Below are 908,020 nucleotides of genomic sequence, written 5' to 3' on the forward strand. Positions count from 1 at the left end.
GGGCGGTCTTCGGAGATCTCCGTCAAAACCGACGGCATATTTCGGCAGAATCAGGGTAAGACACGCCCTTTTGGGCACCCGTGATGTGATGCCCGTCTCATTCTCGAGGCGGCACCGACGTCGAGCGTCGGCTCACGGGTCGGTGACGCGCGCCGCGAAGTAAACGGCCCCGCTGCCGGGATGGCGGACGAACACCAGGAACGGCCGGTCGACGCGGAACTCCACGGGACGCCCGGCGGTGACGGCCGACAGGGTCACCACCACGGCCGTCGCGGCCGCGCCCTCGAACCCGCTCTCGTCCACGTCCAGCACGGCCTTGTGCTCGATCCGGTCGAGGCGGACCGGTTCGGCGGTCATGCCGGACAGATCCGCGTCACCGGTGAAGGCGGTGCCGGCGCCCAGCGCGGCGAGGGTGTCACCCAGGCTCGCCCGGCTCTCCACCCGGAAACGCGGCAGGGACAGCGCCACACTCACGTACCGCGCGGACTCGCGCAGCCTCCGCAGGAGGTCCAGCCCGGGCGGCGCGGCCTCGGGGCCCGGCCCGAGCAGCACGTCGACCGCCACCTCGTCGCCGGCCGGCAGCGTCGCCATCCGCCAGCCGTCGGCCTCGGCGTACGCCATCCGCCCCGTCCGCCGCATCATCGGCACCTCGCGCCGTCCCAGCGCGCCGTGGAACGGCCCCGGCCGGGTGTCCCGCTCGGCGAACTCGTGCCGCCAGGCGGCCTTCAGATAGAGGGCGTTGGCGATGACGGCGGCGGTGCGCCGGTCGACGGTGCCGGGCTGGAGCAGATCCCGGATCAGGTCCCGTGTGACCTTCTCCACCTCCGCGTTGATCGCCCGGCGTGCGCCCTCCGGATCGGCGGCGAAGTCGGCGACCCGTATCGCGGCCCCGGGAAGGTCCGCGATCGCCCGCTGGTAGGAGTCCTCGACGGCGAGCCCCTCGCGGGCCCAGAGGATGTCGGCCACCGCGATCTCGGCGTCGTCCAGTACGGCGGCCTCGGCGAGACGGAGCCGCTCCGGCGGTGCGCCGAGCACCCGTGTCAGTTCCTCCCGGGTCGTGCCGCGCGCGCCCGCGGCGACCATCGCGAGGGCCGACGCCACCGAGTACGGCGACCAGACGAGGTTCCCCTCCGGGGGCAGGCGGCGGTGCAGATTCAGCGTGAAGTCGTCCATGCGTGGCTCCTTCCCGTATCCAAAGTAATGACCGGTCTCAGACCAGAGGACGATTCACGCAGTGAGCAGGGCTCATACGATGACTGACATGACGACGCCGGAAACGGGATGTTGATGCCCTGTGGGCCACATCACGCACGCTCTGCTCAACCTGCACGGTCCCGTCATCTACGGTGTCGTCGCGGCGCTGGTCTTCGCCGAAGCGGCGCTGTTCTTCGGCTTCGTGTTCCCCGGGGAGACCGCCATCGTCGTGGCGGGCGTGCTGGCCAGCCAGCACCGGGTCTCCCTCCCCGTCCTCATGGTGGTCATCGTGCTCTCGGCGGTCATCGGCGACTCGGTCGGCTATGAGATCGGCCGTCGCTACGGCGACCGGCTGCTGGGCATGAAGGTGCTCCACAAGCACCGGCCGAAGGTCGACAAGGCGCACGGGCTGTTGCGCCGGCGCGGCGCGGTCGCCGTCTTCCTCGGCCGCTTCACCGCCCTGCTCCGGGCGCTGATGCCCGCCCTCGCCGGCAGCGCCAAGATGCCCTACGGAAGGTTCCTGGCGTTCAACGCGCTGGGCGGGATCGCGTGGGGGGTCGGCTACACGACCGGCGGCTTCCTCGCCGGCGCCGCGTTCGAACAGGCGGCGCAGTGGGCGGGGCGGGTCCTGGCCATCGCGGTGGCGGCCATCGCCGTCGCGGCGTTCATCGTCTGGTCGGTGCGCCGCAAGCGCCGGGAGAACGCCGTCGCGGCAGAGGAGAACGCGACGGCCGACGAGCCCAAGCCGGTCCCCGACCTCGGCCCCTGACGGGCGCCGCCGGACGACGTGGGCAAGTACAGCACCTACGCCGGCCCGATCAAGGTGAAGGCCCCGCACGACCGCATCGACTGGGGCGGCGCGTCCGACCCGGGCTGGAACGTCTGGGTCTCCGGCTACTCGCACTGCGACCGACCCGGCACCGCTCAACGGCCCGCGATCCGGTCACGGATCGCGGGCCGTCGCTTTACCCGGCCGGGCGGTCCCCGGCCGAGCGCGATTCGGTCGAGTGATGGAGACTGTCCGCAAGGCGGACCCAGGGTCCAGGAGATCAGGTCGCGAGGAGGGTACGGAGAATGGCGGAACTGCGGTTTGACGGACGGGTGGCCATCGTCACCGGCGCGGGCCACGGCCTCGGGCGGCAGCACGCGCTCGAGCTCGCCGCGCGCGGCGCGAAGGTCGTCGTGAACGACCTCGGCGGCGCGCTCGACGGCACCGGCGCCTCCACGGGCCCGGCCGCCGACGTGGTCGCCGAGATCAAGAAGAACGGCGGCGAGGCCGTCGCCAGCCCCGACAACGTGGCCACCGCGGAGGGCGCGGAGGCGATCGTACGGGCCGCCCTCGACGCGTTCGGCCGCGTGGACATCGTCGTCAACAACGCCGGCATCCTGCGGGACAAGTCGTTCAAGAACATGTCTCCGGAGGAGTTCGACCAGGTCATCGCCGTGCACCTGCGCGGGTCGTTCCTCGTCACGCACGCCGCCTGGCCGCACCTGCGCGAGCAGGCGTACGGCCGGGTGGTCATGACGTCGTCGCCGGCGGGCCTGTTCGGCAACTTCGGGCAGGCGAACTACTCGGCGGCGAAGATGGGCCTCGTCGGCCTGACCAAGACGCTCGCGGCCGAGGGCGCCAAGTACGGCATCAAGGTCAACGCGATCGCCCCGATCGCGTGGACCCGGATGACGGAGGACCTGTTCCCCGCCGAGTTCCAGGACCGGCTCAGTGTCGAACACGTCACGCCGGTCGTCGTCTGGCTGGCCCACGAGAGCAACGATGGCAGCGGCGAGACCTACTCGGTCGGCGGCGGGCGCGTGTCCCGGGTCTTCGTCGCCGAGGGCCCCGGCTTCACCAAGAAGGACGGGCTGAGCGTCGAGGACGTCCGCGACAACTGGCAGCAGATCAACGAGACCGAGCCGTACCTGCTCCCCAAGAACATCGGCGAGCAGACGACGGCGCTCTTCCAGGCGCTGCAGTAGGGCGTCGCGCGGCCGGACGGAAATCCAGCGGACACGCCCTGGGGCCGCCCGCGCGCTCGGCGAGCGCTCCGGGCCGTCCGCGACATCCGCGGCCTGGCAGTCTCCGCGTCGCCCGCGGGCTCGGCGAGCGTTCCGCGCCCGGCCCGCGGCAGCCGCGGGCCGGTGGGTTAAGCCCGGCCGTCCCGGGTCGCCCGCGGTCGCGGGCGACCCGGTCGCGGCCGGGTCACACCCGGAAGTCGGCGAAGTCGAAGCCGGGGGAGACGACGCAGCTGACCAGGACCTCCCGGTCCGACGCGGGCCGGGCGGCCTGCCAGACGCCGGCCGGCACGAGCGCCTGCGGACGCTGGCCGTCCTCGACCTCCGGCCCCAGGATGATCGTCTCGGTCTGCCGGCCGGGGGTGTCGGCGTCCCCGCCCAGCGTCAGCTCCAGGGGGCCGCCGCGATGCCACAGCCACACCTCGTCCGAGCGGACCGCGTGCCACATCGACTCCTCGCCCGGCCCGAGCAGGAAGTAGATCCCGGTGGCGGTCGCCCGCTCACCGCCGTGCGCCGCCACCCGTACGGACGTCCGCCACGTCTCGCGGAACCAGCCGCCCTCCGGGTGCGGCATCAGGTCGAGCGCCTCGGCGATCGCGGGCCTGGTGTGGAAGCCGGTGACCCGCCCGCTCGGCTCGCGGCGGGCGTACCGGATCTCCGTGACGGTCGATCGGTTGACGGCGCCGGGCAGCGTCAGCGGCGGGTGGTCGAACACCAGCGCGATGACCTGCTGGTCGCCGCCGAAGGCGTCGGTCGCCAGGGCGGCGGCGTCCTCCTCCGGCGCGTACGCGGCGGTCTCGCTGCGGAACGGCTCGTCCGGCCGGGCGCGCCAGGCGTCGAGAGTCGTGAGTAGGAGCACGATTCCACCGTAGTGCGCGGAGTGATCTCACCGGCGGATCCCGGGCCGTCCGCGCACCGGGAGTCGTCCGCCGCACGCGCACCGGGAGTCGTCCGCCGGGCGTGCGCCGGAGGTCGTTCGCGAGACGTGCGTCTGAAGGTCGTACTCCGTACCCCCTCGGAGTTAGAGAGAAGATAAGTTACGATACATCTCGACTTGAAGGGGGTATCGATGGAGCCGTACGACGGGGCGACGCCGGACCGGCCGAGCATGCGCGCCTCCGACCAGGAGCGCGACGAGACGGTCCAGCGGCTGCAGGTGGCCTTCGCCGAGGGACGCCTCACCGACGGGGAGTTCGACGAGCGCATGCGCGGGGCCCTGGCCGCCCGGACCCACGCCGACCTCGCCACGCTGCTCACCGACCTGCCGGCGGCGACCGCTCCCGTGGTGCCGCGGTCCTCGGCTCCGGTGGCCGGTCCCAAGCCCGGCCGCTACGCGGTCGCCTACAAGAACGGCGTGCGTCACGCCGGGCGCTGGCGGGTGCCCGGGAAGTTCCGGGCCCTCGTCTACAAGGGCAGCGGGGTGCTCGACCTGCGGGCGGCGGAGCTGACCGAGCCGGTCACCACCATCCTCGCCGTCGCCTACAAGTCGGACATCCAGGTCATCGTGCCGCCCGGCATCCGCGTCGAGGTGAACGGTTTCGGCGTCACCCGCGACGAGGACTGGGTGGGTGACCTGGCGGCCGACGCCCCGATCGTGCACATTCGGGCGTTCGCCTATAAAGGCCTGGTCGAGACCCGCACCATGCCCAAACGCTGAGGTCTTCCCTCCCTAGCACTGACCTGCGCTCCCAGGCGCTGATCTCCGCGTTCCGGAGGAAGTGACAACTCCCACACAACCCGAACGAACCTCTGCGACCGGAAAGGCATCGTAAAGATTGCCCGCATGAGGTAAAACAGGTTGGCTGTGCCATCTGTCAATGTTTGGGAGACCTGTATGCGAAAAAGCCTGGGGAAGGCCGCCGCCATAGGGACGTTGTCGGCAATGGCCCTCGTCCCGGCTGTGGCCACCCCCGCGACGGCGTACGCCGTCGCCGCCACATCCCCCGTCTCGGCGCAGGCCAACCCGACGCTTCACTTCGGCGACAAGGGCCCTGCGGTCACGCGTCTGCAGCAGCGACTGGCCGCCCTCCACTACGACCCGGGAACGGTCGACGGCCAGTACGGCAGTCAGACCCGCTTCGCGGTCTGGGCGTTCCAGAAGGTCCAGGGAATGCACCCGACGCAGGCCGCGCCGGTCGGCACGAAGACCTGGGCCGCGCTGGCCAAGCCGCGGACTCCGAAATCCATCGTCAAGGGGGGCGCGAGCAACCGCGCCGAGGTCGACCTCACGCACCAGCTGCTCTTCATCTACAAGGGCGGCAGGCTGACCCTCATCAGCCACATCTCGAGTGGCCGGGCGTACTACTACTACAAGGGCCAGAAGGTCAACGGGCGGACGCCGACCGGTAACTACAGCGTCTACCGGAAGGCCAAGGGCTGGGAGACCGGTCCGCTCGGCAAGCTGTACAAGGGCAATTACTTCCACGGCGGCTACGCCATCCACGGTGAGCCGGACGTGCCGCTGTACCCGGCCTCGCACGGTTGCGTGCGGACGCCGATGCACACCGCGGACATCGTCGCCAACCTGCTGCCGATCGGCACCAGGGTCTACCTCCGGGGCCACGCGCCGTCCTGACCTCGATGAAACGGAGCCGTACGCGAATGCGTACGGCTCCGTTCGCCGTTCCCGGGGCTTTTTCCTCAGCAGTCGACGAGCTCGGGACGCTGGTTGAGGATCTGGGCGCGCGGCGTGACGAACTCCCGGTAGGCCTCGTCGGCGCCCGGCCGGAACACCGCGACGCGGTGGCAGTTCTGGAACGCCAGGCGCACCCCGAAGTGCCGCTCCAGCGCTCCGCGCATCGCGTCACTGGCCAGCATGCGCAGCAGCTGACCGCGGGCGGTCTCGTCGGGCGGCGGTACCTCATTGGCCGCGAAGTCGGCGCCGTCCGTCCGGAGCTCATCGATCAGCCCGGCGACGACCTGCCAGGCGTACGGCAGGGACGTGCGGACGCAGTCGACGAAGGCCGCGTCGTCGACGTCGTCCCGGTGGGCGCGCTCGATCAGCTCGGGGGATACGGTCAGGGACATGTCACCACCTCCGACGGGACGGTAGGCAGGCCGTGCCGGAGGCGTCTATTGGCCCAATGGTGAGGACCGTCTCCGCACCGCTATCGACGGATGGGAATGGGCCGGTCACAGGCCGTTTCCGCGGTGAGATTCCATCCGGGATGCTCCGCTCCCGCGCCCCGTTACGGCCCGAATAGCGGTTTGATAGGTCCTGCACGAACGGTCTTTTGACAAGAGGTGAGCGTGACCACTCCCGGAAGCGGAGCGCCCCCCGGGGAGCCTTTCGGCGGCAGTGCCGTCCGTCCGGACCCCAAGAATCCCCGGCCGGGCGCCCCCCGGCGCTCCGGCCGCGACGAGCGCCGCCGGATCAGCGAGCGGCTCGCGGAGGCGGCGGAGGAGTCCGCGCCGGACGGCCGCCGCGTACCCGGCGTGCCGACCTCCTCGCCCTGGCAGCGTTCCAACGCGGTATGGCACCGGGCCGGCATCGACTGGAGCCGAGACAAGCCGGAGCCCCGCCCGTCCCCTCCCACCAGCGTCCCTGTCGCGGCGAGCGCCGCGGCCTATCCGAGCGGCGCGCCGGCCGCGCCGCCCGCCTCGCCCGCGCCCCCGGCCGCCCCGCCCGCGCCGCCCGCCCCACCGGCCACACCGCCCGCGGAGTCTCCGGCGGCGGACGCGGAGCCGTGGACGCCCCCGCAGCGGGCGCGCCGCCTCCCCGCCGTGCCGGTCCGGCCCGTGGCGATCGCCGCCGCCGCGGTCGTCGTCCTCGGCGGCGGGGCGTTCGCCCTGTTCGGAACGGGCGGCGGCGACAAGCCGAAGAAGCCGGCGATCCCCGCGGCGGTGGCCGCGGACCGCGTGTTCACCCTGGATCCGGCGGCCAAGACCAGCGGCCGGGCGCACGCGCTCGCCGGTGTGGCGGCGGCCGGTGACACCGTCGTGGCGATCGGCTCCGAGCAGGGCGGCGTGTACTCCCGGGCGCAGTTCCTGACCTCGTCCGACGGCGGCCGCACCTGGCGGGCCGCGCGCGTGCGCGCCGACGACGGCGGCGATCCGCCGGCGGGGGAGTACCCGCAGTTCGTCGCCGGCGGGGGCGGGGCGTGGGCGGCGCTCGGCGTGACGTCGTCGGGCGTCGTGTCGTGGACGAGCCGTGACGCCCGGTCGTGGACGCGCACCGCGGTCGCCGGCGCGTTCGGCCCCGGTGACAAGGTCGATCGCCTGGTCCGCACGCGGTCGGGATTCGTCGCGGCCGGCACGGCGGCGGTGAAGGACGGCACGCAGGCGATCATCTGGGTCTCCCGCGACGGCCGCACGTGGTCGCGCCTCGGCCCCGAGCAGCTCAGCCCCTCATCGGCGGGCACGCCGCTGCGGATCTCCGGCGTCGCGGCGTACGGCGACACGGTCGTCGCCGAAGGCACGCTGCGGACCACCGTGACGGTCACGAAGAAGGTCAAGAAGAAAAAGAAGACGGTTCAGCAGACCACGGACCGGGAGACCTTCTGGCGGTCGCCGGACTCCGGGCGCAGCTGGGCGCCGGTGACGATTCCGCAGGCCCAAGGGTCGTCGGGGAGCGTCGTTGCGCTGGCGGCGACGCGCTCCGGACTGTTCGCCGCCCGTGAGGCGTCCCGGACCACGGGCCCGAAGAAGCATCAGAAGACGACCTCGTACGCGGTGATCTTCGGCTCCGCCGACGGGCAGACCTGGGCGCCGGTCGGTCAGCTCGGCACGGACGGCTACTCCCACCTCGTCGCACTGCGCGGCGCGGACGGCGGCCTGGCCGCGCTCGCCGCCGTGGGCGGAGGCCGGAACGCCGCGCTGAGCAGCGCCGACGGCAAGAGCTGGCGGCGCGCCGGCGACGTCCCGCCGGGCCGCGCCCTCACCGACGTGGCGCCGGCGACCGCCGGTCCGGTGGTCACCGGCCGGATCGGCACGGCCGACGCCTACCTCACGGTGGCGGGGGTCGGCGACGTGAACCTCACCGCGGTCCCGGGCGCCGTGCACCCGGAGCGTACGCTCTCCGGGCTCGTCGCGGACGCGGGCCGAGTTCTCGCGGTCGGCAGTTCCAACGGCGACGCCGCGCTGTGGACGTCGGCGGACGGCGCGGCGTGGACCCGGGCCACGCTCCCGGCCGGCGCGCCTCCCCGGCAGATCCTCGACGCCGTTCACGGGACCGCGGGCTGGCTCGCGGTCGGGCGTGCCGGTGGCCGCCCGCTGCTCCTGACGTCGGCGGACGGCGGCTCCTGGCAGAACGTCCAGGGCGGCAAGGCGTTCGACACGGCCGGCCTCGCGCCGATGGCCGCCGCGGCGAACGGCGGCGCGTACGTCGTCGTGGGCCGGTCCGGAGACGGAGCGGGCGCCTGGTTCTCCACGGACCTGAAGAACTGGGCGGGGGCCGGCAGCGCGGGCAAGGGCGACCTGGCCGGCACCGGTGACGCGCCCAGGTGGATGGGCGACGTGACGGCGGGGTCCACCGGGTTCGTCGCGGTCGGCGGTCAGACGAAGAACAAGACGGCGCAGCCGGCGGTGTGGACCTCACCGGACGGCAAGAAGTGGACGCTGTCCCCGGCCGCGCCGGCGCTGCCGCAGGGCGCCGCCGCCGGTTCGCTCACGTCGGTCGTGGCGCGGAACGGCGTGCTGGTCGCCACCGGCGTGACCGGCGCCGCGGGCGTGACCGGCCCGCCGGCCGCGGACGCCCCCGGCACGGCCGCCTTCGCCACCGTCTCGGCGGACGGGGGCCGGACCTGGCAGCCGGTCTCGCTGCCCGGGGCGGGACAGGGCACGGCGGTGACGGCGGCGACGGCGACGGCGCACGGGTTCGTGCTCGCTGGCGCCGCCGGTTCGGACGTGGTGCTGTGGACCTCGGCGGACGGCCGTACGTGGCGGTCGTCGCGGCCGGCGGGTCTGGGGCTGAACGGGCTCGGGACGCAGCGGCTCACCGGGCTGACCGTCACCGGCGGCACGCTGGTCGGTGTCGGATTCACGGGTGACGCGTCCGGGGACGTGCCGACTTTGTGGCGCCGGCCCATTCCCTGAGCCCGCTCCGGCCCGGATTCGGTCGGGCGAAAACGTCATTGCGGCCGCACTTGTCGAACGGCGGCCGCAATGACGGTGCGGGGAAGGCGTCAGTTCACGTGAAGATCGACGCCGAGGAGAATGAGGACCCACAGGAAGATGGCGAGAAGCGCGCTCAGGACGTGCTTGAGCAGGCTGATCGTGATGTAGTGGCGGTTCCATGCGACGAAGATGCCGATCAATATGTAAATCAGCCCGACGAAGCTGAAGCTGCCCCGTATCCGCATGTGAGCCTCCTGGTTCGGGGTTGAACGCCCGCCAGATGCCCGATATGGGGGGATTAAAACTTTCGCCACTTGAGGGCCGTCGGGAATGGTGTAGCGAATTCGCCGCGCGCCGCGATGTACGGACGAGTCACCGAGGTCGGGTGACCGGCGTCCCGGTCCGGGACATCATCACGGCGTGACCCGAGCTCCCGTCACTGGGTCGGGGAGCACGGGTCGCGGCTGGGCGGCCGGCGGCCGGGCAGCGCCCGCCGGCCGCCCTTTTCCGCGTCTGCGGCCTAGTCGAAGAGCACGACCTGGCGGATCGCGTCGCCGCGCTTCAGCGTGGCGATGGCGTCGTTGAGGTCCTCGAACCGGATCCGTCGCGTGATCAGGCCCTCGAGGTCGAGTTTGCCGGCGCGCCACAGGTCGACGAAGAGCGGAATGTCGCGCTTGAGGTCGCTCTCGCCGTACAGCGAGGGCTTGAGCGTCTTGCCCTCGAACAGCAGCGAGAACGCGCTCATCTCGAAGTTGTCGTCGCCCGCACCCGCACCGACCACGATGACGTCGCCGCCGCGCCGGGTGATCTGCCACGCCGTCTGGATGGCCGCGGCCTTTCCGACCACCTCGAAGACGTAGTCGAAGCCCTGGCCGCCCGTCAGCAGGCCGTTCGTCTCCGTCAGGTCGTCGAGCGTCGCGGTGTGGGTCGCCCCGAACTGCTTTGCGATGGGGTGCTTCGCCTCGTTCGGGTCGATCGCCAGGATGGTCGCCGCACCGGCGATCCGGGCGCCCTGGATCACCGACAAGCCGACGCCGCCCGCGCCGACGACCGCGACCTTCGCGCCGGGCCGCACCTTCGCCGTGTTGAACACCGCGCCGACGCCGGTCGGGATGCCGCAGCCGAGCAGCGCGGCGTAGTCGAACGGCACGTCGTCGGCCACCTTGATGACGGCCTGCCGGGGGACCACGAGCTCGTCCGCCCAGGTGCCGCAGCCGACCATGCCGAAGGCCGGTTCGTCGCCCAGCCGGAACCGCGGGTCGCCGAACGCCTCGACGAGGAAGGTCATGCAGAGGTACGGCTCGCCGCGCAGGCAGTCGGCGCAGGTGCCGCAGTCGGGCGTCCAGTTGATGACGACGTGGTCGCCGGGCTGGACGTTCGTGACCCGGTCGCCGACCTCGACGACCTCGCCGGCGCCCTCGTGCCCGGGGACGCACGGGGTCGGCATCGGCAGCACGCCCGACAGGACCGACAGGTCGGAGTGGCAGACGCCGGTCGCCTTGACCTTGACCTTGACCTGGTCGGGGCCGGGATCGGTCGTCGTGGCGTCGTCGCGCAGATCGAGCGCCTCGTCGCCGACCTGGCGTAGGACCGCGGCTCGCACCGTGCACACCTCCATGGCAGGGCCGACGGGAGCGCCGGCCGACGATGTGGCGCCCGGGCCGGGCGCCGACGTGGCCCCCGGGCAGGGCGCCGGGGCTACTCCTCGAGGGTCAGCGCGGCCTTGGGGCAGGACCGTACGGCGTGCCGGACGCGGTCGAGCAGCTCGGCGGGCGGGTTCGGCTCGACGATGTGCAGGACATCGTCGTCATCGAGGTCGAACACCTCGGGCACCAGCCCCACGCACACGCCGTTGGCCTCGCATACCAGCGGATCGACTCGTACTTCCATGGCTCCCTCGCTCAGGTGAGCTTGCGATGGTCCCAGGACGCGACGCTCGTCGGCTCGACGATGTAGGCGTGGCGCTTGGCCGCGGTCTGCTCGACGAACGGGGCGATGGCGTCGTCGTCCTCAAGATCCATCATCCTGCGGACCACTTCGGTGCCAACATACCGAACGTCGTTCGGTTCGGTAAGGGTTCGGACCGTGCCGTACAGCATCAGCCCGTGCAACTCGAAGTATTCCTCGCCCGCCTCGATGAGACAGGTCACCCGAGGGTCGCGGCGCAGGTTGTGCGCCTTCCGCGAGGTCCGGTAGGTCCAGAACGCGATCTTGTCGTCGACCAGTCCGTAGAACATGGTGACCAGGTGGGGGGTGCCGTCGCGGTTGATGGTCGCCAGCTGCAGTTTCTTCTGCTCCTTGAGGAGCGTGGCGACCTCGTCGTCCGTCATCGCGACACGGGAGCGCTGACTCACGCCAGAAAGTAGAACACGTTTCAGTCAGTGGCGGCAAGGGGCGCGGTGCGACCGCGCTCGCGGGCGGTCGCACCGTCGGCCGGTGCGGCGGGTCAGAACGCCACGCCGCACCGGAGGATCACGTTCGCGTACGGGGTCGCCTCGCCCGTCCGGACCACGAGCTTGACGGCGTGCGCGAGCAGCTTCAGCTCCTCGTGCGGCACGTACGTCAGGGCGGGGAGCCGGTCGTCGAGGAGGGCGTGGCACTCGGTGTTGCCGCCCACGACCTCCTCCGCCGCGATCGCGCCCTCGACGACCAGCTCCGCCAGGATCCCGTCGAGCACGTCGGCGAAGCCGGGGATGCCCGGCAGGAACGCGAGGTCCACGGCCTCGGCGTCGGCCGGGATCGGCATGCCGCTGTCGCAGATCAGCACCTGGTCGGTGTGCCCGAGCCGGGCCAGGGCGCCCGAGAGGGCGCCGTTGAGGATTCCCGCGCGCTTCATACGTCCTCCAGGTCCCCAAGGCGCGGGAACGAGCTCTGCGCGCCCGCGACGCGCACGGCGGCCGCGCCGACGCGGGCCGCGAAGCGCGCGGCCTCCGCGAGGTCGTCGCCCTGCGACAGCCGCCACGCCAGGGCCCCGGTGAACGCGTCCCCGGCCCCCGTCGTGTCCACCGCTTCGACGCGCGGGCTCGGGACCTCGGTCACGCCGGTCTCGTCGGCGACGACCGCGCCGTCCGCGCCCTTCGTGATCACGACGGAGCGCGGGCCGCGCGCCAGTAGCCCGGCCGGGTCGCTCGCGCCGAGGAAGGCGGCCTCGTGCTCGTTGACGACGAGAGGGTCGCACAGCGCGAGGAGCTCGTCCGGGACCTCGGTGGGCGGCGACAGGTTGACCACCACGCGGGCGCCGGCGTCGTCGGCGGCGAGCGCGGCGGCCAGCACGGCCTCGAGGGGGATCTCCAGCTGGAGCGAGACCACCGAGGCGTCGGCGATCAGCGGCCTGGCCGCCGTGACGTCATCCTCGGTGATCCGGCCGTTCGCGCCGGGGGAGACGATGATGCTGTTGTCACCGTCGGGGTCCACGGTGATCAGCGCGACCCCGCTCGGGCCCGGTGTGGTGAGCAGGTGGGCGATGTCGACGCCGTCCTCGCGCAGTGCGTCGCGCAGGAAGACGCCCTGGCCGTCGGTGCCGGCGCGGCCGAGGAAGGCCACCCGGCCGCCCAGCCGGGCGGCGGCGACGGCCTGGTTGGCCCCCTTGCCGCCCGGATAGGTCGCCAGGTCCGAGCCGAGGACGGTCTCCCCGGCCGCCGGGCGCCGGTCGACGCGGACCACGAGGTCCGCGTTGACCGAGCCGACGACCAGCACGTCGTAGGTCTTGTCCGGCATCAGGCTCCGTTCGTGAACTGGGCGACGTTGTCCTTCGTGGCCACCTTCACGGGGACGGCCACGTTAGCGTCGATCTTGCCGCCCTTCGCGGCCTTTACGGCGGACTGTACGGCCAGCTGACCCAGGAGCACCGGCTGCTGGGCGACGTCGGCGCTGAGCGTGCCCGCCTGGACGGCCTTGATCCCGTCCGGCGTACCGTCGAAGCCGACCACCTTGACCTGCTTGCCGGCCTTCCCGCCCAGCGCCTTGATCGCGCCCAGCGCCATCTCGTCGTTGGCCGCGAACACGCCGGTGATGTCGGAGTGCGCCTGGATCAGGTTGGTCATGACGTCGAGGCCCTTGGTCCGGTCGAAGTCGGCGGGCTGCTGCGCGACGACCTGGATGCCGGGGAACGCCTTGATGCCCTCGCTGAAGCCCTGCTGCCGGTCCCGGGCGGCCGAGGTGCCCGCCGTGCCCTGCAGGACGGCGACCTTGCCCTTGCCGCCGAGCGCCTTGCCGAGCTCCTGCGCCGCCAGCTTGCCGCCGGCGACGTTGTCGGACGCGACGGTCTGGGCGGCGTCCGCGCCCGTCACACCGCGGTCGGCGGCGATCACGGGGATCTTGCTGCGGTCGGCGGCCTTGACCGCCGGCGCGGCGGCCGAGGAGTCGACCGGGTTGATGATGATCGCCTTCATGTTCTGGCTGACGAAGTTCTGCACCTGGTTGACCTGCTGCGAGGCGTCGTTCTGAGCGTCCGTCACGGTGATCTTGACGCCCTCCTTCTTCGCCTCCGCCTCGGCGCCCTGGCGCAGCTGCACGAAGTACGGGTTGTTCAGCGTGGAGACCGACAGGCCGAGCTTGATGTCGCCGCCACCGCCGCCGGCGGAGGAAGAGCTCTTGTTGCAGGCCGTGAGGCCGAGGGCGAGGATCGCTCCGGCGGCCGCCACCGCGGCCGGCTTGATGAACTGCATGATGGTGCCTTTCTTGATTCTTCAGCGGGTCTGGCGGCGGCGCAGCGTGTCGAGGAGCACCGCGAGGGCGATGACGACCCCGATCACGACCTGCTGCCAGAAGGCGGAGACCGACAGGAGGTTCAGGCCGTTGCGGAGGACGGCGAGGATGAGAGCGCCGACGAAGGTGCCGAGGGCCTTGCCCTTGCCGCCGGACAGGCTGGCGCCGCCGATGACGACCGCGGCGATCGCGTCCAGCTCGTAGCCGAGGGCGGCCTGCGGCTGTGCCGACGCGAGCCGGCTGGCGAGCACGATGCCCGCGATGGCGGCGAAGCCGCCCGCCAGGGCGTACGTGATGAGCTTCTGCCGGGTGACCTTGATCCCGGACAGCCGGGCGGCCTCTTCGTTGCCGCCGATCGCGTACATCGCGCGCCCGGCGTACGTGCGGTTCAGCACGACGGCGGTGATGACGCCCATCACGAGCATCACGATCACCGGCACGGGCAGGTAGCTGCCGATCGTGTCGCCGAGGTGCGACACCGAGTCGGGCAGGGCGATGGGGCTGCCCTGGGAGATGACGAGGCCGAGGCCGCGCGCGACGCCCTGCATGGCGAGCGTGGCGATGAACGGCGGCAGCTTCCCGTACGTGATCAGCGCGCCGTTGACGAGGCCGCACGCGATGCCGACGAGCAGCGCGAAGCCGGTGGCGAGCGGCCAGGGCATCCCGTTGCTGGTGGCGGTCCAGGCGAGGACGACCGCCGAGAGGGCCGCGACCGCGCCGACCGACAGGTCGATGCCGGCCGAGATGATGACGAAGGTCTGGCCGAAGGCGAGGATCGCGGTGACCGCCGCCTGGACGCCGACGTTGAGCAGGTTCGTCACCGTGAGGAAGTCGCCGGACAGCAGCGTCAGGGCGACGACCAGGACGATGAGCCCGATGAGCGAGCCGTTCTCGCTCAGTACGGAGCCGCCCTTGCGCAGGCGCAGGACTCCCGTTGTCATGCCGATTCCTCCAATTCGCCGACGGCGAGTGCCATCACCGAGTCCTGGGTCGCGTCGGCGGCGCTGAGCTCGCCGGCGAGCCTGCCGCGCGCCATCACGAGCACCCGGTCGCTCATGCCCAGCACCTCGGGGAGGTCGCTGGAGATCATGAGCACCGCGTGCCCGGCGGCGGTGAGCGAGTTGATGAGCTGGTAGATCTCGACCTTCGCGCCGACGTCGATGCCGCGCGTCGGTTCGTCGAGGATGAGGACCCTCGCCTCGGCCAGCAGCCACTTGCCGATGACGATCTTCTGCTGGTTGCCGCCGGACAGCGTGCGGACCTCCTGGGTGAGGCCGCTCATCCGCACGCCGAGCTGCTCGGCGACCTTGGCGGCGGCCTTGGTCTGCCCCGCCCGGTCGACGAACCCCGCGTGCGTCGCGTGGCGCATCGTCACCAGGCCGAGGTTCTCCCGGATGTCCGCGCCGAGGACGAGGCCCTGGCCCTTGCGGTCCTCCGGCACCAGGCCGAGCCCCGCCTCCATGGCGGCGGTGACGTCGCCGCGGCGGAGCCGCCGCCCGTCGACGAGGACCTCGCCGGAGTCGTAGTGGTCCGCCCCGAAGATCGCCCGCACCACCTCGGTACGACCGGCGCCGACCAGCCCGGCCAGGCCGACGACCTCGCCGGCGCGCACCTCGAAGGACACGTCCTCGAAGACGCCCGTACGGGTGAGGCCGCGGACCTCCAGCAGCGGAGCGCCCCGTGTGGAACGTTCCCGTGGGTACTGCTGGTCGATGGAGCGGCCGACCATCCGGCGCACGAGGTCGTCCTCGGGAGTGTCGGCGGGCACCTCGGCGACCGACGCGCCGTCCCGCAGCACCGTGACCCGGTCGCCGATCTGGGCGATCTCCTCCAGGTGGTGGGTGATGAAGATGATCGCCACGCCCTGCTCCTTGAGCTGCCGGACGATCGTGAACAGCCGTTCCACCTCGGTGGTCGTGAGCACGGCGGTCGGCTCGTCCATGATCAGCACCCGGGCGTCGAGGCCGAGCGCCTTGGCGATCTCCACCATCTGCATCCGCGCGATGCCGAGGCTCTCCAGCGGCGCGCGCGGGTCCGCGTCCACGCCGACCCGGTCGAGCAGCTCCTGGGCGTGGGCGTACATCGCCTTCTTGTCGACGAATCCGAAGCGCCGGGGCGGCCGGCCGAGCATGAGGTTCTCCGCCACGGTCAGCTGGGGCACCAGGTTGAACTCCTGGTAGATGGTGGCGATGCCAAGCTGCTGGGCGTCCTCGGCGGTGCGGATCGTGGTCTCCCGGCCGTCCACGAAGATCGTGCCCTCGTCCGGGTGGTACGCGCCGGACAGCATCTTGATCAGCGTGCTCTTGCCCGCGCCGTTCTCGCCGAGGAGGACGTGCACCTCGCCCGGGCGCAGGTCGAAGTCGACGCCGTCGAGCGCCACGACCCCGGGGAACCGCTTGCGCAGCCCGCGCACCCGCAGGATCTCCTCTGTCATCAGGTCTCCGTTTCTCCGCAGGAGCGGCGGATCACGAGCCGGGCCGGCAGGACCACCGACTCGACGGGACGGCGCTCGACGCGCTCGAGGAGCACGCGGACGGCGCGCCGTCCGAGCTCTTCGGCGGGCTGGGTGATCGCGGTGATCGGCGGGTCCAGGTGCACGAACCAGGCCACGTCGTCGAACGAGGCCAGCGCGACGTCACCCGGGATCCGCAGCCCACGCGCCCGGATCTCGTCCAGGGCGCCGAGCGCCATGAGGTTGTCTCCCGCGAAGATCACTTCGGGGGGTTCGGGCAGGTCGAGGAAGCGGGCCGCGATGGCCCGTCCGCTGGCCGCCTGGAAGTCACCCGCTTCGAGGTACTCGTCGCGGAGGTCCAGGTCGCATTCTCGCATCGCGTCCAGGAACGCCCGCGTCCGCTCCCGGCCGGTGGACAGCAGCTCCGGCCCGGAGATGAACGCGACCCGGCGGTGGCCGAGCCGGTGGATGTGCCGGACCAGGTCGTGGATGGCGGCGGTGCCGTCGGCGCGCACGGCCGGCACGTCGAGGCCGGGGAGCGTGCGGTCGAGGAAGACGAGGGGACTGCCGGCGCGGACGCAGTCGTCGACGAGCGGGGTCGTCTCCGCGGTCGGGCAGATCAGCAGGCCGTCGACCCGCTGCTCGAGGAGCGTGCGCACGTAGTGGTCCTGTTGCTCGGGGCGCTCGTCGGCGTTGCCGATGACGACCGTGTACCCGGCCGCCCGCGCCTCGTCCTCGACCGCCCGGGCCATCGCGGCGAAGAACGGGTTGAGGATGTCGCCGATGATCAGCCCGAGCGTCCGGGTGGCCTCGGTGCGCAGCGAGCGGGCGACGCCGTTCGGTGTGTAGCGCAGCGCCCGCATGGCCGCCACGACCTTCTCCCGGGTCTCCTCGCTGACCCGCGGACTGTCGTTGAGCACGCGCGACACCGTGGCGACGGAGACGCCGGCGCGTGCGGCAACGTCCTTGATGCCGGCCATCGGTCCTCCTGATCGGCGCTGTGGAAACGATTACACGGGACTATATGGAAACGATTACATGATCGATATGTGACCTGACGCACATTTGGGGGCGGATGGGGAGCCATCCGTCACGGTGGATAGGGTGCCCGAGATGACGAGCCAGGCGACGAACCACGTGCCGATGCCGACGGCGGGCGAGCGGCCGCCCGTGACCGACGTACCGATGCCGGCCGACCTGCGCCGCGCCGCCGAGGCCGCCAAGGGCTTCATGCCGGTGCCGGAAGGGCTCGCGCTGTACGAGACGGCCCTGGAGTACGGCGCGCGCGGGCCGATCCTCGAGGTCGGCAGCTACTGCGGGAAGTCGGCCGTCTACCTCGGCGCCGCCGCCCGTACGGCCGGCTCCACGGTGGTGACGGTCGACCACCACCACGGCTCGGAGGAGAACCAGGCGGGCTGGGAGTACCACGACCCTGCCCTCGTCGACCCGACGACGGGCCGGATGGACACCCTCCCGGTGTTCCGCCGGACGATCGCCGCCGCCGGCCTCGAGGACCACGTCATCGCGATCGTCGGCGAGTCCGGCGCCGTCGCGGCGCTGTGGGCGCGGCCACTGGCCATGGTGTTCATCGACGGCGGCCACGCCGAGGACCTCGCCCAGGCCGACTACGACGGCTGGGCACCGCACGTCATGCCGGGCGGCGCCCTCGCCTTCCACGACATCTTCGCCGACCCCGCCGACGGCGGTCAGGCGCCGTACCGCGTCTACCAGCGGGCCCTGGCCACCGGGCAGTGGACCGAACGCCGCGTCGAGGGCTCCCTCCGCGTCCTCGAGCGGTCCTGACCCTCAAGCCTCAGCGCGCCGGACGAACACCGCGAACACCGCGGTGACCATCGCCATCGCACCGATGACGACGAGCTGGGTGTGCATCCCGGCGATCAGTGAGCCCTTGGCGTCAGAGGGAAGGGCCAGGGCGTACAGGACGGACGTTCCGACGGCGCCGCCGATGAGCTGCCCGCCCTGGTGCAGCCCGCCCGCGGCGCCCGCGAGGCGTGTCGGGGAGTGCCCGAGGACCGCTGCGGCGGCGGTGGGGATCACCAGGCCCAGACCGAGCCCGGCGAACGGCAGCCACGGCCACACGGCGGTGTAGGACGAGTGCGCTCCGAGGGAGGACAGGCCGAACGCCGCGACCATGGTGAGCAGGAGCCCGATGACGAGCGAAGGCCGCGGTCCGGCCCGCCCGCCGACGGCGGCGGCCACGCCCGCGCCGACGACGTACGCCAGCGTCATCGGCAGCACGCCCACCGCCGTGGACAGCGGTGACCCGTTGAGAACGACCTGCAGATAGATCGTCAGCAGGAAGTACAGGCCGTTCAGCGCGGCGAAGCCGATCGCCGTGAGGCCGATCGCCGCCGGAAGCGACGGGGAGGCCAGCAGTACCGGAGGACGTCCGCGCCGCATCTGCGACTCCACGACCCAGAAGATGACCACCAGCAGCACGGCACCCACCAACAGCACGCCCGTGACCACGCCGTTCGACACGCGGACACGTATCACCGCGAAGGTCAGCACGAACAGCGCCGCCGACAGGAAGACCATCCCGGGCGCGCTGAACGACGCCGCCGCGTCGCCGCGCGACTCCCGGCCGGCGACCAGGACGATCAGGGCGGCGAGGACGCCCACCACGGCGGGAAGGATGAACACCCACCGCCACGCGAGCCCGGAGATCACCGGCCACGCCAGGAACACGCCGGCGAGCGCCGCGCCGCCGGTCACGGCGCCCCAGATCCCGGTGGCGACGTTCAACCCGACGCCGGAGAAGGCCTCCCGGACGAGCCCCAGCCCGGCGGGCAGCGCCAGGCCCGCCGCGACGCCCGCCACGAGCCGCAGCGCGATGAGCACCCCGACCGTGGGCGAGAGAGCCGTCAGAAAGGTGACCGCCGCGCACGCGGCCGTACCGATGACGAAGAGTTTCTTGCGCCCGAACCGGTCGGCGAGCCACCCGCCGACGACGACCGTGAGCGCCAGCCCCAGGAGCTGTGCGTTCGCGACCCAGGTCAGGCTGCCGACGCTGACGTGCATGGCCGCCTGGATCGCGGGGATCGCGAGGTTCACCCCGCTCGCGGGCAGTGAGCTCGCCAGCATGCCCAGCACCACGCCGATGAGGGCGAGCGCCGGGACGCCTCGGGGAGCCGCGGGGACCGGAACCGCGCCCTGGTGCTGCGTGGCGACGGCGGCTCCCTGCGTGAGCAGGGTCGTGACGTCGCCCTGAGGGGCGCCGGGCGGCGCGCCCAGCAGGTGCACGAGCGCCTGGACGGCGGTCGGCCGCCGCCGCGGGTCCTTGTCCAGGCAGGCGGCGACCAGCCCCGCCAGCCACGGAGGCAGCCCGTTCAGATCCGGAGCGCCGTACAGGATCCCGTGCATCACCGACGGAACCGAGTCGCCCGCGAAGGCCCGGCGGCCGGTCGCCGCGAACACCATGGTCAGGCCCCACGCGAACAGGTCGGCGGCCGGCCCGATCGCCCCGTTGGCCAGCTGCTCCGGCGCCATGTACGCGGGCGTGCCGACGACCTGGCTCGTCATCGTCGCGTCGGAGTCCAGCACCCGCGCGATGCCGAAGTCGATGACGCGGGGACCGCCCGGCCCCATGATGACGTTCGCGGGCTTGAAATCGCGGTGCACGATCCCGGACTGGTGAATCGCCGCGAGCGCGGTCGCGGTGCCGATCGCGAGCCGCAGCAGGTCGGGCTCGGCGAGCCGGCCCAGCTCCTGCAGCGCCGGGCCGGGCACGAACTCGCTCACGATGTACGGCTGGTCGCCGGCGACGTTCGCGTCGATTACCGGCGCGGTGCAGAACCCGGGGACCCGCTCGGCGGCCGACAGCTCCCGGACGAACCGCGAACGCGCCTTGGCGTCCTCGCTGAGATGGGCGCGCAGCAGCTTGATCGCCACCTGGCGTCCGGCCGCGTCCGCCGCGAGGTAGACCACGCCTTGGCCGCCCTCCCCGAGGCGTGCCGTCAGCGTGTAGTCGCCGAGCCGTGGGGGATCGCTCGGGAGCAGCGCTGCCGTCATTCCGTCCTCCGGAGGGGTCAGCCGTTCGGCCGTCGGCCATGGGCCGAATCCGATCTTTATCAGAAACGGGCCGACGGCGACCATATCGGCACGCTCCGCATCCGACCGGATCCGGACGACGCTCCGGAGTGCCGGTCAGGCGCCGAGCGCGGCGCGGACGTCCATCAGCGCGAAACCGAGCAGGTTCAGGCCCCGCCACTCCGCCGGGCGCAGCGCCTCCGGCTGGGACGCCGACAGCCCGATTCCCCAGATGGTGTCGTACGGGCTGGCCTCCACGAGCACACGGTCGCCCGTGCCCAGCAGGAAGCCGCGCAGCGCGGAACTCTGCCCGAACTTCGCCTCATTGGCCGCGACGACCAGGCCGTACCGCTGCTCGGCCCACGTCTCCTCGTCGAACCCGCGCACCTTGCGCCCGGCGCCCTTGGCCTTGCCCGGGTCATCGTCGGCGAGCACGCGCTTCTCCGCCTCGGCATCCCCGAACAGCCGAGCCTTCCCGGCCATCATGTAGTGCTCGGCGGTGGCATACCGCACCCCGTCCACCGTGAACGGCGCCGGATACCACTGACTCAGGCAACTCTTGCCGACTCCGCCGCCCTTCGGCGGCCGATGCCCCCAGAACAGCAACAGCTCCGGTAGTTCGCCCTGCTCTTCCAGCCGGACCAGATCCTCGACGCGCATACCGCCCGATGCTGGTGGACCCGGCCGCCCGCCGCAATCCGATTCCCGGCGACGTACCCACCCGTCGGCCGATGGAAATCCCAGAGGCGGCTCGTGGTAATGATCTCCTCATGCCGGACAACGCCCCTCTTCGTCGGATCACCCCAGGCCGTGTTCTGGCGGCGCTCGCGGCCGTCGCCGTGCTCGCCGCGGCCGTCTGGTTCCTCGTTCTGCCGCACTTCACGCTCAGGCACGAGTCCGAGCTGCCCCATGGGAACGGCCGCCTCGCGGCGGCCTGCGGGAATCCCGGTGTGGCGTACAGCTCGGCCCACCCCTTCACCGGCCCCTCCCCGCACGGCGTCGAGGTCTACGAGAAGATCGGAAAGTCGTACGTCAACGCGGGGGCGACGCTGCCCGATTCGTGGAACGCCCCCTCAAGCGTCGACGTCCGGCTCGTCCTGTGCCTCGAGAAGGTCGGCACCGACGGCGAGATGGACAGCGCCAACTGCACGTACGGCAATCGACAGATGCCGACGGGCCCGAAGCTGAGCAAGCCCATGGACAAGACCATCTACCGGGCGACGCTGCGCGAGCTGCGTACCCACCGGAAGCTCGCCCAGATGAGGCTGACCGGGGAGGACCCCACCTGCCCCGGCAGCGTCTCGCTCAGCGACAGCGATCCCTCCGTGGACAGCCACCTGAGCAAGGCCCAGCTCCTCCAGGCCTTCGGCCGCTACGCCGGCACCTCCTGAGCCCAAGCGCGTACGCGCTGTTGATCAGGCGGCACAGGCGGGGCATGGCGCTTCGACCAGCCTTCCGGCCGGGTCACCGGTTCCGCCGAGGTTCACGACCGTCCCGGCCCGAGGCACACGGGGCAAACCCCGAGGGCCTTGACCGCAGGGCGGTGCCCGACCGGGGAAATCCGTCCGTCCGTCGCCAGGTCATATTCGCGTCCGCTGTCGCGGTGTTCTTCTTCGCCGACCGTGCCCGAGCCGCCGCACCCATCACAGCGGAAAGAGAGCGATCCAAGCGTCTTGCGGCCCTGACCCCCGCGTCACATAGGCCACATGAGGATGAAAAAGGGCCCTGACCGGTCAGAGTCCTATTGCTCCATCGATCTGTTCCCGCAGCAAGTCCACGTGGCCGTTGTGTCGCGCGTACTCCTCCACCATGTGCATCAGCACCCAGCGCAGTGATACGGGCCCTTCGCCAGGTTCATGCCCGATGACTTCAAGGTCCGGCGCTGTGTCGACGAAACGGTCAGCGAACGCGACCTCCGCCTGCCACGCCTCCCACGCCTCGGTAACCATCTGCGCGTCCGCGCTCGCCACATTAAATGCGCCATCGGGAGCGGCCTGAGATGAGAACAGGGGCGAGGGCTCTTGCCCTGCCATCACCCGACGGAACCAGAAGCTCTCGGACTCGGCCGCGTGCCGCACGAGCCCAAGCAGCGACAACGCCGATCGGCCTACTGCCCGCTCCGCCAGCTGCGCCGGCTTCAGGCCAGCGCACTTGAGTGCCAGAGTCTCCCGCTGCCATCGCAGAAATGTCAGCATCGTCGTGCGCTCATCCGCTTGCGTTGGCCGCTTGGCGCGGGGATCGCCATCAGTCTCGACGGGCGGGAGGATCGACATCCCGCCATCATTCACCATCACGGACTGGCATGTGGGGGTGCGACACACAGCCCGGCAGGCCGCGCCGCTCTCGTCTCTCTCAACGCCAGGATGAAAAAGGCTCACTGAAGAGTGGTAAGTAGTATCTCGACGCAGTTGCCGTCTTGGCTGCTCTTGCTGCTCTTACGCCACGCGCCGTCGGAGAGTTCGGACTTCAGTGACATTTGCCTGTCTCTCTACTGCGAGGGGAGATCGCTGGCGGCCTGCTCGATGAGTGCCAGTGATTCATCGGGATGCAGGGCTGCGGCGACGAGCCGGTCAAATGCGATCATATAGCGCGTTACGTCCTCAGGGCCTTCGAGATAGATGTCGCCGGCAAGAGTTTCGATGTAGACCACGTTGGGGTCAGTCGGCTGTGGGAAGCCCAGGATGACGAACGGTCCGGTTGTTCCTGCGTGCGCCCCTGCGCGGAACGGAACCACCTGGATCGTTGTCCTACCCTCATCGGCGGCCTCTATGAGCTGGTGCAACTGCTCGCGCATGATCTTGGAGTCGCCGACGACGCGACGGATGGCAGCTTCATCGATGACCGTCCAGAGGCGAGGGCGCTCGGGCTCAGTCAGAATCTTCTGGCGAGTTGTTCTCACTTGCACGCGACGTTCCACGTCCTCGCGGTTCAGTTCCCGGGGACCACCGTGGAATGTAGCGCGTGCATACTCCTCCGTCTGGAGAAGCCCCGGGATGACCAGCGGCTCGAAGTTTTGAATGGATGCGGCACCAGACTCGAAGCCGATGTACGCCGCGTACGGGTCAGGCAGCACGTCGCGGAACGAGTGCCACCAGCCGGGCTGGCGAGCCTCGCGGGCGAGTTGGAGCAGACTTTCGCGTTCCGCGTCCACGACGCCGTAGAGCTCCAGCAGTGCGCGCATGCTCCGTGGCTGTGGGACAGATCGACCGGTCTCGATTCGGAACACCGTCGACGTCGACCATTCCAAGTGACTGGCCACTTCCTCCCGGCTCAGGTTCGTAGCCTCCCGTCGGCGGGTGAGCTCAAGCGCCAGTTGGCGAGCGCGCAGTGTCGGACTGTGATTCGCGCGTTCTTGCCCGGATTGTCCCCGCGACATCTTGATCCCCTTGCTCGATTCCGTTTGCACTATTGCATCGTGCTGCTCGCGATGCCATGCTGCCTACATGCTGTCACCGATCGAATGCTTAGTGTGTTCGGTCGGTGAAATATCGATATGTGCACTGTGTCCCACTGCATGTTCACGATCGATCTTGGCTGCAATGGCGGACATACCGCCCATGCGACGGAGTCGATGACCCAGCTTCTCTATTTCTCAAATACAAGCGAAGGGCACTCGTGACATCTATTTCACTTGGTACCAACGGCTCCCCCGGAAAAGGCGTCGAAGTCCTGGAAGGGCTCGCCGCCCGGCTGCGGACGGAGGGGTGGTACGCGCGGGTCATCCTCTCCGAGGGGCGGGCGGCGTTACTGCGGGTGGTCAACCCGCTCGCGCCGCCGTTGAACGACGACCTCGCGCTGCGGCAGGACCAGGCGGGGTTGTGGTGGTTCTGCTGGTCGTTCGGCGACCGGATTGCCCACGTCGACAACCTCGACATCGCCGCCGCCCGCATCACCCAGGTCCTCGGCTGCCCCGAGCGCTGAACAAGCCACCGCGGTGGCCGGGATCTTCCCCTGATGCTCGGCCACTGCGGTCACCGACACCTCCTGGAGGTCCCCGGAATGTCCCCCGACCGCAGCACCAGTGCGTCGCACGAGCAGCAGTGGTCATGTCGTCTCGACGGCGACCCGCAGGCCGTCGTCACCGCCCGCGCCCTCACCACCGCCGTACTGCTCGGCTGGGACGCCGACCTGGTCGAGGACGCCGTCCTCGTCACCAGCGAGTTGGTGACCAACGCCATCGCGCACGGCGCCGCCCCCGTCACCCTCGCCATCACCGTGCGGAACGGCCAGGAACTGGCCATCACCATCGACGTCACCGACGCATCTCCCGACCTGCCCGTGCAGCACCTGCCCGGCGAGGTCGGCCATTTCGGCCTATGGATTGCCGAAGAACTCGCCCGCATCACCGTCCACCCGAACCCGCCCGGCAAGACCGTACGCGCCACCTTCGACGTCATCGACGCGAGCCTGCTGCCGTCACCATCGCCTATGACGCCGCCATCCGGCCCGTGACGCAGACTACGCCGGGCGAGATAGGGACTGGACTGTACGACGATCACCGCTGCGGCGGCACACCGGTAGTTCGCCCTGAGCGTGATCGATTGCAGCGGACATCGTGGTGTCGGAGCGTTCGAGGATGACCGCATCCATCGCGCATCTCAGCGATCCGCACATCACGACCGGCCCGCTCGCCGGTGGACCCGCAGAAGGGCTGTACCGAGCGCTCGGCCACGTCCTCACGCTCGACCCGCAGCCCGACTGCGCGGTAATCACCGGCGACCTGGTCGACCGGGGCGATCGGGAAGAATACAGGGCGCTGCGCGAGGTAATCGGCCGATTCCCGCTGCCGCTGCATCTTGTGGCCGGCAACCATGACGACCCCCAGGTGTTGCTGGAGGAGTTCGGCGGCAGGCGCTTCGTCGGCGATACAGGAAAGGCGTACTACGCGGTCGAGCACCCCGCGTTCACCGTCATCGTCTTGGATTCGACGGTTTCCTGCTCGCCGGGCGGTCGCCTGGGTTCCACGCAGTTGGAGTGGCTCGACGGTGTCCTCGTCCACAGATCGGACACCCCGGCAATCATTTGCCTGCACCACCCTCCGATCGCGATCGGTATCCCGTTCCTGGACCGAATGCGGCTTGATGACGGCGAGAAACTGGCCGACGTGCTCGCCCGCCACCGCAATGTCGCGCGCATACTGGCAGGCCACGTGCACCGCCACATCACCGCCGCGTTTGCGGGTAGTACCCTAGCCATCGCCCCCAGCACCCATCTGCAAAGCGGCCTGGCGCTGCACGACACCGTGCCCAACTACCTCCCAGAGCCAACGGGCTTCCTGCTCCACCTCCTCAGCGGGCCTTCCTGGGTCACCCACACCGTGCCCGTCAGCCACGCCGCAGCACCAATCGCGTGCTTTTAGGGGCGACTGTGCCAGCCACAGCCTCCCTTGGATGGCCGCGACCAGCACTGGCGCTTCGTACGAACAGCGACCAGCCGCAGTGGTGCCAGAAGAGGACGGAGCCGATGAGGCGGAGTGGCGGGCCGAGTTGGTCGCCCGCTACGGCATGGTGCGCGGCTCTGATCGAGCTTCTCGACTTCGGGGCGGTGGAATCCCGGCTGCTCTTCGCAGAGGGGGCTCCTGGGGTGCGATAAGCCGGTGTTATCGAAACCCAGAACGGGCGCCTTCCCGAGTGCGCGCTGCGAACGGACCGTCCCACCCTCTATCGTTATCGTCAGGGATCGGTCAGACACGCCACCTCAGCGTTCTACCTGGACGCCACGCGCGAGATCTGGGGGAGCTCGCCGGATCGAGCGGCAGCCTCGGAAGCAAATTCCAGGGAGCGGCGCGAAAGATGAGGAGAGGTGGATGCAATGAAGTGCCAATATCGCCACGCAATAAAAAATTGGAGAGCTTCGTGTCGAGCCGCTTTGTCAGACTTCGCGAAGGCGCATGGAAGGTAGTCGTTCGCCGTCCATTCGTCACGGCAGTATGCCTGGCCGTAGCGATTGCGATCACCGTGCCAGCGAGTATCGCAGTCCAGGACACCGATAAAATTCCAACAGTTAAATGCCCTTCATCCCCACCTCCGGCAGGGCGCTCGCACCAAGAGGATAAATATCGGAAACTTGACGCGAAACAATTAATCCCCGAAACTCCTAGTTCGCTTGTTGCGTGTTTTTATGGCGCCGACGATAAAGACAGGGACCTCTCGAAGCTCAAAGCCAGTATCTCGATCTCGCAACATAGTATTGCTCGTATAGTCGATATAACAAGATCACCATTGCGGCCAGGTGATCACGGGTGTCCCATGATCGCTTTTCAGCAGCAAGTCTTCTTGATCTCGGTGTTCCCCGATGCGCCCGAGCTCGTCACATCGATTCGCTATAGATGTTGGACTGTAACTAACGGGTCTCTGGTGGGATCTTTTACTTCGCCGTCGGTGCAGTCGGCGCTTCTGGCAAAGCTTCGCCAACATTAAATACTGAGGTTCTCGCACCCATGCGTGCGAGAACCTCAGAGGAAGACGGCGAATCCGGGCCGCTTCGACAGATGTCAGTCGTTCGAGGTTCTCTACCTCACGGCGTGGACTGTGCCCAAGTTTTCCATGGGAATATCCTGAGATGAGATTCCCCAGTCGGTCACTGTACCATCGTGTGAATCAACGACAAACGTCAGGGTTGTGCCGTGGGGAGCTTTTCCGCCCTGAGGGATACTCGCTGCGGCCCCGTTGAAGTGCCCGTGAAGTTGGACCAGGTAGGAGGGGCCGTCGCCTGCTACCTGCGATTTGGCCAGCGCGGTGACCGCCCTCTGTCGTGTCGAAAGCACAAAGGTGATATCGGATGGCTTACTTTCTCCGTTGGCTGCGCTGATCTGGTGAGCCAGTCCCTGGAGTACCGCAGGTGCAGACGAGGCGGTCAGTGGTGAGCTTGCATTCGGTGACACATTAGGCGTGGAGCAATTATTGGTCCACGCGTGAGCCCAGGCTCCTGTCGTTCCATCATTAGCGAGGCCTTGAAGCCACCCATCGCTGGTATTCGTCCAGGTGGGCAGGACGCCTGCCCACTTCCCTTCTTGCCGTACCTGGAAGTTGTTTATATAAGCATTTAGGCTCGACTGGGGCTCTGCGGTTACTTCCGCTCCGGCTTGAACGTAAACCCCGACGGGACCACTGGCCGTAGAGCCAATCTTCTTACCTGCCTGCGATATATCCCAACTTCCGCCTCCCGAAGTCGTTATTGAGGTATTGACCCACTGAGCCCCGGAGCCCGACATGACATAGTGCTCGGCGAACTTCCCGCCTGAATACTGTTGAGCCCAAAACCATACGTAATTTCCATTCTGAGTATTTGCCGGGTAGTGGAATATTCCGTATTTCTGCCCGGACTCGAGCCAGGTACTTCCATTATCGGCAGTAATATTCCACATTTCCCAGTTGGCGAATGAGTTCTTTGGGTCGGATACTCCCAAGCATTGAACGTACATGTCGACGCTGACGCCGGTATTGTTGTCGGCGCTGTCGGCGACCTTGGCATAACAATGGTAGTTGAGTGAGCAGGCCTCCGTTGCTGCCTGCCCAGATTGCATTGTTCCGGGGGTTGCGATAGATGAAATGCCGAGCGCCGCCGCGGCCAAGAGACGAATGCTTCTCCGCATCATGTCCTCCTGTTCAGTGATCTTGCATGGAAAGTAACAGAAGGAAATTTTGACCGTAAGGAAATGACCAACATCGGTCATTCTGTCAAACGATCTAGACAAGGGGAGTGCTGAGAAACTGCTCGGCCGGCGGGTCCATCGCCGTCTGAACGGCGTCCTGCGCGTAAGGGACCAGACGGTCCGATCGTCTGGCGCCCCATCTTCGGCATGGTTTCCAAAGACGACCGCACGAACATCCCCACTGCATCGGGATATCTGCAGGTCACGGCCGTCTCTTCCCCTTGTGATGGCCGGTGGTGATGAAGGCGCCGAAGAAAGGGTCGCGGATCGGGGCGCCATGGAACGCGAGCAATCGCCGTATCCCATCCAGGGGCTATCTCCGTGGGAGTGCAGCACGTGGCAGCGGTAGCCGGAGACGGGAGGCTGCGCCGCAGTGGCGATTGTCGGACCGGCTCCGGCCACCACTCGAATCGGTGTCAGAGGTGCTTCCCGGCAGCGTGCAGGACACCAGAGCCGCCTGAATCTGGCGCATCCTGCGAGGCTTGGAACAGGCCGGACTCATCGTGCTGGCCGACAAGGGCTAACACGGTGCCGCCGACCGCATCTGGACCTCTGTCGCGGAAAGAACAAACCCGCCGCCCAGGCGGCCGTCCGGGTGTCGGAGACGTAGTTCGGCGTGTAGATCTCACCGCTTGCTACTGGAAAGGAACTTGCGTACGAGCCGCCAAACTCAGACGCTACTTGACGGAGGCTGCCAAGTACTGGACGATGGCCGTCAAGTAGGTGTGACCGAGTCGGCGGGCGCGCCGAGCTGCCGGGAGGCCGACCATCCGTACCGAGCTCATCGACCAGTTGACCCGCCTCATCGACGTCCGGCTGCTCGATCCGCTGGAGATCCTGCTCGATGGCGACGAGGCGGTAGAGGCGCTGCGCCGTACGGTCCGGGCGCGGGCGGAGGCATGGGCGGACCGGATGCTCGACGGCGACGAGCAGACCGCGACGCACGCGATCGTGCGGGTCGTCGCGACGCTCTACCCCGGTGACGGGCCGTTCGATCCGCCCGCCGAGTGGTGGCGCACGCCCCTAGGGCAGGTCGTCGTCCGGCGGGTCGGGCATCCGACCGTGCAGGCGGTGTCGTACTCGGTCGCCGGGGCGATGCTCGGCATCACCCGGCAGGGCGTCCACGACCTGGTGACGCGCGGCAAGCTCGAACGCCATCCGGACGGCGGCGTGACGCCCGCGTCCGTACGCGACCGCCTGAACCGGCGGTCTCCCACCTCATGAGAGGAACTCCCATGCACGTCCCGATCGCGACCCACGACTTCGGCGGGCCGGGGACGCCCCTGCTCCTGCTGCACGGGGCCGGCGCCAACCTGGCGACGATGGAGCCCTTCGCGCGGGAGCTGTCGGGGCGCTTCCGCGTGGTCACCGTCGACCTGCGCGGTCACGGCGAGTCCGGTGACGGGCCGTGGGAGTGGGCGGCGGTGCTCGATGACCTCGAGACCGTCACCCGTGACCTGGGGACGCCCGCGGTCGTCGGCTGGTCGCTGGGCGGCATGCTGGCCGCGCTGTGGGCCGAGCGCCACCCGGAGTGCCCGCTGGCGGTGAGCGTCGACGGCACGCCGCCGCCCGCCCGGCCGGACCAGCTCGACGGCCTCGACCCCGCGCGGGCGGAGGCGGAGCTCGACCGGCTGCGGGCGGCGTTCGCCGGCGTGTCCGCCGCGTACGCTCGGCCGATGTCGCCCGAGCAGATCGACGCGGCCCTGGAAGGGCAGCGGGTCATGGCGCGGAGGCACAACGCATCCGAAGAAATGGCGGTCGAAGGCTTCCGGCGCAACCTCGTCACCCGGGACGGGGAGACCTGGATGCGGCCCTCGCCCGAGGTCCTCGACGGGCTTCGTACGGCGCTGGAGACGCTCGACGTCATCCCGGTCTACCGGAGGGTGAGGTGCCCGCTCCTGGTCGCCGTCGCGACCGAGGACCTGCCGGAGCAGCGGCCCTTCGAGGAGCTGTACGCGGCCTACCGGCGGAACTTCGAGAGGCGCCTGGCCGAGGCGGCGGAGGCGAACCCCGCGGTGCGCGTCGTACGGGTCGAGGGGGCGAGCCACGCGATGGTCGCCGAACGGCCCGGCGAGCTGGCCAAGCTGATCGGAGCGTTCGCCGACGAGCGCGGCTGAAAGGGGCCTCAGCGCGGCGCGCGTACCGGGTCGGGCAGGGACTCGCAGCCGCAGGCGACCGGGTCGGCGGGCTCGGAGGGGCCGAGGGGGCGACCGTCGACCTCTTTGAACAGGCGGGCGGCGGGGGAGGCGTCGGCGAGGGCGTCGGCGGCGAGGACGACGGCGGCGGCCGTGTACGTGGAGCGGTCGCCGGGGAAGTGGCGCCGGTTGGCGAACTGCCAGCCGGTCCAGTACGAGCCGTCGTCGTGCCGGAGGTGCTGGATGGCGGCGAACACGTCGCGGGCGCGGGCGGTGTCGCCCATCGCGTCGAGGGCGAGCACGAGTTCGCTCGACTCCGCGCCGGTCACCCACGGCTGGTCGGAGACGCACCGGCAGCCGAGGCCGTCGACGACGAACGTCTCCCAGCCCTCGTCGATCCGGCGGTACGCCGCGTGGCCGCGCAGCGGGCCGCCGAGGACGGGGTAGTACCAGTCCATCGAGAACCGGCTCTTGTCGGCGAACGCCTCCGGGTGGGAGGCGACGATGTGGCCGAGCTGGTCGGCGGCGAGCTCCCAGTCGGGCTGGGGCTCGCCGAGGTGTTCGGCGAGGGCGACGGCGCAGCGCAGCGACTGGTGGATGGACGAGCAGCCGGTGAGCAGCGCGTGGTCGTCGGGGGAGCCGTCCGCGTGCCGGATCCAGATGATCTCGCCGCGGGCGGTCTGCAGGTCGAGCGTGAACTCGATCGCGCGGCGCACCATCGGCCACATGCGCGTCGCGAATTCCGCGTCCCCCGTAAGCGTCAGCTCGTGCCAGACGCCGACGGCGGCGTACGCGGCGTGGTTGGACTCGCCGCCCGGTTCGGTGATCTCGCCCAGCACCCACTTGGCGGGCCAGGAGCCGTCGTCGCGCTGGTTCGCGCGCAGCCACTCGTACGCGCGGCGCGCCTCGGCGCGGAACCCGGTGGTGGAGAGCGCCATGGCGGCCTCGACGTGGTTCCAGGCGTCGACGTGGCCGGGGACGCCGTCGGTGGGCGCGAACCACGGGATGGCGCCCGAGGGCTCCTGCTGGGCGGCGATGGTGCGGGCGGTGGCGAGGATGTCGTCTGCGGTCAGGATTCCTGGTACGGCCTCAGGCCGCCGCATGCGCCTGCTCCTGCTCCTCGGTGACGGGGGCGGTGGGCTTGGTGAAGTAGACGACGACGCTCTTGCCGATGACCGGGTTCAGCACGCGTTCGGCGAGGCGGGTCGCGAGGGGGCGCTTCATGATGTCCCAGACGAGCACCTGGTGGTACGCCTTGGCGAGCGGGTTGCCGTCGTTGTTGACGCCGACCGCGCACTTGATCCACCAGTACGGCGCGTGCAGGCCGTGGGCGTGGTGGTGGCCGCCGACCTCGAAGCCGGTCGCCTTGAGCTTGGCCTCGAGCTCGGCGCGGGTGTAGATGCGCACGTGCCCGCCCGGGGCGGTGTGGTAGTCCTCCGACAGCGCCCAGCAGATGCGCTCGGGCAGCCACGAGGGCACGGTCACGGCGAGCTCGCCGCCGGGCTTGAGCACGCGCAGCAGCTCGGCCATGGCCGACATGTCGTCGGGGATGTGCTCGAGCACCTCGGCGGCGACGATCTTGTCGAAGGCGTCGTCGGGGAACGGCAGGCTCAGCGCGTCGCCGGTCACCGTGCGCGCCGATGCCCCTTCGGGCGGCTCGCCCTCCAGCTCCATCGCGGCGAACATCGTCGCCACCTCGGCCAGCTCCCGCTCGTCGCGGTCGAACGCGACCACGTTGGCGCCGCGCCGGTAGAGCTCGAACGCGTGCCGCCCGGCGCCGCAGCCCATGTCGAGCACGTGCTCGCCGGGCGACACGCGGAACCGGTCGAAATCCACGGTCAGCAGGGTCATGCTCCTTCCGGGCGGTGCCCGTGTCGGCGGGCGATGGCGGCCTCGTACTGGCCAACGATGGCCCGCGCGACGGCGGACCAGGTGAACCGCTCCTGCACGCGCGCGTAGCCCGCCGCGCCGACCCGCTCGCGCTCCTCGGGGGAGTCGTGTAGCCGGCCGAGCACGCCCGCCAGCTCCTCGACGTCGCCGGGCTCGACGAGGATGGCCGCGTCGCCGACGACCTCCGGCAGCGCGCCCGTACGGCTGGCGACGAGCGGGGTGCCCGAGGCCATGTGCTCGACGGCGGGCAGGGAGAAGCCCTCGTACAGCGAGGGCACGACCGCGATCTCGGCGCTCGCGAGGAGCTCGCCGATCTCGTCGTCGGAGATGCCGGAGACGAACCGGACGCGGTCGCCGAGCGACAGTTCGCCGACGAGCTTGTCGGTGGGGCCGCCGGGGGTGGGCTTGCTGACGACGATGACGTGGACGTCGCGTTCGGTGGCGAGCTTGGCGACGGCGCGCAGCAGCGTCGCGACGCCCTTGAGCGGGGAGTCGGCGCTGGCCACGGCGACGATGCGGCCGGGCACGCGCTCGCCGCGCGGGTGGAAGTAGCCGGTGTCGACGCCGAGCGGCAGGATGTGCACCTGCTCGGGCGGCGCCTGGAAGTCGCGGATGATGTCGCGCTTGGACGACTCGGAGACGGTGAGGATGGGGCCGATGCGCTGGGCGACGCGCGCCTGCATGGCGACGAAGCCGTACCAGCGGCGCTTGCCGAACCGCTCCTTGAGGCCCTTGGCCGCCTCGATCTCGATCCGGCGGTCCACGCTGATCGGGTGGTGGATGCTGGTGACGAGGGGCAGGCCGAGGCGGGGGATGGCGAGGTTGCCGTAGCCGAGCACCTGGTTGTCGTGCACGACGTCGAACATGTCGCGGCGTTCGCGCAGCTCGCGCAGCACCCGGAGGCTGAACGTCAGCGGCTCGGGAAAGCCGCCGGTCTTCATGTGCGCGAACTCCAGCACGTCGATCCAGTCGCGGTACTCCGAGAGCGCCGGCGTGCGGAACGGGTTCTCGTCGGCGTACAGGTCCAGGCTCGGGACCTTGTGCAGCACGATCTCGTCGCGGTCGAGCTCGGGGTACGGCTGGCCGGAGAAGACCTCCACGTGATGCCCGAGGTCGACCAGCTCTCGGGACACGTGCCGGAGATAGACGCCCTGGCCGCCGCAGTGCGGTTTGCTCCGGTAGGAGAGCAGGGCCACGCGCAACGGTTTGCCGACCTCACCCACGCGCCGCCCCTCCCGCAAGTGTCACTCCTGGTGAAGTTAGACCATAGCCTGACGGAGGTTACTGGCGAGTCGGTATTAGGCACGGAGTCCAAAAAGGTGGCGAAAGCCACTTTCGGCGCACCAGGGGATCACCCGCTGAATCGGACCGGCATCTCCTTGATGCCGTTGATGAAGTTCGACCGGAGGCGGCGCGGCTCCCCGGCGAGGGCGATGTCCGGAAGCCGCTCGGCGAGCGTCTCGAACAGCGCCCGCAGCTCCAGCCGCGCCAGGTGGGAGCCCAGGCAGAAGTGCGGACCGCCGCCCCCGAAGCCGATGTGCGGGTTCGGGTCCCGGCCGATGTCGAACTCGTACGGGTCGGGGAAGACGTCCTCGTCCCTGTTGGCCGAGGCGTAGAACACCACGACCTTGTCGCCCTCGCGGATCTCCCGCCCGCCCAGCTCGGTGTCCCTCATCGCGGTGCGCTTGAACATGTTGACCGGGCTGACCCAGCGCACGATCTCGTCGGCGGCCGTACGCGCCAGGTCGCCGCCGTTCCGGCCGTCGTCGACCAGGCGCCGCCACTGGTCGGGGTGCTCGAAGAAGGCCAGCATGCCGCCCGACGCGGCGTTGCGGGTGGTCTCGTTGCCGGCCACGATCAGCAGCATCATGAACAGGTCGAACTCGTCGACCGTGAGCTCCTCGCCGTCGTGCGGGCGCAGCAGCGTCGTGACGATGTCGTCCCGCGGCTCCTTCCGGCGCCGTTCCGCCAGCTCGTTGGCGTAGGCGTACAGCTCGGCCGCTGCCGCGCCCTCTTCCTCCTCGGTCGAGCGCAGGTCGGGGTCGTCCTCGCCGATCAGGCGGTTCGACCACTCGAAGATCTTCTCCCGGTCCTCCACCGGCGCGCCGATGAGCTCGCAGATCACGTACAGCGGCAGGGGAGCGGAGACGTCGTGCACGAAGTCGGCCTCGCCCCGGGCCGCGACCTCGTCGATGAGGCCCCGGCAGATCTCGCGGACGTGCTCCTCGAGCCGCCCGATGGTGCGCGGGGTGAACCCCTTGTTGACGATGCTCCGCTTGCGGGTGTGCTCCGGCGGATCCTGGTTGAGCATCATCATCCGCTGCATGACGAGATGCTCGTCGGTCGGCTCGTGGAACAGCGCGAGCCTCCGGTACGAGGAGAAGATCTCGGGATGGCGGGAGACGTGCACCACGTCGTCGTACCGGGTGACCGCCCAGAAGTCCGGGTCACCGGGGTGCCGGTGGACGGGATCGTGGTGGCGCAGCCGCTGGAACTGGTCGTGCGGGATGCCGCCGCTCGCGTACCGGTCGGGGTCGACCAGGTCGATGTCCATCCGGACCTCCGTCACAGTTCGGCTGTCTTGAATCCTCCGGCGGGAAGCTCGGTCAGCGCCTCGGCGAGCGCTTCGGCGGTCGAGCCGGTCACCCGCGACGCCACCGTGGGCGGCGCCATGACCGACACGGTGCCGCCGTACACGACGAACACCTGACCGGTCACGCCCTCGGCGGCGGGCGAGGCGAGGTACGCCACCAGCGGCGAGACGTGCTCCGGGCCGAGCAGGTCAGGGCCGTCCTCGGGCGCCGGGCCGAACACCCTAGCCGTCATCGCCGTACGGGCGCGCGGGCAGATCGCGTTGGCGCGCACGCCGTAGCGCCCGCACGACTGGGCGATGGCGACCGTGAGCGCGGCGATGCCGCCCTTGGCCGCCGCGTAGTTCGGCTGGCCGGGCGAGCCGAGCAGGAACGCCTCGGACGCGGTGTTGACGATCCGGGCGTACACCGGGCCGCCCTGGTCCTTCGACCGGGCCCGCCAGTACGTCGTCGCGTGCCGGGCCATCACGAAGTGGCCCTTGAGGTGGACGCCCACGACGGCGTCCCACTCCGCTTCGGACATGTTGAAGATCATGCGGTCGCGGGTGATGCCCGCGTTGTTGACCAGGACGTCGAAGGTCCCGTACGCCTCCAGCGCCGTCTTCAGCAGCGCCTCGCCGGCCGCCCAGTCGGCGACGTCGCCCTCGGCGATCACCGCTTCGGCGCTTTCCCGGCGGACGAGGTCGGCGGTCCGCCGGACGGCCTCGCCCGGGAGGTCGTTGAGGACCAGCCGCGCCCCGCGGCGGGCGAACTCGAGCGCGTGCGCGCGGCCGAGTCCGTTGCCGGCACCGGTGATCGCGACGACCCGGCCCTCGAGTGATACGTCGTGCGGGTTGGACGAGACGGCCATGCGGCTCCTTCCACCGGACGACGGCATGTCAACCGCCCGGGTGGCCTTCCGGATGGCTGACATGCCGTGTCCCAATATAAGTGAAACCTGTTCTAGGCGCGCGGTTTGGACGGGGTGAATCGGACCGGGAGTTCCTTGATGCCGTTGATGAAGTTCGACCGCAGCCGGCTGACCTCGCCCGCCTGCTCGATGTCCGGCATCCGCTCCAGGAGCACCTCGAACAGCACGGTCAGCTCGAGCCGGGCGAGGTGCGTGCCGAGGCAGAAGTGCGGGCCGCCGCCGCCGAAGCCGATGTGCGGGTTCGGGTCGCGGCCGACGTCGAAGGTGTACGGGTCCTCGAAGACGTCCTCGTCGCGGTTGGCCGACGGGTAGAAGATGACGACCTTGTCGCCTTCCTTGACCTGTCGTCCGCGCAGCTCGCTGTCGCACATGGCCGTCCGCCGGAAGAGGTTGACGGGGCTGACCCAGCGCACGATCTCGTCGGCGGTGGTCCTGATCAGGCCCCGGTTGGCCAGCAGCCGCCGCCACTGGTCCGGGTGCTGGAAGAAGGTCAGCATGCCGCCGGACGCGCCGTTCCGCGTGGTCTCGTTGCCCGCCATGATCAGCAGGAGGATGAACATCGCGAACTCGTCCGCGCCGAGCACCCGGCCGTCGGCGTCGGGCTGAAGCAGCTTGGTGGCGATGTCGTCGCCGGGGTGCTTCCGGTGGTACGCCGCCAGCTCGTGGGCGTAGCCGAGGATCTCCGCCGAGACGTCGCGCGCGTGCTCGGCCGAGGTGCCGTAGTCCGGGTCGTCGAAGCCGATCAGTGCGTTGGACAGGTCGAACAGCCTGTTCCGGTCCTCCACGGGCGCGCCGATGAGCTCGCAGATGACGTACAGCGGGAACGGCGCGGAGATGTCGCGCACGAAGCACGCCTCGCCGCGCTCGACCACGTCGTCGATGAGCTGGTGGCTGACGTCGCGGATGTGCTCTTCGAGCTGTTTGATCATCCGCGGCGTGAAGCCCTTGTTGACATAGCTCCGCTGCTTGGTGTGCTGCGGCGGGTCCATGAAGAGCATCATCAGCCGGTACAGCGCGATGTCGTCGTCGGTGAACTCGTCGAACATCGACGTCCGCGCATGTGAGGAGAACAGCTCCGGGTGGCGGGAGACGTGGACCACGTCGTCGTACTTGGTCACCGCCCAGAAGCCGGGGGAGCCCCCGTTCGGGTCCTCGTGCCAGTAGACCGGCGCCTCCTGCCGGAGCCGGCGGAAGCCTTCGTCCGGAAAGCCCCCGTGTTCGTACAAGTCCGGCGAAATGATGTCGATCCGCATCGGCGCTCCTCAGGAGGCGGCTGGCTCTGAAACACGTTCTAAACCAAGCGCTCGCTCGGGTCAAGATGCAGGAGGTCGCAGGGGGCGTGGCGCGCGTCTCATCAGCGCAACGTGGTCGGCTCGTCACAGGTATTCGGGGCCCGTAAATGAGGTTCAGGGCGGCAGTGGACGAGCGTGAACCGCGCCTGGCGGAGAGGCGCCGGGACGGCCGCGAGGGCGGCGCGGCGGGGCCGGAGAGGAGGCCGGGTGTGGTTCGGAGCGCGCGGGACGGGGCGCGGCGCGTCTCAGACGCGTTCGAGAATGGTGGCGGTCGACAGGGCGCCGCCGGCGCACATCGTGACCAGAGCCGTGGAGGCGTCGCGGCGCTCCAACTCATGGAGGGCCGTGGTGATGAGGCGGGCCCCGGTGGCGCCGACCGGATGGCCGAGGGCGATGGCGCCGCCGTTGACGTTCACCCGGTCCAGGTCGGGCTCGTGGACCGACGCCCAGGACAGGACCACGGACGCGAACGCCTCGTTCACCTCGAACAGGTCGATGTCCCGCATGGACATGCCCGCCGAGGCGAGGACCGTGGACGTCGCCTGGACCGGGCCGTCGAGGTGGTAGTACGGCTCGGCGCCGACGAGCGCCTGGGCGCGGATCCGCGCGCGGGGCCGCAGGCCGCTCGCCCGCGCCCGTTCCTCGGACATCACCAGCACGGCCGCCGCGCCGTCGGAGATCTGCGAGGACGTTCCGGCCGTGTGCAGCCCGTCCCCGGCGGCCGACCGCAGCCTCGCCAGGCCGTCGAGGGTGGTCTCGCGCAACCCCTGATCGCGGGTGACGGTGCGGACCTCGCCGGTCGGCGCGCCGTCGTCGCCGAGCACCGGCGCCTCGAGCGGCGCGATCTCGCGCTCGAACCGGCCGTCCGCCTGGGCCTTGGCCGCCAGTTGCTGGGAGCGCAGGCCGAAGGCGTCGAGGTCGGCGCGGGTCAGGCCGCGGCGCGCGGCGATGCGCTCGGCGGCGGTGAACTGGTCCGGCAGGTCGATCGACCAGTCGTCCGGGCGGGGGCGGGCGTACGGATGCCGGCCCCCGGTCTCCTCGCAGGGGCCCGTGCTCGCGACGTTCGCGCCGAGGGGTGCGCGGCTCATCACCTCGACGCCGCAGCCGATCGCGGCCTCGACGACGCCGGCGTGGATGAGTGCGGCGGAAAGGTGGACGGCCTGTTGGCTCGACCCGCACTGGGCGTCGAGCGTCGTGACGCCGGCCTGGTAGGGAAGTCCGGCGTAGAGCCAGGCATAGCGCCCGACGTGCCCGCCCTGCTCACCCGCCTGGGTGACGCAACCGGCGAACACCTGGCCGATGTCGGCCGGGTCGATCCCGGCGCGCTCGACGACGGCCCGTTGGGCGTGGGCCAGCACCGCCTGGGGTTTGAGTCCGGCGAGCCATCCACGGCGCCTGCCGATCGGTGTGCGTACGGCTTCCACAATGACCGGCGAGCCCATCTGGCCTCCTGCGGTAACGACGCTTCGCCGAAACTATAACCCGTTCTAAGACGGGATCTGCAAGCCTGCCCGCACCTGTCGATGTCGGAGAGAACTTGTTCCTGTTCGGTTTCGAGTCGGGGAGCGTGCCGCGGAGGCCGGTGTGGTGGCCCATCCGTGACCCCCGGCCGAGGGTGCCCGGGCGGGGGTGTTGTGTGAGGTTGATCAGGCGATCAGCGTGTCGAAGTCGCCGGCCTTGGCGCCCTGGATCAGGGCCTCGATCTCCGTTCTCGTGTAGACCAGCGCGGGTCCGGACGGGTGCCGGGAGTTTCTGACGGCGACACTCCCGTCGGGGAGTTGCGCCAGCTCGACGCAGTTACCCTGCGAGTTGCTCCGGTGGCTCTTCTGCCACCGCACGTCGGCCAGATCAGTGGCGGGGATGCCGTTGTAAACCCGGTGCTGCATTCATGTCTCCTGGAGAATCCTGCTGAGGATCTCGGCGGTGTTGTCCGGAGGTGCGCTGACCACACAGAGGCGTTCCATCGCCTCCATGTAGGCGTCCACGTCGTCGCGTCTGTCCAGGTACAGCGCACTGGTCAGTTGCTCGACGTAGACCACGTCCGGCAGGTCCGATTCGGGAAACCGCAGGATGTTGAACGCCCCGGCCTCGGCGGTATGACCGCCGACCCGGAACGGCAGCACCTGGAGAATGACGTTCGGCAGTTTCGTCGCCTCGATGAGGCGCTCGATCTGACCGCGCATCACTTCTCGTCCCCCGATCGGGCGTCGCAATGCCGCCTCGTCCACGACCGCCCACAGTCGGGGTCCGTCCCCTCGGGTGAGCAGTTTCTGGCGAGTTATCCGCAGGCTGACCCTCTGCTCGATCTCTTCCGGAGGCGAGGCCGAGTTGCCCAGGGCGATGACGGCGCGGGCGTATTCCTCGGTCTGTAGCAGACCGGGGATGAACTGGACCTCGTAGGTACGGATCAGCGCAGCCGCCTCTTCCAGCCCCACATAGGTCTCGAACCAGCCCGGCAGAATGTCCCCGTACCTGTGCCACCAGCCAGGAGTGTTGGCGTCCTGGGCCAGGGCGAGAAGGGTCTCCCGGTCTCGCTCGTCCATGACGCCATAGAGGGTGAGCAGGTCGGCCACGTCGCGCTCCTTGAAGCCCACCCGGCCCAATTCCAGGCGGCTCATCTTGGAGCCGGAGGCCCGGATGGCGTATCCGGCCTCCTCGCGCGTGATGCCCTGCCGCTCCCGCAACCGGCGCAGCTGAGCACCGAGGAGCCGGCGAAGAACTGTCGGTCCTCCGGCGGGCTGCGTCGTGTCCACCCCTACCTCCATGAGCATCGGTCAGCGCACAGTCTGCCACTCCCTTCCGTCTATGTCAGAGCTTGCACGATCGTCTGCACGTGCATCGGGCCTTGCATCTGCAAGGCATGTCGAGCAGGATAGCGCGCGAGGCACGCCGATCACTGCTTCCCAGAGGATCGCGATGACAGCACACGGAGCGCGCTGGATGACTGGTGAGAGAGTCGACGAAGCGCATGCGTGGCTGTGGTCGGCGATCGCGCGGGGCGAACCCTGGGCCGACCGCGCCCTGTCCCCCATGAGTCTCGGAGCGAACGCGATCACTCTGGACCTCGCCGCGGTGCCCGAATGTGTCCGGGAAGCGCGGGATTTCGCGCGCAAGGGACTGGCGGGCTGGGGCCTGACGGCCATGTACGACGACGTCGGGCTCGTCGTCTCCGAACTCGTCACCAACGCCCTGCGGCACGCCGTCGGAGGCGCGGCCCGTGCCTTCGGCGACACGCCGATCACTCTCGGCCTCGTCCGCGCCGACGGCCGGTTGACGTGCGCGGTCGCCGATCCCAGCGATGAGGTGCCGACCCAGGGGGAGGCCGACTTCGTCTCCCAGAGCGGGCGCGGCCTCTACCTCGTCGACGCGTTCAGCGACTCCTGGAACTGGACGCCGCTGTACGGCCACGGAAAGGTCGTCTGGGCGATCTTCACGATCCGGCGCGGGTACTGACCGGCTCCGACGCTTCCACCCGCGCCCTCCCGCTCACAGCAGTACCGCGCCGGCGATCGCGATCACCAGGCACGTGCCGACCGCGAGAACGCCCTGAACGCGCGACATCGGTGGCGGCGCCTCCGTACGCAGCAACCGGCGCCTGCGGTACGCGACGACCGTCAGGGTCACCGGGCCGAGCAGAGCCGCCGCCCCGACCGGAAAAGCGATCTTGAAGGCGAGCAGGCCGACCGCCCAGCAGGACAGCGTCGTACGCAGCCATGCGAGTTCCGTTCGCTGGGCCTGCAGGCCGGAGCTCACCCGGTCACGATCCCGCTCACCAGCGTGAGGGCGAACAGGATCGCCACGCCGGCCGTCAGGAGAGCGGGAAGCGGGTCACGCGGCAGGCACACGCCCAGCCGCATGGCCTCCTGCGCACGCCGCCACCGGACGTAGGCGATCGGCGCGATCAGCACGCTCAAGGCGATCGCGCCCAGCCCGATCTCGCGGTGCCAGGCCGGCAGCTCCACGCCGTGGATGCCGCCGGCCAGCGGTATACCGAGCGCGGCCAGCCCGAAGGACGTCCGCACCCAGGCGAGCAGGGTCCGTTCATTGGCGAGCGAGAACCGGTAGTCGGGCTCGTGCCCGGGTTCGTCATCCGACATGCTCCTCCTCACGACAGTCGAACCTCTTCACGAGAGTCGATGATGCACGTACCCGCGGTGCGGGCTCGCCGTGGGCCTCCACACGACGGTGCACCGGCGTGCCGGTTCGGAACGAGTCTGGCGTTTGGGGCAAATCACCTGAACTTGCCTTCCGTATGACCTCGACCAGGGAAAAGGTCTGTCCGGATCTCCTCTTGTGGGCTTGTGTCGAGGCCTTCTGCGGAGCAACGTGGACCTTCGAGAGCGGAAACGGTGTTCCGGCACGAGCGGGGGATGGTCGGCATGGCCGTGCAGAAGAAAGCCACGAAAACGAAGCCCTCGTCGAGGAGAACGACGACGAGGACGACGGCCGCCGCCAGAGGCGGCCGATCGGAGACCACGACCCGGACGTCGCGGGGTGCGGAGCACGGGGCGAAGGTCCCGGTACCCGTGGTCATGCCGCGAGTGAAGGTCATGAAGGTCCCGGTGCCCGGGGTCTCCTACGTCGGCGACGCCGGAAAGGCCGCCGCCTCCCACCTGCCGCCCCCGGAACGGCTGGCGTTCTACGGTGGTCTGGGCGCCGCGGCGATCTTCGGGATCATCGACTGGCCGGTGGCCGCCGCCGTCGGCCTCGGCACCATAGTGGCGCGTCGTGCCTTCGGCGGCCGCCGCGGAGCGGCCCGGCCCAGCCGAGCCGCGCGGGAACCGGCAGCCGGAGAAACGGCGGGCGAGCCGGCCGCCACGAGGCGGACGGCGGCGAGCAGGAGCCGGACGACGACCAGAGGCAGGACGACCGCCGGTAGGACGACGGCCGGCAGGTCGACCGCCGGCAGGTCGACCACGAGCAGGACCGCCGCGAGCAGGTCGACCGCCGGTAGGTCGACGACGAGCCGGACGGCCGCGAGCAGGACCGCGACGGCGACGCAGGGACAGTCCGGCGGGTCGTCCAGCGCGGCCGGCCGGTCGAGGGCGACCCAGGGCGCATGACGGCCGGGCCCCTGATCGATGCCGCTGCTACGCCTCCTCCAGACCGCGACCGGTCTGCTCCAGGCGACGACGACTCTGCCCGGTACGGTCGCGCGGGCATCGAGCGGAACGGCAGGGGCCCCGGGCCTGCTGGCGCGCGCGTCGGGTGAGGCGGCACGCCTTTCGGGCGCCGCCGCCCTACGGGCCTCGGGCGAGGCCGCGGGTGCCGTAGGACGTCTTCCGGGCGCTGCCGTACGGGCCTCGAGCGACGCCGCTGGGGCGGCCACGCGCCTTTCGGGGACCGCCGCACGGATGTCTGGTGAGGCTGCGGGTGTGGTGGGGCGCCTTCCGGGTGCCGCTGTGCGGGCCTCGAGTGAGGCCGCGGGGGTGCTGGCGCGCCTTCCCGGTGCCGCCGTGCGGGCGTCGGAGGAGGTCGCAGCCGCGGTGGGGCGCCTTCCGAGTGTCGCCGCGCGGGCGTCGGAGGACGTCGCGCGCCTTCCGGGTGCGGTCGCCCGGCTCCCCGAGACCACCGTACGGGCCTCGGAGACCGCGGTGCGCGCCGTCGTGGGGGCGGTCGAGCAACGGCGGGTGCACCGGACGGACGGCCGGACCAGCATCCGGGTCCGCGGGGTGCACCGCCCCGGCCGTGAGGACATGGCGGCGGACCTCGTCGGAGAGATGCTGAACGTCGCGGGCGTGGCGCGGGCGGAGGTCAACGCCGTTCTCGGGACCGTCATGGTGATCGAGGAAGGCGAGGTGCCCGTCGACGAGCTCATCGACGTGGTCGAGATGGTCGAGGACCGCCACGGCGCCGCCGACGACCCGTTCACCCGGCATCCGGACCCGACGCACCGGCAGGCGATCCTGCGGGAGACGGCCCTCGTCGCCGCGTACCTCGCCGGTGCCGGCACCGCGATCACGAGCAGGCTCGTGCTGCGCACCGTCCCCATCCCCCCGGCCATGGCCACCGCGATCGCGATGGTCGACTCGACGCCTCAGGTGCGGGACCGGCTGGTGCGGTTGATCGGGCATCCGGCCACCGACATGGTCGTCGGCAGTGGCCTCGCGACCCTGCAGGCGCTGGCGCAGCAGCCGGTCGGCCTCCTCATCGGCTCCGTGCACCGGACCGTCCGGGTGGGGGAGATGCGCGGGCACCGGTCGACCTGGCACCGGCGCGTGGAGCACCTGGTCCGGCACGAAGGCGCCTTCGAAGCCTCGGCTCTGCACGTGCCGGAGCGGCCCGTGCCGCTGCCGCACGGCCCCGTGGAGCGGGTGGCCTGGACGATACCGGTGGCGATCACGGCCGCGGTGGGCACGTACTTCTTCACGCGCGACGGCGCGCGGGCGCAGGGAGTGCTCGCCGCGGGGGTGCCGCGCGCGGCACGGATGGGCCGCGAGGCATTCGCCACCCAGATCGGCCGGATCGCCGCCGACCGGGACATCGTCGTGCTGAACCCGGAGAGCCTGCGCCGGTTCGACCGGATCGACCACGTCATCGTCGACGCCTCGGTGCTGCGCACCGGCGACATGGTGATCGAGGACGTCGTCCTCCTGTCGCCGGAGGTCGACGCGGAGGAGGCGTACGAACGCGCCCACGCGCTGGTCGACCTGGAACAGCCGGACGCCCGGCGGGAGGAGGGCGCCTGGGCGGTCTCGTTGGTGCGGCCGGCCAGGGCACGCGCCGGCCGCCGCGCGGGCGACTTCGTGACCGAATCCGGCCTTCCGGCGGCTGCGCGCGTGCGCGCGGCCGAGCTGCGGAAGCGGGGCGCGACCGTGCTCCTCCTGACCCGCGACGGCGAACCGGCCGCCCTCGTCTCCGTGGTCGCCGAGCTGGATCCCCTGGCCGAGGCGCTGATCGCCGCCGCGCGGCGAGTCGGGTCGGTCGCGGTGGCCGGTGCCGCGCCGCTGGCGAAGCGGCTGAACGTGGAGCGCACCGTCGCGGGCGGGAACCGCCTGCTCGCCTCCGTACGGCAGTGTCAGGAGGAGGGGTGTGTCGTCGCGCTCGTCGCAGCGCATGGCGGCGAGTCCCTCGCGGCGGCGGACGTCGGTATCGGCGTGCTGGCCCACGGCCGCCGGCCGGCGTGGGGCGCGCAGCTGCTGTGCGGCCCCGGCCTGGCCGAGGCGTGCCTGCTGCTGGAGACGATGCCGACAGCGAAACAGACCAGTGCGCGGGCCGCGCAGACCGCCGCCGTCGGGTCGGCGTCGGGGGCGCTGCTGGCCGCGGCGGGGCCCTCCGCCGGGGCGGCGCGGCGCGCCCAGCTGGCGGTCGACTTCGCCACCATCGCGGCGTTCGGCTTCGGCACCTGGTCGGGCCGGGTCCTGGCCCGGCGGCCCGCCCCCGTGCCCCAGGACCGTACGCCGTGGCACGCGTGGCCGGCCATGGCCGTGCTGAACCGGCTGCAATCGTCGATGTCCGGTATCGGCGAGGACGAGGCCGACCGGCGGCGCTCCGACCTGGGGGAGGAGGCGCGACCGCCGGGCCTGGCCCACGTCACCGTCGAGGAGCTCGACAACCCGCTCACCCCGGCGCTCGCGGCGGGCGCCGGGGTCTCGGCGGTCATGGGATCGATCATGGATGCGGCCCTGATCAGCGCGGTCCTGGGGGGCAACGCCGTGATGTCCGGCTTCCAGCGGGTCCGCGCCGACCGCGCGTTGCGGCGGCTCGTCGACCTGAGCGCGGTACGCGTCCGGCTCCGGCGGCCCGGCGAGGAAGGCGAGGACGGCGAGGAACCGCGGGCCACGGCCGACGAGCTCGTCCCCGGCGACGTCGTCGTGCTGACCGCCGGGGACGCCGTCCCGGCCGACCTGCGCCTGCTGGCCGCGGAGGACCTGGAGGTCGACGAGTCCAGCCTCACCGGGGAGTCGCAGCTGGTCACGAAGAGCGCCCTACCCAGCCTGTCCCGGTCGGTAGCCGAGCGGCACTCGATGCTGTACCAGGGCACGGTCATCGCGGCGGGGAACGCGACCGGGGTCGTCGTCGCCACGGGCGCCCAGACCGAGGTCGGGCGAACGATGCGGGAGGGCGGCGACGAACCGCGTCCGGGCGGGGTCGAGGCGCGCCTGCGCGCGCTGACGGAGGTGACACTGCCGGTCGCGCTCGGGTCGGGGGCGCTCCTCTTCCTGTCGGACCTGCTGCGCGGGCAGTCGATGGCGCAGGCGCTCGGCCCGGCGGTCAGCCTCGCCGTCGCCGCCGTACCGGAGGGCCTGCCCTTCGTGGCCACGGCGGCCGAGCTGGCGACGGCGCGCCGGATGTCCCGGCGTGGCGCGCTCGTCCGCAACCCGCGCACGATCGAGGCGCTCGGCCGCATCGACGTGCTCTGCTTCGACAAGACGGGCACGCTGACCGAGGGCAGGCTGCGGCTGCGACAGGTCTCCGACGGCATGGCGGCCGCTCCGGTGAAGAAGAAGCAGCTGACGCCGTACTTCCGGAAGATCATCGCGGCCGCCGTCCGCGCGACCCCGGACCCCGGCGGCGGCCGGCTGCCGCATCCGACCGACCGGGCGATCACGAGGGCGGCCCGGAAGCTGGACATGGACGCGGCGGAGGGCCTGAAGTCCTGGGAGCGGGTCGACGAGCTGCCGTTCGAACCCGGGCGCGGCTACCACGCCGTCCTCGGCCGGACGGACGGCCGTCAGCTGCTGAGCGTGAAGGGCGCACCGGAGATCGTCCTGGAGCGGTGTGACACCTGGCTTCGGGACGACGGGCCCGTCCCGTTCGACCAGAAGGTGCGGGAGAAGGTCGAGCAGGAGGTGGACCGGCTGGCGCACCTGGGATACCGGGTGCTGGCGGTCGCCGAGCGCCCGGCGTCGGGGCGCCGTGACCTGACCGAGTCGCGCATCGACCGGCTGGGCTTCCTCGGCCTGGCCTGCATCGCCGACCCGGTCCGGCCGACCGCCGCCGAGGCCGTGGAACGGCTGCGGAAGGCGGGCGTCGACGTCGTCATGATCACCGGTGATCATCCGACGACCGCGGAGGCCATCGCCGCCGAGCTGCGCCTGCTGGACGGCCGGATCATGACCGGGCCCGACCTCGACGCCCTGCGCGACGAGGAACTGGCCGACGCGCTGATCGGGGTGTCGGTCTTCGCCCGGGTCAGCCCCGCGCAGAAGGCCCGTGTCGTCCAGGCCCTCCGCGCGGCCGGCCGGGTGGTCGCCGTCACCGGCGACGGCGCCAACGACGCCCCTGCCATCCGGCTGGCCGACGTCGGCATCGCGCTCGGCGAGCGGGCCACGCCCGCCGCCCGTGAGACCGCGGACGTCGTCGTCACCGACGACCGGATCGAGACGATCACGGACGCGATCGCCGACTGCCGGGCGATGTGGCGGTCCACGCGCGACGCCCTGGCCGTGCTGCTCGGCGGCAACCTCGGCGAGATCGCCTTCACGGTGGGCACGGGCCTGCTCAGCGGGCGCAGCCCGCTCAACGTGCGCCAGTTGCTCCTGGTCAACCTGCTCACCGACATGCTCCCCGCGATCGCCCTGGCGGCCCGCCCGCCGTCCGGCGTGACGCACGAGGAGCTCCTCGCCGAGGGCCCGGACCGGTCGCTGGGCGGCGCGCTCACCCGCGACGTGACGGTCCGCGCGGGCGCCACGGCGGGCGCCGCGCTGGCCGCGTGGGTGCTGGCGCGGGGGAGCGGCACCCGCGGCCAGGCCGACACCACCGGTCTGGTCGCGCTCGTCACCACGCAGCTGGCTCAGACGATCGCGGCCGGCGGGCGCGACCCGCTGGTGCTCGGCTCGGGCCTCGTGTCACTCGCCGCGCTGGGGATCATCGTGCAGGTGCCGGGTCTCAGTCACTTCTTCGGCAGCCGGCCCCTGTGGCCGCACTGCTGGGCGATCGCGCTGGGCTCGGCCCTGGCCTTCGCCGTGGCCGCGGTGCTGTTGACGCGCCTGCGGCGAAACAGTGCCTGACTTGGGAAAATATTCACTCCGAGGTCACCCTCGAGGGTCGCTTTGATTCGGACAAGCAGGCATAATTCACGCGACGGTACCCCTCTACCCCGTAGGTGCCCCATGCCTGACATCGTGTCGACGATCCTCGCGAAGGCGCTCGTCATGCTCCTCCAGGCCCTCCTCACTCGGGTGGCCCTGTACCTGATCCGCACCGGGATGTTCCAGCAGTTGACGACCGCCTGACCGTCCGGGGCGGGTCGTGAGCCCGCCCCCTCGGTCGGTGGCCCGCCTCCTCGGCGTCAGAAGTCGGCGAGCAAGCGGGCCGCGGCGATCTCCAGCCTCGCCTGGATCTCATCGTTCGTGGTGTGGCCGCGGAGTATCTCCAGCATTTCCATCACCCAGACGCTGCTCAGCGACCGCAGCAGAACCCGACTCTCGTCGGTCCCCCCCTCTGCGTCGGTCGCCGTCACCCGGGCCAGCAGACCCGCCATGCGGTCGCCGAAGTCGGTCTTGACGTCCGACAGCAGCAGCGACCGGATCAGCGCGTCGGCGAGCTCCGGCTCGCGCATCAGCCCGCGCGTGGCGCGCATCAGCACCTCGACGGCGCGCCCGGCCGCGGTCGCCGATCGGGGCGGGCGGCGGTCGAGGCTGCCCTCGAGGGTGTCCATCTCCTCGCTGACGACGGCGACGACCAGGTCCATCTTGGACGGGAAGTAGCGGTACAGCGTGCCGAGCGCCACTCCGGCGCGCTCGGCGACGGTGCGCATCTGCATGGCCTCGACGCCTCCGCGGGAGGCGAGGGCGGCGGCCGCCTGGACGATGCGGCGGCGGCGCTGGTACTGGCTGCGGGAGCGGACCCCCTGGTGGCTGGCGGCTGCTGACTCTGCCGTCACGACGACTCCTTGGGCTGGGAGCGCGGTGCCCCCGCCCGCGCGTGTAGGGCACCAGACTACCGCCAGGCGAGAACACGTTATGTATTACCGGTGGGTTGCGGCGTCGAGGAGGTTTCACCGAGGTAAGCGGAGTCTGACATCTCTTCTTGATCTTTGATGGTGGACACATATTAGAATGTGTTCTAGTTTTCTTCCTGGTGAGACCGACCGGGAGGTGAGGCGGTGTCCGGCACCGTGGCCGAACTGCTCCGGGAGCGGGCCGCCGACGACCGCGTGGGCCTGCGGTTCGCCGACGAGGCCTGGACCTGGCGAGAGGTCGTCGGCGAGTGCGCCGCCCGCGCCGGCTGGATGGCGGCGATGCCCAGAGCCACGCGCCCGTTGCACGTCGGCGTGCTGCTCGACAACGTCCCCGAGTTCGTCTTCCTGCTCGGCGGCGCGGCCCTGTCCGGCAACGTGATCGTCGCGCTCAACACGACCCGCACCGCCGACGAGCTGGCCGGCGACGCCACGCGCGCCGACTGCGACCTGATCGTCACCGAACCGCGCCACGCGGCCCTCGCGGACCAGGTCGCCTCCCGTACCGGCCTGCGAGTCACCGAACCCCGCCCGGCCCCGCCGCACGACGCGCCCGCGCCTGCCCCGCCGTTCGAGGCACTCGCGCCGGACACCCTCCTGATGCTGATCTTCACGTCCGGCACGTCGGGGCGGCCGAGGGCGGTGCGGGTCACGCACCGGAAGGTCGTCGTGCCCGGCACGATCCTGGCCGGCCGCCTGCTGGGCCCCGACGACGTCGTCTACTGCCCGATGCCGCTCTTCCACTCCGGCGCGGTCATGGCGGCGTACGCCCCGGCGCTCGCGGCCGGCGCGCAGCTCGTGCTCCGTGCGCGGTTCTCGGCCTCCGGCACGCTGCCGGACGTGCGCCGGTACGGCTGCACGTACCTGCACTACGTCGGGAAGGCGCTGTCGTACGTCCTGGCCACGCCCGAACGTCCCGACGACGCCGACAACCCGCTGCGGGTCGCGTTCGGCAACGAGGCGGCCCCGCTGGAGCAGAAGCGGTTCCGTGAGCGGTTCGGCTGCGCGGTCGTCGACGGGTACGGCTCCACCGAGACCGCGATCGCCTTCTCGCCCGACCCGGCCGGTCCGCCGGGAGCGCTCGGCCGCCTCGGCGACGGCATCAAGATCCTCGACCCGGAGACCGGCCGGGAGTGCCCGCCCGCACGGCTGGACGCCGACGGCCGCGTGACCAACGGCGGCGAGGCGATCGGCGAGCTCGTGAACACCAAGGGGCTCGGCCTGTTCGACGGCTATCACAACGAACAGGCCGACGACCGGCTCCGGGACGGCATGTTCTGGAGCGGCGACCTCGCCTACCGGGACGCCGGCGGCTTCGTGTTCTTCGCCGGGCGGCACGCCGACCGGCTGCGCGTCGACGGCGAGAACTTCGGCTCCGCCCAGGTCGAGCGGGTGCTCGACGAGCTGCCGGGCGCGGAGGAGCTCGCGGTGTACGGCGTGCCGGACGTCGCGGCCGGCGACCAGGTGATGGTGGCGCTGGTCGGCGACTTCGACCCCGACCGGTTCGCCGCGTTCCTGGGCGGCCGCGCGGATATGGGTTCCAAGTGGACGCCGCGCTACGTCCGGGTCGCCGACCGGCTCCCGTGCACCGCCTCCAACAAGGTCGTCAAGCGCGCGCTCGCGGCGGAGGCCTGGAACACCTCGGACCCGGTGTGGTGGCGGCCGGGCCGGGAACCGCGGTTCCGCCGCATGACCGCCGAGGACGTCGACCGGCTGCGCGCCGAGTTCGAGAGCCGGGGCCGGGGACGCCTGTGGCCCTCCGGCGCCACCGAGTGAGAAGGGGATCATGGACTTCGACCTGGACGAGAACGCGCGGGAGCTGCGGGACCTCGCGGCCGGCCTGCTCGAACGCGAGGTCACGACCGACCGCCTGGAGGCGCACGAGAGATCTGGCGCGCCGTACGACACCGCGCTGTGGAAGGCCCTCGCCGACGCCGGGCTGCTCGGCGCCTGCCTGCCCGAGGACCTGGGCGGCGCCGGGCTGGGGGCGGTGGAGTTCGCGGTGGTCCTGCGGGAGATCGGCGCGCGCGTCGCCCCGGTCCCCGCGTTCTCCTCCCTCGTCGCGGCGATGACGCTCGCCCGGCACGGCCGCGGGGACCGGCTCGCCGGCTTCGCGGACGGCGGGTCGGTGCTCAGCGTCGCCTTCCGCGAGCCGGGCCCCGGCCTCACGACGACCGCGCGCCGCGACGGCGACGCGTACGTCCTCGACGGGGTCAAGACCTTCGTCCCGTACGCCGGGCAGGCCGACGTCATCCTCGTCCCGGCGCGTCTCGTGGACGGGATCGGCGTCTTCCTCGTCGAGCCCGGGCAGGTGACCCTCGCCCCGCAGCCGGCGGCCACCGGCGAGCCCCTGTCCCGGATCGGCCTGGAGGGCGTACGGGTCGGCGCGGACGCGCTGCTGGACGCCGGGGCGTACGGCACCCTCACCGGGTACGCCACCGCCGGTGCGGTCGCGATCGTCTCCGGCGTGCTCGACGCCGCTCTCACGCTCACCACCGAGCACGTCAAGACCCGCGAGCAGTTCGACCGGCCCCTCGCCGAGTTCCAGGCCGTCACCATGCAGATCGGCGACGTCTACATCGCCAAGCGCGCCCTGGACGTGGCGGTGTGGGCGGGCGCGTGGCGGCTCGCGAAGGGGTACGACGACGCCGCCGAGGTCCTCGCGGTCGCCGCGTACAACGTGTGCGACCCGGCGCTGAAGGCCTTCTACACCTGCCAGCACCTGCACGGCGGGCTCGGCCTGGACGTGACCTATCCCCTGCACCGGTACTTCGCGTGGGCCAAGCACCACGCCCACCTGCTGGGCGGCGCGGAGGCGCAGCTCGACGCGATTGGAGCTCTGGTGGCCTGATGTTCATCGACCTGACCGACGAGCAGAAGACGCTCCGCGCCGAGCTGCGCGAGTACTTCGCCTCCTGCCTGACCCCCGACCAGCGCGAGGGGATCGCCGACGACCCGTTCGGCACCTCGTACATGGCGCACTGCCGGCGGCTCGGCCAAGACGGCATGCTCGGCATCGCGCTGCCCAAGGAGTACGGCGGCCGGGGCTTCGGCCCCGTCGAGCAGCAGATCTTCGCCAACGAGATCGCCCGCGCCGAGGTGCCGTACCCGATCATCACGCTGAACACGGTCGCGCCGACGCTCGTGCAGTTCGGGACCGAGGAGCAGAAGAAGAGGTTCCTGCCCGGCATCCTCGCCGGGGAGTGCCACTTCGCGATCGGCTACAGCGAGCCCGGCGCCGGCACCGACCTGGCCGCGCTGCGCACCACGGCGGTCCGGGACGGCGACCACTACATCGTCAACGGCCAGAAGATCTTCACCTCGGGCGCGCACTACGCCGACTACGTCTGGCTCGCCGCGCGCACGGATCCCGAGGCGAAGAAGCACAAGGGCATCTCGATGCTCATCGTCGACTGCAAGGACCCCGGCTTCTCCTGGACGCCGATCGTCACCATGGACGGCCGCCACCACACGAACTCCACCTACTACCAGGACGTCAAGGTCCCCGCCGACCTGCTCGTCGGCGAGGAGAACAAGGGCTGGAACCTCATCGTCAACCAGCTCAACCACGAGCGGGTCACCCTCGGCCCGGCCGGGAACATCGGGCACACCTACGACCGCTTCGTCCGCTGGGCCCGCACCAAGAAGGGCCGCGACGGCCGGCCGCTCATCGAACAGCCCGACGTACGGCGCGCGGTCGCGCAGGTCCACGCGTACCTGCGTGTCAACGAGCTCCTCAACTGGCAGGTCGCCGCGAACATGGACCTGGGCTGGCTCGGAGCCCCGGACGCGTCCGCCACCAAGATCTACGGGTCGGAGCGCATGCAGGACGTCGGCCGTGTCGTCGGCGAGGCGCTCGCCCGCTACGGCGACCCCGGCGACGAGGAGACCCGCGACCTCATCGACCGCCTCGACCACGGGGTCAAGGGCGCGATCGTGCTGACCTTCGGCGGCGGCGTCAACGAGATCCAGCGGGAGCTCATCGCGATGATCGGCCTCGGCCTGCCGCGCGCCCCCCGGTGAAGGAGAGACATTGCACGACCAGTTGATGGCCCTCGCCGAGGAGCTGACCGCCGCGGGGGAGAGCCCCGCGTCCGCCTGCCCGGACCCCGTGAACGCCGCCATGATCCGCAACTGGACCCAGGCGCTCGGCGACCGCGGCGACCGCTGGGCGGAGACCGCGCCACCGGCGATGATCCAGGTCTGGTCGATGCCAGGGCTGGACCGGGACAAGCCCGCGTCGATCGCGGACCGTGCCCTGACGCTGCTGAACGAGTCCGGGTTCACCGGCGTCGTCGCGACCAACTGCGAGCAGACGTACGACCGGTACCTGCGGCACGGCGAGCGGTTGCGCGCGACCATGAGGTTCGGGGGCGTGACCGGGCCGAAGCGCACCGGCCTCGGCGAGGGCTACTTCGTCACCTGGTATCAGGCCTGGTACTCCGGGGACGAGCGCGTCGCCGAGATGATGTTCCGGGTGCTGAAGTTCCGTCCCCGCGTGGGAGGTGCGGCGAAGGGACGTCACCCGCTGCGGCCCGCCGTCGGCCTCGACACGCGCTTCTTCTGGGACGGCGTGCGCGAGGGCGAGCTGCGCGTCCAGCGTTGCGCCGAGTGCGGGCGGCTGCGTCACCCGCCCGGACCGATGTGCCCGAGCTGCCACGCGACCAAACGCGACCACGTCGCGGCGAGCGGCCGTGGCACGCTCCACAGCTACGTCGTCCACCACCACCCGCCGGTCCCGGGGCACGAGCCGCCGTTCGTCGTCGCCCTCGTCGACCTGGAGGAGGGCGTCCGCATGGTCGGCAACCTCCTCGACTGCCCGCCCGACCAGGTGCGCGTCGGCATGCCCGTCGAGCTGGTCTTCCAGGAGATGGACGACGAGCTGACCCTGCCCCAGTGGCGCCCGGCGGGAGCGCCTGCGGCGCCGGTTTCCGGGGCATCGGCTTCGGCGGCGTCGGCGTCCCGGGCGTCGGCTTCGGCAGCGTCGGCGTCGGCGTCGAAGGCCGCGCCGGAGTCGGCCGCGGAGGTCGCCGGCGGCCTGCCGGGGCTGAGCGTCGAGCTGACGCCGACCTTCGTCATCTCCACCGCCCTGGCCACCCGCGACTTCACGCCGGTCCACCACGACACCGCCCTCGCCCGGGCCCAGGGGTCGAAGGACATCTTCCTCAACATCCTGACCACCATCGGCCTGGTCCAGCGCTGCGTCCTGGAGGGCCTGCCGGACGCCGTCCTGGAGGGCATCTCCGTACGGCTCGGCGTCCCCGCGTACGCCGGTGACACCCTGACGATGACCGGACGCGCCGTCGACGACCGCACCGTCGAGGTACGCGGCGCGGTGAGCCTCGGCGACCACGCCGTCGCGACCGTACGACTCAAGGAGCGAACATGACGATCTCCGGGACGGCGGCGATCGCCGGGATCGGGGCGACGGAGTTCTCCAAGGAGTCGGGGCGTTCGGAGCTCCAGCTCGCCGCCGAGGCGTGCATCGACGCGATCAAGGACGCCGGGCTGACGCCGTCCGACGTCGACGGCCTGGTGACGTTCTCGTCGGACACCAACTCCGAGATCGCGGTGGCCCGGGAGCTGGGCATCCCCGGTCTGTCCTTCTTCTCCCGCGTCGAGTACGGCGGCGGCGCGGCCTGCGGCACCGTCGCCCACGCGGCGATGGCGGTGGCGACCGGGCAGGCGCGGACGGTCGTGTGCTACCGGGCGTTCAACGAACGCTCCGGTCGCCGCTTCGGCCAGGCCGCGCCCCGCTCGGAGCACGCCGCCACGTCCACCGACCTGGAGTTCTCCTTCCACCTGCCGTACGGCTTCGCGACCCCGGCCGCCTGGGTGGCGATGTACGCCCGGCGCTACATGCACGAGTACGGCGTGACCAGCGAGGACTTCGGCCGGGTGGCGGTCGCCATGCGCCGCCACGCGGCGACCAACCCCAAGGCGTGGTTCCACGAGCGGCCGATCACCCTCGACGATCACCAGGACAGCCGGTGGGTCGTCGAGCCCCTGCACCTGCTCGACTGCTGCCAGGAGTCCGACGGCGGCGTCGCGATCGTCGTGACCAGCGCCGAACGCGCCCGCGACCTGCCCCACCCGCCCGCCGTGATCAGAGCGGCCGCGCAGGGCGCGGGGCCGAACCAGATGATGATGTTCGGGTACTACGAGACGGACCTGACGACCCTGCCCGCGATGGGCCGGGTGGGGGACACACTCTGGCGGCAGGCCGGGATCGGGCCGGACGACGTGCGGGCGGCGATCCTGTACGACCACTTCACGCCGTTCGTCCTCATGCAGCTGGAGGAGCTGGGTTTCTGCGGGCGGGGGGAGGCGAAGGACTTCGTCGCGGACGGCGGCATCGAGCTGGACGGGCACCTGCCGGTCAACCCGAACGGCGGTCAGCTCGGCGAGGCGTACATCCACGGCATGAACGGCATCGCCGAGGCCGTGCGCCAGGTCCGCGGCACCTCGGTCAACCAGGTCGCCGGGGTCGAGCACGTCATCGTGACCGCCGGAACCGGCGTCCCGACGAGCGGCCTGATCCTCGGCCGGGCGTGAGCGTTCACGCTCCTGAAACCGCATTTCGCGGTAAACCTTACATTGCTCGCTATTAACAGCAATCGCATTGTTCCCACGCCTTCTTGCTGCCTTGAGTGGAGATAGCTGCTTTTATCCACCAACGGGGGAGGCTCGATGCGTCATATCGGTCCGCTTCTGCTGACGCCCCTCCTGGGCGCCGGTCTGATCATGGTGACGGCTGAGGCTCCGCAGGCATCGGCGCACGCCGGATCGGCGATCGCCCAGCGGAATACCGCGGTGAAGCCGAAACCCGAGCACAAGAAGAAACACGCCCGCGAGCCGTACACCGCCGGATTCCGGCAGGGTTACTCCGAGGGGTTCGCCGACGGCAAGAAGGCCTGCCGCACTGTGGGCATCGCGGCGCAGCGGCAGAAGACGACCACCGGCGTCGCCGCCTTCCGCGAGGGCTTCGCGGCCGGCTACCCATCCGGCTTCTCCGCCGGATGCGCCATGGCCAAGCACCATTGACGTCTCGGCTCGGTCCCGGAGCTCTCGGCCGGGACCGACGGGCACGGCCGCTGACGTGTGCTGGGAGGCCCGGCCTCTCAGCTGCGAGGAAACCGGTCCCGGCCAAACCCCCTCTGACCTTGTACTTCTCCCTGCGTGGCCACCTATGCTCCGAATAGATGACCGGTCGGCTTAGCGATCGCCGCCTCGGACCACGGAACCCATACCCTTATCGCGAAGAAGATCATCATGAGCTCTCACGACCAGAAGGTCGCAGTCATCACCGGCGCAGGACAGGGCATCGGCGCCGGTCTCGTCGAGGCCTACCGCAAGCTCGGTTACGCCGTCGTCGCCACCTCGCGCACCATCGCCCCGTCCACCGAGGCGGGCATCCTGACCGTCCAGGGCGACATCGCCGACCCCGCCACCGCCGAGCGCGTCATCGCCGCCGCTGCGGAGCGGTTCGGCCGCGTCGACACCCTGGTCAACAACGCGGGAGTCTTCGTCGCCAAGCCCTTCACCGATTACACCCAGGACGACTACGCCACCGTGACCGGCGTGAACGTCGCCGGTTTCTTCTGGATCACCCAGCTGGCCGTCGAGCGCATGCTCGCCCAGGGCGGCGGTCACATCGTCAACATCACCACGAGCCTGGTCGACAACGCCGACTCCCGCGTCCCCTCCGTGCTGGCCTCACTGACCAAGGGCGGGCTGCAGTCCGCCACCAAGTCCCTCGCCATCGAGTACGCCACCCGCGGCATCCGCGCCAACGCCGTCTCACCGGGCACCATCAAGACCCCGATGCACCCCGAGGCGACCCACGGGGCGCTCGCCGCCCTGCAACCCGTCGGCCGGATGGGCGAGCAGCGCGACATCGTGGACGCGGTGATCTACTTGGAGAACGCCCCGTTCGTCACCGGCGAGATCCTCCACGTCGACGGCGGCGTGAGCGCAGGACACTGAACCCCGGTCTGTTTCCACAGGAGAACCGTGATGGACGGCATGACGGACACCGAAGCGATCCTGCGCGGCGTCCTGGACCAATGGAAGTCAGGCGTCGACGCCCATGAACCGCGCCGGGTCGCCTCCCACTTCACCGAAGACGCGATCTTCCAGGGGCTGCACCCCTACAGCGTCGGGAGGCAGGGCGTCGCCGACTACTACGAATCCCAGCCCCTCGGCCTGTCGGCCGCGTATCGCATTCTGGAGAGCAGACGCCTTTCCGACGACCTCGTGCTCGGATACCTGGCCGTCGACTTCTCGTTCACCGACCGGCCCACGCTGAGCGTCAAACTCGGCGTACTGCTGAAGCGTTCGGAAGACGACTGGTCCATCGCCCACTACCAGGTCTCCCGCCTCGACTAGCCGATCGGGGACCGCGACGGCGGCCCGCCCCAGCTGGAGGTCATCTCCCAGCCCGTCGACGAGCCGCAGTCGCCGGAGACCCCGCCACCGGCGCCGACCGGGAGGTGAGCGCACGCTCACGGCGAGCCGGGACCTGGCCGCCGAAAATGGATTCGCGATGCGTCGAACCTTCCGGTCGCCGGGCCGCGTACTGCCGGGAGCGTGGATACCAGCGACCGAGATCTGAAGGTGATCGCATGTTCAGCAAGAGGCTCATCATCCCCGGCGTCCTCCTCACGGCTGGCACCGTCGTGTCGGCCGGGGCCTATGCCTACGCCTCCTCCACCGGCTCCGATACCTCCGGCGAGGCGCCCGTCTACCTCGTGGCGAGCCTGCAGGGCCGTAACGAGGTCCCGGGCACCAAGGGGCCGGTCGGCGGCGACCGAGACGGCCAGGCGGTGGAGGTCCTGCGGATCAAGGGCGACAAGGTCTCCTACACCGTACGGTGGAAGGGCATCACGGCCCCGACCGAAGGCCACGTCCACGCCGGCGCGGCGGGAGTCAACGGAGCCGTCAAGATCGAGCTGTTCGACAAGCCTCGGTCCGGGCACGTCGCACACGGCACGGTGAAGGTCAGGGACAAGAAGCTGCTCGCCGCCCTCCGCACCGATCCGGGCTCCTTCTACACCAACCTGCACACCGCGCAGTTCCCCGGCGGGGCCGTACGCGGCCAGTTCCACAAGATCGCCCATCCGGTGAACATGAAGCGGCCGGCCGTCACGAGCGCCTCGGTCGTCCGGGGCGCGCAGATCTACGCGTGCACCCGGCAGGCCGACGGCACGTACGCCTTCACCCAGCACGACGTGGCCGCCCTGCTCGACGGCGGAATCCGGCACTCGTTCGTACGCCCGGACGCCGGCCCGCCGCAGTGGATCGCGCCCGACGGCAGCGCCGTGACCGGCAAGGTCGTCACGAAGACCGCCAACGGCCAGGACAACATCCCTGAGCTGGACCTGACGGCCACCCAGGCCGGGCGGCCGGGCGGACTGCTGTCCCGTACGGGCGAGGTCCTGCGTCTCAACACGGTCGGCGGTACGGCCCCCAAGGGCACCTGCGACCCGGGGCGCACGCCGATCGCGCAGACGCCCTACCGGGCGGACTACCTCTTCATCGGCTAGTCGATCGGCCCGTCTGAAAGACGGAACCAGGGGTGCGCTGTTGATCTCTAATCGGTCGGCGGGCAGGCTCTTGCCCGCCTGACGTCACTTCGACCAGAGAGATCATGCGTGCCATGGCGATGAGATCGTCGGCGGTGGGGGCGGTCGCGTTCGGTGCGGCGCTGGTGTTTGCCGGTACGACGGCCGCACGGGCCGCGGAGCCCGAGACCTACGGCGACTACTCGCTGATGTTCTCCCGATCGGCGGGCCAGTATTTCGCGGGCGACCAGGTCGGCGGCCAATGGGCGTGGAGCCCGCAGAGCGCGGCGACGAGCGACATCTCGTGGGGAGACCCGGCGAAGTGGCCGCCTTCCTACGCGGAGCACTTCGTCCGCAGCGGGGACTGGGTCGAGTTGGACGGGTACTCCGACGGCCAGGGACGGCCGGTGACCGAGGTCCAGCGGGTCACGTCGGAGAAGGTCGGGGACGCCGACTGCGGCGGCATGTCCGACCTGCCCTCCGACGGCGGCCGGCAGCACTACGCGCGGTGGACCATCCCCGCCACGGGGTACTGCCTCGACGCCGTCGGCACGATCACGTCGACCGCCAACGGCTCGGTCGTCCACTTCCGCCACCGGCAACAGTGGACCCCGCCGGCGTCCTGCTCGAACGCCTATTTCAGCGACCGCCGCTGTATCACCCAACACGAGCAGTGGTGGGACGACAACGGCCATGCGTACGGCCTGCAGATCGACCGTACGCAGTATGTCGCCCGAGGCCTGGGCATGGCATTCGCCATTCGCCAGACCGCACCGGTCCAATGGTCCGCGGACGGGCGCTACTACTGGTCGTGGTAGCCCACGATCTGTCGCGTCCTGCGCCCGCGACATGGCGCGGGCGCGGCTCGTGGGTCAATCCGCGACGAGGCGGCTCCGGCTTCCTTCGCGCTCACGCTGCCGCCGGACGACGTACGTCCCGGGCGCGCAGCCGGTGGCGCCGTGCTCCGGATGCAGCAGGTAGGCGACGGCCGACGTCTCGAACACGCCGATCGCCAGCCCGTCGGAGTCGGAGACACGCGTGGTCCAGCGGCAGGTGCCCGGGTCGGCGACGAGCGTGTGCGGGTTGCCGCCGGCCTCGCCGCGCAGCAGCTCGACGCCCTCGGCCGGTACATCGGCCCAGGCGGGGTCCGGCCAGAAGCCCATGGCCGCCGCGACCATGGAGAAGGGGATGACGATGAGGTCGCCCTGGGCCTGAAGCCCGTCGACGACGGGGATGGTCACCGACGTCTCGAGATGGTCGAGCACGGCGAGTCCGGTCTGCTGGGACAGGGAAGCAAGCGTCATGGTCATGGAGATCACCTCAGGTTCGTCGAAGAAGGAGGGAGTACTGCTCGGCGGTCAGCCCGTACGTCCAGCCGGCGGCGGCGATCGGATCGTCGAGGAAACCGGGCACGGTCAGCCCGTACCTGCGCCGCTGCCCGTCGCGTTCCACGGACCCGTTGACCGCGAGGAGCACCCGGGTGTCCCTGCGCAGGTCGTACAGCCGTAGTTCGGAGCCGGGGTTCCCCGGGTCCGGCGCTGTCGCGATCAGGCGCAGCCCGGCCTGGTCGATGTAGGAGGACCAGCCCAGGTGCTCGGTCGCGCACCGCCGGACCTCGACATTCGTCTCAGCGGTGATCCGCTCGACGGTCGGATCCGTGACGACCCAGGCGGGCACCCGCATCCCGTGCCAGGCGTACATGTCCCAGCCGTCCGCGTACCGCACGGCCGGGCCGTCCGCACAGTGCAGCCGGACCTCGCCCTCGTCACCCCAGATCTCGGTGTGCAGGGCCACGGGCCGCTCGGCGACGACGCAGACGTCTTCGCGCGGCCACCACCATCCGCAGGAGCCGGCCACGGTCTTCCAGAGCTCGACCTGCCGGCTCTGCTCGAGGGTGAAGACCGTTCCCGTGACGCGGCGCAGTGCTTCATAGTGGGCGACCCAGGAAACGTCGCGCAGGTCGTACCAGGGACTCCTGAGGTAGTCCCGCGAGTCGTACGCCGCCCCCAGCGCCAGGTCGAGCGACCTTCCGGTGGATTGCCGGAGCGACAGTTGGACGGACCGGTAGGTCAGCTGGTACGTCGATCGGTCGGTCCACCGGAAGCGTTCGTCGAGGTCACGACGCAATCGCCCCCTCACCTGCTTGATCAGTGAGGGTACGGGCCATTCGGGCAGGTTCTCGATCGCCTCGCACCGCCGGGGACGAACTCCGGGCGGAACCGTCGTCAGGGCGGCGACGGGCGAGGACACCCAGTGGAACCGTGGTGGATCGAGCCCGATCAGGCGGTAGAGCTCGGAGATGGCGGCCTCTGCGGCCGGACGGTCGGCAGGCGACGTCGACAGAAGCCGGCCCAGCCATTCTTCGCGGATTTCGGCAGCTTCCCGCTGCAGCAGCGCGCTCACCCGATGAAGGCGGCGTCCGCCTTTCCAATGATCATGCCTGAAGGGTGACAGATCGACCGCTCCTCTGTCCACCGCCGACCGTCCACTGGCCGGTCGGGGTTCCTTCGCTGTGCTCGCCGACGACCGACTAGCGGGCCGAGTCCTGGTCGGGGCCGGTGAACTGCCCGACCATCAGGCGTCCGTGCAATCTGGAGCGTGCGGTCACCGGGCGGCCTCTCAAGGGGAAGCCGCCTCGGCCATCGTCTTGAGCGACCCGGCTCCGGTCACCGAGCTCGCGCCTCCCGGAACAGGGCCGCGAACTTCTCCGTGCCTTCCTTGGCCAGCCAGGTGTCGAAGTCCATCAGGTCCGGGTACAGCCTGCGGAGCATGGGGATATGGGCTTGCCAGCCGCCGTGGTCGTTGCCGAAGTCGTAGCCGGCGATGCCGTCGGGGTCACCGCCCTCGAGGGCTTCGCGGGGGATCGCCCGGTAGGTGATGTTCCGACCGGTCGCCCGGCTGATCGCGGCGACGATCTGCTGCATGCTCAGCTCGTCTCCGGCCAGCTCGACGGCCCGTCCGACGTAGTGGTCGGGGTCGGTGAAGGCGAGGGCGGCGAAGGCACCGATGTCGTCGGCGGCGATGAGTTGCACGGGTGTGTCCGGGCGGAACACGTCGGTCAGAACGTCGTCGCGTACGCCGAGGCGCGGGTCGGACTGGTTTTCCATGAACCGGACGGGCCGCAGGATCGTGGCGGGCAGGGCGAGGGCGCTGATGTGGCGCTCGATCCGCCACTTGCTCTCCCAGCGGCGGATACCCGGGGAGCGGTCGACGCCGCCGACGGAGGTATAGACGATGTGGCCCACACCGGCGTCCTTGGCGGCCTCGGTGACGTTCCGCCCAAGGCGGATCTCATCGTCGGTGGTGAAGCCGGGCGGCGTGCCGGGGTAGCCCTTGGTGGGCTGGACGCTGAAGACGCCCTGTGCACCCCGCATCGCGCGGACCAGCGATACGCGGTCGCCCATGTCGCCGGGGATGAGTTGCGCGCCGGCCTGGGCGAGTGCCCGGGCCGCCGGAGCTGCGGGGTCACGCACGAGCGCCCGCACGTTGTGCCCGGCGGCGAGCAGGTGCCGCGCGGTGGCGCCGCCCTGCAGGCCGGTCGCGCCGGTCACCAGCACGGTCTTGGTCATCGGTCCTCCTTGGTTGGATATCGAGGTCATGCGTCGAATAGCTGGTGGGAGCGGCCGAAGGCGAGGTCCTGCACGAGACGCCGTTTCCAGGGCCGTTGCAGGACCGCATGGGTCATCCGGCGGGACGTGCGCGGCTGGTCCATGAGCATTCCGGCGTATTCGCGGGCTCGGGGAAGCAAGCGCTCCAAGGGCAGCACCTGATTGACCAGGCCTAGCTCGCAGGCCCGCTCGGCGGCGATCGGCTCACCCGTGTAGAGGGTGAGGGCCGTCTGCTTGAGCCCGATGAGTTCCTGGAACGCCAGGTGCTGACCGTCGCCGGGTACGGCACCGGAACGAAAATGGGTGTCGCGGAAGACGGTGTTGTCGCTGCACAGGGTGAGGTCGCACAGCAGGGCCAGCTCATGGTGGTAGCCGGGTCCGTTGATGGCCCCGATCGTCGGGACGTCGATGCTGAATACGAGGTTTTCCAGCAGCTTGATGCCGTCGTAATAGGTCTCGTAGCGGGCATCGGCGGGCCACGTACGGTAGGGCCGCCCGAAGGAAGCCGCGTCCAGCCCGGCCATCCACGCATCGCCCGTTCCGGTCAGGATGACCACCTCGTTGGACGGGTCGCTTCCCACATCACGCAGCAGCCGTCCCCAGGCGTTGTGCAGCCCCAGCGACATGACGGCGGGACCACCCCGCGTGTGCATGCGCACCTCGACGACGCCGTCGTGGCGCTCCACCACGAAGTGGTCGCTGTACCGGTCGGCGTACTCGGTGAATGCGGGGCGGTCGGCGAACCCGCCCATCCGGTCGTGCCACGCGTCCAGTTCGTACACCCGGCCTCCTCTCCCGGATAAAGGGGGAGTAGTCCCCGGTTAGCTCCCTGGTAACATATGGGGAAGATTCCCCACTTTGCAAGAGGGCGTCATGACAGCACCCCGATCGCCACGTCCCCTACGTGCCGACGCACGCCGCAACGCCGAACGACTGATCAACGCGGCCCGGGAAGTCTTCGCCGGGCGCGGCGTGGATGTGCCGCTCGACGACATCGCCCGACACGCGAAAGTGGGAAACGCGACTCTCTACCGCCGATTCCCCACCCGCGAGGCACTACTGGAGGCCGTGTACCGCGACCACATCGAACAGATGCGGGTACGCGCGTGCGACCTGCTCACCTGGCCCTCGCCGGGCGACGCACTCGCCACGTGGCTCCTGGAGATCGTCCGGGACGGCAGCAGCTCCCGCGGGCTCACCGCCACCCTTAAAGCCGCCCTCCACAGCGAAGGCGCCGACACCGCATGGTGCCGAAGCCTGATCCAAGACGCCGCCGGACAACTCCTCGCCCGCGCTCAAGACGCCGGCGCCATCCGCCACGACGTCACCGCGGCCCAACTGCTCAAGCTCGCCAACGGCATCGCATTCAGCACCGAACACGAACCCGACGCCGACCAGCAAGCCGAGCAACTGCTCTCCCTGGTCCTGACCGGCCTGCAGGTGTCGTAGCCGACCCGCTCACGACGGCTGCCGAGCCTCTTGCCCAGCTCAAGGATTCGGTGACCTTCGTCCCGACGGACGTCACCGAGCCGGAGACCTGACCAGCGGCATGGCCCAGCGGGTACTGGGCCGGACCTCCGTGCCTTTCGCCCAGTGGCCCGCGAACACGCCGCCACCTCCGCTGAGCGGGATCCCGCACGGGCTGCCGTCAGTGGACGCGGGTGTCGTCGCCGTCGATCACGAGGACCTGGCCGTCGCGCAGCGGCCGGTACGGAACGCCCTCCGCGCGGTACCGCGCCGCGACCGCGTTCAGTGCCTCGCTCTCGGGGTGCCCGGGGGAGTCGACGTGCGGCACGATGGCGTGGTCGAGGACGCCGAGGCCGGTCCAGATCGCCGGTTCGCCGTAGGTGTCGGGAACGACCTGCGGGTCGTCGCAGTGCTCCAGGCCGCGCAGGCCGGGGGCGAGCACGCAGGCTCCGGCACTGTACCCCGCGTACACCACCGCGTCGCGTCGCAGGAGGTCGGTCAACGCGGTGTCCGCGCCGCTGCGGGCGAGCGCGTGGCGGAGCATGAAGACGTTCCCGCCCCGCACCCAAAGGGCGGGGAACCGGGCGAGTACGGTCGCGACACCGTCTCCCGGATGATCGAAATAGTCACGTAGATCCAGTTCCACCGGCCGCAGGCCGAGGTCGGTCAGCGCGTCGATCTCCCTGCGAACCCCGGCCCGGCGTTCCTCTTCGGGCTGGGCGTCGATCGCGTTGGCGACCACCGCGATGTCGGCCGGCCCGGAGCCGTCGAGCAGCGCGAGCAGCCGGTCCGGGCGGTCACCCAGCCGGAACGAGGAAAGGTACATGCGCATCAGCGGGCGGTCACTTCCATGTCGTGGTCATCGGTTCGGGTCCGGCCGCAGGGCGCCGGCGTCGAGCGGCCATGTGGCGGTACGGAGCGTGAGGCGGTCGTCGTACGGGAACCAGTCCCACTCGTCGGCCGGCATGGGGGCCGTGACGAAACAGCGGTTCAGGAGCAACTCGCGGCGCCGATCGAGGGGCAGTTCCGCGTTGGCGTCCCGCTCCGAAGGGCGGTGGCCGTCTCCCAGATACCGTTCACCATCCCAATTCAGGTGCAGCCCGTCGGGGTCGTCATAGAAACGATGGAACGCGGTCCGGTATTGGGAATTGCCGCCCCAGCCGTCGGCGAGGTCAGCGGTTCTTCGCGGCTCGCGCCGGTGGGTGAAGTACAGCGTGGACGTGGTAGCCACCTCGACGTCGATCAGGCGAGAGGGCACCCGTACGTGGACGCCGGCCCGGCAGAACAGCAGGTCACCGAACCGGAAACCCGGCCACACGATGTCCTCCACCGTCACTCGCTCAGCGTCTTCGTCGGTGCTGACCGCGAATATCTCATGGTGAAACGGCGAGAAGGCATCGGTCGCCGGGAGGTGTTCCAGGCCGACCCGGTCGAAGAACCACTCGTGGGCGGAGAGCGCCTCGCGGTTCACCATGCGGCCGCCGGTCGTGCCGAGGGCCGGGGTGGCGGCACCGGCGGGGCATCCCCGCTCGATCAGCAGGTCGCTCGCCCGGCTCACCGCGTAGAGCGCGAACAGGGCTTCCCGGTACCACGCCCGCGATTCCTCGTCGCCGGTGGACGGCCCCGGCGGCCACTCGCGGTGGCGAAGCGGCGCGATGACGTCGAACAGTCCGGCCACCCTGGCGACCCACTCACGCAGGCCAAGGCGTTCTCCGCCGCGCTCCGTTTCGCGAAGGCGCTCATAGAACCGCCGGTAGACGAGGTAATCGAGGTCCACCGGCCTTGTGTACGGTCTGATGCCCCGTCCCCGCAACCGAAAAAGGCGCGGCCCGGTGTTACTTTTTGAACATGTTCGAAGCGGATGCGGGTGCGTCACGGCGCCTGGTATGGATATCGCGCCTCGCTACGACGGTGTTCGTGGTGGTGATGCTGAGCCTCTTCGCCCTTTTCGGAGCGTTCGCTTTCATGGCGATCGTCTTGGTGGTGCCCGCATCGATCACCGCGCTCGGCACTCACCTTCTGCGCCGGGGGCGCTTGGCGGGTGCGGCCGTGACCTTGACCGCGACCTTGCCATGCGCTGCCCTTGGCGTCGCGGTTCCCAGTGGACAGGTCTTCACCTTGTCGGCCGCCGGCATAGGCGGCACGTTGCTCGTACCGTGCTGGGCGTTAGTCGAACTGACCGCCAAGGAGATGATCTTCCGGCCCCACCGCTGGCGTGATGGGCGTGCCGGCGTCGTGATCTCATTCCTGGCCTGTCTCTATGTCGCCGGCACGGTCACGTTCGTGCTGGCCGTGGCGGTCGGCAAGGACTTCGCCCGTGGTTGGACGGCTCCCGGCGCCGCAGCGTTCGCCGGCGTTTTCGCGCTTCTTACCGCAGTGGCATGCGCCTATGCGAGGCGCAGGTGGGTGGGAGCCATGTTCCTGGCGCTGACACTCGTGCATCCGGGCGTCTGGCTGGGCGTCGTCACGGTCGCCCGGACCGCCCGGGAGGTGCCGGCGATCTCGTCGACATCACCGTTGAACGCTCCCTCGCCGGAGAAGAGTCATACGCCTTCGCCCCGGAAGAGCCACACCCCCTCGCCTCAGAAGAGCCACTGTGCGTGTTACAGCGGAGGGCCATGCCCGTGCCCGGGCGGCTGAATCCTTCTGCTGGAAACGCACTTTCCAGTACGCGGACCGAGGCGGGATTGGTCAGTTCCACACCGGCGGAAACTGGGGGGATTGGCCATTAGCGAACCTGCTGCATGATATGGACCGCAGTGGTCATGGCGTACCGTTTTGCGAGTGCGTCCAGCACGTCGCCTACGCTGACCGGTGGTCCTTTGCGGCCGGAGCGCTCCCTTGTTTCGTTTCTTTCGTCTATTGCCGCTCAAGGGTGTGCCCGCGACACCTTGTGCGGGGTCTGATGGAGATGGCCCGATCTTCGCTGTCAGGGCAACGCGAGAAGCTGATCCCCTCGCGTGACAGCCGACTGTTAAGGAGATCGAGCGTTGAGCCGTCGAGACGCCACTGTCTGTGACACGAGCGGATGCCGGGCACTGACCTTCTATCCGCGAGTCACGGCGACCGGTGCGCCGGAGGGGTGGACGCGCATCGGGGACATGGACGCCTGTCCCGCCTGCGGCGCCGGAACCGGGCCCGTTTTCGACGAGGGGCCATGTCCGCGGTGCCACGGCATATGTGTGCTGCGCGGAAACCCGCCGGAGCGCGGGCAGTGCGTGTACTGCCACTACTGGATGACCCAGGCCGACTACAACCTGACCGACGACGGCGGTACGGTCGCGGAGGTCCAGACTCCGGACCTGCCGGATCCTCGCGTGCTGGCCGTTCTCCTGATGCGCAACAACGCGGAGTCGTTCCGCGTTCAGCATGCCCTGCTCGAACCGCTCATCGAGGCGATTGCCGCCGGCGGCCATCACACCTCCGCCGGGCAACTCGTCCTCAACTCCGTGGTGACCGAACTCGCGCGGCAGGCCAACCAGGCGATCAGCGCCGGCCTCGATGCCCTGCCCTTCCTCGACCTCTCGTACGACGAGGTGTGGGCGAAGCTGCTCGGCGACGGCGCGGACTTCTCGGGCCTTCCCGGGTGGCTCGTTCCGGGCTCTGCCGAAGAGACCCAGGCCGACGAGGAACTCTGCGACGGTTGCGGTGCGCCCGATCACTGCCTGACCGCCGGTTGCCTGCGAGACGCCATCGGCGACCGCTCGGCCACCGAGCAGGAGTGATGCCTGGCTCTCGGCTGTCAGGCAGCGCCGTACCGTTCAGGTTCCCGCCTTGAACTTGAGCTACGGGGATAGGCCGATCCGGTAGAGCGCCAGGGCGGCGAATCCGAGAAGTGATCGGTTCCAGGGGATCGGGAAATCGGCTGCGTTGATTTCATCGGCATGGTCGTGTGCCTCGGCGAGTAGCTGCAATCCGGCATCGGGTAGCTGATCGCCGAGCCGGAGCGCTAGAGCGACGGCTGCGGTGAGCTGAACACCGAAGGGCTCGGCGGCGAGCAGGGCTGTCAATCGGTTGTCGATCGCCGGTTCGTCTGGGGCGAGATAGCCGAGGCTGAGATTGGCGCTCGCGCGTGCTACCCGGTGTGTCTCGGTCTCGGGAATCTCCAGCAGCCGCGAGACCACGGGGCGGGTGGCGGGAAACCAGGCCAGCAGCTCAGCTGCTCCTGCTGCGATCATCGGGTCAGGATCACTGGTCCAGGCGGCGAACCTGTCGCTGATCGCAGCTGCCGCGAGATAGGCGTCACGGTCCCAGGACACCGCGACCGTATCGCTCTCTTCGGTTTCGCCGCCGTCTCCATCGTCGCCGTAAAGCCAATCCACGACCGTTGCGACGTCGGTGTCGGTCACGTTCTTGGCCTGGGCGAACTCCCGGTCGGGCTCGAAGGGCAGATGGGTGTCGTCGCGGTCTCCGAGGGCAACGACGCGGAGCAGGTCGACCACCGCCGCCCGGTCCGGCGTTGCCGGATCGTCCGCCAATTCGGTCAGGAACGGAACGACATGGCGGCTCGCCTGCCAGCGGGTTCCTTGGTGGTAGACGTTCCCGTACAGCTGGGCGTAAGCCTGGTGACGTTCCTCGGCGTCTGCTGACAGTAGTGCTGTGAGCTGGCCGGGGACATCTGCGGCCGAGCCATACGCGTGGTGGAGTTCAGCCCAGCTGACCGTCTCCAGTCCATCCAGCGCGATTCTTGCCGTGGCGTTCATGATGGCTGATCTATCAGGAACTGAGCCTTGGGGGGCCACGTCGTATTCGTGGTCATCCATAGCGGACAGCGGGAGATGCGGGTGGGGAAGCTCGGTGGCCGAAGACGTCATTGGGTCCGGGTCGCGGTGTTGGCGGCCGTTGCCGGACTGATCGTCGCGGCGTCGTACGGCGGTTTCGGAGCGGTGTGGAGGGCTTGGTGGTCCGGCCGTCAGACCACCACTCTCACTCTGTACGGCGTCCCCATGCTGTGGTGGGGTCGTGTCGGCAAGCTCCTGCAGTTCGTCGCGGGGCTCGCGGTGGTGCTTGACCTGGTGGAGCCGGAGCGGCTGAGGGCGAAGGGCGTCCACGCCCGGGACCGGCTGGCGGCGCTTCGCGCCGAAGCAAAGGAACGGCAGGCGGCGAACCGGCTCGTCAGGCTCGAGCAGTGGCTGTCCGACAACATCGTTTCCGTTTCCGAGGTCCCCGGTCCGATGGGTAGGAGCTTGGCCGTGGGGTCGGCGTCGGAGCGCGAGAGCGTACCGGCCGATGCCCCGTTCACAGTCACCGCGTACCAGGAACTCCGGGCGGAGTTCCTGGCCGAGCACAAGGGCAGGCTGGAGGACTCGGCGGCTGCGCTCCGCGAGCGGGTGCGTGCATTCATGCTCGCCCACCTGAACCCGGAGGAGGCCCAGCTGCTCGTGGCTCGCGGCGATCGCATGACGAACGTCCAGGCTCTGCTGGCCATTGGCCTGGCGGGGGGAATGTGCGTATGCATCGTGTTGGTGAGGTGGGCACGGCCCGTGATGATCTTGTTCGGTGTGCTCGCGCTCCTTTGCATCACGGTGCTCCAACCGTCCCGGATCCGGGACCGGTTGCTCAGCTCATGGCTTTTTCTGCTGTACACCCCGGTGCGCCTGGTGAGCGAGTTCATGGTCCGGGTGCTGGATCGGGCCAAGCCCGGACATGTGCTGCGGTGGATCGCGTTCTGGTTGTTCATCGCCGGCTTCTCGCTGGACCTACTCAGTTCCTAGCCCGTCCGCAGGCGGGCCCCCGCCACGGCCTGGCCGGTCGACGTGAACCGTCAGCACCAGCGACTCACGGTCCGAAGCGGGCCCAGACGACCTTGCCGGATCGGGGGGAGGGATACCAGCCGAGGCGGCCGCCGGTGAGCTCGTTGATGAGGAACAGGCCGCGCCCCGTCTCGGCGGCCTGGTCGGCGTCGATGATTCGCGGCAGGTTGGCGCTGTCGGGGTCCCACACGCCGACCTCGCCGACGCGGTGGCGAGGCGTCGCGACCCACATGAGGATGACCTTGCCGGGGTAGAGCCGGCAGGCGTTCGTCGTGAGCTCGGTCAGGATGAGGCGGCCGAGGTGGCGGACGTTGCTCGACAGGTCCCAGGACTCGGCGGCCTGGTCGACGAGGTTACGCACCAAGTAGACATTCTCGGCGCATGCGTGCATTTCAAGGGTGAGTCGTGGGGGTGGAGTCCATTTCTCCTGATTTGCCGTGTCCATCGAACGTCCTTTCGCTGAAACTCGCTGTATTCGCGTGATGACATGTGGTCACATGGTCCGTGGATATCGACGCCGTTGGTGACGACTGCCGGATCCAGGGGCGAAACATGCCGACGTCGGTGACACGAGTCGCGAACAGTCGCGAGACGAGTGAGGAGTGGTGACGGTGGCCGGAAAGGAACGACCGGGAACGCTCAAAGTGTTCGGCTCGGTGGTACGCGGATATCGCTCCGCCACCGGCCTGTCGCAGGATCAGCTCGGGGAGAAGATCCCCATCTGCGGCTCACATATCGGCAAGATCGAGCGCGGCGAGACGCGCTGCGATCGGTCCATCGCCGTCAAGCTCGACGAGCTCTTCGACACGAAGGGAACGCTGCCCACGCTCTGGGACGAACTCGTCCTCGACGCGGCCTTCCCCGTCTGGTTCGACTGGCCGACCGTCGAGGTCGATGCCGTCTCTCTCGAGGCGTACCAGTGCCTGGTCGTCGACGGACTCCTGCAGACCGAGGACTACGCCTCGGCCCTTCTCGGCGGTGACAAGGCCGCCACCGCCGCGCGAATGAAGCGGCAAGCGATCCTCTCCCGAGAGGATCCGCCGCCGCCCCGCATATCCGCGCTGCTGGCCGAGGGCGTGCTGTGCAACGAGGTCGGCGACCGCGACGTTATGCGCGGGCAGCTCGAGCGCCTGCTCGCGCTCTCGTCCCCGCGTATCTCCGTCCAGGTCGTCCCCGGTCCGCTCCGCCCAGTCGACAGCGCCGGGGCATTCGTCCTCGCCACCCTTCCGGACCGCACCGAACTGGCGTACGTGGAAACGGCCTTGCGCGGAATCACGACCAGCGAATCAGGCGATATTCGTCTACTCTCGGATACGTACGATGAAATTCGCTCGCGGGCGCTCCCGGTGGAGATGTCCCGCGACTTGATCCGCCGGATTCTGGAGGAACGATGGACATGACGGACGTCACCTGGCGGAAGAGCAGCCGCAGCGCGGGAAACGGCGGGCAGTGCGTCGAGTTGGCCGTCGTCGAGATCACTGCGGACTGACCAAAATTACTAATTAGGGCGGATTATGGAGATCGCGAACGTCACTTGGCGGAAGAGCAGCCGTAGCGCCGGAAACGGCGGCGACTGCGTCGAGGTGACCGCGGACGTCCGGCGTACGGGCTCCTGAGGGCGGCCGTATTCTGCCGGGGTGGGGATCGACGAGGGGGCTCGGGCGGAGTCGATCGAGCATTTCGCCGCAGATCTGCCCCGGCTGCTGTCGTTCGAGCTCACCAACGGCGAGACCGCCGAGGTCGTCGAGCACCTTCGGGGATGCGACGCGTGCCGCAAGGAGCTGGTGGAGGCGGTCGCGGCGCAGTATCCGCCGGAGGCCACCCTGCCGCGCTGGTACACCGCCGAACCGGAGCCGGTGCCGAAGACGACACCGCGCCGGTCCTCCATACGGCGGCTGCGATCGGCCGCCGGGCCCGCGAAGGCTTCGAGGATCCGCCGTTTCATCGCACTGCTCCTCGTGCTGCTGTTCATCGTCATCCTGTCCGTGATCCGAAGCTGTACCAGGACGTCGCATCCCTACTCCGGCAGGTCGTCCGCGGTGGCGCCGATCTCGAACGTCGGGCCGGTGTCGTAGGCTCCGCCGGGTGAACAAGACCGACTGGGAGGACGTGCGCCGCAGGGTGACCGACCTCGCCCGCATGCCGGGTGCCTCCGGCGTTTTCGGCTATCACGGGCACCGTTTCGAACTGGAGCCCGCGCTTCGCCCCGATGAGCTCGCCGAGCTCGAGTCGCAGCTCGGCGTCACCCTGCCGGACGACTATCGGCAATTCCTGCTCAACGTCGGGGGCGGCGGTGCCGGGCCCGCGTACGGGGTGTTCCCTCTTCGGCGTACCGGCGAGGGGCGGTGGCACTGGGTCGGTGACGGTGCGGATCTCGCAGCCCCGGCCAGGCTCGCCGAGCCGTTCCCCATCCAGGGGCCGGATCCGGCCGTGCTCGAAGCCCTCCTGGCCGAGCAGCCGGAAGAGGAGAATTTCGCGGACATCGAGGATTTCGACGCCGCGTACGAGGCGTGGGAGGAACGCTCGGTCGCGGTGCTGTGGGACGAGGCGCGGACCGCGGGTGCCATCTGCCTGTGTCACCTGGGCTGCGCGCGACGCGAATGGCTGGTCGTCAGCGGGCCGGAGCGGGGGAACATCTGGGCCGATCACCGCGTCGACGATGAGGACCTCTTCCCGCTGACCGGCAGCGCCTCCGGCCGTGACGAGGGGGATCGCGTGACGTTCGGGACGTGGTACCTCGAGTGGCTGGAGCAGGCCGAGGCGAAGGCGCGTTCCTGAGCCTGCCGTGGTCCGGGTGCCATGGCCTGATCGCTTCGGCCATCGTGCGCCGCCTTCGGCGAGGCCGCCTTCGGCGAGGCGGCCGTCGTCGCGTCGGCGAGGGCCGCCTCCTCGTCGTTCACGTCCCTGCGCGCTTCAATAGCGCCGGGCGGGGCGCCGACTCGTACGTTCGGCGGGCTTCGAGCAGGGTGGGGAGGCGCTCCTTGCTCCAGGCGCGGGCGGCGTAGCTCGGTGAACCGGCGTGGGTCGTCTTCGAGGCAGAGCACGACGATCGGCACAGGCATGTCGGCCCCGCACGGCGACTACTGTGAATCACGCGGACGGCTGCTGTACACGGCGTGTGCTTTAGAGATCGTGGCGGCCTTCGCGCTCGCCGCCGTCGCTTCGTCGACGCGGTCGAGCCGGCGTAGGCAGGCACTCAGATTGAGCAATTCGTCGTGCAGATCACGCTCGGCCTTGTGGACGGCTTCCAGCGAGGATTCCAGTTCTCGGCGCCGATTCTCGTGTGGGTCCTCGTCGTACCGCTGGTCGTCGTACCAGTCCCACTCGTCCACCGCCTCCAGCTGTCGGTGTCCTTCTCGGAACCGGCGCACGCTCTCGCGGTGGATGTTGACCGCTTGCTCAATGGCGGCCAAGGCTTCGTTCGGCAGGCCCAGCGAGAGCAGGCGGGCGCTGAAACTGTGCCAGATACGTGCCAGCGTGAGGCGATCTTCGCGGTGCCGGATCTCTTCGATGGCCTCGGTGAGGCACACGCCTGCCTCTTCGGCCCGCTCGCTCCGGACCAGGCGCTCGCTGAGCAGGTCGACCATCGATGCGAACGTGTCCGTCGAGTCGGGACGCTCGCGCCAGTACGCCACGACTTCGGCGGTCATATCGGCGGCCTCGGCGACGCGGCCGGCACTGTCAAGCTGATCCGCATGGAGTGCCAATACGTGGCTGAGCTCAAGGTTCGCCGAAGCGTCCCCAAGGCGCCCGAGCGGTCCACGGACCTCGTTCACCGCCACGGCCGTGGACTGCGCGGCCTCGTCGCGGCGGCCGAGCCTGGCAAGGATCTTCGCCCGCCAGTACACCATCCGCCAATACTCGGCATCCCGAGCCGCTACGCCCGAGGATCGGTCGGTGCTCGACAGCCGCAACTGTTCGTTGACGACTTCGAGTGCCTCGTCGTAGCGCCTGGCGTCTATGAGATTACTGAACAGCACGGCCAGGGCGCGGCGGATCTCGTTGGTGAAAACGCCTGGTCGGGCGGCATCCATCTCGCGATATATCATCAGCTCTTCGCGATGTGCCAGCGCGGCGAGGTCTTCCCATCCCAACGTCGTCAGCAATTCGCCGAGTTCGCCCAGCGACTTTGGCAATGCGGTCGGCCTGGGCCATGCTTCCGAGGACTGCCCGCGCAACCGTTCGACCTGTTCCAGCTGGTCCTTCGTCCACTTGACGGTCTTGTCCGGCCGGACCAGACCCCGATAACGGGTGGGATCCACGCGGCGTCTGAGCATCTCCGGGCGGACCACCTCAGGACGCAGCTCCTTCATCGGCCTTGTATAACACGCCTTCGATATAACGACGCGCGGTGAAGACAGCGGCCCGGCCACCGAGATGGCCGGGCCGCCGTCATATCGCCGATCGGGTCAGGGGCAGGTCTTCCAGGCCCAGTGGTAGGTGGTCGTGATGCTGCCGTCCGTCGAGTCCATCGCCATGAAGCTGGTGGTCTTCGTCGGGTCCGAGGTGCCGGCGCTCACCCGCAGCTCGGTGTTGATGTTGAAGTTCCGTGACTCGCCGCACGGCAGGTACACCAGCTGCGCCACGTCGGTCGTGTCGGTGTTCTGCCAGTTGTCGTCGTACGCGCCGTTGAGGGTGTGGCTGATGGCCGTGGTCTGCGAATGGCCCTGGAAGTAGTAGTTCGCCTTCTCGACGCCACTGGCGCCCTTTTCGAGGTGGGCGAACCCGCGATAGTCGGCCTCGGCGATCGCGTACGTGAATCCCTGGGGGACGTGCACGGCCAGATTGAGCTGGCAGTTCTTCCGGAAATCGGTCGACGATGCGCCGACGCCGACCTGGGCCAGGTAATCGCTGTAGGTGACGGTGAAGGCCGTGTTATCGGGAGAAACGGCCACCGCCGCCGTCCCGGCCGGGCAGCCTGAGCCGTTGACCGTCGCGATATCGATGACGATCTTGTCGGGGGGTGGGTTGGTGGGCAGGGAAGCGTGCCCGGGAGCGGCGGTCGTGGCGAAGAACGCCACGATCGCCGCGGCGGCGACCACTAATCTGCGCATGGACGGGTCCCTTCTATGGGGTACGAACGTTGCCGAACTCAAGAACAACGCTTCCACTGGAAGCGGTAGATGGTGTTCACTCCGCCCTGTGTGGTGTTCATGGCCATATAGCTGGACGTATTCGCGGCGTCGGAGTCGCCGGTCGAGACCCGCAGTTCCGTGTTCACATTGAGAATTCGGTCCACGCCGCAGGGCTTGTACACCAGCGTCGCCGTATCGGCCCGGTCGGTGTTGTGCCATGCGCCGTCGTACGGGCCGCTGAGCGGGTGGCCGACCGCCACTGTCTCGGAGTTCCCCTGGAAGTAGTAGTTCGCCTGTTCCAGGCCCGTCGCGCCGGCTTGGAGATGGGCGTTACCGGCGTAGTCGGCCTGGGCGATCGCGTACGTGAACCCTTGGGGCACGTGTACGAGGAGGCTGAGCTGGCAGTTCTTTCGGAAGTCGGTCGACCCGGCACCGGCTCCGGCCTCGGCCACGTAGTCGCTGTACTTCACGGTGAACCCCGTATTGTCGGAGAGCTCGGTCACCGTGGCCGTTCCCTGCGGGCAGCCGGAACCGTTGACGGTCTTAACGTCAACGGTGATCGGATCTGTCGGAGGCGCGGTGTCCGAAGCGTGGGAAGCCGGCGCGAGAGAAATCATAATCGCTGCGGCCGCACCGCCGATCGTCGCGTTCTTGAGCATGGCGAAGCCCCTTGATGAAAAATGTGGGTCCGCGTCTTCCGTATTGGGAAGTGAAGCGGAGAGGGTGACCGATGGACGACCGGTAGGTGCTCCGCTATGGCGGGGTCATCTCTGGTGAACGAATGATATTGGCGCTCTGACAGGACGTCAACAGATAACATTACTTGAAAATTCACCTTTGGTAATCAATGCTCTCGGTAGTCGACGTGTAGCCGGGGGCGACTGGTTACGGCGCACATTAAACATCCTCTTCCAGAATGGATTCCCTGGGGCGTCCATGACGCTCCGGGTCGCTGACCCCGTAATGGCGATCCTGGACCGTTCCCCGGGCCCTCCGCCGGAACGGGCCGCACGGCGCGGCCGTATTCAGGTACGGACGGAGCGGCCTTTCATGCATGCGGGGACCGCGCGAACCATCATCGGGGTCGAAGTCCTCCGGAGCCGCGCGGGACGCCCCCTCGGACGAAGGAAGCGCAACCTTTGGCGACTCGGTGGCAACGTTCGGAGGTCGCGGCCGGCCCGGACTCGGCGCTTGGATCGATCGCCATGGTGTGGGATGGGGCCATGGACGCGGCGAGCAGGTTCACGGCCCGTACCGCGTACGTGATGGCCGTCGCCTCTGCCCTGGTCTTCTCAGGCTTCGACGTGCTGCTGTACGTGCTCGGTCAGCGGACCGACGGGGTTCTGGGCCCGGCGGCGGGGCTGGGCCTCAGCCTCGTCGCCGACCTCAGCCTTCTCTGGCTGATCCGGTATCCGCGCGCCGTGGCCTCGATCGCCTTGGGGGTGTCCGCCGCGCGAGCGGTCGGGGAGCTCGTCGCGCCCGGAACGCTGACGCCGGCCCATCCGCTGGCGAGGATCGTCGTCCCGACCTGCGCGATCGTGATCATCTGGGTGATCATGACGGTGCGGCCGGTCCGTGAGGCGTTGTCGTTCACGGTCGCGTTCGCGCTGCTCGGCGCCCAACCGTGGCAGCCGAGCGCGCTGGCCACCCCGACGGGGATCGCGGCCACGCTGATCCCCGCGGCGCTGGCCTACTCCGCCCGGGCGCGGGTGCAGCTGATGGCCTCGCTGCGGGCGAGCCTGGCCGCGGCCGAGCGTGAGCAGCACCTGCTCGCCGAGCAGGCCGTGGCCGCCGAACGCCGGCGGCTCGCCACGGAGATGCACGACGTCGTGACGCATCATGTGACGGAGATGGTCCTGCACGCGGGAGCGCTGAAACTGACCGGCGAGAGCACGCACATACGGACGTCCGCCGAGCAGATCCGGGCCGCGGGCGAGAAGGCGCTCGGTGAGCTACGCGAGCTGATCGGGGTGCTGCACGGCGACGGACGGCGCAGCCCCGAGCCGGCCCCGCGGCCGTCCGATACGTCCGACCCGGCGGAGGAGATCGGCGACCTGGTCCGGGCGGCGTGTGAATCCGGTGGCACGGTGACGCTCGAGCTCCGAGGCGTGCGGCGGCCGATGACGACGGCGATCGCGCGCACCGCCGTACGCGTGGTCCAGGAGTCCCTCTCCAACGCCCGCAAACACGCTCCCGGCTCCTCCGTACATGTGGGGATCGACTATGGCGGACAGGCCACGATCGTTTCCATCCGCGATTCCGGCGGTGATGAGCGGCACCGCAATCCGTCACTGGCCGGCAGCGGATCCGGACTGGGGCTGGTCGGCCTGCGACGCCGTGTCGAGCTCATCGGGGGAGAGTTCTCCGCCGGGAAGCTGTCATCGGGAGGCTGGCAGGTGACGGCCTCGCTGCCGGACATCGGGGCCGGCGCCCCGGCGCGGCCGGGAGGTGACACGTGATCGCGGTGCTCATCGTCGATGACGACCCGATCGTGCGTCGCCACCTGACGACCATCCTGGAGACCGACCCGGAGATCACGGTGGTGGGCACCGCCGAGGACGGCGCGGAGGCCGTCGAGATCGCGTTGCGGCTGTCCCCGGACGTCGTCCTGATGGACCTCCGGATGCCGGCGGTCGACGGCATCACGGCCACCGAACAGATCGTCCGCCAACCGGACCCGCCCGCGGTGATCGCGCTCACCACCTTCGACTCGGACGCCAACGTCGTACGGGCCTTGCAGGTCGGGGCCCAGGGGTTCCTCGTCAAGTCGACGCCGCCCGAGGACCTGCTCCGCCTCATCCGCGTCGCGGCCGACGGGAACGCCGTGCTGTCGCCCGTGGCGATGCGGCGGCTCATCGAACGGACCGAGACGGCCGCCGCCTCCCGGCAGGAGGCGATCTCGCGAATCGCAGGTCTCACCGAGCGCGAGCGTGACATCGTGCGCTGCCTGGGGCTCGGGCTGAGCAACGGTGAGATCGCGGCCCGGCTCTTCCTCTCCGAGGCCACCGTGAAGAGTTACATCTCCCGACTGCTCGGCAAGCTGCGGCTCCCCAACCGTGCCAAGGCCGGGCTGCTCGCCCAGCAGGCCGGACTGATCCCTCCGGACGGCGAATAGCCGGGGATCCGCAACTCCTGGTCCGCGATGGCAACCTTCGGGCGTACTCCCGCGCACCCTGCCCTCTCTAGCGTCCCGGTCAGAGCGAATCGACGCACCACCGGGAGGGACGATGACCATGACGGGCACGCGCATCACCAGGGACGAGACGGCGGTGGCCAGGTGATGAACCTGTCCCGGAGAAGGCCGTCATCCACGGCCGGCGGCCAGACGGCGGTGGCGGAGCGGTCGCGCGGCGGCCGTCCGCCCCGCGGCCGGCGAGCGGCGCTGAGCCTGGTGGTCATCACCCCGCTCGTCGCCGAGTTCACCCTGGGCGCCACGCCGATCGCCATGGCGTGGCTGATCCTCCTGTACATCCCGATCTACGGCTTCGGCGTGCTGACGATCCGGGAACTGCTCCGCAGAACCGGCGGCGGCCCCGGCTCCACGCTCCTCATGGGGCTCGTCTACGGGCTGATCGAAGAGGGCGTCGCCCTGCAGGCTCTGACCAGCCCGCACATCTACCACGTCGCACGGTGGGCTCCGCGCCCGTTCGGGATCAACACCGCGTACGCCGAACTCAACCTGGCGTATCACGCCGTGTTCAGCGTCACGATCCCGATCGTCCTGGTCGATCTCATCTTTCCCGGCCTCGCGCACCGGCCGTTCCTGCGCCGTCGCGGTCTGATCGGCGCCGGGGTCGTGGCGCTCCTGGGCGTACTGATGCTGCGGGCCTCGGTGCCGCCGAAGGAGGACCCCGGCTACGACGTGCCGACCGTGGCCCTCCTGGTCATCGTCGCGCTCATCGCCGTGCTGTCCGTGGCGGCGCTGTGGCTGCTCCCCAGGTCCGGACGCCCGGCGCGTTCCCAGACCGGAGCACTGGTGCCGTCGCCGGTCACGGTCGCGACGGCCTGCGGCGTCGCCACGCTGCTCTACCTCGGGCTGCTGTACCCCTTCGGCGGCGCCCACCGGCCCGCCTTCACGCACGGCGGCTGGACTCTGGTGCCGATGGTCGTGGGCGCCGTCGTGGCCGTCGCGGCGTGGTCCGTCATCCGGCGATGGAGCGCCGCGGCCGCATGGTCGCGACGCCACCTGCTCGCCGCGGCGATCGGCGCGCTGGTCGCCCACACGGTCTTCGGCCTCGCCGCCAATACGCACACCGTCGCCAACGGGGTCGGCCTGACCGCCGCCGGCGTCGTCATGTGCGCACTCCTCGCGCTGCTGGACCGCCGCGTACGGGACGTGCCCGGAAGCGGACTCCGGGCGCCGTCGTAGGCCTGATGAGGCGGGCGGCCGCGACCTCGGGCCGACGCGCCGCCCCGGCTCGCGGTCAGCCGCGTGGGGTGAGGACGACCGGGAGGCCGTTCTTCGGCTGGTAGGTCATCGCGTAGCGGCCGGTGACCTGGGCGCCCGGTACGGCCCGCACCTCGTACGCCTGGGCGATCGTCGCGATGAGGAGCTGGGCGATGGTGAGCGACATCGGCTCCCCGATGCACATGCGCTGGCCCTTGCCGAACGGGTAGTACGCGTCGCGGGCGCGTGCGTCGTAGCGCTCCGGGGTGAAGCGGTCGGGGTCGAAGGTCTCCGGGTCGTCCCAGTGGCGCGGGTCGTGGTGGGTGGCGTACGGGCTGATGATGATGTTCGCGCCGCCGGGGATCGCGTACGGGCCCACGACGTCGTCCTCGACGGAGCCGCGGAAGTACATCGGGAACGCCGGGTAGAGCCGGAACGTCTCGCTGACGACCTGCCGGGTGTACGTGAGCTCGGCCAGGTCGTCGTAGCCGGGTCGCCGGCCGTCGAGGACGCGGTCGACCTCCTCGCGGAGCCGGGCGGCGGCCTCCGGATGCCCCGTCAGCAGGTGCCAGGCCCACGCGACGCCGGTCGCGGTCGACTCGTACCCGGCGATGAAGATGGTGAAGACCTCGTCGCGGAGCTGGCGGTCGCTCATCCGCTCGCCGGTCTCGGCGTCCTCGGCCTGGATCAGCGCGCTCAGGAGGTCCTCTCCGGCGTCGCCGTCGGCCAGGGCGGCCCGCCGGGCGGCGATGAGGGCGTAGATCTCCTGGTCGAGCGCCTCGATCGCGCGTCCGTACGCCGAAGCGCCGGGGGTCGGCAGCCAGGACGGCACGAAGAACGTCCACACCCGCCGGGTCATCCCGGCGAACACCTGGTCCGTCAGGTCGTGCAGGCGGGTGGAGCGTTTGTCGTCGATGTCGGTGCCGAAGAGCGTCTTCAGGATGATCGTGATGTTGATCTGGACGGACTCGCGGAGGATGTCGATGGGCGTGCCGTTCGCGACCGCCGGGGCCCAGCTCGCCATGGAGGCGTCCGTCGCCTCGACGACGGTCTCGGCCATCCGCTGGATCCGCCGGTTGTGGAAGGCGGGCTGCATGAGCCGCCGCTGCCGCCGCCAGAAGTCGCCGTCGCTGGTGAACAGGCCGTTGCCGAGGGCGAGGCGGATGCCGTCCATGATGCTGCCCTTGATGTAGTTGGCAGCGTTGCCGACCAGGATGTGCCGCACGTAGTCCGGGTGGCTGACGAGGTAGGCGCGGACCGGTCCGGCGCCGAGCCGTACGAGACCGTCGCCCTGCTGCGCGGCCTTCATGCAGTATCCGAAGGGGTCCTTCGCCAGCGCGACGAGGGAGACACCGCGGACTCCGGGGACGGGTGCGGTCGCGTCGATCTCGGGGGCTGTGCCCATCGCGGCGTTCTCCAAAATCCGGCCGGGGGAGTGCCGGTGACCCGTGTGGGGTCCGGAATCAGGCCAGGGGAGGGCCGAAAACCGGATCAGTCGTCCAAACGGGGATTTTGGATCATCGGAGGGTTAAATGGCCAGCCCTAAGCCCGTTTTGGGGTTCGCGGCGTTTCCCGACGGGTGTCGCCGCTGATGCGGCCCCGCGGTCTCTTGGCGGCGTTACCGGTCGGCGGGGGCCGCGGCGGGGTAGTTGATGCCGTCCTCGGCGAGGCGCAGCAGCTCCGACAGCACGTCGGAGAACCGCTCGGCGCTCACCGTGCCGGAGCTGAGCAGCTCGAACGCGGTGTGGAACACGGAGTTGACCGCGCTCGCGGCCACGTGCGGGCGCAGGTCGGTGTCGGGGTCGACCCCCATGCGCGCGGCGACGAGGCGGGTCATCTCCGCGTGCTTCTTCTGGCCGTGCTCGAGGCTGCTGCCGAACACGGCGGGGCTGGACTCCATCAGCTGCCGGATGCAGCCGAACCGCTCGGGGTCGAAGCCGGACTCGCCATCCTCGCAGGCGCGGATGATGTCGACCGCGGCGTGGCGGATCGCGGTGATCACCGGCTCGTCGGCGGGCCGGGCGGTGAACGCCTCGCTCACGGCGGCGAACTGCTCCTCCTGGAACGTGTTGAGGACGTCCTCCTTGGAAGCGAAGTAACGGAAGAACGTCCGGGAGGACACGTCGACCGCGTCGGCGATCTCCTCGACGGTCGTGGCCTCGAAGCCCTTCTCCGAGAAGAGCCGGAACGCGCTGTCCACGAGGGCCTCGCGGGTGCGCTGCTTCTTGCGCTCCCGCCGACCGGCCGTAGGTATGCAGCCCTGAACAGCAGTGGTCGCCTCCATGCCCGGATGGTAGCCGACGTTGGACGCTCCGGCCAATAGTTCCTTCATCTTGTGACAGTCGTCATACGGAGACGTTCGTCGCTTGACGACAAGTGTCACAGCATGACAGTTTGGGGCCTCACGCGAATCTCTCGGAGGCAAGTTCATGTCCCAAGCGACACTCGCGTCCCGTCCGGGGGCGCGTGAAAGGCCGGCCCGTCCCGGGCACGGCCATCCCTGGCTGACGCTGCTCGCGGTCGCGCTCGGCGTCATGATGGTCGGCCTCGACGCGACGGTCGTGTCGATCGCCAACCCGGCCATCGCCAAGGACCTGCACGCCGACCTGACCGGTCTGCAGTGGGTCACCAACGGCTACCTGCTCGCGCTCGCCGTGACCCTGATCCCGGCCGGCAAGATCGCCGACCGGTTCGGCCGTAAACGCACCTTCCTCATCGGAGTGATCGGCTTCGCCGCCGCGTCCGTGATGGTCGGCGTGTCCGGCGGCATCGGCATGGTGATCTTCTGGCGTGTCGTCCAGGGCTTCGCCGGCGCGCTGCTGCAGCCCGCCAGCCTGGCGATCCTCCGCAACACCTTCCCGGCCGAACGGCTCAACGCCGCGATCGGAATCTGGGGCGCCACCGTCGGCATCTCCATCGCCGGTGGCCCGATCGTCGGCGGCCTGCTCGTTCAGCACGTCAACTGGGAGTCGGTCTTCTTCCTCAACGCACCGCTCGGCCTGGTGGCCCTGCTGGTCGGCCTGTGGGTGATCCGCGAGTCCCGCGACGAGGAAGCCGCCGGCTCGTTCGACATCGTGGGGGTCATCCTGCTGTCGGGCGCGCTGTTCGCCCTGGTGTGGGGCCTGATCAAGGCCGGGACGTACGGCTTCGGCGACCAGGTGCCGCTCTTGTCGTTCGCCGCGTTCGCGGTTCTGATCGCCGGCTTCGTGATCTGGGAACTGCGGACCCCGCACCCGATCCTGCCGATGAGCCTGTTCCGCTCGGCGTCGCTGTCGGCCGCGACCGGCCTCATCGTCCTCGGCGCCTTCGCCCTCTTCGGGACCATCTTCTTCATCACGCTGTACCTGCAGCAGGTGCACGGCATGACCCCGGTGCAGGCGGGCGTCCGGATGCTGCCGATGACCGCGATCTTCATCGTGTCCTCGCCGCTGGGCGGGGCACTGACGCAGCGCTTCGGGCCGCGCGTGCCGCTCGGCCTCGGCATGGTCTTCACCGCCGGCGCCCTGTTCGGCCTGTCCCGGATCGGGGTCGACGCCTCGTACAACCAGATCTGGCCGTGGTTCGTGCTCATGGGCCTGGCGTTCGGGTTCATCCTCACCGCCGGCACCGAGGCGATCGTCGCCAACGCCCCCGTGCACCTGGCCGGGGTCGCGGGCGGCCTGCAGCAGACCGCGTTCCAGGTCGGCGGCGTGCTCGGCACGTCGGTCCTCGGCACGATCCTGTCCAGCCGCGTCGGAAGCGTCCTGATCGACCGGCTGACCGGAGCGGGACTGCCCGCGCCGGCGGCCCACCAGCTCACCACGGCCAAGGACTACATCGCCCAGGGCGTCGCGCCGGTCCCGGCGGGCGCGCCCGGACCGGTCGCCAAGGCCATCACCACCGGTAGCCACCTCGCCTTCATGGACGGTTTCCAGACCTCCATGACGGTCGCCGCGGGCGTCGCGCTCGTGGCCGCGCTCGCCGCCCTCCTCGTACGACGCGGCGAGTCGCCGGTCGAAGGCGGCGTCGCGATCTGAGTGTCACCCGGGTACGGGCGGCGCGACGCCGCCCGTACCCGTTTTCGGAAAAGAGGTCGACCATGTCCCACGCGATGGCGTTCCCCGCGACACCGTTGCCCGCGAGCGGCTGGGAGCTGCGCGTCGGCCGCGGCAGCCGCCGGCGTCCCGCCCTCGAGGTGCACACCGGCGACGGGCTCATCGACGTGGCCGTGGCTCGCGGCGCCGACACCGCGCTGATCCGCGGCGCGGTACGCGGCAGGGGCTGGTCCGTCGCCTGGGGCGAGCTGCCGCCCGGCGGTGAGGTGCTCGTGGAGTTCCACGCCGGAAGGTCCGCGCTGAAGGCCACCGCCGTGACGATCGCGGGGGCGTTCTGGGTGGCGGAGGTGCCCGGGAGGTTCCGCTCCGTCGAGGTCACGACCGCGGTCGGCCGGACCTCCCACCGCGTCCGGCGGTTCCGCCAGGCTCGGCTGCCCGGCAGGTAGGACACCCAGGAGGCTCGCGGTCGCGTTGGCGGGCGGGAGCGGCAGGCGCGGGCTGTCCGGCGGATAGGGCACCGGGCGGACTCGGTCGACTGGCGAGACCGTGAAACCCGGCTATCCCGCAGGTAAGGCGCTGGGAGGCCTCCAGCCCCGTGGGCAGGCGGGATCGGCAGGCTCGGTTGTCCGCGCGGTAAGACGCGCCTAACGATCATCTGGTTGTCATCAATCTCTCAGAAACAACCCCTAGTCTGTGCCGCGTGCACTCGATCCTCAGGCGTTACCCCCTGCCCATGCTCTTCATCGTGGCGTTCTGCGCTGTTTCCGGCGTCTACGCGTACGGTCTGGGGCCGGCACAGCAGCGCCTGGTCGTCGCCAACACGGCCACCAACCTGGCGAACCTGAGGAACGACCCCCTGGGCACGATGATCGCCTCCGCCTTCGTGGCCGAGGCCGCGCCGTGGATGTGGGTGGCCTTCGCCATCGTCGGCCTGTTCCCCGTGGCGCACCGGTTCGGCAACGTACGGACGCTCGTCCTCGTTGGTGCCGCCCAGGTGGTCGGCACGCTCATCAGCGAGGGGCTGCTCGCCTGGCGGATCTCGACGGGCGCCATGCCCACGTCGGCGCGGTACCTCGACGACGTCGGCCCCTCCTACGTGATCGCCTCCGCCCTCGTCGCGACGATCCTGTACGGCGCCGAGCCCCTCATGCGCACCGCCCGGCACGGCCACTGGCTGTTCGATCGCATCCCCAGCCGCTGGTGGCGCATCGGCGCCGCCGTCGGCCTGGCGTTCCTGGCACCGCATCTGTTCAACCGACTGGACCGGCTGGACGTCGCGGCCGTCGGCCACGTCGTCGCCATGCTCGTCGGCGCGGGCGTCGGACTGCTCTTCGCCCGCCGCGAGCGCACCAGCGCCGGCTCCGGGGGAGCCGGACCGCGTACGGAGCTCGCCCCCGCTCCCGCCTTCAGCGAGGCCTGACCGCCCCCGCCCGCACGTCCCGACCAAAGGGCGGAGCGCCGGTGCCGTAGATATGACACCGGCCCTCCACACGGGCGTGCTTCTTGATTTTCATGCTGCGGACGCGGTGGCCCGGCTCATACTGCCGCCGGGCCGGGCACCCTCAGGGATTCCTCATTTGTGCCGGACCACCACCGGGGTGAGAGTGCCGTCGGTGTCGTTGACATAGCCGACGCCCCAGAGTCCGCCTCCGGCGATCGACGCGAGAGCGTTGAGGGTCCCTTGTCCCGCAACCGGCGCGGGGCTGGGTGTCCATTCGCTTCCGGTCCAGTTCAGGGCGGCCGTCTCGTAGGGCAGGCCCCAACTGAACGTGTCGCCTGCCGCCCACAAGTGGCCTCGATCGGCGGCCACGTCGTAGATGACGCCCTTGGGCTGCGCTGCCGAGATCGGAGTGTTCGTCCAGCGGTGCCCGTCCCAATGCATGATCAAAGGGGAGGAGACGTTCCAACCGTCAGACCCTGGGTCGACGCCGTTGCCGGTGGCCCAGATGTCGTTGGGCGCGAGAACGCGCATCCGGGCGATCCGAGCCTCCTTATGGTCGATCTGAGGTGCGGCATCCCGCGTCCATGTACGACCGTCCCAGTGAAGGAAGAAGGCCTGACCGGCCGCGTCCTCTCCTGCCATCCAGGTGTCATCCGGCCCTAGGACCGAGATGGTGGTCAGGATGGTGTTGTCATCGAGTTTCGGTAGCGATACCACCTGCCATGCCGAGCCGTCCCAGCGCTCGGCATAGTTCTTGATCGTTTCTTCTCCGAGTTCGCGCTCGATGATCCAGGCGTCCGCTCGGCCGTCGGACGAGAACACCACGTTCTCGGGGCTTGATTGGCCGGGGAGCAGCGCATATGGCGTGGCGGTCCAGGAACGGCCGTCCCAGTGGAGGGATCCGCATTCGCCGCCGGCCCACACATTCCGGGGGCTCGCACTCGCGATGGAGCCGACCCCGCCGACGTCGGGAATGGTGACGCGTGTCCAATTGGCGCCGTTCCAACGCAACACGGCCGAACGGAATGTCTCGTTGGTGCTGCATGAGGCGGTGTCGCGTGGTGAATAAGTACGGAGCCCCAGCAGACCGGAACGTCCGCTCCGGGCGCTCGTGCCCTGGGGCTGGTGCCTGTCCACGCCGGCCCCTACCCAGGCGACATCTCGGCTCGGGGCGGTGATGCTGGAAAGGGACGCCGATCCCAGATCGGGCACGGCGACCCGTTCCCAGCCCGAGGACGCGGTCGGCTTGGCCGTCGCGCCGGCCGACGCCGCCATCAGGGGCGACAGCGAGAGCGACATCGTGACCGCCCCGGCCGCCAGCACGGCCCGGGCGCCGCGGTTTCCAGCAGCGTTGATGCTTCCATTACGCATAAGAGAGTCTCTTTCTCATCGAACGGTCGACCAAGCGGGCGAGTCAGGAGGCGGGGAGAGCGCCGATCTCGTTCACCCAGCCCTGGCGCTCGTAGGCGATGTACTGGTCGGGGCTGTTCTTGCGGGTGCCGGTTCCGGGCAGCTCGTAGTCGAGGAGCTGGGCGGTCACCGGGTCCACGATCAGCCGGGGGGCCACGCCGTCGTTGACTTGAGCGGAGATGGCCACGCCGGACCTGCCCACTCGATCCGTGATCCGTCCGGTGACGTGGACGGACGGGGAGTCCGCGAGGATCCGGTAGAGCGCCGCGCGCGTGCCGGGGGTGGTCGGAGTCCTGAGCAGGTCTGCGGCGCTGACGAAGACGTACTTCCCGAAATCGGTCCTGCCCCTGGTGTCCTCCCGCCACAGCTTCCGCAGGTAGGCCTCCAGTCCGCTCTTGGTCGTCGGCAGCTTCGGGATGGTCTTCCACTCGATCTCGTGGCGGCCGATGTCGGGGTTCACCAGATGCGAACGCCCGTTGTACGTCGTCGTGACCGGCTTGGACGCCGTCGTGAAGCCGTTGACGTTGAGAGGCGGCGAACCCGCCGCCCGCCACGCCGCCTCGTCCTTCTTGGTGGGGAAGGCGACCTGAACGTCCAGCGGCAGGCGCGACCGGAACCGCATGCCGGTCCCGCCCGGCGGGGTGCACGCCCAACTCTCGTCGCTGCTCGCGCCCCGCGCCTGGAACGTCTGGGGCTTGACCTTGGGAATCCTGGATGGCTTGACGTGCGGGCGCGGGCTGCCCCGGGGGACCGGGCTGACGCCCGGGATGGGCTTCTGGAAGGGCGCCAGGTGGTCATCCCACATGCGCGTCCGGCTGTACCAGCACGTCCCATGGGTGGCGGGCTGCTTGGCGGCCGTCTCCGCGCTGGCCAGCAGGAACGCACGGGTGTTGATCGCTGCCTTCGGGCCGGTGGTGCGGTTCCCCGCCGTACCACCGTCGTGGCCGCCGGACAGCACGCCTGTGGCCAGCACCGCCGTGGCCGCCACCACCGCGGTCGCGCCGGTGGCGAAGGCCAGCCGCCGGACCGGCCGGCGTCCCGGGACCAGACCCCGGCTCACGGGGGCCGTGCCGGTGCGCGCACGGATCAGTGAGGTGTCGGGACGTCGTTCATAGGCCGCGTTGGCGAGTTCATCGACCACCGCTGGCTTCAGCGCGTTGATCATGCTGTCGAGTTCGTTGTGCTTCACAGCTTCTCCGAGATGATGCGGTCGTGCGCTGCGCGTGCGGGAGTTCGCTTGCCGGGTTCGTGGGAGGTCTCCAGTGCCCTGGCCAGCCGTCGGCGTCCGCGGTGCAGCCGGACGGTGAAGGCGGCGCGGGAGCAGCCGGCGACCCGGGCCGCGTCGGCGGGCTCGAGCCCGTGCCAGGCGGTCAAGGTGACCGCTTCGGCCTCTTTGGGGGACAGGGTGCGCAGGGCCGCCAGCGCCTGGTCACGGGCGATGACGTGGTCGGCGGCGTCCCAGGCGTGCAGGTCCGCGTCGGTGGTCAGGCCGGCCAGCCGGTCGACCAGGCGGCGCGCATGTCCGGCGGTGCCATGGGACTGGCGGGCCAGGTTCCTGGCCACGGCCAGCAGCCACGGCAGCTCCCGCTCGGGGATCTCATCGACCTTCCGCCACGCGATCGTGAACACTTCGTTGGTGACGTCCTCGGCCGCCTGGGGCGCGACCCGCAGCACGACGTAGCCGAAGACGTTGCGGTAGTACGTCTCATAGAGGCGGGTGAATCGGGCCTCTTGCTCGTCCACGCCACCTCCTTTCTTCTCGGGACACGAACGCCAAGAAGTCGAAGAAGACGTCACCCGATTACGCGACAGATCGAGGATTCTTCACGAGCCCTGCTCGTGCGGACCGTACGAGGCGCCGGCCGGTCTCGTACCGGAAACCGGTTGACCGGTGGAGCGTCGCGGCGATCTCATCGGCGGATGGTCAAGATGCATGCCGACGAGGTGGAGACCGACGCGGAGCTCGTTGGGCGGCTGGTCCGCGGGCGGTTCCCGCAGTGGGCGGATCTGCCGGTCGAGCGGCTCGCCTCCGGGGGGACCGTCAACGCCGTCTACCGGATCGGCGCCGACCTGACCGCCCGGCTCCCGCTCACCCCGGGAGGCGTGGAGTCACTGGAGTGGGAGCAGCGGTGGCTCCCGAGGCTCGCGCCCGTGCTGCCGGTCGCCATCCCGACCGTGGTCGGCCGGGGCGAACCGGCCGAGGGATACCCGTTGCCCTGGTCGGTGCACCGATGGATCGAAGGCGAGTGCCCGGTCGAGGGCCAGGTCGCCGAGCCCGAACCTCTGGCGCGTGACCTGGCGGCGTTCGTCACGGCCATGCGGAAGGTCGAGCTGGATGACGCGCCCGCCGCGTATCGCGGGGTACCGCTGGCGACCGCCGACTCCTCCACGCGTGCGGCGATCGAGGAACTGAGCCGCACCGATGAGCCCTTCGACGCCGAGGTGGCGATCGCGGTCTGGGAGGAGTCACTCGCCGCACCTCCCTGGACGGGTTCGCCGTGCTGGCTGCACTCCGACCTGATGCCCGGCAACCTGCTCGTCACCGATGGAAGGCTCAGCGCAGTCCTGGACTTCTCCACCGCTGGCGTCGGAGACCCGGCCTGCGATCTGATCGTCGCGTGGAACCTCCTGCCCCGATCTGGCAGGAAGGTGTTCCGGGACGCGGTGGACGTCGACGACGCGACCTGGTTGCGCGGCCGCGGCTGGGCCCTGTCGATGGCCGTCGGCCAGCTGCCGTACTACCGCCACACCAACCCGATCATGTCCGCCAACGCCCGCCACGTCATCCGCGAGATCCTCACGTGACTCTGTCAGCGGTGTTTGCTGTGGCTGAATATCGCTCAGCCACAGCAAATACCGCTGACAGCGCGCCCTCGCCCCGCCCGAGCGATTCGCCCGAATCGCCGTCATCCGCAAGGGGCTAGCCGACCTGGCGGTACTCGGCGTCCGGGCTGCCGCCGGGGGATCGCTGGTCCTCGCCGCCGGTCCGGCCGCGGTGGCGGTCCATCTCTCGCCACTCCGGCCGTAGCCCGGCCAGGTTGGTCGTGAGGAAGTACGCGGCGCCGCCGGCCAGCAGCACGGGCGCCAGGCCCCACGACGCCACCGCCGCCCCGCCGATCAGCCCGCCCAGCGGGATGCCTCCCCAGGCCAGCGAGTCGCCCAGCGCCTTGACCCGGCCCAGCAGGTGACGCGGCACCCGCTCGAACGAGATCGCCCCGATGATCGGGTTGAGGAAGCCGGCCGCCAACCCGGAGACGGCGAACACCGGGACGATCACCCACATCGATGCGGTCGAGGCGAGGATGAGGAACGGCGGCGCGCCGGCGATCGCGAACGCGACGAAGAAGACCGGGCGGCGCCGCATGCGGTGGGCGATCGCCGCCGCGCACAGGCTCCCGGCGAGCGCCATCACCGCGTGCGCGCTGTTGTTCAGGCCGATCGAGGCCGCTCCGTTACCGGAGTCCTTGGCCCACACGGGCAGGAACACCGTGATGAAGCCCGCGTCCAGCAGGTTGGTGATCCCGACCATGATGACGATGGAGAGCAGGAGCGGCTCGCCGCGAAGGAAGACGAAGCCCTCGCCGAAACTCCGCCAGTACCTCGGCACCACCTGGGCCGATCCCGCCTTCTCCGTCGTGCCGCCCATGCCGCGTGGCAGCACGAGGGCGATGATCACTGATCCGAGCGCGAAGCAGCAGGCGTTGAGGACGAGGCCGGTCAGCGGGCCCAGCAGCGCGACCAGCGCGCCTCCGGCCGCCGGACCGATGGTGGCGGCCAGCCGCTCGGTCGCTCCGGACAGGCCCGTGGCCCGCCCCGTCGGCACGCGGCTGCGCTCGGCCGCGTCCGGGATCATGACCTCCTTCGCCAGGTCGCCCGGGCCGCGCGCCGCGCCGATCAGCGCGACCAGGGCCAGCAGCACCGGAAAGGTGAGCAGGCCCGAAGAGTGGAGCAGAGGAATGGCGCCGGCGGCGCTCGCGCTCGCCAGGTCGGTGGTCCACGAGACGACCCTCGGTCCGGCCCGGTCCACCAGCGGGCCGGTTAACGTCTTGACCAGCACATAGGGCGTCATCTCGCAGAACGCCACCAGCCCGGTCCGCGTGGCGCTGCCGGTCGTGACGAGCACGAACCACGGCAGCGCGATGGCCGAGACGCGGGTGCCGGTCAACGACACGGCGATCGCCGTGAGCAGCCCGCCCAACGGCCGCAGGGTCCGCTTCCCGGATACGCGGGCGGCGTCCGGGACCCCGTCCTTCACGATGTCTCCATCGCCGAGTTCTCGCCGTCCGAGGAGCCGACGGCCGTGGCGGTCGCGTTGAGCTCGGGCAGGATATTAATGATCAGCGAGACCTGTTCGGCGCCCTCCGGCGCTCGGATGACCGTCTCGGGCGTATCCCGTCGATACCGCTCGATGACCTCCTGCAGCTCCCTGCGCAGGGCGATCCGTGAAGTCGGTCATGATCTGCACGGTAAACCGCGAAGAAACCTTTGCAAAGAGTTCTTCGCGAAGAGTTGTTCGCGGTTCGTTCCGCCTACTCGGTAGGCCCGTGGCCGGTTCGCGGCGGATCGTTGACCTTGAGCTTGGCTCCCGTGGTGGAGATGAAGATGACCAGCAGCTTCGCCGGCTTCGTCCGGCTGGTGTTCGCCGTGAGCAGGTGGTGGGCGCCGGGCTGCTCGACCCAGTTCTGTCCTTGGTGGTACGTACGTACCGGCTTACCGGCGAGGTGGCTGCGCACGGTGCCCTGGAGCACGTAGGCGTAGACGAAGGCGGAGCCGTGCCGATGCGGCGCCGCGCGCGCGTTGGGCGGGAAGTCCACGATCGCCGAGGTGAACGTCTTGCCCTTGACATTCGGGAGCGCCTGTTCGAACAGAGTCGACAGCGTCTCGGACGGCTGGTTCGAAACCGTGGCGACGGCGGCCACCCTGCCGGTCGTACGCTGTGCCGCGGGGGCGCACGCGGTGGCCGTGGCCACCAGGCCGGCAGCCAGGAGGCAGCAGGCAGGCCGTATTCCGATCATGATTGCCCTCCTCCTCGGTCTTCGATGACCCGAATGATCGTTTTGCCGGGGGTGCGCCGGCCGGGGGCGAACGCGGAGGGCGCTTCCGGGAGCGTCAGCACGGCCCCGACGATCGGCTTGAGCCGTCCGTCCCGCACCCGCTGGGCGAGGTCCGCGAGCCGGGCGCGATCCGGTTCGACGACGAAGAAGATCGCCCGCCCGGCCTTGGGTTGGACCTTGGGCGGCGTGGCGATGGTGACGAGCGTGCCGCCGGCGCGCACCAGCGCGGTCGAGCGGTCGAGGATCTCGCCGCCGATCACGTCGAACACCACGTCGACCTCACCGGCATCTTCCAGTCGGTCGGCCTGCAGGTCCAGGAAGAGATCCACGCCGAGACCGAGTGCGATTTCCCGGTCGGCGGCCCGGCCGGTGCCGATCACCATGGCGCCCACCTCGCGCGCGAGCTGCACCGCGATCGAACCCACACCGCCCGCGGCGCCGTGGATCAGGACGGTCTGGCCTGCCGCGAGGCGGCCGTGGTCGAACAGGCCCTGCCACGCGGTCAGCCCCGATATCGGCAGTGTGACGGCCACGGTGTGGTCGACGTCCGCCGGAAGGGGGGCGAGATTGCGGGCCTCCACCGCGGCGTACTCGGCCAGTGAGCCGTTGCGGGCCCAGTCGGCCAGTCCGAACACCCGCTGGCCGACGCTGAGACCGGTGGTTCCAAAACCCAGCGCGGCGACGACACCCGACAGCTCATGTCCGGGAACGCTCGGCGTCCGGTCACGGCCGGCGCGATCGGTCCACGTACCCGGCCAGTCGAGCTCTCCGGGGGTGAACCCCGCGGTATGCACCCGCACGATGACGTCGTTCTCGGCGGCGTGCGGGTACGGCATCTCCGTCAGGGAGAGTCCGCCGACACCGGCGGCGCGGTCTCGGACCGTGATGGCTTGCATGGCGGTTCCTCTCATGTCCCTCTGGCTTCAGGTTGTCATCAGGGAGACGAGGCAGCCCACACGGGTGTGACGGCTCAGAAGTACGTGATCTCTGGCGGAGGTCCGGCGGGGAGCGCAGGGCGGGTACGGCGCGGAGTCCGGCGGTCGGCTACGGATCACCGCTGACAGGACGGCGACCAGCCCGACGATCGGTCGCAGGGCGGCAGCCCGTATCGACGCACCGGGTGGAGGGTCTCGCTCGGCAGGGTCTCGCGGCCCGTCAGTGCTTCGGGTCGGTCTTCTTCGGCGTCGGGGTCGGGCTCGACGTCACGGCCGGGAGTGGAAGGCCGGGCAGTGAGGTCGTCGGGCGCGGTGTCGCCGGCGCGGACGTCGGCGGCTTCGGGGTCGGCGTCGCCGGGCGGGATGGGCTCGCGGGCGGGCGGCTCGCCGTCGCCGACCCGGAGGGGCGCGTGGGCGTGGCCGAACCGGACGGCGACGCCGACCCGGCGGTGGACGGGACCGGTGTCGTGCCGACGGGCGAGGATCCGCCGTTCAGCGGGGCGCTGCCCCCTGCCGAGGTCGTGGGACTGCTCGTGGACGTGGTCCGGTGCGCGATTCGGGTGTGGTCGTCGACGGTGGAGGCTCCCCGGTCGGTGCCGGCCGGCCAGAGCAGGATCGCCCCGATGACCGTCGCGGCGCACGCGGCGAGGGTGAGCGCCTCGGTGAGCACGGTCTGCCGGGCACGAGGCTTGCGGTGGTGCCGGGCCGGCCCCGCGGCGGGCGCGATCTTCGGCTGGGGACCGGTGTCCGCCTCGGCCGGGCCGAACAGGGTGTCCAGCGGGACGGGCAGGCCGTCGGCGTCGAACAGCAGCGCGCCGCCGGTCGCCCGCTCGGTGGCGGCGCAGGCGGCTAGCACCTGCTCGCGCAGCGCCGCCGGTGGGTCGTCCGGCCGGATCACGAGTGTGTGGAGGCGGCCCTTCGCCAGTGCCGTCAGCAGCTCGTCGTCCGCCGCGGCGCCCGCCTCGAGGACGGCGATGACGGCCTGCTCGAGCCGGCGTCGGGCCAGCCGGACCAGCTGCTCGGCGGTGTCACGCGCCACGCCGAGGATCCGCGCGAGATCCTCGGTCTCCAGGACGGCGGTCAGCGCGAGCGCCTCCCGGTGCTCAGGGCGCAGCCGGGCCAGCGCGCGCTCCAGCGGCGCCGCTTCGGGGGCCGCCGCGGGCGGCGTGCCGCGGCGTGTCCAGTCCGCGCGCGCCAGCGCGTACAGCCAGACGGGGAGCGACTCGTCGTCGGACGGCGGCCCTGCGGGGTGACGGGCGGCGGCGACGAAGGTGTCCCGTACGGCGTCGGCGGCCTCGTCGCCGACCATGCGGCGGCAGCAGGCGTACAGCAGCGCGCCGTGCTCGTCGTAGAGCAGGCCGAAGGCCTCCGGGTCACCGGCGCGCAACGCCTCCGTCAGGGACACCCTCTAACTCCGTTCCGGCAGCAAGTGGCTCGTTCCAAGTCAAGAGCAAGCTACCAGCGTGCCAAAACGCGACGCCAGGGGGACTTCCCCCCTATGCCACCTCGTCGAGGGGGCGGAGTTCGTCCGCGTAGCTGACCGAGACGCGGCGCATGACGCCGCCGTCGTCGATGGAGTACTGCCCGAGGCGCCAGAGTGGGGGCGAGTAGGCGTGGATGGAAACGCTGCGGTCCGCCGACCCGACCAGGCGGTGGATGTGCTCGGGGCCGAAGGAGAATGACGCGCCCTCTGCCACCTCCACCTCGACGTGCGCGCCGGCGATGCGGGGGTTGCACTCCTTGAGAGCGCCGTCGACGACCGCGACCGCGCCGGAGGAGATGTCGTGATCGTGCCAGCCCGTGTCGTTCTCCGGCGTCCAGCACAGCAGCCACACGTCGACGTACTCGTCCCGGTGCAGCGACACGTAATGGCGCTTGCCGTCGGGGAAGTCCACGAGTGCGCGCCACGTGTCGGGGTGGGCGGCCAGGTCGTCGACGAGGCGGCGCAGCTCATGCCGGTCGAGGCTTCGTGTAGGCAGGGACTCGAAGGCCACGGGGGTCAGTCCTCTCCGTTGAGTAGTCGATGCGGATTCGCGGTGCGGATGGCGTGCTCGGCGGCGTCGCCGAGGCCGAAGTGGTCGGGGGACCGCGCGTACGGGCGGTCGGAGCCGCACACGATCGTGTCGATGCCGATCGCGCGGACCGTGGCGTCGACGGCGCGCGGCCCGTACGACGACGTCTCCACGAAGGCGTCCGGGTCGACCTGGCCGCGTCCGCCGCCGCGTGCGGCCAGGCGTTCGCCGTGCAGGGGAGCGAGCCCTGCGAGCAGCGCGAAGCACACGCGCAGGCCGGGATGGCGCGGCCGGCCGAACGCGCGGAAGGCGAACCAGGCGGCGTGCATCTGCTGGACGTACGGCACCAGCGCGGGCCACCACCCCGGCCCGTCCGTCACCGGCGCCGGCCCGGGGTGGACGAAGAGCGGCCGGCCGCGTTCTTCCAGCAGCGTCAGGAGCGGCCCGCACCGGTCGTACCCCGCCGCGTCGAGCAGTGCCGTCGCGGGCAGCTGCAGGCCGGTGAACCCCTGGTCGAGGAGCCGGGCGAGGGCGGTGGCGTCGATCTCGGCCAGGCCCGCGGAGGCCCACGCGCGGAACGGCTCGGGCAGCAGCAGCGCGTCCGCGTGGTGGGCGTCGAGCAGCGGGGCGCCGTCCTCGGCAGGCAGGAACTCGATGCCGAGCGGCGCGGACAGGGACGTCAGTGCGAGATCGACGCCATCCTCCGCGAGGGCGGCGGTGCGGCGCGCGACGTCGTGATCGGCGGCGTCGACCTCGAACGGGGCCTCGCCGGCGAGGTGGAGCGTCCAGTGATCGAGCCGAGGAGGGGCCGTTCGCCTGCGGAGCGCCTCGACGAACGCCGGCCCCCAAAGGTGCTGGTGGACGTCGATCCGCACGCGGCCCTCCCGGGGTCGAAGCTACTGAACCGTTTCACTGAACCGTATCAGTGTACCGGTTCAGTGGACCGTTTCACCCGCTCAGAGGTCACCTTCCCGACACCTGGGGCTTTACGTAAGGAAAAACACATTTCGGATTATTGATGCGGTTCAGTAGGGAAAGCTCTCCGTTCGTCGCCGGATCGGAGGTGCGCGATGAGCCGCCTGACCATCGATGAGATCTACGAACACGTGAAGGGAGTGTGCTTCAAGACCGGGCCCCCCGGGCTCGTCGGCGTGGAGACCGAGTGGTTCGTGATCGACCGGAACGCCCCGGCACGGTGCGTTCCGCTGTCGCGTGTCCAGGCGGCGATGGAGGCGGCCGGGGCTCCGCCGGCCGGAAGCCGCATCACGTACGAACCCGGCGGCCAGCTCGAGCTCAGCTCGCCCCCGCAGCGAGGCGCCGCCGCCGCGTACGCCGCGATCGCGCGGGACATCGCCCACGTCGGCGCCCACCTGGCCGAGGAGGGCCTCGCCCTGGAAGGGCGCGGCACCGACGCCCGGCCCATGGAGTTCCAGGCGACCGAGGGCCGCTACCGGTGCATGCGGGAGTACTTCGGGGAGTTCGGCCTGCGAATGATGTGCGGCACCGCCTCCCTCCAGGTCTGCCTCGACATCGGCGCCGACGACAAGGACGCCGCCCGGCGATGGCGGCTCGCGCACGCGCTCGGGCCCATGCTGGTCGCGGCCTTCGCCAACTCGCCCGGCCCGTCCGGGCGGTCGAGCCGGCAGATCGTGTGGGAGACGCTCGACCAGGGGCGCACCGCGCCCGTCGGCGGTGACGACCCTGTCGAGGCGTGGACCCGCTACGCCCTCGACGCGCAGCTCATGCTGATCCGCGACGGCTGGGTGGCGGCGCCGGGGATGACCTTCCGCGAGTGGGCGGCCACGGGCCGGCCAGACGTCGGTGACCTGGCCTATCACCTGTCGACGCTGTTCCCGCCGGTCCGGCCGCAAGGCTGGCTCGAGCTGCGGATGATCGACGCCCTGCCGGAGCCGTACTGGCCGGTGCCCCTCGCCGTCGCGACCGCGCTGCTGGACGACCCGCTCGCGGCCGACGTCGCCGAGGAGGCCACCGAACCCGCCCGGGACCGCTGGCGGGAGGCCGCGCGGGACGCCCTCACCGACCCGGTGCTGGCCCGCGCCGCGCGGCGCTGCTTCGAGGCCGCCCTGGACGCCCTGCCCCGGCTCGGCGCCGACACGCTCGTTCCGCAGGTCGAGGCGTACGCCCACCGCTTCGTCGAACGCGGCCGCTGCCCGGCCGACGAACGCTCGCCCGTCCCCGCGAAGCTCGACGCGTACCCGGCCGTGCCGGGCGTGCCCGCCGGACCGCCCGCCACGACCGCCGAGGAGGAACCCACGTGGACCTGAAGGAACGGATCGCGACCGAGCTGATCGCCGCGCGCCGGCGCAGCGTCGGGCTGACGCTCGACGCGCTCGACGAGCCGGACCTGGTGACGCAGGTCTCGCCGCTGATGTCCCCGCTGGTCTGGGACCTGGCGCACATCGGCAACTACGAGGAGCTGTGGCTGCTGCGCGCGGCGGCGGGCCAAGAGGCGATGCGCCCGGAGATCGACGACCTGTACGACGCGTTCGAGCACCCGCGCGCCGAACGGCCGAAGCTGCCGCTGCTCACCCCGGCCGAGAGCCGCGCCTACATCGACACGGTGCGGAACAAGGTCCTCGACTCGCTGGAGAAGGCGCCGCTGAGCGGCGGCCGGCTCACCGAGGGCGGCTTCGTCTACGGCATGGTCATCCAGCACGAGCACCAGCACGACGAGACGATGCTCGCCACGCACCAGCTCCGCAAGGACGGCCCCGCCCTGCTGGACCCGTCCCCGGCGGAGCCTCCGGCGGGCGACGTCGCCCTGGCCGGGAGGGAGGTGCTGGTCGAGGCGGGCCCGTTCGTCATGGGGACGTCCGACGACCCGTGGGCGTACGACAACGAGCGCGGCGCGCACACGGTCGACCTGCCCGCCTTCTTCATCGACGTCACGCCCGTGTCCAACGCCGCGTACCTCGCGTTCATGGAGAACGGCGGGTACGACGACCCGCGCTGGTGGCACCCCGACGGCTGGGACTGGCGCATGCGGTCCGAGAAGCGCGCGCCGGCGTTCTGGCGGCGGGAGGGCGGCCAGTGGGTGCGCCGCAGGTTCGGCCGGACCGAGCCGGTGCCGCCGGAAGAGCCGGTGCAGCACGTGTGCTGGTACGAGGCCGACGCCTACGCCCGCTGGGTGGGCAAGCGGCTCCCCACCGAGGCCGAGTGGGAGAAGGCGGCGAGCTGGGACCCGGCCGCGGGCCGCAAGCGCCGCCTCCCCTGGGGGGACGACGGTGAGCACGCGAACCTCGGGCAGCGGCTGATGCGGCCCGCCCCGGTCGGCTCGTACCCCGAGGGGGCGTCGGCGTACGGCGTGCGGCAGCTGCTCGGGGACGTGTGGGAGTGGACGTCGAGCGACTTCCGCGGCTACCCCGGGTTCCGCGTCTTCCCGTACAAGGAGTACTCCGAGGTGTTCTTCGGCACCGACTACAAGGTGCTGCGCGGCGGCTCCTGGGCCACGCACCCGATGGCCTGCCGGACGACGTTCCGCAACTGGGACTACCCGATCCGCCGGCAGATCTTCGCCGGGTTCCGCTGTGCGAGGGACGTCTGATGTGCCGTCACCTCGCCTACCTCGGCCCGCCGCGCACCCTGCACGAGCTGCTGTACGCCCCGGAGTTCTCCCTGGAGCGGCAGTCGTACGCGCCGCGCATGAACGGCACCTGCATCCTGAACGCCGACGGGTTCGGCGCGGGCTGGTACGACCCGGCCCGTGACCGGCCCGTTCGGTACCGCCGATCCCAGCCGATGTGGACGGACGTGTCCTTCGCCGACGTCGCCGAGGTCGTCCGGAGCGGCTGCGCGGTCGCGGCGGTCCGCTCGGCGACGGTCGGCTTCCCGGTGGACGAGTCGTGCGCCCAGCCGTTCACCGACTCCGAGCGGCTGTTCAGCCACAACGGGCGGATCGAGGGGTTCGCCGGGGTCGAGGCGAAGCTGCGCGAGCTCGCCGGCGACCTCGCGCCGATCCCGGACGCCCGCGCCCCGGTGGACTCGGCCCTGGTGTTCGCGCTGGCCGCCGGGCGGTGGCGCGCCGGCGGAACCCTCGCCGAGGGCCTCGCGCACGCCGTGGAGGTCACCGCCGCGCTGGCCCCGGGCCGCTACAACCTCCTCGCCGCCGACGGGCGCTCGCTGGCCGCCACCGCCTGGGGCGACACGCTGTTCGTCCGGCGAGGCGAGGGGGCGGTGATCGCCTCCGAGCCGTACGACGACGCGCCCGGATGGGAGGAGGTGCCCGACCGCTCTTTGGTGACGGTCGATCACCTCGGGGTACACGTGAGCCCGCTGTAAGCCACAGGGACGACGACGGACACGAGAACAATCGGGAGGCATCGTGGATCGCTTTCTCACCCCCGACGACCTGGGGAAGGCGCTGCGCCGGGACGTCGCCGACGGCCTGGGCACCAGACCGAAGACCCTGCCCGCCAAGTGGTTCTACGACGAGCGCGGCAGCGAACTGTTCGAGGAGATCACCCGGCTGGAGGAGTACTACCCGACCCGCCGCGAACGCGCGATCCTCGCCGCGCGGGCGCCCGAGATCGCCGAGGCGACCGGGGCGCGCACGCTCATGGAGCTGGGGGCCGGGTCGGGAGAGAAGACCCGGATGCTGCTCGACGCCTTGTCCGGCACCCTCGACACGTACGTGCCCGTCGACGTCAGCGGTGACTTCCTCGCCCGCGCGGCCGGAGAGATCGCCGCGGACCACCCCGCGCTGGCGGTGCATCCGGTGGTGGCCGACTACGACCGGCACCTGTCCCTGCTGCCCGACGGGGAGCGCCGCCTGATCGTGTTCCTCGGCGGGACGATCGGCAACATGACCCCGGCCGAACGGGTGTCGTTCCTCAGCGCGCTGCGCGCGACGATGGGCGACGAGGACGCGCTGCTGCTCGGTGCGGACCTGGTCAAGGACGAGAAGCGGCTGGTCCGCGCGTACGACGACGCCCAGGGGATCACCGCGGAGTTCAACCGGAACGTCCTCCACGTGATCAACCGCGAGCTCGGCGCGGACTTCGTCCCGGAGCGCTTCGCGCACGTCGCCCTGTGGAACCCGGGTGACGAGTGGATCGAGATGCGGCTGCGCTCACTGGAACGACAGGTCGTCCAAGTGCCCGCGATCGACCTGGAAGTGGAGTTCGGGGAGGGGGAGGAGGTGCGTACGGAGATCTCGGCGAAATTCCGCCGGGAACGCCTGGATGCCGAGGCCGGAGCGGCAGGCATGGCGATCGACCGATTCTGGACGGACGCGGACGGCGATTTCGCCCTCACTCTTGTCAGACCCGCTCTATAGGGTTGGAGCGTGGCGCAGCAGCAGCGCAAGCGAGCGACCATCCGCGAGGTGGCGAAGGCGACGGGGCTTTCGCCGGCCGCGGTCTCGTATGCGTTGCGCGGCATCCAGACGTCGGAGGAGACGCAGCAGCGGGTCCGCGAGGCCGCCCGTGAGCTGGGCTACGAGGCGCATCCCATCGCCCGGGCCCTGGCCAGCGGGCGCACGGGCATGGTGGGCCTGCTCTGCGGCTCCCTCGAGGATCTGTGGCAGCAGTCCCTGGCGGTCGGGATCGGCCGGGCGCTGTTCGCCCGCGACCGCTACGCCATCATCCTCGACGCGGCGGGCGACCCCGAGCGGGAGGTGACGCTCGCCCGGCAGCTGCGCGACCAGCGCGTCGACGGCCTGATCGTGCAGCCGGTCGACCCGGCGGCCGAGGTCTGGGCCGAGTTGGGGGAGAGCCTGCCGGTCGTGTCCATCGGCGACTCGCTGCGCGGCGGGCACGCGTACGGCGAGGTGGTGTTCGACAATCGCGCCGGCGTCACGCTCGCCCTGGAGCACCTGCATCAGCTCGGGCACCGGAGCATCGCCGTGCTCACCCCGACGCGTGCCAGCACCCCCGACCGCCCCGCCGACGTGCACGTCCACGCCGAGGCCGAGCGCATCGGGATCGAGGTCGACGTCGTCACCTCGCCTCAGGACCTGCCCGGCGCGACCGAGACGGCCCTGACGGTGCTCGGCGAGCCGGACCGGCCGACCGCGCTGTTCTGCTTCTCCGACTCGATCGCCTACGGCGCCTACGCCGCGACCCGCGCGCTCGGCCTCGCGGTGCCCGGCGACGTGTCGGTCGCCGGGTTCGACAACCATCCGATGTCCGCGTTGCTCACCCCGCCCCTCACCAGCGTCGACTGGGACATCGACGACATCGTCCACTCGGCCGTCCGGGTGATCGTCGGCGGCATCGACGGCAAGCCGCGCCGTCGCCGCATCGTCTGCGAGCCGAGCCTCCTCCCACGCGAATCGACCGGGAAATGCCCTCAGTAGGAGCCGTACGGCGCGATCCGGGCCAGCAGGTCGGCGGCGGTGGCGATGTCGGTGTCGAGCGGCCGGTCCTCGACCGCCGGGTCGAGCGCGTCGGCCGCCTGGGCGTACACCTCGCCGATCCGGCCCGGCGGGACGCGGCCCTGCATGCGCAGTGCGCGCACGGCGGCGACGAGCTCGCAGGCCAGCGCGGTACGGAACGCCGTGATCACGTCCGTGGTGGCCCGCGCCGACTGGGTGGAGAAGCCCGCGTGCTCCTCGACGCCCCGCGACAGCACGGCGCTGCCGAGCGCCGCCGGGGCGGCGAGCCGCCGGATGTCGGCGATGGCCGAGTGCGCGACGTACTCCAGGATCATGACTCCCGAGCCGGGTTCGCCGGGCGCGGCCTGGAAGGCATCGAGCCCGGTGAAGGCCGGCTCCACCAGCGTCCCGAGGCGGGCCGCCGACAGCGCCGCCGTCTGGAAGATCGCGGCCCGTACGGCGTCGAGCGCCAGGCCCACGTACGCCGTGTGGAAGTTGCCGTTGTGCCAGACCGTGCGGTTCGCCACGTCGACGAGGGGGTTCTCGGCCGCGGCGTTGATCTCGCGCGTGACGATGCCCTCGGCGTGCTCGGTGACGTCCACGGCGGGGCCGTGCACCTGGGGGAACGCCCGGTAGCCGTACGGATCCTGGATGCGGGCCGGGACGACCTCGGTGACCAGCCCGCGCATCGCCTCGGCGACGCGGCGCTGGCCGGGGTGCGGGCACGCCTCGTGAACGGGCGCGGCGAAGGCCTCGAGGGAGCCGCGTACGGCCAGCAGCGACAGCCCGGCCACCGGGATCGCCGCCCGCAGCAGCTCGGTGACGTCCCGGCAGGCGAGCGCGGACTCGCCGAGCGTCGCGGCGTTCGAGCTGATGAAGGCCAGGGCGTCGGACGGGCGCAGCGGGAAGTTCGGGCCGGCGGCCCCGCCCTGCCAGGGGCGTTCGCCGATGAGGCACAGGGCGGTCGCGGCGAGCGCGGTCAGGTCGCCGGTCCCGATCGCGCCGTACACCGGGATCGGCGGGATCGCCCAGCGGTTGATCGCGTCCGCCAGCGCGCCGAGCACGCCCGGATCGACGCCGGAGCCGCCCGCGGCGATCTGGTTGAGGCGCACGACGAGCATCGCGCGAACGGTCTCGGCGGCCAGCAGCGGCCCGGCCCCGCCGGCGTGGCTGCGCAGCAGACGCAGGCCGTGCGCGTCGTCGTCCTCGATCGCGACGTTCCGGTTGGCGCCCACGCCGGTGGTGCGGCCGTAGACCGGCTGCCGGTCGGCCACGTCGCGGGCGACCTCCCAGGCCTGCCGGGCCCGTTCGACAGCTTGTGGCGAAACCGTGACCAAGGCGCTGCTTCTAGCGACGAGGCCCACGATGTCGCAGGTCAGGCCGCTTCCGTTGAGGTCCACGGCCGTCTGGTTCATCGTTGAAACCTTACGACAAGGGAATAAGACACTATTTCGACCTTTAATCTCGGATAGATGAGAGGCTGCGCCACTCGTGATCGAACCGGACCGTGTCCTCCGGTGGCACCCCGACGCCACCCGGCGCGGGACAGGGTCTCTGTCCCGGCCGCGTTGGCGCGCGCCCGGAGTGCGGTGTTCCGGATGATAGGCGGTGGTTTTTCGGTCACCGGGGCCAAGAGGGGTCCCCGGTGCCCGGGCCCATCGTCCGACGGGCCTCCAGCGAGCGGGTTCGGGCTCCCCAACATGCCGGTTACGCTGCAGAAACGCACTTGTCGCGCCTTTCAGCGAGCCTCTGTCAAGAGTCTCGCATCTCAGACAAAAGCGGGATCGGCCGGGTGTCGTGACAGCCGTCGGTCGAGTCCAATAAGGAACCCATACGGCCAGGTCACGCGTCGACGTCGGGGCGGGTCGCGCACGTTGCAGGCAAGGGAGAACCAGCCTTGATCAAATTCGACGCCGTCTCGAAACGGTACGCCGACGGCACAGTGGCCGTCGACGACCTCACGCTCGAAATACCCACCGGCCAGATCACGGTCCTCGTGGGCCCGTCCGGCTGCGGCAAGACCACGACCCTGCGGATGATCAACCGTCTGATCGAGCCGACCGACGGCACCATCACGATCGACGGCGAGGACGTCCGCGCCCAGGACCCGGCCCGCCTGCGTCGCGGCATCGGCTACGTCATCCAGCACGCCGGCCTGTTCCCGCACCGTACGATCGTCGACAACATCGCGACCGTCCCGTACCTGCTCGGCTGGGACAAGAAGAAGGCCCGGGCGACGGCCCTGGAGCTGATGGAGCGCGTGGGCCTCGACACGAAGATGGCCAAGCGCTACCCCTTCCAGCTGTCCGGCGGCCAGCAGCAGCGCGTCGGCGTCGCCCGCGCGCTCGCCGCGGATCCGCCGGTCATGCTGATGGACGAGCCGTTCAGCGCCGTCGACCCGATCGTGCGCAACAGCCTGCAGGACGAGTTCATCCGGCTGCAGTCCGAGCTGCGCAAGACGATCGCGTTCGTCACCCATGACATCGACGAGGCGGTCAAGCTCGGGCACACCGTCGCGGTGTTCAAGGTCGGCGGCGTCCTCGCCCAGCACTCAACGCCCGACGAGCTGCTGGGCCACCCCGCCGACGACTTCGTCAAGGAGTTCCTCGGCGGGGAGAAGGGGCTCAAGCGGCTGCGCTTCAACCGCGAGCTCGACCTGCGGGACGAGCCGGGCGTCGGGGCGGCGGAGCGATGATCCTCAGCGCCGCGGCGGACGGCGAGCCTTTCATCCGCTGGGACTGGATCGGCGACCACGCCGGCCAGCTCACCGACCTGACCGTGCACCACCTCAAGCTCGCGCTGCTGCCGATCCTGTTCGGCCTCGTGATCGCGATCCCGCTCGGCGTCATGTGCGTGCGCTGGCGCTGGCTCTACCCACCGACGCTCGGAATCGCCAACGTCCTGTACGGCGCGCCGTCGCTCGCGTTCTTCATGCTGCTCATCCCCTACTTCGGGATCGGTGTCGGAGGCAAGGCCGACTTCACCATCATCGTGCCGATGACGCTGTTCTCGCTGTCGGTCCTCGTGCCGAATGTCGTCGACGGGCTCCGGTCGGTCCCCGACCCGGTCCGCCAAGCGGCCACCGCCATGGGCTTCGGCACGCTCCGGCGGCTGATCCAGGTCGAGCTGCCGATCGCGGTCCCGGTCGTCATCGCGGGCGCTCGGGTCGCCACCGTCGCCTCGATCAGCCTCGTCAGCGTCGGCGTGCTCATCGGCAACGGCGGCCTCGGCCAGCTGTTCATCGATGGCTACTCCCGTGACTTCACCACGCCCCTCGTCGTCTCCTGCGTGCTGATCATCGCCCTCGCCCTGGTCAGCGACGGCGTCCTCGTCGCCGCGCAACGCCTGCTCACGCCCTGGGCCCGGAGGAGGACCCGATGAACCTCGCCGACCAGATCCAGGCCGCTTGGACCTGGCTCACCGCCTCCGCGAACTGGAGCGGCGGCGACGGGATCCCGCACCGGCTGCTCGAACACCTCGGGTACAGCGCACTGGCCCTGTTCATCGCCGCCGTCATCGCGCTCCCGCTCGGCGCGCTCGTCGGCCACACCGGACGCGGCGGGTTCGTCGTCGTCACCGTCGCCAACTTCGCGCGGGCCGTCCCCACCCTCGGGCTGGTCCTGCTCGTCGTGACGGTGACCTCGATCGGCCTGACCCCGGTAATCGTCCCGTTGATCGCGCTGGCGACACCGCCGATCCTCGTCAACACCTACGAGGGCGTCCGCGGCGTGGACCCCGACATCAAGGACGCCGCCCGGGGGATGGGCATGACCGGTACGGGGATCCTGCTGAAGGCCGAGATCCCGGTGGCGCTGCCGCTCATCCTCCTCGGCCTGCGCACCGCGGCCATCCAGGTCGTCGCGACCGCCACCATCGCCGCGTACGCCGGCATCGGAGGCCTCGGCCGCTACATCGTCGACGGCCTCTCCCGGAAGGACTACCCGTCCGTCGTCGGCGGTTCGGTGCTCGTGGTCCTCCTGGCCGTCGCCGTCCAGGTCGCCTTCGTCGGCATCCGCAGGGCCGTCGTGTCCCGGGGCCTGCGCAACTAAAGCGTGTTCACGATTCATACGGAAGGAACATCCATGATCCGCATTGTCCGTGGGGCCGCCGTCGGCGTGGCCGTCGCGCTTGCCCTCACCGCCTGCGGAGGCAGCGGTGACAAGAGCGGCGGCAACCCGCTCGATCAGAAGAGCGCCGGTGGCGGCGGCTCGGGAGGCGTCGTCGTCGGATCGGCCAACTTCCCCGAGAGCCAGCTCCTCGGCGAGGTCTACGCCCAGGCCCTCGAGGCCAAGGGCGTCAAGGTCACCAAGAAGTTCAACATCGGCAGCCGCGAGATCTACTACGACCAGGTCAAGTCCGGCGCCATCACCGTGATGCCGGAGTACAACGGCGCGCTGCTGACCACCTCGGTCGACAAGACCAGCAAGGCCGTGACGACCGACGAGGTGAACGCCGGGCTGAAGGCGAAGCTGCCCACCTCGCTGGAGATCCTCGACGCCTCCAAGGCCGAGGACAAGGACTCGGTGACGGTCAACTCCCAGACCGCCGCCAAGTACCACCTCAAGTCGATCGCCGACCTCAAGTCGGTCGCCGGGCAGCTCACGATCGCCGGCCCGTCGGAGTTCAAGACCCGCGAGCAGGGCCTGGTCGGGCTGGAGAGCAAGTACGGGCTGAAGTTCAAGAAGTTCCAGCCGTTCGACGCCAACGCGCAGACGACGCTGGTCAAGCTGCTGAAGAACGACAGCATCCAGGCCGCCGACCTGTTCACCACCGACCCGACGATCGCGGCCAACAAGTTCGTCGTGCTGGAGGACCCCCAGAACGTCTTCAGCGCGCAGAACGTCGTGCCGCTGGTCTACAAGACCGGCCTGAACGACACCGGCCGCGCCGCCCTCAACGCGGTGTCGGCCAAGCTCACCACCGCCGACCTGCTCGCCATGATGACCAAGGTCGTCGGCGACAAGCAGGACGCGAGCACCGTCGCCAAGGACTGGCTCAAGCAGGCCGGCCTCGGCGGCTGACCTGTCGCCGATCACGTACTGCGGCCCCTCGGCGATCGCCGAGGGGCCGCGGTAGGTCCGGAAGGGAGCGTGCGGTGAGCGCACGGGAACTGGCGCAGTGGACCAGGGCGCGGCTCGGCCCGTCCGGGCCCCCGCTCGACCTGCTCACCGCCCGCTTCGACAAGCACGTCTACGCCCCGCACGCGCACGAGGAGTTCACGGTCGGCGTCTGCGTCGGCGGCGTGGAGTCCATCGACTACCGCGGCGGCCGCATCCGTACGGGCCCGGGCTCCGTCATCGTCCTCGAGCCCGGCGAGATGCACACCGGCGGTCCCGCCACGCCCGTCACCGGCTACGCCTACCTCGCGCTGTACGCCGACCCCGTCCTGCTCACCGACGGCACCCGCGGCGGCCTCCCGCACTTTCGCGAACCGCTCCTCGACGACCCCGAACTCGCCGAAGCCCTGCGCACCACGCACATCGACATCGTCCGCTGCCCCGACCCCTTCGAGGTGGAGTGCCGCCTGCCGTGGCTGCTGACCGCGCTCGCCCGCCGGCACTCCACCGCCCGCCCGGCGAGCGACACGGTCCCGGGCGCCGCCCGGATCGCCCGCACCGTCCGCGACCGCCTCGCCGACGACCTCACCGCCCCACCCTCGCTCGCCGGCCTCGCCGTCGAGCTGGGCCTGTCCCGCTACCAGCTCCTACGCGCCTTCCGCACGGCGACGGGCGTGCCCCCGTACGCGTGGCTCGCCCAGTACCGGGTGGCCAGGGCCCGCGCACTCCTGGAGTCCGGCCTGCGACCCGCCGAGGTGGCCGCCCTCGTCGGCTTCGCCGACCAGGCACACCTCACCCGGTGGTTCCGGCGAGTGCTGGGGGTCACCCCGGCGGCGTACCGCACCAGCGTGGCAAGGGCGGCGTAGCGAAACAGCGCGCAGCTTCACCGCGGGCCGCGTCGCGCCACTACCCACCGGGCGGCGATGAGGCCTGCGGAGGCAAGAGCGCAGGCGACAGCGATCGTGACGAGGTCCGTCGTCAGAGGCGCCACCAGGTGGCGCGCGGCGACGTCCGCGATGATCGGCCGCGATCCATACGATTGGCCCCAGGCGATGAGCAGACGGGCTGCGCCGGCCGCGATGGCAGCGGCGGCGAATCCGGCGATCAGCGCCCGGCCGCGACGGCGCGCGAGGAGCAGGCCCACGAACCCGAGGGTGGCGATTGCGGGGGTGAGCACCTCCGAGAGCTCGTCGGAAAGTCGCACGGCTTGCGCGGCGTAGTGCAGATCCTGATTCTGGATCAACGTGACAGAGACAGGGAGATCGGCGGGCAGGCCCGATGCCAGTTGGTGAGGTGGCCCGGCCTGGTCGATCATTTGCGCCAATGCGATGTTGACAGTGAGATCCAGCCCGTTGGGCGTCAGGGTCAGCAGCGTGTTGTGGTGGCGTAGGACCGCGACGAGTTCGGCATGACCGGTCGACAGTGCCGCCTTCCAAGCCTGCTGGAAGGCGGCACTGCCCAGAACGGCCGGGACAGCGCCGGCCATCACCTGCCGGACCTGCGCAGTGATGAGGAGGCGAGGACCGATCCGGGCCGGTGACCGGTCGAGTGCGGCGATCAGCTGGCGCTGTGCGTTGTCGATGATCTGTGTCTCGACAGCGGGGTCGGTGGGCAGCGGTCGCACCGCCGCCACAAACCCGGATGTGGACAAGAGCGTGCTCTCCGCCCACATCGTCACCGCATCGACCAGGACCGAACCCACCGCACCCGCGATGCAGACCCCGGCGGCCAGGGTCCGCAGCCGGCCGAGTCGAGATGATGACTTCCGCATCAAACGCCGCGCTGGTCGGCCGCCTGGAGTTCCGGTTCGCCGGCGGTCGGCGCCTTGCCGGGTCCTTCCACGGACACGTGGGGCAGGACCCGGTCGACCGCCCGGGGAAGGTACCAATTCCACTTCCCGAACAGCTGCATGACCGCTGGGACGAGGATCGTGCGAACCACCACGGCGTCGAGCAGGATGGCGACGGCCACGCCGAGACCGAACTCGGCGATGATGCGCAAGCCGCCGAACACGAAGGCCATGAACACACAGATCATGATGATCGCGGCGGCCGTGATGATCCGCCCGGTCGCGGCCTGCCCGCGCCGGACCGCGAGATCGTTGTCGCCGGTGTGCAGCCATTCCTCATGGATACGGCTGACCAGGAAGACCTCGTAGTCCATCGATAGCCCGAACAGCACCGCCAACATCATCGCCGGCAGGAACGACTCCACCGGGCCTGCCGCGCCCGCGCCCAGGGCCGAGGAGCCCCAACCCCACTGGAAGACCGCGACCACGACACCGAACCCGGCACCGGCCGAGAGCAGGTTCATCGCCGCCGCAGTGAGCGGCACGACCACGCTGCGGAACGCGAGCATCAGCAGCAGGCACCCGAGTACGACGACGATGGTGACGAACAGCGGCAGCTTCCCGCCGAGCACGGACGCGAAGTCCTTGAAGACGGCGGTTTGCCCACCGACGTAAACGCTGAGCCCGTCCTTCTCGTAGCCAGGGATCACATGGCCGCGTAGCGTGTCGATGAGATCGGACGTCTGATTCGACTCTGGCGACGTGGTGGGCGTGACCTGCAGGGTCCGCACCGTCGCCCCGGGAGCGACCGGCCCAACCTGCACCGACGCTATTCCCGGGACATTCTTGAGCGCCTGCTCCAGCTGGGTGAAGTAGCCCGCCGCCGATGCGGACGGGACCTTTGCCACCAGTTGCAGAGGGCCGTTGTAACCGGGGCCGAACCCGTCGGCGAGCAGGTCATAGGCCTTGCGGGTCGTGGTGTCGGCCGCGTTGTTGCCGGCATCGGAGGAACCGAGACGCATTGAGAAGAACGGGATCGTCAGTACCACCAAAATCATTGTCGCCGCGGTCGTCAGCGGCACCGACCGCCTCTGCACGAACCCGGCCCAGCGAGCCCACGCGCCGGAAGAGTTGACGTCGCTCGGCCCTTCACGCCTGAGCCGGGCGCGTTGGCGGCGGCTCAGCACCCGCATCCCGAACACCCCGAACAGAGCCGGCAGCAAAGTCACGGTGACGGCAACGGCGAAAGCCACCATGATCGCCGCCGACAGCCCGATCCCGGACAGTACGCTGACCCCGAGGATGAGCAGACCGAGCATCGCGACTGTGACCGTGCCGCCGGCGAACACGATCGCTCGACCCGAGGTGTTCATGGCCGCCACGGCGGCCTCCTCCGGGCTGAGCCCGGCCCGGATGCCATTGCGATACCGGGCGACGATGAACAGCGCGTAGTCGATGCCGACACCCAAGCCGATGAACGCGGCGATGATCGGGGCGCTGGTACCGATGCTCATCACATTGGTGAGTAGATCGATGCTGAAAAGCGCGCTGCCCAGCGCGAGCACGGCGGCGATGAGCGGGATGGCCGTCGCCAGCAGGGACGCGAACGCGACGAACATGACGATCGCGGCGGCCACGATGCCGACCAGTTCGGCGGTCGACGTCGAGGGTTTTTCGAGTTGGCCGATCGCTTGCCCGCCGAATTCCACCTGCAGTGTGTCGCTGCGCAGCGTCGAGCCCAGATCAACGACCTTCTGGACATTCGCGGTGTCCAGGTCCTGGCTCTGCTTGGTGAAGGTGACCCTCGCGTAGGCGGTCTGCCGGTCAGGACTGACCTGCGTCGCTCCCCGAAGGGTGAACGGACTGACCACCGCGCCGACCTCGGGCACCCTGGCGACCTGGGCCAGCATGTTCCTGACGCTGGTTTGGACGGCCGGGTCGGTCACACTGCCACTCCTGGCGTGGAGCACGATCGTGTCCGTATCCCCGGAGCTGCGCTGAAACCGCGTTGCCAGCAGATCGGCGGCCTTGGTCGATTCGGTACCCGACAAGGAGTACTTGTCGGAGAACGTCGAGCCGACCGAGGAACCGGTGACCCCGAGAATCACCAGTATCAACAGCCAGGCGCCGATGACGATGAAGCGGTGCCGGAAACACCACCGTGCGAGCACGCTCATCGGGTGCCTCCCATGGGCTGGATCGGACGGTTGTCGGTCTGGGTCACGGTTCTTCCTTCGCGATGCGATTCGGGGGCCGGCATTGATCGGACGCGCTCGGGGTCGATCCGACGCGCTCGCGCTGCCGGCGGGCTTTCGTGGCTAGAAGCGTGCCGTCGAGGAGGCCTGAGGGCGTCAGGCTGCGGGATGGAATCAGGCGTCCGACCAGGGCGGTACGGCCCGGCCGCGTACAGTCCGAGGGGTACGCGCGGATGCGACCGTGACCCGACGACCGGCTATCGTCCTCGCCGGTAGCGTGACGGGGTGCTCGGCACCCGTCTAACACCACCAGTTCACCGATTCGTCACCAGAGGACCTCGTCCCCTGGTCCTCCTCGACATCGGTATCGCCGTGCTGCTGTGTATCGGCCTGCTCTTCGCCGACTCCCTCACCGGCGTCAGGCATCCCGCCGCCGCCGAGTTCGCGCTGCGGACCACGGGCATCGTCATCGCCGCCCTCACCGTCGCCACTCGCCGGCTCTACCCGCGCTGGTCGTTCGCCGTGGCGACGCTCTGCGCCTTCGTCGTCGCCGCAGTCGGCGGCGCGCCGCAGGTATCGGCCTGCGTCGCCGTCACCGCCTACACCGCCGCCCGGGCGGGCGAGTACATGTTCTGGTGGTCTCGCCCGGGTGTCGCCGGCCTGCTGACCGCCGCCGGGATCGGTATCGGACGTGTCTCCTCGAGCTGGCTGGCCGTGCTCGTCGCCAACGTCGCAATCGTGTGCGTCGGATGGTTCGCCGGCCTGGTCGCGCGAGAACGCCGAATCCGGCTCATCGCAACCGCCGAGCAACAGGCCGAACGGGAACGTCAGCACGCTGGCCGTATCCGCCAGGCCGCCATCGACGAACGCTTGGTCATCGCCCGCGAGCTGCACGACATCGTCGCGCACTCCATGAGCGTCATCGCCGTCCGCTCCGGCGTCGCGCGCATGGTGATCGACACCGACCCGGCCCAAGCGAGGGAAACACTCGGCATCATCGAGACCACCACCCGCCAGGCCCTACACGAGATGCGGCTGCTCGTTGAGGTACTGCGTCACGAGCACGCCATCGACCCCACCCTTACCCCCACCCCCGGGTTGGCCGACATCGCTGCGCTGGCCGACCAGATCCATCGCGCCGACGTCGACCTGCGCCTCGACGTCCGTGGTCCGACCCGCCCACTCCCCGCTGGAGTGGACCTGTCGGCCTATCGCATCGCCCAGGAAGCCCTCACCAACATCGTCCGCCACGTCGGCCCCACCCAGGCCACGCTTCGCATCGAATATCGCACCGAGGACCTGCTCATCGAAGTCACCGATACCGGCCCCTCCGAGCCGACCCGACGAGCGCATCCCGAACCTCACACCGCCACCGGTCACGGGTTGATCGGCATGCGCGAGCGCGCGGCCCTATATGACGGCTACCTCCACGCCGGCCGCCACGGCGGCGGCTTCCAGGTGCAAGCACTGCTACGGACGGACGAAACAGCCCCATGATCATTACCCGCACCACGACACATCCGCCCCTGCCGCCCGCATCCGCATCTGGAGGCCGGCCATGACCATCCGGGTGGTCATAGCCGACGACCAGATCCTCGTGCGTGCCGGCTTCAGCGTGCTCGTCAACGCCGCAACGGACATGGAAGTCGTCGCCGAAGCCGGCAACGGCCTCGATGCAGTGGCGACCGGAAAACGGCATTTGCCGGACGTCCTCCTGATGGATATACGAATGCCGGAAATGAACGGCATCGAGGCGACCAGACAGCTACTCGGCGACCCGGTAACACAGGCCATCCGGATCCTCATCCTTACCACTTTCGACCTTGATAACTACGTTTTCGGGGCCCTCAAAGCCGGCGCCAGCGGGTTCCTCCTCAAAGACACCCCGCCCGAGTTGCTGTTGGCCGGGATCCGCACCGTCGCTGCCGGCGACGCTCTCCTCGCCCCGAGCGTGACTCGACGTCTCATCCGGGACTTCGTCAACCGACCCGTTGCCGAACCTCGCGCCTTGCCGTCTCTCCTCGACCCCCTCACGGCCCGCGAGAGGGAGATCCTCGTCCACGTCGCCTCAGGCCACTCCAATACCGAAATCGGGGCACAGCTCAACATCAGTGTCGCCACCGTCAAGACCCACGTCAGCCGCCTGCTCACCAAGCTGCACGCACACGACCGCGCCCAACTCGTCGTCATCGCCTATGAGACGGGACTCATCCAGCCAAGTTCGCAAGCGACCGGGTGAAGGCCGATCGGCCTTACTCCACTCTTCATCCGTGCAGCCGACTTTGGACATCGACAGGGGCGTGCATCAGGGTGGCGAGGGTGGGGGCGTGTACCCGGGTGGCGAGGGGAGGCGGCGCAACAGCGTTCAAGACGGCGCCTGCCGTCCGGCCGATACTCGCCGTATGACTGCACGTGGTTGGTTCCTCTTCTCCCTGATGGGAGTCGTCTGGGGCATCCCCTATCTGATGATCAAAGTGGCGGTGGACGCGGTGTCCCCGTCCACGGTGGTGTTCACGCGATGCGCGATCGGCGCCGTACTGCTGCTGCCCTTCGCGCTGCGGCAGGGCGGCCTCGCCCGTGCCGTACGGGCGCACTGGCGTCCCCTGCTGGCCTTCGCGTGCATCGAGATCATCGTCCCCTGGTTCACCCTCAGCGACGCCGAGCGGCACCTGTCCAGCTCCACCGCGGGCCTGCTGATCGCGGGCGTGCCGATCGTCGGAGTCGCCGCCGCCCGCTTCTTCGGCGACACGGACCGGCTCGGGCCCCGGCGGGCGGCCGGACTGACGGTGGGCCTCGCGGGGGTCGCGGTCCTCACCGCACCGCACCTGACCGGCGGCGACGCCCGCTCTCTCGTCGAGGTGCTGGCGACCGTGGTGGGTTACGCCACGGCTCCGCTGATCGCCGCCCGCCACCTGAAGAGCGTCAGCTCGCTCCAGCTCACGGCAGCCTGCCTGGCCCTGGCCGCCCTGGTCTACGCGCCCGCGGCCGCCGTCACCGGTCCGTCCGTCATGCCGTCCGGCAAGGTCCTGGCCGCCCTCGCCGGTCTCGGGGTCGTGTGCACCGCGGTCGCCTTCGTGGCCTTTCTGGAGCTGATCAAGGAGGCGGGCCCCGGCCGGGCCACCGTCATCACGTACGTCAACCCGGCGATCGCGGTGGCGGCCGGGGCGGTGTTCCTGAACGAACCGCTGACGCCCGGCATCGTCACCGCCTTCGCCCTGATCCTGGCCGGCTCGGTCCTGGCGACGGCGGGCCCCGCCGCCGTCGGGGAGCCCGACGAAGGGGCCGGCGCCGTCCGCCGGACCGATGCGTCGCTCACGCCGGATGCGTCGCGCACCTCGGATGCGTCGCGCATGCGGGATGTGTCGTGCACGCCGGATGTGTCGGGCACCTCGGATGCGTCGCACATGCCGGATGTGTCGGGCACCTCGGATGCGTCGCGCACGCCGGATGTGTCGCGCACGCCCGATGCATCGTGCACGTGATGCCTCGCGTACACATGATGCGTCGCCTGATGTGCTGCGCAGAGCACCGGGCCGGCGAAGTCCCGGCCGCCGTGGACGATGCGGTCCCCGATCGCGTCCGGGGCGGGTAGCCGCCGCACGTCCTCGAGGCTTTCGGGCTTGGCCGGCACGGTGTCGTCCGTACCGAGCAGCGTCAGTGCCCGAGGCCTTGGTCGGTATGGCGGACGAGTCCGGCTGACGGCCGCGTCGAGCCCCCGGGGCGCGGGGTCACATCGCGCGCAGGCGGTCGCGGAGGGTCCGTGCGACCTGGCCCATCAGCGCCTCGGCCCCTGGCTGGTGCATCGCCGGCACCCGTGACTCGGTGAGCGCGGCCACCCCGAAGACGCGGCCGTCGGCGTGCTCGACCACGCCCACCTCGTGGCGGAGGTTGAGGAGCGTTCCGGTCTTGGACGACCAGCGTGAGGCGTCGGAGCTCAGGTCGGGCGCCAGCCGATGCCGCAGAATGTTGTCGCCCATGAGGCCCCGGACCCGCTCGGCGACGTCCGCGTCGATCTTCGAGGGGGTCCACAGCGCCTGCAGTAGGTCCAGGAAGGCCTGGGCGGAGCCGGAGTTCGCGAGCGTCACGTCGAGCTGTGGGATCCGGTGGCCCCGCCCGGTCGTCCCCGCCTCGATGGCGAGGGCATGGGCGAGGTGGACGTCCTCCCTGGGCAGGAGCTCGGCCAGGGTCTCGGCGAGGTCGCGCATGGTGTGCCGGACCGTGATGCCCCGTACGCCGAGCCCGTGCAGGATCGCCGCGACCTCGGCGGGCGGGGTGAGGGTGAACAGCGCGTCCGTCGCGGCGTTGTCGCTCACCGTCATGCTGAGGTGCAGCAGGTCGTCGACGGCGATCTCGGCCGGATGACGGAATCTGCTCAGCCCGGTCGGCCCGGGAGACGTGACGCCGCCCGGCCCCATCAGGAGCCGTGTGGCGCCGTCGAGCTCTCCCCGCCGGATGCGCTCGAGGGTGGCGAGGGCCAGCGGGATCTTCACGAGCGAGGCGACCGGGAACTCCAGGTCCGGCTCGATGCCGATCTCGTCGCCGGAGTGCAGGTCCCGGACCAGGAACGAGCCGCCGAGTCCCGCGTCGTCCAGTGTCCGCCGCAGCTCACGGATCAGGCCCTCGATGCTCGTCACCGCGCACCTCCCGCCGTGGTCTCATCCGTTGGGCCCGCGTCCAGTGTCCGCCGCAGCTCACGGATCAGGCTCTCGACGCTCGTCACCGCGCACCTCCAGCCGTGGTCTCATCCGCCGGGCCCGCGTCCCGGCCGGGCCGGTGAGCGCCCAGGCACCGGGCGATCTCCTCCCGGAGCCGGGTCCGTACGCGCTCCGCGTCGTCGCCGATCGCCGCGGCGACCTCGAAGCCGCGTGCGACCTGGAGGTCGCCGACCGGGCGCCAGTGCAGGCCGAGGTCCTCCGCCTGCTTGGGCGAGCATAGGAGGAGATCGCCCGCGCCCACGACCTCGGCCGTGGCGGCCACGAGGGAGGGTGCGACGGCGACCTGGGCGGGCTGCAGGCCGACCGCGTCGCGCACCCGGAACACGCGGTCCCGGATGTGGGGGACGTCGTCCTCGGGCTGGATCCAGATCCGGCGTCGACGCGCCGACAGCGGCGCCCGGCCCGCGCGGAGACTCTCGAGGTGGACCGTCCGGGTGGGCGGGTCGGCCGTGCCGGCCAGCCCGAGCCGTACGGTCCAGGTTCCGTCGTCCGGCGGAACCGCCGTCAGGGCGGCGCGGACGTCCCGGGACCGGACGAGCTCGGCCCGTTCGGGCGGAGGCGCCGGATGGAAGTCCAGGTAGACGCCCTTGCGGCGGGCCTCCGAGTCAAGCAGCGCCAGGTCGAGGACGCCGCAGACATCGGGGACGGCGAGGCGAAGCGGGCTCAGCTTGGCGCGCTCGGCCTCGTGCTCCATGGCCTCGGCCAGGCGGACGAGGCGTTTGGCCGACGGGAGCATGTCGCGGCCGAACCGCGTGAGCGTCACCCGGCGGGACGACCGGTCCAGCAGGCGCTCGCCGAGATGCTTCTCCAGGGCGGCGATTCGGCGGCTCGCCACGGACTGCGGGATGCGCGTCGCCGCCGCGCCCTCCGTGAAGCTGCCGTGCTCGCTCACGTTGACGAACGCTCGCCAGGCTCCGAGGACGTCCACGGCCAGAGTCTATGCCGGAACAGCATAGATCGGCCGAGTTTCGTCTTTGACGGCATACGAGTGCCGCCGTGAGACTCCGGCCATGACCAACGCACGACAGGAAGACCGGTCCATCCGCCGCCGTACCGGGGTGGCGGCGCTCGCCGTCCTCGCGCTGGTGCCCCTGACCGCGTGCGGCACGGCCGGCCACGCGACCACGGCGTCCGCGAAGGTGAGCGCCACGGCGACACCCGCCGCCGAGCGGACCGACCAGGCCTTCCAGTCTCTGGAGAAGCAGCACGACGCGCGCCTCGGCGTCTGGGCGCTCGACACCGGGACGGGACGGGTCGTGAGCTGGCGCGCCGGCGAACGGTTCGCCTACGCCTCCACGCACAAGGTCCTGAGCTCCAGCAACGTCCTGCGCCAGGACTCGATGAAGCGGCTCAACACGGTCGTCAAGTACACCTCGAAGGACCTCGTCGACTATTCGCCCATCACCGAGAAGAACGTCGACAAGGGGATGACGGTCCGCGCGCTGTGCGACGCCGCGCTCCGCTACAGCGACAACACGGCGGCCAATCTCCTCTTCCGCGAGCTGGGCGGACCGAGCGCCCTCCAGGCCGCGCTGCGGCGGATCGGGGACGTGACCACCCACGTCGACCGCACCGAACCGACCCTCAACACGGCCATCCCGGGTGACGTCCGCGACACGACCACGCCACAGCAGATGGGCCTCGACCTGCAGAAGTACACCCTCGGCCACCTGCTGCCCAAGCCCAAGCGCGCCATGCTCATCGACTGGATGCGGCGGAACACGACCGGCGGCGCGCTGATCCGCGCGGGCGTTCCGTCCGACTGGACCATCGGCGACAAGACCGGATCCGGCGACTACGGAACGCGGAACGACATCGCGGTCGCCTGGCCGCCGCACCGCGCGCCGATCGTCATCACGGTCTTCACCACCCGGTCGGCCAAGGACGCCAAGACCGACGACGCGCTCGTCGCGGCCGCCGCCAAGGTCGTGGCCGGCCGGCTGAGCTGACCTCCCGTACGGCCGCTCGCGGGTGGTCGATGAACCCCGTCTCGTACGGTCGCCCTCCGATCAGGACGGCCGTTCGCGGCGGACCGGCGCCGTACGGACGTCCCGAAGATGCCCCGAAGAGACGTCCCGAAGACGTCCCGGGACGTCCGTACGGCATCACGACATCGGTCAGAAGAAGCCGACGACCCGGCGGACGCGGCCGTCGGCGAACTCCATCACGTCATGGCCCGTCGCCACCGCCTCGTCCGAACCGGCCGGGCCGAGCCGCCACGTGAACAGCACGGTGTCGTGGTGGGCGCCGATGACCTCGCCCAGGGTGAAGACGAGCGTGCCGAACTTCTCGTGGGCGTCGGCGATGGCGGTGGAGAGCGCGGCGTGGCCCTCGATGCCGGCGTAGTCCGGGTCGGAGTAGGTCGAGTCGTCCGTCAGGGTGGCCTTGATGAGGGCGTCCCGGCGGGCGTCGTCCCGCTCGTTCCAGATCTCCAGGTACTGCTTGATGAGGTCGACGGTCTCGCTCATGAGCCGATTCCTTCCAGTGCTTCGGTGGTGGTGGTGTCCCTCGGCGCGGGCGCCGAGGGACGTTTGAGGACGAGGGCGATCAGCCCGCCGGCGGCCGTCACGGCGGCCGCCGTCCAGCCGGCGGCGTGCAGGCCGCCGAGGACGCGGGCCGGGGCCGGGTGCGCGCCGAGTCCCGCGTTGGCCACGGCGACGAAGACGGCCAGCCCCATCGCGCCGCCGATCTCCTTGGCGGTGGTGGCCAGCCCGGACGCGACGCCCTGCTCGGCCGGGGCCACGCCGGACCCGGCGGCGACGAACACCGCGACGAAGGCGACGCCGCCGAAGAAGCCCCACAGCACGCTGCCGGGCAGCAGGGCCCAGAAGGTGCCGTTCGCCGAGGTGCCGGCGACGAGGGCGGCGATCCCCGCGGCGGCGCCGAGCATGCCGAGGCAGAGCGTCGCGCGGAAGCCCCACCGGCCGAGCATCATCGGCGCCGCCTTCAGAGCCGCGCCCATGCAGACCAGCGTGAGGGGCAGGAAGGCCAGCCCCGCCTCCAGCGCGCTGTAGCCGAGGACGGGCTGCAGGTAGGTGGTGAGCACGTAGTAGCCGCCGCCGAGCGTCGCCTGGAAGACGGCGATCACCGCCATCGTGGTGGCGAGCCCGCGGTTGCGCAGCAGCCGCAGTGGGACGAGGGGATCGGCGGTGCGCCACTCGACGACCAGCAGCAGCGCCAGCAGTGCCGCGCCGGCGGTCAGGGAACCGGCGCCGCGAAGCGAGCCCCACCCGGCCTCCGGGCCGCTCGCCAGGCCGAGCACCAGCAGCGCCGACCCCGCGGTGGCCAGCAGCGCTCCGGGCACGTCGAAGCCCGCCCAGCCCGACCTGCGCGGAGGGTCGGCCGGCAGCAGCCGGCGCCCGGCCAGCGCCGCGCCCAGGGCGAGCGGCACGTTGACGAAGAACACCCACTTCCAGCCCAGGTAGTTCGTGAGGACGCCGCCGAGCAGCGAGCCGGCGGCCAGGCCGGCGCTGCCCGCCATGCCCCAGGCGCCCATGGCCCGGTTGCGCTCGGGCCCCTCCGCGAACCCGGTGAAGATCAACGCGAGCGTCGCGGGCGTGAGCAGGGCTCCGCCGGCTCCCTGGACGGCCCGGGCGGCGACCAGCGGACCGGGGCCCGAGGCGAGGCTTCCGGCCAGGGACGCCACGCCGTACAGGGCGAGTCCCAGTGTGAACATCCGCCGGGCGCCGAGCCGGTCGACCGCGCGTCCGCCGAAGAGCAGGAGGCCGCCGAGCCCGACGGCGTAGGCGCTGACCACCCACTGCACGGATTGAGCGGTGAAGCCGAGCGCCCGGCCGATGTCGGGCAGGGCGACGTACACGATGTTGTAGTCCAAAGCCACGATGAGCTGGGTGAATGCCAGCAGGGCCAGCTTCGGGCCGGCCCGGTGACGGGACATGTTCAGACCACGCTCCTCTGCGCCGTACATTTACTACACGGCGTTCAATGATGACACGGCGAACAGTAGCGTAACGCTGTAGACTGTCAAGGGTGGGAGAGCAGACGATCAGCCGACGGGCCCGGCTCCGCGCCGAGACGACCCGAGAGATCAAGGAGATCGCGCTCCGGCTGATGGCGGCCGGCGGGCCCGACGCCATCTCGCTGCGCGCGATCGCCCGCGAGATGGGGATGACCGCCGGAGCGATCTACAGCTACTTCGCCACCCGGGACGACCTGATCACCACGCTGATCACCGACGTCTACACCGAGCTGGTCGACCGGGCGGAGGCCGCCCGCGACACCGTCCCGGAGACCGATCCCGGCGGCCGGGTCGTGGCCTGGGCCCAGGCCGTACGCGAGTGGGCGCTGGCAAATCCCGAGGGCTTCCGGCTCATCTACGGCGACCCGGTCCCGGGATACCGGCCGCCCGAGGGCGGAGCGGCGCGGGAGGCGAATCACCGGGCCTGCGGTGGGCTGACCGGCCTGGTCGCCGGCGCCTGGCCGCAGGCGAAGGCCCTGCACGACGGCGACTACGACTGGTCCGACTTCGACCCCGGTCTGGTCGCGCAGGTCCGGCGGGACCTCCCCGGCCTGCCCCCGGCCGCCGTGGCTCTGGCGCTGCGCGTCTGGGGCCGCATGCACGGGCTGGTGGCCCTGGAGATCTACGGGCACATCTCCCCGCTGGCCAACGATCCGGCGGCCCTGTACCGCGCGGAGATGTGCGACCTCGTACGCTCGCTGGGCCTGGAGCCGCCCGCCTGACGGCAATTTCGGATTTGCCGTACAAAGCCCTTTGAGGGTTTTTATCGCGCCTCACGGCCGTCGGTCTTCGGCATGAGCCTGCTCGTCGAGAGGTCGCCGGGAATTCGCGCGTTTTCCCGGCCGTGACGCGGAGCTCTGATCCGTTTCAGTGAGTGACAATGGTCCCGAATCCGGCTTGCGCGTATTCCGGAGAAGGGAAGCGTGATGCGCGACATCGACCCGCTGCGCCCCGAAGATCCCGACCGGATCGGCGACCGCCGGCTCACCGGGCGGCTGGGCGAGGGCGGTCAGGGCGTCGTTTATCTCGCGGTGGACGGCGACGGTGGCCGGACCGCCGTCAAGGTCCTGCACGCCCGGCTGCTGCGCGGCACCGGAGCGCAGGCCGGATTACGCGACCAGATGGCCCTGATGCGGCGGGTGGCGGACTTCTGCACCGCGAAGGTCCTCGATTTCGGCATGTACGGCGACCGCCCCTATATCGTCAGCGAGTACATCGACGGCCCGTCGTTGCAGACACTCGTCGAGACCGACGGCCCGCTGCGCGGCGGCGCGCTCGAGAGGTTGATGGTCGGCACGGCATCGGCGCTGGCGGCCACCCACCAGGCCGGCGTCCTGCACCGGGACTTCACGCCGAACAACGTCCTCATCGGCGCGGACGGGCCACGAGTGATCGATTTCGGCATCGCGCGGGCGCTCGACACCGACGCGACGACCACCAGCGGGCTCGTCGGCACCCCCGCGTACACCGCGCCGGAGCGGCTGCACGGAGAGCGACCGGGCGCGGCGGCCGACGTCTTCGGCTGGGCGGCGACGATGACGTTCGCCGCCACCGGGCGACCGCCGTTCGGGACCGAGTCCGTCGCGACGGTGCTGGGCCGGATCCTGAACGACGAGCCCGACCTCGACGACGTTCCCCGGCCGTTCCGCGACGTGATCGGCCGGTGCCTGGCCAAGGACCCGGAGCGGCGGCCGGACGCCCGCGAGGTCCTGCTGCGGCTGCTCGGCTATGCGGAGGGAGAGGCGGCCACGGCGGACGTCCCGGAGAAGCCCCTGCGCGCGGATCGGCTGACCGTCGACCGGCCGGATCGGTTCACGCGGGGGTTGTCGACCTCCGTGCCACGGCCGCGACGGTGGTGGCACGGCCGGGGCCGGGCGCTGGTCGCGGCCGGCGTCGCCGTCGCCGCCATCGGCGGCTCGGCCATGGCGTTCGTCCTGAGCCCCGACGGCCGGCCCCACCGGCCCACGGCGCCCCCTCGAACGGTCACGGTGGGGTCGGCCAACTTTCCCGAGAGCCACCTCCTCGGCGAGATCTACGCGCAGGCGCTCGAGGCGAAGGGCATCAAGGTCATCCGGAGATTCGACCTCGGCGACCGGGAGACCTACTTCAAGCAGGTCGCGGCGGGGCAGGTCCAGGTGATGCCCGAGTACAACGGCGCGCTCGCCGAGTCGCTCGACTACACCGGCGAGGCGGTCGGCACGGACGAGGTCAACGCGGTGCTGAGACGCGTGCTGCCGGCCCAGCTCGAGATGCTCGCCTCCGCGCCGGCGGAGGACAAGGACTCGGTCACGGTGTCCAAGAAGACCGCCGACCGGTACCACCTGCGCACCATCGCCGATCTCGCGCCCATCGCGGGCCGGCTCGTGATGGGCGGGCCGCCGGAGTTCCAGACGCGGCACCAGGGCCTGGTCGGGCTGCGCGGCACGTACGGACTGGGATTCCGCAGCTACCAGCCGTTCGAGACCGGGGACCGCGACACGATGATCCAGCAGCTGAAGAACGACGTCATCCAGGCGGCGAACCTCTTCACGACCGAGCCCGCGATCGCCGAGAACCACTTCGTCGTCCTGGCCGATCCGAAGCACCTCTTCAGCGCGCAGAACGTCACACCACTGATCTACCGGTCCGCGCTGAACACCGCCGGGCGGGCCGCGCTGGCCGCCGTCTCGGCCAAGCTGACCACCGAAGACCTGCTGACCATGAACACCAAGATCTCGATCAACGAGGTCGATCCCGCCGCCGTGGCCAAGGACTGGCTGCAACGGACCGGCCTCCTCGAGTGAGGCCGGTCTCCCGCCGTCACGCGGCGCCACCGGCGCTGACTAGTTGATCAAGTCACCTAATGATCATCTTCCGGCCGCCGGGTCGCCACTGAGATCAAGTCGACTGTGTGCATCACGTCCATGATCGTTAAGGGGACACCGTGCCACGTCGACTCAGGTCCATCGGCGCCCTGCTCGCCACGACCGCCCTGTCTCTCACCGTCGCCACCGGAACCGCCCACGCCGCCTCCCCGGCGGACGCCGTCGTCAACGGCACCGGGAAGTCGAGCCCCAGCGCGGCCGACGGCGCCGACTACTGGACGCCCGAACGCATGGCCGCCGCCACGCCCGCAGCCGAGCCCACCGACGCCTCCACCACCCCGTCCAGCCCGCCCTCGTCGGGAATCGCGCAGAGCAGCCCCGGCAGCCTCCCCGCGGGTGCCACGGCCGCCCCCGGGACCGCCACACCACAGTCGCTGACGTACTTCTGGCAGTCCAAGGTCTGGTCCGGTCACGGCGTGATGCCCGCGACGACCATCGGCAAGCTGTACTTCACCGACACGTCGGGCGAGGGCCACTGGTGCACGGCGACCACGATCGCGTCGAACAACCGCAGCACGGTCTGGACGGCCGGGCACTGCGTCACCGACGGCAAGAAGCACTGGTACTCGAAGTTCCTCTTCGCCCCGGACTACCACGACGCCGAATGGCCGTACGGCACCTGGTCCGGCAAGGCATGGGCGGCCCCGAACGGCTACTTCGACGGCGGCGACAAGACCTATGACATGGCCGCCATCGCCCTGTACACCAACAACTCCGGCAGCAAGGTCGGAGACGTCGTGGGCCAGCAGGGCTACCAGTTCAGCGACTCCAACAACGGCCGCCTGTGGCCGGACGTCCGCTCCTTCGGCTACCCGCAGGACACCCACCCCGCCCGCTCCGACATCGACCCGAACGCCCACGACCTGCGCTTCTGCGTCGGTGAGGTGACGACGCCGGCGTACCAGGAGATCTCCTGCGACATGGGCCACGGCGCCAGCGGCGGGCCGTCCCTCTACGACCTCCAGCTCTCCCGCGGCTGGGGATACATCATCGGGCTCAACAGCTTCCAGAACTCGATGGCCAGCCACATCAACTTCGGCCCGGTCCTCGGCACCGCCGCCGTCAACGCCCTCAACGCCGTGAAGTCCCAGTAGCGGTGCCGATCAGCCCTTGACGGTGAGCAGCGGGCGGAGCTCGACGACCGGGTCGGCGACGCCCGCCCGGCCCAGGCTGGAGACGACGGGCCCGATGTCCTTGTAGACCCAGGGCGCCTCCTGCTTGAGGTCGCGGCGCCACGCGGCCATCACGTCCGACCGGCGGGTCACGGCCGGGTCGTGGTGGTCGAGCGGCGTGACGACCCGGAAGTCCCGCAGGAAGGCGTCCAGGTCGGCGTCGCTTCCACGGGAGGCGGCGCCGCGGGGCACGCGGCGGCCCGCGCCGTGGCAGGCGCTGGCCAGCGTACGGGGGTTCCCGTGCCCGCGCAGGACGAAGCTGGCCGCGCCCATCGAGCCCGGGACGATGACCGGTTCGCCCCACATCGCGTACGGCCCGCCGGCCGCCTCGGCGTACCCACCGGCCGGCGTCGCGCCCTTCCGGTGGACGACGCGGCCGTCGTCGCCCTGCCAGAGCAGGTTGTGCGGAGCGTCGTACACCGCCTCGCCCGAGAGCTCCCCGCACTCGGCGGCCAGCCCGGTGCGCAGCATGAGCGCGAGGAAGAACCGGTTGCCGACGGCGAAGTTCGCCGCGTTGCCGAACGCGTCGAGGTACCGCCGCCGCGCCCCCTCGGACCGCTCGTCCAGCAGCAGGGGCAGGATGCCGTTGTCCGGCAGCGGCACGCCGCGCGGCCACATCGCCTTCGCCTGCTCCAGCCCGGTGGCGTTGGCCTGGTGTCCCAGGGACAGCGAGCCGCTGTGCACCATCAGCACCACCTGGCCCGGCGTGAAGCCCCAGGCGTACGCGGCCTGCCGGTCGTGCACGGCGGCGACGTACTGCAGCTCCGCGAAGTGGTTCCCGCCGCCGACGCTGCCGATGATGCTGTCGTAACTGGTGCCGCCCGCGCTGTCGATCCAGTCCCGGAACGCCTCCGCGGTCGTGGTCGGGTACCGCGCCGCGTGGATCCGTCCGGCGTCGCCGTCGCCCGGTCGCAGGGCCGACCACACCCCGTCGGCGGCCGGAGGTCCGGCGTCCAGCAGTCCGGGCAGGCCGTCGCGCAGCAGCGCCTCGCGCTGTACGCCGGACAGCGCGATCCGCCGGCCGCCCTCGAAGAACAGGTGCCGGAGCCGCCGCTCCAGCGCGTCGAGGCGCGGGCGCACCTCGTCGACCGTCAGCGACGTGGTCTCCAGCCGCATGCCGCAGTTGATGTCGTTGCCGACCGCCTGGGGGATCAGCGCGCCACGGGTCCGCAGCACGGTGCCGATCGGGATGCCCGCGCCCTTGTGCAGGTCGGGCGTGAGCGCGACGCGGTCGATGGCGGCGCCCGGGTGCCCGGTCGCCGCCGCGAGCTTCTCAAGCGTGCCGGCGGTCTCCAGCACGGTGAGGATCTCGTCGATCGCGCTGGACTCGATCGGCACGTCCGGCCCGGCGCAGATCTCGATGGGGATGTCCCACCGGTTGGGCAGGGTGAGCCAGTCGTCGTCGGCGCGGACGAGCCGATGGTCGGGGGAGGAGGCGGCGGTCCGCCGCTTGGAGACGGTCATGAGATCTTCCTGGTGACTGCTGGTATGAGGGCATACGAGGATGGCGCCGCCATCCGTCGATCGATGGCGCACGGGACGTCGCCGGAACGGGTCCGGGGCTCCCCGGGTTCAGCAGCCGCAGGGAGGACCCAGCGTAACGATCGCGATCAACGGGGTCGACCGGATAGTCAGGGGTCATGGCCGCCCACGCGTTTCCGTTTCGCGGCACGTCCGAATGCCGCGGATCACTCGGGGGCGTGGCCGGACAGGCGGCGGGTGAGCTCCGCGGACGCCTCCCGGACGCGGGCGGCGATGTCCGGCCACTCGTCCTCGTCCCGGGTCTCACGGCGGAACGTCACGGTGATCGCGGCGGCGGGCCTGCCGACGTGGTCGAAGCTGCACGCCGCGATGCTGGCGAACCCCTCGGTCACGTGGCCGTCCTCGACCGCCCAGCCGCGCCGGGCGTCCTCGGCGAGCAGCCGCCGCAGCTCGCGCAGGGACTTCGGCCCGGTGCCGGTGCGGTCGACGAAGGCCCCGGGGACCAGCGCGCGGACCTGTGCGGCCGGCAGGTGGGCCAGCATCGACCGGCCGCTGGCGGTGAGGTACGCCGGCAGCCGTACACCGACGTCCGTGACCAGGGTCGCGTGGTGGCGGGGCTGCTCCTTTAGCAGGTACAGCGTCTCGGCGCCGTGCAGGACGCCGAGCTGGCCGATCTCACCGAGCCGGTCGACGAGGCGGACGAGCAGGGGGCGGGCCAGCCGTTCGAGGGGCCCCTGCCGCAGGTACGCCGAGCCGATCTCGAACGCCGTCACGCCCAGGCCCCACAGCCGGTCCTCGGGCAGGTAGGTGACGAAGCCGTCCTCGGCCATGGCGGTGAGCAGGTGGTACGTGCTGGACCGGGGCAGCGAGAGCTCCCGGGCGATCGCGGACGCGGCGAGCGGGCGGGCGGACGACGCGAGCAGCCGGAGCACGGCGAGCGCGCGCCGTGCCGCGGGGACCTGTTCGGCGGTCATCCCACAGAGTCTCGCATCTCAGACATCAGCGCGGCCCCCCGGGCCCCGGTCGCTGGACGGGTCGAGTGCAATAGAGGCATGGATACGACCAATGGTGCGGCCGTCGACGTCGGGGTGGGGCCGCTCGCCTTCGACCAGGTCGTGGCCGTCGCCCGGCACGGCGCGCGGGTCGCGCTGACCGATGAGGCCCTCAAGGCGATCGCCGTCGCCCGGGCACACGTCGACGAGCTCGCCGCCCGGCCGACGCCCGCGTACGGCATCTCGACCGGTTTCGGCGCGCTGGCCACCCGGCACATCCACGAGGACCTGCGGGCCAAGCTGCAGCTGAACATCGTCCGCTCGCACGCCGCCGGCTCCGGACCGGAGGTGGAGGCCGAGGTCGTCCGGGCGATGATGCTGCTGCGGCTGAGCACGCTCGCCACCGGGCGTACGGGCGTGCGGCCGGTGACCGCCGAGACCCTCGCCGCGCTGCTCAACGCGGGGATCACACCGATCGTCCACGAGTACGGCAGCCTCGGGTGCTCCGGCGACCTCGCGCCGCTCTCGCACGTGGCCCTCGCGCTGATCGGCGAGGGCGAGGTGCGCGACGCCGACGGGCGGCTGCGCCCCGCCGCCGAGGCGCTCGCCGAGGCGGGCATCGAACCGCTGAGGCTCGTCGCCAAGGAGGGCCTGGCCCTGCTCAACGGCACCGACGGCATGCTCGGCATGCTCGTGCTGGCCATCGAGGACCTGCGTCAGTTGCTCAGGGCCGCCGACGTCGCCGCCGCGATGAGCGTCGAGGCGCAGCTCGGCACCGACCGGGTCTTCGCCGCCGACCTGCAGGAGCTGCGGCCGCACCCCGGTCAGGGCGTCAGCGCCGCCAACCTGCGGGCCCTGCTCGCCGACTCGGCCATCATGGAGTCGCACCGGGGCCCCGACTGCACGCGCGTGCAGGACGCCTACTCGCTGCGCTGCTCGCCGCAGGTGCACGGCGCCGCCCGCGACACCCTCGACCACGCCGCCCTCGTCGCCGGCCGCGAGCTGGCCTCCGCGATCGACAACCCGGTCGTGCTGCCGGACGGCCGGGTCGAGTCCAACGGCAACTTCCACGGCGCGCCCGTCGCGTACGTCCTGGACTTCCTCGCGATCCCGGTCGCGGACGTCGCGTCGATCTCCGAGCGCCGCAGCGACCGGATGCTCGACGTCGCCCGGTCGCACGGGCTGCCGGCGTTCCTCGCGGACGACCCGGGCGTCGACTCCGGCCACATGATCGCGCAGTACACCCAGGCGGGCATCGTCTCGGAGCTGAAGCGGCTCGCGGTCCCGGCCAGCGTCGACTCGATCCCCAGCTCCGCGATGCAGGAGGACCACGTCTCGATGGGCTGGAGCGGCGCGCGCAAGCTGCGCCGGGCCGTCGACGGCCTGACCCGCGTCATCGCCATCGAGATCCTGACCGCCGCCCGCGCCCTCGACCTGCGCGCCCCGCTGCGCCCCGGTCCGGCCACCGGCGCGGTGGTCACCGCCCTGCGCTCCCGGGTGCCCGCACCCGGACCGGACCGCTACCTGGCTCCGGAGATCACCGCCGCCGTCGACCTCGTCCGCGACGGTTCCCTCGTCGCCGCCGCCGAATCCGTCACCGGCCCGCTGGCCTGAGTAAGGAGACAGAGAAAATGGGTCCTCGTCCCGTCCGCGCCCCGCGCGGCACGACGTTGAGCGCCAAGGGCTGGCAGCAGGAGGCCGCCCTGCGCATGCTCATGAACAACCTCGACCCGGAGGTGGCCGAGCACCCCGACGAGCTGATCGTGTACGGCGGGTCCGGCCGGGCGGCGCGCTCGTGGGACGCGTTCGACGCGATGGTCCGCTCGCTACGCTCGCTCGAGGCGGACGAGACGCTGCTCGTCCAGTCCGGCAAGCCGGTCGGCGTCATGCGCACCCACGAATGGGCGCCGCGCGTGCTCATCGCCAACTCCAACCTCGTCCCGCAGTGGGCGACCTGGGAGGAGTTCCGCCGCCTGGAGTCGCTCGGGCTCACGATGTACGGCCAGATGACCGCCGGGTCGTGGATCTACATCGGCACGCAGGGCATCCTGCAGGGCACGTACGAGACGTTCGCAGCCGTGGCGGCCAAGCGGTTCGGCGGCACCCTCGCCGGCACGATCACGCTCACCGCCGGGCTCGGCGGCATGGGCGGCGCGCAGCCGCTCGCCGTCACCATGAACGACGGCGTCGCGATCTGCATTGAGTGCGACCCGTCCCGCATCGACCGCCGCGTCGAGCACCGCTACTGCGACGTGCGCGTCGACGACCTCGACGAGGCCCTGCGCCTGGCCGTGGAGGCCCGCGACGCTCGCCGTCCGCTGTCGATCGGCCTGCTCGGCAACGCCGCCGACATCGTGCCGAAGCTGCTGGAGATGGGCGCGCAGATCGACGTCGTCACCGACCAGACCTCGGCCCACGACCCGCTGTCGTACCTGCCGCGCGGCGTCGCGTTCGAGGACATGGCGGACGAGCGCGCCAAGGACCCGGAGGGCTTCACCACCCGGGCCCGCGAGTCCATGGCCGCGCACGTCGAGGCGATGGTCGGGTTCCAGGACGCCGGCGCGGAGGTCTTCGACTACGGCAACTCGATCCGCGGTGAGGCGCAGCTCGCCGGGTACACCCGCGCGTTCGACTTCCCCGGCTTCGTCCCCGCCTACATCCGGCCGCTGTTCTGCGAGGGCAAGGGCCCGTTCCGGTGGGCGGCGCTGTCCGGCGACCCGAAGGACATCGCCCGTACGGACAAGGCGATCCTCGACCTGTTCCCCGAGAACGAGCAGCTCGCCCGCTGGATCAAGATGGCGGGGGAGAAGGTCCACTTCCAGGGCCTGCCCGCGCGGATCTGCTGGCTCGGCTACGGCGAGCGCGACCGGGCCGGCCTGGAGTTCAACAAGCTGGTGGAGACCGGCGAGATCAGCGCGCCGATCGTCATCGGCCGCGACCACCTCGACTCCGGCAGCGTCGCCTCGCCGTACCGCGAGACCGAGGGCATGGCCGACGGCTCCGACGCGATCGCCGACTGGCCCCTGCTGAACGCCCTGGTCAACGCCTCGTCCGGCGCGTCCTGGGTGTCGATCCACCACGGCGGCGGCGTCGGCATCGGCCGGTCCATCCACGCCGGGCAGGTGTCGGTGGCCGACGGCACGCCACTCGCCGCGCAGAAGCTGGAGCGGGTGCTGACCAACGACCCGGGAATGGGCGTCATCCGGCACGTCGACGCCGGCTACGACCGCGCCGCCGACGTCGCGGCCGAGCGGGGCGTCCGCGTCCCGATGAACGAGCAGTAGGACTTGGGCCTGTCTCGAAGTCGCCGTGCAGAAGGACAGCGGGACTTCGAGACAGGCCCTGGGCCGCAGGCAGTAGGCGCAGGCGCTCCTCCGCTCCGCTCGCCTCATGGATAGTGGGGTGAGCGGAGCGGTGTCCGTGAGGAGAGGGAATGGGCTTCGAGAAAATGTGGCGGGAGCTGCTCCCGATCGGGCGCGCCTCCGGCGGCGGCTACCGGCGGTTCTCCTGGACGTCGGCCGACCGGGAGTGCCGCGCCTGGTTCGCCGAGGAGGCTGACCGGCGGGGGCTGACCCTCGAGGAGGACCGCAACGGCAACCTCTTCGCCTGGTGGGACGTCTCCGGAGATCGCCGGGACGCCGTGCTGACCGGCAGCCACCTGGACTCCGTGCCGGACGGCGGCGCGTTCGACGGGCCGCTCGGCGTCGTGTCGGCCCTGGCCGCCGTCGACCTGCTGCGCGAGCGCGGCGTCACGCCGGCCCGGCCGCTGGGCATCGCCGTCTTCGCCGAGGAGGAGGGCGCCCGGTTCGGCGTCGCCTGCCTCGGGTCCCGTCTGCTGACGGGCGCCATCGACCCGGTACGGGCCCGCGCCCTGCGCGACGGCGACGGCGTGACCTGGGCCGACGCCATGTCCGCCGCCGGGAACGACCCCGCGGCGATCGGCCCGGACCCCGACCTCCTCGCGGGCATCGGCTGCTTCGTCGAGCTCCACGTCGAACAGGGCCGGGCCCTCGAGACGCCCGTCGGGGTGGCGAGCGCGATCTGGCCGCACGGCCGCTGGCGGTTCGACTTCACCGGCCAGGGCAACCACGCGGGGACCACCCTGCTGCGGGACCGCCGGGACCCCATGCTGCCGTTCGCGCACACCGTGCTGGCCGCCCGGGATGCCGCCGCCCGGCACGAGGCGGTCGCGACCATGGGCAAGGTCCGCGTCACCCCGAACGGCGTCAACGCCATCCCCTCGGCCGTCCAGGCCTGGCTCGACACCCGCGCGCCGGACGACGCCGCCGTACGTGCGACCGTCGGCGACATCCGCGCCGCCGCCGAGAACGCCGCCCGCGAGCACGGCGTCGAGGTGGCCCTCGCCGAGGAGTCCTACACGCAGGTCGTGGACTTCCACGCGGAGCTGCGCGACCGGCTCGCCAAAGCCCTCGGCGGAGCGCCCGTCCTGCCGACCGGCGCCGGGCACGACGCGGGCATCCTGTCGGCGCACGTCCCCACCGCGATGCTGTTCGTCCGCAACCCGACGGGCGTCTCGCACGCGCCCGAGGAGCACGCCGAGACCGCCGACTGCCTCGCCGGAGTCGAGGCCCTCGCCGCCGTCCTGGAGGACCTGGTCTCCCCATGAAACCGCACGCCGAGACCGGTGACCGCCCCGGAGTATCCGGTCGGATGAGACCGCATGCGGAGGCCGGTGGCCGCTTCGCCGGTGCCTCGGAGGGGCCGGTGCATGTTGAGGCCGGTGACCGGGTCGTCGGCGTCCCGGCGGGTCTGGTGCATGCTGAGATCGGTGACCGCTTCGTCGGCGTTTCGGAGGATCTGGTCGGATGAGACTGCATGCCGAACACGCCTGGCTCGGCGACCGCGTCGCGGCCGACGTCCTCCTCGAGGTCGAGGGGGAGCGGCTGGTCCGGGTCACCCCGGGCGTGCCCGCCCCGCCGGACGCCGAACGCCTGGCCGGGCTGACCCTGCCCGGCATGGCCAACGTGCACTCCCACGCCTTCCACCGCGCGCTGCGCGGGCGGGTCCAGGCGGGCAGGGGCGACTTCTGGACCTGGCGCACCCACATGTACGAGGTCGCGGCCCGGCTCGACCCGGACTCCTACCTGGCGCTGGCCCGGGCGGTGTACGCCGAGATGGCGCTCGCCGGGATCAGCTGCGTCGGTGAGTTCCACTACGTCCACCACGCCCCGGGCGGCACGCCGTACGCCGACCCGAACGCCTTCGGCGCGGCGCTGCTGCAGGCGGCCCGCGAGGCCGGCATTCGGATCACGCTGCTCGACGCCTGCTACCTGACCGGCGGGATCGGCAAGGACCTGGAAGGGCCGCAACTGCGGTTCGGTGACGGTACCGCCGACGCGTGGGCCGAACGCGTCGAGGACCTGCGCGCCGACGGCCACGCGCGGATCGGCGCCGCCATCCACTCCGTACGCGCCGTGCCCGGCGACCAGATCCGGACCGTCGCCCAGTGGGCCCGCGGACGCCGCGCCCCGCTGCACGTCCACCTGTCCGAGCAGCCCGCCGAGAACGAGGCGTGCCTGGAGACGTACGGCGTGACGCCCACGCAACTGCTCGCCGACCGGCGGGCGCTCGGCGGCCGGACCATCGCCGTCCACGCCACCCACCTCACCGCCGACGACATCGGCCTGCTCGGCGCGAGCCAGAGCGGCGTGTGCATGTGCCCGACCACCGAACGCGATCTCGCCGACGGCATCGGGCCGGCCCGTGAGCTGGTCGCGGCCGGGTCGCCGCTGTCGCTCGGCTCCGACCAGCACGCGGTGATCGACCTGTTCGAGGAGGCCCGCGCGGTCGAACTCGACGAGCGGCTCCGCACCCGCAGGCGCGGCAACTGGACGGCCGGCGAGCTGCTGGCCGCCGCGACCTGCAACGGCCACTCGGCCCTGGGCTGGTCCGAGGCGGGCCGCATCGAGCCCGGCTCGTACGCCGACCTGGTGACCGTGGACCTGGACTCGGTTCGGTTGGCCGGCGCCGCCCCCGGCCACCTCGCCGAGTCGGTCGTCTTCGCCGCCTCCCCGGCCGACGTCCGCCACGTCATGGTCTCCGGGAGACAGATCGTCCGCGACGGCCGCCACCTCCTCATCGACGACGTCGCCGGCGCCCTGACCGACGCGATCACAGCTCTGACCGACTGACCTCGCTCGACCGGATCGGTGACGAGCCCAAGCCTGAGCGCGACCTCGAAGGCCGGCTCGATTCTGCTCGGCCGGTGTCTGCCCCATCAGCACGCACCGGCAGCAGCACCGCCGCGCCCCCGGTCTGTGTAACCAGGTCGGTGGCGCGGCGGTCGACGTCCCGGACTCGTGCGACTCAGGGCTCGAGGTCGGTCACTCCCTTGCCGCTCGCGATATCGAACGGCACGGAGGCCTGGTCGTGCACGATCAGCCAATTGCCGTCGATCTTCCGGAAGCAGAAAGTGGCCCGGACCCACATACCGTCGGTCGCCGTTCCGTTCTGCAGCGTGCCGCTGAGCCGGCCGAAGCAGTGCCCGAACGCCATGTCATCGCCGACCGTGAGCGTCAGATCGCGAACCTCATAAGACACATCCCGGAAGAACGTGAACGCGCTCGTCCAGTTCTTCAATTTCGCCGCTACTCCTACATGCTGCAGCGGCGGCTCGACGTCGAAGGAAACGACGTCCGTTGCGTAAATCCGCTTCAGGCCCTCGAGATCCTTGGCCCGGATCCCTTCGACTATCTTGCCGATCTGCTGCCTGATCTCGGCTTCGTCCACCTCGTGCTGCGTCGGCATCGCTACCCATCCCTTTCGGTGATCTCGCCTTCTCACCGGTACGACGACACAGCACCTCGGGATGTCAGGCCCGCGGCCGCCCCACAGGTCGGCTGCGACCGCTCGGCGGAGATCATCACCCGCTTCGACGGCTACCGCGGCCGCTACCTCTTCCACTGCCACAACGCCGAACACGAGGACATGGGAATGATGGCCAACCTCGAGATCATCTGACCCGCTTCGCCTCCCGAGCGGGCGTACGCCGTCGCCGACGAGGAGACCTCCGGCCCGTGATGTCCCGGAGGCGTGTCAGGGGAGCTGCGTTGCCCGGACCGCGTCGAGGGAGGAGATCGCCGGTCTGCGCAGCAGGTCCGCCAGGTCGGGACGGGGCGCGGCGGCCCATCCGGAGCGGAAGGCGCCGTAGTAGGCGGTCAGCATGTCGATCGCCGCCGGCGGCCATCCGGCCGCCGTCCACTGGGCGCGGCACTCCTCGTCCGAGGCCGGGCGGTAGCGGATCTCCCGGCCGGCCAGCGTGCTCGCGAGGGACGCCAGGTCATGCCAGTCGATCGCGTCCGGGCCGGTCAGCTCATAGGTCCGGCCGTCGTGGCCCGCCCCGATGAGGACGTTGGCGGCCGCCTCGCCGAGGTCCGTGACGGCCGCCGGCGTGGCGTGGGCATCGCCGGCGGGTGCGGTGAGGGCGCCGGTGTCCATCGACGACCGGACGTCGCGTACGAGGGACGCCGCCATGCCGTACGTCATGCGCAGGATGGTCCACCCGGTGCCGGACGTCGCGAGGAGTTTCTCCGCCGCGGCGAAGTCACGGACGAAGTCGAGCGGGCAGTGGTCCAGGTCCTGCCAGCTGGTGAACACGATGCGGCCGGCGCCCGCGGTCAGCGCGGCGTCGATGGCGGCCGCGTGCTGCCGGGCGCGGGTCTCGGACGGGGTGCCGTAGTTGGTGGCGTTGATCAGGACCGTGGTGGCTCCGGCGAAGGCGTCGCGGAGCGTGTCGGGCCGGTCGAAGTCGCCGTGGCGTACGCGGACGCCCTGGTCGGAGAGCCGGGTAGCCAGAGCGGGGTCGCGAACGCTGACGGCCAGCTCGCCGGCCGGCATCCGGGCCAGAAGATGGTCGATGACGAGGCGGCCGAAGGGTCCGTTCGCGCCGGTTACCACGATCACGAGATCTCCCATGGGGATCGACTAAAGTGGGGCGTGCGCCCCGCTTAGGGACTATACGGGGCGGTCGCCCCGTTTACAACGCGTTCTGAGGGAGCCATGCCGGACGACACATCAGCCGACGCCCGGAAACGCAGGTCACCGCGCGCGGACGCACTCCGGAACAGACAACGGGTCCTGTCCGCCGCCCGCGAGGCCTTCGCCGCCGAGGGGCCGTCGGTCAGCCTCGACGACATCGCCCGCCGCGCGGGAGTGGGCGCCGGCACGGTGCACCGTCACTTCCCGACCAAGGACGAGCTGCTCAAGGCGGTCATCGTCGACCGGCTGGAGGAGCTGACGACGGCCGCGCGAGGGTTCGCCGACGCCGCCGATCCGGGGCAGGCGTTCTTCGCCTTCCTGCGGCAACTGACCGCCGAGTCGCGGCACAACCTCGCCGTCTCGACGGCGCTGACCGACCCGTCCGACATCGGTGACGTCCTCGAGGTCGGCCGTGGCCTGCAGGAGGCCGTGGCGGCCCTCCTCTCCCGCGCGCAGGCGGCCGGAGCCGTCCGGCCGGACATCGACGCGGACGGGCTCCACGCGATCATCGCGGGGGTGCTCACCACGGAGCAGCGTCTCCCGCCCGGTTCTGAGGGGCTGGGCCTGACCGTCGTCGTCGACGGCCTCCGGGCGGCGAGCGGCCGCTGACCGCGTGCCTGACCGTACGGCTTTCAACCCCACCGCACGCGTTCGCGGCAACCTTTCGGGCGTGGCGGGCGACTGGGGAGGTGGCTGCGCGGTCTCCGGACGGCAAGGGCCGCGCCGCCTCCGCTCAGCCCCGAAGTAAGGATCTCCATGCGTAAAGCCCTGCTCGCCGCCGGTCTGGCCGCCCTCGCGGCCGGTACGACCGTCGCCGTGACCCAGACCGGTGGCGGCCGGATCTCCACCGTCTCCAGCGGGTCGACGGCGTCCAAGGCGCCGACGGTCACCGTGGCGGCCTGGCCGAAGCCCACCACCACGAAGAACCTCACCGCGACCCGGAAGGTGACGAAGTCGTACGACGCAGCGGTCCTGATGGAACGCACTGCCTCTACTCGCCGTCCGACGTGACCTACCGCTGACGGACGCCGGGGACGCGGCGGACACCGGGGACCTATGCTCGTCCCGCCATGCGTATCCGGATACTGGGGCCGCTGCAGGTGCGGGGCGGGGACGGCCGGCCGGTCGAGGTCGGCGGGGCGCGGCTGCGCCTGCTGCTGATCCGGCTCGCACTCGATCCCGGGCGCATGGTCACGGCCGAGCGGCTCATCGACGACCTGTGGGACGGCGAGCCGCCCGTCGATCCGGCCGGCGCCCTGCAGAGTCTCGTCGCCCGGCTGCGCCGTGCGCTCGGCGAGGACCGGAAGCTGGTCGCCTCCCACCCCGCCGGCTACCGCCTGGATCTGCCGCCGGACGCGGTCGACGCCGAGGCGTTCGAGCGGGCGGCGGCCGAGGCGCTGACGGCGGGCGAGCCGGCCCGCGCGGTCGTGGTCCTGGACGAGGCGCTCGCCCTGTGGCGGGGGACGCCCCTGGCGGACGCGGCCGGTGCGCCCTTCGCCGCCGCGCCGACGGTGCGGCTGGAAGAACTGCGGCTGTCCATGGTCGAGGACCGGATCGACGCCGCGCTCGCCGCGGGGGTGCCGGTGCCGGTCGCGGAGGTCGAGGAATCGGCCGCCGCCCATCCCACCCGGGAACGCCTGCAGGCCCGGTTCATGCGGGTCCTGTGCGCGGCCGGTCGCCGGGCCGACGCCCTGGAGACGTACGAGCGGGCGCGGCACGCGCTCGCGGACGGGCTGGGCGTCGATCCCGGACCGGAGTTGCGGGCCGCCCATCTGGCGGCGCTGCGAGAGCAGGCCGCGGCGCGGCCCGGCGCGCTGCCCGCCCGGTCGACGCGGTTCATCGGCCGCGATCGCGAACTCGCCGAGGTCCGCGCCGCCCTCGAGAACGCCAGGCTCGTCACCCTCACGGGGTTCGGCGGCACCGGCAAGACGCGGCTGGCCGTCGAGGTCGCGGACGGGTGGCCGGAGCCGGCCCGGCTGGTCGAGCTCGGAGCCGTCACCGCGCCCGGCGGAGTGGCGCCGGCCGTCCTGGCCACGGTGGACGACGGCGAGACCGGCGCCTTCGCGCCCGCGGATCCCCTGGGCCGGCTGGTGGCGGCGCTCGCCGGCCGCCGCCTCCTGCTCCTCCTCGACAACTGCGAGCACCTCGTCGACGCCGCGGCGGAGCTGGCCGAACGCCTGCTGGCGGCCGCACCGGAGGTCCGGATCCTCGCCACCAGCCGGGAGCCCCTGGCGATCGCGGGGGAGTCGCTGTTCCCGGTGGCGCCGCTCGGCCTGCCCGAACCCGGCGCCGACCCCCGGGAGTCCCCGGCGGTGAGCCTCTTCGCGGATCGGGCGGCGGCGGTCCGGCCCGGCTTCGCCGTGACGGACGACGTCGTCCGGGTCTGCCGCGAACTGGACGGCATCCCGCTCGCCATCGAACTCGCCGCCGCTCGCCTGCGGTCACTGACCGCCGACCAGCTCGCCGAGCGGATCGGCGATCGCTTCCGCCTCCTCGACCGCGGGCGGCGGTCGGCCGTGTCCCGGCACCGTACGCTCCGGGCGGTCGTCGACTGGAGCTGGGACCTGCTCGACGAGGCCGAGCAGGCGCTGCTGCGCCGGATGTCGGTGTTCGTGGGCGGCGCGGACGCCGAGGCCGTACGCCGGGTGTGCGCGCCCGGCGGCGACGTGGTCGAGGCACTGGCCGGGCTGGTGGACAAGTCCCTGGTCATCGCCGACGGCACGGGAGCGCGGTACCGGCTGCTGGAGACGGTCCGGGAGTACGCCGCCGGCCGGCTGGAGGACGCGGGCGAGACGGCGGCGGTGACGCGCGCGCACGGCGCGTACTTCCTGGAACTGGCGGAGACAGCGGAGCCGCTGCTGCGCGGCCGCGACCAGCTCGCCTGGCTCGCGCGGCTCGACGCCGTCCAGGGCGACCTGGACGCCGCGCTCGGCCGGGCGGTGGCGTCCGGGCGGGCGGAGACCGCGCTGCGGATGGTCGTCGCACGGGTCTGGCCGTGGGTCCTGCGGGGCGGGTGGCGTCAGGCCGGAGAGTGGGCGTCCAGAGTCCTCGACGCGGTCGGACCCGAACCGCCGCCCGGCTGCGAGACGGCCCACGCCATCTGCGTGCTGATCGCCTCGTCGGACGGCACGCCGTTCGGCGTCCGCAAGGTCACCCCCACGCTCGACCGGGCCCTGCGGGTCATCGGACGGAGCGACCATCCGGCGGCGTTCGCGGCCTGGGCGCTCGCGGGGGCGCTGGGGGATCGGCTGGGCGCCCTGGTCGAGCGCTTCGGCGGGCACGCCGACCCCTGGCTGCGGGCGATGACCCGGCTCGTCGAGGGGATCGTGGAGTTCGAGTGGACCGCGGGCGGCGCGGCACGGGCCGAGGCGCATGTGCGGGCGGCGCTGGACCTGTTCGACGAGGTGGGTGACCGGTGGGGGCAGGCGTTCTGCCGGTACGAGCTGGCCCTGATCCTGGCGAACCGCGGATCCTGGACGGACGCCGCGTCGGCGCTGGAACGGGCGCGGGCGCGTGCCGCCGAGATCGGCGCGGTCGAGGAGATCCCCGCGCCCATGATGCTGCTCGTCCAGCTGGGGCAGGCGCGGGCCCGGGCCGGCGATCACACCGGCGCCCGGGCCGATCTGGAGCGGGCACTCGCGGCCGCCGACCGCGGCGGGGACGCGCTCGGGCGGGCGAGGGTCCGCGGCGCGCTGGGCGAGCTCGCGCTGCTCGGCGGCGACCTCGACGAGGCCGTCCGGTGGCTGCGGGACGCGCTCGCGATCGCGCCGGAGCGGGCCCCTACCCAGTTCGTCGCCCTGCTGCGCGGCGTCCTGGCCCGCGCCGAGACGGCCCGAGGCGACTCCGGCACCGCCCGCGCCCTGCACGCCGAGGCGCTCGGCCTGATGGCCGGGACCGGGGACGACGTGGCGCGCGCGACCGCCGTGGAGCACGCCGCCGCGTGGTGCCTCGACCAAGGGGACGCTGAGCGCGCCGCCACCGCCCTGAGCGCGGCCCGTACGCTCCGGGGCATCGACGAGACGGACGACCCCTGGGTCCGGGAACTCGTGGGCCGGTGCGAGGCCGCGCTGGGAGAGGAGCGCCTCCGCGCCGCGTGGGAGCGCGGCCGCGTCCTCTCCCGCCCCGAGGACCTGCTGCTTCAGACGATGGACCGCAGGTAGGCGTCCGGGTCCGCGTCGTAGGACCCGATGTACCCGTCGGGCCGGACCACCACGACCCCGTCGGTCCCGTACGCCGCGCGGACGTGCCCTTCCACGTCGACGAGGTCGCCGCCCTCGCCCACCGTGCAGGCGCGGACCGCCGGCCCGTACGCCGCGTCGATCCGGGCGACGCTCTCCGCGTGGTCCGCGCCGAAGCCCAGCACGGTGACGTGCGGGCCCCGGAACACGTCGAACAGCCGGACCGGTCGTCCGTCGGCGCTGCGGCACGGCGCGTCCGGCGCGCGTTCGCCGGCCTTTCCGCCGCCGACGGACAGGGGGCTGTCGGGGTACCCGATGCCGAGCTGCCGCGTCTCCTCACCGCGCCGGAACGCGTCCGCCTGGCCCTGCGCCGCCTTGCGGTACAGCTTCGTGCTGATGCCGAGCACCCCGGCGGCGACCGGCAGGCGCTCCTCCTCGTACGTGTCCAGCAACGTGTCGCCGCCCCGGGCGAGCTTCCATCCGAGGTTGTAGGCGTCCTGGACACCGGTGTTGAGTCCCTGCCCGCCCGCCGGCGAGTGCACGTGGGCGGCGTCGCCGGCGAGGAACACCCGCCCGACGCGGAACCGCTCCGCCATCCGGATGTTGACCCGGTAGACCGACGTCCAGCCGATGTCCGTGAGCCGCACGTCGGCGACCGCACTGACGATCTTCTGGAACGTCTCCAGGGACAGATCCGGCGTCTCCTCCTCGCCGATCGGGGCGGTCAGCTGGAAAACGTCGGTGCCGGGCAGCGGGCACAGCCCGACGGTCAGCTTCTGGGTGGCCATGTCCCCCCAGGTGTGCCAGTGGTCCCGGTCCAGGTCGCCGGTGCGGACGTCGGCGATCAGCATCCGCTCCGCCTCGTGCGTCTCCCCGTCGAACCGGACCCCGAGCCGCCTGCGGACGAGACTGCGCCCGCCATCCGCGCCGACGAGGTACGCGGCGCGCACCCGGCGGCCGCCGTCGAGCTCGACGGTGACGCCCTCGTCGTCCTGCTCGAAGCCGGTGACCTCGGCGCGTTCCACCCGCCCGCCGAGTGCGGCGAGCCGGTCCCGGAGGATCTCCTCGGTGCGCCACTGCGGCACCATCCACACGTTGGGATAGGGCACGTCCGGGGTCGGTTCGGCGGGTTCGTGCATGCGGCCCTGCCACACCACCGACCCGTCCTGATAGGCGTTGATCGGCGGGTAAGGGGCGCCGGACGCCAGCACGGCGTCGACCACGCCGAGGTCGTCGAACACCTCGAGCGTGCGGGGCTGCAGCCCCTTTCCGCGCGATCCGCTCCGGGGCTCCCGGTCGACGATCCGGAAGTCGACGCCACGGCGGGCGAGGTCACAGGCCAGGGTCAGGCCGGTCGGGCCGGCTCCGGCGATGAGGACGTGGGTCTCTGTCTCGTTCATGCCGCCGACGATGGACCGGCCCGCTGTCATCCCACCGGCATCCCGCTGTCAGCCCGCCGACGGCGGGTCGCCCTGACCGCCGTCGCCTGAGAACGCGGAGGGCCCGGCGGTCCATGGCCGAACGGCCGTGCGTGAGAGACGCCGACTGTACGGCACCGTATGGTCATCGGCGAGCGCGCGACCGGCGGCCCGGGCGACGTGTCGCCAGGAGTGACGCATGTCGGTGCGGCCGCATCCCGTACGGACGCGTATAGGGGCTGGTCGCTGCGGTAGTCTGCGGCGGTGGCGAAGGATCAGGGCAAGGGCGCCGGCCGGCGGTTGACGGCGCGGGACTGGGTGGATGAGGCGCTGATCGCCCTGGGTGAGGGCGGTCTGGCCGCGGTGGCCGTCGAGCCCCTCGCGAAGCGGCTCAAGACCACCAAGGGCAGCTTCTACTGGCACTTCGCCAACAGGGAGGCCTTGATCGAGGCCGTGTTGCAGCGCTGGGAGGAGCTCAACACCGAAGGCGTCATCACGGCGGTGAACGACGAACCGGACCCGGAACGACGGCTGCGGAACCTGTTCAAGGCGGTCCCCGCGGCGACCGACGGGGATCCGATCGAGGTCGTCCTGGTGGGCAGTGTCCGGCACCCTCAGGTCGCCGCCGCACTGCGGCGGGTCACCGAGCGCCGTATCGACTACGTGACCCAGATCCTCGCCGAGCTCGGGTTCCCGGCCGACGAGGCACGCCGCCGTGGAGTGCTGATCTACACCAGCCACCTGGGCCAGACGCACCTGATGCATGCCGCGCCGGACGTGCTCCCGGCCGGCAGAGACGACCGCAAGCGCTATCTCGAGACGGTGCTCGAGATCCTGCTGCACCGCGACTGATCCCTGCCTTTGTCGGCACGGGGCCGCGTCTCGGATGTCAGACGGCTCCGCTCCGCCGGTCGTGTCGGCGGTGTCGTCCGGATGCCATGCTGGCCGCATGAGCGAGCGGAGCCCGCGCCGATGAAGGCGTGACCCGTCCTCACGCGGCCACCCGGCCGTCACGAGGGCGGGAGCGGGCCCGCTGGCCGCTGCGATCAGCCGTCGACGGGAGGCCTGCGTGAGCATTCTGATCACGAACATCGGGGAGCTGGCCGGGGCCGACGAAGAGCGGTGGCTGATCCCGGACGCCGCGCTGGTCGTCGACGGCGAACGGATCGCGTGGGCCGGGCCCGCCGCCGAGGCACCGGCTGCCGACGAGGTGTACGACGCGGGCGGCCGGGCGGTGCTGCCCGGGTTCGTCGACTCGCACGCGCACTTGGTGTTCGCGGGGGAGCGCGCGGAGGAGTTCGCCGCGCGGATGAGCGGCCGGCCGTACGCCGCCGGGGGCATCCGCACGACCGTCGCGAAGACCCGCGCCGCCTCCGACGAGGAACTCGGCGCCAACGTACGGCGGCTCGTCGAGGAGATGGCCCGGCAGGGCACCACCACGGTGGAGTGCAAGTCCGGGTACGGGCTGACCGTCGCCGACGAGGAGCGCGCGGTACGGATCGCCGCCGGGCTGGTCGACGAGGTCACCTACCTGGGCGCGCACGTCGTCCCGGCGGGAGCCGACCCGGACGAGTACGTCCGGCTGGTCGCGGGGGAGATGCTGCGGGCCTGCGCGCCGTACGCGCGGTGGATCGACGTGTTCTGCGAACGCGGGGCGTTCGACGCCGACCAGACCCGGGAGATCCTGGCCGCGGGCCGGGCCGCCGGGCTGATCCCGCGCCTGCACGCCAACCAGCTCGGCCACGGCCCGGGCGTCCAGATCGCGGTGGAGTACGGTGCCGCGTCCGCCGACCACTGCACGTTCCTGTCTGACGCGGACGTGGCCGCGCTCGCGGACTCGGAGACGGTGGCGACCCTGCTGCCCGGCGTGGAGTTCTCCACCCGGCAGCCCTATCCCGACGCCCGCCGTCTCATCGACGCGGGGGTGAGCGTGGCGCTCGCGACCGACTGCAATCCGGGCTCCTGCTACACCTCCAGCATGGCGTTCTGCATCGCCGTGGCGGTCCGGGAGATGCGGATGACGCCGGAGGAGGCGGTACGGGCGGCCACCGAGGGCGGCGCGCGGGCGCTGCGCCGGACCGACGTGGGGCATCTGCGGCCGGGCGCGCGGGCCGACGTCCTGCTGCTGGACGCCCCGTCGCACATCCACCTGGCGTACCGGCCCGGTGTTCCGCAGGTGGCGAAAGTGTGGCGGTCCGGACTGCCGGTATGACGAAACAGAAACGCGTTAGGTCAATAGTTTTATTAATTGATCTTGGACGGTAAATACTTACTGACATGCGGCCCGACGTGGCCACACTGTGGCGTTGACTGTTAACCCATCGTCATCCACTCTTGAGGGAACTGCCCCCAGCCCCTCGGGAGCCTCCTGATGTTCAAGCATGTCCACACATGGCCGACTCACCCGCCTCTCGTGGTCAGGCGATGATCGCGCGATCACATGGCCCCGGCGTAGGAAAGATTTCACGAGCGTGGAAAAAGCCGATGGCTCGCCGAAATCAAAAATGCCGAGAGGTGGAAATGATACGCATTCTCATCGTCGAGAATACAAATCTTGTGCGCGGTGGGCTCGTCGCCCTGCTCGACGGGCAGGCCGATATGTCAGTCGGTGCCGCGTTAGAGTCCGCCGACAAAGCGGTGCCGACCGCGCTGGAAATGGATGCCGACGTCGCCCTCATCGGGGCCGGCCTGGCGGGCGGGGACGGCTTCGCGGTCGCCCGTGACCTCCACGACGAGCTCCCCTCCTGCGGGATCCTCATCATGGCCGGCCGTCGCCGACCAGGCGACCTGCGCCGGGCGGTGGCCGCCGGGGTGATGGGCTACGTCATGATCGACGCACCGCCGGAGGACCTCGCCGACGCGGTCCGGCGGGTCGCTCAGGGGGAGCGGGTGATCGACGCGGAGCTGGCCTTCGCCGCCCTGGAGACCGCCGAGAGCCCGCTGACCGAGCGGGAGCTCGACGTGCTGCGGCTGGCCGCCAAGGGAGCCTCATCCGCCGAGATCGCGAACCATCTGTTCCTTTCGGTCCGTACCGTCCGGAACCACATGTCGCGCATCATCGGGAAGATCGGCGCGCGCAACCGGGTCGACGCCATTCGCATCGCCGACGACGCGGGCTGGCTCTGATCCGCCCGCCGGAGCCCGCTCCGGATCCACTCGACGGTCGGCGGCAACGCCGTCCGTGCCCGGTGGGGTCGGCCGGACGGCCGTATCCGTCGGGCCGCGGTCCGCGCCCGCCGCCCAGTGGCCGTCCAGATCCCGGTACGGCGCGCAGCGGAGGAGCAGTTCCTCGTGGGTGTCGAGCCAGGCCCGTGTCCCGTCGAGGAGGAGGACCCGGCGGGCGCGCCGTGCCGAGGTCATCCGGTGCGCGATGACGATGAGGGAGCCCGGCCGTGCGGCGAAGGCCTGCTCGGCGCGCTCCTCGGCCGCCGCGTCCAGGTGACAGGTGGCCTCGTCCAGCACGACCAGCCGCGCCGGTGACAGGTAGGCGCGCGTCAGCGCGACGAGCTGGCGTTCGCCCGCCGACAGTGTGGCGGGGTCGAGCACGGCGTCGTACCCGCCGAGGCGTTCGACGACGGGCGTCAGGCCGACGGCCTCGGCGGCGGCGCCGAGGGTGCGGTCGCCGGGGCCCGCACCACCGTCCCAGGCGTCCGGGCACAGGTAGCACAGGTTCTCCCGCAGCGTGCCACCGAAGACGTAAGCCTCCTGCGGGATCAGCGTGCGGGCGTCCGGGGTGACCTCCGTGGCGGGCGTCCCGCCCAGGCACGCGGTCCCCCGGGCCGGTGTGAGCAGCCCGGCGATGAGCAGAGCCAGGGTCGACTTGCCGATGCCGCTGGGGCCGACGATCGTCAGGTGGTCGCCGTCGGGCACCGACAGGGACAGGTCCTCGATCACCGGGTCGGCCTCCGGCCCGTACGCGAAGGTCACCCCGGACAGCCGCAGGTCCCCGCTGCCCGGTGCGCAGGGACGGGGTACGGGGGGCACGTCGCCGACCTCCATCAGCCGGTCGACGGTGACCGCCAGGCGCAGTCCGCTGCCGCCCAGCCCGCGGATCGCGGTGTGCAGCGCGGGGGTGAGCCCCTGGAGGACGTACGTGAGCGCGCCGAGCACCGCGCCGGGGGTCGCGCCGTGACGCAGCAGCCATGGGGCGGCCGCGACGATCGCCAGCAGCGGCACGCGCCCGCCGACGGCGAGCGCGATCGTCCGGCCGGCGGCCAGGCGGGCCACTGATTGTGCGGCCGCCGCCTGCGCGTCGATGAGCCGCCCCGTCTCGGCCGCCATGGCGTCCTCCGCGCCGCAGGCGACGACGTCCCGCAGCCCGGCGGCCAGCGCGGTCGCGGATCCGGCGATCCGCTCCTCGGCGAGGATCAGCTCCCGCTGGCGGGCCACCGCCCGGGACACCATGCCGAGGAACAGCCCGAGCCCGGCCACGACCGGCGGCACCACGAGCAGCAGCGTCACCGGCATCAGCGCCGTCAACCCGATCAGCGCGCTCACCAGCGTGAACACGAAACCACGGACGACCACCAGCAGCCCCGCGAACGTGTCCCGGACGATCTCCACGTGCTGCGTCAGCCGGGCGACGGCGGCGTCGTCCGGACGCCCGCTGCGGACGGCGTCCCGGACCGCGCTGCGGACCACCTGGCGCACCAGGGCATCGCGCAGCGGCTCGACGATGCCGGCCAGCGGCCGGTACGCCCGCGCGCTGCCGACCGCGCCGACGGCCGCGGCGGCGGCCAGGGCGGCCAGCCAGGCCATCCCCACCCCCGCGCGGTGAGCCAGGAACGCGTCCGTGGCGCCCGCGACGGCCCGCCCGAGCACGAGAACGGGCGCCGCCTCGACCGCCGACCAGACCGCGAGCAGCACCGCCTCGCGCGGATGCCGGCGAACGGCGGCGAGCAGCACCCGCCCACTACGGACCCGGTGCCGGGTCATCAGCGGAACACCTCCCGGTACGCCGGGTCCGCCCACAGCTCGCGGTGCGGGGCGCAGGCGCGGATCCGCCCGCCGTCGAGCCAGGCCACCAGGTCCGCGCGTGCCGCCGTCGCCGCCCGGTGGGCGATGATCAGACGGGTGCGCGGGTCCCGGGTGAGGACGTCCCCGATCTGTACCTCGGTCACGGTGTCGAGGCTGGAGGTCGCGTCGTCGAGGATCAGCACCCGCCCGGGATGGGCGAACGCGCGGGCGAGACCGAGGCGCTGCAACTCGCCGCCGGAGAGGGGGGCCGCGTCGGGCGGGGTCCGGTAGCCGGCGGGCAGGCGGCGGATGAAGGCGTCCGCCTGGGCGGCGCGCGCCGCCGCGACGGAGTCTCCGCCGATCGCCTCGGCGATGGTCGCGCCGAACAGGACGGGCCGCGCGAACGCGTACCCGACCGCCTGCCGCAGTGCCGTACGGCTCAGGTCGCGCAGTGGGACACCGTCCAGGAGGATCTCGCCGGCGTCCGGTTCGGCGAGGCGGCCGGTCAGGGCGGCCAGCAGCGACTTGCCCGACCCCGACCGGCCGACCACGGCGACGGCCTGGCCGCCGGGGACGGTCAGGTCCAGGCCGTCGAGGACGGGAGCGGCCGACACGCCGCGGAACTCCAGGCGGCCGGGTCCCGCCGGCGGCGAGGCGGAGCCGTGCGCGGGCGGCTCCCGGTCGAGCACGGGGGCCAGCCGGGCCGCTCCGGCGCGGGCGCGGGCCAGCCGGCCGAGCTGAGTTATCACCGGGCCGACGTCGGAGCCCAGCCCCGCGTACTGGGTGGCGGCGAGCAGGCCGCCCGCGCTCAGCCGCCCGGAGGCCAGCTCGTACCCGGCGACGGCCAGGACCGCGATCTGCAGCAGCGGGACGGCGAGGGTGCTCCTTCCGGCGGTCGCGGCCTGCACCCGCCAGGTCGCGTGCCCGTGCGCGGCGAGTTCGGGGAGGGGAGCGAGGATCCGGGCGGTCTCGCGGTCGGTCGTGCCGGCGGCCGCGACCGTACGGTTGCCGGCGAGGGTCTCCACGAGCCGGGCGGCGATGGCGCCCTGGACGGCCAGATAGCGGCCGACCACGGCGGAGGTGTCACGGACGAACGCGTTCAGGACGAAGACGATCAGCGGCAGGCCGAGGGCGAAGGTCAGCGCGAGCCAGGGGTCGAGCAGGACCAGGGCGATCACTCCGCCGACCGGGGGAAGGACCGCGGTGACGGCGAGGACGAGCGCGGACGGGCCGAGGCCGGTGTCCGCGGTGGCCGTGACGGCCCGGCTGGTCACGTCGCCCGCCGCGAGGCCGGTCGACGTGGTCGCGGGCCCCGCGCCCTTCTCGCGCGTTCCGTGAGAGGTTTCCGTCGTGTCGGAGGCGCTCAGGGCAACGCTGCTCTCGCTCCGGCCGGTCCGCTTGTTCCCGGGGAGCTCACCCTTCTCGCGCGCTGCGCGAGCGGCCTCCGTCGTGTCGGAGGCGCTCAGGGCTACGCTGCCCGGCCGCTCGCTCCGGCCGGGTCGCTGACCCTTCTCGCACGCTGCGCGAGCGGCGTCGTCCCGCGGCCCTTCATCGCCGCGGACGCGTTCGACGCCGAGCGACGGGCCGAGCGCCAGGAGACGGCGCACGAAGCGGTGGCGCATCCGCGCGGTGGCGGTGGCGGCGCTGGCGCCGATCGCGAGTTCGGTGAGGACGTCGCCGGTCATGGCGGTGGCCACCAGGGCCGCGTAGACGAGCGGCCAGGTGGAGGTCCCGCCGTCGTGCAGGACGCCGTCCACGGCGCGGCCGAGGACGGCGGGCAGGAGCGTCTCCGCCCCCGCGCGCAGCAAAGAGGTGACGGCGAGCAGGCTCGCCCAGACGCCGCCGTCGCGGAACGTCCGAATCACGAGCCCACTCGCCGTCATCGGTCTCCCTGCCTTCATGGCCCGGGCCATGGTTCCCGGAACCATGAGTGGATCATCAGAGGCAGATCGTGATGCTGTGCGAGCTGTGGCACAGCAGGCTCAGGCTGCTGTTGGCCTCGCCGCCACCACCCGGGGTGGACTCCATGCCCTGCATGTCGAGGAGCGTCATCGTCGGTTCACCTCCCTATCGTGTTCGTGTCTCCGACACCCGCGAGGGTTCTCGCGGGTTGCTCTGGTGCCGCCAGGAACGGCAGGTGGACCGGCCGGTCGTGCATCGCCGCGCCGAGCGCGAGCAGGACGCCGGCGGTCCCGGTGCCCAGGTCCATCGAGAGCCGGAGCAGGTTCTCGCCGGGGAAGGCCAGGCCGCCCTCGTACGAGACGGCGTGCCAGGCCAGGTCGCGGACGTGCGCGGCCGCCTGCGGATCGCCCTGCCGGGCGAGGTGCAGCAGCATCCCGGCGCGTCCGCTGAACAGCCCGGACTGGGCGTAGTAGACCGACCGGGCCGCGCGCCGGATCCCCTCGCGGGCCTCGGCGAACCGGTCGTCCGTACGGTGCGCGAGGTAGTCGTCGATGACCATTCCGATGCCGACGCTGCCGCGGGCGAGGTACGGCAGGATCCGTGAGCCCTCGTCGACGTGGAGCGCGCCGTTCTTGTCGGTCACGCACCGGTCGAGGTCCATCCGGATGGCCGTGGCGGCCAGGTCGAGGAGGTTCGCGTCGCCGGTGCGCTCGAAGAACCGGATGAACATCAAGGCCGGGCCGGACATGCCGTTCAGCAGCCCGGGCCGGGCCGGCGGGCCCGCCGCCACGAGGCGGTCGGCGACCAGCTGGGCCGCGCGCGTCGCGGCGTCCCGGAGGGCCGGCGCCTCGAGCGGGCCGGACAGCTGCTCCAGGGCGAGCGCGATGCCGGGCAGCCCGCCGTGCAGGTCGAGGGCGAGCCGGTCCCACCGCTCGCTGAGGCAGATGTCGACGACCTTCGCCGCAGCGTCCAGGTGACCGAGGTGGGCCAGCGTGAACGCCGCCCCGTACAGGCCGTCGTACAGGCCGAGCCCGGTGCCGGACGGCGGGTTCGTGGCGTGCTCGATCAGCCAGTCCTCGTGGTCGACCGCGCAACCGGTGACGTCGAGGGCGTACAGGATGCCCGCCGCGCCGTACGCCAGGCCGAGCGCGCCGCCGCCGAACTGCTGGATGTCGCCGGGGAAGAGCCGGTCGTCGCGGTCCGGCGTGGCGCTCGCCGTGATCGCCGTACTCAGCGCCGAACGCGCCTGCTCCCAGCCCGCCGGATCGGCCGTGATCCGGGGCCGGGGGCCGACGAGCCGCGTGCCCGTCGTCGCGTCGCGGGAGATCTCCGCGACGGCCGGCTCGAGGAACCCATCGGGCACCGGGAACCGTCCGGCGATCACCTCGGCCAGGTGTGCGGCCTTCGTCCGGTCGAGCTGGAACAGCGTCGTCAGCGGGGCGAACAGCGCGAGTCTCAGGCAGGCGAGGCAGTACCGGTCGACGGCCGTGCCCCGGCGGTCGGGCGGGGCCAGGAAGCCGGGGTTGGCGAGGATCTGGCGCCCTTCGTCGGCGGCCGGCGCGGCCGTCTCGAAGTCGATCAGCGCGATCGTGTCGTCCGGCCGTACGACGATGTTGAACATGTGCAGGTCGTTGAAGACGATCCCGCGGGCGTGGACGGACTCGACGACGCGCTCGGTGCCCTCGTAGACCTTCAGGGCCCACTCGGTGTACTCGGCGAGCCGGGCGGGGTCGGGCTCGGGGTCGAGCAGCGGATGCCGCTCGGCGAAGAAGGTGTTGAGCGTGCGACCCTCGACGAACTCCTGAACCAGGAAGTGGTGGTCGCCAAGGGTGAAGTAGTCGCGGACCGCGGGCACGCCGTCGATCCCGGCCAGCCGCTCCAGCATGTCGCGCTCGCGCTCGAGCCGGGTGACGGCGTCGGCGCCGTCGGCCGCCAGGCCGGCGTGCGGCCGGCCCTCCTTGAGGACCACGCGCTCGCCGGTCCGGGTGTCCTCGGCGGCATAGACCCCGCCGCCGTTGGAGAAGTGCAGCGCCTCGGTGACCTTGTACGGCAGCCCGGCCATCGTGACCGCGTTGCGCGCGTCGAGGTGCGGCCGCAGGCAGCCGGGGACGGTCACCCACTCCGGCACCTTGAACACCGGGTCGCGGCGGTCCGGCACGAGCCGGCCGTCGCCGTCCTCAATGGCCGAGACGAGCCGGCCGCTCTCGTCCATGCAGTGGCGTTCGGTGAAGCCGCCGTAGCGGACGTAGAGGGGCCCGTCGCCGATCCGCAGATCGGTGAGGATGTACGGCCCGGCCTCGCCGGCCAGGAGTTCGCCGAGGTCCCGCAGGATCCGCTGGAGTTCGGCCTCGTCGCGCGGATAGATGGTAACGAGCTTTCCGCTTCCACCGCGTGGCGCGTATTTCGCGTTGCGCATCAGCAGGACGTCGACACTGCGCAGATGCTTGAAGGAAATACCGCGTGGAACGCAATAGTCGCGCACCCGGGTCAGCACGCCCTCGGCGTTGTCGTGACACGCCGACACGTGGACCTTCCAGCCCTGCTGGGGGATCTGCTGGGCCGGCGGGACGTAGACGAGCCACTCGCTGCGGCGAATCCGCTGCCACCCCTCGGGAAGGGACTCATCGGCGATGGAGAAAGCCGGGCGCTCCTGTCCGTCAAGGACGTCATAGAAGAGCCTGTCTTTCTGGCAATACAACTCGTACTGCTTTTCCACCGGCGCGTCCTCTGCTCGGATGTGGGCTGATCGGGAGAGGTCCCGGGTGTTACGAGAACCGAGAATGTCAGGACGCCGATGGATCGCCTAGGGACAAGTGTCACGAATGACCCGTGATGATGTCCTATGGCAACTTGTGACTGCGAAAGCGGACAAGTCGTCTCACGTGGCATCTACGCAGATAGACGCTATTCCGAGAATGGCTACTCGACAGTAGAGGAGGATGGCGGCCCGGTGCCCGGCGCGTGTCGCCCCCGCACATCCGGTCGCGCCGACGCGAAGCGCACGCGGGTCGCGTGAGGCCGGAGCGCCGAGTGGGTGAACGAAGGCCGGTGATCGCCTCGTGGCGCTGAGAGCCGGCGGCCGGACCCGGGCGGGCGTGGAAGGATGGGCGTGACGGCGTGAGCGCTGTCCGGTCCGCCATAAACTTAGGGCCGCCTTCGGCAAACTCCTCGTGATCTTGTGCGAGGGGTGCGCCACTCTGGTTAGATCAGTGTCACCCTCGGGTATCCGCTATCCAGTGCCCGAGGGCAGTGACTATGCGTATCAATCGTGCCGGTCATAGGGGTCTTTGGGCCGGCGGTCCGGTAAGGGGAAGGCAGATGGCTGCCGATCCAAGCTCGTTCGTTCTGGCGATGCCATGGCGCAAAAGCGCGCGCAGTGGGAACACCGGCTGCGTGGAGGCCGCCCTGGCCGTGCCGGGCCGCCGGGAACCGGCCGATGCGGCGCCGGTCGGCGTCACTCCCTCGAACGGTCGAGTACTCCCCACCGGTTAGTGCCGCCGCGCGGGGCGGATCGCCCTCGTGACGAGATCCGGCCGGCTCGGCTCAGCCGATGGGCGGCTCATCGCTCATCTTGGCGGCGGCCGCCTCGATGAAGGCGATGGACTCATCTTCCGGCAGGGCCAGCTGACGCAGATGGTCGAATGCCTCGAGGTAGGCCGCGATCTGCTCGCTTTCGGCCACCGTCAGGTCTCCGCCTCGGGCGTTCTCGAGATAAAGCACGCCCGCCGGGCCGGTGTCGAATCCGAGAACCGTGAACTCGCCGAGCATGCCGAAATGTGAACCCTTATCAAAGGGAATCAGTTCAATCGTCACGTCGGGCAGGCGGGCGATCTCCAGTATGTGCGCGAGTTGGTGCGGCATGATGCTGCGATCACGCTGCCCGCCGACCCGGCGGCGGATGACCGCTTCATCCAGCACGAAATGCTGGAGCGGCCGGTCCTCGCGGTTGAAGACCTTGTCCTGGCGCAGCAGGCGGACCTCGATGACCGGCTCAGCCCCGCCCGCCGTCGGCCGGAACTCGATGGTCAGCGCACGCGCGTACTCCTCGGTCTGCAGAAGTCCGGGCACGAGGAGCGGTGAAAAGGACCGTATGCTCGATGCGCCGAGCTCATAGCCGAGGTATGTGCAGTAGGCGTTGTCGTTCAGATCCTCTTTGTATGGATCCCACCAGCCGCGTGTCCGAGCACCACGCGCGAGTGTGGCCAGCTCACGGATGCGGGGCTCGTCGTCGATCCCGCAATATCTCAACAGCGCCTGCAGATCCGTCGTTGATATGCCGACGTTTCCGCCCTCGATCCTGATCAGTTTCGAGGGGGACCAGTCGAGCGCGCGGGCGACCTCCTCCTGCGTCTTGCCGGCGTCGCGGCGTATCCGCTGAAGCTCGGCCGTGAGGCGCGCACGCTGAACGACAGGGCCGGGATCCGATGCCATCTCTCCCCCCTCGCCGGTGAAGATCGAGAATCAGTGGGGCGTCCGTCATCTCGCCTTCTGCCGCCTTCCAACGGGCTTAGACTAAATCAGCGAGATGGCAGGATGCCATACCCTTTTTCAGCGAGGTGGCAAGCGTCCACCCGGACAGTCACTCGGGTAACGCCAGTGGCGCGTTCCAATGCTGCTTGACGGCCGATTGACGTGCATGTCGACCAGGGGTAATGACGTTCGCTCCGGCCGTTTCGCGGTCCAGGATGACGGACGACGGTCAGAAGAATTTTAGCCGTTCGAAATCCGTGGATTCGGCTTCCCGTATATAGACCGAGCCGCCCTCGTGCATGATCTTTTCCAGGAACGCGTAGACCTGGAGCGCCCGGTTGATCACGTCCGTCTTCGTGTCCCGAGTCAGCTGGACGACGTCGTCCAGCGCCGTCGCGGAGCGAGCGGTGAGGTTCACGGTCACCCGTTCCAGGGGGCTCTGTGAACGGCCGGCCGCGGGCGCTCGGCCCGGTCCCGGCTCCGCCTCCCGTGGTGCGGATCTCGGTGTCTTCGGCATGGCGTCCACCCACCTCTCATCCGCCCCGCGCGGCCGACAGGTGACCGGTGGCGGGATAGCGTGCCGTACGGTCACATTGTGCGGGTCGCCTGCTCGCCCTGCCAATGAAAGCAGGGTCGCAGGAAGGTGACATGCCGATAGCCGTATGGCACTACGCGTATGCCGTGTGACGGGCGTATGACGCATGGCCTGACAGCGCCGCGAAAGGCCAGGTGGGCGCCGTTTCCGGTGCGGAGTCGTTCCGCTTTCGCGTCCCCTCGCCGGTCCGCTCGCCGCCACCTCGCCGGAGGATAGTACGCACGTCGGCGTCATGCATCGCGGCGGTGGGCAGGGCGACTCCGGGCACAGAGCGAGCGGGCACCGTGAAAGGGGGCACGGCGGGAGCCCGCAGCGCGGAAGGCCGCACAACGGGAGCGGGCGCGCCGAAAGTGCGCACCGCGAGAGTACGCACACGGCGAGCGTGCACGGAGAAAGCGCGCACGACGGAAGCCCGCAGCGAGCGAGTGCGCGTCACGATAGCGCGCACAGCGCGGGGAAGCGTGACGCGGGGGCGCAAAAGGGAATGTCCGCGATAGGGGCCTGGCGATGCACGTCCTGGCCGATAAACAGCAGGCAATTGGCTTTATCGCCAAATAGATAATTGTGTCAATTTGGTTAGGTGGCCTGCCGAGTAATCGAGCGTTTCGCCGGTAATCTCTATATCGAGGCAAGCAGCATAACTGCTCCACCTCATAGGAGACGAGCGGTGCAAACGAAATGGAATGACGAGACCGCCATCGGCCGGGAAACGACGGAACACCCGACCGGCCGCGCGGACGTGGCCATCGAGCGGCAGACGCACGAGATGACCGCCACGATGGGGGACCTGCGGCTGCGGACCGCTTCGGACGAGCCCGTTCACTCGCCCAGCGGAATGGCCACGGCCGGCCTGAAGACGGCGATCGCCGGACTGATCGCCAGCGCGCCCTTCATCACCGGCGGTTACCTGCTCCACGCGCCGGCCTGGCTCGCCCTCGTCCTGGCCATGCTGGCCTTCCTGCCGCTCGTCACCTGCATCGGCGTCGTGGTCATCGCGCAGGAGTTCCGGCGCGGCCCCGCCCCGTGCACCGTACGGCCGTCCCGCACTCCCGGTCGGCCCGCCTCGCCCCGCCGGTCGTCCCGGACTCCCGGTCGATCCGCCTCACCTCGCCGGTCGTCCCGGACTCTCGGTCGGCCCGGCTCGACTCGCCGGTCGTCTCAGGCTTCCGGCCGGTCCGTCTCACCTCGCCGGACGCCGTCGCCGACGTCCGGCCGCCCGTCCGCGCAACCACCCTCTCCCCGGATGGAGACCCTTCATGTACATCCTTCTCGCAGTGATCGTCGCCCTCTTCATCGGCGCGCGTTCCGAGCGCGCCCGTCAGGCCCACCGGAACTGGGGCATGTACAAATCCCGGCTCGCCGAGATGCGCGGCCTGCGGATGCGGGAGACCGCCCGGGCGATCTTCGGGATCGTCGCGCTGCTGGCGGTGATCGTTCTCGTCAGCGGTATCGGCGGTTGACGCGGATCAGCGGCGGCCGCTCGGCGTCGACGTAGTCGACGGCGAGGACCTCGGCGATGAACAGCACATGGTCACCCGCGGTGACCTGCTGCCGGGCCTCGCACTCCAGCGCGGCCGCTCCACCCTCGATCACCAGCGCCCCGGACCGCGGCCCCCGGTGGTGGGGCTCCCCGGCGATCAGCAACCGGGCGCTCGGCCGGCCCGCCGCGGCGAACCGGCCGGCGAGCGCCCGCTGGTCCGCGGCCAGCACGGTCACGGCCCAGCGTTCGGCCCGGTCCAGCACCTCGCTGAGGTACGACGTGCCGTCGATTCCGACCAGCACCATCGGCGGATCGAGCGAGACGGAGGAGAACGCGGTCAGCGTCGTGCCGATGTCGTCGCGTCCGTCGCGCACGGTGACGACCACCACGCCGGTCGCGAACGTCGCGAGCGCGTCGACGAGCTCGTCGGCCGGAACCTCGCCCCCGGTCACGGCGCGGCCGGGCGGCCGGCGTGCGTCAACGGATCTCCCAGGTGCCCGGGAGCAGGAGCGGGCCGCCGGACGGCAGGCCGAGGCGCGCCGCGATCCCGGTGATCGGCCCCCAGGCGTCCACCCGGGCGCTCGCCGCCGTACGGTCGTCGCTGGACTCGGCCGGGCGCAGGCGATCGAGCGGCGTGGCGCGGGGGTAGGTCCGCACCGGCGCGTCGACGGGCAGCCCGGCCTTCTTCCGCGCCAGGTCGATCGTGTACGCGAGGCCGCCGAGCTCGTCGACCAGCCCTCGCTCGTGGGCGTCCGCCCCGGTCCACACCCGGCCCCGGGCCAGCTCGTGCACGCGGTCGCGGGGCATTCCCCGGCCCTCGGCGACCTTGCCGGTGAAGTCGTCGTACACCCGGTCGAGGAAGATGTTGACCCGCGCCCACTCCTCCTCGGTGAAGTCACGCGTCGGCGCGTACATCCGGGCGTGCGCCCCGTGCTCGACGGTGCCCAGCCCGATGCCGAGCCGCTCGAGCAGGTCACCGACGACCGGTTTGCCGAAGACGACCCCGATCGACCCGGTGAGTGTGCCGGGCTGCGCGACGATCGTGCTGGCGGGGGCGGCGACGAAGTAGCCGCCGGACGCCGCGACGTTGCCCATCGACACGATCACCGGCTTGCCGGCCTTGCGGGCGAGGACGACCTCGCGCCAGATCGTGTCCGAGGCGACGTACGAGCCGCCGGGACTGTCGATCCGGAACACGATCGCCTTGACCTTGTCGTCCCGGACCGCCGCGCGGAACGCCGCAGCGACGGTGTCCGAACCGATCGACGCGCTCTGCCCGGGCAGGAGGCTGCGGCCGCTGCGGCCCAGCCGGATCGGCCCGTGCCCCTGGATCAGCGCGACGACGTCCTGCTGCGGACGCGGGATCCGCTTGGCGACGCTTTGGGCGCGGTTGTAGCGCGCGACGTAGCGCAGTCGGACCTCGCCGTCCGCGCCGGATCCCCGCGCCGCCTTCCGGACCTCGGCGTACACCTCGTCGCGGTAGGCCAGCCGGTCCACCAGACCGGCCTCGAGGGCCTCCGAACCCAGGAGCGGCGCCCGGTCGATCAGCTCGCGGACGCGCTCCTCGGACAGCCCGCGCCCGGCGGCCACGCCCGCGACCACCTGCTCGCCGACGGAGGACACGATGCGATCGGACATCTCCCGGTGCTCGGGCGTGTACGAACGCTCCATGAAGGTGTTCGCGGCCGTCTTGTACTCGTGCCGCTTGGCGAACCGCGGAGTGATCCCGGCCTTCTCGAGGGCCTCGTTGAAGAAGGGCTCTTCCAGCGCGACGCCGGTCAGCGCCAGGTCGCCGGACGGCTGCAGGTAGATCCGCTCGAACGCGGTCGCGAGATAGTACGGGACGGTGCCGCGGCCGGTCTCCCCGAACGACTCCGCCCAGGCCACGGTCAGCTTCCCCGCTTGACGGAACGCCTGGACGGCCGCCCGAAGCTCCTGGGCGACGGCGAGCCCGAGCCGGTTGCCGCCGATCCGTACGATGAGCGCCCGCACCCGCGGGTCCGAACGGCCCTTCCGCAGCCCGTCGAGGACGTCGCGCAGATGGGCCCGGCGCATCGACACGACCGCGCTCACCGGGTCGGCGGGCGGGCCTTCGACGATCCCGTCGGTGAGATCGAGTTCGAGGATCAACGGCGCGGTGCGGCGTTCGCGCGCGTCCTTCAACAGGTCGACCACTGCTCCGGCATCCACCATGAGGCAACCCTATTCCGCCTGGCCTCGCCGGGGCACGGCCAACCCGGCTACGCGCGTACGCGAGGCGCTGCGGCGGACCCGTCGCCCGCGCGCCGGCGTGCGGCGATGAGCATTCCCGCGGGGATGAGGGCGAGGATCATCGGAGTCGGCTCGAGGAGCAGCGAGCCGACGAGCGTCCAGGCGACGAGCCCCCATCCGAGGTATGCGGGGAGCGTCCGCCCCGCCCGGCCGGTCGAGACCACGACCGCGCCGAGCAACAGCAGCGGCAGGCCGAAGCCGCCGACCGTCAGCCAGTAGGCGCCCAGCTCGGGGCTGAGCTCGCTCAGGCCGTTCGCCGGGAACCACAGGTCTCCCTGGAGGAACGCGGACAGGTGCGCGTGGCTCAGCGCAGTGGTGACCACGAGATGGGCGGTGGCCAGGAACATCAGGATTCTGCCGGCCCAGACGGTCACGGGCGCCTCCTCTGGTCGTGTGGCCGCGCCGCGCGCCGTGGCGCGGGGACGTGCCGGTGAGTAAAGTTAACGCCGCTTACATGGAGGGATATTAACGGTGTCAACATCGCCTCGCAAGACGGCGTACCACCACGGCGACCTCCGGCGCGCCCTCGTCGACGCCGGACGCGAACTCGTCCGGGAACAAGGCGTCGCAGGCCTCACGCTCCGCGCCGCCGCGGCGCGGGCGGGCGTCTCCGCCGCCGCGCCGTACCGGCATTTCCCCGACAAGGAGTCGCTGCTCGCGGCGGTGATAGCCGAAGGGTTCACGGAATTGGCGGCCACGATGTCCGAGGCGGAAGGGACTCGCCCGCTCGAACGCATGCACGTCATCGGGCAGCGGTACCTCGCGTTCGCGGACGGCGAGCCGGCTCTCTACCGGCTGATGTTCGGCGGGGCGGTGCCCGACCGGGCCGCTCACCCCGTCCTCCACGCCGCTGAATCCGAGGCGTACGCGATCATGCGCACGGTGATCGCCGAGGCGATCCGGGCCGGGGACATCCATGCCGACTCGGTCGACGCCGTCCTGCTGACCATGCGCTGCGTCATGCAGGGACTGGCCGCGCTCATCGTGGACGGGCAGATCCCCCACGAGCGGATCCCCTCGGCGGCGCGGGCCGTGATGGGCGTCGTCGATCAGGGACTCCTGCCGCGCTGAGCACGAGCGTGGGCGGGCCCCCGGGTGGGCCGGCGCCCTGGTGCGGCGCCGGCCCACGAGGGTCAGCCGAGTCCCGAGGACAGCGCGGTCATCAGGGTGCCGGTGTCCCCGGACATCTCCCAGATCATCGCGCCGAGCAGGTTCTTGCTCTTGATGTAGTCGGTCTTCTTCCCGATGGACCAGGGGTCGTCGAACGTCCACCACTGGCCGTTCGCGCCGGTGTAGCAGTACGTCGCGACGGCCTGCTCGTTGTGGTAAACCGTGCAGCCCGGGACGTTCGCGGCGATGTTCTTGTAGCCCCGGGTGCCGGCCTCCTCCGGGAAGTCACCGGGCGCCGCGCCGTTCGCCGCCTGCCACTCGCCGTTCTTGCCGCCGTCGGCCACCTGCTGCCAGCCCCGGCCGTAGAACGGGATGCCGATCGTCAGCTTGCGGGTGCTCACCCCCGCGTCGGTGTAGACCTTCACCGCCGAGTCGACGCTGAAGTGGGTGGAGTACGGGTCGTTGTTGTCGACGTACAGGTTCGCCTGGTCGCCGGTGCGGTTCGGCTCCCAGGAGTTGTCGCTGCCCGCGCCGTGGAAGTCGTACCCCTGCACGTTGGCGAAGTCGAGCGAGTTGAAGATCTTAGAGAGGTCCCAGCCGTTGTTGACCTTGACCGGGTCGGCCGGGGTGAAGGCGGTCAGCAGGTGCCCGCTGCCCAGGGCGTCCAGCTGGCTGCGGAACTCCGCGAGCAGCGCGGTGAGGTTCGCCTTGTCGCTCGGGTCGTAGTGGTTGCCCGGGTGTCCGTTCGGGTCGCCCGGCCACTCCCAGTCGACGTCGATGCCGTCGAACACGCCGGCACCGGTCCCGGCGCCGCCGGTCCCGTCGGACGACACCGGCAGGTTGCCCTTGATGAACATGTCGATGCAGGAGCTGACGAGCTTCTTGCGCCCGGCGTCCGTCTTGGCGGCGTCGGAGAAGAACTTCGAGTACGTCCAGCCGCCGATCGAGACGAGCACCTTCAGGTTCGGGTACTTCGCCTTCAACTTCTTGATCTGGTTGAAGTTGCCCTTGAGTTTCTGGTCCCACGTGTCGCCGACACCGTCGACGCTGTTGGCCGCCGACACCGAGGCTCCGTAGTCGGCGTACGCGTCGCCGGCCCCGGTGCCCTGGTCGGGGTCCTCCGGATTGGTCGACGTGCTCTTCGTGGTCTCCAGGCAGCCCAGGTTGGTCGGGTCGAGGTTCTCGAACGCGTAGTTGAGCACGGTGAGCTTCCCGGCCGCGCCCGTCGTGTCGAGGTTCTTGATCCAGTAGTTACGGCCGTAGATGCCCCACTGGGGGTAGTAGCCGACCTTCTGGTACGAGCCGCCGCCACCGCCGCCGGACTGCGTCGTGCCGGTGACCGCCGCGCTCTTGGCGGACTCGTTCCCCGCCGCATCCCGTGCCGTGACGGTGTAGGTGTGGCTGCTGCTCGCGGCCAGCCCGCCGATCGTCGCGCTGGTCGTGGTCGACGTGGCGACCACCGTGGACCCCTCGTACACGCGGTAGTCCGTGACGCCGACGTCGTCGGTGGACGCGGTCCAGGCCAGGCTGATGGAGCTGGACGTCGTACCGCTGACGCGGAGGCCGGTGGGCGTCGTCGGCGGTGACGTGTCGCCCCCACCGCCACCGCCGCCGGTGCAGGACTGCCCGTTGAGCTTGCAGTTCAACGGGGTCGCCGACTCGGGCGCGCCGACCCAGCCGAAGCTCGCCGAGGCGCCGGGCGCGAGGGTGCCGTTGTAGTCGCGGTTGGTGAAGGTGTAGTGCGTGCCGCTCTGGGTCATCAGCGCGTCCCAGTACGACCCGACGGATCCGCCGGCGGGCACGTCGAACTCGACCTTCCAGCCGTTCAGGGTCGTGGATCCGCCGTTGGTGATCGTGTACTTGCCCTGGTAGCCGGTGCCCCAGCCGGAGTCCTTGGTGAAGGTGGCGGTGGGAGCGGTGGCCGCGCGGGCGTTCGGGGTGAAGTGGGGCAGGGCGAGGAGGGCCGTCGCCGCGAACGCGACGACGAGCCGGAGGATGGTCCGTCTCAAGTTCGGCTCCTCTGAGACTGGCGGGGGAGGAGCACGGCGCCGTACTGACCGAAAAGAAAACCTTCTTTCCAGTTGGTGGGAAGCTAACTCCCCTGGCGAGCCGCGTCAATGCCCGAAAAACCGGTGGTCAGCCGGGCTGTGCGGGTGGTTTCCGGCGGAGGCCGCCCCGACCTGCCCGTTACCCTCACTGGTATGGGCGACGGGGACGGCTGGGTGAATTGCGAGGCGGGTCATCGCCACTGGGGACGGCACGGCGCCGCCGGCCTGCTCCTCTATCACCAGGGTCCCGAGCCGCACGTCCTCCTCCAGAAACGCGCCCTCCTGTCGATCGGCGGCGGCACCTGGGGCATTCTCGGAGGCGCCCGCCACAGCCACGAGGACGCGATCACCGGGGCGCTGCGCGAGGCGGGGGAGGAGAGCACCCTCGACCCGTCCGTCGTCCGGGTCCACGGCCTCATCGGCGAACACCACGGCGGCTGGTCGTACGAGACGGTGATCGCCTCGGTCGCCGAGCGGCCCCACGTCCGCCGCGCGTCCTTCGAGACCGCCGCCGTCGCCTGGGTCCACGTCGACGAGGTGCCCGGCAAGAAGCTGTTCCCCGCGTTCGCCGACGGTTGGTCCCGGCTCCGCGAGGCGCTCGTCCGGCCGGTGCTCGTCGTGGACGCCGCCGCCCTCGACGGGACCGACGGCGACGGGACGTACGGCGACGGCGCCGCCGTCGCGCGGCTCCGCGACCGGCTCGCTGCGCTCGGCCCCGTTCCGAACCTCCCGGGCACCGTCGCCGACCTGTCCTACCCGGAGATCGTCCTGGCCGCCGGCGACGCGGACGTCCCCGGCGTGGACGGCGTACGGGTCGTGGCGGCACCGGCCGAGGCGTTCGCCGCGTTGGCCGCACCGGGTGCCCCGGACGAGCACCGCGTCGTCGTCACGGGCGACCCGGAGCGGAGGCGCCGCACGCTGGAGGCGGGCGCGGCGGTCGCCGACCCGAGCTGGCTCCGCGGCCTCCTCGCCTGAGCGCCGTACGTCGTCCTTGCCAGGGCAGCGGGCCGTGCCTGAGCGCCGTACGTCGCCCTACCAGGGCAGCGGGCCGTTCTCGTCGAAGTAGCCACCCGTGGGCCCGTCTTCGCCGACCAGCGCCAGCTCGACGGCGACCTTGGCGCCCTGCGCCGGCGTACGGGCGCCCCGGTACTCGTTCAGGTCGGTGGCGCAGTGGCCGGGCTCGACCGCGTTGATCTTGATCGCGGTCTGCCGCAGCTCCTTGGCGTACTGCACGGTGACCGCGTTCAGCGCCGACTTCGACGACCCGTAGGCCAGGAAGGCCGGCAACGTCGAGTCGGGAGCCGCGTGCATGCCGATCGACGCCAGGCGGCTGGAGACGTTGACGATCCGGCCCGCCGGCGAACGCCCCAGCAGCGGCAGCATCGCGTTCGTCACGGCCACCACCCCGAACACGTTGGTCTCATAGACCGCCCGCATCGCGGCCACGTCCGTCTCACTCGGCGGACCGCTCACGGGACGGTCGCTGATCCCGGCGTTGTTGACCAGGATGTCGAGCCGCCCGAACCGATCGCCGATCCATCGCGCCGCCTCGGCGATCGACGATTCGTCCGTGACGTCGAGCCGGACGTGGTGGAACTCGCCGCCCTCGGCGCTCAGGGCGGCGACCGCCTGCTCACCTCGGTTCCGATCGCGGGAGGACACCAGCACCGCACAGCCGTGCTGGGCCAACCCGCGGGCGATCTCCAGTCCGATGCCTTTGTTCGCCCCAGTGACCAGGGCCGTTTTCGTTGCCATGGAAAGATCCAACGACTTCGAGCGTGCTCTAAGTCAACCGCGTCGCTTCGGCCGGACGTGACCGGGGAATGGTGGCGGCATGACGTCTCCGGAGGCAGGTCCAACGTCGGCGAAGCCGGTTCTCATCGTCGACGGGGCGAACGTCGTCGGCTCCCGGGCCGACGGCTGGTGGCGGGACCGGGCCGGCGCCAACGAACGGCTGCGCGACCGGCTCGCCGCCCTCGGTGGGGTCGAGGGGCTGCCGGAAGCGGGCCCGGGCATCGCCCATCCGGAGATCATCCTGGTCACCGAAGGCGCCGCGCGGGGCGTGCCGAGCGTTCCCGGCGTACGGGTGGTCGCGGCGCCGGGCAGCGGCGACGACACCATCGCCCTGCTCGCCGTGCCCGAGGCGGACGAGAGCCGGACCGTCGTGACCGCCGATCGCGAACTGCGCCGCCGCGCCGAGTCGGCCGGCGCGTCCGTCGTCGGGCCCCGCTGGCTCCTGGACCGCCTCGGCTGAGCCCGCCTTTCTTCGAGGCGCGGGACCGAGAGGTTCGCCCGCTCTTAGCGCCTTTCCGCAGCCCGCCTCCACCTGTGCCCGGGACTCCGACCGCAGCCGCGCCCGCCGAGCAACCGTAGGGCGGCCGCGCCCGCCTGCAGTAGATCTCAACCGGTGTACGGGCGAGATCGCGAATGTTATTGTCACGGTTGACAATAACGGGGGCGAGCGCGGATGGCAGGAGAGCGGCGCAGGCGCCGTACGCCCGCCGAGGCGCGCGAGGAGATCTTGACGGCCGCGGCGGCGCTCATCGCCGAGCGCGGGCCGGACGGGGTCGGCCTGCGGCAGGTGGCCGAGGCGGTCGGGGTCACGCACGGCCTGGTGACGCACTACTTCGGCACCTACAGTGCGCTGGTCCGGGAGGTCCTTCGGCGGGAGAACGCGCTGCTGCGCGAGCGGGTCCGCGACCGCATCCGCGCGGAGGCGGGCCTGCCGACCGCCAAGGGGATGATGAGCGTGCTGTTCGACACGCTCGCGGACGAGCGGTACGTACGCCTGTGGGCGTGGGCGGAGCTGCACGCCGACCTCGGAATGGCGAACCTGGGCCTGCGCGAGCTGGTCGACGCGATGGACCAGGGCATCCGCGCGGTACTGCCCTGGGAAGAGGTTCCCGGCCGGGACCGGATCGAGGCGGTCGTGCTGCTGGGGCTTTCCTCCGCGTACGGCTACGCACTCGGGCACCGCTCCTGGCTCTCCGGGCTCGGCCACGACCCGGCCGACCCGGACCGCGACGCCGCCTTCCGCTCGGGCCTGACGACCGTGCTGGCCGGCTACATGACCGAAGCGTCCGGGCTGGTGCCCCGCGACAAGGAGGAACGGTAAAAGTCATGACGGTCAACGTGGCCCTGCCGGTGGGCATCGCCGTACTGGTCATCGTCCTGCAGTTCACGACGCGACCGGTGCGGTGGCAGAACTGGATCTGGGTGGTCCTCTGCGTAGCCCGCGGCTTCGTCCCGCCGGGTCCCTCCCGCGCGACCGCCGCCGGCATCGGCCTGCTGGTCGTCTCGCTGATCGCCTCTGCGATCTTCGGCGTGCTGCGCGGCCGGACGATGCCGATGTGGCGGGACCAGGACGGAGCGGTCTACCGCCGGGGCGGTCGCATCACGCTCCTGTTGTGGCTGGCCACGATCGCCACCCGGCTCGCGCTCGGAGCGCTGGGGCAGTCGGTCTTCGCCGAGCCGTTCGCCTTCGACGCCCTGTGGCTGGGCCTGGGCGTCACCCTCGCCGCCCAACAGTTGGTCATGACCCACCGCGCCAGCCACCTCCCGCACCCCGCTCCTCGCTCCGGCCGCCCAACGCCGACTCGTTGAGGGTTTTTGCCGTCGCTTTGCGTAAGTGTTCGGACACGATCAGTGTTCGCCGCATGCCGAATCGCGGTCACCAGATGTGGTTGGAATTAATCAGGTTGCGGCCCGCACTCGCGGCCGACCTGCTCGACTATGTGTGCAAGGGCCTGGTGCCGTCCACCGCCCACGCGCGCATGGAGCCCACGGACCTCAGCGAGCACAAGCCGGTGTCCTACCACGCAGATGCGGTCGTGACCCTCGGGAAGGATCGGCCTGAGCTCGCCGTCATCGTGGAGGTGCAGCAGCGCCGGGATCCACAGAAGCACCTGACCTGGCCGGCCTACGTGGCCACGGCCCGCGCCCGCTTGGGCTGTCCGACCGTGCTGCTGGTCATCTCCCCGAAGGCGGGCGTCGCCGGATGGGCCCGCAAGCCGATCCCGCTGGGACATCCGGGCCTCGTCCTGCGGCCTCTCGTCCTCGGCCCGGAAGAGGTGCCTGTGCTGACGGACGCACAGGCGGTTCCCTCGCCGGAACTCGCTTTCCTGTCCGCCGCAGTCCACGGTCCAGGCCCCGATGGCCCCAAGGTCTTCGAGGTGTTGCTCGACTGCATGGAGACCATCGACGCCGACTGGGCACAAGGTTTAATGGATGAGGTACTCGCCGTGCTTCCTCGGGCGGCTCGGAACCTTCTGGAGGGGATGATGAAGACCGAAACCGGCGAATACAGGAGCGAACTCTTCCGCCAGGTCGTCCATGAGACGCAGGTGGACTTCGTCCTTGCCATGCTCTCCTCTCGGGGCGTCACGGTGCCGGAGGAGGCGCGTGCGCGCATCTTTGGGTGCACCGACGTCGAACAACTGCTGGAGTGGGGGAAGCGAGCCGCTACTGCCGACTCCATCAAGGATGTCCTTGGCTAAGGACCCCGAGTGTGAGTGGGCCCCGGGACGGTCGTCCCGGGGCCCGCTTCATCTGAGGATCAGTGGAAGTCGTGGGGCTGCTTGGGCAGGACCACGTGGGTGGGGCCGCGCCAGTTTTGTTCGGCGGAGAAGGTGGACTCCGACGGGGTGCCGCCGACGATCACCGGGAGGGTGACCTTGCTGCCGGCCAGGTCGACCGTTACCGCGGCGCCGGTGGCATCGTCGTCCTGGGTGTCGGCGTCGGTGCCGATGAGGACGAGGGCGAGCCGGTGTCCGGCCTTGAAGCGGTAGTCCTGCGGCAGGGTGTCCCAGCGGACCGAGTAGGTCGTGCCGGGCGTCAGCGGTGACGCGTGGCTGAGGGAGAGCCGGTTCTGCGCGTCGAGGTAGCCGCGGGTCACCACGTTGACGTCGGACGTCACCGTGTCCGTGACCACCTTCTTGTAGCAGGCGTCGTCGGCGGCCGTGCTCTCACCGTGGCAGTCCTCGGTGGTCAGCGTCTTCACTCCCGAGCCGGCGCCGAGGTAGTTGACCCGCGTGTCGGTGCCGTAGTCGACGAGCAGCGCGCCGAGGTTGGCCGTCGGCTTGTTCAGCTTGATCTTCAGGCTGACCTGCGGCGTGCCGGACAGCCGTACGTCCCGCTTCAGCGGCGGGGTGGTGTAGGCCAGCCGGTACGGCTTCGCCGTGGTGGGGTCGGACACGTCGTCGCCCTCGGCCTGCTTCGTGTCGCTGTACGTGCCGGTGCCGGAGCCGGCCTTGAGACCGAGCGTGCCGTCGGCCTGCGGGCGCAGGCTCAGCGCCCGGGTGTGCGGCGCGGGCCAGTCGGACTGGGCGGCCCACTGGTCGGGCGCCACCTCCACGTCGGCGCGCGGCTGCTTCATGATGCCGTTGGGGAGCTTCCACAGCCAATGGTCGAACCACTGGTGGAGGGTGTCCACCCAGGCGTCGCGGCGGAAGTCGAACGGGTCGACGTGGCCGTACTGCGACAGCCACACCTTCCGCGGCACTCCGCGCTTGGCCAGCGCCGCCCACCAGGTGGAGAACTGGCTCGGCTTGACGTTGAGGTCGTTCAGCCCGTGGACGGCGAAGACGCTGGCGTGCACCTTGCCGGCGTCGGCGATCGGCCCGACCCGGTAGTCCCGCTCGTTCCAGAACGGGTTGTAGTTCCCGGTGGCGTCGTCCTGACCCTGGGCGAGCTTCTGGCGGACGGCGGCGCACTTGGCGGGCGGGTCGGTGTCGACGAACTCCGCGAGCCCGTCCTCCTCGCCCTTGAACCAGATGGTCCCGTTCACGCGGCTGTAGTCGTACCAGGAGCTGATCGCCGAGATCGGCACGATGGTGTCCAGGCCCTTGACGCCGGTGGCGGCGACGGCGTTGGCGAGCGTCCCGTCGTACGACTTGCCGATCATGCCGGCATGGCCGGTGGACCAGGTGGCCTTCACCTCCTTGCCTTGGGCGTCGAAGGCCTTGGCCCGGCCGCCCAGCCAGTCGATGACGGCCTTGCCGCCGAGGACGTCGGAGGCGCCGCCGGAGGTGGGGCAGCCGTCGGACTTCGTCGTGCCGTCCATGTCGACGTTCAGGACGGCGTAGCCGCGCGGCACGAAGTAGTTGTCGTAGTACAGCGGGAACTTCACCGGGTTGCCGTTGGCGTCGTACGCCTTGCGCTCGGACTCGTTGCCCCGGCCCGCGTTGTCGTAGTACGGGCTCTCGTCGATGATGGCGGGCACCTGGAGCCCGGCGTTCGTCTCCTTCGGCCGGATGATGTCGACCCGGATCAGGTCCTTCTTGCCGTCACCGTCGGCGTCGACGCTCGACTGGACCCGGACGAACTCCCGGATGGCGTTCTGATACGAGAAGACGGGCTGGGTGACCCCGCCCGACACCTTGATCGTCGGCTTCTTCGCCGCATGGGCGGCGGGCATCCCGGCCGCCGCGAGGGCGGCCGCGACTGCGATGGGGGCGAGGACTCCTCGCCGTGCTGAGATCCGCACGCGCTACCTCCTGAGGTTGCGCGCGAAAATCTCTCGCAGTGAGCGGCGTCGTCACAAGGTCATTGCCACATGTGGCCCCATTCATCACGGACGCTTGAGCACCGCGCGTCAGAACCGGTTGAGCGGCCGGATGTTCGGCGCGATCGCCGAGTTGAGCTGAAGCAGCACGACCAGCGCGATGCTCACATAGGTGTTGACCACGCACAGCGCGAACGCGGCGGCGTACAGCACCTGCGGGATAACGATCCGGCGTTCGAACGCCCGCTGGAACCCGGGCGTCCGTTCGGTGTCGAGCAGCCCGGCCCTCCGCGCGTACTTGACGCCGGCCAGCAGCAGCAGGCCCAGCGCCAGGAGGTTGACCCAGTACACGGCGACGGCGATCCGGAAGGTCATGAACTGCGCCAGCAGAGCGGTGGTGAAGGGCAGCAGGGAGACGCAGAGCAGGAAGGTGAGGTGCAGCCAGGTGAAGTTCCGGTCGCTGCCCCGAAGGTGGTTGAACAGCGTCTGGGAGCCGACGTAGAACATCCCGAGCGTCAGGAAGCTCATCAGGTAGGTGAGCAGGTTGGGCGCGACCTCCCCGAGGAGATGCCACAGCTCGCTCTCCGAGGACAGCGCGTCGCCGCTCCAGAGCGGCCGCTGCCGGTGGATCACCTTCTCCGCCGGCACGTGCAGGTCCAGCACGAGCAGCGTGAGCACGATCGCGAACACACCGTCGTTCAGCGCCGACAGGCGTTCCAGGCTCCCGCCCGCGACGCGCTGGTACAGCGAGCTCACCGCTCACCGGCCGACAGTGGTGAGGCCCCCCGAAGGGACGAATGATCATCGAGCACCGCCCCATCATGGCGGTGTCGCCGTCCCCCTCACAACGGTCACTCCGGGACGAGCCAGACGGCGCCGAGCGGGGGCACCCGCAGGCGGGTCGAGGCGGGCAGGCCGTGGCTGGGCTCCTCGACCGCCTCCACCTGACCGAGGTTGCCGACGCCGCTTCCGCCGTACTCGTACGCGTCGGTGTTGACCAGTTCACGCCAGCGGCCCGGGCGGGGCAGGCCGAGCCGGTAGTCCTCGTGCGGGATGCCGGAGAAGTTGACGACGCAGGCGAGCGGCGAGCCGTCGGGGGCGTACCGGATGAAGGAGATGACGTTGCCCGCGACGTCGTCCGCCGCGATCCAGCGGAACCCCTCCGGGTCGGCGTCCATCGTCCACAGCTGCGGCGACCCGGTGTAGGCGCGGTTCAGGTCGCGGACCAGCTGCTGGATCCCCCGGTGGTAGTTGTTCTCGGCCTCGTCGAGCAGCCACCAGTCGAGGGAGCGGGACTCGGCCCATTCGGCGCCCTGCCCGAACTCCTGGCCCATGAACAGCAGCTGCTTGCCCGGGTGCGCCCACATGAAGGCCAGCAGCGCCCGGAGGTTCGCGAAGCGCTGCCACTCGTCACCGGGCATCTTGCCGAGCAGGGAGCCCTTGCCGTGGACCACCTCGTCGTGCGAGAGCGGCAGCACGTAGTTCTCCGAGTAGGCGTACACCATCGAGAACGTGATCTCGTGGTGGTGGTAGCCGCGGTAGAGCGGGTCGCGCTCGAGGAACGCGAGCGTGTCGTGCATCCAGCCCATGTTCCACTTGAACCCGAAGCCGAGCCCGCCGAGGTGGGTGGGGCGTGAGACGCCGGGCCAGGCGGTGGACTCCTCGGCGATCGTCATGATGCCGGGGGAGCGCTTGTAGACGGTGGCGTTCATCTCCTTGAGGAAGTCGATGGCCTCGAGGTTCTCCCGGCCGCCGTAGATGTTCGGCGTCCACTCGCCCTCGGCGCGGGAGTAGTCGAGGTAGAGCATCGACGCGACGGCGTCCACGCGCAGCCCGTCGACGTGGAACTCCTCCAGCCAGTAGTTCGCGTTGGCGACGAGGAAGTTGCGCACCTCCGTACGGCCGAAGTCGAAGATGAGCGTGCCCCAGTCCTTCTGCTCGCCCCGGCGCGGGTCGGCGTGCTCGTACAGCGGCGTGCCGTCGAAGCGGGCCAGGGCCCATTCGTCCTTGGGGAAGTGTCCCGGGACCCAGTCGATGATGACGCCGATGCCGGCCTGGTGCAGCCGGTCGACGAGGTGGCGGAAGTCGTCGGGGCTCCCGAAGCGGGACGTCGGCGCGTAGTACGAGGTGACCTGGTAGCCCCACGACCCTCCGAACGGGTGCTCGGCCACCGGCAGGAACTCCACGTGCGTGAAGCCCATGTGGGTGACGTAGCCGACCAGCTGGTCGGCGAGCTCGCGGTAGCCCAGCTCGGTGCGCCAGGAGCCGAGGTGCACCTCGTACGTGCTCACCGGCGAGTGCAGCGCGTCGTACGACTTGCGGCGCGTCATCCACTCGTCGTCCTCCCACTCGTAGGAGGACGTGAAGACGGTGGACGCGGTGGCGGGCGGCCGTTCGGCGTACCGCGCCATCGGGTCGGCCTTGCGCCGCCAGATCCGGTCGGCGCCGAGGATCTCGAACTTGTAGTTCGCGCCGTCGCCGACCTCCGGGATGAACAGCTCCCAGATCCCCGTCGAGCCGAGCGAGCGCATCGGGTACGCCCGGCCGTCCCAGTGGTTGAAATCACCGATGACCCGTACCCCGCGGGCGCTCGGGGCCCACACCGCGAACGACGTGCCGGAGACCGCGCCGAAGACCGAGGTGTACGCGCGGGTGTGCGCGCCCAGGACCTTCCACAGCTCCTCGTGCCGGCCCTCGCCGATCAGGTGCAGGTCGAGCTCGCCCAGAGTCGGCAGGTGGCGGTACGCGTCGTCCTGCACGATCTCGGGCCCGTCGTACGTGACCGCGAGCCGGTAGTCGGGAACCGCCTGGGGCTCCCCGCCGGCCAGCGTGCTGTCGGCGGGCAGCGTGACCGCGAAGACGCCCTCGTGCACGTGACGCATCGGGTGGCGGGCACCGCCCGGGAGGATCACCTCCACCGCAGAGGCCAGCGGCCGCAACGCGCGAACGGTGATGCCGTCGGGCCCGGGATGGGCGCCGAGCACGCTGTGGGGGTCGTGGTGATCTCCGCCGATCAACCGGTCGATCTCATCGTGCGTGACCCGCGCCATGACGCTCCTCGGATGTTCTCGTGTGCCACGTCTCCCTAAGCCTGCCCGACCGCCGGTGACTAATCCTCCGGCGGGGTTCGATCTCCACGTGCTTCCGCAGGCGGGGCGGGCCGGCTCTGTATGCGGACTGTACGGCCAATGTATGAGCCCCGGCCATGATCGCCGCGCGAGTGCGGAGACAGCCGACGTCTCGGACGCGGCTGCCGATGGCCGGAGGTAGTGGCGTTGACACGACGAATCATGCGAGGTCTGACCGCGACGGTGGCCGTCGGGGCGGTGCTGGCGGGAACCCAGGGCATCGCGAGCGCGGCGACGCCGCCGCGAAGCAACAGCAAGAACGAGGCCGTCTACTTCATCCACGGCGTCGATGCCATGCACACGGACGTCAACGGGGGCGGCGACGACTGCAAGGGGACCTGGAACACCGCGATGTCCGCGCTGCGCAAGCGGGGCTGGACGGGGGACTTCGTCACGTGGGGCTTCTACAAGAAGGACACCAACTGCACCCGTAAGTACGACGGGAACCTCAACACGCGGATCCAGGAGCTGGGCCGTCTGCTCGCGTGGGACATCTACGACCACTACACCAAGAAGGGCAAGTCGGTGGACGTCGTCGGCCACTCCATGGGTGGCCTCATCGTCCGCGCGGCCATCACCGGGGTGAACAGGTACGGCGCCACGTCGAGCAAGTGGCCGAAGCGCCTCTACATCGAGGACGTCGCCACGCTCAGCACGCCGTTCACCGGGACCAGCTGGGCCACGACGTGCACGGTCGCCTACGGCTGGAAGCAGTGCAGCGACATGCGCCCCGGCAGCGGCTTCCTCAAGTGGTCCGGGCAGAACCCGCAGTCCGCCCAGGGCACCGACTGGACACTGATCGGCGCCAGCGACGACGACACGATCACCAGCGGCGCGGCCACTGGGATGGACGCCAAGCACAAGGTCATCTACGCCGCGCACCAGGGACTCGAGCACAGTGCGCTCCCGCACAAGGGCCCCGGCACCGGCTGGACGATGAGGTACTCCAACGACAACGGGAAGACCTGGAAGAGCACCACGAAGGGGGCCGGCCCGATCCGCCGCGTCGGCGACGCCCTGTACTACTGGTCGGCCGCCTGACCACGCCGCTGGACGCTCCCCGGGGGCGGGCCGACCGCCCGCCGGGCGGCTCCGGCGGACGCGCCGCGTCGGGGGCCGGCCGGGTGCCGAGGGCCCCGCTCGACGGCGGGGGATCAGCCCGCCTCGAGAAGGGCGCGGTGCGCCGGCGGATCCTCCCGGCCGTCGAGGTCGCCGCGGAGCATCCGGTCGTAGAGTCGGCGCAGCTCGATCCCCGGCTCGACGCCCAGCTCGTCGATCAGCCGCAGGCGCAGCACGTGGTAGACGGTGAAGGCGTCGGCCTGGCGGCCCGACCGGTACAGCGCCAGCATCAGCTGCGCGTGGAGGCGCTCGTGCAACGGCTGCTCGACCGTCAGCCGCCGCAACTCGCCGATCATCTCCGCGTGCCGGCCGAGGATGAGCCAGGCGTCGCCGAGCTGGACCGCCGCCCTGAGCCGCTGCTCGGTGAGCCGGAGTGCCTCCGCGGTGAGCGAGGCCCACGCCGAAACGTCCTCGCAGACCTCGCCCCGCCACAGGGCCAGGGCCCGGCCGAGCACGTCCGCCGCGTGTTCCACGTCGCCGGACCGCAGTGCCGCGTCGCCCTCGCGGGCGAGGGCGGCGAACTCCAGCGCGTCCACCTCGGACGGCTCGACGGACAGCAGATAGCCGCCCGCCCTGGTCTCCAGCCGGGACGCGGCCGGTCCGAGGATGTTCCGCAGCTCACGGACGTACGTGCGGATGTTGGCGACTCCGGACGCCGGCGGCCCGGAGGGCCACAGCGCGGCGGCCAGCGAATCCAGCCGAACGAGACTGCCCGGTCGCAGGAGCAGAGCCGTCAGGAGGGTACGGTGCTTCGGCGCCCGGAGGTAGGTCGTCCGGCCGTCGACTCGCAGCTCCACCGGTCCCAGCATGTTGAAACGCATGAAGCCTCCCCGCTTCCGAAATGACTGTCGCGGTTCGGCTCCAATATCACTAGAGGCCGCGGTCCCGACATGCCTTTCCCGCTTGGGTCTCCGGTCCCAAGATCACAGATCGATCGCGTAGTCGAGGACGACGCGGTCCGCCGGGAGGACGATGTCTCGGCAGACCTCGAGGACCCGGTCGCCGGAGAACATCCGCCGCGTGATGGTGAGGACCGGGACACCGGTGCCCATGCGCAGCGTGTCGGCTTCCTCCCGGGTCGGCATCCGGGACCGCACCGCCTCCTCGACGCGCGTGGCCGGGTGACCGAGGAACGCCAGCTGCGCCGGCGTGCCCCCCGGCCACGGCTCCCGGTCCGGGTCGGCCACGGGCGTGCCCTCGACCAGGCTCCACGGCAGGTAGTTCGTGGAGATCTGCTGCGGCTCGCCGCGCGCCCAGAACACGAAGTGCCGGCGCAGCAACGGGGTGCCCGGCTCCACCGCGAACAGCGCGGACAGCTCCTCGTCGGCGCGGTGCCGCGAATAGGACCGGTCCAGGCGGTAGTCGCGCCACGCGATCTGGTGGTCGACGGTGAAGGACGTGGCGGGCACCGCGGCCGGGGCCGTCTCGGCGCGGTAGCGCTCCATGGCCAGCCGCCGGGCGGGCGGCCGGCCGCGCACCACGGTGCCGCCTCCCCGACGCGTCTCGATCAGCCCCTCGGTCCGCAGGAGGGCGAAGGCCTGGCGGATCACGATCTCCGAGACGCCGTGGACGTCGCACAGCCGGCTGATCGTGGGCAGTCGTGTTCCGGGAGGGTACGTGCCGTCACGGATGAGTTCGCGGAGTTCGCCGGCGATCCGGACGTAAGCGGGGAGGATAGCCACCTTGCCTCCTCATAGCCATACAGGAACGTTCCGCTTACGGGTGTCTTGACACCTCGACGTATACGACCCACTTTCGTATACAGAAGGCTGTGTTTCCAGCGCGAAGGGGCAAGATGGCGGATTTCGCCGTTGTCAAGGCCACATTAGAGGCCGATTTTCCCGGCTGGGTCGTATGGCGCAGCGACGCGGGCCACTGGTACGCGACCCGGGCGGGCAATCTCACCGACCAGCAGATACAAGCCGGTTACGCCATGACCGTGGCCGCCGAGGCGCCGGAGACCCTCCGGCTCCTTCTCGCCGAACAGGTACATCCCGGCGAGGGTGCGGGATGACGGGTCGCCCTTAGGGTTTCCGCCCAACCGAAACCCGACAGGGCGACCTGCATATGCAGAAATGAGGGTGCGGAGCCGAAACCCATCTTACGGGCACCTTTTCTCCGCCATTTCAGTACGACAGATAATCCGACTCGGAGCGGGTGCTGAGGGCGGAGATGGAGCCGAGGGGGATCTGCAGCCAGGACGGCCGGTTGCGCGCCTCGTACATGACCTCGTAGACGGCCTTGTCGAATTCGAAGGCGCGCAGGACGACCTCGTTCGAGGCCGGGTCGGTGCCGTCCGCCTCGGCGTACCCGCGGCAGAAGGCGGCCCGGTTGCGGTCGGCCCACTCCTGGGCGCGGAACTCCAGCTGGTCGGGGTCGCCGCCGATGGCCTGGCCGTTGACCAGCAGGTGCCGGGCCGCGTAGTCGAACGAGCGCAGCATCCCGGCGACGTCGCGCAGCGGGTGGGCGGGGGCCCGGCGCTCCTCCAGAGGCTTGGCCGGCTCGCCTTCGAAGTCGAGCAGCATCCAGCCGGAGTCGGTCCGCATCACCTGGCCGAGGTGGTAGTCGCCGTGGACGCGCTGGACGGTCAGGGGCCGCTCCAGCTCGGCGAGGGCGTCGAAGGCGTCGGTGAGCCGTCCGGCGTACGGGGCGAGCTGGGGCACGACGGAGCACGTCTCGACGAGCCGGGCGTGCATCTGGTCGGCCACCGCGCGTACGTCGGCGGGCTGCATCTCGCTCGTGCCGAACGCGGTGGCCAGGTCGCGGTGGACCTCGGCGGTCGCGGCGCCGAGCCGCTCGGACTCACTGGCGAAGTCGCCGCCGACCTCGTCGGCGCGCAGGTCGGCCTCGGCGTACAGGTCGCGGACGCTGGTGCCGGCGAGCTGCCAGCCGTCGGTCCCGCTGCGCAGGAACTCCGACAGCATCGCGAGCGTGGACAGGGTGCCGTCGAGGTCGCTGGAGAACCAGCCGTGCAGCTCGGGGACGTGTTTGCTGCCGGCCCGGGCGAGGCCGAGGCTGAGTTCGAGGTCGGGGTTGATGCCGGGGGTGAGCCGGCGGAACAGCTTGCAGATGTAGGCGTCGCCGTAGATCAGCGAGGTGTTGCTCTGCTCGGCGGGGCTGGCGAGGCTGTCGAGCTCGGTGTCGATGCCGGTGATCGAGCGGAAGGCGAGCGGGCCGACGTCGGCGTTGCCGGCCATGTTCTCCAGCCAGACCCGGGTCAGCTCGGGGTCGTGCACGGCGTCGTAGAGATGAGTCTCGTTGTCGAGCTGCCCGATCGCCGCGTACTCGAGTCGGCCGGGCAGCTCGCTGCGTACTCCCAGGGGCACCTGATAACGGTCGGTGCCCCCGGTCTGACGCACGGCGATGATGACGTGATGTAGCGACGGATCGCCCTCGACCAGTTCCGTGTCGGAAAGGACGGAGATCGCGTCGATCTCCCGGTCCTTGCCCGCGAACCAGCGCTGGCGCGGGAGCCAGTCCACCAACAGGTCGTCGAGTCGTTCCAGCCGCACTGACTATGTCACCTCGCCTGTGCCTCCTGCGTCCTTCATGGCTGTTCGCCATCACCCCCGGGCTTGGGGGACAGGAGGAACCAGTAGAAACCATGCCCAGGAAGCGTCAGAAGATACGGGAGCTCCCCAATTGGCGGGAATTGCACCCCTCCCATGCACTCCACGGGGTTGACCCCCTCGAATCGCCGCAGGTCGAGCTCGACCGGCTGCGGGAAGCGCGAGAGGTTGTTCACGCAGAGTACGCGGTCCTCGCCGCACTCCCGCACGAACGCCAGCACGCTCGGGTTGGAGGCGGTGAGCTCGGTGTAGTCGCCGACGCCGAAGACCGGGTGCCGCTTGCGGATCTCGATCATCTTGCGCGTCCAGTGGAGCAGCGACCCGGTGTTGTTCTGCTGCGACTCGACGTTGATCGCCTGGTATCCGTAGATCGGATCCATGATGGCCGGAAGGTAGAGCCGGGCCGGGTCGGCCTTGGAGAAGCCGGCGTTGCGGTCCGGGGTCCACTGCATGGGCGTACGCACGCCGTCGCGGTCGCCCAGCCAGATGTTGTCGCCCATGCCGATCTCGTCACCGTAGTAGATCACGGGCGAGCCGGGTAGCGACAGCAGCAGCGCGGTGAACAGCTCCAGCTGGTTGCGGTCGTTGTCCAGGAGCGGCGCCAGGCGCCGGCGGATGCCGATGTTGGCCTTCATCCGCGGGTCCTTGGCGTACTCGGAGTACATGTAGTCGCGCTCTTCGTCCGTCACCATCTCGAGCGTGAGCTCGTCGTGGTTGCGGAGGAAGATGCCCCACTGGGCGTTCTCCGGGATCTTCGGCGTCTGCGCCATGATCTCGGAGATGGGGTAGCGCTGCTCCCGGCGGACCGCCATGAAGATGCGCGGCATGACCGGGAAGTGGAACGCCATGTGGCACTCGTCGCCGCCCGTCGCCGGGTCGCCGAGGTACTCCACGACGTCGGCGGGCCACTGGTTCGCCTCGGCCAGCAGCACCCGGTCGGGGTAGAGCCGGTCGACCTCCTTGCGGACCCGCTTGAGGTAGTCGTGGGTCTCCTTGAGGTTCTCGCAGTTGGTGCCCTCCCGCTCATAGAGGTAGGGCACGGCGTCGAGGCGGAACCCGTCGATGCCGAGGTCCAGCCAGAACCGCAGGACCTCCAGCATGGCCTCCTGAACCGCGGGGTTGTCGAAGTTCAGGTCCGGCTGGTGGTTGAAGAAGCGGTGCCAGTAGTACTGGCCGCGCACCGGGTCGTACGTCCAGTTCGACGTCTCGGTGTCGACGAAGATGATCCGCGCGTCCTTGTACTGGTCGTCCGTGTCGGACCAGACGTAGAAGTCGCCGAACGGCCCGTCCGGGTCCTCCTGAGACGCCTTGAACCACGGATGCTGGTCGCTGGTGTGGTTCATGACCAGGTCGGCGATGACGCGGATGCCGCGCTTGTGCGCCTCGTCGACGAGCTCCACGAAGTCGCCGAGGTCGCCGAACTCGGGGAGGATCTTCATGAAGTCGCTGATGTCGTACCCGCCGTCGCGCAGCGGCGACTCGTAGATCGGCAGCAGCCAGATGCAGTCGATGCCGAGCCACTGCAGATAGTCGAGCTTCTGGGTGAGTCCCCGGATGTCGCCCGTGCCGTCGCCGGTGGAGTCGTAGAAGCCCCGGATGAGGACCTCGTAGAAGACCGCGTGCTTGTACCAGCGAGGCTCGTTGGGTGCCTCACGCGTGAACGTGTCGGGAACCGGCTCGACCGGGCCGACGCCCGCTAGGGGATCGAACTGGGTCAACTCTCGCCTCTCGAGACCGTGAAGATGTGGGCAGGCCTGTTCTGGGGGTCCAGGCGCACGTAGTTCGCCTGCCGCCAGTCGTACGACTCGCCCGACAGTTCGTCGTGGACGACGAACTCCTCCGACCAGTCGAGACCGAGCGCGGGCAGGTCGAGATGGACCGTCGCCTCGCGAACCTGATGTGGATTGAGGTTCACGACGACCAGCACGACGTCTCCAGGGTGGTCGGGGTCGTCCGACACGCGTTTGGAGTAGCAGATCAGCTCGGGCTGGTCGACATGATGGAAATGTAGGTTACGCAGCCTACGCAACGCCGGGTGCGTTCTTCGCAAAGAGTTGAGGTTCCGGATATATGGAGCCAGGCTGCGGCCCTCGCGCTCGGCGGCCTCCCAGTCCCGCGGGCGGTACTGGTACTTCTCCGAGTCGCGGTACTCCTCACTGCCCGGCCGCACCGGAGTGCCCTCGTACAGCTCGTAGCCCGAGTAGACACCCCAGGTGGGGGACAGCGTCGAGGCGAGCACGGCGCGGATCGCGAACGCCGGCGGCCCGCCGTGCTGGAGGTACTCGTTGAGGATGTCAGGCGTGTTGACGAAGAAGTTGGGCCGCATGTAGGCGGCCGCCGAGCCCGACAGCTCGCGGAGGTACTCCTCCAGCTCGTCCTTGCTGTTGCGCCACGTGAAATACGTGTACGACTGGTGGAAGCCGATCTTGCCGAGGGTGTGCATCATCGCCGGGCGGGTGAACGCCTCGGCGAGGAACAGCACGTCGGGGTCGGTGTCGGCGATGCTCTTCAGCAGCCGCTCCCAGAACGCCACCGGCTTGGTGTGCGGGTTGTCCACCCGGAAGATCCGTACGCCGTGCGCCATCCAGTGCCGGACGACCCGCTCGACCTCCGCGTAGATGCCCTCGGGGTCGTTGTCGAAGTTGATCGGGTAGATGTCCTGGTACTTCTTCGGCGGGTTCTCCGCGTAGGCGATCGAGCCGTCGGCGCGCGTGGTGAACCACTCGGGGTGCTTGCTCACCCAGGGATGGTCCGGCGAGCACTGCAGGGCCAGGTCGAGGGCGACCTCCATGCCGAGCTCACGGGTACGGGCGACGAAGGCGTCGAAGTCTTCGATCGTTCCAAGATCGGGATGGATCGCGTCGTGGCCGCCCTCCTCCGAGCCGATCGCCCACGGCGAGCCGGGGTCGTGCGGCTCGGCGTGCAGGGTGTTGTTCGGCCCCTTGCGGAACTGCCGGCCGATCGGGTGGATCGGCGGGAGGTAGACGACGTCGAAGCCCATCTCGGCGACGGCCGGGAGCCGCTTCATCGCCGTTCGGAACGTTCCGGACTGCGGTGCCCGGCGGCCCATCGGGTCGTACGTCGCGCCCTCCGAGCGGGGGAAGAACTCGTACCACGAGCCGAACAGCGCCCGCTCGCGCTGCACGAGCAGCGGGTGCCACTCCGAGGTGGTCACGTGGTCCCGCAGCGGGTGCTCGTCGAGGACCTCGTGCACCTCCGGGGCGTCCGCCGCCTCGAACCGCAGCATCGCCGGGATCGTCTTCTCGCGCAGCGTACGGGCGAGCGCGGTCAGCACCGCCTGCTTCTTCGAGACGCCGGCGCCCTTCTTCGGCAGCCCCGCGGCGGCGCGCTCGAACAGCCGGGCGCCCTCCTCGAGCATCAGCTCGACGTCCTGACCGCGCGGGATCTTGATGCCCGCATCGTGGTGCCAGTGCCCGATCGGATCGCCCCAGGCCTCCACGCGGAAGTGCCACAGCCCGGTGGTGGTCGCCGCCACCTGCGCGGCGTGCCGGTCGGTGCCGGGGGTGACCTCGGACATGCGGACGAGGGGCCCGGCTCGGCCCTCCGGATCCCGCAGGACGACGCCGGCGCCGAGCTGCTCGTGGCCCTCGCGGAACACGGTGGCGCTGATGGCGAAATCCTCGTCGGGAACGGCCTTGGCGGGCCAGCGTTCGCAGTCGATCACTGGCTGCACGTCGAGGATGGGAATGCGTCCGATCATCGCAGGCGAGCGTACAGACGCGGGTACGCGATCAGCCTGGTCTTCGGAAAGAATTGATCTTTCTTGAGGGTCACTGTCGCCGGATCGGGTGGGGGTGCTCGGCGAGGGTTGGCGCATAACGTCTCCGTTGCCGGTATCCGCGGTATGAAACGGGGTGTTTGTCGCGTTCTGACGACGGCGGTGCCACCGCGTCCGATGCCCTCGCACGCGACGGCGTTCCGTCCGCGCTCGGATTCTTTCATCGCCTCGGCCGAGGCGCCGGGTGCGACGCGTCCCGGTAGGGGTCTCGTCTTCCGGAGGCGTGGGAGGCGCCCTCGCCGCGCTTCCCCGGCAATCCTCGCATGTCAGGGCTAAATTCGCATTTCCGGCCTGGTGGCCGGGCTCCCGAGGCCAAACGGAGATCAAGATGTGGGCCACTGGGCGGGTTAGGGTCGCGAGCACCGGGCCGGACCGATTAGTGTCGCCGCACGTGAAGGCGATCCGCAGATTCACCGTACGCTCCGTCCTGCCCGAGCCGCTTCAGCCGCTCGAGGAGCTCGTTCTCAACCTGCGCTGGTCCTGGCACCCCGAGACGCTCGACCTGTTCGAGTCGGTGGATCCGGACCTGTGGGAGGCGACCCGGCACGATCCGGTGCGCCTTCTCGGGGAGGTCTCGCCGGAGCGGCTCGCCGCTCTCGCCGCCGACCGGCGCTTCCTCCGCGCTCTCGGCGACGCCGTCGACGATCTCCGGGAGTACGTCACCGCCCCCCGCTGGTACCAGAGGCTGTCCGACGCCCCCTCGGCGATCGCGTACTTCTCACCGGAGTACGGCATCGCCGCCGCGCTGCCCCAGTACTCCGGTGGCCTGGGCATTCTCGCCGGCGATCACCTCAAGACCGCCAGCGACCTCGGCGTCCCGATCGTCGGGGTAGGACTCCTGTACCGCCACGGCTACTTCTCCCAGTCCCTCTCGCCGGACGGCTGGCAGCTCGAGCGCTACCCCCCGATCGACCCGGCCGGGCTCCCGCTGAGGCTCCTGCGCGACGCCGACGGCACGCCCGCGCGGGTCACCGTCGGCCTCCCCGAGGGCCGGTCCCTGGGGGCGCAGATCTGGGTGGCCCAGGTCGGCCGCGTGCCGCTGCTCCTCCTCGACTCCGACGTCGAGGAGAACGACCCGGCCGCCCGCGACGTCACCGACCGCCTGTACGGCGGCGGCACCGACCACCGCCTGCTCCAGGAGATGCTGCTCGGCATCGGCGGCGTCCGCGCGATCCGCGCCTACTCCCGCATCACCGGCCACGTCGCCCCCGCGGTGTTCCACACCAACGAGGGCCACGCCGGCTTCCTCGGCCTCGAGCGGATCCGCGAGTACATCGACGAGCAGGGCCTGTCCTTCGACGAGGCGCTCGAGGCGACCCGGGCGGGCACGGTCTTCACGACCCACACCCCGGTCCCGGCCGGCATCGACCGCTTCCCCCGGGAGCTGGTCCAGCGCTACTTCGGCGGCACCAACGAGGACAACGGCCTGCCCGTCGAGCGCATCCTCGGCCTCGGCGCCGAGACGTACGAGGGCGGCGACGCCTCGGTCTTCAACATGGCCGTCATGGGCATGCGCCTGTCCCAGCGCGTCAACGGCGTCTCCGAGCTGCACGGCAGGGTCAGCCGGGAGATGTTCGGCGGCCTGTGGCCCGGGTTCGACACCGACGACGTGCCGATCGGCTCGATCACCAACGGCGTCCACGGGGCGACCTGGGTGGCCCCCGAGTTCATCGACCTCGCCCGGCGCGAGCTGCCCGACGTGGTCGAGTTCGGCCGCGGCTGGGAGGGCGTGGAGCGGGTCTCCGCGTCCGAGATCTGGCGCATCCGGCGCACGCTGCGCGCCCGGCTCGTCGAGGACGCCCGGCGGCGCCTGCGCGAGTCCTGGCGGCAGCGCGGCGCGAGCGAGGCCGAGCTGACCTGGATCGACGACGCGCTCGACCCGGACGTCCTGACGATCGGCTTCGCCCGCCGCGTCCCGTCGTATAAGCGGCTCACGCTGATGCTGCGCGACCCGGAGCGGCTCAAGTCGATCCTGCTCGACCCCGAGCGGCCGGTGCAGATCATCATCGCCGGCAAGGCGCACCCCGCCGACGAGGGCGGCAAGCGGCTGATCCAGGAGATCGTGCGGTTCAGCGACGACCCCGAGGTCCGGCACCGCATCGTGTTCCTGCCGGACTACGACATGGCGCTGGGCCAGTCGCTGGTCCAGGGCTGCGACGTCTGGATGAACAACCCGCTGCGCCCGCTCGAGGCCTGCGGCACCTCCGGCATGAAGGTCGCGCTGAACGGCGGGCTGAACCTCTCGATCCGCGACGGCTGGTGGGACGAGTGGTTCGACGGCAACAACGGCTGGGCCATCCCGTCCGCCGACCGTGCCGCCGACCCGGACCGCCGCGACGACATCGAGGCGCAGGCCCTCTACGAGCTGATCGAGGACCACGTCTCCGTGCTGTTCTACGACCGCTCGGGCGGCGGCCTGCCGAGCCGCTGGCTGGAGATGGTCAAGCACACGCTGGCCTCGCTCGGCCCGAAGGTCCTCGCCGGGCGCATGGTCCGCGACTACGTCGTCGAGCTGTACGCCCCGGCCGCCGTCTCCGCCCACCGGCTGTCCGCCGACGGCAACGCCGCCGCGAAGGCCCTCGCCGCCTGGAAGCACCGGATCGCCAAGGCCTGGCCGTCCGTCGCGGTCGAGCACATCGAGTCCACAGGTGCGGGCGAGAGCACGCACCTCGGCACCCGCCTGACCGTGCGCGCCACGGTCCACCTCGGCGACCTGACGCCGGACGACGCCGCGGTCGAGGTGGCGTTCGGCCGGGTCGACGACACCGACGCGCTGGTCGAGCCGTCCTACCTGGAGCTCACCCAGGCCGAGGCCCTCGGCGACGGCCGGTGGCGCTTCGCCGGCGAGGTCCCCCTCGACCGGACCGGGGCGTTCGGGTACAGCGTGCGGGTGGTGCCCAGGCACGACCTGCTGGCCTCCCGCGCGGAGACCGGCCTGATCGCGCTGCCCCCGGCCCCCATCGGGATGACCAACGGCGACCTGCGCTGATCACCTCATCCGCCCGGTCCCGCTCGCGCGGGGCCGGGCGGGAAAATTGCGGCGATTTGCCGCATAAGGGGCTCTGCTTGGTCTTCCACCGCAAATGAGCGGCAAAGACCTCCTGTGAAACGTTCCGTTCCGCAGGGGAGGCCTCTCATGTGGGTCGACTACATGGCGCGGCACTGGTGGATGCTCACGGTGCGCGGCGTCCTCGCCGTCATCTTCGGCGTGCTGGCCGTGATCTGGCCGGGCATCACGCTCCTCGTCCTGGCCATCGTGTTCGGCATCTTCGCCCTGGCGGACGGGATCTCCGCCATCATCTCCGCCTTCAGCGCTCCGGGCGGAGGCCGGTCGCTGCTCATCTTCGAGGGCGCGGTCGGCATCATCGTCGGCCTGCTCGCGCTGTTCTGGCCGCACGCCACCGCCCTGGCCATCGTCCTCCTCGTCGCGATCTGGGCGATCGTCACGGGGATCAGCGAGATCGTCACCGCGCTGCAGATGCGCAAGGAGATCCACGGTGAGTGGATGTACGTCCTGTTCGGCGCGCTCTCGGTGCTCTTCGGGCTCATCGTGCTGTTCTCGCCCGTCTCCGGCGTCTTCGCGGTGGCCTGGCTCATCGGCTTCTCCGCGATCGGCTTCGGGATCGCGGCGATCGCGGCGAGCTTCCGGCTCAGAAAACTTCGCGGCGGCCGTCCCGGCGTCGCCCCGGGCGGTGCCATGCCGGCGCACCCCTGACGCGCGTCAGCCGGCGGGCTCGATGTTCTGGTTCAGTCGGAACAGGTTGCCAGGATCGTACGTCTTCTTGATCAAGGCCAGCCGCGCGTACGCGTCCCGGTAGTCGTCCCGGACGTGCGCGCGGTCGTCCTCGGACATGAAGTTGACGTAACCGCCGGCCGCCGAATGGGGGCGCAACGCCTGGAAGTAGTCCCGTACCCAGGCGATGCTCGCCTCGTTCGCCGACGGGTCGGGCCACATCCCGGCGATCACCGTCACGAACGTCATGTCGCGGCCCGTGAACGCGGTGGCGCCGGCGGGCACCCGGTGACAGGCGCCGTTGATCGGATAGATGTGCACCGTGGAGTTCACGGCGGGCAGCCCCGGGCCGTGCTGGAGATGGGCCGCGATGGCGCCGTCGGTCAACTCCGTCGCGAACGCCGTCTTCCAGTAGTGCTGCAGACCCGGAGGTACGAGCGCGTCGAGCGCGCTATTGATCATCGGGTACGGCATCGGCGCGACGAATTCGGCGACCGTCGGCGCGGCCGTACGGATCGGCCGTAGGGCCCGCTCGCCCTCCTCGATCGGACCGGACCAGCACGCGACCATCGCGCAGTGCGGACTGCCCTGCTCGGGCTCGGGGATGAACGGCAGCGGCGGCGTGATCTGGAAGGCCGGATAGCAGCCCAGCTCCTCCGGCGCCTCCTGAATGTGGTCGCGGTAGAACTCCAGCACGTCGCGGGCGCGGTCGAGCGGGTAGAAGATGATCCCGGCGAAGATGTTCTCGACCGGGTGCAGGCGGTACTCGAAGGACGTCACCACGCCGAAGTTCCCGCCGCCGCCGCGCAGCGCCCAGAACAGGTCCTCGTTCTCCTTCTCCGAGGCCACGAGGAAACGGCCGTCGGCGGTGACGACGTCCGCCGAGATCAGGTTGTCGATCGTCAGGCCGCAGCGGCGGCTCAGATAGCCGATGCCGCCGCCGAGCGTCAGCCCGCCGATGCCCGTCGTCGAGATGATCCCACCGGTCGTCGCCAGCCCGAACGCGTACGTCGCGTGGTTGAAGTCCGCCCAGGTGCACCCGCCCTCGGCCCGGGCCGTACGGGTGCGGGGATCGACGCGGACCCCGCGCATCGACGACAGGTCGAGCACCACTCCGCCGTCGTTCGTGCCGTACCCCGGAACGCTGTGCGAACCGCCGCGCACCGACAGGACGAGGTCGTTCTCTCGAGCGAACTCCACGGTGGCCATGGCATCACCCGCGTCGGCGCACCGTACGACCACGAGCGGCCGACGGTCGATCATCGCGTTGTACACCCGGCGCGCCTCGTCGTACCCGGCGTCCTCCGCCGTGATCACCCGGCCCCGTACGCGCTCCCGCAGTCGTTCGATCGGCTGTTCCATGAGCATGTCCCCCAGGTCAGGCCTACCCCTAGAGCACCTCGCCGAGACGCCGGGACATTCGTTACCGGGCTACGGAGACTGCCGTTGCCGGTATCCGTCGAGTGCCTTCCGTTGTGCCGGGGTGAGCCGGTGGCGTCGGGCGGTGACGGAGTAGGCGCCGGACGCGAGGGTCCGCACCATTACTGGGCCGCCGATGTCCGGATATCTCTCGGCATTGCGCAGGGATTCGGCGACGCGGTCAGGACGCCATGCCAACGCGGTGGCGAGTTGCCCCACGGTCAGCGGCTCGCCCGCATGGACGAGTGCGGCGAGCACGGTCAGCAGGTCGTCGACGGCGGCTTGGTCGGGGCCGCCGGCCATGTTCGCGCTGAGCCGTGCGAAGAAGCGGGCCATCTCGTTCAGCCGGGCTCCGGCCGGTGTGCCGAGGCCGAAGATCCGGATTCCCCGCCGAGCGGTGTCGGCCCACATGGTGTTCTTGCGGGCGCTCGCCCTCCACGTCCGGAGCCAGACGTCGTCTCCGATGAGGTACCGCTCGCGGCGTCGACTGGGGTCGCGTTCGCGCCGGACCACGTCCAGACCTTCCAGGTAGCCGATCGCCTTCGATATCGACGCCGGGCTGACCTGCAGCTGCCGGACAAGGTCGGCGGAGGTCAGGGCGCCGGAGTCGGTCGTGATGAGGTGCGCGAGCACCCGCCCCGCCATTGGGGGAAGCCCGATCTGCACCATCAGTGCCGCGAAGTCCTCCGCGAAAGCGAGTATCGCCGCAGCGTCACGCCCGTAGGCGTCGGCCGAGGCCCGCGGCGGCGCGCCCGGCCGGCGCCGGCGGGCCCGCCGCGCGGTCGCCTGCTGAGCGTGGCCCGCCCGGTAGCCGCCGGGCCCGCCGTTGCGGGCTACCTCCCGGCTGATCGTCGAGGTCGGTCTACCGAGCCGCCGGGCGATCTCGGCGTACCCGAGCCCTTCCGTCAGCCACGCCGCGATACGCCGACGGTCCTCATCGTCCAGCCTGCTTCCCGGCATCCGTGCAGTATGCATTCGCGATCAGCTCATTGCAACGTCTAAGTGTTTAGGGCGTTGCAATAATGCGCAGGTCATTGCAATTCTGCTGCCAAGAATGGCCTGGTCAGTAGCTAGTTGGGCATGGAAGTTGTGTTGACGCTATATAAAAGTGCGGCGTAGCTTTCCTGCTCTCTGAATCTTGTGGGGAGACGACATGAATCAGCCACTCAAGCGGCTACTCGACCAGGCGGTCAGCGAAGGCGGTGTTCCCGGCATCGTCGCCGAGGTTCGTGACGGCCGCGGGCGGTGGTTCGGCTCGGCGGGAGCGGCCGATACCGACACCGGACGCGAACGCACGCCGCAGGACCGGTTCCGCATCGGGAGCACGACCAAGACATTCGTGGCCACGGTGGTCCTGCAACTCGTGGCCGAGCGCAGGCTGAGCCTGGACGACACCGTGGACGAATGGCTGCCCGGAAGGGTCCACGGCCACGGTCACGAGGGCGGGAAGGCCAGCATTAGGCGGCTGCTCGACCACACCAGCGGGATCTTCAGCTATACCGAGGACCCGGAAATGGTGAACCGCTACGAGAACCACACCCCGGAACTCCTCGTGGACATCGCCATGGCCCACCCACCGGCCTTCGAACCGGGCACGGACTGGGCTTACAGCAACACCAACTACATCCTCGCCGGGATGATCGTCGAACGGGTGACCGGCCAGGCGCTGGCCGATCAGATCGCCGAGCGCATCACCCGGCCGCTCGGCCTGGACGGGACGTACCTGCCGAGCGGCACCGACCCGACGATCCAGGGCCCGCATCCACGGCACTACACGAAACTGATGAACCCCGCCCCCGACGCCGAGATCCACGACGGAACGGAACTGGACTCATCCATGTTCTGGGCGGCCGGCGGCATGATCTCCACGACCGGGGACCTTCACCGGTTCTTCAACGCACTCCTCGGCGGTCGGCTCCTCCCGCCCGCTCAGCAAGAGGCGATGTTCGCGGTGGTCCCGACCAAGGACTGGATTCCCGACACGGCGTACGGCCTGGGCATCTCCTCGGTGACGCTGCCGTGCGGCGCCACGGTGTGGGGCATGGGCGGCGCCATCTTCGGCTCATGGTCGTACGCCTACGGCACCCGCGACGGCGAGCACATGGTCGTCGTCAACGTCAACGGCGACTGGGCCAACGGCCCGTGGGACGACCCGATCGGCATCTTCACCGACGTACTACAGACGGAGTTCTGCCGCTCGAAGGCGACGTCATAGCGGCGAGCGGATCCCGCTGCCCGAGGCGCCTGACGGCGGGATCCCAGTGATCGTCGTGAGGGGACTTACGCCTGGTCGCCGTCGATCCGGGAGACCTCGACGCACGTGTCGCCGCCGTTTCCGCTGCGGGACGATTTCCGCCACACGAACCCTGTCACGTTCATGAGGCTTCGTTCCCGTGAACGCGCGTGACCTCCACGCAGGTCTCACCGGTGCCACGGTGGAACGACTTCCGCCAGGTTGCGCTGGTCAGGTCCATTGCTTCGCCACTTCCGCCAGCAGGTCGACCGATTGCTTGCCCGGGAGCGCCTCGATACGCAAAGCCTTCAGTCGATGCGGCTGCGGTTTCAAGGCGTCTCGCAAGTCGCCGAGATCCAGCAGCTGGAAATACCGATCCGGAAATATTCGGAACCGGCGCAGCGATTCCTGGACCGGTTGGGTCGGCATCATCGCGGTCTGGAATGAGCTGGACTCGGCGGATGGCATCGCGCTCCGGGGTGTCTACTGAGCCAAGAATTTTCTCGGCTCAGTAGACACCCCGGAACTCGCAGGGCCACCGTAGTGGCCCGCTATGACCTATTCGCCGGTAAATAGGGTGGCGGCCGTCACCTGAGCGTCGCCCCGGGGCGCCGGGATCACTGGGGGTAGCACCCAAGGGCTGTGATCAGAACTCGGTGAGATATGGCACAATGACGTTCATGCACGCGTACCGAAAGGCCGATGCCGCGTAACCGGCCGAGCGCATTGCGGGCCGAACAACCGCTGCGCCCCGTTTGGGGTACGTCACCACCCCATCGAATCCGCGGGCTTTCCCTTCGCACCTGTATCGCGATACACCGCGCGGAGCGGCAGATCCACAACAGTTACGGGCCCAATTACTTCTTTCCTGGGGTCACTGCGGCAGCGCTACGGCGATACCGTGCGTTCTTGCGTTCGCCTGGACCGCATTCATCGTGGTATCCGGAATACCCCGTTATGCCCGAAGGAAGGCACGCACTCGACGACGTGAGGCATGCACGAGATGTTCTCGCGGCGGTCGCGAATCTGCTGCCTCCTCGACCCTGCGGCGAGCTGAGACACCTGCTCACGCCCCTCGACGCCGCGTTTCTGCGACGCACGCTGCCGGACCCGTCCATCCCGGGCGGAAAGCAGCGCCCACTTGGGTGGTGGCACCGTCGACTGACCCCAGACGACCCGAGTTCACGAGGCAGTCTCATCTTCGATGTCTTGGGCACGTATTAGAGTTGCGGCCTCGGCGTGTGCGGCCGTAGTTCCATGGAGCCTGGTTCCAAGCAGGGCTGACTGACCATATTTTCAGTCCGTAAGACCGAGGATGATGAGCGGGCGTGCGAAGTCGTCTCGTGCCCAGCGGATTCCTTCGGGAACATGCGCGCGCGTGCCGGATTTCACGGCCGACTCGTGCGATTGCCGCGCGCTGACGTGCTCCCCGATCTGCTCGCGGGCGACCGTGGCCGCGACGGCGGCGGTCGCCCCTGGCGATGGACCACCACCCCGATGTGGCAGATCGTCCAATGCCTCGAGAGCCTGCGGACCGAGCGCGGCCGGGCCGATGTCGAGTAGCGGCCGAGAGGATACTCAGTGCCCTAGCGGCGGCCTCAGTCGCTATGGGCGACCGGCTCGGGATCGGCGTCGAGCGCATCGAGCACTGCGTCGCCGTTCGCCCTCGCCCACTCGGTCAGCATGTCGATCGGATCGATCAGCGTCTCCCCGAGCGGGGTGAGCTCGTACTCGACGCGGGGCGGCACCTCGGGAAATCTAGCCTGGGTTCTCTCCTCCCTTCCAAGCCAGGAGAGTCATGCGAGTCATCACCCAGCAGACGCTCGGCGGTCCCGAGGTGCTCACCATCGTGGACGCGCCCGAGCCCCAGCCCCTCCCGACCGAGGTTCTCGTCCGCGTCAAGGCGATCGGGCTGAACCCGCTGGAGGCGCGCCTGCGCGCCGGCGAGTTCCCGCTGATCGGCCGGCCGCCGTTCATCCTCGGCTGGGACATCAGCGGCGTGGTCGAGGAGGCGCCGCAGACGTGGCGGTTCAGGCCCACGTCGCGATCCAGATCGCGAAAGCGCTCGGCGCGTGTGTGATCGCGACCGCCGGCGGGAGCAAGCGGAAGTTCGTCGAGGGGCTCGGCGCCGACGAGGTGATCGACTACACGGCGGTCGACTTCACCGAGGCGGTCCGCGACATCGACGTCGTGCTCGACACGATCGGCGGCGACACCGTCGAGCGGTCGCTCGAAGTGCTCCGCCCGGGCGGTCACCTGGTGACGGCGGTCGCCGAGGAGGATTCGGAGCTCGCCGCCGAGTACGAGGCGGCCGGGATGCGCTTCAGCAGTATCGCGGTCGACCCTGATCCGGTCGCCCTGCGAGGTCTCGTCGAACTCGTCGAACAGGGCAGGCTCCGGGTCTACGTGCAGGAGACGTTCCCGTTCGAGCGCGTTGCCGACGCGCACCGGCTGCTCGACGGCGGTCACCTCCAGGGCAAGCTCGTCCTCACGGTCTGACCGCGTGGAAAGCCGTACGGGGCGCGCGCCGTCACTCCGGCTGGTCGAGGTCGGGGAGGGCGTCGTAGGCGGGTTTGAGGACGTCGGTGAGGTCCTTGCGGCGGATCTTGACCTTGGGCGGGTCGAGGAGGCGGAGCAGCAGGCCGGGCGGGATCGGGGGAGCGGGCGCGCGGTCGTGGACGGCGACGGGTGCCCAGAAGTCGTCCATGCGCTCGGCCAGCGGGGTCTCCTCGATCTCGAGGGGGTCGGCCTCGGCCGGCTCCAGGCGGCGCAGGCCGGCGAGCAGGTCGTCCTTCGTGCGGCCGTGCCAGGCGAGGATCAGGAACGGGTCGTCGTCGAACGCCTCCGCGAGGAGGTAGAGCACCGCGGCGGTGTGCTTGCAGGGGTCGCCCCAGTCGGGGCAGCTGCACATCAGGTGCATGTCCGCCGACGACCTCGGGAACAGCGAGACGCCGAAGATGGCGAAGACGTCCTCGATCTCCGGCGGCATGTCCCCGGCCAGCAGGCGGGCGCGGAACACCGCCTGGGAGGCGAGAGCGGCCTCGATCGACTCCCAGACCTCGTCCCTGATCGGGTCGATGCCGATCGTCACCTCGTACGGCTCGGGGTCGGAGCCCTGGACGAGGGCGGTCACCTCGTACGCCCCGATCCGCAGCTCCATCACCTGGCCCTTGCGGGCGTACGTGCGGCCGCGCGTCAGGCGGCCGCGGTCGGCGAAGGACTCCAGGATGTCGATGAAGCGGCGTGACCACCACTGCTCGCCGATGGAGCCGCGGCCACCGGACTTCGCCTTGAGGCCGCCCTCGACCGGGCGGGCCTTCCCGTAGATCGGCATCAGTCGCTCACCGCCTCGGGGTCGAGTCGCATGATCTCGCGCAGGTCGGCGACGGACAGCTCGGTCAGCCAGCCCTCTCCGGTGCCGACGATGCGCTCGGCCAGGGCCTTCTTCCGCTCGATCATCTCGTCGACGCGCTCCTCGATCGTGCCGACGCAGATGAACTTGCGGACCTGGACGTTCTTGGTCTGGCCGATGCGGAACGCCCGGTCGGTCGCCTGGTCCTCGACCGCGGGGTTCCACCAGCGGTCGACGTGGACGACGTGGTTGGCGGCGGTCAGCGTGAGGCCCGTGCCGGCCGCCTTCAGCGACAGTAGGAAGATCGCCGGGTCGGAATCCTCCTGGAACCGGCGGATCAGCTCGTCGCGCTGCTTCTTCGAGACGCCGCCGTGCAGCCACAGCACCGGGCGGTCGAGTTTGGTCTCCAGGTGCGGCCGCAGCATGGCGCCGAACTCGGCGTACTGGGTGAAGACCAGTGCCTTCTCGCCCTGCTCGACGACCTCGGCGCAGATCTCTTCGAGGAGCTCCAGCTTGCCGGAGCGGCCGGGCAGCCGGGAGCCGTCCTTGAGCAGGTGGGCGGGGTGGTTGCAGACCTGCTTGAGCTTGGCCATGGTCGCCAGCACGAGGCCGCGCCGCTCCATGCCCTCGCTGTTCGCGATCTGCTCGAGCATGTCGTCGACGGTGGCCTGGTACAGCGACGCCTGTTCCGGCGTGAGGTTGCACCAGACCTTGATCTCCTGCTTCTCGGGCAGGTCCGTGATGATCGACTTGTCGGTCTTGAGGCGGCGCAGGATGAACGGGCCGGTGGCCCGGTGCAGCGCGGCGGCGGCCTCCTCGTCGCCGTTCGCCTCGATGGGCACGGCGAACCGCTCGCGGAACGCCTGGCGCGGGCCGAGCATGCCGGGGTTGCTGAACTCCATGATCGACCACAGCTCGGTCAGGTGGTTCTCCACCGGCGTGCCGGTGAGCGCGATCCGGCTCCGGGCCGGGATGCTCCGCACCGCCCGCGCCTGCCGGGTGCCGCTGTTCTTCAGCGCCTGGGCCTCGTCGCAGATCACGCGGTCCCAGGCGATCGTGGCGAGCGCCTCGTGGTCGCGGGCGGCGGTGCCGTACGTCGTCAGCACCAGATCCGCCTCGGCCGCCGCCTTCGCGAGGTCCTCGCCGCGGTGCCGCCCACCGCCGTGGTGGACGTAGACCCGCAGCTTCGGCGTGAACCGCGCCGCCTCCCGCTGCCAGTTGCCCACCAGCGACATCGGCCCGATCAGGAGGGTCGGCCCGAACCCTGTCTGATTTGTGAGCAAGGCAAGGGTCTGGGCCGTTTTGCCCAAACCCATGTCGTCCGCGAGGATCGCGCCGAGGCCCAGGCCGTCGAGGAAGGACAGCCAGGCCAGGCCGCGCTCCTGGTACGGGCGGAGGGTGCCCTCGAAGTCGTCGGGGGTGCTCATCGGCTCGAGGCGCCGGTCGGCCTCGCCGGACAGCAGGTCGCCGAGCGGGCCGTCGGCGTCGAGCTGGAGCAGTGGCAGCGCGTCGTCGCCCGCGTGGATCGCGGCGCGGACGGCCTGAGACGCGGTCATCTCGCCGGTGCGCCGCTGCTTGAGGAAGTCGAGGGCGGACGCGAGCTGCCGCTCGTCGAGCTCCACCCATTTGCCGCGCAGCCGCACCAGCGGCGCCTTGAGCCGGGCGAGCTCGGCCAGCTCCTCCTCGGTGACGTCCTCGCCCTCGATGGCCAGGTCCCACCGGAAGTCGACCAGGCTGTCGAGGCCGAAGCCGGACGAGGTGGCGGCGCCGGGCTCGGTCGCCGTCTTACTGCGGGTGGTGAGCTTCATGCCGAGCCGGGCCCGGCCCGCCCACTGCGGCAGCTGAACGCCGAATCCGGCGGCGGACAGCAGCGGCGCGGACTCCCGCAGGAACCGGAACGCGCCCTCGGCGTCCGTCGTCACGCTGGTCGGCGTCGCGACCCGCAGGGCCTGGGCGACGTCGGGGTAGAGCCGCAGCGCCCGGCCCAGGCCGGTGAGGAGGGTCTCCTCGGCGTTCGGCACGGAGGTGACCTCGCCGGTCCAGAGGGCGGCGGCCGGAACGTACAGGCTCGGGTCGTCGGTGCCCTGCACGGCGAACTCGACGGTCCACGGCCCCTGCGAGGCCGTCTCCCCGTCGGGGGCCGGGGGCTCGACGAGGCGGAAGCAGACGCGCAGCGGGCCGGTCGAGCGGCGGGCCGCGTCCGCCCAGGCGTCCAGCTCGGCGGCGAGGGCGTCCGGGTCGTCGCCCGGCTCGCGGGGCACCGTGGGGTCGGGTCCGGTGAGCGCCGCCGCCCAGCGCTCGGTCAGGGGCAGCCGGTCGGGGACCCGGCCGGTGCGCTCGGGCAGGAGCGGGTGCGGCACGACACCGCGTACGGCCGCGTCGACCAGGCCGGAGAGCGCGTTCAGGAGGACGTCCGACGCGGAGCGGTCCTCGTCGGCGGCCCGGCAGGCCGGCGGCATCGCGGCGGCGAGCTCGCGGAACCGCGCGGCGTCGTCCCCGGTGACGACCGGTCGCCAGCGGGCCGCCAGGTCGCCGTCCTCCCGTACGAGCGCGGGCAGGACGCGGCCCCGGGAGGCGAGGTGCACCGCCTCCTCGGCGACGTGCGCGAAGAACCTCAGGTCGGCGCCGCGTACGACGTCCTCAGCGTCGCCGGCCAGGTGCAGCAGCGTCATCGCGGCGAACGGGTCGAGGACGAGCGCCGGAACCCGCCAGGGGTGCGGCGCCGGCCGCCGGGAGGTCGGCTCTCGCGCCAGCTCGGGGGACGGGAACGGCCCGGTGGCGGCACCGGGGAGCAGCAGGGTCGGCTCGATCCTCGGCGCGCCGCGTGTCACGGCGGCGTAGGAGGTGCCGGCGAAGTCGGAGGTCGCGAAGGGGTGCGGCTTGGGGGACGTGCGCACCCGTGTGGTGGCCGGGAGCGCCGAGTCCTCCGCCCACAGGCATAGCGCACCGCCGTGCCAGGCGGCGTGCGCCACGAGCATGATCGACCCCCGGATTGCGCTGCGGACCAGGCGAAGTTACCAAACGGCCCCGACAGCTCTCGCCCTTCCCTCGCGTACGGAGCGTCATCGCTGCAGCAGGTTTCTGTCATCAAATTTCTACTTTTCTGCTGACTTATCGCTCTTGATCCGCGATTGTTGATCTTCACCGAAGTCGATCTTGGTGAGGAGACACGTGGCACGACGAACGACATTCGCAGCGGCCCTGATCCTGGCGGTTCCCCTCGTGGTGGGCACCGCGGTCGAGGCGTCGGCGGCCCCGCCGACGCCGCCGACGGCGGCCAAGGCCCGTACGGAGCTCACGAAGCTCAAGGTCGCCAAGGAGGGGACGCTGGCCGGCTACAGCCGGGCGAAGTTCCCGCACTGGATCGACCAGGGCCACCAGTGCAACACCCGGGAAGTGGTGCTGAAGCGGGACGGCAAGAACGTCCACACCAACGCCAAGTGCGCGGCCACGTCCGGCACCTGGTACTCCCCGTACGACGGCGCCACCTGGCACAAGGCCTCCGACGTGGACATCGACCACATGGTGCCGCTCGCCGAGGCGTGGCGGTCCGGGGCCAAGGCGTGGACGACGGCGCGGCGCCAGGCGTTCGCGAACGACCTGACCCACGCCCAGCTCTGGGCGGTGACCGACAACGTCAACCAGGAGAAGGGCGACAAGGACCCCGCGCTGTGGAAGCCGCCGCTCAAGCGTGAGTGGTGCGTCTACGCCCGCGCCTGGACGGACGTGAAGTACCAGTACCGCCTCACCGTCGACACCAAGGAGAAGGCCGCCCTCGCGGCCATGCTCAAGGGCTGCTGAGGCCACGGGCCGCCCACCACGGTGGGCGGCCCGCCGTCCACGTTAGGCTCCGCCGCAGGCAGCAGTCGATGAGCGGGAGGGTTCCGTGGGCGAGTTCGTACGCGTGGAGGCCGAGGGGGCCGTCGCCACGATCCGGCTGGACCGGCCGAAGATGAACGCCCTGAACGCCCAGGTGGTGGCCGAGCTCGCCGAGGCGGCGCGGGCGGTCGACACCGACCCGGCGGTTCGCGCCGTCATCCTGTACGGCGGCGAGCGCGTGTTCGCGGCCGGCGCGGACATCAAGGAGATGGCCGACCTGCCGTACGCCCAGGCCACCGGGCACGCCCGGGCGTTGCAGGACGCCCTGAACGCCGTCGCGGGGATCGGTAAGCCCGTGGTCGCCGCGATCACCGGTTACGCCCTGGGTGGTGGCCTCGAGCTCGCGCTGTGCGCCGACTTCCGCGTGGTGGGCGAGTCGGCCAAGGTCGGCCAGCCGGAGATCCAGCTCGGCGTCATCCCCGGCGCCGGCGGCACCCAGCGGCTGCCCCGGCTGATCGGCCCGGCCCGCGCCAAGGACCTGATCTTCACCGGGCGTCACGTCGCCGCCGGGGAGGCCCTGGCGATCGGCCTGGTGGACCGGGTCGTTTCGGACGCCCAGGTGTACGTCGCCGCGACCAAGCTGGTCGCCCGGTACGCCCAGGGCCCGGCGGTCGCCCTGCGCGCCGCCAAGCAGGCGATCGACGCGGGCCTGGAGACCGACCTGGCCACCGGGCTGGAGATCGAGCGGCTGCACTTCGCCGGCCTGTTCGCCACCGAGGACCAGAAGAACGGCATGCGCAGCTTCGTCGAGGAAGGCCCCGGCAAGGCGAAGTTCTCCGGTCGCTGAACCGGCCGCCGCCGAACCGCCGGGAACCCGACGGCCCCCGCGGGACGTCACACGTCACGTGAGCGAGTCGAACGATCCACTGCCACCCGCGGCGCGGGCGCGTCTCGGGCAGGCCCGGCAGGCCGGCACCTGGACCTCCGGGCTGACCGTCGACGAGTTCGCCGGCCTGCGGTCCGTCGGGTTCGAGCCGGTCGGTCAGGTGATGGGCAGCACCGTCCACAACCTCGGCTGGTGGTCCCGCCGCCCGATCAACTGCGGGTATCAGCGCGGCGTTCTCGGATTCGGTGTCGCGGCCACGTTGACCTCCGGATTCCGCGACTACGTCGACACCATCTACAACGCGCGGCGCACCGCCATGAACCGGATGGCCGCCGAGTGCGCGGCGCTGGGCGGTGACGGCGTCGTGGCCGTCCGGCTCACGATCGCGCCGTTCCAGGGATCTGCGCACCACCTGGAGTTCCAGGCGTTCGGCACCGCCGTGCGCGCGAAGGGGGCCGTCCGGCCGGGCCGGACCTTTCTGTCCCATGTCACCGGGCAGGAGTTCGTGAAGCTCATCGAGACCGGATGGGTCCCGGTCGACCTGGCCCTGGGGGTCGGCGTGGGCATCCGCCACGACGACTGGCGGGTCAACTGGTCGACCGGGAGGTTCGCCCCTGCCCAGGAGGTGGGCGGCTGGACGGAGCTCGTGTCGGTCACCCGGCGCAAGGCCCGCCGCCGTCTGTCCGCCGACGCCCGGCGTACCGGCGCGGACGGCATCGTGGTCTCCGACATCGAGCTGCGCATCGACGAGCGCGACTGCAAGCTGGGCGACCACGAGCACGACCACGTCGTCGAGAGCACCATCATCGGCACCGCGATCGCCGAGTTCCGTACGTCGCACCGCCCCACCCGTCCACTGACGATCATGAGGTTCTGAGAGAGATGACCGATCCCGTCGCCCAGGGTGTGCCCGCCGACGCGATGACCCGGCTCGCCGAGCTGCGCCCGGGCGCGCCCGGCGCGCTGTTCACCAGCGACCTGTCCGTGAACGAGTTCCTGCTCGTCCGCGAGGCCGGATTCCGGCCGCTCGGCCTGGTCCTGGGCAGTTCGATCTACCACGTCGGCATCCAGGTCGGCCGGTGGAGCAAGAACATGGAGCTCGACCAGCTGTCCGGCGCGATGTACCACGCGCGGGAGCTGGCGATGACCCGTATGGAGGCCGAGGCCGACCAGCTCGGCGCCGACGGCATCGTGGGCGTGCGGCTGCAGGTGGAGTTCCGCGACTTCGGCAGCGACATCGCCGAGTTCATCGCGATCGGCACCGCCGTGAAGGCCGACGACACCTCCCAGGACTGGCGGAACAACAAGAACCAGCCGTTCACCTCCGACCTGAACGGCCAGGACTTCTGGACCCTCATCCAGGCGGGCTACGCCCCGCTCGGCATGGTCATGGGCACGTGCGTGTACCACGTCGCGCACCGGCGGCTCACCTCGGTGCTCGGCAGCCTCGGGCAGAACGTCGAGATCCCGGAGTTCACCCAGGCGCTGTACGACGCGCGGGAGCTGGCCATGACCCGCATGCAGGCCGAGGCGCAGGCTCTGCACGCCGAGGGCATCGTCGGCGTGGACCTCGACCAGTTCCACCACCAGTGGGGCGGGCACACGATGGAGTTCTTCGCCATCGGCACCGCGGTGCGGCCGCTGCGCGAGGATCACGTCATCGCCAAGCCCCAGATGGTGCTCGGGCTGGACCGCTGATTCACTGATGGCCATGGATTTCGACATGGTCGCCGCCGCGCTGCGCCGCGACACCGCCGACGTCGCGACGTACGCCCGCGTGCTCACCGGAACGCTCGCCGACGCGCTGCCGCCCGGCTGCGTGACGGTGGAGCACGAGCGCGGGTTCGCCGACCGTCTGCGGGGCCGCGACGGCCGTGCCCGCCGGGTCGTCGTCCGGCTGGGGGAGCGCACGCTGTTCCTGACCGCCGGAGACGGGCGGCCGGTCGCCGAGATCCACCACGAGGTGCGCGGCGTGGTCCTGTCCCGTGATCAGGTGACGCTCGACGTCTGGGTGCGCACCCTCACCGAGGAGCTCATGACCCAGGCCCGGGCCGACGCTCGCGCCGCCGAGGCGCTGCGCCGCCTGGTCGCGGGCGGCTGACGGTCGCCGGGCGGGCGGTCCGGCAGCCTCCGATGTACGGTCGAGACGCCATCTCGTGGAGGGAGTCGTCAGTGCGGGTGTTCGTCTCGGTCGACATGGAGGGCGTGTCCGGGCTCACCGATCCGGATGAGATGCGGGCCGGCGGGCGCGGGTACGAACGCGGCTGCGAGCTGATGACCGCCGACGCGAACGCCGCGGTGGCCGGGGCGTTCGACGCGGGCGCCGACGACGTGATCGTCACCGACGCGCACAGCAGCACGAAGAACATCCGGACCGACCTCATCGACGAGCGGTGCTCGCTGATCCGTGGCCCGTACCGCCCGCTGCGCATGGGGCAGGGCCTCGACGCCGCCCACGACGCGGCGATGTTCGTCGGCTACCACGCCCGCGCCGGCGTGCCGCACGGCGTGCTCAACCACACCTGGATGGGCTATGAGATCCAGAACCTCTACCTCAACGGGGAGGTGTCCGGCGAGATCCGGCTGATCGCCGCGCTGGCCGGGTCGATGGGCGTGCCGGTCGCGCTCGTGGCGGGCGACGAGGCGGCCTGCGCGGAGGCCCGCGAGCTGCTCGGCGACGTCGAGACGGTCGCGGTGAAGAAGGGCATCGACCGCTACTCCGCGCAGCTTCTGCCGCCCGCCCGCGCCCAGGCCCTGATCCGCGAGGCGGCCGCCCGGTCCCTGGGCGACCTGGGCCGGTTGCGGCCGTACGTCGTCCCGTCCCCGTACACGCTGGGCATCGACTGGGCGTCCACGGCGATGGCGGAGTCGTGCGCGATGATCCCGGGCATCAAGCGGGCCGGTCCCCGCTCGGTGGAGTTCACGACCGACGACTACGCCGAGATCGTCGGCGTCCTCGGCATCATGGCCACGATCGGCGGCAGCGTCGGCTGCACCGGTCAGCAGTACGGCTGACGGCGGCCTGGGCCGAGCCCACCGCACTGGTTCTCTCGGTGTGCGGTCAAGCTTCTGCGGGCTCGTTGATGTTGACGTAGCGTGGGTCTCAAGATCATTTGGTTGCCGAGTACGCGGCGACGCCGGGCCCTGGGTGCTCGGTGGCCCGGCGAGAAACGGCGGAGACGGTGACTTCTGCTGCGACGACCCCACCGCTCGTACGGCCGGTCCGCAGGCTGGGCGGCTTGGCCGTGCGCGGCGCGGTGCTCGTGCTCCTGATCGCCGCGGCACTGCCTGTACTGGCGCGCACGTTCCCGCAGCAGGTCGGTCCGGCGCGGCTGGCCGAGGATCTCAGGGCCGGACAGGTGCACCGCCTCGAGCCGGAACGCGGCGAGTCGGCCCTTGAGGACGGTGGCCCGGTGCACTGGTCGACCGGACCGCTGACCTGGTACGCGACGTCATTGCCCCCAGACTGGCGGGGAGCCGGGGCAGGCCGGACATCGGCGTGGCCACCCGGCACGTCCCCGGAGGATGTGCTGGATACGCTCGTCAGAGAGTCCCCACGCCGCGTCCGGGAATGGCCCGTTCCCCTCGACGTGGAGACGGGAATCCTGGATTACTGGCCGATCCTGTTGACGGCGTTCGTGCTCACGGTCTGGCTGATCGTCTTCGGGACGATGCTCGCCCGGCACGACCATCGGTACGCCGGGCGCTGGGCGTGGTTCTGGTTGTTCACGGTCGGGCAGGTCGGGATCCTGCTCTACCTCCTCCTGGAAACGCGCCCACTGTGGACGGCATCGCGGCGGCTTCCATCACGGGAGCCGCAGCGGCTCTGGAGCGGCGTGGCCGGGCTCGCCATCGCCGTCCCGATCGGGCTCGGCATCCTCGGCGCCGGGGCCGTACTCCGGTGATGCCAGGCATCTGCGCAGCTCTAAAGTGGCGCGCATGTGGGAACTGTCGCTCGAGCCTGCCCTTGACCGTACCGACCTGCTCGCCGAACCCGTCACCGAGGCGATTCGCTCCTGGAAGGGCCAGGACGCCTTCCAGGTCACGGAGATCGACCCGGAGCTGGCCGACACCGCCGCGTTCTGCGAGCGGTACGGCGCGCCGCTCGAGACGTCGGCCAACTGCGTGATCGTCGCGGCCAAGCGGGGCGGTGACGTGCGGCTCGCCGCCTGCGTCGTGCTCGCCACCACCCGTGCCGACGTCAACGGCGTCGTCCGGCGCCGTCTCGACGCGCGGAAGGCGTCGTTCGCGCCGCAGGAGCAGGCCGTCGCGGAGACCGGCATGGAGTACGGCGGGATCACGCCGTTCGGCCTGCCTGCCGACTGGCCGGTGCTCGTCGACCGGGCCGTCGTCGACACCCCGCACGTGGTCGTCGGCAGCGGCGTGCGGCGGTCCAAGCTGGTCGTCCCCGGAGCGGTGCTCGCGGGGATCGGGCAGAGCGAGGTCATCGAGGGCCTCGCCCGCTGAGGACGCGGGCTCAGCGCCGCGGCGAGAACCAGGGCGGCAGGTAGACCACCCAGCCGTGGCCGAGTCCCGACAGGGGGTGGGCGACCCAGGATGCGGCGTACCGGGGCGGTGGCGTGCCGTGGGACAGGATGCCGGTGGGCGCCCGGCGGGCGCGATCGAGGAAGTCGGCCACGGTCGTCGACTTCAGGATCCCGCTCGTCGCCGCGGTCCCGCAGCCGAGGTAGAAGGCGACCGGCACCGAGCGCGGCCCGCCGAGCAGGCAGGGACGACGCAGCCCCAGATGCCTGAGCGCCGTGGCGCCGCGGACGTACGTGAGGCGCTGGACCGCATTGTCGCGCGCCTCCCACGACAGGAGCAGCACCTGCGAACCGACCTGCGCGAGGATGCCCACCGACACCAGCACGGCCAGCGCCGGTCGCAGCCGCGGAACGGCGTCCGGCAGCCTGACCAGGCACTCCGCGACGGGCAACGCCAGTAGCGCGTAGACGGGCAGCAGGAACCTCGGCGCCGCGTACCCCAGGAGCAGCAGGTACGGCACCGACGCGGACACGCCGCAGGCGGCGGCGATGGCGGCCGGCCCGGCCGCGCGGGCACGGGCCGCCAGGATCAGCCCGCCGGCGACGAGCAGGGGAACCGCGGGCCACCACAGGGACAGCGTGGGATGCTCGACGCCGCCTCCGCAGGGGCGGCAGAGCAGCGGCCCGTTCACGGCGTACAGCTCGTACAGCACACCCCGTGGATGCCAGGCGATGCCGCCCTCGATGGCGCTGGACGCCCTCAGCCGTTCCAGGGGCCCGCCGTATCGCAGGTACGCCTCGATGATCCACTGTGCGGCGCCGAGCGCGAGCCCGGCCACGAGGGCGACGAGCAGCGCGGGGCGTCGCCACCGGCGGACCGCGACCGCCGCGATCGGCAGTGGCAGCACGATCCACGCCGCGTCGCCCGGCCGCATGAGCGCCACGACGGCCGCCGCGGCGACCACTCCGAGGAGGGCGCCCCGCCCGCCCGCGACGGCGTAGCGGACGAACCACCCGGCCAGGGCGACTCCGCCGACGGCGACCCAGAAGTTCGGGATGACCTCCGACGCGTAGTAGCCGGTGACCCAGAGCCCGCTGAAGAGCAGTGCCGCCAGCGGGACGACCGCCTTGCGTGAGGTCAGCGCCAGCCAGGGCCAGTAGGCGAGCACGACCGCGGCGGCGCCGATGACCGCGAGGTACGCGCGCAGCACCGTGAGCGACGCGGTCACCCAGACGACCGGCGCGATCAGGTACGTGATGCCGCGTGCCCGCGGCGCGTCGAAGAAGGCCGCCGGGAGCCGCGGGCTGACCTGGCTGATGTACAGCGCCTCGTCCCAGCCGACGTCGCCGTGGCGTACGACCACGGCGAACTCGACGGCCGCGAGGAGCACGGCGACCGCGATCAGCCATGCGGCCGGACGCCGCATCAGGTCGCGCGGCTTCGGCATCGCCCCTGCGGTCACCGCACTACCACCCCGATCATTCCCGCCTCCTCCGCCGATCGACGGCCGAACCTGCCGTAATCTGCACACATTTGTGCGTATTCGTGAGCCGCGGGTGACCGGCGGGTTAACGGCGGCCCTCCGACGATTGTCGGATCGCGCTCGTGCTCAACCTGGAACCTTCGCACCGTGATTCGCGTCAAAACCTGCATGAACGTGTCGGGGCTTGCGCCGCTGGGCTCGTACGAGCTGCTGGAGCGGGTCGGTGAGGGGGCCACATCCGTGGTGTACCGCGCCACGGACCGTTTCGGGCGCACGGTCGCGGTGAAGGAGCCGCGCCGGGAGGTCGCGCACGATCCGACCGTGCGCCGCCGCCTGCGGCGTGAGGCCCGCACGATGGCCCGGGTGCGCAGCCCGTACGTCGCCGAGGCGCTCGACGCCTGCCTGGACGGAGACCGCCCCTACCTGGTCACGGAGTACGTCGCGGGCGTGCCCCTGCGGGATCTCGTGACGATGTACGGGCCGCTGTGGGAGGAGGCGCTGTGGGGCTTCGCCGGCCGGTTCGCGCAGGGCCTGGCGGCGGTGCACGGGGCCGGTGTGCTGCATCGGGACCTCAAGCCCGGCAACGTCATGGTCGTGGGCGGTATCCCGAAGATCATCGACTTCGGCATCGCGCAGGAGACGGGGGCCGAGCAGGTCACGCAGCCGGGCGTGCTGACCGGGACGCCGGGCTACGTCGCGCCCGAGCTGATCGACGGGGGTCGCTGCAGCGAGGCGTCCGACGTGTTCTCCTGGGCCGCGACGGTCGCGTTCGCGGCGACGGGCCGCCCGCCGTTCGGCGCGGGGTCGCTGCACGGCATCTGCTTCCGGGTATTGCGGGGCGCCGCCGACCTGGACGGCGTGCCGGAGCGCCTGCTGCCGCTGCTGCGCCACGCCCTGGTCCGCGACCCCGCCGCGCGCCCCGCCGCGTCGTGGCTGGTGGACCGCCTCACCGAGCGGAGACCGGTCTCGGCGGCGTGACCGGATCCACCGGAATCCCATGAGGAAACACATGCCCAGGTATCGTGACGGATCTATGGAGGGGGTAGAGACGTCCGGGGAGAGCATCGGCCGATATCGCCTACTCGAGAAGATCGGGGAAGGCGGGATGGGGGTCGTGCACCTGGCCGCCGACCCCATGGGCCGCAAGGTCGCCGTGAAAGTCCTGCGGCCCGGGGTGGCGACGGACCAGACGGCGCTGCGCCGGCTGGCCCGCGAGGTCGACTCCATGCGCCGGGTGCACAGCCCGTACGTCGCGGAGATCGTCGACGCGGACGTCACGGCCGAGCCGCCCTACGTCGTCACGCAGTTCGTCCCCGGTCGCACGCTGGAGGAGTCCGTGCGCGACAACGGGCCGCTGCGCGGGGACCGGCTGCAGCGGCTGGCGAGTGGGCTGGCCTCCGCGCTGGCCGCCATCCACGACGCCGGCATCGTCCACCGGGACCTCAAGCCGGGCAACGTCATGTTCCAGGAGAGCGGCGAGCCGGTCGTCATCGACTTCGGCATCGCGCAGGGGGTCGACGCCACCCGGCTGACCGCGACCGGGCTCGTCATCGGCACGCCCGGCTTCCTCGCCCCGGAGATCATCGAGGGGGACGACGCCGGCGCGCCCGCGGACGTGCACGCCTGGGCGGGCACGCTCGCCTTCGCCGCGACCGGGCGGGCGCCGTTCGGCGGCGGCACGTTCGAGTCGATCTTCTACAAGATCATGGAGGGCCGGCCGGACCTGGAAGGCGTGCCCGAGCCGCTGCTGCCGCTCGTCCGCGCGGCCATGGCGCGCAACCCGGCCGAGCGGCCGACCGCGCACGCCCTCGTGCAGCTCGCCCAGCGGATCGACGTCAACAGCACCCTGGTCGACCCGCCGTCGACGCAGACCAAGCGGCTCACCGCCGTCCCGGCGCCGCCACCGTCGCGTCCGGCCAACCCGCGAGACTTCCGGGGGCAGCTGCCGCCGGCGCCGCCACCCGCTCCGCCGCAACAGCCGTACGCCTCGTCCCCGTACGGGCCGCCCGGGCAGCAGCCGCCGCCGGCGCGGTACGAACAACGTCCCCCGAAGCCGCCGCGGCCCGACGAGCCGAAGCCGTTCGGCGTCTACCGCTTCCTGAGCCTGCTGCTCCTCGTCGGCGCGGTAGGGCTGGCCGTGGTGACGCCCGCCATCGCGTTGATCGTCGTGCTGCTCGCCCTGCTGGTCCTGCGGACCGCCGACCGCGGCGCTCAGGACCTCACGTCCAAGCGGACCCGGCGCGGGCCACGGTCGGGCGACATCGCCGCGGTGATCGTCAAGTCGCCGTTCTCGGCGATCCGGGCGGCGCTGGGCATGCTGCTGGTCAGCCCGCTGGCGATCATCGCCGGCGTCATCGTGCTGCTGATCGGGCTCGGCGCGAAGGCCGGACTGACGATCCCCCGGGCGGTGGCGCTCGCCACGGCCGCGTTCGTGATCGTCCAGTGCCTCGGGCCGGGCAGCGAGCCCGCGCGCCGGCAGCTCGCCCGTGTCTGGGGGGCCGTCCTCCCGAGGAGAACGCAGGCCCTGGTCGCCCTGGCCGTCATCGGATTCGTCGTCTTCCTGCTCGTGTCGTTCGCGCTCGGCCAGACGCCGGACCTGCGGCCGTTCGACTCCAAGGCGCTCACGAGCAGCCTGCGCAGCCTGCGATCCGGCCTGCGCGACCTGCTCGGCTGACCCGGGACGCCCCGACAAGGAAAGAACCGAATGCCAGTGGAGGACGCCGAGGTGCAGAAGGTGGGCCCGTACCGCCTGACGGCGACCCTCGGTGAAGGCGGCATGGGCGTGGTCCACCGGGCCGTCGACGACGCCGGCCGCGAGGTGGCCCTGAAGGTGGTGCGGGCGGAGTACGCCGAGGACACCACCTTCCGGCGGCGGCTCGCCCGTGAGGTCGACACGATGCGGCGGGTGCGCAGCCCGTACGTCGCCGAGGTCCTCGACGCGGACGTCGCCGCCGAACGCCCCTACATCGTCACCCGGTTCATCGACGGTCACCCGCTCGACGGCGTCGTCCGGGCGGCCGGGCCGCTGTCCGGCGGCCCGCTGGCGCGCGTGGCGGTCGGCCTCGCCGAGGCGCTGACCGCCGTCCACGGCGCCGGCGTCGTCCACCGGGACCTCAAGCCGAACAACGTCATGATGGTCGAGGGCGCGCCGGTCGTCATCGACTTCGGCATCGCGCACGCTATGGACGCCACCCGGCTCACCCAGACCGGAATGGTCGTCGGCACACCCGGCTACCTCGGCCCGGAGGTCATCGACGGCAAGCCGCCCGGCCCCGCCGTCGACGTGTACGGGTGGGGGGCGACCGTCGCGTTCGCCGCCATCGGGCGGGCGCCGTTCGGCGGCGGGTCCATCGAGGCGGTGCTGGCCCGCATCCTGTCCGGCAACCCCGACCTGGACGGCGTGCCCCCGTCCCTCGAGCCCTTGCTGCGGGAGGCGCTCGCCCGCGATCCGGAGGACCGGCCCTCGGCGGCGGAGCTCGTCGAGTGGGTCCGCGCCCTCGACCTCGGCGCGCCGCCGACGATCGCCCCCACCGCCCTCGGCCCGGCCGTCGCGCCGCCCGATGCCGCCAGGTCCGCTCCGGCGGCCCACGGCCACGCCGGAGCCTCGCGGAGCCGGCCCGGGACGTCTCAGGGGGGCGTTCCCCCGGTCCCGGCGAGCCCGCCGCCCGGGGCGGTCCCCCCTTCCGCGGCGCCGCGCGTGGCGCTGGGCTGGTACAAGCTGCTCGCCTACCTGGCGATCGTCGCGGCCGTCGCGGCCTGTGCCGTCGCCCCCGTCGTCGGCCTGCCGGTGGTCGTGGCGGCCGCCTGGTACCTGCGGGCGGGGGACTCGGCCGTCCGCTCCCGGCGCGTGCCGGTACGCGGGGCCGAAGACCTGGTCCTCGTTCCCTTCCGCGTGCCCGGATCCCTGGGGCGGTCGACCGGGGCGCTGATCCCCGCCCTGCTCTACTCCGCCCTGGCGGCGGCCGTGACCGGGCTCGCGCTGCTCGTCTGGACCGCCACCCACGACGAGCAGTGGCCCGACGCCGTCACCCGGTGGGGTGCGGCGGCGTTCGCCTGGGTGATCCTCGCGGGGCCCGGCGTCATGGCTCCGCGTCGCCAGCTGGTCCGCCTGCTCTCGGCGGTCGCCCAGGGCCGGCGCCACGCCACCGCGGTAGGTTTCTTCCTCGCCGGCGTCGCGTCCCTCGCGGGGGCGGCCGGGTGGGCGCTGAGGCCGCGCTGGTGGCCGATCGGCGACCGGGCCGACGTCTTGGTCCATCTCACCGAACGGATCTCCACGCTGCTGCACCGGTGACGCACGGACCGCGGGCTTCGCCGAGGCCGCCCGCCGGGCACGGTCGGCAGGTGCTGGGCGAAAGTGCGCGACGCCGGTCGCATCACGCCGGAGGCACCCGCGCGGCGCGGTAGTGTGGCGTTGCCTTTGGCACGTCCGCCCGATGCGGGGACCACAGCGACATTCCGAGGAGGGATCGGCGTTCCTCCGGCCCGGCGGCCGGGTCCGCGCCGCGCACCGATGACGTGGGATGACACCTCCGGGGCTGTCTCCGAGCGGCCGCTCGCGGGCGATGAGACCGTCGACGCCGTCGTCGAGGGATGGTCACGCCTCTTCGCCTACCTCGTCGTCGCGATCGTCTTCGGGCTCAGCGTCATCATGCCGTTCTTCGGGCTGCTGCTGGCGCTCGCGTGCGCGTCCTACCTGCGTGCCGGGCAGGTGCACGCGCGGCGGCACCACGGCGGGCTGTTGCGGCTCGTGGTCGGCCCGCTGACCGCGCCCCTCGACCTCGTCCGCGGCTTCGCCGGGACGCTCCTCACCGTGCCGTACGCCACGGTGTTCGCGGTCGTCGTGCCGATGGCCATCATGGCCACGTCGGCGATCGACGTTCAGGTCGCTCCCCTGGTGGGGGCGGCCTGGGGCGCCGGAGCCGCGGCGTACGTCCTGCTCGCGGCGCCGGGCGTGCGGGTGCCGCGCCGTCACCTGGTCCAGGTGTTCGTCGCGCTGGCGAACGGGCCGCGCCGGATCGCCGTGGTCGGAGCGGTGCTGTGCGTCCTGACGCTCGCCGTCCTCGCCGCCGCGATCGTGCTGAAACCGACCTTCGCCCCCATGTACGAGCTGGAGAACTCCATCGCCCAGGAGCTGTCCCGCTTCCAGGACTCGATCCAGCAGCGCGTGTCGTGACGGCGGGCCCGCCGGGCCGACATTTACGATCATGCGGTACCCGTCCACCGCGGAACCCCCCATGACGTCCCTGCGCGAGAGTCTCGGCCCGTACCGGCTCCTGGAGGAGATCGGTGTCGGTGGCATGGGCGAGGTGCACCTCGCGCTGACCCCGGACCGCCGAACGGTCGCGGTCAAGATCCTGCACCCGGCGGTCGCCCGCGACGCGCTGGCCCGCCGGCGGCTCGAACGCGAGGTCTCGACGATGCTGCGGGTGCGCAGCGCGTACGTCGCCGAGGTCGTGGACGCCGACTTCACCGGGCGCCGGCCGTACATCGTCACCGAGTACATCCAGGGCCGTTCCCTCGACCTCCGCGTGCGCGCCGAGGGGCCGTTGCGCGTCGGGGCGCTGCTGACGGTGGCGCGGGGACTGGCCCGCGCCCTGCACGTGATCCACGCGGCGGGGGTCGTCCACCGGGACCTGAAGCCGGCCAACGTGATCCTCGTCGACCGCGATCCGGTCGTCATCGACTTCGGCCTGGCGCACGTGCTGGACGCGACGCGGCTGACGCGCACGGGGGCGGCGATGGGCACGCCCGGATACCTCGCGCCGGAGATCCTCGACGGGGAGCGGGCGGGGCCGGCGGCCGACGTCTTCTCGTGGGCGGGGACGGTCGCGTACGCGTCCACCGGCCGGTCGCCGTACGGTCCGGGGCCCGCGCAGGCGATCTTCTCCCGCGTGCTCCGGGGCCGGTACGACCTGCGCGGCGTGCCGGGCGAGTTGCGGGCGACGCTGGAGGCGGCGCTTTCACTCGATCCGGAGTCGCGCCCCGGGACCGGCGATCTCCTTGAGGTGCTCGCCGCTCTCCGTGGCCGCCCGAGGCCCGTCGCCGCGCCGGGCGGGCCGGCGGCCGGCCGGCCGCCGAACGGGGACCGCGAGCCGGGGGAACGCATGCCGGGCGGCAGCCCGTCGGACGACCGGTCGCCGGGTGAGCACGCGCAGCAGGGCATGGCGGGCGACGGTCGTGGCCCGCAGGGGCGGGGAGGCCCGGCCCGTGAGGACGTCCCCGCCCCGGCGGCGGACGGCGCCCTGGTGGAGGAGCCCGCCGAGCCGCCTCGCCGGCTGCCGGGGCGGCTGTTGCGGGGAGTCCTCGCGCTGGCCGTTCCCGCGGCCTGCTACGCGCTGCCGGTCCTGGCCGTGGCGACGATCCTGTCGGGCTCCGCCGCCGGGTACACCTGGGACGCCATCGCCCGTGCCCGCCGCCGGACGGCGGCGAGGGTGAGCCGGCTGGCACGGTTGCGGGCCGGTCTCGGCGCGCTGGTCGCGGTCCCGGCGCAGACGGTGATCCGGCTGGTCGCCCTGCTCGTGGCGCTGGTCGTCGGCTACGCCGCGGTGCTGGCGGTCACCTGGTGGTCCGTCGTGCCGCGCGAACGGGCCCTCGCGCTTCCGCTGGGCGTGCTGGCGGTCGTGGCGAGCGTCCTGCGCGCCCGTTACGCGAGTGAGCGCCGTGCGACGCGTCTGGTCGTGGCCGTTCTCGGGGCCGGGGCGCTGGCGCTGGTGGCCGTCGGGATCCCGTTTCCGGCATGGTGGCCGCTCACGGCGCCGTGAGCCGGGGGTGCGGAGTTTGCGCCGTCGCTACTCGTGGGTAACATCGGGGGCGATGCATGGGACGCCCCCGAGGCCGAATCACCTTCGGGTGTTTGGCAGTCTAAGGGCGTCGAACGCATCAGCCCGCGTCGCCCGCAGGGACGGCGCCCGTCGTGCCGGAGGAGCGCGTAGATGAAGTGTGCAGGGAGGGCGGACACCATATGAACATCGTCGTCTGCGTGAAGCAGGTCCCCGACACGGCGACCGAACGCAAGCTGCGGTCCGACGACAAGACCCTCGACCGTGAGGCGGCGGACGTCGTCATCAACGAGCTCGACGAGTACGCCGTCGAGGAGGCCCTGACGATCAAAGAGGCCCACGGCGGTGAGGTGACCGTCCTCACCATGGGGCCGGAGAAGGCGTCGGAGTCGATCCGCAAGGCCCTGGCCATGGGCGCCGACAAGGCCGTCCACGTGTCGGACGAGGCGCTGCACGGCTCGGACGCGCTGTCGACCTCGTACGCGCTCGCCCAGACGCTGAAGAAGATCGGCTTCGACCTCGTCATCCTCGGCTCGGAGTCGACCGACGCCCGTACCGGCGTGCTGGCCGCGATGCTGTCCGAGCGGCTCGGCGTCCCGCAGGTGACGCTCGCCAACAAGGTGGAGATCGACGGATCCGCCCTCAAGGCGCAGCGGCTGACCGACTACGGCTTCGACCGTGTCGAGGCGAGCCTGCCCGCGGTGGTGAGCGTCGTCGAGAAGATCAACGAGCCGCGTTACCCCTCCTTCAAGGGGATCATGGCGGCGAAGAAGAAGCCGGTCGAGAAGCTCGCCGTCGCGGACGCCGAGATCGACGCCGCCAAGGTCGGGCTCGCTGGAGCCTCGACCGAGGTCGTCGACTTCGCCGACGCGCCACCGCGCGAGAAGGGCCAGATCGTCAAGGACGAGGGCGACGGCGGCGTGAAGGTCGCCGAGTTCCTCGCGTCCAAGAAGTTCATCTGAGAGGCGGGGAAATGGCGGAGATTCTCGTCCTCGTCGACCATGTCGACGGAGAGGTCAAGAAGGTCACCTTCGAGCTGCTGACGCTCGCGCGCCGGCACGGCGACGCCGCGGCGGTATGGATCGGCCCGGGTTACGAAGGCGCCAAGGACAAGCTCGCCGAGTACGGCGCGGCCAAGGTCTACGTCGCCGCCGACGAGGAGCTGACCTCCTACGTCGTCGCGCCCAAGGCCGAGCTGCTGGCGCAGTTGGTGGCGGACAGGTCGCCGGCCGCGGTGCTGGTGGCCGCGACGGGCGAGGGCAAGGAGGTCGCGGGTCGCCTCGCGGTCAAGATCGACTCGGGTGTGCTCACCGACGTCGTCGACGTCGCGGACGGGTTCGTCGGCGAGCACTCGATCTTCGGCGGCGCGATCGTCGCGCACGCCAAGGTGTCGAAGGGCACGCCGATCATCGCGGTACGCCCGAACTCCACCGCCCCCGAGGCCGCGCCGTCGACCCCGGCCGAGGAGCAGGTGTCGGTGACGCTGTCCGACGCGGCCAAGGCCGCCAAGGTCGTCGAGAAGGTCGTCCAGGAGAAGGGCGAGCGGCCCGAGCTGACCGAGGCCGCGATCGTGGTCTCCGGCGGTCGCGGTGTCGGCGGAGCCGACAACTTCAAGCTCATCGAGGAACTGGCCGACTCGCTCGGCGCGGCCGTCGGCGCCTCGCGCGCCGCGACCGACGCCGGCTGGTACCCCCACACCTTCCAGGTGGGCCAGACCGGTAAGACAGTGTCGCCGCAGCTGTACATCGCGGTCGGCATCTCCGGCGCCATCCAGCACCGGGCCGGCATGCAGACCTCGAAGACGATCATCGCCATCAACAAGGACCCCGAGGCGCCGATCTTCGAGCTGGTCGACTACGGCGTGGTCGGCGACCTGTTCCAGGTCGCCCCGCAGCTCACCGAAGAGATCACCAAGCGCAAGTAGCGGTAGGTCTGCCTGACGGACGCCCCGGCGATACCGCCGGGGCGTCTCTCATTTCGGATCTCATTTCGGGCTCAGCCCGGCCTGCCGAGCCGGAAGCGGATCCGCCCGCCCGGCCGGGCCTGCGCGGCGAGGTGCAGGTCGGCCTCGGCGACCACCCCGATGACCGGGTAGCCGCCGGTGAGGGGATGGTCGGCGAGGAACAGGACGGGCTGCCCGGCGGGCGGCACCTGCAACGCTCCGGGCACCATCGCCTCCGGGTCCAGTTCACGGACCGCGCGTCGCCGTAGGACGGGCCCACGAAGCCGGATGCCGACGCGGTTGCTGTCCACCGACACCTCGTACAGTGCGGAGCACAGCGCGGTGAGGGCCTCGGGAGCGAACCAGTCGTCGCGGGGACCGGGCACCACGGACAGCACCGGCTCTTCCGGGCGGCGCGGTTGCGGCGCGAGGTCCACGGTGATCCGGCCCTCGGCCGGTCCGCCGATCGGCAGGATCCGGCCCGGCGCCAGGGGCGGCGGGCCGAGACCCGACAGCACGTCCGTGGCCCGGGAGCCGAGCACCGGAGGGACGTCGACGCCTCCGCGGACGGCCAGGTAGGTCCGCAGACCGTCGGCCGGCGCGCCGACCCGGACCTCGTCGCCGGCCCTCACGTGGATCGGCGCGAACATGCCGCCCGCCCGCCCGGCCACGCGCACCGGGCACGACGCGCCGGCGAACGCGATCACCGTCGCCCGGCGGAACCGGGCCACCAGCCCGCCGAAGGTCAACTCGACCCCGGCGGCACCCTCCTGGTTGCCGACCAGGCGGTTCGCCAGCCGCAGGCTCCGCCGGTCGGCCGCCCCGGACTCGCCGACGCCGATCTCGGCCAGGCCCGGACGCCCCAGGTCCTGGACCGTGGCGAACGGGCCGGGGGAGACGATCTCGATCACGTGGGGACCTCCACGAACCGGACGCGGGCGCCGGGCCGCAGCAGCATCGGCGGATCCCGTTCCAGGTCCCACACCGGCAGGTCGGTGTGGCCGATGATGCGCCAGCCGCCGGGGGACGGACGCGGATAGACACCGGTGAACCGGTCGGCGACCGCGACCGCGCCGGTCGGCACGGCCGTACGGGGGGTGTCGTGGCGTGACACGCGCAAGACGGGCGGTAGCCCGGCGATGTAGGCGAAACCGGGGGAGAAGCCGCAGAAGGCCACGGTGTGCTCCGCCGCCGTGTGCCGGTCGATGACGTCCCGCTCGGTCAGGCCGGTCAGGCCGGCGAGCTCCGGCAGGTCCGGCCCGTCGTAGCGGACCGGCACCGTCACCGTGTCCACGACCTGCGGGCCGGACACGGCGATGGCCCGGCCGCCGATCTCCGCGCTCAACCGGCCGATGTCGGTGACGGCGGGGTCGTAACGGAGCAGCACGGTGGAGGCCGCCGGCACCGTCTCCGTCACCCCCTCCGGCGGGTCCCGCCGGAGGGAGTCGCACAGGCCCGGAACCCGAGCCGGGTCGGAGGGCTCGACCAGCACGGCCCGCTCGCCGCAGCGGAGCACGCGCATGTCGGGCCCGCTCATGTGAACGGGAGCACGTCGACACCCGCGGCGTGCAGGCCCTCACGGACCCGGCTCGCCAGCACGGCGGCGCCCGGCGTGTCCCCGTGCACACAGATCGAGCGCGGCGCCACCGTCACCGTCGTGCCGTCGACGCCCACGACCGTGCCCTCGACGGCCATCCGGACCGACCGGGCGACGACCTCATCGGGATCGTCGACGACCGCCCCGGGCAGACGACGCGACACCAGACGCCCGTCCGAACGGTAGGCGCGGTCGGCGAATCCCTCAGTGCTCCGGGCCAGCCCCGCCGCCGCGGCGAGGTCGAGCCACCGCGAGCCGCGGGGACCCAGCACCGTGAGGACGGGGTCGAAGCGGCGCACCGCCTCGACGACCGCGGCGGCCTGGGAGCCGTCGGAGACGATGGTGTTGTACAGCGCCCCGTGCGGCTTGACGTAGCGGACCCGGTCGCCGGCGGCGCGGGCGAACGCGTCGAGGGCGCCGATCTGGTAGAGCACGTCGTCGACGAGGTCGTCCGCCTCGACGTCGATCCGGCGTCGGCCGAAGCCGACGAGGTCGCGGTAGCCGACGTGGGCGCCGATCCGGACACCGCGCGCGACCGCGCGCTCACAGGCGCGCCGCATCGTGGGCGGGTCGCCGGCGTGGAACCCGCAGGCGATGTTGGCGCTGGTGACGACGTCGAGCAGGGCGCCGTCGTCGCTCTTCCAGACACCGAACCCCTCACCGAGGTCGGCGTTGAGGTCGATCACGCGATCCGGCATCCTCACCCCTCGGCCCACAGGGTCTGCTGAGAGACATCGGTGATGAACATGTGCCCCGGCTTGTGAGTGATGGCGAACGGCAGCCTGGACCGCATGAGGGCGGCCTGTGGCGTCACACCGCAGGCCCAGAAGACCGGCAGCTCGCCGGCCCGGATGTCGACGGCGTCGCCGAAGTCGGGCTGGGACAGGTCGGTGATGCCCAGCCCCTCCGGGTGGCCGACGTGGACCGGCGCGCCGTGGGCGGCCGGAACCGCCGCGCTCACGCGGACGGCCGTCCCGACCAGCCCGGCCGGGATCGGGCGCATCGACACGACCAGCGGCCCGCGGATGCGTCCGGCGGGCCGGCAGGCCCGGTTCGTCACGTACATCGGCACGTTTCGTCCCTGCTCCACGTGGCGCACCGGGACTCCCGCCCCGGCCAGTGCCGCCTCGAAGGTGAAGCTGCAGCCGATGAGGAAGGCGACGAGGTCGTCACGCCACAGGTGCGTCACGTCCTCGGCCTGTTCGGCGGGCCGGCCGTTCCGCCACACCTGGTATCGGGGCAGGTCGGTACGCAGGTCGGCGCCGGGCGCGAGGACCGTCTCCGGCCGTCCGGGCTCGGTGACGTCCAGCAGCGGGCAGGACTTCGGGTTGCGCTGCGCGAACAGCAGGAGGTCGTGGGCGTGCTCTTCGGGGACCGCCACGAGGTTGGCCTGGAGGTGACCCGGGGCCCAGCCGGCGGTCGGGGCCACGAACCCGGTGCGGAACCGTGCCCGCGCGGCCGCCGGGTCGGATTCACGATCGAGTGCGGTGAAGATGGGCGCCGGCGTGTCGTCCCTGCGGGCGCGGCTTCGGGCGAGGCGGTTCACGACAGCTCCTGGGCACGCGTCTCCGGCAGGCCGAACAGCGCCGCGAAGGCCAGCACGTAGGCCAGCGAGCCGAACGCCATCGCACCGCCGACGCCGTACCGGGTGGCGATGAATCCGATCGCTGCGGGGAAGAACGCGCCCACGCCGCGGCCCACGTTGTAGGTGAAACCCTGGCCGGTGCCGCGTAGCCGGCCGGGGTACAGCTCCGACAGGAAGGACCCGAATCCGCTGAAGATCGCCGATGAGCAGAAGCCGAGGGGGAACCCGAGGACCAGGATGTAGTCGTTCGCCGAGGCGGGCAGCTGCGTGTACCCCACGATGAGCAGGCCGCTGAGCACGGCGAACAGGCGGATGGTGAGCTTACGGCCGAGCCGGTCCGTGAGGTGACCGCCGGTGAGGTACCCGGCGTACGCCCCGGTGATGAGGAAGGCGAGGTAGGCGCCGGTGCCGACCACCGACAGGTGCCGGTCGGTCTTGAGGTAGGTGGGCACCCACGTGGCCAGCGTGTAGTAGCCGCCCTGGACACCGGTGCTCATGAGGACCGCGAACACGGTCTTCTTCCGCAGGTCCCGGCCGAAGATCGCGAAGAGGGAGCCGCGGCCTTCCGTGTGCCGCTGTGCGGTGTAGGAAGGAGCGTCGGTGACGCTGCGGCGCACGTAGATCGCCAGCACCGCGGGCAGGGCGCCGGTGATGAAGAGCAGCCGCCAGGCGAGTTTCTCGTCCACCAGGTCGAACACCACCGTGTAGATCAGAACGGCCGCGCCCCAGCCGACCGCCCAGGCGCCCTGCACCATCGCGACCGCCCGGCCTCGGTGGCGCGCCGCCGCGTACTCGGCGACGAGGATCGCTCCGGCCGCCCACTCGCCGCCGAAGCCCAGCCCTTGCAGGGCCCGGAAGACCAGCAGGGTCGGGTAGTTCGGTGCCAGCCCGCACAGCGCGGTGCAGACGGCGTAGGCGATCACGGTGACCATGAGGGTCCGCGCGCGGCCGATGCGGTCGGCGAGGACGCCGGCCGCGATGCCGCCGAGGGCCGAGAAGACGAGGGTGGCAGTGGCGAGCATGCCGGTCTGCGGCTTGGACAGGCCGAAGGTCGCGGCGATGGCCGTCAGGCCGAGGGGCAGCACCCAGAAGTCGTAGGAGTCCAGGGCGTAGCCGAGGTAGGCGCCCTTGAAGGCGCGGCGCCCAGGGGCGCCGAGTGTGCGGTACCAGGCGAACGCCCCGGTGCTCCGGTCTGGCCCTCGCTGGGTGGTCACCGCTTGCGATGCGGACGATGTCGCCATGACATACCTCGCCGTCATGTCGCGGACACCGGGCCTGTGCCGGACGCGGCGTCCTGTTTCGTCTCCGTCCCGGCCCCCGCGAGGACGGACGGTTTCGTTCAACATAGATATTGTTGAACAATCCGACAAGACTCTTGTGGTAAGATCTTTGTGTCCGGGTGACGATGGAGAGGGCGGTCCGGATGGCCCCTGAAGGCGTCGACGCGGTCACGGAGAGCCTGACCCGTGACCGGTCGCTGCTCAGCCGGACCAGCACCACCGAGCGTGTGGCGGCGATCCTGCGCGACCGCATCACCGAGGGTCTCTTCCGGCCCGGTGACCGGCTGGTCGAAGAGACGATCGGCACCGCCCTCGGCGTGTCCCGCAACACTCTGCGCGAGGCGTTCCGGCTCCTGTCCCACGAGCGACTGCTCGACCACCGGCTCAACCGCGGCGTCTTCGTGCGCGAGCTGAGCGTCGACGACGTCGTCGACCTGTTCCGCGTCCGCCGGCTGGTCGAGTGCACCGCGATACGCCACGCCGACACCGCGCCGGCCTCAGGGCTCCGCCACCTGCGCGAGGCGGTCGACGCCGGCGAGCGCGCCGCGGCCGACCACGAATGGCGCGCCGTCGGCACCGCGAACATGCGCTTCCACCAGGCCGTCGTCGAGCTGGCCGGCAGCGCCCGGCTCGAGGAGATGATGCGTCAGGTCCTCGCGGAGCTGCGCCTCGTCTTCCATGTCATGAACGATCCGCGCACCTTCCACGAGCCCTATCTGGCGCGGAACCATGACATCCTGAAGCTCGTCGAGGCCGGTGACCGCGACGGGTCCGAGGCGATGCTGAGCGGCTATCTCACCGAGGCCGAGCGCCAACTCGTCGGCGCCTACTCTCTGCTCGCCCGCTGACGCTCTCTGCTCGCCCGCTGACGCTCTCTGCTCGCCCGCTGACGCTCTCTGCTCGCCCGCTGACGCTCTCTGCTCGCCCGCTGACGCTCTCTGCTCGCCCGCTGACGCTCTCTGCTCGCCCGCTGACGCTCTCTGCTCGCCCGCTGACGCTCTCTGCTCGCCCGCTGACGCTCTCTGCTCGCCTGCTGACCGCCGCGGCCATACCTCACCGAAGAGATCACCGAGCGCGAGTCGCCGCGCGCACGGGAACGCCCCGGCGGAGGCCCGCCGGGGCGTTCCCGTGTTCGGGAAGCGTCACCTTGCCGTCGGTGTCGGAGGCGGGGGGCCTGGACAGGGTCGCTCAGGCGTTCCCGCGTCGGTGGGCGTCACTTCGCCGTCGGCGTCGCGACCGGGGCGCCCGGAACCGGCGTGCGAGCGTCGTGGACCTGCCGCGTCGGGCCGACGAACAGCAGGACCTGGTTCTGCGCCCACGGGTCGGCGTCGTGCACGATCCAGCCCGGCTGTACCTTGTCCGGCGGTACGCCGTCCCGGTACGGCGCGTTGTCGCCGTCGGGGCCGAGGTACCGGTACTCCGGCACGGTGACGTGCCGCTTCTTCAGCATCGCCACGACCTCGGCGACCGTACGCCCGCGGTACGTCATCCCGTGCATCACCTCGCCGGGCGCGTCGGCCGGGGCGGTGGAGTTGTAGTGCTCGCCGGGCCTGGCCGCACGTCCGAAGACGACCTGGGCGTGTTCCTTGTACCCGAGGGGGATCTTCACCCCGACCGGGCAGGCGCTGCCGCCGCCCCCGGTGCGGCACCGTCCCGGCGCGGTGATCGTCTTGAGCGGGCCCTCCGACATCACCACCGTCCCGACGATCGTCGGAGACGCCGGGACCAGCGTCAGGTCGATGTTCATGCCGTGCGCGGCGAACTCCTTCCGGTACCGCGCCGGATCGGCCAGCGGGTCCTTGACCTTGACCACCAGGTACTTTCCCTGGGTCGAGAAGCTCAGCGCCGCCAGTTGGACCTTCACGGGCCCGCTGCTCGAGTGCTGTGACGGCGTGGGCGTCGCGTGCGTACCGCCGGAGCCAGCGGAGGTGACGGCGACCGCGATCGCGACGGTGGCCGCGGCGGCGGCCAGCGGCACGCCGACGATCAGCCCCCGGCCGCGCCGGGCCCGGTGCCGCGCCGGAACGGCGGTGGCAGTGATCTGTTCGGCCAGTTCGGTCCTGGCCTGCGGGCTCACCATGCGGGCGGCCTCCTCGTCGGTGATCGGCGCGAGCCGCCTGATCAGCTTGTCGTGGTTCATACGTGCTCTTCCTTCGCGATCCGCGCTCCTCGCAGCTGCGACTCCGCGTTGGCGCCCCTGTCCTTCAGCTCGCGCGCGAACCGTTTGCGCGCCCGGTGCAGCCGGATGCGAACCGCGTTGCGGGAGCAGCCGAGTACGGTCGCGATCTGACCGGCGTCCAGGCCTTCCCAGCCGACCAGGGACAGCAGTTCGCGGTCGTCGTCGGACAGGCTGCGGAACGCCTCGGCGACCGCCCCGGACTCGACGTGGTGATCGGCGGCCCGGGCGGCGTTGCCGAGTTCGGTACGCAGCCGGTCGCCGAGGGCCGTGCGCCGCCGCTCGCCGCGCCGGTGGTTGGCCAGGACCCGCCGTGCCACGCCGAACAGCCACGGGCGTGCCCGGTCGCCGGCCGGGATCTCGTCGAGCCGCCGCCAGGCGACCAGGAAGGTCTCGGCGAGGACGTCGGCCGCGTCGTGACCGTCCTCGGTGCGGCGCATGACGTACCCGAGGACCGGGTCATGGCAGGCGGCGTAGATCTCCTCGAATCTTCGCCTTCTCTCGTCGAGAGGTCCCAAGGACCCTCTCCTCTCGGTCGGTGCCGGCCCGCGGATGCGCGCGGTCACCTCGGACATGTCCGGCCGATCCGTAGCATTTCGCGGATCTTCGAGCGGCCATGGCGAGGTCGCCGGGGCCGGCGGCCACGTCCTCCTGCGCCGGGTACGACCGCCCGGCCGTCCCATCAGGCCGTGAAATGCCGGACGAGGTGCCGGACACCCATGGGGCGGAGGCCGTCGCCGCGACGGTCCCGGTCCCCTCGAAGGAGATCTCTTGGCATTCGTCAGAGCCGCCGTGGCGTTCGGAGCCATGGCCGCCCTCTCCGCCGGTACGGTTCAGGCTGCCCACGCCGCACCGCGACCGGTCACGTCCACGCCGGCCGGCAAGGCGCGAGACCTCAAGAGCAAGGTCGTCACCGGCGGGCCGATGCGCAAGCCGATCCCGCTCGGCAGCCGCAGGTTCGCGGGGCCCACACCGACCGTGAAGGTCGACGTCCTCGACCGCGCCGGTGCCGCGCCGACGGCGGACAACGTGTCCTCGGTGGAGTTCATGGCGTTCGGTGGAGGCGACTGGTTCTCCGCAACGCCCGTCGACGGGCATCTCGAGGGCGCCATCCCCGCAGGCGACTACGCGGTGCAGGTGAGCGTCAAGACGCCCGCGAAGAACGGCGCCACGTCGACCACCCTCGTCTACCGGTCGAAGGTCTCCATCACCGGAGACACCTCGCTCACGCTCGACGCCCGGCAGGGCCGGCCGGTCACGGCGTCGGTGGACCGTGCCGACGCGGGGGTGAAGGACCTCACCGTCCAGCTGACCCAGGACCTCGGATCCGGTCCGGAGACGATCGCGATGAACGGGGGCCCGGACTTCTACATCACGCCGGCCGGGACCGACGGTGAGCTCACCTACCGTGTCCAGGCGACGCTGACCAGGAAGGGCGCCGAGACCGGCAGCCCGTACGTGTACGACATCGCCGCCGCGTCGCCCGGCATTCCCGCCGACCCGGTCCTCCGGGCCCGGACGAGCGCGCTGGCGGCCGTGCGGACCACCTACGCGGCGGAAGGCGGTCCGGCCTGCGGCGGAACGCACGCCGGGGTGGACTGGGGCGCCGCGATCAGCATCCTTCCCTACACGGGACTCGGCTCGCTGCCGACTACCCGCACCGAGTACTTCACGCCGGGACTCGACTGGTCGGCCGACGATATGGTCACCGGCGCCGACTGCGGGTTCGCGTTCGGCGACACCGACGTTCGGACCCGCAAGGTGAACTTCCCGCGCGCCGGGTCGTACACGCGGGCATGGAACGCGGCACCGCTCGGCCCGTCCGCCGGCTTGATCTACTGGAGCGCCAACGGCCCGGGCGGGGAGCCGGCCCTGATCATGCCGATGCTGTCCTCCGGCGACGCGAAGAGCGAACTCGGGCCGTACGCGCACATGACGGGCACCTCGACCCTGCGCGACGCCGCCGGGAACGTCGTGGCCACGAGCGACGACCCCGGCACGAGCAACGACTGGACCGCACCCGCGCCCGGGAAGTACACGCTCACGATCGACGCCGAGCGCGCCGCCCCCTGGTCCGCTCTGGCCACCCGGCAGCACGACGTGTGGAACCTGACCGTGGACGACGGCCCGAAGGTGACACTGCCGGCGCTCCGCTACCGCACGGCGCTGGACGCGGACAGCCGCGGCAAGGCCGGCGCGGACCAGGCCATCACCGTCGTGCCCGACGGCACCGACGGCACCCCGACGCTGCGGGTCTCCTCTGACGACGGCGCGACCTGGGCCGACGTCGCGCTGCACAAGGACGGCACGGCGTGGACCGGGACCGTCCACAACCCGTCGTCCGGCTACGTGTCGCTGCGCACCGCCGTCGCGGGAGTCGTCGACCAGACGGTGATCCGCGCCTACGGCGTCCGCTGACGGAACGACCGGTCGCCGGGGATCGCGGCCGTACGGCGTGATCCCCGGCGACCAGAAGTCCGCAAGCGGACAGCAGCCAATTCCGACGTTTCGGTTGACGCGATCTGACCGCTCCGGCAGTCTTCCGGGGTCTATTCGATCTTGGGGGTCACCGAGATGTCCAACCGACGTCGCGCGATCGGAGCGGGGGCCGCCCTGGTGGCGGCCGTCGCCGCCGGCGCCGTCTACGTCCAGCAGTCCTCGTCATCGGCAGGCCTGCAGTCCTCGTCCTCGCCGGCGCGGCAGACGGCGTACGCCGCCGCGGCGAAGCGCTACAAGGTGCCGGAGAGCGTCCTGCTCGGCGTGTCGTACCTGGAGTCGCGCTGGGACACCAACGGCGGCCTGCCGAGCGTGAGCGGCGGGTACGGCCCGATGCACCTGACCCAGGTCGCCGCCCCCTCGGGCGGCGGGATCGAGCAGAGCGGCGGTGACGACTTCGGCACGGCCGCCGCGCCGAAGACCGCCGCGGCGGCCTCGGAACCGCAGACCCTGCCGGAGGCGGCCAAGCTGACCGGCGTCAGCGTGGGGCAGCTGCGCGTCAACCCGGTCGCCAACATCGCGGGCGGCGCGGCACTGCTGGCGAAGTACCAGCAGGACGCGCACAAGCCGCTCGGCGCCGACCCGGCGCAGTGGTACGCCGCCGTCACCCGCTACGGCGGGAGCGCCTGGTTCGCCGACGAGGTCTTCTCGGTGATCCGCTCCGGCGAGACCCGCACCACCGACGACGGCCAGCAGGTCGCGCTCGCCGCCGACCCCAAGGCCGCCCCGGCCGCCCCGGTCGCCGCGAAGGGCGTGAGCGCCGCGGCGGCCACCGACTGCCCGGCGAGCCTGAAGTGCGAGTGGATCCCCGCGCCGTACAAGCAGCTGGATCCGAAGGACCCCAGCAAGTACGGCAACCACGAGAAGGCGAACCGGCCCGCCCAGCAGAAGATCGACTTCATCGTCATCCACGACACGGAGTCGTCGTACGCGTCGGCGGTGAAGTCGGTGCAGGACCCGACCTACCTGGGGTGGCACTTCACGATCCGCTCGAAGGACGGGCACATCGCCCAGCACGTGCGGGTCAAGGACGTCGGCAAGCACGCCGGGAACTGGTACATCAACTCGAAGTCGATCGGCGTCGAGCACGAGGGCTACGTCGCCAAGGGCGCGTGGTACACCGAGGCGATGTACCGCGCCTCGGCGAAGCTGGTCGGCCACCTGGCCGCGACGTACGGCGTCCCGCTCGACCGGGGGCACATCCTCGGCCACGACAACGTGCCCGGCCGGGCCATGAGTGCCGTCTCCCAGATGCACCAGGACCCGGGCCCGTACTGGGACTGGGCGCACTACTTCAGCCTGCTCGGCAAGCCGCTGAAGGGCTCGACCACCGTCAAGTCCCGCGTGATGATCCTGCCGAACTACGCCAAGAACAAGGTGGCGTACACGGGCTGCGACTCCGCCCATCCGTCCGCCAAGTGCCCGTCGCACGGCGGCGCGTCCATCATGCTGCGCACCAAGCCCAGCAAGACCGCCCCGCTGGTCAAGGACATCGGCCTGCACCCCGGCAGCGGCAAGGCGACGATGAGCGTCTACGACCACTCCGCGCGGGCCTCGACCGGTCAGACCTACGCGGTCGCCGGGAAGAGCGGCTCATGGGTCGCGATCTGGTACCTGGGGCAGAAGGCCTGGTTCTACAACCCCACGTCCAACCGCACCGCCGTCGCGGCACCGGGCAAGATCGTCACCCTCAAGAAGTCCGCGAAGATCTGGGGCATGGCCTACCCGGCCAAGCTCAGCGTCACCCCGCCGGCGGACCGGGTCGCCGAGCCGCTGAAGTACGCGGTCGCCGCAGGACAGAAGTACGCCCTCCTCGGCAGCGAGACCGGTGAGTACTACCACTCCGTCACGTTCGACAGCGCCAAGCACGTGCTGTACAAGGACGCGACGAAGTACTACGAGATCCAGTTCGGTCACCGTGCCTACTTCGTGAAGGCCTCCGACGTGACGGTCTCCACCGTCAGCTGACCCGTAAACGACACACCGCCGTGACCTCCGGACCCGGAGGTCACGGCGGTGTCGTGTCACTGGAGCCCGGTGGGCGTCCCCGCGCTCTCGTTCCACAGGCGGTCCAGGGCGGTGACGACATAGACGTACGCCCGGCCCGGCTCGGCGGTGCCGTCGATGAATGACGTGCCGCCGGTCACGGCGACCCGGTGGGCGTCGTCGAGGTCGCACCCGGCGGCCGGGCCGTCGAACCGGTAGACCGCGTACCGCGCGGCCCCTCCGACCGGCCGCCAGGTGACCGTGGAGCCCTCGACGGCGGGCCGTGGCCGGTGCGGGGCGTGCCCGCCGAGCCGCGGCATGAGCGGCACCAGCGCCGGGCGGGCGTAGTGGTCGGCGACCATGCGGCTCACCGCGCCGATCCGGTCGGCGTCCATGTCCTTGGCGCTGAAGTGGATGTCCCCGGCCACCTGCGGATACGCCCGGTCGAACGTGAGGTGCCGGGACAGCTCGGCCGGGTCCTGCCAGGGCGCGGCCTGCCCGGCGGCGCCCTGCCGGTAGTCGGCCTGGCCGATGTACAGCTGCACGCCCGTGCCGGTGACCTGCCGGGCCCACCACGGGACGAGCTTGGCGTAGTCGGCGATCGCGAACCCGATGTACCAGTAGACCTGCGGGGCGATGTAGTCGATCCACCGCTTCTTCACCCAGCCGCGCGTGTCGGCCGAGATCGCGGTGTACGACTCGGTGCCGTTCGTGTCCGAGCCCTCGGGGTCGGAGGTCTTGTTGCGCCAGATGCCGAACGGGCTGATCCCGAACTTCACCCACGGTTTGAGGGCGTGGATCCGGCGGTCCATCTCCCGTACGAGCAGGTCGATGTTGTGCCGCCGCCACGACGCCTTGTCGGCGAACCCGGAGCCGTACCGGGCGAACGTCGCGTCGTCGGGGAAGTCCGCGCTGCCGCTCGGATAGGGGTAGAAGTAGTCGTCGAAGTGGACGCCGTCGATGTCGTAGCGGCGGACCGCGTCGAGCATCGCGCGTTCGACGAAGTGGCGGACGGCGGGGATGCCCGGGTCGTAGTAGAGCTTGCCGCCGTACGGGTGTACCCAGCCGGGATGGCGGCGGGCGGGGTGGTCCGGCGTCAGCAGGCTCGGGTCGGCCTTCATCGACACCCGGTACGGGTTGAACCACGCGTGGAACTCCAGGCCGCGCGCGTGCGCCTCGCGGACCAGGAAGGCCAGCGGGTCGTACCCCGGGTCTTTGCCCTGCGTGCCGGTCAGCCACTGGGACCAGGGCTCGTACGGGGACGGCCAGAACGCGTCGGCCGTCGGCCGTACCTGGACGAACACCGCGTTCAGGTGCCGGGCGACGGCGTTGTCCAGCAGGCGACGGTATTCCGCCTGCTGGCGGGCGACGGGCAGGCCGGGGGAGGACGGCCAGTCGATGTTGGTGACGGAGGCGATCCAGACGCCGCGCAGCTGGCGCTGTGCCGTCGCGGGCGCGGAACAGGATCGGGTGCGGGCGTCGGGCTGGGTACGGGCGCCGGCGGGGGCGGCGAGGGGCCCGGCGGCGAGTGCGCTGCCGAGCAGCGCGGCGGTGGCGAGGGACAGGACGTGGCGAAGGACCATGCAGCTCTCCTCAGGCTCTCGCAGAGAACTTACGATCACTGATCGATCGATGTAAATGATTCACTTCACGTGTCGCCGTGGCGGGTCGGGCCGCGAGGCCCATAAGAGGGCGAATCGCCTGTTCAGCGGATGTTCGGCGGTCGTTACGGGTGATCGAGCTGTGCCTTTGTGCGGGCCGACCATAGCGTGCCGGTCGACTGGCCCGACCCCACGGAGACCACCTTGTGCAAGACCCACCGCCAGCCCGAAGCGTCACAGCTCGGGAGTAGCCGCCGCTCCTTTCTCAACTACGCCGGACTCGCCGGAGTCGGTACCGCGATCGGAATCGCCGGTGCACCGCCCGCCGCCGCCGCGACCCAGGGCGCCGACGCGGGGCGTCCCTTGCGTCCCGATACGGACAACCCGCGGTTCACGTTCGTCGTGATGCCCGACACGCAGTACCTGTTCGACGACCAGAGCATTCACCCCGAACCGATCGAGGCCTCCTTCAGGTACATCCTGGACAACGGCCGGGACGAGAACATCGTGTTCATGTCCCATCTCGGGGACCTCACCCAGAACGGCCTGAAGAACGAGTTCGAGCAGATCGGCAAGGCGTTCCAGACCCTGGACGGCAGGTCCGTCGCCTACAGCGTCCTCGCCGGCAACCACGACGTGAAGTCCTCGACCGACGACCAGCGGGGGAGCACTCCCTACCTGGAGACGTTCGGCCCGCAGCGCTTCCGGAAGTCGCCGACCTTCGGCGGGGCCACCGCCGACGGCTACAACACGTACCACGTGTTCCGCGCCGCCGGACGGGAGTGGCTGGTCCTCGCGCTGGACTGGCGGACGTCGGACGGTGGCATCGAATGGGCGCGCCAGGTCATGAAGCGGCATCCGCGGACGCCGGTGATCCTGACCACCCACGAGATCGTCTACGCCGACAATCCCGGCGAGGAGGCGCGGTTCTCCGACTACGGCCGGCGGCTGTGGGACGACCTGATCGCCGGCAACGACCAGATCTTCCTGACCCTGAACGGGCACTACTGGCCCGCGGCCCGCACCACGCAGAAGAACAAGGCCGGGAACGACGTCCACCTGCACATCACCAACTACCAGAACCGATACTACGGCGGCGCCGCGATGATCCGGCTCTACCGGTTCGACCTCGCCCGGAACACCATCGACGTCGAGACGCTCTCCCCGTGGATCCTCGGCCAGGCGGCCACGGACCTGAACGAGCTGGAGCGCCAGGAGATCGAGCTGACCGGCGCGGACGACTACTTCTCCGTGCCGATCGACTTCGAGGAGCGGTTCTCCGGGTTCGCCCCGGTGCCGGCCCGGCCGGCGCGCCCGGCGTCCGCGATGCTCGTCCCGGGCACCGTGGCCTACTGGCGGTTCGACGGTGCGCACAAGGACGGCGCCCCGTTCGCCGACTCCGACCGGGTCGCCGACCTCTCCGGCCACGGGAACGACCTGACGAAGGTCACCGTGTCCGGCACCCCCGCGAGCGCGCTGACCTGGTCCGCCGAGTACCACCCCGACCAGCCGGGGCACGGCAGTCTCTACTTCGGCGGTGACAAGGCTCCCCTGAAGGGCTCCTACCTCCAGACGGCCGCGTCCGCGCCGCTGAACTCCGCCACGTTCGCGTCCGGGTACACGGTCGAGGCGTTCTTCAAGCTGCCCGCGGACTGGAACGGGGACCGCAACGGCTGGGCGGCCCTGCTGAGCCGGTGGGGCATGAGCGGTGAGGCCAAGAAGACCGGCGGCGACCCGGAGGAGCCGGTCGCGACGCTCAGCCTGTCCGGCGACCGGGAGCTGCAGTGGTGCATTTACCCGCAGAACCTGAACGGCTCCGTGACCAACTGGGGCCATGAGCTACCGCTGGGGACGTGGTGGCACGTCGCCGTCGTGAACGACGGAAGCCACACGACGATGTACGTCGACGGCTGTCCGGTCGTCCGCAATCCGTCGACGAAGGCGACCGGCATCGCGACGGTCGGCCTGCAGTGGCTGCTGGGCGGTTACGAGTACGGAGGCAAGATCGACCAGATCCTGCACGGCTGGGTCGGCGACGTGCGCGTCGTCGACCGGGCCCTGCCGGTCGACCGATTCATGCCGGCCGGCACGGGCCGGTAGCGCGGAAGCGGGTCGGGGTGGCCACCCCGACCCGCTTCAGTGGATCAGGCCGCGAGCCGTACGGGCTCGGGCTCCACGTTCCGCTCGGCCGCCACCGCGAAGAGACGGCGGGTCGGCACGAAGCGGGCGCTGGCCGCGATGAGCAGGGCGAGGACGATCGCCAGGCTCAGCCCGACCCGCAGCGACGCCGCGTCGGCGAGGAATCCGATCACCACCGGGCCGAGCACCAGCCCGCCGTAGCCCATGGCGCCGACCTGTCCGACCGCCGCGGCGGACCGGCCGGGTACCACCGAGCCGGCCACCGAGATCATCGTCGGGATCACGGTGCAGACCGCGAGCCCGACCAGCCCGAAGCCGACGAGCGCGACCGGCGTCGCCGGGGCCAGGACCACGACCGTGATGGCGGCCGCCGTGCCCAGACCCGCGTACGTCAGCATCCGCCGGGTGCCCAGCCGGGCGCGGACCCGGTCGCCGACGAGCCGGCCGGCGAGCATGGCGGCCTCGAACAGCGGGTAGGCGAGGGCGGCGACCGACTGCGTCGCGCCGAGTTCGCGGTTGAGGTACAGCCCGCTCCAGTCCGCGATCGTGCCCTCCATCATGAAGGCGACGAAGGCCAGCACGCCGATGAGGTACACCACGAGCGGCAGCCGCGTACGGCCCTTGCCGGCGGAGGCGGACGTGGGATCGGGGATGTAGGTGCGGCCGAGGACGATCGTCAGGGGGAGGGCGAGGATCGCGCCGCCGACGAGCGTGTCGCCGAACGACAGCCCGGCCGTGGCGCTCAGGGAGCCGATCAGCCCGCCGGCGATGCCGCCCGCGCACCACCCGGCGTGCATGCCGTTCATGATGGGCCGTTCATAGGACCGTTCCACGGCGCTGGCCTGGGCGTTCATGCCGATGTCGGTGAGCCCGAAGGCCATCCCGAACAGCGCGACCGCGACGAACAGCAGCGCCCGGGTGGGCGCCAGCCCGACCAGGGCCAGGCTGACCGCCGTCAGCGGCGCGGCGACCTTCAGGACCGCGCTGCCGCCCACTCGCGCCATGACGCCTCGCAGCCCCTGCATCGCGATGATGGCGCCGATCCCCCAGACCAGGATGGCCACGCCGACATCGCCCTCCCTCATCCCGAACTTGTCCGCGAGGGCCGGCGTCCGTGACACCCAGACTCCGCAGAGCATGCCGGCCAGGGCGAACGTCAGCACGGTGCCCAGGCGGGCCCGGACGAGGACGCGAGACGTCATGATTTCACCTCATTCTGTGTGCCGTGTTGCGCACGGAAGGACCGGCACCCGATCGGGCGCCGGCTCGGTCGTTGGTGGTGGTGGCCGCTACAGCAGGGCGAGCAGCCGTTGGCGCAGCGTCTCCAGCTGCGCCTCGTCATAAAGGTCGGGGTCGTGCATCACGACCTCCCAGAGCCCCTCGGCCGCCAGCCGCGCGACCTGGGCGGCGACCGGATCCGGGTCGTCGGCGGGGTCGCGGTCGTGCCAGCGGTGCATCGCCTCGCGGAGCTGCGTGAGCAGCGTCGGATCGGCGGCCGCCGCGCTGACCGTCGCCCATCGTCGCAGCAGCCGCGAGTGGTCGCGGTCCATGACGACGGCGAGGTTCGCCTCGACGAAGGCACGGGTGTACGACCCGGGGCCGCTCGTCTCGTACGCGGCGATCAGCGCGTCGAACTCCTCGATCAGCCGCTCCACCAGGCCCCTGATCAGGGCCTCTTTGTTGGGGAAGTGGTAGAGCAGCCCGCCCTTGCTGACCTGGGCGCGCTCGGCGACCGCGGACAGCGTGAGCGCCTGGGTGCCCTGCTCACAGAGCAGAGCCTCGGCGGCATCAAGGAGAGCATCTCGTTTCATGACATCTCTACTATACCGTCCGGACGGTACAGTTATTCCCCGATACGGACAGACCGTGCGATAAGTGCCGCGATGTCCTCGGCGGTGGCGTCGTTCAGTGGGGCGTGCTGAAACAACATGCGGTACCAGAGCACGCCGTACACCACGTCCAGCAGCAGTCCGAGATCCTCGTCGGCGGAGATCTCGCCGCGGGCCACGGCGCGCTCCAGTATCGTGCGCAGCGCCGCGCGCCGGCCGGCGAGGAAGCGGTCGCGGAACGCCTCGGCGAACACCGGGTCGAGCAGCGACTCGGCCAGCAGGCCCATCAGGATCGGCCGCGACGGCTCCTGCATCCCGAACGTACGGCGGAGGAAGACGCCCAAGTCGGCTTCGAGGCCGCCCTCGTCGGGGATCGGGATGCCCTCCGACGCCATGTTCAGCAGGGCGTCGAGCGCCACCTCCGCCTTGGAGCGCCACCACCGGTAGATCGTCTGCTTGCCGACGCCGGCCCGCGCCGCGATTCCCGCCATCGTCAGCTCGCCGTAGCCGCGATCGACGAGCTCGTCGTGCGTCGCCTTGAGGATCGCCAGCCTGGCCGTCTCGCTACGGGGACGTCCGGGGCGTCGGGTGCCGTCGCTCATGGCCTCACTTTACAAGACTCGGCGTCTCGAATATATTACGAGACGAAGCGTCTAGATATTTGGAGACATCATGCGCGTTGTCGTGATGGGTGGTACGTCGGGCATCGGGCTGGCGATCGCCGAGAGCTGTGCCGCGAACGGTGACGAGGTGCTCGTGACCGGACGCGACCCGAAGAAGCTGGAGGCGGTCGCCGCCAAGGTCGCCGTGGCCGAGTCCGTGGACGGCCGGTCCGAGGAGGACGTGCGCGCGTTCTTCGCCCGGCACGGCCGGTTCGACCACCTGGTCCTCACGCTGAGCAGCGCGAGCGGCGGCGGCACGCTGCGCGACCTCAAAATGGACGACCTGCGCGCCGGCTTCGACGGCAAGTTCTACCCCCACCTGCTGGCCGCGCAGGCGGCCCTCGACACGATCGCCGAGAACGGGTCGATCACCTTCATCACCGCCGCCAGCGCCCAGGGCTCGATGCCCGGCACGGCTGGCCTGGCGGCCGTCAACGGCGCGCTGGAGTGCGCCGTGCCGCCCCTGGCCGCCGAACTGGCGCCGATCCGGGTCAACGCGGTCTCCCCGGGCGTGATCGACACGCCGTGGTGGTCGTTCCTCCCGGAGGAGCAGCGGCGCGAGCAGTTCGCCGGCTTCGCCGAGCAGACCCCCGTCGGCCGGGTCGGCCGCCCCGGCGACATCGCCGACGCGGTCCGCTACCTCATGGGCGCCGGCTTCGTCACCGGCACCGTGCTCAAGTGCGAGGGCGGCCTCACCCTCTGAGCCGCCGTGGCCGGTCCGTGCCGCCGCCGTGGCCCACCGGCGGCGGCACGGATAGGCTGATCTCGCCATGGTGTACCTGGATCACGCGGCGACCACGCCCATGCTGCCCGAGGCGATCGAGGCGATGACCGCGGAGCTCTCGCGCATCGGCAACCCGTCGTCGCTGCACGCCTCCGGCCGCGCCGCCCGCCGCGTCGTCGAGGAGTCGCGGGAGATCATCGCCGAGGCGATGGGGACCCGGCCCAGCGAGGTGATCTTCACCAGCGGCGGCACCGAGGCCGACAACCTCGCCCTCAAGGGCGTCTTCTGGACCCGCCGGAGCGCCGACCCGGCCCGGACCCGCGTCCTCGTCAGCGCCATCGAGCACCACGCGGTGCTCGATTCCGCCCAGTGGCTCGTCGACCACGAGGGCGCGACCGTCGAGCACCTGCCCGTCGATCCGGACGGCCGCGTCCAGCCCGACACCCTCCGGGCCGCCATCGACCGCGACCCCGGCACGGTCGCGGTCATCAGCGTCATGTGGGCCAACAACGAGATCGGCACCATCCAGCCGGTCGCCGAGCTCGCCGCGATCGCCCGCGAGCACGGCATCCCGTTCCACACCGACGCCGTCCAGGCGGTCGCGCAGCTCCCGGTCACCTTCGCCGCGGACGCCATGACCATCACCGGGCACAAGATCGGCGGACCGGTCGGCGCCGGCGCCCTGCTGCTCGCCAAGGGCCTCGACCCCGTCCCCGTCCTGCACGGCGGCGGCCAGGAGCGCGACGTACGATCCGGCACCCTCGACACCGCCGCGATCGTCGGCTTCGCCGCCGCGATGCGCGTCGCCGTGGCCCGCCGCACCGCCGAGGCCGAGCGCCTCGCGCGGCTCCGCGACGACCTCATCGACCGCGTCCGTACGGCCGTGCCCGACGTCGTGCTCAACGGCGACCCGAAGGACCGGCTCCCCGGCAACGCGCACCTGTCCTTCCCCGGCTGCGAAGGCGACGCGCTGCTGATGCTGCTCGACGCCCGGGGCGTCGAGTGCTCGACCGGCTCGGCGTGCTCCGCCGGAGTCGCCGAACCCAGCCACGTCCTCCTCGCCATGGGCGCCGACCTCGCGCGGGCCCGCGGCTCCCTGCGGTTCTCCCTCGGCCACACGACCACCCAGGCCGACATCGACGCCGTCGCCGAGGCCATCGGCCCCGTCGTCGAACGCGCCCGCCGCGCCGGCACCGCCTGACCACCGGACGGCACCGCCGCGCACCTGGGCCTGGCGGCCGCCGCCGTGACGTGGCCAGGGTCCGCGTCGGTGGCTCAGCACCGCCCTGACCGCGCCGGCACCGCCTGAGCCGTTCGGCTCAGGGCTGGTACGGCTCCAGGACCTCCCACGCCGGATCCGGCTGCGAAGAGACCTTCGCCCGGCCCTCAGCCCAGGCCGCCGCGAGCTGGTCCAGCTCCGCGACCACGCCGGAGTCCGGATCGACGTACAGGTGGAACACCCGCCGCCCGTCGCCGCTCTCGTGCGCGGCCAGGACGGCCCGCTCGCCCATCGCCTCGATCGACTTCTCGAACTCCCGCAGCGCCGACGACGACGGCTCGACCGGAAGCCGATCGGGGTTGGCGTGCGCGTACGGCAGCGCCACCGCGACGTACAGGTCGCACAGCGGATGGTCCTGCCGGTGCAGCGGGAAGCGCACGGCCACCCGGGCGGCGTGACCCAGCGGCGTACGGCCCTCGCCGGTCAGCCACGCCGGCTCGGAGAACGGCGCCGCGACCTGCTGGACGACCGCGGACAGCATCGACGGCGGCAGCGCGTCCATCGGCTCCCCGGTGACGACGGTGACGTTGCCGACCCACCGCGCCACGTCGTCCTCGCCCAGCGCCCAGTCCAGCACGCGGTACGTGAGAGCGAGCTGCGTCTCCTCGGGCACGAACAGGAAGTCCGGGTGGTACGCCGTGACGTCGACGCGCGCCCGGCGCGCGTCCGCCCGCAGCCCCGTCTTCACGTAGGTGAGGTCGAACTCGTGGTCTTCGAGCTGAAGCTTGCCGTCCAGCATGTCCGGATCGGCGCCCCGCGCCGGGCGGTACTCCCAGCCGTCGTCGGGCGCGGCCCGATACCAGCGCTCGGCGATACCGCGCAGCTCACCCACCCCGCCGCCGCTCACCGTCAGGCTCGGCCCCGGACCGATCTCCCACTCGAGGTCGGGGTGCATCGCCTCGACATGCTCGCTGATCTGCTCGGCAACGTCCTCGGGCACGCCACCGTCCAGCCGTTCCCGAGCCTCCGGCCACCACTCCCAGAACCGGGCGATGGCGGCGTTGGGCGACGGATTACCTGGAGAGCGTCGGAAGATTCCCATGGTGCGGCCAATCGTACGGCCGACGGTCACCGTTCCAGACTACGCACGCCCGTTTCCCCACCGAGAGCTTAAGGGATGAGCTCGACACTCGTCGCTGAGAGTGACCACTTCTGTGCGGAGTGGCTTGACACGCGTCCCTTTCGCGCGGCAACCTATGGACACGAGCCAACCTCGTAGGGGTTGGAAGTGAGGCCGGGACCCCCCGCACAGCCGGGAGCCCGGTCTCGCGCGTTTCAGGGCCGGAGAGCCATGCGACGACGAACCGCGTTCCCTGTACGGATCCCAGGATCGCCGCGAGTTCGTTCTTGCGATGACGATCCTTGATCCGTGAAAGGTGAAGGCGGCGATGGCCTTTCGGGTCGGTGTCCTCATCTCGCAGGAGCCCGCTTAGCAGCGCCTCGCACTGCGCAACGTGAGCGCTTTCCGCTATCGCTGCGGCTATGAGGTAGATGCCCGTTCGCGCGAGCGTCGGCTCGGCGTCGGCCTCGTCCAGGTATGCAAAGGATCCCACGCGGCGCACCGTAGACGATCCGAACACGCTACGTGTGTGGATCGCTACAGATCGCAGCCATGATTCCCTCTTCGTCCGGGTATGTCGGTCGGGACGGTTGGGCGGGGAGGGGGTGGGAGCGCGTACCCTCGTTGAGGTCATGACTCTTCGCGTACTCGCCGCCATGTCGGGCGGTGTCGACTCCGCCGTGGCCGCCGCCCGTGCCGCCGAGGCGGGGCACGACGTGACCGGCGTGCACCTGGCGCTCTCGTCCAACCCGCAGTCGTACCGCACCGGCGCGCGGGGGTGCTGCACGCTCGAGGACGCCCGCGACGCGCGGCGGGCCGCCGACGTGATCGGCATTCCGTTCTACGTGTGGGACATGGCCGAGCGGTTCGACCGGGATGTCGTCCAGGACTTCGTCGCCGAGTACGCCGCGGGCCGTACGCCCAATCCGTGCCTGCGCTGCAACGAGAAGATCAAGTTCCAGGCGCTGCTGGACAAGGCGCTCGCCCTGGGCTTCGACGCGGTGTGCACCGGCCACCACGCGCGGCTGGCCGACGGGGTGCTGCGCCGGAGCGTCGACCTCGGCAAGGACCAGTCGTACGTCCTGGCGGTGTGCACGCGCGAGCAGCTGGCGCACGCGATGTTCCCGCTCGGTGACATCACCAAGGCGGAGGTGCGCCGGGAGGCCGAGCGCCGTGGGCTGGCGGTGGCCGACAAGCCGGACAGCCACGACATCTGCTTCATCGCCGACGGCGACACGCAGCGCTTCCTGGCCGATCGGCTCGGCGCGGAGAAGGGCCGGATCGTCGACACGTCGGGCGAGGTCCTCGGCGAGCACGACGGCGCCTTCGCGTACACGATCGGCCAGCGCAAGGGCCTGCGGCTCGGCCGCCCGGCACCCGACGGCCGGCCGCGCTATGTCCTCGACATCTCGCCGGTGGACAACACGGTGACGGTTGGGCCCCGTGAGGCCCTGGACGTCCACGAGATCCACGGCGAGCGCCCGGTCTGGCTGGGCGAGCCGCCGACCGCGCCGTACGACTGCCGGGTGCAGTTGCGGGCGCACGGCGAGGTGTACGACTGCACGGCGGTCGTGGACGGCGACGTGCTGCGGATCTCGCTGCGCGCGCCCGCGCGCGGCGTGGCCAAGGGCCAGGCGGCGGTGCTGTACGACGGCGACCGCGTGCTCGGCTCGGCGACCATCGCCGCGACGTCCGCGCGCCCCGCCCTGCAGGGCGGAACGCGTGCCTGACTCCGCGCGGGTCACGCCTTCTGCTGGTGCCGTGCCGACGCCACGATCTGTTCCAGCGCCGCCGCGTGGCCTTCGAACGCGGTCCGCCCCTGGTCGGTGAGGCGGACGAGGGTGCGGCGTCCCTTGCCGGACCGCTCCTTGCGGACGGTGACGTATCCGGCCGCCTCCAGCGCGGCGACATGCTTGGACAGGGCGGAGTCGCTGGTCCCGATCGTGTCGCGGATGAAGCGGAACTCCACCCAGTCGGCGGGCGCGAGGAGCGCCACGATCGACAGCCGGGCCGGGACGTGGATGAACTCGTCGAACCGTGGATCCATCACCCCTCCCGTCGCATCGCCGACCGTAGCCGACGGTACAACCACGGGTTGACCAGCAGGAAGGTCACCGTCATCCCGGCGGCTCCGATCGTGTACGGCAGCGGCAGGTCGAGGGCGCCGGCCAGGCTGCGCAGGCCGACGTAGATCCCCAGCATGATCACGGCGGCCAGTGGCATCAAGACGGCGGCGCGGCCGGTGTACCGGGAGCGCTGGAGCCGGGCGTTGCGACGCTTGATCGAGATACTGCTCATCACGGCGAGCAGGCAGCCGCCCATTCCGATGTACGGGGCCGGGTCACCGGTGTAGTCCGCGACCGAGCACATGCCGAAGAGCACGATGGGTGCGGTGGCGGCGTACCAGCGGGGGAGTCTGCCGATGGCGGCGTCGACGGTCTGTTCGTCGCGCTTCCGGATCTCGCGCAGCGCTTCTTCTGGAGTCAATGGGCACCTCTCTCCGCTAGTGCTTTCCCCTAAGGAAAGTACCACCTACTTTCCTTAGGGGAAAGTAGGGATGCCGGGCGAGCCGGCGGGCCGACCGCCCGCGTAAGGTCGGGAGAATGAGATTCGGTGTATCGACCTTCGTGACCGATGAGGGCATCGGACCGGCCGAACTCGGCCGGGCGCTGGAAGAACGCGGATTCGCGGCGCTGTACATCGCGGAGCACACGCACATCCCGGTGAGCCGCGAGACGCCGTACCCGGGCGGCGGTGACCTGCCGCGCGTCTACTACCGGACCCTCGACCCGATCGTCGTGCTCACGGCGGCGGCCGTCGTCACCGAGCGGCTCACCCTGGGCACCGGAATCGCGCTCATCCCGCAGCGCGACCCCATCGTCTTCGCCAAGGAGATCGCCTCGCTCGACCTGGTCTCCGGCGGGCGGGCGGCGGTCGGCATCGGCGGCGGCTGGAACCGCGAGGAGATGCGCGACCACGGCACTGACCCGAAGACCCGGATGGACCTCATGCGCGAGCGCGTCCTCGCCATGAGGGAGATCTGGACGAAGGACGAGGCGGAGTTCCACGGCGAGCACGTCGACTTCGACCCGATGTTCTCCTGGCCGAAGCCGGTACGGACCCCGCCGATCATGGTCGGCGGCTGGGGGCCGAAGACGTTCGACCGCGTCCTGGAGTACGGCGACGGCTGGCTGCCGATCGCCGGGGAGGTCGACCGGCTCGCCAAGGGCGTCAAGGAACTGCGCGAGCGCGCCGGCCGCCACGTCCCGGTCACCGTCTACGCCACTCCCGCCAAGCGCGAGGTCGTCGACAAGGTGATCGCCGCGGGAGTGGACGAGATCCTGCTGTTCCTGCCGACCAAGCCCGCCGACGAGACCCTGCGCCGCCTCGACACGATGGCCGACCTCATCGCCGACTAGCCGGGCTCAGCGGTCTTCGGCCGACCTCCACAGGGCGGTGAGCAGTGCCCGGCGGCGCGAGTCGACGGGTTCGGCGTCCCGGAGCCGGTTCATGCAGTACGAGAAGCCGACGCGCTTCTGCGGCCAGGCGGCGTGCACGGACCCGCCGGCGCCATCGTGGCCGAAGGCGTCGGGTGCCGGGCCGAGGGCCCGCAACGGGGTCTGGAGCTGGAAGCCGACCCCGTAGGCCATCGGGTCCCCGCTGAACGGATCGGTGCCTTCGGCGAGCGGCGACCGTCCCTGTTCCAAAGCAGCGGGGCCGAGGAGGGTGCCTCCGTCGAGCACGCCCCCGCCCGCCAGGCAGCCGTACAGCCGCGCCATGGAACGGGCGGTGCCGATGGCGCCCGCGCCCGGGATCTCGGCCTCGTGGAAGGCCCGCGAGTTCCAGGGAATGCGGTCCGCGGGGAAGACCGGCGGATTGCGCCAGATCCGGCCGAACAGCGCGTCATCGGCCAGCTGACGCGGATCGGCGGCCGGGCCGGTTCCCCAGTCGGGGGCGTACTCGAGGGTGCTGACGCGGTGTTCGTACGCGGCGGGCAGGCCGATCCAGACGTCCAGCCCGAGCGGCGCGGCGACCTCCTCGGCGAAGAAACGTCCCACCGTCCGGCCGTCGACCCGGCGGATCAGCTCGCCGGCGAGCCAGCCGTGGGTCAGCGCGTGGTAGACGAGACCGGCTCGAGGGTCGGGGTCGGGTGCCTGGGCGGCGAGCAGGCCGGCGAGTCTCCGGGGGTCGGTCAGGTCGGCTTCGGCCAGCGGCGACCGGATCCCGGGCATCCGAGCCTGGTGCGAGACGACGTCGCGGACGCGTAGGTGGCCCTTACCCTCGGCGGCGAACTCCGGCCAGTGATCGGCGACCAGGTCGTCGAGTCCGAGCAGGCCCCGGTCGATGAGCATCAGCAGGCAGACGGCGACCAGGCCCTTGGTCCCGGAGAAGATCAGCTGCAGCGTGTCCTGCCGCCAGGGCCGCGCGGCGGCGCGGTCGGCGAGCCCGCCCCACAGGTCGACGACCGGCCGCCCGTCACGGACGGCGGCGAAGGCCGCGCCGACCTCGCCGCGGTCGGCGAAGTTGCGCTCGAACTCCTCGGCCACCCGCTCGAAGCCGGGTGCCACGAACCCCTCGATGTTCAATGTCATGACGGCAAGCCTGCGATCTCGTGGTCGGCGGACACGAGTAGTCGGGAGGACATCATGCGCAAGAATCCGGCCGTGATCGCCAGGTAAGGCATGGGGAAGGCTTGGGCTGCGTTTGGTGCGTCCGGCGGTTCCGGTGGGCAGGGCTGCGTACGAGCGTGTGCGCTCCTTTTTGGGCCATCCCGGAGACGTTGGAGGCGGCAATGCGACGCAGCGGGCGACCGGCGGAAACCCCCCAGATCTTCGAGGAGGCGGACGGCGGCTACGTCACCTCCGCGCGCGGGCTGGAGGTCCTGCGCGAGCCGCTGCTGAACAAGGGGACGGCGTTCACCCCTGCGGAACGCGACGAACTCGGATTGCACGGCCTGCTTCCGCCGGCGGTCGAGACGATCGATGAGCAGGCGCGCCGGGCGTACGCGCAGTATCAGGCGCAGGCGACCGATCTGCTGAAGAACGTCTATTTGGAGGCCCTGCGCGACCGCGACGAGGTCCTCTACTACCGCCTGCTGTCCGATCACCTGCGGGAGATGCTGCCGATCGTCTACGACCCCACGGTCGCGCAGGCCATCGAGACGTACAGCCATGAGTACCGTCGGCCGCGCGGTGTGTACCTGTCCGTCGACGACGTGGACGGCATCGAGCGGGCCTTCGCGAACCTCGGCCTCGACTCCGATGAGGTGGATCTGGTGGTGGCGTCCGACGCCGAGGAGATCCTGGGCATCGGCGACTGGGGGGTGGGCGGGGCCGCCGGGATCGCGGCCGGCAAGCTCGCGGTCTACACGGCCGCGGCCGGGATCGACCCCGCGCGTGTCATTCCGGTGGCGCTGGACGTCGGGACCGGCAACGAGGCGCTGTTGAACGACCCGGGGTACGTCGGCAACCGGCACGCTCGGGTACGCGGGCGGCGCTACGACGACTTCATCGACGCGTACGTGACCACGGCCACCCGGACGTTCCCGAACGCGATGCTGCACTGGGAGGACTTCGGGCCGTCCAACGGCCGGCGGATCCTGGAGAAGTACACCGACCGGATCCCCACCTTCAACGACGACATGCAGGGCACCGGCGCGATCGTGCTGGCCGCGATGCTCGGCGCCGTACGGGTGTCCGGTACGCCGATGCGGGACCAGCGGATCGTCGTGTTCGGCGCCGGCACCGCGGGCATCGGGATCGCCGACCAGCTGCGCGCCGCGATGGTCCGGGACGGACTCGACCACGACACGGCCACCCGCCGGATCTGGCCGATCGACAGGCAGGGCCTGCTGGTCGACGACATGTCCGACCTGCGGGACTTCCAGGCCCCGTACGCGCGTCCGGCCTCCGAGGTCGCCGACTGGAAGAAGGACCTGCTCGGGGTCGTCCAGCGGGTGAAGCCGACCATGCTGCTCGGCACCTCGACCGTGCACGGCGCCTTCACCGAGCAGGTCGTACGCGCGATGGCCGAAGGCGTCGACCGGCCCGTCATCTTCCCGATCTCCAACCCGACCGAGCGGATCGAGGCGATGCCCGGCGACCTGCTCCACTGGACCGACGGCCGGGCGCTGATCGCCACCGGCATCCCGGTCAACCCGATCACGTACGGCCGCGTCACCTACTCCATCGCCCAGGCCAACAACGCCCTGCTCTACCCGGGCCTGGGGCTGGGCGCGATCGTCGCCCGCGCGCGGCGGATCAGCGACGGCATGCTGCAGGCCGCCGCCGAGGCCGTCGCCGGCATGGTCGACGCGGCCGGCCCCGGCGCTTCACTTCTTCCCCAGGTCGAGAACCTGCGCGTGGTCTCGGCGACCGTCGCGGTCGCCGTCGCCGAACAGGCGGCGCGCGAGAACCTGGCCCGCGCCGACCTCAAGGAGCCGGTCCAGGCCGTGCAGGACGCGATGTGGCAACCGGAGTACAAGCCGGTCAGGAGGCGGCGGTCATGACCACCGGCGATCCGGACGCCGGCGCCGCACCGCAGGTCAAGGACCTGCCCATCGGCCTCGCCGAGACCGGTACCCGCACCGAGACCGACTCGATCGGCGAGATCGAGGTGCCCGCGGACCATTACTGGGGCGCGCAGACGCAGCGTTCGCTGATCCACTTCGACATCGGCGACGACCGCATGCCCAAGGAGATCTACCACGCCTACGGCCACATCAAGAAGGCCGCGGCGATCGTCAACGCCGCGGCCGGCCGGCTCCCTCGGTGGAAGGCCGACCTGATCGCCCGTGTCGCCGACGAGGTGATCAACGGTGAACTCGACGCGGAGTTCCCGCTGTACGTCTGGCAGACCGGCTCGGGCACCCAGTCCAACATGAACGTCAACGAGGTCATCTCCAACCGGGCGATCCAGCTGCTGGACCGGCGGCTCGGCGGCAAGGACCCGGTGCACCCGAACGACCACGTGAACATGGGCCAGTCCTCCAACGACACCTTCGTCACCGCGATGCACATCGCCGCCGTCCAGATGATCGAGACCAGACTGCTGCCCGCCCTGGACCGGCTGCGGCACGCGGCGGAGGCCAAGAGCCGCGAGTGGGAACACGTCGTGAAGATCGGCCGTACCCATCTGGAGGACGCCACCCCGCTCACGGTCGGCCAGGAGTGGTCCGGCTACGCCGCCCAGCTCACCGACGCCACCGACCACCTGCGCGATGTCACCCGCGGGCTGTACCGGCTGGCGATCGGCGGGACCGCGGTCGGCACCGGGCTCAACGCCCCGCCCGGCTTCGGCGACGAGGTCGCCGCGAAGATCGCGGACCTGACCGGCCGGCCCTTCACCGGCGCGCCCAACAAGTTCGCCGCCCAGGCGTCCTGCGACGCGCTCGTACGCGTGTCCGCGGCGATCCGTGCCCTCGTCGCGCCGCTGTTCAAGTTCGCCAACGACCTGCGCTGGCTGGCGTCAGGGCCGCGAACCGGCCTCGGAGAGCTCACCCTTCCCTCGAACGAGCCGGGCTCGTCGATCATGCCCGGCAAGGTCAACCCGACCCAGGCCGAGGCGATGCTGATGGTCTCCATCCAGGTGATCGGCAACGACACCGCCGTCGCCATCGCCGGCGGCGAGGGCAACTTCGAGCTCAACGCCTTCCGCCCCGTGATCATCAACAACATCCTGCACTCGACGCGGATCCTGGCGGACATGATCGAGCACTTCCGCCTCTACCTCGTCGAAGGCGCCGAGCTCAACACCGGCAGGCTCAGCGACAACCTCGAACGCTCGATCATGATGGTCACCGCTCTCAGCCCGGTCATCGGCTACGACAAGGCCGCCCGGATCGCCCACCGCGCCCTCGACGAGGATCTGAGCCTCAGGGACGCCGCGCTGAGGTCCGGGGTCAGCCGCGAGCTGTACGAACGCGTCGTCGTCCCCGAGAACCTCACCCGGCCCGGAGTCGCCGACGCCGACGGACGAACGGCCTCGAGCGGCCACGCGCGGCACGACCGCACGTGAGAAGCCCCCGGCCGTTCGCCGCGGCCGGTCGTGCTCAAGCGATGCGGAGGATGCTCTTCCCACGGGTCTCGCCGTCGGCGAGCCGCTGGATGGCGGTATCGAGGTCGGCCGGCTCGTATTCGGCGGTGATGTCGATGTGGACCTGGCCGTCGGCGACGAGCCGGAGTGCCTGGCGGGCGCTGTCGGCGAGGCGCTCGGGGTGGGTCTGGCTGAGCAGGTTGCTGTTGTAGGTCAGCAGGGACTTGCCCTGCATGAGCAGGTCGTTGACGGAGACCTGGACGGGTTCGAAGGTGGCGATGTTCCCGTAGGCGACCAGCCGGCCGTGGGGGGTGAGCCGTTCCAGGCTGGCCCGGCGGGTAGCGCCGCCGATGGGGTCGAGGATCACGTCGAACCGCTCGTCGCCCAGGGCGTCGGGGAACCGATCGCGCGTTAGTACCTGGTCGTAGCCGAATCCGGCGGCGTAGTCGGCTTGGTCACCGTTGCCGACCACACCCGTGATCTTGGCTGCTCCGGCGTTCTTGGCGAACTGCACGGCCAGGGTGCCCACGCCGCCCGCGGCAGCGTGGATCAGCACGCTCTCGCCGGGCCGTACCCGGGTGACGGTGTTGATGAGGTCGTACGCGGTGGGGGTGATCCACCCGAAGCCCGCGGCGACGCGCGGATCCACACCGGTCGCGTCCAAGGTGAGGGCGGCGGAGGCGATGACCACGCCGGCGTAGGCACCGGCGCTGGTCAGCGCGGTGACCTGCCGGCCGACGCGGGCCGGGTCGACGCCGTCGCCTACCGCGATGATGCGCCCGGCGGCCTCGAAACCGGGAACGAACGGGCGTGGCACGGGGAAGTGGCCGCTTCGGACCAGCACGTCGCCGTACTGGATTCCGGCGTAGGCGACCGCGATGGCGACCTCCCCGGGGCCGGGGACGGGCTCCTCGAGGTCGGTGAGGCGGAACTGGTCGTCGGTGTCGAGAATGACGCCCTTCATGATGACAACCTCCTGAGTTGACTCAGTATGCTGATACCGATGCCGCTGAACGTAGTGAGTATCAGCATGCTGAGTCAACTCAGTCAGCTGTGAAGGTTTGGGTGATGTGATGACCGAGGTCCCGGTCGAGGAGTATCTGTGCACCCGGATCCGGCGTGCCGAGCAGACGCTGATGGGGCACCACGAGGCGGTGCTGCGTGGCTATGGGCTCACCATGACGCAGTACACGGTGCTGCTGACGCTCTCGCGTGAGGGCGGCATGTCCGGTGCCCAACTGGCCCGTGCCAGCGGCGTCACCCAGCAGACCATGGCCACCGTGCTCACCGGTCTGCAGAACAAGGGCCTCATCGTCCGTGAGCCGTCCCCGGTGCACGCCAAGGTCATGATCGCTGCACCGACCGAGCAAGGGCAGCGGTTGCTGGACCGGGCCTACCAGGAGGTGATCGTGCTGGAGCGTGCGCTCACCGACGCGTTCACCCCAACCGAGCACGCGTCCTTCTGTGAGCTCTTGGACCGCGCGACCGCCATCCTGGCCCGGCAGACCCCGCAGCCCGAGTCCCGGCCCACCGCCTGAGCCGGGTCGGCTGGCGTAACCGTCACCCGATCGCCCGGCGGAACCGGTCGCCGAGACCGGTGAGGCGCTCGACCGGCTCGTTGGCGAACACCAGGCGCAGGTGGCGGCCTCCGCTCGGGCCCCAGCCGTCCATCGGGGTGGCCGCGACCTTCGCGCGGTCGAACAGGCGCCTGGACAGCTCCGCCGGGGTCAGGCCGAGCGGGCCGGTGTCGATGAGCAGCGACCAGCCGCCGTGCGGCGGGACGACCGGGTACGCGGCGAGTTCTCGCAGCACCGTGTCGCAGCGCCGCCGCCACTCGGCCGTGGCGACGTCGGCGTCGGCGTCGGCGTCGGGCGCGTCCAGCGCGGCGGCCACGGCGTCCTGCGCGAGGCCGACCTGGCACACCACGTTGGTCAGGCCGACCAGCCGGACGTCGGCGAGGATGTCGGCCGGGCCGACGACCCAGCCGACGCGCCAGCCGATCATCCGCAGCTCCTTCGAGGCCGAACCCACGGTGATCGTCCGATCGGACAGCCCGTCATGGGACGCCGGATGGCTCGGACGCCGGCCGTCGAACCGGATGCGCTCCATCGCCGCGTCGTAGATCAGCCATGCGTCGTGCCGCTCGCACGCGTCGGCGAGGGCCGCCCAGTGCCGGTCGTCGAGCACGAGGCCGGTCGGCATGGCCGGGCTCATCATGATGACCGCCGCCGTACGGGGGCCGACGGCGGCGGCGAGCCGCTCGGGGTCGACGGTCCAGCCCTCCGCCGTCGCCTCCGTCGGCACGAAGCGCGGCACCCCGCCCGCGAGCCGGACCCGGTTCACCAGTCCCGCGTAGATCGGGTCGCACAGGACGACCTCCTGACCCGGCTCCACCGTGGCGAGCAGCGTGTTGAGGACGCCGTTGAGACCTCCGGCCACGCTCACGCACTCGGTGGCGGCGTCGTACGAACGCCCGGCGATCCGGCCGACGTGCGCCGCGGCCGCCTCCCGGAGCGACCGGCGCCCCTGGAACGGCAGGTAGCTGTTGGCCGCGTCGTCGTCGACGGCCGAGCGGGTCGCGGCGAGCGCGACGGCCGGTGGCCGGAGGTCGGTGTCGAGGTTCTCCAGCCGCAGGAAGCCGGGGTCGCCGACGGCGTCGGCGGCGTCACCGACCACGTCCACTCCGATCCCGGGAATGTCGCGCAGGCGGGTCACGGTCATGGTGCCCTCGATTCGCTATGCCGGTATGGATGTACCACTATGCTGATACGCATGGATGTTGGGCAAGTCGTCGGCGGCAACCTGCGGCGGCTGCGAACCGCGGCCGGCGTCTCGCTGGCCGACCTCGCGGCGGCGGGCGGGATCAGCAAGACCACCCTTCACGGCATCGAGCTGGGGCAGGCCAACCCCACCTTGAGCACGCTGTGGGCCCTCGCCACGGCGCTGAAGGTCCCGCTCGGCGAGCTGTTGGAGGCGCCCGCCTCGGCCGTGGAGGTCGTACGGTCGACGGACGACCGGCCCCGTGTCGAAGGCGACGCGGTCGCCGCCCGCCTCCTCCACCGCATCCGGATCCGCGGCACCGTCGAGGTGTACGACATCGAGGTGGCGGCCACGGCACAGCACTCGGACGCCCACCTGCCCGGCGTCGAGGAGTGCCTCGTCGTCACGGACGGACGCGTGACCACCGGACCGGCGGACGCCGCGACGGACCTCGCCGCGGGCGACTCCATCCGTTTCGACGCGGCGAGGCCCCACGTCTATGAGGGGCACGGCCCCCGCAACCGTGCCCTCCTCCTGATGCTGCATCCCGAACCCTGACCCGGACGTGCCTCCTGCAGGCGATCCGGCTCCCTCCGGTGGGGGAGGCACGCGCGTGCGCTACTACCGGCGGCGCCGCGCGTAGACCTCGATTTCGATCTTCATGCGCGGGTCGGCGAGGCCGCACATCATCATCGTGGCGGCCGGCCGGACCTCGCCGAAGTGGCGGCGCAGCACGGGCCAGCAGGGCTCGAAGTCCGCGCGGTCCGGCAGCAGGTACCGCACCCGGACCACGTCGCCGAAGTCGCACTTCGCCTCGGCCAGCGCGGCCCCGATGTTGCGCAGGCACTGCTCGGCCTGCTCGACGACGTCGTCGGAGATCGTCATGGTCGCGTAGTCGAACCCCGTCGTACCGGACACGTGAAGCCAGTCGCCGTCGACCACGGCTCGGGCGTACCCGATCCGCTCCTCGAAGGTGGAACCGCTCAGGATCGCGCGTCGCTCTGTCATGCGCCGAACCGTAGGCTGAGCAGCGGCGATATGTCTAATACGCAATATCTCATCAGGTGATATTTCTTAACGTATGGAGCGTCCCGAGCTTCCCCTCCAGCAGCTGTACGCGTTCACCGTGCTCGCCGAAGAACTCCATTTCGGGCACGCGGCCGAGCGGCTGGGCATCGCGCAGCCCCCGCTCAGCCAGCAGATCCGCCGACTGGAGGACAAGATCGGCCATCCGCTGTTCGATCGCGGGCCGGGCCGCGTCACGCTCACTCCGGCGGGGCAGGCGCTGCTGCCCTCGGCCCGGCAGGCGATCGCGGAACTGGCGGATGGCCTGGCGGCGGCCCGCGCCGCCGGCAGCGGCGAGGTCGGGCGGATCCGGCTCGGCTTCGCGGCCTCGCTGGCGCTGACCGTCCTTCCGCAGCTGCTGCGCACCCATCGGGAGCGCTTCCCCGGCGTCCGGATGGACATCCGTGAGATGACCACCGCACCGCAGATGGACGCTCTGCGCGAGGGCACGATCGACGTCGGCCTCCTGCGGGAGCCACCGGACGACGAACCGGCACTGCGCTTCCGGACCGTCCTGACCGAGCGGTTCGTGGCGGTCCTGCCGGCCGCGCATCCTCTGACCGCCGGGCGTTCCGTTCGCCTCTCCGACCTGGCGGAATCACCTTTCGTGCTGCTGCCGCGTGCGACCGGCCCGGGGTTGCACGACCAGATCATCGGCCTGTGCCGGGCGGCGGGCTTCACACCCCGGGTGGTGCAGCGCGCGGTGGAGTGGCAGACCGTCTGCGCCCTGGCCGGCGCGGGCCTCGGCGTCTCGTTGGCTCCCGAGAGCATCCGCCGGATCCGCCTGGGCGGCGTCGCCTACCGCCGCCTCGAGCCGGCCACGGCCCGTACGCGCGTCGCCGTCGCCTGGCGTGCGGACGACGGCGGCCCTCTCGTCGAACGATTGCTGGAGACCGTCGGCGAAGCCACGACGGCCGGGCGATAGTGGGCGCGTTGGTGATCGTTAGCGTGGCACTGGCCGTGCTGGCGCGGCTGAGCAGTTCGAAGACCTCATGACCTTCGTGTGCACGAGAATTATTTGCGATGAAATCTACGGCGGCCGGCCAGCGGCTCAAGGCCGGATCGCCACCAGGGCAGCCACATGGACGGCTGCCGCATTACCAGTTGTGCGAATGAGAGCGGGTCGAAGAACGCGTCGCGCCGGAGAACCTTTCCGGAATCCGTGAGCCATATCTTGTCGACGGCAGGGATCCGTGCCGGTACACGTCCGACGGTGGCGCTCAGGCGGTGCTCGATGAACAGGATGTCCGCGTCGCCGGTCCAGCTCAGCACGTCACTGCGGAGATCGGGCAGGAGCGCGAGGAGCCGTCCGGCCTCCTCCCGCCATTGACGTCGTCCTTTCATGCGCGGCAGTAGCGGCTGGTTCAGCTCGACGTCCTCGGCGAGAAGGCCATCCCAGGAATCGGGCTCGGGCCTGTCCCAGCTCGCGGCGAAACCCGCGACGACCTTCTCGTGAACGCTGTGCCAGTCGGCCATCACAGCGCCCCGAGTTGTTGCATCGCGGCGGCGATGTCGAGGTAGGTCTCCTTGCGGTGTACCAGCCTTCCGGCCATGCTGATCACGTCGACTCCGCTGAACCGGATCGGTTTCCCGGTCGGCTGGATGACGAGCCCGTCGAGCGGAAGCGGTACGGCCAGCGTCGCGGTGATCGAGCACTGGTGCACGAAGAAGCCGTCTCCGACACTGAGCCTGTCCGTGGCGAAATGAATGTCCGGCCAGAATGCCAGCAGCCCCGCGAAGACCTCACGGACTTCAGCGTGCCCGGCGACCTCGGATGAGCCGAGTAGATGCAGGCGGAACACGGTATCCTGAGTATGCATCGCCATGATTTCGTCCAAGGTATGGGAATTCCACGCCTGGCCGTAGTCGTCGACGATTTGCGAAAGGTCGTTATCGATGACGGTCATGAGCTCCTCCTGGTACGGCGGTCGTAGATCGTGATCTTGTCATCGGCGGTTGAGGGGCTTGGTCGTGGCTGGTCGCCACTTCACGCACGCCCAAGGGGGCCATCGTGATCGAGATGCTGGTCGGAGCGCTGATCTTCGGGACAGGGCTGGCGGTCGGTCGCCTGGTGCCCCGGCGCAAGCCCGAGCAAAAGGCCGTCGAGCGTGGACCGTTGTGCCAGTGCGGGCACGGTGCGTCGTTCCACGAAGCCGAGGGACGCTGCCGGGCAGGCGTCGAACGCGCAAAGTGGAACAACGGCGCCTGGACGGGCAATGAGCTGCTGCCTTGCGAATGCCAGAAGTACACCGGACCTGAGCCGCTGCCATCGTTCTACGCTCCGGAGCTGCCGGAGTAGTGGCGTGTCGGGCCTCAGCCAAGATCACGATCCACGGCTGCAGCACTAGGGAAATCGAGCAGTCCGTATCGGCTCCACGCTCAACGAATACGGTCCAGTGGATTGAGCGATACCGGCAGGCGCATGCCCGAACGCCAGAGCACTCCTGCGCGTGAACGAGGGCGTTCGGTGGCTTCACGCCGCATCAACTCCACGAAGTCTGAGGCAAAGCCGTTGCGCGGGTGCCGGTCGATTACCGTCCGGATCGCATCGGGTGAGAGCCGACGCGCTCGGGTGCCGCCGACGTCGAGGTGTGCGGCGTCGTGCAGTAGCCGGGCTTCCGGGCCCGACTCCGCAGGCATCCGGATGTTCATGTGCAAGGTGATCGCCTCGGCCGCGGCTTCGGCGAAGGACTCCGGCGCGTCGAAGGAGACCAGCGTGGCCAGTGCCACCTCGCCGCCGTGTACCGCGAAGCATTGGGCTTGACCGGGCCGGTAGGGGTCCATGAGCGCCAGATCGTGGAGCAGACAGGAGACGTAGAGCAGCTCCTCGTCGTAGCCGACACCATCGAGCCCGGCCAGTAGATCGGCCCACAACCAACAGCGCAGACAGTGGCCGAGGAGAGGTGCGGAGTACGTGGCCTCCGCCAACGCCAGGACCCTGCGAGCGAGCGCGCTGTCCGGTGGTTCACGCTCCACGACGACGGTGGCGGCCTTCGTCCGACCGCCGAGTAGTTCGGCGAGCTGCCCGAGAAGGGCGTCTCGAGCGAGTCGGAGCCGGTCGGGGAACCCGAGTGCACCCCTGGTGGCGATCGCCCACTCGCGTGTCCCCACTGGTGCCACAGCTCAGCCTCCCGGCACTTCCTGCAATCGTTGCAAGAGATCCGGCGATACAGTAACAGCCGAAACAGGTAGTTGCAATCATTGCAAGAAGGGGTGGTATGGACCCGCGGAGACAGCGGACCGCCGAAGCCCTGCTGCGCGCCGCTGAGGAGATCTTCAGCACGCGCGGCGTGGAAGAGGTGACCGTCGAGGAGATCGCCCAGAAGGCCGGGGTGGCCGTCGGCTCGATCTACAACCATTTCGGATCGAAGTCGGGTCTGCACGCAGCGGTCATCGAGCAGGCACTCGATGTCGATCGCGGCTACATGGACCGCGCCTACAAGAGAGAGCGCACGCCTGCCGAGCAGTTGTACGCCGCCGCAGACGAATACCTGGAGTTCTATCTGGCCCATCCGGAGTACTTCCGGATGCTGGCGTTCCCCGGCGAGCCGGGGCAGTACGCGGCCGGGCGTGAGGTCGCCGAACGCCTGGCCCGCTCGGTCGACGGACAGAACCGGCGGATGGTCGAGGCCCTTCGCCGTGGGATGGACGCGGGCGTGATACGAGCCATCGATCCGGCGGAGGCGGCCACCGTGTTGTGGGCGGCCTGGAACGGAGTGATCAGCCTCGGCTGGCGGCCCGACAGCCTGCGCCGTACCAACCCCGAACTACGCGAGCTGCTGCACACCGCCACCGACATCGTCGCCAACGGCCTCCTGGCCCGCTGACGGCCTCGTCGTCATCGGGCGGCAGTCGTCGCGAAGCGAGCCCACACGACCTTGCCGCCGTCGGCGGCGGGGTGGTGTCCCCAGGCGGTGGACAGTGCGGCGACGATGAACAGGCCGCGCCCGGTCTCGGCGACGAAGTCGGGTTGCCGAAGTTGCGGCCGGCCGGGGGCGTCGTCCCAGACCTGGAGCTCCAGAGCCTCCGCGTTCCACCGCCACTCGATGAGGGCGTGGATCGCGCCCGCCCCGGCACGCAGCGAGTTCGTCACCAGCTCCGTGACGGCCGTCTGCAGATCGTCGGTGAGGGCGGCCAGGTCCCAGCAGGCCAGCACCTTCGCCGACCATTCCCGTGCCTCGCCCGCAGCGGTCGGCCCCGCGGGAAACTGCCGGAAAGCGAAGATCCGTTCCTCTTCGGGGGATACCCGATCGGTCATGGCGTCGCCCGTCTTCCTCAGAGATCGTGCGCATTGCGTGGTCGCTCTGTAACAATGATCTCACTCTGAGTAATGCGGAAGATTCAAGCAGACTTCTGAACCCCCCCCGGAGGCAGCGATGACCGCCGCCGAGAACCTCGACCCCGACGAGTCCCTCTGGAACGCCATCGCCTTTCACCTGCGCTACGAACGCCAGAAGCGCGGTATGTCGCAAACCGAGGTAGGGGCCGTCATAGGCGTCAACAAACATGGGGTTTCGAACGCCGAAGCCGGCCGCAACAAGCTCACCCGCATCCAGGCCGACCGCCTCGACAAGGCCTGGGATACCGGCGGCCTCTTCGTACGCCTCCGCCGCTTCGCCCGCCTCAGCCACAACCCCGACTGGCCCGCCCGTGTCGGCTGCTATCAGCGGGAATCGGACCAGCTCAAGATCTTCCACAACGCGGCACTCCGCTCTATGGGCGGCCAAGTCGTCATGAAAGCTCAGCTCGAGTACCTGGTCGAGGTGAGTGCACTTCCGCACGTGTCACTGCGAGTGATTCCGTTCGCGGCTGCGCCGCATATCGGCGTCGACGGCTCATTCTGGTTCTTCGAACTGCCCGGTCGCCGCCTCGCGGCGTTTGCGGGGACCGTCTTGGACGTCGGTCGCGTGATCGATGACCAAGCGGAGGCTGCTGCCGTCTCAGTAAGATTCGACCGCATTGCCGCACGCGCTTTGAACGAGGACCAGACTCGCGACCTCCTAGTAAGGATGGTTGAGGACCATGACGGAATGGCGTAAGAGCAGCTACACCACCGGCAGCGGCGGGACCACCGAATGCGTAGAGGTCGCCGAGTTTTCCGTCGGCGGTGCGCCAGACGAGGTCGGTCAGTCGTCGGCTTTGGTGAGTGAGCGGATCGAGGGGCGCAGGATCTCGACGATCTGATCCGGGTCGGCGTCGGCGAGGGGGTCGAGCTTGATCAGATGCCGGCCGAGAACGACGCCGATGAGTACGGCGCTGATCAGCCCCGCGCGCAGGTCGGCCTGGTCGTCCGGGATGGCTTCGCTGATCTGATCCCGTTGGATGCGGGACGCCTCCCGAGCTTCGTGTGCCGCCTCGGGATGGGTGAGCATCGACCGGAGCACGGCCAGCGACTCGACGGGTTCGTCGGCCAGCGAACCTCGGAGCACGTCGAGTAGTTGTTCGGCGACCTGTTCCGGCGTGCCGCCGGGCAGGGGCGGGGGCCCGCCCTCGGTCGCCCGTGCGAAGAGCTCTTCCTTGCTGCGGAAGTAGTGCATGACCAGGCCGGGGTCCACTTCGGCGGCCGTCGCCACCGCGCGGATGGTGGTCCGGTCGTAGCCGGATTCGGCGAACAGTCGACGGGCCTGACCCAGGATTCGGGCCTCGGTGTTGCGCCGCTGCTCGGCCCGGGACGGCCGCGCCGAGGGATCACTCACGCGATTCATTGTACGAGTGTTGACCGAGCCGTCATCCCGTTCTACAGTCGTTGAATCAGTCATTGAACGATCGTTGAACGGGAGGCTGTGATGGAAGGTCCGCTGGAGGTTCTCGAACGGCGGCGGCGTCTGCTGGTCGCGGGGGACCTGGACGCGTTCGCCGATCTCTTCGCGGCGGAAGGCGTGATCGAGATGCCGTTCGCCGCCAAAGGACTCCCCGCTCGGCTCGAAGGCCGGGAGACGATCCGGGAGTTCTCGGCGCACGCCGCCCGGATGCCACTCGAGATCACCGACCTGCGCACGGTGCAGCTCCACCGCACCTCGGACCCGGAGGTGGTGATCCTCGAACTCGTGTCCGTCGGGCGAGTGACGACGACGGGGGAGACGTTCGAGGTGCCGTGCATCCAGGTGTTCCGGATCCGCGACGGCCGGATCGTGCTGTTCCGCGACTACGTCGGCGTCGGCTCCCTACCGGACCTCACGGCCGCCTGAGCGTCGCCATCGACGATTCCAAGGGATCCGAGATCAGAAGTCTGGGATCGGGGCCGTCGTGTGTCGATGTCGGGGGCGTCCCATGGCGAATGCCAGTGATTCGGGCGAATCGCTCGGGCGGGCCGAGGGCGCGCCGTCAGGAGGGTTCATTGAGGCCGAAGAAACTTCAGCCTCAATGAACCCCCCTGACACAAGGTGGCCGGGGCCGGGCGATGATGTGCCGCCGCGCCGGATCACGACCACACGCGCCTGGGAATCAAGCGCTTAGGCGGGTCGGGCGGAGTCGGAGGGGGCGGGGCGGAGGCCGAGGAGTTCGGGCCTGGCGGCGCGGGCCCGCCACTCGCCGGCGGGATCGGCGATCAGCCGGCGGGCTCCGAGGTCGAGCAGCCCGCTCACGTGATCGACCTCGGCGGCCACGGTGCCGTCCAGGTGCCTCATGAGGTGCCGGACGCGGTAGGTCTTGCCGTCGCCCCACTCCCAATCGCAGGACACGTCGACCTGGTCTCCGGCGCGGAGCTCATGGCGATACCGGATGACCGTCTCCAGGTTGACGGGTCCGAGCCCGTCGGCCAGGAGCTTTTCGACGGAGACCCCGGCGGCCCGTACGCACTGGAAGCGGGCATGGTCGCCGTACTGGACGTAGCAGCCGCCGTTGAGGTGCAGCTGCGGGTCCACCTCGGAGATGCGGACCTCCAGCCGGAGGCTGAACGGCTCAATGCCGGCCGTCGGTGTCATCGGAGGGCTCCTGTTCTGCCAGCCACTGCAGCGAACGTTCGGTCAGGTAGCGGCGGCCGTCCTCGCGGACCTCGAGCCAGTCGCCCCGGGCCCAGCCGCCCGCCGCCTGAGGAGAGAAGCCGTGCTTACGGAAGAGCGCACTCGCCTCGGATCGCGTCAGGCCCCGCGTCCCCCATTCGGCGATGAGGGAGCGGTGACGGCTCTCCGGAGGAGCCTCCGCCGGGTCGGCCGAGATCGCATCGGCCAGTGCCGCGAGGCCGGCGCTGATCTGGCGTAGTGCCGCGGCCACCTGATCGGTACGCCACGACGATGACGGCTCCATGGAAATAGCTTAGCAATCGGTACCGATTGCCAAGCTATGAGACTCGACGCCCGCCACCGCCGACCGGTACACCACGGCCGTCGAACAGCTGCGGCACCCTATGCTCTCTAGCGGACAATCGCGTTTTTTTGGAAACTCGTGGACGGCTTCGGGTGGGGAGAGGAAGACCTCGATGGAGGAACCACGTGCGGATCTTCTTACAGCCCGGTCGTTCACCCCCTCTGGTAGATCAGCGTTGGTCTCCGAGGCCGGGGAGAGCTGATGCGGAGTGGTCTGGAGTTGGTCGGCCGGTACCGGCTGGAGACGCCCCTCGGCCGCGGCGGCATGGGTGAGGTCTGGCAGGGGGTTGATCTGCGGCTACGCCGACGGATCGCGGTGAAGATCCTGCCGTTGACGGTCGCGGCCGATAAGGCCATGGTGGCGCGGTTCCGGCGGGAGGCCGAGATCGCCGCGACGTTGAACCATCCGGGGATCACCACGGTGTACGACATCGATGAGGACCAGTACGCGGACCAGCGCCTGCTGTTCTTGGTGATGGAGCTGATGCAGGGGCGCGACCTGGCCGCAGTGCTGGCCGGACACCCTGACGGGTTGCCCATCGCACAGGCGACGGACTGGGCGGTGCAGGTCCTCGATGCTCTCGCGGTGGCTCACCGGCAGGGGGTGGTGCACCGTGACATCAAACCGGCCAATCTGTTCCTGGTGGACGGTGGGCGGGTGAAGGTCTGCGACTTCGGGATCGCCCGCCTGGCCGACGCCACCAAGATCACCGCTACCGGCTCGTCGGCGGGAACCCCTCTGTACATGGCACCCGAGCAGATCCAGGGCCGTACCGTCGACCAGCGCACCGACCTGTACGCCTTCGGCTGCGTGCTGTATCAGATGCTGACCGGGATCACCTGGGTCGACACGAGCTCGGGCGTCGGTGCGATCCTCTACCAACACCTGGACCGAGCCCCGGCGCCCCCACGATCCGTACGGCCGGACATCCCCGCCCGGCTCGACGCGCTGGTGCTGGATCTGCTGGCCAAGCAGCCCGGCGACCGGCCAGGAGACGCCGCCACCATCGCCGAACGCCTGCGTGCCTCTCCCGAACAACCACATCAGGCGCATGGCCGGCAGCCCGCTCCGGCAGTGGTGGTCCTCCCACCGACCGAGGACTGGACGCCGTCCACGCACGCACAACCGGCCACGCCGGAGGCCGTTGCCAGGGACGTCGGGCCGGCAGCGGGGGAGTGGTCCCCCTCAGCCGCCGCCTCAAAGCGGATCGGGCGCCGCACCGTTCTCCTCGGCGGGCTGGGTGCGGCGGCTCTGGCCGCCGTCCCGGTAGCGGTGCTGCTCTCTGAGACCGGCCGCAAGAGCGCGCCTCCCACGACCCCTGTCAGCCCTGTTCACCCCACGGCCAGGGCCGTTACGGTGGCGCGCGTCGACATACTCGCCTGCGGCGGGTATGTCGACGCGGTGGCGTTCAGCCGGGAAGGCAAGACGCTGGCCACCTGCCAGGGCCACACCGCACGGCTGTGGAACGTGACCACCAGAAAGACCACCGCCACCCTCACCGGCCACCCCAAGGGCGTCGATGCGGTGGCGTTCAGTCCGGACGGCAGGACCCTGGCCACCGGCAGCTTCGACAAGACCGTCCGGCTGTGGAATGTGACCACCGGAAAGACCACCGCCATCCTTACCGGCCACACCGGCACGGTCAGCGAGTTGGCATACAGCCCGGACGGCAGAATCCTGGCCACCGGCAGCTACGACAAGACCGTCCGGCTGTGGAATGGGGCCACCGGAAACAGCATCGCCACCCTCACCGGCCACCCCGACTGGATCAGTGGGGTGGCGTTCAGCCCGGACGGCAGAACCCTCGCAGTCAGCAGCAGGGACGGCACCACCCGCATGTGGGACATGGCCAGCAGAAAGACCACCGCCACCCTCGACTACTCCGCTCCGCTGGCGTTCAGTCCGGACGGCAGGACCCTGGCCACCCGCGGCCCGGACAATACCGTCCTGCTGCGGGATATCGCCACGGGAAAGACCACCGCCACCCTTACCGGCCACACCAGTACGGTCGGCGAGTTGGCGTACAGCCCGGACGGCAGAATCCTGGCCACCGGCAGCTACGACAAGACCGCCCGGCTATGGGACACGGCCACCGGCATCAGCGTCGCCACCCTCACCGGCCACACCAGTTTCATCTTCTCGGTGGCGTTCAGCCCGGACGGAACAACCCTGGCCACCGGAGCCTGGGACAACACCACCCGGCTTTGGAAGATCCAGTGACTGGTGCCGACCGCACCACCCGACTCTGACCTGAACCTCGTGCGGCATACGAGGCAGCGGCGTTCGCTCATCGATTCGGAGGCCGTCGCCAGGCAATAAACTCTTGCCGTGCCTGATCTTCCGTGGACCATCGGAACCGCCACCGGCGTCGGTTCCCATCCCGGGGACGATCCCGCCGAGGCACTGCGCGTCGTCCTCGGTGAGCTCCCCGACCTGCCTTATCTCCCGGAGCTGCCGGACCGGGGGCCCGGCGCGGACATGGTCGGACGCACCGCCGGACTGCTCGCCGAGCTTGCCGTCGCGCTGCAGCCCTCCGGGTGGAGGTTCGCCGACCGGCCGGGACGGGACGTGTCCCGAGCCCGCAGCATGCTCGCCCGGGACCTCGACACGCTCGAGGAGCAGGCGGGGGAGTTCGAGGGACCGTTCAAGATCCAGGTCGCGGGTCCCTGGACGATGGCCGCGTCGATCGAGCTCAAGCACGGCGACCGCGCGCTCCGCGACGCGGGGGCCGTACGCGACCTGATCGCCTCACTGGCCGAAGGCGTCGCCGCGCACGTCCGAGACGTACGCCGGCGGCTGCCGCGTGCCACGATCCTCCTGCAGCTCGACGAGCCCGGCATGCCCGGCGTCCTGGCCGGGACCGTGCCGACCGCGAGCGGCTTCTCCCGCCTCCGCGCCATCGAGGCCCCGCTGGCCGAGGACGGTCTGCGGCGGGTGATCGAGGCCACGGACGCCTTCCCGCTCGTGCACTGCTGCGCTCCGCGCGCCCCGTACGGTCTGCTGCGGGCGGCCGGAGCGAAGGCGATCTCGGTCGACGCCGCCCTGCTGCGCGGCGCGGACGAGGACGCCATCGGTGAGGCCGTCGAGGCGGGGGGCGGGTTCCTGCTCGGCATCGTCCCCGGTACCGACACCCGCCTGCCGGCGCCGAAGCAGTCGCTGACCCGCGTCCAGGAGCTGTGGCGGCGTCTCGGTTTCTCCCCGAAGGTCCTCGCCGAGGGCGTGGTCGTCACGCCGTCCTGCGGCCTGGCCGGCGCCGGCCCACGCTACGTACGCACCGCGCTGAAGCACTGCCGCGAGGCGGCGCAGGTCCTGGCCGAGACCGCCGAGGACTGATCAGAACCCATCGGCTCGTCCGAGCCGGCGAGGGCTCGGCCGGATCACATCAGAATAGAAAGAGGCGGCTGCGATGGCGCGGGCGCGAGCGGAACGGCATGCCCAGGGCGGGTCTGCCGCCAGGCGGAAGAAGAGCGGCTCCGCCGCCGGGCGACAGAAGAGCCGGCCTACCACCGGCCGGAAGAAGAGCCCCGCCACCGGGCGAAAGAGCAGGCCCGCCGGGGGACGGACGAGGCGCAGTCCCCGCACCGGGAGCAGGCGTGGCGCGGCGGGATCTCCGCTCGGCGTCCTGCTCACGGCGGTCGGTGTCCTCGCCGCGATCGCCGTCCTCGGTCTCGCGGGCTGGCTGCTGACCTTTCCACTCGACGACGCCCGCTATTCGTCCGGGCTGTCCGGGACGCCGGGGACCTTCACCGCCGCGCGGTGTCACACGGCCGGGAGCGGCACGCCCGTCTGTACCGGGACGTTCGTGCCGGCGAAGAGCGGACTCGTCGATCGGAACGCTCATGTCCGCGACGCTCGGATCCAGGTCGGCAGGCCCGCCTCCCTGCGCCGCCGACCCGATGGCGGCTATGTCCAGCCCGGACCGGCGAAGACGGGGAAGGACCTCGCGACCGCCTTCGGGATCATCAGCCTCGCCGCGTTCCTCCTCGTGCTGCTCTGCGCGGCGCCGAAGCGGGTCTCGGCCGGCGGCTGGAAACGGATGCGAAAGAATCCCCCGCCCTGGGGGACGCTGCTGACCATCGTCGTCCCGCTGTTCGGAGCCTCCCTGCTCTTGGCCGGACTGTGCCTCCTCGTGGGCTTCCTGCTCTCCCACGTCTGAGGCACGGGTCACTCGGCGACGGTGCCCACCACCCGGTGTGGGGTGATGCGGATGACGACGCGGACGACCTCGGGCGGGAGCTCGACGTACTCCTCGCCGGCGCCGGACCCTTCGTAATTCTCGGCGAGTTCGACCGCCAGGCGCCTGCCGATGTCCTCGGTGATCGTGGCGGTGCCACGTACCTCGACGTACCGCTGAAAGTCGTTCCGGTCGAGCACGGTCAGGCTGGCGCGGGGATCGCGGCGCAGATTGGTCTCCTTACGCCGACCGGCGGCCGTGGAGATGAGCAGGTCATCGCCGTCCCGGCCGACCCACACCACCGAGGTCTGCGGGCTGCCGTCGGGGTTGATGGTCCCCAGGATCGCCGGATTCGGGTCGTCGATGAGCTCGCGGACCGCCTCGTTCAGCATCGTCACGGAGCCGACCGTAGGGCACAAAAGCCTACTGGGACCTGCCGGGGCGCAACCGGATCCGTAACGGCTGCGTCCAAGAAGCCGATTCTGTGGTGGCTCGTCCGGACATCGGTGCTGGGGGATTCGTGACGGGACTCGAACCGGCGGCCGCTGCCGCCGCCAAGGCGGTGGCGCAGCGGGCGGGGCGCGAGTGGCTGGCGGCACGGGCGGCGAAAGCCGACCGCGACAAGGACCTGACCGAGCTGATCAGGGTGTCGCTGCCCGACCGCTTCGTCCGGCGCAAGCTGGAACGCCAGCTCGCGGACATCGCCGACTCGGTCGAGAAGCGTCTCGCGGCGCTCGTCGAGCAGGAGTACGGCGGGCTCGGGGAGAGCGATCGCGCGGCCGTGCTGCTCGACGTCAGAGCGGCCATGGAGCGGCTGGACCTCTCCGATGATCTGATCTTCGGGGCGGACGCCGACCCGGTGAAGCTGGCCCGGCGCGTACGCGGGCTGGTTCCGTCTCCGGCCGGACATCACGGCGAGGCGGCCTCCCGGCTGTACGACGTGATGCTCGACGAATGCTGCGACTGCCTGGTGCGGATCCTGTTGGGCCTCCCGGAGTTCACGCCCCGCGCCCTGGTGGAGACGCTGTCCCGGACGTCCGATCTGGGGAATCAGATCTCGCTCGTCCTTGAGCGACTACCGGCCCGTACGCTCGACGCACCCGCCGGCACCCAGAACGACGCGGAGTTCGAACGACGCTACCTCGAGCACGTCGCCCGGAGCATGGACGCGATCGAGCTGTTCGGCCTGCGGGTGGACAACTACCGTCCGCGCGCCACGCTCAGCGTGGCGTACATCAGTCTCTCCGCGACGGCCGAGGACCGCCGCCGCGAGGGTCTCGAGCCGTTGAAGGTGGCGGCGCTCACCGGAGACCAAGGACGCGAGCCGTCCACCATGCGGGCCGAAGGGATGCTGGCCCGCTCGTCTCGCACGCTCCTGCGCGGCCAGGCGGGCTCGGGAAAGAGCACCCTGCTCGGCTGGATCACGGTGACGGCGGCGCGGAGAGCCTTCACCGGTGACCTCGCCGACTGGAACGGGCGAGTGCCCTTCCTGATCAAGCTCCGCAGCTGTGCCGAGAGCGGTCTCCCCCGACCGGAGGATCTCGTCACCGGTCCCCTCCAGGGACTGATGCCGCCGGCGTGGGTACATCGGGTGCTCGGTGCGGGGCGCGGGATCATCCTGGTCGACGGGGTCGACGAGGTTCCGCAGGGCAGGCGCGACGAGGTCCGGCAGTGGCTGCGCAAGTTGCTCGACGTCTATCCGAGTGTACGGACCGTCGTCACGTCCCGGCCGGCGGCGGCCGACACGCGCTGGCTCTCGGCAGAGGGCTTCCGGCCGGTGATGCTGGAGCCGATGACCCCGGACGACCTGCGGGAGCTCGTACGGCAGTGGCACGCTGCGGTACGCCACGCGGGAAGCCTTCCCTGTGCCCCCGAGGAACTGCCGGGGTACGAGGGCACCCTGCTGGCCCGGTTGGAGAGCGGTCCGCACCTGCGGGCGCTGGCGACGACACCTCTGCTCGCCGCCATGCTGTGCGCCCTCAACCTCGACCGGGTCTCGCACCTGCCCCGCGACCGCATGGGGCTGTACCGGGCCGTGCTCGACATGCTGCTCGAACGCCGCGACGTCGAGCGAGGGGTCCGGAGCCATCCCGGCATCGAACTCGAACGCGGCCAGAAGGAACGGCTGCTCCAGGAACTCGCCTGGCGGCTCACGATCCTCGGCCGCGCCGAGATGTCGAAGACCACCGCGCTGCGGCGGATGGAGGCCAGGTCTGCGGCCATGCCACGCGTCACCGCCTCGGCCGAGGAGCTGCTCGACTACCTGTTGCACCGCAGCGGCGTCATCCGCGAGCCGGTCCCCGGCCGCATCGACTTCGTGCACCGTACGGTCCAGGAGTACCTGGCCGCGAGGCAGGCGGCCGACGACGCCGACGTCGAGACGCTCGTCGAGAAGGCCCACCTCGACCAGTGGCGGGACACCGTCGTGATGGCCGCGGGGCACGCCAACGCGCCTCTCCGCCGGGATCTCATCAGCGGTCTGCTCGACCGTGCGGAGGCCGAGCCGAAACACGGCCATCGCCTGCGGATGCTGGTGGCCGCGTGTCTGGAGACCGTCCCCGACGTGCCACACGACTCCAGGGATCGCGTCGAGAAGTGCGTGTCGAGGCTCATCCCGCCGAAGAACGCAGCCGATGCGCGTCGTCTCGCCGCGGCAGGTGAAGAGATCCTGCGTCGCCTGCCCGAGTCACTCGACGGCCTGACGGAAGCGCAGGCGGCCGCCACCGTGCAGACCGTCTGGCTGATCAATGGCCCCGAGGCCATGCGGCTGTTGGCCGGCTACGCCGCCGACCCCAGATCCCGGGTGCAGAGCGAATTGGTGAACGGCTGGGACTACTTCGAACCGCATTCCTACGCCGAACAGGTCCTCGCTCAGGCCCCGCTGCTCAACGGATGGCTGACGCTCGATAATCCCGCCCTACTGCCCGCGGTGGCACGGCTCGAACGTCTTGAGCGCCTCGACGTGAACCTGCCCAAGGGATATGGGCTGGAAAACGTCACCGGAATCCCGGCGCTCAGACGGATATGCGCGGAAGGCGTCAAGCCGGCAACGCTCTCCCTTCTCGTAGAGCACGCGTCCCTGGAGGAGATCTGGCTGGACATCGAGGGGGCGCTGGGGGACGTGTCGTTGTTCGAGGCGTTTCCCCGGCTGGATGAGCTCAGTCTCTACCCGGATCGGTTCGTGGCCGACCTGGGATGCGTGGCCCGGTTGCATGCCCTGCGGTCCTTCGGGGCCGGGGGCCTCGGCGAGGTCTCCGACTATTCCCCACTCGCGGATCAGCGGGGGCTCCAGCAGCTGTATCTGCACAATTGCCCGAAGTTCGCCGACATCGAGGCGCTGTGCTCGCTCGACGACCTCCGCACACTGTTCCTGAGCGACGCCCATCTGCCCCAGGCGTGCTGTGATCAGCTGGCGGTGGCCTGCGCGAAGCTTGGAACGCTGAGCATCTACACGAACCAAGCGCTGGAGGACCTCAACGCCATATCCGATCTCCGGCTTGGAGTGTTGCAGGTCGGGGGTTGCGTACGGATCGGCGACATCAGCCCCTTGGCGCGCCTGACCGGGTTGACGCGGTTGGACCTAGGTGGGGTGCCGTTCACGGACCTGACGCCGGTCGGCGCGCTGAGGAGTCTGGGGATTCTGGTCCTCGACGGTTGTCCGGCCACGGTCGATCTCGGACCGCTGGGCGATCTGCCCAGGCTGCGCAGCCTGTTCCTGCTCGATGCCGCCGATGGCGTGGATCTCGTTCCCCTGGCGGGGCTGCGGAATCTGACGATCCATCTGTACGAAGGCCAACGCGTACAGGGCCTTGATCGCCTGCACCGTACGACGAGGATCCGCTGGCAGGCGCGGGAGCACGGCTGAACCACGGCGGCCGCATATGGCGCCGCCCGGAACCCGCCGTGGGCGCGATCATCGCCTGATACCTCGATACCACCGGATCTCGCCCTCCTGCCGTTCGTCGGTGGGCGCGAGTCCGGCGGCGGTGGCGACGGCGGCGGAGGCCTGGTGCTCGGGATGGATGTGGGCGATGACGCTCTCTACGGGCTGTTCACCGAGCCATGCGACCAGCCCTCGGGCCGCCTCGGTGGCGATGCCTCGTCCCTGCCATGGAGTCCCGACCACCCAGGCGATCTCGGAGACGAGTCCGCGACCGGAAGGGCTGACCGTTGCCTGGACCGTCCCCGTCAGGCAGGCCGCTTCGCGGAGGCGGATCACCCAGTTGAGCCAGCGGACGGCGGGATCGGGGGCGCCGGCGGCCATGCGCTCGTAGCGTGAGCGCAGATCCTGCGGGGTGTCCGGGGCGCCACCGATGAAGGTGTACAGGGCCGGGTCGGACAACACCACGGCCATCTCATCGGCGTGTTCGACGAGCAGCGGCATAAGGTCCAGCCGCCGGGTCGCGATTACCTCGGCACGGACGGCGTTCACGCGGTCATGTCCTGGCGGCGCTTGCCGGGCCGACCGTCGTCGTGGACGAGGACCGCGAGATGGCGTGCCCTCCCCGCGGGGGTGTCGCGCGGGTCGATCTCCATGGTCACGGAGCCAACCGTACGGGCGTCCAGGCGCGACGTGCCATCGCGAGGCGTTTCTCCAGTTTCAGGGGCGTCGGTATCGCAATGACGCGGGCCGAAAAGAGCTCGGGCTGAAAACGGTGGTCAGCCTCCATGCCGAAGTGCGTGGGTGGTCCTACCGCCGGTCCCGAATACTAGAGACAGTGCGAGCCCATTTCCGGTACGCGGCGGGGCTCGCCGGGACGCCCGGGAGGTTCACCGCCGCGCACTGCCACACGTACGGGTCCGGGCGCGGTAGTAGACGGGTCTGCACGGGGACGTTCACGCCGGCTAACGGAGGGCCCGCCGACACCGCCGCCCGGATCACCAACGCGCGGGTGCACGTCGGCAGGCCGACGACGCTGCGCCGTAAGCCGGACGGTCGATACGCCCAGACCGGTGCGGCCATCGCCGTGCTCGACGCGGCCGGTGTCCTCGGGATCGTGAGCCTCGCAGCACTGGCGTTGCTGGTGCTGTGCGTCATGCCGAGAAGCGTCCGGGTCGAGAACGACGTGCCGCTCAGCTCGAATCCGCAACCATGGGGGACGCTGATCCCTCTACTGCTCGGGGTGTTCGCCGGTTTCCTCGCCCTGGCGGCGCTGTGCGGGGTCGCCGCCGTCCTGCTCGCGCTCGGCCAGGCGTTCTTCGGATAGCGCGGGCCGCCGAGGCCCGGCGCCTCCGTCCGATTCGCCGCGGCATGCTTGATCAACGATCATGTAATACCCATGCGCCGAGATCTTCATTGCTGAGGTACCGATGGCCGACGACGTCGCAGGGCGGTTCGAGGAGGAGGCGGCCGAGGGCACGCCTCCGGAACCGCAGATCATGGTGGGCGGCCTGTTCGGCGTCGTCGGGCTGGCGTACCGGACCGCGGCCCGGCATCTGGTTCTTCTGCTGGTTCCGATCGCCCTCGTGCTGGTGCCCGTCGGCCTCGTCACGAGTGGCCTGTTCATCGCCGTCATCGGCCGGAACGGTCTCATCGCGAACGATGGTCTCGCTCCGTTGTCGGCGTCGTACGGGTTCATCGTGGCGCTGATCGTCGCGGTGGCGCTGTGGATCGCCGGTTACCTGCTGGCGCTGGCGGCGACGGCCGTCGTGTCGGCGGGACTGCTGCTGGGGCGGCCGGTCGGTGCCGGGAAGGCGCTGGCGGCGGCGGTACGACGTCCGGTGACGCTGTCGGCGCTCGGCGGGGTCGCGATCGTCGGCACCGGGCTGACCTTCGCGGTCGGCTTCGGCGTGGCGATCGTGACGAAGCAGTTCTGGTTCGGGGCCGGAACGTTCGTGTTTCTGCTGGTGTCCGGGCTGTGGCAGGCGCTCGCACTGCCCATCTCCACGCTGGAGGGCCAGGGCGCACGGTGGTCGATCCGCCGGGCCCGGTCCGTGTCGCAGGGGCGACGGACCCGGACCGTCCTCGCGGTTCTGCTGGGTGTGGTGCTGGGGCCGATCCTCGTTGTCGCGGGCCTGCGCTGGGCGTTGTCTTCGCTGGACGGCTTCGCCCACGTCGTGATCGGTGACATCGTTCTCGGCCTCGTCGGTCTGCTCGTCGTGCCGTTCCAGGCCGGAACGCTCGCGGTCGCGGCGCTGAACCAGGACTACCCCGTGGCGGAGGTTTCTCCGTACCCCGGCGCTCCCCAGGACAGACCCGGCACCCCGCTGGATCTCGCTCCGATCCGCGAGCGGCTCCCCTCCTCCGGTCGTCCTCGACTGCGTCGGGCGGCACTCCTCCTGCCGCTCCTGGTGCTGCCCGGGCTGCTGTACGGCGGGTACGTATGGTTCAACCCGCTCGGCCTGTCCGCCGATCGCGTGTTGCAGCCGAGCTTCGGCCGTGTGCCGGTGACGCTGCATCTGCTGCGCGGTGAGCGGCCGATGGCGATCGCCGGAGGCGCCCTGTCCACGCGGGTGTGCGCAGATCGTCGCTGCCGTCATAGCCGCCTTTACGAAAACGGGGATTCGGCGTTCACCAGAGCGCTCGGCTCCGCGCCCCTGCCGGACGGCAGGGTGGCCGTCGCCGCCTGGGTGCAGGGGCGGAATGGTGCTGAGGACGCGTTGCGGCTGTTCCCGTGCGGTCCGACCGGATGCGGTGACGAGCGGGCGATCGACACGGCGCCGATCGTCGAGCGGAACGATGCCGGGTCCCTGAGCGCGGCGGCGATGGCCACCGCCGGCGACGGCATCGTGATCGCCGCGAGTCGCCGCAGCGGGATGGATGGGGAACAGGTGCGGCTGATCCACTGCGCCGACATCCACTGCGCGACACCCCGGGCGGTCACCGTGGCGGATCTGGCACACACGGACCTCGGTTCCCTCAGCGGCCAGCTCGCCGTGGCCGTCGGGCGGGACGGCCGGGCGGTCGTAGCCACGCAGGATCGGCGTTCCGGCGCGATCACCATGATCCGCTGTGACCGGTCGGAGTGCCGCCACCCACAACTGACCCGGCCGGTCCCACCATCGGAGCCCTTGCCGGATACGGACCCGCCGCAGGACGACCGGTACGTGGACGGTGTCAAGGTCGTCATACCCCGTGACGATCGGCCCGTGCTGGCCTACCACGACTCACGGACCGGGGCGGAGCGGCTCCTGCGGTGCCGTACCCCCGATTGCGCGGCCGCCGACGTCGTGACGCTCACGGGCCCCGGGCTGTGGAACCTTCGGCCCGCCCTCGTGTTGGACGGTGACCGGCCGCTCGTGGCGACCTACGACCTCGGACGGAAGGCGGCCGTGCTCATCGACTGCCAGGACGCCGGATGCGCCCGCCGCCGCAGCGTCGTGCTGGGCCGGCTCAAGAACAGGCCCGGCTACCTCGACCTGGCCGTCGGCGGAGACCGGCGACCCCGCGTGCTCTGGACCGACGAGCGTGCCGGCCTCTCGGTCGGCACGAGCCGGCTGCACCTCACCACGTGCGCACGTCTTCGATGCGGTTGACAGCACGCCGGCACCCCCCAGGTGCCGGGAGCTTCCTGAAGAGGTATTGATGACCGACGACATCGACCAGGTCGGGCCGTCCTCGGAGCAGGCGTCCGAAGCCGCGGATTCGGAACCACGGATCACGGCGGGCCGGCTGTTCGGCGTCGTCGGGTCGGCGTACCGGACCGCGGCCCGGCATCTGGTTCTTCTGCTGGTTCCGTCCGTCGTCGTGCTCGTGCCCGTCGGCCTCGTCACCAGCGGCCTGTTCATCGCCGTCATCGGCCGGAACGGTCTCATCGCGAACGATGGTCTCGCTCCGCTGTCGGCGTCGTACGGGTTCATCGTGGCGGCGATCGCCGCGTTGGTGCTGGGGATCGCCGGTTACCTGGTGGCGCTCGCGGCGACGGTCGTCATGTCGGCCGGGCTGCTGCTGGGACGGCCGGTCGGGGCCGGGAAGGCCCTGGCGGCTGCGGTACGACGTCCGGTGACGCTGTCGGCGCTCGGCGGGGTCGCGGTCGTCGGCACCGGGCTGACCTTCGCGGTCGGCGTCGGCGTGGCGTTCGCGACGAAGGACCTCTGGTTCGCGGCTGGAACGTTCGTGTTTCTGCTGGTGTCCGGGCTGTGGCAGGCGCTCGCGCTGCCCATCTCCATGCTGGAGGGACGGGGCGCACGGTGGTCGATCCGCCGGGCCCGGTCCGTATCGCGTGGGCGAAGGACCCGGACCGTCCTGGCGATTCTGCTGGGTGTGGTGCTGGGGCCGGCCCTCGTCGTCGCGGGCCTGCGCTGGGCGTTGTCTGCACTGGACGGCTTCGCCTACGTCGTGATCGGTGACGTCGCTCTTGGTCTCGTCGGTCTGCTCGTCGTGCCGTTCCAGGCCGGAACGCTCGCGGTCGCGGCGCTGAACCAGGAGTACCCCGTCGCGGCGGCCGCTCTGTACCCCGGCGCTCCCCAGCACAGACCCGGCATCCCGCTGGACCTCGCGCAGATCCGCAGGCGGCTGTCCTCCTCCGTTCGTCCTCGACCGCGTCGGGCGGCACTGCTCCTGCCGCTCCTGGTGCTGCCCGGGCTGCTGTACGGCGGGTACGTATGGTTCAACCCGCTCGGTCTGTCCGTCGACCAGGTGTTGCAGCCGAGCTTCAGCCGCGGGCCGGTGACGCTGCATCTGCTGCGCGGTGAGTGGCCGATGGCGATCACTGGAGACGCCCTGACCACGCGGGTGTGCGCTGATCGTCGCTGCCGTCGCAGCCGTCTGTACGACTACCAGGAGGCCGGTCGTCTGGACGGAGGGACCGGCTCCGTGGCCCTGCCGGACGGCACGGTGGCCACCGCCGCCTGGCGTTTCCCGTTGTACAACAGGGTGTTGCGGCTGTTCCCGTGCGGCCCTGACGGATGCGGTGGCAACGGGCCGATCAACACGGCGCCGATCGTCGAGCAGTACGGGTACGACGCCGCGAGCCCGGCGATGACCACCACCGGTGACGGCATCCTGATCGCCGCGCTGCGCACCGGCGACAGACGCGACACGTCGGAGGTGCGGCTCATCCACTGCGCCGACATCCGCTGCCAGAGACTCCGGGCGGTCACCGTGGACCTTCTCCACTCGACGGGTTTCGACCCGCCCAGTAGTCCGCTCGCCGTCGCCGTGCGGCGCGACGGTCGGCCGGTGGTGGCCGTGGCGGAGAAGGACTCCGGCACCGTCTCCGTGATCAGCTGTGACCGTCCGGAGTGTCGTCATCCCCGGCTGACCCGGCCGGTGCCCCCACCGGCGCATTCGCCGAATGCGAGCGACATATCCGACGACCGTCGCCTGGACGGGGTCGAGCTCGTCATACCCCAGGATGATCGGCCCGTGCTGGCCTACACCGACCCGAGGACCGGAGCGGCGCGCCTGGTGCGGTGCCGTACGCCCGATTGCGCGGCCGCCGACGGAACGGCGCTCACCGGCCCCGGGCTGTGGCACACCCGGCCCGCCATCGCGCTGGACGGCGACCGGCCACTCGTGGCGACCTACGATCTCCGGCGCAAGGCGGCCATGCTCATCGACTGCCAGGATATGGGATGCACCCACCGCCGCAGCGTGGCGCTGGGCGCGCTGAAGAACGGCCCCGGCTACCTCGATCTGGCCGTCGGCAGGGACCGGCGTCCCAGCGTGCTCTGGAGTGACGAGCCCCCCGAGCGGTTCACCACGGGGCCTTTGCACCTGACGACCTGTGCACGTCCCCGTTGCGGTGATTAGCCCTCGGCGGCCCTAAGGAGGGTGCTCGGCGCCTGCGTTCAGGGTGTGCCGAAGGTGTGTTCACCTGGCGAGCCGCAGGTCAGATGTGTCGGTGGTACGCGAGACACTATGAGGCAGTGGCACTCGCACGGCAGGGAGAGACTCGTGGCGACAGGCGTACCCGACGCGGTCCAGCAGCGGCATTCGGAGCTGGCTCAGGAGCTCGACGAGGCCAACTACCGCTACTACGTCCTCGACTCCCCGACGATCAGCGACGCGGACTACGACCGGCTGATGCGGGAGATCCGGGCGCTGGAGGAGGAGCACCCGGAGCTGGTCACGCCGGACTCTCCGACGCAGAAGGTCGGCGCGCCGATCACGACCGACTTCGCGACGGTCGAGCACATCGAGCGGATGCAGAGTCTCGACAACGCGTTCAGCACCGATGACCTGTCGGCGTGGCTGACGCGCGCGGAGAAGGAGGTCGGCTCGGTCGCCAACTTCCTGTGCGAGCTGAAGATCGACGGGCTGGCGGTCAACCTGACGTACGAGAACGGCCGGCTCGTCCGGGGTGCGACGCGTGGTGACGGGCGCACCGGCGAGGACGTCACCAACAACATCCGTACGATCGACGCCGTGCCGCTCCAGCTGCAGGGCGACGACGTGCCGGAGCTGCTCGAGGTGCGCGGCGAGGTCTACCTGCCGGTCGAGGCGTTCGCGAAGCTCAACGAGCGGCTGGTCGAGACGGGCGAGCGGGAGCCGTTCGCCAACCCGCGCAACGCCGCCGCGGGCTCGCTGCGCCAGAAGGACCCGCGGGTGACCGCGCACCGTCCGCTCAGCATGATCGTGCACGGTTTCGGCACCTGGCGGGGCGGGCGGCGCCCGGAGAGCCAGTCCGACGCGTACGAGACCATGCGGTCGTTCGGGCTGCCGGTCAGCGACCGCTACCGGGTCGTCGAGAGCCTGGCGGAGGTCCACGCCTACATCGAGCACTATGGCGAGCACCGGCACGAGCCGGCGTACGAGATCGACGGCGTGGTGGTCAAGGTCGATCAGTTCGCGTTGCAGCGGAGGCTCGGTTCGACCAGCCGGTGGCCGCGGTGGGCGATCGCCTACAAGTACGCGCCGGAGGAGGTCAACACCAAGCTGCTCGACATCAGGGTCGGGGTCGGCCGCACCGGCCGCGTCACGCCGTACGGTGTGATGGAGCCGATCAAGGTCGCCGGCTCCACGGTCGCGTACGCGACGCTGCACAACGCGGACGAGGTCAAGCGCAAGGGCGTGCAGATCGGCGACACGGTCGTGCTGCGCAAGGCCGGTGACGTCATCCCGGAGATCGTCATGCCGGTCGCCGATCTGCGCGACGGCTCCGAGCGGGAGTTCGTGATGCCGGCGACCTGCCCGGAGTGCGGCACCGAGCTGCGGGCGCAGAAGGAGGGCGACGTCGACATCCGCTGCCCCAACGCGAAGAAGTGCCCGGCGCAGCTGCGGGAGCGGATCTACTTCGTGGCCAGCCGCAACGCCCTGGACATCGAGGCGCTCGGGTACGTCGCGGCGACCGCGCTGACGCAGCCGCTGGAGCCGGAGGACCCGCCGGTCAAGAACGAGGGCGACCTGTTCCACCTGACCGTCGAGCAGCTGCTGCCGATCAAGTCGGTGGTCCGTGAGCAGCGCACCGGCCTGCCGAAGATCGACCCCAAGACGGGGGAGGAGAAGGTCGTCACCTTCTTCGCGAACAAGGCCGGGGAGCCGAAGAAGACCGTCGAGAAGCTCTTCGAGGAGCTGGAGAAGGCCAAGAAGCAGCCGCTGTGGCGGGTGCTGGTGGCGCTGTCGATCCGGCACGTCGGGCCGACGGCCGCGCAGGCGCTCGCGCGGGAGTTCCGCTCGCTCGACCGCATCGCGTCCGCGTCGGAGGAGGAGCTGACGGCGGTCGAGGACGTCGGTCCGACGATCGCCGCCTCGGTCAAGGAGTGGTTCACCGTCGACTGGCACCGGGAGATCATCGAGAAGTGGCGCGCGGCCGGCGTGCGGATGGAGGACGAGGGCGCGGAGGAGGGGCCTCGGCCGCTCGAGGGCGTCACCGTCGTCATCACCGGATCCCTGGAGGGCTTCAGCCGGGACTCGGCGACCGAGGCCGTGCAGAATCTCGGCGGCAAGGTGTCCAGCTCGGTGTCGAAGAAGACCGGGTTCGTGGTCCACGGCGAGAGCCCGGGGTCGAAGTACGACAAGGCGGTCAAGCTCGGCGTTCCGCTTCTGGACGAGGCGGGATTCCGGGTGCTGCTGGAGAAGGGGCCGGATGCGGCCACCGAGGTCGCGGTCGTCGGAGAGGAGTGATCTCCCAAGACAGTGGTCATTCTGACCTGCAAGGCGATACTGTACGGTATCGATTGATTACCGAGGGGTGGCTTCACGGTCGAGTACAGGCGTAACGCAACGTGCGCAATCGGTTCCGCGAAGTTGCTCGGACGTCGTAGTCTCCCCTCAGTACGACATGTGTCCGTCCAAACACCATCGCCTCCCCCCAAAACGCAAGGTTTGGGTGTAACCCCCCGAGGACGTGATGAAGGACCCGAACAACACGCGGGACACGGTCCCCCGGCGTGGTTCCCCCCTGTGGGGCTACGTCGCCTGTGTCACGGTGGTCGGCGTCGCGGCCCTTGCCACCTCGGTCGCCTTCCTCAGCGTCGGCGACCTCAAGACGCTGGTCGGCGCCCCCCTCTTCTGGATCCTGGCCTTGCTGATCGTGAGCGGTGAGCTCAAGCCGATCATCACGCCGGGCTCCACCGAGACGACCGGCGCGACGGTCTCCACCACCTTCACCTTCGCCACACTGATCTACGCCGGCCTGCCCGCGGCACTGTTGCTGCAGGCCATCGCGACGGTGGCGACCGGGATGCTGCGCCGGCGCGCCCTGCACCGCACCGCCTTCAACGTCGGGCAGTACACCCTGAGCTTCGTCGCGTCGGGCCTGGTGCTGCTGGTGTTCGGCATCACGGCGTCGCCCACGCGGCCCTGGACGCCCCACGCCTCCGACCTGCCGATCATGCTGCTCGCGGGGATGGCGTACTTCCTCGTCAACCTGGTGCTGGTCAACACCGCGATCGCGTTCCACGAGCGCACCTCCGTCCTGAAGGCCATGCGCTGGAACATCGGCCTGCAGCTCCTCGTGCACAGCGCGCTGCTGGGGCTCGCGCCGCTGGTGGTCCTGGCGATGAGCTGGTCGGCGGCGTTCGTGCCGCTGTTCGTCCTGCCGTTCATCGCGGTGTACATCAACGCCTCGGTCTCGGTGAGCCGTGAGCACCAGGCCCTGCACGACGGCCTGACCGGCCTGCCGAACCGCAAGCTCCTGATCATGCGGACAGAGGAAGCGCTTGCTCAGGCCCGCCACCACGCCGAGCGCGCTCTCACGGCGCGCGGCCGCGACGGCGAGCCGCCGCTCCGCGTCGGCCTCTTCCTCCTGGACCTCGACCGGTTCAAGGAGGTCAACGACACCCTCGGCCACCCCACGGGCGACCGCCTGCTGCAGCTCGTCGCGCACCGGCTCACCCACAGCGTGCGGCCCGGCGACCTGGTCGCACGGCTCGGCGGCGACGAGTTCGCGGTCCTGCTGCCGACCGTGCGCGACGCGCGCAACGCCCGCGAGGTCGCGGCCCGGCTCCGCGCGGCGCTGAACGAACCGGTGCGCCTCGACGGGATGTCGTTCGATCTGGAGGCCAGCGTCGGCATCGCCCTCCACCCCGACCACGCGCCCGACTTCGAACTGCTGCTGCAGCGCGCCGACGTCGCGATGTACGTGGCGAAGGAAAATCGCACCGGGGTAGAGATCTATTCACCCGATCGCGACCGGAACTCCCCGGAGCGCCTCGGCCGGCAGGGACAGCTGCGGCGCGCCATCGACCGCTGCGAACTGGAGCTGTTCTTCCAGCCGAAGCTCTTCCTCGGAGACGGCCACCCGGTCGGCATGGAGGCGCTGCTGCGCTGGCGGCACCCGCAGAAGGGCCTGCTCACGCCGGAGCAGTTCCTGCCGATCGCCGAGCAGACCTACCTCATGCGCGGCATCACCGACTTCGTCGTCGACGCCGCGCTCACCCAGGTCGCGCGGTGGTGGAAGGCCGGGCTCCGCGTCCAGGTCGCCATCAACGCCTCCGGCCGCGACCTGCTCGACTCGGCGCTCACCGAGATGATCGCGTCGGGGCTGCTCCGGCACGAGGTGCCGCCGCAGGCCCTCCAGCTGGAGATCACCGAGCGGATCCTCATGAACGAGCCCGCCTACGCGGCCGACACCGTCGAGGCGCTGGCCGCCCTGGGCATCCCGCTCAGCCTCGACGACTTCGGCACCGGCTACTCCTCCCTCGTACGGCTCAAGAGCCTGCCGGTCGAGGAGATCAAGATCGACGCCTCCTTCGTGAGCCGGCTCCGCGAGGCGGGCGACGACGCGGTGATCGTCCGTTCGATCATCGATCTCGCCCGCACGCTCGGCCTGCGCTCGGTCGCCGAGGGCGTCGAGAACGCCGAGACGGAGCACCTCCTGCGCAACCTCGGCTGCGACGCCGCCCAGGGGTACCACTTCCAGCCGCCGATGACCGCCGGCGAGGCGACCGCCTGGCTGCGCGAGCACGTCTCGGAGCTCCAGGCCCCCGAGGGCGCCGCCCTCTGACGGACGCACAGGGGCGTCAACGGAGCCGCCCTCTGCGCCCATGGTGTGGTCCCGTGATCACCGGTGTTCCGGCCCTGTGATCAGGGCTGTGTAAACCACCCGTTAACCGGTCGTGGCCGGTTCTGCCCGCCCTCTAGGATGGCTGAGAACCCATCGATCGCAGAAACGGTTTCGACATGCTTAACGAGCACGCCGCCCATGGCTCCGCAGCCGCGGGCCAGGCCCGCGGCGGCGGAGCCATCACCCGCGAGGAGGTCGCCCACCTCGCCCGGCTGTCCCGGCTGGCGCTGCGCGAGGACGAGCTCGACCACCTCGCCACCCAGCTCGGTGACATCATCTCCGCGGTCGCGCGGATCCAGGAGGTCGCGGCGGAGGACATCCCGCCGACCTCGCACGCGCTCCCGCTGACCAACGTCTTCCGCGCCGACGAGGCGCGGCCCTGCCTCACGCCCGACCAGGCGCTGTCCGGCGCGCCCGCCGCCGACGAGCAGCGGTTCAAGGTCCCGCGGATTCTCGACGAGGAGGCGTGAGCATGAGCATCATCAAGAAGACCGCGGCCGAGCTGGGCGAGCTGATCGCCTCCGGCGAGGCGTCGGCGGTCGAGGTCACCCAGGCGCACCTGGACCGCATCGCCGCCGTCGACGACTCCGTCAAGGCGTTCGTGCACGTCGACCCCGACGTCGCCCTGGCGCAGGCCCGCGCGGTCGACGACCGCAAGGCGGCGGGGGAGACGCTCGGCCCGCTGGCCGGCGTCCCGATCGCGCACAAGGACGTCTTCACCACGTCCGACATGCCGACGACCTGCTCCTCCAAGATTCTGGAGGGCTGGCGCCCGCCGTACGACGCGACCATCACGCAGCGGCTGCGCGAGGCCGGGCTGGTCATCCTCGGCAAGACCAACATGGACGAGTTCGCGATGGGCTCCTCGACGGAGAACAGCGCGTTCGGCCCGACGCACAACCCCTGGGACCTGAACAAGATCCCCGGTGGTTCCTCCGGCGGGTCCTCGGCGGCGGTCGCCGCGTACGAGGCGCCGTTCGCCACCGGCACCGACACCGGCGGTTCGATCCGCCAGCCCGCCGCGGTCACCGGCCTCGTCGGCATGAAGCCGACCTACGGCGGCTCGTCCCGGTACGGCGTGATCGCGTTCGCGTCCTCGCTCGACACGCCGGGCCCGCTGGCCCGTACGGTCCTGGACGCCGCACTGCTGCACGAGGCGTTCTCCGGGCACGACCCGATGGACTCCACGTCGATCGACCAGCCGGTGCCGGCCGTCGTCGAGGCGGCGCGCCGCGCCGACGTCGCCGGGCTGCGGGTCGGCGTGGTCAAGGAGTTCGGCGGCGGCGAGGGCTACCAGCCGGGCGTGCTGGCCCGCTTCCACGAGGCCGTCGAACTGCTGGAGTCCCTGGGCGCCAAGGTCGTCGAGGTCTCCTGCCCGCACTTCACGTACGCGCTGCCGGCCTACTACCTGATCGCGCCGTCGGAGTGCTCGTCCAACCTCGCCCGGTTCGACGGCATGCGTTATGGCCTGCGCGTCGGCGACGACGGCACCCGCTCCGCCGAGGAGGTCATGGCGCTCACCCGCGCCGAGGGCTTCGGCGACGAGGTCAAGCGCCGGATCATGCTCGGCACCTACGCCCTGTCCAGCGGCTACTACGACGCCTACTACGGCAAGGCGCAGCAGGTCCGCACGCTGATCACGCGCGACTTCGACGCGGCGTTCGAGCAGGTCGACGTGCTGATCTCGCCGACGACGCCGACGACGGCGTTCCCGATCGGCGAGCGCGCCGACGACCCGATGGCGATGTACCTCGCCGACCTGTGCACGATCCCGTCCAACCTCGCCGGCAACGCCGCCATCTCGGTGCCCTGCGGCCTGGCGGACGAGGACTCCCTGCCGGTCGGCCTGCAGATCATGGCGCCGGTCCTCGCCGACGACCGCGTCTACCGCGTCGGCGCCGCCGTCGAGCAGGCCCTGCAGGACCGCTGGGGCGGCCCGCTCCTGGCCAAGGCCCCGGCACTCTGACCGGGCCCGAAGGGACTGAACTACCGATGAGCACTGAAACGCTCGTGCCGTACGACGAGGCGCTGGCGAAATATGAGCCGGTGCTGGGCATCGAGACCCACATCGAGCTGGGCACGACGACGAAGATGTTCTGCGGGTGCTCGACCGAGTTCGGCGCGGAGCCCAACACCCAGGTCTGCCCGGTCTGTCTGGGCATGCCGGGTTCGCTGCCGGTGACGAACCGCAGCGCGATCGAGGGCATCATCAAGATCGGCCTCGCGCTGAACTGCACGATCGTCGAGTGGTGCCGCTTCGCCCGGAAGAACTACTTCTATCCGGACATGCCGAAGAACTTCCAGATCTCGCAGTACGACGAGCCGCTCTGCATCGACGGCTACCTCGACGTCGAGGTCGACGGCGAGACGTACCGCGTCGAGATCGAGCGGGTCCACATGGAGGAGGACACCGGCAAGTCGCTCCACGTGGGCGGCGCCACCGGCCGGATCCATGGGGCCGACTTCTCGCTGGTCGACTACAACCGGGCCGGCATCCCGCTCGTCGAGATCGTCACCAAGCCGATCCCCGCGACCGGTGACAAGGCACCGCTGGTCGCGCGGGCGTACGCCACCGAGCTGCGCGAGCTCGTGCGCGCGGTCGGCGTCTCGGACGTGCGCATGGAGCAGGGTTCGATGCGCTGCGACGTCAACGTCTCGCTCATGCCCAAGGGCGCGTCCGAGTGGGGCACCCGCACCGAGACCAAGAACGTCAACTCGCTGCGGTCCGTCGAGCGCTCCGTCCGGTACGAGATCGAGCGGCAGGCGGGCGTCCTCGACGCGGGCGGCCGGGTGACCCAGGAGACCCGTCACTTCCAGGAGGCCGCCGGCACGACGACGAGCGGGCGCAGCAAGGAAGAAGCGCAGGACTACCGCTACTTCCCCGAGCCCGACCTGGTGCCGATGGCCCCGTCGCGCGAGTGGGTGGAGGAGCTGCGCACCGGGCTGCCGGAGCTGCCCGCCGCGCGCCGCCGCCGCGTGCAGGAGGAGTGGGGCGTCGCCGACAAGGAACTGCAGGACATCGTCAACGCCGGTGCGCTGGACCTGATCGAGGAGACGGTCCGCGAGGGCGCCGACCCGGCAGCCGCCCGCAAGTGGTGGATGAACGAACTGTCCCGGCGGGCCACCGAGCAGGGCGTCGAGCTGTCCGAGCTGCCGGTCACCCCGGCCGACGTCGTACGGGTCAGCGCGCTGGTCGCCGAGGGCACCATCAACGACAAGCTGGCCCGGCAGGTGTTCGACGGCGTTCTCGCCGGCGAGGGCACGCCGGACGCGGTCGTCGAGAAGCGCGGCCTGAAGGTCGTCAGCGACGAGGGCCAGCTGGGCTCGGTCATCGACGAGGTCATCGCCGCCAACCCCGACGTCGCGGAGAAGATCCGCGGCGGCAAGGTCGCGGCGGCGGGCGCGCTCGTCGGCGCGGTCATGAAGGCCACCCGAGGCCAGGCCGACGCCGGCCGCGCCCGCGAGCTGATCATCGAGAAGCTCACGAGCTGATAGCCGAAAGGGCCTGTCTCGAAGTCCCCGTCCGTAGCGAGGCGCCGCGCAGGAGGACAGCGGGGCTTTGAGACAGGCCTCAGGACGAAGCGCCGGCGGCCCCGGGCCCGTACGGGTCCGGGGCCGTCTTGCGTCAGGGAACCCGGACGACGAAGGTCGTCGAGGCGGACCCGCCGCCCGAGTGGACGGTCGCGGTCACGGTCGCCACGCCGGATCCGACGGCGCGGACGCGGCCGCCGTCGATGCGGACGACCTGCGGCCGGTCGCTGCGGTAGCTCACCCACGTCCCCGCGGGCAGCGGCACGCTCTGGCCCTTGGTGACGTAGCCGTAGACGCTCTCATCCTTCATCGACACCGTGAGCTGCGGGTCGATCGTGGCGCCCTTGTCGAACGTCACCCGCTGGACGATGCCCTGAGCGGCGTCCCCGCCCTGGACCGGCTTGGCGGTGACGACCGACGGCGACGGCCGGAGCGTGCCGTCGATCTCGACACTGGCCCGCGCGGCGACGTCGGCGTCCCCGCTGGACGTGCCGAGCCGCAGCTCGTACGCGCCCCGGTCGACCACGTAGCGGTTCGACGTCTCGTCGAAGAACGCGAGCTTGGACACCGGGACCGTCAGGCGGACCCGCTCGGTCCGGTGGGAGCCGACGGTGACCTTCTGGAACGCCTCCAGACGCTTGAGCGGGCGCTCCTTGGCCGCCGGTTCGAACGGCGTGCTCACGTACAGCTGCGGCACGGTGGTGCCCCCGGCGTCGCCGTGGTTGGTGACCTCCGCGGTCACGTGGAGGGTGCCGTTCGCGTCGGCCGACCGCTCGACCCGCAGGTGGGAGTAGGAGAACCGCGTGTAGCTCAGCCCGTACCCGAACGGGTAGGTCACGTCGCCGGTGAAGTACATGTACGTCCGGCCCTTGCTCGTCGACGTCGGCCGGATCGCGTAGTCGCCGATCGCCGGAAGCTGGTTCATGTCGCCGTACCAGCTGAACGGCAGCCGCCCGCTCGGGTCGGTGTCGCCGAGGAGGACGGAGGCCAGCGCGGAGCCCTGACGCTGACCGTTGTAGGAGCTCCACAGCAGGGCCGGCACCTGCGACCGGAAGTCGCCGAGGTCGACCTGGCCCATCGTCTCCAGGTACACGACGGTGCGGGGGTTGGCCGCGGCGACCTGGCTGATCATCGAGGACTGCGCGCCCGGCAGGGTGAGGGTCTTGCGGTCCGAGTCCTCGTTGGCGGTCTTCGCGTCGGTGCCCGCGACGACGATCACCACGTCGTGGTCCTTCGCCGCGGCCACCGAGGCGGCGTCGACGGTGTCCAGAGCGGCGCCGGTGACGCCCGGGTAGTAGTCGACGGTCGCGGCCGGGTTGATCTTCTGGACGGCCGCCTTGACGCCCTGGTAGGCGTTGACCTCCTTGGCGACGCCCGGAGCGCCCTGGTTGCTGGAGTAGCCGCCGAGGTACAGCGACGACGGGTTCGCGTACGCCCCGATGACCGCGACCTTGTAGGCGCCCGACGAGGGCACCTTCAGCGGCAGCAGGCTCTCCTTGGCACCGGCGACGGCGGAGTTCTTGAGCAGCACGAGACTCTGCTCGGCGGCCTGCCGAGAGAGGTCGAGGCGCTGAGGCGTCTCGGTCACGGCGTTGTTCGCGTCGGAGTTGGTCCAGGTGCCCGGCGCCAGGCGGGCGCGGGCCTCGCGCACCCACGGCACCTGGTCCTCACGGTCGAACTCGCCGGTCCGGATCCGGGCGGTGAACAGCCGGACCAGGGAGACGTCGACGTCGTTCTCGGTGAAGACGCCGGTCTGCGTGGTGATGTGCTTCGCGACCGTGTCGGGGACCGTGTTCCCGTAGTTGTACGCGTCGTGGTAGCCCTGGTTGCAGTCCAGATCCTCGCCCGCGGTGATCGCGTAGGCGGTGCGGCCGTACTGGTCCAGCGGCGCGGACGCGCCCGGCGGCTGCCAGTGGTGGCCGGCCTGGATCTCGTAGACCGCGTCGCAGTCGGAGGTGAAGTAACCGCCGAAGCCGTAGGTCTGCCGGGCCAGCGTGTCCATCAGGTGGACGTTCGCGGCGGCGGGGACGCCGTTGACCCGGTTGTACGAGCTCATGATCGAGCCGGGGCCGGACTGCCGGATGATGTCGCGGAACTGCGCCGTGTAGTACTCCCGCAGCGTGCGCTCGTCCATGTCGGACGAGCCGGTGCGGCGGTTGTACTCGCTGTTGTTGGCGGCGAAGTGCTTCAGCGTGGCGAGCGCCTTGACGTACCCGTCCGCCGACCTCGGCAGCCTGCCGTTCTCGTCCTGACCCTGCAGGCCGTTGACGTACTGCGCGGCGAGGGCGGCCGTGAGCGTGGGGTCCTCGCTCCACGTCTCGTCGTTGCGGCCCCAGCGCGGGTCGCGGGAGAGGTTGACGGTGGGGGAGTAGAAGTCCAGGTCCTGCGTGTTGTTCGGGGCGACCTCCCGCGCCTCGTTCCCGATCTCGGTGGCCGCCCGGTGGACCAGATCGGGGCTCCAGGTGCTGCCCATCGCCAGGTCGACCGGGTAGGACGTGAGGTTGGTGAGGATCGGCGGGTTGGCGTTGGTGTTGGTCTGCAGCCGGGCCACGCCGTGCGCCGCTTCGTTCCACCAGCCCCAGGCGGCGACGCCCAGCCGGGGGATCGCCGGGGCCTGGCTGCTGTTCATCTGCTGGGCCTTCTCGGCGAGCGTGAGGCGGCCGACGAGGTCCGCGGCGCGCTCGGCCGGGGAGTGCCCGGGATCGAGGTAGATCGGAGCGGTCGAGGCTCGCGCGTCGCGCACCGACGCGCCGGCCGTACCGGTCGCGACGGCGCAGCACAGGGCCGCTGCGGCCCCGATCAGCGCGAATGGTCTTCTGTGCACGGTGGAACTCCCAGTGGCAGGGGACGCCGGGGCCGGAGGGGCCTACGTTAGGAAAGCGCTTTCAGGGACGTCAACCGGCTTTCACGGCCTCAACCGGTCACGGCAGGCCCGCCCCACGACCGGCACGAGAGTGGGTCGTACGATCTGTCCCCATGGGCAGGGGAGGCGCACGGTGAAGGTCTGGGTCCCGGACAAGGAGATCGCTGAGGCTGTCGCGGATGTCGCGGGGGCGGATGTCCACGTCTATCAGGGCGGGGACGACCTCCCCTGCGATCCCGGTGAGGTGGAGTTCTATGTCCCACCGTTCACTCCGACCCCGCAGAGCCGCGCCGTCCTCGCCCGGATGACGAGCCTGAAGATCGTCCAGCTGCAGGTGGCAGGCGTCGACACCTTCCTGCCGCACGTCCCGCCCGGCGTGGTGCTGTGCAACGGCCGGGGCATCCACGACGCGAGCACCGCCGAGTGGGTGGTCGGCGGCATCATCGTGGCCCAGCGGGACTTCGCGCGGTTCGTCGACGCGCAGCGCGACGGCCGCTGGGACTGGCACATGACCGACGCGCTGGCCGACCGCTCCGTGCTGATCGTCGGGTACGGCTCGGTCGGCGCGGCGATCGAGCGCCGTCTGCTGCCGTTCGAGACCGAGGTCGTACGGGTGGCGAGGACGGCGCGCGACGGTGTCCATCCGGTCGGCGCCCTCCCGGATCTGCTGCCCCTGGCCGACGTCGTGGTCCTGATCGTGCCGTCGACCCCGGAGACGACCGGCATGGTCGACGCCGGCTTCCTCGCGCGGATGAAGGACGGCGCCCTGCTCGTCAACGCCGCTCGCGGTTCGGTGGTCGACACCGACGCGCTGGTCGCGGAGCTGTCCCGGCGACGGCTGCGCGCGGTGCTGGACGTGACCGACCCCGAGCCGCTGCCCGCCGGTCACCCGCTCTGGTCCGCGCCCGGTGTCTTCATCACCCCGCACGTCGGCGGGTCGACGCCGGCGTCGCGGCGGCGTGCCATCGCGCTGGTGCGCGCACAGCTCGAGCGCGCCGTACGGGACGAGCCCCTGCGAAACGTCATCACCGGCGCCTACTGAGCAGGTAAAGGCTTTCCCCCAGGTCCTTGGGTCACAGCGGGAGGCGGATCGACCCTGGCTTTGCCGGGTGGGCGGATCGCGCCGACAAAGCGCTGGCAAGCGCTCGATGTCCGATTACGCAACGTGGCGAGTTGTCGCCGGGTGGACGCCCAGCCTCAATCGCTCCGTGACCTACGGACCGTACATTGACCAACAAGGCTGACCAGAGTGAGCGCCGCACGCGGGTGCTGCCGGCGACCCCGGCACGACGCGCCCGGCGCGAACTTCCCGGTGGCGACCTGATTCCGGCCGCCACTCGTACCGGATGACACGGCATTCGACAGGCAGGTATACGCCGCACCTGAGACGGCCATGGGCCGTCGGCCCGGAATGTCATCATTCGGCACCCGGCGCGCGTCGTGCTCCGGGACAATTTGATCAAGATCAGAGAGCGAGAAAGTGATGACCGGCGAGCGGACGAAGCGGCGACGCTGGGGGATACCGGCGACCGTACGGCCGTTCGGCCCGGTCGCCGTGCTCGCCGTCATTCACGCGATCGCCTTCCTGACCGGCCGGGGCACCGACGGCGGCGGCGCCTGGCTCAGCGCCTGGGCGGCGGCGATCGCCGCGAGCTCGCTGCTGTTCGCGGTGCGGCGGGCGCCGCAGAGCCCCGCCGGGAAGGTCGACCGCGACACCTGGCGCTGGTTCGGGCTGGCGGCGATGGCCTGGTCGGCCGGTGCGGCGATCAACGCGATCTCCCGGCTCGTCCTCAGCCGGTCAGCGGTGGCGGTCTCACCGGCCGACCTGTTCTTCCTGATCGCCCTGGGCGCCGTGACGGCCGGGTTCGTCGCGCCGATCGGCCCGCCGCGCAGCGCTCGCCCCTGGCTGCGCTACCTCGCCGACACGTACGTCTGCGCCTGCGCCCTGTTCGTCGTCGGCTGGGTCGCGATCTTCGATCGGCTGTACCGCATGTCGGGAGAGGGCTGGGTGCAGTTCGTCATCGAGCTGCGCTACCCGCTGCTCGACGCCCTGCTGGTCTGCGGGCTCCTGCCGATGGCGGTCGGGGCCCTGCGCGGGCACCGCCGGTCCGCGATGGTCGCCTACTGCGCGCTGGTCGTCCTCACCGCGGCGGACGTCATGTACTTCATGGACCGGCTGAACGGCGGCGACGCGTACGGCTCCGCGGCCGACCTCGCACGCCCGGCCGGGCTGCTGCTCCTCGGCGCCGCCCCATGGGCGCTGCGCGGCCGCGCGAGCGACGCGACCCGGCGCCGCTTCGTGGGGCCCGGCCTCGCGCCGGCCGCCACGGCCGCCGCCGCGGCGATCTTCGTGGCCGGGCACACGCTCACCGGCGCACAGGGCCTGCGGCCGATCGTCCCGATCATCGCCGGGTCGGCCGTCCTCGTCGTCCTCGCCCGGCTCGGGGAGCTGGTCCACGACAACGACCGGCTGCGACGCGCCGTGAAGGTCAGCGAGAAGCACTTCCGGGCGCTCACCGAGAGCATCAACGACGTCGTGGTGATCTGCGGCCTCGACGGCGTCATCGAGTACGTCAGCGAGGGCGCGCAGCCCTCGTACCACTACACGGCAGAGGGCCTGCTCGGCCGGTCGGTGCGCGACGTCGTCCACCCGGAGGACCTGCCGAGGGTGCTGGTCGCGGCCCGCCGGCTGCTCCGCGCCCCCGGGAACGACGTCGTCCGCATCGCCTGCCGGGTACGCGCCGCCGACGGCACCTGGCTGCCGACGGAGTCCACGATCTGCCGGTACGGCTCCGCCGGCGGCGGGTCCGCGGACCGGCTCCTCGTGACCGTACGGGACTTCAGCGAGCAGGCCGCGCTGCAGCGCCAGGTCACCCACCTGACCTTCCACGACGGGCTGACCGGCCTGCCGAACCGCGCCTACTTCGAAGAACGCGCCCGCGAGGTCGTCGAGTGCGCCCAGGGCACCGTCGCGGTGATCTTCGTCGACCTCGACGGCTTCACCGCCGTGAACGACTCCATCGGCCACGCGGGCGGCGACCAGGTGCTGGCCCAGGCCGCCCGCCGCCTGCGCGCGGGCGTCCTGGCCGACGACACCGTCGCACGCTGGGGGAGCGACGAGTTCTCCGTGCTGGTGCAGAGCGCCACCGAGGTGCAGACGGTCGTCGACCTCGGCGAGCGCCTCGTCCGCGTCCTCGCGAGCGAGCCGTACCGCGTCGGCGACCGCAGCATCGTGCTCACCGCCAGCGTCGGCATCGCCTTCACCGAGAAGGGCGTCAGCGGCCCCGAGCTCATCCGCAACGCCGACGTCGCGCTGTCCCGGGCCAAGGACCTCGGCGGCGGCCGGGTCGAGGTGTTCGCCGCCAAGATGCACGCCGACGTCGTCCGCCGGCTCGAGCTCGGCGGCGACCTGCAGCGTGCGCTCACCGAGCAGCAGTTCAGCGTGGAGTTCCAGCCGGTCGTCGAACTCGCCACCTCCCGCGTCACCGGCGTCGAGGCGCTCGTACGGTGGTGGCGGGACGGCGTCTTCGTGCCGCCGGAGGAGTTCATCGGCACCGCGGAGGAGTCGGGCCTGATGATCCCGCTCGGCAACTGGGTGCTGCGCGAGGCCTGCTGCGAGGTGGCCCGCTGGCGCGCCGCCGACTGGGACATCGGGTTGTCGATCAACCTGCGGCCCCGGGAGATCGCCGCGCCCCGGTTCGTCGAGTCGGTGGCGACCGCGCTGGAGGACAGCGGCCTGCCGCCGGAGGTGCTCACCCTGGAGGTCGAGGAGGAGGTCCTCGTCGATGGCGGCGACGAGCTGATCTCCCGCCTGTCCGCGCTGCGCGACCTCGGCGTCCGGCTGGCCATCGACGACTTCGGCACCGGCTACGCCTCACTGGCCTACCTGCGGCAGCTGCCGGTCGACGTCATAAAGATCGACCCCTCGTTCGTCGCCGGACTCGGCCGCGACGAGACCCTGACCCTCCTGACCCGCACGATCGTCCGGGTCGGCCGCGACCTCGGGCTGACCGTCGTCGCCGAGGGCATCGAGCGCCCCGAACAGCTCGAGCTCCTCAAGGAGATGGGCTGCCCCCGCGGCCAGGGCTTCCTCGTCGCCCGCCCGATGGCACCGCGCGGCATCGAGGCGCTCGTCCGCACCAACCCGCGCGGCGAGGCGTCCATCCCGCTCCACGGCTCGGCCCTGTCCGCCGGCTGACCGGCCCGTGCGGCGAGGAGCCCATCCGCTCCACGGCTCGGCCCTGTCCGTCGGCTGGCCAGCCCGCGCGGTGGGGCGTCCAGTTCGGTCCGCGGTTCGGTGCTGACCGGCCCCCGCGGCGCGGCGTCCATCCTGCTCCCCGGCTCGGCCCTGTCGGCCGGCCGGCCCGCGCGATGCGGGGTCCATCCTGTTCCACGGTTCGGTGCTGTCCGCGGCCTGACCGGTCCGCGCGGTGCGGGTCGAGGTAGGAATTCTTCACTTTGATCACGGTTCTCGTAGGTTCTTGTCTGCGCTCGGCCCCTCTGAGATCGTTTACCGCGATTCCCCCGTAGCGCGGAGGCGCCGATGAGCCTACGAGGTCGTACCCTCGTCGCGACGACCCTGGTGCTGACCGGTCTCGGAACCGGTCAGGCCCAGGCCCAGCAACACGCCGGTCCTGTCTCCCTCACCCGCCAGCAGGCCTACGCCCAGGCGGCGAAGGCCTACCACGTCCCCGAGAACCTCCTGCTCGCCGTCTCGTACCTGGAGTCCCGCTGGGACGCCAACAAGGGGCTGCCGAGCACCGGCGGCGGCTTCGGGCCCATGCACCTCGTCGACGGCACGCTGGTCCCCGCCGGCGAGCACTTCGCCGGCGGCGACGAGGATCCCCGTGGCGACACTTCACGCCCGGCCCTGCACCCCAAGGCCCCGGCGAGCGGCGCACGGACCGCCACACCGAGCACGCAGACGCTGCAGGAGGCGGCCCGGATCACCGGGGACGCGCCGGGCACGCTGCGCGCCGACCCGGCGGCCAACATCCGGGGCGGTGCCGCACTGCTGGCCCGCTACCAGCAGGACCTGCGCAAGCCGCTCAGCGCCGACCCGGCCACCTGGTACGCCGCGACGGCCCGCTACGGCGGCACCGACTGGTTCGCCGGCCAGGTGTACGACGTGATCCGCACCGGCGCGTCCCGGACCACCGACGACGGTCAGCGGGTCACCCTCGCAGCCGACCCGGCCGTACGGACGGCCGCGCCGGCCGCGAACGACCCCGAGACCGAGTGCCCGCGGGACCTCGGCTGCGAGTGGATCCCCGCGCCGTACCAGCAGATCAGCCCGAATGGCCCGACGGACTACGGCAACCACGACCTGGGCGACCGGCCGAAGAGCCAGAAGATCGACTTCATCGTCATCCACGACACCGAGGGCTACTACCCGAACGACGTGAAGATGGTCCAGGACCCGACGTACCTGGGCTGGAACTACACCGTCCGCTCCGCCGACGGGCACGTCGCCCAGCACCTGAAGGCCAAGGACGTCGGCTGGCAGGCGGGCAACTGGTACATCAACTCCAAGTCCATCGGAGTCGAGCACGAGGGCTTCCTCGCCCAGGCCGGCACCTGGTACACCGAGGCGATGTACCGCAGCTCGTCCGAGCTGGTGCGCTACCTCGCGAACAGGTTCCACGTCCCGCTCGACCGGGCGCACATCCTCGGCCACGACAACGTCCCGGGGACCATCCCGTCCACCGTGTCGGGCATGCACGAGGACCCGGGCCCGTACTGGAACTGGGCGCACTACTTCGACCTCCTGCACCGGCCGCTGCACGCCAGTGCGGGCCGCCACTCCGGCGAGGTCATGATCCTGCCCGACTACGACAAGAACGTGGTGCCGTACACCGGCTGTGACGCCAAGAACCCCTCGGCGGCGTGCCCGCCGCACGGCGGTGGCTCGATCATGCTGCGCACCGAGCCCCGTGACGACGCGCCGCTGGTCAAGGACATCGGCAAGCACCCGACGACCGGCGGCACCGCGACGATGAGCGTGTACGACCACAGCGCCCGCGCCGCCACCGGCCAGACGTACGCCGTGGCCGACCGGCAGGGCGACTGGACGGCGATCTGGTACCTCGGCCAGAAGGCCTGGTTCCACAACCCCAGGACGCAGCCCACGGCCGTCGGCGCCCGCGGCCTGGTGGCCGTCGCCAAGCCCGGCGCGACGTCGGTCCCGGTGTACGGCCGCGCCTACCCGGAGGCGGAGGCCTACCCGGCCGGGGTGCCCTTCCAGGACCTCGTGCCGATGCAGTACACCTTCGCGGCGGGCCAGGCGTACGCCGTCGTCGGCTCCGAGCGCGGGGAGTACTACTACAGCAAGCTGTACGACCGAACCGGCGCAACGGTGGTCAAGGGCAAGCTGAAGTACTACGAGATCCAGTTCGGCCACCGCATCTACTTCGTAAAGGCCGACGACGTGAACGTGAAGCCGGCCTGGTAACCGCCGGCCTGGGGTTCCCTCGTGGGAACCCCAGGTGTCGCACTCTGCCGTCGCCGTTGACGTCGCGAACCCGGCGATCTGGACGGTATGACGTCCACGGCGACGGCAGGGTGACAACGACGACGGCGAGGTGATTCAGCCGGCCGGTGGCCCCGCGGCGTCCGTGCAGAGGCAGCAGGCTTCCGTGAAGACGCGTACGGCCTCGCGGTCGTCGCCGGTGCGCCAGACGACCGCGAGTTCGCTGGGGGACAGCCCGCCGACCGGCCGGTAGACGAGGTCGTCGCGCCGGTAGATCTCGGCGTTGCCCGCGGCGAGGAGCGCGACGCCGAGACCCGAGGCGACCGCCTCGAACGTCTCGTCGGCGGTCTCCGCGACCGCGGCGATCCGGGCGGGCGTCTCCCGGTGATCCTCCCCGAGCCAGAAGGCGCGGAGGGCCCCGGCCTGCGGAGGGAGGGCGATGAACGGTTCGCCGGCGAGTTCGGCGAACGGCACGACCTCCAGCGCGGCCAGGCGGTGCCCGGACGGCAGCGCCACCCACCGGTCCTCTCGCGTGATCACCTTCCAGGAGATGCCGCCGTCGGGGACCGGCAGCCACGCCACGGCGACGTCGACGTCCCCGCTCGCCAGCCCGGCCGTCGGATCGGCCCAGGAGACCTGACGGAACCGGAGGCGCAGGCCCGGCAGCAGCCGCCCCGTCGTGGCCGTCACGGCCGGGATCAGCCCGCGGCCGATGCTCGTCTGGAAGCCGACCGTCAGGACGGCGTCCTCGGCGGAGACGGTGTCGGCCACCGCGCAGCGGGCCTGTTCCCACTCCTCGATGAGCCGCCGGGCATGGGGGAGGAGGGCGCTGCCGGCGGGGGTCAGCGCGACCGTTCGCCGGTCGCGGACGAAGAGCGACGTCCGGAGCTCCAGTTCGAGCCGGCGGATCTGCTTGCTCAACGCGGGCTGGGAGATGAACAGCCGGTCGGTCGCGGCCCGGGTGAAGCTGAGCTCCTCCGCAACGGCCACGAAATACCGCAGGTCCCGCAGGTGGACGTCCATAGCCGAAGGCTATGACACCAGGTCTTGGACGGACTCGGGCCCGCTGCCCGACGCTTCCGTACGGAGGCGTGGCGCCGACGTCACGCCGTCGACGGGAGGAGACAGCACGTGGAGCTCGGGGTCACAGGACTGAACGCCAAGGCAACGCTCGGCCCGGCGGAAACCGGACGGCTGGCGCGGCGTGCCGAGGATCTTGGGTATCGCTCATGGTGGGCGGGGGAGCACGTCGTGCTGCCGAGCCCGCGGACGCCGGACTCGCCGATGGAGCCGACGGACCCGATTCTCGACCCGCTGGTGCACCTGTCCTATGTCGCCGCCGTCACCGAGCGCCTGGAACTCGGCACCGGCATCGTGATCCTGCCGCAGCGCAACCCGGTCGTGCTCGCCAAGCAGGTCGCCAGCTTGGACGTGCTCAGCGGCGGCCGGCTGCACCTCGGCGTCGGGGCCGGCTATCTCGAACCGGAGATGACCGCGGTCGGCGTGCCGTTCGCCGAGCGCGGCGCCCGGACCGACGAATACCTGGACGCGATGCGGGCGCTGTGGACCCAGGAGGCACCGTCCTACGAGGGACGCTACGTCGCCTTCGACCGCGTCGACGCTCATCCACGGCCGGTACGAGCCGGTGGGCCGCGGATCGTGATCGGTGGTCACAGCCCGGCGGCCTTCCGGCGGGCGGTCGCCCGTGGAGACGCCTGGTTCGGCAACGGTGACGGGCCCGATGACCTGGTCCGCCACCTGGCAGGGCTGGAGAAGGCGGCGGTCGAGGTGGAGCGCCCGGCCCGGCTGGGACGCCTGGAGATCGACTTCCTGCAACTTTCTCCGGTGGATGCCTCGGCGGCCCTCCGCTACGCGGAACTCGGCGTCGACCGGCTCATCGTCTACCCGCTGCCGTTGGAGAACCCTGGCGACGTCGAGAGGTTCCTCGAGCGGCACGCCGACCTGCCCCGCTGACCGACCATCGACAGGAGTGACATGCGCGCAATGATCCATGCCCCCGGCGCACCGGCAGGGCTCCGCCTGGGCGACGTTCCCATGCCCGTCCCGCGCGACGACCAGGCCCTGATCCAGGTGCACGCCGCCTCGCTCAACTTCGTGGACGTCGCGTTCATGGCCGAGCGGGCGCGTCCGGGCGCCGTACTCGGGATGGACGCCGCCGGGACGGTCGTCAGGGCCGCGGCGGACGGCTCTGGGCCGCCGCCCGGCGCACGCGTCGTGAGCTTCGGCTGGGCAGCGGGCGCCTGGGCCGAGTATCGCGCCGCCGACGCCGCGGAGTTGGCCGTCGTTCCCGATTCCGTCGATCTCGGGGCGGCGAGCGCGCTTCCGGCGGCGGGCGTCACCGCCCTGCGGGCGCTGCGGAGGCTCGGTCCGGTCATCGGCCGGCGTGTCCTCGTCACGGGGGCGTCCGGCGGCGTCGGACGCTTCGCCGTCCAGCTCGCCGCCCGCGCCGGCGCGTACGTCGTCGCCGCCGTGGGGAGCCCGGCCCGTGCCGAAGGGCTCCGTGAGCTCGGGGCCGACGAGGTCGTCGTCGGCGGCCTGGGGGACGTCACCGCGCCCGTCTTCGGCGTGCTCGACAACGTGGGCGGTCCGCTGCTGGCCGAGGCGTTCGGGCTGCTGGAGGACGGAGGATGCGCGCAGAGCATCGGCATGGCCTCGCGCGCGCCGACGACCATCGACTTCGAGACCGTACGGCTGGCCGGTGGTCGGGGGCGCATCGAGCCCTTCGTCGTCGGGCGGGCGGGACAGGGCCCGGCGTTCGGTCCGGACCTCGCCTACCTGGTCGAACTCCTCGCACGGAAGGCGCTGGACCCGCAGATCGGCTGGCGCGGCCCCTGGGAGCGCGCCGCGGAGGCCGCCGAGGCGCTCCTCTCCCGGCGGGTACGGGGCAAGGCCGTACTCGACATCGGATAGTGGGCTCGAACCGGTCAGGTCAAACTGTTCAGTTCAAACTGGACAGTTTGGACTGAAGAATCTAGTGTGGCGGCCATGGAGGAAGCCAAGGAGATCGTTTCCGCGTCGGCCGTCCGCGCCGCGCACGAGGTCCGGGTGGTGGTCGGCCGCCTGCGCCGGCGCTTCCGGGAGACGTACGACAACGAGGGGCTCACCCCGTCGCAGACGTCCGTGCTCAGCAGGCTGGGCAAGGAGGGGCCGGCGTCCGCGAGTGCTCTCGCCGCCGCCGAGCGGGTCCGGCCCCAGTCGATGGCCGCCACCCTCGCGGTGCTGGAGGAGCGCGGTCTGATCCAGCGCCGGCCGGACCCCGGCGACGGCCGCCGGCAGTTGATCTCGGTGAGCGAGGCGGGCCGCGCGTTCCTGGAGGACAAGCGGCGGGCCGGCGAGGAATGGCTGGCCCGGGCGCTCCAGGAGCACTACACCGAAGAAGAGCGCCGGACCGTCCTCGAAGCGCTGGCCCTGCTGGACCGGCTCACGCGCTCATGACCGTGAAGGCCATCCTCTCGCGACGTCCCGGGAGCGCCCCGCGAGACGCCTTCGACCGCAGGCTGCTCGCCCCGATGATCCTGGGCGCGATCCTGAACCCGATCAACTCGACGCTCGTCTCGGTGTCCCTGGTGCCGATCGGCGCCGCGTTCGGGGTGCCGCCGTCCCGGACGGCCTGGCTGGTCTCCGGGCTGTACCTCGCCACCTCGATCGGGCAGCCCGTGGTCGGGCGGCTGATCGACCTGTACGGGCCGCGCCGCCTCTTCCTCGCCGGAACCCTCCTCGTCGGGATCGCCGGTCTGGTCGGGCTCCTCGCCCCGAACCTGGGCGTGCTGGTCGTCGCGCGGGTGCTGCTCGGATTCGGCACGTGCGCCGGCTACCCGGCCGCGATGTACCTCATCCGCAGTGAGGCCGAGCGGACCGGCAGGGGCAGTCCGGCCGGAGTGCTCACCGCGATCGCGATCAGCACGCAGACCGTCGCCGTCATCGGCCCCACCCTGGGCGGGCTGCTGATCGCGGTCGGCGGCTGGCGCGCCACCCTCGCGGTCAACATCCCGCTGGCGGCCGCCGGCCTGATCGTCGGCCGGCTCCGGCTGCCGAGGACGCCTCTTCCCGAACGCACCGCGTCCGAACGGCCGGCGGCCCGGCTGGACCTGCCGGGCATGGCCCTGTTCGCCGCGATGCTCGTCGCGCTGCTGCTGTTCCTGATGAGCCCAAGACCAGGTCACGGGTATCTCCCGGTGCTCGCCGTCGCGGCCGGAGCCGGCTTCGCGCTCCGGGAGTCGCGCGCGGCGGAGCCGTTCATTGACCTGGGCGTGTTCGGCGGCAACCTGCCCCTGCTGCTCACCTACGCCCGCGCGCTCCTCACCTACGTCGTGTCGTACTCCTTCCTGTACGGCTACACCCAGTGGCTGGAGGACGGGCGGGGGCTGTCCGCCTCCCAGGCCGGGCTGGCGCAGCTGCCGCTGTTCCTGACCGGGATCCTCGTCGCCGCCGCGACCGGCCGCCGCGCGGAGATCCGCGGAAAGCTCATCGTCGGCGCCGTCGGCCAGATCGCCGCCTGCGCCATGCTCCTGCTGCTCCACCCGGGCAGCGCGGTGTGGCTGCTGGTCGCCGTCGCCCTCGTCTGCGGCGTTCCGCAGGGCTTGAACAGCCTCGCCCTCCAGAACGCCGTGTACCACCAGGCCGACCCGGCGCGGATCGGTTCGTCCGCCGGGCTGCTGCGCACCTTCTCCTACCTCGGCGCGATGATCTCCTCTGCGGCCGGCGGCGCCTTCTTCGCCCACCGGGCCGACACGGGCGGCCTGCATCGTCTCGCCTGGTTCCTGCTCGCCGTCGCGGGTGTGTTCCTGGCGATCACCGTCGCCGACCGCTCACTGCGCCGCATCCGCCCGTCGGACCGGGACGACGCCCCGGCCGCGAACTAAGCACCAGAGAAATGGAGCCGACAATGAAGAACACCGCCCTGCTCGTGATGGACGTCCAGGAGGGCATCGTCCCCCGCATACCGGACACGGACTACCTGCCGCGGCTCACCCGCGCGGTCGGCGGTGCCCGTGACGCCGGCGTTCCCGTCATCCACGTCGTCATCGGCTTCCGTCCCGGCCATCCGGATATCAGCGACCGCAACAAGTCCTTCTCGGCCCTGCCGCCGGACGTGTTCACCGCCGGTGGCCCGGGTACGGCCGTCCACCCCGACGTCGAGCCCCGCGCCGGCGAGGTCGTGGTCACGAAGAAGCGGGTCAGCGCGTTCGCGGGCAGCGACCTGGAGCTGGTCCTGCGGTCCGGCGGGTTCGACCATCTCGTGCTGACCGGCATCGCCACCAGCGGCGTCGTCCTGTCCACCCTGCGCCAGGCAGCCGACCTGGACTACCGCCTCACCGTCCTGGCCGACGGCTGCGCCGACGCGGACCCGGAGGTCCACCGGGTCCTCACCGAGAAGGTGTTCCCCCGGCAGGCGGACGTCCTCACCATCGACGAGTGGGTGAAGTCCCTCGCCTGACGTTCGTCACGTCGCCCGCACCCGCCGCAGCGGGTGCGGGCGACGGTGCGCGTATCGGTCCATTCGTCTCGGATGGTGAGACATGCCGTCCAGGGATTTGACGCGAGCCGCGAAACCCAGCATGGTTGACACCATGAACCGCAACCTGATTCTCGTACTTGGTCGGCGCGCAAGCTGACCGAGTAGATCGCTTGCGCGCTCCCCTCGACCGCCGTCCGGCGCGAGGGGTTTTTTGTTGGCCATAACCCCGGCCCCGCGCACCGCGTACCAGGCGGCACCGCCCGCCCGGCACGCCGAGGGGCAGAGCCCAGCGCTCAAGAGCACAAGGATGAAGAAGATGACCGAACGGATGACCGGATCCCAGGCGCTCATCAGAGCCCTGGAGGAGGTCGGCGTCGACACCGTGTTCGGGATCCCGGGCGGGGCCATCCTCCCGGCCTACGACCCCCTCTTCGACTCGCAGAAGATCCGCCACATCCTTGTCCGGCACGAGCAGGGCGCGGGCCACGCCGCTCAGGGGTACGCGCAGGCGACCGGCAGGGTGGGCGTGTGCATGGCGACCAGCGGTCCCGGCGCGACCAACCTCGTCACGCCGATCGCCGACGCCTACATGGACTCGGTGCCGATCGTCGCGATCACCGGCCAGGTCGCGAGCGGCGCGATCGGCACGGACGCCTTCCAGGAGGCGGACATCTCCGGCATCACGATGCCGATCACCAAGCACAACTTCCTCGTCACCGACCCCGCCGACATCGGCCGTACGATCGCCGAGGCGTTCCACATCGCCTCGACCGGCCGCCCGGGCCCGGTCCTCGTCGACATCTCCAAGGACGCGCTGCAGAACCCGGTCGACTTCGTCTGGCCGCAGCCGATGCAGCTGCCCGGCTACCGCCCGGTGACGCGCCCCCACGCCAAGCAGGTGCGCGAGGCCGCCCGCCTCCTCACCGAGGCCAAGCGGCCCGTACTGTACGTCGGCGGGGGCGTGCTCAAGGCGCGGGCCGCCGCCGAGCTGCGCACGCTCGCCGAGCTGACCGGCGCCCCCGTGGTGACCACGCTGATGGCCAAGGGCGCGCTGCCGGACAGCCACCCGCTGCACATGGGCATGCCCGGCATGCACGGCAGCGTCGGCGCCGTCGGAGCGCTGCAGCGCTCCGACCTGCTGGTCGCGCTGGGCGCGCGGTTCGACGACCGGGTCACCGGCCGCCTCGACAGCTTCGCCACCGGCGCCAAGATCGTGCACGCCGACATCGACCCGGCCGAGATCTCCAAGAACCGCCACGCCGACGTGCCGATCGTCGGCGACTGCCGCGACGTCCTCACCGACCTGATCAACGCGGTGCGCGCCGAGCACTCCGCCGGGCGCAAGGGCGACTACGAGGCCTGGTGGCGCCAGCTGAACTCCTGGCGCGAGACCTACCCGCTGGGCTACGACCAGCCGGAGGACGGGAGCCTGTCCCCGCAGTACGCGATCCAGCGCATCGGCAAGGTCGTCGGCCCGGACGCGCTGTACGTCGCCGGGGTGGGCCAGCACCAGATGTGGACCGCCCAGTTCATCGGCTACGAGAACCCGGGGTCGTTCATCAACTCCGGCGGCCTCGGCACGATGGGCTTCGCCGTGCCCGCCGCGATGGGCGCGAAGCAGGGGCGGCCCGACACGGCGGTCTGGGCCATCGACGGCGACGGCTGCTTCCAGATGACCAACCAGGAGCTGGCGACCTGCGCCATCGAGGGCATCCCGATCAAGGTGGCCGTCATCAACAACGGCAACCTCGGCATGGTCCGGCAGTGGCAGACCCTGTTCTACGAAGGGCGCTACTCCAACACCGACCTGCAGTCCCGCCGCATCCCCGACTTCGTCAAGCTGGCGGAGGCGTACGGTTGCGTGGGGCTGCGCTGCGACAACGCGGCCGACGTGGACGCCACGATCGCCAAGGCCATGGAGATCAACGACGTCCCGGTCGTCATCGACTTCATCGTGCACCAGGACGCGATGGTCTGGCCGATGGTGGCGGCCGGCACCGGCAACGACGAGATCAAGATCGCCCGGGACATGGCGCCCGACTGGGAGAACACGGACTGACATGAGCAGGCACACGCTTTCCGTCCTCGTCGAGAACAAACCGGGCATCCTCGCCCGGGTCGCCGCGCTGTTCTCCCGGCGTGGATTCAACATCGACTCCCTCGCCGTCGGGACGACGGAGCATCCGGACATCTCCCGGATGACGATCGTCGTCAACGTCGAGGAGCTCCCGCTGGAGCAGGTCACCAAGCAGCTGAACAAGCTGGTCAACGTCATCAAGATCGTCGAGCTGGACTCGTCGGCGTCGGTGCAGCGCGAGCTGGTGCTGATCAAGGTCCGGGCCGACGCGGAGACGCGCTCTCAGGTCCTGGAGACCGTCCAGCTCTTCCGTGCGAAGGTCGTCGACGTGGCCACGGACGCGGTCACGGTCGAGGCCACCGGAAGCAGGGACAAGCTGGAGGCCCTGATCAGGGTCCTGGAGCCGTTCGGTATCAAGGAACTGGTGCAGTCGGGCATGGTGGCCATCGGCCGTGGCGCCCGCTCCATCACCGACCGCTCGTTGCGCGCCATCGAGCGCAGCGCGTGAAATTTCAGAGAGGCAAGGCAAAGGCAAGTGGCTGAGATCTACTACGACAACGACGCCGACCTGAGCGTCATCCAGGGCCGTCACGTGGCGGTGCTCGGATACGGCAGCCAGGGGCACGCGCACGCGCTCTCGCTCCGCGACTCCGGTGTCGACGTGCGCGTCGGCCTTCCGAAGGAGTCCAAGAGCCGCGAGAAGGCCGAGAACGACGGCCTGCGCGTCGTCACCCCGGAGGAGGCCTGTGAGGAGGCCGACCTCACGATGGTGCTGATCCCGGACCACCTGCAGCGGGAGGTCTACCGGACGGCGGTCGCCCCGTCCCTGGTCGAGGGCGACGCGCTGTTCTTCGGCCACGGCCTCAACATCCGCTACGGCCTCATCGAGCCGCCTGAGGGTGTCGACGTGGCCATGGTCGCGCCGAAGGGCCCGGGCCACCTCGTCCGCCGCCAGTACACCGAGGGCCGCGGCGTGCCGGTGCTCGTCGCCGTCGAGCGCGACGCCAGCGGCAACGCCTGGCCGCTCACCCTCTCGTACGCCAAGGCCATCGGCGGCACCCGTCCGGGCGCGCTGAAGACCACCTTCACCGAGGAGGCCGAGACCGACCTGTTCGGCGAGCAGGCCGTGCTCTGCGGCGGCGTCTCCGAGCTCATCAAGGCGGGCTTCCAGACCCTCGTCGAGGCCGGCTACCAGCCCGAGGCCGCCTACTTCGAGTGCCTGCACGAGATGAAGCTCATCGTCGACCTCATGTACGAGGGCGGCCTGTCGCGGATGCGTTACTCGATCTCCGACACCGCGGAGTTCGGCGACTACACCCGCGGCCCGCGCATCATCACCGACCAGACCCGCGAGGAGATGCGCAAGATCCTCAAGGAGATCCAGGACGGCTCCTTCACCAAGGAGCTCGTCGAGGAGTTCGACGCCGGCCGGCCGAACTTCCTCAAGCGCCGCGAGGAGGAGCAGAACTCCCCGATCGAGCAGACCGGCGCCAAGCTCCGCCCGATGATGTCCTGGCTCCAGGACTGACCCGGCGGTTCGACGGCTCGCCCCGGCACGTGCGTTCGCACGGCCGGGGCGTCGCTTTTTCCAGGCGTGAAATTCGGCAACCGCGCGGGCCTTGTCCACGGTGCTTAACACTCCGTAAAACAATGCTTCGAATCCCTCTTTGGGTCGCGCCTCAATCGGATTTCGGCACCGACCGGCTGCGGGAGGGAGGATACTGAACGCGGCGGAATGGGCGGTTTCGACTCCATTGGGCCGCGAGGGTGTGGAGTCGCGCCCTGAGGCGCGAGAGCGGGAAGGGCTCATGCGTAAGACAGGCTTAGGAACGCCGCGGACGGACCTGCGGGCACACCGCGACCGGGCCGACATCGACCCCACACAATTCGTACAACTCCTTGCGACCGACTTCGGCGGGATCTACCAGGTCTACCTGGCCGCCTCGGAAGAACGCCTGAAGATGCTCAGGCTGGCCATGAGCCTGCTGGCCGCGCCGTTCGGCGCGGTGGTCGCCCTGGCGAGCGCCAAGGTGCTCGACCCGGCGGCGCTGACCTCCTGGCATCGCATCCCCCCGTACGTCTTCGCCCTGACGGCGATCTTCGGGGCGATGGGCGTCCTGCCGTACCTGCGCCTCATCGAGGCGACCTCCCGGCACCTGCGGACGGCGCGGGCGATGAACAACTTCCGGCTGCTGTACGTCGAAGAGCTGCGCGACCACTTCCGCGAGGTGGGCTGGGCGCCGAACCTCCCGGTCGACCCGGCCTACCCCGAGGCCTTCGCGCCGACGTCCGGTCCCGGCGTCACCGCGATCGGGCTCGCGATCGTCGACGCGGCCTACATCTCGATCGGGCTGCTCGGCCTCTCGGGCGCCCGGCCGACCCCGATCGTGGTGACCGTCTGGATCGCGGTCACCGCCACGCTCCTGTTCCTCGTCTACCACATCCGCATGGGCGCGGCCCGGCGCCGGGGGAGAGAGCCGGCCAACCCGTTCGGCTTCCCCTCCGTGGAGTCCTGAGGTGGAACGCTGGCTCACGTGCGGGGAGGCGTGGATCGGCCTCATGCGGCACGTGTGGACGACGGGCGAGGCGGGCCTCGACGACCGCGGGCCGGTCATCGAGGCACCGCCGCGGCTGTTCGAGATCGCGGCCCTCGGCTGGGACGACCCGATCATCCGGGCGCACGGCGACGCGGAGGCCGTCGCCCGGTACACGGCGAAATTCACGCGGACCGACGTCACACCGCCGTTCAAGTACAGCTACGGCGCGCGGCTGCGCGACCTGCGCGGCGTCGATCAGCTCGGCTGGGTGACAGAACTGCTGCTGACACGTCCGTGGACCAAGAGCGGCTGGATCTCGCTGACGGTCCCGGGCGAGCGTCAGGACGCCGTGCCCTGCCTGGCGGCCCTGGCGTTCCGGATCCGGGACCGCCGGGTCTCGATGACGGCGACGTTCCGGTCCCAGAACGCCTTCACGAGCTATCTCAACTATCTTCCGCTGCGTGCGGTACAGCTGGAGGTGGCCGGGGCGGTGGGCCTTCCGGCGGGGACGATGCGCGTCTTCGTCGACGTGCCGCACGTGTACATCGCCGACACCGGCGCGGTCACCAGCGTGCTGGCCCGAACCGCGACGCGCGCGGCCGCTTGATCGACCGTACGGCGGCCGCCTGCGCGACCTCGGTCGCGTGGGCGGCCACTCGTCGTGCGGATGGCCGCCGGACCGACTCGGATCGGCGGCCGGGTGCGGTCCCTGTCAGCGGCAGTCGTTCGGCGGGGGTGCGCCGTGGAAGCGCGCCGTGATCCAGGCGTTCAGGTCCGACGCGGCCGACGGCACGACGTTGTGGAAGGCGCGCGGGTAGACCCGGTAGGCGACGACGTCTCCGCGACTGCACATCCGGTGGACGGCCGCCTCCGTGATCTTCGCCGGAATGATCGGGTCGCGTCCGCCCTGCAGGATGAGGAGCGGAACGCCGCGGGGAAGCGCGTCGACGCTGTCGCGGACCAGGCCGGTGGACCACGGGGGCGTCGTGCGCGGGTCCTTCGTGAACACGGCCCGCGCGGGCAGTCTCGCGTACGCCCCGATCACGTCGTCGTCACAGCCCGCCTCGAGGACCTTCAGGCCCGCCCGGCCGGCCGGCGTCATGATCGAGTCCAGTCGGGCGGCCGGGTCGGCCGCGCTGTGACCGGCGGCCACCTCGACGAGCCGTCCGGTGCCGTAGTCGAGATCGGTGACGTGACGCGCCAGCGCCGTCAGGTCGATCGGCGGCGCCGCCGCGGCGACGCCGAGCAGACGCAGGTCGGGCGCGTACGACGCCGCGAACTCGCCGGTGAACAGCACGGCGTGCCCGCCCTGTGAGTGGCCGAAGGCCACGAAGGACCGGCCGAGACCGTCCCCCGGCAGGCGGGCGGCGGCACGGACGGCGTCCAGCACGGATCGCGCCTCGCTCGGCCCGACGAGGTACGGATGGGGGCCGGGGGTGCCCAGGCCCTCGTAGTCGGTGGAGACGATGGCGTACCCGGCGGCCAGGAGCGCCGGGCCGTCCTCGATCCCCCCGAGCGGGTACGGGTCGGTCGACGGCGCACAGGAGTCGCCCAGTCCCGTCGTTCCGTGCGCCCAGGCGACGACCGGCCATCCTCCGGCCGGCGGTCTGCCTCCGGGCACGAACACCGAGCCGGAGACCGCGATGTCCCTGCCATCCGTGCCGCGCGAGTGGTACAGGATCCGCCGGCCACGGGCCCCGGTCGGCGCGGCGACCGGTTCGCTGCGGATCAGGGTGCCGGGCGCTCGCCTCGGCAGGGGGACCGGCGGACGGTAGAACGCCCACGTGGGGCGTGGATGCGGGCTGGCCTCGCCCGCGTCGGGGTCCGTGCCGGAGGTTCCCGAGCACGCGGTGAGCAGGACCGCCGCGGCGGCGAGGGCGGGAATCGCGCGTCTCATGACGCATGACGCTAGGAAACGCGGGGCGCGCCGTCCTCGTGCCGGCGGCCGATCCCGGCCTCGCCCGTTCGACGACGCGGACGCTCCGCGCCCGGGGCCGGAACCCGGGGGCCGAGCACCGGTGTCGTCGATTGGATGAGGCGCGGTTGCGTCCTCAGGAGGAGGACGCCACGCACGCGGCTCCCTACGGTCGGTCCCATGCGGGTGATCCGATGTGCGGGGCTGACCAAGCGGTACGGTGCCACGGTGGCGGTCGACCGGCTGGATCTCACGGTCGACGCCGGTCAGGTCTTCGGCTTCCTCGGTCCGAACGGCTCGGGCAAGACGACGACGATGCGGATGCTGCTCGGGCTCGTCACACCGACGGCGGGCCACGCCTGGGTGAACGAGCGGCGGCTCCCCGACCCGGACGGACTGGCCCGGGTCGGCGCGATGATCGAGGAGCCGGCGTTCTACCCGTGGCTGACCGGCCGCCGCAACCTGGAGGTCGTGGCCCTGCACGGGCCGCCTCCGCCCCGCCCCGACGCGGTCGGCGCGGCCCTGGAACGGGTCGGCCTGTCCGCCGTCGCCGACCGGAAGGTCAAGGCGTACTCCCAGGGCATGCGGCAGCGGCTGGGGCTCGCCGCGGCGCTGCTGGCCGATCCGGTCCTGCTCGTGCTGGACGAGCCGACCAACGGAATGGACCCGGCGGGCATCCGGGAGTTTCGGGCGCTGCTGCGGTCCCTCGCGGACGACGGGACAACGGTGTTCCTGTCGAGCCACCTGCTCGCGGAGGTCGAACAGGTCTGCGATCGCGTCGCGGTGATGAACCACGGGCGCCTGGTCGAGCAAGGGCCGGTCGCCGGGTTGTCCACCGTACGGCGGCGGCTGCGGATCGTGCTCGACGAGACCGACCTGGATCGCGCCCGGGAGGCCCTGGCGGGCCGGACGCTGCGGACCGACGGGCCCGAGGCACTGCTGGTCGAGGGCACCGACGGCCGCGCCGTCAACCAGGCGCTCGGGAACGCCGGCGTGTGGGCCCGCCAGATCCTCGTCGAACGCCCCGGCCTGGAGGAGGCCTTCCTGACCCTGACCGTCGCCGAGGAGGTCACCGGTGCGACCGCTCCGCGTTGAGCTGCGCGAGCTGACCCTGACCGTCGCCGAGGAGGCCGCCGATGCGACCGCTCCACGTTGAGCTGCGCAAGCTGACCCTGACCGTCGCCGAGGAGGCCGCCGATGCGACCGCTCCGCGCTGAACTGCGCAAGCTGAACCGGCCCCTGCTGTACGGCGTGGTGTTCGCGGCCATGCTGTTCTGCGTGCTGCTGGCCGTCGGCGCCGCGTCCAACGCCGCGGGAGACGCCCGCGACACGGGCTCCGCCCCGCCGTCGTGCGCGTCGATGGGGATGCCGGACGGACCGGCGTGCGCGGTCGCGAAGACGAGCGCGCGAGCCCGGGCCGAGCTCCGGCACGCGCGCCGGATCGAGGACGCGCGACGGACCGCCGCGCGGCTCGATCCGGCGGCCGCGGGCGCTGAGGCGGCCGGGCTCATGGCGTCGCTGCCCGGGGTGCTGGCCGTCGCCCTGCTGGCCGGCGGTCACATCGGGGGCGAGTGGTCGGGCCGGACGCTGAAGACCGTGCTGGCCCGGTGCGGGCACCGCGGCCGGGTGCTCGCCGCCAAGCTCGTGAGCCTGTGGCTGGCCGCCGTCGGCGTCGTCGCCGCCTGCTGGGCGGCGCTCGCGGTGGCGGGCCCCATCCTCGTCTGGGCCTACCACCTGCCTCATCCGAACGCCTCGGTGGCCGCCGAGCTGCGCCACTCGGCCGCCCAGTGCGGCCGCGCGCTGCCGGTCCTGGCGGTGTTCGCCGTCGTCGGGCTGCTCGCCGCCGTCCTCACGCGCGGCTCGGTCGGGACGATGGCGGCCACCGCCGGGATCTTCATCACGATGCTGGCCCTGGCCGGACTGTCCGGCACCGGTCGCTGGACGCCCGCGACCTGGGTGCAGGCATGGATGGGCTTCGCCGCCGGGCTCGGCTCGGTCACCACCCTGCCGGACAACTTCTGGTCGCGGTTCATCCCGGACGCCGGCGGATCGCCGGGTCCGCTCGCCGGACTCGCCGGCCTGGCCGCGACCTTCGTGGCCGGTGCGCTCGCCGCCGCTCTGGCGTTCCGCCGCTCCGATGTGAACTGATGAGATCGTCCCGTGGGGCGCCGGCGCGTCCTACGGCGGGGAGGGAGCCATGCCCGGTCCGGTCGTGACGACACGGCGGGTCGACGTCCTCGTCGCGGCGGCGTTGTTCGTCTGGGGCGCGCCGGACGTGCCCTGGTGGTGGAAACCGGCCACGCACGTCCCCGCGACCCCGGTCGTCCTCGGCTACCTCGGCCTGGAACTGGCCGCCTCCGTTCCTCTGCTGTGGCGGCGGCGGTTCCCGGTCCCGGTGCTCCTGATCACAGGTGGCGCGCTCGCCGTCCGCGCCGCACTGCGGCAGAACGTCATCGCGGCGTTCGCGGCGGTGCTGGTGGCGGCGTACGGCGTGGGCGCGTACGACACGGGAGCGCGAAGGTACGCGCGGTGGCTCGGCCGGATCTGCCTGGTGACCGGGGCCGTCATCGCGGTGGCGCTCAACCTGCACCGCGTGGCCGGGCTGCCGTTCGCGCTCCTCGGCGCGGCGTTCCTGGTCGGCGACGCGGCCACCGCGCGGCGGGCCGAGGCCGCCTCCGCCGTCGAGGCGGCGCACCTGGCCGAGCGCACCAGAATCGCCCGCGAACTGCACGACGTGCTCGCGCACCAGCTCTCGGCGATCACCGTGCAGGCCGGGGCCGCCCGGCTGAACGGATCGCCGCCGCTGGAGGCGCTCGCCACGGTGGAGAGCCTGTCCCGCGAGGCGCTGAACGAGCTGAACCACCTGCTCGGCACGCTGCGGCGGGACGACGAGACCGGCGGCGCGCCGCGCCGACCGGTGCCCTCCCTGGCCGAGATCGGCACGCTCCTGGCCGGTGCCCGCGAGGCCGGCGTCCCGGCCGACCTGAAGGTGACGGGGAGCGTCCGCGAGCTGAGTCCCGGCCTGCAGCTCTCGGCGTACCGCATCGTCCAGGAGTCGCTGACGAACGTGGCCCGGCACGCGCCGGGCGCCCCGACCCTCGTGACGCTGCGCTACCTCGACGACCGGCTCGCTCTCGAGATCATCAACGGCCCATCGGATCGGGCGCGGAGGGGCGGCCGGCCGGGCACGGGAGGCCGGGGACTGCTCGGCATGCGCGAACGGGCGGAGGCGGTCGGCGGAAGCCTGCGCGCCTCGCCCACGGACGGCGGCTTCACGGTGACGGCGACGCTTCCCTACGTTCCCCGGAAGGACCGACGATGACGCCGGGACAGCGGGTTCACGATGACGGCCGCGTTTCTCTACGTTCCCCGTGAGGACCGACGATGACACCGGGACGGCGGGTCCACGACGCTTCCCTACGTTCCCCGGGAGGACCGACGATGACACCGGGACGGCGGGTTCACGATGACGGCGGCGCTTCCCTACGTTCTCCGGGAGGACCGATCATGACGCCGGGACGGCGGATCACCGTGCTGGTGGCGGACGATCAGGCGATGGTCCGCGCGGGGCTGGTCGCGCTGGTCGGCGGCCAGCCCGATCTCACCGTGGTCGCGGAGGTGGCCAACGGCGCCGACGCGGTGGCGCGTACTCGCGAGACGGCACCGGACGTGGTCCTGATGGACATCAGGATGCCGGTCATGGACGGTATCGAGGCGACCCGCCGGATCGCCACCGGCCCGCCCGGGCGCGCGCCGCACGTCGTCATCCTGACCACCTACGACCTGGACGAGTACGTCTATGACGCCCTTCGCGCGGGCGCCTGCGGCTTCCTGCTCAAGCACGCGATGCCGGAGGAACTCCTGCTGGGGGTGCGGTCCGCCGCCAACGGCGGCGCGCTCATCTCACCGGCGGTGACCAGGCCGCTGATCGAGGCGTTCACCGACCGGACGCGCGTCCCGGCACGGCCGCCGGTCGCCCTCGCCCGGCTGAGCGCGCGCGAACGCGAGGTCTTCGATCTCGTGGTCGCCGGCCGGACCAACACGGAGATCGCCCGGGCGCTGTTCATCGCCGAGACGACCGTCAAGACCCACCTCGCCCACGTCCTGGACAAGCTGGGTCTGCGCGATCGCGTTCACGCGGTGGTGTACGCCTATGAGAACGGTCTCGTCCGGCCGGGAGCCCACGGCTGAGGAAGGGCTCAGCGGCGTACGACGGCGGCGTCCATCTCGGCGAGGAACTCCTCGCTCTCGTCGTCCGCGACGTGCGCGAACACCGGAACGTCACTGGCCGGCAGCTTCTCCATCGTGGCCTGGAGAAGATCATTGGCGAGCTGCGGGTCGGCGCCCTCGGAGATGACGACGTGCAGCATGATGCCCTCGACGCCGCTCGGCATCCGGACATCGGAGATCCACACGCGCTCGACCGCGGGGAAGTCCGGCAGCCGCTCGGCGACGCCTTCCTTGAGGTGCGGGACGAGCTCGTGCTCGCTGGCGCGGAATGCCACCTCGACGTCCTCGTCGACGCCCATGCCCTGGGTGACGAGGTAGCCCTGCACGTCGCTGAACGGGATCAGAGCGGCGTCGTCGCTCTCCGGGTCGATCACCAGGGCCTGGACCTCGCCACTGCGGGCGATCTCCAGCAGGAGGGCGGCGTCGGCGTGCTGAAACTCTTCGCTTTCGGACTTCTCGCTGTACGCCTCGGGGCGGGTGAACGCGGCGAGCGCGACGGTCTCATCCTCGAGCTGTCCCACCAGGACGGAGCCGTCCGGGTTGGTCACGATGAGGACCCCGCCGTCCACGAGCGCGCGCAGGATTTCCTCAGGTTCACCGCGCGTGGCGAGCACGTCCGCCAGCGTCGGGTTTCCGTTTGCCATGCGCCCGACATTAGTGCGTGCGGGACACCTGATGGGCCGAACCCGGCCAAGGCAACGCCTATTCACCAGATCTCATTGGCGGATACACCGGGCATTACTAAAGTCGCGGAGGGCGAGGGTCACGCCTCGGGCGGATCGCGTCCCCGTACCGTGCAACCTGCGCAGGGGGTCGTGCCCGTGAGAAGGCCTGTGGTCCTGATCGCCGAAGAGCTCTCGCCCGCCGGTCTGGCGCTGCTGGAGCCCGACTTCGAGCTCCGCCGCGTCGACGGCGCCGATCGCGCCGCGCTCGTCGCCGCGGTGGCCGACGCGGACGCCCTGATCGTCCGCAGCGCGACGACGGTCGACGCCGCCGTGCTGGCCGCCGCGCCCCGGCTGCGCGTCGTCGCCCGCGCCGGCGTCGGCCTCGACAACGTCGACGTCGAGGCGGCGACCCGGGCCGGCGTCATGGTCGTCAACGCGCCGACCTCGAACATCGTCACCGCGGCCGAGCACGCGATCGCGCTGCTGCTGGGGACCGCCCGGAACGTTCCGCAGGCGCACGCCGCCCTCCAGCGCGGCGAGTGGCGACGCGCCGCGTACACGGGGGTGGAACTGCAGGACAAGACCATGGGGATCCTCGGCCTCGGCCGCATCGGCGTGCTCGTCGCGCAGCGGCTCGCGGCCTTTGGCATGCAGGTCATCGCCTTCGACCCGTACGTCCAGGCGGCGCGTGCGGCGCAGCTCGGCGCGCGGCTCGTCCCGCTCGACGAGCTGCTGCGCGCCAGCGACTTCATCTCCGTGCACCTGCCGAAGACCCCTGAGACGATCGGCCTCATCGGCGACCGGGAGCTGCGGCTCGTCAAGCCGTCCGTACGGATCGTCAACGCCGCCCGGGGCGGCATCGTGAACGCCCTCGACCTGGCACTCAAGGAGAGACGCGTCGCGGGAGCGGCCCTGGACGTGTTCGGCACCGAGCCGTGCACGGACAGCCCGCTCTTCCAGCACGACAACGTCGTGGTCACCCCGCACCTCGGGGCGAGCACCCACGAGGCACAGGAGAAGGCGGGCACCCAGGTGGCGCGTTCGGTGCGGCTGGCGCTCGCGGGCGAGTTCGTGCCGGACGCGGTCAACGTCCGCGGCGGGGTCGTCGCCGAGGACGTCAAACCCGCGCTGCCGCTCGCGGAGAAGCTCGGACGGATCTTCACCGCGCTCGCCGGCGGTCTGCCCGTACGCCTCGAGGTGGAGGCGCGCGGTGAGATCACCCGGCACGACGTGAAGGTGCTGGAGCTGGCCGCGCTGAAGGGCGCGTTCACGGACGTGGTCGAGGAGGCGGTGACGTACGTCAACGCGCCCCTGCTGTCGCGCGCCCGGGGCGTCGAGGTGACGCTGACCACGAGCGAGGAGAGCCCCGACTGGCGCAACCTCCTGACGCTGCGCGGCACGATGGCCGACGGCGCGACCGTGTCGGTGTCCGGGACGCTGAGCGGGCCACGGCACGTCGAGCGGATCGTCGAGGTGAACGGCTACGTCATGGAGATCGCGCCGGCCGCGCACATGGGCTTCTTCACCTACACCGACCGGCCCGGGATGGTCGGCGTGGTGGGCCGGCTGCTCGGCGACGCGGGCGTCAACATCGCCGGGATGCAGGTGGGCCGGCACGAGAAGGGCGGCCGGGCTCTGATCGCGCTGACCGTCGACTCGGCGCTCACTCCCGATCTCGTCGACGCGATCACCGAGGAGATAGGCGCCGACCAGGGACGTCGCGTCGACCTCGACCATGAGGCCCGGCCGGCCTGAAAGGAAGATTCTTCGTCGAGGGAGGACCCGAAGAAAGACGAGGTCCTGGGCGCCTGCTCGGTAAAGCGTCTTGATATGTGAGATTCCCGGCCGAGAGGCGAGACAGAATGGGGATCGGCGGGTAGCGTCGAAAAGGTCATGCGGCGCTTCGTACTCATTCTTCGCTGCCGCGGCGGGGCCTGATCTTGGGCAGGCCGGCGACCCGCCGCGGAGTCCGCCGCTGGCCGTGAGTCCCATTTGATCCGTCCTTGACACCTTTTACGGAGACGAATCCCATGGATGCCACTCCCGCCTGGACCCCCGCCGACGAGGTCGCCGAAGAGGCTGCCCGAGCCGTTCAGACCGCGCTGGACCGCCGTGACAACGGCGGCGCCGCCGGTCGTTGATCCTTCGCCCTACGGGCGCCCGCCCTTCCGCGAGCGCCCGTAGGCGCGTGATCCCGTAGGAGACCGGCCCGCGTCCGCCGTATGAGGCCGGTCGCCGCGCGCCAGGCCGTTCGCCTCGCCGACCGCGGCGGCCGGAGCGCGTCGGTGGCAGGTGTCCGTAAGGAACCGGCCCGCGTCCGCCGTATGAGGCCGGTCGCCGCGCGCCAGGCCGTTCGCCTCGCCGACCGCGGCGGCCGGAGCGCGTCGGTGGCAGGTGCCCGCAAGGAACCGGCCCGCGCCGGCCGTACGCGACCGGGCCGGGTCAGGAGGCCTCGACGCCGAGGGCGAGGGCGCCGATCAGCGCGGCGTCGTCGACGAAGCGCGCGGCGTCGACCGGCGGCGGGAACGGCGTCGCGCGGGCGATCGCGGCGCGGAGGGCGGGCAGGAACACCTCGGCCATCCCGCCGCCGACGACGACGCGTTCGGGGTCGAGGAAGATCGTCAGGTTGGCCACCGCCATCCCCACCGCCGCGCCGGCGTCGTCGAGCAGCGCCTTCACCGCGGGCTCGTCCCCCCGGGCGAAGAGTTCCTCGGCCGTGATCTGCTCGCCGAGCAGCGCGGATCCGCGGGCTGCCAGCCCGCTCCCGGAGGTGTACTCCTCGAGCGGCGCGCGCCCGTCCGTGTAGCCAGGCTCGCCGGGCTCGCGCAGCAGGTACCCGATCTCGCCGGCCGCGCCGTGCGTGCCGGGGACGACCTTGCCGCCCACCACGATGGCCGCGCCGGTGCCGGTGCCCAGGTTGACGTAGAGGCCCACGTCGGTCCCCTGGAGCCGGCCCCAGCGCAGTTCGGCGACGGCCGCCGCGTTGACGTCGTTGTCGACGTGGACCGCGGGGACGCCGAGTCCGTCCTGGAGCAGGGCGGGCAGCGGGAGGTCCTCCCAGCCGGGGACGTTGGGCGCGAGGCGCACCCGGCCCTCGCGGATCACCCCGAACGTGGACACGCCGGCCGCGACGAGGCGGCCGGGCGTGCCCGCGATGAGGTCGTGCGCCGCGTCGAGTACCCGGCGCACCACCTCCTTGGCGCCGTCGGCGGCGTGTGTCGCCAGGCGCGTGCGTTTCACCGGTTCTCCGGTGGCGCTCGCCGTCGCGAGCGCCACCTTGGTCCCCCCGAAGTCGATCCCGAGCACGAACTCGCCGACCGACGTACCGTCCATCGTCATGCGGAGGCCTGCCCGGGATGCTCGGCGAAGCCCTCGTGGATCTCCTCGTGACCGAACGGCCAGGCCCCCTCGGCGCGGGCCCAGGCCAGGTAGGCGATGACGCCGGCGGCGAGCCAGGCCACCGAGAGCAGGATCGGCTTGAGCCCGGCCGCCTGGTAGATGTAGATCCAGCCGGCGAGGGCGACGAGGCTGGGCAGCGGGTACAGCCACATCTTGTACGGGCGGGGCATGTCCGGCCGGCGGATCCGCAGCACGGTGACGGCGGCGATCTGGGCCACCGACTGCACGAGCACGAACACCGCGGTGAGCATGCTGATCACGTCGGTGAGGGTGAACAGCGAGCCGATCGCCGTGACGACGCCCATCGCGTACAGGCCGACGGTGGGGAAGTGCAGACGCGGGTGCAGCCGCCGGAACCACGGGAGGAAGACCTTGTCGCGCGCCGCGTTGTAGGGCACGCGCGAGCCGCCGAGCAGCCCGGCGAAGATCGACGCGAACGCCGTGATGATGATCCCTACCGTGAAGACCTGAGCGACGCCCTTACCCCAGGTGCGTTCCAGCACCAGGGAGGCCACGGAGCTGGAGTCCTTCGCCTCCTGCCAGGGCACGACCCCGAGCACGCCCATCTGGAGCAGGAAGTACAGCCCCATGATGCCGAGGATGGCGTAGATGATCGAGCGGGGGATCACCCGTCCCGGGTCGCGCACCTCCGCGCCGAGGTAGGCGCTGGTGTTGTAGCCGAGGTAGTCGTAGATCGCGATGACCAGGCCCGCGCCCAGGCCGCTGAAGAACTTCGAGCCCGAGTCGTGCGGGAAGCCGAAGGCCAGGTCGGAGTGGAAGTGGGTGAACGCCGCGACGATCACGCCGAGCACCGAGACCAGCATGACGACGAAGAAGATCGAGGTCATCTTCCCGATGTCGCCGATCCGCCGGTACAGCGCGAGGACGACCAGGCCGACGACGCCGACCCCGACCACGTGGCCGAGGGTCGACAGGCCCTTGCCGTGGACGAGCGCGGGCCACAGGTACCCGGCGTACTGCACCAGCCCGATCACCCCGGTCGACATGATCAGCGGGATGAACAGCACCGCCGACCAGACGAACAGGAATGGCATCAGGCGGCCCGTACGGTACTGGAACGCCTCACGCAGGTAGAGGTACGTTCCGCCGGCGCCGGGCATCGCGGCGCCGAGCTCGGCCCACACGAGGCCGTCCGCGACCGCGATGATCGCCCCGATCAGCCAGCCGAACATGGCCTGCGGGCCCTGCAGGGCGCTGATCATGGCGGGGATCGTGACGAACGGCCCGATGCCGCACATCTGGGTCATGTTGACGGTGGTGGCCTGGAACAGCCCGAGGCGTCGCTCGAACCCCGGTGCCGTGGGAGACGTCATGGTCTCCACTCCCTTTCGTGGCGCTATCTCGGCTTCCTGCCTGGTCAGCGGCGTTTGGGGAGAATGTAAGAGAGCCTCCCTAACAAATCAAGTCCTCGATCGCATGTGACACTCTGTTGTGCAGCGTACGGCGAGAGGATGAACGTGCCCAGCGGCGGGGAGACGGCCAACACCACCAGCGTGTTGCGCATCATGAACGAGCGTGCGGTGTACGAGCGGATCCGGCTGCTCGGGCCGGTGTCACGACCGCAGCTCGCCGAGGAGACCGGGCTGTCCAAGCCCACGATCTCGCTGGCCTTGGCCGACCTGGAGCGGGCCGGGCTGGTCCGTCCGGTCGGCCACCGGACCGGCAACGCCGGGCGGGCGGCGCTGCTCTATGAGATCCGGCCGGAGGCCGGGTGGGTCATCGGCATCGACGTCGGCCGCCAGTGGGTGCGCGCCGCCCTGGTCGACCTCGGCGGCGAGATCGTCGTACGGGAGGACGTCCCCGCGCGGGCCGGAGGCGCGACCGAGCTGATCGGCCAGCTCAGCGAGATCGTCGACGGCCTCGCCGCGGCGGCCGGCGGGGAGATCACCAACATCGTGCTCGGCACGCCCGGCGTGCACGACGTCGAGAACGAACGCCTTCATCTCGCGCCGAACATCCCCGGCTGGAACACCCCGGGCGTCACCGCGAAGCTCGCCGAGCGGTTGCCCGCGCCGTTCGCGATCGAGAACGACATCGCCCTGGCCGCGCTCGGCGAGCAGGGCTACGGGCTCGGCGCCGGGCTGCGGCACTTCGTCTACGTGTCGATCGGCACCGGCATCGGCATGGGGATCATCATCGACGGCCGCCTGTACCGCGGCGCGCGCGGCGCGGCCGGCGAGATCGCGTTCCTGCCGATGGGGGAGGCCGACCCGGTCGCCCGCGTGGCGGACTCCCGGCGGCACGGCATGCTCGAGGCGGTCGCCTCGGCGACCGGGGTGGTCGCCACGGCCCGGCGGCTCGGCATGACCGGAGAGATCACCGCCAAGCGGGTGTTCGACGAGGCGCGCGACGGCGAGCCGACGGCGGTCCAGGCGGTGGCGCGAGAGGCCGACCACGTCGCCCACGCGCTGGCCGGGGTGATCGCGCTGTTCGACCCCGAGCTGATCGTCCTCGGCGGCGGCATCGGCGGTCACGGCGCCGACGTCCTGCTCGACGAGGTGCGCGACCGGCTCGAGACCATGACGCCCCTCGGGCCACCGCGCGTCGAGGTGTCCCCACTCGGCGACGACGCGGTCGTCCTGGGCGCGCTGGCCACAGGCCTGGCGACCGCACGCGCCCTGGTGTTCGACCGGGCCATCGCCGGAGCCGGCAACGTCCCCGGGCCGTACGGCGCGCCGGGGTCGTACGGCGGCATCCAGGGCATGGGCGGAAAACGCCCATAATTTGAGACGACTTCTCATGGGATGAGACGACCCGCTAAGGTACAGGCATGGCTTCCCGCAGCATCCGCCTGGCCGTCGTTCCGGGCGACGGCATCGGCCCCGAGGTCGTCGCCGAGGGCCTCAAGGTCCTCGACGCGCTCGGCCTCAAGATCGAGCAGACGGCGTACGACCTCGGCGCGACCCACTGGCACAAGACCGGCGAGACGCTTCCGGACTCCGCGCTGGCGGAGATCCGCGAGCACGACGCCATCCTGCTGGGCGCCATCGGCGACCCGACCGTGCCCAGCGGCGTGCTGGAGCGCGGCCTGCTGCTCCGGCTGCGGTTCGAGCTCGACCACTTCGTCAACCTGCGCCCGGTCCGGCTCTACCCGGGCGTGGTGACGCCGCTCGCCGACACCCGGCCCGAGGACATCGACATGCTGGTCGTGCGGGAGGGCACCGAGAGCCTGTACGCCGGTGCGGGCGGGGTGCTCCGCAAGGGCACGCCGCACGAGGTCGCGACGCAGGAGAGCCTCAACACCGCGTTCGGCGTCGAGCGCGTCGTGCGTTACGCCTTCGAGCAGGCGGCCCGCCGCCCGCGCAAGAAGCTCACCCTCGTCCACAAGAACAACGTCCTGGTCTACGCGGGCGACCTGTGGTCGCGCACGGTCGACGCCGTGGCGAAGGACTACCCGGACATCGAGGTCGACTACTCCCACGTCGACGCCGCCACGATGTTCTTCGTGACGCAGCCCGAGCGCTATGACGTGATCGTCACCGACAACCTGTTCGGCGACATCATCACCGACCTGGGCGCGGCGGTGGCCGGCGGCATCGGCCTGGCCGCCAGCGGCAACATCAACCCCACGGGTGCGGCGCCGAGCATGTTCGAGCCGGTCCACGGCAGCGCCCCCGACATCGCGGGTCAGGGCAAGGCCGACCCGACCGCGACCATCCTCTCCGTCGCCCTGCTCCTCGACCACCTCGGCCTGGCCGCCGAGGCCCGCAAGGTGGAGCAGGCCGTCGCCGACGACCTCATCGAGCGCCAGGGCGCCTGGGCCGCGCGATCCACGCGCGAGGCGGGCGACGACATCGCCGAGCGAGTATCCGGCTAGGGCGCGCCTTTCCCCAGGGAAACCCTCCGGGCGCGCCCCACGGCGCGCCCGTTTTGGGCTGCCGTGAGCAAAGGAGACTTGAAGGCGACAAAAGGCGACAATGAGTACGGAGCGGCGAAGAGGCCGCACCGCGAGAGGACGTCAGATGACCATCGAGTTCGACATCCGGCTCTCCGACCACCGCACGCCGGCGGACGAGCGCGAACGACTGCTGGAGAACCCGGGCTTCGGCCAGACCTTCACGGACCACATGATCACCATTCGGTGGGACGCGGAGCACGGCTGGCATGACGCGCGCCTTGAGGCGTACGCCCCGTTGACGCTCGATCCGGCGACCGCGGTCTTCCACTACGCCCAGGAGCTGTTCGAGGGTCTGAAGGCCTACCGCCGGGCCGACGAGTCGATTGTCGCCTTCCGCCCGTACGCGAACGCCACGCGCTTCAACGCCTCCTGCGAGCGGATGGCGATGCCGACGCTCCCGGAGGAGACGTTCGTCCGGTCCCTGGAGCTGCTGGTCGACGCCGATCGCGACTGGGTGCCGGCCCAGGAGGGGCACAGCCTCTACCTGCGTCCCTTCATCATCGCGACCCAGCGCGGCCTCGGTGTGAACAGCCCGTCCTCGTCGTACCTGTTCATCGTCATCGCCTCGCCGTCCGGGTCGTACTTCACCGGCGGGATCAAGCCGGTGTCGGTCTGGCTGTCGGAGGAGTACACCCGGGCCGCCCCCGGCGGCACCGGCGCCGCCAAGTGCGGCGGCAACTACGCCGCCGCGTTCGTCGCCCAGGCCCAGGCCGTCCAGGAGGGCTGCGACCAGGTCGTGTGGCTCGACGCGAACGAGCACCGCTGGGTCGAGGAGATGGGCGGCATGAACCTCTTCTTCGTGTACGGCTCCGGCGCGGACGCCCGCGTCATGACGCCCGGCCTCACCGGCACGCTGCTCCCCGGCATCACGCGTGACTCCCTGCTCAAGCTCGCCCCCGACCTCGGCGTCCCGGCCTCAGAGGGGCGCATCTCCACGGATCAGTGGCGGGAGGGCAACGCCTCCGGCGAACTCACCGAGGTCTTCGCGTGCGGCACCGCCGCAGTGATCACGCCGGTCGGCCGGGTCAAGAGCGCCAAGGACGAGTGGCTCGTCGGCTCCGGCGAGCCCGGCCCGGTCACGATGCGCCTCCGCGAGGAGCTCGTCGGCATCCAGTACGGCGACCGCCCCGACCCGTACGGCTGGATCCACAAGCTCGCCTGACGCCGGACACGGCGAGGGCGCGCCTCCCACCGGGAGACGCGCCCTCGATCAGGTCAGCGACCCGCCGATGTCGCACGTGGGGACGTGCAGGGCGCCGGTTCGATCACGCCGTCAGCGGGGCGGTGTCGAGGGTGAGCTCCCAGGGGGCCGGGAGATCCAGCGGCTCGCCGAGCTTCACGTCCACCTCGTGCCCGTACCCGTCCTTGCCAGGGCGGCTCAGCAGCCGTGCCTTGCCCGCGAAGGCGTCGACCACGAGGTACAGCGGGACTCCGCCGCGCGCGCAGGTCCGGGGCTTGATCTCGTGGTCGTCGCGGACACTGCTCTTGGAGACGACTTCGACGACGAGGTGGGTGGCGTTGCCGAAGACGTGGTCGTCGCCCCACTTGGGCGGATCCGGCGGCACGACGAGCAGATCGGGGCGGTATCGGTCGACCTGCGGACCGAGGAAGAGCGCGACGTCCTGCCAGATCTCCCATGCGCGTTCAGCGACGAACGGCATCAGTTGGAGCAGCAGCTGAAAGATGACCTCAGCATGATCAATGGTAGGTCCTTCTCTAACCACGATTCGGCCGCCGATGATCTCGATCTTGCGGTCCGGCCAGCGTTCGCCGAGTTCTCGATAGTAATGCAAAGTATCCATATGGTGGCGGAGAGTAGTCGACAAAGTCTCCGTGTGCAGGTGATTCGGCCGATCGTTGGATCGATTCGTGGCCGCAAACCCCTCGCTACTGCACTGGTGGTCGAGGTGTGTCTCGGATGGTGAGATGGATGTGTCCATCGGCGCGAGCGTGTGGCAGACTCGGTGCCATCATGCGCATCAGCCTGGTGATTATCGGCTGGCGCGCCGGCACCTAGACGTTCACACACCGCCGGCGCGCAGACCTCTCACGTCCCGTGAGGGGTCATTTTGTTTTCCGGCGGCGCCGCACATTCCAGACACAAAGAGGACAGCACTCATGCGTGATGACGGCTTCCACGTCTATGACACGACGTTGCGCGACGGGGCCCAGCAGGAGGGCCTCAACCTCACCGTGGCGGACAAGCTGATCATCGCGCGCCGCCTCGACGAGCTGGGGGTCGGCTTCATCGAAGGCGGCTGGCCCGGCGCCAATCCCAAGGACACAGAATTCTTCCGGCGAGCTCAGACCGAGCTCGACCTGAAGAACGCGCAGCTCGCCGCGTTCGGCGCGACCCGCCGGGCCGGTGCGAAGGCCGCGGACGACCCTCTTGTGGCCGCGCTGCGCGAATCCGGCGCGCCCGTCGTGACCCTTGTCGCCAAGAGTCACGACCGGCACGTCGAACTGGCCCTCCGCACGACGCTGGAGGAGAACCTCGCGATGATCCGCGACACGGTCTCCCACCTGCATGCGGAGGGCCAGAGGGTCTTCCTCGACGCCGAGCACTTCTTCGACGGCTATCGCTCGAACCCGAAATACGCCCTCGAGGTCGTACGGACGGCGGCCGAGGCGGGTGCCGACGTCATCGCGCTGTGCGACACCAACGGCGGGATGCTGCCCGACGAGCTGGCCGACGTGGTCGCCGAGGTCGTGGCCTCAGGCGCGCGCCTGGGCATCCACTGCCACGACGACAGCGGCTGCGCGGTGGCCAACACCCTCGCCGCCGTGAAGGCCGGGGCGACGCACGTACAGGGCTGCGCCAACGGGTACGGCGAGCGCAGCGGCAACGCGAACCTCTTCACGGTCGTCGGCAACCTCCAGCTCAAGCGCGGCTACGACCTCGGCGTCGAGCTGCGCGAGATGACGCGCATCGCGCACGCCGTCTCGGAGGTGACGAACGTCGCGCCGGGCTCCCAGCAGCCGTACGTCGGCATGTCGGCGTTCGCCCACAAGGCGGGCCTGCACGCCTCGGCCGTCAAGGTCGACCCGATGCTCTATCAGCACATCGACCCGGAGCTGGTCGGCAACGACATGCGCATGCTGATCTCCAGCATGGCCGGCCGGGCGTCGGTGGAGCTGAAGGGCCGGGAGCTCGGGTACGAGCTGACCGGTGACAAGGCCCGCCAGGTCGTGGACCGGGTCAAGGAGCTGGAGTCGGCGGGGTACACCTTCGAGGCGGCGGACGCGTCGTTCGAGCTGCTGCTGCGCGAGGAGCTCGACGGCGCGGGCACCCGCTACTTCGACGTGGAGTCCTGGCGCACGATCGTCGAGCGCCGGCCCGACGGCACGATGGTCAGCGAGGCGACGGTCAAGCTGCACGCCAAGGGGGAGCGGATCGTCGCCACCGGCGAGGGCAACGGCCCGGTCAACGCCCTGGACCGTGCCCTGCGGCTGGCCTTGGAACGGATCTATCCCGAGCTGTCGGGCCTGGAGCTCGTCGACTACAAGGTCCGGATCCTGGAGGGCGCCCACGGCACCGACGCGCGGACCCGGGTGCTCATCGAGTCGAGCGACGCCACGGGCGAGTGGGGCACGGTCGGCGTCGAGGACAACGTCATCGCCGCCTCGTGGGACGCGCTCGCGCAGTCGGTGACCTACTGCCTGCTGCGCGCGGGCTACGACCCGTCCTGACACCCGGCCGGGCGGGCTAGGGCCTGTCTCGAAGTCCGCTGTCCTACTGCGCGGTGTCCAGGCGGCGCCTCGCCGCGTTGTCGTCGGTCGCCAGCCAACACCAGGCTGACTCCCTCCTCCGCCTTGCGAGGCACCACCTGGACACCGCTCGCTACGGACGGGGACTCCGAGACAGGCCCTAGAGCCCGGCGCGGAATGGACTGCCGGGCTCGCGATCCGGCGCCCATTCCGCGCGGGCTCTCACTCCTTCGGGGCGGCCCGCTCGACGACCTCGAACGACCAGAGCTCGGCGCCGCTCGCCGCCGGACCGCCGTGCCCGTGTCCATGTCCGTGCCCGTGGCCCGCGTCGGCTGCGGCCTGGGCGTGTCCCTCCGCGAACGCCCGGCTCTCCGTCCAGCGCTGGAAGTCCTCTTCGCTTCGCCAGCGCGTGTAGACGAGGTAGCGGTCCGTGCCCTCGACCGGGCGCAGCAGCTCGAACCCCTCGAAGCCGTCGGCCTCCTCGACCAGCCCGGCGCGCCCGGCGAACCGGCGCTCCAGCTCTTCCTTCATCGGCTCCGGCACGGTCAGCACGTTGATCTTCACCACGCTCATGAGTAGATCCTCTCGCGGCGCGCTCGACCGGCCTCACCGGGGGCGCTTTGGCGCGCCGCGTGTCGTCCCGTATGTCCTGCGGAGTGCGGGTGCGAATGAAGGGGAACGTTCTAATGCACGTGCAAATGAACGGTCAAAATGGGCGTGCAGATCGGTGGTATGTCGGGATTTCGCCGAATATGAGGCAGTGTCATGATCGTAAAGAGCTGTTCGCTCTCGGCGATGAAACCGTTCGGAATCTAATTCTGTTCTTCTAAGATGATCCCAGGTAGGGACGTGGTTCCGCGTTTCGTGCCCCTGTGAACGGACTTGCGAGACGCAGGAAACTTTCGCGAGGTTGGAGAATCGGTGGCGGACGAAGGTCATTAAGCGCCACACTTCTCCACGTACGGCCAAGGTCGTCGCCGCAGAAAAGGCGACGGCCCCCTGCGGGAACAGGAGGCCGTCAGCAATCGCTACGTCCCGACCCTAAGGAGGTCAAGACACCCATGACTCTACGTGCCTTCGGGCGAAGTGACCATAGGAACGACGGCATGGGCACAGGTGAATCCGTGACCCCGCGCGGATCGCATCTGTCCGTCCGCACGGGCCTGATCGCGCTGTGCTCCGTCGTCATCGCCGTCCTGGCCGGCGCGCTCACCTTCCTCGGTGACCGGCGGCTCGCCTCATCGGTGGTGGCCGGAGTGGTCGCCTTCGCCGGCGCCTTCATGTTCTTCGACAAGATCATCGGCGATTGAGAGGCCTCATGCCCCCCAAGCGACGTACGCCGAGCTCGCTCCGGTACGACCGCGACGCCGAGCTGCGGCTGATCGCCGAGGCCAGCCACTGGCTGGCCGACGCCAGCCGGACCAGGCGTCCTGAGGCGGTCCGGTCGATCACCGCGATGCTGGAACGGCAGCAGCGGCTCGCCGCCTGCCGCGCCCTCGACCGGCCGCTCGACTCCTGACCCTGACCGCGTCGATGAGTGCCCGCGCGAAGTTCGATCGCGCGGGCACTCGTACGTTCCGAACCAACCGGGCCCGCCGATCGTCGGAACGGGTAGGCGAGGTAGGAAAGGGCGTCATGGCGACGGGTATGGCGGGTGAACGGGACGACAGGGACGTCCCCGCGCATCTGCGGGTGACCGACGAGATTCCGGTCGGCACCCCATGGCGCCCGGAAGGCGTCCCTCCGGCGGCCCGATCCCCGGAGGCAACGCCGTCCACGGACCCCGACGCGTCCGCCGGCGCCGGGCCCGCCACGACCGCGAACCCGCCGACCGAGGCCGAGGCGTACTCTCCCGCCGACGCATCGACCGAGGCGGCGGCATCAGCGACCACGGATCGGCCGACGGTGACCGGGGCATCGTCGTCGGCCGACACTCCCATTGAAGCGAGATCATCGGTGTCTACGGAGCAGCCCGCCACGACCGGCGCATCGTCGTCGGCCACCCCTCGGACCGAGGCCGGCGCCTCGACGGACGCTCCGGGCCCGACCGGGGGATCGGTGCCGACCGGCACGCCGACGCCGGCCGGAGCATCGACAACGGCCGACGCGACGACCGAGGCAGGGGCACGCATGGACGAGGCCGGGGCGTCGGCGGATCCACCTCCCGGGCCTTTCCTGGAAGCCGACTCGCCGTCGGTGGCCGGGCGCTCGGAGGCCGGCGCGCCGGTGGAGGCGGGCGGGAGGCAGGCGGGCGCCACGCGGCCCGTCCCGGCGACGGACGTGCAGGTGCACCCCGTCATCCCGCTGCCGCGACCGTACGCCGCGCCGGCGACCGTGGAGGAGAGCATCCCCGTGCCGCCGGGCGGCCCGTACCCGCCGGGCGGCCCGCACCCGCCGGTGGCACCCCCCGTGGCCGGGAGGAGACCGCTCTCCCGCGCGCTCTGGGTGGGCGTCATCCTCGCGGGCGCTGTTCTCATGGGCGCCGGATTCCTGCTGGTGTACGGCGGGTTCGCCGGTGGCGCCAAGCATCCCGCCCCGTGCGGGGGCAAGTCATGCGCGCCGCCTGTCCGCCAGCCCGCCCCTCCCGGGGCGCAGATCGCGTACCGCACCGTCGAGCGCGACGCGGGCTACTTCGAGGGCACCGTCACGATCGCCAACCAAGGGGCCCAGCCGATGCGGTCCTGGTCGCTGTCCTTCCGGTATCCAGGGGCCAACATCCACAACACCTGGGACGCGGTCCTCCAGCGGCAGGGCGAGGACACGACCCTCACCGGTACGGCGACGGCACGGCCGATCGCCCCCGGAGCGACGCTCGAGGTCCGTTTCGGCGGCTCCGGCACGCCGTCGATGCCGACCGACTGCCGACTCAACGGAACACCCTGCGCGTTCGTCGCCCGCTGAGCGCCACACGATCGCGAAGAGTGACCGAGGAAAGACGATAGCCTCGTAACGTGCGTATCGCGAGGTTCACCAAAGACGGCGGCCTGTCGTTCGGCGTGGTCGAGGACGATGAGACCATCGCCACCATCGCCGCCCACCCGTTCGGTGAGATCCAGCTCACCGGGGAGCGCCACCAACTGGCCGACGTGCGGTTGACGGCGCCGATCCTGCCGAGCAAGGTCGTCGCGATCGGTAAGAACTACGCCGAGCACGCCCGTGAGATGGGCGGCGAACCACCGGCCGAGCCGGTCGTCTTCATGAAGCCGTCCACGGCCGTGATCGGCCACCGCGAGACCATCGTCTACCCGAGCCTGTCCGAGCGCGTCGACTTCGAGGGCGAGCTGGCCGTCGTCATCGGCCGGCTGTGCCGCGACGTTCCGGCGTCCCGGGTGGCCGACGTCATCCTCGGCTACACCTGCGCCAACGACGTCACGGCGCGCGACCTTCAGCAGCGCGACGGACAGTGGACGCGGGCCAAGGGCTTCGACACCTTCTGCCCGCTCGGCCCGTGGATCGAGACGGAGCTCGACCCGTCCGACCTGGCCATCACCACCACGGTGAACGGCGAGACCCGCCAGTCGTCCAGCACGAAGCAGCTCCTCCACGGCATCCCAGAGCTGATCGAGTACGTCAGCCAGATCATGACCCTGCTGCCCGGCGACGTCATCCTCACCGGCACACCGGAGGGCGTCGGGCCGCTGCAGGTGGACGACGAGGTGGCCGTAACGATCGAGAACATCGGCACGCTCAGCAATACAGTGGTGTCCCGTGACTGACCCTTCTTCCCCGGAGCACGCCTCCGGCACCATCAGAGCCCGGTTCGCGCCGTCGCCCACCGGCATGTTCCACGTCGGGGGAGCGCGCTCGGCGCTGTTCAACTGGGTCTTCGCCAAGCAGGCGGGCGGTTCGCTGGTTCTGCGCATCGAGGACACCGACGCCTCGCGCAACCGCCCGGAGTGGACCGAGGGGATCATCCGCGCCCTCGCCTGGCTGGGCATCGACGAGAACGAGTACGAAGGGCCGTACTTCCAGTCGGCCAACGCCGACAAGCACCGCGAGGCCGTCGAGCGGCTGCGCGCCGCCGGCCGCGCGTACTTCTGCGACTGCACGCGCGACGACGTGATCGCGCGGACCGGTGACTCCCACCGCGGCTACGACGGCTTCTGCCGCGACCGCGGCCTGGAGGCGGGCCCCGGGCGCGCGCTGCGCTTCCGCACTCCGGACGAGGGCACGACGATCGTCGTCGACCTGATCCGCGGCAAGCCCGCGTTCGAGAACGCCACGATCGAGGACTTCGTCATCGCGCGCGCGGACGGCTCGGTGCTGTTCATGCTCGCCAACGTCGTCGACGACATGGTCCAGGGCATCACCCACGTCATCCGCGGCGACGAGCACCTGTCGAACACGCCGAAGCAGCAGCTGCTGTGGGAGGCCCTCGGCGCGCAGCCGCCCACGTGGGCGCACGTCCCGGTCATCGTGAACGAGAAGCGCCAGAAGCTGTCCAAGCGCCGGGACAAGGTGGCGCTGGAGGACTACCAGGCCGAGGGCTTCCTCGCCGAGGCCATGCGCAACTACCTCATGCTGCTGGGCTGGGCGCCCTCCGGCGACCGCGAGATCGTCCCGTGGAGCGTGGTCGAGGAGGAGTTCCGGCTGGACGACGTCAACACCTCCCCGGCGTTCTTCGACGTCAAGAAGCTGCGCGCGTTCAACGGCGAGTACATCCGGGCGCTGGCGGTCGAGGACTTCACCGAGCGGTGCGCGCCCTGGCTGCGCGAGCCGCACACGCCGTGGTCGCCCGAGCAGTACGACCCGGAGGTGTTCGCGAAGCTCGCGCCGCTGGCGCAGACGCGCGTCGCGGTGCTCTCGGAGATCACGGCGATGGTCGACTTCGCGTTCCTCGACGAGCCGGTGATCGACGAGGCATCGTGGAACAAGGCGATGAAGGAGCCCGCCGCGGACATCCTCCGGGGCGCGCTGGAGGCGTTCCAGGACGCGGAGTGGACGGCCGAAGAGCTCAAGGCGCGGGCCGAGGAGATCGGCGCCCGGTACGGGCTGAAGCTCGGCAAGGCGCAGGCCCCGATCCGCGTGGCCGTCACGGGCCGTACGGTCGGCCTGCCGCTCTTCGAGTCGCTGCAGATCATCGGCCGCGACCGTACGCTCGCCCGCGTCCGTACGGCACTCGACCGGCTGACGGCGGAGTAGCCCGGCGCCGACGGGGCATGGCCGGTCTCACACCGATGACCGTCCACGCCCCCGGGCCGTGCCGACACCTCCTGGAATCGCCCGACGCGCCGCTGCCTACCCGCTAGGCCCGTGCGGCCACGGAGCGCACCGCGAGGGCGATCAGCAGTGCCGGGACGATCAGATAGGCCGTGCGCAGGCTGACCGTGTCGGAGAGCCGGGCGAGGAGGAACGGCGCGCCGCCGATCGCCAGACCGGAGGCCATGGCGGCCCGTGCCGCCGCCTTGTCCGGAGCGTGCGGCCACGCGGCCACCGTACGGCTCACGGTGGCCGGGTAGAGCAGCGCGACGCCCAGCCCCGCCACGGCGAGCCCGGCGCCGGACAGCGGCAGCGAGGGAGCCGCCCAGAACAGCGCGAAGCCGCCGCCCGCGACGGCCACGCAGGTCAGCATCAGCGGCCGGTGCCCGCGCAGCCGGCGGCTGACCGGCACCGCGAAGGAGCGCCCCACGGCCATGCCGACCAGGAACAACGAGGCGACCGCCGGAGCCAGCCCCGCCGACGCGTGATGCCAGTCGCCGACCGCCGACGCGGCCCAGAACACCATGCAGAACTCCACGCTGACCGCGAGCAGCACCTCGATCCACGGCCCGACCAACGCGGCTCTCGAACCGATCGGCGTGTCATCGTGCGGCTCGGCCGCATCAGGCATTGGAACGTGCCAAGCAAAGAGCGCGACGACCGCGAGCAACACCAGCGGAGCCGCCAGGTAACCGGCCCGCCAGCCGAGACCGCCCGCCAGCGCACCGGCCACCGCCAGCGGCGCCAGCACGGACGCCGCGCTCGCCAGGCCGTTCGCCTCGCCGACCGCGGCGGCCGGAGCGTGCGGGTGCAGCGCGCCCAGCAGCGCCGGAATCAGCTGAATGAGCAGCGCCCCGCCGACGCCGAGGAGCAACACCCCGGCCATCGTCAGGACCCGCACGGGCGTGGCCAGCAGCAGACCACCCGCGATCATCCCGCCGATCGATGCGCGCAACGCCACCGCCCGTCCGACACGGCCCACCAGAGGAGCGCCCACCAGCCCGACCACGAGCAGCCCCACCGCGAAGAGCGTCGGATAGAAGGCCACCTGGCCCCGGTCGACCCCCAGGTCCTTCTGCAGCGGCGCCAGCACCGCCCCAATGCCGTTGAGCAGGAACCCCATACAGCTCAGCACCGCGTACAGAACCCAGGTCGCAGTACCACGCGTCAACCCGCCCGTTTGATCCACATCTGGGAGCGTAACCGCGCGGTACGCTCCGGAACAGAACAGGCATCCCGCCCCTGCCGGCCGCAGCGGGACGCCACGCCTCGGCGGATCTAGTTCGCGAGCACCCGCGAACGTCCGCTAAACTTTCCGAGGCGCTGGAGATCGGAAGATCCGCAGGCCAGTGGGGTATGGTGTAATCGGCAGCACGACTGATTCTGGTTCAGTTAGTCTAGGTTCGAGTCCTGGTACCCCAGCAAGTCGCTGACCTCGGCGGGAGTCTCATCGAGACCCCCGCTTTTGTCGTCTCTAGGGCTGCCTGGGAACGCATTGGGAACAGGTCGCGCGCCTATGCGCGACCGGCGGACTTGGCCGTCGGAGGCTCCTCGACGCGGTTCAGGTCACAGCGACTCAGGGCCGAGCACCCGATGATCTCAGTCAACGCGGTCCGTTGTCTGCTGGTCAGTTCGTTGAAGAACACGACAGCGCCTGCGCCGGTCATCGCGCGGGCCGCTGCGATCTCCTTGATCTTTCCTGTACTCATGAGCGTCCGTGCCGAGTAGGGGCGATCCATGTTCGCTTGCCCGCCCGGCGCATTGCCCTTCTTTCCGCCCGAGATTCCCCGACGCTGTACGAATCGCCCGACGACCCGGCCGCCGCTTGAGGTCACCTCGGCGGCCAGCGCATCCATGAGCTGAGCGTGGTCCTTGCGTTTGGCGGAGAACAGACCTGCAATCAACACATCGGTCTGGACGACCAGATCCTGAGCACCCGGTACAGAGGCGGTTCGGCGTCGCCGGCTGCCCGAACGCTCCCGGTGCCGCCTATTCCTCATGTGCCCAACGTAGGCGTGGGCCAAGTACGGCGCGGCGGAGAGTTGTTCGTAGGAGTGCGGCACGTAGCCGTCCTCGTCGCGCTCCAGCAGTTCCAGTCGCTTGTCGGCGGGAAGCTGTGGGGTAAGCGAGGTGGGCTGCACTACCGGCTCCTGACCTGGGACTGAGGTCAGCGACAGGCGGCGGTTGCAGCCGGACTGACCGGTCGGTGTGATGCCCGCGACGCCAAGACCATCATCGCCCTCGACGAGGCCGCGCTCGCCTATGTGACGCCCTTACTGGATGGCCCCCTCGGCCGAGGGGGCCATCCAGTAAGGCTTTTGCCGGCGACCGCTTTGTTGGGCCGTCCTACAGCCCGCAGGAGCCGCGGTCGAGGTGGAAGAATTTCGCGTTGGCCCAGCGGCAGAGCCAGATGCCGACGGCGACGCCGGCGATCGTCACGAGGGCGGGGAGATATCCGGTGGCGACCTGGACGATCGGGATCGCCGGGCATCCACCCGAGATCGCCCAGCCGGTGCCGAACAGTACTGCGCCCGGTATGACGCCTGCGTGGATGCGTCCCGGTGTGCGGCGGACCCCGATGAGGGCGAAGACCACCACGATGATCGCTACGGCGCCGGCGAAGGCGAAGAACATGCGCAGATCTTGGAAGGTGAACATGCGGTTGAGTTGGGCGTAGTCGCCGAAGCCGATGTTGGCGACGATGAAGCCGAGGGCCAGGCCGGCGATGACGTTCGCCATGAGGATTCCGCCACGGGTTCGCATCAGATCACCTTCCACAGCAGGAACGACACTAGGACGGCTGTGCCGAAGAACACGGCGGTCGCGAGGATGCTGACCGGCCGCAGCCGGCCGCAGCCGTTGAGGCCGTGGCCGGAACTGCATCCTCCCGCGAGGCGGGTACCGAAGCCGACGAGTACACCGCCGAGGAACAACACACCGAACATGACGGCAGGGTCGGCGGTGACGATCTGGCGGAAACCATCGCCCATGTCCGAGCGGAGTTTGAATCGGCCGGTGGTGACGGCCGCCACCCAACCGCCGACGAAGATCGATATCAGGAAAGCGGCCTGGGCGACCACCGGTGTCGAACGCCGGCTCGCGACCGAGGCGCTTTCTCTCACCGCCGGCTCAACGTCATGGCCGGGAGCCGGCGCGCTCGCGGAGGCGGCGGCGTGAGGGGTGGGCGTTTCCGGAGGGGTCCCGAAGTGTTCGGCGGTGGCGGCGGCCAGCGCGGCGACAAGTTCACGCTCGTCGGTGAACTCGGCATCCAGCCGTTCGAGGCGGCGTTCGGCGCGCCAGTGCAAGACGCGATCCCACGCCGAGGACACCCCGAAGGACGAATCAGTGGTGAGGGTGTAGTTGATGGTGACGAGGGCGAGCCCGACGGCCCCGGCCCACCAAGGCCAGTAGCTGCTCATGCGGGACCTTTCATCCAATCGGCGAGTCGTGTCCACCAGCGGCGCGCGGGTTCGTCGCGTCGCGATCGCGCGGGTGGGTTTTCCCAAGGCTGCGGAGCCCATGAATGCGGTGACGGCTCAGGTGGTCGGGTCGGTGCCCGTGACGGATCGAACTGTCGAGCCGGTGCCGGTTGTGATGGCGGTTCCTGCGCGAGTGGGGCCGAGCCGAACTGGTCGAGATGCTGCGCGTGCTTCCCGTTGGGCAGTAGCGCGATCGGCACGGGTTCGCCCGTGAGTGCCTGTTTGTACCGAGCACATTGAAGCCAACGGTCTTCGCTGTCGCAGTAGTAGTCCCGCCAGCCGCGCAGACTTGCCTGCAGCAACGGGAAGAGAGGACATCCTCTGGCGTGCGAACAACCCACATCGCTCCGATCCGACGGACATACGTCACCTGACCGAGTAGGTGACGTGGCGTTATCTTGCCGTTGACGGGTAGCGATGTTAATACTATCGGTCATTTTAGGTAGACCGGTGACGAATATCGATCTGGCCGGGTCGACCATAATGCACGTCGTGGCAGGTACTGATTTCATGCCCACCGCGGAAGGAATCGCAGGTCAGGACGTGTGCTTTCCGTGCAGGCCTGAATGGTCTCATGAGTGGACGTCACGCTGACCTCGGCGGGAGTCTCACGGAGACCTCCGCTTTCGTCGTTTCTGGGCACTCGAGGCGTTCCGGTCCATTGAAAACGGCTCGCCGACGAACAATAAAGACCTGATCGAGGGGGTCGTTTCCTCTTTATCGGAGAGCAGGCCGTGTGTGGCAGGGTCCCAGGGAAAACGCTCGGTGATCGCTCCCTGTTCGTCCAGGACGAGGGCTTCGGACGGCCATGCCTGAGCGTCCGAAGTCCATGGGATGAGGTCCAGGGCGTGCCCGTTCGGCTGCAGCGTCAGATCATGCCGCCGGCCGTCTTCGAAACCGAGTCGTACGGTGGCCGCTTCTGCCCCACGTACATGTACGCCCACGAACCAGCGACCCGAGCGCGGGGTCTCCTCGACCACGAGATGCATCGGAGGCGCTCCCGGCAGCGGGGTCTCGGCGCTGTCGCTTTCCAGGCTCCACTCTCTTTCCCGCCCTCAGCTGGGAGCCCGCGGAGGTAGACGCATGCGCCGCCGGCCTCGTTGGGAGCCTCCCACCATTCGATGACGTCGCCGTCCGGGGTTCGCAGTCGTGCCATCCGGGTGGCCTCGTCGACGCGGATACGGAAGATGGGGCCGGGCGCGTCAGGGGCGAACCCCTCCCGGAACATGCGGACGACGCCGTCGGGGACCGGGCGAGATGACTCTGGAACGGCATGGCGGCGGTGGGACGATGCATCAAGATCATCGAAAGCCTGAAGGAGCGCACGTTGCCAAGGACGTTGCCGTCGACCGAATGCATGCTGGTGGTGCGTACCGACTTCTCCGACCAGGGTGCGTGGGAAGCCGTCAGGGCGGCGATCGGAGAGCCCGACGAGGACGGCTACCTCGAGGATTACATGAACGGTGTGGAGTTCGTCGACGATGTGGCCTATCGGGAGTTGCCGGTCGAGCAGGTCGTCGGGCTGCTCACGGACGATTACGAGTCGTCGCTGCTGGCGGTGGTCGACGAGACCACGATCAGATCACCCGAGATGCCCATCGCTCTCGTCGATCTCAACGAGTGGAACGAGGAGTACGGCCGTACGATGCGCGTCGTCCCGGCCGAGCTCCCCTCGATCGAGGTGAACGTGCACATCGGCAACATGGACTTCTTCGAGTTCGCCGACAACGCGGACGAGGACGGCGTCTTCCGCGGCTTCCCCGAGTGACGCGACGCGCTCCGGCCCCGACGGCCGCATGACCGGTGGTCATGCGGCCGTCGGTTCATTCACCCGCCGGTGTGCTCCGCGGGCCGATCAGCTCCCGGAGCGGGAGATCAGCTGCCTCCAGGTGGCCGGGCCCACGACCCCGTCGACCGTCAGGCCCACCCGCTCCTGGAACCGCCGGGCCGCGGTGTCGGTGCCGGGGCCGAAGACGCCGTCGACCTGGGCGGAGGACTTCAGGTCGCCGTGTTTGACCAGCTCGGTCTGGGCCGCCTCGACGTATTCGCCCTGGTCGCCCTCGCGGACGGTCGAGCCGATCGTCTGTCCGTCGGTCAGCTTCTCCCAGGTCGCGGCGCCGACGACTCCGTCGACGGTCAGACCAGCGACGTCCTGGAACGCCCGGACGATGCTGTCCGTGGCCGGTCCGAAGACCCCGTCGGCCGCGAGCCCGCGCCACTGGTCCCGGGCGCCCCGAAGCAGGTACTGCAGTGCGGTGACGTCCGGCCCCGTGCTGCCCTGCCGAAGGATCGGCCAGGGTGCCTGTACGGTCACGCGATCCACCTCCCCATGGTGGGTTCCCTCGCGGTATGCGAGGACATAGGGGAGACGAACTCCTGACCGGAAGAGTTCGGGCTGGTCACGGCATCCTCGCCATCCCGGGAGCAGACTCTGTCTCTCATGACAGGAAGCCGGCCGTACGGACCCCTGCCTCGTCCGATACGACGTTGGCCGTACGGACCTGTGCCCTCGCCCCGGACGACGTCGGCTGTACGGACCCGTGCCTCGTCCGGCGCGACGCCTGCCGTACGGATCCCTGTCTCGTCCGGTGCGACATCGGCCGTGTGGACCCCCGAACCGGGCGATCGGTTCACGCGCGGTCCGTGTTCGGCCAGATGCACCCGTTAACTGTCGATCGAGCGTAGAAACTGCGTGTTGCCCCGCTTTTACGCTCATGAGGAGACGAATGCACGGGAGAATCGCGGCGACCGCCGTCTCGGTCGCGGTGCTGGCCGGCGGCCTCGCCGTCGGCAGGACCGCCGAGGCGGGCATCCAGGGATCCGGCGTCAGCGCCGACAGCGCCGCGCGGTGTCACGCCCAGCAGGTCCCCCACACCAAGCACTGGACGTGCGTGACGCCCGGCTCGTACTGCCCGAAGGCCGCGCACGGCCGCTACGGGTACGCGGTGAAGACCCACAAGAGGTACCGGTGCGTCAAGTACTCGAACGGCCGGTGGCGCTGGAAGCGCGCCGCCTGAGGCCGGCACCTCGACGATCTCCGCGCCGAACGCTCCGCTCCGGCGGGGCGTTCGGCGGGACGACGCCCCGCCCCGCCCGCTCCCGCCCGCCGGCCCCCGGCCCGCCCGCTCGTACCCGCTCCCGCCACAACCCGCACTCCTCCCCATGCTCCTGGCCCGCGCCTACTGCCCGCGCTTCGGGCCCGCACCTGTTCCGGCGCTCGGCAGCCCGCGCCCGTCCCGACGCGTCCCGTCCGGCACATGCTTCCGACGGGGTTCCGGCCCGCAGCCGCTCCCGGCGCGCTCTGGCCCGCGCCTGCCCCCGGGGACGGGGAATTCTGTCGTTACCGCGTGCCAAGATCACCCGTATGTCGTTGCGAACCCTCATCTCCGTCCACCTGGGGGAGTCCACGCCGGAATCCGGCTCCGGAGCGGAATCCGGCTCGCTGGAACCCAGCGCCGGACCGGAATCCGGCGGGGAGCCGGCGCCGGCCGCCGAGACGCCGCCCGGGCCGGTCGTCGCGGCCGAGGAGGCGCTGACCGAGGGGCTCGACGGCGCGACGCGTCAGTCCTTGGACGTGATCCGAGCCAGGCTCTACAACGAGCCGCCGAGCGGGGACGACTGGGAGCGGCTGGCGGATTCGGCGTACGCCGGGTTCGCGCGGACCGTGCTCGAGACCGCCGTCGTACGGGCCGCCGCGATCCAGGCCGGTGAGATCCCCTACGCCGCGGACAAGGCGTTCACGGCCGACGAGGTTGCGGTGCTCGGCCGGGCGGTCCGGGTCGCCCTGCTCCGCGACGAGACCTGGCTACCCGAGCTGCTCGACCGGCTGCTGCCGGCCGTCGCGGTCGCCCCGTCGGCGGCCCGTACGCTCCCGTCGCAGGCGCTGGTGTTCGAGGTCGCCCGGTCGGCGCAGGAGTTTCCGACGCCGGAGGCGGCGGCCGCGCTGCGGGCCGTGCGCGGGATCGTCCGCCATGCCGGAGTGCCCAAGCAGCTCGACCGGAACCTCAAGCGGATCGACGCCGCGCTCGCCGACCGCACCGAGGTCGCCTTCCGGCTGCCCGACCTCGGGTTCGGGCCGGACGGCGTGCACCGCAGCACGGTCGGGGAGTACGAGGCGCGGATCACGGTCGGCGAGGACGCGACGCTGACCTGGCACCGTCGCGACGGGAACGATCTGCGCGGTGTGCCCGCGGCGGTCCGGCGCGACCACACGGCGCGGCTCAAGGAGCTGCGGGAGCTCGTCAAGCGCACCCGAGCGCACCTCACGACGCTCACCCGGGCACTGGAAGGCGCGCTGCTCGCCGAGTCCGGGCAGACCTACGGCCGGTGGCGCGTGGAGCAGGCCGAGCACCCGCTCGGCCGTCCCCTCACCGAACGCCTGATCTGGGAGGTCGAGGTCGCGCCCGGCGAGTGGCGTGCCGGCCTGCCGGTCGAGGGCGGCCGGCGTTTCGTCGACGCGGCCGGTGAGCCGTGGGCCGCGGTGGGGGAGGACGCCGTGATCCGGCTGTGGCATCCCGTCCGCGCGATGCCCGGCGAGATCCGGGCGTGGCGCGACCAGTTGACCGAGCGTCACCTGCGCCAGCCGTTCAAGCAGGCGTTCCGGGAGATCTACCTGCTCACTCCGGCCGAACGGGAGACCCGGGTCTATTCCAACCGGTTCGCCGCGCACATCCTGCGGTACCGGCGGCTCTACGCGCTGTTCAAGGCGCGCGGCTGGCAGGCGGGGATGCTCGGGCCCTGGGACGGCGGGTACGAAGGCGAGGCGACGCGTGTGCTCCCCGGCCGGCGCTGGCGCGGGCGCCTCTTCGTGGAGTACGTCGATCCGGCCTGGCAGGACGAGCTGGCCTCGACCGACCAGGTCCGGTTCGAGCGGCGTACGGACGACGGCTGGCGCGAGGCGGCGCTGGAGGACGTGCCGCCGACCGTGTTCAGCGAGGTCATGCGCGATGTGGACCTGTTCGTCGGGGTGACGTCGATCGCCGCCGACCCGGAGTGGACCGACCGGGGAGAGGACCGGTACCGCGACTACTGGCACCGGGCCGGTTTCGGGGATCTCAGCGCCTCCGCCGAGGTCCGCCGCGACGCGCTGGCCCGGCTGCTGCCCCGCACCAGGATCGCCGACCGCGTCGAGCTGGGCGGGCGGTTCCTGCGCGTACGGGGCTCCCGGCGCACGTACAAGATCCATCTGGGCTCGGCCAACATCCTCATGGAGCCGGACGACGCCTACCTGTGCATCGTCCCCTCGTCCCGCGGCGCCGCGGGGGACGGGCTGTTCCTCCCCTTCGAGGACGAGCGGCTGTCGTTGATCCTCAGCAAGGCGTTCCTGCTGGCCGACGACGCGGAGATCACCGACCCGGACATCCTCCGGCAGATCGAGCGGAGCGCGTGATGGCGAGCGTGATCGTCCGGGACGAGACCGCGACGGGGCGGCGCCTCGACGAGATGTCGCTGCCCGACCTGCCGGACCAGATCACGGTGCGCGACCTGATCCGGACGCGGGTGCGCGAAGAGGTGGCTCGGCACAACGCGCGGCCGTCGCGCCACTTCCACGGCCTCGTACGGCCCGACGACGCGGAGGCGGAGCTGAACGGCTACCTCCTGCGCGAGGCGAGGCGCATCGACGCGGAGCGGCAGGCCGACCTCGCCGAGCGCGCCTTCGGCCGGAACGGCTTCATCCTGCTCGTCGGCGACCGCCAGGCCGACGATCTCGACGAGGTCGTCGAGCTCGGCGCCGACACGGAGATCGTCTTCCTCAAGCTCGTCCCGCTGGTCGGCGGATGATCCCGCTCCATCCCGCCGAGCGCGGTTTGGCGTCGTTGTGATCACCCGGTACAGTTGAGGAGTCGGCAGGCGGGGACGAGGTTCGGCCCCGGCGAGTCGGCAGGGTCCTCCGGTGACATCGGAAGCGACCCACTTCTCATGTACGGCCCGGGTCGACGCCCGGTTCGTGCAAGGGGAGAACGTCCGCTAAGCTGGGCGTCGCCCGCGAGGGAGACCCAAGCGAGCGAGACATGAGGTCCCGTCGTCTAGTGGCCTAGGACGCCGCCCTCTCAAGGCGGTAACGCCGGTTCAAATCCGGTCGGGACTACGCAGGTTGAAGGTCTGATCACCATATGGTGCTCAGACCTTTACTGTTTTCCGGCCTCTCGGCAGGCGCCGAGAGCACGGACCCAGATCAACGGGCGGTCGCCAGCGCGGCGGCCAGGACCGCTTCCACGAGCAGGTAGAAGACGGTTGGAAAGAAACCGGCCGGTCGTTCGACCGCGAACGAGATGATCCGGCCGCCCGCCATGCCCGCGAGGGCCAGCGCCACGCCGAGGACCAGGCCGGCCCGCAGCCCGTCGTCCAGGAGGGCGAGCACGAGCGTCAGGGCGACCGCGACCCCGAACCCGCCGTACACCGCGCGCACCTCGTTGCGTCCATCCGCCGAGCGCACCAGAGTGCCGAACGGCGCCAGGAGCGCGGTCGGCGCGATCAGGCCGTAAATGCCCATCCCGCCGAAGAGCACGGCGACCACGCCGATGATCACCTCGTCCATCCCGTCCTCCCGCTTCACGCCGTGCGGCTCGTACGGGCGGTAGCCCAGCATTCGTGGTGGCAGCGCGTCGATGACCTGCCGGGTAATCGACACGGGCCGCGTCGCGCTGTCTACGAGGAGATGAGCAGGGGACCGTCTCGTCGTGCCACGTGGTCGGCCGCGCCGTTTACGCGGCGGTGAGCAGGGCGAGCACCTCGTCCCGGGACATGGCCGCGCCGCGTTCCCGGGCGGTGACGACGGCCTCGGCGCCGATGAGGTCCCGCGCCCGGCCGGCCGCGCGGGCGACGTCGGGATCGCCCGCCAGGGAGATACCGCGCAGCGCGGCCCCGGCTCCGAGAAGGAGAGCGGCCCGCGTGCCATCGCCCTGGAGCACGATCGCTCCGGCCAGGGCCTCGGCGGCGTGGGCCAGGAGCCGGATGTCCCCTTTGTCGAGGCCGACGGCGATCGCCTGACGGCAGCGTGCCTCGGCCTCGACGGCGTCACCCTCCGCCTCGGCGAGCCGGCCGAGCCCGATCAACGCCATCGCCCGCGTGTAGCGGATCGCGAACGCATCCGCCGTGCATCGGCTCAGCGCGGCCTCATAGTGGCGGCGTGCCTCCGTCAGCTCACCACGCAGGCGGGCGACCTCTCCCAGGCCGACGAGCGTGTCGGAGATCTTCTCCGCCCCGCCCGCCCGGCGGGCCAGCACCTGTGCGTGCTCGAAGCTCTCCCGGGCGCCGTCGAGATCGCCGCGGCGCAGCCGGATCTCGGCGATCAGCCACAGGCAGTCCGCCATGTCCTCGGCGGAGTCCAGTTGCCGGATGTGCTCGACGGCCTCGTCGATCAGCGCCTGCGCCCTCTCCCAGTCACCGTGCGCCGTGGCGATGCGACCTCGCTCCGCCAGCATCGCCGACAGCCCCCAGCGATCGCCCAGCGCGCGAAAGCCCGCCTCTCCCCGGGAGAACTCGGTGTCGGCCCCGGTGAGGTCGCCGGCGAACAGCAGCTGATAGCCGCTTCCGAAGTGGCGGAGGGCACCGGACCACGGGTCCCGGCCCATCCGTGCCTCCTGCAGCTCGATGTTGGCCTCGGAGGGACCGGAGTTCAGCGCCCAGAGCAGGGTGGACATCGGCCGTAGCGTCGGCCGGTCCGAGCCCAGGTCCGCCATGATCGAATCGATGCGGCGCCGGTAGCCGTCGAGAGCCGGGTCGTCGCCGCCGCCGTGCAGGGCGATCATGACGCACAGCGCGTACTCCTCATCCATACCGGCCGGCGGTTCGGAGCCCATCAGGGCGAGCAGCTCGGTGGCGGTCGTGGCGCCCTCGCTGCGCAGCCCGCGCAGCCACCAGTAGGCCGACATCGCCGCGAGCATCCGCAGGGCCCGGGCGTGGTCCGTGCCGACGAGCACGCGGAGCGCCGCCAGGAGGTTGCCGCGTTCGGCGTTCAGCGGGGCCAGCCACTCAAGCTGCTCGGCCCGGCGCAGGTGGGGTTCGGCGGTCTCGGCCAGCTCGAGGAAGTACGCGGCGTGCGCGGCGCGTGCCGTCTCCGTCTCGCCGGCCTCGGCCAGCCGCTCGGCGCAGTACTCACGGATGGTGTCGAGCATGCGGTACCGCCCGCCGTCGCCCTCGACGAGGGACTTGTCGGCGAGGTCGGTGAGCAGGTCGTCGGCCTCCTCCTCGGAGAGGTCGCAGACCCGCGCCGCAGCGCGCGGGGTCGCGCCGCCCGCGAACACGGTCAGCCGCCGGGCGACCAGGCGTTCGTCGTCCCCGAGCAGATCCCAGCTCCACTGCACGACGGCGCGCAGGGTGCGGTGGCGAGGGGCCTTCGTACGGTCGCCCCGCGACAGCAGCCGGAACCGGTCGTACTGCCCGGGCGCCGTCCCGAGGCGCGCGGCGACCTCCTCGACGGTGAGCGTGCGCAGCCGCGCCGCCGCCAGCTCGATCGCGAGCGGCAGCCCGTCGAGCGCGTCGCAGACGCGCACCATGGTGGCGACGGCCGGGGCGTCGAGCTCCAGGTCGGGGCGTACGGCGGACGCCCGGTCGGCGAACAGCCGCACCGCCGGATAGCCGAGCGCGCCGGCCGGATCCGTGCCGGGCGGGGGGACCGCGAGCGGAGTGAGCGGGCACAGCGCCTCACCGGTGATTCCGAGGGCCTCCCGGCTGGTCGCCAGCACCCGCAGGCCGGGACAGGCGCCGAGCAGCCGGTGCACGAGCCCGGCCGCATCGTCGATCACGTGCTCGCAGTTGTCCAGGATCAGCAGAAGGTCCCGGTCGGTGAGTGCCTCGACGAGCCGTCCGGCCGGGTCGGGGTGCGAGCCCGGTGCGGCGGGCAGCCGGCCGGCCTCCCGGATTCCCAGCGCGTCGATGACCGTCTGGGCCACCGTGCCGTCCGGGCCGGTCCCGTCTTCGGCGCGGCTCTCGATCACGGCGAGGTCGACGAAGCGGACCTCGCCCGGCACGCGGCCGCCCGCCTCGATCGCCAGGCGGGTCTTCCCGGTGCCACCTGGCCCGACGAGCGTGACGAGGCGTTCGGCCGCGAGCAGCCCGCCGACGCGGGCGAGTTCCTCCTGGCGCCCGACGAAGCTGGTGAGCTGGGAGGCCAGCGAACTTCGGGCCGAAGAGGCCGATTCGCGTTCCCGGGGAGGGGTGACGGTCAGCGCGGGATCGGCCCGGAGGATGGCGAGGTGGATCTGGACCAGCTCCGGCGAAGGGTCGGCGCCCAGTTCGTCGGCGAGCGTGCGCCGCGCGTCCTCGAACACCGCGAGCGCCTCGGCCTGCCGACCACCCCCGTACAGGGCGCGCATGAGCTGGCCGCGCAGGCGCTCCCGGAGGGGATGGGCCGCCACGAGGTCCTGGAGCCCGGTCACCAGGTCGCGGTGGCCTCCCAGCGCGAGCCGCGCCTCGGCGTGGTCCTCGAAGGCGCCCAGCCGCAGCTCTTCGAGCCGGACGGCCTGCGCCTCGGCGTACGACGCCGCGGTCACGTCGGCCAGCGCCGGGCCACGCCAGAGATCGAGTCCCTCGCGCAGCAGGGCCGCGGCGCGGGCGTGGTCACCGGCCGCCAGGGCGCGCCGGCCGTCCCGGGCGAGCCGTTCGAAACGGAGGGCGTCCACGTCGTCCGGCTCGACCGCGAGCCGGTACCCCGCCGGGTGGAGCTCCACCAGGTCGGCGGCCCGGAGGCCACGCCGCAGCCGCGACACCTGGGACTGCAGGGCGTTCGCGACCCCGGCCGGGGGATCCTCGCCGTACAGGGCATCGATGAGGCGCTCGGCGGTCACCACCCGGCCCGCGTCGAGCAGCAGCAGGGCGAGCAGCGCGCGTACGCGCGGGCCGCCGACCGCGACCGGGACGCCGTCTGAGGCGCGGACCTCCAGAGGGCCCAGGATGCCGAATCGCATGCTCGAATTCTCGCGGATCGACGCGGTGTGCGAGACGGGGCCGTGGGCTCATCCGGCCGAGAATTCCCGCTAAGGCCTGCCTCGAGCGCAGTGGGTCACGCTGAGGCAGGCCCTAAGGGGGCTGGGCACGCCGTGTTCAGTGTCGGGTCGAGGTGATGGCCCGCTCCTGCACTGGAGCGTCTTTTCCGCCGCGCCGCGTGATGATCAGCGGGGCGGTGAGACACGCGGCGGCGAGCAGGATCGCGAACGCGACCGTGAGGGCGAGGGTGTAGCCGTGCACGGCGGCCGCGTTCGGCGGGGCGTTTCGGTGGGTGGCCAGGAAGGCGGCGGTCGCGCTGGAGGCCAGAGTGTTGAGCAGCGCGGTGCCCAACGCCGCCCCCAACTGCTGGGCGGCGTTGTAAGCGGCCGCCGCGGCTCCGATGTCGTGCCCGCGCATCCGCGCGGTGGCCAGGCTGGCGGTCGGGGGCATGACGCAACCGAGGCCGAGCCCGGTGAGCACCAGCGCGGGCACCAGGAAGACCGTGAACACATCCGTGCTGCCGGCCGTCAAGCGAGTCAGGATCAGCACTCCGGCGGCCGCGGCGAGCAGCCCCGGCACGATCAGCGCCGCGGGTTGGACGCGGCCGTGCAGTTTCCCGGCGATGAGCATGGACCCGGCCAGCGTGGCGAGCGCGTTGATGATCAGCGTCAGTCCGGCCTCGACCGGGGAGTAGCCCAGCACGGCCTGGGTGTAGTAGCTCATGAACAGGTAGAACCCGAACATCGCCACGAACATCAGGGTGATGGCCAGGAACGCCCCGGCGCGGACGCGGTGCACCAGCACCCGCATCGGCAGCAGGGGGTGTGCCGCGCGGGCCTCGACGGCGACGAACGCCGCCAGCAGCACCACCCCACCGACCAGCAGTGCCCGCACCTCGACCGATCCCCACCCGAGCGATTCGGCCCGGCCGAACCCGTACGCGACCGCCGCGAACCCCGTCAGGCTCAACACCGCACCGGCGACATCCAGCCGTCCCCGCGCGGCGATCGGCCGGTCGGGCGGCACCATCGCGACGCCGAGTACGGCCGCCATCGCGATGGGCACGTTGATGTACAGGCACCACCGCCAACCGACGTACTCGGTCAGCAGGCCACCGGCGATCAGACCGACCGCCGAACCCGCCGCGCCGACCGCCGCGAACACTCCGAACGCCCGGCCGCGCTCGCGCGCCTGGGTGAAGGTGGTCGTCAGCAGCGACAGCCCGGCAGGAGCGAGCATCGCCGCGAACCCTCCCTGAACCGCCCGCGCCCCGAACAGCATCGGCGGGTCCACCGCCGCGCCGCCCACCGCGGAAGAGGCGGCGAAGCCCAGCAGCCCTATCAGGAATGTGCGCCGGTGCCCCAGCGCGCCGCTGACCCTTCCGCCGATCAGCAGCAGCCCGCCGAAGGCCAACGCGTACGCGGTGATGGTCCACTGCCGGTTCCCGTCCGACATCCCGAGCGCGCGCTGCGCCGACGGCAGCGCGATGTTCACGATCGTTCCGTCCAGCACCACCAACAGCTGTGCCGCGCTGACCACCGCCAGCGTCCACCACGGCCGTCCGGCCGGTCTTACCTGCGGTTCGTTGTCTCCGACATCCATGATTTCAAGCGTCCCGTTGAACTCGTCCCGGAGACTCTTCGCCACCGTCGGGTCGGTGACCGGTGCCGGACGCCCGGCAACTCTCAAGGGCCGGTTGAACGCTCGCGGGCCGCACCCGTCTGGAAGCTGTTGACGATAATCAATGTTGACCAATGTCGATGGCCATCGTCAGCATCCCCGTATGGCCTACGACCTGAGCCGTCTGTTCGCGGACGCACCCCGTCACTTCCCCACGTCTCCGCTCTACGGCCGGCTCGGTACGGTCGTCGCGGCGGACGAGCGGCTGCTGGCGATCGCCGCGCAGGCCCCTGCCGGCCGGCTTCCCACGAACCTGCTGTTCGCGGCGGTGCACTGGTTGCTGCTCCGGGACCCGTCGCACGACCTGGCGGCCTGGTATCCCTCGACCGGGTCCGCGCGGCGGCCGGACGGCGATCCGGGTCCGGCGTTCACCGACTTCTGCCTCACCCGGCGGCCGGAACTCGTCGCCCTGATGCGGCGCCGCATGGTCCAGACGAACGTCGTCAAGCGGGCGACGGTCCTGCGCCTCGGACTCGCCGCGGTCGCCCGCATGACCGACGAGCCCGTCACACTGATCGAGATCGGGTGCAGCGCGGGCCTGCTGCTGCGGTTCGACGACTACCGCTACGATCTCGGCGGCCGGACCTGGGGGCCGCCGGCGTCACCGCTGGAGATCCGCTCCCGGTGGGAGGGCACCGGCCCGGCGCCGGATCTGGGCCCACTTCCGGCCATCGCCGAGCGCGTCGGTGTGGATCTGCACCCCGTCGACGTCACCGACCCGGACGAGCGGCTGTGGCTGCGCTCCCTGATCTGGCCGGAGAACCGGGAACAGGCGGACCTGCAGGCCGCCGCCCTGGAAGCGGCCGCCGCCGACCCGCCGCGGACGATCGCGGGTGACGCCGTGGAGGTGCTCCCGCGCCTGGTCGCGGACGTGCCGCCGGGAACGCCGGTCGTCGTCTTCCATGCCGCGACGCGCATCCACGTCCCGGCGGACCGCCGCGACCGCTTCGACGAGGCGATCGCGGCCGTGGGCCGGACGCACGCGCTGTTCCACCTGTCCCTCGAGGGCTCGCGAGAACTCGGCCCGGTCGCCTTCGCGGCACGCCTGCGGCAGGGAGACACCGCCGAACGAATGCTGGCGATCACCGACGGGCACGTGGAATGGATGACCGATCCCGGCTCCTCGCCACGGTGACACACGGGCAGACGGTGAGGGTGATGTGGCCAGACGACGGTGACGCGTGGAGGAGGGCGCGGACGCGCGGCGGTGTCGTACGCGAGCGGTGATGTGGCCGGACGACGGTGACGCGCGGGTGGCGGCGGTCAGGTGATGGAGAACGCGGCCCAGACGGCCTTGCCGCCGCCCAGCAGTGGGGTCCAGCCCCAGGCCCGGCTGATGGCGTCGATGATGTGCAGGCCCCGCCCGGTCTCGGCGACGTAGTCGGGCTCCCGCATGGCCGGGGCGCGGTCCGCCGGGTCGGTGACCATGCAGACGAGGTGACAGCGGTAACGGATCAGCACGAGCCGGAGGGCCTCTTCGAAGCCGACCCCGCAGTGCAGTCCGTGGCGGACCGCGTTCGTCACGAGTTCGGAGACGACGATGGACGCGTCGTCGTAGAACTGCGCCAGGCTCCATTCCGTCAACGTGGTCTTCGTGACGTCCCGCGCGATCTTCGGCGACTCGGCCTCCGCGAGCAGGTTCCGGGCGGCTACCCACGGGCGGTCGGGAACTTGGTGCGGGGCGTTGTCGAGACGCGTCAGCCAGTCATCCCAACCTCGGTGGGCCAGGGGGATGCCGGTGGTCTCTCGCAGGGGGGACATGGTCATTGCGAACCCTGGGGAAGTCCTGTTCGTCGCCGGGCGCCCGGTGCGCCGCTTCCGCTATCTTGCTCCTCAAGTCGTGCAGATGCAAGCACGGCTGCACACTCAAATGCACGTGCATCTGAGCGTGCAGCGTGTGGGGGGAGCGGCGTCCGGCCGTCAGGTGCGACCGGGCATTCTCGACAGAGGCGTGGAGGGGCGAGGATGTATCAGGCCTACAACGGAATGTCGGCGTCCTGCTTGAAGGAGGTCAGCTGGCTCAAGAGCCGGGCCAGCAACCCGAGCGGCAACTGCGTCGAGCTGGCGCAGCTGCCCGATGGCGCCATCGCCGTACGGAACTCCCGCTTCCCGGACGGCCCGGCGCTGCTCTACACGCGCGCCGAGATCGACGCCTTCATCCAGGGCGCCAAGGACGGAGACTTCGACCACATGCTTCTTTGACGCCCGCAATGCTCGTTCGACGTGACCGCTTTGCAATCGGCGCCCCCGGTGGGACACTGGGCGGATTCCGGTGTTCTGAGGGGAGCACATGATCGGTTCTCAGCCTGACGGCGAGACGGCCGTGAGCAGCTTGTTCGGTCATCATCGTGGTGGCCCGACGGTGCTGCGTATTGTGCTGGGGGCGCAGTTGCGGCGGTTGCGTGAGGCGCGGGGGATCACGTGTGAGGATGCCGGTGAGGCGATCCGGGCGTCGCATTCGAAGATCAGCCGGATGGAGTTGGGGCGGGTTCGGTTCCGGGCGCGTGATGTTGCGGATCTGCTGAGCTTGTACGGGGTGCGCTCGGAGGATGAGCGTGCGGCGATGCTGGCGTTGGCGGAGCGGGCGAATGAGCCGGGTTGGTGGCATTCGTATTCGGACATTCTGCCGGGCTGGTTCGAGGTGTACATCGGGTTGGAGGAGGCGGCTTCTCGGATCCGGTCGTATGAGGTGCAGTTCGTGCCTGGTTTGTTGCAGACGGAGGATTATGCGCGGGCGGTGACGTTGCTGGGGCATCCGGATGCGCCGGGTCATGAGATCGAGCGGCGTGTGGGGTTGCGGATGCGGCGTCAGTCGTTGTTGCGGGGGGAGGATCCGCCGCATTTTTGGGCGGTGGTGGATGAGGCGGCGTTGCGGCGGCCGTTGGGTGGGGCTGCGGTGATGCGGCGTCAGCTGGAGTATTTGATCGAGGTGACGGAGTTGCCGCACGTGACGCTGCAGGTGGTTCCGTTCCACCTGGGTGGGCATGCGGCGGCGGGCGGTCCGTTCAGTATTTTGCGGTTCGCGGAGCCGGATTTGCCGGATGTGGTGTATTTGGAGCAGTTGACCAGTTCGTTGTATCTGGATAAGCGCGACGATGTGGATAATTATCTGGCGGTGATGGAACGGTTGTGTATCGACGCCGAGCCCGCCACCCGCATCCGTGACACCCTCGGCCGCATCCTCAAGGAGCTGTGAGGCCAGGGCCGGGCTAACAGCCCATCTCTAGGGCTTGCGCCCGACGCCGGCCAGCATCCACACCTTCTCTGGCGAACGCACTTCCAACGGGTTCTCCGGGCGCCACTCCCGGAGATAGACGAGCCCGGGATCCACCAGTTCGAAGCCGTCGAAGAACGGCAGCACCTGGTCGCGTGTCCGTGCGGCGTTCTCGCCCGGCCGCTCCAGGATCGCCCGATAGATGTCCTCGATCGGATCGACGATGTCCGGGTGGGTGTCGAAGACGACGTGAGAGATCGCCAGGTGACTCCCGGACGGAATCGCGTCACGCAGCCAGGCGACGCTCTTGAACGGATCATCCGAATGCGGGATGAAGTGCAGCGCGCCGCAGATCACGATGGCCACCGGACGCTCGAGGTCGATGAGTTCGCGACGCCGGCACTCGGCGAGGACCTCCTCCGGGTGAAGGACGTCGCCCTCCACGACCGCCGTCTGCGGGTTGTCGACCAGGATCGCCCGCGCGTGCGAGAGGACGACGGGGTCCTTGTCGACGTAGACGATCCGCGCGTCGGGCGTTACAGACCGGGCGACCTCATGAGTGTTGCGCTGCGTGGGCAGCCCGGATCCGACGTCGATGAACTGCTCGATGCCCTGCTCGGCGAGGAACCGCACCGCGCGCCCCAGGAACGCCCGGTTCTCCACGGACATGTCCTTGATCTCGGGCGCGATCGCGAGCAACTCGTCCGCGGCCTTCCGGTCGACGGCGAAATTATCCTTCCCGCCGAGGAAGTAATCGTTCATTCGGGCGATATTGGGAACATTCGTGTCCACATCGGCCAGGCCACGCCGGGGCACGTCGGTCACATCTCACCCTTCCAGGATTTATGTGGATCTTACTCTGCCAGCGACACTCGGTTGATTCAACAGTGCGCGGCGTGTTCGGCCTCGTTGGCGCGGCGGCGGGCGTCCTCGGCCGTACGCGCGGCGCGGTCGTACTCGCGTTCGGCGACCTGGGCGTGCCGGCCGGCCTCGGCGTGCTCCGCCTCCGCGGCCTTCACCTGCTCCCGTAGCTCCCGCAGCCGCCGTTCGGCATCGACCAGAGCCTTCCGCGCGGCGTCGCGCTCGGACCGCCACTCGGCGAGAGCACGCTCGGCCTCCTCGGCCCGCCGTGCGGCGGCCCGTGCCTCTTCCTTCAGCCGCCGGGCGCGGATGCGCGGGTCCTCCTTGGGCTCGGCCGCCTTCCTGTGATGCGTGACCGACGGTGCGACGGCGCCGAGCGGCCCGAACCCGGCGTGGCTCAACGGGCGCTCCAGACGCCCGGCCCGTACGGCCTCGGCCGCCGAAGGGTCGGCGATGGCGGCCTGCAAGGTGTCCTCCACCTCGCGGGCCTGGGCCTCGCCCAGCGGCCGGCCCGCCTCCTCGGCCAGCGCCCGCGCCCGGCGCAGCAGCCCGTCCACCAGGGGGCCGCGCTCGCGCTCCGGCTCGCCGACGTCGCCGCCGGACGACCACGCCTCGCGCATCCGCTCACCCAACTCGAGCAGCGGCACGACCGCCCCGTCGCGGACCAGCTGGTTCACCGCCCACGCCGACACCGTCGGACGGCGGAGCGCGGTCAGGCGGCGGGCGTCCTCCCGGGACAGTTCCCTGGCCAGCCGCTTCCGCGTGGCGGTGAACTCGGACGAGGGGACACCGTAGAGCCGGTCGGCGGCGGTCTCGAAGTCCACCTCCTCATGATTCCCCACGAAAAGACGACACAAGGTGTCTGCTTTCACTGCCAGCATCCCCGGCACGCGGAAAGGGGAGAGGCATGACGTTCAAGGAGAAGGTCGCACTGGTCGCCGGGGGCACCCGGGGCGCGGGCCGGGCGATCGCCGTCGAACTCGGCAGGACGGGCGCCACCGTGTACGTCACCGGACGGACGACGCGCGAGCGGCGTTCTGAGGTGGGACGGCCCGAGACGATCGAGAAGACGGCCGAGCTGGTGACGGCGGCGGGCGGCCAGGGCGTCGCCGTGGCCGTGGATCACCTGGAGCCCGACCAGGTACGCGCCCTCGTCGAGCGGATCGACCGGGAACACGGGCGACTCGACGTGCTCGTCAACGACATCTGGGGCGGCGACGTGTACCTCAGGTTCGGGCAACGGCTCTGGGAGCACTCGCTGGAGGACGGGCTGCGGATGCTGCGGCTCGGCATCGACACGCACGCCATCACGAGCCACTGCGCGCTGCCGCTGCTCATTCGCCGGCCGGGCGGCCTGGTCGTCGAGATGACGGACGGGACGGCCGAGTTCAACGCGGCGTACCGCGCCGACGTCGGATTCTTCTACGACCTGGTCAAGGTCTCCGCGCAGCGGATGGCGCTGGCCCAGGCCGAGGAGCTGCGCCCGTTCGGGGGCACGGCGGTCGCGGTCACGCCCGGCTGGCTGCGGTCCGAGGCGATGCTCGACATCTTCGGCATCACCGAGGAGAACTGGCGGGACGCCACCGCGAAGGAGCCGCACTTCTGCGTCTCCGAGTCGCCGACGTACGTCGGCCGGGCCGTCGCGGCGCTCGCCACCGACCCCGACGTCGGCCGGTGGAGCGGGCAGACGCTCTCCAGCGGTGGGCTTGCGAAGGTCTACGGCTTCACCGACGCCGACGGCACCCGCCCGGACGCCTGGCGGTACATCACCGAGGTACGAGAGGCCGGCCGGCCCGCCGACGACACCGGCTATCGCTGAGGCGCCTTGTCCGGCATCGGCCATCGGCCCGGGTCGTCGCCGACGCCGACGGCACGCGGCCGGACGCCTGGGTAGATCACCGAGGTGCGACAGGCCGGCCCGCCGACGACGCCGGCTACCGCTGAGGCACGTTGTCCGGCATCGGCCATCGGCCCGGGGCAGGCCGGGTCGTGGCCGACGCCGGGCTCTCCGCCTCATCGGCACGAGGGATCCTCCCCGGTGGCGTCCCGTCGCTACTCCGTTTCACGAGGCGTTCCGTCGGGGGCGTCGTACAGACGGTTCATGCGGTCGGCGGCGTCCGCCAGGAGGGCGCGCAGCTCGGGCGGGTCGAGGACCTCCGCCTCCGGGCCGAGGCGGAGGATCTGGGAGTAGGCGACCTCGACCGACTCGACGGGCAGGACCACCGTCACCCGGTCCTGCTCGTCGGGGGCGCCCGCCGAGGCCATCGCGTCGGGCAGCGCGGCGGGATCCGCGACATGGCGCAGCACCCGCAGCCCCGCGGGTGTCAGCCGGAGCGTGGCGCGCGTCCTGAGCAGCGAGCGCTCGAAGGCCTCTGCCCGTTCGTCCCAGAACGCCGCCAGGTCGAAGTCCTCATCGCGGACGAAGCCGTCCTCGTCGCGGCGTACGTCCTCGAAACGGTCCACGCGGAACACCAGGAACCGGTCCATGACGCGTGTCTCCCCAGCCGGCCGACCCGGGCTCTCTTCAGCCAACCGACCCAGGCCGACCTCCCGGCCGACCTCCCGGCCGACCTCCCGGCCGACCTCCCGGCCGACCTCCCGGCCGACCTCCCGGCCGACCTCCCGGCCGACCTCCCGGCCGACCTCCCGGCCGACCTCCCGGCCGACCTCCCGGCCGACGGTGTACCAGACGCCGGCCTTGAGCACCAGGCCGTACGGCTCGAGGGTGTGGTCGGTGATCCGGTCGCCGCGCCGGTAGCGGGCCGAGACGACGCGGTCGTCCCACACGGCCTGGGAGAGCTCCGACAGCAGGGGCGGGCGGTCCGCGACGCGGAACCACGCGGGGGCGTCCAGGTGGAAGCGCTGGGCGGCCGTCGAGGAGGCGTCGCGCAGTTCGGGCAGCAGTGCCGCCGAGACCTTCAGCCGGGCGGCGAGCGCGGCGTCGCCCAATCCCATGTCGCGCAGCGGACCGGGCACCCCTGACAGGAACAGCGCCTCGGCCTCCGCCCGGCCCAGGCCGGTGAGCCGGGTGCGGTAGCCCTCGAGCAGCCGGTAGCCGCCGCCCCGGCCGCGGTCGGCGTACACCGGGACGCCCGCCTCCGCGAGCGCCAGCATGTCGCGGGCGATGGTGCGTTCGGAGACCTCGAGCCGCCGCGCGAGTTCGCTGGCGGTCATCGACTCCCGGTTCTGCAGCAGGAGGACGAGGGAGATCAGCCGGGCCGCGCGCACCCTAACCCTCGTCGTCGAAGCGGAGGGCCGAGGCGTTCTCCTGGGCCATCCGGCGCAGGGCGAGGAGGACCCGCTCGTACAGGACGTTGGTGGCGACGGCGGTCTGCACCGCCTTCTCGCGGTCATCGTCGAGCGACAGCGTGCCGACCTCGTGGTCGGCGATGAGCTCGGCGGCCTCGATGTACGGGCGGAGGTCGCTCAGGACGATCGGCAGGCCGAGCCGGCGCAGGGCGACGAAGGCCTGGGCGAGGAGGTCACGGGTCGGGGCGTCCGGCAGCACCCGCCAGCCGAGCTCGGCGATGATCGCGTCGACGTCCTCTCGCGCGGCCCGCCAGTCGGGGTCCTCGGGGTGCGGTTCGGCCCCGGGGCCCAGGGCGTACTGGGCCGTGCCGAGCAGATGGTGCAGCGGGATGTCCTCGTCGTCGACGGCCGCGACGATCTGCTGGACGGACGCGATCGGCAGGTCGCCCACCTCCCGGAGGGCCTTGATCAGCCGGAGCCGATCGAGATGCCGGCCGTCGTACTCCGCCCTGGTCGCCGCGGTGGCCGTGCCCTTCGGAAGGAGCCCCTCCCGGATGTAGTACTTGATCGTCTGGACCGGCAGCCCGCTCCGATCGCTGAGTTCAGAGATCTTCATGTGCCCCCCTTGGCTGGATACTATCGCTATCCAATCCTTGGCGGGCGTTGCTATCCAACGGGCCGCCGGAGCCGATGGCGTCGGCTTGCGGAAGTCGTACGGGAGCGGCGGTCGGCCGGGGCCGGCTCGGGCGTCCGTCGCCGGGCCGGGCCGGGCCGGGCCGGGCTGCGCGGCGCCGGCGTTGTCGGGGGCGCCGCTCGCCGCCGGCGACGACCTCAACGCCTTCGGCGCCACCTGGCGGAGGCCGCCGGCCTCGACGGCGGCCTGCCCGGAATCGCAACCATTCCGGCTGATGATCTCCTGTCGTGGCTGTGTTGTGCTGAAGTGCCCCCGGCGATGCGAGCGTGCGCCGGAGTGATCTGGCTGGGTGAGCTGTGATCCGTCCGGTCTCCGCTCTTCTGTTTCCCCGAGTTCTCCTGTTGGCCCGAACCGCCCCGGATATCGATCCGGACACCGAGTAAGGAATTTGGCCGTCATGGCAGACATGTCGCACAGCACCGAAGACACGCCCAGCGATGCCGGAGGGGACGCCGTCGCCGTTCTCGACATGCTCAGCGGCCTCGTCATCGCCCAGACCCTGCGCGCGCTGGCCGTGCTGCAGATCCCCGACCACCTCGCCGACGGCGCCTTGACGGCCGAAGAGGTGGCCGAACGCGAGGGCAGCCATCCGCAGGCCACCTACCGCCTGATGCGTGCGGCTTCCGCGTTGGGCGTGCTGAGCTACGAAGGGAACCGCCGCTTCGGGCTCACCGGGCGAGGCCGGCTGCTGCGCACGGGCGTACCGGGCTCCCTCCGCAACCAGGTGCTGGTCCAGACCGGACACGCGCACTGGCAGTCCTGGGCGCACTTCCCCGAGGCGGTGCGCCAGGGCGCCAGCCAGGCGAAGGAAGCGTTGGGCGCGGACATCTGGGAGTACTACGCGCGGCCGGAGAACGCAGAAGAAGCGGCGCGGTTCGCCGAGGCGATGGGGGACATGTCCAGCGTGGTGGCGCAGGGCGCCGTGGCCGCGTTCGACGCCACCGGCGTGTCCACCGTCGTCGACGTCGGCGGTGCCGACGGTCACTTCATCCTGGCGTTGATGGCGGCCGACTCCCAGCTGCTCGGACAGGTGCTCGACCTGGCCCACAGCGTTGAGGGCGCCCGCCAGAACGCTTCTAAGAACGGTCTGTCCGCCCGCTTCTCCGCCACGGCGGGCGATTTCTTCGAAGAGGTCCCACCCGCGGACCTCTACCTGCTGAAGACGATCCTGCACGACTGGGACGACGACCAGTGCACGACCATCCTGCGCAACTGCCGGTCCGCGGTGAACGAGGGAGGGCGCGCACTGGTCGTGGAGATGGTCATCGGTGAGATCGGCAAGCCCGACTTCACCTCCCGGGGGGACATGGCCATGCTCGCCATGACCAACGGCATGGAACGTGATCTGGATGAATTCGACGCCCTCTTCGCGGCCTCGGGCTGGCGCCGCGTACGGACGTACCCGGTGGGAGCCGGCTACTTCGGCCTGGAGCTCCTCGCGGTCTGACGATCAGGGGCGGGGCGCTGAGACGGACCTGTCCGTGGGCTCGGCCGTGCCGATGCGCCCCGCCCTACCTTCCCCGTGACCGGGGAGACCTGAGCGTGGCCGTCGGCAGGCGTCGGCCGCCCCGACATGGGGTCCCTGCTGGTAGTCGAGGAGAGACAACATGCGCACCATCGAAGTCGCCACGATCATCGCGGCACCGCCCCTGGAGGTATGGGCGGTGCTCACCGACTTCCCTCGCTATCCCGCGTGGTCCGCATATATCCAGGAGCTGAGCGGGCGGGCGGAGGAGGGCGCCCGGCTGCGGCTGGTGCAAGGGCCTCCCGGCCAGCGCCCCCACGTCGTCGATGTCCCCGTCATCGAGGCCACCCCCGGCGTCAGGCTGGCATGGAGGGCCGTGATCCCCGGAGCTCCCTGGCTGCCCCGAGCCATCTTCACCGGCACCCACGAGTTCGTACTGACCGCTCTGGCAGACGGGGGGACCGAGCTGACGCATCGCGAGTATTTCAGCGGGCTCCTGGCCCGGATGGTCAAGGAGGGGGCACCTGGGGGAGACCAGGGATTCGAAGCCTTCAACACGGCCCTCAAACACCGGGTCGAGGAGTCGGCTGCCGTGGATGACGAGGCCGGGCACCCGGCCTGACCCACCACCCGCGTCGCCCAGCGGATCTCGGCGATGGCAGCGGCGATCCGACACGAGGCCGGCCGGTCACCCGCTCGCCGGCCGCCTGCGAATCACCCGTCTAGCCGCGGCGCATCGACTCGGAGATCTTCTCGGCGGCCGCCAGCACGGGCGGCGCGTGCATCCGCCCGGGGGCGCGCGTGAGGCGCTCGATCGGCCCGGACACCGAGATCGCGGCGATGACCCGGCCGCCGGTGCCCCGGATCGGGGCGGACACCGAGGCGACGCCCTGCTCGCGCTCGCCGACACTCTGCGCCCAGCCCCGGCGTCGTACGGAGGCGAGCGTCGTGGCGGTGAACTTCGCGCCGCGCAGCCCTCGGTGCAGACGGTCGGGCTCCTCCCAGGCGAGGAGGATCTGGGCGGCGGAGCCGGCCGTCATGGGCAGCGCGCTGCCGACCGGGACGGTGTCGCGCAGCCCGCTCATCCGCTCGGCCGCCGCCACGCACACGCGCACGTCGCCCTGCCGCCGGTAGAGCTGCGCGCTCTCGCCGGTCAGGTCGCGCAACTGGGTCAGGATCGGCTGGGCGACGGCGAGGAGCCGGTCCTCGCCGGCCGCGGCGGCCAGCTCGGCCAGCCGGGGGCCGAGGATGAACCGGCCCTGCGTGTCTCGGTGGACCATGCGGTGGTGCTCCAGCGCGACGGCGAGCCGGTGGGCGGTGGGCCGGGCCAGGCCGGTCGTCTGCACCAGCTGGGCGAGCGAGGCCGGGCCGGCCTCCAGGGCGTTCAGGACGAGAACGGCTTTGTCCAGCACGCCGACTCCGCTAGAGTTGTCCATGCCTCGATACTGCCGTCTCGCAATCTGAGATGCAAGTCGTGAGCAGAGGAGTAAGAGACCCGGAAGAGGTGGAGTGATGGGCCGAACACTGGCGGACAAGGTTTACGACGCGCACGTCGTACGGAGCGCCGAGGGCGAGCCGGACGTCCTCTACATCGATCTTCACCTCATTCACGAGGTCACCAGCCCGCAGGCCTTCGACGGCCTGCGCATGGCGAACCGCACGGTCCGGCGCCCGGACCTGACGATCGCCACCGAGGACCACAACGTCCCGACCACCGACATCCTCGCGCCGATCGCCGACCCGGTGTCGCGCACCCAGGTCGAGACGCTGCGCAAGAACTGTGCGGAGTTCGGCGTCCGCCTGCACCCGATGGGTGACGCCGGTCAGGGCATCGTGCACGTCATCGGCCCGCAGCTGGGCCTGACCCAGCCGGGTATGACGGTCGTCTGCGGCGACTCGCACACCTCCACGCACGGCGCGTTCGGGGCGCTGGCGTTCGGCATCGGCACCAGCGAGGTCGAGCACGTCCTCGCCACCCAGACGCTGCCGCAGCGCAAGCCCAAGATGATGGCCGTCACGGTCGACGGCGAGCTGCCGTACGGCGTGACCGCCAAGGACCTCATCCTGGCGATCATCGCGAAGATCGGCACGGGTGGCGGCCAGGGCCACATCATCGAGTACCGCGGCGAGGCGATCCGGTCGCTGTCGATGGAGGGCCGCATGACGGTCTGCAACATGTCCATCGAGGCCGGCGCGCGCGCCGGCATGATCGCGCCGGACGAGACGACCTTCGCCTACCTCGAGGGCCGCCAGCACGCGCCCTCTGGTGCCGACTGGGAGGCCGCCAAGGAGTACTGGCGGTCGCTGCGCACCGACGACGACGCGACGTTCGACAAGGAGGTCGTCATCGACGCCTCCGAGCTCACGCCGTTCGTCACCTGGGGCACCAACCCCGGCCAGGGCGCTCCGCTGGCGTCGAGCGTGCCGGACCCGGCCTCGTTCGCGGAGCCGACGCGCCGCTCCGCCGCCGAGCGGGCCCTGGAGTACATGGGCCTGACCGCGGGCACCCCGCTGCGCGACGTCGCCGTCGACACCGTCTTCGTCGGCTCCTGCACCAACGGCCGGATCGAGGACCTGCGCGCCGCGGCGGAGGTGATCAAGGGTCGCAAGGTCGCCGACGGTGTGCGGATGCTCATCGTGCCGGGCTCCATGAAGGTCAAGGCGCAGGCCGAGGAGGAGGGCCTGAACGAGGTCTTCAAGGCCGCGGGCGCCGAGTGGCGCGAGGCGGGCTGCTCGATGTGCCTGGGCATGAACCCCGACCAGCTCAAGCCGGGGGAGCGCAGCGCCTCGACCTCCAACCGCAACTTCGAGGGCCGGCAGGGCAAGGGCGGCCGCACCCACCTGGTCTCGCCCGTCGTCGCCGCCGCCACCGCCGTCACCGGGCGCCTGACCGCCCCGGCCGACCTGTAACGGAGCCAGCCATGGAAGCCTTCACCACGCACACGGGCCGCGCCGTGCCGCTGCGGCGCGACAACGTCGACACCGACCAGATCATCCCGGCGGTCTGGCTCAAGCAGGTCAGCCGCACCGGCTTCGAGAAGGGCCTGTTCGCCGCCTGGCGCGAGGACCCCGGCTTCGTCCTGAACCGGCCGGAGTACCAGGGCGCGTCGGTCCTCGTCGCCGGCCCCGACTTCGGCACCGGATCGTCGCGCGAGCACGCCGTCTGGGCGCTGCAGCAGTACGGCTTCCGCGCCGTCGTGTCGGCCCGTTTCGGCGACATCTTCCGCAACAACGCCACCAAGATGGGCCTGCTGCCGATCGAGCTGCCCGAGGAGACCGTCGAGCGCCTCCAGGACCAGATCGAGGCGAACCCTGCCACGGAGTTCACCATCGACCTGGAGCGCCGCGAGCTGCGCTCCGACGAGGGCGTGCAGACGTTCGAGATCGACGACTACACGCGCTGGCGGCTGCTGGAGGGCCTGGACGACATCGGCCTCACGCTCCGTAACGCCGAGGCGATCACGACCTTCGAGCAGAACCGGCGGCCCTGGCTCCCGGTGACGGCCTGATCGCCCGCGTCCGTACGGTAGGAGGGGCCGGCAGCGTTCGCTGCCGGCCCCTTCTGCCGTCCGAGACCCGGCGTGCCTCCACGGGAAGCAGGTGACGAAGTGTGATGATGGCAACAACGCGCGGCCCGGACTGGGACGACCCGGAGCTGAACGCCCTTGCCCGGCGGCTGCGTGAGGCGCACACGCGCGTGGCCGACCTTCCGATTGCGCTCAAACCCCGCCTGACCAGGCAACTCTTGCTGATAACCGATCTTGCCAAGCGAGATCCGGCACTTGCGATCAAGCGTCTCGAATCCTTCATGATCGAGCTCGACGACGATGAAAACGTTCCTTGAATGGCTCTTCGGCCTGCGACACAGCCGAAAACATCGGCCATGGGTGATTGTGTAGATGGCCCAAGGTCCCCTAGTTTCGAGCGAGCAAGGGGGAAGAGGAGCAAACCCATGAACAAACGCGAACTCGTCGATGCGATCGCAGAGCGAGTAGGTAGCAAGAAAGCGGCGACCGAAGCCGTCGACGCGATCCTGGACACCATTCAGGAGACCGTGGCCAAGGGCGAGAAGGTGGCCATCACCGGTTTTGGATCTTTCGAGAAGGCCGATCGGCCGGCTCGAGAGGCCCGCAACCCGGCGACCGGCGCCACGATCAAGGTGCCCGCGACCTCGGTTCCGAAGTTCAAGGCCGGTTCGGATTTCAAGAACCTCGTGGCCGGAGCCAAGAAGAAATAACGGTCCATCGACGGCGCCCGGCGAGACATGTGTCTCCCGGGCGCCGTCGTGGTCGTTGGTGAGAAGAAGCGGCTCAGGGCAGGGGGAACGTCGACAGCGTGACGACCGTGACGCGGTCGCCCTCGACCGCCAGGTTGACCCGCTGCCCGAACCTCAGCAGCCGCAGGCCGCCGGCGTCGAACGCCGCCGCGTCGAAGGGCATCTCGCTCCCGTCGTCCAGCAGCACGCTGCCGGTCCGCGTCTCGGCGTCGTACGCCTTCACCGTCCCCTGCATGCCGGACAGACTAAACCGTACGGCGGGGCGGTCACCCGGCGCAGACGGGCAGCAGAGGGGCCACGGAGGCCGTGCGCGGCCCGACGCCGAGCGCCAGGGCGGCCCGTAGGTCGTCGATCGTGTCGACGTCCTGGCGCACGCTGAGGACGTCGTCCAGCAGCAGTTCACGCGCGCCGAGTTCCCGGTGCCGGGCACGGGAGTCCGTCCCGAAGGCGGGGGCGAACACCGCCCCGGGCCGTGCCGTGTACAGCGTCGTACCGGCGCCCGCGAGGTCGGGCAGGAACGCGTTCGGCGCCTCCTCGGCGGCCTCCAGCACCCGATCCAGTTCGGCGGGCCGCAGGGCCGGCAGGTCGGCCGACATCGCGCCGACGCCCCCGTCCGGGGCCAGCAGCCGCGCCCGCTCGACGCCGTGAACGAGGGCCGGGTTGAGCCCGGCGTCCGGCTCGTCGGGCACGACGTGCGCGCCGAGCGCAGCCAGCTCGGGGGCGGCGACCGGGTCGTCGGTGACCACCACGACCCCCCGCACCCGTGGGCAGCGCAGCGCGGCGGATACGGTGTCGGTCGCGATGGCCAGCGCGAGCCGTTCGCGATGCGGGCCCGCGGGGCCGGACAGCCGTGACTTCGCGCGGGCCAGCGGCTTGACCGGCACGACGAGCGTCCACGTGAAGCGTTGGGTATCGGACATCGTGGGTCGACACTACGCGGAACCACCCGCGACACTTGACGACACCCCGGCGCGACCGGGACGAAGTGAGGAGGAGGGCATGGATCATTCGCCCGTCTGGCGCAAGATCGTCGTGGGGATCCTGCGCCCCTTGCTGTTCTTGCTGTTGAAGCGAGACTGGAAGGGGCAGGACAACGTCCCGCGGAAGGGCGGAGTGATCATCGCCGTCAACCACCTGTCGTGGTCCGACCCCCTCGCACTCGCCCACTTCATCTACAAGGCGGGCCGCTTCCCCGTCTACCTCGCCAAGGCGGGCGTGTTCAAGGCGCCGGTGATCGGCCGCATCATCCGCCGGACCGGGCAGATCCCGGTGTACCGCGAGCGGTCCGACGCGGCGCTGGCCCTCCGTGACGCCGAGAAGGGCCTGCGCGGGGGCGAGTGCGTGATCTTCTACCCGGAGGGCACCTGCACCCGCGACCCGGACCTGTGGCCGATGGCCGGCAAGACCGGCGCCGCGCGGATGGCCCTCACGACCGGCGTCCCGGTGATCCCCGTCGCGCACTGGGGCGCACACATCCTGTGGCCGTACGGCACGAAGAAGTTCCGGCCGTTCCCGCGCAAGACCATGCACGTCATCGCCGGTCCGCCGGTCGACCTGTCGAAGTACGAGGGCCGGCCCCTCGACGCGGCGACGCTGAACGCCGCGACCGCCGACATCATGCGGGCCATCGCCGACCTGCTCGGCGAGCTGCGCGGCGAGCCCGCGCCGGAGAAGCTGTACGACCACAAGGAGGTCACCCGGGCCCGCCGCGCCGCCAAGAAGGACGATCCAGCCGAGGCCGACGCAAGCCACACGGATGAGGCGGAGTCGACCCGTACGGACGAGGCGGGCGACGCAGCCGAGCCGGCCGGTACGGACGAGGCGACCGAGGCGACGGACGCGGCCGAGGCTGAGGCGAGCCGGACGCCCGACGCCGAGTCGACCCGTACGGACGAGGCCGACGCGAGCCGAACGGCCGAGGCGAGCGACGCGGCCGACGTTGAGGCGGGCCGGACGGCCGACGCCGAGTCGACCCGTACGGACGAGGGCGACGCGAGCCGGACGGCCGATGCGGAGGCGAGTAACGCCGCCGAGGTCGATGCGAGCCGCGCGGACGAGGCAGAGGCCGAGGTGGGCGACGCAGCCGAGCCGGCCGGTACCGTCGAGGCCGAGGCAACTGACGCGGCCGACGCGGAGGCGAGCCGGACGGCCGACGCCGAGCCGGACCGTACGGCCGCCGCGGAGGCGAGCGACGCGGCCGAGCCCGACCGTACGGCCGGGGTGGAGACGGGTGAGGCGGCCGAGCCGGACCGTATGGCCGGCACAGAGGCGAGGGACGCGGCCGACGTCGAGACGAGCCGTGCGGCCGAGGCTGAGCCGGACCGTACGGCCGAGGTCGAGGGAAGCGACACGGGTAAGGAGGCCAAGGCCTCTTGAAGATCGCGGTATTCGGGGCAGGATCATGGGGCACCGTCTTCGCCAAGGTGCTGGCCGACGCGGGCGGTGACGTCACGGTGTGGGGGCGCCGTGCCGAGCTGGTCGAGGCGATCAACGAACGGCGGGAGAACCCCGACTATCTCCCGGGCCTACGCCTCCCCGACCGGTTGAGGGCCACCACCGAGGTCGCCGAGGCCCTGGACGGCGCGGCATACGTCGTGCTGGCCGTCCCCGCCCAGACGCTGCGCTCGGGGCTGGCGGAGTGGCGGCCGCTGATCCCCGCCGACGCGGTGCTGGTGAGCCTGATGAAGGGCATCGAGCTGGGCACCTGCAAGCGGATGAGCGAGGTCGTCCGTGAGGTGGCGGACGTGCCGGAGGAGCGGGTGGCGGTCGTGACGGGTCCGAATCTGGCCCGTGAGATCGCTCTTGAGGAGCCGTCCGCCGCCGCCGTGGCGTGCGTCGACGAGCCGACCGCGCAGAAGCTGCAGCTCGCCTGCATGACCCCCTACTTCCGCGCGTACACGAACCATGACGTCATCGGCTGCGAGCTCGGCGGCGCGGTCAAGAACGTCATCGCCCTGGCCGTCGGCATCGCGGCCGGCATGGGCATGGGCGACAACGTACGGGCGCTGCTGATGACCCGGGGCCTGGCGGAGATCGCCCGGCTGGGGGCGGCGCTCGGTGCGGACCAGCACACGTTCGCGGGGCTGGCGGGCATGGGCGACCTGGTCGCGACGTGCAGTTCGCCACTGTCGCGGAACCGTACGTTCGGCGAGAACCTCGGGCGCGGCATGAGCCTGGAGGAGGTCGTCAGGGTCACCAAGCAGACGGCCGAGGGCGTCAAGTCCTGCGACGCGATCCTCGAGCTGGCGCGGCGGCACGGGGTGGAGATGCCGATCACCGAGGGCATCGTCGCGGTCATGCACGGTGGGCTGAGCCCGAAGGACGCCGGCCGGCTGCTGATGTCGCGTACTCCGAAGCCCGAACGGTACGGCGTCTGACCTGAGGGCTCCTCTTTCCCCTGAAACGGGGATCAACGTCATGAGGCGAATGCCGGTAAGGTCGGTGGACCCGACTGTCGGTGCAGGTGAGAAGAGGTGGGGTCGATGAGCAGGATGCGGGTCGCCGTCGTCTTTGGCGGACGTAGTTCGGAGCATGCGATCTCGTGTCTCACCGCGGGCAGTGTGATGGCGGCCATCGATCAGGACCGTTACGAGGTCATCCCGATCGGGATCGCGCGTGACGGCCGCTGGGTGCTCGCCTCCGGGCAGCGGCTCGCCATCGAGGACGGCCGCCTGCCGGAGGTCGCCGAGGACGGGCTGCCGCTGGCGCTGCCGTTCGACCCGGAGAGCCGGGGCCTGGTCGTCGTGGAGCCGGGCGAGGTGCCGCGCACGCTCGGCGAGGTCGACGTGGTGCTGCCGCTGCTCCACGGCCCGTACGGCGAGGACGGCACCATCCAGGGTCTGCTGGAGCTCGCCGGGGTCCGTTATGCCGGGGCGGGGGTGTTCGCCAGCGCCGCCAGCATGGACAAGGAGTACATGAAGGCGATCTGGCGCGGCTGCGGCCTGCCCATCGGCCCGTACGTCGTCGTCAAGGACCGGCAGTGGCGGCGCGAGCGCAAGCAGATCGTCGACGAGATCAAGGAACTGGGCTGGCCGGTGTTCGTGAAGCCGGCCCGCGCCGGGTCCAGCATGGGCATCTCGAAGGTCGAGTCCGAGGACGAGCTCGAGGCCGCGGTGGAGGCCGCGCGCGAGCACGACCCCAAGGTGATCGTCGAGGCCGCCGTGCCGGGTCGCGAGATCGAGTGCGGCGTGCTCCAGGGGCTCGACGACGATCCGGCCGAGGCGAGCCTGCCCGCGGAGGTACGGATCGGCGCCGGCCACGACTACTACGACTTCGAGGCCAAGTACCTCGACGAGGGCCTGGCCCTCGACATCCCGCCGGAGCTCCCGGCCGCCGTGATCGACGAGGTCCGGAGGCTGTCGGTCCAGGCGTTCGACGCGCTGAGCTGTGAGGGGCTCGCCCGGGTGGACTTCTTCTACACCCCGGACGGCCGGCTGATCCTCAACGAGATCAACACGATGCCGGGCTGCACGCCCGCCTCGGCGTTCCCGAAGATGTGGGCGGCGACGGGCCTGGACTACCCGGCCCTGGTCGACCGCTGGATCCGCACGGCCCTGGCCCGCCCCCTGGGCCTGCGCTAGGTCCGGCGACGGCCCACAGCTCGGGTTCGCCCACGTCGTTGGCGTACGCCTGGCGCTGCGCGGTCGTCCAGGCCCACGCGCCGGACCGCCAGGCCTCGGCCGGCGGGACCATGTGGTCGACCCCCGAGGCCGCAGTCCACGTCGCCCCGCTGTAGGGGCGGTACCGGCTGCCGGAGGTGGCCGCGCAACCCGAGTCGGTCACGACGTTCGTGCCGTCCCACTTGACCACTTCCTCGCGCGTGTCGCAGGTCCCGCTGCGCCGGACGCCGCCGAGCCTGAGGCGGGAATGTTCAGCGCCGCCCCCGGGCATTCACCCTGCGGCAGGGGCGGGACCGATCCCGGTGAAGGTCCGTTGACGGCGGTTTAAGAGGCGTGAAACCACACCGAAACAGGCCCAAGTGCAGGATTGAGGTGTTCCGAAGCCGGCGATCGAAGGGGACCGAAACGATGCTGTTCACGCCCGCCGCCCCGGTCCCGACCGTCCGCTCCACGCTTGGACACGATCGCTGGCATCCGGAGATCCCGCCCGTCGCCGAACTGATCGCGGGTGGCTCCGTACGAATGGAGTGTCAGGGCGGCGAACTGCTGTGCGGCCCGGTCGGAGTGGTCGGCGCGGAGCCCGGTGACCTGCTCATGATCGAGGTCCTCGGGATCGGCCGTACGGACGGCGGCCCCGCGACCAGCGCGCATCCGGGCATTCTCGGTCTCGCGCCCTCGCAGGCGATGCTGCGGGATCCCGCCGGCGATCCGGCCGGAGCGGTCCTCGGCCGCATCGCACCGGCCACGGCCGAGCACGCCCGCGTCGCCGCGTACGCAGAGTGGACCAGGGCCCCCTGCCGGGCCCTCACGCCGCGGGCGCAGATCCTGCTGCCGGTCCACGTCATGGGAGCCCGGATCTCCGTCGGGGACCTGCACTTTCCCGAACGGGGCCGGTGCCGCACCGCGGACGGCTGGATCGACCTGCGGGTGCATCTGACCAAACGGGGTGTCGAACGCTTCCGGGTGACCGAACCGGTGCTGATGCCCCTCACGACCAGCTCTCTCGACGCGACCGTCGCGGGTCTGACCGCCGACGTCGCCTGAAGGCTCGCGCGCGGCGCGAAGGAGGAGGTGGGGCCTAGCGGATAGTGCTCGGATACCGTCAGGAGGCACCGACGCCGGGGGGAGCGACTCGTCTCCCGCTCCCCCCGGCGTTTCCTGTGCACGGCATTCTTGAGTGACTCCCCGCACCTGCTCGCGGCCTGCCACGGCCACGAGGAGACCGTACGCGTGCTGCCGAGGCGCGGCACCCGGAAGGCAGAACGACCGAGGCCCGGGCGCCCCCGGCCGGGCCGAAGGCCGTCCGCGTGCTCCTCGACGTGGGCGCCGACCCCGCGACGGGCCCTCCGCCGACACCGCCCGGATGTCCGGACACGACCAGTTCCTCGCATGTTTCGAGGACGGGTCCGGAGCTCGATACCGTCGGCGTCACGGCAGGAGCGCCACTGGTCGCCTCATGACCGGCCCAGCGGAGCGTCCCTGCGGCCACCGATCGGTAGCCAGTGATCGCGCCGTGGAGACACCGGCCGCTTCTCCGGGGCAGTCTGCCGCCGGGAGCACCGGCCCACTATCCGAACGGAGCCGTGCGTGCGGTCGTTCCGAATTCTGATTCTGTTCGCACTGGTCGCCCAGGCCGTCGCCGGGCTCACAGTGTCGTCGGCGTCGGCCGGGAAGAGTCCGGCGAAAGGCGTCAGTGCGGCGAACGTCGACGGCGTCACGGCCGCGCTGGCCGATGTGGGGGCCGGTTGGTACTACACCTGGGCGTCGAATCCGCAGGGCATCAAGGCCCCCAGAGGCGTCGAGTTCGTGCCGATGATCTGGGGCTCGAGGTCCGTCAATGACGCGCAGTTGAAGGAGGCGAAGGCCGGCGGCACCACGCTGCTCGGTTTCAACGAACCGGACATGGCCGGTCAGGCCAACATGTCCGTCGAGCAGGCCCTCGCGCTGTGGCCCCGGCTGCAGGCCACCGGCATGCGGCTCGGTGCCCCGGCGGTCGCCTTCGGCGCCGACCGGCCCGGTGGCTGGCTCGACCGGTTCATCAGCGGCGCCGCCGCTCGCGGCCATCGTGTCGACTTCATTCCCCTGCACTGGTACGGCGGCGATTTCTCCAGCGCCGCCACCGGCCAGTTGCAGCGTTATCTCCAGGCGGTTCACGACCGGTATCACAAACCGATCTGGCTCACCGAGTACGCCCTCATCGACTTCTCGGGCCGCACTCCGGTGTATCCGAGCGAGCAGCAGCAGACGGATTTCGTGCGGCGGTCCACCGCCATGCTGCGGGGGATGCCGTTCGTGGAGCGCTATGCGTGGTTCACCTTGTCCACCAAGACGAGCCGGACCGGCCTTTACACCGGCGCCACCGCCAACGCCTCCGGCGCCGCCTACCGGTCGGCCACCCCGGCGCGGGCGTGACCGGCGAGTCCTCGTGAAAACGCGTCGCCCCGGTGCCCCGGCGGCTCCGCCGGGGCACCGGAGGTCATGGGTCAGCTGTGGAAGGTCACGGTGAAACCGCGGCAGGCCGCGCATTGGTACATGACCCGGTTTCCGGGTTCGGTGTCCTGCTTGGACCAGGCGTACGCCTTGGGGCAGCGGGACTGGATCATGTTGCTGTAGGCGGTCTTGGCGTCCCGGTTGGGGTTGACGCAGTTGAGCGGTGAGCCGTCGGTCCGGCGCCGCAGGTCTTCGGCCGGGCAGTACGGGAGCAGGTTCTGCGGGCAGCCCGCCGAGCCGCACGGTGCCGTGGCGTTCACCGGGTCGATGGTGATCGGCAGCGAGAACGCGTTGACGTAGCTGACGTCGTACCAGGGCGCGAGGCGGTCGGCGGAGTCGAAGTTGAACTCCGCGAGGCCGGCGGGCTGCTCGCCGGTGGTGCAGTGGTCGGCGAAGACTCCGCAATCGCCCACCCGGCAGTGGAAATTGACCCCGGAGGTTCCGGTGCAGCCTTGCCGGGCGAAGAACTTGCCACGCCAGTGGCCGGGGGCGCGGGTCTCCGGGATGGTCACCGTGGCCGACTGGCCGGGCCGCAGGGTGGGCAGGTGGGCGAAGTTGACCGAGCCGTCGGCGTTGACGGTGCTGCCGATCCACAGCGTCTCGCCGGTCCGGTTCACGAAGGTCACCGTGTGGTCGGTGGCCGCTGCCTTGGCCGAGGCCGGCTGGGATCCCGCGGCCGTGATGCCCAGGCAGGTCACTGCGGCCGATACCAAGCGCACGAGGACGCCGATGGCGCGTTTACGCATGATAACTCTCCTCACAAAAACGGCGACGAATCGGCGCGATTTCCTGGCGGATTGTCCGCATCGGCTCGTCAACGGAAGTGTCCACCAGTGCAGTGTCGTCGGTGTGAGGCGGGAATTCCTTACGGCGATGACCATGCCTTCGCAAGAATATTGTGGTCGCACCGTGAAGACCGGGCGGGTGGGGTATGGCGGAACGGACGAGTTCATGGGTCGCTCGGCCCGCTCTTTCGCGAGGAGAAAGTGTGTTGATCCGACGAGTTCTCGCTGTTTCGACCGCAATCGCGGCGGTGGGTGCGGTCTGCGCCGGCCGCACGACGCCCACCGCCTGGGCCGCCCCGGAATCGGTGGCCGTGAAGGCCGAAAAATTCGTGGTCAGCCGGGGAAATTTCGACCAGATGTTCCCGAGGCGGAACGGCTTCTACACCTACAACGGGCTGGTCTCGGCGATGAGCGCCTTCCCCGGATTCGCCAACACCGGCGGCGACACGGTCGAGAAGCGGGAAACGGCGGCGTTCCTGGCCAACGTCTCACACGAGACCGGCGGCCTGGTCCACGTCGTGGAGCAGAACACCGCCAACTACCCGCACTACTGCGATTGGAACCAGCCGTACGGCTGCCCGGCCGGCCAGGCCGCGTACTACGGCCGTGGCCCCCTGCAGCTGAGCTGGAACTTCAACTACAAGGCGGCCGGTGACGCCCTGCACATCGACCTGCTGCACAATCCGTGGCTGGTGGAGCGGGACGCGGCGGTCTCGTGGAAGACGGCGCTCTGGTTCTGGAACACGCAACGCGGCGCGGGCGGCTTGACGCCGCACGACGCGATGGTGAGCCAGCGCGGATTCGGCGAGACGATCCGCAGCATCAACGGAGCGCTCGAGTGCAACGGCAAGAACGTTGGGCAGATGCAGCACCGCGTCAGCCTCTACCGGAGCTTCGCGGCGATCCTCGGTGTCGACCCGGGCGCAAATCTCACCTGCTGATCGACACGATTCCGCATGACCGACCGCCGCAGGCGACGGCGAGCGGCGCTTCGCTCGCAGGGCGCGAAGGCGGGAGGCGCCGATGCCGGGGGAGCGACTCGTCTTCTGCTCCCCCGGCGGTTCCGGTACGCGGCAGGCTCAGTGATTGACCCAGCAGATCCAGCCGACGGTCAACGCGGTCTTGGGGTTGAACGCACCCGGTATTCCTCTATGCGGGACAGTGCGAATCAACTTGAAGCGCTTGTCGTAGAGCCTCATCTTGTATGGGGTCCGGTTCTGATATGACCTGACCGAACTATAGCGGTCGGCGAGTGCGTACGCCGATTTCCTGGTGCACTTATTAAGGAAGGATTTGGGGTGGGTAACGGAAGTCATCGAGTGCTTGTAATAGGCGGTGTCGTAAACGCAGCCCGTTCCGGGCGGGCAGGTGATCGGTCCGCCCTTGGCCGCGACGCCGTCCGACTGCGCGGATGCGGCTCCGGCGCCGGTCACGATGGCCGTACCCACCAACGCGGTCGCCGTCAGGAGTTTGATGCCATGTCTTGTCCTGCTGAGCAAGGGAGTTCCTTTCATGAGAGGCCGGGGACCAGACGTCAGGGCTTGACGAAGCAGGCGTAGGCGACGTTTCCCTTGATCCCGCTCTTGGGGTTGAAGGCGCCGTGCACATGCTTTTGCGGGATGGTGCGGATCGTCTTTCCCCTCGAGTTGAGGAGCTTCACCTTGTATGCGGTCCGGTTCTGATATGACGCCGCCGGTGCCTGCAGACTCCACCGCTCGACCACATTGCACTTGTAGGGGTGCTTCTTTGTTGGCCTGTCGTACACCATCCCCGTCCGGTAATACGTGCCCTCATAAAAGCAGGCGTAGTTTGGCGGGCAGGTGAGGCCTCCGGCCTTGGTCGTGGAGACGTCGGACTTCGCGGCGGCGGGTGCCGTCCTGGCCTGTGCCGACGCCGCTCCGGTACCGGCCGCGATGGTCGCTCCCGCCAACGCGGCCGCCGTCAGGAGTTTGATGCCGTGCTTGGTCATACTGAGCAAGGGAGTCCTTTCATCGCGGGAATCGCATTGCGCCGAGACCCGGCCGTCCCCGAGATTCAGGGGCACGCTCACCCTGCCTGACCACCCATCCCGGGAACAGAGCCGCCGGACCTAATTGCCGGGTGCTCGAGTGGGACCGTGGATCCAGGTGGGCGTCCTCATGGGGGAGGGCCGGTACGCCGGTCTTGATCCGTTACGTCGAGACCATGACCACGGCCCACCTCGAGATCCTGGAGGATCAGGGCCGGCCGGCGATCGACCGGATCCGCGCGCTGCTCGACGAGGTCGTCGACAGCGAGGAGGAGAACCGGCGCAACGGCCACTCCGGCTGCCTCACGGTCAACACCACGGTCGAGTTCGCCGGGCGTGACCCGGAGATCGCCCGGTTGCTGGATCGCGACCTGTCTCGGCGGCTCGAGGTGCTCCGCGGCGTCATCGAGGTGGGGCGGCATGAGGGGGGCATCGCCTCCGCCCGGGATCCGGGCGATCTGGCCCGGTTCGTCAATGCCGTGATCGCCGGTATCCGCGTGGCCGCCCGAGGCGGCGCGGACCGTACGGCCTTGACGGCGATCGCGGCGACGGCGATGGACGCGCTGACGCCCGGCTCTCTCTGACGCGACGCGCCCGGCGGGGCGTGTCTCGGCATGCCGTCGTTTTACACCGATCAATGTAAAACTCTTCGGGAGGCTTCCTGTGCCCCGTGCCGTCTATGTGCTGGCCCTTGGCATCTTCGCCATGGTGACCAGCGAGTTCGCCGTCGCCGGGCTGATGCCGCAGTTGGCCGCCGGGCTGAACGTCACCATCTTCGTCGGCTCCTCGGCGGGCGGAATGGCGATCGGCCACTTCGGCCTGCGGGCGCCGCTCTGGCTCGGCGCCGCTCTGGCCGCGTTCGGCGTCATCACCCTCCTCCCCGAGCTGCGTACCACGTCCGGCATCGCCGGCGGGGCGACGGACCGTCGGCCTGGCGGCCCGGGTATCAGGGCTCAGGAGAGTGACGCATGCGGCGGCTCTGCGGCCGCAGTGCCCACGACAGAACGGTCAGGGCGGTGAAGACGGTGAGCGGAACCAGCTCGCCGAGGGCGTAACCCCTGGTCAGGTGGGAGGCGATGGCTCCGGTGTAGGTGAAGAAGGCGCCCGCGTAGGCCCATTCCTTGAGCAATGGGCGGCGCGGAACGACCAGGGCGACCGCGCCCAGCACCTTCCAGGTGCCCAGCAGCACCAGGAAATAGGACGGGTAGCCAAGGTGCAGCACGACATCGCGCACGTACGGGATGCGCGCGATGTCCCAGATGCCGCCCACTCCCATCTCGCCTACCACCAGGACGGTGGCCGTCCAGTAGGCGACCGATCGATTGCGTGGGGATCCGTGCCGGCCGGCGATGGCCGGTGGGGCGCTCGTCGTGTCCATGCCGATGTCCTCTTCTCGTCAGAGGTTGCGGCGGCCGACGCCGGCGGGGCCGGTGCGGCCCGGTGTCATGAGGAACCGAGGGAAGTTTTGCTACATGTAGTTTTACTACCTATGTTCGGACAGTAGCATTGCTACGTATGAGCGCACAAGCACTGAAGGGCCATCTGGACGGCATGCTGCTGGCCGCGCTGGACGACGGTCCACGTCACGGCTATGCGGTCATGGAGGCGCTGCGGGTCGGCAGCGGTGGGCGGTTCGACCTGCCCACCGGCACGATCTATCCGGCGCTGCGCCGCCTCGAACGGGCCGGATTCGTGCGCGCGACATGGTCGGAGGAGGGCGGCCGGCGCAGGCGAGTGTACGAACTCACCTCGAGTGGCCGCCGGACGCTCGAGGCCGAACGGCACGCCTGGCGGGAGTTCTCCGCCGCCGTCACCGCCCTGCTCGGTCCACGGCAACGGCCGGTGACCCCATGACCGGCCCGGCCAATGTCCCGGGGCTTCCGGAGGACGTCATCGGGTCCTACCTGGCCGAGACCGCCGTCAGGTTGATCGGCCCGGCCAGGGCGCGCCGCGACATCCTGGACGAGCTGGCCGCCGGGCTCGCCGACGCCGTCGATTCCCACGCCGATGCCGGGATGGACCCCGTCCAGGCCGCCCACGCGGCCGTCACCGAATTCGGCGGCCCGGATCAGGTCGCCGACGGATTCCGCGGCGAGCTCGCCGCCGCCCAGGCCCGCCGGACCGCGCTCACCGTGCTGACGGCCGGTCCGCTGATCGGCGCTCTGTGGGTGGGCGCCGCCCTGGCCGGCGGCATCGCCGCCCGGCCCATCGCGCCCTGGCACTGGGCCGGCATCCCCGCCGGAGCCCGGCCGGCCGTCCACCTGGCCGTGGTCGCCCTCGCGATCGCCATCGCCGGCACCCTGTTCACCCTGGCCACCACCGGACGGCTCGCCCGGTGGCTGCCCGCCCGTCCCCTCGCCACCGCGACCATCGCCGTCGGCGGCACCGTCCCGATCGACATCACCCTGGTCGCCCTGCTCGCCGCCCAGGCGGCCGGCGCACCCGGCCGGTTCGCCGCACTCCCGGCCGCAGCGGCCGCGGTCGCCAGCCTCACCCGGCTGGCCTTCACCGTCCGCGCGGCCCGCACCTGCCTCCTCGCCCGGGGGAGGAGGCCGGTGAGCGCGCCAGGAGTACGTCCATGCCCGGTGGCCGGCGGACCAGAAGACGATGGTCCGGCGCGCTGATCGCGGGCCGGACCATCGTCTTTCCGATCGGTGTCAGGCGGCCAGGGGAGCGTCCATCCGCTGGGCCATCTCGCGCATGCGACGCAGGGCTGCCAGCTCCATCTGCCGGACCCGCTCGGCGGACACGCCCAGGCGGCTCGCGATCTCCCGGCGGCTGTGCTCGGTGCCGTCCTCCAGGCCGAACCGCGCCCGCAGTACGACCGCCTCACGCGGCTCCAGACGCTCCAGCATGTCGTCGATGATCTCCAGCTGGACGCTCGCCATGGCCGATTCCTCGGGCGAGGGCGTGGTCTCGTCGGCGAGGAGGTCGCCGAGCGAGGTCTCCTCGTCCTCACCGACGACGGCGTCGAGGCTCGCGGGCGTACGGTCCCAGCGGTCCAGCTCGCCGATGCGCTCCACCGGCAGGTCGAGCTCGGCGGCCAGCTCCTCGTCGGTCGGCTCCGAACCGGTCAGCAGGACCAGCTCACGGCGGGCCTTGCGCAGCCGGTTGACGTCGGTGTGCACCGCGCCCGGCAGCCGTACGGACCGGGACGAGTTGGCCAGCGCCCGGCCGATGGCCTGCCGGATCCACCACGTCGCATAGGTGGAGAACTTGAAACCCCGGCGCGGGTCGAAGCCCTCGACGGCCCGGATCAGGCCGATCGTGCCCTCCTGGATCAGGTCGAGCAGGCTCAGGCCGTCCGTGGGGTAGCGCCGGGCCACGCTCACGACGAGGCGGAGGTTGGCCAGGATGAAACGGTCCTTCGCGGCGTCGCCGCGCGCCGCGATCTCCTCGAGCTCCTCGCGGGTCGCGCCGTCCGGGAAGGTCTCCTCGTCGAGGTGGTTGTGCGCGAGCAGCCCGGCCTCCATGGCCAGGGCGAGCTCGATCTCCTCTTCGGCGTTCAAAAGTGGCGTGGCGGCTATCTCATCCAAGTAGGCCCCGAGCAGATCGCCTTCGGCCGCCCGCCCCGGCCGCCTGACGCGCCTGCTGTCGTTCGTGGTCGCCGCCATGGCCACCTCGCTCTCACATCGAATCCCAAACGGATCAACGCGAATGTGCCCTCTGCTGTTCCGCGATACCCGATTGCGGGCACCCTCAACATGACAGAGAGCACCCGCGGTGTTCCCGCGAGTGCTCCCTGCCGTGGTGCGTTGCGGCGACCGTGGTGTGCGAGGTCTCAGGCGCGGACGGCCTGGATCTCCAGCTGGAGGTCGACCTTGTCGCCGAGGAGGGCCTTCTGGCCGCCGGGCAGCGGCACGTTGAACTCGATGCCCCAGTCCTTGCGGTTGATGGAAGCGGTGGCGCTGAAGCCGGCGCGCGTGCCGCCCCACGGGTCCTCGCCGACGCCGTTGAACTCGACCTCGAGGGTGACCGGCTGGGAGATGCCCTTGATCGTGAGCTCGCCGTCGACGAGGTTCGTGTCGCCCTCGACGCGGACGCCCTTGGTCGTGAACGTCATCGCCGGGTGGTTCTCGATGTCGAGGATGTCGGCGGACCGGACGTGGTTGTCACGGTCGGCGTTGCGGGTGTCGATCGACCCGAGCTTGATCTCCGCGGTGGCGGTGGAGGCCTGCACGTCCTCGGCGATCTCGACGGAGCCCGAGAACTCGGTGAACGAGCCGCGCACCTTGGTCATGAGGTGGCGGATGGTGAAGGTGACCTCGGAGTGCGCCGGGTCGATGTTCCAGGTGCCTGCGGTCAGTCCCAGGTCGGTGGCGGTGACGCTCATGGTCGCTCCTGTGCTTGAATGTTCAACGAGTAGCGATGGCGAGTTTAGTTGAAACTTCAACTGAACACAACCCTGGCCCTCGGAACGTCCACCGAGCCGGATCCGCCACCCGCGGAGCCGGACCGTACGGCTGCGTGCACGGCCAGGCCCCACCAGGATGCCGTCGGCGTTCCTACCGGCGGTGCTCGTCTTCGCGGCGGATGGTCGGGCCGAACAGATCCTCGCTCGTTCTCGGCGTCCGGAGTGCGTCGAAGGCGTCCAGGAGTCTTCGCTCCTCCCACTGGAAGTGGGATTCGAGGATCGCGGTCAGCCCGTCGAGCTCCAGCCGTACCGGCCCGGCGTTGTCCGGTGTCAGCGTCGTGAGGAGTTCTCGCAGCCTGCGGAGGATGTCGGCGACCAGCAGGTGATCCCGCTGCAGTTCCGCCAGCACCGGGATCAGCTCGGGGAACTGCTCGCCGAGGGCCGGGAACCCCGTGGTGTCCTCGCTGGTGTGGTGCCGGGTCAGCGCCTGGCAGAAGGCCGTGCAGTGCACCCGCAGCGGCGTGGGGGACTGTGCGGTGTCGCTGTCGGCATAGGCGGCGATCTCTTCGCGGAGTCGCGCCAGCTCGGCGCGGAGCCACTGGTGAACCTCGGCCAGCTGCGCCCCGAGAGACCGTGCCCGGTCCTCGTGGGCCGGAGTGGACTTGGCGTACGAATCAGGCATGAATCACTTTCGATCAAGGAGAACACCGCCGCTGGAGCCCGCGATGCGGTCGGGCGGCGATGAAAGGTCGGACCGCGGTAGGGGGCCGGTCGGGCCCCGGTGCCCCTTATTGGGACCGAAGGCGTGGACGCATGGCGGTCTCCTTGATCACGGTGCCTCCATGCCGACGCCGTCCACCTGGCGCCGACACGCGGCACGAGCCATGGATCTACCACGGCGCCGTCACAGGGGTCAACGCCGGCCGCGGCCTGGCTGCGGTCAGCGGCCTTCGCCGGCCTCGATGTTGTCCAGTACGGCGGCGAGCAGGCCGGGGAACCGCGCTTCGAACTCCTCTGTGCGCAGCCGGGCGCTCTGCCGCTGCCCCTCGTGGGTGCGGCGGAGCAGTCCGCACTCGCGCAGGATCCGGAAGTGGTGGGACGCGTTGGACTTGCTTATCCCCAGCTCGTGGTAGATCGCTGAGCACTCGGTCTCTCCATTACGGGAGAGCAGGTCGACGATCCGCAGGCGCAGCGGGTCGCTGAGGCCGTTCAGCGCGGCTGCCAGCGTCACATCCGTCGGGTCGGCATGAAAAGCGTCACGCATGCCTCCAAGATAGTCCAATGGTTCAAAGATCGTTGTACCGTTGGACTCATGTCCACGCTGAACCCCCGGATCTACCTGCTCGCCCTGGGCACCTTCACCGTCGGGACGGAGGGCTACGTGATCGCGGGCGTGCTGCCCGCCGTGGCCCGCGACATGCACACCTCCGTCGCCGTTTGCGGCCAGTTGGTCACGATCTTCGCCGTGGCGTACGCCTTGGGCGGGCCACCGCTGATCAGGCTGTTCCACGACGTCCCGCCAAAGCGGTTGCTGATCGGTGCCGCGGTGTTCTTCGCGGCGGCGAACCTGCTCGCCGCGCTGGCGCCCGACGTGGCCGTGCTCATCACCGCGCGGATCCTCGCGGCCGCGGGTGCGGCCCTGTTCCTGGCACCGGCCGCCGCCGCGGCCGCCGCTCTGACCGCGCCCGCACTGCTGCCACGGGCGATCTCGGTCACCGCCACCGGCAATGCCCTGGCGCTGACCGCGGGCGCACCGATCGGCACGATGATCGGGTCCACGTTCGGCTGGCGAATCTCTTTCCTCTTCGTCACCGGGCTCGCCATCCTCAGCGCGGTGCTGCTGGGGGCCTTCCTGCCCGAGGTGCCGGTGTCGCGCGCTCCGGCCGGCGGTCGGCTCACGCTGCTGGGCCACCGGGCCGTCCAGCGGGCACTGGCGACCACGTTCGGGCTGTTCCTGGCTTCATACACCGTCTACACATACTTGTCGTCGGTCATGAAGGCCGCGACCGGGGCGGGCAGCGCCGGCGTCGCCGCCCTGATGGTCGTCTTCGGCGCTGGCGGACTCATCGGCGGCCGAGTGATCGGACACCTCATCGCCCGATACGCCCTGGCCCCTGTGCTGCGGCTCGCGTTGCTCACCGTCGCCGTGATGATCGCCCTTGTCGCCCTGCTGACCGGCATTCACGCGCACACGGCGGTCGGCACCGCCGTCGCCTTCCCGATCATGCTCATCTTCGGGGCGGCCTGGTGGTCCGGCGGCATCAGCCAGCAGACCCGCCTGGTCACCCTCGCCCCCGACCAGCGTTCGCCGGCCCTCGGCCTGCATTTCTCCGCCCAGTTCCTCGGCGTCGCGATGGCGGGCGCCGTCGGTGGCATCGCCCTCGCGACCTCCGGCCCGATCGCCGTCCCCATCGTCGGCGGCGCCATCGCCATCGCCGCGATCGCGACCGTCGAACACATCCCCACCCGCCCGCCACAGGGCCAGGACCGCCTCAACGGTGACCGTCAGCCGGCCGCCGGCTGATCGATCCCCGTGAGTTCCGGCCCCACGCGGAACCGGCGTGGGGCCGGAGCGGTAGGCGGCTGGGGCATGTCGATCTGGGAGATGCCTGCCGCCGGTCCGCGGATCAGCCGGTGATGAACGTCATGCCGCGCGCTTTGAGCGCGGAGTAGGAGGCGGCGGCCGAAGCCTTGTGGTTGCTGTTGTCGGACGGGTCCCACCAGTAGATGGTGTTGCCCGAGTAGCCGTAGGCGAGGATCGCGTGACCCTCTTTGCTGCCGCCCTTCTGCCACGGCTCGTTGTTGCTCCACACCGAGGCGTAGACGCCGTGCTTGCGGTTGATGGACGCCTCGAGGCGGCCGGGTGGGTGACGCGGCGGCCGCCTCGCCGGGGATCGGTCAGGCGAAGACGGTTCCGGTCTCGGTGAACAGCGCGTTCAGGGCCCGGAGGCCGCTCCACGCCTTCGTCATGCCGAACCGGGCGGAGAACCGTACGACGGCGCGGGCCTCGTCGGGGGTCGCGCCGGCGCTGAGAGCGCGGGTCACGTGGGTGCGGAAGCTCTCGTCCAGCGTCTGGAAGAGCACGTCGACCGTCATCGTCGCGAACGCGCGCTCCCGTACGCTCAGGAGGCTCATTCCGGCGCGCATGCGTGACTGCAGGTCCATGTAGTCGGCGAACGGGGCGTCGAGGTTGTGGACGGCCTGCCGGGTCCGCGCGGGGATCGGGCTTTCCGCGCCGTCGGCGTTCACCTCGTGACCGTGGCCGGTGGGGCCGGTCAGGCCCTGCTCACGCTCGATGTCGACCAGCCGGGCCAGGGCGGCCAGCGCCGCCGGATATCCGCTGTCGTACGCGATGAAGCGGAGAAGCTCCCGGAGGTCATCGGCCGACAGGCCGTGCTCCCGCGCCATCGCGACGTGCGATTCGAACGGCAGCCCGAGTGTCTGCTGGCAGACGTCGGCGACGAGCGACAGCAGGATCTTCTCCCGCGTCGACAACTCGGAGATCTCGTCCCAGAGCTTGCGGTCGGTGGCGGCGCTCATCTCCGCGAACACCGGGTCCAGCGCCTTCGCCTGGGTGTCGGACGGGACGTTCATGAGGACTCCCTCGCTAAGTGAACGGCTGTAGCGCTACGACAGTAAGGCAACGACCGTTCCAATACAATGGCGGATCTATGGACGCGACCTCCTCAGCGCACGACGAGACCTCCGAGGCGCAGGGCCCGGCGCCGAGACGCGCACGCGGCCGCAACCCCCGTGGCCAGGGCGAACGGCTGCGGAACGAGATCCTCTCCGCCACCCTCCGACTACTCGACGATCTCGGCGACGACGAGGCGCTGTCCCTGCGCGCCGTGGCACGGGAGGTCGGCATCGCCGCGACCTCCGTGTACATCCACTTCGAGGACCGGGACACCCTCGTCTACGCCGCGCTGGAGCGCAGCCATCGCGACCTGATGCGCGACCTCGACGAGGCCGAGGCGGCATCGGCCGACCCGGTCGGCCGGCTCCGTGCCCGGCTGCTCTTCATCGGCACCTGGGTCGGCCGCCACTCCGGTCTCTACAAGGTGCTCCACGAGAGCACGCTCAACCAGCGGACGCACCTGGCCTTCAAGGAGGAGCTGGGTGAACGCGTCACGGCGGCCGTCCAGCGGTGCATGGACGCCGGACTCGCGCCCGCCGACGACGCCGCGGCGGTGGCACTCGACCTGAGGGCGGCCGTCCACGGCGCCGTCTCGATACGCGTCAACGAGCCCGACCTTCCCTGGCCCCCACTCGAAGACCAGATCGACCGATTCCTCGCCAAACTCGTCGGAGTCCGCCCGACGCCGTGATCAGCCGGTCGGCGCCACCGTGAACGCCCGGGCCGTACGCGGCCGGTGTCGTTCTAAGCCGTCTGCAATCCCGCCATCGTCACCTGGACGAGACGGCGTACGGCGTCTTCGGAGGGCAGGGCGACTGCGGCGCCCAGCGCGTGCAGGCAGTAGCCGGCGAGCTCGTCGGGCGCCACGTCCCGGCGTACCTCACCGGCCTGGACGGCGTCGGTGATCAGTTCCCGGACCATCTCGTGGAGGTGTCGTTCGGCCTCGGTGACCTGCTCACCCCGGTGCAGGAACGTGACCAGCTCGATGTCGTCGTGGCGACGGGTCCGGTGCGTGATGAGGGCGTACGCCTCCAGCACGGCCGCCAGCCGGCGCGTCGGCCCGCTGGTGCGGTCTCGGATCTCGGCCAGTTCGCGCAGGTGGCGAGTGATCTGGCGGGCATGCCAGGCGTGGAGGATCGCGCCGATGTCGCCGAAGTACTTGTAGAGCGTCGCCCGTCCGATGCCGGCGCGCTCGGCGATCTGCGACATCGTCACCGACGGGCCCTGCTCGGCGACCAGCGCGGCCGTCGCGTCCAGGATCGCGTCCCGCACCTGATGGCGGTGCGCCTCGATCGACTCCTCCCACAGCTTGGGCATCCGATCACTATACGCAGCGCCGCTGTCGTAGGCATTTGTCGTTGACCGTAGACAGTTGTCTCGATAAATTGGCGGCGATCACGACGCGGACGACCACGGGAGAAATCCGGTGAGTCACCGCGACCAGGATCTGACTCCCGCACACGACATCCGACGAAGGAACGCCATGCCGACCTCCCAGGCCACCATCGAAATCGACCGTCCCGGCCGCTACCTCGCCCAGTTCTGCGGCCACGCCGCCGCCATGGGCAGAACGGGCGGCGGCCATCGGCGCCGTTCCCATGGAGCCGGCGCCGCAGGGGCTGTGAGCGCCGAATGGTCCGACACCCACGGCATCGTCACCATCGCCCCATGGGGGCGATGCAGCCTGGAAGCCACCGACCACACCCTGAACCTTCGCGTGGACGCCACCGACGAGGACGCCCTACGGCGGATCCAGGAGATCGTCACCCGCGATCTGGAACGCTTCGGCCGGCGCGAGAAGCTGACCGTCGCCTGGCAGCCGACCGCCACGGAGTCCGGAACCGGCTGAGGAGGTCGTCCTGGCAGAACGGCGCGGCACAGCCCCTGAACGCCCACCTGGTGAACGGCCCCCGAACCCCGCGCTTGGGGCTATCCGTCGGCGACCATCGGCAGGTGATCAGGGGGCAGGTGGCTACGTGGCGGCTCGAGCGTCGGTGGCGGACTTCGTGAAGTAGGCGGCGGTCTCGGCGTCCGCCGGGTAGTACGACTCGATCGCGACCTCGTCCAGGGTGATGTCCATCGGGGTGCCGAACGTGGTGATGGTCGAGAACAGCCGCAGTTCGCGTCCGCCGAAGCGGAAGATCATCGAGGTCACGACCTCGGAGTCGATCGGGTGGCTCGCGTCCTCGGCGTCGGGTGCCAGCAGTTCCTCGTAGAGGGCGGTGAGTTCGGCGTCGGGAGCGATGGCGAGCTGACGCCGGATTCGGGTACGGAGCGCCGCACGCGCCTCGGCCAGGTTGACGATCTGAGGAGCGAGCCCGCGCGGGTCCAGCCCCAGCCGGACCATGTTGATCGGCGGCCGCAGCAGGTCGGGGGCAACGTCCGCGAAGAACGGGTCGACGGCGCGATTGGTCATCACGATGTTCCATCGGCGGTCGAGGACCAGCGCCGGGTACGGCTCGTGGGCGCGGAGCACCCTCTCGACCGCGTCCCAGGCCGCCGACATCGCGCCCGCGTCGGAAGGCCGTTCGGCGTACCGGGGTGCGAAGCCGGCGGCGAGCAACAGCCGGTTGCGTTCACGCAACGGCACATCGAGCTGATCCGCCAGCCGGAGGACCATGTCGGCGCTGGGATTGGACTTGCCGGTTTCCACCAGGCTGACGTGACGAGCGGAGACGTCGGCGGCGATCGCGAGATCGAGTTGGCTGATTCGCCGGTGATGCCGCCACTGCCGCAACAGCTCCCCGACCGTGTGCATGATCGTCGATGCTACTCATCGTGGAGTCGTGCGCCATGAAATCCGAGTTCATCGACAACCGCCGCGACGGCGGAAACACTGCCGCCATGACCACAGAGAACAAGAGCACCGTCCAACGGGCGCTGGCGGAACTGGTCGAGACGGGCGACGTCGATGCGCTCGCGGCGTTGCTGCGCGACGACTTCGTCCATCACCGGCCGGACTCCACCTCGTCGACCAAGGCGGAATGGCTCGCCGCCGTACGCTCCGCGCTCATCCCGCTCGCCGACATGCAAGTCGAGGTCCAGCACGTGCTCGCCGACGGCGAGCACGTCGTGATGTCCTCCCGGCGCCGGCTTCCCGGTGCCGGGCCGGAGATCGCGGTCGTCGATATCTGGCGGTTCGACGGTGGGCTGATCGCCGAGGCGTGGGAGATTATCGAGCCGGTGGCCCAGGCGACCGCCAATCTGGCGTGGTGGGAATCGGCTGATCGCTGACCGGCCGCGTCAGAGGGGGCGGCCGTGGGTGCGGAGTTCGAGCAGCTCCGGGGCGAGGATGACGATGGCACCGCGGTGAAGTTCGATCAGCCCGTCGCGCTGTAGCCGGGCCAGGGCGCGGTTCACGGTTACGCGTGTGACCCCCAGCAGGTCCGCGAGGGCCTGCTGGCTGCCGGGCAGAGCCACACGGCGGTCTGGAGCGGTGGCCGCCTGGTCCAGCAGCCAGGCCGACAGCCGAGCGTCGGTGGGGAGCGTGGCCGTCGCCGTCAGGCGCTCCTGCTGTCGCCGCGCGTGTCCGGCGAGCGTCCGCAGCACATGTGTGCGCACCGAGGACACGTCGTCGACGAGGGACAGGAAACGGTCGCGCGGCAGGCTGCGTACGACGCAGGGCGTGAGCGAGGTCAGGGCGGCGGTATGTCCTCCGCCGTCGATCACGGCGATCTTGTCCAGTGCGCAGGGCGCCGCCCAGTCCCCGAAGCGGACCACTCGCCCGGTGGCCGTCGTGGTCGTGGCGGCCACCCGGCCGCGCAACAGCAGCAGGAGGTGGCCGGCGGGATCGCCCGCGTTGCGGAGCACCTGCCCGGTCGACGCCGCGTGCGGCGCGGAATCGTGCCATACCTGCCGCAACCTCGTATCCGAGAGCGAGGCCAGCAACGGTACGGCGCTCAGCGACCGCCACTGCTCAGGTGTATCGACCGATACAGACGTGGTCACGCCCACGAACGTACCGTCGGCCGCATGCTGATCGTCGAACTCGCCTTCACCGAACACCCCGAACGGCTCGCCGCCCGTCCCGCCCACCGGCAGGTCCTGGCACGCCTGCACGCCGACGGGCGGCTCATCGCCGCCGGACCGTGGGCGGACGACACCGGCGCGATGCTGATCTTCGACGTGGACCGTCCGGGACTGGACGCGATCATGGACGCCGACCCGTACTACAACACGCCAGGCGTACGAGTGCACGACATCCGGGAGTGGACCCTGATCGTCGGACCGAACGCCTCGTGACAACAGGATCCCCCGCCCTTGGCTCCGGTGATCAAGGGCGGGGGATCCCCCGGGGGTTATGCGCTGTGGTCGATCGTGGCGACCTCGACGCACTCGCCGCCGTTCTCGCCGCTGCGGCTCGACTTGCGCCAGTCGGCGTTCTTCACGTCCATCGTTCCTCCGCCGTTCTGCGAATGAAATCGACCGACTCGTGTTGGGGCATGGCGTGCGCCTTGATGGATTCCCACGCCTCGGAGAGGACCGCCAGGTCGTCCCGGCTGCTCGTGACGATTCCTCTTACGGCTGTCTCCACGTAGCCCACGTCGTTCCCGTCCACGGTCGCGATGGTGAACGTTCCCAGGTTTCGGGGGTTCACCGCCGAGCGTACAACTTGGATCGTGAGCCGGGGAGAGGCCGCGTCGGCCATTGCCATGAGCTGATCGTGCATGACCTTGGCTCCGCCGCGCTCCCGGTGAAGCACCGCCTCGTCGATTACGAAGTACAGCGCGGGCGGTGTTTCCCGCTGCCTGATGGCCTGCCTTTCCATCCGTGCGGTGACCGCCGGCTCGTCGTCCTGAAGCATGGCGCGGGCGTAATCGATCGTCTGGAGCAGCCCGGGAACGAGGGTGAGCGCGAACGACCGTACGACCGTGGCTTTCTTCTCCTCTTCCAGCCACGGGCGGAACCAGCCTGGCAGGGATTCGCGGTCGAGTTGGTCGTACACGGCCATGAGGGCTCCGCGGGGGAGGCTCAGGGCCTCTTCGATCGAGAGGACCTGTTCGCTGCGGGGGCGGAGTTGGCCGGTTTCGAGGTTGCTGAGCCAGCCGTCGGAGTAGCCGAGGCGGTTGGCGAGGTCTTTTTGGAGAATTCCGGACGCGTCCCGATATGTGCGTACGAGGCGTCCGAGAGTGGTGAGCGTCGGGCTCGAAGATCTGCCCATGACACCCCTTTCGTCGGATTTAACAGTGCTCCACGCCTCTCTGACGTGGCTTGCACGCATTGGCTCTGCCGCCGATATCGCTTTCAGCGTACGGCCTATTGGTCATTCTGGGGACTGAAATCAGCGACTTAGGAGCCGCCATGACCTCGCCGGATGAGCTCATGCGCGCCGTCGACGAGTTCCGGGGCGCGCTCGATTCGATTGGATCCGGAGGAGTGTCGGTGGCGGCGGACCTCACTCTTCTGGATCGTCTCGTACGGCGATATCCGGAGGCGGCTCGCAAGAGCCTGGAACTGTACGACGTCGCCATTCGCGAACGTCCTCGCAGAGGAAGGGAATGATCATTGAAATCGTGGGAGGAGAAGTGGCGGCCGTTCGGCGGCCGGGTGGCCGAAAGACGACCCGGCATGTTGCGGTGGGAGCGCCGCTTCGCCGGAACGCCCGACCAGGTGGGCGCCGCCCGTACGTTCGTGACGCAGTTGTTCGCCGACGCGCCCATCGCCGACAACGCGGCGTGGGTCACCGGTGAACTCGCCACCAACGCGATCCGTCACTCGGCGTCCGGCCGTCCCGAGGGGACGTTCACCGTCGCGCTGTACCGCTGGCCCACGTTCGGCGAGATCCACGTCATCGACGCGGGCGGGCCGAAGGAACCTCGGCTCCCGGAGCGGGATCCGGTCGCGACCGCCCTCGCCGAAGAGAGCGACCTGCCGGAGGGCGGGCTCGGCCTGTACGGCATCGGCGCCCTGGCCGGCCGGTACGGCACGTACCGGCACCGAGACGGCAGCCGCGTCGTCTGGGCGCGGTTGAGATTCGTGCCATGCGAGCAGCGGTGATCGCTACGAGCCGTCTCCGGTGACCTGACTGCGCTCGATGAGCTCCAGCACGGCGTCTCTGGTTTCGCGGAAGAGGGCGACGGTCTCCTCGGCGGCTGCGGCGATGGCCTGCTCGCCGGGGGCGACGGGCGGTTCGAGCAGCTGGGCCACGGTGTCGGCGAGGACCTCGTCAGGGTGGTCGACGCCGAGCGGGGCGGTGGCCGGATCGGAGATGACGGTGCCGAATCCGGTGAGCACGGCGTGCAGGGCGTAGGCCTGGGTGGGCCAGGGGCGGTCGTGGCGGATCAGGCCGTTGCGGTGGAGGATCGGCATGACCGCGTTGCACAGGGCGCTGGGTTTGGTGCGGGCGAACAGGTCGCGGTCGCCGGCCTGCTGCGTGAGCAGCCGCACCAGGTCGCTGCTCATGCGGGGCGCCAGCGGGCGTTTCAGCGCCGTGCGGATCAGGAGCGGGGCCAGGCGGCGCGGCAGCACCGTGGCGGGGTCGGCGGTGATGCGGGCGATGACCTCATCCAGAAAGGTCAGTAGTTCGCGGGCGAACAGCCCGAGGATGAGGTCCTCCTTGGCGGCCCAGTACAGGTAGACGGTGCCCTTGCCGACCCCTGCGGCCCGGGCGATCTCGCTGACCGTGACCTTGCGTACGCCGTGGTCGAGCACCAGCTCGCGCGTGCTGTCCAGGATGCGGGCGGCTTTGCGCGAGTGGTGTTCGATCAGCTGGCTCACCGGGGTTGTCCTGTTCTTTCGTGCTCGAAGCGGGTCACACGGCGGCGACGTCGAGTTCTTTGTTCGTGAAGTCCGGGCCGTTCATTATCTTGCCCATGGCCGGTCCGAGGACCGGCCTGCGCATGAGGCGGAGCATCGCGGTGCGCACGATCTGTTCCTTGCGATCGCGGGGCGTGAAGAGCCTGCGCATGATCAGTGCGCTGTCCTGCTCGGTGTCGATGAACGGCCGCATCCGGGCCTCCCACGCGCGCAGCGCGCCGGGCAGGTCGCCGGGGTGGCGCTGCAGCATGGTGCCCAGCAGTTCGCCTCCGGCGATGCCGCTGGAGGCGCCCATGCCCGCGTACAGGGTGACGCACCAGGCGGCGTCGCCGACGAGGACGACCCGGCCGCGGTGCCAGCTCGGCATCTTGACCTGGTGTACGGCGTCGTACAGGGACTCCGGGGCCTGCTCGAACCGCGTGAACAGGTTCTCCAGCAGGGGACCGGCGGGTTGCGGGCCGAACGCGGCGCGGATGGACTCGATCGGCGGCCGTGCGAACTCGGCGTCGATGTCGTCCGTGCTGTAGGAGAACAGCAGGCTCGGCGGATGGTCGGCGAAGGGGAAGGTCCATGCCGAGCGTCCCGGCTCGGCCAGGATCAGGCCGTCGTGCAGGCCGAAGCCCTCGATCGGCGCATCGAGCGCGGTCGCGCCGATCATGTAGTTCAGCGGGTGCAGGTACTCCTGGGGGCCGAAGACCAGGCTGCGTACGGTTGAGCGCATCCCGTCGGCGCCCACCACCAGGTCGAAGCGCTCGGTGACGGTGGCGCCGGAGGCGGTGTCGTGCAGGGTGACTTCGGCCGCGGAGTCGTCCTGGGTGATGCGGGTGGGCACGGTGGAGTAGCGGATCTCCACATCGTCCGGCAGAGCGGAGAACAGTCCCCGTTCCACGTCGCCGCGCAGCAGCTGCCGTGGTCTGGTGACCACGCCGGGGAGGTCGGCCGGATTCATGCCGGGGGTGCGACGCCCGGCCCGGTTCACCTCGTAGCCGACGAGCTCCGGATGGTTGCGGTCGCCGATCGCGTCGAGCACGCCCAGCCGCCGCGCCGAGGCGACACCGGCGCCGAACAGCATGATGAAGTACCCGCTCGACCGCCGCGCGGCCGCCCGCTCCACCAGCACCGGCTCCCAGCCCACCTGCCGCAGCCGCAGCGCGGTGGCGATGCCCGCGATCCCCAGCCCGACCACCAGCGCCCGCCCCTGCCTGGCCGTGTCCGTCATGGCGACTCCCTTCCGTGTGTGTCACGACCACGGTAGCCGAAAAACTGACCAAAACGGTTCTATCGGTCAGTCGAGGCCAGGCTCCGGTGGCGCGCGGCGGGGAGAGAACGCGCTACGAGTTGGACCAGGTGCGGGTGGACAGCACCAGCCGATAGCCGTCCGGATCCTCGAGAGTCACGCCCCAGGTGTCCCAGTACGGGTTGTGCGCGGGTACCCGCTTTCCGCCGTGCCGTTCGAGCCGTTCCACCAGGGAGTCGGGCACGGGTTCGCCGAGGTAGATCACCAGCAGGTCCTCGGGAGTCGGCCGCGGAGCCATCGGGGCGGCGGGATCGTGGACGAGTTCGAGGTGCCAGGCGGCATCGGGCCAGCCGACCATGAGAAGCGAGTGCTCTCCAGGAGTGCCGTCCGACTCATGCCGGAACAGGACATCGAGGCCGAGACCCGAGATCCAGAAGCGTTCCGCGGCCTGCAGGTCACGTGACGGGCGGGCGATGCGTACATGAGCCGTGGCGTCAGCCGGCATCGGGATACCTCCTGGTGGGCGCGGGTCCATCGTGGGCCGACGGGTGGCCCCCAGCCTAGAGAGCACATGATCATGTGCCCATCGGGCGCTGGTCGTAGGTCGTTCGGCGCGCTGTCAGCGCTGACGCCTACGGTCGGGGCGACACGTCGGGTGGCGGCGTCATGCGGTCGGTGTCGGTGTCGATGGCGGGGGCCTGAACGTCCGGCCCGGCCGAGCCCCCGTACGTGGCGATCTTGTACTCGGTCGCCGCGAGGGAGAGGGTCAGTTCACGGATCCGGCGGCGGATGGTGTCGCGATGTTCGAGCAGGATGTCGAGCCGCTCGGGCACCGTGTGCTCCCCGGCGTCGGCCAGCGAAATGTAGTACTGCAGGTCGCGCATCGGCATCCCGGACAGCCGCATCCGGGTGATGAACACCAGGCGGCGCACCGCTTCGGCGTCGTAGACGCGATGACCATTGCCGTCGCGGTCCACTTCGACCAGCCCCGCCCGCTCGTAATAACGCAGCGTGTGGGGCGAGACGTCGAGAAGGTCGGCGACCTCGGCGATCACCATCGAGTCGGGAACGTCGGCCAGGTCGGCGAGGAGGTGGATCGCCTCGACCGACACCGGGCCGTCGTCCCCGAGCGTTCCGAGCGCCCTGGCCATCAGATCGTCGGTGGTCATGACAGCCGGCCTAGATCGCGCGGACGGACGCCGCGACGCCCTCGTAGTCCGCGCTGCGGGCGGTCTCGGCCCACCGCTCGACCTCGTCCAGGCCACGCCGGTACGCACCCGAGATACGCTCGACCGCCTCGTGCCCGAGCGGCAGCCGCAGCGGCACCTCGGCGCTGTGCGCCAGGGACACGATGATCTGGGCCGCCCGCGCCGGGTCGCCTTCCTGGAGGCCGTCGGCCCCGGCCATGTCCGCGCGGACGCCGGCGAGCAGGTCGCGGTAGGTCTCGGACGCCTCGGTGAACTCGAGCACGTCGGCCGCGTTGAAGTCGGTCCGGAACCGGCTGGGCTCGACGATCATCACGCGGATCCCGAAGGGCGCCACCTCCCCGGCCAGCGCCTCGGACCAGCCTTCGAGGGCGAACTTCGACGCGGAGTACGTCGACACGCCGGGGAACGACATCCTCCCGCCCTGGCTGCTCATCTGCACGATCGTCCCGGTGCCCCGCGCGCGCATCGTGGGCAGCGCCGCGCGGACGAGCGCGGCAGGGCCGAACAGGTGCAGATCCATCAGCTCACGCAGCTGCGTGTCGCCGACCTCCTCGACCGCTCCGACCACGGCCCGGCCCGCGTTGTTGACGAGCACGTCGAGCTGCCCGAAGCGGTCGAGGGTGTTCCGCACGAGATCAGCGGCTCCGGCGATGTCTCGGGCGTCGAACTTCGCGACCAGGCAGTTGTCCGGGTACCCGGCCTCCAGGTCGGCCACGCTCTCGGGCCGGCGCACCGCCGCCACCACGTGGTCGCCCGCCGCGAGCGCCGCCTCCGCCAGTGCGCGCCCGAAACCGCGGGACGCGCCGGTGATGATCCAGGTCTGTGTCGTCATGGCGGCGACGCTATGGCTTCGAGCGCGCTCGAACGCAAGCCCGCTCGACAGAGGCGCCGTGCCTCAGTCCGATCGCGTGTTCGGGGACTTCGGCCGCCACCGACGGGCCGGTGCCGACCCGGCGCCGGCGGTGACGCGTGCGCGCAGCGCGGTCAGCACCCCGGCGACCGCCGCACCGGACAGGCCGAGGGCCTCGTCTCCGAGCGTGTCCCGGTAGATGCCGACCGTCTCCGGGGTGCCCATGATGAAGGTGAGGTACTCGGCCAGTTCCCACAGGATCGCGGCGATGGCACCGAGCCCGGTGACGCACAGCGCGAGCACGAACGGCGGCAGCGCCGGTCCGCGCCGGAGCCCGGCGCCCACCGCGGCGCCGAGCAGCGCCCAGTTGCCGAAGTGGCACGCGTCGTCGAACCAGCTCACGCTGTCGTACAGGTCGGCGGCGTTGCCCGCGACGTCGATGACGAAGGGAGCGACGAGGAGCGCGTCCACGTCCCAGGGATAACGGACCGGACCGCGCAGCCGCCGCCACACCGCCCAGGCCACCGGTACGAGCAGCGCCACGAGGGGATAGGCGATGGCGCGGGTGCCCATGGCCTTGTCGGCGAAGCGGTCCCAGTCGCGATGCGTGAGCGCGAACAGCAGCAGCCCGGCCAGCGCCGCCTTCAACGCGAGCGAGGAGACGCGCCAGTATCGATCCGGGCCGGAGCCGATCAGCCTCATGCGGCTCAGTATCGCGGTCTAGTGTGGTCGAACGTGACGATGGAACGGTGGGCGCTGGGCGGCGACCTGAGCGTCGCGAGGATCGGGTACGGCACGATGAAGCTGACCGGTTGGCCACGGGGCGACCGGCCGGACCGGGAGACGGCCCTCGCCGTGCTGCGCCGGGCCGTGGAGCTCGGCGTGAACCACCTGGACACCTCGAACTACTACGCGCGTGACGGCGTGGCGGCCAACGAGCTGATCCGGGAGGCGCTGTACCCCTACCCGGACGATCTGGTGATCGTGACCAAGGTGGGCGCGCTGGTCGAGGGCTCCGACATCGCCCTCCCCGCGGCGGAGAAGACCGGGCTCACGCCCGACAACCTGCGCCGTGGCGTGGAGGCGAACCTTCGGTCGCTCGGCGTGGACCGCCTGGACGTCGTGAACCTGCGGATGGGCGACCTCGACGAGGCATCCCTGGCGGGGCCCCTGGAGACGCTGCTCGCGCTGCGCGAGGAGGGCCTGATCCGCCACCTGGGCGTCTCCAACATCTCCGCCGCGGAGTTCGAGCAGGCCCGCGCGATCGCGCCGATCGCCTGCGTGCAGAACCTCTACAACCTGTCCCAGCGCGACGACGATCCCCTGGTCGACGCCTGCGCGGAGGCGGGCATCGCGTACGTGCCGTTCTTCCCGGTCGGCGGTTTCCAGCCGATCACGGCCGAGCGCCTGGAGGCCATCGCCGCCCGGCACGGGGCGACCGTGCCGCAGATCGCTCTCGCCTGGCTGCTGGCCCGGTCGCCGAACATCCTGCCGATCCCCGGCACCGGCTCCCTGGCGCACCTGGAGGAGAACATCGCCGCCGCCGCGCTGAAGCCGAGCCCGGAGGATCTTACGGAACTCGGGTGAGCCGGGTCGCGAGCCGTTCGCCCAGTTCGGACTGGGCGGTCGCGATGACGGCGGCCGGGTCGTCCGCGGGCCGCAGGCCGAAGGTCTCGTCCAGCCAGGACAGGAACATCTCGCGCTGCGGAGCAGGCTCGCAGGGGCGAAGGCCCACCTGGGTCTCGTCGCACCAGATCTCGGTGTCGGTAAGGCCGGCGATCAGCTGGTAGAACTCCCGGACGTTGCGGGCGACGACGTGGGCGCCCGCCGTGTTTCCCAGCGCGACGATGGGCAGGTCCGCGAGATCGGGGCGGTCGTCGAGCCGCCACAGGGCGAAGAACGTGTCGCTTTCGTTGGTGGAGGCGAACGGCATCAGATCGGCGGTGCGCTCAGGGTTCTTCAACCGTTTGGGGTCATCGTCGTCGAGCAGCCAGACGCCGTTCGCGAATCCACCTCGGGCCACGTTCCTGAACAGCTCGAGGAGGTTCAGCTCGTGGACCGGTGACCAGACCGCGTCGGGCATGATCGGGTGGATCCAGGCCGCCCATTCCTTTCCGAACTCGGCCTGCGCATCATCGACGATGGTCCCCCAGTCGTCGGCGGGCGTGATGCCGAACGTCTCCTTCAGCCAGGCGAGGAACCGCTCGTTCTCCACCGGCTCATCCAAATCGCACTCGCGGAGGCCGAAAGAACCCCAGTCGATGTCCGGCTCGCAGTCGGCCGGGAGCGACGCGAGCAGACGGAGGAATGCCCGGAAGTCGCGGGCGATGATGTGGACCCCGCCCTCATCGCCCATGGCGACGACCGGCAGGGTGGCCAGGTCTTCGCGGTCGTCCTTGCGCCAGATCCCGAACAGCGACCCACTGCCGTTGGCCTGCGCGAAGGAGATCAGCCCCTCCTCGATCTCCTGGCCGTACTTGTACATCTCGAAGCCGTTGGCGAAGAAGTCGTCCTGGGCGTCGTAGTACTCCTTGAGAAGGTTGAGTTCGGGGATGGGGGAGAACACGTCCGCCACGAGGGCCTCCGCTCATGATCACTTTCGGGTCCGCGGAGGCTAACACGGAGCCACGACATCAGCGGATGAAAGGCGTGGCCGGGTCGGGGACCTCGGACAGCAGGCGGCGGGTGGTGGACAGGCCCCAGTCGTCGAGGTCGGCGATCCGGTCGGAGGACGCGCGCAGGCCGCCGTACCGTTCGACGGTGCGGGCCCACTCCTCGCGGCGTTCCACCGCAGGGCGGGCGATCAGGCAGTCCGGGTCGTTCACCCAGAAGCGGCCGTGCTGCCACGCCCGTCCGACCGTGGTCGTCGTGGCGGCGCGCTGGGACGGGCGGGACATGTCCCCTTCGGCCGGCTCGTACGCGGGGTCGACGTCGGGAGAGACGCGCATCGCGTCGACCAGGCCGACGCTCGGCAGGATCGGCGCCCCGCAGCCGAGCAGGTACGCCTCTGGGCCGACCGCCTCGCGGATCACGGTCAGGCCGTGCCGGTAGGCGTCGAGACCGCCGAGCGCCCCCGCGTACACGAAGTCGAGCTTGAAGTAGTCGAAGCCGTACGACCGGAGCGTCCCGAAGACCTCCCGTAGGTGGTCCTCGGCGCGTTCGATGTCGAGTCCTCGCAGGTCCTGGTCCCAGTTGTGGCCGGCGTCGCCGGTCAGCCAGTCGGGGCGGACGCGGGAGAGGCGGCTGCGCGCGCCGACGAGGAACGGCGCGATCCAGATGCCGGGCCGCCGTCCGGCCTGGCGGATGCGGTCGGCCAGGCGTTCGAGCGAGGTGAACCGGCCGGAGTAGGCGAGCCAGTCGCCGATCTCGGCCTGCCAGCCGTCGTCGATCTGGATGACGTCGATGGGCAGGTCGTGTTCGCCGATGGCGTCGAGGTTCTCCAGAACGTCGTCCTCGGTGACCGCGCCGAAGTAGTGGTACCAGGAGCACCACGCCGTGGGCGGCCGGCGGGGCGCGCCCGCGCCCGCGCGGGCGGCGAAGCCGTCCGCCCACGTGGCGAGCGCCGACTCGATCGGCCCCTCGTGGACGGTCTCCTCGATCTCGCCGTCCGCCTCGACGAGAAGAGTGCCGTCGGCGTACGTCGCCCGGATCGACGGGACCTCCGTACGGCCGTCGGGCGCGGCGTACACCCGGACGGGACCGCCGTCGCCCGGGTCGACGGCGAGCAGGCCCTCGCCCTGGAAGCCCCGCTCCGGGCCGGGGCGGTCGGGGCGCCAGCACATGGTCTGCATCACCGGAAGGACCGGGCGGTGGCTCGTCCCGGTGACGGGGTACGTCGTCGCGGGACTCCAGCTCTGCCAGCCGTGCTCGTACACGCGGCCCTTTTCGGGATCAACCTTTGGTCGCGCCACCGGTGAGACCCTTCACGAAGTGCTTCTGCAGTGCGAGGTAGAAGATCAGCACCGGCAGCGTCGCCAGGAACATCAGGGCGAACACCGTGCCGAAGTCGGCCTGGTACTGCCCGATGGCCCGGTAGATGCCGGTCGTGATCGTCGTGCCCTGGCCCGGTCCGAGGATGACCAGGGGGTCGATGAAGTCGTTCCAGATCCACACGCCGAGGAAGATCAGCACGCTGGCGGTGGCGGGGCGCAGCAGCGGGAAGACGATGCGCCAGAAGATCTGGAATCGTCCCGCGCCGTCCATCGCCGCGGCCTCCTCCAGCTCGACGGGGATCGAGCGGGTGAAGCCGGTGAAGACGAACACCCCGAACGGGACGTAGTAGCCCACATTGAACAGGACGAGGCCCTGGATCGTCGTCATCAGGTGCGCGAACCGCAGCACCTGCGTGATCGGGATCAGGATGACCTGCGGCGGGATCATCAGGCCGCACAGTAGGAGCAGGGTGAGCCACCGGCCCCACCGGCTCTTGCTGCGGGCCAGGTAGTGCCCGAGCATCGACGACAGCACGGTCAGGATGAGGATCGACAGCGCCGTGACGACGATGCTGTTGGTCAGGCTCACCCAGAACAGCCGGTCCGGGCGGGTCAGCACGGCGGTGATGTTGTGCAGCGTCGGGGGGATCGGCAGCGACGCCGGCGACTTGGCGATCTTCGGGCCGGGCTTGATGACGTTGACGCACACGACGTACAGCGGCACGAAGAAGATCGCCGCGACGGCGGTCGCGACGAGCGGCCGGATCGAGCGCCTCACAGGCTCACCTCGCGCTTCTGCAGGATCCGCAGGGCGACCGCGGAGGCGACGGCCACGATCAGCAGCATGACGACGGCCATCGCGGACGCGTAGCCCTGGCGGTTCGCGTTGAAGCCGGTCTGCAGCACGTTGAAGGCGATCGTCGCGGTGGTGCCGGTGCCGGGACCGCCGTTCGTGATCACCTGGATGTGGTCGAACGCCTTGAATCCGGTGATCAGCATGACGATCGTGTTGATGGTCAGCGCGGGAGCCAGCAGCGGCCAGGTGATCTTCCGGAACCGCTCGACCGGCCCGGCGCCGTCGATCTGCGCGGCCTCGTGCAGCTCCTGCGGAACGCCCTGCAGCCCGGCCAGGTAGACGACCACGCAGAAGCCCAGCATCTGCCAGGACAGGATCGCGCCCACGGAGTACAGCGCGTACGACGGGTCGGACAGCCAGCCCGGCGGCTGGGAGATGCCCACGCCGCGCAGCGCCTGGTTGATCAGGCCGTCGTCGGCGAGCAGGCGGGTCCAGATGATGCTGACCACGACGGAGCTGAGCACGACGGGCGTGAAGAACACGCTGCGCAGCGCGTTGTAGAACCAGCCCCGGCGGTCGAGCAGGAGGGCGACGCCCAGGCCCAGGACGTTCGGGACGATCACCACGATGAGGGTCAGGATCGTCGTGACCTTCAGCGAGGTGAGGAACTCCGAGTCCGTGAACAGGTCCTTGTAGTTGCTCAGCCCGACGAACCTCGTCTTCGGCCCGAACGGGTTGTAGTTGGTCAGGCTGTAGCCGACGCTGACGGCGATCGGCGCCAGCACGAAGCAGACATAGACCAGCACGCCCGGCGCGCCGAAGGACAGGAAGTGCCACACACGCGGCCAGACCGGCCGCCGGCGGCGGGGGGCCGCCGGCGAGCCGGTCCGCGTGGGCGGACGCGCCACTTCGACCGCCACGTCAGGAGGCCTTCTGCCATTCGGAGTCGAGGAACTTTCCGACGTCGGCCCCGCTCTTGCGCCCCGTCACCAGGTCGCCCATCGACGTGCTCCACTGGTCGGCGACCCCGGGCAGCATGCCGTCGTCGCCGGCCTCGAAGCCGAACGCCGGGACCACCGCGTTCTGGGACTCGGCCTGCTTGAACATGTCGTAGCCGGTCTTGAAGACGGGCCCGGAGTTCGCCGGCGGGGTGTACCCCTTGATCGCCGGGAAGAGGCCGTCGTTCTTGGTCGAGGCGTCGAGGTTGGTCTTGTCGAGCTGGTACGCGAGCGCGAACTTTTTGGCCGCGTCCAGGTTCTTGGAGTGCGCGTTGACCAGGAGGCCGCCGCCGGTGAAGGTCGGGACGACGAGCTTGCCGTCGTCGGAGGGCCAGAAGAACTGCCCGATGTCGAAGGAGGGCTTGGTCTTCGGGTCGTCGGCCGCCGCGGCGAACCAGTTGCCCATCGCGTACATCGCGCCCTTGCCGGCCAGGAACGCCGACTGGGTCGCGGCGTAGTCCTGCGACAGCATCCGCTTGTCGATGTAGCCCTTGGACGCGAGGTCGGCGAGCTTGCCGGCGGCCTTCACGTAGTCCGGGTCGGTGAACTTCACCTTGCCCGCGCGGCGATCGTGCATCCAGTTCGGGTTCTTGGCGTACAGGTCCGTGCCGAGGATGCCGGCGAACGTCGGGCCGAGCGCGTCGTGGATGTCCTTGCCGCCGCCGACCACGAACGGCGTGATGCCCTTGGCCTTGAGCTTCGCCGCGTCGGTCATCATCTCGCCGTACGTCTTCGGCGGGGTGGCGATGCCGGCCTTGGCGAACAGGCCCTTGTTGAAGTAGACGACCGGGATCGTCTGGCTGTTGGCCGGGAGCTGGTAGATCTTGCCGTTCACCGCGCCGTTGCCCGGGTAGCTGAAGTTCGTCAGCTCGTTCGGCTGCCAGGCGTACAGGTTGCCGGACTCGGCGAACCCGGCCGGCGAGACGGCGATCATCACGTCGGGGAGCTGCCCGGAGGTGAGCAGCTGCTTGGCGTACGCCGTGCGGTCCTGCGTCGGCGAGACCAGCTTCTTCACCGAGATGTCGGGGTACTTGTCGGTGATCCGCTTGATCGCCGCGTCCCAGACCTGCGGGGTCTGGTTCGGCGTCTCGAACACCAGGAACGTGATCTGCTTCTTGCCCTTGCCCCCGCCACCGCCGGAGTCGTCCTTGACCGAGCATCCGGTCATCGCGGCGACGGCGAGCATGGCCGCCGTCCCCAGCGCGATGATTCTCTTCACTACGTCACCCTTCTCGCGCCGCCAGGACAGCGAAAGGGGCCGAGACGTCCGACCTCTAGACCCCGCTCCGCCCAGAAAAGCTCGCCGGATTCGCGCCTTGACACTTATTGGTAGGACCACTTCCTACTTGTGGCGCGGGTCAGTGTCAAGGGTTATTGGAAAGGTCCCTGCTCAATTAGGCCGCGTACGGTCGCTCGGCGTTCGTCACGACCACCGGCCCGGGCCACCTGCGGGACGATGGTCGGGGAGGAGGTTCGGATGTACGCCGCGGAGCGCCAGCGAGAGATCCTTCACCGCACACGCCAGGCGGGTCGGGTCGACGTCGTCAGCCTGGCCGAGGACATCGGCGTCACGATGGAGACCATCCGCCGCGACCTGACCGTCCTGGAACGCGCGGGCGCCCTGCGCCGCGTGTACGGCGGCGCGATCGCGGTCGAACGCCTGAGCGTCGAACCCGCCCTCGCCGCCCGCGACGAGGTGATGACGACCGAGAAGGAACGCATCGCCAAGGCCGCGCTCGCCGAGCTGCCCGCCGGCGGCTCGATCATCATCGACGCCGGCTCCACCACCCGGCGCCTCGTCCAGGTGCTACCTGTCGATCTCGAACTGACCGTGGTCGTCAACTCACCCCCGCTGGCGACCGTCCTGGCGACGCGCTCCAACGTGAACGTGATCATGCTGGGCGGGCGGGTCCGCGGCCGCACGCTGGCGACGGTCGGCGACTGGGCGATGCGGCCGTTGGGTCGGCTGCGCGTCGACGTGGCGTTCATCGGCACCAACGGCTGCTCGGCCGAAGCCGGACTGACCACCCCGGATCCGGCCGAGGCCGCGGTCAAAGAAGCCATGATCAAGGCCGCCGGCCGCAGCGTCGTGCTGCTGGACCACACCAAGATCGGAAATGACTACGTGGCCCGGTTCGCCGCTCTGGCCGACGTCAGCGTCTTGATCACCGACACCGGCCTGGCCGCCGAACTGGCTGCCGAACTGGCCGCGGAGGGCCCGGAGGTCATTCGCGTGTGACGTGCCGCGGCGTCCAATACCCGGCCACGGCCCCCTCGGTACGGCCCGCGAGGGAGAAGTCTCCGGCGAGCCGGCCGAAGCCCAGCAGCGCCGAGCCGACCGCGAAGGAGACCGCCGCGCTGATGAACACACCGGCGAAGACGCCGGACCAATCGCCCTTCGGCGTCATGGCCGCATAGGCAAGGATGCTGCCCGGCGAGGCCACGGCGACCAGGCCGGCGCCGGTGATCATGAAGGTTCCGATGCCCGCGGCGCCGCCGGCGATGGAGGCGAGGATGAGGCGGGGTTTCATCAGGACGTAGGGGAAGTAGATCTCGTGGATGCCGCCGAGGAATTGGATGACGATGGCGGCGGGGACGCTCGGCCGTAGCGCCTTGGGGCCGAAGAGGAGGTAGGCGAGGAGGACGCCGAGGCCGGGGCCGGGGTTGGATTCGAGCATGAACAGGATCGACTTGCCGTGGTTGACGGCTTCGGCGACGCCGAGGGGGCCCAGGACGCCGTGGTTGACGGCGTTGTTGAGGAACAGGACTTTGGCGGGTTCGATCAGGACGGAGGCGAGGGGGAGGAGGTGGTGGTGGATGAGCCATTCGACGCCGTGGCCGGCGGCTGAGGTGATGGTGCGGACGATGGGGGCGACGCCCCAGACGCCGAAGACGGCGGCGGCTCCGCCGATGATTCCGGCGGTGAAGTTGTCCACCAGCATCTCGAAGCCGGATTTGGTGCGGTCGGCGGTGAATTCGTCGACCTTCTTCAGCACGTAGGCGGCGAGCGGGCCGAGGATCATCGCGCCGAGGAACATCGGGATCTTGGCGCCGACGACGACGCCGACGGTGGCGACCGCACCGACGACGGCGCCGCGCTGGCCGTGGACCATCCGGCCGCCGGTGTAGCCGATGAGGACCGGTAGGAGCAGGGTGATGATCGGGTCGACCAGGGCGGCGAACTGTTTGTCGGGCAGCCAGCCGGTCGGAATGAACAGGGCGGTGATCAGGCCCCAGGCGATGAACGCCCCGATGTTGGGCATCACCATCCCGGCCAGATAACCACCCAGACGCTGAATCTGGGCCTTCACCCCGGTACCGGTGACCGCCGGAGTGTAGATGTCGGCCATAACGGCCTCCGGGTGCTTCAAGATCCGCGTAACAGGAAATCGCCCGATGAGTGACCGGCCGAGGTCCGGACGTGACGCGCCGACCGTAATGCCGGGACGGCCGACCGATCACGTATGAGGGCGCCCCGGCGGTTCCGCTCGCCCGGGGGCTCCGATGACCTCGAAGATACTCGGCTCGGGTCGGCTCTCAAGCGCGGGGGAGCAGCGTCCGACCTGGTCGGATGGCGCCCGCGTCCCCTGTCCGCGGGCCATCGCGGCGGAACGGGCAAACAGCGGTAACGGTTTCCTCAAGACACGGTGCGGATCGGCCCTATTGCGGGTCTGGTCGGTTGACCGAATCTCACGCGACCGGGCGTAATCTAATTAGAAACAGAAATAAATCGGACATATACCAACGTGTGTCGGCTGCCCGCCTCGCGGGGGAGTCGTCACGCAGGCCCTGGATCGCATTGGAGGCCCTCATGATCCTCCGAGCCCCGGCCGTACGAGGTGGCGGGATTGATGACTGATCGCTGCGGCCCGGCCGTCTCGCGACCGGGCGCGGACACGAGGACCGCGTCGGCGGGGAATCTGCCGGCCGAGGTGACGAGCTTCATCGGTCGCCGACACGAGCTCGCCGAAGGGAAGCGGCTGCTGTCCGTCAGCCGGTTGGTGACGCTCGTCGGGGTCGGCGGCGTGGGAAAGACCCGGCTGGCACTGCGGGTGGCCGCCGGGGTCCGGCGGGCGTTCCCCGACGGGGTGTGGTTGGTCGACCTCGCCTCGGCGGGGCGCTGGGCATCGCCGGCCTGGGCGGTGGCCGACGCCCTCGGCTGCCAGGGCCGGCCGGAACCGGTGCTGCTGGCGCAGCAGCTGAAGGATCGGCGGCTGCTGTTGGTCCTGGACAACTGTGAGCACCTGCACCCGGAGTGCGTGGACCTGGTCGGCCACCTCCTGCGGTTCGCTCCCGGCCTGCGGGTACTGGCGACCAGCCGGCAGGTACTCGGCGCCGATGGGGAGCACGTCCTCCAGATCCGGCCGCTGTCGGTCCCGGACCGGGCCGACGTCCTGCCCGCGGACGCCGTCGAGCGCTACGAGGCGATGCGGCTGTTCGCCGATCGGGCGACGGCCGTCGTCTCGGGTCTCACCATCGGCGCCGGGGAACTCGCTTCCGTCGCCCTGCTGTGCCGGCGGCTGGACGGGATCCCCCTGGCCATCGAGCTCGCGGCGCAGCGGATGAGAGCGCTGTCGGTCGAGCAGTTGCTGGATCGGCTGGACGACCCGTTCCGGCTGCTCCGCACGGACGGCCATGCCGTCGCGCCCCGTCAGCGGACGCTCCGGGCGCTGGTCGACTGGAGCCATGACCTGTGTTCGCCCGCGGAACGAACCCTGTGGGCACGGCTGTCGGTGTTCGCCGACGGATGTGACCTGGAGGCGGCCGAGCGGGTGTGCTCCGGTGAGGATCTGCCGGAGGAGACCATCCTGGAGGCGATCGTCGGGCTGGTCGGGAAGTCGATTCTGCACCGCGAGGCATGCGACGGCAACGTACGGTATCGGCTGCTGAAGACGATGCGGCAGTACGGGCGCGAGCGCCTCGCCGAATCCGGTCAGGAGCACGCGGTGCGACGGCGGCACCGCGACTGGTGTGCCGAGACCGCGGCACTCGCGGAGACCGAATGGTTCGGCGAGCGCCAGATGACGTGGCTCGGCCGGATCCGGGACGAGCAGGCCGACATCCACACCGCGCTGGAGTTCTGCCTGACCGAGCCGGGCGAGGCGTCAGCGGCCCCGCCCATCGCCGCCGCGGTCTGGAGCACTCCGCTGTCCTGGGGTTCGCCGAGCGAGGGGTGCCGCTGGCTGGAACGGGTTCTCAGACAGGAGAACCGCCCGAGCGCCACGCGCGCGAAGGCGCTGTGGGCGCGAGCGTGCATCCTGCTCCTGCACGGCGACCACGCCGCGGCCGAGCCACTCCTGGAAGAGTCCGGCGCGCTGGCCGAGCGCCTCGGAGACCGCGCCCAGGTCGCCGGCACGATCCACATGAAAGGCCTGGCCGCACTACTGGAGAACGACCTGCCGCGCGCGTCCGCGCTGCTGGAGCGTGCGCGGGCCGGCCACCGCGCGATCGGCGATCGGGGGCGGTCCTGGACCGCGCTCTTCCACCTGGCGGTCGCCGCCGTGCTGATGGGCGAGGAGCGTTCACGGAGCCTGTCCAACGAATGCCTGGCGCTGTGCGAGGACGACGCACGCTGGTCACAGTCGTACGCCCTGTGGCTCTGCGGCCTCGAGAGGTGGCGGCGCGGTCACGCTCAGGAGGCCGCGGTGCTGATCCGCAATGGACTGCGGTTGGGCGCGGCCGAGGACGATCACTTGGCCGGCGCCCACTGCGTCGAGGTCCTCGCCTGGACCGCGGCGGACGAGGGGCGGCACACACGCGCCGCCGAACTGCTGGGCGCCGCCCGTACTCTCTGGCGGTCGGCCGGGGTTCCGATCCCCGGCTACCTTTCGGAGGCTCACGACGGATACGAGCGACGGCTCCAGCGGGCCTGCGGCGACGAGAACTTCTCCGTCGCGTACGCCCGAGGGGCGAACCGTCCCCACCAGCGCGTCTTCGCCCACGCCTTGGACGAAGCCGTGACACCGCGCGCCGACGCCGTGGACACCGGGATCTTCGCCCTGCTCACCCGCCGGGAGCGCGAGGTCGCCGAACTGATCGCACAGGGCATGAGCAACAAGGACATCGCGGGCAAGCTGGTCATCGCCCAGCGCACCGCCGAGGGCCATGTCGAGCGCATCCTGCGCAAGCTGGGCTTCACCTCCAGGACCCAGATCGCCAGCGCCTGGACGGCCCAGCGGTGACGGTCACGGCGGGCCGGCTTTCAGGCGTCCTCGGCGTTCATGCGGCGACCGGCCGTCCTCCCGCATGAGCTGCCTCCTGCCCTGCCTGGAGCCCGCTCACCCGGATTCCTCCCCGTCCCGTACGATCCCGGCGTCGACGACGACCAGCTCGCCGACCGCCTCGGACAGGCCCTTGCGGGCGTCGTCGCCGATCCCGGAGTCGGTGATGAGCACGTCGGCGTCGGCCAGCCGGGCGATCGTGCTGAGGCCCACCGTGCCCCACTTGGTGTGGTCGGCGAGGACCGCTAGGCGGCGGGCCGACCCGACCATCGCCCGGTCGGTCTCGGCCTCCATGAGGTTCGGCGTGGTGAACCCGGCGCGGGTGCTCATGCCGTGCACGCCCAGCAGCAGCAGGTCGACGTTGAGGGAACGGATGGCGTTGACCGCCACGGGGCCGACGAGCGCGTCCGAGGGAGTGCGGATGCCGCCGGTGAGCACGATCGTCTGGTCCGTGCGGGCGGCGCGGTAGAACACGTCGGCGATGCGCACCGAGTTCGTGACCACGGTGAGGTCGGGCACGTCGGTCAGGTGGTTGGCGAGCGTCCACGTAGTGGTGCCGGCGGACACGGCGATCGCCGTGCCGGGCCGTACGAGCTGGGCGGCGCGCCGGGCGATGGCCTCCTTCTCCTGACGCTGCCGGACCGACTTGGCGGCGAAGCCGGGCTCCTCGGTGGAGGCGGTGCCGACCGTGGTCGCGCCGCCGTGGACCTTCGTCACGAGCCCGCGCTCGGACAGGACCTCCAGGTCGCGGCGGATCGTCATGTCGGAGACGCCGAACTCGCGGACGAGGTCGGCGACGCGGACGCCACCGCGCCGCTGGACCAGCTCAAGGATGGCCTGCTGCCGCTGCTGGGCGAGCATCATCCCCCCTCACGCCTCGGGCACGGAGGCAGCGTCCCGCCTGAACCGACAGATGTCAACACCACTCAACATGTTACCGAACCGAGTCTTGTTGGTTCGTGTTGGCAATGGTACGAAGCAATCACTTGGTAACTCAGCAGCAACTCGGGGGCAACCGGATCAGACCAGCACCGGAAGGAAGGCAGAGCATGGCGCGAACACGCACGCTCGGCGGCGCCCTCATCGCGATCGCCGTCGCCTTCGGTCTTACCGCCTGTTCGTCAGGCAAGGAGAGCACCTCCACCAACGCGAGCAAGAAGGTCTCCGGAAAGATCACGATCGCCTACCTGCAGAAGCAGGGGGACCAGCAGTACTTCATCGATGAGGCCTCGGGCGCCCAGGCCAAGGCCAAACAGCTGGGCGACGTGGACGTCAAGGTCGTCAACCTCGGCAACGACACCAACAAGGCCGTCTCGGAGACCCAGGCCGCCATCGCGCAGAAGGCGACCGGCGTGATCATCGTCCCGCCGGACCCGGCCGTCGGCCCCCAGATCGTGCAGACGGCCGCCGCCGCCAAGGTGGCCCTGCTGTCCAGCGACGACCAGATCTGCAAGACCGGCACCGACCCGTCGAAGTGCCCCAAGGACCAGCTCGCGCCCCGCGTCGGCTTCTCCGGCACCCAGATGGGCACCCAGGTCGGGCAGCGCGCCGGCGAGGAGTTCAAGAAGGCGGGGTGGAAGGCGGCCGACACCGCGATCATCGCCGCCTGGAAGCAGGACGTGACGGTGTGCACCGACCGGGTCGTCGCGGCGCAGTCGGCGTTCGAGCAGGCGGCCGGGACGAAGGTGCGCGTCGTCAAGGTCGGCACCGACAACACCCCGCCCGACGCCCAGTCCAAGACCGCGGCGGCCGTGTCCGGGAACCGCTCGGTCAAGCACTGGGTGGTCTGGGGCTGCAACGACGAGAACGTCTCCGGCGCCGTCAACGCCATCCAGAACGCCGGGTACAAGGCCGCCGACATCGACGGCGTCGGCCTCGGCGCGTACCTCGCCTGCAAGGACTGGGGTTCCGGCAAGCAGACCGGGATGAAGGCCGCGCTGTTCATCAACGGCTACGACGTCGGCGGGCTCGCCGTCCAGACGATGGTCGACTACCTCCGGAACGGCAAGGCCATGCCGCAGGAGGCGTTCGCCCCCACCAAGATGGTCGACCCGACGAACTGGCGGCAGTCCGGCGTGAAATGCACCTGACCCCACTGACGTGACCGGCTTCCCGCCGGTCCGGGGCGGTGCGGCGCCGCCACGCCGTGCCGCCCCTCCGTGCGCACCCCCACCCCCCCAGAGGAGACGAGAATGCGCACCGTCCGATCCCTCACCTCCGCCCTCGCCGCACTCGCGGTGAGCGCCGCGTCCGCCGTGACGCTCACCCTCACCTCCGCACCACCGGCCGCGGCGCTCGAGAACGGCCTGGCCCGGACCCCGCAGATGGGGTTCAACAACTGGAACGCCACGCACTGCGGCGCCGACTTCAACGAGGACATGGTCAAGGGCATCGCCGACCTGTTCGTGTCCTCGGGGCTCAAGGACGCCGGATACCAGTACGTCAACCTCGACGACTGCTGGGCCGAGAAGGACCGCGACGCGAACGGCGACTACGTCCCGAACCACACGAGGTTCCCGAACGGCATCAAGACGCTCGCCGACTACGTCCACTCCAAGGGGCTGAAGTTCGGCCTCTACACCAGCGCCGGCACGCTGACCTGCGCGCAGACGATGCCCGGCTCGCTGGGCCACGAGCAGCAGGACGCGAAGCTGTGGGCGTCCTGGGGCGTGGACTACCTGAAGTACGACAACTGCAACAACCAGGGCGTCGACGCGGTCAAGCGCTACACCGCGATGCGTGACGCGCTGGCCGCCACGGGCCGGCCGATCCTGTTCTCGATGTGCGAGTGGGGCGAGAACAAGCCGTGGACGTGGGCCAAGGACGTCGGCAACTCCTGGCGCACCACCGGCGACATCTCCGACTCGTACTCCTCGATGCTGTCGATCGTCCACCAGAACATGGCGCTCGCCTCGTACGCCGGGCCCGGCCACTGGAACGATCCGGACATGCTCGAGGTCGGCAACGGCGGCATGACCGACATCGAGTACCGCTCGCACTTCAGCCTCTGGTCGGTGATGGCCGCGCCGCTGCTGATCGGCAGCGACCTGCGCAAGGCGTCGGCCGCCACCATGAAGATCCTCACCAACCGTGAGGTCATCGCGGTCGACCAGGACCCGCTCGGCGTCCAGGGCGCGCCCATCGGCACCGACGGCGGCCGCGACGTGTTCGTCAAGCCGCTGAAGAACGGCGACCGGGCCGTCGCGCTGTTCAACGAGTCCGACGCGCCACAGCGGATCGGCACCTCGGCGACGGCGGTCGGCCTGCCCGCCGCCCCCGGCTACACGGTCCGCGACCTGTGGGCGCACACGACCCGCGAGACGGCCGGGACACTGGCCGCGACGGTTCCCGCGCACGGGACCGTTCTGCTCCGGGTCTCGGCCGACCGTAGGTGGGCCCTGCACCCGCCGGCCGTGGACGTCGGCGTCGGCCTGCCGGTGGCCTACCCCGGCGCACTGCCGATCGTGCAGCCTGGCACACCGGTCACCGTGACGACGACGGCGACCAACGCCGGGCGGCTGCCCGCGCTCGCGGTCCGCAGCGGTCTCACCGCGCCGGACGGCTGGACCGTACGGGCCGCGTCCCGGCGGAGCACGCCGGCCCTCGGCACCGACCGGTCCTTCAGCACGTCCTGGACCGTCACCCCGCCGCAGGACGCCGCCGTCGGCGCGTACGACCTGACGGCGAGGACCACGTACGCGGGGGCCTCGGCCGAGTCCACGGTCCAGGCGACCGTGCTGAAGCTGACGACCCCGCCGTCCGGGACCACGTACCTGAGCGACCTGCCCTGGGTGCGCGCGTCGAACGGCTGGGGGCCGGTGGAGAAGGACACCAGCAACGGTGAGAAGGCGGCCGGCGACGGCCACCCGATCACCATCAACGGCGCCGTCTACAAGAAGGGCCTGGGCGCGCACGCGCCGAGCACCATCGAGTACTACGCCGCGAAGCAATGCACGTCCGTTGCGGCCGACGTCGGCGTGGACGACGAGAAGACGACCAACGGCTCGGTGACCTTCGAGATCTGGGCCGACGGCACCAAGGTCGCCGACAGCGGCCTGCTCACGACCGCCGACCCGGCCGCGCACCTGAGCGCCGACGTCGGCGGGGCGAGCTTCGTCCGCCTCATCGTCACCGACGGCGGCAACGGGAACGACAGTGACCACGCCGACTGGGCGGACGCCCGCATCACCTGCACCTGACCATCCGGCGGGGTGGCCTGCGGGCCGCCCCGCCTCACCGGCCGAGGAGGCCGCATGACGGAGTTGCGCGCCGTGGGCATCGGAAAGCGATTCGCCGGGGTGCGCGCCCTGGACGACGTCACGCTGGACTTCCCCGGCGGCGCCGTCACCGCCCTCATGGGCGAGAACGGCGCGGGGAAGTCCACCCTCATCAAGATCATCAACGGCGACTACCTGCCGGACGGCGGGCAGGTGATCCTCGACGACGCGCCGTTCGCCCTGCACGCCCCCGCCGACGCCCGGCGCGCCGGCATCCGGGTGATCCCGCAGGAGCCCGAGATCGTGCCGCACGTCTCGGTGGCCGAGAACGTCTACCTCGGCGCGCTGCCCCGCAGGGCCGGCCGGGCGTTCGACCGGGCGGGGCTGCGCGCCCGCGTCCGGGAGGACCTCCGGCGCCTCGGCTTCGAGCGCGTCCTCGACCCCGACGCCCTCGGCTCGCACCTCACGCCCGCGCAGCGGCAGCTCGTGGAGATCCTCCGCGCCCTCACCACCGACGCGAAGGTCATCGCCTTCGACGAGCCGACCTCCTCCCTGTCGGAGAACGAGGTGGAGGCGCTGTTCGCGCTGATCCGGCGGCTGCGGGAACAGGGACTCGCGGTCGTCTACGTCTCCCACCGGATGCAGGAGATCTTCCGGATCGCCGACCGCATCGCCGTCCTGCGCGACGGCGGGCTGGTCGGCGTCCGCGACGTCGACCGGACCGACGAGGCCGAGATCGTCCGGATGATGGTGGGCCGCGACCTGTCGGCCATGTTCGCCCGCGAGCACAGCGCCACCGACGAGGTCGTCCTCGAGGTCGACGCGGTCACCACCGACGACGTCCGGGACGTCGGCCTCACCGTACGGGCGGGCGAGGTCGTCGCCCTGGCCGGACTGGTCGGCGCCGGCCGGTCCGAGCTGGCCGGCGCGATCGTCGGCGATCTGCCGATCCGCTCCGGGCAGGTGCGCGTCGCCGGCCGGCCCGTACGCCTCCGCCAGCCCCGCGACGCCGTACGAGCCGGCATGGGGTACGCCCCGGAGGAGCGCAAGGCACAGGCCCTCCTCCTGGAGCGCTCGGTGCGCGACAACACCTCCCTCGCGGTGCTCGACCGGCTGCGTCGCTTCCGGTTCGTCCGGCGCGCCGAGGAGCGCCGCCTCACCCGGGAGTACGTCGACCGGCTGAACGTCCGCACCCCCGGCATCGAACACGAGGTGCGCAAGCTGTCCGGCGGCAACCAGCAGAAGGTCGTCCTGGCGCGCTGGCTCGCCCGCAAGCCGAAGGTGCTGATCCTCGACGAGCCCACGCGCGGCATCGACGTCGGCGCCAAGGCCGAGATCTACCACCTCATCGACGACCTCGCCCGCTCCGGCGTGGCCATCCTCGTCATCTCCTCCGAGCTCCCCGAGGTGCTGGGGCTGGCCGACCGCGTCATCGTCATGCAGAACGGCCGCGTCACCGGCGAACTCGACCGCGCCGACGCCACCGAGGAGGCCATCCTCGAACTCGCCATGGCCGAGGACCTGTCCACGACCGTCCAGGAAGGACCAGCATGACCAGGACGACCGCTGCCCGCGAGCCGGTGGACGCCGAGCCCAGGGACGGGGTGCCTCGCCGGATCCTCGCCGCGATCGGCCCCCAGAACATCAGCCTGGTCGCCGCCCTCATCGTCGTCGTCGCCATCTTCGCGTTCCTGAACTCCGGCTACCTGACCTGGTCCAACGTCCAGGTCATCGGCGAGGCGGCCACCGTCGCCGGGCTCCTGGCGGTCGTCCAGACCGTCGTCATCATCTGCGGCGCGATGGACATCTCCGTCGGCTCCCAGGCCGGCATCGCCTCGGTGATCTCCGCGATGGCGTTCATGTCGACCGGGCACAACCCCTTCCTCGGCATCGCCGCCGCGATCGGCGTCGGAATCGTGGCCGGCCTCGTCAACGGCCTCGTCATCGTGTACGGCCGCGTCAACCCGGTGATCGCGACACTGGCCACCCTCGCCGCGTACAAGGGCGTCGCCCAGCTGATCTCCGGCGGCCGCGCGCAGGGCTTCGTCCTCGGCGACGACCTGTTCATCTTCATCGCGCGCGGCCGGATCGCCGGGCTGCCGGTGCAGGTCTGCATCCTCCTGGTGGTCGCGCTGTTGATCCACCTGATGCTCAAGTACACCGACGTCGGGCGGAACATCTACGCCATCGGCGGCAACGACACCGCCGCGCGGCTGGCCGGGATCAACATCAACAAGTACCTGATCGCGGTGTACGCGCTGGCCGGGATCATCGCCGCGCTCGCGGGCATCATCCTCACCGCCCGGACCGGCTCCGGGCAGCCCACCAGCGGCAGCGAGGGCCTGGAACTGCAGTCGATCACGGCGGCCGCGCTCGGCGGCGCGGCGCTGAAGGGCGGCAAGGGCGGGGTCGCGGGCACCCTGCTGGCCGTCCTGCTGCTCGGCGCCCTCAACAACGGCCTCAACGTCGTCGGCGTCAACACTTTCTGGCAGAACGTCGCCCAGGGCGCCCTGCTTGTGATCGCGGTCATCATCCAGCAGCGCCGTACGGGCGAGCGGGCGGTCGGCCTGCCCACCTGACCCGCCCCCGGCCGCGGACGGTCGGCCCTGCCCACCTGATCCGTCCCAGCCGCGGGCGGTCGGCCTCCTTAGCCGATCCGCCCCCAGCCGCGCTTATCCCGGGGGCATGGGGTACGCATGTGTCATCGCCGATCGCGGGAGGAAGACACATGCTCGGACTGCCCGACGGGGTCACGGCCCTGCTGTTCGACATGGACGGGGTGCTGACCCGCACCGCCACGGTGCACGCCGCGGCGTGGAAGGAGATGTTCGACGAGTTCCTCCGGGAGCGTGAGGGACCGTCGTACCGGCCGTTCGACCCGGTCAAGGAGTACGACGAGTACGTCGACGGCAAGCGCCGGGAGGACGGGACCCGGTCGTTCCTGGAGTCGCGCGGCATCACGCTGCCCGAAGGCTCGCCGCACGACCCGCCGGGCGCCCCGACGATCCAGGGCCTCGGCAAGCGGAAGAACGACCTCGTCCTGCGCAGGCTCGCCGAGGACGGCGTCGAGGTCTACCCCGGGTCGGTCCGCTACGTCCAGGCCGCCCGCGAGGCCGGCCTGCCGACCGCGGTCGTGTCGTCCAGCGCCAACACCGCGCAGGTCCTCGACGCCGCCGGCATCGGCGGCCTGTTCGACGCGCGCGTCGACGGGCTGACCGCCCAGGAGCGCGGGCTGGCGGGCAAACCGGCACCCGACATGTTCCTCGCCGGGGCCGAGGCACTCGGCGTGCCGCCGTCCCAGGCGGTGGTGTTCGAGGACGCGCTCGCCGGCGTGCAGGCCGGCCGCGCGGGCGGCTTCGGGTTCGTCGTCGGCGTCGACCGGATCGGCCAGGCCGCCGAGCTGACGGCACACGGCGCGGACCGCGTCGTCAAGGATCTGGAGGAGCTCCTGGGCGGCGACGGCGCGCGGGACGGACGGGAGGGCGCATGATCCGGCAGACCGCCTACACGGTCGAACCGTGGTGCGTCCGGGAACAGACCCTGGACCTGGACATGCTGGCGCAGAGCGAGTCGGTGTTCGCGCTGTCCAACGGGCACATCGGCCTGCGCGGGAACCTCGAAGAGGGCGAGCCGCACGGGCTGCCCGGCACCTACCTCAACTCCGTCTACGAGCTGCGGCCGCTGCCGTACGCCGAGGCCGGTTACGGCTACCCCGAGTCGGGCCAGACGGTCATCAACGTCACCAACGGCAAGCTGTTCCGGCTGCTCGTCGAGGACGAGCCGTTCGACGTCCGCTACGGCGAACTGCGCTCCCATGAGCGGGTGCTCGACTTCCGGGAGGGCACCCTCACCCGGAACGTCGAGTGGACGTCCCCGGCCGGGGACTCGGTGCGCATCCGCACCGTCCGGATGGTCTCGCTGGTGCAACGGGGCGTCGCCGCGATCCACTACGAGGTCGAGGCGGTCGACCGGCCGGTGCGCGTCGTCGTGCAGTCCGAGCTGGTCGCCAACGAGTCCCTGCCCGACATGGGGAAGGACCCGCGGATGGCCGGACGGCTGGAGTCCCCGCTCGTCGGCGAGGAGTCGGTCGCCGACAAGGACACCGCCGTCATGGTGCACCGCACCCGCCACAGCGACCTGCGCGTCGGCGCGGCGATGGGCCACGAGATCGAGGGCCCCGAGCACACGGTGACCATGGACGGCTTCGAGGACGTCTGCCGCTACACGGTGGCCACCCGCCTGCAACCGGGCGAGCGGCTGTGCCTCGTCAAGTACCTCGCCTACGGCTGGTCCAGCCGCCGCTCGCGGCCCGCCGTGCACGACCAGGTGATCGCCGCGCTGGCCGCCGCGAAGATGACCGGCTGGGACGGGCTCGTACGGGAACAGCGGGAGTTCCTCGACGACTTCTGGGCGGGCGCCGACGTCGAGCTGGACGGCGACGCCGAGGTCCAGCAGGCCGTGCGGTTCGGCCTGTTCCACACCCTGCAGGCCGGCGCCCGCGCCGAGCGCCGCCCGATCCCGTCGAAGGGCCTGACCGGCCCCGGCTACGACGGCCACACGTTCTGGGACACCGAGATGTTCGTGCTGCCGCCGCTGACCTACACCCGCCCGGAGGCCGCCGCGGACGCGCTGCGCTGGCGGCACTCGACGCTCGACCTGGCCAAGGAACGGGCCGAGCAGCTGGGGCTGCGCGGCGCCGCGTTCCCCTGGCGGACGATCGCCGGTCAGGAGTGCTCCGGATACTGGCCGGCCGGCACGGCGGCGTTCCACATCAACGCGGCCATCGCCGACGCCGTCATCCGCTACATCGACGCCACGGCGGACGAGGACTTCGCCCGCGACGTCGGGCTCGAACTCCTCGTGGAGACCGCGCGGCTGTGGCGCAGCCTCGGCCACCACGACGCCAAGGGGAGATTCCGCATCGACGGCGTCACCGGCCCGGACGAGTACAGCGCCATCGTCGACAACAACGTCTACACGAACCTCATGGCCCAGCGGAACCTCCAGGCCGCCGCGGACCGGGCCGAGCAGTACCCCGAGCAGGCGCGCCGGATGGGCGTCACCGAGGAGGAGACGGCGGAGTGGCGCGACGCCGCGGCCGCCGTCGTCATCCCCTGGGACAAGCGGCTCGAGGTGCACCCGCAGAACGAGGGCTTCACCCACCACGCGCGGTGGGACTTCGAGAACACCCCGTCCGACCACTACCCGCTGCTGCTCAACTATCCGTACTTCGACATCTACCGCAAACAGGTCGTCAAGCAGGCCGACCTCGTGCTGGCCCTGCACCTGCGCGGAGACGCGTTCACGGACGACCAGAAGCTCCGCAACTTCGTGTACTACGAGGGCCTGACGGTGCGCGACTCCTCACTGTCGGCCTGCACCCAGGCGGTCATGGCGGCCGAGACCGGCCATCTCGAACTCGCCCACGACTACCTCGGCGAGGCCGCCCTGATGGACCTGCGCGACCTGGAGCACAACACGCGCGACGGGCTGCACATCGCCTCCCTCGCGGGCGCCTGGAACGCCCTCGTCGCCGGGTTCGGCGGGATGCGCCAGTACACCGCGCGGCTGTGCTTCGCGCCCCGGCTGCCTCCGGGCATCTCACGGCTGGCGTTCCGGATGAGGTTCCGCGGCCGGCGCCTGCGCGTCACCATCACCCACGACGAGACGGTGTACGAGCTCCTGGGCGGCGACCCGCTGCAGATCGAGCACCACGGGCAGCCGGTGAACCTGAACGGCGGCGCCGTCCGGATGGACGTCCCCCCGCCGCCGTCCCGACCCGCCCCCGCCCAGCCACCCGGCCGGGAACCGGCCCGCCGCGACAAGACCGCCCGGTAGGGGCCCCTGACGGGCGCCTGCCAGGGGGCCGTCCTGACCGGTGCCTGCCAGGGGCCCGCCCTGGCCGGATCCCGGAACGGTAGGGGGCCTACCCTCGCCGGATCCCAGACTGGAATCCGCGCGTGGCCGAGAGACGGCCAGGTAGAGGAACCACCGGATCTATGTGATCATCGTCACTGGGGCGGGGAAGGGGAGCGCGTGGACGTGCGTCAGATGCGGTACGTCCTCGCCGTCGCCCAGACCGGGAGCGTGCGCCGCGCCGCCCAGCTGCTGAGCGTCGCGCAGCCGACCCTCTCCCAGCAACTCGGCATCGTCGAGCGTGAGGTGGGCGCGCCGCTGTTCGAGCGGACCGCGCGCGGCATGCGGCTCACCCCCGTCGGCGAGGTCTTCGCCGCGCACGCGGAGAGTGTGCTCGGCGTCTTCGACGAGGCGCTCACGGCGGTGGCCGACGCGGTGGCGGGAGACGTCGGCGGGCTGCGGCTGGCGGTCGCTGACGGGCTCTCCGACGTCGTACGGGCGATCCTCGCCGGTCTGCGCGGCCTCGCCCCCGACGTCCGCGTGCGAATGGCCCGGATGCGCACCGCCGAGCAGGTCACACAGATCGTCCAGGACGAGATACAGGCGGGGCTCGGCTACCGGCCGGCACCGGCCGCCGAGGAGGTCTCCCGCCTGGTCGTCCACCGGGCCCCGATCCGGGCGCTGCTGCCACGCGGCCACGCGCTCGCCGGCCGGGACGCCCTCTCCCTCACCGACCTGGCCGAACAGCCGCTGATCCTGCCGAGGACGGCCGAGGCGGCGCACTTCGTCGACCAGTTCGTCGGGCGCGGCCTGCACCCGAGGTTCGGCCCGGCCGCGTTCGGCCACGACCTGGTCCCCGCGCTCGTCGCGGCGGGCGAGGGCTACACCCTGTGCGTCCGGCCGGCGGCGCAGGTCCCGCCGGGCGTGGTGTTCCGGCCGATCCTCGAACCCATGCCGCCCATCGAGGTGGTGCTGCTGTGGCGCCGCGAGGCCGGAGGCGCCCTCCCGGCGCTCGTCGCCGCGGCGCGGCACATCGGCCTGTGAGGGACGCCGCTACAGGGTGGCGTCGGAGTTGGCGGGGATCGTCGCCTTGATCGGGCCGGTGAGCTCGTTCAGCACGTCGCCCGGCGGGGTGTACTTCCCCGGCACCGTCACCTCGACGTACGCGTGTCGGCCGACGGCGGTGAACGTCACCGGGCGGTCCGGCGGCTGCGGCAGCCAGGACACTCCGTTGATCACGGCGAGTTGGGCCGTGAGATTCTGCAGCCCGGTCGGCCGCGGAACGCCACAGCGCACCGCGATCGCCGGAGACCCCCAGGCGGCGACGTAGGGCGAGCGCGGTGTGGTGTCCCGGCGTTTCAGCCCGTGCAGGCGCTGGGGCAGCCGGTCGCGCAGCGCACGGCACAGGGACACGGCCGACGCCGGCGGATGGGGAACGGGCACCTCGACCTCGCCCGCCCCGCACCCGGCCGCGAATATCGACAGCGTCGCAACGACCGGGAGCGCCCAGCGGATCCGCCGCGCGGGTGGACCGTCCGCCGCCAGCGAAGGTTCGGTGGTGCAGACTGGCAGCAAGGAGGGCACTGGAGTCAGATGTGGACGATGGGGCAGGTCAGGGTCCGTGTGATCCCCTCGACGGACTGGATCTGCGCGACGACGAGCCTGCCGAGCTCGTCGACGTTGTTGGCCGTGGCGCGGACGATGACGTCGTACGGCCCGGTGACGTCCTCGGCGAGGGTGACCCCGGCGATGCCAGAGATCTCGCGGGCCACGTCGGCAGCCTTGCCGACCTCGGTCTGGATGAGGATGTAGGCCTGCACCATCACGTCCTCCCTGAAGCTGCCGTCAGCGGTAACCGTATCGTGTCTTGATCGGAGGTGGGTCATCACCATCGGGGAACTCGGCGAGTTCGGGTTGATCGCTCGAATCGTCGCACGTCTGGGCCACGGGCCCGAGGTCGAACTGGGGCCGGGGGACGACGCCGCCATCGTGCGCGCCCCGGGAGGACGCGTCGTCGCGACGACCGATCTGCTCCTCGAAGGGCGTCACTTCCGCCGCGACTGGTCACCGCCGTACGACATCGGGCGCAAGGCCGCCGCGCAGAACCTCGCGGACGTCGTGGCGATGGGCGCCCGGCCGACCGCGCTGCTGCTCGGGTTCGGTGCTCCGCCGGACATCCCGCTGGAGTGGGTCGACGGGTTGTGCGACGGACTGCGCGACGAGTGCGCGCAGGTCGGGGCGTCGGTCGCCGGAGGCGACATCGTCCGCGGCGAGACGGTCCTGCTCGCGGTCACCGCGCTCGGCGCCCTGGACGGTCCGGCGCTCACCCGTTCCGGCGCGCGGCCCGGCGACGTCGTCGCGGTCGCGGGCCGCCTGGGACACGCCGCAGCGGGCGTGGAGCTGCTGTCCGAGGGGCGGCGGGAGCCGGCCGACCTGATCGACGCGCACCGGCGCCCACGGCCGCCGTACGCCACGGGGCTGCGGGCCCGGGAGCTCGGGGCGACCGCGATGCTCGACGTGAGTGACGGCCTCGTCCAGGACCTCGGGCACGTCGCCGACGCCTCCGGGGTCCGGATCGAGATCGACGGCGCGGCCGTACCGGTCCCGCCCATGCCGGACGGCCTGCGGCTGGCGCTCACGGGCGGTGAGGACCACGCCTTCGCGGCGACGTTTCCGCGAGGAGTGACGCTGCCTCCCGAGTGGCGGACGATCGGCCGGGTGGTCGAGGGACCCGCCGAGGTGGTAGTCGACGGAAAGACATACGGCCCTGGCGGCTGGGACCATTTTCGCCTGTCGTAGCGGTGAGTTGTCGCTGATCGCATCGGCGGTCTGGTAGGCATGGGTCGTGTGCTTTTGGTATACATCCCGAGACCGGAGAGGGACGGGATGGGACGACACACCAGGAAGCCGGAGGACGGCGCGCGGGTGGATCCGGGGGACGACCGCCCTGGTCGGCACTGGCGGCTCGGCAAGATGCCGCTCCTGCCGACGGTCGCCGGTGTCCTGGCGCTCGGTGCGATCGTCTCCGCCTTCAGCACGCAGCAGATCTCACTGAACTTCGCGGGCGGCACCCCGTCCGGGGGCGCGTCGCCGATCGTAACCGTCTCGGGACCGCCCGACCAGCCCCGCGGACACACGACGGGCAACGACGCGCAGTCCGGGCGGGCCAGCCGTGGCACCGGACGTTCCGGCGTCGTGGTCACCGTCCGCACGACGGCGGCGTCCGCGCGCGGGTTCCAGGGTGAGGCGACGATCGTCAACCACGGCACCACCACCGTCAACGGCTGGACGCTGGTGCTCCGCTACGCCCAGGCGAGGATCAGCGCCGTGTCCGGCGGCAGGGCGGTTCGTACGGGGACGGTCCTCGTCGTCCGGAACCCTGCCACCCGTACCTCGATCGCTCCGGGCCGGACGGTCAGGGTGCGTTTCACGGCCACCGGGACCGCCAGCACGCCGTCCGGCTGCAGCTTCAACGGGAAGGCCTGCCGACCGTAGAGTTGGCGGCATGACCACACCGCCCCGGGTCCTGACGATCGCCGGCTCCGACTCCGGAGGCGGTGCCGGCATCCAGGCCGACCTGAAGACGATGCTCGCCCTCGGCGTGCACGGGATGAGCGTGATCGCGGCGGTCACCGCCCAGAACTCCCTCGGCGTCCAGGGCTACTGGGAGCTTCCCGCCGAGGCCGTACGCGCCCAGCTCGACTCGGTTCTGTCCGACATCGGCGCCCAGGCCGTCAAGACCGGCATGCTCGCCTCCTCGGCGCTCGTGGAGACCGTGGCGGAGGCGCTGTCGGATGTCGACGCCCCGGTCGTGGTGGACCCGGTGGGCGTGTCCAAGCACGGGGACCCGCTGCTGGCCCCAGAGGCCGTCGGCGCGGTGCGCGAGGCGCTGCTCCCGGTCGCCACCGTCGTCACCCCGAACCTCTGGGAGGTCGAGCAGCTCACCGGCGTCAAGGTCGAGGACGAGAGCGGGATGCGCCGGGCGGCGGAGGCGGTCAAGGAGCTCGGCCCGCGCTGGGTGCTGATCAAGGGCGGCCACCTTCCCGGCGAGCCCGTCGACCTGCTCTTCGACGGTACGACGGAGCACCGCTTCCCCGGACGCCGGCTCGACAACATGCACACCCACGGCACGGGCTGCACGCTCGCGTCGGCCATCGCCTCCCACCTCGCGCGCGGGGAGGACGTCGTCGCCGCGGTCGGACGGGCCAAGGAGTACGTCACCGGGGCGATCGAGCACGGCTTCCCCCTGGGAGGCGGCATCGGCCCGGTGGATCACGCCTGGGAGTTCCACCGCGCCCAGCCGGTCGCGCGGCCCTGACCCGTGGCGAGGTCCCGCGCCTGTCGCGCGGGACCCCGATACCGGGAACGACGTCCTGGTGACGCCGTTCGGCGGGTCAGGTCAGATGACCTGTCGCTGGAGACCGGTCAGCACCAGTCGTCGTCCCAGCCGCCGTCCCAGCCCCAGTCGTCGTCGTCCCAGCCCCAGCCCCAGCCGTCGCTGATGAGGTGGGTGGCGACGTGCCCGGTGGTGACCTGCTGGGGCGCCGCGGTGACGGGCTGCGCACCGGCAGGCGCGGCCGCGCCCATGGCGAGGGCCGTGGCTCCGGCGAAGGCTGCTCCTGAGATGGCGAGGGCCATCCGCTTCGGAATTCTCATTGGACACCCCTTTGGGTTGCTGGACAGTGTCTTGCACACGGCAGGCCATTAGCCGATATGCGGTTCTATCCACCTCCACCCGACCTCGTATCACGCCTCAAATCAACCCATAAGTAGCTAAAGGCTGAGATTTCACCTCTACTTGGCGCGGGCGCAGCGTGCCCTTTGGTGGCCTGGTGAGGGATGTCGAGGACCGGCGCTCAGGTGGTGGTTCGGCGTTGCACCGGCGGATTCGCCGCCGCCGTCGCGAGGTGTCAAGGGCGCGAAGATCGTAAACAAAGAATGTCGCGCGATGTGCCCCTTGAGGGGTCAAATAGTGCATCGCGACGGTTTCATTGGTTGATTCCGCATGGGCGGACATTGTCGAGTTGGCCGCAAGGCGGAAGGATATAAACCGTCAATTGCCCTCAGCGTCGTCGGGGAGGGTCCGGCGTCACCTACGACGCAAGGAGGTGTCCACCATGCGCACACCGAAGAAGCCGGCCATCGTCATCGCGGGCCTGTCGCTGGCCGGAGCCATCGCACTCGCCTGTGGAGAGGCCCGCACGCCCCCGATGACGGCGACACCGCACCACGTCGTCGCCGGCCACGCGGGCGACGGATGCGACAACTGGGGAGACTGCTGGGACACGTGGGGCGGCGGCGGCGACTGGGGGTGGTGACCACCCGGCCCAGGTGACGGGGACGATCCTCTAGGGGGCGTGAGCGCCCGGCTCAGGCGAGCGGGACGATCCACTGGAGGTGAGTGCCCGACCCAGGTGACGGGGACGATCCGCTGGAGGCGAGCGCCCGGCTCAAGTGACGGGGACGATCCGCTGGGGGCGAGCGCTCGGCTCAGGTGACGGGGACGATCCTCGCGTCGAGCAGGCGGCCATCGTCGATGTCGAGCAGGCCGATCGTGCCGTGCGGCTGGCGCCGGCGGTCGGTCGGGGAGCCCGGGTTGAAGATCCGCAGCCCCTCGTCGGCCTCGTCGAGCGGGATGTGCGAGTGCCCGAAGACGACCAGGCGTGCATCCGGGAACCGGCGGTGCATGCGGGCGAGGCGGCCCTTGGCCGGACCGCTGTCGTGGATCATCGCCACCGGGAGGCCGGCCAGGTCGAACTCCCGGGTCTCCGGCGCTCCCCACGCCGCGACGTCGGCGCCGTCGTTGTTGCCGAGCACGGCGCGCACGGGCGCGTAGGCGGCGAGTTCGTCGAGGACCGAGGGGACGCAGACGTCCCCGGCGTGCAGGATCAGGTCGGCGTCCCGTAGATGCGCGGCCACCGCGGGCGGGCAGCCCCGCCAGCGCCGGGGAGCGTGCGTGTCGGCGAGCGCCACGACTCTCATGCGGTGCATGATGCCCGGCCCCGACGGCCGCATGCCGCACTGGTGGGACGCTCTAGCCGCCGAGGCGATGCCCGTCGGCCCGTTGCGGTTGGCAGGCCGTCGGCCGCCGGACACGACGCTGCGGTCGTGGCGGCCGACGTGATGACCGCGTCGTACGGCCTGCCGGTCCCGTTCGCCCACCCGATCCCGAGCACGCTGGGCATGAGCGTGAGGCCGGGTACGACAAAGAGATCGGCCGGTCCGTGTGTGGAACGGACCGGCCGATCAGTGTGCCCGGTGAGAGCACAGTCCGAGGGCGCCTCGCGGCGCTCGGGCACGCGTCGTCAGCGCGCGGCGGGTCGGGTGACCTTGCCGGCCTTGATGCACGACGTGCAGACGTTGATCCGCTTGGTGGTGCGGCCGACGACCGCTCGCACCCGCTGGATGTTCGGGTTCCAGCGGCGCGGGGTGCGGCGGTGCGAGTGAGAGACGCGCATGCCGAACCCCGGCCCCTTGCCGCAGATTTCGCAGACAGAAGCCATGGGATGCGCTCCAAAGTGTTTGGAAGGGTGGAAGCCCGGAATTCGGGCGCTCGTCAAAAGGGTCCCCGAGGGGACCCGCTCATTAAGACTAGCCGACACCCGCCCGAGGAGCGAATCGAGCCGGCCGGACGCTCGGGATGACACCCCGGCGGCGAGCCGCAGCCGATCTCAGGCGTGACCGGCCGCCTTCGCCTGGCCCGGTGCGTCGTCGAGGACGGCCGGCCGCTGCGCCGCCCCGAGCCGGGCGCTTGGCCGTCGGCGAGGGGCCGGCCGGCTGCCGGGAACGATGGCGCCGGTGTGGTGGAGACCACTGAGCGAGTAAGTCTAATCTGACGGTCTGGGAGGTGGCGTGGGCGAGGTTCTCGACGCCGCGGCGGTACGACGCTGGTGCCGGCTGGCGGCGGACGCGCTGGGCCGGACGCGCGCCGGGATCGACGCGCTCAACGTGTTCCCCGTGCCCGACGGCGACACCGGGACCAACCTTCACCTGACGCTGCTGGCCGCGGCCGAACGCCTCGACGGGCTGTCCGAGGACACGGACACCGCGACCGTCTGGCGGACCCTCGCCCAGGGTGCGCTCTTCGGCGCCCGCGGCAACTCCGGCGTGATCCTCAGCCAGATGCTGCGCGGCATGGCCGACGTACTCGGCGCCGGTGGCGGCCTGGACGCGGCGCTGCGGAACGCCTCCGACCTCGCGTACGGGGCCGTGGTCCACCCGGTCGAGGGCACCATGCTCAGCGTCCTGCGAGAGGCGGCGCAGGCGACTCCCCATGACGCGGACCCTCCCGTCGCCGCGTGGGCGGCGGTGGAGCGGGCCCGGGACGCCCTGCGGCACACCCCGGAGCGCCTGGACGTGCTCGCCCGCAACGGTGTGGTCGACGCCGGCGCGGCCGGCCTGTGCGTCGTCCTCGAGAGCCTGGCCGCCGTCGTCAGCGGGGAGTTCCCCGAGACGTACGAGGTGCCGCGCCGGAGCCAGGACCACCCGCCGGAGGCCCCGCCCGCAGCGGGACCGGACGGCGGGGCGTACGAGGTGATGTACCTCCTCGACGCCGGCGAGGGCGCGGTCGCGGACCTGCGCGCGGAGCTCGACGCGCTCGGCGACTCCCTCGTCGTGGTCGGCGGCGACGGCCTGTGGAACGTCCACGTGCACACCGACGACGCCGGGGCCGCGATCGAGGCCGGGCTGCGCGCCGGCCGCCCGCACCGCCTCCGCGTGTCGTACCTGGACGCCGCGGAGCACCGCGCCGCCCGCCGCACCGGCCGGGGCGTCGTCGCGGTGACCGCCGCCGAGGGTCTCGTCGGGCTGCTGGAGGAGCACGGCGCCCGGGTCGTACGCCGGACCCCCGGTCACACCCCCGCCCTCGCCGAGCTGAGCGACGCGATCGCGGCCGCCGGGGACGACGTGATCGTGCTGCCCGACGACGAGACCGTCCTCGCCGTGGCGGAGGCGGCCGCGCGACGGGCCCGGGAGGACGGCGTACGCGCGGCGGTCGTCCCGGCGAAGGCGTCCGTGCAGTGCCTGGCAGCCCTCGCGGTCCACGACCCGCTGCGCCGCTTCGAGGACGACGTGATCGCCATGACCCACGCGGCCGGCGCGACGCGGTCCGGGCGGCTGGAGACCGCCCGGGGGGAGGCGGTCACCAGTGTCGGGATGTGCCGTCCCGGCGACGTCCTCGGCCTGGTCGACGGCGACGTCGCTGTCATCGGCGCGGATCCGCCCGCCGTCGCCGCGACCGTCGTGGACCGGATGCTGTCGGCCGGGAGCGAGCTGGTGACGCTGATCGTCGGCGACGGCGCGCCGGAGGACCTCGCCGACCGGGTCCGCGATCGCCTGCACGCCGTACGGCCCGACGTCGAGGTCGCCGTCTACCACGGCGGGCAGGACCGCCATCCGCTCCTCATCGGCGTGGAGTAGACCCCGCCGGATCGGAGTGGGAGCCGATCCCCGGGCAAGGGCGGGCAGCCCTCCGGATCGGGGCGGAGTAGACCTCTGGAACAGAGCGGAATAGACCTCGTCGGCCCGCGACTCTGCCCGGTCGGCGCGAGCGGGTCGACCGGGTTCTGTTCGGTCGGCGTGACCGGTTCGGCGCGTCCTGTCCGGTCGAGCCGGTAGAACAGAGGGAGCCGGGCTGGTAATAGGAAGGTTCCGTGACGACACTCGACACGCCGCTGACGAAGGTGGTGGGTGCGAAGGCGGCCAAGAAGCTGGTCGCCCTCGACCTGCACACGGCCGGCGACCTGCTCCGCCACTACCCGCGCCGCTATGCCCAGCGGGGCGAGCTGACCGACTTGGTCGGCCTCGTCGAGGGGGAGTACGTGACGGTGATGGCCGAGGTCGAGAAGGTTCAGGGGCGGCGGATCACCAAGCGGCCCGGCTACATCCTCGAGGTCGTCGTGACGGACGGCCGGGGGCGCCTGACCCTCACCTTCTTCGGCAACGGCGCGCACATCCCGGAGCGGGAGCTGCCCCCGGGCACGCGCGGGCTGTTCGCCGGGAAGGTCTCGTTTTACCGGGCCGGGCAAGGGGTCAAGCGGCAGCTGGTCCATCCGGAGTACAAGGCGGTGAGCGCGCGGGAGGGTGCCGACGCGGCGCGGGAGTTCGCCGAGGAGCTGATCCCCGTGTACCCGGCGACCAAGGGCCTGACCTCCTGGCAGATCGGCGACTGCGTCCGGATGGCCCTCGACACCGTGGACGTGGGGTCCGACGCCCTGCCGGAGCCGGTGCGCAGGAGGCATCGGCTGATCGGGCTCGCCGAGGCGTACCAGGGCATCCACCGGCCTGCGGACATGGCCGAGGCCGGCCGCGCGCGCAAACGGCTCAAGTGGGACGAGGCGTTCGTTCTGCAGACCGCCCTCGCCCAGCGGCGGCGCGACGCCTCGGCGCTCCCGGCGACGCCGAGGTCACCGCGGGAGGACGGGCTGCTCGCCGAGTTCGAGGAGCGGCTGCCGTTCGCGCTCACCGAGGGGCAGCGGTCCGTCGGGGAGGAGATCGCCGCGGACCTGGCCCGCGAGCACCCCATGCACCGCCTGCTGCAGGGTGACGTCGGCGCCGGCAAGACGATCGTCGGCCTGCGCGCGATGCTGCAGGTCGTCGACGCGGGCGGGCAGGCGGCGCTGCTCGCCCCCACCGAGGTCCTGGCCCAGCAGCATCACCGGTCGATCGTGAGCATGCTCGGTCCGCTCGCCGAGGCGGGTCGGCTCGGCGGGGCCGAGCACGGCACCCGCGTCGCGCTGCTGACCGGCTCGCAGGGGGCCAAGGCCCGGCGTGAGGGCCTGCTCGACGCGGCCTCGGGCACCGCCGGCATCGTCGTCGGCACGCACGCGCTTCTGCAGGAGCACGTCCAGTTCGCCGACCTGGGCCTCGTCGTGATCGACGAGCAGCACCGGTTCGGTGTGGAGCAGCGCGACGCGCTGCGGGAGAAGGCCACCGGCGGCCGCCCGCACGTCCTGGTCATGACCGCCACCCCGATCCCGCGCACCGTCGCCATGACCGTGTACGGCGACCTCGACACCTCGTCGCTCACCCAGCTGCCGGCCGGGCGGTCCCCGATCGCCACCCACGTCGTGCCCACCGCCAACCGGGCGTACTGGGACCGCGCCTGGGAGCGCATCCGCGAGGAGGTCGCCCAGGGGCGGCAGGCGTACGTCGTCTGTCCTCGCATCGGCGAGACGGAGGGCGACGAGGGCGACCTGTCCGCCGGGGAGACGGACGGGGAGGCGCGGCGCCCGCCCCTGGCCGTGCTCGAGGTCGCTCCCAAGCTCTCCGAGGGCCCGCTGCACGACCTGCGGATCGGCGTCCTGCACGGCCGGCTGCACCCGGACGACAAGGACGCCCTGATGCGACGGTTCGCCGCCGGCGAGGTCGACGTTCTCGTCGCCACCACCGTCATCGAGGTCGGCGTCGACGTGCCCAACTCCACGGTCATGGTCGTCCTGGACGCCGACCGGTTCGGGGTGTCCCAGCTGCACCAGCTGCGCGGACGGGTCGGTCGCGGCAAGTACCCGGGGCTGTGCCTGCTCGTCACCGACGCGGAGGACGGGTCCAAGGCCCGCGAACGCCTCGACGCGGTCGCCTCCACGCTCGACGGCTTCGAGCTGTCGCGGCTCGACCTGGAGCAGCGCCGCGAGGGCGACGTCCTGGGGGAGAGCCAGTCCGGGCGGCGGTCCAGCCTCCGGCTGCTGACCCTGCTGAAGGACGAGGAGATCATCAAGGCGGCGCGCGCCGAGGCCGCCGCGCTCGTCGAGCAGGATCCGGAGCTCGCCGACCACCCCGTGCTCGCGGCCGAGCTGGCGGCCCTGATCGACGAGGAACGCGCGGAGTACCTCGAGAAGACCTGACCCCCGCCCACGACGGCCAGGGACGACAGCCCGCTGCTCGCCCCGTTCCTCCTGCGCCGTACGGGACATCGAGCGCCGCCTGCTGAACGGGCACCGGTGATCAAACCCCCACGCCGAGCCCTACGGCGTCGCCCCAGAGAAGACCTGAGCCCGCTTCCGCCGGTCCCACGGCTGGCCGGAAGGATTCCCCACTGATTCGGTTGACAAAATAGGGAAGCCGGGTTCACGATCGAACGGTGTACCGGAGAGATCCGCTGATCGCGCGGCTCCACGTCGACCTGCGGCGTCAGGCCAGCGCTCTTTGTCGCGGCTGAGTCCCCGTTCCCGGGCCGCGCGTCGCGGCCCCGTCCCGCGCGGGGAGGACGAGTCCCCCCGACGCCCGTCAGACGACGACTCTCCGGAGGAACACATGACCGTCATCGACCTGCCGGTATTGCCGAGCGCGCCGCGCACCGACGAGGAGACCGGCAACCGGCTCGCCCGCGCGCTCGGCGACCGCGACGCCCGCGTCCGCCGGGCCGCCGCCGGTGCCCTCATCGACGAGCGGGAGGTGCTCGTCGGCGAGGAGGGCGTCCGCGCGCTCGTCGAGGCCGCGGACGCCGCCGACGACTCCTACGTACGCGAGGTGGCCACGGAACTGGTGCGCGCCATGCGGACCGCCGCCTGGGACATCTACGCGCTGGCCCTGCGCCGCGACGATGCCGGCCGCGCCGAGACGATCCGTGGCCTGGTCGTCCTCAAGGCCGCGGCCGAGCTCGGCGAGATCGCCCTGACCGATCCGTCCTGGAGGATCCGCGAACGCGCGGTGGCCGCCCTCGGCACGCTCGGACCCCGCGCGGCGGTCGGGCCGCTGACCAGCGTTCTCGACGACGACGTCGTGGCCGTCCGTCGCGCCGCCGTCCAGGCCTTGGCGCGGTGGGCCGCCGACCGGCACTACGCCCGGTCGGCCCTCACGACCGCGCTGGCCGACCCGGACCCGGGCGTCCGCGCCGAGGCCCGCTGGGTCCTGGCCGCGCCCCAGGCTCGCCCGTGACCGGACGGGCGAGGGGATTCCGGCGGCCGGCGGCGTGGCCGAGTGGATGGTCGCCGCCGCCGGAGACCGGCTGCGCGGCGTCGTCCACGCCGCGCCGTAGGGCGTCCGTTTCCGGCCCGAGTGTCGTGTGTGGACCCGCGATGTCGATCACGGTCGCCCGACGCGCCGGGGAAGACGTGGCCGCGATCTTCCTTCCGTGGTTACGCTCCCGCAGTGGAGGAGAAGAGCGACTTTCCGGTCCCCATCGCCGCCGCGCCCGCCTATGTGATCGCCGCCCTGGCCGCCGTCTCGGCCGTCGGCGCGCTGCTCATACTCGTCACGGTGGGGTACCTGCTGGTCGCGATGCGGAGGCTGTCGGAACAGGCGGCGGCCGGCGCCGTGTTCGTCATCTTCCCCCTGCTCGGGCTCGGGCTGCTCGGCTCCGCCATCGGCATGGGGTTCCTCGCCCGCGCGGAGTTCCGGCTGCTGCGGACCCCGCCCGTCTTCACGGCCGCGGGCGTGCGGCTGCGGGTGTTCGCGCGGCGCGGGTACGACGTGTTCGTCCCCTGGGAGCGTGTCTCGCGGCTGCGCGTCGCCGAGAAGGGGCCCCGGCCGTACCTCCTGGTCGACGTCACCGACGCGGAGGAACTCGCGGGCGACGACGCGGGCCGGGCCGAGCGCCTGCGCCGGAACGCCGAGCGGTTCGAGGGCGCCGCGGTCGTGTACGGGCTGCGCGGCGCCCTCATCGACGTCGAGGACCTAGGCGCGGTCGTCCACCGGCTCAGCGACGGAACCGTCGCCCTCGACTACTGAGACCGCCGGCGGCCGGCACCGGGGGAGGAGCAGGATCGGCACGACCGCCGCCGCGGCGATCGCGAACGCCCACCAGAAGCCGGCGCCGAACGCGTGGGCCAGGCGGGACGGCAGGTCCGGTGACCGTACCCGGCTCACGGAGGCGAGGCTCCCGGTCGCGCCCGGGACCTGGTGGCGGATGGAGATCTGCAGAGCCACCGCCAGGGCGGCGACGCCGAAGGAACTGCCCACCCGCACGACGATGTTGCTCGCCGTCGTGGCCGCCGGCACCGCCGCTCTGCTCAGGCGGAGGTACGCGGCCGCCATCAGCGACGGCATCATCATGCCGTGGCCGATCCCGACGAGGAGCATGGCCGCACCCAGGAGGAGCCTGCTCGTGTCGGCGTTCAGCCGGGTGTACGCCGACAGCCCGGCCAGCACGACGACGAGCCCGGACACGGCCAGCGCGCGGGAGCCGACGCGGTCCGTGAGCCGCCCCGCGAACGGCATGCTGATCGCCGCGCCGATCCCCATGGGGGCCAGCAACAGCCCGGCGTGCAGCGGGCTGTCGGAGCGCACCGTCTGGAGGTACAGCGGGGCCATGAACGTCACCCCGAACAGGGCCCCGACGTAGACGAACAGAGAGACGGCCGAGGCCGTGAACCCCCGGTCCCGGAAGAGCCGCACGTCGACCAGTGCGCGGTCGCCCCGGGTCAGCGCGCGTACGGCGAAGACGGCGATGAGCGCGACACCGGCGCCCGCCCAGCCGTACACCTGCGGGTCGGTGAGGCCGTGGCCGTTCCCGGTCTGGGACAGGCCGTAGACGAGGGCGGCCACGCCGGGGGAGAGCAGCGCGAGGCCGAACACGTCGAGCGGGGTGTCGGCCTGCCGCTCGGTGTCGCGGGGCAGCCACGCGAACGCGGCCAGGAGCGCGAGCGCGCAGACGGGCACGTTCACGTAGAACATCCAGCGCCAGGACAGGTCGTCGACGATCAGCCCGCCGAGCACCGGGCCCAGGACCGGTCCGAGCATGGCCGGGACGGCGACGACGCTCATCACCCGGCCCATCCGCTCGGGGCCGGCCTTGCGGGCGAGCATCGTCTGCCCGACGGGCATGAGCATGCCCCCGCCGATCGCCTGCACGACGCGGAACGCGATGAGGCTGGTCACCGACCAGGCGGCGCCGCAGAGCACGGAACCGGCGATGAACAGGACGATCGAGGTGATCCACATCGTCCTGCCGCCGAACCGCTGAACGGCCCAGCCGGTGAGCGGGATGGTCATGGCGAGGGCGAGCGTGTAGCCCGTCATCACCCACTGGATGGTGGACAGGGAGGTGTGGAAGTCACGGCCGAGCGTGTTGATCGCCACGTTGACGATCGTCGCGTCGAGGATCGTCATCATCGCGCCGAGGACGACGACGGCGGCCAGCCGTCGAAGCTCCGGATCGAAGACCGCGTCCCCCGGCCGGTCGGTGACGGAAGTCATGCCCCTGACTCCTTCGGCGTACGCTGTAGCGGAATTTCGTACAGCGTATCGGCAAATCGTACGCTGTATCGATCAACAACGGACATAGCCGGATAACATTTTGGGCGTGGGTGCCTCGGAGCAGGTCAGCGACCGTAATCAGGCGAAAGCGCGGCCGGCGACCCCCGTCTGGGCACGGGAGTCCGGCAAACGGCGATCGACGCTGACGCGCGAGGCGATCGTCGCGGCGGCGCTGCGGATCGCCGACGCCGAAGGGCTCGCCGCCGTCTCGATCCGGCGGATCGCGACCGAGCTCGACGCCCGCACGATGAGCCTGTACTCCTACATCGACAGCAAGGCCGACCTGTTCGACCTCATGGGCGACGAGGTCGCGGGCGAGGTGGTCATCCGCGAGGGGCTGCCGGCCGAATGGCGGCAGGCGATCACGATGATCGCCTGCCGGGAGCGGGAGGTCGGCCTGCGCCACCCCTGGCAGGTCGACCTGGTCACCCAGCGGCCCGGCGCCATGATCGGCCCGAACGGTCTGCGTCATCTCGAGCAGTCGGTCGCGGCGCTCGCCGGTCTGCGGCTGGAGCCCCACGACGCCTGGCGGGTCATCGCGGCGGTCGACGACTACGTCCTCGGCTTCGTCGGCCGCGAGACCCGGGAGCGGGAGATCGCCCGGCACGCCGAGGCCACCGGCCTCGAAGGCGAAGCGCTCGTCCGGCCCTACCTGCAAGACCTCGCCGACAGCGGCGAGTTCGTGGCCATCACCCCCCTGCTCAGAGACGGCCTCCGGTGCACCGGACGCGACTTCGAGCAGGGCCTGAACTGGATGCTCGACGGAATCGAGCGGCAGTACGGCTAAGGGGCGGCACCCCCACGTACGGGCGCGCAGGCGCCTCTTAGGGGCAGGGATCTCGACGCTGAGGCTTCGCGCGTCCGGCGGGTCCGGGCCGCGGACGGGGACGGCGCGGTACGGGCCTGCAGGGTGCCTTACAGGGCAGGGTTCTCACGCTGAGGCTTCGCGTGCGGCGGGCTCGGCAGCTTGCCGCCCCGGGGCGAAGCGCCATGGTCCGGGGCGAGGTGCGCGTGTTCGGTGCTGAGCTCGGGTGCCCGGCGGGCGCCGAGGGTGCCTCAGCGGGGCGGGGCTGCTCAGGATGGAGTGCTCGCGTTCGATGCCGGGGTTTCGGCATTCGGGCGGGTCCAGAGGCCGCCGTCGCGTGGGGACCGGAGGGCGCCTTCGTGCTGGGAGGCGCCCTCCGGTCCCGGGCGTTCAGGCGCTGAGGCGTGCCTTCGGGCGGGCGCTGATGACGGCCGCCGCTCCGGTCGCCACGGCGATCACACCCAGGAACGCGAGCACTCCGAACGGTCCGCCGGTGTACGGCAGATGCGGCAGACGCGGCGCGCCGACCGTCGACAGCTCTCCCTTGCCGGCCGGGGCACCCAGGGGCGGCTGGGTCGCCGGAGGCTGCGTGACCGGGGGCGCGGAGCCCGGCGGCTGGGCACCCGGCGGCTGAGTGCCGGGCGGCTGTGAACCCGGAGGCTGACCGCCGGGCGGGCTCGGCTGGCCGGGCGGGGTCGGCTGACCCGGCGGGGTCGGCTGGCCCGGTGCCGGCGGCGAGCCCGGAGCCGGGCGGGGGGCCGAGCACCCTGCGCAGAGCCCGAGGGAGGCTCCGACATTGGCGCGGCCCAGGGACACCTTCACGCCGGCGGACAGGGAGGCGCGGCGCCCCGACAGGTTCACGCCGATCGGAAGGTTCACGTGAAGGCCGGAGCCGGTGGAGCGCCGTGCGGTGCTCGACGAGATGCCGGACGTCGCCTTCCGCACGGTGCGAGTGGTCCGGTCCGTCGTCTTCACGACGCCGGACACGGTCTTGGTCACGGGCGTGGTCAGGTCGCCGCCGAGACCGAGCCCACCGGTCTCGGCGTGGGCGACACCGCTGAGGGCGGTACCGCCGAGGATCGTCAGGCCGGCCGTCGCGGCCAGCCTCGTGCGTGTTCGCATGGGGGATCTCTCCAGGTAGAAGGAGCGGGGGCCGAGACCGGGAGACAGGGCGGCGCACGGGCCGGCGGTGGCGTGGACACGCCTTCGCAGGCCGACGGCACCTTCTGGCCCCCTCCCGGTCGCGTGCGCCGGAAGAACTCGGACGCACCGTACGAACCGCGACTAGTCTGTCACGAGCGGTAGTTCATGGGAATGATCGACCGGTCACTCCTTACCTCCGGGCCGGGGCGCGGAGCGGCGCGCGCGATGGCTGGGCAGACTGGGGGAGTGACCCGACTCATCGCAGGAACGGCCGGAGGCCGGCGCATCTCGGTTCCCTCCGGCCGTGACACCCGGCCGACCAGCGACCGCGCCCGCGAAGGGCTGTTCGCCTCGATCCACTCGCTGCTCGGCGACCTGACCGGCCTGCGGGCGGCCGACCTGTTCGCGGGGTCCGGGGCGGTGGGGCTGGAGGCGCTGTCACGCGGGGCGGCGCACGTGCTGCTGGTCGAGTCGGCGCCGCGCGCCGCCAAGGTGATCAAGGCCAACATCGACGCCCTCGGGCTGCCCGGCGCCGAACTGGTGACCGACCGCGTCGAGCGGGTGGTGCGGCGCCCGGCGCCCGAGCCGTACGACCTGATCTTCGCGGACCCGCCGTACGCCGTGAGCGGCGAGGTCGTCACCCGGATCCTCGAGGACCTGCGTGATCACGGCTGGCTGGCGCCGGACGCGCTGGTCGCGATCGAGCGGGCCACCCGGGACGGACCGGTCCGCTGGCCGGCGGGGTATGAGGAGGGCAGGGCCCGTCGCTACGGCGAAGGGACGCTTTGGTACGGTCACGCCGCAGGTCACTGACGGCTTCCTCAGCGAAGGGTGCTCACCTCGTGCGCCGTGTTGTCTGTCCGGGCTCCTACGACCCCGTCACCAACGGACACCTCGACATCATCAGCCGGGCGTCACGGCTGTACGACGAGGTCGTCGTCGCCGTCCTCATCAACATTTCCAAGAAGAGCCTCTTCACCGTCGACGAACGCGTCGAGATGATCGCCGAGGTGACGAAGCAGTACGGCAACGTCGTCGTCGAGAAGTTCCACGGACTCACGGTCGACTTCTGCCGCGAGCGCGACATCCCGGTGATCGTCCGTGGTCTGCGCGCGGTCAGCGACTTCGACTACGAGCTGCAGATCGCGCAGATGAACCACCAGCTGGCCGGGGTGGAGACGATGTTCATGGCCACGAACCCGCTGTACTCCTTCCTGTCCTCCAGCCTGGTCAAGGAGGTCGCGCAGTACGGCGGAGACGTCTCCGGACTGGTGCCCGAGCCGGTCGAGCGGCGGCTCATCCGGCGCTTCGAGCAGTCCTAAAGCGGTTCTGAGCGGACCGCCCGCCAGGTGACGGCGGGGTGGCCGAGTTGGGGGAACGCCCGCGCGTTGGTAACCTTGCCAATCGACCTTGTACGACGGCGGTGATGCGCCATGCCTCACGGAAGCAGGAAGAACCTGACCCGCATCGATCCCCGGGCTCCATTCGTGATCGACACGACCACGCTGGGCCGCAGACCGGGATCGATGCGCGAGGAATCCAGGACCGTGGCGGCTCCGGCGGATCTCGGCGTCGAGATGGTCGGTGTCCCCGAGGGCGCCGACATCGAGCTGGACCTTCGGCTCGAGGCGGTCATGGAGGGCGTGCTCGTCTCGGGCACGGCGCGGGCACCTCTCACCGGAGAGTGCGCGCGCTGCCTGGACCCGGTCACCTTGTCCATCGAGGTGGACTTCCAGGAGCTCTTCGTCTACTCCGACACTCGCTCCGGCGAGAGCGCGGAGGATGACGAGTTCCGTCTCGAGGGAGATCTCATCGATCTCGAGCCGGTGGTCCGGGACGCGATGGTGCTCGCACTGCCGCTGTCCCCGCTGTGCCAGGACGACTGTCCCGGCCTGTGCTCGGAGTGCGGGGTGCGGCTGGCCGACGCCGAGCCGGACCACCACCACGAGGCCGTCGACCCCCGGTGGGCGGCATTGCAGGGCATGTTGGATCAACGACAAGAAGACCAGGAGGGCTGACGTGGCCGTACCTAAGCGGAAGAAGTCGCGCAGCAACACGCGGCACCGTCGCTCGCAGTGGAAGACCCAGGCGCCGACGCTCGTGCGCTGCCCGCAGTGCCGCGACGAGAAGCTGCCGCACACCGCGTGCCCGACCTGCGGCACCTACAACCGCCGACAGGTCGTCGACGTGGCCTGAGCGACGTACCCCGGGGGCGGCCGCAATGCCGCCCCCGACCTCGTCTCGCGATGAAGACTCGCCCGAGGTCGTGGCGGACGCCGGAGACACCCGGCGTGCGCCTCGCCCTCGCGGACCCTTCCTCGGAGGAAGAACCGTGAGAATGCCCTACGACGCGACCCTCGTTGTGGGTGTCGCGTGAAGACCGATCATTCGGCGTCCGACCGTGGCCCGCTCGAGGACGCCCTCGGCGTCCACCCCGACCCGGCGCTCCTCGAACGCGCCCTGACCCACCGGTCCTACGCCTACGAGAACGGCGGGCTGCCGACCAACGAGCGCCTGGAGTTCCTCGGCGACTCGGTGCTCGGCCTCGTCGTCACCGACACCCTGTTCCGCAACCATCCGGACCTGCCCGAGGGACAGCTCGCCAAGCTGCGGGCCGCGGTGGTCAACATGCGCGCCCTCGCCGGCGTGGCCCGCGCGCTCGGTCTGGGCGCCTACATCCGGCTCGGCCGCGGCGAGGAGGGCACCGGAGGGCGCGACAAGTCCTCGATCCTCGCCGACACGCTCGAGGCGCTGATCGGCGCGGTCTACCTCGACCTGGGCCTCAAGGCCGCCGACGAGCTGGTCCACCGGCTGTTCGACCCGCTGATCACCCGCTCGGCCAGCCTGGGCGCCGGGCTGGACTGGAAGACCTCCCTGCAGGAGCTGACCGCCACGGAGGAGCTCGGCGTTCCCGAGTACCACGTGGAGGAGAGCGGCCCGGACCACCAGAAGACGTTCCGCGCCGTGGTCGTCGTCGGCGGTACGGAGTACGGCCGCGGCGAGGGGCGCAGCAAGAAGGAGGCCGAGCAGCAGGCGGCCGAGGCCGCGTGGCGGGCGATCCGCGAGCGCTCCGGAGAGAAGCCGAAAGAGTAATGCCCGAGCTTCCCGAGGTGGAGGTCGTCCGGCGCGGCGTCGAGCGCTGGGTGGTCGGCCGTACGGTCCGGTCGGCCGAGGTGTTGCATCCACGCGCGGCGCGCCGGCACGTGGAGGGTCCCGCGGACCTGGCGGTCCGGATGACCGGCCGGACGGTCGCGGCGGCGCGGCGACGTGGGAAGTACCTCTGGCTCCCGGTCGGCGACGACGAGGCGCTACTGGCCCACCTCGGCATGAGCGGCCAGCTGATCGTCGACGATCCGGAGCGGCCGCCGGAGAAGCACCTGCGCGCCCGGTTCACCTTCGCCGACGGGGGACGGGACCTGCGCTTCATCGACCAGCGCACCTTCGGGCACCTCATGCTGACCCCGACCGTGGACGGCGTACCCGAGCCGATCGCGCACATCGCCCCGGACCCGCTCGAGGACGCCTTCGACGAGGAGACGTTCTACGGGGCCCTTCGGCGTCGGCGCACCGGGGTGAAACGGGCGCTCCTCGACCAGTCCCTGATCAGCGGTGTGGGCAACATCTACGCCGACGAGGCCCTGTGGCGGGCCCGGCTGCACTGGGCGCGACCGACCGAGACCCTCACCCGGCCGGAGGTGACGCGCCTGCTGGCGGGGGTGCGCGAGGTCATGGCCGCGGCGCTCGAGGCGGGCGGCACCTCCTTCGACAGCCTCTACGTCAACGTGAACGGCGAGAGCGGCTACTTCGAGCGGTCGCTCAACGTCTACGGGCGGCGCGACGAGCCCTGCGCGCGGTGCGGCAGCCCCATCCGCCGCGACGCCTTCATGAACCGCTCGTCCTTCACCTGCCCCACCTGCCAGCCACGCCCCCGCCGCGCGCACTACTGACCCGAGTCGAGTCCGGGGGGACCGGCCGGGGTAAGGGGCGCCGCCCTTCCGGGCTGTCCGGAAATGGAGTTTTTCGTGCTCGATGGGCTACGCGGTGTACACACCTACGATCAGGGGAATGGATGATGACGTACGGCTTACCGCCTGGGTGCGGGGCCGGGTGCAAGGTGTCGGCTTCCGGTGGTGGGTGCGCTCCCGCGCACTGGAACTCGGCTTGACCGGTTCGGCGAGCAATCTCGTGGACGGCCGGGTCGAAGTGATCGCCGAGGGGCCGCGTAAGGCATGCGAACTGCTTTTGGAGCTGTTGCGTGGTGGAACGACGCCGGGAAGGGTCACCGGTGTATCGGATCGCTGGACCGAGCCGCGCGGCGGTCTTCAAGGCTTCGCCGAACGGTGATCGGTCTGGGAGGTCTGCTAAACTTGTACGGACAGGTTGTTACGGGTCTGTGACATCTGTCTTGACCGGCACTCCTGCCGGTGCGACCCTAGTTGTTACGCGCACCTCAAGTAGCTCTTCGTGCGCGACCATTCCTGCTGGTCACTCAGCGTGGAGGACCCTTAATCATGGCGAAGGCTCTACTCGGCCACGTCGGCGGTCCGGACCCCCGCATGGTTGCGGAGATGCGGCGCCTGCAGCAGCGTGTCCGTGACCTGGAGGCCGAACTCGTACGGCTCCAGTCCGAAAACGACGCGCTTGCCGCTGTTGCTGACAATGAAGTCATGGCGCTTGCCGTCAAGGATCGCGAACCGGCGCTGACCTGACGTCAGCGCCGCACGTTTAAAAGGGACGTCGACCTGACGTCCCTTTTTGGTTCGCCCCGCTGGCACCGTTCCGGTGCATGCATATTCGGCCGAGCCGGTCGTCATGCAATGCCAGGGGAAACATTTTCATGATCCAATTCCCCGGGCCGTCCGGGGAATTCCGATCGGTCTTCGAACCGGGCCGTTCGTTCGCCCGCCTGTGACGGACGCCACAGCCCGCGTTCGGCGTTCCTGCACGGCTTCGCCCCGCCACGGTGGGGAATCCGCCGGAGACATGCCACGCGTGACGTCCGACCATGGCACATTGGTGAAAGTCGGATACCCGGCCCGGAAGGTGCCGGACGGTATCGTGCGGGGATGACCGGGCGCCGCGGGCCCGGCGCGGGGCGGTCCACCCGTCGGCCGACCCATCCCGGCCGACCTCCCGGCTCGCAGAAAGGATCGGTGGACGCTTGTACTTGAAGAGCCTCACACTGCGGGGTTTCAAGTCCTTCGCGTCCTCGACCACGCTGCGCCTGGAGCCCGGGATCACCTGTGTCGTCGGTCCGAACGGCTCGGGAAAGTCCAATGTCGTCGACGCGCTCGCCTGGGTGATGGGGGAGCAGGGCGCCAAGTCGCTGCGCGGCGGCAAGATGGAGGACGTGATCTTCGCGGGCACCTCCTCGCGCCCGCCGCTCGGCCGCGCCGAGGTCGTCCTCACGATCGACAACTCCGACGGCGCGCTGCCCATCGACTACACCGAGGTCACGATCAGCCGGCTGATGTTCCGGTCGGGGCAGAGCGAGTACTCCATCAACGGCGACCCCTGCCGCCTGCTGGACGTCCAGGAGCTGCTGTCCGACTCCGGCATCGGCCGGGAGATGCACGTCATCATCGGACAGGGACAGCTCGACCGCGTCCTGCACTCCGGCCCCGAGGGGCGGCGGGCGATGATCGAGGAGGCCGCCGGCGTCCTCAAGCACCGCAAGCGCAAGGAGAAGGCCCTCCGCAAGCTCAACGCCATGCAGGCCAACCTCACGCGCGTGCAGGACCTCACCACCGAGCTGCGCCGCCAGCTCAAGCCCCTGGGCCGGCAGGCGGAGATCGCCCGGCGGGCGGCGGTCATCCAGTCCGAGGTGCGCGACGCGCGGCTGCGGCTCCTCGCCGACGACCTGGTGACCCTCACGGCCAAACTGGAGCAGGAGGCGGCCGACGAGGCGAGCATCCGCGAGCGCCGTACGGCGGTGGAGCAGGCCCTGACGCAGGCCCAGCAGCGGGAGGCCGCTCTGGAGGCCGAGGCGGCCGAGCAGGCCCCGGTCCTCGCCCAGGTGCAGGACACCTGGTTCCAGCTGTCCTCGCTGCGTGAGCGCCTGCGCGGCGTCGGCGAGCTCGCCGCCGAGCGGCACCGCAACGCGGTCGAGGCGCAGGCGGAGGAGCGCCGGGGCCGCGACCCGGAGGACATGGAGCGCGAGGCCGCGCAGATCCGGGAGCAGGAGGAGGTCCTGGGCGCCCGGCTCGAGGCGGCGCAGGACCTCCTGGCCGAGGCCGTGGACGAGCGCGCCACCGCCGAGTCGGCCTTGAAAGAGGAGGAGTACCGCCTGCAGGACGCCGCCCGGGCGGCCGCCGACCGCCGCGAGGGGCTCGCCCGGCTGCGCGGCCGGGTCGAGGCCCTCGGCAGCAAGGTGCAGGCCACCGAGGCGGAGATCGGCCGGCTCGAGGAGGCCCTCGCCGACGCGCGGGAGCGCGCGGCGGCGGCCCAGGCCGAGTACGAGGCGCAGGACACCGAGGCCGCGGAGGACCCGGAGCTGGCCGCCGAACACGAGCGCGCCCAGGAGGTCCTCGAGCAGGCCAAGGAGGCCGCCGAGCACGCCCGCGAGGCCGTCGAGGAGCCCCGGGGGCTGCTCAAGCAGGCGCGGGACCGCGTCGCCGCCTCGCGGGGCGCCGACCAGGCCGCGCAGAAGGAGGTCACGGCGCTGCAGGCCCGCGTCGAGGCCCTGGACCAGACGATGGGCAGCGCGGCCGACGGCGGGGAGATCCTGCTCGCCGCCGACCTCGACGGCGTCCTCGGCACGATGGCGTCCCTGCTGTCGGTCGAGCCGGGTGCCGAGATCGCGGTCGCCACGGCGCTCGGCGCGGCCGCCGAGGCCGTCGCCGTCGCCTCGCTCGACACCGCCGAGGCCGCGCTGACCCTGCTGCGCGCCGAGGACGCCGGGCAGGCCGGCGTCGTCGTCGGCGCGCGCCTTCCCGACCAACCGCGCTTTCCCAACCAACCTCCCGGGCCCGACGAGGGTGGTGAGCGCCTCGACCTCCCGGACGGCGCGCGCCTGGCGGCCGACCTGGTCAGCGCCCCCGAGCCGGTGCGGGCCGCGGTCCGCCACCTGCTGGCCGGCGTCGTGGTGGTCGACGGCCTGTCCGCTGCCGCCGCGCTCGTCCGATCCCGGCCCGCGCTGCGGGCGGTGACGCGCGAGGGTGACCTGCTCGGCGCCCACTGGGCGCTCGGCGGCGGCAAGCGGCAGAGCCTGCTGCAGATGCGCTCCGCCCGCGACGAGGCCGCCGAGGGGCTCGCCACCGCCGAGGCGAAGGCCGAGGGCACCGCTGTCGCCCTGGAAGAGGCCGTCGCGGAGGAGCAGCATGCCCAGGCGGTGCTGGAGGCCGCGCAGGCGGCGGTCGGCGAGGCCCAGACCGGCGTGAACCGCGCCCAGGCGGGCCTGGACAAGGTGCGCGCCCGGATGCGGGAGGCGGCGGCCGAGGCGGCGCAGGAGGCCAAGCAGGTGGCGCGGCTGCAGGCCGCGGCGCAGGCGGCCCGGCAGGAGGCCGAGCGCCTGGCCCGGTCGCTGAGCGCCGCCGAGGAGGCCCGCGACCGCGACCTGATGGCCGCCGCCGAGCTGCGCGAGCGCCTGGAGATCGCCGAGGCCGAGCCGGTCGAGGACGACGACGACCAGGACACCGCCCGACGCGACGAGCTGAGCGAGCGATGCCGGCAGCTGGCGTCCGCCGAGATGGAGGCGCGGCTGAACGTCCGCACCGCCGAGGAGCGGGTCGCGGCCATCGCCGGCCGGGCCGACCAGCTGGAGCGGGCCGCCGCCCGCGAGCGCGAGGAGCGCGCCCACGCCGCCGAGCGCCGCCGGCGCCGGGAGCGCGACGCCCAGGTGGCGCAGGCGGTCGTGGTCGGCGCCCAGCGGGCTCTGGACCGCATCGAGGTCTCGATCGCAGCGGCCGTCGCCGAGCGCGCGACGCAGGAGCAGGCGCGTGCCGCCCGCGAGGAGGAACTGAAGACCGTCCGGACCAGCGTGCGGGAACTCACCTCCGAGCACGAGAAGCTCGTCAACGTCGCGCACGGCAGCGAGGTCGCGCGGGCCGAGCAGCGGCTGCGCCTGCAGCAGTTCGAAGAGCGCGCGATGGAGGAGTACGGCCTCGAGGTCGACGTGCTGATCGCCGAGTACGGCCCGGATCAGGCGGTGCCCCCGGCCCCGGACGCCCCCGAGGACGCCGTCCCCGAGCCGTACGACCGGGCCAAGCAGGAGAAGCGCGCCAAGCAGGCCGAACGCCAGCTGGCCCAGCTGGGCAAGGTGAACCCTCTCGCCCTGGAGGAGTTCGCGGCGCTGGAGGAGCGCCACGCCTTCCTGACCTCCCAGCTGGAGGACCTGAAGAAGACCCGCCGGGATCTGCTCACCGTGGTCAAGGAGGTCGACGACCGCGTCCAGCTGGTGTTCGCGGCGGCCTACGAGGACACCGAGCGGGAGTTCACCGGCATCTTCTCCCGGCTGTTCCCGGGCGGAGAGGGCAAGCTGTCCCTCACCGACCCGGAGGACCTGCTCACGACCGGGATCGAGGTCGAGGCGCGGCCCCCGGGCAAGAAGGTCAAGCGGCTGTCCCTGCTGTCCGGCGGCGAGCGCTCCCTCGTGGCCGTCGCGTTCCTGGCGGCGATCTTCAAGGCGCGGCCGTCACCGTTCTACGTGCTGGACGAGGTCGAGGCCGCCCTGGACGACACGAACACCCAGCGCCTCCTCGCCATCTTCGAGGAACTGCGCGAGTCGTCACAGCTCATCGTCATCACGCACCAGAAGCGGACGATGGAGTCCGCGGACGCCCTCTACGGCGTCAGCATGCGCGGCGACGGCGTGACCCAGGTGGTCAGCCAGCGCCTCCGCGAGCCCGAGCCGGCCTGACCCAGGTGGTCAGCCAGCGCCTTCGCGAACACGAGCCGGCCTGACAAAAAACTTCCGGATCCGTTGTCAAAAGTGTTTCGGCTCGTTCATATCGTTACTTTCGTCATATTTTGTCCTGCTCTCGCTAGAGTCACGGCGGTCCCCTCAAGGCGCAAAAAACCAGGAGGTCAACGTGGACCCGCAGCGTCTCAAAGGCAACTTCGCCCAGGTAGCGACTCACGGCATGGACGTGGCCGAGTTCTTCTACGCCGACCTGTTCCAGCGCAACCCGCAGTACCGCTCCCTCTTCCCGGCGTCGATGGCGCGCCAGCAGCAGGTCCTGCTGGAGGCACTCGTGCAGATCGTGTCGCTCGTGGACGACCCGGAGCGGCTCGTTCCGTATGTCCAGGAGCTGGGCCGCGCGCACGGCGGATTCGGCGTCACCGCGCAGCACTACCCCGAGGTGGGCACCAGCCTCGTCGCGACGCTGAGGTACTTCAGCGGCGACGACTGGAGCGCCGAGCTGGAGAAGGACTGGGGCGAGGCGTACGGCGTGGTCGCCGACGTCATGGTGAACGCCGCCGGCCAGAACTAGCCGCCGGGGCGACGGCCCGCCCGGCTTCGGGAGAATGTGTGGACGCTCAACGTCTGAAAGACAACTTCGCTCACGTGGCGCAGCACGGCGACCAGGTGGCGCTGTTCTTCTACTCCGATCTCTTCCTGCGGAACCCGCGACTGCGGGAGATGTTCCCCGTCGGCATGAGCCATCAGCGCGATCGCCTGCTGGCCGCGTTGGGACGCATCGTGTCGCAGGTCGACAACCTTCCGGAAATTGTTCCGTTCGTGCAGCAACTCGGCCGGGATCACCGCAAATTCGGAGTGGAGGCCCTGCACTATCCCGAAGTCGGGGCGAGCCTCGTCGCCACCCTCCGCTACTTCTCTGGGCCGTCGTGGAACGAGCAGCTGGCGCGAGACTGGACGGACGCCTACAACCTGCTCTCGAAGGTGATGATCGAGTCGGCCCAGGAGGACGCCACGGCGCGCCCTTCCTGGTGGAACGCCCAGATCATCGCGCACGAACGCCGGCGATTCGACCTCGCGGTCATGCGGGTCCTCCCCGACCGGCCGTTCCCGTTCCAACCTGGACAGGCGGTCGCGCTCGAGGTCCCGGCACGCATGCGGATGTGGCGCTACTACTCGATGGCGAACGCCCCGCGCCCCGACAACACTCTGGACTTCCACGTACGGCTGATCGACGGCGGCCCGGTCAGTCCGGTCCTCGTCCGATCGATCGCCGTCGGCGACTGGGTCAAACTCGGTCCTCCGATCGGCACGATGACCATCGACGAGCGGTCGGAACGCGACGTACTGCTCATCGGCGGCAGCACCGGTCTGGCACCGCTCAAGGCGATCCTCGATCAGATCGCCGCGCGCCCCAACCCGCCGCGCGTCCACCTTTTCTTCGGCGCACGTTACGTCGACGGACTGTACGACCTGGACGAGCTGCAGAAACGGGCGGCCGGGGCGCCGTGGCTCACCGTCATCCCGGCAGTCTCCGACCACGATCCGGGCCCGGCGGCCGAGCGCGGCACGCTTCCCGACATCGTCGGAATGTACGGTCGGTGGCAGGACCATGACGCCTATGTCTGCGGCTCGCCTGGAATGACCGACGCGACCGTCGATCGGCTCCTCCAACTCGGGCTGGGCCACGATCGCATCCGGACCGACAAGTACGCGGACGCTTAAGAGGAGAGTTATGACCTCCCCCGACATCCACGGCGCCCAGCGCCTCACCCCGGCGGAGTTGCAGTCGGTCAACTTCCACCGCGCTGCGCTCGGCCGCCGGGGCTTCGACGAGGACCAGGTCCGGGCATTCCTGGGCCAGGTCGAGCAGGAGCTGGTCCGCGTCCTCAATGAGAAGGCGGCCCTGGAGAACGAAGTCGCCCGCCTGCGAGAACGCATCGCGGGCAGCCCGCCCGGCGTGAGCACGGTGCAGCCCGAGGACGCCCACATCCAGGCCGTACGGATCCTGTCGAACGCGCAGCAGACCGCCGACCAGTACGTCGCGGACGCCCAGCGGTACAGCAGGGAGATCGCCGAAGAGGCCAGGCGCGGCCGGGACGAGATCCTCGCCGACGCCCAGTCCCGCGCCGTCCTCGTCCTGGAGGAGGCCCACCGGCAGGCGTCGAACGCCGCCGAGGCGGTCGCACCATCGACAGAGCCGATGTCCGGGGACGAACGGCGGGAGCTCGAGCGCGAGCTCGCCTACCTCCGGACGTTCAGCGACGTCTACCGGACCCACCTGCGCACCTACCTCGAGGCGCTACTGCGCAACGTCGAGGAGTGGGAGAAGTCCGAGCGCGACTCGGTCTCCCACACCCGCTCGGTACCTCCCCGCCTGGACTGACCCGTCCCCGGCCAGACGGCCCCCAGCCAGGCGGCCGACCGTGCGCTGGTCGGGCGGCCCTCGCGCGTTGGCCAGGCGGCGGTCCGTGCGCTGGTCGGGCGGCCCTCGCGCGCCGGTCAGGCGGCGGTCCGTGCGCTGGTCGGGCGGCCCTCGCGCGCCGGTCAGGCGGCGGACCGTGCATCGGTCAGGCGGCCCCCGCACGCCGCCGAGGCGGCGGTCCGCGTGCTGGTCAGGCGGCGCTCGCGGGCTGGGCAGGCGGCCCCGCACGCTGGCCAGGTGGCCCGGCGGGGAGGTACGACCGTACCGACGGGCGGTGGGCGGTAGGGATCGGGCGTGGGTACGACCGCGCCGGCGGGCGGTGAGCGGGTAGGGACCGGGAGGGCAGCCGGATCCTTCTGCGAGACTGGGACACGCTATGGAATACGTGATTCTCGCCATCGCCATCGTCGTGCTCGCCGTCGTGGCGGGCGGGTTCTTCCTGGTCCGGGGTCGACGCGGTGCGGCACCGCCGCCGCGGGCACCGGAAGCGCCCAAGACGCCCGAGACCCCTCGCGGCGGCACCGCCGTCATCGAGGAAGAAGAGACCGTCGCGCCGCCCGCCCGGGCACCGGTCCCCGAGGCGCCGCCCGCCCCGCCCGAGATCGAGGTGCCGCCGCCGTCCGCCGGCCGCCTCGTACGGCTGCGGTCGCGGCTGTCCCGCTCCCAGAACGCCCTGGGCAAGACCCTGCTCACCCTGCTGTCCCGCGAAACGCTGGACGACGACGCCTGGGACGAGATCGAGGACACCCTCGTCCAGGCCGACGTCGGCGTCGCGCCCTCCCGGCAGATCGTCGAAGACCTGCGCACCAAGGTGAAGGTCTACGGCTCGCGGACCCCGGATGAGGTCCGCGACATGCTCAAGGACGAGATGCTCGCCCAGATCGGCAAGGACTGGGACCGCTCCCTGCGCACCGAGCCGCACGGCGCCCAGCCGGCGATCATTCTCGTGGTCGGCGTCAACGGCACGGGCAAGACGACCACCTGCGGCAAGCTCGCACGGGTGCTCGTCGGAGACGGCCGGTCCGTCCTCCTCGGGGCGGCCGACACGTTCCGCGCCGCCGCCGCCGACCAGTTGCAGACCTGGGGGTCCCGGGTCGGCGCCGAGGTCGTGCGCAGGGACGAGGGCGCCGACCCGGCGAGCGTCGCGTTCGAGGCGGTGAAGAAGGGCATCGAGGACCGCGTCGACACGGTCATCGTCGACACCGCCGGCCGCCTCCACACGAAGACCGGCCTGATGGACGAGCTCGGCAAGGTCAAGCGCGTAGTCGAGAAGCAGGCCCAGGTCGACGAGGTCATTCTCGTGCTCGACGCGACGACCGGGCAGAACGGCCTGCGCCAGGCCCGCGTGTTCGCCGAGGTCGTCGACGTCACCGGCATCGCGCTGACCAAGCTGGACGGCACCGCCAAGGGCGGCATCGTCATCGCGGTCCAGCGTGAACTCGGCGTCCCGGTCAAGCTCGTCGGTCTGGGGGAGGGCCCCGACGACCTGGCGCCCTTCGACCCCGAGGGCTTCGTCGACGCCATCCTGGGCGGCTGACCCGAGCGGCCGCGGCACCGGGCGCGGTCGGTCCTCGCGGAGGTGCCGGTGGTCCGGACGGGCAGTCCCTAAGTGGAAGGTGGCGGGGGTCGGGCGGTCAGTCCTCGTGGAGAGTGCCGGCGGTCCGGGCGGTCGGCCCTCGTAGAGGGGAGCGGCGGTCCAACCCCCTGCCCCCGTGGAGGGGGCTGAGGGTCCGGGCGGTCAGTCCTCGTGGCGATGTCGGGGGTCCGGGCGGTCGGCTCCCCCTGGAGGGCGTCGGTACGGCCGGGCACTCCTACGGAGGGCGTCGGGGGTCCGGGCGGTCAGTCCTCGCGGAGGGCGTCGGCGACGGCGGCGGCCAGGGTCAGCCTGGCCCCGCCGCGGAACGCCGCGCCGAACGCCCGGCGCCCCAGAGCCTCCTGGGCGTGCGTCTCGCACCCCTGGTGGGAGCTGACGTGATACGGCAGCTGGGTCGGCGAGAAGCCGATCTCCTGCCAGACCCGGTCCGCGGCGCCTAGCAGGCGGGCCGCGCGTTCATGGGCGCCGCGGGCACCCGCCGTCCAGGCCAGCACCTCCAGGAACTGGGCGAGCCCCCAGCGGTCCTCGATCACGGCCCAGGGGCCGGCGACCTGGCGCATCATCGCCTCCGCCTGCCGCCAGTCGCCCTGCTTCCAGGTGGCGACGCCGATGGCGAACAGCGCGTACGCCCGGAACAGGGGCGCGTCCTTGGCGTCGCAGAGGGCGACGAGTTCCTCGCCGAGCGCCGCGGCGAGGTTCGGATCATCCGAGATGCAGAACATCGACGCCAGGTAGAGGTTGAGGCCGACGGCGTCGAGATCACCGGTGGCCCAGTGGTGGTCACGGGCCTCCTTCATCAGGGCGAGCCCGCGGCGGCCGTTCCCGGTGGACAGCGCGGCGATGCCGGACACCATGGTGGCGAACGCCGAGGCCGTCGCGTCCCCCGCAGCGTCGGCGAGCGGGCGGCACTCGTCGATCCGCGCGAGCGCCCCGGGGATGTCGCGCTGGTAGAGGGCGAGCAGGGCGTCGACCCACAGCCCGGTGATCCGGGCGTCGCCGGGAGCGGGTACGAGGTCCAGCCCGCGTTCCAGCCAGTGGCGGCCCTCGGTGAGGGCCCCGGCGAGCAGCCAGAACCCCCACATCGACGAGGCGATCTCCAACCCCGCGGGCGCCGAGGCCGGGCGGCTGTAGCACCCCTCGATGGCCGTACGCAGGTTGGGCAGCTCGACCTGCAAGGTCCGGAAGCGGTCGAGTTGGTCGACGGTCATCCGGTCGATCCGGCACCGCTGGACCAGCGCCTCGTAGTGGACGCAGTACCGCTCGATCAGCCGCCGTTCCTCGCGCGCGTCCAGGAGTTCACGCCCGTACGCGCGGATGCTGTCGAGCATGCGGTACCGCGTGCGGGTACCGGACCGTTCGGCGGTCAGGACCGACTTGTCCACCAGGCCGGAGATCAGGTCGAAGATCTCATCAGGTGCGATCCCGTCACCGGAGCAGATCTCTTCGGCGGTGTCGAGGTCGACGCCGCCGGGGAAGGTGGCGAGGCGGGCCCAGAGGTGTTGTTCGGCGGGGGAGCACAGGTCGTGGCTCCAGTCCATGGTGGCGCGGAGGGTTTGGTGGCGGGGGAGGGCGGTGGTGCTGCCGCCGGTGAGGGTGGTGAAGCGGTCGTCGAGTTCGCGGAGGAGTTGGTCGATGGGGGTGGTGCGCAGGCGGGCGGCGGCGAGTTCGATGGCGAGGGGGATGCCGTCGAGGCGGGCGGAGATGCGGGCGAGGGTGGTGGCGTTGGTGGCGTTGACGGTGAAGTCGGGGTTGACGGTGGCGGCTCGGTCGCTGAACAGCCGCACCGCCTCGCACCGGGCGATCTCGCGGACGGGGGCGTGCTCGCCGACGACCGTGAGAGAGGGGATGGCCAGCACCTGCTCGCCGGTCAGCCCGAGCCGGTGCCGGCTGGTGGTCATCACGCGCAGGCGCGGAGCGGCCCGCAGGAGGTCGTTCACGAGGTCCGCGCACGCCTGCAGCAGGTGCTCGCAGTTGTCCAGCACCAGCAGCGTCCGCTTGTCGGCCAGGTAGTCGGCGAGAAGCGGGGTGGCCTCGGCGTGAAGCGGAGTGACCTGGCGGTCCCCCTCCCGGAGGCCCAGGGCCGCGGCCACGGCCGGCACGAGCAGGCCGCCCTCCTCGAGCGCGGCCAGCTCCACGATCTCCACTCCGTCGGGGAACCGGCCGCGTACGGCCCTGGCGGCCTGGAGGGCGAGCCGGGTCTTGCCGACGCCGCCCGGGCCGGTGAGCGTGAGCAACCGTGTTCGCGGAAGGAGCCGCCTCACCTCGGACATCTCGTGCTTGCGGCCGACGAAGCTCGAAGCGTCGCTGGGCGAGGAGATCCGGGCCGGAACGTCCTGATCAGGCATTTCCTTCAGGGTAGGAGATTCGGCGAAGCGAGTCACGCCCGCCGGAGACGGGCCCGGCGGCTCGCCGCTCGGGTCACCGGCGGCCCGGGCGGCGTACGTCGTCTGTCTCCGCATCGGCGAGTTCCGCGATCCAGGCGGCGATCTGGGCGCGTGAGGTGAAGCCGAGTTTGCGCAGGATGCGCTCCACGTGTCCCTCCGCGGTCCGCTGGGCGACCACGAGCGCGGCCGCGATCTCCTTGTTGCTCAGCCCCTTGGCGACGAGCTTCGCCACCTCCATCTCCCGGCCGGTCAGCGGCGAGGGCGCCGCGCCCTTCGCCGCGAACGGCGCGGCCCGCACGTCGCCTTCCTGGAGGGCGTAGGCCGTCGCACGGTCGAGTGACATGCCGGAGCCCTCCCGGAACAGGGCGTCGAACCGCTCGGTGCCGAGACGGTCCCGGACCGCCGTCTCGCAGTCCTCGTGGTACTCCGTGAGGTACCCGAACGGCGGGCCGCCCACGAGGCGCCAGATGTCCCGTAGTGCGCCGAGCAGCCGGGCGGCACGCTCCGGGTCGCCGTCGGCGGCGGCGATCCAGGCCAGGACGTCGACGCACAGCGCGGTGCCGAGGCGGTCGTCGAAGGGCCGCTTGAGCCGGATGGCCTGCTGTTCGAGCTCTGTCGCGCGTTTCAGATCGCCCTGCCGCCAGACCTCGATCCCGAAGACGGACAGTGTGTAGGAGCAGAACCAGCGGTCGTTCCGGGCCTCGCAGAGCCGCCGGCACTCGTCGAACAGCGCGACGGCCTCCTCGGAGCGCCCGAGGAGGGAGTAGGTGGTGGCGAGGTACATGAGGGAGTTCGCCACGCCGGCCGGATGTCCCAGCTCCCGGTGGCGCTCGAGGGCGTCCTCCAGGAGGGTCACGGCTTCGTCCAGGTCGTGCCGGATCAGCGCGGCGAGGCCCGCGACGTACTGGCACTGGGCGAAGGTCACCGGGTCCTCGCCCGGGTCGGTGAGCGCGCGACTCTTGTCCAGCATCGGGCCGGCGGCCGCGAAGTCGCTCTGCAGGACGGCCAGCCGGGCGTGCACGCACAGGCCGGCGGCGCGGGCGGCGGGAGACGCCGAGTCGCTGCTCAGGAGCGCCTCGAGCCGGCTCCGGCCCTCATGCACGAGCCCGGCCGCGATCCAGTAGAACCGCAGCCTCGAGGCGATGGCGAGGCCGGCATCGATCTGCTCCGGCGCCGAGAGGCAGTAGTCGATGGCGGTGCGGATGTTGCCGTGCTCCAGCCGCAGCCGGTCGAACCAGGTGACCTGGTCGGGGCCGAACCACGCCTCGTCCGCGCGGGCGACCAGATCCCGGTAGTAGTCGCGGTGGCGTTCCTCGACGAGGTCTTCGGTGCCGGAGGCGGTCAGGCGTTCACGGCCGTACTGGCGGATGGTCTCCAGCAGCCGGTACCGGACCGTGCCGGGGTGCTCCTCGCGCACGAGCACGGACTTGTCGACCAGGCCGCCCACCAGATCCAGCATGTCCTCCCGCGCGATCCCGTCCCCGGCGCACACCTGCTCAGCGGCCTCCAGGTCCAAGCCGCCGGAGAACACCGAGATCCGCGCCCACACCAGCCGCTCGGCCTCGGTACACAGCCCATGACTCCAATCGATCAACGCCCGCAACGTCTGATGCCGCGGCAGCACCGCCCGCGACCCCGACGTCAGCAACCGGAACCGATCATCAAGACGCGCCAGAAGCTGCTGCACCGACAACGCCCGCAACCGCACCGCGGCCAGCTCGATCCCCAACGGCAGCCCGTCCAGCCGCCGGCAGATCCGCTCCACGATCTCCCGGTTGTCCTCGGTCACCGCGAAGCCGGGCACCACCGCCTCGGCCCGCTCGGCGAACAACCGCACCGCATCCCCGGCCACCACCGAATCACCCGACACCGGCAACGTCGGCACCGACAACGTCTGCTCACTGCCGACACCCAACGGCTGGCGGCTCGTGGCCAGGATCCGCAGGCCCGGCGCCGACCGCAACAACGCATCGGCCAGCACCGCACAGCCGGGCACCAGATGCTCACAGTTGTCCAGGATCACCAGCGCCTGGGCATCGCGCAGATGATCGATGAGCACCTCCAGCGCAGGCCGCGCCGAATGATCCCGGATCCGCAACGCCTCACACACCGCCGGCACCAGCAGATCGGGGTTGTTCAGATCGGCGAGCTCCACCAGCCACACCCCGTCGGGGAACGCCCGGCGTAGCATCGCCCCCACCCGGCCGGCCAGCCGGGTCTTGCCCACCCCGCCCACACCCGTCAACGTCACCAGGCGCGACGCCGACAGCAACCGTTTGACCTCGGCCACCTCGTGCCGACGCCCCACGAAACTCGTCACCTCGGCCGGCAGTCCGTGCATCTGTCCGGGCCGTACGGTGTTGGATACCCCCGCCATGACCTCGCCTCGGGCCCCACCCGGAGCGATCCGCTCCGGCTTACGGTCCAGGTCACAGCGTATGCGCGGCGGTCGGCCGGCGGCGACCCGTCAGCCCGCCGCGGCGGTGACCGAAGCGGCCTCTGGGGTCGGTGAGGTCGGTGTGACAGCTGTGATCTCATTTTTGGTCATTTACGGCCATATGCCGTGAGAAAACCGAAACACACCTGAAACATCGGGCCGAAGGGTTTCACACCGCCGAAACACTCATGCCCCGCTGGTGAAACCGCGCTGCTCGAAGCTCCTGAGCAGTATCTCCACCTCACCGAAGGGACGGCCCGCATGCCGCCGGACGTTCTCAAACTCATGAATTCGGGCGACACCGCCTGGCTGCTCGCGAGTGCAGCACTCGTCCTGCTGATGACCCCCGGCCTCGCATTCTTCTACGGCGGCATGGTCCGGCAGAAGAGCGTCCTCAACATGCTGATGATGAACTTCGCGACCATCGGCATCGTCAGCGTCCTGTGGGTCTTCTACGGCTACTCGCTCGCGTTCGCCAAGGACGTGGGGAACTACGGGATCATCGGCGGTCTGGGCAAGATCGGCCTCAAGGACACCCTGATCTCCGCCTCCGGAACGTCGCCCGAACTGGCGTTCGTGGCGTTCCAGCTGATGTTCGCCATCATCACGCCGGCGCTCATCAGCGGCGCCGTCGCCGACCGGATCAAGTTCGGCGCCTGGTGCGTGTTCGTGGCGATCTGGGCGACGGTCGTGTACTTCCCGGTGGCCCACTGGGTGTTCTTCTTCGGTGACCTGTCGACGACCAAGGACGGCGGCTTCCTCGCCGACCACATCGGCACCCTCGACTTCGCGGGCGGTACCGCGGTCCACATCAACGCCGGTATGGCCGGCCTCGCCCTGGCACTGGTCGTCGGCAAGCGCGTCGGCTGGCCCAAGGAGCCGATGCGGCCGCACAACGTCCCCTTCGTGCTGCTCGGCGCCGGCCTGCTGTGGTTCGGCTGGTTCGGGTTCAACGCGGGATCGGCGCTGGCGGCCAACGCCCAGGCGTCCGTGGCGTTCGTCAACACCCAGGTCGCGACGGCCGCGGCGGCGCTCGGCTGGATCATCACCGAGAAGATCCGCTACGGCAAGCCCACCGCGCTCGGCATGGCCTCCGGCGCCGTCGCCGGTCTGGTCGCGATCACCCCGGCGTGTGCCTCGGTCAACCCCGTCGGCGCGATCATCCTCGGCGTCATCGCCGGCGCGCTGTGCTCGGTGGCGGTCGGCCTGAAGAACAAGTTCGGCTTCGACGACTCGCTCGACGTCGTCGGCGTGCACGCGGTCGGCGGTGCGGCGGGCGCCCTGCTCATCGGCTTCCTCGCCACCCCCACGGTGACCGGCATCCTCACCCCCGCCAAGGGCGACGGGCCCGCCGGCCTGCTGTACGGCGGCGGCTTCAGCCAGCTCGGGAAGCAGGCGATCGGCGTGGTGCTGGTCGCGGTGTACTCCTTCGTCATCACCTGGATCATCGCCAAGGTCCTCGACAAGATCATGGGCCTGCGCGTCAGCGAGGAGGACGAGGTCTCCGGTATCGACCTCGCCGCCCACGCCGAGACCGCGTACGAGATCAGCCCCTCCCACGGTGGGACCCCCGGATCGGGCATCCTGGCGACGCTCACCGTCGGCAAGGCGACCGCCGGCGATGAGGCGGCATCCAACGGCGGCACGGCGTCGGCGGAGCCGGGCGACAAGAAGGTGGAGGCGGAGGCATGAAGCTCGTCACCGCGGTGATCAAGCCCTTCAAGCTGGACGACGTCAAGGCGGCGCTGGAGACGTTCGGCGTGCACGGCATGACGGTCAGCGAGGCCAGTGGGTACGGCCGCCAGCGCGGCCACACCGAGGTCTACCGGGGCGCGGAGTACAAGGTCGACCTCGTTCCCAAGCTCCGCGTCGAGGTTCTGGTCGACGATGAGGACGCCGACGACATCGTCGACGTCATCGTCAAGGCGGCCCAGACCGGCAAGATCGGCGATGGCAAGGTCTGGTCGGTCCCGGTCGACACCGTCGTCCGCGTCCGTACCGGGGAGACCGGGCCGGAGGCGCTGTAAGCGTGGCGGACGTGATCGGGGGAGCGCGCGGCCCGGCGGGCGAGGTCGTCCCGCCGGGCCGCGAGGTCTCCTCCGCGACGGCCGAGGCGCGTGCCGCGCTCGGGGCGGCACGGGCCGCGCGCACCGGAGAGCTGGACCGCGAACTCGCCCGCCTGCTCGGCGCCGAGGCCGACGTGGCGCTCGTCGCCGTGGGCAGCCACGGGCGCGAGGAGCTCACCCCGGGAGGCGACCTCGACCTGGTCCTCCTGCACCGGGGCCGGCCGGACATCTCCGCCCTCGCCGACCGCGTCTGGTACCCGATCTGGGACTCGGGGCAGCGCCTCGACCACTCGGTGCGCACCCCCGACGAGGGACGCGCCGTCGCCCGCGAGGACATGAAGGCCGCCCTCGGCCTGATCTCGGCCCGGCACGTCGCCGGCGACCCGGCGCTGACGCGGGAGCTCCGCGAGGCCGTCCTGACCGACTGGCGGGCCGACGCCCGCCGGCGCCTGCCGGAGCTCCGGGAGATGTCCCGGTCCCGCTGGAGCCGCTACGGCGAACTGGCGTTCCTGCTCGAACCCGATTTGAAGGAGTCGCGCGGCGGGCTGCGCGACGTCCACGCGATGCAGGCGGTCGCGGCGGCGTGGGTGGCGCCCGCTCCGACGGCCCGGGTGCGGGAGGCGTACGACCTGCTCCTCGACGTCCGGCACGCGTTGCACGAGCACACCGGGCGCGGGGGCGACCGCCTCGTGCTCCAGGAACAGGACGCCGTGGCCGGCGTGCTCGGCCTCCTGGACGCGCACGCCCTGCTGCGGGCCGTCGCCGAGGCCGCCCGTACCGTCACCTACGCCGCCGACCACGCGTGGCGCACGGTGAGCCGCTTCTGTTCCCCGCCGGGGCGCCCCGTCCGCAGGCCGCTCGCCGACGGGGTCGTCGAGCAGCACGGGGAGGTCGTGCTCGCGCTCGGCGCCGACCCCGGCAAGGACCCGGTGCTCGTGCTCCGCGCCGCCGCGGCGGCCGCGCAGGCGGGCCTGCCTCTCGCCATCGCGACCGTCGAGAAGCTGGCGAAGGAGGCCGCGCCGCTTCCCGTCCCCTGGCCGCCGCCGGCCCGCGACGCGCTCGTGACTCTCCTCGGCGCCGGCCCCGCCGCCATCGGCGTGTGGGAGGCGCTCGACCAGGCCGGCCTGATCGTCCGGCTCCTGCCCGACTGGGAACGCGTCCGCAACCGCCCCCAGCGCAACCCCGTCCACACCTTCACCGTCGACCGGCACCTCGTGGAGACCGCCGCCCGCGCCGCCGCGCACACCCGCGACGTCGCCCGGCCGGACCTCCTGCTCGTCGGCGCCCTCCTGCACGACATCGGCAAGGGCTGGCCCGGCGACCACTCCCGTACGGGCGCGGTCATGGCCCGTGACCTCGGGCAGCGCCTCGGGTTCGACGCCGCCGACGTGCGCGCGCTGGAGGCGATCGTCCGGCACCACCTCCTGCTGCCGGAGACCGCGACCCGGCGCGACCTCGACGACCCCGTCACGATCGAGACGGTCGCCGAGGCCATCGGCGACCCCGTCGTGCTGGAGACCCTCGCCGCCCTCGCCGTCGCCGACGGGCAGGCCACCGGACCGGCCGCGTGGGGCGCGTGGAAGGCCCGCCTCGTCGCCGAACTGGCCCGCCGGGTCGCCGCGGTGCTCGCCGGCGCGCCGCCGCCCGTGGCACCCGACCCCACCCCCGAGCAACTGGCCCTCGCCCGCCACGGCGGTGGCGCGGTCCGCGTCACCGGCTCGCGGATCACGATGGTGGCCCCCGACCGTTCCGGCCTGCTGTGGCAGGCGGCGGGCGTGCTCGCGCTGCACCGCCTCGCCGTCCGCGGCGCCCGTACGGTGTCCTGGGCGGCGGTCCCTCACGGCCCGGACGCCGACGGCGGCCGGGCGCACCGACAGGACGGCGACGGCGGCGGGGCGCATCGGCAGGACGGTGACGGCGGCCGCACGGCGCATCGGCCGGACGGTGACGGTCGCCGCACGGCACACGGGCAGGATGGCGAGAGCGGCCGTCCGCACCAGGCGGACACGGCCGTCCTGGAGTTCATCGCCGTCCCCGAGTACGGCTCCGGGCCCGACCCGGCGGCCCTGGAGGCCGACCTGCGCCGCGTCCTCGCCGGGCGCCTCGACGTCGCGGCCCGGCTGGAACGCCGCGCCCGGTCGTACAAGCCCCGCAAGGGGGTCCCGGTGCCGCCGCCGCGCGTCACCCTCCTCGACGACGCCTCGAGCACCGCGACGGTCATGGAGGTGCGCGCCCACGACCGGCCGGGCCTGCTGTGGCGGATCGGGCACGCCCTCGGCTCCTGCGGCGTCCAGGTGCGCGGAGCCCGTGTGGAGACGCTCGGCGCGGAGGCCGTCGACGTCTTCTACATCGTCGACGAGGACGGGCGTCCGCTCGCCGACCTCGCCCTGCGCGAGACCATCCGCCGTAGCGTCCTCGACGTCGTGCGCTGACCTGCGCACTCCTGACCGCCGGGTGAAGATCGCCGGAAATGATCGTGTAGTGCATTGACGGTGCCCGTGGTGACCATGAGGCTGCTGGACGTTGGAGAGTCTCAGGAGGTCCAGTGCCCAACGTCCTTGTCACCAAGGCGAGACCGGCCGTCACCCGTGCGGTCGTGCCCGCCCTCGTCCTCGCCCTGTCCGGTGCCGCGGCGACACCCGCCCTCGCCGCCGGCGTCCCCACCGTCCAGCGCGGCCACGACCGGACGGTGACCTTCCGCACCGGTCACGCCGGAGAGGCGTTCGTCAGCGTCACCGCCGCGGCCCCGGGAGTGTCCTGGGCCGTCAAGGGACACGAGTCGGCCGTCCTGTCGCTGTTCGTCGACGGCCGGTACGCCACCGACGACGTCGTTCCCGCCGCCTTCCCGATCAAGCGGGAGTTCGCCCTCGGACGGCTGTCCGCGGGCCGTCACACGCTGCGGCTCAGCGTGGCCGCCGACCGCTCGCCGGGCAAGAGCGTACGGGTGTCCGGCCTGGCGTTCCGTACGGTCGCGGCCGGCTCGGCGTCGTACACCGAAATGGCGCACGCGCCGGTCCTGTACGGCCGCAACGGCACCGGCGGCACCTCGACCGGGCCGTTCCAGAACAACGCCACCGACACCCCGCTGGTCGCCTGGCACGAGGACGTCCCGGCCCAGACGCTGGGGCACCGGCTGCTCACGTACTCGTACATCTGGAGCAACGAGGACGGCGGCACGTCCACGCCGCAGCTCATGGCGCGCTGGGGCCGGACGTCCGACATCGAGTGGATCTACCAGGTCGAGGTCGACGCGCAGGGCAAGCGGGTCCCCGGCACCGCCGTCTTCCAGGCGCCGAACCACGTCACGCAGCAGTTCGCCGGCACGTACGAGGGCGACCACCCGCTGCTGCAGACCTGCACGCTGAACAACAACATCTGCGACAAGGTCGACGACCCGATGCGGTTCTCGCTGTCCACCGCGCAGAGCCTCGACGCGGCCACCGAGGCCCGCGAGCAGGTCATGGACCGCAACCCGTGGACGTACTGGGTGGTGGCGGCGGAGGCACGCCGGGAGGGCCGCGTCGCGGCGGACCCGCCGACGACCTCCCAGACCCTCATCGCCGACCCGCGTGACTACCTCTACCTCGTCGTGCGCAAGCAGACCGTCAACCCGCCGAACGGCACCGACTGGGTGGGCCTGTCGATCGGCGTCAAGCTCAAGGGCGACCCGACGCTGTACCGCTCGGACCACCTGTTCCCGGACCGGTCCATCAACCGGGACCTGCCCGCGGCCACGACGGTCCAGCTCCCGCCGGGGACGAAGCCGTCCGACATCGCCGAGATCACCGGCATCCGCGTGCCCGCCACGAGCAAGGACACCGGCGCCACGATCAAGGTGCAGGCGATCAACCGGGCGTTCTTCCTCGGCCGGAACGACGAGCCCGGCACGTCGTTCATCGCCGGCCCCACGCCCGCGACCCTGACCCCGCAGAACCCCACCGCCGTCCTGTACACGGCACCGGCTACCGCCGGCTGAGAAGGCCCGAGCGGATGCCTCCGGAGAACCCTCCGGAGGCATCCGCCGGGGAGACCCTCTACGGATGGGGCGCGAACGAGGAACTCCTCGTCGAGGCGCTGTATCCCTATCCGGACGAGGTGCTCATCACCACGAAGGTCGGGGTCGTACCGCCGGAACCGCCGCGTGAGGCGGCCCTGTGCGGGCGCCCGGAGGTCCTGCGGGACCAGGTTGAGCAGGCCCTGCGCCGGCTTCGGGTCGACCGACTCGACCTGCTGCAGCTGCACCGCATCGACCCGGAGGTGCCGCCGGCCGACCAGGTGGGCACCCTCGGCGAGCTGCAGGCTGACGGCAAGATCGGCCATATCGGTCTGTCGGAGGTCACCGCCGCCGAGCTCGACCAGGCGCGGCAGCTCGTTGACGTCGCCGGCGTGATCGCCTCGGCGGCTCTGCGGCTGAGCGACGATCAGCGAAGCCGTCTGAACGCCGCTCGGCCGCGTGTGTGATCAGTGCCCTGTGGGCCATCGAGGCGCCACACCGGCATTGGCCACCGTCGCCTCCCGCCGAGCGGACGTCCCCAGGGCCCGCCGGGAGACGTCCGCCGGAGAGGCCGGCCGGGCGCTGAGCGTCAGAACGGGTCGGTGAGCTCGCCGAGCTTCGAGGTGAGCTGGAGGTTCTCCGAGTAGTCGACCGGAACGGTGATCACCGACACGGTGTCCTGCGCGAGGGCCTCGCGCAGCGTCGGCAGGAGCGCGTCCGCCGACTCGACCCGGTAGCCCTTGGCGCCGAAGCTCTCGGCGTACTTCACGAAGTCCGGGTTGCCGAACTCGACGTTGGAGTCGCGGCCCATCTCCAGGTCCATCTTCCACTCGATGAGCCCGTACGCGTTGTCCTCCCAGATCAGGACGGTGATCGGGACGTTCTCCCGGACGGCCGTCTCCAGTTCCTGGGAGTTCATCAGGAACGCGCCGTCCCCGGTGGCGGCGAGCACGCGGCGGCCGGGGTAGGCGAGCTTGGCGGCGATCGCGCCCGGCACCGAGAAGCCCATCGACGACAGGCCGTTGGACACCAGCAGCGTGTTCGGCTCGTACGTCGGGTACATCCGCGCCATCCACATCTTCACCGCGCCGGTGTCGGCCAGGACGATGTCGTGCCGGTCCATCGCCTCGCGGATGTCGGTGACGATGCGGCGCGGGGACATGGGGAACCGGTCCTCCACGCGGCCGCGGTCCAGCTCCTCGTGGAGCATCCGCCGGATCTTCTCGCCGGTGCCGCGAATGTCGAAGCGGCGGTGTACCGCGTCGGTGAGCGCCCGGAGGCTGTGCCGGATGTCGCCCTGGATACCCACGTCGACGGGGTAGTGCTCGTCCACCTCGGCCGGGAACCGGTGAATGTGGATGATCTTCTTGTCGCCGTGTGGGTTGATCTTGACCGGGTCGAACTCCTGGAGCTCGTACCCGACGCAGATGAGGACGTCCGCCTCGTCGAAGCCGAAGTTGACGTAGTCGTGGCGCATGAAGCCGACCGCGCCGAGCGCGTGGTCGTGATCGTCGGGGAAGACGCCCTTGCCGTTGAACGTCGTCGCCACGGGGAGTCCGAGCCGTTCGGAGAGGCGGATCAGCTCGTGGCTCGCGCGGTCGCGCGTGGCGCCGTGGCCGGCCAGCACGATCGGCTGGCGGGCCAGCGCGATGATGTCGGCGGCGCGCGCGATCTGCGAGGGGGAGGGCTCGTTCGGGCGTACGACGTTGATCGGGAGTGGTTTCAGGGACGCGTCGACCTTCGCCGACTCGACGTCCTCAGGGATCGCCAGGTAGACCGCGCCGGGCCGTTCGGTCTGCGCCGTCTTGAACGCCTTGCGGACCATCTCCGGCAGCGCCACCGGCGTCGGCGCCATGTCGGACCACTTAGTGATCGGCCGGAACAGCGACACGAGGTCGATGATCTGGTGCGACTCCTTGTAGATGCGGTCCAGGCCCACCTGCGCCGAGATGGCGACGACCGGCGTGCTGTTGGTCGTCGCGTCGGCGACCCCGAGCTGCAGGTTGATCGCGCCCGGCCCGAGCGTCGCCGAGGCGACACCGGCCCGGCCGGTCAGCCGTCCGTAGATCTCGGCCATGAACGCCGCGCCCTGCTCGTGGCGCACGAGGACGTAGCGGATGGAGGATTCGTTGAGAGCGTCGACGAAGTGGATGTTCTCCTCGCCCGGGATGCCGAAGACGTACTCGACGCCTTCCGCCTCCAGACAGCGGACCAGGAGCCGTGCGGCCTCCACCTGCGGGTCCATGCGGACTTCCTCCCCTTTAAACGGGCTTGTTCACCTGTTTTGGAGGAAGTGTCGAAAGCGGAGCGGCATTCCGGGATGTGGCCGATCACACGTTCTGCGGTGCGTCGCCGTCCATGACGCCGGGCGGGCGCCTCTGGTGATACCGCGAACGCCGTGTCAGAGTGATCTGCGGTGGTCGGCATCCGACGGCCGCTGAGCGGATAGTGTTGATGGTCGATCCCCGAAGCACCCTAGGACTGGTCCAGACACGTGTTCGAGACGCTTTCCGACCGCCTGACTACGGTCTTCTCCTCGCTGCGCAGCAAGGGCAAGCTCTCCGAAGCCGACATCAACGCGACGGCGCGCGAGATCCGCGTCGCCCTGCTCGAGGCCGACGTGGCGCTGCCCGTCGTCAAGGACTTCATCGCGCAGATCAAAGAGCGGGCTGCCGGCGCGGAGGTCTCCCGGGCGCTGAACCCTGCCCAGCAGGTCGTCCAGATCGTCAACGAGGAGCTCATCAACATCCTCGGCGGCGAGACGCGCCGCGTGCGGTTCGCCAAGACCCCGCCGACCGTGATCATGCTCGCGGGTCTGCAGGGTTCCGGTAAGACGACCCTGGCGGGCAAGCTGGCGCGCTGGCTCAAGAGCGAGGGCCACGCGCCGCTGCTCGTCGCCGCCGACCTCCAGCGGCCCAACGCCGTGCAGCAGCTCCAGGTCCTCGGCGAGCGGGCCGGCACCGCGGTGTACGCCCCCGAGCCCGGTAACGGCGTCGGCGACCCCATCGAGGTCTCCCGGCGGTCGATCGAGCACGCCAAGCACGCCCAGCACGACGTCGTCATCATCGACACCGCCGGCCGCCTCGGCATCGACGAGGAGATGATGCGCCAGGCGGCCGACATCCGCGACGCGGTCCGCCCCGACGAGATCCTCTTCGTCGTCGACGCGATGATCGGTCAGGACGCCGTCACCACCGCCCAGGCGTTCATGGACGGCGTCGGCTTCGACGGCGTGGTGCTCACCAAGCTCGACGGCGACGCCCGCGGCGGCGCGGCCCTGTCCGTCCGCCACATCACCGGCCGGCCGATCATGTTCGCGTCCACCGGTGAGAAGCTCGAGGACTTCGGCGTCTTCCACCCGGACCGGATGGCGGGCCGGATCCTCGACATGGGTGACATCCTCACCCTGATCGAGGAGACCCAGAAGCAGTTCGACGCCGAGCAGACCGAGAAGTTCGCGTCGAAGTTCGCCTCGGGTGAGGACTTCTCCCTGGAGGACTTCCTCGAGCAGATGCAGATGATCCGCAAGCTCGGCCCGATCAAGAACCTTCTCGGCATGATGCCGGGCATGGGGCAGATGCGGCAGCAGATCGACCAGATCGACGACCGCGACCTCGACCGGATCGGCGGCATCATCAACTCGATGACGCCCGACGAGCGGCAGAACCCCAAGATCATCAATGGTTCGCGGCGAGCCCGCATCGCGCGCGGCTCCGGCGTCACCGTCACCGAGGTCAACAACCTCGTCACCCGGTTCTTCGACGCGCAGAAGATGATGCGTCAGGTGGCCGGCGGCATGGGCATCCCCGGCATGCCGGGCACCCGGCGCAAGCAGGTCAAGGCGGCCGCCAAGAAGGGCAAGGGCAAGGGCAAGCAGCGCAGCGGCGACCCCCGCAAGCGCGCCGCCCAGCAGACTGCCGGCAAGGCGCAGCGCACGGACGGCGCGCCGCAGGGCCTCCCGCCGGGCCTCGGCGGAGGGCTGCCGGGCCAGCTTCCCCCCGGCTTCCAGATGCCGGACCTGAACAAGCTGCAGGGCAAGAAGAAGTAGCAGGAAAGCGACGGCCGCCCCTTCGCCGGAGGAATCCGGGCGAAGGGGCGGCCGTCGGGCGTGTGACGCGGGTGCGTGACGACGCCGACCTCGTTCAGGCGCGCCGACTCAGTTGTGAAGAACGGGGCTGTGCACCCCCAGCGGCTTGAACGCCGAGTGCAAGGGCCATACGGCGACATCGAACCGGTAGTCACCGTGCGCCTTGCGCGGTGTCTTCATCGAGTACGGGACGTGGCCCTTCTTGCAGCTGTATTTGTGGTTCCAGATGTCCCTCCAGCCGCCGTCGGCCTTCTTGGTCAGGAAGACCTGGATGTAGCAACTGCGATCGTGCTTGCCCACCTTGTCGATGTAGAAGTCGGGCCGGACCACGTTGTTACGGGCGCTGATGCACGAACGGAACTTCCAGCCCGAGGCTTTGTAGTTGGCCGCGTGGCATCCGCCGCCGGACGACGCCATCGCCGAGGGGGACATGGTCAGGATGAGACCGGAGGCGACCGCCAGCCCGGCCAGGGCCGAAACGGATCTTCCTCGCAAAGACATGCGTGTTTCCTCTTCTTGATCGATCTGGTCGAGGGAGATCCTTCCGTTACACGCTGGAGTCGGATAGGGACTCAGGGCTCAATCCGGATGAATGACGACGGGACTGTCCAGCGGGTCATGACCGATGTCAGAAAAGTACGTCGTTCGGCCGGTTTGTCAGGGGCGGTCGCCGAACTCGGCCTGGTCGACGGTCCAGGCGCGGGCCTGGTCGCTCAGCGTGAAGCCGAGCCCCGGCCTGCCGGACAGGTGCATCCGGCCGTCGCGGATCTCCAGCCGCTCGTTGAACAGGGGCTCCAGCCACTCGAAGTGCTCCACCCACGGCTCGTGCGGGTACGCCGCCGCCAGATGAAGGTGGATCTCCATCGCGAAGTGCGGCGCGAGCTGCAGGTGCCGATGGTCCGCCAGCGCGGCGAGTTTCAGGAACTGGGTGATGCCGCCGATCCGCGGCGCGTCCGGCTGGATGACGTCGGCGGCGTCGAGCCGGATCAGCTCCCAGTGCTCGGCGACGCTGGTGAGCATCTCCCCGGTGGCGATCGGCGTGTCGAGCGACCTCGCGAGCGCCGCGTGCCCCTCCGCGTCGTAGGCGTCGAGCGGCTCCTCGATCCAGACCAGGCCGAACCTCTCCAGCGCCCGGCCGATCCGCTGGGCGGTCGGCCGGTCCCACTGCTGGTTCGCGTCGACCATCAGCGGCACGTCGTCCCCGAGGTGTTCGCGGACGGCCTCGAGGCGCTTCAGGTCCAGGGAGCTGTCGGGCTGGCCGACCTTGATCTTGATGCCGCCGATGCCGCGCGCCAGCGAGGCGTCGGCGTTCTCCAGGACCTGCTCGATGGGCGTGTGCAGGAACCCGCCGGAGGTGTTGTAGCAGCGCACGGAGTCGCGGTGCGCGCCGAGCAGCTTCGCGAGGGGGAGGCTCGCCCGCTTGGCCTTCAGGTCCCACAGCGCCACGTCGATCGCGGCGATGGCCTGGGTGGACAGGCCGCTGCGGCCGACCGACGCGCCCGCCCAGACCAGTTTGGTCCAGATCTTGCCGATGTCGCTGGGGTCCTCGCCGATGAGGACCGGGGCGATCTCCTTGGCGTGCGCGAACTGCCCCGGTCCGCCCGCCCGCTTCGAATAGCCGAACCCGATGCCCTCGTGCCCGCCCTCGGTGCCGATCTCGGCGAACAGGAAGGCGACCTCCGTCATCGGCCGCTGTCTGCCGGTCAGGACCTTGGCGTCACTGATCGGCGTCGCGAGCGGCAGGGTGATCGAGGACAGCCGGATCCAGGAGATCCGATCGAGCGTCGCCTCGCCGGCCTGGAAGGCGGCGGGGATCGCGTCTGCCGATGAGGTGGGCACGTGAACTCCTCCGGGTGATGTCAGGGCCGGGCCGGCGGCCCGCACCCGTCGTGGGGACCGGCTCCGTACGGACCCGGTCTCGGGATGGCTCGGATGTCCCCGCCGTGATCGCGGGGGCCGCACCGCGCGGTCCCGGTTTCGCGGACGGCCCCGCGCGGGCTCGGGTCTCAGGGGACGGTGCCGCGTGGATTCGGGTCTGGGGACGGCCCTGCGTGGACTCAGGTCCCAGGGGACGGCCCCGCGAGGCCGTCCCCGGGACGGAACCGGTGTCGGTCAGTCGCGGACGAGGTCGCCGTCGACGCGCCGCCAGATGCCCAGCGGGTTGCCGTCGCGCAGCTCGGCGGGCAGCAGGTCGGCGGGTGCGTCCTGGTAGGCGACCGGCCGCAGGAACCGCTCGATCGCCCTGGTGCCGACCGATGTGGTGGCCGGGGCGGACGTGGCGGGGAAGGGACCGCCGTGCACCACGGCGTTCCCGACCTCGACGCCGGTGGGCCAGCCGTTGAACACGACGCGCCCGGCGATCAGCTCCAGCTTCGGCAGCAGCCCGGCGGCCTGCCCGCGGTCGTCCGGCGTGGCGTGGACGGTGGCCGTGAGCTGGCCTTCCAGCGACTCGGCGATCTCCAGGAGCTGGGCCTGATCCCGGACCCGTACGACGATCGACGCGGCACCGAAGACCTCCTCCTGCAGCGCCGGATTCGCCAGGAAGGCGTCCCCGTCGGTGACGAACAGCGCGGCCCGTCCGCCGCAGGCGATGGTCTGATCCTCAGCGCCGCGTGCCACCTCGGCCACCTCGTCGAGCGTCTCGAGCCGCCGGACGCCCGCGTCGTACGCCTGCTGGATCCCGGGGTTCAGCATGGGCGCGACCGTGGTCTCCTGGAGCGCCGCGCCCGCCGACTCGACGAAGGCGTCCAGCCCGTCGCTCTCGACCGCGAAGACCAGGCCGGGGCTGGTGCACAGCTGGCCGACGCCGGTGGTCAGCGAGGCGACGTACGCCGGGCCGAGGTCCTTGGCCTTCTCGCGGAGCGCGCCGGGCAGCAGGAACACCGGGTTGACGCTGGACATCTCGGCGTACACCGGGATCGGGACGGGACGGGCGGCGGCGGCCGCGACGAGCGCGAGACCGCCCTGCCGGGACCCGGTGAACCCGACGGCCCTGATCCGGGGGTCGGTCACGAGGGCCACTCCCAGCTCACGCCCGCCGTGCAGCAGCGAGAAGGTGCCCTCGGGCAGCCCGTGCTCGGCGACTGCGGCCCGGATCGCCCGGCCGACCAGCTCCGAGGTGCCGGGGTGGGAGGGGTGCGCCTTGACGACCACGGGGGCGCCGGCGGCGAGCGCGGAGGCGGTGTCCCCGCCCGCGACGGAGAAGGCCAGCGGGAAGTTGCTCGCCGCGAACACCGCGACCGGCCCCAGCGGGATCTTCCGCTGCCGCAGGTCGGGGCGGGGGAGCGGCGTACGGTCGGGGATCGCCGGGTCGACGCGGGCACCGAGCCAGCTGCCCTCCCGTACGACGCGGGCGAACAGCCGCAGCTGGTTGGTGGTGCGGGCCAGCTCGCCCTTGACCCGGGCCTCCGGAATGCCCGTCTCGGCCGTCACCCGGTCGGTCAGCGTCGTGCCCAACCCGTCGATGCGGTCGGCGACGGTCTCGAGGAACGCCGCCCGGGTCTCCTGGTCGGTCTGGCGGTAGGCGCCGAACGCCTCCCACGCCAATGCGGCGGCGCGCTCGACGTCGGCCGCCGTACCGAAGCGGTACGCGGGCTCCAGGAGCTCGCCGCTGCGGGGGTCGACGCCGTGGAACTCCTCACCGGTCCCGGGGACGTCCCGCGCGCCGATCAACTGGTGTCCGGAAAGCGCCACATCCTGCACGGTCATCGTCAGCTCACCTTCTTCACGAGGGGCGCGAACCCTGTGGGCCCGCCGTCGTCGAGGCCGGTCGGCAGGGGAGGACCGGGCCACCGGGCCGGCCGACGACCTTCATGCCCGCCTTGACGATGCTCACCGCGTAACCGGGACGACGATTACGGAGCGCACAGTACGGCAGGACGTATTCCGTCTCCGGTATAGGGACGAAGCTAAGATGCGCGACTGATCCACGTCCAACTCAAAAATCGCATCCATTGATATAAGCTCGGTATCGATGTTCACGTTGTCCCAGCTGACGGGGTTCATCGCCGTCGCCGAGGAGCTCCACTTCGGCCGGGCCGCCGCCCGGCTCCGGATGACCCAGCCTCCGTTGAGCCGGCAGATCCAGCTGTTGGAGAACGACCTCGGTGTCCGGCTGTTCGACCGCACCAACCGTTCGGTGGAGCTCACGCACGCCGGCCGGGCCTTTCTCGTCGAGGCCCGCCGCCTCATCCGGCAGGCCGAGCACGCCGCGCTGGCGGCGCGTCAGGTGTCGGCCGGCGAGGCCGGCAGCATCACCGTCGGCTTCACCGCCGCGAGCGCGTACACCGCCCTCGGCGTCCTGCTCAAGGCCGCGCAGGAGGTCCTGCCACGCGTCGAGGTCGTGCTGCGCGAGATGGTGACCATGGACCAGCTGGAGGCGATCTCCGAAGGAACCCTCGACCTCGGCCTGGTCCGGCCCCCGGTCACCCGGCCGGACCTCGACTCGCGGCAGGTGGCGCGCGAGCCGCTGGTCGCCGCGCTGCCCGCGGGGCATCCGCTGGCCGAACCTGACCGCCCGCTGCGCGTCGCCGACTTCGACGGGCAGCGGTTCATCATGTACTCGCCGATCGAGGCGCGATACTTCCACGAGTTGCTGATCAGCGTCTTCCGCGCGGCCGGGGTGGCCCCGGTGTTCGCGCAGTACCTCAGCCAGGTGCACAGCATCCTCGGACTGGTCGGCGGCGGGTGGGGCGTCGCGCTCGTGCCGGCGGCGGCCACGCGGCTGCACCCGGACGACGTGGTCTTCCGCTCGCTGGACCCGCCCGGCGCCGCCCCCGTGGAGCTCTGCCTGGCGTGGCGGAGGAGCAACGACAACCCGGCACTGCGCCTTCTCCTCGCCCGCCTGCGCCGCGAAGACCTGCCGATTCCCCCCGAACGCCGTCGATTCGGCGACGCGGAGGCCACCGAACCGGCGCGCTGACACGACGGAGAGCGATCGATTGCCACTTCACCGCCATCATCTGGCAGAATGGCAGGCTGGAAAACCGGACCGGGCAGGGCCCTCTCTCACCTGTTCGCCGGTGTCCTTCCGAGCGGCGGCTCCGGTCCCCACCCGGTACCCATCGCTCATCCATTTCGAATCTGGAGAACACCACACCCGTGGCAGTCAAGATCAAGCTCAAGCGTCTGGGGAAGATCCGGGCTCCGTACTACCGGATCGTCGTCGCAGACTCCCGCACCAAGCGTGACGGGCGTGCGATCGAGGAGATCGGCAAGTACCACCCGAAGGAGGAGCCCTCGCTCATCGAGGTCGACTCCGAGCGGGTGCAGTACTGGCTGGGCGTTGGCGCCCAGCCGACCGAGCCGGTTCTGGCGATCCTCAAGGTCACCGGCGACTGGCAGAAGTTCAAGGGCGAGCCGGGCGCCGAGGGCACGCTGAAGGTCGCCGAGGCCAGGCCGAACAAGCAGGAGGTCTTCCAGGCCGCCGTCAAGGAGACCCTGGACGACGCCGAGGGCAAGGCGACCACGCCCAAGTCCAAGAAGAAGGCCGAGCCCAAGAAGGCCAAGAGCGAGGCGGAGGAGTCGGCGCCGGCCGAGGAGACCTCCGAAGCCAAGAGCGAGGCCTAAGGTGCTCGAGGAGGCGCTCGAGCACTTGGTGCGCGGAATAGTCGAGCACCCGGACGACGTCCGGGTGCGCGCCCGCCGGCTCCGCAACGGCAGGGTCCTCGAGGTGCGCGTGCACCCCGACGACCTCGGCAAGGTCATCGGCCGCAACGGCCGTACGGCCAAAGCCCTGCGCACCGTCATCGGTGCCCTCGCCGGCGGCCGGTACATCCGCGTCGACCTTCTCGACCTCAACGAGGCCAGATAGTGCTCACGGTCGTCACTCTTCGCCGGAGCGGCCCGACCACCGGCGGAGCGGCTTGATGCTGCTCGCCGTCGGCCGCATCGGACGGGCACACGGCGTCCGCGGCGAGGTGAGCGTCGAGGCGAGCACCGATGACCCTGGCGTGCGATTCGCGCCAGGGTCGTCGCTTGCCACCGACCCATCCCACCTCGGACCGCTGACCGTGGAGTCCGTACGACCGCACACCGGCCGCCTCCTCGTGCGATTCGCCGGCATCGACGACCGTACGGCGGCGGAGACGCTGCGCGGCGTCCTCCTGCTCGTCGACTCCGCCGACATCGCGCCCAGCGACGACCCGGACGAGTTCCACGACCAGGAGCTCATCGGCCTGCTCGCCGTGACCACCGACGGCACCGAGGTCGGGGAGGTCGTCGACGTCGAGCACCTCGGCCAGGACCTCCTGGTCATCCGGCGCCCCGGCGGCGACGCGCTCGTGCCGTTCGTCCGCGCCCTCGTCCCCGAGGTCGACGTGCCCGGCGGGCGGATCGTCCTCGACCCTCCTCCCGGCCTGCTCGAGTGAGCCACGCCGCCGGGATTCGCGTGTCCCGGCGGCGGCGCGCACACTGAAGACAGGATCCACGGAGCGCCCATGAGACTCGACATCGTCACGATCTTTCCCGAGTACTTCGCCCCCCTCGACGTCTCCCTGCTGGGCAAGGCACGGCGGCGCGGCGACGTCGACGTGCACGTACACGATCTCCGGGATTGCGCGCACGACCGCCACCGCACCGTCGACGACACCCCGTACGGCGGCGGCCCCGGCATGGTGATGAAACCGGAGCCGTGGGGTGAGGCGCTGGACACCATCGTGCCCCCGCCCTCCCGCGCCCGTCTCATCGTCCCGACGCCGAGCGGCCGTCCCTTCACACAGGAACTCGCCGCCGAGTACGCCGCCGAGCCCTGGCTGGTGTTCGCGTGCGGACGGTACGAAGGGATCGACGCCCGCGTCATCGAGGACGCCCGGGAACGGATGCCGGTCGACGAGGTCAGCATCGGCGACTACGTCCTGGCCGGCGGCGAGGTCGCCGTCCTGGTGATCGTCGAGGCGGTCTCCCGGCTGCTGCCCGGCGTCCTCGGCAACGCCGAATCCGTGAGCGACGACTCGTTCGCGCCGGGCCGCATGGAGGCCCTGCTCGAAGGCCCCGTCTACACCAAGCCGGCCACCTGGCGCGGGCGCGACGTGCCCGAGGTGCTGATGTCCGGCAACCACGGCGCGATCGCCCGGTGGCGGCGCGATCAGGCGCTGCGCCGCACCGCCGTACGGCGGCCCGAACTGATCGCCCGCAACCGGCTCGACGAGGCCGACCGTCAAGCCCTCACCGAGGCCGGTTTTCCGGTTGACGCCGAACCTATGGCACACTGAGACGTCACCCCGGTTTCCATGCTGGGCGTGTCCAGACTTTCCAGAAGACCCCATCGCGCGCCGGCGTCCGTCGTCGCGCGCGTTTTCACCACGAGGAACCTCAGTCATGCACACCCTGATCCAGGAGATCGAGAAGGCCGCGATGCGGTCCGACGTACCGGACTTCCGCCCGGGTGACACGCTCAAGGTTCACGTGCGCGTGACCGAGGGCAACCGGAGCCGCATCCAGGTCTTCCAGGGCGTGGTGATCCGGCGCCAGGGCGGCGGTGCCCGCGAGACGTTCACCGTCCGCAAGGTCAGCTACGGCGTCGGCGTGGAGCGGACCTTCCCGCTCAACAGCCCGTCCATCGACAAGATCGAGGTCGTCACCCGCGGTGACGTCCGGCGCGCCAAGCTCTACTACCTCCGCGAGCTGCGCGGCAAGGCCGCCCGCATCAAGGAGAAGCGCGACAACTGAGCGGCGCGATTTCCGCTTCCGGCCCCGGCACGCCCATCGGCGCGCCGGGGCCTTTGCGTTGCCTGGGAAGGGGATTTCCCGGTACACCGCGGACGACACGCTGACGTTGGCCACCCCCACGGCCTCAGGGCATTAGGCTTCCCCTGATGACTGACGACGAGCAGGGCCTGCGCGAGCCCGCGGCCACCGCCGGCGACACGCGCCACGAGGCATCGCAGAATGGCGCGCGCTCCGCGGACCGGGACTCGGGAGACGAGCGATCGGCGACCGCGGAGACGCCGGAGGCCACCGAGGCCACCGCATCGGGATCGTCGGGATCGTCCGGACCGGACGGCGACGACTCCACCGACGGCGACGGCAAGGGCTCGCGAAAGAAGAAGAAGCAGGGCTCCTTCTGGAAGGAGCTGCCGATCCTCATCGGCGTCGCCCTCGCCCTGGCCATGGTCATCAAGGCGTTCGCCGTCCAGGCGTTCTACATTCCGTCGCAGTCGATGGAGAACACCCTCAAGGTCGGCGACCGGGTCCTGGTGAACAAGATCGTCTACCACACCCGGGACATCAAGCGCGGTGACGTCGTCGTCTTCAACGGGCTCGACTCCTGGGACCCCGAGGTCCAGTACTCCGAGCCGAGCAACCCGGTCTCCAAGGTCCTGCGCGCCATCGGCAGCGCCTTCGGCGTCGTCCCCGGCGAGAAGGACTACATCAAACGGGTCATCGGCGTGCCCGGCGACCACGTGGCCTGTTGTGACGCCCAGGGCCGCGTGACCGTCAACGGTCACCCGCTCAACGAGACGGCGTACCTCTACACGGACCCGGAGTCCCACGAGCAGAACAAGCCGTCCGACGCCAAGTTCAAGATCACGGTGCCTCCGGGTCGGCTCTGGGTGATGGGCGACCACCGTGAGGTCTCCTACGACTCCCGCGGCCACCTGGGCGACCCCGGCGGCGGCACGATCCCCGAGAGCCGGGTCGTCGGCCGCGCGTTCGTCGTCGTCTGGCCCGTCACCCGGGTCAAGACGCTGCCGATCCCCAAGACGTTCGGACAACCGGGCCTGGCCCTCGCGAACGCCACGCTGCCCGCCGTCCCGCTGGCACTCGGTTTCGCCGGCGCCATTCCGGTCACCCTGCTGCGCAGACGCCTCCTCCGCACCGGGCCCGCGCCACGCCGACGCGGCCGCCGCCGGTTCCGCCGCACCCCGGAGTGATCGTTCTCGCGAATAGGCCCGCCGCACGCGGCGTTCCGGCCCGGTCGTGCCCTCACGCGACGTACCCTGCCTGATGTGTACATCGATGTCCGAGCTCACCGTCCTCGTGGTCTCACCCCTCGACGTGACGTCGGAATGTACGCGTACGAGCGGGTGCTGGAACGCGCCGGTCTCGGCCCGGTGGCCGGGGTCGACGAGGCGGGTCGCGGCGCGTGCGCCGGGCCGCTGGTCGTCGCGGCCGTCATCCTCGGACCGGAGCGTCGTCGCCGCATCGAGGGGCTGGCGGATTCGAAACTGCTCACCGCCGCCCGCCGGGAGCGCCTGTACGAGGAGATCACGACCACGGCCCTGGCCTGGCACGCCCTCGTCATTCCGTGCCAGGAGATCGACCGGATCGGCCTGCACCGCTGCAACATCGCCGGGATGCGGCGAGCACTGGCGGCCCTCCGCGTGCTCCCCGGTTACGTCCTCACGGACGGATTCCCGGTGCCGGGCATCAACGCGCCGACGCTGCCGGTGCCGAAGGGCGATCGGGTGGCGGCCTGCGTCGCCGCCGCGTCGATCGTGGCGAAGGTGACCCGGGACCGGATCATGACCGGGCTGCACGAGCGTTATCCGATGTACGGCTTCGGCGTTCACAAGGGGTACGTCACCCGCGCGCACGCCACGGCGTTGGAGGAGCATGGACCTTGTCCCGAACATCGGCTCTCCTTCGTCAACGTGGCCCGGGTGGCCACGACGGAGGCCGGGCCGAAAAACGGCGCCTCAGAGGCTGGGGAGATCGATTGGGAGGCGTCACACTATGAGGACACCGCCGACCAGGCGGACGTCGCCTGAGCCGCGGCACGGGGAGGGAACGCGAGTATGAGCGCAGAAGACCTCGAGAAGTACGAGACCGAGATGGAGCTCCAGCTCTACCGCGAATACCGCGATGTCGTCGGCCTCTTCACGTACGTCGTCGAGACCGAGCGCCGGTTCTATCTCACCAACACCGTCGATCTGCAGGTGCGCAGCACGGACAATGGCGAGACCTACTTCGAGGTGGCCATGCAGGACGCGTGGGTGTGGGACATGTACCGCCCTGCGCGCTTCGTGAAGAACGTTCGGGTCGTGACGTTCAAGGACGTCAACGTTGAGGAACTCGCCAAGAGCGACCTGGAACTGCCCGAAAACTGACACGTCCCCGACAAGTGCGACACGGGCGGGCGGCACCGAAGTGCCGCCCGCCCTTCGCGTTGACCGCTCCCGAGGCCGCCACACCGGAGGCGCCCCGCACCCGTGCCGGCGACCCCTAAACGGCCCGCCACACTCGGCGCGGAGCATCGCCCCCATCCGGGTCGGAGTCGCCGGGCTCAGTGGGCCGTCCTGGCACGGGTCACGGTGGCTGGCCGGGACCCGTGGCGTGCAGGTCTCGGGCGCTGGTCAGGAGCCGGGCGGTCGGCGGCGGAGCTTCCATCCCTTCGCGCAGCGCTCGACGAAGCCGCCCGCCGACAGGGCGCCCAGACTGGCGAGCGCGGTGTCGAGATCGACACCGGCGGTCACCGCGATCCGTGCCGTGCCCGCTCCGCCGCGGGCGGGAATCGCCTCCAGGACGTCCCTCGTCACGGGGGCCAGCCGGTCGCGGTCGAGGACCGGCCCGCGTTTCTCGGGCGCCAGGTCGTCGCCGACGAGCCCGACCAGGTCGAGGATCTCGGCGGTGTCGGTGACGCAGACGGCCTCACCCCATTCCCGCAGCATGACGTGACAGCCGACGGAGGCCACCGAGGTCACCGGCCCGGGGACGACCATCACGGCGCGGCGAAGGTCACGGGCATGACGGGCGGTGCTGATCGCGCCGCTCCGGCGCGCCGCCTCCACGACCACGGTGCCGCGGGTCAGCGCCGCGATCGTCCGGTTGCGCACCAGAAAGCGGCTCCGGTTGGGCGGAGTGCCGGGCGGGAACTCGCTGACCAGCAGGCCGGAGCGCGCGATCTCGGTGAAGAGCCCGTCGTGTGAGCTGGGGTAGGTCACGTCGAATCCGCAGGCGAACACCGCGACCGTCAGGCCGTCGGCGGCGAGCACTCCTCGATGCGCCGCCGCGTCGATGCCGAAGGCGCCCCCGGAGACGACCGTCCATTTGCGGTCGGCCAGCTCGGCGCCCATCTCGGCGGCGACGTTGACGCCGTAGGACGTGGCCGACCGGGATCCCACGATCGCCACGGATCGCAGGCAGGAGAACCGCAGATCCTGATCGCCGCGCACCCACAGCGCGTACGGCCGCCGGTCTCCGAGATCGTCGAGCTGGGACGGCCATTCCGCGTCTCCCGGGCACACGAGTCGCCCGCCGAGCGCATCACACTCGGCCAGGAGGCGCTCCGGCTCGGCATCGGGCAGCCGGGCCCGCCACGCGGCGAACCGCCGGCCCGGGTCGCCCTTGCCCGAATCCGTCGGACCGGAGTCCGGCACGGCGTCCGAGCGGATGACGTCCAGCGCTCCGATCGCTCCCTCCGCCGCGATCATTCGGCCTAACAGCTCATCACCGGGCTCTGCGATGCGTGTCAAGAGCGCGCGGGCACGGCGTTCCTCGGCCGAGATCATCATGTCTCCTCCCGGTCAGCGTCCCTGCCAGAGACCGAACGCCTCGTCGACCTCACTGGCGGTCGGAGCGTCCTTTCCGGCGAGATCGGCGAGGGTCCAGGCGACACGGACGACGCGGTCGAGGCCGCGTGCGCTGAGCCGCCCGTCGGCCAATGGCTGGTCGAGTGCCGCCAGCGCCCCGTGCGGTGGTGCAAAGCGGCGCCGCAGCTCTCGGCCGGGCACGTCGGCATTGGTGCGCCAGGGCAGGTCCGCCAGGCGTTCGCGGGCACGGTCGCGGGCGACCAGCACCCGCTCCGCGACCGTCGCGCTGGACTCGGCGACGTGCAGGTCGTACCGCAGGTCCGCACGGGACACCTCTTTCAGCTCCGATTTCAGATCGATCCGGTCGAGCAACGGCCCCGACAGCCGGGCGAGGTACCGCTGCCGGGTGGAGGGCGGGCAGGTGCAGTCGCGGATCTTCGCCGCCGCGCACGGACAGAAGTTGGCCGCCAGCAGCAGCGTGAACCGCGCCGGAAACCGGGCCGTGGCCCCCGACCGGGCGATGACCACCTCGCCCACCTCCAGGGGCTGGCGTAAGGCGTCCAGCACCCCACCGGCGAACTCGGGGCTCTCATCGAGGAAGAGGACCCCTCGATGCGCCAGCGACGCCGCGCCGGGCTGGATGAGCCGGTTGCTCCCGCCGCCGACCAGGGCGGCCCGGGACGCCGTGTGGTGCGGGGCGCAGAACGGCGGATCGGTGATCAGCGGTTGGCCGGTCGGGAGACCGCCCGCGACCGAGTGGATGGCCGTGACCTCGAGGGCGGCGTCATGGTCGAGCTCGGGCAGGAGGGTGGGCAGCCGCTCGGCCAGCATGGTCTTCCCGCACCCGGGCGGACCGGCCAGCAGGAGATGGTGACCGCCCGCGGCGCTGACCTCCAGCACCTTGCGTGCATCGGCCTGGCCCCGCACGTCGGCCAGGTCGAGATCGCCGCGCCGGGCCCGGGAGCGGGCGGCGAGACCGTTGGGCTGCGGGGGCGTCCCCTCCTCATCCGCCTCCTCCTCGTCCGGGGGCGGTAGGTCGCGGAGCCGGGCCACCAGGGCCCGCAGCGTGCGGATCCCGATGACCCGCACCCCGGGCACGAGCGACGCCTCGGCGAGGTTGACCCTCGGCACGACCACCGTGTCGGCGCCCGCGTCGGCCGCCGCGAGAACGGCGGGCAGCACCCCGGCCACGGGACGGGCCCGGCCGTCGAGCCCCAGCTCACCGATCAGCACCATGCCCGCACAGGACTCGGCGGAGAACGCACCCTCCGCACCCAGCAGTGCGACGGCGATGGCCAAGTCGAATCCGCTTCCGCGCTTCGGCATGCTTGCGGGGAAAAGGGACACCGTGACGTGCCGGTTGGGCCACTGCTCACCGCTGTTGAGGATCGCCGCGCGGACGCGGTCACGGGCCTCGTTGAGCGCGGCGTCGGGCAGGCCCACGAGGTGCAGGCCCGGAACGCCGCTGGTGATCGCCGCCTCGACGTCGACGAGAGCGCCGTCCACGCCCAGGAGCGCGACGGCACGGGCACGGGCCAGGGCCATCGTCAGCACACTCCCTTCAGATGGTCGACGGTGAAGCGGCCGGGCCCGTCGGCGAGCAGGCCGATGACATCGATGCGTGCGGTGGCGTGAGCGACGCCGTGGGCGGCGAGCCAACGGGCCGCGAGGCGTCGTAATCGCGCCGCCTTGGCCGGCGTGATCGCCTCGACGGGGGTGCCGAAGGCGGTGCTGGAGCGGGTCTTCACCTCGCACACGACCAGCTCCCCGCCGTCGCGGGCCACAATGTCCAGCTCGCCCTCGCCACATCGCCAGTTGCGATCGAGGATCTGCCAGCCGAGCAGGGCCAGGTGATCGGCTGCCGCCTGCTCGCCCTGCCGCCCGAGTGAGTCCTTCGCGTTCATGCGGCCTCCTTCCTCGCCCGACCAACCCACCCCGGCGGATCTCCCGGCCTCGCTTGACCACCCCACCCCGGCCGACCTCCCGGCGTCGGAGGAGTGACCAGGCGTGCTGCGCCCACGACTCGATCGCTCATGCGCTCACCTCCGATGTCGACGCTGCCGGATCGGTCACCATCCGTGTCGCGCGAATCGCATTCTGTGGATAACCGCGCCGGGCCGGTGCGGTCGCTTGATTCACTGGGCCGGGTCGCGCACGGTTGGGCATGCACCGCGTCGGCGTGACGCTGCGCCGGGGGTCCGGCCGGAGGCGAGTCCGCGAGGGAGCAGATGGCGGCGAACGAGGAGATCGGCGCGGAGTCCGCTGAGGCGTTCGGCCCGGTGCTGGCCGATTTCGAACGGCACCTGCGCGCCGAACGCGGTCTGTCCGCGCACACCGTCCGTGCCTACCTGGGAGACGTCACCGATCTGCTTGCGCACGCCCACCGCATGGGAGTGCGCGATGTGGCAGGTCTGGACGTACGTGTGCTGCGGGCGTGGCTGGCCGCGCAGCACGCGCTCGGCCGGTCGCGCGCCACGCTCGCCCGCCGGACCGCCTCAGCGCGCGTGTTCACGGCGTTCGTCCATCGCCGAGGGCTGCTGCCGACCGACCCAGGCGCCCTTCTGGGCACTCCCAAGCAGGGGCGGACGCTGCCGCGGGTGCTGCGTCAGGACGAGGCCACCGCACTGCTCGACCGCAGACCGGCCCGCGGCCGGACGGCGGAGGCCGATGACCGTACGAGTGACTCCGGGCAACGTAGGGAAAGCCGCGAGGAGCCCGCTTTGGACGACGGCACGGACGCCGTCGCGCTGCGGGACCAGGCCGTGTTCGAACTGCTCTACGGCTCCGCCATCCGGATCGGAGAGCTGTGCGGGCTGGACGTCGACGACGTCGACCTCGCCCGGCGCACCATCCGGGTGATCGGAAAGGGCGACAAGGAACGGACGGTCCCGGTGAGCGCGCCGGCGGCCCGGGCCGTCGACGCGTGGCTGCGCCGGGGACGCCCCGGTCTCGTGCGTGACCGCAGCGGACCCGCCCTGTTCCTCGGCACACGCGGCGGCCGGTTGCACCCCACCGTCGTCCGGCGCGACCTGCACCGGCGGCTCGAGGAGTTGGGCCTGCCCGACATGGGGCCGCACGGGCTCCGGCACAGCGCGGCCACCCATCTCCTGGAAGGGGGCGCGGATCTGCGCAGCGTGCAGGAGATCCTCGGGCACTCCTCCCTGGCGACGACCCAGATGTACACCCATGTCACCGCGGAGCGGCTCAGGGCGGCCTACCGGCAGGCCCACCCCCGGGCATGACCCCCGCTCTGATACGTCTCCTGCGCCGGTGGCACCGCCCTGTACGACTATCTGACCCGCCGGGTCGCCCCGCTTCAGGGTGTCCGCCACGTCGAGAGCTCGCAGGTCCTGCACACCGTGAAATACGCCGGCTCCCTGCTTCCCCGTGCATGACGCCACGGAGATCCGCCCGTCACCGGCGGGAGGTCCGCGGATGGTGACCGCTCACCGGGCCTGCTGCGGCCTTGCGGGCGTCAGCGAGGAGCGATCGCCCGGGCCCGTGCGATCAGCGGTCCCGTCTGGGTGGGCTCCTGCGGCGACGGTGAGCGAGGAGCCGGGACAGTGCGACGGCCGCCGCTCCGGCGACGGTGATCGGGCCGACCGAGGCGCCGATGCCCGTGGTGGCGCTGACCGGTCGGGTCGCCGGAGCCGGGACCGCCCGTCGTGTCGGCGGCACAGGTGCGGTCGGGCGTGTCTTCCCGGGTTCCCCGGACGGCCGGGCCGTCGTGGGGGAGTGGATCGCCGACATCGGCCCGCGCCCGCCGGGGTCGGCTCCGGCCCGCGGCAACGATCGTGGCCAGGGAGCGGCGGCCGGGGGAGGGGCGTGCCACCAGGGCAGGAGGCGTACGGGGCCGAGGCCGAGGAGGGAGAGCGGGTCGAGGTAGGAGCCGCCGCGCAGGAGCCCCCAGTGCAGGCAGCTGACCTGCCCGCAGTGGCCCAGAACCCCCTCCACGACGCCGATCCGCGCGCCCGCCGCGACGATCTGCCCGGGGAGCACGGCGGGGCGTACGGGCAGGTAGGTCGTGCGGAGCGCGCCGTGGGTGATCGTCACCACACCGCGGCCCGCCAGGTCGTGGGCGAAGGCCACTCGTCCCGCGCCGGCGGCGAAGACCGGACGGCCGGGAGGCGCGGCGAGATCGACCCCCCGATGCCCGGCCTCCCACGGATGGGCGGGCGGGTCGAAACGGCGCAGCACCGCCGGTGCCGGGCGTAACGGCCACTGCCAGCCCGTGTCCGCACCGCCGGGGGCCGCCATGACCAGGGCAATCCCGGACCACACCATGCCACCGAGCATGACCGCCTCCGGCCGCCCCGCGACAGGACCCCGCCGAAACCTGGGGAAAACCTCGCCGTTGGAGACGTGGAGTCCACGAGGGGGTGAGCCGCCGGTACACTTGCCTCAACGGTCGCATGACCGAATTCACGCGTCCGCCGGCCACCGGGCATTGGTGGGGCGGCCCTCTCGGTCCATGACCGCTCGTCATGGCAGGGGCGCACGGGCGCAGGCAAACAACCGGGACGTGGCCCAGAGAACGACTGGGCCGGACAGGAGGACCACGGGCATGACACCCGTCGTCACCATGAAGCAGCTGCTCGAGAGCGGTGTCCACTTCGGTCACCAGACCCGCCGGTGGAACCCGAAGATGAAGCGTTTCATCTTCACCGAGCGCAACGGCATTTACATCATCGACCTGCAGCAGTCGCTGTCCTACATCGACCGCGCCTTCGACTTCATCAAGGAGACGGTCGCCCACGGCGGCACGATCCTGTTCGTCGGTACGAAGAAGCAGGCGCAGGAGTCGATCTCCGAGCAGGCGCAGCGCGTCGGCATGCCGTTCGTCAACCAGCGCTGGCTGGGCGGCATGCTCACGAACTTCTCCACCGTGCACAAGCGCCTGACGCGTCTGAAGGAGCTCGAGGAGCTCGACTACGACGACGTCGCCGGCTCGGGTATGACGAAGAAGGAGCTTCTCATGCGCAAGCGTGAGAAGGACAAGCTCGAGCGCACCCTCGGCGGTATCCGCGACATGGCGCGCGTGCCCAGCGCGGTGTGGATCTGTGACACCAAGAAGGAGCACATCGCCGTCAACGAGGCCCGCAAGCTGGGCATCCCGGTGGTGGCGATCCTCGACACCAACTGCGACCCGGACGAGGTCGACTACCCGATCCCGGGCAACGACGACGCCATCCGCAGCGTCAGCCTGCTGACCCGCGTGGTCGCGGACGCCGTGGCCGACGGCCTGATGGCCCGCGCCGGCGCCGCGCCGTCCGGTGACGAGAAGCCCGCCGCCGTCGGCGCCGAGGAGCCCCTCGCGGAGTGGGAGCGGGAGCTCCTGCAGAGCAAGAAGAGCGAGTCCGGCGAGACGGCCGAGGCCGCCCCGCAGGCCGAGGCTCCGGAGGCCCCCCAGGCCGAGGAGGCTCCGCAGGCGCAGGCCGAGGCCCCGCAGGCTGAGGAGGCCCCGCAGGCTGAGGAGGCCCCGCAGGCCGAGGAGGCCCCGCAGGCCGAGGCTACGGAGGCCGCGCCGGCTGAGCAGCCGCAGACCGGCCAGGACTCCTGACGGCCCACGACCGACGACGAGAGAGAAAGACCACAATGGCGAACTTCACCGCCGCCGACGTCAAGAAGCTCCGGGACACCACCGGCTCCGGGATGATGGCCTGTAAGAAGGCCCTCGAGGAGGCCGAGGGCGACTTCGACAAGGCGGTCGAGCTGCTCCGTCTCAAGGGCGCCAAGGACGTCGGCAAGCGCGCCGAGCGCACCGCCGCCAACGGCCTGGTCGCCGAGTTCTTCAACGGCTCCGGCGACGGCGCCATCCTCGAGCTCAACTGCGAGACCGACTTCGTCGCCAAGAACGAGGGGTTCATCGCGCTGGCCGGCCAGATCGTCGAGTTCGCCGCGAAGAGCGACGTGGCCGACCGCGACGCCCTGCTGGCCGCCGAGATCGAGCCGGGCAAGACCGTCCAGCAGCTGATCGACGAGAACAGCGCCAAGATCGGGGAGAAGCTCGAGCTCGGCCGCTTCGCCCACTTCAAGGGCGCGTACGTCGCCAGCTACCTGCACAAGTCCGACCCGTCGCTGCCGCCGGCCACCGGCGTGCTGGTCGAGCTCGACACCGAGGCGCCCGAGGTGGCCAAGGAGATCGCGCAGCAGATCGCCGCGATGTCTCCGAAGTACCTCACCAACGACGACGTCCCCTCCGACGTCGTCGCCAAGGAGCGGGCGCTCGCCGAGCAGATCACCCGCGACGAGGGCAAGCCCGAGCAGGCGATCCCGAAGATCGTCGAGGGCCGCGTGAGGGCGTACTTCAAGGACTTCGTCCTCGTGGAGCAGCCCTTCGTGAAGGACCCGAAGAAGTCCGTCGGTAAGGTCCTCCAGGACGCCGGGGTGAACGTCAAGCAGTTCGCCCGGTTCCGGGTCGGGCAGCTCTAGGTCCGCATCGAGGACGCCCAGCCGCTGAGAGTAAAACGAAGGAGCCGCCGCCGTGCAGGAAAGTAAGACGACCGACACGACGGCGGCTCCGTCGTCTCACCATGGCTGGAAGCGGGTGCTCCTCAAACTCTCCGGCGAGGCGTTCGCCGGTGGTGAGGCGCTCGGCATCGACCCCGCGGTCGTCCAGCACATCGCCGAGGCGATCGCCGAGGTGGTGCGGGAGGGCGTGCAGGTCTCGGTGGTCTGCGGCGGCGGCAACATGTTCCGCGGCGCGCAGATGTCCGCCCAGGGCATGGACCGCTCGCGTAGCGACTACATGGGCATGCTCGGCACCGTGATCAACTGCCTCGCGCTGCAGGACTTCCTCGAGAAGCTCGGACTGGACACGCGGGTGCAGACGGCGATCACGATGGGCCAGGTCGCCGAGCCGTACATCCCGCGCAGGGCCATCCGCCACCTCGAGAAGGGCCGTGTGGTGATCTTCGGCGCCGGCCTCGGCCAGCCGTTCTTCTCCACCGACACGGCCGCGGCGCAGCGGGCGCTGGAGATCGGCGCCGACGCCGTGCTGAAGGGCACTCAGGTCGACGGCGTGTACGACGCCGACCCGAAGAAGAATCCGGACGCCTTCCGGTTCGACCGGCTCGAGTACGGCGAGGTGCTGCAGCGCGGTCTGAAGGTCATGGACGCCACCGCGATCAGCCTCTGCATGGACAACGGCCTGCCGATCGTGGTCTTCGACCTGATGGGGCAAGGCAATATCGTACGGGCCGTCCGCGGTGAGAAGATCGGCACATTGGTAAGTCCGGCGGAGAGCTGAACAAGGAGCCGAAGGTGATCGACGATATCCTCCTCGAGGCCGAGGAGAAGATGGAGAAGGCCGTCACGGTCGCCAAGGATGACTTCAACGGCATCCGTACCGGCCGGGTGACGCCCGCGATGTTCAACAAGATCGCGGCGGAGTACTACGGCACGCCGACGCCGATCAACCAGTTGGCGTCGTTCACGCTGCCTGAGCCCCGCATGGTCATCGTCCAGCCGTACGACGCGAACTCCCTGAGCGCGATCGAGAAGGCCATCCGCGACAGCGACCTCGGCGTCAACCCGGGCAACGACGGGAAAATCATCCGTGTGGTGTTCCCGGAGCTGTCCGAGGAACGCCGCAAGGAGTTCATCAAGGTGGCCGGGCACAAGGCGGAGGACGCGCGGGTCTCGATCCGCAACATCCGCCGGCACGCCAAGGACGCCCTCGACAAGCTCGCCAAGGGCGGCGACGCGGGCGAGGACGACGTGCGCCGCGCGGAGAAGGAGCTGGACGACTTCACGCACAAGCACGTCGCCAAGATCGACGAGCTGCTCGAGCACAAGAAAGCCGAGTTGCTCGAGGTCTAGTGGGACTCGAGCAGGCCCCTACGCCCGCACCGGAGATCCCGGAGGCACAGGCGGAAGAAACGGGCAAGAAGAAGCGTCGGCCGGGCCGGAATCTCCCCATCGCCGTCGGGGTCGGCCTGGCGCTCGGCGCCCTCGTGCTGGTGTCCCTCTACACCGTCAAGGAGATCTTCCTCGGCGTCGTCGTGGCCTTCCTCGGCGTCGCCGTCTGGGAGCTCATCCGGGCGTTCGGGACGCGGGACATCCGGGTCGAACGGGTCCCGGTCATGGCCGGTGGCCTGGCGATGCTGGTCTGCACGTACGTCTGGGGGACGACCGGCCTCGTGGCGACGTTCGCCCTGACGGTGCTGGCGACCCTGCTGTGGCGGCTGACCGGAGGCCAGGAGGGCTACGTCCGGGACGCCACGGCGAGCGTGTTCACCGCGGCGTACGTCCCGTTCCTTGCCGGGTTCGTGGTCCTCATGCTGCACGCGGACGACGGCCCGGACCGCATCATCGTCTTCATCGCGTTGACGGTCGCCAGTGACACCGGCGGCTTCTTCGCGGGCTCCTTCCTGGGCGCGCACAAGATGGCCCCGGCCATCAGCCCGAAGAAGACCTGGGAGGGGCTCAGCGGATCGCTCCTCACCGGTATGGCGGTCGGCGGGGTGCTGATGCCCTGGCTGGTGCACGGCACCTGGTGGCAGGGGGTCATCGTCGGCGCCGCCGCGGTGTGCTCCGCCACGCTCGGCGACCTCATCGAGTCGATGATCAAGCGGGATCTCGGCATCAAGGACATGGGGACCCTCCTGCCGGAGCACGGCGGCGTGATGGACCGCCTCGACTCACTCCTGGCCACCGTCCCCGTCGTGTGGCTGCTCTTCCAGGCGTTCGTCCCCGCGTAGCCGAATCGCGGGCGGGGCCCAGGGCTCCGCCCTGCCACGCGCCCAGCGACGTCGTGGGCGGCCCTACCGCCCGCTCAGCGGCATTGTGGGCTGCCCGGGGCCTCTCGGCCTTACGGCGAGTCCAGCGGGATTGTGGGCTGCCCGGGGCTCCGGCCCTACCGCGAGTCCAGCGGCATTGTGGGCTGCCCGGGGCTCCGGCCCTACCGCGAGCTCAGCGGCATTGTGAGCTGCCCAGGGCCCCGGCCCGGCCGCCCGCCCGGCCACACGGTGGGCGGCGCGACGCTCCGGCCCGGCCGCCCACGGCCCTTACCGCAGGGGTCACTCGTCGCCGACGACCCAGCTGCGTCCCTTCCGGGACAGCCGTTCGATCAACGCGTCCGGGCCCTCGTCCTTGCCGAACTGCCGCTCCGCCTCGGTGATCGGTACGAGCCACAGCCAGTGCACCGGGTCGCCGCCGAACGAGAAGCCGCTCATGTCCGGCGCGGCCGGCCCTTTGAGACGGCTGGGGTCGTCGAGCAGCAGCACGCCCTCCCAGCTCGGGCCGAGCGGGAAGGTCTTCGCCTCGTGGTACCACTTGACGTTGTCGCCCGGGGCGAAGGACGTGATCGCGCGCCACGGATACTGCGCCAGCCAGGGGAAGATGCTGCCGGCGCGCTGGCTGGGCAGGGTGGTCGCCACGGCGAGCTCGATGCGGGCGTGCTCGGCCACGTCGTCCTCGTACAGCTCGACCGTGGGCATCCGCTGGCAGCTCATGCCGACCGTGCTGAGCACCCGGAAGGAGCGGTCGTCCATCGGGGGGCGTTCGGAGACGCCGACGACGGGCTGCTCGCCTTCGGCGCCCGGTCCCTTCCCCGCACGGGCCCGCCACTGCCGTCCCACGTCGTGCCAGTAGTACCCGCCGGGGCCGAGCCGGCCCAGCAGATGCCCCAGCACCGACTGCTGGAACCCCTCCCAGGAGCCGTCCCCCTTCCGCCAGTCCCAGAACGCCTGCGCCTGCAGGATGCGCGGCCCCAGGTCCTCGATCTCGTTGTCCAACGCGAACGCGAACGGGCTCTGGCCGATGGCCTCCCGGCTGTACCCGGGCAGTCCGCGGTCCATGTCCGACCAGCCGGGGATCACGCACAGAGGCTGCCCGTCCTCGAGCAGCGCCGCACCGTCGCCCTCCTCGAACCAGACGACCGTGAGCGACCGCGGGTCGGGCGCCGACCGTCCCTTGGGGTGCTTGGTGTGGCCCGACGGCATGGCGGGGACCAGCCCGGCGTTCAGCCGCGCGAGGTCGGGGTGGGACGAAGCGCCCTGGTGGTTGGCGACCCAGGCCGCGGCCACGGTATGCCCGTCGCTCCTGCGGAGGTACGCCGCCGTCGCGACGTGATCGGACTCCACTTCGAGGACACGGCTTCCGTAGGGGCTGGTGTCACTGATCAGGACACGCGTCTCCTGCGGCGTTCTGCGCAATACCGGCATAGAGGGGACTGTAGTGAGTGTGCGGTCCCCGTCGCGGCATTGACGTCCTCCACGATTAAATGCACTCCCGGTAAGGTCCGCTCGCGGGCGCGCGGACGTACGAAGCTCCCCCCGGCGTCTGCCACACTGGAACGGACATGCCCGCTCAGCTCACCTTCGCCGCTCCGCGCCGGGCGAAGCCTCCGCGTCACCTCGCCGACCTGTCCTGGGACGAGCGGCGGGAGGCCGTCGGCGCGCTCGGCGAGAAGCCGTTCCGCGCCGACCAGCTGTCGCGCCACTATTTCGGCAGGCTCGCCGACGATCCGTCGGACATGACGGATCTGCCGGCCGCCGTCCGGGACCGCCTCGTCGCCGAGCTGCTGCCGTCCCTGCTCACCTCGGTGAGCGATCTGACCTGTGACAACGGCGCCACGCGCAAGACGCTGTGGAAGGCGTTCGACGGCACGCTGGTCGAGTCGGTCCTCATGCGCTATCCGGACCGGGTCACGATGTGCGTCTCCTCCCAGGCCGGCTGCGGCATGAACTGCCCGTTCTGCGCCACCGGCCAGGCCGGGCTCACCCGCAACCTGTCGACCGCCGAGATCGTCGAGCAGGTCATGGCCGGCGCCCGGGCGCTCGACCGCGGCGAGATCGCCGGCGGCAAGGGCCGGGTCAGCAACATCGTCTTCATGGGCATGGGCGAGCCGCTCGCCAACTTCTCCGCCATCGTCCGGGCGATCCACCGGCTCAGCGACCCGAGCCCGCAGGGGCTGGGCATCTCCCAGCGGAACATCACCGTCTCCACGGTGGGCCTCGTCCCGAAGATCAACCAGCTCGCCGAGCTCGACTTCAAGGTGCGGCTGGCGGTCTCCCTGCACGCGCCCGACGACGAGCTGCGCGACGAGCTCGTGCCGATCAACACCCGCTGGAAGGTCCGGGAGGTCCTCGACGCCGCGTGGGCGTACGCCGACCGCACGCGGCGCCGGGTGTCGATCGAGTACGCCCTGATCCGGGACATCAACGATCAGGCGTGGCGCGCCGACCTGCTCGGCCGGCTGATCAAGGGCCACCCGGTGCACGTCAACCTGATCCCGTTGAACCCGACGCCGGGTTCGAAGTGGACCGCGTCGCGGCCGTCGGACCAGACGGAGTTCGTCCGGCACCTGGAGGCCCACGGCGTCCCCGTCACCGTACGGGACACGCGGGGTCAGGAGATCGACGGGGCGTGCGGTCAGCTGGCGGCCAAGAGCGTGGAGCAGCCCCTCGCCGCCGTGCCGGAGCAGCCCCTCGCCGCTCTGCCGGAGCGGGTGCTCCCCGTCCTGCCGGACCGCCCGGTCCCGCCGCTGTCCGAGAACGGCCCGCTTCCCACCCCCGAGTAGACAGCCGACCCGCGTCTCGTCGGCCGATCCCCGGGCCGTCCAAGGTCCCGCCGGGTCAGTGAGGCTGGTCGGTGGGTACGGCGGCCAGCAGACGCCTGGCCTCGGCGGCGAACTCCGCGTCGACGAGCACGTCGTACCGCTCGGCCACCACGGCGCTGGCCGACGCGAACGTCTGCCGGCGCACCATGTGCGCCACCGCCGCGAAGATCGCTCCGAAGATCGCGCCCAGGATGATCGCGGAGATCACCGCGCCCACCACCCACGGGCTGACGATCCAGAAGATCACGCCGATGAGCAGGCCGATCCAGGCGCCGGAGCTGGCGCCCGCCAGCAGCGCCTTGCCGAGCGTCCACCGGCCGAGGATCCGCTCCTCGAGCTTCAGTCCGGAACCGACGATCGAGACGTGCTCCACCGGGAACTTGCGTTCCGCCAGGACGTCCACCGCGCGTTGCGCGGCCTCGTGGCTCGTGTAGCCGCCGAGCACCACTTTCTGCGGCCCGGCTGCGTTCTCCGTCGTCATACCTCAGTCCCCCTGGTCCGTGTGACGACCTCCTTGACAGATTTCCCCAGGTCCAGCCCCTACACCCCTTTTTCCGGCATGCGGTGCCGCCGTCACCGTGATTTGAGTGAGAATGCGGCTATGCCGGAGTTCCCGACCGCTCTTCGCGGCTATCACCGTCACCAGGTCGACGCGTTCATCGCCCGCGTCGAGGGGACTCTGGGCCGTGCGCAGCTGTTCGCGCCGCCGGTCACCGCCGAAGAGATCGGCCAGGTGCGCTTCGCCGTCACCCTGCGCGGCTACCGGGGGACCGCCGTCGACGAGCGGCTCGAGGAGTACCTGCGCGAGTTCGAGGCGAAGGAGAACGTCAGGCGACGCCGGCTGGCCGCCGCCGAGGCGGACAGGCTCGCGGGACTGGTGCGCAACGTACGGTTCGTCACGACCCGGCTGACCGAGGGCTACGACGAGCGGGAGGTCGACGCCTTCCTCGACACGATGCTCGTCGCGTTGCGCGGCCGTACGGCACGGCCGGCGGACGTACGGGCGGCGCGCTTCGCGACGACCCGGCTCCGGCCCGGGTACAGCCAGCCCGACGTCGACGGCTTCCTCGAGCACCTGGCGGCCGAACTCGACCGCCTCGGCCAGGGCGCCCCTGACCCCGCGGCACGTCGACCGTCTGGCGGCCGAGGTCGAGCGCCTCGGCCAGGGCCCTGACCCCGCGGCACGTCGAGCACCTGGCGGCCGAGCTCGCGCACCTCGGCCAGGGGCCCTGACCTCGCGGCACGTCGACCGTCTGGCGGCTGAGCTCGACCGCCTCGGCCAGGGTCCCTGTTCCCGCGGCACGTCGACAATCCGGCGGCCGAGCTCGAGCGCCTCGGAGTGCCCCGGGGCCGCCGTACGGCACGCCGAACGCCGGGAACACCTTCAGACGCGGGTGCGCCGGAGCCGGACGTACAGCGCCGTGGCGAGCGCCGTCCAGGCGAGCGTGCGCAGGGCGAACCACGGCAGGCCGCTCGTGAACGCCGACGCGCCGCGACCGGCCGCCCCCATCCACTCGATCATCGGGACGGTGAGGATCCGCAGCGGACCGAGCCCCAGCAGCAGGTCGGCCACGTAGACGCCGAGCAGGACGAGGATCGACCAGCCGGGGGAGGGGAGGATCGCCCGGCTGGTGAGCGCCCCGAGCGCCGTCGCGGCCAGCGCCGACAGCAGTATCAGCCCGACCGCCGGCAGCAGCACAGAGGGCCGGACCCCGTACAGCACCGCCGCCGCGAGCGGGTACGCCGAGGCGACCAGCGCCAGGCCGGCCGTGAACCCCGCGGCCGCGATCAGCCCGCAGAGCATCGCCCGCGACCGTCCGAGGGCGACGACCCCGATGTGCCGCTGGGCGTCCGGTTCGTTGTCGAGCAACCCGCGCGCCGCCCAGGCGCAGATCGGGAAGCTCAGCGCGGTCAGGTCGCCGATCGTGGTCAGCGCGCCGGACCGTATCTGGGCCGGGGTGCCGCCGAGCGGGGAGGAGAAGACGATCGCCAGCAGCAGCATGAAGGCGAGCACCGGGTGCAGGATCCGGGCCGACCGCGCGTACCCCTCGAGCTGGAACCGCATCGCCGCGATCATCTGCACCGCGCCTCGTAGCCGTCCGCCTTGAGGCGGGTCACCAGGTCCTCTGCCTGGGAACGGGGCACGATCACCTCGACCACGGCGTGCTCCTCGGTGAGGTCTCCCTCGGTCACCGTCTGCCCGGCGACCTGCCAGCGCATCACGCCGGGCACCTCCCGGAGGTCACCCTGGTGGTCGCTGAGGACGACGGACGAGCCCGCGGAGGTGAGCTCGGCCAGCAGGCCCGGCAGCGCCGCGCGCGTCCGCGCGTCGAGGCCCGCGAACGGCTCGTCGAGGACGAGCAGCCCGGGCGCGGCGAGGAGCGCCTGGATGAGCCCGGCCTTGTGCGCGCTGCCCTTGGACAGGTCGGGCAGGCGGACGTCCAGGAGTTCGGTGAAGCCCAGCCGTTCGGCCCACTCGCCGATGCGCGCCGCCGGCACCCCGCGCGCGGCGGCCATGTGACCGAGGTAGGCCCGCGCGGTGAACGGCTGACCGGCCGGGAACCGCTCCGGCGCGTACCCCACGGCGGGCGGGCGGCCGGTGACGCTTCCCCGTACCGGCGGCGCGACCCCGGCGACGAGCCGGAGGAGCGTTGATTTGCCCGCTCCATTGCGGCCGTTCACCTCGATGATCCGGCCACGGGGTACGGTCAGCGTCACGTCGTGCAGCACCCACGGGGCGCGGCGACCATAACGGAAGGCGACTTGATCGAATCGCACAGGCCAGGAGCCTATTCGCGCCGGATAAGACGACCGTAAGCGGAAGAATACCCACCATGGACTGCCTGTTCTGCGAGATCGTCAAGGGGGAGCGGCCCGCTCACGTGGTGCTCGACGACGGTCCCGTCGTCGCGTTCCTGGACACCCGCCCGCTGTTCAAGGGGCATACGCTCCTGGTGCCGCGCACCCACTACGAGACCCTCGCGGACCTGCCGGCCGACCTTCTCGAGCCGCTGTTCGCCGCCGGGCAGCGGCTGTCCGTCGCCATGGAGACGGCGCTCGCCGCGGCCGGGTCCTTCGTCGCGCTGAACAACCGGGTCAGCCAGAGCGTGCCCCACCTGCACGTCCACGTCGTGCCCAGGAACCGCAAGGACGGCCTGCGCGGCTTCTTCTGGCCCCGGACCAAGTACGACTCCGACGACGAGGCCCGCGAGTACGCCGACCGTCTCCGCGGTGCGCTCGGATGATCACGATGTCGGCCGAGACCGCCGGCCCGGAGGTACGACCGGGGCGCCCCCGACGCGAAGCCGTGACCGTCGGGGTCCTCGTCGTGGCCGCCACGGTGGTGTACTCGGTGTTCGCCCTGGTGCGGTACTGGACCTTCCGCACCACCACGTACGACCTGGTGATCTTCGATCAGGCGGTGCGGTCCTACAGCCGCTTCCATCTGCCGGTCGCGATCGTCAAGGGCGTGCACAACGGCTTCGGCCCGCACTTCACCGTGCTCGGCGACCACTTCTCGCCGATCCTCGCCGTGCTCGCGCCGCTGTACTGGATCCACGACGGGCCGCAGACGCTCCTCCTCGCGCAGGCGGTGCTCCTGGCGCTGGCGATCGTGCCGCTGTGGGCGTTCACGCGGCGGCGGTTCGGCGCGTGGGCGGCGCACTGCGTCGCGGGCGTGTACGCGCTGGCCTGGCCGGTGGCCGAGACGGTCGCGTTCGACTTCCACGAGATGGCGTTCACGCCCGTGCTGTCCATGCTGATGCTCGAGCGCCACGACGCCGGGCGGCGGTGGCAGTGCGCGCTGGCCGCGGGTGCGCTGCTGCTGGTCAAGGAGGACATGGGCCTGCTCGTCGCCGGCTTCGGGCTCTACCTGCTGACGCGTCCGGGGCAGCGGCGTCTCGCCGCCGCCTTCGTGGGCGGCGGCCTCGCGTGGACCTGGCTGGCGTCCCGGGTGCTGATTCCGGCGTTCGGCGGCTCGGCGGACTACTACTGGGCGTACGACGCGTTGGGCAAGGACCTGCCGCACGCCGCCCTGCACGCCCTGACGCACCCGTGGACCGCGCTGAAGCTGCTCGTGACGCCGAGCGTCAAGGCGTCGACGATGGGCTGGCTCATCCTGCCGCTGCTCCTCATCCCCCTGGCCTCACCGATCACCCTGGCGGTGCTGCCCCTACTGGCCGAGCGGATGCTCGCGAACCGCTTCGGGAACTGGTGGGAGCCGAGGTTCCACTACAACGTCGCGCTGACCGCCCTGCTCATCGCGGCCGGCGTGGACGGAGCCTGCCGCCTGTCCCGGCTCCGGCCGCCCGGCCTGCGCGGGCGCCGGCTGAGAGTGGACCTCGTCTGGCCGGTGGCCGCGCTCCTGGCCGCCGCCCTCGTCATTCCGCGCTTCTCGTTCAAGCACTTCTTCGAAGCGGCGTTCTACCGGCGCGACGCGCACGCGCAGGCCGCCGACGCGGCGGTCGCGGCCGTACCCCGCGGCGTGCTGGTCGAGGCCGCCAACGTGGCCGGGCCCCAGCTGTCCGGCCGGGACCGCGTGCTGCTGTGGGACACCAAGGTGCGCTGGGCGCCCTGGGTCGTGGCCGACACGGCCATCACGACGTTCCCCTTCCCGTGGGTGGGCGCGCAGCGCGACCGCGTACGGTACCTGCGGAACAACGGCTACCAGGTGGTCCTGAGCCGGAACGGCTGGGTCGTCCTGAACCGCCCCGGCGCCACCCCCGACCTGCGCCCCACCCGGTGAACCGCTGAGCGGCCCTCCCCGGAGTCACTCGGTGCGGAGACGCCCGGGCGCGATCACACGGTGGAGCCGGCGCCGGGACACCCTTGTGACCAGGACGGTGGCGAGCACGCTCAGGCCGCCCAGGAGCAGCGAGTGCCCGATCGCCCACAGGGACCAGGCGTCCTGGAGCCACAGGTTCACGGCCATCGTCACCAGGCTGGCGGCCACGGCGAGGCCACAGACGGGCACGGAGGCGATGAGGCCCTGACGGGTGAGCACCCGGCGCAGCTCCCGTTCGGACGCGCCGCCGGCGCGGAGCGCGGCCATCACCGGGCCGCGTTCGAGAAGCGACTCGGCCTGGTGCACGAGGAGGGCGGCGGCGGTCACGACGATCGCGACCAGCAGAGCGAGGCTGAGGAGCGTGAAACTCGTCACCGCGAACGGATCGAGGTCCCGCATGGACAGGAAGTCCGCCTCGAACAGGCCGACCCCCGTTCCGATCGAGACGGTGAGGCCGACGACGGCGAGTGTCCGGCCCCACGGACGAGCGTCTGCCTCCAGAGCGCGTGACGCCAGCAGGGTCTCCGCCGAGCCGGCCCTGCGCCCGACCCACCGTGCCGCGAACCAGACCACCCACCCGGCGGACCACATCAGCGCGACCGGCAGGAGGAGCAGGCTCAGGAGGTCCACCGTACGCACGGTGTCGGGGGAGCCGCCGGGATCCACGAAGGTGTAGAGCAGCCAGACGGCGAGCGTGACCGTGCACGGCGGCAGGAGGAGCAGAAGGCCGTACCAGCGGGGCGGGCGCACGTTGGCGCGGCGTGTCACGCCGAGCGGCGTGGCGATGACGTGACGGCCGGCGAGCAGGCCGGAGACCGCCGCCGCGCCGATCACGATCGCCATGGCGGCCAGCCCCCACAGGGGCGGGACGTCGACGTCGGCGGGCGATCGCGGCGGCAGCAGGCTGCGGGCGCCCAACTGGAGCAGGAGGTACGACGCGGCCCCGACGACGGTGCCGAGCACGGCCGTGCGGGTGACCTCGACCGCCCCGAGGATCCGGACCTCGCGCGGCGTCGCTCCCGCCAGCCGCAGTGCCGACAACCGACGCTCCCGGTCAGCGGCGGCCAGCCGCCCCGACTGGTAGAGGAACGCCGTGACCGGCAGGAGCAGCAGGGCGATCCCGAAGGCGGTGCCGCCCCGCGTGCCCGGGTCGGCGATCGGGCCGAAACGCTGGTCGAGCCGCCCGTGCAGGGCGAGCACGTTGGCCGCGCCGAACAGGAACCAGGTGGCCAGCCCGGCCCCGGTCGCCATCAGCCGCACGCGGGCGCGCTCCGGCGGCGAGCCGCCGTGGCCGAGCATTCCCGCCACGGCCAGGAGCGCTCTCATGCCATCACCCCGCTGACCAGGGCACCGTCGCGCAGCACGACCTCCCGGTCGGCGTGCGCCGCGACCTGGTTGTCATGCGTCACGATCACGACGGTGGCGTCATTCGCCCGCGCGGCGCCCATCAGCAGCGACAGCACCCGCTCCCCGGCGACCGAGTCGAGCGCGCCGGTCGGCTCGTCGGCGAAGATGATCTTCGGCGTCGTGACGAGCGCCCTGGCGATCGCCACTCGCTGGAGCTGGCCCCCGGACAGCTCCGCCGGACGGGACTCGGCGACGTCCAGGGCGCCCGCCTCCTCGAGCCGGCCGTGCGCGACCGTCGTCGCCTCGGCGCGGCCCCGCCCGGCGAACAGCAGCGGTAGCGCGACGTTCTCCACGGCGGTCAGCTCGGGAACGAGCCGGTCGAATTGGAAGACGATCCCGAAGTCCTCCCGCCGGAGCCGGGTGCGGGCCGCGTCGTCGAGATCGTCGATCCGCTGCCCGGCGTAGTGCACTTCACCGGCCTCGGGAGACATGATCCCGCTCAGGCAGTGCAGGAGCGTCGACTTGCCCGAGCCGCTGGGGCCCGTGATCGCGACCGTCTCCCCGCGCCCGACGGTCAGGGAGACGCCGCGCAGGGCGTGCGTGCGGCCGAAGGCCTTCTCGATGTGGCGGGCTTCCAACAGGGTCATGAGCGGATCTCCTGAATGAGGTCGTCGATGCGCTGCCGGGCCGTCTCCATCCAGCGCAGGTCGGCGTCGAGGTGGTGCAAGGCGTAGTCCGCGGCCAGGAGCTCGCCCACCGAGACCCCTGCCGTGCGCTTGCGGGCGGTCAGCTCCCGCATCCGTTCCAGGTGGGCGGCCCGCTGCTGCAGGAGGTAGGAGTCGGCCGCGCCCTCGGCGACCAGCGCCATCACCACCCGGCTGAACAACGGGCTGGACACGTACGGCGCGGGTGGCTCGATCTCGGCGAGCCAGCGGCGGACCTCCGCCGTCCCCTCCTCGGTGATCTCGTAGACGGTGCGCTCGGGACCGGCCTCCTGAACCGTCCCGGCGACGGTCACCCGGCCGTCGCGCTCCAGCCGCTGCAGAGTCGCGTAGACCTGTCCGTACGCGAGCGGCCGGGCGCCCGGAAGCCGCTCGTCGTGCTCGCGTTTGAGTTCGTATCCGTGCTTCGGCCGCTCGGTCAGCAGCCCGAGCAGGATGTGCCCGGTCGACATGAGCGCGACTATACACTCAATGTATTCATTGAATGAATAGCTGGCCATGACGCCCCGAGAGCGCGGCGCGGGCGGGCCGGTCACCGGTCGCGCCGTCGAGCAGCCGGGCAGGAGCGAGCGGTGGGCGAGCTGGAAAAGGGGCGGGCCCCCGGAAGATGCCGCACTTCCGGGGGCCCGCGAGCGGGGCTCAGCGAGGGGGACTCAGTAGACGCTCACCCCGTATGCGCTGAGCGCTGCGGTGACCGGCTGGAAGAAGGTCGTCCCACCCGACGAGCAGTCGCCGCTGCCGCCGGAGGTCAGGCCCACCGCCGTGCTGCCGGAGTACAGCGGGCCGCCACTGTCGCCGCCCTCGGCGCAGACGTTCGTCTTGATCATGCCGGTGACGGTGCCCTCGGAGTAGTTGACCGTCTGGTTGAGGGCGGTGACGGATCCGCTGTGGATGCCGGTGGTGCTGCCCCGGCGCGACACCGACTCGCCGACGTACGCGTTGCCGGCCGAGGTGATGTCCTGGCTGCCGACCTGGCCCGGGTGCGAGACGCCGCTGGCGTACGTGACGATCGCGTAGTCGTGGCCGGGGAAGGTGCTGGACCGCGTCGTGCCGATCAGCGAGGTGTGGCTCGAGTTGCTGTACCAGCTGGACGCGATGTTGCCGCAGTGGCCCGCGGTCAGGAAGTAGTACGTGCTGCCGCTGACGACGTTGAAGCCCAGGGAGCAGCGGTACTGACCACCGTAGATCGCGTCACCACCAGAAATCTTGGTGCTGAACACGCCGGGCACGTACTCCATGCGGACGGCGCCGCCGAGCTGCTGGGCCGCGGAGGTGACCTGGACGAGTTGGGACCCGGTCACCGAGCTGTCGACGGAGAGCACGACCTGGTCGGTCGTGGGGTCGACGCCCCAGGCCGTGCCCGGGACCTTCGCCGTACGGTCGAGGACGTTGATCGCCGACTGGAGCATGGCTCCGCTGTACGGGACGACCTTGGGGACGGCGCCCGCGTCGCGCACGGCCGAGGCGTCCGACTTCGAGGTGACCGTCACCACGAGCTTCTTCGTGGACTGGTCGAGGTACGAGCCCGCCGAGCGGGAACCGAGCCGCTGGGCGAGTTTCGTGGCGGTGTGCGATGGATCCGGCTGCGAGATGGACGCCTGGGCCGATGCCGCGAGCAGCGAGCCGCCGATCAGGGTGGTGGCGGCTGCGATCAGTCCAGCGCGTCGGGGAGCAGTGAATCTCACACGAGCCTCCCTCAGGGGTGGCGGACACGCCCCGGTGGCGTGTCCGAGGGACGGCGGGGCAATGGCGCTCGGCTCACGAGCGGCGGGGACCGCCCGGGCGGGGTCGAGATCCGATTACCTGGCCTGCGCCAGATCCTCACAAACCTAGTCAAAAGCCGCAAGGTCAAACGTTAGTCCGGAATCGGTCACCCCGTAAGCAGGGGCATACTACTCGGTATCCGAGCCGGGTGGGCGCGGATGGGGCCGCGAAGTCAAGACCCTGGTCAAGTCCCTCGTCAGCGACGGTGCCGTGACGGCCGGCGGTCCGGGCCGGCCGCCCGCCGCGGCGACGGCGAAACGGGCCTCTCCGGCTCCGGCGGACTCCGCCGGAGCCGTGCGCCGCGCGATCCGTCCGGTCGTGCGCCGCGCGATCCGTCCGGTCGTGCGCCGCGAGGTCCGTCCGGTCGGGCACTGCGAGGTCCGTGCGGTCGGGCACTGCGCGGTCCGTCCGGTCGGGCACATCGACCACGTTGTCGGCGGTACCGTTGAGGCGGCCGTGGCCGAGCCGTCCGATGCGCTCGCCCGCGGCCGACGGTCGAGGTTCAGGCTCCTCGGACCGCCTGTCGCGGTCCGGACGCGCGACCTTCCCGGCGGCCCCCGTGCGCCGCGTCGCCGCGCGGCCGCTCCTCCATCGGCGTTAGGGCCGGGACTGTGAAGGTCAAGGGAACCTGAGAGTTCGCTGTGAGTCCCTGGGCCGAGCGTGGTAACGGCGTCGGTATGTGAGAGTCTTGGCTAGCAATGGACCATCCGGAATTCACAGCATTTGTCCTGGTCGCGGGCCTTCTACTGGCCGCGGCGGCACAGTGGCGCGACTGGCGTCCGTCGCTGCGTACCGCCCTCGGGGTGGGCATCGGACTGCGGCTGACCCTGCTGATCTCGGCGTCCACCGACTCCTGGCAGCCGGTCGACTTCAACGAGGGCTTCAGAGCGGCCGGTCAGGCGATCCTGCACCACCAGGATCCCGTCCTGGCGAGCCAGGGATCGTGGCACTTCCTGCCGATGATCCCGTACTTCTACGCCCTCGCGCTGGCCACGGGCCTGCCGTGGGAGATCGCCGGCCGGCTCTGCACCATCGTCGCGGACGTCGTGCTGATCGTCCTGGTCGGCCGCCTCGCCGGGCGTAAACACGGGGCGGCGGCGCGCTTCCAGTACGCCTGCAACCCGATCGCCCTGATGATCGCCGTCATCCATGCCCAGGTCGAGCCGATCTCTCTGGTCTTCCTCGTCGCCGCCTATCTCCTCGCGCGCTCGGCGCGGAACGGCGCGGAGAACGGCGTGCCCGGTCCGAACGGCGCGTGGGCGGGCGCCCTGTTCGGATTCGCGCTGTCGGCGAAGAGCTGGCCGATCATCCTGCTTCCGGTGGTCCTCGCGATGCTGCCGAACTGGCGGCAGCGCCTCTACGGGCTGGTCGCGGCCGGCGCCGTCCCGGTCTTCTTCCTGGTGACGCTTCCGCTGGTCGTCAGCTCTTCTTGGGCCGACATGCTCAACGTCGCCCGCTACCTCGGCGAGGTACGCCCCATCGTCGGCGAATGGGGCTGGACCGCCCTGATGACGCACGGCAACTGGACCCTCGCGCCGATGGCGGCGAAGGTGGGCCAGCTGATCCTGTACTCCACCATCGCCCTCGTCATATGGCTGTGGTGGCGGGCGGACCGCATCGACCAGACCTCCGCGATCCTCCTGGCCTTCATGGTGGTCACGCCGCGGATGGGCGCGCAGTACCTGCTGTGGTTCGTGCCGTTCCTGTGCGCGCGGCCGACGCGCTGGAGCCGAGCCGCCATGACCGTCGGTGCCGTCTGGGCGGGCATCGGGTACATCTACCTGACGCAGTTCGACGACACCGGATGGTGGGAGAACCACAGCTGGTGGGCGATGAGCTCGGTCGCGATCATCCCGCTGCTCGTGCTCGCCATGCCCTGGGCCCGGCGCCGTCCGAAGTCCGCCGACCGCCTCGTCACTCCGGACACCGAACTGGTTCCCGTCGCCGAGTCATCGGCCTGACGGCGCGGCGCCCGTTCGGCCTGTTGATCGTTTCGGATGGGTGCGCGGATCCACCCGGTGATGGACCGGCCGGCGGGGGTGGGCGTTTCGTGCGACGGCTCGCCGGGCGGCCTGTACGGGGGGGCAGTGTCTCAGGCGAAGGTGGCCGTGACCGTGTGGCCGTGGTCGGGGTCTCCGGTCCAGGTGACGCGGGTGGCGAGGTCGGCGACGATGGGGAGGCCGCGGCCATTCTCGGCGAGGTCGTCGTCCTGCGGTCTTCGGTGCGGGCCGCTGTCCTCGAGCGACCCGCCCTGATCGGTGACGGAGACGGCGAGGCCGTCGTCCCAGCGGCGCACCTCGACGACGAACGTGCCGCCGGGCCGGCCGGAGCGTGTGTGGATGAGGGCGTTGCCGGCGAGCTCGGCCACCGCCTGGACCGCGTCGTCGGAGCGGCAGCAGTCGTCGAGGAGGAAGGCCACGAACCGGCGGACGAGCCGAGCCTGGTCCGGGCGGCCGGGGAACGTACGACGCCAGCACATCATGGCGGTGGTGGCGGTCGACGTCGTCTCGTGGAGCGTGGCGGTCACGGTGGTGCGCCCTCCCGTCGGATGGGGTGAGTGCCGAGGGCCAGAGGAGATGGCCGATCTCCCAGTGGTCCCGGGAGCACGACACGGACCCGAGGGGCGGGTCGGGGGCCGGCTCTGCCGGAGCGGTGGTGACTCAAGCGGCCGGTGACGTAGCGGCGCGCCTGCGATTCCCAGCCGTACCCAACTCGAGCGACCCCCTCGATCACATGGCGTGTTCGGGTTCTTACGCATAGTGCTCCGCGCTGCTCATCCGCGCAAGCGGTTCGCTGAGAATTCTCACAATGTACCGTTCGGTAACAATCTGAAACCGATTGCTCGCTCAGAGTGACGTCGCCACACTGGGCTCGTGCCGGATCCCTCACCGACCATCCGCGAACGCCGAATCGCGATCGAGGTGCGTCGGCTTCGCGAACAGACAGGATTCACCCTGGAGCAGGCGGCCGAGCGGCTGGGGTGGAGCCGCGCCACGCTCGGCCGCATGGAGACCGCCGTCCGCCGGATCAAGCCAGTTGAACTCCAACGGCTCTTCAACATCTACAAGGTGGACGGCCGGCGCCGCGCCGACCTCGTGGAGCTGGCCCGCGGAGCACGAGAACGCGGCTGGTGGCATCGCTACACCGACACGCTGCCCGCCGCGTATGCCACCTACATCGCCCTGGAGACCGAGGCCCGGTCGCTCAGGTGTTACGACGCGCTGGTCGTCCACGGCCTGTTGCAGACAGAGGACTACGCACGGGAGGTGATCCGAGCCGGACTCATGCAGCTCGCCTCCGACTCGGAGGTCGAGCGGCGGGTCGAGGTGCGCCTCAATCGTCAGGCGCTGGTCACCGAGCGCGACCCTCCGCTTGAGCTCTGGTGTGTGATCGACGAGAACACCCTGCGCCGCATGATCGGCGGTACGGACGTCATGCGGGCGCAGTACACCCATCTCGCCGAACTGGCCGAGCGTTCCAACGTCACCCTTCAGGTACTCCCGCACGACATGGGTGCGCATCCGGGCGTGGAGGGCACCTTTTCAATCCTGGAGTTCCCGGAGCGCTACATGCCGGACGTCGGCTACATAGAGGCGCTCAACGCCGCCCTCTACGTAGAAGATGATGCGCACGTCCATGCCTATTCACTCGTCTTCAACCATCTCGTCGCCGATGCGCTGGGTATCGGTGAGTCAGCCGCGTTCCTCCGCCGACTGGCGGCAGGAGAGACGTAAGGAAGGTTACGATGACCGGTAAGTCCATCCCCCCCTGGCGCAAGTCCATTCGGAGCAACGCCTCGAGTGGCTGCGTTGAAGTCACCTGGATCGATGGAGCGTTCCCGGCCGGTTTGGAGGCGGCTGCCCGACCGTCCGACTGACGTGTTCGAAGAGGCGGAGCCGACGCGCCGTCACGGCGTGCGGCGTCGGTTCCGCCTCACCCCCTTCGATACGAGCCGGTTGAGAACTTCCGCTTACGCAAGAGATCGCGTGCGAGCAGACATGCTGCGGCAGCGGTCGATGCAACAGCGATCACTCCCGCTGCCTCGCGGGTTTCCAGCCCGGGCCTCCCTCTGCGCTTACGTGCCACAACCTGACTGCTGAGTTCCGACTTGAGCGCCAGGGTGAGGGCTTGATCCAGCACTTCGCGGAACCTGTTCAGCCGGGATCCGACCGACGTGGCCGTCCATTGCTCCCTGTGGTCCAACCAGTACTTCCGGCCCGTGTCGGTGTGGAAGAGATTCTCTGCGGCCATTGACCTCAGGCCATCGTCTGTCACGTCCTTCAGTTCCCACTGCATATACCAGAACGACACCATGAGATTCAGAAACTGAGTGCGGCGATTCTCGTCATGCGAAAATCTTTGGGCCTCGGGCCCCCAGCATTCCATGAAACTCGGATCGCTCATGGCCATCTCCGCCAGCCTCATGTGAATGTTTCGATGAACTTGTCTTCTATTCGCCAAGCTCTCTTTTGCTTGGAGGGCGAGCGATATCGAGATGGCGACGAGTGCCAAGGCGCTGAGGATCGCCGATATCGCGCCGTATGCCTGGCCGACGTTGCCCAGCTCAGTCCAGTCGACATGGCCTCTGGCGGCGATGAACTCGAGTGCTAGCGGTGACAGCGTGATCAGCGCGAGGATCGCCACTCCAGAGCAGACGAGCGCGGCCGGTCGTGATCCGCGACGTATTGTGCCGGTAATGTCACTGATCCGCGGCGAGCGCTGTTTGGGCGGGAGGGCGTCCATGGTCACCTCACACTCAGACGAATCTCTCGCCATCTACGACGCATGCGAGCAATGAACCGTGCCCGGCTCGCACCATCTCCGATCTGAGCCGGCCGACCTGTCTCGGCGGCACGGCGGCCATTGGCCGCCCGCGTCGCCGGGGATTCGTTGGGACCGGGGCGGTCGTCTTTGTGCCGGGACGTCAGGTGTGGTCTTTGCGGACGGCGTCGAGGGCGAGGAGGGCGACGTGGAGGGAGGCGCAGGATTCGACGTCCTCCAGGTCCACGGCGAGTACGCGCTCGATGCGGCGGAGTCGCTCGTACAGCGCTGGGCGGGACAGGTGGGCGCGTTGGGCGGTGAGGACCTTGTTGCGGCCGCTCCCCAGGTAGAGGTCGAGGACGTGGACGAGGTCGCTGCCGCGCTGCGCGTCGTACGTCAGCAGTGGTCCCAGCTCGCGCTCGGTGAACGTCTGCAGGCGCGCGTCGTCGCGGAGCAGGTGCAGCAGGCCCCGTAGCCGTAGGTCGGGCAGGCGGTAGAACAGCCGGCCGTCGGTGCGTTCGGCGGCGACGTCGGCGACCTGTTCGGCCTCCAGGAACGATCGGCGGACGTCGCGTACGGACTCCACGGTCGAGCCTACGGCCATGACGAACGCCTCCGCGCCGCCGCGCGGGCGTACGGTCCGGCCTCCCGGGTCCGTCGTACGGCCGCCTGTGGCCGTCCCGCAGTGGTGGGCGCGGAGGCGGCGCGCCACCTCGCACAGGACGTCGTCCTCGACGGCGCGGGAGGGGAGTGAGGCGAGCACGCCGACCCGGGCCTGCGGGGAGCTCTCGTCGAGGGTGCCGACGAGCGCGGGCAGGTTGGCCTCCCGGCAGGCGGCGGCGGTCGCCTCGGCCAGGTCGGCGATCGAGTCGGTGGAGGTCGCGTCGTCGTCCTTCAGGCCGAGTGCCGGGGGAGGGCTGGGCCGGGCGGATGCCCGGGGGAGGACCACGATGCCGAGCAGGCGGCGTCCGGTGAGCGGTACGCCGAGTGCGCGGGCGCGGGCGGCGGCCTCCTGCGGGTCGGCGTACGCGTGGGCGAGGATGCCGTTGATGATCGAGCCGTGGGCCTGGCGTTCGAGGCTCTCGGCGTGCCGGTCGAGCAGCCGGCCGAGGGCGAGGGTGGTCGCCGCGCGTTCGACGAGGACGACGTCGCGGGGCGACGGGGGATCCATCGAGGTGATGATGAGCCGTCCCCAGTCCTCGCCGCGCGCGCCGACGACCGTGATCAGCCAGCGCGAGGACTCGTCGTACGCGGTGCGCTCCTCGGGGCTCACGGCGCGCGAGCGGATCTCCCAGCCGGTCAGCAGCTCGGCGGGGTCGGAGCCGGCCATCTCGGCGGCGAGGACCTGGTGGGCGAGGTTCTCCAGCACGGCGGGGTGTCCCGCGAGGCCGGCCACCTGGCGGACCACCTCGGCCGGCGGGGCGCCGTCGACGGACAGCTGGGTGAACACCTCGTGCAGCTTCGCCGAGGCGCGCAGCTCGGCGAGCTGGGCGTCGATGATCTGGGCGTGCACCGCCTCGGTGACGTCGACGAAGGGCGTCTCCCGCGCCCAGGCGATCAGTGGGAGGCCGTGCTCCTCGGCCGCCGCGATGAACGCGTCGGGCAGCTCGCGCGCGTACTTGCGGCCCAGCTCGACGATGAGGCCGCTGACGCCGACGTCGGCCAGTTCGGCGACGTACGTGCGGAGGCGGGCGGGATCGTCCGGCAGCGCGATGCCGGTGGTGAGCACGAGCTCGCCGCCGCGTAGCAGGTGCGCGATGTCGGTGACCTCGGCGGAGTGCACCCAGCGGACGCGGGCGTCGAGGTGGTCCGCGCCGGCGATGATCCGGGGTTCGCCCCGCCGGACCGCGTCGAGCCGCAAGACGTCGGCCAGAGTGGGCAGCACAATTGTGATGTTACGGAACGCACGTAAGGAGGGGCCAGATGGACCGGCTGGACAGCGACGCCATCGACCGCGAGCTGGCGACGACCCCGGGTTGGGAGCGCGCCGAGGACGCGATCGTCAAGACCGTGACGTTCAAGGACTTCAAGGAGGCGATGGCGTTCGTCAACCGGGTGGCGGAGGTCGCCGAGGAGCAGAACCACCACCCGGACATCGCGATCCGGTGGAACAAGGTCACCCTGACGCAGAGCACGCACGTCGCCGGAGGCCTGACGGAGTACGACTTCCGCCTCGCCCGCCGCCTCAACGAGCTCTGATACCGCGAGCGAACGCGACGGAGCGAGCGGAGTGTCCGGCCGAGGGGCGAGGCCGGACGCGAAGCGAGTGAGGGGCGTGAGCGAGCCATGGGCTCGCTCGCCCGACACATTGCCAGATGCGGCGTATGGACATTGACAGTCTGTCGGGTGGCGCTTTGGGGCGTTCAGCGGGAAGACTCGTGTTATGTCGGACTTGCTTGCACGTCATCGCGCGGTCATGCCGAACTGGATGGCCCTCTACTACGACGAGCCCATCGAGATCGTCAGCGGGAAGGGCAACCGCGTCACCGACGCGGACGGCCGGTCGTACCTCGACTTCTTCGCCGGGATCGTCACCAACACGCTCGGTTACGACCTCGCCGAGGTGCGCGAGGCCGTCGAGCGCCAGCTCCGTACCGGGGTCGTGCACACCTCGACGCTCTATCTGATGCGCGGCCAGGTCGAGCTCGCCGAGAAGATCGCCCGCCTCTCCGGCATCGACGACGCCAAGGTGTTCTTCACCAACTCCGGGACCGAGGCGAACGAGACGGCCCTGCTGCTCGCGACGTACGCGCGCAAGAGCAACCAGGTCTTCGCCATGCGGCAGAGCTACCACGGCCGCTCCTTCGGCGCGACCGCGATCACCAGCAACCGCACCTGGAAGAACAACGGGCTGTCGCCGCTGACCGTGAACTTCCTGCACGGCGGTGACCGGCATCTGCCGCAGTTCCGCGGGCTCTCGGACGCCGACTTCATCGAGGTCTGCGTGGCGGACCTGCGGCACAACCTCGCCACCGTCACGGCCGGCGACGTGGCCGCGATCATCGCCGAGCCGATCCAGGGCGTCGGCGGCTACACCGTTCCGCCGGACGGGCTGTACGCGGCGTACCAGGAGGTCCTCGCCGAGCAGGGCATCCTGTTCATCGCCGACGAGGTGCAGACGGGCTGGGGCCGGACCGGCCAGAACTTCTGGGGCATCCAGAACCACGGCGTGACGCCCGACATGATGACCTTCGCCAAGGGGCTCGGGAACGGCTTCGCCATCGGCGGCCTCGTCGCCCGCGGCGAGCTGATGGACTCGCTGCACGCGACCGGCCTGTCGACGTTCGGCGGCAACCCGATCTCCACCGCCGCCGCCAACGCGACGCTCGACTACATCCTCGACCACGACCTGCAGGCCAACGCCGCCAAGGTCGGCGGGCAGATCATCGACGGACTGCGGGAGGCCGGCGCGCGGCTGCCGATCGTCACCGACGTGCGCGGCAAGGGCCTGATGTTCGCGATCGAGCTCACCGAGCCGGAACTCGCCGTGCGGATGCTGGAGGAGACCAAGGCCCGCGGCCTGCTCATCGGCAAGGGCGGCCTGTACGGCAACACGCTGCGGATGGCCCCGCCGCTCACGCTCTCCGAGGATGAGGGCAGGGAGGGCCTCGGCATCCTCATCGACGCCCTGGAGGCGATCTCGTCATGAAGCAGATCACGCACTGGATCGGCGGCAAGCCCTGGACCGGGACCGCCGAGCGTCAAGGCGACGTGTACGACCCGGCGACCGGGCAGGTCGCCGGGCGGGTGGACTTCGCCTCGGCCGACGAGGTGAACGCCGCCGTGGCGGCGGCGCGCGAGGCGTTCCCCGCCTGGCGGGACGCATCCATCACCAAGCGCGCGAACGTGCTGTTCGCGTTCCGCGAGCTGATCAACCGGCACCGCGACGAAGTCGCCGCCGTGATCACGTCCGAGCACGGCAAGGTACGGGCCGACGCGGCCGGCGAGGTCGCCCGCGGCCTGGAGGTGGTGGAGTTCGCCTGCGGGATCCCGCACCTGCTCAAGGGCGGCTTCTCGGAGAACGTGTCCACGCGGGTCGACTCCTACTCCATCCGCCAGCCGCTGGGCGTGGTGGCCGGGATCACGCCGTTCAACTTCCCGGCCATGGTGCCGATGTGGATGTTCCCCCTGGCCATCGCCTGCGGGAACACCTTCGTGCTCAAGCCCTCGGAGAAGGACCCGTCGGCCTCCGTCCTCATCGCCGAGCTGTGGAAGGAGGCGGGGCTCCCCGAAGGCGTCTTCAACGTCGTGCACGGGGACAAGGCGGCCGTCGACGGGCTGCTCACGCACCCGGACGTGAGCGCGGTGAGCTTCGTCGGCTCCACGCCGATCGCGCGCTACGTGTACGAGACCGGCACCGCGCACGGCAAACGGGTGCAGGCCCTCGGCGGCGCGAAGAACCACATGCTCGTGCTGCCCGACGCCGACCTCGACCTGGCCGCCGACGCGGCCGTCTCCGCCGGGTTCGGCTCGGCGGGGGAGCGCTGCATGGCGATCTCCGCGGTCGTCGCGGTCGACCCGGTCGGCGACGAGCTGATCGCCAAGATCAAGGAGCGGGTCGCGAAGCTGACCGTCGGACCCGGCGACCGCGACGGCTCCGAGATGGGCCCGCTGGTCACCGGGGCCCACCGGGACAAGGTCACGTCCTACCTCGACGGCGGCGTCGCCCAGGGCGCCACGCTGGCCGTGGACGGGCGTGAGCACGCCCTGCCGGACGGTGAAGGCTTCTGGCTCGGTCCGACGGTCCTGGACCACGTGACGCCGGAGATGGCCTGCTACCAGGACGAGATCTTCGGTCCCGTCCTGTCGGTCGTACGGACGTCGTCGTACGAGGCCGGCATGGAGCTGATCGCCGCCAACCCGTACGGCAACGGCACCGCCGTCTTCACCAACGACGGGGGCGCCGCCCGGCGGTTCACCAACGAGGTCGAGGTCGGGATGGTCGGCGTGAACGTTCCGATCCCGGTGCCGATGGCCTACTACTCCTTCGGCGGCTGGAAGGCCTCGCTGTTCGGCGACACCCACGTGCACGGCACCGAGGGCGTGCACTTCTACACGCGCGGGAAGGTCGTCACCTCCCGGTGGCTCGACCCGTCCCACGGCGGCGTCAACCTGGGGTTCCCCACGAACGCCTGACCGGCGTCGGTGTGATCGCACCCGCGCAAGCGGGTGCGATCACGCGGTCGGGCCGGCGGGTGCGATCACGCGGCGGGGTGGCGGTGTGATCACGCGGCGGGGTGGCGGGTGCGGTCAGGTGTCCGGGCCGAGCGGCGCTCCGCCCGGACGGGGGAGCGGGACGCTGCACGCCGGCCCGGGCGACGAACGGTCGGCTTGGTGCGTTCCAAGCCGCTCGTCCCGCGTGCCGTCATTCGGCATTAAAGAGCCTGATGCCCGTTTCATTGCGTAGGTCGCTGAATTTCGATATCGGCGGCCTGTTTTCAATTCACGCTCAGAGGTATTTCCGGACAGCGTTAAATCAGATGGTTGTCACCTGAAGGTCAAAGCGGGGTGGCGGAGGGTGGTCTCGGGCGGCGGGCTGGTCCACGATGGAGCGAGGGGCCCGTCCACAGGGGGTTGAGCGAGATCATCTTCGCGTGTCCGCCGCGAGCATCCGGTCATCTTGAAAATCTCTCAGCTTCCGCGAGTATTGGTTTGCCCTGACCTGGCAGCTTGACAGCCAAAACTACAAATACTAGCCGGAGCCCTTGACCTGCTCTGTGGCATACGACACACTGCGTTTGTCGATAGCTGTTGGCGCAAACTTCAGAAGTTCCCCGGTTACCAGGGAGCACCCCATGTCTGCCGACGACTCGCCCGACCAGACGCCGTTCTCACTGCTCGCCGTGTTGGCGGCGCGCTATCCGGAGTGGACGATCTGGTTCGGCGAGGCCACCGGCCACTGGTGGGCACTCCCTCCCAACGACCGGGGGTCCGGCGAGTTCATCGAGGCTCAGACCGTGAAGGAGCTGGTCGAGGCCATCGAGGCGCTCAAAGCACGTCCCCGAATCCCCTATCAGACCGGCGGCCCAACACCGGGTGCCGCACCAGGCAGGCTTCCCGCCGCCTCCCGACCCGGTGGGTCGTTCCGATGACCCGCCGCCGTACGCGACCCGAGACGGCCGCACCCAAGCCGCGGTCTCAGGCGAGCATTTGTCGGTCACGCCGCCTCCCCCTCCAACACCTCCGTGACAGGCGTGACCGCAGAGGGGCGCTCTCCTGAGGCCGCAGGAGTCCGGGCAACCGTGTAGCCCCCGGCACGGTTGCCCGGACCTCCACTTCTCCTGATCGTGGGTCCGGTCCGCACTCGCCCGCACATGTCGTTACGCTCGCGAGAGAGACGTGTTCGATGAGACGGGAGCGGGATGAGGGGTTCACGACGGCGCACGGCAGCCGTGTCGGCCGTGCTGGCCGCCGTGCTCGGCCTGGCCGGCTGCAGCGGTGGCGGTGGAAGCGAGGGCGGCGGCCACCCCGTGCGAGAGGTCCGGGCGGCCGACACCATGGGACCGGGTGAGGGTTCGGTCTCCCTGCTGACTTGGAGCGGCTACGCCGAGGACGGTTCCAACGACCCCCGGGTCGACTGGGTCACGCCGTTCCAGAAGAAGACCCGGTGCCGGGTGGACGTCAAATACGCGGCCAACGCGCAGGAGATGCTCCAGCTGATGTCGAAGCCGAATCTCCGCTACGACGGCGTCGCCGCGCCACCGGAGATCGCCGGGCAGCTCGTGGCGGACCGCCAGGTCGTGCCGGTCAACCCCGACCTGATCGACGGCTACAAGGACCTCGAACCGGCCCTTCGCGCGCAGCTCACCAAGGACCGTAAGTCCTACGGGGTGCCCTTCACCTGGGGGGCGAACCTCCTGATGTACGACCAGAAGGTCGTGCGCTCGGCCCCGGACAGCTGGGGCGCGCTGTTCGATCCGGCGGAGGCCAAGAAGTACGCCGGCCGGCTCGTGGTCCGCGACAGCCCGCTGACGTTCGGCGACGTCGCCCTCTACCTCAAGGCGCACGATCCGAAGCTGCACATCAAGAACCCGTTCGCGCTGACCGGCAAGCAGCTCGCCGCGGCGCAGTCGGTCATCGCCAAGCAGCACCCGTACGTCAGCACGTACTGGCTCAATCCGTCCGACGCCATCGCGCCGTTCGCCGACGGTCAGGCCGCCCTGGGCCAGGTCTGGCCCTACCAGGTGGACGTGCTCAGCCGGAGCGGCCGATCCGTCGCCGGGGTGACCCCGCGTGAGGGCGTCACCGGCTGGATGGACGCCTGGATGATCGGGGCCCGTGGGAGCCATCCCAACTGCATGTACCAGTGGCTCAACTGGGTGAGTTCTCCGGAGGTCCAGCAGCAGGTGGCGGAGTGGGACGGCGTCGCCCCGGCGAATCCGGAGGCCTGCGGGCGCGACCGGCTGCGCGCCCAGTTCTGCACCGCCTACCACGTCGGCGACCGGTCGTACCTCAACAAGATCATCTTTGCCCGTACGCCCGCGAAGGACTGCGGCGGACCGGGTGAGGACTGCGCCGACTACGCCGCCTGGACCCGCGCCTGGCAGACCGCCCGCCACTAGGGCCTGTCTCGAAGTCGCCGTCTGGGCGCCGCGCAGTAGGACAGCGGGGCTTCGAGACAGGCCCGAGGGCATGTCCGGTGGATCTCCGTCCGCTGGACAGCACACCTAGCCGCGTCCGGATCGGATGACCGAAAAGAGGAGACGCGCGCTCGGCCGCCCCCGCCGAGCGCGCGTCTCTCATCGGGCGTCCTGGGCTCCCCCCGGACCCAGGACGCTCCTTTTCCGGTTAGGCTCTGATCTTCGCGCGCCGGCCTCGGGTCTGCTGGACCGGAATGCGCAGCGCGGGGGCGCAGTCATCGCAGGCGAACACGCGAGAGTCGTCCGGCAGCCGGCCGACGTGTACACGGGGTCGGGGCCACCTCTTGTGGCAGATCACGCACGCCTCACCCCAGCATTGCTCGATGGTGAGGCCCCTCGGATCGAATGTCGGTGTGGAACGGGCCATGACGTCCCCCCCAAACTTCTCGGCTCCGTTCGGCCTCCATTTCTACCGGTGGGCTGGTGAGGCATCAGTGTGGGAAACCACAAGGCAGGGCAAAACCCTGGAGAATTGCCGGTCGCATACGATTCTCCGGGATTAGCGCTCAGTTTTGGTCAGGCACCCAACTGCCATGAAAGCCAACCGGAACTCGGGTCGGCAGGTGTACTCGGGCGACCGGCTCGCCGGTGAAATCCTGCGCGGCGAGGATGACGAGGTCGGTGGCTCCTCGCTCGGGATCGAACGCCAGGGCCATGACATAGCCGTCGTCCTCGGCGGCGTCGGGCGAGCGCGGGGCGAAGACCGCCTCCCCGACGGCGGCGCCCGCCGCGAACTCCCGGACCTCGGCGACGCCCGTCACGTAGTCGTGCTTGAGCAGCGCCTCGCCGGCCTTCGTGCGGAGCAGCTCCGCCGCGCTCACCGTGTAGCCGTAGCGGTGCGGCTCGGAGACGAGACGCTCGTCGACGCGGGGGAACTCCTGCGGCCGGTCGTCGACGCGCTGGGACGAGAGCTTCCCGGCCGCGGGGTCGATCGTCCAGCGGTCCAGGGCGGGCGCCGGGATCTCCTCCAGCCGGCCGCCTACCAGCATCTCCGGATACCGCGCCACGTCGACGACGAGCCGGTCCCCGTCCTCGTACGCGTTGAGGGTGTGGAACACGAAGCAGGGATCGATGTCGATCCAGCGTACGGAGGAACCGTCGCCGTCCCGGGGCATGATCCCCACGCGCGCCGGATGCGCGGGGTTCCAGGCATAGGGCAGCCGAGCGCCGCCGGCCGCGAGCTCCATGCTGAAGGTCACCGGCAGGTCGTACAGGATCACGTGGCGTTCGGTGAGCGCGAAGTCGTGGATCATCGGGCCGTCCTGCACCGGTACGTTCACCGTACGGGTGACGGCGCCCCAGGCGTCCACGACGAGGTACTGGATGTACTCCCAGCCGAAGTGGTACGCGACGGCGTGCAGCTCGCCGGTGCGCGGGTCGTGCTTCGTGTGCGCGGTGTAGGCCCCCGGCAGCGTGCCGCCGAAGTCGAACGGGCCGACCGTGTCCAGCTCATAGGACAGCTCGTACGGGCGCGGGCCCGCCTCGACCAGTGCGAGCGTGCGGCCCGCGTGGCCGAGGACGTGCGTGTTGGGCGCGAAGTCGAAGTCCGCGCCGTCGGGGTCGCCCGGCCATTCCTCGCCGAGCCGGCTTGCGACGTCCCGCGACCGGACCCACCGGTTGCGGTACCACTCGGCGCGGCCGTCGCGCAGCCGGACGCCGTGCACCATGCCCTCACCGACGAAGAGGTGGTAGGCCTCCGGATCCTCCAGCCCGAGCGGGTTGGGGCCGTTGCGCAGGTAGCGGCCGTTCAGTTCGACGGGAATTCGTCCGGTGACGGGCAGGTCGAAGGCGGTCACCTCGTCGGTGGCCGGCGCGAACGCACCGGTCAGGAATCGAGTGGTCATCGGTCCTCCTCCTCTGTCGGCGCGAAGCCGAATCCGATGGCGGTGATGGCCGCCGTGAACACGGCGTCCGGATCGGACAGGTGGCCGGCGAGCTCCAGGCTCACGACGCCGTGGGCCACCGACCAGAGCGACTCGGCGATCACCTTCGGATCGCCCGAGGGGATGCGGCCCTGCTCCAGGCAGGCGGTGACGGCGCGCTCGAGGTGGCCGAAGGTCTCCTGGGCGACGGCCATCGCCTCGGGACTCGGCTCCCATCCGGAGATCGGCCGGCCGAACATGAGGTCGTAGTAGTTGCGTGCGGCGAGCGCGGTGGCGCGGTACGCGTGGCCGAGCGCGTACAGGCGGTAGAGCGGGTCTTCCTCCCGGACGGCCTCGAAGCGCCGGCTGAAGCGGGAGAACCCCTCGACGTACAGCGCCTCGACCAGCCCGTCCTTCCCGCCGAAGAGGGTGTACAGGACCGTCGTCGAGCAGCCCGCGGCCGACGCGATGCGCCGCATGGACAGCGCCTCGGGCCCCTCGGTCGCCAGGAGTTCGCCCGCGATGTCGAGCAGGGCCGTACGCAGGGCGGACTGTCCGTGTCCCTGGGCCCGCGCATACGGGGTTGCGGCCATCGACGATCCCTTCAAAAACAGCGTTACTGGCCGATAACACTGTTACTACGCTCTGTCGGGTCGGCGTGTCAAGTCCCCGGCCGGCTGACAGCGGAGCACGCGTTGTGCCATCCTGCGGACGGTGCGCAAGTACGTGGTCATGGGAGTACCGGGAAGCGGCAAGAGCACCCAGGGCGCCATGCTGGCGCGCGAGTACGACCTCGTGCAGATCAGCGTCGGCGACGTCTTCCGATGGCATGTGAAGAACCACACCAAGATCGGCGCTCAGGTGCGCCGGATCATGGCGGCCGGGGAGCTGGTCGGTGACGACCTCGTCGAGCGGATCGTCCGCGACCGCCTCGACCAGCACGACTGGAACTACGGCTTCATCATCGACGGGTTCCCGCGCAACCGCCGCCAGGCCGAGTTCTTCCTGGAGAGCTACGACATCGACGGCGTGATCTACCTCGACCTGCCGGACTCCGAGGTCCGCCGCCGGGTCCTCGCCCGCCGGCTCTGCTCCGTGTGCGGCATGGACTACAACCTCATCGAGGACCGGCCGAAACGGGCCGGTCGCTGCGACGTCTGCGGCGGCGAGCTGGTCACCCGGGAGGACGACACTCCCGACGCGCTCGCGGCCCGCCTGCGCGACTACCACGAGAAGACCAACCCGGTGCTGGAGCTGTTCCGGCGCAAGGAGTTCGTCTTCGGGGTCGACGCGCAGCACGACCCGGAGACGGTACAGCGGGACATCCGCGAGCGCCTGGGCCTCGACGGGCACCATCCCGTCCGGCCTCTCGAAGAGGACGACTCCGCGCGTCCCGATTGACGCGGGCGGCGCCCGGATGTTCGGCTGAGGGCATGACCGCCGCCGAGGACCTCGTCCGCCGCGCCCGTGTGGAGAACCCGCCGGGAGGCAATCGCTTCCTCGACCTGCTGGAGTCCTCGGCCGTGCCACGGGAGCGGCTGACCTGGCTCGTGGGGGAGCAGTGGCACATCGTGCGCAGTGACCGCCGCAGTTTCGCGTTGTTCGCCGCCCGCTTCCCGGACCCGCCGTCAGGTGACCTCTTCCTCGCTCTGGCGGGAGGCGAGGGCACCGCGCTGGGCCTGCTGTCCGGCTTCGCCGCCGCTCTCGGGCTGACGGAGGACGACCTGCGAGCGTACGAGCCGCGTCCGCTCGCGCAGGCCTATCCGGCGTACCTCGCGTGGAGCACCGTGTCGGGCACCCGCAGCGGCCTCGCGCTCGCGATGCTGGCCAACCTCGAGGAGTGGGGGAAGTACTGCGGCCGGACGGCCGACGCCCTCGCCTCCCGGTACGACCTCGCCGAGGAGGGCGTGGCCTTCTTCCGCTACTTCGCCGCGCCGCCGCCCGGCTTCGCCGAGCAGGCGACGGCGGTCATCGAGCAGGGGCTGACGGCCGGCGAGGACCCGCGGGAGGCGCTGCGCGCCGCCCGCATGCTCCACGCCTACGAGTCGGCGTTCTGGGCGGCGCTCGCCGAGGGCCTGTGACCCGCCGGGGCGGGTGATTCGAGGCCGAGGGACGTGAACATGTCGGCGAGTTCGGCCTCGAACAGGGGCGCCCCGTCGTCCAGCATGAACTTCACGTGCCCGAACGCCTCCATCGCGACGAGGCCGTACAGCCGCACCCAGGCTCCGGCGTAGAGGCGGATCAGGCCGAGCGGGACACCGGCCCGGTCGAGGCCGCACGACTTGGCGAAGTGCAGGAGCTGGTCGCGCAGCGCGGGCGGGATGTCCTCGTCGGCGGGCACGGGGAACCGTTCGCGTTCCCATAGATCGGCCATCATGGTGAAGAAGACGGGGCCGAAGCCTATGGAGGAGGGGTCGGCGTCCTTCGTCGGCGGCTCGTACCCCGGGAGCGGAGCCCCGAAGATCATCGTGAACTCCGGCCGGTGGTCGAGCGCCCAGCGCCGGAAGGCCCGCGACGCCTCGGCGAGCCGGCCGATGAGATCCTCGGCCGGCGCGGTGTCCCGGGCCGCCTCGACCGTCTCGCGGATCTCGCCCTTGTAGCCCTCGATCATGGCCGCGATGAGGTCGTCCAGGCTCGCGTAGTAGCGGTAGAGGGCGGGCGCGGTCATGCCCATGTCGCGGGCGATGGCCCGCAGGGAGATGCCCGAGGGGCCGTGGGCACGCAGGTGCCGGCGCGCCGCCTCCTGGATCTCGCGCACGGTGGCCTCGCGCATGCGTTCGCGACGGGTCGTCACGCTGCTCCCTTGACATTCGTTAACGATGTGTGCTTCGGTAAACGGCGTTAACGAATAAACGGTGTTAACTCTTCTGATCGTCGATAACAGGTTACTCCAGGGGGAGCCGACCATGCTCGAATCACTCGCCCGCCTGACCCACCGCCGACGCCGGTGGGTCCTGGGCGCGGCCGCCGTCTTCGCCGTTCTCGCCGTCGTGTGGGGCACCCAGGTCTTCGGGGCGCTCAAGGGCGGCGGCTTCGAGGATCCTCATTCCGAGTCGGCGCGGGCCACCGCGCTCATCAACGAACGGATCGGCCCGCCCGCCGGAGACCTGGTCGTGCTCTACGAGAGCGCGTCGCGCACCGTCGACGACCCGGCCTTCCGCGACGCCGTCACCCGCACCCTCGACCGGCTGCCCCGCGACCAGGTTCGGGGCGTCACGACGTTCTGGAACACCGGCTCGCCGGCGCTGGTCTCCCGCGACCGGCACGCGACCTACGTCGCCGTACGGCTCGCCGGGGCCGACGTCCCCGCACGCGTCACGACCTACGAGAAGGTCCGCGACCGGTTCGCCGCGCCCGGCCTCACGACCCTGCGCGGCGGCACCGTCGCCGTCAACAGCCAACTCCACGACCAGACCTCGAAGGACCTGGCGCGGGCCGAGATGATCTCGATGCCCATCCTGCTGGTCCTGCTCGTCGTCATCTTCGGGAGCGTGGTGTCCGCACTGCTCCCGCTCACGATCGGCGGCGTCGCCATCCTCGGCGCGTTCACCGTCCTGCGTCTGATCACCATGACGACCGACGTGTCGACGTTCGCGATCAACATCATCACCATGCTGGGGCTCGGGCTGGCCATCGACTACTCGCTCTTCGTCGTGACGCGCTTCCGCGAGGAGCTCGGCCGTACGGACTCCGAACGGGAGGCACTGACCCGCACGATGACGACCGCCGGCCGCACCGTCGCCTTCTCCGGCGTCACGGTCGCCATCGCGTTCGGCGGCCTGCTGCTCTTCCCGCAGATGTTCCTGCGATCCATGGGCCTCGGCGGCATCGCGGTCGTCCTCGTCGACATGGTGGCCGCCCTCACCGTCCTGCCGGCCCTGCTCGCGGTCCTCGGGCGGCGGGTCGACGCGCTCCGCGTCCTGCCCCGGCGACGGGCGGGCGGCGCGGAGCACGGGCCGTGGTACCGGCTCGCGCACAGCGTCATGCGCCGGCCCGTGGCGTACGCGGTCGGCGCGACGATCGTCCTGCTCGCCCTCGGAGCGCCCTTCCTCGGCATCCGCTTCGGCAGCATCGACGTCCGCGCGCTGCCGAGCAGCTCGGAAGCGCGTACGGTCGCGACGACCCTCGACCGCGACTTCGCCCACGGCGCGCTCTCCCCGATCGACGTCGTGGTCACCGGTCCCGTGTCCCGTCCGCAGCTCGACGCCTACGTGAACCGGCTGCGCGGCGTCCCCGGAGTCACGGCGGCGACGCTCGCCGACACCGGACGGGACGCGACGCACATCGCCGTACGCTTCGGTGCCGACCCCCAATCCGGTGACGCCCGCGACCTGGTCCGGCGGATCCGCTCCCTGCCCGCACCCGGCGCCGCGTACGTGGGCGGGGAGACCGCTCAGCTGGTGGACCTGCTGAGCAGCCTGGGGCGCGTCCTGCCCTGGGCCGCGCTGTTCGTCGGGGCGGTGACGTTCGCGCTGCTGTTCGCGGCGCTCGGATCGGTTGTGCTGCCGCTCAAGGCCCTCCTCATGAACGTGCTGTCGCTGAGCGCCGCCTTCGGCGTGATGGTCTGGGGGTTCCAGGACGGCCACCTCGCGGGCGTGCTCGGCTTCACCTCCACCGGTACGGTCGAGGCGTCACAGCCGGTGCTCATCTTGGCCGTGGCGTTCGGGCTGTCGATGGACTACGAGCTCTTCCTGCTCAGCCGGGTCCGGGAGGAATGGCAGCGGACACGGGACAACACCGCCGCCGTGGCCTCGGGGCTGCAGAGCACCGGCCGGATCATCACCAACGCCGCCCTCCTGCTGGCCGTCGTGATCGCCGCGTTCACGACGTCGGACATCTCCTTCATCAAGCTGATCGGCGTGGGCCTGCTCGTCGCCGTGGTCGTCGACGCCACGCTCGTACGAGCGCTGCTCGTGCCGGCGACGATGCGGTTGCTGGGCCGGGCCAACTGGTGGCTGCCCGCCCCGCTGCAGCGCCTGCACGCCCGCGTCGCCCTCCGCGAGTCCGCCTGAGACGAGCGATGGGACCCGTGTTCGGAGTTCGGGCAACGGGAACCGCACTCGCAGGACCGGCAGATACGGGCTGACGGGTCTGGCCGGTGTGATGACGGATCCGGCCGGTGTGGGTTCCCCGTTCCGACGGGGCGACCACACCGGCCGGTCACGGCGTCGGAGGTCGTGGGCCGGTCTCCGCCCGGAGCGTCTTCTCGAAGCAGAGGCTTCGCGGCGGATGGGATCCGAAGGGCGGGATGCGCACATACCCGCTGGACTCGTACAGGCCCGCGTCCCGGAGATCGGCCGCCTTCAGGCGCGCGATCCGGCAGCGGCGCCGACGAGCGAGATCCTCGGCCCCGCGCAGCAGCAACCGGATGACGCCGACGCCGCGATACTCCGGCCGGACGTAGATCTGGCCGACCTCCGCGCCCTGCGCACCGGCCGGATGCCCGCCCGCCGCGCTGACCCACCGCACCCCGGCGCAGCCGATCGGCTCGCCGTGTTCACGGGCGACCAGGAAGACCGTCCCCGGCTCGGCCACCGGCGGCTGGTCGGCGTCCGCGCCGAACCGGGCGGCCAGCTCGGCCGCCTGCTCGACGTGCAGGCCGGTCACGATCGGGTCGTCGAAGGATGCCTCGACGAGTTCGACGCGGGAGCTGCTGCTCATGCCAGGCCACAGTAGGGAATCGACCGCTCGCGCGCGGCGGGTTCGCGGTCACGGGGTGCCGGCCTGCGCCGGTAGTGGCTGCTGCGGGCGCGGGTCTGGTGCTCACGTCGGTGGGTCGACCAGGCCAGGGCGAAGTCGAGGGTTGCGGCGACGGGTTTGGTCACGTGTGCCAGGAGACGACGGATCTCCGCTGGTGTGAGGCGGACCAGGCCGCTTGGGCTTTTGGAGCGTGAGCTGCGGTGACGGCAAGGTAGGCGTGGGCGAGCATGGCCAGGGTGATGTGGCGGTGCCAGGCGTCGTAGCGGCGGACCTGGTACTGGTCCAGGCCGACTTCGTTCTTCGCGTTCTGGAAGCACTCCTCGATCGCCCACCTGGCCCCGGCGATGCGCATGAGCTCTTCCATCGTGGTGCCGGGGGGCGTCGCACAGGTAGTAAGCGATCTCCGGCTCGCCCTTGCTGTTGGGGGTGAGGGAGCGGCGCGCGAGCAGCCACCGCCCGCGTGGCGAGCACGGGCTCGGGCGGGCGCTGATACCTAATTAATATTTTCGCCAGCACCAACTTGCCGGGCGCCGACAAACCTGGACGGATCCTACTGACGACAAAAAGCCGTCACATCACCCCAACGAGAAGAGGGACACATGTCGGACCCGAACTGCCAGCACAAGTGGCGAAAGGTCGGGGACAAGGCGATTGAGTGCTCGGAGTGCGGAGAGGTGCGCACCCTCAGCTGATCCGGTCCCGGCGTGGGCGCCCCTACTAAGGGGCGCCCAGTGACATGACGAAGCGTCGTCGGGGATTCCCTGAAGGCGCGAGACCAGCCTCGACGTACGCCGCATTGCGGCGTGCGTCGAGGCACCTCTTTTTTACGGCCTTTGGTCAATCCCCGCGAGGCATGGAGACGGTTCTCTGCCACTTGTGGCCTACCGCCGACCTCGAAACGCATGCCCGATCGTTAGAGCTTCGTTAGAGCCGACTTGTTGCAGCCGAAGCCCGAAGCCGGACTGTCGTGAATTTCTGGATCCAGTTGGAGACAGGGGCCGTGTACGTCAAGAGACGTGACGGTAGGGACATCGCAGACCTGGAGGATCGCCATGTGCACACCCGTGCCGACGAACAACCCGCCGCGCCGCCCGACGATCGAGCCGCGGCCGGATGAGCCGCGGCCGCATGAGCCGGCACCGGACATGGTCTGGTAACCGGCGGAACAGGGCGTAGAGACCTACCCGTCTCTGCCCACAACAGCGGCCCCGCCCTTCTCTGGGCAGGGCCGCGTTTCCGCGTTGAGGCCACCGATACGACTGCCGGCGAAGGCGGCCGAGTTGATTGCCGCGCGGCTTCCCGCGCCTGGGCAGACCTGGATCGACGCCGGGTCTCCTTCGCTGCCTCCTGTCGGCACCGTGAGGCGAGTCGCAACGGCGACCGGGCGGGTCGGTTCGATCAGGCCGGGCGGCGCGGCCGATGGGGGGCGCAACCCGAGGCCGCGGCGCGGCGGGGGAGCGGAAGGCGGGGAAGACTTGCGATTTCGGGTTGCGAATCCGCAGGCGCACGGACTTTAGAGGTCAGGAGGCCGCGCCGTAGAGTGCGGTATACGACCAGGCAAAGCCAGAGCCCGCCTGCCAAACGAGAGGTCCATGACCAGTGTCAACCATCCTGAGCGACCTCGAGCTCGAGTCACCGCTCGTCGGCACGACGGTGACCGCGCACATCAAGGTCGGTGGCCCTGACGGATTCAACTGCACCGTCTACGACGCCGGCACCGAGCAGGCTTGGGATGCGCTCCTGCTGCGCGCCGACGCGTACGACCTCCCCGAGGGGGCGCCACCGCCCCGGTTGGATCCGGGGGACACTCTCGTCGCGCTCGTCACCGGCGTCGCCGAGGGAGAGCAGGACGGCGAGGAGCGGCTGCTGCTGTCGGTGACGGCTCCCGAACTGGTCGAGCGGATCCTGTCGGGATTCGTCGACGAGATCCTCGCGGGGAAGGTCGTCATCAAGAACGTGGCGCGGGTCGCCGGCACCAAGGCGAAGGTCGCCGTGGCTCCGACGACCTTGGGAGTCGACGCTCGGGGCGCTTGCATCGGCCGGGGCGCCATCCGGATCAAGAGTGCGGAGCGGCTGCTGAACCGCGCGTTCGGCAGGGAGAAGCTGGAGATCATCGAATACTCCACCGACCGGGCGACCTATCTGCGGAATGCGATGAGTCCTGTCTCGGTCACCGACATTCTCGTCGAGCGCGATGACGCGGTCGTGGCGGTGGAGGAGCACCAGCTCTCTGGCGGCATCGGCGCGGGTGGCCTGAACGCCCAGCTCGCCGGGCAGCTGACCGGCCTCTACGTTCAGGTGGTCAAGGCCGGCACCGACCTCCGGAAGGCGATGGACCGGCTCAAGGCCGATCAGGCCACGTCGGTCTCGGCGGACGAGGTTTGAGACCACACACAGCGATGCGTTCCACGGTCGTTCGCGCGAGGGCGGGGTCCCCGCCCCGCGGTGTCGAAGATCTGAGCGGTGACGATGAGGATCATCTGGACCGGGAATCCCTCGTCCTCGCCGGCCAGGCCCTGACCTGGCAGTCCGTGTTCAGCAGCGGCGCGCTCACCGCGGTGCCGCTCAGCGGGACGTCCGCCTTGCTCGTACGCCTTGACGAGGAAACGCGACCGGAGGAGTGGCACGATCGGTTCGTCATGGGCCTCGTCCACCGGATGAAGGGCGAGCTGTCGATCGCGGCGGTCACGGCCAGGCTGCTCGCCGAGGCGGCCGGCGAAGACTCCGGGGACGACACCGAACTCCTCGCCTCGGCGATCGACGGGTTCGTCGGACTGCTCGGAGAACTCGAGGAAGCGCGGACGCCCGAAGGGCTCGCAGAGCAGATGGTGAGGGACGTACTCCGTACCCATACCGCGCTGCTGAACGGACTCGAGCATCAGCAGGTGTCGGTCCGCGAGCACGAGGAGTTCACCATCCACACCGTACGGTCGGCCTCCGCCCATTTGACCCGAAGTGAACTCGAGCGACTGGGGCGGCAGGTCGGGCTGCCCTGGCCGGCCCGGCCCAAGAACGGGCTCGGCCGCGACCTGGGAATGGCCCGGTGGCGCGCCACCGTGCAGAGCCAGCGCCACCAGATGTGGTGCCGGGTGGAGAAGAAGAACGTCCTCGTCACTGAGCTTTGGTTTCGGGAACCTCGGAAGCGGCCGGGATGATGTATCCGTATCCCGTCTTGGTCACCACGAGGCCCTCGCCGAGCTTGCGGCGCAGCCGGGAGATGTGCTCGGTGAGCGTACGAGAAATGCCCTGGTCGGTGCCCCAGACCTGCAGCATGATCTCCTCCTTGGAGACCGCGCGGCCGCGGTTGAGCGCCAGGAACTCCAGGACGGCGTATTCCATCGGGGCCAGCTGTACCGCCACCCCGTGCTTGAAGACCTGTCGCGCCGAAAGGTCGATCAGCACGGGCGGAAGCTCGACCAGGTCGCTTCGCTCCCGATCGGTCGTCCTGCCGGCGCCGGCCGAGCTACGCCGTAGCACCGCGTGGATCCGAGCGAGCAGCAGCTCCGGGTCGAACGGCTTCGTGATGTAGTCATCGCCGCCGAGCCGTAGCCCGAGGGCCTGCTCGTGTGGCTCGCTGCGAGCGGTCAGCAGGATCACGGGCGTGTTGTTTCCCTCTTCGCGCAACTGATGGATGAGGGACAGCCCGTCCATGTCGGGGAGGTTCAGGTCGAGCAGTGCGAGGTCGATGTCCATGCGGCGTAGCGCGTGCCGGGCCTGTTCCACGTTGGATACGGACCTCACCTGAAAATTGCGCCTGGTCAGCAGGCTTGTAACGACCTTGATGAATCGCGGGTCGTCGTCGATGAGGAGAACAAGTGGCACGAATCCCCACAATACCCAATGTGGTCGTCCAAGGGTCAGACCATGGCAGATGTCGCAACGCGTGACAGGGAGAGGGCCAGACGCATTCGCTACGGCGTCATCCTCTCCCTGCTCATGCTCTGCGGATTCGGTGTGACCGGCTCGCCGTACGACCGGATCGACCCCGGTCCGGTCATCCGGATCGGTCCGCCGGCGCGCGGATCCTGGCTGGTGACAACGGTGGTCGTGCGGCACAGCACCTGGTTCCGGTGGGCGTTGGCCGGGCTCACGGAGGAACGCATGGTCCGGAGGCGGGGTCCCGGCCCGGCGACGACCGATGCGATGGACGCCTCGCAGACCACGGCCGCCCTCGTCGCCGCCCAACTGGCCGGCCGCCGAAGACCAACCGGCAGCGCCGGACTACAGGTGACCGGGATGGCGGGAGCGGTGGCCACGATCGGGCTGCACCCCGGTGACGTGCTCCTGGCCGCCGGTGACGCCCGGCACCTGGCGCCGCTCCGCGACCAGACCGATCTGGGGTCCGTCACCGCCGCCATGGGGAACGTGCGCCTCCTCGTGGCCCCCAGGATCTCCGGCGAGTCGCTGGGGACATCCACGACCATGGGGATATCGAGCGCCTCGCTCGCCGTGGTACGGGTGGATTCCGATGTCGCCGCGACCGCGTTTCCGCTCGGCGTCGTACAAGGGCCGTCGGCCGGGCTGATCCTGACACTGGCCCGTGTCGACGCATTGGGCTCGGGACGCCTCATCGGCGGTCACCACGTCGCCGGCACCGGTGGAGTCGGCCTTGACGGCTCCGTGACCACGGTCGGTGAAGTCGCGGAGAAGGTCAAAGCCGCGATGGCGGCCCACGCGGACGTGTTCTTCGTGCCGGCCCTTCAACGCGACGTCGCGGTACGGGCGGCGCGGGGCGGCACGATGCGGATCGTCCCGGTCGGCTCCGTCTCCGATGCGGTGAAGTGGCTGTGCGCCGTCGGCGGGCGCTCCCCGGCCTGCGAGGCCTCTTGAGGCCTGCGGCACCGACCGGGCGGGCGCTGATAGCGTCTGCATCACGGATGCCCATCGGACCGGAGACCAGATGAGGGTGCTCATCGTCGACGACGATCCCGGAGTCAGACGGCTGCTCCGAGTGATCCTGGAACGCGATGGTCATGAGGCGGACCTGGCCGGGGGCGGCAACGAGGCGTGGCACCGGCTCACCACCGCCTCCCTGCCGCGGTTGCTGATTCTCGACCGGATGCTCCCGGACATCGACGGGGCCGATCTCGTGACCCGGATTCGCGCCGCCGCCCACACCGCGAATCTGCCCGTCCTGGTTCTCACCGCCGACGCAGGCATGTCAGGCGACCTGGATGACGGCTCCCTGACCCGCGTTCTCGCGAAGCCGTTCGACCTCGATCAGCTCCGTGAGCTCATCTCCGCACTCGCGGGCGGCCGATCGGCGCGCCCGGATTGACGAGAGGGATCCAGAAATCGACCTGTAGGCCACCGGACGGGGCGGTCACCAGTTCGATCCGTCCCCCCATCGCGGCCATCAGCATGTCCGCGATGTAAAGCCCCAGTCCCGACCCTGGAAGGTTCCCGGCGGCGGTCGCCCGATAGTACGGCCGTGTCGCGAGGGCGCGTTCTTCATCGGGAATGCCGGGTCCTTCGTCCGCGATGCCGATGACTCCATATGAGCCGACCTCGCGTACCGTCACGGTGATCTTCCCGTCGGGCGCGTACTTCTGCGCGTTGCCGAGGGCCAGCAGCAGGCACTGCCGCAGCCCCAACGGATCAGCACGCACGGTGTGGCCGGGAGAAGAGTCGATCAGCGCACGCGCCGCTACCGACGGGATGGTGCGCAGAGTCCGGTGTAGTAGTGCCGTCACATCGATCGGTTCGACCATCGGTCGGAGAGCGGCCGGATCCGAGGCACTGACGGCGGCGAGACCCCTGACGACGTGGTGCATCATCTCCACGGCGTCGAGGATCGCCTCGACGGAGTCCGCCACGTGCCGGTCGTCCGGGAGGAACTTGCCCAGCAACTGCGCGTGGCCGCTGATCACGGTCAGCGGGCCGTGCAACTCGTGGCGTACGGAGTCCAGCAACAGCGCCCGTGCGTCCTCGAGCCGCCGCGGCTTCGACACGTCAACACCGTCCACGGCCGTGAGAGCGGTGGCGGACCGGTCGGCGACGGCGCTGACCCGAACTCGTTCCTCCCCGGTGTCATGGCGATTCCACACGTCGTTCCAGAACACCCCCAGGGCCCGACCCACATCTGTCAGCGCTTCACCCAGCATGCCGAAGATCACCCGGGACGCTCGATGCCGGCCGGTCGCCCGTGAGGCCGCGCACCTTGACGTCGTCGGTATGCGCCGCACCGGGGAGCACGGCCATGCTTGCAGCAGTGCAGGAGTCGTCGTCGCGACTACAACACGCCTGCGAGTGAACTTCATCGCTCTCAATTCTTCTCAGCTCGATACGCGTCGCCATTATGTGAAGCGGCCAAGGGAGGCGCGATCGTTTAAGTCCGCGAGTTAAACGATCGCCCGTGGCCCCCCGCATCGTCATGCTCGGAACATCTTCACCAATGCCGAGCGGTGGATTCAGGCTCAGGCCACTGGGCGAGGAAGCGGTATTGGGTGGAGCCTTGGAGGTTCTGTCAAAGGTGGGCCGCCGTGGTGGCGGGCGGGCCGGGTGTGGATCGCGGACGCGACGGTATCGGCCGAGCCGGGCGGTGCGCGTCGGCGTGCGCGGGTGCGGTGAACGCCGGTGCGGAGACAGCGGCGGTGGCGGCGAGCGTGGTGCTGATCTTCACTGATGGGTGTCTTTCAGGGCGAGCGGCTGCAGTGGAGATGGTGGGTGGTCGGGCCGGGGTACGGTGCGAGCGCCTTCGGCGCGAGCTTCGCACGGCGGGTCAATGTCGCGATCACGCCGGGATGTGGGGCCGGGATCCGCTGCGTGGTGTGACCTGAAGCCTGGGCGGATACACCTCGCGCGCCTTCCTGGATGATCAACGGACGGCACCATCGTCGACGGACGGGCGCGACTGCACCAGGCAGAACCTCCGGCAGAAATATCGGCAGTTTCTTGAAACTCATGTGCCTCCGTCTGGCGCGCGCCCGCCCGGTGGCGGCCAGAGACCGCTCAGGTTGAGCGAGTTTCATCAGATCTCCCGTTGTGTGTCCGGACTTGCATGGCTGGTCAGAGACTTCCGGCCGTCCCCCGTGGGCTGCCGGTTGGACCCGTCTTGCATGAAGTGGCAGGACCAGGGTGTCCGGATCACCTGAACGGAGTCACGTTTCCCGTACGAACCCGTACGAACCTGCGGCTCCGATTCTGAACTTCACAACCGACTCACCTTCCTGGTGCAGAGGTTGTTCCCGGACACTGATCTTGACGATGAGCGCCTCATCCAGGCTGAGGATGTGCGATTCTTCTCGGCCCGATACGCGTCGCCATTATGCGCAGCGGCCAAGGGAGGTACGATCGTTTAAGTCCACGATCGCCCGCGGTCCTCCCGCTGCCAGCTCGGTTTCATGGCCTGATCTGGCCGGACTTTGATCGCGTTAACTCTGCGCCTTCTACGCTGGAGATCGTTCTGATAGGTCTTCGGGGGCGTGATGTGACGACGATCAGCTACCCCACCGTGGACCTGGCCCAGACCAGGTTCGCGCTCTCACCGCTCGGCCACCTCGTGCACGGCGTCCACGATTCGGCGTGCAGCCGTGACTCCTCACTCCGTCGCGCCTGGTGGCACACAGCGCGCCGCAACGTCCCCGCGGCCGCCCACGATCTCGTCGCGCGCATCAATGCCGACCCGTCGGACCCGCCGGCCTTCCTGGCACCGCCCTTGGCGGGTTATGGATACACCGAGCCCACCTTCGACACCGAACTCCAGGCCCTGGAGGCGGCATCTCCCGGCCTCAACGGCACCGTGGACGCGCTGCGCAAGCTCTATGACGCATGCCTGGCCGATGACTGGGCGCAGATCTCCCGGGAACTGCACGCCGACCTCGGCGGGCGCGCTGCCACCCTCCTGGCCCAAGGCCCGGCGGCCGCACTAGCCGGCCTCCACGACGGACTGGCCTGGAAGGACGGGCAACTGATCATCCCAGGCCCCGACACCCTCGAGTTCGACGCAACAGGCGGACTGGTGGCGATGCCCTGCGCGTTCGGCCAAGCCAGACTCCACCCGATCCTGACGCCGGGACAGGTCCCGATCCTCATCTACTCGATCGCCCCCACCCCGATGCGGCCTGCCTCAGCGCTTCGGGACACCCTGTCGTCTCTGATCGGACCAGGCCGGGCCCGCTCCCTTCGCGAACTCGCCAAGTCCCCCGCCTCCACCTCCCAGCTCGCCCACCGCCTCAACGTGTCGGTCCCAGCCGCCTCGATGAGCGCGGCCGCCCTCCGGGACTCGGGCCTCATCCAGTCGGTCCGCGACGGCAAGAAGGTCATCCACCACCTCACCCCCGCCGCGGCAGCCCTCCTGGCCGCCAACCCCGCCCCAGCGACCCGGTGATCAAGTAGTTCGCACAGCGCTACGCCGCATCCGTCGTAGCTGGTCAACGGCCATGGCATGCTCCCCACTCCGCCCCTCCGCCTGACCGCTTCCCCATGCCCCGGATCCCCCCGGGTCCGGGGCATTGTCATGCCCAGCCAAAAAAATTCGATCTTCCCCTTGCGTCGCCGGGTGACGCGCTCACAGTCCCCTGATGCGGGCAAGAGTCCGCGGAAGTTCACTGAACAAAGGAGACCCGCGATGGGGTGGCGTAAGAACAAGGACACCGGCCGGCCCGCCTCCGGCGTCCAGTCCGGCTCCGGCGGCCAGTACTCCGGCCCCCGGTCCGGCCACGTGCACGAGTTCTCCCACGAGAGCGCGCCCGACAAGAAGGGTGTCATCACCTGGACCTGCGACTGCGGCGACTTCATTCAGTCGAAGTAGGAGTGGCCCCAAAGTGCGAGCCCCGGCTCGACCCGATAAAGGTTCACCGCCCCTGACCGGGGACATGTGACCTTGCCGCGCGTGGATCCACTGGGTCCACGCGCGTTCGTGTGTTTCCTGGCCTATGGCGACTTGAATCGGTCCCACGCCGAGACTGAGGATTCGGCCCGTGAGTCTGGTGAGCTCGCGTAACTGATGAGCACGTATTCCTCCGGCGCAGGGCCATCGAGGTCACTGTGTGTGGTCGCCGGGGGCGTAGCGGGTCCAGGTCTGGCCTGCCTCGGTGGCGACGCGGGTGGCGGTGTTGTGGTGAAAGCCGAGGGATTGGGCGATGACCGGGGCGGGCGCTTGGAGCACGAGCCGGCGGAGGGTGGTGGTGCGTGCGGCCTGGGCGGGGAAGCCGTGGTCTTTCAGCTGTCGCAGCATGGTGTCGATGTTCAGGGGTTGCCCGGCGCGGCGGCCGGGGAACAGCCATCGCGCGTCGGGGTTGGTGGCGGTGTTCATGTTCTGCCGGTGGTCGATGAGGTCGGCCAGCAGCGCGGCGAACGGTTCGGGGACTGGGGTGGGCGGGTCGCCGAGCCGGAGCAGGACCTCGCCGTTGTGGTGGAGGACGTCGTCGATGGTCAGGCGCAGGAGCCGACTGACCGGCTGGGCGTAGAGGAGCGTCAGGAAGGCGGCGACGCGGGTCGGCAGGGGTATCCGCGAGTCGGTGGCGGCTCGGCGGATCAGCTCCAGGCGGCGGTGCTGGCTGAGCCGTGTCCCTTTGGCGGCCTGCTGGGCGGGCAGGGCGAGCCGGGGCATGAGGTGGTTGGCCATCGCCCAGAGCAGGAAAGCGCGCAGGGCGCGGCGGTCATGCTCGTGGTGGGTGGCGTGCCAGGCGTCGAGATCGGCCTGGGTGCAGGTGGCCGGCGTGCGGTCGTGGCTGTCGAGCCAGGTCAAGAACTTGCGGGCGGTGCCGAACCGTTCGCTGGCAAAGCGTCGGACGTTGGGTGTGAGCGGGCGGGTTTCGGCTCGGGCCCGTAGCCGGGGCAGCAGTTCCCAGATCGCGAAACGGCGCAGCGTCTGCTGGTGAGGGTGTTCTTGGAGTTCGGTGAGGCGGTGCGTCAGCCAGGTCTCGAAGTGCGGCAGTTGTTTGTCGGTGGCGGGCAGGACACCGCAAGCCATGAGGAGGTCCCGGACGTAGGCGACGGTGCGCCAGTTCGGTAGCTGGTGCAGCGCCTCGTGGGTGAGGGGGACGCGGCCGGTGGCCAGGTCGGCGAGGAGAGCCTGGTTCCAGGGATGGCGGAGCCACATCCATCCGATCCAGGGGTCGGGCATCGCGATCAGGTGGTCGGCCAGCGGCTGCAGCATGGGGTTGGTTCGGCCGGTGCCGTCGTCGAGGGCGGCGGTGACCTTGTCGGTGAAGGTGCAGCGTTCGCAGAGCCTGCCTGTGTGCAGGCGTCCCTCGAACCCGCAGCGGTCGCAGAAGAAGCTGCGGGTGATGCCCGCGCAGTCTCGGCAGATCGGGGCTCCGTGGCGGTCGCGGCCGGGCAGCAGCCGCTCGGTTCCACAACCCGGGCAACAGCCGCGGTCGCGGAGCGCCCGGTCCGGGCAGGTGCGGCAGATCGGCCCGTCAGACCAGTTCGCGGCTTTGGCGGCGCGGCGGCCGCGGCGTGCGCAGTCGCGGATGTGCCAGCGCTGGTATTGCTCGGCGGTGCGGTAGGAGGGGCTCACTCGGGGCGGATGCGGGCGCGTTTGGGCCGGAGCGCGGCCAAGTCGACCACACCGGGCCCTGCGCCGGTGCCGGTTTTGCGGATCTCCACGTTCTGCGCGCGCGTGGCGATCAGGTCGCCGGGGCCGATGTCGAAGATGTCGCAGAGCGCGGCCAGGACCGGCAACGAGAGCCGTTCGGGAGTACCGGTGACGAGCCGGTGGACCTGCGAGACCGACAGCGTGATGCCGCGGAAGCGGTCCTGGTCTCTCTGCCCGTCGCGATCAGGTCCGCGCTCCCGTCCACCAGCCGGGTTCTCAAGCAGCTCAACGCCCTGGCCACGGGTCCGATCCCGACCAGCCAGCTGGACCACGCCGACTTGCTGAAGATCGAACGGCTCCGGGCGAGCCTCGCCGACATCACCACGCTGACCAGCAGGATCAAAGAGCTGGACAAGCAGATCCCGACCCTGCTCGGAGAACTCGGCTGCACCCTCACCAACATCTGCGGGATCGGCCCCGTCTTGGCGATGGAACTGCTCGTGCAGGTCGGTGACCCACAGCGGTTCCGCACCGAGGCCCAGTTCGCCCGCTGGTGCGGCATCGCACCAGTCGCCCTGTCCTCCGGCGAAGGCCACGGCCCAGCCCGACGCCACCGCCTCGACCTGGGCGGCAACCGCGACGTCAACTCCATCCTGCACGCCGTCCACGTCACCCAGGTCCGCTGCCACCAGCCCGCCAAGGACTACATGGACCGCAAGACCACGAACAAGACCAAACGCGAAGCTCGCCGCTCGCATAAGCGTCAGCTCGCCAACGTCATCATCAGGCACATGTGGCGCGACAACGACCGCCGCACCAGCCCAGCGCCCACCATCGCCGCAGCCGCTTGACAAGAGAGCTTCGAGTCGCTGAACGCCCAGTTCCGTCAGGCCACCCGGCGGCGCGGCCACTTCCCGACCGACCAGGCCGCGTTGAAGGTGCTTTACCTGGTCATTCGCAGCCCCCGCAAGAACCGGGCTAACGTGACCGGCAAGACCCCGGGGTGGAAGGCAGCACTGAACGCGCTGTCGCTCTACTACGGCGACCGCATCACCCTCCACTAGAAGTGATCACCGGCCCGCCCACAAAGATCCGGACAGTCCCGGCAGCGTCGGGGACTCCCATAGATCACGGAGGCGGTCGCCCAGGTCCATGACCGGATCGGAAGCTGCCCCGGCAGGTGAGAGAGAGCGGCACGAAAGAGAACCGGCCCTCGTCCACCATGAAGGTGGCCAGGGGCCGGCTTGTTGAAGCCGCCGACCGGCGGTGGTTCAGCGTTTGAAGGCCGAGGTGAGCTGTGCCAGGCCTTGCCCCACCGCTTCTGCTGCATTGCCAGGGCGCGCCACGCATGCTTGGCGTCCTTGGTGTCCTGCCGCTTCTTCTGCCACACGTCCTTGGCGGAGCCCTCCGAGAATTCCGCTTGATTACTGGAGGTCGGTCCTTACGTGGAAGGGATGGAGTTGGAGTGGGCTTGGAGGTTTTGGCCGAGGGTAGGTGGTGGGAAGTGGAGGGTGGGTTCTTCGTCGCGTCTCAGGATGCGGATGTGCAGTTGTTGGAGGCTGGTGCTCGGGTCGATGCCCAGGTTCTCGTTGATCGCATGGCGTGTGCTTTCGTAGAGTAGGAGCGCGTCAGCTGACCTGCCGTCCTGGAAATAGGCGACCATGAGGTAGCCGATGAGTTTCTCTCGATAGGGATTTACCGTCATGAGGGTGGGAAGGTGTTCGGCCACCGCTTCGTGCCTGCCGTGCTGCAGGCACAGCTCCGCCCATCGCTCTACTGCGGTTAGGTACCGATCTGTCAATCGCGGCACCATGTCACGCCTCAGTACCTTTGAGTCCACATTCGACAAGGGCGTCCCTCGCCACAACCTGACAATCTTCTCCAACTCCCACATCGCCGGCTCGCCGCGTGCGATCTGCAAGGCCCGCTCCATCTGCAGCAGGTCGAGCTGATCATCATCCACCCACAATCTGTATCCCGCACCTGCTGATTCCAGTGTTAGGGCATCGCCAAGCGCGTGTCGCAGCCGGAATACCGCATTCTGAAGCGCGTTGCGCGGGTGGGTCGGGCTGCCGCGGTCCCATACGGCCTCGACGAGATCATCGACTGGCACTGCCTGATTGGCTGAGATCAACAAGGCTGCGAGCAGTGATCGTGTACGTGCACCCGGCAGGGGTATCGGACGTCCCGTGCGCGTCACTTCAACGGGACCCAGTGTCGCGAAATAGGGTGTCGCCACCGTGGAACCTTTCTGTTACAGAATCAGAACGTTGGTCAGATCCGGACCGCCTGGTCGAACACCGAGCACGTCGATACCGACCACCAGATCCACATGGCCGACCCCGGCTACGGCGCCCGCAAACGCACCGAACCCGCTTCCAGAGCGGAGGTGACCCAACCCAAGAAGGCAGCCCGGACAGTGGCCTGATGTCCAACTGCCACGGACACTCCTGGGGCCCTCGCATGGGCAGGGGGCCCGGCGTGTGCCGGGCCCCCTTGTTGGGAGCACTCGTGAGTAGCCGACGTGTGCCGACTCGTGCCTCGGTCGCGACGGCGTAGGCGCCGTCCTGGCCGAGGCATTGTTTGAGCCTGAAGGCCAGGTCACCTTCAGGCCGACCGGATCGAGGTTCACGGGTTCTTGGCCTCGTTATCTGGCCTTGACCCCTCTTCATCTCCGGCGCAGGGCCCTGCGTGTGCCGGGTCCTTGTTGGGAGCACTCGTTGAGTGGCCCTGGTCGCACCGGCGAATGCGCAGCCGGGCGAGGGCATCCCGGGTTCTCTAACGGATGCGCTTGCCTTGGTCGCCCTTGCGTTCGAGCGACTCGCGCCCCCATTTGGCATCCACCAGGGTGACCCAGGCGCCGGAGACTGCCATGGCGATGTCACCGATGATGTTCAACCGGGGTAGGCGTATGTGCTGGCTCAACTGCACGGGCATCCCCGCCAGTGCTCCAAGTTGCTGGATTCCGGCGTATGCGGCGCCTTTGTTGAGCTTTCGCTGGATGAACACCCCCAGAATTGAGGGAATGCCCATCATTATGATGCACCAGAACCACACCGAGAGTGACCAGAAGTTGGCGCTGGGCTGACTGCGGCCTGGGGGGGAAATCACATTCACGATCACCAAACACACGGCGCCGAAGAGGTTCATTCCCGCGAATATCATCGCGCCGGGACGCCAGGCCGTTTTGCTGACGTTGGCGGCCCGCCCCTCGACGACGATTAGGCCGGTCACGGCGAGCGCCGCCAACGAGGCGAAGACGGTCCCGCGAATGATGTGTTGCCCGCCGCCCGACTGCATCAAGAATGCAATCATCGCGAAAGAGGCGGCCACGAGTGAGAACGGCACGAGGTACCTGACGCGTTTGCTCTCCACGTACCTGAAATGGCCGCCCACTCTTTCGACCCTCCAGCTCTTGAGCACCCCAACCAGAGCCGGGGCGAGGGTAGTCACGGCCGTGACCTCACTGATGGACACGTCGAGAATACCCCTGAAGTAGCAGTACAGGTTGCATGCCTGAAGCACGCCCCCTGCTGTTATCAGCACCAAGGCTTTCCGCCGGAGGCTGCCTCTGCCTCGTTTCGGTGCCTTGGTGTTCGGAGCCGGCAGGACAGCCGGCTCTTCCTTCTCCCGGAGGTGGAGCGTGATCACGGCGAAGAGCAGTTGGCTGATCGCGGCGATCACGAGGGCGAAAGCCATGCCCCTCAACCCGCTGAGGGAGGACACATGCGATCCTCCAAGAGGGCCGCACACCAGCAGCCCCACTTCGAGGACCATCATGGCCGACGCCGAGTACAGCCAGCGCGAGCCCACCGCCGCCGCCCTGATCGGGGAGACGGTGCGCGAGATCAGGGAGGCGGCCAAGGCGTTCCCTGCCTTCGCCCTGCTCTCCCGCGACAGAAAGCGCGTCCAGCGCGCCCGAGCCGCATGGGGACCCCTTGGGGTCAATTTACGTCGCGACATCTTCCTTTCCCTCTGTGTCGCGGCGTAGCGAAGCAGCTCGAGTTAGTCGTCGCTCGAGCTGCTTCGTTACGCCCAACGGAGCAGGCCGCGAATGCGGACTGCGGGCGCAACGAGCAGCCGAGCGACCATCTCTCGGTTGTGTTGCGTTAACGAGTCTGACACATAGAGGGGTTATTGGCTAGACTGATTAACGTGCAAGCCTCTCCTTGATGCGGCGGCCTAGTCACCCGTCGGCAGAGGCGCACGGAACGGCGGGAAGACTTCCCCTTCCTCTGTGTGGGAAGTCAACCCGTCGTTTCCACTTCAGGGTGATTGCTTTCATAAGCCTCGAAGAAGATCAAGCCGATGATGGCGTTGAGGGCGTCTCGAGGTGGCGAAGGTATGGACGTCATGGCGCCGACCGTGCGCCCGGTGTCCGGAAACACTGCGAGTCAGAGCGAATCGGTGGTGACAAGGGGGCTCGACGAGTTCGAACCTGAGATTGACAATTGCCCTGCAAAGCGCCACGCCCTGACGCGACAAGCGTTACCGTGATGGAAATCCCTGCCGCGTCAGGGCGACACCTTTCGGCTGTGCGAACTGCTGTCTCGCATTATCGGGGCGTGTGCGGCACACGTCCGGCGGATCGGCCAGTCCGCCGGGCGCGCCGGTCAGTAGGTCACCAGGTTGAAGCGGCTCGGTCGTACGGCCGCGGTCGCGGCAACTGTCCACGGCGAGGACGGTCTGAAGCGGCACTTACCGTGCCGGAAAGTGATCGTGGGATCATACGAGCCGATCCAGGCGCGCCACACCGATTTTCGAGTCGGCCATGCCGTAGAACACGTAGTGGAGGCCGTCCACTTCCTCAATTGCCGTGGGGAACACGACATTCGGCACGATGCCGTCGCGCTCGTCGGCAGTCTCGGGGGACAGGATCGGTTCGGCGGTACGGGCCAGCACGTGACCGGGGTCGGCCTGGTCCAGCAGCATCGCTCCGGCGGCGTAGTGGACGTGCGGCTGGTGGTCGGTGCCTGTGACCATTTCGCCACGCACACCGTGGTGGAGGAGCAACCAGCCTTCGTCCACGCGGATCGGGGCCGGTCCGGCACCGATCTTCAGGTCTTCGTACGGGAACTCGCTCATCGCCACGAGCCGGTGGTCGCGCTGGTACACGAGCGCGGTGATGTCCCATTCAACCAGGCCTACTGGCACATAGGAGATCCAGATGCCGGGCCGGTCGTCGGTGATCTGTGCCGGCAGCCGGACTCCCTCGCCTTCGCGGATCCAGCTGAGGTCCCACATCGGCCGGTGCAACATCGCATAGGAAAGGCGGCCGTTGGGGTCGGGCACGGGCTCGGGGAAGAACACCGCGTCCTTGTTCGGGAACAGGTTGAGGTCGGTGTCGAGACCGGGCTGATAGGTGAAATGCACCGGTCCGAGTCGCCGCCACGTCGACAGGTTCTCAGAGACGGCCAGGGCGAGGCGCGGGCCGAGTGGCCCGTACGCGACGTAGGTCATGACGTGTACGCCGAGGGACGGTATCCAGGTTGTGCGCGGGTCCTCGACGCCTGCGTTGTTCGCGCCGCGCTCCCAGCCCTCGTCGGGAGCGAGCACGACACCGCGGCGCTCGACACCGGTCGGGACCCCGTCGGTCAGCATGACCTCTGCCAGACCGATCCGCGAGACGTTGCCCTTGGCGACTAGGCGGGGGAGCAGGTGAAGGCGGCCGTCCGGGGTGCGGCCGCTGGCCGGGTTGAGAACGCCCTCGGCCTCATTCGCTTCGCCGGGTTGGGGCGACATGACCACGCCAAGGCGAGTGAGAGTGTACGGGACGGTAGTAGAGGTGGTGGAGGTCAAGAGGTGTTAACCCTTCACGCCGGAACCGAGGTTAGTGGACACGAAATGGCGCTGGAACGCCACGAATATGACGACGGCGGGTGCGGCGAGCACGCAAGCTCCCGCGAGGATGGCGCCGTACGGGTTGCCGGACCGCGCCGCGACGTTGCTGATGTAGTTCGCCAGTGACACGGCGAGCGGCTGCATGTTCTGTTGCTTTGTGATCAGGAACGGCCAGAGGAACTCGTTCCACGGCCCGATGAAGGTCATCAGCATCGCCGTGACAAGCGCCGGTTTGACCAGCGGGAGCGCGACCCGCACCAAGATGCGCAGCTCGCTCGCGCCGTCGATGCGGGCCGCGTCGAACAGCGTCGCCGGGACTTGCAGGAAGTACTGCCGGAACACGAACACGGCCGTGGAATTGATGGCGAATGGCGCGATCATCCCGAGGTAGGAGTCGCCGAGTCCGTAATCCCGCACTATCAGTACGTACAGCGGGATTGTCAGGAGCTGGAATGGCACGACCTGGACGAGCAGCATCGCGCCGAACAGCAGCCCGCGGCCGCGGAAGTGCAGTTGCGCCAGCGCGTATCCGGCGAGGACGCCGAACACGACCGTACCGAGTAGCACACCGCCGGTGAAGACGCCGGAATTTACCAGTCCGCTGACCAGGTCGATGTTCTTGTCGATGTTCCGGTAGTTGTCGAGCGAGAGGTTCCCCGGATTCGGCACCGCGCCGGACGGCGAGCTGTCCACCGTGGTCTGCAGCGACCCGATGAACATGTAGTAGAAGGGGAACAGGAAACCGATCGCGCCCAGAATGAGCACCGGCAGCCGCCAGCCGATCCACGCCTGCCGCTTCTTCTCCGGATGCTGGGTGGTCACGGCTACTCGCGCCACCCGAACATGCTGGACCATGTGATCAATTCCTCCGCAGCAGGTAACGGTCGGCCAGCGCGACGACGAGTACGGCGAGCACCAGCAGTACGCCGATGGCCGCGCCCACATCTGGGTGCCCCTGCTCGATGCCCCGCTGGTACATCACCAGTACCGGCGATGCCGACGCTCCGTCCGGCCCACCTCCTCCGGTGAGCAAGTACGGCTCGGTGAAAAGGTTCGCGCCGGTGACCAGCGAGAGCAGTACCACAAGGGTCGTGGCCGACCGCACACCAGGAACGGTGACCGACCAAAAGGTGCGCTTCCGAGACGCGCCGTCGACTGCCGCAGCCTCGTAGAGCTCTTTGGGCACGTTCTGCAAAGCAGCGAGGTATAGCAGAATGAAGAAGCCCAGCTGTTTCCAAGTCACGTACACCGCAACGGAGGGCATCGCCAGGTGTGAGTTGACCAGCCATGACGGATGCGGGGCGAGCGGACCCAGCGACTTGTTCACCAAGCCCGAGGAGCTGAAGAGGAACAGCCAGACTCCGACCACGGCCACGCTCGCGGTCACATACGGGATGTAGTACGCCGCGCGGAAGAACGCACGGAACGGGATCGCCGCATTCAGCGCGGTGGCCAGCAGCAGTGACAGCGTGACGGTGAGCGGCACGTTGATCACCAGGAACAGTGCGATGTTCCCGAACGCCTGCCGCACCGCCGGGTCGGTGAGCGCCTCCTTATAATTGTCCAGCCCGACCCATGGCCGGGGCACCGAGACGCCGGGCGCGGTGAATATGAACCGGTGGAACGACATCCACACGGCCAACCCAAGCGGATAGGCGAACACCGCGACGAGAAACACGGCATACGGTGCGGTGAAAAGGAGGCCTACCGGCCTACGGCCGAGGAGAGCCGCGAAGCGGCGTCCCTCCTTGGCCGAAGCCATGGTGATGGTCGTCATCGCCGACGCCTTAGGAGTGCTTCGCCAGGCCGTCGATCTTCGTCGCGGCCGTGTGCAATTCCAGCAGCGGGTCGCTCTTACCGAAAATCACTGAGCGGGACCACGCGTCGCGGAAGCTCTGCCAGATCGTCACGGAGTTCGGTATCGACGGCACCTCGACGGTCCGGTCGGCCTCCGCTGCGAAGTCGTTGTACGCCGGATTCTTGGCGAAGTAGTCCGCATAGGTTTGCTGAAGGTTCGTCCGCATCGGCATCTGGCCGGTCTTGCCGAGTAGTTTGCCGTCCTGATCGACGCTGGTGATGAACTTTGTGAAGTCCCAGGCGGTGCCGCGGTTCTTGCACGAGGCGTACATGCCGATGTTCTTGGCGTCGCTGAACGTGTGGATCGAGTTGGCCGGCATCGCCTGCGAGGTCGGCACCGGGACCACGCCCCAGTCGACCTTGCCCTTGTAGACGTTGACCGCCCAGGGGCCGACGGTGGCCATCGCTGCGACACCGTCGGCGAAGGCGTCGCCGTTGTACTTCTCGGTCCCAGCCAGGTTCCCCGCGTAAATCGAGCGCCAGAATTGCGCGACCGACTGCCCGGCGGGAGTGTCGAACTGCGACTTCCCATCGGCCACCAACTGCTTGCCGCCCGACTCGGCCGCGAACATCGGGTAGAAGTCGAACCACGATTGGAAGAACTCACTGGTGGGCGCCGGGTAGATCGCATACTTGGAGACCTTGGCCGCGACCAGTTTCTTCGCCGTGTCGAGGAACTGCGCGTTGGTGTGCAGCGGCGGATTCTTCGGGTCCAGCCCGGCCTTTGCGAACAGCTTCTTGTTGAAGAAGATCATCACCGGGTTCGACTTCCACGGCAGCTGGTAGTACTTGCCATCAGGCGACTTGTACTGGCTAGCCCTTGCCCCGGTACGCGACTCGATGTACTTGGCCCCATCCGGGAAGTCATTCAGCGGTACCAGCCCGCCTTGCGCTTGGAAGTTTGGTACGGCCGCGGGCGCGGTGTTGAGGATCAGGCACGGTTCCGTGCCGGCGGTGATCGCCGCCGTGATGACCTCCTCCGAGGTCTTGCCCGCGGGGATCTCCTCGCCACTGACCGTCTCTTTCGGGTGCGAGGCGTTCCACGCCGCGACCGCGGCCTTGCCCCAGGCGACCTCGTCCTCGTTGTTGGAGTACCAGATCTTGATCGGGCCGTGCGCTTGGGCCGCTTTCGTCACGTTCGTGCCACTGCCCCCACCGCCGCAGGCGGTAAGGACGGACAGGCCCACGGCGGCTATGGAAAGGACAATGGGGGTGGGTTTCATCGGATCTCCTCGATGGGGGGTGGTGACTCATCGGCGGCCGCGCCGGCGGGGCGCAGTCGGCACGATTCGTTTTCAGGTTCGGGATCAGCCGGGCGCGGATCCCGTGGAGTAGCGGATCACGAGCGCTCCGGGGGCGACGTCCTCGTCACCGGGGTCCCTGCCCTCGACCAGGTCGAGCAGGACCCGCGCGGCAGCTCGCCCCCAGCCGAAGGGATCGGTACGCACGGTGGTGAGCGCGGGATGTACGTGGGCCGACAGTTCCATGTCGTCGAAGCCGGTGATCGACAGGTCGTTCGGCACCACGTAGCCGCGCTCGTGTGCGACGGCCATCCCTGCCACGGCCATCAGGTCGTTCGCGTAGACGATCGCCGTCGGCCGCTCGGCAAGGTCGAGCAGTTCCCGCGTGGCCGCCGCGCCGCCGGCGGCGGTGAAGTCGGACTCGACGACCGGGCCCGGCGCGAGCCCCGCTTCGTCGAGCGCCGCGGTCCACGCCTCGTGTCGCCCCCTGCCGTGCAACAACTCGGTCGGCCCGGCGACATGCGCGATCCGCGTATGCCCGAGCCCCACCAGGTGACCTACGGCGGTGGCGATCCCTGGCCGGTCATCGAGACAGATGGCAGGGAACCCGGACTCAATGTCAGGCCGGTTCAGGGTGACCGCGGGGAGCCCGATCTCGGTCAGCAGGGACAAGCGCGGATCCGAGCACCGCAGGTCGGTCAGGAACACGCCATCCACTCGGCCCTCCCCGCCCAGTCGCCGGTATCCGGCGATCTCCGCCTCGGCGTCCGGGACGACCTGAAGCACCAGAGACTGACCGCGCGGCGCCAGAACGGCCTCGACACCGCCGATGAACGCGGGAAAGAACGGGTCCGAACCGATCGACTCGGGCGCCCGCGCCAGCACGAGGCCGAGTGCGAACGCACGGGAGGTCGACAGCGACCGCGCGCCATGGCTCGGTTGCCAGCCGAGTTCCCTCGCGGTGTCGAGGATGCGCTGGCGCGTCTCCTCGCCTACTCCCGGCCTCCCGTTGAGTGCGAACGACACGGCACCCACCGATACTCCGGCGTGCGCCGCGACGTCTGCGATGGTCGGTCGGCGATTGGACACGGTGGCGACTCCTCGACACATGAAGTTCATAGCCAAGGCACACGGACTTCACTAAGTCATTTGATTCTTAGCTGGTGACTAAAGCGGTTTAGTAGCTCTCGGTCAAGCCGATCACCCTGCCTTGGGCGCCCATAAAAGCGGTGCGGGATCGAAATGAAAGCCCGACAGCGGGCTAATGAGATCTTGAAGGCGGCGTCGGCTTTCTTCGTGGCCGAGATCGACCGGCCACACTCGCACTCGTGAGTTTCATCGATCACTACCGCGAGGTGTTCGGGGTCGAGTCGATCTGCCGTGTCCTGGCCGGGCACGGGCTGAAGATCGCACCGAGCACGTACTACGCGGCCAAGGCCCGGCCGGTCTCGGCGCGAGCGGTGCGCGACGCCCGGCTCAAGACCCAGATCAGTGATGTGTGGAGGGCCGACTTCGAGGTCTATGGCGGCGATTGCCGAAAACTAGAGGCCGAGAGAGAGCGGCGCGAAAGAGGACCGGCCCTCGTCCACCATGAAGGTGGCCCAGGGCCGGCTTGTTGAACCGCCTATGCGGCGGTGGTTCAGCGCCAGCGGGCGATGCGGTGCCACAGCCGGCCGTACCAGGTCAGCTCCAGCGTGTTGTACCGCGCGTCCTGCACGGCTCCCTTGGCGTCCCGCTTCTGCTCCTGGAACGAGTTCTTGAGACTGGCGGCCTTCAGAACCTCGGCCTGGGCGGTGTACGCCGAACGCCGGGCAGTCCGCGCCATTTTGAGCCTCTGCTTGTGGTCCCGCACTTGGGCCTCCGAGGCGCTCACGTGCTTGGCTGCGGCGGTGGCGTTGGTGGCCCGTCCTCTGAACATGGTTAAGCCTTCCCTAGTTGAAGCTGGATCCGGTGTCCCGCATCCAGTGACCTTTCTGGTCGAAGTCCGACTGTCCGCCGGGGAACGTTCCTCGCAACCAGGTTCAGGGGCGAATTTCGCCGATGCCGGCCGAAGGCCCGGGGCCCGGACCTCGGTTCGGGCTCTGCGGCGGTCTCCATGATCAGGCACGGTTCGACGACCGCCTGTCGTTCACCTGAAGTTCTCTTGCCTGGGGGGCGGCCTTCCGGACTGTCACTGAAGGCGCTGCTTCGCACTGCTTCCGGCACTAGTGCCGGAAGCAGTGCAGTGCAGACCCCGCGCATCACTAAAGGATGCGCGGCCACACGAAGCAGAAAGCGGTGAAATGAAAATAAAAAAGAAAGAACTGCCGAGCCGGCTTGTCGGCCGGATCGGCTCCTGTCGCGGGTGGTTGATGCACCACGCGCGCGGTCTCATCGCCGCCGTCATCGGTTCGCTTTGGCTGCTCGCCGCGGCCGCCACAAACATCGGAGGAACGATCTCCGGGCGGGTCGCGACGGCCGTGATGCAGCCGCTGACAGCTGGTCACCAGTTGGTGGCCGTCCAGGCAACCACCATCACCTACCTGTTCAGCGTGCCGCTCTACGTCGCGCTGTTGGTGACGGTGAAGGGGAAATTGAAACAACGGAGCTTTCGCGACGTCGCCTCGGACACCAAAAAAGGCGACAGGCGCTTCACATGGCTCCTGGACAACACTCGAAGGTTCCCCCTGGTGAACAAGCGCCTGGTCCGGTTCGCGGACTGGGAGAGGGATTTTAGGGGGGTTCTGAAGTTGGTCCTGCCGTTCCTGGTGAGCTTCATCTGCGCCAACCTGCTGACGCAGTACTACGCAACGAAGCTTCCCCTCGCGTGCGGCAGCGCAATAGGGACCCTCGGTCCGATCTCCATGGCGATGGTGATCGCCTGGAAGGGCGACAACAGGGGTCTCCCGCTGTTCCTGCCGCTGATGTCGGCATTTGGGGCCGCCATGATGATTCCCTGGCACCGGCTCGGCGTCGCGGGCGTACTGGTGATGGCGTTGGCCGCCACCCTGTGTGGTGCGCTGTTCTCCGCCACCTCTGCGATCAGCCGGAAGGTGAAGGGTCTCCTGCTGTTCCTGCCGCTGATGTCGGCGGCCGGGCTGGCCATGGTGATCCACTCGCACGGGCTCGGCGACACGGGAGTACTGGCGGGCGTGCTGGCCGCCCTGTGCGGCGCGGTGTGCTCCGCCACTATGGCATCCAGCGGAAAGGCGATGGCCGACGCGGGCATCAACCTCAAGGGAACGGGACTTTCGATGGTGGCCGGGCTGCTCCTCGGGGCACCCTTCCTCATCGCGGTCCACTGGTCCTGGGGGATCGTGACGCGCGGGGCGATCGCGGGTCTCTTCGTAGTCGCCGCGGGGGTCCTGTACTGGGTGGCGCAGGCACTGCTTCACCTTCCGAAGCGGCTGGTCGGTGCCCTGTCGGCCAACGGGCCGGCGCTGAGTGGTCTGGTGGGTCGTGTGACCCTGAACCAGTCCCTGGGGCTGTCGAGCCTGGCCGGGATCTGCACGATCCTGAGCGCCTCGCTGCTTAACGCGGCACTGACCGGCTCCCCTGACGAGAGGGCCGCGGAGAGGGCGAAGCACCACGCGTACAAGGACGAGGACCGGGCGCCGGCCGGTGACGGCGGGTGCCCGATCGTCGGCCCGGAGATCAACCCGGAGAACAACAAGCCGCCGAAGCCGCAGCGCGGGCAAAGGCGACACGGGCCGAAGAGTCCCTTTAACAAGGACACTCACCGGAAGACGAAAGCCCTCAGGAGGCAGGCCCGGAGGCGTTAAGCCCGGAGGCACAAGAACAAGCACTGACGAAAGGTGACCCAATAGCGGCCCCGGGGGGTGATCCCCGGGGCCGAGTCGCGTTCGGGCTACCTGCGCGTCCGGTATGCGCTGGGTCGGCGAGTGGCCCACTTCGCTCGAACCGGACGGCGGCCGAACAGGGCAAAGCACCCAGCCTGGGTTCAGCCCGAGCCGTACCGCGTTCAGGACGCCCGCACAGGGCGGCAACGGGGGCGCTGGTATGTCATCGGGGCTCGTCAACGCGGTGGCAGGGGCCCGATGCCGCCCGGCGTTCGAGTCCAGCGGAGGTCTCCTGCCCTGGAATGCCCGCACTCCTCCGTTGATCACGGCGTGTAGCGCCTGCCACATTGCCGTGCCCTGCCGGAACTGGACGGTTCAAAGGATCCGGACGAGAGATCCGGTCCGCACGGAGCGTAGCCCGTGCGCTACAACACGAGGGAGAAAAATCAATGAGTCCATTTAAAAACCAGGCATTAGGCACCGGAGGCATCTGCGTAGGCGTCGTTGCGATGGTGTGGTCGGCCGTTTTGGCGGGCGGCCTCACGGCGCGAGGCTTCGCCGGGCCGACCGGCACGGGCCTGATGACCGCGGTCGGTGGCGCCGCCACGTTGGTTCCCGCCCTCTGGGGCGGGTTCCCGCGCGCCATCGTCCGTTCCAGGCGGGTGTGGGTGAGCATCGTGGTGCTCAGCGCCGCGACGTTCGCAATTAACTGGTTCTTCGGGCGAGCCATCGGGCTCGTCGCGGTGGCGGTGGTGACCGCCGGCGAAACGACCGGGTTGGTAATGACCCCGGCGCTCATCCAGGCGTGGCGAAGGGGACCGGGGGTCTTGGTTTGGCCATTCGTGGCCCTGACGGGAGCCGGCTTGCTAATCCGGCCCTGGGAGGGCGCGTGGAGTCTGCAAGGCGTCGTGTTCTCTTTCCTGGCCGGTGCGGGGTTCGCGCTCAGGATCGTGTTCACGAAATGGATGCGCCGGGATGAGGAGGACGCACCGACCGATGAGCGTCTGTCGACGTTCGAGGCGATCTTCGCGCGCGGCGTGGGCGGGCTCGTCGGCGGGCTCCTGCTCGTGTGGGTCTTGCCTACCGGGGGGAAGCACCACCCTGAACTCTCCGGCCGGGTGATCCTGATCGTGCTGCTGGGCGGTATCGCGGGCACGGCGATTTCGGCGTTGGCGGAAGTGGTCGCCGTCCGGGTGAAGCTGGACCCGGTGGCGATCAGCACGCTGTACGCGGCGGCCCCGGTGGTCGCGGTCGTGTTCACCTGCGTGGGCCAGCGCCGCTGGCCGACGCTGGTCGAACTCGGCTCGACGGCTCTCGTGTTCCTCGGCGCAGCCAAGGCCGCGTCGACGGACCAGGAGGCGGCCACGGTGCTGTCGGAACGAGAGAGCCTCATCGAGGCTGATACGCCTCCGGGGCACTCCAAGGCGCCGGCCCCGCTCCGTGGCGCGCCGGGACGCCGACGCCTTAGAGAACGACCTCCGAGCCGGAAGGCCCAGGGGAGGGGCAACAAGAAGAAGAACAACGCTCGAAGGCACAGGAGGTAGTCGGCGAGAGTTCGTCACCGAACGCCGGCCCCGGGGTGATCCCCGGGGCCGTGTCGCGTTGCCATGCCGCCGAACTCCGGACAGGTCTTTGTCGTGCCGTACTACCGCGTCAAGAGGCTGGGCTGCGGAGGCCTGCTCATCCGCAGTGCGTTCGTGGCGCTCGTGGGCATCGTCGCGCTGATCTGCATCGCCAACCGGTCATGGTTCGAGGCCAAGGCCGTCAACGCGCTCTATGGAGACAGGCGCGCGATACACCTCGGGAAGGAGTTCAGACCGGGGGCCACGGCATTCGAGGACGGGGTGAGACAGACCGCGGTGCTGGTCGACCACGACCCGCACATCCGAGTGGAGTCACCGACCGCCACATGGCTCCGACATCACAGGGACGCCGTGTGCAAGCACGATGTCTGCACCGCGGCGGCAACGCCGCTGAAGAATTTCGTGGGCGTCGGCATCGGCATGAGCGCCGTGCTCGCCATGCTGGTGGTGCTCTTCGCCGGTTGGACCCTGCTCTCCGACGATCGGGGCGATCGATACGGAGGGTACGGAGGGTATGGAGATCGTCGCTATATGCGTTGACCGGCCCTGCGGATCCCACGGGTCGGTTGACTGAGCTCGGCCTCACTGTCGCCCCGCAGTGCCCCGCTTCATGGCTGAAGCGGGGCTCTGCGACTCGTCTATCACAGAGCAGGTCGTCAGAAGGGCGTCGATTCGGACAGCAATGAAACACCGTTGATTCACATTCGCATCAACGCCGTGACTACAGAATATCAATTCTTTGTCAACGACGTAGGGCGTCCCTGTCGTGCGTCGGCTGTAGCGGTCGGTGGACATGGCCTTCTAGCTGGGAACTCGGTGTCGCCGCCGGCACTGGACGGCGCATGCATTCCGTATGGACGCCTCCGCTCGTTCGCGGTGTCGTGTCAATACTCCTCCGCGTTTGGCACCGAACCCGGGGTCGATCACCTCGAAACTGGGTGTGCCACTAGCTCTTGGAGTGGAGGACAGGAATTGGACATCGTGCAGGCGACCGGTGGTGAGCGCCGGCCCAACGACGACTTCCGCAGCCGCAACGACGAGCTCTTCGCCCGTCGCATCCGACTTCAGGAACTGCTCGCGGACCTGCGTGCCAAGGCCGACGCCGGTGAGATCGACAGCCTCTCGGAGGCCGCGCTGCGGCGGGCCGAGTATGAACTGGAAGAGGTAACTTTCGAGATCATGACTGCGAACTACGGCCTAGTCCGGCGGTATGTCGCAATGTTCACTTCGAAGCGCAACGAGAACAGCGAAGACTTTGAAAGTGCCGGAAAGGTCGGGCTGCTGTGGGCGATCTCGTCCTACGATCCGTCCCGCGGCCCCTTCTCGAGTTGGGCTTTCAAGCCGATACAACGGGAGGTCCTGCGCGCGGTACGGGACGCCGACCATCCGAATCTCAATCCCGGTGACTTCGAGAAGCGCCCCGTGATCCTGGCTGCCACGCAGGCGTTCTCGGCCGACTTCGGCCTGGATGCTCCCTACGACTACGCGGACATCGCCAGGCGGGCAGGAACCACGGAGGCCCAGGTGCGGCGGGTCCTGGACGCACCCCGGCTGGACAGCCTGCACGCGCCGAGCGGCGGCTCTGGCGACGAAGAGATGCCGTTGGAGGATCGGCTGGCCGATCCATCGCCGGGCGTCGAGGAAGAAGTGCTGCTCCAACTCGACCTGCGTGCGGTCAGCCACCACGGATTGCCGGGCCTCGACGCCCGCGAACGGTACGTTCTGACCCGCAGGTTCGGACTGGACGGCGAACCGGAGGAGCCGCTCCACCTCATCGGCGACAGGCTCGGGCTCTCCCGCGAAGGAGTGCGGCAGATCCAGCAGAAGGCGCTGGCCAAACTCCGTGGGCCGATCGCGGAAGTCGCCTAGTCATCTCGCGGCAACGGAGGAGGAAATGATGGAGGACGAGGGCGGGACGGCGAACCGGCCGGAGGCCACGGACGATTCATGGATCATCATCGACGACACTCAGGAGCCCGCAGACGAGCCGTCGGTGGCCTGGGGCGGTGCGGGGTTCGATGCTCCGCCGGGGGCTGCTTCGTCGGGGGAGTCGCCGGTGACACCTGGAAAGCCGCCGGTGACGCCACGGAACCCGTCGCCCGGCCCGCCGCCGAACGGGTCGCAGGGCAATGGCTGGGATTCCTTCGCCGGCACCGAGACCTGGAACGGTATGCCCGTCGCGCCTCCGGGAACCACGCTCGGCAGTGCTTCCCCGGCGGACGGTGGGGGGCCCGTGGGCCGGCAGGTGGCCGGGACCACCGGCCCATCACCGTCGGCTTCGGGCTGGGGCGTACACGCGAGCGAGGCCGGCCAGGGCCGCTCCGAGCGGACGCTGGAGAGCACCTGGTTCATCGGCGACGGCGACGGCGAGGACGATGACGCGGGCGACGGCGGAGGCACCGGCGGAACGGCGCGTACCGCCTGGGTGGACCGGCTGCCGCGAGTGGGCGGCCCGGTCCTGAGTCCCGCGCTCATCACATTCACCGTCATCTGCCTGAGCGCCTTGCTGACGATCTCGTCGATCATCTGGCATCCCCGTGCGCCGTGAGCCGCGTTGCGGTCGGCAGCGGGCACGGATCCCGGCCCGGAGCCGGGCCGGGATCCGCACCCCGCATGGTCAGGCGACCGGAACGCCGGGTGCCGGCTGCAACGGCCGGACCTCGGCCTGAGCGGGGTTGGCGGCCAGTCCGGGAAGGTCCGCGGTGGCCGTTCGAAGATCGGCCACCGCCTCGGGCTTGAGCTCTGACAGCATGATGTCGTACGCGATATCGCGGACCTTGTCAGCGCCGAGGATCGAGTGGACCACGGAGGCGACGGTCTCTGCGAGCACCTGCTCATAGGCCTGGAACCCCACCTGGCCGGCCAACGCCGGGTTCCATTCGAGCCGGTCGCTCTCACTCACCACGACCTGAAGCCCGCCGGTGACCGGATCGATGCCGTCCAGATCGATCTCCGCGGTGATGTGTCCACGGGCCGCCGGCATGTTGTCCCCGGTGAAGAGCATCACCGGAACGTCGAAGGCGATCCGCTCGGAGGGCTGCCGCCGCCGCGCCCCGGCATTCGGGGACAGGACCGGGACATCGACGGTGTCGAGTCCGGACAACATCCGGAAGGTCGAGAGGCCGAGGATGCTGTTCAGGACCAGCGCCGTCGCGCGGGTCAGGGTCTCGATCTCACCCGGCTTGCGGGTGAGATAGCCGCCGAAGCTGTAGGCGAGGGTGCGTTCCCGGATCGGGGAACGCATGAAGATGCGGAGGCGGACACCGCTGATCGGGAGCTCGAACTCGACGTCGGCCTCGTCGATGTTGGACCTGACATATCCGGCATCGGTCCGGTCCAACCTGCCGACGAGCTTCAGTTCCCCCTCACCGCCGGTGCGGGTCAGCTGGAGGACGTAGAGCGTCTCACCGAACTCGGCGATCATCTCATCGCCCAGGACGGCCGACAGCTCGCGTGCGGTCTCGTTGAGACCGTGCAACGTCTTCCGGGGCATCCGGAGGTGGAGGATGTTCTGGGACACCACCTTCCCGCCGACCTCGGCCTCGACGTTCTCGACTTCCCGCTCCGCCTGCCTGCTGGTGTAGCTCCGCACGCTGAACGCGACCACCTCGTCGTCGGTCCGGACACCGCAGGTCGCCTTCAGGGACTTCTTCGCGCTGAGCGGGTAGGGGAGGTCCTGTCTGACATACCGGGTGGCGTCCACGAACACCGGGACGTCGTTGTTGAAGAGGCGCCGGACGTAGAACTCTTCCTTGATCTGAGTGGTAGGAGCCACTGTGCCCCGCTTCCGTATCCTGCCGCCGACCGGTGGGCCGGTCAGCGGTAGCGTCGAACGCCCGGCCGAATACGGCCAGGCGTGGCACCGGCCGCTCGGGCCGGCACTCACCTTCCTGATCAGACCGTCTGGAAGGACTCCCGGTCGGCAAGTATTCAGAGGAGACATGCGCGTCGCGTGCCATCCAGGACAGTCAGGCATGTGCTGTCGGGGGGACCACAAAGGAGATTCCATGAACAACCTGACCGACTATGTCCTCGCCATCGGTACCACCGGCTCGCCACCGGTCCCCGACGTGGCCAAGACGGTGGACCTCGTTCCGGGCGATGGTGACGCCATCTCGTCCGTCATCAGCGGCCTGCGAGCGAGTGGGCTGACGCCGGCCGACTTCCGAGCCCGGGTCGTCTTCCTCGTGCCTGAAGGCATCGGAGGCCTCGTTCCGTACGCCGCGCTCTGCGGATTCGCCGGGCGGCGGATCGACGTCTACGCCGACGGGACCGTCCTGGAGTTCTCCCGCCTGGACCGACGAGGTGAGGCCTTCGTCGATGCCGGCAAGCCCTCGGAGTTCCTCCTCTGGGCTCAGGTGGGCGGCCCGACCGCGGAGGGAGTCCCCACCGTGCAGTTGGGCACGGGCGAGCAGCGGCTGGTCAGCCCCGAGGCGGCGTCGGTGATCCGCTACGCCGCACGCCTCCGGATGGTGCCACCGGACTCGGCCAGGGACGCGTTGGCGATGTTCGTTCTCGTCTCGGCGCTACGACGGCGAGCGGACGACCGGTTCCCGTACCTGTCCACCGGTACCGAGCCGGTCCCCGTTTCGAAGGAGGACCCGAGTCAAGGGATCGACCTCGAGGCGGTCCGCCGTGAGGCGGCACGGTATCGGCAGGAGTTCCGGGCCGCACGGAAGGGGGCCGAGGTGGTGCCTCCGGTCCCTGTCTCGGCGCGGAACAAGAGGCTCGCCGAGGCCAACGCGGTCGACATCCGGGCACTGCTCCGGCGGCTGGGCTCCTCGCCCGACGAGCGGGGCCTGTGGTACTGCCCCCGTCCGCGTCGGCACTCCGACGGCGGCGAGACGCCGTCGATGAAGGTGTTCGGGGACAACCGGACCCGCTGTCACCGCTGCGACTCCGAGAAGCTCGGCCCGGTCCGGCTGGCCGTCGACGTTCTGGACATCACCCCGGACGAGGCGGCAAACTTCATCCTGAACTCCGACCGTGTGGTCAATATGTGCGCGGCCTGAGGGGATCCTCGCCGCGAACCTTCCGGCCGAACGGAGGAGTCGATCACCAGATCGCACCGCCCGCTGTGCATGGTCGTGCTGGTCGTGGACGGCGAGCAGGCGGGTCTCCTGCATCGCAGCGTGCTGGATCGGGTGGTCGAGATCGCCGATCGGCTCGACTGCCGCAGCGCGGCCGCGTTCGGTGCTCTGCCGGCGTCCTTCAGCGGCGCCGACCTGCGACGGCTGCGGCGTGACATGGACCAGGTCGTCGCTTTCGCGGACGCCGCGCTGCGGACCGGCTGGACGCTGGGCGACCTCGCCGTGGCGCCCGGCGACCGGCCGGTTCGGGTGGCGGAGACCTCAGGGGGCACCCTCTGGGCGGATTCGGTGCGCGGGTTCGAACTGCGTGGATCCGCCGACCCGCGGAAGGGGGTCACGTACGCTCAGCCGCCTGCGACGGCGCAGCGGACCGCGTTAAGCGACCTCACGGCCCCGCTCGTCGAAGCTGTGGCACGCGCCCGGGTTCTCGAGGTCTTCGAGCGGGTGTCGTGACGCCCGTCACCGAGGTAGACGATCAGCGGGCCGTCACCTTCCCCAGCGCGGTGGATCGTCCGGACACGAGCAGTTCCACCTGTGCCGTGAACCACGTCTCGGGGTTGGCGATCAAGGCGCCGATCTGGCCCGTCGCGGCCATTCTCTCGATCTGCGCGCCCGGGCGAACCCCGATCACATAATCGGCGTCCAGCGGGCTCGCAGTGGTGACGCACCCGGCCGGTAGCACCCCGTACGGACCTTCGAAGACACGGCTACCCCTCGGTATCAGCGAGGCGAGTGAGCGCATGACGACCGGTGCGGCCGGACCTGTCAGGGTCACCGCCTGCAACTGCTCGAGCGCCGTCCGGATCTGGGAGACCTGATCATTGCTGAGGACACCGGTCTCGACGAGCGAGGCCGGGCTCATGCTGACCCGATGCGCCCGGGAGATGATGATCGAATCACCGACTCTGCTGATCCGGGCCTCCGCCTGCATCAGCGCCCGGACGGCATCGCCGGCATCGCTCAAGCTGCTGAACCCGGGCATCGAGTAGATACCGAGCGTGCCGACGACCGTCACGTGGGTGCCGCGGATATGTATCTCCTGAACGCGCTCGTCGCGCCACAGTTCGAAGAGCCGGTGCCAGCCGTGCAGCACTGCGCTCACCAGGGCTCCCGTCATGGGGGCCGGTAGGTGAGCATGAGCCAGCTGAGAGTACTGCGGCGAGCCGGAGGCGTCCGATCCGTACGTGGGTGATCCATGCTGCGTCGGACGGGCCGATTCGTTTCGCGGAATCGCCCGCGGTGCCCGCGTCGACGTCGGTCGCTCGTACCTGACGGTTACTTCCGCCTCCCCGTGGCTGTGGGGAGGGCGGCTGCGCAGCTGCGAGATCGGACGGGGCCGTGCTGCCGACGGCGCGTCCTGCGTCGAGGCGCGCAACGTCTTCGGTTCTGGCGTCGCGACCGGGCTTCCCGGCGATTGCTTCGACGCCGCACCGGCTCGCCGGTGCTCTGACCCCGATTCGGCCTGCCCTGACCGACGTGACGGCTTGAGCGGCGTCGCCCGGGGATCAGGCGCCGGCTCTGACACGGGCCGCGTCGAGGTTTTCGCAGGCGGTTCGGTAGGTGCCGACGGGCTCAGGGCTTCCGGGCGCGGGCCTGCCGTCTTGGCCGCTGCGGCGGGCGGCGTGGTCTCGACGGCGGGCTGCTCAGAAGATGCGTCCTTACCCCGTGGGTTCCAGGCCGAGAACATCGCGGCCCACTCGTCCTGACCCTCCCGCATCGTGGCGTCCGGGTTGATCACCGTTCGCTTGGCAGGGGCCTTCTTCCCGGGCCGCTTCTGTTTCACCGAAGAGGGCCGTTCGGCGATCGCCACCTTCGCGGGTCGGGGCGCCGGCTCGGCCGCCGCGCCGCCGGCCGGTGCGGTTCCCCGAGCGGAAGCGGCCTTTTTACCAGGCTCGGACTTGCCTCGCGATGCTTCTGCGTCCAGGTGGTCGGAGCCGTCTTCACCGATGCCCAGGTCGGCCCAGAAGTCGATTCCGTGGGAGCCGTCTTGTGAAGCTGACATATGGGTGGGTCCTTCCAAGGAGAGAGGCGTCCATCCGGCGCCAACCGGTCATTTGAATGTCAGGCCCAGGATCTTCTTGACCCGGTTCGCCACGGTGTTCGCCGACGGCCCGATCGGTGCCGTACCGAAGACCGGGTCCTCGGTGAGGACCTGGAGGATGCTGCGCAGGGTGACGTCCAGTTCCGGGTCCGCGTGGAGCACGATCGGTTGGTGATTGTTCGCTGTGCGCATCCATTCGGGATCTTCAGGGATCATTCCGGCGAATCGCCAGCCCGGCAACAGATCCATGACGTCCTCCGGACTGCAGTCCACGTCGACTCGGGCCCGGTTGAGGAGCAGCGACAGTTTCTCCGGGGCGACTCCGCCTCCCCGGGAGTGCCGTGGCATGGTGATCGCCCTGAGCCAGGACTGGACGCCCTCGAGCGTCACTCTGCTGGGCTCGACCGGAACGAGGACGGCGTCGGCCTCTGGGAGGACCAGGTCGGAGAAGGTGACGTGGTACAGCTCGGCCACCGGCGTGTCGATGAACACGAAGTCGAACGCCTTGCGCAGCACGGCGAGGATCCGCTGATACTGCATCGAGTTGACCAGGGAAGGGTCGGCGTTGATGGCCTCCGGAGGGCCGAGTAGGGCGTAGAGGTCGGTTTGCGGCACGCGGGCGAGATGGTTTCTGATGGTGTCGGCCGATATGCCGCCAGATGTTCGGAGCAGATCCATGACCGTCGGTGATTTGACGTTCAGATAACGTGCGACGTCCGCCTGCTGGAAGTTCGTGTCCACCAGCACCACCGACCCGGCACGGCCCACCGACTGGCGGATCCTCGCCGCGTGGATCGCCAGGTTGACGATCACGCTGGTCTTGCCCACCCCGCCCTTCGCGGAGGCGACCGCGATGACGCGGCCACGTTTGGCGACGGTAGGAGTGGCCGCCGCCGGCAGGCCCCCGGTCGCAGCCTGCGGGCGGATCCAGCCGTTCGAGGTCGGAGCGGAAACGCCCTGGGGCGGACCGGCGAGGGCCGGTTGGGGCTGGACGGCCTGCGGCGGGCCCCCCTGAACCGCCGGTGGCCGGCCGGTCGGTGGGGCCATCCGAGCCGTCTGTGGCGGAACGGCCTGGGGAGGGGCGGCCGGGATCGGCTGAGGTGAGACAGGCCAGGGCGCTGCGGGCGGGGCCGGCGGCGTCCCATGCGCGGGCGGAGCCGCCGGGGGAGATGGACTCCGCGGTGCCCCCGCCGCTGAGGCCCATTCGGCCTGTGCCTGCGGATGCGTGTGTGGCTGCGCCTGCCGCGGCCACACCTGGGACTGTGCGGCCGGCTGGGGGGACGGGCTGTGGCTCGGTGCCCGGGGCGCGGGCGGAGTCGCCTGTCGCGCGGCGCCCGCGGGGGATGCGGGCTCGGGCCGGCGTGGTGGTTCCGGCCGGGGACGCGGTGCCGACTCTGGCGCGGGCTCGGCGTCCCCTGCGCCGAGTGCCGCCAGCAGTTTCGACATGACCAGTTTGCGATCGGTGACCTGTACCTCGGGGCCGAAGGAATCGCCACGTTCTGCGAAGTAGCCGTGGACGAGCACGGTGAACCCGTTGCCGGCGAGGCTGTTGGCCAGGATCTCCACGCCCGCTTCCGCCATGTCCTCGACGAAGCCGGGCGCGAACATGAACGCCGCTGGGGGGACGACCTCGCCTCTCCTGGAGAGATGACGAAGCTCGTTCGCGGAGGCGACGTCGAACACCGCGGGGAATCTCCGGGTCTCCCGCAGCTTCCGCCCGATACCCGTGTCCCCCGCCACGACGACGGTCGGTGCGGTAGCCATCACAATGTCCTCAGTTGCGCTGCTTTGATCATCGGCCCGGCGATCGAACGCGGTCCTTGAGTCGGACTGTGCGGATACCGGCGGCTGCCGCCAGTGATAGTTGCCGGACTGTCTGCCGGAGAGCTTCACACGATCCGGGAGATGACCCCGCATGCCCAGCCTCAAAGGGACGCTTCAACGACTGACCGGGACCAGCAGGGCAGGTCGGTCGGACGCCGATACCGCCACCATGTGGACGACCCCGTACGCGTGGCGGACCAGTGACGGCACCTACGTCGGCTACAACGGCGAGGTCTGGATGTACCGCGCGATGCCGTTGTCGCCCATGAAGTGGGAGGACCCGGAGGAGCAACTGTCGCTGGCATCGCCGCTCGCCCAGCTTCTCGGCGATCTGGGCGGGACGTCGCGGCAACCGATCGGGGGTCTGGCGACCCTGTCCAGCAACCGTAACGTCCACATCGTGTCGATCAGCTGGGACGACCTCGTGGTCCCGCCGGAGGAGAACACCGAGAACCTGCGCGCCTACCAGGCCGGCGCCTTCGGCTTCCTGGCGCCCAAGCGCGTGCTCTTCGTCGGTGTTCAGCTCCGTTCGTCGCTGCTGGAGAAGGCGACCAAGAGCGCGAGCCGGAGCTCGGTACTGAAGAACATGACCGAGCTGCTCAAGGAGACCATCAGCGACGACGTGCCGAAGCTGGACTCCTTCCAGAAGGACATCGAACTCGTCACCGCGATCTTCGACCGGAGCAACGCGGAGGTTCCGACCCGGCAGGAGCTGGACCAGCTCGAGGCCTGGTACAGCCTCGGGAACGGCCCGGACGCGGTGATCGAAGAGCTGCCCACCCGCCTCGTCGTGAACGGCGTCGGCGAGCTGGAGATGGCCGCCATCATGCGCTTCGACCAGCCGGTGATGCCCTCGCCGTACGCCCAATGGGCGATGGACGCGATCAGTCATCCCGGTGACGCGCCTCACGTCATCTCGATCCGGGCCGAGCTCGAACCGGCGAACCTGACGCGGGCGCGGGCCCGCCGGGCGCAGCGCCGGATCATCGCCAACATGGAAGAGGAGCAGAAGACCCAGGACCTGGAAAAGGTGGAGCTCTCCGAGACCTTCCAACAGGCCAAGGAGATCGAGGACTACCTGGCGGGCTCCAACCAGCCGATGCTGGCGAACTGCAGTTTCGTCATGGCGCGGGAGGTCACCGAGGAGACCGAGACCTATCTGGACTTCCTCGGCCAGAACTACGGGATCCAGATGAAGGCCTTGGAGCACCGGCAGATCCAGGCACTGGAGGAGACGCTGCCGTGCTCGTCCATACGGGTCAATCCGTTCCTGCAGGACGTCAACGTGCCGATGGTCTCGCACGCCGGCCTGCAGTCGTTCTCCCGGCTCGGGGACGACGCCGGGGTCTTCGGCGGCGTCATCGACCCGGACGGGACGCCCTTCTTCATCGACCCGCTGGGCGCCCCACGGAAGAACCTGCCGCCGGTGTTCGGGATCTTCGGGGACCCGGGGAGTGGAAAGACGTTCTTCGCCCAGTCCATTGCCGTCCAGTCCGTGTTGAACGGCCTTCCGGCCATCTTCGTCAACCCGAAGGGCGGCGACTCGCTGTACGGCATGGTCGACTACGCCCAAAGCCTCGGCGTGCCGAGCGGGCGGGTGTCCATGTCGGCGCTGGAGGACAGCCCCGGCGCCTTCGACCCGTTCCGGTACGCGCCACCGACCATCGCGGCGGAGATCGCCAACGTCCACATCCTGTCCGCCCTCGACGACTTCCGGGACGGCCTGTCGCTGCAGGAACGGCTGGCGCTGGGCTCGGGACTGAAGCGCGGGGCGCTGAACGGGGCGCGGTGCGTGTGGGAGGCGCTGGAGTACATCCCGGGGGAGGACGCCGACCGGTTGCGAAGCCTCATCGAGCAGCAGATGGAGGCGTCCAGCATGTTCTCTCTCGGCATCGCGCTCAAACCACTGCCCAGACTCGACATGACGACGCAGCGGCTGACCCTGGTCGACTTCGACCGTGATCTCGGCCTTCCCGAGGGGAAGACCGCGAGCGAGTACTCGGTCTCCGAACGGATCGCGCTGGCCGCCGTACGGCTGGTGATCCGGGCGTCACTGGAGATCCTCATCGCCAACCGGGCCGGTGTCCTGATCGTCGACGAGGCGTGGACCTTCCTGTCGCAGCCGGAGGGCCTGGCGTCGCTGCAGCGGATCTCCCGTGAGGGCCGGTCCCTCAACATCCTCCCGGTCTTCCTCACCCAACGGATCGCCGACGTGGTGACCAAGGACCTGGAGTCCTACCTCAGCCGCGTGATGGTCCTGAAGCTGACCGAGAAGAAGGAGGCGGAGACGGCCGTACGGCTGTGCGGGCTGCGCCCCACCCCGCAGCGGCTGGCGGAGATCCGCGAGTTCGGCCCACTGCCGCCGGAGGGCGACCGGCCCGCCCGCTGGGCCCGCGGCATCTTCCGTGATCTAGCGGGCCAGCACGCGCAGGTCGTGCTCGGTCCCACGCCACCGGACGCCGCAGCCGCGTACAGCACGAACCCGCTGGACCGCCGCAAGCGCGAAGAGCGGCGCCTGACACGGGAGGAGGCGGAGCGCGCCGAGCATGAAGCCGCAGTGGCCGCCGCCGGGGCCGAGGAGGGAACCGATCCATGGCTCGTCGGCTGAGCTCGTGTGCCGAACGGCTTCGCTCCGGACCACTGCGCCGGGCGCGGGACACGGCCGCGAAGGTGCGGCCCGGGATGCCGCGGGGTGCCGCCGAGAAGGCGCGTTCCGGGCCGCATCGCGGATACCAGCTCCTGGCATGGTTCTTCGTGGTCACGGTGGTCTGCGGGCTGGCGCTGCTGACCGGTAACGGCTTCGGACTCGGGGGACACCCACGGCCGTCTGTGACCGCCGCATCGCCGTCCGGACCGCCCGCGACTTCCGTGAGTACGGCCACGGCATCACGCGCCGGTTCGACGACGGCGTCATCCGTCGCCTCGGACGTGGATGGTCAGGTGCTGGCGGCGCCGCCGGATGCCGGGAGCGGCGTCAGTACGACCGGCATGTGCCAGAAGTACAAGGAGAAGAGAGACTTTCTGCCGCTGAACCGGTGGACGTCTTTCAGCCTGTTCACCGTGGACAACGCCTGGATCATGAAGACCCGGCTGTTCGTCTCGATGATCGCCAGCATGCTGTTCATGGGTGCGGGACTGATCTGGCGGCTGATCGGCACGCTCATGGGCTTCGGCTACACCTTCGACATGGTGTGCTGGGCGGCGCCGGGGATCAACACCGGCGTGCACGACATCTCGATGTGGGCGTCGTGGTTCCTCATACCGGTCTGGCTGTTCGTCCTGACGGCGGTGATCAAACGCTGGAACAGCGGAAAGAACGGCCCGGCGTCGGCAATGCGCCTGCTCATCGTGTTCCTGACGGCCACCGGCATGATCTTCTTCATCAGCGACCAGTCCGCCGAGCACATGGACGACCCGACGGCGAAGTACACCGTGCCGTGGATGGCCAAGACGGTGCAGGGCTGGTTCGGCGAGATGTCGAGCTCACTGACCAAACTGACGGACCTGGGGAGCAACGACGCGACGGCGTTCTACGACAGTGATCCCGCCACAGCCGGACCCGTGACCTGCGTGGCGCTTGACAAGACCCTCTACGACCAATATGGCAAAGACAACCTCGATACTGAGATGGGTGACGGCGTCGGGGGCATGGAGCAGGTCAGCAAGATCGAGGAGGTCACGCTGGACCGCTCCTGGGTGGCCGCTCAGTTCGGCGACGGGAACAAGGACTATCCCAGCCCCGCCAAGGCCGCTTGCCGTGATCTTGAGGCGAGCTCCAGTGTTCCCGTGCAGGAGAAGCTGACAGCCTACGACCTGTCGACGGGGAACCCGCCGGGCACCACGACCGAGAACATGAACCGTGGGTACTCGATCGCGCCTCAGGACAACGAGCAGGTGATCATGATCGCCTGGGGCGCCTGCAAGGCCGCCCCCGACGGGCGCCACAGCAATGGCGACAATGGCACCATCCCGCAGTGGGACCAGGCCAGCGGTATAACCGGAAAATCAGAAGCCTGTAGCGTGCTCTACAGCGAGGACGCGGTCAATGGCCTGGGAAGCTGGAACGGAGCGCCGGCTAGCGCAGCTAAAACGCGAAACATCATCATGCTGAACCAGTTCTATTTCAACGGCAAGGACGAACTGAACAAGGCATTCGGTGACTGCATAGCGTCCCCGGACGAAAAAGTCGCCAAGGCCTGCCGGGCCGACTGGGACTTCGTCAGCGGTTGGCTCGGCGCCAACCAGGCCGAACGCATCACCCAAGGGCTGCTGTCCATCATCATCGCCTTCGTCTTCCTGCGTGTCCTCGGTCCGATGGCGATCGGCCTGACGGTGGCCAGTGTGGCACTGGCCGCTCTCTGCATGATCCTGCCGCTGCTCTTGCTCATGTTCGCCGCGGGAGCGGAGGGCGGGAAGAAAGGGCTCAAGGTCGCCGGGGCGGCGGCTGGGGCGAAGGCCGTCTTCACCGTGGGGATGACGTTCCTGACCGGGTTCATCGCCCTGTCCTATTCGGTGGTTCAATCCTCCGTCGCCACTTCGACGCCCAACTTCCTCGAGCAGGTGCTGGAAGGCGGCACCCCTTTGGCCGCGCTCGTCCTGTTCACGAAGGGCGCCAAGCTGCTCGGGCTCGGGGACCTCTCCAAGATGACCGGGGCACTGGGCTTCGCCGGCGCCGCGATGTTGCGGGCCACCGGCGACAAGGACCTGCACCGAGGCGCGGCGGACCGCATCTCCCGCGGGCTCGGCCGGATCGGCGTCGGGAACAAGCGGCTGGGCGCGCTGGACGAGAGGTCACTGGAGCGCCGGATGTTGAACAACAAGGCCACGCGTGCGACTGCCAAAGCCATCGGAAAGGGTACGAAACATGTGACGCGTAAGCCCAGGGCATGGGTCGGCGACAAGTACAAGGCCGGACGAAGCGGGGTGAAGCGCGGGCGGGACAGTCTCCTTCAGTGGGCCAAGTCGCTTTCGCCTGCCAAGCGAGCAGCGGCCTACGCGACGTTGGCAGGGGCCGGACTCGCCTCGACCGCGGCAGGCGGAATGGGAGCCTTGGCTCTTCCGGTCATGTTGGGTGCGGGCGCAGCCGCCCTGGGTAAAACGGCGAAGTTGGTGGGTGGACGTCTGGAGCCGCTTGGACCTCTGAAGAGGGCCATGCGGATGGCCTGGTGGCTCGAGAATTCTTCCGAGTACGCAACGGGATCGGCGGCCGGGATCGTGACGACCAAGAACGCCGATCTGGCCAGGGTGCAAGCTGATGATCGCCATCGCAACATCATCAGGGTGAGGAACTCGGATCAGCGTCGGACGCTGGTGACGGACTACGTCAACGACGGGTTCGACAATTCAGTTGCAAGGCTGTGGGGCGCCGGGCACTGGGACGGTCTCAACACCGGCTTCAAAGGGTTTCCCACCGAAGAGGCCAGGAAGGACGCGGTTCGCGAGATGGCTGCGAAGATGGGCTTCGCGCCCGATCAGCTGATGGTCGGCAGCCACGGCTTGGTGGCCCCCACCCCGGTGCACTTCGACAAACGTACCAGGCAACGGGTGTTCGCACCTGGCACGACCGTCGAGCAGGCATCCCTGCCCTTCTATTGGATGGACAATCATACGCTGCAGCGCTGGACGATCGACGGAGTCGAGGAGACCGACGATCAGATGGTCGCACGGTGGTATGCACAGTTGCGGGAACGTGGCTATATCACCGATGACGGAAAAATGGTCGACGCGTTCGCCGCTGCGGGGTTCGATACGCGCGATCCCAAGGTGCGGGAGCGGGTGGCCGCTGTTATTGCGGGAGGCCAGGACGACGAGCTGGTGTCCAAGGTCACCGTAAAGGCCCGCCGGTCAGAGGACGTCGCGATCCGGGCCGGCCGCGACTGGGCTGATGATCATGTGCTGAGCATGCTGAACCAGCAGACCGATATCGATGCCCAGGAGGCGATGAGGGACGCCCGTAGTGAGATCAGCGACCTCAAGAGGAACACGGTTGAATTGCCGGGCGGCGCGGCCGCAACGGCCGAGGAGGTCCTGATCGTACTGGATCAGAAGTTCGACGCCATGAAGAGCATCGTGCTGAAGACCGAGGCCCTGCACCGGAACAAGGCGTCCATCGACCCTGCGGAGGTCCGGAAGAAGCTCGCCGAGCTGAACGACCTGCACCGCGCCCGTGCTCAGGACATCGATGAGCTGGCCAAGGTGATCCGGGATACGGTCGACTCCTCTTCGTCCGCACGCAACGCCTGGCAGGTCTGGGCGCACATGTACGATCCGGCGACCGATCTGGATGACGTCAACGCGGTGAAAGAGCAGATCGACCGGATCAACACCACAATGCAGGCTCGCCAGGAGGAATGGCACGACGAGCTGGAGAAACTGCTCGGCGGTATTTCCCGGATGCCCCACAGTGCGGGCAGTGCGGCGAGTCTGGACAAGGTCGTCGAAGACCTCAAGAACAAGATTAATAACCGAGTGGCCGGTGAGGAGTGGGACAACCGAGCCGTCATGGACAAAGTCGACGACATCGAGCGACTGCTCGACATGGAACTCGCGAGAATGGCGGCCGACCAGCGCACCTCGTCGAATCGCGTGCCGAAGCTCCGGGACATGCTGGACCGGATGTTCGATCGGTCGAGTTGACCATCCGCCATTCCGTTAGGCCCGGCAGCGCCCACCGCCGGAGCCGGACATGAGACCGGCCTCCCCCCGTAGCGGGTGGAGGCCGGTGGTGTTGACGGCAGTCCCTGCCGGGAAGGCGGTCACTTGGTGGTCGTCCCCGAAGCGTTCGCCGACTTCGGGTAGCCGGGCTGAAGGGTCAGGTCGTATTCCTCGACGTGCCCGTCGCCGTTGGTCAGGTGAAGCGTCCGGCCATGGAGCTGGGCTTCGATCGACCACGACCCGGTGCCGTCGTTCGGTACACCCGTCCCGGTGAACGCGCTTCCTTGCCGCGTCCCCGTGAACTGGTAGGCCCGGTCCTCACGGACCCACTGGTGGGTCCGGTCGCTCATGACCTCGACCCAGCTCTCGCCGGTGAGGTCGGCTCCATCGACCGTCCAGTCGATGACCTCGCACTGGGTGTTCTCGGGCGTGCATGCCCGGAACACGTATTCGATCGGCCGACCGTGCGGCTTGTCCTGCCGGCCCGAACCGCCGGAACCGGAGACCATCACGATCACCACCACGAGGGCGACGACGGCGACGATGGCGCCGGGGATCCAGATTCGCTTGCCCTTGAGCATCTCAGCACTTCCTTTTCATAAGGACGCGCAAGGGCTCGAATTGTCATCCGGCCCTCGCGCGTCGTCGTGATTGACGCCACCGTTGGGTACCGGATGGCTCTTTTTTGTTCGTGGTGGAATTATTTCACATCTTGCTGGCATTGATCCAGTCGGTCTAGGACGCTCTTCACTGGGTCACCCGCCCGCCGGTGACGAACACGTCGTGATACCAGCCCTGCGTGATGTCGGAGATCTTGACGACGTCACCGGTGTGCGGAGCGTGGATCATCTTTCCGCCGCCGATGTAAATGCCGACATGGCCCCAGTCGTGCATCGCGATGAGGTCGCCCGGCTGTAGATCGCTGTAGGAGACGCGCTGGACGTGCGAGTTATCCCATTGGGTGGGGACGTAGTGCGCCAGGGTCACCTGTCCGCCGGTCGCGTTGTACACCGCGTAGAGCGTGAGGCCGGAACAGTCGAAGCCGGGCTTGCCGCTGCCGTTCGAGTTGTCGCCGACGGTGGGCCCGTGGATGTCTCCGCCACCGAACTGGTACGGCAGTCCGATCCACTTGCTGGCCCAGGCGACGATGCGCTCGCCGAGCGTTCCGTCGAGGTTGCCGAGCGTCGGCGGCCCTCCCCCGGGCACCCCCCCTGGCGGCGGGGGCGCGTTCCCGGCGGACCCGTTCGCAAGCGAGCCGATGAGCTTGCCGGCGCTGTCGAACGGGGGGATGACGCCGCCGAAGAACCACGCGTAGTCGATGGCGACCTGTGAAACAGGCAGCATGGACCCGTCCGACGTGCCGGTGATCGACCATGCCTCGGTCGCGTCCTCGGCGGCCGGTGCGTTGATGTCGTTGTACGGGCGTGGCGCCAGCCGGGGGATGACCAGCGGGTCCTGGCCCACGACCGGGTCCGTCGGCTTCACGGCGCGGTCTGCGGCCTGGTAGTAGTCGCCCAGACCGGTCAGGGCGTCCGCGTCCGCCGCGTTGCCGCCCGCCAGACTGGTGGCGAGGTCGGCGAGTTCGCCGCTGAACCCCGGTGACCAGGAGCCGACCATACACGCGGGGTCGATCGCCGGGTCGGCGATCTTGTTCGTGGTCTCCAGGGTGGACAGCTTCTGCCGCCAGGTGTCCAGATCCTTTTCGTCGGGCGGGCTCTTCAGCGCCGCGAACTCCGTCGCGAGCGGCGCGAGTTTGTTCAGGAAGGCCGTCATCACCTTCGTGCATGCCTCGGACGCGTCGAGCGATGTGCTCGGGCCGACGAGCGAGAAGATGCCGAGGTCCTTGCCCATCGCGATGCTCAGCGCCTGCCAGCCGCCGACCATCGGCTGGAAGTCGCCCTTTGCCTTGTCCCGTTTCTCCGGCGGAACCCCCTCGCCGGCGAGCACGAGCTTCGCGGCGCCCTCGATGTTCTTCTCAACGTCGCACCGGTCGGCGACGCCGGCCTTGGTGGCCTCCTCCGGTGTCATTGGGAAGATGCCCTGGCGGTCGTTCGACTTGTCGTCGCACTGGTCGGTTTTCCAGTTGCCGGCGGCGTAGCTGACTGCTATCGCCTCGTTGATAAGGGTCTGTTCCGCGGCGGACCGGTCCTCCTCAACGGTGTAGGTGAACTTGCCGTTAACGGACTGGCCGCCGGTGACCAGATACAGCTCCGGCATGCGGGTGACCTCGCAGTGCCAGATCGAGATGATCTTGAAGTTGATCGACCAGGGCTTCTTGGGGTCGTCCGGCGGAGGCACGGCGCACGGCGCGTCCGGTTTCGAGGCGCGGTCCATGAACATGCCGGAGGCCTCGATGACCTTGCTCCAGTACTTGCGGGCGTTCTCCTGGTCCTGCGCCGACCCGTTGGGCACCCACGGAGGACTGGACGGATCGCCGTGCACTTGTTGCGCCCAGTAGCTGAGCTTCTGGGCGACGAAGTACGAGGAGTCGCACGGGTTCTGCGGATCGAGGTGCTCGTTCCGCATGGCGCCGGCCGCACTGGGGGTGAGCAGGTACGGTCCGACTCCCTGGGCGTCCTTACCGCCGATGGACGGGCTTGGGTTGCCCACCGCACAGCCGTCGGCGAGCACTCCCTCGCCGGTGCCCGCTCGATCGGCGGCGTCCGTCGGGGCGTACCGGCCGGCGGTGGCCGTGACGGCCCTCAGATCCGCAGCGGCCGCCGTGGCGACGTTCGAGGCGGAAGAGGCCGCCGAGCGGACGGAGGCGACCGTGGCGGCGTGGGGCCCCATGTCGGCCGGGCGCACGGTGGCGGCGTCCGGTCCCGTGTGGAACGTCGCCGGCTGCTGCCCTGTGGTGGCGGGGTATTTCTTGGAGATCTCCTGCATCTTGTTCATCACGTCGTCGACGTAGACCCAGCCCGTCGGGTTGACGTCGCAGGCCGCCGGGCACGCGCCCCACTTCCCCGGTGACGTCGCCCAGTCATCGGAGCCGGTGAAGTGCTTGATCGCCACTCCCTGCCACATGTGGAACTTCTTCCAGCTCGCGAGGAAGTCGCTCCTCGCTCGCTGGTCCTGGATGCTCGCCGGCGCGTCGCAGGCGGTGTCCCATTTGCCTTCGTAGTGGTTCCATGTGCTGGGCATGTACTGGTAGGCGCCGCAGGCGGCGTCCCGGCTCCCCGCGTTGTAGTCGCCGTTCGACTCGTGCATGCGCATGGCCCACATGAACCAGCCGAGCTGGTGGCTGAGGTCGCCCGCGGGGGGACCGGGGTGATCGGGCGAGACGGAAGTCGACTCACCCGATCCGCTGACCCCCTGGATCGGCCCCGGCCCCGCGCCCGACGTGATGCCGACCGAGGTGTCGTCCGGCCCCCCGGATCCACCGCCCGGAGTGATCTGCGGGGCGGTGCGGCCGGGATCGCGGTCGACGTTGTCGTACGGGCTGTAGCGTGCGAAATCGGTCTGGGTCGCGACGATGCCGGCCAGGACCGTCCAGGGCACGGTGGCGTAGTCGGGCTCACCTCCGGAGGCCGCGCGGTCGGCGGTCTGCTCTAGCATCTGCTGCCACTCGCCGGGAAAGTACTTGGCGGCCGCGGCGTTCGACTTGTCGTCCGGCTGGGTCGGCTGGCCGTCGTCGTCGGAGAAGCCTGCCGCGCCCATGGCCATGGGGAGCACGAGCAGCAGGGCGAGCGGGATCCCGCCAGCGACCATGGCCACCTTGAACCTGCCGCCCCCGGACCCGGTTCCCGACCCGGACGCGTCCGCCGTGTCTTTGCCGTTGCCGCCTTCCTTGCCTTTGCGGCCGCCGTCTCCAAGGAGGCCGTTCTTGAACGACTTCGGCAACATCCGCCCGAGTGGCGTCTTGCCGAGGCCCTTGCGGAGCGCGGCGTTGCCCATCTTGGTGTCGGCGAGGCGGCTCAGCGCCTGTCCGACGGGGTGCTTCCGGGCGGCCCTGCGGGCCGCCTGCCCTGCCCGGTGACCGGCCCTTTCCTTGAGGTTGCCTCCCCCGGGCATGGACGGCAGGCGGTTCCCGGCCCCGCCTGCCTTCGATCCCGATCCGCCGGCCTTGCCCGCGAGTCCCTTGGACGATCCCTTGCCCGCGCCGCCCTCAGCCGCGGAGTCGCTCGCCGGCTTGGCCGTGTTCGGCCCTGCCGGATTCCTGAGCGGGTTGGTGCGGCCCCCGCCGGAGCCGCCGTTCCCGCCCCCGAATTCCGGTGCGGAATCCGACGGCCCGGAGTTGCCGCCTCCGGAGGGAGCATGGTCGTTGATGAGATCGCGGCCGCTCGGCGGCGGGGCCGCGGCCGCACGTGGGTCATGGCCGGGCGGCGCGCCCGGTTCACCGGTCTCTGCCGGAGCGGTCTCCGGCGGCGGGCCTTGGGGCGGCCCGGCCGGGTCGGGCGGCTGAGGGGGGCTGTTGCCGGCCTCGTTCACGCGGCGCCTCGCTGAGGGTCTGCGATCGGATCGCGGGCGGGGGGATTGACTGAAGATGACCGTCCGGCGAGGCGATCACGGGGCAACGCGTCTTTCGGACGGGCGCACGTGCCCGCTACTGCGCGCGGACGGCGTGTCCGCTACCGCGCACGGATCGCGTAGCCGGACTGGTCACTTTCCACCGCGATCCGGTACTGGTAGGCCTTGTCCGGCGCACCATGCGTGATCGTCGCGCTGAAGAGGTACTGAGCGTTCCCGGTGATCGCGGGATCGGTGACGGTCAGCTGCCCGACGGAGCCCTGCGGTGTCCTGCGGGCCTTGGGCGGCCGGGCGCGGCCGATGAAAGGGATGCCGGTCCAGTCGCTGGTGGCCGCGGCCTTCGCGGCAGCCAGGGCGACGTTCCGGGCACCGGCCGGGACCACGGCCGTCCCGCCACCGGCCTTCGCCACCTGGACCGCCGCCGTGGAGGCGAAGTCCCCGGTCGGCCCTCCCTGCGCGGGACTGCTCGCGTCCGGGGTGGGCGTGCCGGCCGCGGATCCGCCCGAGGCGGAGGGCGTGGCGTACGGGTTGATCTTCTGCACCGAATAGGCCGGCGGCTGCGTCGCGTCGGGCGTGCCGGTGGACCCACCTGGGTCCAGCAGCGCGCTGATCAGAAGCATCCCGCCGATTCCGGCGAGCCCGACCCACACCGCGAGGTTCCACCATTCGGGCAGCTCGGCGCGGTGCCACGGGCGGCGGCGCCGATTGAACCCTTCGCGGACGTAGTCGGTCATCTTCGGCATGTCGTTGACTGTCGCCTTCGATGGCCCGTGGGCAACAGCTGAGTCGTCCTGACCGCGGTCACGGTGCTGGCGGTCCGGCCGCGATCGCGGACGGTCGCAGGCATGAGCGACGAAGCCGAGGAGAATCTGCGTGGGCCGGTGATGCTCGCGGCCACCAACATGCTCAAGCCGCCGCCGGCCGTCATCGGCAGCATCAACAAAGAGATCACACTGCCCCGCACGATCAAGCTGACCACGCTGCTGTCCGTGGGCATCGGCGCCGTGCTGGGCTTCATCATCGGGTTGTTCATCTTGGGGGTGAGCCTGAACGCGCTGATCTACGGGCCCACGGTGGGAGGCGCGCTCGGGTGGGGCGCCGTCAGCTTCTCCCCATTGCGGGGAGAGTCGCTCGCGAAATGGCTCGGCCTGCAGGCGAACAGCGCCCGTCAGCGCAAACTCACCGTCGACGGCAGGCCGGTACGCCTCTATTTGGGCATCGCCCCCCTTCGTCGGACCGCCGCGGGAACCATCCGGATACTGCCGGGAGGTGTCCCGGTCGACGGCGTGAGCTGGGACGAACGCGGTTTCCCCCTGCAAGAGATCCCTCGTATGACCAGGCTCCCCGCCGTGCCCGGCCGCCAGGGCCGGCGCCTCACGGCCTCCATCGAGTTGTCCAGCCAGCAGGGGCGGAAGAGACGGAAATGACGATGCGGCACATCTGACGTTTGCGCATTCACGTCACGGCCGAACTGTCGTCTGTGCCGGGCGTGAGTATCAGGAGGAGAAGATGCCAGCGGAGTCACCCACCCGTTTCGTGATGGTCCCCGCTCGGCGCTCGAACGAGCCGACGGCGCGCAAGCGGGCCAGGAGGATCCTGGGCGTCCTCTTCCTGGCCGCGAGCCTCAGCGTCGTCGCGGTGTTCTTCTCGCTGGCCAAGGGGCGTACCAAGCCGGACCTGTCGGCGGTCGATCCCAAGGGACGCGACCTGGCGTACACGGCCGCGGTGAACTTCCTGTCAGGCGCCTATCAGGCCGTGCCCAGCGCGAAGACCCTCAAGCCGGACGACCTCGCGAAGGCGGCCCCCGGTTTTCTCTCCGGCCAGCCGAGCGCTCCCCTCCGGTATCAGTCGCTGAGCTGGGTGGGGTTCACGCCGGAGCACTTCGGCTCGGCCAAGTTCGGTTTCACCGATTTCGAGGTGCACCACTTCCTGGTCGTCCTGCCGAATTCCCCGTCCTCGACGACCACGCCGGCACCGGCGCCGACGGAAACGACCGGGCCGCAGCCCAAGAAGACCTCGCCGGCCCGGCGGACCGGTTCCACGGCGGGGCAGCAGCCCAGGACGCCGGTGGCGCCGACCGCCGGTTCCGGACCGAACGGCTCGACCGCGCCATCCGGGGCCCCGGGCGCGGCACCGAGCGCCGGCTCCTCGGCCGGCCCGAACGACAGCCCGTCGCCATCGCCCACGACCACCGGTGACGTCGTGCGGGCACCGGCCACCAACGTCCTGAAACTGGATGTCCCGCTGGTCATCACGCCGCAAGGCCCGAGGCTCTCGGCGGCACCGGCGTTCTCCGTATGGACGGGTGGCGCCGGCGCACCGGCCGGAGCGGGTGACTACACCAACTACACCGGCCTGACCACGGAGGTGAGCGATGCGGTGAAGAACCAGGTCGCCGCCTGGGCCAAGGCGTACGTCACCGGTGACGCCACCGCACTCCTCGCGCTCACCGGCGACCAGAACCGCCATCACCACTACGTCGGCCTGAGCGGATTCACGCTGCCCGCCTCAGGCGAGGCCGTACAGATCATGTCGGCGATCAAGGCCGCCAAGGGACAGTTGGTGGTCCGTGCGCGGGTCCTGCTTGCCAGATCGCCCTCCGGCGGGACGGTCTCCGGTACGAACGGCACCACCCAGCAGTTCGTCACGTTCGCGGACTTCGACCTCCTGGTGGGGGCACCGGCCGGCGCACAGCCTCCGATCCTCGCCTGGGGGCCGGCCGGGTCCGCAGTGGAACTGGAGCCGTACTCCAACGCCCTGAATTCCTGACCGGGAACTTACAACCCAGAGGAAACACCATGAAGATCAGCGAGCTGCACCACCGCGTTCTCGCCACCACCATCCCAAGCGGTGGTGGCGGCACCAGCGACGGCGGCTCCGGCGCCAATAACTTCCTGCAATCCACGATCGGCACCGCCGTCATCGGCATCTGCGGCGTCATCGGGCTCATCATCGTGGTCGTCTGCATCATGAAGATGGTCAAGAGCGTCACCAACGGCCGGCCGGGCGAGGGCTTCAAGGTCTTCTTCTGGGGCCTCGTGGTCGGCGGTCTGCTGTTCAGGCTCGACATCACCGTCTCCGCCGTCGGCTTCATGGGCGGCCTGATCCAGAAGGTCTTCGACAGTGCCGGCAGTGTCACGGGCTGACGGCGGTCTTCGCGTGGAAGGAGGTATGGGCGTGGCCCACGGTGTGGATCGGGGGATGATGCGGCCCGGGGAGCCTGAAGACAGCACGGGTTATCTCATCGCGGCCATCGGTCTCGCCGGCCTCGCCGTCGCCATCCTGGCGCTGGTCCCGGCCGCGTGCGCTTCAGTGATCTTCTTCCTGCTGCGCCGCCTGCTGGCCCGCCGCGATTGGATCATCATGGCGGCCGGCGGTCTGGTCGGATTCGCCTGGTACCTCAAGGCCAATGCCCTCAGCTACGGATACTGGCTGCTCAGCTTCATCCACGTCGGGAACTCGGCCCCCGGGCACGTCCCGGTCACCGTGGTGCTCTGTCTGGCGGTGCTGCTGGCCGGCGTGGGCGGTGCCATCCTCGGTTCACCGATCGCCGCCGGCGTGGGCGGCGCCCTCCTCGCTTCGCCGTCCTCCACGAGGGTCTCCGGAAGGGGCTTCCTGTTCCGTAGGAGGCTGGTCCAGGACTCGATCACGCCGAGGAAGACTCGGCGAGACTCTCTGAAGCGGCGGGTGTCCCAGCGGGTGACCCCTCGGGACGTCCCCGCCGTGCGCGGTCCGTACGCGACCGAGAAGGCGCGGAAGACGCCGCTGAAGGAGAAGTCGATCCCGATCGGCCTCGGGTCCAACGGCCGGATGGTGCGGCTGAGCACCCGGGAGATGGGCATGCACGGCTGCGTCGTCGGGTCCACCGGCAGCGGAAAGACCATCACCCTCATGTGGATCATCGGTGCGGCGCTCGACATGGGATTCGACGTCACCGTGATCGACATGAAGGAGGACACCGAGCCGGGCGGCCTGCGCGACTTCCTGCGCGCGTACTCCACGATGAACCGGGTGCCGCTCCAGGAGATCGCGCTGGGCGATCACGACCCGAGGTACTGGTTCAACGTGCTCGCCGACATGAGCGCCGACGAGGCGTTCGACACGATCATGTCGCTCGTCGAGTTCGACGACGCGTACTGGAAGGCGCTGAACCGGAAGGTCCTGCAGCAGGTCGTGCAGCTCTGCCACCAGGCCGCCGAAATGGCGCCGGACCGCTTCCACCTGCCGACGATGCTCGAGCTCGGCAAGATCATGGAGATGGGCACCTCCATGAAGAACGCCGTCAAGGAGCGGGTCATCGCGATCGACGCCGTGGAGGGCGTCGGCTACTGCAGGAACCGGTACACCAACGTCCTGTCACCGAGCCCGGACGAGGCCAAGTCGGCGGCCAGCTTCGGAACCAAACTGACCGGCCTGTACGACTCCACGGCGGGACGGCGCATCCTCATCCCCGGCGACGGCCGGAAGATGATCGACGTCCGGCTCGATGGGCTCACGTACGTCGGGCTGAACTCCCTCGGACAGCCGGACATGGCCAGGATCCTCTCCTCGTCGTCCCTGCAGCGCCTGTCCGTCTACGCGGCACAGCGCATCCAGGGCCGCGCGCCCAAGGACCGGCCACGGCTGATCGTGGTCGACGAGGCGAACTTCATCGACCGGAACATCGCGATGAACATGCTGTCGCGAGTCCGGTCGGCGCTGTTCAACATGATCCTCTGCACGCAGGGACCGACGGACTGGATCGACGCCGACGGCGACGACTGGTCGCGGCTGACGCAGAACATCAACTGGCTCATCGCCATGGCGCAGTCGTCGCCCGAGTCCGCGGAGAAGTGCGCCGAGTTCCTCGGCATGCGCGACAACGGCCAGGTGTCCCAGCGAGTCGAGAACGGCAGGACCGTCGAGATGGGCACTGTCGCAGTCAAGGAGGAGTTCATCGTCACCGCCAAGGAACTGCGCGATCTGGGCACCGGCGAGGCCTACCTGCGCGTCAACAAACCGGACAGCAGAGTCGCGTACGTGGCCATGCCCATGCGATCCCAGGAACTCCAGTGGTACGAGCGGCAGCGGATATGACGGTGCGATCGCGGGCGGTCGCGACGGAAGCCGCGATCATCGTGCTCCTCGGACTGGGCTTGGCCGGGGTGTCTCTGGGACTCTTCCGCCTTGAGTACGGCGGCAAGCTTCATCTCGGGACTGCGGACCTGCCGGCCGTCGCGGCGGCCGGGATCGCCGCGGCCGCGGCCATCCGCGCCACCGTGCGGCTGCACCGCCGCTGGAAGAAGACGGTGGGCCGGTTCACCGCCACCGCCGTACTCTGTGCCATCGCCGCGATCGTGGGCATGCTCATCGTCATGATCCCCAGCGCCTGCCCCGGCGAGCTCGGCACCAGCCGATGCAGCGTCCGGCAGGCGGCCACGTGGGGAGAGGCGGCGGGCCTCGCGACCTTGGTGAACTTCATCATCGCCGGGCTCGTCCTGGCCGTCGTGCGCGGCAGCCGCGATCTGGCGCGTGACGGCACTTCGCAGAGCCTCGTCTGGATCAAGGCGCTGCGGCGCCGTCTCGACCGGCGGTCACCGGAGCGGGCACGCCGTACGAGAGCCTCGGGCGGCGGCCCTCGAGACCCGCGGCAACCGAAGGGCCGGCCGACCCCCCGCCGCGCCGACGCCGAACGGATGCGCCGCGAGCGAGCGCGCGGCGCCTGATCGAGCCAGGAGAACCTTGCACATCGACACCTCATGTGGACCGGCCTATGCCGCCGCCGTCTGCCGGCTCGCGGCCGGCGAATCGGTCTTCGTCGAACGATCCTCCATGGCCGCGCTCTCCGGGAACGTATCGGTGACCGCGACGCTCGGCGGCGGCGGCCTGGCCAGGGGCCTGACCCGCAAGCTGCTCGCCGAGCAGACCCTGGTCGTCGCCAAGTACACCGCCGGCCGTCGCGGCGGAGGCTGGGTACGGGCGGTGCCCCCGTTCCCGGGTGACATCGCCGTGCTCGATGTCGGTCAGACGGGCCCGCTGAGGGCGCAAACCGGTTCGGTCCTCGCCTACGCCACGACGGTGGATGTCACGACCCGATCGTCCGGGACCACCCCGCTTCTGATGCATGAGGGACTGACCGCCGTCGGCCTTGCGGGTATCGGCCAGGTCGCCCTCGCCACGTGCGGAGGCATCGAGCACATCGAAGTCCCCCGAGGGGAGCAGCTGATCGTCGACTCTGGACACCTGGTGGCCTGGTCGGCGGGGATGAAGATGAAGAGCGGGCCGCTCGGCGGACCGCTCAAGGCCGTGCTCACCGGTGAGCTGTGGGTCGGTGAGTTCCACGGCCCCGGTCACGTACTGATCCAGACCCGGGCGGCGGCCGACCTGCGCGGCTGGCTGTTCCCCGAGCGAGCGAACGCCAATGTATGAGGTCGGACGGGCCGGCGGCTTCGTCTCCCAGCAGATGTGGCGGCGACGGGGAGAGAGCGCTCTGTACGGGGCCGCCGCGGTGGTACTGGCGCTCGTCGCGATCGGCGCGCTCGTCGGGGTCGCGTACACCGGCGTGGCCCCGCTACGGGCGCTGGCCGCCGTCGTGGCGGCGGCCGCGGCCGGCGGCTGCTGGTACACCTGGACCCGTTCCCGGCGGGTCCTGCGGCAGGCGGGCAAGGCCGCGATCGGCGCGCGCTCCGAGCGGGACGTACGGGCGGTGATCCGGCGTACCGGCTCGATCGCGGCAGCGTACGGCATCATGCTCGGTGACAGGGGAGGCGATTGTGACGCGGTGGTCTTCACCGCGGGCTGCGGTGCCGCGGCCGTCGAGGTGAAGACCGGGCACGGTGAGGTGGCCGTCGACGGCGACACCATGCGGGTCGGACGTCGTGTGCTGCCCAAGAACCCCACCGGGCAGGCCGCGTACCAGGCACGTCGGCTGTCCCACGCGCTAGGCCGAAAGCCCGTCCTGGCGGTCGTCTGCGTGCCGGGGATGACGAACCGGCCCTTCGCGACGGCGAAAGGGATATGGGTCTGCTCCGCTGACGACCTGAAGACCGTGCTGGACCGCGCACCGCGCATCTTCGACTCGCCTGGCGAGGCGCAGGAGACGATGAAACGGCTCTGGCACAAGAACAACACCTGACGCGCCGTTCAACCTTCCGCGTTCACGAGTGCTGGGCCTGTTCGTACACCCGGCGGACGGCCGCGTCGAAATACGGGCCGTACATCGTCGCCGGGTCGTCGGAGTACTTGAAGCTGTTCACCGAGGTGACCACGCCCCTGCCGGTCACGGGGTCGAAACCGGCCAGCCACGGGCCGCCACTCGCCCCCTCGGACATGTCACAGCGCAGGCCCTGGTCCTGCGTGAGCCGATGGCGGTCGGGATAGGTCCGGCCGCTGCAGTAGGCCAGCCGCTCACCGTCATAGTGGCCGCCGGTGGGATAGCCGAAGCCGTAGACGACGGCGCCCCGCGGCTGGTCGAACGCGACGGTCTGGGCGCCGACCACGTCGGCGACGTGGCGGGCGCCGGCCGCGGCCAGCGCCACGATCGCGACGTCATTGTTCTCGTCATGCCGTCCGGACCAGGCGGTCGGCACGAACAGGTGCCGGGCGGTGAACGCGCCGTACGGCCGACGGCCCTGGTCGTATCCGGGGACGTAGAGCCAGTTGCGGGCCCAGGCCCCCGCCGCGTCCTGCACGCAGTGCCCGGCCGTGATGACGAGGTCGCGGTTGGCGCCGGCGATGGTGCCCGCCGAGCAGACGTAGTCGCCGCCGTTGATGGTGAAGAACACCTTGCCGGTCGTGGCCCGCACCGCGCCGGAAGAACTCCAGGGCGAACCGGGAGCACCATGGACGGTGCGCCGGTCCGCGGTGTCGACGGCCCGCCGGTCGGTCATGGCGGCGCCCTGCCAGCCCGGGTCGCCGTTGGTATTCCGGCCCGGCGCGGTGGGGGCCGGGCGGAGGATCGTCGTGGTGGCCGCCGAGTGTGGGATCGCCGTCGTGACGGCGTGCGGGCGGAGGGCCGTCGTGGCGGCGGTGTGCCGGTCCGGCGCGGTGGCGGCGTACGGGTGCGGGATCGTCATGGTGATGGCGAGCTGGTCCAGCGTGCCGGTGGTGCCCCGGACCGGCGCGGTGGCGGCCGGGCGGAGGACCGTCATGGTGGCCGCCGAGCGCGGGATCGGTCTGGTGGCGATGTGCCGGTCCGGCGCGGTGGCGGTGTGCCTGTTCGGGGTCGCCGTGGTGGCGGACTGTCGGTCCGGGGTGGCGGTGGTGGCCTGTCCGTCTGTGGCGGTGGTGTGCGGGCGCGGTGCCGGGGCGGTCGCCCGCCGGCCCGCGGCGCCAAAGGGGGAGCCGGCGGGAGCGCCGACGGCGGCCGTGACGGGTGGGCTCGCCGGCGGCGGGCCCACCGGCGGTCGGCGCCGTGGCCGGTCGGGCGGGGTCACGGCGCGCAGCATTCGCCGTACGGTCCAGTACCGGAGGATCGCCGACCGCTTGGCGGCGATCACGTGGTCGGTCACGCCCGCCACGCCCGGCGCGGGGCCGGGTGCCCCGGTGCCGAGCGTGCCGAGAAGGGCTCCGATGGTGGACATGGCGCAGACGATGCGGGCGGACGTGGGCATGGATCGAAAGTTTGCAGGACCATGCGTGGCCGCATCGTGACTTGGCGTAAAGCGATGCCCTCGATCAGGTGTTCTGTGCTTTGTCGTAGAGGGCTTGGATGGCGGTGCCGAAGTACGGCCCGAACATGACGTTCGGCATCGCGTCGTACTTGAAGGAGTTGACGGAGTTCTGCGTGCCGACGCCGGTCTTCTCGTCGAAGCCCAGAAACCAGGGACCGCCGCTGGAACCGGAGGTCATGTTGCACGTCAGCCCGAGGTCGTGGGTCTTGCCCGGGTCGTCCTTGGGGGCTCCGCTGCAGTAGGTCAGCTTGGATCCGTCGTACGGGGCCCCGGCGGGGTAGCCGAAGGCGTGCATCGGCCGGTGGCGGCTCTGGTTGAACGCGATGCCCTGGCCGCCGACCACAGCGGTCATCCTGCGGCCGTTCAGCGGGGCCACGGTGGCGACGCCGACGTCGTAGTCGAGGTCCTCACGCGCCTCCCACTGGGCCGTGGTGAGCGTCCGCATGGCGGTCCACTTCCCGTAAGGCGCCTGACCGTCGTGGTAGCCGGGCACGAACACCCAGTCGGTGTGCCAGGCCCCGTCGAGCCGCACGCAGTGCCCCGCGGTGATGACCGTGCTCTGGTTCGCGCTGGTGACCGCGTTGCCCGAGCACGACGCCGGGTGTCCCTGGTAGGTGAAGAACACCCGGCCGGTGGTCTGCGCCACCTTGCCGCCGGAGACCCAGGCGGCCCCGGTGGACGGCTTCGTCGCCGGCGTCGCGGACGGGCGTCCGGCGGGAACGGGCCGCCAGGTCAACGGGATGGCGGCGAGGTCGTCCAACGGGTTCGCGCGGCGCATGCGGTCGGGCGTCCACCAGCGCTCGAGCCGATCGCGGGCGACTTGGGACGCCGCCATCGGGTGGACGGCCGGAGGAACGTCCTGGTCACCGAGGGCGGGAGCCCCGGAACGTGCGGGGAGGGATGGCGCGCCGGCGAGGTCCGGGATCGTTGTCCGGCCGCGACCGAAGGACGCACCAGGGTGGCCGCGGCGCGGCGCCCTGAGCCCCGCGCGTACGGGATGGGAGCCGGTACGGCCGGCGCCGGAGGAGGCCGCCGCGCGGAAGGCGGGGCGTGCCGGATCGGCCTGTGCCGCGTGGGCCGGGGGGACCGCCAGGAGCGCGCCGACCGCCGCTGACGCGGCCGCGACGCGAGGGGAGTTCTTCATGACCCTTGTGCCCTTCTGCGGTCGCCACGGGGAAACGGCCGCGATCGAGAGACTTGGCCGGAACCCTAGCGCGAAGCGTGTTCACTTGACTACGGAGAGAAATTGCCATATGAACGGCGTGCTCCGGTTCGCGGCGTTATCGCGATCGGCCGCCGGGGCGCATCGGCGGCCGACCGCCGTCGGCCGTTGGGCTGCGGTGGGCGTCGGCCGTTGGGCTGTGGTGGGCCGTTGGCGGAGCCCGGGTGGAGGCGCGCAGCGGGCGTCGGTCGTTCGGTGGAGGTGGGGGGCGGCGGCTTTGGCAGGCGGCGGTGGGTGTCGGGTGGTGGTCGGTCGGGGGTGGTTCGGGGCAGGGGACAATGGGGGCGTGATGCCTGACGACAGCCCGTCCGCAGCCGCCCGCAGAGATGTCGTGATCCTCGGTTCGACCGGGTCGATCGGCACCCAGGCCATCGACGTGATCCGCCGCAACCCCGACCGCTTCCGGGTGGCCGGGCTGGCCGCCGGGGGAGGCCGGGTCGACCTGCTCGCCCGTCAGGTCCTCGACCTGCGGCCCGACGTGGTCGCCGTCGCGAAGGGGTCGGTGGCCGAGGACCTGCAGCTCGCGCTCTATGCCGAGGCCCAGAAACGGGGCTACTCCTCGGGGGACTATCGCCTGCCCAGGCTCCTCGCCGGGCCGGGCACGATCGCCGAGGTCGCCGCTTGGCCGTGCGATGTCGTGCTCAACGCCGTGGACGGCGCGGCCGGCCTGAGCTCCACGCTGGCCGCCCTCGACGCCGGGCGTACGCTCGCCCTGGCGAACAAGGAGTCGCTCATCGTCGGCGGTCCGCTGGTCAAGCGCCGGGCCAAGCCGGGTCAGATCGTGCCGGTCGACTCCGAGCACTCCGCGTTGGCCCAGTGCCTGCGCGGAGGGAGCCGCGGCGAGCTGCGCCGGCTGGTCGTCACCGCCAGCGGCGGGCCGTTCCGGGGGCGGACGCGTGCCGAGCTGGCCGACGTCACGCCCGAGCAGGCCCTCGCCCATCCCACGTGGGCGATGGGGCCGCTGGTCACGGTCAACTCCGCGACGCTCGTCAACAAGGGTCTGGAGGTCATCGAGGCCCACCTGCTGTTCGACGTGCCGTTCGACCGGATTGCGGTGGTCGTGCATCCGCAGTCGATCGTCCACTCGATGGTGGAGTTCGCGGACGGGTCGACGATCGCGCAGGCGAGCCCGCCGGACATGCGCCTGGCGATCGCCCTCGGCCTCGGCTGGCCCGACCGGGTGCCCGACGCCGCGCCCGCCCTCGACTGGTCGCGGGCGTCCACGTGGGAGTTCTTCCCGCTGGACGACGAGGCGTTCCCCGCCGTACGGCTGGCCCGGGAGGTCGGCGAGGCCGGGGGAACGGCGCCCGCGGTCTACAACGGCGCGAATGAGGAGTGCGTCGCCGCCTTTCTCGCCGGAAGGCTGGCGTTCCCGGCGATTGTGGATACGGTCTCGCGGGTAGTGTCCGAGCACACGAACGGTCCGGACCCTCTGATCAGGGACGATCCGGGCGGCGGGCTCACCGTCGACGACGTGCTCGCCGCCGATCGATGGGCGCGGACCCGGGCACGGGAGCTGACGTCTGGTTGACCTATCTGCTCGGAGCGCTGGCCTTCATCCTCGCACTGCTCCTCTCGGTGGTGCTGCACGAGGCGGGGCACCTCATGACGGCCAAGCGCTTCGGCATGAAGGCGACGCAGTTCTTCGTGGGTTTCGGCCCGACCCTGTGGTCGCGTCGCCGGGGCGAGACGGAGTACGGGGTCAAGGGCATCCCGCTCGGCGGCTTCGTGAAGATCGTCGGGTACACCCCGCTGGAGGAGGTCGCGCCCGCCGACGAGTCGCGGGCGTTCTACCGCCAGCCGGCGCTGCGGCGGGCGATCGTCATCGTGGCGGGCGTTGTGGTCAACATCGTCCTCGCGTTCGTGCTGCTGGTCGTCCTCGCGGCGGCGGTGGGCGTCCCGGACGGCAGGGACGCCACCACCCGCGTACACAGGGTCTCGCCGTGTGTCCCGGCGAGCGGTGGCGTCTGCACGGCCCGAGATCCGGTCTCGCCGGCCTCGGCGGCGGGCCTGCGACCGCGCGACCGCATCGTCTCGTTCGCCGGGACGCCCGTGCGAGAGTGGAACGGCCTGTCCGGCCTGATCCAGCGGACCCCGCCGGGCACCGCCGTGCCGGTCGTGGTCGAGCGGCACGGATCCCGGATCACCGTGCGGGCCCGGATCGGGCGGTCGGACGGGCACGGCTATCTCGGGGTGGAACCGGCTCCGCGCATCCGCACCCTGGGGCCCGTGGCGTCGCTGCGTTTCGCGGGCCGGTTCACCGGCCAGATGGCGGGCTCCATCGGCGGCATCGTCGTCGGCATCCCGAAGGCGATCCCGAAGCTGTTCTCCCGCGAGCGGGCGAACACTCCGGGCGGCCAGGCGGGCAGCGTCGTGGGCGGAGCCGAGGTCTCGGGCCAGGTGTTCGCCTCCGGCGACACCTGGCGCACGAAGATCGGCATGTTCCTGTTGCTGGTCTCGTCGCTCAACCTGTTCGTCGGGCTGCTCAACCTCATCCCGTTGCTCCCGCTGGACGGCGGCCATCTGGCGGTCGTCTGCTACGAACGGATCAAGGCGTGGATCTTCCGCCTGCGCGCCCGGCCCGATCCGGGCCCGGTCGACCTGACCAAGCTCATGCCCGTGACGTACGCGTTCGTCGTCCTGCTGGTGGGTCTAGGTGTTCTGTTGATCCTTGCCGACCTAATAAATCCCCTCAAACTTCCCCAATAGGCCCTGGCGTGTGCAGCATCCCCGCCAGTTGCCTAGGCTTGGTATCACTGCCGAGCACCCACTGGAAGGAGGGCGCGGCGTACGGGGCATGGGCTCCGCGCCGCGTTGCCGATGAGCGTCGATCTTGGAATTCCGCAGGCCAAGCCCAGGCCTCTCGCTCCGCGCCGTAAGTCGCGCCAGATCATGGTCGGGTCGGTGCCGGTCGGCGGTGACGCTCCGGTCTCGGTCCAGTCGATGACCACGACCCTCACCGCCGACGTCAACGCGACACTGCAGCAGATCGCCGAGCTGACCGCGTCCGGCTGCCAGATCGTACGGGTGGCGGTGCCGTCCCAGGACGACGCCGACGCGCTGCCCGCGATCGCCCGCAAATCGCAGATCCCGGTGATCGCCGACATCCACTTCCAGCCGAAGTACGTCTTCGCCGCGATCGAAGCGGGCTGCGCGGCGGTGCGGGTCAACCCGGGCAACATCAAGAAGTTCGACGACAAGGTCGGCGAGATCGCCCGGGCCGCCAAGGACGCGGGCGTGCCGATCCGCATCGGCGTGAACGCTGGCTCCCTGGACAAACGCCTGCTGGAGAAGTACGGCAAGGCGACCGCCGAGGCGCTCGTGGAGTCGGCGCTGTGGGAGTGCTCGCTGTTCGAGGAGCACGACTTCCGGGACATCAAGATCTCGGTCAAGCACAACGACCCCGTCGTGATGATCAACGCGTACCGGCAGCTCGCCGCCCGGTGCGACTACCCGCTGCACCTCGGCGTGACCGAGGCGGGCCCGGCGTTCCAGGGCACGATCAAGTCGGCGGTGGCGTTCGGTGCGCTGCTGGCCGAGGGCATCGGCGACACCATCCGGGTCTCGCTGTCGGCGCCTCCGGTCGAGGAGGTCAAGGTCGGCATCCAGATCCTGGAGTCGCTGAACCTCCGCGAGCGCGGCCTGGAGATCGTCTCCTGCCCCTCCTGCGGGCGTGCGCAGGTCGACGTCTACACCCTGGCCGACGAGGTCACGGCCGCGCTGAAGGACTTCCCGGTGCCGCTCCGGGTCGCCGTCATGGGCTGCGTGGTGAACGGCCCGGGCGAGGCCCGCGAGGCCGACCTCGGCGTCGCCTCCGGCAACGGCAAGGGCCAGATCTTCGTGAAGGGCCAGGTCGTCAAGACCGTGCCCGAGTCGCAGATCGTCGAGACCCTCATCGAGGAGGCCGTCCGCATCGCGGAGGAGATGGGCATCGACGTCACCGGCGACGGCCCGGGCGCCGACGTCACCGTCTCCTGACGTCCTTACACACGCCTTTTACGGCCCTTCCGGAATTGCTCCGGGAGGGCCGTCACCTTTTCCGATCTAACGATGAATCACCTCGTCCGCCGCCCAAGCGGATTTTTCCGTATTTGTCACGATTCGGCATCCTTGATTCGCAGGTCTTGATCGCCCTACCCGCCGCACGCGCACAATGCCCCGGCATCCACCGAATTGCGGGGCTCAGTGGGGAGTCCGCGCGGAGGAGGGGACAAGTGAAGAAGCTCGTAGTGGTCACGGTCGCGACCGGCCTGGCCCTCATCGGAGTGGGGCCGGCGGGAGCCGCCGGGAGACAGGCGACGCCCACGCCGACCCCGGCGGGAGAGTCCGCGCAGGCCGTGGCCGCCGGAGTCGCGTGGACTCCGTGCCCGGCCAACGACCCGATCGAGGGCAAGAATCTGCAGGGCCTGGAGTGCGGCACGCTGAAGGTTCCGCTCGACTACGCCCACCCGCACGGCCGGCAGATCACGCTCGCGCTGACGCGCGCCAAGGCGACCGATACCCGGCACTACCAGGGCATCGTGCTGCTCAACCGAGGCGGGCCGGGCGGGCACGGCCGCGACCTGCCCACCCGTTTCGCCAAGGGCACGTACGGCCTGCCGACGTCCGTCGGCGCGACGTACGACTGGATCGGCTTCGACCCGCGCGCCGTCGGCGCCAGCTCGATCGACGGCACCGGCAAGGGCATCATCTGCGACCCGTCCTTCCAGGCGCCCGGCAAGGCCCGCCCCGACTACGCACCGGCCTCCAAGAAGGAGGAGCTGGCCTGGCGGGCGAAGGCGAAGGCGTACGCACAGGACTGCGGCCGCCGTTACGGCTCGGCGCTGAAGTACATGACCTCCGCCAACTGGGCGCGCGACATGGACTCCATCCGTGCCGCGCTCGGCCAGCACAAGATCGGCTACTACGGCTACTCCTACGGGACGTACCTCGGGTCGGTCTACGCGTCGCTGTTCCCGACCCACGTGCGCCGGATGGTGCTGGACAGCGTCGTACGGCCCAGCGGGGTCTGGTACGACGACAACCTCGACCAGGACGTCGCCTTCCAGAAGCGCTTCGAGACCTTCCTGACCTGGATCGCCAAGTACGACTCGGTGTACCACCTCGGCGCGACGCACGACGCGGTGAAGGCGAACTACTACAAGGTCCGCGCGGTGCTCGCCAAGACCCCGGTCAACGGGCAGCTCGGCCCGGACGAGTTCGACGACACGTTCCAGGCCGACGCCTACCGCGACTACACCTGGACCGACCACGCGCAGGCGCTGTCGGACTACTTCGTCAAGCACGACGCGCAGCCGCTGCTCGACGCGTGGGGCGGCTTCCCCACCAATGACTTCCTCACCCAGAACAACTACGCGGTCTACGACGCCGTGCAGTGCGTGGACCGGCAGTGGCCCACCGACTGGAAGAAGTGGGACCGCGACAACTGGCGGCTCTACAAGCAGGGCAACAAGTTCCTGACCTGGGGCAACGCCTGGTACAACGCGCCGTGCGCGTACTGGCCGGTGCCCGGCGGCACGCCGGTGAACATCAAGGGCAAGAAGGGCCTGCCGCCGATCCTCATCGTCCAGGCCACGAACGACGCGGCCACCCCGTACGCCGGTGGCGTCGAGGTGCACAAGCGCTTCCCGAACTCCCGCCTGCTGGTCGAGAACGGCGGGATCAACCACGGCGTGGCGCTGACCCCGAACGGTGACACCTGCGCGAACAACCTCGTCTCCGCCTACCTGGGCTGGGGCGCGTTGCCGCCGAACAGGCCCGGCGCGGACGCGCGGTGCGACGCCCCGCCGCTGCCCGTACCGGGCAGCGCCGCCGCGACTTCCGGGAAAGCCGACGCGGCGGCGATCGCGAAGTAGCTCTCACTGACTAAAGTCTCGAGAGCCCCCGGTCAGGCCGACCGGGGGCTCTCGCAGTTCGCGGCGGCGCTCTGACCTGGCCGGTCATGGCCGCGCCCCTCCCGGCCGCTTTCCGGAATCACCACCATCGTGCGTCACGCACGGCGGGGAGCTCCTGCGCTCCCCGTGTGAAAGGGGTTACGTGAACAAGCTTGCCATCACGTCGGCCGCCGCCGGAGCCGGGTTGGTCGTGCTGAGCCTCGCGCCGCTCACGGCGCAGGCGCGTCCTGCCCAGCCCGCCGCGGGCCTGACCTGGTCGCCGTGCGCCGAGGAGAGCCTCAGCGGACTCGAGTGCGCCACGCTGAAGGTGCCGCTCGACCATGCCGTTCCCCGCGGTCCGCAGATCACCCTCGCCCTGTCCCGGGCCAGGCACACCGGGACGACCGGCTACCAGGGCGCACTGGTGGTCAACCCGGGCGGACCCGGCGGCGCGGGCCGCGACTTCGCGCTGCGCGTCGCGAGCCGGCTGCCGGCGAACCTCAAGGCCGCGTACGACGTGGTCGGGTTCGACCCGCGCGGCGTCGGCGGCAGCAGTCCCGCGCTCAGCTGCGACACGGGCTACTTCAAGCCCGTACGGCCCGACTACGTCCCGCGTACGGGGCCGATCGAGGCGACCTGGCTGCGGAAGTCGGCGGCCTACGCCGCGGCCTGCGGGCAGAAGTACCGGTCGGTGCTGCCGCACATGCGGACGATCGACACCGTCGAGGACATGGACGCCATCCGCGTCGCGCTGGGCGAGAGAAGGCTCAACTACTTCGGGGCGTCGTACGGGACGTACCTCGGCGCGGTGTACGCCACGCTGTACCCGACCCGGGTCCGGCGCATGGTGCTGGACAGCAACGTCCGGCCGAGCGGCGTCTGGTACGACGACAACCTCGACCAGGATCGGACGTTCGAGCGGAACATCGACGCGCTCTTCGGCTGGATCGCCAAGTACGACGCGATCTACCACCTCGGCACCACCCAGCGGGCGGTCCGCGACTTCTACGACGCGACCCAGGAGAAGCTCAGGGCCGTTCCGGCAGGGGGCATCGTGGGCGCCGACGAACTCGACGACGCCTTCCTGGTCGCCGGGTACATCGATCTCGGGTCGTACTGGCCGCTCCTGGCGAGCGCCCTGGCCCGCTACAAGGCCGGTGACACGGCACCGCTGATCAACGCCTACACGACGTTCGGCGCGACGACGGACGACAACGGCTACGCCGTCTACAACGCCGTGCAGTGCACCGACGTCGCGTGGCCCCGGGACTGGGCCCGGTGGCGTCAGGACAACCGGAGGCTGTACGCCCAGGGGTACCGGTTCGAGACGTGGTCCAACGCCTGGTACAACGCGCCGTGCGCCTTCTGGCCGGCCAGGGCGGGCCGGCCGATCGACATCGGCGGCGTGTCGGCCCTGCCTCCCGTCCTGCTCTTCCAGGCGACCGACGACGCCGCGACCCCGTACGCGGGCGGGCTGGAGATGAACCGGCGGCTCAAGGGATCCCGCCTGGTGATCGAGGACGGCGGCCGGACGCACGGCGTCGTGGAACGCGGCAACGCCTGCGTCGACGACAAGTTCGCCGCCTACCTCGCGACCGGAGCCCTTCCGGCGAACCAGTCGCACTGCGCGCGCCTTCCGGAACCCGTGCCGCCGTCCACCGTGGCGGCGCGCGAGCTGACCACGGACCGGTTCCCGCCGGTGCTGCGCCGGCCGTGAGGCGCTGACGCCGGCGTACCCGGCGATTCCGGTCGATGTCCCCGGTGGCCGTTCCGGTCGCCGGGGACGGCACTTTTCGGCGGCCGCAACGGTCGAGCCGTCACGATCCAACAACGGTTGCTTGAGTCTCTTCCGTCCCTTTTCTCCCTAGCGCAACAATTCTTCGCATTCCTACCAGTGCGGGCCCGTTCGTGAGCCCGTGCGCAAGGGGGTCATGTGAAGAGACTCGTGGTCATCACCGCTGCGGCGGGCGTCGGACTCTCCGGCGCGGCGGTGGCCGTACCGGCGCAGGCGGAGACGGGGCAGGCCGCCGCCAAGATCGCCTGGTCGAAGTGCCCGACCGACCAGCCCTCCCTCGCCAAGGCCGAGTGCGGGCAGCTCACGGTGCCGCTGGACTACCGGCACCCGAAGGGCAAGAAGATCTCGATCGCGGTGTCGCGGCTCAAGCACACCGACACCAAGCACTACAAGGGCGCTCTGATCGCCAACCCCGGCGGTCCCGGCGGCAGCGGCCTGTACCTCGCCGGCTCGCTCGCGAGCTGGTTCACCGGGGTGGGCCACAAGGAGATCCCGGCGCAGTACGACATCATCGGGTTCGACCCGCGTGGGGTCGGACTCAGCAAGCCGGCGCTGACCTGCGACCCGCACTACTCCGACCCGATCCGCAAGGACTACGTCCCCAACTCGGCGAAGGCGGAGGCGGCCTGGAAGGCCAGGTCCAAGGCGTACGCCAAGGACTGCGCCAAGAAGTACGGCTGGCTGCTGCCGCACCTGCGCACCACCGACGCGGCCCGCGACATCGACGCCATCCGCGCCGCCCTGGGCCAGAAGACGATCAGCTACTACGGCTTCTCGTACGGCACCTACCTCGGCGCGACGTACGGCACGCTCTTCCCCAAGCGCGTGAAGCACATGGTGCTCGACGGCAACGTCGACGTCCGTGAGGTCTGGTACGACGCGCAGCTGTCGCAGGACAAGGCGTTCGAGCGGAACATCAAGTTCGTCTTCGGCTGGATCGCCAAGTACGACTCGCGCTACCACCTCGGCACGACCGAGGCGGCGGTGGAGAAGAAGTACTACAGCGTCCGCGCCGCCGCCTTCGCCAAGCCGATCGGCGGCAAGCTCGGCGGTGACGAGCTCGACGACACCTTCCTCAACGCCGGCTACAGCACCGGCTGGTACCAGCCGGTCGCCGACGCGTTCTCGGCGTTCGCCACCAAGAACGACGCCTCCGGGCTCGTCGGGCTCTACACGAACTACATCCAGACCGCCGACGACAACGGCTTCGCGGTCTACAACGCCGTCCAGGCGGCGGACGCGAAGTGGCCCCGCAGCTGGAGCAAGTGGCACAACGACGCCGCCAAGCTCTACAAGCAGGGCTACCACTTCAACACCTGGAGCAACGTCTGGTTCAACGCGCCGATCGCGTACTGGCCGTTCCAGGGCGGCCCGGCGCTGAAGATCAAGGCCAAGGGCATGGCCACCGCGCTCCTCGTCCAGTCCACCCTCGACGCGGCGACGCCGTACCCGGGCGGCGTGGAGATGCACAAGCTGCTGCCCTCCCGCCTGGTCGCCGAGCTGGGCGGCAAGACCCACGCCAACACCCTCAACGGCAACGCGTGCCTCGACGACAAGGTCGCGGCCTACCTGAGCACCGGCGCGCTGCCCAAGAACAAGCCGGGCAGCGGACCGGACGTGACCTGCAAGGCGCTTCCGGACCCGGTCCCGACCGACAGCGCGTCCCGGTCGATCGCCCCGAAGGTGCCCGCCCGCCCGCTCATCGGCCGTCCGTGACCCGGTGACGCGCGGATCCCGTTGATCTGGTCGTGAGGACCCCCGGCTCCGGCCGGGGGTCCTTCGCGTTCTGTCGGGAACGGCGGCGTGCCGGACCTGGTTGCCGATCTTGGCGGGAGCCTCCCGTACCCTTACAGGGTGAGCGGAGCTAACGTGTCGTCACGGCGATCCGCGTCACCGAAGACCGGATCCACAGCCCGGGAGACAACGTGAGTCCGATGCTGCGCACGTCCCCGGTGCGCCTCCTGGACGACCGCCACCGTGACGCAGTGCTGGAGATCCTGGACGCCGATCCCGTCTCCAACGTGTTCGTCGGATCCCGCGTGTACGCCGCCGGCGTCGACCCGGGACGGCTCGGCGCCGAGGTCTGGGGATTCCACCGCGGCGGCCGCCTGACGTCCCTCTGCTACTCAGGCGCCAACCTCGTCCCGGTCGCGGCCGACCGGGAGGCCGCCCGCCACTTCGCCGACCGCGCCCGCTCCCAAGGGCGCCGCTGCTCCTCCATCGTCGGCCCGGTGCCCACGGTCACCGAGATGTGGAACGCCCTGCGCCCGTCCTGGGGCTCGCCCCGCGCCGTCCGCGCCGCGCAGCCGGTGATGTCGACCGTGGCGCCGCCGCCAGTCGAGCCCGACCCGGCCGTGCGCCGCGTCACCATGAACGACTTCGACATCCTGTACCCGGCCTGCGTCGCGATGTTCACCGAGGAGGTCGGGGTCTCCCCGCAGTCGGGCGACGGGGGAGTGCTGTACCGCGCGCGCGTGGCCGAGCTCATCCGCGCCCGCCGCGCCTTCGCGCGCATCGAGGACGGCCGCGTCGTGTTCAAGGCCGAGATCGGCGCCGTCACCCCGTACGCCTGCCAGGTGCAGGGCGTGTGGGTCCACCCGGAGCTGCGCGGACGCCGGTACGCCGTGCACGGCATGGCCACGGTCGTCGCCGAGGCGCTGCGCTCGATCGCCCCCGCGGTGACGCTGTACGTCAACGACTTCAACACCCCGGCCCGCGCCACCTACCGCCGCGTCGGCTTCCACGACGTCGACACCTTCATGTCCGTGATGTTCTGACCCTTGCCCGGGGTCGGTTCGAATCGAAGTTCGAAAAAGCGAGTCACGTATAGCGATCGTCCTGTAGCGTTCCGTGACATGCCGTCCCCCCAACATGACGCGATCAACGGTATGTTCCGCGAGCACCCGGAATTCGCCGTGGAGGTCCTTCGCGACCTGAAGGGCATCGTCGAGGTGCCCGAGGCCGCGCCGGTGCAAGTGGAGTCGAACAACTTCAACGATCGGCCGTCGCAGGACTTCCAGCCGGACACGGTGATCACAGTCGGCCCTCCTCAGGAGACACGGCACGGGATCATCGTGGAAGTCCAGCAGGCGAAGTCCGCGTCAAAGCGACGGCAGCTACCACGGTACGCGGCGCAGCTGTGGCTGATGCTGCGTCGACCGGTGACTGTGCTCTGCGTGTGCCCAGACCCGCGAGCGGCCACGTACTTCGCCGAGCCGATCGCGACCGAACTGCCCGGTTACGTCTTCCGGGCCGTAGTGCTCGGCCCGAACGACGTCCCGGTCATCACCGACCCGGTCGAGGCTGCGGCCCATCCCGAGCTGGCCGCGATGGGGGTGATGATGCACGGTCGGCGTGAGCCAGTGTTGAAGGCGTTCGTCGACGCGCTAGAACTGGTTGAGTCCGGTGACGCTCCGCAATACCTTGAGTACGCTTACAATATGGCCGCGGACGCGGTCCGACGCATCCTGGAGGAGCTCGTGTCTTCTACGTCCTGGCCCGTCTACACCCCCTTCGCAAAGCAACACTTCGGCCGCGGCAAGGCGGAAGGCCGCGAAGAAGGCCGCACAGAAGAAGGAGTTCACGCCGTCCTGACGGTTCTGGAATCGCGGGGCATCGAGGTTCCGGAGAGCGCTCGTGTCCGCGTCCGTGCATGCACGGACCTCCAGGAGATCGATGCGTGGCTCAAGAAGGCCGGAGTCGTCCAGACCGTCGACGAACTGTTCGGCTGAGCGTGCCTACGGAACACTGGCCTGTCTACAGCCCCTTCGCCAAGGAACATTTCGGTCGTGGCAAGGCGGAAGGCCGAGCTCGGGCCATCCTGATCGTTCTTGACGCCCAAGGGTTCGAGGTGCCGGAAGATGCCCGTGCTCGTGTCGGAGAGTGCACGGATCTGGAGCAGCTCGATGTATGGCTCAGGCGCGCGGCGGTAGCGGCGTCCATCGACGACGTGTTTCTGAACGGCTGACTCCTGCCGTCGGCGGCCTGCCGTGTGCGAAGCCTCGCCTGATCAGCCGTCGGTCCATTCGGCGGCGAGCCAGCGGCGGGCTTGGCGGGCGGTGCGCAGGTGGATTACGGTCACAGCTTGGTGGCGGGTGGCGCGTTCGGTGGTCTCTCGCCGGCGGCGGTCGAACTGCGTCCAGGCCCAGCGGATGGGGTGGTCGGCGTCGAGCCAGTCGCGGAAGCTCTCCCGGTTGCCGTTCCATAGCGGACGTCTCGTGATGGACCGGGCGATGGAGCGTCGGATGACCCGCCACATCACCGTACGGCGAGGCAGGTCCAGCCAGATGACCGTGTCGGCGCGTTCCCACAGCAGGTCGCCGAGTGCCCGGTGATACTGGTCCTCGGTGACCCAGCGATCCCGCGCACTGAACTCTTTCACGTCGGACTCGAACTCCGGGCGTTTGACCCAGCCGGGGCCGTGGTGCAGCGCGTCCAGTTCATAGCGCGGCAGGCCGTACCGTTCGGACAGCCTCCGTGCGAGCGTCGTCTTCCCGGCTCCGGAGATGCCCGCGACGAGAACCTTGTCCACCTGCCCGCCTGACTTTCGTGCCTTGGATGAAGACGCACGCTAACAACTCGCGCCCCGCGTAAACGAACTGAGGGTGTCCCATTCGGCCCGGACGGATCGCTCGGTGAAGGGGATGCCATCGAGAGGCAGGGATGCGTTCGTCCCGTTTCGCGATCGCGTTCACCGCCTGGGAAGGGTGGAAGCGGAGCTGACTAATGCCTCCAGCAGGCGCGCCGCGTCGTCCAGGTGCCGGCGCATGACCTTCACGTAAGCGGCATCGGTATCGGGGTCGTTGATCCAGCGGATGGCCTGTTCCATGAGCCACTCGACCGCCCAGACGCTTTCCGAACTAAGGATTTCTGGCAAAGAGCGGACCCCGGGGCTTGTTGCCCCGGGGTCCGTGGTTGTGCGTCGGCGACTTCAGCGGTCGACGACCGCGTCGTTCGTGTTGGGGTGGTTCAGGTCGACACGCGCTGCGCGGCGGCGTGCTGGGGGGTCCAGGGCAGCGGTAGGCCGTCGCCGTGCTCCCTGGGCACCACGTGCAGGTGCAGGTGGAACACCGTCTGGGTTGCCGCAGCACCCCGGCTGGTGATGACGTTCGCGGACGGCAGTTCTGCGGCGAGTTCGGCAGCAGCGGCCATCGTGATGGCCGACACGGCCGGGTCGGTTCCGACGTCGGCGACGTGCTCGCGTGGGATCACCAGCACGTGCCCCGGCGTGACCGGGTCCAGCGGCCGAAACGCGATCGCGTCGGGCCACTCGCGGACCATCGAGGCGGGCGCCTTGCCAGCAACGATGGAGCAGAACACGCACGTCGGACTCTGGGTTGTCTTCATCTTTCGTCTCAGTCCTTTGACTCTGGATTTCGTCCTCCGCCGGGCGGTGGACAGCCCCGGCTGTGATGACAAGGCCGCAAAAGACTGTCCGGGTGGGACGCCGCCGCGGCAAGCGCCGGACCGATTCGTGCTTGTGGTGGGGGCGGTGCGTCCGTGATGGCGGGCATCCCGAGGGCCACCAGTTGAGGGCGGCCGCCAGCGGGGGCGCGGTTGAGGCTCGCGAGCTTCACCAAAGCGGAATCGCGACGACGTTCTTGATCGACCGAACCAGCTCCTCGGCGTCGAGCCGGATTCGATATTTAGCCGGAAGGGCGCAGTATGTCGGCCCGCCCCGGCCCGCCCCGGCCCGCCCCGGCCCGCCCCGGGCCGGTCAGCGCTCGGGGGACCAGTTCAGGAGTTTGACGTCGCCGACGCTCTGGACGTGGTGGTGCATGGCGGCGGCCGCGGCGGTGGGGTCGGCGGCGCGGATGGCGTCGGCGACCTTCTCGTGCTGGTGCAGTGAGTTCGCCGGGCGGCCGGGCTGGCGCAGGGACTCGCGCCGGCTCTCGGCGATCTCCCGGGACAGGTGGATCATGAAGTCGGCGAGCAGGGGGCTGCGCGCCGCCGCGATGACCGCGCCGTGGAACCGCTCGTCCTCGTCGACGCCGAGTTCGCCGCGTTCGATGGCGGCCCGCATCGCGGCCAGGGCGGCGTCGATGGCGGCGAGGTCCGCGGCCGTACGGCGCTCGGCGGCGAGGGACGCCAGCTTGGTCTCGGCCGCGTCACGCGCCTCGAGGATCTCCGGGAGCCGCCGCTTGCGGGCCAGGAGATTCTCCATCGGCTCGGGTTCGAGGCGATCCCGCAGCAGGTAGTTGCCACCGCCGTGCCGGACCTCGATGAGCCCCTGGACCTCGAGGGCGACGATCGCCTGGCGGACGGAGGTGCGGCTGACCTGCAGACGGTCGGCGAGCTCGCGTTCGGGGGGAAGCCGGTCCCCGGCGCGCAGACCTTGGTCGGCGACGTACTCACGGAGCCGGGCCGCGACCTGTTCGTACAGGCGGGGCCGGGCCAGGGGACGGAGAGATTCGGACACTTCGCCCTCTTGACGCCTCTGGGGATAGTTGACGACACTCTACCCCATTGGCCTTAAGGTCCACTGGTCCAACCAATTTGGAGACGCGATGTTCAACGGCGCGCTCGAGGGCGTGCGAGTGCTCGACCTGTCCCGGATCCTGTCCGGCCCTTTCGCCAGCATGATCCTGGCCGACCTCGGAGCGGACGTGATCAAGGTCGAGGACACCCGGAAAGGTGATGACACCCGCCAATGGGGGCCGCCGTTCCAGGGGGACGACGCGGCGTACTTCCTGTCCGTCAACCGCAACAAGCGCTCCATCAGCGTCGATCTGAAGACGGAGAAGGGCCGTGACGCCGTCCAGCGGCTCGCCGACCGCGCCGACGTGCTCCTGGAGAACTTCCGGCCCGGCACCGCCGCCCGCCTCGGCCTCGGCTACGAGGAACTGTCGGCCCGCAACCCCGGCCTGGTGTACGCGTCGATCAGTGGATACGGACACACCGGCCCGTACGCCGAACGGGCCGGGTACGACGCCATCGCGCAGGCGATGAGCGGGATCATGAGCGTGACCGGCGAGTCCGGCGGTTCGCCGGTGCGGATGGGCACGTCGGGCGCGGACCTCGGGGCCGGGATGTGGGCGGTCATCGGGGTCCTCGCGGCGCTCAACGCCCGGCGGCAGACCGGCCGTGGCCAGCACGTCGACATCTCGCTGCTCGACGGCCAGGTCGCCTGGCTGACGTACGTCGCGGGCGGTTACTTCGCCACCGGGGAGACGCCGCGCCGGTACGGCTCGGCCCATCCGTCGATCGTCCCCTACCAGGCGCTGCCCACCGCCGACGGCCACCTCATGGTCGCCGTGGGCAACGACGGGCTGTGGCGGCGGTTCGCGGACGCCGTCGGCCTCGGCCACCTCGCCGACGATCCGCGCTTCGCCACCAACCCGGACCGGGTACAGAACCGAGAGGAGCTGCTGACTCTCCTCGAGGAGGCACTCGCCGCCCGGACCAGCGACGAGTGGACGGAGATCCTCACCGAGGCGGGCGTTCCCGCCGGGCCGATCAACACCGTGCCCGAGGCGCTCTCCCATCCGCAGGTGCTGGCCCGGGAGATGGTCGTCGAGACCGAGCACCCAGGAGCGGGACGGCTGCGCATGCTGGGCTCGCCGATCAAGCTGTCGGCGCAGCCGCCGGCCGTCCGGTCCGCCCCGCCCGGCCTCGGCGAGCACACCGACGAGGTCCTCGCCGAGCTCGGCCTGACCGCGGAGGAGATCGCCGCGATGAGGGAGGAGGGGGCCATCCGATGAAGGTCAGACTGCACCGTGACGCCGAGGTCGCCGAGGTGGCCGTCGGCGACGGGCGTCGCGGCAACGCGCTGTCCAGCAGGGACTGGCGGGAGCTCGAACGGACGTTCCGCGACCTCGCCCGCGACGACGAACTGCGGGCGGTGGTCGTCCGCGGCCGGGGCGGCATGTTCAGCTCAGGCTCGGACATGCGGGAATGGGTCGAGGCGGACCTCACCGGCGTCGCCGACAGCTTCGCCGTGATGGAGGCCGCCTTCACCGCGATCGAGGACCTGCCGGTGCCGGTCATCGCGCAGGTCGAGGGCGTCGCCGCCGGGGCGGGCTGCCAGCTCGCCCTCGCCTGTGACCTGCAGGTCATGGCGGAGAGCGCCCGGATCGGGATGCCGATCGCGCGGCTCGGCATCCTCGTCAGCCCCGCCTTCGCCGCACGGCTGGCCGTGCTCGCCGGGCCGGGCGTCGCGCGGGAACTGCTGTACACCGGCCGTCTCGTCCCCGCGGCCGAGGCGGTGCGCCTCGGGCTCGCCACCCGCTGTGTGCCGGACGAGGAGCTGGCCACGGCCACCCGCCGGCTCGTGCTGAACATCACCCGCCATCCCAGCGCGGCCGTCCGGGCCGCCAAGCACGCGGTCGGAGCCGTACTCACGCCGACGTGGGCCGCCGCGAAGGCGCAGGCCGGGGGGCCTCCCGTCGCCTTCGACGACTTCCAACGGGGGATCTCGACGTTTCTCACCCGCGATCCGCAGCCGACAGTCCCTGCGGAAGAGGAAGAGGTGCCGTTTTAACAACGAGGATGTGCGCTGTGGAAATCAGCGGACGAGAACGTCGAGCAGGCGGTCGAGTTCGGCGGCCGCGCCGGCGGTCAGACCGGAGTGCACCGGGCCGGGCTGCACCACGGTGCTGCGCGGTGCCGTGAGCCAGCGGAAGCGGGCGCCGAGTGGCTCGGCCGCCGCCTGGCCGGCGCGCGGCCCGCCGCAGCAGATGTCGTCGACCGCCTTGAGGGCGGCGCGCACCCCGTCGACGTCGAGGTCCGAGGCCAGCGCGCGGAGCCGCGCCTCGTCCACGTGTGTGCGGCAGCCGAGGAAGTCCTCGGACTGGCAGTAGAGGATCACCCCGACGTTGATGGTCTCACCGCGTTCGACCCGGGGGATGACCCGGAGCACGGCGTACTCGAAGATGTTCATGACAGCCACTTGGGTCGGCCCGACGGGCGCTCGTCCGCGTGGGGGGCCGCCGGCCGGGCGTCTCCCACCTCCGGCAGCCAGACGTCGGGCGTCGTCACACGGGTGCGCAGGTGCCCGACGTACGCCTCCGCGACGTCGGCGGGGGAGTCGAAGCCGGGCTCGTCGGTCAGCCACTCCTCGGGGACCAGCGCGACGACCTCGCGCAGCAACTCCTCGGTGACCTTGGGAGCGAGGTCCTCGCCGGCGCGGGCCAGTCCGGCGTCGTCGACGAAGGTCGCCAGCACGTGGTCGCTGGCGTCGTACGGGCGGGAGACCAGCTTGTCCGCCGAGGCCCACGCGTGGTGGAAGTACAGGCCGGCGCCGTGGTCGATCAGCCAGACGTCGCTGTGCCAGACCAGAAGGTTCGGGTTGCGCCAGCTGCGATCGACGTTGCCGATCAGCGCGTCGAACCACAGGACGGACGCGGCGAAGTCGGCCTCGGGCGTCCAGGCCAGCGGGTCGAAGCCGAGCGATCCGGGCAGGTAATCGACGCCGAGGTTGCGGCCGGGGCTGGCCTTGAGCAGGTCCTGGATGTCGGGGTCGGGCTCGTGTCGGGCGATCACCGGGTCGATGTCCACGGTCACCAGGTCGGGCACCCGGAGGCCGAGCCGCCGGGCGAGCTCGCCCGCGATGATCTCCGCGATCAGCGCCTTGCGACCCTGCCCGGCGCCGTGGAACTTCACGACGTACGTGCCCAGGTCGTCGGCCTCGACGATGGCGGGCAGGGACCCGCCCTCCCGGAGGGGGGTCACGTAGCGCGTGGCCGTAACGTTGGTCAGCACGCGCCAACCGTACCGGGCGTGTGCCGGCACGCGTGCACGACGTACGCGCATGCCGGCCCCGCGTGCGCACACGCTCCGGTGACGTGAACGATCCTATGAACGCCCGCCGAGCAGGCATGATGCAGATGCCACACAGGGTGTTGACGCGTCGAACAAACCAATATCTAATATATTGCATGCCCTCAGAACGGCTTCCCCGGCTCGACCGCTCCCTGCTCCGCGACCAGGCGTACCGCATGCTGCGCGACGCGATCGTCGAGGGCGACCTGGCGCCCGGGGAGATCATCCGGGACGGCGAGCTGGCCGAGCGGGTCGGCCTGTCGCGCACGCCGGTCCGCGAGGCGCTCGCCCGCCTCGCGGACGAAGGACTCATCGAGACCAAGCCGCACGCCTACACCCGCGTCACCCCGCTCGTGGTGCGCGACGTCCGCGACGCGTACGTCGTCGTCCGGACCATGCACGAGCTGGCCGTGCGTACGGCGGTGCGGGTCCTGACGGAGCGGCACATCGAGACGATGCGCGCGGCCAACGCGCGGTTCGCCGCCGCTCTGGACGCCGGCGACGTCCAGGCCGCGCTGGCCGCCGACGACGAGCTGCACGACGTGCCCGTGGCCGCGGCGGGCAACCGCGCGGTGGCCGCGACGATCGAGCGTTACCTGCCGCTGATCCGGCGGCTGGAGCGGCTGCGGTTCGGCTCCCTTCCGGGACGGCGCTCGATCGCGCTGCACGACCGCCTGATCAACGCCTGCGCCGCGGGCGACGCCGAGGCGGCCGTGGCCGCCACCGCCGAGATCTGGGCCACGCTCGGCGACCTTCTCGACAAGGAGACCTCATGACGACGCTGGACGACTTCCCCCGCGAGCGGCTGCTGTTCGGGCCCTCGCCGGTGCACGCGCTGCCCCGGCTGTCCGAGCATCTCGGCGGCGCCGTGAGCCTGTGGGCCAAGCGGGAGGACTGCAACTCCGGGCTCGCCTACGGCGGCAACAAGACGCGCAAGCTCGAGTACCTGGTCGCCGACGCGCTCGCCCAGGGCTGCGACACGCTCGTGTCGATCGGCGGCGTGCAGTCCAACCACACCCGGCAGGTCGCCGCCGTCGCCGCCCGGCTCGGCCTGAAGTGCGTCCTGGTGCAGGAGAGCTGGGTGGACTGGCCCGACGCCGTCTACGACCGGGTCGGCAACATCCTGCTGTCCCGCCTGCTCGGCGCCGACGTCCGGCTGGTCGAGGCCGGTTTCGGCATCGAGTTCAAGGAGAGCTGGGAGAAGGCCCTGCAGGACGTCCGCGATCGCGGCGGCAAGCCGTACGCCATCCCGGCGGGCGCGTCGGACCACCGCCTCGGCGGCCTCGGCTTCGCCGGCTGGGCGCGCGAGGTCGAGGAGCAGGAGCGCGAGCTGGGCGTCTTCTTCGACACCGTCGTCGTCTGCTCGGTCACGGGCAGCACCCAGGCCGGGATGGTCGCCGGTTTCGCGGGGAAGGGGCGGCGGATCATCGGCATCGACGGCTCCGCCAAGCCGAAGGAGACGCGCGACCAGATCACCCGGATCGCCCGGAACACCGCCTCGCTGATCGGGACGGAGATCCGCGACGACGAGGTCATTCTCGACGAGCGGTACCACGCCGGGACGTACGGCATCCCCGACGAGCAGACCCTGGAGGCGATGCGGCTCGCGGCGCGGTTCGAAGGGATGATCACCGACCCGGTGTACGAGGGGAAGTCCATGGCCGGACTTGTCGATCTCGTGACGAATCGGGAGATAGAGGCAGGATCCACCGTCCTCTACGCTCACTTGGGAGGGCAACCCGCGCTGAACGGATACAGCGCACTATTCCGGTGAGGGGCTGACATGCAGGACGTTCGTGACAAGGGCGTCGCGGGGGTGGACCTGGCCGGCGTCGACCTGGGCGTGCTGGAGGAGATCCAGCGCCGGGTGCTCTGGCTGGCCGTGCGCATCGTCGACGCGGCCAACCGGGAGCGTGACACCGGTGACGGCGTGAAGGTCGGCGGGCACCAGGCGTCGAGCGCCTCGCTCGTCACCGCGATGACCGCGCTGTGGTTCGCGCATCTGAACGCCGAGGACCGGGTGAGCGTCAAGCCGCACGCCTCCCCGGTGTTCCACGCGATCAAGTACCTCCTCGGCGACCTCGACCGCTCCTACCTCACGACCCTGCGCGCCCGCGGCGGCCTGCAGTCGTACCCGAGCCGCACCAAGGACCCCGACGACGTCGACTTCTCGACCGGCTCGGTGGGCCTGGGCGCGGCGGCGCCGCTGTTCGCCGCGGCCGTCCGCCGCTACGTCGACGCCCACTGGCGGGGCGAGTCCGCCGCGAAGGCGCGGTTCGTCGCGCTGCTCGGCGACGCCGAACTCGACGAGGGCAACGTCTGGGAGGCCATCGCCGACCCGGCCACCCAGGGCCTCGGCAACGTCATGTGGGTCGTCGACTTCAACCGGCAGTCGCTGGACCGCGTCGTGCCCGGCGCGCGGATCGCCCAGTGGCGCGGGCAGTTCGAGGCGGCCGGCTGGCACGTCGTCGAGGTGAAGTACGGCCGGCGGCTGCGCGAGGCGCCCGCCGCCGTGCGGGGCTGGATCGACGCGATGCCGAACGAGCACTACCAGGCGCTGTTCGGGCTCACCGGCGCGAAGCTGCGCGAGACGTTCCTGGACGGCGCGCCCGCCGAGGTCGCCGCCGCCGTCGCGGACGTGCCCGACGGCGAGTTCGCCGGGCTCGTCCAGGACCTCGGCGGCCACGACCTGGTCGCCATGCTGGAGGCGTACGCCCAGTGCGAGGCGGTCACCGACCGGCCCAGCGTGATCTTCGCGTACACGGTCAAGGGCCACGGCCTGCCGATCGCCGGGAACCCGCGCAACCACTCGGCCCTGCTCACCGGCGAGCAGATCGACGCGCTGCGCGGCTCTCTGCGGGTGCCCGGCGACGAGTGGGCCCGGTTCGACCCGGCGACCCCCGAGGGCATCCTGTGCAACCAGCGGCGTGAGGCCCTGCGCCGTACGCCCGCCCCCGGCGCGCTCGGCGTGACCGTTCCGGCGGCGACCGGGGTACGGACGTCGCGGCCCGTCTCGACGCAGGACGCCTTCGGCAAGATCCTCGTCGACCTGTCCCGGTCCGAGGAGGTCGCGCCGTACCTGGTCACGACCGCTCCGGACGTCGCCACCTCGACCAACCTCGCCGGGTTCATCAACCGCACGGGCGTGTTCGCGCCCGCCGAGCAGCGGGCGTGGAGCGTGGATCCGCTGCTGAAGTGGACCGAGGGGCCGACGGGCCAGCACATCGAGCTGGGCATCTCGGAGATGAACCTCTTCCTGCTCCTCGGCCAGCTCGGGCTCGCCGGCGACCTGCACGGGCAGCCGCTGCTGCCGGTCGGCACGGTGTACGACCCGTTCGTCTGCCGGGGCCTGGACGCCTTCATCTACAGCGTCTACTCCGGGGCGCGGTTCGTCGTCGCGGGCACGCCGTCGGGGGTGACGCTCGCGCCGGAGGGCGGGGCGCACCAGTCGACGATCACCGCGTCGATCGGGCTCGAGCTCCCCAACGTCACGTACGTGGAGCCCGCCTACGCCACCGCCCTGGACTGGCTGCTGTGCGACGCGCTCGGCCGGATCGCCGCCGGCCCGGCCGAGACGACCACCGCGGTCCCGGCCGAGGACGGCGCGTACTACTTCCGCCTGACCACCCGGCCCCTGGACCAGACGCCGTTCGAGCAGGCGCGGGAGCGACTCGGGGACGCGGTGCTGCGCCGCCAGGTGCTCGCCGGGGCGTACCTGCTGCACCGGTCGGAGGTCGAGGGCCCGGCGGTGCAGCTGGCCGCCTCGGGCGCCGTCCTGCCCGAGGCGCTGGCCGCCGCCCGCGAGCTGGAAGAGGAGGGCATCGCCGCGCACGTCGTCGACGTGACCTCCCCGGACCGGCTGTACTCCGCGTGGCAGCGGACCCTGCGCCAGGGCGTCCGCACGGCGACGACCCCCTCGGAGGCCGGCGCGCTCCGCGCCGCCTTCCCGGTCCGGGCGCCGATCGTCACCGTCCACGACGCCGCGTCGCACGCGCTGGCCTGGCTCGGCTCGGCCTTCGGCGTGTCGTGCGTGCCGCTCGGCGTCGACCAGTTCGGCCAGTCCGGGGCGATCGGCGAGCTGTACGAGCTGCATGACCTGCTCCCGGGCTCCATCGTCAACGCCGCCCTGGCCGCCCTCGCGCTCGGCTGAGCTGGAAGAGGGGCCGGATTCGATCCGGCCCCTCGTTCGGAGGATGCTCAGCGGTCGGCGGGGACGTACGCCGGCCGCCCGAGGTCGGGGACGGTGGCGGGTGCCTCTTCGTGGGAGAGGCCGGGCAGCCAGGACAACCACCGCGGGAGGTACCAGTTCGCCTCGCCGAGCAGGCTCATCACCGCCGGGAGCAGCACCGCGCGGACGATCGTGGCGTCGAGCAGCACGGCGATGGACAGGCCCACGCCCATCTGCTTGAAATCCTGCATCGACAGGGTGCCGAAGACCGCGAACACCGCGACCATGATGACGGCCGCGCTGGTCACGGCCCCGGCCGTCGCGCGGATGCCCTGCGCCACCGCCAGCGTCGTCGGCGTGCCGCGGTCGCGGGCCTCGCGGATCCGGGAGACGACGAACACGTGGTAGTCCATCGACAGCCCGAACAGCACGACGAAGACGAACAGCGGCAGCCAGGACTCGATCGCCCCGACGCCGTGGGTGCCGACGAGACCGGCGCCCCACCCGTGCTGGAACATCGCCACCATCACCCCGTACGCCGCGCCCACCGACAGCAGGTTGAGCACGATCGCGGTGGCGGCGATCGGGATCGAGCGGAACGAGACGAGCATCAGCACGAACGTGATGCTCAGCACGAAGACGAAGACCGGCACGATGCTGTGCCGCAGCTGGGTGTTCCAGTCGGTGGAGGAGGCCAGGGTGCCGGTGACGTGCGCCTCGGCGACCCCGCCGAACGCCGCGGGCACCAGGCGCTGCCGCAGGGTCGCGAGGGCGTGCCGTGACGTGGCGTCGGAGCCGTTCCCGGCCAGCGGCACGCTGATCGTGGCGACGTTCGCCGCCGCGTGGACCTGCGTACGGACCGGCCGGCCGAACTCCCCGCTCTGCCGTGCGGCGTCCTGCAGCGACCGGATCGCCTGCCGTACGCGCGGCGCCTGGACGTCGGACGCCTTGACCACGACGAGGGCGGGGTCGGGGCCGCCGGGGAAGGCCGCGTTGATGTGGTGGTAGGTCTGGATCAGCGCGGCGTTCTTCGGGAGCTGCTGCTCCATCCGGAGCTTCTCGGTGTGCATGCCGAGCGCAGGGGCGGCCAGCGCGAGGAGGAAGGCGGCGGCCAGCGCGGCGGCGATGCCGGGGCGGGCCAGGACGGGGCGCAGCACCGCGTTCCAGAGCCGGGGGGTCGACCGCTTGCGGTGCAGGAACGGGATGCGCCCGAACTCCACCTTGTCGCCCAGCAGCGACAGCAGGGCGGGCAGGACCGTGACGGAGCCGATCATCGCGATGAGCACCACGAGGATCGTCGCGACCGCGAAGCCCTCGAACAGCAGCATCCCGGACAGGAACATCCCGGCCATCGCCACCATGACCGTCAGCCCGGACACCAGCACCGACCGGCCGGACGTCGCGGCGGCGATGCGCAGCGCGGTCTCCTTGTCCCGTCCGGCGGCGCGCTCCTCACGCTCCCGGCGCAGGTAGAACAGGCAGTAGTCGACGCCGACGGCGAGGCCCATCAGCAGCATCACCGAGTTCGCCGAACCGTCCATGTGCATGGCGTGGCTGACGACGGCGAGCAGCCCGTTCGCCGCGAGGAACGCGGTCAGCGCGATGGCCACCGGCATGACGGCGGCGAGCAGTGCCGCGAAGGCGACCAGCAGGATGCCCAGCGCCAGCGGCACGGCGGTCAGCTCGGCGCGGGAGAAGTCCCTGCCCAGCGTCTTGTTGAACCACCGCTCACCGGACGCGTCCCCGAACTCCTCCACCCGGACCTCCGGATGCCGGGCCCCGGCCTGCGCCACCGCGGCCTGGACCGGTGCCACCCGGTCGGCCGCCGTCTTCGGGTCACCCGCCATGTCGAACTGCACCAGCGCGTCCCGGCGATCGCGGGAGACCAGCGGTTCGCGTACCGTCGCGGCCCGGCCGCTGCCGCGGATCGCGCGGGTCACGTCCGGGATCGCCGCGCGGAACCCGTCGGGGGCGGCGCTGTGCACGAGCACCATCTCGGTGGCCGGGCTCTTGATGCCCGCGTCCTCCAGGATGCGGACCGCGCGCCCGGAATCGCCCGTGCCCTGCTCGGCGTTGGTCAGCTGCTTCTCCCCGGCCATGCCGCCGATGAGCACGGCCGCGACCACGAACAGCAGCCACCCGAAGATCGCGGTCTTTCTATGGCGTGCGCTCCAGCCGCCCAATCGCGCGGCCACGTTGTCCTTCATGGGGGGTCCCCTTCACCGTCCGGCGGGTTCATGTCCTCGCTGATGACGGTAGAAATCCGGGGATTCGGCTCCCAGCCGGTGAACCCCCGGCCCGGCGGGAGGTGACCACCCAGCGATGGTGGTGCTGCCTCCACCGCCGTCCGTCCGGTCCTCCCTATCCTTGGTCCCATGAGCGCCCAGTCCAGGTTCGACCGCAGCCACACCGACGACCTCGCCGACTTCATCGCCGCCAGCCCGTCCCCGTACCACGCGGTGGCGAGTTCGGCCGAGCGCCTGGAGAAGGCGGGCTTCCGGCAGGTGGCGGAGACGGATGCCTGGACCGGCGAGGCGGGCGGCCGCTACGTCCTACGCGGTGGGGCGATCGTCGCCTGGTACGTCCCGGAGCACGCGCGCCCCGAGACCCCGTTCCGGATCGTCGGCGCGCACACCGACTCGCCGAACCTGCGGGTCAAGCCGCTCCCGGACTCCGGAGCGTACGGCTGGCGGCAGGTCGCCGTGGAGATCTACGGCGGGCCGCTGCTCAACAGCTGGCTCGACCGCGACCTCGGCCTGTCCGGCCGGATCGCGCTGCGAGACGGGACTACGCGCCTGGTCGCCGTCGACCGGCCGCTGCTGCGGGTGCCGCAGCTGGCCATCCACCTCGACCGGTCCATCGGGGAGAAGGGCCTCCAGCTGGACCGGCAGCGGCACACGCAGCCGATCTGGGCCCTCGGCGCGGTCGACGAGGGCGCGCTGATCAGGTTCGTCGCGGAGGAGGCGGGGGTCGAGGCGCCGGCGATCGTCGGCTGGGACCTGATGACGCACGACGTGCAGCCGCCCGCGTACCTCGGCCGCGACCAGGAGTTCCTGGCCGCCGCGCGGCTCGACAACCAGCTGTCGGTGCACGCGGGCACCGCCGCGCTCACCGCGGCCGCCGGCTCACCCGACCTGCCGTACATCCCCGTCCTCGCGGCGTTCGACCACGAGGAGAACGGCAGCGAGGCCGACACCGGCGCGGGCGGCCCGCTGCTCGGCGCGATCCTCGAGCGGTCGGTCTACGCGCGGGGTGGCTCGTACGACGACCGCGCGCGGGCGTTCGCCGGCACGATCTGCGCGTCCGCCGACACCGGCCACGCCGTCCACCCGAACTACCCCGAGCGCCACGACCCGACCCACCGCCCGATGCCGAACCACGGGCCGATCCTCAAGGTCAACGTCAACCAGCGGTACGCCACCGACGGCGTCGGCCGCGGCGTCTTCACCGCCGCCTGCGACCGGGCCGGGGTGCCCGTGCAGGCGTTCGTGTCGAACAACGCGATGCCGTGCGGGACGACCATCGGCCCGATCACCGCCGCCCGCCACGGCATCACCACGGTCGACGTCGGCGTGCCGATCCTGTCCATGCACTCCGCGCGCGAACTGTGCGGCGCCGACGACCCGTACCTCCTCGCCCGCGCGCTGACGGCGTTCCTGGAGGGCTGACCGGGTCGCCTCAGCCGCCTGAGCCGACCGGCCGCGCGTCAGCCGCCGTTCACCGTGATGGTCACGGTGGCGGTGCTCGTGGCCGCGGGCAGCCTGGTCGTGTCGATCGCGAGGTACTCGCCGTCGTCCTGGCGGCCGTCGGGCAGCGTCTTGACGTGCAGGGCGTACGGGGGCGTGGCGTTCGTGACGCCGTCGACGCCGAAGTCGCTGTCGTTGCTGATCACGAGCGTGCGCCCGCCGTCGGTCGTGGCGACGCCCTCGACCTTGTCGTGCCCGAAGAAGCCGCCGGTCGGGTCCAGCCCGGTCAGCAGCCCGCCGAGGTCGAGGCCGAGGCTCTTGCCGACCGGCGTGACGCCGACGGCGGCCAGGTCCGACCGTGACGTCGCGGTGTCGTCCGTGCCGACGTACGCGTCGATCGTCTTGTGGTCCGCGCCGACGAGCAGCCCGCCCTTGGCCGCGTCGTACACGGCACCGGGCACGGACGCCCGCGGCCCGACGTCCGTCGCACCCGCCAGATCGATCGTGAAGAGCCTCTTGTACGCGCCCGGCTCCATGTTCCCGTCACGCTCGTCGACGAGGAACCTCGTGTCGGACAGCGCGGTGATCTCGCTGACCGCCCCGCTGTTCTTCTTCGGGTCGTCGAGCAGGTAGACGTACTCGTGCGTCGCCCGGGTGCGCAGGTCGTACGTCACGATGCGCAGCGTCGTGATGTTCTTCGTCTTGGCGGTCACGTCGGGCTGCTGCAGCGCCGACTGCATGATGCCGACGAGCGTCCTGCCGTCGGGGGTGATGGTCAGCCCTTCCATGCCCTTGTTCGGCACCCGGTTCGCGAGTTCGCGGGGCAGGGAGCCGTCGAAGGGGGACAGCCGCGCGATCGCGCGGCCGGTCCGGTCGAAGTGCGTGATGAACGGCCCGTACTCGTCCGACACCCAGAAGGACCCGTCCCGCATCGCGACCAGGCCCTCCGAGTCGTACCCGCTCGCGCTCGGCGCCAGAGGGTTCCCGTTCAGGTCGACGAGGTTCTCCCCGGTGGTCGCCTGCGGGTTCACCCGGCCGGAGTACGGGGTGCCGTCGGCGGCGCGCAGCGGAATCGTCCTCTCGAGCACGGCCTTGCCGTCCCGCAGGCGGAACCGCCCGATGGACGGGGTGAACCCGGGCAGCGGCAGGATCTTCTCGCCGTTCGGGCCGTCGACGTTCGGCCCCCGGTCGGTCAGCCCGTAGAACTCGTCCCGCGAGCCCGGCACGGGAGCGAGCGCGGAACCGTACGCGCCGCTGGTGACCTTCACTCCGCCGATCGTGGCGAGCGGCGGCAGGTGGGTGGCGTACAGCCGGACCGCGTCGCTGACGGTGTAGCGGAAGGTGTCGGTCCCGGTGAACCCGGCGGCCGGCGTGTACCGGAACGAACCGTCGGGATTCAGACTCAGCGACCCGTGCGCCGGCGAGGTGTGCGAGATCAGCGTGATCGGCCGCCCGCTGTCATTGCGGAACAGACCGTGGCCGCGCACGTCGAGGGCCTGCCCGGCGCGTACCCGGTAGGCGTCGTCCCGCGCCCGCAGCGAGGGGTCGGACGTGCCGGCGGTGGCGATCCCGGCGCCGGAAAGGGACAGGGCCAGTGTTCCGGCGGCGGTGGCCGCGACGGCACGACGGTTCATCCGAGGTCTCCCATGGGCGGTACGGATCTGCCCTGCGGATTGTGCCGATCATGAGTGGACGGCTCGCGTCGTCCGGGCGACGCGGCGGTTAACCGCCCCTGGTGAGTGCCTGAGTGCACTGCCGCAGCGCGTACGAGCCGAAGTCGTCGGCGAGCCGTTCGGGACCGCCTCGGTCGGCCGAGCCCGGGTCCCAGACGACGACCGGCGCCTCCCCGGAGCGGTCCCGGCGTGCGAGGTCGAGGCAGACGAGCCCGCCCATCCCGTCGTACTGGATGATCAGCAGGTCCGGTGGGAAGCGCGGATCCGTCCGTGCGTCGAGCGTCCCGCCGACCGTACCGAGGAGCGCGTCGCCCATGGCGGGCGTCCGGTAGACGCCGAGGAAGTCCGTGCCGTCGACCTCGCAGGAACCCGCCTCGGCGAGGAAGCATCGGTAAGAGGGCGGAAGCGGCGTGCCGAGCTCCCGCTCCGCACGGGCGAGGTCCACCGGGTTCAGCCCGCCCGTCCACCGGCAGGATCCGGGGTTGCCCCGCAGCAGTTCGACGAGAGAGACCACTGATGCGACACCGCTCACGTCCCGCACCTTAACAATCCCGCCCCGCGCCCGGGTCACGGCAGTGAACCTCTGATGCCGTCGATGATCAGTTCGAGGCCTGCGAGGAAGGCGCGGTCGCGCTTCTCGCGAGGCCAGGTGTCGGCCTTCCGGGTCTGTTCTTCCATCGTGGAGCCGTTGACGTAGGCCATGACGGTGTCCACGGCGACGGTTGCGCTGTCCTGGGACAGACCGGCGGCGACCAAGGTGGCGACGAGGCCATCGAAGGCGGCGACGGCCTCGTCGCTCGGCTGCTGGAATCCGGTCAGGAGGCGCGCGCCGTCCCGGTGCGCGAGCATGACCTCGCGCGCGCCGGTCGCGACGGTGCGAAGCCGCTCGTCCCAGGGGCCGTCGATCGGCGGAGCCCCGTCCGGCGGGACGATCAGGTGCGCGACCATCGCGTCCAACAGCGCCTGCTTGCTGGGGTAGTGCCGGTAGAGCGCGCTCGCCCGCACCCCGAGCCGGCTCGCCAGCAGTCGCATGGTGAGGCCGTCCAGCCCGACCTCGTCGAGCAGTTCGATCGCCGCTCGCAGCACCTCGGTGCGCCGCTGCCCCATGCACTCCTCCTGGCCGGTTGACAGGTCGCCTCGATCTAGGTGAACAATGTACACGTGAACGTTGTTCACCTAGAAGTGGAGGGATGTCATGACCGAAGGTCTGGGCCGGGTACTGGTGATCGGGGCGGGGCTCGGCGGGCTGACGCTCGCGCACGCACTCGTCCACGCGGGCATCGACGTGCGGGTGTACGAGGCCGACGAGGGGGCCGACGAGCGGCTCCAGGGCTACCGGATCGGACTCGGGCAGCGCGCGATGGAGGCGCTGCGCGCCAGCCTGCCGCACCGGCTTTACGAACTGGTCGAGGCCACCAGCGGAGGCCTGACCGGGCCGGGGCTGCTCTTCGACGAGCAGCTGAACGTGCTCAGCCACGACCTGGAGGGGCCGCCGGCGGACGCCCGGGCGATCGACCGGCAGGTGCTGCGGCGCATCCTGCTCGGCGCGCTGGAGGACCGGATCGCGTACGGCAAGCGGCTGACGGGCTGCACCGAAGCCGACGGGACCGTGACCGCGCGCTTCGCCGACGGCACGGAGGCGACCGGGCAGGTTATCGTCGGCGCCGACGGCGGGAACTCCGCCGTGCGGCGGCACCTGGCGCCCGAGGTCCGGCTCGTCGACTCCGACCTCTGCGGGGCCATGGGCCGTACGCCTCTCACCGACCGCTTCCTACGGCTCGTGCCGGGGCGCGGCACGATGGTCAAGGGCCCTGAGGTCACGCTGATGCTGGGACGCATGCAGTTCGACCGCGAACCCTCCGAGGCCGCCGCCGAACTCGCCCCCGAGCTGCCCATGCCCCACCGGGAGAGCTACGTGCGGTGGGTGCTGATGGTCCCGCCGGAGCACCCGGCCGCGGCCGGACCGCGCCTCGAGGACGCGCGGAAACTGGTGCTGGAGCTCATCGACGGCTGGCATCCCGACCTGCTGGACCTGGTGCGCTCCGCCGACATGAGCGGCGCCGGCCGATCCCGGATCTTCGACCGGCCGATGCCGCCCTGGCCGGTCGGCCGGGTCACGCTCCTGGGCGACGCCGCGCACCTGACGCTGGCCACCGGCGGGAACGGCGCGAACACCGCCATGCAGGACGCCGTACGACTGGCCGCGCGACTGTCGGAGGCCGGGCGCGGCGAGCGCGACCTGACCTCGGCGCTGGAGGAGTACCAGGCCGACCTGCTCGAACGCGGCAACGCGGCGGTGGAGTACGGCAAGGCGAAGCTGAAGACGTTCGTTTCCGTAGGGACGACGACAGGGGTCGCAGAAGCGGGCTCCCGCTGAGAGGCGACATCAATGGAGTGCCGGGTCGGCAACCCGGGATCGACCGACTCGGGTCGCCGGCAGGCCGCCCGCACTGCCTCGTGGCTGCTCGGGGCGAGGTGTCCGCGATCCGGTTGGCACGGACCCCGCCCGGTGAGGCATCTCGTTCCGCGCTGTCTACTGGGACGATAATTTTCTCTTCTAGGTAGACGGCGTGGAACGAGGCGGTGTGCCCGGCGAGGCCGATTCGACCGCTCTCGCCACGTTCGCGAAAGCCCTCAGCCCGTACGGCCCGTCACGACCGCAACTTCGATGCACGCCCCACCGTTCGAAGAGCTGCGACTTGCCTTACGCCAGTTGATAGGGGTCACGCTTGCATCCACCGTTCGTCCCTCACCTTCGCGATAAGGTCCATGCTGGCCTGTGTGGGTAGGGCCTCCGCCCTGATGGAATCGTATCGGTTGATGACCTGTGCCACCTCGCGCGGATGATCCGTCACCCGCCCTTCGATGGCGTCGTCTATGTATGCGGTAGCCGGTTCGCCTTCCTTCGTGGCGATCCAAAACGCTCCTGACAGGCCTGCGGTGCTGGCGGCGTCAGAAGGAACGATCTGGACGGAAATGTGTTTTAGCGCCGCAGCCTTCAGGAGTGCTCCGAGCTGATCGCGCATTACTTCGGAACTTCCGACGAGGCGTCGAAGAACCCCCTCTTCAACGACAGCCCACAGGAGAGTCGGGCTATCGCTAGAGAGGATCTGCTGACGCTCGATCCTGGTGGAGACCTGGCCCTCCACTTCGTCCTCGGTGATCCCAGGCTTGCCTCGGAGCATCGCGCGAGCGTATTCGGGTGTCTGGAGCAGGCCGGGAACTACGAGCGGTTCCCAGTTCTTGAGCGTTTGCGCCTCCTGTTCGGTCTCCACCCACTGCTTCAGCCACTCAGGCAGCACGGTGCGATGGCGGGCTCGCTTGATCGTTTTCCAGAGGCGGTGGAAGGAGCCGTTGGTCTGGAAGTAGGTATCGAGGTCTTGGGCGAAAGCTTCGGAGGGGGCCTTGTCGGCGAGTTCGACGGCACCGACCCATTGGCCGGTGCAGCCGAGGGCGTCGGCCAGTTGGCTCTGGGAGAGGCCGGCGTCGTTACGGAATGTGCGGATCTCCAGACCGAAATGACCGATAAGTGAGTCGGGGCTGAGGTCGCGCTGCGGCCGGGCCATGAGACCTCCCTGGTTATCAACCTCCGGGCCTGGTGGAAATCGATGGAGCGGAGGTGATTTGCAGTTGGTTGTCGTTGGTGGCTGAGCGTAACCGCTCCGCGCGATTGTGTAACCGGAAATCGGAAGGAATCCGAGGAACGGGGTCGCGCAAAATGACAATTCCGGGACAAGTCACTACGGTCACACCACTCGTCGGCGGACTCGTCCGCGCCCTGACCATCCGGGGCCTGGCCGCCGAGGCCGTCGGCGCGGCCATGGTGTGGGCGGTCAACCGGGCGGCCGATCCCGACGGAGACGATCCGGTGGGCGCGGCGATGAGCCCGGGGCTGCGCCAGGCGGTCGTGTGCCGCGCGGACGAGGCGGGGCACCTGCTGTGGTGGTGGGTCTGGTCCGGCCCCACCAGGGACGCGCCGCAGGAGTACGAACCGCTCGGTCCCGCCGCGGAGGTCGATGCGGCAGCCGTCCGGATCGCCGCCGTCCTCCGCCTCGACGGGGTCGTACCGGAGACGAGGGCATGAGCGCGCCGCCGACACTGGTCGACCCGTGGGCGCCGGGGGCGCTGTCGGAGACGCAGCTGACCGTGATCCTCCGGCGCCGGTTCCCCGACACCGTGTTGTGGTTCGGTACGTACACCCGGCGCTGGTGGGCGATGCTTCCCGTACGCGGCCGGTGGCGACTCATCGAGGCGGCCGATCCGGACGAGCTGACCGGCGCGGTTCTCAGCGCTCGCGCCCGGACCGGGGATGGCGGCCTGCCCGGCACCTGCCGAGGCTGACCGGAGCGGGTCCTCAGGACGCCGGCATGACGCTTTCGCTCAGCAGGGTGTGGACGGCCTGAACGGCGGGGGAGACCCAGCGCGACCGGGGGCGGAGCAGCCAGAGGCGCTGCTCGGCGAGGTCCGGTGGCCGGAGTCGTACGAGTCGGCCGTCGGCGAGTTCGTCGGCGACGGTCACGGTCGGGAGCAGGGCCACGCCGAGACCGGCCGCGACGCAGCGTTTCACCGTCTCGACGCCGCCGAATCGAGGTCGGGTCACCGGGGCGCCGGCGGCGGCGATCAGGGCGGCGAGCTCGTCGCTGTAGGCACAGCCCTCCTCCAGCAGGAGGACGCCCGTCGCCGCGAGCTCCGTCGGAGCGACGGGACGGTCGCGGGGGAGGGGCGTCGTGGCGGGCGCGACGAGCGACAGTTCCTGAATCCCCAGGTCGACGACGTCGACTTGGGGCGTGTTCACCGACGGCTCCAGGGTTACGGCGAGGTCGGCGCGGCGGTCGGCGATCGCGGTCAGCGCGGTGCGGGTGTCGGCGGGGAACAGCGCGAGGTCCACGTCCGGGAAGCGCTCGCGAAGCTTGGGCAGGAGCGGCGCCAGTTGGTACGCGCACACGGACTCCGGGGCGCAGAGCCGTACGGGACCGGCGGGACGCTCGGCGTCGGCCGTGAGCTCGGCGAGCATACGGTCCTCGAGATCGAGGATCTGTTCGGCGCGTGAGGCGAGCAGTGTGCCCGCGTGCGTGGGGGAGACGCCGCCGGGGTGCCGGTCGAGAAGGGGTGTTCCGGTGAGGCGCTCGAGCGCTTGGACGTGCGTGGTGACCGTCGACTGGACGAAGCCGAGCTCGGCGGCCGCCGTCGTGATCCCACCGGTGCGGACGACCGCGAGGAAGCTCCGGAGCAGACGGGTGTCCATCGAAGACCGCGATCCCCTTCATCGATTTTCATCGTTGGACGCGATGGTATCCCGGCCTGCAGAATCATGGACATGACGAACACCGCATTGGAAAGCCAGGGCCGCGACCTGCCGTCGGCCGTCCTCCGCTACACCGCCTTCGACGTTGACGGGAAGGGCGGCAACCCGGCCGGCGTCGTGCTCGACGCGCGGGGCATGGACGAGACGCGGATGCAGGAGATCGCCGCGGAGGTCGGTTACTCCGAGACCGCCTTCCTGACCAGGGAAGAGGAGCGGCGTTTCCGGATCCGGTACTTCAGTCCGCTGGCCGAGGTGGCGTTCTGCGGTCACGCGACGATCGCCACGGCCGTCGCGCTGGCCGAACGCGAGGGGACGGGAGACCTGGTATTCCGCACCTCTGCGGGAGAGGTCGCGGTCGAGACGCGAGAGGAGGACGGCCGCGTCTTCGCCACCCTCACCAGCGTCGCCCCGGCCGTACGCGAGGTGGACGACGCCGACCTCACCGCGGCGCTGACGGCTCTCCGCTGGGACACCGCCGAACTCGACCCGGCTCTCCCGCCGCGCATCGCCAACGCGGGAAACGACCACCTCGTCCTCGCCGCCGGCTCACGCGCGCGGCTCGCCGATCTCGACTACGACCAGGAGGCGCTCGGCGACCTCATGGCACGTCGGGGCTGGACGACCGTGCACCTCGTGTGGCGGGAGAGCGACGGCGTCTTCCACGCGCGCGACCCGTTCCCGCCGGGCGGCGTCTATGAGGACCCAGCCACCGGCGCGGCCGCCGCGGCGTTCGGCGCCTACCTGCGGTCGTCCGGGCTCGTCACCCCTCCGGCCCGCGTCACGATCCACCAGGGGGAGGACATGGGCCGTGCCAGCCTCCTGCTCGTCGACGTGCCCCCGGGCGAGGACAGCGGAATCAAGGTCAGCGGAACCGCCGCGCCGATCGGCGGCTGACGGAGCCCTGACCCGACGGCGATAGGGCCGGGCACGTCAGTCGACCCGTGACAGGACGACGCCTGGCGATGCCCGGCCTCCGTTATTGGCAGGAACGGTCACGCCTGCCGTGGAGCCAGGGCCTTGGCCGCGGGGGTGAGCAGCTCCACGCCGCTCGCCTTAAGGGCGTCCCGCAGGTCGGGTGGCGGCGCGGTGTCGGTGACCAGGTAGTCGGCGGCGCCGAGCTCCGATATCTGGGCGAACAGGCGGCGGCCGAACTTGGAGGAGTCGGCGAGGATCGCCACGCGGGCCGCACGGGAGATCATCTCCTGCATCATCGCGGCCTCGGCGAGGTTGCTCGTCGTGTAGCCGGCGTCGGCGGCGACCGCGCCGACGCCGATCAGCGCCAGATCGCAGCTGATGTCCAGCTCGGCGCCGGTGTTGGCGCGGAAGCTGACCGGGCCGATCGTGGCGAGAGTGAGCGCGCGCACCGCGCCGCCGAAGACGTAGATGTCGCGGATGGCCGTGGGCGGGAGCACGCCCGGCATCAGCAGATTGTTCGTCGCCACCGTGAGGTCGCGGTGCTGGCCGAGGTTGCGGGCGAGCGCGAGGGTGGTCGTCCCGCCGTTGACCACGATGGTCGAGCCGTCCTGGACCAGCGACGCGGCCAGCGCCCCGATCTTTTCCTTCTCCTGCTCCTGCACGGTGAGCCGCTGGTCGACGGCGCGGTCGGCGCGGACGACCGTGGACAGGCTGACGGCACCGCCGTACGTGCGCACGAGGACGCCCTCGGCGGCCAGCTGATCGAGATCGCGTCGCACGGTGTCGATGGAGACACCGAAGCGCTCGGCCAGCTCGGCCACCGTGACCTCGCCGGTGTCGGCGACGTACGCGGCCAGCTGAGCCTTGCGTCCGGCAGGTAGCTGGCGCTGCCGCTCGTCCCTGCCAACGCTCACTGTTCCTCCCCTGTCGGTGCGGCAGTATGCCACACCTGCGTGTCGGCTGAGCAGCACATCGCTGGGTAGAACCGCGAAGAGCCGCAGAGATGGGCAGGATCGACCCAAGATCGGTGCCGGCTGGGCAAACTGCAGCTCGGAGGGCGGCAACGGGGCGCCGGGTTCTGCTCCATGCGCACCAGTATGCCGTACTCCGCAGCTTTTTGCCGTTCTTCTCTTGTCTTAGTCCGTAACACGCTGCTAACGTCACGGCAACGCGGCGGAGAACAGAAAGTTCTTGGTATAGAAGGAGCCTGCCATGGCGGTACGTGCAACCCGGCTGAAGCGAGGAATTGGGGCAGTAACAGCGGCCGCGCTGGTCGCGTCCGTGGCGGCGTGCGGCTCGGGCGGCTCGGGCGACACCGCCTCGGACGGCAGCGTGACGCTGGAGTTCGCCCAGTGGTGGGGGGCCGAGCTTCCGGCCGGGGCGTTCAACAAGATCGTCAACGACTTCACGGCGCAGAACCCGAAGATCAAGATCAAGCTGCTGAGCGCGCCGTACGATTCGACCAAGCAGCAGATGATCACCGGCGCCGCGTCGAAGACGCTGCCCGACGTGGTGGGCCTCGACGGCGCCTGGGTCAACGACTTCGCCAAGCAGGGCGCCATCACCGATCTGTCCAAGCTGATGACCGACGCGCACTTCGACGCCGGCCAGCTCGCCAGCCAGGTGCAGGTCAAGGGCAAGACCTACATGATCCCGGTGGTCAACTTCGTCTACCCGCTCTTCGTCAACAAGGACCTGCTCACCAAGGCCGGCGTCGCCAAGGTGCCCACCACGCGCACCCAGTTCCTCGACGCGGCCAAGAAGATCAGCGCGACCGGCGGTGACGTGAAGGGCTGGGCGCTCCCGCTCGACACCGCCGTCCCCAACGGCATCCAGAACGACGTCATGTCCTGGCTCTGGGCGTCCGGCGGCAGCATGCTGAAGGACGGCAAGCCCAACCTGACCAGCGCGCCGGTCAAGAGCACGGTCGAGTACGTGAAGAGCCTGAACGACGCCGGCGTCATCGCCCCCGGCTCGCTCACCATGAAAGAGCAGGACAAGGTCGAGAAGTTCACCAACGGCCAGGTCGGCATGATGATCGACTCGCTCGCGCACATCAACCTGATCAAGAAGAACAAGCCGGACCTGAAGTTCGAGGTGGCACCCCTGCCGGCCGAGGACGGCTTCACCGGCAAGCGCGGCATCCCGTACGCGTCGTGGGGCATCGGTATCTCCAACTCCACCAAGCACAAGGCCGAGGCGTTCAAGTTCGTGTCGTACCTGCTCAGCCAGGAGACCAACGCGAAGCTGAGCACGATCGCGAACGGCTTCCCGGGTAACAAGAACGCCAAGCCCGACTTCAGCAACAGTGACCCGATGTTCAAGACCGCTTTCGACATCTACCAGCAGGGCTACCCGGCCAACGAGTTCGTCGGCCTGCCCAAGTCCGAGGACCTGATGCGCAGGTTCGACGAGCAGCTCCAGCTCGTACTGACCGGCAAGACGACTGTCGACGACGCCCTCGCCAAGTCGCAGGAGTTCTGGTCCTCGGTGATCGAGTAGCCCGCCCGGGCGCCGTGCCGGTCCGCCGGCGCGGCGCCCGATCAAGGAGAGAGCGATGACATCCATGACGGCGCCGAAAACGGCGCCCACCGAGGAGCAGGTCGCACCCGGCCGGCCCCGCTCCACTGTGGCCCAGCGTCTGATCCCGTACGGCTATCTGTCCCCCACGGTGCTTTTGATCGTGGTCCTGATGGTGGTCCCCATCGTCATGGTGATCAGCTACTCGTTCCGGGACAACGTGATCGTCCAGGAGAACCCGGTGTTCGTCGGGTTCGCCAACTACACCAAGGTGCTCACCGACCCGGACTTCCTGGCCGCGCTGAAGAACACCGCCGTCTTCATCTCGGTCAGCACCGTGGCCCACCTGGTCCTCGGCCTGGCCTTCGCGATGATGCTCAACACCCAGTTGCTGAGCGGGGTCACCAAGGCCATCTTCCGGATCGTCTACATCCTGCCCTGGCTGTTCACGATCGCGGTGATCGCCGTCATCTGGCGGCTGCTGCTCGACCCGTCCGGCGTGGTCAACTACGTGCTGCGCACGCTGGGTCTCATTCAGGAGAGCGTGAACTGGCTCGGTGACCCGGGCAAGGCGCTCTGGGCGGTCACGTTCGTCAACATCTGGTCCGGCTACCCGTTCTTCATGATCAGCCTGCTCGCCGGGCTGCAGAGTATCCCCAAAGACCTGTACGAAGCGGCCGCCGTGGACGGGGCGAACTGGTTCCAGCGGTTCCTGCACGTGACGCTGCCCCAGCTGCGGCCGGTGATCGTCAGCATGGCGGTGCTCGACCTGATCTGGACGTCCCAGCAGTTCGCACTGATCTGGATGACGACCGGCGGCGGGCCGCTGCACGCCACCGAGATGCTCAGCACCTACACCTACAAGCAGGCCTTCAGCGAGTACGAGTTCGCGACCGCGTCCGCTGCCGCCGTGATCGTGCTGCTGCTGACGATGGTCCTGGCCTTCTTCTACGTGCGCCAGCAAAGGGAGCGGTGAGACACATGGCCATCGCCATCAAGACCCGTCGCAACCTTGCCAAGGCCGGCGTCATCACCGGGCTCGTCATCGGCGGGCTGTTCGCCGGCCTGCCGGTCCTGTGGATGCTGTCCACCTCGTTCAAGGGCAACGGAGACGTCTTCCAGAACCCGCCGAAGCTCATCACCAAGAGCTTCTCGTTCGACGCCTACCGGGAGATCCTGGGCAACGGCGCGCAGCTGCGGTTCTTCCTCAATAGCTACATCGTCGCCTTCGCGGTGACCATCCTGACGCTGTTGGTGGCCGTCCTGGCCGGGTTCGCGTTCAGCCGGTTCACGTTCCCGTTCCAGAAGACCATCAACGCCGTGATCGTCAGCATCCAGGCCGTACCGCCGATCACGCTCGTCATTCCGTACTTCGGGCTCGTCGTCGGGCTCGGCCTCTACAACACCTATCCCGGCCTGATCCTCACGCACATGGTGTTCACCCTCCCGTACGCGATCATCATGGTCACCGCGTACCTGAACACGCTGCCACGTGAGCTGGACGAGTCCGTCAAGGTCGACGGCGGCACCAGCTGGACCGCGCTGTGGCGGATCCTGGTGCCGATCTCGGTGCCCGGTCTGATCGCGGTCGGGATCTACACGTTCATGATCTCGTGGAACGAGTACCTGTTCGCGCTCACGCTGACCCGTACCGACGACATGCGCACCGTGCCGATCGGTATCCAGCTGCTCATGGGCCAGCACTCGTACGAGTGGAACCAGATGATGGCGATGAGCATCCTCGGGTCCATTCCGGTCCTCGTCCTCTTCCTCCTGTTCCAGCGACGTTTCATCGGCGGGCTCACCGCCGGCGCCGTCAAGGCCTGACACACCCAGCAATACAAAGGAGAAACACAGAAATGCTGTCGACCGGCAAGGCGATCCTGGACGTCGCCAACGAGCACAGCTTCGCCGTGCCCGCCTTCAACATCAGCGACTGGGCGATGTTCAAGGGAATCGTGGAGATCAGCGAGGAGACGAACGCCCCCCTGATCATCGGGATCCACCCGGATGAGGTCCGGCACATCGGCCGCGAGATGATCACCGGCATGATCGAGCGGTCGCACAACTCGAGCGTCCCGATCGCGATCCACTGGGACCACGGCGCCACCTACGAGCAGATCCTGCAGGCGATCCAGTTCGGCTTCACCTCCGTGATGATCGACGGCTCGCTGAAGCCGTTCGAGGAGAACATCGCGATCACCAAGAAGGTCACCGATTCCGCGCACGTTCTCGGCGTGTCGGTGGAGGGCGAGCTCGGCACGATCGGCGGAAACGACAGCTACGCCGAGGCGGGTGCCGCCGAGATCATCTACACCGACCCCGACGACGCGGTCACGTTCGTCGAGCAGACCGGCGTGGACAGCCTCGCCGTGGCGATTGGCACGTTCCACGGCCTCTACCCGGCCCACCTCAAGCCGGAGCTGAAGCTCGACCTGCTCAAGGAGATCAAGAGCCGGGTGTCGATCCCCCTGGTGCTGCACGGCGGCTCCGGCAACCCGGACGACGAGATCCGCGAGGCCGCGCGGATCGGTATCAACAAGATCAACATCTCCACCGACATCAAGGTCGCCTACCACAACAAGATGCGCGAGGTGCTGGGCAACGACCCGAAGACGCGCGAGCCGAACGCCATCCAGCCCGCCTGCATCGAGGCCATGAAGCTGGTCGCCGCCCAGAAGATCGAGCTGTTCGGCGCCGCCGGCAAGGGTTCGCTCTACTGACATGGCCGACGCGTCCCGTGTAGTCCTGGGCCTCGGCGGTTGCGTCGACTACGAGTTGAAGCCGACCGCCGGCGTCCTGGAAGAGCTTGTCGCCGAGTACGGCATCGTCGCCGAGGAACTGACGTCGCCGGCTGCCGTGACCAGTGAGCGGGACCTCGTGGTGTCGATCCTCGGGTACGTGGCCAGGGGCGCAGGCGGCGAGCACTTCGTCGCTTCCGCCCCGGCGCTGTCGACCTTCGCGAGCCGGTTCCCGCATCGGGAGACCCTGGGCGGCACCTCGGTGCGGGCCGGGATCCTGATGAGCCGGCTCGGCGTGCCGTCGACGCTGCACCTGGTCAGCGTCAACGACACCTTCCGCCGGCTGCTGCCGACGGACGGCGAGTACATCAACAGCGGTGTGGGGGACACCTTCAATCCACACCTGATCGTTCAGTACGACAAGGGCCTGCGGGTCCGGGCGAGCGACATCGACATGATCGCGCCGTTCCCGAACCGCCTGATCTACGTCAACGACCCGGCGAACGGCGCCATGCTGCTCAGCGACGATCTCGGCGACCGGCTGGGCAAGGCGGACGTCTTCCTGATCTCCGGATTCAACGCCATGCGCGACGAGGCGGAGCTCGACGAGCGGCTCGCCTCCCTGAAAGCGCACATGCGGCAGCTGCCGGACGGGGCGGTGACCTACTTCGAGGACGCGGCGTACCACGAGCCCGCCTTCAGCCGCCGGGTCCGGGATGCGCTGCTCGACGAGATCAGCGTGTACGGGCTGAACGAGGACGAGTTGCAGTCGCACCTCGGGCACCCGGTCGACCTGCTCTCGGCCGAGGATGTCGCGGAGGCGCTCACGGCGGTGCACGTGCTCATCCCGGTGCCGACGCTGGTGTTGCACACGAAGTACTGGGCCGTGGCGCTCGGCGCAGGCGTTCACGCCGACGCCCTCGACACCGGCACCGTCATGGCCGCCACCCGCTACTGCCACGGCGACGACTTCACCGACGAGGACGTCGAGCGCCTGCGCCGGCTGCCGAGGCGGCCCGAGTCCGTCGCCTTCGCGGCGGCGCTGCGCTCGCGCATGGGCGAGACCGTCGAATGTGTCCCCGGCTTCGAGCTCGACGTCCAGAACCCCACCACCGTCGGGCTCGGCGACACGTTCGTCGGCGGCTTCCTCACCGAGCTGGCTCTGAAGGGACACCGATGACCGTCGAGGTACTGCCCGCCAACCAGCCCGAGACGTTCTATCGCGGCGTCGGCCGGATCGCCGAGTTCCGCAACGTACCGGCGCTGCCCGACCGTCCCGAGGACTGGGTGGGCTCGGTGACCAGCCGGTTCGGGCTCGCCCCGTCCGGGCTGTCCACCCTGGCCGACGGCCGCATGCTGGCCGAGGCGATCGCCGCGGACCCGCGCTGGTGGCTCGGCCCGGAGCGCGCCGACACCGGCGTGCTGGTGAAGCTGCTCGACGCCGGTCAGCGGCTGCCGTTGCACGTGCACCCGGACCGCCGCTTCGCCACCGCGCACCTCGCCTCGCCATACGGGAAGACCGAGGCATGGGTGATCGTCTCCGCGCGGCCCGGCGCGTACGTTCACCTTGGCTTCGCCCGTGACGTGGAGGCCGCTGAACTGGCCGGCTGGGTGGACGGGCAGAAGAACGAGGAGATGCTCGCCGCCACCAACAAGATCCCGGTCGCGGCCGGCGACGCGATCCTCTGCCCGGCGGGCCTGCCGCACGCGATCGGCGAGGGCATCCTGCTGGTCGAGGTCCAGGAGCCGACCGACTTCTCCGTGATGCTGGAGTACGAAGGCTTCGGCCTCGCCGACGGCCACCTGGGCCTCGGCTACGACCTGGCCCTGCAGTGCGTCGACCGAGGCGCCTGGACGCCATCGCGCCTCGACGAACTCCGCGGCACTCCGGCGCGACTGCTGCCCAAGGCCGCGGACGAGTTCTTCACCGTCCGCCGCCTGTACGGCGGCGACCGTCCGGAACGTGGCTTCAGCGTGCTGGTCGTGGTAGCCGGAGAGGGCAGGCTGATCGGCGAGAAGGACGACCTGTCGCTCCGGCGGGGAGACACGCTGCTGGTTCCGTACGCCGCCGGTCCGGTCCTTCTGGACGGCCAGGTAGAGGTGATCCGCATCTCGGCGTCCGCCTGACTGCTACAGCGCAGGCTCGTCTCGGCTCAGGCCGCCGGGTGTGCGCATCCCGGTCGGCAGAGGACGTGGCCGGGCTGCGTCGCGGTGGTAGGAGATGAGCCGCAACATGCCGCGACGGCGGCCGACAGCGCCGGTGCGGCGGCCGCCGGTGGCGCGGTGAGGACGGCGACCGCAGCGGTGAGCCCCAGCAGGATCCGGGTGTGACCGAGCGGCCGGCTGCCGGTGATGAGACGGCGCGCGCGGGCGCCCGTCGCCGTCCCGCCGGCGGCCAGCGCAGGGGCCATGGGCTCGGCCGGGACGACCTCGGCCAGGGCGAGCAGGGCCTCGGCGACGGTGAGCCGGCCCGACCGCTTCGCCGCCGCGTCGTCGGCGGCCAGCTCGGCCAGGAAGGCGATCTGGTCCCGGGCGGTGGTGAAGGCGGGCAGGGGGCCGAACGCACGGGCGAGGCCCTGGGCGGCGGTCAGGGGGAGGTGATGCAGTTGGCGCATGTGGGCGCGCTCGTGGGCGAGCACCGCCGCCAGCCGTGCGTCGTCGAGGGCCGCGAGTGCTCCGCTGGTCACGACGATCCGGCCGTGGCGGCCGGGCACGCAGTAGGCGGCCGGTGCGGCGTGGTCGACGACGGTCACGCCCAGTCGGGTGTCGGTCCGGCCGACCAGTGCCAGTGCGTCCAGGCGCAGACGTCGTTCGCGGGCGGTGGCGCGGTACGCGGCGCACAGGCACCACAGGACGCGCGCCGCCACGGCGAGTGCGGCGACGGCGCCGGTCGCGGCCAGGGTCGCCGCGCCGGAGAAGGTGTCGGGGGTGCACGGCCACCGCATCGGCCCGTAGCACCGTCCCGAGACGGAGCCGGTCCGGGTGGCCGCCGTGGTCGCCGTCAGCCCGGCGAGGATCACCGAGCCGACGATCGAGGCGGACAGGGCGAGCCACGCGGCGATGGCCAGGCGGGGTGCGCGCGACGGCCAGCCGGCCCGCCGCAGCGCGGCCGTCCCGGCGGTCGCCAGCAGCAGGGCGTGTCCGAGGAGGAACAGCGTGACGATCACCGGGGCCGCCGCTCGGCGTCCTTGGCCGTCTCGAGCGCGCGGCGGATCTCGGTCATCTCTCCCGGCTCCATCCGCTCCATGAACCGTACGAGCGCGGCCGCCCGGTCCTGTGTGGAGTCGAGGGCCTCGGCCATCAGCTGCGCCGTGTAGTCGTCCTGGCTGCCCGCCGGCCAGTAGCGGAAGGCCCGGCCGTGCTTCTCCCTGGCCAGCCAGCCCTTGCGGTAGAGGATCTCCGTCACGGTGAGCACGGTGTTGTAGGCCGGCGCCGGCTCGCGGCCGAGGCGGTCACGGATGTCCCGGACCGTGATGGCCTTGTCCGCCGACCACACCACCTCCATGATCGACGCCTCGAGCTCCCCGAACCGCGGCATCCGCCCTCCTCGCCCGATCACCTAAGTCGGATAGTACCTGTGGCGGTTACTCGCCGTCCGGGAAGGCGTAGCGGGAGGGCACCTGGACGCCGGCGTTCGCCGACCCGTACACCAGCGCGATCTCCCGGTGGGGCGTCAGCTCGACGGTGGCCGGGTCGCCGGTCTGCTTCTTGCCGTCGACGTAGGCCGTCAGCGTGCGGGTGCCGTCCGCGTTGAGGCCGCCGAGCCCGGTGGCGCTCAGCCGGACGTTCCACTCGGTGAACAGCTGACCGAGCGTGTAGTGCTTGCCGGTGGTGGGCGCCTCGATGTGCAGGACCCCGGTGGTGTCGTGGGTGTGCAGTTCGGACATCGCGTCGCCGGTCGCGGCGATGCCCAGGTTCGCCGGGACGGTCACGGCCTTGCCGTCGACGAGGATGTCCAGGTGGGTGTGGAAGTGCCGTGCGGTCCCCTCCATGGGGGCCACGGCGAGCCCCTCCTTGCGGGCGCGGTCGGCCGTGTCGTCCGGGCGCGCCCACGGCGGGAGCCCCGTGGCGGCGGCTGCGGCATCGCGGGCCCCGGTCGCGCCGGACGCCGTCGTCTTCGCCTTGCCGGACCCGCCACCGGACGTCGCCGCCCATACGCCTCCGGCGACCAGTGCGGCGGCGACGACTCCGGACGCCGTCCAGGTCAAGGCCAGGCGGCGTCTCCTCTTGCGCTCCGCGGCCGCCCGCTCGGCCGCCAGCCGTTCCCGTGCGCTCCGCCGCGCCGCCGCCTTGCCGCGCCCGTCCTTCTTCGCCGTCGCCACCGCGCACCTCCACCGAAACACCTAAGTTGTTTAGGAGAAGAGTAGCGTGCCCGGTCTTGTGGGTCATCGGCTCGGACGGGGTGGAGCCGTGAAACTTTCGCGCCGGAGGAGCGTTCGCCGCGCGTCACGTCTGCGGAATGAACTGCGGAATCCTCATCGCGGCGGCCGGCCGTTCCGCCGCGGACCTGGACGTCAGGTGACCTCCTGCTTACCGTTCACCTGCCGCCGCCACGCGGACGAGCCGATCATCGGGGTGCGGACTGGAGGCTGAGGACGTGGGGATCTCTTGTTTCCTGGCGAAAGGCCGTACGCGGCTGCGTGCGATGGTCTGCGCGCTGGTCGTCACCGTCGTGGCGGCCGGTCTGATGGCCGGCGAGCCGCCTTCCGCGTCGGCGGCGTCGGGAGCCGCGTCGATCACCAAGCCCCCGATGGGCTGGGCATCGTGGAACTCCTTCGCCGCCCAGATCAACTACAACGTGATCAAGTCGCAGACCGACGCGCTGGCCGCGTCGGGCATGAAGGACGCCGGATACGAATACGTCAACATCGACGAAGGCTGGTGGAAGGGCACCCGCGACTCCGCCGGCAACATCACGGTCGACACGACCACCTCCCGGACTGGGTGCCGGCCACGTCCGGCCAACCTCTGGCGCACCAGCAACGACGTCATCTACTGGGGCGAGGCCCGCTTGAGGAGTCGGGTGCTGGTCGACTTCGACGCCGCCCAGCATCCGGGAGCATAGAGCGCTGGTCATAACAACGACCCGGACATGCTCATCGTTGACATGTCCGGGTCCAGTGACGCGCAGAACCGCACGCACCTGAGCGTCTCTGATTGACTAGTGATCCTGAGAAATTCTCAGGAATCGCCCCGGCTGGATGTCGGGCATGTGCCAATCGTCTTCGTGCCCTGGTGTCGGCGGCAGAGCCACCGAGCCGCGTGGCACGTCCCTCCGGACGCTGTCGGTCCAGCGTGCACGGCTATCGGACCGAGGAGGGTGCCCCGCGTCGCCTGGGCACGGGGCGTGCTGATGACAGAATGATACCATGTGATTGCCAAGAGTGACTAAAAAAGGTGAGCCTGTGGGCCGTCTCCGGCGCGCCGCTGCTCGCCGGCAACAAGCTCAGCGAGATGAGCGGCAGCACGCGGGCGATCCTCACCAACCGCGAAGTGATCGCCGTCGACCAGGATCCGCTGAGCCGGCAAGGGGCCAAGGTCGCCGAGGACAAAACCGGCCTGCAGGTGTACAGCAAGGTCCTGTCCGGCAGCGGTCGCCGTGCCGTCGTGCTGCTCAACCGCACCGGCTCGGCGGCGAGCATCACGGCCCGCTGGTCGGACCTCGGCCTGACCGGCTCCGCCGCCGTACGCGACCCCTGGGCGGCGACCGACCTGGGCGGCTTCGCCACCGGCTACACCGCCACCGTCCCCGCCGGCCAGGCGGTCCTGCTCACCGTCGCCGGCACCGACGGCGGAGGCCAGCAGGGCAAGCAGGTCGTCGGCACCCAGTCCGGCCGCTGCGTGGACGTGCCGAACTCCGCGACCGCCAACGGCACCCAGGTCCAGCTGTGGGACTGCAACGGCCAGACCAACCAGTCCTGGACCGCCACGTCCGGCAAGCAGCTCACGGTGTACGGGAACAAGTGCCTGGACGCCTACAACCAGGGCACCGCGAACGGCACCACGGTCGTCATCTGGGACTGCAACGGCCAAACCAACCAGCAGTGGAACGTCAACGCGAACGGCACCGTCACCGGCGTCCAGTCCGGCCTGTGCCTGGACGCGAACAATCAGGGCACCGCGAACGGCACGAAGCTCGTCCTGTGGACCTGCAACGGCCAGGCCAACCAGCAATGGAGCCTGCGCTGATCTCTCGGCTGCGCTGACCGCTCACATCTTCGCGATCACTTCCTCGGCGAAGCGCTCCAGGGTGGCGATCTTGAGGCTCAGGCCGGAGCAGCGCTGCTTCTCCTCGGCCGTGGCCAGCCACCAGGGGGCCGCCAGGGTGCCGTCGACGCCACGCTCCTGCCACTTGCGGTACAGCGACGGGCTGGGCATGGCGCCGATCGGCGCGATCACCCGCAGGTCGTCGAGTTTGCGGCCGTGCTCGGCGAGGTGCCGGGACAGGCGTTCCAGGAGCTCGGAGAGCTGGTCCTCGGAGTAGATCCGGTTGCCGATCCAGCCGTCCGCGAAGCGCGCCGTCCGGCGCAGCGCCGCGTCGCTGTCGCCGCCGACGTACACCGGGACCGGTACGGACGGGACGGGGGAGACGCTGAGCGGGCCGAAGTCGTACCACCGACCGTGGTGCTCGACCGGCCCGCCCCGCCAGAGCGTCCGCAGCGCCGGCAGCATCTCGTCGAGCCGCCGGCCGCGCGTGTGGAAGTCCTGCCCGGTCTGCCGGAACTCGTCCGCGCACCAGCCCACGCCGACGCCGAACCGTACGCGGTCGCCCGACAGCACGGCCGCCGTCGAGACGGCCTTCGCGACCGTGAACAGGTCGCGGGCCGGGGCGACGTACACGTTGGTGGCGAAGTTCAGCCGTGCGGTGACCGCCGCCATCGCGCCGATCGTCACCCACACGTCCGGCCAGTGGGTGTTCGCGTCGTACGGCGGGTCGCCCGTCTCGGAGTACGGGTACCGGGACTCGTAGTCGGCGTGGAAGAGGTGGTCGGAGACGGTCAGGGTGTCGTAGCCCAGGCGCTCCGCCGCCTGCGCCAGCCCGAGGTACTCGCCGGTCTCGCAGAACCCGGCCAGCCAGAATTCCACCGCGTCAGTCCGCGAACTCGGGGATGACCTTGGTGGCGAACAGCTCGAGGTTCCGCTTGACGGTGTCGAGTGGCAGCACGCCCTGCTGTCCCTGCATGTACAGGCCGAACCATTCGAGGTCGGGCATCCGGTCGAGCATCCGCTGGATGCCGCGCTTGACGTCGTCCGGGCCGCCGAGCAGCGCCATCTCGACCTCGTTCATGCGCTTGAAATCGCCCTTCTCCGGGCTGATCGGGACGTGCTTGTCGTCCTCCTTCTTGCGCATGACCTCCAGGTAGCCGAACGGCCCGAAGAAGGCGGCGAAGTCCTTGGGCATGTTCCGGCCGTACGTCTCGATGGCGTCCTCACGGGTGTCCGCCATGCCGACGATCTTGAGGATGCCGGTGTGCTCGCCGAGCTTGTAGTTCCGGCCGCACTTGGCCGACTCCTCCTGGTAGAGGCGGGCCTTGGCGGCGTGGTCGTCGGGGTTCGGCGTGAACAGCCACGGCAGGATGTGCTCCTGGGCCGCCCGGATGACGGACCGGTCGCTGATCGTGAACGGCTGCCACAGCTCCGGGTAGGGGTTCTGGTACGGCCGCGGGCACACGGCGACGGAGCGGATCACGTCCTCGTCGTCGATCTCGCCCGGCGCGCCGAAGGTCCGCGTCCACTCCGTGGCCGGCCAGCCCGTGATGCCGTCGTGCGGGAACGGCACCTGATAGTCGAGCACGTCGCTCTTGTACTTCAGCGTGTCCTGCGTCCACGCCATCTTCATGATCTTGAGGATCTCGCCGAACACGTCGAAGTTGCGGTTGTCGGACGCCGATCCGTCGGACCGGGCGGCGGCGGCGTGCCAGCGCTGGCCGAGGACGTTCATCCAGCGGTTCTGGTAGCCGCGCGCGACGCCGAGCCGTAGCCGTCCCTTGGAGAACTGGTCGAGCAGCGCGACGTCCTCGGCGGCGCGGATCGGGTCCCAGGCGGGCAGCACGAGGCCGAGCGGCGCCAGCAGGATCCGCTCGGTACGGGCGGCCAGGTCGGTGAGGAACATCAGCGGATTGACCGAGAACTCCATGCCCTCCGAGTGGAAGTGGTGCTCGGTCATCATCAGGGCGTCGAAGCCGATCCGGTCGGCGTGGACTGCGATCTCCCGTACCTCGTGCAGCAGCTTCTGGTACGACTCGGTGTCCCGCCCGATGGGCCGCTTCGCCTTGGCGTTCTCCTCGGCGCTGTAACCCGACCCTGGAATCTGTGGGTTGAGGAAGATGGCGAACTTCACTGCGTTACCCCTTTAATCCATCGGTTCATGACGAGCAGGAATTCCCTGGGGCGTTCCTCGTGGAGGCGGTGGCCCGAGCCGGGCCAGGTCACGGCCGTCGAGTCGGGATGCTTGAACAGCGACTCCTCCCAGGCGGCCTGGGCGGGGTCGAACCGGAACGTCAGCACCGGGCACTCCCGGCGCGCGAGGTAGTCGTCGGACGCGGGCCGGACGCCGATCGAGGCGTCGCCGAGGAAGAGCCCGGCGAACGCCTCGGCCAGCACGTGCGGCGGCATGGCGAGCAGCCGCCGGGAGTGCCAGGCCTTGATCATGGGGGGAGTGACGGGCGTGTAGCACCACTTGTCGATCCGCAGCGCGGCGCCGACGTCCGCCTTCAGCGCCCGTACGCGCGCGGGGGCGGACTCCGCGACGTCCCGCTCGTGGCCGTAGCCCGGATCCACGCAGACGAGGGCCCGTACGCGCTCGGGGTGCTCGACGGCGAGGATGCTGACGATCTGGCCGCCCATCGAGTGCCCCACCGCGACGACCTGCGGGATGTCGAGATGGTCCAGCAGCCGGACCAGGTCGCCGGCCATGTCGCGTGGGTGGAACCCGCTCGGCGGCACGGAGGAGTTCCCGTGCCCGCGCAGGTCCACCGCGATCACGCGGTACCTCGTCGCCAGGTCAGGCAGGTGCCAGGTCCACTCCTGGGAGTCCGAGCCCCAGCCGTGCACGAGAAGGAGCGGCAGGTCGCCGGTCCCGTCGTCGGTGTAGAACAGCCGCACGTCGCCTCCCGGCCGGCCCGGGTCCGCGAGGTCCGCGAACGGCATGGCGCCCCTCTCGTCCGTTCCAACCGAACAAGCGCACGCTACAACAACTTAGAATGACCGAGCAATCGCTTGGTCGAATAACCTTCGGAGGGTCGATGAGGCTGGGTGTCACGATGTTCGCGACCGACCGGGCGATGCCCGTCCCGGAACTCGCCGCGGAGGCCGAGCGGCGCGGATTCGCCTCCCTGTACGTGCCCGAGCACACGCACATCCCGGTGAGCCGCGCGACCCCGCCGCCGACCGGCGACCCGGTCCTGCCCGACGAGTACTCCCGCACGCTCGACCCGCTCATCGCCCTGGCCGCCGCCGCGTCGGTCACGTCGCGGATCGTGCTCGGCACCGGCGTCTGCCTGATCGCCGAGCGGGAGCCGATCGTCACCGCCAAGGCCGTGGCGACCCTCGACCTCCTCAGCGGCGGCCGGGCCGCCCTCGGCGTCGGCTTCGGCTGGAACCGGGAAGAGGCCGCCGACCACGGGGTGCTCTGGAAGAGCCGCCGCGACCGGGCACGAGAGCACGTCCTCGCCATGCGCGAACTCTGGACGAGCGAGGAGGCGTCGTACGAGGGGGAGTACGTCCGCTTCGCCCCCTCCTGGGCGTGGCCGAAACCGGCGCGCCGTATCCCGGTCCTCCTCGGCGGTGCGGCGGGCCCCACACTGTTCCGGCACATCGCGGAGTACGGCGACGGCTGGCTGCCCATCGGCGGCGCGGGCATCCGCGAGGCGCTGCCCGCCCTGCGCGAGGCCTGCACCCGCGCCGGCCGGGACCCGGTGCCGGTGATCCCCTTCGGCACCGAGCCCAGCCCCGGCAAACTCGACTACTACGCCTCCGTGGGCATCGAGGAGGTCGTCCTCCGCATCCCTTCAGGCCCTCGTGAGGAGGTCCTCCCCGTCCTCGACACCTACGCCGAGACGTACGTGGCCCCGTGACGCGTCTCGTCGTCACGTCTCCAGCAGTCGGCCGTCGCGGAGCTCCAGGCGGCGGTCGATCCCGATCTCGTCCAGGAAACGCCCGTCGTGGCTGACCACGAGGAACGCGCCCTCGTACGAGCCCAGCGCGCCCACCAGCTGCCCGACGCTCACCAGGTCCAGGTTGTTGGTGGGCTCGTCGAGCAACAGCAGCTGGGGCGCCGGTTCGGCGCACAGGACGCAGGCCAGCGTCGCGCGCAGCCGCTCGCCGCCCGACAGCACCGTCGCCGGCAGATGCGCACGGTCCCCGCGGAACAGGAAGCGCGCCAGCAGGTTCATCCGGTCCGCCTCCGCCATGCCGGGCGCGAACGCGGCCAGGTTCTCCGCGACCGTACGGTCGAGGTCGAGCAGGTCGAGCCGCTGCGCGAGGTGGGCGATCCGGCCGTCGGCCCGCTGGACCGTACCGCCCTCCGGGGCCAGGTCGCCGGTGATCAGACGGAGGAGGGTGGACTTGCCGACGCCGTTCGGGCCGGTCAGCGCGATCCGTTCGGGGCCCCGGACCGCCAGGTCGGCGCCGTTCCCGGCGAACAGCTCCCGGTCGCCGAAGCGCACGCGGAGCCCCTCGCCGAGGAAGAGGGTACGGCCGGCCGGGACGCGAGTGCCGGGCAGCTCCAGAGTGATCTTCTGATCGTCGCGCAGCGCCCGGCCCGCCTCGTCCAGCCGGGCGCGGGCGTCGTCGACCCGCGCGGCGTGCGTCCGGCCCGCCCGCCCCGCCGACTCCTGGGCGCTGCGCTTCAGGCCGCCGGCGACGATCTTCGGCAGGCCGGCGTTCTTGAGGTTGCGGGCGGCGTTGCCGGCCCGGCGCTCGGCGCGTTCCCGGGCGAGTTGCATCTCCCGCTTCTCGCGCTTGAGCTCCTGCTCGGCGGTCCGCACGCTGCGCTCGGCGGCCTCCTGGACGATCCGCACGGCCTCCTCGTAGTCCGTGAAGCCACCGCCGTACAGGCGCATCTCCCCCCGGTCGAGTTCGGCGATGCGGTCCATGCGATCGAGCAGCGCCCGGTCGTGGCTGACGAGCAGCAGGCAGCCGCGCCACTCCTCCAGGACGTCGTAGAGCCGGTGGCGCGCGTCCACGTCGAGGTTGTTGGTCGGCTCGTCGAGCAGCAGAACGTCCGGGCGTCTCAGGAGCTGCCCTGCGATGCCGAGGGACACGATCTGGCCGCCGCTGAGGGTGCTCAGCCGCTGCGTGAGGGAGACGCCGCCGAGGCCGAGCCGGTCCAGCTGGGCGCGGGTGCGCTCCTCGATGTCCCAGTCGTTGCCGATGGTGGTGAAGTGCTCCTCGTCGGCGTCCCCGGACTCGATGGCGTCGATGGCCTGGATGACGGGCGCGATGCCCAGCACCTCGGCCACGGTCAGTTCGCCGGCCAGGGGCAGATCCTGGGGGAGGTGGCCGAGGACGCCGTCGACCGAGACGGAACCCGCGGTGGGCCGGTACACCCCGGCGATCAGTTTGAGCAGCGTGCTCTTACCGGAGCCGTTCGGCGCGACCAGGCCGGTGCGGCCGCTCCCCACGGTGAAGGACAGGTCGGTGAAGACCGGAGTGTCGTCCGGCCATGAGAAGGACAGGTTGGAGCAGACGATGAAAGCATCGGACATGCGCGAAGACCTTGCGTGTGCCGCGGGCGCATTGGGGCGGCCCGGCGGAGAACGGGCGAGGGGCAGACAGAACCAGGCCACGGACAGCGGTGCCTCTTCCACGCACCGGCCAGTGGCCTTCACCGCGGGCATCAGCCCGAGATGTCTACGTCACCCGCCACGTTCGGTCTCCTCGATCGGGGATAGTCGCCAGCGAGTCTACAGCGGCCCGCCCGGACGCCACGCGACCGAGCAAGCCGAGCGACCGTCTGCACCGATGCGGGGCCCGGTCCTCGGATGCGGGCAGCGCGATGGCGGCGATCATGCGGTCGCCGGTTCGGAGCCTTGCGGGGCGAAGCAGCGTCTAAGGCGGCGTACTCCGTCATAATGCCCGTCGGGCTGTCTCGGGAGGGTTCGCATGGCTTTGGAGGCCGCGGCCGTCGCCGCCGGTCAGGCGCTGGGCCGTCACCTCGCCCAGGTGTGGCTGGCCGGGTGGTCCGCCGAACGCGATCGGAAGCGCGACCTCGTCGACCTGATTCAGGTGAGGTTTCCCGACCGGATCGCGCGCCGCCGGTTCGAGCGGCAGATCGCCGACATCGCCGACCAGGTGGCCGAGCGGCTGCTGACCCTGTGCGGGCACGAGTACGGCGGGCTGCGCGAGAACGACAAGGCCGCCGCGCTCGCGGAGGTCGTCCAGACTCTCGCCGACGCCGACCTGTCCGACCGGGCCGTGCTCGCCACCGATCTCGACGCCACGCGCCTCGCCGCGCACGTACGGGGCGGGCTGCCGCGCCGCGCGATCGAGGGACAGCTCGGGGAGGCCGGGGCGCGGTTGTACGAGGTCGTGCTGGACGAGTGCTGCGACTGCTTCGTGCGCATCGTCCAGCAACTGCCGCAGTTCGGGCCGAGGGCGTCCACCGAGACCCTCGCCCGGCTGTCCGCCGTCGCCGACCAGGTGTCCCAGCTGCTGGCGCGGCTGCCGGTCCGCACGCTGGAGGCGCCGGAGGGTACGGCCACCGACGATGCCTTTCGGCGCAGGTATCTCGAGCACGTCAGCACGACCCTCGACGTGCTCGAGCTGTTCGGCGTACGGGTCGAGCGCTACCGGCCTCGTACGACGCTGAGCGTCGCGTACATCAGCCTCAGCGTGTCCACCGACGAGGACACGGCGGAACGGTCCCGGCGGTCAGCGCGCGACGCGCTCGGCATCGAGGAGTGGCGCAACGATGAGCGGGAGACCGGAGAGGCGACGCTGCGCGTCGAGACCGCGCTCGGCCGGGCGCCGCTCACCCTGATCCGCGGGGAGGCGGGCTCGGGCAAGAGCACGCTCCTGCGCTGGCTGGCGATCTCCGCGGCCCGGGGCACCTTCACCGGGGACCTCGCCGACTGGAACGGCTGCGTTCCCTTCCTCATCAAACTGCGCAGCCACACGAGCGGGCCGCTGCCACCGCCGGAGCGGTTCCTCGAAGGCGTCGCCGATCCGATCGCCGGGCTGATGCCGGCGGGCTGGGCGCACCGGGTGCTCGGCGGTGGCCGGGCGCTGCTCATGGTGGACGGCGTGGACGAGCTGCCCGGTGCGCGGCGGCGGACCGTACGGTCGTGGCTCGGCGGGCTGCTCGCCGCGTACCCCGGCCTGCGCGTCGTCGTCACCTCCCGGCCCGCTGCGGCGAGTGTGGACTGGCTGGCGGGGGAGGGGTTCGCCACCGCCCTGCTGGAGCGGATGACCCCGGCGGACGTCAAGGAGCTGATCCGGCACTGGCACGAGGCCGTACGCGACGCGGGAGACCTGCCCTGCGCACCGGAACAGCTGCCCGGTTTTGAAACCGCGCTGCTGGCGCGGATGGAGTCGGCGCCGCATCTACGGGCCCTCGCCGGCAGTCCTCTGCTCGCCGCGATGCTGTGCGCGCTCAACCTCGACCGGGAGAAACAGCTGCCGCGCGACCGGATGGGGCTGTACGCGGCGGCCCTGGACCTGTTGCTCGAACGCCGGGACGTCGAACGGCAGATCGCGCACGACGACATCGTTCTCGAGCGCGCTCAGAAGATGCTGATCCTGCAGGACCTGGCCTGGCGGCTGTCGGTCACCGGGCGGACCGAACTGCCCAAGGACGCGGTGGTCCGCTGGATCGGCAATCGCCTCGACTCGATGCCGAGCGCGCCCGCTGACGCGGCGGCGGTGCTGCACCACCTGCTCGAGCGCAGCGGCGTGCTGCGCGAGCCGGTCCCCGGGCGGATCGACTTCGTGCACCGCACCGTGCAGGAGTACCTCACGGCCAAGCAGTTCGCCGACGACGGCGACCCGGAACCCCTGATCGCCGAGGCGCACAAGGACCAGTGGCGCGAGACCATCATCATGGCGGCGGGCCACGCCAACGCCCCGCAGCGCTCCGAGCTGCTCACCGGACTCTTTCGCCGGATCGACGCGGAGCCGCGCACCGCGCGACGCCTCAAACTGCTCGTCGCGGGCTGCCTGGAGACCCTCCCGGCCATCCCCGTCGAGCTGCGCGGCGCCATCGACGCGTGCCTGGACGATCTCGTCCCGCCCCGTGACCTCGCCTCGGCGCGCTCGCTGTCGAACGTCGGCGAGACGATCCTGGACCGCCTGCCCCGGACCCTCGACGGCCTGACGCCCGCCGCCGCGCGCGCCGTCGTCCGTACCGCCTGGCTCGTGAACGGACCCGGAGCCCTCGACCTGCTCTCCGGCTACGGCACCGATTCCCGGGCGCTGGTGCAGGAGGAGCTCATCAAGGGCTGGGAGTACTTCGACCCGGAGCACTACGCCCGGCGCGTCCTGGCCGAGATTCCGCTGGCCGACCGCTTCCTGCACGTCCCGTCGCCGCGGTTCCTGACCGCGGCCCGGCACGTCCGGCAGCTGAGATTTCTGAGGGTCGGCAGCGATGGGCCGGCCGATCTCTCGTTCCTGCATCATCTCGATCAGCCGATCAGCAATCTCATCGTCCTCGGGCTGGAGTCGGGCGATCTCAGCCCGCTGACGGCCCTCGCCGACAGTCTCAAGTGGGTGAACATCTCGACCTCGGCCGTCGTGCGCGACACCGCGCCGCTGTGCCGACTGCCGAACCTTTGGGGTTTTCGGCTGTCGTCGTCCGGACTGCGGGACCTGGAATTCGTCCGCGATCTCCCGGCGCTGGACACGATCATGCTCGGCAATCTCGAGGAGGTCACCGACTTCTCTCCGCTGCGGGCGCAGACCTCGCTCGTGAACCTCGCACTCGAAGACTGTCCGGCGTTGACCGGCCTGGACGCTCTTCCCGCGCTGGACGGCCTCCATACCCTGCGCCTCACCGGCTCCTCTCTCGGGTCAGGGCTGCCAGATCTGGTGCGGCGGGCGCCGAACCTCGACGCGCTGCACGTCAACCACTCGCTCTGGATGACCGACCTGCGGCCTCTCGATGGGCTGGATCTCAAGGAGCTCGGTCTCTGGGGCTGTCGCCGGCTCACCGACTTCACTCCGCTCGCCGACTATCGCGGTCTGAACTTCCTCGACCTCGAGGACACGGCCATCGGCGACCTCGGTCCGCTGGCCGGACTCAAGGATCTGCACATGCTCTGGCTGCGTCACTGCGCCGACGTCAACGATCTCTCCCCGCTCGGTGGCCTGCACAAGCTGCAGCACCTCTACCTGAAGGGCGCCGCTCCCGGCATCGACCTGGCACCGCTCGCCGGGCTGCGTAAGCTCACCGTCTACCTCGAGCCGGGTCAAGTCGTGCGCAACGGAGAACTGCTCGGGCGCAGACTCCAGGTCGGCTGATCAGCCGAAGACGATGACGGAGCGGGCGACCGCGCCGCCGCGTACGTGGTCGACGGCGTCGTTGATCTTCTCCAGGGGTACCCGTTCGCTGACGAGGCCCTCCAGGTTGAGGCGGCCCTGGCGATGCAGGTCGACCAGCAAGGGGAGGTCGCGGCGGGGCACGGCGTCGCCGCCCTGGGTGCCCATCAGGCGCCGTGAGGCGAACAGCGTCTGCGGGGCGATGGACAGCGGTCTGCCGGCGGGCGGGCTGCCGACCATCACCGTCGTGCCGCCCGACTGCGTCGCGGCGAACGCCTTGGCCAGCACGTCCACGTTGCCGGTGACGTCGAAGGCGTAATCGGTGCCGCCCCGGACGATCTCGCCGACCTGGGCGGGCAGGTCGTCGGCGAGGATCGTGTGCGTCGCGCCGAACTCCTCGGCCAGTTTCAGCTTGGCGGGCAGGACGTCGGCCGCGATGATCGTCGTGGCGCCCGCCAGGACCGCGCCCTGGACGACGTTGAGGCCGACGCCGCCGCAGCCGACGACCAGCACGCTCGCCCCGGCCTCGACCTGGGCGGTGTTGAGCACGGCGCCGACGCCGGTGACGACGGCGCATGCGGTCAGGGCGAGCAGGTCGAGCGGCGCGTCGGCGCTCACCTTGACGCAGGCGGCCTCCCCGACCACGGCGTACTCCGCGAACGACCCGATGCCGATCATCGGGCGGGCGGGGACGTCGCCGACCGTGAGCCGGGTGGTGCCGTCGGCCATCAGGCCCATGATGGCGTTCAGCCGGGCGGGTCCGGAGCACAGGTGGACCTGAGTGCGCGAGCAGTTGCGGCAGCGCCCGCAGGGACCGTTCATCGCGATGATCACATGGTCGCCCGGCCGTACGGCCGTGACGCCGGGGCCCACCTCGGCGATCACGCCGGCGCTCTCGTGGCCGAGGACCAGCGGTGGCTGCCGTGCCACGGGGCTGTGGCCGTCGAGCGCCTTGATGTCGGAGCCGCACACCCCCGACGCGGCGATCTTCACGAGGACCTCACCGCTCTGGGGAGGGGAGACCCGGATGTCGGTGATCTCCATGGGGGCGCCGAACTCGCGGACCACGGCCGCGCGGGCCGTCAGATCTCCAACCATGGAACGGACGTTAACACCAAGCATTTGCTTGGTCGAGACGGGGTCGAGACGTAATCGATCTCAGCCGTCTAGAATTTAGTTCGGTATCGAGGCGGGGAGGCCGGATGACCGGGGCCTGGGCGGCCATGCAGCGTGTCTTCGAAGAGCGTGAGCGCCAAGAGATCGACGAAGGAAGGGTCGCCGGGCTCGCGGAGCTCGCGGCCCGAGTGCGGGAACTGTCGGAACTGGTCATCCTGAGCCGGGCCGACGAGATGGAGATCGCCGCCGTCACCCGCGAGATCGAGCTGCTGACCGCGCGGCTCGCCGCCGCGGGGAACGGCGTCCCGCCGAGCGCCGAGGTGGGCGACGGCGGCGTCGTCCGCCAGCTGGGCAGCCCGGTCACCGGAGTGCTCAACACGCTCGCCCCGCCGATCGAGATCCGGGTCGACGACGACGGCACCGCGCGCAGTGAGTTCACGCTCGGCCTGCTGTACGAGGGGCCGCCGGGATTCGTGCACGGCGGCGTGTCGGCGATGGTCCTCGACCACCTGTCCGGGTGCGCCGCGTCGGCCAACGGCACACCCGGCATGACGGCGGGGCTGGACCTGCGCTACCGCCGGCCCACGCCGCTCAACGTGCCCCTGTCCGCGGAGGCCAAGGCCGTCCGGGTGGACGGCCGCAAGACGTTCGTCGACAGCCGCATCATCGGACCGGACGGCAAGACCACCGCCGAGGCCACCGCCGTCTTCATCATGCCCAGGGTGTAGCTCAGCGGGGCGGGGTGAAGGACGGTCCGCTCGCGGGACGGCCGGGCTCGGTGTGCTGCTCCAACTCGGCCGCCATCCCGGCCAGCTCGAGTCCCTGCCGGGACAGGTTGCGGCTCAGCCCATCCATGATGGTTAAAGTCACGTGCAGGAAGACGTCCGGCGCCAGCCGGCGGACCTCGGCGGCGTACACGCGGTGTGATTCGGGGCTGCCGGTCAGCGCCGCGAACACCCCGGTGCGCACCCGCTGGCTCATCGACCGCCACACCTGGTCCTGCTCGGGGCCGGCGCCCTTGCGCCACGGGCCGTCGTAGTCGAGCGTGCGGATCAGGTCGCCGGCGGGCTCGCTCGCGCGCAGGTCCCACAGCACCGCCCAGAAGGCGATCAGCCAGTTCATACCGGCGAGGACCCGGAGCGGATCGGTATCCAGCGCGCCGAACAGCTCCGCCTGCGAGCCGGTGCCCTCCCGGAAGGCGAGGGCCTCGATCCGGACGATGTCGTCCATCGCCAGCAGGTCGGATGGTGGGCGGCGCAGCACGGTGGATCGGTCGGAGACGATGTCGCGCAACTCGACGACGTCGGCCTCGGAGAGGCGCGACCATGTGTACGACCCCGGCACGATCACCATCGTAAGACGCGACCCCGACGATATGGGTTTCGTCCGGCGTCAAGTGATCTGCCGGCCGTCGTTCGCGTCGGGCACCAGGTGAACTGTCGGCCGTTGTTTCAGGTGAACGGTCGGCCGTCGTTTCAGGTGAACCGCCGGGCGCGGTTCGCGTCGGGCGTCAGGTGAACTGCTGGCCGCCGTTCACATCGATCGTCGCTCCCGTGATCGCCTTGGCCTGGTCGCTCGCCAGGAAGATCACGGTGCGGGCGACATCCTCCTCCGTGGCGATCCGCCGGAGCGCCATCCGGCTCACATCGTGGTCGTGGATCGCCTGGAACGTCGTGCCCTCGGCCCGCGCTCGCGTCTCCATCCACGCCGTCAGGGTGTCGCTGGCGATCCAGCCCGGGGCGACGCAGTTGACCCGGACGCCCGAGGGGCCGAGCTCGTCGGCGAGACAGTGGGACAGCAGGTGCACGCCCGCCTTGCCGGTCGCGTAGTCGCTCCGCCCGGCGTAGCCCGTCCGGCTCGACATGGAGGTCACGTTCACGATGGAACCGCCGCCGGAGTCGATGATGTACGGGGCGAGGTAGCGGCAGGCGAGCAGGGTGCCGTACGTCGCCGTCTCCACCGCCGAGCGCCAGAGCTCGAGGTAGTCCGGGTCCATGTCGAGGACGTTCTTGCGGTGGGTGCCGGGGAACGCGGCGTTCACCAGCACGTCGATCCGTCCGAAGCGCTCCATCGTCGTCCGGGCGAGGGCCTCCACCTGCTCGGCGTCGCGGACGTCCGCGCGCACCGCCACGGCTCCCGTCTCCGCCGCCGTCTTCTCGAGGGTGGCCCGGGACCGGGCGGAGACCACGACGCGCGCGCCCTGCTCGCTCATCAGCGCGGCGAGAGTGCGGCCCAGCCCGGGACCCGCCCCGGTGATGACTGCGATCTTTCCGGCCAGCACGGGACCTCCCGGGACGAGCGATGCCGCATCCTACCAAGCGGTCGCTAGCTCGGTATCTTCTGGGGCGGATCGGCGCTAAGGCGGCGGAATTTCCCATTAATGGTCGGCACGAAAACGCGCGACGTGCCTTCCGTGATTTCCCGTGACGCCATGCTACCGTCTGCCACGGAGAGTGACTTGATCTTCGCTGCAAAGACTGAGCGGGAGCGTCTTAACGGCGTTTCGGTCAGTGGGCACTCGCGGCGGGAAGCCGCGTTTCAAAGGAATGATGCACCATGCGCAATTTTCGGATAAACGCCGCGGTCCCACCCTCGATGGCGAAGAGGGTAACGGTTTCGGTCGCGACCGGTTCTCTGGGCGTCATTGTTGCCGCAGCAGCCTCGTCCCTTGCCCCCGCGACCGCGCCGGAGGGCGCGGCGCCCATGGCGGCCGCCGCCGGTCAGGATCCGTGGCCCGGCGCCCATGGGCCCGGTGCGAGCGCGTGGCCGAAGGTGCGCAAGGCGCTTCACCGTCATCATCTGGCGCGGGCGGTCGCCCCGAGCCGGACGACGCCCACGCCGAGCCCGTCTGTGGCCGCGACCTCGACGGTCACCGCCAGTCCGTCGCCTACCGCGACCGCGTCGCCCAGTGCGCCTACGTCGCCCAGCGCGTCCGCCTCGCCTAGTGCGTCGGCCTCCAGTACCGCGGACGGGATCAACGTCGCGATCGGTGCGTCGCCCAGCGCGACGGTGTCGCGGACGCCGACGGCCTTTCCGATCCCTCATCGTCCGCGGTTGAAGACGTTCGTGGTGCCGCCGTGTGAGCCGGGGGTCTTCTTCTCCGTTCGCTTCCAGAAACCGGTCGACCTGTTCGTGCCCAATTCGTATTACGTCGATGGTCCGGGCGGTGACATGCAGGTCTGGATCAGGCGGGTGCATCTGGTCCGGCTCCACGTCGAGCTCGAGAAAGAAGTGGGCGTCGATTTCAACATTCAGAACTTCATCGCACGCATCAGGAAGAACCTCCGGCCGGAGATCGAAGAAGAGCACTCCGTGGAAAGCGGTCACCAGTACACCACCCACGTCAGCAAGGGAATGATCGGGCATCTGCGGTACCGGGTGTTCGGTCTCCGGGTCGGCTTCGACCAGTGGCGGATCTTCCACAACTGTGGCCGGCTGCGGGTCAACTCCGGCGTCGCGACGTTCCCGACCATCCGGGAGGGCTGGATGTTCTGGGAGACCAAAGGCTGGCCGAAGGCTGAAAAGAACGCGGCAAAGGGTGCTCCTAAAGCACGTCAGAACCGTCTCTTCAGTGAGTTGACCCAGGGGCACCGCGGAGAGCTGCGTCGTCATATCGCGGGGGGCCGCCGGTGATGCGGGCCTGACGACCGTCGGTACTGAATTCCCTGGCGGGAAACCGCCTTTCACAGGAAAGATGCACCATGCGCAATTTCCGCATAAACGCTGCGGTCTCACCCTCGGTGGCGAAGAGGGTGACGGTTTCGGTCGCGACCGGTTCTCTGGGCGTCCTCGTTGCCGCGGCCGTCTCGTCACTCGCCCCCGCGACCGCGTCCCCAGGGGACCCGGCGGCCGCGGCCCGTCAGGATCCGTGGCCCGGCGCCCATGGGCCCGGTGCGAGCGCGTGGCCGAAGGTGCGCAAGGCGCTTCACCGTCATCATCTGGCGCGGGCGGTCGCCCCGAGCCGGACGACGCCCACACCCAGCCCCTCCGTGACCGCGAACTCGACGGTCACCGCCAGTCCGTCGCCTACCGTGACCGCGTCGCCTACCGTGACCGCGTCACCCAGTGCCTCTGCGTCACCCAGCGCGTCGCCGTCCGCCGCGAGCACTTCGGACGGGGTCAATGTCGCGATCGGTGCGTCGCCCAGCGGGACGGTGACGCCGACGCCGACGGCCTTCCCCATTCCTCATCGTCCGCGGTTGAAGACGTTCGTGGTGCCGCCGTGTGAGCCGGGGGTCTTCTTCTCCGTCCGTTTCCAGAAGCCGGTCGATCTGTTCGTGCCGAATTCGTATTACGTCGATGGTCCGGGCGGTGACATGCAGGTCTGGATCAGGCGGGTGCATCTGGTCCGGCTCCACGTCGAGCTCGAGAAAGAAGTGGGCGTCGATTTCAACATTCAGAACTTCATCGCACGCATCAGGAAGAACCTGCGGCCGGAGATCGAAGAAGAGCACACGGTAGAGAGTGGTCACCAGTACACCACCCACGTCAGCAAGGGAATGATCGGGCATCTGCGGTACCGGGTGTTCGGTCTCCGGGTCGGCTTCGACCAGTGGCGGATCTTCCACAACTGCGGCCGGCTGCGGGTCAACTCCGGTGTCGCCACCTTCCCGACCATCCGGGAGGGCTGGAGGTTCTGGGAGACCAGAGCCTGGCCGAAGACCGCGAAAGCCGCTAAGGGCGGCGCAAAGGCCAGGGGCGTACCGTCGACCCGCGGCATGAAGGCACGCATGCCTGCCGTCGAGCATCAGGGCCCCGGAGCGTTGCCGACCACGAAGAAGTACCCGAGCGCCACCGCGGGTACCCGTCGCTGACCGTGGCCTGACCAACGTCGATACGGCCCTCACCGACGTCCTGTCGGTGAGGGCCGTATCCGCGCGAGGTGGTCGGCTCCGGAGGCTGCTCACCGCCCGGACGGCAGCAGCCTGACGATCAGCGCGGTCGCGCAGCAGATCGCCGCGGCGATGACGAGGCTCACGGTGAAGGCCGCCGTGTGACGGCCCGCGCCGAGCACGCCGTAGTACGCCGCCCCGACGACCGCCACCCCGATCGCGCCCCCGGACTGCAGGGCGGTCGACACGACGCCGGACGCGGAGGCGGCGTGCCGGTGACCGACCTCCGACAGGGCCACGGCGGCCAGCGGGGAGAGCAGCAGTCCCATGCCGACGCCCGCGACGACCAGCCCGGGGATGAGCCATCCGGCGTTCCCCGCGGTGCCGGTCTCCGCGGCGGTCGCGGCGAGCAGACCGTACCCCGCGGCCATGGTCAGGGCGCCGACCGCCAGGACCCGGTGGCCGAGCCGGGCCGCGGCCCTGGCCGCCAGGCCGGAGGACGCGAAGTAGCCCACGCCGAGCGGCACGAAGATCAGACCCGACCGGAGGGCGGACAGGCCGTGGCCGTCCTGCAGATAGAGCGCCAGCACGAGGAAGAACGACGCCACCGCCAGCTGGCTGACCAGCGCGAGGCCGACACCGACGGCGAAGGGCCGCCCGCGGAACAACGGGAGGTGGACCAGGGCCCGTTCGCCGATTCGCCTCTGGTGGAGGACGAACACCGCCAGTACGACCGGCGCGGCGCCCAGGCAGAGCCAGGTCCACAGCGGCCAGCCCTGCTGCCGGCCCATCACCAGGGGAAGGACGACCAGGACCAGGCCGGCCGTGACGAGTGTCGCGCCGACAGGGTCGAGGCGGGTGCCGTTTCCGGCCCGCGACTCGGGCACCATCCGGAGGGCGGTCGGCACCGCGACCGCGCCGATCGGCACGTTGATCAGGAAGATCGCCCGCCAGCCCAGCCCGGCGACGTCGGCGTGGATGAGCAGCCCGCCGATCAGCTGTCCGAACACTCCGCCGAGGCCCATCGCCAGCCCGTACGCGTTGAACGCCCGGGCGCGGTGCTCCCCGACGTAGACCGTGTTGACGATGGCCAGGACCTGCGGCATCAGCAGGGCGGCCGCCGCGCCCTGCACGACGCGCGCGCCGATCAGGAAGCCCGCGGTCGGGGCGAGGCCGCACGCCAGCGACGCGAGCGTGAACAGGCCGAGGCCGAGGGCGTACATCCGCCGCCGCCCGTACAGGTCGCCGAGGCGCCCGCCCGTGATCAGGCCCGCGGCCAGCGCCAGGCCGAACCCCGCGACGATGAACTGGATCGCGGCGGGTCCGGCGTGCAGGTCCCGCTGGGTCGCCGGGATGGCCACGTTGACGATGAAGAAGTCGAGGGTGGTGATGAACGTGCCCGTCAGCAGGACCAGCAGGGGCGCCCATCCGGGGGCGGCCGTCCTGTGGTGGACCGGGCGTTCCAAGGTCGTCGTCATGCGGCAACCTTCGCGTCCGGGAGGTCATCTGGTCGATTACCTGACAGGTAGCCGCGTTGACAGCGGTTCGGCGGCTCCTTACGCTCACCAAGCGGGCGCTAGGTTGGGTGGAGGTTCTGCGTGGCGGCACTGGCCAGTGACATCGGAGGCACCTTCACCGACGTGGTTCTGGTCGCGGACGGCCGCGTCCACGTGGCCAAGACCCTGACGACCCCGGACGATCCGACCGAGGGACTGCTGCGCGGCGTCCGCCGCGTGCTCGCCGACGCCGGGGTCACGCCCGCGTCCGTCGACCGGTTCACGCACGCGACCACGCTCGCCACCAACGTCATCCTCGAGCGCCGGGGCGCCGCCGTCGCGTTCGTCACGACGCGCGGCTTCCGCTCGATGCTCGTGCTCGGCCGCCAGGCGCGCGTCGAGGAGGAGCGGTACGACCTGGCGTTCTCGCCGGGCGAGCCGCCGGTTCCCCTGACGCACACGTTCGAGGTGCCCGAACGCCTCGCCGCCGACGGCACCGTCCTCACCCCGCTCGACGAAGCCGCCGCGCGGCAGGTCGCCGAGCGGATCGCGGGACTCGGGGTCGCGGCCGTGGCGATCTGCCTGCTGCACTCCCACGTCGATGACGCGCACGAGCGACGGCTGGCGTCCCTCATCGCCGAGCGGCTCCCCGACGGCACGCCCGTCGTCATCTCCTCGGAGGTCTGGCCGGAACTCGGCGAGTACGAACGGGCGACGACCACGCTCATGTCGGCGTACGTCGGCCCCGTCATGGCCGCCTACCTCCGCCGCCTGCGCGACCGCCTGAGCGAGCTGGGCATCACCGCGCCGGTGCACGTCATGGAGTCCGCGGGCGGCGTCCTGCCCGCCGAACTGGCCGCCTCCCGCGCGGTCTACACGATCGAGTCGGGCCCGGCGGCCGGCGTCGTCGCGGCGGCCAGAGAGGGCGCGCGGCGCGGGCTGACCGACCTGATCTCCTTCGACATGGGCGGCACGACCGCCAAGGCGGGCCTCGTACGGGGCGGCCGCCCGGGCGTCACCCACGAGTTCCAGGTCGGCGGTACGGGCAGCTTCGGCGGACGGCGGCCGGGCACCGGCGTGCCCATCAAGGTCCCGGCGATCGACCTGGCCGAGGTCGGGTCGGGCGGCGGCTCGATCGCCTGGGTGGAGTCCGGCGCGCTCCGGGTCGGACCGCGCTCCGCCGGCGCCGCACCCGGCCCGGCGTGCTACGGGCGGGGCGGCACACTGCCGACGGTCACCGACGCCGACCTGGTGCTCGGCTACCTCGACCCGGAAGGCCTCGGAGACCTCCGGCTCCGCCCCGACCTCGCCGAAGAGGCCATCGCCCGGCACGTCGCCAAGCCGCTCGGCGTGGAGGTCGTCGAGGCGGCCGCGGCGATCCACGACATCGCCGGAGCGCAGATGGGCACGGCGGTGCACGTCGTCACCGTCCGGCGCGGCATCGACCCGCGCGGCTTCACCCTCGTCGCGCTGGGCGGCGCGGCCCCGACCCATGCCGTCGGCCTCGCGGACCGGTTCGGGATCCGCCGGGTGCTCGTGCCGGCCCGCTGCGGCGTCGGGTCGGCCGCCGGACTGCTCCACGCCGACCTGGCCATCGAACGTTCGCGAACCTTCCTGGCCCGGACCGCCGACGCCGACCCGGCAGCGCTCGAGGCCGTGCTAGCCGACCTGGAAACGGCCTGCCGTGCGGATCTCAGCGGGCGCGGGGCGGATGGCGGTGCTGACCTTGGCGGGCGTGGGGCGGGAGGCGGTGCGGATCTCGGCGGGCGTGGGGCGGGAGGCCGTGCGGATCTCGGCGGGCGGGAGGCGGGCGGCCGGGTCGTGCGCTCCGTCGGACTCCGGTTCACGGGACAGGCGCACGCCTTCACCGTCGAGCTGCTGCCCGGGCCGGTGACCCGCGAGACCGTCGACGCCGCCGTCGCGGAGTTCTACGCGCGGTACCGCGAGTCGTACGGCATCGACCTGCGCGACCCGGCGGAGCTCACCGTCGCCCGGGCGCGCGTGTCCCTGCCCGCCGGCGCGGCCGACGTCCGCGCGGCGGACGCGCCACGGGCGGCTCCGGACCGCGTCCGGCGGGTGTGGTTCGAGGGAGCCTTCCGCGACGTCCCGGTGCGCGAACGGGCAGCCTGCGCCGCCGGGGAGCGGTTCACCGGGCCGTGCGTCATCACCGAGCCGCAGTCGTCGCTGCTCGTGCCGCCCGGCTGGACCGGCCTGGTCGACGAGCACGGCGCCGTGTCCGTGGAGAAGGGAGACCGCAGGTGAGGGAGACCGCAGGTGACCGATGACCTGACCGCGGAGATCCTCCGCAACGCCCTGCGCGTCGCCGCCGAGGAGGCGAGCATCGTCGTCGTCCGCTCGGCGTACTCCACCTTCATCGTCGAGGGCGCGGACGCGGCGGCGGCCGTCCTCGACGCGCGCGGCCGCCTGGTCGCGCACTCGCTGTCCACCGCGCTCATCCAGTGCGCGAGCCTGCGCAGCGCCCTCCCGTACGTCATCGACGCCTACCCGCTCGACACCATGAGCCCGGGCGACGTCTTCTGCCTCAACGACGTGTACCAGGGCGGGGTCCACGCCAACGACCTGCTGGTCTTCCGGCCGGTCTTCCTCGACGGGACACCCGCCTACTTCACCGGCACGCTCATCCACGTCGCCGACCTGTCGGGCCTGTCGGCCGGCGGCATGGCCAGCGACGCCACCGACGTGTTCCTCGAAGGCCTGCAGCTGCCGCCGGTCCGGATCGCCACCGCCGACGGCTGGGACGACGGCCTGACGCGGGTGCTCGCCGCCAACAGCCGCACCCCCGACAGACTGCTCGGCGACCTGCGGGCACTCGTCGCGGGCGTCAACGTCGCCGCCCGCCGCCTGGAGGAACTCGCCACCGGACCGAGCGCCGCTGCCGGACCGGACCTAGCCGCTGGACCGGGCCTGGCCGCTGGACCGGGCCTGGCCGCTGGACCGGGCCTGGCCGCCGGGCCGAACCTCGGCGATGGTCAGGGCCTCCGCGACGGTCAGGGCGTCGCCGCCAGCCGGGGCGTCGGCACCGGTCAGGGACCCGGCGGAGGCCAGGCCCTTGGTGCCGGTCAGGCACATGGCGCCGGTCAGGGACTCGGCGGAGGCCGGGACCTCGGAGACGGCCAGGGACTCGGCGAAGGCCAGAACCTTGCCACCGGCCAAGGACTCGGCGGAGGCCAGGGCTTCGCTGCCGGTCAGGGACCACCCGGCGATCGTCAGGGACCCGGCGACGGTCAGGGCCTCGCGGCCGGGATCGACGCCTATCTCGCGCACACCGAGAAGCGGATGCGCGCGGAGCTCGCGCGGCTGCCGAAGGGCACCTACGAGGGCGAGTACGCCGTCGAGGACGGGGACGAGCGGCACTGGGTCCGCGTCGCGGTGACCGTCCACGGGGACGGGGTGCTGGTCGACTTCACCGGCACCGACCCCCAGGTTTCGAAGCCGGTCAACTCGGGCTTCTCGCAGACGCTCGGCGGGGTGCTGTACGCGCTGCGCTGCTTCGTCGACCCGTCGCTGCCGATGAACGAGGGCTGCTTCGCGCCGGTCGACGTGCGGATGCCCGAGGGAAGCCTGGTCAACTGCACGAAGCCGTACCCGGGCGGGGGCCGGTGGGGGACGGTCGCCGCAGCAGAGGAGGCGATCTTCGCGGCGCTCACGCAGGCGCTGCCCGGTCGCGGCGCGGCCGCCTCCGGCATCCTGCAGGCCTTCAGCCTCAGCGGCGCCACGAGTCCGTGGCTGCACATGGCGTTCGAGCTCGGCGGCATGGGAGCGCGGTACGGACGGGACGGGCCGGACGCGACCGGCGCGCTGTTCGGCGGCGGCCGAAACATCATCCCGCAGGTCGAACCGATCGAGGCCCGGCTGCCGGTGCGGGTCGAGGAGGTCGCGCTCATCCCCGACTCCGGGGGGCCCGGCCGCTGGCGGGGCGGGCTCGGCACCCGTACGGTCATCCGGGTGCTGGAGGACGCGCGGGTCGACACGCGCGGCGACCGGCTGCGCCACCCACCCGCCGGAGCCGCGGGCGGCGGGCCCGGCCGGGCCGGCGGCTACCACCGCGAGCGCCTCGACGGAGCCCGCGAACCCCTCCCTGCCAAGGCGACCCGCTCACCGTTGCGCGCGGGCGAGGCCCTGGTCGTCGAGACGTCCGGCGGCGGCGGATACGGCGACCCGGCCGAACGCGACCCCGAGGCCGTACGGCGGGACCTCCTCGACGGGAGGGTCACGCGGTGAGGTTCGGTGTCTCGCTCGGTCTTGTGCGCGTGGGCGTTCGGCGGGGGCTGTTCGACGGGAGGGTGATGTGGTGGGGTTCGGCGTCTTCCTCGGTCTCGTGCGCGTGGCCGTCCGACGGGACCTCTTCGATGGGAGGGGCATGCGGTGAGGTTCGGCGTCCCCCTTGGTCTCGTGCATCCGGGCATCTGGCGGGACCTGACCGTCGAGGCCGACCGGCTCGGCTTCGAGTCGGTGTGGATGCCCGAACACCTGGTCTTCGCGACCGATCTGTCGACCGCGACGTATCCGGGGACCGACCGGCCCGGCATCGTGCCGTCCACGCCGCTGTTCGACGCGCCCGCCTACCTGTGCGCGCTGGCCGCCGCCACCGAACGGGTCCGGCTCGGCACGGCCGTGCACCTGTTCGCGCTGCGTCATCCGTTCGTGAGCGCACGAGCGTTCGCGACGCTGGACCACGTCTCCGGCGGGCGTGCCATCGCGGGGGTGGGCGCCGGATGGTACGCGGGGGAGTGGGACGCGGCCGGGATCGACTTCGCGAGCCGGGGGCGGCGGCTGGACGAGGCGATCGACGTGGCCCGCCGCCTGTGGACGGAAGACGTCGTCGAACACCACGGAGAGTTCTACGACTTCGACGAGGTCACCTTCGAACCCAGGCCGCACGGCATCCCGATTCTCGCGGGCGGCGAGTCACCCGCCGCGCTGCGCCGCGCGGCCACCCGGTGCGACGGGTGGATCAGCATGCCGCACACCGTCGAGTCGATCCGTCCGCAGCTCGACCGGCTCCGCCGTCTCCTCGCGGAGCGGCCGCATGACCGCCCCTTCGAGATCACCGTGCACGCGTACGAGCTGTCCGGTCCGGACGAGGTCGGAGCGTGGGCCGCACTGGGCGTGGACCGGCTGATCGTACGGCCCTGGACGCGCACCGGCCAGGCCCTCGGCGCCCTGAAACGCTTCGCCGAGCAGTACGAGCTCGGCGGCCGCTGATCCGCCGAGGTAGGCGGCGCCAGGGCGCCTGGAATCGCGTCAGCCGTTCTTCGGGCGTGACCAGCCGGTCGCCTTCCACGTGAGCGCGTACGAGGAGGCCGACCTGCCGACGAGCTTCATCAGGACGACACGGTCGTCGTTCATGAAGCACATCTCCGCGCCCTGGTGCAGGCCGCTGAAGGAAGGCCCGCCGCTCGCGGGCTGCCGGGTCACCGCCGTCTCGCAGGCGGCCCCGTCCAGGTCGCCTGTGACCATGGCGACCTCGCCGGAGTGCACCTGGATGTAAGGAGAGCCCAATCCGCAACCGAGGTACTCCAGCGGCATGCCGGCAGCGCCGGCCACGTCGGTCGTGACCGTGGGCCCCTGCTCGTCGAAGTCGAAGCCGTCGCTGAAGCAGCCCCCACCGGGCAGCGTGAACCGGACGTCGGTGAACTCCCGGCTGTAGCCGGGCGTGGGCGCCGGGGTCGGGGCGGTCGCCGGGGAGCCGCCGCTCCCGGTGACGGACGCGCCGGAGGCGGGTCCGCGTGCGGTCGTGGGGCTCGTGCCGGGGTGACCCGACCCTGATGCGAGCGCGCCGACGACGATGGCGGTCAGGACGACGGACGCCGCCGCGATGCCGACGGCCGCCGCCGTGGGCATCCCACGTCTCGGCGGGGGACCCGCCACCGGCAGGGTGGCGGGCGACGCGTGCAGCGTGACCGGCGACGACCCGGGCGGCATGACAGCCGACGACGCGGCCGGGGCGGCAGGCGATGACGTGTGCGAGGCGGCAGGCGACGACGCGTGCGGGGTGGCGGCCGACGGCTGGGGTGAGGCGAACGGGGCCGGGCGTCCACCGGCCGCCCCGGGGACGGGCGTCGCCGGGCGCTCCTCCGGCGGCCGTACGGGGTCATAGGCCGGGAGCGTCGCGGCGAGCGCGTCCGGCAGCCAGGATCCGGCGAGATCCGGTGTCGGATCGCCGGACTCGGCGCGCGCCACCTCCATGATCTCCGCCAGGTCCGGGCGCGTCTCCGGATCCTTGGCGAGGCAACGAGCGGCCAGGTCGCGAAGCGCGGGAGGGCAGCCGTCGAGGTCCGGAGGCTCGTTGAGGATCCGGTACAGCAGGGCGGCCTCGAGACCTTCGCCGAACGCCGGGCGGCCGGTCGCCGCGTACACCGCCAGCTGGCCCAGCGCGAACACGTCGGTGGCGGGCGTCGCGGGCCGGCCCTGGACCTGTTCGGGGGACATGAAGGCCGGAGTCCCGACACGCACCCCGGGGCGCGTCACCGCCGTCACGTCGGCGGCCCAGGCGATCCCGAAGTCGATCACCCGGGGACCGTCGGCGGCGAGGAGGACGTTCGAGGGCTTGAGGTCGCGGTGGATGAGGCGCGCGGCGTGGATCGTGGACAACGCCTCGGCGACCGCGCCGGTCAGCCGGAACACCATGGGCGCCGCGAACGGACCCTGCCCGGCGACGGCCTGCTGCAACGAGGGGCCCGCGACGTAGGCGGTGGCCATCCACGGTGTGGGCGCGTCGGCGTCCGCGTCGACGACCGTGGCGGTGTACAGGCCCTGGACGCGTTGCGCGGCGGCGATCTCCTGCCGGAACCGGCGCCGGAACTCCTCGTCCGAGGCGAACTCCGGGCGGACGACCTTGATGGCGATGGCCCGTCCTCCGGGCGTGAACGCCAGATACACGTTTCCCATCCCGCCGGCGCCCAGTCGCGCGTGCAGCGGATAGGAGGCGACCATCCGAGGGTCGTCCGGCCCCAACGGGGAGAATCTGGAATCCACGCGCGCCTTTCAACTGGAGTCGGGGTCACGGCGTGACCGCACGCCGGCGTTCGGTTCCAAGGATCGTGAGAGTGGGCCGTCGCGTCATGTCCCCAATTTGGGGGACATGACGGTCCGCCGTACGCGTGCCATGGTGAGCCGGGTCGTCACGTCCCAAGATCTTGGGACATGACGGCCGGTGCGCCGTGCGTCACGGTGGGCCGATGCGGTCGGCGTCGGCGGCGGAGTGGGCACGATCTCGAAGGCGTCCCGTGAATGGATGAGGAGTGCCGCATGGTCCCGGATCCCGTCGGCGCGCAGCAGGCCGATCGGCTGGTGTCCCACGCCTGCGTGGTGATCCGGGCGGCACTGCTGGCGCAGTTCTGCCTCGCGGTGCTCGTCGAGGGCCGGGGGTTTCATTCCGTCCAGGGGCTGCTCATCGTGGCGGCCGTCGCGGAGAGCGCGTGGCTCGCCTGGGTCCTGCTGACCCGCCCCGGACGGCCGAAGCGGATGGTCGCCGTCGCCGACGTCGCCTTCGGCGTCGCCGCGTTGGTGTTCGGAGCCTGGTCGGCACCTCCGAACGCCTCGCACTTCTGGGGAAACGCGATGTATCCCTTCACACTCGTGTCGAGTGGCGCGGTCCTGGCCGCGATGTGCGCGACCATGCGCGGCACCATGGTCGCGAGTACGACGCTGGCGTTCGCGTACGGCGCCGGCATGGCGTGGTTCCACGAGATGGACCCGGCCTACGCGGTCAACATCTCCATCGACATGCTGACCTACGTCCCCTTCGCCTGGGTCGCGCGGTGGCTCGGCACCGAGGCGGGGGCGCTCGGCGCACGCCTGGACGTCATGCAGGAGGAGGCCGTACGCAAGGCGGAACAGCTCACCCAGGCCCGGGAGCAGGCGAGGCACGAACAGGAGGTGGCGGCGCTTCGGCTGACCGCCACCGAGACGGCGCTGGCGGCCGAGCGCGAACGGCTCGAGAACATGGCCTCGTTGCACGATCGGGTGTTGCAGACCATGGAGACCCTCGCACGGGAAGGCGTCCTGCCCGACCCGCGGCTGCGCTCACACGTCGCCGCGGAGGCGCGCTGGCTCCGCCGGTTGATCGAGGAGGGCGGCCGGCGTGAGGACGGTTCCCTGTCCGACCGTCTGTGGTCCGTGGCGGAGGAGTTCGAACGGCTGGGGCTGCGAGTGGAGTTCTCCGCGCGCGGTCCGGCGGTCGCCATCGCCGAGCCACCCGTCCACGCGCTCACCGAAGCCGCCCGCGAGGCCCTCAACAACGTCGCCAAGCACTCGGGCGCGGCGTATGCGGTGATGCGGGCGGTGGTCGAACGGGATCGCGTCCTGGTCACCGTCGTCGACACGGGCCGCGGCTTCGACCCGGACACGGTGCCGTGGGGCACGGGCCTGACCGACTCCGTCAAGACGCGCCTCGCGACCGTGAACGGCGGCCTTCTCATCGAGTCCGCTCCGGGCGAGGGGACACGGGTCGAATTGTGGGCACCGACATGATCCGCGTCGCGATCGTCGACGACCATCCGATCGCCCGCTGGGGCATCGAGCACGTCTTCGCCTCCCGCGACCTCCTCGACGTCGTCGCCGCCGTGGCGGAGCCCGCGGAACTGGCCGGGCCGCCCACCCCGGACGTGGTGCTGCTCGACCTCTATCTCCGGGAGGGCCGGCCGGCGCTGGAGGCGATCCGCGACCTGTCGGGACGCTGCCGCGTGCTGGTCCTGTCGGCGTCCTCCCGTCGCTTCGACGTGCTGGCGGCCCTGCGCGCGGGGGCGTCCGGCTACCTGACGAAGGACGCACCTGAGGACGTCCTGGTGGAGGCGTTGCGGACGGTGCACGACGGGGGCTTTTACCTCTCGCCGCATCTGGCCGACATGCTGGCCGAGGCCCCCCACGACGCGCGACCGCGGCTGACGGCGCGCGAAGAAGAAGCGCTGCGCTGGGTCGCGGAGGGATTCACCCACGCCCAGGCCGCCCGGCGGATGGGTATCAGCGTCTGGACGTTCGAGACGCACCTGCGCCGGGTGCGCGCCAAGTTCGGCATAGGCAACACCGCCGAGCCGACCCGTTTCCTGCTCGAACGGGACCCGAGGGAGGACTGACCGGCGCCGGCGGAGCGGTGGTGGGCCGCCGCGTCATGTCCCGTTTTGCGCGACATGACACGGCGGCCCCTGTCACGCGCGGCTCGGCCGATCTCTCCCGTCGGCGGGCGAGGTCACCAGGATTTGGTGCACTTGGTGCTCAGCGTGTCGGTCGTGGCGCACGACCAGGCCTTGTAGCCGGAGTCCTTGTGCCATCCGCCGTAGACCCACACGTTCTGTCCCTTGTCCGCGTAGTGCCAGGAATAGCGCTTGCCGTGCCGCTGGCGGACGAGCGCGAAATAGCACGTCGAGGACTTCGGGTACCGGTAGTAACGGCCGCGGACGTACCAGAAGCCCTTTGACTTCTCGGCGTCCATCGCCGCGTAACAGCCGGAACTCGTGGCGCCCTTGACGACGTTGTAGTGGATCGCTCCGCTGGCCGAGACGCCGTCGGCTCCGGCCTTCGCGCTCGCGGACGCCGGCGTGCCGAGCACGGCGACCATCGCCGCGCCCGCCAGCGCTCCGGCCGAAAGAATCCGCCTGGTCGATCTCATATTCCGCGTACCTCCGTTGAATACTCGACTGGCTTATTCGAGATCAAGGGATGGTAGCGGGATGACTCATCGGCTTTTGTGACTTTCTCCACGAGAGTGGAAAGGGATGGCGGGGCGGCCTCGCTGCCACTCGAGGCCGCCCCGCCGACCGTCTCACCCGACCGGACGCGCGAAGTCGCCGAGACGGTCCCAAGACCAGCCCGCGATGGCTGCCGCAGGAGCGCTGGTCGTATTTCCGACTATACCAATAGGAAATCCTGTGTAAAGGGCCTGAGGGATCTCGCCCCCTCAGGTCGTCCGGAGGGCGGCCAGGACCGTCTCGTACATCACCGCGCGGATCTTGGCGACGGTGCCGCCGTCCTTGCCGGTCAGCGGGGCGGCGAGGCCGACCGCCGCGGCCAGGACCTCGGCTTCCGGGGCGGTCCGGTCGACGATGCCGGCCGCCTGCGCCTCCTCGGCCGGGTACCGCCGGCCGGTGACCATGGCCTCGTGCGCGGTGGCCTTCGGCAGCCGGCCCTGGATCAGTGCGGCCATGCCGGGGGTGAAGGACAGCCCGAGGTCGACCTCGGGCAGGCAGAAGTACCCGCGGTCGGTCCGCATGACGCGGTGGTCGTGCGTCAGCGCGAGCATGGCCCCGGCCGCGAACGTGTGGCCGTTCAGTGCCGCGACCGTCGGCATCGGCAGGGTGAGGAACCGCGCGAAAAGGGCGTGGACCCGATCCAGGTAGGGCCCCCACTCGTCGGGGTTGCGCCCCAGCCAGTCGAGGTCGAGGCCGTTCGAGTAGAACTTGCCGGTGCCGGTCGTCACCAGGGCCTTCGGTCCCTCGGTGGCCTCGAGCTCGTCGAGGATCTTCTCGAGCTCGTCGAGGAAGCCGGGGCTGAAGCGGTTCTCTCCCTCGTTGAAGCGAAGGATCCGTACGTCCCCGTCCCGGCGCAGCTCGATCATGCCGTCTCCCCTTTTGCTACTGGTGAGTAACTGTTGGGATGAGCATCTCATCTCCGTGCCGTTGGGTGAAAGATGTGGATCGTCCGCGGGTGGCACGTCGAGGTGTTTGCGGGCCGCAGCATCGCCGGTATTCGGACCCCCGCCGACACGCCCGCCCGATAGCCTGGGGTGCGTCGCCTCCCGGCGGCGGCACGAGCGTTCCCCCGAGCAGAAGAAGGACGGCATGAGCGAGGAATCCGGCTCCGTCGAGATCCTGTTCGTCGACGGCGCAGACGTGCCGATCAAGCACAAGCACGCCGACCGCATGGTCGTGATGCGGGACGCCGCCAAGCCCGACGGCGACGCGCTGTACTACACACCCGCCGAGTGGGAGGCGTTCATCCTGGGTGTGAAGGACGGCGAGTTCGACGACATGGTCGAGGACGCGCCGAGCCCGTCCGAGCCGGCCTCCTGACGGACGTCCTCACCGGCCTCCTCGCGGCGGCGGCCGGTCTGCTCCTGCTCTGGCTGCTCCTCGTCGGCTTCCTGGCGCTGGCGCGGCCGAAGGGCGCCACACTGGGCGACGCCGTACGGCTGCTGCCCGACCTGCTCCGGCTCGTCGCCCGGCTCGCGCGCGATTCCACGCTGCCGCGCGGCGTACGCCTCCGGCTGTGGCTGCTGCTCGCCTACCTGGCGATGCCGATCGATCTCGTCCCCGACTTCATCCCCGTCCTCGGCTACGCCGACGACGCGATCCTCGTCGCCGTCGTGCTGCGCTCGGTGATCCGCCGGGCCGGACCGGACGCGGTCGCCCGCCGCTGGCCCGGCGACGAGAAGGGCCTCGAGGCCGTCCGCCGTCTCACCCGCACCTGAGCCGGCCTGCGTTCAGTCGTCGCGCATGGTGCGGTCCCAACGGAGCTGTACGGAGACCCGGCGCGGGTCCCCGGGCGGCAGTACGCCCGCCAGCTTGGCCAGGACCTCCAGATCGTCGCCCGCCACCTGCGCGTAGCACCACAGTGCCTCGGCGTCGCCGCGGTGCAGGACCTGCCGGCGCAGCTGGGCGGTCAGCTCGTCCCGCTCGGCGTGGACGGCCGGTGACTCCGAGCGGGGGAGCAGCGGCCCCGGATACAGGCGTACGGCCGCCGCGACGTCACCGGCCGCCAGCAGCCGCCGTACGGTCAGGAAGTCGGCCTCGACGTCGCAGTCGAGGCGATAGGGCTTGGCCCGGACGATGTTCCCCAGCTGCCCGCGGAGCCGGTGGATCTCCGCCCGGACGGTCACCGGATTGCCCTCGTCACCGTAGATGTACAGCGACGACTGCTCGCCCGTCAGCCCGCTCGGATGGAGCGCGAGCAGCGCGAGCAGCTCCGCGTGCCGCAGGGACAGCGGGATGCGCCGCCCGTCGAGGAAGGCACAGGGCTGTCCGTCGCCGAGCAGCCGCAGCGTGAGCGAGCACCGGTCCTCCGAGCCGGTGGCGCGCAGCAGGTAGGCCTGGCCCAGCCTCTCCGCCACGGCGGTCCGGCCGTCGGGCAGCGCCACCCGGGCACCCGCCTCCGGAACGATGACCCGCCCGCCGCGCCAGCCGTCGGGGTCGGCCGCCAGGATGCGTCCCGTCGTCGTCACCAGCGCCCGGGTGTCCCCGCGAACATGGCGCATGTACCGGGCGCGCAGGCACTCGTCGCGGTGGTTCATCTCCAGGGTCAGCCAGGCCTCGGTCAGGCGGGCGGCGGCCTCCACCAGCGCGACGACGGCCGGGTGCAGGGCGTCGACCGTCGCGCTGATGTCCACACAGGCGATCACCCTGCCGGTGTCCGGGTCGACGATGGGCGCGCCGGCGCACGACCACGGATGGAGCACGCGGACCAGGTGCTCGGTGGCCCGGACGTACGTCGGGGCGCCGGTGCTCAGCGCCGTGCCGATGCCGTTCGTCCCGATGACCTCCTCCGACCAGCGGAACCCCTCGATGAGCCCGACGGCGTCCGCGCACCGCCGTACGTCGCTCGGGCCCTCGCTCCACAGCACCCGCGCGTCGCCATCGGTGATCACCATGAGGTGGGTCGTGGCGTCGGCCATGCCGCGCAGCGTGTCGCGGAGCTGCGGCAGGTGCCGGTCCAGCGGGTGGGCGGACCGGACGTCCGCCACTCTGGCCGCGTCGATCGCCTGGGGCGCCGCGCACATCTCCGGGTCGACGCCCGCCGCCAGCGAACGGCGCCACGACTCGCGGATCGGCGCGCGGCCGGTGAGGACCGATGCCGTGACCGCCGCCTCGCACAGCACGGCGGTCCGGCGATCACAGTCCGCGGGGTTGTCGCACACGTGGCTGCTTCGCATGGTGCTTCTCCATGGGGGCGTGTCTGCCCCGAGCATTGGGGCTGGAGACCCCGGCCGCAAGCGGTTCGGCCAAACTGACGACCTGCGATCATCGCCTTTGGTCATCGAGCGGTTGCAACCTGTTTGCAACCCTGACTCGTCTACCGTACGTTCCACGACCGCAACGGGGCGTCACCTTTCCGCCCTGGGCCGCGGTCGTACGTGCTGGTTCGCCCGGACCCGTGAGAGGGGACGGATCCGGTGCACCGCGCACGCGCCCGCCGCCGTTGGGCTCGCCGGGAGAGGAGGCCCCGGCGGCGGGCGGCCCACCTTCGGTCCATCCGATCGAGGTGCGGCCCACCTTCGGCTGGTCCGACGGCCCGCCTTCGGGCGGTCCGTTTGGGGCTGTCCGTCTTCTGCCGGTCCGGTCGGGGTGCGGCCCGCCTTCGGGCGGTCCGTTTGGGACCGCCCGCCTCGGTCGGTCCGGTCGGGGTGCGGTCCACCTCCGGTTGGTCCGTTTGGGGCCGCCACTCTCCCGCCAGTCTGGCTGGGGTGCGGCCCGCCTTCGGCCGGTTCGATTGGGGCCGCCCGCCTCCGTCGGTCCGGTTGGGGTGCGGTCCACCCGGTTGGTCCGATCGGGGCCGCCTGTCTCCCGTCAGTCCGGTTGGGGTGCGGTCGCGCCGTACAGCAGGAGGCGGAGGGCCTCCGCGGTTCCCGAGGGATCGCCGGTGGCCAGGCGGCGCACCGCGAGGCCGTAGAGCAGCGCGACGACGGTCGGCGCCTTGGCCTCCGGGCCGGGGATGTCCAGGGCGGTCAGGATCGCGGTCGCCAGCCGGTCGTACGCCTCCATCGAGCGGACGGCGGCCTCCCGCACCAGCGGGTCGCGCGAGGCGTGCAGGTGCAGCTCGAGGGTGGCGACCTCCTCAGGGCCGCGCGGCAGGTCGGCGATGGCGCGCTCGGCCTCCACGACGGCCTGTTCGGGGGTGATGCCCTGGAGTCGCGCGGCGATCTCGCTGATCCGCTGGATCTCCTCGTCGACGTAGCGGCTGAGGGTCTCCCGTAGGAGCTCGGTCTGGTTGGGGAAGTGGTACGTCAGCGACCCCAGCGCGACGCCCGCGGCCGTCGCGACCCGCCGGTTGGTGACCGCGCCGACGCCGTGCTCGCCGATCAGGCGAAGGGTGGCGAGCAGGATGCGTTCTCGTGTGTCTTCCATCTTGGGTCAAGTCTGGCGTATCGGGCCCTTTTCACCGAAGCCCGTTCGGGATTATCGTTCGTTCGAACGAACGATAGCGAACCTCGGGGGGTTCCTGTGATCGAAGGACTCACCAAAGACGCCGCGCGACTCGCCGCGGGCGAAGTCTCCTCCCGCGAACTCGTGGAGTACTCCCTCGAGCGGATCGAGCGCGACGCCGCCCTCGGCGCCTTCCGCGTCGTCCTCGCCGACCAGGCACTGGAAGACGCGGACCGGGCCGACCGATGGCGCGGAGAGGAGCGTCCCGCGCTGCTCGGGGTCCCCGTCGCGATCAAGGACGACACCGACCTGGCCGGGCACATCACCCCCTTCGGCTGCCGTGGCAGGCACGAGCCGAAGATCGCCGACAGCGAGGTGGTGCGCAGGCTCCGCGCGGCCGGCGCGATCATCGTGGGCAAGACCAACACCAGCGAGCTCGGGCAGTGGCCGACCGGGGAGACCATCGGCTTCGGGATCGTCCGCAACCCCTGGGACTCCGAGCGCACGCCGGGCGGGTCGAGCGCCGGTTCGGCGGCGGCGGTCGCGGCCGGCCTGGTCTCCGGAGCGGTCGGCTCCGACGGCGCGGGCTCCCTGCGCATCCCCGCCGCCTGGACCGGGCTCGTCGGCCTCAAACCCCAGCGCGGCCGCGTCTCCGTGTGGCCGCACGTTGACCCGTTCTACGGCATCGCGGTCGCCGGCCCCCTCACCCGTACGGTCAAAGACGCGGCGCTGCTCCTCGACGTGCTGACCGGCAACCACCCCGACGACGTCTACCGCCCGCCCGCGCCCGCCGAGCCCTACCGCGAGGCCGCCGCGCGGGAGCCCGGACGACTGCGGATCGCCGTCTCGTTCCGTTCGCCGTTCGGCGTGCCGTCCGCGGTCGACCCGGAGATCCGGGCGGCGGTGCTGCGCCTCGCGGGCGTCCTCGCCGACCTGGGACACGACGTGTTCCCGGCCGACCCGGACTACGGCCTGATCGGCCTGGCCTTCCTGCCGCGCGGGACCGCCGGGGTCGCGGACTGGCTCGACGCCATCCCGGACGCCGACCCCGAACCCGCCACCCGCACCGAGGCGCTCCTCGGCCGCCACATCGGACGGCGGCTCGTACCCGCCAGCCGCCGCGCCGAACCCCGCATGGGCCGCCGGATCGGGAAGATCTTCCAGCGCGCCGACGTCGTCCTGACCCCGGCCACCGCCCAGCTCCCGTTGCGCATCGGCGCGCTCAGCGGGCGCGGCTGGTGGGCGACCGGCAAGCTCGCGGCGGCGGCGTGCCCGTTCTGCTGGGCCTGGAACGTCCTCGGCTGGCCGGCCATCGGCGTACCCGCCGGGCTCAGCACCACCGGCCTGCCGATCGGTGCGCAGTTCCTGGGCCGGGAGAACGACGAGGCCACCCTCCTGTCGCTCGCCGCCCAGCTCGAGGCCGCCGAACGCTGGCCCGACCGCCGCCCGGTGGAGATCCCTAGCAGCGTCGGGGGCCTCGCCTAGATCCGGAGGTTCGACCGGAAGCTGAACATGACCAGCAGGCATCCGGCCGCACGCGGTCGGGGAGCGGCCGCTACCTTGCCTGCGTGGCACTCAGGAAGGTCGATGACAGCTGGGCCGGAGACGACCTCGATGATCTGGTCGCCTATTTCGGCGCGGATCAGCATGAGTACGTCGCGCATCAGGTGGTATCGGCACACTGCGGCCACTGCACAGGTCAGGTCTTCGTGCTCGAGACCGGCGAATCCTCGACATGTGTGCGCCGCACCTGCGTCCAGTGCGATCAGACCGCCTACATGCTGGACAGCGAGGAGTATTGGCCCACAACAGAGGAAGAGGCCGAAGTCGGCTACATCGTCGAGTGCACGTGCGGTTCGGACGAGTTCGAGACGGCGGTTGGCTTCACGTTCTACGACGACACGCCCGCCTCGGATATCCGATGGGTCAACATCGCGGTCCGATGCACGAGCGACGGGCTCATCGGCTACTGCGCGAGTTGGAAGATCGGCTATGGGCCCTCACGTCATCTGGTCGACTCGGTCTGAAGAGCAGACGCCCAAGGCACGCCGGAACCGCCGGCTGATGCGCTGACGCGGAAGGCGAATCTATCGATGTTCATCCGCCGAGCCGTAGTAACGCGCTGCCAGCCTTGGGTAGTGCGCATACGCCAGTTCCCTGGTCGCGATCTTGCCCGAACTGCCGGACGGTCCTCGAGGGAGATCCCACTCTGTCAGGGGCATGTCACACGATCCGGTCTTCTCCTCATAGACCGAAAAGACCTGATACCCCATAACTTCCGCAGCTCGATAGGTCGCCTCGGTCCAGCTCTTCGTCAAGTCGGCCAAGGAGTCAGGCTCCGCCGCTACCTGCTCAAGAGCAGCGCGCCCTTGAGCGATCAACCAGGCCCTGAAGTCCCCGAACGTGTCATCACCGCAGCCGCCGAGCAACAAAGCAGCCGCATCCCAGATCTCCCAGGCGAAGGCGATGTCGTCCGCCGCGTCCCAATGGCCGGCGAAACTCAGGAGCTCATCCACGCTCATCTCAGACAGCCGTTCGCCCTGCAGGCGGACGTGCTCGACGAAGTCGCCGCCACACGCCGCACGACAGTCGTCGATGATCTCCCAGAAGTCGTCCTCGGTCATGGGCGGAACGTACAGCCCGCAGCCGACAACGCCACCGCCCAAGGCCGGCTCGCTCAGCTCGACGTCGTGCCGATTCGGGCCTCGACGACGGCCACCTCGACGCGTTCGCCCGAAATCGACGCCCTGAAGGTGTGAACGCCGCCGACCTGGCTGAGCGCGGAGCCGGCTTCGGTCTTCCGCCGTGGGTGGTCGGGGCCATCGCCCCGACCACCCACGGCGATCACGGAACCTTGGGCGGACGTTTAGGTGATCTGTTCCGTTTGCGGATAATTGACGGTCGCGGGGCCGCGTAGCTTGGCGGGTATGGCGGTGTTCGGGCAGTTCAGGGGCCATGTCGGGGTGTTCGCCGTGCTGTCCTTCGTCGTCGGCGTCGCCGGGTGCGGGTCGTCCTCGGGCGCGCGGACGGCGGCGTACGGGGGAACGGCCGGCCCCTCGCCGGCGGGTACGCAGCGCACGATCAAGGTCCCGGACTCCTTCGCCGAATACACCAGGGTGACCAGCGCGGACGCCGAGCGCGTCATCCAGGACATCCGCAAGGCCCAGGCTCAGCAGAACCCGGTGTTCGCCGCCAAGATGAAGATCGCGGTGTTCCAGCGGCACGGGGACGCCCACCAGCGGATCGCCTTCATCGGCTTGGCGGCCGGCGACCACCCGACCATCGCCCAGGAACTGCGCAGGAACCCGCCCAAGACCGAGGTCGACTCCGCCCTCGCGGCCATGCCGCTGTCCGGCCCGAAGGACTACCCGGCGGGACCCCTCGGCGGCGCGCTGCGCTGCGCCCCCGGATCGCGCGGCGGAGCCGGGTGCGCGTGGGCGGACGGCTCCACGGTGGGCGTGGTGGCGGGCTCCGCCCCCTCCGCCGACGAACTGGCGCGGACGACGCTGGCCCTCCGCAACGCCGCCGAGCGCTGAGCCCCGCCTGACGAAAGTCAGGGGTGACCACCGCCGATCGTGCGCTGTGGCGGCTCCCCGGTGATTCCTACGGTCGTGCCGACATGACACGACCTCTCAGGAGATCACCAATGGGAAAGAGCTCTGTGTCCACCCGCCGGCACGTGGCCGGGCTGCTCGGCGTCGCCGCTCTTGCGGGGGCGCTGACCGCGTGCGGGGCGGGCAGTCGCGCCGACGCGCGGCAGGCCGGGGCGGTGCGCACGTCGCCGTACCGGTTCACGCTGCCCGCGCCGACCGGCCCGTACGCCATCGGCACCACCGAACTGCATCTGGTCGACCGCTCCCGCCCCGACCCGTGGGTGAAGGGGAAGCAACGCGAGCTGATGGTCAGCGTGTGGTACCCGGCACGGAAAACCGCGGGCCCACGCGCGCCCTACATGCGGCCGGGGGCGGCCGCGCACTTCGACCAGGGCGCCTCGCAGTTGCTCGGGATCAAGCCGGGCTCGATCGACTGGGCGGGCGTCGCGACCCACGCCGTCTCGTCCGCGCCGGCGGCGGGACGGAACCTCCCGGTGGTGCTGTACTCGCCCGGGTTCGGCGTCGAACGGACGCGGGGCACCGTCCTGGTGGAGGAGCTCGCCAGCCGCGGGTACGTGGTCGTGACGATGGACCACACCTACGAGACGGCCGACGTGGAATTCCCGGGCGGACGGGTCGAGGTGCAGAGCCTGCCGCCCTCTTCCGTCGAACGGCAGAAGACGGCGATGGCCGCACGGGTGCGGGACACGCGGTTCGTCCTCGACCGGCTGACGGCGCTTCGGCAGGGACGGAACCCCGACGCCGAACACCGGGCGCTCCCGGCCGGGCTCGGACGCGCCCTGGACCTGTCCCGGATCGGAATGTTCGGGCACTCGGCGGGCGGCATCGGCGCCGCGCAGGCCATGGACGAGGACCGCCGCGTCGACGCGGGCGTCGACCTGGACGGGACCATGAAGTACAGCGGCACCGAGATGCTTCCGGTCGCGGAACACGGTCTGGACCGGCCGTTCCTGCTCATGGGCGCGCAGCAGACGCACCGCTCGGAGCCGTCGTGGGGGTCGTTCTGGGAGCACTCGACCGGCTGGAAGCTCGACCTGAACGTCCCGCAGGCGAAGCACTACACGTTCACCGACGACGAGGCGACCCTGCCGCAGATCGCGCGGCGCTTCGACGTGTCGAAGGACCTCATCGCCGGGTGGATCGGCACGGTCGACTCCGCGCGGATCGTCGCCTCCGAGCGCGCCTACATCGGGGCGTTCTTCGACGAGCACCTCCGTCACCGGCCGCAGCGCCTGCTCGACGGCCCGTCACCGCGTCACCCGGACGTCGTCTTCGTGCGGTGACGACCCGCGGGGCCCCGGCCTCATGGACCGTCCTCGCCTACGAGACCGGCCTCGTAGGCGAGGATCGCGGCCTGGACGCGGTTGCGTACGCCGAGGCGGGTGAAGATGGCGCTCACGTACGCCTTGACGGTGCCCTCGACGAGATGCAGGCGGCGGGCGATCTGCGCGTTCGACAGGCCGGTGCCGACCAGCGCCAGGACCTCGCGTTCGCGGCCGGTGAGCGTGTCGACGCGGGCCCGTGCCTCGGCGCCGCGGGACAGGCGGCCGCGGTTCAGTTCGGTGATGACACGCCGGGCCACCGGCGGCGAGAGGTACGCTCCGCCGTCGGCGGCCGCCCGTACGCCCGCGAGGAGCTCACGCGGGTCGCCCGCCTTGAGCAGGAAACCGGCCGCCCCGTCGCCCAGCGCCCGGGCGATGTACTCGTCCTCCCCGAACGTCGTCAGCATCAGCACGGCGGTGTCCGGGACCGCCCGCCGGATCTCCGGTACGGCGCTCAGCCCGTCCAGCCGCGGCATCCGGATGTCCAGCAGTGCGACGTCCGGCCGGTGCGAGCGGGCCAGCTCTACGGCCTCCCGCCCGTCGGACGCCTCCGCGACCACCTCGATGTCGGAGTCCGTGGCGAGGATCGCGCGGACCCCGGCACGGATCATGGCCTCGTCGTCGGCGAGGAGCACCCGGATCATCGATCAGTCCTTTCGCATCCGGTCGGCGGGCGAGATGACGTCCTTGGCGACGAGCCGGCCGCCGGAGAAGCACAGCCGGTACACGTCTCCCACGCCGAGCGGATTGTCGTCCGAGCGGTAGTACCGGCACGACGCGCCGCGCGGCTGCGCCGGGCCGGAACCGACCGGGGCGTCGATCATCTCCACCGGTGGCAGGTCGATCGCCGAGCGGGCCTGGCCGACCCGCAGCCGGTCGAAGCGCGCCGGGTCGAGGACGGAGTTCTCGGTCGTGTAGAGGTAGTAGCCGAGCAGGGCGATCGCCAGGCTCGCGGCGATGGACAGCGGCACCATCAACGCGGTGACCAGCCCGCGCCGGACCTGCCCGCGCGCTCGCGCCAGGCCCAGGGCGGAGTCGGAGCCGCCCGCCGCGCCGTCGTCGGGTGACCTGGCGGGTGCCGTGTGCGGCAGCCGGGCGAGCACCTCGAACCCGCCTCCGTGCGGGCCCGCGCGCAGCGAGCCGCCCGCGAGCCGGACGCGCTCGCGCAGCCCGACCAGACCCAGGCCGCCGCCAAACGCGTCCCGGGAACGGCCGGACGACGGCCCGTTCGCCTCATGCCTCAGTGCGGCGGACGGTGGCCCGTTCGCGCCAGGCCCCGGTGAGGCGGACGGTGGCAGGTTCGTCCCGGGCTTCGGTGCGGCGGACGGTGGCCCGTTCGCGCCAGACTTCAGTGCGGCGGGTGGCGGCGAGCTTGTCCCGGGCCCCGGTGAGGTGGGCGGCGGCAGGTTCGTCCCGGGCTTCGGTGCGGCGGACGGCGGTCCGTTCGCGCCAGACCTCAGTGCGGCGGGTGGCGGCGAGCTTGTCCCGGGCCCCGGTGAGGTGGGCGGCGGCAGGTTCGTCCCAGGCTTCATTGCGGCGGGCGGCGGTTCGTTCGTCACCGTCACGACGGTCTCGTTCGCCGATCGCGCCAGGTGGACTGTCACCGCCGCGCCGGGGGCGTGCTTGGCGGCGTTGGTGAGCGACTCCTGTACGACCCGGTGGACGGCGTGGCCGGCCATGTCCGGCAGGGGCACGGACCCGCCGTCCCCGCGCTCGTCCCGCAGCTCGACCGGCAGGCCCGACGCGCGGGCGCGTTCGACCAGGTCGGTGACGCTCTCTCGGGCCGGGGTCAGCGGCACGGCCGGATCCCCGCCCTGCCCATCGCGGAGCACGCCGATGATCTCCCGGAGCCGCTCGGTCGCCGACGCGGTGCCGGCGCGGAGCTCCCCGGCGGCGGCGCGATGGCGTTCGGGGAGGTCGGGTGCCATCTCCAAGGCGCCCGCGCGCAGGGCGATCAGGCTGAGCTCGTGGCCGAGCGAGTCGTGCATGTCCTGGGCGATGCGTGCGCGCTCGCGCAGCCGCTCACGGTCGGCGACGATCCGCTGTTCGCGTTCGAGGCGTTCCGCGCGCTCCCACCCGGCCCGTACGAGCTCCTGCTGGAGCCGCCGGTAGCGGCCGATCAGCCACGGGCACATGACCAGGAACACCAGCGCGAGGGTCAGGTCGAACCAGGTCACCACCCACCGGGTCGCCGAGCCCTCGACGGTCCCGACGGCCACGGCCAGGGCGAGTTCCAGGAGGGCGATCGCGACGAACGACAGCAGCACGGGCCGGTCGCGCGGCAGCCGGCGGCCCGCCAGGTAGCCCATGACCGGCAGCGCGACGACGTACGACAGCGAGAACGGTCCTGGGCGCACCACGACGTACGTCCACTGGAGGAGTGGAAGGGCCGCCGCTCCGTACAGCGCGGTGAGGGGGCGGGACCGCGCGATCGCGACGATGATGCCGAGGGCGGCCAGCCCGGCCGCGACCACGGGCCAGGGCGCGCCCACGCCGCCCTGGGCGGCCCTCTCCGCCAGCACGGTGAGCGCGAAGAACCCCCAGAGCAGCCCGTCCCTGACCGACCTGTGCACGGCCGAACCGTACCGGCCGTGGCTCCTCGTCGATACCGACGAAAGTCAGGTCCTCGATCAGCGGCCCGCGCCGGTGCCGACGAGAGTCGGGTCAGTAGCGCGCGCCCGTACTGACGAAGTCGGGTCAGTAGCCCGCGCCGGTGAGCATGCCGCCGTCGATGAGGACCTCGCTGCCGGTGCAGTAGCCGGACTCGTCGGAGGCGAGGAAGACGACCAGCGCCGGCACCTCGTCCGGCTTGCCCATCCGTTTCAGCGGCAGCGCGTTGAAGAACGCCTCGGCGCTGTCGGCGGTCGCGGCGACCACGTCCGGGTCCATCGACATCGCGGTGAGGATGGCCCCGGGGTGGATGGAGTTGACGCGGATGCCGTACGCGCCGAGCTCGCGCGCCGCCGCCTTCGTCAGCCCGCGGACGCCGAACTTACTGGCGGAGTACGCCGCGAGTCCGGACGCGCCGATGAAGCCCTCGGTCGAGGAGACGTTGACGATGGACCCGCCGCCGGCCGCACGCATCGGCTCGATGACCGACTTCACGCCGAGCCACTGCCCGATGAGGTTGACCTCGATGATCCGGGTGCACTCCTCGAGGGTCATCTCCTCGATCGTCCGGTGCCTGATGATCCCGGCGTTGTTCACCAGCACGGTGAGGTCGCCGAAGACGGTGACGGCGGTGTCCACGGCGGTCCGCCAGTCCTCCGGCCGGGTGACGTCCATCGGCACGTAGCGCACCGCGTCCCCGAGCTCGGCGGCGAGCTTGCCGCCCTCCTCCTCCAGGACGTCGCCGAACACCACCCTGGCGCCCTCGGCGACGAACCGCCGTACATGGGCCTTGCCCATGCCCCGGGCGCCACCGGTGATCAGCGCCACCTTTCCGTCGAGCCTGCCCATGGTCACCTCACGCTCTCCGCCGCTGGTCGCGGACCTTGGCCACCGCCACCGCCGTGGCGGCCGCCTCCACGCTCCGATAGGTCGGTATCCCCGCCGCCCGGGCGATCGCCCGCAGCTCGTCCTCGACGCCGGCCGGGGCGTACTCGGCGTTGCGCAGCACGAGGATCACCCGCGTGCCGGTCAGCTCGCGCTGCAGCTCCCCGACGCCGCGCGCGTACGCGAGGAGCGGGTCGGCACTGTCGCCGAAGGTGAAGAAGCTCTGCACGTTCACGTGCGTGATCACGTCCGGGTACGGCCGGGCCGCGGACCGCTGGATCGCCGTGACGACCTGCCGCACGAGGTCCGGCTTGCCGCGCGGGCCCACCGGGATCTCCAGGGGGTTGCCGGGGACGGCGCCGACGGGCAGGCCGAGGTCGACGTCGGGCAGCGGGGCGAGCCGCAGCCCGGCGCGGTCGAGCGCGTCGGCGGCGAGCACGCTGGCCCCGCCGCTCGGCCCGATGACCAGGACGTCGGGGGAGACGGGCACCTGCCGCCCGGCGTGCAGGTCGAGCAGGTCGAGGGCGCCGATCAGGTCGTCCTGGGCGGTGACCAGCGGCAGTCCGGCCTGCTTCCCCAGGGCCTCCCAGACCCGGGCGTCGCCGACCATCGCCCCGGTGTGCGACGCGGCGGCCCGGTGGCCCTGCGCGGAGCGACCGCCGACGAGGGCGACCACCGGCTTGGACACCGCGCGCAGCGCGTCGAACAGCGCCCGGCCGTCGCGCGGATCCTCGAGGTACAGGCCGATCACGGACGTGTCGTCGTCGGCGGCGAAGTAGCGCAGCAGCTCCGCGGGGCCGACGTCGGCGCTGTTGCCGACCGTCGCGACCTTGGAGAAGGCCAGGCCGCGGTGCTCGCCGACCTTGATGACCTCCCCGGCGAGCCCGCCGCTCTGCGAGATCAGCGCGATCCGCCCCGGGCGGCCCGGCCGCCCGCCGATGAACGTCTGGCCGCCCGCCGGGGAGTACACGCCCATGCAGTTGGGACCCAGCAGGCGCACGCCCGCGACGTCGGCGGCGGCGAGGAGCTCATCCTCCAGGCCCGCGGCGCCGGTCTCCCGGAAACCGCCGCTCATCACCTGCACGAAGGGGATGCCACGGGCCTCGAGCACGACGTCCGGGCAGCGCTCGGCCGGGACCGCCACGAGGGCGTAGTCCACCTCGGCCCCCTCCAGGGACGGCACGCAGGGCACCCCGTCGATCTCGTCCGCCGTCGGATGAACGGCGACGAGACCGGCGCGGCCCGCCGCGCGGTAGAAGCCGAGGAACATGTTGCCGAAGTTCGGCCGCTTGGTGGAGGCGCCCACGACCGCCACGCCGCGCGGCGCGAACAGCCGGTCGAAGTCCTGTGAGGGAGGCTCCGGGCGTTCGCGCGGGGTCACCTCGGCGGGGCCCAGGAGGCGGGCGTCCACCGCGACCGCCCCTTCCGGCGTGCAGATCACCGGGTTCAGCTCGAACTCGGTGAACCCCTCGCCGAGGCTCTCGACCACGCCGCCGGGGCCGCCGACCGCGAGCAGCACCTTGACGAGCGCGTCCCGGTCGACCGCGGGCGACCCGCGGAAGCCGTCGAGGAGGGCCGCGCCGCGCAGCTCCGCCAGCATCCGCCGGGCGTCGTCCTCGGTGATGGGGCACAGACGCAGCGCCGTGTCGCGCAACACCTCGGTCCAGACCCCGCCGAGACCGACCAGGAGCACGGGCCCGAACGACGGGTCGCGGATCGCCCCGACGATCACCTCGACGCCGGGCGGCGCCTGCTCCTCCACGAGGTAGCCCTCGACCTCGAGGCCGGATCCCGTCAGCGCCGCCCGGATCTCGGCCGCGGCCCGCGCCGCCTCGACCGGCGAGCCGAGCCCGAGCCGTACGGCACCGGCCTCGCTCTTGTGCACCAGCCCGGGCCCGTACGCCTTGACGACGAGAGGCGGCGTCAGCCCGCCCGCCGCGACGGCGACGTCCTCGGCGGACCGGGTCGTCGCCCCGCGCGGCACGGCGATCCCGAAGCCGGACACGAACTCCTTCACCACATGCTCGGCCGTCGCCACAGGCACCGGGACGGCATCCGCCCGACCGGTCACCGCCACCTCCTCGGAGTCGACGCCGTCCGTCACTGCGGGCCCGTCGGGCTCCATGCGGTCCGTCACTGCGGGCCCGTCGGGCTCCATGCGGTCCGTCACTGCGGGCCCGTCGGGCTCCATGCGGTCCGTCACTGCGGGCCCGTCGGGCTCCATGCCGTCCGTCACCGCGGGCCCGTCGGGCTCCACGCCGTCTGTCACCGCGCGCCCGTCAGGCTCCACGCCGTCTGTCACCGCCACCTCCTCGGACTCCACGCCGTCCGTCATCACAACCCCCCCTTTGGACTCGAGGCCGTCCGTCACAAGCGCTCCAGCAGGTCGGCGTATCGGGCGCGGATCTCGCGGCGCAACAGCTTGCCCGGGCCGCCGGACGCGTCCTGGGTGTGCGGCAGTTCGTCCGCCACGACGACGAGGTCGGGCACCTGGTGTGCGGGCAGCCGGTCGGCGAGCCGGGCCGTCACCTCGTCGGCGTCGAGGGCGGCTCCGGCACGGGGGACGACCGCCACGAGGATCCGCTGCTCGACCGCGTCCTCGCCGTCGGCCTGCGCCGGGACGCCGACGACGCCCGCCTCCGCCACGCCGTCGAGCTCGATCGCCGCGTCCTCCAGGCCGCTCGGCTGGGACCAGGTGCCGCCCTTGAGGATGGCGTCCTCGCGCCGGCCGAGCACGGTCAGGAAGCCGTCGTCGTCGACGGTCCCCAGGTCGCCGCCGACGTACCAGCCGTCGCGGAGGACCTGCGCGGTCTTGTCCGGCAGCTTGTCGTACCCCTGCATGAGGTTCGGCCCGGTCAGGTTGATCTCGCCGACCTGGTTCACGAGCCGCTCGCCGTCCGGGCCGGTGACGCGCACCGCCGTGGAGGTGCGGGCCCGGCCCACGGAGGAGATGTCCTGGCTGCCGTCGTCCTGCCGCCCGATGCAGGTGTACGGCGCCTCGGTCTGGCCGTAGTAGCTGAAGATCGCCGCCCCGGGCAGCCGCTTCATGATCCTCTCGCGCAGGGACGGGAGCAGCGGCTCGCCGCCGAGCACGATCGCCGACAGCGACGACAGGTCCACGTCGGCATGGTCGTCCGACCCGAGCAGGGCGGAGAAGAAGCTGGGGATGAGGCTGACGTGGGTCACGCGTTCGCGCGGCACGACCTTGAGGAAGTTGGCCGGGCCCCAGTCCTGCTCGAGCACGAGCCGCATGCCCGCGTAGAACGCCGGGCCGACCAGCGCGGGGAACCCGATGCCCCAGATGATCGCGCCGGTGCCCATGACCGAGTCGGCGGCATGGGGGATGTCCAGCCAGATCTGTGCCGAGGCCAGGCTGGAAGAGTGCGTGTGCCGCACGGCCTTGGGCAGACCGGTCGTGCCGGAGGTGTAGAACAGCGCCATCAGGTCGTCGCCGTGCCCGCCCAGCGCGGGCTCGTCCTCGGTGGCGGTGGACGCCAGCGCGTCGAGGTCGACGGCGTCCTCGGCCGGCCCGCCCACCCGGATCCACCGGCGCACTCCCGGAAGCCGGGGACGTACGGCCGCGACGAGCTTCTCGACGCTCGCGTCGTAGACGAACGCGGTGCACTCGGAGTGCTCGACGACCTGGGCGAGGGTGTCCTCCGGCCAGTACGGGTTGAGCGCGCAGACGACCGAGCCGAGCTTCATCTGCGCCAGGTACACCTCGGCGACGTTCAGCGTCTCGTTCATCAGCGAGGCGACGCGCTGCCCGGGGCCTATCCCGGCCTCCAGCAGCGCGTGCGCCACCCGGTTGACCTTCCGGTTGAGCCCGTCGTAGGTGAGGCTGGTCTCGCCGCAGTAGGTGAGCGCCACCTTGTCCGGGGTGCGCAGCGCGCCGGCGGTGAGGATCGCGTACGCGTAGTTGCCGAATGGTGATCGCGCCACTGGAGTCTCCTGGTGCGGGGGAGGGGGCTGATCGATGGGAGCGGTCGTCCGGGGGCCTGGTCGATGGCGGTGGTCGGGCGGTCACCGGGGGTCGGTCGTGGGTGAGCGGTCGCCGGGGGCGGTCGTGGGTGGGCGGTCAGCGTGGCGCGTAGACGACGAGGGGGTTGTCGTCGGGATCGCGGAGCACGGCTCTGGTCTCGTGCGGTCCCTCGTCCGGACCGGCGACGAGCCGCGCGCCCGCGGCGGTGAGCCGCTCGACGGCGGCCGCCACGTCGGGGACCTTGAACGACGCGGCGGGGTCCCCTCCGGTGACGTCCTCGGCCGGTCCGGCCAGGGCGAACGTCGTGCCGCCGGCGTCCAGCGCGGCGAATCGCCCGCCATCGGTGAACTTCACCGCGAGCCCCAGCCCGTCGCGGTAGAAGGCGACGGCCCGGTCGACGTCGCTCACCGGATACAGCACGTTGCCGATCTTCACGCTGGCCTCCAGTTGGGGATGCGGCCGAATCCGGGGAGCTCGTCGAAGCGCACGCGCACGGGCATGCCGACGCGCACCTCCTCCGGGGCGATGTCGCCGACGATGTCGCCGAACGCCCGGACACCCTCGTCAAGGTCGATCCAGGCGAGGACGTACGGCGTCGTGAGGCCGGGGAGGAACGCCCGGTGGACGACGCTGAAGGTGTGCACCGTGCCGCGCCCGGACACCGGCTCGTACGGCAGGTCGGTGCCACCGCAGTGCGGGCAGGCGGGCTCGGGGAGGTGGACGCGGCGTCCGCAGGCGCGGCAGCGCTGGACGGCGAGTTCTCCGCGCTGGCACGCCTCCCAGTAGGGCGCGGTCAGCGCGCTCGGCCGGGGCAGCGGGCGCGGGTCCATCGATTGCCAAGCTAGCGCACGCTTGGTAGGCGGGCAAGACGTGGTGATCTTCGATGTCCGACCCGCTTTGACGGCGGGCATTACGATTGTCCGGCGGGGGGACGTTAACGTAGGGGAAACTCGGGGCTGATGAGACGGAAGAAACTCTGGCTGATCGTCGCCGTCGTCGCGGTGGTGCTCGTAGCGGCCGCGGGGGGCGGAGCGTACGTTCTGCTGCGCACGAAGGGGAGCCCGGAGGCGACCGCCGAGGAGTTCCTCGCCGGGTGGCGGCGCGGCGACCTGCCGGCGATGCGGACCGCGACGGCCACGCCGCCGGCCGACTTCGACCAGTACTACCAGGGCCTGCGCGCCGGGCTGGGCGCCACGAAGGTCGAAGCCTCACTCGGTACGGTCACCAAGCACGGCAAGGAGGCGACCGCGCCCTTCAGCGCCGTCCTCACGCTGCCCGCGGGGACCTGGAAGTACCAGGGACGGTTCCGTCTGGTCACCAGCCACCGTGCGTGGAAGGTCGCGTGGAGCCCGGAGGCGATCCACCCCGACCTGCACGCCGGCCAGCACCTGACGACCGCGTCCAAGTGGGAGAAGCGCGGCAAGGTCGTCGCCGCCGACGGAACCGCCATCGACGGCGCCGACGTGTCCGGTTCGGTCCAGCAGCTCGTCGGTTCGACCGCGCCGCTGACCGCCAAGCAGGCCAAGAAGCTCGGCACGCCGTACGTCAAGGGGGACGTCGTCGGGCAGTCGGGCATCCAGCAGCGTTTCGACAAGCGGCTGGCCGGCACGCCCGCCACGACCATCTCGACCGCCGACGCGTCCGGCCACACGGTCAAGGCCGTCGGCGGGTTCACCGGAAAGCCGGGGCAGGACGTCAAGACCAGCCTCGACATGCACGTCCAGCAGACGCTCTCGAAGGCGCTCCAGGGCCAGAAGAAGCCGACGTCCATGGTGGTGCTGCGTCCCGCGACCGGGCAGATCCTGGGGGTCGGCAACATCCCGGGCGGCTTCGACCGGGCGATGCAGGGCATCTATCCGCCCGGATCGACCTTCAAGGTGGTCACGGCGTACGCCCTGCTCCAGGCCGGGCTCACTCCCTCCTCGAAGGTGCAGTGCCCGAAGAAGGCCAACATCGGCGGGCAGGTGATCCACAACTCCGAGGACGAGGGCGGCGCCGCCGACATGACCTTCAAGGACGCGCTCGCCCAGTCCTGCAACACCGCCTTCTCCCTGCAGACCCAGAAGCTGCTCAGCGCGCCGAAGCTGGCGAGCGCGGCGAGCACCTTCGGGTTCAACCAGAAGATCGATCCCGGTGTCACCGTGCGGCCGGGCAGCTTCCCCACGCCGACGAGCGACGCCGAGAAGGCGGTCGCCGGCTTCGGTCAGGGCCGCGACCTGGCCAACGCCCTCTCGATGGCCGGCGTGGCGGCCGGTGTCGCGGACGGCACCTGGCGGCCCCCGGTGTTCGTCACCCAGCCGGCGGTGCCGCAGAAGGCCAAGCCCTCCCAGCTCGACTCCTCGGCCAGGAGCAGCCTGGAGGACATGATGCACGCCGTGGTGACCTCCGGCACCGCCAAGCCGGCCGGGCTGCCCGCGGGCACGGCCGGCAAGACCGGCACGGCGGAGTACGGCGCCGCGCAGGGCAAGGACAAGAAGCCGAAGACGCACGCCTGGTTCATCGGCTTCCACGGCGACGTGGCGTTCGCCGTCGTCGTCGAGGACGGCGGCTTCGGCGCCAAGGCGGCGGCCCCGATCGCCGCCCGCTTCCTCAAGACCCTGTAAGCGGACGAGGGCGCCTCGGCGGCGGGGACACGGGCTCGCCCGTCCGCCGCCGAGACGCCCTCCCTCCGCCGGGCCTCGGCGCGGGTCCCGTCGTCGGGCGGACGTGCCGTCAGCGTCCGGTGAGCGCGCGGCGGGAGAGGCGGTCCGCGCGCCGGGTGCTCTCCGGCAGGCGGTAGCGCGGCGTGAGACGCAAGGTCACGTCGCAGGCCGTCTCCAGGTCGGTGCGGTGACCGACGGAGACGAAGATCGGCCGAACGCCCGTCTGAGTGCGCAGCGCGCGGCCGACGACCTCGTCGTCGTCCGTCACGTTGCTCCAGGAGCCGCGGTCGGCGCCCGGCTCGTCGTACGCGCCGACCAGCCGCGTCTTGCCGACCCCGATCGCCGGCCGCCCGATGAGCACGCCCAGATGGCAGGCGAGACCGAAGCGCTTCGGGTGCGCCAGCCCGTGACCGTCGCAGATCAGCAGGTCGGGCGTGACGTCCAGCCGGCGCAGCCCCTCGATCAGCGCCGGCAACTCGCGGAACGCGAACAACCCCGGAACGTACGGGAACGACGGCCGGTCGAGGACGACGATCTCCTCGACCACGTCGAGGCTCTCCAGGTCGAGGACGACCACGGCCGCGGCGAGCCGGTCCTCCGCGTACGCGACGTCGAGTCCCGCGACGGTCCGTACGGACGCCGGGCCCGGCGAGGTGAGGTCGACGCACGTGCGCAGCCGGTCCTGGACGGCCTCGGCCTCGCGGACCGTGGCCGGCCAGGAAGGGAGATCCGGAAGTTCCACGCTGCTCCGCTCACAGGTCCGATCAACAGAGCGTAAAACTATAGTTCCGTCGCCGCGAGGGCGGACGCTCGAATGGTCACCGGTGACCGTGGAGAACGGCGTGGTGGCCGACGCGCAGCGTGCGCTGTCGCAAGCGGGTGGCGGTGGTCAGAGGATCGCGACAGGGTTGATCGGGCTGGCCGTGCCGCCCTCGATGGCCAGGGGCGCCGCCACGAACAGGAAGTCCGTACGGCCCGTGGCGGACAGCTCCTCCAGCCAGAGCATCTCGGCCAGGTGAATGCCGTGCCGCCACAGGAAGATCAGGTGGAGGTCGTCGTCGAGGCCCTCGTCGGCGAACTGACGCTCATTGAGGCCGCCGATCGCGGCGTTGTCGCACGCCACCATCGCCACGTCCCACTCCGCCAGCCGGCGCCCGCCGTCGGCCGACAGGCCGGGCTGCCCGGCCCAGTACGCCTCTGGCGAGTCCTGCCACGTCAGCGGCCATCCGGTGCGGATCACGGCGATGTCCCCGGGCCGTACGTCCACTCCGCACGCCGCGAGCTCGTCGCCCGAGATCCGGTCCCCGGCGGCCAGGTGATCGACGCCCCGCAGGCGAGGAACGTCGAACAGCACGCCACGCCCGACCACCGGTCCCGCCTTGTCGATGCCGCACCGCGTCGCGCCGTACGAGCGGACCCGCCCGGCCGGATGCCCGTTGTACAGCTCGTCGCCGGCCCACATGTGGCACAGCGCGTCCATGTGCGTGGTGGTGCCGTGCGGCGTGACGACGATCGCGTCGTCGGCCACCTTCAGGCCCGCGCCGATCGGCCGGGCGCCGGCGGCGTAGTCGCCCGCGTCCACCGACATGTAGTGCTGCGGAAGCGGACGGCCGCGCAGGTGCGGAACGGTGGTCGGCGCGGGCGAGGACGTGGCGCCGCGTATCGGCAGCGACAGGCTCAGCGGCCGGCCCTCCCGTACGCAGGACGCGGCGGCCCGCACGACGTCGGGGGTGAGGAGGTTCAGCGCACCCCGCTCGTCGTCGTCCCCCCACCGTCCCCAGTTATTAGACTCGCTCACAATTCCGTCCCCTCCAGGAGTCAGGCACATGATCGAAGGTCACTGCGATCCGGCGTTCGAAGAGGTCCGGACGGCGTTCGCCGACGGCTTCGCGCGAGGTGAGGAGTTCGGCGCCGCCGTCGCGGTCTACGTGGGCGACCGGTGCGTCGTGGACCTGTGGGGCGGGCTTGCGGACCGCCGCTCCGGCCGGCCGTGGCTGCGCGACACCCCGTGCCTGGCGTTCTCCTGCACCAAGGCCGTGACGGCCACGGCGGCACTGCTGCTCGCCGAACGCGGCCTGTACGACCTGGAGGCACCGGTGACGTCGTGGTGGCCGGAGTTCGGCGCGGCCGGCAAGGAGGACGCGACCGCCGAGCACCTGCTGTCGCACCAGGTGGGACTGCCCGCCCTGGGCCGCGACGTGCCGGTCGCCGAGGCCCACGACCCGGCGGCGATGGCGGCGCTGCTCGCGGCGCAGGAGCCGGAGTGGAAGCCCGGCACCGCGCACGGGTACCACGCGATCACCTACGGGTGGCTGGCCGGCGAGATCGTCCGCCGCTGCTCCGGCCGTACGGTCGGCGAGTTCGTCCGCGACGAGATCGCCGGGCCGCTCGGCCTCGACCTGCACATCGGCGCGCCGGACGACGTGATCGAGCGGGCCGCCCGCCTCAGCGCGGGCCGGAAGGTCGACAAGGGCGGCGCCGCGCGTAAGGCCGGGCACAGCGGGACCGGTGAGGTGCCCATGCCCCTCAGCCCCGAGGACCCCCTCGCCAAGATGACGGCGGGGTTCCGCGATCCGAACAGCCTGCTTAACCGGACGTTCGACAACCCGAACATCACCAGCCTGCCCGGCGGCAACAACAACCCGGAGATGCTGCGGGCGGGCTGGCCCGCGCTCGGCATGGTGACCACGGCCCGGGCGCTCGCCGAGTTCTATCGCGACCTGCTGGCCGCCCGGATCGTCGGCCGTACGACGCTGCGCGACGCCGTCGTGCGGCGGGTGGCCGGCTCGGACCGCGTGATGTACATCGACAGTTCCTTCGGCCTCGGCTTCATGCGGCCGTCGCTGGTGTTCCTCACGCCGAAGGCGGGCTGGGACTCCGCGTTCGGGCACACCGGTCTGGGCGGCTCGATCAGCCTCGGCGACATCGAGAAGGGCCTGGCCCTCGCGTACGTCCCGAACCGCATGGGCGACGAGGTCTCCGGCGGCGTCCGCGCCTACCGCCTGCTGGAGGCCGCCTACGCCTCTCTGTGAGGGCGGCCGCGGTCCAGACGACACGCGCCCGCTCCGCTTTGACGTGGGCATGGTCAGCACATCGTGATGCCGCCGCTGACGGACAGGGTCTGCCCGGTGATGTAGCCGGCCCGGTCGGTGCACAGGAACGCGACGAGGCCCGCCACGTCGGCGGGACGGCCGATGCGGCGCAGCGGGATCTGCCGGGCGATTTTCTCCAGCAGCCCGGGGTGGCGTTCGGCGACCGCGTGCTGCATCGCGGTGTCGGTCGGCCCGGGGCACACCACGTTGCTGGTGACGCCCTGCCGGGCGGCCTCCCGCGCCAGGGTCTTGGCCAGCCCGAACAGCCCGGCCTTCGTCGCGGCGTACGCGCCCTCGCCGCCCGACCCCGCCCGCGCGCCGTCGGAGGAGATGAAGACGAGGCGGCCCCAGTCGCGCATCCCGGGCAGCAGCAGGCGGGTGAGGTACATGGGCGCCCGCAGGTTGATCCTCCACATGAGGTCCCAGGCGGCGGGGTCGCTGTCGGTGAACGGCTCGACGATGCTGATCCCCGCGTTGTGCACGAGGATGTCGGAGGAGCCGACGCGGGCCGCCAGGTCGTCGATGCTCGCCGGGTCCGCCAGGTCGACCCGTTCGGCGACCGCGTCCGGAAGGGCCGCGGCGGTCTTCCGCGCCGCGTCCTCGTCGAGGTCGGCGACGATGATCCGGGCGCCGAGCGCAGCCAGGTCCGCGCAGATCGCCGTGCCGATCCCACCGGCGCCTCCGGTCACCAGCGCGGTGCGCCCGGCGAGCGACAACCCTTCCATCCGACCTCCTAGATCCAGGCTCGTACGAGTTCGTCCGCGGTGACGCGGGCGGCGAGCAGGCCGACCGTGTGGGTCAGGACCGCGTCGGCGTAGTCGGCGGGGACGCCCGCCATCGCGTCGGTGACGGCCACGACCCGGTAGCCGAGGTTCACGGCCTCCAGGCACAGGCCCGGTACGCCGAGGTTGAGGGACACCCCGGTGGCGACGACGGTGCGGATGCCGAGGGAGCGCAGCGTCTGGTCGAGCGAGGTCCCGGTGAACGGCGAGAAGCCGTGGTACCGGCGCGACTCCAGGTCCGCCGGATCGGACACCTCGGGCACGACCTCGATCGCCGGCGTCCCCTCGAGCATGTGCGCGGGGTTCCGCAGGAGCCTGCGGATGAACGGGGCGTTGTCGGTGTGGCTGCCGGCCCGGTCGGCCCGGAACGCCGCGGTGCACTGCACGACCGGGACTCCGGCGGCCCGGGCGGCGGTCGCGACCCGGGCGGTGTTGCGGATGGCGTCGCGCTTCGCGCACGCCTCGGCGAGCTCGGGAAAGCCGGTGAGGTCGCCCACCACACCGCGCTGCATCTCCATCACCAGGACGACGGTGTGCCGCGGGCCCGCGAGGTCCGCCAGGGTGATCGGCATGCCGCAACGATAAACGAGCGAGCACTTGCTTGGGTAGTCCAAGATCGAGCGGAGGTGCCGCACCACGTCTGCCGGCCGCGCCTGTGCTCGCCTTCAGCCGCGCGGCTGCCGTTCGTCGAGTGCGTTCACCCTCGCTCACACGCCCCTGGCCCCGTCGATGCGTTCGCGGAGCAGGTCGGCGTGGCCGTTGTGCCGGGCGTACTCCTCGATCATGTGGATGAGCACCCAGCGCAGCGAGACCGGCCCGCGCCAGGCGTCGTGGCCCTCGACGTCGAGGTGCGGTGCTTCGGCGACGTAGGTGTCGGCGAAGGCGACCTCCTCCCGCCAGGCCTGCCAGGCGTCGGCGATCACTTCGGGGTCCGGCGTGGCGCCGTCGAAATCGCCGTCGGGGTCCTCGGCGGAGGAGAAGCGGGCCGGCGCGTCCTGGCCGGCGAGGACCGCCCTGAACCAGCGGCGTTCGACGTCGGCGAGGTGCCGCACCAGGCCGAGCAGCGACAGCGTTGACGGCTCCACCGTTCGCCGGGCCAGTTCGACGTTCAGGCCCGCGCATTTCAGCTCGAGCGTCGCCCGCTGCGCCGTGAGGACGTCGGCGAGCATCGTCCGCTCGGCTCCGACGGCGGGGAAGGTGAACCGGCCGTCCTCCTCGCCGCCGAGGATCTCGCTTCTCCTGCGGCGGTTGGTGGTGTCCACGCGCCCATTATGTCGGCGCTCGGCGAGTGGCGAACTCTCTCTATCCGTACGACTTGCCGACCCCGTCGAGCAGACGCTCGAGGGAATCGTAGGTGGGAGTGTCCACGACATCGATGAGATTGAGCGCGACGGGCGCCCGGTGATCGACGGCGACCTTGGCGAACCGCGCGGGATCGGCGGTACGGAACCCGTGTTCGGCGGCGAGCCGTTGTAGCTCCGGGTCGGTGGACAGCAGGCGCCCGACCTTGTCGCCCTTGGCGTCGAGTGGCACCAGCGTATGCGTGGACAGCACCGTCGGAGACGGGTACATCAGCACCATCCCCGGCTTGATCTGCCCGTGTACGACGGCGTCCACGAACTGCGCCTCGTATATCCACACCAGCGGCGTCTCGCCCATGCCCGCCGAGAGGTAGGTACTGAACGGCCCCGTGGTCGTGTTGTCGGTGTAGCCCTGGCCGACGAACAGGCGGGAGACGGCGGGCAGCACTCTCTTTTCAGCGGCCGCGCCCTGCACGATGGTGTTTCCGTTCGCCACGTACGAGGTGACGGCCAGGTACATCGCGGCGGAGTTCGAGCTTCGAGGGTCCGTCGTGGAGACCAGGACCTTCTTGTGAACGGGAAAGGTGGTGTTCTTCGCCAGCTGGTCCCACCGCACGCCCTTGCCCGCCAGTTGCAGGTAGCGGCCGACGTCGAAGCTCCAGGTGGCGCCGTGATGTTTCGCGACTCCCGCCTTGGCCAGCAGCTGAGCGATCGGCTGGAAGGTCGCGATCGCCATCGGCGAGGAGAACGGCGTGTACTTCGTGCCGACGTGACGCAGCCGCTGGATCCGGTCGCCCGCCGGCGCACTCGAGGGGAAGGCGAAGTCATATTTTTGGAGGTCGAGCGAGGTGGCGATCTGGCGAGAGCCCGCCGCGTCCACTTCGACCCGGATCCCGTTGTCGGCGAGTGCCTTGCGCACCTGCGGGTCTTCGAAGAACGCCGCTTTCTCCGAGCCGATCGCACCGCGCACGGTCGTCAGCGGCTTTGGCGTGAGCGGGTGTGAGGATCCGCCGCTCACGCTGACCGCGACCACCGCCACCGCACCCACGACAACCGCGGCGACGAGCACGGAAATGATTCTCTTGCGATTTGCCGATGCTCTGTGAACGCCTGTCGATCGGGAGGTTACCGAGAGGTGAGGCTTTTCTGAACTCTGGGTGTCCGCGCCATTTTCGGATCGCGTTTCCGCGGTCGCCCCCGGATGAGCCTTCACGCCCGTGTTCGCCGACTCCGGTTGTTGGCCCATGGGCACTTCCGGATCAGTTCCCGTGGCCGCTTCCGGACCGGCGTCCGCTGCCGTCCTCGCCTCCGTCTCAAGGTTCTCACGGACGATGCGCTCGACCAGAATAGGGACGAAGTCCCTGATGGGAGAGCCGTTGAAACGGTGCCGCGCCGTCGCTACATCGGTCTCGATCTGCTCGGCGGAACGGATGTCGGCGAAGAGTCCAGTAAGGCGATCGGTCGCCTGGCGTATCGCTTGGTCTTCGCGGACGGTGTTGACGCTCACCGTTGCTCCTCGGCGTCGCGTTGGTCAAATAACAAAGTCGGCCACTCGGGCCTGCGCTCGGTAACCATACCGGGACTTTCGGTCGACTCATAACTCGCGCCCGAATTGTTCGCCGCCCTCGATGGGGTTGGTCTCCGCAGCGGATTCGTATGCGGATAACCGGCGACGAGGCCTGCAGTCGATTTGGAGCATCGGTCGATTAATATGTCCGGATAAGCCGGATTGTGCACCAAGTGTCTGGGTCGCCAATCCGGCTGCCGTTTCGTGGCGGCGCCCGGCCTGCCGCAGCGTGGTGCGGCCGGCGGTCGTTTCGCGCAGGCCGTGGCAGGTAGGCGACCGCGTCACATGCCGGGGTAGCCGCCTCCGCCGTACGTCGCGTCGAGGGCGTCGTAGTCCGGGGTGTAGCCCTTCTTCGGGATGGACTCGGCGAACTCGACGTGGCGCGGCTTCTTGTACGAGGCGATCCGGGAGCGCACGTGCTCGACCACATCCTCGGGCGTCAGTGCCGCGTCGTCCTTCAGGACGACGATCGCCTTGACGTTCTGGCCCCATTCGGGGTCCGGCACGCCGATCACGGCCGCGTCGGCGACGGCCTCGTGCGCCTTGAGGGCGCGTTCGACCTCGGCGGGGTAGATGTTCTCGTTGGCCGACTTGATCATCCGTAGCCGCGGCCCGATGAACGTGAGAGTGCCGTCCGGCTCCCGGCGGCCGAGGTCGCCGGTGTGGTGCCAGCCGCCCGCCGTCTTGGCCGCGTTCAGCTCCGGCCGGTTCCAGTAGCCGCTGAACACGCCGGCGCCGCGGGCACAGATCTCGCCGGTCTCGCCGGGCGGCACCTCGATCCCGGCCGGGTCGAGGATCCGTACGTGGGCGAGCGGGGAGGGCCGGCCGGCGTACCCCTGCCCGCCGGGGGCCAGCCCCAGGAAGGTGAGCATGCCGCCCACCTCGGTCTGCCCGTAGCCGCCCATCTTCGACGCGCACCAGGGACTGTCGTCGACGGTGATCATGGCGTCCCACTCGGGGGAGTGGGAGACGAAGCGCAGCGACGACAGGTCGTACGTGCCGCCGGAGTTCGCCTCGACGAGCTGGTCGATCATCGGCCCGAACAGGAACGCCTGCGTGCACCGCTCGGCCTCGATCAGCCGGCAGACCTCCTTCGGGTCGTACGCGGGCGTGAAGACGTTCGTGCCGCCGAGCTGGAAGGTGGCCAGGCAGAACATCATGGTGCCGACGTGGAAGAGCGGGCCGCAGTCGAGGTAGGTGAAGCCGTCCTCCATCTGCCGGACGTGCAGGATCGCCATCGAGTGCGCGATCAGCGCCGAGTGGCTCAGCAGCGCCGCCGCCGGCCGCCCGTCGAACGCCGCCGTGTAGAGGGCGAGCACGGGGCGGTCGGGCGTGACCTCCACGGCCGGCTCCGCGGGGGTCCCGGCCGCGAGGTAGGACTCGTACTCCTCGCCGGCGACGATCCAGCGGGCCTCCGTGCCGGTCCGGGCGCGCGCCTGCCCGGCCGCCTCGGACTCCTCGAAGACGACGACGGCGGGCCGCAGGTCGTCGAGGACGAACGTCAGCTCGTCCGCGCTCTGCCGCCAGTTGGCCGGGCAGCAGATCGCGCCGAGCCGGGCGCAGGCCAGCAGCAGCTCGAGGATCCGGAAGGAGTTGCGCCCGAGCCACAGCACCCGCTCGCCCGGGGTGACCCCGTCGGCGGCCAGCGCGGCGGCGAGCCGGTTCACCCGCTCGTCCAACTGCGGGTAGGTCAGGCGCACGTCCGCGTCCACGACCGCCAGGCCGACGGGCCGGCCGCGCCGGTGTTCGCCGAGAACGTCGCCGAGGGTCACCCCGTGTACGGACATCGCGTCCTGCCTTCCACGTCGTCGGGTCTCTCCGTCTGCGCGCGGGTCACCGGAAGGCGGGCATCACTTCGGCGGCGAAGAAGCGCAGGACCTTCTTCATGTCCTCGATCGGTACGGGCCGGGTGCTGCCGAAGTCGCACAGCAGGTTGCTGAACCCGAACTCCTGGATCATCTTGATCTGGTTGATGACGCGGTCGGGGTCGCCGATGACCTCCAGCTGCTCCCAGCGAAAGTCGGCGCCGACCTCGCCGCCCTTGAGGTAGCGGTCCTGCCAGTACTCGAAGCCCTTGGCGACCTGGCCGGTCCGGGAGTCGATCGGCGCGCTCTGCCGGTTGAAGATGCGCGACCGGTCGAAGGAACTCTCGAAGCGCGCCTGGTCGGCGCGGGCCTGTTCGACGGTCGGCGCGACGTACACCGACCGGCTGGCCACGAGCTCGATCCCGTCGGTGTCGACGCCGTTGGCCCGGGCCGTCTCGTGCCAGGTCTCCGCCGCCTTGGCGATCTTCTTGAACGGTGCCGCGGGGTCGGCGAGGATCGGCAGCCCGCGCGCGGCGTACAGCTCGACGGTCTCGGGGCTGACCGCCGCCACGTGCAGGGGCGGGTGCGGCTGTTGCACCGGTCGCGGCATGAGGGTGACCTCGTTGCCCGTGCCGTAGAACTTGCCCTGGAAGTGCACGTTCTCCTGGGTCCACAGGGCGGTGATCATGTCGAGGGCCTCGTTGAAGCGTTCCCGGGCCTCGCCCAGGTCGACGCCGAAGCTCTCGAACTCGACGCTCTGGTAGCCGCGGCCGATGCCCATCTCGAGCCGGCCGCCGGACAGCAGGTCGACCATTGCCGCCTCTTCGGCGATGTGGACCGGGTTGTGCAGCGGGAGCACGACGATCCCCGTGCCGAGGCGGAGCCGTTCGGTCCGCGCGGCGAGGTACGACAGCAGCGTGAAGATGTTCGGGACGAGGCCGTAGTCGCGGAAGTGGTGCTCGGCCACCCAGATCCCGTCGAAGCCGAGTTCTTCGCAGAGCTCGGCGATCTCGAGCTGGTAGTCGTACACCTCCCGGGCGGTCTGTCCCTCGAACCGGTGAAAGAGGTGGAAGGTGGAGAACTTCATGATGAATAGGGCTCCTTCTCCCGCTTGACCGCACACCGTCGTACCAAGCGCTCGCTTGGTAGCGTAGCAGGCATATCGCCTGGGATGGAGTCCTCCGCGAAGTCGGCTCTCAGGGTCGGCGTTGCCGGATACCAGCCGTGAATTGCCGCATACATGTAGTGATACCTACAAAATATGTCAAACTACGTATTTGCGTGCAGTGATCGTTTCCCTAGCCTCTAACCCGGGAGCGGCGACCGCGATCAGTCCGGGGGAAGGAGGCTGCGATGGGCGGCGTGTCCTGGGCCTGAGTGGCTCCGCGGAGAGGGCGGCCGGGTACTCCGGTCGCCCTCGTGCTTGATCGCGCTGGTCAGGGGGTGTTCGGTGCGTCGTCGCCGAAGGTGAGGAGCACCTCGCGCATGAGGTCCGCCAAGGCCTGCCCGGTCTCCTTGGGGACGCCCTCGAACAGCGCTTCGTGCGCCCCGCCGGTGGCGGCGACGATCCGGTCCGTCAACTCGAGGCCCTCGGGGGTGAGGCACACCCATGAACTGCGCCGATCGTCCGGGTCCGGCTCGCGGCACACCAGCCCCGCGGCGCTCAGACGCTGCAGGATGTTGCTGGTGCCGCCGGTCGTCAGCATGGACGACTCCGCCAGCCGGCTGGGCTTCAGGCGGTACGGCCGGCCCGAGCGCCGGAGCGTCGCGAGCACGTCGAACTCCGCGTAGGTGACGCCGAAGCCCTCCAGGGCCCGCTGGGAGGCCTCCGCGCAGTAGGCGTGCAGGCGCCCGATCCGCTTGGTCAGCTCGAGGGTCAAGGTGGCGACCTCGGGCCGCTCCGCCCGCCAGGCGGCGACCATCGCGTCCACGCGATCCTGGCGTTCCATGGGCTTGAGCGTAGTACCCCATCCTGATAGCTTTCGAAAAAGCTTTCTTGAAAGGGAAATTCATGTCGCGCATCCTGATCCAGGGCGGGGTCGTCGTCGACACCGACCCCACGCCGCACGCCACCCCCGCGACCGACCTGCTCGTCGAGGACGGCGTGATCGCCGCGGTCGGTCCGCACCTGCCCGCCGAGGGCGCCGAGGTCATCGACGCACGGCACCACCTCGTGCTCCCCGGCTTCGTCGACACCCACCGGCACACCTGGCAGAGCGTGCTCCGGTCCACCGCCCCGTACGCCTCTCTCGAGGAGTACCTCCAGGCGATCGTGTACGGGGCCGCGCCCCGGTTCCGGCCCGAGGACGTCTACGCCGGCGACCTCGCGGGAGCCCTCGAATGCCTCAACTCGGGGATCACCACGCTGCTGGACTGGTCCCACATCCAGCGCTCGCCCGAGCACACCGACGCGGCCCTCGACGCGCTGCGCGACTCCGGCATCCGCGCCGTCTTCGGCTACGCCCACCCCGCGCCGGGCCGGCACCGGCCCGACGAGGTGCGCCGCGTCCGTGACGCCGTCGGCGGCCGGGTCGCCATGACGCTCGCCGCCTGGGGCCCGGGTATCGAGAGCATCGAGGACGCCGAGGCAGACTGGCGTCTCGCCCGCGACCTGGGCCTGCGGATCAGCGTCCACGTCAACGGCCCGGGGCCGATCACGCAGCTGCGCGACCACGGCCTGCTCGGCCCCGACACCACGTACATCCACGTCAACGGCGTCACCGACGACGAGTTCAAGCTGATGGCCGACAGCGGCGGCACCGCCTCGGTGTCCCCGATCCTCGAGGCGCAGATGCGGCTCGGGCGCCCGGAGGTCGACCGCCTGCGCGCCTTCGGCGTCCGGACCAGCCTCGGCGCCGACGCCGTCACCAGCGTCGGCGGGGACATGTTCGGCCTCATGCGCGCGGCGTTCGCGTTCGGGCGCGCCGGGGACCCGGCGATCTCGGCGGCGGACGTGCTCCGGATGGCCACGATCGACGGCGCCGCCGCCCTCGGCCTCGACGATCGCATCGGGTCGCTGCGCCCCGGCAAGCAGGCGGACCTCCTGCTCCTCCGGACGGACACCCCCAACCTGGTACCGCTCCGGGACCCGATCACCGCGGTGGTGACCGCGGCGGACCTGAGCAACGTCGACACGGTCCTGGTCGCCGGTGAGGTCGTCAAGCGGGCCGGCCGGCTGGTGCACACCGACCTCCGGTGCGCCTTCGACCTGGTCGAACGCACGGCGACGTATCTCGCGGGGTGAAGGGCCACGCGGTGAGCCCTTCTCGTATCGTCTCCTGCGAGGCATCGATCGAGGAGGCGACATGGCCGGATTCCGGCACGTGGTGATATTCCGCTGGAACGAGAACGCGACGGACGAACGGAAGCGGGCGATGGTGGACCGGCTGAACGCCCTGCCGGGCGTCATCCCCGAGATCGCGGCCTACCACGTGGGCGATGACGCGGGGATGAACCCCGGCAACTTCGACTTCGCCGTGGTCGCCGACTTCGCCGACCGGGACGCCTACCTCGTCTACCGCGACCACCCGGTGCACCGCGCGGTCATTGACGAGTACATCAAACCGATTCTCGCCGAACGCGCCGCCGTCCAGTACGAACTGTGACCGGCTGACCGTCCGTGGCCCCTCCCACGCGCCGGGAGGGGCGACCGGGGAGCGAGACGACGGCCAGCCCGCCGAGCAGCAGCACGGAGCCGGCCGCCACCGGCACCGACGTCCGTTCTCCCAGGAACAGCATGGCCAGCGCCGTTGCGACGAGCGGCTCGGCGAGGGAGAGCGTGCCCGCGGTCGCCGCGGCGACCCGGCGCAGCCCGGCCACGAAGAACGAGTACGCCAGCGCGGCGGTCACCGGCCCCAGCCAGCCGACGAGCAGAAGCGAGCGCGCCGTGCCGAGGGCCGGCAGCCGCGACAGCGTCCAGGGCGCCAGGAAGGTGCCGCCGATGAGGAGGGTCACCGCCACCGCCGCCGTCATGTTCACGCCGTCGCCGGTGAGCCGTTTGGCCGACACGGTGTACACGCCGAAGCAGCAGCCGCCCACGACGCCGAACAGCACGCCGTACGGGTCGACGTGGACCGGTCCGTCCGGCGTCATCACCAGGGTGCAGCCGGCGATGGCCGTGGCGGTGCCGACCGCCCACCCTCGCGTCAGCCGGGTGCCGAGCGCGATCCGCTCGACGACGCCGGTGCTGACCGGGGCGATCCCGAACGCGACCGCGGTGGCCACCGCGGCGCCGGTCCGGGCGACCGACGTCATGAAGGCCGCCTGAAAGATCCCCGTGGCGCACGAGGCCGCCAGCAGCGGAGGCCACGACGGCCGGGTGAGCGTACGGAACGCGCCCGGCCGCGTCAGCAGGACCGCCACCGCCAGCACCATGCCGCCCGTCAGGATCCGGGAGCCGCCCAGCGCCACGGGCCCGGCGGACGAGTCGGCGAACACCTGCGCGGGACCCACCGTCCCCCAGAGGACTCCGGCGGCGAGCACCAGCGCCACACCGGAGAGGTCATTTCGTTGATCCATGCTCTCGACGCTAGGAGAACATGCGGCTGAGAAGCCGTTAAGCCGACGATCGTTCGGTCCACCGGAGCCAGGCCACTGTTCGTTCGGTCGGATGTCGGCTCGCGGCCGTTCAGGCGTAGGGGCTTCGGCGATACCGGTCTTCGGACGCCGGAAGTTCGGACTGCTCCACCGGCTGGACGTAGTCGAAGACGACCGTCGTCCGCACGTCGACGAACTCCTTGCGCCGGGCCAGCCGGTCGAGCACGAAGTCGCGCAGGTAGGCGGTGCTCGGGACCGCGACGTGGACCAGGATGTCCTCGTTGCCGGTCACCACGAACACGCTGAGCGTCTCGGGCAGCGCGGCCATGCTGTCGCGGGTGTTCTCGATCGCCTCGCGGGACTGCGGCCGGATCCGGATCGAGATCAGCGCCTGCACGCTGCGGCCGAGCGTCGCCGCGTCCACCGCCGCGTGGAAGCCGGTGATCACCCCCCGCGTGCGGAGCGCCCGCGTCCGCTCCAGCGCGGTCGACGGCGCGATCCCCACCGCCTCGGCCAGCTCCCGGTTCGTCTGCCGGCCGTCCCGTTGCAGCCGGCGCAGGATCGCCTGATCCACCGCGTCCATCGGAGATCTCCGTTCGTCCGCCACGAGCCGAACACCGTACGCGGCATGTCGGCTCATCGCCCTCTTCGCCGAAGAATATTCGACGGGCGAGAGCGGCACCCTCAGGAGACGCGGCGGCTCACGAGGCGGGCTTGCGGGCGACGCCCGCCAGGCCGCCGGGGGTCTCCGGCCCGTCGGCGCGCCAGGCGGCCATGTTCGCCAGTCCCGGGGAGACGAAATCGAGACCCCGGAAGAAGCGTTCGATCTCGGCGCGCGTGCGCGGGACCAGCGGCGTCGTGGCGTTCTTGTAGGCCGCGGTGACCTTCTCGGCGCTCTCGGGGTCGACTCCGTCGCTGCACGCGGCGGAGAGCGCCAGGTGGCTTCCCGGCGTGACGTGGTCCCGGAACCGCGCGACGATCCCCGCCGGGTCCTCCTCGTCGGTGACGAAGTGCAGCACGTCGATGAAGAGGATGCCGACCGGTTCGGCGAAGTCGATGACGCCCTTGTCCTCGATCCGGGACAGGACGGTGTCGGGGTCGCGGATGTCGGCCTCGATGACGGCGACGCCGTCCCCGTCGGCGCGGAGCGCCCTGCTGTGGGCGGCGACGATCGGGTCGTGGTCCACGTACAGGACGCACGCGTCCGGGTGGACCTCACGGGCGATCTCGTGGACGTTCGGCGAGGTCGGGATCCCGGCACCCAGATCGACGAACTGCCGCACGCCCTGTTCGGCGATGAACCGTACGGCCCGGGTCAGGAAGCCGCGGTTGGCCTTCACCAGCTCGCGCAGGTCGGGGAACGCGGCGAAGATGCGCTCCGCGGTCTCCCGGTCGACGGCGTAATTGTCCTTGCCGCCCAGCGCGTAGTCGTACATCCGCGCCGAGCTCGGGATGGTCACGTCGAAAGGGGGAGGGGTCGCCTCGTCGCCTGCCACGGGAGCCAGTATGCCCTGACAAGATCGTCAATGCGGGTAATAGCGCGTGTGTCCGCTGCCGAACAAGCGCTTGCCTGTGAAACACTGACGCGTGCCCATGGGAGGTGCGATGCAGGGGTTCTCCGGGAAGGCGGCGATCGCCGGAGTCGGCATGACGGACCTGTCCCGGCGGTCGGGCCGGACCGAGCTGCAGCTCGCGGTCCAGGCCTCCCGCCAGGCGATCGAGGAGGCCGGACAGCGGCCGGACGCGATCCTCAGCTACCACCTCGGCGACTCCGCCCCGGTGATCCACGTCGCCCGCGAGCTGGGCATCGACCTCGGCTGGCACAACGAGATTTACGGCGGCGGCACCCAGTCCGCCTCGATCCTCGGGGACGCCGCCATGCTCATCGACGCGGGCCTGGCCCGCACCGTGCTCGTCTACCGCGCCCTCAACGGCCGGTCCGGGCGGCGGATGAACACCCTCTCCTTGAAACTGGGGGAGGGCGTCGAGGAGCAGTTCACCCACCCGTACGGCCTCGCAGGGCCGGTGCCGCAGTTCGCGCTCGCCGCCCAGCGGTACCTGTACGAGACCGGCCTGACCGAGAAGGACCTGTGCGCGGTCGTGCGCAGCTCCCGCGCGCACGCCGCCGCCAACCCGCGGGCGCTGCGCCGCGAGCAGGAGGACTACTGGGCGAGCCCGCCGGTGGCCTCGCCGCTGCGCCGCGCCGACTGCTGTCAGGAGACCGATGGCGCCTGCGCCCTCGTCATCACCGCCGCCGACCGCGCGCCGGGAGCACCGCGCGTCCACGCCGTCGTCCGCGGCGGGGGACCGGGCGCCTCGGCGATGGACAAGACCGACGACGTGACGCGGATCTTCTCCTCGTACGTCGCCGGCCCGCTCTACGCGGCCGCGGGCATGACGCCGGCCGACATCGACGTGGCCCTGCTCTACGACGCGTACTCCTGGCTCGTCCCCCGGCAGCTGGAGGACTTCGGGCTGTGCGCCCGGCCCGACCTGGCCGAGACACTGCACCACGGCCTCGGCACCGTCAACCCGCACGGCGGACTGCTGTCGGAGGGCTACGTCCACGGCCTCAACAACGTCGCCGAGGCGGTGTGCCAGCTGCGCGGCGACGGGGTGAACCAGGTCGCCGGCGCGGAGGTCGCCCTCTGCACCGGCTTCGGCGGCTCCTACGGCAGCGCCGCCATCCTGGTGCGCTGACGCGGTCGCACGGTCGTCCCCTAAGCGAGGCTCAGGAGATCAAGGATCTTCGGATCCTGAGCGCCGCCACGACGTCCGCTCCCAGCACCACTACCGCGCCGGGCATGTCGACCGACCGGAGCATTGCGTGGAGAACGCTCGCATGGGGCTCCTCTGCGAGAGCCTCCAAACACCAGGCGGCGTCATCTTTACGGTCCTCAGAGAGAAGCGTCTGAGCATGGCACAGGACGGCTCTGCGCGTGTGAAACGCTCCGGCCCGGGCGCGTACCAGATCGGCTCGGTTCAGTCCGAAGATCTGGATCGTCGCCTCTCCCTTCGCCGTAAGGTGTCGGTACTCGCCGGTCCGTAAGACCAACCTCAAATGATCACGCGGGTCTTCTGCCGTAGGGTCGATCAGCAGGCGCTCGCCCTTGGAATTGCACGGGAATATGCCGCGTTTCTGGTTGCTGTTGCAGAAGCTGCATGCGAGTAGATGATTAGGCCAGTCAAATGTCCTCAGCGGCGCACGACTGATCGGCTCGAAATGATCAATGTCCGTTCCCAGGTTGTCACCGCAGTACATGCAACGCATGATCCCCGCAGCCATGCGGCTGAGCCGCTCACGGACTCCATGTCGCTCAATGGATGCGGATCTCCAGGCGCGGCGAGCTGCCTCAGGGCCATGCCCGTTTGCTCGTAGTTCAGCCGTGCGGGCAGTCAGCCGCGACCCCAATTGATCGTCCAAGGGGTGGCGCGCGATCGGTATCACCTATCACGCCCCAATCGAGCACCGATCTCGTCCAGCCGAGTACTGAGTGAACTGGTCAATACACGGCTCAATCTTCTGTACTCGCCGGCCTCGGCCTCGGACGCGGATCCATCCAATACCTTGACCTCAAGGTCGCCGAGTCTCCTGCGCAGCTTCTCCGCCACTGTTGAGTACGGTGATCCGATGCCGAACAAATCGCTTAGAACGGCATCGTCGCCACTCCCATAGACAACACGTTGATAGAGCTCGTGCTCTACTGTGTGGGGGGCTTTTTGCTCATTTGGGCCGGGCAGAAGGACGAGGCCGCCCGGATCTGCGCTCTGGCAGATGTAGGGGCTATGAGTCGTTACGATGAACTGGACCTGCGGGAAATGATCCTTCAGCCATGTACCGATCGCCTTCTGCCAGCTGACGTGCAGATGTGCGTCGACCTCGTCGATCAGCACCACCCCAGGGTAGGGCAGAGTAGGCGTGTCGTCCCGGTAGTTGAGCGTCAGATCACGGTACGCGATGTTCATCTGTCGCACTATGTCGACCACCAGTGCCGTGACCGCACGGTATCCGTCACTCATCTCGCGCAGTGGGAATTCGCTTCCCTGATGCGATACCCACAATCCGTCCGAGTCGACTCGGCAGACCTGAAATCCGTCAGGCAGCAGGCCGTGACCGAGTAGGCTCAGCACCGTTCGGAGGAATTCTGCCGCTCCGGGTCGGCCCTCGAGTTGATACAGGTGCTGCTCGATCAACCAGTCAACGGCATCCGCCAGAGAGACGCTTTCATCGAACAGTGATGAGACCTGGCGTGCGACCTTGGACGTGCCGGCTCCCCGGCGCCTCCATGCTCCCGCGGTACCTAGGTGGCGAAACGGTCCGTAACCGGCGAAGAACCAACCGCGCGTCCCGCCGACGACAGCGCTGATCCCGCGACGCCGGGCAAGTGAATCAATCCCGATACCGGAGAATTCGGGCTCTTGTGCATTCTGTCCGTCGTTGGCGTCCGCGGGAAGTCTTCCAAACTCCATCCACACGCGGGGATCTGCCGCAGAATCGTCGAACAGAGATGGCTGGAATGCGTCCATATCGGATATGTGGAGCGTGGCCGCCATCCTGGCGGTCGTAGCGCCGTTGCTCATCCAATCGGCGAGGCTCGGGATGAACGCCGTTGATCGCGGTCCGGCGAGCAACAGGGCCAACGCCTGGAGCAGCGTCGATTTCCCGGACCCGTTTCTGCCTGCGAGCACCGTCCAGCCGGCGAGTGATCCATCGGGACGCGAGAAATCGAGATCAACCGACCGATCGCCGTAAAAGCCGCGTACGCCGGATATCTCCAGCTTGGCGACATGCATGACGACCTCCGACTGATGAAGCTCGATCCTGGGCGACCCAGTCTAACGTCGCTTTCGGCCGCCCGGGTGAGTGTGCACTTTATGGTCATCCAGGCATGGTGCGTCATGTGAAAAGGTGATCTCGGGGTTCGTGCGGATCGGCGCACGCGGGTGTCGCATGGCGCGTCGAGGGTCGGGCCAGCACCATTCCCGGTGGCGGGCAGGCGGCGTACGGTTCGCGCATGCGCCTGTCCCGTGCCGTGCTGATCGACGTGATCCTGACGATCGGCGAGGTGATCGGCCTGTGCATCACCGTGTCGGTCGCGAACGAGCCCCGGTCGAGGCCGGTGGACCTCGGGGCGTACATCGTGGCCGCGCTGATCGCGCTGCCGATCCCGCTGCACCGGCGGTGGCCGCTCGGCGTCCTCCTCGCCTCATCCGCCCTGCTCTTCATCTACTACTCGACCAACTATCCGGGGTTCTCCCCGGCGTACGCGCTGTCGGTCCAGCTGTACTTCGCCGCCCTGGCCGGGAAGTGGCGCTGGGCGACCGGCATCACGGTGTTCTACCTGATCGCCGGGTACATCGTGACCCTGGGGCTCAAGGACGAGTCGGTGATGCAGACGCTCAGTGACACCCTGCCGCAGGTCACCCTGCTGGCCGGGATCATCCTCTTCGGCGAGTACGTGCGCAGCCGCCGGGAGCTGGCCGCCGAGACGCGGGAGCGGCTGCGGCAGGCCGAGGAGAGCCGTGAGCGGGAGGCCGCCCGGCGCGTCGCGGAGGAACGCCTGCGGATCGCCCGGGAGCTGCACGACACGATCGCGCACAGCTTGGGCACGATCACCGTGCAGGCCGGCAGCGCCCTGCACCTGCTCGGCGACGGGGACGACGGGTCCCGCGCCGCGCTGTCGGCGATCCGGACGACGGGCAAGGCGGCCCTGGCCGAGATCCGCGCGACCCTGGGCATGCTCCGCGACGGCGCCGGCGCGGCACCCCTCGCCGAGCACGGTCTCGCCCGGCTGCCCGCCCTGTTCGAGGCCATGCGCGCGGCCGGCCTCACGGTCGACGTCCACTCCAGCGGCAGCGGGACACTGGCCGCCGAGACGGACCACGCCGCGTACCGCATCGTCCAGGAGTCGCTGACCAACGTGCTGCGCCATGCCGGACCGTCGGCCGCGGCGCGCGTCACGCTGACGTACGGCGACCGTGAGCTCCTCGTCGAGGTCACCGACGACGGCGCGGGCCCGTCGGAGGGCGTGTGCCCCGGCAACGGGCTCAACGGCATGCGCGAGCGCGCCGAGGCCGCGGGCGGTGCGTTCGCCGCGCGGCGGGGGCCGGCCGGAGGGTTCACGGTGTCCGCCCGCCTCCCGGCCTTGGGCACCTGACCTCCTGGCACCTGTTGCCGATCGCGCCGTACGCCCCGGGGAGTACGGCCGCCTCCGCAGTGTCATCGCCGGACGGACGCGCCACCGTACGGTTCGCCGTCACTCTCGGGACGCCATTAAAACGTTCACGAGGTGATCCCCATGTACGACGGACCGCTCGCGCGGCTGGCCCGTTTCTGTTACCGCCGGAGGCGCCTGGTCCTGCTCGCCTGGATCGTCGGCGCCGCGGCCGTCCTCACCGTCGGTTTCACGTTCGCTGCGGCGGCCGACAACGACTTCTCCGGAGGCAAGGCCGAGTCCTCCCAGGCCCAGGATCTGATCAAGAAGCACTTCCCGACTCAGGAAGGCGACACGCTCACCCTCGCCATCCGCGCCGACGGCGGGATCGACGCCGTACGGCCCCAGGTGGAGAAGGTGCTCGGCGAACTCGCCCACGCCCCGCACGTCACATCGGTGAGCTCGCCGTACCAGGCGCCGGGTCAGGTGTCGCCGGACCGCCGGACGGCGTTCGCCCCGGTCCAGCTCGACAAGGGGTCCGACGACGTGCCGACGCAGGCCGTCACGGCGATGATCTCCGACGTGCGCAAGGGCTCCGGGGACGGGCTGACGCTCGCCCTCGGCGGCAGCGCGGTGGTGACCGCCGAGACGCCCGGGGGCGGGCCGACCGAAGGCATCGGCCTGCTCGCCGCCGTCATCGTGCTGCTCATCGCGTTCGGGTCGCTGCTGGCGATGGGCCTGCCGATCGTGACCGCGATCTTCGGCATCGGCACCGGGCTGGCCGGCATCGAGCTGCTCGGCCACCTTCTGCCCGCCCCGGGGTTCAGCCCGATCGTCGCGGGCCTCATCGGCCTCGGCGTCGGCGTGGACTACGCGCTGTTCATCGTCACCCGCTACCGCGAGGCACTGCACGGGGACGACCACGACGGCACGTCCGCGCATGCCGCCGACCCCGAGGAGGCGACGGTCATCGCGATCGCGACGGCGGGGCGGTCGGTGCTGTTCGCGGGCACCACCGTGGTCGTCGCGCTCCTGGGACTGTTCGTCATGGGGCAGCGGCTGCTGAACGCCGTCGCCGTCGCCGCGTCCCTCACCGTCCTCATGACCATGATCACCGCGGTCACGCTGCTGCCCGCGCTGCTCGGCTTCACCGGCCGGAACATCGACCGGTTCGGCCTGCCGTTCCTCGCCCGCCGACGGCGGCGGCGCCCGCTGTCCGAGCGGTGGGCCGGCGTGATCCAGCGGCGGCCGGTGCTCGCGGTCGTGGTCTCGGCGGCCGCGCTGCTGGTGATCGCCGTGCCCGCGCTGTCGATGCGGCTGAGCTTCACCGACTCCAGCACCCAGCCCCACGACACGAGCGCCTACGCCTCGCACCGCATCCTCGCCGACGGGTTCGGCGCCGGATACGACGCGCCGCTGATCGTCGTGACCCGCCTGCCCGGGGACGTACGGCCCGTGGCCGACACCGTCCGGAACACGCCGGGCGTCGCCTCGGTCACCCCCGTCCGGACCAGCCAGGACGGCGCCACCGCCATGTTCATCGCGTACCCGAGGACCGGGCTGCAGGACGCCGCGACCCCGAAGCTCGTCCACACGCTGCGCGCGGCCACGGCGGCGCGGCACGACGCAGGCGGTCCGCGCGTCTACATCGGCGGGCCCAGCGCCGCCACCATCGACTTCGCCGACGCGGTGATCTCACGGCTCCCGTGGCTGATCGCGGTCGTCGTCGGCCTGTCGCTGATCCTGCTCCTGGTGCTGGTCCGGTCGGTGGCCATCGCCCTCAAGGCGGCACTGATGAACCTGGTGTCCATCGGCGCGGCGTACGGGGTGCTCACGGCCGTCGTCCAGTGGGGATGGCTGGGGCGCCAGCTGGGCTTCCCGACGGGCATGCCGGTGACCTCGTGGGTGCCGCTGTTCATGTTCCCGATCCTGTTCGGGCTGTCGATGGACTACGAGGTGTTCCTCATCTCACGGGTCCGCGAGGAGTACGACCGGGGCGCGGCGACGCGCGAGGCCGTCACCCGCGGCCTCGCCCGTACGGCCCGGGTGATCACCGCCGCGGCGGCCATCATGGTGTGCGTGTTCCTGGCGGTGCTCCTCGGCGCGGACATCGCGGTCAAGCAGATGGGCCTCGGGCTCGGCGTGGCCGTGTTCATCGACGCGACCGTGGTCCGCATGGTGCTGGTCCCGGCCATCATGGAGCTCCTCGGCAAGGCCAACTGGTGGCTGCCGGCCCCGCTCGCCCGCCTGCTGCCGAACGCCGAGCCCCCGGCGCCCGCCCGGACCGCCCCCGCACGCGTCGAGTAGCGCGTCCCCGCCCGAGTCCGGGACGGTGTCCAGGGCGTCCCGGACTCGGGCCGAGGGCGGTGGCGGCGGCCCGTACGGACGTACTGCGGTTACGAACCGGCCGTGAATGTGGAAATCGTCGTTATGGCACCACGCTCTGACTTCATCGTTTTACTCTGAGTGTGCATTCGCGTACGTAGCGAAGGGGCCGTGAGGGCGGCTCGTTCGACGTCGGATCGCGTCAGCGCGAGGTGAGGAGCCCGGCAATGGCATCGACGACATCCCGTAAACCGGCCACGTCCACCGTCTCCGGCACCTCGGCGCTCGCCTACTGGGGCGACGAGCTGCGCTTCTATCGTGAGCAGGCGCGTCTCACCCAGGAACAGCTGGGCCGCGCGATCCACATGTCGCCGTCGATGATCGCCATGGTGGAGACGGGCAGGCGCGCGCCTCGCATCGAGTTCATCAAGGCGTGTGACGGCGTCCTGGGTACCAACGGCGCGCTCGGCCGCCTCTGGAAGCGGATCATGGAGCACTCCTATCTCGAGTGGTTCCGCCCGTTCGTCGAGGTGGAGTCCGATGCCACCGAGATCCTTAAGTACGAGCCGCAGGCCGTGGCGGGCCTCCTCCAGACCGAGGACTACGCCCGCGCGCAACTGCGCGCGGGGCGGCCCCACGACACCGACGAGGAGATCGAGAAGCACGTCGCCGCCCGCCTGAGCCGCCAGGAGATCCTCTCCCGCAGCGAGCCGCCGCTCCTGTGGGTCATCCTCGACGAGGCCGTGCTCCGCCGCCCCTTCGGCGGCGCCGAGGTGATGCGGGACCAGTTCGCCCGGCTGGTGAGCGTCGCGCGGTCCCCGCGGGTCGTGCTCCAGGTGCTGCCGTTCGCGGCCGGCGCGCATGCGGGGACGAGCGGTCCGATGACGTTGTTCCCCCTCCCCGACGAGATCAAGCTCGTCTACGCTGAGGGCTTCGGAGACGGGCAGATCATCGGGCGCCCGGAGGAGGTCGCGAACGGTCGTGTCGCTCTCGACCTTCTGCGCGCCTGCGCGCTCTCGCCCGACGACTCCGTCCGGATGATCGCCGACCTGATCGGAGAGTGCGATGAGCGACGAGGTCCCGTGGCGTAAGAGCAGCCGCAGCAGCGGCCAGGGCGGTCAGTGCGTCGAGGTCGCCCCATGGCGTAAGAGCAGCCGGAGCAGTGGCCAGGGCGGTGACTGCGTCGAGGTGGCTCGGGTGACCGTCGAGGAGCCGGTCGTCGGCGGGCTCCCGCACGACGGGTCCGTCCTGGACCGCTGAGCCGGCCGGACAGGCGTACAAGCAGCTCGGTGCAGGGCGCCCCGATCCGGGGCGCCCGGCAGTGGTTCAGCGGTGCATCGAGATGCCGTCGAAGAGGACCTTGATGTAGTGGTCGGCGAGGCCGTCGGCGTCCAGCCGGCCCTCCGGCTGGAACCATCGGACGGTCACCCAGATCGTGTCGCGGATCATCCGGTAGGTGAGCTTCGGCTCGATGTCCTCGCGGAACAGCCCGGTCTCCTGCCCCCGTTTGATCTGGTCGACCCACAGGCGCTCGGTCTCGGCCTCCGCCTTGGCGAGGTAGTCGAACCGCTCGAACTGCTTGAGGTAGTTCCAGTCGTTCTGCAGGACCATGATCGCGGCGCGGTGCGGGACCAGCGTGCCGAAGCAGATGCGCACCAGGTCGGACAGGACCTCACGCGGGTCGCCGCCCTTGGCCAGGGCCGCCTGGTTGGCGGCGGCCAGCTCGTCGAAGAAGGACGTGAGGATCTCATCCACGATCGACTCCTTGGAGTCGAAGTGGTGGTAGAGGCTGCCGGACAGGATGCCGGCCTCATCGGCGATGTTGCGGACCGTCGTGGCCTGGTATCCCTTTTGGGCGAACAGCTCCGCCGCGAGCTTCACGAGATGATCGCGGCGCTCGGAGGCGAGCGTCGACGAGCCCTTGGCGCGGCGGCGGGCGCCCCCCGTCGTGCGGGCGTCGGCCCGCTGCCGCCCGTTGTCCTTGCTCGTGGTCGTCACCCCCTCATTATGACGTGCCCGCCCAACCGCTTGTTCAAGTGTCCGAATCCGGTGCGGCCCGTCTGAGGGAGGGAGGCTAGGCTCACGTCATCGTCCGGCCATCGCCCGAGGAGAGGACCGCATGCCGCCCGCGATCGTATTCGACCTGTTCGGCGTCATCGCGCTGCCCCAGACACCCGAGGCCAAGCGCCGCATCGAGCGGATCGCCGGCGTCCGGCCCGACGTCCTCTGGGACGCCTACTGGGCGCTCCGCAAGCCGTACGACGCGGGACAGGCCAGCGCGGAGTACTGGGCGGCGGTCGGTGACCGGCTGGGCACGCGGTTCGCCCCGGACACGATCGACGCGCTGATCGACGCCGACCTGGCGAGCTGGACGGACGCCGACCCGGCCATGATCGCCCTCGTCGGCGAGCTCGCCGGCCAGGGGTACCGGCTCGGCATGCTGTCGAACATCATCGCCGACCTGGTCCCGATGTTCGAGAAGAAGCACGAGGCGTGGCTCGCGCACTTCGACGCGCGGACGTACTCCTGCGCCATCGGGGTGGCCAAGCCCGACCACCGTGCCTTCGAGATCGCGGCCGGAAGCCTCGGCGTCACCCCCGCCGACTGCCTGTTCATCGACGACACCGAGGTCAACGTCGTGGCCGCCCGCGAGGTCGGCATGCGCGCCGAGGTCTTCCGCTCCGCCGAGCAGGTGCGCGAGCTCCTCACCGCGTAGCGGCGGCGTGGCGCGCAGAGATGATCACCCGGTCCGAGACGGCCGGTGGCCGGGGACGCGTGTACCGGCGCGGAAGCGGCGCAGGCGGACGAGAAGAAGGATCAGCACGGCGGTCAGGAATCCGGCGAGCGCGACGGCCGGTCTCAGGAGCCAGGTGACGAACGACGGCCGTACGCCCGGCTTCTTCGCGAAGGTGAGAGCGCCGGTCGCCGTGTGTTCGATCCGGCCGCTTCGCAGGGTGAGGCGGAACGTCCACGGCCCGTCCGGCAGGCCCGCCCCCAGAGGCACGGCGATCTGCCCCTGATCGCCGGGCGCAAGTGTCGTGCCCCGGGGGACCGGGAGGGAGCCGGCGGACAGGGAACCCGGGCCGGCGGACAGGGACAACCACCCGCCGAGGTCGACGGCACGCCGGCCGGTGTTGGAGACGGTCGCCGCGACCGTCCGTCGCCCGTCTCGGGTCCGCTGCGGCCGTACGTCGCCGATCGTGAAGTCCGACGGTGGTTCGCCGCCCGGGCCGACGTCGAGGTACGTGCGTATCCCGACCCGGTTGACCATGGCGATGTTCGCCTCACGGCTCCGTGCGACGGCGGACACCTGGGCCCAGATGACGGCGTACCGCTCGCCTTTCGTCGCCCGCGGCGGCACGGCGATGGTGGCCGTGACCGGTTCACCGGAGTGCGCCTTCAGGTCGAGCCGGGAACGGTCGAGCGTGATCCACGAGCTCAGCTCGTTGCCGGTGGCGCCCGGTGCGAAGGTGAAGCGGTGGCCGCTGATTCCGGCGGCGGCGGCGTAGAGCGTCACACGCTGGAGCGTTCGCGAGGTGTTGTCGACCCGCAGGCGCCGGGTGAACGTGGTGCCGGGATCGACGTGGTCGACGATGAAGACGCGCGCTCGTGGATCGTCCGTCCGATCCGGCGGAGTGCCGACGAGGCTGATGCCGATGGCGCCCTCGTCCGCCGGCCGCGCGTGCGTTCCGCCGGCGTACACGGTCGCCGGCGTGGCGCCGAACAGGTGAAGGGTGAGCCCGAGAAGCGTTGCCGAGGCGGGCCACTGCGGCTCAGACAACGGACTGGCTCACCGTGCCGGAGTAGGTGCCCATGGCCGCCCCGCCCGGGATGTTGACCACGATGGTGGGCTTCCAGGTGGCGGAGTTGTCACCGGCTCCGGTCGTCTTGCTGAACGCGGTCCGGGACACGTTCAGCGACTGCGCGGCCGCCGCGTTGGCCTGTCCGGGAACGAAGGTGCCGTTTCCGGTGGTGGCGGTGGCGGAGCCGGACCAGTACAGGACGGCGGTGTTGGGGACGGTGTTGGCGCCGGAGGTGAAGTTCGTGCCCGACACGCTCGCCGTCCACGTGGCGGTGAGCTGGGCACGCTGATCCGTGACCGTGGTGGAGCCGAGTTGCCTGCTGATCTGGGTGCCCGGTGCGCTGCTCCCGAGGCTGACCGGGCTGGCGGGCACGCTGATGGTCAGCCCACCGGGCGCCGTCACCGCGACGGTCGTCGTGGTGGGGCACGCGGTCGACGAGTTGCAGGTGCCGGCGTGCGCGGGCAGAGCGACGAGCACGGCGACCACCACGGCGGCACTCGCCGACGGAATGCCGAGGCGGTCTCTGGGCAACTGTCGATCTCCTCCACCGAAACAAGCCGCCTGGCGTGGGCGCTTGCGCGAGCCTATCCTGCTTGGCGGCTGGAATTTGAAAACCATCCGAGTAAATGTCCGGCAATCCGTCGATCGGCGCCTGGACGGTCCGGGCGATCGCTCCTTTTAGCTGATTAGTCCGATATGTTGTCGGCTGCGAGACGGCGCAGTCGGACGATAACTGGGGCTGGTGCGAGATTCGACTCTTTCTTTGAACGGCATTTGCGGTCCACGGGAGCGATTGGAGAACACGGCTCGGTCCGGGTGCCTATGCTGCGATTGGATTTTCTTCGTGCGCCGCCGGCGGATGCACGTATGCGGCGCTCACGAGAACTCTTCGAGGACCGGGATGAGGAAGAGCCACGGACGCGGTCCATCGCTGATCGCTTCGATCGCGCTGGTTCTCGGCGCGGGCGCTTCGGCCGCCGCCCCCCCGGTGCCGGGACCGGACCACCCTCATACGCCGCCGCCCTGGCGGTCGCCGACGGCGACGGCCTGGTGTCCTCCGACGACGCCAACATCGCCGCGGACCGGGGGGATGAGCAGATCGGTGAGGCCGGTTCGGTCCGCCACCGACTCGCCGACGTCCGCCGGCCGGACGGGCACGTCGTCCGTGAACCCGGCGGTCACACCGCCGGAACCCGCGGTCGGCGACCGGCCCGACCCGGCGTCTTCCAGAGACGTACCAGAGGCCAAGTCGCAGGCCGGCTCCGAAGGCCCGGCGGGGCCGGGCCGCTCGGCCGATCGGTCATCGTCCGATCCCCCCATGTCCGTACCGGGTCGTGCCGGGCCCGGCCCTTCGGCCGCCGGTGCGCGAGCGGTCCAGAGCCGGATCGACGGCACGCCGGCGCGCCGGCCCGCCTCACGTGCCGGACGGCGCCGGCGGTTCGCCATCACATCGGCGACATCCAGGCTTCACCATCGGCCCGCCCGGGCCGCACGAGCGGCGGAACCGGACCGTCGTCATCGAACGTCCGTCGCACACCGGCAGCCTCACCTTCGAGTCCCGGCCGCCCGGCCGGCGCCTGCCCGGCGGCACCGCCCGGTGCCCGCCGATCTCCGGAAGACCGGAAGGTTCGCCCTGCTCCCGGGCGGAGCCCGTCTCATCCCGGGCATCCGGGCCGGGGCGCGACCCGACCGCTCGTGCGCGCCCGTCGGCTCGGCGCACCGGTCGATGGTCTCCGCACTCGCGAACACGTTGACGATCACCGTGCCCGGCACGGCGAGTCTGGGCAGCGGACTACCCGGCGGCACGGTCAGCGCCTCCATGGGCACGGTCACCGTGTCCGACGCCCGGCCCGGGGTGGCCGGCTGGACGGCGACCGTTACGTCCACGAACCTCACGACCGGTGGCGGCACGACCGCCGAGACCATCACGAACGGCAACATCGCGTACTGGTCCGGCCCGGCCACCGCTTCGGTGGGAGGTGGCGCCCGTACCCCGGGCGAGACCACCGCGGCACAGCGAGTGCCGCTGTCCACGACGGTGACCGCGTTCTCGGCGTCCAAGTCGGTGGGCACCAGCAGCACGAGCTGGGCGCCGACGCTCGTCGTCACCATTCCGGCGTCGGCCGTCGCGGGAACCTACACCGCCACGGTCTCCCATTCGGTCGCCTGACGGCCCGCGCCGGGATCCGGCGCATACCCGGTGAGGTCGTCTGGCGGCGCTACCGGCCAAAAGCTCATTTTCGCCACCACGATTCCTGGTGCGTCACGACGCGTAATTCTTGCGCTGAAACCGTCCTGCTCTATGTCGATCCGGCCTGCTGAATTGACCGACTCATGACCAGGCGTGAATGTAGACCATGGAGGCATTGGGAGATATCTGGATCGCCGGGGCCGGGTGGCGCTCACAGCGCTGTTCGGACCGGGGCCGTCAGGGCGTACATCTGATGCCGAGTCGACTCGCGGCCGTCCAACGCCGCGACCCTTCACATCGTTCGATCGCATCCCGGCGGCCTATCCGCGTAATTTCTGCTCTTCGGTGGAAGGGATGTCATGCGTAACCGCATTCGACCATTCAGATACCTGTTCGCGGCCATGGCGCTGGTGCTGGCGATAAGCGCACTCGTGCCCGCGGCGTCCGCCGCCCCGCCTCCCCGCCATCCCGTGCCCCCGTGGGTGAAGCTGTGCCTCAAGCTCAGGCGCATGCCCAAGCACCGGACCATCCGGTGCCACTTCCCTCCCACCCATCGGGTCGCCGCCGGCGCGCCGACGGCGGGTCGAAGAGCACTGCAGGCTCCGAACGCACTGAGGGCGCAAAAGACACCAACGATCAGTGAGATGTCCATCCCGACCAGCCCGGCGACGCCCATCGGCATCATCAGCGGCCCGGACGGCGCCGTGTGGTTCACCGAGTTCTACGCGAACAAGATCGGACGCGTCACCACCGGCGGTCTGTTCACCGAGTACTCGCTGCCCACCACCGATTCCGGGCCGACCGAGATCACCGTCGGCTCGGACGGCAACCTGTGGTTCACCGAGTCCAACGCCAACCAGATCGGGAAGATAACGACCTCCGGGACGATCACCGAGTACTCCGTGCCGACCAGCAACGCCTACCCGTGGGGCATCACCGCCGGGCCGGACGACAACCTGTGGTTCACCGAGTTCCAGGGCAACAAGATCGCGAAGATAACGACCTCCGGGACGGTCACCGAGTACTCCGTGCCGACCAGTGGCGCCTACCCGATAGGCATCACCCCGGGCCCGGACGGCGCGTTGTGGTTCACCGAGCCCCAGGTCGGTAATGTCGCCCGGATCACCACCTCCGGGTCGGCCACCGAATACACCGTCCCCAGCACCGGTTCGACGCCGATCGGGATAACCACCGGTTCGGACGGCAACCTGTGGTACGCCGACGGCAACGGAAAGGTCAGTTCCGTCACCACCGGCGGATCGTTCACCGAGTACACGCTGAGCAACGTGAACGCCTACCCGTGGGGCATCACCGCCGGCCCGGACAACAACCTGTGGTTCACCGAGCAGGCAGCCGACAACCTCGCCAGCGTCACCACGGGGGGGACGATCAGCGAGTACGCGGTCCCGACCAGCGTCTCCGGGCCGTTCGACATCACGGTCGGACCGGACAGCAACATCTGGGCCACCGAGGACTACGTCGACCAGATCGCCAAAGCGGTCCTGTGAACAAAAGCCGGCCGGCAGCCGTTCGCGTGCGGCTGCCGGCCGGCCCGGCCCTTCACGTCCGGTACGACCGGGGGCGGGCCGGCGGCGTCACTTCCTCCTCGACCGCCGGCGAAGCAGGAACAACGGCACGCCGCCCGCCACGATGACGAGGCCGGCCAGCGCCGGGACCGCGTACGCGGAGTTCGAGCTCAAGGTGATCGCCGTGCCGGTGCCCTTCTCCGGGAACGTGACGGTGGCCGATACCGTCCGGCTGACCATGCCGCTCTGGAGCGTCAGCCGTGCCTTCCACGGGCCGCTCGGTATCCGCCTGTCCAGCACGACCATGACCGGCGCGGTGTCTCCGGGACGGAGCGTGACGCCGAGCGTGGCGGAGTACGGCCCGGCCCGCAGGCCGCCGGGGCCGTCGGACAGCCAGAGCGTGCCGCTCACGTCGAGCGCGCGGCCCCCGGTGTTGTGGACCTGGGCGACGAGTCGCGGCCGGCCGTCCTCGGCGCGGGCCGGGGTCAGCTTCTCGATCCGCAGGTCCGACGCCGGCTCGCCGCCCGGGCCGATGTCGAGGTAGATGGGGATCCCCACCCGGTTGACGACCCCGATGTTGTGCTTGGCGTCGGGCCGGGCCGTGACCTGTGCCCAGATCACGGCGTACCGCTCGCCCTGTGGCGCCGTCGCCGGCACCCGGATCGTGACACGCGCGGTCCTCTTGCCGAACGGCGGCAAGGTGACCGCGGGTTGGTCGAGTGAGGTCCAGGTCGTCAGCTCGTTCGGGGTGCGATCGGGGGTGATCGTGAACTCGTGGTGCGCGATCGTGGCGGCGGCGGCGTACAGCTGGACGTGCAGCGCCTTCCGGAAGGTGCTGGAGAGCTCTACCCGCCGCTTGATGGTGGTGCCGGGGGCGAGGTGGTCGACGATGCCGGTGCGCGCACGCGGGTCGTGACGTCGGGCCACGGGTGCCTCGGCCAGCCGGATGCCGAAACCGCCGCCGCCCTTCCCGCCCGCGACCGCACCTGTGTGGGGTGCCATGCCGACCGCGCTCTGGGACAGCGCGGTCAGCAGCGTCACGGCGGCGAGCTTGATCAACTCGCGACCACCGAGTGGGTCACGGTTCCGGTGTAGGTGGCGACGTGGGCGGTGACGGGCACGTTGACCAGCAGGGTGGGAATCCAGTTGGCGGTGTTACCTCCGGTTCCGCCGGTGTGGCTGTAGGCGGTGAAAGGAGTTGAGCTCAGCGGCCCCGCCGTTCCAGCGGTGAACGTTCCGTCACCCGTAGTCGTGGCGGTATTCGGGGTGTACGTCACATCGCCGGCTGGAATGGCGCCCGTTCCGGTGCTGGGAGAGAAATCCGTGGAGGACACCGAGGCCGTCCATGGTGCGGGGTTGAGGCCGCGCGCGTCGGTGACGGTGACGCCGTTGACGCCACCTCCGCTGAAGCTCCCGCTGATGGTTCCGCCGGGTGTGCCGTTGCCCAGGGAGACGGCCGCCGGCGCCGAGATCGTGAGAGTTCCGGTGGTCACGCCGAAGGTCACGGTCGTGTCGGCCGCGTCCGCCGCTTGCGGCAGGGTGGCGATCGCCAGAGCGATCACGCCACCTGTTGCGTACCCAATGCGATGCATGCGTCCTCCTATGTGCGGCATGAAAGGCGTTCCGTTCGTGGTCATGCGATGTGTTCGGTCGATGTCGCCATTGCGGCTCACGGGAGATCACTTTAAATAATTGCTTAATCGGCCGGAGCAAAGGCCGATTATGGTGGCCGCAAATTCCGGGAACGGAGTTGGAATTCCGGCGTTTAACGCGATTTCCGCCGCATTCTGGCGATCAGGAGGCGGACCAGCCGGACCAGCGGTGGACGGTCATGGCGATGACCGGGCCCTCAGGGGGGCTCGCGCGGTACTGGCGGTAGCGCTCGCGGAGCAGGGCGATCGGGCCGGCCATCGCGGCCGGGTCCTCGACGATCTCGGCGGTGGCGTCGGCGCGGACCCACCACAGGCGGGACCACTCGTCCTCGTAGTGGTCGGCCAGCACGGCGACGCGGGGGTCGGTCTGGATGTTGCGCAACCGCTTGAGATCGCGGGTGCGCTTCGGCTTGGCGTCGACGGCGGAGTAGATCAGGTCGCCCTCGACCGCGAATGTCACGACGACCAGATGCGGACGCCCTTCTTCGTCCACCGTGGCCAGTCGCACGGCCCGCGCGGACGCGAAACGGGCGCGCGCGATCTGCTCCGGAAGCCTCATCCTTCGAGGTTGCCACGGGTGTCGGCCGACCGGCGTCAGGCGGTGGGCCGGGAACGCGTCGTGTCGCGGGCGGGCGAAGGCGTTATGACGCCCGCGTAACGAATGTGTTGCGGGCTATTGACACTTACCATGACTCCCGGATTCGCTTCGTGGGAGCGCTCCCACACACCACCGGGCTCACCGAGGAGCCCGGGCAGAACCCCGCCTATGGAGACGACCTGAGAGGGGTCCGTCATGAGGGTCAACATGCGTCGCGGGCGAGTCGGTGCCCTGGCGATCGTGCTGTCCGCCGCGCTCGCGGCGGCGACGGCATGCTCGGGGGACGACGGCAAGAGCGATTCCAACAGCGCGAACGAGAAGATCACGCTGACGGTCGACGACTTCGGCACGTTCGGCTACCAGGACCTTTACAAGCAGTTCATGGCCCAGCACCCGAACATCAAGGTCACCGAACGCAATGTCCCGAAGCTCGACGACTACACCCCGCGGCTCCAGCAGTGGATCGCGGCGGGCGCCGGTGCCGGCGACGTGGTCGCGATCGAAGAGGGCATCATGGTCAAGTTCAAGGCCCAGCCCGACAAGTTCGTCGACCTGAAGCAGTACGGCGCGAGCTCGCTGCAGGGCAACTTCCTGCCGTGGAAGTGGCAGGGAGGCATGAGCCCCGACGGGTCCAAGCTGATCGGCCTCGGCACGGACGTCGGCAGCATGGCGCTGTGCTACCGCAAGGACCTGTTCAAGAAGGCAGGGCTGCCCGACGACCGTGACGCGGTCACCAAGCTGTGGCCGACCTGGGACGACTTCATCAAGATCGGCCAGCAGTACACGTCCAAGGTCGGCGGCAAGTCGAAGTTCATCGACAGTCCCGAGACGTACTACAACACGATCCTCATGCAGGAGGCCGGCAAGGGCTCCAACCAGACGTACTTCGACCAGAGCAACAAGTTCGTCATGGAGTCGAACCCGGCCGTCAAGGCGGCGTTCGACGAGACCGTGAAGATGTCGCAGGCCGGCCTGGCCAGCGGCGTGCAGTTCCTGTCCGACCCGTGGAGCCAGGGGCTGAAGAAGGACGCCTTCGCGACCGCGCCCTGCCCGGCCTGGATGCTCGGGCTCATCAAGCAGTTCGGCGGTGACGGGCAGCAGGGCAAGTGGGACGTCGCCGGGGTACCGGGCGGCGGCGGCAGCTGGGGCGGCTCCTGGCTGGCCGTCCCGACGCAGAGCAAGCATCCGAAGGAGGCCGCCGAGCTGGTGCAGTTCCTGACCAGCGTGCAGGGCCAGATCGGCGCGTTCAAGGCGGCCAACAACCTGCCGTCCTCGCCGGCGGCGCTGAACGACCCGGCCGTCAAGGCGTTCAACAACCCGTACTTCAACAACGCGCCGGTCGGCCAGATCTACGCGCCGGCCGCGATCAACCTGAAGCCGGTGTACCTCGGCGCCGACAACCAGGAGGTCCGGACGGCCGTCGAGGCGGACCTGCGCGCGGTCGCCCAGGGCAAGCTCTCGGCGGGCTCCGCCTGGGGCAAGGCCGTGTCCGACGCCAAGAAGGCCTCGGGCAGCTGAGACCGGCGGGCGGCGCCGGCCTTCCCCAGGACGTCGGCCGGCGCCGCCCGTCTCCACGCTCGCCCGTCTCCGTGAAAGGACCTCGGACATGGCTGTCGACCTGCGGCCCACACCGGTCGCCTCGCGCGCCGCGCCGCCGGGGCGGCGCGGCTGGCGCGCCCGGCTCTCCCGGCTGGACCTGAAGGTCTCGCCCTACCTGTACATTTCGCCGTTCTACCTGCTTTTTCTGCTGTTCGGGCTCTTTCCGCTCGGCTACACGTTCTGGGTCTCGCTGCACCGCTGGGAGATCATCGGCCACCACCAGTTCGTGGGCCTGCGGAACTACTCCCGGCTGCTGACCGACGACCAGTTCTGGAACGCCGTCGTCAACACCCTCGGCATGTTCGTCGTCGCGACCGTGCCGCAGCTGCTGCTCGCGCTCTGGCTGGCCAACGCGCTGAACCGGCGGCTGCGCGTCCAGACGCTGTTCCGGATGGGCGTGCTGCTGCCGCTGGTGACGTCGGTCGCGGCGGTCGCGATCGTGTTCACCCAGATCTACGGCCGCGACTACGGCATGGCCAACTGGATCCTGCACTTCTTCGGCGTTCACAAGATCGACTGGCAGGCGAACCGCTGGGCCGCCTGGATCGCCGTCTCGACCATGGTCGACTGGCGCTGGACCGGCTACAACGCGCTCATTTTCCTGGCCGGCATGCAGGCGATCCCGCGCGACCTGTACGAGGCCGCGGCGATCGACGGCGCGGCACGGCGGCAGCAGTTCTGGCGGATCACGGTGCCGCTGCTGCGCCCCACGATCCTCTTCGTGTCGGTCATCTCCACCATCGGGGGCCTGCAACTGTTCACCGAGCCGCTGCTGTTCAACTTCGGGTACATGAACGGCGGCTCGCTGCGTCAGTCGCAGACGGTGACGATGTACATGTTCGAGAACGCCTTCAACCGGTTCCAGTACGGCTACGGCTCCGCCGTCGCCTGGATGCTCTTCCTGATGATCCTCGTGTTCTCCCTCGTCAATTTCCTGCTGATCCGCCGTTTCTCCGGAGGTGGTGACAAGTGAAGGAGGCCATCCTTCGGCGTTCCCGGAAGGCCGTCGCGGGCTCCGCGCGTCTCTGGGACGCCAGCCCGCTGACGTACGTCGTGCTCATCTTCGCGATCGTCCTGTCGGCGTTCCCGCTGTACTGGATGTTCGTCGTCGCCACGCGGACCAACGCCGTCGTCGGCGCGGTGCCGCCGCCGTTCATCGCCGGTCAGCACCTCGGCGACAACCTGCGCCGGCTGTTCGACAACGAGCAGGCGCACTTCGCCAAGGCGCTGGTGAACTCCGCGATCGCCTCGGCCGTCGTCGCCACCTCGACCGTGTTCTTCGCGTCGCTGGCCGGCTTCGCCTTCGCCAAGCTGCGCTTCCGCGGCCGCAACGTGCTGCTGCTCATCATCGTCGCCACGATGATGGTGCCGGTGCAGATGGGCCTCATCCCGCTGTACATGGTGATGGTGCACCTGCACTGGACCGGCAAGCTCCAGGCGGTGATCGTTCCCTTTCTCGTCACCGGCTTCGGCGTGTTCATGATGCGGCAGTACGCCTCGCAGGCCATCCCCGACGAGCTCATCGAGGCGGCCCGCGTCGACGGCGCGTCGACGTTCCGGATCTTCTGGAGCGTGGTGCTGCCCGTGCTGCGCCCCGCCGCCTCCGTGCTGGCGCTGTTCACCTTCATGTCGACCTGGAACGAGTTCATCTGGCCGCGGGCCGTGCTGAATCCGGACAACCCGACGGTGCAGTACTCGCTGGCGCTGCTGAACAACGCCTACTTCAACGACTACACGCTGATGTTCGCCGGCACCCTCGTGGCGACCATCCCGTTGTTCGTCGTCTTCGTCGTGTTCGGCCGCCAGATCATCGGCGGAATCATGGAAGGGGCCGTGAAAGCATGACGATCCAGAAATCGCGGGCGGAGACCGAGATCAGATTCCCGACGGACTTCGTCTGGGGCGCGGCCACGGCGGCGTACCAGATCGAGGGCGCCGTCGCCGAGGACGGGCGCGGCCCGTCGATCTGGGACACCTTCGCCCACACACCCGGGAACGTCCTCGGCGGGGACACCGGCGACGTCGCGACCGACCACTACCACCGGTTCCGCGAGGACGTCGCGCTGATGGCCTCCCTCGGGCTGACGGCGTACCGCTTCTCGATCTCCTGGTCGCGCGTACTGCCCGACGGCGCCGGGCCGGTCAACCCCAAGGGCCTGGACTTCTACCGGCGGCTCGTCGACACCCTCCTCGAGGCGGGCGTCCAGCCGTGGCCGACCCTCTACCACTGGGACCTGCCGCAGGCCCTCGAGGACGCCGGAGGCTGGCCCGCGCGGGACACGGCGTACCGGTTCGCCGAGTACGCCCAGACCGTGTGCGACGCCATCGGCGACCGCGTCGTCAACTGGACCACGATCAACGAGCCGTGGTGCGCCGCCTTCCTGGGGTACGCGTCCGGCGACCACGCGCCGGGCCGCCGCGATCCGGAGGCCTCCCTCCGCGCGGCCCATCACCTGCTGCTCGGCCACGGCCTCGCGGCGCAGGCGATGCGCGGCGACGGGCGGAACGTCGGCGCGTCGGTCAACCTGTACGCCGTGTCGCCGGCGAGCGACGCGCCCGAGGACGTCGACGCCGCCCGGCGCATCGACGGCCTGCAGAACCGCTTCTTCCTCGACGCGCTCCTGCACGGCCGGTACCCCGAGGACGTCCTCGCCGACGTGGACCGGTTCGACCTGGGCGTCCAGGACGGCGACCTGGACCTCATCGGAGGGTCGGTCGACCAGCTCGGCATCAACTACTACAACCGCTTCTTCGTCACCGGCCAGGAGGGCGCCGCGCCCGCGATCACCTCGCCGTTCGCGCAGGCGTCGCCGTGGCCGGGCAGCGAGCACGTCGGCTTCGTCCAGGTCGGCCGGCCGGTCACCGCGATGGGCTGGGAGATCGACGAATCCGGGCTCGCCGAGGTCCTCACGCGCGTCGCGGAGGAGTACCCGTCCGTCCCGCTGTACGTCACGGAGAACGGCGCCGCGTTCGACGACATCGTCGCGGACGGCGAGAACGGCGAGGGCCCCCACGTCGACGACCCCGACCGCGTCGCGTACATCGACGCGCACCTGCGCGCCTGCCACACGGTGATCAGCGCCGGTGTCCCGCTGCGCGGGTATTTCGCCTGGTCGCTGATGGACAACTTCGAGTGGGGATGGGGCTACGCCAAGCGGTTCGGGCTCGTCTACGTCGACTTCCTGAGCCAGGCGCGGATCCCCAAGACCAGCGCCCAGTGGTACTCCTCGGTCATCGAGCAGGGCGGCCTCGGCACAATGAGCACGTGAGCACTGTCGACCGACCAACGCGACGCCCACCCTCCCGGGCACTCCCGCCGGATGTGAAGGCGGCCCTCCCGCCGCGGCGGGAGGACACGTGACGAGCAGGCCGCGACCGACCCTCGAAGCCGTCGCGGCGCTCGCCGGCGTCGGCCGCGGCACCGTCTCCCGGGTCATCAACGGCTCGCCGAAGGTCAGCTCGGAGGCCCGCGAGGCCGTGCTGCGGGCCATCGACGAGCTCGGATACGTGCCCAACCGCGCGGCCCGCACGCTGGTCACGCGGCGCACCGACACGGTCGCGCTGTTCGTGTCGGAATCGGAGGAACGTGTCTTCGGCGAGCCGTACTTCGCCGGGATCATCCGGGGGATCAGCACCGGCCTCGGGGACACCGGGCTGCAGCTGCTGCTGGTGGTCGCCCAGTCGGAGGACGAGCACGCGCGGTTCGAGCGGTACCTCACCGGCCAGCACGTCGACGGCGTGCTGCTCATCTCGCTGCACGAGGGCGACCCGCTGCCGCGCCACCTGGAGGAGAGCGGAGTACCGACGGTGCTCGGCGGTGCGCCGACCGGCGTCGTCCCGGTGGCCTGCGTGGACGCCGACAACCGGGGCGGTTCCCGCACGGCCGTCGAGCACCTCATCGCGGTGGGGCGCCGCCGCATCGGCACCATCACCGGCCCGCAGGACATGGGGGTGGGCGTCGACCGCCTCGAGGGGTATCGCGACGCCCTCTCCGCGGCCGGGCTGACCGGCCCGGTCGCGTACGGTGACTTCAGCGAGGAGTCCGGGGAGCGCGGGATGCGCGAGCTGCTCGCCCGCGAGCCGCGGCTGGACGCCGTCTTCGCGGCGTCGGACCCGATGGCGTTCGGCGCGATGCGGGTGCTGAAGCAGCTCGGCCGCCGGATCCCCGACGACGTCGCCCTGGTGGGATTCGACGACTCGTCGACGGCCCGGCACTCGGACCCGCCCCTGACTTCGGTGCACCAGCCGCTGGAGGCGATGGGCCGGGAGATGGCCCGGTTGCTCGTCGCCCGGATCCGCGGCGAGGAGATCGAGCAACCGGTCGTCATCCTGGACACCCATCTGGTGGCCCGCGAATCCTCCCTCGGCGGCGCGAAATCCGGGGCACACTAGAGGGCTCGTGCGGAACGCGAGATTTGGGGAAAACTGCGTTGATGCAGTCGCTTCTGGCCGGCCGGTACCGTCTCCGCGAGCGGATCGGCCGTGGTGGCATGGCATCCGTCTGGCTGGCGCGGGACGAGGTCCTCGTCCGGCAGGTCGCGGTCAAGCTGATCGACCCGGAGCTGACGCGTGACCCGGAGTTCCGCAGGAGGTTCCGGGACGAGGCCCGCTCCGCCGCGGCGCTGTCCCACCCGCACATCGTCACCGTGCACGACTACGGCGAGTCCGACGGCACCCCGTACATCGTCATGGAGCTGCTGACCGGCTCCACCCTCGCCGACGTGCACCCCGTGTCCGACGCCGAGCGGGTCGTCGGCCAGATCGCCTCGGCGCTGGCCGCCGCGCACGAGGCGCGCATCGTCCACCGGGACATCAAGCCCACGAACATCTTCCTCACGTCGTCGGGGGTGAAGGTCCTCGACTTCGGCATCGCCGGCGACGCGCGGATGGGGACGCCCGACTACCTTCCGCCCGAGAACGACCTGTCGCCGTCCGCCGACGTGTACTCCCTCGGGATCGTGTGGTTCGAGGCGGTGATGGGCCGCCGACCCAGGCCGGGGGAGACCCTCGGCGGCCTGCAGGCCCGCTGCGTCGCCCAGTCCGCGACGGAACGACCGGCCGCCGCCGAGATCGCCCGGGAGCTCGGCGTGGGCGACGAGCCCGCCGTCGACCCCGACGCCGTCACGCCGAGGCGACTCCCGCACCCGATCACGCGGGTCCTCACCGCGCCCGCGGTCCGCCGGCGCCGGGTGCCTCTGGCCGCCGGGGCCGCCGCCGTGCTGACGGCGGTGGTGATCGCCGCGGTGCTGAGCGCCGGCCACGGCGGTGGTAAGGCCGCGCTGAGCTCCCCGTCCGGCGCGACGGCGTCCCCCTCCTCGTCCGGACCCGTCACTCCCACCGCCACACCGGGAAGCCGGTCCGCGCAGTCGGCCACGGGCACCCGCGCGGCCGCCCCGCCGCCTCCCGCCACCACCCGGCCGGTCCGGGCCCGCACCGCGGCGACGCCCCCGGGAACGGTCGACGCGCTGACCCGGATGCGCCGCACGGTGGACGAGGGCATGGCGGTCCGGGAGGTCCGCTCCGACGTGGCCGTCGACCTCGACAACGTCATCACCAACCTGACGAACGAAGTGGCCGCCGGACAGAGCGTCGACCTGCGGCAGCGGATCACGGACCTCCGGCAGAAGATCCTCACCCGGCTCAGCGAGGGCGGCCTGACCAAGAGCCGCGCCGACACGCTCCTCCGCGAGCTGCCCCAGGTCTGAGCGTCGCCCGGTCGGCGACCGTCCGTAGAACGAGCGGCCCGGGCACGGGGTCACCCGGCGAGCGGCCGGCCGCGGGATGAGCGGCCCGAAGCGTGCGCCTCACGCGGTGAGTCGTGAGCCGATCTCCCGGACGATCGAGACGAGCAACTCGACGTCGGCCTCCGTGGTCCGCCAGTTCACGATCGCCGGTCGCAGGGCGGTCATGCCCCGGTACACCGTCGTGCCGGCGAACACCCGGCCGTCGGCGAGCAGTTCCGCGCCGAGCCGGGTGTTCAACGCATCGAGGTCCTCGATGCCCGGCCGCCGGTACCGGAAGCAGACCACGCAGAGCCGGACCGGCGCGAGCAACTCCAGATCCGGTGCCTCCTCGACCAGCCGGCCGAGATGCGCGGCGAGATCGAGATGGCGTTCCACCATCGCCCGGTACCCCTCCCGGCCGTACGCCCGCAGCGTCGCCCAGATCGGCAGCGCCCGCGCGCGGCGCGAGGAGTCGGGGCCGAGGAACTGGTAGTTCACGTGGTCGTCGCCGTCTCCGGGCAGGTACGGCGCGTCCCACGCCCCGAACGCCCGGCCGAGCAGCGCGGCGTCCCGTACGAACGCGAAGCCGCTCTCGTACGGGACGTTCAGCCACTTGTGCCCGTCGCTGATCACCGAGTCCGCCCGCTCGATCCCGTCGACCAGGTGCCGGGCCCGCGACGACAGCGCCGCGAACAGCCCGAACGCGCCGTCCACGTGCAGCCAGGCGCCGTGTCGTTCGGCGAGCTCGGCCATCTCGTCGATCGGATCGAAGTCACCGGTGTTGACCTCGCCCGCGTTCGCCACGATCACCGCCGGGCCGTCGGTCTCCGCGAGGGCCCGGTCCAGCGCCGGGAGGTCGACCCGGCCGGCGTCGTCCCGCGCGAACCTGCGGACGGTGTCGCGTCCGAGGCCGAGCATCTGCAGGGCCTTCCGGGTGCTGACGTGGACGTACCCGCTGGAGAACACCGGCATCGGCGGCAGCCCGGCCAAGCCGTCGACGGTCACGTCCACGCCGTGCCGCTCCGCCCACCAGAACCGCGCCGCCGACAGCGCCGTGAAGTTCGCGGAGGTCGCGCTCGTCGTGAGCACCCCGCCGTACGACTCCGGCAGCCCGAACAGGTCCTTGAGCCATCCCAGCACCACCGTCTCGGCCTGCGTGCCGAACGGGGACGCCGCCCAGTTGCCGGGGTTCTGGTCGAGCAACGAGGCGATCCAGTCGCCGGCCAGCGCGGCCGGAGTGGCACCGCCGACGACGAAATGGAAGAAGCGCGGACCGGCGGAGTGCGTGGCCGCCCGCGTGCCCGTCCGCAGCAGCCGCGAGACGCCGGCCAGCGTGCCGTCGCCGTGCTCGGGCAGCGGCCCGCCCAGTTCGCCGAGCGACTCCTCGGCCCCGGGGTCGCTCACCGGCCGCGTCGTCAGCGACTCGAGGTACGGTGCGGCGGCCTCCGCCACCAGATCGAGGGCCTTACCGGTCGCGTCACGCTCGTGAATGGGGTCCGCCATGGGAGGAGCAGATCACGCCCGTTCCCCGCCGTCGATGGCCAATCGCGCGAATCGGCCTTCCTCAAGTCGGCGAACGGACGGCCGGCGTACGCCTACAGCGGGGACCCGCCGGTGTGGAGTCCGAGCAAGGTGTAGCCGGCCATCGTGCAGCCGTCGACGATCTCCCCATCGTGGATCATCCGCTCGAAGTCCGCGCGGGCGACCCAGCGGTGGGTCATCCCCTGCTCCTCCGGGTCGCGGTCGGCGGTCTCACCCTGCGTCAGGCCGGTGGCGAGGAAGGCGTCACAGCGCTGGTTGGTGAACCCCGGCCCGATCGCGAAGGAACCGATCCGCTCCAGTTTCGCCGCGCGCAGGCCCGTCTCCTGCCCGAGCTCCGCGCGGGCCAGCTCCTCGCTGCTCGTCTCGCGGTCGTCCGGCCAGGTGCCCTGCGGGAACTCCAGCGACCGGCGCGAGAGCGTGTAACGGAACTGCTCGACGAGGTGGAAGCCGTCGTTCTCCATCGGGATGATCAGCGCCGCCGTGGGCTTGTCGACGACGCCGTAGATGCCGGGGGAGCCGTCGGGATGCCGGATGTCGTCCTCCCGGACGCTCATCCACCGGTTCCGATAGACCACGCGACTGGAGATCTGAATCACCTGCGCAGCCTCTCACACCTACGCTGGTGCGCCATGGGAGAGGGACGACGGTCGGTGGTCTTCGACGGTGTTCCGCCGGCCGAGGAGGTACGTCGCTCGGTCGTGCGCGGCAGGCACGCCGTCGTCCGCCTGAACGCCGCCACGGAGATGCCGACGGTGTCGAGGCTCGCCACCGCCCTGCGGTCCGAACTCGCCCGCGACGACCTTCTCGTCCTCGCATCGCCAGGCGATCCACCGACCATCCGCGTCATACGGCTGGTGGACGAACACGAGGCACATGAGTGCCGCGCCGAGCTGGAGACCCTCGTCGCCGACTTCCGCCGGCTGGCGCGGCGGCTCGTCGGGCGGTTCCGCGCCGAGGTCGCCCCCGACTGGGAGCGAGAAGAACCCGACGCCGGGCGGATCGAGGTCGACGGCGCGGAGTGGTGGCTGTCCCCGCACGGCGAGCACTGCCGGTTCGAGCACCTCGGCTCGGGACACGTGGTGGAGGCGGACGTCATGCGTCCGGAAGCCGTCGACCCGGGTTTCCTGCTGCTGTTCGCCGAGAGCTCCGGGGGATACGCGAAGGTCCGCGCGGCGTGCGCCGAAGGTTTCCACGACATGTGCCGGATGCTGGAACTGGCCGGTGTGACCGGGACGGCGGGATGACGTCAGAGGTCGCGGATCAGGTCGATGTTGGGGGTCTCTTCGGGATCCTCGTGCTCGGTCTCGAGGAAGGCCTTGACGCACTCGACGGCGACATCGGGGGCCAGGCGCTTCAGGCTGAGCGCGAGGACGTTCGCGTCGTTCCAGAGGCGCGCGTTTCGCGCGATCCACGGCTCCCAGGCCAGCGCGGCCCGTACGCCGGGGACCTTGTTGGCCGCGATCGACGTGCCGGTGCCCGTCCAGCACATCAGCACGCCGTAGTCGGCCTCGCCGGCGGCGACCGCGCGGCCCGCCTCCCGCGAGAAGTCGGGCCACTTCTCCAGATCGTCGATGACCCGCAGATCGGCGACCGCACGGAGGTGCTCGATCACCGCACGGGTGCAGTCGTTCGCGTCGTCGGCGCCGAAGACCACCTTCATATCGCTCACCCTGTCACGTCGCCACGGCGCCGCGCGAGGTCGTCGAGGATCCCGGCGGTGGCCGTCGCTCCGAAGCGGGTCACTCCGGCGGCGGCCATCTCCAGCAGGACGTCGAGGGTACGGACGCCTCCGGCCGCCTTGACGCCGACCCGCGCCGACACCGACCTCCGCATCAGGCGCAGGTCGTCGAGGGTGGCGCCGCCCGGCGCGAATCCCGACGACGTCTTGACGTAGTCGGCCCCCGCCTCTTCGGCGATCCGGCAGCCGCGGACCTTCTCCGCGTCGGTCAGGTACGCGGTCTCCAGGATGACCTTGAGAAGGGCGCCCCGAGCCGCCGTCTGCTCGGCGACGGCGCGAATGTCGTCGGCGACGTACCGGTCGTCGCCGGCGCGCAGCCTGCCGATGTTCAGCACCATGTCGATCTCCCGCGCCCCGTCGCCGACCGCCGCGGCCGTCTCGCCCGCCTTCACGTGGGAGGCGGAGGAGCCGTGCGGGAACGCGACGACGGTGCCGACCGCCACGTCGGTGCCGTCGAGAGCGCGTACGGCGAGCGGGACGTCCGCGGGCCGGACGCACACCGACGCCACGTCGTAGCGGGCGGCCAGCGCACAGCCGGCCCGTACGTCGTCGGTGGTCAGGTCGGGACGGAGGAGGGAGTGGTCGATCATCTTCGCGACGTGTTCGACGGCGGGCCAGGACATGGGCTTCTCCTCAGCGGGTGGGCGGTTCGACGTCGAACGTGACGTCGAGGGCGTAGCGGTCGCCGGCGTAGCGAGACTCGGTGAGCTCGAGCGGGAGGCCGTCCTGGTCGAGGATCAGCCGATGCTCCACGAGAAGAGGAGCGTTCGGCTCGACGCCGAGCAGTTCGGCGTCCTCGGCGGTGGCGCGATCGGCGGAGATGGACGCGTGTCCCAGGGTCGGCACGCGTCCCAGGGCGACCACCGCCTCGTGCAGTGAACCTCCGGCCAGGTCGGCCTCCAGGAGCCGCGCCAGCGTGGGCGGGAAGAGCGCCTCCTCGACGGCGATCGGCACGTCATCGGCCGACCGGACCCGGCGGATCGCCACCACCCGCGCGTCCCGGCCGAGCCGCAACCGGTCCGCCTCCGCGCGCTCGGCGGGCCGTATCCGGGCGTCCACCACCCGCGAGGACGGGGTCCTGCCGCGGCGTCGCATCTCGGCGCTGAACCGCACCAGGCTGTCGGCCCGGCGGTGGGCGGGCGGCGGCGCCACGAACGTGCCCCGCCCCGGCTCCCGGTACACCAGCCCGTCGGCGGCCAGGCGCTGCACCGCGGCCCGGGCGGTCATCCGGCTCACGCCGAACTCCTCGCACAGCTCCGCCTCCGAGGGCAGCGGATCATTCGGCCGGGCGGCGGCGACGCGGGCGCGCAGCGCCTGCTCGATCGCGTAGTACCGAGGGGTGAAGTCACGCGTCTCGTGGCTCATGAGATGAGGCTATACGACTAGCTGTATATACATCTAGCCCCGGATTTGAGGTGAGGGTCGCCTTCGCCGGCTGGTAGACATTGGGGCGTGACCGAGGAGGAGCCCGCTTGGGCGATGCAGCTCGCCCTGCGTATCGAGAAGGCCGCGCCGCCGCCGCACCTGGCGATCTGCGAGGCCGCGGCGATGGCGGTCGTCCGGCTGCTCGCCGACCCGCGTTCGGCCCCGGGCGGGGAGTGGCACGAGGCGGTGGCGGGCTGGGAGGCACGGCGCATCCGCAAGGTGGCGCGACGGGCGCGCGGCGCCCGCTGGGAGTCCCTCACGGGGCTGCCCGGCGTGCTCGTGGACCACGACGGCGCGCTGGCGCGGGCGTTCGTCCCCGGGCCGGTCACCGAGGTCCCACCGGAGATCTCCAAGCTCCAGGTCGGAGGCACCGACCTGCCGCGCGACGACGAGCCGAAACCCCCGCCCGAGCCGCCGTACGCCCTGGTCACCCTCAATCCGCACGTCGCCATGACCACGGGGAAGGCGGCGGCGCAGTGCGGGCACGCCGCCCAGCTCCTGTTTCGCGCCCGCGGCGAGTGGCCGGGCCTGCGCGTCCGCGTCCTGGAGGCCGACGACTGGGCCGCGAGCGTCGCGGAGGCCGACGTGGCCGTACGGGACGGCGGCTTCACCGAGGTCGCCCCCGGCACGATGACCGCCGTCGCCCGCCTCATCGGCTGACGGAGTGTCACCCGGCAAGTCACGCCGGAGCGGTTTATGCACTGCCCGTTCCGCGGGGGATGCCGGATTAGGGAGGTCGCGCCCGGGTAGGCGCATCGATATGCGCATCGTCGTCACGGGCGCGACCGGGAACGTCGGGACCAGCGTGGTCGAGGCCCTCGGCCGGGACTCCGGCGTCGACTCGGTGCTCGGCCTCGCCCGACGCGAACCCGACTGGGCGGTGCCGAAGACCGAGTGGGCGGCCGCCGACGTCGCGACCGACGACCTCGTCCCCCTGCTTCGGGACGCCGACGCGGTCGTCCACCTCGCGTGGGCGTTCCACCCGACCCACGACCCCGCGGCGACCTGGCGGACCAACGTCATCGGCAGCGCGCGCGTCTTCGACGCGGTGGCCGCGGCCGGCGTGCCCGCCCTGGTGTGCGCCTCTTCGGTGGGCGCCTACTCGCCGGGCCCGAAGGACCGCGCCGTCGACGAGTCCTGGCCCACCCACGGCTGGCCGGGCGCCTCGTACACCCGGGAGAAGGCCTACGTCGAACGCCTGCTGGACGCCTTCGAGGCCGCCCACCCAGACCGGCGCGTCGTACGCCTGCGGCCGGGGTTCATCTTCAAACGCGAGGCCGCCCAGGAGCAGCGCCGGATCTTCGCGGGACCGCTGGTGCCGAACCTCTCCGCCGGGCTGCTGCCGGTCGTTCCCGACATCCCGGGCCTGCGGTTCCAGGCGTTGCACACCGCCGACGCTGCCGAGGCGTACCGGCTGGCCGCGCTCGGCGATGCGCGCGGGGCGTTCAACCTCGCCGCCGACCCGGTCGTCGGCACCGCCGAACTCGCCGAGCTACTCGGGGCCCGCCCGGTCCGGGTTCCGGCGACGCTGGTCCGCGGCGCGGTCTGGGCGGGCTGGCACCTCAACCTCGTACCGGCCTCGCCGGGCCTCTTCGACGCCGTCCTGCGACTGCCGATCATGAACACCGGCCGGGCGCGTCAGGAGCTCGGCTGGACTCCGCGGCATTCGTCGCTCGACGCGCTGCGAGAGTTCATCGACGGCCTACGCGCGGGCGCCGGCCTCCCGACGCCGCCTCTCGCCCCGCACCCGCCCGGCGGCCGGCTCCGCGAACTGCTGACCGCCCGCCGCTGACGGGACGCGTACGGCCCGCGCGGCACCGACCCCATGCCCACGGGCTGACGAGGCGGCTCGCGACGCACCGTCCGCGGCGCACGCGCTGTACCGTCGCGCTCTCCTTCGCCCGGTACGGCGTCTCTGGCCGCCGGCGGAGCTGGTCGAGGAACTGCTCCAGGGTGAGGACCCCGACCGGGCCAGGCGCGACTTCCTGGAACAGGTGGCACGGCTGTGGGGCGGCGCCGCCCCGTCGCAGGCGGCGCCGTACCGATACGGCCGAGGATCGCCGGGGCCGGGACACCGGCGATCCTCGGCGATCACGACCGCCCCGTGTCGCCTTCGGCCCGGTCGAACATCGTCTCGTCGGCCTCGGCCTCGTCGTCGGTGGCGGCTTCCGCGTCGTCGTCGGTGGCCTGCGGCTCGGCGTCCCGGGTGCGGACGGGGATGTCGGCCCTCGTGGCGTCGCCCTTGCCGGCGGCGGGCCTCTTGCGAACCGTGATGTCCTGGCGGGTGGTGTCGCTCGCGGGCGGGGTGGTGTCGCTCGCGGGTTCGGCGTCGTCCTTCTGCGTGGCGTCGCTCGCGGGCTCCGCGAGGTCCCGGTGGGTGACGTCGCTCGTGGGCGGGGCGACGTCAGGGCGGGCGTCGTCGCTCGCGGGTTCGGCGCGATCCTGATCCCTCGGGGGCTCGGCGAGGTCTCGGCGGGTGACGTCGCTCTCCCCGGGCCCGGTGTCGCGGTGATGGGCGTCGCCGGTCCGTTCGTCGGCCTCCGCACGGGCGGTGTCGCGGCGGTCGGTACCGCCGGCCGGTTCGTCGGTCTCCGCGGGCTTGGTGTCGCGTCTTTGGATCCTGATGTCCTGGCGGGTCGCGTCGGCGGGCCGTACGACGGGCTTCTCGGGCGCGTCCGGGGACTCGGACCCTGGTCCGGCCAGAGTGGCGGAGTGACTCGGCGACGCCTCCGGTCGTTGCGGCAGGGCCAGAGTGCCTGCGGGCTTCGGCGTTCCCCGTCCGGGCCTCGACATCCCCCATTCGGGGTTCTGCGCCGGCGCGGCCATGGGGGCGTTGCCCCGCGGGGTGCCCGGAGGCTCGGACGCGGCAGAGGAGCCGGCCGGGGCAAGGCCGGCGAGCGCCGGCAGTGCGAGAGCGGGGACCGGCTGATCGGGCTCGACGGCGGCCCGCGTGCCCCTGATCGATCGATAGGTCACCGCGAACAGGACGGCGAACGCCAGCAGGAACACGCCGTGCTCGACCAGCCGCCGGCCGTCTCCGGTGACACCGGCGACGACCGCCAGCGCCAGGAATTCGATGAGCCACCCGGCGAGCGCCACCAGCAGCCAGACGGCCCGGCGGCGGCCGACGGCCAGGACGGCGGCGACGGTGAACAGCAGTTCGGCGACCGCGGAGATGCCGAGCAGGGCCGTCGTCGCCCCGTCGCCCACTCCGAGCATCCGGGCGGCGTCGCGGTGGCGGCTGGACCAGTCGAGCAGGGAGGCGACCCGGGTCAAGCCGAAGACGACCAGGAACACGCCCACCGGGACGTGCCGGCGGCGCCACCCGCCCCCCGTGGCCGGTGACCGTGATCCCGCGTCCAGTGCCATGTGTGCCCCTCTTTTCTCTCTATCCGGCTATCGCCGTCTATGACGTACGCGCGGCCCGCCGAGTTGGCGCAGGACGGAACATCGCGGCGAAAACGATTCCTGCGAGCATGCCGGTCGGGAGAGGAAACGTGCCACCGGAACGGACCTTCTTCACCCTGCGTGAACGTGCGCGGGGCAAGTTCATGCATGTTCGGTGCTGCGCATTGCGTGGCGTACATCACATCGGAATGCTGTCCTCGGTCGGGCCGGATCCGTTTCAGGAGGGGTGATCCGATCGTGTCGAATGAGACCGCCGCTTTAGCGCGGACACGCATCACATATCTCGAAAGCCTCGGCGACGAGCTCCGGGGGCGGGGCTTCGCCGTACGGCTGACGGTTCCACGAGTCGGACCACCGAGCCTGCACGTGGTGAACCCACAGGTGTCGGTTCTCGCCGAGCACATCCTCGCCGAGAACTCCACCGACGGCTGGTGGTACTGGTGGTCGTGGGCCGAGCGGATCGCACGCGTCGATGATCTCGACGACGCTGTCGACCGCGTCATACGGGTGCTCGCCACAACGGGGGAGCACGACTGAGGAGACGGCGCTGGAGGCGACCACGGCCTCCAGTGCCGACTGTCAGGCCCGCGGGAGGCCGAGAGTGCGCTCGGCGATGATGTTCCGCTGGATCTCGCTGGACCCCGCGTAGATGGTGTCGGCACGGCTGAACAGGTAGAGCCGTTGCAGCTCCGACAGCTCGTACGGTCCGGCGTCCGCGACCAGGGCCTCGTCGCCGAGGGCGGCCACGGCGAGTTCGCCGAGCCGGCGGTGCCACTCCGACCAGTACAGCTTGGCGATCGACACCTCCGGTCCGGGCTCGCCGGCCGCGAGGGACGACATGGTGCGCAGCGCGTTCAGGCGCATGATCTCCAGCTCGATCCAGGACTGGACGAGCCGGTCGCGCAGCACGGGATCCTCGATCGTTCCGGTGCGCCGGGCGGCGGCGACGACCTGCTCGAACTCGCGGCGGAAGCCGATCTGCTGGCCGAGGGTCGAGGCGCCGCGCTCGTACCCGAGGGTGGCGAGGGCGACGCGCCATCCGTCGCCGGGGGCGCCGAGGATGTTCGCCTCGTCGGTGCGGGCGCCGTCGAAGAACACCTCGTTGAACTCGCTGGTGCCGGTCAGCTGGACGATCGGCCGTACCTCGACCCCGGGCTGCCGCATCGGCACGAGCAGGTACGACAGGCCGTGGTGGCGCGTGGAACCCGGCTCCGTACGGCAGAGGACGAAGCACCAGTCCGCGACGTGGGCGAGGGAGGTCCAGACCTTTTGCCCGGTGATCACCCATTCGCCGCCGTGGAGCTCCGCCCGGGTCTGCACGTTCGCCAGGTCCGAACCCGCCTCGGGCTCGGAGTAGCCCTGGCACCACAGCTCGTCGCCGCGCTGGATCGGCGGCAGGAAGCGCCGCCGCTGCTCCTCGGTGCCGAAGTCGATGATCGTCGGCCCGATCAGTCCCTCGCCGATGTGGCCGACGCGGTGGGGCGCGTTCGCGCGGGCGTACTCCTCGTAGAAGACGACCTGCTCCTCCAGCGTGGCGTCGCGACCGCCGTACGCCTTGGGCCAGCCGAGGCAGGTCCAGCCGGCCTCGCCGAGGCGGCGTTCCCAGGCGCGGCGCAGCTCGAAGCCCTCGTGCTCGCGCCCGGGACCGCCGAGGCCGCGGGCCTCGGCGAACTCCCCGGTGAGCTCGGCCTCGAGCCGGCCGCGCACCTCGGCCCGGAACCCCGTGTCCACGGGCTCAGCCGTCGAAGCGGCCGTAGGAGCCCTTGTAGAAGACGAGTGGATCGCCGTCGTGGTGCTTGTCGAGGTGGTGCACCTGGGCGACGACGATGACGTGGTCGCCGGCGGCGTACTCCGCCTCGACCGAGCACTCCAGCCAGGCGAGGGCTCCGTCGATCACCGGGCTGCCGTTGGGGGACTTGGTCCACTCCAGGCCGGCGAACTTGTCCGCGCCCTTCGTGGCGAGCTGCAGGCAGACGTCGCGCTGCGGCTCGGAGAGGATGTTGACGCAGTGCCGGTCGGCGCCCCGCAGCTTGGGCCACGTGGAGCTGGTGTGCGCCACGCAGAACGCGACGAGGGCGGGGTCCAGCGACACCGAGGTGAAGGAGTTGGCGGCCAGGCCGGTGGGCCGGCCCGTCTCGGGGTCGATCGCGGTGATGGCGACCACGCCCGTGGCGAAGCGGCCGAGGATATTGCGGAAGCGCATCTTGTCGATGTCGCTGATCTGGTCGGCGGTGCCCGGACGTGGCGTTCCGTTGGGCGAGCGGGGTGCGCGCCGTGGCGTGTTCTGGCCGGAGGATCGCGCGGCCGAACCTCGGGGGATCGACGTTGCGGCGGTCGCGCCGTCGGGCATGACCGGATCCTTTCTCTTAGCCAAGCGCTTGCTTGGACGATAGGCGGCAGCCTTGACGGGTGTCAAGTTGCCCGCTTGCCGCCCCTGCTCCACGTCTCAGTAAAGCGCCGCGACGTGCCCGAGATTCCAGGCCGAGGGTGAAATCCGCCGAAAGTCCTAGGTTCGCCGTCGGGGTGGTGATCATTGACAGTCGGGAACGGCGGGCTCTACGGTTCAAGTAACTTGGCCGAGCGCTTGGTTGGTAGGAGAGGTAATGGGGTTGCGGGATCGGGCGGCGATCGCCGGGGTCGGGTACACGCCGTTCAGCAAGGACTCCGGCGTCTCCACGCTCACCCTCGCGATCGACGCGATCCTCGCCGCGCTCGACGACGCCGGGCTGACCGTCGACGACGTCGACGCCCTCGCGACGCACCGCGTCGGCGACTCGACGCCGCCCTGGGTGGTCGCGCCCGCCCTCGGCGTCCCCGAGGTGAGCTGGTACCTCGACCAGTTCGGCGGGGGCAGCGTCTCGCACGCGGTGATCGGGCAGGCGGCCATGGCGGTCGCGAGCGGTGTGGCCCGCACCGTCGTCTGCTACCGCGCGATCAACGCCCGGTCGGAGTTCCGCATGGGCGGCACGGGCCGCGGCGTCGCACCGATCTTCGACGCGCAGTACCAGGCGCCGTACGGCTACTTCGCGCCGCCGCAGCAGTTCGCGATGGCCACCCGCGCGCACATGATCAAGTACGGCACGACGCACGAGCAGCTCGGCCACATCGCGGTCGGTCAGCGTGCCAACGCGGTGAAGAACCCGCGCGCCCTCAAACGCGACCCGATCACGCTCGACGACTACCTGGCCTCCCGCTGGATCGCCGAGCCCCTCCGCCTCCTCGACTGCTGCCTGGAGACCGACGGCGCCTGCGCCGTCGTCGTCACCTCCGCCGAGCGCGCCCGGGACCTGCCCAACCCGCCGGTCCTGATCTCCGGCGCGGTCTGGGGCGGCGGCGACAGCTTCTTCTCCGGCCAGGGCGGCGACTTCACCGTCTCGGAGGCCGCCCGGATCGCGCCCCGGCTGTACGCCATGGCGGGCGTCGGGCCCGAGGACATCGACGTGGCCGAGCTGTACGACTGCTTCACCTACTCGGTCCTCGTCCAGCTGGAGGACTACGGCTTCTGCCCCAAGGGCGAGGGCGGCCCGTACGCCGCCTCCGGCGCGACCCGGCTGGACGGCCCGCTGCCGGTGAACACCCACGGCGGCTTCCTCTCGGAGGGATACGTGCACGGCATCAACCACGTGGCCGAGGCCGTCGCGCAACTGCGCGGCACCGCCGGGGACCGGCAGGTGAGCGGCGCCGAGGTGGCGCTGTCGACGGCCCAGCCCGGCTACGTCCTCGCCGGGACCTCCGCCCTGATCCTCCGGGGCGACCGGTGAGCCTCGCCGAGCGGCCGAGGCCACAGGCCGACCGCGACTCCGCGCCCTGGTGGGAGGCCGTCCGCCGGCACGAACTGCTGGTCCAGAAGTGCGATGGGTGCGGGACGCTGCGCTTCCCGCCCCGCGCGATCTGCGCCCGCTGCCGGTCGCGCGAGAGCACCTGGACCCCGGTGAGCGGCACCGGGCGCGTGGCGAGCTGGATCGTGAACCACCAGATCTTCATGCGCGCCTTCGCCGACGAGGTGCCCTACGCGGTCCTGCACGTGCGGCTCGACGACGCCGACGACCTGTTCATGTACGGCGACCTGACCGGCGCGGACCCCGCCGACGTGACGCCGGGCATGCCGGTCCAGGCCGTTTTCACGGACGTGGACGAGGATCTCACCCTCGTACGGTGGCGACCGCGATGAGAATTTCCGCCGCGCCCGTGGGGGCTTTTCGCCGGGTGAGTGCGCCACATTGAGGTCGATCCGGTATTTTCGTCTGCCGTAGGCCGTGTCTTCGCACGCCTCCTACCAGCTCGCAGGCGTCACCTGATCACCTCGGCGCCCCATATCGCCCGCGTTCCCCCGTAGCCCAGGAGGCTGCTTGTTCTTCGGCATCATCCTCGCGCTCATCGCGACGGTCCTGTACAACGCCGGCTTCGTTCTCGAGAAGCGGGCGCTGCGGGACCTGCCGCCGATCAGCGCGCACCGGGTGGGCCACCTCGTCCGCGTCCTGTGCGGCAGCCGCGCCTGGATGACGGGCTTCCTCGTGATGGCGATGGGCCTGCTCTGCCAGGTGGGGGTCATGGCGCTGGTGCCGCTGAGCGTCGGGCAGCCGATCCAGCTCGCCGGGCTGGCGCTGCTCGTGGTCTTCTCGGCCACCGTGCTGGGCGAGCGCACCACACCCCGCGAATGGACCGGACTCGGCGTGCTCGCGCTGTCGCTGATGCTGGTGTGCCTGTCGATGGAGCCGACGCGGCTCGGCGTGCACGCCGACACCGGCGTGCTCCTGGCCGTCTCGGCCGGCACCGTCGTCCTCGGCCTGGGCGCGTTCGTCTCGGCGATGCGCACCGGACGGCGCACCGGCCGCCCGGTGCCCGGCGTGCTGTACGGCGCCGCCTCCGGTCTGCTGTACGGCGCCGGCGGGCTGCAGACGAAGGGCGTCGCCGGGTTCCTCGCCGACCACTCGGGCGGCTTCGTCGGCCGGACCCTCGCCTCGCCGTACCCCTACCTGTACTTCCTGCTGTCGGGCGCGGGCCTGCTGCTGTTCCAAACGGGCCTGCAGCGCGGCCGGGCCTCCATCGTGGTGCCGGTCTCCAGCGTTGTCGGCAGCGTGTACACCGTCATGGCGGGCACGGCGGTCTTCGGGGAGCCGCTGCCGCAGGATCCCCTCCGGCTCGCGCTGCGGACGGCCGGGTTCGCGGCCTCGCTCGTCGTCGTGGTGCTCATGCCCCGGCACGACGAGGAGCCGGTCGAGGTGCTGGGCGCCCCCGCCCTCGTCACGGACCAGGTCGGCTGATCGAAGCGTCGGACGCCCTGGCTCACGGGCAGGTGGGCTGATCGAGGTGCCGGGCGTCCTCGCCCTCGTCACGGGCGAGGTCGGCTGATCGAGGCGCCACACGCCCTGGCTCACGGACCAGGTCGGCTGAGGAGCGTTCTCGCCGTACGGGTACGGGCGCGCAGCGCCTGCTTGTCGACCTTGCCGTTGACGTTGGCGGGCAGCGTGTCGACGAGGACGACCTGCCGGGGGACCTTGTAGTTCGACATGTGGTCGCGCGCCCAGGCGATGATCGTGGCCGGCTCGACCGCGCCGGCGGGCACCACGAACGCCCAGCCGACCTCGCCCAGCCTCTCGTCGGGCACCGCGACCACGGCCGCCTGCGCGACGGCCGGATGGTGCAGGAGCAGCGCCTCGATCTCCGCCGGGTAGGCGTTGAACCCTCCGACGATGAACATGTCCTTCTTCCGGTCGACGATCGCCAGGTCGCCCCGGGCGGTCAGCTCGCCGATGTCGCCCGTGTGCAGCCACCCGTCGGCGTCCACGGCCTCCGCCGTACGCTCCGGGTCGTCCCAGTAGCCGCGCATGACGCCGTAGCCGCCGATGAGGATCTCCCCGCGCTCGCCGGCCGACAGGTCCTCGCCCTCGTCGTCGACGACGCGCACCGTCACGCCGGGCACGGCGCGCCCGGTGGTGGCGGCGATCACCTCGACGGGGTCCTCGGCCCGCGTCATCGACACGACGGTGCCCTCCATCAGCCCGTACGCGTTGATCATCCGGTCCAGGCCGACCCGCTCGATCAGCCGCCGGATCAGCTCCGGCGGCACCGCCGCCGCCCCGCAGATCGCCACGCGCAGCGAGGTGACGTCCCGGCCGTCGAGCTCCTCCAGGATCCGGTGGAACAGCGTCGGCGGGCCGGCCAGGACGCTGATCCGGTCGCGCTCGATCAGGTCCATCAGGGCGTCGGGCGCGAACACCGAGATCGGCATCATCGTCGCCCGCTTCAGCACGCAGGCCAGCAGTCCCGCGTTGATCCCGAACCCGTGGGAGAACGGCGCGATGATCGGGTAGCGGTCGTCCGGGCCGAGCGTGACGATCGACGCCCAGTCCCAGTAGCCGCGCAGCAGCTGCGCGTGGGGCAGCATGACGCCCTTCGGCGCGCCGGTCGTGCCCGAGGTGGCCATGATCTCGGCGAGGTCGCCCGGGCGCACCGCGAGCGCGCGGTCCTCCGCGTCCGTCACGTCCTCGCCCCGCTCGAGGAGGTCCTCGAACGAGAGGGCCGGCGGCGGCGCGCCGGTCCCGGCGAGGGTGACGGCGTGCCGCAGGCTCGGCAGGTCGCCGAACGGGCGCCCGCCGGACGGGCCACCGCAGATCTCCTGCAGCGCGCCGAGGTAGGAGAAGCCGAGGAACCCCTCGTCGACGAAGAGCACCCGCGCCCCGGTCCGGCGGAGCATGCCGGCGGCCTCGATCCCGCGGAACCGCGTCGAGAGCGGCGTGACGATGGCGCCGGCGTCCCAGACGCCGTACGCGATGACGACCCAGGCGGCGGAGTTCGGCGCCCAGACGGCGACGCGGTCGCCGGGCTCGACGCCGAGCGCGATGAGCCCCCGCGCCACTCTCGCGGCCTCCTCCCGGAGCGCGCGCACCGTCAGCGCCGTGCCGCCCTCCGCGACGACCACGTCGTCCGGATGGCGCGCCGCCTGGTCGCGCAGCATCCGCGGGATCGTCCCCCAGTCCGGCACCGGTTCCATGACGCGCCTCCTGTTGGTCGGAGAACGGGCCGGGTCACTCCACGACGGCCGACCGGTCGCGGCCGAGATGGTGGCCGCGCAGATCGGTCACCGAACCCGGCCGGGCCTGCTCGGCGACGTCGTCCTCGACGACGACCTCGATGGTCACGGGGGTCACCGCGACCAGCGCCTGGTGGATGCGCGAGCGCCACATCGGGTTCTTCACCAGTGTCGCGCGGTTGAACGTGACGTGCAGCGCGGCGGCGTCCAGCGTCCCCTCGCGGGCGACGCGCAGGTCCCAGTGGGCGATGCCGTCGATCCGGGCCAGGGCCGCGGCCACGCGCGGGATCGACAGCCACCGCCCGCGTACGAGGAGGTGCTCGCCCACGGTGTGCTCCGGGGCGGGGATCCCCGCGTCCTCGGTGAGGCGCACGACCTGCCCGGTGCGCAGGGCCGTCCCGGCCAGCGTGGAGTGCCAGGCGGGGGTGACCACGATCTCCGCGCTCCCGGCGGCGTACGGCGGCTCCAGCAGTACGTCCTTGCCGAGTGGGGCCACGCCCAGCAGGCCCTCGCGGGCGGGGGTGTACGCGGAGTCGCGGGCGGACCGGTACGCCGTCGGCAGCCCGAAGAACGGGTCGGCGTACAGCTCGCCCACCTCCGCTTCGAACTCGGACGCGAGCTGCCCGTACGCGCCCGGCGAGGGGAGCTCCCCGGTGAGCAGGATGCGGCGCAGCCCGAGGTCCAGCGGGTCGAGGAGGAACTCCAGGTGCAGCCGGGCGAGCAGGTCCATCGCCCCGGTGGGCGTCGCGATGAGCGTCGTGGCCCGTACGGCCTCCAGCGCGTGGTGCAGCCGCAGCCGTCCCCGGGGGCCGGGCGCGGCCGCGGCCTGGGCGATCTCCGCGCAGGCCTGCGCGATCAGGGTGCCGGTCGCCTCGCCGTCGTTGCCCAGCGCGACCACGACCCGGTCGGACGGGCCGACGCCCGCCGCGCGCAGCGTCGTCGTCGCGATCTCCAGCGTGGCCGCGCGGTCTTCGGCGGTCAGCGGTACGACCAGGTCGGCCTCGGGGGAGACGAGCAGGAGCCCCGCCGCGTCGCGGGGGATCGGCAGGGCCTCGCGGGTGGTCCAGGTCATTCGGTCTCCTTCGCGATCCCGGCGTTCTGAGCGCGTGTCCGGTGGCAGGGATCCACCGGATACGCCCTGGGGCCGGTCACCCCATCACCTCGTCCATGAACAGCCGCATCGAGCCGGTGACGTGCTCGGCCGCCAGACCGCCGACCTGGGCCTGGAGGATCAGGTCGGTCGCGCCGGCGGCCTGGATGCGCTCGACGGCCTTGCGGGAGCCCTCGACGTCGTCCACGACCACCATGTGGTGTTCCCGCAGCGTCTCCATCGCCTCCTCGGGCGGCAGGCCGGCGGCGAGCTGGCCCAGCACCCGGTGGGTGGCGTGCCGGGCGTCGTAGTAGTCCGGGGGAGTGACGAGGTTCACCTGGCGGCGGATGTACCACAGGATCGCGTCGGCGGCCGTGGAGATCGCCTCGTCCCTCGACGGCGCGACGTACCAGGGGATCATCAGCGCGACGCGCCGGGTGTCCGGGTCGAACCCGCTGCTCGCCAGGCACTTCCGGTACTCGGCGATGTCCTCCGCGACGTCGTCGAGGCCCTTCAGCATCGTCATGCCGAGCAGGTTGTAGCCCTTGCGGGCCGCCGCGAGGTAGCCGTCCAGCGAGGTGGAGGCCACCCAGACCGGCGGGTGCGGCTCCTGCACCGGACGCGGGTAGACCGCGACGTTCGGGACCTCGAAGAACTCGCCGGACCGGGTGACCGGCTCGCCGTCGGCGTTCCAGATCGCCAGCACCGCCTCGAGGGTCTCCTCCCAGATCTGCCGGGACTGCTCGAAGGGCCGCTGGAACGCCTGGTACTCCAGCGGCGACGCGCCGCGGCCCGTGCCGAACTCGACCCGCCCGCCGCTGAGGACGTCGAGGGTCGCGACCCGCTCGGCCGTGCGGACGGGGTGCTGGAACGGCAGCAGTACGACGCCGAGGCCGAGATGGATGCGCTCGGTCCGCTGGGAACAGGCCGCGAGGACGAGGTCGGGCGCGGACGAGTGGGAGAACCCGCGCGTGAAGTGGTGCTCGACGAACCACGCCGTGTCGTAGCCGAGGCTGTCGGCCAGGACGACCTGGTCGACGACGTTCTCGAAGGCCCGCCGCTCGACCTCGCGCGTGCGCCCGCGCACCTCGAGCTCGTACCCAACGCTGACCCGCAGGGACATCACGCCTCCGGCATGTGCTCCGAATATGACCAAGCGCTCGCTTGGGAAGCGTAGCAGCGGGATCGTACGGCAACAAGCCATGAGACGTGGTCCGGCGGGTCAGGCCGACTCTGGGGAGTCCGGGGCCGGGGGAATGGGGGCCGCGCACGCCGTCGTCTGCGACATGGCGTACAACGCTGTTCCCAGGCCGCCGAACGCCCTCCGCAGGCGCACCCGCGTCGCGTCGTCCTCGGCGATCTTGATCGTCAGCCAGGCGAGCCAGCCCGCGCCGACCACGCCCCAGAAGGACACGAGCCGGTAGAGCGCCACCGCCACGCCGGCCGGGACGGCGAGCGCCCCGAAGGCGACCAGCGAAGCGGCCAGGCTCGCCTCGATCGCGCCCAGCCCGCCGGGCAGCAGGGGCAGCACGCTGCCGGCGGCCTGCGCGGCGAAGTACGCGAGCGTGACGGCGTACAGCGGCGTGTGCACGCCGACCGCGCGCTCGGCCGTCGCGAGGGACAGGATGTCGAAGACCCAGTTCAGCACGGCCATCAGGCCGAGCACGCCCCAGTCGCGCGGGCTCAGGCGCAGGGCGCCCCGGCCCTGCCACATCTCGGTGAGCGGCACGAGGAGCCGGTGCCGCAGCAGCGGCCCGAAGGCGCGCAGCGCCAGGCGGCTCAGCGAGGCCCGCCGCCGGTTCCAGAGCAGCGCGAACGCCCCGGTCACGCCCGCCAGGACCGCCAGCGCCGTGACCGCGAACGATCGGGAGTACGGCTCGGCGACCAGGGCGGTCAGGCCGACGACGGCGTAACCGGCGTTCATCACCACGCCGCCCACCACGATCACGGCGGTCGCCAGCCGTGGCGTGGCCCCGGCGTGACGGAACTGCCGGAAGCTGAACGCCACGCTCACCGCCGGCCCCACCGGAAGCGTCGTCGACAGCGCGTTGCCCGCGTACGTGATCCGCAGCGCGCGCGGCAGGGACATCCGGACCCCGCCCGCGCGCAGCAGCCGCCGCTGCACCCGGGTGAACATCGCCATGGACGCCAGCTGTGTGAGCACCACCACGGCCAGCCAGCCCGGGTCCGCGTGGAGTGCCACGTGCCACAGCGCCCCGGCGTCGGGCAACTGGTCGCGGAACGCCCAGGCCGAGACGCCGATCGCCCCGAACATCGCCACCCGGCCCGCCCAGCGCAGCCACCGGCGCCGCGCCGGCGCGGGCGGCGGTGGCGTGGTGGTCGGTGTCGGGAGGAGATCGGTCACAGGGGGTACCTCACGGAGGGTCTCGCTCGGGAAACGAGCCGCGCGCCGGCCCGCATTCCCGGCGGGCCGAGGGGTGTGGCCTACGTCACCGATCGTCTGCCCGCGGCATGATCTCGCCGAGGTGCCGGTGCAGCGTCGCCCGCATGGCCTCGGCGTCGAGCCGGCCGGGCTGCAGGACGCCGTGCAGCGCCAGGCCGTCGACCAGCGCGTACAGGCGTTCCGTCTCGACGTCCGGGTCCAGGCCGTCCCGGAGCACTCCAATCCGCTCGGCGGCCGCCAGCACCTTCCGGATCAGGCCGCGGGTCTCGTCGTACAGGCGCTCGGCGTGCGGTCTCAGCTCTTCGCGGGTGCGCGCGCTCACGGTGAAGGCCAGCCAGACCTCGGTCTCCTCGCGGCGTTCCGCGTCGAGCGGCAGCAGTTCGGCGAGGGCCGCCGCGAAGAGGGCGACGTGCCGGTCGGGGGGCGCGTCCGGGGCGGGTCGCGCGCGCACGTGTTCCATGAGGCGCTCGCCGGCGCGGTCCACGAAGTGCCGCATCGCGAAGATCATGATGTCGGACTGGCCCGCGAAGTAGTGCCGTACCGAGCCGATGGCCAGGCCGGCCTCGGCGGCGACGTTGCGCAGCGACGCGTGCTCCAGCCCGTCGCGGCGAGCGACGCGGAACACGGCCTCGGCGACCTCCTGGCGGCGGGCCTCTGGATCGACCTTCTTCGGCATGACGCCTTTGTAGCACCATCGTGCTAAATTCTTTTTAGCAGGGTCGTGCTAAAAACGCCGATCGGAGAGGGGAGTGATCGTGAGCACCGTCATGCATCTACTGCTGATCAGGTTCGCGCTCATCGTGGGAGCCGTCGTGCTGCTGGTCATCGTGGGGTTCACCGCGCTGATGATCCTCAAGCGCGGCGGCCGGCTGCCGGAGGCCCGCCGGGCCGCCGGACCGCTGCTGCGGGCGCTCGCGGAGGGCGACGGGCGCGACCGTCCGGCCGGTTCCGCGCGCGGTCGGGCCGGTGCGCGGCGGGCGGCGGCCCGCGCCGTCCTGAGATACCTCGAGGACGCCTCGGCGCGGGACGACCGAAGGCCGGACCGATGAGCCCGGGCCGGGCGGCGGACGGCGACGGGGATCAGATCGTCCGCGAACTCGCGATGGACCTCCTGATCAAGGCGGCGATCGTGGTCGTCGCGCTCATCGTCCTCGCAGTGGTGCTGACGATCATCTATCGAAAGGTCGGGACGCGGAGGTAGTCACAGGCCGGCGGCCGCGGCCAGCCGGGCGCGGTGGGACTCGGGACTTCCGAAGAGGCGCGCGGACGCGGTCGCCCGCTTGAAGTGCAGCTGGGCGTCGTGCTCCCAGGTGACGCCGATGCCGCCGAGGACCTGGATCGTCTCGCCCGCCGCGTGCAGGTACGCCTCGGCGCAGTACGACCCGGCGAGCGCGGCGTACACCGGAAGCGAGCCCGGATCCTCGTCGGCGACGCGCGCGGCCTCGTACGCCGCCGACCGTGCCGACTCGACGCGCAACAGCACGTCGGCGAGCCTGTGCTTGATCGCCTGGAAGGCGCCGATCGGCCGGCCGAACTGGACCCGGGTCCTCGCGTGCTCCAGGGCCGTCTCCAGGCAGCGTTGCGCGCCCCCGACCTGCTCGGCGGCGAGCGCGGTCAGGGCGACGTCGCGCACCCGCGTCAGGTCGCCGTCGATCCGCTCGGCAGGGGCGCCGTCGAACCGCAGGCGGGCCAGCCGCCGCGTCTGGTCGAGCGTCACGTACGGGGTCCGCGCGACGTCCGCGCCCCGGACCGCGTACACGCCGTCGCCTACCGCGCAGACGACGACGTCGGCGAGGTGCCCGTCGAGGACGTACGGCGCCGTGCCGGTCAGCCGACTTCCGTCCACGGTGAGGTCCCCGTCGTGGTCGTACGGCGCGGTGTCGGTCAGGCGGCCTCCGTCGACCGTGAGGTCCCCGTCGAGGACGACCGTCGAGATCAGGGAGCCGTCCGCGATCCCGGCGAGCAGCCGCCCGTCGCGCACGGCGTACGCCGCGAGGACCGCCGTGGCCAGGAACGGGACGGGGGTCAGCGCGCGGCCGAGCTCCTCGCACACCACGGCGAGCTCGGTGAGCCCGCATCCGGCGCCGCCGTGCTCCTCCGGGACCGCCAGCCCGGTCAGCCCGAGTTCGCCCGCGAGGCGCCCCCAGAGGGCCGCGTCGTGCGCGGCGGGGTCGGCCATGAGCCGCCGTACGGCCGTGGGAGGGCACTCCCGGGCGAGGAAGGCGCGGACGGTCGCTCGCAGCTCGTCGAGTTCGTCGCTCACCCCGCCGATAATAACCAAACGCTTGCTCAAGAAGGGAGGGTCTCAGTAGCCGCGCGTGCGGCGGGCGGCGGGGCGGGCGCCGCGGCCGGACGCGCCCAGGCCCACCCGCTGGAAGGCGCGCACGAACTCGCCGCCGAAGTTGACGCCGGCTCCGAGGGCCAGCGCGACGGAGATTCCGCCGATCAGGCTCAGCACGCCGTCCTGGGGCAGCCCGAGGTTCAGCTCGATCATGCCCCGGTACAGCGCCGTGCCCGGCAGTAGCGGCGCGATCGCGGGGACGATGTACGGGAGCGCGGGCTCCTGGCGCCGGCGGGCGATGAGGTTCCCGAGGAGGCCGACGAGGCCCGCGCCGAGCGCAGAGGCGAGCACCGGTGTCACGCCGGCGCTGCGGGCCAGGACGTACACCACCCAGATCAGCGCGCCGCCCAGCGCGGCCACGGCGAGCACGCGGCGGGGCACGGCGAGGGTGACCGCGAACGTCAGCGACACGGCCGCCGCGGCGATCACCGTCACCGGCAGCAGGGACGCGGGCGCGGTCGGCGGGTTGACGTCGACCGGGATCCCGAGGCGTACGGCGACGTACACGACCACGCCGAGCCCCGACACGATCGCCGCCACGATGAAGAACACCTCCAGCAGCCGGGCCCCCGCGCTGATCAGATCGCCGGTGATGCCGTCCTGGATGCTGGCGACCAGCGGCCGTCCCGGCAGGAGGGCCAGGACCGCCCCGGTGACGATGGCCGAGGCGTGGGAGGCCGGAGCGCCGATCGCGATCACCAGGGACGCGCTGGCGGCGCCGATGGCCGCGGCCAGGGTGAGCTGGAAGAACTCCGCGACGCCCCGGCGGGCCAGCGAGGCCGCCGCTCGGTCGCCCAGGACCGTCGCCACGAACGCCGTGCCGGCCACGAGCGGCCCGCCGCCGACCATGACACTGGCGGACGCGGCGATCAGGCCGAGGCTGAGGATGATCAGCCAGGCCGGGTACGGCGGCCGCATCCGCTTGATCTCCGCGAGTCGCCGGTGCGCCTCCTCGACGTCCAGCATGCCGAGAGAGGCCTCCTGGACGAGCGAGTGCAGGGCGACGAGCCGCCAGTAGGCGGGAAAGCGGCGCCGGATCGCGCGGCCCCCGGTCACCGGCAACGCGCCGTTGCCGGGGTGGACGTTGACCGTGATGACGGTGAAGGAGACCGCCACGTCGGCGCGCGGCAGCTCGTACGCGACGGCGAGGCTCAGCATCGACTCGTTCACGCGTTCGGTCGCCTCGCCGCTGGCGAGCAGCAGCTCACCGACCCGCAGGACGAGGTCGAGGGCGATCGGGGAGACGGCGTCGCCGGGCTCCTCCTCGACCGGTTCGGCGGAGTTCTCGCCGATCAACGTTCGCCATGTCTCTCGCAGTCGATTCGCCGCCGCGCCCATAAGTCAGCCCGTAACCCCCATATCGGTCGTCTCGGGCAGGTTACGGCATCTACTCGGTGGGTTTGGGGGAAAGGGCATTCGACGGGAGGCCCGGGAAGGCCTCCGTGGGCGCCGAGCCCCGCCAGCGGACCCCGCGCACCGCCGCCTCCTGCATCGCCTGAGCGGCGTAGCGGCGGAGATTCGGGTCGCTCGCCCCGGCGAGGATCGCGTACCCCGCGACCACGCCGTCCTCCAGCGTGGCGGCCAGCCGCGCGGCGCTGCTCGCCGAGGTGACCTTGAACGGCAGCCGGTACGCGGCCGCCGCGGCCACCGGACGGCCGCCGGCGGACTGGATGTAGCCGCGCAGCCGGTCGCGCCGGCTGCGGTGGGTGCTCCAGATCAGCGTGACGTTCTGCTGCTGCGCGGGCGCGACGTGGCCGCCGAGCACGCCGTAGCCGAAGATCGCGACGTGTTCGGCGGCGAGCGCCGCCTGCAGCGCCGCCACCGTGTCCTGCGCACCGCTCATCGCATGCCCCTCGCCGGTCCCCAGGACGCTCGGGAGCGTCGAGACCCGTCGCAAGTGCCTTCTGCCCGTCTCCGGGGTGCTCGGGAGCGCGGAGCGCTCGTGCCCTCCGCCCGTCTCCGGGGCGCTCGGGAGCGTCGAGACCCGCCGTAAGTGCCTTCTGCCCGTCTCCGGGGCGCTCGGGAGCGCGGAGATCCGCTGCCCTCAGGCGCCTCGTGCCACCACGGCTCGCTCATCGGGCCCCTCCCGCCAGGGCCTGGGCGTGGCCGGCCTCGCAGGCGCCGATGCAGGCGAGCAGCTGGGACAGCGCCGGGTCGGCCCGGCGGACGTCGTCGGCGCGGGCCGCGGCGGCCTTGCGCTCGGCGGACCGCAGCGCCGCGATGGCCCCGGACTCGCTCGCCGGCGCGGTGACCGTCTCCTGTGGGGCGGGCGTCGCGGTGCCGGTCTTCGTGCCGGGAACGTAGTGGCGCTGCAGGACGGCGAGATGCTGCGTGTGGTGATCGTGCAGCGGCTTGAGCCGGTCGGCCAGCGTCTTGTGCGCGCCGAGCACCGCCTCGTACAGGGCGATGAGGGACGCCTCGCTCTGGACGGCGGCGGTCAGCACCGTCACGTCGGGGCCCGGGGGCGGGGCCGCCGCCTGGCCCACACTGGTGCATCCGGCCATCGCGGTCAGCACCGCCGCGGAGCCGCCGAGCATCGCCGCGCGCCGCGTGGGACCCGGGAACCGCAGCGCGTCCAAGCGTGCCTCCGTTCATGATCTGATCGACTCCGCTGCGCAAGCATTCCACAAGGGTGTACCCGGCTGCTGGCGATGCGGGCACCCGGCCCCCTCGGCTGTGGATAGTCTTGGGGGCGGAGTGGGCGCATCGGGCGGCCACCGTCCCATCAGGCATGGAGGAGGGCCCACATGAGCGTGGACGGCCGCCGTGGCAGCGCTCAGGCGGGCCGGCGCGGATCCGGGCACGAGACCCGGGCCGCGCTCATGCGGCTGCTCGAACCCGTGATCGCCGGCGCCGGGTTCGATCTGGAGGACGTGATCGTGACCCCGGCCGGCAAGCGCCGGCAGGTGCGGGTCATCGTCGACGCCGACGGCGGAGTCAGCCTCGACGGCGTCGCGGACGTCAGCCAGGAGATCTCGCACGTCCTCGACGAAAGCGACGCGATGGGCTCCGGATCGTACGTCCTCGAGGTGACCTCGCCGGGCGTCGACCGGCCGCTCACCCAGCCGCGGCACTGGCGGCGCGCGGCCGGCCGTCTCGTCCGCGCGACGCTCACCGAGGGCGGAGAGATCACCGGCCGGGTCACGAGCGCCGACGACACGGCCGTCGTCCTGGACAGCGACGGCAGCGAGCACCGGCTGGGCTACGCCGAGCTGGCCCGCGGCCGGGTCCAGGTGGAGTTCAACCGCCGGGGCGACGACGACGGCGCCGCCGGCGACGAGGACTAGGGGGAGGCCTCGTGGACATCGACATGACGGCCCTGCGGAGTCTCGAGAGTGAAAAGGACATCTCTCTCGACCTCGTGGTCAAGGCGATCGAGGAAGCACTGCTCATCGCGTACCACCGGACCGAGGGCGCGGCGCCCAAGGCGCGCGTCGAGCTCGACCGGAAGAGCGGTCACGTCACCGTCTGGGCGACGGAGACCGATGAGGAGGGCGTCGGCGTACGGGAGTACGACGACACGCCGACCAATTTCAGCCGGATCGCGGCGACCACCGCGAAACAGGTCATCCTGCAGCACCTGCGCAACGCCGAGGACGAGCTGACGTTCGGGGAGTACGCCGGGCGTGAGGGCGACATCGTGGCGGGCGTGATCCAGCAGGGCAAGGACCCGCGCAACGTCCTCGTGGACCTGGGCAAGCTGGAGGGCGTCCTGCCCCCGGAGGAGCAGGTCCCCGGCGAGAATTACGACCACGGCGAGCGGATCCGCTCCTACGTCGTGCAGGTCAAGAAGGGGCACCGCGGACCGCTGGTGAAGCTGTCCCGGACCCACCCGAACCTGGTGAAGAAGCTCTTCGCGCTCGAGGTCCCCGAGATCGCCGACGGCACCGTGGAGATCGCGGCGATCGCCCGTGAGGCCGGTCACCGCACGAAGATCGCGGTGCGGTCCCGCAAGCCGGGGGTCAACGCCAAGGGCGCCTGCATCGGGCCGATGGGCAGCCGTGTCCGAAATGTGATGCACGAGCTGCACGGCGAGAAGATCGATATCGTCGACTGGTCCGACGAGCCCGCCGAGTTCGTCGGGAATGCCCTGTCGCCGGCGCGGGTTAACCACGTTGAGGTCGTCGACGCAGAGGGGCGGGTCGCGCGGGTCATCGTGCCCGACTACCAGCTCTCCCTGGCGATCGGAAAAGAAGGGCAGAACGCCCGTCTCGCCGCCCGTCTCACCGGCTGGCGGATCGACATCCGGCCCGACACGGAGACCGGATCTTCCTCCGAAGGGGAGCATGCGGCAGGTCCCGCAGACGCGTCGACGCGGTAGACTCATTAATCGTGGCCGAGCGGCCCCACAGCGCACGTGTGTGGGCTGTCGGGTTCGTACGGCCAAGTCCGACCTGCTGCGCCTGGTCGTGATCGAGGGCTCCATCGCCCCTGATCCGCACGGGCGACTGCCGGGCCGGGGCGCCTCCCTGCACCCTGACCTGGCATGTCTTGAGCTGGCCGAGCGTCGTCGGGCGTTTCCGCGGGCGTTCCGCCTGCCGGGGCCGCTCGACGTCAGTGCGCTTCGGCACTGGTTCGAGTCACAGCAGGACGGTTTGTAAGCGACGTCTAGTCGGAAGCAGGTCGAGATTGCTATGAGCGCTCGATGAGCACGCAGCGATGATTACCGCAAGGTAGCGACGGTCCGAGGACGCGTTTCCCCGGGCCGAGTAGGGAGTGCAGTGGCAAAGGTCCGGGTGTACGAGCTCGCCAAGGAGTTCGGTGTCGAGAGCAAGGCCGTCATGGCCAAGCTCAACGAGATGGGCGAGTTCGTCCGTTCGGCGTCCTCGACGATCGAGGCGCCGGTTGTACGCAGACTTAAAGAAGCTTTCGGTGGCGGACCGGCCAAGCCGTCCGCCGACAGAAGAGGCTCGGCCCCGGCTCCGAAGCCGGGTCCGCGTAACAGGCCGGTTCCGGGTCCGAAGCCGGCCGCGCCGAGGCAGGAGCCCAAGCCGGAGCAGCCCCGGCCGGAGATCCGGCAGGATCTGCGGCCCGAGTTCAAGGCGGAGGCCGCGCGCCCCGAGGCGCCGTCCGCGCCCGAGGCTCCGAAGCCGGGTCCCCGTCAGCCCGCGCCGGGTCCCGCGGCGCCCCGTCCCGCCCCGCAGGGCGGTGCCCCCGCCCCGCAGGGCGGTGCCCCCGGGCCGAAGCCCAGTCCCGGGCCCCGTCCGGGGCCGGCGGCCGGTCGTCCGGGTGGTCCTGGTCCGAAGCCAGGTCCGGGTGGTCCGCGTCCGGGTGGTCCTGGTGCCCCCGGGGGTTCCGGTGGCCGCGGCGGGGAGCGTCCGGCGACGCCCGGTCCGCGCCCCGGCGGGGGTCGTCCCCGTCCGGGCAACAACCCGTTCTCTTCGACCAACACGGGCATGGGTTCGGCGCCCAAGCCGGGTCCGCGCCCGGGTCCGCCCGGCCAGCGTGGCGACCGCCCCGCGGGTCCGCGCGGTGACCGTCCCGGTGGGCCGCGTGGCGACCGTCCGGGCGCCCCGCGTGGTGACCGTCCCGGTGGGCCGCGTGGCGACCGTCCGGGTGCGCCGCGTGGCGACCGCCCGGCGGGTGCTCCGGGTGCGGGCGGTCCTCGTCCGAACCCGGGCAGCATGCCGCCCCGGCCTGGAGGCCCGCGGCCCAGCCCGATGAACATGCCGTCCCGCCCGCAGCGGGACAGCGGTGGCCCCGGTGGTCCCGGCGGCGGGCGCGGTCGTCCCGGCGGTGGCGGCGGTGGCCGTCCCGGCGGCGGTGGCGGCGGCGGTCGTCCCGGTGGCGGCGGTCGTCCCGGTGGTGGCGGTGGCGGTTTCGGCCGTCCGGCCGGTGCCGGCGGCGGTGCTGGTCGTCCCGGTGGTGGCGGCGGCTTCGGCGGCCCGCGCCCCGGTGGCGGCGGTCGCGGCCGTGGTGGCACGCAGGGTGCGTTCGGCCGTCCGGGCGGGCGTCCGGCGCGGGGCCGCAAGTCGAAGAAGCAGCGGCGTCAAGAGTTCGACAACATGCAGGCGCCGGCGATCGGCGGCGTCCGCGTCCCGCGCGGCAACGGCAAGACCATCCGGCTGCCGCAGGGCGCCTCGCTGACCGACTTCGCCGAGAAGATCGGCGCCAACCCGGCGTCGCTCGTCGAGGTGATGCTGCACCTCGGTGAGATGGTGACGGCGACCCAGTCGGTCAACGCGGAGACGCTGCAGGTCCTCGGCGGCGAGCTGGACTACGACGTCCAGGTCGTCAGCCCGGAGGACGAGGACCGCGAGCTGCTCGAGTCCTTCGACATCGAGTTCGGCGAGGACGAGGGCGGCGAGGAGAACCTCGCGTCCCGTCCGCCGGTGGTCACCGTCATGGGCCACGTCGACCACGGTAAGACGAAGCTGCTCGACGCGATCCGCAACGCCAACGTGGTGGCCGGCGAGGCCGGCGGCATCACCCAGCACATCGGCGCCTACCAGGTCGCGACCGAGGTCGACGGCCAGGAGCGCAAGATCACCTTCATCGACACCCCGGGTCACGAGGCGTTCACCGCCATGCGTGCCCGTGGTGCCGAGACGACCGACCTGGTCGTCCTGGTGGTCGCCGCCGACGACGGGGTGAAGCCGCAGACCACCGAGGCCATCGACCACGCGAACGCGGCCGGCGTGCCGATCGTCGTCGCGGTCAACAAGGTGGACAAGGAGGGGGCGGACCCGCAGCGGGTGCGCGCCCAGCTCACCGAGTACGGCCTCGTCGCCGAGGAGTTCGGTGGCCAGACGCAGTTCGTCGACATCTCGGCGAAGCAGCGGCTGGGCATCGACGACCTCCTCGAGGCGATCGTGCTGACCGCCGACGCCGAGCTCGACCTGCGGGCCAACCCCGAGCAGGACGCGCAGGGCGTCGCGATCGAGGCGCACCTCGACAAGGGCCGCGGCTCCGTGGCGACCGTGCTCGTGCAGCGCGGCACGCTCCGGGTCGGCGACTCCATCGTCTGTGGTGAGGCCTTCGGCCGCGTCCGGGCGATGCTCGACGAGAACGGCAGCACCGTCGAGGAGGCGCTGCCGTCCCGTCCGGTCCTGGTGCTGGGCCTGTCGGCCACACCGGGCGCCGGCGACAACTTCATCGTCGTCGACGACGACCGGATGGCCCGGCAGATCGCCGACCGCCGTCAGGCCCGCAAGCGCAACGCCGAGCTGCTCCGCAGCCGCGGGCGTCGCACTCTCGAGGAGATGTTCAAGGACCTCGAGAAGGGCGAGGTGCAGGAGCTGCTCCTCGTCATCAAGGGCGATGTGTCCGGTTCGGTGGAGGCCCTGGAGGACGCGCTCCTCAAGATCGACGTCGGCGACGAGGTCGGTCTGCGCGTCATCCGCCGCGGTGTCGGTGCGATCACCCAGGACGACGTGAACCTCTCGCTCACGTCCGAGGGCACGGTCATCATCGGCTTCAACGTCCGTCCCGAGCGCAACGCTCAGGAGCTGGCGGACCGCGAGGGCGTCGACATCCGCTACTACTCGGTCATCTACCAGGCGATCGAGGAAGTCGAAGCGGCGCTCAAGGGCATGCTCAAGCCCGAGTTCGAGGAGGTCCAGCTCGGCACGGCGGAGATCCGCGAGATCTTCAAGGTGCCGCGCATCGGCAACGTCGCGGGCTCGATGGTCCAGTCCGGCACGATCAACCGCAACAGCAAGGCGCGTCTGATCCGCGACGGCGTCGTGATCTCCGACAACCTCACGGTGTCGTCGCTCCGCCGCTTCAAGGACGACGCGACCGAGGTCCGCGAGGGCTTCGAGTGCGGTATCGGGGTCGGCTACGGCGACATCAAGATCGGCGATGTCATCGAGACCTTCGAGATGCGGGAGAAGCCGCGGGTCTGACCCTCGCCCGAAGGCCTGGGACGGCCTGATTCCGAGACGGCGTGAGCCCACGCGGACCGACGAGGTCCGCGTGGGCTCCTGGGGCCTGTCTCGAAGTCCGGGTCCGTGGGACAGCGGGGCTTCGAGACAGGCCCTGGGTGGCGTGCGGCTCTGTCGCACGCCATCTCGCTGTCGGCCGTCCCTGCGCCGGTGACTGAAATGCGGATGACCGGAACGGATCGCGCGGGGTGACCGTTGTGTATGTGGGATCGCTGACTCTGGACCTTTTGCTCGGCGACGTACGCTCGCTCAAACAGAAGCGTGCCGTGGTCCGCCCGATCGTCGCCGAAGTACGGCGTCGGTTTCCGGCGGTCGCGGCGGCCGAGACCGGCAACCTCGACCTGCACCGGCGGGCGGAGATCGGCGTCGCGGTCGTGTCCGCCACGGCGGGCAACTGCGTCGAGGTGCTCGAGGCGTGCGAGCGTCTCATCGCCGGGCGGCCGGAGGTCGAGCTCCTGTCCGCCAGGCAGCGGCTCTTCAATGAGGAGGAGTCGTGAGTGACGTTCGCGAGGCATCGGTGAGGGCGCGCCCCGACCCAGGTCGGTCGGGCGGCGGAACGACAATGGAGGAACTGTGACCGACCCCGCGAGGGCTCGCAAGCTCGCCGATCGCATTCAGCAGATCGTCGCGGAGATGCTGGAGCGGCGGATCAAGGACCCGCGGCTCGGCTTCGTGACCGTGACGGACACGCGGCTGACCAACGACCTGCGGGACGCGACGGTCTTCTACACCGTGTACGGCAGCGACGCCGAGCGCGCCGACAGCGCCGCGGCGCTGGAGAGCGCCAAGGGCGTGATCCGCTCGGAGGTGGGCAAGCGCACCGGAGTGCGGCACACGCCCAGCCTCACCTTCGTGCCGGACGCGCTCCCGGAGAACGTCCGCCAGATCGACGACCTGCTCGCCAAGGCGCGCGCCTCCGACGAGCGGGTCGCCAAGGCGGCGGAGAACGCCCGGCCCGCGGGGGACGCCAACCCGTACCGGGAGACCTTGATCGAGGACGATGTTGACGAAACCGACAGCGACGGTGGCGGCGACGCGGGATACTCCCGGTCGTGAACTCCGCGCCGGGTAGGGTCCCAGCCATCGCCGCCGACGAGTGGGACAGGGCGGTCGAGTCGATCCAGCGGACCGACGAGGTGTGCCTCGCCTGCCACGTCTGTCCGGACGGCGACGCGCTGGGTTCGATGCTGGCGTTCGCGCAGGCGCTGCGCGCGCTGGGCAAGCCGTTCACGGCCTCGTTCGGCGACGCGTTCGTCGTGCCGCGGATCCTGCGCTTCCTGCCCGGCCTGGACCTGCTCACCGACCCGGCCGACTTCCCCGCCGAGCCGGACGTGATGATCACGTTCGACGCGGCGGGCAGCGACCGCCTCGGCAGCCTGGCGGCCAACGCCGGGAAGGCGCGGGAGCTGATCGTCGTCGATCACCACGCGTCCAACACGCGGTTCGGCACCACGCACCTGGTCGCCCCCGGCGCCGCGGCCACCGCCGTGATCGTCGAGGACCTCATCGACCGACTGGGCGTCCCGCTCACCCACGACATCGCGCTCGACCTGTACGTCGGCCTCGTCACCGACACCGGCTCGTTCAAGTACCGGTCCACGACCCCCGAGGTCCACGCCCTCGCACAGCGGCTGCTGGCGACGGGCATCCGGCCCGAGCAGGTCGCCCGCGAGGTCTGGGACCGCGCCCCCTTCGGATACCTGCCCGTGCTCGCGGCCGCGCTCGGCCGGGCCCGGCTGGAGCCGGACGTCGCGGACGGGCTCGGCATGGTCTGGACGACCGTGACGCGCGCCGACCGCGCCGCGCACGGCCTCTCGTACGACCTGCTCGAGGGCGTCATCGACGTCGTCCGCCGTACGGACGAGGCGGAGGTCGCCGTCGTCTTCAAGGAGGACGACGAGGGCGCCTGGCAGGTTTCCACGCGGTCCAAGGGCCGCATCGACGTCGGCATGGCCTGCGTGGCCCTCGGCGGCGGCGGCCATCCCACCGCGGCGGGTTTCACCCTGCACGGTGAGGTCGAGCAGGCCGTCGCCCGGCTGCGCGAGCTCCTGACTCAGATCGAGGTCGCCGCCCACTCATGAACGGACTTGTCATCGTCGACAAGCCGGCCGGCTGGACCTCCCACGACGTCGTGGGCAAGATGCGCCGGCTGGCGGGCACCCGACGCGTCGGGCACGCCGGCACGCTCGACCCCATGGCGACGGGCGTGCTGGTCATCGGGGTCGAGAAGGCCACCCGGCTGCTCGGACACCTGGCGCTCACCGAGAAGACCTACGAGGCCGTCATCCGCCTCGGGCAGTCCACCAACACCGACGACGCCGAGGGCGAGCCCACCGCGACCGCCTCGGCGGCCGAGGTGACCGAGGACGCCGTACGGAACGCCGTCGTGGACCTGACCGGGTCGATCGAGCAGATCCCCCCGCAGGTCAGCGCGATCAAGGTGAACGGCCAGCGCGCGTACAAGCGGGCCCGGGCCGGCGAGGAGGTCGAGCTCAAGCCGCGTACCGTCACCGTGTACGAGTTCGGGCTCGGCGACTTCCGCCGCGAGGGCGACCTGCTCGACGTGACCGCGACGATCACCTGCTCCAGCGGCACCTACATCCGGGCGCTCGCCCGCGACCTGGGGGCGGCCCTGGGCGTCGGCGGGCACCTGACCGCCCTGCGCCGCACCCGCGTCGGCCCGTACGACCTGTCGATGGCGCACACGATCGACCGGCTCTCCGAAGAGCTCACCGTGCTGCCGATGGAGGAGGCGGTCGCCGCCGCGTTCCCCCGGCTCGACGTCTCCGAGGACGACGCGCGGAAGATCGCGCACGGCGGCCGGCTGGCCGCGACGGGGCTCGGCCAGGGGCCCATCGGCGTCTTCGGCCCCGACGGCACCCTGCTGGCCCTGGTCGAGGAGCACGGTCCCGTCGCCAAGCCCATCGCCGTCTTCGTGTCCTGACGCGTCGCCGGGCGCGTCGAGGTTCCCTTCCGCTGAGCGGACCGTGCGCCGAGGGTCCCTGGGCCTCTGACGCCCACGATCCTCGGCGGTCAGCGGTTCACGTGGGCTGGCGGCGGCGGGCGCGGTAGGCGGCGACGTTCGTACGGTTGGCGCAGGCGTCGGAGCAGAACCGGCGTCGCCCGCCCCGGGAGTCGTCGGCGTAGACCCGGTCGCAGTCGGCCGCGGCGCACACGCCGATCCGGTCGATGCCGTGGTCGCACAGCAGCTCGGCGAGGTTCATCAGCGTCGTCGCGCGGACCCGGTGCGCGAGGTCCACCTCCGGTGGCGCGTAGTGGACGTGCAGCCCCAGCTCGTCGTGGTCCGCCAGGTGCGGATGCATCGGCACATCGGACAGCAGGCCGTTCAGCAGCGCCACCGCCGCGTCGAGGCTCTCGGCCTCGAAGAAGGAGCGGAGCGTCCGAGCCCAGGGCCGCAGCTCGTCCGCGGTCGCCGAGGCGAACTGCTGCACGAAGAACCCATGCTCGCCGAGGATCGCCCGCAACGCCTCATCACTGTCGTCGCCGTCGCGGCTCGTGACCGCGTTGACGAGGGCCGCGGCGGCCCCCACGCCATGGCTTTTGTAGCCCGTAATCCGCATTGATCCATCTTCCACGATGTGCTTGGATGTAAGCGTCATTCAAATCTAATCGATTACGCGCGATGTGGTGCGGAGGCGGAACCCCGGTGAGCGACTGCCCGACCTGCGGCTGGCCCGAGTCAGACGTCTATGAGGTGCTCTCCCGGCACTTCACCTCGGAGGGCGTCGTCACCTACAGCCGCTGCGTCTGCGGCGAGATCCAGGTCCGCCTGCGCCCGTACGCCTCCGACCGGGCTGTTTAGGCGAGCCGCTTGAGCTGGGGCCAGAGCCGGTCCCAGGGCACCCGCTGACCCCGGCAGATCCAGATCGGCTGACCCTGCTCCTCGTTCTGGATCCGTACGCCGTCGTCGACCCGTCCGGCGACCTGGACGTCGGACCAGTAGCGCGTGAGGAACTCCCGCGCCGCGGGCAGGACGATCACGGGGGCGCCGTCGTTCTTCGGCCGCCCGAGGTACCACAGGCCGTTGTGGCCGCTGTAGGCCTTCGGCAGGCCGTACGCCGCGCCGTACCGGTCGATCGCTCCCGCGACGCCGTAGTCACCGGCCAGGATGACGTAGCCGGGGCGGTACACCTTTGCCACCGCCGCCGTGAGCTCCGGCCAGCCCACCGTCTCGCGGACGTCATAACTGATCGCCGCCTCCGGCGTCGCGTGCAGGACGCGCAGCGGATACACCGGCAGTAGCAGCCCGATCGTCGTGAGCGCCGCGATTCCGAACATGACCGACCGCAGCCGCCAGCGTTCGGCGACCTGGGCGCCGGCGGCCCACAGCGCAGGGTAGGCGCCCATCGTGTAGTAGTGCTTGCCACCGGTGATCACGAAGACGAGCAGCAGGAACGCGTAGGCCCAGACGAACAGCCGCCATGGCCCCCGCCACAGCCGCACCAGCCCCACGATCCAGATCGGCGCGGTGAGGATGCCCGTGTCGATCACCTGCCAGGGCAGGAAGCCCAGCCGGCCGCCGTCGGTGCCCTTGGCCGCGATGACCCGGCCCATCTCCAGCTGCGGCCAGCCGTGCCGGGCCTGCCACCAGAGGCCCGGCAGCCAGGCGAGCACGGCCACCGCCGCACCGGCGTACAGCAGCGGACGGCGGAGAAGATCGCGCGGCCCGGCCAGCAAGACGCCCACGACAAGCGCGGCGAGGAAGAACACGATCACGAACTTGATCTGCAGCGCCACCGCGGTGACCAGGCCGACGCCGAGCAGGAGACGGTCGTCGCGGACCCGTATCCAGCGGGTGACCAGGAAGGTCACCGCGGTCCAGGCCACGACGTCGAAGATCGTCGGCTGCATGAGGTGACCGCCGACCGCGAGCGCCGGTGTGACGGCCCACGCCAGCGCCGCGACCGTCTGGGCGCGCGGGCCGCCGCCCATCTCCCGGGCGATCAGGGCGGTCAGCACCACGCCCGCCATGAACGCCAGCGTCGCGGGGAGGCGCAGCAGCATCAGCGAGCCTCCGGCGGCGGCCGCGTACAGCGGGACGAGCGGAGGCTGGTCCGGATACCCCCATGCCGGGTGCGCGCCGACGACACGGAAGTAGAGTTCGTCGCGGTGGTAGCCGTACCGGGCGCTGAGCGCGGTCAGTACGACGCCGGCCGCGATACTGACGGCCAGCACGGGTCTCCAGGCGAGGGGCATGGCCTGATCATGAGCCGGAACTGACCCGCTGTCATCGGTGTGGCAGGCTTTAGACGATCGCGAAAAGGGGTGGACAGGTGCGACGCTGGCATGGCCTCGACGAGGTGCCCGCCGACTGGGGCAGGTCCGTCGTCACCATCGGGGTGTTCGACGGGGTGCACCTGGGGCACCAGCGCATCGTCGCCCGGGCGTCGGAGTTCGCGCGTGAGCTCGGACTGCCGTCGGTGGTGATCACGTTCGATCCGCATCCGGACGAGGTCGTGCGGCCCGGCACGCACCCGCCGCTGCTGTGCACGCCGAAGCGGCGCGCCGAGCTGCTGGCCGGCCTGGGCGCCGACGCGGTCATGATCCTTCCGTTCACGCTGGAGCTGTCCCGGATGGGGCCCGACGAGTTCGTCCAGTCGGTGCTCGTCGACCGGCTGCACGCGGCGCGCGTGGTGGTGGGGGAGGACTTCCGCTTCGGCCACAAGGCGCGCGGAGACGTCGCGTTGTTGCAGGAGCTGGGGGACAAGTACGACTTCGAGGCGGAGGGCGTCCCGCTCGTCGCCAACGGCGAGCCGATCTCCTCGACGCGGATCCGCGAGCGGCTCGCCGCCGGGGACATCGAGGGCGCCGAGCAGCTGCTGGGCCGTCCGCACCGGGTCGAGGGCGTCGTCGTCCGCGGCGCGCGGCGCGGCCGTGAGCTCGGCTTCCCGACCGCCAACCTGGAGACCCTGCCGCACACCGCGATCCCGAGCGACGGGGTGTACGCCGGTTACCTCAACTGCGCCGACTACGGGCGGGTGCGGGGCGACGACTCGGCGGGCTTTCCCGACGCGCGCTGGCCGGCGGCGATCTCCATCGGCACCAACCCGACGTTCGAGGGGCAGGAACGTACGGTCGAGGCGTACGCCCTGGACCGCGACGACCTCGACCTGTACGGCGAGCACGTGAGCGTCGACTTCACCGCCCGGCTGCGCGACACGCTGAAGTTCGACTCGATCGAGGCGCTGATCGAGCGGATGCACGACGACGTCGCACGCGCCCGGGAGATCACCGCGCCCTGACCGGACACCCCCTAGGGAACATCCCGGCGGACCGCGGCGTTGAGCTTGATAATGGGCTGCTCGGCATGACGTGGTACCGTGATTTGCCGCTGGGGAAGTGACCGGCAGTAGTCGGCTGCCCCGTGCACGGCGAGGCGGCTCACCGAGCCGCGGCCCCTCCACCCAGGAGACTGTGGGTACGCATGGTTTCCGGGTGCATTCGAACTCCATACCGCGTACCCGATAGAGAAGGAGAGCCGTGTCGCTGGACACCGCCACCAAGAAGCAGATCATGGCCGAGTACGCCACCGTCGAGGGTGACACCGGGTCGCCCGAGGTCCAGGTGGCGCTGCTCACCAAGCGGATCAACGAGCTCACCGAGCACCTCAAGACCCACAAGCACGACCACCACAGCCGTCGTGGCCTGCTTCTGATGGTCGGCCGCCGCCGCCGGCTTCTGCAGTACCTGCAGAAGAAGGACATCAACCGATACCGGCAGCTGATCGAGCGTCTCGGCCTCCGCCGATAACGTCCGGGAGGGAGCGGCGCATGCCGCTCCCTCTCTTCGTATAACTCCACAACAGCCCGCGGCCGCCCGTACGGTGTGTCGGGGGCCGGTCCTCGGTAGTGGCCCTCGGATCACGGACGATCCGACGGCTTCGATCGAAGACCGGCACCTCTTACCAGAGCGCTGCACCTCCGGGTACGGATGCGGGGTTTCCCACCTGACCCAAGGAGGTTTCACATCGTGGATGGTGTGAAGATCGCCGAAGCCGTCATCGACAACGGCTCATTCGGCCAACGCAAGATCCGCTTCGAGACGGGCCGGCTGGCCCGCCAGGCGGCCGGTTCCGCCGTCGTCTACCTGGACGACGAGACGATGGTGCTGTCCGCGACCACCGCGTCGAAGAAGCCGAAGGACAACCTCGACTTCTTCCCGCTCACGGTCGACGTCGAGGAGCGGATGTACGCCGCCGGGCGCATCCCCGGCTCGTTCTTCCGCCGTGAGGGCCGGCCGAGCGAGGACGCGATCCTCACCTGCCGGCTGATCGACCGGCCGCTGCGCCCCTCGTTCAAGAAGGGCCTGCGCAACGAGATCCAGGTCGTCGAGACGATCCTGGCGCTCCACCCGGAGCACCTGTACGACGTCGTGGCGATCAACGCCGCGTCGATGTCCACCCAGCTCGCGGGCCTGCCGTTCTCCGGTCCGATCGGCGGCGTGCGCGTCGCGCTGATCGAGGGCCAGTGGGTGGCATTCCCGACCCACCCGGAGCTGGAGAAGGCGACCTTCGACATGGTCGTCGCCGGCCGGGTGCTCGAGGACGGTGACGTCGCGATCATGATGGTCGAGGCCGAGTCGACCACGGGCACGCTCAAGCTCGTCGCCGAGGGCGCGGTCGCGCCGACCGAGGAGACGGTCGCGGAGGGCCTGGAGGCCGCCAAGCCGTTCATCAAGGTGCTCTGCCAGGCGCAGCGCAGCCTCGCCGACCAGGCGGCCAAGGAGACGGCCGAGTACCCGATCTTCCTGGACTACCAGGACGACGTGTACGCCGCCGTCGAGGGCGCCGTCCGCACCGAGCTGGCCCAGGCGCTCACCATCGCGGGCAAGCAGGAGCGCGAGACCGAGCTCGACCGCGTCAAGGCCCTCGCGGCCGAGAAGGTCGGCCCCGACTTCGTCGAGCGCGAGAAGGAGATCGGCGCCGCGTTCCGCGCGCTGACCAAGAAGCTCGTCCGCGAGCGCGTCATCGCCGAGAAGGTCCGCATCGACGGCCGCGGCGTCAAGGACATCCGCCAGCTGACCGCCGAGGTCGGCGTCGTGCCCCGCGTGCACGGCTCGGCGCTGTTCGAGCGCGGCGAGACCCAGATCATGGGCGTGACCACGCTGAACATGCTCCGCATGGAGCAGATGATCGACACGCTCAACCCCGAGCGCACCAAGCGCTACATGCACAACTACAACTTCCCGCCGTACTCCACCGGGGAGACCGGCCGCGTCGGCTCGCCGAAGCGGCGCGAGATCGGCCACGGTGCGCTCGCCGAGCGCGCCCTGCTCCCGGTGCTGCCGACGCGCGAGGAGTTCCCGTACGCGATCCGGCAGGTGTCGGAGGCGCTCGGCTCCAACGGCTCCACCTCGATGGGCTCCGTCTGCGCCAGCACCATGTCGCTGCTGTCGGCCGGCGTGCCGCTCAAGCAGATGGTGGCCGGCATCGCGATGGGCCTGATCAACGAGGGCGACGAGTACGTCACGCTGACCGACATCCTCGGTGCCGAGGACGCCTTCGGCGACATGGACTTCAAGGTCGCCGGCACCCGTGACGTGATCACGGCCCTGCAGCTCGACACGAAGCTGGACGGCATCCCGGCCTCGGTCCTGGCCGCCGCGCTCAAGCAGGCCAAGGGCGCCCGCCTGGCGATCCTCGACGTCATGCAGGAGGCCATCGAGGCCCCCGGTGAGATGAGCCCGAACGCGCCGCGGATCATCACGATCAAGGTCCCGGTCGACAAGATCGGCGAGGTCATCGGCCCCAAGGGCAAGATGATCAACTCGATCCAGGACGACACCGGCGCCGAGATCACGATCGAGGACGACGGCACCATCTACGTCGGCGCCACCGACGGCCCGTCCGCCGAGGCCGCGCGGCAGGCGATCAACTCGATCGCCAACCCGCACATGCCCGAGGTCGGCGAGCGCTACCTCGGCACCGTGGTGAAGACCACCACGTTCGGCGCGTTCGTGTCGCTGCTGCCCGGCAAGGACGGCCTGCTGCACATCTCCCAGATCCGCAAGCTGCACGGCGGCGCGCGAATCGAGAACATCGACGACGTCATCAAGGTCGGCGAGAAGATCCAGGTCGAGGTCACCGAGATCGACAACCGCGGCAAGCTGTCGCTGGTTCCGGTCGAGGTCGTCGAGCGCGAGGCCGCGGCCGCCGAGGCCGCTCCCGCCTCCGACTCCGACGAGGCGCCGGCTCCCGCCGAGGACGGCGAGCGGGCCGAGCGCCCGGAGCGCCGGGAGAGCCGCGACGGGGGCGAGCGCCCTCGCCGGCGACGCACCCGAAGCAGCGGCGGCAGCGGCCGTGGCGGCGACAGCGACCGCAACTCATGACGGTCCTCGCCAGGGAACAGGAGCCCGGTTCCACCTACGTCGTTCACCCCGGCGCCGACGGCGCCGGGGTGGTCCGGCGGACCGTTCTGCCGGGTGGGCTGCGCGTCGTCACCGAGACCGTGCCGACCGTCCGCTCGGTGGCCTTCGGCATCTGGGCCGGGGTCGGCTCGCGTGACGAGTCGATCGAGGACGCGGGCGCGAGCCACTACCTCGAGCACCTGCTGTTCAAGGGCACGCGCAAGCGCACGGCGCTGGAGATCTCCTCGCTGATGGACGCGGCGGGCGGCGAGATGAACGCCTTCACCGCCAAGGAGTACACCTGCTACTACGCGCGGGTGCTCGACTCCGACATGCCGCTGGCCATCGACGTCGTCTCCGACATGGTGATCGACTCGCTCATCGAGCCGCAGGACGTCGACGCCGAGCGCGGGGTGATCCTCGAAGAGATCGCCATGCACGACGACGACCCCACCGACGCGGTACACGACGAGTTCTCCGCGGCGCTGTTCGGCGACACCCCACTGGGCCGCCCGATCCTCGGCACCGTCGAGTCGATCAGCGGCATCGGCCGGGACCGCATCGCGCGGTACTACCGGGACCGCTACGTCCCGCAGAACCTCGTCGTCTCGGCGGCCGGCAACATCGACCACGACGAGGTCGTACGGCAGGTACAGGCGGCGTTCGCGGGCGTGCTCGGCGACAACGGGCAGCTGCCCAGCGCGCCGCGGATCGGCGGCCCCGGCGCGGCCCCGACCCCCGGCGTGAAGTCGCTCGCCCGGCCGACCGAGCAGGCCAACCTGATCCTCGGCACCGTCGGGATCACCCGCACCGACGAGCGACGGTTCGCCCTCGGCGTCCTGAACGCCGCGCTCGGCGGTGGGATGTCCTCCCGGCTGTTCCAGGAGATCCGCGAGAAGCGCGGCCTGGCCTACTCGGTGTACAGCTACAACACCCAGTACGCCGACACCGGCATCTTCGGCGTGTACGCCGGCTGCCTGCCCGCCAAGGTCGACGAGGTCCTCGAGATCTGCCGCGACGAGGTCGCCAAGGTGGCCGAGCACGGCATCACCGAGGAGGAGCTCGAGCGCGGCAAGGGCCAGCTGCGAGGGTCGTTCGTGCTTGGGCTTGAGGACACCGGGTCCCGGATGAGCCGGATCGGTAAGAGCGAGCTGGTCTACGACAGCCTGCTCTCGGTCGACGACATCCTGGGTCGCATCGAGGCCGTCACACTGGACGACATCCGCACGGTCGGCCGCGACATCCTGGGCCGCCCGATGACCCTGACGGTCATCGGCCCGTTCGAGGGCCGCGACTTCACCCTCTGAGGCATCACCGAAGGGGCTTTCCACGCGCCACGGCGCGCGGGAAGCCCCTTCGGCGTTCACAGGAACGCGGTGTCCGCCCCAGGAGGCGAAGCCCTCGGAGCGGTCTCATACGGCCGTCTTACTTGCGATCGGAATCGGGTGCGTGGGCGGGCGCGGCATGCAGCGAAGGGTCGGCCTGGGCGCCGTGAGTGATAGCACGATGGCGGCGGGACGGCCTCCCGTGTTCCGGGCAGCCATTCTTCGTACGGGTCACGATCTCGGACTGCCGTATACAGCACGCTCGCCGTTCCCGGCTCTCTCTGTCGGGCTCAGGCCGATACCGGCCTCGACCCGCGATCTCCGCGCCTTCCTGATGCATCCGGCTTTACGATCTTCGTCGCTGAGCCGGGGACGGGGACAATGGATGGGGATTCAGTGACGGCGCTGCGGGATGAGCAGTGGATCGCGTATCGAAGCCACGCCGTTTGGTTCTGGACGGTGTTCTGGCCGGTTGCCATCGCGCTCAGGTGGTTTCTCGGCTGGGATGCCGGAGGGCCGATGGCCCTGTGGATCGTTGGCATCGCGCTCCTGGAGACGAACGCGGTCCTGACCGCACTCCGCGCCAGGCGCGGCCTGACCCTCACAGCGCACGGGATCACCTGGCATAAGTACGAGATGCGCCTTTCGTGGGCCAACGTGACGGCGGTGGAGCAGAGCGCCTGCCGGGGCGGCACGCGGCTGGTCATACGCGTCGGCGAGTCCGGCCAGGCGCTGGAGGACGTGGCGGTCCCGGCCCGCCCGGAGGTCCGCATGAACATGCGGCGGTTCGGCGCCCCGATCGCGTTGCGCGCCGGACACCTGGCGTGCCCCGCGGCGGAGGTCGTGGAGATCGCCGCCCGGCTGCGCCGGGAGTACGAGCCGCCTTCGGGACTCAAGGGGTTCGTGACCCGTGTCACCCCGCCAGAGGTGGAACGGGCCCGGCGGTCCGCGCGCCGGTGGATCAGACTGGCGAGCGCCGGTTTCGGGGTGCTGCTGTTCGGCGTGCTCCTCGTCAACCTCGTTCCGTCGAACCCGGACCCGCAGATCGCCTTCACCTTCGATCGGACCACCGGCTCCGGTTACATGGACCAGGTCCTCACGATGACCAATTACGGACTCACCGCCACGGCACCGACCCTGAAGTTGGTCCCGCTCGACCGGGCGGGGCACACGCTCCCCGGCGTCACGGTCCGGACTGCGTACGGGAGCGACCGCGGGTTGGTCGTCCTGCCGCCCCGCTCGGCCGGGGACGACGTCCTCGCCTTCGACGGTCCCGGCTTCCGGGACGTCGCCGACGTCCAGGTGACCGTGCTGCACAAGGATCGGGCGAAGCGGCCGGCGAGCGCCGCCGTGGACCTGCGCGCGCGCCGGTTGCTGGACACCCGGTACACCGACCCCTCCGAGGACTTCGACACCGTCCTCCTGGAGAACACGAACGACGTCACGGTCGAGGTACGGGTGGTGTGCATCCTGTGGGAGAACCCGCCTCCGGGAGCCACCCAGCAGATGGTGCGCAGCCTGCCCATCGGCGGACTCATCTCGATCGCTCCCCTCGGCGACGTCCGGGTGCCGGTGACCGGACCGGTCCGGCAACTGGCCAGAAGCTGCGGGAGCGTCAAGGTCTACTACTCGCGACCGGCGCCCCCGGTCAATATGTAGACCGCACGCGACCCGGCGCCCAGACCCTCATACTGGCCTTGGAGGAGTGGAGAATCGTGGATTACGAAGAAGTCTTTAGTTTGGCCCACGAACGGCCAAGAATGCTTGGACTTGACGGATCATACGCGGCTGCTGCTGCCTTCGTTAACGGCTGTGATGCGGGAAATGCGTGGCGACTACTCGATGGATTTAGTGAGTGGTTGGCTGTTGAACTTGGTGAAGGTGCGAATCTGAGCTGGCAGGCGCTAGTAATCAGGCATGCCGTGTCGGTCGGCCGCTGGAGATCGCCTTCTGCTCGGCTTTCTGATGCGGAAAATTCGGTAGCAGTCGACACTCTTTTCCGTCTGTTGCGCGAGTTTTTGAATGTACGTAATAAGGATGGCCTTGCGAAGATTTTCGTTCGATATTCTGCTCTTTTTGGTGATCGGGTGGCGGGTTAGGATCGGGCCAGCGGGAATGGTTCTCGGTGCGCCATTAATAAGACATGTCAGTACTTCGGAGTGAATCTGTGGTCATGAGATTGAATTCTCCAATGGTTCCCATGTGGGAGAGGTCAAGGCTCCTTGTGCGTGATCACTTGCCGGTGGAATTGTATGACTTGCTTCGGGAGGGGTGGATTATCGGGCCAGTCGAATCCATGCTCCTAAGAGGGCTTTATAGTTCAGGCTGGCGATCTGATTGGAAGGTAAATTCAGTATCAGGATATGAGTTTGAGGTAAACGACGTCGGTATTACAGATGTTGGTCTGCCATCCGATCGAGACCGGTTCTTGGAGGCGTTGGTTGCCCGCGCGCGAAGCTTTGCATGCCATGCAATTAAGGACGCTCAAAATCTTAATTATGGAAACTTGCTCACGGCTGTCATATCGATCGGTATTGATGATGACTATCTGACTCATGGCGCAACGGTGAAATTTTTTACCCGAACGGCTGGATGTCCACAATTTTTTGACGATATAGAACGCTTTCAGCTTGAAGCGATGGCGATCATTGAAGTGTTTGACTGTAGTGATTGAAGCGGTGATTTCGGGACTGGGTATTAATCCGCAAATTCGATTTGCTGCCAACCGTAACGGTAAGCAGGGCGGGTTCCCCTAGATGACTGCAATCTTCGACGGGATTATCGAGGATCTGGTAAGCCAGATTGGCGAGAGCGGTGTCAATTCGGGGAGCGGTCATGTTTGGTGGAATGTATATTACTGAGGATCTCAGGTTTGACCGTGCAGTGTTTAAGTCGAATGGGCTCGATGACACCCGGGGCGGCTCGATGACCCTGACGGTCATCGGCCCGTTCGAAGGTATGCCGAAATCTCTTACAAAGGACCTTGCGAAGAACTATCCCGACTTTAAGAAGAAGTTTTCCCAGGCAGTGGAAGTCTTCGGCAGGGTAGTTGGATATTGCGGGTGAACTGATCACTAGTGGAAGGATGCTCCTAATGGCGTGGATGAGCGCCGAAGCCGCGCGGATCGTGGGATCGGGTTTTCTGCAAACAGTCACGCGGGGCGATCTTTTCGTAAGATATGAGGCTACGCTAAGCTGTGGATGGATGGTCGTAGACGATGCAGTCCTACTGACAAGCTGGTATGAGAATTACCATGGTAGGCGTGCCAGATTCTCTGAGATCACTGACTATGAGATCGCTGTCAATGGCCGTGGGACCCCAGACGATGATTTCCTAGAGGAAGGCGAGGCGTGCGTCTCGCGGCTGCTGCGGCGAGGCGTGGCGTTTGCCTGGGCCGCTCTCTACGGGCAGCATCGCCAGGTGCCGCAGGTCAGAATGGCGGCGTACGTTTCCGCTGCGCCGACTCTTCTGGAGCCCGACCATTTCACGGGCAATGTGACGTTCTGTGTAATGCGTTCGGGGTGCCCGCTGTACATCGACCCTGCGCGTTTGACTGACGAAATCGTGATTGCGCTCTTTACTGAAGACTGCGGGCAGCCCCTAACTGCAGACAACAAGATAGCCTGATACTGCAGTTCAGTGCGGCCAAATGGGCTCGATGACATTCTGGGCCGCTCGATGACCCTGACGGTCATCGGCCCGTTGGAAGGCTGCGATTTCACCCTCTGAGGCGTCCTCGGCGGTTGAATCCGGATGGTGACCCTGACTTCTTCATCGTAAGGAAGAGTACTCCACTGAGTATCGCCCGGGAGTTGGGAGGGGCTGCTATCTATGGCATCCCAGATGGCGGCAACAACTATCGGTGCTGATTAACAAGTATGGGGATATTGGCTGGGTAAAAGGACATAACTATAACAAGATTTATCCGTATGTGCCTCGCTAGTGGTGTCGCCATAATATCTACCGCATCGTCTCAAGACTTGGAGAAAGGACTACTCCGTGAACGAAGAGAGGGTCGTGGAGTCGCTCATCAGGGCAGGATTGCTGTGGTGTCAAGCAGAAGTGCCTGACGGAGAATTGCCGGTATCTGCTGCTTGGCTCGCCGTCGGGTGCCGCCGGGAGGATGGGCGGCGTGACGAAACGGTAAACAGGAACGCTCCACAGTTGATCGAGAAGGCCAACGCCGGGTGGCTTCGACTTGCGATCGACTCCGGATTCATGGGAGAGGATCGAGAATTCCTCGTAGGGGTCGATTGTGCCGATGAGCAGTCGACGCCGGTCCTGCGCTGGGTGAGAGTTCGACTATCGGACGACTGGGATGTAATGGGCATCGGCGCGGCGTCGGGAGTCCTGGGTTCAGCCGCCGGAGTACCTGAGTTCGTCATGCTTTCGGTCGACGGAAATATTATCCTGCGGGGTACTACATGGAAAGACTCGATCGGTGTCTTGGTGGTTCAGAATCCACATATGATACAAATCATTCGTGACTATGTTAAACGGCGTAATGTCAATCCCCGCACTCCAGATCGCGAACGCGCCGAGGGTGAGGCGTGGCTTCGGAAGCATCCTCTGGGAGAGGATTAGGCTGCTCCAGTGACTTGTTGGCTTTAGTGTGTGGCAGTGTCGGATAATCCTGGCTGTGTAGCGCGAGGTTGGGCCGCGTGGGTGTCGGTGCCGCGCAGGGCGTAGAGGTCGCCGCCGAAAACGGCGGAAGTCTGGATCTGGCCGCCGAGTGCCTGGACGTAGCGCGCGATGGTCTCGACCGTGGAGACCTCACCGCGTTCGATCTGGGACACCCTGCTTTTGGTCACACCCATCTTCTCGGCCACGTCGGTCTGCGAGAGTCCGAGCGTCTTGCGACGCTCGGCGAGGCGGTGGCCGTCAATGTAGGCCTGGTTGCGCTTGCGGGCCTCGGTGACGCCCTGTTCGCCGCCGGCTCCGGCGACGACGTCGGCGCGTACGTCACTCCACTTGGGGAAGTTCGTCATCGCTGTTCCTCCTCGATCCGGCGTTCTTTCAGATACTTCTCGTAGAGGCCTTCGGCACGAGGGATGGCGTGTACCAGCCAGACCAGTTCCCTGACTTGTCCCCGCCGATCAGCAGGATCGCTGAGCGCCACGGATCGAACTTGAACAAGATCCTGATCTCGGTGCGGCCCGCCGAGCCGGGACGCAACTCTTTGAGGTTGTGGATGCGGGGTCCTTCTAACCGGTCGACGAGCGGTCGCCCCGGTCCGAGGCCTGCCTCGGCCAGCCGATCGATGGCGTCGACAACCTGGCCTTGGACCGGTCGTCCACGGCGTTGATCCAGGATGCGCAGCTCATTGGTGACGAGGATCCCCCACTCATCCACGCAAAGTGGAGTGAATGCTTTATTTGCCGGTCTCCAACTCCCGCGCCGCGTGCTGGAGCAGGGGAGTGCCGAGGGTTGCGAGTGCCGCGAAGCAGGCGGCGACGAAGAATGCCCTGGAGTAGCCGGCCGCCTGCGCGCCGCCGCTCCCTGCGGGGGTGGCGGCGACCGTTGCCAGGAGGGCGAGGCCGACTGCGCCGCTGACCTGTCGTGTCGTGTTGAAGAGGCCTGACGCCACTCCGGCCGACGTCGGCGGGACACCGCTCGTGGCGGCCATCGTGATCGGGGTGATGGCCAGTCCGGTGCCCAGGCCCACCAGCACGCCGGGCAGGCAGACACCGGTGAGGTAGGCGCTGTGAGCGTCGAGCCCGGCGAGGCCCAGGAGGCCGATCGCCGTCACCGCCGCTCCGAACGCCGCGACCGGCCGTACGCCGTACCTGTTCGACGATCGCCCGCTGAGCTGTGCCCCGATGAGGACGCCGACCGAGACCGGCAAGGAGGCCACGCCCGTGCGCAGGGCCGAGTATCCGAGGACGTTCTCCAGGTACAGCGACAGGAAATACGGATAGCTGAAGAAGCCGATCCCGAGGAGGAACACCACGAGGTTGCCGCCGGCCACCGAGCGGCGCTTCAGGATGTGGACCGGGACGAGAGGGTCCTTCGCCCACCGTGCCTGCTGGACGGCGAACAGCACGATCAGCACCACCGCCACCGCGAACGAGCCGAGCGTGGGGACTCCGGTCCAGCCGTGGTCCTTCGTGCTCACCATGCCGTAGACCAGTGCGACGAGGCCCGGCGTGATCAGCGTGCCGCCCAGCAGGTTCGAGCGCCGCGCGATCCCTGCTCCGCGCGGAGCGGGGATCGCGTGCCGGCCGAGCAGCAGTCCGGCGACGCCCACGGGGACGAGCATGAAGAAGATCCATCGCCAGCCGGCCGCGTCGGTGACGACTCCGCCGATGACCGAGCCGGCGGACGCGCCGACGGATCCGACGCCGCTCCAGATCGCCAGCGCACGCGCCCGCCGGGCGCCTTCGGGGTACGCCGACATGATCAGTGTCAGCGTCGCCGGCATGAGGACTGCCGCGCCCAGGCCCTGAACCGCCCGACAGGTGAGCAGCATCGCCGGGTCCTGGGCGAAGCCGGCGGCCAGCCGGGACACGGTGAAGACGGCCAGCCCGGTCAGCAGGGTCCGGCGCAGCCCGAAGACGTCGGCGGCGCGGCCTCCCGCCAGCAGGAATCCGGCGAACGTGAGGGTGTAGGCGTTGATCGTCCACGGTAGGTCGGAGGGGCTGAACCCGAGGTCGGATCCGATGTCCGGCAGCGCGACCGAGATCACGACGACGTCCATGACGATCATGAAGCTGCCGAGGCAGGCGAGAAGAAGCATCGTCCACGCGGGGGCTTCCTTCGCCACCGCCGGTTCCACGGTCGTTCGAGCCACGTGTCTTCCCTTCACCATGAACTAGTTAGGGCAACCTAACATATTTCCGACCAGTGGTCGCAAAGTCTAGGCTCGACGCATGGCGCGTACGCCGAAGCTCGGCAGACCGGCGGTCCTCAGCCGCGACAAGATCGTCGAGGCCGCTGTGGACCTCGGTCTCGACACGCTGACGATGCGCGCCCTCGCCGAGCGCCTGGAGGTGTCGAAGTCCTCGCTGTACGGCTGGGTGAGCAGCCGCGACGACGTCCTCGGATTGGTCGGCGAGGCCGTCATCGACCGGATCCTTGCGGTCGGGGATCCGGTGGACGGCGACTGGAGAGGCTGGCTCGTCGAGCTGGCCATCGCCGTACGCCGCGAGTTCCTGGCCGTCCCGGGCTTCGCGGTCAGGGCGGCCAATCCGCTGCATGTGCACGGCGATGCCTCCGAAGCGGCCTACCAGCGGTTCCGGGGGCGGGTCGTCGGCGTCTTCACCGAGGCCGGGATCGAACCCGGCCTCGCGGTCCAATGCTGGTACGTCTTCAGCACCGCTCTACTGGGATGGCTGGCGAACGAGCAGGGCGGTCCGCCGACGGATCCGCCGCCGAGGTTCGAGATCTTCCTTGACGTGCTGATAGGAGGGCTTCCCCCGGTCGGCGATAGGCTCGGCGAGGCCCGTACGAGCAGGAGGAACGACAAATGATCAAAGTCGGGGTGCTGGGCGCACGTGGGCGCGTTGGAGCCGAGCTGTGCCGGGCGGTGGAGGCCGCGGACGACCTCGAGCTCGTCGCGGCGGTGGACGCCGGTGACTCGCGGGAGCCCCTCGAGGCCGCCGAGGTCGCCATCGACTTCACCCATCCCGACGCGGTCATGGACAACCTGCGCTGGCTGACCGAGCACGGCGTGCACGCGGTCGTGGGCACGACCGGGTTCGATGACGAGCGGCTCGCGACCGTACGCGGGTGGCTGGCGGAGCGGCCGGGGACGAACATCCTGATCGCCCCCAACTTCGCCGTCGGCGCGGTGCTCATGATGCACTTCGCCCAGAAGGCGGCCCCGTTCTTCGAGTCGGTCGAGATCGTCGAGCTGCACCACCCGAACAAGGCGGACGCCCCCAGCGGGACGTCCCGGCGTACCGCCGAGCTGGTCACGGCCGCGCGGGAGAAGGCCGGGGTCGGCCCGTCCCCGGACGCGACCACGACCGGTCTGGAGGGCGCGCGGGGCGCGGACGTCGACGGCGTCCGCGTGCACGCCGTGCGCCTGGCCGGGCTGATCGCGCACCAGGAGGTGCTGCTGGGCGGGCACGGCGAGACGCTGACGATCCGGCACGACTCGATGAGCCGCGAGTCCTTCAGCCCGGGGGTCCTGCTCGCCGTCCGCCGTGTCGGTGAGCTGTCCGGTCTCACCATCGGCATCGAGTCGCTGCTCGGCCTCTGACCGCCGTACGATCGGCCGCCTGCCCCCAGCGGGGATCCGGCGGCCGTCGTGCTTCTTGCGGGTCGCGTGCACGCCCCGAGGCCGGGCAGCCAGGGCAAGCCGCAGCGCGCAGACAGGCCTGCGCGAACGAGGGGAAGCTCGTCCGATGATCGAGCAGTGGCAGGCCATGGCCGACGATGGTCGCGAGTTCGAGTCGTGGGATGAGATCACTCGCCATGCCGAGGACCTGCCGGAGGACGAAGTCCGGGCGCTGATCGAGGATCTGGCCGGCTGGTCAGGCCGGCGCCCGATGCCGTACCGCTGGTGGGAGCGGCGTTCCCGGGGCGAGTGGGCGCCGTGCTTTCTCCTGGCCGACCACCGCGTCCTGTACGGAGACTTCGAGATGCGCGAGATGGAGGATCCCGACGCGTACGAGGAGTTCTACGGCACCTCGGCCGTGGGCGACGAGGGTTTCCTCAGCGGCTTCAACGCGATCGGGACCGGCCCGGACCTGCGCTGGACGGCGCTCGTCTCTGAGGCCGAGGGCAACAGCTCCAGTGGCGGGCTGGAGGTGTTCGACGCCGAGACCGGAGCCTGGGAGACCGACGGCGTCCAAGAGGACGATCACTACATCGGCTGGGGCGAGGACGTGGCCGTCAGCCCGGACGGCTCACTCCTCGCGACCGCGGGCAGGTTCGACCGGCAGGTGATCGTCTGGCGCGTCCCGGGACCGGAACGACTGTGGGCCGCGGGCTCGTGGCGGACGGGCGCGGAGGGGGCGGGGTACTCCCACATCGGCTTCAGCGGGGACGGGCGGCTGATCGTGGCCGTGAGCTCCGCCTCTCCATGGGACGGAACCGTGGAACGGAATGTCGTGGTGGCCGGTGCCGAGACCGGCGACGTCATGTTCACCACGGCCACGGTCGTCGCCGGAGGCGCCGTGCTGGACCACTCCGGTTCCCGGCTCGCCTTCGTCGGACCGGACGGTGACGTGCTGATTCACCGGCTGCCCGACGGGGAGGTCGTGGCCCGGCACCGTACGGCCCTGCCCGGCGCCGGCGCGCTCGCGCTTTCACCGGAGGGCGACACGGTCGCCGTCGGCGGCGACGGCGGCGTGGAACTCCTTGGACGATCGACCGGGCGCGTGCCGGCCGAGGGAACGTGCCAGGCCATCACCTGGTCGCCGGACGGGCCGCGCGCCCTGTTCACCTCGGAAGAGGCCGCCACGGTGATCGACGGTCAGGGCCGTGCGTTGTGGACACGCCCCATGGAGGATCCGAGCCTTCTGGTGGCCGCCTTCACACCCGGCGGGCACACGCTGGTCACGATCGAGACGTACCCCGCCGAGATCACCGCCTGGTTCCTCGACCGGGACCTGCGGGGGTGAACTCTCCGAGGACCTATCGTGTGTGGTCAGGCGTTGAGGCGGATGAGCAGTGTCTCGACCAGCGCGCGTAGGGACTCGCGGGAGCCGTGCCGGAGGTCAGGCGCGGACGCGCCCCGTCGACGCAGGTGTCGTGGCCACTTGCCCCGGCCCTATGGCGTCGTTGGTGTGCCAGTACGTAGCGGTGCCGGCCAGTCGGCGGGGGGATCCGGAGTCGAGCCGGAGACAGTACCCTGTTGGTCAGGGCCGGGTCCGCTGAGCAGGCTCAGGAGGTAGGACATGACTGCCGAGATGATCGCTCCTGCGTGGATGCATGAGCAGATCACGGCGGAGCAGTACGACTCCTGGCCCGAGGAGCAGTGCGCGGGCATCGAAGTCGTAGACGGGATGGTCGTCGTGAGTCCGAGCGCGTCCAAGCGCCACAACCGCCTGGCTCGGATCCTGGCGAACGCCTTGGACGACGCGGGGCGCCCGGAGTGGAACGCCGACACGGACTTCGACGTCCGGCTGCAGGACGTGCCGCTCACCAACCGCCGCCCGGATGTCGTCGTGTACCGCGCGGACACGATCGATGTCACGCCGACGCGTCCCGAGCATGTGCTGCTGGTGGTCGAAGTGGTCTCACCGGGCTCGGAGACCACCGACCGGGTCGTGAAGGTGGACCAGTACGCCAAGGCCGGCATCGCGTTCTACTGGAGAGTCGAGCAGGCCCCTACCGGTGTCCCGTTGGTGTACACCTATGTTCTGGACCCGGCGACGAGGGTGTACCGGGATGGAGATGTATTCACCGGCGTGGTCAAGGTTTCGGCACCCTTCCCAGTGAAGATCGACCTCGGCTCCGTCTGAGTGATTCGCCGCCGGTTCCGGCGTGACGTCCTTCAGGCGTTCAGGCGTGTCAGCAGCGTCTCGACCAGGGCGTGCAGGGATTCGCGGGAGCCGTGCCGGAGGTAGGCGCGGACCCGTCCGAGTACGTCGACGCGGGTGCCGTGGCCGAGTCCGGCTCGCAGGTGCAGCGGGCCCGAGCGGCCCGGTGGCCCGAACCACCAGGCGGCTTCCCGGGTGTACCGCCGCAGGACCTCGCCCGCGTACGCGCCGGCGAGGACGGTCAGGTCGCCGTCGGTGAACTTCTCGTCCTCGTCGTCGGCGCGCAGGCCGTGGAGGCGGCGTCGCTCCTCCAGCGCGTCGTCGAGGAGTTCCAGCGATTCGACCGAGCCGTCGAGCCCGTGCTGGGCGGCGAAGCGGTCGGCGTTCGCGCCCTGGAGCGTCGGCAGGTCCGGTGAGCCGTCGGGCAGGTTGGGGAAGCGGGCCGGCCGCCCGGTGGCCGGGCGCGGGCGCAGGGCGCTGCCGATCGTCGCCGCGATGTCCCGGTCCCACAGGAACTGCAGCACGCTCTCGGGCGGCTCGCCGGTGCTGTGCACGAGGACGGTCGAGCGGTGTCCCTCCCCGCTGAGCCGCTCGGCGTGCGCCAGCGCGCCCGCCACCTTGATCATGAGCTGGACGTAGTCGAGGGCTTCGCGCTCCGGTGCCCAGTCGTCCGCCACGATCCAGAGAGCCTGATCGCCGCCGGGGGGACCCGTGACGAGATCGGCGTTGTCGAGGTCGGCGAGGCCCACAGGATGAACTCCGTACGGGGGAAGTGTTCGCTGCGGCGAACATTGTCGCGCCGTTGGGCATCCGTGTGCACTTCGACCCGCCGCGTGTCCGGTGACTCGGTGGGCGACCGTACCGGTTTATCGCAAATGTCCTGCGGGTAGGCGTTGGGCACGGCCGCCGCCTGCGGCCGACGGTGTGGTCACGACGCGGCCACCTATGGTCCATCCCGCAAGTGTCTGAGGGGATTCCCAGTCGTGACCTGCGCACCGTCTCGTGAGTACGCACGCCTGACCGTCGCCGCCCGGAGGCATCCGGCGTCGGAGGGCGCTCGAGTCAGCCAGGGAGGCCGGTCGCGATGACGCCGACCGCGCGGAGGCCCGGCAGCGATGAGATGGACGGAGCGGCGGGAAAGGCCATCGCGGAGCTGCTGAGCCGGGCGCATCTGCTCCGGCCGGGCGCCGTCGCCGACGCCTTGGCCGAGTGCGCGCGGCCCTTCGGCGTCCACGGAGCCGCGGTCTACCTCGCCGACCTCGGGCAGCAGTACCTGCGGGCCATGCCCGAAACGGACGACTCGCCCCTGCCCGAGCTGCCGATCGATTCGACCCTCGCCGGGCGGGCCTTCCGGACCATCGAGATCCAGCTCGCCGCCGCGGACCCGGACGGGCGGCACCACGTGTGGCTGCCCCTCATGGACGGCACCGAACGGCTGGGCGTCCTGGAACTCATCGTCGACGACGTGAGTGAGGCGACGCTCGACCGCTGCCGTACGCTCGCCTCCCTCGCCGGGCTCGTCGTCGTGAGCAAGAGCGCCTACAGCGACGCCCACGCCCACGTTCGGCGGACGCAGCAGATGGCGCTGCAGGCGGAGATGGTCTGGGCGTTCATGGCGCCGCCGACGTTCGCCACGGACGACGTCATCATCGCCGCCGCGATCGAACCCGTGTACGGGGTGGGCGGTGACGCGTACGACTACTCGTTGCTCGGCGACAACCTGCACGTCGCGGTGTTCGACGCCGTCGGGCACGACCTGCCGGCCGGCCTGATCGCCAGCGTGGCCATGGCCAGCTGCCGGAACACCCGGCGCGCCGGCGGTGACCTCGCCGACCTCGTGGCACGCGCCGACCACGCGATCGCCGGCCAGTTCGGCGGTTCGCGGTTCGCGACCGCACTGCTGTGCGACCTGGAGGTCACCACCGGCCGGTTCCGCTGGATCGCCTGCGGGCACCCGCCGCCGCTGCTGATCCGGGACAACAAGGTGATCAAGGAGCTGTTCCGCCGGCCGCGGCTGCCGCTCGGCCTGCCCGAGGACCGGCACGACCTGGACCTGGCCGCGCCCCCGCCCGTCCACACCGAGCACCTGCAGCCCGGCGACCGCCTCCTGCTCTACACCGACGGCGTCGTCGAGGGGCGGGCCGCCGACGGCACGCAGTTCGGCGTGCGGCGCCTCGGCGACTTCGTCATCCGGCACAGCGCGGCAGGCATGCCCGCCTCCGAGACGCTACGCCGCCTGAACCGCGCCATCCTCGACTTCCAGCACGGCCGCCTGGCCGACGACGCCACGACCGTCCTCGTGGAGTGGCGCCCGGACGACCCGGAGCGGCAGTACGGGTTCTGAGCCAGGTCAGGCCACTGCTTAGGCTCCCACTTCCGTGGGCTCCGGTCGCCGGTCGACGCCGGCCGCGGCGTACGCCTCGATCTCGTCGAGGGTCTCCTTCTCCAGCAGGGCCTCGGTCAGCGCGTCCAGCCTGCCGCGGTTCTCGCGGAGCGTCTCTTTGGCCTCGGCGTAGCACTCGTCCACGATCCGGCGGGTCTCCTCATCGACGGCGTTCAGCGTCTCCGGGGCGAGGTACTGGCCGGTCGGGTCCGCGCCGTCCGACGGCAGGACCGACAGCCGCCCGACCTTCTCCGACATGCCCCACCGGCCGACCATCGAGCGGGCGATCCGCGTCACCTGCTCCAGGTCGCTCTCCGCGCCCGTCGTGACGACGCCGAAGACGACGTCCTCGGCGGCCATTCCGCCGAGCGCGCCGATGATCCGGCCGCGCAGGTAGTCGCGGTCGTAGGCGTACCGGTCGCCCTCCGGGGTCGACACCGTCACGCCCATCGCCCGCCCGTGCGGCACGATCGTGATCTTGCGGACCGGGTCCGCGCCGGGGAACAGCATGCCCAGCACCGCGTGCCCGGACTCGTGGTACGCGGTGCGGCGGCGCTCCTCCTCGGGGATCACGATGCCGCGCGCGGTGCCGAGTTGCACCTTGTCCAGCGCGGCGGTGAACTCGCCCCGGCCGATCGTGTCGCGTTCGCGCTTGACCGCCAGCAGCGCCGCCTCGTTGACGAGGTTGGCCAGGTCGGCGCCGGTCATGCCCGGTGTCATCTTGCCGATCGCGGTCAGGTCGGCGTCCGGGGCGAGCGGCAGGCCCTTGGTGTGCACCTTCAGGATCTGCACCCGGCCGTCCAGGTCGGGCGGGGAGACGGCGATCTGGCGGTCGAACCGTCCCGGGCGCAGGAGAGCGGCGTCCAGCACGTCCGGGCGGTTCGTCGCGGCGATGACGACGACGCCCTCCGACCCGCTGAAGCCGTCCATCTCCGTGAGGATCTGGTTGAGCGTCTGCTCGCGCTCGTCGTTCCCACCGAAGCTGCCGGCGCCGCGCGCCCGGCCGATCGTGTCGATCTCGTCGATGAAGATGATCGACGGGGCCGTCTTGCGCGCCTCCTCGAACAGTTCGCGTACGCGGGCCGCGCCCACGCCGACGACCATCTCGACGAACTCCGACGCGGCGGCGGAGTAGAAGGGGACGTCCGCCTCACCGGCGACGGCGCGCGCGAGCAGCGTCTTGCCGGTGCCGGGCGGGCCGGTCAGCAGCACCCCGCGCGGGATCTTCGCGCCGAGCCGCCGGTACTTGTCCGGGTGCTTGAGGAAGTCGACGACCTCGGTCAGTTCGTTCTCGACCTCGTCGATGCCGGCGACGTCTTCGAAGGTCGCCCGCTTGGCGTCGGCGCCGACCGGCTTCGGCGTCCGTTTCAGGCTGCCCAGGACGCCGCCGCCACCGGCCCGCCGGGAGATCCACACCATCGCGGCCACCCACAGGCCGACGAACAGCAGCGTGGGCAGCAGGGACATCACGAGGCTGGACAGCAGCCCGCGCGGCTCGTTGATCGGCTTGGCCTGGATGACCACGCCCTTGGCCACCATGTCGGCGTAGACCTGGTCCTGGGCGAAGGAGGGCCGCTCGGTCCGGAAGTCGCGGTACTTCTTGCCCTTGCCGTCGGGCTGCGGCTGCGAGCTCTTCAGCTCGCCCTGGATGGAGAAGCCCTTGGTGTAGATGTCCTTGACGTTCCCGGCCTGCACCTGCTTGGTGAACTCGGTGTACGGGACCGTGATCTCGGCCTTCTGCCCGGACATGAACGCCGACAGGTAGCTCGACCCGAAGATCAGCGCGAGCAGCAGCCAGAAGATCCACAGGCGGTTCGGCCGCATCCGCCCGTTGCCGGGCACCTGCGGGCGCTGCTCGCCGGGGACACCCTCGGAGCGCCAGGGCTTCTTCGGGTCCTTCCGCGGCGGGGCGGGGGACTCGCGCCGCTGCGATGACTCTCCGGCCACTTCACGCTCCTTAACAGGCCTATTTCCCGATAAGGCTATCCGGGCGTTTCTACGCCTGGGTCACGGAGTGGGGAAGCCGTACTTACGCAGGATCGTCTTGGCGGTGGGGGAGCCGAGCCAGGAGACGAACGCCTTCGCGGCCGTCCTGTGGGCGCTGTCGCGTACGGCGGCGGCGAAGTAGGTGGCGGTGACGTTCTGCTGCGCCGGGATCGGGACGCTGCTCGCCGAGATCCCGGCCGACTGCATGTCGGTCACGTAGACGATTCCCGCGTCGGCCTCGCCCGTACGGACCTTGGTGAGCACGGTGCGCGCGTCGGCCTCCTCCGACCTCGGCCGTACCGTGACGCCCGCCTTGGCCAGGACCTGTGCGGCGTACCGGCCCACCGGGACGATCGGCCCGCCCAGGACCACGCGCAGCCGCCGGTCGGCGAGCGAGGCGAGTCCCTGGACGTGCCGGGGATTGCCGGGGGCGACGGCGATGGTCATGGAGTTGTAGGCGAAGAGACGGCGGCCGGAGACCTTCGTCGCCACCGGGTCCATCGACGCCCCGTCGGCGGTGGCCAGCACGTCGGCCGGTTCACGGTCCTCGATGTCCATCGCGAGATCCTGCGAGCCGCCGAACTCGAACCGCACGGTCACGTTCCGCTCGGCCGCGTTGTACGCCGTCCCGAGCTCGTCGAACGCCTCGGTCAGCGAGGAGGCGGCGAGCACCTTCAGCGTGATGCGCTCGTCGCCGGCGGCGACGCCGCATCCGGAAAGTGCCAGGGCGATCGCGGCGAAGACGGCGACGCGCGGCTTGGGGGGCATGCGGGCCACTTTAGGGCGGCCCATCGCCTATTACCGGGCACAACGCGCCGTCGAGGCAGATATGCGGGTGTCGCCGTCAGGCCGGATATGCATGTGTCTCGGCGGCCTTGACCGCCGCCCACACCGGGTCGCCCTCGGCCAGGCGGAGCTCGGCCAGCGCGGCGGGCGTCACGTCGGCGGACGCGCGCACCGGACCCTCCAGGTAGATCCGTATCTGGTCGGCGTGGGGTTCGAAACCGCCGACCGTCGCCTGCCAGAGGTTGCGCGGGCTGCCGTCGGGGCGCGTACGGAACAGCGCGACGGCCGACGGCGGGAACGCCAGGAAGACCTCGCCGTCCAGGGCCTCGGCCGCGTCGAAGCGCACGCCCTCGGTGCCGACGGCGACGGTGTGGCCGCTGGCCGTCCCCCGGTAGAGGTTCAGGCCGACCAGGCGGGCCACGTAGTCCGTCCGCGGGTGGCGGGCGACGTGCGCCGGGTCTCCCTCCTGCACGACGCTGCCGTTCTCGATCACGACGAGCCGGTCGGCGAGGGCCATCGCGTCGAGGGGGTCGTGCGTGACCAGGATGGCGGTCCCGTCGAAGTCGGCGAGGTGGCGGCGCAGGCGGGCGCGGACGCCGAGCCGGGTGTGCGCGTCCAGGGCGGACAGCGGCTCGTCGAGCAGCAGCAGCCGGGGCCGTACGGCCAGCGCGCGGGCCAGTGCGACCCGCTGCGCCTGCCCGCCTGACAGGGTGCGCGGTTTGCGGGCGGCCTGGTCGGCGAGGCCGACCCGGTCCAGCCACTCCGCGGCCAGCCGCCGCGCCTCGCGCCGGCGCATCCCCTGGCAGCGCGGCCCGAACGCGACGTTCTCCAGCGCGGACAGGTGCGGGAACAGGAGGTAGTCCTGGAACACGACGCCGACCGGGCGGCGCTCGGCGGGCCGGTCGTGCCACGGCTTCCCGTCGACGTCGATGTGCCCCTCCGACAGGGGCGTCAGCCCGGCGAGCGCGCGCAGCGCCGTGGTCTTGCCCGCGCCGTTCGGCCCCAGCAGCGCGACGACCTCGCCCGGCGCGGCGGTCAGCGCCAGGTCGAGGGTGAAGGCTCCCTGCCGTACGACGAGACGGGCGTCGATCACGAGATCCATCGTCCCCGGAGCCCGGCCAGCACGATCACCGAGACGGCCAGCAGCACGAGGCTGAGCACGATCGCGGACTGCGGGTCGTTCTCCAGCGCCAGGTAGACCGCGAGCGGCATCGTCTGCGTACGGCCGGGGAAGTTCCCGGCGAAGGTGATCGTGGCGCCGAACTCCCCGAGCGCCCGCGCCCAGCACAACACGGCCCCCGCGCCCACCCCCGGCGCGATCAACGGCAGGGTGACGCGCCGGAACGTCGTCCACCGGGTCGCGCCGAGCGTCGCCGCGGCGTCCTCATAGCGCAGGTCGGCGGCGCGGACCGCGCCCTCCACGCTGATCACCAGGAACGGCAGGGCCACGAACGCCTCGGCCACCACGACGCCCGCGGTCGTGAAGGGCAGCGTCACGCCGAACCAGCGGTCCAGCCAGCGCCCCGCCAGACCGTTGCGTCCCAGGGCGAGCAGCAGGGCGACGCCGCCGACCACCGGCGGGAGCACGAGCGGGACGGTGACGAGCGCGCGCACCAGCCGCCGGCCGGGGAAGTCCACCCGGGCCAGCACCCAGGCCAGGGGCACCCCGACGAACAGGCAGAGCACGGTCGCGAGCGTCGCGCTGACCAGCGACAGCCGGAGGGCGTCGAGGATCTCGGGCCGCGCCAGGCGGGTGCCGAGCGTCGACCACGGCGCGCGCACCAGCAGACCCGCGAGGGGAAGGACCAGGAAGGCGAGGCCGAGGAGCGCCGGCAGTACCAGCACCCACGGCGCCCGGCGGTTCATGGCCTTTCGAATCCCGCCTGGAGCAGGGCCGCCTGTCCCTGCTGCGAGAGCACCGTCTGGACGAACTCCTGGGCCAGAGCGGGCTGCGGCGCCTTACTGATCGCGGCGATCGGATAGTCGTTGATCGCCTTGGCGGCCTCGGGGAAGTCGATGCCCTTGACCTGCCCGGCCGCCGCCTTGACGTCCGTGCGGTAGACCAGGGCGGCGTCGGCCTCGTTCAGCCGGACCTTGGTGAGGGCGGCCTTGACGTCCTGCTCCTGGGAGACCGGCTTGACGGTGAGGCCGGCGGCCTTCAGCGCCTTGAGGGCCGCCGCCCCGCAGGGCACCTGCGGGGCGCACAGCACGACCTTGATCTTGGAGTTCGTCAGGTCCTTCAAGGCCGTCACCTTGGCCGGATTCGCGGGGGGAACGGCGATCTCCAGGCGGTTGCGAGCGAAGACGCGCGGCCCCGACGCCCGGCCCGCGTCGGTGACCTGCTTCATCGTGGCGGGGCTGGCCGCGGCGAACACGTCGGCCGGTGCGCCCTGGTCGATCTGCTGGGCCAGCGCCGAGCTGCCGCCGAAGTTGAACTTCACCTTCGTCCCGGGATGGCTCGCCTCGAAGGTCTTGCCCAGCGCGGTGAACGTCTCGGTGAGGGAGGCCGCGGCGAAGACGACGACCGTCCGTCCGCCGACCTGCTTGTCGGGTCCGTTCTTGACGCCCTTGTCGCCGCAGCCCGCCAGGAGGGCGCCCGCGAGCGCGACGATCGAGGCGGTTCGGAGGGTGGTGCGATGACCGATCACTGGGGCAGCTCCACGACGACGTTGGTGGACTTGACGACCCCCACGGCGACCACGCCGGGTTCCAGGCCGAGCTCGTCGGCCGCCTCCCGGCTCATCAGGGAGACGACGCGGAACGGCCCGGCCTGGATCTCGACCTGGGCCATCACCCCGTCGCGTACGACCTCGGTGACGATGCCGCGCAGCCGGTTGCGGGCCGAGGAGGGCGGCGCGCCGTTCCGGTCGGCGGGGGAGCGAACGAAGGCCGCCAGATCGGCTCCCGAGACGATCCGGTGGCCCTGCTCGTCGCGCCGTGCCGGCAGTTTTCCGGAGTCGATCCATCGGCGCACCGTGTCGGCGCTGACGCCGAGCAGGGACGCGACCTCGCTGATTCGGAACGCCGTCACGTAGATCAGTGTAGACACCGCAGATATGACAAATCACCCCCTGTGTCGCTTGCAGATACGCGGGATCTGGGCTCGATCCACTCGCAGAAGCAAGCCGGCGGGTGCCCGCCGGCCGGCCGTGGCGATGGGATGCGTACGCTTGTGACCTGCGGGGATGTCTTTTCGAATCGGGGCGCGTCGGGGCCGCGATCGACCGGGCGACGCCCGTATTCGGGGGCGTGATGAGAGCACGACTCGTTCGGGGCGCCGTCGGCGGCGTGACGCTCGGCGCGCTGTACGGGGTGGCCGCCTGCGGAAGCGTCGAGCAGGCCCAGGATCTCGGCGCCGTCGCCTCCGCCGAGCGCGGTTTCGGGGTCGGCCTGCTGCTGCCCGGAGGGGGCGGGCGCACCGACCGCGATCGCCGCTACATCCAGCAGGAGCTCGCCGCGCAGTGCCCGAAGTGCCGGCTCTTCTTCGCCAGCGCGAACAACGAGCTGGACCTGCAGCTCCAGCAGGTCGACATGATGATCATTAAGGGTGCGAAGGTCATCATCCTCGAAGCCGTCGACGACAAGGCGATCGCGTCGGCGGTGACCCGGGCGCACCGGAGGGGGGTCAAGATCGTTGCCTACGATCGCCTTCCCGCCGGTCCGGTGGACGCCTACACCTCATTCGACAACGTGCAGGTCGGCCGGGAGCAGGGCAAGGCGCTGCTCGCCGCCATCAAGAAGGGTGGCCATGCGAGGCGCGGCGACACGGTGATGATCAACGGTTCGCCGACGGACCCGAACACCGCCGAGTTCAAGAAGGGGGCACTGTCCGTGCTCCGGGGCAAGGTCAAGATCGCCAGGTCGTACGACACTCCGGATTGGCGGCCCGATCTCGCGGCGGCCGAGGCGTCCGCCGCCTTCATGATGCTGGGTCCGGCCCGCATCGTGGGCGTGTACTGCGCCAACGACGGTATGGCCGATGGCGTCAGTGTGGCGATGCGCAAGACCGGGGTCCGGCCGGGCACACCGCTCACCGGCCAGGACGCCGCTCTCGACGCCATCCAGCGGATCCTCCTGGGCACCCAGACGATGACGGTGTACAAGCCGATCGGGCAGGAGGCGCAGAACGCCGTCCGGTCGGCGGTCGCCCTCGGCTCCGGGAAGAGGCCGCCGTCCAACCGCACCGTCTCCAACGCGACCGGCCATTCCGTGCCCGCCTCGATCATCAGCCCGGTCGCCGTCGACCGGTCCAACATCCGGGAGACGGTGGTGAAGGACGGGTTCTGGACCGTGCCGGCCATCTGCACCCCGATGGTCGCGGCGGCCTGCCGGGCGGCGGGCCTCACCTGAGAGGCCGTGGGCCGCGCCGGCCAGGCGGCCGCGTGAGACGGGCGGCGGCCGGGCCGGCGGCCCCCGGGTCGCCCCGAGGTCAGACGGTGGTGACCACCTGGTCGTACTCCAGGCGCGGGTTGCGCGGGAACCAGGCGTCCGGGCCGGGCCTGCCGATGTTCACGACGGCGAGCACCTGGTGGCCGCCGCCCGGGAAGAACTCCTTGGCGACCGCCTCGGCGTCGAAGCCGGCCATCGGCCCGGCCGCCAGCCCGGCGGCGCGCACGCCGATGATGAAGTAGCCGACCTGGATCGCGCCGTTGAACGCGGCCATCTTGGACCGGACCTCCGGCACGCCGTGCAGGCCGTCCCTGGCGTCCGGCTTGTGGGGGAACACCGTTGGCAGGTGCTCGTGGAAGTCGCTGTCGGCGGCGAGGATCGCCACGAGCGGCGCCGCCGCGGTCTTGGCCTTGTTGCCCTCGGCCATGTGCGTGACGAGGCGCTCGCGCGCCTCGGGGGTGCGCACGAGCACGACGCGCAGGGGCTGAGTGTTCATCGCGGTCGGCGCCCACTTGACGAGGTCGTAGATGGCGCGCGCCTGCTCCTCCGACACCGGCTCGTCGGTGAAGGCGTTCGCCGTACGGGCTTCGCGGAACAGCAGGTCCTGGGCGGTGGGGTCAATGCTCAGCACGTCGCTCACGGTCACTCCTCCTTCGACACGTCCGGTGGATCGTTCCACCGACGCCAGGTGAGAACACTGATTGAAGCTTCAACTATTCCCTGGACGGTGTGACATGAGTCACGGACACGGAGTGCCCGGCCGCGACCCCTTCTAGAGGGCCAGCCCGATCGTGAAGAGCGCGCCGAAGATGATCTGCAGGCGGCCGGTCTCCCCGAGCACGGGGATCAGCGCGGGACCCTTCGCACCGCCCAGCACCCGGCGGTTCGGTGCGATGGCCCACAGCGCCGACGGCAGCGCCAGGAGCGCCCACGGCCGGGAGAACGCGACGATGACGACGGACACGAATGCCGCGACGCCGCACCCCGCGTACAGCAGGCGCGTACGCCGGTCGCCGAGCAGCACCGCGAGGGTGCGCTTGCCGGACGCGGTGTCCGTGGGGATGTCGCGCAGGTTGTTCACGACGAGCATCGAGCACGAGAGCAGCCCGACCGGAATCGAGGCCACCCACGCCGCCCACGGCAGGCCCTCCAGCTGCACGTACACCGTGCCGACCACGGAGACGAGGCCGAAGAACACGAAGACCGACAGCTCGCCCAGCGCCCGGTAGCCGTACGGCCGCGAGCCTCCGGTGTAGAACCACGCCGCCGCGATCGCCACCGCGCCGATCAGCACCAGCCAGAAGGTCGTGACCGCGGCGAGCACGAGCCCGGCCACCGCGGCGAGCGCGAAGCAGCCGAGCGCCGCGGCGAGCACCTGCTTCGGCGGCGCGACCTTCTGGCCGACCAGCCGCATCGGCCCGACCCGGACCTCGTCGGTGCCGCGGATGCCGTCGCTGTAGTCGTTGGCGTAGTTCACCCCGATCTGCAGCAGCAGGGAGACGAACAGCGCCAGCAGCGCCCGCCACCACACGAAGTGGTCGTAACCGATCGCCACACCGGTGCCGACGGCGACGGGAACGATGGAGTTGGGGAGGGTTCGGGGTCGCGACCCGGCGACCCACTGGGAGAGGGTCGCCACTATCGACCTTTCTCGGAGCCGATGATCATGCGGGTGATTCTTCCCGATCCGGATCGGTGCCGCGACGCAGCCTCAGGGTCAGCAGCAGACCGACGGCCAGCAGACCCGCCGTGGCGAGGGCCGCGCGGTCGGTCGCGACGGCCAGACTCTCGTCGGCGGCCCGGGACAGCCGGGGATCCTCACGGCGCAGGTCACGGGCGAAGGTGCCCGCGCTGTCGCGCAGCCGTTCGGCGTACGCCGCGCCCCGCCCGGCGGGCAGCCCCGCGTCGCGCAGCCGCGCCGTCATCGCGTGGCTCAGCCCGACCGCGAACACCGCGCCGATCAGCGCGATCCCGAGCGCCGACCCGACCTGGCGCGCCGTCGACTGGGTCCCGGAGGCGAGGCCCGCGCTGGCGGACGGGACGTCGCGCAGCACGATCCGCGTGAGCTGCCCGGTCGTCAGGCCCAGGCCGATGCCGTACACCAGCATCCACGGCGCCAGCTGGAACCCTGTGGTGTCCGCCCGTGTGGTCAGGCCGATCAGCGCCGCCGCGGCCACCTCCAGGGCCATGCCGGCCTGCAGCATCCGGGCCGCGCCGAGGCGGCGCGACAGGCGTGCCGACAGCCCGCCGGCGACGAACGTCCCCACGGCCAGCGGCAGGATCGCCACGCTCACCTGCAACGGGGAGTTGCCGTGCACGTCCTGGAGGAACAGCGGCAGCACGAACATCAGCCCCAGCTCGCCGACGCTGATCAGCGAGGCCGCCGCGTTGCCGCGCCGGAAGTCGGGGATGCGGAACAGCGAGAGATCCAGGACCACCGGCCGCCCCGCCGCCGCCCGCGCCCGCTCGACGGCGACCAGCGCGACCAGCGCGAGAACCCCGCCCGCCAGGGCCACCGGGATCGGCGAGATCCCGGTGCCGGGCCAGTGGACCGGACCGGCGGAGAACGGGCGGGTGGCCGACCACCAGCCGTACCGCTGCCCCTCGATCAGCGCGAAGACGACGCCCGCGAGGCCGGCCGTGCTCAGCACCGTGCCCGGCCAGTCGCCGACGCGGCGGACCGCCGGATCGCGCGTCTCGGGCACGAGCAGCAGCGTGCCGGCGACGATCGCCGCGCCGAGCGGCACGTTCACGCCGAACGCCCACCGCCAGCCGTACGACGTCGCGAGCCAGCCGCCGAGCAGCGGACCCAGCGCGGCCATGCCCCCGATGAGCGAACCCCAGATCCCGAACGCGACCGCCCGGTCCCGCCCCGTGAACACGGCCGTCACCGTGGAGAGCGCCGCCGGGAGGATCATCGACGCGCCGACGCCCTGCACGAGCCGGGACGCGACCAGTTCGGCGCCGCTGCCGGAGCGGGCGGCGAGGAGGCTCGCCGCGACGAACACCACGGTGCCGAGAACGAGCATCCTGCGCCGGCCATACGCGTCGCCCGCCCTCCCGAACGGGATCAGCAGCGCCGCGAACACCAGCGAGTAGATCGAGGTGATCCACTCGGCGCCGGTCGTGGTCAGCCCCAGATCGCCGACGACCCTGGGGAGCATGACGTTGACGATCGTCGCGTCGACGATGATCAGCGAGACCCCGAGGCTGATGACCACCATGCCCAGCCACCGACGGCGCCCGGGCGAGCCGGTCGCGGACGCGGGCAGGAGAGGAGCCGAGCGCAAGGTCATCGAGGGTTCCAGAGCGGTTCGTTCGATCGTGAATCGTTCGGCGTCAAAGCTACCCCCGCTCTTCCCGGCCCTCGCCGGGCCCCCTCCACAGACCCCACGGCTCCCGAGCCCGTCGGCCCCGCCCCTCCGGACGCCGCTGCCGTACGGCTCCGGATCCCGCGGCACCGGACTCCGCGCCCTGCGGCTCCGGATCCCGCTGGCCCTCTGAGCCCCGAGCACGGAGAATGTCTGCCGTGCGCACCTCTGAGGCCGACCTCGAACGCATGTCGCTGTCCCGCCTGCTGGCCGTCGCCGGCCACGTCGTGGCCATGCGCTGGCAACGCCTCATGGGAAGCTACGGCCTCACCCCCCATGGCCTGGCCGTGCTCGCCTCCCTCGAACGCGGATCGGCGCTCACCCAGCGGGAGCTCGCCAAACGCTGTGGAGTCGCCCCCTCGACACTCAACCACACGGTCGACCACCTCGAGCGCTCGGGCTGGATCGAACGGCGGCGCGACGTCTCCGACCGCCGCCTCGTCCGCCTCGCGCTGACCGAGACGGGCCGCCGGCAGCTCGAGCAGGCCGAGGACGCGGCGGCCAGCCACATGGAGCCGATGCTCGACCACCTGCCGCCGGCCGACGAGCGGATCGTACGCGGCTTCCTCCTCGCCACCGTCCTGCGCTTCCAGACGATGGACGACGAGGACACGCCAGGCCACCCGGCGCGGGCCGACCGCTTCTGACCGAGCCGATGGAGGCGCCACCCGGGAGATCACCGGAATCCGTCCCTGGGTGGTGTTAGGTTGCGGCGCATGTCCTTCGACCTGCTGGAGCTCCTTCCCGACGCCTGGCGCGAGCGCGTCGAGCCGCTTCTCGACCCCGACGCGACCCGCCGGCTCAGCGACTTCGTGGCCGCCGAGTACGACGCGGGCACCGTCTACCCGCCGTTGCCCGACCTGTTCAGCGCCTTCCGCCTGTGCGCGCCGGACGACGCCCGGGTGCTCATCCTCGGCCAGGACCCCTACCACGGGGCCGGCCAGGCGCACGGGCTGAGCTTCAGCGTGCGGCCGGGCGTGCGGATCCCGCCGTCGCTGCGCAACGTCTTCAAGGAGCTCCACGAGGACCTCGGCGTCCCGGTCCCGTCCACCGGCGACCTGACTCCGTGGGCCGGGCGGGGCGTGCTGCTGCTCAACGCGGTGCTGACCGTCCGCGCCGGCAAGGCGGGCTCCCACGGGGGGAAGGGCTGGGAGGAGTTCACCGACGCCGTGATCCGGGCGCTGGACGCCAAGAGCGAGCGCGTGGTGTTCGTGCTGTGGGGCGCCTACGCCCGCAAGAAGCGCGACCTCATCACCGGCGCGCAGCACGTCGTGTTCGAGGCCGGGCACCCCAGCCCGATGAACCCTCGGGGTTTCCTCGGCAGCCGCCCCTTCAGCGCGGTCAACAAGGCCCTGGCCGACGCCGGCCTGCCCGAGATCGACTGGACGCTCGAAACACCGGCGTAGGGCGCGTCCGGCGGATCTCGGTCCGGCTGCGCCGGCGCCCTGGCAGCGGTCCGGCCGTATCGTCCGGGTTCCGCCGGCGCGGCCCCATGGACGATGCGGCCTCCTGCGAGTGTCCACCTGCCCCGGGCGGGTCCGGAGGCGGGCCGGCGCGGCTCGGGGGTCCTCCGATCCCGAGTGGCCACCACAGTCGGCCTGGCCGTCGGCGGCGGACCGTGCGGCGTGCCGGGGCCGAGGCAACCGCGGCCCGGCGCCGGACGTCCAACTCAGTGCCCCGCTGAGCGGCAGCGGGGGAGGAGGCGGGCCATGGTGCTCAAGGCCTCGGCCGTCGTCGTCGCCGGCCTGGTGATGACCGCGGCCGCCGGTTGTGACGGCGGTGGGAAGAACGGCACGCCGACGACCGGTTCCTTACCGCAGCACCGGCCGGGATCTCCGGCGGCGTCCACGCCGAGCGTGCGTTATACGGCCGAGCAGCTCGAACGTGCCTTGATCAAGCCGCCTGCGGACGCGACGAACGTCAAGACCGAAAGCGGTGTCGCCGACACGGTGCTCTCCCGGCTCGGGGAATCCGGCCCCTCGGCGGCCGCCGGCACCCCCGCGCCGGGTTGCATGGCCCGCGGCCCGGCAGGCCGCTGGGCCGTCGGGCGGACACCGGTCGCGTTCCTGTCATTCGGCCGGGGTGAGACGTTCTCCACCGTTCTGCTCTCCGCGTCCTCTGACGCGCAGACGAGACGGTTCCTCACCCAGGCGCTCCCGAAGACCTGCCGGTCGGTCAGGACGAATGTCGGCGGCACCTCGACCACCGCGACGATCGTCGCGGACGATCCGTACGCCATCGGGGAGGGCGGGCGGGTCCGCGAGACGGACGAGACCACCGGCGGCGTGCGGCTGCGCGTATGGGAGGTCGACTTCGTCGGTGCCGGATACCTCGCGTCCTGCCAGGTGGGCGGCCTGAACGCCACCCGTGCGGAGGCCGAGCGGCTGGCGCGGCAGACGTACGGCAAAGCGGGCGCGACGCTCCGATAGACCGCAGAGCGCTGGTGCCATTCTCACCGCCCGTCGCCGCGGCGCGCGGCCGGACCGTCCACCGGCTCGCGCCCAGGACGCGTCAGACGAGGGCGGTGCGCGGGCGGACCATCGTGACCGGCTCGCGCTTAGGACGCGTCAGGTGATGCCGGTGCGCGGGCGCACCACCGCGACCGGCTCGCGCTTAGGACGCGTCAGGCGATGGCGGTGTGCAGGCGGACCATCGCGACCGGCTCGCCCATGTCGACCTTGCTGTGGGTGCCGTCGGGCGCCCAGCCCGCCGACGTCAGGAAGCCCCGCAGCGTGTCGTCCGCGGCGAAGACCCAGGTGACGGCGGTGGTACAGCCGTCCTCGCGCAGATGGTCCACCGTCGCGGCGAGCAGCCGGCTGCCGTGCCCGGCCCGCCCGTGCGCCGGGTCGACGAGCAGGGTCAGCAGTTCGCCGGTCGTCTGCGGATCCTGGTCTGGATCGTTCGCCGGGGCGTGCGCCGCGAACCCGGTGATGACACCCTCGTCCACGGCGACCAGCAGCCGGTGCCGGGGGCTCGGCGGCGCGGCGACCGCCTCCGCCCAGCGCTCACGCCACAGCGCGACCGCCTCCGGGCCCGTCATCTCGGCCAGCGCGGCATCGGGGATCACGCCGCGATACCCCTCGCGCCAGGCCCGTACCTGGATCTCCGCGACGGCGGCCACGTCTCCCGGATACGCCGCTCGTACCCCCACCACGCCCATCGGTGTCTCGACCCTCGCTCCTGTCACGTCCCGTACGCCGACGACCGTACCGCGCGCCCGTCGGCCACCGTCGGGTCCGGGGGCCGTCAGGCGTCGGAGGCGGTGGCGCGGCGGCGGGCGCGGTAGGCGCGGGTCTTGGTCCGGTTCCCGCACATCCGCATCGAACACCAGCTGCGCGAGCGGTTCTTCGACGTGTCGAGGAACGCCCACCGGCACGTCGTCTCCCGGCACACCTTGAGCCGGGGCCAGTCGCCCTCGGCGGCGCTGCGCATGACCGCCGCGGCGAGGACCGAGAGCCCGCCGCGGATGCCGTCGCGCAGCGGGACCAGCGCGGGGCCGTCGAGCGACACGCGCAGGGGCAGGGCGGCCAGGAGCCGGTCGAGGCCGGGAGGTCGGTCGGGGTCGGTTGGTCGGGCGAGGCCGGGAGGTCGGTCGGGGTGGGTTGGTCGGGCGAGGCCGGGAGGTCGGTCGGGGTCGGTTGGTAGGGCTAGGCCCGCCGGCGGCGCGGCAGCGGCCGGGTCGTGGTGGCCGAGCATCGCGGCGCGGAGACCTTCGCGAAGGGCGATCGCCAGCGCCAGATCGGACTCGCTCGCGCGGGTGCCGGGCGGCGTCAGCCCGCGCTCGATCAGCCAGCCGCTGAGGTCGCACGGCGCGCCGAAGTCGTCGATGTCGCAGTCGACGTCGTACGTGTTGACGAAGTCCCGCAGCAACAGCGCACTGTCCGAGCCGCTCATGGGGCCTCCTTCGTCGGAGGAGTGACCAGACGCGCCATGCTTATGATTCGCTCGCTCCGCTCGCTCATGCACCTCCGATGTCGACACCAGCGTACTGTGATGACCGGTTTCGGCGTCGTCAGGACGCCTCGGCGAGCGCTTGGGCGAAGCGGGCCGCGCCCTCGGTGAGCTCCGTCTCCCCGGCGGCCGTCCCGTAGCTGAGTCGCATGCGCGGTTTCGGCGGTTCGGCGGGGAAGTAGCGTCGCCCGGGGCTGACCAGGACGCCCGCGCGGAGCGCCGCCTCGGCGAGGGCGACGTCGTCGACGCCCGAGGGAAGGCCGATCCACAGGTGCAGGCCCCCGCGCGGACGTACGGCGGGGGGCAGGCCGGCCGCGGCGAGCGCGGAGATGAGGGTGTCACGTCGTCGCAGCAGCGCCTCGCCGACCGTGCGCAGGTGGCGCGGCCAGGACGGGGAGGTGACCAGTTCCAGGGCGGTCTCCTGGAGCGGGCGGGCGACGAAGAACGACTCGACGATCTGCGCGGACCGGATGCGTTCGGCGACCGGCCCCCGGGCGATCACGGCGGCGACCCGCAGGCTCGGCGCGGTGGCCTTGGTCAGGGACGCGATGTGCACCACCCGGCCGTCCCGGTCGCCGGCGACGAGCGGCGGCGGAGGCGGGTCGATCGCCAGGTGGCGGCTGTAGTCGTCCTCGACCACGAACGCTCCCGCCGCGCGGGCGACGTCGAGCACCTGCGCGCGGCGCGGAGGAGACAGCACCGTACCGGTCGGGTTGTGGAAGGTCGGCTGGCACAGCAGCGCGCGGGCCCCGGTGGCCGCGAACGCGTCGGCCAGCAGGTCGGTCCGCAGGCCGTCCTCGTCGACGGGCACCGGGACGGGGCGCAGCCCGGCGGCGCGGGCGGAGGCCAGGGCGCCGAGGTAGGTGGGCGACTCGACGAGGAGCGGCGCCCCGGGCGGCAGCAGCGCGCGCAGGATCAGGCTGATCGCGGCCTGGCCCCCGCTGGTGATCGTGACGTCCGCGGCGGTGACGTCGCCGCCCGCCGTCCGCGCGAACCACTCCCGCAGTTCGCGCACGCCCGACAGCGGCGGGCGCTCCCACGCGTTGGGGCGGCGGGCCGCCCTCGCGGCGGCGGTGGCCAGCGCGCGTACGGGTTGCAGCCCCGGCGCGAGGTAGCCGCCGCTCAGCGCGACCACGCCCTCGGGCGCATGGGAGAGCAGACCCACCACGCCGTCGGCGTCGACGGTGCGGTCGCCGAGCGCCACGGCCTGCCAGTCGAGGTCCACCGGCTCGGCCGGAGCGGGGCGGGCCCGCTCGGCGACGTACGTACCGCTGCCGGGCCGGGCGACCACGAGGCCCTCCGCGGCGAGCGTCCGGATCGCGCGGGCGACGGTGACGGGGCTGACCTGGTGGCGGGTCATCAGCGAGCGGCTCGACGGCAGCCGGTCGCCGGGGCGCAGCCTCGCCACCTCGGCCCGCAGCTCGGCGGCCAGAGTGGCGATACTGCTATCGTTGTTCATGAGGAATAAGGATAACGCTACTGCCCGCAACCCGGTAGCGCTGCCGGCGGGCTTCGGTGCCGCCGCGCTCGGCGTCGTCGCCTTCTCCTTCACGTTCCCGGCGACCTCCTTCGCGCTGCGCGGGTTCGACCCGTACCTGATCGGTGTCGGCCGGGCGGGGGTCGCGGCGGTCCTCGCCGTCGTCGCGCTGTGGCTGATGCGCGCGCCACGTCCGCGCGGGCGCCAGTGGGCCTCCCTCGGCGTGGTCGCCGGCGGCATCGTCTTCGGCTTCCCGATCTTGTCCACGCTCGCCCTCGTCCACGGCTCGTCCTCCTCGCACGCGGCCGTGGTGGTCGGGCTGCTGCCGGTCGCGACGGCGGTCTTCGCCGTCGTACGGGCCGGTGAACGCCCATCGCCGCTGTTCTGGGCGGCGAGCGTGGCGGGCGCGGCGTTGATCGTGGCGTTCACCCTGCGGAACGGCGTGGGGAGCTTCTCACTCGCCGACGCGCTGCTGTTCGGGGCGCTGCTGACGTGCGGCCTGGGCTACGCCGAGGGCGGGCGGCTGGCCCGCGAGATGACCGGCCCGCAGGTCGTGTCGTGGGCCCTCGTCCTCGCCGCGCCGATCACGGTCCCCGCCGCCGTGGTCCTGTCGGCCGCCACGCCGGTGCACTGGAGCGGCGCGGCCGTGGCGGGCCTGGCGTACGTGTCGGGCGTGTCGATGTTCCTCGGCTTCTTCGCCTGGTACGCCGGGCTCGCGAAGGTGGGGGTCGCGCGGGCGAGCCAGGTGCAGCTCGCCCAGCCGCTGCTCACGCTGACCTGGGCGTGGCTGCTGCTCGGCGAGCACGCGGGCGTGAGCACGGTCGTCGCGGCGGCCGGCGTGCTCGTCTGCGTCCTCGTCGCCCAGCGGGCCCGGATCGCGCGCGCCGCCGCACCTACCCGCCCGGAGGCCCGCCCCGAGGTCACGCTCGGGCGGTGAGGACCTCGTGCAGGCGGGCGGCGAACGCGCGCGGGTGGGTGGACAGGCTGTGGCCGCCGGGGAACTCGACGACGTCCGTGCCGAGGAGGCCGGCCAGTGCCTGGGCGCACTGGTGGTTCCAGATGTTCCGTGAGGCGCGGCCGGCGGCCGGGACGACGCGGACGGGGCTCTCCTTGATCGCGGTGATGTCGGCGGCGTCGAGCGGCGCCTCGATCATCTCGGTGATGTCGCGGGAGAAGAAGAACTCCAGGTTGGCGATGCGCCGGGCGTCGGGCGGCGCGGGGAGGGCGACGTCGGGCTCACGGTCGGTGAAGTCGGCGGCCACGAGTTCGCCGAGGCGCTTCAATGCGGGAAGGACACCGTCGCGACGGAAGATCGCGTCGAGCTCGGCGAGTTCGCCGGTGATGCCGGCCCGCCCCGCGTCGTCGAGGAGCCGGACGGTGGCCGGATCGTGGGCCACCAGGGTGCCGACCTGGCCGGAGTGGCGGCTCGCCAGCGTGAGGCCGACCAGCGCGCCGAAGCTGGAGCCGAGGAGCAGAGCCGGATCGGCGGTGAGCTCGGCGAGCAGGCGGTGGGCGTCGTCGGCGTGCGCCTCCACCGTCACCGGCGCGGCGGGGTCGTCCAGGCGGCTCCGGGACAGGCCCCGGCGGTCGTAGGTGACCACCGTGTAGTGGTCGGCGAGCCGGCCGACCAGGTCGGCGTTGCGCCCGGCGTCGCCATCGCCGCCCTGGAGGACGAGCAGCAGCGGGCCGCTGCCGCGGATCTCGTAGTAGAGCGTTGCTCCGGGCACGGCAAGGGTGGCCGTCTTCATGAGGACTCCTCACGTCGGGGTGGTGATCACGACCATAAAGCATCGAAATAGATGCATCAAGTTAGATGCATCGATTGCGATGTATGGTGCCGCCATGAACGGAGTGGAGCTGTTCCTGCTGGGCCGGACCCTCATGAAGATCGGTGAGGAGGCCATGCCGACGGAGGGCCTGCCGGAGTACTCGACCAGCGTTCGGACCGTCCTGATCGTGGCGAGCGACATCGTGGCGCACCCGGACAGCGCGATCGGCGAGATCGCCGCCCGTACGAGCCTGCCGCAGAGTCAGGTGTCGGGTGCGGTCGCCCGGCTTCGTGAGGCGGGCTCCATCGTCGCGGCGCCCGACCCGCGGGACCGGCGCCGGATGCTCGTACGGCAGGCGCCGGAGGTCTCCGACCGGGTCGCGGTCGTCCGTTCGACGCCCATCGACGGCGCGCTGGCCACCGCGCTCGGCACGGACGACGCGGGGGACGTGGCCGAGATCACCGCCCTGCTCGAGACGCTGGCCCGGCGGCTCACGCCGGAGACACTCGCCCGGTTGCGCACCGAGTCTTCTTGACCTGAACCAAGGTTCATGTTTCACCCTCTTCGATGACGAAGCCGTACGAAGAGGAGTGAGTCATGCAGGTGATCGAGGTGCGGCGGTTCGGCGGCCCCGAGGAGCTCGTCCCGGTCGACCGGCCGGATCCCAAGCCCGGGCCCGGGCAGGTCGTGGTGGCGGTGTCCGCGGCGGACACCCTGTTCGTCGAGACGCAGATCCGGTCCGGCTGGGGCGGTGAGTACTTCAACGTGCGGACGCCGTACGTGCCGGGCGGCGGCGTGGCCGGCGAGGTCGTCGCGGTCAGCGAGGGCGTGGACGACACGTGGATCGGGCGGCGCGTCCTCGCCCGGACCCCCGACGGAGGCCCGTCAGGCGGATTAGCTATCCGTAGTGATTCCGTGGCAGACTGTTATGTGCACGCCCGATGCCCAGGCGACGTCGGGCACCCTCCTCGGTGGGTCGCGAGACCTCATCGATAGCGTCCGGAGGGACGTGCCACGAGGGCTGTCGGCTTCCGCCGCTCGGCACCAGGGCACGAAGGCGATTGGCTCACATCCCTGAGTGACACCGCGGATCACTAAGCCGATCAGAGACGCTATGCCTCCCACGTCTCCGGACGCCGGGATGGACCGGGTGCGCGCGGCGGCCGGGGGTACGGGCCGCCGCGCGGTCGTGTTCGACGGCGCGGGCGGCGAGCCTGGCCGGGCGGCGATCGCGGCAGACGGGGCCCGGATCTTGGTGCACGGCACGCCCAGCGGCGAGTTCGCTCCGGTCGATCCGGAGGAGGCGGCCCGGCGAGGGCTCACCGTACGGGGGATCCAGGACGTGCAGTTCGGGCCCGAGGAGTTCCACCGGCTCGCCGAGCGGGCTCTGGACGAGGCGGCGGCGGGCCGGATCAGGCCGGTCATCGGACGGACCTTCCCGCTCGCCCGCGCCGCCGACGCGCATCGCGCGATCGAGGCGCGCGAGATCCTCGGGAAGGCCCTCCTGCTTCCCTGATCAACCGGCGCGCGATGACTCTCGGTAGGTCCTCCGTACCAATCCGGATTGGTACGGAGGACTCTGGCGGGACCCGTTCCGTGATCGCGATAGTTCATCGGGTCACTGTTCGCGGCCCCGCCATCGGCCGATCGCCGGCGGGGCGTATCGAGGGCGGTCCCTCACCTTCTGCGCGCGGACGGCCCTCTGTCGGAAGGAAAATTCTCGATGCGAATCTCCCGTGGGCTTGCCGTCTCGGCGCTCACCCTGGCGGCCGGTGCGACCGTGCTCGCCGCCGCCCCGGCCGGCGCGGCCACGACGAGCGGAGCGGGCGCGGTCAAGCCGCCGGCGAAGCTCAAGCCGTGCTCCGGAACCTGGGCGAAGAAGGGCGGCGTGGCGAAGGTCGTCTTCCACAAGCGCGCCGGCAAGGGACAGAAGCTGTCCTGGGACCTGTACATCACCAAGGCCGGCAAGGACTGGTTCGGCCCGGGCGTCATCACGTCGATCGAGAAGGCCGCCGTCAACGGCAAGGCGATCAAGTCGCCGTACAAGACGACCAAGGCGTCGGTCAACACGGACTTCAAGGGCGGCATGACCAAGTACACGCTGGTCAAGACCGGGAAGACCGGCGTCATCAAGAAGGGTGACGTTGTGGTCCTGCCGTGGCACTTCCTCGGCTCCCGGATGGGTCACATGACCTCGTACACGGTCACCTGCAAGGTGCCCGCGTAGCACGACAGGTCCGATCCCGGAGGTCCCGGCCCTGCCGGTCCTCCGGGATCACCTCGTCCCGAACCGGCGTCCCGGTCGGGCAGGCGCTGCCGGCCGTCTCGTGGTCGAAAGCGGAGACCGCCGTCCTCTCGGCCGTCATGATGGCGTCGCCACGCGACGATGAGGAGAGACGTGACTGAGAATTCGTACGAGGTGCGCCCCATCGGCCGGGTCGAGTCGTCGTTGACCGACCGCGCGACCGCCCCTCGGCAAGGGGACGAAGGCGCGCCGGACGCCTGGCTGGTGTTCCAGGAGGACGTCCACGAGGGACTGCGCGACCTTCGGGCGGGGGAGGAGGTCATCCTGCTGACGTGGTTCGACCGGGCGGCCCGTGACGTGCTGGTCGTGCACCCGCGCGGCGACCTGGCCCGGCCGCCTCAGGGCGTCTTCACCACACGGTCACCCGACCGGCCCAATCCGATCGGCCTGCACCGGGTGACGATCCTCGCGATCGAGGGGCCGCGCTTCCTGGTCAAGGGCCTCGAGGCGCTGGACGGCACGCCCATCGTCGACGTCAAGCCGGTCCTCGCCCAGGACGCCGCCGAACGTTGATCACGGATCCCGGCGAACCACCGGACGGTCCGCTGCGTCCGAACTCCTGATCAAGGGAGGGGCATGACACGGCGACTCGTCCGTACGGCGGCCTGGGCCTGCGCGGTCCTGCTCGGTACGTCCGCGATCTTCTTCGCGCGCACGTGGTTCGCCTGGCAGCGGGACCCGCCGGTGTACGGCGGCACCGCCAACGCACTGTGGGCCCGGCACCAGTGGGTGGGGGAGGCGCACACCGAGGCCGAGTACCGCGGGCTGGCGGACACGCTGACCCGGAACCGGATCACCGACGTGTTCTTCCACGTCGGGCCGCTCACCGGCGACGGGGAGATCCCGCCGTCGCGGTACGCCCACGCGCGTGAACTGCTCGCCGCGCTGCGCCGGCTGGCGCCCGGCGTGCGTGCCCAGGCGTACGTCGGGCAGGTGGAGCGTTCCGGCGGCGGCCCGCTGGACCTGCGCGTGGCGGCGACGCGGGCCAGGATCCTGGAGGCCGACCGTGCCCTCCTGGACCTGGGGTTCGCCGGCATCCACTACGACATCGAGCCGATCTTCCCCGACGACCGGAACTTCCTCGACCTCCTGACGCGCACGCGCGAGCTCACCCGGGCCCGGGGCCGCCTGCTGTCGGCCTCGCTCGAGCAGCTGACGCTCGCCGACTGGACGCAGCCGCTGTTCCGGCTGATGCTGCCGCGCGGGAAGGACCACTACCCGCCCCGGCCGACGACGGCGTATCTGCGGGCCGTCGCGGACCGCGTCGACCAGGTGGCGATCATGACGTACGACTCCGAGGCGCCGACCCGGGCGCTCGCCGGATGGCACTTCGCCCATCACACCGAGCGGGTGCTGTCGCTCATCGGCGATCGCGTCACCGTCTTCATGGGTGTGCCGACCTATCGGTCGCCGACCCCGTGGGCCGAGGACCTGCCGACCGCGCTGCGGGGCGTACGGCAGGGCGTCGCCGGGCTGCGTCACCGGCCGCGGCGGCCGTACGGGGTCGCGGTGTACGCCGACTGGACGACCGACCCCCGGGGGTGGGCGGCGTACCGCGCCGGGTGGCTCGGCGAGCCGCGCTGAGGTCTCCTCCCGGCACGCGCGTGGACAAGTAAAACTGACGATTGCGTTACATACCACTAAAGGTGGTTAAATGGCTCGTCTTCGCAGGTCGGAGCACTTCCCCGTGGTTCCCCTGACCGCTCTCGGCCATGTGATCGAACCGTCCTTTCACGGGGAAGGATTTTCGTCGACCGTGGCGCGGATCGCCTCGGCTGGCGGTGTGGGAGGTTCGGGAGAAATGCACATGGAGGACACTGTCCAGGGAGCGGCCCGGCAGCTCCAGCAGCTCACGGCCGATTATTCGGGCTGGAGATTCGGGCTGGGGGGCTCCGGGCACTGGTGGGCGGTACGGCGCAATGAGTGCCTTCGCGCCCGGAGCAAGGAAGAACTCGAAGTGAAACTCCGACAGCACCTCGACGCCCGGCCGGACGTCTGAGGGTCGGACGCGTGGATGCGCGCGCCTCGGTGGCCGGTGCGCCGGTCGGGTGGGTGACCGACGCGGAGAGCCCCAGACCCCTGCCACCGAGGCGCGCATCCTCCGCCGGGAGAGGCTCCGCCAGCCCCGCCAGACCCCGGCGGAACCCCGTCCCACTCACTCCAACGTACGAGAGGCGCTCAAGGTTCTCCGGTAACGCCGGTTTTCTGAAATCCGATGCTGAATGTACGTCGTCGGAACGCGTACCCCCGAGCGCGTTCCGGCGGCGCCTCTCGTTTCACGGCCGTTCGCGCAGGTGGCGGGCTCCGGACCGCGGCGCGTTCCGTACCACGGGACGACACCGGTCGCGGGCGACACGGGGGTCCCCGCGGCTCCCAGCGGCTGCCGATGCCCGGTAAGTTCGGAACATGGCACCCAGCACGAACGCCCTGCCGCAGGGACGTGACGAGTCCGCGCCCTTCGGCCGGATGTTGACCGCGATGGTCACCCCCATGGCCTCCGACGGCACCGTCGACTTCGACGGGGCGGCACGGCTGGCCGCATATCTTGTCGACGAGCAGCGCAATGACGGCCTCGTCGTCAGCGGGACGACCGGAGAGTCGCCGACGACGAGCGACGAAGAGGACGAGCGCCTGCTGCGCACCGTCCTGGAGGCGGTCGGCGACCGCGCGACGGTCGTCGCCGGGGTCGGCACGAACAACACCGTGCACACCCTCAAGCTCGCGCGCCAGGCCGAGCGGGCCGGCGCCCACGGGCTCCTGGTCGTCACCCCGTACTACAACAAGCCGCCGCAGGAAGGCCTCGTGCGCCACTTCACCACGGTGGCCGACGCGACCGGCCTCCCGGTGATGCTCTACGACATCCCTGGCCGCACCGGCACGCCCATCGCGGTCGAGACGCAGCTCCGGCTGGCCGAGCACCCGCGGATCATCGCGGTCAAGGAGGCCAAGGGCGACCTGTTCGGGGCCTCGAAGGTGATGGCCGAGACCGATCTGGTCTTCTACTCCGGCGACGACGCGCTGAACCTCCCGTGGCTGTCCGTCGGCGCCGCGGGCTTCGTCAGCGTGGTCGGGCACGTCGTCGGCGCCGACCTGCACGAGATGATCGACGCGTTCCTCGGCGGGGACACGCGGCGGGCCACCGAGATCCATCGCAGGCTCGTGCCCGTGATCACCGCCATCATGACCCGCACGCAGGGCGTCATCGCCACCAAGGCGGCGCTGTCCCTGCTCGGGCTTCCCGGTGGATCGGTCCGCCCGCCCTTGGTGGACGCGACGCCGGAGTTCACCGCCGCGCTCCGCGAGGACCTCGTGGCCGGCGGCGTCAAGATCGTGGAGGGTCCGTGAGCGGACCACTGGTTTCCAAGGCATCGCCGGAAAGGCGAGCCGCTGAATAGGTAGGAGGGCGCGTGACCAACGCGCATGACCATGCCCCCGCACGGTCCGGCGAGGGGGAGCGGTACTCATGAGCCATCCGCATCCCGGCCTGAGTTCGCCGCAGCCGCTCGCCCGAGGGGGCCTGCGCATCGTGCCGCTGGGCGGTCTCGGCGAGATCGGCCGCAACATGACGGTTTTCGAGTACGACGGCCGGCTGCTCATCGTCGACTGCGGTGTGCTGTTCCCGGAGACGGAGCAGCCCGGGGTCGACCTGATCCTGCCGGACTTCGACTACATCCGGGACCGCCTCGACGACATCGAGGGGATCGTCCTCACGCACGGGCACGAGGACCACATCGGCGCGGTGCCGTACCTCCTTCGGGAGCGTGCGGACATCCCCGTCATCGGCTCGCGGCTGACCCTCGCCCTGCTCGAGGCCAAGCTCGCCGAGCACCGCATCCGCCCGGTGGCGCTCCGGGTGGCGGAGGGCGACAAGCAGGATCTTGGACCGTTCGATTGCGAGTTCCTCGCGGTCAACCACTCCATCCCGGACGCCCTGGCGGTCGCCGTCCGAACGCCGGCCGGCCTCGTGCTGGTCACCGGCGACTTCAAGATGGACCAGCTGCCGCTCGACGGCCGGCTCACCGACCTGGGCGGGTTCGCCCGGCTCGGTGAGGAGGGCATCGACCTGCTCCTGTCGGACTCCACCAACGCCGAGGTCCCCGGCTTCGTCACCAGCGAGCGCGAGATCGGCACCGTGCTGGGCGACGTGCTGCGCGTCGCGGCCAAGCGCGTCATCGTGGCGTGCTTCGCCTCGCACGTCCACCGCGTCCAGCAGGTCCTGGACGCCGCGCACTCGAGCGGCCGCAAGGTCTGCCTCGTCGGCCGGTCGATGGTCCGCAACATGGGCGTCGCCCGCGACCTGGGCTACCTGCAGGTGCCCGCCGGGATCATGGTGGACCAGAAGGAGATCGACGATCTCCCGGCCGAGAAGGTCGTGCTGGTCTGCACCGGCTCGCAGGGCGAGCCGATGTCGGCGCTGTCGCGGATGGCCAACCGGGACCACCAGATCCGGATCGAGGAGGGCGACACGGTGATCCTCGCGTCGTCCCTCATCCCCGGCAACGAGAACGCCGTCAACCGCGTCATCAACGGCCTCACCCGCTGGGGCGCGCGGGTCGTGCACAAGGGCAACGCGCTCGTGCACGTCTCCGGGCACGCCCCGGCCGGCGAGCTGCTGTACGTGCTGAACATGACGCGGCCGAGCAATTTCATGCCGGTCCACGGCGAGTGGCGTCACCTGCGCGCCCACGCCCGGCTGGCCGAGCTCACCGGCGTCCCCGCCGAGAACGTCATCATCGCCGAGGACGGCGTGGTGGTGGACCTCGTCGACGGCAAGGCGGCGGTCGCCGGGGCGGTCCGCGCCGGGTACGTCTACGTCGACGGCCTGTCGGTCGGCGAGATCACCGAGACGTCGCTGAAGGACCGCCGGATCCTCGGCGACGAGGGGTTCGTCTCCATCATCGTGGTCGTCGACTCCGAGAGCGGCAAGCCCCTGGGCGGTCCGGAGATCCACGCTCGCGGGGCCGGGATCGACAGCTTCGACGAGGTCATCCCGCGCATCGAGGACGCCCTGGACACCGCCGCCGCGGACGGCGTCAACGACATCCACCAGCTCCGGCAGCTCGTACGCCGGACCGTGGGCCGCTGGGTCAACGAGAAGTTCGGCCGCCGCCCGATGATCATCCCGGTGATCGTCGAGGTCTAGGTCTCCGCTGAACCGGTCCGGCTCGCCCGCAGGAGCCGGACCGGTTCGCCGCATCCGAGGGGACCGGGCCGGTTCGCTTCATCTGCGGGGACCGGACGGGTTCGGACCGTCCGCAGGACCGGACCGGTTCGGATCGTCCGCGAGACCGGGTCGGTTCGGATCGTCCGCAGGGATCGGACCGGTTCGGTCTGATCAGGGCCGTTCAACGACACGCCGTCCGGAATTCACAGGTCGGCGGGTGGGCCGCCGCTAGTCTCGCCATCATGGCCACACGTACGCCCGGAGGCGCCAAGGGCTCCTCCTCTGGTACGCGTGGCGGTGCAGCGCGAAGGCCCGCCGCCCGTAAACCGGCGGCCGGCAAGAAGCCGGCCGCGAAGACGACGGCACGCGGCTCGACGGCGCGCAAACGCTCGTCGGGCGCGTCGAAGCAGGTGCGCCCCCGCCGGCCGCAGCGGCCCGATCCCATCAGCGCCCTGTTCATGGGCTTCTGGCAGTTCGTCGCCCAGGTGTGGCTGTGGCTCGCCCAGGCCGTCGGCGGAGTGGCGCGCATGTTCGGGCGCGGCGCCCGTGAGCTCGACGAGGAGCATCGCCGCGACGGGCAGGGGCTGGCCTTCCTCGGCCTGGCCATCGTCCTGGCCGCGGCCACCTGGTTCGACCCGGACACCTGGGCGCTCAAGTACCTCGGGCGGCTCATCAGGGACTGCTTCGGAACACTGGCCATGGTGCTGCCGCTGATCTGCCTGCTCCCGGCCTGGCGGCTGCTGCGCCACCCGGAGCGCAACGGCGACGTCGGCCGGATCCTCATCGGCTGTACGGCGCTGGTCGGGGGCATCGTCGGCATCGTCCACATCGCGCACGGCACGCCGTACCCCAGTAAGGGCGAGCGCGCGCTGCAGGACAGCGGCGGCCTGATCGGCTGGCTGCTGTCGGCGCCGCTGACGAGCACCGTCACCGCCTTCGTCGCCGTGCCGCTGCTGTTGCTGCTGGTCGGCTTCGGTCTCCTGGTGGTCACCGCCACGCCCGTGCACCGGGTGCCGGACCGGCTCGCCGAGCTGCGCGACCGGATGATGCTCCGCGAGCCGCCGGAGGCGACGGAGCCCGCGGCAAAGAACAAGAAACGGTCTCGCAAGACCGACGTCGAGCTCGGCGAGCACCAGAAGCCGTACGACACGCCGGTCGTCTCGGACCGGGGCAGCACGCGCGCCGACGAGATCTTCGAGGAGGACGAGGGCCCCAGCCTCGCCGACGAACTGCTGGCGCCCCCGGAGCCGCCGGCCCTCCCCCCGCCGCCCGACCCGACGCCCGCGCCGCGGATCACCGAGCAGCTGGCGCTGTCGACCACCAACACGGGCGACGGGTCCTACAGGTTGCCGACGCCCGGCATCCTGAAGGCCGGCTCGACCGTCAAGCCGCGCACCAAGGCCAACGACGTCGTCGTGAACGCCCTGTCGGAGGTGCTCGACCAGTTCGGCATCGACGCGCAGGTCACCGGCTTCACCCGGGGACCGACGATCACCCGGTACGAGATCGAGCTCGGCCCCGCCGTCAAGGTTGAGCGGATCACGGCACTGGCCAAGAACATCGCGCTCGCCGTCAAGAGCGCCGATGTGCGGATCATCTCCCCGATCCCCGGCAAGTCCGCGATCGGCGTCGAGATCCCCAACACCGACAAGGACATCGTCAGCCTCGGCGACATCCTGCGCTCCTCGGTCGCCGCGAACGACCACCACCCGATGGTGGTCGGCCTGGGCAAGGACGTCGAGGGCCGCACGGTCATCGCCAATCTGGCGAAGATGCCGCACATGCTGATCGCGGGTGCCACCGGCGCCGGTAAGTCGACGTGCATCAACGGCCTGATCACCTCGATCCTCATGCGGTCGGCCCCCGACGAGGTGCGCATGGTGCTGGTCGACCCGAAGCGGGTCGAGCTCACCGCGTACCAGGGGATCCCGCACCTGATCACGCCGATCATCACCAACCCCAAGAAGGCCGCCGAGGCGCTGCAGTGGGTGGTGGGCGAGATGGACCGCCGGTACGACGACCTGGCCGCCTCCGGCTACCGCCACATCGACGATTTCAACAAGGCCGTCGTCGCCGGGAAGCTCACCGCGCCGCCGGGCAGCGAGCGGGTCTACACGCCGTACCCCTACCTCCTCGTGATCGTCGACGAGCTGGCCGACCTGATGATGGTCGCGCCCCGCGACGTGGAGGACTCGGTCGTCCGCATCACCCAGCTCGCCCGCGCCGCCGGAATCCACCTGGTGCTCGCCACCCAGCGGCCGAGCGTCGACGTCGTCACCGGTCTGATCAAGGCGAACGTCCCGTCCCGGCTGGCGTTCGCCACGTCCAGCCTCGCCGACAGCCGCGTCATCCTCGACCAGCCCGGAGCGGAGAAGCTGGTCGGCCAGGGTGACGCCCTCTTCCTGCCGATGGGCGCGAGCAAGCCCATGCGGCTGCAGAACGCCTACGTCTCCGAGAAGGAGATCCATGAGGTCGTCGAGCACTGCAAGAAGCAGGCCGAGCCCGACTACCGCGAGGACGTCTCGGTCGCGGAGACGCGCAAGAAGGAGATCGACGAGGACATCGGCGACGACCTCGATCTCCTCATCCAGGCGACCGAGCTCATCGTCTCCACACAGTTCGGCTCGACCTCGATGCTGCAGCGGAAGCTGCGCGTCGGGTTCGCCAAGGCGGGCCGCCTCATGGACCTGCTGGAAAGCCGCGACATAGTGGGACCCAGCGAGGGGTCGAAGGCACGTGACGTCCTGGTCAAACCCGATGACCTGCCAGGTGTGTTGGCGACCCTTCGCGGTGAGTAGCGATCGAGATCTTGGGGTAGCTGACTTATACCGCGTTGCTCGTCGCGTCTCATGTCTGGCCTTCATAGAATGATCGCGGAGCGGGAGGCGACCGGCGGCGTGGCACCTGAACACCGCCACGAGGTTCCCAGGAGGCGCCGTGACCGAGCGAAGCGAGGGAACCATTCAGCCGAGCACCTTTGCTCACGGCGCCGACGAGGGAAGTGCCGTGACCGAGCCGGTTGAGGGAGCCGTTCAGCACAGCACCCTTGGTCACGGTGCCGATGAAGGAGGTGCCGTGACGATCGGTGGCACCCTCGCGAAGGCCCGCGAGGAGGCAGGTCTCACCGTCCCGCAGGTCGCCGGCCGTACCCGCATCCGCGAGACGGTCATCCACGCCATCGAACGCGACGACTTCAGCATGTGCGGCGGCAACTTCTACTCCCGCGGGCACATCCGCAGCATCGCGCACGCCATCGGGATCGATCCCGAGCCGCTGGTCCAGGAGTACGACGACGCGCACGGCGGGTCGCCGCAGGCGGTTTCGGCCAGGGAGGTGTTCGAGGCCAAGACCCCGGTCAAGATCCTCGAGCGGCGCTCGCCGAACTGGAGCGCAGCCATGGCGGCCGCCCTGGCCATCGTCGTGATCTACGGGATCTTCCGGGTCGCGACCGGTGAGGAGCGGCACAAGTCCGCCGAGCGGGCCGCCGCGCCGGCCGCCCCGACCCAGGCCGCGGTCCGGCCGACGCACAGCGGGGCCGTGGCCCAGGCACCGCGCAAGGAGGTCACCGTCCGCCTCAAGGCCAAGCGGGCGAGCTGGCTCAGCGTCCAGGACTCCAAGGGCAAGCAGCTGTTCAGCGGCGTCATCCGCCCCGGCCAGTCCGAGGAGTGGACGGCCAAGAAGCGCATCAGCCTGGTCATCGGCAACGGCGGTGGCGTGCACCTGACCGTCAACGGCAAGAATGTCGGCTCGCCCGGACAGGACGGCCAGGTCGTCCGGCTCAACTTCGGCCCAGGAGATCCCCAGAAGGGCTGACCGGCCGGTCGTCACCTCGGCCGGCCTCCCGTCCGGCCACATGCGCTTCCTCAGCGGCACCGGCACGGATCAGCGAGATCGGCTCACATCCCCGGGCGACACCGGGGATCACTGAGCTGATCGAAGACGCTGAGGGCCGTCCGCTTCCTGAGGGCCAGTACCGTATGGAGCATGTCCAGCCCGCGTACTGAGCCCGCGACGGCGCCTGGCGCGCGCCCCGCGAGAAGGGAGCGGCGCGCGTGAGCACCGCCGACCATTCCACCGATTCGGCGGATCGCCGCACCGTCTCCCTCGTCACTCTCGGCTGCGCCCGCAACGAGGTCGACTCCGAGGAGCTCGCGGCCCGCCTGGAGAGTGCGGGCTGGACGCTCGACGAATCCGGCGACGCCTCGGTGGTCCTCGTCAACACCTGCGGTTTCATCGACGCCGCGAAGAAGGACTCGATCGACACCCTGCTCGCGGCGTCCGACTCCGGCGCGAAGGTCGTGGCGGCCGGGTGCCTCGCCGAGCGCTACGGCGCGGAGCTCGCCGAGTCGCTGCCCGAGGCCGACGCGGTCCTGAGCTTCGACGACTACGCCGCGATCGGGGAGCGCCTCGACGACGTCATGGCCGGGCGCCGACACCGGCCCCACACGCCGCAGGACCGCCGCAAGCTGCTGCCGCTCAGCCCGGTGGAGCGGTCCGGAGCCGACGTCCAGGTGCCCGGTCACGGCACCGTGACCGCCGGCCCCGTGCCGCCGGCGGACTCCGGTCCGGACCTGCCCGAGGGCGTCGCCCCCGCGAGCGGCCCGCGCGTCATGCGCCGCCGGCTGGGCGGCGGTCCGGCCGCGCCCCTCAAGCTCGCCTCCGGCTGCGACCGGCGATGTTCGTTCTGCGCCATCCCGGCCTTCCGCGGGGCGTACGTCTCGCGCCGCCCCACCGAGATCCTCGACGAGGCGCACTGGCTGGCCTCCCAGGGCGTCCGCGAGGTCGTCCTCGTCAGCGAGAACTCCACCTCGTACGGCAAGGACCTCGGAGATCTCCGGCTGCTCGAGACGCTGCTGCCGGAGCTCGCCGCCGTCCCGGGGATCGAGCGCGTCCGGGTGAGCTACCTCCAGCCCGCGGAGACGCGTCCCGGGCTGATCGAGGCCATCGCCACGACGCCCGGCGTCGCGCCGTACTTCGACCTGTCCTTCCAGCACGCCAGCGGCCCGCTGCTGCGCCGCATGCGGCGCTTCGGGGACCGCGAGCGGTTCCTCGGCCTGCTCGAGCAGATCCGCGCGCTCGCCCCGGAGGCCGGCGTGCGGTCCAACTTCATCGTCGGGTTCCCCGGCGAGACCGAGCGGGACGTCGACGAGCTGGCGCAGTTCCTGAGCGCCGCCCGGCTGGACGCGATCGGTGTGTTCGGCTATTCGGACGAGGAGGGGACCGAGGCGGTCGGCTTCGACGGCAAGCTCGACGCCGCCGAGATCGACTCCCGGGTCGCCGACCTGTCCTCGCTCGCCGAGGAGCTCACGGCCCAGCGCGCCGAAGAGCGCATCGGCTCGGTCGTGGAGGTGCTGGTCGAGGAGCCCGGCGAGGGCCGGGCCGCCCACCAGGCCCCCGAGATCGACGGCGGCGTGACCCTCAAGGGAGAGGCGCCGGTCGGGCGGATCGTCCGGGCCCGCGTGGTCGAGGCGATGGGCGTCGACCTTCTCGCCGTCGTGGACGGGCCATGACGACCTCCGCCGGCGACGACCCGATCACCCCGCCGGCGGCCCCGCAGGCGGGCGTGCTCAACATCGCGAACGTCCTGACCGTCGTGCGCCTGGTGCTCGTCCCGTTCTTCGTCTGGCTGATGTTCCTCGAGGGCACCTGGTGGCGGATCGCCGCGCTCGCGCTGTTCATCGTGGCGTCGCTCACCGACCGGTTCGATGGGGAGCTCGCCCGCCGGCGCAACCTCATCACCGACTTCGGCAAGATCGCCGACCCGATCGCCGACAAGGCGCTCACCGGATCGGCGCTGATCTGCCTCTCGCTGCTCGGCCGGCTCTGGTGGTGGGTGACCATCGTGATCCTGGTCCGCGAGCTGGGGATCACGCTGCTGCGGTTCGTTGTCATCCGGTACGGCGTCATGGCCGCCAGCCGCGGCGGCAAGCTCAAGACCATGCTGCAGGTGATCGCGATCGGGCTGTACATCATGCCGGGTCCGATCGACCCGCTGCGCTGGATCGTCATGGGGGCCGCCACGGTGGTCACCGTCGTCACCGGCCTCGACTACGTCGTCAAGGCCTGGAAACTTTGGAAGGACGGGCGTGCGAGTCGAGCTGCTGACGGTCGGTGACGAGCTACTGCGCGGCGACACGGTCAACGGCAACGCCGGGTGGCTCGACCGCCGCCTCACGGAGGCGGGCGTCCAGGTCATCCGTAACGTGGTCGTCCCCGACGACATCGAAACGATCACCAGGGCGCTTCAGGAGGCCGTCGAGCGCGCCGACGCGGTGATCGTGACCGGCGGCCTCGGTGGCACCGTCGACGACGTGACACGGGACGCTCTGGCCCGTACGGCCGGGGTCGGCCTGCGCCGCGACCCGATCCTCGAGGCACGGCTGCGGGAGCGGGCCGCGACCCGTGGCGTCCCGCTGCGGGAGTCGGCGCTGCGGATGGCCGACGTGCCCGAGGGTGCCCGGGTGCTGCCCAACCCGGCCGGTACGGCGCCGGGCCTGCGCCTGACGCTGCCGGGCGGGGTCGCGTACGCGGTGCCGGGCGTGCCGCACGAGATGCGCGCCATCGTCGAGGAGTCGGTGCTGCCCGAGCTGGACGGCACGCCGGTGCCGGCCCACGTGCTGCGCACCGCGACGGTGTGGGAGTCGGTGGTGGCGGGGCGGCTGGCGCCGGTCGAGGCGCTCCCCGGCGTACGCGTCGCCTACTACCCGTCCGCGGGCGAGGTCCGGGTGCGGATCGAGGCCGACGCCGGGGAACGCGCGGCCGAGGCCGCGACGATGGCGCGGGAGCTGCTCGGCGGCGCCGTGTACGCCGAGGGGGACGTCACCCTGGACCGCGTGGTCCACCGTCTCCTGGCCGAGCGGAACGCCACCGTCGCCGCGGCCGAGTCCCTCACCGGCGGCCTGCTCGGCGCGGAGCTCACGGGAATGCCGGGCTCCTCGGCGACGTTCCTAGGAGGTGTGGTCGCGTACGCGACTCCCCTCAAACATCTGCTCCTCGGCGTGCCGGCGGACCTGCTGGCCGCCCACGGAGCGGTTCACCCCGACGTCGCCGCCGCGATGGCGGCCGGTGTCCGCGAGCGCCTCGGCGCGTCCTACGGAGTCGCCGTGACGGGGGTGGCCGGGCCGGATCCGCAGGATGGGCAGCCGGTCGGCACCGTGCACGTCGCGGTGGCCGATTCCGGCGGTGATCCGAGGGTTAAATCGGTCCGGCTCCCGGTCAGCGGCGACGGTGAGCGCGCCCGCGGCCCGATCCGCAGGATGACGGTCGTCCATGCACTTGACCTGTTGCGCCGTCATCTGCTCACACTGGAATCCTGCGAGCGTTGGTCCGTCACGGCGGGCGACGGGGAAGAGCCGGGGTGATTACAGCGTTACGTTGGAAGCGAACATGAAAGTTTCGGTCTGCCACGTGCATCGTGAAGACAGGTACGGTGGAACCGGTAGATGAGTCAGGACACACGGAGGGAGCGAGACATGGTCCTGCTTCGTCAGCTGCTCGGCGACGTACTCCGGCAGCTGCGGCTGCGCCAAGGCCGTACCCTCCGGGAAGTTTCCGCGGCGGCCCGCGTGTCGCTGGGTTATCTGTCCGAGGTTGAGCGGGGACAGAAGGAAGCCTCCTCGGAGCTGCTCGCCTCGATCTGCAAAGCCCTCGGCGTGCCGCTCTCGCACGTGCTGCGGGACGTCTCCGACCAGCTGGCGCTGGCCGAGCTGCAGCAGGAGCCGGTGATGGCCGGTGCGCCGCCGGAGCACGAGCGGCTCGACGGCGATCGGATCTCGGCCGACGCCATCCCCGCCACCCCAGAGACGATCGAGAACGCCCTTCGCGGCGACATGGTCGCGGCCTGACACCCCTTCCAGACGCACAGGCGCCCCGGTCGCGGAAGTCCGCGGCCGGGGCGTTCGCGTCCGGCGACCGCGCCGGCCCCGCCGTGCGGCCGTCTCGTCCCATGGGCCCGTAGGCTCCGTGAACTGCGGCGTTCGGCTCCCAGCCCCTGCGGCGGGAATCACGATTACCCCGCGTCCCGCCGGGAAGGGTCGCCTCTGACAGGGGAAGAGATGTGATTCGGGAGGGACCTGGCGATGTCGACCGTGAAGAGCCCGCTATCCGACGAGGCGCGGAAGGTCACCGGCGCCGCCTTGCAGGAGTCACTGGTAGACCTGATCGACCTGCACTTGCTGGCCAAGCAGGCGCACTGGAATCTCACCGGGCGCCACTTCCGCTCCATCCATCTGCAGCTCGACGAGGTCGTCGCCATCGCGCGCGACCACGCGGACATCGTGGCCGAGCGGGCGGTGGCGATCGGTTTCAACCCGGACGGCCGGGCGCGTACGGTGGCCGAGGCGTCCAAGGTCCACCAGCTGGACGCCGGCTACCTGCACGACGACAAGGTGGTCGCCGCGATCACCGACATGCTCGCCGAGATGATCCAGCGGTTCCGGGCCCGCATCGAGACCACCGATGAGTCGGACCTGGTCACGCAGGACCTGCTGATCACGGTCGCGCAGGACCTGGAGAAGCAGCACTGGATGTTCGAGGTCCAGCGGCGCTGAGCGAGGGGCTACGGTCCCGAAGACGTCATGGCAGCGGAGGATCTTCGCTGCCATGACGCTTTCATGCCGGTGGATCGCGCCGCGGCTGGCAGGAGGGGCACCAGAACGTGATCCGCTCTTCGGGCCGGTCGCCCTGGTCCGCCCGCCGGATCGGCGTCCCGCAGCGCCGGCAGGGTCGGCCGGCCCGCCCGTAGACCCAGGTCTCGGCACCGCGTCGGCGGTCGCCGGTGGTGACCTGACCCACGTGGTCCTTGTTGGCGTCCATCAGCCGGCGGGCGAGCTCGACCAGCGCCTCCAGGTCGGGGGTCTCGCCGACGGGACACCACGGGTCCACGCCCCGCAGGAACAGCGTCTCCGCCTTGTAGAGATTGCCGATGCCGGCGAGCCGGGTCTGGTCGAGCAGCGCCTCGCCGATCGCCCGCTCCGGGTCCTCGCGCAGGCGGCGAACGGCCTCGGCCGGGTCCCAGTCCGGGCCGAGCAGATCGGGGCCCAAGTGGCCGACGACCTGATCCTCCCGGGAGGTCCGCACGACGTCGACCATGCCCAGGGAGAACCCGAGGGCCTGCCATTCGGCGTTCGCCAGGACGAGCCGCAGCCGATGGTCGTGAGCCTTCACCCGACCGACCCGCCCCGACCGACCTCCCCGCGGGCCCGCGGGGAGGATCCGCCAGGTGCCCTCCATCCGCAGGTGCGTGTGCACGGTGATGTCGCCGTCGACCCGGATGAGCAGGTGCTTACCCCGGGCGACCACCTCGAGGACCGAGCGGCCGGTCAGGTCGGTCGTGGCGTAGCGCGGCACGCGGAAGGCGCTACGCGTGAGCACGCGCCCCGCGAGCGCCTCGTGCAGGCGCTTCGCGGCCGCCCAGACGACGTCCCCTTCCGGCATCGCGCCTCCCGGCCCGAGATCAGCTCCGGAAGGCGGGGGAGTCCCAGGCCGCGGGGTCCTCGGTCAGCTGGTGCACGGCGGGCGGCAGCTCGCCGGACGCCACGTCGGCGAGGGTCACCTGCTCGAGGATGGCCCGCTCGCTGGCCCGCAGCGCGATCCACACGACCTGCAGGGCGCGCGCCGGGCCTTCGTACCCCAGGTGCTCCGGGCGCTCGCCGCGCACGCCGACGAGCGGGCCGTCGATGGCCCGGATGATGTCGGCGAGCGAGATCTGGTCCGCCGGCCGGGCGAGCCAGTAGCCGCCCTCCGGCCCGCGCTGACTGCGCACGAGACCCGAACGGCGCAGCTGGCTGAGGATGTTCTCGAGGAACTTCGGTGGAATCTGTTGAGCCTCGGCCAGCTGCACGGCTGTCACGGGGCGCTCACCGCCGACCGCTAGCTCGGCGGCCGCGCGCAACGCGTAATCGACCCGGGCGGACAATCGCATGCTCTGATTATCCCGCCTCGGTGGAACTGATCACGCCAGGCATCCCGGTTTTCCGATCGGTCTTCGGGTTTTTTTCACCAACATGCCACTGTTTCGGTCCTTGGATTCAGGTCAGGGCGTCCCCCGAGACCGGTTGCAGCAGGCCGATCACTTCGGCGGCGGCCTGGGCGTTGGCGCGTGTCGCCCCGTACGTCGCGACGTACGCCACCCCCTCGGGCCGCCACACCGGCAGTCCCATCTCCACCAGGACGGCGTCCGGTCGCGCGGTCAGCAGCGTCGAGACGAGCGCGCGGTGCCCGGGGTACCGGTGCGCGTCCCGCACGACGATGACGAGCGGACGCCCGTGGGCACGTTCCAAGAGACCGTCGGGGTCGACGTCGCCGGCCTCCACGGGCACCACGTCCGACGCCCAGGGGCCGAAACCCCAGGGGACCGGACCGACCGCGATGTTCGACGGCGCCTGGATCTCGACGATGAAGGGGTTCGGGGAGACCGAGGGGGTGCCGGTGACCCGGATGGCCCGGCGGGCGGCCTCCAGCCCGACGGCGCGGTCGACCTCGGCGGTCCCGGCGCCGGCGAGCCACGCCTTGAGCTCGGCGACCCGCGCCGCGGCCTCCTCGAGGCGCTCGCCGGGCAGCCGACCTTGGCGTACGGCCTCGACGATGTGCTCGCGGATGGCGCGCACGCTGTCCTCGAACTCCTTCGGGCCCAGGCACAGGAGGTCCGAACCCGCCAGGAGGGCATGGACGGACGCCTCGGGGATGCCGATCGCATCGCTGGCGGCGCGCATGTCCAGGGCGTCGGTGACGACCGGCCCCGTGTACCCGAGGGAACCGCGCAGCAACCCGGTGACCGCGGCGTGCGAGAGGGTCGCGGGAGTGTCGCCGGTGAGGCCCGGAACGCGGAGGTGGCCGGTCATGATGGAGGCGACCCCGGCCTCGATGGCGGCGCGGAACGGCACGAGCTCGCGCCGTTCGAGCAGCGACAGGTCGGCGTCCACCGTCGGGATCTCCAGGTGGGAGTCCTGGGACGTCGCGCCGTGGCCGGGGAAGTGCTTGGCGCACGCGGCGACCCCGGCCTCCTGCAGCCCGGCGACCGCCGCGGCGACGTGCCGCGCGACGATCTCGGGGTCGGAGCCGAACGCCCGGGTCCCGATGATCGGATTGTCGTCGGCGGTGTTGACGTCCGCGGACGGGGCGAAGTCGAAGTTGACCCCCACCTCCCGCAGTTCGGCGCCGAGCGAGCGGTAGACCCGCCGGGTGACGGCGGGATCGTCCAGGGCGCCGAGCGCGGCGCTGCCCGGGTACGGGCTGCCCGTGTCATGCGCGAGCCGCGTGACGTCGCCGCCCTCCTCGTCGATGGAGATCAACGGATCGGCGTGCCCCTGCAACGCCCCGGTGAGCTCGGCCAGTTCGCGGGTGCCCGGCACGTTGCCGTTGATGGCGAAGAGGGTCACTCCGCTCATGCCCCGCTCCAGGCCCTCCAGGACCCAGCGCGGCGGAGTGGCGCCCGGGAAGGGGGCCAGCAGCGTGGCGTTCGCGAGGCGCTCGAGAGACGGGTCGCTCATCCCTTCACCGCCCCTGCCACCAGGCCGGACACCATCCGGCGCTGCACGAGGAGGAAGAACGCGACGACGGGCAGGGTGAGCAGCGTGGACGCCGCCATGATCGGGCCCCAATCGTTTCCGGATCGGCCGAAGAAGAACTGCAACATGATGGGCAAGGTGGCCTTGTCCTGGTCTTTGAGGAATGTGAAGGCGAACACGAACTCGTTCCAGGCGGTGATGAAGGAGAAGACGCTCGTCGCCACGAGACCGGGCGCGACGAGGGGGAGCAGTACCCGGAAGAAGATCCGCAGGGGCCCGGCGCCGTCGAGTGCCGCGGCCTCCTCCAGTTCCCTGGGCACGGCCGCGACGAATCCGCGCAGCATCCAGATGCCGAACGGCAGCGCGAACCCGACGTACACGGCGATCAGGCCGACCAGGCTGTTCAGCAGGTCCATCCGCTTGAGATCGACGAACAACGGGATGACCAGCGCCTCGCACGGGATCATCTGCACGACGAGCAGCATGATCAGGAAGGTCGTGCGGAACCGGAACCGGAACCGCGCCACGGCCGTCGCCGCGAGGAGCGCGAGCAGCCCGGAGATCGCCACGGTCGCGATCGCCACGACCGCGCTGTTCACGAAGTAGTCCCAGAAGGAGACCCCGGCGACCCCGCCGTCCACCACGACGCGGAAGTGCCCCAAGGTCGGGTGCTCCGGCAGCGGGTGCGGTGTTGAGCTGAAGATCTCTCCGTTCGGCTTGAACGCCGTGGAGATCATCCAGAACACCGGGAAGGCCGACACGAGGAACACGGCGATGCCGGCGGTGTTCAGCGCGACACGGCGCCACAGCGGGGCCCTCATGCCGTCCCCTCCTGACGGATGACCATCCGCGCGTACATCGCGGTGACGACCAGCACGATCAGAGTGAGGACCACGGCGATCGCCGAGCCGAGGCCGTACCTGGCGTTGAGCGAGCCGAACGCCTCGGAGTAGCCGTACAGCGACAGGTTGAACGCGTCGCGGTTGGCCAGGCCCGACATGACGAAGAGCTGGGTGAACACGCGGAAGTCCCAGATCACCGAGAGCACCATCAGGACGCTGAAGATCGGGCGCAGCAGCGGGAAGGTGATCCGCCAGAAGCTCTGCCACGGACTGGAACCGTCGACGCGGGCCGCCTCGTACAGCTCGCCCGGCACCGTCCGCAGCCCGGCGAGCACCGAGACCGCGACGAACGGGAACGACATCCACACGACGCAGATCGTCAGGACCGTGTACGTGGGCAACGGCGTGGCGAACCAGTTGTAGTTCGCCCAGCCCGATCCCACCAGCGCGTCCGGCAGGAGGTCGAGGAACCAGTTGACCAGGCCGCCGGTGGTGCCGAACAGCCAGGAGAAGATGATCGCGGCGGTGATCGGCGGGGTCGCCCACGCGATCAGCACGCCTCCCGCGACGAAGGCCGACATCCTCTTGCCGAGCCGGTTGATCAGCAGGCCCACGAGCGTCCCGATCAGCAGGGTCGCGGTCACCGCGACGACCGCGAACAGGACCGTGTGCCGGAACGTGGTCCAGAAGAACCCGTCGCCGAGGATCTGCCGGTAGTTGGCGAGGCCGACGTTCTCGGCCGGCTCCCCGCGGAGCTGGCGCACGCCGACCTTCTCGAACGACATCCGGCCGATCTGGAAGACGGGCCACATCAGCAGCACGCCGATGACCAGGAGCGCCGGCAGGATGAGCAGGTACGGCCCGGAGCGTGGGCGGCGGCGACGCCGGGCCGGGCGGGTGGTGTCCCGGCCCGGCGCCCGCCGCACCGGCTGAGCGGTGTCGAGCATGGAGCGGTCCCTTACTGGTTGAGCAGGGAACCGGCCTGCTGGTCGGCCTTGTTCAGCTCATCGTCGGGGGACTTGCCCTGCATGATGGCCTTGACGGCGTTCGGCAGCACCTTCTTGGCGCCCTCGTAGTCGGCCCAGCCCTTGCTCGTGGGCGTGAACTTGACGCCGCCGGCGGCGGCCTGCGCGAAGGGGCCCATGATCGGGTCGTTCTTGTACGTCGCGCTCTGCAGGACGTCGGTGAACTGCGGCAGGAACTTCAGCGTGGAGGCGAAGGCCTGCGCGTTCTTCTTGCTGTCCAGGATGGTCAGGTAGTCGAACGCGACGTCCTTGTACTTGCTGTCCTTCCAGACCGCCAGGTCGGAGCCGCCGGAGAAGACCGGTGCGAGACCGCCGTTCTTGCCCGGGATCGGGAAGACGCCCCAGTTCGCGGAGTCCTTGCCGTTGACCTTCTGCAACTGCGGGAGGGCCCAGCTGCCGTCCATGTACATGCCGACCTTGCCGAGCGCGAAGTCCTGCTGGGGGCCCTGCAGCTCGTTCTTGCCGACGTACTTGTCCGGGGCGACCTTGTCCTTGCTGACGAGGCCCGCGTAGAACTCGACGGCCTCCTTGGCCTGGGGCTGCGAGAGCGTACCCGTCCACTTGCCGCTCTGCTTGGAAGCGACGTCGCCGCCGTTGGCCCAGACGAAGCTGAGGATGCCGTTCGTGAAGTCGCTCGGCGCGGCGATGCCCGGCACACCCTTCTTGTCCTGGATCGTCTTTGCCGCGGCGACGAGGCCGGCCCAGGACGTCGGGGGCTGGATGCCCAGCGCCTTGAACCAGTCCTTGTGGTACCAGACGGCCCGAACGCCGCCGTACCACGGAGCGGCGTACGTCTTGCCGTCCGCCTTGTCGTTGGCGAGGGCGCCCTGGTTGAGGTCCTTGCCCTCGGTCCAGCCGGCCAGCTTGTCGCTGATGTCGGCGAACGCGCCTTGTTCGATCCAGGACTGCACGTCGGTGTTGCCGACCTCGGTCACGTCGGGGCCGGAGCCGCCGGCGATCGCGGTCTGGAACTTCTGGGTGGCCTGCGGCCAGGGGATGTACTGCACCTGGACGTCGGTCTTCGGGTGCTTCTGCTGGAACTCGGCCTTGACCCCGTCGAGGAACTTGGTCTGCTCGGGGCTGCCGTCGCCCATCTGCCAGACGACGATCTTCGCCGGGTCCTTGCCTCCGGCCGAAGTGTCCTTCTTGTCCTTACCGCCGCAGCCCGCGACGGCGACCGCGAGGACGGCGGCTGTGGCGGCGGTCTTGGTGAACCGCATAATGGAACTCCCTTCGGTCACGCCCACCGGTGCATGCGTCGCCGCACGGTATCCGACGTGCGGTGTCTCGTTTGCGCTGGTGGTGGAGCGCTTCTACGGTCGGCGACGTAGCGTCTCGTGCCTAAAGTTGGGATCTGGACTTGCTTGCGGCTAAACTAACAGGAAACTTTCCTAAGTAATAGGTCGTTAGCAAATCGATACGGAAGGGAGTCGGGGATGCAGAGTCGCCCGGGGACGCCAAGGCTGCTGCGCGAGCTCAACGACCGATCCGCCCTGGATCTACTCGTGAGCTCGGGCCCGCTCACCCGGGCGCAGATCGGGCAGCACACGGGCCTGTCCAAGGTCACCGCGTCTCAGCTGCTCTCCCGGCTGGAAGAGCGCGGCCTCGTGTCCGTCGTCGGCGAACAGGCCGGCGGCCGAGGGCCCAACGCCGCGCTGTACGCCGTCGTGCCCTCCAGCGCGTACGTCGCCGGCCTCGAGGTCGGCCCCAACCGCGTGACGGCCGGCATCGCCGACATCACCGGAGAGACCGCCGCCGAGGTGACCGTCGACCCGAACGGCGCGGACGACCCGGTGTCCGTCATCCACGACGTCGTCGTCAAGGCCTGCCGCTCGGCCCGGATCCCGCTCGCCAAACTGCGCGCGCTGGTCCTCGGCACCCCCGGGGTCATCGACCCGCGCACCGGGGACGTGCAGTTCATCTACGACCTGCCGCACTGGCACGCGGGCATCCTCCAGGCGCTCCGCCGCGACCTGCGGCTCGAGGTCACGATCGAGAACGACGTGAACCTCGCCGCGCTCGCCGAGCGGGCCGACGGCGCGGCCCGGGACATCGACGACTTCGCCCTGCTGTGGGCGACCCGCGGCATCGGCCTCGCCGTCATGATCGGCGGCCGCCTGCACCGCGGCGTCTCCGGAGGCGCCGGGGAGATCGGCTACCTCCCCGTGCCCGGCATGCCGCTGCCCGATGAGGACACCGAGTCGCTGACCTGGGAGATGCCGGCACTCGGCGGCGGCCTCGGCGCGCTCGCCGGCGCGGACGCGATCCGCGAGCTCGCCGACCGGCACGGCTTCGCCGCCCCGACCGCGACCGAGTGCGTGCGGACGGCGGCCGGCGCCGGCGAGGACGGCGACCCGTTCATGCGCGAGCTCGCCACGCGCCTCGCGTACGGCGTCGCGTCCGTGACGATCGTGCTGGACCCCGAGCTGGTCGTGATCGCCGGAGACATCGGGAGGGCCGGAGGGGAACGGCTCGCCGGGCTCATCGAGGAGGCCGTCGGGCGGATCTGCCCCACCCGGCCGCGCGTCGCGCTGACCCGCGTCGAGGGCAACCCCGTCCTGCGCGGAGCGATCCTCGCCGCCCTCGACCGCGCCCGGGAGGACGTCTTCTCCGCGTCGTCCGCCTGAGCGATTCCCGGTCGTGACCGGGCCGCAGCCCGGTCGTGACGCAGCGTTGCGCTTCGGGTGAGTTCCGCCGTCGTGTTCAGATCATTTGAGCGACGTTGATAGGTTCTGCGGCGTCCATGTCGATCGATCGGGAGGCCGCCGTGCCGAATGTCCAGCCGCTCACGCACGGGGATCCCCGGCGGCTGGGGGCGTACGAGGTGACCGGGCGTATCGGCGAGGGCGGGCAGGGAGTCGTCTACCTCGGCAGCGGCGCCACCGGCGAGAACGTCGCGATCAAGGTCATGCAGGCCCAGTTGATGGAGGACGAGGGAGCCCGCGCGCGGTTCGTCCGCGAGGTCGAGACCACCAAGCGGGTCGCCCGCTTCTGCACCGCGCAGGTCCTGGACGCGGGCTTGGCCGACGACCGGCCCTACATCGTCAGCGAGTACGTCCCCGGACCGTCGCTGCAGCAGCAGCTCCGGCAGGAGGGACCCCGCCAGGGCGCCGCGCTCGACCGGCTGGCCATCAACACCGCCACCGCCCTCGCGGCCATCCACCAGGCCGGCGTCGTCCACCGTGATTTCAAGCCCGGCAACGTCCTCATGGGCCCCGACGGCCCGGTCGTGATCGACTTCGGCATCGCCCGCGCCCTCGACGCGACCGGCACCACCGCCGCCAGCCAGATCGTCGGAACCCCCGCGTTCATGGCGCCCGAGCAGCTCACCGAGGGCCGCGTCGGCCCGGCCACCGACATGTTCGCGTGGGGCGTCACGATCGTGTTCGCGGCCACGGGCACCCCCGCGTTCGGCAACAAGTCGATCCCCACCGTGATCCACCGCATCCTCCACGAGGAGCCCGACCTCGGGACCCTCGACGGCCGGCTGCGGGACGTCGTCGCCGCCTCCATGGCCAAGGACCCGGCACGGCGTCCCACCGCGCGGCAGCTGATGGACGTGCTGATGGGGCAGGGCGAGCTCTCCGCCTCCGGGACGCCCGGCGCACCCGGACTCGGCGCATCCGGACTCGGGGCGGCAGGACTCGGAGCGGCCGGCCTTGCCGGAGGGGCGCCCGGCCTCGGGGACGCCGGCGTTCCCGGCGGCGCGACCGACCTGCGGACCTCCATCGACCCGGCCGGCCGCGGCACGGAGATGCTCCCGCCCGCCGGTCCGCCCGGCGGCGCGACCGAGGTCCTGCCACCGGCCGGCGCGCCCGGTGGCACTGCGCGGATGCCCGCCGCGGGCACGCCGCCCACCCAGCGAATGCCCTCGTACGGGCCGGGGCCCTCCGCGCCACCGCCGGGGGCCTACCATCCGGCCGACGGCGGCACCTACAACCTGCCCCCGGTCGCGCCGCCCGCCTACGGCGGGGAGCCCGCGCCGAGGAGGCGCGGCATGGGCGGCATCATCGCCGTGATCGCCGCAGGCGTCCTGCTGCTGGCGGGCGGGGGCGTCGTCTGGGCCGCGATGAACAAAGACGACGGCTCGGGCACCCCGACCGCGGCGAACACCGACAAGTCGCACAAGGCCAAAAAGAAGCGGCCCGCCCGATCGCCGTCTCACCGGCCGACGCACAAGAAGACGCCGTCACACTCGCCGAGCGCCAAGAAGACCGTCAAGGCCAACCCGTACACCCCCGTGCGACTGTGCGGCGCGGGCTTCCAGGTCATCGACCAGCACGGCCTCGGCCAGGCGACCGCCTACCTGCTCTACAACAACGGCAACGGCGCGAACTGCGTCGTCACCATGGTCCCCAAGTCCAACGGCGACAAGCCGAACATGACCGCGGTGCTCGCGGTCAAGGACGGCGGCCAGGGAACCCGGTCGGCCACCGGCCCCTTCTTCGCCGGGCCGGTGAAGCTGGCCGCCAAGGGCAAGTGCGTACGGTGGGGCGGCTCATCCGCGACGGCGAGATGGGCGAGCGGCTGGACCCACTGCGGCTGACTGACCGCGAACAGCCGGCCCCGAGCCTTCGCACAGGCTCGGGGCGCGCCTAGTTCCAGGACTCCGAGAGGGGATTCTCGCCCAGGGCAAGGGCGGCCGCGTGGCACAGCTCCTCACCGGCGAGTTGGTTGCCGCCGTAATCCGATCCCCAGGCGTCGGCCGCGGCTTCAGCGACCGCGCGCCAGGACATCTCCTGATCCACCCGCCAGGCCCGGATCTGCGCGACCTGCTCCGACGTCAGTTCGGCCGGATCGATGAAGGCATAGGGGCGTGTCACGGTGCAACCGTAACGCCGCATACCGTTCGCGGCGTGGACGCGGTGGCCGGGGTCAGGCTCGGAGTCGGAGTCCGCGTGGTGTCGGGTGGAATCCGGCGGCCTCCAGGGCGGCGGCGAGCGGGGAGTCGACGATGGACGTGCCGTCCGCTCGCTCGACCGTGAGCCGTCCGAGCGCGCCGTCCCGTACGGAGAGGGCGAGCGCGTCGACGGCGGGCTGGAGGTCCTCCTCGCCCCACGACAGCAGCGTCTTGCCGCCGCGCTCCACGTACAGCGTCAGACGGCCCTCGACCAGCACGACGAGCGCCCCGGCCTTGCGGCCCGGCTTGTGTCCGCTCGCGACCTCTCCGGGCCGCTCCGGCCAGGGCAGGGCCGCGCCGTACGGGTTGGCCGGGTCGGTCGCCGCGAGTATGACGGCGCGCGGCGTGTCGGCGTCGGGTCGCGTCGCGCGCAGCCGGTCCACCGCGCCGGGCAGCGCGAACTGCGCCGCGCCCAGCCCCTCGACGAAGTAGCCGCGCCGGCAGCGGCCCGACTCTTCGAACGCCCGCAGCACCGGGTACACCGCGGCGAACCCGCCCGGCGTCCGTTCGGCCATGACCGCACCGCGGATCACGACGCCGTACCGGTCGAGCAGCGTCTCGGCCAGTGCGTGGCCGCGCCGGGTCGTGTCGGTCTCCGGCTCGGGCAGCAGCCACCAGCGGCCCGCGACGGTCGGCGGACCGGTGCGTGACGGCATCGCCGGTCTGCGGCGCGTACGGGGCCGGTGCGTCGTCCGGCCCGCGCCGAGCCGGGCCCGCAGCGGGGCGAGGGTGTCGTTGGTGAGGCGGCCCGCCCACACCAGGTCCCACAGCGCGGTCACGAGCTCCTGGTCGTTCTGGGAACCGACGCGGTCGGACAGCGTGCGGAAGAACACCGCGCCGCCGTCGGACAGCGACTCCAGCACGCGCTCGTGCAACGGCGTCAGCGTGATCTCCGCGGACTCGGGCATCAGCAGCGGGGCGGTGTCCGCGAGGTACAGCGACACCCAGCCGTCACCGCCCGGCAGCCCGCCCTGCCCCACCCACACGACCTCCCCGGAGGTGGTCAGCTCGTCCAGCATCGCGGGGGAGTAGCCGGGCACGCGGGTGGGCAGGACCAGTGACTCCAGCGCGGAGGCGGGCACCGCCGCGCCCTGCAGCTGCTCGATCGCGTGTACCAGCGCGTCGATGCCGCGCGGGCCCGAGCCGCGCGCGGCGATGCCGTGCCAGGCCGGCAGGAATCGCGCCAGGGCCTCCGGCGGCGACGGCTCCACCTCGGCCCGCAGCCGGGCGAGGGACCGGCGGCGCAGCATCCGCAGCACCCCGGCGTCGCACCACTCCGTGCCGCGCTCTCCGGGGGTGAAGTCGCCCTCGGCCACCCGGCCGGCCGCGGCCAGCCGCCGCAGCCCGTCGGCCACCACCGCGACGCCCAGGCCGAACCGCGCCGCGACGTCGGCGGCGTGGAACGGCCCGTGCGTCCGGGCGTGCCGGCTCAGCAGGTCGGCGAGCGGATCGGCCACCGGCTCCAGGAACGCCTCCGGCACCCCGACGGGCAGCGGGACGCCCAGCGCGTCGCGCAGCCGGGCGGCGTCCTCGATCGCGGCCCAGCGCTCGACGCCGCCGATCCGCACCCGGATCGCCCGGCGGGCCTCCTCCAGCTCCACCAGCCACCGCGCGTCGACGCCGCGCTCGACTAGCTCGTCGGTGCCGAGCGGGCCGAGCTCCCGCAGCAGGTCGGCCGCGCCCTCCGCGTCCCGGGCACGCCGCTCGGGCGTCAGCCGCCGCAGCTCACGGTCGGCCTCGGCGACCACCTCGGGGTCGAGCAGCTCCCGCAGGTCCGCCTGGCCGAGCAGCTCGGCCAGCAGCGTCGAGTCCAGCGCCAGGGCCTGCGCGCGCCGCTCGGCCAGCGGGGCGTCCCCCTCGTACATGAACGCGCCGATGTACCCGAACAGCAGCGACCGCGCGTACGGCGACGGCACCGGCGTCTCCACCTCGACCAGCCGCGCCTTCCGGCTCGCCAGCTCCCGCATCAGCGCCACCAGGCCCGGCACGTCGAAGACGTCCTGCAGGCACTCCCGCACCGTCTCCAGCACGATCGGGAACGAGGGGTACCGGCTCGCCACCGACAGCAGCTGCGCGGCGCGCTGCCGCTGCTGCCACAGCGGCATGCGCCGGCCCGGGTTGCGGCGCGGCAGCAGCAGGGCCCGCGCCGCGCACTCGCGGAACCGCGAGGCGAACAGCGCGGAGTTGCCCAGCTCGTCGGTGACGATCCGCTCGATCTCCGCCGGGTCGAACACCGCCAGGTCGCCGGCGGGCGGGGCCGCCCCGGTCTCGTCGAACGCGGCGCCGGTGTCGGGCACCCGCAGCACGATGCCGTCGTCGGAGTGCACCGCCTGCGCCTCGACGCCGTACCGCTCCCGCAGGCGCGCGGCCATCGCCAGGGCCCACGGCGCGTGCACCGGCGCCCCGAACGGCGAGTGCACGACCACCCGCCAGTCGCCGAGCTCATCGCGGAACCGCTCGACCACGAGCGTACGGTCGTCGGGGACGTAGCCGGTGGTCTCCCGCTGCTCGGCGAGGTACGCGAGGAGGTTGCCGGCCGCCCAGTCGTCCAGGCCGGTGGCGCGCAGGCGTTCGCGGGCCTGCTCCGGCTCCAGCGTGGACAGCTCCCGGCTGAACGCCCCCAGCGCCCGGCCCAGCTCCGCGGGCCGCCCCGGCGCGTCGCCGTGCCAGAACGGCAGCTTCCCCGGCTGCCCCGGCGCCGGCGAGACCAGCACCCGGTCCGGGGTGATGTCCTCGATCCGCCACGAGCTCGCGCCGAGGACGAACACGTCGCCGACCCGCGACTCGTACACCATCTCCTCGTCGAGCTCCCCGACCCGGGAGGACTTCTCCCCGACGAGGAACACGCCGAACAGCCCGCGGTCCGGGATCGTGCCGCCGCTCGTCACCGCCAGCCGCTGCCCGCCGGGCCGTCCGCGCAGCACGCCGGCCACGCGGTCCCACACCAGGCGCGGGCGCAGCTCACCGAACTCGTCGCTCGGATACCGGCCGGCGAGCATGTCGAGCGTCGCCTCCAGCACCGACCTCGGCAGCGTCGCGAACGGCGCGGCCCGCCGTACGAGCGTCTCCAGCTCGTCGACCGGCCAGTCATCCATCGCGGTCATCGCCACGATCTGCTGGGCCAGCACGTCCAGGGGATTGCGCGGGTACCGCAGCTCCTCGATCCGCCCGTCGCGCATCCGCTCGGCCACGACCGCCGTCTGCACGAGGTCGCCGCGGTACTTCGGGAAGATCACGCCCTTCGAGACCGCCCCCACCTGATGGCCCGCCCGGCCGATCCGCTGCAGCCCCGCCGCCACCGACGGCGGCGACTCGACCTGCACGACCAGGTCCACGGCGCCCATGTCGATGCCGAGCTCCAGGCTGGACGTCGCCACGACGGCGGGCAGCCGCCCGGCCTTCAGCGACTCCTCGATGCCGGCCCGCTCTTCTTTCGACACCGAGCCGTGGTGCGCGCGCACGACGTCCGCCGGAGCGCCCCGCGCCGCCCCCGCCTGCGCCATCATCTCCGCGGGGGAGGAGTCCTGCGGAAGCGCCTCGCCGTTCTGTCGTTCCCAGGCCAGCTCGTTCAGCCGGCCGCTCAGCCGCTCGGCCAGCCGCCGGGAGTTCGCGAACACGATCGTCGACCGGTGCGCTCCGATCAGGTCGAGTACGGCGTCCTCGACGTGCGGCCAGATGTTGCGCCCCTGCAGCGGGGAGTCGTCCTCGGCGCGCGGATCCGGGGGGAGCTCGGTCATGTCCTCCACCGGCACCGAGATCCGCAGCTCGACCTCCTTCTCGTGCGGCGGCTGCACCACGGTCGCGGTCCGGACTCCGCCCAGGAAGGCCGCGACCTCCGACACCGGGCGCACCGTCGCCGACAGCCCGATCCGCTGGGCGGGCCGCTCCAGCAGCGCGTCCAGGCGCTCCAGCGACAGCGCCAGATGCGCGCCGCGCTTGGTCGCCGCCACCGCGTGCACCTCATCGACGATCACCGTCTCGACCCCGCGCAGCGCCTCGCGCGCCTGCGAGGTCAGGATCAGGAACAGCGACTCCGGCGTCGTGATGAGGATGTCCGACGGCTTGGTCGCGAACCGGCGGCGCTCGTCGGCGGGCGTGTCTCCGGAACGGACGGCCACACCGATGTCGGGCTCGGCCAGCCCCAGCCGCCGCGCGGTCTGCCGCAGCCCGGTGAGCGGGGCGCGGAGGTTGCGCTCGATGTCGACCGCGAGCGCCTTGAGCGGGGAGACGTACAGCACCCGGCAGCGCCGCTTCGGATCCTCCGGCGGCGGCGTCGAGGCCAGCCGGTCCAGCGACCACAGGAACGCGGCCAGGGTCTTGCCCGACCCGGTCGGCGCCACCACCAGCGTGTTGTCACCCTGGGAGATCGCCTCCCAGGCGCCCGCCTGGGCCGCCGTCGGCGCGGCGAACGCCCCCGCGAACCAGGCACGGGTGGCGGCCGAGAAACGGTCGATCGGCGTCATCCTGCCAGTGTGCATCGCCCCACCGACGGAATCGTCCACCGACGACAGTGGCGGGTAGCGTGGGGACCGTGCGACTCACGGTGTTCTGGGATCGGATGAACCAGCAGTTCGGCGAGGGCTACGCCGAGAGCGTGGCCAAGGATTACGTCATGGCCGAGCTGGACGGTCGCACGATCGAGCGGGCCCTCGCCGACGGCGTCGCCGCCAAGGACGTGTGGCGGGCCGTCTGCGCCACCTTCGACGTCGCGCAGCGCCTCCGCTGAGGCTCCGGCGGCCCGGTGGCGCCGCGTTCCAGCGCCTCCGCCGAGCCTTGGACGGGTCGGCCACGCCACGATTCAGGGCCTTCGGCGGGCCGTCCGGGCCGCGTCCGGCGTCCCACGGCGCCTCCGCTCAGCCGTCAGCGGCCGGCCGCGCGGCTTCGGTCGTACGGCCTCGGTCGTACGGGTTCGAGCGCGCGGCGATCACGCCTGGTCGCCGGGAAGTGTGACGACGAAGGTGGAGCGGCCCGTAACGCGGACGGTTCCGCCCAGGCCGGTGACGAGATCGCGGACGATGGTGAGGCCGAGCCCGGCGCCGCCGTCCGCGCGGGTGCGGGCGTCGTCGAGGCGGACGAAGCGCTCGAAGATCCGCTCACGATCCTCCGGCGGGACGCCCGGACCGTCGTCGGTGACGGTCAGCGTGACGCCGCCGTCGGTGACGGCGACGGTCGCCGTCACCTCCGTACGGGCGTGCCGCGCGGCGTTGTCGAGCAGGTTGCGTACGATCCGGGCGAGTCGGGTCTCGCTCTCGCGTACGAGGGCGGGGCGGGTCGTGTGCGCGGTGAACGCGGGGCCGTCACGGGTGTGGGCGCGTTCGGCCACCTGCTCCTCGACGATGCCGGCGAGGTCCGAGGTCGTCGACGCGGCTCGGGCGGGTGAGGCGAGCAAGAGGAGATCCTCGGCCAGGCGCTGCAGGCGGTCGACGTCGGCCAGCGTCGTGGCCACCGTGATGGGCCAATCCGTTCGGTCCGGGTAGGCCAGCGCGATCTCCAGCGAGTTGCGGAGGCCCGCCAGCGGTGTCCGCAACTCATGGGAGGCGTCGGCGACGAAGCGTTGCTGCCGGTGGTGGGCGTGTTCGAGCCGGTCGAGGGTCTCGTTGGTGGTCAGGGCAAGGCGTGTGATCTCGTCGCCGGTGGCCGGTACGGGGACCCGTTGATCGAGCGCGTGGACGCTGATGTCGGCCATCTTCGCCCGGATGGCCTCCACCGGCCGCAGGGCCCGGCCGGTGACGAACCAGGCGATCAGGCCGACGAACGGCACGGCGACCGGCAGTCCCCAGCCGAGCAGGCGATCGATCGTGGCGACGGCCGTCTTGGCGTCGGCCGTCGAAACGAGCACGTACACCGTCAGGCGCTGCGCCGTCCGGCCGCCGATGCCGGTCAGCTTCTTGATCCGGTCCGCGGGCAGCACGTCGGTGGTGCCGACGACGAATTGGCCCTTTCCCGGGACCGTGTGGATGCCCCACCCGACCCTCGGCGGGAAGCCGGGGAGAGGCCTATCCAGATCATCGTCGAAGACCGGACCGGACACCACGGCGCGTCGCCCATCGGTGAGGATGACGGCGAACGAGAAGTCGATGCCGCGGCCCGGCTCGGTCCCCGATTCGAAGCCGTAGGTCACCGAGAAGGCGTCGCGCGCCGCCTTCTCCCGCGCCGCGTTCAGCCACTGGGCGCGGACGACGTCGCGGAGCCACCAGCCGCCGGCGCCGAAAACGACGGCGGCCGCGAGCGCCGCGCTCAGCGCCGCTCGTACCCGCACCGATCTGAGCCGCCTAACCATGGGCGGTCACCAGCCGATAGCCGGCGCCGCGTACGGTCTGGATCATCGCCGGCCCGGACGGGAGCTTGCGGCGCAGGGTACGGACGTAGACCTCGACGATGTTCACGTCGCCGTCGAACGCCTGGTCCCAGACCTCGTCGAGAATGTCGATCTTCGCGACCACTTCGTCCGGCCGGCGCGCCAGGCACTCCAGCACCGCGAGCTCCTTCGCGGTGAGCCGTATCTCCGTCACGCCGTAACGGCATCGGCGGGCGGCGAGGTCGAGTCGCAGGTCGCCGGCGGTCAGGACCGACGGGCGGGTCGCGCCGCCGCGGCGCAGCAGCGCGCGCAGCCGGGCGAGGAGGACGACGTAGGAGAACGGCTTGCAGATGTAGTCATCGGCGCCGGTGTCGAGCGCCTCCGCCTCGTCGTACTCGCCGTTCTTCGCGGTCAGCATGAGGATCGGCACCGTGCTGCCGCTCCGGCGCAGCCGCGCGCAGACGGCGAAGCCGTTGAGACCGGGCAGCATGATGTCCAGGACGACCGCCGTGTAGGGGTGGGTCAGCGCAAGGCTCAGCCCCTCCCGGCCGTCATGGGCGACGTCGACCGCATACCCTTCGGCCCGCAGGCCATGGGTCAGCGTGGTCGCCAGCCGTTCGTCGTCTTCCACCAGCAACAACCGCATCGGGCCATTATGGCGGCATGGCACCGTGCATTCCTGAAATCGGCTTCAGGTTGCTTCAGCGGGCATTCAGCGCGGGTGGGCCAGTCTGCCCGCCATGTCATCTCCGCGGCTGCTCTCCTGCCTGCTGTTCGCCGCCTATTCCGCGCTTTCGGTGAACCGCCATCGTCAAATGCGGAGCACCGGATATGATCTCGGAATCTTCGAGCAGGCGGTCCGCTCATACGCCCATCTGCGCCCGCCGATCGCCGACCTGAAAGGGCCCGGCTTCAATCTGCTGGGCGATCATTTTCATCCGATACTCGTCCTCGCCGCGCCGTTCTACCGGATGTTCCCGAGCCCGGTCACGCTGCTGGTCCTGCAGGCGGCGCTGCTCGCGCTGTCGGCGGTGCCGGTGACGCGTCTTGCGATCGACTTCTGCGGTCACCGCGCCGGCGTCTGCCTCGGCCTGGCGTACGGCCTGTCGTGGGGAATCCAGCAGGCCGTCGTGTTCGACTTTCACGAGATCGCCTTCGCGGTGCCGCTGCTCGCACGCAGCGTGGAACTGCTCGCCCGCCGCCGCTGGTCCGCCGCCGCCGGCTGGGCGCTGCCGCTCCTGCTGGTAAAGGAGGACCAGGCGTTCATCGTCGCGGCGATCGGCGTGTACATCTTCCGGCAGGGGCACCGCCGCCTCGGCGCGCTCGTCACCGCGGCCGCGGTCGCGGTCGGCGCGCTCGCCGTCCTCGTCATCATCCCGGCGTTCAACCCGCACCATTCATACCCGTACGACAAGACCGCGGGATCCATTTCCTCTTTGCCGGTGCCGGTGACCAAGGAAGAGACCATACTGGCGTTGCTCGCGCCTACTCTGTTCTTCGCGCTGCGCTCTCCGCTGGTGCTGCTCGCGGTCCCATCTTTGCTCGCCCGATTCTGGACATCCAATCCGATGCTCTGGGGTAGCCGCTTCCATTACAACGCCGTGCTGATGCCGATAATCTTCATCGCCTTCGCCGACGGTCTGGCCCGGATGCGCGCGAGCGGCCGTGTCGCCGCACTGCGGGGTGCCCGTGTCGCACCGATCCTGGCCCTCATCATCGCGATGTGCGTTCCGCAACCCCTTTGGAGGGTGCTCGACCCCGCCTCCTGGCGGGTGCCGGAACAGGTCAGGGCCGCTGAAGCACTGTTGCGGATCATCCCCGACGAAGCGGACGTGGCAGCCGCCAACCGCATCGCACCCCAGCTCACCGGCCGCTGCCGGGTGTTCCGCTTCCTCAGCGAGCCCACCCCGCAGTTCCGCCCCGAATGGGTCGCGACCACCGGCGCGCCGTACGAGCAGTCGATGATCGCGGACCTGCCCTCACTGGGTTACAGCGTCGTGGCCCGGGCCGCCGGCATCACCATCTACCGCCGGACCAGGACGGTTCTGCGAGATTCGGGTCGGCTCCGGCGAGGCGCAGGGTAGGGGAGCGGAACCCGATGCCGCGTTCGACGTCCCGTGGCGCCTCCGCTCGGCCGTCAGCGGGCTCGGTCGTGCGGTGAGACCCTCAGTGCCGCCGGGTGCCGGTGCGGGTCCGGCTGCGGCTCGTCGAACCGTGGTGGGTCGATCCGCCGGTCGAGTGGTGTGTGGTGCTCTTCTGACGCGTCGTGGTCTTCCGGGAGCCGCCCTGGAGCACGCGGCCGCCCCGCGAGACGATCCTGCCGCGCGGACGGGTCCAGATGCCCCGGGAGACGTACCCGCTGCGATACCGGCCCCGGTAGTACCAGCGGTAGCGGCCGCCCGTGCCGCCGTTGTCGCAGTACCAGTCGGAGACGACGCGGTACGAGGAGCCGCCCCGCGCCCACGTGTCAATGCAGTAGGCGTTCGTCGAACTCGAGGAACAGGCGACGAGCGAGAGCGACAGCACGCTCACGACGGTGAGGTACGCGGCGCCGGAGCGCGCGAGCCGCCGGGGAACATTCGGGCGCATTGCCGCGAGCCTCCGCAGAAGGGGATCAAATGCCCGGCAAGTGTAGAGCCGTGATCCCCGGCGGGGCACTACCTGATCGGGAAGCTCAGGTACAGATCCGCCGGTTCGGCGATCGACGGCAGATCGCTGACCTGCCCGTCGCCGACCTCGACCACCCGCCAGACCCCGTCCGCCCGCCGGGCCAGGTCCGTGGTGATGAATCGGCAGCCGAGCGCCCGTACGCACGGGGCGATCGGGTCCGCCTGCGGGCGGGGATGCCGGTCCGGCGTGTCCGGGTGCGGCCCCATCAGCACCGGTTCGCCGTCGACCCACCACACGCGCGCCTCGCCGTCCTCGAACCGCTCGTACTCGCGGATGACGATGCCGCCGGCGAGGAAGTCGCCCTGCAGTTCGATGAAGCGTGCGACGACCGCGTGCAGCCGCTCCACGTCGGCGAGCTCGGGGATGAAACAGGCCTCGTCCCACTCGTGCTTGCGCGACTTCACGTAGTCCTTCACGACCGCCGGCCCGGAGCCCAGCGGGCGTACGAGCTCGGCCAGCTTGTCCGCCGCCGGCGTCGCGCCGGGGGGCAGGGGCAGCCATACGCTCGCCGGAGTGACGCCCGCGAAGGTGTCGTACCAGCCGGGCAGTTCGTGCGCCTTCTCATAGCCGTCGGGCGGGACCGCCAGCACGACGTTCCGGGCGGCCAGGGCGGTCGCGAGCGCGGCGTACTGCGCCGGGGTGGTCATCCAACCGCGATACCACGTGGTCCCGAGGCCGTCGGGCACCTGGCGTACGGCCGTCGCCGCGTCGCCGCGCTGCAGCGCGTCGTGGTCGATGAGCGCGACGGATCCGCCGAGCGCGCGTACGGCCTCGGCCTCCCGGGCGAAGTGCTCATCGACCCGCCGGGGATTCAGCGGGTCGGCGCACATGAGGATGGTCACCGGCATGATCCTGACCCTCAGCGTAGGGCAAGACAGCCCGTCTTTCCCCGGTGAATCGGCGCGTCCGTTCATGATCGAACGTGTGTTCGGCTAGAGTGAAGGAAGCGACGACATTGTCCACAGTGGTGGCCGGGCCCTCGAAAAATGTCGGCGGGTCCCCGTAACGTCGCTCCCGACAACAGCAGGCATCGACCCGACAGGGACACCTCACATGGCAGCAAACGATCGCGAGAAGGCCCTCGAGGCGGCGCTCGCGCAGATCGAGCGGCAGTTCGGCAAGGGTTCCGTCATGCGGCTGGGCCAGGAGGGACGCCCCCCGGTCGAGGTGATCCCGAGTGGTTCGATCGCCCTCGACGTCGCCCTGGGCATCGGCGGCTACCCACGCGGCCGCGTGGTCGAGATCTACGGTCCGGAGTCCTCCGGTAAGACGTCCCTCGCCCTGCACGCCGTGGCCAGCGCGCAGAAGGCGGGCGGCATCGCGGCATTCGTCGACGCCGAGCACGCGCTCGACCCCGAGTACGCGAAGAAGATCGGCGTCGACATCGACGCCCTCCTCGTCTCCCAGCCCGACACGGGTGAGCAGGCCCTCGAGATCACCGACATGCTGATCCGCTCCGGCGCGATCGACGTCGTCGTCATCGACTCCGTCGCGGCCCTCGTGCCCCGCGCGGAGATCGAGGGCGAGATGGGCGACAGCCACGTCGGCCTCCAGGCCCGCCTCATGTCCCAGGCCCTCCGCAAGCTCACCGGCGCCATCAACCAGACCAAGACCACAGCGGTCTTCATCAACCAGCTGCGGGAAAAGGTCGGCGTCATGTTCGGCTCGCCCGAGACGACCACCGGCGGCAAGGCGCTGAAGTTCTACGCGTCGGTGCGGCTCGACGTGCGGCGGATCGAGACGATGAAGGACGGCACGGACGCGGTCGGCAACCGCACGCGCGTCAAGGTCGTCAAGAACAAGATGGCCCCGCCGTTCAAGGTGGCCGACTTCGACATCCTCTACGGCGTCGGCATCAGCCGCGAGGGCGGCCTGATCGACATGGGCGTCGAGCACGGCTTCGTGCGCAAGTCCGGCGCCTGGTACACCTACGAGAACGACCAGCTCGGTCAGGGCAAGGAGAACGCCCGGCGGTTCTTGAAGGAGAACCCGGACATGGCCGACGAGATCGAGAAGAAGATCAAGGAGAAGCTCGGGGTGGGTCCGCGGCTCGACGCCGAGGCCGAGCCGACGGGTGCTCCCGCGGCGGCGGCGCCCGCGGCGCCCGCTGCGGCCGCTGCGACCAAGGCCGCACCGGCCAAGCGGGCGGCGAAGACCCCGAAGCCGGGAGACGTGTGATCCCGGGCCGCCCTTGGCGAGGCTCCGAGGGGCTGACCCATGAACGCTCCTGAGGGGTGGCGGCGTCCCGCTCCACGCCGGGCCGATTCCGGCGCGGAGATCTTCCCTGGTGACGCCGCCGCTCAGGAGGACGACGGCGGCGAGTCCGCCCGCGGCGGATCGGCGCGGCGGGGCCGGAGACGCGGCCGCCGTTCCACGGGGGCGAGGTCCGGACGTTCCGGCGAGGGATCCTCGCCTGGGCGCTTTCCCGAGGGGCCGACGCCCGGGAGCGCTGCGGCACAGGGGCCGCCCGCCGACCCCGAGGCGGTGGCGCGCGAGATCTGCCTGCGGCAGCTGTCGTTCGCCCCGAAGACCCGGGCGCAACTCGCCGACGCGTTGCGCCGCAAGGGCGTGCCCGACGACGTCGCCGAGCGAGTGCTGAGCCGTTACTCCGAGGTCGGGCTGATCGACGACGCGGCCTTCGCACGGGCCTGGGTGGAGTCACGCCATACCGGCCGCGGGCTGGCCCGGCGGGCGCTCGCGGCCGAGCTGCGGCAGCGCGGCGTCGCCGACGAGACGGTCAGCGAGGCTGTGGAGGAGCTCGGGCCGGAGCAGGAGGAGGCGGCGGCCCGCGAGCTCGTCGCCCGTAGACTGCCGGGCACCCGGGGCCTGGATCCGGTCAAGCGCACCCGGCGGCTGATGGGCATGCTCGCGCGCAAGGGCTACTCCGGTGGTCTCGCGTACCGCGTGGTCCGTGAGGCGCTCGAGGCCGAGGGCGCCGACGACCTTCCTGACCTGTCCTTTGACGACTGATCGTCCGCGCGCCGCCGTCGCGGCGTTCGCCGCCGCCGGTGGGACCGGCCGGTGCGTGCGGCCATCACCGGCCCCACGCCTTCACCGGTCGTCTGGCCGACGAGTCGGATCCTTGTCAGGGGTTCCCCGTCCCTGACATGGCCGTGACATGGACCGTGACAAGAAAGATCTGGCGAATCGTCCGGAACGCGTGGTCTTTCCTTGCCCATTACCTCTTGGCCGCTTACGGTTACCGCAGTGAGGTGTTACTCCGCGCAGTGCGGATTGCCATAGGACTGACCGCGTTCGACCACGTGAAAGGTGTTGTGTCCCCGGCTCGCCAACGCCGGTGGTTCGCATAGCAGGGTTCTGGAACGGTCCGGAGCCCCCCTTGACCCTGCGCGTCCGGCGCTCGCCGGAGGCGCCGGTCGCGGCCGTCCCGGTGAGACCGCATGGCGCGTCCGTAACCCCTCGCGTCGCATCGCCGGCACCGGGCGTCCCCTGGTGGCGCAGCGTCGAGGAAAGGGGTCAGCGCCGTGATTTACGTCGTGATAGGTGCGGCACTGGTCGTGATCCTGGCGCTCGCCGTCCTCGTCCTCGTCGTGCTACGCCGTCTCGACGCCGCCGCGCGCAGGGTCGCCGTGAACGAGGAGCAGGTCGACGCGCAGCGGGGCGCCGACGAGATCGTGGCCAAGGCCCGCGCCGACGCCCAGGAGATTCTCAGCGACGCGGAGGTCAAGGCCCGCGAGGCGTCCGCGACGGTCCGGTCCGAGGCCGAGGACGAGATCAAGTCGCTCAAGGAGGACCTACGGGCACTCCGGGAGGACCTGGAGCGTCGCGAGGCCCGGCTCGCCGAGCGGGAGCAACGGCTGGACGACGAGGTGCGCCGCCTCGAGGAGCGGGCCCGCGAACTGGCCGACACGAAGCAGGGGCTCAAGGAACGCCGCGCCGCGCTCGACCGGCTCGACGAGGAGCGGCAGCGGGTACTCGAACAGGCCGCCGGGCTCACCGCCGATCAGGCCAAGACCGAGCTCGTATCCCTGATCGAGAACCAGGCCAAGCGCGAGGCCGTGCTGATCACACGCGAGATCGAGAACGAAGCGCGCGACGAGGGCGAGAAACGCGCCCGCAAGATCGTCACGTTGGCGATCCAGCGGGTGGCGAGCGAACAGACCGCCGAGTCGGTGGTGTCGGTGCTGCATCTGCCCAGTGAGGAGATGAAGGGCCGCATCATCGGCCGGGAGGGCCGGAACATCCGCTCGTTCGAGACGACGACCGGCGTGAACCTCATCATCGACGACACCCCCGAGGCCGTGCTGCTCAGCTGCTTCGACCCCGTACGCCGCGAGGTGGGCCGCCTCACGCTGGAGAAGCTCGTCCTCGACGGGCGGATCCACCCGCAGCGGATCGAGGAGATCTACGAGCACAGCAAGACCGAGGTCGAGCAGCTGTGCGTGCGCTCCGGCGAGGACGCCCTCGTGGAGCTCGGCCTCACCGACATGCACCCGGAACTGATCACGTTGCTCGGCCGGCTGCGGTACCGCACGTCGTACGGGCAGAACGTCCTGGCGCACCTGATCGAGTCGGCGCATCTGGCCGGGATCATGGCGGCCGAGCTGAAGCTGCCGGTGCCGCTGCTGAAGCGCTGCACGCTGCTGCACGACATCGGCAAGGCGCTCACGCACGAGGTCGAGGGCAGCCACGCGCTCATCGGCGCGGAGATCGCCCGGCGGTACGGCGAGGACGAGGACGTCGTGCACGCCATCGAAGCGCACCACAACGAGGTGGAGGTGCGCACGGTCGAGGCGGTGCTGACCCAGGCGGCGGACGCCATCAGCGGCGGCCGCCCGGGCGCCCGGCGGGAGTCCCTGGAGGCGTACGTCAAGCGGCTGGAGCGTCTCGAGGAGATCGCGACGACACGCGAGGGCGTCGAGAAGGTCTTCGCCATGCAGGCCGGCCGGGAGATCCGGGTGATGGTGCGCCCCGACGCGGTAGACGACCTGCAGGCGCAGGTCATCGCGCACGACATCGCCAAGCAGGTGGAGGAGGAGCTGACCTACCCCGGTCAGATCCGGATCACCGTGGTCCGCGAGTCGCGCGCCACCGAGTTCGCCCGCTGAGGATCGTCCGGCGGGGCCGGGCGGCACCGGGGGATCGGCCGCGGGCCGCCCCGGCTGGTCGGCGCCGGACCGGCCGATGTTCTCCGGCACCAGCGGTGATCCTTGCTCCGCCCTCGCAGCGTTAGTACGTTGCCGTACGTCCTTACAAGCGGATGATCGACGGGGGCGTTGTTCCGCCGGGACGGGATGTGCGGATATGGGCTGCACGCGAGCCTTGCGCGCCGGGCTGACGATGGGGATCGTGCTCGGAGCGGTGCCGCCGATCCTGTACGCGGCCCCCGCCCGAGGCACGCCGGTCCGCGAGGTGCCGATTCAGAAGGCCCCGGCCCGGGATGTACCGGTCCGGGAAGCTCCGGCCCGGGAAGCTCCGGCCCGGAAAGGAGCTGTCCGGGAAGCTGCGGTCCCGGAGGCGCCGGTCCGGGAGGTGTCCGCGATCGAGGCGCTGGCAACGGAGCTGTACTGGACGCCGGCGCGGATGGCCGCGGCGACTCCCGCCGGGGACGGGACGGCGGCATCGCCGCGCGGTCACGTCGCCGGGCACGCCTCGGCGGCGGGCCGGGTGGCACACGCGTTCCACGGGGTGCCGTCGGTCGGGGTGCTGTTCTTCACCTCCCGGCGGGCGCGAGACCACTTCTGCACGGCGAGCGTGGTCCGCAGCGCGCGGCACAACCTGCTGCTGACCGCCGCGCACTGCCTCTACGCGTACGACCACGATCGGCGCCGGGCGCACTACGCCTCCCACCTGGCCTTCGTCCCGAGGTACGAACGGACGCGCGCGCCGTACGGCGTCTGGACGGCGAAACACCTCTACGTCCCGGCGGGCTGGGTCCGCCGGGGCGACGTCGACCAGGACTTCGGCTTCGTCACCCTGCGCCGTGACCGGGCCGGCCGTGACATCGCCGACGTGACCGGGTCCAACCGGCTCGTCCCGAACGTCCGTCTCCCGGCCGCCATTCGCGTCATCGGCTACCCCACCGTGCGCTACTCCGCCGCGGACCGGCCGATCTACTGCGACACGGTGGCCCGCAGGCGGTTCCGCTGGCAGAACACCTTCGCCTGCGGCGGTTTCTACGGAGGTACGAGCGGCAGCCCGTGGCTGTGGAGGTACGACCCCGATCGGCGGCAGGGACAGGTGATCGGCATCGTCGGCGGCTACCACGCCGGGGGTCGGCGCCACGACCGCTCGTACTCCGCGCTGTTCGACGACGACGTCGCCGCGCTCCGGGCCCGGGCCGAGAAGCTGGGCTGACAGTGAGGATGTAGGTGAGCGCGACGCGCTGTCCGCCCTGCCGGGTTCCATCCCGAACCATGCGATGAGTTTCGCCCGCCCGCCAGGTCTTTATTAGGTGAGGACGTACAGGAGACCTGGGGAGTGGCGGGGTGGCGCGGCTGCCATCGGCTGTTCACCTGAGCGGATGATCGACGGCGTTCCGGACGCGGAGAGGCGGCGGTGATGCCGAGCAGCGAGGAGTTCACCCGCCTGGCGGATCCATTCCGGCCTGAGCTGCTGGTCCATTGCTACCGCATGCTCGGCTCGTTCCACGACGCCGAGGACCTGGTGCAGGAGACCTATCTGCGTGCCTGGCGGTCGTACGGGAACTTCGAAGGGCGCTCGTCGCTGCGCTTCTGGCTCTACCGGATTGCGACGAGCGCCTGCCTGACCGCGCTGGAGCATCGGAGTCGCCGCCTGCTGCCGTCCGGCCTCGGCGAGCCGAGCGACGACCCGGGTGAGCCTCTGTACCACGCGTTGCCGGGGGTCGAGTGGGTGCAGCCCCTGCCCGACCCGCGGGGCGACCCGTCGACAACCGATCCGGCCGTGATCGTCGCGTCCCGGGGCAGCGTCCGGCTCGCGCTCATCGCCGCGTTGCAGCATCTGCCCGCGAAGCAGCGGGCCGTGCTGATCCTGCGCGACGTGCTGGCCTGGCGGGCGGCGGAGGTCGCCGACCTGCTCGGCACGACGACGGCCGCGGTCAACAGTGCGCTGCAACGTGCGCGGGCCCAGCTCGAACAGGTGGTGCCGGTGGAGGACGAACTCACCGAGCCCGCCGAGCCTCGTCGTCGAGCGCTGCTCGACCAGTACATGTCGGCCTTCGAGAACGCCGACATCAGCGCCCTTCTTCGGCTGCTGCGCGATGATGTCGCTTTGGAGATGCCTCCGAACAGGACGTGGTTCACCGGCCGCGCGGCGGTCGGCCGGTTCATCGCGGACAAGGTCTTCGTCGGCCCCGGCGTGACCCGCATGGTCCGCGTCACGGCCAACGGGCAGCCCGCGGCAGCGGTTTACCGGCGCGGGGACGACGGTGCCTACGACGCGCACGCCGTGCAGGTGCTCACCATCACCGACACGGGGATCTCGCGGATCATCTCGTTCAACGACCCGGGCCTCTTCGGCGCCTTCGGCCTGTCGGCGACCCTTGACGCCGCCGGCGTGCCCGCGAGCGCATGACGCCGCCGAGTTGTCCGGCCGACCTGCTCGAGCGGGCGGTCCACTACGGCCTGGAGAGCATGGAGGCGGTCGGGGCCGGATGCCTGTCTCGTCCGACGCCCTGCGCGGGCTGGGACGTCCACGCGCTGCTCCGGCACGTCAATGACTCGGTCGGCGCGATGCTGGAGGCGATCGAGCTCGGACGCGTCGACCTGGTCCCGTCCGAGGCGGAGGACGAGGACGGCGATCCGGCGGCCGACCTCGTGGCCGCCTTCCGAGGCGGTACGCGACGGCTCCTGCACACCTGGTCGGCGGCAAGCCATCGGATCGTCATAGCCGGGCATCCGATCGCGGCCGAGCTCGTCGCGATCACCGGTGCCATCGAGATCGCGGTGCACGGGTGGGACATCTCCGTGGCCTGCGGCAGGGATCGGCCGATTCCGGCCGAGCTGGCCGTCGATCTGCTGACGTTGTCGCCCCTCGTGGTCAACGACGCCCTGCGTTACCCGCTGTTCGCGGCGCCCGTCGCGACATCGTGGCCGGCCGGCCCGAGCGACCGGCTCATCGCCTTCCTCGGCCGCAGCCCCGTCGGTATGGACGCGGCCGGTGAACCGGCACGTCGGCAGTTCCTCCGCGGCGAGCGATGAATTTCGGTCACGACTCTTGTCTTTATTAGTAGAAGACGAAATAGCGACACCGCCATTGTGTGAATTCACGCGGCGGCCCGCCTCATGCGCGGAATTGGAGAATTCCCTTGTCGGATACTGCTGCACGCCCGGTGCGGGTGGCGTGGACGCTGATACTGGCGTCGATCGGTGCCTTCGTCACCTCGCTGGACGTCGTGGTCGTGGCCACGGCGCTGCCGTCGTTGCGGGCGCACCTGAACGCGAGCCTGTCGGATCTCGAATGGACGATCAACGCCTGACCTTGATCAGCGAGGCCTTCCCGCTGGAAAAGCGGGGCACGGCGATCGGGATCTGGGGTGCCATCACCGGCCTGGGCGTGGCCGCCGGGCCGCTGCTCGGTGGCGCGATCATCCAGGGCATCTCCTGGCAGTGGATCTTCTGGATCAACGTTCCGGTCGGAGCGGTGTCCATCGTGTTGTCCATGGTGCGGCTGCGCGAAAGCCACGGCCCCCGCCCACAACTGGACCTGGTGGGGTTGCCGTTGATCGCGTTCGGCCTGGTCGCGCTGGTCTGGGCACCGGTCAGGGCGCCCTCCATCGGCTGGGGCAGCGACGAGGTGATCGGAGCGCTGGTCGCGGGCGGGGCCCTGATCCTGGCGTTCCTGCTCTGGGAGGGTCGGGCCCGGTTCCCGATGATGCCGCCCGCGTACTTCCGGCGGCGCGGGTTCGCGACCTCGGGCGGAGTGGCCTTCTTCCTGATGTTCTCGCTGATCGGCTCGCTGTTCATGATCGCCCAAATGTTCCAGGTCGGGCTTGGCTACTCCCCGCTGACGGCCGGGGTGCGCATCCTGGTCTGGACCGCGATGCCGATGCTGGTCGCACCTGTCGCCGGCGTACTCTCCGACAGGTTCGGCAACCGGCCGTTCATGGCAGGCGGCCTGGTGTTGATGGGGCTCGGGCTCGGCTGGCTCGGCCTGGTCGCGACGCCCGGCGTGAGCTACGGCAGCCTGGTCCTTCCGCTGATCGTGGCAGGTGTCGGCATCTCGTGTGTCTTCCCCACGATCGCGAACGCCGCCGTGGGCTCCGTCCCGATCAACGACTCGGGAGTGGCCGCGGGTGCCAACAACACGGTGCGTGAGACCGGTGGCGTGTTCGGCGTCGCGGTCCTCGCGGCGGTCTTCTCCCACTACGGCGGCTACACGTCGTCGGCGTCGTTCATGCATGGGTTCAGGTACGCGATGGTGGTCGCGGGCGTGATGGCGCTCGTCGGGGTGGTGCCCGGGATCTTGTCCCCGTCGAAGGCACAGGCGAGCGTTCCGCACCCGGACGACCTCGTCCCGCTGCCGCAGATGCGGGGAGCGGACGCGCCTGGTCCGTCCCCGGCCGGAACCCTCTGATCAACCGGCGAATCTCCGTCATGCGGGCCGGACCCGGCCGTCCGCGGGGCGGCCGTTCCCGGCCGCCCCGCAGTGCCGTCGGCGCTATTTGAGGCCGTAGGCCCGGTGGGTCGTCTGGTCGATCGTGTTGCCTTCCGTGTCCGTCGCCTGGACGCGCAGCCCGACCGCGTCCCGGCCCGCCGCGGCCGCCGGATCGGTGATCGCGGCCGTGAATCCGGTTCCCTCGGCCCTCGTCGCGACCTGCGTCCAGTGGGCGCCGTCGTCGAAGGTGACCCACAGCTTCAGGCGGGTGAGCCGGGCGCTGGAGTCGCCGAATGAGCCGTGGTAGCCGCCGATCCGGATCCTGTGCGTGCCGCGTGGCAGCCGGTTGTCCAGATCGAGGCCCAGGTCGTACCGCAGGTTGAGGGTGCGCATCGGCGCGCAGGGCTTGATGGCCTGGGTCACGAGCCAGCCCACGCACAGGCCGTCCTGCAGGGAGGTCATCCCCTCCTTTGGCCGTGCCGAGCGGAACGTCCACGCCGTCTCGACGTCGGTGGCGTACCGCTGGAGCGGGTTCGGGGTGTGGTACTTGTCGGTGAGCCGGTATGCGGCCTCGCCCTCGGGCAGGGTGAAGGTCGGCACGGGGAAGGCGAAGATCCCGAGGATGGCCTTCTGCTCGACGAGCGGCACCTCGGTGCCGTCGGCGCGGTAGAGGTGCTGCTCGTCCTTCCCGCCGTACTGCGAGACTCCGTTCGCGCTCCACGAGAAGGCGCTCTTGCCGCTCGACGCGGAGCCGGCGCCGACCACGGGGAGGGCCGTGACGAGCAGGTCACCGGTGCGGCAGGGGAAGCACTGCCGGGAGCCGGGGAAATTCGCGTTGAGGCTCGCCGTCGGCGGGTCGTCGCCGGGGACGATGGGCTGGGCGCCCCAGTCCGCCGTCCGGTGGCCCGGCCTGGGGTACGCGTCGACGTAGGTGTACTGCCGTCCGTTGCGGTGGTTGTAGTCGCCGCCCGGGTCGTCGTAGGTGAACGCCACGTCGCGCTGCCAGAGCACATCGGGTGAGACGGGGCCGACGTACTCGGTGCGGCTGCCGGGAGCGGGAGCGTCGAGGGAGAGGTCGCTGGGGGAGCCGGGTTCGCCGCGGTGTGTCGCGTACCAGGTCTCGTCGACGCGTCCCGCGCGGTCGAGGTGGAACCTGCCGGCGGTCTCGACGAGGTCCTTCGCGCCGACCGAGTAGCGAAGGCTGTCCGGGATGCGACCGTTCTCGTAGAACTTCAGCGAGTAGACGTACGGCGTGTTCGGAACGCCCGTGACGTCGATGTCGGCCGTGCCCGCGCGTACGGCGGTGAGCAGCGCCCGGCCCTCCTCGGCGGTCAGGCTCATCGTTGGGATCGGGTACAGCGGCCACGACCGTGCCGGGTCGAAGAACGACCGTGCGGTGCCACCGAAGCCGAGCACGCCGGCGGCCCCGCCCTGCGCGGCGTTCTTGACGCGGTCGAGGGCGTTGGCCGTACAGGTGGTGGTGCAGATGTCGTCGAGGGACAGCAGGACGAGCTTCCCGCGAACGTCGACGCCCTGGAGGTCCGCGGCGTTTCCGTGGCCGCCGTAGACCACGGGAAGGCGGAGGCGGCCGTTCAGCATCGGCACCGCGCCGGACTGGTCCTTCCAGTACGGCTGGTACTCCGGGTGCAGGGCCGGTGCTCCTCGCCACCGACCCCGCATGGTGACCGGCGGGGCGCCGAGCAGGTGCTGGCTGAACGCGAGGAAGGTGCCCTGGGTGACCTTCGTGGTCGGCAGCATCCACATGTTCAGCGAGCCGTACGGCATGTCGCCGGTCAGCGTCAGGTAGCCGGTCCCGGTCGCCGGGACGCGCCGGAGGCCGAACTGCGCGGCGTAGCCCTCCGTCGGCCTGGGCGTCCGTACGCTGACCTTCCGCGCCTTGCGGAGGTCGAGGGTCACGGCGGTGTCGTGGTCCGCGTCGACCTCCGGGGCGGTGACCAGCGCGGAGTTGATCCGGTGGTCGGCGTCCCGCCAGGTGGCATAGGTGGTGAGGGTGAAGGCGCCGGGGTAGACGTCGGCGGCGGCGTCCTGTCCCGCGCCCATGCTCACGCCGTAGTCCAGGTCGTCGCGATCGTCGACGCGCATGAAGGCCCAGCCGCTGTACGTCACGTCGGTGGCGCCGTCGGGCGGGATGACGTGCCCGCTCAGTTTCACCTTCCGGGCCTCTTCGTACGCGCCGAGAGCCGTCGTGACGCGCACGCCGGATCCGGTGGCGCGGACGGCGCCCTCGTACCAGGTCGCCGGGCCCTTCGAGGGGTCGAGCGTGACCTTGACGGGCGTCGAGCCGCCGGCGGGCACGGTCACCGTGTCGTGGTCGGCGGACAGCATCCCCTTGTCCGGGGTGCCGCCGGCATGCGCCTTGAGCGTGAGGGCCAGGGCGAGCGTGACGGGCTGGTCGCCGTCGTTGACGTAGGTGATCGTCTTGGTCACCGGCCCGGACTGCGGGTAGGAGAGCAGGCCGAAGTTCAGGTCGCCGTCGGCGTGCACCTGCCCGGTCACGGCCTGCGCCACGTCGACCCGGCCGGCGCCCTGTTCGAAGGTCCCGTAGCCGTCGTCTTTGGCGGTGCCGGTGAGTACGGACTTGAGCCACGCGGGGGACTTGTCCGGGTGCTGCTGCGCGAGGATCGCCGCCGCTCCGGCCACGTGCGGCGTGGCCATCGAGGTTCCGCTGAGAGTGGTGTAGTTCGCGTCCACCGCGGTGCCGAGGTTCGTGCCGGCGGCGCGGGCGGCCACGATGTCCACGCCGGGCGCCGCGATGTCGGGCTTCAGACCGAAGTCGCCCGCCCGCGGGCCCCGGCTGGAGAAGTCGGCGAGCTTGTCCTGCTTGTCGACGGCGGCCACGGTGAGGGCGGCGTCGGCGGTGCCCGGCGAGTCGACGGTCCCCGCCTGCGGGCCGGAGTTGCCGGCGGCGATGACGAACAGCGCCCCGTACTGCCGGGTGAGGTCGTTGACGGCCTGACTCGCCGGGTCGGTGCCGTCGGTGGGCTGGCTGCCCAGGCTCATGCTGATCACCTTGGCGCCGTGCTCGGCCGCCCACTGCATCCCCTCGATGACCTGTGAGTCGGCACCGCTGCCGCGGTTGTCGAGGACCTTGGCGGCCAGCAGCGTGGCGCCCGGGGCCACGCCCTTGTAGCGGCCGCCCGACGCCGCACCGCTGCCGGCGATGATCGAGGCGACGTGCGTGCCGTGCCCGTGGCCGTCCTGAACGCTGCTCTCGGTGCTGAAGTTGGCCGTGTCGCCGATCCGGCCGGCGAAGTCCGGGTGGTGCAGGTCGATCCCCGTGTCGACGACGGCGACCTTGACGCCCTTGCCGTCCAGGCCCTTCTTCCATGCCTCGGGCGCGCCGATCTGCGGCACGCTCTTGTCCAGGGTGACGGTCACCTTCCGGTCCAGCCAGAGCTTGCCGAGCCCGCCGGCCAGCGCCTTCGGCTGTGCGTCCCCGGCGGCGGGGGCGACCGTGTCCCAGAACGTCCGCACCGCGGACTTGGTCACGCCGAACGCGGCTCCGTGGATCGCCGTCAGCGGCCGCGAGGAGGTGTTGGCCGGCAGGGCGTCGGCCTCCCGGGACAACGCCTTGGCGTCCCGGACCGTGCCGCCGTACTGCGCGATCACCGGGATGCGCGCGGACGCGTCGTCGGCATAGCCGGAGCGCGCCAGGTAGGCGACGTCGAACAGGCTCTTGTCCAGCCGCCCGGTGCCGATCAGACCGAGCGCGTCCGACGGGATCACGTACAGGGCGTCTCCCTGCCGGCGCTGGAAGAAGCCGACCGGCCTGCCGTCCGCGCGTCGCGCCGCGGTGACCTTCACGTCCTCGCCCTTGTCGGCATGGGCGTCGTACGTGACCACGTCGCCCGTGATCAGGGTGATCCGCTTGCCGGACGACGCACCGGTGAGGGGACGCGATCCGGGCACCGCGGTCGTCGAGCCCGGCGCCGCCGAAGCGGTGGCCGCGGAGACCGGGGCGGGGGCCGCGACGGCCATCAGCAGGACGCCCGCCGCCGTGGTGACGCGTATGCGCCGGCGGAGAGGGTTCAACGGGAACTCCTTCGTGGGGAATGGGGGCAGTTGGATGATCACCGTGGCGACGTCGCGGCGGAAGATCCACAGTGCGGCGCATTCACGTCATTGACGTGCTTTGGCCCGCCGAGCGGTCCGACCTGGCAAGATCGACTTTGTGCTGGATGCTCTCGGCCTGGATTCCGCGGACGAGGCCGTCTACCGCAGCCTCATCGAGGTGCCCGGAGCGTCGATCGACGCGCTCGGGGCATCGACCGGCCTGTCTCCGCAGCAGGTCAGGGCCTCCCTTCGCGTGCTCGAGGACGCCGGGCTGGTGAGCCGGATGTCCGGCCAGCTGGAGAAGTACATCGCCGCCCCTCCGGACGTCGCCCTGGAGACCCTCGTCCTCGAACGCGAGGCGGAGCTCAGCCGCGTCCGGGCCGCCGCGCGGCAGCTGGCCGAGACGTACCAGCGGGCGCTGGGCACCCGGCATCCCGCCGAACTGGTCGAGATCGTCGCGGGCCGCGAGGCGGTGATGCAGCGGACCGAGCAACTGCAGCGCGGCGCCCGTCACGAGGTCCGCGTCTTCGACCGCCCGCCGTACGTGAACCAGCCCCACCTGCCCAACCAGGTCGAGCTCGAGATGCTCCGCCGAGGGGTCGTCTACCGGGCGGTCTACGACCGCGCCAGCCTCGAGGTGGACGGGTGGTGGAAGGGGCACCACGAGCCGATCGCGGCCGCGGGGGAGCAGGCGCGCGTCATGTCCGGCGTTCCCATGAAGATGATGGTCGCCGACGACCGGCTGGCCATCGTGCCCTTGCGCATCGACGCCTCGGCCATCGAGAGCTGCGCGATCGTCCACTCCTCGGAGCTGCTCGACGCCCTGTGCGCGCTGTTCGAGACGCTGTGGCGGCTGGCACTGCCCCTGCGGGTGCCGGGCGACGACACCGCCGAGGCACCCGGGGCCGGCCCGACGCCGTTCGAGGCCCAGCTCGTGGCGATGCTCACGGCCGGCCTGGGCGACGAGGCGATCAGCCGGCAGGTCGGCCTGAGCTATCGCACGCTGCAGCGCCGCGTACGGGACCTGATGACACGGCTCGGCGCGCGAACCCGGTTCCAGGCCGGCCTGCAGGCGGCGTTCCAGGGATGGGTGACGCCCCCCACCACCCGCCCGGCCGACGACACCCGCGCCCCGGTACCCGGAGACGACGCTCGGCAGGAGCGCCCCGACACCGGGTGAACCGGTCGTCAGTGGCGCAGCGGACGACGCGGCCCGGCCCGGGGGTGGTCGGCCGCCGCCCGCACCGAGGACGGCGGGGGTCAGTCGGTCGCCTGGGCGTCGCCCGGCTCGGCGGCCTCCTCGGCGCCGCTCGGCGGGTCGACGGTGAGCTCGATCGAGGGCACGTCCTTCGGCTCGAATCCCAGGGTCCGGCCGTAGAAGGCGAGCTCGGCCTCCAGACAGGCGACGACGGTGCCGGCCCGCCGGAACCCGTGCGACTCTCCCTCGAACGTCAGGTACGCGTAGGGCATCTTCTTGTGCGCCATCGCCTCGGCGAACCGCTCCGACTGTGCCGGGGCGACGACCGGGTCGTCCATTCCCTGCAGGAGCAGGACGGGGCAGGTCACCTCGGACGCGCGCGCGATCGGGGAGCGCTCCTCGTACGTGCGCTCGAAGCCGGGGATCGGGCCGATCAGCCCGTACAGGTACGTGGATTCGAAGTCGTGGGTCTCCTTGAGCCAGTTCTGCGGGTCGGAGATGCCGAAGTAGGAGGTGCCGGCCTTGAACAGGCTGCTGTGCGTCACCGCGCACAGCGTGGTCCAGCCGCCGGCGCTGCCGCCGCGGATGGCGAGCCGCTCGGGGTCGGCGGTACCGCTGCGGATGAGCGCCTCGGCGGCCGCGACGCTGTCCTCGACGTCCACGACCCCCCACTGGCGGCGCAGGCGTTCCCGGTAGGCGCGGCCGTAGCCGGTGGAGCCGCCGTAGTTGACGTCGATGACGCCGACGCCCCGGCTGGTGAAGTAGGCGATCTCCAGGTCGAGCACGCTGGTCGTGTGGTCGGTCGGGCCGCCGTGCACGAACACGACGTACGGCGGGAGCTCGCCCTCGGGCGCCTGGAAGCCCGGGTTGGACGGCGGGTAGACGTAGGCGTGCACCGGGCGTCCGAACGGGCCCTCGAGCTCCTGGGCGCGCGGCAGCGGCAGGTAGGCCGCCTCGGGCGGGGTGTCGAGCTCGCTGCGCAGCACCTTCGACTCGCCGCTGTCGGCGTCCACGACCACCACCGACCACGGGATGTCGGGGGCGCCCGCGATGCCGACGATGCTCGTCCCGTCGGCGGACAGCTGAGGCTTCCAGTCGGTGTAGGGCAGGTCGAAGTCGACCAGGTCGGCCGTCTCCGGGTCGTACAGGCCGAGCCGCTGGTCGCCCTGGCCGTGCAGCACCGCGATCCGGCCGTCGTCAAGGACGGCGTACGGGCGGCCGCCCAGGTTCCAGAGCGGCGCGGCGAACTCCTCCTCGGCCGGGTACAGCGCCTGCGGCGACTCGCCGTGCAGGCCGACCTCGTAGAGGTTCCACCAGCCCGGCCAGTCCGACACGACGTACAGCCGGGACTCGCTCAGCCACGTCGGCGCGAGCGCGGACTCGCTCAGGCCGCCCTTGACCGTACGCGGCCGGTCGAGCGCCCCGTTCTCGTCGAAGGCGGCGACGCGGAGCTCCGTGCCGTCCCAGGGCATCCGGGGGTGGCTCCACTGCATCCAGGCGAGGTGGCCGCCCTCCGGCGACGGCGTGGGGAAGGCGTAGAAGTCGGCGCCGCTGACGAGCTCCCGGATCGCCTGGGCGTCGTCGGCCGCGCTGCCGTCGACGGGCACCGCGACGATCGCCCGGCGTACGCCCGCGGTCGTGTGGCCCTCGCAGACGCACCAGACGTGCTGCGCGTCGGGGGCAAGGGCGAAGTCGGCGTACCGCAGGCCGGCGGGCTGGGCCGGCTCGGGCGTCAGCGGCCGGGGCAGCTCACCGGGGGTGAGGCGGTAGAGCCGCTGGTCCTCATAGTTGGCGAAGACGACGTCCCCGTCGGGGAGGGGGAGGTAGGACCGCCCGCCGTACTCGTTCACACGCGTGCGGGCGTCCCACGGCGCGGGCAGCAGGTCGACACCGGACCGCACGATCGTGGTCCGGCCGCCCTTCTCCGGGCGGGTCTCCTGCCACCACACGCGATCACCGTGAATGGTGGGAAAGCTGAGCCGCAGTCGCGCGCGGGCCACGTCGGCGGCGGAGATCGGAGAGGACCAGGATCCATAGGGAGCGGTAGCGCGAGCGGTCATATCGGAATCGTCTCGCAAACAGGACGCTGATGGGACCTCGAACGGTGACTTGACAGACACGATCATGAAACGCAAACGGGCCGGTGGATCACCGCCGGCCCGTCCGTGTCCCGTCGGCTCAGCTCGCCGACAGGCTCTCGCCGGACAGGCCCGCGCCGGGGTCGCTCCCTAGAGCGGTCTGGGCTGCGCTGGGCTGGACCTGGGGAGTACGCCTGGGGCATGGCGATCAGCATCCACCTGGCCGTCAAGGCGGATGGGATGAGGCCGTTTCGGCGGAGGGTCAGCGGTTCAGGTGGGCGAGGACGGCGAGGACCCTGCGGTTGTCGTCGTCGGAGGGCTGGAGGCCGAGCTTGAGGAAGATGGAGGCCGTGTGCTTGACGACGGCCCGTTCGGTGATGACCAGTTGCTGGGCGATGGCGGCGTTGGACCGGCCTTCCGCCATCTGGGCGAGCACTTCGCGTTCGCGTGGGCTGAGCGCGGCGATGGGAGCGGTGGCGGAGTTATGGTCCAGCAGGCGCGCGATGACTTCGGGGTCCATCGCGGTGCCGCCGGCGGCGACTCGGCGGACGGCATCGACGAACTCGGCGCTGCGCAGCACCCGGTCCTTGAGCAGGTAGCCGATACCGCCGGTGCCTTCGGCCAGCAGCTCACGGGCGTACAGCTGCTCGACGTACTGTGACAGCACCAGCACCGGAAGGCCGGGCACCTGGCGGCGGGCCTCCAGCGCGGCCCGTAGGCCCTCGTCGGTGAAGGTGGGCGGGAGCCGTACGTCCACGATGGCCACGTCCGGCTTGTCCGCCGCCACGGCGGCGAGGAGATCGGGTCCGTTGTCGACGGCGGCGGTGACCCGCAGCCCGTGTGCCCGGAGCATGCGGGTCATGCCGTCCCTCAGCAGGAAGAGGTCTTCGGCGATGACTACGCGCACGGAATCTCCAGGTTCACCATGGTGGGCCCGCCGCGCGGGCTGCTGACGGCCAGTACACCGTCGAAGGCGGCGAGCCGCCGCTCCAGGCCGCGCAGACCGGTGCCCTGGGCGGGGTCGGCACCGCCACGGCCGTCGTCGGTGACACCGATCCGAAGCGTTCCGCGAGCATAACCGACGTCGATCCAGACGTGAGTGGCGCCCGCGTGCTTGGACACGTTGGCCAGCAGTTCGCTGACCGCGAAGTACGCCGCCGACTCGACCGGCGCGGGTGGCCGGTCGGGCAGCTCACCGGAGAACTCCACCCGCAGCGGCAGGTCCAGGGCCAGCGCACGGAGCGCGTCGACCAGGCCGCGGTCGGCCAGCACCGGCGGGTGGATGCCACGGACCAGGTCGCGCAGCTCTTCGAGCGCCTTGATCGAGGAGTCCCTGGCCTCGGTCAGCAGTGCCCGCGCCGCGGCGGGGCTGGCCTCGACGAGTCCTTCAGCGGCGTCCAGGGTCATGCCCATCGCCACCAGCCGCGCCTGCGCGCCGTCGTGCAGGTCCCGTTCGATCCGGCGCATCTCGGCCGCGCCGGAGTCGATGGTGTCAGACCTGGTCTGGGCGAGGTGACGGACCCGCAACGCCAGTTCGGCATGGCGGTTCGGCCCCAGCATCGAGCGGGCGAATCGGCCGTAGACCGGCAGCAGCCTCGGACCGAGGTACAGCCCGAGCGCCACCATGGCCAGACCGAGCGGAATGGCGAGCCAGGCGGTGAGGCCGCCGGGGTTGAGCGGGGTGGCCAGCCAGTCGGTGAGCCGCTCGATGTACGGCTGCGGCGGGAGAGGCGGTCCGGGGAGCACGGGAGGCCGGGTGAACTGGAGTGTGTGCTGCACGGGGGTGTCGAGCGCGTCGATGGTGCCCAGCCCGTAAAGGATCAGCCCGGGCGGCGCGGTGACCAGGACGCAGCCGCCGCCTGCGTTCACGGCCGCCCACAGCAGGTCCCGCCCGGTCGCGGTGTCGGTGAGCAGCCAGCGGGCGATCTGCCTGGTGCCCGGAACAGGCTGGTAGGGAGCGGCGATGGGCACGCCGCAGCAGGCACCGACCAGTGACCTGGTCGCCCACGCCACCCACCGGATGCCCAGCACGCTGCAGGGGACCAGGGGGATCGCCAGCCACACGGCTCCGTGATCGCCACCGGGAGGCGGGCCACCGTAGGTGAGGATGGCGGCGATCGTCAGAACCGGGGGAACCAGCAGGCCGGCCCCCGCCATCCGTCCGGCCCGACCGGCGGCCCATCGCACGCCCAATGCGGTGCAGGGAACCAGCGTGACCACCAGCCCCAGCCACAGGTGGAGGCGGTCGCCGCTGGACGGCCCACCACTGAGCGGTGCCCCGGGGAGCAGAACGTCCACGACCAGAGCCGGGGCCGCGAGCAGAGTGGCGGCTCCGGCGAGCGTCAGGCCACAGAACGCCAGGCCGTACGCCAGGCCGCGGGCAGCGGCACCGATCCCGTGCCGGGGCGCCCCCGTGTTCAGTGCGGTCGATCCACCACTCACCGTGCTCTCCTCGGCCGGGTCTGTCCCGTTCATTGTGCAGGGCCACCGACCGGGCCCGCTGGGGTCCTGAGTGCCGAAGTGGAGGTGTACCTAGCTCCACTTCCGAGATGCCACCCAGCTGTGTATCGCCGTGGATCGTCCATTACCTAGCGTGATCGTCGGTTCGGGAACACCGGACCCTGCGAAGGGACAGACCATGACACCGGTACTACGCACCCGCGGGTTGCGCAAGAGGTTCGGCAGGGCGGCAGGGCTGGTCCACGCGGTGGACGGCGTCGACCTGGAGGTCACCCAGGGCGAGACGCTGGCGGTGATGGGCCCAAGCGGTTGCGGGAAGTCGACACTGCTGTACCTGCTCGGCGGGCTGGAACGACCCGATGAGGGCGAGATCGAGCTGGCCGGACGCCGCGTCGACCAGATGAGCGAACGGGCCCTGGCGCAGCTCCGGCGCGAGGCCGTCGGCTTCATCTTCCAGTCCTTCCACCTCATGGAGGAGCTCACCGCCGTGGAGAACGTCGAGCTCCCGGCGCTGCTGGCCGGACGCTCACCGCGAGCGGCACGAGCGCGGGCCCTGGAACTGCTGGGGAGCGTCGGCCTGGCCGACCGGACCGACTTCCTGCCCTCGGCGCTGTCCGGCGGGCAGCGCCAGCGGGTCGCGATCGCCCGCGCGTTGAGCCCCGACCCGCTGGTCCTGCTGGCCGACGAGCCCACCGGCAACCTCGACAGCGCCGCCACCCAGGAGGTGCTCGCACTGTTCGACAGCCTGCGGGTGGCCGGGCAGACGCTGGTCATCGTCACCCACGACCCCCAGATCGGGGCCACGGCGGACCGGCTGATCTCGATGCGCGACGGGGTGCTCGTGAGCGAGGTCAGGGGAACCACCGGCGCCTTCGCAGGGCGGAGGGACTGAGACGTGAGCCGTATCCTGGTGATTCTCCGGCTCGCCGCCCGCGACCTGCGGCGGCACCCGGCCGAGGCCGTACTGATCCTCCTGGTGATCGCGGTCACCACCACCACACTGACGGTCGGACTCGCCCTCTACGGGGTGACCGACAAGCCCTACCAGCACACCCGGACGGCGACGGCCGGGCCGGACCTGGTGGTCAGCATGCGTCCCGGCCAGTCCGCCGACGCACTGATCCACGCCTCCGCCGTCACCGGCCACAGCGGGCCCTACCCGGTCGCCTCGACCATCCTCCACGCCGGTGGCCACACCACGCCGGTGATAGCGGCAGGCCGCGACCGGACACCGGCCGCCGTCGACCAGCCCACGCTCACACAGGGCAGCTGGGTGAGCGAGGGCGGGGTGGTGTTCGAGCGCAGCTTCGCCGACGCACTCGGCGTCCACGTCGGCGATCAGGTCACTTTGAGCGGGCGGACATTCCACATCGTCGGCACCGCCGTCACCGCCGCCATCCCGGCCTACCCGTCAAGCCTCTGCAACACCGGCTGCGCCGTTCTCCCAAGATCATGGCTCAACGGCTCGAGGAGCCCCTCACCCGGCCTCGTGTGGCTCACCCGGACCGCTGCCCAGCGCCTGGCCACCACACCCGATTCACTGTCCTATCTCCTCAACCTGAAGCTTGCCGATCCCGCTGCGGCTCCGGCATTCGTGGCCGCGCACACCAGTGACTCCGCCGCCGAATCGTCCTGGCAGCAGATCAGGGACGTGGACAACCTGGTGGTAAAGAACGAACAGCTCGTACTGCAGGTCGGCAGCTGGTTGTTCGGCCTGCTCGCGATGGCCGGGCTCGCCGTACTGGTCGGCCGCCGGATGGTCGAGCAGACCCGTCGGGTCGGACTGCTCAAGGCGGTCGGCGGCACGCCCGGGCTGGTCGCCGCCGTACTACTGGCCGAGCATCTGGCCCTGGCGTTGTCGGCGGCGGTGGCCGGGCTGGCGGCCGGATGGCTGACCGCTCCCCTGTTCGCCAGTGCGGGCGCCGGGCTGGTCGGGACTCCGGACACGCCATCGGTCACGCTGTCCACGATCGGGCTCGTCGTCACCGTCGCCCTGACCGTGGCGGTGGCCGCGACACTCGTTCCCGCCATCCGAGCCGCCCGTACCAGCACAGTCGCCGCGCTGACCGACGCCGCCCGCCCGCCCCGGCGCCGGGCCTGGCTGATCGCCCTCTCGGCACGGCTACCGATCCCGCTGCTCCTCGGCCTGCGACTGACCTCCCGCCGACCCCGCCGCGGCATCCTGAACGTGCTCAGCATCGCCGTCACGGTCACCGGGATCGTGGCGATCTTGACCAACTACTCCTTCCTGGCCGACCACCTCTCCTCCGACGTCGACAATCCCCGCATCGACCGGATGAACCAGGTCATGGCGATGATCACCGTCCTGCTCGTCATCCTGGCGGCCGTCAACATGCTCTTCATCACCTGGGCGACGGTCCTCGACGCCAGACGCTCGTCGGCGCTGGCACGCGCACTCGGTGCGACCCCCCAGCAGGTCAGCGCCGGACTGACCGCGGCCCAGGCCCTTCCCGCGCTGATCGGCACCACCCTCGGCATCCCCACAGGCGTCCTCCTCAACAAGATCCTCAGGCAGGGCATCCTCACCGTCCCGCCCCTGTGGTGGCTCCTCGCCGTCCTGGTGGGAACCGTGCTCGCCGTCGCCGGGCTCACCGCCATCCCAGCCCGGATCGGCGCCCGCCACCCCGCAGCCGAAACACTCTGAGAAGGGCATCATGACGAAACAGATAACTCGATTGCGGATACTCGCTCTGGTAGCGGGTGCGATGACGCTGGTGGCCGCCGCGTGTGGTTCGAACGAGACGGGTTCCGGATCCGCCACCACTGCCGACGGCGGAGGCCGGCACACCAGTCCGATGCACATGCCCTCCTCGGTGGCACAGGCGCTACCACTGCGGGCCGGCGAGCGATTCGTGAACCTGACTGCGCCGCAGCCCTACACGCCGTCCGCCCCTAACGGTGGCACCGACGAATACCGGTGCCTGGTGATCGATCCGCACCTGACCAAGCCCGTGTACCTGACCGGAACCCAGTTCGAGCCCGGGAACCCGTCGATCGTGCACCACGCCATCACCTACGCGATCCCACCCGAGAGCGCGGCAGAAGCCCGCGCCAAGGACGCCGCGACACCGGGTCAGGGCTGGACCTGCTTCGGTGGCGACGGCTTGAGACAAGGGGGAGCGTGGGTCGACACCTGGACCCCGAATCACAGAGAGACGCTGCTGAAGCAGGACGTCGGATTCCCGTTGAAGCCCGGCAGCCTGCTCATCCTTCAGGTGCACTACAACCTGCTCGCCACCGGCGGCCGTGCCGGCGCATCGGACCAGCCCAGAGTCCGGTTGCGACTGACTGACGGCACAGCCGCCACCAAGCCGCTGGCCATGGTGCCGTTGGAAGCGCCGATAGAACTGCCCTGCGCCGGCGGCGAGTCCGGTCCGCTGTGCGACCGCGCCGCAGCCATCGCGGACGTCGCCAAGCGCTTCGGTGTCGGCCCAGGCTCCCGCGAGGCGCGACTGGTGAGCCGATGCAGTAAAGGCAAGCCGGTGCCCGGCAACACCCAGCACTGCGACTACCCGGTACCGCAACCCATGACGGTGTACGCGGGGTTGGGACACATGCACCTGCTCGGACGCTCGATCAAGGTGGAACTCGACCCTGGAACCCCCAAAGCCCGCACCCTGCTCGACGTCCCGTCATTCGACTTCGACGATCAGAAGCTCACGCCGCTGCCCACACCCGTCGACGTCAAGCCCGGAGACACGGTACGGGTCACCTGCACCCATGACGCCACGCTGCGTCGGAAACTCCCGGAACTGAGCAAGCTTCCCCCGCGATACGTGGTCTGGGGAGACGGCACCAGCGACGAAATGTGCCTCGGCCTGCTTTCCGTAACAGGCCCAGGCGGGAAGTCACTCGGGTAATCGCCTCTTGACCTGACGACGCCGTTACCTGGTGCCCCGACTCCGCATGGAAGGGCTGATCCTCATGCCGTCATCCTCGTCCTCCACCACCTCGCGCCGCACGGGACCGCTGAGTGGTTTGCCGGCTCGGTTGCGGATGAATTCCCCACTGCAGTCGCCGGCGTGGGTGCTTCTGCCGCTACGCGCCTTTCTCGGTGTCACCTTTCTGTACGCCGGTCTTTCCAAGATCTTCGACCCGCACTACCTGGATGACGCCTCGCCACTCGGCGTCCACGCCCAGATGCTGCACGCCGCTGCGACGTCTCCGGTCGGCGCTGTGGTGTCGCTGAGTGCCCGCTATTCGACCGTCACGGGGCTGGCGATCGCCTTCGGTGAGGTCGCGGTCGGGCTGGGCACCCTACTGGGACTGTTCACCCGAGTCGCAGCCCTCGGCGGCGTCGTGCTCGCGCTCAGCTTCTTCCTGACGGTGAGCTGGACCACCCGGCCGTACTACTACGGAGCCGACATCGGTTTCGCCTTCGCATGGAGCCCACTGTTGATAGCGGGCGACGGCGGAGTGTTCTCGGTGACGGCCTGGCTGCGTGCGGCGGTGCGTCACACGCCGGACCTGCCGGCGCGGCCCACACCGCACAAGAACGTGACCGTACAGGGCGACGTCGAGCGACGCGCCCTCGTGCGGGGCGGCATGATCGCGGCGGCGGTCGCCGCGGTCGCCGTCCCCATCGGCAGCGTCCTGGCGCTCGTGCGGCGCCCGTCCGGCGCCGCGGTGAGCCACGCCGGCCTGTCGCCGACTTCCACCGCGCCGGACGCCTCGCCGATCCCAGGGACGGCCGGTGCCGGAATGGTGATCGCTGCGGTTGCCGGCGTCCCCGTCGGATCATCGAAGAGTTTCACCGCGCCGAACGGCGCCCGCGCCTATCTGCTGCACCCGGCGACGGACGCCTTCATGGCATTCAACGCCACCTGCACCCACCAGGGCTGCCCGGTCTCCTACGTCGGATCCGGTTTTCGTTGCCCCTGTCACGGCTCCACCTTTGACCAGAACGGCCAGGTGACCGGAGGACCGGCGCCTGCACCGCTGATCAAGATCCCCGTAAAGGTCGTCAACGGACAGGTCACAATCGCCTGATCCCCGGTTGAGCCTTGCGCCATGACCAGCCGCGCCGCGCTGTGTCCCTTCGAACTTGGTCGCGGTGTCCTCGGCCGGCCTCATGCGGAGGCATACGAGATCAAGCGAACGGGCCGGTGGATGACCACCGGCCCGTCCGTGCTCCGTCGGCTCAGTTCGCCGACATGACCTCGCCGGTCAGGCCCGCGCCGAGCGTCTTGGCGGAGCTCTTGCGGCTGCGCCGGCTCCGCTTCTCCAGCCACGTGGCCAGGTAGCTGATTGCCAGGTTCATCGCGATGTAGAGCAGCGCGATCACCATCGCGGCCGGGATGAGGTTGCCGTACTGGGTGGGGATCTGCCGGTAGCCCGTGTTCAGCAGGTCCTCGTACGAGATGATCCAGCCCAGCGCCGAGTCCTTCAGCAGGACGACGAGCTGGCTGACGATCGCCGGCATCATCGCGGTGGTGGCCTGCGGGATGAGGATGAGCCGCATCACGCCGCTCTTGCGCAGGCCGATCGCGTACGCGGCCTCCGACTGGCCGCGGGGCACCGCGTTGATGCCCGCACGGAAGATCTCCGCCAGCACCGAGCCGTTGTAGAGCATCAGGGCGAAGACCAGTGCGGTGAACGCGGTGACCTCGGGGAACTCGCGGTTCAGCGCGTTGGCGATCGTCGGCGGCCCGCTGAAGACGAAGAAGATCAGGATCAGCAGCGGGATGGCCCGGAAGAACTCGATGATCGTCGCGGCCGGCACCCGGATCCACCGGTGGTCCGACATCCGCGCCAGTCCGAAGAACACGCCGAACACGAGGGCGAGCACGGCTCCGGCGAACGCCGCCTTCAGCGTGCCCCACATGCCGGGGAGGATGAAGTCCGTCCAGGTCGAGCCCTGGATGAACGGCTTCCACAGCTTGCCCTGAAGCTGGCCTTCCTTGTCGAACCGGGCGACGACGACGTAGATGATCCCGAGGATGATGATCGCCGAGATGAGCGTCAGGATGTTGTTCCGCAGCCGCGCCTTGGGACCCGGCGCGTCGAACAGGATGGACGCCTCGGACTTCTTGGCCCGCCGGGGCGCCGGCTTGGTCTCCGTCACGGTTGTCACCGGACCACCGCCATCCGCTTGGCCAGCCAGTTGAAGAAGAAGCCCGTCGGCAGGGTCAGGCACATGAAGCCGACCGCGAATCCGATGAAGATCGGCAGCGTGGCGCCGTACTGCTCGAACATGTCCTTCATCAGCGAGGCCGCCTCGTAGTAGCTCGCGACCAGGACCACCGTGGTGTTCTTGATCATCGCGATCATGACGCTGCCGAGCGGCGCGATGACCGCGCGGAAGGCCTGCGGCATGATCACCATGCGCAGCGACTGGGTGAAGGTCAGCCCGATCGCCCGCGCCGCCTCCGCCTGCCCCATCGGCACGGTGTTGATGCCGGCCCGCAGCGACTCGGCCACGAACGCAGCGGTGTAGAACGACATGCCGAGGACCGCCAGCCAGAAGAAGTTGACGGTCGACGTGTTGGAGATCCTGAACTTCAGCGTGTCGCTGAGCCCGAGGCTGCAGAACAGCAGGACCAGCGTGAGCGGGGTGTTCCGCAGCGTGTTGACGTAGAACGCGCCGGCGATCCGCATCACCCGGACGGGCGAGACCCGCATCGCGGTGATGAGCGTGCCGATCACCAGCGACAGGATGCCCACCGTCACCGAGATCTCGATGTTCGCCCAGAACGCCGACAGGAGCTTGCCACTGTTGTCCGCCAGCGGACTGAAGTCGAGGAGTACGTCCCAGTTCATCTCACTCCTACCCTCTTACGAGCGGCGCCGGCGAGCCCGTGCGGCCCACCGGCGCCGATCCCGTGCCTGCGGCTCAGCTGCAGCCTTCCGGCGTGGGCGCGGTCGCGTCGAAGGGCAGGTTCGCCTTGGCGAACCACTTCTCCCACAGCTGCTTGGCGGTGCCGTCGGAGTACATGGCCTTGATGGCGTCGTTCACGGCGTTGCAGGTCTTGGTGTCGCCCTTCTTGAGGCCGACGCCGTACTTCTCATCGGTGAACGGCGCGTTGACGACCTTGACCGCCGAGCCCTCACGGACGGCGAAGCCGCCGAGGATGGTCGCGTCGGTGGAGACCGCGTCGACCGATCCGCCCTTGAGCTTGGTGATGCACTCCTCGTAGCCCTGGGCCGGGACGGTGGTCGCGGCGACCTTGGCGTTGAGCTTGTTGGTGCCCTCGGTGATGTTCTTCCAGGAGTTCGACCCGGACACCGCGCACAGCTTCTTGCCCTTGAGGGACTGCACGCTCGTGATCGAGTTGTCGTTGGCGCGGACCATCAGGTCCTGGTGGGTGACGACGTACGGGCCGCCGAACGTGACCTTCGGCTTACGCTCCGCGGTGATCGAGTAGGTGGCGATCACCATGTCGACCGTGCCGTTCTGCAGGAAGGTCTCCCGGTTGGCCGACCGGGCCTCCTTGAACTCGATCTTGCTGTCGTCCTTGACGCCGAGCTTCTTGGCGATGTACTTCGCGACGTCGACGTCGAAGCCCTCGACCCCGCTGCCGGTCTTCATACCGAGGGCGGGCTGGTCGTACTTGACGCCGATGATGATCTTCTTGCCGTCCTTGGCCTTGTCGACCACCGTGGTGTTCTTCTTCGCCGCACACCCGGTGACGCTCATCGTGGCCGTCGCAAGCGCGGCGGCGACGAAGCCGAAATGACGTACTCGCATGATCTTCCCCTGCTGCTGTTGTGGAGAACCGCGCCCCGCGGTTCCTCTTCCTCGGGTCTGGGTCCGTCGAGATCCGTGAGCGCGTCAGTGCGTCAGGATCTTCGACAGGAAGTCCTTGGCGCGGTCGCTCCGCGCGTTGGTGAAGAACTCACCGGGGGTGTTCTCCTCCACGATCTGGCCGTCCGCCATGAACACGACCTTGTTGGCCGATGCCCGGGCGAACCCCATCTCGTGGGTCACGACGACCATCGTCATGCCGTCGGCCGCCAGGTCGGTCATGACGTCGAGGACCTCTTTGATCATCTCCGGGTCCAGCGCCGACGTGGGCTCGTCGAACAGCATGACCTTGGGCCGCATCGCGAGGGCGCGGGCGATCGCGGCGCGCTGTTGCTGTCCGCCGGACAGCTGTGCGGGGTACTTCTCGGCCTGCGAGGCGATGCCGACGCGCTCGAGGAGCTCCATCGCGCGCTGCTCCGCCTCGGTCTTGTCCGCCTTCCGGACCTTGATCGGGCCCAGGGTGACGTTCTGCAGGATCGTCTTGTGCGCGAACAGGTTGAACGACTGGAAGACCATGCCGACGTCGGCGCGCAGCTGCGCCAGTGCCTTGCCCTCTTCGGGTAGCGGCTTGCCGTCGATCCGGATCGTGCCGCCGTCGATCGGCTCCAGCCGGTTGATCGTGCGGCATAGCGTCGACTTGCCGCCGCCCGACGGGCCGATCACGACCACGACCTCGCCACGATGGATGGTGAGGTCGATGTCCCTGAGGACATGGTGCTCGCCGAAGTACTTGTTCACATTCTCAAGTACGACGAGCGGTCCGCCGCCACTCACCTCGGCCTCCCGGGCCTCCTTGCCGCTGTCCGTCATGTGCGCAAAGCGTACGTCAAACGCCTGCGGTAACCGCAAGGATGAGGTACCGATCCGATCACGTTGTATCTCGCGCCTGCCTGCGGCGGGACATATCCGACGTACCGAAGTCGATCTTGAACGCCCGGGCTCGCGGCGCCTGAGTCGCCGCTGTCGGACGTGCCGTCTGGGCTCACGTCGGGTGCAGGAGCGCGGGCGGGGCCGGTGTCGCGGAGTCTCCGTCCGCTGCCCGGCGCGCGTACTCTTTCCTATGAGATGAGCGCGCCCACGACATTCGACGACCGGCCCCGCACGTACGAGATCCGCACGTACGGGTGCCAGATGAACGTGCACGACTCCGAGCGGCTCGCCGGGCTGCTCGAGGACGCCGGCTACGCCCGCGCGGACGACGGCGCGACGCCCGACGTCGTCGTCTTCAACACCTGCGCGGTACGCGAGAACGCCGACAACCGGCTGTACGGCAACCTCGGCCATCTGCGGCCGGTCAAGGAGAGCCACGCCGGCATGCAGATCGCGGTCGGCGGCTGCCTCGCGCAGAAGGACCGCGACACGATCGTCAAACGCGCCCCCTGGGTGGACGTCGTCTTCGGTACTCACAACATCGGCTCGCTGCCGGTGCTGCTGGAGCGCGCCCGCGTGCAAGAAGAGGCGCAGGTCGAGATCAAGGAAGCGCTCGAGACGTTCCCGAGCACGCTGCCGACCCGCCGCGAGTCCCCGTACGCCGCGTGGGTGTCGATCTCGGTCGGGTGCAACAACACCTGCACCTTCTGCATCGTGCCGTCGCTGCGCGGCAAGGAGAAGGACCGCCGACCAGGCGAGATCCTCGCCGAGGTCGAGGCGCTGGTCGCCGAGGGCGTCTGCGAGATCACCCTCCTCGGGCAGAACGTCAACTCCTACGGCGCGGAGTTCGGTGACCGGGGCGCGTTCGCCAAGCTGCTGCGCTCCTGCGGGGAGATCGACGGGCTGGAGCGCGTGCGCTTCACGTCCCCGCACCCGCGCGACTTCACCGACGACGTGATCGCGGCGATGGCCGAGACGCCGAACGTCATGCCGTCGCTGCACATGCCGCTGCAGTCCGGGTCCGACCCGGTGCTCAAGGCGATGCGTCGCTCCTACCGGCAGGAGCGCTACCTCGGCATCATCGAGCGGGTCCGCGCCGCCATTCCCGACGCCGCGATCACCACGGACATCATCGTCGGCTTCCCGGGCGAGACCGAGGAAGATTTCGAGCAGACGCTGCACGTGGTGCGCGAGGCGCGGTTCTCCGGGGCGTTCACGTTCCAGTACTCCAAGCGGCCCGGCACGCCGGCGGCGGAGATGGCCGGCCAGGTGCCCAAGGAGGTCGTGCAGGAGCGGTACGAGCGCCTGGTCGCGCTGCAGGAGGAGATCTCCTGGGCGGAGAACAAGAAGCAGCTCGGCCGCACCATCGAGGTGCTCGTCGCCGAGGGAGAGGGCCGCAAGGACCAGCGCACGCACCGCATGTCCGGGCGCGCGCCGGACAACCGGCTCGTCCACTTCGGCCTCGGCGAGGGGGAGACCGAGGTGCCCCGCCCGGGCGACATGGTCACCGTCGACGTCACCTACGCCGCCCCGCACCACCTGGTCGCGGACGGACCGGTTCACGGCGTCCGGCGCACCCGGGCGGGCGACGCGTGGGAGCGGCGCACCGCCGCGCCGAAGGGCGTGCCGCTCGGAATGCCGGGCATCGGCCGGCCCGCCACCCCGCCGGTCTCCACCTGCCCGTGACCGCGTCCTCAGAGGCGGTCGCGTGCTGACCGCCGCCGATGTCCTCCTGCCCGTGACCGTCCTCCCCGGGGTGGCCGCGTGTTGATCGCCGCCGCTGTCCTCGGGGCCGTGACCGCGTTTTCAGAGGTGGCCGAGTGCTGATCGCCGTGGGTGTTCTCCTGGCCGTGACCGCCGCGCCGGGGGTGGTCGCGTGCTGATCGCCGTCTGTTTCTTCCCGGCCGTGGTCGTCGTGCCCGGGGTGGTCGCGTGCTGATCTCCGCGGCGGCCTGCCCGCATCCGCCGCTGCTCGTTCCCGAGGTGGCGAGCGGCGCGGCGGCCGAACTCGACGGCCTGCGGGCGGCGTGCGGCGAGGCCGTGCGCCGGCTCGGCGACGCCGACGTCCTCGTCGTGGTCGGCTCCGGGCCGCGCACCCATGACTACGACGCCGACGCGGCGGGCACCCTGCGCCCGTACGGCGTCGACCTGACGATCGGACCGGGCGAGCCCGTGCTGCCGCTCTCCCTGACGATCGGCCGGTGGCTCATCGGCGACTGGCCGGCGGTGTACCGGAGCGTCGCCGAGGACGCCTCCGCAGCGGCGTGCCTCCGGCTCGGCGCGGAGCTCGCGGACCTCGCCGGTACGGTCGCGCTCCTGGTCATGGGCGACGGGTCGGCATGCCGTACGCAGGCCGCCCCCGGCTACTTCGATCCGCGCGCCGCCGGGTTCGACGCGGCGGTGGCGACGGCCCTGGCGGGCGCGGACCAGGCCACGCTCACCGGGCTCGACGCCGGCCTCGCCGCGGAGTTGCGAGCGGCCGGCCGCGCGCCGTGGCAGGTCCTCGCCGGGGCGGCCGGAGACGCCCCGTTCGACGCGGAGCTACTGGCGGACGAGGCCCCGTACGGCGTCGGGTACCTCGTCGCGAGCTGGACCCGCCGCCCGCAATGACGACCGCGGCCCGCTCTGCCGGTCGGCAGCCGGTCATGTCGGCTGATGGCCGGTCATGTCGGCCGGAGGCGGGCTATGACGACCGCGGCCCGCTCCGCCGGTCGGCGGAGCGGGTTATGGCGGTCGGCGGCGGGTTATGACGGTCGGCCGCCCGTCGGATCGGCGCCTCCTGGGCTGCCGCGGTCTTCGGGCTCGTGTTCGCCGCCGGAGCGCTCCACGAATCGCCGTGCCTGTTCCTGAGCCGTGTCGATCTGACCGGAGTACTTCCCGCCGGTCTTGCGGTCGGCCATGTCGCCGGCCTTCTCGATGGCTTCTTCCACCTTGTCGCCGTGCTGGCCGAGAAGGTTCTTCACCTTGTCCATGAGGGACATTCGAGCTCCCATGAGGCCTCATGCCGGGACACCGGCCCTCGGCGCCCCTATCGGCCATCTGCCCCCATATCTGGCAGGGGAACCCCGTCGGCGGCGACGCGCGCTCCAGAGTGATCCATGCCTCGGTGACTGTGCGGTTGTGATGCTCTGGCCTGTGCCGATCCGGCGAGAGCGGGTGCGCTCGGCTCCGGATCCGTCCGGAGCCGAGCGCACCTTCGCGGCGCGGGAGGCGCGCCGTGCTAGCAGGAACCGTTGTCGGTCCAGACGTTCTGCGCGTTCGCGCCGGGCACGTCACCCTGGGTCCACCACTTGGCGGTCCAGCGGTGGCCGTTGTACGACACGCTCGCCCCGCCGGTGTAGGCGGTGCCGGAGTTCCAGGACGGCAGCCCGGCGCAGCCCGTACTGCCGCCACCGCCGCCGATCTGGTTGACCGCCTGCTGGGCTTCGGCCATGTGCTGCTGGTAGGCGCCGTTGGTGTACGTCGTCCACGGTGTCCAGTCGTTACCGGACGAGGAGATCCGGTAGGCGGCCTGCGCGGCGCCGTTCGGGTCGAACGCCTGCGCGTCGGACACCTCGGAGTGCCAGTACGAGTTGATCTGCCACAGTCCGCGGTCGCGGCTGCAGTCCGAGTCGACCAGCACCGCGCGGGTCCAGCCGCTGCTCTCGGCGAGCGCCACGGCCACCGAGACGACCAGCCCGTTGCCGGTGAAGCCGTTGTTCTTGGCGGTCTGGGCGATCTGCACGGGGGTGAAGTGATCGCCGGCGAGTGTGCTGACCGGCGTGCAGGTGTCCGCGGGGCGAGCCGAGTGATGGGCGGCACCGGGCGGGATGGTGCCGGCTTCCGCCGCGGTGCCGGTCACGGCGGTGAACAGGGCTGCGGCGAGCAAGCCGGGGAGCCACGTGCGAAGCAGCATCGATCCTCCAGGGGCGGGGTGCGGGAGATGGCGGGGGCACCGCCGTACGGTGTCGGCGGGCTGACGCATGCACGTGATGACCGGTCCACGACCGGCCTCTGAGGGGGCGGATGGCGGGGTGACCGGGAGCGCTCCGGATGACTCTTAAGAAACTTTCCTAAAAGTCGCCTTGATGGTAGACCGCGGCCGTTCGGCCGACAAGCGGTCCTGACGCCTGGTCCGGGGGAACTTGACCGGTCTACCTCGCGTACTGGGCCTCTTCCTTGGGGAGAGCGGTGATCCGCCGGATAAGGGCGTCCGGATCCAGTCCGGGAGTCGATCCGAAACGTGATCCGTCCGTCGTGGAGCCTCGGTCAGGGCTTCGCTCGCTCGTGTGTGGAGCAGGCACCCCGGAGGAAACGGCAGAATTAAGCCGGTGGGGAAGATGAAGGTGATCGCCGTCGTCGGGCCGACCGCCGCGGGCAAGTCCGACCTGGCGGTCGAGCTCGCCCTGCGGCTCGGCGGTGAGATCGTGAACGCCGACTCCATGCAGCTCTACCGCGGCATGGACATCGGCACCGCCAAGCTCACCGAGCCGGAGTGGCGCGGCGTGCCGCACCACCTGCTCGACGTGTGGGACGTCACTCGCACGGCCAGCGTCGCCGAGTACCAGGAGACGGCGCGCCGGGCGGTCGCCGAGATCAGCGGGCGCGGCCGGCTGCCGCTGCTCGTCGGCGGCTCCGGCCTGTACGTCCGGGCGGTCCTGGACGACCTGGAGTTCCCCGGCACCGACCCGGAGCTGCGCGCCCGGCTGGAGGAGGAGCTCGCCGAGCACGGGCCCGCCGCGCTGCACGCCCGGCTCGCCGACCTCGACCCGGCCGCCGCCACGTCGATCCTGCCCAGCAACGGCCGCCGCATCGTCCGGGCCCTCGAGGTGATCGAGATGACCGGCCGGCCCTTCACCGCCTCCATGCCGTCGTACGCCGACACCGGCGACTCGGTTCAGCTGGGCCTGACCGTGCCCCGGCCGGAGCTCGACGAGCGCATCGCCGTACGCGTCGAGCGGATGTGGAAGGCCGGGTTCGTCGACGAGGTACGCCGCCTCGAGCCGGAAGGGCTGCGCGACGGGCTGACCGCGAGTCGCGCGCTCGGCTACGCCCAGGTGCTGCGGTTCCTGTCAGGGGAGTGGACCGAGGAGCAGGCGAAGCAGGAGACGATCCGGGCGACCCGGCGGTTCGCCCGCCGTCAGGAGTCGTGGTTCCGCCGCGACCCCCGCGTGCGCTGGATCCCCTACGACGCGCCCGTCGAGACGGCGCTGGATACGATCGGTCCATGCGCTTCGTGAAGGGGCACGGCACGGAGAACGACTTCGTGATCGTGCCGGATCCGGATGGCTCGCTCGACCTGACGCCGTCCCTCGTGGCCGCCCTGTGCGACCGGCGCGCGGGCATCGGCGCCGACGGCGTGCTGCGCGTCGTGCGCTCCAAGGCGCTGGGCCGCGACGACCTCGGCGCCGAGTGGTTCATGGACTACCGCAACGCCGACGGCAGCATCGCCGAGATGTGCGGCAACGGCGCGCGAGTCTTCGCCCGCTACCTGGTCGACGCCGGCCTGGCCGCCCCCGGCGACCTCGCCGTCGGGACGCGGGCGGGCGTACGCGCGGTGAGCCTGGGCGCGACGGGCGACGTGACCGTGGACATGGGCGCCCCCGAGGTCCTCGGGAAGGGCCGGGCGGTCGTCTCCGGCCGGTCGTACGCCGGACTGCGGATCTCCATGGGCAACCCGCACCTGGCCTGCGCGATCGACGAGCCGGTAGCCGCCCTCGACCTGACGCGCGCCCCCGGTTTCAACCCGGCCGCCTTCCCCGAGGGCGTCAACGTCGAGCTGTTCCGGCCGCTCGACGACGGCCGCGTCGAGATGCGCGTGTACGAGCGGGGATCGGGCGAGACGCGCTCGTGCGGTACGGGCACGGTCGCGACGGCCGTGGCCGCCGCCCACGCTCAGGGCCGGACGACCGGCACCTGGGAGATCACCGTCCCGGGCGGCGTCGTCACCGTCATCCTGGACGGCACGACGAGCTTCCTGCGCGGCCCGGCCGTCCTCGTCGCCGAAGGCGAGCTGCGCCCCGACTGGCTCGCCGCCCGCTGACGGCTGCCGGCGTCGCCCTCAGGTCCTCGCTCTACGGGCGATGCGGTACAGCACGCTCGGGCGCAGTGGTCCTTCGGGCGCGGTGGGGTCGTCGAAGTCGTCGGCAGGGTCCCGGGTCATGCCGAGCCGGCGCATCACCGCCTGTGAACGGACGTTGGTGGCCGTTGTCACAGCGAGGATCTCGGGAAGCTCAAGGGCGTCGAAGCCGTGGGCCAGGACGGCCCGCGCGGCCTCGGAGGCGTAGCCGTGGCCCCAGGCCGGGCGGGCGAGCCTCCAGCCGATCTCCACTCCGGTGAACGGCATGTCGGCCTCCACCTGGTCCAAGCCCGTGAAGCCGATGAACTCGCCAGTGGCCCGCACCTCGACCGCCCAGAACCCGAAGCCCCGCTGGTCGAGCTCGGCCTGGAACCGCGCCGCGGAGGCGTCGCTCTGTTCGCGGGTGAGCGGGTCGCCCAAGTGCTCTCGAACCTCGGGATCGGCGTTCATCGCCGCCCACGGTTCAAGGTCGGAGGCACGCCATCGACGGAGGACGAGGCGGTCGGTACGCAGTTCGGCCATGCCGCCCAGCCAAACGTGCGCTCTGACCTCGGCGCAATCCGTTTTCAGCCCGTCAGCGCGCGGATGCCCTCGCGCAGAGTGGTTGACAGCGACCGAATGCGCCGTCCCCCTGGGCATGACGTCCGTCGTATGGTCCGTGCTCACCTGGGACCCCGGGAAGTCCGTGGGGCCCGAGGTGATGCCGCCACCATCGGGACGGGGTCGGATGAACGTTCAGCCGCTCCCGATCCGTACGTGCAATAACACGATGAGTGACACCGTGGGGCCATGCCCTCCCGGAACATCCCGTCCGTGCGCCTGCGCCGGATCGGTTCGGCGCTGCGCAGGGCCGGTTCGGCGCTGCGCAGGGCCCGCGAGGACTGCGGGATGACCATCGAAACGGCCTCCCGCCGGTACGGCCGGTCCAAGGGCTGGCTCAGTACCCTGGAGAACGGCCTGCATTCCATCGACCGCCAGGAGTTGGCCGATCTTCTCGACTTCTACGGTGTCCCGGACGGTCCGCTGCGCGAGTCCCTGCTACACCTGGCCACTCACGATCCGGGTAAGAACTGGGAGCGCATCCGAGAGGGCCGGATCTCCGCCGCTGCTCTCGACCTGGCCAGCCTCGAAGAGGACGCCGAGTTGATCCGCGCTTTTCAGCCATGCTTGATTCCTGGCTTACTTCAGGTGCCCGAGTACACTCGCGCCCTCATTGCGGTTGGGTCTCCCAGCACAAGACGGCACTGCCGGGCGCTGGTCGACTTTCGGATGCGCCGTCAACGAGTTCTCAATCGTGCTGATCCACCGCGGTATGCGGCGGTCATCGGCGAGGCCGCTTTGCGCTATCACGTAGGAGACGCTGCGGTGATGAACGCGCAGATGCGCCGACTGGCCAATGCTGCCAGGTCAGAAGCCATCGAGATTCGGATCCTCCCCGAGGCCGCCGGGGCCTACCTCTGGCTCGCCGGGCCGTTCGATCTGTTCAGGCTGCGTCCGCCGGGACGGCTCAGCGTTACGGTCGTCGAGCAGTTCAGCAAGAGTGTCTTCGTAGACGACGAAGCGGAGGTCGCCGAGCATGAGGAGATCTTCGCCAAACTGCTCGCCGTTTCGCTGGACAGAGGGCTGTCACTGGAGCTGATCGAGCGGATAGCTTCAACTCCATGAACACTTCTCTGTCGACCGGCGACCTTTGGCGTAAGAGCGACCGAAGTGGCGGAAACGAAGGCAGCTGCGTGGAGGTGGCCGCCGTCTGGCGCAAGAGCAGCCGTAGCGGCGGAGATGAGGGCAGCTGCGTCGAGGTAGCGGCAATTTCGATCAGCCGCCGAGACTGATCTGCCGCTGTACGTTACGGATCGGCGCTGGGCATGGGCCGTCAGCGGGTCAGCGCGCGGATGCCCTCGCGCAGGGTGTCGGCGTCGACGTCCTTCAGGATGACGTGCTGAAGGACGAAGCCGGGCACGAGGCAGAACAGCGTGGCGCCGACGGCCCAAGGGTCGGCGTCGGCGGGCAGGCGTCCCGCGTCGCGCATTCGCTCGGCGAGCTTCACCCACCAGTTGCGGGTGTCGGCGAACAGCTCGCGTACCAGCGTGCCGACCGCCGGGTTGTGCGCGGCCTCGGCCCAGGCCTCGGGGGCGACGCGCACGGCGCCGTCGTCGACCAGCAGCGTCTCGACGCGCACGGCGAACCGGCCGATCACCTCGTCGAGCTGCGGAAGGGCGTCCTCGTTGAGGATCTCCTCCAGCAGGCCGGCCATGATGCCCTGGTTCTCCACGGCGATGGCGCGGACGATCTCCTCTTTGCTCTTGAAGTAGCGGTAGACGGCGCCGGCCGACAGACCCGACTCCTTGAAGACGTCCTGCATGGACGACTGGTGGAAGCCCTTGCGGATGAAGCACCGCCGGGCCGCGTCGAGGATCTGCTGACGGCGCTGTGCGAGATGCGCCTCGCTGACCTTGGGCATGGCTCATAATAAAACGAACATTCGTTCTTGACAAACCCGCCGACGATTGTGATCGTGAGGACGAGTAAGAGAGCGAACATTCGCTTTATTGGAGTGGGACGATGAAGACCTCTCTCCGCGCCGTCCTCGTGGGTCTGCTGGCCGTCGCCGTGCAGGCGCTCATGGTGGCCGCGTTCACCTGGCCCGCCGCCCGTATCGCACCCCGCCACGTGCCGGTCGTCGTGGCCGGTCCCGCCCCGGCCGCCGCATCCATTGCGCAGCGACTCGGCGCCGAGCGCCCTGGGGTGTTCGAGGTGAAGCGGCGGCCCGACGAGGCCGCCGCCCGGCGGGCGCTGGCCGACCGCGAGGCGTACGGCGCCATCGTGGTCACGCAGGGCGGGCCACGGGTGCTCGTCGCCTCGGCCGCGAGCCCGACCGTCGCCCAGTTGCTCACCCAGATGTCCCAGCAGTTGTCCGGGGTCAGCGTGCCGGCCCCGCAGGACGTCGTGCCGGCCGATCGTGACGACCCGCGAGGCGCCGCGTTCGGTGCTCTCGTGCTGCCGCTCGTCATGTCGAGTCTGATCTGCGGCATCCTCTTGACGCTCCTGGTCGGTTCCGCGGAGTGGCGGGGGATCGGCCTGGTGGTGTTCGCGGCCGGGGCGGGGTTCCTCACCGCGGCGATCGCCGCAAGCGGCCTGTCGGTGGTGCCGGGCTCGTACGTGGCCGTCGCCGGCGTCGTGGGGCTGACCAGCCTCGCGGTGGCGAGCGCCGTGGCCGGACTCGGCGCGGTGCTCGGGCGGGCCGGGATCGGGCTGGGCGCGGTCACGATGATGCTCGTCGCCAACCCGCTCTCGGGCGTCACCTCGGCGCCCGAACTGCTGCCCCGGCCGTGGGGGACGGTCGGCCAGGACCTGCCGGCCGGGGCGGGCGGCACGCTCCTGCGGTCGGTCGCGTTCTTCGACGGCGCGCGGGCGGGCGGCCCGCTCACGGTCCTGCTCGTCTGGTCGGCGGCCGGTCTCCTCCTGGTCGGCGCCGGTGCGCTGCGCAACCGGCGGGCCCGGTCGGGGCGTTCCTCCGAACGGCACGCACCCACCCCCGTCCCCACCGGCTCGTGACCCGGCCCCCGCACGACCCCGTACCATCGCGCCGCCCGGCATCGCCACGCCGGGCGGCGCCGTCGTGCAGGGCGGCGTCGCCGTGTCGAACCCGAGCCGGCCGACTTGTCGATTACCGAATCGGTTTCGGTTACGATGTGCGCCATGACCCCCGTGAAGCGTCAGGCACGCGCCGAGCGCACCCGCGCCGCGCTGCTGACGGCCGCCCGGGAGGTGTTCGAGGAGCACGGCTTCCTCGACGCCAAGATCAGCGAGATCTGTGACCGGGCCGGCGTCGCGTACGGCAGCTTCTACACGCACTTCGCCGACAAGGACGCCGTCTTCGCCGAGCTGATCGACGAGATGCTGAACGGCCTGCTCACCGTGATGCGGGCCGAGCCGCTGAACGGCGGCGGCCCCGCGGCGCGCATCGCCAGTGCCAACCGCGCCTACCTGCGCGCCTACCGGGACAACGCCCGGCTGATGGCGGTCTTCGAGCAGGTCGCGACGTTCTCTCCGGCGATGCGCGAGACGTACCTGCGGGCGTGGGGGGTCTTCTACGACCGGCAGGAGCGAGCCATCCGGGAGTGGCAGCGGTCCGGCCTGGTCCCCGAGGACGTCGACCCGCGTACGGCCGCGGTCGCGCTCGCGACGATGATCGGCCGGACGGCGTACACCTGGTACGTCCTCGGCCGGCCCCACGACGACGGCGACGTCGAACAGCTCACCCGGCTGTACTGCCGGGCGATCGGCATGTAGGAGGCAGCGTGGACTTTCGCGACACACCCGAGGAGGCCGCGTTCCGCGCGGAGCTCCGCTCGTGGCTCGAGGAGAACGCGCCGCGCCGCGCGATCGAGGCGGGCCAGGGCGACTTCGACGAGCGGCGGGCGTGGGGCGGCCGGCTCTACTCGGCCGGCTACGTCGGGCTGACCTGGCCGGAGCAGTACGGCGGGCGTGGGCTGTCCCCGACCTACCAGGCCATCTACCTGGAGGAGTCGGCCCGCGCCGATAGCCCCGGGCACCCGGGCGTCATCGGCCTGAACATGGCCGGCCCGACGATCATCGCCTGGGGCACCGACGAGCAGAAGCAGCGCTACCTCAAGCCGCTGCTGTCGGGTGAGGAGATCTGGTGCCAGGGCTTCTCCGAGCCCGGCTCCGGCTCGGACCTGGCCGCCGGCCGGACCAGCGCGGTCCTCGACGGCGACCACTGGGTGGTCAACGGGCAGAAGGTCTGGTCGTCCTACGCGCACAAGGCCGACTGGTGCATCCTCGTCGTCCGTACGGACCCGGACGCGCCCAAGCACGCCGGGCTGTCCTACCTCATCGTCGACATGCACGCGCCCGGCGTGACCGTACGGCCGCTGCACCAGATCACCGGCGACCCGGAGTTCAACGAGATCTTCTTCGACGACGTCCGGGTGCCGCGCGACTCGATCCTCGGCCGGCCCGGTGACGGGTGGAAGGTCGCGATGACCACGCTGCTGCACGAGCGCGGCACGCTCGGCTTCGCCCTGTCCGCGGAGTTCGAGCGCATGGTCAACCACCTCGTCGAGCTCGTACGGCAGCCGGGCCCGGACGGCCGGCGGCCCGCCGACGACCCGCTGATGCGCGACGCCGTGGCCCGCGAGTGGATCGAGATGCAGTCGCTGCGCTTCACCAACTACCGGGCGCTCACGACCCTGCTGGAGACCGGGATCCCCGGCCCGGAGGGCTCGGGCGTCAAGCTCGCCTGGAGCGAGGCCAACCAGCGCCTGACCTCGCTCGCCCAGTCGGTGTTCGGCCTGCACGCCCAGGTCACCGGCGACGAGGCGCCGTGGAGCGGGTTCTGGCAGTACTGGCAGCTACGGGCCAGGGGCAACACGATCGAGGCGGGCACCTCGGAGATCCTGCGCAACATCATCGCCGAGCGGGTCCTCGGCCTGCCGAAGGGACGTTGATCATGGACTTCGCGTTCTCCGAAGAGCAGGAGCAGCTGCGCGGCTTCGCCCGTGAGTTCCTCGCGGAGCGTTACGACGACGTCCGTCTCGCGCAGCTCGCCGACTCCGAGACCGGCGTCGACGCCGAGGTGTGGCCGAAGCTCGCGGAGATGGGCTGGCTCGACGCCGAGCTGACCTTCCTCGACCAGGCCGTGCTGCTGGAGGAGTCCGGCTACCGGCCGCTCGCCGCGCCGTACTTCTCCACCGCCGTCCTCGCGGCTCCCGCGCTCGACGACGAGACGGCCAAGCAGGTCGCGGAGGGCGGGCTGACGGCCACGCTGGCGTGGGCCGAGCCGGGCGTGCCGCAGGGGCTGCTCGATCCGGCCGGCGCGACGGTCTCCGGCGGGCGGCTCACCGGCGAGAAGATCCTCGTGCCGGACGGCGCGGCGGTCGACCTGTTCGTCGTCACGGCCGCCGACGGGCTCTACGCCGTCGAGGCCTCGGCTGCCACGGTCACGCCGCACCGCGCGCTGGACGGCACGCGGCGACTGGCGACCGTACGGTTCGACGGCGCCCCCGCGCGCCCGCTGGCGAGCGGAGACGCCGCCGCGGAGCTGCTCGGCCGGATCCGCGACCGCGCCTACGCCGCGGCGGCCCTGGAAGCGGTCGGCGTCGCCCAGCGCGCGCTGGACCTGCTCGTCGCCTACGCCAAGGAACGCAAGCAGTTCGGCAAGCCGATCGGCGTCTACCAGGCCGTGTCGCACAAGGCGTCCGACGTCTACGTACGGCTCCAGGAGGCCCGTTCGCTGGCCTACTGGGCGGCGTGGTGCGTCGCCGAGGACGACCCGATGGCGCGCCAGGCCTGCCTCGCGGCCAAGGCGTTCGCGGGGGAGGCCGCGGTCTTCGCCTGCGAGAACGCCATCCAGGGGCACGGCGGCATCGGCTTCACCTGGGAGCACGTGCTGCACCGCTACTACAAGCGCGCCCAGTGGCTCGTCGCGTTCGACGGCCCCGCTCGCACCCAGCACGCCGAGATCGCGGCCTTCCTCCTGGACTGAAACCCTCACTTCTTGGATCGGCTCGGTGGAGCCCGTTCCGCGAACTCCGTGGAAGAATGACAGGCCCCGCGCATTATGGGCGGGGCCTGTCTGTTTTAGAGCTCCATTGGTGATTGACGCGGTCTTATTCCGAAGCGGAATTTCGCCTTTTATTTGGCTATCCAAGGCTAATAATGGTGGCGTGGATTCCGGAACCGCGTCCTCCGGGGCATGATCGTGAGGCGCGGAGACGGTTCGGTCGTCACTCGAGAATCAGGCACTCGCACCATACGATTTTTCCACCCGAGTACAACGTTTCATATCCCCAGTCCTTCGAGAGGGCTTGGACGAGAACGAGTCCGCGGCCGTTCTCGTCATCGTCCGAGGCTGTGCGCCTATGCGGTGATTCGTCACTTCTGTCCCACACTTCTATCAGCAGCTTCTCCGAGAACGTCGAGAGACAGAGATAGATCGACGAACCCGTCTCGGCCCGCCCGGCGCGGAGAGAGCCATTGAGGCCGCCGGTGGCCTTCACCGCGTTGGTCACCAGCTCGCTGACCAGGAGCTCCGCAGTCTCGACCATGGTATCCAGCCGCCAGGTGCGCAACGCCCACCGCGTATAGGTCCGGGCCCGCCCCGCCGCGCTGGGCAGTGCGGCGATGAGCATGCAGCTCGAACGAGGTGAAGATGGCATCTCTTACGCCTTCCTGACGGTGAGAGATTTCCCCTCCCACGTCTACCTGGAGAGACGTAGTCTCGACCCAAAGACCCGGTTACCGTGAGCGCGAGCGCCCGGTCTGTGAGGCGGTTGTGAGGGAGCTGTGAGGTTCAATGACGGCCGTACCTGGTTGGAGTACTTCGCCGCTGAGTTACGTTCATGGCGTGAGTATCGGAAGATGAGCCAGCTTCAGCTGGCTCAGGCGATCAATTATTCGGAGTCCGCCGTCGGGATGGTGGAGACCGCGCGACGGAAACCGAAAACGGATTTCGTCAAACGCTGCGACGACGCCCTGGAAACCGGCGGGGCGCTCAAGCGGTTGCTGAAAGAACTCGTCGAACGCGAGTTGATCCCGGACTGGCTCGATCGATGGAGAATCATCGAAGAACAGGCGACGGCCCTCAACTGGTTCGAGGCGCTCCTCGTCCCGGGGCTGCTGCAGACCCCCGACTACGCCCGCGCGGTGTTCGAGAAGAGCGGCCAGCCGGCGTCGCTGGACATCGAGACGCAGGTGCGCACCCGGCTGGAACGCCAGCGGATCCTCACCCGCGACGACGCGCCGATGTTCGTCGCGGTGGTGGACGAGGGCGTTCTCCACCGGGCCATCGGCGGGCCGACGGTCATGCGCGAGCAGCTCATGCATCTCGTCGAGCTGTGCGAGACGCGCTCGGACATCGTCGTGCAGGTGATCCCCAGAGACGTCGGCGCGTACGCCGGCCTGGCCGGGCCCTTCGTCATCGCGACGATGGACGGAGACGAGTTCGTCTACCTCGACACCGCGCTGTACGGCCAGTTGGCCGAGAGCGCGGAGGACCTGGCGATCGTGAAACGGATGTGGGAGTGCCTCCGAGCCGAGGCGCTACCGCGTCAGGCATCTCTCAACCTCATCAAGGAAGTGGCCAAGAAATGGATGTGATCTGGCGTAAGTCGACCCGGAGCAGCGGCAACGGCGGCGCGTGCGTCGAAGTGGCGACGTGGCGCAAGTCCGCCCGCAGCGGCGGCAACGGCGGTAACTGCGTTGAAGTGGCGTGCGGGACCGTACGCCAGGCCGCCGACCGTAGGAGCTGAGGCGACGGCGGGTGGGGCGACGGCCCCACCCGCCGTTCCGGACATCTCGGCGATCCCCTGCGCGAAGAGTGATGAGTCGATAACTTTTCGTGGTCGGGTCGATTCGCGGAGGAGGTGTCCATGGCGGGCGTTCTGCTGCGCAGGCTGGCCGGTCAGGTGCTCCTCGTCATCGCCGCGATCGGTCTCGCCTACCTCCTCGCCGCCACGGTGCTCGACCCCCGGGCGGAGCTGGAGGCGCGCAATCCGCCTCCGCCGCCCTCCGCCGTCGAGAAGCGGCTCGACGAGCTCAACGCGAACGACCGGACCCCGCTGTTCGCGCGGTTCGTCACCTGGGCCTCCGGTCTGTCGCACGGCGACCTCGGCACCACCCTGGACGGGACTCCGGCCGGGGCCGAGACGCGTCGGCGGGTCGGCGTCAGCCTGCGCCTGCTGCTGGCGGGTGTGCTCCTGGGCAACGTCCTCGGGGCCGCGCTCGGCGTCGTCGGCGCGCTCGACCGGCATGTCCTCCTCGACCGCCTGGTCACGGCCGGCACCTTCACGGTCCTCGCGATTCCCCTCGTCGCATTGGCCGTCCTGGCCCAGGCGGCGGCGCAGTGGGCGAACTCCCGGGCCGGGACCAGGATCTTCGCCTGGACGGGGGAGTACACCCCCGCCGGGTCGCCGCACCACCTCGCCGAACGCCTCCAGCACCTCGTGCTGCCGACGCTGACGGTCGCGCTCGGCCGGGCGGCCGTCGTCGGCCGTTACCTTCGCGGCACCCTGCGGGACACCGCCGGCGCCGCGTTCGTCCGGGCCGCCGTCGCCAAGGGACTGACCCGCCGCAGAGCGCTGACCCGGCACGCGCTGCGCGTCGCGGTGATCCCCGTGGTCCCGATGTCGGCGTACGGGTGCGCGACCCTTCTCGCGGGAGCGGCCGGCACCGAGAAGGTCTTCGGCTGGCACGGCATGGGGGAGTGGCTGATCGACTCCATCCATCGCGGCGACGTCAACGCGGTCGCGGCGTACTGCTGCTTCGCCGCCGTCGTGGTCCTGTGCGCCGGGCTGCTGTCCGGCCTCGCCGTCGCGGTCCTCGACCCGAGGTCCCGCGCGTGAGGACGTGCGGACGGCCGCTGGCCGGGTTCGCGCTGCTCGCCCTGCTCGGGGTGCTCGCGGGCGCCGGGCCGTACCTCACCCGGTGGAGCTGGACGGACGTCGACGTCACCGCGTTCGGCGAGCCGCCGTCGGCGGATCACTGGCTCGGAACGACGGCGAGCGGCCGGGACATGTACGCGGTCGCGCTGCGCGCCCTTCGCCGGTCGCTGATCACCGGCCTGCTCGTGGCGTCGGGCGCGACGGTCCTGGCCGCGATCACGGGCGCGGCCGCCGGATACCTCGGCGGGTGGGCCGACCGCCTCCTGCTGTGGGTCACCGATCTGCTGCTGGTGTTCCCGCCGTTCCTGGTGGCCGCGGTGGTGTCGCGGGCGTTCACCGGCCAGGTCGCGACCGCCCTCCTGCTGACCGGCCTGATGTGGATGATGACGGCGCGGGCGGTCCGGGCCGCGACGCGCTCCCTGCGCGACGAGGGGTACGTCCTCGCGGCACGCCAACTGGGCGCGTCGGCGCCGAGGATCGTCCTCCGCCACCTGCTGCCGAACCTGACGTCGCTGCTGCTCGCCGACGCCACGCTGAACACCGGCGCCGGCGTCGTCGGCGAGTCGGGCCTGTCCTACTTCGGCTTCGGCGTCCACCCGCCGGACGTCTCCCTGGGCACGCTCCTCGCCGACGGAGCACCCGCCGCGACCGTCTTCCCGTGGCTGTTCCTGCCCCCGGTGATCCTGCTGATCGCCACACTGCTCGCCGTCGACCTGGCCGGGGCCGGACTGCGCGGCGCGTCGTTCCGGGAGCGCGGATGACGTTCATGCGACTCGTGGCCGTCCTCATCGTCCTGAGCGGCTGTGCCGGTGCCCGCCCCGGCGCGCCGCCCGCCCTCGCCCCGTACGACATCGGCCCGGTGCCGCGTGCCGCCGTGCGAGAGGGCGGCACCCTCCGCCTGGCGACCGGGGAGTTCCGCACGCAGTGGAACTACTGGCATCTCGGCGGGCCGAACCTCGACGCCGTCACGGTCCTGCGCACGACGATGCCGTGGCTGTTCCGCAGCGACGCGAACGGCGCGGTCCGCCCCGACCCGGACTACCTCGCCGGCGCGCGGATCGCCCGGACGCGTCCGCACCAGGTCATCGTGTACGACATCAACCCGAAGGCCCACTGGTCCGACGGAACGCCGATCGGCTACCGGGACTTCCAGGCCCTCTGGCGGGCGGCCCGCGGCCGGAACCCGGCCTTCCCGATCGCCACCTCCACCGGGTACGACCGGATCCGCGGCGTCGCACGCGGGCGCGACGACCGGCAGGTGGTGGTGACCTTCGCCCGGCCGTTCGGTGAATGGCGCGAGCTCTTCAGCCCCCTCTACCCGGCCGGGACGATCGGCACGCCGGACCGCTGGGACCACGCCTGGCTGAACCGGCTCCCCGTCACCGCGGGCCCGTTCCGGCTCGAGGGGATCGACCGGACCGCCGAGGCCGTCACGGTCGTCCGCGATCCGGCCTGGTGGGGCGCCAGGCCGAAACTCGACCGGATCGTCTTCCGCCACCTCGCCCGCGACGCCATGCCCGGCGCCCTGCTGAGCGGTGAGATCGACGGCTTCGACGCCGGCGCCGACGCCACCGCGTACCGCCGCGTCGCGGGGACCGCCGGCGTCTCGGTACGGCGGGCGGCCGGGCCGGACTTCGTCCAGCTCACCTTCAACGGCGCCGGCCCGGCGCTGTCGGACCCGGACGTGCGCCGGGCGGTCGCGACGGCCATCGACCGCGCCGCCGTCGCCCGGTCGGCGCTGCGCGGCCTCGGCGGACGCGCCGACGTGATGAACGACCACGTGTACGTCAACACCCAGCAGGGCTACCGGGACAACGCCGGGCAGGTGGGGGCGTACGACCCCGGCGGGGCCCGGCGACTGCTCGACCGGGCGGGCTGGACACCGGCCGGGGGAGTGCGCCGGAAGAACGGCCGGACGCTGACCCTCCGCTATCTCTTCCCGGAGAGCGCGGCGGTGAGCAGGCAGAGCGGCGAGCTGATCCAGGCGATGTTGCGCGCGGTCGGCGTGCGACTGCTGCTCCGTCCGGTCCCCGACGGCGACTTCTTCGACCGGTACCTCGTGCCCGGCGCCTACGACCTCGCGCCCTTCACCTGGCACGACACGTCGTTCCCGATCTCGAACCTGGAGTCGGTGTACGCCCGTCCGCGCGGCGACGACGTGCGGCAGAACCTCGCCCGGATCGGCTCCGCGAGCCTGGACCGGACGCTCGCACGGGCCGTCGGCGAACTCGACCCCGTACGGGCGCGGCGTGCGGCGAACGAGGCGGACCGGATGATCTGGGTCGAGGTCCACTCACTGCCGCTCTACCAGCGCCCCCAGATCGTCTCGGTCCGAAGCACCCTCGCCAACTGGGGCGCCTTCGGCCTGTCCGACCCCGTCTGGACCGACGTGGGCTTCCGGAGGTAGTCAGGTGGCAGGATCAGTCGCAGGAAAGGGGGACGAAGCCTTGGAGCGATCAGGAGATCTCGCTGACGATCCCTTCGGCGGCCGGCAGCCGACCGGTCACGAACGGATGACGGGGCTGCCCTGGGATGCGTCGTACCGCGACGGCCCTGCGCCGTGGGACATCGGTCGGCCGCAGCCGGCGATAGTGCGTTTGGCGTCCGAAGGCGGATTCGCCGGAGCGGTGCTCGACGCGGGCTGCGGGACCGGCGAGAACGCTCTTCACGTCGCCTCGCTGGGACTGTCGGTGCTGGGCGTCGACGTGGCCGAGACGGCACTGGCGATCGCCCGGGAGAAGGCCGACGACCGTGGGATCGAGGTCGAGTTCGCCACGGCGGACGCGTTCCGGCTGGAGCGCCTGGGACGCGGGTTCGAGACGGTGCTGGACTGCGGACTGTTCCACACCTTCGATCGTGACGAGCGCCCGGGATATGTGGCGAGCCTGGCGTCGGTGACGGCGCACGGTGGCACCCTGTACGTGTTGTGCTTCAGCGACGAGGGTCCCGACACCGGACCGCACCCTGTCAGCGAGGAAGAGCTGAGAGCGGCGTTCAATCCCGGTAGTGGATGGAATATCGCCGCGATCGAATCGGACCGGATTCAGACGAGAATCCACGACGACGGCGCACCTGCCTGGTTCGCGACGATCAACCGAATCTAGACCGAGAGGTCGCGGGCCCGGGAACGCCTCCTGCGGCCCGGTCATCGACGTCACCCGAGGTGGAGCGAGACTGCCGATGATCGGTGAGGACGCGTGACACGGCGGCTGGGACGCGACTTTCGGTTGCTGTGGGCGGGGCAGACGATCAGCCTGGCCGGTGACCAGGTCGCGACGCTGACGATTCCCAGCATCGCGATTCTGGTACTCCACGCCGCGGGGTGGCAGGTCGGCCTGCTCACCGCCATCGGGTACATCGCCTACCCGCTGCTGGGCCCGTTCGCCGGGGTGGCCGCCGACCGGTATCGGCGCCGCCGGATCCTGATCACCTGTGACCTGGTACGACTGGTGGTCTTCGCCACGGTCGCGGTCGTCTCGGCCACCGGCCGGATCGACTACCTGTCGCTGTGCGCCGCGGTCGCCGTCACCGGCGTGTGCGGGGTGTACTTCGACGTCGCCTACCAGGGATATCTGCCGATCCTGGTGGAGGATGGCGGCCTGCTCAGCGGCAACGCCGCTCTGGAGAGTTCCCAGGCCGCCGCCCAGCTCGCGGGGCCGGCCCTGGGCGGTTTCCTTCTGCAGTGGGCCGGTCCCGGCGGTGCTTTGGCCGCCAACGCCGTGTCCTTTGCCGCCTCACTGACCGGGCTGTCTTTCATCACCACCCGAGAACCCGTCCGCCATCACCGGCCCCCGGCGCTGGGAGCGGCATTGAGACAAGGACTCGGTCACGTCTGGCATCACCCGGTGCTCCGCCACACCACGCTGGCCGCGGCCATCCGCAACCTCGGCATGACCATGGTCAGGACCGCGCTGCTGTTGTTCGCCTATCGGGCCCTGCGCCTCTCGGCCGCGGTGACCGGCACGATCCTGGCGGCGGGCACCGCCGCCGCCCTGCTGGGCGCGGTGGGCGCCCGCCGGCTCGCCGCACGCATCGGACTGAGCCGCACGCTGAGGATGAGTGCCGGCCTGGAAGGCGCCACATGGGCCTTGGCCCCCATCGCCCTGCTGGGTGTCCCCGTGCCGGTGCTGGTCTGCGTCGCCGCCGTGGCCTCGATGTGGCTGCCGATCTGGAACGTGAACGTGCTGACGCTGCGCCAGACCCTCACCCCGGCCCATCTGCAGGGCCGCACCCACGCCGCCGCCCGCACCATCACCCACTGTGCCGTCCCGGTCGGCGCCCTGACCGCCGGCGGAATGGCCACGATCGGCACCGCCGTGCTGGGCACCCGCACCGGCCTGGCCGTCGTGCTGTCGGTCAGCGCCGCCATCAGCGCCTCGGCCGTCTGGTGGCTACGCGCGCCATCGATCAGCCGCCTGGCCCACCACCCCCCGCTGGCGGAGCGAGGACCCTGATCTTCCGTTTCCGCCGAGGGTTCTCGTGGTCCTTACCCCGAGAACCCTCGGCGGATGGTCCGCGCTCCGCGCGCCACTTGAGGGCGGTCGACCGTTCGGGGCGTTGGGAGACGCCCGGTCCGCGTTGTTCGTCAGCCGCAGCGGTAGAGGGACGATCCGCTCTGCTGGGAGGAGCCGGTGGACGAGGAGGCGCCGTACTCGGAGGGCTGTACGGCGGTGCAGTTCTTGGTGACCCAGGAGGTCACGTCCGAGTTGCCGCCACCGGGACCGCCTCGTCCGCCGAAGCCGCCGCCGGTCATCACGTAGTGCAGCTTCCCGGCCTTGACCAGCTCCTGGAGCTTCTGCACGGTCATCGCCTTGTCGCCGCCGACGAAGCCGAACATGGAGATCGCCGGCCGGCCCGTCTGCAGGATGATCGACGCGGCGCTCTGCGAGTTGCTGACCGCGACGAGCCAGGTGGCGCCGCCCTGGTTCTTCTCCAGGTAGGAGATCATCTGCGAGCTGAGCTCACCGCCCATGCCCGGACCGCCTCCGCCGGGGCCGCCCTGCCGCCCGTTCTGGCCACCGGGCATCTGGCCACCGGGCATCCGGCCGGCGTTGCCCTGACCGTTGGCGCCGCCCTGGCCGCCTGAGCCGCCTTGGCCTCCGGTGCCGCCCGGAGCGCCCGGGAAGCCACCACCCGGGAAGCCGCCCCCGGGGAAGCCGCCGCCTTCCTCGAGCCTTTTCCGGATCTCGGCCGGGATCTGCCCGCCCCCCGGCATTCCGCCGCGCATGCCCGGGAAGCCCATGCCGCCCGAGTTCGGGCCGGCGGTCGGGTTGCTCCCGTTCGTGCGGCCACCGGCGGCGGACACCGCGAAGGCCGCCGGTCCGGCGAGCCCGGCCACCAGGCCGATGACGCCCGCCAGGACGCCGAAGCGGGCGAGCGTGCCCGGGCCGAGACGCACGGCGAGCAGGCCGATCACGGCGACCACGGTCAGGCCGGCGACGGTCCAGGCCAGCCACGGGTTCCAGTTCGGGGTGCGCCGCAGGAGGGTGAACGCCCACGCGCCGGTGACCGCGAGGCCGGCGGGCAGGACCCAGGTCCAGGCCCCGCCGCCCCGGTACGTGCGGGTCAGCTCGACGGCGCCGATTCCGACCAGGGCGGCGATCGCCGGGGCCATGGCGGTCGTGTAGTAGGGGTGCATGATGCCGCTCGCGAAGCTGAACACCACGAAGTGGAGGGCCAGCCAGCCGCCCCACATCACCAGGGCCGCGCGCGCCAGGTCCGTACGAGGCCGCTTCCAGTACAGGACCAGGCCGCCGACCAGGACGAGCGCCGCGAGCGGCAGCAGCCAGGAGATCTGGCCGCCGAGGACCTCGTTGAACATGCGCCCGATGCCGGACTGACCGGAGAAACCGGGCCCGCCGCCTCCACCGCGCCCGCCACCGCCGGGGCCGCCGCCTCCGCCGGGACCGCCGCCCTCATTGCCGGTGATCCGGCCGATGCCGTTGTAGCCGATGATGAGGTCCCAGGCGGTGCCGTCCGTGCTGCCGCCGATGTAGGGCCGCTTGCTCGCGGGGATCAGGTCGACGATGACCGTCCACCAGAGGCTCGACACCGCGAGGACGACCCCGGCGGCGAGCAGGTGCCCGATCCGGCGGAGCCACCCGCCCTGGGCGAACAGCAGGTACACCAGTGCGAGCGCGGGCAGCAGGATGTACGCCTGCAGCATCTTGGTGTTGAAACCGCAGCCGACGAAGAACGCCGAGGCGAGCAGCCAGCGCAGCCGCCCGGACTCCAGCGCCCGCTGGCAGGCCCACGCGGAGAGGGCCAGCAGCAGGACGAGGAGCGTGTCCGGGTTGTTGTCCCGGTTGATCGCCACCGTGATCGGCGTCAGCGTCATGACCAGCGCGGCGATGACGCCCGCGATCGGTCCGAAGGCGCGCCGGACCGTGGCGTACACGACGGCGACCGCCGCGACGCCCATGATGACCTCGGGCAGCAGCAGGCTCCACGTTCCGAACCCGATGATCCGGGCGAAGATCTCCTGAACCCACAGGGCCATCGGCGGCTTGTCCACCGTGATGAACGACGCGGAGTCCAGCGAGCCGAAGAAGAACGCCTTCCAGCTCTGGGCGCCGCTCTTGACGGCCGCGGAGTAGAAGCTGTTGGCGTAGCCGCCCGCCGACAGCCCCCAGCCGTACAGCGCGGCGGCCAGCGCGAGGACGGCCCACAGCGCGGGACGGGTCCACGCGGGGTCACCCGTGGGGCCGAGTGCGAGACGGCCGAGCCGGTTTCTCGGCCCTGCCTGGGGCGCGCCGGCGGGTTCGGACAGTTGGGTGGTCAACGGGACTGCTCCTGCAGGACGGGCTCCGTCTCCTCGGCGGCGCGGCGCGGGTGGAAGACCCAGGCGCGCAGCAGGACGAAGCGTATGACGGCGGCGAACAGGTTGAGCGCGAACAGGGCGGCGACCTCGGCCAGACGCGGGGCGTTCGGCGCGACGGTATCGAAGACGGCCAGGCCGGCGGTGCTGACGACGAGGCCGACGAGGAACGCGACACCGCCTTCGAGCTGGTGCCGTACGGCGCTGCGCCGCCCGCGTACGCGGAAGGTGAACCGGCGGTTCGCGGCGGTGTTGGCGATGGCCGCGAGGAAGTACGAGACGACGTTGGCGGCGATGACCGGCATGAAGAAGCGCAGCAGCGCGTACAGCGCGAGCTGGGCGACGGTGCTGATGACCCCGATGATCGCGAAGCTCGGCAGCTGCCGGCGCATGCCGGTCGGCAGCTGCGCGTCCCGCGTACGGGCGGGGACCGGCACGTTGAAGGCTCCGGACAGGACGCGGCGGGCCACGCGCGCCATGCCGCGCAGATCGTCCACCGCCGTGCGGACGACGTCGACCCGGCTGTCCGGGTCGTCCACCCAGTCCACGGGCACCTCGTGGATCCGCAGGCCGTTCCGCTCGGCGAGCAGCAGCAACTCGGTGTCGAAGAACCAGGCCTCGTCCTCCACCGCGGGCAGCAGCGCCCGCACGATCTCGGTACGGCCGGCCTTGAACCCGCACTGCGCGTCGGAGAAGCGGGCGGCGAGCGCCGTACGCAGAAGGAGGTTGTACGTGCGGGAGATGAACTCCCGCTTCGGCCCCCGTACGACGGCGGAACCCCGGGACAGGCGGGTCCCGATCGCCAGGTCGCTGTGGCCGGACACCAGCGGCGCGATCAGGGGCAGGAAGGCGTGCAGGTCGGTGGACAGGTCCACGTCCATGTAGGCGACCACGTCGGCGACGCTGGTGCTCCAGACGTGCCGGAGCGCCCGGCCGCGTCCCTTACGGTCCAGGTGCACGGCGTCGACCTCGGCGATCTCCAAGGCCAGGTGCTCGGCGACGTCCCAGGTCCCGTCGGTGCTCGCGTTGTCGGCGATCGTGATCACGAAGCGGTACGGGAACGTCTCGCGCAGGTAGGCGTGCAGCCGGCGCACGCTGGCCGCCAGCACGTGCGCCTCGTTGTAGACGGGGATGGCGACCTCGATGAGCGGGTCGCGGGGTTCTTCGTCGATGATTCCCGGGGGCTGCCCCAGGGGGCCGCGCCGGGAGCGCGCGGCCTCGCCGCGCCCCGGCCCGGACCCCGGGAGATCCACGGAAGTCGTCAGCTCGCTCATGCTGACCAAGCTCGCGACTCATCGTGGGAGCCGCGTGAGCCGTTTCTTAAGCCCGGATGAGAAAGCGAATCCGGCGCGTGGTCGATGTCCCGGCCTCGGCCGTCTCGACCGACCGCATCGGTGGGCGGGTCAGCCGACCTTGACCAGGAGCTCGGCGAGCTCGACCGGCATGGTGATCATGCAGTCGTGGCCGGTTTCCAGTTCCCAGACCTGTGCCGGGGAACCGTTGGGCTGTATCGCGGGGACGGGCCGCCGGACGATGCCTTCCGGCTTGCCGACGGTGCAGTGGATGTGCGTCCGTGGGATCGTGTTCACGGCCGGGTCGTCCAGCCGGACCGGTTGCTGGAGGCAGCGCACCGGCTGATCCGACAGCATCGTGCGCAGCCAGGCGACGTCCGCTGGGTCGGTGACCCCGAACAGGCCCGAGGGCGGCGGCAGCTCGGGTAGCGGCGGAACCCGCCAGCCACTGTCGGACTTCACGGCGAGATCGATCAGGTCCTGGGTGACGGGCATCACATCGGCCGCGCTCTCGCCGTCCTCCGGGACCATCGCGTCGAGGTAGACCAGGTGTGCGATCCGCTCCGGGACCTGGTTGGCCGCGGACGAGATGACCAGCCCGGCGTAGCTGTGTCCCACGAGGATCACCTCGGTGAGGTCTTCCTCGATGATCAGCCGAACGACGTCGTCGACGTGCGTGTCCAGCCCCACCTCGGGGCTGAGCAGATGCGCCTTGTCGCCGTAGCCGGTCAGAGAGGGCGCGAACACGCGATGCCCGGCCGACGCCAGCAGCGGGACCACCCGCTCCCAGCACTGTCCGCTGTGCCAGGCACCGTGTACCAGCAGATATGTCGACATGATTTCGCTCCTTGTTGTGCTGGTCCGCGTCGTGGGCGCGGCCACTGATCAGGCTGCCGCCCGGCCTCTGACCGGGCCAGGGCCCCCGCGATCCTGGGGGTGACAGGACCAGGCACGCGCGCGACCGCGCGAATTACAGTGCGGAGATGACCGGCGAACCGAACCCGCTGGGCGACTACGTGCGCGCCCGCCGTGAGCTCGTCACTCCTGAAAAGGTCGGTATCCCCGTCTCGGGGGCACGGCGCGTGCCGGGCCTGCGCCGGGAAGAGGTCGCCATGCTCGCCGGCATCAGCGCCGACTACTACCTGCGCCTGGAACAGGGCCGCGACCGCAATCCATCCGTGCAGGTCCTCGAGTCCCTCGCCCGCGCGCTGCAACTCGACGACGACGCGACGGCATACCTGCTCCGCCTCGGCGCCGACAGGCCTCGACGGCACCAACGGCGCCGGGCCCGGAAGGAGACCGTCCCTCCGGGAATCGTCAAACTCGTCGCCACGCTTCCGCTGCCCGCGCTGGTCGAGGGCCGCTACTTCGACGTTCTCGCCGCCAACGCCTTGGCGACCGCTCTGTCACCGCGCTTCGCGGTGGGAGCCAACCGCCTGCGGGACCTGTTCCTCGACCCCGCCGAGCAGGCCCTCTACCCGGACTGGGAGAAAGCCGGCGCGGGCATGGTCGCCGGCTTCCGCGAGTCCGTCGGCACCGACACCGACGACCCCCGATTCATCGAGCTCGTCGGCGAGCTCTCCCTCGCCAGTCCCCGCTTCAGCCGGATCTGGGCCCGCCACGACGTGGAGGCGTGCGAAGGCGCACCTAAACACATCGACCACCCCCAGGTCGGTCGCCTACGGCTGAACCGGGAGAGGCTGGGGATCGACGGCACGGCAGGCCAGACCCTCGTCATCTACCACCCGGACCCCGGCACTGACAGCGCCGACAGACTGGCACTCCTCGCCTCCGCCGTACAGACACCAACTGCGCCTCACGCCACAACCGCCGCCGAACAGGCACGAGCGGATACCGACTCACCGGACGCGGTGCACGGACACCCCAAGGGCGTGTCGGGCAAATCCCGTTCATAGCGAGCGGCGCGCAGCCGGACAGCGGATTTGTCAGACACGCCCAGCCTCGGCGGCCGACGTCTTCCCCGCCGGCGCGGTCGCCCGAGTTCGCGGCGCCGACCCACGGCTCGTCGTCGCCCGGTTCGGCGCCGTCGGGCGTCCGGGGGTCGGCTATCGCCTGGGGTCGGCGTCGACGGCGCGGTCGCCGGCGTTCGCGGCGCCGATCCAGGGCTCGTCGTGGTCCGGCCCGGTGCCGTCCGGCGGGGCCGCGTGGCCCGGGAGCCGGAGCCAGGCCAGGGTGCCGCCGCCGTCCGCGGGGCCCAGCCGGACCTCGCCGCGGGCCTCGGCGACCGCGCGGGCCACGATCGCCAGGCCCAGGCCCGAGCCGGGCAGGCCGCGGGCGGACGGGGAGCGCCAGAAGCGGTCGAAGACGTACGGCAGGTCTTCGGGCGGGATGCCCGGACCGTGGTCTCGTACGGTGAGTTCGCCGCCGTCCAGCCGTACGGCGATGGTGCCGTCCGGCGGGCTGAACTTCACGGCGTTGTCGAGGAGGTTCACCACCGCCCGCTCGAGGGAGGGGGCGTCGCCGCGGACGTGCCAAGGGGAGACGACCGCGTCGACGTTCAGGCCGGGTCCGCGCAGCCGCGCGCGGCGTACGGCCTTGTCGACGACCTCGTGCAGGGCGACGTCCTCTTCGACCCGGACGCCGGTGGCGGACTCGGGCCGGGACAGATCGAGCAGGTCGCCGACCAGGTGGGACAGTTCGAGCAGCTGTGCCTTGACGTTGGTGAGGAGCCGCTGCTTGTCGGCGGCGGGCAGCGGCCGGCCGGTGGTCTCGCTGCGCAGCATCAGGTCGATGTTGGTGCGCAGGCTGGTCAGCGGCGTGCGCAGCTCGTGCCCGGCGTCGACGATCAGCTGCTGCTGGCGTTCGCGGGCGCTGGCGAGCGCGCGGGTCATGCTGTTGAACGACCGGCTCAGCCGGGCGATCTCGTCGTGGCCGTCGGCGGGGATCGTGGTGGCCAGGTCCTCGGTGCGGGCGATGTGCTCCACCGCGCCGGTGAGCCGGTCCACCGGCCGCAGCCCGGCGCGGGCGATGAGCAGGCCGGCGGTGGCCGCGCCGACCACGCCGACGGCGGAGACGATGACCAGTACGACGGCAAGGCTGTCGAGTTTCTCGTTGACCGGGCCCAGCGGCTTGGCGATGGACACCGCCGCGCCCTCCGCGTCGTGCCGGGTGAAGACCCGCATGGCGACGCCGCTCTCGGTGTGGCCGTCCCGGACCACCACGTTGCGCCGGCCGTTGGCGACGTCCAGGTCGCTGGCGGTCCGGACGAGCGGGTCGGTGGTGTCCTGCGGGTTGCAGGACGTGCCGTTGGCCCACACGACCTGCATCGTGGGCACGAAGTCTCGGCCCGGGTCATTGCCGCCGTTGTCGGTCTGCCGGCAGATGTCCGCGACCGAGCCGATCGGCCGGTGTGGTGGGCCGTGGAGGCCCGGTGGCCCGAAGCCGGTCCGGGGTCCGGACAGCGACTGGTCGAGCTGTTCGATGAGCTGCTTGTGGACGATGAACCAGCAGCCGAGGGCGCAGGCCGCGACGGCGACGGCTACGGCGAGGCTCGTCAGCACGGCCAGCCGGGCGCGCAGCGACAATCGCTTGATCATGGTTCCCGCAGGACGTATCCGACGCCGCGCACGGTGTGGATGAGGCGCGGATCGCCCATCTTGCGCCGCAGGTACATCACGTAGACGTCGAGGGAGTTGGACGCGGGCTCGAAGTCGAAGCCCCACACCGTCTCGAGGATCTGCTCGCGGGTGAGCACCTGGCGCGGGTGCGACAGGAACATCTCCAGGAGGGTGTACTCCGTACGGGTCAGGTCGAGGCCGCGGCCGTCGCGGGTGACCTCCCGGGTGAGGGTGTTCATCCGGACGCCGGCGTACTCCATGACGTCGCCGGGGTCCGCCGAGCGTGCGGTGAGCACGCTGCGCCGCAGCAGCGCGCGGACCCGGGCGAGGAGCTCGTCGAGCTCGAACGGCTTGACGAGGTAGTCGTCGGCGCCCGCGTCGAGGCCGGTGACCCGGTCGCCGATGGTGTCCCGGGCGGTCAGCATGAGCACGGGGACGGCCTCTCCCCGGGCACGGAGCCGACGGCAGGTGGTGAGGCCGTCGAGGCGGGGCATGAGGATGTCGAGCAGGACGAGGTCGGGCTTGACGGCGTCCAGCTTCTCCAGGGCGTCAAGCCCGTCGACGGCGGTCTCGACCTCGTAGTCCTCGAAGGCGAGGCTGCTGGCGAGCGACTCTCGGACGGCGGGTTCGTCGTCCACGACCAGGATGCGCACGATCCGACGGTACCGGGGGTCAGCGGGTGGGCGACCGGCGCGGCCGGTGACGGGACGTATTTCTCATGGAACTCTCAGAGGGATCAGGGGAGCTCGACCTGGACGGCCTGGCGGTTGGCGACGAAGCGCGGGTTCCAGACGTACAGCCCGATGTCGCCCGGCTGGGTCTCCTTCTTGACGCCCATGTCGGTGGCGACCCTGACCAGGTAGCTCGCTCCCGCCGGGATGTACTGGTCGCCCTCCTGCGACTTGGGCGGCGCGAACCCGAGCGTGTCGATGACCTCGGTGCTGTCGGGCAGTGTGCACATGTCCGAGGGCGCGCCCGGCTGCGGCATGCACCGGCCCGTGGCCGCGACGCTGTCGGGGAGGGCCGAGCGCTTGACGAACAGGTCGGCCGGAAAGTCGAGCAGCGCGGGATCGGTGCCGCTGTTGGTGATGACGTAGTCGACGTAGGCGAGGGTCGCGCCCTCCGGCGGCGGCGTCTTGGTGCCGGAGAGCGGTTTGTCGGCGGTGCCGGCCCCGACCGCGGCGATGTCGTAGAGGTAGCCGTCAGGGGTGGACAGGTCGAGCTTCGGGCCGAGCTTGAGCTGGGCGAGCGTACGACGGTGCGCGGGCCGCGCCCCGGCGGCGTTCGTGGTGGCCGCCATGGTGCTCGGCTCGTCCTCGGTTCGGCTTCCGTGCGACCGGAGAGTGAACATCAATCCGGCGACGGCGACCACTCCGGCGACGCCCGTGACACCGCCCGCGATGGCGAGGCGGGCGGTGTTCCTGGCCTTCTTACGCCGGTGTGAGCGGTGGCTCGCTGGCATTGATCTTCCGGCCCCCCAACGGTACGCGGGGCGGGCCATGGGGCCCGCGCCGCGCGATTGATGAGGTTGAAAGATAGCAAAGTGTGTCGAAGGGGAGAATTACCGCAGCGATGACAGATGGGTCAGGGCACCATCCAGTCCAGAATGGCGTTCGCTTGCAAAAGGACGAGGACGCACATCCCACCGAGAAAGACGAGACTCCAAATGATCACTCGGCGGAAGATGTCGCCCTCCCGGCCGTCCAGCCCGACCGCCGCGGCGGCGATCGCCAGATTCTGCGGCGAGACCATTTTGCCGAGCACGCCGCCGGAACTGTTGGCGGCCGCCAGCAGCACCGGGGACAGGTGGGCCTTGCCCGCGGCGGCGACCTGGAGCGCGCCGAACAGCGAGTTGGAGGAGGTGTCGGAGCCGGTCACGGCGGTGCCGAGCCAGCCGAGGACGGGGGAGAGGAACGCGAAGAACCCTCCGGCGCCCGCCATCCAGGTGCCCAATGTGATCGTCTGCCCGGACGCGTTCATCACGAAGGCCAGCGCCAGAACGAGCGTGACGGTGAGGATGGCCCACCGTAGTTGCACCAACGTGTCCCGATAGGCACGCAGCGCGCGGCGGACCGAAATCCGCAAAATGATCATGGTGAGCAGTCCGGCGGCCAGCATCTGGGTGCCCGGAGTCGTCAGGTAGTTCAGCGTGAAGGTCGGCAGGGACAGCGGTTTGCCCGCCGCGTTCACCAGGTGCAGGCCCGGCCAGTGCACCGGCTGCGTCGCCTTGTCGATGGCGTTCTTGATCGCCGTTATCTGGCACACGACGAAGACCAGAATGATGGTCGCGTACGGCAGGTAGGCCCGCAGGACCTCCCGCGGGTCGTCCGGGTGGGCCACGCGCCCGGCGAACTCCGGCGTCGGCTCGTCCGCCGCGCCGCCCGCCACCACCGCCTGCCTCTCCGGCCGCAGGCGCGGCCGGACGATCGCCACCACGGTCGCCGCGGACACCAGGGAGGCGACCACGTCGGCCAGCGGCACGGAGATGAAGTTCGACGTCACGTACTGCGCGACCGAGAAGGCGATTCCGCAGCCGAGCGCGGCCGGCCAGGTCTCCCGGACGCCACGGCGCCCGTCGACGATGCTCACCAGGATCAGCGGCACGAACAGCGCGAGGATCGGCGTCTGCCGCCCGACCATCGCGCCGAGCGTGTCACTGGACTGCGACGTCACCTTTCCGAGCGTCAGGATCGGCGTGGCCATCGCCCCGAACGCCACCGGCGCGGTGTTCGCGGTCAGCGCCAGCACCGCCGCCTTCAGCGGCCGGAAGCCCAGCGCGATGAGCATCACCGACGTGACCGCGACCGGCGTGCCGAACCCGGCGAGCGCCTCCAGCAGCGCCCCGAACGAGAACGCGATGATGATCGCCTGGATCCGCTGGTCGTCGCTGACCCGCGCGAACGACCGCCGCAGCACGTCGAAGTGGCCGGTCTCCACGGTCATCGTGTAGACCCAGATCGCGTTGATCACGATCCACAGGATCGGGAACAGGCCGAACGCCGCCCCCTCCGTCCCGGCCAGGGCCGCCTGGCCGACCGGCATCCCGTACGCCCAGATCGCCACGGCCAGCGCGACGGCGAGGGCGACGAGCGAGGCCGTCCACGCCCGCATGCGCACGACGCCGAGCAGCACGAACAGCGTGAGCAGCGGCAGCGCGGCGACCAGTGAACTCCAGGCGAGGGAATGGGCGACGGGATCGAGCACTTGCTGGAACAACGCTCACCTCCGGGAGAGGAATGACTCCTTGCCGATCCCCCGAATGGACGCGTCCAGGACCTCCGCCGTATGGGCCACCGGGAGATCCGCACCCTGCCTGCGCAGGGCGGTGGTGATCTGCAGAGTGCAGCCGGGGTTCGCGGCGACGAGCAGGTCCGCGCCGGTGGCCGCGACGTTCCGCGCCTTCCGGTCGCCCAGCTCGCCCGCCGCCTCCGGCCGCAGCAGGTTGTACACCCCGGCGGATCCGCAGCAGATCTCCGGGTCGGCGACCTCCCGGACCTCCAGCCCGGGGATGTCGCCGAGCAGCCGCCTGGGCTGCGCGCGGACGCCCTGCGCGTGCGCGAGGTGGCACGCGTCGTGGTAGGCGACCGCCAGTTCCAGAGGGTGGCGGGTGGCGCGCGGGCCCAGGTCGGCCAGGAACTCCGCGAGGTCCCGCGTCTTCGCCGAGAACGCGGCGGCGCGCTCGGCCCACTCCGCGTCGCCGGCGAACACCGCGCCGTAGTCCTTCATCGCCGACCCGCACCCGGCGGAGTTGACCACGACGACGTCGACGTCCGCGAACGTCTCGATCGTCGCGCGGGCGAAGGCCCTGGCCTCCTCGTCCCGTCCGGTGTGCAGCGACAGCGCCCCGCAGCAGCCCTGGCCCTTCGGGAGGACCACGTCGCAGCCCTCCATCGCGAGCACGCGGGCGGTCGCGGCGTTGACGCCGGGGAAGAACTCCCGCTGCACGCACCCGGTGAGCATCCCGACGACGGCGCGGCGCTCGCCCCGGGCGGGGACCCGCTCGGGCAGGCGGACGTGCCGGGCGGGCGGCGGCGTCAGGCGTTCCATCGCGGCGAGCGTTGGGGAGATCCGTTCGAGCAGGGGTGTCACGTTCAGGTTCAGCCGGCGGTACGCGCGCAGCGGCCCGCGCAGCGCCCGCAGCCGCCGCGGATAGGGGAACACCGCGAAGATCGCCTCGCGCAGCAGCCGATCCCCGCGCGACCGGGGGTGGTCGTCCTCGACCCGCGCCCGCGTCATCTCGATGAGCCGGTCGTATTGGACCCCGGACGGGCACGCCGTCACGCAGGCCATGCAGCCGAGACAGCGGTCGAAGTGCTCGACGGTCGACGCGGTCAGCGGACCGCCGCGATCGAGCTGGTCCATGAGGTGGATGCGGCCGCGCGGGGAGTCCATCTCCTCGCCCCACAGCACGTACGTCGGGCAGGTCGGCAGGCAGAACCCGCAGTGCACGCAGTCGTCCAGCAGCTCCCGGAACTCCTCCATCAGATCCCTCCTGCGAACCGGCCCGGCGCCAGGCGGTGCCCGGGATCGAACTGGTCCTTGACGCGGCGCATCAGCGGCAGCGCCGGAATCGGCCCCCACCGATCGAGCCGTACGCCCGGCGGCGCCGCGAGCGCGACGGCGGTGCCGTGGCGGCGTAGCCGCGTGAGCGCCTCGTCCGCGCCGTCGGCGGGCAGGGCCGCGTGCCAAACCCCGCGCCCGGCCGAGCCGCGGATCCGCGCCCGGCCGTCCGGTAGCTCGGCGAACAGGTCCGGGAGGGCGGTCGGCAGCGCCCGGACCTCGGCCAGGACCTCGCCGTCGGGGAGGCGGGCCCACCATCCGGGCGGGCCGTCGTCGATCCGGCCGCCGATGAGGCTCCGTGCCGCCTCCGCCCGGGGCGGCACCCCGTCGGGCACCCCTTCGAGCAGGACCGCGACGGTGATCGGATCGGGGCCGTCCACCTCGATCGCGGCGGGGACCAGCGTCGAGTGCAGCACGGCCTGGGCCATCTGGAGGGCCTGGGCGGGATCGGCGGCCGTGGCCGAGACGTACGCGGTCGCGCGCGGCAGCGGATGCAGCCGGAACGCGGCCTCGACGATCAGGCCGAGCGTCCCGTACGAGCCGGTGAAGAGCTTGCCGAGGTCGTACCCGGCGACGTTCTTGACGACCTTGCCGCCCGCGTGCGCGACGACGCCGTCGGCGCGGACGACGGTGATGCCGATCAGCAGGTCGCGGGCGGATCCGTACAGCAGGCGGCGCGGCCCGGCGACGCCGGTCGCCAGGACGCCGCCTACGGTGCCGCCCGGCGGCAGGAGATCGAGGGCGAGCTGCTGGTCGGCACCCGACAGGACGTCGCGCAGGTCGTCCAGGGGGAGGCCCGCCTCGGCCTTGACGACGAGGTCTCCGGCGGCGTGCTCGACGATCCGGCCGAGCCGGCGGGTGTCGACGAGCAGGTCGCAGCCGTCCGGCGGCGCGCCCCAGTGCAGCTTGGTGCCCGCGCCGCGCGGCACGACGGTGAGCCCGTGCTCGGCCGCCGTACGCATCAGGTCGGCCGCCTCGGCGACCGTCGCGGGCGCGGCGACGTACGCAGGCGTGACGCCCGCCGACGTGACGCCTGGGGACGTGGCGCTCGGCGGCGTGACGCCTGGAGACGTGAGGCCTGACGGCGGGACGCCCGGGGACGTGGCGCCTGACGGCGGGATGCCTGGAGACGTGATGCGTGGCGGCGGGACGCTCGGCACGGCGTCGGCCGCCTCGCCCGGGCGGACCTCGCACGCCTTCGCCAGGGCGTCCAGGGCCTTCATCAGAACAGGTCCGCCTTCCCGCTCTCGACCAGCGGATGCACCCCCGTGCGCCGGCCGGGGACCTCGCCGCACAGCCGGGGCGTGGGGTACACCTTGCCCGGATTGCACAGTCCCGCCGGGTCGAAGGCGCACCGCACCATCTGCATCGTGTCCAGGTCCTCGCCGGTGAACATCCGGGGCATGTGCTTGGCCTTGTCGATCCCCACGCCGTGCTCGCCGGTGATCGACCCGCCGTGTTCGATGCACAGGTCGAGGATCTTCCCCGAGACCTCCTCGGCACGCTCGCCCGCGCCCGGCTCCGCGCCGTCGAACAGCACGAGCGGGTGGAGGTTGCCGTCGCCGGCGTGGAAGACGTTCGCGACGCGCACGCCGTGCTCGCGGGAGAGCGCGTCGATCCGCGCGAGGACCTCCGGCAGCGTCGTGCGGGGGATGACGCCGTCCTGCACGATGTAGTCCGGGCTGATCCGCCCGACGGCGGCGAACGCCGACTTGCGGCCCCGCCAGATCAGCCCGCGCTCGGTGTCGTCGGCGGCGACGCGGATCTCGAACGCCTGCCCGCACAGCTCCTTCACCCGGGCGAACTGCGCGTCCACCTCCGAGGCCGGCCCGTCCAGCTCGACGATGAGCACCGCGCCCGCGCCCGGCGGGTAGCCGCAGCGCACGGCCGCCTCGGCGGCCTCGATGGACAGGGCGTCCATCATCTCGATCGCGGCGGGCACGACCCCGGCCGCGATGATCGCCGAGACCGCCTCGCCGGCGTGCTCGATCGTGTCGAACCCGGCCAGCAGCGTCTGCACGGTCTCTGGCAGGCGCGTCAGCCGTACGGTGACCTTGGTGGTGATGCCGAGGGTGCCCTCCGAGCCGACGAACGCGCCGAGCAGGTCGTAGCCGGGGCCCTCGGTCAGGTCGACGATCTCTCCGTCCGGGGTGACGATCTCGCACGCCAGGACGTGGTTGACGGTGAAGCCGTACTTCAGGCAGTGCGCGCCGCCGGAGTTCTCCGCGACGTTGCCGCCGATCGAGCAGACCTGCTGGCTCGACGGGTCGGGGGCGAAGTAGTAGCCGTACGGCCGCGCGGCCCGGGTCACGTCGAGGTTGATCACGCCGGGCTCGACGACCGCGCGCTGGTTGGCCGCGTCGACCTCCAGGACGCGCCGCATCCTGGAGGTCACGATCAGCACGCCGTCCGTACGGGGGAGCGCGCCGCCGGACAGGCCGGTGCCCGAGCCGCGCGCGACGTACGGAACGCCGTCCGCCGCGCAGGCCCGGACGATCGCCGCGATCTGCTCGGCGGTGTCCGGCAGCACCACGATCCCCGGTGTGGCGCGGTGGTAGGTCAGGCCGTCGCAGTCGTACGTCGCCAGCTCGGCCGGATCCGTCAGGACGCTCCCCGCGCCGACGATCTTGCTGAGCCGGTCCGCGAGCGCGTCAAGCCGTGCCATACCACCCATACTCACTCTTTTTTCGAAGATCGGCGAGGGTCACGGCATGCGTTCGTATGCCGGGAGGGTGAGGAAGTCGGCGTAGTCGTCGGCGAGCGCCACCTCCTTGAACAGGCTCACCGCCTCGGCGAACCGCTGCTCGTCGAACGCGTCGCCGTACGACTCGCGGATCTTGCCGAGCTCCTCCTCGATGAGCCGTTCCACCAGGTCACGGGTGATCTTGGGTCCTTCGGCGAGGTTCACGTCGTTGTGGATCCACTGCCAGATCTGCGAGCGGGAGATCTCGGCGGTCGCGGCGTCCTCCATCAGGTTGAAGATGGCGACCGCGCCGTTGCCGCCGAGCCAGGTGGCGATGTACTGCAGGCCGACACTGATGTTGTTGCGCAGCCCCGCCTCGGTGATCTCGCCGGGGGTCTTGTCGACGGCGAGCAGGTCCGAGGCCGAGACGGAGACCTCCTCGCGGAGCCGGCCCAGCTGGTTCGGCCGGTCGCCGAGGACTCCGTCGAAGATCTCCCGGCAGACCGGGACCAGGTCGGGGTGGGCGACCCAGGAGCCGTCGAAGCCGTCGTTGCTCTCGCGGGTCTTGTCGGCCCGGACCTTCTCGAACGCGGCCTTGTTGACCTCCTCGTCGCGGCGGGACGGGATGAACGCGGCCATGCCGCCGATCGCGTGCGCGCCGCGCTTGTGGCACGTGCGGACGAGCAGCTCGGTGTAGGCGCGCATGAACGGTGCCGTCATCGTGATCGCGTTGCGCTCCGGGAGCAGGAACTGCCGGCCGCGGGCGCGGAACTTCTTGATGACGGAGAACAGGTAGTCCCAGCGGCCGGCGTTCAGCCCCGCGGAGTGGTCCCGCAGCTCGTAGAGGATCTCCTCCATCTCGAACGCCGCCGGGATCGTCTCGATGAGGACGGTGGCCCGGATCGTGCCGCGCGGGATCTCCAGGAGGTCCTGTGCGAGGTTGAAGGCGTTGTTCCAGAGACGCGCCTCCAGGTGGCTCTCCATCTTCGGCAGGTAGAAGTACGGTCCCTTGCCCTTGGCGAGCTGCCGCCGCGCGCAGTGGAAGAAGTAGAGGCCGAAGTCGAACAGCGAGCCCGACATGCGCTCGCCGTCGACGAGGACGTGCTTCTCGTCCAGGTGCCAGCCGCGCGGGCGGACGACGATGGTGGCGAGCTCCTCGTCCGGCTTGAGGCGGTACGACTTGCCGCCCGTCTCGAAGTCGATGGTGCGGTCGAGCGCGTCGCGGAGGTTGAGCTGGCCGCCGACCATGTTCTCCCACAGAGGCGTGTTGGCGTCCTCGAAGTCGGCCAGCCACACCTTCGCGCCGGAGTTGAGCGCGTTGATGGTCATCTTCCGGTCGGTCGGGCCGGTGATCTCGACGCGGCGGTCCTCAAGGCCCGGCGCCGGCTCGGCGACCCGCCAGGAGTCGTCGTGGCGGACGCCCGCCGTGTCCGGCAGGAAGTCCAGCGTGCCGCCGCGGGTCAGCTCCTCCTGACGCTCGGCGCGCCTGTGCAGCAGCTCTTTGCGGCGGGCGCCGCATTCCCGCTGCAGGGCGGCGAGGAAGCCCAGCGCCTCGGGCGTGAGGATCTCGTCGTAGCGCTCGTGGGCGGGGCCGGTCAGCTCCACGCCGGCAAGTCCGGGCATCGAGGCCACCTTTCGTATAGTGAAATTATTCTTCTGCTTAATGGAAACGATATTAAGATCGCCGTAGCTCGGTCAACGGTGAGCCCGGCCACCGGCGCCGGGGTTTCCCGGCCCTGGTGAGGACGAGGGGCGTCTCCACGTCGGCGGGCGCGCAGGGATATCCCTGCCCCGGTGGGGAACGGTCATTCCGGGCCGGACACGGCCGTGCCCGGAATAAGCAGGTGTGCTCGGGGCCCGGCCATGGCAGCATCAGGGAAGATCCGGCGACGTTCCGGCGTTGACATGGGGGAACATGACGAACTTTCCTTACGAAGAGCCAGAGCAGACGCCGCTGACCGGCGAGCTGGACCTGGAGGAGCGCCAGGCGCTGCGGCGTGTGGCCGGCCTGTCGACGGAGCTCAGCGACGTCACCGAGGTCGAATACCGCGCCCTGCGACTGGAGCGCGTGGTCCTCATCGGGGTCTGGACCGACGGCGACGAGGCTCAGGCCGAGAACTCCCTCCGCGAGCTCGCGCTCCTGGCCGAGACCGCCGGATCCGATGTCCTCGAGGGCATGGTCCAGCGGCGTTCCAAGCCCGACCCGGCGACCTACATCGGGTCCGGCAAGGCGGCCGAGCTGCGCGACGTCGTGATCTCCACCGGCGCCGACACCGTGATCTGCGACGGCGAGCTGACCCCGAGCCAGCTCCGCCAGCTGGAGGAGATCGTCCAGGTCAAGGTGATCGACCGGACCGCCCTGATCCTCGACATCTTCGCCCAGCACGCCAGTAGCCGTGAGGGCAAGGCGCAGGTCGAGCTGGCCCAGCTCGACTACCTCCTTCCCCGCCTCCGCGGCTGGGGTGGCAACCTGTCCCGGCAGGTCGGCGGCCGCGCCGCCGGCGGCGTCGGCATCGGTGGCCGTGGCCCCGGTGAGACCAAGATCGAGCTTGACCGGCGGCGGATCCGGTCCCGCATGGCCCGCCTGCGCCGCCAGATCAACGAGATGGGCAAGGCCCGCGACACGAAGCGGTCCCGGCGGCGCACCCGCCAGGTCCCCTCGGTGGCGATCGCCGGCTACACCAACGCCGGCAAGTCCAGCCTGCTCAACCGCGTCACCGGCGCCGGCGTCCTCGTCGAGAACGCGCTGTTCGCCACCCTGGACCCCACGGTCCGGCGGGCGAGCACGCCGAACGGCCGGGCGTTCACGATCACCGACACGGTCGGGTTCGTCCGTCACCTGCCGCACCAGCTGGTGGAGGCGTTCCGCTCGACGCTGGAGGAGGTCGCGGACGCCGACCTGATCCTGCACGTCGTCGACGGCTCCGACGCGGCCCCGGAGGCGCAGATCGCCGCGGTCCGCGAGGTGCTGCGCGAGCTCGGCGCGGACGACGTGCCCGAGCTCATCGTGATCAACAAGGCCGACGTGGCCGACGCCCTCTCCCTGGCCCGGCTGCGGCGCCACGAGCCGCGCAGCGTCGTCGTCTCGGCGCGCACCGGACAGGGCCTGGACGCCCTCCTCGATGCGGTCGAGGAGCAGCTCCCGCGCGGCGACCACGAGGTGCACGTCCTCGTCCCGTACGAGCGCGGCGACCTGGTGGCCCGGGTGCACGACCTCGGCGAGGTGCTCTCTCAGGAGCACACCGCCGACGGCACGGCCCTCCACGCCCGCGTCCCCGCGAGCGTGGCCGGCGAGCTGGAGCCGTACGTGACCACGCCCGCCTGACGGGCGCGCGACCGGCGAGCCGGCGCCGCACGTCACGATGCCCGCCTGACGGCGGCGAGCTGGAGTCGTACGTCACGATGCCCGCTTGGCCGTGTGCGGTCGGCGAGCTGGAGCCGTACTCGGACGGGCACGCGACCGGCGAGCTGAGCCGTACTCGGACGGCGTGTGGCCGGCGAGGTGGCCCCGTACGTCACCACGTCCGCCTGACCGTAAGGCCGGGCGGCGAGGTCCGAATTCGGGTCCCGTCGTCCGGCGAGCCCGGCCCCCTGTCGATTCCGTCGTTCGGTGCGGCGAGGGGTTGGGAGTGAGGTATCGTCAATGCACCTGTAGCAGTCGTGCCGCTGGGCGGTTTGGGAGTGGTATGTGGCGTGAGGCTGTACAGCGTGGCCTTTCGTGCACTACGGTGACGAAACCGATATCCCCGGGCTCGTTGCTCCAGGTGGTCGGCTGATCACCCCTTATCCGACTTGGGTCCGTCGGCAGTGCCGCCGGCGTAATCGAGCGAGAGCAGGTGACCCGCTGCATGGCGTCCGGACACCTTTCACCGGCGCGCGACCGCAGAATCGGGCGGTGACGCGATGACCGTGCGTTTGCTGACGAATATCGGTCGGCTGTGGACCGGCACCGATGTGTGCAGCAACGCCGCCATTCTCGTGCACGACGACCGGATCGTCTGGGCCGGTCCCGCCTCGGACCTTCCGCAGAGCGTCCCCGGTGTCATCGACGACATCGTCGATGTCGACCACGTCGAGAACCTCGGTGGCGGCCTGGTGACCCCGGGTCTCATCGACGCGCACTCGCATCCGGTGTACGCCGGTAACCGCTGGGCCGAGCTGGCCATGCGGACGAGCGGGTCGTCCAACAACGAGATCGTCGCGGCGGGCGGCGGAGTGGCCTCCACCGTCACCGTGACCCGTGGCACCGATCCCTGGACGCTCTGCAACAACGTGCGCGAGCGGCTCCGGCAGTGGATCTGCGCCGGCACGACCACGGTCGAGGCGAAGACCGGATACCACCTCACGCGCGACGGCGAGCTGGCCGACGTCCGGATGCTGCGCTCGCTCGAGGAAGAGCCCTCGATGCCGCGCATCCACGCGACGTTCCTTGCCGCGCACATGCTGCCGCCGGAGTACTTCGGCCGACGCCGCGACTACATCGAGGCGGTTCGCCTGTGGGCCGGCGACGCGGCCGCCGCGGGCGCCGACAGCATCGACGTCTACTGCGACGAGGGCCACTTCACCGCGGACGAGGCCCGCGTCCTCCTCATGACCGGCCAGCGCGTCGGACTCAAGGCGCGGCTGCACGCCTGCGCCAACGAGCGAGTCGGCGCCGCCCAGGTCGCGGCGGAGGTCGGCTGCGCCTCGGCCGACCTGCTCACCGAGGCCAACGACGACGACATCAAGGCCCTGCACCACGGCGGCGTCGCCGCGACGGTCTGCCCCGGCAGCGCCCTGCACAACGGCCGCACCCCGCCGGTCCGCGCCATGCTCGACCGCGGCGTCACCCTGGCCCTCGGCACCGACCACAACCCCGGCCAGTGCGGTATCACGTCGATGCCGCTCGTGATCGGCCTGTCGGTCGCGATGTTCGGCCTCAGCGTCAACGAGGCGCTCCGCGCGGCGACCCTCGGCGGCGCGGCCGCCCTCCGGGTCTCCGACCGGGGTGCGCTCGTGCCCGGCATGTACGCCGACATCGTGCTGTGGGACGCCGACCACGAGGGCGCGTTCGCCTGGGCCTTCGGTCTCCGCGCGCTGCGCGTCTGGCGCGGCGGCGTCCCGGTCCAGCCGTAAGGCCCCTGGCTCGCGCGGCCGGACGACCTCGCGCGCGTGCGGTGGGTGTCCTCGGCTCGCCCTGGCGAGGACACCCGTTGGAGGCAGTACGCCGGGAGTAACGTGTTCGGTGACCTCTCTTAAAGACTCACGCCGTCGCCCGTTATGACCTGGATGCGCTGCGGCCTGACCGCCTAACGGCGGCGTGGCGGGATGCCCACCGCATCCCACGTACGGATGTCCGGTGACGGCGACCACCGAGAGGTGGACCACCGCTCGAGTCGGCCGGCGAACCCAGGAGTCCGCGACCCGCCGGTGCGCGTACGATGCGGCTCCACCGTTCCTCTTCGTTGGAGTCGCCTGTCGTGTCCGAGCGCGTTGATGAGACTGAGGATATGGCGGAGGCGATCGCCCCCGGACGGCTGGCGGCGTTCAGCGACGGCGTGATCGCGATCGCCGCGACGCTCCTCATCCTCGAGGTGAAGGCCCCGCCCGCCGGGGAAGAGGTGTGGCCGGCACTGCGTCACGAGTGGCCGGCGCTCGCGGCGTACGCCGTGAGCTTCCTCGTCATCGGCATCGCGTGGATCCACCACCACAACATGTTCCACCAGGTGCGGCGGGTCGACCGTGGCCTGCTCTTCCTGAACCTCGGCATGCTGGCCACCCTGGCCTACCTGCCGCTGCCGACCGCGACGCTCGGCAACCACCTCACCGGCCACGACGCCGTCCCGGCCGCCGTTTTCTACTCGGCGTCGGTCATGGTGTCGGCCGTCTGGTTCACCTTGCTGTGGAACCACCTGTGCGCGCGGCCGTACCTGCTGCACCCGGCCGCACGGGAGTTCGCCCGCGAGGCCCGCCGCAGGTCGCTGCTCGGGCCGGTGTGCTACCTGCTCGCCGCCCTGCTCGCCTTCGTCAGCCCGGTCGGCTCGCTGATCCTCAACGCCGCGATCATCCTCTACTTCATCGCCGGTCGTCGGTCCCCGGCCTCCCGCGTCCAGCGCCCCATCCCGGCCTCGGCCGCCGGCTCAGAAGAAGAGGACACGGCCAGGGACGGCGAGCCGTCCCCCGACGCTCGCTGATCGGCCCGCTCTCGGCAAAGGAACCGCGCGCGACCATACCCTGAGCGATCGTGATCAATAAGACGACCTCGGAGACGGCCGGTTCGAGCAAGGCACGCGGAGGCGTCGTTCTGATCGGCGCGTTGCTCATCGACTCGGTCGGCAACGGGCTCTTCCTCCCCTTGTCCCTGGTGTTCTTCACCCGGCTCACCGATGTGCCGCTGAGCCTCCTCGGCATCCTGATCAGCGTCGCCAACGTCGTCACGCTGCCGGTCCCCGTCTGGGCCGGTGCGCTGGCCGACAGGCTGGGCGCGCTGCCGCTGGTCGTCGCCGCGCAGGTCATGCAGGCGCTCGGCTACCTCGCCTACACCCGGGTCGACGACCCGGTCGGCATCTTCCTCGCGGCGAGCCTGGTGGCCGTGGGCGCGCGGTTCTTCTGGTCGAGCATCTTCACCGCGGTCGCGGACTACGCCGACGCGAGCACCTCCACGCTGAGCATCGACTCCTGGTTCGCCTGGACCAACACGACCCGCACCGTAGGGCTCGGCGTGGGGGGCCTGATCACCGGCGCCGTCGTGGCCGACGGCCGAGCCGTCGCCTACCGCGCCGTCGCCTACGGTGCGGCCGCCTGTTTCACCGTGGCCGCCGTCACGATCACCGTCTTCGTTCGCGCCCCACGGCTCCGCCACGAAGGCGGACAAGCCCGGTCCGGATATGGAACGCTCCTCCGGGACCGCCCGTTCCTCGCGCTGACCGGTATCAACACGGTCCTGGCGATGACGAGCATGATGCTCGCCCTGGGGTTGCCCACCTTCGTGCTCACCGGCCTGCACGGGCCGGCGTGGATCACCTCCGCGCTGTTCGTCGGCAACACCGTCCTGGTCTCGGTCCTGGCCGCACCCGTCGTCAAACGGCTCGCCGGCTACCGGCGCACCCGAGCCGTCATGACCGCGGCCGCCCTGTGGGCCGTGTGGTGTCTCCTGCTGTCCGGTCTCGTCCCAGGCCGCCACGCCTGGGTGATCCCCGTGCTGATCGGTTCCACGGCACTGTTCACCCTGGCCGAAATGCTCCACGCACCCGTCTCGATCGCGCTCGCGACCGCGATGTCTCCCCCCGAGTTCAGGGGGCGCTACATGGCCGCTTACCAGTACTCATTCACCATCGCCGGGATAATCGCGCCGACGTTCTTCGCCACGCTGTTCGACCTCCACCGCGCCCTGCCGTGGGTCGTCCTCGGCGTGATCGACTGCCTCGCCATCGTCGCCATACGGCTGCTGGAGCCGAGTCTGCCGCCTGGGGTGCAGCATGACCTCGCCGGCGAGGTCGGCGGCGGTCACGAAGAGCCGTCCACGGTCCATCCGGCGTAAGCGGCACGCGATTCGCGAGACCCGGTTGCACGTCTCGGACGACGGTGACGCGCGGTCGTCCAGGTTCAACCGTTTATGTCGCTTACCGCCCTACACTCCCGGTATGACAGCAGCGGTCGCGGTCGTCACTGATTCCACCGCTTACCTCCCTGACGAACTGGTCGCGGCGCACGGCGTCACCGTCGTGCCGTTGCAGGTCGGCGTCGGCGGGGAGACGTTCGAGGAGGGCCTGGGCCGTACGGCCGTCGAGGCGGCTCACGGGTTCCGCGACTGGCGGCCCGTCACGACGTCCCGGCCGTCGCCGGAGAGCTTCGCGGACGCCTTCCGCAAGGCGACGGAGTCGGGGGCCTCTGGGGTGGTGTCCGTCCACCTGTCCGCGGAGATGTCGGGCACCGTCGAGTCGGCTCGGCTGGCCGCCAAGGAGGCGCCGATCCCGGTTCGCGTGGTGGACAGCCGATCGCTCGGCATGGGGCTCGGCTTCTCCGTCCTGGCCGCCGCCCGGGCGGCGGTCGCCGGCGGCGACCTCGACGCCGTGGCCGACGCCGCGGTACGCCGGATCCGGGCGACCCGCTCATTGTTCTACGTCGACACGCTCGAGCATCTGCGCCGGGGCGGCCGGATCGGCGCGGCGGCGACGCTCCTGGGCTCCGCACTGATGATCAAGCCGCTGCTGCGCGTCGCGGACGGGCGCATCGCGCCGCTCGAGAAGGTCCGTACCACCTCGCGAGCGCTCGCGAGGCTGGAGGAACTGGCCGTCGAACTCGCCGGTGACCGCCCCGTCGACGCCGCCGTCCAGCACCTGGCCGCGCCCGTACGGGCCGCCGCCCTCGCCGGTCACCTGCGGGAACGCATTTCGCAGCTGCACGACCTCTACGTCGGAGAGGTCGGGCCGGTCATCGGTGCGCATGTCGGCCCGGGAATGCTCGGCGTGGTCGTGTCCCGCCGGGAGCAATGAGTCATCCGCGGTGGGGGCGTCGCATGCCGTCATGGCTCGGGCGACGGCAGGTAATTCGTCGCGGCGAACGGCGGTGGGATGCGCGGCCGCGGAACCGGGGGCGTGCGGTTTTGTGGAGCCCGGATGGTGTTTAGGGCGATAATCGGCAGTCGGGTGAATACAGAGGGGGATGCCGTGGAAGGCTTCGGGGATTTCGCCAATATCGATGTCGACAAGCTGCTCAGCGGGGCGCACGAACGAATGGCGCGCGTCCAGGAGATGCAGGAGCAGTTGGCCGACCTCGTCGGGCAGGCGGAGGGAGCCGAGGGTCGCGTCAAGGCGACGTACACCATGGCAGGCGGGCTGACCGATCTCGACATCGATCCACGGGCCCTGCGCATGGGATCCAAGGATCTCGCGGCCACCATCAAGGCGACGGTCCACGAGGCGGCGCAGGACCTGCAGCGCCAGGTCGCGGAGATCATGAGCGGGGTCTTCGGCGAGGCGGACAATCCGATGAAGCTCGTCGGTGACCGGGACGCCGCCGTCGCCAAGGTGAAGGAGGCGCAGGCCGCCTACGACCGTACGATGCAGGACGTCATGGGCCAACTCGACGCCGTCCGTAAACGTCTCGGACTGTGACCATCCGCCCAGCACCGGGAAGGACGACCGTCCGGCGCTGGGCCATGCCGCAGATCAGGTCGGCGTGTTCGGGTTCGTCGGCATGTTCGGGGTCGCCGGCATGAGAGTCGCCTGCTGGAAGTTGACCGGGCCGTTCCCCGTCGGGTTCATCGCCTTGTGCTGGGAGTACATGTAGACCCCCACGCCGCCGCCGATGATGCCGGCGATCGCGATCAGGGCGGTCTTCAGGCTGATGCAGGAAGCGGACAGGACGGTGTCGCAGATCCCGGCGACGGCGTTGCCCGCGGCCTCCAACGCGGCGCCGCCGATGATGGTCCACGAAGTCGCCAGGATGCTGGTCGCCCACACCGCGAGGAGCGTCCCGATGGCGAAGGCGAGCACCGCGAACGCGAAGAACGCGTATCCGGCGATCTTCAGCATCCCGCCGACGTCATCGGTGAACTGATGAACCTTCGTCAGCTCCCCTTTGTACTTGTCCAGCGCCGTCTGGAACGCCTCGCGGCCGCCCTCCTGCCACTTGTCCTCAGGCACCCCCTTGGCCAGTTCGTCCAACTTCGTGCCGACCTGCTCGAGCTGTTTCGCGGTCGTCTTCCAGTCGGTGCCCGCGTTGTCCATCTGACCGGGGTCCGAGTACGCCAGGCCCATCTCGATGACCGCGGGGTAGGCGCCAGGGATCACGCATGCGGCGTACATCGTCTCCGCGATGGCCGCCATGCACATCCACTTGCCCGCTTCCAACATGCTCATGTCGTCGTTCCCCTCATGTGACCAAGCCGGCCGTCACTGTGGCGGCTGGACGGTGCTGGCGTTCTCGCCGTCCTGCCACGTCTGGGCGTTCGTGCCGAGAGTCTTCTGCCAGCTCGTGAGCATGGACCGGCCCTGCTGCGCGTAGGTGGCCGCGCTGTTCCGTACGGTGTTGTGCGCCATGTTCAGCGGAAAACCGAGCACGCCGAACGCCGGCCAGCTCACGCTGATGTTGGACGCCTTCTCGTGAGCGGTGTCCATCGTCCCGCCCGCCTCGCGGTCGATGTCGTCGCCGAGCTTCCTGATCGCCCGAGGATCGCCGTTGCGCTGCCCGCCGCCCGCACGCGGCTGTTGAGTGGTCGGGTTACCGCCGCCGCCTCCCGAAGGGCCACCGCCCCCCGATGGACCGCCGCCCCCGGACGGGCTGCCACCGCCTCCGGAAGGGCTGCCGCCCCCGGCCGACGGGGTCTTCGGCGAGGCTGCATCGTCCTTGCCCTTGCCGTCCTGGCCCGTCGCGTCCTTGCCCTTCGGGTCGGTTCCGGGCGCTTTGCCCTTACCGTCCTTTGACGTACCGTCACCCGGCTTGGCCTTGTCGACCTTGACCTTCACGTCTCCGTGCTTGCCGCGCGACAGGTCGATCTTGACGTGCTTGCCGGGATCGACGTGGACGCGGATGTCGTGCGGGTTGTGCGGACCCTTGCGGACCAGGACGTCGAGGCTGCCGTCGGGGTTCTTGGTGGTGACGACCTGCGGTGCGTGCTTCCCGAATCCGTGCTCGGAGACGTCCGCCTCGGCGGCGTGCGGGCCCTCACCTTTGATGTGCTGCGGTTGCTGGTCGTGTCCCTTGCCGGAAGGGTGGTCGGTGTTCGATACGCCGTTCGTGAAGTCCTTGCCGGAAGGGTGGTCGGTGTTCGACACACCGTTCGTGAAGTCCTTGCCGGACGAACCGTCACCGTGGTGAGCGTGTTCGGCTCCCGGCTGACCGTCGCTCTGCCGGCCGTGGCCCTTCTCAGTGCCGCCCGCGTGCTGCCCGGTGCCGCCCGCGTCCGAAGCGGTGCCGGCATGGGACACCTTTGCGGAGCCATCGGCCAGGACATCGACGTTCAGGCCGTCGTCACCGGCCGCGACCTCGTTCCCGTCGACGTACACCTGTGCGTCGGAGTCGGACGGCAGCTCGCCCTTTCCGGCGTCCGTCCCGCTCGGGACCGTGTATCGGTCGGGCGTGGTGTTCTGGACGCTTCCTCCCTGGGAGTTCGTCCAGGAGGGGTTCGCGGATCCGGTGTTAGAGGTGGCGCCCGCCGTCCGATCGGATGAGCCGTTCAACAGCATGTCGATGCGGTTCTCGCTCATCGGACTCCGATCGCAGGCCAGGTGTCGCTCACGCCGGAATTAGACCACAGGATTAGATATCCGGTTCCCCGGCCGACCTACTCTTCATGACTCATATTCGAGGAGTCGTCAACGGCATCGATCACAGATCGTCCCATGAGGTCCGCGCGACTCCCCGCCGGAGAGAGGCCGGTCATCGCGCACTCGGCCCGGTCCGCCTGGCCGTTCTCTCGCCGTTCTCTCGCCGCTCGTAGCGAGTTATCCACAGTTCGCATCGAGGTGGTCGCGGTGGGTCATCGCTCCGTTAGCGTCGGGCTCATGTCCAGCTCCGATGGCAGCGCCTTTGATCGACTACGTGACGTCTTCCGTCCGCCGCAGTCGTTCGGGCCCGACGACGCGGACCCGCGACCGCCGGGAGCGGTGTTACACGCCTCGCCCCAGGACCCCGGGAGACGGGTGCGGCTCGACCCGGGCGTCCCGGGGATCCGTGTGCTGGCGGTCGTCGGCCTCGTCGCGGCGCTCGTGGCGGGTGCGTACCTCTGGTGGTCGCGTCCGGAGCCCCGGTCGGCCCCACCGGTCGTCGTCAGTCCCGCTGCGCACCGGTCCGCCCCGACGGACGCGTCGGCGCCGAGCCCCGCCGCACCGACCTCCTCGTTGTCGCCGGTGCTGATCGACGTCGCCGGGAAGGTACGGCATCCGGGCGTGGTGAGCCTGCCCGCCGGCGCCCGCGTCATCGATGCGATCAAGGCGGCCGGCGGGGTTCGGCCCGGCACCGAGACGGGCACGCTCAATCTGGCCCGCCGCGTCGTGGACGGTGAGCAGATCCTCGTCGGAGTGGACGCCCCGCCCACGCCCGCCGCCCCACCCGGGGCGCCGCCCGGCGCCACGGTTCCGGGCGGTACGCCGGTCGACCTCAACACCGCCAGTGCCGCCCAACTCGACCAGCTCCCCGGCGTGGGTCCGGTGCTGGCCCAGCGCATCGTCGACTACCGCGCCCAGCACGGACCGTTCCGTTCGGTCGACGAGCTGCGTCAGGTGTCCGGTATCGGAGCCGCCAAGTTCGGGGACCTCAAAGGGCTGGTGACCGTATGAGCACCCCACCACGGATGGTTCAGGCCCTTTCCGAATCGGGGCCGCGAGGCACCGACCGAGGTCGGGGCGCCTGCGGGCGGCTGGGCGGTCGGGCTGCGCGGGCAGGCGGCCCGGTGCCGATGCCGGGGAACGGCGGAGCAGCCGGGGATGCACTGCCGGCGGTTGCCGGGGTGCCGGGAACGGTCGGGCGGTCGAGTGCTCGGCACCGCGGAGCGGTCGGAAGCCTGGTGTTGCGAGCGGTGGAGGGGCGTGTGCTGGGGAGCCCGGCGTCGGTCTCCACGCGGAACGTCGCAATCCGCCAGGCGCCGGAGTCGCTGCGGCACGGCACCTTTCGCCCGCTTCCACGCGACCGCTACCGAGGTGTCGAGGCCACCGGAGAAGGCGATCCCAACACGTTCACCGACCGGCAGAGACGTGAGCTCGCTCCGGCTCGCCGCGACCCTCGTCGACCAGGTCATACCGCGTCCTGGCCACGGCGTCGCCGCTGTACGTGCCGCCGTGTGAGCCGGGCCGGGCCCTGCGCATCAGCGGCGCGGGTGGGGATGGGCCGCTGGCAGGTGACGGGTGTTGGAGGGGAATGCCGGAGCGGCGGAGGGCCGAGTGCTGGGGGAACAGTGGGGCGGCCGGAGACGGGCCGCCGGGAGTTGGTGCGCTGCCGGGGATCGGTCGGGGGGCGGGTGCTGGGTAACGGTGGGGCGTCCGGGAGGCGGGCCGCTGGCAGGTGAGGGTTGTCGGAGGACGACGGAGCCGTGGAGGGTCGGGTGCGGGGGAACGGTGGGGTGGCCGGAGAGGGGCCACCGGGAGTTGGTGCGCTGCCGGGGAACGGTCGAGCGGTCGGCGGCCGGGTGCTGGGTAACGGTGGGGCGGAGGGGGAGGGGCCACTGGCAGATGGTGCGCTGCTGGGGAACGGTCGAGCGGTCGAGGGCTCGCTTCTGGGGAATGGCGGGGCGGTCGGTGGCCCGATATCGGGGGACGGTGAGGGGGCCGGGACCGGGCACCCGACGGGCGGCGGTCACGACCTGCGACTGGCCGCCCCGGCGGTCGGTGCCTGGCTGGCGGCCCTCGTGCTGCTCGGGACCGAGGCCGCCGTGGCGTACGCGACTGCTGCGGTCGCGGCCCTCGGGGCGGTGCTCCTGGCGGCCATCTCGGCTCGAGACCAGACCTCCTACGTCGCCGGCGCCTTGGCCCGGTTGGCCAGAGACAGGTTGACATGGGCCCGGTTGACCGGAGGTCGCTTGAGGGGAGACGGGGCGATCATGGGCCGGTCGCTCAGGGCTGGGTCGCTCAGGGCTGGGTCGACTGTGGGTGGGTCCGTCACGGGTGGGTCGACTGTGGGTGGATCGGTCACGGGTGGGTCGACTGTGGGCGGGTCGGTCGGGGGCGTGTCGGCCAATGATCTGTCGGCTACGGACTTGCCGGCTGGGGACCTGTCGGCTGGGGGCCGGTCGCTCGGGGGTGGGTCGACTGTGGGTGGATCTGTCACGGGTGGGTCGACCGTGGGCGGGTCGCTCCGGGGCGTGTCGGCCAATGATCTGTCGGCCGCGGACTTGCCAGCCGCGGACTTGCCAGCCGCGGACTTGCCGGCCGGGGACCAGCTGGCTGGGGGGCGCTCGGCCTTGGGACGTGTGGCCTTTCGGCGGGTCGTGGTGGGCGCGTTGGTGTGCGTCGCGGCGTCGGCGGTGGGGGTGGGGTTCCGGCTGACCGCGGTGGGGTCCGGGCCGGTCCGGGCCTTGGCGTCGAGGGAGGCAACGGCCTCCCTCGACGCGGTGGTGACCGGCGACCCGGCGGTGTCGGTGAAGGCGGGGTCGGCGCGTCGGCGCACGACCGTGCTGGTGCCGGTGCGGGTGGAGGAGGTCGATCGGCGGCGGGTCCGGGTGCCCGTTCTCCTGCTCGCGGGTGACGAGGCGTGGAAACCGCTGGTGCCGAGTCAGCACGTCCGCTTAATCGCGCGGCTCGTCGTCCCGCGCCGCGGTGAGTTGCTCGCGGCCATCGGCCTCGTCCGAGGGCCGCCGACGGTCGTTGGCCGGCCGTCGCTCCCGCAGCGGTGGGCGAGCGTCATCCGATCACGGCTGCGGGCGGCGGTGGGCCGGCTCCCGGCCGACCAGCGCGGTGTACTGCCCGGTCTGGTGGACGGTGACACGTCGCTTCTCGACCCTGAGCTCGCCGACGCGTTCGAGAAGGCCGGGCTCACGCATCTCATGGCGGTCAGCGGCGAGAATCTCTCCCTGCTGATCGGCGCCGTTCTGATGGCGGGCCGTCTCACGGGGCTGGGCCGTCGCGCCCTTCCGCTGTTCGCCGGGGCGACGGTCTTCGGGTTCGTCCTCGTCGCACGACCGTCGCCGAGCGTCCTGCGCGCGGCCGTCATGGGCTCCGTCGCCCTGCTCGCCGTCGTGACCGGTCGGGAGCGCCGTGGGGTCCCGGCGCTCTGCGCGGCCGTCCTCGTGTTGGTCCTGCTCGACCCGGGGCTCGCCCGTTCGTACGGCTTCGCGCTTTCGGCGCTGGCGACCGCCGGCATTCTCATCCTTGCGCCCCCGTGGCGGCGGAGCCTGGCCCGGCGGCTGCCGGGGAGCGTGCCCGGGCGTGTCCTTCGCCGCGTGGCCGGCATGCTGGCGGAGCCACTGGCGGTGTCCGCCGCGGCGCACGTCGCCTGCGCACCGGTGCTCGTCCTGCTCGACGGCGAGGTGAGCCTGGTCGCGGTGCCGGCCAACCTGCTGGCCGCTCCGGCGGTGGGGCCCGCGACTCTGCTCGGTGTGCTGGCCGCCGCCGTCGCGCCGATGTCCCTGCCGATCGCCCGGTGGATCGTCGTACCGGCCGGGCTGGCGGTCGGCTGGATCGCAGGCGTCGCACGGGTGTGCGCCCGCGCGCCGTACGCCGCGGTCGCCTGGCCGGCCGGGCCCGTCGGTGCGGCGCTGCTGGCGGGCGTGTTCATCGTCGGCGCGCTCACCCTGCGCCGGCCCGGCGCGCGCAGGGTCGCCGCCGCCGCGATGGCCGGGGTCGCCGCCGTGGCCCTGATCGTCCACGTCTGGGCACCTGGCTGGCCGCCACGCGGCTGGCGGTTCGTGGCCTGTGATGTCGGCCAGGGCGATGCGCTCGTGCTGGCGGCGGGGCCCGGCCGGGCGGTGGTCGTCGACACCGGTCCCGCCCCTGGGCCGATCGACCGCTGCCTGAGTGACCTTCGGATCCGCACCGTGCCGCTGCTCGTGTTGACCCATCCGCACGCCGACCACGTGGACGGCGTGCGCGGCGTCCTGCGCGGGCGCGCGGTCGGCGAGACCGTGATCAGCCCGGACAGCGAGGGGGAGGAGCGCCGTCTGCTCGCCGGGAGGCGGGTCCGCCCGGCGGGCGTCGGCGACGTCTGGACGGTCGGACCGCTGACGCTCGGCGTCATCGGCCCCCTGACCACCCTGCGAGTCTCGACCCGCGACCCCGGAACGCTGGTCAACGATGCCAGCGTGGTGCTCCTCGCCCGCTGGCCGGGCCTGAGTGCGCTCCTCTGCGGAGACGTCGAGACCGAGGCACAGCGGAGACTGCTGGCCGCCGGGATGCCTCAGGTCACCATCTTGAAGGTTCCGCATCACGGGTCGTCTCACCAGGATCCCGACTTCCTGGCCGCCGCGCATGCGCGGATCGCCGTCACATCGGTCGGGGCGGACAACGACTACGGTCATCCGGCGCCCGCGACGATGGCCCTGCTGGCCCGCCTCGGTCTGCGGAGCTACCGCACGGACCGCGACGGCGACATCGCCGTCATCGGCTCCCACGACGGCCCCACGGTCGTCACCCGGCGACCGAGATCCGGATGACGAGATCATGCGGCTCATGTCCCGCCGCGTGAGGTGTGTGAGGCCGCTCCGGGAGGGCCGGGCACCACCGCCGAGTCCACGCTGGCCGGCGTGCGCGGCGCCAGTGGCTGCCGCCGACAAGTCGTGTGCAGGTCGTCCGCGGTCGGCGTCGCCGAGTCGCCCCCATGTTCGCCGGTTGCGGGTATCGCCGAGTCGTGTGCACGTTGCCGGTGGCGGCTGCCGACGAGTCGAATGCGCGTCGCGGGCGGTCGCGTCGAAGGTCGCGTGTACATCGCCGGTGGCCCCGAGGGTCGCGTGTACATCGCCGGTGGCCGCGCCGAGGGGGTGCGTGCACGTCGTCGGCGGTCGGCGCTGCGGAGTCGGACCTGCCCAGCGTCGGCGTGCCTCTGCCCGCACCCATGGCCGGGACGAGCCGCCGTCACCGCGGCCGTCCCGTGGCGACCGCCGGGACGAGCCGCCGAACACGGACCCACCGCAGCACGGCCCCTCCGCGGCCTCACGCGGCTGACTGAACACCCGGCATGCGCGTCGCCGGTAGCCCGGTCCGGGGGAGTCGCGTGCGCCTCGCCGATGGTCGGCACCGACGAGACGCCTGCAGTAGGCGCTGACGAGACGCCTGCGGTTCGCTTGGGCGACGGCGTCAGACCGTCTTGTTGATCGCCCAGATGTCGTGCGAGTCGTAGTTCCGTGGGAAGGAGTTGCCGTCGATCATGCAGGACTTGTTGCTCTTCCGGTGGCCGAGGTCTCCGGTGTGGCCCACCTCGTGGCAGCCGAGGCTCTCCCAGGCGCTCGTCGAGCGGGACCCCATCGCGGATTGGTTGAAATGGATGCTGAAGCTTCCGCACTTCGGACCGTTACGAACCTCGCACCGTGTCTGGCCGAACCAGCCGGTGTTTCCATACTTCCCGTCGAAGAAGTGGATGTCGCCACTTCCCCATTTCGTCGTTATCTTGCTGCGTTCCAGCTGCTGCTTGCCGTGCTTCATCGCCGCCGTGCCCTTGGCGGTCAGGCTGTGCCCTTGGAAGTCCTGGGTCTTGTTGTCCGGGAGTCCCGAACCCTTGAACTGGTGGTCCGCATAAGATGCCGGAGCCCCGAACACCGCGATGACCGCCGTGCAGCCGGCGATGGCCGCGATGCGCGCCGAAGAGATTCGCATAATCGTCATGCGCCTTCCGTGAGGATCGACTGGGTCTTGGCGTTCGCTATCGAGGCACCGGGACGGCGCGGAGGCGGCCGGCGCGATAGTTGTCGGAGGCCTTTCGCAAGGAAGTACGGAAGGCGGTCTCCGACTGCCTCTCGACCGCTTCGTGAATGGGGTTGTCCTCCGCCGCGGTCGGGGTCAGTCGAGAGCTCTTGGCCGAGACGCGGCCCTGCGTGCTGACCAGCCGGAACCGCGCCGGTCCCTCGTCGATCCTCCGGAGGAAGTAGTAGTTCTCGTCTCCGGTCTTGCTCCAGGTGACGCCTTCGATCTGAAAGCCGTGCCCGCGGTCGTCCCAGCCCCACTCGTCGAGCGTCACCGTGGCCGGCGTGGTGCCGGTCTTGTTGAGGAAGACCTGCTCGACCGTGATCACCACGTCCCGCACGCGCTGCCCGTCCATGCCGCTGCTGCCGATGTGGCGGCCGGGAGTGATCCGGGTGACACGGCCGCGGATCACCAGGTCCGATGAAGCGGTCATCGTCGGCACATCGTCGTATGTCTCGACCTCTTTGACGGCCGCCACCTCCCGCGGCTTGACGTCGAGTTTCACCGCGGAGACATTCGTCGACCCCTCGCCGGCGCGTGCGGGTGCGGTCGCCGAGGACGGCTCTGCCGGAGACGAGCAAGCGGTCAGCGACGTTATGGCCGCGACGACGAGAAGCGGGCTCAGGCGACGGCCGGAGCTTTTGAATTTCACCACGAAGACCTTTCGACGTGCGCCATTCCCCGCGATGCGCGACCGGATCAGACGGTCAGTATGTTCGTCGGTCTTTATGTGGTGAAGAGGCCAGGGGCCTAATCGGATTAGGCCCCTGGTCCCGATGAAACGGCCTTAGACGGCGGCCAGATCCTGCGATCCACCCGTGGTGAGGACCTCTTTGACCAGCTCGTACGAGCGCAGTCGTGCGGCCGGATCACCGACGTTCGTGGAGATCATCAGTTCGTCCGGCTGGGTGCGGTCCAGCAGTTCGAGGAGCCCCTTGCGAATCGTTTCCGGGCCGCCGATCACGTGCGACCCCGTGATCGCGCCGATGGCCTCGCGTTCCTGGGGCGTGTACGGGTGGGCCAGCGCCTCCTCCGGCGTCGGCAGCAGACCAGGCTTGCCGGCCCGGAGCCGCAGCATCGACAGGCCCATGGGAGCGGCCAGCCGTTCCGCCTCCTCGTCCGTCTCGGCGCCGACGACGGCGGCGGTCACCATGACATGCGGACGGGACAGCGACTCGGACGGCTGGAACGTCGAGCGGTACAGCTCCAGCGCGGGCTCGGTGAACCGCGCGCTGAAATGGTGGGCGAACGCGAACGGCAGCCCGAGCGCACCCGCGAGCTGCGCGCTGTAGCCGCTCGAACCCAGCAGCCAGATCTCCGGTGGGTTCTCGCCCGCGGGCACCGCCCGGATGCCGAGGGAGGAACCGGCGAGGAACGCCCTCAACTCCGCCAGGTGCCGTGGGAAGTCCTCGACGTCCAGGTCGGCGGTCCGCCGCAGCGCGTACGCGGTGGCCTGATCGGTGCCGGGCGCCCGGCCGATGCCGAGGTCGACGCGGCCCGGGTGCAGTGCTTCGAGCATGCCGAACTGCTCTGCCACGACCAGAGGCGCGTGGTTGGGCAGCATCACCCCGCCCGAGCCGACCCGGAGCGTGGACGTCGCCTCGGCGAGATGCGCGATCAGGACCGGCGGCGAGGAGCTGGCGATGCCGGGCATGTTGTGGTGTTCGGCGACCCAGAACCGGTGATATCCGAGGCGCTCCACCGCACGGGCCAACTCGATGCTGGCTCGCAACGCGGCACCGGGGGTGGTCTGCGTGTCCACCGGTACGAGGTCGAGCACGGACAGGCGTACGTCATTGAGTTCGAGCACATTCGAACAACCCACGGGCGGCTCCGTGGATTCCGGACCCGACCGATCCGGGCGCGGGGACTCGACCGGAGCGGCCCGCCCATCCACCGCGGCCGCGACGCGGCCGATTGCGGGGAGCCGCCTCGCGCCGTCCGCAGGCCCTGGAATCCGCCGTGCCGTCGGTGTGGCTGGGGTCGGTCGGGCCGCCGGCGGGCCTTGGAGCCTGCTGCGCCCTCGGCAGGGCCGGAGTCCGTCGGGCCGCAGACAGGGTCCTGGAGCCTGCCGCACCGTCGTCCGGCGGAAGGCCGCGCGGGGCATCCCGGTTGCGTATCGACACCGTTCGCCTGTGCCGAGATGTCCTGATCACCGGGCATCATTGGACAATGCGCCGAGGAATGTCCCGAGTCCCCCAACCGCACGGATTCCTGCCCCGCGTCGCGCGTACCCCGCTGTGGTTCTACCACCGGGACCTCGGTTTCCTCCTAGGAAAGCGGTTCCTCTATCTCGCACACCAGGGGCGGCTGAGCGGGTTGCGCCGCGAGGCCGTGCTGGAGGTCGTGAAGCTCGACCATGAGACCGGCGAGGTCATCGTGTTCTCCGGGTGCGGCAACGGCGCCGACTGGGTGAAGAACCTCCGGGCGGGCCGTGCCCTCGAGATCCGCATCGGGCATCTCCGCCTCCTCGAGCCGGAGCATCGCTTCCTGTCCCACGAGGAGCGCCGGGCCGTGCTCGTCGAGTACAAGGAGGTCCGTCCGCTGACCTGGTGGGCCCTCGCCCGGCTGACGGGGCTACCGGGTGACCCGAAGAACGACGACATCGGCGACATGCGCGCCGTCGCCTTCCGCCCGAACCGGTGGGACGTCCCGTCCTGACGGCCGCGGGCGGGCCATACGGCATGCCGCGACATGGCATGCTGCTTGCGTGTCTTCGGAACGTCTCACCTTGGTCGTCGGTGACGAGGAGCTGCTCGTCGACCGGGCGATCGGCGACGTCGTCGCCGCGGCCCGTGCCCGGGAGCCCGACGTCGAGGTCCACGAGCTGACCCCGGCCACCCTGGCGCCGGGGGCCCTGGCGGAGCTGACGTCGCCCTCGTTGTTCGGCGGCGGGCGCGTGGTCGTCCTCCGCTCGGCCCAGGACTTCGGCAAGGACCTGGCCGCCGAACTCGGGCGGTACGCCGCGAACCCGGCCGACGACATCGACCTGGTCGTCGTGCACGCGGGCGGCGTCAAGGGCAAGGCACTGCTCGACGCGTTCACCAAGGCGGGCGCCCGTAAGGTCACCTGCCAGAAGATCACACGGCCCGGCGATCGCGTGAGCTTCGTCCGTGCCGAGGTCCGCCGGGCCGGTGGCAGCATCGGAGAGGACGCCGCCCGTACCCTCCTCGACGCGGTCGGCACGGATCTGCGGGAACTGGCCAGCGCGTGCAGCCAGCTCGTCGCCGACACGGGCGGCCGGATCAATGACGAGGCCGTCGCCCGCTACCACCGGGGACGTGCGGAGGTCAGCGGGTTCACCGTGGCCGACCGGACGGTGGAGGGGAAGCTCGCCGAGGCCCTCGAACAGCTCCGCTGGGCGCTGGCCACCGGCGTCGCGCCCGTGCTGATCACGAGTGCGCTGGCCCAAGGGGTGCGCTCCCTCGCCAAGGTCGGCGGCGCGCCGCGCGGCCTGCGTGGGGCCGGGCTGGCCAAGGAGCTCGGCATGCCGCCGTGGAAGGTCGACCGGGTGCGCGCGCAGCTTCGCGGCTGGGAGCCGGCCGGGGTGGCGCGGGCGCTGCAGGTGGTCGCCGAGACCGACGCGCAGGTCAAGGGCGGTGGCGCCGATCCGGCGTACGCGCTGGAGAAGGCCGTCGCCCAGATCGTCGCCGCCCGAGCGGGCCGCTGACCACCCGGCGGGAGGCGGCCGCCCGGCGATAAATCCGTTTCGCGCCGACCGTCCCGTACCGCACCCTGATCCTCATGAACACGATCAGAGAGCCACGTCTCGGCGTCGACTTCGGCCGGGTCATCCAGGGAGGAGCGGCCGAACCCGGGGAAGAGGACACCGTCTTCCTGAGCGGCGGGTTCGAGGAGGCGATGCGCACTCCGCCCACGCCCGGCGCGTTCGACGTGCTGCCCCGGCTCGTCACACGGTTCGGCGGACGGGTATGGGTGATCTCAAAGTGCGGGGAACGCGTCCAGCGGCGCACCCTGGACTGGCTCGATCACAACGACTTCTACCGGCATACGGGGATCCCGCGCTGCAACGTGCGGTTCTGCCGCAAACGCGCCGACAAGGCCGTTCACTGCGCGGAACTCCGCATCACCCACATGATCGACGACCGCCTCGGCGTGCACAACGCGCTACGAGGCCTGGTGCCGCACCTCTATCTGTTCGGCCCGCAGGGCGACTCGCCGCCGGACTGGGTGGAGGCCACACCGACCTGGACCGACGTCGAACGGGCGATGACCGCGACGCACCCGTGACCGCGCCGAGCAGGCGCTCACGGTGACCGGTGGCCGACCTCACCGACTGCGACCAGGTGCCGAGGCGTAGGCAGCACAACGACGCCGCGCCCTCACCAGCGGGCACGGCGTCGGTGACGCGTCGATCTGTCTTACTTGGCGGCCTGCAGCTCGGCGGCGCGCTTGGCGATCGCCGACTTGCGGTTGGCAGCCTGGTTCTTGTGGATGACGCCCTTGCTCACGGCCTTGTCGAGCTTGCGCGAAGCGTGGCGCAGCTCGGCCAGGGTGGCCTCGACGTCACCGGCCTCAGCGGCCTCACGGAACTTGCGGATCGCGGTCTTCAGCTCGGACTTGACCGCCTTGTTGCGCAGGCGAGCCTTCTCGTTCTGCTTGTTCCGCTTGATCTGGGACTTGATGTTCGCCACGAAAGAAGCCTCAGGTCTTAAGTCGATGGGATGGGGGCGCGGGACCTGTCGCGCCCACACGCAGTGGAACAGCTTACCAACCCACCGGCCCCTCCCCAAACCGAACCGGCCGGCCGGTCGCGGAGAGGGCGTCCGCGGGTCGGGCGACGCACGGCGGGAGCATGGCACCCGGCATGGGACCATGGAAGACGCTAGATCCGCCACTTCTTGAGGAACCCGGTGCCGCCCGTACCGAACCAGACCGATCCCGCGGTGATCCGCAACTTCTGCATCATCGCGCACATCGACCATGGCAAGTCGACGCTCGCCGACCGCATGCTTCAGCTCACCGGTGTGGTCGAGGAGCGTCAGATGCGCGCTCAGTATCTCGACCGGATGGACATCGAGCGCGAGCGCGGCATCACCATCAAGAGCCAGGCCGTGCGCCTGCCGTGGAAGGACCACGTCCTCAACCTGATCGACACGCCCGGCCACGTCGACTTCTCGTACGAGGTGTCGCGTTCGCTGGCGGCGTGCGAGGGTGCCGTGCTGCTCGTCGACGCGGCGCAGGGCATCGAGGCGCAGACGCTGGCCAACCTCTACCTCGCGCTCGAGGCAGACCTGCACATCATCCCGGTCCTCAACAAGATCGATCTGCCGGCCGCGCAGCCGGACAAGTACGCCGCGGAGCTCGCCGGCATCATCGGCTGCGACCCCTCCGAGGTGCTGCGCGTGTCGGGCAAGACGGGCGAGGGCGTCACGGAGCTGCTCGACAACATCGTCGCGACGGTCCCGGCGCCGGTGGGCGACCCGGACGCTCCGGCCCGCGCGATGATCTTCGACTCGGTGTACGACACCTACCGGGGCGTCGTCACGTACGTGCGGGTGGTCGACGGGCACCTGTCGCGGCGCGAGAAGAGCCTGATGATGTCCACGAAGGCCGCGCACGACACCCTCGAGGTGGGCGTGATCTCGCCCGAGCCCAAGCCGGTCACCGGCCTCGGCGTCGGCGAGGTGGGCTACCTCATCACCGGCGTGAAGGACGTCCGTCAGGCCCGGGTGGGCGACACCGTGACGAGCGCGTCCGGCCCGGCGGCGGAGTCGCTCGGCGGCTACCAGGATCCAAAGCCGATGGTGTTCTCCGGCCTTTATCCGGTGGACGGCGACGACTATCCCGAGCTGCGCGACGCGCTCGACAAGCTGCGCCTCAACGACGCAGCGCTGGTCTACGAGCCGGAGACGTCCCTGGCGCTGGGCTTCGGGTTCCGCTGCGGCTTCCTCGGCCTGCTGCACATGGAGATCGTGCGCGAGCGGCTGGAGCGGGAGTTCGACCTGTCGCTCATCTCCACCGCGCCGAACGTCGTCTACCGCGTGGTGATGGAGAACGCCGAGGAGCACACGGTCACCAACCCGAGCGAGTTCCCCGAGGGCAAGATCGGCGCGGTGTATGAACCGATCGTGAAGGCGACCATCCTGTCGCCGAGCGACCACATCGGCGCGATCATGGAGCTGTGCCAGGGCCGGCGCGGCGTCCTCCTCGGCATGGACTACCTGTCGGAGGACCGCGTAGAGATCCGCTACACCCTCCCGCTGGCCGAGATCATCTTCGACTTCTTCGACCAGCTGAAGTCGCGCACCCGCGGATACGCCTCGCTCGACTACGAGCCGAGCGGGGAGCAGGAGTCCGACCTGGTCAAGGTGGACATCCTGCTGCAGGGCGAGTCGGTGGACGCCTTCAGCCAGATCGTCCACAAGGACAAGGCCCGCGAGTACGGCCTGATGATGACGGCCAAGCTCAAGGAGCTCATCCCGCGGCAGCAGTTCGAAGTCCCGATCCAGGCGGCGATCGGCGCGCGGATCATCGCCCGGGAGAACATCCGCGCCATCCGCAAGGACGTCCTCGCCAAGTGCTACGGCGGTGACATCTCCCGTAAGCGCAAGCTGCTGGAGAAGCAGAAGGAAGGCAAGAAGCGGATGAAGACCATCGGCCGGGTCGACGTTCCGCAGGAGGCCTTCGTCGCCGCGCTGTCGACCGGGGCGGCCACCGAGAAGAAGAAGTAGTCACCGCGTCGCCGTGCGGCTCCCGCCCGGCGACGCGTCTTCGGATCGGCTCCACCGGGGCAGGCTGACCGTGACAGTGGTCGGCCGGGACGGTTGGAGGAAGACGATGGTGAACGTCGGCCGGGTGGGCATCTGGAGTTTCGGGCTGCGCAACGACGATCCGAACGCCGCGGGCGAGATCCGGGACGCGGCGGCGGAGCTCGAACGGCTCGGGTACGACGCGATCTGGCTCGGCGGAAGCCCGGGGGTGCACCACGCCGAGCCGGTGCTGGAGGCGACCTCCCGGGTGGTCGTCGCCACCGGGATCCTCAACATCTGGGAGTACGCAGCGGCCGACGTCGCGGCGCGGCACAAGGCGGTGTCCGCGGCCCATCCCGGACGGTTCCTGCTGGGCCTGGGCGCGAGCCACGCCGGCCTCGCCGAGGGCTACCGCAGGCCGTACTCCGCGATGGTCGCGTACCTCGACGGGCTCGACGCCGCAGGAGTTCCGCGATCCGAGCGCGTGCTGGCCGCGCTGGGGCCGCGCATGCTCGCGCTGTCCCGGGACCGCGCGGCCGGCGCCCACCCGTACCTCGTGACGCCCGAGCACACGGCGCTGGCGCGGGAGATCCTCGGCTCGGACCGCATGCTGGCCCCCGAGATCAAGGTGGTGCTCAACACCGATCTCGAGCGGGCGCGTGCGACGGCACGGCGGCACCTCGGCTTCTACATGAAGCTGCCCAACTACACGAACAACCTGCTGCGACTGGGCTTCACCGAGGAAGACTTCGCCGAGGGCGGCAGTGACCGCCTGATCGACGCGGCCGTCGCGTGCGGTGACGTCGAGGCGGTACGGGGGCGGATCGCCGCTCATCGTGAGGCGGGCGCCGACCATGCGGTCCTCCAGGTGCTCACCGACGACCGGAGCGGGCTGCCCCGTACGGAGTGGCGGGAGCTCGCCGCCGGCCTGGGACTGGACCGGCGGGGTTCGTGACGCAGGCAGGCTCACGGGAGGGGCGCTGTGACGAACCTCACCGCGGCGAGGGCGGACCGCGGGTGGGTAGGGGTTCGCGGCCGATAAGGGGCCGTTCATCTGCTCCGTCCGAAAAACCGTAACCGGCGATCCGGGTTTTCGACCGCTACGAGGGGAATGAGGTCGTTCCGTCTTTTTAGGGAGGAGTTGTGGATGCTGCCATAGCGCGACCGGAGACGTACCCCTGCGATCCGTGCGTCCCGGCCGCCATGACGCTCGTCGGAGTGATCGCACTGCCCGGGACGGAGCGGTCGGTCGCGGCGGGCCGTGGATTCGTGCGGGACGCACTCGGCTCCCACCACCCCGCGCTGGATGTCGTCGGCCTGAGCGTGAGCGAACTCGCCACCAACGCGATCAGGCACACCCCCAGCGGAGCCGGCGGCCGGTTCACGATAAGGCTCGCCACCGCGGACCGCCGGATCCGGGCCGAGGTCGTCAACGACGGCGTGATCGACGGAGAACCCCACCGCAGGAGCGAACCCGGCATCGACGCCGAGCACGGCCGCGGGCTGCTCCTCATCGACGCCCTCGCGGACCGCTGGGGCGTGACGCGGTGCGCCGGCACGACCACGGTGTGGGCGGAGTTCGGCTACTGAGTCGTCCGCCGTCCTGCGGTTCCGTGAGCGAGTCGGGCCGCCCCTCGCGCCCCGGCGTCGTACGCCGTCCCGGGCATCCGTCCGGTGGCGGCAGACTTGAGGGGTGCCCTCGACTCTGCCCGACGGAGATCCGGTCCCCAGCGACGGCGCGCTGCCCGGCAGCGCCCTCGAAGGTCTCGGTGATCGTCCGTTCGGCTTCTACGTGCACGTGCCGTTCTGCGTCACCCGCTGCGGCTACTGCGATTTCAACACCTACACGGCGACCGAGCTGCGGGGCGCGTCACGCGAGGCGTACGCCGACACGGCCATCGCCGAGATCCGCCTCGCCCGCCGCGTGCTCGGCGACGTCGACCTCCCCGTCGCGACCGTCTTCGTCGGAGGCGGTACGCCCACCCTGCTGCCCGCCGACGACCTGGGCCGGATCCTCGACGCGATCGGCAAGGAGTTCGGGCTGGCGGCCGACGCCGAGGTGACCACCGAGGCCAACCCCGAAACGGTCGATCCGGGCTATCTCGCAGGTCTCCGGGAGGCGGGCTTCACGCGCATGTCCTTCGGGATGCAGAGCTCCCGAGAACACGTCCTGGCCGTCCTCGACCGCACGCACACGCCCGGCAGGCCGCAGCAGTGCGTCCGCTGGGCGCGCGAGGCCGGGTTCGAGCACGTGAACCTCGACCTCATCTACGGCGCGCCGGGGGAGAGCGACGCCGACTGGCAGGCCAGCCTCGACGCCGTGCTCGAGGCCCGCCCCGATCACGTCTCGGCGTACGCGCTGATCGTCGAGGAGGGCACCCGGCTGGCCGCCCAGGTGCGGCGTGGTGAGGTCGCCGCGCCGGACGACGACGCCATGGCCGACCGCTACCTCGCCGCCGAGCGCACGCTCGGCGCCCACGGGCTGAACTGGTACGAGATCTCCAACTGGGCGGCGGACGACGACGCCCGCTGCCGGCACAACCTCCTGTACTGGACCGGAGGCGACTGGTGGGGAGTCGGCCCGGGCTCGCACAGCCACGTCGGCGGCACCCGCTGGTGGAACGTCAAGCACCCCGCCGCGTACGCCGCCCGCCTCGCGGCCGACACCACGCCGGCGTACGCCCGGGAGGTTCTGGACGCCGCCGACCGGCGGTTCGAACGCGTGATGCTCGAACTGCGCCTGGCCGACGGCTGCCCCCTCGATCTGCTCGACGACGCCGCCGTACGCCGCGCGGTCGCGGACGGCCTGCTCGTCGCCGAGGCCTACGCGGCGGGACGCGCGGTGCTGACCCTGCGCGGGCGGCTCCTGGCCGACGCGGTCGTCCGTGACCTGACGCCCTGACGGGCCGCGATCACTTGATCATCGGCCAGCACAGCCACTTCGGGATCACGTACGGCTGGGCCTTGCTCGCCCGTACCGCGCCCATGATCAGATAGATCAGGTGCGCCACGCCGTACACGACGAGCACCGGAAGGACGACGATCGCGCCGATCCCGAACGTGACGACGATCAGCAGGATGCTGCCGAACGTGAGGATCAGGCTGGTCAGCGCGAGGTTCAGCGCCTGCGCTCCGTGTTGGCGGACGAACGGCGACCGGTCCTTGCGCGACGCGTAGACGACGAGCGGCGCGATGAACCCGATCGCGAACTGCCCGACGTACGCCATGAGCGCCCACGTCGTGTCGTCGGCCGCCGTGATCCCCGAGTTGGCGTACGCCGGCGGTCCGTAGGCGTACGGGACGGGAGGACCGCCGTACGGCGGTCCGGGCGGGTGCGGAGGACCGCCGTACCCGGGACCGTGCGCTTGCGGACCGGGCGGCGCGCCGTACGGCCCAGGCCCTGCCGGCGGGCCGCCGTAGGGCCGCCCGTACGGTGGCGGCTCGGCCGGCGCGCCGTACGCCCCTGACGGTTCGGTCGACGGGCCGTACGGCCCCGGTAGTGCGGGCGGTCCGGCCGGCGCGCCGTACGGCCCCGGCAGCGCCGACGGTCCGGTCGGCGGCCCGTGTGCACCCGGTGGTGGCGGCGGCTCGGTCGGTGGCCCGTACGCACCAGGCAGTGCCGGCGGCTCGGTCGGCGGGCCGTACGGCCCTGGTGGCATCGGGGGTTCGGCCGGGGTGCCGTACGGGCCTGGTGGCGCCGGGGGCCCGCCATACGGCGGTCGGCCGGGGGCGTCATCAGGCGGCGTGTCGTACGGTTCCGCCCATGACGGTTCGGGCGGGGGACCGGCCGCAGGCGGCTGGCCGGGGGCGGTGTCATACGGCGGCTGGCCGGGCGGCGTGTCGTGCGGTTCCGGCCACGACGGTGCGGGCGGGGGAGGAGTGGAGGGCGGGCTGTTCAGCGCCGGGTCGGGCGGTTCGAAAGAGGGCCGGGGGTCCTGTGGCTCGCTCACACGACATCCCTACCGCAGGATCGGCCAGGCGGCGATCGAGGGCAGGCGGTACCACTCGCAGCGGTTCGCGCCGATCGCGGCCTTGACGACGCAGAAGTACTCGATGGCCAGCACCGCCAGCGTGATGAGCAGCCCCTGCGGGCCGATGAAGTAGGTCACCGTGAAGGCGGCGACGTTGCAGGCGGTCATCGCGATGGACAGGTTGAGCGCCTGGATCGCGTGGTAGCGCGCGAACCGCGAGGAACGGCCCTTGAGGAGGTAGACGATGGCCGGGGCGATGAACCCGGCGACGAAGATCCCGACGTAGGCGGGAACGGCCCAGCGTTCGTCCTCGTCCGTGACCGGCCCGCCGGTCGGCGTCGGCTCGCGGCGCCGCTTCGCGGGCTTGGGCGGGCCGTAGCCCGCGGCCGGAAGGGCCTGCTGTCCGTGCGGCTGCTGCCCGTGCGGCGCGGCGTACGGCTGCTGCTGGTACCCGCTCTGGTCATAGCCTCCCGGCGCGTATCCGGGCTGGGGGTACGGCGACGACCCGTGGCCCTGGGCGGGTGCCCGTCCATGGCCCTGGCCTCCGTGCCCCGGTCCGTACGCCTGGCCTCCCGGGCCGGGGCCGTAACCCGGTCCGCCGAGGCCGGGCCGTCCGTAGCCCGGTTGCTGGCCATAGGTCATTGGTGGTGTCCCTTCTAGCGGAACATGAGGAGATGTCGGGGCGTGACCGAAAGAGGTCGCAGTGTATGAGACGTACGCCGGCGCGGGATGGTTGCGGCGTCCTCAGTCCTGTTGCGGGACGGTGACGAAGTCGATCAACTCCTCGACCCGCCCGAGCAGCGCGGGCTCCAGGTCGGTGTAGGCGCGGACCCGGCCGAGGATCGTCTGCCACACCTCACCCGACTCGCCCCGCCAGCCGAGGGCGGCGATGACACCCTCTTTCCAGGACGTCCCGCGCGGCACGCGGGGCCACTCCGGGATGCCGAGCACCGACGGCTTCACGGCCTCCCAGATGTCGATGAAGGGGTGACCGGTGACGAGGACGTACGGCGAGGAGACCTCGGCGGCGATGCGGCTCTCCTTCGAACCGGTCACGAGGTGGTCGACGAGCACGCCCAGCCGGCGTTCCGGCCCGGGGCCGAACTCCTCGACGATGTCGGGAAGGTGGTCGACGCCCTCGAGGTACTCCACGACGACGCCCTCGACCCGCAGGTCGTGCCCCCAGATCTTCTCCACGAGCTCGGCGTCGTGGCGGCCCTCGACGTAGATCCGGCTCTCCTGGGCGACGCGGGCCCGGAGGTTCGGCACGGCGATCGAGCCGGACGCCGACCGCGTGGGCCCCGCCGCCCGTACGGGACGGACGAGCGTCACCGGCTTGCCGTCGATGAGGAACCCGGCCTTGGCGAGAGGGAAGACCCGGCGCTTGCCGAACCGGTCCTCCAAGGTCACGGCGTCCTTCTCGCAGGCGACGACCGCGCCGCAGAAACCGCTCGACGGGTCCTCGGCGACCAGGCCGGGCTCGGCGGCGACCTCCGGGATCTGCCCTTTCTTCGGGCGGCGCCAGTCGCCGGACAGAACGTCGCGTCCATAGTCTTTGCTCCGCACCCGTCGCACCGTACCGGTCACGGGGCGAGCGGGTCAGCCGTCCAAGAGCCTCACCGTGATCCAGGGTTCGGGTCCAGGTGGTCGTGGCCGCGCCGGACCGCCTCGCGCAGCGCCTCGGCCGGGTACGGCCAGTCGCCCGAGCCGAGGGCCTCCTCGAGGTCCAGCCCCGCGGCGTGCGTCTCTCGCACCCGGTGGGCCACCAGGTCGATCTCCTCGCGCTGGCGGGCCGCGAACTCCGGATCGACGGGCTCCCCGTGCCCGGGCACGAGCACGCCGTCCACGGCCCGCAGCAGCTCGGCCAGGGTGCCGGGCCACTCCAGCGGGAACGAGTCGCCGCCGTACGACGGCGGGCCCGACTGCTCGATCAGGTCGCCGGTGAACGCGCACCGGGCGTCGGGAACCCACACGACGAGATCGCCGTCCGTGTGGCCCCGGCCGAAGTGGCGCAGCTCGACGACGCGGTCGCCCAGGTCGAGCTCGGCGTGGTCGGTGACGAGGTGGTCCGGCGCGAGCAGCAGGTCGGTCTCGACCTTCTCCGCCCACCCGGGGAACTCATGCGTCAGCATCGGCCGCGCGGTGTGCGCCAGGTAGTCCGGCAACGACGTGTGTCCCCACCGCTCCCCGGCGAACGCGGCGTTGCCGAAGCAGTGGTCGAAATGGCCATGGGTGTTGACGACGATGGGATCATCGACGCCGAGCCGCCGAACGTCGTCGCGTAGCCGCACGCCCTGTGCGACACTCGCGCGGGTGTCGATGACGACGGCGCCCTCGGCACCGACGACGACCCCCACGGTCACGTCGAAGTCGGAATAACGGCGTTGGAAACAACGTTCCGCAATCTCGTGCCAGGTCACAGGAGTGACTCTGCCATGCTCGACGCGAGAACGTGATCCACCGGCGTCTCCTCGTGCGTGCCGCCGAGCCGTACACTTGGCACTCAGAGGAGAAGAGTGCCAGATTGAAGGGCTGTGGACACGGGAGGTGAGTGCGTGCTCGACGATCGAAAGCTGGCCGTGCTGCGAGCCATCGTCGAAGATTACGTATCCACCCACGAGCCGGTGGGTTCCAAGACGCTGGTCGACCGGCACAATCTCGGCGTCTCGCCGGCCACGATCCGCAACGACATGGCCGTGCTGGAGGAGCAGGGGTACATCGCCCAGCCCCATACCAGCGCGGGGCGCGTGCCGACCGACAAGGGATACCGGCTGTTCGTCGACCGGCTGTCCACGATCAAGCCGCTGTCCGCGGCCGAGCGGCGCGCCATCGAGACGTTCCTCGCCAACGCCTACGACCTCGACGACGTCGTGAGCCGTACGGTCCGGTTGCTGGCACAGCTGACGCGGCAGGTCGCCGTCGTGCAGTACCCCTCGCTGACGCGTTCGTCGGTACGGCACGTCGAGCTGGTGCCGATCGCGGCCCAGCGGCTCCTGCTCGTGGTCATCACCAACACCGGCCGCGTCGAGCAGCGGGCCATCGAGACCCACGAGGACGTCTCCGACGAGGCCATCGCACACCTGCGGGCGCTGCTCAACGCGCGTCTCGACGGGTGCTGGCTCACCGACGTGCCCGACGCCCTGGCCGACCTTCCGGATCAGGTTCCGGTCGGCGAGCGGCCCCTGGCCGCGACGGTGCTGTCAGTCCTCCTCGAGAGCCTTGTAGAGAAGCACGAAGAGAAGATAATCATCGGCGGCGCGGCGAACCTCGCCCGCGCCGACTTGTCCCAGAGCCTCCGTGACGTGCTGGAGGCCCTGGAAGAACAGGTCGTCCTGATGCGACTGCTCGGCGAGGCGGAGAACCCCTCCGGCCTCACCGTGCGGATCGGCACCGAGAACCCGCATGAGGGCCTGCGTACGACCTCGGTGGTCGCCACCGGGTACGGCGCGGGCGACCAGGCCGTGGCCCGGCTCGGCGTTCTCGGCCCGACGCGGATGGACTACCCCGGGACGATGGGAGCAGTGCGCGCAGTGGCACGTTACGTCGGTCAGATTCTGGCGGGGTCGTAAGTGGCGAACGACTACTACGCGACCCTCGGGGTGCGCCGGGACGCCAGTGCGGACGAGATCAAGAAGGCTTACCGAAGGCTCGCGCGTGAGCTGCACCCGGATGTGAACCCCGATCCGGCCACGCAGGATCGGTTCAAGGAGATCACCCAGGCGTACGAGGTGCTCTCCGATCCGAAGAAACGCGAGATGTACGACTTGGGCGCCGACCCGTTCGCGGCCGGCGCCGGCGCGGGAGCCGGCGGCTTCGGCGCGGGATTTCCGTTCAGCGACATCATGGACGCCTTCTTCGGCACCACCACCCAGCGAGGGCCGCGCAGCCGGGCCCGGCGGGGCCGCAACGGCACCGTGCGCGTGGAACTGGACCTGTCCGAGACGGCGTTCGGCACCACGCGCGAGCTGACGGTCGACACCGCCGTCGTGTGCAACAACTGCTCGGGCGCCGGTACGGCCCCGGGCACGCACCCCGAGACGTGCGACATGTGTCACGGCCGGGGCGAGGTGCAGCAGGTCACCCGGTCGTTCCTCGGCCAGGTCATGACGTCGCGGGCCTGCCCCCAGTGCGGCGGCTACGGCACCATGATCCGCAACCCGTGCGCGGAGTGCTCCGGCGACGGCCGGGTCCGCACCCGCCGCACGATCAAGGTGCGCATCCCCGCCGGCGTCGAGAACGGCACCCACATCCAGCTCGCGGGTGAGGGCGAGGTCGGCCCGGGCGGCGGACCGGCCGGCGACCTGTTCCTGGAGATCGTGGAGCGCCCGCACACGATCTTCGAACGGCAGGGCGACGACCTGCACTGCACCGTCCAGGTCCCGATGACCGCCGCCGCGCTCGGCACCACGCTGACCGTCGAGACCCTCGACGGCCCGGAGGAGATCGACATCCGGCCCGGCACCCAGTCCGGCCAGGTGATCCCGATGTACGGCCTGGGCATCAAGCACCTCAACGAGAACGGCCGCGGCGACCTCATGATCCACGTGAACATCGAGACGCCGACCAAACTCGATGAGGAGCAGGAGGAGCTCCTGCGCAAGCTGGCGAGCCTGCGCGGCGAGGAGCGCCCGCCGGGCAAGTTCTCCCCGGGCCAGCAGGGCTTCTTCTCCCGCCTCCGCGACGCGTTCAACGGGCGCTGAGCCACCGCGAAGGCCCCGTCCGGTCCCTGTGCCGGACGGGGCCTTCGTCATTCGTCGGCGGGGCCTCGATCATCCGTGGGCGGGTGCCGCGGAGCGGTTCTCCGGCTCCCGTTCCGGCGGTGCCTCGCGCGTGCGCATCAGCGCCGCCGTGACGGCCGCCGCGACGAGCAGTCCCGCCGCGAGCCAGAACGTCAGCCCGACGGCGTGCAGCGACGCGGCGCCCGGCCCGCCGCCCGTCCGGGATCCCGTCGCCAGGGAGCGGAAGAAGACGGTGCCCAGCAGGGCGGTGCCCAACGTGCCGCCGAACTGCTGGACCGCGTTGAGCAGCCCCGCGGCCGACCCCGTCTCATGCGGGCGTACCCGGGTCAGGGCGGTGGTGAAGAACGGCACGGTGAACAGCCCGTTCCCGATCCCGCACAGCCCCAGTGCGCCGAGCAGCGCCCAGGGGTAGGCCCCCGGCCGGGCGCCGGCGTAGACGGCGACCGCGGCGAGGAGACCGGCGAGCATGACGGCCAGCCCCACGAACATCATCCGCGATCCGTACCGCGGCACCAGGCGCGTCCCAGAGATCCACGAGGAGATCGCCATGCCACAGGACCACGGCAGTAGCGTCAGCCCGGCGGTGAGGACGTCGTCGCCCAGCCCGACCTGCACCTGCACCACGACGACCAGCATCAGCCCGTTCATCACCGCGAAGAACAGCGTCGAGGTAGCCAGCGCGGCCGGGAAGCCCCGGTCGCGGAACAGGCTCGGCTCGACCAGCGGCTGGCCACCGCGCCGGGCGGCGTACCGCTGCTGAAGACCGAAGGCCACCAGGACCACGGCCCCGGCGCCCATCTCGGCCCAGCCGCCCGCCCGTACGCCGGCGGTCCCGCTCTGAATCAGGGGATGGACGACCAGCCCGGATCCGGCGATCGCCAGCGCCGTGCCGAGCAGGTCCAGGCGCGGCCGTGCCGCCGCCCGGTCCTCGCGCATCCTCGGCACCACCGCCAGCACCAGGGCCGCCAGCGGCACGTTGACGAGGAACACCGAACGCCAGGAGGAGCCGAACAGGTCGGCGTGCGTGAGCACCGCCCCCAGCACCGGCCCGCAGATCGCGGCCAGGCCCATCACCGGCCCGATGCTCCCCATCGCCTTGGCCAGCTCCGCCCCGTCGAACATGCCACGGATCAGCCCGATCGTCTGCGGGATGATCAACGCGGCGGCGGTGCCCTGGACCGCTCGGGCGACGATCAGCGCCCCGGCCCCGGGCACCAGCGCACACGACAGCGACGCGAGCGCGAAGCCCACCACCCCGACCGCGAACACGCGCCTGCGCCCCACCATGTCGCCCAGCCGACCACCCGTGACCAGCAGCATCGCGAACGGCAGCGTGTAAGCGGCGCTGAACCACTGGATATCGGCCTCGCCACCGCCCAGGTCGGTGTGGATGACCGGCGCGGCGACCTGCACGATCGTCGCGTCCAGCAGGTTCATCGCCTCGGCGACCAGCAGGGCGGCCAGCGCGAGCCAGCGGAAGCGGTACGCCGCTCCCGCCGTCTCTTCTCGTATCTCCATCGATCTTCCTTCCGGTCACGCCCGATGTCGCGATCCAGCGTGCGGGGCCGGAATCCGCCGTTCCATCCACGGCGCGAGATCAGCGAATTGTTTCCATCTGAAGCGTGATCGGTGCAAGATCGGTGCATGCTCGACGATCTCGACCGGTGCATCATCCACGCCCTCCACATCGACGGACGGGCGCCGTTCAGCCGGATCGCCACGGTCCTCGGCGTATCCACCCAGACCGTGGCACGCCGATACCGGCGGCTGCGCGCCGAAGCGGGCCTGCGCGTGGTCGGCCTCGCGGAGACACGGCAGGCCGGGCACACCCAGTGGATGGTCCGCCTCACCACGACCCCGGCCACCGCGCAGACCCTCGCGCACTCCCTCGCCCGGCGGCCGGACACCTCATGGGTCAAGCTGGTCTCAGGCGGCACGGAGATCTTCACGCTCATCAACGCGCCGCACGGCGTCGAGGTCTCCCAGGCCCTCCTGCTGCGCGACATCCCGCGCCGGGCGGGGATCACGGCCGTCTCCGCCCACTGCGTGCTGCACACCTACCTGGGTGGCCCCACCACCTGGCGCGGCGTCACCCAGGCCCTCAGCGAGCGCCAGCAACGAGAGCTGCGGCCCGCAGGGGAGCCCGCCGACGCACCGGCCGGGCAGGCCTCCCACCCTCGTACGGCACACCCTGCCCCTCCGCCGCGTGCGGACGCCGATCCCGACGGCACGCCGGTCCGCCCTGCCCCCTCAGCGCAGGCGGACGGGGACCCCGGCCCCACATCGGCCCATTCCCGTACGGTCCAGCCTGTACCTCCGGCGCGTGCGGACCAGGAACTGCTCGCCGGGCTCCGCCAGGACGGCCGGGCCTCGTACGCCGACCTGGCCGCCGCCACGGGCTGGTCGCAGGCGACCGTCGCCCGTCACATCGCCGACCTGCGCGCCCGCGGCATGGTCTTCTTCGACGTCGAGGTCGACCCCGCCGTCCTCGGAGCCACCACCCAGGCCCTGCTGTGGATGGCCGTCGCACCGGCCCGCCTGGACCACGTCGCGACCGCGCTCGCCGGCCACCACGAACTGGCCGTCGTCGCCGCCACCACCGGCCCCACCAACCTCCTCGCCCAGGCGCTCTGCTCCGACCCGACCGAGCTGCACCACTACCTCACGCGGCGCCTCGGCGCCCTCGACGGAATCCACACCCTCGAGACCGCGCCGATCCTCCACACCGTCAAGGCGGCCGGCACGCTCAGCCCGGCGGGCACCCGGCTCGGCCTGTCCTCGGCGTCCTGACGCGGCGGACCACGCGCGGGCTGCTGGGCGGCCGGGCGCGGTTCCGGCAGCGGTTCGGCGTGCCGATCGAACAGTGCCGCTCGGCGACGGCGGCCAAGAGGCTCGGCGCCCTGGTTTCGCCGGCGCGCTTCCGGCACCGCGGCACGCCTACGATCGGTGCCATGAGCCCGCCCCTCTTCCTCGCCGATCCCGCGCGCCTCGATTCCGATCGGATTCTCCTCGACGGACCCGAGGGGCGTCACGCGGCCGCCGTACGCCGGCTCCGGGCGGGGGAGCGGGTCGACCTGAGCGACGGGGAGGGCCGGCTCGTGGAATGCGTCGTCGCCTCCGCCGAGCGGGACAGCCTCCACCTGGAGGCCGTCGCACGCCGGCGTGTTCCCCGCCCGGAACCCCGGATCGTCGTCGTCCAGGCCCTGCCCAAGGGCGACCGGGGAGAGCTCGCGGTCGAGACGATGACCGAGGTGGGCGTCGACGTGATCGTGCCGTGGACCGCCGCCCGCTGCGTCACGCAGTGGCGGGGCGACCGGCGGGCCAAGGCGCTCGCGCGGTGGCGCGGTACGGCGCGCGAGGCGGCCAAGCAGAGCCGCCGGGTATGGCTGCCGGAGGTGACCGATCCCGCCGGCACGGCCGCGGCGGCCGAGCGCGTCGCCGACGCGGCGCTCGCCGTGATCCTGCACGAGGAGGCCGAGCAGCCGCTGAGCGGGATCGACGTCCCGGACACCGGCGACATCGTCGTGGTCGTCGGCCCCGAGGGCGGGCTGACCGACGACGAGATCGCCGCTTTCCAGACCGCGGGCGGAACTCCCGTCCTCCTCGGTCCGACCGTCCTGCGCACCTCCACCGCGGGGGTCGCGGCGGCCGCCGTGCTGCTCAGCCGCGTCGGCCGCTGGTAGACCCCACGCCACAAGACGGCCGTGCTGTCCGGCCGCACCGGGCCGGTACCCATCATGGGGGCGACCGTGCCGCTCAGCAGCGCTGACGCCCCGGTAGGCCCCGCTCCACGGGGGCGACCACGCTGCTCAGCAGCGCCGGCCGCTGGTAGATCTCACGTCACGCGGGCGGCCGACCGCGCCGTTCAGCGGCGCCCGTCACGGGGACGACTGCGTCGACGGCTGCTGGGCGCCGTTGGTCGGCGCAACGCTCGTCGTCGCCGACTGCGTCGGCGACGACACGGGCGGTGTGGGCGTGTCCTGTGAGGCCGGAGGCGACGTCGCCGACGCCGGCCCGCACGTGACCCGTGGCGACGGACCCGCGGTCGCCGTCTTGGCACCGGCCGAACCGGGCGGAGGCTTGATCGTGCCCTCACCCGGCGGGCACTTACGGCCGGTGACGACGTGCGTGCCTCCGGGCGTCGTCGGGAGCGCCGTCGGATGGGGCGACGCGCTCGTTTCAGGACGAGAGGGGTTGACCGGAGGTGGCGCGGTCACCGCGTGCTGTCCGCCCGCGACGGACGTGCCGCCGCCCTGATGGTCGTCGGGGCTGAAGTGCCCCGTCTGCACGAAGGTCTTGATCGCCGGGGTCGCGGACACGGCGGCCCCCGCGACGACGACCGCGGCGGCGACGGCCGCCAGCGGACGCAGCCACGGTATGGCGAACCACGTCAGGAAGCGCCGCTCGCGCTTCTTACCGATCTTGGTGCGGATCTGCTCAAGACCCTCTGGAGAGGGCGTGACCGCTTCCGCTTCCGTGTGCAAGACACGGCGGAGACGCTCGCCGTACTCGTCGAAGGGTTCGGTCATTAAAGCTGCTCCAGAACGCTGCGAAGCGCGGCCATCCCGCGCGCGGTGTGGCTCTTGACGGCTCCCCGGCTGATCCCCATGGCATTGGCGATCTCCGCCTCGGACAGATCACCGTAGTAACGCAGCACCAGCGCCTCCCGCTGCCGGGTCGGCAGCCCGCTCAGCGCCTTGACCACCGCGGAGCGCTCGAGCTCGACGATCGCGCCGTTCTCGGCGCTCGGCGCGTCGGGCAGGCCCTTGGGAGCGTACTTCTCCACGACGGCCCGGTGCCGCAATACGGATCGTGACCGGTTGACCACCGATTGCCGGAGGTACGACAGCGCCTTCTCCGGATCGCGCAGCCGTCGCCATGCCCCGTGCATGGCGACGAAGGCGTCCTGCACCACTTCCTCCGCCGTCGCGAGGTCGCGTACGAGGAGGGCGCTGAGCCGTACGAGGGAGCGGTAATGAGCGCTGTAAAGCGCGGTAACCGCCTGGTCAGCGTCCCAGGCAACGGTCACCGCGCCCGTCGTTCCTCTGGCCACGAGGGTCTCGGTCACATCAGTAGGACGCGTGCCCTCGCCGTCAGGTTTACGAAAGGGCATTCCTCGTCTCGCCTATCCGCCCGTCGGTGCCTACATCGGGTGTCGTCTCATTGGACGAACGCCGCGACCCAGCAGGTTCGCGCGAACGTCACCCGGCTTGGATTTTGGGTGCGGATCCAGCGCTGGGGGTTCGCGTGAGAGCAACGATAACCAGACGAGGGAGTGCCTTGGCCATCGTTACACGCCCGTGCGCGTAACGATTCGTAGACGACCAGGCGGTCCTCGCCGCGATAACATGCGCTGACCCCGGCGAAGGAGAGTTCATTGACGGAACAGGACTGTTTGTTCTGCAAGATCGTATCCGGAGAAGTGCCCGCGGACATCGTGCGCGAGTCCGACCGGACGATCGCGTTCCGGGACATCAACCCGCAGGCGCCGACGCACGTCCTCGTCATCCCGCGCGAACACCATCCGACCGCCGCCGCGCTCGCCGCCGCCGACGGGGAGCTCCTCGCGCAGGTGGTCCGGGAGGCCCGCGAGGTCGCGGTCGCGGACGGCGTCGAGGAGGCCGGATACCGCGTCGTGTTCAACACCGGTCCGGGCGCCGGGCAGACCGTGTTCCACGTGCACGCGCACGTCCTCGGAGGCCGCGGGCTGGGCTGGCCTCCGGGATGAGCGACGGTCCCCACATGATCGGAAAATGAGTGGTGCGGGCCGGTAACATGGGTGAGACGCAGCCGAAGACCCGACGTGACCGGAAAGCAGGGGCGAAGAGGCCGCAAGGCCGCGCTATGGCCGAATCAATTCAGACCGACACCGCGCCCGACGGCGCGCGCGCGCAGATAAAGATCGTGATCCCGGACGACCACTCGATGGTCGCCCTCCTCGGCTCCCGCGACGAACTTCTCGAGGTCGTGGAGCGAGCGTTCGACAGCGACGTCCACGTCCGCGGCAACGAGATCACGATCACCGGCCGGGCGGAAGAGACCGACCTCGCCGCCAAGCTCTTCGAGGAGCTGCTCGCTCTGCTCAAGAGCGGCACCACCATCACCCCCGACGCCATCGAGCGCAGCATCGCGATGCTGCGCGCCGAGACGGCGGAGCGGCCGGCCGAGGTGCTCACCCTCGACATCCTGTCGTCGCGAGGCCGCACCATCCGCCCCAAGACGCTCAACCAGAAGCACTACGTCGACGAGATCGACCGGCACACCATCGTGTTCGGCATCGGGCCCGCGGGCACCGGCAAGACCTACCTGGCCATGGCCAAGGCCGTGAAGGCGCTGCAGGCCAAGGAGGTCAATCGCATCATCCTGACCCGGCCCGCCGTCGAGGCCGGCGAGCGGCTGGGCTTCCTGCCGGGCACGCTGTACGAGAAGATCGACCCGTACCTGCGCCCGCTGTACGACGCGCTGCACGACATGGTCGACCCCGACTCCATCCCCCGCCTCATGGCCGCCGGCACGATCGAGGTCGCTCCGCTGGCTTATATGCGCGGAAGAACCCTCAATGACTCTTTCATCATCCTCGACGAGGCACAGAACACCTCGCCGGAGCAGATGAAGATGTTCCTGACCCGGCTGGGCTTCGGGTCGAAGGTCGTCGTGACCGGCGACGTCACCCAGGTGGACCTGCCGTCCGGGCAGCGCAGCGGCCTGCGGGTCGTGCAGGACATCCTCGAGGGCCTGGACGACATCGCCTTCTGCAGGCTGACGAGCAAGGACGTCGTTCGCCACAAGCTGGTGAGCGCGATCGTCGACGCGTACAGCCGCTACGACGCCCAGCCCGCCCAGCTCCCGCAGGGCCGCGGCGGCTCGCGCAAGCGGGGGCGCTGATCATGAGCATCGAGGTCCTCAACGAGTCCGGGGCCCCGGCCGACGAGGCCACGCTCCAGGCCCTCGCGGCGCACGTGCTCGAGCAGTTGCAGGTCCACCCGCTCGCGGAGCTGTCGATCCTCCTCGTCGACGAGGACGCCATGACCGAGCTGCACGAGAAGTGGATGGGCGAGCCGGGCCCGACCGACGTGCTCTCCTTCCCCATGGACGAGCTGCGGCCCGGCCACGTGTCCGGTGGCGCCGACGACGCCCCGCCGGACCCGGCGCTGCTCGGTGACGTCGTGCTGTGCCCGTCCGTCGCGGCGAAGCAGGCCAAGAAGGCGGGGCACAGCGCCGAGGACGAGCTGCACCTGCTGTGCACGCACGGCATCCTGCACCTGCTCGGCTACGACCACGCCGAGCCCGAAGAGCACAAGGAGATGTTCGGCCTGCAGGCCGAGCTGCTCGCCTCGTGGCGAGACGCTCGCGCCCGGCCCTCCTCATGACCGCTGTCCAAGGTTGGTTGATCGTCGGCGCCGTCGTGCTGGTGGCGATCGCCGGTCTGTTCGCGAGCGCCGAGACCGCGCTGGCCCGGATCTCCCGGGTCCGGGTGGAGGAGCTCGTACGCGAAGAGCGGCGGGGCACCCGGCAGCTGGCCGAGGTCGTCGCCGACCCGCCGCGCTACCTCAATCTCCTCCTGCTGCTGCGGGTGAGCTGCGAGCTGACCGCGACGGTCCTCGTCGCGGACGTGTGCATCACCTGGCTGGGCGCGAACTGGCGCGCGTACGTCACCGCCGCCGCCGTCATGATCGTCGTCAGCTACATCGCGGTGGGCGTCTCGCCGCGGACGCTCGGCCGTCAGCACCCCGACAAGATTGCGCTGGCCGGCGCGGCGGTGATCCATCCGCTGGCCCGGGTGCTGGGGCCGCTGCCGCGGCTGCTGATCCTCCTCGGCAACGCCCTGACGCCCGGCCGGGGTTTCCGCGAGGGCCCGTTCGCGTCAGAGGCGGAGCTGCGGGACCTCGTCGACCTCGCGGAGCAGCGGCGGCTCATCGAGCCGGACGAGCGCCAGATGATCCACTCGGTGTTCGAGCTGGGTGACACGCTCGTCCGCGAGGTGATGGTGCCGCGCACCGACATCGTCTTCATCGAGCGCGACAAGACGCTGCGGCAGGCGCTGTCACTCGCGCTGCGCAGCGGGTTCTCCCGCATCCCGGTGGTCGGGGAGAACGAGGACGACGTGGTCGGCATCGCCTATCTGAAGGACATCGTCCGCCGCAGCCACGAGTTCCGTGAGGGCGAGTCGGTCGAGACGGTCGAGTCGATCATGCGGTCGGCGACGTACGTCCCGGACAGCAAGCCCATCGACGAACTGCTCCGCGAGATGCAGGCCCGCCAGATCCACTGCGCGATCGTCATCGACGAGTACGGCGGGACGGCCGGGCTGGTCACCATCGAGGACATCCTCGAGGAGATCGTCGGTGAGATCACCGACGAGTACGACCAGGAGCCCCCACGGGTCGAACGCCTGCCGGACGGCTCGGCCCGGGTCACGGCGCGGCTACCGGTCGAGGACCTCGCGGAGCTGTTCGAGGTGGAGATCGACGTGGACGAGGTGGAGACTGTCGGCGGTCTGCTGGCGCACGCGCTGGGCCGGGTGCCGATCGCCGGGTCGCAGGCGACGGTGGCGGGCCTGCGGCTGACCGCCGAGAGCCTCGCCGGCCGGCGCAACCGCATCGGCACCGTGCTGGCCGAGCGGATTCCGACGAAGGAGCCCGAACCGGAGCAGGAGCGCGAGAACGCCGAGGCCTGACCTGCCCATTGCTCTGGTGGGAATGAGTACGCTGGGGCGCGTGAGCGAGCTCGATCCGGAAGACGCGAAGATCATCACGCTGGCCCGGTCCACGCGGGCCCGGGCGGGTGCCGCGGAGGGCGCCGCGGTCCGCGACGAGACCGGCCGCACGTATGCGGCCGCGACGGTGGATCTGCCCTCGCTGAAGCTGACGGCGCTGCAGGTGGCGGTGGCGATGGCGGTGTCCAGCGGGGCGGAGAGCCTCGAGGCCGCCGCGGTCGTCACCGACGACGCCGCTCCCGACGTGGCGGCGGTCCGTGACCTCGGCGCGAAGGCGCCGGTGCTCGTCGCCGGTCCGGACGGCGCCGTACGGACCGTGCTCACGGACTGACCGCCGAACATGCTGTCGGAGCGGGGCGATGAATACGGGACAATCGACGGTGTGACCTCGCCCCAGACATCGACTCGTTTCAGATCCGGGTTCGCCTGCTTCATCGGGCGTCCCAACGTGGGCAAGTCCACGCTGATGAACGCCTTGGTGGGGACGAAGGTGGCGATCACCAGCAACAAGCCCCAGACCACGCGTCGCGCCATCCGGGGCATCGTGCACCGGCCGGACGCGCAGCTGGTCATCGTCGACACGCCGGGGCTGCACAAGCCCCGTACGCTGCTGGGGGAGCGGCTGGACAGCCTGGTCCGCTCCACGCTGACCGAGGTCGACGTCATCGGATTCTGCGTTCCCGCGAACGAACCCGTCGGGCCGGGTGACCGCTTCATCGCGGCGGAGCTCGCCCAGGTGAAGAAGACCCCGGTCATCGCGATCGTGACCAAGACCGACCTCGCCGACCGGAAGCAGGTCGCCGAGCAACTGCTGAAGGTCTCCCGGCTCGGCGAGTGGGCCGACGTGGTGCCGTGTTCCGCCGAGTCCGACTACCAGCTCGACGTGGTCAGCGACCTCCTGGTCGCCCGGCTGCCCGAGGGCATGCCGCTGTACCCCGAAGGCGAGCTGACCGACGAGCCCGAGCAGATCCTCGTGGCGGAGTTGATCCGCGAGGCCGCGCTGGAGGGTGTACGGGAGGAGCTACCGCACTCGATCGCCGTGGTCGTCGACGAGATCAAGCCTCGGGAGGACCGTGACGATCTGATCGACGTCCACGCGTGGCTCTTCGTTGAGCGGCCCAGCCAGAAGGGCATCGTCATCGGGCCCAAGGGCGCCCGGCTGAAGGAGGTCGGCACTCGCGCCCGCAAGCAGATCGAGGCGCTGCTCGGCACCAAGGTCTACCTCGACCTGCGGATCAAGGTGGCGAAGGACTGGCAGCGGGACCCGAAACAACTGCGCCGCCTGGGCTTCTACGACTGAGCGTGCGGCGCGGGTCCCCTGGGCCGCTACGACTGAGTCTGCGGCACTGGTCGGCCGGCTTCTGCGACCGAGCGTGCAGTGCGGGTCGGCCGGGCGTGTGGCGTGCGCCGGCTGGGCGTGTGGCGTGCGCCGGCCGGGCTGCTGTGAGTGAGCGTACGGCGCGGTCCGGCTGGGCCCGCTACGACCGAGCGGGGTGGCGCGGGTCGGCCGGGCTGCTACGACCGAGTGGGCGGCGCGGGGAGTGGCGTCACGACTCCGGGTGCCGGCGCGCGAGAGCGGCCAGGCCGAGTGCGAGGACGGCCACCGACGCGAGCACGGCGATCCAGAATCCCCAGGCGATCGACTCGGTCACTCCGCTGTCGCCGAGGGTCACGCCTCGGTGGAAGACCGCCATGAGGCCGAGGGCGCCCGGGATCGCCGCGTACGGTACGAAGCGTTCGTTGACGGCCTGGCCCGCGAGGGCGAGGCTCAGCGCGGCCATGCCGGCGAGGAGGACGATCTCTCCTTGCGCGCCGGACATCCCGTAGGAGAGGTGACTCTGCGGTGGGGTGATGCCCTGAAGGACGCTCCGGCCGAGGTCCGGGGTGCTCCACGTGGTCCACGGCAGGAAGATCGACAGGAGGAGCAGGGCCGCCGCAGGGATCAGCAGGACGTCGACGTACTCGCCCAGGCTCTTGGCCGGCGTCGGCGCGGGCGCTGTGGGCGGCGGCTCGGGGGCAGGGGTCGGCGCCGGTGTGAACCACGCCTGAGGCGGTCGCGGCGAGGCCGCGCCATCCGGACCCGTTGCGGCGTCCGGGGCCGCCGCGCGTACCCTCCGGGTGTCGGAGCGGGGAGGCGTGGACGGCGAGGCGTCGGGCCGGCTGTCGTCATCAGGCGGGGTGGTCATGGCGCGGCAGCCTAACGTCCGGCGGCGCAGGAGGCCGGGAAACATCGGAGATTCCGTCGTCGCCACCGGCCGCGACGGAGCGGGAGCCACCGCCGCTCTGCCGGAGCTCAACGCCCGGGTGGATATTCTCCGATATCAGGCTGATACAGGAGGAGGTCGCCCGTGCTGTTGATCTTCGGGTTCGCCGTGTTCTTCCGGACCGTGGGCGAAGGTGACTTTCACTGTCCACACTGTGGAGGTGACCGGCACTATCGGCACCGGGTGGCCCGCCGATGGTTCACGCTCTTCTTCCTGCCGGTGATCCCCCTGACCCGCGTGGGGGAGATCGTCGAGTGCGCGACCTGCCGTAACCGTTTCAACCTCGGGGCCCTGCGCCTGCCGACGGTCCAGGAGATGCAGGCCGCCCTCCCCGTGGCGATGCGTGCCGCCACGGTGATCGTCCTCGGCGCGGGCGACTCCGCCGACTCCGGAGCGCGGGGCCGCGCGGTCGAGGCGGTCCGCGGGTACGGCGAGACCGACTTCGACGACGACGCGCTCCAGTCCGACCTCGAGAATCCGCCCCACAACGTGGAGGACCCGATCGCCACGGCCGGTGCGCAGCTCACGACCGAGGCCCGGGAGTGGTTCCTGGCCCAGACGGTCCGCATCGCCCTGGCCGACGGGGCGCTCAGCGACGCGGAGCGCCAGGCCTTGCGCATGGTCGCCGGCTGGTTGGGCCTCACGCCGGCGCACGCGTTCGGCGTGATCGCCACCACCGAGGGGGCCGCGCGCGAGTGAGCGCCACCTGGAAAGCCCGACCCTCCAGGGCGCCGCACGAGCGAGCGCCGTCCCGAAAGCGCCGAGGGGGCTGCCCGTGAGCGCCGTATCGGAAGGCCCGAGGGGGCCGCGCGAGTGAGCGCCGTGTCCGAAGTGCGACGACCGCAGGCGTCCCCGTACGGGGGGAGCGCCGTGACCTGGCAGGAGCCGTCCGTGCTGGAATCCGAGGAGCCCACCGTGCGCACCGCTCTGGTCCGGCGTCCGAGCCCGCGCCTGGGCGACGGGCTCGTGACCCATATCGACCGGACTCCGGTCGACGCCGATCTGGCCGCCCGCCAGCACGAGGCGTACGTCGCCGCCCTGGAGTCGGCGGGCTGGCGGGTCCGCGAGCTGCCGGCGGCCGACGACCTGCCGGACGCGGTGTTCGTCGAGGACACGGTCGTGGTCTGCGGCGGCCTGGCCGTGCTCGCCCGGCCCGGTGCGCCGGAGCGCCGCGCGGAGGTGGAGTCCATGGAGCAGGCGGTCGCCGAGCTGGGGCTCGAGGTCGCCCGGATCGACGGGGAGGGCACGCTCGACGGCGGTGACGTGCTGCAGGTCGGCACGACCGTCTACGTCGGGCGCTCCGGCCGGACGAACGAGGACGCCATCTGCCAGTTGCCCCGGCTCCTCGGCACCCGCGGCCGGCACGTCGTCTCGGTCGGCCTCGGCGGCTGCCTGCACCTGAAGACCGCGATGACGGTCCTCCCGGACGGCACGCTCATCGGCAACCCCGACTGCGTCGACACCTCGGCGCTGCCGGGCCTGCGCGTGGCGCCGGAACCCTCCGGGGCGCACGTGGTCGTCCTGGGGGAGAAGCAGGTGCTCATCGCCGCGTCCGCCCCGCGTACCGCCGAGCAACTCCGCGACGAGGGTTACGACGTGTCGGTCGTGGACATCAGCGAGTTCGAGAAGATGGAAGGCTGCGTGACCTGCCTCTCCGTCCTCATCCCCTGATGCCGACGCGCTCGCTGATCCAGCGAGCGAGATCGGCGATGACGCGGTCTGTCACCGGACCGGCGGCGACGTCAAGGATGATCTGGGCCGAGACCTCTCCATCCTCGTCACCTGGGGGCGGGGTCCAGTGGTAGCCGTTGCGCTCCATGAACTCGATCATGGCGAGGAACGCGACGCGCTTGTTCCCGTCCGGAAACGGGTGGTTCTTCGCGAGATGAACGCAGAGGACGGCGGCCTTTGTCGGCAGATCCGGGTAGAAGTCGATGCCGTCGTAACTGGCCGCCGGGGCATGGGCGGCCGACTCCGCGAGAGTTAACCGGCTGGAGTACGCGAGCTTCTCGGCGGGCGTCTCCAGCACGGCTTCGGCGATGATGAGCAGGTCGGCGAGGTCGAGATAACGGAGCGTCACTCCGCAAGTCTGTCAAGTACACGACGGTTGCGCTCCATGGTTGCGCGAAGTCGCGCCTGGAACTCCTTGTCCTTGCGGCGCGCCTCAATGCGCTCGGAAAGGGCGCTGCGCACCTCTTCGGCGACCGAAGTGCCCTCTGCAGCGGCGATCGCCTCAAGCTCTTCGGCCTGTTCTTCTGACACCCGTACGGTGAAGGCTCGCGTCGTCATGTCGGCCCTCCTTCTCCTTTAGAGGATAGCGCACCGAGGTGCGATGCACCTCGGTGCGACGTCTCATCAGGTGGGACCGGTTGGGATGCTCTGGGTGCGATCTGTTAGCTTGTACGACGTGCTGTGCGAGCTGCTCCTCCTTAGCGGCCGCGGCGGGGGCCTGTAACAGGTCGGCTCCCTCGTCGCGGGGCTTCGGCGTGACCGTCGGCCGCAGGCATCTGTTCCGGGAGCACCCCTTTCATGAATCCTCGAATCAATCAACAGCCCAGTCCCATGCCCGTCGGGCGGTACACCCCGTTCAAGCCGGTCGATCTGCCGGACCGTACCTGGCCGAGCAAGACGATCACCGAGGCGCCGCGCTGGCTGTCCACCGACCTGCGTGACGGCAATCAGGCGCTGATCGACCCGATGAGCCCGGCGCGCAAGCTGGCCATGTTCGAGCTGCTGGTCCGCATGGGCTACAAGGAGATCGAGGTCGGCTTCCCGTCGGCGAGCCAGACCGACTTCGACTTCGTCCGCCAGCTGATCGAAGAGGACCGGATCCCCGCCGACGTGCAGATCTCCGTCCTCACGCAGGCGCGCGAGGAGCTGATCGAGCGGACCGTCCAGTCGCTGGTCGGGGCGCCCCGGGCCACGGTCCACCTGTACAACGCGACGGCGCCGCTGTTCCGGCGCGTGGTCTTCGGCATCGACCGGGACGAGTGCAAGGCCCTCGCGGTACAGGGCACCCAGCACGTCATGAAGTACGCCGAGAAGTACCTCGGCGACTGCGACTTCGGCTACGAGTACAGCCCGGAGATCTTCATCGACACCGAGCTGGAGTTCGCGCTCGAGGTGTGCGAGGCGGTCATGGACGTCTGGGAGCCGGGCCCGGGCCGCGAGATCATCCTCAACCTGCCGTCCACGATCGAGCGGTCCACGCCGAACGTCTACGCCGACCAGATCGAGTGGATGAGCCGCAACCTGTCCCGCCGCGAGCACGTCGCGCTGTCGGTGCACCCGCACAACGACCGCGGTACGGGCGTGGCCTCCGCCGAGCTGGCGATCATGGCGGGCGCCGACCGCGTCGAGGGGTGCCTGTTCGGCAACGGCGAGCGCACCGGCAACGTCTGCCTGGTCACGCTGGGCATGAACCTCTTCTCCCAGGGCGTCGACCCGCAGATCGACTTCTCCGACATCGACGAGATCCGCCGCACCGTGGAGTACTGCAACCAGATCCCGGTGCACGAGCGGCACCCGTACGCCGGCGACCTCGTCTACACCTCCTTCTCCGGCTCCCACCAGGACGCCATCAAGAAGGGCTTCGACGCGCTGGAGCGCGACGCGGCGGCGGCCGGCGTGCCGGTGGACGAGTTCCGCTGGGCGCTGCCGTACCTCCCGATCGACCCGAAGGACGTCGGCCGGTCGTACGAAGCGGTGATCCGGGTCAACAGCCAGTCCGGCAAGGGCGGCGTGGCCTACATCATGAAGACCGAGCACTCCCTGGACCTGCCGCGCAAGCTGCAGATCGACTTCTCCCGCGTCGTCCAGGAGCACACCGACGGCGAGGGCGGCGAGGTCACGCCGGAGCAGATGTGGGAGATCTTCGAGCGGGAGTTCCTGACCAACGGGCCGCGTGCCGGCCTGCTGGCGCACCGCGCGAGCTCCCGTGTCGACGAGAAGGACGTCCTCAACGTCGACCTGCGGATGAACGGCGAGATCCGCGAGATCGAGGGCATCGGCAACGGCCCGATCTCCGCGTTCACCAACGCCCTGGCCACGGTCGGCATCGAGGCCCGGGTGCTCGACTACACCGAGCACGCCCTGTCGGCGGGCAGCGACGCGAAGGCCGCCGCGTACGTCGAGTGCCAGGTCGGCGACCAGGTGTTCTGGGGTGTCGGCATCGACGCCAACACGGTGACCGCCTCGCTGAAGGCCGTGCTGTCGGCCGTCAACCGCGCGGCCCACTGATCCCATCGAAGACCTGCCGTCCGGCCGCCGCGATCCGGTGGGCGGACGGCCCGGCCGCCCGCGCCCTCAGAAGGGGCGATCAGCGGCCGTGGGCCAGGACGTAGTCGACGAGTTCGCGGAGCGGGCCGTGCAGGTCCGCCTCCGCGACCGGCACCGTCCGATCGCCGACCTCGACGTCGTACACGAATCGATCGGCGGCCGGTGCCGGCTCGGGCACACCACCGAAGTCGATCTCGTCGACGAGCCGGGCAGCCGCGGGATGGTCCGCCGAGTCGATCTCGGCGCGGCGGACCATCCCCGCGAACCCTCCGCTGCGGGTGACGGAAACCTTCACGCGATCTCCGCGCCGGCGGCCGGCGCGATCGCCACGCCGACGGTCGTCCACGCCGCGCGTACCGCGTCGCTCTCCGGGCTCTTCACGCCGAAGAGCGTGCCCGCCGTTTCGACGGTCATGCCGGCGAACGTCGCGAAGTCCGCGTTCGTGGGCACCCGGCGGCTGGTGATCGTCTCGTACCAGACCCGCCCGGCCTTCTCCCACGCGTGACCGCCGATCGCGGTCGCGGCCAGGCAGAACGCGCGGTTGGGGATCCCGGAGTTGATGTGGACGCCGCCGTTGTCGCTCGACGTCTTGACGAAGTGCGCCATGTCGGCGGGCTGTGGGTCCTTGCCGAGGTTCGGGTCGTCGTACGCGGTGCCCGGGGCCTTCATCGAGCGGAGCGCGACGCCGTGCACCCCGGCGGCGAACATGCCCTGGCCGATCAGCCAGTCGGCCTGGTCCGCGGTCTGGCCGAGGTGGTACTGCTTCACCAGCGAGCCGAAGACGTCCGATATCGACTCGTTGAGGGCGCCGCTCTGCCCCGAGTAGTCGAGCCCGCCGGAGTACTGGGTGACCCCGTGGGTCAGCTCGTGACCGGTGACGTCGAGCGGCCCGGTGAACGTCGTGAAGATCTGCTGATCGCCGTCGCCGTAGACCATCTGGGAGCCGTCCCAGAAGGCGTTGTCGTAGTTGACGGCGTAGTGCACGGTCGCGACCAGCGGCAGCCCGGCGCCGTCGATCGAGTCACGCCCGTACGCGCTGCGGTAGAAGTCGAAGGTGACGCCGAGCCAGTCGTAGATCTCGTCGGCGGACTTGTCGCCCGTCGCCGGGCCGCCCTCGGACCGGACGGTCTTGCCGGGCAGCGTCTGCTGGTGCTTGGCGTCGTGGATCGTCCGCTTCGCCGTCGCCGGCCCGGTGGTCGGCTCCGCCGCGGAGATCAGCTGAGCGGCCGCGCGTGTCCGGCGCTGCCCGTGGTCGATGACCAGGGTGCGCTGCGCGAGCTCGCGCAGCCGCTCCTCATCGTGGTGCTCGGCGATGTGGTCCAGGACGTGTGGCGGGATGATTGCGCATCTCATGGGGTCACGCTCCCACGTGCGTGCCCTCCCGGCCATGCGTTACACGGGCCGCATCCGGTCACGGTCCGTCAGAGGTCGCCTCCGCTGTGAAACGGTGGGCGCTTCGTCACCAATCGCCCCCGTAGCCACCGTCGTAGTCGTTGTCCTCGACGACGACGTGCTCGATGACCTCGACATGCTCGTGGTCGTCATCGTCGTCCAGCAGTTCGTTGACGACCATGCCGCCGACGAAACCCGCGGCACCCGCGGCCGCCACAGTGCCGAGACCGTACTGGCGCTGCCCGTGGTGGTGGTCGTAGTCACGGTCCGGGTAGCCATAGGCCTGCTGCGGGTACCCCTGCTGGTAGCCGTGCGGCTGGGGGTAACCCTGCTGCGGGTAACCCGGTTGCGGGTATCCGCTCTGCGCCTGGAGGTACTCCATCCAGCGCTGCGCGCACGCCGCACAGCAGCGTACGGGGCGCGGCGACCCCCACTGCGGCGTCCACGTGATGTCCTGGGTGGCCGGGCCGTGTGAAGCGTCGAAGAAGCAGGTCACGTTGTCTCCTGAGACGTCGGCTCGTACGAGCCTTTAGGTGTGATCGTCAAGTCAACGACCTTGGACCGTAGCGGGTTCCTGCCGGTTCCACCCGGCATCTGCGGGACAATGGGCGGGTGAGTCTCTATCGTGACGAAGGCGTCGTCCTCCGTACCCAGAAGCTGGGTGAGGCAGACCGCATCGTGACGATCCTCACCCGCCGCAGCGGACGGGTCCGGGCCGCGGCCAAGGGCATCCGCAAGACCAAGTCCCGGTTCGGCGCCCGGCTGGAGCCGTTCACCCACGTCGACCTGCAGCTGTACGAGCGTCGCTCCCTCGACCTGATCACGCAGGCCGAGACGATCCGCCCGTACGGCGAGCGCCTCGTCACCGACTACCCGCGTTACACCGCGGGCACGGCGATGCTGGAGACCGCGGAGAAACTCACCCCCATCGAGAAGGAGCCGGCGCTCCGGCAGTTCCTGCTGGTCGTCGGCGGGCTGCGCACCCTCGTGGAGGGCGGGCACGATCCCCGCCTCGTCCTCGACGCCTACTTCCTCCGCTCGCTGGCCATCGCGGGTTACGCCCCGTCGCTGGAGGAGTGCGCGCGCTGCGGCGAGCGTACGGGCCGGGCGTTCGCGATCGCGGCCGGCGGTATGGTGTGCGGATCCTGCCGTCCCCCCGGGTCCGCCAGTCCCGCCGAGGCGACGGTCGGTCTGATGATCGCTCTGCTGCGCGGCGACTGGGAGCGCGCGGACCGCAGCGAGTCGCGGCATCGGCTCGAGTGCAGCGGCCTCGTCGCGGCCTATCTCCAGTGGCATCTGGAGCACGGGATCCGCTCCCTCAGGCACGTGGAGCGCGAGGCGCCGAACGAACGGAGTGGCCGCCCGAGGGACGAGGGTGGCCGCGGAGTGAGTGAGAAGCCGAGTGCGACCGTGGGGCTCGGGCGCGAGGTGCCGAGCGAGCGGAATGATCGCCCGAGGGACGAGGGTGGCCGCGGAGTGAGTGAGAAGCCGAGTGCGACCGTGGGGCTCGGGCGCGAGGTGCCGAGCGAGCGGAATGATCGCCCGAGGGACGAGGGTGGCCGCGGAGTGAGTGAGAAGCCGAGTGCGACCGTCGGGCCCGGGCGCGAGGCGCCGCCGTGGCCGAGGGACGAGGCCGCGCCCTTCCACGGCGGACGCTGGACATGACCATTGAGTGAGGAGAGCACCGGACCATGAGGGGCGTACAGCCGCCGGACCCGCACGAGAGCGGCGCACGGCCGCCCGCCATCCCGAAGGATCTGATCCCCCGGCATGTCGCCGTCGTCATGGACGGCAACGGGCGGTGGGCGAAGGACCGCGGCCTGCCGCGCACGGAGGGCCACAAGATGGGGGAGTACTCCCTCTTCGACGTGATCATGGGGGCGATCGAGCTCGGCGTGCCGTACCTGTCGGCGTACGCCTTCTCCACGGAGAACTGGCGGCGGTCGCCGGACGAGGTGCGGTTCCTCATGGGCTTCAACCGCGACGTGATCCGCCGCCGCCGTGACCAGCTGAACTCCATGGGCGTCCGTGTCCAATGGGCCGGGCGCCGCCCGAAGCTGTGGCGGAGCGTCATCAAGGAGCTCGAGGACGCCGAGCGCATGACCGAGCACAACAAGGTGCTCACCCTGCAGTTCTGCGTCAACTACGGCGGCCGGGCCGAGATCGCGGACGCCGCCGCCGCCATCGCCCGCGACGTCCAGGCCGGGAAGCTCCGCCCGGAGAAGATCAACGAGAAGGTCTTCGCGCGCTACCTGTACCGCCCGGAGATCCCGGACGTGGACCTGTTCCTGCGCCCGTCGGGCGAGCGGCGCAGCTCCAACTTCCTGGTGTGGCAGGCGGCGTACGCCGAGTTCGTCTATCAGGACATCCTGTGGCCGGACTTCGACCGCCGGCACTTCTGGCAGGCGTGCGAGGAGTACGCCCGCCGCGACCGCCGCTTCGGCGGAGCGATACCGAACGAGGTGACCCTCCCGGAGACGAGCCGGGACGGCGGCGAGCCCGTCTCCGCACGCTGAACGGTGGTGCGGTGCCGTTCGCACACAAACGGCCCGGTGGGGGGATATGCCCCTGCGGAAACAGGCGGGTGGGTTCGGTTTGTGTGCGAACGGGTCCGAAACCGGGCTCGACGAGCCCCCGCGTCGGCCCGCCGCGCCGTTCCGCCGTGTCTCTGGCGGGGCGGAAGTTCGGGAAGCCGCACGATCAAGGACCGGGTGCGACGATCCTGTTCGCTCGTGGATCCCGTCGACTTCCTCACCGCGAACGGCGGCGTGGCCCATCGCCGCACGATGTTGGCCGCCGGAGTCTCGAAGTCCGCGTTGACGCGGGCTCTCGCCGACGGGCGGATCTTGCGAGCGCATCAGAAGGTGTACTGCCTGGGGACGGCGGGCGGCGTCGGGCTGACCAGGCTGGCGGTGCTGGCGACCGGCGGTGTGGTCTCCCACGACGCGGCCGCCGCCATACACGGCATCGAGATGGCGCATCGCCCGGACAGTCACATCACCGTCGGGCGAAACCGCGCTCGCGTCACCCATCCCGGGTGCTTCGTCCATCGCTCCGACCTGAGCCCAACCGAGGTCACGCGTGTCGACGGCCTTCCCGTCACCACACCATTCCGTACGGTCCTCGACTGCGCCCGAACGCTCGAGCCGGCCGAGGCGGTGGTCATCGCCGACTCGGCCGTACGACAGGCATTGGTCTCCTCAGCGGACCTGCGGCATGCGGCGAACGAGGCACGCGGGCGCGGGGCCGGGCGGCTGCGCCACGTCCTCGACTGCTGCGATCCGGGTTCAGAGTCGGTCCTGGAGTCCGCCCTCCGGATGCTGCTGATCGAGCAGGGGATCAGGCCGCCGCGAACCCAGTATGAGATGCGCGCGGCGAGCGGGCGCCATTTGGCGACGGTCGACTTCGCCTGGCCGGACCTGCGCGTGATCGTCGAAGCGGACGGCTTCGCCTATCACCGCGACCGCAAGGCGTACCTTCGTGATCGCACCCTCGGCAACGCGTGCACGCTCGCGGATTGGCGGCTGCTGCGCTTCTCCTGGGAGGACGTGTTCCGGCACCCAGCGTACGTCGTGCGCTCGACGCAACGGGTCCTTATCCTCGCGGCGGGCTCCACGCGCCCACCCAGGCGGTAAGGGTCGCCGTTCACACACAAACGGTCCGGTGCGCGGATTACCACCTGCGGAAACTGCCAGGTGGGCTCGAGTTTGTGTGCGAACGGGCCCGGGACATGCCTCCGTGAGCGCAAGTGCGGCGTCGGCCGTACGCGCCGGCAGGTGCGGACGCGATCGCCGGAAAGTGTGGTCATTCCAGGCCCTTCTTGCCCGGTGTCCAGAAGGGTTTGGTGAGGACCGAGCGCCGGGGCCAGCCGCGCTCGCGGACGAGGTGGTCGCGGACGGCCTGGACGGTGCGCGCCTCGCCGGCGACGTAGGCGGTGCCCGGTTCGTCCGGGAGGTCGAGGTCGCGGACGGCCGTGAGCAACGTGGCCGAAGAGGCGGCGGGAGCGCCTTCGCGGTAGTGCCAGGTGAGGTTCACCGGCAGCCGGTCGTCCGGTGTGTCAGCCTCGATGACGCCGTACACGGGAGCGTCGCCGAGCGCGCGGATCATCGGCCCGAAGGCGACCGACGCGGTCTCCTCTCCCGCGAACAGGTGGTACGGCGACGGCCGGGTCACGAAGGTGCCCTCCGGCCCGCTGAAGACGACGTCGTCGCCGGGCCGGACCGTACGGGCCCAGCGCGCGCCCGGTCCATCGCCGTGGTCGAGGACGCACAGCTCCAGGGATGAGCCGTCGTAGTCCCAGACCGAGTACGTGCGGCGGGTCAGGAGCCCGTCGGCGGCCACCCGGATCTGCTGGCCGGGGGTCCAGGAGAGCCCCGGCGCGGTCACGGTGATCCGGCGCATCCGACGGGTGATCTGGTCGACGTCCGTCACGGTGCCGCGGACGAACAGGCGGTCGGCCAGGGCGCGCCCGACACCGCGGGCAGGGCTGAGTGGCATGGGTCAACCTCCTAACGAGATATATCGTGACTTTAGATCATTTCTCCGCCGGCCGGTACCAGAACGCGACCATGAAGGCGGCGGCCAGCACGACGAGGGCGATCACGCGGTACCCGGCCGCCATCGCGTCGGTGAACGCCGACAGGATCGGTGCGTGCGCGTCCGGGCCGGTCCGCGCGAGCGCCTGGCCGATCGCGTGGGCGTGCACGCCGGCCGGCAGCCGCGCGGCGAACCGGGTGCTGAGGATCGTGCCGAGCACGGCCACGCCGAGCGCGCTGCCCACCTCACGTGCCGCGCCGTTCAGCCCGGAGCCGAGGCCAGCCCGCGACGGCGGCAACCCGCCGATGACGGCGGTGGACAGGGCAGGGGTGGCCAGTCCCATGCCGATCGACATCAGTACCAGGTAGGCGGCGTACAGGGCGTACGGCGTGCCGGGGCCGGTGGTCGACAGCAGGCCGAGCCCGCAGGCGATGGCCAGCATCCCGGCGAGAACGACGCGCCGGCCGCCGAACCGGGACGCCAGCGCGACGCTGCGCCGCGAGACGACCATCATGCCGATCGCGAGCGGGCCGATCGCCACGCCGGTCAGCAGCGGCGAGAAGCCCTTCACGTACTGCAGGTACTGCGCGTTGACGAAGAACAGCGCGAACAGGCCGAAGAACGTGACCGTGATGCCGGCGACGCCGGAGCGCAACCGGGCGACCCGGAAGATCCGCGGGTCGATCAGCGGATGCGCGGCGCGCAGCGCGTACGCGACGAAGACGCCGAGCACCAGCGCCGACGCGGCGAACGCGCCCAGCACCGGCCAGGACGACCAGCCGAGTTCCGGTCCTTCGATGATGCCGTAGAGCAGGGCGACGAACGCGAGGATCAGCACGCCGCAGCCGACGAGGTCGAGGTCGGCGGGGTGCCGTTCGGAACGGGGCGCGATCCGCGCGGACAGCGCCAGCAGGATCAGCATGATCGGTGCGACCGCCCAGAACAGCCCCTGCCAGGGCAGGTACTCCAGGACGAGACCGCCGCCGATGTTGCCGATGATCCCGGCGACGCCGGTGGCCGCGGTCCAGGAGGCGATGGCCTGTGCCCTCATCCGTGGTGGGAAGGCCTGGACGGTGAGCGACAGTGTCGCGGGCATGACGAGTGCCGCGCCGAGGCCCGTGACGGCGCGGCCGGCGATCAGCGCGCCGACGTCCGGGGCGAGCGCCGACGCGACGCAGCCCGCCGCGAAGACGGCCAGGCCGGCGAGCAGGGCGCCCTTGCGGCCGTACCGGTCGCCGACCGCGCCCGCCGGGATGAGTAGGCAGGCGAAGACGATGACGTACGCGTCGACGATCCAGAGTAGCTGCGCCGCGGACGGGTGCAGGGAGCTCGCCGCGAGTTTCGGCACGGCGAGGTTGATGGCCGCCACGAGCGCGACGGTCATCGTCGCGCAGGCGGCCATCAGGGCGAGGATGAGGGTACGGCGGGGGTGGCCCTGATCCGCGGGCGCGGCCAGGGGAGTCTGAACGGTCATGTGACGAACCTCGGGTCGGTGAGGACGGGAGGTTCGAGGCCTCGAACAAGGAACACGCTAAGCTGCGCAGGTACTTGCCCTCAAATGCACTTTTTGCAGGTGATAAGTGCGCGTGACGCATTCCAAGCTCGACCTCAACCTTCTCGTCGCCCTCGACGCCCTGCTGGAGGAGGGGAGCGTCGGCGGCGCGGCCCTACGCCTGCACCTGTCGAGCCCCGCGATGAGCCGTACGCTCGCGCGCATCCGCAAGGCGCTCGGCGACCCGGTGCTGGTGCGGTCCGGGCAGGCGATGGTCCCCACCCCGAGGGCGCTGGCCATCCGTGCGGAAGTCCACGAACTGGTCGAACGCGCGGCCGCGGTGTTCTCGCCGCGCGATCTCGACCTGGCGGCCCTGGAGCGGACGTTCACCCTGCAGGCCGACGACTCGATCACCGCGGTGGTCGGGCCCGCGCTGCTCGACCGGATCCGCCGGGACGCACCCGGCGCGGCCCTGCGATTCCTCCCGGAGGGACCGGAGGACACCTCCGGGCTGCGCGACGGCCGGGTCGACCTGGAGATCGGCGTCATCGACGGCGCGCCACCGGAGGTACGGGTCGAACCGCTCATCGAGGATCAGCCGGTCGGCGTGGTCCGTGCCGGGCATCCGCTCCTCGACGGCGAACCGACCGTCGAGCGGTTCGCCGCGGCCGAACACCTGACGGTGTCGCGGCGGGGCCGGCTCGAAGGACCGATCGACGAGCGACTCGCCGAGCACGGCCTGCGCCGCCGCGTGGTGGCGTCGGCGCCCACGTTCTCCTCGGCGCTGCTGATGCTGACCATGACCGACCTCGTCGGACGGGCGGGCCGCCGTATGCACACATCCTTCCTCGAGCGGTTCGGACTGGTCGCCTTCGACCTGCCCGTCGAGGTGCCCTCCCCGGTGATCGCCATGGCCTGGCACCGCCGGTACGAAGCGGACGCCGCGCACGCCTGGCTGCGCCGCTGCGTACGCGGCGTCGTCGCCGAGCGCTGACCATCCGGGCGGACAGGCGCCCGATCGTGAAGAGAGGAGCCGATGTGAGTCATTCCTACGTCGTCACCGGAGGCGGCCGTGGCATCGGACGCGCGGTCGTCGAACGACTCCTCGGCGACGCGAACCACGTCGTCGTGATCGAACGCGACCCGTCGGCGCTCGCGTGGACTCATGCCGATCCCCGTGTGAGCGCGGTCGTCGGTGATGCCGCCGATGAGGCCGTCACGGAGCAGGCCGCCGACCTGGCGCAGGCCGCGGGCACACTCGCCGGCTGGGTCAACAACGCCGCCGTGTTCAGCCCGGCCTCGCCGGACCTGCCGTCGGCGCGCGAGGTGCTGGACCTCGTCGCGTCGAACCTGGGCCCTGCCGTGGTCGGATGCATGACGGCGATCCGCCGCTTCCTCGACGCCGGGACCGGCGGGGCGATCGTCAACGTCTCCTCCCACCAGGCGCAGCGGCCGGTCCGGGGGTCCTTGCCGTACGCGACGGCCAAGGCCGCCACCGAAGGGCTCACCCGATCACTCGCCGTCGATTACGGGGCGCGCGGTATCCGCGTCAACGCCGTCGCCCTCGGGTCGATCGCCACCGAACGCTATGAGGAGTTCCTACGCGGGCAGGAGCCCGCGGCGGCCACCCGGATCGAGCAGGAGATGCGCCTGCTGCATCCCATCGGCAGGGTGGGACGGCCGGAGGAGGCGGCCGCCACCATCGCCTACCTGCTCTCCGACGACGCGAGCTTCATCAGCGGCGCGACCGTGCCCGTTGACGGCGGGAGGTCGGTGCTCGGGCGCGACCCCGAGGAAGCCTGAAACGAAGGGCCGGGCAACGGCACGGACGGCGTCCGCCGAAGGCCTGCCCGAGAACATTCGTCAGGCCGGGCGTCCGTCGTGGGCGACGGCCGGTCGGCTGCGCCGGTGCGTGGGCCCGCAAGGCATCTGCAAGAGGCCCTGCAAGTGGGCCGGGTGACAGTGGCTGCCCTCATCACTCGGCGGGAGGCGGCACGGATGCAGATCGCGGATGCGGTGGTTCGCCTGCGACCGTTGACGCTGGTGGACGAGGGCGACGACGTGCTCGTCGGCGATCCGGAATCGGGGAACTACGTCGCGATTCCGGCCGTGGGCGCGGTCGTGATCCGGGCCCTGCAACGTGGTGACACCGTCGCCTCCGCCGCGGCGGAGGCGGAACGGGCGGTGGGGGAGCCGGTCGACGTGGCGGCCTTCGTGGATGCCCTCCGGGAGCTCGGGTTCGTGGCCGACGACAGCGCTCAGGGGCCGTCCCGGACCGCCGTCGTGCAGCAGCGCCGCTGGGCCGGCGGCCCGGCACCGGAGCGGGTGCGGCCGCTCTTCTCCCGTGTCGCCTGGCTGATCTACGCCGGGGCCTTCGTGTTCTGCGTCGCCTGCTTCGTCGCCCGGCCGGACCTGTGGCCGCGCGGTCGGGACGTCTTCGTCGTCGACGACTATGACCTGAGCCTGTTCATCATGATGCCGCTGTCGGCTCTGCTGGCCTCTCTCCACGAGACGTGGCACTGGCTGGCGGCGCGGGCGGAGGGGGTGACGGCGCGGTTCGGGCTGGACCGGCGCTTGTTCTTCCCGGTCGTCGAGACCGACCTCTCCCAGCTGTGGAGCCTTCCCCGCCGCCGGCGGTACGGGCCTCAGCTGGCGGGAATGGCCCTGGACGCGGTCCTTTTGGCCGTGTTCCTCGGCGTCGAGCTCGCGTACGACGCCCCGCGGACGGTCCGCTGTCTCGTCTTCCTGCAGGTGACCCAGTTCCTGTGGCAGTCGATGATCTTCATGCGGACCGACGTCTACGGGGTCTTCGTCACCGCGACGGGATGCCGGAATCTGTGGGAGGTCAAGAGCCTGCTACTGCGCCGCGCCTTCCGACGGCTGTCCCCGGTGGAGGAAGGCCGGCTCGCCGAGGCCGACCCCCGTGACGTCCGGATCGGCGGCTGGTTCCGCTGGGTCTATCTGGCCGGAGTCCTCGTCGCGGTCGGCTACTTCGTGCTGTTCTTCCTCCCGGGCGTCTCCGCGGTCCTGCGCTGGGCCGGGCGTGAACTGACCATGGGGCCGTGGCATGGCGGATTCTGGCGCGCGCTGGCGGCGGTCGTTCTCATCTGCTGGTCGCCTCTGATGGCCGGTGTCCTCACCGTCGTCGCCGCCATCCGCCGGGACCGCTGATCGCGGCGCCTCCTGGACCGCGGCCATTCGGAGAGTGAGCTCTTTCGCCTGGCAAGGGTCGAACCCGGCGAAGAGGCCTCGGGCCTCCGCCCAGGCGGCGAGCCCGGTGTCGGTCCGGCCGAGGTCAAGACAGGCCTGGCCCAGGCTCCGCAGCGCGAGCGCCTGACCGAACGGCAGGCCGACCGAGCGCCACCGCCGCAGGGAGTCCTCGAGTAGCGGGACGGCCTGGTCAGGGCGGCCCTGCGCGGTCTCGAGTTCGCCGAGGGCACGGAGCGCGATCGCCGGTCCGACCGATTCGCCGAGTTCGTGGAACAGGCTCAGGCTGAGGAGCAGCGTCGCGCGGGCCGCCGGGTGATCTTGCCGGACGTACAGCTCACCGAGGCCTGCGAGGACGTACGCCTCCCCGACCCGATGACCGGTCTGGCGGCACAACGCCAGCGCGGCGTGGAAACTCTCCGTACTCGGCCCGAATCTGCCCTGTTCCCGGTAGATGACCCCGAGCGCGAGATACGCGCCGGCCTCGTCGTGCGGGGTGCCGATGGCAGGGGCCAGGTGGAGGACCCGTTCGTAGCATCGTGCCGCCTCATCGAGCCGGCCCTGTTCGCGGCGGATGGCGCCGTAGATCGTCAGGGCTCGCATCTCGGCGAAGGGATGACCGGCCGTGCGGGCCATCGCCTCGACGCGCCCCGCGATCTCCAAAGCCTCGCCATAGCGGCCGAGCCGTTGCGCGGCATCGGCCTGCAACGCGAGGAGGTCGGCCTGCAGCGCGGGGACGTGAGCTCGCAGTGTGGGGAGGCGGGCCTGCGGTGCGGGGCGGGCGGCCTCCGCCGGCCGCCGGCGGAGGTCGTGAAAGAGGTTCAGCGAGCGGCCGACATGCTCCATCACACGGTCGCCCCAGTCCTCGGTCGAGGACATCAGCAGGGCGATGCCCCGCCGGGTCACCGCCTCACCCAGCCGGTCGCCTGCTCCTCGGCATGCCTCGAGCGCGACCTCGTGGGTGTACCGCCAGTCGTCGTACAGGGCACGGAGGTCGAAGAAGTTCGGGAGGGAGGCTGCGAGGCGCCAGGCGAGATCGGCGAATCCGGCCGCGGCGGCCTGCGCGACGCCGGCGACCAGACAGGCTCGCTCGTCCTCGAACCAGGCGACCGGATCGCCGGGCGGGTCGGCCGGCCGGGTGCGGATCTCGTCGCCGACCCGGGTGACCAGCCGGAGGGGGAGCCGGTCGTCGGCGTCGTGGGCGATGGCGAGCCACGCGCCGAGGGCACGCCGCAGGGCGTTCGCGCGTTCGGCCGCGGGCTCCTCGGCGTGGGCGCGTTCACGCGCGTACGCCCGGACGAGATCGTGGAAGCGATACCGGACCTGGCCGTCACGACCGGCGCCGACCGCTTCCAGGAGACGCGCGTCGAGGAGTTGCTCGACGAATCTCTCCGCCTGGCGTGGCGGGACGTCCATCAGGGCGGCGGTCACCCAGGGGGCGAAGTGCGGAGCGTCGAGGAGTCCCAGCAGGCGGAAGGCTCGGGCCGGGCCGGTGCCGAGCGTTCGGTGGCTCAACTCCATGCTCGCGCGCACGGCATGATCGCCCGCGGTGAGTTCGTCCAGCCGGCCCTCCTCGTCCTTGAGCAGACCGGCGAGCTTCGTGAGGCTCCAGGAACGGCGGGTGGCGAGACGGCAGCCCGCGATCCGGACGGCGAGGGGCAGATGGTCGCACCAGCGCACGATGTTCCGCGCTGCCTCCGGCTCCCCGCGTACCCTCGCGGCGCCGATGATGTGGGCGAGCATGGCGGTCGCCTCATCCGGGTTCAGCAGGCCGAGCTCCATCGGCACGGTGCCTTCGAGGCCGCCGAGCGGCCTGCGGCTGGTGACGAGGGCGGACCAGTTCCCGGTGCCGGGGAGCAGCGGGCGTACCTGCGCCGCACTCGCGGCGTCGTCGAGCGTCACCAGAACGCGCCGGTCCGCGACCAGTGACCGGAACAGGGCCCCGCGTTCGTCGAGGGCCGCGGGAATGGCCGATCCCGGCACACCGAGCGCGCGGAGGAACTGCCCGAGTACCGTCTTCGGATCCGCGGACGTGGTCTCGGCACCCCGAAGATCGGCGTAGAGCTGCCCGTCCGGAAAGCTCTCCCGCAACGAGTGGGCGACGTGAACGGCGAACGTGGTCTTCCCCACGCCGCCGGGACCGCTGACCACCACGACGGTCTGCGGCGAGCCCTGGGGCGCGCGGAGCAGCGTGACGGCGAGGTCGACTTCCGCCTTCCGCCCGGTGAAGTCCGGGATGTCGCGAGGAAGCTGAGCGGGCGCGATGGCCGGGGAGCCACTCGGGCTCGAGGCCGGTAGCCGCAGATCGGGGTCGTCCCTCAAGATCGCCTGCTCCAGGCGGGAGAGGCCGAGCCCAGGATCGAGCCCCGTCTCGTCGCGTAGCGAGATCCGGTAGTCACGGAGGACCCGTAGCGCCTCCGCGCTGCGGTTACACCGGTGCAACGCGAGCATGAGCTGTTCTCGGAGCCTTTCCCGCAGGGGATTCTCCTGGACCAGGCCGGTGAGCTCGACGACCGATTCGGCGTGGCGTCCCTCCGCCAGGTCGGCGTCGATCCGCTCCTCCAGTACGGCCATCCGGCGTTCGGCGAGACGCGAGCCTTCGGACCGGGCGAGGTCCTCGTCCACATCGTGCAGGGCCGGCCCCCGCCACAGGGCGAGGGCCGCGCGTAGTTCAACGGCGGTCCTCGCCGGGTCGCCGGCCTCGCGTGCCTGCCGCGCGGACCGCACCCGGCTTTCGAACTCGTCCAGATCCAGTTCGCCGGGGGCGACGCACAGGCGATAGCCGGGGGGTTCACCGACCAGGATCCCGCGTCCCCGCTCCGGATCTCTCCCGAGCAGGCGACGCAGGCGGGACACGTAGGTGTGCAGCTGCGCGGTCGCTCCGGCCGGCGCGTCGTCTCCCCACAGAACCGCGATCAGACGTTCGCTCGGTACCACGCGGTTGGCGCGCAGGAGGAGCGCCGCGAGCAACGTGCGTTGCTTGCGTCCGCCGAGGGAGAGGCAGTCCCCGCCGTCCCACACCTCCAGCGGCCCGAGAACGCGATAGTGCATACGAACCCCATACGGTGGCGTATTGAAGATCGTCCAGATTACTCGCGTGGAGTCCCGCGATGGCCGGTAGCCGGGACGGAGCCGCGTGCAAGGGATCTGCAAGGCCCCTGCAACGCGGTACGCCCAGGCTGTCTCCCGTCCGACCGAGACGGGAGGTGGAGAGAAATGAAGATCGAGATCCGTCGCGTGGAGAGCGTCAAGGCGACCGCCTTCGACCCCAGCTGCTGATGCCGGCTCGGCGGCGGCCCTGTCCGGGTCGCCGCCGACCGGGATTCCCGACGAAGAGTGAGGCGGTGGGCGTGGAGTTCGTGCTGAAGACCTGTGTCTGGGACCGTGACGGAGACGTCCTGGTCGTCGTCTGTGATCCCGGTGAGCAGATCGAGCTGATCGACCCGGACGGCAAGGTCGAGACCCTGCTGGACATCCTCAGGACCGGACCGTACACACCGGCCGCGGTACGGACCGCACTCGCCGAACGCGGGATCGAGGCCGGCGCCGAGGAGATCGACGACGTTCTGACGGCACTGGACGGCCTGAGGCTCATCGAGAACGCCCACGAGCGATCCCTCGAAGATCCGGCGGTCGAGGAACGGCACTTCAGCAACCTCGCGTTCTTCGGGCTGTTCTCCTCGATGCGGTCGGGCCGGGCCCGCATGCAGAACCGGCTGCGGAACGCCCACGTGCTCCAACTCGGTACCGGCGGCCTGGGGTCGAACGTCGTCCAGAGCATGGCGGGACTGGGAATCGGGCGGCTGACGCTGCTCGACGACGACATGGTCGAGCCGCGTAACTTCGCCCGTCAGTTCCTCTACCGCGCGGACCAGATCGGCGAGCCGAAGGTGTTCCGGGCCGCCGACTGGGTCCGCGCGTACGACCCCTCCATCGACGTCAGGGCGGTGCACAAGCGGGTGATCGGCCCCCAGGACGTGGCGGATCTCCTCAAACGCGTGGACGTCGTCGTGGCGGGCGTCGACACGCCGCCGGAGGTGGACCTGTGGGTCAACGAGGCGTGTGTACGCGCGGGTGTCCCCCTGGTCCGCGGTGGAGTGGTCGGTGCCGGCCCGGTGTACTACTCGGTGGATCCGGGCAGGAGCGCCTGCCTGGCCTGCCGTGACGCGCAGCGCCGACGGGAGCTGACGGCCGACGGCCTCGACGGCGTGGTGGCGCGCCTGGTGGCACGCCTGCCGAACGTCAACACCGGGATCGGGCCGATACTGGCTCTGGTCGGATCCCTCGTCGCGTTCGAGGCGCTGTGCTACCTGACCCGTTTCCAGGAGCCCTACGCGGCGGGCGCCACCGTGACCCTGGACCGCGGCGACGGATTCCGCCCGACCCGAAGACCCTGGCCGCGTGATCCGGTGTGCGAGTTGTGCGACGAGGCCTTCCGGCGGACCGGCGCCACGACGGTCCTCGCACCAGCCGATCCGGTCGGCTGACGGGTGTCATCGGGGTCTTCGCGGCGGTCGGCCCGGTCGGCTGACGGGTGTCATCGGGGTCTTCGCGGCGGTCGGCCCCGTTCGCCGACCGGTGTCACCAGGGTCTTCGCGTGGCCGGCCTGGCCGGCTGATCGGCGTCACCAGGGCTTTCGTACCGGCCGGCTCGGTCGGCCCGGCCGGGACCGGGCCTTTCGACCGTTCGCGGCCGTGGCGTTCAGTGCTCGGAGCAGGTGCCGAAGACCTCGACCGTGTGCGTGACGTCCTTGAAGCCGTGCTCGGCGCCGACCGCCGCCGCCCAGGTCTCCACCGCCGGCCCCTCGACCTCGACCGTACGGCCGCAGACGCGGCATACCAGGTGATGGTGGTGCTCGTCCGTCCGGCACGCCCGGTAGATCGCCTCGCCGTCGTCGGTGCGCAGCACGTCGACCTCGCCGGTGTCGCTGAGCGCCTGCAACGCCCGGTACACCGTGGTCAGGCCGATCCGCGAGCCGGCCGCCCGCAGGTCGGTGTAGATGTCCTGTGCACTGCGGAAGCTCTCACAGCCGGAGAGCGCCCGGCGCACGTCTTCGCGGCGGCCGCTCACGATACGTCCGTTCGGCGCATACGGACCAGTCTTCCCGTTCCGACGGCGACCAGGAAGACGGCCATCGCGAGAAGCACGATCGTCGGGCCGGGGGCGAAGTCGGCGTCCACCGAGACCCACAGCCCGCCGACGGACGCCAGGACGCCCACCACGACGGCGAGCCCGATCGTCGCCTTGAACCCGCGCGTCAGCTGCTGCGCCGCCGCGACCGGCACCACCATCAGCGCGCTGACCAGCAGGAGGCCGACGGCGCGCATCGCGACGACCACGGTCAGCGCGGCGGTCACCGCGATCAGCAGGGACAGGAACCGGACCGGCAGGCCGCTCGCGCGGGCCACCTCCTCGTCCTGGCACAGGACGAACAGCTCCCGCCCGAACAGCAGCAGGATGACGATCACGGCGACGGCCAGTCCGGCGATGATGTACAGATCGCCGGTGCTGACGCTGCTGATCGAGCCGAACAGGTAGCTGCCGAGGTTCGCGCTGCCGCCGGACAGGTTGGCGAACAGCACCCCACCGGCCAGCCCACCGTAGAACAGCAGGGCGAGCGCGACATCACCGCCCGTGCGCGTCCGCACCCGCAGCATCTCGATCGCCACCGCGCCCAGCGCGGACACGACGAGCGCGAGGATCGTGGGGGAGCTACGGGTGAGCAGGCCCAGGCCGACCCCGGTCAGCGCGATGTGCCCGATGCCGTCGCCGAGCAGGGCCAGCCGCCGCTGGACGATGAACGTGCCGACCGCCGGCGCGGCGACGCCGACGAGGACCGCGGCGATCAGCGCGCGGCGCAGGAAGTCGTACGACAGGAGTTCGATCATGACAGCAGGTGTGGTTCCTCGGCCGGGGCGTGCGGGTGGACGTGGTCGTGGCCGGGCCGGGCGCACTCGCCCCGAGGCTTCGGGGGAGCGCCCTCGTGCGCGATCCGGCCGTTCTCCAGGACCACGGAACGGGTGATCAACGGCTCCATCGGCCCGAGCTCGTGGGCGACCAGCACGACCGTACGGCCCTGGGCGACCTGCCCGCGGAGCGTACGGGCGAGGGTCTCCTGGCTGGCGGCGTCGACGCCCGCCGTCGGCTCGTCCATCACGAAGAGGTCCGGCTCACCGGCGAGCGCCCGGGCGATGAGCACGCGCTGCTGCTGGCCGCCGGACAGTTCCTGCGCCGAGTCGCGCGCGCGATCGGCCATGCCGACGGCCTCCAGGGCCCGGTCCACCGCCGCCCGGTCGGCCGCCGAGAACGGGCGGAACCGCGACTGCCGCGCGATCCGCCCCGACGACACGACCTCCCGTACGGTCGCGGGCACGCCGCCGCCGACCGACAGCCGCTGCGGGACGTACCCGACGCGCTTCCAGTCCTTGAACCGGGCCGGCGGCACGCCGTACAACTCCACCCGCCCGGCCGACAGGGGAGTCAACCCCAGCAACGAGCGGATCAGCGTCGACTTCCCAGAGCCGTTCGGCCCCATCACGGCGAGCACCTCGCCCGGCTCGACGGTCAGGTCGACGCCGCGCAGCACCGGCCGGCGGTCCAGCCGGACTTCGCCGCCTGTCATGCGGAACGGAACGGTCATCGGCATCCTAGGGCGGGTCGCAGCGTCGCGAGGTCACGGCGCATGATCGAGAAGTAGTCGTCGTGCGACCCCGGCTTCACGCCTTCGACGGGGTCGAGCACCTCTGTCCGTACGCCCGCCTCGGTGGCGAGCGTCTGGGCGGTCTTCGGGCTCACGAGCGTCTCGGTGAACACGGTGGTCGCCCCGGTCCGCCGGATCAGCTGGGTGAGGCTCGCCACCCGCGAGGGAGACGGCTCGGCCTCGGGGTCGAGGCCGGTCACACCGACCTGCGTCAGCCCGTACCGTTCGGCCAGGTAACCGAACGCCGAGTGGCCCGTGACGATCTCCTTGCGGGCGCAAGAGCGCAGGCCCGTCCGGAACTCCCCGTCCAGGGCGTTCAGTTTCGTGACGATCTGCGCGGCGCGCGACCGGTACCCCGCGGCGTGGGCGGAGTCGATCGTGGCGAGTCGCTCACCCAGGGCGGTGGCCACGGTGGCGAACCGGCTCGGGTCCAGCCACAGGTGCGGATCCTCGGGCGCGTGGGCGGCCTCGTCCTGCGGCGCCGGGAGCGTCTTGACCAGCGACGCGGCGTCGAGCGAGTGCTTCTTGGCGTGCTCGCGCACGGCCTTGTCGACGGCCGGCTGCACGCCCTTGATGAAGAAGGCCAGCTTGGCCTCGCCCACGTCGATCACCTGACGTGGGGTGAGCTCGAGGTCGTGGGGTTCGGCGCCGGGTTTGGTGAGGTTCTGCACGGTGGCGTCGGGTCCGGCGACCTGCCCCGCCAGCCACGCCAGGGGGTAGAACGCCGCGACGATCTTCGGACCGCCGTTGCCGTTCGCCCGCGCTCCGCAGGCGGTCGCGAGCAACGCGGCGCCCAGCAACAGAGGCAGGACTCGTCGGTATCGCACGTAACGAGTATGGATGAAAACGAAAATGATTGTCAAAATCAGGTATGTCCGGGTTGCCGGTCAGCTCACCAGCTTCCCGATCGCCACCGCCAGGATGACCAGCGGAACCACCAGCCGGACCACGCGATGCGACGGGCTCCGCACCGGCGCCGCCAGGAACGCGAACCACAGCAGCAACGCCAGCACGGCCAGCAGCATTCCGCCGACCACACCCGGGACGGCCAGCCCCGCGATCAGCAGCGCGGGCAGGACCACCAGCGGAACCCAGCGGGGAAGCTGATGGAGATACACGAAGAAGACGGCGCTGCGCTTCTGGAGTTTGGAACCCACGCTCCCATCGTCGCGCATCGGAGTCCCGCGCGGGGAGATCGCCTCGCGTACCGGAGTCCCGGGCGGGGAGATCGCCTCGCGCATCGGTGTCCCGGGCGGGGAGATCGCCTCGCGTACGGGCATGATGGACGGGTGCTGGCCATCACCCGCTACCGCGTCCCCGAAACCGACACCGAGACGTTCGTCAAGACCGCGCACGAGGTCCTCCGCTCCCTATCCGGCAGCCCCGGGCACCGTTCCGGCCGCCTGGGACGCGCCGTCGACGACCCGGAACTGTGGGCGATGGTCACCGACTGGGACGGCGCCGGCTACTACCGCCGCGCCCTCGGCGCCTACGAGGTGCGCCTGGCCCTGATCCCGCTGTCCGCCCTCGCCATCGACGAGGCGGGCGCGTACGAGATAGTCGACCCCTGAGGGCGCGATCGCGTTAAAGACCGGGTCCGCCCACGGCGAAGACCTCCCCATTCACGCGCGCGCCGTACGACCGCCGCCTTCCCCCTGCCGATCATCGTCGTACGGATGACGATCGTGGGGGGACGCCATGCGACGTGCCATGCTGCTCGCCGGAATCCTCGGAACGTTGATCCCAGGCGCACCGCCCGCTCAGGCAGATGTCCACTACCAGGGTCCTGCATCGTCGACCCGGTCGGACACGGACGTCCACTACCAGGGGCTGCGCATCCCCGTACCGGCCGGCTGGGAGATCCACCGCCTCGGCCGCGGCTCCACCGACTGCCTCCGCTTCGACCGCCACGCGCTCTACCTCGGCCCCGCCGGAGAGAACCAGCGCTGCCCGGCCCACGCCGTCGGCCGCACCACGGCCCTCCACGTCGAACCCCTCACCGAACAGACCAGTGCCTTCGTGAAGAGCCTGCTGGCAAGCTCCGGCGGCGAACGCACCGGCCGACCACCCGGCCTGAGGGTGAAAGACCCCGCGGCCCACGAGATCCGCATCGCGGTTCCGGAGGCCGGCGCGCTGATCACCGGCTCGTACGGCCCGAGCGAGGAGGACCTGGAACGGATCCTCGCCCGCATCACCGTGGACCCGGTTCCGACCGAAGGCGCGGCAGGAGGCGCGGGGGGAGGTCCGGTGGGAGGCGTGGTCGGAGGCTCGGCCGAGCGCCGCAGCGGGGTCGCCCACCGGCACCGCTGGATCAAGGGCGACGGCTTCGACACCTGCAACGCGCCGTCCCTCGACGCCATGCACGCCTGGCGCGGGGAGTTCGTCGCCGCCAACATCTACATCGGCGGCGTCTCCCGATCCTGCCCGGACGGCCGCCTGACCCACGACTGGGTCGCCGCCGTACGGAAAATGGGCTGGCGGCTGATCCCGACCTACGTCGGCCCGCAGGCGCCGTGCGGCCCGCACCGCATCAACTTCACCCCGGACAGCGCGACCGACGACGGCAAGGACTCGGCCAAGGACGCCGTCCGCCGCGCCCGCCTCCTCGGCCTGAGCAGACACACCCCGATCTACTTCGATCTGGAGGCGTACAGCCGGCACGACCCGGTCTGCCGCCAGGCGGTCCTCGCCTTCATCGACGCCTGGACCCGGAAGCTCCGCAGCCTCGGGTACGTGCCGGGCATCTACAGCAGCCTCACCTCGGGCATCCGCGACCTCGCGGAGGCGAAGGGCATCAGGAAGCCCACGGCCGTCTGGTACGCCCACTGGGACGAGAAGGCCGACCCGCGAGGCGACAAGTCCATGGAGCACAAGTGGTGGCCCGGACACCGCCGGATCAAGCAGTATCGCGGCGACCACCTGGAGACCCACGGCGGCTACACACTGAACATCGACAACGACGCCCTCGACGGCTACGTCCGCTGACCGGATCCGTCAGGTCGATGGACCGAAATAGGCGATAGACGGAGGCCGCATACGGTCACCGACCGATTACCTGCAGATTCATGGTGTCAGACCAGGTAGGTAAGGACGTTTCGGTTTTTGTGGTCTCGACATCACAGTCGGTCATTCTGTATCTTGACAACCCTTGCAGGCACGGGGGTGCACAAGTCAAGAAGGGGGACGGCCGAATGCCGGCGCTCAACGATGGGCCGAAGCAGCCGGGGTCGCAGTATCCCAAGGTATGGGTCGGCGGTGGCGGCCCGGACGTCAAGTGGGAGCCATCGAAGATCGGCGACGCGGCCTCGATCCTCGAGAAGGCACTGGAGACCCTCGCTGGAACCAGTGCCCTCAACAACGTGCAGACCCATGGGGGCCTCACTGCCGCCGAGCTCGGCGACTGGGACGCGGGCCAGGCCCTCGCCGGCACCACCCAGAACGCGCACGAGCACATCACCGCGGTGTTTCAGGACTTCATCCGGCAGTACGTCGCCGCCATCCAGACGCTGCGCAAGAACGCGGCCCACTACTCCGGGACCGAACAGGACCTGACCAAGCACGCACGGCAGATCGGCGGCGGACAGCAGCCGACCTCAGCCGAGAATCCGACCTGGCACAACGTGCCGTCGGCCGACTGACCCGGGGACTCACCATGGCTGTCGACCACCAGACCTATGTCATCAAGAGCGGCGGACGGCCGCAGGGCGCCGGCCCCTATGGCGACGCGGAGGCGGTCAAGAGCAAGATCGACGCAACCAAGCCCGGCGAGATCATCACCGCGGCTGGGGCCTACGACGCGATGGGCACCGCGCTCAACGACGTCAACACCGCCATCTACGAGGCCGCGAAGGTCCTGGCCGACCACTGGAGCGGCCCTGCGGCGGACGCGGCCCAGGAAGCGCTGCGCCGCCTTTATGGGACGGCCAGCGAGCTCGTCATTCGCAGCAACGAGACCGCCAAGACGCTTCAGTGGTATGGCGGGTCCATCCTCCCGATGTACCAGCACATCAACTGGCCCAAGAATATTAAGTCGCCCGCTGCGACAGCCGCAGCCGACCAGGTCATGCGTAACCTCAACGAGCGCATCGCCCAAACCTGGGACGGCATGCCACCTCAGATCGAGAAGAATCTGCCGCGTCTCGCGCAGCCGAATGATCCTATTCCTACGGATCCGGTCTCGGGCGCGTCGCGCGGCGGCTCGGGAGGCGGCGCCTCCCCAGGCGGAGGAAGTGGAGTTCGCCTTCCTCACACGCGGACCCCTGGCGGTAGTGGAGGACTCCCTGGTCAGCCTTCTCCAGCCGGCGGAAGTTCTCCTGCCGGACCGGGTGACTCGCCAGTCCGATCTCCTGAGAGCACGGAACTGGCTGGCCTATCACCTAGCGGACCGAGTGCAGGTGGTGCACCGCCGATAGGGATAGATCCCCTTACAACCGGCCCAGGCGTCGGAGGGGGCGGGCTAGGCCTTCCGGGCTCGGGCACGGGGGCTACTCCGTACGGCGGTTCCGGCCTGCTCGGACCGGCGAACATTGGCATGGGTCGGATCGGCCATGGAGGTCGGCCTGGGCTGTCTCCTGCTGCACGGGGAACGGGTAACAGCGCTCCGCTCCTGTCGGCCCCGGGTGGAGATGCGGAAAAGAAGCGGGAGCGGACCACCTGGCTCGCGGAGGAGCGCGATGTCTGGACGGGGGACGATGTAGCCGTCCCCGGCATCATCGGTGATGCCCGGAACCGGTTGGGCGAATCTCAGCCAAGCGATGATGAAATCCTCAGCACTGAAGAACTCCAGGAACTGCTGGACCTTGTGGACGAGCAGGCGTGCGAGGAGACCGATGAGGCTTTCACTGAATCTTCAGATTTTGATCTTCCGCTCGCGGGTGCCGTCGAGGGACAGCAAAAGGCAACGATCGGTCATCAGGCCGAGGGCATCGTCAATGTTGACGAAACGAGTCATGGCCATAGCGGCATCAATGCTGATGGCCTCGTCGACATCGACCTCCTGGGCAAGTGCGACACGTGACCCTCGCCCAGAGGAGTGGTGGTTTGGCACCTGGGATATCCAGGAAAAAGTATGGCCTCTCAGTAAGGGAAAAGGAGTAACCGTCGCCCTAATAGACTCCGGAGTCAACGCTGGACTTCCGGACCTTCGGGGTCGGATTCTCCCTGGCCGGAATATCATTGGCCCAAGTGGCGATGGCCGAAAGGATCTGGACAAGGGAGGCGGTCACGGTACGGCGATGGCGGCGACCATCGTGGGGCAAGGTCTCGGTGCCGGAATGGTCGGCATCGCGCCGGAAGCGAACATCCTTCCGATCTACTCCACCGTCGAGGATCTCGCTCCGGCGATCGACTACGCGACGGATCACGGCGCTAAGGTCATAAACGTCTCTCAAGGCCTCGCCAGCCCGCCGTCCGCAGGCGGCTGTGACCGTGGTATCCAGCGAGCCATCACGCGAGCTATCCAGCACGATGTCGTATTGGTGGCAAGCGCTGGAAACGATGCAAGTATGGGCGTAATGAACCAGGAGCCGGCTCAATGTCCCGGATTCCTTACGGTCGGTGCCGTCGATTACAAATTTAATCCCTGGGTGGACTCGCAGCCTGCGCCTTACGTGGCCGTAGCAGCCCCGGGTGTGCACACTGGTTCGATCGGCAAGACCGGGACATTCTTTCCGAACCTGAGCGGCACTAGCAACTCAGCAGCATTGGCTTCAGGCGTCGTCGCATTGGTGCGTGCTAAGTACCCCAAGATGCCAGCACGTGAAGTCGTTCAGCGAATCATCGGTACGGCCCGAGACGTCGCGTCACCCGGACGTGACGATCAGACCGGTTACGGTCTGATCCGCCCATATCATGCCCTCACTGACAAAGTGTCAGCCAGCTCACCGAACCCGGTATATTCCGCCTGGGATGCTACGCAAAGGCTTAGTGTGCCAACAACGCTGTCCCCATCGAGTTCGACATCCCAGCACGCGTCGCAAAATCGCCATAAGAGTATGGTTAGCATCTACTTGTTCTCGATTGGTGGCATCTGTCTCGGGGTCGTCGCGATTGTATCCGCATTCTTGCTGATTAATCGAGCTCGAAGTCGCGCACATGCTTCTCGGGTGCATAAATACTCCTTTAGTCGTAATGGGGGATCAGATGGATGAGCCTCGAAGAAAGGCCGCTCACGAGGCTGAACTCGCCTCGAAGAAGGCTGACTTGGTGCAGAGTAAACTGACGGCGAAGCATTTCGAAGTTCGGGACCAGGCGAAGGGTGTCGTCGTCATTGCGACAGGCGACGGAAGGATTGTCTCGATCGAAATATCAGAGCAGGCACTCATGTATCCCGAGGCGTTGAGTAATGCCGTGACATCGGCGGTAAATCGTGCCCGATCTAAGGCAAAGGTGATCTCCGAGAAATACTGGTCTACAGTTTTCCCGGATTGGCCAACGGATCGCGAGATCGAGGCTCTCCTGCCCACAGGAGAGACGGCTGCTATGGATGCGGTGGATTACTCCGGGTCTACAGAGGTCCGGAACTCTATTGCGGCAGGGATGGAAAGACTTGCCGTGATTCGGGAAATTAAAGAGCGGTTGCGGATTCGAGCAATTAGTCAACCGATTGGCCGTGACTTGGGCACTGTGCAACTCAACCTATCGGATACGGTCACGAAAATTTCAATCTCCGGAGGAGTTTCCGGAACTACCTCGGCAACGCAGCTTTCTGCGCAGATAGTGTTGGCCCTCAGGGACGCCCAAGTGCGCGCAGATAGTGAGCGGCGAAGGGTATTCCAAGGAATCTCAGACGCCGTAATTAATCGAGATAACGAATAGATTAGCACCGGGGAAGGATGGAAGATGACCGAGATCCCAAATTTGAAAATAAAGACGTCCGCGTTGCGGGGGTATGCGAAAGAGTTGGATTCAGAACACGACGTATGGGAAAACCAAATAAAGCCGTCCCTCCTCAGTGGAGATACTAGTCTTAATTCGGAAGCATTTACTGGTTTGCCCGTTGGTGGGACCCTGGCGGGATTGTATACTAGTATTCTGAATGAATATTCGCAGCACGTCGCTGCCCTCAGTTGGGAGCTCTTGCAGGCGAAATTCGCACTTCAGCGGGCTGCAGATACATACGGGAAAGCCGAATCGATAATTGCCGATTCTCTGAAAAAGGAGTAATCGTGGGCGGTAATGTCTTGGCTCCAGGGCGCAGCCCTTCACTTCCCTCTCCGGTAGGGCAGGCCATAGGCTTGGCGAAGAAGATTTTGCCAATTACGGGGGCCATAATAGAGGAAACCATATACGACATCTGGGGAGATCCGAGCGCGCTCAGGGGGGCGGCAACAAGCGGTTGGGGTGATTTGCTGAAGGCGGCGGATGGTTCAGCTAAGAATATAAATAATATTGCTACTACCATCTCCAGTGACGGTGCCTGGGAAGGGATGGCAAAACAGGCCTGTTCGCGTTGGGTTGGTGAACTAAATAGTGAGACGATAGCGCCAATAAAAGAGGCGTTCGGTGCTGTAAGGGACGCCCTTAACGGGATTGCTGATACCATCGGTGATATGCATAACGTCATCATTCGTCAATGTATCGCCTTCGTGGGTGAAGTTGCTGCATTTTACTTTGGTGATGGCAAAGCGAAGATTGCTGCAGTTGTTGCCTTCGCAACATCTCTGTGGGATCTGAAGGCGAATTATGTTAATGCGCTGAATAAGCATGTATCTACATTGCAGAATATCATGGATAAGCCGGTTGGGGTAAATATTCCGCGGCCTATTGACCCCCTGCTCCCAGACCTGCAGATTCCGACCCATGTAGACGCTCGTCCAATGCGCTGGGATATCCTAGGTGATTGGGATAACTGGGAGCACACAAAGCCGAAGATTTCCGACAAGCAGTTCGACCCGACGCTGCCTCCGAATCAGGATCACAAAACTCCAGAGATATTCAAGCCGTTTACGCAGTAGCGGCGGATACGGCACTCGGCCTAGGGGGGAGGCGGCACACGTGGGACTGAGGCCTATCTATGGTCGGCAATGGCTTACTACGGCTGTGATTTTCGTTTGCGTGCTTTCGGGCCTGGCTGCGTGGCTTTATCCGTACGCTAGAGATCGTGGGTACCTTACCCTCCGATCTCCCAAGATCTTGCGGTCGAGTACTGAGAACGTTTATCCGACTGCGTACACTGCGTTGACGAGTTCAGGCGCTCAAACGTTTCCCGATATTGCTGATCGTTCGCAAGATGACCGTAAGCTTCGAATCAATGAGGTCTTCCATGGTGAGACGCGCCATCCGGCGTCCTCTCGTGGCATCTCCTTCACGCTGGAAGGTGCTCGTTCAGACTCTGAATGTCCCAGTGCAGTATGGGGTCAGCGTTTGCAGGCCGTGCTGGTTGAAGGCCACTGCAATCAGGTGATCAGAGGGCTTTATGCCGACCGTGGCCGCGCGTTGGCCGGCCTCATCGTCATCATGAATATGGGGGATTATTCCGCAGCGCAGAAAGTGGTCGATGCTCTCGATTCCTCTACGAAGCAAGGTTTTGTATTTCCGCTTGCATCTAAATCTTCAGATGTAGGATTTGGATCGGGACTTAGCGTCGCGAACGGTGAGTCGGTAGGTCACTATGTCTTCATCTCTTGGGTTCAGGATAGACGTACCTCCGGGGTACCTAGAGATTATCTGATTCACGCTACGTCGGTTCTTGATTCTGCAAGAGATGCGCTTATTCATCGGGCGTGAAAAGCGTTTGTTTCTTAGGTGAGTCCATGTAGGTGATTTCCGGACCGAGAGTTCGCCGAGCGATGAAGCGCTGCGGGGGAGGTCAGCGGTGCCAGCCAGATCCAGCCGCGGATCCGCAACGTCACGATGGAGGTCACCGCGGACATCGGTGACCCGGCGCGGCGTTCCGCCGGGGAGAAAGACCGCCGGGCGTGGCGGGCCGCCACGGATCTGACCCGTTCGATCACCAGACTTGCGCAGTAGAGCCGCCTGGGCTACGGGGCGCCGCCCAGGTTCGCGTCCGATGTTGTTTCTAACTGGAAGGCCTAGGAAAAGAATCTTAAGCCTACTGGGGGAAATTAGCTTGCTGGGCTTGCACGTCTCGGTGGTGACCATTGCAGTTTGAGTTTTATGTCGGAGACCGGGAGCGACGCGACGTTGCGTTCTCTTTCGACTCCTGGGGGCGTCTTGTCATTCGCGTGGACGGGGTTCCTGTAATTTCCAAGCTACTTCTATATTCGATATCTCCCGTTAAGCGATATCAATTT

At 70.7% G+C, this 908,020-nt stretch carries 860 protein-coding genes, 2 tRNA genes and 7 pseudogenes; 479 read left to right on the forward strand and 390 right to left on the reverse strand.

Annotated elements, in window-relative coordinates:
• Positions 1-132: 132 nt before the first annotated feature.
• Entirely contained in the window at positions 133-1,173 is a 1,041-nt protein-coding gene (locus tag ACQP2O_RS09845) for a serpin family protein (RefSeq protein WP_433181984.1), read from the reverse strand.
• Between the two features lie 121 nt (positions 1,174-1,294).
• Here ACQP2O_RS09845 and ACQP2O_RS09850 point away from each other — a divergent pair, with 121 nt between their 5' ends.
• Both ACQP2O_RS09850 and ACQP2O_RS09855 read left to right on the forward strand, forming a co-directional pair.
• Entirely contained in the window at positions 1,295-1,963 is a 669-nt protein-coding gene (locus ACQP2O_RS09850; protein ID WP_433181985.1) for a DedA family protein, read from the forward strand.
• 305 nt (positions 1,964-2,268) lie between these two features.
• On the forward strand, positions 2,269-3,168 hold the full coding sequence (locus ACQP2O_RS09855; protein ID WP_433181987.1) for an SDR family oxidoreductase: 900 nt from the start codon (positions 2,269-2,271) through the stop codon (positions 3,166-3,168).
• 223 nt (positions 3,169-3,391) lie between these two features.
• Here ACQP2O_RS09855 and ACQP2O_RS09860 read toward each other — a convergent pair whose 3' ends face one another.
• Positions 3,392-4,063 (reverse strand): cupin domain-containing protein, encoded by a 672-nt coding sequence (locus tag ACQP2O_RS09860; RefSeq protein ID WP_433181989.1) that lies wholly within the window; start codon positions 4,061-4,063, stop codon positions 3,392-3,394.
• Positions 4,064-4,273: 210 nt separating this feature from the next.
• Here ACQP2O_RS09860 and ACQP2O_RS09865 point away from each other — a divergent pair, with 210 nt between their 5' ends.
• Both ACQP2O_RS09865 and ACQP2O_RS09870 read left to right on the forward strand, forming a co-directional pair.
• Positions 4,274-4,861: a DUF1707 SHOCT-like domain-containing protein gene (locus tag ACQP2O_RS09865; protein WP_433181991.1), complete on the forward strand. Its 588-nt coding sequence runs from the start codon at positions 4,274-4,276 to the stop codon at positions 4,859-4,861.
• A 177-nt stretch (positions 4,862-5,038) separates the two neighbouring features.
• Positions 5,039-5,779 (forward strand): L,D-transpeptidase family protein, encoded by a 741-nt coding sequence (locus ACQP2O_RS09870; protein WP_433181992.1) that lies wholly within the window; start codon positions 5,039-5,041, stop codon positions 5,777-5,779.
• A 65-nt stretch (positions 5,780-5,844) separates the two neighbouring features.
• On the opposite strand, the gene ACQP2O_RS09875 is transcribed toward ACQP2O_RS09870, so the two are convergent.
• Positions 5,845-6,231 carry an SCO5389 family protein gene (locus ACQP2O_RS09875; protein WP_433181994.1) on the reverse strand — a complete coding sequence of 129 codons (387 nt, stop codon included), beginning with the start codon at positions 6,229-6,231 and terminating at the stop codon, positions 5,845-5,847.
• 222 nt (positions 6,232-6,453) lie between these two features.
• Here ACQP2O_RS09875 and ACQP2O_RS09880 point away from each other — a divergent pair, with 222 nt between their 5' ends.
• Positions 6,454-9,237: a hypothetical protein gene (locus tag ACQP2O_RS09880; RefSeq protein WP_433181995.1), complete on the forward strand. Its 2,784-nt coding sequence runs from the start codon at positions 6,454-6,456 to the stop codon at positions 9,235-9,237.
• 89 nt (positions 9,238-9,326) lie between these two features.
• On the opposite strand, the gene ACQP2O_RS09885 is transcribed toward ACQP2O_RS09880, so the two are convergent.
• From ACQP2O_RS09885 to ACQP2O_RS09930, 10 genes are all read right to left on the reverse strand, one after another.
• Entirely contained in the window at positions 9,327-9,503 is a 177-nt protein-coding gene (locus ACQP2O_RS09885; protein WP_433181997.1) for a hypothetical protein, read from the reverse strand.
• 275 nt (positions 9,504-9,778) lie between these two features.
• Entirely contained in the window at positions 9,779-10,861 is a 1,083-nt protein-coding gene (locus ACQP2O_RS09890) for a Zn-dependent alcohol dehydrogenase (protein WP_433181998.1), read from the reverse strand.
• A gap of 95 nt (positions 10,862-10,956) precedes the next feature.
• Positions 10,957-11,148 (reverse strand): ferredoxin, encoded by a 192-nt coding sequence (locus ACQP2O_RS09895; protein WP_433182000.1) that lies wholly within the window; start codon positions 11,146-11,148, stop codon positions 10,957-10,959.
• Between the two features lie 11 nt (positions 11,149-11,159).
• On the reverse strand, positions 11,160-11,588 hold the full coding sequence (locus ACQP2O_RS09900; RefSeq protein WP_433182002.1) for a pyridoxamine 5'-phosphate oxidase family protein: 429 nt from the start codon (positions 11,586-11,588) through the stop codon (positions 11,160-11,162).
• A 116-nt stretch (positions 11,589-11,704) separates the two neighbouring features.
• On the reverse strand, positions 11,705-12,094 hold the full coding sequence (gene rbsD, locus ACQP2O_RS09905; RefSeq protein WP_433182004.1) for a D-ribose pyranase: 390 nt from the start codon (positions 12,092-12,094) through the stop codon (positions 11,705-11,707).
• Positions 12,091-12,975 carry a ribokinase gene (locus ACQP2O_RS09910; protein ID WP_433182006.1) on the reverse strand — a complete coding sequence of 295 codons (885 nt, stop codon included), beginning with the start codon at positions 12,973-12,975 and terminating at the stop codon, positions 12,091-12,093. Before ACQP2O_RS09910 ends, rbsD begins: the two co-directional genes overlap by 4 nt.
• Complete coding sequence (locus tag ACQP2O_RS09915) at positions 12,975-13,925, reverse strand: substrate-binding domain-containing protein (RefSeq protein WP_433182008.1); 951 nt, start codon at positions 13,923-13,925, stop codon at positions 12,975-12,977. Before ACQP2O_RS09915 ends, ACQP2O_RS09910 begins: the two co-directional genes overlap by 1 nt.
• A gap of 21 nt (positions 13,926-13,946) precedes the next feature.
• Positions 13,947-14,906, reverse strand: a complete 960-nt coding sequence (locus ACQP2O_RS09920; RefSeq protein ID WP_360892702.1) for an ABC transporter permease — start codon at positions 14,904-14,906, stop codon at positions 13,947-13,949.
• Positions 14,903-16,399, reverse strand: coding sequence for a sugar ABC transporter ATP-binding protein (locus ACQP2O_RS09925; RefSeq protein WP_433182009.1), 1,497 nt, complete (start codon positions 16,397-16,399; stop codon positions 14,903-14,905). The genes ACQP2O_RS09920 and ACQP2O_RS09925 overlap by 4 nt, the downstream gene beginning before the upstream one ends.
• Positions 16,399-17,397 carry a LacI family DNA-binding transcriptional regulator gene (locus ACQP2O_RS09930; protein WP_433182010.1) on the reverse strand — a complete coding sequence of 333 codons (999 nt, stop codon included), beginning with the start codon at positions 17,395-17,397 and terminating at the stop codon, positions 16,399-16,401. The genes ACQP2O_RS09925 and ACQP2O_RS09930 overlap by 1 nt, the downstream gene beginning before the upstream one ends.
• A gap of 205 nt (positions 17,398-17,602) precedes the next feature.
• On the opposite strand from ACQP2O_RS09930, the gene ACQP2O_RS09935 reads away from it, so the two are divergent.
• Positions 17,603-18,220 carry a class I SAM-dependent methyltransferase gene (locus ACQP2O_RS09935; protein ID WP_433190976.1) on the forward strand — a complete coding sequence of 206 codons (618 nt, stop codon included), beginning with the start codon at positions 17,603-17,605 and terminating at the stop codon, positions 18,218-18,220.
• 3 nt (positions 18,221-18,223) lie between these two features.
• On the opposite strand, the gene ACQP2O_RS09940 is transcribed toward ACQP2O_RS09935, so the two are convergent.
• Both ACQP2O_RS09940 and ACQP2O_RS09945 read right to left on the reverse strand, forming a co-directional pair.
• Positions 18,224-20,449 (reverse strand): MDR family MFS transporter, encoded by a 2,226-nt coding sequence (locus ACQP2O_RS09940; RefSeq protein WP_433182012.1) that lies wholly within the window; start codon positions 20,447-20,449, stop codon positions 18,224-18,226.
• Positions 20,450-20,584: 135 nt separating this feature from the next.
• The gene (locus ACQP2O_RS09945) at positions 20,585-21,127 is read right to left on the reverse strand and encodes an NADAR family protein (RefSeq protein WP_360892714.1); all 543 of its coding nucleotides are present in this window, start codon (positions 21,125-21,127) and stop codon (positions 20,585-20,587) included.
• 110 nt (positions 21,128-21,237) lie between these two features.
• Here ACQP2O_RS09945 and ACQP2O_RS09950 point away from each other — a divergent pair, with 110 nt between their 5' ends.
• Positions 21,238-21,858 carry a hypothetical protein gene (locus ACQP2O_RS09950; RefSeq protein WP_433182014.1) on the forward strand — a complete coding sequence of 207 codons (621 nt, stop codon included), beginning with the start codon at positions 21,238-21,240 and terminating at the stop codon, positions 21,856-21,858.
• 342 nt (positions 21,859-22,200) lie between these two features.
• On the opposite strand, the gene ACQP2O_RS09955 is transcribed toward ACQP2O_RS09950, so the two are convergent.
• The 3 genes from ACQP2O_RS09955 to ACQP2O_RS09965 all read right to left on the reverse strand — a co-directional run bounded on the left by ACQP2O_RS09955 (position 22,201) and on the right by ACQP2O_RS09965 (position 23,843).
• A complete protein-coding gene (locus tag ACQP2O_RS09955; protein ID WP_433182016.1) occupies positions 22,201-22,740 on the reverse strand; it encodes a DinB family protein in 540 nt (179 codons plus the stop codon).
• Between the two features lie 101 nt (positions 22,741-22,841).
• Positions 22,842-22,943, reverse strand: a complete 102-nt coding sequence (locus ACQP2O_RS09960) for a DUF397 domain-containing protein (protein WP_433182017.1) — start codon at positions 22,941-22,943, stop codon at positions 22,842-22,844.
• A gap of 12 nt (positions 22,944-22,955) precedes the next feature.
• Positions 22,956-23,843: a helix-turn-helix domain-containing protein gene (locus tag ACQP2O_RS09965; protein WP_433190978.1), complete on the reverse strand. Its 888-nt coding sequence runs from the start codon at positions 23,841-23,843 to the stop codon at positions 22,956-22,958.
• Between the two features lie 239 nt (positions 23,844-24,082).
• On the opposite strand from ACQP2O_RS09965, the gene ACQP2O_RS09970 reads away from it, so the two are divergent.
• The 3 genes from ACQP2O_RS09970 (at position 24,083) to ACQP2O_RS09980 (ending at position 25,826) form a co-directional block, all read left to right on the forward strand.
• Complete coding sequence (locus tag ACQP2O_RS09970; protein WP_433182019.1) at positions 24,083-24,388, forward strand: hypothetical protein; 306 nt, start codon at positions 24,083-24,085, stop codon at positions 24,386-24,388.
• Positions 24,389-24,466: 78 nt separating this feature from the next.
• Entirely contained in the window at positions 24,467-24,919 is a 453-nt protein-coding gene (locus tag ACQP2O_RS09975) for an ATP-binding protein (protein ID WP_433182021.1), read from the forward strand.
• A 124-nt stretch (positions 24,920-25,043) separates the two neighbouring features.
• Positions 25,044-25,826 carry a phosphodiesterase gene (locus ACQP2O_RS09980; RefSeq protein ID WP_433182023.1) on the forward strand — a complete coding sequence of 261 codons (783 nt, stop codon included), beginning with the start codon at positions 25,044-25,046 and terminating at the stop codon, positions 25,824-25,826.
• A gap of 1,152 nt (positions 25,827-26,978) precedes the next feature.
• On the opposite strand, the gene ACQP2O_RS09985 is transcribed toward ACQP2O_RS09980, so the two are convergent.
• The gene (locus ACQP2O_RS09985; RefSeq protein WP_433182025.1) at positions 26,979-28,142 is read right to left on the reverse strand and encodes a hypothetical protein; all 1,164 of its coding nucleotides are present in this window, start codon (positions 28,140-28,142) and stop codon (positions 26,979-26,981) included.
• A gap of 771 nt (positions 28,143-28,913) precedes the next feature.
• Between ACQP2O_RS09985 and ACQP2O_RS09990 the strand changes: the two genes are divergently transcribed.
• Both ACQP2O_RS09990 and ACQP2O_RS09995 read left to right on the forward strand, forming a co-directional pair.
• A complete protein-coding gene (locus ACQP2O_RS09990) occupies positions 28,914-29,345 on the forward strand; it encodes a hypothetical protein (RefSeq protein WP_433182027.1) in 432 nt (143 codons plus the stop codon).
• 11 nt (positions 29,346-29,356) lie between these two features.
• Positions 29,357-30,238 (forward strand): alpha/beta fold hydrolase, encoded by an 882-nt coding sequence (locus ACQP2O_RS09995; RefSeq protein ID WP_433182029.1) that lies wholly within the window; start codon positions 29,357-29,359, stop codon positions 30,236-30,238.
• Between the two features lie 8 nt (positions 30,239-30,246).
• On the opposite strand, the gene ACQP2O_RS10000 is transcribed toward ACQP2O_RS09995, so the two are convergent.
• The 9 genes from ACQP2O_RS10000 to ACQP2O_RS10040 all read right to left on the reverse strand — a co-directional run bounded on the left by ACQP2O_RS10000 (position 30,247) and on the right by ACQP2O_RS10040 (position 39,692).
• A complete protein-coding gene (locus ACQP2O_RS10000) occupies positions 30,247-31,359 on the reverse strand; it encodes a prenyltransferase (RefSeq protein ID WP_433182030.1) in 1,113 nt (370 codons plus the stop codon).
• Positions 31,346-32,107, reverse strand: a complete 762-nt coding sequence (locus tag ACQP2O_RS10005; RefSeq protein WP_433182032.1) for a class I SAM-dependent methyltransferase — start codon at positions 32,105-32,107, stop codon at positions 31,346-31,348. The genes ACQP2O_RS10000 and ACQP2O_RS10005 overlap by 14 nt, the downstream gene beginning before the upstream one ends.
• Entirely contained in the window at positions 32,104-33,369 is a 1,266-nt protein-coding gene (locus ACQP2O_RS10010; protein WP_433182034.1) for a glycosyltransferase family 4 protein, read from the reverse strand. The genes ACQP2O_RS10005 and ACQP2O_RS10010 overlap by 4 nt, the downstream gene beginning before the upstream one ends.
• Positions 33,370-33,497: 128 nt before the next feature.
• Positions 33,498-34,700 carry a cytochrome P450 gene (locus ACQP2O_RS10015; protein ID WP_433182035.1) on the reverse strand — a complete coding sequence of 401 codons (1,203 nt, stop codon included), beginning with the start codon at positions 34,698-34,700 and terminating at the stop codon, positions 33,498-33,500.
• Positions 34,701-34,711: 11 nt separating this feature from the next.
• Positions 34,712-35,587, reverse strand: coding sequence for an SDR family NAD(P)-dependent oxidoreductase (locus tag ACQP2O_RS10020; RefSeq protein ID WP_433182037.1), 876 nt, complete (start codon positions 35,585-35,587; stop codon positions 34,712-34,714).
• Between the two features lie 92 nt (positions 35,588-35,679).
• Positions 35,680-36,900: a cytochrome P450 gene (locus tag ACQP2O_RS10025; RefSeq protein ID WP_433182039.1), complete on the reverse strand. Its 1,221-nt coding sequence runs from the start codon at positions 36,898-36,900 to the stop codon at positions 35,680-35,682.
• Between the two features lie 284 nt (positions 36,901-37,184).
• The gene (locus ACQP2O_RS10030; protein ID WP_433182040.1) at positions 37,185-38,381 is read right to left on the reverse strand and encodes a steroid 3-ketoacyl-CoA thiolase; all 1,197 of its coding nucleotides are present in this window, start codon (positions 38,379-38,381) and stop codon (positions 37,185-37,187) included.
• Between the two features lie 204 nt (positions 38,382-38,585).
• Positions 38,586-38,825 (reverse strand): DUF397 domain-containing protein, encoded by a 240-nt coding sequence (locus tag ACQP2O_RS10035; RefSeq protein WP_433182041.1) that lies wholly within the window; start codon positions 38,823-38,825, stop codon positions 38,586-38,588.
• Positions 38,826-39,692 carry a helix-turn-helix domain-containing protein gene (locus ACQP2O_RS10040; protein WP_433182043.1) on the reverse strand — a complete coding sequence of 289 codons (867 nt, stop codon included), beginning with the start codon at positions 39,690-39,692 and terminating at the stop codon, positions 38,826-38,828.
• A gap of 187 nt (positions 39,693-39,879) precedes the next feature.
• Between ACQP2O_RS10040 and ACQP2O_RS10045 the strand changes: the two genes are divergently transcribed.
• Positions 39,880-40,392 carry an ATP-binding protein gene (locus tag ACQP2O_RS10045; protein ID WP_433182045.1) on the forward strand — a complete coding sequence of 171 codons (513 nt, stop codon included), beginning with the start codon at positions 39,880-39,882 and terminating at the stop codon, positions 40,390-40,392.
• A gap of 33 nt (positions 40,393-40,425) precedes the next feature.
• Here the strand turns inward: ACQP2O_RS10045 and ACQP2O_RS10050 are convergent, their stop codons facing one another.
• The 3 genes from ACQP2O_RS10050 to ACQP2O_RS10060 all read right to left on the reverse strand — a co-directional run bounded on the left by ACQP2O_RS10050 (position 40,426) and on the right by ACQP2O_RS10060 (position 42,268).
• Positions 40,426-40,692 (reverse strand): DUF202 domain-containing protein, encoded by a 267-nt coding sequence (locus ACQP2O_RS10050; protein ID WP_433182047.1) that lies wholly within the window; start codon positions 40,690-40,692, stop codon positions 40,426-40,428.
• Positions 40,689-41,036, reverse strand: coding sequence for a YidH family protein (locus tag ACQP2O_RS10055; protein WP_433182049.1), 348 nt, complete (start codon positions 41,034-41,036; stop codon positions 40,689-40,691). Before ACQP2O_RS10055 ends, ACQP2O_RS10050 begins: the two co-directional genes overlap by 4 nt.
• 542 nt (positions 41,037-41,578) lie before the next feature.
• Positions 41,579-42,268, reverse strand: coding sequence for a hypothetical protein (locus tag ACQP2O_RS10060; RefSeq protein WP_433182051.1), 690 nt, complete (start codon positions 42,266-42,268; stop codon positions 41,579-41,581).
• 73 nt (positions 42,269-42,341) lie between these two features.
• Here ACQP2O_RS10060 and ACQP2O_RS10065 point away from each other — a divergent pair, with 73 nt between their 5' ends.
• Both ACQP2O_RS10065 and ACQP2O_RS10070 read left to right on the forward strand, forming a co-directional pair.
• Positions 42,342-46,892 (forward strand): HAD-IC family P-type ATPase, encoded by a 4,551-nt coding sequence (locus ACQP2O_RS10065; protein ID WP_433182052.1) that lies wholly within the window; start codon positions 42,342-42,344, stop codon positions 46,890-46,892.
• A gap of 102 nt (positions 46,893-46,994) precedes the next feature.
• Complete coding sequence (locus ACQP2O_RS10070; protein WP_433182054.1) at positions 46,995-47,117, forward strand: hypothetical protein; 123 nt, start codon at positions 46,995-46,997, stop codon at positions 47,115-47,117.
• 56 nt (positions 47,118-47,173) lie between these two features.
• On the opposite strand, the gene ACQP2O_RS10075 is transcribed toward ACQP2O_RS10070, so the two are convergent.
• Complete coding sequence (locus tag ACQP2O_RS10075) at positions 47,174-47,767, reverse strand: TetR family transcriptional regulator (RefSeq protein WP_433182055.1); 594 nt, start codon at positions 47,765-47,767, stop codon at positions 47,174-47,176.
• Positions 47,768-47,989: 222 nt separating this feature from the next.
• Between ACQP2O_RS10075 and ACQP2O_RS10080 the strand changes: the two genes are divergently transcribed.
• The 10 genes from ACQP2O_RS10080 (at position 47,990) to ACQP2O_RS10125 (ending at position 58,223) form a co-directional block, all read left to right on the forward strand.
• Complete coding sequence (locus tag ACQP2O_RS10080) at positions 47,990-49,618, forward strand: AMP-binding protein (RefSeq protein WP_433182057.1); 1,629 nt, start codon at positions 47,990-47,992, stop codon at positions 49,616-49,618.
• A gap of 10 nt (positions 49,619-49,628) precedes the next feature.
• Positions 49,629-50,693, forward strand: a complete 1,065-nt coding sequence (locus ACQP2O_RS10085; RefSeq protein WP_433182058.1) for an acyl-CoA dehydrogenase family protein — start codon at positions 49,629-49,631, stop codon at positions 50,691-50,693.
• Positions 50,693-51,865, forward strand: coding sequence for an acyl-CoA dehydrogenase family protein (locus tag ACQP2O_RS10090; protein ID WP_433182060.1), 1,173 nt, complete (start codon positions 50,693-50,695; stop codon positions 51,863-51,865). Before ACQP2O_RS10085 ends, ACQP2O_RS10090 begins: the two co-directional genes overlap by 1 nt.
• A 10-nt stretch (positions 51,866-51,875) precedes the next feature.
• Complete coding sequence (locus tag ACQP2O_RS10095) at positions 51,876-53,231, forward strand: OB-fold domain-containing protein (RefSeq protein ID WP_433182062.1); 1,356 nt, start codon at positions 51,876-51,878, stop codon at positions 53,229-53,231.
• Positions 53,228-54,397: a lipid-transfer protein gene (locus ACQP2O_RS10100; protein WP_433182063.1), complete on the forward strand. Its 1,170-nt coding sequence runs from the start codon at positions 53,228-53,230 to the stop codon at positions 54,395-54,397. The genes ACQP2O_RS10095 and ACQP2O_RS10100 overlap by 4 nt, the downstream gene beginning before the upstream one ends.
• A gap of 135 nt (positions 54,398-54,532) precedes the next feature.
• Entirely contained in the window at positions 54,533-54,886 is a 354-nt protein-coding gene (locus ACQP2O_RS10105) for a hypothetical protein (RefSeq protein WP_433182065.1), read from the forward strand.
• A 228-nt stretch (positions 54,887-55,114) separates the two neighbouring features.
• Positions 55,115-55,828: an SDR family NAD(P)-dependent oxidoreductase gene (locus ACQP2O_RS10110; protein WP_433182067.1), complete on the forward strand. Its 714-nt coding sequence runs from the start codon at positions 55,115-55,117 to the stop codon at positions 55,826-55,828.
• A 30-nt stretch (positions 55,829-55,858) separates the two neighbouring features.
• A complete protein-coding gene (locus ACQP2O_RS10115; protein WP_433182069.1) occupies positions 55,859-56,230 on the forward strand; it encodes a hypothetical protein in 372 nt (123 codons plus the stop codon).
• Positions 56,231-56,466: 236 nt separating this feature from the next.
• Complete coding sequence (locus ACQP2O_RS10120; RefSeq protein WP_433182071.1) at positions 56,467-57,387, forward strand: CHRD domain-containing protein; 921 nt, start codon at positions 56,467-56,469, stop codon at positions 57,385-57,387.
• A gap of 113 nt (positions 57,388-57,500) precedes the next feature.
• On the forward strand, positions 57,501-58,223 hold the full coding sequence (locus ACQP2O_RS10125; RefSeq protein ID WP_433182072.1) for a hypothetical protein: 723 nt from the start codon (positions 57,501-57,503) through the stop codon (positions 58,221-58,223).
• A 54-nt stretch (positions 58,224-58,277) separates the two neighbouring features.
• Here the strand turns inward: ACQP2O_RS10125 and ACQP2O_RS10130 are convergent, their stop codons facing one another.
• From ACQP2O_RS10130 to ACQP2O_RS10145, 4 genes are all read right to left on the reverse strand, one after another.
• On the reverse strand, positions 58,278-58,715 hold the full coding sequence (locus ACQP2O_RS10130) for a hypothetical protein (protein ID WP_433182074.1): 438 nt from the start codon (positions 58,713-58,715) through the stop codon (positions 58,278-58,280).
• Between the two features lie 10 nt (positions 58,716-58,725).
• Positions 58,726-59,808: a DUF6745 domain-containing protein gene (locus ACQP2O_RS10135; protein ID WP_433182076.1), complete on the reverse strand. Its 1,083-nt coding sequence runs from the start codon at positions 59,806-59,808 to the stop codon at positions 58,726-58,728.
• 263 nt (positions 59,809-60,071) lie between these two features.
• Positions 60,072-60,974, reverse strand: coding sequence for an NmrA/HSCARG family protein (locus tag ACQP2O_RS10140; protein ID WP_433182077.1), 903 nt, complete (start codon positions 60,972-60,974; stop codon positions 60,072-60,074).
• Between the two features lie 26 nt (positions 60,975-61,000).
• Positions 61,001-61,795 carry an enoyl-CoA hydratase/isomerase family protein gene (locus tag ACQP2O_RS10145; protein ID WP_433182079.1) on the reverse strand — a complete coding sequence of 265 codons (795 nt, stop codon included), beginning with the start codon at positions 61,793-61,795 and terminating at the stop codon, positions 61,001-61,003.
• 91 nt (positions 61,796-61,886) lie between these two features.
• Between ACQP2O_RS10145 and ACQP2O_RS10150 the strand changes: the two genes are divergently transcribed.
• Positions 61,887-62,462: a TetR/AcrR family transcriptional regulator gene (locus tag ACQP2O_RS10150; RefSeq protein ID WP_433182081.1), complete on the forward strand. Its 576-nt coding sequence runs from the start codon at positions 61,887-61,889 to the stop codon at positions 62,460-62,462.
• Between the two features lie 199 nt (positions 62,463-62,661).
• On the opposite strand, the gene ACQP2O_RS10155 is transcribed toward ACQP2O_RS10150, so the two are convergent.
• Together ACQP2O_RS10155 and ACQP2O_RS10160 are read right to left on the reverse strand one after the other, a co-directional pair.
• A complete protein-coding gene (locus ACQP2O_RS10155; RefSeq protein WP_433182083.1) occupies positions 62,662-63,312 on the reverse strand; it encodes a Type 1 glutamine amidotransferase-like domain-containing protein in 651 nt (216 codons plus the stop codon).
• 27 nt (positions 63,313-63,339) lie between these two features.
• A complete protein-coding gene (locus tag ACQP2O_RS10160; protein ID WP_433182085.1) occupies positions 63,340-64,257 on the reverse strand; it encodes a hypothetical protein in 918 nt (305 codons plus the stop codon).
• 71 nt (positions 64,258-64,328) lie between these two features.
• Here ACQP2O_RS10160 and ACQP2O_RS10165 point away from each other — a divergent pair, with 71 nt between their 5' ends.
• Entirely contained in the window at positions 64,329-65,120 is a 792-nt protein-coding gene (locus ACQP2O_RS10165; RefSeq protein WP_433182087.1) for a hypothetical protein, read from the forward strand.
• A gap of 542 nt (positions 65,121-65,662) precedes the next feature.
• Positions 65,663-66,205: a hypothetical protein gene (locus ACQP2O_RS10170; protein WP_433182089.1), complete on the forward strand. Its 543-nt coding sequence runs from the start codon at positions 65,663-65,665 to the stop codon at positions 66,203-66,205.
• Between the two features lie 60 nt (positions 66,206-66,265).
• Here the strand turns inward: ACQP2O_RS10170 and ACQP2O_RS10175 are convergent, their stop codons facing one another.
• Entirely contained in the window at positions 66,266-67,183 is a 918-nt protein-coding gene (locus tag ACQP2O_RS10175; protein WP_433182091.1) for a hypothetical protein, read from the reverse strand.
• Between the two features lie 243 nt (positions 67,184-67,426).
• On the opposite strand from ACQP2O_RS10175, the gene ACQP2O_RS10180 reads away from it, so the two are divergent.
• Positions 67,427-68,194: a hypothetical protein gene (locus ACQP2O_RS10180; protein ID WP_433182092.1), complete on the forward strand. Its 768-nt coding sequence runs from the start codon at positions 67,427-67,429 to the stop codon at positions 68,192-68,194.
• Positions 68,195-68,258: 64 nt separating this feature from the next.
• Here the strand turns inward: ACQP2O_RS10180 and ACQP2O_RS10185 are convergent, their stop codons facing one another.
• Positions 68,259-68,597, reverse strand: coding sequence for an ATP-binding protein (locus ACQP2O_RS10185; RefSeq protein ID WP_433182094.1), 339 nt, complete (start codon positions 68,595-68,597; stop codon positions 68,259-68,261).
• Between the two features lie 247 nt (positions 68,598-68,844).
• Between ACQP2O_RS10185 and ACQP2O_RS10190 the strand changes: the two genes are divergently transcribed.
• Genes ACQP2O_RS10190 through ACQP2O_RS10210 form a run of 5 tightly spaced genes read left to right on the forward strand, consistent with a single transcriptional unit; the run spans position 68,845 to position 71,011 of the window.
• The gene (locus ACQP2O_RS10190; protein ID WP_433182096.1) at positions 68,845-69,633 is read left to right on the forward strand and encodes a helix-turn-helix domain-containing protein; all 789 of its coding nucleotides are present in this window, start codon (positions 68,845-68,847) and stop codon (positions 69,631-69,633) included.
• A complete protein-coding gene (locus ACQP2O_RS10195) occupies positions 69,630-69,722 on the forward strand; it encodes a DUF397 domain-containing protein (protein ID WP_433182098.1) in 93 nt (30 codons plus the stop codon). The genes ACQP2O_RS10190 and ACQP2O_RS10195 overlap by 4 nt, the downstream gene beginning before the upstream one ends.
• A gap of 25 nt (positions 69,723-69,747) precedes the next feature.
• Positions 69,748-69,849, forward strand: a complete 102-nt coding sequence (locus ACQP2O_RS10200) for a DUF397 domain-containing protein (protein ID WP_433182099.1) — start codon at positions 69,748-69,750, stop codon at positions 69,847-69,849.
• Between the two features lie 21 nt (positions 69,850-69,870).
• On the forward strand, positions 69,871-70,308 hold the full coding sequence (locus ACQP2O_RS10205) for a zf-HC2 domain-containing protein (RefSeq protein ID WP_433182101.1): 438 nt from the start codon (positions 69,871-69,873) through the stop codon (positions 70,306-70,308).
• A 10-nt stretch (positions 70,309-70,318) separates the two neighbouring features.
• Positions 70,319-71,011, forward strand: a complete 693-nt coding sequence (locus ACQP2O_RS10210) for an SMI1/KNR4 family protein (protein WP_433182103.1) — start codon at positions 70,319-70,321, stop codon at positions 71,009-71,011.
• Between the two features lie 302 nt (positions 71,012-71,313).
• Here ACQP2O_RS10210 and ACQP2O_RS10215 read toward each other — a convergent pair whose 3' ends face one another.
• From ACQP2O_RS10215 to ACQP2O_RS10225, 3 genes are all read right to left on the reverse strand, one after another.
• A complete protein-coding gene (locus ACQP2O_RS10215) occupies positions 71,314-72,546 on the reverse strand; it encodes a hypothetical protein (protein WP_433182105.1) in 1,233 nt (410 codons plus the stop codon).
• 96 nt (positions 72,547-72,642) lie between these two features.
• A complete protein-coding gene (locus ACQP2O_RS10220) occupies positions 72,643-73,287 on the reverse strand; it encodes a DUF4360 domain-containing protein (protein WP_433182107.1) in 645 nt (214 codons plus the stop codon).
• Positions 73,288-73,325: 38 nt separating this feature from the next.
• Positions 73,326-73,967, reverse strand: a complete 642-nt coding sequence (locus ACQP2O_RS10225) for a DUF4360 domain-containing protein (RefSeq protein WP_433182109.1) — start codon at positions 73,965-73,967, stop codon at positions 73,326-73,328.
• A 480-nt stretch (positions 73,968-74,447) separates the two neighbouring features.
• Between ACQP2O_RS10225 and ACQP2O_RS10230 the strand changes: the two genes are divergently transcribed.
• From ACQP2O_RS10230 to ACQP2O_RS10240, 3 genes are all read left to right on the forward strand, one after another.
• Positions 74,448-75,767 (forward strand): sensor histidine kinase, encoded by a 1,320-nt coding sequence (locus ACQP2O_RS10230; protein ID WP_433182110.1) that lies wholly within the window; start codon positions 74,448-74,450, stop codon positions 75,765-75,767.
• Positions 75,764-76,423, forward strand: a complete 660-nt coding sequence (locus ACQP2O_RS10235; protein WP_433182112.1) for a response regulator — start codon at positions 75,764-75,766, stop codon at positions 76,421-76,423. Before ACQP2O_RS10230 ends, ACQP2O_RS10235 begins: the two co-directional genes overlap by 4 nt.
• A 165-nt stretch (positions 76,424-76,588) precedes the next feature.
• Positions 76,589-77,677, forward strand: a complete 1,089-nt coding sequence (locus ACQP2O_RS10240) for a hypothetical protein (RefSeq protein WP_433182113.1) — start codon at positions 76,589-76,591, stop codon at positions 77,675-77,677.
• Between the two features lie 55 nt (positions 77,678-77,732).
• Here the strand turns inward: ACQP2O_RS10240 and ACQP2O_RS10245 are convergent, their stop codons facing one another.
• Both ACQP2O_RS10245 and ACQP2O_RS10250 read right to left on the reverse strand, forming a co-directional pair.
• Positions 77,733-79,100 (reverse strand): cytochrome P450, encoded by a 1,368-nt coding sequence (locus ACQP2O_RS10245; RefSeq protein ID WP_433182115.1) that lies wholly within the window; start codon positions 79,098-79,100, stop codon positions 77,733-77,735.
• Positions 79,101-79,313: 213 nt separating this feature from the next.
• Entirely contained in the window at positions 79,314-80,027 is a 714-nt protein-coding gene (locus ACQP2O_RS10250; protein WP_433182117.1) for a TetR family transcriptional regulator, read from the reverse strand.
• A 97-nt stretch (positions 80,028-80,124) separates the two neighbouring features.
• Here ACQP2O_RS10250 and ACQP2O_RS10255 point away from each other — a divergent pair, with 97 nt between their 5' ends.
• From ACQP2O_RS10255 to ACQP2O_RS10265, 3 genes are all read left to right on the forward strand, one after another.
• Complete coding sequence (locus tag ACQP2O_RS10255; RefSeq protein WP_433182118.1) at positions 80,125-81,711, forward strand: MFS transporter; 1,587 nt, start codon at positions 80,125-80,127, stop codon at positions 81,709-81,711.
• A gap of 62 nt (positions 81,712-81,773) precedes the next feature.
• The gene (locus ACQP2O_RS10260; protein ID WP_433182120.1) at positions 81,774-82,175 is read left to right on the forward strand and encodes a hypothetical protein; all 402 of its coding nucleotides are present in this window, start codon (positions 81,774-81,776) and stop codon (positions 82,173-82,175) included.
• 254 nt (positions 82,176-82,429) lie between these two features.
• The gene (locus ACQP2O_RS10265; RefSeq protein WP_433182121.1) at positions 82,430-83,149 is read left to right on the forward strand and encodes a rhomboid-like protein; all 720 of its coding nucleotides are present in this window, start codon (positions 82,430-82,432) and stop codon (positions 83,147-83,149) included.
• Positions 83,150-83,302: 153 nt separating this feature from the next.
• Here the strand turns inward: ACQP2O_RS10265 and ACQP2O_RS10270 are convergent, their stop codons facing one another.
• From ACQP2O_RS10270 to ACQP2O_RS10280, 3 genes are read right to left on the reverse strand one after another with little or no spacing between them, the layout of a single operon-like run.
• A complete protein-coding gene (locus ACQP2O_RS10270) occupies positions 83,303-84,541 on the reverse strand; it encodes a hypothetical protein (RefSeq protein WP_433182123.1) in 1,239 nt (412 codons plus the stop codon).
• Between the two features lie 43 nt (positions 84,542-84,584).
• Positions 84,585-85,769 (reverse strand): CU044_5270 family protein, encoded by a 1,185-nt coding sequence (locus ACQP2O_RS10275; protein WP_433182125.1) that lies wholly within the window; start codon positions 85,767-85,769, stop codon positions 84,585-84,587.
• Positions 85,766-86,323 carry an RNA polymerase sigma factor gene (locus ACQP2O_RS10280; protein WP_433182127.1) on the reverse strand — a complete coding sequence of 186 codons (558 nt, stop codon included), beginning with the start codon at positions 86,321-86,323 and terminating at the stop codon, positions 85,766-85,768. Before ACQP2O_RS10280 ends, ACQP2O_RS10275 begins: the two co-directional genes overlap by 4 nt.
• 177 nt (positions 86,324-86,500) lie before the next feature.
• Here ACQP2O_RS10280 and ACQP2O_RS10285 point away from each other — a divergent pair, with 177 nt between their 5' ends.
• Entirely contained in the window at positions 86,501-87,385 is an 885-nt protein-coding gene (locus ACQP2O_RS10285) for an aminoglycoside phosphotransferase family protein (RefSeq protein WP_433182129.1), read from the forward strand.
• 115 nt (positions 87,386-87,500) lie between these two features.
• On the opposite strand, the gene ACQP2O_RS10290 is transcribed toward ACQP2O_RS10285, so the two are convergent.
• From ACQP2O_RS10290 to ACQP2O_RS10315, 6 genes are all read right to left on the reverse strand, one after another.
• Positions 87,501-88,835 (reverse strand): MFS transporter, encoded by a 1,335-nt coding sequence (locus ACQP2O_RS10290; RefSeq protein WP_433182131.1) that lies wholly within the window; start codon positions 88,833-88,835, stop codon positions 87,501-87,503.
• Between the two features lie 274 nt (positions 88,836-89,109).
• Positions 89,110-89,595: a cupin domain-containing protein gene (locus tag ACQP2O_RS10295; RefSeq protein ID WP_433182133.1), complete on the reverse strand. Its 486-nt coding sequence runs from the start codon at positions 89,593-89,595 to the stop codon at positions 89,110-89,112.
• The gene (locus ACQP2O_RS10300; RefSeq protein ID WP_433182135.1) at positions 89,592-90,530 is read right to left on the reverse strand and encodes an NADP-dependent oxidoreductase; all 939 of its coding nucleotides are present in this window, start codon (positions 90,528-90,530) and stop codon (positions 89,592-89,594) included. The genes ACQP2O_RS10295 and ACQP2O_RS10300 overlap by 4 nt, the downstream gene beginning before the upstream one ends.
• A 259-nt stretch (positions 90,531-90,789) precedes the next feature.
• Positions 90,790-91,974 (reverse strand): hypothetical protein, encoded by a 1,185-nt coding sequence (locus tag ACQP2O_RS10305; RefSeq protein ID WP_433182137.1) that lies wholly within the window; start codon positions 91,972-91,974, stop codon positions 90,790-90,792.
• A 91-nt stretch (positions 91,975-92,065) separates the two neighbouring features.
• Positions 92,066-92,563: a cysteine dioxygenase gene (locus tag ACQP2O_RS10310; protein WP_433182138.1), complete on the reverse strand. Its 498-nt coding sequence runs from the start codon at positions 92,561-92,563 to the stop codon at positions 92,066-92,068.
• A 5-nt stretch (positions 92,564-92,568) separates the two neighbouring features.
• Positions 92,569-93,456 carry an amidohydrolase family protein gene (locus ACQP2O_RS10315; RefSeq protein WP_433182140.1) on the reverse strand — a complete coding sequence of 296 codons (888 nt, stop codon included), beginning with the start codon at positions 93,454-93,456 and terminating at the stop codon, positions 92,569-92,571.
• Positions 93,457-93,651: 195 nt separating this feature from the next.
• Between ACQP2O_RS10315 and egtA the strand changes: the two genes are divergently transcribed.
• Genes egtA through ACQP2O_RS10340 form a run of 5 tightly spaced genes read left to right on the forward strand, consistent with a single transcriptional unit; the run spans position 93,652 to position 98,897 of the window.
• Positions 93,652-94,866, forward strand: coding sequence for an ergothioneine biosynthesis glutamate--cysteine ligase EgtA (gene egtA / locus ACQP2O_RS10320; protein ID WP_433182142.1), 1,215 nt, complete (start codon positions 93,652-93,654; stop codon positions 94,864-94,866).
• Positions 94,857-96,146 (forward strand): ergothioneine biosynthesis protein EgtB, encoded by a 1,290-nt coding sequence (egtB, locus tag ACQP2O_RS10325; RefSeq protein WP_433182144.1) that lies wholly within the window; start codon positions 94,857-94,859, stop codon positions 96,144-96,146. The genes egtA and egtB overlap by 10 nt, the downstream gene beginning before the upstream one ends.
• The gene (gene egtC, locus ACQP2O_RS10330) at positions 96,146-96,880 is read left to right on the forward strand and encodes an ergothioneine biosynthesis protein EgtC (protein WP_433182145.1); all 735 of its coding nucleotides are present in this window, start codon (positions 96,146-96,148) and stop codon (positions 96,878-96,880) included. The genes egtB and egtC overlap by 1 nt, the downstream gene beginning before the upstream one ends.
• 43 nt (positions 96,881-96,923) lie before the next feature.
• Entirely contained in the window at positions 96,924-97,877 is a 954-nt protein-coding gene (gene egtD / locus ACQP2O_RS10335) for an L-histidine N(alpha)-methyltransferase (RefSeq protein ID WP_433182147.1), read from the forward strand.
• Between the two features lie 9 nt (positions 97,878-97,886).
• Positions 97,887-98,897 (forward strand): LacI family DNA-binding transcriptional regulator, encoded by a 1,011-nt coding sequence (locus ACQP2O_RS10340; RefSeq protein WP_433182149.1) that lies wholly within the window; start codon positions 97,887-97,889, stop codon positions 98,895-98,897.
• On the opposite strand, the gene ACQP2O_RS10345 is transcribed toward ACQP2O_RS10340, so the two are convergent.
• A complete protein-coding gene (locus tag ACQP2O_RS10345; protein ID WP_433182150.1) occupies positions 98,891-100,330 on the reverse strand; it encodes an aromatic amino acid ammonia-lyase in 1,440 nt (479 codons plus the stop codon). The two genes, ACQP2O_RS10340 and ACQP2O_RS10345, sit on opposite strands and share 7 nt — an antisense overlap.
• A 482-nt stretch (positions 100,331-100,812) precedes the next feature.
• Here ACQP2O_RS10345 and ACQP2O_RS10350 point away from each other — a divergent pair.
• The 5 genes and pseudogenes from ACQP2O_RS10350 to ACQP2O_RS10370 all read left to right on the forward strand — a co-directional run.
• Positions 100,813-101,583: pseudogene (locus ACQP2O_RS10350) on the forward strand (ABC transporter ATP-binding protein); the annotation flags it as partial.
• Positions 101,584-101,606: 23 nt separating this feature from the next.
• Entirely contained in the window at positions 101,607-102,296 is a 690-nt protein-coding gene (locus tag ACQP2O_RS10355) for an ABC transporter permease (RefSeq protein ID WP_433182152.1), read from the forward strand.
• Positions 102,293-102,964: an ABC transporter permease gene (locus ACQP2O_RS10360; RefSeq protein WP_433182154.1), complete on the forward strand. Its 672-nt coding sequence runs from the start codon at positions 102,293-102,295 to the stop codon at positions 102,962-102,964. The genes ACQP2O_RS10355 and ACQP2O_RS10360 overlap by 4 nt, the downstream gene beginning before the upstream one ends.
• 33 nt (positions 102,965-102,997) lie before the next feature.
• The gene (locus ACQP2O_RS10365; protein WP_433182156.1) at positions 102,998-103,936 is read left to right on the forward strand and encodes an ABC transporter substrate-binding protein; all 939 of its coding nucleotides are present in this window, start codon (positions 102,998-103,000) and stop codon (positions 103,934-103,936) included.
• A 74-nt stretch (positions 103,937-104,010) separates the two neighbouring features.
• Positions 104,011-104,838: a helix-turn-helix domain-containing protein gene (locus tag ACQP2O_RS10370; RefSeq protein WP_433182158.1), complete on the forward strand. Its 828-nt coding sequence runs from the start codon at positions 104,011-104,013 to the stop codon at positions 104,836-104,838.
• A 17-nt stretch (positions 104,839-104,855) separates the two neighbouring features.
• Here ACQP2O_RS10370 and ACQP2O_RS10375 read toward each other — a convergent pair whose 3' ends face one another.
• Positions 104,856-105,674, reverse strand: a complete 819-nt coding sequence (locus tag ACQP2O_RS10375) for a hypothetical protein (protein WP_433182160.1) — start codon at positions 105,672-105,674, stop codon at positions 104,856-104,858.
• Between the two features lie 68 nt (positions 105,675-105,742).
• A complete protein-coding gene (locus ACQP2O_RS10380; protein WP_433182162.1) occupies positions 105,743-107,938 on the reverse strand; it encodes an MMPL family transporter in 2,196 nt (731 codons plus the stop codon).
• A 390-nt stretch (positions 107,939-108,328) separates the two neighbouring features.
• Between ACQP2O_RS10380 and ACQP2O_RS10385 the strand changes: the two genes are divergently transcribed.
• The 3 genes from ACQP2O_RS10385 to ACQP2O_RS10395 all read left to right on the forward strand — a co-directional run bounded on the left by ACQP2O_RS10385 (position 108,329) and on the right by ACQP2O_RS10395 (position 111,438).
• On the forward strand, positions 108,329-109,453 hold the full coding sequence (locus ACQP2O_RS10385; RefSeq protein ID WP_433182164.1) for a sensor histidine kinase: 1,125 nt from the start codon (positions 108,329-108,331) through the stop codon (positions 109,451-109,453).
• 61 nt (positions 109,454-109,514) lie between these two features.
• Positions 109,515-110,195, forward strand: coding sequence for a response regulator (locus ACQP2O_RS10390; protein ID WP_433182166.1), 681 nt, complete (start codon positions 109,515-109,517; stop codon positions 110,193-110,195).
• Positions 110,196-110,358: 163 nt separating this feature from the next.
• Positions 110,359-111,438, forward strand: a complete 1,080-nt coding sequence (locus ACQP2O_RS10395; protein ID WP_433182168.1) for a DMT family transporter — start codon at positions 110,359-110,361, stop codon at positions 111,436-111,438.
• A 246-nt stretch (positions 111,439-111,684) separates the two neighbouring features.
• Here the strand turns inward: ACQP2O_RS10395 and ACQP2O_RS10400 are convergent, their stop codons facing one another.
• Positions 111,685-112,590 carry a serine hydrolase gene (locus tag ACQP2O_RS10400; RefSeq protein WP_433182169.1) on the reverse strand — a complete coding sequence of 302 codons (906 nt, stop codon included), beginning with the start codon at positions 112,588-112,590 and terminating at the stop codon, positions 111,685-111,687.
• Between the two features lie 82 nt (positions 112,591-112,672).
• Positions 112,673-113,599 (reverse strand): LysR family transcriptional regulator, encoded by a 927-nt coding sequence (locus ACQP2O_RS10405; protein WP_433182171.1) that lies wholly within the window; start codon positions 113,597-113,599, stop codon positions 112,673-112,675.
• 82 nt (positions 113,600-113,681) lie between these two features.
• Here ACQP2O_RS10405 and bla point away from each other — a divergent pair, with 82 nt between their 5' ends.
• Positions 113,682-114,620, forward strand: coding sequence for a class A beta-lactamase (bla, locus tag ACQP2O_RS10410; RefSeq protein ID WP_433182173.1), 939 nt, complete (start codon positions 113,682-113,684; stop codon positions 114,618-114,620).
• A 168-nt stretch (positions 114,621-114,788) separates the two neighbouring features.
• Here the strand turns inward: bla and ACQP2O_RS10415 are convergent, their stop codons facing one another.
• Positions 114,789-115,139, reverse strand: coding sequence for a nuclear transport factor 2 family protein (locus ACQP2O_RS10415; protein WP_433182175.1), 351 nt, complete (start codon positions 115,137-115,139; stop codon positions 114,789-114,791).
• On the reverse strand, positions 115,136-116,569 hold the full coding sequence (locus ACQP2O_RS10420; protein ID WP_433182176.1) for an MFS transporter: 1,434 nt from the start codon (positions 116,567-116,569) through the stop codon (positions 115,136-115,138). The genes ACQP2O_RS10415 and ACQP2O_RS10420 overlap by 4 nt, the downstream gene beginning before the upstream one ends.
• Positions 116,570-116,661: 92 nt before the next feature.
• Between ACQP2O_RS10420 and ACQP2O_RS10425 the strand changes: the two genes are divergently transcribed.
• The 3 genes from ACQP2O_RS10425 (at position 116,662) to ACQP2O_RS10435 (ending at position 120,608) form a co-directional block, all read left to right on the forward strand.
• On the forward strand, positions 116,662-117,372 hold the full coding sequence (locus ACQP2O_RS10425; RefSeq protein ID WP_433182178.1) for a TetR/AcrR family transcriptional regulator: 711 nt from the start codon (positions 116,662-116,664) through the stop codon (positions 117,370-117,372).
• 204 nt (positions 117,373-117,576) lie between these two features.
• Positions 117,577-119,433 carry a glycine betaine ABC transporter substrate-binding protein gene (locus ACQP2O_RS10430; RefSeq protein WP_433182180.1) on the forward strand — a complete coding sequence of 619 codons (1,857 nt, stop codon included), beginning with the start codon at positions 117,577-117,579 and terminating at the stop codon, positions 119,431-119,433.
• Between the two features lie 140 nt (positions 119,434-119,573).
• Entirely contained in the window at positions 119,574-120,608 is a 1,035-nt protein-coding gene (locus ACQP2O_RS10435) for a trypsin-like serine peptidase (protein ID WP_433182181.1), read from the forward strand.
• Positions 120,609-120,617: 9 nt separating this feature from the next.
• Here the strand turns inward: ACQP2O_RS10435 and ACQP2O_RS10440 are convergent, their stop codons facing one another.
• Complete coding sequence (locus ACQP2O_RS10440; RefSeq protein ID WP_433182182.1) at positions 120,618-122,150, reverse strand: RtcB family protein; 1,533 nt, start codon at positions 122,148-122,150, stop codon at positions 120,618-120,620.
• A 224-nt stretch (positions 122,151-122,374) separates the two neighbouring features.
• Positions 122,375-123,142 (reverse strand): IclR family transcriptional regulator, encoded by a 768-nt coding sequence (locus ACQP2O_RS10445; RefSeq protein WP_433182184.1) that lies wholly within the window; start codon positions 123,140-123,142, stop codon positions 122,375-122,377.
• A 78-nt stretch (positions 123,143-123,220) separates the two neighbouring features.
• Here ACQP2O_RS10445 and hutH point away from each other — a divergent pair, with 78 nt between their 5' ends.
• From hutH to ACQP2O_RS10470, 5 genes are all read left to right on the forward strand, one after another.
• Positions 123,221-124,774 carry a histidine ammonia-lyase gene (hutH, locus tag ACQP2O_RS10450; protein WP_433182186.1) on the forward strand — a complete coding sequence of 518 codons (1,554 nt, stop codon included), beginning with the start codon at positions 123,221-123,223 and terminating at the stop codon, positions 124,772-124,774.
• 17 nt (positions 124,775-124,791) lie between these two features.
• Positions 124,792-126,444, forward strand: a complete 1,653-nt coding sequence (hutU, locus tag ACQP2O_RS10455; protein WP_433182188.1) for a urocanate hydratase — start codon at positions 124,792-124,794, stop codon at positions 126,442-126,444.
• Positions 126,445-126,593: 149 nt separating this feature from the next.
• Complete coding sequence (locus ACQP2O_RS10460; protein WP_433182190.1) at positions 126,594-127,787, forward strand: allantoate amidohydrolase; 1,194 nt, start codon at positions 126,594-126,596, stop codon at positions 127,785-127,787.
• A 44-nt stretch (positions 127,788-127,831) separates the two neighbouring features.
• Positions 127,832-127,990, forward strand: coding sequence for a hypothetical protein (locus ACQP2O_RS10465; protein ID WP_433182191.1), 159 nt, complete (start codon positions 127,832-127,834; stop codon positions 127,988-127,990).
• Complete coding sequence (locus ACQP2O_RS10470) at positions 127,987-129,312, forward strand: formimidoylglutamate deiminase (protein WP_433182192.1); 1,326 nt, start codon at positions 127,987-127,989, stop codon at positions 129,310-129,312. Before ACQP2O_RS10465 ends, ACQP2O_RS10470 begins: the two co-directional genes overlap by 4 nt.
• A gap of 175 nt (positions 129,313-129,487) precedes the next feature.
• On the opposite strand, the gene ACQP2O_RS10475 is transcribed toward ACQP2O_RS10470, so the two are convergent.
• Entirely contained in the window at positions 129,488-129,928 is a 441-nt protein-coding gene (locus tag ACQP2O_RS10475; protein ID WP_433182194.1) for a YybH family protein, read from the reverse strand.
• A gap of 18 nt (positions 129,929-129,946) precedes the next feature.
• Here ACQP2O_RS10475 and ACQP2O_RS10480 point away from each other — a divergent pair, with 18 nt between their 5' ends.
• Positions 129,947-130,141, forward strand: a complete 195-nt coding sequence (locus tag ACQP2O_RS10480) for a multicopper oxidase domain-containing protein (protein ID WP_433182196.1) — start codon at positions 129,947-129,949, stop codon at positions 130,139-130,141.
• A gap of 75 nt (positions 130,142-130,216) precedes the next feature.
• On the opposite strand, the gene ACQP2O_RS10485 is transcribed toward ACQP2O_RS10480, so the two are convergent.
• Positions 130,217-131,083 (reverse strand): NAD(P)H-binding protein, encoded by an 867-nt coding sequence (locus ACQP2O_RS10485; RefSeq protein ID WP_433182198.1) that lies wholly within the window; start codon positions 131,081-131,083, stop codon positions 130,217-130,219.
• A 96-nt stretch (positions 131,084-131,179) separates the two neighbouring features.
• Here ACQP2O_RS10485 and ACQP2O_RS10490 point away from each other — a divergent pair, with 96 nt between their 5' ends.
• The 3 genes from ACQP2O_RS10490 (at position 131,180) to ACQP2O_RS10500 (ending at position 135,318) form a co-directional block, all read left to right on the forward strand.
• Complete coding sequence (locus ACQP2O_RS10490; protein WP_433182200.1) at positions 131,180-131,767, forward strand: TetR/AcrR family transcriptional regulator; 588 nt, start codon at positions 131,180-131,182, stop codon at positions 131,765-131,767.
• 147 nt (positions 131,768-131,914) lie between these two features.
• A complete protein-coding gene (locus ACQP2O_RS10495) occupies positions 131,915-132,169 on the forward strand; it encodes a hypothetical protein (RefSeq protein WP_433182202.1) in 255 nt (84 codons plus the stop codon).
• Between the two features lie 59 nt (positions 132,170-132,228).
• Positions 132,229-135,318, forward strand: coding sequence for a BTAD domain-containing putative transcriptional regulator (locus ACQP2O_RS10500; RefSeq protein WP_433182204.1), 3,090 nt, complete (start codon positions 132,229-132,231; stop codon positions 135,316-135,318).
• Here ACQP2O_RS10500 and ACQP2O_RS10505 read toward each other — a convergent pair.
• The gene (locus ACQP2O_RS10505) at positions 135,297-136,736 is read right to left on the reverse strand and encodes an FAD-dependent oxidoreductase (protein ID WP_433182206.1); all 1,440 of its coding nucleotides are present in this window, start codon (positions 136,734-136,736) and stop codon (positions 135,297-135,299) included. The two genes, ACQP2O_RS10500 and ACQP2O_RS10505, sit on opposite strands and share 22 nt — an antisense overlap.
• Before the next feature lie 282 nt (positions 136,737-137,018).
• Between ACQP2O_RS10505 and ACQP2O_RS10510 the strand changes: the two genes are divergently transcribed.
• From ACQP2O_RS10510 to ACQP2O_RS10520, 3 genes are all read left to right on the forward strand, one after another.
• A complete protein-coding gene (locus ACQP2O_RS10510; protein WP_433182208.1) occupies positions 137,019-137,606 on the forward strand; it encodes a TetR/AcrR family transcriptional regulator in 588 nt (195 codons plus the stop codon).
• A gap of 217 nt (positions 137,607-137,823) precedes the next feature.
• A complete protein-coding gene (gene hutI / locus ACQP2O_RS10515; protein ID WP_433182210.1) occupies positions 137,824-138,966 on the forward strand; it encodes an imidazolonepropionase in 1,143 nt (380 codons plus the stop codon).
• A 179-nt stretch (positions 138,967-139,145) separates the two neighbouring features.
• On the forward strand, positions 139,146-139,880 hold the full coding sequence (locus ACQP2O_RS10520; protein ID WP_433182212.1) for a response regulator transcription factor: 735 nt from the start codon (positions 139,146-139,148) through the stop codon (positions 139,878-139,880).
• Positions 139,881-140,210: 330 nt separating this feature from the next.
• On the opposite strand, the pseudogene ACQP2O_RS10525 reads toward ACQP2O_RS10520, so the two are convergent.
• The 6 genes and pseudogenes from ACQP2O_RS10525 to ACQP2O_RS10550 all read right to left on the reverse strand — a co-directional run.
• Positions 140,211-141,689, reverse strand: a pseudogene (locus ACQP2O_RS10525) (ATP-binding cassette domain-containing protein); the annotation flags it as partial.
• Positions 141,689-143,593 (reverse strand): ATP-binding cassette domain-containing protein, encoded by a 1,905-nt coding sequence (locus tag ACQP2O_RS10530; RefSeq protein ID WP_433182214.1) that lies wholly within the window; start codon positions 143,591-143,593, stop codon positions 141,689-141,691. The pseudogene ACQP2O_RS10525 and the gene ACQP2O_RS10530, both read right to left, overlap by 1 nt.
• 55 nt (positions 143,594-143,648) lie before the next feature.
• Positions 143,649-143,762: a SapB/AmfS family lanthipeptide gene (locus tag ACQP2O_RS10535; RefSeq protein ID WP_433182216.1), complete on the reverse strand. Its 114-nt coding sequence runs from the start codon at positions 143,760-143,762 to the stop codon at positions 143,649-143,651.
• Between the two features lie 7 nt (positions 143,763-143,769).
• Positions 143,770-146,328, reverse strand: coding sequence for a class III lanthionine synthetase LanKC (gene lanKC / locus ACQP2O_RS10540; RefSeq protein WP_433182217.1), 2,559 nt, complete (start codon positions 146,326-146,328; stop codon positions 143,770-143,772).
• Between the two features lie 827 nt (positions 146,329-147,155).
• Complete coding sequence (locus tag ACQP2O_RS10545) at positions 147,156-148,043, reverse strand: helix-turn-helix domain-containing protein (RefSeq protein WP_433182219.1); 888 nt, start codon at positions 148,041-148,043, stop codon at positions 147,156-147,158.
• A 268-nt stretch (positions 148,044-148,311) separates the two neighbouring features.
• On the reverse strand, positions 148,312-148,599 hold the full coding sequence (locus tag ACQP2O_RS10550) for a hypothetical protein (RefSeq protein WP_433190980.1): 288 nt from the start codon (positions 148,597-148,599) through the stop codon (positions 148,312-148,314).
• 1,334 nt (positions 148,600-149,933) lie between these two features.
• Between ACQP2O_RS10550 and ACQP2O_RS10555 the strand changes: the two genes are divergently transcribed.
• On the forward strand, positions 149,934-150,137 hold the full coding sequence (locus tag ACQP2O_RS10555) for a hypothetical protein (protein WP_433182221.1): 204 nt from the start codon (positions 149,934-149,936) through the stop codon (positions 150,135-150,137).
• Here ACQP2O_RS10555 and ACQP2O_RS10560 read toward each other — a convergent pair.
• Genes ACQP2O_RS10560 through ACQP2O_RS10570 form a run of 3 tightly spaced genes read right to left on the reverse strand, consistent with a single transcriptional unit; the run spans position 150,118 to position 152,802 of the window.
• Positions 150,118-150,609: a flavin reductase family protein gene (locus tag ACQP2O_RS10560; RefSeq protein ID WP_433182223.1), complete on the reverse strand. Its 492-nt coding sequence runs from the start codon at positions 150,607-150,609 to the stop codon at positions 150,118-150,120. The two genes, ACQP2O_RS10555 and ACQP2O_RS10560, sit on opposite strands and share 20 nt — an antisense overlap.
• 25 nt (positions 150,610-150,634) lie before the next feature.
• A complete protein-coding gene (sppA, locus tag ACQP2O_RS10565) occupies positions 150,635-152,350 on the reverse strand; it encodes a signal peptide peptidase SppA (protein ID WP_433182225.1) in 1,716 nt (571 codons plus the stop codon).
• 47 nt (positions 152,351-152,397) lie between these two features.
• Positions 152,398-152,802 (reverse strand): DUF6463 family protein, encoded by a 405-nt coding sequence (locus tag ACQP2O_RS10570; protein WP_433182227.1) that lies wholly within the window; start codon positions 152,800-152,802, stop codon positions 152,398-152,400.
• A gap of 97 nt (positions 152,803-152,899) precedes the next feature.
• On the opposite strand from ACQP2O_RS10570, the gene ACQP2O_RS10575 reads away from it, so the two are divergent.
• Positions 152,900-153,499, forward strand: coding sequence for a TetR/AcrR family transcriptional regulator (locus ACQP2O_RS10575; RefSeq protein ID WP_433182229.1), 600 nt, complete (start codon positions 152,900-152,902; stop codon positions 153,497-153,499).
• 62 nt (positions 153,500-153,561) lie between these two features.
• On the opposite strand, the gene ACQP2O_RS10580 is transcribed toward ACQP2O_RS10575, so the two are convergent.
• A complete protein-coding gene (locus ACQP2O_RS10580; RefSeq protein ID WP_433182231.1) occupies positions 153,562-155,547 on the reverse strand; it encodes a glycosyl hydrolase family 18 protein in 1,986 nt (661 codons plus the stop codon).
• Between the two features lie 192 nt (positions 155,548-155,739).
• Here ACQP2O_RS10580 and ACQP2O_RS10585 point away from each other — a divergent pair, with 192 nt between their 5' ends.
• Positions 155,740-156,561: an NUDIX domain-containing protein gene (locus tag ACQP2O_RS10585; RefSeq protein WP_433182233.1), complete on the forward strand. Its 822-nt coding sequence runs from the start codon at positions 155,740-155,742 to the stop codon at positions 156,559-156,561.
• 57 nt (positions 156,562-156,618) lie between these two features.
• Here the strand turns inward: ACQP2O_RS10585 and ACQP2O_RS10590 are convergent, their stop codons facing one another.
• Positions 156,619-157,341 carry an SDR family oxidoreductase gene (locus ACQP2O_RS10590; RefSeq protein WP_433182234.1) on the reverse strand — a complete coding sequence of 241 codons (723 nt, stop codon included), beginning with the start codon at positions 157,339-157,341 and terminating at the stop codon, positions 156,619-156,621.
• Between the two features lie 79 nt (positions 157,342-157,420).
• Here ACQP2O_RS10590 and ACQP2O_RS10595 point away from each other — a divergent pair, with 79 nt between their 5' ends.
• The 4 genes from ACQP2O_RS10595 (at position 157,421) to ACQP2O_RS10610 (ending at position 160,082) form a co-directional block, all read left to right on the forward strand.
• A complete protein-coding gene (locus ACQP2O_RS10595) occupies positions 157,421-157,840 on the forward strand; it encodes a hypothetical protein (protein ID WP_433182236.1) in 420 nt (139 codons plus the stop codon).
• A 213-nt stretch (positions 157,841-158,053) separates the two neighbouring features.
• The gene (locus ACQP2O_RS10600) at positions 158,054-158,701 is read left to right on the forward strand and encodes a TetR/AcrR family transcriptional regulator (RefSeq protein ID WP_433182237.1); all 648 of its coding nucleotides are present in this window, start codon (positions 158,054-158,056) and stop codon (positions 158,699-158,701) included.
• Positions 158,702-158,706: 5 nt separating this feature from the next.
• Positions 158,707-159,189, forward strand: a complete 483-nt coding sequence (locus ACQP2O_RS10605) for a hypothetical protein (protein ID WP_433182239.1) — start codon at positions 158,707-158,709, stop codon at positions 159,187-159,189.
• A gap of 53 nt (positions 159,190-159,242) precedes the next feature.
• On the forward strand, positions 159,243-160,082 hold the full coding sequence (locus ACQP2O_RS10610; RefSeq protein ID WP_433182241.1) for a hypothetical protein: 840 nt from the start codon (positions 159,243-159,245) through the stop codon (positions 160,080-160,082).
• Between the two features lie 59 nt (positions 160,083-160,141).
• Here the strand turns inward: ACQP2O_RS10610 and ACQP2O_RS10615 are convergent, their stop codons facing one another.
• From ACQP2O_RS10615 to glgB, 3 genes are all read right to left on the reverse strand, one after another.
• On the reverse strand, positions 160,142-162,070 hold the full coding sequence (locus tag ACQP2O_RS10615) for a Xaa-Pro dipeptidyl-peptidase (protein ID WP_433182243.1): 1,929 nt from the start codon (positions 162,068-162,070) through the stop codon (positions 160,142-160,144).
• Between the two features lie 108 nt (positions 162,071-162,178).
• The gene (locus ACQP2O_RS10620; RefSeq protein WP_433182244.1) at positions 162,179-162,844 is read right to left on the reverse strand and encodes a TMEM175 family protein; all 666 of its coding nucleotides are present in this window, start codon (positions 162,842-162,844) and stop codon (positions 162,179-162,181) included.
• Positions 162,845-162,939: 95 nt separating this feature from the next.
• Entirely contained in the window at positions 162,940-165,138 is a 2,199-nt protein-coding gene (gene glgB / locus ACQP2O_RS10625) for a 1,4-alpha-glucan branching protein GlgB (RefSeq protein ID WP_433182246.1), read from the reverse strand.
• A gap of 240 nt (positions 165,139-165,378) precedes the next feature.
• On the opposite strand from glgB, the gene ACQP2O_RS10630 reads away from it, so the two are divergent.
• The gene (locus ACQP2O_RS10630) at positions 165,379-166,257 is read left to right on the forward strand and encodes an esterase/lipase family protein (protein WP_433182248.1); all 879 of its coding nucleotides are present in this window, start codon (positions 165,379-165,381) and stop codon (positions 166,255-166,257) included.
• 113 nt (positions 166,258-166,370) lie between these two features.
• On the opposite strand, the gene ACQP2O_RS10635 is transcribed toward ACQP2O_RS10630, so the two are convergent.
• Positions 166,371-167,156 (reverse strand): AfsR/SARP family transcriptional regulator, encoded by a 786-nt coding sequence (locus ACQP2O_RS10635; RefSeq protein WP_433182250.1) that lies wholly within the window; start codon positions 167,154-167,156, stop codon positions 166,371-166,373.
• 102 nt (positions 167,157-167,258) lie between these two features.
• Positions 167,259-168,017, reverse strand: a complete 759-nt coding sequence (locus tag ACQP2O_RS10640) for a GntR family transcriptional regulator (protein WP_433182251.1) — start codon at positions 168,015-168,017, stop codon at positions 167,259-167,261.
• 113 nt (positions 168,018-168,130) lie between these two features.
• Between ACQP2O_RS10640 and ACQP2O_RS10645 the strand changes: the two genes are divergently transcribed.
• Positions 168,131-168,349, forward strand: a complete 219-nt coding sequence (locus ACQP2O_RS10645; RefSeq protein ID WP_360887111.1) for a hypothetical protein — start codon at positions 168,131-168,133, stop codon at positions 168,347-168,349.
• Positions 168,350-168,461: 112 nt separating this feature from the next.
• Here ACQP2O_RS10645 and ACQP2O_RS10650 read toward each other — a convergent pair whose 3' ends face one another.
• The 3 genes from ACQP2O_RS10650 to ACQP2O_RS10660 are packed head-to-tail and all read right to left on the reverse strand — an operon-like array spanning position 168,462 to position 173,625.
• Positions 168,462-169,847 carry a maltokinase N-terminal cap-like domain-containing protein gene (locus ACQP2O_RS10650; protein ID WP_433182253.1) on the reverse strand — a complete coding sequence of 462 codons (1,386 nt, stop codon included), beginning with the start codon at positions 169,845-169,847 and terminating at the stop codon, positions 168,462-168,464.
• A gap of 35 nt (positions 169,848-169,882) precedes the next feature.
• Complete coding sequence (gene treS, locus ACQP2O_RS10655; protein WP_433182255.1) at positions 169,883-171,622, reverse strand: maltose alpha-D-glucosyltransferase; 1,740 nt, start codon at positions 171,620-171,622, stop codon at positions 169,883-169,885.
• Entirely contained in the window at positions 171,619-173,625 is a 2,007-nt protein-coding gene (locus ACQP2O_RS10660) for an alpha-1,4-glucan--maltose-1-phosphate maltosyltransferase (RefSeq protein ID WP_433182257.1), read from the reverse strand. The genes treS and ACQP2O_RS10660 overlap by 4 nt, the downstream gene beginning before the upstream one ends.
• Before the next feature lie 469 nt (positions 173,626-174,094).
• On the opposite strand from ACQP2O_RS10660, the gene glgP reads away from it, so the two are divergent.
• Positions 174,095-176,692 carry an alpha-glucan family phosphorylase gene (gene glgP, locus ACQP2O_RS10665; protein WP_433182259.1) on the forward strand — a complete coding sequence of 866 codons (2,598 nt, stop codon included), beginning with the start codon at positions 174,095-174,097 and terminating at the stop codon, positions 176,690-176,692.
• Between the two features lie 147 nt (positions 176,693-176,839).
• Positions 176,840-177,418, forward strand: coding sequence for an HdeD family acid-resistance protein (locus ACQP2O_RS10670; protein ID WP_433182261.1), 579 nt, complete (start codon positions 176,840-176,842; stop codon positions 177,416-177,418).
• Between the two features lie 6 nt (positions 177,419-177,424).
• On the opposite strand, the gene ACQP2O_RS10675 is transcribed toward ACQP2O_RS10670, so the two are convergent.
• Positions 177,425-178,798: an FAD-binding oxidoreductase gene (locus tag ACQP2O_RS10675; RefSeq protein ID WP_433182263.1), complete on the reverse strand. Its 1,374-nt coding sequence runs from the start codon at positions 178,796-178,798 to the stop codon at positions 177,425-177,427.
• Between the two features lie 69 nt (positions 178,799-178,867).
• Entirely contained in the window at positions 178,868-179,815 is a 948-nt protein-coding gene (locus ACQP2O_RS10680; RefSeq protein WP_433182265.1) for a helix-turn-helix domain-containing protein, read from the reverse strand.
• 193 nt (positions 179,816-180,008) lie between these two features.
• Here ACQP2O_RS10680 and ACQP2O_RS10685 point away from each other — a divergent pair, with 193 nt between their 5' ends.
• Positions 180,009-181,070 (forward strand): serine hydrolase domain-containing protein, encoded by a 1,062-nt coding sequence (locus ACQP2O_RS10685; protein ID WP_433182266.1) that lies wholly within the window; start codon positions 180,009-180,011, stop codon positions 181,068-181,070.
• A gap of 65 nt (positions 181,071-181,135) precedes the next feature.
• On the opposite strand, the gene ACQP2O_RS10690 is transcribed toward ACQP2O_RS10685, so the two are convergent.
• Both ACQP2O_RS10690 and ACQP2O_RS10695 read right to left on the reverse strand, forming a co-directional pair.
• Positions 181,136-181,234, reverse strand: coding sequence for a DUF397 domain-containing protein (locus ACQP2O_RS10690; protein WP_433182268.1), 99 nt, complete (start codon positions 181,232-181,234; stop codon positions 181,136-181,138).
• Positions 181,235-181,319: 85 nt separating this feature from the next.
• Positions 181,320-181,556 (reverse strand): hypothetical protein, encoded by a 237-nt coding sequence (locus tag ACQP2O_RS10695; RefSeq protein WP_433182269.1) that lies wholly within the window; start codon positions 181,554-181,556, stop codon positions 181,320-181,322.
• 933 nt (positions 181,557-182,489) lie between these two features.
• Here ACQP2O_RS10695 and ACQP2O_RS10700 point away from each other — a divergent pair.
• On the forward strand, positions 182,490-182,651 hold the full coding sequence (locus tag ACQP2O_RS10700) for a hypothetical protein (protein ID WP_433182271.1): 162 nt from the start codon (positions 182,490-182,492) through the stop codon (positions 182,649-182,651).
• Between the two features lie 35 nt (positions 182,652-182,686).
• Here the strand turns inward: ACQP2O_RS10700 and ACQP2O_RS10705 are convergent, their stop codons facing one another.
• Positions 182,687-182,836, reverse strand: coding sequence for a winged helix-turn-helix transcriptional regulator (locus ACQP2O_RS10705; RefSeq protein WP_433182273.1), 150 nt, complete (start codon positions 182,834-182,836; stop codon positions 182,687-182,689).
• A 50-nt stretch (positions 182,837-182,886) separates the two neighbouring features.
• Here ACQP2O_RS10705 and ACQP2O_RS10710 point away from each other — a divergent pair, with 50 nt between their 5' ends.
• On the forward strand, positions 182,887-183,168 hold the full coding sequence (locus ACQP2O_RS10710; protein ID WP_433182275.1) for an alcohol dehydrogenase catalytic domain-containing protein: 282 nt from the start codon (positions 182,887-182,889) through the stop codon (positions 183,166-183,168).
• Positions 183,111-183,587, forward strand: coding sequence for a zinc-binding dehydrogenase (locus tag ACQP2O_RS10715; RefSeq protein WP_433182277.1), 477 nt, complete (start codon positions 183,111-183,113; stop codon positions 183,585-183,587). The genes ACQP2O_RS10710 and ACQP2O_RS10715 overlap by 58 nt, the downstream gene beginning before the upstream one ends.
• Positions 183,588-183,618: 31 nt before the next feature.
• Here ACQP2O_RS10715 and ACQP2O_RS10720 read toward each other — a convergent pair whose 3' ends face one another.
• Together ACQP2O_RS10720 and ACQP2O_RS10725 are read right to left on the reverse strand one after the other, a co-directional pair.
• Positions 183,619-184,422: an SWIM zinc finger family protein gene (locus ACQP2O_RS10720; protein WP_433182279.1), complete on the reverse strand. Its 804-nt coding sequence runs from the start codon at positions 184,420-184,422 to the stop codon at positions 183,619-183,621.
• Positions 184,422-187,418 (reverse strand): SNF2-related protein, encoded by a 2,997-nt coding sequence (locus tag ACQP2O_RS10725; protein ID WP_433182280.1) that lies wholly within the window; start codon positions 187,416-187,418, stop codon positions 184,422-184,424. Before ACQP2O_RS10725 ends, ACQP2O_RS10720 begins: the two co-directional genes overlap by 1 nt.
• 193 nt (positions 187,419-187,611) lie before the next feature.
• On the opposite strand from ACQP2O_RS10725, the gene ACQP2O_RS10730 reads away from it, so the two are divergent.
• The 8 genes from ACQP2O_RS10730 (at position 187,612) to ACQP2O_RS10765 (ending at position 193,612) form a co-directional block, all read left to right on the forward strand.
• The gene (locus ACQP2O_RS10730; protein WP_433182282.1) at positions 187,612-188,241 is read left to right on the forward strand and encodes an HNH endonuclease family protein; all 630 of its coding nucleotides are present in this window, start codon (positions 187,612-187,614) and stop codon (positions 188,239-188,241) included.
• Between the two features lie 85 nt (positions 188,242-188,326).
• Entirely contained in the window at positions 188,327-189,106 is a 780-nt protein-coding gene (locus ACQP2O_RS10735) for an enoyl-CoA hydratase/isomerase family protein (protein ID WP_433182284.1), read from the forward strand.
• 58 nt (positions 189,107-189,164) lie between these two features.
• Positions 189,165-190,022, forward strand: coding sequence for a heavy metal-binding domain-containing protein (locus ACQP2O_RS10740; protein ID WP_433182285.1), 858 nt, complete (start codon positions 189,165-189,167; stop codon positions 190,020-190,022).
• Between the two features lie 5 nt (positions 190,023-190,027).
• Positions 190,028-190,843: a heavy metal-binding domain-containing protein gene (locus ACQP2O_RS10745; protein ID WP_433182287.1), complete on the forward strand. Its 816-nt coding sequence runs from the start codon at positions 190,028-190,030 to the stop codon at positions 190,841-190,843.
• A 13-nt stretch (positions 190,844-190,856) separates the two neighbouring features.
• Positions 190,857-191,246, forward strand: coding sequence for a hypothetical protein (locus ACQP2O_RS10750; protein WP_433182288.1), 390 nt, complete (start codon positions 190,857-190,859; stop codon positions 191,244-191,246).
• Positions 191,247-191,317: 71 nt separating this feature from the next.
• Positions 191,318-192,160, forward strand: a complete 843-nt coding sequence (locus ACQP2O_RS10755; protein WP_433182290.1) for a M55 family metallopeptidase — start codon at positions 191,318-191,320, stop codon at positions 192,158-192,160.
• A 167-nt stretch (positions 192,161-192,327) separates the two neighbouring features.
• Positions 192,328-193,050 (forward strand): hypothetical protein, encoded by a 723-nt coding sequence (locus ACQP2O_RS10760; RefSeq protein ID WP_433182291.1) that lies wholly within the window; start codon positions 192,328-192,330, stop codon positions 193,048-193,050.
• Between the two features lie 34 nt (positions 193,051-193,084).
• Positions 193,085-193,612 carry a YbaK/EbsC family protein gene (locus ACQP2O_RS10765; RefSeq protein WP_433182292.1) on the forward strand — a complete coding sequence of 176 codons (528 nt, stop codon included), beginning with the start codon at positions 193,085-193,087 and terminating at the stop codon, positions 193,610-193,612.
• Between the two features lie 10 nt (positions 193,613-193,622).
• Here ACQP2O_RS10765 and ACQP2O_RS10770 read toward each other — a convergent pair whose 3' ends face one another.
• Positions 193,623-195,092: a hypothetical protein gene (locus ACQP2O_RS10770; protein WP_433182294.1), complete on the reverse strand. Its 1,470-nt coding sequence runs from the start codon at positions 195,090-195,092 to the stop codon at positions 193,623-193,625.
• Positions 195,093-195,260: 168 nt separating this feature from the next.
• Here ACQP2O_RS10770 and ACQP2O_RS10775 point away from each other — a divergent pair, with 168 nt between their 5' ends.
• The 7 genes from ACQP2O_RS10775 to ACQP2O_RS10805 all read left to right on the forward strand — a co-directional run bounded on the left by ACQP2O_RS10775 (position 195,261) and on the right by ACQP2O_RS10805 (position 203,816).
• A complete protein-coding gene (locus ACQP2O_RS10775) occupies positions 195,261-196,091 on the forward strand; it encodes a serine/threonine-protein kinase (protein ID WP_433182296.1) in 831 nt (276 codons plus the stop codon).
• 55 nt (positions 196,092-196,146) lie between these two features.
• A complete protein-coding gene (locus ACQP2O_RS10780; RefSeq protein WP_433182298.1) occupies positions 196,147-197,787 on the forward strand; it encodes a serine/threonine-protein kinase in 1,641 nt (546 codons plus the stop codon).
• 30 nt (positions 197,788-197,817) lie between these two features.
• On the forward strand, positions 197,818-199,404 hold the full coding sequence (locus tag ACQP2O_RS10785; RefSeq protein WP_433182300.1) for a protein kinase domain-containing protein: 1,587 nt from the start codon (positions 197,818-197,820) through the stop codon (positions 199,402-199,404).
• 219 nt (positions 199,405-199,623) lie between these two features.
• Entirely contained in the window at positions 199,624-200,286 is a 663-nt protein-coding gene (locus ACQP2O_RS10790; protein ID WP_433182302.1) for a hypothetical protein, read from the forward strand.
• A gap of 61 nt (positions 200,287-200,347) precedes the next feature.
• Positions 200,348-201,874 (forward strand): serine/threonine-protein kinase, encoded by a 1,527-nt coding sequence (locus ACQP2O_RS10795; RefSeq protein WP_433182304.1) that lies wholly within the window; start codon positions 200,348-200,350, stop codon positions 201,872-201,874.
• Between the two features lie 200 nt (positions 201,875-202,074).
• Positions 202,075-202,854, forward strand: a complete 780-nt coding sequence (locus ACQP2O_RS10800; RefSeq protein WP_433182306.1) for an electron transfer flavoprotein subunit beta/FixA family protein — start codon at positions 202,075-202,077, stop codon at positions 202,852-202,854.
• Positions 202,855-202,865: 11 nt separating this feature from the next.
• The gene (locus tag ACQP2O_RS10805) at positions 202,866-203,816 is read left to right on the forward strand and encodes an electron transfer flavoprotein subunit alpha/FixB family protein (RefSeq protein WP_433182308.1); all 951 of its coding nucleotides are present in this window, start codon (positions 202,866-202,868) and stop codon (positions 203,814-203,816) included.
• A gap of 71 nt (positions 203,817-203,887) precedes the next feature.
• Here ACQP2O_RS10805 and ACQP2O_RS10810 read toward each other — a convergent pair whose 3' ends face one another.
• The 5 genes from ACQP2O_RS10810 to ACQP2O_RS10830 are packed head-to-tail and all read right to left on the reverse strand — an operon-like array spanning position 203,888 to position 208,230.
• Positions 203,888-204,745 (reverse strand): biotin-dependent carboxyltransferase family protein, encoded by an 858-nt coding sequence (locus ACQP2O_RS10810; RefSeq protein ID WP_433182310.1) that lies wholly within the window; start codon positions 204,743-204,745, stop codon positions 203,888-203,890.
• Entirely contained in the window at positions 204,742-205,356 is a 615-nt protein-coding gene (locus tag ACQP2O_RS10815) for a 5-oxoprolinase subunit B family protein (RefSeq protein ID WP_433190982.1), read from the reverse strand. Before ACQP2O_RS10815 ends, ACQP2O_RS10810 begins: the two co-directional genes overlap by 4 nt.
• A gap of 11 nt (positions 205,357-205,367) precedes the next feature.
• Positions 205,368-206,129 (reverse strand): LamB/YcsF family protein, encoded by a 762-nt coding sequence (locus ACQP2O_RS10820; protein ID WP_433182312.1) that lies wholly within the window; start codon positions 206,127-206,129, stop codon positions 205,368-205,370.
• A 2-nt stretch (positions 206,130-206,131) separates the two neighbouring features.
• Positions 206,132-206,926 carry a putative hydro-lyase gene (locus ACQP2O_RS10825; protein ID WP_433190984.1) on the reverse strand — a complete coding sequence of 265 codons (795 nt, stop codon included), beginning with the start codon at positions 206,924-206,926 and terminating at the stop codon, positions 206,132-206,134.
• 47 nt (positions 206,927-206,973) lie between these two features.
• Positions 206,974-208,230 (reverse strand): MFS transporter, encoded by a 1,257-nt coding sequence (locus ACQP2O_RS10830; protein ID WP_433182314.1) that lies wholly within the window; start codon positions 208,228-208,230, stop codon positions 206,974-206,976.
• Positions 208,231-208,439: 209 nt separating this feature from the next.
• Between ACQP2O_RS10830 and ACQP2O_RS10835 the strand changes: the two genes are divergently transcribed.
• On the forward strand, positions 208,440-209,144 hold the full coding sequence (locus tag ACQP2O_RS10835; protein WP_433182316.1) for a GntR family transcriptional regulator: 705 nt from the start codon (positions 208,440-208,442) through the stop codon (positions 209,142-209,144).
• On the opposite strand, the gene ACQP2O_RS10840 is transcribed toward ACQP2O_RS10835, so the two are convergent.
• The 3 genes from ACQP2O_RS10840 to ACQP2O_RS10850 form a co-directional block, all read right to left on the reverse strand.
• Positions 209,092-209,346: a hypothetical protein gene (locus ACQP2O_RS10840; RefSeq protein ID WP_433182318.1), complete on the reverse strand. Its 255-nt coding sequence runs from the start codon at positions 209,344-209,346 to the stop codon at positions 209,092-209,094. The two genes, ACQP2O_RS10835 and ACQP2O_RS10840, sit on opposite strands and share 53 nt — an antisense overlap.
• A gap of 163 nt (positions 209,347-209,509) precedes the next feature.
• A complete protein-coding gene (locus ACQP2O_RS10845) occupies positions 209,510-210,436 on the reverse strand; it encodes a hypothetical protein (RefSeq protein ID WP_433182320.1) in 927 nt (308 codons plus the stop codon).
• Positions 210,433-210,990 (reverse strand): RNA polymerase sigma factor, encoded by a 558-nt coding sequence (locus ACQP2O_RS10850; protein WP_433182322.1) that lies wholly within the window; start codon positions 210,988-210,990, stop codon positions 210,433-210,435. The genes ACQP2O_RS10845 and ACQP2O_RS10850 overlap by 4 nt, the downstream gene beginning before the upstream one ends.
• Before the next feature lie 253 nt (positions 210,991-211,243).
• Here ACQP2O_RS10850 and ACQP2O_RS10855 point away from each other — a divergent pair, with 253 nt between their 5' ends.
• Together ACQP2O_RS10855 and ACQP2O_RS10860 are read left to right on the forward strand one after the other, a co-directional pair.
• On the forward strand, positions 211,244-212,890 hold the full coding sequence (locus ACQP2O_RS10855; protein WP_433182324.1) for a hypothetical protein: 1,647 nt from the start codon (positions 211,244-211,246) through the stop codon (positions 212,888-212,890).
• A 156-nt stretch (positions 212,891-213,046) separates the two neighbouring features.
• Positions 213,047-214,936: an N-acetylmuramoyl-L-alanine amidase gene (locus ACQP2O_RS10860; protein WP_433182326.1), complete on the forward strand. Its 1,890-nt coding sequence runs from the start codon at positions 213,047-213,049 to the stop codon at positions 214,934-214,936.
• A gap of 56 nt (positions 214,937-214,992) precedes the next feature.
• Here ACQP2O_RS10860 and ACQP2O_RS10865 read toward each other — a convergent pair whose 3' ends face one another.
• Positions 214,993-216,537: a glycoside hydrolase family 10 protein gene (locus ACQP2O_RS10865; protein WP_433182328.1), complete on the reverse strand. Its 1,545-nt coding sequence runs from the start codon at positions 216,535-216,537 to the stop codon at positions 214,993-214,995.
• A gap of 222 nt (positions 216,538-216,759) precedes the next feature.
• On the opposite strand from ACQP2O_RS10865, the gene ACQP2O_RS10870 reads away from it, so the two are divergent.
• Positions 216,760-218,655 (forward strand): LamG-like jellyroll fold domain-containing protein, encoded by a 1,896-nt coding sequence (locus tag ACQP2O_RS10870; protein WP_433182330.1) that lies wholly within the window; start codon positions 216,760-216,762, stop codon positions 218,653-218,655.
• 44 nt (positions 218,656-218,699) lie between these two features.
• Here the strand turns inward: ACQP2O_RS10870 and ACQP2O_RS10875 are convergent, their stop codons facing one another.
• From ACQP2O_RS10875 to ACQP2O_RS10885, 3 genes are all read right to left on the reverse strand, one after another.
• Positions 218,700-219,896, reverse strand: coding sequence for an MFS transporter (locus ACQP2O_RS10875; protein WP_433182332.1), 1,197 nt, complete (start codon positions 219,894-219,896; stop codon positions 218,700-218,702).
• Positions 219,897-219,983: 87 nt separating this feature from the next.
• Positions 219,984-220,505 (reverse strand): TetR/AcrR family transcriptional regulator, encoded by a 522-nt coding sequence (locus ACQP2O_RS10880; protein WP_433182334.1) that lies wholly within the window; start codon positions 220,503-220,505, stop codon positions 219,984-219,986.
• A 32-nt stretch (positions 220,506-220,537) separates the two neighbouring features.
• On the reverse strand, positions 220,538-221,125 hold the full coding sequence (locus tag ACQP2O_RS10885) for a TetR/AcrR family transcriptional regulator (RefSeq protein ID WP_433182336.1): 588 nt from the start codon (positions 221,123-221,125) through the stop codon (positions 220,538-220,540).
• A gap of 70 nt (positions 221,126-221,195) precedes the next feature.
• Between ACQP2O_RS10885 and ACQP2O_RS10890 the strand changes: the two genes are divergently transcribed.
• The gene (locus ACQP2O_RS10890) at positions 221,196-221,888 is read left to right on the forward strand and encodes an SDR family oxidoreductase (protein WP_433182338.1); all 693 of its coding nucleotides are present in this window, start codon (positions 221,196-221,198) and stop codon (positions 221,886-221,888) included.
• A 67-nt stretch (positions 221,889-221,955) separates the two neighbouring features.
• Positions 221,956-223,110 carry a cysteine desulfurase family protein gene (locus ACQP2O_RS10895; RefSeq protein WP_433182340.1) on the forward strand — a complete coding sequence of 385 codons (1,155 nt, stop codon included), beginning with the start codon at positions 221,956-221,958 and terminating at the stop codon, positions 223,108-223,110.
• Between the two features lie 118 nt (positions 223,111-223,228).
• Here ACQP2O_RS10895 and ACQP2O_RS10900 read toward each other — a convergent pair whose 3' ends face one another.
• Entirely contained in the window at positions 223,229-224,230 is a 1,002-nt protein-coding gene (locus tag ACQP2O_RS10900; RefSeq protein WP_433182342.1) for a DUF695 domain-containing protein, read from the reverse strand.
• A gap of 650 nt (positions 224,231-224,880) precedes the next feature.
• On the opposite strand from ACQP2O_RS10900, the gene mnmA reads away from it, so the two are divergent.
• Positions 224,881-225,978 carry a tRNA 2-thiouridine(34) synthase MnmA gene (mnmA, locus tag ACQP2O_RS10905; RefSeq protein WP_433182344.1) on the forward strand — a complete coding sequence of 366 codons (1,098 nt, stop codon included), beginning with the start codon at positions 224,881-224,883 and terminating at the stop codon, positions 225,976-225,978.
• Between the two features lie 11 nt (positions 225,979-225,989).
• Here the strand turns inward: mnmA and ACQP2O_RS10910 are convergent, their stop codons facing one another.
• Together ACQP2O_RS10910 and ACQP2O_RS10915 are read right to left on the reverse strand one after the other, a co-directional pair.
• A complete protein-coding gene (locus ACQP2O_RS10910) occupies positions 225,990-226,295 on the reverse strand; it encodes a winged helix-turn-helix domain-containing protein (protein WP_433182346.1) in 306 nt (101 codons plus the stop codon).
• On the reverse strand, positions 226,295-226,735 hold the full coding sequence (locus ACQP2O_RS10915) for a hypothetical protein (RefSeq protein WP_433182348.1): 441 nt from the start codon (positions 226,733-226,735) through the stop codon (positions 226,295-226,297). Before ACQP2O_RS10915 ends, ACQP2O_RS10910 begins: the two co-directional genes overlap by 1 nt.
• A gap of 116 nt (positions 226,736-226,851) precedes the next feature.
• Between ACQP2O_RS10915 and ACQP2O_RS10920 the strand changes: the two genes are divergently transcribed.
• Complete coding sequence (locus tag ACQP2O_RS10920) at positions 226,852-227,667, forward strand: LLM class F420-dependent oxidoreductase (RefSeq protein ID WP_433182351.1); 816 nt, start codon at positions 226,852-226,854, stop codon at positions 227,665-227,667.
• Between the two features lie 6 nt (positions 227,668-227,673).
• On the opposite strand, the gene ACQP2O_RS10925 is transcribed toward ACQP2O_RS10920, so the two are convergent.
• Positions 227,674-228,840 carry a serine hydrolase domain-containing protein gene (locus tag ACQP2O_RS10925; RefSeq protein ID WP_433182354.1) on the reverse strand — a complete coding sequence of 389 codons (1,167 nt, stop codon included), beginning with the start codon at positions 228,838-228,840 and terminating at the stop codon, positions 227,674-227,676.
• A 200-nt stretch (positions 228,841-229,040) separates the two neighbouring features.
• Between ACQP2O_RS10925 and ACQP2O_RS10930 the strand changes: the two genes are divergently transcribed.
• Positions 229,041-230,756 carry an NAD-dependent malic enzyme gene (locus ACQP2O_RS10930; protein WP_433182357.1) on the forward strand — a complete coding sequence of 572 codons (1,716 nt, stop codon included), beginning with the start codon at positions 229,041-229,043 and terminating at the stop codon, positions 230,754-230,756.
• A complete protein-coding gene (locus tag ACQP2O_RS10935) occupies positions 230,753-232,264 on the forward strand; it encodes a class II fumarate hydratase (protein WP_433182360.1) in 1,512 nt (503 codons plus the stop codon). Before ACQP2O_RS10930 ends, ACQP2O_RS10935 begins: the two co-directional genes overlap by 4 nt.
• 34 nt (positions 232,265-232,298) lie before the next feature.
• Here ACQP2O_RS10935 and ACQP2O_RS10940 read toward each other — a convergent pair whose 3' ends face one another.
• Positions 232,299-233,246 carry a quinone oxidoreductase family protein gene (locus ACQP2O_RS10940; RefSeq protein ID WP_433182363.1) on the reverse strand — a complete coding sequence of 316 codons (948 nt, stop codon included), beginning with the start codon at positions 233,244-233,246 and terminating at the stop codon, positions 232,299-232,301.
• Between the two features lie 109 nt (positions 233,247-233,355).
• Between ACQP2O_RS10940 and ACQP2O_RS10945 the strand changes: the two genes are divergently transcribed.
• Entirely contained in the window at positions 233,356-233,820 is a 465-nt protein-coding gene (locus tag ACQP2O_RS10945; RefSeq protein WP_433182366.1) for a MarR family winged helix-turn-helix transcriptional regulator, read from the forward strand.
• 22 nt (positions 233,821-233,842) lie between these two features.
• Here the strand turns inward: ACQP2O_RS10945 and ACQP2O_RS10950 are convergent, their stop codons facing one another.
• Positions 233,843-235,003, reverse strand: a complete 1,161-nt coding sequence (locus tag ACQP2O_RS10950) for a pyridoxal phosphate-dependent aminotransferase (RefSeq protein WP_433182369.1) — start codon at positions 235,001-235,003, stop codon at positions 233,843-233,845.
• Between the two features lie 51 nt (positions 235,004-235,054).
• Between ACQP2O_RS10950 and ACQP2O_RS10955 the strand changes: the two genes are divergently transcribed.
• Entirely contained in the window at positions 235,055-235,600 is a 546-nt protein-coding gene (locus tag ACQP2O_RS10955; RefSeq protein ID WP_433182371.1) for a helix-turn-helix domain-containing protein, read from the forward strand.
• A 63-nt stretch (positions 235,601-235,663) separates the two neighbouring features.
• Here ACQP2O_RS10955 and ACQP2O_RS10960 read toward each other — a convergent pair whose 3' ends face one another.
• Positions 235,664-236,050, reverse strand: coding sequence for a RidA family protein (locus ACQP2O_RS10960; protein WP_433182374.1), 387 nt, complete (start codon positions 236,048-236,050; stop codon positions 235,664-235,666).
• A gap of 73 nt (positions 236,051-236,123) precedes the next feature.
• Between ACQP2O_RS10960 and ACQP2O_RS10965 the strand changes: the two genes are divergently transcribed.
• Entirely contained in the window at positions 236,124-237,032 is a 909-nt protein-coding gene (locus tag ACQP2O_RS10965) for a LysR family transcriptional regulator (protein ID WP_433182377.1), read from the forward strand.
• 89 nt (positions 237,033-237,121) lie between these two features.
• Here ACQP2O_RS10965 and ACQP2O_RS10970 read toward each other — a convergent pair whose 3' ends face one another.
• Positions 237,122-237,583, reverse strand: coding sequence for a nuclear transport factor 2 family protein (locus ACQP2O_RS10970; protein WP_433182380.1), 462 nt, complete (start codon positions 237,581-237,583; stop codon positions 237,122-237,124).
• Complete coding sequence (locus ACQP2O_RS10975) at positions 237,583-238,014, reverse strand: nuclear transport factor 2 family protein (protein WP_433182383.1); 432 nt, start codon at positions 238,012-238,014, stop codon at positions 237,583-237,585. Before ACQP2O_RS10975 ends, ACQP2O_RS10970 begins: the two co-directional genes overlap by 1 nt.
• 104 nt (positions 238,015-238,118) lie before the next feature.
• Here ACQP2O_RS10975 and ACQP2O_RS10980 point away from each other — a divergent pair, with 104 nt between their 5' ends.
• On the forward strand, positions 238,119-238,406 hold the full coding sequence (locus ACQP2O_RS10980) for a hypothetical protein (RefSeq protein ID WP_433182386.1): 288 nt from the start codon (positions 238,119-238,121) through the stop codon (positions 238,404-238,406).
• A gap of 80 nt (positions 238,407-238,486) precedes the next feature.
• Here the strand turns inward: ACQP2O_RS10980 and ACQP2O_RS10985 are convergent, their stop codons facing one another.
• On the reverse strand, positions 238,487-239,035 hold the full coding sequence (locus ACQP2O_RS10985; RefSeq protein WP_433182389.1) for an HD domain-containing protein: 549 nt from the start codon (positions 239,033-239,035) through the stop codon (positions 238,487-238,489).
• A gap of 290 nt (positions 239,036-239,325) precedes the next feature.
• Here ACQP2O_RS10985 and ACQP2O_RS10990 point away from each other — a divergent pair, with 290 nt between their 5' ends.
• Positions 239,326-239,934: a TetR/AcrR family transcriptional regulator gene (locus tag ACQP2O_RS10990; RefSeq protein ID WP_433182392.1), complete on the forward strand. Its 609-nt coding sequence runs from the start codon at positions 239,326-239,328 to the stop codon at positions 239,932-239,934.
• Positions 239,935-239,945: 11 nt separating this feature from the next.
• Here the strand turns inward: ACQP2O_RS10990 and ACQP2O_RS10995 are convergent, their stop codons facing one another.
• Entirely contained in the window at positions 239,946-240,365 is a 420-nt protein-coding gene (locus ACQP2O_RS10995; protein WP_433182394.1) for an ATP-binding protein, read from the reverse strand.
• Positions 240,366-240,483: 118 nt separating this feature from the next.
• On the opposite strand from ACQP2O_RS10995, the gene ACQP2O_RS11000 reads away from it, so the two are divergent.
• Complete coding sequence (locus ACQP2O_RS11000) at positions 240,484-241,146, forward strand: Scr1 family TA system antitoxin-like transcriptional regulator (RefSeq protein WP_433182397.1); 663 nt, start codon at positions 240,484-240,486, stop codon at positions 241,144-241,146.
• Positions 241,130-241,291 carry a DUF397 domain-containing protein gene (locus tag ACQP2O_RS11005; protein ID WP_433182400.1) on the forward strand — a complete coding sequence of 54 codons (162 nt, stop codon included), beginning with the start codon at positions 241,130-241,132 and terminating at the stop codon, positions 241,289-241,291. Before ACQP2O_RS11000 ends, ACQP2O_RS11005 begins: the two co-directional genes overlap by 17 nt.
• On the opposite strand, the gene ACQP2O_RS11010 is transcribed toward ACQP2O_RS11005, so the two are convergent.
• Positions 241,234-241,803, reverse strand: a complete 570-nt coding sequence (locus ACQP2O_RS11010; protein ID WP_433182403.1) for a TetR/AcrR family transcriptional regulator — start codon at positions 241,801-241,803, stop codon at positions 241,234-241,236. The genes ACQP2O_RS11005 and ACQP2O_RS11010 overlap by 58 nt on opposite strands.
• A gap of 90 nt (positions 241,804-241,893) precedes the next feature.
• Between ACQP2O_RS11010 and ACQP2O_RS11015 the strand changes: the two genes are divergently transcribed.
• Positions 241,894-242,295 carry a nuclear transport factor 2 family protein gene (locus ACQP2O_RS11015; protein WP_433182405.1) on the forward strand — a complete coding sequence of 134 codons (402 nt, stop codon included), beginning with the start codon at positions 241,894-241,896 and terminating at the stop codon, positions 242,293-242,295.
• 264 nt (positions 242,296-242,559) lie between these two features.
• Here ACQP2O_RS11015 and ACQP2O_RS11020 read toward each other — a convergent pair whose 3' ends face one another.
• Positions 242,560-243,030: an acyl-CoA thioesterase gene (locus tag ACQP2O_RS11020; protein WP_433182408.1), complete on the reverse strand. Its 471-nt coding sequence runs from the start codon at positions 243,028-243,030 to the stop codon at positions 242,560-242,562.
• A complete protein-coding gene (locus ACQP2O_RS11025; RefSeq protein ID WP_433182411.1) occupies positions 243,008-243,352 on the reverse strand; it encodes a hypothetical protein in 345 nt (114 codons plus the stop codon). The genes ACQP2O_RS11020 and ACQP2O_RS11025 overlap by 23 nt, the downstream gene beginning before the upstream one ends.
• Positions 243,353-243,613: 261 nt before the next feature.
• Here ACQP2O_RS11025 and ACQP2O_RS11030 point away from each other — a divergent pair, with 261 nt between their 5' ends.
• From ACQP2O_RS11030 to ACQP2O_RS11040, 3 genes are all read left to right on the forward strand, one after another.
• Positions 243,614-245,632 carry a WD40 repeat domain-containing serine/threonine protein kinase gene (locus ACQP2O_RS11030; protein WP_433182413.1) on the forward strand — a complete coding sequence of 673 codons (2,019 nt, stop codon included), beginning with the start codon at positions 243,614-243,616 and terminating at the stop codon, positions 245,630-245,632.
• Between the two features lie 108 nt (positions 245,633-245,740).
• On the forward strand, positions 245,741-246,745 hold the full coding sequence (locus tag ACQP2O_RS11035; RefSeq protein WP_433182416.1) for a methionine synthase: 1,005 nt from the start codon (positions 245,741-245,743) through the stop codon (positions 246,743-246,745).
• Between the two features lie 73 nt (positions 246,746-246,818).
• Entirely contained in the window at positions 246,819-247,568 is a 750-nt protein-coding gene (locus tag ACQP2O_RS11040) for a hypothetical protein (RefSeq protein ID WP_433182419.1), read from the forward strand.
• Positions 247,569-247,576: 8 nt separating this feature from the next.
• On the opposite strand, the gene ACQP2O_RS11045 is transcribed toward ACQP2O_RS11040, so the two are convergent.
• Complete coding sequence (locus tag ACQP2O_RS11045) at positions 247,577-247,978, reverse strand: PPOX class F420-dependent oxidoreductase (protein WP_433190986.1); 402 nt, start codon at positions 247,976-247,978, stop codon at positions 247,577-247,579.
• 128 nt (positions 247,979-248,106) lie between these two features.
• Here ACQP2O_RS11045 and ACQP2O_RS11050 point away from each other — a divergent pair, with 128 nt between their 5' ends.
• Entirely contained in the window at positions 248,107-251,451 is a 3,345-nt protein-coding gene (locus ACQP2O_RS11050) for an NACHT domain-containing protein (RefSeq protein WP_433182422.1), read from the forward strand.
• A gap of 48 nt (positions 251,452-251,499) precedes the next feature.
• Here the strand turns inward: ACQP2O_RS11050 and ACQP2O_RS11055 are convergent, their stop codons facing one another.
• The gene (locus tag ACQP2O_RS11055) at positions 251,500-252,018 is read right to left on the reverse strand and encodes a GNAT family N-acetyltransferase (protein ID WP_433182425.1); all 519 of its coding nucleotides are present in this window, start codon (positions 252,016-252,018) and stop codon (positions 251,500-251,502) included.
• A gap of 460 nt (positions 252,019-252,478) precedes the next feature.
• Here ACQP2O_RS11055 and ACQP2O_RS11060 point away from each other — a divergent pair, with 460 nt between their 5' ends.
• From ACQP2O_RS11060 to gatB, 8 genes are all read left to right on the forward strand, one after another.
• Positions 252,479-252,793 (forward strand): hypothetical protein, encoded by a 315-nt coding sequence (locus ACQP2O_RS11060; RefSeq protein WP_433182428.1) that lies wholly within the window; start codon positions 252,479-252,481, stop codon positions 252,791-252,793.
• A gap of 103 nt (positions 252,794-252,896) precedes the next feature.
• Positions 252,897-255,062, forward strand: a complete 2,166-nt coding sequence (locus tag ACQP2O_RS11065) for a hypothetical protein (protein WP_433182431.1) — start codon at positions 252,897-252,899, stop codon at positions 255,060-255,062.
• Positions 255,063-255,111: 49 nt separating this feature from the next.
• A complete protein-coding gene (locus tag ACQP2O_RS11070; protein ID WP_433182434.1) occupies positions 255,112-257,280 on the forward strand; it encodes a hypothetical protein in 2,169 nt (722 codons plus the stop codon).
• A 108-nt stretch (positions 257,281-257,388) separates the two neighbouring features.
• Entirely contained in the window at positions 257,389-259,593 is a 2,205-nt protein-coding gene (ligA, locus tag ACQP2O_RS11075; protein WP_433182437.1) for an NAD-dependent DNA ligase LigA, read from the forward strand.
• A gap of 226 nt (positions 259,594-259,819) precedes the next feature.
• Entirely contained in the window at positions 259,820-261,916 is a 2,097-nt protein-coding gene (locus ACQP2O_RS11080; RefSeq protein WP_433182440.1) for a putative bifunctional diguanylate cyclase/phosphodiesterase, read from the forward strand.
• Positions 261,917-262,092: 176 nt separating this feature from the next.
• Positions 262,093-262,446, forward strand: a complete 354-nt coding sequence (gene gatC / locus ACQP2O_RS11085) for an Asp-tRNA(Asn)/Glu-tRNA(Gln) amidotransferase subunit GatC (protein ID WP_433182443.1) — start codon at positions 262,093-262,095, stop codon at positions 262,444-262,446.
• Between the two features lie 2 nt (positions 262,447-262,448).
• The gene (gene gatA, locus ACQP2O_RS11090; protein WP_433182446.1) at positions 262,449-263,942 is read left to right on the forward strand and encodes an Asp-tRNA(Asn)/Glu-tRNA(Gln) amidotransferase subunit GatA; all 1,494 of its coding nucleotides are present in this window, start codon (positions 262,449-262,451) and stop codon (positions 263,940-263,942) included.
• A 26-nt stretch (positions 263,943-263,968) separates the two neighbouring features.
• The gene (gene gatB, locus ACQP2O_RS11095) at positions 263,969-265,468 is read left to right on the forward strand and encodes an Asp-tRNA(Asn)/Glu-tRNA(Gln) amidotransferase subunit GatB (RefSeq protein WP_433182449.1); all 1,500 of its coding nucleotides are present in this window, start codon (positions 263,969-263,971) and stop codon (positions 265,466-265,468) included.
• Between the two features lie 133 nt (positions 265,469-265,601).
• Here the strand turns inward: gatB and ACQP2O_RS11100 are convergent, their stop codons facing one another.
• A complete protein-coding gene (locus tag ACQP2O_RS11100; protein ID WP_433182451.1) occupies positions 265,602-268,331 on the reverse strand; it encodes a glycoside hydrolase family 3 C-terminal domain-containing protein in 2,730 nt (909 codons plus the stop codon).
• A gap of 172 nt (positions 268,332-268,503) precedes the next feature.
• Here ACQP2O_RS11100 and ACQP2O_RS11105 point away from each other — a divergent pair, with 172 nt between their 5' ends.
• The 3 genes from ACQP2O_RS11105 (at position 268,504) to ACQP2O_RS11115 (ending at position 274,821) form a co-directional block, all read left to right on the forward strand.
• Positions 268,504-269,412, forward strand: coding sequence for a 2-hydroxyacid dehydrogenase (locus ACQP2O_RS11105; protein WP_433182454.1), 909 nt, complete (start codon positions 268,504-268,506; stop codon positions 269,410-269,412).
• Positions 269,413-269,853: 441 nt separating this feature from the next.
• On the forward strand, positions 269,854-272,568 hold the full coding sequence (locus ACQP2O_RS11110; protein WP_433182456.1) for a putative bifunctional diguanylate cyclase/phosphodiesterase: 2,715 nt from the start codon (positions 269,854-269,856) through the stop codon (positions 272,566-272,568).
• 345 nt (positions 272,569-272,913) lie between these two features.
• Positions 272,914-274,821 carry an N-acetylmuramoyl-L-alanine amidase gene (locus ACQP2O_RS11115; protein ID WP_433182459.1) on the forward strand — a complete coding sequence of 636 codons (1,908 nt, stop codon included), beginning with the start codon at positions 272,914-272,916 and terminating at the stop codon, positions 274,819-274,821.
• Positions 274,822-274,956: 135 nt separating this feature from the next.
• Here the strand turns inward: ACQP2O_RS11115 and ACQP2O_RS11120 are convergent, their stop codons facing one another.
• A complete protein-coding gene (locus ACQP2O_RS11120; RefSeq protein WP_433182462.1) occupies positions 274,957-275,862 on the reverse strand; it encodes a LysR family transcriptional regulator in 906 nt (301 codons plus the stop codon).
• 108 nt (positions 275,863-275,970) lie between these two features.
• On the opposite strand from ACQP2O_RS11120, the gene ACQP2O_RS11125 reads away from it, so the two are divergent.
• From ACQP2O_RS11125 to ACQP2O_RS11170, 10 genes are all read left to right on the forward strand, one after another.
• Positions 275,971-276,813 (forward strand): LLM class F420-dependent oxidoreductase, encoded by an 843-nt coding sequence (locus ACQP2O_RS11125; RefSeq protein ID WP_433182465.1) that lies wholly within the window; start codon positions 275,971-275,973, stop codon positions 276,811-276,813.
• Between the two features lie 21 nt (positions 276,814-276,834).
• Positions 276,835-277,770, forward strand: coding sequence for a zinc-binding dehydrogenase (locus tag ACQP2O_RS11130; RefSeq protein WP_433182468.1), 936 nt, complete (start codon positions 276,835-276,837; stop codon positions 277,768-277,770).
• Positions 277,771-277,845: 75 nt separating this feature from the next.
• A complete protein-coding gene (locus ACQP2O_RS11135) occupies positions 277,846-278,295 on the forward strand; it encodes a MarR family winged helix-turn-helix transcriptional regulator (protein WP_433182470.1) in 450 nt (149 codons plus the stop codon).
• Complete coding sequence (locus ACQP2O_RS11140) at positions 278,292-279,722, forward strand: MFS transporter (RefSeq protein ID WP_433182473.1); 1,431 nt, start codon at positions 278,292-278,294, stop codon at positions 279,720-279,722. Before ACQP2O_RS11135 ends, ACQP2O_RS11140 begins: the two co-directional genes overlap by 4 nt.
• Before the next feature lie 23 nt (positions 279,723-279,745).
• A complete protein-coding gene (locus tag ACQP2O_RS11145; protein WP_433182476.1) occupies positions 279,746-280,297 on the forward strand; it encodes a cysteine hydrolase family protein in 552 nt (183 codons plus the stop codon).
• A gap of 235 nt (positions 280,298-280,532) precedes the next feature.
• Positions 280,533-282,377 carry an acetolactate synthase large subunit gene (locus ACQP2O_RS11150; RefSeq protein WP_433182478.1) on the forward strand — a complete coding sequence of 615 codons (1,845 nt, stop codon included), beginning with the start codon at positions 280,533-280,535 and terminating at the stop codon, positions 282,375-282,377.
• Position 282,378: 1 nt separating this feature from the next.
• The gene (ilvN, locus tag ACQP2O_RS11155) at positions 282,379-282,903 is read left to right on the forward strand and encodes an acetolactate synthase small subunit (RefSeq protein ID WP_345357370.1); all 525 of its coding nucleotides are present in this window, start codon (positions 282,379-282,381) and stop codon (positions 282,901-282,903) included.
• Positions 282,904-282,939: 36 nt separating this feature from the next.
• Complete coding sequence (gene ilvC, locus ACQP2O_RS11160) at positions 282,940-283,923, forward strand: ketol-acid reductoisomerase (RefSeq protein WP_433190988.1); 984 nt, start codon at positions 282,940-282,942, stop codon at positions 283,921-283,923.
• A gap of 280 nt (positions 283,924-284,203) precedes the next feature.
• Entirely contained in the window at positions 284,204-284,911 is a 708-nt protein-coding gene (locus ACQP2O_RS11165; protein ID WP_433182481.1) for a hypothetical protein, read from the forward strand.
• A gap of 1 nt (position 284,912) precedes the next feature.
• A complete protein-coding gene (locus ACQP2O_RS11170; protein WP_433182484.1) occupies positions 284,913-285,539 on the forward strand; it encodes a thymidylate synthase in 627 nt (208 codons plus the stop codon).
• Between the two features lie 105 nt (positions 285,540-285,644).
• Here ACQP2O_RS11170 and ACQP2O_RS11175 read toward each other — a convergent pair whose 3' ends face one another.
• Positions 285,645-286,829 carry a lipase family protein gene (locus tag ACQP2O_RS11175; RefSeq protein ID WP_433182487.1) on the reverse strand — a complete coding sequence of 395 codons (1,185 nt, stop codon included), beginning with the start codon at positions 286,827-286,829 and terminating at the stop codon, positions 285,645-285,647.
• A 198-nt stretch (positions 286,830-287,027) separates the two neighbouring features.
• On the opposite strand from ACQP2O_RS11175, the gene ACQP2O_RS11180 reads away from it, so the two are divergent.
• The 4 genes from ACQP2O_RS11180 (at position 287,028) to ACQP2O_RS11195 (ending at position 291,038) form a co-directional block, all read left to right on the forward strand.
• On the forward strand, positions 287,028-287,942 hold the full coding sequence (locus tag ACQP2O_RS11180; RefSeq protein WP_433182490.1) for an ABC transporter ATP-binding protein: 915 nt from the start codon (positions 287,028-287,030) through the stop codon (positions 287,940-287,942).
• A 102-nt stretch (positions 287,943-288,044) separates the two neighbouring features.
• Positions 288,045-288,995, forward strand: a complete 951-nt coding sequence (locus ACQP2O_RS11185) for an ABC transporter permease subunit (protein WP_433182493.1) — start codon at positions 288,045-288,047, stop codon at positions 288,993-288,995.
• Positions 288,996-289,044: 49 nt separating this feature from the next.
• A complete protein-coding gene (locus ACQP2O_RS11190; RefSeq protein ID WP_433182496.1) occupies positions 289,045-290,169 on the forward strand; it encodes a sensor histidine kinase in 1,125 nt (374 codons plus the stop codon).
• Between the two features lie 185 nt (positions 290,170-290,354).
• Complete coding sequence (locus ACQP2O_RS11195) at positions 290,355-291,038, forward strand: response regulator (protein ID WP_433182499.1); 684 nt, start codon at positions 290,355-290,357, stop codon at positions 291,036-291,038.
• An 8-nt stretch (positions 291,039-291,046) separates the two neighbouring features.
• Here the strand turns inward: ACQP2O_RS11195 and ACQP2O_RS11200 are convergent, their stop codons facing one another.
• Positions 291,047-291,721, reverse strand: coding sequence for a hypothetical protein (locus ACQP2O_RS11200; protein ID WP_433182502.1), 675 nt, complete (start codon positions 291,719-291,721; stop codon positions 291,047-291,049).
• 177 nt (positions 291,722-291,898) lie between these two features.
• Here ACQP2O_RS11200 and serA point away from each other — a divergent pair, with 177 nt between their 5' ends.
• Complete coding sequence (gene serA / locus ACQP2O_RS11205; RefSeq protein ID WP_433182505.1) at positions 291,899-293,497, forward strand: phosphoglycerate dehydrogenase; 1,599 nt, start codon at positions 291,899-291,901, stop codon at positions 293,495-293,497.
• A 687-nt stretch (positions 293,498-294,184) separates the two neighbouring features.
• Here the strand turns inward: serA and ACQP2O_RS11210 are convergent.
• Entirely contained in the window at positions 294,185-295,081 is an 897-nt protein-coding gene (locus ACQP2O_RS11210) for an ROK family protein (RefSeq protein WP_433182508.1), read from the reverse strand.
• Positions 295,078-296,475 (reverse strand): APC family permease, encoded by a 1,398-nt coding sequence (locus tag ACQP2O_RS11215; RefSeq protein WP_433182511.1) that lies wholly within the window; start codon positions 296,473-296,475, stop codon positions 295,078-295,080. Before ACQP2O_RS11215 ends, ACQP2O_RS11210 begins: the two co-directional genes overlap by 4 nt.
• A 138-nt stretch (positions 296,476-296,613) precedes the next feature.
• Here ACQP2O_RS11215 and ACQP2O_RS11220 point away from each other — a divergent pair, with 138 nt between their 5' ends.
• The 3 genes from ACQP2O_RS11220 to ACQP2O_RS11230 all read left to right on the forward strand — a co-directional run bounded on the left by ACQP2O_RS11220 (position 296,614) and on the right by ACQP2O_RS11230 (position 300,222).
• Positions 296,614-297,885: an ROK family protein gene (locus ACQP2O_RS11220; RefSeq protein ID WP_433182514.1), complete on the forward strand. Its 1,272-nt coding sequence runs from the start codon at positions 296,614-296,616 to the stop codon at positions 297,883-297,885.
• 47 nt (positions 297,886-297,932) lie between these two features.
• Positions 297,933-298,979: a 3-isopropylmalate dehydrogenase gene (locus ACQP2O_RS11225; protein WP_433182517.1), complete on the forward strand. Its 1,047-nt coding sequence runs from the start codon at positions 297,933-297,935 to the stop codon at positions 298,977-298,979.
• A 145-nt stretch (positions 298,980-299,124) separates the two neighbouring features.
• Complete coding sequence (locus ACQP2O_RS11230; protein WP_433182520.1) at positions 299,125-300,222, forward strand: branched-chain amino acid aminotransferase; 1,098 nt, start codon at positions 299,125-299,127, stop codon at positions 300,220-300,222.
• Between the two features lie 103 nt (positions 300,223-300,325).
• Here the strand turns inward: ACQP2O_RS11230 and ACQP2O_RS11235 are convergent, their stop codons facing one another.
• Positions 300,326-300,862 (reverse strand): Uma2 family endonuclease, encoded by a 537-nt coding sequence (locus ACQP2O_RS11235; protein WP_433182523.1) that lies wholly within the window; start codon positions 300,860-300,862, stop codon positions 300,326-300,328.
• A 316-nt stretch (positions 300,863-301,178) separates the two neighbouring features.
• Between ACQP2O_RS11235 and cimA the strand changes: the two genes are divergently transcribed.
• Positions 301,179-302,750 (forward strand): citramalate synthase, encoded by a 1,572-nt coding sequence (gene cimA / locus ACQP2O_RS11240; RefSeq protein ID WP_433182526.1) that lies wholly within the window; start codon positions 301,179-301,181, stop codon positions 302,748-302,750.
• 240 nt (positions 302,751-302,990) lie between these two features.
• Here cimA and ACQP2O_RS11245 read toward each other — a convergent pair whose 3' ends face one another.
• Positions 302,991-303,341 carry an antibiotic biosynthesis monooxygenase family protein gene (locus ACQP2O_RS11245; RefSeq protein ID WP_433182529.1) on the reverse strand — a complete coding sequence of 117 codons (351 nt, stop codon included), beginning with the start codon at positions 303,339-303,341 and terminating at the stop codon, positions 302,991-302,993.
• Positions 303,342-303,874: 533 nt separating this feature from the next.
• On the opposite strand from ACQP2O_RS11245, the gene ACQP2O_RS11250 reads away from it, so the two are divergent.
• The 5 genes from ACQP2O_RS11250 to gltX all read left to right on the forward strand — a co-directional run bounded on the left by ACQP2O_RS11250 (position 303,875) and on the right by gltX (position 307,910).
• Positions 303,875-304,078: a hypothetical protein gene (locus ACQP2O_RS11250; protein ID WP_433182532.1), complete on the forward strand. Its 204-nt coding sequence runs from the start codon at positions 303,875-303,877 to the stop codon at positions 304,076-304,078.
• Positions 304,079-304,086: 8 nt separating this feature from the next.
• Positions 304,087-304,287 (forward strand): hypothetical protein, encoded by a 201-nt coding sequence (locus ACQP2O_RS11255; protein ID WP_360887418.1) that lies wholly within the window; start codon positions 304,087-304,089, stop codon positions 304,285-304,287.
• 437 nt (positions 304,288-304,724) lie between these two features.
• Positions 304,725-305,669 (forward strand): cellulose binding domain-containing protein, encoded by a 945-nt coding sequence (locus tag ACQP2O_RS11260; protein ID WP_433182535.1) that lies wholly within the window; start codon positions 304,725-304,727, stop codon positions 305,667-305,669.
• Positions 305,670-305,719: 50 nt separating this feature from the next.
• The gene (locus ACQP2O_RS11265; protein WP_433182538.1) at positions 305,720-306,484 is read left to right on the forward strand and encodes a fumarylacetoacetate hydrolase family protein; all 765 of its coding nucleotides are present in this window, start codon (positions 305,720-305,722) and stop codon (positions 306,482-306,484) included.
• Between the two features lie 31 nt (positions 306,485-306,515).
• The gene (gene gltX, locus ACQP2O_RS11270) at positions 306,516-307,910 is read left to right on the forward strand and encodes a glutamate--tRNA ligase (RefSeq protein ID WP_433190990.1); all 1,395 of its coding nucleotides are present in this window, start codon (positions 306,516-306,518) and stop codon (positions 307,908-307,910) included.
• Between the two features lie 103 nt (positions 307,911-308,013).
• Here gltX and ACQP2O_RS11275 read toward each other — a convergent pair whose 3' ends face one another.
• Positions 308,014-309,156, reverse strand: coding sequence for an MFS transporter (locus tag ACQP2O_RS11275; RefSeq protein WP_433182541.1), 1,143 nt, complete (start codon positions 309,154-309,156; stop codon positions 308,014-308,016).
• Positions 309,157-309,317: 161 nt separating this feature from the next.
• Between ACQP2O_RS11275 and ACQP2O_RS11280 the strand changes: the two genes are divergently transcribed.
• Positions 309,318-309,389, forward strand: a tRNA-Gln gene (locus ACQP2O_RS11280).
• 92 nt (positions 309,390-309,481) lie between these two features.
• On the opposite strand, the gene ACQP2O_RS11285 is transcribed toward ACQP2O_RS11280, so the two are convergent.
• The 4 genes from ACQP2O_RS11285 to ACQP2O_RS11300 all read right to left on the reverse strand — a co-directional run bounded on the left by ACQP2O_RS11285 (position 309,482) and on the right by ACQP2O_RS11300 (position 312,435).
• Positions 309,482-310,108 carry a hypothetical protein gene (locus ACQP2O_RS11285; protein ID WP_433182544.1) on the reverse strand — a complete coding sequence of 209 codons (627 nt, stop codon included), beginning with the start codon at positions 310,106-310,108 and terminating at the stop codon, positions 309,482-309,484.
• Between the two features lie 205 nt (positions 310,109-310,313).
• On the reverse strand, positions 310,314-310,730 hold the full coding sequence (locus ACQP2O_RS11290; protein WP_433182547.1) for a YeeE/YedE thiosulfate transporter family protein: 417 nt from the start codon (positions 310,728-310,730) through the stop codon (positions 310,314-310,316).
• Positions 310,730-311,488 (reverse strand): YeeE/YedE family protein, encoded by a 759-nt coding sequence (locus tag ACQP2O_RS11295; RefSeq protein ID WP_433182550.1) that lies wholly within the window; start codon positions 311,486-311,488, stop codon positions 310,730-310,732. Before ACQP2O_RS11295 ends, ACQP2O_RS11290 begins: the two co-directional genes overlap by 1 nt.
• A gap of 566 nt (positions 311,489-312,054) precedes the next feature.
• Entirely contained in the window at positions 312,055-312,435 is a 381-nt protein-coding gene (locus ACQP2O_RS11300) for a hypothetical protein (protein WP_433182553.1), read from the reverse strand.
• Between the two features lie 338 nt (positions 312,436-312,773).
• Here ACQP2O_RS11300 and ACQP2O_RS11305 point away from each other — a divergent pair, with 338 nt between their 5' ends.
• Entirely contained in the window at positions 312,774-313,214 is a 441-nt protein-coding gene (locus ACQP2O_RS11305) for a DUF6924 domain-containing protein (protein ID WP_433182555.1), read from the forward strand.
• Between the two features lie 87 nt (positions 313,215-313,301).
• On the opposite strand, the gene ACQP2O_RS11310 is transcribed toward ACQP2O_RS11305, so the two are convergent.
• Positions 313,302-313,760: a peptidoglycan-binding domain-containing protein gene (locus tag ACQP2O_RS11310; RefSeq protein ID WP_433182557.1), complete on the reverse strand. Its 459-nt coding sequence runs from the start codon at positions 313,758-313,760 to the stop codon at positions 313,302-313,304.
• A 412-nt stretch (positions 313,761-314,172) separates the two neighbouring features.
• On the opposite strand from ACQP2O_RS11310, the gene ACQP2O_RS11315 reads away from it, so the two are divergent.
• From ACQP2O_RS11315 to ACQP2O_RS11330, 4 genes are all read left to right on the forward strand, one after another.
• A complete protein-coding gene (locus ACQP2O_RS11315) occupies positions 314,173-314,463 on the forward strand; it encodes a hypothetical protein (RefSeq protein ID WP_433182560.1) in 291 nt (96 codons plus the stop codon).
• A gap of 347 nt (positions 314,464-314,810) precedes the next feature.
• Positions 314,811-316,835, forward strand: coding sequence for a DUF4132 domain-containing protein (locus ACQP2O_RS11320; protein ID WP_433182563.1), 2,025 nt, complete (start codon positions 314,811-314,813; stop codon positions 316,833-316,835).
• Entirely contained in the window at positions 316,835-317,227 is a 393-nt protein-coding gene (locus tag ACQP2O_RS11325) for a hypothetical protein (RefSeq protein ID WP_433182566.1), read from the forward strand. Before ACQP2O_RS11320 ends, ACQP2O_RS11325 begins: the two co-directional genes overlap by 1 nt.
• Positions 317,228-317,461: 234 nt before the next feature.
• Positions 317,462-317,534, forward strand: a tRNA-Glu gene (locus ACQP2O_RS11330).
• An 87-nt stretch (positions 317,535-317,621) separates the two neighbouring features.
• On the opposite strand, the gene ACQP2O_RS11335 is transcribed toward ACQP2O_RS11330, so the two are convergent.
• From ACQP2O_RS11335 to ACQP2O_RS11345, 3 genes are all read right to left on the reverse strand, one after another.
• Positions 317,622-318,077, reverse strand: a complete 456-nt coding sequence (locus tag ACQP2O_RS11335; RefSeq protein WP_433182569.1) for a DUF4345 domain-containing protein — start codon at positions 318,075-318,077, stop codon at positions 317,622-317,624.
• A 73-nt stretch (positions 318,078-318,150) separates the two neighbouring features.
• Positions 318,151-321,354 (reverse strand): BTAD domain-containing putative transcriptional regulator, encoded by a 3,204-nt coding sequence (locus ACQP2O_RS11340; protein WP_433182572.1) that lies wholly within the window; start codon positions 321,352-321,354, stop codon positions 318,151-318,153.
• A gap of 136 nt (positions 321,355-321,490) precedes the next feature.
• Complete coding sequence (locus ACQP2O_RS11345; RefSeq protein ID WP_433182575.1) at positions 321,491-322,975, reverse strand: MFS transporter; 1,485 nt, start codon at positions 322,973-322,975, stop codon at positions 321,491-321,493.
• A gap of 181 nt (positions 322,976-323,156) precedes the next feature.
• On the opposite strand from ACQP2O_RS11345, the gene ACQP2O_RS11350 reads away from it, so the two are divergent.
• Positions 323,157-324,188: a DUF2332 domain-containing protein gene (locus ACQP2O_RS11350; RefSeq protein ID WP_433182578.1), complete on the forward strand. Its 1,032-nt coding sequence runs from the start codon at positions 323,157-323,159 to the stop codon at positions 324,186-324,188.
• Positions 324,189-324,316: 128 nt separating this feature from the next.
• On the opposite strand, the gene ACQP2O_RS11355 is transcribed toward ACQP2O_RS11350, so the two are convergent.
• Positions 324,317-324,820, reverse strand: coding sequence for an ATP-binding protein (locus tag ACQP2O_RS11355; protein ID WP_433182580.1), 504 nt, complete (start codon positions 324,818-324,820; stop codon positions 324,317-324,319).
• 198 nt (positions 324,821-325,018) lie between these two features.
• Here ACQP2O_RS11355 and ACQP2O_RS11360 point away from each other — a divergent pair, with 198 nt between their 5' ends.
• Together ACQP2O_RS11360 and ACQP2O_RS11365 are read left to right on the forward strand one after the other, a co-directional pair.
• Positions 325,019-325,255: a DUF397 domain-containing protein gene (locus tag ACQP2O_RS11360; protein ID WP_360904470.1), complete on the forward strand. Its 237-nt coding sequence runs from the start codon at positions 325,019-325,021 to the stop codon at positions 325,253-325,255.
• 88 nt (positions 325,256-325,343) lie between these two features.
• Positions 325,344-326,249 carry a helix-turn-helix domain-containing protein gene (locus ACQP2O_RS11365; RefSeq protein WP_433182583.1) on the forward strand — a complete coding sequence of 302 codons (906 nt, stop codon included), beginning with the start codon at positions 325,344-325,346 and terminating at the stop codon, positions 326,247-326,249.
• 27 nt (positions 326,250-326,276) lie between these two features.
• Here the strand turns inward: ACQP2O_RS11365 and ACQP2O_RS11370 are convergent, their stop codons facing one another.
• Together ACQP2O_RS11370 and ACQP2O_RS11375 are read right to left on the reverse strand one after the other, a co-directional pair.
• Positions 326,277-327,092: an SAM-dependent methyltransferase gene (locus tag ACQP2O_RS11370; protein WP_433182586.1), complete on the reverse strand. Its 816-nt coding sequence runs from the start codon at positions 327,090-327,092 to the stop codon at positions 326,277-326,279.
• Between the two features lie 56 nt (positions 327,093-327,148).
• Complete coding sequence (locus ACQP2O_RS11375; RefSeq protein WP_433182588.1) at positions 327,149-327,952, reverse strand: hypothetical protein; 804 nt, start codon at positions 327,950-327,952, stop codon at positions 327,149-327,151.
• 83 nt (positions 327,953-328,035) lie between these two features.
• On the opposite strand from ACQP2O_RS11375, the gene ACQP2O_RS11380 reads away from it, so the two are divergent.
• Positions 328,036-328,947 (forward strand): SDR family oxidoreductase, encoded by a 912-nt coding sequence (locus tag ACQP2O_RS11380; RefSeq protein WP_433182591.1) that lies wholly within the window; start codon positions 328,036-328,038, stop codon positions 328,945-328,947.
• Positions 328,948-329,180: 233 nt separating this feature from the next.
• Here the strand turns inward: ACQP2O_RS11380 and ACQP2O_RS11385 are convergent, their stop codons facing one another.
• Both ACQP2O_RS11385 and ACQP2O_RS11390 read right to left on the reverse strand, forming a co-directional pair.
• Positions 329,181-330,356 carry a helix-turn-helix transcriptional regulator gene (locus ACQP2O_RS11385; protein ID WP_433182594.1) on the reverse strand — a complete coding sequence of 392 codons (1,176 nt, stop codon included), beginning with the start codon at positions 330,354-330,356 and terminating at the stop codon, positions 329,181-329,183.
• Position 330,357: 1 nt separating this feature from the next.
• Entirely contained in the window at positions 330,358-330,993 is a 636-nt protein-coding gene (locus tag ACQP2O_RS11390; protein ID WP_433182597.1) for a MerR family transcriptional regulator, read from the reverse strand.
• Positions 330,994-331,468: 475 nt separating this feature from the next.
• Between ACQP2O_RS11390 and ACQP2O_RS11395 the strand changes: the two genes are divergently transcribed.
• Entirely contained in the window at positions 331,469-332,518 is a 1,050-nt protein-coding gene (locus tag ACQP2O_RS11395) for a methyltransferase (protein ID WP_433182600.1), read from the forward strand.
• A 160-nt stretch (positions 332,519-332,678) separates the two neighbouring features.
• Positions 332,679-333,158 carry an SRPBCC family protein gene (locus tag ACQP2O_RS11400; RefSeq protein ID WP_433182602.1) on the forward strand — a complete coding sequence of 160 codons (480 nt, stop codon included), beginning with the start codon at positions 332,679-332,681 and terminating at the stop codon, positions 333,156-333,158.
• A 100-nt stretch (positions 333,159-333,258) separates the two neighbouring features.
• Here the strand turns inward: ACQP2O_RS11400 and ACQP2O_RS11405 are convergent, their stop codons facing one another.
• Positions 333,259-333,972, reverse strand: a complete 714-nt coding sequence (locus ACQP2O_RS11405) for an IclR family transcriptional regulator (RefSeq protein ID WP_345443956.1) — start codon at positions 333,970-333,972, stop codon at positions 333,259-333,261.
• 76 nt (positions 333,973-334,048) lie between these two features.
• Here ACQP2O_RS11405 and leuC point away from each other — a divergent pair, with 76 nt between their 5' ends.
• The 4 genes from leuC to ACQP2O_RS11425 all read left to right on the forward strand — a co-directional run bounded on the left by leuC (position 334,049) and on the right by ACQP2O_RS11425 (position 336,773).
• Positions 334,049-335,446 (forward strand): 3-isopropylmalate dehydratase large subunit, encoded by a 1,398-nt coding sequence (gene leuC, locus ACQP2O_RS11410; protein ID WP_433182605.1) that lies wholly within the window; start codon positions 334,049-334,051, stop codon positions 335,444-335,446.
• An 11-nt stretch (positions 335,447-335,457) separates the two neighbouring features.
• The gene (gene leuD / locus ACQP2O_RS11415) at positions 335,458-336,045 is read left to right on the forward strand and encodes a 3-isopropylmalate dehydratase small subunit (protein ID WP_433182608.1); all 588 of its coding nucleotides are present in this window, start codon (positions 335,458-335,460) and stop codon (positions 336,043-336,045) included.
• 101 nt (positions 336,046-336,146) lie between these two features.
• On the forward strand, positions 336,147-336,380 hold the full coding sequence (locus ACQP2O_RS11420; protein ID WP_433182611.1) for a hypothetical protein: 234 nt from the start codon (positions 336,147-336,149) through the stop codon (positions 336,378-336,380).
• 108 nt (positions 336,381-336,488) lie between these two features.
• Entirely contained in the window at positions 336,489-336,773 is a 285-nt protein-coding gene (locus tag ACQP2O_RS11425) for an HU family DNA-binding protein (RefSeq protein WP_345443946.1), read from the forward strand.
• A gap of 73 nt (positions 336,774-336,846) precedes the next feature.
• On the opposite strand, the gene ACQP2O_RS11430 is transcribed toward ACQP2O_RS11425, so the two are convergent.
• Together ACQP2O_RS11430 and cofC are read right to left on the reverse strand one after the other, a co-directional pair.
• Positions 336,847-337,047: a hypothetical protein gene (locus ACQP2O_RS11430; RefSeq protein ID WP_433182614.1), complete on the reverse strand. Its 201-nt coding sequence runs from the start codon at positions 337,045-337,047 to the stop codon at positions 336,847-336,849.
• Positions 337,048-337,078: 31 nt separating this feature from the next.
• Positions 337,079-337,732: a 2-phospho-L-lactate guanylyltransferase gene (gene cofC, locus ACQP2O_RS11435; protein WP_433182617.1), complete on the reverse strand. Its 654-nt coding sequence runs from the start codon at positions 337,730-337,732 to the stop codon at positions 337,079-337,081.
• Positions 337,733-337,811: 79 nt separating this feature from the next.
• Here cofC and ACQP2O_RS11440 point away from each other — a divergent pair, with 79 nt between their 5' ends.
• The 5 genes from ACQP2O_RS11440 to ACQP2O_RS11460 all read left to right on the forward strand — a co-directional run bounded on the left by ACQP2O_RS11440 (position 337,812) and on the right by ACQP2O_RS11460 (position 343,843).
• Positions 337,812-339,188, forward strand: a complete 1,377-nt coding sequence (locus tag ACQP2O_RS11440) for a 1-acyl-sn-glycerol-3-phosphate acyltransferase (RefSeq protein WP_433182620.1) — start codon at positions 337,812-337,814, stop codon at positions 339,186-339,188.
• Positions 339,185-340,189, forward strand: coding sequence for an NAD(P)H-dependent glycerol-3-phosphate dehydrogenase (locus tag ACQP2O_RS11445; protein ID WP_433182623.1), 1,005 nt, complete (start codon positions 339,185-339,187; stop codon positions 340,187-340,189). The genes ACQP2O_RS11440 and ACQP2O_RS11445 overlap by 4 nt, the downstream gene beginning before the upstream one ends.
• Before the next feature lie 105 nt (positions 340,190-340,294).
• Positions 340,295-341,392, forward strand: a complete 1,098-nt coding sequence (locus ACQP2O_RS11450; RefSeq protein ID WP_433182630.1) for a D-alanine--D-alanine ligase family protein — start codon at positions 340,295-340,297, stop codon at positions 341,390-341,392.
• 447 nt (positions 341,393-341,839) lie between these two features.
• On the forward strand, positions 341,840-342,475 hold the full coding sequence (locus ACQP2O_RS11455; protein WP_433182633.1) for an acetamidase/formamidase family protein: 636 nt from the start codon (positions 341,840-341,842) through the stop codon (positions 342,473-342,475).
• Between the two features lie 543 nt (positions 342,476-343,018).
• The gene (locus ACQP2O_RS11460) at positions 343,019-343,843 is read left to right on the forward strand and encodes a glycoside hydrolase family protein (RefSeq protein WP_433182636.1); all 825 of its coding nucleotides are present in this window, start codon (positions 343,019-343,021) and stop codon (positions 343,841-343,843) included.
• Positions 343,844-343,914: 71 nt separating this feature from the next.
• Here the strand turns inward: ACQP2O_RS11460 and ACQP2O_RS11465 are convergent, their stop codons facing one another.
• Positions 343,915-344,667, reverse strand: a complete 753-nt coding sequence (locus ACQP2O_RS11465) for a thaumatin family protein (RefSeq protein ID WP_433182639.1) — start codon at positions 344,665-344,667, stop codon at positions 343,915-343,917.
• 242 nt (positions 344,668-344,909) lie between these two features.
• Between ACQP2O_RS11465 and ACQP2O_RS11470 the strand changes: the two genes are divergently transcribed.
• Entirely contained in the window at positions 344,910-345,647 is a 738-nt protein-coding gene (locus ACQP2O_RS11470; RefSeq protein ID WP_433182642.1) for a chitinase, read from the forward strand.
• Between the two features lie 138 nt (positions 345,648-345,785).
• Here ACQP2O_RS11470 and ACQP2O_RS11475 read toward each other — a convergent pair whose 3' ends face one another.
• Together ACQP2O_RS11475 and ACQP2O_RS11480 are read right to left on the reverse strand one after the other, a co-directional pair.
• Positions 345,786-346,205, reverse strand: coding sequence for a peptidase inhibitor family I36 protein (locus ACQP2O_RS11475; RefSeq protein ID WP_433182645.1), 420 nt, complete (start codon positions 346,203-346,205; stop codon positions 345,786-345,788).
• Positions 346,206-346,240: 35 nt separating this feature from the next.
• Positions 346,241-346,675, reverse strand: coding sequence for a hypothetical protein (locus tag ACQP2O_RS11480; protein WP_433182648.1), 435 nt, complete (start codon positions 346,673-346,675; stop codon positions 346,241-346,243).
• A 215-nt stretch (positions 346,676-346,890) separates the two neighbouring features.
• On the opposite strand from ACQP2O_RS11480, the gene ACQP2O_RS11485 reads away from it, so the two are divergent.
• The gene (locus tag ACQP2O_RS11485) at positions 346,891-347,298 is read left to right on the forward strand and encodes a TetR family transcriptional regulator C-terminal domain-containing protein (RefSeq protein ID WP_433182650.1); all 408 of its coding nucleotides are present in this window, start codon (positions 346,891-346,893) and stop codon (positions 347,296-347,298) included.
• A 93-nt stretch (positions 347,299-347,391) separates the two neighbouring features.
• On the opposite strand, the gene ACQP2O_RS11490 is transcribed toward ACQP2O_RS11485, so the two are convergent.
• Positions 347,392-347,583, reverse strand: a complete 192-nt coding sequence (locus ACQP2O_RS11490; protein ID WP_433182653.1) for a hypothetical protein — start codon at positions 347,581-347,583, stop codon at positions 347,392-347,394.
• 77 nt (positions 347,584-347,660) lie between these two features.
• Positions 347,661-348,092 carry a DoxX family protein gene (locus tag ACQP2O_RS11495; RefSeq protein ID WP_433182655.1) on the reverse strand — a complete coding sequence of 144 codons (432 nt, stop codon included), beginning with the start codon at positions 348,090-348,092 and terminating at the stop codon, positions 347,661-347,663.
• A gap of 137 nt (positions 348,093-348,229) precedes the next feature.
• On the opposite strand from ACQP2O_RS11495, the gene ACQP2O_RS11500 reads away from it, so the two are divergent.
• On the forward strand, positions 348,230-348,568 hold the full coding sequence (locus ACQP2O_RS11500; protein WP_433182658.1) for a PadR family transcriptional regulator: 339 nt from the start codon (positions 348,230-348,232) through the stop codon (positions 348,566-348,568).
• Positions 348,565-349,338, forward strand: a complete 774-nt coding sequence (locus ACQP2O_RS11505) for a permease prefix domain 1-containing protein (protein WP_433182660.1) — start codon at positions 348,565-348,567, stop codon at positions 349,336-349,338. Before ACQP2O_RS11500 ends, ACQP2O_RS11505 begins: the two co-directional genes overlap by 4 nt.
• A 33-nt stretch (positions 349,339-349,371) precedes the next feature.
• On the opposite strand, the gene ACQP2O_RS11510 is transcribed toward ACQP2O_RS11505, so the two are convergent.
• From ACQP2O_RS11510 to ACQP2O_RS11525, 4 genes are all read right to left on the reverse strand, one after another.
• Positions 349,372-350,328, reverse strand: a complete 957-nt coding sequence (locus tag ACQP2O_RS11510) for a sigma-70 family RNA polymerase sigma factor (protein ID WP_433182663.1) — start codon at positions 350,326-350,328, stop codon at positions 349,372-349,374.
• A gap of 167 nt (positions 350,329-350,495) precedes the next feature.
• On the reverse strand, positions 350,496-351,047 hold the full coding sequence (locus ACQP2O_RS11515) for a YceI family protein (RefSeq protein ID WP_433182665.1): 552 nt from the start codon (positions 351,045-351,047) through the stop codon (positions 350,496-350,498).
• 172 nt (positions 351,048-351,219) lie between these two features.
• Complete coding sequence (locus ACQP2O_RS11520; RefSeq protein WP_433182668.1) at positions 351,220-351,750, reverse strand: hemerythrin domain-containing protein; 531 nt, start codon at positions 351,748-351,750, stop codon at positions 351,220-351,222.
• A 258-nt stretch (positions 351,751-352,008) separates the two neighbouring features.
• The gene (locus ACQP2O_RS11525) at positions 352,009-352,332 is read right to left on the reverse strand and encodes an ArsR/SmtB family transcription factor (protein WP_433182671.1); all 324 of its coding nucleotides are present in this window, start codon (positions 352,330-352,332) and stop codon (positions 352,009-352,011) included.
• A gap of 48 nt (positions 352,333-352,380) precedes the next feature.
• Between ACQP2O_RS11525 and ACQP2O_RS11530 the strand changes: the two genes are divergently transcribed.
• Entirely contained in the window at positions 352,381-353,592 is a 1,212-nt protein-coding gene (locus tag ACQP2O_RS11530; RefSeq protein ID WP_433182674.1) for an MFS transporter, read from the forward strand.
• 103 nt (positions 353,593-353,695) lie between these two features.
• Here ACQP2O_RS11530 and ACQP2O_RS11535 read toward each other — a convergent pair whose 3' ends face one another.
• A complete protein-coding gene (locus tag ACQP2O_RS11535; RefSeq protein WP_433182677.1) occupies positions 353,696-353,881 on the reverse strand; it encodes a hypothetical protein in 186 nt (61 codons plus the stop codon).
• Between the two features lie 85 nt (positions 353,882-353,966).
• A complete protein-coding gene (locus ACQP2O_RS11540) occupies positions 353,967-354,662 on the reverse strand; it encodes a carboxymuconolactone decarboxylase family protein (protein WP_433182680.1) in 696 nt (231 codons plus the stop codon).
• A 77-nt stretch (positions 354,663-354,739) separates the two neighbouring features.
• Here ACQP2O_RS11540 and ACQP2O_RS11545 point away from each other — a divergent pair, with 77 nt between their 5' ends.
• Positions 354,740-355,396 carry a TetR/AcrR family transcriptional regulator gene (locus ACQP2O_RS11545; protein ID WP_433182683.1) on the forward strand — a complete coding sequence of 219 codons (657 nt, stop codon included), beginning with the start codon at positions 354,740-354,742 and terminating at the stop codon, positions 355,394-355,396.
• Positions 355,397-355,449: 53 nt separating this feature from the next.
• Here the strand turns inward: ACQP2O_RS11545 and ACQP2O_RS11550 are convergent, their stop codons facing one another.
• Complete coding sequence (locus ACQP2O_RS11550; RefSeq protein ID WP_433182686.1) at positions 355,450-356,022, reverse strand: TetR/AcrR family transcriptional regulator; 573 nt, start codon at positions 356,020-356,022, stop codon at positions 355,450-355,452.
• A 166-nt stretch (positions 356,023-356,188) separates the two neighbouring features.
• Between ACQP2O_RS11550 and ACQP2O_RS11555 the strand changes: the two genes are divergently transcribed.
• Positions 356,189-356,554 (forward strand): DUF2218 domain-containing protein, encoded by a 366-nt coding sequence (locus ACQP2O_RS11555; protein WP_433182689.1) that lies wholly within the window; start codon positions 356,189-356,191, stop codon positions 356,552-356,554.
• 123 nt (positions 356,555-356,677) lie between these two features.
• On the opposite strand, the gene ACQP2O_RS11560 is transcribed toward ACQP2O_RS11555, so the two are convergent.
• Positions 356,678-357,463 carry a helix-turn-helix domain-containing protein gene (locus ACQP2O_RS11560; RefSeq protein WP_433182692.1) on the reverse strand — a complete coding sequence of 262 codons (786 nt, stop codon included), beginning with the start codon at positions 357,461-357,463 and terminating at the stop codon, positions 356,678-356,680.
• Between the two features lie 35 nt (positions 357,464-357,498).
• Between ACQP2O_RS11560 and ACQP2O_RS11565 the strand changes: the two genes are divergently transcribed.
• Complete coding sequence (locus ACQP2O_RS11565; RefSeq protein WP_433182695.1) at positions 357,499-357,939, forward strand: nuclear transport factor 2 family protein; 441 nt, start codon at positions 357,499-357,501, stop codon at positions 357,937-357,939.
• Between the two features lie 9 nt (positions 357,940-357,948).
• Here the strand turns inward: ACQP2O_RS11565 and ACQP2O_RS11570 are convergent, their stop codons facing one another.
• On the reverse strand, positions 357,949-358,653 hold the full coding sequence (locus ACQP2O_RS11570) for a Crp/Fnr family transcriptional regulator (protein WP_433182698.1): 705 nt from the start codon (positions 358,651-358,653) through the stop codon (positions 357,949-357,951).
• A 24-nt stretch (positions 358,654-358,677) separates the two neighbouring features.
• Between ACQP2O_RS11570 and ACQP2O_RS11575 the strand changes: the two genes are divergently transcribed.
• Entirely contained in the window at positions 358,678-358,947 is a 270-nt protein-coding gene (locus ACQP2O_RS11575) for a YciI family protein (protein WP_433182701.1), read from the forward strand.
• A gap of 56 nt (positions 358,948-359,003) precedes the next feature.
• Here ACQP2O_RS11575 and ACQP2O_RS11580 read toward each other — a convergent pair whose 3' ends face one another.
• A complete protein-coding gene (locus ACQP2O_RS11580) occupies positions 359,004-359,099 on the reverse strand; it encodes a DUF397 domain-containing protein (RefSeq protein ID WP_433182704.1) in 96 nt (31 codons plus the stop codon).
• Positions 359,090-359,926: a helix-turn-helix domain-containing protein gene (locus ACQP2O_RS11585; RefSeq protein WP_433182707.1), complete on the reverse strand. Its 837-nt coding sequence runs from the start codon at positions 359,924-359,926 to the stop codon at positions 359,090-359,092. Before ACQP2O_RS11585 ends, ACQP2O_RS11580 begins: the two co-directional genes overlap by 10 nt.
• Before the next feature lie 80 nt (positions 359,927-360,006).
• Here ACQP2O_RS11585 and ACQP2O_RS11590 point away from each other — a divergent pair, with 80 nt between their 5' ends.
• Positions 360,007-360,207 (forward strand): hypothetical protein, encoded by a 201-nt coding sequence (locus ACQP2O_RS11590; protein ID WP_433182710.1) that lies wholly within the window; start codon positions 360,007-360,009, stop codon positions 360,205-360,207.
• A gap of 3 nt (positions 360,208-360,210) precedes the next feature.
• Positions 360,211-360,702, forward strand: coding sequence for an ATP-binding protein (locus ACQP2O_RS11595; protein WP_433182712.1), 492 nt, complete (start codon positions 360,211-360,213; stop codon positions 360,700-360,702).
• Positions 360,703-360,705: 3 nt separating this feature from the next.
• Here ACQP2O_RS11595 and ACQP2O_RS11600 read toward each other — a convergent pair whose 3' ends face one another.
• From ACQP2O_RS11600 to ACQP2O_RS11625, 6 genes are all read right to left on the reverse strand, one after another.
• The gene (locus tag ACQP2O_RS11600; protein WP_433182715.1) at positions 360,706-361,422 is read right to left on the reverse strand and encodes a TetR/AcrR family transcriptional regulator; all 717 of its coding nucleotides are present in this window, start codon (positions 361,420-361,422) and stop codon (positions 360,706-360,708) included.
• Between the two features lie 34 nt (positions 361,423-361,456).
• Positions 361,457-362,680 carry an FAD-dependent monooxygenase gene (locus tag ACQP2O_RS11605; RefSeq protein ID WP_433182718.1) on the reverse strand — a complete coding sequence of 408 codons (1,224 nt, stop codon included), beginning with the start codon at positions 362,678-362,680 and terminating at the stop codon, positions 361,457-361,459.
• 112 nt (positions 362,681-362,792) lie between these two features.
• Positions 362,793-363,203, reverse strand: coding sequence for a VOC family protein (locus ACQP2O_RS11610; RefSeq protein WP_433182721.1), 411 nt, complete (start codon positions 363,201-363,203; stop codon positions 362,793-362,795).
• Positions 363,204-363,330: 127 nt separating this feature from the next.
• A complete protein-coding gene (locus tag ACQP2O_RS11615; protein WP_433182724.1) occupies positions 363,331-363,867 on the reverse strand; it encodes a MerR family transcriptional regulator in 537 nt (178 codons plus the stop codon).
• Between the two features lie 10 nt (positions 363,868-363,877).
• Positions 363,878-364,738, reverse strand: coding sequence for an SDR family NAD(P)-dependent oxidoreductase (locus tag ACQP2O_RS11620; protein ID WP_433182727.1), 861 nt, complete (start codon positions 364,736-364,738; stop codon positions 363,878-363,880).
• Between the two features lie 63 nt (positions 364,739-364,801).
• Positions 364,802-365,458, reverse strand: coding sequence for a hypothetical protein (locus ACQP2O_RS11625; protein ID WP_433182730.1), 657 nt, complete (start codon positions 365,456-365,458; stop codon positions 364,802-364,804).
• A gap of 39 nt (positions 365,459-365,497) precedes the next feature.
• On the opposite strand from ACQP2O_RS11625, the gene ACQP2O_RS11630 reads away from it, so the two are divergent.
• Entirely contained in the window at positions 365,498-366,343 is an 846-nt protein-coding gene (locus ACQP2O_RS11630) for an oxidoreductase (RefSeq protein ID WP_433190992.1), read from the forward strand.
• Here ACQP2O_RS11630 and ACQP2O_RS11635 read toward each other — a convergent pair.
• The 5 genes from ACQP2O_RS11635 to ACQP2O_RS11655 are packed head-to-tail and all read right to left on the reverse strand — an operon-like array spanning position 366,327 to position 371,701.
• Positions 366,327-367,331 (reverse strand): hypothetical protein, encoded by a 1,005-nt coding sequence (locus ACQP2O_RS11635; RefSeq protein WP_433182733.1) that lies wholly within the window; start codon positions 367,329-367,331, stop codon positions 366,327-366,329. The genes ACQP2O_RS11630 and ACQP2O_RS11635 overlap by 17 nt on opposite strands.
• A 58-nt stretch (positions 367,332-367,389) precedes the next feature.
• Positions 367,390-368,667, reverse strand: a complete 1,278-nt coding sequence (locus ACQP2O_RS11640; RefSeq protein WP_433182736.1) for a glycoside hydrolase family 36 protein — start codon at positions 368,665-368,667, stop codon at positions 367,390-367,392.
• The gene (locus tag ACQP2O_RS11645; protein ID WP_433182739.1) at positions 368,648-369,466 is read right to left on the reverse strand and encodes a carbohydrate ABC transporter permease; all 819 of its coding nucleotides are present in this window, start codon (positions 369,464-369,466) and stop codon (positions 368,648-368,650) included. Before ACQP2O_RS11645 ends, ACQP2O_RS11640 begins: the two co-directional genes overlap by 20 nt.
• A complete protein-coding gene (locus ACQP2O_RS11650; RefSeq protein ID WP_433182742.1) occupies positions 369,463-370,404 on the reverse strand; it encodes a carbohydrate ABC transporter permease in 942 nt (313 codons plus the stop codon). Before ACQP2O_RS11650 ends, ACQP2O_RS11645 begins: the two co-directional genes overlap by 4 nt.
• 1 nt (position 370,405) lies before the next feature.
• On the reverse strand, positions 370,406-371,701 hold the full coding sequence (locus tag ACQP2O_RS11655) for an ABC transporter substrate-binding protein (protein WP_433182745.1): 1,296 nt from the start codon (positions 371,699-371,701) through the stop codon (positions 370,406-370,408).
• A 258-nt stretch (positions 371,702-371,959) separates the two neighbouring features.
• Between ACQP2O_RS11655 and ACQP2O_RS11660 the strand changes: the two genes are divergently transcribed.
• Positions 371,960-372,721 (forward strand): DeoR/GlpR family DNA-binding transcription regulator, encoded by a 762-nt coding sequence (locus ACQP2O_RS11660; RefSeq protein WP_433182748.1) that lies wholly within the window; start codon positions 371,960-371,962, stop codon positions 372,719-372,721.
• Here ACQP2O_RS11660 and mtlA read toward each other — a convergent pair.
• On the reverse strand, positions 372,708-373,832 hold the full coding sequence (mtlA, locus tag ACQP2O_RS11665; RefSeq protein ID WP_433182751.1) for a mannitol-specific PTS transporter subunit IIC: 1,125 nt from the start codon (positions 373,830-373,832) through the stop codon (positions 372,708-372,710). The two genes, ACQP2O_RS11660 and mtlA, sit on opposite strands and share 14 nt — an antisense overlap.
• Positions 373,833-374,333: 501 nt before the next feature.
• Here mtlA and ACQP2O_RS11670 point away from each other — a divergent pair.
• Positions 374,334-376,664: an ATP-binding protein gene (locus ACQP2O_RS11670; protein WP_433182754.1), complete on the forward strand. Its 2,331-nt coding sequence runs from the start codon at positions 374,334-374,336 to the stop codon at positions 376,662-376,664.
• 96 nt (positions 376,665-376,760) lie between these two features.
• Here ACQP2O_RS11670 and ACQP2O_RS11675 read toward each other — a convergent pair whose 3' ends face one another.
• On the reverse strand, positions 376,761-377,564 hold the full coding sequence (locus ACQP2O_RS11675) for a DeoR/GlpR family DNA-binding transcription regulator (protein WP_433182757.1): 804 nt from the start codon (positions 377,562-377,564) through the stop codon (positions 376,761-376,763).
• Between the two features lie 188 nt (positions 377,565-377,752).
• Between ACQP2O_RS11675 and ACQP2O_RS11680 the strand changes: the two genes are divergently transcribed.
• The 7 genes from ACQP2O_RS11680 to ACQP2O_RS11710 all read left to right on the forward strand — a co-directional run bounded on the left by ACQP2O_RS11680 (position 377,753) and on the right by ACQP2O_RS11710 (position 387,820).
• Positions 377,753-378,793, forward strand: a complete 1,041-nt coding sequence (locus tag ACQP2O_RS11680; protein WP_433182760.1) for a substrate-binding domain-containing protein — start codon at positions 377,753-377,755, stop codon at positions 378,791-378,793.
• Positions 378,794-378,895: 102 nt separating this feature from the next.
• Complete coding sequence (locus tag ACQP2O_RS11685) at positions 378,896-380,902, forward strand: NPCBM/NEW2 domain-containing protein (RefSeq protein WP_433182763.1); 2,007 nt, start codon at positions 378,896-378,898, stop codon at positions 380,900-380,902.
• Positions 380,903-380,956: 54 nt separating this feature from the next.
• Entirely contained in the window at positions 380,957-382,474 is a 1,518-nt protein-coding gene (locus ACQP2O_RS11690; protein ID WP_433182766.1) for a sugar ABC transporter ATP-binding protein, read from the forward strand.
• Positions 382,471-383,499 (forward strand): ABC transporter permease, encoded by a 1,029-nt coding sequence (locus ACQP2O_RS11695; protein WP_433182769.1) that lies wholly within the window; start codon positions 382,471-382,473, stop codon positions 383,497-383,499. Before ACQP2O_RS11690 ends, ACQP2O_RS11695 begins: the two co-directional genes overlap by 4 nt.
• Before the next feature lie 149 nt (positions 383,500-383,648).
• Entirely contained in the window at positions 383,649-384,410 is a 762-nt protein-coding gene (locus ACQP2O_RS11700; RefSeq protein WP_433182772.1) for an HAD family hydrolase, read from the forward strand.
• Entirely contained in the window at positions 384,407-386,758 is a 2,352-nt protein-coding gene (locus ACQP2O_RS11705) for a glycoside hydrolase family 65 protein (protein ID WP_433182775.1), read from the forward strand. Before ACQP2O_RS11700 ends, ACQP2O_RS11705 begins: the two co-directional genes overlap by 4 nt.
• A gap of 198 nt (positions 386,759-386,956) precedes the next feature.
• Positions 386,957-387,820 (forward strand): LysR family transcriptional regulator, encoded by an 864-nt coding sequence (locus ACQP2O_RS11710; protein ID WP_433182778.1) that lies wholly within the window; start codon positions 386,957-386,959, stop codon positions 387,818-387,820.
• 9 nt (positions 387,821-387,829) lie between these two features.
• Here ACQP2O_RS11710 and ACQP2O_RS11715 read toward each other — a convergent pair whose 3' ends face one another.
• Positions 387,830-388,351, reverse strand: a complete 522-nt coding sequence (locus ACQP2O_RS11715) for a DUF3515 domain-containing protein (protein ID WP_433182781.1) — start codon at positions 388,349-388,351, stop codon at positions 387,830-387,832.
• Between the two features lie 14 nt (positions 388,352-388,365).
• Positions 388,366-388,599 (reverse strand): Lrp/AsnC family transcriptional regulator, encoded by a 234-nt coding sequence (locus ACQP2O_RS11720; RefSeq protein ID WP_345443810.1) that lies wholly within the window; start codon positions 388,597-388,599, stop codon positions 388,366-388,368.
• A 61-nt stretch (positions 388,600-388,660) separates the two neighbouring features.
• Here ACQP2O_RS11720 and ACQP2O_RS11725 point away from each other — a divergent pair, with 61 nt between their 5' ends.
• The 3 genes from ACQP2O_RS11725 to thiD all read left to right on the forward strand — a co-directional run bounded on the left by ACQP2O_RS11725 (position 388,661) and on the right by thiD (position 391,094).
• Positions 388,661-389,575, forward strand: coding sequence for a thiamine-phosphate kinase (locus ACQP2O_RS11725; protein ID WP_433190994.1), 915 nt, complete (start codon positions 388,661-388,663; stop codon positions 389,573-389,575).
• 87 nt (positions 389,576-389,662) lie between these two features.
• Positions 389,663-390,271, forward strand: a complete 609-nt coding sequence (locus ACQP2O_RS11730) for a cellulose binding domain-containing protein (RefSeq protein ID WP_433182785.1) — start codon at positions 389,663-389,665, stop codon at positions 390,269-390,271.
• A 10-nt stretch (positions 390,272-390,281) separates the two neighbouring features.
• Positions 390,282-391,094, forward strand: a complete 813-nt coding sequence (thiD, locus tag ACQP2O_RS11735; RefSeq protein WP_433182788.1) for a bifunctional hydroxymethylpyrimidine kinase/phosphomethylpyrimidine kinase — start codon at positions 390,282-390,284, stop codon at positions 391,092-391,094.
• 107 nt (positions 391,095-391,201) lie between these two features.
• Here thiD and ACQP2O_RS11740 read toward each other — a convergent pair whose 3' ends face one another.
• On the reverse strand, positions 391,202-391,432 hold the full coding sequence (locus ACQP2O_RS11740; RefSeq protein ID WP_433182791.1) for a hypothetical protein: 231 nt from the start codon (positions 391,430-391,432) through the stop codon (positions 391,202-391,204).
• Between the two features lie 461 nt (positions 391,433-391,893).
• On the opposite strand from ACQP2O_RS11740, the gene ACQP2O_RS11745 reads away from it, so the two are divergent.
• Positions 391,894-392,094: a hypothetical protein gene (locus ACQP2O_RS11745; protein WP_433182794.1), complete on the forward strand. Its 201-nt coding sequence runs from the start codon at positions 391,894-391,896 to the stop codon at positions 392,092-392,094.
• 172 nt (positions 392,095-392,266) lie between these two features.
• Here the strand turns inward: ACQP2O_RS11745 and ACQP2O_RS11750 are convergent, their stop codons facing one another.
• Positions 392,267-392,758 carry a metallophosphoesterase family protein gene (locus tag ACQP2O_RS11750; protein ID WP_433182797.1) on the reverse strand — a complete coding sequence of 164 codons (492 nt, stop codon included), beginning with the start codon at positions 392,756-392,758 and terminating at the stop codon, positions 392,267-392,269.
• Between the two features lie 7 nt (positions 392,759-392,765).
• Here ACQP2O_RS11750 and ACQP2O_RS11755 point away from each other — a divergent pair, with 7 nt between their 5' ends.
• Positions 392,766-392,900, forward strand: coding sequence for a hypothetical protein (locus ACQP2O_RS11755; protein WP_433182800.1), 135 nt, complete (start codon positions 392,766-392,768; stop codon positions 392,898-392,900).
• Positions 392,901-393,081: 181 nt separating this feature from the next.
• Here the strand turns inward: ACQP2O_RS11755 and rpmB are convergent, their stop codons facing one another.
• Complete coding sequence (gene rpmB, locus ACQP2O_RS11760) at positions 393,082-393,279, reverse strand: 50S ribosomal protein L28 (RefSeq protein WP_252847644.1); 198 nt, start codon at positions 393,277-393,279, stop codon at positions 393,082-393,084.
• A gap of 349 nt (positions 393,280-393,628) precedes the next feature.
• Here rpmB and ACQP2O_RS11765 point away from each other — a divergent pair, with 349 nt between their 5' ends.
• The 5 genes from ACQP2O_RS11765 (at position 393,629) to ACQP2O_RS11785 (ending at position 399,442) form a co-directional block, all read left to right on the forward strand.
• On the forward strand, positions 393,629-395,194 hold the full coding sequence (locus tag ACQP2O_RS11765; protein ID WP_433182803.1) for a DAK2 domain-containing protein: 1,566 nt from the start codon (positions 393,629-393,631) through the stop codon (positions 395,192-395,194).
• Between the two features lie 233 nt (positions 395,195-395,427).
• Positions 395,428-397,617, forward strand: coding sequence for an ATP-dependent DNA helicase RecG (gene recG / locus ACQP2O_RS11770; RefSeq protein ID WP_433182805.1), 2,190 nt, complete (start codon positions 395,428-395,430; stop codon positions 397,615-397,617).
• Positions 397,618-397,853: 236 nt separating this feature from the next.
• Entirely contained in the window at positions 397,854-397,931 is a 78-nt protein-coding gene (locus ACQP2O_RS11775) for a putative leader peptide (protein ID WP_360903234.1), read from the forward strand.
• A 95-nt stretch (positions 397,932-398,026) separates the two neighbouring features.
• Entirely contained in the window at positions 398,027-398,650 is a 624-nt protein-coding gene (locus tag ACQP2O_RS11780) for a HEAT repeat domain-containing protein (RefSeq protein ID WP_433182808.1), read from the forward strand.
• Positions 398,651-398,863: 213 nt separating this feature from the next.
• Positions 398,864-399,442 (forward strand): hypothetical protein, encoded by a 579-nt coding sequence (locus tag ACQP2O_RS11785; RefSeq protein ID WP_433182810.1) that lies wholly within the window; start codon positions 398,864-398,866, stop codon positions 399,440-399,442.
• On the opposite strand, the gene ACQP2O_RS11790 is transcribed toward ACQP2O_RS11785, so the two are convergent.
• Positions 399,389-400,978 (reverse strand): MDR family MFS transporter, encoded by a 1,590-nt coding sequence (locus ACQP2O_RS11790; RefSeq protein WP_433190996.1) that lies wholly within the window; start codon positions 400,976-400,978, stop codon positions 399,389-399,391. The two genes, ACQP2O_RS11785 and ACQP2O_RS11790, sit on opposite strands and share 54 nt — an antisense overlap.
• A gap of 37 nt (positions 400,979-401,015) precedes the next feature.
• Here ACQP2O_RS11790 and ACQP2O_RS11795 point away from each other — a divergent pair, with 37 nt between their 5' ends.
• On the forward strand, positions 401,016-401,756 hold the full coding sequence (locus ACQP2O_RS11795; protein ID WP_433182813.1) for a TetR/AcrR family transcriptional regulator: 741 nt from the start codon (positions 401,016-401,018) through the stop codon (positions 401,754-401,756).
• Positions 401,757-402,164: 408 nt separating this feature from the next.
• Here ACQP2O_RS11795 and ACQP2O_RS11800 read toward each other — a convergent pair whose 3' ends face one another.
• The gene (locus ACQP2O_RS11800; protein WP_433182816.1) at positions 402,165-402,896 is read right to left on the reverse strand and encodes a hypothetical protein; all 732 of its coding nucleotides are present in this window, start codon (positions 402,894-402,896) and stop codon (positions 402,165-402,167) included.
• A 267-nt stretch (positions 402,897-403,163) separates the two neighbouring features.
• Between ACQP2O_RS11800 and rsmD the strand changes: the two genes are divergently transcribed.
• From rsmD to ftsY, 13 genes are all read left to right on the forward strand, one after another.
• Entirely contained in the window at positions 403,164-403,730 is a 567-nt protein-coding gene (gene rsmD / locus ACQP2O_RS11805) for a 16S rRNA (guanine(966)-N(2))-methyltransferase RsmD (protein WP_433182819.1), read from the forward strand.
• Between the two features lie 29 nt (positions 403,731-403,759).
• Positions 403,760-404,239, forward strand: a complete 480-nt coding sequence (gene coaD / locus ACQP2O_RS11810; protein ID WP_360903199.1) for a pantetheine-phosphate adenylyltransferase — start codon at positions 403,760-403,762, stop codon at positions 404,237-404,239.
• A gap of 111 nt (positions 404,240-404,350) precedes the next feature.
• Positions 404,351-404,935, forward strand: a complete 585-nt coding sequence (locus tag ACQP2O_RS11815) for a YceD family protein (RefSeq protein WP_433182823.1) — start codon at positions 404,351-404,353, stop codon at positions 404,933-404,935.
• A 1-nt stretch (position 404,936) separates the two neighbouring features.
• Positions 404,937-405,113 (forward strand): 50S ribosomal protein L32, encoded by a 177-nt coding sequence (gene rpmF, locus ACQP2O_RS11820; protein ID WP_252776286.1) that lies wholly within the window; start codon positions 404,937-404,939, stop codon positions 405,111-405,113.
• A gap of 177 nt (positions 405,114-405,290) precedes the next feature.
• Complete coding sequence (rnc, locus tag ACQP2O_RS11825; protein WP_433182827.1) at positions 405,291-406,010, forward strand: ribonuclease III; 720 nt, start codon at positions 405,291-405,293, stop codon at positions 406,008-406,010.
• Positions 406,010-406,864: a bifunctional DNA-formamidopyrimidine glycosylase/DNA-(apurinic or apyrimidinic site) lyase gene (gene mutM / locus ACQP2O_RS11830; RefSeq protein WP_433182830.1), complete on the forward strand. Its 855-nt coding sequence runs from the start codon at positions 406,010-406,012 to the stop codon at positions 406,862-406,864. Before rnc ends, mutM begins: the two co-directional genes overlap by 1 nt.
• A 118-nt stretch (positions 406,865-406,982) precedes the next feature.
• Positions 406,983-407,261: an acylphosphatase gene (locus tag ACQP2O_RS11835; protein ID WP_433182832.1), complete on the forward strand. Its 279-nt coding sequence runs from the start codon at positions 406,983-406,985 to the stop codon at positions 407,259-407,261.
• Positions 407,262-407,428: 167 nt separating this feature from the next.
• Positions 407,429-407,626, forward strand: coding sequence for a hypothetical protein (locus ACQP2O_RS11840; RefSeq protein WP_345443759.1), 198 nt, complete (start codon positions 407,429-407,431; stop codon positions 407,624-407,626).
• A 452-nt stretch (positions 407,627-408,078) separates the two neighbouring features.
• Positions 408,079-411,774 carry a chromosome segregation protein SMC gene (gene smc, locus ACQP2O_RS11845; RefSeq protein ID WP_433182835.1) on the forward strand — a complete coding sequence of 1,232 codons (3,696 nt, stop codon included), beginning with the start codon at positions 408,079-408,081 and terminating at the stop codon, positions 411,772-411,774.
• A 172-nt stretch (positions 411,775-411,946) separates the two neighbouring features.
• Positions 411,947-412,348: a globin domain-containing protein gene (locus ACQP2O_RS11850; RefSeq protein WP_433182838.1), complete on the forward strand. Its 402-nt coding sequence runs from the start codon at positions 411,947-411,949 to the stop codon at positions 412,346-412,348.
• 38 nt (positions 412,349-412,386) lie between these two features.
• Positions 412,387-413,499 (forward strand): globin domain-containing protein, encoded by a 1,113-nt coding sequence (locus ACQP2O_RS11855; RefSeq protein ID WP_433182841.1) that lies wholly within the window; start codon positions 412,387-412,389, stop codon positions 413,497-413,499.
• A gap of 10 nt (positions 413,500-413,509) precedes the next feature.
• Positions 413,510-414,160, forward strand: a complete 651-nt coding sequence (locus ACQP2O_RS11860; protein ID WP_433182843.1) for a DivIVA domain-containing protein — start codon at positions 413,510-413,512, stop codon at positions 414,158-414,160.
• Between the two features lie 415 nt (positions 414,161-414,575).
• Positions 414,576-415,736, forward strand: a complete 1,161-nt coding sequence (gene ftsY / locus ACQP2O_RS11865; RefSeq protein WP_433182846.1) for a signal recognition particle-docking protein FtsY — start codon at positions 414,576-414,578, stop codon at positions 415,734-415,736.
• A 302-nt stretch (positions 415,737-416,038) separates the two neighbouring features.
• On the opposite strand, the gene ACQP2O_RS11870 is transcribed toward ftsY, so the two are convergent.
• Positions 416,039-418,138 (reverse strand): ATP-binding protein, encoded by a 2,100-nt coding sequence (locus ACQP2O_RS11870; RefSeq protein ID WP_433182849.1) that lies wholly within the window; start codon positions 418,136-418,138, stop codon positions 416,039-416,041.
• Between the two features lie 73 nt (positions 418,139-418,211).
• Positions 418,212-420,554, reverse strand: a complete 2,343-nt coding sequence (locus tag ACQP2O_RS11875; RefSeq protein ID WP_433182851.1) for an ATP-binding protein — start codon at positions 420,552-420,554, stop codon at positions 418,212-418,214.
• Positions 420,555-420,875: 321 nt separating this feature from the next.
• On the opposite strand from ACQP2O_RS11875, the gene ACQP2O_RS11880 reads away from it, so the two are divergent.
• From ACQP2O_RS11880 to ACQP2O_RS11900, 5 genes are all read left to right on the forward strand, one after another.
• Entirely contained in the window at positions 420,876-422,306 is a 1,431-nt protein-coding gene (locus ACQP2O_RS11880) for an ammonium transporter (RefSeq protein ID WP_433182854.1), read from the forward strand.
• The gene (locus ACQP2O_RS11885; protein ID WP_360898526.1) at positions 422,303-422,641 is read left to right on the forward strand and encodes a P-II family nitrogen regulator; all 339 of its coding nucleotides are present in this window, start codon (positions 422,303-422,305) and stop codon (positions 422,639-422,641) included. Before ACQP2O_RS11880 ends, ACQP2O_RS11885 begins: the two co-directional genes overlap by 4 nt.
• 2 nt (positions 422,642-422,643) lie before the next feature.
• Complete coding sequence (locus ACQP2O_RS11890; protein WP_433182857.1) at positions 422,644-425,112, forward strand: [protein-PII] uridylyltransferase; 2,469 nt, start codon at positions 422,644-422,646, stop codon at positions 425,110-425,112.
• A gap of 113 nt (positions 425,113-425,225) precedes the next feature.
• Entirely contained in the window at positions 425,226-426,656 is a 1,431-nt protein-coding gene (locus ACQP2O_RS11895) for a hypothetical protein (protein WP_433182860.1), read from the forward strand.
• A gap of 14 nt (positions 426,657-426,670) precedes the next feature.
• Entirely contained in the window at positions 426,671-427,141 is a 471-nt protein-coding gene (locus tag ACQP2O_RS11900; protein ID WP_433182863.1) for an aldo/keto reductase, read from the forward strand.
• Between the two features lie 122 nt (positions 427,142-427,263).
• On the opposite strand, the gene ACQP2O_RS11905 is transcribed toward ACQP2O_RS11900, so the two are convergent.
• Complete coding sequence (locus tag ACQP2O_RS11905; RefSeq protein WP_433182866.1) at positions 427,264-428,919, reverse strand: acetolactate synthase large subunit; 1,656 nt, start codon at positions 428,917-428,919, stop codon at positions 427,264-427,266.
• A gap of 249 nt (positions 428,920-429,168) precedes the next feature.
• Here ACQP2O_RS11905 and ffh point away from each other — a divergent pair, with 249 nt between their 5' ends.
• Complete coding sequence (ffh, locus tag ACQP2O_RS11910; RefSeq protein ID WP_433182869.1) at positions 429,169-430,722, forward strand: signal recognition particle protein; 1,554 nt, start codon at positions 429,169-429,171, stop codon at positions 430,720-430,722.
• Between the two features lie 108 nt (positions 430,723-430,830).
• Here the strand turns inward: ffh and ACQP2O_RS11915 are convergent, their stop codons facing one another.
• The 3 genes from ACQP2O_RS11915 to ACQP2O_RS11925 all read right to left on the reverse strand — a co-directional run bounded on the left by ACQP2O_RS11915 (position 430,831) and on the right by ACQP2O_RS11925 (position 434,469).
• Complete coding sequence (locus ACQP2O_RS11915) at positions 430,831-431,262, reverse strand: hypothetical protein (RefSeq protein ID WP_433182872.1); 432 nt, start codon at positions 431,260-431,262, stop codon at positions 430,831-430,833.
• Positions 431,263-431,418: 156 nt separating this feature from the next.
• A complete protein-coding gene (locus ACQP2O_RS11920; protein WP_433182875.1) occupies positions 431,419-432,600 on the reverse strand; it encodes an L-talarate/galactarate dehydratase in 1,182 nt (393 codons plus the stop codon).
• A gap of 273 nt (positions 432,601-432,873) precedes the next feature.
• Positions 432,874-434,469 carry an aldehyde dehydrogenase (NADP(+)) gene (locus ACQP2O_RS11925; RefSeq protein ID WP_433182878.1) on the reverse strand — a complete coding sequence of 532 codons (1,596 nt, stop codon included), beginning with the start codon at positions 434,467-434,469 and terminating at the stop codon, positions 432,874-432,876.
• Positions 434,470-434,734: 265 nt separating this feature from the next.
• Between ACQP2O_RS11925 and ACQP2O_RS11930 the strand changes: the two genes are divergently transcribed.
• The 9 genes from ACQP2O_RS11930 (at position 434,735) to ACQP2O_RS11970 (ending at position 440,810) form a co-directional block, all read left to right on the forward strand.
• Entirely contained in the window at positions 434,735-435,682 is a 948-nt protein-coding gene (locus tag ACQP2O_RS11930) for a LysR substrate-binding domain-containing protein (RefSeq protein WP_433182881.1), read from the forward strand.
• A gap of 179 nt (positions 435,683-435,861) precedes the next feature.
• Positions 435,862-436,329, forward strand: coding sequence for a 30S ribosomal protein S16 (gene rpsP / locus ACQP2O_RS11935; protein ID WP_433182884.1), 468 nt, complete (start codon positions 435,862-435,864; stop codon positions 436,327-436,329).
• A 1-nt stretch (position 436,330) separates the two neighbouring features.
• The gene (locus ACQP2O_RS11940; RefSeq protein ID WP_252776333.1) at positions 436,331-436,573 is read left to right on the forward strand and encodes an RNA-binding protein; all 243 of its coding nucleotides are present in this window, start codon (positions 436,331-436,333) and stop codon (positions 436,571-436,573) included.
• A 55-nt stretch (positions 436,574-436,628) separates the two neighbouring features.
• A complete protein-coding gene (rimM, locus tag ACQP2O_RS11945) occupies positions 436,629-437,129 on the forward strand; it encodes a ribosome maturation factor RimM (RefSeq protein ID WP_433182888.1) in 501 nt (166 codons plus the stop codon).
• 69 nt (positions 437,130-437,198) lie between these two features.
• A complete protein-coding gene (gene trmD, locus ACQP2O_RS11950; protein WP_433182891.1) occupies positions 437,199-437,972 on the forward strand; it encodes a tRNA (guanosine(37)-N1)-methyltransferase TrmD in 774 nt (257 codons plus the stop codon).
• A gap of 106 nt (positions 437,973-438,078) precedes the next feature.
• Entirely contained in the window at positions 438,079-438,429 is a 351-nt protein-coding gene (gene rplS, locus ACQP2O_RS11955; RefSeq protein WP_252807910.1) for a 50S ribosomal protein L19, read from the forward strand.
• A gap of 146 nt (positions 438,430-438,575) precedes the next feature.
• On the forward strand, positions 438,576-439,634 hold the full coding sequence (gene lepB, locus ACQP2O_RS11960; protein WP_433182894.1) for a signal peptidase I: 1,059 nt from the start codon (positions 438,576-438,578) through the stop codon (positions 439,632-439,634).
• A 75-nt stretch (positions 439,635-439,709) separates the two neighbouring features.
• A complete protein-coding gene (locus ACQP2O_RS11965) occupies positions 439,710-440,471 on the forward strand; it encodes a ribonuclease HII (protein ID WP_433182896.1) in 762 nt (253 codons plus the stop codon).
• 27 nt (positions 440,472-440,498) lie between these two features.
• Positions 440,499-440,810: a DUF2469 domain-containing protein gene (locus tag ACQP2O_RS11970; RefSeq protein WP_433182899.1), complete on the forward strand. Its 312-nt coding sequence runs from the start codon at positions 440,499-440,501 to the stop codon at positions 440,808-440,810.
• A gap of 246 nt (positions 440,811-441,056) precedes the next feature.
• On the opposite strand, the gene dprA is transcribed toward ACQP2O_RS11970, so the two are convergent.
• The 3 genes from dprA to ACQP2O_RS11985 all read right to left on the reverse strand — a co-directional run bounded on the left by dprA (position 441,057) and on the right by ACQP2O_RS11985 (position 444,136).
• Positions 441,057-442,133: a DNA-processing protein DprA gene (gene dprA, locus ACQP2O_RS11975; protein ID WP_433182902.1), complete on the reverse strand. Its 1,077-nt coding sequence runs from the start codon at positions 442,131-442,133 to the stop codon at positions 441,057-441,059.
• A gap of 93 nt (positions 442,134-442,226) precedes the next feature.
• Positions 442,227-443,777, reverse strand: coding sequence for a YifB family Mg chelatase-like AAA ATPase (locus ACQP2O_RS11980; RefSeq protein WP_433182905.1), 1,551 nt, complete (start codon positions 443,775-443,777; stop codon positions 442,227-442,229).
• A gap of 2 nt (positions 443,778-443,779) precedes the next feature.
• A complete protein-coding gene (locus tag ACQP2O_RS11985; RefSeq protein WP_433182908.1) occupies positions 443,780-444,136 on the reverse strand; it encodes a YraN family protein in 357 nt (118 codons plus the stop codon).
• Between the two features lie 324 nt (positions 444,137-444,460).
• On the opposite strand from ACQP2O_RS11985, the gene ACQP2O_RS11990 reads away from it, so the two are divergent.
• Entirely contained in the window at positions 444,461-445,474 is a 1,014-nt protein-coding gene (locus ACQP2O_RS11990; protein ID WP_433182911.1) for a tyrosine recombinase XerC, read from the forward strand.
• Between the two features lie 265 nt (positions 445,475-445,739).
• Here the strand turns inward: ACQP2O_RS11990 and ACQP2O_RS11995 are convergent, their stop codons facing one another.
• Complete coding sequence (locus tag ACQP2O_RS11995) at positions 445,740-446,528, reverse strand: peptidoglycan DD-metalloendopeptidase family protein (RefSeq protein WP_433182914.1); 789 nt, start codon at positions 446,526-446,528, stop codon at positions 445,740-445,742.
• A gap of 268 nt (positions 446,529-446,796) precedes the next feature.
• Between ACQP2O_RS11995 and rpsB the strand changes: the two genes are divergently transcribed.
• The 5 genes from rpsB to ACQP2O_RS12020 are packed head-to-tail and all read left to right on the forward strand — an operon-like array spanning position 446,797 to position 450,934.
• A complete protein-coding gene (rpsB, locus tag ACQP2O_RS12000; RefSeq protein WP_433182917.1) occupies positions 446,797-447,792 on the forward strand; it encodes a 30S ribosomal protein S2 in 996 nt (331 codons plus the stop codon).
• A gap of 35 nt (positions 447,793-447,827) precedes the next feature.
• Positions 447,828-448,664, forward strand: coding sequence for a translation elongation factor Ts (gene tsf, locus ACQP2O_RS12005; protein WP_433182920.1), 837 nt, complete (start codon positions 447,828-447,830; stop codon positions 448,662-448,664).
• Positions 448,665-448,716: 52 nt separating this feature from the next.
• Positions 448,717-449,481: a UMP kinase gene (pyrH, locus tag ACQP2O_RS12010; protein ID WP_360898570.1), complete on the forward strand. Its 765-nt coding sequence runs from the start codon at positions 448,717-448,719 to the stop codon at positions 449,479-449,481.
• Between the two features lie 14 nt (positions 449,482-449,495).
• Complete coding sequence (gene frr / locus ACQP2O_RS12015; RefSeq protein WP_433182923.1) at positions 449,496-450,053, forward strand: ribosome recycling factor; 558 nt, start codon at positions 449,496-449,498, stop codon at positions 450,051-450,053.
• Positions 450,053-450,934 (forward strand): phosphatidate cytidylyltransferase, encoded by an 882-nt coding sequence (locus ACQP2O_RS12020; RefSeq protein ID WP_433182925.1) that lies wholly within the window; start codon positions 450,053-450,055, stop codon positions 450,932-450,934. The genes frr and ACQP2O_RS12020 overlap by 1 nt, the downstream gene beginning before the upstream one ends.
• A 318-nt stretch (positions 450,935-451,252) precedes the next feature.
• Here ACQP2O_RS12020 and ACQP2O_RS12025 read toward each other — a convergent pair whose 3' ends face one another.
• Complete coding sequence (locus ACQP2O_RS12025) at positions 451,253-452,398, reverse strand: suppressor of fused domain protein (protein WP_433182928.1); 1,146 nt, start codon at positions 452,396-452,398, stop codon at positions 451,253-451,255.
• A gap of 137 nt (positions 452,399-452,535) precedes the next feature.
• Here ACQP2O_RS12025 and rlmN point away from each other — a divergent pair.
• Positions 452,536-453,627 (forward strand): annotated as a pseudogene (gene rlmN, locus ACQP2O_RS12030) (23S rRNA (adenine(2503)-C(2))-methyltransferase RlmN); the annotation flags it as partial.
• 184 nt (positions 453,628-453,811) lie between these two features.
• Here rlmN and ACQP2O_RS12035 read toward each other — a convergent pair.
• Positions 453,812-454,276, reverse strand: coding sequence for a general stress protein (locus tag ACQP2O_RS12035; RefSeq protein ID WP_433182931.1), 465 nt, complete (start codon positions 454,274-454,276; stop codon positions 453,812-453,814).
• 120 nt (positions 454,277-454,396) lie between these two features.
• On the opposite strand from ACQP2O_RS12035, the gene ACQP2O_RS12040 reads away from it, so the two are divergent.
• The gene (locus ACQP2O_RS12040; protein ID WP_433182934.1) at positions 454,397-454,969 is read left to right on the forward strand and encodes a DivIVA domain-containing protein; all 573 of its coding nucleotides are present in this window, start codon (positions 454,397-454,399) and stop codon (positions 454,967-454,969) included.
• Between the two features lie 210 nt (positions 454,970-455,179).
• Here ACQP2O_RS12040 and ACQP2O_RS12045 read toward each other — a convergent pair whose 3' ends face one another.
• Both ACQP2O_RS12045 and ACQP2O_RS12050 read right to left on the reverse strand, forming a co-directional pair.
• Entirely contained in the window at positions 455,180-455,860 is a 681-nt protein-coding gene (locus ACQP2O_RS12045) for a hypothetical protein (protein WP_433182936.1), read from the reverse strand.
• An 8-nt stretch (positions 455,861-455,868) separates the two neighbouring features.
• Entirely contained in the window at positions 455,869-456,573 is a 705-nt protein-coding gene (locus tag ACQP2O_RS12050) for an ATP-binding cassette domain-containing protein (protein WP_433182939.1), read from the reverse strand.
• A 56-nt stretch (positions 456,574-456,629) separates the two neighbouring features.
• Here ACQP2O_RS12050 and ACQP2O_RS12055 point away from each other — a divergent pair, with 56 nt between their 5' ends.
• A complete protein-coding gene (locus tag ACQP2O_RS12055) occupies positions 456,630-457,040 on the forward strand; it encodes an HIT family protein (protein ID WP_433182942.1) in 411 nt (136 codons plus the stop codon).
• Positions 457,037-458,539 carry a DUF2079 domain-containing protein gene (locus ACQP2O_RS12060; RefSeq protein ID WP_433182945.1) on the forward strand — a complete coding sequence of 501 codons (1,503 nt, stop codon included), beginning with the start codon at positions 457,037-457,039 and terminating at the stop codon, positions 458,537-458,539. The genes ACQP2O_RS12055 and ACQP2O_RS12060 overlap by 4 nt, the downstream gene beginning before the upstream one ends.
• A 24-nt stretch (positions 458,540-458,563) precedes the next feature.
• Here ACQP2O_RS12060 and ACQP2O_RS12065 read toward each other — a convergent pair whose 3' ends face one another.
• The 4 genes from ACQP2O_RS12065 to ACQP2O_RS12080 form a co-directional block, all read right to left on the reverse strand.
• Complete coding sequence (locus ACQP2O_RS12065; protein WP_433182948.1) at positions 458,564-459,904, reverse strand: FtsX-like permease family protein; 1,341 nt, start codon at positions 459,902-459,904, stop codon at positions 458,564-458,566.
• Positions 459,901-460,572 (reverse strand): ABC transporter ATP-binding protein, encoded by a 672-nt coding sequence (locus tag ACQP2O_RS12070; protein ID WP_433182951.1) that lies wholly within the window; start codon positions 460,570-460,572, stop codon positions 459,901-459,903. Before ACQP2O_RS12070 ends, ACQP2O_RS12065 begins: the two co-directional genes overlap by 4 nt.
• Positions 460,569-461,099, reverse strand: a complete 531-nt coding sequence (locus ACQP2O_RS12075; protein ID WP_433182954.1) for a PadR family transcriptional regulator — start codon at positions 461,097-461,099, stop codon at positions 460,569-460,571. The genes ACQP2O_RS12070 and ACQP2O_RS12075 overlap by 4 nt, the downstream gene beginning before the upstream one ends.
• A gap of 201 nt (positions 461,100-461,300) precedes the next feature.
• Entirely contained in the window at positions 461,301-462,332 is a 1,032-nt protein-coding gene (locus ACQP2O_RS12080) for a S1 family peptidase (RefSeq protein ID WP_433182956.1), read from the reverse strand.
• Positions 462,333-463,109: 777 nt separating this feature from the next.
• Between ACQP2O_RS12080 and ACQP2O_RS12085 the strand changes: the two genes are divergently transcribed.
• Positions 463,110-464,372, forward strand: coding sequence for a glycosyltransferase 87 family protein (locus ACQP2O_RS12085; protein WP_433182959.1), 1,263 nt, complete (start codon positions 463,110-463,112; stop codon positions 464,370-464,372).
• Positions 464,373-464,503: 131 nt separating this feature from the next.
• Here ACQP2O_RS12085 and ACQP2O_RS12090 read toward each other — a convergent pair whose 3' ends face one another.
• The gene (locus ACQP2O_RS12090) at positions 464,504-464,938 is read right to left on the reverse strand and encodes an ATP-binding protein (protein ID WP_433182961.1); all 435 of its coding nucleotides are present in this window, start codon (positions 464,936-464,938) and stop codon (positions 464,504-464,506) included.
• Positions 464,939-465,284: 346 nt separating this feature from the next.
• On the opposite strand from ACQP2O_RS12090, the gene ACQP2O_RS12095 reads away from it, so the two are divergent.
• Positions 465,285-466,145, forward strand: a complete 861-nt coding sequence (locus ACQP2O_RS12095) for a helix-turn-helix domain-containing protein (protein ID WP_433182964.1) — start codon at positions 465,285-465,287, stop codon at positions 466,143-466,145.
• Positions 466,146-466,156: 11 nt separating this feature from the next.
• Complete coding sequence (locus ACQP2O_RS12100; protein WP_433182967.1) at positions 466,157-466,288, forward strand: DUF397 domain-containing protein; 132 nt, start codon at positions 466,157-466,159, stop codon at positions 466,286-466,288.
• 56 nt (positions 466,289-466,344) lie between these two features.
• On the opposite strand, the gene ACQP2O_RS12105 is transcribed toward ACQP2O_RS12100, so the two are convergent.
• The gene (locus tag ACQP2O_RS12105; protein ID WP_433182969.1) at positions 466,345-467,154 is read right to left on the reverse strand and encodes a DUF6082 family protein; all 810 of its coding nucleotides are present in this window, start codon (positions 467,152-467,154) and stop codon (positions 466,345-466,347) included.
• A 181-nt stretch (positions 467,155-467,335) separates the two neighbouring features.
• On the reverse strand, positions 467,336-469,057 hold the full coding sequence (locus tag ACQP2O_RS12110) for a PucR family transcriptional regulator (protein WP_433182971.1): 1,722 nt from the start codon (positions 469,055-469,057) through the stop codon (positions 467,336-467,338).
• Between the two features lie 38 nt (positions 469,058-469,095).
• Between ACQP2O_RS12110 and ACQP2O_RS12115 the strand changes: the two genes are divergently transcribed.
• The 5 genes from ACQP2O_RS12115 (at position 469,096) to ACQP2O_RS12135 (ending at position 474,734) form a co-directional block, all read left to right on the forward strand.
• Complete coding sequence (locus ACQP2O_RS12115) at positions 469,096-469,371, forward strand: 4a-hydroxytetrahydrobiopterin dehydratase (protein ID WP_433182973.1); 276 nt, start codon at positions 469,096-469,098, stop codon at positions 469,369-469,371.
• A 184-nt stretch (positions 469,372-469,555) separates the two neighbouring features.
• Positions 469,556-470,821: an aspartate aminotransferase family protein gene (locus tag ACQP2O_RS12120; RefSeq protein WP_433182976.1), complete on the forward strand. Its 1,266-nt coding sequence runs from the start codon at positions 469,556-469,558 to the stop codon at positions 470,819-470,821.
• A complete protein-coding gene (locus ACQP2O_RS12125) occupies positions 470,818-472,308 on the forward strand; it encodes a CoA-acylating methylmalonate-semialdehyde dehydrogenase (RefSeq protein ID WP_433182978.1) in 1,491 nt (496 codons plus the stop codon). Before ACQP2O_RS12120 ends, ACQP2O_RS12125 begins: the two co-directional genes overlap by 4 nt.
• Positions 472,309-472,967: 659 nt before the next feature.
• Positions 472,968-473,264: a hypothetical protein gene (locus ACQP2O_RS12130; RefSeq protein WP_433182981.1), complete on the forward strand. Its 297-nt coding sequence runs from the start codon at positions 472,968-472,970 to the stop codon at positions 473,262-473,264.
• A 270-nt stretch (positions 473,265-473,534) separates the two neighbouring features.
• Positions 473,535-474,734 carry an extracellular solute-binding protein gene (locus ACQP2O_RS12135; protein ID WP_433182984.1) on the forward strand — a complete coding sequence of 400 codons (1,200 nt, stop codon included), beginning with the start codon at positions 473,535-473,537 and terminating at the stop codon, positions 474,732-474,734.
• Positions 474,735-475,318: 584 nt separating this feature from the next.
• On the opposite strand, the gene ACQP2O_RS12140 is transcribed toward ACQP2O_RS12135, so the two are convergent.
• Together ACQP2O_RS12140 and ACQP2O_RS12145 are read right to left on the reverse strand one after the other, a co-directional pair.
• Positions 475,319-476,656, reverse strand: coding sequence for a carotenoid oxygenase family protein (locus ACQP2O_RS12140; protein ID WP_433182987.1), 1,338 nt, complete (start codon positions 476,654-476,656; stop codon positions 475,319-475,321).
• Positions 476,653-477,267, reverse strand: coding sequence for a TetR/AcrR family transcriptional regulator (locus ACQP2O_RS12145; RefSeq protein WP_433182990.1), 615 nt, complete (start codon positions 477,265-477,267; stop codon positions 476,653-476,655). Before ACQP2O_RS12145 ends, ACQP2O_RS12140 begins: the two co-directional genes overlap by 4 nt.
• Before the next feature lie 121 nt (positions 477,268-477,388).
• On the opposite strand from ACQP2O_RS12145, the gene ACQP2O_RS12150 reads away from it, so the two are divergent.
• The gene (locus tag ACQP2O_RS12150) at positions 477,389-478,075 is read left to right on the forward strand and encodes an adenylate kinase family protein (protein WP_433182992.1); all 687 of its coding nucleotides are present in this window, start codon (positions 477,389-477,391) and stop codon (positions 478,073-478,075) included.
• Positions 478,076-478,107: 32 nt separating this feature from the next.
• On the forward strand, positions 478,108-478,755 hold the full coding sequence (locus tag ACQP2O_RS12155) for a hypothetical protein (RefSeq protein ID WP_433182995.1): 648 nt from the start codon (positions 478,108-478,110) through the stop codon (positions 478,753-478,755).
• Here the strand turns inward: ACQP2O_RS12155 and ACQP2O_RS12160 are convergent.
• Positions 478,713-479,468, reverse strand: a complete 756-nt coding sequence (locus ACQP2O_RS12160) for a TetR/AcrR family transcriptional regulator (RefSeq protein WP_433182998.1) — start codon at positions 479,466-479,468, stop codon at positions 478,713-478,715. The two genes, ACQP2O_RS12155 and ACQP2O_RS12160, sit on opposite strands and share 43 nt — an antisense overlap.
• 112 nt (positions 479,469-479,580) lie before the next feature.
• Between ACQP2O_RS12160 and ACQP2O_RS12165 the strand changes: the two genes are divergently transcribed.
• Positions 479,581-481,686: an MMPL family transporter gene (locus ACQP2O_RS12165; RefSeq protein ID WP_433183001.1), complete on the forward strand. Its 2,106-nt coding sequence runs from the start codon at positions 479,581-479,583 to the stop codon at positions 481,684-481,686.
• 148 nt (positions 481,687-481,834) lie between these two features.
• Here the strand turns inward: ACQP2O_RS12165 and ACQP2O_RS12170 are convergent, their stop codons facing one another.
• The 3 genes and pseudogenes from ACQP2O_RS12170 to ACQP2O_RS12180 form a co-directional block, all read right to left on the reverse strand.
• Positions 481,835-482,335: a GNAT family N-acetyltransferase gene (locus tag ACQP2O_RS12170; protein WP_433183004.1), complete on the reverse strand. Its 501-nt coding sequence runs from the start codon at positions 482,333-482,335 to the stop codon at positions 481,835-481,837.
• The gene (locus ACQP2O_RS12175; protein ID WP_433183007.1) at positions 482,332-482,499 is read right to left on the reverse strand and encodes a hypothetical protein; all 168 of its coding nucleotides are present in this window, start codon (positions 482,497-482,499) and stop codon (positions 482,332-482,334) included. The genes ACQP2O_RS12170 and ACQP2O_RS12175 overlap by 4 nt, the downstream gene beginning before the upstream one ends.
• A pseudogene (locus tag ACQP2O_RS12180) lies at positions 482,496-482,835 on the reverse strand (IS701 family transposase); the annotation flags it as partial. The gene ACQP2O_RS12175 and the pseudogene ACQP2O_RS12180, both read right to left, overlap by 4 nt.
• 1,138 nt (positions 482,836-483,973) lie before the next feature.
• Between ACQP2O_RS12180 and ACQP2O_RS12185 the strand changes: the two are divergent.
• Both ACQP2O_RS12185 and ACQP2O_RS12190 read left to right on the forward strand, forming a co-directional pair.
• Positions 483,974-484,759, forward strand: a complete 786-nt coding sequence (locus ACQP2O_RS12185; RefSeq protein WP_433183010.1) for a hypothetical protein — start codon at positions 483,974-483,976, stop codon at positions 484,757-484,759.
• A gap of 14 nt (positions 484,760-484,773) precedes the next feature.
• Positions 484,774-485,529: a hypothetical protein gene (locus ACQP2O_RS12190; RefSeq protein ID WP_433183013.1), complete on the forward strand. Its 756-nt coding sequence runs from the start codon at positions 484,774-484,776 to the stop codon at positions 485,527-485,529.
• Here ACQP2O_RS12190 and ACQP2O_RS12195 read toward each other — a convergent pair.
• On the reverse strand, positions 485,486-486,196 hold the full coding sequence (locus ACQP2O_RS12195; protein ID WP_433183016.1) for a response regulator transcription factor: 711 nt from the start codon (positions 486,194-486,196) through the stop codon (positions 485,486-485,488). The genes ACQP2O_RS12190 and ACQP2O_RS12195 overlap by 44 nt on opposite strands.
• 42 nt (positions 486,197-486,238) lie before the next feature.
• Here ACQP2O_RS12195 and ACQP2O_RS12200 point away from each other — a divergent pair, with 42 nt between their 5' ends.
• A complete protein-coding gene (locus ACQP2O_RS12200; RefSeq protein ID WP_433183019.1) occupies positions 486,239-487,204 on the forward strand; it encodes a S16 family serine protease in 966 nt (321 codons plus the stop codon).
• A gap of 70 nt (positions 487,205-487,274) precedes the next feature.
• Positions 487,275-487,652 (forward strand): response regulator, encoded by a 378-nt coding sequence (locus ACQP2O_RS12205; protein ID WP_433183022.1) that lies wholly within the window; start codon positions 487,275-487,277, stop codon positions 487,650-487,652.
• Here the strand turns inward: ACQP2O_RS12205 and ACQP2O_RS12210 are convergent.
• Positions 487,609-488,478: a sensor histidine kinase gene (locus ACQP2O_RS12210; RefSeq protein ID WP_433183025.1), complete on the reverse strand. Its 870-nt coding sequence runs from the start codon at positions 488,476-488,478 to the stop codon at positions 487,609-487,611. The two genes, ACQP2O_RS12205 and ACQP2O_RS12210, sit on opposite strands and share 44 nt — an antisense overlap.
• Positions 488,479-489,803: 1,325 nt before the next feature.
• Between ACQP2O_RS12210 and ACQP2O_RS12215 the strand changes: the two genes are divergently transcribed.
• Together ACQP2O_RS12215 and ACQP2O_RS12220 are read left to right on the forward strand one after the other, a co-directional pair.
• Complete coding sequence (locus ACQP2O_RS12215; RefSeq protein WP_433183028.1) at positions 489,804-490,703, forward strand: winged helix-turn-helix domain-containing protein; 900 nt, start codon at positions 489,804-489,806, stop codon at positions 490,701-490,703.
• Positions 490,704-490,943: 240 nt separating this feature from the next.
• On the forward strand, positions 490,944-491,126 hold the full coding sequence (locus ACQP2O_RS12220) for a hypothetical protein (RefSeq protein WP_433183031.1): 183 nt from the start codon (positions 490,944-490,946) through the stop codon (positions 491,124-491,126).
• Between the two features lie 231 nt (positions 491,127-491,357).
• On the opposite strand, the gene ACQP2O_RS12225 is transcribed toward ACQP2O_RS12220, so the two are convergent.
• Entirely contained in the window at positions 491,358-492,839 is a 1,482-nt protein-coding gene (locus ACQP2O_RS12225; RefSeq protein WP_433183033.1) for a hypothetical protein, read from the reverse strand.
• Entirely contained in the window at positions 492,836-493,189 is a 354-nt protein-coding gene (locus ACQP2O_RS12230) for a helix-turn-helix domain-containing protein (RefSeq protein ID WP_433183036.1), read from the reverse strand. Before ACQP2O_RS12230 ends, ACQP2O_RS12225 begins: the two co-directional genes overlap by 4 nt.
• A gap of 6 nt (positions 493,190-493,195) precedes the next feature.
• Between ACQP2O_RS12230 and ACQP2O_RS12235 the strand changes: the two genes are divergently transcribed.
• Positions 493,196-493,708 (forward strand): transposase, encoded by a 513-nt coding sequence (locus tag ACQP2O_RS12235; RefSeq protein WP_433183038.1) that lies wholly within the window; start codon positions 493,196-493,198, stop codon positions 493,706-493,708.
• Between the two features lie 6 nt (positions 493,709-493,714).
• Positions 493,715-493,921: pseudogene (locus tag ACQP2O_RS12240) on the forward strand (transposase); the annotation flags it as partial.
• A gap of 377 nt (positions 493,922-494,298) precedes the next feature.
• On the opposite strand, the gene ACQP2O_RS12245 reads toward ACQP2O_RS12240, so the two are convergent.
• The gene (locus ACQP2O_RS12245) at positions 494,299-495,096 is read right to left on the reverse strand and encodes an AfsR/SARP family transcriptional regulator (protein WP_433183041.1); all 798 of its coding nucleotides are present in this window, start codon (positions 495,094-495,096) and stop codon (positions 494,299-494,301) included.
• 539 nt (positions 495,097-495,635) lie between these two features.
• Complete coding sequence (locus tag ACQP2O_RS12250; RefSeq protein WP_433183044.1) at positions 495,636-496,556, reverse strand: hypothetical protein; 921 nt, start codon at positions 496,554-496,556, stop codon at positions 495,636-495,638.
• Positions 496,557-496,635: 79 nt separating this feature from the next.
• Here ACQP2O_RS12250 and ACQP2O_RS12255 point away from each other — a divergent pair, with 79 nt between their 5' ends.
• The gene (locus ACQP2O_RS12255) at positions 496,636-496,848 is read left to right on the forward strand and encodes a hypothetical protein (protein WP_433183046.1); all 213 of its coding nucleotides are present in this window, start codon (positions 496,636-496,638) and stop codon (positions 496,846-496,848) included.
• Positions 496,849-497,582: 734 nt separating this feature from the next.
• Here the strand turns inward: ACQP2O_RS12255 and ACQP2O_RS12260 are convergent.
• The 5 genes from ACQP2O_RS12260 to ACQP2O_RS12280 form a co-directional block, all read right to left on the reverse strand.
• Positions 497,583-498,599, reverse strand: coding sequence for a glycoside hydrolase family 130 protein (locus ACQP2O_RS12260; RefSeq protein ID WP_433183049.1), 1,017 nt, complete (start codon positions 498,597-498,599; stop codon positions 497,583-497,585).
• A gap of 63 nt (positions 498,600-498,662) precedes the next feature.
• A complete protein-coding gene (locus ACQP2O_RS12265; protein ID WP_433183052.1) occupies positions 498,663-499,553 on the reverse strand; it encodes a carbohydrate ABC transporter permease in 891 nt (296 codons plus the stop codon).
• A gap of 4 nt (positions 499,554-499,557) precedes the next feature.
• Positions 499,558-500,475: a carbohydrate ABC transporter permease gene (locus ACQP2O_RS12270; protein WP_433183054.1), complete on the reverse strand. Its 918-nt coding sequence runs from the start codon at positions 500,473-500,475 to the stop codon at positions 499,558-499,560.
• A 10-nt stretch (positions 500,476-500,485) separates the two neighbouring features.
• Positions 500,486-501,778: an ABC transporter substrate-binding protein gene (locus ACQP2O_RS12275; protein ID WP_433183057.1), complete on the reverse strand. Its 1,293-nt coding sequence runs from the start codon at positions 501,776-501,778 to the stop codon at positions 500,486-500,488.
• Positions 501,779-501,862: 84 nt separating this feature from the next.
• Positions 501,863-502,885, reverse strand: coding sequence for a LacI family DNA-binding transcriptional regulator (locus ACQP2O_RS12280; RefSeq protein ID WP_433183060.1), 1,023 nt, complete (start codon positions 502,883-502,885; stop codon positions 501,863-501,865).
• 239 nt (positions 502,886-503,124) lie between these two features.
• On the opposite strand from ACQP2O_RS12280, the gene ACQP2O_RS12285 reads away from it, so the two are divergent.
• Positions 503,125-503,415, forward strand: coding sequence for a hypothetical protein (locus tag ACQP2O_RS12285; protein WP_433183063.1), 291 nt, complete (start codon positions 503,125-503,127; stop codon positions 503,413-503,415).
• Between the two features lie 20 nt (positions 503,416-503,435).
• Here ACQP2O_RS12285 and ACQP2O_RS12290 read toward each other — a convergent pair whose 3' ends face one another.
• The gene (locus tag ACQP2O_RS12290; RefSeq protein ID WP_433183066.1) at positions 503,436-503,714 is read right to left on the reverse strand and encodes a hypothetical protein; all 279 of its coding nucleotides are present in this window, start codon (positions 503,712-503,714) and stop codon (positions 503,436-503,438) included.
• Positions 503,715-504,078: 364 nt separating this feature from the next.
• On the opposite strand from ACQP2O_RS12290, the gene ACQP2O_RS12295 reads away from it, so the two are divergent.
• The 5 genes from ACQP2O_RS12295 to ACQP2O_RS12315 all read left to right on the forward strand — a co-directional run bounded on the left by ACQP2O_RS12295 (position 504,079) and on the right by ACQP2O_RS12315 (position 509,706).
• Entirely contained in the window at positions 504,079-505,557 is a 1,479-nt protein-coding gene (locus tag ACQP2O_RS12295) for a hypothetical protein (RefSeq protein WP_433183068.1), read from the forward strand.
• Positions 505,558-506,024: 467 nt separating this feature from the next.
• Positions 506,025-507,119, forward strand: coding sequence for a hypothetical protein (locus tag ACQP2O_RS12300; RefSeq protein ID WP_433183071.1), 1,095 nt, complete (start codon positions 506,025-506,027; stop codon positions 507,117-507,119).
• 93 nt (positions 507,120-507,212) lie between these two features.
• Positions 507,213-507,698, forward strand: a complete 486-nt coding sequence (locus ACQP2O_RS12305; RefSeq protein WP_433183074.1) for a hypothetical protein — start codon at positions 507,213-507,215, stop codon at positions 507,696-507,698.
• 441 nt (positions 507,699-508,139) lie between these two features.
• Positions 508,140-509,027: a sigma-70 family RNA polymerase sigma factor gene (locus ACQP2O_RS12310; protein ID WP_433190998.1), complete on the forward strand. Its 888-nt coding sequence runs from the start codon at positions 508,140-508,142 to the stop codon at positions 509,025-509,027.
• A gap of 25 nt (positions 509,028-509,052) precedes the next feature.
• On the forward strand, positions 509,053-509,706 hold the full coding sequence (locus tag ACQP2O_RS12315; protein ID WP_433183077.1) for a hypothetical protein: 654 nt from the start codon (positions 509,053-509,055) through the stop codon (positions 509,704-509,706).
• 69 nt (positions 509,707-509,775) lie between these two features.
• Here the strand turns inward: ACQP2O_RS12315 and ACQP2O_RS12320 are convergent, their stop codons facing one another.
• Entirely contained in the window at positions 509,776-510,933 is a 1,158-nt protein-coding gene (locus tag ACQP2O_RS12320; protein WP_433183080.1) for a hypothetical protein, read from the reverse strand.
• A 232-nt stretch (positions 510,934-511,165) separates the two neighbouring features.
• Between ACQP2O_RS12320 and ACQP2O_RS12325 the strand changes: the two genes are divergently transcribed.
• Positions 511,166-512,170, forward strand: a complete 1,005-nt coding sequence (locus ACQP2O_RS12325) for a hypothetical protein (protein ID WP_433183082.1) — start codon at positions 511,166-511,168, stop codon at positions 512,168-512,170.
• A 69-nt stretch (positions 512,171-512,239) separates the two neighbouring features.
• The gene (locus ACQP2O_RS12330) at positions 512,240-512,701 is read left to right on the forward strand and encodes a hypothetical protein (protein WP_433183085.1); all 462 of its coding nucleotides are present in this window, start codon (positions 512,240-512,242) and stop codon (positions 512,699-512,701) included.
• A gap of 22 nt (positions 512,702-512,723) precedes the next feature.
• Here the strand turns inward: ACQP2O_RS12330 and ACQP2O_RS12335 are convergent, their stop codons facing one another.
• A complete protein-coding gene (locus ACQP2O_RS12335) occupies positions 512,724-513,350 on the reverse strand; it encodes a hypothetical protein (RefSeq protein ID WP_433183087.1) in 627 nt (208 codons plus the stop codon).
• 948 nt (positions 513,351-514,298) lie between these two features.
• Positions 514,299-516,053 (reverse strand): AAA family ATPase, encoded by a 1,755-nt coding sequence (locus ACQP2O_RS12340; protein WP_433183089.1) that lies wholly within the window; start codon positions 516,051-516,053, stop codon positions 514,299-514,301.
• Between the two features lie 151 nt (positions 516,054-516,204).
• On the opposite strand from ACQP2O_RS12340, the gene ACQP2O_RS12345 reads away from it, so the two are divergent.
• Together ACQP2O_RS12345 and ACQP2O_RS12350 are read left to right on the forward strand one after the other, a co-directional pair.
• Complete coding sequence (locus ACQP2O_RS12345; protein ID WP_433183092.1) at positions 516,205-518,721, forward strand: ATP-binding protein; 2,517 nt, start codon at positions 516,205-516,207, stop codon at positions 518,719-518,721.
• A 74-nt stretch (positions 518,722-518,795) separates the two neighbouring features.
• Positions 518,796-522,749, forward strand: coding sequence for a hypothetical protein (locus tag ACQP2O_RS12350; protein ID WP_433183095.1), 3,954 nt, complete (start codon positions 518,796-518,798; stop codon positions 522,747-522,749).
• A 119-nt stretch (positions 522,750-522,868) separates the two neighbouring features.
• Here the strand turns inward: ACQP2O_RS12350 and ACQP2O_RS12355 are convergent, their stop codons facing one another.
• From ACQP2O_RS12355 to ACQP2O_RS12365, 3 genes are all read right to left on the reverse strand, one after another.
• Positions 522,869-523,348 (reverse strand): hypothetical protein, encoded by a 480-nt coding sequence (locus tag ACQP2O_RS12355; RefSeq protein ID WP_433183098.1) that lies wholly within the window; start codon positions 523,346-523,348, stop codon positions 522,869-522,871.
• 166 nt (positions 523,349-523,514) lie between these two features.
• Positions 523,515-527,195 (reverse strand): C40 family peptidase, encoded by a 3,681-nt coding sequence (locus tag ACQP2O_RS12360; protein ID WP_433183100.1) that lies wholly within the window; start codon positions 527,193-527,195, stop codon positions 523,515-523,517.
• A gap of 140 nt (positions 527,196-527,335) precedes the next feature.
• Positions 527,336-527,977, reverse strand: a complete 642-nt coding sequence (locus ACQP2O_RS12365) for a hypothetical protein (RefSeq protein ID WP_433183103.1) — start codon at positions 527,975-527,977, stop codon at positions 527,336-527,338.
• Positions 527,978-528,079: 102 nt separating this feature from the next.
• On the opposite strand from ACQP2O_RS12365, the gene ACQP2O_RS12370 reads away from it, so the two are divergent.
• The 7 genes from ACQP2O_RS12370 (at position 528,080) to ACQP2O_RS12400 (ending at position 534,348) form a co-directional block, all read left to right on the forward strand.
• Complete coding sequence (locus ACQP2O_RS12370; RefSeq protein WP_433183106.1) at positions 528,080-528,661, forward strand: hypothetical protein; 582 nt, start codon at positions 528,080-528,082, stop codon at positions 528,659-528,661.
• An 82-nt stretch (positions 528,662-528,743) separates the two neighbouring features.
• Complete coding sequence (locus ACQP2O_RS12375; RefSeq protein WP_433183109.1) at positions 528,744-530,003, forward strand: hypothetical protein; 1,260 nt, start codon at positions 528,744-528,746, stop codon at positions 530,001-530,003.
• A gap of 29 nt (positions 530,004-530,032) precedes the next feature.
• Positions 530,033-530,380: a hypothetical protein gene (locus tag ACQP2O_RS12380; RefSeq protein ID WP_433183112.1), complete on the forward strand. Its 348-nt coding sequence runs from the start codon at positions 530,033-530,035 to the stop codon at positions 530,378-530,380.
• Positions 530,381-530,411: 31 nt separating this feature from the next.
• Positions 530,412-532,310, forward strand: a complete 1,899-nt coding sequence (locus tag ACQP2O_RS12385) for a TraM recognition domain-containing protein (RefSeq protein ID WP_433183115.1) — start codon at positions 530,412-530,414, stop codon at positions 532,308-532,310.
• Positions 532,307-532,939, forward strand: a complete 633-nt coding sequence (locus tag ACQP2O_RS12390) for a hypothetical protein (RefSeq protein WP_433183118.1) — start codon at positions 532,307-532,309, stop codon at positions 532,937-532,939. Before ACQP2O_RS12385 ends, ACQP2O_RS12390 begins: the two co-directional genes overlap by 4 nt.
• Before the next feature lie 16 nt (positions 532,940-532,955).
• Positions 532,956-533,642 carry a TIGR00266 family protein gene (locus ACQP2O_RS12395; protein WP_433183120.1) on the forward strand — a complete coding sequence of 229 codons (687 nt, stop codon included), beginning with the start codon at positions 532,956-532,958 and terminating at the stop codon, positions 533,640-533,642.
• Complete coding sequence (locus tag ACQP2O_RS12400; RefSeq protein WP_433183123.1) at positions 533,635-534,348, forward strand: NERD domain-containing protein; 714 nt, start codon at positions 533,635-533,637, stop codon at positions 534,346-534,348. Before ACQP2O_RS12395 ends, ACQP2O_RS12400 begins: the two co-directional genes overlap by 8 nt.
• A gap of 22 nt (positions 534,349-534,370) precedes the next feature.
• Here ACQP2O_RS12400 and ACQP2O_RS12405 read toward each other — a convergent pair whose 3' ends face one another.
• On the reverse strand, positions 534,371-535,795 hold the full coding sequence (locus tag ACQP2O_RS12405) for a trypsin-like peptidase domain-containing protein (protein ID WP_433183125.1): 1,425 nt from the start codon (positions 535,793-535,795) through the stop codon (positions 534,371-534,373).
• A gap of 94 nt (positions 535,796-535,889) precedes the next feature.
• Positions 535,890-537,029, reverse strand: coding sequence for a trypsin-like serine peptidase (locus ACQP2O_RS12410; RefSeq protein ID WP_433183128.1), 1,140 nt, complete (start codon positions 537,027-537,029; stop codon positions 535,890-535,892).
• 367 nt (positions 537,030-537,396) lie between these two features.
• Between ACQP2O_RS12410 and dxr the strand changes: the two genes are divergently transcribed.
• The 9 genes from dxr (at position 537,397) to ACQP2O_RS12455 (ending at position 548,742) form a co-directional block, all read left to right on the forward strand.
• Entirely contained in the window at positions 537,397-538,638 is a 1,242-nt protein-coding gene (dxr, locus tag ACQP2O_RS12415; protein WP_433191000.1) for a 1-deoxy-D-xylulose-5-phosphate reductoisomerase, read from the forward strand.
• Positions 538,635-539,816: a site-2 protease family protein gene (locus tag ACQP2O_RS12420; protein WP_433183131.1), complete on the forward strand. Its 1,182-nt coding sequence runs from the start codon at positions 538,635-538,637 to the stop codon at positions 539,814-539,816. The genes dxr and ACQP2O_RS12420 overlap by 4 nt, the downstream gene beginning before the upstream one ends.
• 111 nt (positions 539,817-539,927) lie before the next feature.
• Positions 539,928-541,085: a flavodoxin-dependent (E)-4-hydroxy-3-methylbut-2-enyl-diphosphate synthase gene (ispG, locus tag ACQP2O_RS12425; RefSeq protein WP_433183133.1), complete on the forward strand. Its 1,158-nt coding sequence runs from the start codon at positions 539,928-539,930 to the stop codon at positions 541,083-541,085.
• Positions 541,086-541,321: 236 nt separating this feature from the next.
• Positions 541,322-542,962: an alpha/beta hydrolase gene (locus tag ACQP2O_RS12430; RefSeq protein ID WP_433183136.1), complete on the forward strand. Its 1,641-nt coding sequence runs from the start codon at positions 541,322-541,324 to the stop codon at positions 542,960-542,962.
• Positions 542,963-543,143: 181 nt separating this feature from the next.
• Positions 543,144-544,697, forward strand: a complete 1,554-nt coding sequence (locus ACQP2O_RS12435; RefSeq protein WP_433183139.1) for an alpha/beta hydrolase — start codon at positions 543,144-543,146, stop codon at positions 544,695-544,697.
• A 216-nt stretch (positions 544,698-544,913) separates the two neighbouring features.
• Positions 544,914-546,491, forward strand: a complete 1,578-nt coding sequence (locus ACQP2O_RS12440) for an alpha/beta hydrolase (protein ID WP_433183142.1) — start codon at positions 544,914-544,916, stop codon at positions 546,489-546,491.
• A 218-nt stretch (positions 546,492-546,709) separates the two neighbouring features.
• Positions 546,710-547,552 carry a GNAT family N-acetyltransferase gene (locus ACQP2O_RS12445; RefSeq protein ID WP_433191002.1) on the forward strand — a complete coding sequence of 281 codons (843 nt, stop codon included), beginning with the start codon at positions 546,710-546,712 and terminating at the stop codon, positions 547,550-547,552.
• A gap of 78 nt (positions 547,553-547,630) precedes the next feature.
• A complete protein-coding gene (locus tag ACQP2O_RS12450; RefSeq protein ID WP_433183145.1) occupies positions 547,631-548,506 on the forward strand; it encodes a hypothetical protein in 876 nt (291 codons plus the stop codon).
• Positions 548,507-548,508: 2 nt separating this feature from the next.
• Positions 548,509-548,742, forward strand: a complete 234-nt coding sequence (locus ACQP2O_RS12455) for a hypothetical protein (RefSeq protein ID WP_433183147.1) — start codon at positions 548,509-548,511, stop codon at positions 548,740-548,742.
• A 42-nt stretch (positions 548,743-548,784) separates the two neighbouring features.
• On the opposite strand, the gene ACQP2O_RS12460 is transcribed toward ACQP2O_RS12455, so the two are convergent.
• The 4 genes from ACQP2O_RS12460 to ACQP2O_RS12475 all read right to left on the reverse strand — a co-directional run bounded on the left by ACQP2O_RS12460 (position 548,785) and on the right by ACQP2O_RS12475 (position 551,193).
• A complete protein-coding gene (locus ACQP2O_RS12460) occupies positions 548,785-549,306 on the reverse strand; it encodes a hypothetical protein (RefSeq protein WP_433183150.1) in 522 nt (173 codons plus the stop codon).
• 159 nt (positions 549,307-549,465) lie between these two features.
• Positions 549,466-549,603: a hypothetical protein gene (locus tag ACQP2O_RS12465; protein WP_433183153.1), complete on the reverse strand. Its 138-nt coding sequence runs from the start codon at positions 549,601-549,603 to the stop codon at positions 549,466-549,468.
• 140 nt (positions 549,604-549,743) lie between these two features.
• Positions 549,744-550,121, reverse strand: a complete 378-nt coding sequence (locus ACQP2O_RS12470; protein ID WP_433183155.1) for an HIT family protein — start codon at positions 550,119-550,121, stop codon at positions 549,744-549,746.
• Positions 550,122-550,491: 370 nt separating this feature from the next.
• Complete coding sequence (locus tag ACQP2O_RS12475) at positions 550,492-551,193, reverse strand: FadR/GntR family transcriptional regulator (protein ID WP_433183158.1); 702 nt, start codon at positions 551,191-551,193, stop codon at positions 550,492-550,494.
• Between the two features lie 88 nt (positions 551,194-551,281).
• Between ACQP2O_RS12475 and ACQP2O_RS12480 the strand changes: the two genes are divergently transcribed.
• Together ACQP2O_RS12480 and ACQP2O_RS12485 are read left to right on the forward strand one after the other, a co-directional pair.
• Positions 551,282-552,475 (forward strand): CaiB/BaiF CoA transferase family protein, encoded by a 1,194-nt coding sequence (locus tag ACQP2O_RS12480; protein WP_433183161.1) that lies wholly within the window; start codon positions 551,282-551,284, stop codon positions 552,473-552,475.
• A complete protein-coding gene (locus ACQP2O_RS12485; protein ID WP_433183164.1) occupies positions 552,472-553,254 on the forward strand; it encodes an enoyl-CoA hydratase/isomerase family protein in 783 nt (260 codons plus the stop codon). The genes ACQP2O_RS12480 and ACQP2O_RS12485 overlap by 4 nt, the downstream gene beginning before the upstream one ends.
• A gap of 24 nt (positions 553,255-553,278) precedes the next feature.
• Here ACQP2O_RS12485 and ACQP2O_RS12490 read toward each other — a convergent pair whose 3' ends face one another.
• Complete coding sequence (locus ACQP2O_RS12490) at positions 553,279-553,653, reverse strand: DUF3037 domain-containing protein (protein ID WP_433183167.1); 375 nt, start codon at positions 553,651-553,653, stop codon at positions 553,279-553,281.
• Positions 553,650-554,474: a HipA family kinase gene (locus ACQP2O_RS12495; protein WP_433183170.1), complete on the reverse strand. Its 825-nt coding sequence runs from the start codon at positions 554,472-554,474 to the stop codon at positions 553,650-553,652. The genes ACQP2O_RS12490 and ACQP2O_RS12495 overlap by 4 nt, the downstream gene beginning before the upstream one ends.
• A gap of 176 nt (positions 554,475-554,650) precedes the next feature.
• Here ACQP2O_RS12495 and ACQP2O_RS12500 point away from each other — a divergent pair, with 176 nt between their 5' ends.
• Genes ACQP2O_RS12500 through ACQP2O_RS12510 form a run of 3 tightly spaced genes read left to right on the forward strand, consistent with a single transcriptional unit; the run spans position 554,651 to position 558,684 of the window.
• Entirely contained in the window at positions 554,651-555,310 is a 660-nt protein-coding gene (locus tag ACQP2O_RS12500) for a GntR family transcriptional regulator (RefSeq protein WP_433183172.1), read from the forward strand.
• Positions 555,307-556,308 (forward strand): 1-aminocyclopropane-1-carboxylate deaminase, encoded by a 1,002-nt coding sequence (locus ACQP2O_RS12505; RefSeq protein WP_433183175.1) that lies wholly within the window; start codon positions 555,307-555,309, stop codon positions 556,306-556,308. The genes ACQP2O_RS12500 and ACQP2O_RS12505 overlap by 4 nt, the downstream gene beginning before the upstream one ends.
• Positions 556,309-556,317: 9 nt before the next feature.
• Positions 556,318-558,684 (forward strand): transketolase-like TK C-terminal-containing protein, encoded by a 2,367-nt coding sequence (locus tag ACQP2O_RS12510; protein ID WP_433183177.1) that lies wholly within the window; start codon positions 556,318-556,320, stop codon positions 558,682-558,684.
• Between the two features lie 47 nt (positions 558,685-558,731).
• Here ACQP2O_RS12510 and ACQP2O_RS12515 read toward each other — a convergent pair whose 3' ends face one another.
• A complete protein-coding gene (locus tag ACQP2O_RS12515; RefSeq protein ID WP_433183180.1) occupies positions 558,732-560,828 on the reverse strand; it encodes an MMPL family transporter in 2,097 nt (698 codons plus the stop codon).
• Between the two features lie 249 nt (positions 560,829-561,077).
• On the opposite strand from ACQP2O_RS12515, the gene ACQP2O_RS12520 reads away from it, so the two are divergent.
• Positions 561,078-562,370: a M18 family aminopeptidase gene (locus tag ACQP2O_RS12520; RefSeq protein WP_433183183.1), complete on the forward strand. Its 1,293-nt coding sequence runs from the start codon at positions 561,078-561,080 to the stop codon at positions 562,368-562,370.
• Positions 562,371-562,408: 38 nt separating this feature from the next.
• Here the strand turns inward: ACQP2O_RS12520 and ACQP2O_RS12525 are convergent, their stop codons facing one another.
• The 3 genes from ACQP2O_RS12525 to ACQP2O_RS12535 form a co-directional block, all read right to left on the reverse strand.
• Positions 562,409-564,022 carry an esterase-like activity of phytase family protein gene (locus ACQP2O_RS12525; protein ID WP_433183186.1) on the reverse strand — a complete coding sequence of 538 codons (1,614 nt, stop codon included), beginning with the start codon at positions 564,020-564,022 and terminating at the stop codon, positions 562,409-562,411.
• Between the two features lie 88 nt (positions 564,023-564,110).
• Positions 564,111-564,593 (reverse strand): SMI1/KNR4 family protein, encoded by a 483-nt coding sequence (locus ACQP2O_RS12530; RefSeq protein WP_433183189.1) that lies wholly within the window; start codon positions 564,591-564,593, stop codon positions 564,111-564,113.
• Between the two features lie 35 nt (positions 564,594-564,628).
• Positions 564,629-565,168 carry a TetR/AcrR family transcriptional regulator C-terminal domain-containing protein gene (locus ACQP2O_RS12535; protein ID WP_433183192.1) on the reverse strand — a complete coding sequence of 180 codons (540 nt, stop codon included), beginning with the start codon at positions 565,166-565,168 and terminating at the stop codon, positions 564,629-564,631.
• A gap of 88 nt (positions 565,169-565,256) precedes the next feature.
• Between ACQP2O_RS12535 and ACQP2O_RS12540 the strand changes: the two genes are divergently transcribed.
• Entirely contained in the window at positions 565,257-566,438 is a 1,182-nt protein-coding gene (locus tag ACQP2O_RS12540) for an FAD-dependent oxidoreductase (RefSeq protein ID WP_433183194.1), read from the forward strand.
• A gap of 257 nt (positions 566,439-566,695) precedes the next feature.
• Here ACQP2O_RS12540 and ACQP2O_RS12545 read toward each other — a convergent pair whose 3' ends face one another.
• Together ACQP2O_RS12545 and ACQP2O_RS12550 are read right to left on the reverse strand one after the other, a co-directional pair.
• A complete protein-coding gene (locus tag ACQP2O_RS12545; RefSeq protein WP_433183197.1) occupies positions 566,696-566,800 on the reverse strand; it encodes a DUF397 domain-containing protein in 105 nt (34 codons plus the stop codon).
• Complete coding sequence (locus ACQP2O_RS12550; RefSeq protein WP_433183199.1) at positions 566,785-567,627, reverse strand: helix-turn-helix domain-containing protein; 843 nt, start codon at positions 567,625-567,627, stop codon at positions 566,785-566,787. The genes ACQP2O_RS12545 and ACQP2O_RS12550 overlap by 16 nt, the downstream gene beginning before the upstream one ends.
• 152 nt (positions 567,628-567,779) lie before the next feature.
• On the opposite strand from ACQP2O_RS12550, the gene ACQP2O_RS12555 reads away from it, so the two are divergent.
• Together ACQP2O_RS12555 and ACQP2O_RS12560 are read left to right on the forward strand one after the other, a co-directional pair.
• Entirely contained in the window at positions 567,780-568,145 is a 366-nt protein-coding gene (locus tag ACQP2O_RS12555; RefSeq protein WP_433183202.1) for a hypothetical protein, read from the forward strand.
• A complete protein-coding gene (locus ACQP2O_RS12560; RefSeq protein ID WP_433183204.1) occupies positions 568,142-568,402 on the forward strand; it encodes a hypothetical protein in 261 nt (86 codons plus the stop codon). Before ACQP2O_RS12555 ends, ACQP2O_RS12560 begins: the two co-directional genes overlap by 4 nt.
• A 13-nt stretch (positions 568,403-568,415) precedes the next feature.
• On the opposite strand, the gene ACQP2O_RS12565 is transcribed toward ACQP2O_RS12560, so the two are convergent.
• On the reverse strand, positions 568,416-569,306 hold the full coding sequence (locus ACQP2O_RS12565) for a LysR family transcriptional regulator (RefSeq protein WP_433183207.1): 891 nt from the start codon (positions 569,304-569,306) through the stop codon (positions 568,416-568,418).
• A gap of 72 nt (positions 569,307-569,378) precedes the next feature.
• Here ACQP2O_RS12565 and ACQP2O_RS12570 point away from each other — a divergent pair, with 72 nt between their 5' ends.
• A complete protein-coding gene (locus ACQP2O_RS12570) occupies positions 569,379-570,260 on the forward strand; it encodes a PhzF family phenazine biosynthesis protein (RefSeq protein WP_433183210.1) in 882 nt (293 codons plus the stop codon).
• 98 nt (positions 570,261-570,358) lie between these two features.
• Here ACQP2O_RS12570 and ACQP2O_RS12575 read toward each other — a convergent pair whose 3' ends face one another.
• Complete coding sequence (locus ACQP2O_RS12575) at positions 570,359-571,195, reverse strand: DeoR/GlpR family DNA-binding transcription regulator (RefSeq protein WP_433183213.1); 837 nt, start codon at positions 571,193-571,195, stop codon at positions 570,359-570,361.
• Positions 571,196-571,493: 298 nt separating this feature from the next.
• Here ACQP2O_RS12575 and ACQP2O_RS12580 point away from each other — a divergent pair, with 298 nt between their 5' ends.
• The 6 genes from ACQP2O_RS12580 to ACQP2O_RS12605 are packed head-to-tail and all read left to right on the forward strand — an operon-like array spanning position 571,494 to position 577,669.
• Positions 571,494-572,783 (forward strand): ABC transporter substrate-binding protein, encoded by a 1,290-nt coding sequence (locus tag ACQP2O_RS12580; protein WP_433183216.1) that lies wholly within the window; start codon positions 571,494-571,496, stop codon positions 572,781-572,783.
• A 55-nt stretch (positions 572,784-572,838) separates the two neighbouring features.
• The gene (locus ACQP2O_RS12585) at positions 572,839-573,777 is read left to right on the forward strand and encodes a carbohydrate ABC transporter permease (RefSeq protein WP_433183219.1); all 939 of its coding nucleotides are present in this window, start codon (positions 572,839-572,841) and stop codon (positions 573,775-573,777) included.
• 5 nt (positions 573,778-573,782) lie between these two features.
• Positions 573,783-574,628, forward strand: coding sequence for a carbohydrate ABC transporter permease (locus ACQP2O_RS12590; protein WP_433183222.1), 846 nt, complete (start codon positions 573,783-573,785; stop codon positions 574,626-574,628).
• 32 nt (positions 574,629-574,660) lie between these two features.
• Positions 574,661-575,524, forward strand: a complete 864-nt coding sequence (locus tag ACQP2O_RS12595; protein WP_433183225.1) for a ketose-bisphosphate aldolase — start codon at positions 574,661-574,663, stop codon at positions 575,522-575,524.
• Position 575,525: 1 nt separating this feature from the next.
• Complete coding sequence (locus tag ACQP2O_RS12600) at positions 575,526-576,722, forward strand: ADP-dependent glucokinase/phosphofructokinase (protein WP_433183228.1); 1,197 nt, start codon at positions 575,526-575,528, stop codon at positions 576,720-576,722.
• Positions 576,719-577,669 (forward strand): class I mannose-6-phosphate isomerase, encoded by a 951-nt coding sequence (locus tag ACQP2O_RS12605; RefSeq protein WP_433183231.1) that lies wholly within the window; start codon positions 576,719-576,721, stop codon positions 577,667-577,669. Before ACQP2O_RS12600 ends, ACQP2O_RS12605 begins: the two co-directional genes overlap by 4 nt.
• 26 nt (positions 577,670-577,695) lie before the next feature.
• Here the strand turns inward: ACQP2O_RS12605 and ACQP2O_RS12610 are convergent, their stop codons facing one another.
• The 3 genes from ACQP2O_RS12610 to ACQP2O_RS12620 are packed head-to-tail and all read right to left on the reverse strand — an operon-like array spanning position 577,696 to position 579,864.
• Positions 577,696-578,709, reverse strand: a complete 1,014-nt coding sequence (locus ACQP2O_RS12610; protein ID WP_433183233.1) for a M56 family metallopeptidase — start codon at positions 578,707-578,709, stop codon at positions 577,696-577,698.
• The gene (locus ACQP2O_RS12615; RefSeq protein WP_433183236.1) at positions 578,706-579,080 is read right to left on the reverse strand and encodes a BlaI/MecI/CopY family transcriptional regulator; all 375 of its coding nucleotides are present in this window, start codon (positions 579,078-579,080) and stop codon (positions 578,706-578,708) included. The genes ACQP2O_RS12610 and ACQP2O_RS12615 overlap by 4 nt, the downstream gene beginning before the upstream one ends.
• A 46-nt stretch (positions 579,081-579,126) precedes the next feature.
• Entirely contained in the window at positions 579,127-579,864 is a 738-nt protein-coding gene (locus tag ACQP2O_RS12620; RefSeq protein ID WP_433183239.1) for a hypothetical protein, read from the reverse strand.
• Between the two features lie 275 nt (positions 579,865-580,139).
• Here ACQP2O_RS12620 and ACQP2O_RS12625 point away from each other — a divergent pair, with 275 nt between their 5' ends.
• A complete protein-coding gene (locus ACQP2O_RS12625; protein ID WP_433183242.1) occupies positions 580,140-580,607 on the forward strand; it encodes a hypothetical protein in 468 nt (155 codons plus the stop codon).
• Positions 580,608-580,939: 332 nt separating this feature from the next.
• Positions 580,940-581,731: a ricin-type beta-trefoil lectin domain protein gene (locus ACQP2O_RS12630; protein WP_433183245.1), complete on the forward strand. Its 792-nt coding sequence runs from the start codon at positions 580,940-580,942 to the stop codon at positions 581,729-581,731.
• Between the two features lie 21 nt (positions 581,732-581,752).
• On the opposite strand, the gene ACQP2O_RS12635 is transcribed toward ACQP2O_RS12630, so the two are convergent.
• From ACQP2O_RS12635 to ACQP2O_RS12645, 3 genes are read right to left on the reverse strand one after another with little or no spacing between them, the layout of a single operon-like run.
• Entirely contained in the window at positions 581,753-582,628 is an 876-nt protein-coding gene (locus ACQP2O_RS12635) for a TIGR03619 family F420-dependent LLM class oxidoreductase (RefSeq protein WP_433183248.1), read from the reverse strand.
• 4 nt (positions 582,629-582,632) lie between these two features.
• Positions 582,633-583,883 (reverse strand): LLM class flavin-dependent oxidoreductase, encoded by a 1,251-nt coding sequence (locus ACQP2O_RS12640; RefSeq protein WP_360896146.1) that lies wholly within the window; start codon positions 583,881-583,883, stop codon positions 582,633-582,635.
• On the reverse strand, positions 583,880-584,692 hold the full coding sequence (locus ACQP2O_RS12645; RefSeq protein ID WP_433183252.1) for an alpha/beta fold hydrolase: 813 nt from the start codon (positions 584,690-584,692) through the stop codon (positions 583,880-583,882). The genes ACQP2O_RS12640 and ACQP2O_RS12645 overlap by 4 nt, the downstream gene beginning before the upstream one ends.
• Before the next feature lie 95 nt (positions 584,693-584,787).
• On the opposite strand from ACQP2O_RS12645, the gene ACQP2O_RS12650 reads away from it, so the two are divergent.
• Entirely contained in the window at positions 584,788-585,618 is an 831-nt protein-coding gene (locus ACQP2O_RS12650; RefSeq protein ID WP_433183255.1) for an LLM class F420-dependent oxidoreductase, read from the forward strand.
• A 12-nt stretch (positions 585,619-585,630) separates the two neighbouring features.
• Here ACQP2O_RS12650 and ACQP2O_RS12655 read toward each other — a convergent pair whose 3' ends face one another.
• Entirely contained in the window at positions 585,631-587,250 is a 1,620-nt protein-coding gene (locus ACQP2O_RS12655; RefSeq protein WP_433183258.1) for an ABC-F family ATP-binding cassette domain-containing protein, read from the reverse strand.
• Between the two features lie 397 nt (positions 587,251-587,647).
• Here ACQP2O_RS12655 and ACQP2O_RS12660 point away from each other — a divergent pair, with 397 nt between their 5' ends.
• Entirely contained in the window at positions 587,648-590,998 is a 3,351-nt protein-coding gene (locus ACQP2O_RS12660; RefSeq protein WP_433183261.1) for an NACHT domain-containing protein, read from the forward strand.
• On the opposite strand, the gene ACQP2O_RS12665 is transcribed toward ACQP2O_RS12660, so the two are convergent.
• Positions 590,999-592,114 (reverse strand): alcohol dehydrogenase catalytic domain-containing protein, encoded by a 1,116-nt coding sequence (locus ACQP2O_RS12665; protein WP_433183264.1) that lies wholly within the window; start codon positions 592,112-592,114, stop codon positions 590,999-591,001.
• A 104-nt stretch (positions 592,115-592,218) separates the two neighbouring features.
• On the opposite strand from ACQP2O_RS12665, the gene ACQP2O_RS12670 reads away from it, so the two are divergent.
• Positions 592,219-592,860, forward strand: a complete 642-nt coding sequence (locus ACQP2O_RS12670; protein ID WP_433183267.1) for a PaaI family thioesterase — start codon at positions 592,219-592,221, stop codon at positions 592,858-592,860.
• Between the two features lies 1 nt (position 592,861).
• Here the strand turns inward: ACQP2O_RS12670 and ACQP2O_RS12675 are convergent, their stop codons facing one another.
• The 3 genes from ACQP2O_RS12675 to ACQP2O_RS12685 all read right to left on the reverse strand — a co-directional run bounded on the left by ACQP2O_RS12675 (position 592,862) and on the right by ACQP2O_RS12685 (position 595,110).
• Positions 592,862-593,485 (reverse strand): hypothetical protein, encoded by a 624-nt coding sequence (locus ACQP2O_RS12675; protein WP_433183270.1) that lies wholly within the window; start codon positions 593,483-593,485, stop codon positions 592,862-592,864.
• A 157-nt stretch (positions 593,486-593,642) separates the two neighbouring features.
• Entirely contained in the window at positions 593,643-594,413 is a 771-nt protein-coding gene (locus tag ACQP2O_RS12680) for an SDR family oxidoreductase (protein ID WP_433183273.1), read from the reverse strand.
• Between the two features lie 514 nt (positions 594,414-594,927).
• Positions 594,928-595,110, reverse strand: a complete 183-nt coding sequence (locus tag ACQP2O_RS12685) for a hypothetical protein (protein WP_433183276.1) — start codon at positions 595,108-595,110, stop codon at positions 594,928-594,930.
• Between the two features lie 76 nt (positions 595,111-595,186).
• Between ACQP2O_RS12685 and ACQP2O_RS12690 the strand changes: the two genes are divergently transcribed.
• On the forward strand, positions 595,187-595,765 hold the full coding sequence (locus ACQP2O_RS12690) for a hypothetical protein (protein ID WP_433183279.1): 579 nt from the start codon (positions 595,187-595,189) through the stop codon (positions 595,763-595,765).
• Between the two features lie 301 nt (positions 595,766-596,066).
• Here the strand turns inward: ACQP2O_RS12690 and ACQP2O_RS12695 are convergent, their stop codons facing one another.
• Positions 596,067-596,315, reverse strand: a complete 249-nt coding sequence (locus ACQP2O_RS12695; RefSeq protein ID WP_433183282.1) for a hypothetical protein — start codon at positions 596,313-596,315, stop codon at positions 596,067-596,069.
• A gap of 16 nt (positions 596,316-596,331) precedes the next feature.
• Between ACQP2O_RS12695 and ACQP2O_RS12700 the strand changes: the two genes are divergently transcribed.
• The gene (locus tag ACQP2O_RS12700) at positions 596,332-596,946 is read left to right on the forward strand and encodes a hypothetical protein (RefSeq protein ID WP_433183284.1); all 615 of its coding nucleotides are present in this window, start codon (positions 596,332-596,334) and stop codon (positions 596,944-596,946) included.
• A gap of 89 nt (positions 596,947-597,035) precedes the next feature.
• Here the strand turns inward: ACQP2O_RS12700 and ACQP2O_RS12705 are convergent, their stop codons facing one another.
• Positions 597,036-598,442 (reverse strand): MFS transporter, encoded by a 1,407-nt coding sequence (locus tag ACQP2O_RS12705; protein ID WP_433183287.1) that lies wholly within the window; start codon positions 598,440-598,442, stop codon positions 597,036-597,038.
• A 120-nt stretch (positions 598,443-598,562) separates the two neighbouring features.
• Here ACQP2O_RS12705 and ACQP2O_RS12710 point away from each other — a divergent pair, with 120 nt between their 5' ends.
• The 3 genes from ACQP2O_RS12710 to ACQP2O_RS12720 all read left to right on the forward strand — a co-directional run bounded on the left by ACQP2O_RS12710 (position 598,563) and on the right by ACQP2O_RS12720 (position 603,686).
• A complete protein-coding gene (locus tag ACQP2O_RS12710; RefSeq protein WP_433183290.1) occupies positions 598,563-600,722 on the forward strand; it encodes a hydantoinase/oxoprolinase family protein in 2,160 nt (719 codons plus the stop codon).
• Positions 600,723-600,734: 12 nt separating this feature from the next.
• The gene (locus tag ACQP2O_RS12715; protein ID WP_433183293.1) at positions 600,735-602,702 is read left to right on the forward strand and encodes a hydantoinase B/oxoprolinase family protein; all 1,968 of its coding nucleotides are present in this window, start codon (positions 600,735-600,737) and stop codon (positions 602,700-602,702) included.
• Between the two features lie 144 nt (positions 602,703-602,846).
• Positions 602,847-603,686: a TIGR03619 family F420-dependent LLM class oxidoreductase gene (locus ACQP2O_RS12720; RefSeq protein ID WP_433183295.1), complete on the forward strand. Its 840-nt coding sequence runs from the start codon at positions 602,847-602,849 to the stop codon at positions 603,684-603,686.
• A gap of 39 nt (positions 603,687-603,725) precedes the next feature.
• Here the strand turns inward: ACQP2O_RS12720 and ACQP2O_RS12725 are convergent, their stop codons facing one another.
• Positions 603,726-605,459: a protein kinase domain-containing protein gene (locus ACQP2O_RS12725; RefSeq protein WP_433183298.1), complete on the reverse strand. Its 1,734-nt coding sequence runs from the start codon at positions 605,457-605,459 to the stop codon at positions 603,726-603,728.
• A 273-nt stretch (positions 605,460-605,732) separates the two neighbouring features.
• On the opposite strand from ACQP2O_RS12725, the gene ACQP2O_RS12730 reads away from it, so the two are divergent.
• Together ACQP2O_RS12730 and ACQP2O_RS12735 are read left to right on the forward strand one after the other, a co-directional pair.
• The gene (locus ACQP2O_RS12730) at positions 605,733-606,956 is read left to right on the forward strand and encodes a sensor histidine kinase (RefSeq protein ID WP_433183301.1); all 1,224 of its coding nucleotides are present in this window, start codon (positions 605,733-605,735) and stop codon (positions 606,954-606,956) included.
• Positions 606,941-607,558, forward strand: coding sequence for a response regulator (locus ACQP2O_RS12735; RefSeq protein WP_433183304.1), 618 nt, complete (start codon positions 606,941-606,943; stop codon positions 607,556-607,558). The genes ACQP2O_RS12730 and ACQP2O_RS12735 overlap by 16 nt, the downstream gene beginning before the upstream one ends.
• A gap of 113 nt (positions 607,559-607,671) precedes the next feature.
• On the opposite strand, the gene ACQP2O_RS12740 is transcribed toward ACQP2O_RS12735, so the two are convergent.
• Together ACQP2O_RS12740 and ACQP2O_RS12745 are read right to left on the reverse strand one after the other, a co-directional pair.
• A complete protein-coding gene (locus ACQP2O_RS12740) occupies positions 607,672-608,091 on the reverse strand; it encodes a hypothetical protein (RefSeq protein WP_433183307.1) in 420 nt (139 codons plus the stop codon).
• Positions 608,092-608,379: 288 nt separating this feature from the next.
• The gene (locus ACQP2O_RS12745; RefSeq protein ID WP_433183310.1) at positions 608,380-609,036 is read right to left on the reverse strand and encodes an enoyl-CoA hydratase/isomerase family protein; all 657 of its coding nucleotides are present in this window, start codon (positions 609,034-609,036) and stop codon (positions 608,380-608,382) included.
• 223 nt (positions 609,037-609,259) lie between these two features.
• Between ACQP2O_RS12745 and ACQP2O_RS12750 the strand changes: the two genes are divergently transcribed.
• A complete protein-coding gene (locus ACQP2O_RS12750) occupies positions 609,260-609,490 on the forward strand; it encodes a DUF397 domain-containing protein (protein WP_360889506.1) in 231 nt (76 codons plus the stop codon).
• Entirely contained in the window at positions 609,403-609,888 is a 486-nt protein-coding gene (locus ACQP2O_RS12755; protein WP_433183312.1) for a YkvA family protein, read from the forward strand. The genes ACQP2O_RS12750 and ACQP2O_RS12755 overlap by 88 nt, the downstream gene beginning before the upstream one ends.
• Positions 609,889-609,900: 12 nt before the next feature.
• Here the strand turns inward: ACQP2O_RS12755 and ACQP2O_RS12760 are convergent, their stop codons facing one another.
• Both ACQP2O_RS12760 and ACQP2O_RS12765 read right to left on the reverse strand, forming a co-directional pair.
• Positions 609,901-611,346 carry a GAF domain-containing protein gene (locus ACQP2O_RS12760; RefSeq protein WP_433183315.1) on the reverse strand — a complete coding sequence of 482 codons (1,446 nt, stop codon included), beginning with the start codon at positions 611,344-611,346 and terminating at the stop codon, positions 609,901-609,903.
• Positions 611,347-611,980: 634 nt separating this feature from the next.
• On the reverse strand, positions 611,981-612,538 hold the full coding sequence (locus tag ACQP2O_RS12765; RefSeq protein ID WP_433183317.1) for a TetR/AcrR family transcriptional regulator: 558 nt from the start codon (positions 612,536-612,538) through the stop codon (positions 611,981-611,983).
• Between the two features lie 96 nt (positions 612,539-612,634).
• Between ACQP2O_RS12765 and ACQP2O_RS12770 the strand changes: the two genes are divergently transcribed.
• Positions 612,635-614,041, forward strand: coding sequence for an amidase (locus ACQP2O_RS12770; protein WP_433183320.1), 1,407 nt, complete (start codon positions 612,635-612,637; stop codon positions 614,039-614,041).
• Positions 614,042-614,124: 83 nt separating this feature from the next.
• On the forward strand, positions 614,125-614,583 hold the full coding sequence (locus ACQP2O_RS12775) for a hypothetical protein (RefSeq protein WP_433183323.1): 459 nt from the start codon (positions 614,125-614,127) through the stop codon (positions 614,581-614,583).
• Between the two features lie 60 nt (positions 614,584-614,643).
• Here the strand turns inward: ACQP2O_RS12775 and ACQP2O_RS12780 are convergent, their stop codons facing one another.
• Both ACQP2O_RS12780 and ACQP2O_RS12785 read right to left on the reverse strand, forming a co-directional pair.
• On the reverse strand, positions 614,644-615,180 hold the full coding sequence (locus ACQP2O_RS12780) for a DUF4240 domain-containing protein (RefSeq protein ID WP_433183325.1): 537 nt from the start codon (positions 615,178-615,180) through the stop codon (positions 614,644-614,646).
• A gap of 53 nt (positions 615,181-615,233) precedes the next feature.
• On the reverse strand, positions 615,234-615,404 hold the full coding sequence (locus tag ACQP2O_RS12785) for a hypothetical protein (protein ID WP_433183328.1): 171 nt from the start codon (positions 615,402-615,404) through the stop codon (positions 615,234-615,236).
• Between the two features lie 79 nt (positions 615,405-615,483).
• On the opposite strand from ACQP2O_RS12785, the gene ACQP2O_RS12790 reads away from it, so the two are divergent.
• A complete protein-coding gene (locus ACQP2O_RS12790; RefSeq protein ID WP_433183331.1) occupies positions 615,484-616,092 on the forward strand; it encodes a hypothetical protein in 609 nt (202 codons plus the stop codon).
• Positions 616,093-616,202: 110 nt separating this feature from the next.
• On the forward strand, positions 616,203-617,453 hold the full coding sequence (locus ACQP2O_RS12795; protein ID WP_433183334.1) for an alpha/beta hydrolase family protein: 1,251 nt from the start codon (positions 616,203-616,205) through the stop codon (positions 617,451-617,453).
• 20 nt (positions 617,454-617,473) lie between these two features.
• On the opposite strand, the gene ACQP2O_RS12800 is transcribed toward ACQP2O_RS12795, so the two are convergent.
• The 7 genes from ACQP2O_RS12800 to ACQP2O_RS12830 all read right to left on the reverse strand — a co-directional run bounded on the left by ACQP2O_RS12800 (position 617,474) and on the right by ACQP2O_RS12830 (position 625,799).
• A complete protein-coding gene (locus ACQP2O_RS12800) occupies positions 617,474-618,136 on the reverse strand; it encodes a response regulator (RefSeq protein ID WP_433183337.1) in 663 nt (220 codons plus the stop codon).
• A 3-nt stretch (positions 618,137-618,139) separates the two neighbouring features.
• The gene (locus tag ACQP2O_RS12805) at positions 618,140-620,065 is read right to left on the reverse strand and encodes a sensor histidine kinase (protein ID WP_433183340.1); all 1,926 of its coding nucleotides are present in this window, start codon (positions 620,063-620,065) and stop codon (positions 618,140-618,142) included.
• A gap of 124 nt (positions 620,066-620,189) precedes the next feature.
• Complete coding sequence (locus ACQP2O_RS12810) at positions 620,190-620,951, reverse strand: glucose 1-dehydrogenase (protein WP_433191004.1); 762 nt, start codon at positions 620,949-620,951, stop codon at positions 620,190-620,192.
• Between the two features lie 7 nt (positions 620,952-620,958).
• The gene (locus ACQP2O_RS12815) at positions 620,959-623,322 is read right to left on the reverse strand and encodes an acetate--CoA ligase family protein (protein WP_433183343.1); all 2,364 of its coding nucleotides are present in this window, start codon (positions 623,320-623,322) and stop codon (positions 620,959-620,961) included.
• A gap of 32 nt (positions 623,323-623,354) precedes the next feature.
• Positions 623,355-624,929 carry a class I adenylate-forming enzyme family protein gene (locus ACQP2O_RS12820; protein ID WP_433183346.1) on the reverse strand — a complete coding sequence of 525 codons (1,575 nt, stop codon included), beginning with the start codon at positions 624,927-624,929 and terminating at the stop codon, positions 623,355-623,357.
• Positions 624,930-625,065: 136 nt separating this feature from the next.
• Complete coding sequence (locus ACQP2O_RS12825; RefSeq protein WP_433183349.1) at positions 625,066-625,404, reverse strand: VOC family protein; 339 nt, start codon at positions 625,402-625,404, stop codon at positions 625,066-625,068.
• Positions 625,401-625,799 carry a Zn-ribbon domain-containing OB-fold protein gene (locus ACQP2O_RS12830; protein ID WP_433183352.1) on the reverse strand — a complete coding sequence of 133 codons (399 nt, stop codon included), beginning with the start codon at positions 625,797-625,799 and terminating at the stop codon, positions 625,401-625,403. The genes ACQP2O_RS12825 and ACQP2O_RS12830 overlap by 4 nt, the downstream gene beginning before the upstream one ends.
• Positions 625,800-625,928: 129 nt before the next feature.
• On the opposite strand from ACQP2O_RS12830, the gene ACQP2O_RS12835 reads away from it, so the two are divergent.
• The gene (locus ACQP2O_RS12835) at positions 625,929-627,572 is read left to right on the forward strand and encodes a penicillin-binding transpeptidase domain-containing protein (protein ID WP_433183355.1); all 1,644 of its coding nucleotides are present in this window, start codon (positions 625,929-625,931) and stop codon (positions 627,570-627,572) included.
• A 109-nt stretch (positions 627,573-627,681) separates the two neighbouring features.
• Here the strand turns inward: ACQP2O_RS12835 and ACQP2O_RS12840 are convergent, their stop codons facing one another.
• On the reverse strand, positions 627,682-628,353 hold the full coding sequence (locus ACQP2O_RS12840) for an endonuclease V (protein WP_433183358.1): 672 nt from the start codon (positions 628,351-628,353) through the stop codon (positions 627,682-627,684).
• 147 nt (positions 628,354-628,500) lie between these two features.
• Positions 628,501-629,412, reverse strand: coding sequence for a cyclase family protein (locus ACQP2O_RS12845; protein WP_433191006.1), 912 nt, complete (start codon positions 629,410-629,412; stop codon positions 628,501-628,503).
• A gap of 25 nt (positions 629,413-629,437) precedes the next feature.
• Between ACQP2O_RS12845 and ACQP2O_RS12850 the strand changes: the two genes are divergently transcribed.
• Positions 629,438-630,643 carry a serine hydrolase domain-containing protein gene (locus tag ACQP2O_RS12850; RefSeq protein WP_433183361.1) on the forward strand — a complete coding sequence of 402 codons (1,206 nt, stop codon included), beginning with the start codon at positions 629,438-629,440 and terminating at the stop codon, positions 630,641-630,643.
• A gap of 53 nt (positions 630,644-630,696) precedes the next feature.
• Here the strand turns inward: ACQP2O_RS12850 and ACQP2O_RS12855 are convergent, their stop codons facing one another.
• From ACQP2O_RS12855 to ACQP2O_RS12885, 7 genes are all read right to left on the reverse strand, one after another.
• On the reverse strand, positions 630,697-631,428 hold the full coding sequence (locus ACQP2O_RS12855; protein ID WP_433183364.1) for an SDR family NAD(P)-dependent oxidoreductase: 732 nt from the start codon (positions 631,426-631,428) through the stop codon (positions 630,697-630,699).
• A gap of 8 nt (positions 631,429-631,436) precedes the next feature.
• Positions 631,437-632,057 (reverse strand): isochorismatase family protein, encoded by a 621-nt coding sequence (locus ACQP2O_RS12860; protein WP_433183367.1) that lies wholly within the window; start codon positions 632,055-632,057, stop codon positions 631,437-631,439.
• Between the two features lie 135 nt (positions 632,058-632,192).
• Positions 632,193-632,747: a DinB family protein gene (locus ACQP2O_RS12865; RefSeq protein WP_433183370.1), complete on the reverse strand. Its 555-nt coding sequence runs from the start codon at positions 632,745-632,747 to the stop codon at positions 632,193-632,195.
• A 40-nt stretch (positions 632,748-632,787) separates the two neighbouring features.
• Positions 632,788-634,293, reverse strand: coding sequence for a three-helix bundle dimerization domain-containing protein (locus tag ACQP2O_RS12870; RefSeq protein ID WP_433183373.1), 1,506 nt, complete (start codon positions 634,291-634,293; stop codon positions 632,788-632,790).
• Between the two features lie 341 nt (positions 634,294-634,634).
• Positions 634,635-636,140 (reverse strand): AMP-binding protein, encoded by a 1,506-nt coding sequence (locus ACQP2O_RS12875; RefSeq protein WP_433183376.1) that lies wholly within the window; start codon positions 636,138-636,140, stop codon positions 634,635-634,637.
• 46 nt (positions 636,141-636,186) lie between these two features.
• A complete protein-coding gene (locus ACQP2O_RS12880) occupies positions 636,187-637,245 on the reverse strand; it encodes an LLM class flavin-dependent oxidoreductase (RefSeq protein ID WP_433183378.1) in 1,059 nt (352 codons plus the stop codon).
• A gap of 349 nt (positions 637,246-637,594) precedes the next feature.
• On the reverse strand, positions 637,595-638,107 hold the full coding sequence (locus ACQP2O_RS12885) for a MarR family winged helix-turn-helix transcriptional regulator (protein WP_433183381.1): 513 nt from the start codon (positions 638,105-638,107) through the stop codon (positions 637,595-637,597).
• 62 nt (positions 638,108-638,169) lie between these two features.
• Between ACQP2O_RS12885 and ACQP2O_RS12890 the strand changes: the two genes are divergently transcribed.
• Together ACQP2O_RS12890 and ACQP2O_RS12895 are read left to right on the forward strand one after the other, a co-directional pair.
• Positions 638,170-639,402 (forward strand): amidohydrolase family protein, encoded by a 1,233-nt coding sequence (locus tag ACQP2O_RS12890; RefSeq protein WP_433183384.1) that lies wholly within the window; start codon positions 638,170-638,172, stop codon positions 639,400-639,402.
• Positions 639,403-639,463: 61 nt separating this feature from the next.
• Positions 639,464-639,763, forward strand: coding sequence for a Dabb family protein (locus ACQP2O_RS12895; RefSeq protein ID WP_433183386.1), 300 nt, complete (start codon positions 639,464-639,466; stop codon positions 639,761-639,763).
• Here the strand turns inward: ACQP2O_RS12895 and ACQP2O_RS12900 are convergent.
• The 3 genes from ACQP2O_RS12900 to ACQP2O_RS12910 all read right to left on the reverse strand — a co-directional run bounded on the left by ACQP2O_RS12900 (position 639,717) and on the right by ACQP2O_RS12910 (position 642,190).
• Positions 639,717-640,676, reverse strand: a complete 960-nt coding sequence (locus ACQP2O_RS12900) for a DMT family transporter (protein WP_433183389.1) — start codon at positions 640,674-640,676, stop codon at positions 639,717-639,719. The genes ACQP2O_RS12895 and ACQP2O_RS12900 overlap by 47 nt on opposite strands.
• 109 nt (positions 640,677-640,785) lie before the next feature.
• Positions 640,786-641,277: an Lrp/AsnC family transcriptional regulator gene (locus tag ACQP2O_RS12905; protein ID WP_433183392.1), complete on the reverse strand. Its 492-nt coding sequence runs from the start codon at positions 641,275-641,277 to the stop codon at positions 640,786-640,788.
• Positions 641,278-641,395: 118 nt separating this feature from the next.
• Positions 641,396-642,190, reverse strand: coding sequence for an SAM-dependent methyltransferase (locus ACQP2O_RS12910; protein WP_433183394.1), 795 nt, complete (start codon positions 642,188-642,190; stop codon positions 641,396-641,398).
• A gap of 109 nt (positions 642,191-642,299) precedes the next feature.
• Between ACQP2O_RS12910 and ACQP2O_RS12915 the strand changes: the two genes are divergently transcribed.
• Positions 642,300-643,394: a thiolase C-terminal domain-containing protein gene (locus tag ACQP2O_RS12915; RefSeq protein WP_433183397.1), complete on the forward strand. Its 1,095-nt coding sequence runs from the start codon at positions 642,300-642,302 to the stop codon at positions 643,392-643,394.
• 31 nt (positions 643,395-643,425) lie between these two features.
• Here the strand turns inward: ACQP2O_RS12915 and ACQP2O_RS12920 are convergent, their stop codons facing one another.
• Entirely contained in the window at positions 643,426-643,956 is a 531-nt protein-coding gene (locus ACQP2O_RS12920) for an HNH endonuclease (RefSeq protein WP_433183400.1), read from the reverse strand.
• Between the two features lie 182 nt (positions 643,957-644,138).
• Positions 644,139-645,488 carry an AAA family ATPase gene (locus ACQP2O_RS12925; RefSeq protein ID WP_433183403.1) on the reverse strand — a complete coding sequence of 450 codons (1,350 nt, stop codon included), beginning with the start codon at positions 645,486-645,488 and terminating at the stop codon, positions 644,139-644,141.
• 221 nt (positions 645,489-645,709) lie between these two features.
• Here ACQP2O_RS12925 and ACQP2O_RS12930 point away from each other — a divergent pair, with 221 nt between their 5' ends.
• The 4 genes from ACQP2O_RS12930 to ACQP2O_RS12945 all read left to right on the forward strand — a co-directional run bounded on the left by ACQP2O_RS12930 (position 645,710) and on the right by ACQP2O_RS12945 (position 650,434).
• A complete protein-coding gene (locus ACQP2O_RS12930; protein WP_433183406.1) occupies positions 645,710-646,852 on the forward strand; it encodes a sensor histidine kinase in 1,143 nt (380 codons plus the stop codon).
• 141 nt (positions 646,853-646,993) lie between these two features.
• Positions 646,994-649,156: an MMPL family transporter gene (locus tag ACQP2O_RS12935; RefSeq protein WP_433183409.1), complete on the forward strand. Its 2,163-nt coding sequence runs from the start codon at positions 646,994-646,996 to the stop codon at positions 649,154-649,156.
• Positions 649,157-649,401: 245 nt separating this feature from the next.
• Positions 649,402-650,265 carry a helix-turn-helix domain-containing protein gene (locus ACQP2O_RS12940; protein WP_433183411.1) on the forward strand — a complete coding sequence of 288 codons (864 nt, stop codon included), beginning with the start codon at positions 649,402-649,404 and terminating at the stop codon, positions 650,263-650,265.
• A complete protein-coding gene (locus ACQP2O_RS12945; RefSeq protein ID WP_433183413.1) occupies positions 650,240-650,434 on the forward strand; it encodes a DUF397 domain-containing protein in 195 nt (64 codons plus the stop codon). The genes ACQP2O_RS12940 and ACQP2O_RS12945 overlap by 26 nt, the downstream gene beginning before the upstream one ends.
• 66 nt (positions 650,435-650,500) lie before the next feature.
• Here ACQP2O_RS12945 and ACQP2O_RS12950 read toward each other — a convergent pair whose 3' ends face one another.
• The gene (locus ACQP2O_RS12950; protein ID WP_433183416.1) at positions 650,501-651,172 is read right to left on the reverse strand and encodes a TetR/AcrR family transcriptional regulator; all 672 of its coding nucleotides are present in this window, start codon (positions 651,170-651,172) and stop codon (positions 650,501-650,503) included.
• A gap of 121 nt (positions 651,173-651,293) precedes the next feature.
• Between ACQP2O_RS12950 and ACQP2O_RS12955 the strand changes: the two genes are divergently transcribed.
• Positions 651,294-651,890, forward strand: a complete 597-nt coding sequence (locus ACQP2O_RS12955; protein ID WP_433183418.1) for an HAD family hydrolase — start codon at positions 651,294-651,296, stop codon at positions 651,888-651,890.
• Positions 651,891-651,914: 24 nt separating this feature from the next.
• Here the strand turns inward: ACQP2O_RS12955 and ACQP2O_RS12960 are convergent, their stop codons facing one another.
• The 3 genes from ACQP2O_RS12960 to ACQP2O_RS12970 form a co-directional block, all read right to left on the reverse strand.
• Positions 651,915-652,955, reverse strand: a complete 1,041-nt coding sequence (locus ACQP2O_RS12960) for a peptidase (RefSeq protein ID WP_433183421.1) — start codon at positions 652,953-652,955, stop codon at positions 651,915-651,917.
• The gene (locus ACQP2O_RS12965; RefSeq protein ID WP_433183424.1) at positions 652,948-653,508 is read right to left on the reverse strand and encodes a hypothetical protein; all 561 of its coding nucleotides are present in this window, start codon (positions 653,506-653,508) and stop codon (positions 652,948-652,950) included. Before ACQP2O_RS12965 ends, ACQP2O_RS12960 begins: the two co-directional genes overlap by 8 nt.
• Positions 653,509-653,985: 477 nt before the next feature.
• On the reverse strand, positions 653,986-654,159 hold the full coding sequence (locus ACQP2O_RS12970) for a hypothetical protein (protein WP_433183427.1): 174 nt from the start codon (positions 654,157-654,159) through the stop codon (positions 653,986-653,988).
• Between the two features lie 415 nt (positions 654,160-654,574).
• On the opposite strand from ACQP2O_RS12970, the gene ACQP2O_RS12975 reads away from it, so the two are divergent.
• Both ACQP2O_RS12975 and ACQP2O_RS12980 read left to right on the forward strand, forming a co-directional pair.
• Positions 654,575-655,147, forward strand: a complete 573-nt coding sequence (locus ACQP2O_RS12975) for a hypothetical protein (protein ID WP_433183430.1) — start codon at positions 654,575-654,577, stop codon at positions 655,145-655,147.
• A gap of 665 nt (positions 655,148-655,812) precedes the next feature.
• On the forward strand, positions 655,813-656,676 hold the full coding sequence (locus ACQP2O_RS12980; RefSeq protein WP_433183433.1) for a Vgb family protein: 864 nt from the start codon (positions 655,813-655,815) through the stop codon (positions 656,674-656,676).
• An 87-nt stretch (positions 656,677-656,763) separates the two neighbouring features.
• Here ACQP2O_RS12980 and ACQP2O_RS12985 read toward each other — a convergent pair whose 3' ends face one another.
• The 3 genes from ACQP2O_RS12985 to ACQP2O_RS12995 form a co-directional block, all read right to left on the reverse strand.
• On the reverse strand, positions 656,764-657,735 hold the full coding sequence (locus ACQP2O_RS12985) for a hypothetical protein (RefSeq protein WP_433183436.1): 972 nt from the start codon (positions 657,733-657,735) through the stop codon (positions 656,764-656,766).
• A gap of 14 nt (positions 657,736-657,749) precedes the next feature.
• The gene (locus ACQP2O_RS12990) at positions 657,750-658,286 is read right to left on the reverse strand and encodes a hypothetical protein (protein WP_433183439.1); all 537 of its coding nucleotides are present in this window, start codon (positions 658,284-658,286) and stop codon (positions 657,750-657,752) included.
• Positions 658,287-658,488: 202 nt separating this feature from the next.
• The gene (locus ACQP2O_RS12995) at positions 658,489-658,905 is read right to left on the reverse strand and encodes a TIGR03668 family PPOX class F420-dependent oxidoreductase (RefSeq protein WP_433183442.1); all 417 of its coding nucleotides are present in this window, start codon (positions 658,903-658,905) and stop codon (positions 658,489-658,491) included.
• Between the two features lie 246 nt (positions 658,906-659,151).
• On the opposite strand from ACQP2O_RS12995, the gene ACQP2O_RS13000 reads away from it, so the two are divergent.
• The 6 genes from ACQP2O_RS13000 to ACQP2O_RS13025 all read left to right on the forward strand — a co-directional run bounded on the left by ACQP2O_RS13000 (position 659,152) and on the right by ACQP2O_RS13025 (position 666,248).
• Positions 659,152-660,462 carry an ABC transporter substrate-binding protein gene (locus ACQP2O_RS13000; protein ID WP_433183445.1) on the forward strand — a complete coding sequence of 437 codons (1,311 nt, stop codon included), beginning with the start codon at positions 659,152-659,154 and terminating at the stop codon, positions 660,460-660,462.
• Between the two features lie 88 nt (positions 660,463-660,550).
• Positions 660,551-661,516: a carbohydrate ABC transporter permease gene (locus ACQP2O_RS13005; RefSeq protein WP_433183447.1), complete on the forward strand. Its 966-nt coding sequence runs from the start codon at positions 660,551-660,553 to the stop codon at positions 661,514-661,516.
• A complete protein-coding gene (locus ACQP2O_RS13010; RefSeq protein WP_433183450.1) occupies positions 661,513-662,388 on the forward strand; it encodes a carbohydrate ABC transporter permease in 876 nt (291 codons plus the stop codon). Before ACQP2O_RS13005 ends, ACQP2O_RS13010 begins: the two co-directional genes overlap by 4 nt.
• Positions 662,385-663,812: a GH1 family beta-glucosidase gene (locus ACQP2O_RS13015; protein ID WP_433183452.1), complete on the forward strand. Its 1,428-nt coding sequence runs from the start codon at positions 662,385-662,387 to the stop codon at positions 663,810-663,812. The genes ACQP2O_RS13010 and ACQP2O_RS13015 overlap by 4 nt, the downstream gene beginning before the upstream one ends.
• Positions 663,813-663,900: 88 nt before the next feature.
• Complete coding sequence (locus tag ACQP2O_RS13020) at positions 663,901-664,935, forward strand: LacI family DNA-binding transcriptional regulator (protein ID WP_433183455.1); 1,035 nt, start codon at positions 663,901-663,903, stop codon at positions 664,933-664,935.
• A 41-nt stretch (positions 664,936-664,976) separates the two neighbouring features.
• The gene (locus ACQP2O_RS13025) at positions 664,977-666,248 is read left to right on the forward strand and encodes a protein kinase domain-containing protein (RefSeq protein WP_433183457.1); all 1,272 of its coding nucleotides are present in this window, start codon (positions 664,977-664,979) and stop codon (positions 666,246-666,248) included.
• A gap of 99 nt (positions 666,249-666,347) precedes the next feature.
• Here ACQP2O_RS13025 and ACQP2O_RS13030 read toward each other — a convergent pair whose 3' ends face one another.
• Positions 666,348-667,769: a pyridoxal phosphate-dependent decarboxylase family protein gene (locus ACQP2O_RS13030; RefSeq protein WP_433183460.1), complete on the reverse strand. Its 1,422-nt coding sequence runs from the start codon at positions 667,767-667,769 to the stop codon at positions 666,348-666,350.
• A gap of 92 nt (positions 667,770-667,861) precedes the next feature.
• Positions 667,862-668,362: an NUDIX domain-containing protein gene (locus ACQP2O_RS13035; RefSeq protein ID WP_433183462.1), complete on the reverse strand. Its 501-nt coding sequence runs from the start codon at positions 668,360-668,362 to the stop codon at positions 667,862-667,864.
• Positions 668,363-668,437: 75 nt separating this feature from the next.
• Here ACQP2O_RS13035 and ACQP2O_RS13040 point away from each other — a divergent pair, with 75 nt between their 5' ends.
• On the forward strand, positions 668,438-669,052 hold the full coding sequence (locus ACQP2O_RS13040; protein ID WP_433183465.1) for a DUF6896 domain-containing protein: 615 nt from the start codon (positions 668,438-668,440) through the stop codon (positions 669,050-669,052).
• Positions 669,053-669,054: 2 nt separating this feature from the next.
• Here ACQP2O_RS13040 and ACQP2O_RS13045 read toward each other — a convergent pair whose 3' ends face one another.
• From ACQP2O_RS13045 to ACQP2O_RS13055, 3 genes are read right to left on the reverse strand one after another with little or no spacing between them, the layout of a single operon-like run.
• Positions 669,055-669,468, reverse strand: a complete 414-nt coding sequence (locus ACQP2O_RS13045) for an RpiB/LacA/LacB family sugar-phosphate isomerase (protein WP_433183468.1) — start codon at positions 669,466-669,468, stop codon at positions 669,055-669,057.
• A gap of 5 nt (positions 669,469-669,473) precedes the next feature.
• Positions 669,474-670,169 (reverse strand): deoxyribose-phosphate aldolase, encoded by a 696-nt coding sequence (gene deoC, locus ACQP2O_RS13050; RefSeq protein WP_433183471.1) that lies wholly within the window; start codon positions 670,167-670,169, stop codon positions 669,474-669,476.
• Between the two features lie 10 nt (positions 670,170-670,179).
• Positions 670,180-670,911, reverse strand: a complete 732-nt coding sequence (locus ACQP2O_RS13055; protein ID WP_433183474.1) for a GntR family transcriptional regulator — start codon at positions 670,909-670,911, stop codon at positions 670,180-670,182.
• An 87-nt stretch (positions 670,912-670,998) separates the two neighbouring features.
• On the opposite strand from ACQP2O_RS13055, the gene ACQP2O_RS13060 reads away from it, so the two are divergent.
• Together ACQP2O_RS13060 and ACQP2O_RS13065 are read left to right on the forward strand one after the other, a co-directional pair.
• Positions 670,999-671,631: a hypothetical protein gene (locus ACQP2O_RS13060; RefSeq protein WP_433183477.1), complete on the forward strand. Its 633-nt coding sequence runs from the start codon at positions 670,999-671,001 to the stop codon at positions 671,629-671,631.
• 100 nt (positions 671,632-671,731) lie between these two features.
• A complete protein-coding gene (locus ACQP2O_RS13065) occupies positions 671,732-672,763 on the forward strand; it encodes an NAD-dependent epimerase/dehydratase family protein (protein ID WP_433183480.1) in 1,032 nt (343 codons plus the stop codon).
• A 299-nt stretch (positions 672,764-673,062) separates the two neighbouring features.
• Here ACQP2O_RS13065 and ACQP2O_RS13070 read toward each other — a convergent pair whose 3' ends face one another.
• On the reverse strand, positions 673,063-674,340 hold the full coding sequence (locus tag ACQP2O_RS13070; RefSeq protein ID WP_433183483.1) for a hypothetical protein: 1,278 nt from the start codon (positions 674,338-674,340) through the stop codon (positions 673,063-673,065).
• A gap of 408 nt (positions 674,341-674,748) precedes the next feature.
• On the opposite strand from ACQP2O_RS13070, the gene ACQP2O_RS13075 reads away from it, so the two are divergent.
• Positions 674,749-674,916: a hypothetical protein gene (locus ACQP2O_RS13075; protein ID WP_433183486.1), complete on the forward strand. Its 168-nt coding sequence runs from the start codon at positions 674,749-674,751 to the stop codon at positions 674,914-674,916.
• A gap of 42 nt (positions 674,917-674,958) precedes the next feature.
• Here ACQP2O_RS13075 and ACQP2O_RS13080 read toward each other — a convergent pair whose 3' ends face one another.
• On the reverse strand, positions 674,959-676,110 hold the full coding sequence (locus tag ACQP2O_RS13080; RefSeq protein ID WP_433183489.1) for an acyl-CoA dehydrogenase family protein: 1,152 nt from the start codon (positions 676,108-676,110) through the stop codon (positions 674,959-674,961).
• 4 nt (positions 676,111-676,114) lie between these two features.
• Positions 676,115-676,729 carry a flavin reductase family protein gene (locus ACQP2O_RS13085; RefSeq protein WP_433183492.1) on the reverse strand — a complete coding sequence of 205 codons (615 nt, stop codon included), beginning with the start codon at positions 676,727-676,729 and terminating at the stop codon, positions 676,115-676,117.
• A 253-nt stretch (positions 676,730-676,982) separates the two neighbouring features.
• Between ACQP2O_RS13085 and ACQP2O_RS13090 the strand changes: the two genes are divergently transcribed.
• The 3 genes from ACQP2O_RS13090 (at position 676,983) to ACQP2O_RS13100 (ending at position 679,643) form a co-directional block, all read left to right on the forward strand.
• Entirely contained in the window at positions 676,983-678,140 is a 1,158-nt protein-coding gene (locus tag ACQP2O_RS13090; RefSeq protein ID WP_433183495.1) for a thiolase C-terminal domain-containing protein, read from the forward strand.
• Complete coding sequence (locus tag ACQP2O_RS13095) at positions 678,137-678,550, forward strand: Zn-ribbon domain-containing OB-fold protein (RefSeq protein ID WP_433183497.1); 414 nt, start codon at positions 678,137-678,139, stop codon at positions 678,548-678,550. The genes ACQP2O_RS13090 and ACQP2O_RS13095 overlap by 4 nt, the downstream gene beginning before the upstream one ends.
• 178 nt (positions 678,551-678,728) lie before the next feature.
• On the forward strand, positions 678,729-679,643 hold the full coding sequence (locus ACQP2O_RS13100) for a hypothetical protein (RefSeq protein ID WP_433183499.1): 915 nt from the start codon (positions 678,729-678,731) through the stop codon (positions 679,641-679,643).
• A gap of 110 nt (positions 679,644-679,753) precedes the next feature.
• Here ACQP2O_RS13100 and ACQP2O_RS13105 read toward each other — a convergent pair whose 3' ends face one another.
• The 5 genes from ACQP2O_RS13105 to ACQP2O_RS13125 all read right to left on the reverse strand — a co-directional run bounded on the left by ACQP2O_RS13105 (position 679,754) and on the right by ACQP2O_RS13125 (position 685,582).
• On the reverse strand, positions 679,754-681,373 hold the full coding sequence (locus tag ACQP2O_RS13105) for an AMP-binding protein (RefSeq protein ID WP_433183502.1): 1,620 nt from the start codon (positions 681,371-681,373) through the stop codon (positions 679,754-679,756).
• A 34-nt stretch (positions 681,374-681,407) separates the two neighbouring features.
• The gene (locus ACQP2O_RS13110; RefSeq protein ID WP_433183505.1) at positions 681,408-682,484 is read right to left on the reverse strand and encodes a hypothetical protein; all 1,077 of its coding nucleotides are present in this window, start codon (positions 682,482-682,484) and stop codon (positions 681,408-681,410) included.
• Between the two features lie 76 nt (positions 682,485-682,560).
• Positions 682,561-683,628, reverse strand: coding sequence for an LLM class flavin-dependent oxidoreductase (locus tag ACQP2O_RS13115; RefSeq protein ID WP_433183508.1), 1,068 nt, complete (start codon positions 683,626-683,628; stop codon positions 682,561-682,563).
• Between the two features lie 96 nt (positions 683,629-683,724).
• Entirely contained in the window at positions 683,725-684,867 is a 1,143-nt protein-coding gene (locus tag ACQP2O_RS13120) for a lysylphosphatidylglycerol synthase transmembrane domain-containing protein (protein ID WP_433183511.1), read from the reverse strand.
• Between the two features lie 85 nt (positions 684,868-684,952).
• Entirely contained in the window at positions 684,953-685,582 is a 630-nt protein-coding gene (locus ACQP2O_RS13125; protein ID WP_433183514.1) for a TetR/AcrR family transcriptional regulator, read from the reverse strand.
• A 79-nt stretch (positions 685,583-685,661) separates the two neighbouring features.
• Here ACQP2O_RS13125 and ACQP2O_RS13130 point away from each other — a divergent pair, with 79 nt between their 5' ends.
• Both ACQP2O_RS13130 and ACQP2O_RS13135 read left to right on the forward strand, forming a co-directional pair.
• Positions 685,662-685,955 carry a hypothetical protein gene (locus tag ACQP2O_RS13130; RefSeq protein WP_433183517.1) on the forward strand — a complete coding sequence of 98 codons (294 nt, stop codon included), beginning with the start codon at positions 685,662-685,664 and terminating at the stop codon, positions 685,953-685,955.
• Entirely contained in the window at positions 685,952-686,107 is a 156-nt protein-coding gene (locus tag ACQP2O_RS13135; RefSeq protein ID WP_433183519.1) for a hypothetical protein, read from the forward strand. The genes ACQP2O_RS13130 and ACQP2O_RS13135 overlap by 4 nt, the downstream gene beginning before the upstream one ends.
• On the opposite strand, the gene ACQP2O_RS13140 is transcribed toward ACQP2O_RS13135, so the two are convergent.
• From ACQP2O_RS13140 to ACQP2O_RS13155, 4 genes are all read right to left on the reverse strand, one after another.
• Positions 686,108-687,169, reverse strand: a complete 1,062-nt coding sequence (locus ACQP2O_RS13140) for an acyl-CoA dehydrogenase family protein (RefSeq protein ID WP_433183522.1) — start codon at positions 687,167-687,169, stop codon at positions 686,108-686,110.
• Positions 687,170-687,211: 42 nt separating this feature from the next.
• Positions 687,212-688,585 carry a threonine/serine ThrE exporter family protein gene (locus ACQP2O_RS13145; protein WP_433183525.1) on the reverse strand — a complete coding sequence of 458 codons (1,374 nt, stop codon included), beginning with the start codon at positions 688,583-688,585 and terminating at the stop codon, positions 687,212-687,214.
• 49 nt (positions 688,586-688,634) lie between these two features.
• Positions 688,635-689,090, reverse strand: a complete 456-nt coding sequence (locus tag ACQP2O_RS13150; protein WP_433183527.1) for a ferritin-like domain-containing protein — start codon at positions 689,088-689,090, stop codon at positions 688,635-688,637.
• 229 nt (positions 689,091-689,319) lie between these two features.
• On the reverse strand, positions 689,320-689,826 hold the full coding sequence (locus tag ACQP2O_RS13155) for a hypothetical protein (RefSeq protein WP_433183529.1): 507 nt from the start codon (positions 689,824-689,826) through the stop codon (positions 689,320-689,322).
• Positions 689,827-689,994: 168 nt separating this feature from the next.
• Here ACQP2O_RS13155 and rimP point away from each other — a divergent pair, with 168 nt between their 5' ends.
• From rimP to truB, 8 genes are all read left to right on the forward strand, one after another.
• Complete coding sequence (gene rimP / locus ACQP2O_RS13160; protein WP_433183532.1) at positions 689,995-690,534, forward strand: ribosome maturation factor RimP; 540 nt, start codon at positions 689,995-689,997, stop codon at positions 690,532-690,534.
• Between the two features lie 11 nt (positions 690,535-690,545).
• Positions 690,546-691,568, forward strand: a complete 1,023-nt coding sequence (gene nusA, locus ACQP2O_RS13165; protein WP_433183535.1) for a transcription termination factor NusA — start codon at positions 690,546-690,548, stop codon at positions 691,566-691,568.
• Positions 691,569-691,608: 40 nt separating this feature from the next.
• Positions 691,609-691,848: a YlxR family protein gene (locus ACQP2O_RS13170; RefSeq protein WP_433183537.1), complete on the forward strand. Its 240-nt coding sequence runs from the start codon at positions 691,609-691,611 to the stop codon at positions 691,846-691,848.
• A gap of 120 nt (positions 691,849-691,968) precedes the next feature.
• Positions 691,969-695,094 (forward strand): translation initiation factor IF-2, encoded by a 3,126-nt coding sequence (gene infB, locus ACQP2O_RS13175; protein WP_433183539.1) that lies wholly within the window; start codon positions 691,969-691,971, stop codon positions 695,092-695,094.
• 236 nt (positions 695,095-695,330) lie between these two features.
• A complete protein-coding gene (locus ACQP2O_RS13180; RefSeq protein WP_433191007.1) occupies positions 695,331-695,630 on the forward strand; it encodes a DUF503 domain-containing protein in 300 nt (99 codons plus the stop codon).
• Between the two features lie 76 nt (positions 695,631-695,706).
• A complete protein-coding gene (gene rbfA / locus ACQP2O_RS13185) occupies positions 695,707-696,189 on the forward strand; it encodes a 30S ribosome-binding factor RbfA (protein ID WP_433183541.1) in 483 nt (160 codons plus the stop codon).
• On the forward strand, positions 696,186-697,214 hold the full coding sequence (locus tag ACQP2O_RS13190; protein ID WP_433183544.1) for a DHH family phosphoesterase: 1,029 nt from the start codon (positions 696,186-696,188) through the stop codon (positions 697,212-697,214). Before rbfA ends, ACQP2O_RS13190 begins: the two co-directional genes overlap by 4 nt.
• Entirely contained in the window at positions 697,211-698,077 is an 867-nt protein-coding gene (truB, locus tag ACQP2O_RS13195; protein ID WP_433183547.1) for a tRNA pseudouridine(55) synthase TruB, read from the forward strand. Before ACQP2O_RS13190 ends, truB begins: the two co-directional genes overlap by 4 nt.
• A 97-nt stretch (positions 698,078-698,174) precedes the next feature.
• Here truB and ACQP2O_RS13200 read toward each other — a convergent pair whose 3' ends face one another.
• A complete protein-coding gene (locus tag ACQP2O_RS13200; protein ID WP_433183549.1) occupies positions 698,175-698,714 on the reverse strand; it encodes a CGNR zinc finger domain-containing protein in 540 nt (179 codons plus the stop codon).
• 86 nt (positions 698,715-698,800) lie between these two features.
• On the opposite strand from ACQP2O_RS13200, the gene ACQP2O_RS13205 reads away from it, so the two are divergent.
• Entirely contained in the window at positions 698,801-698,956 is a 156-nt protein-coding gene (locus tag ACQP2O_RS13205; RefSeq protein WP_433183552.1) for a hypothetical protein, read from the forward strand.
• On the opposite strand, the gene ACQP2O_RS13210 is transcribed toward ACQP2O_RS13205, so the two are convergent.
• Positions 698,953-700,350, reverse strand: a complete 1,398-nt coding sequence (locus tag ACQP2O_RS13210; RefSeq protein ID WP_433183555.1) for an ArnT family glycosyltransferase — start codon at positions 700,348-700,350, stop codon at positions 698,953-698,955. The two genes, ACQP2O_RS13205 and ACQP2O_RS13210, sit on opposite strands and share 4 nt — an antisense overlap.
• Before the next feature lie 77 nt (positions 700,351-700,427).
• On the opposite strand from ACQP2O_RS13210, the gene ACQP2O_RS13215 reads away from it, so the two are divergent.
• The 10 genes from ACQP2O_RS13215 to ACQP2O_RS13260 all read left to right on the forward strand — a co-directional run bounded on the left by ACQP2O_RS13215 (position 700,428) and on the right by ACQP2O_RS13260 (position 710,409).
• The gene (locus tag ACQP2O_RS13215; RefSeq protein ID WP_433183558.1) at positions 700,428-701,396 is read left to right on the forward strand and encodes a bifunctional riboflavin kinase/FAD synthetase; all 969 of its coding nucleotides are present in this window, start codon (positions 700,428-700,430) and stop codon (positions 701,394-701,396) included.
• A 238-nt stretch (positions 701,397-701,634) separates the two neighbouring features.
• On the forward strand, positions 701,635-701,904 hold the full coding sequence (gene rpsO / locus ACQP2O_RS13220; protein ID WP_360889808.1) for a 30S ribosomal protein S15: 270 nt from the start codon (positions 701,635-701,637) through the stop codon (positions 701,902-701,904).
• 219 nt (positions 701,905-702,123) lie between these two features.
• The gene (locus ACQP2O_RS13225; protein WP_433183561.1) at positions 702,124-704,481 is read left to right on the forward strand and encodes a polyribonucleotide nucleotidyltransferase; all 2,358 of its coding nucleotides are present in this window, start codon (positions 702,124-702,126) and stop codon (positions 704,479-704,481) included.
• A complete protein-coding gene (locus ACQP2O_RS13230) occupies positions 704,478-705,806 on the forward strand; it encodes a M16 family metallopeptidase (RefSeq protein ID WP_433183564.1) in 1,329 nt (442 codons plus the stop codon). Before ACQP2O_RS13225 ends, ACQP2O_RS13230 begins: the two co-directional genes overlap by 4 nt.
• A gap of 399 nt (positions 705,807-706,205) precedes the next feature.
• Complete coding sequence (locus tag ACQP2O_RS13235; protein ID WP_433183566.1) at positions 706,206-707,483, forward strand: hypothetical protein; 1,278 nt, start codon at positions 706,206-706,208, stop codon at positions 707,481-707,483.
• Between the two features lie 56 nt (positions 707,484-707,539).
• Positions 707,540-707,923: a hypothetical protein gene (locus tag ACQP2O_RS13240; RefSeq protein ID WP_433183569.1), complete on the forward strand. Its 384-nt coding sequence runs from the start codon at positions 707,540-707,542 to the stop codon at positions 707,921-707,923.
• 143 nt (positions 707,924-708,066) lie between these two features.
• Positions 708,067-708,498 carry a hypothetical protein gene (locus ACQP2O_RS13245; RefSeq protein WP_433183571.1) on the forward strand — a complete coding sequence of 144 codons (432 nt, stop codon included), beginning with the start codon at positions 708,067-708,069 and terminating at the stop codon, positions 708,496-708,498.
• A gap of 161 nt (positions 708,499-708,659) precedes the next feature.
• On the forward strand, positions 708,660-708,890 hold the full coding sequence (locus tag ACQP2O_RS13250; protein WP_433183574.1) for a hypothetical protein: 231 nt from the start codon (positions 708,660-708,662) through the stop codon (positions 708,888-708,890).
• A 37-nt stretch (positions 708,891-708,927) separates the two neighbouring features.
• Positions 708,928-709,452, forward strand: a complete 525-nt coding sequence (locus ACQP2O_RS13255) for a hypothetical protein (RefSeq protein WP_433183576.1) — start codon at positions 708,928-708,930, stop codon at positions 709,450-709,452.
• A gap of 372 nt (positions 709,453-709,824) precedes the next feature.
• Entirely contained in the window at positions 709,825-710,409 is a 585-nt protein-coding gene (locus ACQP2O_RS13260; RefSeq protein ID WP_433183578.1) for a hypothetical protein, read from the forward strand.
• 23 nt (positions 710,410-710,432) lie between these two features.
• On the opposite strand, the gene ACQP2O_RS13265 is transcribed toward ACQP2O_RS13260, so the two are convergent.
• From ACQP2O_RS13265 to ACQP2O_RS13275, 3 genes are read right to left on the reverse strand one after another with little or no spacing between them, the layout of a single operon-like run.
• Positions 710,433-710,813: a helix-turn-helix domain-containing protein gene (locus ACQP2O_RS13265; protein WP_433183581.1), complete on the reverse strand. Its 381-nt coding sequence runs from the start codon at positions 710,811-710,813 to the stop codon at positions 710,433-710,435.
• A gap of 28 nt (positions 710,814-710,841) precedes the next feature.
• Positions 710,842-711,177, reverse strand: coding sequence for a type II toxin-antitoxin system RelE/ParE family toxin (locus ACQP2O_RS13270; protein WP_433183584.1), 336 nt, complete (start codon positions 711,175-711,177; stop codon positions 710,842-710,844).
• Positions 711,178-711,196: 19 nt separating this feature from the next.
• A complete protein-coding gene (locus tag ACQP2O_RS13275; protein ID WP_433183587.1) occupies positions 711,197-712,615 on the reverse strand; it encodes an MFS transporter in 1,419 nt (472 codons plus the stop codon).
• Positions 712,616-712,694: 79 nt separating this feature from the next.
• Between ACQP2O_RS13275 and ACQP2O_RS13280 the strand changes: the two genes are divergently transcribed.
• The 4 genes from ACQP2O_RS13280 (at position 712,695) to ACQP2O_RS13295 (ending at position 716,237) form a co-directional block, all read left to right on the forward strand.
• Entirely contained in the window at positions 712,695-713,294 is a 600-nt protein-coding gene (locus tag ACQP2O_RS13280; protein WP_433183590.1) for a TetR/AcrR family transcriptional regulator, read from the forward strand.
• On the forward strand, positions 713,291-714,028 hold the full coding sequence (dapB, locus tag ACQP2O_RS13285) for a 4-hydroxy-tetrahydrodipicolinate reductase (RefSeq protein ID WP_433183592.1): 738 nt from the start codon (positions 713,291-713,293) through the stop codon (positions 714,026-714,028). Before ACQP2O_RS13280 ends, dapB begins: the two co-directional genes overlap by 4 nt.
• 145 nt (positions 714,029-714,173) lie before the next feature.
• Positions 714,174-715,394, forward strand: a complete 1,221-nt coding sequence (locus ACQP2O_RS13290; protein WP_433183595.1) for a WD40 repeat domain-containing protein — start codon at positions 714,174-714,176, stop codon at positions 715,392-715,394.
• Between the two features lie 276 nt (positions 715,395-715,670).
• Complete coding sequence (locus tag ACQP2O_RS13295; protein WP_433183598.1) at positions 715,671-716,237, forward strand: Uma2 family endonuclease; 567 nt, start codon at positions 715,671-715,673, stop codon at positions 716,235-716,237.
• Positions 716,238-716,269: 32 nt separating this feature from the next.
• Here ACQP2O_RS13295 and ACQP2O_RS13300 read toward each other — a convergent pair whose 3' ends face one another.
• The gene (locus ACQP2O_RS13300) at positions 716,270-717,004 is read right to left on the reverse strand and encodes a hypothetical protein (protein WP_433183600.1); all 735 of its coding nucleotides are present in this window, start codon (positions 717,002-717,004) and stop codon (positions 716,270-716,272) included.
• Positions 717,005-717,339: 335 nt separating this feature from the next.
• On the opposite strand from ACQP2O_RS13300, the gene ACQP2O_RS13305 reads away from it, so the two are divergent.
• The gene (locus ACQP2O_RS13305; RefSeq protein ID WP_433183603.1) at positions 717,340-718,599 is read left to right on the forward strand and encodes a PP2C family protein-serine/threonine phosphatase; all 1,260 of its coding nucleotides are present in this window, start codon (positions 717,340-717,342) and stop codon (positions 718,597-718,599) included.
• An 18-nt stretch (positions 718,600-718,617) separates the two neighbouring features.
• Here ACQP2O_RS13305 and ftsH read toward each other — a convergent pair whose 3' ends face one another.
• The 6 genes from ftsH to ACQP2O_RS13335 form a co-directional block, all read right to left on the reverse strand.
• Positions 718,618-720,585 carry an ATP-dependent zinc metalloprotease FtsH gene (gene ftsH / locus ACQP2O_RS13310; protein WP_433183605.1) on the reverse strand — a complete coding sequence of 656 codons (1,968 nt, stop codon included), beginning with the start codon at positions 720,583-720,585 and terminating at the stop codon, positions 718,618-718,620.
• 60 nt (positions 720,586-720,645) lie between these two features.
• Positions 720,646-721,392: a molybdate ABC transporter substrate-binding protein gene (modA, locus tag ACQP2O_RS13315; RefSeq protein ID WP_433183608.1), complete on the reverse strand. Its 747-nt coding sequence runs from the start codon at positions 721,390-721,392 to the stop codon at positions 720,646-720,648.
• Between the two features lie 76 nt (positions 721,393-721,468).
• Complete coding sequence (locus ACQP2O_RS13320; RefSeq protein WP_433183610.1) at positions 721,469-722,512, reverse strand: ABC transporter ATP-binding protein; 1,044 nt, start codon at positions 722,510-722,512, stop codon at positions 721,469-721,471.
• Complete coding sequence (locus ACQP2O_RS13325) at positions 722,500-723,276, reverse strand: ABC transporter permease (RefSeq protein ID WP_433183613.1); 777 nt, start codon at positions 723,274-723,276, stop codon at positions 722,500-722,502. Before ACQP2O_RS13325 ends, ACQP2O_RS13320 begins: the two co-directional genes overlap by 13 nt.
• Positions 723,273-724,055: a molybdate ABC transporter substrate-binding protein gene (gene modA / locus ACQP2O_RS13330; protein WP_433191009.1), complete on the reverse strand. Its 783-nt coding sequence runs from the start codon at positions 724,053-724,055 to the stop codon at positions 723,273-723,275. The genes ACQP2O_RS13325 and modA (ACQP2O_RS13330) overlap by 4 nt, the downstream gene beginning before the upstream one ends.
• A complete protein-coding gene (locus ACQP2O_RS13335) occupies positions 724,055-724,441 on the reverse strand; it encodes a TOBE domain-containing protein (protein WP_433183616.1) in 387 nt (128 codons plus the stop codon). Before ACQP2O_RS13335 ends, modA (ACQP2O_RS13330) begins: the two co-directional genes overlap by 1 nt.
• A 221-nt stretch (positions 724,442-724,662) precedes the next feature.
• On the opposite strand from ACQP2O_RS13335, the gene ACQP2O_RS13340 reads away from it, so the two are divergent.
• A complete protein-coding gene (locus ACQP2O_RS13340; RefSeq protein WP_433183619.1) occupies positions 724,663-725,760 on the forward strand; it encodes a sugar ABC transporter substrate-binding protein in 1,098 nt (365 codons plus the stop codon).
• Between the two features lie 79 nt (positions 725,761-725,839).
• Here the strand turns inward: ACQP2O_RS13340 and ACQP2O_RS13345 are convergent, their stop codons facing one another.
• The 3 genes from ACQP2O_RS13345 to ACQP2O_RS13355 all read right to left on the reverse strand — a co-directional run bounded on the left by ACQP2O_RS13345 (position 725,840) and on the right by ACQP2O_RS13355 (position 729,095).
• Positions 725,840-726,439: a malonic semialdehyde reductase gene (locus tag ACQP2O_RS13345; RefSeq protein WP_433183622.1), complete on the reverse strand. Its 600-nt coding sequence runs from the start codon at positions 726,437-726,439 to the stop codon at positions 725,840-725,842.
• A gap of 132 nt (positions 726,440-726,571) precedes the next feature.
• A complete protein-coding gene (locus tag ACQP2O_RS13350; RefSeq protein ID WP_433183625.1) occupies positions 726,572-727,438 on the reverse strand; it encodes a 1,4-dihydroxy-2-naphthoate polyprenyltransferase in 867 nt (288 codons plus the stop codon).
• A 25-nt stretch (positions 727,439-727,463) separates the two neighbouring features.
• Positions 727,464-729,095, reverse strand: coding sequence for an MFS transporter (locus ACQP2O_RS13355; protein ID WP_433183628.1), 1,632 nt, complete (start codon positions 729,093-729,095; stop codon positions 727,464-727,466).
• A gap of 233 nt (positions 729,096-729,328) precedes the next feature.
• On the opposite strand from ACQP2O_RS13355, the gene ACQP2O_RS13360 reads away from it, so the two are divergent.
• The 3 genes from ACQP2O_RS13360 to ACQP2O_RS13370 all read left to right on the forward strand — a co-directional run bounded on the left by ACQP2O_RS13360 (position 729,329) and on the right by ACQP2O_RS13370 (position 731,599).
• On the forward strand, positions 729,329-729,817 hold the full coding sequence (locus ACQP2O_RS13360) for a MarR family winged helix-turn-helix transcriptional regulator (protein ID WP_433183631.1): 489 nt from the start codon (positions 729,329-729,331) through the stop codon (positions 729,815-729,817).
• Positions 729,818-729,886: 69 nt separating this feature from the next.
• Positions 729,887-730,576 (forward strand): uracil-DNA glycosylase, encoded by a 690-nt coding sequence (gene ung / locus ACQP2O_RS13365; RefSeq protein ID WP_433183634.1) that lies wholly within the window; start codon positions 729,887-729,889, stop codon positions 730,574-730,576.
• Positions 730,577-730,879: 303 nt separating this feature from the next.
• Complete coding sequence (locus tag ACQP2O_RS13370) at positions 730,880-731,599, forward strand: hypothetical protein (protein ID WP_433183637.1); 720 nt, start codon at positions 730,880-730,882, stop codon at positions 731,597-731,599.
• Between the two features lie 194 nt (positions 731,600-731,793).
• Here ACQP2O_RS13370 and ACQP2O_RS13375 read toward each other — a convergent pair whose 3' ends face one another.
• From ACQP2O_RS13375 to ACQP2O_RS13385, 3 genes are all read right to left on the reverse strand, one after another.
• Entirely contained in the window at positions 731,794-732,357 is a 564-nt protein-coding gene (locus tag ACQP2O_RS13375; RefSeq protein ID WP_433183640.1) for an N-acetyltransferase family protein, read from the reverse strand.
• 59 nt (positions 732,358-732,416) lie between these two features.
• Positions 732,417-733,064 carry a CGNR zinc finger domain-containing protein gene (locus ACQP2O_RS13380; protein WP_433183642.1) on the reverse strand — a complete coding sequence of 216 codons (648 nt, stop codon included), beginning with the start codon at positions 733,062-733,064 and terminating at the stop codon, positions 732,417-732,419.
• A gap of 118 nt (positions 733,065-733,182) precedes the next feature.
• Positions 733,183-734,580 carry a PLP-dependent aminotransferase family protein gene (locus tag ACQP2O_RS13385; protein WP_433183645.1) on the reverse strand — a complete coding sequence of 466 codons (1,398 nt, stop codon included), beginning with the start codon at positions 734,578-734,580 and terminating at the stop codon, positions 733,183-733,185.
• Between ACQP2O_RS13385 and ACQP2O_RS13390 the strand changes: the two genes are divergently transcribed.
• Entirely contained in the window at positions 734,579-735,535 is a 957-nt protein-coding gene (locus ACQP2O_RS13390) for a DMT family transporter (protein ID WP_433183648.1), read from the forward strand. The genes ACQP2O_RS13385 and ACQP2O_RS13390 overlap by 2 nt on opposite strands.
• Here the strand turns inward: ACQP2O_RS13390 and ACQP2O_RS13395 are convergent.
• The gene (locus ACQP2O_RS13395) at positions 735,519-736,346 is read right to left on the reverse strand and encodes an alpha/beta fold hydrolase (protein WP_433183650.1); all 828 of its coding nucleotides are present in this window, start codon (positions 736,344-736,346) and stop codon (positions 735,519-735,521) included. The genes ACQP2O_RS13390 and ACQP2O_RS13395 overlap by 17 nt on opposite strands.
• A gap of 94 nt (positions 736,347-736,440) precedes the next feature.
• Here ACQP2O_RS13395 and ACQP2O_RS13400 point away from each other — a divergent pair, with 94 nt between their 5' ends.
• From ACQP2O_RS13400 to ACQP2O_RS13475, 16 genes are all read left to right on the forward strand, one after another.
• Complete coding sequence (locus tag ACQP2O_RS13400) at positions 736,441-736,902, forward strand: MarR family transcriptional regulator (RefSeq protein WP_433183653.1); 462 nt, start codon at positions 736,441-736,443, stop codon at positions 736,900-736,902.
• 62 nt (positions 736,903-736,964) lie between these two features.
• Entirely contained in the window at positions 736,965-737,363 is a 399-nt protein-coding gene (locus tag ACQP2O_RS13405) for an alcohol dehydrogenase catalytic domain-containing protein (protein ID WP_433183656.1), read from the forward strand.
• 118 nt (positions 737,364-737,481) lie between these two features.
• Complete coding sequence (locus ACQP2O_RS13410) at positions 737,482-737,883, forward strand: zinc-binding dehydrogenase (RefSeq protein WP_433183659.1); 402 nt, start codon at positions 737,482-737,484, stop codon at positions 737,881-737,883.
• 207 nt (positions 737,884-738,090) lie between these two features.
• Positions 738,091-738,594: a hypothetical protein gene (locus ACQP2O_RS13415; RefSeq protein ID WP_433183661.1), complete on the forward strand. Its 504-nt coding sequence runs from the start codon at positions 738,091-738,093 to the stop codon at positions 738,592-738,594.
• A gap of 171 nt (positions 738,595-738,765) precedes the next feature.
• Entirely contained in the window at positions 738,766-739,185 is a 420-nt protein-coding gene (tsaA, locus tag ACQP2O_RS13420) for a tRNA (N6-threonylcarbamoyladenosine(37)-N6)-methyltransferase TrmO (protein ID WP_433183664.1), read from the forward strand.
• Positions 739,186-739,248: 63 nt separating this feature from the next.
• Complete coding sequence (locus ACQP2O_RS13425) at positions 739,249-740,256, forward strand: hypothetical protein (RefSeq protein ID WP_433183666.1); 1,008 nt, start codon at positions 739,249-739,251, stop codon at positions 740,254-740,256.
• Positions 740,257-740,479: 223 nt separating this feature from the next.
• Entirely contained in the window at positions 740,480-740,671 is a 192-nt protein-coding gene (locus tag ACQP2O_RS13430; RefSeq protein WP_433183669.1) for a hypothetical protein, read from the forward strand.
• A 407-nt stretch (positions 740,672-741,078) separates the two neighbouring features.
• Entirely contained in the window at positions 741,079-742,017 is a 939-nt protein-coding gene (gene dapA, locus ACQP2O_RS13435) for a 4-hydroxy-tetrahydrodipicolinate synthase (RefSeq protein WP_433183672.1), read from the forward strand.
• Between the two features lie 118 nt (positions 742,018-742,135).
• The gene (locus ACQP2O_RS13440; RefSeq protein WP_433183675.1) at positions 742,136-743,815 is read left to right on the forward strand and encodes a ribonuclease J; all 1,680 of its coding nucleotides are present in this window, start codon (positions 742,136-742,138) and stop codon (positions 743,813-743,815) included.
• Positions 743,816-744,078: 263 nt separating this feature from the next.
• Positions 744,079-746,634 carry a DNA translocase FtsK 4TM domain-containing protein gene (locus tag ACQP2O_RS13445; RefSeq protein ID WP_433183678.1) on the forward strand — a complete coding sequence of 852 codons (2,556 nt, stop codon included), beginning with the start codon at positions 744,079-744,081 and terminating at the stop codon, positions 746,632-746,634.
• 277 nt (positions 746,635-746,911) lie between these two features.
• Complete coding sequence (locus ACQP2O_RS13450; protein WP_433183681.1) at positions 746,912-747,649, forward strand: helix-turn-helix domain-containing protein; 738 nt, start codon at positions 746,912-746,914, stop codon at positions 747,647-747,649.
• A 239-nt stretch (positions 747,650-747,888) separates the two neighbouring features.
• A complete protein-coding gene (rimO, locus tag ACQP2O_RS13455) occupies positions 747,889-749,346 on the forward strand; it encodes a 30S ribosomal protein S12 methylthiotransferase RimO (RefSeq protein WP_433183684.1) in 1,458 nt (485 codons plus the stop codon).
• On the forward strand, positions 749,343-749,951 hold the full coding sequence (gene pgsA, locus ACQP2O_RS13460; protein ID WP_360889916.1) for a CDP-diacylglycerol--glycerol-3-phosphate 3-phosphatidyltransferase: 609 nt from the start codon (positions 749,343-749,345) through the stop codon (positions 749,949-749,951). The genes rimO and pgsA overlap by 4 nt, the downstream gene beginning before the upstream one ends.
• Positions 749,923-751,197, forward strand: a complete 1,275-nt coding sequence (locus ACQP2O_RS13465) for a CinA family nicotinamide mononucleotide deamidase-related protein (protein ID WP_433183688.1) — start codon at positions 749,923-749,925, stop codon at positions 751,195-751,197. Before pgsA ends, ACQP2O_RS13465 begins: the two co-directional genes overlap by 29 nt.
• A 111-nt stretch (positions 751,198-751,308) precedes the next feature.
• Entirely contained in the window at positions 751,309-751,680 is a 372-nt protein-coding gene (locus ACQP2O_RS13470) for a helix-turn-helix domain-containing protein (RefSeq protein WP_345431662.1), read from the forward strand.
• 234 nt (positions 751,681-751,914) lie between these two features.
• Complete coding sequence (locus ACQP2O_RS13475) at positions 751,915-752,385, forward strand: Dps family protein (RefSeq protein ID WP_433183692.1); 471 nt, start codon at positions 751,915-751,917, stop codon at positions 752,383-752,385.
• A gap of 61 nt (positions 752,386-752,446) precedes the next feature.
• On the opposite strand, the gene ACQP2O_RS13480 is transcribed toward ACQP2O_RS13475, so the two are convergent.
• From ACQP2O_RS13480 to ACQP2O_RS13505, 6 genes are all read right to left on the reverse strand, one after another.
• The gene (locus ACQP2O_RS13480; RefSeq protein WP_433183695.1) at positions 752,447-753,271 is read right to left on the reverse strand and encodes a DNA-formamidopyrimidine glycosylase family protein; all 825 of its coding nucleotides are present in this window, start codon (positions 753,269-753,271) and stop codon (positions 752,447-752,449) included.
• A gap of 19 nt (positions 753,272-753,290) precedes the next feature.
• Positions 753,291-753,758 carry an RrF2 family transcriptional regulator gene (locus ACQP2O_RS13485; protein WP_433183698.1) on the reverse strand — a complete coding sequence of 156 codons (468 nt, stop codon included), beginning with the start codon at positions 753,756-753,758 and terminating at the stop codon, positions 753,291-753,293.
• A gap of 106 nt (positions 753,759-753,864) precedes the next feature.
• Positions 753,865-755,325, reverse strand: a complete 1,461-nt coding sequence (locus ACQP2O_RS13490; RefSeq protein WP_433183701.1) for a glycoside hydrolase family 3 protein — start codon at positions 755,323-755,325, stop codon at positions 753,865-753,867.
• Positions 755,322-756,164 (reverse strand): carbohydrate ABC transporter permease, encoded by an 843-nt coding sequence (locus ACQP2O_RS13495; RefSeq protein WP_433183704.1) that lies wholly within the window; start codon positions 756,162-756,164, stop codon positions 755,322-755,324. The genes ACQP2O_RS13490 and ACQP2O_RS13495 overlap by 4 nt, the downstream gene beginning before the upstream one ends.
• Positions 756,161-757,132 (reverse strand): carbohydrate ABC transporter permease, encoded by a 972-nt coding sequence (locus ACQP2O_RS13500; RefSeq protein WP_433183707.1) that lies wholly within the window; start codon positions 757,130-757,132, stop codon positions 756,161-756,163. The genes ACQP2O_RS13495 and ACQP2O_RS13500 overlap by 4 nt, the downstream gene beginning before the upstream one ends.
• Before the next feature lie 11 nt (positions 757,133-757,143).
• Complete coding sequence (locus tag ACQP2O_RS13505; protein ID WP_433183710.1) at positions 757,144-758,430, reverse strand: extracellular solute-binding protein; 1,287 nt, start codon at positions 758,428-758,430, stop codon at positions 757,144-757,146.
• A 216-nt stretch (positions 758,431-758,646) separates the two neighbouring features.
• On the opposite strand from ACQP2O_RS13505, the gene ACQP2O_RS13510 reads away from it, so the two are divergent.
• A complete protein-coding gene (locus ACQP2O_RS13510; RefSeq protein WP_433183713.1) occupies positions 758,647-759,837 on the forward strand; it encodes an ROK family transcriptional regulator in 1,191 nt (396 codons plus the stop codon).
• Positions 759,838-759,953: 116 nt separating this feature from the next.
• Positions 759,954-761,756, forward strand: coding sequence for a protein kinase domain-containing protein (locus ACQP2O_RS13515; RefSeq protein ID WP_433183716.1), 1,803 nt, complete (start codon positions 759,954-759,956; stop codon positions 761,754-761,756).
• Between the two features lie 49 nt (positions 761,757-761,805).
• Here ACQP2O_RS13515 and ACQP2O_RS13520 read toward each other — a convergent pair whose 3' ends face one another.
• Together ACQP2O_RS13520 and ACQP2O_RS13525 are read right to left on the reverse strand one after the other, a co-directional pair.
• On the reverse strand, positions 761,806-762,033 hold the full coding sequence (locus ACQP2O_RS13520; RefSeq protein ID WP_433183718.1) for a hypothetical protein: 228 nt from the start codon (positions 762,031-762,033) through the stop codon (positions 761,806-761,808).
• A 52-nt stretch (positions 762,034-762,085) separates the two neighbouring features.
• A complete protein-coding gene (locus tag ACQP2O_RS13525; protein WP_433183721.1) occupies positions 762,086-766,573 on the reverse strand; it encodes an ATP-dependent helicase in 4,488 nt (1,495 codons plus the stop codon).
• A 68-nt stretch (positions 766,574-766,641) separates the two neighbouring features.
• On the opposite strand from ACQP2O_RS13525, the gene ACQP2O_RS13530 reads away from it, so the two are divergent.
• Positions 766,642-766,836, forward strand: a complete 195-nt coding sequence (locus ACQP2O_RS13530; protein ID WP_433183724.1) for a DUF3046 domain-containing protein — start codon at positions 766,642-766,644, stop codon at positions 766,834-766,836.
• Positions 766,837-767,034: 198 nt separating this feature from the next.
• Here ACQP2O_RS13530 and ACQP2O_RS13535 read toward each other — a convergent pair whose 3' ends face one another.
• Both ACQP2O_RS13535 and ACQP2O_RS13540 read right to left on the reverse strand, forming a co-directional pair.
• On the reverse strand, positions 767,035-768,390 hold the full coding sequence (locus tag ACQP2O_RS13535) for a HAMP domain-containing sensor histidine kinase (protein WP_433183727.1): 1,356 nt from the start codon (positions 768,388-768,390) through the stop codon (positions 767,035-767,037).
• The gene (locus ACQP2O_RS13540) at positions 768,383-769,054 is read right to left on the reverse strand and encodes a response regulator transcription factor (RefSeq protein ID WP_433183730.1); all 672 of its coding nucleotides are present in this window, start codon (positions 769,052-769,054) and stop codon (positions 768,383-768,385) included. The genes ACQP2O_RS13535 and ACQP2O_RS13540 overlap by 8 nt, the downstream gene beginning before the upstream one ends.
• A gap of 94 nt (positions 769,055-769,148) precedes the next feature.
• On the opposite strand from ACQP2O_RS13540, the gene ACQP2O_RS13545 reads away from it, so the two are divergent.
• Complete coding sequence (locus tag ACQP2O_RS13545; RefSeq protein WP_433183733.1) at positions 769,149-770,492, forward strand: DUF2079 domain-containing protein; 1,344 nt, start codon at positions 769,149-769,151, stop codon at positions 770,490-770,492.
• Positions 770,493-770,574: 82 nt separating this feature from the next.
• On the opposite strand, the gene ACQP2O_RS13550 is transcribed toward ACQP2O_RS13545, so the two are convergent.
• Together ACQP2O_RS13550 and ACQP2O_RS13555 are read right to left on the reverse strand one after the other, a co-directional pair.
• Positions 770,575-770,997 carry a hypothetical protein gene (locus tag ACQP2O_RS13550; RefSeq protein WP_433183736.1) on the reverse strand — a complete coding sequence of 141 codons (423 nt, stop codon included), beginning with the start codon at positions 770,995-770,997 and terminating at the stop codon, positions 770,575-770,577.
• Positions 770,998-771,065: 68 nt separating this feature from the next.
• Positions 771,066-771,926, reverse strand: coding sequence for an ATP-grasp domain-containing protein (locus ACQP2O_RS13555; protein ID WP_433183738.1), 861 nt, complete (start codon positions 771,924-771,926; stop codon positions 771,066-771,068).
• Between the two features lie 205 nt (positions 771,927-772,131).
• On the opposite strand from ACQP2O_RS13555, the gene recA reads away from it, so the two are divergent.
• From recA to ACQP2O_RS13595, 8 genes are all read left to right on the forward strand, one after another.
• Entirely contained in the window at positions 772,132-773,256 is a 1,125-nt protein-coding gene (gene recA / locus ACQP2O_RS13560) for a recombinase RecA (RefSeq protein ID WP_433183741.1), read from the forward strand.
• Positions 773,257-773,295: 39 nt separating this feature from the next.
• Positions 773,296-774,048, forward strand: coding sequence for a recombination regulator RecX (gene recX, locus ACQP2O_RS13565; RefSeq protein ID WP_433183744.1), 753 nt, complete (start codon positions 773,296-773,298; stop codon positions 774,046-774,048).
• 515 nt (positions 774,049-774,563) lie between these two features.
• Complete coding sequence (gene rny, locus ACQP2O_RS13570; protein ID WP_433183746.1) at positions 774,564-776,147, forward strand: ribonuclease Y; 1,584 nt, start codon at positions 774,564-774,566, stop codon at positions 776,145-776,147.
• A gap of 196 nt (positions 776,148-776,343) precedes the next feature.
• On the forward strand, positions 776,344-777,396 hold the full coding sequence (locus ACQP2O_RS13575; RefSeq protein ID WP_433183749.1) for a trypsin-like serine protease: 1,053 nt from the start codon (positions 776,344-776,346) through the stop codon (positions 777,394-777,396).
• A 204-nt stretch (positions 777,397-777,600) separates the two neighbouring features.
• Positions 777,601-778,593: a sigma-70 family RNA polymerase sigma factor gene (locus tag ACQP2O_RS13580; protein WP_433183752.1), complete on the forward strand. Its 993-nt coding sequence runs from the start codon at positions 777,601-777,603 to the stop codon at positions 778,591-778,593.
• A complete protein-coding gene (locus ACQP2O_RS13585) occupies positions 778,590-779,219 on the forward strand; it encodes a TIGR03086 family metal-binding protein (protein WP_433183755.1) in 630 nt (209 codons plus the stop codon). Before ACQP2O_RS13580 ends, ACQP2O_RS13585 begins: the two co-directional genes overlap by 4 nt.
• 107 nt (positions 779,220-779,326) lie before the next feature.
• Positions 779,327-779,497, forward strand: a complete 171-nt coding sequence (locus tag ACQP2O_RS13590) for a hypothetical protein (protein ID WP_433183758.1) — start codon at positions 779,327-779,329, stop codon at positions 779,495-779,497.
• Complete coding sequence (locus ACQP2O_RS13595) at positions 779,479-780,594, forward strand: MFS transporter (RefSeq protein WP_433183761.1); 1,116 nt, start codon at positions 779,479-779,481, stop codon at positions 780,592-780,594. Before ACQP2O_RS13590 ends, ACQP2O_RS13595 begins: the two co-directional genes overlap by 19 nt.
• A gap of 84 nt (positions 780,595-780,678) precedes the next feature.
• Here the strand turns inward: ACQP2O_RS13595 and ACQP2O_RS13600 are convergent, their stop codons facing one another.
• Positions 780,679-784,668: a S8 family serine peptidase gene (locus tag ACQP2O_RS13600; RefSeq protein WP_433183764.1), complete on the reverse strand. Its 3,990-nt coding sequence runs from the start codon at positions 784,666-784,668 to the stop codon at positions 780,679-780,681.
• A 139-nt stretch (positions 784,669-784,807) separates the two neighbouring features.
• Between ACQP2O_RS13600 and ACQP2O_RS13605 the strand changes: the two genes are divergently transcribed.
• Complete coding sequence (locus ACQP2O_RS13605; protein WP_433183766.1) at positions 784,808-785,869, forward strand: helix-turn-helix transcriptional regulator; 1,062 nt, start codon at positions 784,808-784,810, stop codon at positions 785,867-785,869.
• An 80-nt stretch (positions 785,870-785,949) separates the two neighbouring features.
• Here the strand turns inward: ACQP2O_RS13605 and ACQP2O_RS13610 are convergent, their stop codons facing one another.
• The 3 genes from ACQP2O_RS13610 to ACQP2O_RS13620 form a co-directional block, all read right to left on the reverse strand.
• On the reverse strand, positions 785,950-787,947 hold the full coding sequence (locus tag ACQP2O_RS13610; RefSeq protein ID WP_433183769.1) for a prolyl oligopeptidase family serine peptidase: 1,998 nt from the start codon (positions 787,945-787,947) through the stop codon (positions 785,950-785,952).
• A 280-nt stretch (positions 787,948-788,227) separates the two neighbouring features.
• Positions 788,228-788,872 (reverse strand): response regulator, encoded by a 645-nt coding sequence (locus tag ACQP2O_RS13615; RefSeq protein ID WP_433183772.1) that lies wholly within the window; start codon positions 788,870-788,872, stop codon positions 788,228-788,230.
• Positions 788,863-790,407: a histidine kinase gene (locus tag ACQP2O_RS13620; RefSeq protein ID WP_433183775.1), complete on the reverse strand. Its 1,545-nt coding sequence runs from the start codon at positions 790,405-790,407 to the stop codon at positions 788,863-788,865. Before ACQP2O_RS13620 ends, ACQP2O_RS13615 begins: the two co-directional genes overlap by 10 nt.
• 196 nt (positions 790,408-790,603) lie before the next feature.
• On the opposite strand from ACQP2O_RS13620, the gene ACQP2O_RS13625 reads away from it, so the two are divergent.
• The 4 genes from ACQP2O_RS13625 (at position 790,604) to ACQP2O_RS13640 (ending at position 795,435) form a co-directional block, all read left to right on the forward strand.
• Positions 790,604-791,317: an ABC transporter ATP-binding protein gene (locus ACQP2O_RS13625; RefSeq protein WP_433183778.1), complete on the forward strand. Its 714-nt coding sequence runs from the start codon at positions 790,604-790,606 to the stop codon at positions 791,315-791,317.
• Between the two features lie 3 nt (positions 791,318-791,320).
• A complete protein-coding gene (locus ACQP2O_RS13630; RefSeq protein WP_433183780.1) occupies positions 791,321-793,090 on the forward strand; it encodes an FtsX-like permease family protein in 1,770 nt (589 codons plus the stop codon).
• Positions 793,091-793,100: 10 nt separating this feature from the next.
• Complete coding sequence (locus tag ACQP2O_RS13635) at positions 793,101-794,306, forward strand: monooxygenase (protein WP_433183783.1); 1,206 nt, start codon at positions 793,101-793,103, stop codon at positions 794,304-794,306.
• A gap of 136 nt (positions 794,307-794,442) precedes the next feature.
• Positions 794,443-795,435: a Rieske 2Fe-2S domain-containing protein gene (locus tag ACQP2O_RS13640; protein ID WP_433183785.1), complete on the forward strand. Its 993-nt coding sequence runs from the start codon at positions 794,443-794,445 to the stop codon at positions 795,433-795,435.
• Positions 795,436-795,586: 151 nt separating this feature from the next.
• Here ACQP2O_RS13640 and ACQP2O_RS13645 read toward each other — a convergent pair whose 3' ends face one another.
• The 4 genes from ACQP2O_RS13645 to ACQP2O_RS13660 all read right to left on the reverse strand — a co-directional run bounded on the left by ACQP2O_RS13645 (position 795,587) and on the right by ACQP2O_RS13660 (position 799,000).
• Positions 795,587-796,510 carry an amino acid ABC transporter permease gene (locus tag ACQP2O_RS13645; RefSeq protein WP_433183788.1) on the reverse strand — a complete coding sequence of 308 codons (924 nt, stop codon included), beginning with the start codon at positions 796,508-796,510 and terminating at the stop codon, positions 795,587-795,589.
• A gap of 5 nt (positions 796,511-796,515) precedes the next feature.
• Positions 796,516-797,205: an amino acid ABC transporter permease gene (locus ACQP2O_RS13650; protein WP_360891604.1), complete on the reverse strand. Its 690-nt coding sequence runs from the start codon at positions 797,203-797,205 to the stop codon at positions 796,516-796,518.
• Positions 797,206-797,278: 73 nt separating this feature from the next.
• Positions 797,279-798,133 carry a glutamate ABC transporter substrate-binding protein gene (locus ACQP2O_RS13655; protein WP_433183791.1) on the reverse strand — a complete coding sequence of 285 codons (855 nt, stop codon included), beginning with the start codon at positions 798,131-798,133 and terminating at the stop codon, positions 797,279-797,281.
• Between the two features lie 84 nt (positions 798,134-798,217).
• On the reverse strand, positions 798,218-799,000 hold the full coding sequence (locus tag ACQP2O_RS13660; protein ID WP_433183794.1) for an amino acid ABC transporter ATP-binding protein: 783 nt from the start codon (positions 798,998-799,000) through the stop codon (positions 798,218-798,220).
• A gap of 255 nt (positions 799,001-799,255) precedes the next feature.
• On the opposite strand from ACQP2O_RS13660, the gene miaB reads away from it, so the two are divergent.
• Positions 799,256-800,746: a tRNA (N6-isopentenyl adenosine(37)-C2)-methylthiotransferase MiaB gene (gene miaB, locus ACQP2O_RS13665; RefSeq protein ID WP_433183797.1), complete on the forward strand. Its 1,491-nt coding sequence runs from the start codon at positions 799,256-799,258 to the stop codon at positions 800,744-800,746.
• Positions 800,747-800,992: 246 nt separating this feature from the next.
• Positions 800,993-801,670: a class III extradiol dioxygenase subunit B-like domain-containing protein gene (locus ACQP2O_RS13670; RefSeq protein WP_433183800.1), complete on the forward strand. Its 678-nt coding sequence runs from the start codon at positions 800,993-800,995 to the stop codon at positions 801,668-801,670.
• A 134-nt stretch (positions 801,671-801,804) separates the two neighbouring features.
• On the opposite strand, the gene ACQP2O_RS13675 is transcribed toward ACQP2O_RS13670, so the two are convergent.
• Positions 801,805-802,041, reverse strand: coding sequence for an antitoxin (locus tag ACQP2O_RS13675; protein ID WP_433183803.1), 237 nt, complete (start codon positions 802,039-802,041; stop codon positions 801,805-801,807).
• A 239-nt stretch (positions 802,042-802,280) separates the two neighbouring features.
• Positions 802,281-802,955 carry a carbohydrate-binding protein gene (locus tag ACQP2O_RS13680; RefSeq protein WP_433183806.1) on the reverse strand — a complete coding sequence of 225 codons (675 nt, stop codon included), beginning with the start codon at positions 802,953-802,955 and terminating at the stop codon, positions 802,281-802,283.
• A 424-nt stretch (positions 802,956-803,379) separates the two neighbouring features.
• Between ACQP2O_RS13680 and miaA the strand changes: the two genes are divergently transcribed.
• The gene (miaA, locus tag ACQP2O_RS13685) at positions 803,380-804,279 is read left to right on the forward strand and encodes a tRNA (adenosine(37)-N6)-dimethylallyltransferase MiaA (protein WP_433191011.1); all 900 of its coding nucleotides are present in this window, start codon (positions 803,380-803,382) and stop codon (positions 804,277-804,279) included.
• Positions 804,267-805,082, forward strand: coding sequence for a diaminopimelate epimerase (gene dapF, locus ACQP2O_RS13690; RefSeq protein WP_433183809.1), 816 nt, complete (start codon positions 804,267-804,269; stop codon positions 805,080-805,082). Before miaA ends, dapF begins: the two co-directional genes overlap by 13 nt.
• A gap of 18 nt (positions 805,083-805,100) precedes the next feature.
• Here dapF and ACQP2O_RS13695 read toward each other — a convergent pair whose 3' ends face one another.
• Positions 805,101-805,640 (reverse strand): GNAT family N-acetyltransferase, encoded by a 540-nt coding sequence (locus tag ACQP2O_RS13695; RefSeq protein WP_433183812.1) that lies wholly within the window; start codon positions 805,638-805,640, stop codon positions 805,101-805,103.
• 267 nt (positions 805,641-805,907) lie between these two features.
• On the opposite strand from ACQP2O_RS13695, the gene ACQP2O_RS13700 reads away from it, so the two are divergent.
• Together ACQP2O_RS13700 and ACQP2O_RS13705 are read left to right on the forward strand one after the other, a co-directional pair.
• Positions 805,908-806,783, forward strand: coding sequence for a Scr1 family TA system antitoxin-like transcriptional regulator (locus ACQP2O_RS13700; protein ID WP_433183815.1), 876 nt, complete (start codon positions 805,908-805,910; stop codon positions 806,781-806,783).
• A complete protein-coding gene (locus tag ACQP2O_RS13705) occupies positions 806,780-806,950 on the forward strand; it encodes a DUF397 domain-containing protein (RefSeq protein ID WP_433183817.1) in 171 nt (56 codons plus the stop codon). Before ACQP2O_RS13700 ends, ACQP2O_RS13705 begins: the two co-directional genes overlap by 4 nt.
• Positions 806,951-806,991: 41 nt before the next feature.
• On the opposite strand, the gene ACQP2O_RS13710 is transcribed toward ACQP2O_RS13705, so the two are convergent.
• Positions 806,992-807,579 carry a TetR/AcrR family transcriptional regulator gene (locus ACQP2O_RS13710; protein ID WP_433183820.1) on the reverse strand — a complete coding sequence of 196 codons (588 nt, stop codon included), beginning with the start codon at positions 807,577-807,579 and terminating at the stop codon, positions 806,992-806,994.
• A gap of 101 nt (positions 807,580-807,680) precedes the next feature.
• Between ACQP2O_RS13710 and ACQP2O_RS13715 the strand changes: the two genes are divergently transcribed.
• The 4 genes from ACQP2O_RS13715 (at position 807,681) to ACQP2O_RS13730 (ending at position 811,626) form a co-directional block, all read left to right on the forward strand.
• On the forward strand, positions 807,681-808,673 hold the full coding sequence (locus ACQP2O_RS13715; RefSeq protein ID WP_433183823.1) for a hypothetical protein: 993 nt from the start codon (positions 807,681-807,683) through the stop codon (positions 808,671-808,673).
• A 144-nt stretch (positions 808,674-808,817) separates the two neighbouring features.
• Positions 808,818-809,411 (forward strand): TetR/AcrR family transcriptional regulator, encoded by a 594-nt coding sequence (locus tag ACQP2O_RS13720; RefSeq protein WP_433183825.1) that lies wholly within the window; start codon positions 808,818-808,820, stop codon positions 809,409-809,411.
• Between the two features lie 8 nt (positions 809,412-809,419).
• Complete coding sequence (locus ACQP2O_RS13725) at positions 809,420-810,589, forward strand: acyl-CoA dehydrogenase family protein (RefSeq protein ID WP_433183828.1); 1,170 nt, start codon at positions 809,420-809,422, stop codon at positions 810,587-810,589.
• Between the two features lie 2 nt (positions 810,590-810,591).
• Positions 810,592-811,626 (forward strand): acyl-CoA dehydrogenase family protein, encoded by a 1,035-nt coding sequence (locus ACQP2O_RS13730; protein ID WP_433183831.1) that lies wholly within the window; start codon positions 810,592-810,594, stop codon positions 811,624-811,626.
• A 241-nt stretch (positions 811,627-811,867) separates the two neighbouring features.
• Here the strand turns inward: ACQP2O_RS13730 and ACQP2O_RS13735 are convergent, their stop codons facing one another.
• Entirely contained in the window at positions 811,868-812,272 is a 405-nt protein-coding gene (locus ACQP2O_RS13735; RefSeq protein WP_433183834.1) for an ATP-binding protein, read from the reverse strand.
• Positions 812,273-812,426: 154 nt separating this feature from the next.
• Between ACQP2O_RS13735 and ACQP2O_RS13740 the strand changes: the two genes are divergently transcribed.
• The 7 genes from ACQP2O_RS13740 (at position 812,427) to ACQP2O_RS13770 (ending at position 818,976) form a co-directional block, all read left to right on the forward strand.
• Positions 812,427-813,239 carry a helix-turn-helix domain-containing protein gene (locus ACQP2O_RS13740; RefSeq protein WP_433183837.1) on the forward strand — a complete coding sequence of 271 codons (813 nt, stop codon included), beginning with the start codon at positions 812,427-812,429 and terminating at the stop codon, positions 813,237-813,239.
• Positions 813,230-813,391: a DUF397 domain-containing protein gene (locus ACQP2O_RS13745; protein ID WP_433183840.1), complete on the forward strand. Its 162-nt coding sequence runs from the start codon at positions 813,230-813,232 to the stop codon at positions 813,389-813,391. The genes ACQP2O_RS13740 and ACQP2O_RS13745 overlap by 10 nt, the downstream gene beginning before the upstream one ends.
• Positions 813,392-813,511: 120 nt before the next feature.
• The gene (locus ACQP2O_RS13750) at positions 813,512-814,483 is read left to right on the forward strand and encodes an ABC transporter permease (protein WP_433183843.1); all 972 of its coding nucleotides are present in this window, start codon (positions 813,512-813,514) and stop codon (positions 814,481-814,483) included.
• A complete protein-coding gene (locus ACQP2O_RS13755; RefSeq protein ID WP_433183845.1) occupies positions 814,480-815,283 on the forward strand; it encodes an ABC transporter permease in 804 nt (267 codons plus the stop codon). Before ACQP2O_RS13750 ends, ACQP2O_RS13755 begins: the two co-directional genes overlap by 4 nt.
• Positions 815,280-816,929, forward strand: a complete 1,650-nt coding sequence (locus tag ACQP2O_RS13760; RefSeq protein WP_433183848.1) for an ABC transporter family substrate-binding protein — start codon at positions 815,280-815,282, stop codon at positions 816,927-816,929. Before ACQP2O_RS13755 ends, ACQP2O_RS13760 begins: the two co-directional genes overlap by 4 nt.
• 106 nt (positions 816,930-817,035) lie before the next feature.
• Positions 817,036-817,626: a class I SAM-dependent methyltransferase gene (locus ACQP2O_RS13765; RefSeq protein WP_433191013.1), complete on the forward strand. Its 591-nt coding sequence runs from the start codon at positions 817,036-817,038 to the stop codon at positions 817,624-817,626.
• Positions 817,627-817,719: 93 nt separating this feature from the next.
• Positions 817,720-818,976 (forward strand): MFS transporter, encoded by a 1,257-nt coding sequence (locus ACQP2O_RS13770; RefSeq protein ID WP_433183851.1) that lies wholly within the window; start codon positions 817,720-817,722, stop codon positions 818,974-818,976.
• 131 nt (positions 818,977-819,107) lie between these two features.
• Here ACQP2O_RS13770 and ACQP2O_RS13775 read toward each other — a convergent pair whose 3' ends face one another.
• From ACQP2O_RS13775 to ACQP2O_RS13785, 3 genes are all read right to left on the reverse strand, one after another.
• Complete coding sequence (locus ACQP2O_RS13775; RefSeq protein ID WP_433183854.1) at positions 819,108-821,303, reverse strand: glycosyltransferase family 39 protein; 2,196 nt, start codon at positions 821,301-821,303, stop codon at positions 819,108-819,110.
• Complete coding sequence (locus ACQP2O_RS13780) at positions 821,300-822,613, reverse strand: glycosyltransferase (RefSeq protein ID WP_433183857.1); 1,314 nt, start codon at positions 822,611-822,613, stop codon at positions 821,300-821,302. Before ACQP2O_RS13780 ends, ACQP2O_RS13775 begins: the two co-directional genes overlap by 4 nt.
• Before the next feature lie 129 nt (positions 822,614-822,742).
• Positions 822,743-823,468 (reverse strand): alpha/beta hydrolase, encoded by a 726-nt coding sequence (locus ACQP2O_RS13785; protein ID WP_433183859.1) that lies wholly within the window; start codon positions 823,466-823,468, stop codon positions 822,743-822,745.
• Between the two features lie 146 nt (positions 823,469-823,614).
• Between ACQP2O_RS13785 and ACQP2O_RS13790 the strand changes: the two genes are divergently transcribed.
• Entirely contained in the window at positions 823,615-824,547 is a 933-nt protein-coding gene (locus ACQP2O_RS13790) for a helix-turn-helix domain-containing protein (protein WP_433183862.1), read from the forward strand.
• Positions 824,548-824,697: 150 nt separating this feature from the next.
• Here the strand turns inward: ACQP2O_RS13790 and ACQP2O_RS13795 are convergent, their stop codons facing one another.
• The 8 genes from ACQP2O_RS13795 to aceB form a co-directional block, all read right to left on the reverse strand.
• The gene (locus ACQP2O_RS13795) at positions 824,698-826,188 is read right to left on the reverse strand and encodes an ATP-binding protein (protein WP_433183865.1); all 1,491 of its coding nucleotides are present in this window, start codon (positions 826,186-826,188) and stop codon (positions 824,698-824,700) included.
• Positions 826,185-826,856 (reverse strand): response regulator transcription factor, encoded by a 672-nt coding sequence (locus tag ACQP2O_RS13800; protein ID WP_433191015.1) that lies wholly within the window; start codon positions 826,854-826,856, stop codon positions 826,185-826,187. The genes ACQP2O_RS13795 and ACQP2O_RS13800 overlap by 4 nt, the downstream gene beginning before the upstream one ends.
• Positions 826,857-826,945: 89 nt before the next feature.
• Complete coding sequence (locus ACQP2O_RS13805) at positions 826,946-827,671, reverse strand: hypothetical protein (protein WP_433183867.1); 726 nt, start codon at positions 827,669-827,671, stop codon at positions 826,946-826,948.
• A 122-nt stretch (positions 827,672-827,793) separates the two neighbouring features.
• Positions 827,794-829,425, reverse strand: coding sequence for an L-lactate permease (locus tag ACQP2O_RS13810; RefSeq protein ID WP_433183870.1), 1,632 nt, complete (start codon positions 829,423-829,425; stop codon positions 827,794-827,796).
• A 3-nt stretch (positions 829,426-829,428) separates the two neighbouring features.
• Positions 829,429-830,691, reverse strand: a complete 1,263-nt coding sequence (locus ACQP2O_RS13815) for a (Fe-S)-binding protein (RefSeq protein ID WP_433183872.1) — start codon at positions 830,689-830,691, stop codon at positions 829,429-829,431.
• Positions 830,691-831,992 carry an FAD-binding oxidoreductase gene (locus tag ACQP2O_RS13820; RefSeq protein WP_433183875.1) on the reverse strand — a complete coding sequence of 434 codons (1,302 nt, stop codon included), beginning with the start codon at positions 831,990-831,992 and terminating at the stop codon, positions 830,691-830,693. The genes ACQP2O_RS13815 and ACQP2O_RS13820 overlap by 1 nt, the downstream gene beginning before the upstream one ends.
• A complete protein-coding gene (locus tag ACQP2O_RS13825; protein WP_433183877.1) occupies positions 831,992-833,434 on the reverse strand; it encodes an FAD-linked oxidase C-terminal domain-containing protein in 1,443 nt (480 codons plus the stop codon). Before ACQP2O_RS13825 ends, ACQP2O_RS13820 begins: the two co-directional genes overlap by 1 nt.
• A 39-nt stretch (positions 833,435-833,473) precedes the next feature.
• Positions 833,474-835,075, reverse strand: a complete 1,602-nt coding sequence (aceB, locus tag ACQP2O_RS13830; RefSeq protein ID WP_433183880.1) for a malate synthase A — start codon at positions 835,073-835,075, stop codon at positions 833,474-833,476.
• 292 nt (positions 835,076-835,367) lie between these two features.
• Between aceB and hflX the strand changes: the two genes are divergently transcribed.
• The 6 genes from hflX to ACQP2O_RS13860 all read left to right on the forward strand — a co-directional run bounded on the left by hflX (position 835,368) and on the right by ACQP2O_RS13860 (position 842,547).
• A complete protein-coding gene (gene hflX, locus ACQP2O_RS13835) occupies positions 835,368-836,777 on the forward strand; it encodes a GTPase HflX (RefSeq protein WP_433183882.1) in 1,410 nt (469 codons plus the stop codon).
• 578 nt (positions 836,778-837,355) lie between these two features.
• Entirely contained in the window at positions 837,356-838,567 is a 1,212-nt protein-coding gene (gene hutI, locus ACQP2O_RS13840) for an imidazolonepropionase (RefSeq protein WP_360891495.1), read from the forward strand.
• 374 nt (positions 838,568-838,941) lie between these two features.
• Positions 838,942-839,625 (forward strand): TMEM175 family protein, encoded by a 684-nt coding sequence (locus ACQP2O_RS13845; RefSeq protein WP_433183885.1) that lies wholly within the window; start codon positions 838,942-838,944, stop codon positions 839,623-839,625.
• A 50-nt stretch (positions 839,626-839,675) separates the two neighbouring features.
• Positions 839,676-840,971, forward strand: coding sequence for an MFS transporter (locus ACQP2O_RS13850; RefSeq protein ID WP_433183888.1), 1,296 nt, complete (start codon positions 839,676-839,678; stop codon positions 840,969-840,971).
• Positions 840,972-841,074: 103 nt separating this feature from the next.
• Positions 841,075-841,926, forward strand: coding sequence for a DegV family protein (locus ACQP2O_RS13855; RefSeq protein WP_433183891.1), 852 nt, complete (start codon positions 841,075-841,077; stop codon positions 841,924-841,926).
• Between the two features lie 174 nt (positions 841,927-842,100).
• Entirely contained in the window at positions 842,101-842,547 is a 447-nt protein-coding gene (locus tag ACQP2O_RS13860; protein WP_433183893.1) for a YbaB/EbfC family nucleoid-associated protein, read from the forward strand.
• Positions 842,548-842,601: 54 nt separating this feature from the next.
• Here the strand turns inward: ACQP2O_RS13860 and ACQP2O_RS13865 are convergent, their stop codons facing one another.
• Both ACQP2O_RS13865 and ACQP2O_RS13870 read right to left on the reverse strand, forming a co-directional pair.
• Entirely contained in the window at positions 842,602-843,294 is a 693-nt protein-coding gene (locus tag ACQP2O_RS13865; RefSeq protein WP_433183895.1) for a WXG100 family type VII secretion target, read from the reverse strand.
• 33 nt (positions 843,295-843,327) lie between these two features.
• Positions 843,328-844,641, reverse strand: coding sequence for a hypothetical protein (locus ACQP2O_RS13870; RefSeq protein WP_433183897.1), 1,314 nt, complete (start codon positions 844,639-844,641; stop codon positions 843,328-843,330).
• A 297-nt stretch (positions 844,642-844,938) separates the two neighbouring features.
• On the opposite strand from ACQP2O_RS13870, the gene ACQP2O_RS13875 reads away from it, so the two are divergent.
• Together ACQP2O_RS13875 and ACQP2O_RS13880 are read left to right on the forward strand one after the other, a co-directional pair.
• On the forward strand, positions 844,939-845,712 hold the full coding sequence (locus ACQP2O_RS13875) for a helix-hairpin-helix domain-containing protein (protein ID WP_433183900.1): 774 nt from the start codon (positions 844,939-844,941) through the stop codon (positions 845,710-845,712).
• A 1,976-nt stretch (positions 845,713-847,688) separates the two neighbouring features.
• On the forward strand, positions 847,689-849,515 hold the full coding sequence (locus ACQP2O_RS13880) for a ComEC/Rec2 family competence protein (protein WP_433183903.1): 1,827 nt from the start codon (positions 847,689-847,691) through the stop codon (positions 849,513-849,515).
• A gap of 640 nt (positions 849,516-850,155) precedes the next feature.
• On the opposite strand, the gene ACQP2O_RS13885 is transcribed toward ACQP2O_RS13880, so the two are convergent.
• From ACQP2O_RS13885 to ACQP2O_RS13895, 3 genes are all read right to left on the reverse strand, one after another.
• Positions 850,156-850,680 carry a hypothetical protein gene (locus ACQP2O_RS13885; protein ID WP_433183906.1) on the reverse strand — a complete coding sequence of 175 codons (525 nt, stop codon included), beginning with the start codon at positions 850,678-850,680 and terminating at the stop codon, positions 850,156-850,158.
• Between the two features lie 37 nt (positions 850,681-850,717).
• Positions 850,718-851,263 carry a hypothetical protein gene (locus ACQP2O_RS13890; RefSeq protein WP_433183909.1) on the reverse strand — a complete coding sequence of 182 codons (546 nt, stop codon included), beginning with the start codon at positions 851,261-851,263 and terminating at the stop codon, positions 850,718-850,720.
• A gap of 282 nt (positions 851,264-851,545) precedes the next feature.
• Entirely contained in the window at positions 851,546-852,583 is a 1,038-nt protein-coding gene (locus ACQP2O_RS13895; RefSeq protein ID WP_433183911.1) for an LLM class flavin-dependent oxidoreductase, read from the reverse strand.
• Positions 852,584-852,942: 359 nt separating this feature from the next.
• On the opposite strand from ACQP2O_RS13895, the gene ACQP2O_RS13900 reads away from it, so the two are divergent.
• The 3 genes from ACQP2O_RS13900 to ACQP2O_RS13910 all read left to right on the forward strand — a co-directional run bounded on the left by ACQP2O_RS13900 (position 852,943) and on the right by ACQP2O_RS13910 (position 855,009).
• Positions 852,943-853,419 (forward strand): hypothetical protein, encoded by a 477-nt coding sequence (locus ACQP2O_RS13900; RefSeq protein WP_433183914.1) that lies wholly within the window; start codon positions 852,943-852,945, stop codon positions 853,417-853,419.
• A gap of 49 nt (positions 853,420-853,468) precedes the next feature.
• A complete protein-coding gene (gene holA / locus ACQP2O_RS13905) occupies positions 853,469-854,428 on the forward strand; it encodes a DNA polymerase III subunit delta (protein WP_433183917.1) in 960 nt (319 codons plus the stop codon).
• Positions 854,429-854,502: 74 nt separating this feature from the next.
• Positions 854,503-855,009 carry a hypothetical protein gene (locus ACQP2O_RS13910; RefSeq protein ID WP_433183920.1) on the forward strand — a complete coding sequence of 169 codons (507 nt, stop codon included), beginning with the start codon at positions 854,503-854,505 and terminating at the stop codon, positions 855,007-855,009.
• A gap of 131 nt (positions 855,010-855,140) precedes the next feature.
• Here ACQP2O_RS13910 and rpsT read toward each other — a convergent pair whose 3' ends face one another.
• A complete protein-coding gene (gene rpsT, locus ACQP2O_RS13915; protein ID WP_345431584.1) occupies positions 855,141-855,413 on the reverse strand; it encodes a 30S ribosomal protein S20 in 273 nt (90 codons plus the stop codon).
• A gap of 219 nt (positions 855,414-855,632) precedes the next feature.
• Here rpsT and lepA point away from each other — a divergent pair, with 219 nt between their 5' ends.
• The 4 genes from lepA (at position 855,633) to hemW (ending at position 860,373) form a co-directional block, all read left to right on the forward strand.
• Complete coding sequence (lepA, locus tag ACQP2O_RS13920; RefSeq protein WP_433183923.1) at positions 855,633-857,453, forward strand: translation elongation factor 4; 1,821 nt, start codon at positions 855,633-855,635, stop codon at positions 857,451-857,453.
• A 106-nt stretch (positions 857,454-857,559) separates the two neighbouring features.
• Entirely contained in the window at positions 857,560-858,426 is an 867-nt protein-coding gene (locus tag ACQP2O_RS13925) for an LLM class F420-dependent oxidoreductase (protein ID WP_433183926.1), read from the forward strand.
• Positions 858,427-858,614: 188 nt separating this feature from the next.
• Entirely contained in the window at positions 858,615-859,061 is a 447-nt protein-coding gene (locus ACQP2O_RS13930; RefSeq protein WP_433183929.1) for an ATP-binding protein, read from the forward strand.
• Between the two features lie 103 nt (positions 859,062-859,164).
• Positions 859,165-860,373 (forward strand): radical SAM family heme chaperone HemW, encoded by a 1,209-nt coding sequence (gene hemW / locus ACQP2O_RS13935; RefSeq protein ID WP_433183931.1) that lies wholly within the window; start codon positions 859,165-859,167, stop codon positions 860,371-860,373.
• 10 nt (positions 860,374-860,383) lie between these two features.
• Here hemW and ACQP2O_RS13940 read toward each other — a convergent pair whose 3' ends face one another.
• The 4 genes from ACQP2O_RS13940 to ACQP2O_RS13955 all read right to left on the reverse strand — a co-directional run bounded on the left by ACQP2O_RS13940 (position 860,384) and on the right by ACQP2O_RS13955 (position 863,805).
• On the reverse strand, positions 860,384-861,421 hold the full coding sequence (locus ACQP2O_RS13940) for a DUF4870 domain-containing protein (RefSeq protein ID WP_433183933.1): 1,038 nt from the start codon (positions 861,419-861,421) through the stop codon (positions 860,384-860,386).
• A gap of 9 nt (positions 861,422-861,430) precedes the next feature.
• Positions 861,431-862,084: a DUF4870 domain-containing protein gene (locus ACQP2O_RS13945; RefSeq protein ID WP_433183935.1), complete on the reverse strand. Its 654-nt coding sequence runs from the start codon at positions 862,082-862,084 to the stop codon at positions 861,431-861,433.
• A 102-nt stretch (positions 862,085-862,186) separates the two neighbouring features.
• The gene (locus ACQP2O_RS13950) at positions 862,187-863,008 is read right to left on the reverse strand and encodes a DUF3097 domain-containing protein (protein WP_433183938.1); all 822 of its coding nucleotides are present in this window, start codon (positions 863,006-863,008) and stop codon (positions 862,187-862,189) included.
• Positions 863,009-863,058: 50 nt separating this feature from the next.
• Positions 863,059-863,805: an MBL fold metallo-hydrolase gene (locus tag ACQP2O_RS13955; RefSeq protein ID WP_433183941.1), complete on the reverse strand. Its 747-nt coding sequence runs from the start codon at positions 863,803-863,805 to the stop codon at positions 863,059-863,061.
• 192 nt (positions 863,806-863,997) lie between these two features.
• Here ACQP2O_RS13955 and hrcA point away from each other — a divergent pair, with 192 nt between their 5' ends.
• Together hrcA and dnaJ are read left to right on the forward strand one after the other, a co-directional pair.
• Positions 863,998-865,011, forward strand: a complete 1,014-nt coding sequence (hrcA, locus tag ACQP2O_RS13960; protein WP_433183944.1) for a heat-inducible transcriptional repressor HrcA — start codon at positions 863,998-864,000, stop codon at positions 865,009-865,011.
• On the forward strand, positions 865,012-866,142 hold the full coding sequence (gene dnaJ, locus ACQP2O_RS13965) for a molecular chaperone DnaJ (protein ID WP_433183947.1): 1,131 nt from the start codon (positions 865,012-865,014) through the stop codon (positions 866,140-866,142).
• A 69-nt stretch (positions 866,143-866,211) separates the two neighbouring features.
• Here dnaJ and ACQP2O_RS13970 read toward each other — a convergent pair whose 3' ends face one another.
• The gene (locus tag ACQP2O_RS13970) at positions 866,212-867,699 is read right to left on the reverse strand and encodes an MFS transporter (protein WP_433183950.1); all 1,488 of its coding nucleotides are present in this window, start codon (positions 867,697-867,699) and stop codon (positions 866,212-866,214) included.
• A gap of 126 nt (positions 867,700-867,825) precedes the next feature.
• On the opposite strand from ACQP2O_RS13970, the gene ACQP2O_RS13975 reads away from it, so the two are divergent.
• Both ACQP2O_RS13975 and ACQP2O_RS13980 read left to right on the forward strand, forming a co-directional pair.
• Entirely contained in the window at positions 867,826-868,971 is a 1,146-nt protein-coding gene (locus ACQP2O_RS13975) for an AsnC family transcriptional regulator (RefSeq protein ID WP_433183953.1), read from the forward strand.
• A 161-nt stretch (positions 868,972-869,132) separates the two neighbouring features.
• Positions 869,133-869,864, forward strand: coding sequence for a 16S rRNA (uracil(1498)-N(3))-methyltransferase (locus tag ACQP2O_RS13980; protein WP_433183956.1), 732 nt, complete (start codon positions 869,133-869,135; stop codon positions 869,862-869,864).
• Between the two features lie 195 nt (positions 869,865-870,059).
• On the opposite strand, the gene ACQP2O_RS13985 is transcribed toward ACQP2O_RS13980, so the two are convergent.
• Both ACQP2O_RS13985 and ACQP2O_RS13990 read right to left on the reverse strand, forming a co-directional pair.
• Positions 870,060-870,710, reverse strand: a complete 651-nt coding sequence (locus tag ACQP2O_RS13985) for a hypothetical protein (RefSeq protein WP_433183959.1) — start codon at positions 870,708-870,710, stop codon at positions 870,060-870,062.
• Positions 870,710-871,249, reverse strand: a complete 540-nt coding sequence (locus tag ACQP2O_RS13990; RefSeq protein ID WP_433183962.1) for a SigE family RNA polymerase sigma factor — start codon at positions 871,247-871,249, stop codon at positions 870,710-870,712. The genes ACQP2O_RS13985 and ACQP2O_RS13990 overlap by 1 nt, the downstream gene beginning before the upstream one ends.
• A 309-nt stretch (positions 871,250-871,558) precedes the next feature.
• Between ACQP2O_RS13990 and ACQP2O_RS13995 the strand changes: the two genes are divergently transcribed.
• The 6 genes from ACQP2O_RS13995 to era all read left to right on the forward strand — a co-directional run bounded on the left by ACQP2O_RS13995 (position 871,559) and on the right by era (position 876,197).
• The gene (locus ACQP2O_RS13995; RefSeq protein ID WP_433183965.1) at positions 871,559-871,909 is read left to right on the forward strand and encodes a histidine triad nucleotide-binding protein; all 351 of its coding nucleotides are present in this window, start codon (positions 871,559-871,561) and stop codon (positions 871,907-871,909) included.
• A gap of 116 nt (positions 871,910-872,025) precedes the next feature.
• Positions 872,026-873,066, forward strand: coding sequence for a PhoH family protein (locus ACQP2O_RS14000; protein ID WP_433183967.1), 1,041 nt, complete (start codon positions 872,026-872,028; stop codon positions 873,064-873,066).
• Between the two features lie 2 nt (positions 873,067-873,068).
• Complete coding sequence (gene ybeY / locus ACQP2O_RS14005) at positions 873,069-873,551, forward strand: rRNA maturation RNase YbeY (RefSeq protein ID WP_433183970.1); 483 nt, start codon at positions 873,069-873,071, stop codon at positions 873,549-873,551.
• The gene (locus ACQP2O_RS14010) at positions 873,548-874,858 is read left to right on the forward strand and encodes a hemolysin family protein (RefSeq protein ID WP_433183972.1); all 1,311 of its coding nucleotides are present in this window, start codon (positions 873,548-873,550) and stop codon (positions 874,856-874,858) included. Before ybeY ends, ACQP2O_RS14010 begins: the two co-directional genes overlap by 4 nt.
• A 40-nt stretch (positions 874,859-874,898) precedes the next feature.
• Positions 874,899-875,228: a cytidine deaminase gene (locus ACQP2O_RS14015; protein ID WP_433183975.1), complete on the forward strand. Its 330-nt coding sequence runs from the start codon at positions 874,899-874,901 to the stop codon at positions 875,226-875,228.
• Between the two features lie 51 nt (positions 875,229-875,279).
• On the forward strand, positions 875,280-876,197 hold the full coding sequence (era, locus tag ACQP2O_RS14020; protein ID WP_433183978.1) for a GTPase Era: 918 nt from the start codon (positions 875,280-875,282) through the stop codon (positions 876,195-876,197).
• A gap of 247 nt (positions 876,198-876,444) precedes the next feature.
• Here the strand turns inward: era and ACQP2O_RS14025 are convergent, their stop codons facing one another.
• Positions 876,445-877,083 (reverse strand): hypothetical protein, encoded by a 639-nt coding sequence (locus tag ACQP2O_RS14025; protein ID WP_433183981.1) that lies wholly within the window; start codon positions 877,081-877,083, stop codon positions 876,445-876,447.
• Positions 877,084-877,245: 162 nt separating this feature from the next.
• On the opposite strand from ACQP2O_RS14025, the gene ACQP2O_RS14030 reads away from it, so the two are divergent.
• Together ACQP2O_RS14030 and ddaH are read left to right on the forward strand one after the other, a co-directional pair.
• On the forward strand, positions 877,246-877,860 hold the full coding sequence (locus ACQP2O_RS14030) for a zinc-ribbon domain-containing protein (RefSeq protein ID WP_433183984.1): 615 nt from the start codon (positions 877,246-877,248) through the stop codon (positions 877,858-877,860).
• 171 nt (positions 877,861-878,031) lie between these two features.
• A complete protein-coding gene (ddaH, locus tag ACQP2O_RS14035) occupies positions 878,032-878,832 on the forward strand; it encodes a dimethylargininase (RefSeq protein ID WP_433183987.1) in 801 nt (266 codons plus the stop codon).
• Here ddaH and ACQP2O_RS14040 read toward each other — a convergent pair.
• Together ACQP2O_RS14040 and ACQP2O_RS14045 are read right to left on the reverse strand one after the other, a co-directional pair.
• Positions 878,822-879,241: a type II toxin-antitoxin system death-on-curing family toxin gene (locus tag ACQP2O_RS14040; RefSeq protein ID WP_433183990.1), complete on the reverse strand. Its 420-nt coding sequence runs from the start codon at positions 879,239-879,241 to the stop codon at positions 878,822-878,824. The two genes, ddaH and ACQP2O_RS14040, sit on opposite strands and share 11 nt — an antisense overlap.
• On the reverse strand, positions 879,238-879,450 hold the full coding sequence (locus ACQP2O_RS14045; RefSeq protein ID WP_433183993.1) for a ribbon-helix-helix protein, CopG family: 213 nt from the start codon (positions 879,448-879,450) through the stop codon (positions 879,238-879,240). Before ACQP2O_RS14045 ends, ACQP2O_RS14040 begins: the two co-directional genes overlap by 4 nt.
• Positions 879,451-879,690: 240 nt before the next feature.
• Here ACQP2O_RS14045 and leuA point away from each other — a divergent pair, with 240 nt between their 5' ends.
• On the forward strand, positions 879,691-881,400 hold the full coding sequence (gene leuA, locus ACQP2O_RS14050; RefSeq protein WP_433183996.1) for a 2-isopropylmalate synthase: 1,710 nt from the start codon (positions 879,691-879,693) through the stop codon (positions 881,398-881,400).
• Positions 881,401-881,479: 79 nt separating this feature from the next.
• On the opposite strand, the gene ACQP2O_RS14055 is transcribed toward leuA, so the two are convergent.
• The 3 genes from ACQP2O_RS14055 to ACQP2O_RS14065 all read right to left on the reverse strand — a co-directional run bounded on the left by ACQP2O_RS14055 (position 881,480) and on the right by ACQP2O_RS14065 (position 883,327).
• Positions 881,480-881,734 carry a protealysin inhibitor emfourin gene (locus ACQP2O_RS14055; protein WP_433183999.1) on the reverse strand — a complete coding sequence of 85 codons (255 nt, stop codon included), beginning with the start codon at positions 881,732-881,734 and terminating at the stop codon, positions 881,480-881,482.
• Positions 881,731-882,792, reverse strand: coding sequence for a M4 family metallopeptidase (locus ACQP2O_RS14060; RefSeq protein ID WP_433184001.1), 1,062 nt, complete (start codon positions 882,790-882,792; stop codon positions 881,731-881,733). The genes ACQP2O_RS14055 and ACQP2O_RS14060 overlap by 4 nt, the downstream gene beginning before the upstream one ends.
• Positions 882,793-882,898: 106 nt before the next feature.
• Positions 882,899-883,327 carry a hypothetical protein gene (locus ACQP2O_RS14065; RefSeq protein WP_433184004.1) on the reverse strand — a complete coding sequence of 143 codons (429 nt, stop codon included), beginning with the start codon at positions 883,325-883,327 and terminating at the stop codon, positions 882,899-882,901.
• A gap of 116 nt (positions 883,328-883,443) precedes the next feature.
• Here ACQP2O_RS14065 and recO point away from each other — a divergent pair.
• The 3 genes and pseudogenes from recO to ACQP2O_RS14080 all read left to right on the forward strand — a co-directional run.
• Positions 883,444-884,166, forward strand: a pseudogene (gene recO, locus ACQP2O_RS14070) (DNA repair protein RecO); the annotation flags it as partial.
• A gap of 356 nt (positions 884,167-884,522) precedes the next feature.
• Positions 884,523-885,347 carry an isoprenyl transferase gene (locus ACQP2O_RS14075; RefSeq protein WP_433184005.1) on the forward strand — a complete coding sequence of 275 codons (825 nt, stop codon included), beginning with the start codon at positions 884,523-884,525 and terminating at the stop codon, positions 885,345-885,347.
• A gap of 216 nt (positions 885,348-885,563) precedes the next feature.
• Positions 885,564-886,466 carry a DUF559 domain-containing protein gene (locus ACQP2O_RS14080; RefSeq protein WP_433184007.1) on the forward strand — a complete coding sequence of 301 codons (903 nt, stop codon included), beginning with the start codon at positions 885,564-885,566 and terminating at the stop codon, positions 886,464-886,466.
• A 169-nt stretch (positions 886,467-886,635) separates the two neighbouring features.
• Here ACQP2O_RS14080 and ACQP2O_RS14085 read toward each other — a convergent pair whose 3' ends face one another.
• A complete protein-coding gene (locus tag ACQP2O_RS14085) occupies positions 886,636-887,328 on the reverse strand; it encodes a siderophore-interacting protein (RefSeq protein WP_433184010.1) in 693 nt (230 codons plus the stop codon).
• Positions 887,329-887,365: 37 nt separating this feature from the next.
• Complete coding sequence (locus ACQP2O_RS14090; protein WP_433184013.1) at positions 887,366-888,841, reverse strand: MFS transporter; 1,476 nt, start codon at positions 888,839-888,841, stop codon at positions 887,366-887,368.
• Between the two features lie 112 nt (positions 888,842-888,953).
• Here ACQP2O_RS14090 and ACQP2O_RS14095 point away from each other — a divergent pair, with 112 nt between their 5' ends.
• The 3 genes from ACQP2O_RS14095 to ACQP2O_RS14105 all read left to right on the forward strand — a co-directional run bounded on the left by ACQP2O_RS14095 (position 888,954) and on the right by ACQP2O_RS14105 (position 892,030).
• On the forward strand, positions 888,954-889,853 hold the full coding sequence (locus tag ACQP2O_RS14095) for a LysR family transcriptional regulator (RefSeq protein WP_433184016.1): 900 nt from the start codon (positions 888,954-888,956) through the stop codon (positions 889,851-889,853).
• A gap of 44 nt (positions 889,854-889,897) precedes the next feature.
• A complete protein-coding gene (locus ACQP2O_RS14100; RefSeq protein WP_433184019.1) occupies positions 889,898-890,662 on the forward strand; it encodes an SDR family NAD(P)-dependent oxidoreductase in 765 nt (254 codons plus the stop codon).
• A 195-nt stretch (positions 890,663-890,857) separates the two neighbouring features.
• On the forward strand, positions 890,858-892,030 hold the full coding sequence (locus ACQP2O_RS14105; RefSeq protein WP_433184021.1) for a hypothetical protein: 1,173 nt from the start codon (positions 890,858-890,860) through the stop codon (positions 892,028-892,030).
• A 120-nt stretch (positions 892,031-892,150) separates the two neighbouring features.
• Here ACQP2O_RS14105 and ACQP2O_RS14110 read toward each other — a convergent pair.
• A pseudogene (locus ACQP2O_RS14110) lies at positions 892,151-895,117 on the reverse strand (BTAD domain-containing putative transcriptional regulator); the annotation flags it as partial.
• A gap of 299 nt (positions 895,118-895,416) precedes the next feature.
• On the opposite strand from ACQP2O_RS14110, the gene ACQP2O_RS14115 reads away from it, so the two are divergent.
• Positions 895,417-896,553 (forward strand): HesA/MoeB/ThiF family protein, encoded by a 1,137-nt coding sequence (locus ACQP2O_RS14115; protein WP_433184024.1) that lies wholly within the window; start codon positions 895,417-895,419, stop codon positions 896,551-896,553.
• A gap of 214 nt (positions 896,554-896,767) precedes the next feature.
• Here the strand turns inward: ACQP2O_RS14115 and ACQP2O_RS14120 are convergent, their stop codons facing one another.
• Genes ACQP2O_RS14120 through ACQP2O_RS14140 form a run of 5 tightly spaced genes read right to left on the reverse strand, consistent with a single transcriptional unit; the run spans position 896,768 to position 900,046 of the window.
• Positions 896,768-897,136 carry a Fur family transcriptional regulator gene (locus ACQP2O_RS14120; RefSeq protein WP_433184027.1) on the reverse strand — a complete coding sequence of 123 codons (369 nt, stop codon included), beginning with the start codon at positions 897,134-897,136 and terminating at the stop codon, positions 896,768-896,770.
• Positions 897,133-897,954, reverse strand: a complete 822-nt coding sequence (locus ACQP2O_RS14125) for a metal ABC transporter permease (protein ID WP_360891353.1) — start codon at positions 897,952-897,954, stop codon at positions 897,133-897,135. The genes ACQP2O_RS14120 and ACQP2O_RS14125 overlap by 4 nt, the downstream gene beginning before the upstream one ends.
• Complete coding sequence (locus ACQP2O_RS14130) at positions 897,951-898,706, reverse strand: metal ABC transporter ATP-binding protein (RefSeq protein ID WP_433184031.1); 756 nt, start codon at positions 898,704-898,706, stop codon at positions 897,951-897,953. The genes ACQP2O_RS14125 and ACQP2O_RS14130 overlap by 4 nt, the downstream gene beginning before the upstream one ends.
• A complete protein-coding gene (locus ACQP2O_RS14135; protein WP_433184034.1) occupies positions 898,703-899,593 on the reverse strand; it encodes a metal ABC transporter substrate-binding protein in 891 nt (296 codons plus the stop codon). Before ACQP2O_RS14135 ends, ACQP2O_RS14130 begins: the two co-directional genes overlap by 4 nt.
• Positions 899,594-899,653: 60 nt before the next feature.
• Positions 899,654-900,046, reverse strand: coding sequence for a DUF6703 family protein (locus tag ACQP2O_RS14140; protein WP_433184037.1), 393 nt, complete (start codon positions 900,044-900,046; stop codon positions 899,654-899,656).
• Positions 900,047-900,055: 9 nt separating this feature from the next.
• On the opposite strand from ACQP2O_RS14140, the gene ACQP2O_RS14145 reads away from it, so the two are divergent.
• The 9 genes from ACQP2O_RS14145 to ACQP2O_RS14185 all read left to right on the forward strand — a co-directional run bounded on the left by ACQP2O_RS14145 (position 900,056) and on the right by ACQP2O_RS14185 (position 907,493).
• Positions 900,056-900,337, forward strand: coding sequence for an antibiotic biosynthesis monooxygenase family protein (locus tag ACQP2O_RS14145; RefSeq protein WP_433184040.1), 282 nt, complete (start codon positions 900,056-900,058; stop codon positions 900,335-900,337).
• 127 nt (positions 900,338-900,464) lie between these two features.
• Positions 900,465-901,751 (forward strand): DUF1906 domain-containing protein, encoded by a 1,287-nt coding sequence (locus ACQP2O_RS14150; RefSeq protein WP_433184043.1) that lies wholly within the window; start codon positions 900,465-900,467, stop codon positions 901,749-901,751.
• 206 nt (positions 901,752-901,957) lie between these two features.
• Positions 901,958-902,404: a hypothetical protein gene (locus ACQP2O_RS14155; protein WP_433184046.1), complete on the forward strand. Its 447-nt coding sequence runs from the start codon at positions 901,958-901,960 to the stop codon at positions 902,402-902,404.
• Between the two features lie 14 nt (positions 902,405-902,418).
• Positions 902,419-903,783 carry a WXG100 family type VII secretion target gene (locus tag ACQP2O_RS14160; RefSeq protein ID WP_433184049.1) on the forward strand — a complete coding sequence of 455 codons (1,365 nt, stop codon included), beginning with the start codon at positions 902,419-902,421 and terminating at the stop codon, positions 903,781-903,783.
• Entirely contained in the window at positions 903,740-904,915 is a 1,176-nt protein-coding gene (locus ACQP2O_RS14165) for a S8 family serine peptidase (RefSeq protein ID WP_433191017.1), read from the forward strand. The genes ACQP2O_RS14160 and ACQP2O_RS14165 overlap by 44 nt, the downstream gene beginning before the upstream one ends.
• Entirely contained in the window at positions 904,908-905,582 is a 675-nt protein-coding gene (locus tag ACQP2O_RS14170) for a YbaB/EbfC family nucleoid-associated protein (protein WP_433184052.1), read from the forward strand. Before ACQP2O_RS14165 ends, ACQP2O_RS14170 begins: the two co-directional genes overlap by 8 nt.
• Before the next feature lie 24 nt (positions 905,583-905,606).
• Positions 905,607-905,930, forward strand: a complete 324-nt coding sequence (locus ACQP2O_RS14175) for a hypothetical protein (RefSeq protein ID WP_433184055.1) — start codon at positions 905,607-905,609, stop codon at positions 905,928-905,930.
• 2 nt (positions 905,931-905,932) lie between these two features.
• Entirely contained in the window at positions 905,933-906,721 is a 789-nt protein-coding gene (locus ACQP2O_RS14180) for a hypothetical protein (protein ID WP_433184058.1), read from the forward strand.
• 223 nt (positions 906,722-906,944) lie between these two features.
• A complete protein-coding gene (locus ACQP2O_RS14185) occupies positions 906,945-907,493 on the forward strand; it encodes a hypothetical protein (protein ID WP_433184060.1) in 549 nt (182 codons plus the stop codon).
• The last annotated feature ends 527 nt before the right edge of the window (positions 907,494-908,020 follow it).

The sequence above is a fragment of the Actinoallomurus sp. CA-150999 genome (assembly GCF_050942425.1).
Taxonomy (GTDB): domain Bacteria; phylum Actinomycetota; class Actinomycetes; order Streptosporangiales; family Streptosporangiaceae; genus Actinoallomurus.

Coding starts and splice junctions, on each gene's coding strand:
- ACQP2O_RS12560 (WP_433183204.1), top strand. CDS start 568,142: ATGAGCGCGCCGCCGACACTGGTCGACCCGTGGGCGCCGGGGGCGCTG.
- ACQP2O_RS12880 (WP_433183378.1), bottom strand. CDS start 637,245: ATGAAGTTCTCCACCTTCCACCTCTTTCACCGGTTCGAGGGACAGACC.
- ACQP2O_RS11320 (WP_433182563.1), top strand. CDS start 314,811: ATGTCGTTGCGAACCCTCATCTCCGTCCACCTGGGGGAGTCCACGCCG.
- ACQP2O_RS11750 (WP_433182797.1), bottom strand. CDS start 392,758: ATGAGAGTCGTGGCGCTCGCCGACACGCACGCTCCCCGGCGCTGGCGG.
- ACQP2O_RS11840 (WP_345443759.1), top strand. CDS start 407,429: ATGGCGAAGGCTCTACTCGGCCACGTCGGCGGTCCGGACCCCCGCATG.
- ACQP2O_RS12760 (WP_433183315.1), bottom strand. CDS start 611,346: ATGCGAAGCAGCCACGTGTGCGACAACCCCGCGGACTGTGATCGCCGG.
- ACQP2O_RS10465 (WP_433182191.1), top strand. CDS start 127,832: ATGAGACCGCATGCGGAGGCCGGTGGCCGCTTCGCCGGTGCCTCGGAG.
- ACQP2O_RS13380 (WP_433183642.1), bottom strand. CDS start 733,064: ATGAGCGGCTCGGACAGTGCGCTGTTGCTGCGGGACTTCGTCAACACG.
- ACQP2O_RS10975 (WP_433182383.1), bottom strand. CDS start 238,014: ATGACCGTCATCGATAACGACCTTTCGCAAATCGTCGACGACTACGGC.
- ACQP2O_RS14000 (WP_433183967.1), top strand. CDS start 872,026: ATGGCCGAATCAATTCAGACCGACACCGCGCCCGACGGCGCGCGCGCG.
- ACQP2O_RS11705 (WP_433182775.1), top strand. CDS start 384,407: ATGATCCGGCAGACCGCCTACACGGTCGAACCGTGGTGCGTCCGGGAA.
- ACQP2O_RS10175 (WP_433182091.1), bottom strand. CDS start 67,183: ATGAACGCCACGGCAAGAATCGCGCTGGATGGACTGGAGACGGTCAGC.
- ACQP2O_RS09985 (WP_433182025.1), bottom strand. CDS start 28,142: ATGACCGATGTTGGTCATTTCCTTACGGTCAAAATTTCCTTCTGTTAC.
- ACQP2O_RS13085 (WP_433183492.1), bottom strand. CDS start 676,729: ATGCCCGACGGCGCGACCGCCGCAACGTCGATCCCCCGAGGTTCGGCC.
- ACQP2O_RS11515 (WP_433182665.1), bottom strand. CDS start 351,047: ATGAGCGTCACCGCCACCGACCTGGGACTGACCGCAGGCACCTGGAAC.
- ACQP2O_RS13065 (WP_433183480.1), top strand. CDS start 671,732: ATGCGCATCGTCGTCACGGGCGCGACCGGGAACGTCGGGACCAGCGTG.
- ACQP2O_RS12465 (WP_433183153.1), bottom strand. CDS start 549,603: ATGGAACAGGCCATCCGCTGGATCAACGACCCCGATACCGATGCCGCT.
- ACQP2O_RS10395 (WP_433182168.1), top strand. CDS start 110,359: ATGACTGCACGTGGTTGGTTCCTCTTCTCCCTGATGGGAGTCGTCTGG.
- ACQP2O_RS09950 (WP_433182014.1), top strand. CDS start 21,238: ATGCCGGACAACGCCCCTCTTCGTCGGATCACCCCAGGCCGTGTTCTG.
- ACQP2O_RS10895 (WP_433182340.1), top strand. CDS start 221,956: ATGGTGTACCTGGATCACGCGGCGACCACGCCCATGCTGCCCGAGGCG.
- ACQP2O_RS11510 (WP_433182663.1), bottom strand. CDS start 350,328: ATGGCGGCGACCACGAACGACAGCAGGCGCGTCAGGCGGCCGGGGCGG.
- recA (WP_433183741.1), top strand. CDS start 772,132: ATGGCAGCAAACGATCGCGAGAAGGCCCTCGAGGCGGCGCTCGCGCAG.
- ACQP2O_RS13235 (WP_433183566.1), top strand. CDS start 706,206: ATGGATGGGGATTCAGTGACGGCGCTGCGGGATGAGCAGTGGATCGCG.
- ACQP2O_RS10940 (WP_433182363.1), bottom strand. CDS start 233,246: ATGAAGGGCGTCATTCTCGACACCGACGACCAGTTCCGCCTCACCGAC.
- cimA (WP_433182526.1), top strand. CDS start 301,179: ATGCGTGATGACGGCTTCCACGTCTATGACACGACGTTGCGCGACGGG.
- ACQP2O_RS13820 (WP_433183875.1), bottom strand. CDS start 831,992: ATGAAGGCCCTGGACGCCCTGGCGAAGGCGTGCGAGGTCCGCCCGGGC.
- ACQP2O_RS10585 (WP_433182233.1), top strand. CDS start 155,740: ATGGGCGACGGGGACGGCTGGGTGAATTGCGAGGCGGGTCATCGCCAC.
- ACQP2O_RS13735 (WP_433183834.1), bottom strand. CDS start 812,272: ATGCTCATCGCCGCACTGCCCAGCGCGGCGGGGCGGGCCCGGACCTAT.
- ACQP2O_RS13885 (WP_433183906.1), bottom strand. CDS start 850,680: ATGACGATTATGCGAATCTCTTCGGCGCGCATCGCGGCCATCGCCGGC.
- ACQP2O_RS09955 (WP_433182016.1), bottom strand. CDS start 22,740: ATGTCGATCCTCCCGCCCGTCGAGACTGATGGCGATCCCCGCGCCAAG.
- ACQP2O_RS14085 (WP_433184010.1), bottom strand. CDS start 887,328: ATGCCACTCAGCCCTGCCCGCGGTGTCGGGCGCGCCCTGGCCGACCGC.
- ACQP2O_RS11020 (WP_433182408.1), bottom strand. CDS start 243,030: ATGACACCGACGGCCGGCATTGAGCCGTTCAGCCTCCGGCTGGAGGTC.
- ACQP2O_RS11255 (WP_360887418.1), top strand. CDS start 304,087: ATGCCCCCCAAGCGACGTACGCCGAGCTCGCTCCGGTACGACCGCGAC.
- ACQP2O_RS10420 (WP_433182176.1), bottom strand. CDS start 116,569: ATGTCCCGTCACCGGGCCGGCCCGAAGCTGGCCCTGCTGGCATTCACC.
- ACQP2O_RS11025 (WP_433182411.1), bottom strand. CDS start 243,352: ATGGAGCCGTCATCGTCGTGGCGTACCGATCAGGTGGCCGCGGCACTA.
- sppA (WP_433182225.1), bottom strand. CDS start 152,350: ATGGTGGATGCCGGAGCAGTGGTCGACCTGTTGAAGGACGCGCGCGAA.
- hutU (WP_433182188.1), top strand. CDS start 124,792: ATGGGTCCTCGTCCCGTCCGCGCCCCGCGCGGCACGACGTTGAGCGCC.
- ACQP2O_RS13745 (WP_433183840.1), top strand. CDS start 813,230: ATGGATGTGATCTGGCGTAAGTCGACCCGGAGCAGCGGCAACGGCGGC.
- ACQP2O_RS11390 (WP_433182597.1), bottom strand. CDS start 330,993: ATGAAGATCTCTGAACTCAGCGATCGGAGCGGGCTGCCGGTCCAGACG.
- ACQP2O_RS10245 (WP_433182115.1), bottom strand. CDS start 79,100: ATGGGCACAGCCCCCGAGATCGACGCGACCGCACCCGTCCCCGGAGTC.
- ACQP2O_RS12945 (WP_433183413.1), top strand. CDS start 650,240: ATGAGCGACGAGGTCCCGTGGCGTAAGAGCAGCCGCAGCAGCGGCCAG.
- ACQP2O_RS10520 (WP_433182212.1), top strand. CDS start 139,146: ATGGCCGACTCACCCGCCTCTCGTGGTCAGGCGATGATCGCGCGATCA.
- ACQP2O_RS12885 (WP_433183381.1), bottom strand. CDS start 638,107: ATGGAACGCCAGGATCGCGTGGACGCGATGGTCGCCGCCTGGCGGGCG.
- aceB (WP_433183880.1), bottom strand. CDS start 835,075: ATGCCCGGACTTGCCGGCGTGGAGCTGACCGGCCCCGCCCACGAGCGC.
- ACQP2O_RS13385 (WP_433183645.1), bottom strand. CDS start 734,580: ATGAACAACGATAGCAGTATCGCCACTCTGGCCGCCGAGCTGCGGGCC.
- ACQP2O_RS09900 (WP_433182002.1), bottom strand. CDS start 11,588: ATGACGGACGACGAGGTCGCCACGCTCCTCAAGGAGCAGAAGAAACTG.
- ACQP2O_RS12765 (WP_433183317.1), bottom strand. CDS start 612,538: ATGGAAGACACACGAGAACGCATCCTGCTCGCCACCCTTCGCCTGATC.
- ACQP2O_RS10860 (WP_433182326.1), top strand. CDS start 213,047: ATGTCCAACCGACGTCGCGCGATCGGAGCGGGGGCCGCCCTGGTGGCG.
- ACQP2O_RS13255 (WP_433183576.1), top strand. CDS start 708,928: ATGAGCGCCGAAGCCGCGCGGATCGTGGGATCGGGTTTTCTGCAAACA.
- ACQP2O_RS12060 (WP_433182945.1), top strand. CDS start 457,037: ATGATCACGATGTCGGCCGAGACCGCCGGCCCGGAGGTACGACCGGGG.
- ACQP2O_RS13445 (WP_433183678.1), top strand. CDS start 744,079: ATGGCCACACGTACGCCCGGAGGCGCCAAGGGCTCCTCCTCTGGTACG.
- ACQP2O_RS12665 (WP_433183264.1), bottom strand. CDS start 592,114: ATGGTTGGAGATCTGACGGCCCGCGCGGCCGTGGTCCGCGAGTTCGGC.
- ACQP2O_RS12695 (WP_433183282.1), bottom strand. CDS start 596,315: ATGGGGAAGGCCGTCGGCGTCGGCGTCACCGTCCCGCTGGGCGACGCA.
- ACQP2O_RS12315 (WP_433183077.1), top strand. CDS start 509,053: ATGATGGAGGACGAGGGCGGGACGGCGAACCGGCCGGAGGCCACGGAC.
- ACQP2O_RS12260 (WP_433183049.1), bottom strand. CDS start 498,599: ATGTCGCCCCAACCCGGCGAAGCGAATGAGGCCGAGGGCGTTCTCAAC.
- ACQP2O_RS09930 (WP_433182010.1), bottom strand. CDS start 17,397: ATGGCCGGCATCAAGGACGTTGCCGCACGCGCCGGCGTCTCCGTCGCC.
- ACQP2O_RS13680 (WP_433183806.1), bottom strand. CDS start 802,955: ATGCTGCTTCGCACGTGGCTCCCCGGCTTGCTCGCCGCAGCCCTGTTC.
- ACQP2O_RS12915 (WP_433183397.1), top strand. CDS start 642,300: ATGCAGGGGTTCTCCGGGAAGGCGGCGATCGCCGGAGTCGGCATGACG.
- ACQP2O_RS13695 (WP_433183812.1), bottom strand. CDS start 805,640: ATGGCCGAACTGCGTACCGACCGCCTCGTCCTCCGTCGATGGCGTGCC.
- ACQP2O_RS11110 (WP_433182456.1), top strand. CDS start 269,854: ATGACCGGCGAGCGGACGAAGCGGCGACGCTGGGGGATACCGGCGACC.
- leuC (WP_433182605.1), top strand. CDS start 334,049: ATGGGCCGAACACTGGCGGACAAGGTTTACGACGCGCACGTCGTACGG.
- ACQP2O_RS11875 (WP_433182851.1), bottom strand. CDS start 420,554: ATGGCGGGGGTATCCAACACCGTACGGCCCGGACAGATGCACGGACTG.
- ACQP2O_RS11680 (WP_433182760.1), top strand. CDS start 377,753: ATGGCGCGAACACGCACGCTCGGCGGCGCCCTCATCGCGATCGCCGTC.
- ACQP2O_RS10365 (WP_433182156.1), top strand. CDS start 102,998: ATGATCCGCATTGTCCGTGGGGCCGCCGTCGGCGTGGCCGTCGCGCTT.
- ACQP2O_RS10255 (WP_433182118.1), top strand. CDS start 80,125: ATGTCCCAAGCGACACTCGCGTCCCGTCCGGGGGCGCGTGAAAGGCCG.
- ACQP2O_RS13500 (WP_433183707.1), bottom strand. CDS start 757,132: ATGCTCGACACCGCTCAGCCGGTGCGGCGGGCGCCGGGCCGGGACACC.
- ACQP2O_RS11900 (WP_433182863.1), top strand. CDS start 426,671: ATGCCTCCGGAGAACCCTCCGGAGGCATCCGCCGGGGAGACCCTCTAC.
- ACQP2O_RS13970 (WP_433183950.1), bottom strand. CDS start 867,699: ATGGAGATACGAGAAGAGACGGCGGGAGCGGCGTACCGCTTCCGCTGG.
- ACQP2O_RS13650 (WP_360891604.1), bottom strand. CDS start 797,205: ATGAACTGGGACGTACTCCTCGACTTCAGTCCGCTGGCGGACAACAGT.
- ACQP2O_RS11450 (WP_433182630.1), top strand. CDS start 340,295: ATGAGCAGGATGCGGGTCGCCGTCGTCTTTGGCGGACGTAGTTCGGAG.
- ACQP2O_RS12930 (WP_433183406.1), top strand. CDS start 645,710: ATGCGCCTGTCCCGTGCCGTGCTGATCGACGTGATCCTGACGATCGGC.
- ACQP2O_RS10430 (WP_433182180.1), top strand. CDS start 117,577: ATGCGCGACATCGACCCGCTGCGCCCCGAAGATCCCGACCGGATCGGC.
- ACQP2O_RS13805 (WP_433183867.1), bottom strand. CDS start 827,671: ATGCCAGCGAGCCACCGCTCACACCGGCGTAAGAAGGCCAGGAACACC.
- ACQP2O_RS09875 (WP_433181994.1), bottom strand. CDS start 6,231: ATGTCCCTGACCGTATCCCCCGAGCTGATCGAGCGCGCCCACCGGGAC.
- ACQP2O_RS11610 (WP_433182721.1), bottom strand. CDS start 363,203: ATGCCGGCTGACGCCACGGCTCATGTACGCATCGCCCGCCCGTCACGT.
- ACQP2O_RS12370 (WP_433183106.1), top strand. CDS start 528,080: ATGAGCGACGAAGCCGAGGAGAATCTGCGTGGGCCGGTGATGCTCGCG.
- ACQP2O_RS13055 (WP_433183474.1), bottom strand. CDS start 670,911: ATGAGCCACGAGACGCGTGACTTCACCCCTCGGTACTACGCGATCGAG.
- dapF (WP_433183809.1), top strand. CDS start 804,267: ATGCGCTTCGTGAAGGGGCACGGCACGGAGAACGACTTCGTGATCGTG.
- ACQP2O_RS11220 (WP_433182514.1), top strand. CDS start 296,614: ATGAACGTGCCCAGCGGCGGGGAGACGGCCAACACCACCAGCGTGTTG.
- ACQP2O_RS10105 (WP_433182065.1), top strand. CDS start 54,533: ATGCGTCATATCGGTCCGCTTCTGCTGACGCCCCTCCTGGGCGCCGGT.
- ACQP2O_RS12135 (WP_433182984.1), top strand. CDS start 473,535: ATGAGGGGTTCACGACGGCGCACGGCAGCCGTGTCGGCCGTGCTGGCC.
- ACQP2O_RS10795 (WP_433182304.1), top strand. CDS start 200,348: ATGACGTCCCTGCGCGAGAGTCTCGGCCCGTACCGGCTCCTGGAGGAG.
- ACQP2O_RS13760 (WP_433183848.1), top strand. CDS start 815,280: ATGACGTTCATGCGACTCGTGGCCGTCCTCATCGTCCTGAGCGGCTGT.
- ACQP2O_RS13390 (WP_433183648.1), top strand. CDS start 734,579: ATGAGGAATAAGGATAACGCTACTGCCCGCAACCCGGTAGCGCTGCCG.
- ACQP2O_RS12035 (WP_433182931.1), bottom strand. CDS start 454,276: ATGACGACGGAGAACGCAGCCGGGCCGCAGAAAGTGGTGCTCGGCGGC.
- ACQP2O_RS12490 (WP_433183167.1), bottom strand. CDS start 553,653: ATGAACATCTTCGAGTACGCCGTGCTCCGGGTCATCCCCCGGGTCGAA.
- ACQP2O_RS12255 (WP_433183046.1), top strand. CDS start 496,636: ATGGCCGACGCCGAGTACAGCCAGCGCGAGCCCACCGCCGCCGCCCTG.
- hflX (WP_433183882.1), top strand. CDS start 835,368: ATGACGAACTTTCCTTACGAAGAGCCAGAGCAGACGCCGCTGACCGGC.
- ACQP2O_RS13035 (WP_433183462.1), bottom strand. CDS start 668,362: ATGAGCGTCCGGGAGGACGACATCCGGCATCCCGACGGCTCCCCCGGC.
- ACQP2O_RS12605 (WP_433183231.1), top strand. CDS start 576,719: ATGACCGTCGAGGTACTGCCCGCCAACCAGCCCGAGACGTTCTATCGC.
- ACQP2O_RS13635 (WP_433183783.1), top strand. CDS start 793,101: ATGACGAAACAGATAACTCGATTGCGGATACTCGCTCTGGTAGCGGGT.
- ACQP2O_RS12340 (WP_433183089.1), bottom strand. CDS start 516,053: ATGGCTACCGCACCGACCGTCGTCGTGGCGGGGGACACGGGTATCGGG.
- ACQP2O_RS11190 (WP_433182496.1), top strand. CDS start 289,045: ATGCCCGGTCCGGTCGTGACGACACGGCGGGTCGACGTCCTCGTCGCG.
- ACQP2O_RS13780 (WP_433183857.1), bottom strand. CDS start 822,613: ATGAGCGAGCTGACGACTTCCGTGGATCTCCCGGGGTCCGGGCCGGGG.
- ACQP2O_RS10120 (WP_433182071.1), top strand. CDS start 56,467: ATGTTCAGCAAGAGGCTCATCATCCCCGGCGTCCTCCTCACGGCTGGC.
- ACQP2O_RS10150 (WP_433182081.1), top strand. CDS start 61,887: ATGACAGCACCCCGATCGCCACGTCCCCTACGTGCCGACGCACGCCGC.
- ACQP2O_RS13535 (WP_433183727.1), bottom strand. CDS start 768,390: ATGGTTAGGCGGCTCAGATCGGTGCGGGTACGAGCGGCGCTGAGCGCG.
- ACQP2O_RS10165 (WP_433182087.1), top strand. CDS start 64,329: ATGTTCGAAGCGGATGCGGGTGCGTCACGGCGCCTGGTATGGATATCG.
- thiD (WP_433182788.1), top strand. CDS start 390,282: ATGACCACACCGCCCCGGGTCCTGACGATCGCCGGCTCCGACTCCGGA.
- rpmB (WP_252847644.1), bottom strand. CDS start 393,279: ATGGCTTCTGTCTGCGAAATCTGCGGCAAGGGGCCGGGGTTCGGCATG.
- ACQP2O_RS12390 (WP_433183118.1), top strand. CDS start 532,307: ATGACGGTGCGATCGCGGGCGGTCGCGACGGAAGCCGCGATCATCGTG.
- ACQP2O_RS13910 (WP_433183920.1), top strand. CDS start 854,503: ATGAACACGATCAGAGAGCCACGTCTCGGCGTCGACTTCGGCCGGGTC.
- ACQP2O_RS13985 (WP_433183959.1), bottom strand. CDS start 870,710: ATGACCGAACCCTTCGACGAGTACGGCGAGCGTCTCCGCCGTGTCTTG.
- ACQP2O_RS11290 (WP_433182547.1), bottom strand. CDS start 310,730: ATGCGAACCCGTGGCGGAATCCTCATGGCGAACGTCATCGCCGGCCTG.
- ACQP2O_RS11930 (WP_433182881.1), top strand. CDS start 434,735: ATGTTCACGTTGTCCCAGCTGACGGGGTTCATCGCCGTCGCCGAGGAG.
- ACQP2O_RS13855 (WP_433183891.1), top strand. CDS start 841,075: ATGACAGCAGCGGTCGCGGTCGTCACTGATTCCACCGCTTACCTCCCT.
- ACQP2O_RS12205 (WP_433183022.1), top strand. CDS start 487,275: ATGAGGGTGCTCATCGTCGACGACGATCCCGGAGTCAGACGGCTGCTC.
- ACQP2O_RS13440 (WP_433183675.1), top strand. CDS start 742,136: ATGAGCCATCCGCATCCCGGCCTGAGTTCGCCGCAGCCGCTCGCCCGA.
- ACQP2O_RS13505 (WP_433183710.1), bottom strand. CDS start 758,430: ATGCGGTTCACCAAGACCGCCGCCACAGCCGCCGTCCTCGCGGTCGCC.
- ACQP2O_RS13865 (WP_433183895.1), bottom strand. CDS start 843,294: ATGAGCATGTTGGAAGCGGGCAAGTGGATGTGCATGGCGGCCATCGCG.
- ACQP2O_RS10475 (WP_433182194.1), bottom strand. CDS start 129,928: ATGCCGACGCAGCACGAGGTGGACGAAGCCGAGATCAGGCAGCAGATC.
- ACQP2O_RS10085 (WP_433182058.1), top strand. CDS start 49,629: ATGGACTTCGACCTGGACGAGAACGCGCGGGAGCTGCGGGACCTCGCG.
- ACQP2O_RS12520 (WP_433183183.1), top strand. CDS start 561,078: ATGAGCGCCCAGTCCAGGTTCGACCGCAGCCACACCGACGACCTCGCC.
- ACQP2O_RS11295 (WP_433182550.1), bottom strand. CDS start 311,488: ATGGGCTCCGCAGCCTTGGGAAAACCCACCCGCGCGATCGCGACGCGA.
- ACQP2O_RS13355 (WP_433183628.1), bottom strand. CDS start 729,095: ATGACCTTGCGCTCGGCTCCTCTCCTGCCCGCGTCCGCGACCGGCTCG.
- tsf (WP_433182920.1), top strand. CDS start 447,828: ATGGCGAACTTCACCGCCGCCGACGTCAAGAAGCTCCGGGACACCACC.
- ACQP2O_RS13795 (WP_433183865.1), bottom strand. CDS start 826,188: ATGATCAAGCGATTGTCGCTGCGCGCCCGGCTGGCCGTGCTGACGAGC.
- ACQP2O_RS10550 (WP_433190980.1), bottom strand. CDS start 148,599: ATGCCGAAGACACCGAGATCCGCACCACGGGAGGCGGAGCCGGGACCG.
- ACQP2O_RS14160 (WP_433184049.1), top strand. CDS start 902,419: ATGGCTGTCGACCACCAGACCTATGTCATCAAGAGCGGCGGACGGCCG.
- ACQP2O_RS12815 (WP_433183343.1), bottom strand. CDS start 623,322: ATGACGGACGGCGTGGAGTCCGAGGAGGTGGCGGTGACAGACGGCGTG.
- ACQP2O_RS12505 (WP_433183175.1), top strand. CDS start 555,307: ATGACGACGCTGGACGACTTCCCCCGCGAGCGGCTGCTGTTCGGGCCC.
- ACQP2O_RS10125 (WP_433182072.1), top strand. CDS start 57,501: ATGGCGATGAGATCGTCGGCGGTGGGGGCGGTCGCGTTCGGTGCGGCG.
- ACQP2O_RS11690 (WP_433182766.1), top strand. CDS start 380,957: ATGACGGAGTTGCGCGCCGTGGGCATCGGAAAGCGATTCGCCGGGGTG.
- ACQP2O_RS09925 (WP_433182009.1), bottom strand. CDS start 16,399: ATGACAGAGGAGATCCTGCGGGTGCGCGGGCTGCGCAAGCGGTTCCCC.
- ACQP2O_RS10690 (WP_433182268.1), bottom strand. CDS start 181,234: ATGAACGTGACAGGGTTCGTGTGGCGGAAATCGTCCCGCAGCGGAAAC.
- ACQP2O_RS10885 (WP_433182336.1), bottom strand. CDS start 221,125: ATGAGCGACGGCACCCGACGCCCCGGACGTCCCCGTAGCGAGACGGCC.
- ACQP2O_RS13870 (WP_433183897.1), bottom strand. CDS start 844,641: ATGAGCGAGAACCGCATCGACATGCTGTTGAACGGCTCATCCGATCGG.
- ACQP2O_RS09945 (WP_360892714.1), bottom strand. CDS start 21,127: ATGCGCGTCGAGGATCTGGTCCGGCTGGAAGAGCAGGGCGAACTACCG.
- ACQP2O_RS11905 (WP_433182866.1), bottom strand. CDS start 428,919: ATGGACCCGCAGGTGGAGGCCGCACGGCTCCTGGTCCGCTGTCTGGAG.
- pgsA (WP_360889916.1), top strand. CDS start 749,343: ATGACGACCTCCGCCGGCGACGACCCGATCACCCCGCCGGCGGCCCCG.
- ACQP2O_RS10595 (WP_433182236.1), top strand. CDS start 157,421: ATGACGTCTCCGGAGGCAGGTCCAACGTCGGCGAAGCCGGTTCTCATC.
- ACQP2O_RS12745 (WP_433183310.1), bottom strand. CDS start 609,036: ATGATCGAGCTGCGCCGGGACGGGGACGTACGGATCCTTCGCTTCAAC.
- ACQP2O_RS11720 (WP_345443810.1), bottom strand. CDS start 388,599: ATGGTGCAGGCCTACATCCTCATCCAGACCGAGGTCGGCAAGGCTGCC.
- ACQP2O_RS11860 (WP_433182843.1), top strand. CDS start 413,510: ATGACCTCCCCCGACATCCACGGCGCCCAGCGCCTCACCCCGGCGGAG.
- ACQP2O_RS13395 (WP_433183650.1), bottom strand. CDS start 736,346: ATGAAGACGGCCACCCTTGCCGTGCCCGGAGCAACGCTCTACTACGAG.
- ACQP2O_RS11700 (WP_433182772.1), top strand. CDS start 383,649: ATGCTCGGACTGCCCGACGGGGTCACGGCCCTGCTGTTCGACATGGAC.
- ACQP2O_RS10530 (WP_433182214.1), bottom strand. CDS start 143,593: ATGACGGCGAGTGGGCTCGTGATTCGGACGTTCCGCGACGGCGGCGTC.
- ACQP2O_RS11505 (WP_433182660.1), top strand. CDS start 348,565: ATGACCGGCCCGGCCAATGTCCCGGGGCTTCCGGAGGACGTCATCGGG.
- ACQP2O_RS12300 (WP_433183071.1), top strand. CDS start 506,025: ATGAGTCCATTTAAAAACCAGGCATTAGGCACCGGAGGCATCTGCGTA.
- ACQP2O_RS09980 (WP_433182023.1), top strand. CDS start 25,044: ATGACCGCATCCATCGCGCATCTCAGCGATCCGCACATCACGACCGGC.
- ACQP2O_RS10720 (WP_433182279.1), bottom strand. CDS start 184,422: ATGCCGATCTACGGGAAGGCCCGCCCGGTCGAGGGCGGCCTCAAGGCG.
- ACQP2O_RS12265 (WP_433183052.1), bottom strand. CDS start 499,553: ATGGTCCAGCATGTTCGGGTGGCGCGAGTAGCCGTGACCACCCAGCAT.
- mnmA (WP_433182344.1), top strand. CDS start 224,881: ATGACTCTTCGCGTACTCGCCGCCATGTCGGGCGGTGTCGACTCCGCC.
- ACQP2O_RS10140 (WP_433182077.1), bottom strand. CDS start 60,974: ATGACCAAGACCGTGCTGGTGACCGGCGCGACCGGCCTGCAGGGCGGC.
- ACQP2O_RS10260 (WP_433182120.1), top strand. CDS start 81,774: ATGTCCCACGCGATGGCGTTCCCCGCGACACCGTTGCCCGCGAGCGGC.
- ACQP2O_RS11145 (WP_433182476.1), top strand. CDS start 279,746: ATGAAGAACACCGCCCTGCTCGTGATGGACGTCCAGGAGGGCATCGTC.
- gatA (WP_433182446.1), top strand. CDS start 262,449: ATGAGCATCATCAAGAAGACCGCGGCCGAGCTGGGCGAGCTGATCGCC.
- ACQP2O_RS10990 (WP_433182392.1), top strand. CDS start 239,326: ATGGACCCGCGGAGACAGCGGACCGCCGAAGCCCTGCTGCGCGCCGCT.
- ACQP2O_RS12330 (WP_433183085.1), top strand. CDS start 512,240: ATGGTCGTGCTGGTCGTGGACGGCGAGCAGGCGGGTCTCCTGCATCGC.
- ACQP2O_RS11660 (WP_433182748.1), top strand. CDS start 371,960: ATGTACGCCGCGGAGCGCCAGCGAGAGATCCTTCACCGCACACGCCAG.
- ACQP2O_RS13790 (WP_433183862.1), top strand. CDS start 823,615: ATGACCGGCGAACCGAACCCGCTGGGCGACTACGTGCGCGCCCGCCGT.
- ACQP2O_RS10890 (WP_433182338.1), top strand. CDS start 221,196: ATGCGCGTTGTCGTGATGGGTGGTACGTCGGGCATCGGGCTGGCGATC.
- ACQP2O_RS12500 (WP_433183172.1), top strand. CDS start 554,651: ATGCCCTCAGAACGGCTTCCCCGGCTCGACCGCTCCCTGCTCCGCGAC.
- ACQP2O_RS11040 (WP_433182419.1), top strand. CDS start 246,819: ATGGCGCGGGCGCGAGCGGAACGGCATGCCCAGGGCGGGTCTGCCGCC.
- ACQP2O_RS13975 (WP_433183953.1), top strand. CDS start 867,826: ATGCTCGACGATCTCGACCGGTGCATCATCCACGCCCTCCACATCGAC.
- deoC (WP_433183471.1), bottom strand. CDS start 670,169: ATGTCCTGGCCCGCCGTCGAACACGTCGCGAAGATGATCGACCACTCC.
- ACQP2O_RS11225 (WP_433182517.1), top strand. CDS start 297,933: ATGGCTTCCCGCAGCATCCGCCTGGCCGTCGTTCCGGGCGACGGCATC.
- ACQP2O_RS12410 (WP_433183128.1), bottom strand. CDS start 537,029: ATGAAGAACTCCCCTCGCGTCGCGGCCGCGTCAGCGGCGGTCGGCGCG.
- ACQP2O_RS10725 (WP_433182280.1), bottom strand. CDS start 187,418: ATGCTCGTGGCGCACGCCGCCTGGCACGGCGGTGCGCTATGCCTGTGG.
- ACQP2O_RS11885 (WP_360898526.1), top strand. CDS start 422,303: ATGAAGCTCGTCACCGCGGTGATCAAGCCCTTCAAGCTGGACGACGTC.
- ACQP2O_RS10470 (WP_433182192.1), top strand. CDS start 127,987: ATGAGACTGCATGCCGAACACGCCTGGCTCGGCGACCGCGTCGCGGCC.
- ACQP2O_RS13415 (WP_433183661.1), top strand. CDS start 738,091: ATGCGAATCTCCCGTGGGCTTGCCGTCTCGGCGCTCACCCTGGCGGCC.
- ACQP2O_RS10820 (WP_433182312.1), bottom strand. CDS start 206,129: ATGCCGGATCGCGTGATCGACCTCAACGCCGACCTCGGTGAGGGGTTC.
- ACQP2O_RS13900 (WP_433183914.1), top strand. CDS start 852,943: ATGTCCCGAGTCCCCCAACCGCACGGATTCCTGCCCCGCGTCGCGCGT.
- ACQP2O_RS12220 (WP_433183031.1), top strand. CDS start 490,944: ATGGGGTGGCGTAAGAACAAGGACACCGGCCGGCCCGCCTCCGGCGTC.
- ACQP2O_RS12650 (WP_433183255.1), top strand. CDS start 584,788: ATGAGGCTGGGTGTCACGATGTTCGCGACCGACCGGGCGATGCCCGTC.
- ACQP2O_RS11300 (WP_433182553.1), bottom strand. CDS start 312,435: ATGCATCTCGTGGTCGAGGAGACCCCGCGCTCGGGTCGCTGGTTCGTG.
- ACQP2O_RS12875 (WP_433183376.1), bottom strand. CDS start 636,140: ATGTCCGTACACGGGGTGACCCTCGGCGACGTTCTCGGCGAACACCGG.
- ACQP2O_RS10000 (WP_433182030.1), bottom strand. CDS start 31,359: ATGCGGCGGCCTGAGGCCGTACCAGGAATCCTGACCGCAGACGACATC.
- ispG (WP_433183133.1), top strand. CDS start 539,928: ATGAGCGTCGATCTTGGAATTCCGCAGGCCAAGCCCAGGCCTCTCGCT.
- ACQP2O_RS12155 (WP_433182995.1), top strand. CDS start 478,108: ATGACCGCCGCCGAGGACCTCGTCCGCCGCGCCCGTGTGGAGAACCCG.
- ACQP2O_RS10015 (WP_433182035.1), bottom strand. CDS start 34,700: ATGGACATCGACCTGGTCGACCCCGACCGGTACGCGAGCGGCGGCATC.
- ACQP2O_RS10645 (WP_360887111.1), top strand. CDS start 168,131: ATGGCGGATTTCGCCGTTGTCAAGGCCACATTAGAGGCCGATTTTCCC.
- ACQP2O_RS12655 (WP_433183258.1), bottom strand. CDS start 587,250: ATGTCCGATGCTTTCATCGTCTGCTCCAACCTGTCCTTCTCATGGCCG.
- ACQP2O_RS11140 (WP_433182473.1), top strand. CDS start 278,292: ATGACCGTGAAGGCCATCCTCTCGCGACGTCCCGGGAGCGCCCCGCGA.
- ACQP2O_RS13730 (WP_433183831.1), top strand. CDS start 810,592: ATGGACTTCGCGTTCTCCGAAGAGCAGGAGCAGCTGCGCGGCTTCGCC.
- ACQP2O_RS12075 (WP_433182954.1), bottom strand. CDS start 461,099: ATGTCGACCGGGCACATCCTGCTCGGGCTGCTGACCGAGCGGCCGAAG.
- ACQP2O_RS10555 (WP_433182221.1), top strand. CDS start 149,934: ATGTACATCCTTCTCGCAGTGATCGTCGCCCTCTTCATCGGCGCGCGT.
- ACQP2O_RS13715 (WP_433183823.1), top strand. CDS start 807,681: ATGAAGACCTCTCTCCGCGCCGTCCTCGTGGGTCTGCTGGCCGTCGCC.
- ACQP2O_RS10225 (WP_433182109.1), bottom strand. CDS start 73,967: ATGCTCAAGAACGCGACGATCGGCGGTGCGGCCGCAGCGATTATGATT.
- ACQP2O_RS09960 (WP_433182017.1), bottom strand. CDS start 22,943: ATGTCACTGAAGTCCGAACTCTCCGACGGCGCGTGGCGTAAGAGCAGC.
- ACQP2O_RS11425 (WP_345443946.1), top strand. CDS start 336,489: ATGAACAAACGCGAACTCGTCGATGCGATCGCAGAGCGAGTAGGTAGC.
- ACQP2O_RS12855 (WP_433183364.1), bottom strand. CDS start 631,428: ATGGAAGGGTTGTCGCTCGCCGGGCGCACCGCGCTGGTGACCGGAGGC.
- ACQP2O_RS12810 (WP_433191004.1), bottom strand. CDS start 620,951: ATGGGCAGGCTCGACGGAAAGGTGGCGCTGATCACCGGTGGCGCCCGG.
- ACQP2O_RS10020 (WP_433182037.1), bottom strand. CDS start 35,587: ATGGCCGTCTCGTCCAACCCGCACGACGTATCACTCGAGGGCCGGGTC.
- ACQP2O_RS12085 (WP_433182959.1), top strand. CDS start 463,110: ATGGACCATCCGGAATTCACAGCATTTGTCCTGGTCGCGGGCCTTCTA.
- ACQP2O_RS13070 (WP_433183483.1), bottom strand. CDS start 674,340: ATGGCACTGGACGCGGGATCACGGTCACCGGCCACGGGGGGCGGGTGG.
- ACQP2O_RS13825 (WP_433183877.1), bottom strand. CDS start 833,434: ATGGCACGGCTTGACGCGCTCGCGGACCGGCTCAGCAAGATCGTCGGC.
- ACQP2O_RS13210 (WP_433183555.1), bottom strand. CDS start 700,350: ATGCCCCTCGCCTGGAGACCCGTGCTGGCCGTCAGTATCGCGGCCGGC.
- ACQP2O_RS13135 (WP_433183519.1), top strand. CDS start 685,952: ATGAGCCCGGGCCGGGCGGCGGACGGCGACGGGGATCAGATCGTCCGC.
- ACQP2O_RS09920 (WP_360892702.1), bottom strand. CDS start 14,906: ATGACAACGGGAGTCCTGCGCCTGCGCAAGGGCGGCTCCGTACTGAGC.
- ACQP2O_RS11490 (WP_433182653.1), bottom strand. CDS start 347,583: ATGACGCCGAACGCGGCCAGAGCGGCGCCGAGCCAGAGCGGCGCCCGC.
- ACQP2O_RS11730 (WP_433182785.1), top strand. CDS start 389,663: ATGGGACGACACACCAGGAAGCCGGAGGACGGCGCGCGGGTGGATCCG.
- ilvN (WP_345357370.1), top strand. CDS start 282,379: ATGAGCAGGCACACGCTTTCCGTCCTCGTCGAGAACAAACCGGGCATC.
- ACQP2O_RS13610 (WP_433183769.1), bottom strand. CDS start 787,947: ATGACCGCTCGCGCTACCGCTCCCTATGGATCCTGGTCCTCTCCGATC.
- ACQP2O_RS11925 (WP_433182878.1), bottom strand. CDS start 434,469: ATGACCGTGCAGGATGTGGCGCTTTCCGGACACCAGTTGATCGGCGCG.
- ACQP2O_RS11575 (WP_433182701.1), top strand. CDS start 358,678: ATGCTGATCGTCGAACTCGCCTTCACCGAACACCCCGAACGGCTCGCC.
- ACQP2O_RS11980 (WP_433182905.1), bottom strand. CDS start 443,777: ATGGCCCTGGCCCGTGCCCGTGCCGTCGCGCTCCTGGGCGTGGACGGC.
- ACQP2O_RS10030 (WP_433182040.1), bottom strand. CDS start 38,381: ATGGGCTCGCCGGTCATTGTGGAAGCCGTACGCACACCGATCGGCAGG.
- ACQP2O_RS11195 (WP_433182499.1), top strand. CDS start 290,355: ATGACGCCGGGACGGCGGATCACCGTGCTGGTGGCGGACGATCAGGCG.
- ACQP2O_RS10805 (WP_433182308.1), top strand. CDS start 202,866: ATGGCGGAGATTCTCGTCCTCGTCGACCATGTCGACGGAGAGGTCAAG.
- ACQP2O_RS10355 (WP_433182152.1), top strand. CDS start 101,607: ATGATCCTCAGCGCCGCGGCGGACGGCGAGCCTTTCATCCGCTGGGAC.
- ACQP2O_RS10045 (WP_433182045.1), top strand. CDS start 39,880: ATGACTGGTGAGAGAGTCGACGAAGCGCATGCGTGGCTGTGGTCGGCG.
- ACQP2O_RS10790 (WP_433182302.1), top strand. CDS start 199,624: ATGACGTGGGATGACACCTCCGGGGCTGTCTCCGAGCGGCCGCTCGCG.
- ftsY (WP_433182846.1), top strand. CDS start 414,576: ATGGAATACGTGATTCTCGCCATCGCCATCGTCGTGCTCGCCGTCGTG.
- ACQP2O_RS11350 (WP_433182578.1), top strand. CDS start 323,157: ATGGCCTACGACCTGAGCCGTCTGTTCGCGGACGCACCCCGTCACTTC.
- ACQP2O_RS12555 (WP_433183202.1), top strand. CDS start 567,780: ATGACAATTCCGGGACAAGTCACTACGGTCACACCACTCGTCGGCGGA.
- ACQP2O_RS13370 (WP_433183637.1), top strand. CDS start 730,880: ATGGTGCTCAAGGCCTCGGCCGTCGTCGTCGCCGGCCTGGTGATGACC.
- ACQP2O_RS11430 (WP_433182614.1), bottom strand. CDS start 337,047: ATGCAGGGGACGGTGAAGGCGTACGACGCCGAGACGCGGACCGGCAGC.
- dapB (WP_433183592.1), top strand. CDS start 713,291: ATGATCAAAGTCGGGGTGCTGGGCGCACGTGGGCGCGTTGGAGCCGAG.
- ACQP2O_RS13290 (WP_433183595.1), top strand. CDS start 714,174: ATGATCGAGCAGTGGCAGGCCATGGCCGACGATGGTCGCGAGTTCGAG.
- ACQP2O_RS11670 (WP_433182754.1), top strand. CDS start 374,334: ATGACTGATCGCTGCGGCCCGGCCGTCTCGCGACCGGGCGCGGACACG.
- ACQP2O_RS12290 (WP_433183066.1), bottom strand. CDS start 503,714: ATGTTCAGAGGACGGGCCACCAACGCCACCGCCGCAGCCAAGCACGTG.
- ACQP2O_RS12705 (WP_433183287.1), bottom strand. CDS start 598,442: ATGACGACGACCTTGGAACGCCCGGTCCACCACAGGACGGCCGCCCCC.
- rbsD (WP_433182004.1), bottom strand. CDS start 12,094: ATGAAGCGCGCGGGAATCCTCAACGGCGCCCTCTCGGGCGCCCTGGCC.
- ACQP2O_RS11500 (WP_433182658.1), top strand. CDS start 348,230: ATGAGCGCACAAGCACTGAAGGGCCATCTGGACGGCATGCTGCTGGCC.
- ACQP2O_RS11200 (WP_433182502.1), bottom strand. CDS start 291,721: ATGGCAAACGGAAACCCGACGCTGGCGGACGTGCTCGCCACGCGCGGT.
- ACQP2O_RS14165 (WP_433191017.1), top strand. CDS start 903,740: ATGGCCTCGTCGACATCGACCTCCTGGGCAAGTGCGACACGTGACCCT.
- ACQP2O_RS10845 (WP_433182320.1), bottom strand. CDS start 210,436: ATGAACCACGACAAGCTGATCAGGCGGCTCGCGCCGATCACCGACGAG.
- ACQP2O_RS12200 (WP_433183019.1), top strand. CDS start 486,239: ATGGCAGATGTCGCAACGCGTGACAGGGAGAGGGCCAGACGCATTCGC.
- ACQP2O_RS12540 (WP_433183194.1), top strand. CDS start 565,257: ATGACCGAAGGTCTGGGCCGGGTACTGGTGATCGGGGCGGGGCTCGGC.
- ACQP2O_RS10195 (WP_433182098.1), top strand. CDS start 69,630: ATGACGGACGTCACCTGGCGGAAGAGCAGCCGCAGCGCGGGAAACGGC.
- glgB (WP_433182246.1), bottom strand. CDS start 165,138: ATGGCGCGGGTCACGCACGATGAGATCGACCGGTTGATCGGCGGAGAT.
- ACQP2O_RS13040 (WP_433183465.1), top strand. CDS start 668,438: ATGGGAGAGGGACGACGGTCGGTGGTCTTCGACGGTGTTCCGCCGGCC.
- ACQP2O_RS09885 (WP_433181997.1), bottom strand. CDS start 9,503: ATGCGGATACGGGGCAGCTTCAGCTTCGTCGGGCTGATTTACATATTG.
- ACQP2O_RS10055 (WP_433182049.1), bottom strand. CDS start 41,036: ATGTCGGATGACGAACCCGGGCACGAGCCCGACTACCGGTTCTCGCTC.
- ACQP2O_RS13550 (WP_433183736.1), bottom strand. CDS start 770,997: ATGCGCCCGAATGTTCCCCGGCGGCTCGCGCGCTCCGGCGCCGCGTAC.
- ACQP2O_RS11465 (WP_433182639.1), bottom strand. CDS start 344,667: ATGCGTAAACGCGCCATCGGCGTCCTCGTGCGCTTGGTATCGGCCGCA.
- ACQP2O_RS10970 (WP_433182380.1), bottom strand. CDS start 237,583: ATGGCCGACTGGCACAGCGTTCACGAGAAGGTCGTCGCGGGTTTCGCC.
- ACQP2O_RS12375 (WP_433183109.1), top strand. CDS start 528,744: ATGCCAGCGGAGTCACCCACCCGTTTCGTGATGGTCCCCGCTCGGCGC.
- ACQP2O_RS12790 (WP_433183331.1), top strand. CDS start 615,484: ATGGCGGTGTTCGGGCAGTTCAGGGGCCATGTCGGGGTGTTCGCCGTG.
- ACQP2O_RS10815 (WP_433190982.1), bottom strand. CDS start 205,356: ATGCGCGTGCTCCGCTGCGGCGAGCGGGCCGTGCTGGTCGAGCCCTCC.
- ACQP2O_RS11870 (WP_433182849.1), bottom strand. CDS start 418,138: ATGCCTGATCAGGACGTTCCGGCCCGGATCTCCTCGCCCAGCGACGCT.
- truB (WP_433183547.1), top strand. CDS start 697,211: ATGAACGGACTTGTCATCGTCGACAAGCCGGCCGGCTGGACCTCCCAC.
- ACQP2O_RS11685 (WP_433182763.1), top strand. CDS start 378,896: ATGCGCACCGTCCGATCCCTCACCTCCGCCCTCGCCGCACTCGCGGTG.
- ACQP2O_RS10300 (WP_433182135.1), bottom strand. CDS start 90,530: ATGCAAGCCATCACGGTCCGAGACCGCGCCGCCGGTGTCGGCGGACTC.
- ACQP2O_RS12935 (WP_433183409.1), top strand. CDS start 646,994: ATGTACGACGGACCGCTCGCGCGGCTGGCCCGTTTCTGTTACCGCCGG.
- ACQP2O_RS11985 (WP_433182908.1), bottom strand. CDS start 444,136: ATGAACGCGAAGGACTCACTCGGGCGGCAGGGCGAGCAGGCGGCAGCC.
- ACQP2O_RS12600 (WP_433183228.1), top strand. CDS start 575,526: ATGGCCGACGCGTCCCGTGTAGTCCTGGGCCTCGGCGGTTGCGTCGAC.
- ACQP2O_RS13475 (WP_433183692.1), top strand. CDS start 751,915: ATGTCGACCGTGAAGAGCCCGCTATCCGACGAGGCGCGGAAGGTCACC.
- ACQP2O_RS09865 (WP_433181991.1), top strand. CDS start 4,274: ATGGAGCCGTACGACGGGGCGACGCCGGACCGGCCGAGCATGCGCGCC.
- ACQP2O_RS10115 (WP_433182069.1), top strand. CDS start 55,859: ATGGACGGCATGACGGACACCGAAGCGATCCTGCGCGGCGTCCTGGAC.
- ACQP2O_RS12345 (WP_433183092.1), top strand. CDS start 516,205: ATGCCCAGCCTCAAAGGGACGCTTCAACGACTGACCGGGACCAGCAGG.
- ACQP2O_RS11745 (WP_433182794.1), top strand. CDS start 391,894: ATGCGCACACCGAAGAAGCCGGCCATCGTCATCGCGGGCCTGTCGCTG.
- ACQP2O_RS12670 (WP_433183267.1), top strand. CDS start 592,219: ATGACCGGGGCCTGGGCGGCCATGCAGCGTGTCTTCGAAGAGCGTGAG.
- ACQP2O_RS14075 (WP_433184005.1), top strand. CDS start 884,523: ATGAGGGGCGTACAGCCGCCGGACCCGCACGAGAGCGGCGCACGGCCG.
- ACQP2O_RS12470 (WP_433183155.1), bottom strand. CDS start 550,121: ATGAAGACAACCCAGAGTCCGACGTGCGTGTTCTGCTCCATCGTTGCT.
- ACQP2O_RS10675 (WP_433182263.1), bottom strand. CDS start 178,798: ATGGAACAGCCGATCGAACGACTGCGGGAGCGCGTACGGGGCCGGGTG.
- ACQP2O_RS10900 (WP_433182342.1), bottom strand. CDS start 224,230: ATGGGAATCTTCCGACGCTCTCCAGGTAATCCGTCGCCCAACGCCGCC.
- ACQP2O_RS11695 (WP_433182769.1), top strand. CDS start 382,471: ATGACCAGGACGACCGCTGCCCGCGAGCCGGTGGACGCCGAGCCCAGG.
- ACQP2O_RS12995 (WP_433183442.1), bottom strand. CDS start 658,905: ATGAGGCTTCCGGAGCAGATCGCGCGCGCCCGTTTCGCGTCCGCGCGG.
- ACQP2O_RS09910 (WP_433182006.1), bottom strand. CDS start 12,975: ATGCCGGACAAGACCTACGACGTGCTGGTCGTCGGCTCGGTCAACGCG.
- dapA (WP_433183672.1), top strand. CDS start 741,079: ATGGCACCCAGCACGAACGCCCTGCCGCAGGGACGTGACGAGTCCGCG.
- ACQP2O_RS12210 (WP_433183025.1), bottom strand. CDS start 488,478: ATGCTGGGTGAAGCGCTGACAGATGTGGGTCGGGCCCTGGGGGTGTTC.
- ACQP2O_RS11245 (WP_433182529.1), bottom strand. CDS start 303,341: ATGAGCGTGGTGAAGATCAACGTGCTGACCGTGCCGGAGCCGATGAAG.
- ACQP2O_RS11755 (WP_433182800.1), top strand. CDS start 392,766: ATGATGCCCGGCCCCGACGGCCGCATGCCGCACTGGTGGGACGCTCTA.
- ACQP2O_RS12535 (WP_433183192.1), bottom strand. CDS start 565,168: ATGGGGCAGCGGCGCACCGAGGTGCTGCGAGCGGCGATCGAACTGCTC.
- ACQP2O_RS10345 (WP_433182150.1), bottom strand. CDS start 100,330: ATGAACCAGACGGCCGTGGACCTCAACGGAAGCGGCCTGACCTGCGAC.
- ACQP2O_RS10490 (WP_433182200.1), top strand. CDS start 131,180: ATGCCGGACGACACATCAGCCGACGCCCGGAAACGCAGGTCACCGCGC.
- ACQP2O_RS11565 (WP_433182695.1), top strand. CDS start 357,499: ATGAAATCCGAGTTCATCGACAACCGCCGCGACGGCGGAAACACTGCC.
- ACQP2O_RS11520 (WP_433182668.1), bottom strand. CDS start 351,750: ATGCCTGATTCGTACGCCAAGTCCACTCCGGCCCACGAGGACCGGGCA.
- ACQP2O_RS13325 (WP_433183613.1), bottom strand. CDS start 723,276: ATGAACCGCCGGGCGCCGTGGGTGCTGGTACTGCCGGCGCTCCTCGGC.
- ACQP2O_RS13980 (WP_433183956.1), top strand. CDS start 869,133: ATGAGCCCGCCCCTCTTCCTCGCCGATCCCGCGCGCCTCGATTCCGAT.
- ACQP2O_RS09935 (WP_433190976.1), top strand. CDS start 17,603: ATGCCGGCCGACCTGCGCCGCGCCGCCGAGGCCGCCAAGGGCTTCATG.
- mtlA (WP_433182751.1), bottom strand. CDS start 373,832: ATGGCCGACATCTACACTCCGGCGGTCACCGGTACCGGGGTGAAGGCC.
- ACQP2O_RS13110 (WP_433183505.1), bottom strand. CDS start 682,484: ATGACCTGGACCACCCGCGAGGCCCTGCCGATCCCCCGCGACGCGGCG.
- ACQP2O_RS12275 (WP_433183057.1), bottom strand. CDS start 501,778: ATGAAACCCACCCCCATTGTCCTTTCCATAGCCGCCGTGGGCCTGTCC.
- ACQP2O_RS12940 (WP_433183411.1), top strand. CDS start 649,402: ATGGCATCGACGACATCCCGTAAACCGGCCACGTCCACCGTCTCCGGC.
- bla (WP_433182173.1), top strand. CDS start 113,682: ATGACCAACGCACGACAGGAAGACCGGTCCATCCGCCGCCGTACCGGG.
- ACQP2O_RS13700 (WP_433183815.1), top strand. CDS start 805,908: ATGCCCTCCCGGAACATCCCGTCCGTGCGCCTGCGCCGGATCGGTTCG.
- ACQP2O_RS12485 (WP_433183164.1), top strand. CDS start 552,472: ATGAAGGTCAGACTGCACCGTGACGCCGAGGTCGCCGAGGTGGCCGTC.
- ACQP2O_RS10960 (WP_433182374.1), bottom strand. CDS start 236,050: ATGACAGAGCGACGCGCGATCCTGAGCGGTTCCACCTTCGAGGAGCGG.
- ACQP2O_RS10660 (WP_433182257.1), bottom strand. CDS start 173,625: ATGATCGGACGCATTCCCATCCTCGACGTGCAGCCAGTGATCGACTGC.
- ACQP2O_RS11915 (WP_433182872.1), bottom strand. CDS start 431,262: ATGTCTTTGCGAGGAAGATCCGTTTCGGCCCTGGCCGGGCTGGCGGTC.
- ACQP2O_RS12115 (WP_433182973.1), top strand. CDS start 469,096: ATGGACCGGCTGGACAGCGACGCCATCGACCGCGAGCTGGCGACGACC.
- ACQP2O_RS10415 (WP_433182175.1), bottom strand. CDS start 115,139: ATGAGCGAGACCGTCGACCTCATCAAGCAGTACCTGGAGATCTGGAAC.
- recX (WP_433183744.1), top strand. CDS start 773,296: ATGAACGCTCCTGAGGGGTGGCGGCGTCCCGCTCCACGCCGGGCCGAT.
- ACQP2O_RS10920 (WP_433182351.1), top strand. CDS start 226,852: ATGAGATTCGGTGTATCGACCTTCGTGACCGATGAGGGCATCGGACCG.
- ACQP2O_RS13750 (WP_433183843.1), top strand. CDS start 813,512: ATGGCGGGCGTTCTGCTGCGCAGGCTGGCCGGTCAGGTGCTCCTCGTC.
- ACQP2O_RS12615 (WP_433183236.1), bottom strand. CDS start 579,080: ATGCCGCGGTTCGGGGAGCTCGAGGCGTCGATCATGGAGGTGGTGTGG.
- ACQP2O_RS13495 (WP_433183704.1), bottom strand. CDS start 756,164: ATGAGGGCCCCGCTGTGGCGCCGTGTCGCGCTGAACACCGCCGGCATC.
- ACQP2O_RS10785 (WP_433182300.1), top strand. CDS start 197,818: ATGCCAGTGGAGGACGCCGAGGTGCAGAAGGTGGGCCCGTACCGCCTG.
- ACQP2O_RS13230 (WP_433183564.1), top strand. CDS start 704,478: ATGACGGTCCTCGCCAGGGAACAGGAGCCCGGTTCCACCTACGTCGTT.
- ACQP2O_RS12645 (WP_433183252.1), bottom strand. CDS start 584,692: ATGCCGTTCGCGGACCTCGCGGACCCGGGCCGGCCGGGAGGCGACGTG.
- ACQP2O_RS10005 (WP_433182032.1), bottom strand. CDS start 32,107: ATGACCCTGCTGACCGTGGATTTCGACCGGTTCCGCGTGTCGCCCGGC.
- ACQP2O_RS13765 (WP_433191013.1), top strand. CDS start 817,036: ATGACGGGGCTGCCCTGGGATGCGTCGTACCGCGACGGCCCTGCGCCG.
- modA (WP_433183608.1), bottom strand. CDS start 721,392: ATGCCCCCCAAGCCGCGCGTCGCCGTCTTCGCCGCGATCGCCCTGGCA.
- ACQP2O_RS13875 (WP_433183900.1), top strand. CDS start 844,939: ATGTCCAGCTCCGATGGCAGCGCCTTTGATCGACTACGTGACGTCTTC.
- ACQP2O_RS13595 (WP_433183761.1), top strand. CDS start 779,479: ATGGACGATCAACGCCTGACCTTGATCAGCGAGGCCTTCCCGCTGGAA.
- egtC (WP_433182145.1), top strand. CDS start 96,146: ATGTGCCGTCACCTCGCCTACCTCGGCCCGCCGCGCACCCTGCACGAG.
- ACQP2O_RS11340 (WP_433182572.1), bottom strand. CDS start 321,354: ATGCGATTCGGCATCCTGGGCCCTCTGGAGGTCCGCGCCTCAGACGGC.
- ACQP2O_RS13265 (WP_433183581.1), bottom strand. CDS start 710,813: ATGACGAACTTCCCCAAGTGGAGTGACGTACGCGCCGACGTCGTCGCC.
- ACQP2O_RS10035 (WP_433182041.1), bottom strand. CDS start 38,825: ATGCAGCACCGGGTTTACAACGGCATCCCCGCCACTGATCTGGCCGAC.
- ACQP2O_RS11135 (WP_433182470.1), top strand. CDS start 277,846: ATGGAGGAAGCCAAGGAGATCGTTTCCGCGTCGGCCGTCCGCGCCGCG.
- ACQP2O_RS11235 (WP_433182523.1), bottom strand. CDS start 300,862: ATGGATACTTTGCATTACTATCGAGAACTCGGCGAACGCTGGCCGGAC.
- ACQP2O_RS10215 (WP_433182105.1), bottom strand. CDS start 72,546: ATGAAGGAGCTGCGTCCTGAGGTGGTCCGCCCGGAGATGCTCAGACGC.
- ACQP2O_RS11080 (WP_433182440.1), top strand. CDS start 259,820: ATGAAGGACCCGAACAACACGCGGGACACGGTCCCCCGGCGTGGTTCC.
- ACQP2O_RS12120 (WP_433182976.1), top strand. CDS start 469,556: ATGTCGGACTTGCTTGCACGTCATCGCGCGGTCATGCCGAACTGGATG.
- ACQP2O_RS10875 (WP_433182332.1), bottom strand. CDS start 219,896: ATGACGTCTCGCGTCCTCGTCCGGGCCCGCCTGGGCACCGTGCTGACG.
- ACQP2O_RS11545 (WP_433182683.1), top strand. CDS start 354,740: ATGGACGCGACCTCCTCAGCGCACGACGAGACCTCCGAGGCGCAGGGC.
- ACQP2O_RS11620 (WP_433182727.1), bottom strand. CDS start 364,738: ATGACGACACAGACCTGGATCATCACCGGCGCGTCCCGCGGTTTCGGG.
- ung (WP_433183634.1), top strand. CDS start 729,887: ATGTCCTTCGACCTGCTGGAGCTCCTTCCCGACGCCTGGCGCGAGCGC.
- ACQP2O_RS09940 (WP_433182012.1), bottom strand. CDS start 20,449: ATGACGGCAGCGCTGCTCCCGAGCGATCCCCCACGGCTCGGCGACTAC.
- ACQP2O_RS11835 (WP_433182832.1), top strand. CDS start 406,983: ATGGATGATGACGTACGGCTTACCGCCTGGGTGCGGGGCCGGGTGCAA.
- ACQP2O_RS13585 (WP_433183755.1), top strand. CDS start 778,590: ATGACGCCGCCGAGTTGTCCGGCCGACCTGCTCGAGCGGGCGGTCCAC.
- ACQP2O_RS12480 (WP_433183161.1), top strand. CDS start 551,282: ATGTTCAACGGCGCGCTCGAGGGCGTGCGAGTGCTCGACCTGTCCCGG.
- ACQP2O_RS12355 (WP_433183098.1), bottom strand. CDS start 523,348: ATGCTCAAGGGCAAGCGAATCTGGATCCCCGGCGCCATCGTCGCCGTC.
- ACQP2O_RS10635 (WP_433182250.1), bottom strand. CDS start 167,156: ATGCGTTTCAACATGCTGGGACCGGTGGAGCTGCGAGTCGACGGCCGG.
- ACQP2O_RS12125 (WP_433182978.1), top strand. CDS start 470,818: ATGAAGCAGATCACGCACTGGATCGGCGGCAAGCCCTGGACCGGGACC.
- ACQP2O_RS11555 (WP_433182689.1), top strand. CDS start 356,189: ATGCCGACCTCCCAGGCCACCATCGAAATCGACCGTCCCGGCCGCTAC.
- ACQP2O_RS10295 (WP_433182133.1), bottom strand. CDS start 89,595: ATGATCGGAATACGGCCTGCCTGCTGCCTCCTGGCTGCCGGCCTGGTG.
- ACQP2O_RS11130 (WP_433182468.1), top strand. CDS start 276,835: ATGCGCGCAATGATCCATGCCCCCGGCGCACCGGCAGGGCTCCGCCTG.
- ACQP2O_RS09975 (WP_433182021.1), top strand. CDS start 24,467: ATGTCCCCCGACCGCAGCACCAGTGCGTCGCACGAGCAGCAGTGGTCA.
- ACQP2O_RS13430 (WP_433183669.1), top strand. CDS start 740,480: ATGGAGGACACTGTCCAGGGAGCGGCCCGGCAGCTCCAGCAGCTCACG.
- mutM (WP_433182830.1), top strand. CDS start 406,010: ATGCCCGAGCTTCCCGAGGTGGAGGTCGTCCGGCGCGGCGTCGAGCGC.
- ACQP2O_RS10110 (WP_433182067.1), top strand. CDS start 55,115: ATGAGCTCTCACGACCAGAAGGTCGCAGTCATCACCGGCGCAGGACAG.
- ACQP2O_RS12190 (WP_433183013.1), top strand. CDS start 484,774: ATGCGTTCCACGGTCGTTCGCGCGAGGGCGGGGTCCCCGCCCCGCGGT.
- ACQP2O_RS12040 (WP_433182934.1), top strand. CDS start 454,397: ATGCCGGAGTTCCCGACCGCTCTTCGCGGCTATCACCGTCACCAGGTC.
- ACQP2O_RS12070 (WP_433182951.1), bottom strand. CDS start 460,572: ATGACCCTGTTGGAAGCCCGCCACATCGAGAAGGCCTTCGGCCGCACG.
- ybeY (WP_433183970.1), top strand. CDS start 873,069: ATGAGCATCGAGGTCCTCAACGAGTCCGGGGCCCCGGCCGACGAGGCC.
- ACQP2O_RS10670 (WP_433182261.1), top strand. CDS start 176,840: ATGTGGGTCGACTACATGGCGCGGCACTGGTGGATGCTCACGGTGCGC.
- ACQP2O_RS10935 (WP_433182360.1), top strand. CDS start 230,753: ATGACCACCGGCGATCCGGACGCCGGCGCCGCACCGCAGGTCAAGGAC.
- ACQP2O_RS11065 (WP_433182431.1), top strand. CDS start 252,897: ATGGCCGACGACGTCGCAGGGCGGTTCGAGGAGGAGGCGGCCGAGGGC.
- ACQP2O_RS11585 (WP_433182707.1), bottom strand. CDS start 359,926: ATGCGTGCAAGCCACGTCAGAGAGGCGTGGAGCACTGTTAAATCCGAC.
- ACQP2O_RS10750 (WP_433182288.1), top strand. CDS start 190,857: ATGGATTTCGACATGGTCGCCGCCGCGCTGCGCCGCGACACCGCCGAC.
- ACQP2O_RS12350 (WP_433183095.1), top strand. CDS start 518,796: ATGCCGCGGGGTGCCGCCGAGAAGGCGCGTTCCGGGCCGCATCGCGGA.
- ACQP2O_RS14130 (WP_433184031.1), bottom strand. CDS start 898,706: ATGACCGTTCCGTTCCGCATGACAGGCGGCGAAGTCCGGCTGGACCGC.
- ACQP2O_RS11540 (WP_433182680.1), bottom strand. CDS start 354,662: ATGAACGTCCCGTCCGACACCCAGGCGAAGGCGCTGGACCCGGTGTTC.
- ACQP2O_RS13295 (WP_433183598.1), top strand. CDS start 715,671: ATGACTGCCGAGATGATCGCTCCTGCGTGGATGCATGAGCAGATCACG.
- ACQP2O_RS11625 (WP_433182730.1), bottom strand. CDS start 365,458: ATGAGGCTGATCGGCTCCGGCCCGGATCGATACTGGCGCGTCTCCTCG.
- ACQP2O_RS14155 (WP_433184046.1), top strand. CDS start 901,958: ATGCCGGCGCTCAACGATGGGCCGAAGCAGCCGGGGTCGCAGTATCCC.
- ACQP2O_RS12565 (WP_433183207.1), bottom strand. CDS start 569,306: ATGGACACCCGTCTGCTCCGGAGCTTCCTCGCGGTCGTCCGCACCGGT.
- ACQP2O_RS12730 (WP_433183301.1), top strand. CDS start 605,733: ATGGTCCCGGATCCCGTCGGCGCGCAGCAGGCCGATCGGCTGGTGTCC.
- ACQP2O_RS13705 (WP_433183817.1), top strand. CDS start 806,780: ATGAACACTTCTCTGTCGACCGGCGACCTTTGGCGTAAGAGCGACCGA.
- dprA (WP_433182902.1), bottom strand. CDS start 442,133: ATGATCGCGGCGGAGGGAGCGATCGGAGCGCTGGACGTCATCCGCTCG.
- ACQP2O_RS13510 (WP_433183713.1), top strand. CDS start 758,647: ATGCAGAGTCGCCCGGGGACGCCAAGGCTGCTGCGCGAGCTCAACGAC.
- ACQP2O_RS10925 (WP_433182354.1), bottom strand. CDS start 228,840: ATGACATTGAACATCGAGGGGTTCGTGGCACCCGGCTTCGAGCGGGTG.
- ACQP2O_RS10460 (WP_433182190.1), top strand. CDS start 126,594: ATGGGCTTCGAGAAAATGTGGCGGGAGCTGCTCCCGATCGGGCGCGCC.
- ACQP2O_RS10910 (WP_433182346.1), bottom strand. CDS start 226,295: ATGGATCCACGGTTCGACGAGTTCATCCACGTCCCGGCCCGGCTGTCG.
- rplS (WP_252807910.1), top strand. CDS start 438,079: ATGCACACCCTGATCCAGGAGATCGAGAAGGCCGCGATGCGGTCCGAC.
- ACQP2O_RS11990 (WP_433182911.1), top strand. CDS start 444,461: ATGGCGGCGAACGAGGAGATCGGCGCGGAGTCCGCTGAGGCGTTCGGC.
- ACQP2O_RS10710 (WP_433182275.1), top strand. CDS start 182,887: ATGCGAGTCATCACCCAGCAGACGCTCGGCGGTCCCGAGGTGCTCACC.
- ACQP2O_RS09915 (WP_433182008.1), bottom strand. CDS start 13,925: ATGCAGTTCATCAAGCCGGCCGCGGTGGCGGCCGCCGGAGCGATCCTC.
- ACQP2O_RS12980 (WP_433183433.1), top strand. CDS start 655,813: ATGTCCATCCCGACCAGCCCGGCGACGCCCATCGGCATCATCAGCGGC.
- ACQP2O_RS13105 (WP_433183502.1), bottom strand. CDS start 681,373: ATGGAACCGGTGCCGGACTGGGGGACGATCCCGCGGATGCTGCGCGAC.
- ACQP2O_RS13005 (WP_433183447.1), top strand. CDS start 660,551: ATGGCTGTCGACCTGCGGCCCACACCGGTCGCCTCGCGCGCCGCGCCG.
- trmD (WP_433182891.1), top strand. CDS start 437,199: ATGAGACTCGACATCGTCACGATCTTTCCCGAGTACTTCGCCCCCCTC.
- ACQP2O_RS10285 (WP_433182129.1), top strand. CDS start 86,501: ATGGTCAAGATGCATGCCGACGAGGTGGAGACCGACGCGGAGCTCGTT.
- ACQP2O_RS11015 (WP_433182405.1), top strand. CDS start 241,894: ATGGAAGGTCCGCTGGAGGTTCTCGAACGGCGGCGGCGTCTGCTGGTC.
- ACQP2O_RS12400 (WP_433183123.1), top strand. CDS start 533,635: ATGTATGAGGTCGGACGGGCCGGCGGCTTCGTCTCCCAGCAGATGTGG.
- ACQP2O_RS13815 (WP_433183872.1), bottom strand. CDS start 830,691: ATGGAGGAGTTCCGGGAGCTGCTGGACGACTGCGTGCACTGCGGGTTC.
- ACQP2O_RS10745 (WP_433182287.1), top strand. CDS start 190,028: ATGACCGATCCCGTCGCCCAGGGTGTGCCCGCCGACGCGATGACCCGG.
- ACQP2O_RS13250 (WP_433183574.1), top strand. CDS start 708,660: ATGTTTGGTGGAATGTATATTACTGAGGATCTCAGGTTTGACCGTGCA.
- ACQP2O_RS10930 (WP_433182357.1), top strand. CDS start 229,041: ATGCGACGCAGCGGGCGACCGGCGGAAACCCCCCAGATCTTCGAGGAG.
- ACQP2O_RS11175 (WP_433182487.1), bottom strand. CDS start 286,829: ATGAGACGCGCGATTCCCGCCCTCGCCGCCGCGGCGGTCCTGCTCACC.
- ACQP2O_RS12590 (WP_433183222.1), top strand. CDS start 573,783: ATGGCCATCGCCATCAAGACCCGTCGCAACCTTGCCAAGGCCGGCGTC.
- ACQP2O_RS09895 (WP_433182000.1), bottom strand. CDS start 11,148: ATGGAAGTACGAGTCGATCCGCTGGTATGCGAGGCCAACGGCGTGTGC.
- ACQP2O_RS11615 (WP_433182724.1), bottom strand. CDS start 363,867: ATGACCACCGACGATCTGATGGCCAGGGCGCTCGGAACGCTCGGGGAC.
- ACQP2O_RS11440 (WP_433182620.1), top strand. CDS start 337,812: ATGGATCATTCGCCCGTCTGGCGCAAGATCGTCGTGGGGATCCTGCGC.
- ACQP2O_RS11045 (WP_433190986.1), bottom strand. CDS start 247,978: ATGCTGAACGAGGCGGTCCGCGAGCTCATCGACGACCCGAATCCGGCG.
- ACQP2O_RS13515 (WP_433183716.1), top strand. CDS start 759,954: ATGTCGATCGATCGGGAGGCCGCCGTGCCGAATGTCCAGCCGCTCACG.
- ACQP2O_RS12325 (WP_433183082.1), top strand. CDS start 511,166: ATGAACAACCTGACCGACTATGTCCTCGCCATCGGTACCACCGGCTCG.
- ACQP2O_RS10765 (WP_433182292.1), top strand. CDS start 193,085: ATGTGGGAACTGTCGCTCGAGCCTGCCCTTGACCGTACCGACCTGCTC.
- ACQP2O_RS11250 (WP_433182532.1), top strand. CDS start 303,875: ATGGGCACAGGTGAATCCGTGACCCCGCGCGGATCGCATCTGTCCGTC.
- ACQP2O_RS12580 (WP_433183216.1), top strand. CDS start 571,494: ATGGCGGTACGTGCAACCCGGCTGAAGCGAGGAATTGGGGCAGTAACA.
- ACQP2O_RS11630 (WP_433190992.1), top strand. CDS start 365,498: ATGGAACGGTGGGCGCTGGGCGGCGACCTGAGCGTCGCGAGGATCGGG.
- ACQP2O_RS14025 (WP_433183981.1), bottom strand. CDS start 877,083: ATGACCACCCCGCCTGATGACGACAGCCGGCCCGACGCCTCGCCGTCC.
- ACQP2O_RS12860 (WP_433183367.1), bottom strand. CDS start 632,057: ATGCCGATCACCCTGGCGGACCTCGCGGGCCCGCGGCACACCGTCGTC.
- ACQP2O_RS12660 (WP_433183261.1), top strand. CDS start 587,648: ATGGCTTTGGAGGCCGCGGCCGTCGCCGCCGGTCAGGCGCTGGGCCGT.
- ACQP2O_RS10090 (WP_433182060.1), top strand. CDS start 50,693: ATGTTCATCGACCTGACCGACGAGCAGAAGACGCTCCGCGCCGAGCTG.
- ACQP2O_RS12525 (WP_433183186.1), bottom strand. CDS start 564,022: ATGAACCGTCGTGCCGTCGCGGCCACCGCCGCCGGAACACTGGCCCTG.
- ACQP2O_RS10630 (WP_433182248.1), top strand. CDS start 165,379: ATGCGAGGTCTGACCGCGACGGTGGCCGTCGGGGCGGTGCTGGCGGGA.
- ACQP2O_RS11355 (WP_433182580.1), bottom strand. CDS start 324,820: ATGACCATGTCCCCCCTGCGAGAGACCACCGGCATCCCCCTGGCCCAC.
- ACQP2O_RS12510 (WP_433183177.1), top strand. CDS start 556,318: ATGCAGGACGTTCGTGACAAGGGCGTCGCGGGGGTGGACCTGGCCGGC.
- ACQP2O_RS13425 (WP_433183666.1), top strand. CDS start 739,249: ATGACACGGCGACTCGTCCGTACGGCGGCCTGGGCCTGCGCGGTCCTG.
- ACQP2O_RS11970 (WP_433182899.1), top strand. CDS start 440,499: ATGAGCGCAGAAGACCTCGAGAAGTACGAGACCGAGATGGAGCTCCAG.
- hutI (WP_360891495.1), top strand. CDS start 837,356: ATGACCGTGCGTTTGCTGACGAATATCGGTCGGCTGTGGACCGGCACC.
- ACQP2O_RS13720 (WP_433183825.1), top strand. CDS start 808,818: ATGACCCCCGTGAAGCGTCAGGCACGCGCCGAGCGCACCCGCGCCGCG.
- ACQP2O_RS11315 (WP_433182560.1), top strand. CDS start 314,173: ATGCACGGGAGAATCGCGGCGACCGCCGTCTCGGTCGCGGTGCTGGCC.
- ACQP2O_RS13625 (WP_433183778.1), top strand. CDS start 790,604: ATGACACCGGTACTACGCACCCGCGGGTTGCGCAAGAGGTTCGGCAGG.
- ACQP2O_RS11480 (WP_433182648.1), bottom strand. CDS start 346,675: ATGACCAAGCACGGCATCAAACTCCTGACGGCGGCCGCGTTGGCGGGA.
- dxr (WP_433191000.1), top strand. CDS start 537,397: ATGCCTGACGACAGCCCGTCCGCAGCCGCCCGCAGAGATGTCGTGATC.
- ACQP2O_RS10380 (WP_433182162.1), bottom strand. CDS start 107,938: ATGAGCGTGCTCGCACGGTGGTGTTTCCGGCACCGCTTCATCGTCATC.
- ACQP2O_RS11780 (WP_433182808.1), top strand. CDS start 398,027: ATGACCGTCATCGACCTGCCGGTATTGCCGAGCGCGCCGCGCACCGAC.
- ACQP2O_RS13200 (WP_433183549.1), bottom strand. CDS start 698,714: ATGCGGATTACGGGCTACAAAAGCCATGGCGTGGGGGCCGCCGCGGCC.
- ACQP2O_RS10600 (WP_433182237.1), top strand. CDS start 158,054: ATGGCAGGAGAGCGGCGCAGGCGCCGTACGCCCGCCGAGGCGCGCGAG.
- ACQP2O_RS13030 (WP_433183460.1), bottom strand. CDS start 667,769: ATGGCGGACCCCATTCACGAGCGTGACGCGACCGGTAAGGCCCTCGAT.
- ACQP2O_RS10220 (WP_433182107.1), bottom strand. CDS start 73,287: ATGCGCAGATTAGTGGTCGCCGCCGCGGCGATCGTGGCGTTCTTCGCC.
- ACQP2O_RS13710 (WP_433183820.1), bottom strand. CDS start 807,579: ATGCCCAAGGTCAGCGAGGCGCATCTCGCACAGCGCCGTCAGCAGATC.
- ACQP2O_RS11210 (WP_433182508.1), bottom strand. CDS start 295,081: ATGACGATGGACGGTACGTCGGTCGGCGAGTTCGTGCTCGGGATCGAC.
- ACQP2O_RS10610 (WP_433182241.1), top strand. CDS start 159,243: ATGCCGAATCGCGGTCACCAGATGTGGTTGGAATTAATCAGGTTGCGG.
- ACQP2O_RS11455 (WP_433182633.1), top strand. CDS start 341,840: ATGCTGTTCACGCCCGCCGCCCCGGTCCCGACCGTCCGCTCCACGCTT.
- ACQP2O_RS10130 (WP_433182074.1), bottom strand. CDS start 58,715: ATGACCATGACGCTTGCTTCCCTGTCCCAGCAGACCGGACTCGCCGTG.
- ACQP2O_RS12140 (WP_433182987.1), bottom strand. CDS start 476,656: ATGACCACTCGATTCCTGACCGGTGCGTTCGCGCCGGCCACCGACGAG.
- ACQP2O_RS11590 (WP_433182710.1), top strand. CDS start 360,007: ATGACCTCGCCGGATGAGCTCATGCGCGCCGTCGACGAGTTCCGGGGC.
- ACQP2O_RS10440 (WP_433182182.1), bottom strand. CDS start 122,150: ATGACCGTCTCCAAGCGGCGGACCGCCGCCTCCTCCCCCGACCATCGG.
- ACQP2O_RS12780 (WP_433183325.1), bottom strand. CDS start 615,180: ATGACCGAGGACGACTTCTGGGAGATCATCGACGACTGTCGTGCGGCG.
- ACQP2O_RS14140 (WP_433184037.1), bottom strand. CDS start 900,046: ATGCCCGTACGCGAGGCGATCTCCCCGCCCGGGACACCGATGCGCGAG.
- ACQP2O_RS12920 (WP_433183400.1), bottom strand. CDS start 643,956: ATGTACTGCGGTGACAACCTGGGAACGGACATTGATCATTTCGAGCCG.
- ACQP2O_RS10500 (WP_433182204.1), top strand. CDS start 132,229: ATGCGTATCCGGATACTGGGGCCGCTGCAGGTGCGGGGCGGGGACGGC.
- cofC (WP_433182617.1), bottom strand. CDS start 337,732: ATGTCCGATACCCAACGCTTCACGTGGACGCTCGTCGTGCCGGTCAAG.
- ACQP2O_RS11345 (WP_433182575.1), bottom strand. CDS start 322,975: ATGGATGTCGGAGACAACGAACCGCAGGTAAGACCGGCCGGACGGCCG.
- ACQP2O_RS12895 (WP_433183386.1), top strand. CDS start 639,464: ATGGCCGGATTCCGGCACGTGGTGATATTCCGCTGGAACGAGAACGCG.
- ACQP2O_RS13555 (WP_433183738.1), bottom strand. CDS start 771,926: ATGCCGGTGACCATCCTCATGTGCGCCGACCCGCTGAATCCCCGGCGG.
- ACQP2O_RS10865 (WP_433182328.1), bottom strand. CDS start 216,537: ATGGTCCTTCGCCACGTCCTGTCCCTCGCCACCGCCGCGCTGCTCGGC.
- ACQP2O_RS13660 (WP_433183794.1), bottom strand. CDS start 799,000: ATGACGGACAGCGGCAAGGAGGCCCGGGAGGCCGAGGTGAGTGGCGGC.
- ACQP2O_RS10605 (WP_433182239.1), top strand. CDS start 158,707: ATGACGGTCAACGTGGCCCTGCCGGTGGGCATCGCCGTACTGGTCATC.
- ACQP2O_RS11525 (WP_433182671.1), bottom strand. CDS start 352,332: ATGCGTGACGCTTTTCATGCCGACCCGACGGATGTGACGCTGGCAGCC.
- ACQP2O_RS12365 (WP_433183103.1), bottom strand. CDS start 527,977: ATGCCGAAGATGACCGACTACGTCCGCGAAGGGTTCAATCGGCGCCGC.
- ACQP2O_RS10685 (WP_433182266.1), top strand. CDS start 180,009: ATGAATCAGCCACTCAAGCGGCTACTCGACCAGGCGGTCAGCGAAGGC.
- ACQP2O_RS10535 (WP_433182216.1), bottom strand. CDS start 143,762: ATGACGCTCCTCGACATGCAGGGCATGGAGTCCACCCCGGGTGGTGGC.
- ACQP2O_RS12835 (WP_433183355.1), top strand. CDS start 625,929: ATGAGACGGAAGAAACTCTGGCTGATCGTCGCCGTCGTCGCGGTGGTG.
- ACQP2O_RS14125 (WP_360891353.1), bottom strand. CDS start 897,954: ATGATCGAACTCCTGTCGTACGACTTCCTGCGCCGCGCGCTGATCGCC.
- ACQP2O_RS12130 (WP_433182981.1), top strand. CDS start 472,968: ATGTCTGCCGACGACTCGCCCGACCAGACGCCGTTCTCACTGCTCGCC.
- rpsB (WP_433182917.1), top strand. CDS start 446,797: ATGACACCCGTCGTCACCATGAAGCAGCTGCTCGAGAGCGGTGTCCAC.
- ACQP2O_RS13280 (WP_433183590.1), top strand. CDS start 712,695: ATGGCGCGTACGCCGAAGCTCGGCAGACCGGCGGTCCTCAGCCGCGAC.
- ACQP2O_RS09845 (WP_433181984.1), bottom strand. CDS start 1,173: ATGGACGACTTCACGCTGAATCTGCACCGCCGCCTGCCCCCGGAGGGG.
- ACQP2O_RS12105 (WP_433182969.1), bottom strand. CDS start 467,154: ATGGACGCCCTCCCGCCCAAACAGCGCTCGCCGCGGATCAGTGACATT.
- ACQP2O_RS14170 (WP_433184052.1), top strand. CDS start 904,908: ATGGATGAGCCTCGAAGAAAGGCCGCTCACGAGGCTGAACTCGCCTCG.
- ACQP2O_RS10800 (WP_433182306.1), top strand. CDS start 202,075: ATGAACATCGTCGTCTGCGTGAAGCAGGTCCCCGACACGGCGACCGAA.
- ACQP2O_RS11605 (WP_433182718.1), bottom strand. CDS start 362,680: ATGACGGACACGGCCAGGCAGGGGCGGGCGCTGGTGGTCGGGCTGGGG.
- ACQP2O_RS11495 (WP_433182655.1), bottom strand. CDS start 348,092: ATGGACACGACGAGCGCCCCACCGGCCATCGCCGGCCGGCACGGATCC.
- ACQP2O_RS14060 (WP_433184001.1), bottom strand. CDS start 882,792: ATGAGATGCGCAATCATCCCGCCACACGTCCTGGACCACATCGCCGAG.
- ACQP2O_RS12900 (WP_433183389.1), bottom strand. CDS start 640,676: ATGGATCAACGAAATGACCTCTCCGGTGTGGCGCTGGTGCTCGCCGCC.
- ACQP2O_RS13845 (WP_433183885.1), top strand. CDS start 838,942: ATGGCGGAGGCGATCGCCCCCGGACGGCTGGCGGCGTTCAGCGACGGC.
- ACQP2O_RS11325 (WP_433182566.1), top strand. CDS start 316,835: ATGGCGAGCGTGATCGTCCGGGACGAGACCGCGACGGGGCGGCGCCTC.
- ACQP2O_RS11005 (WP_433182400.1), top strand. CDS start 241,130: ATGACGGAATGGCGTAAGAGCAGCTACACCACCGGCAGCGGCGGGACC.
- ACQP2O_RS13675 (WP_433183803.1), bottom strand. CDS start 802,041: ATGTCCCTCATGGACAAGGTGAAGAACCTTCTCGGCCAGCACGGCGAC.
- ACQP2O_RS11230 (WP_433182520.1), top strand. CDS start 299,125: ATGACCATCGAGTTCGACATCCGGCTCTCCGACCACCGCACGCCGGCG.
- ACQP2O_RS13410 (WP_433183659.1), top strand. CDS start 737,482: ATGCCTCCCACGTCTCCGGACGCCGGGATGGACCGGGTGCGCGCGGCG.
- ACQP2O_RS12800 (WP_433183337.1), bottom strand. CDS start 618,136: ATGATCCGGGTGCTCCTCGCCGACGACGAGGCCATGATCCGTGCCGGG.
- ACQP2O_RS12170 (WP_433183004.1), bottom strand. CDS start 482,335: ATGAGCAGCAGCTCCCGCGTCGAACTCGTCGAGGCATCCTTCGACGAC.
- ACQP2O_RS10495 (WP_433182202.1), top strand. CDS start 131,915: ATGCGTAAAGCCCTGCTCGCCGCCGGTCTGGCCGCCCTCGCGGCCGGT.
- ACQP2O_RS11120 (WP_433182462.1), bottom strand. CDS start 275,862: ATGGACGTCCACCTGCGGGACCTGCGGTATTTCGTGGCCGTTGCGGAG.
- ACQP2O_RS12595 (WP_433183225.1), top strand. CDS start 574,661: ATGCTGTCGACCGGCAAGGCGATCCTGGACGTCGCCAACGAGCACAGC.
- miaA (WP_433191011.1), top strand. CDS start 803,380: ATGAAGGTGATCGCCGTCGTCGGGCCGACCGCCGCGGGCAAGTCCGAC.
- ACQP2O_RS12990 (WP_433183439.1), bottom strand. CDS start 658,286: ATGCATCGCATTGGGTACGCAACAGGTGGCGTGATCGCTCTGGCGATC.
- ACQP2O_RS12925 (WP_433183403.1), bottom strand. CDS start 645,488: ATGCATGTCGCCAAGCTGGAGATATCCGGCGTACGCGGCTTTTACGGC.
- ACQP2O_RS13305 (WP_433183603.1), top strand. CDS start 717,340: ATGACGCCGACCGCGCGGAGGCCCGGCAGCGATGAGATGGACGGAGCG.
- hutH (WP_433182186.1), top strand. CDS start 123,221: ATGGATACGACCAATGGTGCGGCCGTCGACGTCGGGGTGGGGCCGCTC.
- ACQP2O_RS11880 (WP_433182854.1), top strand. CDS start 420,876: ATGCCGCCGGACGTTCTCAAACTCATGAATTCGGGCGACACCGCCTGG.
- ACQP2O_RS13945 (WP_433183935.1), bottom strand. CDS start 862,084: ATGACCTATGGCCAGCAACCGGGCTACGGACGGCCCGGCCTCGGCGGA.
- ACQP2O_RS10995 (WP_433182394.1), bottom strand. CDS start 240,365: ATGACCGATCGGGTATCCCCCGAAGAGGAACGGATCTTCGCTTTCCGG.
- ACQP2O_RS13125 (WP_433183514.1), bottom strand. CDS start 685,582: ATGCCGAAGAAGGTCGATCCAGAGGCCCGCCGCCAGGAGGTCGCCGAG.
- ACQP2O_RS12795 (WP_433183334.1), top strand. CDS start 616,203: ATGGGAAAGAGCTCTGTGTCCACCCGCCGGCACGTGGCCGGGCTGCTC.
- ACQP2O_RS11030 (WP_433182413.1), top strand. CDS start 243,614: ATGCGGAGTGGTCTGGAGTTGGTCGGCCGGTACCGGCTGGAGACGCCC.
- ACQP2O_RS12955 (WP_433183418.1), top strand. CDS start 651,294: ATGCCGCCCGCGATCGTATTCGACCTGTTCGGCGTCATCGCGCTGCCC.
- ACQP2O_RS12045 (WP_433182936.1), bottom strand. CDS start 455,860: ATGCGGTTCCAGCTCGAGGGGTACGCGCGGTCGGCCCGGATCCTGCAC.
- ACQP2O_RS10835 (WP_433182316.1), top strand. CDS start 208,440: ATGGCCCCTGAAGGCGTCGACGCGGTCACGGAGAGCCTGACCCGTGAC.
- ACQP2O_RS13575 (WP_433183749.1), top strand. CDS start 776,344: ATGGGCTGCACGCGAGCCTTGCGCGCCGGGCTGACGATGGGGATCGTG.
- ACQP2O_RS14175 (WP_433184055.1), top strand. CDS start 905,607: ATGACCGAGATCCCAAATTTGAAAATAAAGACGTCCGCGTTGCGGGGG.
- ACQP2O_RS12025 (WP_433182928.1), bottom strand. CDS start 452,398: ATGCCGGTATTGCGCAGAACGCCGCAGGAGACGCGTGTCCTGATCAGT.
- ACQP2O_RS11380 (WP_433182591.1), top strand. CDS start 328,036: ATGACGTTCAAGGAGAAGGTCGCACTGGTCGCCGGGGGCACCCGGGGC.
- ACQP2O_RS12750 (WP_360889506.1), top strand. CDS start 609,260: ATGAGCGAGGAATCCGGCTCCGTCGAGATCCTGTTCGTCGACGGCGCA.
- rimP (WP_433183532.1), top strand. CDS start 689,995: ATGAGCGTGGACGGCCGCCGTGGCAGCGCTCAGGCGGGCCGGCGCGGA.
- ACQP2O_RS11560 (WP_433182692.1), bottom strand. CDS start 357,463: ATGCACACGGTCGGGGAGCTGTTGCGGCAGTGGCGGCATCACCGGCGA.
- ACQP2O_RS10025 (WP_433182039.1), bottom strand. CDS start 36,900: ATGCGGATCGACATCATTTCGCCGGACTTGTACGAACACGGGGGCTTT.
- ACQP2O_RS10240 (WP_433182113.1), top strand. CDS start 76,589: ATGAACCTGTCCCGGAGAAGGCCGTCATCCACGGCCGGCGGCCAGACG.
- ACQP2O_RS12100 (WP_433182967.1), top strand. CDS start 466,157: ATGACCGGTAAGTCCATCCCCCCCTGGCGCAAGTCCATTCGGAGCAAC.
- ACQP2O_RS14105 (WP_433184021.1), top strand. CDS start 890,858: ATGCAGATCGCGGATGCGGTGGTTCGCCTGCGACCGTTGACGCTGGTG.
- lepB (WP_433182894.1), top strand. CDS start 438,576: ATGACTGACGACGAGCAGGGCCTGCGCGAGCCCGCGGCCACCGCCGGC.
- ACQP2O_RS09855 (WP_433181987.1), top strand. CDS start 2,269: ATGGCGGAACTGCGGTTTGACGGACGGGTGGCCATCGTCACCGGCGCG.
- ACQP2O_RS12380 (WP_433183112.1), top strand. CDS start 530,033: ATGAAGATCAGCGAGCTGCACCACCGCGTTCTCGCCACCACCATCCCA.
- ACQP2O_RS13540 (WP_433183730.1), bottom strand. CDS start 769,054: ATGCGGTTGTTGCTGGTGGAAGACGACGAACGGCTGGCGACCACGCTG.
- ACQP2O_RS12270 (WP_433183054.1), bottom strand. CDS start 500,475: ATGACGACCATCACCATGGCTTCGGCCAAGGAGGGACGCCGCTTCGCG.
- ACQP2O_RS13150 (WP_433183527.1), bottom strand. CDS start 689,090: ATGAGCGGTGCGCAGGACACGGTGGCGGCGCTGCAGGCGGCGCTCGCC.
- ACQP2O_RS11115 (WP_433182459.1), top strand. CDS start 272,914: ATGAGCCTACGAGGTCGTACCCTCGTCGCGACGACCCTGGTGCTGACC.
- ACQP2O_RS10780 (WP_433182298.1), top strand. CDS start 196,147: ATGGAGGGGGTAGAGACGTCCGGGGAGAGCATCGGCCGATATCGCCTA.
- ACQP2O_RS14045 (WP_433183993.1), bottom strand. CDS start 879,450: ATGACGACGCGAGCCTTCACCGTACGGGTGTCAGAAGAACAGGCCGAA.
- ACQP2O_RS13145 (WP_433183525.1), bottom strand. CDS start 688,585: ATGGGCGCGGCGGCGAATCGACTGCGAGAGACATGGCGAACGTTGATC.
- ACQP2O_RS11405 (WP_345443956.1), bottom strand. CDS start 333,972: ATGGACAACTCTAGCGGAGTCGGCGTGCTGGACAAAGCCGTTCTCGTC.
- ACQP2O_RS12890 (WP_433183384.1), top strand. CDS start 638,170: ATGTCGCGCATCCTGATCCAGGGCGGGGTCGTCGTCGACACCGACCCC.
- ACQP2O_RS11395 (WP_433182600.1), top strand. CDS start 331,469: ATGGCAGACATGTCGCACAGCACCGAAGACACGCCCAGCGATGCCGGA.
- ACQP2O_RS13525 (WP_433183721.1), bottom strand. CDS start 766,573: ATGACGCCGATCGACCGTTTCTCGGCCGCCACCCGTGCCTGGTTCGCG.
- ACQP2O_RS10390 (WP_433182166.1), top strand. CDS start 109,515: ATGACCATCCGGGTGGTCATAGCCGACGACCAGATCCTCGTGCGTGCC.
- ACQP2O_RS11185 (WP_433182493.1), top strand. CDS start 288,045: ATGCGACCGCTCCGCGCTGAACTGCGCAAGCTGAACCGGCCCCTGCTG.
- ACQP2O_RS11180 (WP_433182490.1), top strand. CDS start 287,028: ATGCGGGTGATCCGATGTGCGGGGCTGACCAAGCGGTACGGTGCCACG.
- ACQP2O_RS13545 (WP_433183733.1), top strand. CDS start 769,149: ATGTCATCTCCGCGGCTGCTCTCCTGCCTGCTGTTCGCCGCCTATTCC.
- ACQP2O_RS13400 (WP_433183653.1), top strand. CDS start 736,441: ATGAACGGAGTGGAGCTGTTCCTGCTGGGCCGGACCCTCATGAAGATC.
- ACQP2O_RS14150 (WP_433184043.1), top strand. CDS start 900,465: ATGCGACGTGCCATGCTGCTCGCCGGAATCCTCGGAACGTTGATCCCA.
- ACQP2O_RS11165 (WP_433182481.1), top strand. CDS start 284,204: ATGCGTAAGACAGGCTTAGGAACGCCGCGGACGGACCTGCGGGCACAC.
- ACQP2O_RS12570 (WP_433183210.1), top strand. CDS start 569,379: ATGACGAACACCGCATTGGAAAGCCAGGGCCGCGACCTGCCGTCGGCC.
- ACQP2O_RS13785 (WP_433183859.1), bottom strand. CDS start 823,468: ATGTCGACATATCTGCTGGTACACGGTGCCTGGCACAGCGGACAGTGC.
- ACQP2O_RS13470 (WP_345431662.1), top strand. CDS start 751,309: ATGGTCCTGCTTCGTCAGCTGCTCGGCGACGTACTCCGGCAGCTGCGG.
- ACQP2O_RS10955 (WP_433182371.1), top strand. CDS start 235,055: ATGGATGTTGGGCAAGTCGTCGGCGGCAACCTGCGGCGGCTGCGAACC.
- ACQP2O_RS12550 (WP_433183199.1), bottom strand. CDS start 567,627: ATGGCCCGGCCGCAGCGCGACCTCAGCCCCGACTCACTTATCGGTCAT.
- ACQP2O_RS11800 (WP_433182816.1), bottom strand. CDS start 402,896: ATGCGAACACGCACGAGGCTGGCCGCGACGGCCGGCCTGACGATCCTC.
- miaB (WP_433183797.1), top strand. CDS start 799,256: ATGAGCGCGCCCACGACATTCGACGACCGGCCCCGCACGTACGAGATC.
- ACQP2O_RS11365 (WP_433182583.1), top strand. CDS start 325,344: ATGATCGGTTCTCAGCCTGACGGCGAGACGGCCGTGAGCAGCTTGTTC.
- ACQP2O_RS13340 (WP_433183619.1), top strand. CDS start 724,663: ATGAGAGCACGACTCGTTCGGGGCGCCGTCGGCGGCGTGACGCTCGGC.
- ACQP2O_RS12585 (WP_433183219.1), top strand. CDS start 572,839: ATGACATCCATGACGGCGCCGAAAACGGCGCCCACCGAGGAGCAGGTC.
- ACQP2O_RS11215 (WP_433182511.1), bottom strand. CDS start 296,475: ATGACGTCTCCCACGGCACCGGGGTTCGAGCGACGCCTCGGGCTGTTC.
- leuA (WP_433183996.1), top strand. CDS start 879,691: ATGAATCCTCGAATCAATCAACAGCCCAGTCCCATGCCCGTCGGGCGG.
- ACQP2O_RS11675 (WP_433182757.1), bottom strand. CDS start 377,564: ATGCTCGCCCAGCAGCGGCAGCAGGCCATCCTTGAGCTGGTCCAGCGG.
- gatB (WP_433182449.1), top strand. CDS start 263,969: ATGAGCACTGAAACGCTCGTGCCGTACGACGAGGCGCTGGCGAAATAT.
- ACQP2O_RS10945 (WP_433182366.1), top strand. CDS start 233,356: ATGACCGAGGTCCCGGTCGAGGAGTATCTGTGCACCCGGATCCGGCGT.
- ACQP2O_RS10840 (WP_433182318.1), bottom strand. CDS start 209,346: ATGGCCGCGGCGGTCAGCAGGCGAGCAGAGAGCGTCAGCGGGCGAGCA.
- ACQP2O_RS13045 (WP_433183468.1), bottom strand. CDS start 669,468: ATGAAGGTGGTCTTCGGCGCCGACGACGCGAACGACTGCACCCGTGCG.
- ACQP2O_RS11740 (WP_433182791.1), bottom strand. CDS start 391,432: ATGAGAATTCCGAAGCGGATGGCCCTCGCCATCTCAGGAGCAGCCTTC.
- gatC (WP_433182443.1), top strand. CDS start 262,093: ATGCTTAACGAGCACGCCGCCCATGGCTCCGCAGCCGCGGGCCAGGCC.
- ACQP2O_RS13090 (WP_433183495.1), top strand. CDS start 676,983: ATGGGGTTGCGGGATCGGGCGGCGATCGCCGGGGTCGGGTACACGCCG.
- ACQP2O_RS10445 (WP_433182184.1), bottom strand. CDS start 123,142: ATGACCGCCGAACAGGTCCCCGCGGCACGGCGCGCGCTCGCCGTGCTC.
- ACQP2O_RS10965 (WP_433182377.1), top strand. CDS start 236,124: ATGGAGCGTCCCGAGCTTCCCCTCCAGCAGCTGTACGCGTTCACCGTG.
- ACQP2O_RS13000 (WP_433183445.1), top strand. CDS start 659,152: ATGCGTCGCGGGCGAGTCGGTGCCCTGGCGATCGTGCTGTCCGCCGCG.
- ACQP2O_RS11550 (WP_433182686.1), bottom strand. CDS start 356,022: ATGCCCAAGCTGTGGGAGGAGTCGATCGAGGCGCACCGCCATCAGGTG.
- ACQP2O_RS12405 (WP_433183125.1), bottom strand. CDS start 535,795: ATGTCCACCATCGGAGCCCTTCTCGGCACGCTCGGCACCGGGGCACCC.
- ACQP2O_RS13640 (WP_433183785.1), top strand. CDS start 794,443: ATGAATTCCCCACTGCAGTCGCCGGCGTGGGTGCTTCTGCCGCTACGC.
- ACQP2O_RS11400 (WP_433182602.1), top strand. CDS start 332,679: ATGCGCACCATCGAAGTCGCCACGATCATCGCGGCACCGCCCCTGGAG.
- ligA (WP_433182437.1), top strand. CDS start 257,389: ATGAGGCAGTGGCACTCGCACGGCAGGGAGAGACTCGTGGCGACAGGC.
- ACQP2O_RS09965 (WP_433190978.1), bottom strand. CDS start 23,843: ATGTCGCGGGGACAATCCGGGCAAGAACGCGCGAATCACAGTCCGACA.
- ACQP2O_RS13580 (WP_433183752.1), top strand. CDS start 777,601: ATGCCGAGCAGCGAGGAGTTCACCCGCCTGGCGGATCCATTCCGGCCT.
- ACQP2O_RS13405 (WP_433183656.1), top strand. CDS start 736,965: ATGCAGGTGATCGAGGTGCGGCGGTTCGGCGGCCCCGAGGAGCTCGTC.
- ACQP2O_RS13490 (WP_433183701.1), bottom strand. CDS start 755,325: ATGAGCGACCCGTCTCTCGAGCGCCTCGCGAACGCCACGCTGCTGGCC.
- ACQP2O_RS10270 (WP_433182123.1), bottom strand. CDS start 84,541: ATGCGTAATGGAAGCATCAACGCTGCTGGAAACCGCGGCGCCCGGGCC.
- ACQP2O_RS12450 (WP_433183145.1), top strand. CDS start 547,631: ATGCCGTCCCCCCAACATGACGCGATCAACGGTATGTTCCGCGAGCAC.
- ACQP2O_RS10545 (WP_433182219.1), bottom strand. CDS start 148,043: ATGGCATCGGATCCCGGCCCTGTCGTTCAGCGTGCGCGCCTCACGGCC.
- ACQP2O_RS11815 (WP_433182823.1), top strand. CDS start 404,351: ATGCCTCACGGAAGCAGGAAGAACCTGACCCGCATCGATCCCCGGGCT.
- ACQP2O_RS10250 (WP_433182117.1), bottom strand. CDS start 80,027: ATGAAGGAACTATTGGCCGGAGCGTCCAACGTCGGCTACCATCCGGGC.
- ACQP2O_RS12830 (WP_433183352.1), bottom strand. CDS start 625,799: ATGGACCCGCGCCCGCTGCCCCGGCCGAGCGCGCTGACCGCGCCCTAC.
- ACQP2O_RS11070 (WP_433182434.1), top strand. CDS start 255,112: ATGACCGACGACATCGACCAGGTCGGGCCGTCCTCGGAGCAGGCGTCC.
- leuD (WP_433182608.1), top strand. CDS start 335,458: ATGGAAGCCTTCACCACGCACACGGGCCGCGCCGTGCCGCTGCGGCGC.
- ACQP2O_RS10590 (WP_433182234.1), bottom strand. CDS start 157,341: ATGGCAACGAAAACGGCCCTGGTCACTGGGGCGAACAAAGGCATCGGA.
- ACQP2O_RS11485 (WP_433182650.1), top strand. CDS start 346,891: ATGACCACGGCCCACCTCGAGATCCTGGAGGATCAGGGCCGGCCGGCG.
- ACQP2O_RS12145 (WP_433182990.1), bottom strand. CDS start 477,267: ATGGCCGCAACCCCGTATGCGCGGGCCCAGGGACACGGACAGTCCGCC.
- ACQP2O_RS10880 (WP_433182334.1), bottom strand. CDS start 220,505: ATGAAACGAGATGCTCTCCTTGATGCCGCCGAGGCTCTGCTCTGTGAG.
- ACQP2O_RS14090 (WP_433184013.1), bottom strand. CDS start 888,841: ATGACCGTTCAGACTCCCCTGGCCGCGCCCGCGGATCAGGGCCACCCC.
- ACQP2O_RS12055 (WP_433182942.1), top strand. CDS start 456,630: ATGGACTGCCTGTTCTGCGAGATCGTCAAGGGGGAGCGGCCCGCTCAC.
- ACQP2O_RS11530 (WP_433182674.1), top strand. CDS start 352,381: ATGTCCACGCTGAACCCCCGGATCTACCTGCTCGCCCTGGGCACCTTC.
- ACQP2O_RS09995 (WP_433182029.1), top strand. CDS start 29,357: ATGCACGTCCCGATCGCGACCCACGACTTCGGCGGGCCGGGGACGCCC.
- ACQP2O_RS10180 (WP_433182092.1), top strand. CDS start 67,427: ATGCTGTGGTGGGGTCGTGTCGGCAAGCTCCTGCAGTTCGTCGCGGGG.
- ACQP2O_RS12295 (WP_433183068.1), top strand. CDS start 504,079: ATGAAAATAAAAAAGAAAGAACTGCCGAGCCGGCTTGTCGGCCGGATC.
- ACQP2O_RS10505 (WP_433182206.1), bottom strand. CDS start 136,736: ATGAACGAGACAGAGACCCACGTCCTCATCGCCGGAGCCGGCCCGACC.
- ACQP2O_RS12065 (WP_433182948.1), bottom strand. CDS start 459,904: ATGAGAGCGCTCCTGGCCGTGGCGGGAATGCTCGGCCACGGCGGCTCG.
- ACQP2O_RS12905 (WP_433183392.1), bottom strand. CDS start 641,277: ATGGACGCGGTGGATCAGGCGATCCTGCGCCGGCTGCAACGGGACGGC.
- ACQP2O_RS12740 (WP_433183307.1), bottom strand. CDS start 608,091: ATGAGATCGACCAGGCGGATTCTTTCGGCCGGAGCGCTGGCGGGCGCG.
- ACQP2O_RS10360 (WP_433182154.1), top strand. CDS start 102,293: ATGAACCTCGCCGACCAGATCCAGGCCGCTTGGACCTGGCTCACCGCC.
- ACQP2O_RS11000 (WP_433182397.1), top strand. CDS start 240,484: ATGACCGCCGCCGAGAACCTCGACCCCGACGAGTCCCTCTGGAACGCC.
- ACQP2O_RS10155 (WP_433182083.1), bottom strand. CDS start 63,312: ATGCGCATGTACCTTTCCTCGTTCCGGCTGGGTGACCGCCCGGACCGG.
- ACQP2O_RS13015 (WP_433183452.1), top strand. CDS start 662,385: ATGACGATCCAGAAATCGCGGGCGGAGACCGAGATCAGATTCCCGACG.
- ACQP2O_RS13320 (WP_433183610.1), bottom strand. CDS start 722,512: ATGGATCTCGTGATCGACGCCCGTCTCGTCGTACGGCAGGGAGCCTTC.
- ACQP2O_RS13655 (WP_433183791.1), bottom strand. CDS start 798,133: ATGCGAGTACGTCATTTCGGCTTCGTCGCCGCCGCGCTTGCGACGGCC.
- ACQP2O_RS11360 (WP_360904470.1), top strand. CDS start 325,019: ATGTATCAGGCCTACAACGGAATGTCGGCGTCCTGCTTGAAGGAGGTC.
- ACQP2O_RS12165 (WP_433183001.1), top strand. CDS start 479,581: ATGCTCGAATCACTCGCCCGCCTGACCCACCGCCGACGCCGGTGGGTC.
- ACQP2O_RS10680 (WP_433182265.1), bottom strand. CDS start 179,815: ATGCCGGGAAGCAGGCTGGACGATGAGGACCGTCGGCGTATCGCGGCG.
- egtA (WP_433182142.1), top strand. CDS start 93,652: ATGAGCCGCCTGACCATCGATGAGATCTACGAACACGTGAAGGGAGTG.
- ACQP2O_RS12675 (WP_433183270.1), bottom strand. CDS start 593,485: ATGGTGATCGTGCCGGGGTCGTACACATGGTCGCGCCTCTCCGAGGCC.
- ACQP2O_RS11995 (WP_433182914.1), bottom strand. CDS start 446,528: ATGCTCGGTGGCATGGTGTGGTCCGGGATTGCCCTGGTCATGGCGGCC.
- ACQP2O_RS13025 (WP_433183457.1), top strand. CDS start 664,977: ATGCAGTCGCTTCTGGCCGGCCGGTACCGTCTCCGCGAGCGGATCGGC.
- ACQP2O_RS10950 (WP_433182369.1), bottom strand. CDS start 235,003: ATGACCGTGACCCGCCTGCGCGACATTCCCGGGATCGGAGTGGACGTG.
- ACQP2O_RS13485 (WP_433183698.1), bottom strand. CDS start 753,758: ATGCGATTGTCCGCCCGGGTCGATTACGCGTTGCGCGCGGCCGCCGAG.
- ACQP2O_RS12850 (WP_433183361.1), top strand. CDS start 629,438: ATGATCGAAGGTCACTGCGATCCGGCGTTCGAAGAGGTCCGGACGGCG.
- ACQP2O_RS10200 (WP_433182099.1), top strand. CDS start 69,748: ATGGAGATCGCGAACGTCACTTGGCGGAAGAGCAGCCGTAGCGCCGGA.
- ACQP2O_RS12250 (WP_433183044.1), bottom strand. CDS start 496,556: ATGGCTTTCGCCCTCGTGATCGCCGCGATCAGCCAACTGCTCTTCGCC.
- rimM (WP_433182888.1), top strand. CDS start 436,629: ATGCTGCTCGCCGTCGGCCGCATCGGACGGGCACACGGCGTCCGCGGC.
- ACQP2O_RS12445 (WP_433191002.1), top strand. CDS start 546,710: ATGCTGCGCACGTCCCCGGTGCGCCTCCTGGACGACCGCCACCGTGAC.
- ACQP2O_RS11580 (WP_433182704.1), bottom strand. CDS start 359,099: ATGGACGTGAAGAACGCCGACTGGCGCAAGTCGAGCCGCAGCGGCGAG.
- ACQP2O_RS14010 (WP_433183972.1), top strand. CDS start 873,548: ATGACCGCTGTCCAAGGTTGGTTGATCGTCGGCGCCGTCGTGCTGGTG.
- ACQP2O_RS09870 (WP_433181992.1), top strand. CDS start 5,039: ATGCGAAAAAGCCTGGGGAAGGCCGCCGCCATAGGGACGTTGTCGGCA.
- ACQP2O_RS10695 (WP_433182269.1), bottom strand. CDS start 181,556: ATGCCATCCGCCGAGTCCAGCTCATTCCAGACCGCGATGATGCCGACC.
- ACQP2O_RS13925 (WP_433183926.1), top strand. CDS start 857,560: ATGGTGAACGTCGGCCGGGTGGGCATCTGGAGTTTCGGGCTGCGCAAC.
- ACQP2O_RS10100 (WP_433182063.1), top strand. CDS start 53,228: ATGACGATCTCCGGGACGGCGGCGATCGCCGGGATCGGGGCGACGGAG.
- ACQP2O_RS13480 (WP_433183695.1), bottom strand. CDS start 753,271: ATGCCGGAAGGGGACGTCGTCTGGGCGGCCGCGAAGCGCCTGCACGAG.
- ACQP2O_RS10070 (WP_433182054.1), top strand. CDS start 46,995: ATGCCTGACATCGTGTCGACGATCCTCGCGAAGGCGCTCGTCATGCTC.